Genomic DNA, 922,746 nt, shown 5'->3' with positions numbered 1-922,746 from the left:
AGTATGGACTTGAAATTGTCACAATTAATGCGGTCTATCCCTTCAACCAACTGACCGAGGAGGTAGTAAAAAAAACGGAAGGATTATTACGAGACGCGCAGGGAGTCGGCGCGCGGGCATTAGTTCTTTGTCCGCTGAATGACGGAACGATTGTGCCGCCGGAGGTTACGGTTGAGGCAATAAAACGACTGAGCGATCTCTTTGCCCGGTATGATATTCAGGGGCTGGTTGAACCTTTGGGATTCCGCGTAAGTTCGCTGCGTTCTGCCGTCTGGGCTCAGCAACTGATCCGGGAAGCAGGTTCACCCTTTAAGGTTTTGCTGGATACCTTCCATCATCATCTGTACGAAGAGGCCGAAAAGGAGTTTGCGTCGCGCATTGATATTTCTGCTATCGGGTTGGTGCATTTGTCCGGTGTGGAAGACACCCGACCAACGGAAGCATTGGCTGATGAGCAGCGTATTATGCTGAGTGAAAAGGATGTAATGCAGAATTACCAGCAGGTGCAGCGTCTGGAAAATATGGGATATCGCGGTATTTACGCTTTTGAACCTTTTTCTTCCCAGTTGGCTTCCTGGAGTGAGGCGGAAATAGAGGAACAAATTAATCGCAGCGTGTCATTGCTGTTGCAATGATACAGCTAATTTCCAGGTGACCGTTTTCAGTTTCCGCAGCGTGGTATTTACAATGAAAATTGCTTTTGATGTCGATGTTATTAAACATTTACCCATTACCCAAATGGTACGGCAGGTTTCCGAGTGGGGGTATAAATATATTGAGCAGTCGCCGCACCCGCGTATTAATCCGTTTTATAAACACCCTAAAGCTGGTCGCGATACCATGCAGGAATATAAACGCGCCTTGCAGAACTACGGTGTGGAAATCTCGTCATTTATTGTGGTTTATCGTTGGTCCGGCCCCGATGAAGAGCGTCGGCGCGCCGCGATAACCAACTGGAAGCGGATGATTGAGATTGCCGTTGATATGGGCGTACAGGTGATTAATACCGAGCTTTCCGGGACGCCGGATGAGCCGGAGATTTGTGAAGAGATGTGGTATCGCTCCATGGAGGAACTGCTGCCGATCGTGGAACGAGAGGGAATTCGAATCGAAATTCAGTCTCACCCCTGGGATTTCTGCGAACTGAACGATGAGACGGTCGACATGGTGCAGTCTTTGCGTAGTGATAACGTGACCTATCTGTACAGCGCACCGCATGGCTTCTTTTACGATAAAGGGCAGGGCGACGTCGCAAGGATGCTGAACTATGCCGGGGCCGATCTTTCGCATGTTCTGCTGGCCGATACGCACAACCACACGCTTCCCTGCCGCTATATCATGAACCCGCCTGGCGTGAATGCGACGATTCATCAGCACATCGGGCTGGGAGAAGGTGAGGTCGATTTTGACGCGCTATTCCAGGCACTGCGTGAAATGGATTTTGCAAACCGCACGTTTAAGGTGGGCGGTGAGGCAATTATCACCACGTCGCTGTTTGGTTATCCTGAAAAAATGAGTGTTCAGGCGGTGGAAACGCGCGAGCGGATCGAGCGGGAGCTACTCGGACGTTAAAAACGGGTGGATTTGCCTGTACCGCGCCACAGGCTGGCGCGGTTATTTGCGGCAATTACCCTTCGTTTTCCGCCAGCTCGCGCAGATACTGGAAAATCTGACGTGCTGATTTCGGCGGTTTGTTGCCTTCTTTCTCTTTCTTCGCATTGCGGATCAATGAACGAAGCTGTTGACGATCGGCGTGCGGCCACAGGGTCAGTACTTCGGCTACCGCGTCATCGCCTTCGACGATCAGACGATCGCGCAGATGCTCAAGCTTGTGAAACAGCACCACCTGCTGATTATGGCGGTTCTTCAGCTTGTCCAGCGCCTGGCGAATAGGTTCAACGTCGCGTTGGCGCAGCATTTTTCCGATAAGCTGCAACTGGCGGCGGCGTCCTTCCATTTTGATTCGCTGGGCCAGTTCAATGGCGTCGCGCAGATCGGCGTCCAGCGGGATCTTATCCAGCGCGTTTTTCCCCAGATCCACCAGTTCCGCGCCCAGGCGTTTTAATTCCTCGGCATCGCGTTTAATTTCACTTTTACTGACCCAGATAATTTCATCGTCTTCGTCTTTGATGTCATCACCGGGAACGTCGTCGAGCCAGTCTTCGGGCTGCTTTGTCATGTCAGGCTCCTTAAAAAAAGAGGCTAATGTTACCAGTTAAGATGCGCACTGAAAAACGGTTCTCTGTTAGACTTCAGAGAAACTCTCTCTACATTATGGCATTTGCAATGAAAGTAATCTCACAAGTTGAAGCGCAGCGTAAGATTCTGGAAGAAGCAGTTTCGACAGCGCTGGAGTTAGCCTCAGGCAAATCGGATGGGGCGGAAGTCGCCGTCAGCAAGACCACCGGCATTAGCGTCAGCACCCGTTATGGTGAAGTAGAGAATGTCGAATTTAATAGCGACGGCGCGCTGGGCATTACGGTGTATCACCAGAACCGCAAAGGCAGCGCCTCTTCGACGGATTTAAGCCCGCAGGCGATTGCCCGTACCGTGCAGGCCGCGCTGGATATCGCGCGTTACACGTCGCCGGACCCGTGCGCAGGCGTGGCGGACAAAGAACTGCTGGCGTTTGACGCGCCGGATCTGGACTTGTTCCACCCGGCAGAGGTTACGCCAGACGAAGCCATTGAACTGGCCGCGCGTGCGGAACAGGCTTCTCTAAAGGCGGATAAACGCATCACCAATACCGAAGGCGGGAGCTTTAACAGCCATTACGGCATTAAAGTGTTCGGCAACAGTCACGGCATGTTGCAGGGATATTGCTCCACGCGCCATTCGCTCTCAAGCTGCGTCATCGCCGAAGAGAACGGCGATATGGAGCGTGATTACGCTTACACCATCGGTCGGGCAATGGCGGATCTGCAAGCGCCGGAATGGGTCGGGGCCGAGTGTGCGCGCCGCACCTTATCCCGCCTGTCGCCGCGTAAGCTCTCCACCATGAAAGCGCCGGTCATTTTCGCCAATGAAGTGGCGACAGGGCTATTTGGTCATCTGGTCGGGGCGATTGCCGGCGGCGCGGTATACCGTAAATCCACTTTTCTGCTCGACTCGCTGGGCAAACAAATTCTGCCGGAATGGTTAACCATCGAAGAACACCCGCATCTGCTAAAAGGGCTGGCGTCTTCACCGTTCGACAGCGAAGGCGTGCGTACGGAGCGCCGGGACATTGTGAAGGATGGCGTACTGACGCAATGGTTGCTGACCAACTATTCCGCCCGCAAACTGGGGCTGAAAAGTACCGGTCATGCCGGCGGCATTCATAACTGGCGTATCGCCGGGCAGGGGCTGAACTTTGAGCAGTTGCTAAAAGAGATGGGCACCGGCCTGGTGGTGACGGAACTGATGGGCCAGGGCGTCAGCGGTATTACCGGCGACTACTCCCGCGGCGCTGCGGGATTCTGGGTTGAAAATGGTGAAATCCAGTACCCGGTAAGTGAAATTACCATTGCCGGTAATTTAAAAGAGATGTGGCGTAATATTGTCACCGTAGGTGATGATATTGAAACGCGCAGTAATATACAGTGCGGTTCGGTATTGTTACCGGAGATGAAAATCGCCGGACAATAATACCCGTCATACTTCAGGCTGCAGGCGCGTTGGCTGCCTGCAACTCGAATTATTCAGGGTATTACACTTATCGTTAATAATAAAAAAGGAAGTGAGCAATGCGTAAAAGCCTGTTAGCTATTCTTGCTGTGTCATCGCTGGTATTCGGTTCGGCTGTTTTTGCTGCCGATCTTGAAGATAATATGGATATTCTCAATGATAACCTGAAAGTTGTTGAGAAAACGGATAGTGCCCCTGAACTGAAAGCGGCATTAACCAAAATGCGCGCGGCCGCGCTGGATGCTCAAAAAGCTACGCCGCCAAAGCTGGAAGATAAAGCGCCGGATAGCCCGGAAATGAAGGATTTTCGTCACGGTTTTGACATTCTGGTCGGCCAAATTGATGGCGCGCTGAAGCTGGCGAACGAAGGTAACGTTAAAGAAGCGAAAGCGGCGGCGGAAGCGCTAAAAACCACCCGCAATACGTATCATAAGAAGTATCGTTAATTTTTGTGGGATGGCGGCTTCGCTTTATCCGCAGGTCGCCATCCGGCAAACTGTAATACCCATCACACTTTCTCACTTTATACGACAACGTTATTGTTTCGCCATTTCCTCTTTATGCTGCGATAGATCTCACACTTTCCCGGCGATAATTCATTAATGCCGCCTTTTCTGTGGCGCAGATCACCTATCCCACTCGCGTTTCCACTTCGAGGTGGAAAATAACTCGCTACAAACTTTTAACCCTTACCGCTAGTTTTATCTCATTGCCATTAACGGGGTGAGACGCGTGGATAACGGAGCAGTAAAACACGATGCTGGTGAGCGAATTAACGAACTGGCTGAACAGGTGTTAACGCAGGTGGATGGCCTGCTGGGGCGGCATCACATTGTCCCCAATGCGGTACAGACGCAAATGCTGACCTCGCACGTTCGCGCGATGGCGCACCGGTCAATTACCGGCGAGCCTTTACCGGAAGTCGATGCCAGCTTGTTTGATGAAATCTCAGCCGAATCAATGGCGCTCGCCCGCGAAATCGTGGCGGCGTTTGGCAACCTTCCTGACGAAGAAGCCTGGCTATTATCGGTACATTTTGAAGTCGCGAAAGACAACCTCTAAGGAGCAAAAAATGGAACAGATTACCGTCGTGATTGGCGATCGCCTGGGTAAAGGCCAGAAAGTGGCGGCAGGCGTGGAAAAAGCGGGCGGTCGCGCGGTCGTCGTACCGGGCGTCGCGGCAGACATGAAGCTGGGCGATGTGATGAAAGCGGAAAACGCCACCTTCGGCATTTCATTTTGCGGCAGCGGCGGCGCGGGCGCTATCACCGCGCAAAACAAGCATGGCTACAAAGCCAAATATGGCATGCGGTCAGTGGATGAAGGCGTCACCGCTATCAATGAAGGCTGCAACGTGTTGGGTTTCGGCTTTATGGATAAAGAAGAGCTCGGCGAGCGCCTGGTGCAGGCGTGGCAAAAGAAATACGGCGCCTGATGATGAAAGAGCAATTCACCACCACGGTGAGAGTAAAAGGCAAGGGCGACGCCAAAGCACGCGCCTTTGCCGATGCGCTGAACCATGTTCAGTCGGCGGTGATGAGAGAGTCGCCGTATATCTTACTGCGTATTGAGCCACAGGATGTGCGGATTGTTCAGGCGCATGAGTCGGTGCGTAAAGAGGCCTTTCTGTTTTTCTTTTTGCGCCGGGAACGACGCACTTACAGCGTGGAGCTGGATGTGACCGTCAACGTGACCGCCATCAATCTCGACAGGGTGGATTTCGTCGCGAAACGCTGATTTTTATTAAAAAGGCATAGTTATGTTCCTGATAATACTAATTAAATCGCTCATTATCGGCGCGCTGGTCGGCGTAGGGGTGGGCGCTGGGGCTGCACGCATGTTTCACGCGCCAACCACGCAGGGGATGGGCGCGTTCCGTACGTTGGGCGAACTCAACTCTTGTGAAGGCGACCCGGCATCTCACTTCTCCTTTGGGCTGGGTTTCTTCTTTAACGCCTGGGCCTCGTCTGTGGCGGCCGGATCGTTCACCCAGGATGTCGATCACCGCATCATCCCTAACTGGGGCGCGGCGGCGCTAATGATCAAAAACCGTAACGTCGGCGAGACGCTGCACGACCCGAAAAAAATGGCGATCGCCTGCGCCGTCATCGGCATGATCGTCGTGACGTTCCTTAACCTGACCGCCTCATCCGTGCCAGAGGCGCTACAGGTGACGGCGGTTAAGGTGCTGGTACCGGCGGCAAATCTGCTGGTCAACATCGTCATGCCTGTGATCTTCTGGTTAGCGGCGATCGACGCTGGTAAAAAATCGGGTTTCTGGGCCACCGTTTTCGGCGGCGCGGCGCAGCTCATCATGGGGAACGCCGTACCGGGGCTGGTACTGGGTATTTTGATCGGTAAAGGCGTAGAAGAGAGCGGCTGGAACCATGTCACCAAAGTGATGATGGTCGCCATCGTTTTGCTGTTTGTGTTGAGCGGCTTCTTCCGCGGCTTCGACATGAAAATGATCGAGTCTTTCAACATGACGGTACCGAACTGGCTTGAACTGATCCACAACTCGCTCAGCGGCAAATAACGGAGGCCACAATGGAAGAGAATAAAGGTTTTTGGTATGCCGACTGGTCGTTCCCGATCTTTGTTGGCCTGCTCTCCTCCGGCGTTTTCGCCGGGACGCATATGTACTATCTGTACGGTATCGGCGCATTTAACGAAGTCGCTTTTGTGGCGATGTTGAAAGCGGGGATGGATACCGGCGTCTACGGCGCGGTCGCCGCTTTCGGCGCCAGCTTTTTATTTGCCCGCATTATCGAAGGTTCGCTGGTCGGGATTCTGGATATCGGCGGGGCAATTCAGACCGGCGTGGGCTTAGGGGTTCCGGCGTTACTGCTGGGGGCTGGCTTTGTCTTCCCGGTGGCGAACTTTATCGCTTCGCTGATAACCGGTCTGGTGATTGGCCTGGCGATTGGCTACATCATTATTCTGGCGCGTAAGTTCACCATTAATCAGAGCGACTCCACGTACGGGGCGGACGTCATGATGGGGGCCGGTAACACTTCAGGCCGTTTTCTGGGGCCGTTGATTATCCTCAGCGCCATGACGGCATCGATTCCCATTGGTCTGGGCTCTCTGGTGGGCGCGCTGCTGTTTTATATCTGGCAGAAGCCGATTACCGGCGGCGCGATTTTAGGCGCGATGATCCTCGGTTCCATCTTCCCGGTTGCGATTAGCTAATTGTTGATTTGTAGGCCGGATAAGGCGGTTGCGCCGCCATCCGGCAAAGGAGAGAGCGATGTTTGATTTACTCCTGCGCCATGCGCGTCTGGTCGATGACACGCTGACTAATATTGCCCTGCAAGATGGCAAAATCGCGGCGTTGGGTGACGTTGATGGTCCGGCGCTGAAAACCATTGACCTGCGCGGCGAGTGTTTTGTCAGCGCGGGTTGGATTGATTCTCACGTTCACTGCTACCCGACATCGCCGATTTACCACGACGAACCGGACAGCGTGGGTATTGCCACTGGCGTTACCACAGTGGTGGATGCAGGCAGCACTGGCGCAGATGATATTGACGATTTTTACACCCTGACCCGTGACGCGACCACCGACGTTTATGCGCTGCTGAATGTTTCACGCGTCGGGCTTATTGCCCAAAACGAGCTGGCTAACATGGCCAATATTGACGCCGATGCGGTCCGGCAGGCGGTAAAACGCCATCCGGATTTTATCGTCGGCCTCAAGGCGCGGATGAGCAGCAGCGTGGTAGGCGTTAACGGCATCACGCCGCTGGAACACGCTAAAGCCATGCAGCAAGAAAACGGCAACCTGCCGCTGATGGTGCATATTGGCAATAACCCGCCGGATCTGGACGAAATCGCGGAGCGTCTGACGGCGGGCGATATCATTACCCACTGTTACAACGGTAAGCCGAACCGTATTCTGACGCCGGAAGGCGAGCTGCGCGCCTCGGTGACACGAGCGCTGGCGCGCGGCGTGCGTCTGGACGTCGGACATGGTACCGCCAGCCTGAGCTTTGCAGTGGCGAAACGCGTTATTAGCCTGGGGATTTTACCGCATACCATCAGTTCCGATATCTACTGCCGTAACCGCATCAATGGCCCGGTGCATTCGCTGGCTAATGTGATGTCGAAATTCCTCGCCATCGGCATGTCGCTGCCGCAGGTCATTGCGTGCGTGACGGCCAATGCCGCCGATAGCCTGAGTCTGAAAACCAAAGGGCGTCTTCAGCCAGGTCTGGATGCCGACCTGACCCTCTTTACGCTTAAACGCCAGCCCGCCGTGTTGGTAGACGCGGAAAACGACAGCTTACAGGCTGAAGAATTGCTGACGCCGCTTGCCGCGATACGCGCAGGCAAGGGCTATATGACCGAACAAGGGAGCGCGGAACATGCCTTCGATTTTTGAGAAGTATCAATTAAAACAGGTGATTAACGCCTCCGGACGTATGACGGCGCTCGGTGTCTCTACGCCGCGCCCGGAAGTGATAGACGCGGCGATGGCCGGAATGAATCAGTATTTCGAGATGAAAGATCTGGTGAATAAAACCGGTGAGTACATTGCGAAATTGTTGGAAGTGGAAGGGGCGACGGTAGTCTCCTGCGCCAGTGCGGGCCTTGCCCAGTCGGTTGCCGCGGTACTGGTTCAGGACAGCGACTGGCTGCTGGAAAACCTGCACGTTACACCGATTGAAAATAACGAAATCGTCCTGCCAAAGGGCCACAACGTCAACTTTGGCGCGCCGGTGGGAACGATGGTGGCGCTGGGCGGCGGCAAACTGGTGGAAGCCGGTTACGCCAACGAATGTTCCGCCGCGCAGTTGGCGGCGGCCATTACGCCGCGCACGGCGGCTATTCTCTATATCAAATCTCACCACTGCGTGCAGAAAAGTATGCTCAGCGTGGAGCAGGCTGCGGTGGTGGCGCGCACGCATAATCTCCCGCTGATTGTGGACGCGGCGGCGGAAGAAGATTTGCAGTGCTACTACCGCGTGGGCGCAGATCTCGTTATCTATAGCGGCGCGAAAGCGATTGAAGGGCCGACCAGCGGGCTGGTGATTGGCAAAACGCAGTATGTTGAGTGGGTAAAACGTCAGTCAGCGGGCATTGGCCGGGCGATGAAGGTCGGCAAAGAGGGAATTGTTGGCCTGACCTGCGCCATTGAATTGTACCTGCGGGCGCAAAAAGAGAGCGGCGCGGAGATGGTAGAAAAAATGGCGCCCTTTATCGACACGTTGAACACGTTTAAAGGCGTCAGCGCCCGCGTGGTGTGGGACAGCGCCGGACGCGATATCGCGCGCACGGAAATTAAGTTTGATGAAGCCGTTACCGGCATCGCCACAGGCGATCTGGTGGAGGCGCTCAAACAGGGCGACTATGCGATTTATTTTCGCGGATACAAAGCCAACGAAGGGATTATTGAAGCGGATGTCCGCAGCGTCGATCGCGCGCAGTTAGCGATTGTGGCGCGTCGTATTGGCGAGGTGATTAATCAGGAGAAACAAGCATGAAACTGACCCCTAACTTTTACCGCGATCGCGTTTGCCTGAACGTACTGGCCGGTTCGAAAGATAACGCCCGGGAAATCTACGCGGCGGCGGAAGGTCATGTGCTGGTTGGCGTGCTCTCCAAAAACTATCCGGATGTGGCAAGCGCAGTCGCGGATATGCGTGAATATGCGGCGCTTATCGACAATGCGCTCTCCGTCGGACTGGGGGCAGGCGATCCTAACCAGTCGGCGATGGTGAGCGAAATCTCGCGTCAGGTACAGCCGCAGCATGTCAACCAGGTGTTTACCGGCGTAGGGGCCAGCCGGGCGCTGCTGGGGCAAAACGAGACGGTGGTGAACGGTCTTGTCTCGCCGACCGGCACGCCGGGGCTGGTGAAAATTTCCACCGGCCCGCTAAGCAGCCGCGCGCCGGACGGCATCGTACCCATAGAAACGGCGATTGCGCTACTCAAAGACATGGGCGGCAGCTCCATTAAATACTTTCCGATGGGAGGGCTCACCTGTCGCGACGAGTATAAAGCGGTGGCTGAGGCCTGCGCCCGTCATGATTTCTGGCTGGAACCGACGGGCGGCATCGATCTGGAAAACTTCGCCGAGATTCTGCACATCGCCCTTGATGCAGGTGTAAGCAAAATCATTCCTCACATTTATAGTTCGATTATTGATAAGGTGAGCGGCAACACTCGTGCGGACGATGTGCGTCAGTTACTTGCTATCGTCCGGTCGCGTGTCGGCTAATCATGAGGAGAGAGACGTGCGATTCCCCAACCAACGTTTAGCGCAGCTATTTGCGATGCTGCAAAACGAGACGCTGCCGCAGGACGAACTGGCGCAGCGGTTGTCGGTCTCCACGCGTACCGTTCGGGCGGATATCGCCGCGCTGAACATGTTGCTGACGCCGCATGGCGCGCAATTTACTCTCAGCCGCGGCAACGGGTATCAGCTCAAAATTGATGATCCGGCACGTTATCAATCCCTGCAAACGCAGCAATCTCCCACGCTGGCGCGCGGTCCGCGCACCAGCCAGGAGCGGATACACTACTTGCTGGCGCGTTTTTTAACCTCCGCCTTCTCGCTGAAGCTGGAGGATTTGGCAGATGAATGGTTTGTCAGCCGTGCGACGCTGCAGAACGACATGGCGGACGTACGCGAGCATTTGCTGCGTTATCATCTGACGCTGGAAACGCGTCCGCGTCATGGCATGAAATTGTTTGGCGGAGAGATGGCGATTCGCGCCTGTCTGACCGACCTTTTATGGACGCTGGCGCAGCAGGAGTCCTCCCATCCGTTAATTGTTAGTACCACGCTGAACACCGAGGTGTCTCAACGGCTGCAGTCTCTTTTGCCGGATATTTTCTCTCATTGTCAAATCCGCCTGACCGATGAGAGCGAGCTGTTTCTGCGTTTATACTGCGCGGTGGCGGTACGGCGTATTCGCGAGGGGTATCCGTTATCGGAATGCGTGGCAGAGGAGGTCGATGAAAAGGTGCGCCATGCGGCGCATGAGATTGCGGAGCTACTACAACAGCTGGCCGACAAGCCGCTGTCGGAGCCGGAAGTAAGCTGGCTGAAGGTGCATATTGCCGCCCGCCAGGTACAGGAAATTGCCCCCAGCGCCATTAATGCCGATGATGAAGAGGCGCTGGTGCGCTATATCCTCAATTTTATTAATACCCAGTACAACTATAACCTGTTGAATGATAAACAGCTTCACGCGGACTTGCTGACCCACATCAAAACGATGATCACCCGCGTGCGCTACCAGATCATGATCCCCAACCCACTACTGGAAAATATTAAGCAGCACTATCCTATGGCGTGGGATATGACGTTGGCGGCGATATCGAGTTGGGGAAAATACACGCCGTATACCATTAGCGAAAACGAAATCGGTTTTTTGGTGCTGCATATTGGCGTTGGGCTGGAACGTAGTTACAACATTGGCTACCAGCGGCAGCCGCAGGTACTGCTGGTGTGCGATGCTGGTAATGCGATGGTGCGGATGATTGAAGCGGTACTGGCGCGGAAATACCCGCAGATTGAGATTGCCCGCACTCTGACGCTACGCGACTATGAGGCGCGGGACAGTATTGTGGAGGATTTTGTGATTTCCACAGCGCGGATCGGCGAAAAAGATAAGCCGGTCATCATGATCGCGCCCTTTCCTACCGACTATCAATTGGAGCAGATCGGTAAGCTGGTGCTGGTGGACAGAACCCGTCCGTGGATGCTGGATAAATATTTCGATGACTCGCATTTTCGCATCGTGGAGGGGGAAATAGATCAACAGACGCTGTTTAAAACGCTGTGCGATCAGTTGCACGAGGAAGGCTTTGTTGATGCGGCGTTTCTCGATTCGGTTATTGAACGTGAAGCTATTGTCAGTACGTTATTAGGCGACGGGATTGCCTTGCCGCACGCGCTGGGGCTGCTGGCGAAGAAAACAGTGGTTTATACGGTGCTCGCGCCACAGGGGATTGTCTGGGGTGACGAAACGGCGCACGTTATTTTTTTACTCGCCATCAGCAAAAGTGAATATGAAGAGGCGATGGCCATCTACGATATTTTCGTCACTTTCCTGCGCGAACGCGCCATGACGCGCCTCTGCGCATGTCAGAATTTTACGCAATTTAAAACGGTCGCGATGGAGTGCGTGAGTCGTTTTTGACACTTTCCCGTCACGTCATTGTTAAGAAGATTTATGTACTTGTCGGTATGCCAGCACGGGTTATTTTACCCAATCTTCGTACTGCAAACCCGGTACCCGCTCAAACTCCCTCACGTTATTAGTGACCAGTATCGCCCCGGACGCAATGGCATGGCCGGCGATAGCCGCATCGTTTGATCCAATCGGCGTACCGGCGGCGGCCAGTACGGCACGGATCTCTGTGGTGGCATCCACTGCCGCCCGGTCCCAGGCCAGCACGGCATCCAGGCGACTACAGAATGCATCGACCAGTTGGGCATGGCGCGGCGAGGCCTTTTTGCCCGTACAGCCAAAACGCATTTCGGCGTAGGTAATCGCCGACACCACAATACGATGGCGGCGCAGCACTGCCTGCTCAAGGCGTTTCAGCACAGCTTCCGGCTGTTCGCGCATAATGAAAGAACAGATGCAGGTATCCAGCATGTAGGTTTTACTCATAGTTCAAAGCGTCCCTCATCGCTGATGATGTCTTCGCGTTCCGTCAGAAAGTCTGGGCTGGCTTTTTCCTCATGACGGAATGATCCCCAGGAAGGGCGGGCGGGGCGCAGTATAATCGTGTCGCCTTCGCGGAAGATTTCAAGTTCGTTGACGCCGTCAAAATCCAGATCGCGTGGAAGGCGGATCGCGCGGTTATTGCCATTTTTAAATACAGATACGGTTCGCATGGTCGTCTCCTGCCCTTGTGGGCGTGATGTTATAGGCCAGTGTCGGAGTTAATTATATGCCTGTGCGTGACATATGTATAGGCATATGCATATACCTGTAAGCAGGAGGCGAAAGAAGGGCGTAAAAGTAGCGGACGAGTAACGGTTTTGACCCAATATCCCCGCATCAACGCAAATGATGCACTACCTGGTTGCTGCTACCGCGCCAGATAAGCGCCGGGTCTTTCAGATCCTGCACAAATTTGCCATCGACCAGCACGTTGATGAGATTGACCACCTGCATCTGTGCGGCGTTGAGTTCATCGAGCTTGTAGCCGGTCCACACCCAGATATCTTTCCCCGGGCACTCCGCGTGGATGCGTTGTACCAGTGCCAGGATATCCGGTACGTTTTGCGGATGCAGCGGATCGCCGCCCGACAGCGAGATCCCCTGACGGTGAATGCGCGTGTCGTTCAGATCGGCAATGATCTTATCTTCCATCTGTTTGGTAAACGGCTGGCCGGAATTGAGCCGCCAGGTGCTTTTGTTATAGCAGCCAGGGCATTCATGCACGCACCCTGACACAAACAGGGTGCAGCGGGTGCCGGGGCCGTTAACGATGTCTACGGGGTAGTATTGGTGGTAGCGCATAGCGGGTGTCCAGAAAGCATGTAGGCCGGATAAGGTGCTTGCACCGCATCCGGCAACATTGTGATGCCTGATGACGACGCGATTGCGTCTTATCAGGCCTACGGTCTTTGCAAACGGAAATTAACCTATCTGCCCGTTGCCTAAATGCTTCACGCGGCGCTTCACTTCTTCCTGCTTACCGGCGTTAAACGGGCGTGCGTCCGGGCTGCCTAAATAACCGCACACGCGGCGGGTGACCGAGACGCGTGCGGCGTCGTGGTTGCCGCATTTCGGGCAGGTAAAACCTTTACTGGTACATTCGAACTCGCCGGTAAAGCCGCACTCGTAGCATTCATCGATCGGCGTGTTGGTGCCGTAATAGGGTACATGCTGATAGCTGTAATCCCAGACATCTTCCAGCGCTTTCAGGTTGTGCTGAATGTTCGGGTATTCGCCGTAGCAAATGAAACCCCCGTTCGCCAGCGGCGGATACGGCGCTTCGAAATCGATTTTGTCGTACGGGTTGACCTTCTTCTCCACGTCGAGGTGGAAGCTGTTGGTGTAGTAACCTTTATCGGTTACGCCCGGCACCACGCCGAACTCGGCGGTATCCAGACGGCAGAAGCGGTCACAGAGGTTTTCACTTGGCGTGCTGTACAGACTAAAGCCGTAGCCGGTCTCGTCTTTCCACTGATCCACGGCCTGGCGCAGACGCTCCACAATCGCGATGCCTTTAGCGCGAAGTTGCTCGCTGTCGTACAGGTGTTCGCCGCCGAACAGCGCGTTAATGGTTTCATGGATACCAATGTAGCCCAGAGAGATGGACGCACGACCATTTTTAAAGATTTCAGACACGTCGTCGTCCGCTTTCAGCCGCACGCCGCAGGCGCCTTCCATATACAGGATAGGCGCGACGCGGGCTTTCACGCCTTCAAGGCGGGCGATACGGGTCATCAGCGCCTTCCGCGCCAGCGCCAGACGTTCATCCAGCAGTTTCCAGAATGCGGTTTCGTCGCCTTTTGCTTCCAGCGCGATGCGCGGCAGGTTAAGGCTAATCACGCCCAGGTTGTTACGCCCGTCGTGGATCTGCTCGCCGTTTTCGTTCTCCCACACGCCGAGGAAGCTGCGGCAGCCCATTGGCGTTTTGAACGAACCGGTGACTTTGACCACCTGATCGTAGTTGAGGATGTCCGGATACATGCGCTTGCTCGCGCACTCCAGCGCCAGTTGTTTAATGTCGTAGTTCGGATCGCCAAACTTGTGGTTCAAACCGTCGCGGATAGCGAAGACCAGTTTCGGGAACACGGCGGTTTTGCGATTTTTACCCAGACCGGCGATACGGTTACGCAAAATAGACGCCTGGATCAGACGCGACTCCCAACTGGTGCCGAGGCCAAAACCAAAGGTCACGAAAGGCGTCTGGCCGTTAGCGGTGTGCAGCGTGTTAACTTCGTACTCCAGCGACTGGAAGGCGTCATAACACTCTTTTTCGGTGCGAGAACGCGCATATCCTTCGGCATCAGGAATCTGCCACTCATCGGCGGTTTTGCGGTGCTTGTTATAGCTTTCGGTGACAAACGGTGCCAGCACTTCGTCGATACGGTTAATGGTGGTGCCGCCATAAATATGGCTGGCGACCTGCGCGATAATCTGCGCGGTAACGGCAGTGGCGGTAGAGATTGATTTCGGCGGTTCGATCTCGGCGTTACCCATCTTAAAGCCCTGGGTCAACATGCCTTTCAGGTCGATCAACATACAGTTGAACATCGGGAAGAACGGCGAATAGTCGAGATCGTGATAGTGGATATCGCCGCGCTCATGCGCTTGTACTACGTCACGCGGCAACAGGTGCTGGCGGGCATAGTGTTTGGCGACAATCCCGGCCAGCAAATCGCGCTGGGTGGGAATGACTTTACTGTCTTTGTTGGCGTTTTCATTGAGCAACGCGGAGTTAGTTTGCTCTACCAGGCCGCGAATTTCCTGGTTCAGACGACCACGCTTTTCACGCTGAATGTCGCGATCGTGACGGTATTCGATGTAGGCGCGGGCAAGCTGTTTGTACGGGCCGGACATCAGTTGGTTTTCAACCGCAGTTTGGATCTCGTTAATATCCACCTGACTGCGTGCGTTCATTTGGCTGCTAACGACTTCTGCGACGGTGGCACAGTAATCTGCGTCATCGACTCCCGCTGCTTTAGCTGCACGTAGAATGGCTTCCTTAATGCGCTCTGATTTGAATGGCACTTTACAGCCATCTCGTTTCATCACATGCGGTGTCATGATCACTCCATATTTGTAAGAACAGGTTATCCACAGAGGCCGGGGAAGCCATAACAGGTTTATTCATCTCTTTTCCAACGACTTCCCGCAATCCTGACCCAGGTTATCCACAATTCACCTTGTGTCGAGTGAACAGGTGTTGTAGCAATTGTAGTCAATTAATACAACATATTGGGTCGGCGTGCATTTTAAAGTCTATATGTAGTGATTTGCATCAAGGATGTTTGCAATTTTATTGATGTAGAACAAGGTAAAAATCAGAGCGTACAGATGGCGGGCGCTGTAGCGTTTGTAAAAGATAGCAAGAAAAATCTGATTAATTATTCAACAAAAACAGACAGTAACCTGGAGCAACGCCACCGCCCGTGTCAATAGGTTTGTGGCGTTTATCCGTATAAGGACGTCGCGTTAGCGTTGTAACCACCAGATGGCTTCAAATGGGCGGAGCGTCATCGCGGCTGGCTGGCTGGCGACCTCGCCATAATTGTGCAGTAGCGCCTGCCACTGTCCTTTGATATGCGACGGATGCCACTCCTGACACTGGCCACTCAGATTGGCGACGACCAGCAGGGTTTGCCCTTGCCACTGGCGGCGATAACACCATACTGATGGGCTATCCGGGAGGAGATCCTGATAATCGCCCCAGATCAGTACAGGCTGGGTTTTACGTAGCGCAATCAGCTTTTGATAGGTGTAAAACACCGAGTTTTCATCGCGTAATGCCGCCGCGACATTAACCTCCGTATAGTTATCGCACAGGCTTATCCACGGCTCGCCCTGGGTGAAACCGGCGTTTTTACCGTGGTCCCACTGCATCGGCGTGCGGCTGTTGTCGCGGGATTTACTGGCCAGGATAGCCAGTAGTTCGTCGGGGTCGCGTCCGGCGGCGCGTAGCGCGGCAAACATGTTATGGCTTTCCACGTCGCGATAATCGGTGATGCGGGTAAAGTGTGGGTTGGTCATGCCGATTTCTTCGCCCTGATAGATATAAGGCGTCCCTTGCATACCGTGCAGCGCCATCGCCAACATTTTCGCGGCTGGAACCCGGTATTCACCCTCGTCGCCAAAGCGGGAAACGATGCGCGGCTGATCGTGATTACACCAGAATAACGCGTTCCAGGCGACGTTATGCATCCCCTGTTGCCAGTGGCGGAACAGCGCTTTCAGCGCCACATAATCAGGTTTTGCCAGCGTCCACTTTTCGCCATTGGGGTAATCCACCTTCAGATGATGAAAATTGAAGGTCATTGAGAGTTCGTCGCCGCTAAGCGCGGCATATTGCTGGCAGTTTTCCAGCGTGGTAGAGGACATTTCGCCTACCGTCATCAGATTACGCGGCGTAAAAACGTCACGGTTCATTTCGCGTAAAAACGTATGCGCGCGCGGTCCGTCGGTATAAAAGCGGCGTCCGTCGCCCGTCGGATCGTCAGGAAAATCCTGATCTTTGGCGATCAGGTTCACCACGTCCAGACGCAGGCCATCCACGCCGCGATCGGCCCAGAATTCGCAGACCTTTTTCAGCTCGGCGCGCACGGCGGGGTTTTCCCAGTTCAGGTCGGCCTGTTCAGGCGCGAAAAGGTGTAAATAATATTGTTCGCTCTGGCTATGCCAGCGCCAGGCGCTGCCGCCAAATTTGGATTGCCAGTTATTCGGGCAGACATCCGGCGTGCCATCGCGCCAGATATAAAACTGACGGTATGGGCTCTCTTTGTTCAGCGCTTCGCGAAACCAGGCGTGCTGGGTAGAAGTATGGTTAAACACCATATCCAGGATGATACGAATACCGCGTGCTTTCGCCTGCGCGACCAGTTCGTCAAAATCATCCAGCGTGCCGTAGGTCGGGTCGATAGCCGTATAATTTGCGACGTCATAACCGTTATCCACCTGCGGCGAGATATAAAACGGCGTGAGCCAGATGGCATCTACGCCGAGTCGCTGTAGATAGTCAAGGCGCTGCGTGACGCCGCGTAAATCGCCGGTGCCGCTGCCGGTCGTGTCCTGAAAACTTTTCGGGTAGATCTGATAAATAACGCCGTTTTGCCACCAGAGGGGAATAGTCATTGTTGTTTCCTGCAAGTGCGTTGGGACGCAACTGCGCCCCGAAGAAATATTAGACAATTTGTAATGTGCCCTGACGATGCTTACGCTGATAGATAAAGGTGGTCAGAATCACCGGGATAACGATCGCGATAACCATCGCCATGCCGTACACCTGCCAGTAGCGCGGCGGTATAGACAGGATGCCCGGCAGGCCGCCCACGCCGATACCGTTGGCGATGACGCCGTTCAGACCGCAGAGCAGTCCCGCCAGACCAGAGCCGATCATCGCGCACAGCATCGGAAAACGATACTTCAGGTTGATACCGTACATCGCCGGTTCGGTTACCCCAAGGTAAGCGGAAATGGCGGCAGGAACGGAGATCTCGCGTTCATTGTGTTTACGGCTGGAGATGATGATGCCCACCACGGCGGAGGCCTGCGCGATATTCGACAGCGCAATCAGAGGCCAGACTGGCGTACCGCCCATGCTCTGGATCATCTGCATATCGATAGCGAGCGTTGTCTGGTGGACGCCGGTAATGACCAGCGGGGCATACAGGAAGCCGAACAGCGCCGCGCCTATCGGGGCGAAACTGCCGGTCATCAGATAACGTACCGCAAAGGCCACGCCGTCGCCGATCATACGACCAAAGGGGCCGATAAAGGTGTGGGCGAGAAAGACGGCCAGTATCAACGAACACACCGGGACGACGACCAGGTAGAGATAATCCGGCACGATGCGTTTCAACCGCGTTTCAATAAACCCAAGCGCCAGCCCTGCCAGTAGCGCCGGGATAACCTGCGCCTGGTAGCCCACTTTCTCAATGCTAAATAAGCCGAAGTTCCAGACGTCCGGCGTTTGCTGGCCCAGCAGATACGCATTCATCAACTGCGGCGACACCAGCGTCACGCCGAGCACGATACCAAGAATCGGCGTGCCGCCCATTTTTTTCACCGCCGACCAGCAGATCCCCACCGGCAGATAGAAAAAGATCGCTTCGCCGATCAACCATAAAAAATCATAAAGCGTTTTTAGCGCCGGATGCATCTGCGCCAGCGTTTGGCCGTTGCTCATCGGCACATCGCCGATCACGTTACGAAAACCTAAGATCAAACCGCCGCTGATCAACGCCGGTAGTAGCGGAAAGAAGATCTCCGCAAAGTGGGAAATTAACTGCTCATGCCATTTCATGTTCTGGCGAGCGGCTTTTTTGGCCTGCTCTTTATCAGCATACGCTTTGCCGGTGGTCTCCAGCAGCGCGTTATAGTAATCGCCAACGTCGGTGCCAATCACCACCTGAAACTGACCGGCGTTGGTGAAACAACCTTTAACCATCGGTAATTGTTCGATCTCTTTTGGCCTGGCGTTCGCGGGCTGGTGGAGCACAAAGCGCAGGCGAGTAATGCAGTGGCTCACCGTGGCGATGTTGTCGCGCCCGCCGACCAGGTTAATCAGCCGGTCGATATCGGCTTGTTTTACTTTGCTCATCGTAAAACCTCATGGCAGAGGAGGTATGTTATGGGTTGGCGCAAGAGTATCTCTTCAACGTTGATTTAAAAATGGGAACGTTCCCGAAACGCAGCGACGATCACAAATTACTCGTGGTATTCCGTTTAATCAGTCACTCAGGCGAGGGTAGAAGGAATGACGATCCGGCGCGGATCGCAGCGGCCATTGATCTGTTCGATCAGCTGCGAAGCCGCCTGCCGTCCGGCTTCAGCATAGCCGGGATCGACAGTGACGATCTCCGGGTGCAGGAATTTTATCAGCGGCGTGTTTCCGACGCTTGCCAGTTGCAGCGTCTCAATACGTTGCTCCTGTAAATACTTACTGGCGCCCAACGCCAGCGTATCGGTGGCGCAGACTAACGCGGTGGTATCCGGCATGATGACACTTGCCGTATGCTCATAGCCCTGCTTCATGGCAAGACCGGGCAGGGCGGCGACGGGATGAAGTTTATGTTTTTTGCAAAACGCCAGGTATGCGTCATGCCGACGTTTGCCGGTGGTAATATCGCTATGGGGAACGCCCAGAAAGCTAATGTTGCGGTGTCCCTGCTCATACAGCCGCTGCATAAGGATATGAATCGCGCCCTCGTCGTCGTAACAGACGGAGGCAAAACCTTGCGCATCTCTTGCCAGCAGCACCAGCGAGGCTTTCCAGGGGGCGATCAACTCTTCTGTGATGCCGGTAAAGCCAAACAGCACCACGCCATCAATGTTACGTCGTCTGAGCATGCCCAGATGTTCCATTACCAGCGTCGGCGAGAACTGGCTTTCCATCATAATAGGGTCGTAGCCCTGTTCATAAAACGCAGGCAGCATGGTCTGAACCGCGAGGTTTTCAGACAACGAATCAAGGCGAGTGACGATAATAGCGACCACTTTATCGCTTTGTCCCCGCATCGCACGGGCGGAGCGGGACGGGGAGAAACCGTGTTGATTCATCACCGCTTCGACACGCTCGCGGGTACGTTCGCTTACGCCGCTTTCATTGTTAAGCACGCGGGAAACGGTTGATTTCCCTACGCCGCTCAGGCGGGCGATGTCTTTGATAGTGAGCCGGTTCTGCATCCTGTTTTCCCGTGGCGTGACGCTGATGGTGATAAAAAGAGTAACTTTACTCAAGCGAAGGGCAATGGGCAAAGTCTGGTTTATCGTTGGTTTAATTACGTAACGGTATGATACCGCCATAATTGCCACAAAACTTATGGATTTATGCGTATAATCCGCGGCGCAAATTATTTACTTACCGGAGGCGACATGGACCCTGAACCCACCCCTCTCCCGCGATGGAGAACTTTCCTTTTCCGGTAAGCCTGCCTCTGCTGTCTTACCGGTGTGTAAGACAGTGACACAATAACGTCCCTGTTTTTATTTAAACATTGCTCATCGGGCAAGGCTTTGCCGCGCCTGAAGAATTTTCTGCGCCTGACTTCGGCGCGGAGGGATTACCTATGCTAAAAACCATTACCCGCCAGCTTTTTGCCCGGCTTAATCGTCATTTGCCTTATCGTCTGGTTCACCGCGATCCGCTGCCCGGCGCGCAGACCGCGGTAAATGCGACTATCCCGCCTTCGCTGAGCGAGCGCTGTCTGAAAGTCGCGGCAATGGAGCAGGAGACGCTCTGGCGCGTTTTTGATACGCACCCGGAGGGATTAAACGCCGCCGAGGTGACGCGCGCGCGTGAAAAGCATGGCGAAAACCGCCTTCCGGCACAGAAACCCTCGCCGTGGTGGGTGCATCTGTGGGTATGTTATCGCAATCCTTTCAACATCTTACTCACGATTCTTGGCGGCATTTCTTATGCCACGGAGGATCTGTTTGCCGCAGGCGTTATCGCCCTGATGGTCGGTATCTCAACACTGCTGAATTTTGTGCAGGAAGCACGCTCGACGAAAGCGGCGGACGCGCTAAAAGCGATGGTGAGCAATACCGCTACCGTACTGCGGGTTATTAATGAAAATGGCGAAAACGCCTGGCTGGAGTTACCCATCGATCAACTGGTGCCCGGCGATATTATTAAGCTGGCGGCGGGGGATATGATCCCGGCGGATTTACGGATTATCCAGGCGCGCGATCTGTTTGTCGCCCAGGCGTCGCTGACCGGCGAATCTCTGCCAGTCGAGAAAGTCGCCGCGACGCGTGAGCCCCGGCAAAATAACCCGCTTGAGTGCGACACGCTGTGCTTTATGGGGACGAACGTCGTGAGCGGAACGGCGCAGGCCGTGGTGATGGCGACCGGCGCCGACACCTGGTTTGGTCAATTGGCGGGGCGCGTTTCGGAACAAGATAACGAGCAGAACGCTTTCCAGAAAGGAATTAGCCGCGTCAGTATGTTGCTGATCCGCTTTATGCTGGTCATGGCGCCGGTAGTACTGATTATTAATGGTTACACGAAAGGTGACTGGTGGGAAGCGGCGCTATTTGCGCTCTCGGTCGCGGTAGGGCTCACCCCGGAAATGTTGCCGATGATCGTCACCTCTACCCTCGCGCGCGGGGCGGTGAAACTCTCGAAACAGAAAGTTATCGTGAAGCACCTTGATGCGATTCAGAACTTCGGCGCGATGGATATTCTGTGCACCGATAAAACCGGCACACTGACGCAGGACAAAATTGTGCTGGAGAATCATACAGATATTTCTGGTAAGCCCAGCGAGCATGTACTGCATTGCGCCTGGCTGAACAGCCATTATCAGACCGGTCTAAAAAATTTACTGGATACGGCGGTCCTGGAGGGAGTAGACGAAACCGCCGCGCGTCAGCTCTCCGGACGCTGGCAGAAAATCGATGAGATCCCGTTTGATTTTGAGCGTCGTCGGATGTCGGTGGTGGTCGCCGAAGATTCGAACGTGCATCAACTGGTCTGCAAAGGCGCGTTACAGGAGATCCTGAACGTGTGTACTCAGGTGCGCCACAACGGCGATATTGTGCCGCTGGACGACAATATGCTGCGCCGGGTGAAACGCGTTACCGACACGCTGAACCGTCAGGGGCTACGCGTGGTCGCCGTCGCGACCAAATACCTGCCTGCGCGTGAGGGCGATTACCAGCGTATCGATGAATCTGACCTGATCCTGGAAGGGTATATCGCTTTTCTCGATCCGCCGAAAGAGACCACCGCGCCGGCGCTGAAAGCGCTGAAGGCGAGCGGAATTACGGTGAAAATTCTCACCGGCGACAGCGAGCTGGTAGCGGCAAAAGTTTGCCATGAGGTTGGGCTGGATGCGGGCGATGTCATTATTGGCAGTGATATTGAAGGGTTAAGCGACGACGCGCTGGCGGCGCTGGCCGCCCGTACGACGTTGTTTGCGCGTCTGACGCCGATGCATAAAGAGCGCATCGTCACTTTGCTCAAACGCGAGGGGCATGTGGTCGGTTTTATGGGCGACGGGATTAACGATGCCCCGGCGTTGCGGGCGGCGGATATTGGTATCTCGGTAGATGGCGCGGTGGACATCGCCCGTGAAGCCGCCGATATTATCCTGCTGGAAAAGAGCCTGATGGTGCTGGAAGAAGGCGTCATTGAAGGTCGTCGTACTTTTTCTAATATGTTGAAATATATCAAGATGACGGCCAGCTCAAATTTCGGTAACGTGTTTAGCGTACTGGTGGCGAGCGCCTTTTTGCCGTTCCTGCCAATGCTGCCGCTGCACTTGCTGATTCAAAACCTGCTGTACGATGTATCCCAGGTGGCGATTCCGTTTGATAATGTCGATGAAGAACAAATTCAAAAGCCGCAGCGCTGGAATCCGGCGGATTTGGGGCGCTTTATGGTCTTTTTCGGTCCGATCAGCTCGATTTTCGACATTTTGACCTTTTGTCTGATGTGGTGGGTATTTCATGCGAATACGCCAGAAACGCAAACTTTGTTCCAGTCCGGCTGGTTTGTGGTGGGATTACTGTCGCAAACGCTGATTGTGCATATGATCCGTACCCGTCGTCTGCCGTTTATTCAAAGTCGCGCCGCCTGGCCGCTGATGGCGATGACATTGTTGGTGATGGTGGTGGGAGTCTCGTTGCCGTTTTCGCCGCTGGCGTCTTACCTGCAGTTGCAGGCGCTGCCGTTAAGCTATTTCCCGTGGCTGATTGCTATTCTGGCGGGCTATATGACGTTAACCCAGTTGGTGAAAGGGTTTTACAGCCGACGTTATGGCTGGCAGTAAGCGTCGAAGTATTGTGCATTATCGGCCTGGATGGCATACCAGGCCGAATAAGCGATAGCGCCATCCGGCCACTATCTATAAACGAGCGTTAGCGACGAACAGCGATCGCTTCAATCTCAATTTTCACGTCTTTCGGCAGACGGGCAACTTCCACGCAGGAACGCGCCGGGAAGGTGGCGTTGTGCTCGGTGAAGAAGGCTTCGTAGGTGGCGTTGACGGTCGCGAAATCGTTCAGGTCTTTCACGAATACGGTCGTTTTCACAATGTCGCCTACTTTCAGGCCAGCGGCTTCCACGATAGCTTTAACGTTTTCCAGCGACTGACGTGCCTGAGCGGATACGTCTTCCGCTACGGCACCGGTTTTCGGATCGACCGGGATCTGACCGGAAGTGATTACCATGCTACCCAGGTCAACGCCCTGTACGTATGGGCCGATTGCTGCTGGTGCATTTTCCGTCGCAATAGTTTTGCTCATGATTTCTCCTGAATTACAGCGGTAATAGAATGTCCCCGCTCATTATAGGGAGCCGGGATCTCATAACCAACCCAAATTAGTTGGCCAGCACCACATAATGCGAAAACTCTTTTTCACAGTATTTGCATTTGAGGGCGATATCATTGGCGCGTTTTTTCACTGCAAAGCTGGAGGATACCGGTTCCGCGTGGCTGATGCAGTTGCTGTTCGGGCAAACCAGCACATTATTAATACGCTCTGGCAGGCTGGGGCGTGATTTCCCGACTACGTCGTAGTTGTCGATGCGGTTAACGGTGGCCTGCGGCGCGTACAGAGCAAGTTGGTTAACCTGCTCATCGGTGAGGAAGGTGTTTTCTATTTTGATTAAGTCTTTACGCCCCATCTCACCAGACGGGAGATTCAGACCGATAGTGATTCGCTGATCGGTCTCGGTCAATTTAAACAGGCTCAGCAGTTTAAAGCCTACCTGCGCAGGGATATGGTCAATCACGGTGCCGCATTTAATGGCTTCAACCTGCAGTTTGTTATCGTGTGTCATCGCTTTTCTCCCTTACAGACTCAGTTCGCTATTCAGTACCAATGCCAGTAACGCCTGGCGAGCGAAAATACCGTTGCCCGCCTGTTGGAAGTACCAGGCGTGTGGCGTTTTATCCACATCCGTGGTGATTTCATCAATCCGCGGCAGCGGGTGCAGCACTTTCATATTTTCACGCGCGCCGTTCAGGTCGCTGGCGCGCAGAACAAACTGCGCCTTCACATTGGCGTACTCCGACGGGTCGAGACGCTCTTTCTGTACGCGAGTCATATAGAGGATGTCGACGTCGGCCATGACCTCTTCAATAGAACCATGCAGGCTCCAGGCCATTCCTTTTTCATCCAGCATATCCAGAATGTACTGCGGCATCGCCAGCGCGTCCGGCGCGATAAAATAAAAACGGTTGCCGCTAAATTTCGCCAGCGCCTGGGTTAGCGAATGCACGGTGCGGCCATATTTCAGATCGCCGACCATCGCGATATGCAGGTTATCCAGACGGCCCTGCGTTTCCTGGATGGTGAACAGATCCAACAGGGTCTGCGTCGGATGCTGGTTCGAACCGTCGCCCGCATTGAGCACCGGCACCTGACCGGAAAACTCCGTCGCCAGACGTGCCGCGCCTTCTTGCGGATGGCGCATCACAATCGCGTCCACGTAAGTGCTAATCACTGAGATCGTGTCGGCTAACGTTTCTCCTTTTTTCCCCAGCGACGTGTTGGCGCTGTCGGAGAAGCCCACTACGCTGGCGCCCAGGCGATGCATTGAAGTTTCAAACGACAGGCGGGTACGCGTGGAGGCTTCGAAAAAGCAGCTGGCGATCACTTTATGTTTCAATAGCTCCGGCTGCGGGTTGGCTTTTAATTTCGCCGCCGTCGCCAGTACCAGATTAAGATCGTCGCGGCTGAGGTCGTTTATGGAAATGATATGTTTTTGATATAGCGGGTTAGCCATGTTTATCTCCTGACGCCTGGGCAAAAAAAAACCCCTCAATTGAGGGGCTTGGTATTGGTTTTCAACGGAAAGAAAAACGGCAGGCCTGCGTCCTTTTTCAGACGCGGTAAGACAGAATGTCGTACACACTGAACCATGCTTCCTCCCGGCAAATTGTCCGCGATTATACTCAGCTCTGTTTGGGGATCAAGCGATTAATGCATGATTTACTCATCGCAAACGGTTCTTATGAATTTAAATTCATTTTAAGCAAATAATTAATTTGTTTGTGTACCAGCGCCGTGCGCTGAACGACCCGTGGTGCGACCCAGACAATACTGCTACCGGCAACGACGCCGAGAATTTCCGGCAATGCGTGGTAATCCAGAATTCTTGCGACGGCGCGACCATAACCTGCTGCCGTATGGATAAGGATAAATTCGCTATTATGTTCAACGCTGACGACCATTTCGGCTATTGAACGTCCGGCATCCGGCGAAGGTCGCCGCTGGGGATTTACGGAATAAATCTTTTGTCCCTTCGTGTTTCTGATTTTTATTGCGCCCAGCAGCTTGAGTAGGCGCGAAACCGTAGACTGACTGATACCTTCAAATCCCTCATTTTGTAAATCGCGGCGAATCTCCTCCTGGGACAGGTAACTTTTTTCACTAATCAGGCGCTGACAAACCGCCAGTTGCTGTTGTTCTTTGGCGGAGTAATCATCGTATTCCTTCATAAATGCACCTTATCTTTATTATTGATATCAACGGACTGGCGAAATTCATCACATTTGTCACATTGATTGCGGATCAATCGGGCGGTTTTGCAGGAAAATGAGAAGCCGATCAAAAAAGGTGACGGCGTGCCTGATGGCGCTGTGCTTATCAGTCCTGTCGGATAAGACGAGTCGCCATCTGGCTCGTTACATCATCGCTCCGATGCTCAGTACCGCCATATTCAGCAATGTCAGGATCAGCAACAGCGGCGCGACCCATTTCAGATAGCGGACATAGGGAACCCGCGCGATCGCCAGACCGCCCATGACCACGGCGGAGGTGGGCGTAACCAGGTTCACAATCCCGGAGGCCGACTGGTAGGCGGTTACGACCAAATCCCGTTGTACGTGGGCAAAATCCGCTAACGGCGCCATAATGGGCATCGTCAATACGGCAAGACCGGAAGAGGAGGGCACCAGGAAGGAGAGCAATACTTCCAGCCAGTAGGTTACGTTTATGAAAATGGTGGTAGAGAGGCCGGAAACCAGACTTTCCGCGCTGTGCAAAATGGTGTGGGTAATCATACCGTTATCCATGACCACCACAATGCCGCGCGCGATACCAATAATTAGCGCCACGCCGAGCAAATCCCGCGCGCCGTCGATAAAGGTACTGATGAACGCTTCCTCACCCATCCGCGTTATCACGCCAACGATAATCGCCGCCGCCAGAAAAACGCCGGAGATTTCCGCCATCCACCAGCCGAGAACCGCCACGCCGTAAATCATCACCGCGAAAGAGGCGGCGAAGATCAGCAGCACCCATTTCCGGGTAGCCGTAAACTCCAGCAGTGTATTGGCGCGATTGCCGAGAAAATGAGCGCGATTTTCCTCCATTTTATCCGCCACGATAGAAAGCTCAGGATGGGCGCGGACTTTGCGCGCATAGCGCATTACCCAAAACACGCACAGTATGTAGCCGACAATTAACAGCAGTACGCGCATCAGCATTCCCTGAGTAAAAGGGATGCCGGCGGCGTTGGCGGCAATGACCGTGGCGAAAGGGTTAATGGTCGAACCGAGCGTGCCTATCCCCGCGCCGAGCAGTACGGTTGCCGCCGCCACTAACGGATCGAAGCGGGCCGCCATCATGACCGGCACCAGCAGCGTGTAGAAGGGCAACGACTCCTCCGCCATGCCATAAATAGTGCCGCCTGCGGCGAACAGCGCCATCAGAATGGGGATCATCCACTCATCTTTGCCGTTGAGTTTGATCGTTACCCGTTCAATACCGGCATCAATTGCCCCCGTTTTATTCACCACCCCCAGAAAGCCGCCGATAATCAAGACAAACAGCGCGACGTCAATGGCGCCGGCGGTGTAGGTTTCGTGGTTATAGAGGCCGTCAATCGGCGCCAGTAAAACAGCGGTAATCCCTTGCGGATGCGCGTCCACGGGGGCATACGTTCCCGCCACCGGCACCTCTTTTCCCAGCGTGGCGTTCATCGCCATTTGGTATTTTCCCGCCGGCACAATCCAGGTCATCACTGCGACCAGGGCAATAAGAATAAACAGGATGGTATAAGCGGTGGGAAATTTAAATTTACCCATGATGTTCTCTCCTGATATCACGGATATGCGCCGCGAGGGCGCATATCCTGTGGGATTAGTCGCCGAGCGTCGCCACCATGACCGCTTTGATGGTGTGCATCCGGTTTTCCGCTTCATCGAAGACTATCGAGCCTGCGGACTCGAACACCTCTTCCGTGACCTCCAGTCCTTTCAGGCCGTAAGCCATTTCGATTTCGCGTCCCACTTTGGTGTGCTCGTTATGGAAGGCGGGCAGGCAGTGCATAAACTTCACATCAGGATTACCGGTAGCGTTTACCACCTGCTGGTTGACCTGATATGGCGTCATCAGACTGACGCGCTCCGCCCAGGCTTCTTTGGGCTCTCCCATCGAGACCCAGACGTCGGTATAGAGGAAATCCACACCGTGAACGCCGTCTTCAACGCTCTCCGTTAAGGTGATACGAGCGCCGGTAACGCTGGCGATTTCCCGGCACTGCGCGACCAGCTCGGCATCAGGCCAGAAGGACTTTGGCGCTATCAGGCGGATATCCATGCCCATCTTCGCCGCGCCCACCATCAGCGAGTTGCCCATGTTGTTGCGCGCGTCGCCCAGGTAGGCGAAGCTCAGTTCCGGCAGCGTTTTACCCGGCGCGTGTTCCAGCATGGTCATCAGATCGGCCAGGATCTGTGTGGGGTGAAATTCATCGGTCAGGCCGTTCCAGACGGGAACGCCCGCGTATTCCCCTAGTTCTTCCACAATGTGTTGACCAAAACCGCGATATTCGATGCCGTCATACATCCGCCCCAGGACGCGAGCAGTATCTTTCATGGACTCTTTATGGCCGATCTGCGAGCCGCTTGGGCCGAGATAAGTCACCTGCGCGCCCTGGTCGAACGCGGCGACTTCAAACGCGCATCGGGTGCGGGTAGAGGTTTTTTCAAAAATCAGCGCGATATTTTTGCCGATCAGTGTTTGCTTTTCGCATCCGGCTTTTTTGGCGGCTTTCAGCTCAATAGCCAGATCGATGAGGTGTTGGATTTCCGCCGGGGTGTAGTCAAGCAGCTTCAAAAAGTTACGATTTTTCAGTGAAATAACCATTACAATATCCTTGTTAAAATGAATTGCCTGATGGCGCTGCGCTTATCCGGCCCACGGTTATGCGCGCTCTGTAGGCCGAATAAGGCGGAAGCCGCCATCCGGTAAAAAGCCTTATGCGTCAACGTCGGCGGTTTCACACCGAATCAAAGTGCCTTTCTCGCCCGCGAGAATGGCTTGCCCATCCGCCAGCGAGCCGATTCCGGCAATGCCGCGGCAATGGCTGACAAACTCAGCGCAGGCGGTCACTTTCGGGCCCATCGAACCGGCGTCGAACTGCATTTCACGAAGCAGGTCCGGCGTAACCTGCGCCAGCGGGCGTTGGGTGGGCTTGCCCCAGTCGAGATACACCGCGTCGGCATCGGTCAGAATGAGCAGCGCGTCGGCGTGAATTTGGCTGGCAAGCAGGGCGGCGGACAGATCTTTGTCGATCACCGCCTCGATACCGTGGTAGCCATCGGCTTTTTCCACGACCGGCACGCCGCCGCCGCCGTTACAGATAACCAGGTGATCGCGGCTAATCAGCGCGCGGATGGCATCGTTTTCCACAATGCGTTTCGGCTGCGGGGAGGGCACAACGCGGCGGAAGGCGTTACCGTCGGCTTTGAATACCCAGCCCTTTTCTGCCTGTAACGCACGGGCCTGCGCTTCGTCGTAAATCGGTCCGATATATTTGGTTGGATTGAGGAATGCCGGGTCGTTGGCATCGACTTCGACCTGGGTGAGCAGGACGCTGATTTCACGCTCCGGCAGATGATTCTTCAGCGCCTGTTGCAGCATGTAGCCAATCATGCCCTGGCTTTCCGCACCGAGAATATCGAGCGGGTAGGGCGTAACGTTAGCGTAGGCGCTATTTTGTAGCGCCAGCAGTCCTACCTGTGGGCCGTTGCCGTGCACTAACACCACGCGCCATTGCCGGGTAAGCTGGGCGATGGTTCTGGCCGCCAGTTCGATATTTTTACGCTGAATATCAGCCTCCAGCGGTTCGCCGCGTTTGAGCAGCGCATTGCCGCCCAGCGCGACGACCAGTGTGCGTTTGTTTTCCATAACGTCTCCTTTAAATACCATCGCGTTCCAGTGGACAGCTCATGCAGCGTGCGCCCCCGCGCCCGCGACCCAGCTCATCGCCGGGAATGGGAAGGACGGTAATGCCGGCTTTGTCGTATTTTTCGTTGGTCCAGATGTTGCGCTCATAGCCCACCACCACGCCGGGACGCAGGGTGAGCACGTTATTGGCGTCATTCCACTGTTCGCGCTCAGCTTCAAATGCGTCGCCGCCAGTGGTGATTAAGCGCACCTGATCGATGCCAAGCGCTGTTTCAAGAGCATGAACCAGCGTGCTCTCCTGGGTTCGTTTCAGACCGCCGCGTCCGTCTGGCGTCAGCGTCCAGCACTGAACGTCCGGGCGAACGACTTCCGGATAGACGGAGAAGGTGTCGATATCAATGTGGGTCATGACGGTGTCAAGGTGCATACAGGAGCGATGTTTTGGCAGTTCAACGGCAATGACGCGTTCCGCCTGACGATGTTTAAACAATGCCTGCGCCAGGAACTCGACGCCCTGCGGCGTAGTACGTTCAGACATACCGATCAACACCGCGCCGCGGCCAATCACCAGCACATCGCCGCCCTCTAAAGTGGCGTGGTCGTAATTAATGTCCTCGTCGCCGAAATATTTAATGAAATCACCACCTGCGAATTGAGGATGCCAGCGATAAATAGCACGTAAATTATTCGTTTCACGTTGGCGTGCAGGTTTCGCCATGGGGTTTATTGAGACGCCGTTATATATCCAGCAGGACGTGTCACGGGTAAATAGGTGATTCGGTAATGGCTTCATAATAAAGTCATTAATATCGTGAGTATCGACCACCATATTTTTTATGGAGGCGGGGATTTCGCCGTAAGTTAAACCGCCGCTTAAATGGCGAGCCAGTTCACGGTGCGGCATATCCGCCAGCCAGGCGCGAATATCTGCGGCAAAGGTGGGCCCAAGGCGATAATCGGAAATTTGCGTGTCCAGTAGCCAGGCTTTAGCGTCAGCCACATCCAGCGTTTGGGTGAGCAGGTCGGTTAACAGCAACACTTCTATCCCTTGCTGGCGCAGCGTGTTGGCAAAAATGTCATGCTCTTCGCCAGCGCGCTCTACGGATAATACATCGTCAAAAAGTAATTCCTGACAATTTGAAGGGGTAAGTCTTTTTAGGCTGAGATTGGGCCGATGCAACATTACGCTGCGTAATTGACCGATTTCAGAACCGACAAAATGCTTTTCCATCATTATACCTTTTACATAATTTCAAGAATAAAGAAGGAGTGGCTGCAAATATTTAGCGTGCTTGCAGTCGCGGCGTTTCAGTTAAATTCGGGAGCAATGATTGAATTTTATTTGGGTTGTTAATGTGATGAGATTCACATCAATCAAGGAGTGCTATTTTTCTTACTTAATATATGAGCCGGGTCAGAGAAATTCAAAAAACAATAAGGCATTAAATGAATTACTACGCAGCTATATGGTTTGTTATTTTTTTATTGTTAATTATTTGTTTGCTGTATTGAATGATATTTAAATCTTAACTCATTGAAAATAAAGTAATTATTTTTAATGGTTGCATAACTATGCGTGAGGGGGATTTTATTATCGGGGATATTTAAATAATTTAAAAATAACTATGGATAGAGAAGTCATTTATGCAGGGAGAGCGAATTGTGATCGCTAAAACGTTTTTATGTTAACGCCTTTAATATCAAAGCGTTGTTAGTGATGGCAATTTGGCGCCGCTGGGGTTTATGCATAGGTACTGCATAAAGTTGGGCGAACTATTAACAATATAGAAACACCGCTGGCGATAAACATGCGCTGGCGCAAAATCGATGAGAGTAAGGGTAGTATGGCAGCCATTTTTCTCGTATAAAGAGAAATATAAAACGCTGTTTTAACTAAGGGGATGCGATGATTATTGGCAATACTGAATATCTGGAGGCCTGGCTGCCGACGGCGTTACGGCAGGCGATTGAGCACGTCAATGCGCATGTCACGGCAACGACCGCGCCAGGTAAGTATGACATTGACGGCGACAGGCTGTTTTATATGATTTCTGAAAATATGACGGAGCCGGGCGAATCGCGCAGCGCAGAGTATCACGCCCGTTATCTTGATATTCAGATTGTGCTACAAGGTCAGGAAGGGATGGCATTCAGTACCCGGCCTGCGGGAACGCCGCATACCGACTGGCTGGCGGATAAAGACATTGCATTTTTACCGACGAGCGTCGACGAGAAAACCGTCGTCCTGAACGAAGGTGACTTTGTGGTGTTTTATCCCGGCGAAGTGCATAAGCCCCTGTGCGCGGTGGGAGAACCGGCGCGGGTACGTAAAGCGGTTGTGAAAATGCTGATGGCGTAATATTTTGTGCCGGATGGCGGCGCCTGCACGTTGCGATCTTGTAGGCCAACCGCCATCCGGCATCATAACGACATTATTTAGACAGCGTCGCTACCATTACTGCTTTGATGGTATGCATTCGGTTTTCCGCTTCATCAAAGACAATGCTGGCCGCAGACTCAAAAACCTCGTCGGTCACTTCCATCCCGCCATGTAAACCGTACTCTTCGGCCATTTTTTTGCCGAGCGTGGTTTCATCATCATGGAACGCAGGCAGACAATGCAGGAACTTAACCTGCGGATTGCCGGTTAACGCCATCATCTGGCTGTTGACCTGATAATCACGCAGCAGGGCAATACGCTCCGCCCATTTCTCTTTGGGTTCGCCCATAGAGACCCAAACATCGGTATAGATAAAATCCGCGCCTTTTACGCCCGAGGCGATATCTTCGGTCAGGGTGATGGCGCCGCCGTTCTTTTTCGCCATGGCGCTGCACTCCGCCACTAACGCGGCTTGCGGCCAGCAGGCTTTTGGCGCGACCAGACGGAGATCCAATCCTGTTAACGCGGCGGCTTCCAGCATGGAGTTACCCATGTTATTACGCGCGTCGCCGGCATAGACCAACGTCATCTCGTTAAAGGCTTTACCCGGCAGATGTTCCTGCATGGTAAGCAGATCCGCCAGTAATTGCGTTGGGTGATACTCATCGGTTAAACCGTTCCATACCGGCACACCGGAATATTCAGCCAGCGTTTCGACGATCTCCTGGCCATATCCTCGATACTGAATACCGTCAAACATCCGGCCCAGGACGCGGGCAGTATCTTTGATGGACTCTTTATGGCCGATCTGGCTCCCGCTGGAACCCAGGTACGTCACGCGCGCCCCCTGATCGTATGCGGCAACTTCGAAAGAGCATCGTGTCCGGGTCGAGTCTTTTTCGAAGATGAGCGCAATATTCTTACCCACCAGCTTTTGTTCTTCTTTACCGTTTTTCTTATCGGCTTTCAGTTTGGCGGCAAGCTGCAACAGAGCAGTGAGTTCGCTGGCGGTGAAATCAAGTAACTTTAAAAAAGGTTTTTGGTAAAACGTAGACATACTTCCCTCACATGGCTTAGGCCTCTCATTGAATTAAAATTCACTTTATATGGATGATTATTCATTTGCAACCCTGTTTGATAAAACTTTTCTCGATAAGGTGGAGGCAACGTCGGCGGTATGTGACAATAAGAGTATCGGCAGGACATCTATGAGGAACGAGCTATGGCAAACCCGGAATTACTGGAAGAGCAGCGTGAAGAAACGCGGTTAATTATTGAAGAGTTACTTGAGGACGGCAGCGATCCGGATGCGCTGTACACTATCGAGCATCACCTTTCCGCTGACGATTTCGAAACGTTGGAAAAAGCCGCGGTAGAAGCCTTTAAACTCGGCTATGAAGTGACGGAGCCGGAAGAGCTGGAAGTGGAAGAGGGCGATACGGTTATTTGTTGCGACATCCTCAGCGAGTGCGCGTTGAACGCCGAACTCATCGACGCTCAGGTTGAGCAACTGATGAACCTGGCGGAAAAATATGATGTCGAATACGACGGCTGGGGAACCTATTTTGAAGACCCTAATGGCGAAGAGGGTGATGACGACGATTATGTCGATGAAGATGACGACGGCGTGCGTCACTAAAGCTGCATAGTATGACGGTACGGCAGCGTCTGCTGTCGTATTTTTTAACAGGTTACGTATGAATTACCCGCAAATACTCTCTCCGGTGCTTAATTTCCTGCATTGCCCGACGCCGCAGGCGTGGATTGTCCAGGCCCGCGATCCGCAAAATCTTCCTCTTCTGCTTACCGATCACTTGATCTGCGAACTGAAGGCTGCGCAAACCGCGTTGCTGTTGGTGCGTAAATATGTCGCCGATAAATCGGGCGCCGACGCGCTGCTCGCCTGGCTGCAACCTTACGAGGCGTTCGCGTTTCGTCAGGGGCCGGAGCCGGATTTTGTTGCCCTGCATAGACAGATTAGCAAAAGCGCCATGCCGCAAACTGATGACCCCTGGGGTCGTCAGCTTATCGACCGTATGGTGTTATTGATTAAAGAGGAGTTGCACCATTTTTGGCAGGTACGCGAGGTCATGCAGGCCAGAAACATTCCTTATGTGAAAATCACCGCCAGCCGCTACGCGAAAGGAATGTTGAAAGCGGTACGCACGCACGAACCGCTCACCTTAATTGATAAGCTGATTTGCGGGGCGTATATCGAAGCCCGCTCCTGCGAACGTTTTGCCGCTCTGGCGCCCTGGCTGGATGAGGATTTACAGACGTTTTATCTCTCGCTTCTGCGCTCCGAAGCGCGGCATTATCAGGATTACCTGGCGCTGGCGCAGCAGATTTCCGCCGAGGACATTTCTGCGCGCGTGCGCTATTTTGGTGAGGTGGAAGCTGACCTTATCTTGTCGCCAGACCGCGAGTTTCGTTTTCATAGCGGCGTGCCAGCCGCCGGATAAAGGGTAAAATTAAAGATTAGCGTTTTTATCTTTTACGCTGTCGTCACCTGCGTGGTCATCCGCCCGGCATCAAACTGCTGGCGAGCAGGAAAAGTCATTTTCATGATATTCTGTCCTGAGTAAAGCCTGCCCTGCGGCAGGCAAAAAGAACTCACTCAGTGTTATATTCCCGAAAGGTGACCGTGAACAATGCCATTTTTGCATCATCACTACGGGTTCTTGTGTTGAAATACTTACTGTTTCACGCCTTTTGACGCTTCAGAGCAGGTCTTGCCAACAAAGGTTTGTTTAATTTTGTTGATGGAGGTTGTTTTATTACCTCCTGCATCGACATCCGATTTCATGGTCATCGCAAATTCTGTATCGCTTATTTTCGTCGTTTCTACAATAGAGTGCGATTTGACATCAGGATTATTACAGACAGTCTCATTGATCAGTTTGGTATCCGTACTTTCTACAAATGTTGTCGTGCAACCGCCTGCACTGGTAGAAAAACCCTTCACCATTTTTTTAGAATCTTCAGACATTTTAGGGGTATAACACATAAGCGTCGCTATGCCCGAATTTTTTTCATCCATTAATACTTCTTTTGTATCTGGATTGATGGTGCGCATTTCTATATTTTCCATTTTCCATTCGCCGGGCTGTATATCTAATGCATATACATTAGAGATACTAATAAACATAGCGGGGAAAACAATTGCTGATAATAGGCGTTTCATTTATAACTTCCTTGAATAATAAGTGATTCCCGGATAACAGGATGTTTCCGGGATTACTTATATCAGCAAAAATAATACCTGGCGAGGATAAATAAACGCCTGGTTTTCAGAGATCCTTTAACATCCTCACTTCGCAATCGACATGTCCGGTGCAGCCGAGCGGTTCGCTAATATGTTCAAATCCTAAACGTTCGTATAGCGCAATCGCCTCGCGTAAAAAAGCCGTTGTTTCCAGATAGCAGCGTTTAAAACCCTGTTTACGGGCATGATCCAGCGCCATCAGCGCCAGCTTTTTCGCCAGCCCCTGGCCACGAATCACCGGTAAAAAATACATTTTTTGCAGTTCACAAATGTCTGGTTCGCTACAGGATAACGGCGCCACGCCGCCGCCGCCCACCACACAACCGTTTTGCTCTACCACCCAGTAGGCCGCGCCCGGTTGGCTATAAACCTGATACAGTTCATCCAGATTGGGGTCGGCAACGGTATAACCTTTATCGGCGGTAAGTCCGTATTCCGCTGAAACCTGACGGATGACACGGGCAATAGCGGCATTGTCGGCGGTAGTGATTCGGCGCACCGTGAGCGTTGGCGAGGCGACATTATTCATAATATGGCTCAATTTTTAAAATTTATTTATAGATTACTTTAATACCACCGTCTTGAGTTACGCGCAAGGAGATCCTAAATCAGACAAAATAAAAGGCGGAAAAATTAAATAAAAATAGTATCGTAGTCAAATCAGTAACAATTTACTGGTTTTTATTATTAATTCTAATAGATTGTAATTCAGGGATATGATTCATGAATAACGTTATCAGTAGTAAAGATAACCATAATCACACGTTGGTGTTTACAGGCAAGGGCGGAAAGTATTTTGTTATTTGCCTTGTGAATTTCTTGTTGACGTGTATCACGTTTGGAATCTATGCGCCGTGGGCGATGGTGAAATGTCGACGTTATATTTATACTAATATGACGCTAAACAATCAGCCTTTTGCTTACAAAGCCACGGGCGGCGCATTATTTATTAGTGTGTTGTTAGTTTTTATTATTTATATTGTTAGCCTCTCTCTTATTGAACACGGTCATCCCGGTCTCGGTTTTACGCTATTCGGCTTATTAATTGCGATTATTCCTTTTATGGCGGTGAAAGGATTACAGTATCAGGCGATGATGACTTCGCTTAATGGCGTACATTTTGGATTCCAGTGTTCCATGCGGCGCGCCTGGTGGTACATGTTCGCTCTCCCGGTACTCCTGATGGTGGCGCTTTATATTGTTCTTTATATTATCTCACTGGTAACCATCGCCGTCGGCGGTTTAGTGTTCAATATCGTTTTTCTCGGTTTGCTGGCTATTATTGGGATAGGGGTCATTAACGGTATTACCTACAGCAAATGGATGACCTTGTTTGGCAATGGCGCAAACTTTGGCATTCATCGTTTCTCGATTCAGGTTAATGTTAAAACGTGCATCAGAGGGTGCGTGTTGGCAATGTTGACCCTTTTCCCTTTTGCTGTCGTGATTGGTTATCTAATCGCGCCGGTGTTCACCGACATGATTCTTTTGAGTATGATGGGGAATGCGCAGGCAGGAGGGGCGCTTATTCTGCAATATTATGGCCAGATAATGGCATGTTATTTCCTCTATTTTCTCGCGATTATTGTGGTAACCAGTTACTTATATGTGGCGTTACGCAACCTGTTTTTAAACAATTTGTCACTGGCGAACGATTCGATTCGTTTTCATTCCTCTGTCACTGCACACGGTATGCTGTGGCGGTTACTGGTGGTGTTTGTGATTTCCGGCGTGACCTTAGGGCTGGCTTATCCGTGGTTGAAAATTTGGCTGGTGAGCTGGCTGGCGCAGAATACACAGGTCCAGGGCGATCTGGATTCGCTTGAGTTAACCAATGATGAGAAGCCGCTGGAAAACAGCCCGCTAATGTGGATTTCTCGTGGCATCATGCCTTACTTCCCGTTTATCTGATGTAAAAAGGCCGACGTTTACGTCGGCCCATAATTCATGTTGTCGGATGGCGGCGTGAATGCCTTATCCGGCCTACCGATCGCGCCATGTCAATAAGCGAACGTGTAGGCCTGGTAAGCGAAGCGCCATCAGGCTTTCAGATTACAGCGCGCTAATAACCGCCTGCTGCTCAATCAGCTTCGCTTTGGCTTCTGCGTAACCGTCCAGCTTCTCACGCTCTTTGGCAATCACCGCTTCCGGCGCACGGGCGACGAAACCTTCGTTGGACAGTTTGCCTTCGATACGGGCAATCTCGCCTTCGATTTTCGCCACTTCTTTCGCCAGACGCGCCAGCTCATCGTCTTTGTTGATGAGGCCTGCCATCGGGATCAGCAGTTCGGCGCCGTCGATGATTTTGGTCACGGAAACCGGACCTTTGTCATCGGCTGGCAGCACGGTGATGCTTTCCAGACGCGCCAGGGTTTGCAGGAAGCTACGGTTGTCGTTAACACGACGAACGGCTTCTTCACTACAGCCGCGCAGCAGCAGTTCCAGCGGTTTGCCCGGGGCGATGTTCATTTCCGCACGAATGTTACGTACCGCGACGATCGCCTGCTTCAGCCACTCGGTATCGGCCAACGCGGCTTCATCCACCTGTGCGGCGTTATATTCCGGGAACGGCTGCAGCATGATGGTGTCGGCGGTAATGCCACAGATAACCTTCACGCGCTGCCAGATGGTTTCGGTGATGAACGGAATGATCGGGTGCGCCAGGCGCAGCAGACCTTCCAGTACGGTGACCAGCGTATGGCGGGTGCCGCGCAGTTCGGCTTCGCTGCCACCGCTCATTACCGGCTTGGTCAGCTCCAGATACCAGTCGCAGAACTGGTTCCAGGTGAATTCATACAGAATGCCCGCGGCGATATCGAAGCGGAAGCTGTCCAGCGCGTCGCGGTAGGCTTTAACGGTCTGGTTGAATTCCGCCAGGATCCAGCGGTCCGCCAGCGACAGGGTCATTTCGCCGCCGTTGAAGCCGCAATCCTGCTCTTCGGTGTTCATCAGCACAAAGCGGCTGGCGTTCCACAGCTTGTTACAGAAGTTACGGTAGCCTTCCAGACGCTTCATATCCCAGTTGATGTCGCGACCGGTCGAGGCCAGCGCCGCCAGGGTAAAGCGCAGGGCGTCGGTGCCGTGCGGCTCGATGCCGTTCGGGAACTGCTTCTCGGTACGCTTGCGGATTTTCTCCGCCATCTGCGGCTGCATCATATTGCCGGTGCGTTTTTCCAGCAGTTCCGGCAGGGAGATGCCGTCCACCATATCCAGCGGGTCGATAACGTTACCCTTGGATTTGGACATCTTCTGGCCTTCGTCGTCGCGAATCAGACCGGTCATGTAGACAGTATGGAACGGCACCTGCGGCTTGCCGTTTTCATCTTTGATGAAGTGCATGGTCATCATGATCATGCGGGCAATCCAGAAGAAGATGATATCGAAGCCGGACACCATCACGCTGGTGGGGTGGAACTGACGCAGCGCGTCGGTGTTTTCCGGCCAGCCGAGGGTGGAGAAAGTCCACAGCGCGGAAGAGAACCAGGTATCAAGAACGTCTTCGTCCTGACGAAGCTGAATGTCGGCGCCGAGGTTATTTTCCTGACGCACTTCGTCTTCGGTACGGCCAACGTAGACGTTGCCGTCGTTGTCATACCATGCCGGGATACGGTGACCCCACCACAACTGACGAGAGATACACCAGTCCTGGATATCACGCATCCAGGAGAAGTACATGTTTTCGTACTGCTTCGGCACGAACTGAATGTCGCCGTTTTCAACCGCTTCCACCGCCGGTTTCGCCAGCACGTCTGCACGGACGTACCACTGGTCGGTTAGCATCGGTTCGATAACCACGCCGCCACGGTCGCCGTAAGGGACGGTCAGATCGTGCGGTTTAATTTCTTCCAACAGGCCCAGCGCGTCAACGGCAGCAACGATGGCCTTACGGGCAGCAAAGCGTTCCAGCTTTTGGAACTCAGCCGGAATCTCGCTGGAATAAACGTCAGACTCTTCACCTTTGGTATCGAACACTTCCGCGCTTTCGCGAATGTCGCCATCAAAGGTCAGGATGTTGATCATCGGCAGGGCGTGACGTTTCCCGACTTCATAGTCGTTAAAGTCGTGCGCCGGGGTGATCTTCACGCAGCCGGTGCCTTTTTCCATATCGGCGTGTTCGTCGCCCACAATCGGAATGCGGCGGTTAACCAGCGGCAGAATAACGAATTTGCCAATCAAATCTTTATAACGCGGATCTTCCGGGTTCACGGCCACGCCGGTATCGCCCAGTACGGTTTCCGGACGGGTGGTGGCGACAACCAGGTAATCTTTACCGTCTGCGGTTTTCGCGCCGTCGGCAAGCGGATAGCGGATGTGCCACATCGAGCCTTTGGACTCGCGGTTTTCCACTTCCAGGTCAGAGATGGCGGTACGCAGTTTCGGGTCCCAGTTCACCAGGCGTTTGCCACGGTAAATCAGGTCTTCTTTGTACAGGCGGACAAAGACTTCTTTCACGGCATTGGAAAGACCTTCGTCCATGGTGAAGCGCTCGCGCTCCCAGTCAACGGAGTTGCCGAGACGGCGCATCTGACGGGTAATGGTGCCGCCGGATTCCGCTTTCCATTGCCAGATTTTGTCGATAAACGCATCGCGGCCGTAGTCGTGACGGGTTTTACCTTCTTCAGCGGCAATCTTGCGCTCAACCACCATCTGGGTCGCGATCCCGGCGTGGTCGGTGCCGACCTGCCACAGGGTGTTTTTACCCTGCATACGCTGGTAACGGATCATGGTATCCATGATGGTTTGCTGGAAAGCATGTCCCATATGCAAACTGCCGGTGACGTTCGGCGGCGGGATCATGATGCAGAAGGACTCTTTGCTTTCGTCGCCGTTAGGCTTGAAATAGCCCTGCTTTTCCCAGTGCTCGTAAAGCGGCTGTTCGATATCTTGGGGGTTATATGTCTTTTCCATTATTTCCAGGTTGCCGTATTCAGGTTAAAACCAGCCACGCGGTAGGCTTTGTAGCGTTCGCGCGCCAGTTGTTTCAAAGTTTCTTCGTAAGGGACGAAGTCTACCACTTCTGTGAAAGCGGTGGCAAAATCTGCAAAGCTTGTACGCAGGCTGATTAAAATATCGCGCGGGCTGCTGTTGCGTTTTTGCGGCCAAGCGATTTCAACCGGCGCGCCGCCGCGTGGGCCTTCGCCTGCCAGATTGTGCGGGACAAAACTTTCCGCCGGTCTTGCCCACAGCGCTTCATCCAGCCGAATGGCCTGCTTCTCATCTTCGCAGGCGATCAGCACGCGCTTGCCCGCGCGCCAACGTTCTGCGGCAATTTCACACACCAGTTGTTCAACGGCGCTTAAACCGTTGACGGTGGTGTCATTATCCAGAAGATAGAACGTCGCATTTTTCATATATGGGGCTTCTTGTGGTGGATTTAAATGCGTTGTCATGATGCCTCCCGTAGGCCGGATAAGCGCAGCGCCATCCGGCAAAACGCCTGATGGCGGCGCTAATACGCCTTATCAGGCCTACGGGGTAATCTCAAACTTACTCTTCGCCGTTAAAGCCCGCACGATTGAGCAGGAACTGCGACAGCAGCGCTACCGGACGACCCGTCGCGCCTTTCGCTTTGCCGGAGCGCCAGGCGGTGCCGGCGATATCCAGGTGCGCCCAGTTATACTTACGGGTAAAGCGTGACAGGAAGCAGCCCGCGGTGATAGCGCCGCCAGGACGACCACCAATATTCGCCATATCCGCAAAGTTGGACTCCAGTTGTTCCTGGAACTCATCGCCCAGCGGCAGACGCCACGCGCGGTCGCCCGCTTGCTCGGACGCGCCGATCAGTTCATGCGCCAGCGGGTTATGGTTCGACATCAGACCGGTGATGTGATGGCCCAGCGCAATCACGCAGGCGCCGGTTAGCGTCGCGACGTCAATGACGGCTTCCGGTTCGAAGCGCTCAACGTAGGTCAGCACGTCGCACAGTACCAGACGGCCTTCAGCATCGGTATTCAGCACTTCAACCGTTTGACCAGACATGGTGGTCAGCACGTCGCCCGGACGATACGCGCGTCCGCCCGGCATGTTTTCACAGCCCGCCAGCACGCCGATAACGTTAATCGGTAGCTGAAGCTCGGCGACCATACGCATCACGCCGTAAACCGCCGCCGCGCCGCACATGTCGTACTTCATCTCGTCCATCCCTTCAGATGGCTTGATGGAGATGCCGCCGGAGTCGAAGGTCAGGCCTTTACCCACCAGCACGATCGGGCGCGCGTCTTCGGACGGATTGCCCTTGTACTCAATCACCGACATCAGCGATTCATTCTGCGAACCGTGGCCGACCGCCAGATAAGCGTTCATACCCAGTTCGCGCATTTGCTGTTCGCCGATGACGCGGGTGATGACATTTTTGCTGTAGCTGTCAGCCAACTGGCGCGCCTGTGACGCCAGGTAGGCGGCGTTACAGATATTGGGCGGCATGTTGCCGAGATCTTTCGCGGCCTTAATCCCGGCGGCGATGGCCAGACCGTGCTGAATGGCGCGTTCGCCGCTGGTGAGCTCACGGCGGGTCGGCACATTAAAGACCATCTTACGTAGCGGGCGGCGCGGCTCGCTCTTGTTGGTCTTGAGTTGATCAAAGCTATAAAGCGTCTCTTTGGCCGTTTCGACGGCCTGACGCACTTTCCAGTAGTTGTTGCGGCCTTTGACGTGCAGTTCGGTCAGGAAACAGACGGCTTCCATCGAACCGGTATCATTCAGAGTATTTATCGTTTTCTGAATAACCTGCTTATACTGACGTTCATCAAGCTCGCGCTCTTTGCCGCAACCAATGAGGAGGATTCGCTCGGAAAGAACGTTAGGAACATGGTGCAGCAACAGAGTCTGCCCCGGTTTTCCTTCCAGTTCGCCGCGACGCAGTAATGCGCTGATGTATCCGTCGCTAATTTTGTCGAGCTGTTCTGCAATCGGAGAAAGGCGACGCGGTTCAAAGACGCCCACGACAATGCAGGCACTCCGCTGTTTCTCCGGGCTACCGCTTTTTACACTGAACTCCATGCACTATGCTCCTGAATCTTAAAGACAACAGTGGTGGCTACGGCTATACTCGTCGTCTTTCAAGTTGCAGATGCGTTGGCTGCGCCTGCTCATCCCTGTTACTTACCTGATGTAAGCTCCGGGGCTTCACAGTCTTGCCGCCTGCCTGCAACTCGAAATCCATTAGAGTATAGAAATTGAAAGCTTTCGTAACTCATGTCCGCTGTTGCGGTGACTTCGTGTTAATCTTAACGTTATTACGGCATTGGCACGTCAGAACAAGTTCTGAGAGGTGAATCCGCTGAGTATAATGATCTTAGCGATGATTTCGACGACTCAAGAGAATAAATGACGTTTAAGCCATGAAACAAGCTAAATTCCAGCAAAAAAATGGGTTTTTACGGGCGTATTTAAAGTGATAATCATAAGATATCTGGTGCGGGAGACGCTCAAAAGCCAGCTGGCGATACTCTTCATCTTACTTTTGATCTTCTTTTGTCAAAAGTTAGTGAGGATTCTCGGCGCGGCGGTTGACGGCGATATTCCCGCAAATCTGGTGCTCTCGCTTCTGGGGCTGGGCGTACCGGAAATGGCGCAGCTCATCCTGCCTTTAAGCCTGTTCCTGGGGCTGCTGATGACGCTGGGCAAACTGTATACCGAAAGTGAAATTACGGTCATGCACGCCTGTGGGTTGAGCAAAGCCGTGCTGGTAAAGGCCGCCATGGTACTGGCGTTATTTACCGGTATCCTTGCGGCGGTTAACGTGATGTGGGCCGGCCCCTGGTCGTCAAAACACCAGGATGAAGTACTGGCGGAGGCGAAAGCGAACCCCGGTATGGCGGCATTGGCGCAGGGGCAATTCCAGCAGGCGACCAACGGCAGCTCGGTGCTGTTTATCGAAAGCGTTGATGGCAGCGACTTCCACGATGTTTTCCTGGCGCAGATTCGCCCTAAGGGCAATGCTCGTCCTTCTGTGGTCGTGGCCGATTCCGGACACCTTACTCAGTTGCGCGATGGTTCCCAGGTTGTCACCTTAAACAAAGGGACGCGTTTTGAAGGAACGGCGTTGCTACGCGATTTTCGCATCACCGACTTCCAGAACTATCAGGCAATTATTGGCCATCAGGCCGTGGCGCTGGACCCGAACGATACCGACCAGATGGACATGCGCACGCTGTGGAATACCGACAACGATCGCGCTCGCGCCGAGCTGCACTGGCGTATCACGTTAGTCTTTACCGTATTTATGATGGCGCTGATGGTCGTGCCGCTCAGCGTGGTGAATCCACGTCAGGGGCGCGTCTTGTCTATGTTGCCCGCCATGCTGCTTTATCTGCTGTTCTTCCTGATCCAGACCTCCATTAAATCGAATGGCGGTAAAGGCAAACTGGACCCGGTTATCTGGATGTGGGCGGTCAACCTGATCTATCTGGCGTTGGCGATTGGTTTAAACCTGTGGGATACGGTGCCGGTCCGCCGCCTGCGTGCCCGTTTTCTGCGTAAAGGAGCGGTATAATGCAGCCATTTGGTGTACTTGACCGCTATATCGGTAAAACCATTTTTACCACCATCATGATGACGTTGTTCATGCTGGTGTCGCTCTCCGGGATCATCAAGTTTGTCGATCAGCTGAAAAAAGCGGGGCAGGGTAACTACGACGCGCTGGGCGCGGGTATGTACACCCTGCTCAGCGTACCTAAGGATATCCAGATCTTCTTTCCTATGGCGGCGCTGCTTGGCGCGCTGCTGGGACTGGGGATGCTGGCGCAGCGTAGCGAACTGGTGGTGATGCAGGCATCGGGTTTCACCCGTATGCAGGTGGCGCTGTCGGTGATGAAAACGGCTATCCCCCTGGTGCTGTTAACCATGGCGATCGGCGAATGGGTCGCCCCGCAGGGCGAGCAGATGGCGCGTAACTATCGTGCGCAGGCGATGTATGGCGGTTCGCTGCTTTCCACCCAGCAAGGTCTGTGGGCGAAAGACGGGAATAACTTTGTCTATATTGAACGGGTGAAGGGCGACGAGGAGCTGGCCGGCATTAGTATTTACGCTTTCAACGATCAGCGTCGTTTGCAGTCGGTGCGTTACGCCGCTTCGGCAAAATTCGACCCGGAGCATAAGGTCTGGCGTTTGTCGCAGGTGGATGAGTCCGATCTGCAAAACCCGAAACAGATCACCGGTTCGCAGACGGTGAGCGGCACCTGGAAAACGAATCTGACGCCGGATAAGTTAGGCGTGGTGGCGCTGGACCCGGATGCGCTTTCCATCAGCGGTCTGCATAACTACGTTAAATATCTGAAGTCGAGCGGCCAAGACGCCGGACGTTACCAACTGAATATGTGGAGCAAAATATTCCAGCCGCTTTCCGTAGCGGTGATGATGCTGATGGCGCTGTCGTTTATCTTTGGACCGCTGCGTAGTGTGCCGATGGGCGTGCGCGTGGTGACGGGGATTAGCTTCGGCTTCGTCTTTTACGTTCTCGACCAGATTTTTGGCCCGCTGACGCTGGTATATGGCATTCCGCCGATTGTCGGCGCGCTGCTGCCGAGCGCGTCTTTCTTCCTGATTAGCCTGTGGCTAATGCTGCGTAAGTCGTAATCACAGTAATCGTAGGCCTGATGGCGCTGTGCTTTTCAGGCCTACTCCGGACCCGTAGGCCGGATAAGGCGTTAGCGCCGCCATCCGGCAGACAGCCTGGTATTACTCGAATGATGTAGCGCGTAACCTGACACGTGGCGCTTTTGGCTACGCGTTAAGCTCAGGCAAGCTGCGGGAAAAAGTAGATCAAAAAATTTATAACGTGCTGCCGTGATAAATCTGATAACCCAAATCAATCGTATTATGGTTGAGATCGTTATTTTTAATTTTGTTGAGCAACATCTGCGCGGCTCTGCGCCCGATCTCAAAACGAGGGGTAATTACGCTGGCGAGGCTCGGTATCATTTGCCTGCCCATCTCCAGGCCGTGGAAGCCGGCGATGGAGATCTGCTCCGGTACGGCCAGTTGACGCTCGCGGCACCACAGTAGAGCGCCCATTGCGATATCGTCATTTGTACAAAAGACGCCATCCACGTCCGGGTGCGCAGTAAGCGCATCACGCATTAGCTGTATCCCCAGATGGATAGAGGAGATAGCGCGGGGATTGATGCGCAACGGCGCCAGCCCCCGGCGCGTCATCGCATCGCAGTAGCCATGATAACGCTGCTCATCACGGATATCGTCTTTTGAACCCAGATAGAGGATTTTACGCCGCTGGCGTTTATCCAGCATGGTGCTGACCATATCAAAGGCGGCCTGACGGTTATCAAACCCCACCTCCATATCTAAGCGATCGCCCTGGATATCCATGAGTTCTACAATCGGGAGGGTAGCTGAGCGCAGGAATTTGACGGTTCTGAGGGTATGATATTTTTCTGAAAGAATAATTCCGTCGATATTGTAAGACAGTAAATTGATAACGGACTCTTCTTCCGAATCGCGATTGTAATTGTAATTCGCAATGAGAGTTTGGTAGTTATGACCCGACGTTACGGATTCAATCCCGGCAAGAATGTCGGCAAACAACTGGTTCTGAAAAGAGGGGATCAGCACGCCCAGAGTGTAACTTTGCGCGTTTAACAGCATAGCTGGCGCGCGATTTGGTATGTAGTTAATTTCCTCCATGATCTGCGCAATACGCTCGCCGGTTTCCCTGGCGACTTTTTTCGGCGAGCGGATGTAACGGCTCACCGTCATTTTTGTCACGCCTGCAAGCGTAGCGATATCCTGCAAAGAAATTCTGTGATTCCTCATGTTTTCTCCAGTACCGGGGGCGGGAACGTCGCCCCCATGGTTAATTGGGCTGCGGATGATGAATTAATGCAGAACCGCATTCAGCGCCAGTACGCCCAGCAATCCCATGACAGAAATCAATGTTTCCATAACGGTCCAGGTGCGTAGGGTTTCCCCGACGCTAAGATTAAAATACCCTTTAAATAGCCAAAAACCGGGATCGTTAACATGTGATGCAATAACGCTTCCTGCGCCTGTCGCCAGTACCATTAACGCCGGATCGGCGTGGGTTACGTTAATAATCGGCAATACGACGCCCGCTGTGGTTATCGCGGCCACGGTCGCGGAACCTAACGCAATACGCAGCACGGCGGCTACCGTCCAGCACATTAATAACGGAGATAGCGATGTGCCAGTCATTAATTGCGAGATATATTGACCCACGCCGCTATCCACCAGCACTTGCTTAAACGCGCCGCCGCCCGCGATGATAAAAACAATCATCGCAATAGCGCCAATGGACTCGCCGACGATATCCATCACCTGCTCAACCGTACGTCCATTGCGTCGGCCCAGCGTAAAAATGGCGATGATAATGGCAATAAACAACGCCACTGCTGGATTACCAATAAATTCGAAGAAAACCCGCACGGCATTCGTTTTTGGCAGCGTGATTTCACATACCGCTGCGATGGCCATCAGAATGACCGGGATCACAGCGGCAAAAATACTGTTCCAGAATGACGGCATCTCCTCTTCACTGAATAGGTGAGGATTAAATAATCCTTCAGGCGGCGCTTTCTCAAAGCGCGCCAGCAATTTTGAAAACAGAGGGCCGGCAACAATCACGGTCGGTATGGTAATGATTAACCCATACAGCAGGGTCGTACCGAGATTTGCCTCAAAAATTGTCGCAATAGCGGTAGGGCCGGGATGCGGCGGCAGGAAGCAGTGCGTAACGGATAAGGCGGCGACCATTGGAACCCCGACATACAGCAAGGGCAGTCCCGATGAGGCCACAATCGTAAAAACGAGCGGCAACAGCAGTACGAATCCGACTTCAAAAAACATTGCCAGGCCGACGATAAGCCCGGTGATCACCAGCGCCCATTGCACGCGTTTTTTGCCGAACGTATTAATGAGCGTCGTCGCAATGCGCTGCGCGGCGCCGGTATCGGAAATTAATCTTCCCAGCATCGCGCCAAAACCGAGGATCATGGCGAGTCCGCCCAGAGTACCGCCAATTCCGTTTTGTATGGAGTGCAGGACGTCTTGCGCGCCCATCCCTTCGGCAAATCCCACCACGGCGGCAACCAGAACAAGGGCGATAAAGCCGTTAACTTTAAAGCCAATCATTAAGACCAACAGCAGCGCAACGCCTGCCGCAATAATTATTAATGGCATATTCGTCTCTCTTATTAGCGCCAAAATAGCAGCGCTTACGCGCTGCGTCGTATTTCCCTGGTCAGACGGCAACCAGCATACCGCCATCGACAAACAGCAGATGTCCGTTAACAAAGTCGGAAGCTTTTGACGAGAGAAACACAGCTGCGCCAATAAGCTCCTGGGGATCGCCCCAGCGTGCGGCAGGCGTACGTTTGCATAGCCAGGAGGTGAAGGCTTCATCTTCAACCAGCGCTTTGGTCATCTCCGTTTTGAAGTATCCCGGCGCAATACCGTTGACCTGGATATTATGACGCGCCAGCTCCACGCACATGCCGCGAGTCAGCATCTTCACGGCACCCTTCGACGCGGCGTATGGCGTAATCGTGTCGCGGCCCAGCTCGCTTTGCATCGAACAGATGTTGATCACTTTTCCTGCCTGACGCGCCACCATACGGCGCGTAACGGCCTGAGAGACGAGAAAAACCGCGGTCTGATTTACGGCGATGACATCATTCCACTCCTGCTCGGGAAACTCAGTAAACGGATGACGGCGCTGGATACCGGCGTTATTTATCAGGACGTCAATGACGCCGATATCTTTTTCGATATGTTCAACCGCAGCTTCAATATCCTGTTTATGGGTGACATTAAAGGGAGCGGCAATAGCCTTTATCCCTTCCTGCTGAAGTTTCGTCACGGCTGTTTCGGCGCGCTCCGGGGTGATATCGTTAACAATAATGCGCGCGCCATAGCGACCAAGACCGGTCGCCAGCAAATAACCAATTCCCTGAGCGGCTCCGGTGATAAGGATATTTTTACCTGCCAGTGAAAAAAGATCGTTCATGATAGTGTCCCTTATTTTACTTTCTCAGAAAACGAGCTGAACTTTTGCCGCCTGTGTTTTGTCTCCGGCAAAGATCAGCGCCGCTTCCAGGTCGGTAAATGGATATTCCGCGCTCAGTAACGGCAGCGGATTGATAACGCGGTTGGCAAGCCAGGAAACCGCAGTATTAAATTCGGTAGTAAAGCGGAAAGAGCCTTTCAGGGAGATCTCTTTGCTTATTACCATCATCATCGGGAAGTTGGGAACTGCGCCGCCCATGCCAACCTGCACCATCACGCCTTTTGCCCGTGTGACTTCCAGACACGTTGAGATTGAGGAAGGATGCCCAGAGACTTCAAAACTGATATCGAAATACCCTTTTTCTGCTTTCCAGCCATCAAGAGAATCATGCTGTGGGTTCACCAGCGTATCCGCGCCCATCTGCCGGGCCAGCGAGAGAGAACGGGTACTGATATCGGCACATACCACTTCCGCCGCGCCCAGCGTTTTTACCGCGCTAACAATCAGGCAGCCGATAGGGCCAACGCCGGAGATAAAGACGCGTTTGCCCTGCAGATCGCCCGCCTCATGAGCCGCATGTATGGCAACCGCCAGCGGTTCGGCAAAGGCCATGGCTTTTTCGTCCGCCTGTTCCGGCCAGGGAATGCACTGAGCGGTATCGACAGCTTTAAATCGGGTAAAACCGCCATCGACATGCGGAAAATACATGGCGCTGCCAAAGAAACGCATTTCAGTACAGTGGTTTTCTTCATGCTGCAGACAGTATTTGCAATGACCGCAAGGCTTCGATGGATTAATCGCTACCGGTTGTCCTTCACGTAATAAATCTGAGTCGCTATGAACGATTTTGCCAATCACTTCATGCCCTAAAATCATTGGCGCTTTTACTGTAAAATTGCCGACTTTGCCTTCCTGATAATAATGTAAGTCAGACCCACAAATGCCGCCACGGGTAATTTGTACGAGTGTTCCTTTATTATTCCATTCAATATTTTGTTCCGTAACGGCAACAGCACGCTTACCCGCAACAACGCAGGATTGAGTTTTTACTTCCATAAATTCCTCACTGGTCAGGTAGTTACCCTGAACGCATTTAAGCGGTTTTATTTGTCACTATTTGTGACTTATGTCACGCTGGAAAATTGTTACACTACAATGTTACGCATAACGTGATGTGCCTTAGAGTTCTTCTCTATGGAAATTAAAAAACGTGAAATTGTCGAACGTAGAGGCGTAATATTGTGTTGTGGAATATGACTCAGAGGTATTTAAATGGCCGGGGAAAGCTATATTTTAATGGGTGTTTCAGGTAGTGGTAAGTCTTTAATAGGCAGCAAAATTGCAACATTATTTTCTGCGAAGTTTATTGACGGCGATGATCTCCATCCGGCGAAAAACATTGATAAAATGTCTCAGGGAATACCGTTAACTGATGAAGACCGCTTACCCTGGCTGGAACGATTAAATGACGCTTCATACAGTCTTTATAAAAAAAATGAGACGGGATTTATTGTCTGCTCGTCATTAAAAAAACAGTACCGCGATATTTTACGTAAGAGTAGCCCTAACGTACATTTCCTGTGGCTGGACGGCGATTACGCTACCATTCTGCTGCGAATGCAGCGTCGTGCCGGGCATTTTATGCCGCCAGACCTGCTGCAAAGTCAGTTTGACGCGCTGGAGCGACCCTGTGCCGATGAACATGATATTGCGCGTATCGATGTTAATCATGACATCGAGCACGTGACGGAGCAGTGCCGACAGGCTGTACAGGCTTTTCGTCAGGCACTCAGCGCTTCCTGATCATTGTCAAAGCGCTGAGTCAGGCGGTCAGAAGTCAGCTTTTAGCACTACACGATAGCGGGCTTTGCCGTCGCGAACGTGCTGGATAGCCTCGTTGATTTGTGACATTGCGAACAGTTCCGTGGTGGGCGCGACTTTGCTGCGTCCGGCGAATTTCATCAGTTTGCGAAGTTCATATGGCGTTCCGGTTGCCGAGCCTGAGATACTGCGATCGCCGGCAATTAATGTAAACGCCGGTACGGGCAGCGGCTTCAATACCGCCCCAACGGTATGGAAGTTGCCGCCATAGGTCAGCGCTTCGAAGTAGGGCTGCCAGTCGAGATCGACGTTGACCGTGTTAATAATGAGATCGAACTGGCCCGCCAGTGCTTTTAACGCTTCCGGATCGCGGCTGTTCACCACGTTATTGGCCCCCATCGCCAGCACTTCCTGCTCTTTCGATGGATTGGAGCTGAACGCGGTGACTTCGCAGCCCATCGCGTGTAACAGCTTTATGGCGATATGCCCCAGCCCGCCAATACCGATGACGCCAACGCGGCTGGTAGCAGTAATATGGTGCATCAATAGCGGTTTAAAGACCGTAATGCCGCCACATAACAGCGGGCCTGCGGACGCCATATCTATATTCTCCGGAAGAGGAATTACCCACTGCCAGCCTGCGCGAAGCTTCTCGGCAAAACCGCCACGATTGAGGATAGTGGGCACTGTGCCTTCCTGGCAGTTAATTTGATTGCCGCTGATACAGGCATCGCAGTGTCCGCAGCTGCGCGCCGTCCAGCCGATTCCAACGCGCTGGCCGACTTTTAGCCCCTTATCCTGTGCCGCGCTGCCGAGTGCGGCCACCCGACCGATGACCTCATGTCCGGCAACCAGAGGGTATTGAGAGAACCCCCATTCATTGTCGATCATCGACAGATCGGAATGGCAGATCCCGCAGTAGTCGACCCGTACCTCGACATCTTCCGGTTGGAGTTCTCCCGCATCATATTCATAGAGTTCGAGCTCGCCGCCCGCCTCTTTGGCGGCGTAGCTTTTTATTATCGTCATTGTGTTTCCCTTAATGTGGTGTTGAACTGAAAAGTGTAGAGCATGGAGGCAAGGGACGCCCGACGTTAATCTGCTGGAGAAGGCGGGAAGTAGCCTGATTATTCTATTTAATACTCAACGCTGCTGAAATTTTCAGCACTTAGCGATACAGGTGTATGCTCGTGCTTGCATGGCGGCGTATGACAGGTATAATCCACAACGTTTTCCGCATACCTCTTCAGTGCCGAAGTGGCGAAATCGGTAGACGCAGTTGATTCAAAATCAACCGTAGAAATACGTGCCGGTTCGAGTCCGGCCTTCGGCACCAAAAGCATGTAAATGGACCTCAACTGAGGTCTTTTTTATGCCTGAAATCCGCGCCACACAAGGCTTTTCACGATTTTCCCCTTAATTGAAGTCAACTCGGGTCAACCCACATCAAGTCGCTTGTGAGTATATAACTGAGTATATATGCTGATTCGATAATGTTTGTATACTCACGGCGGTACATGGAAGGAGAACCATCATGGCTCTGACTGATACTAAAGTCCGTTCGGCAAAACCTGAAGATAATGCAAACCCGCTATCTGATGGTGACGGCCTGTTTTTACTGGTACATGCTAATGGCTCCAAATATTGGCGATTTCGTTTTCGCTTTGGTGGCAAGCAGCATGTGATGGCGTTTGGCGTTTATCCCGAAGTTTCACTGGCGGATGCCAGGAAGAAAAGGGAGGAGGCCAGGAAGCTGGTTGCTGCTGGTATCGATCCTCGAGCACATAAACGTGCTGTGAAAGAAGAACAGGCGAAAGAGATTATTACTTTCGAGAAGGTCGCCCGAGATTGGCTCGCGACCAACCAGAAATGGTCGGAAGATCACGCTGAGCGAGTGAAAAAGAGTCTGGAGGATAATGTTTTTCCGGCGATTGGGACGCGCAATATTGCTGAATTGAGCACCCGCGATTTGTTACTTCCCATCAAGGCCGTAGAGACGTCTGGACGTCTTGAAGTGGCTTCCCGTCTCCAACAACGTACTACGGCCATCATGCGTTATGCAGTACAAAGCGGTTTAATTGATTACAATCCGGCTCAGGAGATGGCAGGAGCGGTTGCTTCTGGCAATCGAAAGCATCGTCCTGCGCTGGCCTTAAAGCGTATTCCAGAACTGCTTCAGAAAATAGATGGCTATACCGGAAGACCATTAACCCGCTGGGCAACCGAACTTACCCTACTGATTTTTATTCGATCCAGTGAACTACGTTTTGCTCGTTGGTCGGAGATTGATTTTGAAACGTCAATGTGGACGATTCCACCAGAGAGAGAATCTATCCCTGACGTTAAGCATTCTCACCGAGGATCAAAGATGCATACACCGCATTTGGTGCCGCTTTCTAAGCAAGCACTGGCGATCCTGAAACAGATAAAGCAGTTCTGTGGCAAGCATGAACTGATTTTTATTGGCGATCACGATCCACGTAAGCCGATGAGTGAAAACACGGTGAACAGTGCGCTACGGGTGATGGGGTATGACACTAAAGTTGAGGTTTGTGGTCACGGCTTCCGCACGATGGCTTGTAGCTCATTGATTGAGTCAGGGTTATGGTCAAAGGATGCGGTAGAACGACAGATGAGCCATATGGAACGTAACTCAGTGCGGGCAGCGTATATCCATAAGGCGGAGTTTATCGACGAACGCAAGCTGATGCTGCAATGGTGGGCTGATTTCCTGGATGCGAATCGGGAGAAAGGGATCACGCCATTTGACTATGCGAAGATCAACCAGGGGCATGGTGAGTGAGACGAGTGCTTTTATTTCTTGATTGATGTTTAAATTAAAATGACCAACCAGCCCGATTAGGGCTGGTTGGTCGCTGTATTTTTTACCGTTGTTATCGGGTTTTCATCTGCCAGGTACAGAGCTGACAAATAAAAAAGATATCTGCAATAAAGCCTTGAATGTACATATAGTTGCGAGCATCATCGCAAATATGTGCTCATGGATTCTTCAATGTAATGGCCTCTGACAAAACCCTAAAGCAAGCGATATCAAATATCACTATCTGGCGCAAAGGCGAACAGCGTGCGCCACATAAGCCATTATTGCTGCTGCACGTCCTCTCACACTATCGGCAGGGTCATGATCGCCTGTTTAACTATGGCTCTGAAATCTACGAGCCCCTGTTGGATCTCCTGGAACGTTATGGACCGCAGCGTCGTGACCAGCGCCCGGACATGCCGTTCTGGCGTCTGAAGGGCGATGGCTTCTGGGAACTACAAAACGCAGAACTGTGCTCAACCAAGGGTAGCCGCCAGCCGCCCCGACGTGAACTCATCGAATATAATGTCGCGGGTGGATTTGATGCCGATAATTTTGCGTTGGTGGCAAAAAATCACAGGTTAATTGATACGCTGGCGCAGCAGCTCCTGGAGGCGCATTTCCCGGCCAGTATTCAGGAAGACATCGCTGATGAGATGGGGTTTGATATTCGCACCTCTCTCCGTCAACGCGATCCGAAGTTCCGTCAGATGGTGCTACGTGCTTACAATTATCAGTGCGCGATCTGCGGCTTCAACATGCGCCACGACAATGCACTGATTGCTCTGGAAGCTGCCCATATCAGATGGAAGCAGCATCATGGCCCTTGTGAAGTACCCAATGGCTTGGCACTGTGTGCGATTCATCATAAAGCGTTCGATCGCGGCTCGATTGGTCTAGATGAAAATATGCGTGTGGTGGTTTCAGGTGCGGTTAATGGCGGTGGGGTGGTGCAGCGGCTGTTCTGGGATTTTGCGGGAAAGGCGATTGCGTTGCCACCGGTTAAAGAAAATTATCCGGGCGAGCAGTTTGTGGAATGGCATAGGAAAGAGGTGTTTAGAGGAGAGCATTGATCTGGGGTAGGGCAGCTATTTTGCGTGTGGTATACAAACCATTCAGTTTTGTTAGCTTCGATTTGACCTGACACATCTATGGCATAGAGCCAAACCTAATCTGACAGGCTGTTCTGTGCCAGAAACTGACGTTGCAACTACTTCTTTATATTACTCCTTTCACAAAATAAAATTATAAGAGTACAATGTTACTAAATTTTGTTCTATTGGGAATAGTTACATGATAATGTTATTTAATTGTAAGAGTATTCTCATCTACCATATTTGTATCAATCTAGGACAATCGAGACGATTATGAAGCTATCACAAATATATTTGGGTACAACAGATGCAAAAAATGAGCTATTAACCAATAGCCCTGAGGAGAGGTTAAGATTTAAAAAACTGTATGTCGTACCTCCAGCTTTAATTATAGATAAATACATAAATCATAGTAAATACTTCATTACGGGCCTAAAAGGCACAGGTAAGACTGCTCTATTAAGATATATCTCTATTGTTTTGGATGAACAAAAAAACACAACATCAAAATTCATACTGTTTAAATCAGAAGTTAGTGAGGACACTAAGAAAGATTTCAGCAAAGCTTCAAGGATTGAAGAGGTAATCGAAAACAGTTCTGACTTTGAAGGAAATGATTTTGAAAATGTTTGGCGTTGGTTTATATATAAAGTTATATCTGATATGATAAGTCAAGGTTCTATTGACGCTTTTCGGAAAAATGAAAGTCTTTCAAAATTTCAAGCTTTAATGAGTTCGGAGAAAATAGAAGAGACTGAAAGAAGCTTTTTCTCAAAATTAATACCAAACATTAGGAAGGGCAATATCGAGATCAGTAAGGATCCTAAGTTAAATCTTGATTTTGATTGGGATAATAATGGTGTTGCAAAGGTTGCTTTCTATAAAATAATTCAAGAGGCTGATTCTGTATTTCAATTACTTCAGCCTTCAAAAAATGGTATTAATATTTTCTTTGATGAGCTTGAACTTAACTATACAACAAAAAAACAATATCAGCGTGACTCTAGATTGTTAAGAGATTTAATTATTACGATTGAACGGATAAACTCTATAAGTAAGAAGAATGGATTCAAACTATGCTTGTTTGCTGCTATCCGTTCTGAGGTTTTAAATTCCGTTGATTCCTTAGGTAAGGAAATAAATAAACCACTAACTGATTTTGGTACTGATATAGTTTGGAACCGTGCTGGCGTTGATTCGATTCAACAGCCATTACTTCATATTGTAGAACAGAGGATTAATAACTCGCGAGAGGAGTTTGGATTAGACATATTAAATCCGGGTGAGTTATGGAGTAATTATTTCCCTAAACGTATCCATTATAAAAAACCGCAAACATACCTTCTTCATAACTCTTGGTATCGTCCTCGTGATATTGTTAGGTTGTTACTATCCGCACAAGAGAACTATCCTGAGGAGAATGCTTTTAGTACTCAGTCTCTGGAGGCGATTAGAAAGAGGTACTCTTCTGCATGTTGGGTTGAACTGACTGAAGAACTAAAAGCAAAATATAAGTCAGAAGAAATCAATGGGATCAAAAATATCCTCTATGGATATGCTCAAATCTCAACCATTCAAGAGATTTCTACACATGCAGAAAGCATAGCTCAATCATACATTGAGACTAAAAAACTTCTTGGAAAATACTCAATAAATGAAATATTGATAGATTTATATAGGATTGGAGTTATTGGTAATTACTCTAATGAAAGTCAGAGCGGGAAGAAAAAATTTCGCTTCTCCTTTCGTGGGGATGATGACATTTTATTTGGTCAGAAGATTTATATACACAATGCGCTCAAGGCTCATTTATCAATAGATTGAATTAGAAAAAATTAACTCAATCCTAGAAAATATAAACTAACCTTCTGAATATTCAGGAGGTTCAACTTATAAATTAAATAATGTGTAAAAATATTAGTAGGTATTTTACTCTCTCTTTGAGCCAACGATTAATCGCCTTAAAATGTACTATTTACCTTAAATACTTCATGCATCCCTTTCAAACTGAAACAGAATAATAACAAATGATTAGGACACCTTTATGAGCTATTCTCCGATCATTGTCTTTATTCAACATTAATATCATCTGGTAGATTTAACGGTTTTATTAGGTCCGCTACTTCGCTCGAAGTAGGTCGTCTGGTTTATTTTTGTGCTACCGGTGAAAACTGCTAAGTTAATTTTGAGCTAGGCTGTATCCCTCAATTACATAACCCACCTATAAATATAAATTAATAAGGCATCAAATATCGCAATACAAACCTATGAAAAAACAGTAATATTACTAACTCACTCAAACAAATCATGAAAAATGATATTCAGAACACAACCTCATATTCGGCAATCAAATCAAAAACATTATTTGTAGTATAATCTTCCCATCTTTTATTATATACTTCTTTGGATAAAATTGAGATATCATCAGTTCCTTCCCCCTCATCCAAACCATGCATAAAGCCAACACCAGCGAGATTAGAAATAACATATCTATTATGTAAACGTTCATTACCCTCGCGCGAAGCCAAAGACTTAAACTTTACTGTCACCGTAAAACCCTCGGGAAAGGCTAAATTCTCTCGATTTAACTTTTCTGCCAAATAATTTACAGATGGTGAATGATCTTTATTCGCATCGAATACAATATCTATCTTTACGCTCTTTTTATAAGAACTATTAGCGCTAACCATTAATAATGAAACAAGAACATTCCACCACCTTGGTTTGTCACTAAAATACGGATCAACAATAATGATATACTCAGATGTTTTTAACAAACATTCTATTGTAGATGTGATATTTTCGGCAACTCTCGCAACAATTCTTTGCAGGGGATAATTGAAACCAAAAATATCATCAATACTAGACACTCTAAGATCTTCACAAGAGATAGAACTTACCACATGATCAAATCGTTCAATTCGATTTATTGCAGAAATGTTATCTAACCATGATAGTTCTCCAACATAATCGTAGGTTCTACTAACCTTATTATCTTTCAAAAAAACAATAAGGTCTTCTAATCTCTTTTTCTGGATCTCAGTATGACTATCATTTAATAAATCTAGTAATTTTCTTTTATTTCTCTTCAGTTTTGGTAGTTCAGTATAAAGAAAATTACCACCGATAGAGAACACTCTGATAAAGTCACGGTAATTTCTTCGATCAATTGCGATCTCAAACAAAGCTTCTGGTGAAATAGCACATTCGTAGAACATTAAAAAAGCTCTCCCCTTCTTTCTTCGAAGAAACCTTTGGGCCATTTTTGTTTAAAGTCACCATCATCAGTAATGTCTATTTTCCTAGTAACAGTCGAACCATTGTTATCCTCGAAAACGATCACTGATATAAAATCAGGTTTTACTGGGTAATTTGATTCAGGTAACTCTTTGTCCGTTGTTTGTCTAATCCTTTTTAAAATTCGAAGCAAAATATGCTCACTATGCGTCTCGACTAAAAACATAGGTCTTTTAACATCAGAGGGATAGTGGGTAAACAGATCACCTACAGCGAGTTGCAAAGCGGGATGAATATGTAGCTCAGGCTGCTCTATCGCAATTAATCCATCCTGAACTATATTGGCTGCGATAATAAGAGGTGCTATCTGAGTTAATCCGACACCGACTTGATTTGGAAATAACATTTGGCTTGAATCTATTTTACAGAAGAAAACATTATCTTTCAGATCTAAGAATTGAGGGTCAACTTTGATATCAAATTTTCTTCCACGAACTATATTATAGTTAGTATTTAGTTTATCTCTATGGGAAAACCAATCACTTACTTTGTTAATCAAATCACTATCATTTTGTTGAGATAAACACAGCTTATCCCATGCCGATGTGCCATCAAACCATCCATCTTGTTCTGGATAAGGATTTGGCGTAAATGAAGAGTCAGGTATAATTCTTAACGGTCCAATAGAGACGCTGGCCTTTAAATAATCATTTAATTTATCTAACGGAGAAGTAAAAACTTGCGTTAGCACTCTGGTGATTATGTCTCGATTAAAATACTCAACTGGCTCGGATATATCAAATATTTTCAAATTTGTATCAACAGTTCTTCCCAGTTGGGGTAACGCACCAATTTTCGTCTTTAAAAAAACAGGAAACATTGGTTTTTCTTTATCTTCTTCAAATATATAATCAACAAATCTCACACGCTCTGTTGCACCACTTTTATTACGATCTAAGCCAGGAATTAAGTCATTTAAAGACATTTCAAACTCACTGACGATCGTATCCAATCCTTCCTTACCAATAGCTTCAAGCCATAAATTATAATCAACAGGAAGAAGCAACGGATGCGTAAAGTTCAATCTATTTACTAAAGATGATTTAGTATATTCATCATTACTTAGCTCCCCAATAAATTCATTATTTATAGAAACAGCATAGCTCTTTATATATGCTGCTCTGTGCAATTGTGACCATGCGATTTTGAACTCAACATAAACCTTTTCAGTTTCATCAGCAATGTCTCTCATTTTTATAAAATGAATATCGAAAACATCACCAAGTTCTTCTAAATATGTTTTATATTCTACACCTATTGTTTGTTCAGGATCGAAACCAATACCAATAGTGATTACATTATTCAGATCCCCATTATGGACTAGAGATCTAAATCCATCTATCCGCCTGTTCCCCATAGCTTCTAAATAGATAGGGTCACACTGCTCGCGGTCTAATATTTGTTGCAGATAAAATAATGCAATTAAAATAGTAGTCTTGCCAGCACTGTTTGGTCCCAATAGCAATGTTACAGGCGAAAAATCAATTTCTTGCCGTTTTTTGAAAGACCTGAAGTTTTCAAGCACAAGCTTAGTTAATTTCATAATGGATCCTTACATGAAGTACTTGTTCATCAAGTTTGCTGCTAATTGTTGAACTTGCCAAGCACTTCTATCAAAGATGGATAATCCCATTTTTACTTTCTTATAAATATTCTCATATTCATCCTGAAGATGTTTTGGGGGGATTAATATTTCTATATCTTGTAATTCCTGCGCATTGATATTAGCCATGCCAACAATGCTTTTGCACATATTCACTAACGTAGTTTTCCCGTATGTGGAATTAAGACACCCTGAAAGATAGTAATTGTTCCCGTTAAGATTAGGTCTAACGCGAATTAAATACCCAGCAAACGCCATCGGTCTATCTTCTTCATATATGGCCGTTTTACCAACAAGCTCCTTACTGTTAGTCCGGTTGAAAAGTAGATCCCCTTTTTGAACCAAGAACTTATCCTTATCTTTTTCACTGAGATCTAGATACTTAAAATCTGTAAAATCCCACCCACCTTGATATGTTATATTACCCATCCGCAACACAGGGTATTCACCAGAACCAACAGAAGCTTTTGCTGAAGTTCCATAATTTACTGAATCGATCAGATCGCGAATCGTTCCTTTCGGGAAATTATGTATGTTTTGTGCAGGAGTTCCGAACATCTTCATAAACGTAGCACGCAAAAAATCATCAGCCAGTTTGATGGCTTGCTCGCGTTTTTGACGTACACCATCAGCTTTATCGAGAATAGCCGCGATACGTTTCTGTTCTTCCAAAGGAGGTAACGGGATTTCAAAATCTTCTACAACTCTTTTAGACACTTCTTTGAAAGTTGCACCATTACCTAATAATTCTAATTGTGGCACAAATTTCTTAATACAATGATATAAATATTTACTGTGAACATTTTGCCCAGGAATTAAACTTTTAAAACCTTGGTTTGTACAAAGTTCAATACCAGCAATAGCTACATTTCCTATTGGTGCTCGCGATGTGAGTAGAACTGTTCCTACTGGCAACATATATGTTGCAGCAGATTTATACCCTGCTTTAGATATATATTCTGGTGCCTCGTAAATATAAGGTTCACTAAGATTTGATACATCTTTTGGCGTTATCCAAGGAATATCACCATCCCAGTAGAATGCGACATTACGTTTAGGTGTTGCACCACCCACAACTTCGCAGCAATCCTTAAGCTTCACCATCGGCCAACTCACAGCATCCCCTCCAGCTCATCCAAATCCGCCAGAATCTCTTTTTCCAGATCTTTTAATCGTTTTAGTATCACCTTCGGATCTTCATATTCCTCCGCCTGATACACTACTTCTTTATAACGATTAATAGAGAGATCGTATTTCTGCGCGGCAATATCCTCTTTCGGCACCACAAACGCCGCCTGCGTGCGATCTTTAAAATCAACACCAGTATTAATCCCTTCCGGGTACTGCTGTTTCAGTAACGAGGCTAATTTCTCGCCCATAAAGTTATCAACCGGTAGCCCGCGCAAAGTACGGTAACGCTTCCAGCTTGCCAGCAAATGCGGCAGGTCGTTGTCTTTTATCGGGTTGCGCTTGTCATCCAGGCTGTAGCCATCATTTTGTAGATCGTAAAACCAGACCCCATCCGTCTGGCCGCCTTTGGTAAAGATCAGGATCGCCGTTGCCACGCCAGCGTAAGGCTTAAATATGCCGGAAGGCAGATTGATCACAGCTTCCAGTTGGTTATCTTCCACCAGCGTTTTACGCAGCGACTGGTGCGCCTTACTGGAGCCAAACAGCACGCCCTGCGGCACGATAGTGGCGCTGCGCCCGCCCACTTTCAGCATTTGCAGGATCCGCGCCAGGAACAGCAGTTCGGTTTTTTTGGTTTTCACCATTGCCGACAGCGTGGCGTCGATATCTTCCTCGTCCAGTGAACCGGTAAACGGTGGGTTCGCCAGGATAAGGTTGAAGGCGTTTTTACTGGCCTGCGGGAAGTTGGCGCTGAAACTCTGGCTCATGGTGTCCTGATAGTGAATATCCGGCGCTTCCACACCGTGCATAATCAGGTTCATGGCGGCAATACGCAGCATGGTAGTGTCAAAGTCGTAACCGTGGAACATGTTGTTATCCACATGGTTACGCCAAGGCATCAGCAGGTCGCCGGTAAAGATTTTTTGCTCCTCCAACTCGCCGCGTTCGTTGGTGCCAATCTCGGTATGAATCGACTCCAGTGAACTGTACTTCTCCAGCAGATATTCATAGCTGGTCGCCAGAAAGCCACCGGTGCCGCAGGCCGGATCGCAAATCGTCTCGCCGCGTGCGGGGTTCGGTTCCATCATTTCAACCATCGTGCGGATAATGTGGCGTGGCGTGCGGAACTGACCGTTGATCCCAGCAGTGGTCAGCTTGCTTAACAGATATTCGTAGAGATCGCCTTTGGTGTCACCGCGATCCAGCGGCAGGTTTTTGATCACCTCAACCGCTTTGGTCAGCAATGACGGCTTAACAATCTCCAAGCGAGCATCTTTCATAAAGTTGCCCAGCAGCGTCACTTTCGACGCATCGGCCTGGCCGAGCTGACGGAAATGCTGGAATACGCCGTCGCGCACCACTTCCATCATTTCGTCCGAGCCAAGGTTGCTATAGTGGCTGAAGCGGAACTCCTGCTGTTCTGGCGTAAAACGCGGTTTAAAATCAATACCCGCGATTTGCTTACGCTTCTCGTCGCGTTGTTCCTGGGTATCCAGCATCCGGGAGTACATCAGGTAGGTGATCTGTTCGATTACGGTCAGCGGGTTAGTGATGCCGCCTACCCAGAAATCTTCCCACAGGCCGTCAATTTTACTTTTTAAGTCACCGGTGATCATTGTTAACGTCTATACCCTGTTATAAATACAAAAGCCCCGCTGCCGGGGCTTGTCATGTGCGTATTATACCGTTGCTGCGTCGGTCACAACACCCAGCTCTTCAACTATCTTTTGCAACCGGACGATCTGCTCTAGATCCGGGAACACACCGGTAACGCCTTCGTTGTGGATATGCGTAAACGGTTGTTCAAAGAGCTGCCGCATTTCAATGGTGCCGTAATCGCGGATGTGGTTTTTCAGCAGTGACAGAAAGCGTAGTTGCTGGCTGGTCAGGCTGTTGTCAGCGGCGAACTGCGCAAAGCGCACTTCCACCGCGTCGCTGTCCATCCCGATGATGGTACGCAACAGTTTATCCAGGCTGGCGGTCGCCTGCGGGTAGAATTCTTTCAGTGCCCGGATATCAACGTTAGGATTCTGGATCAGCACCAGCTTCGCCAGTTCATCCAGCTCGTTTCGCGTGACTGGCTCGCCGTTGCGGATTTTTTTCAGCACCGGATTTTGCTGGAACAACGGCTCCAGTGCTCCCTGAACCTGCTGGCGATAAAGTTTGAAATCAATCGAGCGGATATTGGTTTTACGGGTTTCCGTCTGGATCAGGTTCGCATCTTCGGTAATATCCACCTGTATCGAACCCAATTTCGGCGTCGCGTCTTTTTCCATCAGGTGCATGATGCCGCGCAGATGAATGCGGATATCTTCCAGTTCTTCCAAGGTGGCCTGCTTCCACCAGCCCAAATCGCGAAGCTGATTAATCCGTTGTCCCTGCTGTTGTACCTGAGTCAGATGCGGCGGCAGACGTTCCACTTTCTCGATGATGACCGGCCAGAGCACATCCAGCTCTTCCGGGTTGGTATAACGGGCAGTTTGCGCCGCCAGAATATCCATATCAAAGCGCATGGCATCACTTTGCCCGCGAACGTCCAGCCACTGCATCAACGGGGCTAGAACAGATAACAGATCCTGCTGCGTTTTCGGAGAAAGCTGGCGCAGCACTTTTTCATCGCTGTACTGCGCTTTTTGCTGCCACTTTTCCTGCACGGCAATCGACTTTTCATCCAGCGCGTTGATCTGCTCGCGGAGCTGGTGAGCGACTAAATCCACCGCCTGTTTGTCGAACTTACGCTGCGCAGCGGCTCCCAGCATAACCCACGCTTCGAAGCGTTTTTGCGCCAGCGATTTTGTCGCTGTGACCTCGGCCTCTTCGGTATGCAGCTCGTGATACTCAAAATTACCCCAGTGATCGAAGATGCGGAATTTCTGTTTATCCAGCGGTTTGCCGTTTTCATCGTTGCCGTACAGTCCTGAGCAAAGACGCGTACCACGGCCAATCATCTGCCAGAACTTCACTTTCGATTTGACCGGCTTGGCAAAGACCAGATTCACGATTTCCGGGACATCAATACCGGTATCGAGCATATCAACAGAGATAGCGATGGTCAGCTCTTTGTTGGTGCTTTCATCCAGCCCTTTAAAATCATCAATCAGTTGCTCGGCACGGGGATCGTAGTTGTCGATGACCTGGCAGAAGCGTCCAGCAAACTGCGGGTACATGTCGTCGAACAATTCATTTAACAACAGCGCGTGTTTGTGGTTCCGGGCGAAAATGATGGTTTTACCTGGCAGTTGGCCGTCCCGATCTTTCAGGCCATTTTCCATCAGGTTACGCAGGATATAGCGGTTGGTGTCTTTATTGTAGATCGCCTCATCCAGCGCCTTACCATCAAATTCCAGGGTATTGGGATCGATACCCTGTTCTTCCAGTTCGCGGATTTGTGCGTCGCTTAATTTCTCCCGTTTGATGCCTTCGCGCAGGAATTCTGTGGTGTGCGTGACAACCTCATAGGGAACCAGATTGTTATCGGCGATGGCATCTTCCAGGCTGTAGTTGGCGGTAGGGATACGTCCTTCACAACCAAACAGGCCAAAAGTGGTTTTGCTCACCATATCGATCGGCGTGGCTGTCAGACCGATCTGGAGGGCATCAAAATACTTAAACAGATCGCCGTAGACGTTGTAGATCGAACGATGGGATTCATCGGCGATGATCAGATCGAAATAACCAACATCAAAATGGTCCATGATTTTCATCATGCCGGGATAGGTGGCGATGTAGATCCTGGCATTCTGCCTGTCTGCTTTCTTCGATTTCCCGACCACATACAGCGGCTCATTGGTGAACTGATTGAAGGCATTCGCCGCCTGTTTACGTAGCTCTTTGCGGTCACAAAGAAACAGGACGCGTTTTACCCAGCGGGCATCAATCATTAGTTTGCTTAGCGCAATTGCCACGCGGGTTTTGCCTGTACCAGTGGCCTGAACAATTAACGATTGTCGGTACTTGTTGGTAAACCGTTCGCTGACGCGGGCAATGGTTTCAAGCTGATACAAACGTCCGGCAACGGCCTTACCTTCGTTATCTTTTACGTGCGGCACACTGTTCAGCGGCAGACGGGTTTCACGCTGCTGAATAAGATATTGCAGGCTTTCTTTGCTGTAGAAACCAAATACCCGGCGCGGAGGATAGCCATGAGTTTTATTGTCATCCCACAGCCAGATATCGTAGCCGTTGGTGTAGAAGATGACCGGGCGCTGACCATATTCTTTTTCCAGCCAGTCTGCATACAGTCGGGCCTGAATTCGTCCCTGCTCGGCATTGACGCTGGTTTTTTTGGCTTCCACCACCGCCAGCGGTTTATGCGCCTCATCCCACAAGACATAATCCGCATAACCATCACCGGTCGCGGTAGGCTGTCCTTTAACAGGGTGTTCCTGTGTAACCTGATCGGTGTTTTTTAGCTCTTCCCCTACATTCCAGTCAGCAGCAAGCAAGCGGGAGTCAATCAGGCGGCGGCGGGTTTCCGCTTCATCAATAGAGAGGATATCGGCAACATGCTGGTTACGCGCTCTGGCTTCATCCAGGCGCTGGGTGAGTAGTTCGGCCTTTTCCTGCTCCTGCTGTAGTGCGCGTTGAAGCGCCAGTTCACGATCGCGGCTTTCGATTTGCGCCTGTATTGCTTCTTCCAGGTGTTTTTTATCGGAATTCGCAGAAGATGGCGTCAGAGGAGGAAGGGTAAATTTAGGGCAATCGTCAACGTTGCCGTTGGCATAGCGAACGTATAGCCAGATGCCTAACAGGTACGCTTCCTTGAGCAGCCAGTAGGTATCCTTGGCTTTGATTCGCCCGCCGTGCGCGGCACGGTTGCCGTGGATACGCAATGCATCCATTTTCATGGTGATGGCTTCCGGCATCATGCTGGTAAACACATCGGCATTCATTAAATCGTACAGATTCGCCTTGATGCCTTCCGGCAACCGCTCCTGACGATACAACCAGCGCACCATCAATTCGGTGTAGTTACGCAGCTTAACCAGACAGCTTTCCGGGTCGGCGTGAACATAGCGTTCGGCCATACACGCAAGTTCTGCCAGTTCCGGCCACTGGCTGCGCAACATTTCAAAATTGAGAGACTGTTCCATCAATCATCGCCTTATGTCGTGGATACAACAGGAATTCTGGAAAGAATATCACACTAATTCGGCTGACGAAGTGAGCCTGATGGCATATGGTGGCTATGAATAAGCTGACGTAACAGCTTTAAGCAAAGTCGGTCAATGTGCAATCTGGCGTAATAGCGGGCGAAATATGGGGATGGGTGATATCGGTTATAGCTAGGATGGCGTAATTGGCAATGCTTACAATGAAATCTTAACCATTGACAATAACGGTCAGACCCTCGGTTTTCGCCCATTAATGGGCGTCTTTGGCGACGACAAGCACACCTCGCGCAGTGCGCGTTATACGTATATCCCGACCATCACCGTTCTGGAAAGCCTGCAACGCGAGGGCTTCGAGCCGTTTTTCGCATGTCAGGCCCGCGTGCGCGACCCGGATCGCCGCGAGTATACAAAACACATGCTGCGCCTGCGTCGCACCGGGCAAATCACCCAAATCTGCGCTAAAAAACGGGGCGCTCGATCCGCGCCAGCCGTACCGTTACAGCACCATCCTAAATGGCCTGACCTGCGAAGCCGACACCAACGGTAGCCACGGCTACGTTTACCTCACTATCTACCCAGCCGAATAAACAAGGACATTCCCATGCCAAACGTTTTATCACTACCTTCTCCGGCAGCGGTCTCGTCACGCCTGTCACCCGTCGAAGCCTGGCAAAAACTACTGTCGTATCTGCTGCAATGCCACTACGGTCTTGAACTTAACGACACGCCATTCTGCGACGATATTGTTATTCAGGAACATATCAACGCCGGTATTACGCTGGCTGATGCCGTTAACTTTCTGGTGGAAAAGTACGGACTTGTTCGTATCGATCGCAAGGGATTTAGCTGGCAGGAGCAATCACCCTATCTCCGGGCTGTCGATATTCTGCGGGCGCGGAAAGCAACGGGGTTGTTAACACGTTGCAAAAAACACAATGGTAATCAGCCTGATGGCAGATTCACTCTATGATAAAAGGCGTAACCTTTGCCCGCTTAAAGCGGGCAATATTACAGACAAGAGATGTTATTATACTAAAACATAAAAACAGGTGAGACTGGTGTAATGAGAATCGACAAACTTTCACTGCTTAACTTTCGTTGCTTCAAACAGCTCGATATTACCTTTGATGAGCATATTACGATTCTGGTGGCACCAAACGGCGCAGGTAAGACGACAGTGCTGGATGCGATACGCCTGGCGCTGTTTCCATTTATTCGTGGTTTTGATGCCAGCCTCTACGTAAAAGATAAATCGCTGGCGATCCGTACCGAAGACTTGCGTCTGATTTACCGCCCAGAGGCGCTGAACATGGAGCTTTCGCATCCAACCATCATTACCGCTACTGGTGAATGGAAACGTGGAGAATCGGCTACATGGATACTCAGCAAAGAGGGTGAACAACCTCCGCATGAAGATACGATGGCAGCCCGATTTACCCGCTGGGGTGAGCAGCTTCAAAAACTGGTTCGTAATGAGGAACATAAACAGCCTATTGCTCTTCCGCTCATGCTTTATCTTGGCACGGCAAGATTATGGTATCAGGAGCGCTACGAACCACAGATGGCAGAACAACGCCTGGATAACAGCGCATTTTCACGCTTGTCCGGTTACGACGATTGCCTTTCTGCTACATCGAATTATAAGCAGTTTGAGCAGTGGTATAGCTGGTTGTGGCGCAGTCACCTTGAGTTTCAATACAAACTGATTGAGGCGGGCAGGCAAAATAAGAGTGTAGATTTGGTCGAAGGCTTGCGCGACGACAGTATGAGAGAAGCCATTCAAGCTATCCAGCAAGCCATTAACTGTCTGACGTGGGAAGTGACTGGCTGGCACGATCTGGAATACAGCTCCAGCCATAACCAGCAACTGGTAATGAGCCATCCGCAACACGGTAAGATCTCCTTATCCCAGCTCAGCGACGGCTTACGTAATGCCGTTGCGATGGTTGCTGATATCGCGTTTCGCTGTGTAAAACTCAACCCTCATTTGCGCGGCGACGCGGCGTTAAAAACCCAAGGGATTGTGCTGATCGATGAAGTCGATATGTTCCTGCACCCTGCCTGGCAACAGCAAATTATCCAGTCTCTGCGCAGCGCATTTCCGCAGATCCAGTTTATTGTTACGACCCATAGCCCGCAGGTGCTCAGTACGGTAAAACGCGAATCCATTCGTCTGCTTGAGCAGGATGAGAATGGCAACGGGAAAGCGTTGATGCCGCTCGGAGCGACCTACGGCGAGCCGAGTAACGACGTGCTGCAAAGTGTGATGGGTGTCGATCCGCAGCCTCCGGTTAAGGAAAGGGATGATCTACAAAAACTGACGGCTTGGGTAGATCAAGGGAAGTATGACAATCCAGAAGCACAGCAACTTATGGCTGCGTTGCAAGTTGCGTTAGGTGAGAAGCATCCCCAGCTTCAACGCTTACAGCGCAGTATTGCCCGGCAGAAGCTGCTAAAAGGGAAAGCTCAATGAGGCATGTGATCAAAACTCGCCGGGGGACAGATGCCTTACTCACTGCAAATGAAAATCCACCACAAGATTCGGATCAATCGACCCGTCGCTGGCGAAACTTTAGACGAGACAAAGCAGATTTAATGACGCTTCTGCTCAATGAGCAATATCATCTTTGCTGTTACAGCGAAATCCGTGCTGATTTGCGTGGCCTCGGCTATCACATTGAACACGTCGAAAATAAAAGCCAGCAGCCAGGGCGAACCTTCGATTATCAAAATCTCGCCGCCAGCGCGTTAGACTCTGAGAATGGTTTGCCCCAGCTTGGCATCAACGCGTTCGGTGGTCATGCACAGGGAAAGAATAAATCTGTGGATATGGCAAAGTTTATTCATTGCCACCTCCCTGACTGTTCTCGTTATTTTGCCTATTTATCTAATGGGCATGTGGTTCCTTCAATAGATTTAACTGAGCAGGAAGCTGAGTACGCACAGTACACCATTGATCACCTGAACCTGAACAGCGGATTCCTTCAAACGGAACGTCGTAATCATTGGGAAGAGCTGGAACAGCTTTTCGATGAACATATTGAGAAAGTCTGGGATCTGCAACAATTACTCCAGCTTGATCTGGTTCCGACACCAGACCATAAACTGCATGAGTTCTTCAGCTTTACACGCCAGTTCTTTCAGCAAGAAGCAGAGCAGGTATTACAGGATTACGCTCCCGAATTGATGTAACAGCACCATCCCATTCGAGATTCAGGGCGACAGCATGATTTATTGCGAGCCGCCTTCCTGATTTACACCCTCAATATTTATTCACCTTTATTTCACCGCATAATGCGCCTGCTACTCCCGGCAGGCGCGTTTGCTTTTATATGGACTAAAAATATGCAAACAGAAGCTGAAGTCTTAACTGACCATAATGAGCTAATTTGCTCAACTAGTATTGAACGTATCGTCACAGGGCGCGACGCTGCGCTGAGCCTGATAGAAATCCTGATTCATAAGCTTGATGACATCTCGCGGCTTACCTCCAGCATCGGTGGTGATGTAGCGGAGCATTGGGCGATGCGACAGGGCCATTCCTTTGACTGCTGGTTGATGCAACCGGTTGATAAAGCGATGCCGGTGATCACCCGTAATATTGACCGCAGCATTTGGCGCGATCTGATGCTGAAGTCCGGGATGTTGACCTTAATGGACGCTGAAGCCCGCAGCCAGTGGGCTAAAAATCTCGAAGGAGGAGATCTTCCGGCCATCAGCGAAGCCAACATCCTGAGCACCTTTGAACAACTCCACCACAATAAACAGGATGTTTTCGAACGTGGGATTATCAATGTATTTAAAGGGCTAAGCTGGGACTATAAAACCAATAATCCCTGCTGCTTCGGTAAGCGGATCATCGTTAACGGCCTGGTAAAGCACGACCGATGGGGCTACAGCCTGAACTGGGGCTGGCGACGCGATCAGCTCGCCGATCTGGAACGGATACTGTACCTGCTTGACGGGAAGACCATTCCCGACAACCGGCATGATGTCTCTATCCGGTTTATGGACTTTGTGCGCGACAATCCGCATCAGCAGGTTTTTGAGGATGATTTATTCTCTATTCGCTACTTCCAGAAGGGCAGCGGACATATCACGTTCAAGCGTCTGGATCTGGTGGAGAAGATGAATGATATCGTGGCGAAACACTATCCGGGGATGTTGCCTGCGAAATAAGATGTGATGTTTTTATAGGCACCGCTATGCTAATCTTAATAGTAGTTATTAAGTGTTATTAAATGAGGTGATCCCTATGGTTTCTTCTGCTAAACAGACCATCAGCGCTCAGATTCCAGTTGAGTTGGCTCTTGCCGTTGAGAATCTGGCTGTAGAACTGGATCGTTCAAAGAGCTGGATCATAAAGGAAGCATTACTCTCCATGCTGGCTGAAAGAGAGCGACGTCACCAGAGCATCCAGGCCGGTCTTGCCGATGTGGATGCTGGTCGTGTAGTGAGTCATTCGGATATGGTAGATTTTGACCACCGTTTAAAGGAAACCTGACAGGAAAAGATGATGCTATCCGAGCGAGATAGTCGCCTCTCATTGCCATTTGCTTAAATACTCCCCATACTAGATACATGTGTTTATTACACGTGTAATTTCAGGAGGCTCTATGTCGGGTATGAGTGTACGACATAAAAAAACAGTCAGTGTCACGCTGGAACCTGCATTGCTTCAGCAAGCCCGTGATGCAGGTATTAATCTGTCTGCGGTGCTTACCGCCGCGCTGAAAGAGGAAATCAGTGCCACGGGCGTTGAACGCTGGAAAGCAGAAAATAGAGCGGGTTTGCAGGAGCTCAATCGTATTACTGATGAGCACGGCCTTTTATCGGACGATTACAGGACGTTTTAATCATGCAATACATGGTTTATCGCAATAAAGGAAACAGCAAGGCTTATCCTTATTTACTTGATGTGCAAAGCGATATTATTGATGAACTGCATACTCGCATAGTTATCCCATTGTTTCCTGTGAGCAGGTTGGTAAATAACCCAGTTAAACGCCTCACGCCCACTCTGAATGTGGAAGGTAATGACTATCTGGTGATGACTCACGAAATGGCGAGTATCAGGCTTTCGCAGATTGGTGATGAGGTGATGGACGTTCGTTCCCACAGGCAAACCATCAAAAATGCTCTCGATTTTATCTTTGACGGGTTCTGAATGGCTTGCAGGTCAAATGGAGAGTTGTTCACCGTTCTGGAGGGGACTTGACGCGCTAGAGCCTGTGGAAGAAGATGAGGCGTGATTTTAATGACCTTGGCCCAAATTCAGTACAGTGCTAAATCAGAGCTCTTCGTCTTTCCGGATACTTCGGATAAATTCAGCCGGAGTCATGTCATTTAATGATGAATGCGTTCTCTCATGATTGTATTCCCTGCGCCAGTTGTCGGGTTTTTCCTGCGCATCTTCCAGTGACAGGAACCAATGAATGTTCAGGCATTCATCCCGCAGACTGCCGTTAAATGATTCAATAAACGGGTTATCTGTCGGCTTTCCGGGGCGCGAGAAATCCATTGTGACGCCGTGTTCATACGCTCATTTATCCAGACTTTTTGAGATAAACTCGCTACCGTTATCCACCTGGATACGTACCGGCACCCGCAGTGCCTCCATTATTCTGACCACATCCTCGCCTTTTAACGATTTTCCGGCATGGATCGCCAGGCATTCCCGACTAAAATTATCCACTACAGTCAGCGCCCGAAAACGCCGCCCGTTAAACAGATTATCTGACACAAAATCCATACTCCGGCACTGATCGACATGCGTCAGGACCGGGCGCTGCTGACGGCGTGCTGCACTGATATGTCTGCGGGGGCGCTTTCTGCGCAGGTTCAGGCCTTCCGGACAATAAATCCGGTGGGTTTTCTTGTGGTTAACAGGCCATCCCTCCCGGCGCAACTGAATATGAATACGCGGGCAACCTTAGCGTATCCGGGTTTCCGCTATTTCCCGGATACACAGGGTTATCGCCCGATCGTCACGCCGGATCTGCCAGTGGTAAACGGTTCTGCTCTGCATCAGCAACCCGCATCCCCGCCGGACGCTGATACGGTAAGCCTCCAGCAAAAATGTCACCGCCTGGCGCTTCTGAGCCGGCCTCAGAACGTTTGCTTCAGTACCTCCTGCAGCATCTCCTTGTCGAGACTCAGCTCAGCGACCAGCTTCTTCAGCCGCTGATTCTCATCCTCCAGTTGCCGCAGACGCCGCAGTTCCGTCACGCCCGGCCCGGCAAATTTTTTCTTCCAGTTAATGGGATGGACTACCTCCTCCCGCTGCGGTTAACTGTACGAAATGTGCTCACCAGGAGAACCACCATGAATATCGTATTTCTGGGTATTGCTCTGGCTAAAAATGTTTTTCAGCTCTGCGGGTTAAACCAGGCCGGCAAACCGGTTTATACGAAACGCACTGGCCGAAAAGAATTGCTCCAGACGCTGGCAAATATTCCTGCATGTCTGATTGGGATCGAAGCGTCCACCGGGGCATTTTACTGGCAGCGTGAGTTTGAGAAACTGGGGCACAAAGTAAAGGTCATCAGTCCTCAGTATGTAAAACCCTTTGTCCGCGGGCAAAAAAATGATAGTAATGATGCACAGGCCATCGCAGTGGCTCTGATGCAACCGACAATGCAGTTCGTGCCGCCAAAAAGCCCCGAACAGCAGGATATCCAGGCTTTACACCGGGCAAGGCAGCGTATTGTCAATCACCGCACTGCTACAGTCTGTCAAATAAGGGGGCTGTTACTTGACCGGGGGATCCCCATTGGCAGTGCTGTCTCCAGATCTCGCCGTGCTATTCCTCTTATCCTTGAAGATGCAGAAAACGGTCTAAGTTCCCGTATGCGCAGAATAATTGCCGAACTCTATGATCTCTTTAACGATCTCGGGCGTCGGATCCATTTTTTTGATAAGGAAATTGAAACAGTATTCAGGCAATCAGAAGCCTGTCAGCGTATCGCCAAAGTTAAAGGCATTGGTCCTAAAACGGCCACGGCCGTTGTTGCTGCTATTGGCAAAGGAACTGAATTTAAGAATGGTCGCCACTTTGCTGCATGGCTGGGTCTGGTTCCACGCCAGCATTCGAGTGGCGACAGGCAGGTGCTGATGAATATGACGAAAAAAGGCGACAAGCATCTGCGGACACTTTTTATTCATGGTGCCCGCGCTGTCGTCAGGGTTGCCACGAATATCAATGATGGTCATATGAATCAGTGGGTTAACCAGTTAAAGGAACGGCGCGGATTTAATAAAACGACCGTGGCGGTCGCTAACAAAAACGCGAGAATAATCTGGTCGATGCTGAGAAATGATACCGGGTATCAGGTAGTGTGAAATTAATCCCCTGCCAGCAAAAGTTGCAGCGTACTGAGAAATGATGACAGGTTGCACCTGCACAATCGGAACCTGATTTTTATACTGGCCTCAGAGGCCGTCCAGTTGTTGAGGCGATTGTGTGCGGATTACCCATTTGGGCACAGATTTTCCTGATGCCGGATAGATGTAAGCAACAACCCAAAACCAGATTCAGTACTTGCAAAACGGAGGTAGTCCATAGATGTAAAATGTGGCCTCAGAAATTCCCATTTTTCTGCAGATTTCCCCGACGCGGGTGCCGGTTTCAGCCTGTTTCAGGGCAAATGCAATCTGTTCTTCGGTATAACGGGTCTTTTTCATGGCAATGCGCCTCTCTGTGAGATGGAAGAAAGACCGGAAACTTCAGTTTAGACTGGCACTGTTTACAGGGGGAAGGTCATTATCGACATGATTACCGGCAAGCGCACCACCGCCTGATGTTAGCCGCTCCCGATGTTTAATCGGGAGCGGTTTCGCATTAAGGGACTATCACCTGCACCAGCACATCGGTTGCCCAACTGTCCTCGCTGTTGACCACCTGACCTTCAACGCAGGCTTTGGCCATATTCCCGAGCTGGAAAGCCACATCATCGTTAAAATCAAAATCGCGATACGCTCGCGCAAAGACGATGCGCCAGTATCCCATCCCTTGGTCAAAACGGATCTTCAGCGCCTGACCATTACTGAAGGTCACCATCAGTTTACGATGGTGTGGAATATCACGCGGCGAGCCAAAGGTGTTAACCACGACGGCTCTGCCCATAGATGCTGCAAACCACTGGTCGGCAAAATCCTGAAAATCCGCTTCACTCATCCAGTCATGGAACGGCTTGTTGCCTGGCCGCTCTTTACTCTTAAACAGCGTATCAATCGTCACTTGCGCATCCTGCGCCAGGATCGATTTCAGCGGTTTTAACAGCCCGCCTAATAACGCCAGCGCCACCGGGTTTTGCAGATAACGATCGCTATAGTGAATGCGCGTCACCTGGTTTTCCTTCAGCAGCGTCTGAATATCTTCCTGCGCCCCGGTTAACACGCCCCAGAAACGCTGACCAAACTGAGAAACCGGGCCATTAAGCTGCTTATGGATCTCAATATCGTTGACCAGGCCTCTGCTACCTGCAGTATCGGATAATAGCTCAGCTTTACTAAGCGTTATCGGCTCAAACGCATGGCTACGAATAACCATCTGGCTATTCAGATGCCAGTTCGGGCCGGGGATGGTGGCCTCTGGGCTGCGAGAGATCAACGTCATCAGGCGATCGTTGAATGCTACCTGTGCGACAACCGGTGTATCCGTATTCAGCTCAGACTGGCAAAGCTGCACACCAATGGCGGCAAACTGCGCAAGTTCCTGTAAAAGCTCCGGGTCTTCAATATGACCGGACACAGCCAGCGTAACCTCAACATCATCTTTCAGCCGATAGTTCTGGATCGCCGTTCGGAACTGGCGGGCATACAAATCCCACTCGTTAAGCGGCCCATTCATCCACAACGTGAGTTTGCGCGCCCCGTCGTTAATGGCACGACGGATAGCATCCTCAATGCTGCCTGGGCAATACTGCGCGTCGGCCAGGGAGAATTTTTCCGCCTCCGGCAAACCGATATAGTGACTGAAATCCTCCCCCAGCCAGGCCTGCGCGGCTTTACGATCCAGCTGATCGTGATCGTGGCGGGTCTGCGAATCGAGCAGACACTCGCTACAGGCGGTATCACAGTGGCGGCATCCCAGCTGTTTCACCATCCCTTTGAGGACCGCTTCAATATGCAATGGCGCACTGGAAGCAAACCCCGCACCGCCGCTGATAATGTCGTAAAGTTGCACCGCCAGGACAGATTGCTCATTCTCCAGTCTGACCGGACGCACCGCATAGCCCAGTTCTGCCGCCGATACCCCCAGCACGCTGGCCAGCGCCCGACGTAGCGCAACCGCCAGCGTCATGGCCACAATACGGCCTTCATCAGAATTATCGGGGATATACTCCCCGTTTTGCGGGCGGCGCAAAATGAGCTCAAACACATCGGTGCGGGCCAGTGCACCCAGCGTGACATTCTTATTCAGTGCCGTGGAACCAGGGCAGATAATCCGCTGATTCTGACTGTCGCGATCAGATTTACCGGGGCGCGGAGGATAATGCGCTTCCATCGATTTCGGCGCATCGGTGGCATTGAGCATTGACTCCGCCCGGCCGCAGCTCAGGCACAGCGCATAACCGTGTCCACCTTCGCCCATGCTCTGCTGGAAAACGTGACCATCCGCGCCTGAAGCAATAAAGCCCATCAGCGGGTTTGGCAGTGGCACGCGTTCTGCCTTCACAAACACCCAGGCAGGCACCACCGGTATGAATTTCATTGTTTCAATGTTGTTCGTAACGGGAGTATGGGCATCGGTGACAAAACCGGCGGGCTGTAATACCTGACGCCGGTTATCCAGTGTGATCCGCTCCCCACACGCGCTATTGGTACAGAATAAATCCCCCGACCCGCCAATACCTTCCTCATAGCCTAAGGTACCGCATTTATGGCAACGCCAGGCGCTGTCCAGACGCTGGGCTTCGTTAGTGTCGGCGTTAAGGTTATGCCAGTGCAGCGAAACACCGGCCGAGCGGAATACCCGACCATCAAGGATAATCTCCGCGCCCGGCGCATACTCACGGATCGCAACGGAAAGGTTGCGCGAAGGCAGCCCTTTATAACGAGAAACGTTATCCTCCCGGTCGTTCTTATCACGGCCTTTGTGCGTTTTCTCGCGGATATAATCTTCCATGGTGAAGTTATCAAAAGTGACAACATCCGTTGGGAAGCCATATCCGGGCAGGAAAGTTCTGGCCGCCAGATCGCGTAACAGGTATTCACCACAATGCCGTTTTTTCTCCAGCTCCAGTCGCCTGCGGTACGGCGTATTGGGCTGCGATTCACTTTCCTGTTTCACGAGATCGCGGAAGATCCCCAGCCAGCGTGTCTGTAAGACGGCAATAGCCTCCTGCGTTTTATCACGCAGTTTTTCTGCAGTAACGCCGTGCAATGCAGTCCCTTTAACCAGACGCTCCAGCGCGTTATCAATGCTCAGCGTCGGACGTTCGAGCCAGGCTTTAAAACGATTGCATACCGACTGGTCGAGCTCTTCGCCAAAGAACCACTGGCTATTAAGGCTGGTACGCTCTTTTTCGGTTTCCCCGACCACATGGCATAAATATTCTGACAGCAGCAGGGAATTGACGTGACGCTGCACCAGACGCTCTGAGTTCATTGCCACCATTGGAGCCGGGATCACCGTCTCAAATGGCCAGAGGGGATTAGCAAAAACCTGCTGATCGTGCGGGTTCCCTTTGCACAAGGTGTACGAAATAGCGCGTGACTCTTTACTACGCCCGGCACGCCCGGCTCGCTGTAAATAGTTGGCCGGATGCGGAGGAACGTTGTTCATCACCACTGCAGAAATACCGCCAATATCCACACCCATTTCCATCGTGGTTGAGCAGTTAAGGACGTTAAGCTGCCCGTTTTTAAACATTCTTTCGTAGCTTTGCAGGCGCTCCGACGATTGCTGTGCCGAGTGTTCTGCGGTGCGGTAGTAAAATCCACCTTCTACCACGCGATCGTTAATGTCCGTCCAGAGGTTTTGCGAGCGTAATGATAGCACTTGCGGATCCAGGCTTACCCAGTCACGCACTTTTGTTAACCCGTCGACATAATCATCCTGAGAGCGATCGTGTTCCCAGATCGCTGGCAGCGTGACTTCCTGAGCCAAAAACGCGTCGTACTGTGCACTCGTCAGTCGCTCGAACTGGATATGCATGGGCAAATAGGGGGTCAAACCTTTGAAGGTTGTCGCCAGTAATTTATTGGTCACTGGACAAATGCGTGCTTTTTGAACCAGAGAGAATGTTAGATGCTCTTTCGGTAAATAAAAACGGTTTCCATCAGGCTTCAATACCGCCAGAGATCCTGTTAGCTGGAGCCAGGCTTCTTTCAGCCAGGCGTTAACAATATCAATAGTTACCGTATTTACGGTGTTAAATTTGGCTCCTAAAATCAACAGCTTGACCAGGCGCTGAGTCACATTACCGTGGCGAATTTGCGGCCAGCGTTTAACCTGGTTGTCATCTGGCTCTTTCGAATCCGGGTTGCGGACAAATTTGGAAGAGAAACGGCTACCGATCCAGTTTCTTAGATCGTCATCCAGTTGGATGTAGTTACTTTCTCTGACATAGAAATCCAGCGTCACCTTCAGAAAATCGCGCCAGTCATCAAGGGTTAAGCCTTTAGCCTGCCAGTGAGCAGGAACACTGTGCGCCTTCTCCAGCCCCAGATAGCCAACCTGAACCAGCCCCTGCGTTTCCAGGCTGTTGGTTCGTTTCGGGCGTCGCATAAACTCACGGAAAAGCAGCATTTCGGCGAGTTTCAAAGGGCCGCCATTTTCGGTGAAAATTTCAGGCTTCAGATAATGGTTATATTGTAAAATTGGCCCCTGTATATCGGCTTTCTCTTTCAGCTCATTGACCATTTCCGTCCAGGTTCGGCAAACTAAAATGGTTGCAGCCTTTCCCCCCGTCGCCGTCTGGATTGCCTGTTCAAGGCGTTCGGCCTGAGCTTCAGAAAGTTTTGCTTCCTCGGGCATTCCCCACTCGCGATACTCCCGGGCTTCTTCACGGTATTGTGTCACCCTTGCAACCAGTTTCATCACGTCAGCCTGGTCGTTCGGAGCACTCGTTGGTTGTTTTCGTTGGTGCCAGCCAAGAATTTCTACTACGCTACCACGTAATCGGCTGCGCTCTGCTTCCTGCTGCATACGTACTGCCATTCGCGCCGTCCCCTGACGACTGTCGGTAAAGGTAATCAGGCGACGACCTCGACCAGGCAAAGAGAGCGGGCCGACGCCATCTTTACCTTCATCGCTAGTGAAGTCCTGGCAATACTCCAGCACCGTAGGCACAATATTGGTGACATAAAAAGGCCCGCCCAGTAACGCCCGTCGGAAGGGCTGTTTACCCTTTCCGCCTTTATAGCCACAATTGCTGGCACTACAGATTTGTTCGATATCATTAATTGCCAGCGGAATACTGTCCGGGTTCACCACGCCGATACTGCGGGTCTGACGATCGAGCCGCTGCATAATATAGCCAGCTTCCGTATTACATTCCGCAGCAATAATTTGTGGCGACTGGAATACAAAATCCTTCTGAACCTTTTCTCCGGATGTTTCAAAATCGTCAGAAATTTCATCCTGCAGGGAGAATTCATCTCCACCTTTATTATCCCACTGTACGAGTTTGCCTTTTTTATCCCGTGCAAGAAGATGCGGTTCATTACACTCATTGCAGAATGCCAGTTCAAAAACGGGACTGCCGCACTCGCAGTTTTGCCGCTGATTTACATACACATTGCCAAAAGACCAGTTTTTTTCCAGCGCGGTATTTTTTTTAGCTGCACAGTTCTTATCCACACAGGCCCAGATGCCCTGGGTGTTTCGCTGGAAAATATGTGCTCTGACTTTCAGAAATGCAGGATCCTTTGCATTAGGGAGTGTGCCAGAGCAAAGATCGATCCAGCGTAAAACATCCTGCTGCGTGTACTGATGTTTGGTCAGTTCGTTCAAACGCTGGGTCAGCGTATCAAGTTTCATTGGTCGGGGTTGGCTAACCAGCATTTCGCGTAAACAGCGCGCTTCCGGAGAGTGGGTCAACGCACTATAACGCTCCGGGCTGATCCCTTCACTCTCCGAATCAGGGATATGCTCAATCTCATCCAGTGACAGAGAATATTGTTTGCAGGGTTCGAGCTCAGGAATAACGCGGCTTCCCCCCAGAACATCAATACGTTCCTGTGGCACTCCTGACAGCTCAGACAAGAATTTTTTCAGCTGCTTTTCAGCATCACTTCCGGCAATGGTGGCCGACGTCGCCACAAAGCGAACATCATCAGGCGTGACGCCAAATGCCGTCATGACGCGACGGAGCTGTAGAGCCAACTCAGCGGCCTGAGAACCAACGTAGGTATGGGCTTCATCCAGAACTATCCAGCGTAATGATTTTTCCGCTTTTGATTTCTGAATAATCGGCGCATCAACCTGACGAACCATCATGTATTCCAGCATGGTACCGTTGGTCACTAAAATGGGAGCGGGCTCTTCACGCATCTTCTCTCGTGACAAAACCTCATTAGGCCTGTTTGCCTGCTCACTTTTGACCAAAGCATGCAATTCTTCCGTGTTACCGTTATACAGACAGTACCGAATTCCGGAACCAAAACTACGGGTCCACGCATCTAAACGCTCGCGCTGGGAATTAATCAGGGCATTCAGTGGGTAAAGAAAAAGTGCTCTCACACCTATCAACGGTTTTTTGTTCTTAACCTGAAGCTCACGATAGAGGTCTTCCAGCACCGGAACCATAAAGCATTCCGTTTTGCCAGAGCCTGTCCCGCTGGTCACCACGACCGAATGTTTTTTCTCAAGTAATGATTGCCAGCTGGCTAACTGATGCGTGAAAGGTTTCCAATCAGAGCCAAAACGATAACGACCATTTTCCTCACTATCCAGCGAGTCCACCACCTCCTTGCTTAGCAACGTTTGTTTTGTTGCAAGGTCTTTCATTGTGCTGTTGGACTCTTTCCAGCCAAATGTCTGTTCAAATACGGGTGAGGCAAGAAACGATCCTTCTTTCCCGCAATCGGCCGCCATTTGTTGCGTGAGATGCTCGCGAAGATTCGGGTTGGTCACCCCCATAATACTCAGCGTCGCCTCCGTAGAACGCGACAGTGATTGTTCAATCAGCGAAGAAAAATAGCGTGTAGTCATTCTTATTCCTTTTTATTTTTCAGTAACATTACGCAATAGACAGTACTGGAAAATGGCGTTAAACCATCGCGAGTCAAAGTCTCTAACCTGTCTCAAAAAAAATACGGCGCCGGGCTTATTCTCAAAAACACTGTCAAATGTTGTTTTACCGCTGGCAACAGCAGCAGCAAATACGGGGAGCAAGGTGACGGAATAGCGGTAGCTGGCATCAGGGGAAATATCGATAACAGGATTTTGTTGTGACATATACCAACGTAAAAGGCCCGGGCCACCAAATTCTGGCCAGCGAGATTCACCATGTTCGCGTAGAAGTTCCTGATACCACTCAAGGATAATACCTTTCATCGTCAACTCAGGAAAAACCGGTGGTAATTTCCCTTGACTCAACCATAATTGCACCTCACTGGCATAAGTCGGGAATGTTGTGCCCAGCTGCTGATACATTCTGTCCAGCAACCTTATCTGCATTTCCTCCGGTGCACCTTTATGAGCCAAAAAAGCACGAAAACGTGTGGCGGAACGTTTAACTTCTGTAATGGGTAAAAACTCCCAGAAAACGGGAAACTCACTTTCAATACGGCTGAGATAATCAATGGACATTTCAAATTTGAACAGCGACATCGCCAACGCTTGTGGATGCTGAACAAGTGCCCGCCATACTTCAAAGGTAGCCAAAGGCAAATACCCGAACTGATCGTATAAATTGCGTAAGAACTGCCAGCCCGAGTGTGCCGGGTCGCTCGCCATTTGTTCCAGAACTAACATAATGGTATTGACATCTGAACGAGGATTAAAAAGCTGCGTTGCTTTTTGTAAAGACTGTATTGCTGTCGCGTCGCTTTGAATTACCGGCTCACCTGCAATAAAGCAAGGTCGAAATGAGGCTTCTTCACCTGGTTTCGGCAGCACCAGCCATGGGCCATTCTTTTGTATTATCGAGCTTAGTTCAAATTCACCAACTGGTACACCTTCGCTCATTCTTGACGTCAGCGGTACAACTTTTCTCTCCGGTTCGCTGAGTAACATAATGACGGGCGAAGGGATCTGGCCTGTACGATTACTTATTGAGTTTGCGAAAAGAATCTGCCTGCCACGATCATAGTCCAGACTATATTTATAACGTCGGATCTGCCAGGTAAAAGAACTACCACCTCCTTTTATGCGCATATCAACTGTTTGATCAATTCCTTCCTCCAGGGAGAGTAAATTATCAATATGTTCCCTTAAGCTATATAAAGTAAGCTCTACCGGACATTCTCCCGCACTGTAGTGCCACTCATACCAGGCCTGCATTCCACTACGCGAACGTAAACGTAGTTCAAGCTGGTATCGCGTAGGCTCACCATTTTTTCCGAAAAGATATGCTCTGGCACCCAGAAGATCGTTAATCGTTAAATTTTTCGGGAGAGGCTTCTCATCTTTATCGAACGCAAGACAGCCTCGTGCAGGAAATGGTAACCAAATAACAATCGGGTTTGCAGTGAGGTTTGGTGTTATTTGTAATGAAATTGATGCAGGAGGAATGCCCTCCGCCTTCATCATTATTTCTGTACTACCGGGCAACCGCTTCCGTCCAACTTCAAGTGTTTTTTCCTTCAAGCTATACAAACAAGGGTGCTGAGTAGTAATAATGACAGAGCCTTCGTTCGCCTGTTGTCCATTTTTTATTTCCAGACTAAAATCATTGGGGAGAATGCCAATTTTCTTACGCAGTAACGTTTCATTATTTTCGTTACGCACCGAAATAAACTGTGCTCCCATTTTTTCTTGTACATCACAATTATCTATAAATGTTCCGTTGAAAAAACGCTTGTAATGGTGCGTTGATAGATTCTCAGAATGTTGAGTAATCCCAGGAACACCGAGGAAGAGTTCATCCGGGTAACTTGTCCAATTTAACCGCTTCCCCTGGAAAGAGAATCCAGCATGGATAATCTGATCCCTTCCAGTCTTTATGCGGTACGTTTCGTCGCCTTCAATAATGATATCCTGGCGACCTTTGATGGTCAGAGCACGGCATCCCAAAGCCGAAAAGCCAGAGTCACAACCCTCATGTTCTGAAGCCAGACAACCATCCTTTGGCAGCACAATAAGTACATGGCTGCCACGTACGCTGCAAGAGGCTTGTCCCTGTAACAGCCATTCATTTTTATCAGAAACAAAAACCAATGGAACATCGCCAACCGCAACTTCACTGCCTTCTAAAAGATTGGAGCCGACAAACATACCCCCAGCTCTCGCCACAATAAACAAACTGACCGTAGGATTTCTTCGGTAAAATTTAATCTCGCGCTTACGAACTTTTATTTTTGCCTGGGAGTTACTTAGCGTTGCATAGGCAGGTCCCAGACTTGCGATTTCGTTACCATCTTCATAGATAGCAAGCTCGAAGCGCGTTGTTGAAGGCTCAATATCAATTGAAAAACTCAGCTCTTCAGGCAGAGAAATGAGGGCCTGAACGGCTTCAGGATGATTTTCTGACCATAAAAACTGACAGAGAGTGGTTTTATTCTTTTGAAGGCGGGGTTTTGATTCAGTAGAAGCTGTTCGTAAAAGTCCATTAAGGAAACTGGTACCCGTATCATCATCGAGAGGAACAGGGAAACTGTCACGCCACTTAGGATGAACACGTTCAAGTTCTTTTACGGGTTCGGTATGATTACTCAAATCATAAATTTGAACAAGAGATACTAACTGTTCAGCCATCCGACTAATAAGCTCAACTGAAGTATCCTCTTTGAAAACGACTGGCAGGGATGATTTTTCTACCGCTGCATGGACTAACGCGAACGTGGAAATGTTAGAATATTTAGCCTGATCGTATTGATTTAGAATGAGAGAAAACATCGACTGAAAACGGCTATTAGATTCCTTTAGCAACCTGAAAGGTAGGCCGCCTTCACTGAATAAGGAACCTAAGAAATTCCGCCTTTCTGTGTCATAAAACCGCACTGGACGCCCCCAGTAACCATCCAGGCCTTTAGGGATAATTTTCCCCATCTCCGAGGAAGATGCTGAGATACCTATCGTCTTGTAAATTGGCTCCCATGCCCATCCATACTCCCTTTCATAATCTCTTCGATACCACTCTGAGCAGAACAATGTGAAACAGGCTGCGTACCCTTTATCACTTTTATAACCATCGGGTACCCCTATAGATCGCAGCAGCCATTTCAATTCATCATATTCTTCACTCGTTGCGTGGTATTCATATAACGGACGATGGTCTGGTTGCTTCAATCCTCTGCGGGTGAGGAATTTAGCTAGCCATGGGGTACACTTTAGAATGGATGTGTATTCGGACTGACTCAAAGCAAGCTCCTTGCATTAGAACAGTGAATGGCTGAAAGTTATTATAACATTTTGTTATTTTGAAAAAAACAGATAACAATAATTGAATTATGAATTTAATTAAATTTGAAATTGATATTAGTTTGATTTTAATCAATAAGCTAAGTTTATTATACGGAGGGCTACTCGCCATTTGTTTTAATCTGTAAGGAGATGATTTGTAGCTCCAAATCTTTTCAACCCCATATCATCCCATTGAACCTCCGGCCAGAACCGTCTTTACGATGGTTAAAGCCTTCTTTTTATCTGCCTGCCTACAAAGGGGTGATATGGAGCTGAATAACGAATACCAAAACTACGAAGACGAGGACGACGAAAGCGCTGACGACCTCCCTCCATCCCACCGCCCGCGCTCTTTCCAGTCCATCATCGGTTGGCTCTACGACAAAGCAGTCAGTGGTATCGCAGGCATCGAATCCGCTGAAATGCTTGCCGCCCGTTATCTTGAGGACGCGAAAGGGTGATGCACAGCTCGCCGCCCGCACCATGATCCACTGGGAGAGCATCATCGCAACTATGTGCTCATGGATTCTTTAACGTAATGACCGCTGACAAAACCCTAAAGCAAGCGATATCAAATATTACTATTTGGCGCAAAGGCGAACAGCGAGCGCCGCATAAGCCGTTATTGCTGTTATATGTCCTCTCGCACTATCGGCAGGGTAACGATCGCCTGTTTGATTATGGTTCTGAAATTCATGAGCAATTGCTGGATTTGCTGGAGCGCTATGGGCCACAGCGCCGTGAACAGCGCCCGGATATGCCGTTCTGGCGTCTGAGGGCGATGGTTTCTGGGAATTGCAAAACGCGGAATTCTGCTCAACCAGCGGTAGCCGCCAGCCACCTAAACGTGAACTCATTGAATATAATGTTGTTGGTGGGTTTGATGCCGTCAATTTCGCGTTGGTAACAAAAAAACGTAAGCTAATCGACGCGCTGGCGCAGCAGATCCTTGAGGCGCATTTTCCGACCAGTATTCAGGAAGACATCGCTGACGAGATGGGTTTTGATATTCGCACCTCTTTCCGTCAACGCGATCCGAAGTTTCGCCAGGCGGTGCTACGAGCTTACAATTATCAATGTGCGGTCTGCGGCTTCAATATGCGCCACGACAACGCCCCTATAGCCCTTGAAGCAGCCCATATCAGATGGAAGCAGCATCATGGTCCTTGTGAAGTACCTAATGGCCTGGCGTTGTGCGCAATTCATCATAAAGCGTTCGATCGTGGTTCGATTGGTCTGGATGAAAATATGCGCGTGGTGGTTTCCGACGCGGTGAATGGTGGCGGAGTGGTACAGCGGTTGTTCTGGGATTTTGCGGGGAAAGAGATCGCGTTGCCTCCGGTTAAAGAAAATTATCCGGGCGAGCGGTTTGTGGAATGGCATAGGAAAGAGGTGTTCAGAGGAGAGTGTTGATCTGGGGGCGGTTTAGTGCCATATGCGGACGTTAAAAAGAATCGCATGTGTTAAATGGGGAGCAGCTCAGGTGCGGCTGTTTTCTACCACTGACTGAAGTTGTTATCATTATCACTGTAAATGGACGTCATGCGTTCACAATGAGGCAATTTGGGACGAAAACAGGGAGTACTAAGCTAAAGCCATGTCTGAAATCTCCACCAAAAACTTTCCAGCGCGCCACGGAGCTCCGTGGAGTAAAGAAGAGTTTCAGCAACTGATCTTGGCAATCGAGCAGGGCCTCAAGTTAAGTGAGCTTGCCGGACGTCATCAGCGTACGTCTGGAGGCATACTCGGCGCGATTAAGCGTTTGCTCCCCTCTGAATTTTGCCAGAACAACAACATTAGTTCGGTTAGTGATCTGGCGCGCTATTTCAAAGACACACAAAATCAAGAGTGGGCATGTCTTATCAATGCCCTGTGCCCGTCTGCTGCCACTGAAAAGAAAACGGAGAAAAATCAGGAAACAGGGGCGAGTAAGCAAGCTGCTTCGTCATGTGCCGCGGTGTCGGGAGCGAGCGGTAAAACACCAGATGAAAAGCAAATAACAGGTTTCGTCCCCAGTACAGAATTTCTGGATTATGTAGCCAGTGAGTCCGATGTCATCATGCTGATAAGTGCCGCTGTGGAGAGTTTATCTAAGGAACGCGATCGGGATATTCTTCTCATGCGTCTCGGCACGGATGAGCATCCTTATACACTCGCTGAGATCGCTGCCAAATGCGGCGTTTCCCGTGAAAGAGTGAGACAAATTCAGGAACGAGCCTTCAGGCGGCTAGCGGGTAAATCTCGCTATGATGGGACCCCCGGTGCTGCCCTTAAAAAGCTCATTAACGCAGTCAGCAATTCCTCGTATGAAATAGCAATATGGGTGCATCGTATCGCTCACCGTGATTTTATGACGTCGTCCGGACTAGCCGCGAAGTTTATTCTCTGCACTGCGGGTATTCAGAAGGTTAAGAGAGAGGAAATTGTGGGATTCTTCTCCGATATTTCACTGCTACAAAAGGCAAAGTTGGCGAAGTTACGCGAGCTGAACCGGAGTCGAGCTGCGAAAGAGAGAGTTGAATCTGAGATCAGTGGCTGGTTAAGCTATACAGACTGGCCCAAAGTCATCGCTCCGCCACCGTCAGCAGTACATCTCTCTTCGCAGCGAATAGTCAATGATTCGGATATCGCCGGTCATTTTTACTCACAGAAGCTCGCACGCACCGTCCAGTACGAGTCCGGACTTGAACTTACTATCATGACGCAGTTGGAGCGTAGCGATCAGGTTTCCTTTTATCAGGAACAACCCGTTGCTATACCGTACAGTTTTAAAGACAAACTCCGAAAGTACTATCCGGACCTGCTCGTTGCGACTGTTGATGGCCGGTGCCTCCTTGTTGAAGTTAAGCCTACAGACAGCATGGCCTTAAGTGTCAACCGTGCAAAAGCCAATGCGGGTCGGGCATGGGCACACGCAAGGGGGTGGGGATGGCTGGTTGTCAGCGACCGACATACGTTACGGCAACTGGAAGAACACGTCATTCCTGCGGCTAAACGGATGTTGATAGAAAACGAACTGAATACGTCTGGGGGGATTACTTGGCGTGAGATGATGGGGTTACGCACGCGTCATGAACTTACACGGTTGGATCTGACTGCGTATATTATTCAGTCCGGTGCTGAGGTAGACAGATCCTACCGCATTACTGCGCGAACTGTTCTTGACCCAGGGCTAGTTATATTGAACTGAGTCTATGAACTTTCTAAAATGGGATTATTTACAGAAAAGTATCCGTTAAAGGCGGGTGTAGATAACTCTGTAATGCTTGGCTTGGTAAGCATGATGTATCGTTCATTTACCAGATATCAATTGGTGCTGCTGGAGTATTAGTGAGGATGCAGGAAGAGTATTACATAATGGTCGTAGCAACGATATGGTAAATCTTCGTAACTGAGGAGTCATGTCTGCTCCGTGCCAAAAGCTGACATTTGGCTTTGTGGTAAATGAACGATCTTCACTTATTTTATTGCATCAAACTACTGGATAAATTTCCATGTATCCGGCTTGAGTAAATTCAAGAACAACATGGGTACTGCCTGTACAAATTTCGTTGCACGTAAATTTACCAATATCAGAAAAATTTATTGAAATAGAGGTGTATGAGAGTTAGTTTGGTATGAGTTGAATTCAGGAAAAAGGCGTAAAAGTGTTCGACTTGTGGGCATAAGCCCTTCTGTTAAATTATTAGGTGTAGGGAGCGTGTGTGCCAAATATAGCTTTCGAAGATCGGGCAGTTGCATTCATTGATGTCTTAGAATTTAAGTCCGTTGTAGAAAGCTCTGACTCGGGAGATAGAGCATTTCTTGAAGAATTGGGCGAAACATTGGGGGCGGGTGTTCCGAGATTAGATGGTAATGTTAGTCCATCCATATGTCGAGATCTAATTCCGAAACATATTTCCATTTCCGACAGTATTATTTTAAGTGCGCCATTAACCTCGGACAAAATGAGTAGCTATCTCAATAGCGAAATCAAGAGAAACTAGTTCATTGTTTACACCTAACAATTCAATCAACTTCGCGCCTGCGGCACCGGATGCATCAAAGCTGAGCCGGTTATTGAGGCGTTATACATATTGAGGAAACATGGCAGCATCACCTGAGCATCAATTTATTGCAGAAGCAATGGACAGTGTTTTATCAAGATACGCAAGTACCAAGTTGCTTGGAGTTCTTGAAGCTGGAAGGAAGAAATTCGACTACAGCTGTGTGTTAGAAAGAGACTTTCATCGAGTCTTATCGTCACAGGTTTTATGGTCGCATACTGAGGGGATTCATAAAGACCTGATGACCTTGCTGCATGAAGAAGAATCGTATCTGAAAGTTTATTTTGCAAAAGATACAACCAAACACCGAATGCGAATCGATGAAGTTATCTCAGAGTATAAGAAAAACTCACAAACTCGTGCACTGTTAAAAGGGTTACGAATAATTTACCTTCCTGGTGAATTTGACGCTGACAAATTATCAGAACAAAAGTTAATGTTAGATCTTATGTCTCATCTAGTATGCAAAGATTTGCTGTTTGGTACTGTCTTTGGGAGGTTATCTAGTTTTGATATTAGAGTTTTTGCAAATCATGGAGGGCCATTTGGTCTTAAATACGCTGTACTTGATGAGATTACAGAAAATGGATTAATCCACAACCCAACATTTAAAGAAAGGCTAGGTTACTCAACTACAGGTACAATAAGAGAAGTTACGACAATGTTGTCAGCATTGGGGTTAGTCAAACGACTAGACAACTCAGTTATTTTGCTGCCAACCCTTAAAGGGCGAATGCTCCTGGATTTAGCAAGGAAATTGGTGGTTGATAACAGCTCCGATGAAACAGCGAGCGGTGAGTTTGAAATCATTAAAAGTCTATTGTTCCCAATTGGTTCAAATGGTCAGTTTAATTACTTAAAAGAGATCAAAGAGTCAGCACTTTACTCAGCCAACAATTTTGGAAGGAAGCTAGCTGTAAGCGCCCAGTCGGAAGGCACAAAGTTTTATAAAACTTTCAATTGGGATGACTGGCGTGAGCAACTTCAAATGATGCCAGAATTAAAAGACAAATTGTTCACTGAACCTGACTTCGACTATGTGTATTAAAAATAAGTATAACAAATCGTTCAAGCGGGACTGTTAATATTTAGCTCGGTTTCGCTTCGTTACGCATTCTAGCCAAACATTATGAGAACATAAACAGGGAGTTAGCCACCCATGAACATGGGCATAGCTATAAATTGGAATCTAGAATGAAATTTAGAAATTTGGCCGGGATCTCAAAAAATGCATGGAACTAAAACGGGTCTATTTACAGTGGAGTCACACCTGTAGTCAAGCGACGCGTAGAGCGCCAGATGAGCCATCATGAGCGCAAGCGGAATTTATAAGGGCGGTGCCTTAAAGAGCACAGGGAGATTGTAAGTAGCCCGATATTGTTGGCTTTTGCTTAGCTTGCTGACGGGATTCGTCGTATGAAACATGAAAATTACCTCATGTTTTATATAAGGATTCGACACTATATCAAAACCGGTAACTCTCAATCTTTCAAAGCTATGTGTCAGATCAGGTCGTGATAAGACACATAAATTTAAAGATCTATATATCTGGCCAGATAGACTTTTTTATAACAGCTTTATAAATTAAACAAATCTGCCATAGAGACAGATTTGTTTAATTTATAATTAGAGGTTTGCAACGTTATGATATACTTTTTGCACATCATCATCATCTTCAAGGGCATCAACAAGTCCTTCAAAGATTTCTAAATCTTCTGGTGAAAGTTCAACTTCTGATTGAGCAATCATTTCTAATTCTGTTGTTGAAAATTCAGAAATTCCAGCTGCTTTTAGCGCTGCAATTCCTTTGTGCAGGTCTGTAGCTTCAGTATAAATAACGATGTTTCCTTCTTCTTCGGTTACATCACGAACATCAACTTCAGCATCAAGCAAAATTTCAAAAATATGGTCAGGGTCTGTTCCTTTAAATACAATCACTCCAGTATTGTCAAACATATAGCTGACAGCACCTGCCGCTCCGATATTCCCGCCTTTTTTATTGAAAATTGTGCGGATATTAGCAATCGTACGGTTAACATTAGACGTCAACGTTTCAGCGATAACCATTGAACCATTTGGTCCAAAGCCTTCATAACGCCCTTGCACGAACGTTTCATCTCCGCCACCTTTGGCTTTATCAATGGCTTTATCAATAACATGTTTTGGAACCTGTGCTTGTTTCGCACGTTCAATAACGAATTTTAAAGCTGAGTTTGATTCCGGGTCTGGTTCACCTTGTTTAGCAGCAGCATAGATTTCTACACCAAATTTTGCATATACTTTAGACGTTGCACCGTCTTTAGCCGTTTTTTTAGCAACAATATTTGCCCATTTACGTCCCACTGGAAACATCTCCTCAAAGAATTATTTACATTAATGGCAGGTTAATAACCTGCATGTTTTTCTGCCGTATTATATCATAATATATAAATTCTCGTCTATGAGAAATAAAAAGTTCCAGCTTTTACGGAGGATTACTTTGATTTTAACAATAGCTAATATGGTGGGTAAGTCATTTTTTAATTTTCTTCTGGTTCTTTTTTATTCTTAATAATTGAATCGCAGCAATAACGTCTTATTGATGGTGGTTTCGTTCATCAGGTGAGGTGGAACGCTTGCACGTTTTGCGACATATTGTGGCAGAAACTTAATGGCGAAATTAAGGCGATATATTCCCGCCTTGAGCCGCGTTAATTTGTTGCATACTTTTAAATGGAGGTATACCTCTTGTAGGCTATACCTCCTGCTTCACATTATCGCGCGATTAACGCAAATACGCCCCAGCCAAAGTATTCTCGCGTCCAGGTGACGTGACGTTTGGGGGCTGCCGTCAGTTCTGTTCGAACCTCTTGCGCAAATTCATCGTCAGGGTTTTCCTCCAGCCAGCGGCGCATGGTCATCCACTTCGCGGCTTCATATCTGTCCCAGCCTTGCAGGTCCGCCAGCACCATTTCCACTACGTCATAGCCGAGTTGGTCGAAAAAGGCGACCAGCTCGGGCAGGGGGCGAAAATCGGCGACAGATGAGACGCCACAGGCGTGGGCGATCTCTTCCGTTGCGGGGATCCGACGCCAGTACGGTTCACCGATGAGAATGATCCCGCCAGGTTTGAGGCTTTTGGCCAGCAGATCTATTGTCCCCGCGACACCGCCCGCAATCCAGGTCGCGCCTACGCAGGCCGCCACGTCATATTTTTCCTCGTCGATATAACCGGCCGCGTCGTTATGAATAAAATGTACGTATTCACTGACGCCGAGCTCTTCTGCACGTTGTTTTGCCTGTGTGGTGAAGAGCGGGCTTATGTCAATGCCAGTACCTATAACACCGTAATCGCGAGCCCAGGTGCAGAGCATCTCACCCGAACCGCTACCGAGATCGAGAATCCGCGTGCCTGGCTTCATGCGTAACGCATGGCCCAGTGTGGCGTACTTTTCCGCTGTAAACGGATTATGGATACGGTGTTCGCTTTCGCTAATGGTAAAAATACGCGGGATATCCATTGGGTTATTCCTTTTACTGAGGGCAATACCCTCAGAAGTGGATGCTTTTTCAGCCAGCAGCGCAAACAGCTTGCCTGCAAAAGTCTCGCCGACCGGCCAGGTGTGACTGTCCGGACGCTGCAACACAGTGAAGCCAGCATCACCAAGCAGGCTGATATATTCATCATCGCGCCAGGCCTTCATTTGACTGCCGAAACGGGTGGTACAGCCGTTTTCCGCTATCGCCCAGAACTGCGTTGAGCTGGTTTGGGCCTCTTCATCCCAGGCATTTTCCGTTAACAGCAGATGAGGCACGGCAAGAAACAGGCCGTGCGGACAACGCTGCCAGCCTGGCTGCGCCATGCCCTGGCGTTTAACTTCATCGAAGGTATGCACTTCAACAAGCAGTTTGCCGTCCGGTTTCAACCACTGCGCGCAATGACTGATGAGGCTATGCGCATCCGCAGCGCTAAAGACATTCAGTTCACCAAACGTCATCATAATAAAATCAAAAGGTTCCGTAGGGTGGTATGTACGAATATCCTGCTGAATGTAGTCAATATTCAGGTTTGCGGCTTGCGCCTGCTGGCGAGCCCATGTGATGGATGCCGGAGAGAAATCTACGCCTGTGCAGTGAAACCCCCGCTCTGCTAACAGGCGGGTATAAAAACCGGGTCCACAGCCGAGATCCAGAATGCGGGCGCCAGCGGGTAACTGACGGGTAATCCATGTTACCTGTTGCTCAATCACGGTTAGCCGGCGGCTGGCCCAGTCGTGGTCCTGCGACAGATGATTTTCCAGCATGCGTTGGCTGAAGGCTGGCTCGTCCCAGGGGATTTTGCCTTCATCGGGTAATAGCCGAATGTGATGCGTTGCAAAAATAACGGCGCTGATATCCATCATCATCTCCTTAGCGATTATCAGGCTGGGCGCGAACGTTGTTCAGCCCGGTTGTATTAATGCGGTAGGGCTGACCGTTAACGGATTTGATCAGCTTTTTGGTTTTGAGTTTTTTGAATACAGCGAGCGTGCAATCGGCGAGCAACAGCCCTTCGCGGCTATAGCACTCAACGGCGGTGACGCGGCCTGACGCATCGCGGATGTGCGTAATGCGTCCGCCTTTGGCGAGAACGTGTAAGGTACGTTGTTCCTGACGGGATAAATTCATACTGAAGAACCTGTTTAATCATCATAGGCAAAACGTGCAAACACACTGCGGTGTCCGCATTCGATTTCGGCGCATTGATAATCAGTCCGGCCTGAAAAGGTCGGGGAACTGATTATCAGATGATGACATTCTCCAGCATCAAAGCCTCGAGTTGAGTTGAAAGGTATTTACGTCGTGAATGATAACACCTGATTTCTGTAAGTGAATAACCGGGAGTGAAAAGTGTGATCTCAAAGGGAGGATCATGCGTTTAGTAAGTCAGTTGAATAGATCCCGCCGCTACCATAATGAATATTGATTAAACTCATATACCCGATAATGACCGCTTTGATAGTCTCGACGTATCTTTTTAGCCATTGACAGGGTTGTTGCGTTGGAAATCTTTTTTTAACCCACTGAAAAATATCACTTAAATATTTTTCATACATAAACATTTATGGTCCGCTGAGTTCGGATCCGGTTTTGTATGGGTTAAAAAAGGTACGTTATGAAAGTCATATGGACTGTCACTCCTGTGGGGTATCAGCGCATAGCGAAACGTTGCCCTTCATGCAGCGTAAAACGGGACTTCACGCCTTCTGGGGCATTTCGGGTTAATTCGCAAAAGAAGGTACTCGATGTCTGGAGTATCTATAAATGCACACACTGCGATTACACCTGGAATATCTCCCTGTTCTCGCGTCTGCCAGTCAGCAAAATTAACCGCGATCTTTATGGCCGACTGATGGCGAATGATGCTGCCACGGTGCAATATTTTGCTTATGACAACGCGATCCTGAAGCGAAACAATGCTGAATTATCGGGGCAGCCTGATTTTCACATTCAGGAACGGTGGCTGGTCAGTATCGCCTCCCACAAGCAGGTCAGTGTTAGCGTCAGGATTTCCCGTTCTTTTCAGGTCAGCCTGCTGTCGATTTTGAAGAAGCAACTCCTGTTAAGCGCAGCCGAAATCAAGAGACGGATTGAAACAGGGCAAATAAGTGGCGTCACGATGAAAATGCTTAAATCGCGAAAACTGAAGAATGCGAAATATGATTTGCAGCTCTCAGTTGAAACACTGTATGACCGGCGAAGGATTGTTCTGACCCGTCGATAAAAACAATAAGCTCACCTTACGTTTAAGTGTGCTGGTATGGCAACGACGCAACGGAATGAAAGAAGGACTAAGGGACAGGTGAGCTTTAGTTGAATAACCCTTGTCTGTGGCATTCAGTGAAGACTGAATGCCATGGATAATCCAGATTTTCGCACCAGTGATGGTCAGCAGAATGACAAAGGGCGATGGGTTACAATTATCTGTAGAGTAAATAAATATTCACGCAACACCATTAAAAAATAAGAAAAAATGACTCACTGTTGAGCTGATATTAATACCTGAACCACTGAATTAGAGTAATGTGGCGCTATTCATAGCGTAATTTTTTCTGTTGCGGTTACAGGGGGAGGAATGCACACCTTTAGACCATACTCACTAAGGCATAGCGATCTGTTATATGAAGATATTCCGTTAGAAATACGCGAGCAAATAATCTTATTGATTATTAATACGTTAGGGAATTGCTCCTCTTTTTATGATATGACATTATACTGCTATCATAATAGTCATTCTGACGAAGTTTATCGAAGAATATGTAAAACGTTGCGCAAAGAGTATGGCTTATTCACCTTATATGCGCATTCAACGTCATATCTGGATGAAATGAGTAATCTGTTATTAAAAACAGATGATAAAAGAAAGCATATTGATACCATTGAGCTTGCTTTTAACTATATAGATACCTACCTTCGAACCTATGAAGTTACGCTTGGGTTAGAACCGGATAAGGCGATTAGTGAATTAAATAATATATTTCATGAGCATAGTTTAAAATATCGCTATGAAAATGGTAGAATTGTAAGGTTGCGCAGAATAAAACGGCTTAAAAACATATGTTATTATTTGTACTCTCCTGGAGAGTATGGCTTTGTCGAATATGATCTTATGGAAGCGTATAATCGCCTGATACTTAATGATTTTTCCTGTGTCGTAAAGGAATGTCATGCAGCCTTCAGAAGCGTTCTTCTCAGAATTCATGAGAGAAAAGGTATCGTGTATCATGAACAAGATAGTTTAAATACACTAATGGCTAATCTGATGGCGAGAGGCGTTATATCTGCTGAATATGTACATAAATTTCATTTTTTAAGTGACGTGCTGGAGTCAGAAATATTTCTGCCGATGGCGCCAGAAAAATCGCATCATCACTACGCAATGATGCTCCGTATCTCTGAAGAGTTGGCCTGTAGTATTTATTATCTTACTGAGCGGAGTATATTCTTTCTTACCCAGCGGGCTGAAGAAGATGGTGTCGCGCCATAATAATGATCGCGCTGTCGCTCAGTCAGACTGGATCATCGTTATTTAAATTTGTTCAGACGTCGGAATTTTTTGTTCTGCCGTCTGTTTTTTTAGTGATGAGCTGTTCAGTGCAATAATAAGGGGTACAGTACGATGACTGATTTTTAAACAGCATATCATCTGTGTCGCATTTACTCATGGGTATTGGGTCAGGGAGAGAGAAAAATGAGTACTATTTTAAAGCCTTTTTTATTGGCGGTAACCCTGATGTTAATCTTAATAAGGCCTGGCTTTGCAACGGAGGATGGAGCGATAACCATGGTTAAAACCTACAGCGCTTATGACTATTTGCAGACCCGAGCGCGGTTGATGCACGCTGTCGCCGATCACGGTCTGGTGTTATTTGGGGAATTTGATCATGCCAGAGCGGCACAGAATGTTAACCTGAAAATGCCGCCGACAACGGTTCTGGTCTTTGGCAATCCTAAAGGCGGAACGCCTCTCATGCTGGCGCATCCCGAACTGGCACTGGATTTACCGTTTCGGGTGCTCATTAGCCAGCAAGCCGATGGGCGAACGTTAGTCAGTTATCATCCCGCTGAAACGCTGCAACGTTATGGTCTTGATGCCGCAGATATACAGGCTTTGAAAAAACTGGAACAGCTCGTTGAAAAAAGTCTCCACTAAAGCTGAAAATCGGGCGATGTGTTTGCACGGGTGATGTCGCGAATAAATGCGCTCACATCGTCCATTACCTGATGCGACAGGGCGGCATCGAACGTGGCGCTATCAGCATCACAGAACCCGTGCCGCGCATCGTACATTTTACACTGCACCCGGGGGCGCTTTTCCAGCGCCTGTCGCATGGCGAGGGGATCAAACGCCGGCTCATAACGCGCGATAATAACCAGTGCCGGACAGAGAGGCGCAAGATGAAGGTACTGGCGTATACGGGAACCGTAATAGCAAATGACGCCATCGCATAACCCACTGGCTGCACTTAGCCATGCGAGCGTTGCGCCGACGCTATATCCTACGACGATTAACGTCTCATACTGCGTTCTGAGATCGTGGAGTAACGTGGTAACGACGGCGGAATCAAAGCCGACATTTGCTGAAAAGTGACGGTAAGCCTCCTCCTGCTGTTCATAGCGAAAGGGGGTATGGTGAGGAAACAGCGCGGGAATATAGATGTCGAATCCGCGCGTCATCCATTCATGGCCTGCGCGTTGGATATGAGCGTTAATACCATAAATTTCATGCAGAATAATCGCTGCCCGGCGATGGCGGCTCGACAAACTGGAGGCGTTGCTTCCCCCGGATACGCCTGGGGCGAAAAACACGGTGTCTTTTATCATAACGCGTTCTTGATACAAAGAGAGCGGCTGGATTTTCGCCGATCACGCTATGTCAGAGGCATTGTTCCTGTCAATGTACAGACACATTTTATGGCCTGATTTTTGGTTGATAAATTTTATATTGGTAAACCAATATGCTGTTCATATTCAGGCATCAGGTCTAAAGGTGGAACATCAGTCGTGTATTGTCTATTGCCTTTCCTTTCATCTGGCCTCACTAGCGAAACGGGGCGCATTATTATTTTGTTGGTTGACCAGTTTCGAGTTTTTGGTGTGCTACGCGTGCTATCCCTCTTTACAAATGCTATAGTCTGATACCGGGAAATCGCATCGGACGGGCACGACCAATATGAAATCAAACACTTCTCAGCAAAGACCTTACCAGGAAGTGGGCGCAATGATACGGGATCTGATTGTTCAGACGCCGTACCGCCCCGGGGAGCGCTTGCCGCCGGAAAGAGAGATCGCTGAGAGGCTCAATGTGACGCGTACCGTCGTGCGTGAAGCGCTGATCATGCTGGAAATTAAAGGTCTGGTTGAAGTCCGCCGCGGCGCCGGGATCTACGTGCTCGACAGCGCGGATAATAACGAGATGGAAGGCGCTGACGTCAATCACTGTAATGACGCCGGGCCGTTTGAACTGTTACAGGCGCGTCAGTTGCTGGAAAGCAATATCGCTGAATTTGCCGCTCTGCAGGCCACCCGCGAAGACATCATTAAAATGCGCCAGGCGTTACAACTGGAAGAGCGAGAGCTCGCCTCCAGCGCGCCGGGCGGCTCAGAAAGCGGCGATATGCAGTTTCATCTGGCCATTGCCGAAGCGACCCATAACAGTATGTTGGTAGAGCTCTTCCGTCAGTCCTGGCAATGGCGTGAAAATAATCCGATGTGGCTCCAGCTTCATAGCCATCTGGGCGATACGCTTTACCGTAAGGAGTGGCTGGTCGATCATAAGCAGATCCTCGCGGCGTTAATTAAGAAAGACGCCCGCGCAGCGAAACTGGCGATGTGGCAGCACCTGGAAAACGTGAAGCAGCGTCTGCTGGAGTTTTCCAATGTTGATGACATCTACTTTGATGGCTATCTGTTTGAGTCATGGCCGCTGGACAACGTTGATGCCTGATTATACCTGGAATAGCGTGGGCAGACCCAGTCCACGTTTTACTTCCTGTAGCGTCTTTTGAGTGACCTCATGCGCCCGCTCGCTACCTTTTTTCAGCAATTCCATTAGCATTCCCTTATCTGCAATAAAGGTTGCCCGTCGTTCGCGTATTGGCGCGATCAGTTCTTGCAGGCAGGTCTCCAGCTCATTTTTACAGACACGGTCGCCTAATCCGCCTTGTTGATAATGTGCTTTCATCGCCGCGACTTTGGTTTTATCCGGATGGAACGCATCCAGCCACGTAAAGACGACGTTACCTTCTATTTTTCCCGGATCGCTAATTTTTAAATGATTGGGATCGGTGTACATCGCGCTGACCGCACGGTGGATGGTCTCTTCGCTGGCGGAAAGAAGCAGGGTATTGCCGAGCGATTTCGACATCTTGGCGCTGCCGTCAATGCCGGGCAGACGGCCCGTATCGCTCAGGAGCGCCTGACAGGGTCGCAATACCGGCGAGGAGAAAAGACTATTCATCTTATGAACGATCTCATTCGTTTGCTCAATCATGGGCAATTGGTCGTCGCCAACCGGTACCATTTCGGCCTTAAAGGCGGTGATATCTGCCGCCTGGCTAATGGGATACGCCATGAACCCGACCGGCAGGGAACGGGTAAAGCCTTTTTGGGCAATCTCATTTTTTACCGTAGGATTACGCTCCACCCGGGCGACGGTAACGATATTCATATACAGCACCGTTAATTCGGCGAGGGCGGGTAACGCGGATTGCAGGCAGATCGTCGTCAGCGCGGGATCGATGCCGACGGCCAGATAGTCAGCTAACACTTGCGGAATATTATCGCGGATTTTTTGCGGATTACTGCCGTTATCGGTGAGTCCCTGCAGGTCGGCAATCAGGACATACTGTTGGTGATCCTGCTGTAGCGCGACGCGCTGGCGCAGTGAACCGACATAATGGCCGAGGTGCAGCGAGCCGGTGGGGCGATCGCCAGTCAGAATGATAGGAAGGGTGTTCATTAAGGACTCCTTTATGCTTATTGTAAAGCCGAAAGACGTCCCGAAACACAGTAGCCGCCTTTCGGCGGCTACTTAAAGAGGGATAGTGATCCGTGCCGCCTTCAGGAAGGCAGCCACCAGCGGAGATGACGTTGCGTAGCGTTGGATCGTTTCGTGTTCATGTGATCTAACGTATCACGACTAAACGTAAGGGTAAAGCGGCTGGCGTGTCGTCCGGGCATAAAGTCATATCGCCTGAACAGAGAACATGTTACTGACTTTGAAACGCGATTTTATAATTTGCTGCCCAAAAATACGTGGCGCTGAAAGGCGCATTTTTGATGCAAATCATTTATTACTGTGATAACACTGCGCGCGATAAAAACATTAAATATATTCACATAGTAAATATGTTCTATTGGAATGGTTGTTTTCGATATGACAAAAGTCTAAAAAGCCCATTGATGTGAAAAGGAATAAGAATTGTCTATATTCCGATTCTGTGGAATTAAGTAATTTCTCGGATAAAAATAAGAAATGATATTGATATTTCTTTTTTGATATGGTTCTTATAGCGGCTATGGTTATTCAGGAAACGATGCTTGAATGCCTGGCGTAATAGATTTCAGGTCAGTAGCGCTATTGTAAAATGGATTGTTGATGGCTGAAGGTATTTAGCAAGAATCCAGTTATAGCAGATTGTCGGTATTTAATCTGGTATACAGAGACACCAACGAAATGGCTGGAAAATGGAACGTTCTTTCATTGTTGGCGTTCCGTCCTTGTCAGCCTGCTTTGCCGCATGATAATCACGGAGGGGGGATGGACGCCATCTATTTAAAACTGGACGGTATTGAAGGCGAAAGCCGGATCAAAGGTTTTGAAAACCAAATAAAACTTATTGCTTACAACCACAACCCGACAAAACGGGAGTCCGGCGAAGCGAGAGGGACATATATTGGAGGATTGACGCTGACAAAGCCTGTCGATCTTGCTACACCTGGCCTCTATGAGCACTATTGTAACGGGAAAACGGTGAAAGAAGGCGTGCTGACATTATGCCGTCGTGATAAGGGCGCAATGCTGCCATTTATTATTTATACGCTCACCAATGTGCGAATTTCACGCATGAGCAATCATGGCGACGCCGAAGGCAGCGCCACGGAGACCGTGGATTTGGTTTATAGCCATATTCGCTGGGATATTCCCGCATTAGCGTCGAAAAGCAAAACACGGCGGCCCCTTCACCGACAGGCGCTGTGGCGATGAGGACAAAACAAGCTTGCGGACTCGCAGTGGGCGATGCTGTATAGCGAAATGGCATTTAGCGGCTTGCGAAGGCTGATGAGCGCTCATGTAACCAATCGATTGCCTGAAAAGGCGATAACGCATGGCCCTTACACCCGTTATGATTTTTACGCATAGCCGCTAATAAAACGGCATTTTTTATATACACATCAAGTTGATAGTGTGTTTCTGACCTTGACGTAAATAAGCGGGAAAAGCGATGAAACACACCATTGGGATACTGGGGGGGATGGGACCTGCGGCAACGGCGGATATGTTGGAAAAATTTGTTGAATTGCGACATGCCAGTTGTGATCAACAACACATCCCGCTCATTGTCAGCTCTATCCCTGATATTCCCGATCGTACAGCATGTCTGTTATCCGGCGGGCCTTCGCCATACCGTTATCTGGAGCGTTATCTGCATATGCTGGAAGACGCCGGGGCGGAGTGTATCGTTATCCCATGCAACACTGCGCATTATTGGTTTGATGATTTACAGAACGTCGCGAAAGCGCGAATGATCAGCATCCTGGACGCCACCCTGGGGGATATTCCGCCATCGGCGCGGCACGTTGGTCTGCTGGCGACCAATGCGACGCTGGCGACCGGGTTATATCAAAAGAAAGCTCTGGCGCGGGGGCTGACGTTAATTCAGCCAGAAGAAGCGGGGCAGGCGTTGGTAATGCAGGCTATTTATACGCTTAAACGTGGCGATAAAACTGCGGCGCAAGCGCTGCTGCTGCCGCAAATCGATAGCCTTATTGCCCGTGGCGCTCAGGCAATTATTATGGGGTGTACCGAAATTCCGCTTATTGTGGCCGGACATGAACGCGCGATAGCGTGCCCGATGATTGATTCCACAGCGTCGCTGGTGCGCGCGGCGATTCGTTGGTATGAGTCCTGGCCAGACACCCGCGCCTCTTTGACCGGGGAACAACGCCTTACCGCCTGAGGTGTTTACAGCGCGGCCTGAAGCCCACGCAGGTCGCGCCAAAATGTTTCGGCTACCTGACTCATGCGGGTATTCATGCGATAAGCATAAGCCTGAATCGGAATAACCAGTTCGTCGGCATCAAGCACTACCAGGCGTCCGTCGGTAATCTCCTGACGGATAGCATACTCGGGCAACCAGGCGATTCCGCAGCCGTCCATCGCAACCTGTTTTAACAATTCACTCATCGAAGAGACGAAAAATGTACTGAAACTCAGTTCAGCATGGCGAGTCAGGGTACGATTTATCAGCCGGCCCATATAGGAGTTCTGACTGTAATTAAGCAGGGGAAAGTGCGGCTGCTCAAGCGTATAGCGCGGCTCGCCCCGGCCATTGTTGGCGCAAACCGGAAACAGTCTCGACTCAAACAGGCGGATGTTATCAAACGGCGCTTGTTGCAGATTTTCATCGTGATAAGAAAAGATAAAATCGCTTTGCCCCTCACGTAACATATCCACCGCCTGGTCGACATCTATCGCCTCAACGGCGTAGGTAAACTGCGTCGGCATCTGCTTAACGATGGTCGGCAACAGGCCGAGGGAGAGCGAGTGGGCGGCGGCAATCTTGATTTTACGCAGCGTATAATCGCTGCCGCCGCGCAGTTCGGTCAGATTACTTTCCAGTTGCTGTAACAGGTGGCGAACCTGGGAGTGAAAGATTTTACCCTGTTCGGAAAGCTGTAGCGGCGAGACCTGTCGGTTAAACAGTTCAACGCCCACGGCATGTTCCAGGGCGCGAATCCGCCGGCTAAAAGCGGGTTGCGATACGTTGCGGATAATGGCGGCCTGAGAGAAATTGCGGCACTTTTCCAGCGTCAGAAAATCATATAGCCATTTTGTCTCAATATTGTGCAAACCTGCTCCAGTTACATCCATTTACCGTTATCCTGTCAGCCGCCCGAAGGGGCATTCTACGTCCATTCGGGCGGCTGACAACCGCTTATCCCGTCCTCTTTCAGAATGCCGTGATGGGGCAGTCTGAAACTAGCGGGAATTACGCCGGTTCAAAGGTACCTTTTACGCAGGCTTTCCCCTCATTGACCATGCGTTTGCCGCGCGCATACACCTGCTCAATGCGTAAATCTGCGCTAAAGACGAGCAGATCCGCATCGTGACCGGGACGGATTTCGCCTTTGCCGTCCAGACTGAGGAAGGCGGCTACGCTGGTTGTCAGCGGACGCAGAGCATCGGTCAGGCTGAATCCGTAGTGATTAACCAGCGTCTGCAACGTCTCCAGCAAACTTTCGAAGCCCGCGACGCCGATACCCGTCAGATTTCCGGCAGCGTCAAATAGCGGCTGGCTGCCGTTACCGTCTGAACTGAGCGTCACCCGGGAAAGCGGGGCGCCGGCTTTTACCGCTCTGGCAATGCCCTCCGCCGGCGCGACGGGATCTGGGATACTGGTGGTAATGTCGATTACGCCGCCTTTAAGCGCAAACGCCAGCGCCTGCTCGAAAAGCGATTCGCTACGGTTGACGTGGGTAGGCAGCAGTTTACCGATCGGCACGTCGCTGTTTTCCAGGATGTCATACAGCGGCTGTAACCCTTTTTTGCTGCTGCCCATATGAAAAACGCTGACACCGGGTTTGCCGCCCAGCAGGCCGCCAACGCGTGATTCGGCGGCCATGCTGGCGAGTTGATTCCCGCTGGGCGCGGCGGAACGGTGGTCGGAGACTGCGCATTTCACGCCAATGACGCGGTCGATCAGCGCGACGTCTTTTTCTACCGAGCCAGTAATGGTCGGCGACGGAACGTGATAAGCGCCCGTGAGCATCCAGGCGGTGATCCCCTCCTCATTTAGCGCTCGCGTTTTGGCTAACAGCGACGCGGGATGACGGCTAACGGAGTCGGTGCCAAGCAGGCCGACGACCGTTGTTATCCCGGCTTCCGTCAGGCGGCTCAGGGAGACTTCCGGCGTCCGCGTCGTCGGCCCCGCTTCGCCGCCGCCGCCGATCAGATGAACGTGTTGGTCGATAAAGCCCGGGCACAGCATACGGCCGCTAAGATTAATTACCGCACAGTCCGGTACGATATCGCCGGGGATGTCAGCGTCGACGGCAATAATTTTGCCATTCGCGAGCAGAACATCGCAGATGCCCCGGTCTTCTGGCGCAAACAGGTGCGCACCCTGTAATAAGGTAAACTCCGCGGCGGATAAATCAGGCATGATAACTCCTTATTAAACAATAAGCTGCATGACCCAGATCGACAGCAGCGCATTGATGGCGCAGACTGCGATAATATGCGGGTAATATTTGGCGTTGACTTCGGCAGTACCGAGACAGCGGCCGACATTCTGTACCGGGTTTCCCATCAGGTAAATGGCTGGCAGTAGTACGGTAACATCGTGGCCGCTTAGCGCGCCGGCGGTAGCCAGACTGGCCGCCACGCCAACGGCGCCGCCCATACTCATCAGCGAAGCCAGAAGCACCGTAGCCGCTTCGCCGGGAAGCCCCCACAACGCCATCACGGGCTGGCAGATATGGCCTACCCAGTCGAGCAGACCGGTAATTTTCAGCGCCTGAATAATGACAAATGCCATGACCACATTGGGTAACAGGTTGGTCGTGGCGATGGTAAAACCGCGGCGTGCGCCATCGATAAACATATCCATGACATTCTTACGTACCTGAGTCGTCATGATTGGGCTCCTTGTGCAGGGTGACGGCGTTCTTCGATGTTAATCCAGACGCGCAAAAGGTTTGCGCCGATAAATTTGAATAGCAGAATAACCACCAGCGGAATGATGACTGACGTTCCCAGAAAGGCGAATACTGCAACGCCGGAGGAGAAATAGTTGGTGATAATAGCGCTGCCGCTGGTCTGCCAGGCGGCAAAAATCACTTTATCGCGTTCAGTGATTTCGCCTTCCTGCGCCAGTTCTTTGGTCATACCCGCCGCGGCGTCGGTATTTTGCAGGTTGGCGATCAGCGCCAGTGAGCAAATACCGGGAATGCCAAGCAACGGTTTCAGGATGGGCGTCATCAATTGCTGCGCCGCCCGCAGACCGCCCAGTCCATCCGTAATCGCGATGATACCCAGAGAAAGGATAACCGACGGCGCCAGCTCCAGCGCAAAAAGGAAGCCATCTTTCGCGCCCGTTCCGCCCGCGCCGCGAAAGGTCTGCGTACCGGTCACATGACCGAATGACCCGTTGAGTACGGTAAAATCAAAAACGCGCCACCAGCCTTCGCTTCCGGAAAATACGCCGGAAAAGAAAATAATGGTGAGAAAAAACGCCAGGTATCCCTTTATCCCGACCTTTTCTGTATCAAGCGGCATGGCCGCCCCGTCCACTTGTTGCGCCATAGCGATCCCCGAATTTTTTTGATGATGTGTTGGTTGTAGCCACAGGCCAAAAAGCCCGAAACAGAAAGACCTTATCAGCCATAAGGGTAAGGACAAAATGCAAGTATGTATCGTGCTATGCGTTTCTTGCATAGCAGCGCGAAAAATCACCATCCTCGCTACTGCCGGAGGCGCGGGGAACCGTGGACGGTATAACGCGCGGTAAAAAAGCAAAGAAACAGGTGTTGACGCAGGCCGGAGCCGGGAGCAGGAAAAAGGAGAAATAAATTTGACGTTAGTCAATTTCACGCCACTTAATTATCGTTGTTAAAAAATAGGATTTTTTAACCTAAATTTTACTTTTTTACTGTAATTTTTCACGCCTTAAGAGGAATTGTCACGGTCAGGTCAGTAGCCGCTGATGGATCAGCTTGCGCCCTATGAATCCTACGGGCAGGTAATAAAAAACGAATAATCGAATTAATTTCATGATGTGATTTATTTATAATTGTGATGATTTGAGAGGAAGCGATAATCATCATAATGGAATATATACCCAAAATAATTCGAGTTGCGTAAAGGCGGCAAGGGAGTGAGTCCCCAGGAGCATAGATAACGATGTGATTGGGGTGAGCAACGGCCCGTCAGGGCGAGGCCCATGGATGGGCCGGGTAATCCGTAGCCAACACATAATCCACTTGAAGTATGAAGGGTATATAAAATAATAGGCAGATTGATAGCACTAAAAACCATAGAATAAGTATAGTTTTTAGTGGCATCTTTACCTTGAAATAACGTGTTGAGGATGTGCTATTAAAAACAGATCCGCATTGCGCCGCGAATAGAGTTAAAGATACAACCCGGTGCGGATAGCGCGGGTTTACTCTACCGCTTATTCACGTATCACAAACCGTTTTTGTTTTATCTGCTGCGCGGCGCTGATCAGCGCGGCAAAAAAGAGCGCCGCGGCGCCGCAAAGCGTGGCGTTGATAATTGCCGACGCGCCATTGCCTGACAGACTGGCGGCGAGCGGACCGAGAATTTGCCCAATACCATACGTTAGCGTCACCAGGCCTAACAAATTAATATTGCCCGGCGCGCTGAGTTGTCGGGCTAGCGGCATCACCAGCGAGGTTGTGCCCATAAACGTGGCGCCAAAACCAATACTGCTCAGTATTAACAGCAACAATGAGTCGCTGGCGAGAGACAGCAGCACGCAGGCGCTCTGGATCAACAGGTTCGCGGTCAGACATGGCAGGACGCCCCAATGTTTTGCCGCCCACAGCCAGCCGAAGCAGCCGGGAATGATCGCCAGGCCGACCAACGACCAAAGGTGCGCCGTGAGTAGCGGAGAGCCCGCGCTTTTCGCCATCAGCGGCAAATAGGTGGCGACAATGATGTAGCCGAATCCGGCGAAACCGTACAACAGCGCCAGTTGCCACCAGGGCATAGGCTGATTTTCGATTCTTGCTAAGGGCGCAGGCGGCAGCGCATGAGCGCGGGGGGGAATCAACATTGCCACGATTAATAGCAATATACCGGCGAGCGCCCCGGCCCCCAGCCATAGCGAATGGGCCGAAAGCGCATAATGTAAACCGCCAATGACATATTCGTTACCCAGTGCAATCCCGGCCCCGACGCCGGAAAAGAGCGCGGCGATCACAAACGGATGGCGGGTATGATGCAACACAATCATTGATCCAAAAATCATCATTCCCGCGCTCGCGACGCCTGCCAGGAAGCGCACCAACATGACGACCGCGGGCTGAGTAAATATCGCCATAGACAGAATAAGAATACCGGTGGCGACCGCCGAAGCCAGCAGCATGGGGCGTAGACGAGAGGGGAGATGAAAAAGGCCAAAGGAAAACAGTAAGCTTCCCGCCAGGTACCCTGCATAATTGGCGCTGGCAATCCAGGAGAGCTGATTAAACGTTAGCTGCTTTTCCGCCAGCATTACCGGCAGCATGGGCGTATACAGAAAGCGGCCAACTCCCATCCCCAGCGTCAATACCATCATACCGAAAAGCGCCGTAAAAATGGGATGGCGAGGTGAAGCGCTCTGAGCATGAACCATGGTTTTTCTCTTTGCTAAAGTAAGGCAAGAATGCCGGATTGTTGTTGTAAATGATAATAAAAAGTAAAATTAATGTTTCAAATTTGCAAGAAAAGAAAGTGAAGCGCAGGCGAATAACGGATTGAGAAGAGGGGCATCGGTGGGAAATGGCATTAAATTAATGCCTCCCACGTGCGGGGTTTGGCAGTTAATCTGAACGAGAATTGCGCCTTCCCCTTCTTAGATACTGAGCAGTGCCGGTATTTGCGACAGTAAATATAACACCAGACCGATAGCGCCGCCGACCAGCGTGCCGTTCACGCGGATAAACTGCAAATCTTTACCGATATTAAGCTCAATCTGCTGCGACATATCGCGCGCATCCCAGCCTTTTACGGTATCGCTGATGTGGCGCGTCAGGAAGGCGGCGAATTCCGGCGCGACGCGGTGCGCGGCCTGTTCCAGATGACCGTTAAGCGAGGCGCGTAATGCGTCGTCGGCGATCAGCGTCTCGCCAAACCATTGTCCGGCATGAGCGATGCGCTGCTTCACCTTCGAGTCTTCGGCGTTGATATCTGTTTTTAACCACTGGCGTAGATCCGCCCAGATCTCGCCGAGATAACGGTTAAATGCCTCATCTTCCTTCAGGTAACTTTTAATGTTTTCTGCCCGGGCAGCCATTTCCGGATCATGTTTAAGTTTATCGATCAGCCTATACGTCGCGCGATCGAAGGCATGACGAATCTGATGCGCGCGGTCGTGACTGATATCATCCAGCAGAGAATTTACCGCGTCGGAGACCAGTTCAGCGCTGTGTTCTCCCAGCCATTCGGTCGGCAGAATCTTCGCTTTTAACGGATGCTCGGTTTCCAGCCAGCGTATGATCTGTCTGGCGATAAATGTTCGGGAGCTGTCACGCTGTAACAGGGCGATAAGCTGGGCGATCAGCGTATCGAGTAACACCTGGTGACGATCGTTTTTGGTCATGCTTTCCAGCATCAGGGCGCTGGTGCCGGAAAGATCCACTTTATCAATCGCCTTATGTACCGCTCGCTTGAGCAGCCGCTGAATACGGGCGTCATCGGTCAGTTCCAGAAAGCCGCTCATAATTTGCAGCAGATGCTGCCCGACCCGGCTGGCGTTGTCCGGCTGGCTGAACCAGTTTCCGATAAGCAGCGCGGGTTCATGGCGGCGGATTAGCGCGATCAGCGACTGCGTATCAAGGAACTTCTCCTGCACAAATTGCCCAAGATTTTCGCCGATTCGGTCTTTGTTACGGGGAATAATCGCCGTATGTCGTGAAATAAACGGAATGGGAATGCGGCGAAACAGCGCCACCACGGCAAACCAATCCGCCAGCGCGCCAACCATCGCCGCTTCGGCAATAGCTTTTACGCCCAGCACCCAAAAACTGGGCGGCAGGAAAAGCGTGGTCACAAACGTCGCGGCGGCTATCAGCAACAGTGAGAGCGCCAGGCGTTTGGCGCGTTTGAGTTCGGCGATTTTATTCATAGGGTTAAGGATAGAGCCAGACGGCAGGAACGTGCAAAAAACATCAGGTTATCCTTTGCCGGATAAGCCTCTATCCGGCAGAGTGTTTACTTCTCAGCGGCCAGTTCTGCCGCCTCATGCTGGCGCACGCGCTGTAATAGTGTCGCCAGAGTGAAGACCACAATCACCCCGGCCACCGCTGCCAGCAGGTGAAACGGCAGTCTCCCGCCGTGAAACCACAGCCAGCGGCCAACTTCGACCGACACCGCCATCACCGTCAGAATCACCATGTTCAGCGAGGCTGAAACCGTCCCTTTTGGCAAGTTGTTGGAGAAAAGCGTGAAGCGAAACAGCGTCGGGAAAATCATGCCAATGCCGAACGCGTACAGGCTGGTGCCCAGCACAGACCAAAGCCAGACGTGCGGCAGAAGAAGATTACCGAGGAGTAATGTCGCCAGCCCGCTTAACTGGATTGGTACGGCGCGCCAGATAAAACGCGGTCGGGTCGGATCTTTCACCAGGCGCACAACGATCATATTGGCCACGATCACCGCGCCGAATACGGGCACCTGCGCCCAGGCGAATTGCGAAGTACTCATCCCGCCGGCATCGATCAGGATCACCGGTGACACCGCCACCCAGCTCATCATCGGGATGTAGCTCAACGACAGTGTCGCCGCCCCGGTGAGAAAAATCGGGTTGCGAAACACATTACGAAAATCGCGCAGTACGCTCACCGCGCTGAACGGCACCGCGCCGCGTTGCACCGTTTCTGGCATCGCCAGCAGCAGGCCGCACAACGCCAACAGTCCCATCACCGCAATAATACCGAACAGTACCTTCCAGTGAACGAAGTGCATCAGCGCCGCGCCGGAGAGCGGGCCGATAACCGGCGCGACCAGCACAATGGAGGTAATAATCGCCATCAGCTTAATGGCTTTGGTTTGACCGAAGGCCTCCTGTACCGTGACGTAGCCGACCGTTGCGATAAAGCAAATGCTGGTGCCCTGCACAAAACGGGCAACCAGAAACTGCGTCATTGAGGTCGTCAACAGCGTTGCCGCGCAGGCGAGAGTAAAAATTAATGCCCCTGCAATCAGCACTGGCCGACGGCCAATCCTGTCGGATAGCGGCCCCAGAAGCCATTGCAACGCCATTCCGCCCGCCAGATAGAGACTGACCGAGGCCGGCGCAAGACTGACGTCAGCATTAAAATCGCGCACGACGTTAATGATGCCAGGCTGAATCAGATCCGTCGTCAGATAGGCGGCAAAATCGTACAAAATCAGCGCCATCGGGAAAAATAACGTTGTGGCGCGTTGGGAGAAAAACTGAATAATCCGTTGCATAAAAAATGCGCTCCATGTCGGAGAACCCCATGATGGGATAGCGAAACTCAATACCGTCATCGTGACGTCAGGCAGGCGATGGAAACAGCGGCTGCGGATGTACTGAATTTCATGTAATCAAAAACGCTGCCGGTGAAAACACAGACAGGAAGAGACGCGTTATGAATCTCGTCAGAACGTGTGGCGATTACAGATAACAATCAGCACATCACACCTCGGGAAATTTACGTTGCACGGAAAATATACACATTAAGTGTAATTAAATTTTGATGTTAATCAAAAGAGTTTGTCTGGTTAATAAAGATAAAGGCAGGGCGCGCAGGCTGGTATTTTGCGTGTTCAATTCCGAAAATGCATGTGCATTACAGATAACAGGATTTATCTTCCGTCGCGCCTCGCAATGCTGAAAAGGTACGGATGAGAAAGGAATTTTCAGGAGGTAGAGTCGCAGCATCCTGGTTTGGGGTGACGGAGCGCCATGAAAAAATCGACGACCTCAACACCGCATGATGCGGTGTTTAAAACCTTTTTGCGCCACCCGGAAACCGCCCGCGATTTTATGGAGATTCATCTGCCGGTGTCGTTACGCCAGCTTTGCGACCTGCGGACGCTAAAGCTGGAGCCCGGCAGTTTTATTGAAAAAAATCTGCGAGCCTATTATTCCGATGTGCTTTGGTCGCTGAAAACGCGCGAGGGCGACGGTTATATCTATGTCGTGATTGAACATCAGAGTACGCCGGATGCGCATATGGCGTTTCGGCTGATGCGGTATGCGATGGCGGCAATGCAACAGCATCTGGATGCGGGGCATAAGCATCTTCCGCTGGTGGTGCCGATGCTGTTTTATCACGGTGTTGATAGCCCGTATCCTTTTTCGCTGTGCTGGCTGGATGAGTTTGCGAACCCGGAAGTGGCAAGAAGACTCTATGCCGCTGCCTTTCCGCTGGTCGACATTACGGTGGTATCGGATGATGACATTATGCAGCACCGCCGAATTGCGCTGCTGGAGCTCATCCAAAAACATATCCGCCAGCGGGACCTGCTGGGACTGGTTGAACGGATTGCTTCGCTGTTAGTTACTGGTTGCGCTAATGACAGGCAGCTTAAAGCGCTGTTTAATTATCTTATGATTCAGCACGGACATACACCTCGTTTCACCACGTTTATTCGTGATGTGGTAGGGCATGTCCCGCACACTAAGGAGAGACTGATGACGCTGATAGAGAGGATCCGCGCAGCGGATCGCAGAAAAGGGGAACGGCAAGGAAGACAGGTCGGTCTGGAGGAAGGATTAGCAGAAGGATTAGAAAAAGGGCTGAAAAAAGGTCAGCATGTTGCCGCATTGCGTATCGCCAGACAGATGCTGGCGGACGGACTTGACCGCGAGACTGTCCAGCGGTTCACCGGCCTTACGGCTGAAGAGCTTCAGGATGTTAGCCACTAACGCGGTTCCAGTCTGAATGTTGCAGGCCCGGTGCCCGCCGGGCAACGCGCTCTATAATTATCGCTGATAACCGCACGAATATACCGAACTTTACCGATAGCGCCAGCCATCTCTACTACCCTTATTGTTCTGAGCGGCATTTACGGCTGCCTTAATGACGATAACAAGGAGACATGTGATATGGCTTACCAGACAGTGAATCCTGCCAATAATCAGCTCATTAAAGAGTATCCCCCGCACACGGACGCGGATATTGAAGCCGTGCTGCAAAAAGCTGACGCGCTCTATCACTCCGACTGGTCCAGGGGAGAGATTGACCAACGTCTGCCGGTACTGCATAAGCTGGCTGACTTGATCGACAGCCGTGTTGAAGAACTGGCAAAAATCGCCAGCCAGGAGATGGGCAAGCTCATCGAGCAGAGCCGTGGCGAAGTCAAACTGTGTGCACAGATCGCTCGCTATTATGCAGATAACGCGAAGCAGTTTCTTGCCCCGGTGCCTTATAAAACCGAGTTTGGCGACGCGTGGGTAGAACATCATCCGATTGGCGTCATCATGGCTGTTGAGCCGTGGAACTTCCCGTACTATCAGTTGATGCGTGTGCTGGCGCCGAACCTGGCCGCAGGTAACCCGGTGCTGGCGAAACATGCCAGCATCGTACCGCACTGCGCCGAGACGTTTGCCCATCTGGTGCGTGAAGCCGGCGCGCCGGAAGGCGCATGGACCAACCTGTTTATTTCCTCCGATCAGGTGGCGAACATCATCGCCGACCCGCGCGTGCAGGGCGCGGCGCTGACCGGATCTGAAAAAGCGGGGAGCGCCGTGGCGGCACAGGCGGCGAAGCACATTAAAAAATCGACGCTGGAACTGGGCGGGAACGATGTGTTCGTCGTGCTGGACGATGCCGATCTTGAGAAAGCGGTGAAAATTGGCGTGCAGGCACGGCTCACTAATGCGGGGCAGGTATGTACGGCGGCGAAGCGCTTTATCCTGCATGAGAAAATCGCCGATCAATTCCTCAGCCAGTTCACCGAGGCGTTCAGGAAGGTGAAGGTGGGGGATCAGATGGATGCTTCTACCGAACTGGGGCCGCTGTCGTCGAAAGATGCGCTGGATACATTGACCAGACAGGTCGAGGAAGCGGTGAAAAATGGCGCGACGCTGCACGTTGGCGGCAAGCCGCTGGAAAGCAAAGGCAACTTCTTTGAGCCGACGATTCTGACCAATATTACGCGTGACAACCCGGCGTACTTTGAAGAGTTCTTCGGCCCGGTGGCGCAGATGTATGTGGTGAAAGACGATGACGAGGCGGTAAAACTCGCCAACGATTCCCACTACGGCCTGGGCGGCGCGGTGTTTAGTCAGGATATTGAGCGTGCTAAACGCATGGCCTCCCGGATTGAAACCGGGATGGTTTATATCAACTGGCTGACCGACACCGCAGCGGAGCTGCCTTTCGGCGGCGTTAAGCGTTCGGGCTTCGGACGCGAGCTATCGGATCTGGGGATTAAGGAGTTTGTGAACCAGAAGCTGGTAGTGGTGCGCCGCTAATCCCTGTTGCCCCTCTGAAAACGGGAGGGGCCTGGCTTTTTTGCAGCGAAGGACGCAGATCTTAAATCAGAACGAAATAAGCGAACAAAACACCCTCAATCGCCCTCCTTATTTATCCACGTTGCACTAACCGTGCTTTTTATCCCGATATTGTTTGTACAGACATTCATGATGCCCGCATTTTCTGTTCTATGCGGAGGTCGGTATGGAATTTTACGAGAACCGCCCCAGACAACCATTTATTGGCTTTGTGCAGCTCAGACGGGCGCTAAAAAGGTGGTGGCTGCGTAAGCGGGCCTGTCAGGCGCTGCGACGAATGAGTGACGAGCAGTTAAGGGATATCGGGTTGGAAAGGAAGGATGTGGAATAACAGATAAGAGTCAGTAAAACTGGAAAGGCTGGATAATCTTATCTTAACCTCTCCAGTAGGCGGGTATCCTGGAACGCTAATTTTCCTGCCAGGCTTTCTCGATCAGCAGTTTGGCTTTATCCAGATCGTGTTCGTTACGCACAATCAATTCGACGTCGCCGGTTCCCCAGTGGCCAATATGCGTGACGTCCCGGCTAAATCCTTCTTCAAGCTGGATATGCTGTGGATTGATTTTCAGCCACAGGCGTAGGTGTGGGTCGGTCACGGGATAAACGGCTACGCACAGAAAGTTGCGAATGAGGCGGAAGGCGTCATAGAGCTTAAGCTCTTTAAACTGAACCTCATCACTGAGTGACAGCACATAACTTTTTAGCTGTTCATATAATGAAAGCAGCGCGGGAGAGGCCGAAGAGAGCTGTTCGCGCTGCGTGCGGGTATGGCGTTTACCGCTGCTGACGGAACCGTTCGCGATGATGTACTGAGGGCTATTTTCGACCACGGCGTTAACCAGTTCCAGCATTAACAGGTCGTCGGCAAAAAGCTTGTAGCGAATCAGGTTGATATTGCGGTTGATTTGCTGAACGGCATGTTCGTCGTATTTATTAAAATCGGCGGCAATACAGATTAACCGTGTGCCGGACCAGTCAATGGCTTTGGCCGCGGTTTTACTTATTTTCTCCATCACCAGCAACTGAAATTCCGCTTTATGATCGAGCAGCCAGTCGAGATAAAAGAGCCCCTGGTTAATGACGTTTTCATTGCTGTGGCGTTTATATTCAATAATCACCGGGCAGTTATTTTCGTCGAGGCCGAGGGAATCAATTCGTCCACGATGGGTTTTACCCGTGCGGTATTCGGTCTCGAGAAAGCGGACGCCAAGGAATGTTTCCATATGGGATTCGATCAGCATTTGCAGATCTTTTTCAATGGCTGCGGCTTTGCCTGGCAGTTCTTGTACTTTCCCGCCACCGAGGCGGAAAAGCTGGATATCGCTCATGGATCCCTCCTGAATTTTCTGCGCACTATCATACGTTATGTGAAAAGAGATAAAAGCGGAAATCGGGCTTTTGGAGGTGAGACATGTTATAAGCCCGACAGCAGGTGGTTACCGGGCAGCGGGCCGTAGGTCGGATAAGCGTTAGCGCCATCCGACGCTGTTACAGCAATTTGCGCGTCTTACAGAAGAAAAGTCCAGCTGAAAACCAATGAAAATAAGCCGCTGGATGAGAGGTGATATTATATTTGGTGATGAGAATAAAGCGGCTATTTAGTCGCTTTATTGGTTTCTGGGGGCAGGTTAATTTATGGCGGCGTCGGCATTATAAGAAGGAAAGGGTTCGAATGATGCAGACCCTATTCATCTGTCCGGGCAACGTTGACCACCGTATAAAGCTGCCCCTCATCGATTTAACTTGTAATGAACTGCCACACAATCCAGCAGCCAAAGGCGATCAAAATGCCGCCGGCGGCGCGTTCAATTTTCCAGACAAGATTACCCAGACGACGTTGAATTTGCGGCAGGGCGATAAGCGTTATCAGCAGCAGATCCCAGAGTAACACTACGCTGGTCATCCAGATTCCACATATGGCCTGTTGTGTAACGGTCACGTTTGGGCCCAGCAGGGCGGTCATTAGCGCCAGATAAAACAGAGCATTTTTCGGATTCAACAGCGATGAACCTAGCCCCAGTAATAGTTGTTTTGCCAGTGACGGACATGCTGATGCGGCGTACCGCCACTCCAGCGGCCCGGCGCGGCTTTTCAACAGTTGACGGCCCACCCATAGCAGGTAGGCGGCACCCAATAGTTCGATGATGGTAAAGAGCAGCGGCGTCTGACGTAGTAGCCCTGACCCAATCACCACCAGCAGAATATAGAGCCCATTTCCCGCCGCAATGCCGAGGCACAGCCCGACGCTGCCGCGCAGCCGATAGCGTACGGCGTAACCGACCAGCAAAAAGAAGTCCGGGCCCGGGCTGAGCAGCGCCATAAAATGCGCCAGCGCCAGTGCGGGAAACGCCGGGGGAAATAACGTTGTAACCTGTTCCATAGTAACCTCAGTGATGATACTGAGGTCAGCCTATACCTGCGGATGCGCTATTTATTGTCGGATATTGATCTGTTCTGCGCGTACTGACGCGGCGTTGCCGCCGTGTAGCTGACGAAGGTTTTGTGGAAATGACTTTGATCGGCGAAACCGGTCTGATAGGCAACATCGGCAATACCGTCCCCGGCGCGCAATCGGTGCCGGGCATATTCAATGCGGGCCATATTGGTAAAGCTGACAGGAGTCAGGCCTGTATCCTGCTTAAAAGTGCGAATCAGAGTCTCCTTACGGAGCGCAAACTCCTGCGCCAGTGTGTCCAGCGTCGGCGGTTCCTGAAGGTTGCTGACTAAGCGGGCAACCAACTGGCGGCTGATGGCGCATGGCGGTTCTGCGTCGGCACTTTGTAGCGGCAGGGCGCGCAACAGGTGGATAATAAGCGCCGGAAGTCCGGCAGTTTGCTGCTGAGTAATAGACGTCACAATTTGCTGATAAAGCTGGAAAAGCTGCGGGTCCTGCAACTGTGGCTGCGTGGTATGCAGGCGGCTATCCGCCGGCAAATGGGGAAGCTGCGTCAGGCACCAGTCCGCATCGAGATACAGCATATGATAGCTGCGTGGTCGCTCGTGGAGCGGGTTACAACTGTGTGGAGATTGCGGGGGGATCAGGATCAGCTCGCCGGGGCGTAACAGATACTCTTGCCCGTTACTGATGCAGCGGGTTTCTCCGGCGATGATTGCGCCCAGCGACAGTTGCGGGTGGCTGTGGCGCTTATAGGCCTGACGGCTTTCACTGGTGGTACGTAGCTCCAGCCACGGCAGTTGTGGCAGACGCCAGAAGCGTTGGTGAATATCTCGGATAAGGGGCATACAATCTCCTGTGCGGTCCCGGCTTTTCTGCGCCCGTTTACTTCCTTAACCCCGCAAACGCCGCTCTAATCTCGTCTTCCGGTAACTGGATCCCGATAAATACCAGCGTGCTGTGCGGCGTTTCGTCGCCCCACGGTCTGTCCCAGTCGGCGCTGTAGAGACGCTGCACGCCCTGGAACAGCAGGCGGTTGGGTTCGCCGTCGATCCACAGCATCCCTTTGTAACGCAGCAGTTTATCCGCTGATTCCAGCAGCAGGTTTTCCATCACCCGCGAAACCTCGCTGATATCCACCGGGTAATCCAGTTCCACCACAATTGACGACACATCGTTCTGTTTATCGGCAATAAAGTGGAAACGCGGTTGGCTTGCCAGCACGTTCTCTTCCAGCATAAAGCCGCTGGTATTAAACAACTGACTCAGGTCAATATCGCCGTGTACCACGGTGTAAACCGGGGCGCGGGCGTTGATACGTGCCAGCCGCTCGCGCAGTTTCTCGCTGTCGCCTGCCACGTCGGTTTTGGTCAGCAGGATACGGTCGGCGTAGCCTATCTGCGACTGGGCGATGGTGAACTGGTTCATCTGCTCGTTAGCGTGCACCGCGTCGACCAGCGCAATCACGCCGTCTAACAGGTAGCGTTCGCATAATACGTCATGGGAGAAAAAGGTCTGAATAATCGGGCCGGGGTCGGCCATGCCGGTGCATTCAATCACCAGGCGGTCGAAAGCAATATCGCCGCGGTCGCGGCTGTCGAGCAGGTCTAATAGCGCATCTTCCAGCTCGTTGGAGCGGGTACAGCAGATGCAGCCGTTAGTCAGGGTTTTGATCTGTGTAGCGCGATCGCCAATCAGTTGATCGTCAACGGAGACTTCGCCAAATTCGTTTTCGATAACGGCGATTTTAAAACCATGTTGTTCGTTGAGGATATGGCGTAGTAGGGTGGTTTTGCCGGCACCAAGAAAACCGGTAAGTAGGGTAACTGCAATCGGGGTCATAGTCTCTCCATTAACAACAGCGCATACCGCCTTTGCCATCGCCGCCGTAACGTGCTTGCTGACGTTCGCGGAAGAACTCTTCATAGGTCATGTACGGCTTGTCGGGATGGTTGGTTTTCATGTGCTCGACATAGTTGTCGTAGTCCGGAATACCAATCAACATTTTTGCCGCCTGGCCGAGATATTTTTTTGCCTGACCTAAAGTATCAAACATTCTGCCGTCCTGTTAATGAATAAAGCCGGATGGCGGCTTGCGCCTTATCCGGCCTACACTAGCCGGGAGCGCTGTGCGCTACCCGGCATCAGTTTTAGTGGTGTGAAGAGATCTTCACGCCGCCTTCCGGCACGGGCACATACGGGGTTTCTTTGTCGGTACGTTTATCGCTGTTGCGTACCTTCATCCAGGTGGTGAAACCGTAGAAGATAATACTGTACACCACCACCAGGAACAGAATACTCAAACCAGCGTTAGTGTAGTTGTTCACCACGATATGGTTCATGTTGGCAATCTGCTGCGCGGTCAGGTTGGTGCCGTTGGCAATCTTCTCTTTATACAGGTTTGCCATGTAGAAGAAACCTTCCATCTGTGGGTTGGCGCTGAACAGTTTCAGGCCCAGTGCCCAGGTGGTGCAGATCAGCAGCCATACCGCCGGGATTACCGTCACCCAGATGTACTTGGTGCGCTGCATTTTGATCAGTACCACGGTGCTCAACACCAGCGCCACGGCGGCCAGCATCTGGTTAGAGATACCGAACAGCGGCCACAGGCTCTTCACGCCGCCCAGCGGGTCGACCACGCCCTGATACAGCAGATAGCCCCACAAACCGACGCAGCCTGCGGTACCGATGATACCCGCGACCAGAGAATCGGTTTTTTTCAGGAACGGGACGAAGTTACCCAGCAAATCCTGCAACATAAAGCGGCCGGAACGGGTACCCGCATCCAGCGCGGTCAGGATAAACAGTGCTTCGAACAGAATACCGAAGTGATACCAGAAGCCCATATCCGCCATCGGCAGGACTTTGTGGAACACGTGCGCGATACCTACTGCCAGCGTTGGCGCGCCGCCTGCGCGGTTCAATACTGACGGTTCACCGATATCTTTCGCAGTTTGCAGGATTTGTTCCGGGGAAATCACAAAGCCCCAGGAGCTGACGGTCGCCGCTGCATGTGCGGTAACGTCTTTCAACTGCGCCATAATCAGCGGCGCGTTCTCGCCGCCCATCTCGTGCAGGTTTGGCATGGTAATGCCCAGACCTGCCGGCGGGGTGTTCATCGCGAAGTAGAGACCCGGTTCAATGATCGAGGCCGCCACCAGCGCCATCACCGCAACAAAGGACTCCATCAGCATCGCGCCGTAGCCGATAAAACGCGCATCGGTCTCACAGGCCAGCAGTTTCGGCGTGGTACCGGAAGAGATGAGCGCGTGGAAGCCAGAGACGGCGCCACAGGCGATGGTGATGAACAGGAACGGGAACAGGGCGCCTTTCCACAGCGGGCCAGTACCGTCGACATATTGCGTCAATGCCGGCATTTTCAGTTCCGGGTTGAGGATCACAATCCCCAGCGCCAGACCGACGATCACGCCGATTTTCAGGAAGGTAGCGAGATAGTCGCGCGGGGCGAGGATCAGCCATACCGGCAGCAGCGCGGAAACAAAGGCGTAGCCGATCAGTGCGAAGGTAATGGTGGTGTCTTTAAAGGTCAGCGCCGGGCCCCAGTAAGGGTCGTGGGCAATCACGCCGCCGAAGTAAATAGACGCCACCAGCAGCACGATACCAATAACGGAGACTTCGCCTACGCGTCCCGGACGCAGGAAGCGCATGTAGATGCCCATAAACAGCGCAATCGGCACCGTGGAGCAGACGGTGAAGACGCCCCACGGGCTTTCGGCCAGCGCTTTAACCACGATTAATGCCAGCACCGCGAGGATGATGATCATAATTAAGAAGCAGCCGAACAGCGCGATGGTGCCTGGAACGGTACCCATCTCTTCTTTGATCATCTCGCCAAGAGAGGCGCCGTTACGGCGGGAGGAGATGAACAGCACCATAAAGTCCTGCACTGCGCCCGCGAGCACTACGCCCGCCAGCAGCCACAGTGTCCCCGGCAGATAGCCCATCTGCGCGGCCAATACCGGCCCGACCAGCGGGCCTGCGCCGGCGATGGCGGCGAAGTGGTGACCAAACAGCACGTAGCGGTTAGTCGGCACGTAGTTCAGGCCGTCGTTATTGATGACCGCCGGCGTCGCGCGCGTCGGGTCGAGTTTCATGACCTTCTGGGCGATATACAGGCTGTAGTAGCGGTAAGCCACCAGATAGACGGAAACGGAAGCGACCACGATCCACAGGGCGCTCACGTGTTCACCCCGACGTAGGGCAACGACCGAGAGGCAGAAAGCACCGATGATTCCGAGAATCACCCAGGGTATGTGCTTGAATATCTTTTTCGTATCCATAGTAAAACCTGGTTGTAAGTTTAATTATCAGCCGAAGCTGGGTGGACATTGAGTTCGTGTTTGAGGAGGTAGATTGACTGCTATGCTGAGAGGATCTTGCCAGATCATCGCGCGCGTAAAGTTAGGTAAATCAGTGAGTGGTTGTATGGCGGTTTAAGCGGTCGGACGTACCGGTAAGCGGTTTCGCGGAGGAGGGCGTGGGCTATTTTATGTGATTGAGATCACGATATAAAATGGGACGATCCTTGTTGCGCGGGGCGTCATAACGACTTAACTGAGCTAATCGTGATATTAATGGCGCGCATCCCATAAAGTTTTCCCTTTCCAGGCCGAAAATTCTGTATCTGTCTAGCGGAAAGAGAAAACATGTTAAAGCGAATTAAAATTGTTACCAGCTTACTGCTGGTATTGGCGCTATTTGGCCTTTTACAACTGACATCCGGCGGGCTGTTCTTCAACTCGCTGAAGAATGACAAAGAAAACTTCACCGTATTGCAAACTATTCGTCAGCAGCAGTCTGCCCTGAATGCAACCTGGGTGGAGCTGTTGCAAACGCGTAATACCCTGAATCGCGCGGGTATCCGCTGGATGATGGACCAGAGCAATATTGGCAGCGGCGCAACTGTCGCTGAACTGATGCAGGGGGCGACCAATACGCTGAAGCTCACCGAAAAAAACTGGGCGCAGTATGAGTCGTTACCGCGCGATCCACGTCAGAGTGAAGCGGCTTTCCTTGAGATCAAACGAACCTATGATATCTACCACGGTGCGTTGGCGGAGCTTATTCAGCTTCTTGGCGCGGGTAAGATTAACGAGTTTTTTGATCAACCGACTCAAAGCTATCAGGACGCTTTTGAGAAGCAGTACATGGCCTATATGCAGCAAAACGATCGTCTGTACGATATTGCTGTTGAGGATAACAACAGTTCCTACAACCAGGCGATGTGGGTACTGGTCAGTGTGCTGATTGCCGTTCTGGTGGTCATTATCGCCGTCTGGTTCGGCATCAAACTGTCGCTTATCGCCCCGATGAATCGTCTGATTGAAAGCATTCGTCATATCGCCAGCGGCGATCTGGTGAAGCGTATCGACGTGGAAGGCTCCAACGAAATGGGGCAGTTGGCTGAAAACCTGCGTCATATGCAAAGTGAACTGATGCGTACCGTTGGCGATGTACGTAACGGCGCGAATGCGATCTATAGCGGCGCCAGCGAGATTGCGATGGGCAACAACGATCTCTCTTCCCGTACTGAGCAGCAGGCAGCTTCTCTGGAAGAGACCGCCGCCAGTATGGAACAACTGACCGCCACCGTGAAACAGAACGCCGAAAACGCCCGTCAGGCCAGTCACCTGGCGCTGAGTGCGTCAGAGACAGCGCAAAAAGGCGGCAAAGTGGTGGATAACGTCGTACAAACAATGCGCGATATCGCCTCCAGTTCGCAGAAAATCGCCGATATTATCAGTGTAATCGACGGTATTGCTTTCCAGACCAATATTCTGGCGCTGAATGCGGCGGTAGAAGCGGCGCGCGCAGGCGAGCAGGGACGCGGGTTCGCGGTGGTGGCCGGTGAAGTCCGTAATCTGGCCCAGCGTAGCGCGCAGGCGGCACGGGAGATCAAGAGTCTGATTGAGGATTCCGTGAGCCGTGTTGATGTGGGTTCGACGCTGGTCGAAAGCGCCGGTGAAACCATGGATGAGATCGTCAATGCAGTGACCCGCGTGACCGATATCATGGGCGAGATTGCCTCGGCGTCTGACGAGCAAAGTCGTGGCATCGACCAGGTGGGCCTGGCGGTAGCGGAGATGGATCGCGTAACGCAGCAGAACGCCTCGCTGGTGGAAGAGTCCGCCGCCGCGGCTGCGGCGCTGGAAGAGCAAGCCAGCCGTCTGACCCAGGCCGTCGCGGTGTTCCGTATTCACCAGCAACAGCAGCGTGCGCGTGAAGTGGCTGCGGTAAAAACCCCGGCAGCCGTGTCGTCACCAAAGGCCGCAGTGGCCGACGGCAGCGATAATTGGGAAACGTTTTAAGGGCGTATGGTGAACAGTCGGCCTACAGATGATCGTAGGCCGGATGAGATGTTCACACTTTTGCCTGATAGCGTAGCGCTTACCAGGCCTGGCAGTCCGCGCAGGCCGATTTTAAACCAGCATCAGGCGCATGGCGCAGCGTGATTCATACGCGAGGCCGTGCGCCGCTTCCTCCTCTCTTTTCTGATATCGCGCGCTAATCCAACGTTGAGTGAAGGTGTGCGGTGATCCACAAAAAATGAATAAAGCGAGAGAACGCACGGCAGGAGAGCCTTGTTTCGCGGCATCATAATTGCTGATGTGATAATCGTGAGAGGATACGATGCGCAAAGATGCCCTGCTTGCTTTCCTGATGAACCAAACGGATTTTTTTGATCCGGAAAATGTCAGTGAGGTGTTTACCGCGCGCTATCTGGCGCAGCGTTTTAATATGCAGCGCAATACCGCCAGCCATTATCTGAACCAACTGGTGGCGCAGGGCGTGCTCTGCAAAATCAATACCCGTCCCGTCTATTTCCTGCATAAGCAGGCATTTAGCCAACAGTTTTTTACCCTTTCGCGTAATGAATACGCCAGCGTCGCGGAGCTGTTAGCGCACGGGGAACAGGAGTGCGCGCCGGACGATCACTTTTCCCTGTTGATTGGCCATAACGAAAGCCTGAAGCGCCCGATTGAGCAACTGAAAACCGCGCTGTTTTATCCCGACGGCGGACTGCCGCTACTGATGACCGGCGAAAGCGGCACCGGGAAAAGTTATCTGGCGCAGCTCATGCACGAATATGCCATCGCCCAGGCGCTTCTGTCGCCGGATGCGCCATTTATCAGTTTTAATTGCGCCCAGTATGCGAGCAATCCCGAACTGCTCGCGGCGAATCTTTTTGGCTATGTGAAGGGCGCGTTTACCGGCGCGCAGAGCGACAGACCGGGCGCGTTCGAGGCGGCTGACGGCGGCATGTTATTTCTGGATGAAGTCCACCGGCTGAGCGCCGAAGGGCAGGAGAAGCTCTTTACCTGGCTCGATCGTGGTGAAATTTATCGGGTAGGCGACACCGCGCAGGGGCATCCGGTTTCGGTACGTCTGGTATTTGCGACGACCGAAGAGATACACAGTACCTTTCTGACGACATTTTTGCGACGCATCCCGATTCAGGTCAACCTGCCGGATCTCCAGCACCGTAGCCGCCAGGAAAAAGAGGCGCTGATCTTACTGTTTTTCTGGACGGAGGCGAAAAAACTTTCGGCCACGCTTATCCTCAAACCGCGTTTGTTGCAGATCCTCAATCAGTATGTTTATCGCGGCAACGTCGGCGAGCTGAAAAATGTGGTGAAGTATGCGGTGGCGACGGCATGGGCGAAAAAGCCTGGGCAGGAAACCGTTACCGTGTCGCTGCACGATCTGCCGGATGCCATGCTGTCGGCATTGCCGTCACTGAATGAACCGCTGGCGGACGACACGCCGGTGAGCATCTCGCCCGACACGAACCTTACCTGGCTGCTGCGCGCCCGCGACGAGATGCAGGGCATGATCCATGATACGCAGTGTCATGTGCTGGCGCTATACGAACTGGTACGTAGCGGGAAAGAGGAGTGGGAGACGGTACAAAAAAGAATGGGCGATGAAATTGAGACCCTCTTCGATCGCCTGATTTTTACCGGCGACGATAATGTGCACTCACAGCGGTTGCTGTTAATTACAAGCCAGGTGCGGGAAGAGTTTTATCGTCTGGAGAAGCGCTTCAATATGCAGCTTAACGGCAACTGTATTTACGCGCTTAGCCACTATTTAATCCATCGTACCGCACTGGCGCCTTCTCGTCTCAACAGCGAGCAGATCCGCCAACTGGACGCCTTCCTCGCCCAGAAATATCCGCTGCTGTACAGCTTCTGTTTACAAATTCTGGAGACGCTGGGCCAGAAGCTGGATCTGGAGCCGAGACGCATTGATATGCTGCTGCTGGCGCTTTGGCTGCATAAACAGGGGGCTAACAACCAAAAACAGGTGACGCATGCGGTGATTCTGGCGCATGGCTATGCCACCGCCAGCAGTATCGCCAACGTCGCCAACCGGCTACTGAAAAATACGATTTTTGAATCGTTCGATATGCCGCTGGACGTCACGCCGGAGGCGATAGCGCAGCAGGTGATGCGCTATCTGGAAGAGCATCCGCTCGCCTCCGGCCTGATGATTCTGGTGGATATGGGATCGCTCAAGGCCATTCATCGCCATTTTGATCGCGCGCTTTCCACGCCGGTGACGATTATCAACAACGTCTCGACCAGCATGGCCCTGTATGTAGGGGAGCGTATTTTACAGGGGCATTTTATTGAAGAGATCGCCCGCGATATCGCCCGAGATGTGCCGGTCGAGTATCAGCTCTACTGGCCGAAAAGCAACAAACCGCGCGCCATACTGACCACCTGCGCGACCGGTATCGGTGTGGCGACGAATCTTTGCGCATTGCTGAGCGCCAGTATTCCACAGGCGCTGGAGATTGACGTCGTCGCCTGCGATTATGCGATGCTGGCGAGCAATAAAACCCAGGAGCCGGTATTTATGCGCTACGACGTACTGGCGATAGTTGGCACGCTGGACCCGCACATCGCCAGCGTGCCGTGGATTTCGCTCGACTCGCTGATCTCCGGCGAGGGGAACCACTATCTGATGCGGCTGTTTGGTTCGCTGACCACGCCGGAGCAGGTGGCGGAGATCAACAACCTGCTGCTGAAAAACTTCTCGCTCCGACGAGTGATCGAATCCGTCACCATCCTCGACACCAGCAAAGTCATCAACCACGTTGAGCAGTTTCTGCTGCGCTATGAGCATCTGGCGGGCGTTACCGTCTCGAATGAAAGAAAGGTGGCGCTCTATGTGCATATTAGTTGCCTGATTGAGCGTCTGATCCGCCATGCGGGCATTACTGCTTATAGTGGACAACAGTGTCCGGAACAGGAACTGAATCGGCTACGGGAAGCGTTTAGTGTCATTGAGAGTAACTACAGTGTCAAAATCCCCACCGCTGAGCTTGGCTATATCCATAATATCCTGACCTTCGAAACAGAACTTATCGAGCAAGATCAACAGTTTTAACGATTTCCCTCTGTTAACCCACATCTTTTTTCGGCGCGCCACTTTTTCTGGCACGCCGCTTGCTCTCTTTTATCACAGTGGAATGTGTTTTAGAGGTCAGGATGAAGAGACATTATATTTTCGCCAGCCACGGCACGCTGGCCAGCGGAGTTTTAAACTCCGTGGAGCTGATTTTAGGCAAACGGTCAAATGTCTGGACGCTGTGCGCTTACGTTGAAGAGAGCGTGGATTTAAGCCAGCAGGTAGATACGCTAATTGCCCGGATCCCGCCGGAAGATGAAATTATTGCGCTGACCGATATTTTTGCCGGCAGCGTAAATAACGAATTTGTCCGTTATTTATCACGGGAAAATTTTCATCTGCTGGCAGGGATTAACCTGCCGCTGGTTATCGATCTCTTTATGTCGGAAAACGATGGCAATACCACTCATACCATAATGACGGCGTTAGCGGATTCAAAAGAAAATATTCAGTACTGCAATCAAACTATCACCAGCGCCATGCAAAGCGATAAAGATTTTTAAGGGGAGGAAGCGTCATGATTGTTTTTTTACGGGTGGATCATCGTTTATTACATGGACAGGTTGCCTTTTCCTGGACGCAGTACGTTGGCGCAGACTGTATTTTAATTGCCAACGACAGCGTACCTAATGATGACCTGCGTAAAACCACCATTAAAATGGCGAAGCCGCCCGCGGTGAAGCTGGTTATTAAAAATATTGCCGATTCAATTGAAGCGATAAAAAGCGGCGTTACCGATAAATATAAACTTTTTATTGTTGTTGAATCCGTGGCGGATGCGTACCGGCTGGCGCGCGAATTACCCGACATTAAAAGCATTAATTTAGGCGGCACGAAGGTGCGTGAAGGGAGTCAGAATATTGCTAAAGCCATCAATCTGTTAGCGGATGAAATGACTCAACTTCGGGAGCTGGCGGCTGGCGGAGTAGAGATAGAAATTCGGCTGGTGCCTAACGATCGTAAACAACTTTTTGCCTGAGCGGATACCCTCCTGAGGACATATTATGGTAGAGGCGCTTTTACTTGGACTGGTGGCGTTTATCGCCCAGTCTGAATATGCATTAGGGACGTCGCTGATTTCCAGACCTATCGTGACCGGACTTTTAACCGGACTGGTGCTGGGCGACATGGAAACCGGAATTGTGATGGGCGCGACGCTGGAGTTGGCGTTTATCGGTTCCTTTTCGGTGGGCGCGTCGCTGCCGCCGGATGTGGTCACTGGCGGTATTTTAGGTGTGGCCTTTGCAATTAATTCCGGCGCTGGGGCGGAAACCGCGCTGTTATTAGGTTTGCCAATCGCGACACTGGCGTTAATTGTGAAAAATATCTATAACGGAATGTTTATTCCGTTGCTCTGTCATAAAGCCGATGCTTACGCTGAGGTGGGGGATACCCGGGGCATTGAGCGTATGCATTTAATCTCCGGCATTGGGCTGTCGCTGACGCTGGGGATTATCGTCACGGTCTCTTATTTAGCGGGCGTGAATATGATTAAAGGTTTTCTGGATGCCATTCCAGAATTTATTAAACATGGATTAAGCGTTGCCACCGGTATTATTCCCGCGCTGGGTTTTGCCATGCTGGCGCGCTTATTAATTAATAAAAAGGTCGCCCCCTATTTTTTCCTCGGTTTTGTTTTAATGGCGTATTTAAAAATTCCGGTGACGGGTATTGCGATTCTCGGCGCGATCGTCGCCGTCGTGATGGTCAATATGCCGAAATTTGCGGCCTCGCAACCGGCACCTGCGCAAGGAGCGTCTCATGACGATGAAGATGATTTCTGATAAAGACCGCCAGCAGGCGGAAACCACTGGTCTGGTCACCGCGCGTGATTTACGCCGCGTCTTCTGGCGGTCATTCCAGATGGAGTTTTCCTGGAACTATGAACGACAAATGAACCTGGCGTTCGTCTATACGCTCATTCCGGTATTAAAGAAACTGTATAGCCGAAAAGAAGATCTTGCCGAAGCGCTAAAACGCCATCTGGCTTTCTTTAATACCACGCCGCACATTGTGACGTTGATCCTCGGTATTACCGTGGCGATGGAGGAGAAAAATAGCCAGCAGAAAGAGATGGACGCCAGTTCTATCGATAACGTCAAAGCGTCGTTAATGGGGCCGCTGGCGGGTATTGGCGACTCTTTTTTCTGGGGAACATTGCGTCTTATCGCCACTGGCATCGGTACCAGCCTGGCGCTGAAAGGAAATATTCTGGGGCCGATTTTATTTCTGCTGGTGTTTAACGTACCGCATATTCTGGCCCGCTGGTTCTTTACCCGCTGGGGCTATGTGCTGGGAACCGGCGTACTGCAACGCATTCAGCAAAGCGGAATGATGGAAAGCCTAACCTATGGCGCCTCGATTATCGGTCTGATGGTGGTTGGCGCGATGACGGCCTCCATGATTGATATCACCATTCCCATTACGTTTGGTACGGGAGAGGCGAAAACCCATGTTCAGGACATTATTAACGACATCATGCCTTGTCTGCTGCCGTTAATTAGCTTCGCCATTGTGTACTGGCTGTTAGGGAAAAAAGTGAAACCGTTAACCATCATTGGCGGTATTGCGCTGGTGGGAATTTTCGGTTCCTGGATAGGGTTATTTTAAGAGGGATACACTATGTCACCAACCATGCTGACCTATATTAACGAAGAGTCTGACGTCCTGGCGAATATTATTCGCTGCCATCGCCAGTCGCTGGAAGAAGTATCGCGGTTCGCCAGCCAAAAAACGTTACGACGAATCCTGATATTAGCTACCGGATCGTCGTTGAATGCCGCCTTTTGCGCCCGTTATTTCTTTGAGCGCTGCGGTATCTCTATCGATATTAAAGAGCCGTACACCTTTAGCCAGTATGAGAATAGCGATCCGCAAGCCGATATGGTTATTGCTATTTCCCAGAGCGGGAAAAGCGCTTCTACCCTGGAGGCGATGCGTAAAGTTCAGGCGCAGGGACGTCCGGTATTCGCTCTGACCGCCGATCCGCAAAGCCCTCTTGGCAAGGCCAGTGATTATCCACTGGATATTCTGACCGGGATTGAGTCCGTCGGCTTTGTTACCCGTGGATTTAGCGCGACGGTACTGAATCTGTTGCTTATCGCGTTGTTAGTTGCCCGTCAGCAGCAGCGACTGACGGAATCGCAGGTCGAGGAGTATGTGGCGCAGCTTCAACGCATCGCGGCAACCCTGCCGTTGGTTATCGTGCGTACGGAAGCGTTTATTCACCAGCACCAGTCCGTTTTACGAAACGGGACGCGTTTTGTGGCGATAGGCTACGGCGCGCTGGTTGGGGTGGCAAAAGAGTTGGAAACTAAATTTACCGAGACGGTACGTGTTCCCTCAAGCGGGTTTGAGCTGGAAGCCTATATGCACGGCCCGTATCTGGAAGCCAATGCGGAACACGTGATGTTCTTCTTTGAGGACCGGCCCGACGCACGCTCCAGGGCGCTACGGGAGTATATGACGCCTGCGGTTGCCAAAACCTTTACTCTCACGCTGGCGAAGGCGGCGCAGGATGACCAGACGCTTGCGCTGGATGTAGCGGTTGATCACCATTTCTCGCCATTGCTGTTGATTGTGCCGGTACAACTCATGGCGTTTCATATCGCCTCACTGAAAGGCATCGACCTTTCGGTACGCATTTTTGACGATTTCGATCGCGTTTTAAAAAGTAAAATCTGAACAATCAGGAGAAAAATATGTTGGGTTTTAATCAGGACGAGTACCTGACGAGTGCTCGTGAGATCATCGCTGCGCGCCAGAAGGCAGAACAGGTTGCTGACGAGATTTATCAGGCCGGGTTCAGTTCTTTATTTTTCGCCTCTGTTGGCGGTTCACTGGCGCCAATGATGGCAATTAATGAATTTGCCAAAGAATTAACAACGTTGCCGGTTTATGTTGAGCAGGCGGCAGAATTAATTCATAAAGGAAATAAGCGGCTGAATAAAGACTCTGTGGTTATTACGCTGTCTAAATCCGGTGATACCAAAGAATCGGTGGCGATCGCCGAGTGGTGTAAAGCGCAGGGAATACGCGTAGTCGCCATTACCAAAAATGCGGACTCTCCGCTGGCGCAGGCGGCGACATGGCATATTCCGATGCGTCACAAAAATGGCGTGGAATATGAATATATGCTGCTGTACTGGCTGTTTTTCCGCGTGCTGTCGCGCAATAACGAATTCGCCAGTTACGATCGCTTCGCCAGCCAACTGGAAATTCTGCCGGCGAATCTGCTGAAAGCGAAACAAAAATTTGATCCGCAGGCCGATGCTATCGCCAGCCGTTATCATAACAGCGATTATATGATGTGGGTCGGCGGCGCGGAGATGTGGGGCGAGGTCTATCTGTTCTCCATGTGTATCCTGGAAGAGATGCAGTGGAAGCGCACGCGCCCCGTCAGCTCTGCGGAATTTTTCCACGGCGCTCTGGAGCTGCTGGAAAAAGAGGTGCCGCTCATTCTAGTGAAAGGGGAAGGGAAATGCCGCGCGCTGGATGAACGCGTTGAGCGCTTCGCCAGTCAGATTACCGATAACCTGGTGGTGATTGATCCGAAAGCGTATGCGCTGGACGGTATTGATGATGAGTTCCGCTGGATCATGGCGCCGAGTGTTGTTTCGACATTGTTAGTTGACCGACTGGCGGCGCACTTCGAGAAATATACCGGCCACAGTCTGGATATTCGTCGTTACTACCGTCAGTTCGATTATTAACAGAAAGGGGCGTGTAATATATACAGTGCCTGATGGCGCTTCGCTTATCAGGCCTGTGCGCCAGTTTATTGATAAAGATGATGTGTAGGCCGGGTAAGGCGCAGCCGCCACCCGGCATATATGACATTCTCTTTTAACCCTCAACATTCACCACTTTGATCTCCACCATGCCAATCCCCAATTTGCGCGGCGAATGGCCCAAAATATTACCTTCGTTGGTGGAGACGGGAGCGGGCGGCGCAATGACTAAGGTATTCGCGTCCGTCGGGTTGTTGAAATGCAGCGTGATAGTGGACACATCGTGACCCAGCACCAGCGTCTGTTCTTCGTTGCCTACGCGTACCGGAATCGGCCGATTCGCGTTGTCGCCGAAGGCTTTGGCGGTGATCACCAGATCAAACTTTTTCGGCAGCGGCGCTTTATATTCGATTTTAACCTCATCGCCCAACTGCGCATTTGACCAGCGCCCCCAGGACTCCGGCCGGGAAATGCCGCTAAACTGCTTCACCTCCTCCGGCGCGCCCGCGACATTAAAGATAAAGCTATCGGCTTTATAACGAATATCGTTATCGACAATCTTTAAGGTATCGACGTTGCCTTTGTAGCGTTCCATATCGATCATCGTGTCTTTAAACGCCGTCTTACCTTTCCACTGCGCTTTATCGACATGCTGTACGGTTTGCTGCCCGCCAAGCTGCCCCTGCGAGACGCACCAGTCGGTGGAGAGCGCCAGCGCCGGCGCCCATAACTGCGCCATCTTGTAGCAGCGGTCGACCCAGACGAAGTTATCGCGCGGGGCAAAATCGGCGAGTTGGAAGCGCAGCGGGGCAGAGTATTCGCTTTCCGGCAGCGGCTCGACGCGCTTATCCGACACCCGCAACAGCAGCGGTAAGCGGAAGTGGCTGCCGGAAAAAGCGATCATGTTTTTGTCCCGATCGACGGTAAAATCTTTTATCTCTTTCGGGAAATTCCACAGGCGAATGATATCCGGCTTCATCGCCAGCACTTTCTCTTTTACATTCAGGAACACTTCCGACAGCGACTGCCCGGAAAGGCTGCTACGTCCCAGACCGATAAAATTATCGCCGCCGAGAATATCCAGCACCGTTGCGCCGTTGTCCATCGTGTTGCGTTTGACCGCCAGCGTCTCCTGCTGCGGTTTATCCCCGCGCAGAATGAAAAACAGATTGTTGCGATCTTGCTTATTCAGGTACTTCCAGGCCGTATTATTCATCGCCAGATGGTCGGAAGAGACGACGATAACGGTATCTTTAAACCACGGTGACGCTTTGATTTTGTTGATAAACTCGGCGATGTTTTCCTGGCTGCAACTTACGGCGCTAAAGGACTGGTTGGGCTTGCCGTCGTAATCGTAGCGTTTGCGGTTGCAGGTGCGTGAGATAAACCCGTCCGGGTGGTGAGTATCTACGGTCAGCGTAAACAGCGAAAAACGCTGGCCTGAGCGGGAAAGCGCTTCAAATTTCTTCCATGCCTCATCAAGCACTGTATCGTCGTAGAAGCCCCAGTCGTTACGATAAGACGGGTCCGCCACCACCGTTTTTAGCTCTTCAGCGCCGTACAGATGATCAAATCCGTGTGATTTCAGGAACACGTCTTTCCCGGCAAAACGCAGGTTAGCGCCCTGCACGAAATAGTTCTGGTAGCCGGAGTTTTTCAGAATATCGCCGAGGCAGATATTCTGCGGGAAGAAGCTGGAAACCGACGCGGACGCATTGCCCTCAAACGGCGCAAACAGCGGAATACCACACTGGGAAGCCACCATCCCGGCGATGGTGTAATCCGTTCCCGGCAGTTGCATGGTATGGCTGAAATCCAGCCCCTCATTTTTCAGCGCGCCCAACTCTGGCGTGAGATTGGGGAACGCGTCATTATCAAAATAGGTCCGTTCCAGGCTCTCGCCGTAGATATAGACCAGATTGAGCTTCGGATTAGGAATGGTTTTTGCTGGTTCTTTATAATAAACGGCAAAATCCGGATCGCCATCGCGCATTTGTGATTTTACCAGTTCGGTAATCTGGCGAAACGCCGGGCTGGCGTCGACCGAACCCAACGCCAGCAGTAACGCCAGCAGGCTGTAACCGACATGATGAGGATGGTGACGGCGGCGGCGTAGTACCCATCCCAGCGCGCCGAATACCGCCACTAACGCCAGGGCAATGCCGATTCCCGGCAGAATATATTTGCCGACTCCCGCTCCCGTCAGACTATTCGTGAGCGTATAAAGCACTGCGTCGTTGATCCCGTCGCCGGTAAAATAGTCGCTGGCATACAGGGTAATATTCAGAATGACAAAAAGTCCCAGCACCGTGAGAGTGGCGGCAAACCACCAGGTGTTACGGCCCGCCTTCCAGGCATATATCAGCACAGAGGCGAGAAACAGAGCGACAGAGAGCAACTCGGACAACTGACGATCCTCAATAAACCAGGCTTATCGCTGGCAGGAAAAAATTTCTAACAATGTAATAGCGATGTCACATTGCTGCAATTCTAATGACTTTACACGGCGCTGTTATTTAGAATGAGTTTAGAAAGTTGGTTTTTTGATCGGCATCACTTCCTGCCATAGCGGTTAATAACAGGAAAAGACGAAGAGAAAAATCGGGTTAATGCCGTGTTGGCGGGTAAAAGGCCAAAACACGGCTTTTAACAGGGCGTCCCGGCGTGGCGCACGGTCAGAAAAACGCAGTCAGGAGAGGAAATTCAGCCCTTGCTGCAACACCAGATCGCAAGCTTTGGTTTTCACCTTTTCCGCCAGCGGCGTACTGCCGATATTATTGAGGTTCAACTGCTGGCCGTCCTTCGTCTTGAGCAACCCTTGCAGGCCGTTCAGGTAGTTAGTGTCCTGCTCCTGCTGTGTGGTATCCAACCCCAACTTGTTCAGAATCTGATTTTTAACGTTTTCCACGTTGGTAGCGGACGCCAGTTTCTGTTTGGCGCAGTACTGCAAAATACCGGCGGCATTATTCATATTATCGGCGCTGAGCGACTGGGCACCTCTGCTGAGCAGACCGGTTAGCGCAGAAAGCGACATCCCGCCCTGCTGTGCGTTCGCGCCCTGAGCGCTTAACTGACTGGCGGCAATACCGCTGGTGGAAATCAGTACGCTGGCGATCGCCGCGCAGCACAGAACATGTTTCGCTGTATTCATGGTAATCACCTGTGTTATGCCAGCCAGGCGTTGTATCGCCCTGGCGCACGTTGCAATTTAATACTCTTTACCCGTCACCCGGCTGCGGTAACTGTCCCAGGTAAAATTAACCCATAAACTGTTGCCGAGACGCATACGGTCCATGACGCGTTCGCCAAGCATTTTCGTCATCTCTTCCATATTGCTGTTCGTCAACATGCCGGTGGGACGTTTTGACGAGGAACGACGATCGACAATTTGATTGATGATCACTTTTTCATAGCGAGATTCGGTCTGCACGCCGATCTCGTCGATCACCAACAGATCAACGTTACTCAGATCGTTAAGCAACTGCTCTTCGCTGGTTTCCCGATTGCTGAACGTGTCTTTCATCGCTGACATAATATCCGCTACGGTGATAATCAGTACCGACTTTCCGCGCAGCAGCAGCTCGTTACAAATAGCCGCGGCGAGATGGTTTTTACCGGTTCCCGGCTTGCCGGAAAAGACAAAGCTGGCGATATTGCCGTCAAACTCATCAACGTACTGTCGGGCTTTGCTTAACGCGTTCATTTGTCCGTCGCACTCAACCCGATAGTTATCAAACGAACAGTTTTGATGCAGCGGTCGAATGCCGGAACGGTTAAAGGTGCGCTGCATTTTCATCGCCCGATTTTCCCGCGCCAGCGCCGCCGCCCGGATCTCGCCTTGCTCTTTCTGCCACGCCAGCAATTCTTCGCCCGTTTTAAACGCCGGCGTAATATGCGCAGGCATCATTTTTTGTAGACGCTGCATCAGGTCGCCAACATTTTTCATCGTTACCCCCTAAAACCTGGTGGAATATGATTGTCAGGTTCGCTGACGCTATTGATGTCGCGCTGCGGCATTCCGCCATTGCTGGAACGGCTGATTTGCACGCTGCGCGCCAGCTTTTGCTGCCACTGGATATGGTGAAAAACCTTACCTTCCGCCTGCCAGTAGGCGATAAACGCCGCCAGCTCTTCTGCGGTGACCGGCTCCCGAAGCGCCACGCCCCAAAGGGCGGCCTGACGCTGAAAATCCGCATCCGGTTGCCAGGCGGGATACATGGCGAATTTTCCGCAGGGAATCGCAACGGGGGCGGCTTCGGGTTCTTCGTAAAATTGCGCGTCTAACGCCACATCGCTTCCCGGACGTGATAACTTTTCTTCAAGCGCCAGCAGTTCAGCCATGCGTGCAGGCGTCACGGCATAAAATGCAGGCGCATTATTAGCGAATACCGCCACTGCGCCGCCCGTTGACTTCGCCAGCACAGCATGATGATCGTGTAAAAGGGCGTCAATACCGATGACGTCCGACGTTAAAATTCTGGAAGACATAATGTTTCTCAATATGGAACAACAACCGAGAAGGGCGACTGTTTTTATAGTACCACACAGACCTGTAAGAACAGCAGGAGGCGTTCCACCATTCACACGCGGGGGCGTTTGCGGTACAGCCATAATCCCGGTACAGAGAGGCCAATTGAGAGCGCGCCAACAATGGAAGAGGCTTTCAGAAAATTGGTCAGCAGCGTAATCATCATCGGTTCGCTATAGCCCAGATGGCTAATTTTTACTGCGGAAATCATCGCGGTATAGGCGGAAATCCCCGGAAACATCGGGATCACGGCCGCGACGGTAAACACTTTAGGGTGAGCGAGATACCAGCGTGACCACTGAATACCAATACTGCCGACCAGCAGCGAAGCCATAAACGTCGACCATTCGATATTAAAGCCTGCGCTCATCATCAGCATACGCGAGCCATGACCCAGCGCCCCCAGTAGCGCGCACCACGGAAGCGCCCGGTGGGGAACATTAAAGACCATCGCAAACCCGACGGCGGGGATCGCAGACAAGATCATGTCCTGCATTAGCGCCAGTAAAAAGTCGATTATACCCATCCTCGTAGCCCCCATATTGTCATTGACATCACTACGCCCACACAGGTGGCCAGTGTCAACAGGCTGGCGATAGCCCAGCGCGCCAGCCCGGTATTAATATGTCCTTTAAACATATCTGCGACGGAATTAATCAGCGGAAAGCCCGGCACCAGTAGCAGTACGCTCGCCGCCATGGCGATAGTGGGCGTCTGGCTAAAGGCGGGAAGGGTGAGCATCAGCCCGGAAATCGTGGTAGCGACAAAGGCGGTAATGCAAAAATTGATCTGCGGATGTAAATGCCGCTGCGCCAGCATCTGGCGGATATACATGGCTATCATACTGGCGAAAAAGGTGATAACCGCGCCATCCCAGCCGCCATTATTCAGCTTACAAAAGCAGGAGCAGGAAAGACCGACCATAAACGCCACCAGCCAGCGCGGATAACGCAGCGGGCGGAGCTGGCTAAAGCGTTTTTCCACGCCTTTGTAATCCAGCAGACGATGTTCCGCGAGGATAACGATATGCTGAACCTCCGTGACGACGTGCATATTAATGCCGCGATCCTGGTTTTTACGTGTCGATGTCAGACATTGTCCGTCTTTAATGGTCGTCAGGACAATGGCGTTAGAGGAGATCGCGCTTTCGACGCTATCCATACCGAGCGCCAAACCGAGGCGGGTGGAAAGCTCATCAACCAGTGCGCTTTCCGCCCCGTGCTGCAATAAAAGCAGCCCGCATTGAATACATAACCGTGTTACTGCTCGTTGAATTGATTGCTCTTCTTGCATGACTCGTCCTGTCCGAAAAGACATTCTATGCGCCGCCACTATGACAGAGGCTTTCTTTTTAACACGAAGCGCAGGCATGATGGCGTTGGTTAAGATCAATTTCTTGTTGATAAAAACGTCAACCACCAGACGCAACGCATAAGCTTCCTGAGACGTGCGCTTCGTCACAGGCAGGATATCCTTATGGGCGACGGTTCTCGTATGTCCGTTTCCAGAATAGAGGCATTATGCCAGCCTGGCCGCTCATTTTTGAATCAATGATGTGGTGAATTTTATCAACTATATGCATTAATGGTTTAACCACAATGGCGTGAGCAGCGGGCGTAAAAATAGGCATGACTTAGTGTAATTCGTAGATATTACATGGGTTTTATGGATGGTGGACAGTATTGTTGGGCTTTTGTTTTAGGACTCAGCAATATGAATGAAGGGCGAACTCATATTTTAAATTTATTAATATGATGCGTTTTCGTTAGAATTGCTAATGTGCAAATTTAGTTAATTTAATTGTCTTGCTTCTGGTTTTATGAGTAACTATACGATAGTGATTTCATGTTTTTGTGCTATGTGGATTGTAGCGCAATCAATGTTAGATATTTAAAAATAAAACAAGGATAATTAATCCACTCGGCCTATATTTCTTTGCGATCATTGTTAATAGTGTTTTTATTAATGGGGCAATGAAAAGTGGCGGCGTGGGTGCGGAGGAATTATGCTGCCAGGATGCTGCAAAAATGGACTTATTATCAGTAAAACCCCTCTTATACAGGAAGGCCTTAAAGGGGCTATAACAGGTAATTTCCCCGATTATAAACTGGCGTATTGTCGTACGATAGAAGAGCTAACGCTGCTACAGCTACGCCGAAGTAATTTAGTTATTGCTGATTTAGCAGTTAACAATGCCTCTCCCCGCGCTATCTGCGAATATTTTTATAGCTTAATCTCGCAATATCGCGACATACATTGGGTATTTCTGGTTCCTAAATCCTGCTATCCACATGCGGTTGATCTCCTGATGGGCCCCGTCAGCACCTTGCTTTCAGACGAAGAGCCAATCGAGAATCTTATTAGCGTTATCCATGCGGGAAACGCTCGCTCAGAAAGAATAAGTAAAACGTTATTATCGCCTCAGGTACCGTCTGAAATTCAGCAGGCCCACGACAGGCCGATTGTCCTTACGCTGTCTGAACGAAAAGTATTACGCCTTTTAGGAAAAGGGTGGGGCATTAACCAAATTGCGGCGTTACTTAAAAAAAGTAATAAAACAATTAGCGCCCAAAAAAATAGCGCCATGCGACGCTTATCAATACACAGTAATGCAGAGATGTATGCATGGATAAACAGTTCTCAGGGAGCCAGAGAATTGAACCTACCTTCGGTATATGGAGAAACCATGGAATGGAAAACAGAATCAGCAAGAGAAATGTTGCGCTCGTAGAAAAATGCGTGATGAGCACCATTGGTATTAAAGGGCTATTTGATGCAATGCCGGATTGCCGACATACGCTTCATATTTTTTCAAAACCATCCGCGTTTTATAAGGCTGCGCTAAAGACGCCGTTTTCTGCCGTTATTTTTTCTCTTTCTGCGTTAAGAACTGAACGCCGGACAGGATTATCCAGCCTGACGGAACTGGCGATAAATTATCCCCATATGCGGCGTCTGGTGATTGCCGATGATGATGCTGAAGCCCGCTTAATCAGCGCATTATCCCCGCTGCCGCTGGATGGGGTCATCAGCAAAGCGTCGCCGTTGGATGTTTTACAGGATGCCTTATTTACATCGCTTAATAGCGCCCGGCGGACAACGGAGCGTACAGACAATCTTTGGGAACTTCACCAGAATTGTATGCTTAGTCCAACCGAGCGGGAGATTCTGCGTTTCATGTCGAACGGCTACTCAATGCCGCAAATTGCCGTCCAGCTAGAACGTAACATTAAGACTATCCGGGCGCATAAGTTTAATGTGATGTCCAAGCTGGGCGTGAGTTCTGATGCCGGGTTACTCGATGCTGCGGATATTCTGTTATATCTGCGCGCCGGAGATGGTACCGCGCTCCAGCATCGGGTATAGCCCGCGCCGGATGCGCCGTGCTTGTTCGGGGAATCCGGGTGTCAGGCACGTTATTGGCACACGTCTACCCAGGTCGCCGATGTCAGTTCAGCCATTCTTTCCGGCGTGATGCGTACCGCGCTGTGCGTGGCGCCTGCGGCAGGCAATACTTCGTTATACCCCTTCAGAGAGATGTCGCAATAAACGGGCAGCGGGTGCTCCAGCCCGAAAGGACATACGCCGCCGACAGGATGTCCGGTTGCATTGACCACTTCATCGCTGCTCAACATACGGGCTTTTGCGCCGAAAGTGGTTTTAAGCTTCTTATTATCCAGGCGGGCATCGCCTTTCGCGACCACCAGGATAATGGTGTCTTTTACTTTAAGCGAGAGCGTCTTAGCTATCTGCCCTGGCTCTACGTTGTGCGCTTTGGCTGCCAGCTCGACAGTCGCTGTACTTTGATTTAATTCGATAATTTCAATATCGGGAGCATGATCGGCCAGAAATTGCCGTACAGATTGCAGACTCATTCTTCTCTCCTGAGACCTTACCAATAGCCACGGTAGACCCAAAAATGGCAAAACGTAATTTGGCATACGGAGAGCGCCGCTGTAAATATAATAATGTGACAGGCCAGCAGCAGTAAGCCGTGACGATAACTGAAGGTAGCGTAAAGCGGTTTACTTTAGCGTGCAGTCGCCGCACTGCTGTACATCAGGTAAGCGGTAACGTTGACAGCAGGTTCTGCGTACCAGAAGACCGTCGCGCATTACGACGGTCCGCCACAGCGGGTTATCCTGACCGTCGGATAGCTGCTTTTCAAAAAAACAGCGCTGGCGTAGCATTGCCAGCAGGGCTTCGCCAAGCAGCGGTTTCATCTCAGTCAGATACCAGTTAATTAAATAACCGGTATTGCTCCAGATAAGTTTCGCGTTGATGTCGCCAGTCGCCTCCAGCGCCTGAATGACCGGCTGTAGTGCGGAGACTAACAGCGTTTCCATTCGTTCTTCCGGGGAACGCCCCGTTGCCAGGTTATCCTGATGCACGTCAAGCCAGAAACACGCGGCGCGCCCGGTTTCATGAAATTCAACGTGAATATGTTCTGCCGAGACATCGATAGCGCGCGCTTGCGTCAGTAATGCCAGCATCAGCGGCGGCGCCATCAGCCCGATATACCATTGCGCCCACAGGGAGAGTAACGGCTTATTTTCACGTGCCAGGCCTGGCGTGTGCCGATAGATGTGATCGGAATAGGCGGCCAGCAATGAACGAAACGTCGCGGGGCGCGTCCACTGGGCAAGAGTCATTGCCGTTGGCGGCGGTGTTTCATCCAGCCGGATGAAGTCCAACAGGTGCTCACGGGTAGAGGCGATCGTCTCGCGTACTGCGTCCGCCAGCGAGGCGTCTTCCGGCTGGGGAGCAGCTCGCCAGATAATATCGTCAGCAATCGGTGCGGAACGGTAGGCCATAGCGCAGTTTAATGATGTTAATCTAAATGATAATGATTGCTAATCCTATCGATAGCGATAAACGATGGCAAGCGGTTTATGGTTAACGCTGTTGGCGTAGCACGATTACGTCAGCAGGCTTCATAGGGCGCGCATGTCGTCGCTGACCAGAATGTGGTTACGTCCAAGATGCTTGGCTTCGTAGAGCGCTTTATCCGCTTTTTCGATAGCGTCTCCGATATTGCGATCCGTCAGGGGCGCAATGCCGATACTGACAGTGACATTGGTGGCGACGCTTTCGTTAAACATATGCGGGATTTTAAGATCGTATACTTCCTGTCGGATACGTTCTGCGGTAGCGCGGGCTTGCTGTGGTTCGGCGGTGGTCAGCAACACCAGAAATTCTTCCCCGCCAAAACGGCAGACGACATCGCGCGATCGCACGGCGTCCCGAATTGCCGCTGAGACGCGGATTAACGCCTGATCGCCCATCATATGACCGTAGTGATCGTTGTACGCTTTGAAATGATCGATATCCAATAGCAGGACGTAGTGTTCATGGCTGCCCGGCGCCTGTAACGTATCCAGCCGATTTTGCAGGCCACGGCGGTTATATAAGCCGGTTAATGGATCAAGCATACTCAGGCCATTGAGAGTTTCCCGCTCGGCCAGCAGCTTAAACATGAGCTGTTGGGCAAAATTATCGTAGCGTTTCTGGATAACATGTTGAATAGCGATTCCCACCATTGGCAGGGCCAGCAAATAGAGAATTCGCAAACCTTGTTCATTACCGTTCAGCCACAGGCAGACCGCGACTGGCGGTAGCGAATAGAGCGTAAACGCGACGATATTCGCGGCAAAGGCTATCGAGCCGATAAACAGAACGCTAAGCAGGGAGATCAGTAAAAAAGAGAAATCATAATGGCCTAACGCCGGATACTTTAGCGCAATATGCGCCGCCCATATTCCCCCAAAGAGTAGGGAGATAAAGGGGAGATTAATTCTTTTTTGTCCATATTTCCCATGCCATATCAACAGTAATACGCTCAGGACCACTATCCCGATCATTGGCGTGCAAAATACATTGATCTGATAAAGGGGGAAAACGAGAGTAAATAGCGCCGACACGGCGTTGAGAAACAAGAAAAGACGTAAAGAAAACTGATACTTCTTAATACGAAGCGACCGCCAGGATGGTGTTGTCATGGGTAATTGTCGTTATTTATCGGTGATATACACGGAATCGGGCGCCAACATGAAAATAACGTATGAGAAAAGGTCGCCTAAAGCGAGGTGTTGTTGTTTTTACGTTAACAGTCGGACAATTTATCACCTTACTGAATACGTGTCATCAACCGTTAAGTAAAACTCATCTCTTTAGCTTTCTCCCCGGCTGACAAATGAGAAAAGATATCATATGATATTGGTTATCATTATCAATTCCAGAGGTGAAACCATGTTGCAGCGGACGTTAGGCAGCGGATGGGGCGTGTTATTGCCTGGAGTGATTATCGTTGGACTGGCGTTTATCGGCCTGTCAGCTTATGCGCTGAAGCTGTTGATTGTATCAGGATTGCTACTGTCTGCGCTGATGTTGTATCACAAACAATTACGGCATTTTGTACTGCTGCCATCGTGTATAGCGCTTATTGGCGGCATGATGTTGGCAATGATGAACTGGAATCAGGGATGAAAATGAAGGGACAAAGGAAGGATAAGATAATTGGTGCGAGGGGGGGGACTTGAACCCCCACGTCCGTAAGGACACTAACACCTGAAGCTAGCGCGTCTACCAATTCCGCCACCTTCGCACAGTTATCTTACTTTTTGATATCGCCTCGTTGGTGCGAGGGGGGGGACTTGAACCCCCACGTCCGTAAGAACACTAACACCTGAAGCTAGCGCGTCTACCAATTCCGCCACCTTCGCCCAGTGCGAGCAATATCAACGTGGTTTTGGTGCGAGGGGGGGGACTTGAACCCCCACGTCCGTAAGGACACTAACACCTGAAGCTAGCGCGTCTACCAATTCCGCCACCTTCGCATACCATCGATTCTTGAAAAGAATCACTACCACGGAGGCGCATTCTAGTGGTTTTCAGCTATTCGTCAATAGTTAATTGCATGGGATAGATTGATTGCTGCAAAAATGGGCGCGAGACGTAGGTTGGATAAGACGCCTGGCGTCGCCATCCGGCACATGCAACCAGATGGCGCTGCGCTTATCAGGCCAACTATTTCTTCGCCTGACGGGTCATCACGGTACGATAAACCTTAAAGCGCCCGGTTTGCGCGATGACTTCATGGAAGCCAAAGGTCTCATCCAGAATCTTAGGATAGGGCAGAAAGGCGTTCGCCACGATGCGTAACTCTCCGCCGCTGTTCAGATGGCGCACTGCGCCGCGAATGAGCGTTTGCGCCGCATCAAGGCTGGTTTGCATTCCGTCGTGGAACGGCGGGTTGGAGATGATCATGTCAAAACGTCCTTTGACTTCCGAAAAGACGTTGCTGGCGAATACCTCGCCTTCAAGACCATTAGCGGCAAGCGTGGCGCGGCTGGCTTCCACCGCCGGAGCGCTGACGTCACACAGCGTCAGGCGCACTTTCGGCGAATGGCTGGCCAGCGCGGCGGAAAGCACGCCAGCGCCGCAGCCGACATCCAGCACTTTACCTTTGGTGTGCGGCGTCAGCGTAGACAGCAGCAGTTGGCTACCAACATCCAGTCCGTCGCGGCTGAATACGCCCGGCAACGTTTTGATGGTCAGCCCGTCGATATTGTACTCGGCCCACCAGGATTCAAGACTAAACTGCGGCTGCTTTTCCAGACGACCATGGTAAAGGCCGCAACGTCGCGCGCTATCTACTTTGTTCAGCGGCGCATAGTCCGCCAGCATCGGTTCGGCGCTACGCACGCCGCTGCGGTTTTCTCCCACGACGAAAACATCGCTGCCCACCGGCATCAGCGACAAAATATTCATCAACTGGAACTGCGCTTCGGGTTTATTTTTCGGCCAGTAGTAGATCAGCGTATCGCAGTCAGCGACATCGCTGGCTTGCGCGACCAGGCTAAAACGGACGTTATCGCCCATCTGGCGGCTTAACGCCTGCCAGTGGTGAAACTGTTGCGTATACGCGCGGCTGGCGGCGCATTCAAAGCGCGCGGGCAGGTCATCCTGCAAATCTCCGGCAAAAAGAATACGGCTTTGTTCGAAATCATCACTGTGGCGCAGCAAGACTTCACTTGCCGGGGTAAAAGCAGACATGGAATGCTCCTTAATTCAGACTGGCGGCGATTATAGTAGTTTGATGGCGGAGATTCGACAGATTTGCTATATTTGCGCCCCTGATTACAGGAGCGTTTCGCTATGACATCCCGACGAGACTGGCAGTTACAGCAACTGGGTATTACGCAGTGGGCGCTGCGACGTCCTGGCGCGCTACAGGGCGAGATTGCGATTTCCCTTCCCGCGCACGTTCGTCTGATCGTGGTTGCAGAGGAATTACCTGCGCTGAACGAGCCGCTAATGCGCGATATTTTACGCGCGTTGACCGTGAGTCCCGATCAGGTTTTACCCCTGGCGCCTGAGCGCGTCGCCATGCTGCCGCAGGGCAGCCGTTGTAATAGCTGGCGGTTAGGAACTGACGCGCCGCTCCAACTCGAAGGCGCTCAGGTCACGACGCCGGCGTTTAATGAACTCCGGGCAAACCCGGCGGCACGCGCCGCACTATGGCAACAAATCTGCGAACATGAACACGATTTCTATCCTCAGCACGACCGATCTCCCCGCAGCCTGGCAGATTGAGCAACGCGCTCATGCGTTTCCGTGGAGCGAAAAAACGTTTTTCGGCAACCAGGGCGAACGGTATCTCAACCTTAAGCTGACTGCTGCTGACAGAATGGCCGCGTTTGCCATTACACAGGTGGTGCTGGACGAAGCGACGCTGTTCAATATCGCCGTCGATCCGGATTTTCAGCGTCGGGGGCTGGGGCGTATGCTGCTTGAGCATCTGATTGATGAACTGGAAAAACGTGGGGTTGTAACGCTATGGCTGGAGGTACGCGCCTCTAACGCTGCCGCCATCGCGCTGTATGAAAGTCTGGGGTTTAACGAGGCGACGATTCGCCGCAATTACTATCCCACGGCACAAGGGCATGAGGACGCCATCATCATGGCGTTACCGATAAGCATGTAATAAAAGAGGCAAGGTGTAATGATGAAGTGGGACTGGATTTTCTTTGATGCCGATGAAACGCTGTTTACGTTTGATTCTTTCACCGGCTTACAGCGGATGTTCCTTGACTATAGCGTCACCTTTACCGCTGAGGATTTCCAGGATTACCAGGCCGTGAATAAGCCGCTATGGGTGGATTATCAGAACGGCGCGATTACTTCATTACAATTGCAGCACGCGCGCTTTCAAAGTTGGGCTGAACGGCTAAACGTTGCGCCGGGGCTGCTGAATGACGCTTTTATTAGTGCGATGGCGGAGATCTGTTCTCCTTTGCCGGGCGCCGTTTCGCTACTTAATGCGATTCGCGGGCAGGCTAAAATCGGTATTATTACTAACGGTTTTACCGCGCTACAACAAACTCGTCTGGAGCGCACCGGGCTGCGCGAGTATTTCGATCTGCTGGTGATTTCCGAGCAGGTTGGCGTCGCGAAGCCCGATCCGAAAATCTTTAACTACGCCCTGGAGCAGGCGGGGAATCCTGACCGCTCGCGCGTATTAATGGTTGGCGATACCGCGGAATCCGATATTCTTGGCGGCATTAACGCCGGACTGTCGACCTGCTGGCTTAACGCGCATCATCGCGAGCAGCCCGCGGGTATCCATCCAACCTGGACTGTGGCGTCATTAAGCGAACTGGAGCAGCTCCTGTGTAAACACTGATTGCCTCCCCCAGGTTGATGGGTAAAATAGCCGCATTTTTCGTATTCAACATGCGTGGTCAAACGCCGCGCTTACTCAAGAAGATTTGACTATGACGTTGTCTCCTTATTTGCAAGAGGTGGCCAAACGCCGCACTTTTGCCATTATTTCTCACCCGGACGCCGGTAAAACCACCATTACCGAAAAAGTATTGCTGTTCGGACAGGCGATTCAGACCGCCGGTACGGTAAAAGGCCGTGGCTCCAGCCAACATGCAAAATCTGACTGGATGGAGATGGAAAAACAGCGTGGTATCTCCATCACCACCTCGGTGATGCAGTTCCCGTATCACGACTGTCTGGTGAACCTGCTGGACACCCCGGGGCACGAAGACTTCTCCGAAGATACCTACCGTACCCTGACGGCGGTGGACTGTTGCCTGATGGTGATCGACGCCGCAAAAGGTGTTGAAGACAGGACTCGTAAGCTGATGGAAGTTACCCGTCTGCGCGATACGCCGATCCTGACCTTTATGAACAAACTCGACCGTGACATCCGCGACCCGATGGAGCTGCTGGATGAAGTGGAAAATGAGCTGAAAATCGGCTGCGCGCCGATCACCTGGCCGATTGGCTGCGGCAAGCTGTTTAAGGGCGTTTATCACCTTTATAAAGATGAAACTTATCTGTATCAGACCGGTAAGGGCCACACCATTCAGGAAGTGCGCATCGTTAAAGGGCTGAATAACCCGGATCTGGACGCTGCCGTCGGTGAAGACCTGGCGCAACAGCTGCGCGACGAGCTGGAACTGGTGCAGGGCGCGTCTAACGAGTTTGATGAAGAGCTGTTCCTGGCAGGGGAAATTACCCCGGTATTTTTCGGTACCGCGCTGGGTAACTTTGGCGTTGACCATATGCTGGATGGTTTAGTGGCGTGGGCGCCCGCGCCGATGCCGCGTCAAACCGATACCCGCACAGTGGAAGCCTCGGAAGAGAAATTCACCGGTTTTGTCTTTAAAATTCAGGCCAATATGGACCCGAAACACCGCGACCGCGTGGCGTTTATGCGCGTGGTTTCCGGTAAGTATGAGAAGGGCATGAAGCTACGCCAGGTCCGTACCGGCAAAGATGTGGTGATTTCCGACGCGTTAACTTTTATGGCGGGCGACCGTTCGCACGTTGAAGAAGCGTACCCGGGCGATATTTTGGGTCTGCATAACCACGGCACCATTCAGATCGGCGATACCTTCACCCAGGGCGAGATGATGAAGTTTACCGGTATCCCGAACTTTGCGCCGGAACTGTTCCGTCGTATTCGCCTGAAAGATCCGCTCAAGCAAAAGCAGCTACTGAAAGGGCTGGTGCAGCTTTCTGAAGAGGGGGCGGTGCAGGTATTCCGTCCCATCTCCAACAACGATCTGATTGTCGGCGCCGTGGGCGTTTTGCAGTTTGACGTTGTTGTCGCGCGCCTGAAAAGCGAATACAACGTTGAGGCGATTTATGAATCCGTCAACGTGGCGACGGCGCGCTGGGTGGAAAGCGCCGATGCGAAGAAATTCGAAGAGTTTAAGCGTAAGAATGAAACGCAGCTGGCGCTGGATGGCGGCGACAACCTTACCTATATCGCCCCCACGATGGTTAACCTGAACCTGACCCAGGAACGTTACCCTGACGTTCAGTTCCGTAAAACGCGCGAACACTGATCCCTTTCCGGGCGCGGCATCCGCCGCGCCTTCGTACTTTCCCTGCCTTTTTAACCGCTTACGGAATGTTCTTAAATCCCGCGTTTTTTCTCCGATCTGCCTGTTTTTTATACGCGCCGACAAGCGATTTTAAAATTGTGATCTATATTTAACAAAGTGATGACATAAATGTCGGCTTTAATGCCTGTTCAATGCGTGAATATGAGAGCTTAAAGCTGAGATTTGTTTCAGTCACGATATTAATAACTGAAACGGAAGGGTGGCAGGCGACGCGTCGTTACAAATTCACGAATGTGATGCCAGTCATTGACTTCAGAAACCGGTGAGTTTCACCGCATTCAGCAATGCAACCTCGTGTTGCCTGAGCTCAAATTACGAGCAAACTATACAGGACAAAATCGATGACTATGACAAGACTGAAGATTTCTAAAACTCTGCTGGCCGTAATGTTGACCTCTGCTGTTGCGACAGGTTCTGCCTTTGCAGAAAACGCAACAACGGACAAGGCGCAAAGCGGAACCGAAACCGCAGGGCAAAAAGTCGATAGCTCTATGAATAAAGTCGGTAACTTCATGGATGACAGCGCCATCACTGCGAAAGTAAAAGCTGCGCTGGTAGACCATGACAATATTAAAAGCACCGATATTTCTGTCGAAACCAATCAGAAAGTCGTCACCCTGAGCGGCTTTGTAGAAAGCCAGGCGCAGGCTGAAGCCGCCGTGAAAGTGGCGAAAGGCGTAGAAGGCGTGACCTCTGTTAGCGACAAACTTCACGTTCGCGACAGTAAAGAAGGTTCCGTGAAAGGTTATGCCGGCGATACGGCCACGACCAGTGAAGTCAAAGCCAAGTTGCTGGCGGACGATCTCGTCCCTTCCCGTAAAGTAAAAGTGGAAACGACCGATGGCGTCGTACAGCTCTCCGGTACCGTTGAAACTCAGGAACAAAGCGACCGCGCTGAAAGCATCGCGAAAGCCGTTGATGGCGTAAAAAGTGTTAAAAACGATCTGAAAGTTCAGTAATTCGTCGTAATTCGTCCTCCCGACGTTTGTCGGGAGGCGTAATGTGCACCACACTAAAAATATCGCGAATGAGTAGCCTGAGCGCTCATATTTAGCGGTCGACATTAACTATGGTAAAGGAGAGGCTTATGTTTCGTTGGGGCATTATATTTCTGGTTATCGCGTTAATTGCCGCCGCATTGGGTTTTGGTGGACTGGCTGGTACGGCTGCCGGCGCGGCGAAAATCGTCTTCGTCGTCGGGATCGTGCTCTTCCTGGTCAGCCTGTTCATGGGCCGTAAACGACCCTAGCAGGCATCTGTAAAGATATATTGCTATCAAGCCAGTCCAGCGGACTGGCTTTTACGGTTTTAGCCGTTAACGTTTTGCGTTACCTTGTCAGCCTGGAAAAAAATGAAAAACAGGAAGGCAGAGGTGGGCCAGCGAATACCGGTTACGCTCGGCAATATTGCGCCGTTATCATTAACACCGTTCCGGCCAGGCCGTATGGCGCTGGTCTGTGAGGGCGGGGGGCAGCGGGGTATCTTTACCGCAGGCGTGCTGGATGAGTTTATGCGTGCGCAGTTTAATCCTTTCCATCTCTACTTCGGCACATCAGCCGGTGCGCAAAATCTCTCGGCGTATCTCTGCAACCAGCCCGGCTACGGGCGTAAAGTCATTATGCGCTATACCACCAGGCGCGAATTTTTTGATCCGCTGCGATTTGTACGCGGAGGAAACCTTATTGACCTCGACTGGCTGGTGGAATCCACCGCCGCCCGAATGCCGCTGCAGATGGATACCGCAGCGCGCCTGTTCGACAGCGGAAAATCCTTTTATATGTGCGCCTGCCGGGGGGATGATTACACGCCGGGCTATTTCTCGCCGACAAAACAAAACTGGCTTGATATCATTCGCGCCTCCAGCGCCATACCGGGTTTCTACCGTACCGGCGTTACGTTAGAGGGCATCAACTATCTGGACGGTGGCATTAGCGACGCCATTCCGGTTCAGGAGGCGGCAAAGCGGGGGGCGAAAACCATTGTGGTGATCCGCACCGTACCCTCGCAAATGTATTACACGCCGCAGTGGTTTAAGCGTATGGAGCGCTGGCTGGGAGAGAGCAGTCTACAGCCGTTGGTCAACCTGGTGCAGCATCATGAAACGTCCTACAGCGCGATCCAACAATTTATTGAAAAGCCGCCGGGTAAGCTGCGGATCATTGAAATTTATCCGCCGAAACCGCTGCACAGCATGGCGCTGGGCAGCCGTATCCCGGCGCTGCGTGAGGATTACAAAACCGGGCGATTATGCGGGCGTTATTTCCTTGCCACCGTTGGTAAATTGCTCACCGCAACGCCGCCTCTCTTGCGCCATACGTCGCGGATTGCCGTGCCGGAAACGGTGGTCGTGCCTCCGGCGCCGGTGGCCAATGATACGCATGTGGCGGAGGTCATTAGCGCGCCGCAGGCAAACGACACCACCTTTACCGACGAGGATCTGGCGTGAGCTGGCGCTTTATCGATACACACTGCCATTTTGATTTCCCGCCCTTTACGGGCGATGAGCGCGCCAGTATTCAGCGTGCCTGTGAGGCGGGCGTTGAAAAAATCATCGTGCCGGCGACCGAGGCGGCTCACTTTCCCCGTGTGCTGGCGCTGGCGGCGCGTTTCCCGTCGCTTTATGCTGCGCTGGGATTGCACCCCATTGTGATTGAGCGTCATGCCGATGACGATCCTGATAAGCTACAACAGGCGCTGGCGCAACAACAGAACGTCGTGGCGGTAGGCGAGATCGGTCTCGATCTTTATCGCGACGATCCGCAGTTCGCCAGGCAAGAGCGATTTTTAGACGCGCAACTGCAACTGGCAAAACGCTACGATCTGCCGGTGATCCTGCATTCGCGGCGCACGCATGACAAACTGGCGATGCACTTAAAGCGCCAGGATCTGCCGCGAACCGGCGTGGTGCATGGTTTTGCCGGCAGTCTGCAACAGGCCGAACGCTTTGTGCGACTGGGCTATAAAATCGGCGTCGGCGGCACCATCACCTACCCGCGCGCCAGTAAAACCCGTGATGTTATGGCGCGGTTGCCGCTGGACGCGCTGTTGCTGGAGACCGATGCGCCGGATATGCCGCTAAAGGGGTTTCAGGGGCAGCCGAATCGCCCGGAGCAGGCGGCGCGCGTATTTGATGCGCTCTGTGAATTACGTCCGGAGCCCGCAGAGGTGATAGCCGATACGCTGTATCGCAATACCATTACCTTGTTTCGGCTCTGATGGCATCGCAGCCGCCGTCCGGCAGGCGACGGTTACAAATATAGCGCCGGCAAAATCAGCTTCGCCACCCCACGCGCGCGCAATCCGTCTGCCAGCCGTTCCACCTCTTGCGGCGTCGCGCCTGGCCAGGCTTTCGCTTCGCCATAGACGCCATGCGCATGAAAGGCATTCAGGCGCACCGGAACCTCGCCCAGCGAAGTAATAAACGCCGCCAGTGAATCGATATGCGCCGCATAGTCCACCTGACCCGGGATAACCAGTAACCGCAGCTCCGCCAGTTTTCCCTGCGCAGCAAGAAAGCGGATACTGTGCTTAATATGAGTGTTATCACGTCCGGTCAGACGGTGATGACACTCGCTCTTCCAGGCTTTCAGATCGAGCATTACGCCGTCGCAAACCGGCAGTAGTTTCTGCCAGCCGGTCTCGCTTAACTGACCATTACTGTCCACCAGGCAGGTCAGTCGTTGTAACTGCGGATCGGCTTTGATCGCTGTAAATAGCGCCACAATAAACGGTAATTGCGTGGTCGCCTCTCCGCCGCTGACGGTAATACCTTCAATAAACAGCGATGCTTTACGAATATGACGCAGCACATCGTCAACGCTCATGGTCTGCGTCATTGGCGTTGCCTGCTGTGGGCACATTTTCAGGCAAGTATCGCACTGCTCGCAGATGTCCGACCGCCATACCACTTTCCCGCCATCAACGCTGAGGGCGTGGTGCGGACACTGCGATACGCATTCCCCGCAGTCGTTACAGCGTCCCATCGTCCACGGGTTATGGCAATTCTTGCAGCGCAAATTGCAGCCCTGTAAGAATAATGCCAGGCGGCTGCCTGGCCCATCGACGCAGGAAAACGCAATGATCTTACTGACTAAAGCGCATCTGTTGTTCATGGCTGACTACGCGTGGCTGTCGTTCCAGGATGCGGGTATTACGTGCGGCTTCTTCTCCCAGCCAGGTGGTATTCGTGCGCGAGCCTTCGGCGCGAAATTTCGCCAGATCCGACAGGCGCACCATATAACCGGTGACGCGCACCAGATCGTTGCCGCTGACATTGGCGGTAAATTCCCGCATCCCGGCTTTGAACGCGCCAAGACAAAGCTGAACCAGCGCCTGCGGATTACGCTTGATGGTTTCGTCCAGCGTCAGAATGTCGCTGATCCCGGCATGATAAAAGGCATGGTGCGGCGCGACGGTTTGCAAATGGGTGATAGGGTCCGGTTCATCGCCATACGGCAGACGTGCGCCCGGCGTAGTGCCAATATCGGAACTGATGCCAGACTGGGCATGGAGCAGCGCCCGTTGCTTCCAGCCATACTTCACTGGCGTATTTTCGACGAAATCCGCCAGTTGGGCGCTGATACGGTAGCCCAGCTCGTTCGCCGTTTCATTCTTGCCGTAACGGGCGTTCAGGCCCGCGTTTTCGCACAGCAGATTCACGGCTTCCGCCAGCCCGTACATACCGAACATCGGCGCAAAACGTTCGGGATCGATCAAACCTTCCTGTACAAGAAAGCTATTCTCAAAGAAATGTGACTTTTCATAGAGGAATTCACATCGTGAATTAATGATGGCGATCTGCTGTCGGCAGTAGTGCGGTAGCGTGCGTGAAAAGAAGTCATCGACAGACGTACTGCGTTCTGCCACGGCTTTCAGGTTGAGACGTACCAGCGTACTGCCGCCGCCGCCAAGCGGTAGCGAGTTATAACAACTGACGATGCCATAATGGCCTTTTGTGAAAATTTTATCATTTACAGGGCCATTGGAAATGTGTGGCTTACTACATTCACAAATGTTTTTGGCGACCTCCAGCAGCAGATCGTCCGGCGTAATTTCCGCATCGTAGATAAACGTCAGGTTAGGCGCCACCTGCTTTAGCTCGGCATCAGCGCGCAAAATCGCTCGTGCGACAGGCGTATCGGCAGGGCCAATATTGGCATGCATAAAGGCGTCTGGCAGCGTTCTGTCGAGATAACGCCAGAAACGTTTTATTCGAATATCGATCGCATCTTGTGTTAGAATTCTAACATACGGTTGCAGCAACGCATCAAGCTGGCCGAGATAAACCGGCATGGACGTCACGGAAGGAACGTGATGATACAGAATGGTGAGTAGGGATAACGCATCATCCAGATCTTTCGCGCCTTCCAGTTCCAGCCACTGTGAACCGTTAGCCAGAAATCGGGCGTAATCGGGCAACACGTAGCGCGGTTTGAAGGGGGCGTGCCCCTCAAACATATCGCAAATGACGCCTTCATCCAGCGCCTGGCGGGCATCTTCCGGCAGGGTGGGATAAGGCAGGGCGTTTTCAGCTTCCAGCGCCAGAAAATGGCGTTTTTGTTCAGGCGTGAGCACCGGGCTGGTCACAATTTGCTGGCAACGCTGCTGGAGCGCAGTTTCGCATGAGGCAGGCATCTTCGTTTCCTCTTTATGCCGGGACGATGCGCTATTGTAGAAAATGGCGGCAAACCGACTTTGATCCTGATGCGCTTATCGCTCGAAGAACAGACGGTGACGGCGGGATAATTTGATTCAGATCTCATTACAGTAATGCAAATTTGTACGTAGTTTTCATTAACTGTGATGTATATCGAAGTGTAATCGCGAGTGAATGTTAGAATATTAACAGACTCGCAAGGTGAAATTTTATACGGCAATGCCGTTGGAGAATGTCATGACTGATTTAAAAGCAAGCAGCCTGCGTGCGCTCAAACTGATGGATCTGACCACTCTGAACGATGACGACACCAATGAAAAAGTGATCGCGTTGTGTCATCAGGCAAAAACCCCGGTCGGGAATACGGCGGCGATTTGTATTTACCCGCGTTTTATCCCGATTGCGCGTAAAACTCTGAAAGAACAAGGTACGCCGGACATCCGCATTGCAACGGTGACTAACTTCCCGCATGGCAATGATGATATCGATATTGCGCTGGCGGAAACCCGTGCGGCGATCGCCTACGGCGCTGACGAAGTGGACGTGGTATTCCCGTACCGCGCGTTGATCGCCGGTAACGAGCAGGTGGGTTTTGACCTGGTAAAAGCCTGTAAAGACGCTTGTGCCGCAGCGAACGTATTGCTGAAAGTGATCATCGAAACTGGCGAGCTGAAAGAAGAGGCGCTGATTCGCAAAGCCTCTGAAATCTCCATCAAAGCCGGTGCGGATTTCATCAAAACCTCTACCGGTAAAGTGCCGGTAAACGCTACGCCGGAAAGCGCGCGCATCATGATGGAAGTGATCCGCGACATGGGCGTTTCCAAAACCGTTGGCTTCAAACCGGCGGGCGGCGTACGTACGGCGGAAGACGCGCAGAAATTCCTCGCGATTGCAGACGAACTGTTTGGCGATGACTGGGCAGATTCTCGTCACTACCGCTTTGGCGCATCCAGCCTGCTGGCAAGCCTGCTGAAAGCGCTGGGTCACGGCGACGGTAAGAGCGCCAGCAGCTACTAAGCTCTGATTTGCCGGATGGCGCTGTGCTTATCCGGCCTACAAATCCAGGCCTGTAGGCCGGATAAGGCGTTAGCCACCATCCGGCGATGTAAGCCTTCTACTCTTTTCCCTCAGGAGGGTACCGTGTTTCTCGCACAAGAAATTATTCGTAAAAAGCGTGATGGTCATGCGTTGAGTGACGAAGAAATTCGTTTCTTTATCAATGGTATTCGTGACAATACTATCTCTGAAGGGCAGATTGCCGCCCTGGCGATGACGATCTTCTTCCACGATATGACCATGCCGGAGCGTGTTTCGCTGACCATGGCGATGCGGGATTCCGGTACTGTCCTTGACTGGAAAAGCCTGAATCTCAATGGCCCGATTGTCGATAAGCATTCGACCGGCGGCGTAGGGGACGTGACGTCTCTGATGCTGGGGCCAATGGTAGCAGCCTGCGGCGGTTATGTGCCGATGATCTCCGGTCGCGGCCTTGGACATACCGGCGGTACGCTCGACAAACTGGAAGCGATCCCGGGCTTCGATATCTTCCCGGACGACAACCGTTTCCGCGAAATTATTCAAGACGTGGGTGTGGCGATTATTGGGCAAACCAGCTCGCTTGCACCGGCGGACAAACGTTTTTACGCCACCCGCGATATTACCGCGACGGTGGACTCTATTCCGCTGATCACCGGTTCCATCCTCGCCAAGAAACTGGCCGAAGGGCTGGATGCGCTGGTAATGGACGTCAAAGTTGGCAGCGGCGCGTTTATGCCAACCTATGAACTTTCTGAAGCCCTTGCTGAAGCGATTGTCGGCGTGGCAAACGGCGCGGGAGTTCGCACTACGGCGTTGTTAACCGATATGAACCAGGTGCTGGCTTCGAGCGCCGGTAACGCGGTGGAAGTGCGTGAAGCCGTGCAGTTCCTGACCGGTGAATACCGCAATCCGCGCTTGTTTGATGTCACTATGGCGCTATGCGTGGAGATGCTGATCTCCGGCCAGCTGGCGAAAGACGACGCCGAAGCGCGTGCGAAATTACAGGCGGTGCTGGATAACGGTAAAGCGGCAGAAGTCTTTGGTCGTATGGTGGCCGCGCAGAAAGGGCCAAGCGATTTCGTTGAGAACTACGATAAATACTTGCCGACCGCCATGTTGAGCAAAGCGGTATATGCTGATACCGAAGGGTTTATCAGCGCAATGGATACGCGTGCGCTGGGGATGGCGGTCGTCTCGATGGGCGGCGGCCGTCGTCAGGCGTCTGATACCATTGATTACAGCGTTGGCTTTACCGACATGGCCCGTCTGGGCGACAGCATCGACGGGCAGCGCCCGCTGGCGGTGATTCATGCCAAAGACGAAGCCAGTTGGCAGGAAGCGGCGAAGGCCGTCAAAGCGGCAATTATCCTTGACGATAAAGCGCCAGCAAGCACACCTTCGGTCTATCGTCGAATTACTGAATAGTTGTATACTGATCTGATCAATTATTTTTGAAGCACTAAGTACGGAGAAGATATGAAACGTGCATTTATTATGGTGCTGGACTCATTCGGCATCGGCGCTACTGAAGACGCGGATCGTTTTGGCGACGTAGGTTCCGACACTCTGGGCCACATCGCAGAAGCTTGCGCCAATGGCGAAGCTGACAATGGCCGTAAGGGCCCGTTGAATCTGCCTAACCTGACTCGTCTGGGGCTGGTGAAAGCGCATGAAGGCTCTACCGGTAAAATTGCCGCCGGCATGGACGGCAACGCGGACGTTATTGGCGCATACGCATGGGCGCACGAACTGTCCTCCGGCAAAGATACGCCGTCAGGCCACTGGGAAATCGCCGGTGTGCCGGTACTGTTCGACTGGGGCTATTTCAGCGACCACGAAAACAGCTTCCCGCAGGAACTGCTGGATAAGCTGGTGAAACGCGCCAACCTGCCGGGCTATCTCGGTAACTGCCACTCTTCCGGCACCGTTATTCTGGACCAGCTCGGCGAAGAGCACATGAAAACCGGCAAGCCGATTTTTTACACCTCCGCTGACTCCGTGTTCCAGATTGCCTGCCACGAAGAGACCTTTGGCCTGGATAAACTCTACGAGCTGTGCGAAATCGCCCGTGAAGAGCTGACCGAAGGCGGCTACAACATTGGCCGCGTGATCGCGCGTCCGTTTATCGGCGACAAGGCCGGTAACTTCCAGCGTACCGGCAACCGTCACGACCTGGCCGTAGAACCGCCAGCGCCGACCGTGCTGCAGAAACTGGTCGATGAAAAACAGGGCCACGTGGTGTCCGTCGGTAAGATTGCCGACATCTACGCCAACTGCGGCATCACTAAGAAAGTGAAAGCGACCGGTCTGGACGCGCTGTTCGACGCGACCCTCAAAGAGATGAAAGAAGCGGGCGATAAAACCATCGTCTTCACTAACTTCGTCGACTTCGACTCTTCCTGGGGCCACCGTCGCGACATCGCGGGCTACGCCGCAGGTCTGGAGCTGTTTGACCGCCGTCTGCCGGAGCTGATGGAGCTGGTGGGGGAAGATGACATTCTGATCCTGACCGCTGACCACGGCTGTGACCCGAGCTGGACTGGTACTGACCATACCCGTGAGCACATTCCGGTGCTGATCTACGGTCCGAAAGTCAAACCGGGCTCTTTAGGTCACCGTGAAACCTTCGCGGATATCGGCCAGACGCTGGCGACCTACTTTGGCACATCGCCGATGGACTACGGTAAAAACATGCTGTGATACCCGTTGTCTTTCGCGCTGTAGATGCGTTGACTTCATTCGCTCACCCCGGTCACATAGTTAATCTATGCTCCCGGGGATTCACGAATTCGTCGCCTTCCTACAACGCGAAATCCTTAGGGTATTTCACTGTTTTTGCACACGTTTTGTAGGCCTGATAAGGCGTAGCCGCCATCAGGCAATAACAACAAATTTAAAGGGAACTGAAGATGGCAACTCCACATATTAATGCAGAAATGGGTGATTTCGCTGACGTCGTATTGATGCCGGGCGACCCGCTGCGCGCGAAGCACATTGCTGAGACTTTCCTCGAAGATGTCCGCGAAGTGAACAACGTTCGCGGCATGTTAGGTTTCACCGGGACTTACAAAGGCCGTAAGATCTCCGTGATGGGCCACGGTATGGGTATCCCGTCCTGCTCCATCTACACCAAAGAGCTGATCACCGATTTCGGCGTGAAGAAAATCATTCGCGTCGGCTCCTGCGGCGCTGTGCGCATGGACGTCAAACTGCGCGACGTGGTGATCGGTATGGGTGCCTGCACCGACTCCAAAGTGAACCGTATCCGTTTTAAAGATCATGACTTCGCGGCTATCGCTGACTTCGACATGGTACGTAACGCGGTTGACGCGGCAAAAGCGCTGGGCGTAGACGCGCGCGTGGGCAACCTGTTCTCCGCAGACCTGTTCTATTCTCCGGACGGCGAAATGTTCGACGTGATGGAAAAATACGGCGTACTGGGCGTAGAGATGGAAGCGGCGGGTATCTACGGCGTTGCGGCTGAGTTTGGCGCGAAAGCGCTGACTATCTGCACCGTGTCCGACCACATCCGTACCCACGAGCAGACCACTGCCGCTGAACGTCAGACGACCTTCAACGACATGATCAAAATCGCACTGGAATCCGTACTGCTGGGCGATAAAGAGTAAGATTGTGCTGTGCCCGGTGGCGCTTCGCTTACCGGGCCTACAACGGCCTGCGGTTGTTACCGGATCGACTTGTAGGCTGGATAAGGCGTAGCCGCCATCCGGCAATCTGCTGTTTATACTGCGAGCCTCATTCCCGAATTACCCTCTCCGCATTGCCTTTTGCTATTAACCCGTTACGTTTGGATTTTGTTTAAGGAATGAACAAAATGTCGAACTATCGTCGTTATTACATTAACGGTGGCACCTGGTTTTTCACGGTTAATCTGAAAAACCGGAAAAGTGATTTACTTGTCCGCCAGATTGCGGAATTACGCTCTGCTATTCGCCGAGTGAAAAATACGAAGCCTTTTCAAATTGATGCTTTTGTCGTGTTGCCTGAGCATCTGCATTGCATCTGGACGCTTCCTGAGAATGATTGTGACTTTTCATCTCGCTGGCGGGAGCTTAAAAAGTTATTTACCAAATCGATAATGCGCCATGACGTGTGGCAGCCACGATTCTGGGAGCACGCGATTCGCGACGAAAAGGATTTTCGCCGACATGCCGATTACCTCTACTTCAACCCCGTGAAGCACGGTTGGGTAAGGCGGGTGCAGGACTGGCCGTTTTCGACCTTTCATCGTGATGTTCGCAATGGCGTTTACCCGGTTGATTGGGCGGGGGAGGTGAGGGATCTTGACGCTGGTGAGTGGCGGTAATGCCGGATGGCGCGTTGCTTATCCGGCCTACAGAAAGCACTCATTTGTAGGCCGGATAAGGCGTAGCTGCCATCCGGCAATTCTTTAACGCACGGCCCCTGCGACCCAATTCGCCAGTTCCCGCAACTCACTCTCCTGTTCCGGAAACGTCGCTATCAGCGCTTCGCACGTTTCCTGTAGTTTATCCGCGCGGTACAAACACCCTTGCAGTCGCCCCGCCAGCGCTTCCAGCGGTGCCGGGTTCAGGCTATCGGTAAACACCTGCGCACGGGTGATATGACCTTTCTCGACGTCAAAATGCAGCTCGACGCCGCCCCAGGTGAAACGTTCGTCCAGCAGATGGCTGAACGCCGGTGCCTGGCCGAAATTCCACTCCCAACTGCTCTGGCGCGCAAAGGTTTCGGCAAAATTCGGCAGATCCGGCGTTTTATCCGGTGAGATCACTTCCGCGTCGACGCGTTCGCCGTAATGGGCGAAAAAGGCTTCAGTGACCGCCTGGCAGACCTGTTCATGGGTGATACCCGGTAATAGCTCGGTAAGATTGGCCACGCGGGAGCGAACGGAGGTAATCCCTTTCGCCGCAAGTTTCTTTTTATCGGGATTCAGATAGTTCGCCAGACGGCTGAGGTCGGCGTTCAACAGCAGCGTACCGTGATGGAAGCCGCGATCTTTGGTTTCGCGATAGGCTGAACCGGAGACTTTGCGATCGCCGTCCGGCGTTTTTACGACCAGATCGTTGCGTCCCGAAGCATCGGCCATAACGCCCAGCGAATTCAGCGCCGCGAGCACAATATGGGTGGAGATGGTTTTATCGTATTCCGGTTTACCGGCCATAAAGGTAAAACAGGTATTACCGAGGTCATGGAATACCGCGCCGCCGCCGCTGCTACGGCGGGCCAGACGGACGTTATCTTCTTCCATACGCCGCGTATTACACTCTTTCCACGGGTTTTGCGCGCGTCCAATGACCACCGTATCCGCGTTGCGCCACAGGAACAGCACGCGCTGGGTGGCGGGCATCTGGCGGAAAATGCACTCCTCGACCGCCAGGTTAAACCAGGGATCGTAAGAGTCAGAAATAAGCAGGCGTAATGTTGTCATGGTGGTTTTCCTTACCTTTATTAAGCCGTCATTTTACTCTTTTTCCTCACGCTCTTCCTCTTCCGGAACAGGCTTGCTGGCCGTTAACAGGAAGGGCGACTGCTGCCAGCGGGTGCGTTTACCTTGTAGCAAGGTGCGCGTCAGCACCACGCCTATCGCCAGCGAGAGTAGCAGCATCAGGCGTAGAATGTTGGTGGTGTTATCGACCTGCTTTGCTTCGGTGGCCAGCGTGTGGGTATCCAGCGTCAGACGCAGGTAGCCCAATGGGCCGTTTTTCCCCTGGATAGGCTCGACAATTTGTTGGTTAAAATAGCTGCCCGCTTTTTTGCCATCCAGCGCCAGCCTGTCGCGCACGTTGACGCTTTCGCCAGCGCGAGTAATAAGATCGCCCTGTTCATCATAGACGCCGGCATCCAGAATACGGCTCTCTTGCGTGAGCTGACGCAGCACGGCGTTGATGCGATTTTCATCCGGTGTTTCGCTGCGCATCAGCGGGGCGATGTTGAGCGTTACCTGGCGCGCCAGCGTGCGGGCCAGCTCTTCCAGCTGCGGATTGCGCTGTCGCTGGTGGTTTTGACTAAACCATGAAGCGCCCTGCATGAGCGCGACGAGCAGTGTGAGACAGAACAATACAATGACTGCACGATGCAGCCGAAATTTCAGTTTTGCGCGAGCCATATTCCACCTGCTGAAAATTTGAGGCTTAATGTTGCCAGAAGCGATGGTTACAAGGTAGCCTCATGCGTTATTTTCCGCGGGGCGGTTACCGGCCTGAACGATTTACAGGAGCTTTAATGCCTAACATTACCTGGTGCGATCTGCCTGAAGATGTCTCTTTATGGCCTGGTTTGCCTCTTTCTTTAAGCGGCGACGAGGTGATGCCTCTGGATTACCATGCAGGCCGCAGCGGTTGGCTGTTGTATGGGCGCGGGCTGGATAAGCAGCGTTTAACTCAATATCAGACCAAACTGGGCGCCGCAATGGTGATTGTCGCCGCCTGGTGCGTGGAGGATTATCAGGTCATTCGTCTGGCGGGGTCGCTAACGCCGCGTGCGACGCGGCTGGCGCATGAGGCGCAGCTGGATGTCGCGCCGCTGGGTAAAATTCCGCATCTGCGCACGCCGGGGCTGCTGGTCATGGATATGGATTCCACGGCGATCCAGATTGAGTGTATCGATGAAATCGCTAAGCTGGCCGGTACCGGTGAGAAGGTGGCTGAAGTGACGGAGCGCGCGATGCGCGGCGAGCTTGATTTTACCGCCAGCCTGCGCAGCCGCGTGGCGACGCTGAAAGGCGCGGATGCCGATATTTTGCGCCAGGTGCGCGGGAATCTGCCGCTAATGCCAGGATTAACGCAGCTGGTGCTAAAACTGGAAGCGCTTGGCTGGAAAATCGCTATCGCCTCCGGCGGCTTCACTTTCTTCGCCGACTATCTGCGTGACCAGCTACGCCTGACGGCGGCGGTCGCCAATGAGCTGGAGATCATGGACGGTAAATTTACCGGTCACGTTATCGGCGATATTGTGGATGCTGAGTATAAAGCCAATACCTTGCTTCGTCTGGCGCAAGAGCATGACATCCCGCTGGCGCAGACGGTGGCGATTGGCGACGGCGCTAACGATCTGCCAATGATCAAAGCGGCAGGGTTAGGTATTGCCTTCCATGCCAAGCCAAAAGTAAACGAAAAGACGGAGATTACGATCCGCCACGCTGACCTGATGGGCGTGTTTTGCATTCTCTCCGGCAGCATGAACCAGAAATGATTAACCTGCCCAATGGCAAGGCGACCGTAGGCCGGATAAGCGCCAGCGCCATCCGGCAACAGCGTTAACGAAAGAGGTAAAACGTGGCAAAAGCTCCCAAACGCGCCTTTGTTTGTAATGAATGCGGGGCCGATTACCCGCGCTGGCAGGGGCAATGCAGCGCCTGCCATGCCTGGAACACCATTACCGAGGTGCGCCTTGCCGCATCGCCGACGGTGGCGCGTAACGAACGTCTGAGCGGATACGCCGGCAGTGCGGGCGTATCAAAAGTGCAGAAACTGTCTGACATCAGTCTTGAGGAACTGCCGCGCTTTTCTACCGGTTTTAAAGAGTTTGACCGCGTGCTGGGCGGCGGGGTGGTACCCGGCAGCGCCATTTTGATTGGCGGTAATCCCGGCGCGGGCAAATCAACGTTGCTGCTGCAAACGCTGTGCAAGCTCGCCGAGCAGATGAAAACGCTGTACGTCACCGGCGAAGAGTCGCTACAGCAGGTGGCGATGCGTGCGCACCGTCTCGGCCTGCCGACCGCTAATCTGAATATGCTCTCCGAAACCAGCATCGAACAAATTTGCCTGATTGCCGAAGAAGAACAGCCGAAACTGATGGTGATCGACTCCATACAGGTGATGCATATGGCGGACATCCAGTCGTCGCCAGGCAGCGTCGCCCAGGTCCGCGAAACGGCAGCCTACCTGACGCGCTTCGCCAAAACGCGCGGCGTGGCGATCGTGATGGTCGGCCACGTCACCAAAGACGGGTCGCTGGCCGGGCCGAAAGTACTGGAACACTGTATCGATTGCTCAGTATTGCTCGACGGCGACGCCGATTCTCGTTTCCGCACGCTGCGCAGCCACAAAAACCGCTTTGGCGCAGTCAATGAGCTGGGCGTCTTCGCCATGACCGAACAGGGGTTGCGCGAAGTGAGCAATCCGTCCGCCATCTTTTTAAGCCGCGGCGATGAGGTCACTTCCGGCAGTTCAGTGATGGTCGTCTGGGAAGGTACGCGACCGTTGCTGGTGGAGATTCAGGCGCTGGTCGATCACTCGATGATGGCGAACCCCAGACGCGTGGCGGTCGGTCTGGAACAAAACCGTCTGGCAATCCTGCTGGCGGTGCTGCACCGACACGGCGGTCTACAAATGTCGGATCAGGACGTCTTCGTCAACGTGGTCGGCGGCGTGAAAGTCACCGAAACCAGCGCGGATCTGGCTTTACTGCTGGCGATGGTCTCCAGCCTGCGTGACAGGCCGTTGCCGCAGGATCTGGTGGTGTTTGGCGAAGTGGGGCTGGCAGGCGAGATTCGTCCGGTGCCGAGCGGGCAGGAGCGTATTTCCGAGGCGGCGAAACACGGTTTTCGTCGGGCGATTGTGCCTGCCGCCAACGTACCGAAAAAGCCGCCGGAAGGAATGCAGGTGTTCGGTGTTAAAAAGCTCGCAGATGCGTTAAGCGTGTTTGACGACTTATAATTCGCTGTATGTAGTGATGTTGTATAATTTGCCGGATGGCGATGCAATGCGTCTTATCCGGCCTACGGATTGATACGGATTGATGTTGTAGGCCTGATAAGCGAAGCGCCGTCAGGCAGTGTTATGCGATTTTTCCAGCAGGAGGCTCTTGTGTCATCGTTCGACTATCTCAAAACCGCGATCAAGCAGCAAGGTTGCACTCTGCAACAGGTGGCTGACGCCAGCGGTATGACCAAGGGGTATCTGAGTCAGTTACTTAACGCCAAAATCAAAAGCCCCAGCGCGCAAAAACTGGAGGCGCTACACCGTTTTCTCGGGCTGGAGTTTCCCCGCCGACAGAAAAACATTGGCGTGGTGTTCGGTAAATTTTATCCATTGCATACCGGACACATCTACTTGATCCAGCGCGCCTGTAGCCAGGTGGATGAGTTGCACATCATTATGGGATATGACGATACGCGCGACCGCGGGCTGTTTGAGGATAGCGCCATGTCGCAGCAGCCCACCGTGTCGGATCGCCTGCGCTGGTTGCTGCAAACCTTCAAATACCAAAAAAATATTCGCATTCACGCCTTTAATGAAGAGGGGATGGAGCCTTATCCGCATGGCTGGGACGTCTGGAGCAACGGCATTAAAGCGTTTATGGCAGAGAAGGGAATACAGCCGAGCTGGATCTACACTTCCGAAGAGGCTGATGCGCCGCAGTACCTGGAGCATTTAGGGATTGAGACGGTGCTGGTCGATCCTGAACGCACGTTTATGAATATCAGTGGGGCGCAAATCCGCGAAAATCCGTTTCGTTACTGGGAATATATTCCTACCGAAGTGAAGCCGTTTTTCGTGCGTACCGTCGCGATTCTGGGCGGGGAATCAAGCGGCAAGTCTACGCTGGTCAATAAGCTCGCCAATATTTTTAATACCACCAGCGCCTGGGAATATGGCCGCGACTATGTCTTTTCGCATCTGGGCGGCGATGAGATGGCGTTACAGTATTCCGACTACGATAAAATCGCGCTGGGCCATGCGCAATATATTGATTTTGCAGTGAAATATGCGAATAAAGTGGCGTTTATCGATACCGATTTCGTCACCACCCAGGCATTTTGCAAAAAATACGAAGGGCGCGAGCATCCCTTTGTCCAGGCGCTGATCGACGAGTATCGCTTCGACCTGGTGATTTTGCTGGAGAATAATACGCCGTGGGTAGCTGACGGACTGCGAAGCCTGGGCAGTTCAGTGGATCGCAAAGCGTTCCAGAACCTGCTGGTCGAGATGCTGAAAGAAAACAATATTGAGTTCGTTCACGTTAAAGAGGCGGATTACGATGGCCGCTTTTTGCGCTGTGTGGAACTGGTGAAAGAGATGATGGGCGAGCAGGGATAAGAACCAATGCCTGATGCGACGCTTACCGCGTCTTATCAGGCCTACAGTTTCACAACGTACTGGAATCGCTGGGTTTGTAGGCCGGGTAAGCGCAAGCGCCACCCGGCATTCAGACATTTATTTGGCAATACGCTTGTACTTGATACGCTTCGGCTCCAGCGCCTCGGCGCCCAGCGTGCGTTTCTTGTACTCTTCGTATTCGGTAAAGTTGCCTTCGAAGAATTCCACCTTACCTTCATCCTGATAATCCAGAATGTGGGTGGCGATACGGTCAAGGAACCAACGGTCGTGCGAGATAACCATCGCGCAGCCAGGGAACTCCAGCAGGGCGTTTTCCAGCGCGCGCAGGGTTTCGATATCCAGGTCGTTCGTCGGTTCGTCGAGCAGCAGGACGTTGCCGCCCACCTGCAGCAGCTTCGCCAGATGCAAACGACCGCGCTCACCGCCGGACAGTTCGCCAACGCGTTTGCCCTGATCGACGCCTTTGAAGTTGAAGCGGCCTACATAGGCGCGGCTTGGCATTTCGGTATTGCCGATCTTCATGATATCCAGCCCGCCGGACACTTCTTCCCAGACGGTTTTGCTGTTGTCCATCGCGTCGCGGAACTGATCGACCGAGGCCAGCTTGACGGTTTCACCCAGCGTAATGGTGCCGCTATCAGGCTGCTCCTGACCGGACATCATGCGGAACAGGGTCGATTTACCCGCGCCGTTTGGCCCGATGATCCCGACGATAGCGCCTTTCGGTACCGAGAAGCTCAGGTCGTCGATCAGTACGCGGTCGCCGTAGGATTTACGCAGGTTGCTGACTTCAATGACTTTGTCGCCCAGACGCGGTCCTGGTGGAATAAACAGTTCGTTGGTTTCGTTACGTTTCTGATACTCAACGCTGTTCAGTTCTTCAAAGCGAGCCAGACGCGCCTTACCTTTCGACTGACGGCCTTTCGCGCCCTGACGCACCCACTCCAGCTCTTTCTCAATGGATTTACGGCGCGCCGCTTCGGCAGACGCTTCCTGCGCCAGACGCTGATCTTTCTGCTCCAGCCAGGAGGAGTAGTTGCCTTCCCACGGAATACCTTCGCCGCGGTCAAGTTCCAGAATCCAACCGGCGACGTTATCGAGGAAGTAACGGTCGTGGGTAATCGCCACGACGGTGCCTTCGAAGTCGTGCAGGAAACGTTCCAGCCACGCAACAGATTCGGCATCCAGGTGGTTGGTGGGTTCGTCGAGCAGCAGCATGTCCGGCTTTTCCAGCAACAGACGGCACAGCGCCACGCGACGGCGCTCGCCGCCGGACAGTTTTTCGACTTTGGCATCCCAGTCCGGCAGACGCAGAGCGTCAGCTGCGCGCTCAAGTTGCACGTTCAGGTTATGACCGTCGTGCGCCTGGATAATCTCTTCAAGCCGGCCTTGCTCTGCCGCCAGCTTGTCGAAGTCGGCATCCGGATCGGCATACAGCGCGTACACTTCATCCAGACGTTTGAGGGCGTTAACCACTTCCGAAACGGCCTCTTCAATCGACTCGCGTACCGTGTGTTCCGGGTTTAGCTGAGGTTCCTGCGGCAGGTAGCCAATCTTAATGCCGGGCTGCGGGCGCGCTTCGCCCTCGATATCTTTATCGAGACCCGCCATGATGCGCAGCAGGGTAGACTTACCGGCGCCGTTAAGGCCCAGCACGCCGATTTTGGCGCCAGGGAAGAAGCTCAGCGAGATGTTTTTCAGAATATGACGTTTCGGCGGAACCACTTTGCCGACACGATGCATGGTATAAACGAATTGAGCCACGTTGGACTTCGCCTCTATGTTTATCGTGATGGTGAATAGATTTCAAAGGCGAAGTGTAGCCTTTTTCCCTGCCTAAGCCCAGCCAGCAGATCGCACTCGCAATAAAAGTAAAAAAGTGTCCGTAACGTGGCGCAAATGGCTATGACTGGTTAGCATAAATTCATTACGCGGCATGATGCTGCATTGGATAACAATTGAGGAAGTGCTTGTGGATAGAGCCAAACCATTTGTCTGGCGTCTCGTCGCCGCCAGCGTATGCCTGCTGACCTTTTGTCACCTCGCGCGGGCCGACTCACTGGAAGAGCAGCGTAACCGCTATGCGCAGATTAAGCAGGCCTGGGACAACCGCCAGATGGATGTGGTAGAGCAGATGATGCCGGGTCTGAAAGATTATCCGCTCTACCCGTATCTGGAATACCGTAAGATCACCGACGATTTGATGAACCAGCCGGCGATTGCCGTCACGCAGTTCGTGCGCGCCAATCCTACGCTTCCGCCTGCGCGTACGCTGCAATCACGCTTCGTCAATGAGCTGGCGCGTCGTGAAGACTGGCGCGGCTTGCTGGCGTTTAGCCCGGAGAAACCCGGTACCACGGAAGCGCAATGTAACTATTACTACGCGAAATGGAGTACCGGGCAAACGGAAGCGGCCTGGCAGGGCGCGAAAGACCTTTGGCTGACCGGCAAAAGTCAGCCGAATGCCTGCGATAAACTTTTCAGCGTTTGGCGGGCCTCCGGCAAGCAAGACCCGCTGGCGTATCTGGAACGTATTCGGCTGGCGATGAAAGCCGGGAATACGGGGTTGGTTACGGTGCTGGCCGGACAGATGCCGGCGGAATATCAAACGATCGCCTCAGCGATCATTACCCTCGCTAATGACCCTGATAACGTGTTGACCTTCGCACGCACCACCGGCGCCACCGATTTTACCCGCCAGATGGCGGAAGTCGCGTTTGCCAGCGTCGCCCGCCAGGACGCGGAAAATGCGCGTCTGATGATCCCCTCGCTGGTACAGGCGCAGAAACTTAATGAGGAACAAACGCAGGCGCTGCGCGATATCGTTGCCTGGCGACTGATGGGCAACGATGTGACCGATGCGCAGGCGAAATGGCGCGATGACGCGATTATGCGCTCGCAATCGACGTCGCTTATCGAACGGCGCGTGCGTATGGCGCTGGGGATGGGCGATCGTCGCGGTCTCAATACCTGGCTTGCCCGACTGCCAATGGAGGCGAAAGAGAAAGACGAGTGGCGTTACTGGCAGGCGGATTTATTGCTGGAGCGCGGTCGTGACGCCGAAGCGAAAGAGATCCTTCATGCTTTAATGCAGAAGCGCGGTTTTTATCCGATGGTCGCGGCGCAGCGTTTAGGCGAAGAGTACACGCTTAAAATCGATAAAGCGCCCGCCAACGTAAACAGCGCGTTGACGCAGGGGCCTGAGATGGCGCGTGTACGGGAGCTGATGTACTGGAACCTGGATAACACGGCGCGCAGCGAATGGGCGAATCTGGTAAAAAGCCGTAGTAAATCTGAACAGGCGCAGCTGGCGCGCTATGCGTTTAACCAGCACTGGTGGGATCTGAGCGTACAGGCGACGATCGCCGGAAAACTGTGGGATCATCTGGAGGAGCGTTTCCCGCTGGCGTATAACGATCTTTTTACCCGCTATACCCGCGGAAAAGATATCTCACAAAGCTATGCCATGGCGATTGCCCGCCAGGAGAGCGCCTGGAACCCGAAAGTAAAATCGCCGGTAGGGGCCAGCGGCTTAATGCAGATTATGCCGGGAACGGCCACCCATACGGTGAAAATGTTTTCGATTCCGGACTACCGCGGCCCCGGCCAACTGCTGGAGCCGGAGACCAACATCAACATTGGCACCAGCTATTTGCAGTATGTCTATCAGCAGTTTGGTAATAACCGTATTTTCGCCTCGGCGGCGTATAACGCCGGGCCGGGGCGCGTGCGCACCTGGCTTGGCAATAGCGCCGGGCGTATCGATGCCGTAGCGTTTGTCGAAAGCATTCCCTTTTCGGAAACGCGCGGCTACGTGAAAAACGTTCTGGCCTATGACGCTTACTATCGCCACTTTATGGGGCAGAAAGAGGCCTTAATGAGCGACTCTGAGTGGCAGCAACGGTATTAATGCAGACGGGTTATGTTATCATTTGTACTCGTGTAACAGTACAAACGGCGGTATAACATGACCCAGCATTCCCCTTATTCATCGGCTATCGCCGAACAACGTAATCAGGAGTGGCTTCGTTTTGTGGAGTTACTCCGTCAGGCATATGCAGAGGATCTGCATCTGCCTTTATTACAACTGATGCTTACGCCGGACGAGCGTGAAGCGCTGGGAACGCGCGTGCGCATTATTGAGGAGTTGTTGCGTGGCGAAATGAGCCAGCGCGAGTTGAAAACCGAGCTGGGGGCGGGCATCGCCACCATCACGCGCGGGTCAAACAGCCTGAAATCCGCGCCGGTTGAACTGCGTCATTGGCTTGAGCAGATACTGCTGAAAAGCGCCTGATTTGCTCGTAGGCCGGATAAGGCGAAGCGGCCATCCGGCAACATCGCCGCGAAATGCCTGATGGCGCTGTGCTTATCAGGCCTACAACATAGCGCAAATAATTATCGATACACCGCGTTATGAAACGGGCTGAGCGCCAGGATCACCGCCTGGTAGTAAACGCTGGAGCGCGTTAATTTTCCGGCGGTAAATACGCCAATGGCGCCCTCTTTGCGACCAATCTCGTCAATACCGGTATAGTGGGACATCACCGGGCCAAGCGCTTCTCCCTGGCGGACTCTGTCGAGAATGACGGCGGGCAGCGGCAGCGTGGCCGATCGCGCTTCACCGCGCTGAACGCCGTTATCAATTACCACCCAACTGAAGGTGGCGTCATCGTCAATTCCGGCTTCAATGGCTACCCAGAAATCAGCTTGTGGATGCAGGCGTCGCGCATTATCCACGCGATTTCGTGCGCCAGCACGCGTTTCCTCGCTTCCGAAGGGCTGCTCCGGTACGCCGCTCTCGACGGCGACGGGCGTAATATGGCACGATCCTTCGCCGAAAATCTCTTCAAATGCCTGTAGAATTGCCTGAATTTTGGCAGGATTGGTGGTCGCAGAGATAACCTGGTGCATAATTAAGCTCAGTTTTAAAAATTTATCGCAGTATAACGGAAAAAAAACATGTTACAGGTATACCTTGTTCGCCACGGTGAAACGCAGTGGAACGCCGAGCGACGTATTCAGGGCCAATCGGACAGTCCCCTGACAGCAAAAGGCGAGCAGCAGGCCATGCAGGTAGGAGAACGCGCCCGCAGCCTCGGCATCACCCATATCATCAGCAGCGATTTAGGCCGCACAAAACGCACGGCGGAGATTATCGCCCAGGCGTGCGGGTGTGATATCACCTTTGACTCCCGCCTGCGCGAGCTGGATATGGGCGTGCTGGAAAAGCGCCAGATCGATTCGCTGACGGAAGAAGAAGAGGGCTGGCGTCGTCAGTTAGTCAACGGCACGCAGGATGGCCGCATTCCCGGCGGAGAATCGATGCAGGAGTTGAGCGATCGCGTTCATGCCGCGCTGGCGTCCTGTCTGGAGCTACCGCAGGGCAGCCGACCTTTATTGGTCAGTCACGGTATCGCGTTGGGCTGTCTGGTCAGTACTATACTGGGACTACCCGCCTGGGCGGAACGCCGGTTACGTTTGCGCAACTGCTCTATTTCCCGCATCGATTACCAGGAAAGTCAGTGGCTGGCGTCTGGGTGGGTGGTAGAAACCGCAGGGGACGTTTCGCATCTGGACGCCCCTGCATTGGATGAGCTACAGCGTTAACGGCGAATCGGGATCAGAAATTCGCAGCGCAGGTTGATAGGGCGATCGCCGGTTTTGGTATCTTCTGACGGGTAGTATCGCTCTATATCCTGTCCTTTACGACGGGTCAGATTCAGCATTGGCATACAGGTGCCGTAAACGGTCAGGATAAAATCCTGCACGCCGGTTCCTAACCCTTCATAGGTGAACATGACGTATTCACCGCCCTGCAACAGCACAGGATGCGCCGACTGAACATAGCCATCGGCCTGCTCTTGCGGCAGTGCGGTGGTATAGAATACTTCCTGCTCATCGTCTTTCTCCATGCTGGGGCGCGTTTCATTAAGCCCATAAAGCACTGGCGGAATAGTTGGCGAATGACCGAGGAAATCATGCCAGAATTGCACGCGCATTTCGTGGCGGAAGTCGGAAATCTGTTCCAGCGAGCAGGAATAGCTCTGCGTGACGCCAAGGAGCGGCGTATCTTCCAGCGTAACGAACTGATGTTCCGGCACGGTAAACTCGCCCAGCCGTAATGGCGGGCGAATGCCAAAGGCGCTCCATTCCGAGGAGCGACGATACAGCGCTGGCGTCTGGGAAAACTGTTTCTTAAAGGCGCGCGTAAAGGTTTGCTGAGAATCGAAGCGGTACTGAAGAGCAATATCCAGAATTGGACGCGCGGTCAAACGCAGCGCCACTGCTGATTTCGATAAACGACGGGCGCGGATGTAAGCGCCAATGGCGTGGCCCGTCACGTCCTTAAACATTCTCTGCAGGTGCCACTTGGAATAGCCTGCTTTTGCCGCCACATTGTCAAGTGACAGCGGCTGATCCAGATGACCTTCCAGCCAGATTAACAGGTCGCGAATTATGCCAGCCTGATCCATAAAATATCCCCATCCTTTCAACAACGAGCACCCGATATCAGGTAAGAGGATAATAGCATTTTTTGTTCTTTTAGCATTCAGTGTTTTTTTTGAGCTTAAATGCTTTTTTTAGGCAACGTGACAGGTAATTATTCTAATCCTGTGATCTATAACCATTTTATTTTAGAATGTCTAATAATTACGCAATGTAACTTTTATGAATGGTAACAATATGAAATACAAGAGCTTAGTACTTTTCTCAATTTTGTTGCTGCTGGGGCAGAGCGCCCGCGCGGAACAAATTGGTTCAGTCGATACGGTATTTAAAATGTTCGGTCCTGACCATAAAATCGTGGTGGAAGCTTTTGACGATCCTGATGTCAAAAACGTGACGTGCTATGTTAGCCGGGCGAAAACGGGCGGCATAAAAGGCGGATTGGGGCTGGCGGAAGATACGTCTGACGCCGCCATCTCTTGTCAGCAGGTCGGGCCTATTGAACTGAGCGACAAAATTAAGAACGGCAAGGCGCAGGGAGAGGTGGTTTTCAAAAAACGCACCTCATTGATATTTAAGTCATTGCAGGTCGTGCGTTTCTATGATGAGAAACGCAACACGCTGGCGTATCTGGCCTATTCCGACAAAGTGGTCGACGGGTCGCCGAAGAACGCCATCAGCGCGGTGCCGGTCATGCCGTGGCGACAATAACAGGGAAAGAGTATGCAGCAACCGCAGGTCTGGTTAGTCGAGGATGAACAGGGAATCGCCGATACGCTCATCTACACCCTGCAACTGGAAGGGTTTACCGTTGAGCTATTCGCTCGCGGGCTGCCCGCGCTGGAAAAAGCGCGTCAGCAACGGCCGGATGCGGTGATTCTCGATGTGGGACTACCGGATATCAGCGGCTTTGAGCTGTGTCGGCAGTTGCTGGAACGCCATCCTGCGCTGCCGATTCTTTTCCTGACTGCCCGTAGCGATGAAGTGGATCGATTGCTTGGTCTGGAGATCGGCGCAGATGATTATGTCGCCAAGCCGTTCTCGCCGCGCGAAGTGAGCGCCCGCGTGCGCACGCTGCTGCGCCGGGTGAAAAAGTTTGCTGCGCCGTCGCCGGTGGTGCGTACCGGACATTTTGAACTCAATGAACCGGCGGCGCAGATCGCCTGGTTTGGTACGCCGCTCTCGCTGACGCGTTATGAGTTTCTGCTTCTTAAAACCCTGCTGCTGTCGCCGGAGCGCGTGTACTCGCGCCAGCAATTGATGGATATTGTCTGGTCTGATGCCCAGGAGACCTTCGATCGGACGGTCGATACACACATCAAAACCCTGCGCGCTAAACTACGCGCGATCAACCCGGATCTCTCGCCAATTAACACGCATCGTGGAATGGGATACAGCCTGAGGAGCGTCTGATGCGCATCGGAATGCGTTTGCTGCTGGGCTACTTTCTTATTGTCGCCGTCGCCGCCGTGTTTGTGCTGTCTATCTTCGTTCAGGAGATAAAGCCGGGCGTCCGCCGCGCGACGGAAGGGACGCTGATTGACACCGCAACGCTGCTGGCGGCGCTGGCCCGCGACGATCTCCTTTCCGGCAACCCGACTGACGGCCAGTTGGCGAAGGCATTCGCCCAGCTGCAACATCGCCCGTTTCGCGCCAATATCAGCGGGATCGTCAAAGTGCGCAATGAATACCATGTCTACATGACGGATGCGCAGGGGAAGGTGTTGTTTGATTCGGAAAACAAAGCGGTGGGGCAGGATTATTCTCGCTGGAATGACGTCTGGCTTACGCTGCGCGGACAGTATGGCGCCCGCAGCACGGCAAAAGATGCTGCCGATCCCAATAGCACCGTGATGTACGTAGCCGCGCCGATAATCAGCGATGGACGGATTATCGGCGTCCTGTCTGTCGGTAAACCGAATGCGGCAATGGCGCCGGTGATTAAGCGCAGCGAACGGCGCATTCTGTGGGCCAGCGCCGTTTTACTGGGAATTGCGCTGGCGATTGGCGCGGGGATGGTCTGGTGGATTAACCGCTCCATCGCCCGGTTGACGCGCTATGCGGATTCCGTCACCGAAAACCGCCCGCTTGCGTTACCTGCATTAGGCAGCAGCGAGCTGCGTAAACTGGCGCAGGCGCTGGAGAGTATGCGCATTAAGCTGGAAGGCAAGAATGACATTGAGCAGTACGTGTATGCGTTGACTCATGAGCTGAAAAGTCCGCTGGCGGCGATACGCGGCGCGGCGGAGATTCTGCGTGAAGGACCGCCCGCGGATGTGGTTACCCGCTTTACAGAGAATATACTGGCGCAAAATACGCGAATGCAGGCGCTGGTAGAGACCCTGCTGCGCCAGGCGCGGCTGGAAAACCGGCAGGATATCCCTCTCGCGCCGGTTGCTGTTGATGAGCTATTTACGCAGCTTAGCGAGGCGCGCAGTATTCAGTTGGCGGCAAAAAAGATCACCCTTACTCTACGGCCTTCCTCGCTGGTTGTCGTCGCCGACGCGGAGCTTCTGGCGCAGGCGCTGGGCAATGTGTTGGACAATGCCATCGACTTTACGCCTGAAAATGGCGTTATCACATTAAGCGCTCAGCCGATGGGGGAGAAAGCGATCCTGCAGGTGACGGATTCCGGCTGTGGTATTCCTGATTTTGCGCTGCCGCGCATTTTCGACCGATTCTATTCGTTGCCCCGTGAAAACGGGCGTAAAAGCAGCGGGCTTGGGCTGGCGTTTGTCAGCGAGGCAGCGCGGCTCCTCAACGGTGAGGTGACGTTGTGCAACCGTCCCGAAGGCGGCGTGCTGGCCTCGTTGACACTTCACCGTTACTTCACATAACTTCAAATTCTCCCCACATCGCGTTCTTACACTGCTGGCATTGCAAAGGAGAACGCTATGTTGAAATCCCCCCTGTTGTGGAAAATGATTACGTTAGGCGGCGCCATGATTCTGCTGTTAATTCCCCTGATGATGGTACGGCACACCATCGTGGAACGTGCTGATTATCGAAGCCATGTAGAAGCCGCTATTCGTCAGAGTACCAGCGGCCCACAAAAGGTTGTCGGCCCGCTGGTGGCGGTTCCGGTGACAGAGCTCTATACCGTGCTGGAAGAGGAGAAAGAGGTCCAGTATAAGCGCAGTTATCTCTATTTTTGGCTGCCGGAGTCGCTATTGGTCGAAGGCAATCAAAACGTTGAAGCGCGAAAAATAGGTATTTATCAGGGGCAGGTGTGGCATACCGATATGGCGATAAAGGCGGAGTTTGATGTGGCCCGTCTGCATGAGCTGAACAGACCGAACATTACCCTTGGAAAGCCCTTTATCGTCGTAGGCGTCGGCGATGCGCGCGGTATCAGCGCAGTAAAAGCGCCGCAGGTCAATGGTGAAACGCTCACTGTAGAACCGGGGACCGGCTTACCGGAAAGTAGAGAGGGCATTCATATCCCGCTGCCGGACAGTCAGTGGGCGACGCGCAACCTGACGTTGGCGATGTCGTTAAATTTAAGCGGAACCGGCAGCTTTTCACTGGTTCCCGTCGGGCGTAGCAGTGAAATGACCCTGACCAGTAACTGGCCGCACCCAAATTTTGTGGGGGATTTTCTTCCCGGTAAACGCGAAATCAGCGGTTCAGGATTTCAGGCCCAGTGGCAAACCAGCCGGTTTGCCACGAATCTCGGCGAACAGTTTGCTGATGCGCAAAAGGTGGATTGGGACAACTTACCGGCGTTTAGCGTCGCTGTATCGACGCCAGCCGATCAGTATCAACTGACGGACAGAGCGACGAAATATGCCATTTTGTTGATTACGCTAACGTTTATGGCTTTCTTTGTCTTCGAAACCCTGACGGGGCAGCGGTTACACCCGATGCAGTATCTGCTGGTGGGGTTATCGCTGGTGATGTTCTACCTGCTGTTGCTGGCACTGTCGGAACATATCGGTTTCACGCCAGCCTGGATCGCCGCAAGCCTGGTGGGCGCGTTGATGAATAGCGTTTATTTGCAGGCGGTGCTGAAAGGATGGCGCAATAGCGTACTGTTTACGCTAGCGTTATTGGCGCTGGATGGCGTGATGTGGGGATTGCTGCGTTCGGAAGATAGCTCGTTGCTTCTGGGTACCGGCGTTCTGCTACTGGCGCTTGGCGGCGTGATGTTCCTGACGCGCCATCTGGACTGGTATTCGCTCTCTTGTCAGCAACGTAAGTCATTACCGCCAGTAAAAGATGACGAATTACGTTTGTGGAAATAAATCTAACGGGCGCGCGCGTTAACGTTTTCCCGCGCAGCGCCAGAAACTGTGATGCCGTTAGTTATAGGTCAGGTTTAATGTTGCCGTGGCATTCGCTTGCCCGGCCGTTACCGTGGCGGCGGTTTTATAGTAGCGCGCGCTAATTTTCAGGGTGGTCGACATATTCATGGTTCCGCCGTTAACCGTCTGGCTGCCATCGGCATTGGTGGTAATCGTGTGAGTAAAGAGATCAATTTTTTGATTGATTGGCAAACTGTCGGTAAAGAAACCGGCGTCCGGCGCCTGAATACCCAACTGTACGCCAACGCCGGTTGCGCTGGTTGGCGCGCTTGCATTGCTCAACTGGATGACTGAATTATCAGGGTTATTTCCGCTGGCCGGTTGGGCGCTTAACGATGCGGAAATAGCGGTGCCTTGTTCGCAGGTCAATAAGATATCCTGCTCGCCTGTGCCCGCGGTTTGACTGTTAGCGAAACTGCCTAAATTGACGCTGCCTAAATCCACGGTGATGGCAGGTGTTTCTACCCGACATCCCATCGCTTTCATAATCAATTGCGTATTCCCCAAATACAGATGAGTCAGGATATCGCCGCCGGAGTCTTCCGTTGCGCTATCGCGAAAAGATACGCGCGCCAGTGGGCTTTGGAATGTCGCGGTACCGGAGGTGATCGGACCGCCTAAGGCGACCAGTTCAACATTGTAGGCGGGAGCCATCGCATGGTGTGTTTTATTGCCATCGCCATTATGGTAGGTATTATCGATTGGCATGACATTATCGTAAGGGCCAGCATTCGTTTGGGTTTTAATCGCAATGCCCACGCCGGAAATGCCGGTGCTAAATACCGGCGTGTTGTTCCCGTCATTCGCATTGATTGTCGCTGATGCATTTGACTGCGCGCTACCGGGTTCATATAAAAAACCGACCTTATAATCGCGACTACAGCCATCCATTGTGACTTCGGAGGTGGAAACCCAGCCCGATTGCCACAACACCTCGCCTGCGGTATAGGCGTGGCTATCCACCACAAGCTGCGACGGCGGGGTGATAGTGATCGCGCCTTCATTACCGGAACGTTTACAGGAAGCGTAACCATGACTGGAGTACGCGAACAGCAGAATAAGCGCCAGATATAACCTTCTCATGAAAAATTCCTGCTTTTATACCAGGTGAAATAGAAAGATGTTATTGCCATGCGATAGTGATCGTCACAACGGACGTGAAATCCCCTGCCGTGACTTTTCCATACGGGGTATACATCCTTGCGGCGACAGGCAAATTGGCTTCATGGGTATTACTGTTGATATCCACCGTGTAAGTGACGTTGTTGGCCAGATTGACCAGACTTTTACCGTCCAGGTTAAAAAGCTGTAATCCTAAATCCTGCGCCGGATTGGCCGCGCTGTTTGCATAAATCGCAGAAGCATAATTTGGATCGGGATAAGGTACGCCGTTAAATGAAATCGCGGCTTTTGTGGTCGTTGCCGGGCAATTCGTCATTTTTATGGTGAAAGGAATGGTGGCGGTATTGCCACCGGCCACGGCGATATCCGCCCGGGCATATTGTCCAAGAGAGATCGTGTCAGGTACCGTCACGGTACACGGATCGGCATAAATTAATCCCGTAACGTTAATGTCTACGGCATCTGCGGTATTGTATGCCGCGCTGATCGAGGGCGACCATAATGCCAGACCCGTGAACGTTAACAGGGCGGCTAATGCAGCAAATCTGTTCATATTCATCTTTTATCCCACCAGAATCACTGGCATTGCTCGTGTAAGATTTCTACGCCAGAAGCGGAGGGGGAGCTCGGTATACGGTAAGAGACCTGACACCGGTCTGCTGCTGTTGGTCCCCACTTCACTAATAACCGCCCTTGTTTTTCCAGTCCGGTTAACCAGGCCTGCCCCGCATCACCAACAAAACTGCTGTGATTGTCTGGTTTTGTTAAAGACGAGACGGTCGCGCCAAAAGGAACAGGCAGATTGTTTATGCGGGTTAATACCATCAATGCCTTGTAACCAATATTGGTTTTATATTCAGCCCTGACCACCGCGCCACGGGTAGGCACCAGCGTTTTACTGGTATCAATGAGCTCAATATTTTTTCTAATGCCCGTCGTATCTAAAGACACTTCATTACGATGGTAAGGCGAAGCATAAGGTACGACGGCATACCCGCGAAAATCGGTGTCCACGCCCGTTTCGTTATTCACGGGGACACCCGCTGCGCCAGGGGCTTTAACCAATATGATGGTGTCGTCCATTGGCTGGGATAGTGTCAGGCCATTTCGATGTAGTAGTACGCCGCCCTGAACGCCATAATTCAGGCGACGCATATGATTATCGTAGCTATATCCGCCGTTAATATCCGCATACGTCCCGTTATAGGTTGCGCTCACATTACCGCTGGTGGCTTTCTCTTGAGAGGAATAACCTTCCTGAACGCTCCATGAGAGATTTTTCTGTGCCAGCGCTGTTCCGTTTAAACCGACAGTATGCGTGGTATCGCCGTCTTTCGCGGAGTTCATATTGTAGGTGGCATACGTTGACGGCATAAAGGCATCTAACGGAATACTAATATTGATTGAAATTTGCTGGTCATTACTGTCTTCCGTATCGTCGTCTTCATCCTGAGAATTATCGGCGTTCAGCGTATAAGAATAGTTAATGCCATAGCTTACGTTATGCCATGTGTTGTTATAGCCAATACCTAATGATGTGGTATGAGTGTCATTCCAGTAATCTTCATTATATAAAGTGAGTGAAATGGAACCGTAGATAATGTCTTGCGATAACGACAGGTCGGTGCGATTACGTACATGATCATAGTGACTATTATCGCTATAGGTATCCAGCACATCCTCAAGAGCGTAGTAATCTTTGGTCGAATAACGGTAGCCGGCGACAGTGAAATTGGTGCCTGTTGACTGAATATCTTTGCTGTAACGAATACGCCAGGATTGTCCGGTAAGCGTATCGCTAACCACATCGCCTGCTTTAATTTTTGACCATGAGTTGGTGACGTCTAAAGACAATGCGCCCAGATCGCCAAGGTTTAAGCCTGTCCCGATGAGCGCCGCATGATAAACATCATTGCTCAGCGTACTCTCTATTCCGCCATAGGCGGTTATGCCGCCTGCTAATCCGTATAAGGCCGTCAGTTCTGCGAAATTTTGTTGTGCGGAATGCGTATCTGATGAACGCGTGCGGCCTACCGTCAGGTCGTATTTCAGGTGGCCTTCACGCTGTAAGACCGGAACGCTGGCGTAGGGCACAATGAAATGCTGTTCAGAACCATCGGATTCTTTGATGGTGACGTACAGGTCGCCCGAACCGCCGGTTGGATAAAGATCATTGATGGCGAATGGACCCGCCGGAACGTTAGTTTTGTAGATGGTATAACCGTTTTGTTCAACGGTTACCTGCGCGCTGCTTTTGGCCACCCCGCGAATGACCGGGGCGAACCCTTTCATACTGTCCGGCAACATATCATCATCAGAAGAGATCTGTACGCCCTTAAATGAAATACTGTCAAAGACGTCCGCGGGCGTGTTATTTTCCCCGGCGATCAGCTGTCCTTTTAAAAATTCGATATCGCGAGAAACATAGGTGTAGGCAGAATCCCAGCTATTTTGCCCATCGCTATCATGATTCCAGGTTGAGTAGTTACGAAAACGCCATGCGCCAATGTTAATACCAGGGCGCAGGTTAGCGTATTCGCTATTTTCCGTCCGGTTTTCATCAATATCGTGATCCTGCGATCCGGTAAAACTGTAGTTCAGCAAAAAAGCATTAATGCCTTCATCCCATTCGCTGGTAGGGACGAATTCTCGCGGGTCGGCGATCAACGCGATTTGAGGGATCGCTAAATCCAGCCGGTTACCGATGACATTAAACTTTGCTACAGCGCCAGCCAGCAGACTAAGATCGGTACACCCGTTTGGGTCATTTTTAAGCTCGGGGAAGTTTTCTGTTTTTACGCCCCACTGCTTGAGTTGTTCAACGCTAAGACACGGCTGTAGGGAGAGCTTATTATCTGCTGATTTTTTATTTTTAAAGGCAATATTTTTTGTTTCAACACTGGTGTTATTAATATAAATATCAACATTATAGGTGCCTTCTGCCTGCCCCCCCTTTTCGAAAACCGATAGATCGACATTCTCCACGCCCGGTTCATCATTTTCCAACGATAATGGATTAAAATGATCATGCGCTAACGCTGGTTTTATGGAACAGCATATAAAGAGAAACGATAACGCTAATTGAGAACGGGGCTCTACTCTGGAGAATTGCACAGTAAAAGTCCTGAAAGGGTAAAAGTAAAGTGAAGTCGTTAATGGCTAGAATGAACCGGAATGCGGCTCTAAACTCATCCCATAATCGCTGATTAATCGCCACGTTACCGTGCCATGAGGGGCGGCAGTAGAACCCAATTTAAATGACGCTGATGATTTTGGCGGAACGAAGGTCGCTGATTTCACTTCATGGCTGTTAAGCGTCACACTGGCAAAGTTCATATAATAGGGAGTGGGGTTATTTACGGTAATAACATCACCTGCCGTCTGCCATTTTAATTGTTGGCTCTGGCTATCAGGCGTTGATTTTGTTAATGCTGGCGGTCGATATATAAGCTTTATTTGGGTATTAATGGAGATTTCCACGCGGTTCGCGGAGGCATTATCATCAATAGAAGGAATACCCTTAATATTGAGCCAGTACATAGACTCCCGATCTGCAGGTAGGGGGGCGCCAGAGCGAATAACCCGAATACTGTTCTTTTGCCCGGCATCAAGGCGAAAAAGAGGCGGGGTGATAATAAACGCCTGCTTATTTGTGACCTGGGGATCGGCAACCGATAACCATGACTGAACAAGATTCGCTTTGCTGTCTTTATTCTCTACATTGATTGACGACTCATCATTATTGCCGTCGAAAACCAGTCGGGTTCCGCCAACAACAATGCTGGCATGGGCAACATGGCTTGTCAGTAATACGACCAACACGGATTTCTTTATGTGTTTCATTTTTTACTCTGTAAAGATGTTTTACGCTATGGACTGGCATCCTGCCTGTCCATATCAGGATGAGAATGCCTTACTGATACGAAACGGTATACGTAACCTGAGTGCTAACATCTCCACCGGTTACGGTTGCGGAACCATCGTTTGCCATGGCGGCGTAATAGGTAAAGGCTGCTGTCGATCCGTCGGTTGGCAGGTTTACTGCGGCATCATCCGTGTTATCTGTCACATCGCTATGTGAAGCGTTCTGAATAGAAATACCGACACCCGCGGCGCCCGTTTCCGATCCTTCGTCCGCGTTTTTGAAGTACGTTGGGTTGGAATCATCTGTTGCGCCGTGGAAGCGGAACATGGCCTGGGTCGGTACGCCAGTCCCTGCTTCCGGGCAGCTAACCAGGCTTACGGTAAACGGCACGTAATCGGTTGTGGCGCCTTTTTCCGCGATGCGTTCTTTGCTGTAATTACCTAAATCAATGGTGGTATCCGTGGAGCCATTAACCTGAACCGTACACGCCTGATCGTAAATTTTGCCATTGAACGTAATCGTGTTCTGGGCAAATACCGGTGTGGATGCTACGGCAGTTAACATTGCCAGGATGATAATTTTCTTATTAAACATATTAATTGTTGCCTGATTCTATTCGCTGAAAAATAAAGATAGCTATATAAAATAAAATATTATATTTTACTCTGTATGCGCTTCTTTCTGTTCTGTAGATAAGCAGGCGGCTATTCTACGTATATCAACTATGAACTCAATAAAAATTCTGATGCAATATTGAACGGCAGTCCAGTTTCGGACCCGGTAACAAAGTTTAATAAAATACCACTAAAGAAGTATGGTTGATGACTGGATTTATAGAGCAAGATCTCTTTTTTGATAATAGTTATTATTTCCTGGAGGATTTATTTAACTCTATATTGCTTTATTTTTAAGAATATACGATGCTTGTCCGTTTAAAATGAAACTGGCAGGTTTCGAAGCTCTAACAGTCTTCCATGCAGTATTTTTATATAGTCCCCCGCTTTTAGTTCTGAAAGTACCTGCATGATACGGCTGCGTGAAAGCCCGGTTCTCTGCTGTATGAAGTTCTGTGCGTTGATCTCAAATCGTGAGCTTTCAGGATACGACCACAGTTCAAGTAACAGCGCTTTTATCTGGCTATAGGCGTCCTGCCCGATAAGGTTTCTGTCACGGTTAGTCATGAAAGCAATGCGGTACATCAGGATGTTCGAAATGTCACGCCAGAGATGCTTTTCATCAGCTATTTCCACAAAATCTTTTACTGGGACAGGATAATATTCACAGGTGGTTTCGGCGATAAAAAACACGTCTGAATTCTCTTCTAACTGGTATAAGTCAGCATAGGCATCTACAAGGCCTAAAATCATTGGTGAGACACCGCAGCCCATTACAATGCTGTCGATACGCCGACATACTTTAATAGCGCCTTTAGTGATTAACAGGATGTGGGATTGATTATCAATCTTGATATCCAGTGTTTTACCGGCCGTAATAGTGACAGGGGAGATGTTTTGAATAACGTGCCGATGAATATTTAAAATGGCTTGCAGGTTTTTTTCTTTCCCTGTGGGACGATACACATTCCCGCCGTTTAACTGCTTCATATCTTCCCCATTATTATGGCTGATAAAGTGGTTGACTATTAAAAGGTAAACATAAATTTAATATTCACTTAAAATTATAATTAAGTAAATTAAAATAGCCAACAAGAATATTTAAGTCAATGTATTCACCTTATCAATGCATGAGCGACAACGCTGTTTGTAAGGTTAACCATAGTAAATGTGATGATTTTATTTGCAATCATTTTATGACAGCTATCATAGGTACCGTGCTTAACGAGCGCGTAGAGCGTACAGGATAGCGAAGCGATGAACATCGCTGTTGTAGGATACGAATGAGAGAAAAGTACAAAATGCAGGCGGGCGGCGTTTTACTGAGCGAAATCGCCGCCTGCCGGAACTCCTCCCGGCGGGAGCCATAAGCGGTTAGCGGTACTGGACGATCAGACTTTGAATCTCCGGATGATCTTTTAACGACACGTGCCGTACCGTGGCGATTCCATTCATCAACGAAATAGCGTTTCCAGACGGTGTGGCGACTGTCTGTAAATGGGGGATATTATTCCGCGAACATGATACCTCGATATTGCGATCGTGAGGCGCAAGATTACAACCATATTCGACAATCTGGCCTTTGAAATGAATAACGCCTGCGGAGACCGGCGCGGTAGCAGCCAGCGCGGCTGATGAAGCTGACATCGCTGCACAAAACAGGTAGCAGCATAATGGTGATTTTTTCATCCTTTGAAACCTCACGTCCTGTGAGCATCCCCTTATTTTTTGGGGACTAACAAATCCCGTGTATTACTCTTTAATGTTAATACACAAACTACCTTAACTTTCGCAAGCTGAGATAAACAGCGCTATACGACAATTTTTATGTAAAAGAGTACGTCATAACGGCAGGTCAGGAGGGAAAGCGGGGCCGCTTAGCGGAAGGGGGGCATAAGAAACAGCCAGTAAGAATAACTTACCGGCTGTTTTTACGGTTTGGCGCCTGGGCCGAATTAATCCTGCAGGTCGCCGCAGAAGCGATAACCTTCGCCGTGAATGGTGGCGATGATTTCCGGCGTATCCGGCGTGGATTCGAAATGCTTACGAATACGACGAATGGTAACGTCAACAGTACGGTCATGCGGCTTCAGCTCGCGCCCGGTCATTTTCTTCAACAGCTCTGCGCGTGACTGAATTTTGCCAGGGTTTTCGCAGAAGTGAAGCATCGCGCGGAACTCGCTGCGCGGTAGTTTATACTGCTCGCCGTCCGGGCCGATCAGTGAACGACTGTTGATATCCAGTTCCCAACCGTTGAACTTGTAGCTTTCAACGCTACGACGCTCTTCGCTGACGGTACCCAGGTTCATGGTACGGGACAGCAGGTTGCGGGCACGGATGGTCAATTCGCGTGGGTTAAACGGTTTGGTGATGTAATCATCCGCGCCGATTTCGAGGCCGAGAATTTTGTCGACTTCGTTATCGCGGCCCGTCAGGAACATCAGCGCAACGTTAGCCTGTTCACGCAGTTCACGCGCTAACAGGAGACCGTTTTTCCCTGGCAGATTGATATCCATGATCACCAGGTTGATGTCATATTCAGAGAGGATCTGATGCATTTCCGCGCCATCTGTCGCTTCGAATACATCATAGCCTTCCGCTTCGAAAATACTTTTCAACGTGTTGCGTGTTACCAACTCGTCTTCAACGATAAGAATGTGCGGGGTCTGCATGTTTGCTACCTAAATTGCCAACTAAATCGAAACAGGAAGTACAAAAGTCCCTGACCTGCCTGATGCATGTCGCAAATTAACATGATCGGCGTAACATGACTAAAGTACGTAATTGCGTTCTTGATGCACTTTCCATCAACGTCAACAACATCATTAGCTTGGTCGTGGGTACTTTCCCTCTGGACCCGACAGTGTCAAAAACGGCTGTCATCCTAACCATTTTAACAGCAACATAACAGGCTAAGACGTACCGGACACCTAATAAAACTACGCTTCGTTGACATATATCAAGTTCAATTGTAGCACGTTAACAGTTTGATGAAATCATCGTAGCTAAATGCTAGCTTTCATCACAAATTTGCAATATTCCAACTAGTTACGTAAGCCAACTAATAAATGTGATGAATCCAAAGAACAGGATCTATTTTAAATTAAATTATCCTAAATAAACAGCAGGATAACGATGTTCTGTTAACATAAACAGCAATAGTACAGATACGCAATAGTGTAGCGTCTTTTACGAAATCAAAAATGCTTTTTCAGTGATATCCGTTAAAATTTTGTAAATTTGCGAAGCGTAATATGCTTACAAACGCCAGCTAATTTCCTGTAAATTAGTCAAAAAGAGTAATGAAATGCGTGTAACAATCGTTCTTGTCGCTCCCGCCAGAGCGGAAAATATCGGCGCAGCCGCCCGGGCTATGAAGACCATGGGATTTACTGACCTGCGTATTGTCGACAGCCAGGCGCACCTGGAGCCCGCCACCCGTTGGGTCGCACATGGATCTGGAGATATTATTGATAATATTGAGGTTTTCCACACCCTTGTCGACGCGCTCCACGATGTGGATTTTACCGTAGCGACGACAGCCCGCAGCCGGGCAAAATTTCATTACTACGCTTCGCCCGCTGAACTGGTTCCCTTATTACAGGAAAAATCACGCTGGATGCGTCATGCCGCGCTGGTTTTTGGCCGTGAGGATTCCGGTTTGACCAATGACGAGCTGGCGCTGGCGGATGTATTGACCGGCGTGCCGATGGTGGCGGATTACCCTTCGCTCAATCTGGGTCAGGCGGTCATGGTGTATTGCTATCAATTAGCAGGTTTAATGCAACAGACCACTGAATCCGTTGATATTGCTGATGAATCGCAGTTACAGGCGTTACGCGCGCGCCTTTTACGCCTGCTAACGACTCTGGAGGCGGCCGATGACCACAAATTAACCGACTGGCTACAACAGCGAATCGGCCTGCTGGGACAGCGAGATACGGTAATGTTGCACCGTTTGGTCCATGATATTGAAAAAAAACTAACAAAATAACGTGCTGTAATTTTTAAAATAATAAGAGATTACGTCTGGTTGCAAGAGATCATAACAGGGGGAATTGGTTGAAAATAAATATATCGCCAGCAGCACATGAACAAGTTTCGGAATGTGATCAATTTAAAAATTTATTGACTTAGGCGGGCAGATACTTTAACCAATATAGGAATACAAGACAGACAAATAAAAATGACAGAGTACACAACATCCATGAACCGCATCAGCACCACCACCATTACCACCATCACCATTACCACAGGTAACGGTGCGGGCTGACGCGTACAGGAAACACAGAAAAAAGCCCGCACCTGAACAGTGCGGGCTTTTTTTTCGACCAGAGATCACGAGGTAACAACCATGCGAGTGTTGAAGTTCGGCGGTACATCAGTGGCAAATGCAGAACGTTTTCTGCGTGTTGCCGATATTCTGGAAAGCAATGCCAGGCAAGGGCAGGTAGCGACCGTACTTTCCGCCCCCGCGAAAATTACCAACCATCTGGTGGCGATGATTGAAAAAACTATCGGCGGCCAGGATGCTTTGCCGAATATCAGCGATGCCGAACGTATTTTTTCCGACCTGCTCGCAGGACTTGCCAGCGCGCAGCCGGGATTCCCGCTTGCACGGTTGAAAATGGTTGTCGAACAAGAATTCGCTCAGATCAAACATGTTTTGCATGGTATCAGCCTGCTGGGTCAGTGCCCGGATAGCATCAACGCCGCGCTGATTTGCCGTGGCGAAAAAATGTCGATCGCGATTATGGCGGGACTCCTGGAGGCGCGTGGACATCGCGTCACGGTGATCGATCCGGTAGAAAAATTGCTGGCGGTGGGCCATTACCTTGAATCTACCGTCGATATCGCGGAATCGACTCGCCGTATCGCCGCCAGCCAGATCCCGGCCGATCACATGATCCTGATGGCGGGCTTTACCGCCGGTAATGAAAAGGGTGAACTGGTGGTGCTGGGCCGTAATGGTTCCGACTATTCCGCCGCCGTGCTGGCCGCCTGTTTACGCGCTGACTGCTGTGAAATCTGGACTGACGTCGATGGCGTGTATACCTGTGACCCGCGCCAGGTGCCGGACGCCAGGCTGCTGAAATCGATGTCCTACCAGGAAGCGATGGAACTCTCTTACTTCGGCGCCAAAGTCCTTCACCCTCGCACCATAACGCCTATCGCCCAGTTCCAGATCCCCTGTCTGATTAAAAATACCGGCAATCCGCAGGCACCAGGAACGCTGATCGGCGCGTCCAGCGACGATGATAATCTGCCGGTCAAAGGGATCTCTAACCTTAACAACATGGCGATGTTTAGCGTCTCCGGCCCTGGAATGAAAGGGATGATTGGGATGGCGGCGCGTGTTTTCGCCGCCATGTCTCGCGCCGGGATCTCGGTGGTGCTCATTACCCAGTCCTCCTCTGAGTACAGCATCAGCTTCTGTGTGCCGCAGAGTGACTGCGCGCGTGCCCGCCGTGCGATGCAGGATGAGTTCTATCTGGAGCTGAAAGAGGGGCTGCTGGAGCCGCTGGCGGTTACGGAGCGGTTGGCGATTATCTCTGTTGTCGGCGACGGTATGCGCACGCTACGCGGCATTTCAGCGAAATTCTTCGCCGCGCTGGCGCGGGCTAATATCAATATCGTGGCGATCGCTCAGGGATCTTCTGAGCGTTCCATTTCTGTGGTGGTGAATAACGACGATGCCACCACCGGCGTGCGGGTAACGCACCAGATGCTGTTCAATACCGATCAGGTGATTGAAGTGTTTGTCATTGGCGTCGGCGGCGTCGGCGGCGCGCTACTGGAACAGCTTAAACGTCAGCAAACCTGGCTGAAGAACAAGCACATCGATCTACGCGTGTGCGGCGTGGCGAACTCAAAGGCGTTGCTAACCAATGTGCATGGCCTGAATCTGGACAACTGGCAGGCGGAACTGGCGCAAGCGAACGCGCCGTTCAATCTGGGACGCTTAATTCGCCTGGTGAAAGAATATCATCTACTCAATCCGGTGATTGTTGATTGTACCTCCAGTCAGGCGGTGGCCGACCAGTATGCCGACTTCCTGCGTGAAGGGTTCCATGTGGTGACGCCGAACAAGAAAGCGAACACCTCGTCGATGGACTACTACCATCAGCTACGTTTCGCCGCCGCACAATCACGGCGCAAATTCTTGTATGACACCAACGTCGGCGCCGGTTTGCCGGTAATCGAAAACCTGCAAAACCTGCTGAATGCGGGTGATGAACTGCAAAAATTTTCCGGCATTCTTTCCGGGTCGCTCTCTTTTATTTTCGGTAAACTGGAAGAGGGGATGAGTCTCTCACAGGCGACCGCGCTGGCGCGCGAGATGGGCTATACCGAACCCGATCCGCGCGACGATCTTTCCGGTATGGATGTGGCGCGGAAACTGTTGATCCTCGCCCGCGAGACGGGCCGCGAGCTGGAGCTTTCCGATATTGTGATTGAACCGGTGTTGCCGGACGAGTTTGACGCCTCCGGCGATGTGACCGCCTTTATGGCGCATCTGCCGCAGCTTGACGACGCGTTTGCCGCCCGTGTGGCAAAAGCTCGTGATGAAGGTAAGGTATTGCGCTATGTGGGCAATATCGAAGAGGATGGCGTGTGCCGCGTGAAGATTGCCGAAGTTGATGGTAACGATCCGCTCTTCAAAGTGAAAAACGGTGAAAACGCGCTGGCGTTCTACAGCCACTATTATCAGCCCTTGCCGTTGGTGCTGCGCGGCTACGGCGCAGGCAATGATGTGACGGCGGCGGGCGTGTTTGCCGATCTGTTACGGACCCTCTCATGGAAGTTAGGAGTTTAACATGGTGAAAGTGTATGCCCCGGCTTCCAGCGCGAACATGAGCGTCGGTTTCGACGTGTTGGGCGCAGCCGTCACACCCGTTGACGGCACGTTGCTGGGCGATGTGGTATCCGTTGAAGCAGCGGACCATTTCCGTCTGCATAACCTGGGGCGATTTGCCGATAAACTGCCGCCGGAGCCGCGTGAAAATATTGTTTATCAGTGCTGGGAACGTTTTTGCCAGGCATTGGGGAAAACCATCCCGGTGGCGATGACGCTGGAAAAAAATATGCCGATTGGTTCCGGGTTAGGGTCCAGCGCCTGTTCCGTCGTCGCCGCGCTGGTCGCGATGAATGAGCACTGCGGCAAACCGTTAAACGACACGCGTCTGTTGGCGCTGATGGGCGAGCTGGAAGGCCGTATCTCCGGCAGCATCCATTACGATAACGTCGCGCCGTGCTTTCTTGGCGGTATGCAGTTGATGATTGAAGAAAACGGCATTATTAGTCAGCAGGTGCCGGGCTTTGATGAGTGGCTATGGGTACTGGCTTATCCGGGCATTAAAGTTTCCACCGCAGAAGCACGGGCCATTTTGCCTGCGCAGTATCGCCGTCAGGATTGCATTGCGCATGGACGGCATCTGGCCGGTTTTATTCACGCCTGTTACTCGCGGCAGCCGCAGCTTGCCGCCGCGCTGATGAAAGATGTTATTGCCGAACCATACCGCGCGCGTTTACTGCCGGGCTTTAGCCAGGCGCGGCAGGCGGTATCGGAGATCGGCGCGCTGGCGAGCGGGATTTCCGGATCGGGGCCGACGCTGTTTGCGCTATGCGATAAACCGGAGACGGCGCAGCGCGTCGCGGACTGGCTGAGCAAACATTATCTGCAAAATCAGGAAGGCTTCGTTCATATTTGCCGGCTGGATACGGCGGGCGCACGAGTAGTGGGATAATCAATGAAACTCTATAATCTGAAAGACCATAATGAGCAGGTCAGCTTTGCGCAGGCCGTCACGCAAGGACTGGGCAAACAGCAGGGACTTTTTTTTCCGCACGAACTGCCGGAGTTTAGCCTGACGGAAATTGATGAGATGCTCAACCAGGACTTTGTCAGCCGTAGCGCAAAGATCCTCTCGGCATTTATTGGCGATGAAATACCGCAGCAAATTCTGGAGGAGCGCGTCCGCGCGGCGTTTGCGTTCCCGGCGCCGGTAGCGCAGGTAGAAAGCGATGTCGGCTGCCTGGAGCTGTTCCATGGTCCGACGCTGGCCTTTAAAGACTTCGGCGGGCGTTTTATGGCGCAAATGCTGACGCATATCAGCGGCGACAAACCGGTGACGATTCTGACCGCAACGTCAGGCGATACCGGCGCGGCGGTGGCTCACGCGTTCTATGGCCTGGAAAATGTGCGGGTCGTCATTCTCTACCCGCGCGGTAAAATCAGTCCGTTGCAGGAAAAACTGTTCTGTACGCTGGGCGGCAACATTGAAACCGTGGCGATCGACGGCGATTTCGACGCTTGCCAGGCGCTGGTGAAACAGGCATTTGATGACGAAGAACTGAAAACGGCGCTGGGGCTGAATTCGGCTAATTCGATTAATATCAGCCGCCTGTTGGCGCAAATTTGCTACTACTTTGAAGCCGTGGCGCAACTGCCGCAGGGGGCGCGTAACCAACTGGTGATCTCCGTCCCCAGCGGCAACTTTGGCGATTTGACGGCAGGGCTGCTGGCGAAGTCGTTAGGCCTACCGGTGAAACGTTTTATCGCCGCCACCAACGTCAACGACACGGTGCCGCGTTTTCTGCATGACGGAAAGTGGGCGCCGAAAGCGACGCAGGCGACCCTGTCGAATGCGATGGATGTCAGCCAGCCGAATAACTGGCCGCGCGTGGAGGAGCTATTCCGCCGTAAAATCTGGCGCCTGACTGAGCTGGGCTATGCGGCGGTGGATGATACTACGACACAACAGACGATGCGCGAGCTGAAAGCGAAAGGTTATATCTCGGAACCTCATGCGGCGGTAGCGTATCGGGCATTACGCGACCAGTTAAACCCTGGCGAGTATGGCTTGTTTCTCGGAACGGCGCATCCGGCGAAGTTTAAAGAAAGCGTGGAGTCCATTCTGGGAGAAACTCTGGCCTTGCCTGAAGCGCTCGCCGAACGCGCCGACCTGCCGCTGCTTTCACATCATCTGCCTGCGGATTTTGCCGCCCTGCGTAAGCTGATGATGACCCGCCAATAACCATAGGCCCGGTGGCGCTGTCGCTTACCGGGCCTATGGGGTGGTGTCGATTTGTAGGCCGGATAAGGCGTAACCGCCATCCGGCGATGCCGTTACTGCTCGTAGCGTTTAAAGACCAGCTCGTCTTGTGTGGAGGTTTCTTCATCAAAGAAATACCCTTCACGGTCAAACGCGGTGAGCTGTTCCGGCTTCGTTAAGCGGTTTTCAATAATAAAACGGCTCATCAGTCCGCGCGCTTTTTTGGCGTAGAAGCTTACCACCTTAAACTTGCCGTTTTTCTCATCAAGGAACACGGGCTTAATCAGTTCGGCATTCAGTTTCTTCGGCTTCACCGATTTAAAATATTCCTCAGAGGCCAGATTCACCACCACCCGATCGCCCTGCGCCTCAAGCGCTTCGTTGAGCTTATCGGTAATGATATCGCCCCAGAATTGATAAAGATCTTTGCCGCGCGGATTCTCCAGGCGAATCCCCATCTCCAGACGATAAGGCTGCATTAAATCCAGCGGGCGCAATACGCCATACAAGCCAGAGAGCATACGCAGATGTTGTTGAGCAAAATCAAAATCCGCGTCGTTGAACGTTTCCGCCTGTAGACCGGTATAAACATCGCCTTTGAACGCCAGAATCGCCTGGCGTGCATTATCCGGCGTAAAATGAGGCTGCCAGTCATGAAAACGCGTGGCGTTGAGATCCGCCAGTTTGTCGCTAATTCCCATCAGCCTGGAAATTTGCGGCGCCGAAAGCTGGCGGGCCTGTTGAATAAGCTGCTGGCTGTGATCCAACAGCTCCGGCTGGGTATAGCGGGTCGTGGCCAGCGGGCTTTGATAATCAAGCGTTTTTGCAGGTGAAATCAGAATCAGCATATCCAGTCCTTGCAGGGAATTTTCTGCGACTTTAGCAAAAAAACGCCGCAGAGTTGACCGATGGTTGTGATTGTCGGCTTAATCGCGCGATGCCGCATCCCAGGTATCTGGCGCCAGTTGTGGTTCGATATCCGGGAAGCGCCGCGGATCGAACTGCGGTCTTACGCCCAGTTTCCGTTGTCGCAGATAATCGCCGGCGAGGGTATACACCACCGGTGAGAGCAACAAAATCGCCGTCAGATTGGTAATGGCCATACAGGCCATGATCATGTCAGCGAGCTGCCATATCAGCGGAAAACTGATAAGCGTACCGGCGATAACCATGCCAAGCGTCGCAAGGCGTAATAGCCAGATAGCCTTTGCGTTATGTAACCGCAGAAAAAACAGATTGTTTTCGGCGTAAATATAGTTGGCGACGATAGAACTGAACGCGAACAGAATGACGATAAGCGCGACAAAACTGGCGCCCCATTCACCGGTCAACGAAACCATTGCATGTTGGAGAAGCTGAATGCCTTCTGTTGACGAGTGGGACGCGTGATTCCCCGCCAGCAGGATAATCATCGCGCTGGCGGTACAGATGATAATGGTGTCGCTGAATACGCCAATCATTTGCACAATCCCCTGCGCGACAGGGTGAGGGGGATACGACGTTGCCGCTGCGGCCGCATTAGGCGTTGACCCCATTCCCGCTTCATTAGAGAACATCCCACGCTGAAAACCGCTGGTAATAGCCTGAGTGAGCGTATATCCGGCTGCGCCTGCCGCGGCTTCCTGCCAGCCAAATGCGCTTTTGACTATCGAGGCGATAACGCCAGGCATTTGCTCAATATGCCAGAGGCAAATGAACACGCTGCCGGCGACCCACAATAACGCGATGAGGGGAATCAGCCATTGCATCAGGCGGGCGACGCCTTTTATGCCGCGAATGATAATTAACAGGGCACAGAACGCCAGAGCAATGCCGGAGATAAGCGGCGGAATGTTGAAGGCGAAATGGAGCGCGCGTGAGACGGCATTCGCCTGCACGCTATTAAAAATCAACCCGTAGGCGACGAGCAGAAAGAGGGCGAAAACCACGCCCATCCAGCGCATTCCCAGCCCGCGCGCCATATACCACGCCGGGCCGCCGCGGAACTGGCCTGTCGGGTCACGTTCTTTATAAAGCTGGGCAAGCGAACACTCGGCGAAGGAGGTCGCCATGCCAATGATGGCCGAGACCCACATCCAGAATACCGCGCCGGGACCGCCTGCGGCGATAGCCAGCGCCACGCCGGCCAGATTACCGCTGCCAATCCGCGCCGCGAGGCTGGTACACAGCGCCTGAAATGACGTCAGGCCGCCTGGCTGCGGGCTAAGGCTGCCTTTCAGACTGCGGCTAAATTGGCGAATATAACGAAATTGAATGAATCCGGTACGCCAGGTAAACCAACATCCTGCGCCGAGCAGCAGGTAAATCATTACCGAGCCCCAGAGTATTTCGTTAATAAAACTGAAAAACTCAGGCATTAACGTCCCTCTTGTTGATGCCGGCACGCTTTGATGATCCTGTATAAGCGTGACCCATGATGTAGATGACCTTGTCAGACTAATATTAACGGCAGTTTACCATAAATACGGCGGTATCCTTTAATTGCGCATCAACCGTCGGCAGATACGCAAACAGTGCACAAGGGCAGCCAGGTGCATGTAGGCGGTTGCGCTGTGAGTGCGTCGTGTTATCATCAGGGTAGACCGGTTACATCCCCTAACAAGCTGTTTAAAGAGAAACTCTATCATGACGGACAAATTGACCTCCCTTCGTCAGTTCACCACCGTAGTGGCTGATACCGGAGATATCGCGGCAATGAAGCTGTACCAGCCGCAGGATGCTACAACTAACCCTTCTCTCATTCTTAACGCAGCGCAAATCCCGGAATATCGTAAGCTGATTGACGATGCTGTCGCCTGGGCGAAACAGCAGAGCAGCGACCGCGCGCAGCAGGTTGTTGACGCGACCGATAAGCTGGCGGTGAATATTGGCCTGGAAATCCTGAAGCTGGTGCCGGGGCGTATTTCTACCGAAGTTGACGCGCGTCTGTCTTATGACACTGAAGCGTCTATCGCCAAAGCAAAACGTATCATTAAACTCTACAATGATGCGGGGATCAGCAACGATCGTATCCTGATCAAGCTGGCGTCCACCTGGCAGGGCATTCGCGCAGCCGAACAGCTGGAAAAAGAAGGCATCAACTGTAACCTGACGCTGCTGTTCTCCTTCGCGCAGGCGCGTGCGTGCGCCGAAGCGGGCGTCTACCTGATCTCGCCGTTCGTAGGTCGTATTCTTGACTGGTATAAAGCCAATACCGACAAGAAAGACTATGCGCCAGCTGAAGATCCGGGCGTGGTTTCCGTAACGGAAATCTACGAGTACTACAAACAGCATGGTTACGAAACCGTCGTTATGGGCGCAAGCTTCCGTAACGTAGGCGAAATTCTGGAGCTGGCGGGCTGCGACCGTCTGACTATCGCACCGGCATTGCTGAAAGAACTGGCGGAAAGCGAAGGGGCGATTGAGCGTAAGCTCTCTTTCTCCGGCGAAGTCAAAGCGCGCCCGGAACGCATTACCGAAGCCGAGTTCCTGTGGCAGCATCACCAGGACCCCATGGCGGTGGACAAACTGGCGGATGGTATCCGTAAGTTTGCGGTAGACCAGGAAAAACTGGAAAAAATGATCGGCGATCTGCTGTAATCATTAACGCGTGGCCCTGATATGGGTCACGCTACCTCTTCTGAAACCTGTCTGTCCTTCCCTTCGCAGTGTATCATTCTGTTTAACGAGACTGTTTAAACGGAATAATCATGGATACCTTACGTATTGGCTTAGTTTCTATCTCCGACCGCGCTTCAAGCGGCGTTTACCAGGATAAAGGCATTCCTGCGCTTGAGGAGTGGCTCGCTTCTGCGCTGACCACGCCTTTCGAGGTCCAGCGGCGCTTAATTCCTGATGAACAGGAAATTATCGAGCAAACGTTGTGTGAACTGGTTGATGAGATGAGCTGTCATCTGGTGCTGACCACTGGCGGTACCGGTCCGGCGCGTCGCGACGTCACGCCGGACGCGACCCTTGCCATCGCCGACCGTGAAATGCCAGGTTTTGGCGAACAGATGCGCCAGATCAGCCTGCGCTTTGTGCCGACCGCCATTCTTTCCCGCCAGGTGGGCGTTATCCGTAAACAGGCGTTAATTCTTAATCTGCCTGGACAGCCAAAATCGATCAAAGAAACGCTGGAAGGCGTAAAAGCGGATGATGGCAGCGTTAGCGTGCCGGGCATTTTTGCGAGCGTGCCGTATTGCATACAGCTGCTTGACGGGCCGTATGTCGAAACCGCGCCGGAAGTGGTTGCCGCTTTCCGTCCGAAGAGCGCCAGACGTGAGAATATGTCGTCCTGACCGGAAAATACTGATAGTAGGGTTATTCCTCCCGGTGCGGGAGGAATAAAAGAGATTTAGTGCGCCTCGCCGATTGGCAGAATAGTGCGGCCAAATTGCTCGTTTAGCACTTCACCCATCGCCAGATAAATAGCGCTGGCGCCACAAACCAGACCAACCCAGCCTGCGATATGGATAATGGCTTCGTTGCCGGTGATATTGCCGACCGCCAGCAGAGCGAACAGTACGGTCAGGCTCAGGAAAACAAATTGCAGCGCGCGGGCGGCTTTCAGCGTACCGAAGAACATAAACAGCGTGAACACGCCCCACAGACCTAAATAAGCGCCGAGTAGCTGAGCGTCAGGCGCATCCGTCAGGCCCATTTTCGGCATCAGCAGGATAGCGACCAGCGTCAGCCAGAACGAACCGTAAGAGGTAAAGGCCGTTAAACCAAAGGTATTGCCTTTTTTATACTCCAGCAGACCGGCAAAAATTTGCGCGATACCGCCGTAGAAAATCCCCATCGCCAGAATAATACCGTCCAGGGCGAAAAAACCGGCATTGTGCAGGTTAAGCAGAATGGTGGTCATGCCGAAGCCCATCAGGCCCAGCGGTGCCGGATTAGCCAACTTAGTGTTGCCCATAATTCCTCAAAATCATCATAATTGAATGGTGAAATAGTTTCCCAGAATAACGAGTTCCGTATTCGGGGCGCGGCATAATAATCAGGGGGAAGAGGACTGTCTATGATCTAATAAGGGGGAAAAGAAAATATTTCCCCCTGTGAGGGCATTCACGCCTGAACGGCTGCCATCATTCGTCGCAGGCAGGCTATTTGCAACACCGCCGGAATAGTCACGCGATACGCGCTGCCGCTCATCGCTTTGACGCCGTTTAACGCCGCGCCGACCGGGCCGCCAAGACCTGCGCCGCGCAGCAATCCGTGGCCCAGGATGCTCATTGCGGCATGGGTACGCAAAATGCGGGTAAGCTGGGTGGAAAGCAGGTGGGAGACCCCTTTTGCCAGACTGCGATCTTTCATGAGCAGCGGCAGCAGTTCTTCCAGTTCAGAAACTTTGGCGTCTACGGCTTGCAGAAATTCCTGCTTATGCGCCGCGTCCATCTTCTGCCAGGTATGACGTAAAAAATGCTCCAGTAGTTGCTGTTCTATTTCAAACGTCGACATGCTTTTATCTGCTTTGAGTTTTAGCCGTTTTGCGACATCCAGCAGAATCGCGCGGTACTGTTTTCCGTGTCCGCGCAATTTGTTGGCGATACTGTCGCCGCCGTAATGCTGAAACTCGCCGGCAATGAGCTGCCAGTTACGGCGGTGTTGCTCTGGGTGACCTTCCATCGCTTTGAACAGCTCGTTATGACTAAGGACGCTCGACAAGCGAGCTTTGCCCTTTTCGTTATGCGTCAGCAAACGGGCGAAATCGGCGAGTTGTTCTTCGCTACAATGCTGAAGAAAGTCTAAATCCTCGTCGTGTAAATAGGTGACGTTCATTTTCAGTCTGGCTTTTGGAATAGAAATAACAGCGATTAATCGTCGCCAATGACTTTAAGTCTCGCCATATCGGAAGAATTTACCGTATGACCTGAGAAGGTAATCTTTGATACGCAGCGTTTGTTGTCGTTATCGCTATTAATATTGATCCAGCCTGTCGTCTGGCCCTCTTTGATTGAGGAAGGGACGTTCAGGCTTTGGCTGGCGCTACGCGCAGTTTTAAAATAGACGGATGCGCCGCTAAGTTCGATGTCGCCGTGATCCGCCGTGAGTTGAATGCGCTTCACGATGCGGCAGACGGGAATTTTCAGCGCGAGATCGTTCGTTTCATTTCTGGGCATGGCAATAACACCCAGTATTTTATGGTCGTTCGCGTGCGCGACGCTACTTAACGCCAGGCCGAAAAGCAGGCCGGCGGAAATCGTTAACACAGATCGCATGGAATTTCTCTTTGACGGGTTCAATAAGCAATTACCGTCTATCATACTCTGCTCATGACAACGATTCAGTTTTGTAATCTTTTCTTTTTATTACAATTTTTCTGTGAATAGTATTCGTTGTTTAATTTATTTCATGAATATTTATCTGTCTGGTTTTCCATCGCGCCCTCTCGTCACTAAAAAATTTTTTCATCTCCCCCTTGATGACGTGGGTTACGACCCCATCTTGTAGTCAACCGCAGTGGTGAGTCTGAAAAAAAACGATTCAGGGTAGTTGAAACCGCACGTTTCGCCCTTATTACAGATTCACAACCACATGATGACCGAATTTTTAGTGGAGACGTTTAGATGGGTAAAATTATTGGTATCGACCTGGGTACTACCAACTCTTGTGTAGCGATTATGGATGGAACGCAGGCACGCGTGCTGGAGAACGCCGAGGGCGATCGCACTACGCCTTCTATCATTGCTTATACCCAGGATGGTGAAACTCTGGTTGGTCAGCCGGCTAAACGTCAGGCAGTGACAAACCCGCAAAACACCCTGTTTGCGATTAAACGCCTGATTGGCCGCCGCTTCCAGGACGAAGAAGTTCAACGTGACGTTTCTATCATGCCGTACAAAATCATCGGCGCCGACAATGGCGACGCATGGCTTGATGTGAAAGGTCAGAAAATGGCGCCGCCGCAGATTTCTGCCGAAGTGCTGAAGAAAATGAAGAAAACGGCTGAAGATTATCTGGGCGAACCGGTAACTGAAGCGGTTATCACCGTACCGGCTTACTTTAACGATGCGCAGCGTCAGGCTACCAAAGACGCTGGTCGTATCGCGGGGCTGGAAGTTAAACGTATCATCAACGAACCGACTGCCGCAGCGCTGGCTTACGGTCTGGATAAAGAAGTCGGCAACCGTACTATCGCGGTTTACGACCTCGGTGGTGGTACTTTCGATATCTCTATTATCGAAATCGACGAAGTTGATGGCGAAAAAACCTTTGAAGTTCTGGCAACCAACGGTGATACCCACCTGGGTGGTGAAGACTTCGATACCCGCCTGATCAACTACCTCGTTGACGAGTTTAAGAAAGATCAGGGCATTGACCTGCGTAACGATCCGCTGGCCATGCAGCGCCTGAAAGAAGCCGCAGAAAAAGCCAAAATCGAGCTGTCTTCTGCGCAGCAGACCGACGTGAACCTGCCGTACATTACCGCAGATGCTACCGGTCCGAAACACATGAACATCAAAGTGACTCGTGCGAAACTGGAAAGCCTGGTTGAAGATCTGGTGAACCGTTCTATCGAGCCGCTGAAAGTCGCACTGCAGGACGCTGGCCTGTCCGTGTCTGATATCAACGACGTGATCCTCGTCGGCGGTCAGACCCGTATGCCAATGGTGCAGAAAAAAGTTGCTGAGTTCTTTGGTAAAGAGCCGCGTAAAGACGTTAACCCGGACGAAGCTGTGGCTATCGGCGCAGCGGTACAGGGCGGCGTATTGACCGGTGATGTGAAAGACGTACTGCTGCTGGACGTTACCCCGCTGTCTCTGGGTATCGAAACGATGGGTGGCGTGATGACTCCGCTTATCACCAAAAACACCACCATCCCGACCAAGCACAGCCAGGTGTTCTCTACTGCGGAAGACAACCAGTCTGCGGTAACCATCCATGTGCTGCAGGGTGAGCGTAAACGTGCGTCTGATAACAAATCTCTGGGTCAGTTCAACCTGGATGGCATCAACCCGGCGCCGCGCGGTATGCCGCAGATCGAAGTCACCTTCGATATCGATGCTGACGGTATCCTGCACGTCTCCGCGAAAGATAAAAACAGCGGCAAAGAGCAGAAGATCACTATCAAGGCGTCTTCTGGTCTGAACGAGGAAGAAATTCAGAAAATGGTTCGCGATGCAGAAGCGAACGCTGAATCCGACCGTAAGTTTGAAGAGCTGGTTCAGACCCGTAACCAGGGCGACCATCTGCTGCACAGCACCCGTAAGCAGGTTGAAGAAGCAGGCGATAAACTGCCGGCTGATGACAAAACCGCTATCGAGTCTGCGCTGAGCGCGCTGGAAACTGCCCTGAAAGGCGAAGATAAAGCCGCTATCGAAGCGAAAATGCAGGAACTGGCGCAGGTTTCCCAGAAACTGATGGAAATCGCTCAGCAGCAACATGCGCAGCAGCAGGCTGGCTCCGCTGACGCTTCTGCAAACAACGCGAAAGATGACGACGTTGTCGACGCTGAGTTTGAAGAAGTAAAAGATAAAAAATAATCGCCCTTTGAACGGGTAATTACTGGCACGGGCGAAGAGGTTTCCTCTCCGCCCGTGCATGCATGTTAAGGGCAGATAAAAAGAGATGGCGAAAAGAGATTACTACGAGATTTTAGGCGTTTCCAAAACAGCGGAAGAGCGTGAAATCAAAAAGGCGTATAAGCGCCTGGCCATGAAATATCATCCGGACCGCAATCAGGGTGATAAAGAGGCCGAAGCTAAATTTAAAGAGATTAAAGAAGCCTATGAAGTGCTGACCGATGCGCAAAAACGCGCAGCCTACGATCAGTATGGTCACGCCGCGTTTGAACAAGGCGGTATGGGCGGCGGATTTGGCGGCGGCTTTAATGGCGGCGCTGATTTCAGTGATATCTTTGGTGACGTTTTTGGCGATATCTTTGGCGGCGGGCGTGGTCGCCAACGTGCGGCGCGTGGGGCTGATTTGCGTTATAACATGGATCTCACCCTGGAAGAAGCGGTGCGTGGCGTGACCAAAGAGATCCGTATTCCGACGCTGGAGGAGTGCGACGTTTGCCACGGCAGCGGCGCGAAAGCTGGCACGCAACCGCAAACCTGTCCGACCTGTCATGGTTCTGGTCAGGTACAGATGCGCCAGGGATTCTTTGCTGTACAGCAGACCTGCCCACACTGTCAGGGACGCGGTACGCTGATCAAAGATCCGTGCCATAAATGTCACGGTCATGGGCGTGTTGAAAAGAGTAAAACTCTGTCCGTTAAAATCCCGGCGGGCGTGGATACCGGCGATCGTATTCGTCTGGCAGGCGAGGGCGAAGCGGGCGAGCATGGCGCACCGGCAGGCGACTTGTACGTTCAGGTCCAGGTGAAACAACACCCTATTTTCGAGCGTGAAGGCAATAATCTTTATTGCGAAGTGCCGATCAACTTTGCGATGGCGGCGCTGGGCGGTGAAATTGAAGTGCCGACGTTAGATGGTCGCGTGATGCTGAAAGTACCGAGCGAAACACAAACGGGCAAGCTGTTCCGTATGCGCGGCAAAGGCGTGAAGTCCGTACGCGGTGGCGCGCAGGGCGATTTGCTGTGCCGTGTGGTGGTTGAAACGCCGGTCGGTCTGAGCGAAAAACAGAAGCAATTGCTAAAAGATCTTCAGGAAAGTTTTGGCGGCCCGACGGGAGAGAAAAACAGCCCGCGTTCAAAAAGCTTCTTTGACGGCGTGAAAAAATTCTTTGACGATTTGACTCGCTAATCTTTTTCCCGTTGTATTTTTCTTCAGCCCGGGTGTATATCCGGGCTTTTTTCTGCCTGTACGCGCCCAGGCCTCTGTTAAACGCATCGTATCCTCTCATTTGTTGATATTTTGTTTTTACTGATAAACAAATTGATGTTAATCAGCAGTTTTGTATACGCTTATTCTTTAAAAAAACGTGATGTGATGACATTAATGATTGCTTTTTTAGATGCTGTGAATTGATTTATCTTGAGTATTATCTATATTGCTTTTTTTAGTTTCCGGAGGCAGACAGCGAATGGGATCGAAAGGTGCCAACAAGAATTTTGATTATAATTTAATCAAAATTCTTGACGCTGTTATTTTGTCAGGAAATGCGGCTATGGCGGCAAAAAAGTTAGGCATTACACCGGCTGCCGTTTCTCTGGCGTTAAAGCGCCTGCAGAGTTATTACCCGGAAGAGCTGTTTAGCAGAGGGAAAGGCGGGCTCATCCCCACAGCTAAGGCTGTCGACATTCACCAAAATTTCAGTCAGGTGATGAAACTGGTGGATGACACCTTTCTCTGTAATAGCAAAAAAGATGAAGCGTTCCAGATAACGTTATTAGGCAGTGATATTGTTGAAAGCTATTATCTTTCTCAACTCTATAACAGCGATATATTTGACCGTATTTTGATAAATCATTTCACTGTCAGAAATATGAGTCGGGAGCATATCAGCGAACTTCTGTTTACTGCGCAAGGCGATCTGTTGATTAGTGCCGAACCTTTGCTGGAGTCCGGCATAGAGAATCAAATTATTGATAGTTTTAAATCATTTGTTTGTATCTGTAGCAGTAAACACATGCTGAGTACCCTCTCACAACTGTCGCTACATCATTTTTATTCTTCGCGTCATGCGTTATATCAGCCGGGGATGGGGGCTTCAGTGATATATCATGATAGTGAATTATTTAAGGATGAGCTTTACTATACTGGCAGGCGTATTGTCGGCTATCGCAGTGATTCGCTTAACGGTTTGATGAGCATGATCGAACGAACCTCATTGATTGCATTGATGCCTTTGAAATTAGCGCTTTTTTATAAAAATCATCGTAAATATGACATTAAGTTTATTCAGCCTCCGCCCGAACTGGCTTTGAAGTCAGTTCAGGTCTATGCATCCTGGAATAAAAATAGTAGAAATATATCGACGATTAATGAGATGGTAAGTATGTTACAAACGCTTTCCTCCTTCCGTCGCTAATACACCTCATTTTTACGCTTTGATTTAATATGGTTTTAAATGATGTGCTTTGATTTTTACCCTTCTGACAGGGCGCTTACACTCCTTGTGTTAATTATTCATTTATAATGATTTCGGAGTGTTAAAATGTCTATTCCCAACCATGTGTCGACAACGGAAGTTGTGCTATTGGAGCTAGAGATCTTACTCACTATTATTTCGATTGGCGCGTGGGGAGGCTTTGTCAGCTATCTTTTACGCAAAGATAAGACAGAATATAATAGTTCTCATGAAAGTATTAAATATTGCTTAACGCAGATCGTGATTTCCTGCTTCACCAGTTTCTTGTTAAGCGCGATTGCGATCGAAAAAGAATGCAGTTTCAACATTGTTCTGTTGGCGGCAGGCTTAGGCGGTGTTTTCGCGAGTCCGATCTTAAAAATTCTTGGGCGGCGGATTAAAAAAATTATCGAAGGAAATAATTCAGATTAATTATCATTCGCAGTATCAGGCTCATCCGTGAGCCTTTTACGCGTCTTTTTTCAGCCGGGTCTAGGTCACTCTATTCTTGATCCAGCCATAAATAAATTGTTCGTTATTGTGGTTTTTCTCAGCAACGTTTAAGTAGTACGTGCCCTGACTGCAATTGAGGGCTTTCACCAAAACGGCTTCCCCTTCCTGGCCTCGCCAGGCCAAATAATGTTCGAGAGCGGCAAGCGTCCGCGGGCCAATATTGCCATCCACATGAATATCCGGGTAGCGTTTACCTTCGTGATTAAAGACGTTCAACCAGCGTTGCAGCCACGCGCTGGGGTGGTAAGCGCCTATGTTGACTGCCGCATCGCACAGCTCGAAGGAGACAGGCCACGATAGCGTCGAGATGACGTCAAAGCCTGGTTTTATCCAGTAATCCTCTTCGAGAATCGCGTAGGCTTCAGCGTGGGTCAGATCCCGCATATCGCCAGCATAGCCATGCGCTCGCGCCGTGGCTTCGGTAATGCCCCAATGGGTGGCGCCGCCTTTATCTTTAGGGTTAAATACGTAACCGCCTTCAAGCGCAATAATTCCATCTATAATTGGATTCATCTTCCCTTTCCTTCGCTTAGTGAATATGCAGATACATGAGAGAACCTAACGTTACTGAAAATACGGTCGTCAGGGCGGCGATGGTTTGCCGTACAATCTGTTTTTTTCTTCCCTTTGTTTCGCTATCCGTCGCGATAATGGCGATATCACTATTCACTTTGAGACCTTGTCTTGGAATGGTAATAAAAAGATCGTTAATACCAAGCGCTTTAAGGTCACGTCTGATTAAATAGAGAATCTGCGTTAGATTTGCATCATTAACATAGTGGCTTCGACTTCCCCATAACGCAGTGGTTATTTTTTGTCGCTCGATAATCTCCAGATGAGCATTCTCGATGATGAAACTGAGGCATTTGGCTCTCATCGCAGTCATTTTAATAACCTGTGAATTTGAGACCGTCCTCAGTTCATATTTACCTTCATTGTAAATGCAGTTGCTATTAATGATATAAGTTTTCATAACGTCTTCCTTTAGAAATGTACATCCTGGTTGTCTGTGGTGACTATATTGTATGAGAAATGTCTTAATCCAATAAATGTCACTGGTTTTATTGTATTGTCATTGTCTATAGCGAGTGTAATCACATTATTTCATTGAAATTAAATGATATTTAATTACATGATAAATGATATTTACTATGCTCTCACCAGAACGGAGTAAGCGGGCGCTGAGAGGTGTTGTTTTCTCTTCGATAGACGGTGTTGTTAACCTCATTTTTATGATTTTTATATCATCTAAAAAGATGATGTTTTGTGATTAGCTATTTTTTATGCCTGTAACGATTATGGACCCCGCAGAACGAGCTGCGACAATTTTGAAACGTAAAAGGAAATTTGAAAATGGCTACAAGCAAACTGATTCAAGGCGATACAATTACTGAAACTACTCATGCAGCGAATGGTTTTGACCCTGCAACAAGCGATGATAAAATAAGCTATACTTCCGCTCGTGTTGCGAAACCGGTATACAATAAATATAAAAATTCCACGACTAAACCGAAGGTATTCGGTTATTACACCGACTGGTCACAGTATGACAGCCGTCTGCAAGGCAATATGTCCCAACCAGGCCGTGGTTATGATTTAACCAACGTTTCACCGACGGCTTATGACAAACTGATTTTCGGCTTTGTTGGCATCACCGGTTTCAGAAAAATTGATAAAGAAGACCGCGATGTCGTAGCAGAAGCGGCAGCACAGTGCGGCAAAGTGAAATATGAGCCGACCTTCCTCGATCCGTGGGGCGATTTCCAGTCTTATATCAACCTGGGTTTTGAAACCAGCGGCTGGGATGTTGATCCGAAAACCGTGACCCAGGCTAACGCCAAAGGTATGCTGGGCGCGCTGCGTGATATGCAGGCAAAAGCGAAAGCCGCAGGTCACACGCTGGCGCTCTCCATGAGTATCGGCGGCTGGAGCATGAGTAACGGGTTCCACGAAACCGCCGCTTCTGACTCTTCTCGTAAAATCTTCGCCAAAGGCGTGGTGAAACTGTTCAAACAGTTCCCGATGTTCAGCGAAGTGGATATTGACTGGGAATACCCGAACAATGAAGGGGCGGGCAACCCGTTTGGTCCGGAAGATGGCGCTAACTACGCGCTGCTGATTGCCGAACTGCGTAAACAGCTGGATTCTGCTGGTCTGAGCAATGTGAAGATCTCTATTGCCGCTTCTGCTGTCACTACTATTTTTGACTATGCGAAAGTAAAAGATCTGATGGCTGCTGGCCTGTATGGTATCAACCTGATGACCTATGACTTCTTCGGTACGCCGTGGGCGGAAACGCTGGGCCACCACACCAACCGCAAAGCGCTGGAAGAGGGCGGCTGGGCTGTCGAAACCATCGTTGATCACCTGCTGGCGGAAGGTTTCTCTGCTGACCGTATCAACATCGGTTATGCCGGCTATACCCGTAACGCTCGTCAGGTAGAAATTGAATCCCTGTCGCCGCTGAAAGGTTCTTACAACCCAGGTTCAGGCCCTACTACCGGTTCCTTCGAATCCGGCACCAGCGAATGGTATGACGTCATTTATAGCTACCTGGATCTGGAAAACCAGAAAGGCCGTAACGGTTTCAACGTTTACACCGACCAGGTCGCTGATGCTGACTACCTGTATAGCCCGGAATCCAAACTGTTTTTATCCCTGGATACGCCGCGTACTGTCAAAGCAAAAGGCGAATATGCAGCGAAACTGGGCCTGGGCGGCGTGTTTACCTGGACTATCGATCAGGACAACGGCGTGCTGGTTAACGCCGTGCGTGAAGGTCTGGGTTATGAAATCGAATCTGAAGTTATCGATATGGAACCGTTCTACTTTGAAGGTATCAATGTAGAAAAAGATGAAGAGCAGAGCGACAGCGACGACGCGCAGAAGGTCAACCACGCGCCGAAAGCGGCGATTGAACTGCTGGTCGTAGGCGGATCTACTGTACAACTGTCTGGCGCAGGTTCTTCTGATGAAGATAACGATGAGCTGTCCTTTAGCTGGGGCGTGCCTTCTCAAATCACTGTGGCAGACAAAACGGCTGAAATCATTGAGGTTGTGGTACCGGAAGTTAGCGAAAAAACAGCCTTCCAGTTCACCCTGTTTGTACGCGACTGCTACAACGAACCGTCCTCTCAGCAGCGCTTTGTTCTGACGGCTGTGCCTGCGCTATCTCAGGTTCAACCGGAACCGGAAGAGGAAGAAGAGATTATCGTTCCTGTACCGGACGAGGAGGAAGATACCACGCCGGCTGAGGATGATACGCCAGCAGATGACAAAACGTCACCTTACGCGCAGTGGGATGCTTCTACCGTTTATGGCGCAAACTGGGGTTCTTTCGAAATCGTTAGCTGGAAAGGCCATAACTATCAGGTGAAATGGTGGTCTATGGGCGACCAGCCTGACCTGAACTGCGGTGTCGGCGGTGCATGGACCGATCTTGGCGCTTACTAATACACGGCATTAAGCACGATGTATTGGGCTTCATGATTCAAGCCCCGGTTTACCGGGGCTTTTCTCCACCAGGGACAGAGGAAGAGCAGACCATGACCATTTCCATCCATGCCAGCGCATTTGACGTCAACAGCTGGTATCAAAAAATCACCTTAACCTTCATCAATGAGAGCGGTAATGCGGTCGATATGAACCATGCCGCAATATCATTCACGGCTTCCGGGCACATCGATCCATGGGGAAATAGCGGCGGTACGCTCAAAGGGAACCTGCCGCTTACGCTGAATGATAGTTCGTATGGCACGCTGGAAACTAACAACATCATCATTAATAACAGCGATGCATTACTTCTTCAGCCGGGCGAACGCGGGACGCTCTCTTTCAGCCTCGCGGCGACGCAGGTGCCGGTAAAAATGTCCGCCATCACCTTGACGCTGGCGTCATCGTCATCCGAAGACGCAGAGTCTGAAACCCCATCCGATCAGGAGACGCCAGCGATACCCGCCGCAGACGAACAACCCGCCGAACCCGATGTGCCGGAAAAGGACAATGACCTTCAGGAACGCGGCCTTACGCTTAACGTTAGCGAGTTGAATGCCGCGAGTTGGTATCAACGCGTCACCTTTACGCTGACCAACCTCTACGCTCAGGCGGTAGATCTCAATCAGCTTCAACTGAATTTTACGGCCAGCGCGCACCCCGATCCCTACAGTCCGTTTCAGGGAACAATGCTGGGGAATCAGGCCGTGACGCTGGCCAGCGATGGGGGATGGCCCATCGAGAAGAATACCATCACCATTAATCATGACGGCGCGCTGATGCTGGCGGCGGGGGATACCGCCGAATTACAGTGCTATCTGGCCGCCACGCAGATGCCAGTTGCTATCAGCGATTTGAGCGCGACGTTGGCCCATGACCCTGCCCGTCAGGGAAAAATTTGTGTTCATTTTCCTGCCATGACGCAGACCGTGGCGCTCAAACCGGCGATTGAGCTGCTGTTTCCTGCCGGCGAAACCCGGCGCTTTGTCGGTGAGTGGGGAGAGGTTCTGACAATAGGCGATCTTAGCGCAGGAACGTATCGGCTTACCGTACCGGTACTGGCGAATGATGAGATGCAAATCGCGCCAGTCGAGTCCTCTTTTACCGTTACGCTGCAATCCGGCGATGCCGCCGCGCAGGTCCAGGTATCCTGTCTGCCGATTGTCCGTTATGCCAGCGCGCGTCTGATGATTGACGCCCCTGCGCTTGGTAATGCGAAATTGACCGTTGATATCGCCGATACTACGCAAGCGGATGAGCGTACCGTCACGCTGATCGCCAACCAACCTCAGTTAATCACCCGGCTACTGGCGGGGCACCATTATACGGTCAATCTGCAGACTGCGATGATTAATAACCGCTTTATATCGGCACCCATACAGCTTACGGGGTTTATCCCTGCTGCGGCGCAGATTGCCGAGGTTGCTGTCGCTTACCAACAGTCGGCGCTCGACACGGCGAGTTTCGTGACGGTGGATGCCACTCTACTGGGCCTGCCCGATGGCGTCGCGCCGCAGCGTTATCTGTTCAGCAGCGGTAAATATCAATACTCATTAATGCTGGAGAGCGGCAGCGATCGGCAGACGTTGGCATTACGCTTTGCGCCCGGGCTGTATGATGTTCAGACGGACGACATTTTCATCGACAGCGTGCCGTGGCGTTGTGAACAGGCCGGGCCGCTACGGTTGTTGCAAAAGGTCAACCATGTGGCGCTGGAGTTTCTGCCCGGCGTGACGCTACAGGTAAAAGGTTGGCCTGATTACCTTGCCCATGGCGGCGTGACGGTTAACGCGCCAGAGACGGTTTCTCTTTATCGCGATATACCGTTTAGCGCGTTGTTTAAATACGATGGTTTTGACGGCGGCGGCGATCCGGTTCCGGCCGCGGAGGTTGACGTGAACGGGGATGGTTTTCTGGATTACGCGACGTTACCGATCCATAAAACCGTTGCGCTGGTGCGCCAGATAGAAAAAGAAGCCGGGCGTAGCATCATGCCGGTAATGGTCATTTGTACCGCGAATGCCAGCGGCGGTAGCGCGCTGGCGGATTTACAGGATGCGCAAAAGCTACGTAACCATTTTGGTAACTTTATTACCCAGTGTCTGGCGGCGCAGTCATACAAAGATGAGACGCATCCTGTCCCGGCCACCTTTGTGCTTAACCCGGATTTTCTCGGGGCGCTACAGCAAGAACCGTATGGCTATACCGTAGTACGGCAAAAAAACAGTGTGCCGGTGAATGCCCAACTGGCGGCAGCGATACAAGCCTTACCGGCGATGGCTGGCTTTATCGCGCCTTCGTTGCCGACGTTTAGCGACGATCTCTACGGCTATATTCAGGCGGTGAACTATCTTGTTCGTCAGTTTGCCCCGGATGTGGCTTTTGGCTGGCAGACGAATGTCTGGGCGACAGGAACGGCGGACTGGGTGCTGCGCGATACCGCTGATCCGGTAGCTGAAGGGCAGGCGATCGCCGGATTTATTCATGAACTGGGCGTTTATAGCGGAGAATATGCGCCAGACTTTATTGCGTTTGATAAATTTGAGCGTGACTGTTTCAGTCCTGATGCGCTTGCCCACTATGGCTGGAATGCGACATGCTGGCTTAATTACCTGGCGATGGTCAAACAGGTGACGAAAGCGCTGCTGACGCCAGCCATGCTGTGGCAAATCCCAGGCGGCCATATGCCTACAGTAGAAGAGGGCGTCAGTAAGATCAGCCCTGCGCACTTTGCATCCGGCGGAACCTTTTTTATGGGTGACGCCCGCATTGGCAGCGATCCTGACACGCTCTCTTTGCAGCTACTCAATACGGCCTTAAATAGTGCGACTTACGGCGTCCCGACCGTCGGCGACTTTTTACGTAAAGATAAGGGGTATGACTGGGGCCAGATGCAGGCGCTGAATCTACCGGACTTTAACGTCTTTTCGATCTTATGGGGCGGTGGTTCTACTATCAGTATTACGACAATCCATTCTAACGGTGAAGACGGCGGCTGGCTGGCGGATAAAATGGTAGAGTATTATGCTGCTCCACGCTATTTCAGATAATATCACTGCTTATTTGCATTAATCTGGACTATTAGTTTGAGATTCGAAGGCGCGTTCTTTCGAATCTCTTTTCTTGCGCCCCTGACCTCTCATTCTTTATGCGTAATTCGTTATTAATTTTCTGTAATCATTTTGTATTAAGAATTGTCTTAATCTTAAAAATATTGCGTATTAGTGCCTTGTGAATACAGAAATACTGCATAGTGATGTTATTTATTATTAATTTAAGTACTTTTTGAGAAGTTATACTGTGGCGCTACATTGAGTAGACAACCGTTAATGAAAAAAATGATGAACGACGCTTTTGCTAAAGATAATAATGAGAATTCATTACACTCTTTTCTTTTTTCTCAGCAGGCTAAACCTCACGCGGCGATTGATGCCTTATTTTCGGCCTTGTTGCCATTTGGCCAACCGTTTACGCTGGGTATCGGCGATGAGTTTTATTTACAGGCAAATGATGAACACTACATTGTATTACTGGAGTCTGGCGTTGTTTCTTTCTGTCATAATGACAAACGACTCCATATATCTTCATCGTTTGCGCCATCGGTCGTGGGTATGGTTGACAGCTATGGCGCTACCTATAATGTCCCCGCGCGACCGGAACACTTTTTGCTCGCAGAAACGGTTTGTACCGGTAGATTTGTTCGCCTGCCGGATTTTATAAAAATCGCCGATGAATGCGATTTGTGGCACGACGTGGCCCGTTGTCTGGCTTACCGTCTGATGGTGATGAGCGCGCGCGATCGTGAATTAGTCGGCGTCGATTCTTATCTGAAAGTTCGGGCGCTGCTGACAGAAATATGGGCTTATCCACAGGCCTACCGGGAAAGCATTATCGTGTTGAATTTTATTCAACGGCGTACCGGGATATCGCGCAGTCGGACCATGAAGATTCTGTCTGAACTAAAAAAAGGCGGGTATATCCATATTGATAATGGGCGCCTGACGGCGCTCGGAAAACTGCCAGTGGCGTATTAATGCACTATCCGCAACGATATATTTACATATCTCGACTGAATTTGCCTGATATCGTTAATAGAATGTTTTACTGAAGGTTGTTATGAAGGTTATTTTTAAAAAGTCAATATGGCTAAAGGAGATAGGCCGAACGACTGGTGTAAAGTTAATATAAAACAACAGGTTATACCTAGTCCTATAAAACCAAATGTCGATGATTGCAACTTGCCGTTGGCTTGCTAATAATTAATAACATCGTTATCTCATTATAACGTAAAGATTAACTCACGACGTTGAGTGGCTGTTTTATTGCCTCTGACATTTATATCAGAACAAGAAGACACTTTTTTTCGCATAAGAAAAAGTCGTGATATTGCTGTGAAGAAATATCAGCAGCCGTTTCGTTAAAAAATCTGATTACCCTCATCTTTATATTTAAAAGGAGCTTGAATGAAAAAGCCTGTACTAGCATTAATGGTCTCTGCCATTGCCTTTGGCGGAATGTTGTCCACCGCGCAAGCGGATACTACAACCGTCACTGGCGGTACGGTAAATTTTGTCGGACAGGTCGTTGACGCCGCCTGTTCTGTTTCCGCTGACTCTGTCGATCAGACCGTGACATTAGGCCAGGTTCGCGCCAGTAAATTAACCGAGGCCGGTATGGTGGCGAATCAAAAAGAAGATTTCACCATCAAACTGGAAGACTGCGATACTCAGACCAGCCAGAATGCGGCGGTGATTTTTAATGGCCAACAGGACGCAAACCAGCCGGGGTCGCTGGCGAATACCGCTGGGGCAGGTTCGGCGACGAATGTGGCATTACAACTTTATGGACCAGATGGCCAGGCGCTGAATATCGGTGAATCGTCCAGTACTGTTACCTTGAACGATGGCGAAAACGTTATTCCGCTTAGCGTGGATTATATCGCTACCGGTACGGCGACTGCCGGTAATGTTACCGCGACGGCGACATTTAGCATGGTTTATTCCTGATTCCTTATCGGGATTTTTTTCTCGTCTGTTGGGAGGCGAGAAAGGGGCGTTACGCGCGTCACTGCGCGTAACAAACCGACGGCATCAGGATATTACGCAGATGAAAAAAAACGTACCGATTTTCCTTCGATTATTGCTACTGCTGTCGGCGGCCGGCCTGTCGTTTGCCGCGCAGGCGGGAGGCATTGCGCTGGGCGCGACCAGGGTGATTTATCCGCAGGGAAGTAAGCAAACCTCCTTGCCGATTATTAATTCTTCTGCCAGCAATGTTTTTTTAATTCAGTCATGGGTCGCCAATGCCGATGGTTCACGCTCGACGGATTTTATCATTACGCCGCCTCTCTTTGTGATCCAGCCTAAAAAAGAAAATATATTACGTATTATGTATGTCGGGCCGTCATTACCGACCGATCGCGAAAGCGTATTTTATTTAAACAGTAAAGCGATACCCTCTGTCGATAAAAATAAATTGACCGGCAACTCCCTGCAAATTGCGACGCAAAGCGTGATTAAGCTATTTATCCGCCCGAAAAATCTGGCGGAGGCGCCAGCTCATGCCCCGTCGACGCTTCGCTGCCGTAACGAGCGCGGCCAGCTAACGATTACTAATCCTTCGCCGTACTACGTTTCGATGGTTGAACTGTATAGCGCGGGGAAAAAACTGCCGAATACTATGGTACCGCCGAAAGGCGCGATCACTCTCCCGGCGACGCCCGGCCAGGTATCTTTGCGCACGGTAAACGATTTTGGCGCAACGACGCCAGCACGCGTTTGTCCAGCTTCATGATGTTATGCGTAATCAGCTTTTCATGACGCGATATTACTCCAGCGTAACTAAACCCGTATTAACCCCGCTGGCGTTGGCTATCGCACTGGCGCCTGCGCCGGGGTGGGCGGAAAACTATTTCAACCCGGCATTTCTGTCTGACGACCCGTCTGCGGTGGCCGACCTATCGACCTTTTCCCGTAATGCCCAGGCGGCGGGGATGTATCGCGTTGACGTTTACCTGAACAATACGTTTCTCGCAACCAGAGACATTGCCTTCCAGGCGGTGAAAACGACGGGAAAAAGCGCGCCCACCGATGACAGCGGATTACGCGCCTGCCTGACGCCTGAAATGCTTAAAAATATGGGGGTAAACACCGGGGCGTTTCCACTGTTGGCGAAGGCGGCGGCGGGAAGTTGCCCGGATCTCGCCAGTGCGATACCGGCCGCCCGGACCCGCTTTGATTTTGCGCAGCAACGTCTCGACATTAGCATCCCGCAGGCGGCGATGGTTGCCAGCGCCAGAGGCTATATCCCACCGAAATACTGGGATGAAGGTATTAATGCGTTGCTATTGAATTACACCTTTACCGGCGCGAATAGTCAGGATCGGAGCCCAGGCGGCAGTGCGGAGAACAGCTATTTTCTTGGATTGAATAGCGGCCTTAATCTGGGGGCCTGGCGGTTACGCGACTACTCCACATGGAACGCGAATAGCGGCGATCAGAATAGCGACAGCGACTGGCAGCACATCAGTACTTATCTGGAACGTGATGTGGTCTTTTTGCAGGGAGAACTGACGGCAGGCGATAGTTATACCCCCTCCGCATTATTCGACAGCCTTCCTTTTCGCGGGCTACAACTGGCGTCTGACGACAATATGTTGCCAGACAGCATGAAGGGCTTCGCACCGACCATTCACGGCATTGCCAGAAGCAACGCGCAAGTGACCATTCGGCAAAACGGCTACATCATTAATCAGCGCTATGTGCCGCCCGGGGCATTTACTATTAATGATCTCTATCCTACCGCCGCCAGCGGCGATTTGACTGTGGAAGTCAAAGAGTCCGACGGTTCTATTAATCGCTATAACGTGCCCTATTCCGCCGTGCCGATTCTACAACGAGAAGGGCGGCTGAAGTATGCGGCGACGGTGGCGGAGTATCGTAGCGATAGTAGTCAAAAAGAGAAGGTGAAATTCAGTCAGGCGACCTTGATATGGGGGTTACCGCATGGTTTTACGCTGTATGGCGGAACACAACTTTCCAGTCATTATCACGCGCTGGCGATCGGCAGCGGCGCAAATCTGGGCGACTGGGGCGCGGTGTCGCTGGATGTCACCCAGGCTACCAGTACGCTGGCGGATAATAACACCTACCAGGGGCAATCGCTGCGTTTCCTGTATGCCAAATCGCTTGCACAGTCAGGAACCAATTTACAGCTTATGGGCTATCGCTATTCAACCTCGGGCTTTTACACGTTGGATGATACCACGTGGAAACGGATGAGCGGCTATGACGATGACAGTCGGACTGACAGCGATAAAAGCAGGCCGGAATGGGCGGATTATTACAATCTTTATTATACCAGGAGGGGGAAAGTACAACTCGATATCAATCAACAGCTAGGCGGGTTGGGATCGCTTTTTATTACCGGCAGTCAGCAAAGTTACTGGCACACTGATGAAAAGGATTCTTTGTTGCAGGTGGGATACAGCGATACGCTGGCGGGTATTGCATGGAGCGTTTCTTACAACAATAACAAATCCGCAGGCGATGCGGAGCGCGATCAAATTTTCGCGCTGAATATCTCGGTGCCGCTAAGTCAATGGCTGCAACACGATGATGAGGTCACGCGCCATCACAATGTTTACGCTACCTTTAGCACCAGTACGGACAAACAGCATAACGTTACGCAGAATGCGGGCCTTAGCGGCACACTGTTGGACGAAAACAATCTTAGTTACAACATACAGCAAGGCTATCAGAATCACGGTATTGGCGAAAGCGGCGCCGCCAGCCTGGAATACGATGGCGCGAAAGGCAACGCCAACATTGGCTATAACGTTAGCGATAACGGCGATTACCAGCAGGTGAACTATGGCCTGAGCGGCGGCCTGGTGGCGCACGCGCATGGAGTGACGCTAAGCCAGCCGTTAGGCAATACCAATATTTTGATTGCCGCGCCGGGCGCAGCCAATGTCGGCGTTGTCGACCAGCCGGGTATTCATACGGACGCGCGTGGCTATGCGGTGGTGCCGTATGCGACAACATATCGCCAAAACCGTATGGCGCTGGACGTTAACGCCATGGCGGATGATGTCGATATTGATGACGCGGTGACTCGCGTTGTGCCGACCGAAGGCGCGCTGGTTCTGGCCCGCTTTAAAGCGCGGGTCGGCGCGCGTGCCCTGGTAACGCTGAATCATAACGGTAAGCCTGTACCCTTTGGCGCAACGGTGACGGTGAATGATCGCCATGCGGAGGCGATTGTTGACGAGGCCGGGGAAGTCTATCTTTCCGGGTTGTCAGCGCAAGGCGTTCTGCACGTTCGCTGGGGGAACCTGCCGGATCAACAGTGCGTCGCGTCCTATCATCTCTCTTCCTCCCGTCAGATTCTGAGTCGACAACATGCGGAGTGTCATTAAATGAAAATACCTCTTTTATTTGCTCTGCTGGCGGGAAGTGTCGTATCGCAGTACGCCTTCGCAGACGTGTGTAAAAACGTTAACGGTGTACCTTCCAGTATTAATTACGATTTAACGACCACTCTGACGGCAGAACAAAACCAGGTGGGAAAGACGGTTCAACTGGAAAAAAGCCAGGAAGTTAATGTACAGGCGGTGTGTCCCGCCGGCGCGGCGACCTATAGCCAGACTTATCGCTCCTATGTGTCGCCATATCCGGTCGTAGAAACGAGCGGTAACTGGAAATATTTAAAGCTGGACCCGGACTACCTGGAAGGCGGAATGCGAATTGAGGATTCTTCGGCGGGCGATATCTATCCGCCAATGAACAACGTTCTGATGGGATATGATGAAAATGTGAAAGCGGGTCAACCGTTTTACGTTCGTGACTCAAATCTGGAGTTTCAGCTCAAAATTGTTAAACCGTTCGTCGGCACGGTGAATATTAGTCCTAAGACTATGTTCAATGTTTATGTCATGACCGCCGCAGGCGATCCGCTGACAGATGTCGTGTACAGCATTCTTTATAGTGGAACGGTGACCGTACCGCAAAGCTGTGAAATCAACGCCGGACAAACGATTCTGGTGAATTTCGGCGCATTATACAGCGGCAATTTCAACCATGCAGGCCAAAAGCCGGAGGGGGTACGAGCAAAAAAATTCAGCGTACCGGTAAAGTGCAGCGGTCTGGATTCGCAGGTCAATTTAACAATGCGTCTTATCGCTACGCCGGATAGCCACTTTCCCCAGGCTATCGCTTCGGATAATGCCGATGTCGGCGTAGTGGTCGAAACCGATGAAGGAAACGCGCTTATCCCCAATGATGTACAGAGCGTCGCGCCTTTTATCACCGATAGCGCCGGACGCGCTAACATCACATTGCAGGCCTACCCGGTAAGTACAACAGGCGAAACGCCTGCGGAAGGGGCGTTTACCGCACTGGCCAGCCTGCGAGTGGACTTTGACTAAATGAACAGATCACACTGCGCTCTTTTTGCCATGGGACTGATGCTGTGTCCACAAATCAATGCCAGCGCTGACGACCTCGCTTATAACCTCGAATTTACCGGCACTATTGTGGCGCAAACCTGCGACATAGATATCTCCAGCCTCAGTCAAAGTATTGATTTAGGGCAGTTTGCAGTTGGCGATTTTCCTTCGACAGGAACAACGACAAAATTTAAGCCCTTTAATATCAACCTCAAAAATTGTTCCCGAGGAATTGCCGGGGCGAAGATCTGGTTTACCGGCGAACCCGATCCGGACAATCCCGCGCTACTGGCGATCACCGATACCGGAATGGGAAGCGGAAACATGTTAGCAAGCGGGGTTGGGGTGGAAATTCTGAATGATGATCAGGATACCATCAGTATCAATAATGCCGACTCGGTGGTCTATCCGTTGAAAGCCGGACGCAACACGCTGTCTTTTTATATTCGCTATAAATCGACCCGGCCGACGGTCACGTCCGGGAACGCGACGGCGGTCATGTATTTCGATATGCAGTATGAATGAGGAGCCATCGTAATTATGCGTAACGATATCCTGTACGGCATCGGGATGCTGCTGGCGGCATCCGGCGTCCAGGCGCACGATGGCCGGGTCTATGTTTCCGGAACCATCACGGACAATACGTGTTCGCTCTCTCCTGGCTCGGAAAATATTAACGTGGCGATGGGCGCGGTTTCTCAACGGCAGTTTTATCGCGCAGGCGACGGTTCCGCATGGCAACCTTTTGCTATCGATTTACAGAACTGCGGCAGCACTGCCAGCGGCGTAACGGTCAGTTTTAGCGGTGCGGCGGACAGTCGTAATACGGATTTATTGGCGCTTACCGCAGGGGAAAGCGACGCTTCAGGCATTGGGATTGCGCTTTATGATCAAAATAAAACCTTAATCCCACTGGGGCAGGAGAGTGATGTGGTGACGCTCAGTTCGGGCCAGGCGTCGGCACATCTGCAATTTTATGCGCGTTATCTTGCCGATGGCGGCGCGGTAACGCCCGGGGACGCCAATGCCTCCGCAACCTTCATTCTTGCCTATGAATAAGTTCTTTTTACGCTGCGCGATATATTGGTGCTTGCTTCCCATATCATGGGCGCAGGCTGGCGTGGTAATTGGCGGTACTCGCTTTATCTATCATGCGGGCGCCCCGGCATTAAGCGTACCGGTAAGTAACCATTCAGAAGCGTCCTGGTTAATTGATACGCATATTTTACCTGGTGGCCGCTGGCCTGGAACCAAAAACGAAGGGAATATCACGCCCTTCGTGGTCACGCCGCCATTATTTATGCTTTCAGCGCGCCAGGAAAACTCAATGCGGGTGGTTTATACCGGCGGACCGCTACCCGCCGACAGGGAAAGTCTGTTTACCTTGAGTATCGCCGCTATTCCCTCCGGTAAACCGGAAGCGAACCGTGTACAAATGGCGTTTCGTTCGGCTTTAAAATTGCTCTATCGCCCTGAGGGACTCGCCGGCAATCCGCAGCAGGCCTACCGGCATCTGATCTGGTCGCTTACCCCCGATGGCGCGACGGTACGCAATCCGACACCCTATTACGTTACGCTCTTTTTATTACGCGCTAACGAGCGCGCCCAGGACAACGCCGGGGTTGTGGCTCCCTTTGCAACGCGTCAAACGGACTGGTGCCGGCACACGGTTCGCTGCACTGTGCGCTGGCAAAGTATTAATGACTATGGGCGGGTAATGCCAGCGCAAACCGTGGATCTGACGCGTATTCATTAACCTATTTTTCAGGCGTCTCCCGATAGCGGGAGGCTTTCCGATCTTATCGAACGAGACTTTTATTATGTATTATCACGCGTTAAAACTTTCCCGACTGGCGATGTTGACGTTGGCAGGCGTTGCCGTATCCGCCTCGGCAATCGCCGCCGATTCTGCCCCGACGTCGCAAATTGGCCCGACGGCGGAAGCCTACATCGTCAGTCATCCGGATAAAGTGGGAGAGGTGGTGGCAACGTATTTGGCCGAACATCCGGAATTTTTGGTCGCCGCCAGCGAGACGTTGCATCAGCGTCAGCAGATTGCGCAACAACAGGCGTATGTTCAACTGGCATTACAGTATCGTGCTGAGTTGCTCAGTAGCAGCAGTCCTTCCGTTGGACCAAACGAGGCAAAAGCGGCGGTGGTGATGTTCTTTGATTACCAGTGCTCGTGGTGTAGCAAAATGGCGCCTGTGGTCGAAAACCTGATTAAGGCGAACCCGGATACCCGGTTTATTTTCAAAGAGTTTCCTATTTTTTCCTCCCGCTGGCCAGTATCCGGACTGGCGGCCAGAGTCGGCGAACAGGTATGGCTTACCCAGGGCGGGGCAAAATATCTCGACTGGCATAATGCGCTTTATGCCACAGGGAAGGTGGAAGGCGCGTTAACGGAACACGATGTCTACACCCTGGCGCAACATTATCTAACGCCGACGCAGTTGGCCGCCGTAAAAGAAGCGCAAAGCAGCGGTGCAGTACATGATGCGCTCCTCACTAACCAGGCACTGGCGCAGCATATGGACTTTAGCGGCACGCCTGCTTTTGTCGTCATGCCTCAGACGCAAAACGGTGATGTAAAACGGGTGACCGTGATCCCGGGAAGCACGACTCAGGATATGTTGCAAATGGCGATTCAGAAAGCGAAGGGGTGATATTCGCTCAGAGGAGAACGCACAGGAGTGAAAGTAAAATGAAGTCTATGCGTTGCGTCATACCGGTGATTTTACTTTCCTTTATCGTTCATGAAGGGACAGCGAAACCGACCGCTCAGATTCATTTTATGGGATCGGTTGTTGAGGCAGGCTGCTGGAATGACGTGGGAACCTTAGAAATTCAATGCCATAATAAAGAGGGAGTTGAACGTTATATTATTGTCGAGAATATTATCACGCCGATATCGTCTCCTCATGCAACGGTAAAACGAGATTATTTGGATGAAGATAAGCAATTAACAGTGCTACGCATTGTCTATGACTGAACCGCGTAGCAGACCGCAGATGGTGTCCCGTCAGTGTCGTGTGAGGATATTATGAAAAATGTTCTCACCTTCCCGGGACACGGTCTACAGACTTTATCTTCAGATAAACGGTGCTAAAAAGAAAAGCACGATCAATAAAAAAAGAGTGGGAATACCAATGGATATAATTTTATTACATCCGTGAGTATGATATTGAATAGCTTGTGGCGGTATGTCAGCAGCGTCAATGATAAATCTTTCATCGATTTTTATCCCCTGTCTGGGGAGCGTAACGAACAGTTCGAAAAGCCCGATTTGTTGTAAATCTCGTCGCAGCAGATAAAGAAGTTGCGTCAAATTAGCATCGCTAACAAATTGACTTCGCTCTCCCCAAACTGCGTACGCGACACCTTCACGGATAATCAATTCCTGATGTGCGTTTTCTATTAAATAGCTCAGGCACCGGGCCCGCATAAATGTCATTTTGAGTGCTGCATTGCTGCGCAAGGACGTGATTTCCCTTAATGATTCATTGTAAATAAACTCATTATTTATTTTATGCTGTCTCATGATTACTCCATTTGTGCTTTCAGGCTATGACATCCCACTTGTTCCGTATAGTCAGCATCGTTGCAACGTGTCCGCTATGCTATGAGCAAGGATAGGTTGGGGCGACAGGCCTGAAAAATCAACTGTCATTAAATTGGCTAAATTGTTTAAGTGAAATAAATGTTATTGTTTTTGTGTTCTTTCTATAAGCATGTTGATTCTGTTTTATCAATATTTAATGAGGTATACATATAACGCGTCGTTTAAGGATTATCAAACCATGTTTTTGAGCGATACATAATATGTATATCATTATTTTTTATTCAGTTGATGAGAATTGTCTGTTGTGATTCATTAATTTGAAAATGCGGTTAGTTACAAAAAAGGACATAAAAATAATATTTTTCTGCTGTTTGTTTTTAATTTTATTAAGTGTTGCTATGATTTTAGGTTAAGCATTTTTTATGTGCTTGAATGGTAATTTATGTTACCTGGTATAACGTTTATTTCGGCCTGTTGGTCGGTCTTATGGATGCTATAGGATATAGATAAAAAGAACTAAATAAATATTCGATGATGGCTTGCTTTCTCAGGATGAAATTTTATGAGCTGATGGCGATATAAAATATTTTTATGATTTTTTTTGTTATTGCGTTATACATGATAACTATGCTGAACATCTTCGGAATATTACGTTGGACGGGCAGAGAAATTGCCTCTGCATTGCAGAAGTCTCATAACGTATAGTCTGGAGAGCATTATGTACGTAAACCAACAGTCCTCACTCGCCATGCCTGCACCAAGAGCGCCGATGAATCAGAAAATTGATACCGATAACGCGATGGTGCAAAACCATAACGCCATATACCAACAGCTCCTCGACCAAATTCGTGATGACAATACATATACACATGCCGTTATTACCTTAATCCTTATGGCACCGCGCCGTTAAGCCTTTATCCTGGTGTCTGAGTTGAAAGCAGCGAACCGGGTATCGTGGAGTTTCTGGTTTTTGACAACGGTAATTACCGTTTCCGCGAAGATAATATCAATCTGCCGCCACCGGGTAACGACCGCATGAGAGTTGTTTTATTTACTGATGTCGTCAACACGCATGGTGTGATCCGGAACGATGTTATTGATATGTTCCATATAATCAGCAATTGCCTGCGAGGTTTACAGCCCTTTAATGTCTTTGACATTTTTACCTTTCGTGAAGTCAAATCCGCCACGGCCTTTACCGATAAAGGAGTCAGCGCGACGGTACTGAATATCTTGTCTGCGACCTGTTTACCTTTGATATCAAATTCGACAATACGCTGTCCCAGCGGTTTTGTGTTGTAGTGTTTGAATTTGGCCGTTTTCGACACATGCAGCATGCCGTTCTTCGGATCGGCTGCCTGAGACATCATCGCCTTCAGATCTTTACCGCTAATTTCCACGTTCATTACGTCGTTAGTAAAAGGATACATACTCAGAACATCGCCGAGCAGGTAATCATCGTCATATCAATAATGGTGTGATGGAGGGCACCGTTGTTGTGATGGCTGTGCTGGCAGGTTTTCAGGTATTGCTTACAGCGATAGAGTTGCACTCCTGAGGGGGAAATGACCGTTTCGGATCACCCCCTGCGTTACGGAACAGCGGGGCAAATCACATCAATCTTTGCTATCAGTTATCCAAAAGGTAAAGCTTAGTACAACACTAAATCTGCGGTATGACCTAAAAAGATGAAGTGCTGATTTAATAATAAACATTGAGTTATTTTTTATAAAAAAACATTTCTCGACACATTATTTTTAAATACTTTTATCCTGCGTGATGTGAGATTTATATCACTATTCTATAACTAGATTTGGTTAAACTTCGACACCGGAGTAAAACATATTCATTGATGAATAAAATATAACTATGGGAAATATATTCAATGTCTCTGATAAAGCGAACAGTATTATTTAGTCTCTTACTTACAATATCTACTGTTTTTAGCCATTCTGTACATGCACTGGAATATAAGAATTCATTTGGATCAATTAATGCCGGTTATGCTGACTGGAATAGTGGATTCGTCAATGTACATCGTGGGGAGGTGTGGAAAGTAACTGCTGACTTTGGTGTCAATTTCAAAGAGGCAGAATTCTATTCATTTATTGAAAGCAACGTGTTAAATCACGCTGTTGCTGGAAGAAATCATACTGTTTCTGCCATGACTCATGTACGACTCTTTGATTCAGATTATACTTTCTTCGGTAAGATATATGGTCAATGGGATAACTCATGGGGCGATGACCTCGATATGTTTTATGGAGCGGGGTATTTAGGTTGGAGCGGGAGTTGGGGGTTCTTCAAACCCTATATTGGTCTGCATAATCAATCTGGTGATTATGTCTCGCAGAAATATGGGCAGACAAGCGGCTGGAATGGCTATGTTATTGGCTGGACTGCAGCCTATAATTTTAATTTATTTGGTGAAGATTTTGTTTTATCTGACTGGAATGAAATCGAACTAGATAGAAATGACGCTTATACGGAGCAGCAATTCGGTCGAAATGGATTAAATGGTGGATTAACACTGGCATGGAAATTTTATCCCCGCTGGAAAGCTACTGTGACATATCGTTATTTCGCGAACAAACTAGGTTATGACGGATATGGAGACCAGATGATTTATATGGTCGGATATTCATTTTAAATAAAATCAAAGGAGTTGAAATGAAAAAAACAGTCATTGCCAGCATGATTGGACTGGCGCTTTGTGCGACAAGTACGTTATCTGTCGTGCACGCGGCTGCCGAAAAACGCCCGAACTTAGTTTTTATTGTGGCAGATGATCTTGGCTATGGTGATTTGGCGACTTACGGTCACCAGATAGTGAAAACCCCGAATATTGACCGCCTGGCGAAAGAAGGGGTCAAATTCACTGAATACTATGCGCCGGCTCCTTTGTGTTCTCCTTCCCGCGCCGGGATGTTAACAGGCCGTATGCCCTTCCGCACCGGTGTACGCTCCTGGATCCCTGAAGGTACTAATGTTTCTATTGGACGTAACGAATTGACCATAGCCAATCTGCTGAAACAGCAGGGTTACGATACCGCGATGATGGGTAAACTGCATCTCAACGCCGGGGGCGATCGTACCGATCAGCCGCAGCCGAAAGAGTTAGGTTTTGATTACTCGCTGGTGAACCCGGCTGGCTTTGTGACCGATGCTACGCTGGATAATGCCAAAGAGCGCCCGCGTTACGGCGTCGTCCACCCAACCGGCTGGATGCGTAACGGCAAACATATTGATCGTGCCGATAGCATCAGCGGCGAATTTGTCAGTTCTGAAGTGGTGAACTGGCTAGATAACAAGAAAGACGACAAACCGTTCTTCTTATACGTTGCCTTTACGGAAGTTCACAGCCCACTGGCCTCGCCGAAAAAATACCTCGATATGTATTCACAATACATGAGCGAATACCAGAAGCAGCATCCCGATCTGTTCTACGGCGACTGGGCGGATAAACCGTGGCGCGGTACCGGTGAATATTACGCCAATATCAGCTATATGGATGCGCAAGTCGGTAAAGTACTGGATAAAATTAAAGCGATGGGGGAAGAAGATAATACCATTGTCATCTTCACCAGTGATAACGGCCCGGTGACGCGTGAAGCGCGTAAAGTCTACGAGCTGAACCTCGCAGGCGAGACTGACGGTCTGCGCGGACGTAAAGATAACCTGTGGGAAGGCGGTATTCGCGTTCCGGCAATTATCAAATACGGTAAACACATTCCACAGGGCGTCGTTACCGATACGCCTGTGTATGGTCTGGACTGGATGCCGACGCTGGCGAACATGATGGATTTCAAACTGCCTACTGATCGTACATACGACGGGCAATCGCTGGTTCCGCTGTTGGAGCAGAAAACGTTAAAACGTAATAAGCCGCTGATCTTCGGTATTGATATGCCGTTCCAGGATGATCCGACCGATGAATGGGCGATCCGCGACGGTGACTGGAAAATGATCATCGATCGTGAAAATAAACCTAAATACCTCTATAACCTGAAAAAAGATCGGTTCGAAACGCTGAACCAAATTGGCAAACAGCCTGAAATTGAAAAACAGCTGTATGGCAAGTTCCTGAAAATGAAACAGGACATCGATAACGACTCGTTAATGAAAGCCCGTGGCGACAAACCAACGCCGGTGACCTGGGGCTAAAAGGATAATTATAAAAAATTAAGTATGCCACTTAGGGCTCTGCCCGCCTGATTCAGCGCCCTCGTGCTGAGTCAGGTTCTTTTATTTTAGGGATACGGAAAATATGCAACGGAAAAGCTGTCAGGTAATGATCAAACCGACCGGGTCGGTGTGTAATCTTGATTGTAAATATTGCTTCTATCTGGAAAAGGAAATGCTCTATCCCGATAGAAAAAACCATTACAAGATGACGGAAGAAACGCTGGCGTTGTTTGTGCAACAGCATATTGCGGCGCAGGACGTGGATGAAGTGATTTTTGCGTGGCAGGGTGGGGAACCGACGCTGATGGGGCTGCCATTTTACCGCCAGGCTGTAGCGCTCCAGCAACGTTATGCTAATGGAAAAGCCATCGTTAATACTTTTCAGACCAATGGCATTCTGATTGATGATGAATGGGCGAGATTCTTCAGGGCGCATGACTTTCTGGTTGGTATTTCGATTGATGGCGATGCGGCGCTGCACGACGAATGGCGAGTAACTCGCGCAGGGCAACCTACCCATCATAAAGTTGAACAGGCGATAAAATGCCTGGCGAGTCATGGCGTTGAATTTAATACTCTCACGGTGGTGAGTCAGAGCAATATGCTGCACCCGCAGCGGGTTTATGCGTATCTGAAATCTATCGGCAGCCGCTATATGCAGTTTATTCCGCTAGTGGAAAGAGCGGCAAATAAAGACGGAATGCTGGCGCATCCGCAGGACGAGCAAACCGCAGTAACCCCCTGGTCAGTGGACGGATTACAGTTTGGAAAGTTCCTGAATGCCATTTTTGATATCTGGATCCGCGAAGATATTGGTGATATCGGCATTCAACTCTTTGAACAAACGCTGGCGGCATGGTGTGGACTCCCCCCTCAGGTTTGCGTTTTTGCGCCCGTTTGCGGTAGCGCTTTTGCAATGGAAATGAATGGCGATGTGTATAACTGCGATCATTTCGTTTACCCGCAATATAAGCTCGGCAATATTAACGACACGCCGCTGCGTCAGATGAATAATAGCGCGCAAAACCAGCAGTTTGGTCTCGATAAAAGCCGCACGATGGCGCAGGAATGCCATACCTGCCCGTGGCAATTCGCCTGTTATGGCGGTTGCCCTAAACACCGCTTTTTGCCTTCGGCTTGCGGACCGATGAAGCAAAACTATCTTTGTGCCGGCTATCAGTGCTTTTTCTCTCATACCGCGCCAATGATGAAAGCGATGAAAACCCTTTACGTAAATAACCTGTCACCGGCGGAGATCCGGTCTGTTTTTTTTAAGTAATGCTCAAGGAGGAACGCATGTTTGCCAATATTAATGTGGACTGCTGTAAAACGCCGGGATGTAAAAATCTGGGCGTGTTGAACAGTCCGGATTATGTCCGCCAGGGAAAAGATGTTCTTTGTCGGGAATGTGGTTTCCTGTTTCCTGTTATTTCCGCTGGGGCGTTAAATCTTTTTCGCCACACGGTAAACCGGGGATGGAAAGGCCTGGTCAAACAGTGTCCTGCCTGCGGCAGCACCTCATTAAAGAAATACGGCTTCTCGACTCAGGGCGAACACCGCATGGCGTGTAGTCAGTGTCGGAAAACGTTCATCGTCCCCGAAAAGGCAAAAAGCGATTGCCGACAGGACGAGCTGGCAACCCTAATTGAGGAAGGGACGTCGCTTGCCGGGATCCGCTCACAGCTGAAATTAGACAGCACAGGCCTTAACCGGGCGCTGTTTAAACTATCCCGTAATGCAAACCTTGCCGAGCGATGCCAGCAGTTTCCGGCCTTCGATATCGCACTCAGCACCCGCGCTTTCCGGGTGAACTATAACGGTGGAGACAGCAGCCTGTATGTTCTGGTGACGGCAGAAGAACAAAGCGGAAGGGTGGTGGCGATTTCGTCAAATTATTCAGCACAGCCGCTGGATAAAGCCTGGCAGTATCAGTCGTATTATGAAGAACGGCTACCTCCGGGAACGCTGGCGCATATGGTGCAACGTAAGGAAGCGATTACAGCGCGCCGCGAAACTTTATTTGATATCGATTACGGTCCGGCCTCGTTATATAAGAATGACTCCGGAATGATCGTAAAGCCGGTGTTGCCTGCCTACCGCCATTTTGAACTGGTGCGGATGCTAACGGACGAACGCTCCTTAAACGTTCAGCATTACCTCGATCATGAATGCTTTATTCTGGGGGGATGCATGATGGCGAATATGCCGCATGTCCATCAGGGCCGTTGCCATATTTCATTTGTCAAAGAACGCGGTACGACGCCGCTGCAAAAAGATATTCCGCCACGCCTGTTTTTAAGCGGCGGTATCCGTAACAATGTCTGGCGTACTTTTTCTACCCGCGATTATGCTATGGCGGTGTGTAATCTCACCGGTAATAAAAAAATTACCCAGCAACGTTATGCTACGTTACAAGGCGCGACGGCGTTCATTAATTATCTGTATGCGCATCCTTTTTTGGCGCAGCTTAATCGTCTGTCACCGGCAAATGTGACGGCAACGCTGGATTATCTGAAGTATGAATATAATCAATCCCGTAAGGTCGGATAACGCATCGCATGCCGTGTGATAGAGCTGAGTCGATGGCTTTTGATTATCAGTACAACCCTCTCCAGCGTATCTATTTCGTTGTTCCAGCAAGGAACGACAACGATATACTGGAGAGATCATGGGGCCGTTCAAACATCAAAAGAATACGCTTCCTACCCCGTGTCTTGCCGTCAATCAGAGGATTGATAAGCAAAATGCGATGGTGCTCAACCATACGGCGATTTATGAGCACAGCCTCAGCCAGATTACAGAAAGTAATACAGTACAAAATGCGCTGATTATTCTTAATCCGTTTATGGCCGCGCCATCTCTTGCCAGCCTGGCGAGAGCGATATTATCGATCCGCAGGCGGGCAGTGAGGCTATGGGGCTGCTAATTTCACAGGAGATTGCGCCTACGGAGAAAACCGTGCTTTTTGAAGCGACCATGACGTCAGGTTACTACAAAAACGCGGAAACGAACGGGGAAGGCTATCGCTACGATATTACCAGTTTCCGGGTGTATAAAATGGATCTGTACGCGTAGCGGTCTATCATCAATGACTGACTGCACTAAAAAAGTCCGGCGTAAGTCGGACTTCATTTCGTAAAAAACGAGCTATTCATCATATATAATCTAATTTTAACGATGAGTCAGGCGAGGTAAGATAGTAGATTCGAAGAATTCACCTGATTGAGAGAATAAAAAGTGAAACATCTGCACCGATTTTTTAGCAGCGATGCCTCTGGGGGCATCATTCTCATCATCGCCGCTGCGCTGGCTATGCTGATGGCCAATATGGGCGCGACCAGTGGATGGTATCATGATTTTCTGGAGACGCCGGTTCAGCTACGGGTTGGGGCGCTTGAGATCAACAAAAACATGCTGTTGTGGATCAACGATGCGCTGATGGCCGTGTTTTTCCTGTTGATTGGCCTGGAAGTTAAGCGCGAACTGATGCAAGGCTCGTTAGCCAGTCTGCGCCAGGCTGCTTTTCCGGTGATTGCCGCCATCGGCGGGATGATTGTACCGGCATTGCTCTATCTGGCCTTTAACTACTCCGATCCGGTCACTCGCGAGGGCTGGGCTATTCCTGCCGCGACGGATATCGCCTTTGCGCTGGGCGTGCTGGCGCTGTTGGGCAGCCGGGTTCCGCTGGCGCTGAAAATATTCCTGATGGCGCTGGCGATCATCGATGATCTCGGCGCCATCGTTATTATCGCACTGTTTTATACCAGCGATCTTTCTATCGTCTCGCTGGGCGTGGCGGCGTTCGCGATTGCCGTGCTGGCGCTGCTGAACCTGTGCGGCGTCAGACGGACAGGGGTATATATTCTGGTCGGGGCAGTGCTGTGGACGGCGGTACTGAAGTCCGGCGTTCACGCGACGCTGGCAGGCGTCATTGTCGGCTTCTTTATTCCGCTGAAAGAAAAACACGGACGCTCGCCGGCCAAGCGTCTGGAGCATGTTCTGCACCCATGGGTCGCGTACCTGATCCTGCCGCTCTTCGCTTTTGCGAATGCCGGCGTTTCTCTTCAGGGCGTCACGATTGACGGTCTGACCTCCATGCTGCCGTTGGGAATTATTGCCGGTCTGCTGATTGGTAAGCCGCTGGGGATTAGCCTGTTTTGCTGGCTGGCGCTGCGTTTCAAGCTGGCGCATCTGCCGCAAGGGACCACTTATCAGCAAATCATGGCGGTCGGCATTTTGTGTGGCATTGGCTTTACGATGTCCATCTTTATCGCCAGCCTGGCATTTGGCAATGTCGATCCGGAACTTATTAACTGGGCGAAATTGGGCATTTTGATTGGTTCATTGCTCTCCGCAGTGGTGGGGTATAGCTGGTTGCGCGCGCGTTTGAACGCGCCGGCATAATCAGTACGAAGGAAAGGGGGAGCGATGTATCGCTCCCTTGCGACATTGAACAGGGAGAGGAATGAGCATGTCTCATATTAACTACAACCATCTTTATTACTTCTGGCATGTCTATAAAGAAGGTTCTGTCGTGGGTGCCGCAGAGGCGCTTTTTCTGACGCCGCAAACCATTACTGGTCAAATTAAAGCCCTGGAAGAGCGTTTACAGGGGAAGCTATTTAAACGTAAGGGACGCGGTCTTGAACCCAGCGAACTGGGCGAGCTGGTTTTTCGCTATGCGGATAAAATGTTTACGCTAAGCCAGGAGATGCTGGATATCGTCAATTACCGCAAAGAATCAAACCTGTTGTTTGATGTCGGCGTCGCCGATGCTTTATCCAAGCGTCTGGTCAGCAGCGTTCTGGATGCGGCGGTGGTGGTGGATGAGCCCATACATCTGCGTTGCTTCGAGTCCACGCACGAAATGTTGCTCGAACAGCTCAGCCAGCACAAGCTGGATATGATTATCTCCGACTGCCCGATAGATTCCACGCAGCAGGAGGGGCTATTCTCAGTCAAAATCGGCGAATGCAGCGTCAGTTTCTGGTGTACGAATCCGCTTCCTGAAAAAGCGTTCCCTGCCTGCCTGGAAGAGCGACGGTTGCTGGTGCCGGGACGGCGCTCGATGCTGGGGCGTAAGTTGTTGAACTGGTTTAATTCGCAGGGGTTGCAGGTTGAGATCCTCGGTGAATTTGATGACGCGGCCTTAATGAAGGCGTTTGGCGCGACGCACGATGCGATTTTTGTGGCGCCGAGCCTTTATTCACTGGATTTTTATGCCGATGAGTCGGTAATAGAGATTGGGCGCGTGGAGAATGTCATGGAAGAATATCATGCGATTTTTGCCGAGAGAATGATCCAGCATCCGGCGGTGCAGCGTATTTGCAATGCGGACTACTCGGCATTGTTTAAGCTACAGTAGACGTACCTACCGTAATACTTCCGGCTGCGGAACTAGCCCGCAGCCGGAATCATTCTACAAGTTCAGTAGGCTACGGTACTGCCCACCTTCGCGGATAAACACCGGAATTATGTTCAGTGGCGTAGCGTACTGCAGCGTCTGCCCTCCTGAATAGCTTTCACCGGTCGCAAGATCCGTCCATGTTTCCCCTTCCGGTAGCCAGATATCACGTTCGCGCATACCTTCATGCATGACGGGGGCGATCAGCAGGTCAGGACCAAAACAATACTGGTCGGTGATTGCCCAACTTGTTTCCTGTTCGGGGAATTCAAAGAACAGGGGGCGCATCACTGGCGTATTGTGCTTATGGGTTTCCTCCATCAGCGCTTTGATATAGGGCTTGAGTTTTTCTCGCAACGCCAGGCAACCTGTCAGTACCTCGCATACTTCCTCACCGTAGCTCCAGACCTCGTTCGGCGCACCTGTAGGGCACTGGGCGATACCATCCCGGTATGGTTGTGCGGGTAAAATCTGCGGATCGCGGTTGCCGTGCAGACGCATCACCGGGCTAAAGACGCCCCACTGGAACCAGCGAATCAGCAATTCATGGAATTTCGGGTCGTGAATATTACCGCCATGAAAACCGCCGATATCCGTCGTCCACCACGGTATCCCCGCGATTCCCATATTGAGTCCGGCGGCAAACTGGTTGCGTAGCGATCTAAACGAGGAGTGAATATCACCTGACCAGACCAGTGCGCCGAACTTCTGACTGCCGGCCCAGGCGCAGCGTAGCAGGTTGATAACCTGGTCTTCGCCATCGGCTTTCATGCCGTCAAAAAAGGTTTTAGCGTACATACGTGGGTAGATATTGCCCACTTCCAGTACCGGCCCGGCATGGTAGCGATAGTTGTCGTAGTCGTAAACGCTGAACTCAGGTTCGGCTTCATCTAACCAGAATAACTTCACGCCTTTATCGTAATAGTTGCGTTTGGCTTTGCCCCAGACGTAGTCGCGCGCGCCCGGATGAGTCGCATCAAAGTAAGTGGTATTGCCGAGGAAATCCATATTGATCGGCAAGCCACGTTCCGTTTGTACCAGCCAGCCGTTTTCGCGCATCTCCCGATAGCTTTCGGTACGGTTATCCACCGTCGGCCAGACGGAGACCATCAGCTCAATTCCCAGCGATTTCAGCTCGGCAATCATGGCATCAGGATCGGGCCAGTCGCGCGCATCGAACATCCAGTCACCCTGATTCGGCCAGTGAAAGAAGTCGATTACGATCACTGAGATAGGCAGATTGCGGCGCTTATATTCGCGGGCGACCTCCAGCAGTTCTTCCTGTGTACGATAACGGAGTTTGCACTGCCAGAAGCCCATGGCGTAGTCCGGCATCATCGGCGGCGTGCCGGTAGCCAGCGCGTAAGCCCGGCTAATTTCTGCCGGGGTATCGCCAGCCGTGATCCAGTAGTCTAACTGTTCGCTGACCTGCGCTTCCCATTCGGTAACGTTTTGGGCAAAGGTTACGCGTCCGACTGCCGGGTTGTTCCATAAAAATCCGTAGCCCAGACTGGAGAGCATAAACGGTACTGAGGCCTGGGAGTTACGTTGCGCCAGCTCAAGCACGCATCCTTTGAGATCCAGGTTGGCCTGTTGATACTGCCCCATACCATAAATTTTTTCCCCTTCGGTGGCTTCGAAGCGGGCTTTCAGTGAATATTTCCCACCCTGAATAGGGCGGAACTCGCGTCCCTCAAGGTTGAGTGCGCTGACGTACTGGCCGTGAGATGATTCATCCTCGCCAATTTCGCCCCGCAGGCGCCAGAACTCCTGCAACAGGGGTTTGTGTGGATGGCGGTAAAAGGTAACTTGTCCTTTTTGATTGACGATAGCGATAATTTTGCCGTTGGTCAGCGTTGCCTGGTGGTGCTCATAATCAATGTGGCACTGACTTTCTGCGACTGGCTCAGTCAATGCCCAGTCTTCATTTCTCATTACCGGCAGATGACGGCCGCTGCGTACGCGCAGGCTGTTCTCGCCCCAGGGTTCAATCCATAAATAGCGATCGTTTTGCTGCCAGACCAGACGACGCGGGTCTTGTTGCATAAATGGCATGGTGGTGCCTCCCATATTCGAGGGTGAAGGTAAAGAACGTTATGAGTTGACGGTTTCCAGATCGTGGCGAATCTTCTCTTCCATCGCTTCGTATTTGCGAAAGAAAAGTAGTGGGATCGCTGCGAGCGCGAAGAGTAGGGCGGGTGCCCAGATAAAGGCCCAGATAATGCCCTCCAGACCCGCAGCACTCTGGGCATGGTTGGGGACATAGCCAAAACTGTTCATGATCCAGGCGGCGAAAGCGGTGCCGAGGCCACTACCCATCTTGATGCAGAAGGTACTGCCGAAGGCGATAAGAATGCCGGTAGCCTTAATACCGGTCTTCCAGGCGCCAAAATCAACGGCGAAGCCCAGCATGGCAAATGGCATTGAGCAGGCGATACCGCTGCCGATATTGCCGAGTATCCAGGCGGCGATGAGGAAAGTAATGTTGTCCGCTGCCAGCCACATCATGACGCCGCCAAACGTGGCGACCAGCAGACCGCCTACCCATATCCAGGTTTTAGCCAGGTATTTGCTAAAGAAGGGGATAGCGATGATAAACAGGATCTGAATCGTCGCCAGGCTGTTAATCAGCGGTACCAGATCTTTACGGTCGAGGTTGTAAGTCAGATAATAGACAATGGTCGTGTTGCGCTGCTGTAGGGCAATCCAGAAGATCAGATTAGCCAGCACCATCAGGATCCACGGCCAGTTACCTTTCATCGCCGCGAAACTTTTTTTCATCGGCAACTTAGGTTCATGCTGTATTTTATCCGTATCCATTTCACGAATGTTTTTAAACGCAAAGAGCGTTAGCGCGCAGGATATAATGGCAAACGTAATTGCCGTATAAATAAAACCAGCGTGATCATCACCGTTACCTAAAAAAGCGACTAACGGCAAGGCGGTCGCGTTCATTAATAAAACCCCAATTTGCCCACCGGTCATTCGCCAGGAATTTAAAACCAGTCTTTCCTTGGGAGATAAGGTCATCAGGGGTAATATTGCACTGAGTGGTGTATTAAGTCCGGTAAATAGAATGCTGGCAATCATATAAGATATTGCTGCATAGATGGCTTTTCCTGTCATACTGATATCAGGAGACCAAAATGACAGCGCGCTGAATACCGCAAAAGGCAGCGGTAACCATAAAAACCAGGGACGACATTTACCGTAGCGTGAACGCGTTTTATCGATGATGATCCCCCATATGGGGGCGTCTATGCCATCGATAATACGCGCCAGCAGCAGGATAACGCCTGCTACGGCAAGGCTAATGCCCGCAACGTCTGTGTAGAAATATAAAATGTACGTTGAACCGAAGCAGTACAGCAGATTACCCGCCACATCCAAAGAGCCGTAGCTAATACGCTGTAGTAAAGACAATGATGCTGACCCGGAAGGCTGGGTATCCTCAATGACAGAACTCATAATGATAACTCCGATATTGGTACGATACGCCCAGAAAAACAACCTCTACTTTCTAAGCAAGTTTTGAATATTATTTTTATGTCGTTTCTGAATTTAACCTCAGATTAAAATGAGTAAGTAAGGTGTACATGAAAAGTAGTTAACCCGACGGCATCAATCAATTATTAAATCTTACATCAGGATTGCGTTTATTAGTTTTTGAATGAGCGATGTTTTTATTTGCTAAGGTGGTCACAGTTTTTTCAGTAATGAAATAAGAAAAGGAAAACAGTGAAAGAAAATAACTTTCAAGTATTACGTGACTAAGGGAGGGGTAGCTGAAAAAATAGGCTGGTCAGGAAGAGCGTGAACGAGTGAGGTCAGCGCCAGCGGTTGACGAGCAAAACGGCAGATAGCAGGCATAAAAAAACCCGCTTTACGCGGGTTTTTCTACAAAGCTGATAACAAGCAGGCGATTAAGCCAGTTTGTTGATCTGTGCAGTCAGGTTAGCTTTATGACGTGCAGCTTTGTTTTTGTGGATCAGACCTTTAGCAGCCTGACGGTCCACGATCGGTTGCATTTCGTTAAATGCTTTCAGTGCAGCAGCTTTGTCGCCAGCTTCGATAGCTGCGTATACTTTCTTGATGAAAGTACGCATCATAGAGCGACGGCTTGCGTTGTGCTTACGAGCCTTTTCAGACTGAACGGCGCGCTTCTTAGCTGATTTGATATTAGCCAAGGTCCAACTCCCAAATGTGTTCTATATGGACAATTCAAAGGCCGAGGAATATGCCCTTTTAGCCTTCTTTTGTCAATGGATTTGTGCAAATAAGCGCCGTTTAAATTGCAGCACTCGTTGCGTAGTGATGGCGCAGGATTCTACCAGCTTGCGTGCTGTGAATACAGCCTTTCCATGAGAAAAATTGCATTAAGCGGCGGGTTTTGGGGCGGAGTTTGCCGCATGGCGATGAAAAGCATCTTCTTTATGTTTCATCAGGGCAATAGTCGGTTAACCTTGACCGCTGTACAAGGTATACTCTTGCGATTTTCACTGTTTTGAGTCAGACATGAAGCTGATACGCGGCATACATAATCTCAGTCAGGCCCCGCATGGGTGTGTGCTGACCATTGGTAATTTCGACGGCGTACATCGGGGGCATCGCGCTCTACTGCAGGGTTTGCAGGAAGAAGGACGCAGACGCGGTCTGCCGGTGGTGGTCATGATTTTCGAACCGCAGCCGCTGGAGCTGTTCGCGACGGATAAAGCGCCCGCCCGCCTGACGCGCCTGCGTGAAAAACTGCATTACCTTGCGCAGTGCGGCGTGGACTATGTGCTGTGCGTGAAATTCGATCGCCGCTTTGCCGCTTTGACGGCGCAAACGTTTATCAGCGAACTGCTGGTGGAGCGACTTGGCGTGCAATTTCTTGCCGTCGGCGATGATTTCCGCTTTGGTGCTAGCCGCGCGGGCGATTTCTTGTTATTACAGAAGGCGGGGGCGGAGTATGGTTTTGCGGTTTCCAGCACCCAAACCTTTTGTGAAGGCGGCGTGCGTATCAGTAGTACCGCAGTGAGACAGGCGTTGGCGGAGGATAACCTGGCGCTTGCCGAAAGCCTGCTGGGACATCCCTTTACTATTTCCGGGCGTGTCGTTCATGGCGACGAGCTGGGACGTACCATTGGCTTCCCGACGGCGAACTTACCGCTGCGCCGTCAGGTCTCCCCGGTCAAAGGGGTCTATGCGGTGGAAGTCACCGGGCTTGGCGATAAGCCGTTACCCGGCGTAGCGAACATTGGCACTCGTCCAACGGTGGCTGGCGTGCGTCAACAACTGGAAGTGCATCTGCTGGACGTTGTAATGGACCTCTACGGTCGCCATATAGATGTAATACTGCGTAAAAAGATACGTAATGAGCAGCGATTTGCGTCGCTTGATGAGCTAAAAGCGCAAATCGCACGCGATGAGTTAACGGCCCGCAAGTTTTTTGGGCTAGCCGGGCAGGTGTAACCCTGACGGTGTTTATCAAACCGAAATACGGAACCGAGAATCTGATGAGTGACTATAAATCGACCCTGAATTTGCCGGAAACAGGGTTCCCGATGCGCGGCGACCTCGCCAAGCGTGAACCGGGAATGCTGGCGCGTTGGACCGATGATGATCTGTACGGCATCATTCGTGCGGCCAAAAAAGGCAAAAAAACCTTCATTCTGCATGATGGCCCTCCATATGCGAATGGCAGCATTCATATTGGTCACTCAGTTAACAAGATTCTGAAAGACATTATCGTGAAGTCCAAAGGACTGTCGGGATTTGACTCGCCTTACGTGCCGGGCTGGGACTGTCACGGTCTGCCTATCGAGCTGAAAGTCGAGCAGGAGTTCGGTAAGCCGGGCGAGAAATTCACTGCCGCTGAATTCCGCGCCAAGTGCCGCGAATATGCCGCTACGCAGGTTGACGGCCAGCGTAAAGACTTCATTCGTCTGGGCGTGTTGGGCGACTGGTCGCATCCGTACCTGACCATGGACTTCAAAACCGAAGCCAACATCATCCGCGCGCTGGGCAGAATTATCAAAAACGGTCATCTGCACAAAGGCGCTAAGCCGGTGCACTGGTGCGTTGACTGCCGTTCCGCGCTGGCGGAAGCGGAAGTTGAATATTACGACAAAACGTCACCGTCTATCGACGTGGCGTTCCGCGCCGTCGATCAGGATGCGGTGAAAGCGAAGTTTGGTCTGCCGGGCGTGAGCGGCCCTGTGTCGCTGGTTATCTGGACCACCACGCCGTGGACTCTGCCGGCTAACCGCGCCATCTCCCTGGCGCCGGACTTTGATTATGCGCTGGTGCAGATTGACGGCCAGGCGGTGATTCTGGCGAAAGATCTGGTTGAAAGCGTCATGCAGCGTATTGGCGCGGCTGAATACACCATTCTCGGCACCGTTAAAGGCGCGGAGCTGGAACTGCTGCGCTTTACCCATCCGTTTATGGGCTTTGACGTGCCGGCGATCCTCGGCGATCACGTCACCCTGGACGCCGGTACCGGCGCGGTACATACCGCCCCTGGTCACGGCCCGGATGACTACGTGATCGGTCAAAAGTATGGCCTGGAAACCGCTAACCCGGTTGGGCCGGACGGCGCTTACCTGCCAGGCACATATCCAACGCTTGACGGTGTTAACGTCTTCAAAGCGAACGATATCGTTATTGAACTGCTGAAAGAAAAAGGCGCGCTACTGCATGTCGAAAAAATGCAGCACAGCTATCCGTGCTGTTGGCGTCACAAAACGCCGATCATTTTCCGCGCGACCCCGCAGTGGTTCGTCAGCATGGATAAAGAAGGGCTTCGTCAACAGTCGCTGAAAGAGATCAAAGGCGTTCAGTGGATCCCGGACTGGGGTCAGGCGCGTATTGAATCAATGGTCGCTAACCGTCCTGACTGGTGTATCTCACGTCAGCGTACCTGGGGCGTACCGATGTCGCTGTTCGTGCATAAAGAAACGCAGGAGCTGCTGCCGATTGAGCGTACTCTGGCGGCGATGGAAGAGGTGGCGAAACGCGTTGAAGTTGACGGTATCCAGGCGTGGTGGGATCTCGACCCGAAAGAGATCCTCGGCGAAGATGCTGATCAATACGAGAAAGTTCCGGATACGTTGGACGTTTGGTTTGATTCCGGTTCCACCAGTTACTCCGTGGTTGACGCACGTCCGGAATTCGCCGGTCACGCTGCCGATATGTATCTGGAAGGCTCTGACCAGCATCGCGGCTGGTTTATGTCCTCCCTGATGATTAGCGTGGCGATGAAAGGCAAAGCGCCATACCGCCAGGTACTGACTCACGGCTTCACCGTCGATGGTCAGGGGCGCAAGATGTCCAAGTCTATCGGTAACACCGTGTCGCCGCAGGATGTGATGAATAAACTGGGCGCGGATATCCTGCGTCTGTGGGTGGCGTCTACTGACTATACCGGCGAAATGGCGGTCTCTGACGAGATCCTCAAACGTGCTGCCGACAGCTATCGCCGTATCCGTAATACCGCGCGCTTCCTGCTGGCGAACCTCAATGGCTTCAATCCGGCCACCGATATGGTCAAACCGGAAGAGATGGTGGTGCTGGACCGGTGGGCGGTGGGCTGCGCGAAAACGGCGCAGCAAGAGATTCTGAAGGCATACGAAGCTTACGACTTCCATGAAGTGGTACAGCGCCTGATGCGCTTCTGCTCCGTTGAAATGGGCTCGTTCTACCTCGACATCATCAAAGACCGCCAGTACACCGCGAAGGCCGATAGCGTCGCGCGTCGTAGCTGCCAGACTGCGCTGTATCATATCGCAGAGGCGCTGGTTCGCTGGATGGCGCCGATCATGTCCTTCACGGCTGATGAAATCTGGGGCTACCTGCCGGGCGAGCGTGAAAAATATGTCTTCACCGGCGAATGGTACGACGGGTTGTTTGGCCTGGAAGAGAATGAAGAATTTAATGACGCATTCTGGGACGATGTCCGCTATATCAAGGACCAGGTCAACAAAGAGCTGGAAAATCAGAAAGCCAATGGCATCAAATCGAACCTGGAAGCAAAAGTGACGCTGAAATATGCTGACGATGCTAACGGTACGATCAAGAAGCTGAAACTGTTGGGTGAAGAGGTCAGATTTATCTTCATTACTTCCCAGTTCGTGATTTCTGAGCAAGCGGGGGGTATTGATGATGAAAATATTCAGTACAATGCTGGTAATACGACAGTTCAGGCAGTGGTAACGCGTGCCGAGGGTGATAAGTGTCCGCGCTGCTGGCACTACACTACTGATGTCGGCAAGGTGGCGGAACATGCAGATATCTGCGGACGCTGTGTCAGCAACATCGCCGGTAATGGCGAACAACGTAAATTTGCCTGATGAGTAAACCACTCTGTTCAACAGGACTACGCTGGCTATGGCTGGTAGTAGTCGTGCTGATTATCGATTTGGGCAGCAAATACCTGATCCTCCAGAATTTCGCTCTGGGGGATACGGTAGGGCTGTTCCCGTCGCTTAATCTGCATTATGCGCGTAACTACGGCGCGGCTTTTAGCTTCCTGGCAGATAGCGGCGGCTGGCAGCGCTGGTTCTTTGCCGGGATTGCGATAGGTATCTGCGTAATTCTTTTGGTGATGATGTATCGCTCGAAAGCGACGCAGAAGCTGAATAACATCGCTTATGCGTTAATCATCGGCGGCGCGCTGGGTAACCTGTTCGACCGCCTGTGGCACGGCTTTGTTGTCGATATGATCGATTTTTACGTCGGCGACTGGCATTTCGCGACGTTCAACCTTGCCGATAGCGCGATCTGTATCGGCGCGGCGCTGATTGTACTGGAAGGCTTTTTGCCGAAGCCGACAGCGAAAGAACAGGCATAAGCGTAAATACCGGGTGGCGCTTATCCGGTTTTGTAGGCCTGATAAGCGCAGCGCCATCAGGCAAACGTGGTGCCGGATGGCGGTGAAAACGCCTTATCCGGCCTACGGTTTTATCGTTCTTTGTGCCTCCGGGCAAAACACGTGAGCAATTTGCATGTCTAAATCCGTACAGAGCAACAGCGCGATCCTCGTTCACTTCACCCTGAAACTGGATGATGGCTCAACGGCGGAATCTACCCGCAATAACGGCAAGCCAGCCCTGTTCCGTCTTGGCGATACCTCGCTTTCCGAAGGTCTGGAGCAGCAGCTTCTGGGGTTGAAAGAAGGGGAAAAGAAAGCGTTTTCGCTGGAGCCTGACGCCGCGTTTGGCGTCCCCAGTCCGGACTTGATCCAGTATTTCTCGCGCCGTGAGTTTATGGCGGCGGGCGAACCGGAAGTCGGGGCGATTATGCTTTTTACCGCAATGGATGGCAGCGAAATGCCTGGCGTGATTCGCGAAATCAACGGCGACTCGATTACCGTTGATTTTAACCATCCGCTGGCCGGGCATACCGTTCACTTTGATATTGAAGTGCTGGAAATCGATCCGGCGCTGGAGGCATAAACATGCAGATCCTGTTGGCCAACCCACGCGGTTTTTGCGCCGGGGTAGACCGCGCTATCAGCATTGTTGAAAATGCGCTCGCTATTTACGGCGCGCCAATTTACGTTCGGCACGAAGTCGTGCATAACCGCTATGTAGTGGACAGCCTGCGCCAGCGCGGGGCGATCTTTATAGAGCAAATTAGCGAAGTGCCGGATGGCGCCATTCTGATTTTCTCCGCTCATGGGGTTTCCCAGGCGGTGCGTAACGAGGCGAAAAGCCGCGATCTTACCGTTTTTGACGCCACCTGCCCGCTGGTGACGAAAGTCCATATGGAAGTGGCGCGCGCCAGCCGTCGCGGTGAGGAATCTATTCTCATCGGCCACGCCGGGCACCCGGAAGTGGAAGGCACCATGGGTCAGTACAGCAACCCGGAAGGGGGGATGTACCTGGTTGAGTCGCCAGAGGACGTCTGGACGCTGAATGTCAAAAATGAAGGCAAGCTCTCCTTCATGACGCAAACCACGCTTTCCGTGGACGATACGTCCGATGTGATTGATGCGCTGCGTAAACGCTTTCCGAAAATCGTCGGCCCGCGCAAAGACGATATTTGCTATGCCACTACTAATCGTCAGGAAGCGGTGCGGGCGCTGGCGGAGCAGGCTGACGTGGTGCTGGTGGTCGGCTCGAAAAACTCTTCTAACTCTAACCGATTGGCGGAACTGGCCCAACGGATGGGAAGAACCGCGTTTCTTATCGACGATGCGGCGGATATCCAGGAGGCGTGGGTGAAAGAAGCCGCCTGCGTCGGCGTCACCGCTGGCGCTTCCGCGCCGGATATTCTGGTGCAGAATGTTATTGCGCGTCTGCGCGAGTTTGGCGGCGGCGAAGCCGTCACGCTTGAGGGGCGCGAAGAAAATATTGTTTTTGAAGTGCCGAAAGAGCTGCGTGTGGATGTTCGTGAGGTCGAATAAGATTTCATAATTCAGAAATCTGCCTGATGACGCTACGTTGACCAGATCTTAAGAATTTCTTTTGATATTCAATGTGCGACAGGAAGAATAAGGCGTAGTCGTCATCCGTTGCTAATGCCCCACCTTTTTGCTATTCATCTGAAAAACCAGCACAATCGTTGCTGGTTTTTTAGTTGTAATGCCTACAGGGATAAGGGAAATGGGCAAAATAAAATATGGATTGCCAACGTTACTCGCCATCGGCTTTTGGATGGACGCAACAAGCGCCACGGTGCTGGAGCTACCCGCCTGGGAGCGAAACTATACCGGAACTATCGCGGGGAAACCGGTAAACGTTAATATCACGCGATTTGGTAACACGCTTTATGGGTATTACTGCTATGAACCTTGCAATCAGCACAAGGCAGCGATTGTTCTACGCGGCTCACTCCAGGATAAAGAGGTACATCTTGAAGAACGCGTAAAGGCGCTTTCGGGTTACTGGAATGCGGAAATCTCCAGCAGTGAGATTAAAGGCGAATGGACGTCCGCAGATAAAAAACGACATTTTCCTGTTGCCCTTATCTACCTCAAACCTAAAAACTCCCCTGATATTGTGCTGGTCACGAACACGAATGATGCAGGGGGTTACGACCCTTCCAAAGAGATTGATTGCGGCAATACGCCGGCCATTTCGGCGATAAAATTATACCGTGATGGTAAACTCATACAGACCTTAGATACCGCCTCGGTGGGCACTTGTAGCCCGTTTATGCCTCAATGGGGGGATGTCAATTTTGATGGCTACCCGGATCTGTCGATTGTAACAGAGTTACTTGCTGGGCCGGATGCTCCAGTACAAACATGGCTCTATGACCCCGCCAAACAGCGTTATGTTGATGCGCCAGCGTCTTATCAGGAAATCACTTCACCAGAGATCGATGCTGAACATAAACAGATTGTCAGCTATTGGCGCGGCGGTTGCTGCAGCCATGGCGTCAATGTGTATCGCTGGAAAGGAAAAACGATTGAACTGATCGATCGCGGTGAAAGCTACTTTCAGCCTGTGATAAGCAAAGGCAAAATGTATAACTGCTACATGACACCTTCCTACGCTGATGGGCGTATTATTTATCCGCTAGTACGTAAAAATGGTCATTTGACGCCGCCTCTTAGCCTTGATGGGACGTGTCAACCTTTTTGGCTAATCGGTAATGTTCGTACCGTGATTCAGGCAGAAAAACCCGGCGCTGAGCCCGAATCGCTTGAGATTCAGTGGCAGGAAAACAAAGCATCGCCAGGGCGTTTTTGCCCATTAGTTCCGTTTATCGAAGGTGATAAGCTAAGTCCGCGTCTGGTGACGGATGACGATGTGCCTGATACCTGTATCAGTCGCGCTGAGTATGAAGATATAAAACAATAGGTCAGGAGAGCGTTAATGACAGCATCCCTACACATTATTCTTGATACCGATCCGGGCATTGATGACGCGGCTGCGATTGCCGCTGCGCTGTTCGCCCCCGAGCTGGATCTGCAACTAATAACCACCGTTGCCGGCAACGTTTCGGTCGAAAAAACCACCCGTAATGCGTTGCAGCTTCTGCATTTCTGGGACGCCGATGTGCCACTTGCACAAGGGGCCGCGACGCCGCTGCTGCGTCCGTTACGCGATGCGGCATACGTCCACGGCGAATCCGGCATGGAAGGCTATGATTTTGTCGACCATCAGCGCCAACCGTTGGCGAAGCCTGCGTTTATCGCTATCCGGGATGTGTTGATGAACGCCCCGGAGCCCATGACATTAGTGGCGATTGGGCCATTGACCAATATTGCGTTGCTACTGATGCACTATCCGGAGTGCGCGTGTAACATTCGCCGTCTGGTGTTGATGGGCGGTTCCGCAGGGCGCGGCAATTTTACGCCTAATGCTGAATTTAACATTGCTGTCGATCCGGAAGCCGCCGCCCACGTATTTCGTAGCGGCATTGAGATTGTGATGTGTGGGCTGGACGTTACAAATCAGGCAATGCTCTCGCCAGATTTTCTGAATAAACTGCCCGCGCTGAATCGCACCGGTAAGATGTTGCACAGCCTGTTCAACCATTATCGCAGCGGTAGTATGCGCACTGGCGTCCGGATGCACGATCTCTGCGCTATCGCCTGGCTGGTGCGTCCGGAGCTTTTTACCCTGCAATCCTGTTTTGTGGCCGTAGAAACGCAGGGGCAATATACCGCCGGTACCACGGTGGTGGATATTGAAGGGCGTCTGGGGCAGCCCGCCAACGCGCAGGTGGCGCTGGCGCTGGATGTGGACGGTTTTCGTCAGTGGGTAGCTGAGGTATTCGCCCGCGCGCCGTAATTACATGCTGGTGCCATAATCTGACACTTTGCCGCGATAGAGTCTCTCCGGCCTGCCCACTTTCCCGTAGCTGATCTCCGCTTCGAGAAAGTTATTTTTCACGCCTTGTTCCAGATAGCGTCGGGCAGTGGTTTTACTGCTGCCCAGAATTTGCGCCAGAGTGTCTGCTGTATGTACTGCCTGCGGGTCGGCGAATATTTGTCGTACCCGGTTGAAGGTGTTTTCATCAATTCCCCGCAGTCCGCTATTCGGTTCTGCGGTTTGTTCTTTGGCCTGGATATTAAATAAGGCATCAACGTGTGTCTGGTTTGCCTGCTCACTGGAACGTAACGAACTGCGGTAACGGGTGAACCGCTCCAGGGTATGCTGCAGGCGCTGATAATGTACCGGCTTAATCAGATAATCGAATACGCCCATGCGTAAGGCATCGCTGATGGTATCCATATGATTGTCGGCGGTAATGAAAATAATTCGCCCCGTGTAGTTGGTGCTGATGGTATGACGAATTAAATCGATCCCTTTGCCATCGGGTAAAAAATTATCCAATAGAATTAACTGTGGTTGATAGAGGCGTATTTGCTTCTTCGCACTTTCCAGTTTGTCTGCGATGCCGACGATTGAAAACTGGGGAAAAAGCTTGATGGTGTCCACCAGGATTTCCGCTAGCATCGGTTCGTCTTCAACGATGAGTGTCGTAATGCTATCCATGTTATTCTTCTCTGGTAAAAGGGATATAGAGGGTAAAAATGGTGCCAAAAGGATTATTGTTATCGACGATAATGTCGCCATTGGCCTGCTTGACGTAGCTGTGCACCAACCATAATCCAATTCCGTGATCGCCGTTGTTGTGGGTGGTCACTCCACGCTCGAAAATATGCTGGCGGATATTTTCGTCAATACCACATCCCTGATCGGCAACTTCAATAATGACTTCATTACCTTCGCTATTGATCAGGCACTCAATCTGTCGCGAGCCTTCGCTATTGAGCAGGGTGGCGTTATAGGCGTTGTCCAATAAATTGCCAACAATCGAAATCCATTCATTATGCGAGAGCGATGACGGCAGGTGTTCAACAAAGCTTGAAGGATCGAAAATCAGCTCCAGCCCCAGCTCTTTTGCCCGATAATATTTACCGATTAATAGCCCCGCAAGGTGGTGGTCGCGGAAATTATGGGAAATAAAATCGAGTACTTTCTGGTGGCTTTCCGACTGCTGCTGAATCAGCGCCAGCGCATTATCGTAGCGCTTCAGGAACAGCAGTCCGGCAATGGTGGAAATAAGGTTGCGATGCTCATGCTGCACGGCGCGCAGGTTATCGGCGTATTGCCGCACCTGACTTAACTGCAGGCTGAGTGTATTGATATCGTCTTTGTTGCGAAAGCTAATAACCCAGCCCTGAGGCTGGTTGTCAATAATGACCGCCATGCGACTGGCGATGACTTTCATTTGGTTAAAGGTGACGATCTCATCTTTTTTGTTTTTTTGCGGCGCATCGTAAAAGAAGGCCTCCGGCAACACGACATGGTGGATTGCATAGCCAATGAGTTCAGACTCCGGTTGGCTCAGATTCAGTAAGCGGCGAGCCGTTTGGTTAATAGCGGTAATACGGTGATGGGAGTCAATGGCGATCAACCCTTCAAATACCGACTCAAACAACACGCTTTGCTGAATTAATAGTTGTGAAAGCTGCTGCGGCTCCATGTTAAGCATCTGCTTTTTAATATGCAGCGAGAAGCGGCGGGCGCAGTACAACAGTACCAGCAGCAGTAACGCCATCGGGAACAGCAACGAGCTGATTTGTAAGTTAAGCCAGCTCTCCAACTGTTCCAGAGTATAGCCGACGGAAACAATACCGATGACTTTACCGGTACTGTCCTGAATCGGGGATTTACCACGTAAGGAAGAGCCTAATGAACCTTTGCGCACCGATACGTAGCTTTTAGCGTTATACAGCGCGTCGTCGCTATCGCCGCCCTCCATATATTTGCCGATCTCATCCGGGTTGACGTGATACAGTCGCTGACCTTTTTCGTTGCCAACGGTAATGTAAGTCGCATCCGAAAACGAGCGCATTGGGTCAATCAGCGCTTTGATGCGTGACAAATCATGCGCCTCTACGGCTTCAACTAATTCTGGCATAGCGGATATTTGCATTGCCTGAATAAGCGCACGTTGGCCCACCTGATAATGCAGGCGTTCTTTCGTGATATCGGTCAGATACCAGGTGATTGCCAGCATCACGATGGTGGATGTAAACAGGATCAGTAGAAATATCCGGTTTTGAAACGAGCGTCTGGCAAACCAGCGTGTAATTTCCCGTATAAACATATTGGTATTTAGATATTTAATTACGGTATTTTCTTGCATTCGGCATCACCGGAACCTGAACCAGTTCATACTTACTTTTCTTTCAGAAAAAATTTGGATGAAAATGGGATACGACATGCGTATCCCATCCACTATTACATCGCCAGTACGTATTTCAGCATCACCCCGGCGGCAATCGCCGAACCGATAACCCCCGCCACGTTCGGGCCCATCGCGTGCATCAGCAGGAAGTTCTGCGGGTCTGATTCCAGCCCCACTTTGTTCGATACGCGGGCCGCCATCGGCACCGCCGACACCCCCGCCGAACCGATAAGCGGGTTGATTTTGTTCTTACTGCACAGGTTCAGCAGCTTCGCCATCAGCACCCCGGCCGCCGTCCCGATACCGAACGCAATCACACCCAGCAGCAGAATGCCCAGCGTCTGCGGCTGCAAAAACTTATCCGCCACCAGTTTTGCGCCCACCGACAGCCCGAGGAAGATGGTCACGATATTAATCAGCCCGTTCTGTACCGTGTCGCTCAGACGCTCCACCACGCCGCTTTCGCGCATCAGATTGCCAAAGCAGAACATCCCCAGCAGCGGCGCGGCGTCCGGCAGCAGCAGCGCCACCAGCATGAGCAGCACCACCGGGAAGAGGATTTTTTCCCGCTTACTCACCGTGCGCAGCTGCACCATGCGGATTTTCCGCTCCGTCTCGCTGGTCAGCGCCTTCATAATCGGCGGCTGGATTAACGGCACCAGCGCCATATACGAGTACGCCGCCACCGCGATGGCCCCCAGCAGCTCCGGCGCCAGCTTGCCCGACAGGTAAATCGCCGTCGGGCCGTCCGCGCCGCCGATAATGCCGATGGCCGCCGCCTGCGGCAGGGTGAAGCTGATAAGGCCGAAGTAGTTCAGCGTCAGCGCCCCCAGCACGGTGGCGAAGATGCCGAACTGCGCCGCCGCGCCGAGCAGCAGGGTGCGCGGGTTGGCCAGCAGCGGGCCGAAGTCGGTCATCGCGCCCACGCCCATGAAGATGACCAGCGGCGCGACGCCGGAGCCAATCGCCACTTTATAGAACAGCGCCAGCACCCCCGGCGTGTAGCCCATGTCCACCGCCAGGTTCTCCATCTGGCTCTGCACCGACGGCAGCGCCAGCGCTAATGCCTCTTTAATGGCGTGCACGTCCGGCGTACAGTTGAGCTTCGCGGCAATCACCGCCAGCTGCCCGGCGTCGTGATGCGCCAGCAGGCTTTCCAGCGCGGTCAGCGCCATACCCGCTTCCGGGATGTTGGAGAGCAGCCCGCCGAAGCCAATCGGCAGCAGCAACAACGGCTCGAACTTCTTCGCTATCGCCAGCCACAGCAGCAGCAGGCTCACCAGCAGCATGATGGCCTGGCCTGCGCCAAGGTGCATCAGCCCCATGCCCTGAAGCAGGGCGTTCAGACTTTCCATTTCAGTTCTCCGTTACGCCAGCGTCATCAGGGTGTCGCCCACGGAGACGGCGTCCCCGGACTTCACCGCGATACCGCGGACGGTGCCGGCCTGCGCGGCGCGGATTTCGGTTTCCATCTTCATGGCTTCCAGAATCAGCAGCACGTCGCCTTCGGCCACCGTCTGGCCCTCGGTGGCAATCACCTTCCAGATATTGCCCGCCAGCGGCGCGGTGACCGGTGTGCCTGCGCCTGCCGGGGCGGCAGCCTGAACCGGTGCGGAAGACGGGGTGGCAGCAGTGAGCTGGCTGATATCGCCGCCGTCGCTGACCTTCACCACAAAGGCCTTACCTTCCACTTCCACGGTGTAGACGCCGGAGGCAGCGGCTTTTGCCGGGGCAGCAGCAGGCTGCGCGGCTTCCGCCTGCGGCAGTGGCTCAAACGCCGCCGGGTTATGGCGGTTCTCAAGGAATTTGAGGCCAATCTGCGGGAACAGCGCCACGGTGAGCACGTCGTCAATGGCGTTTCCCGCCAGAGTGATACCCTTCTCCTGCGCCTGGCGCCTGACGTCCGCTTCCAGTTCAGCCAGCTCCGGTTTCAGCAGGTCCGCCGGGCGGCAGGTCACCGGGGCAGCCCCTTCCAGCACGCGGGCCTGTAACGCCGCGTTGACCGGCACCGGGGTGTGGCCGTATTCGCCTTTCAGAATGCCAGCGGTTTCTTTGGCGATGGTTTTGTAGCGCTCGCCGGTCAGGACGTTGAGCACCGCCTGGGTGCCGACAATCTGTGAGGTGGGGGTCACCAGCGGGATAAAGCCGAGGTCCTCGCGCACGCGGGGGATTTCCGCCAGCACCTGGTCGAGTTTGTCCGCCGCGTTCTGCTGCTTCAGCTGGCCTTCGAGGTTGGTCAGCATCCCGCCCGGCACCTGGGCCACCAGAATACGGCTGTCGTAGCCTTTCAGCTGGCCTTCAAAGGCGTGGTACTTTTTGCGCACCTCGCGGAAGTACGCGGCGATGTTTTCCAGCTTCAGGATATCCAGCCCGGTGTCATGCTCAGTACCTGCCAACGTCGCCACCAGCGCTTCGGTGGCCGGGTGGCCGTAGGTGGCGCTCATGGACGAAATCGCCGTGTCGACGCCGTCAACACCCGCCTCGATAGCCTTCAGCAGGGCCATCTCCGCCATCCCGGTGGTGGCGTGACAGTGCAGGTGCAGGCGCACCTCAAAACGTTTTTTGATTTCGCTGACCAGCTCAAAAGCGGCCATCGGGGTGAGAATGCCGGACATATCCTTGATGGCAATCGAGTCAACGCCGGTCTCTAACAACTGTTCGGTTAAGTCCAGCCAGGTCTGCAGCGTGTGCGCCGGGCTGGTGGTATAGCTCAGTGTGCCCTGGGCGTGCGCGCCGTGGCTGCGCACCGCCTGTAATGCGGCCTTCATATTGCGCGGGTCGTTCATGGCGTCGAAGACGCGGAACACGTCCATGCCGTTTTTCACCGCGCGTTCGACGAAGCGCTCCACCACGTCATCGGCGTAGTGGCGGTAGCCGAGCAGGTTCTGGCCGCGCAGCAACATCTGCAGCGGGGTTTTGGGCATGGCTTTTTTGAGCTCGCGCAGGCGGACCCACGGGTCTTCGCCGAGGAAGCGGATACAGGCGTCAAAGGTGGCGCCGCCCCAGCACTCCAGCGACCCGTAGCCCACGTCGTCGAGCTGAGCGGCAATCGGCAGCATGTCATCAAGGCGCAGGCGGGTGGCGAACAGAGACTGGTGGGCGTCACGCAGGACGACGTCGGTAATGGCAATAGTCATGGATCCCTCCGGGAATTAAGCGTTAAGGCGGTGATGGTGAATGGCGGCGGCAATCACCGGCTTTAAGCGGGTGAAGTCGTCCACGACGGGAACGGCGCGCGGTGCGGGCGCGGCGACGGGTTCCGGGAAGAAGCGAGTAATCACGGCGGACATGCCGCGGATGGCAAAGATGAGCAGGAACAGAAAGCTCAGTACGAACCCCATCCCTAAAAACATCAGGGTGAAACCTTCACCCAGTAGTACAGCTTCATTCATGAATCATTTTCCATAATGAGAGGCACGACGGTGGCCTTGACGACAACCTTCCTGGTGAATCCGGCTAAGGAGTAGAGTGGATTTCCCTTGGCCACCTCTGGCTTTGGCCTCTACTTTTCTCCAGGTCGTTTGCGGCAAAGACACCGCCGTGCGTTTTTTTACACCATCATGCTGAACACGATGCTAGCGATAACCAGCACAATACCGCCGCCCAGACGAGAGGAAATTTGTGCATATGAAATGAGGTTCATACGGTTACAGGCGGAGAGCACTTCCAGATCGCCGGAGCCGCCGCGGTTGGCCATACAAAGACCCGCAGTAATGGATGATTCAATCGGGTAGAAGCCAATCAACCAGCCCCCGATAGCTGCGCCAACGACAGCGCCGACCACAATGATCGCGGCGATAACGACGTTCGCGAACGTCAGGGCATCGATGATCTCTTGCAGATCGGTGTAGCAAACACCCACACCTACCATCAACACCCACAGCAGTTGTTTGGAGAAGAAGTCAGAAAGACGTTTCGCCCCGGCTTTAATCTCCGGTGAGCAAAGACCTGATGCGTTCAGCGCAGCAACAATCAGAACCATCCAGGCGAAGTAGTGAATAGAGACGCCGCCGATGCTTGGCAGAATTTTCTTGGCAACAACATAGGCCAGCAGGAAGCAGGTGGTGGATAGCACCATGCCAACCGCCGTTTCACGATGGGTAATCTGACCGGCCTTTTCATCATCTTCGGTTTTGAAGGAAGCCTTACGAACCAACTCGCCTTCACCGCTAAGCCAGGTGTATTTTTTGCCTATCATATCGAGGAGGGCGGCGAAAATAATGGCGAAGATATTCGCAATGGTCAGAATAGCAATAGCCGTTGAGTAATACTCTTCGCGAGAACGTCCGGTAACCGAGTGATAAATTTCAGACAGAGGCACGGCGCCCGCGCCGTTACCACCGCCCATAATCGGCAGAACGTACAGCATCATGATACGGTCGACCGGGATACCGAAGCACAGACCAATGACGATACCGAAAAGGGACGCGCCGACAATCCCGGTGAGGATGGTTGGGATATAGCCCAGCAGTGATTTTAATAGCAGCTTACGGTTTACCGACAGGATCGCGCCTGTGATCAACACTGCGATAAACAGGTTAAGGAAGTTGCTTTTATCCATTACGTTGCTGATCGCATCAATTTCTTTCTGCGTAAATATGCCAGCATAGACAAAATAAGCTGCAACCAGAAATATCATAACCGGTGCGCCGCCAATATATTTATTGAAGATCGGTAAACGTTTGCCGATTTCACCAAAAATGGCCCCCATCACAAACATAAGGGCAAAACCACCGACTAAGTCAGTCGGTATAGCGTTATAGAAATGAGACAGTAATAAAGTAATTAATGCAAAGGCATAAAGCGGTAGCGGCATACCAAAGATTTTGAATCTGAGTAAATCGCCAGCCCCCTTTTTCTCCGTCGCCGAAGCCTGGGTCATGTTGGTCATAAACATTTTCCTGTGTATTGATGGGTAACAAGACCCGCGCATACTAATAAATTCAATGAACCGTGAGATGTGACTATCTTCACTGAATGGTTGTGTTTTTAATTAATTTAATTATTTTTATTAACTCTGGTTAATTAAGGAAATAAAAACCATAAAGCTTATAAAAGCAAGGGGGAAAGTGTGATGTCTATTCCAGACGAGTAATACAAACGCTGGCGAAATATGCGACGTTATTTGCTGACGGATGCAGAATAGAGTGAATCTAATATTTAAACGCATTTATTTGCAAAAGGATGTATTGCGTCGCGAGTCGGTCGCCATGTTTCTGGAGGGCGTGGGACTCGCCCTGGAAGACGATTGTGAAATCGCGGTATGCGCATATTGGCAGGGTGAGATAGTTGGATGCGGCTCGCTGGCCGGGAACGTACTGAAATGCATCGCCGTTTCCCCGGTTTTACAGGGGGAAGGACTCAGCCTCAAACTGCTGACTGAGCTGCTTACATTGGCCTACGAGTTAAACCGCAGCGAGCTTTTCCTGTTCACTAAGCCGCAAAATCGGCTGCTGTTTTCTGGCGCGGGGTTTTGGCCCATTGCGCAGGCAGGTGAGCTGGCGGTGTTAATGGAGAACAGCAGTGAACGATTAGCGCGCTTTTGTCGCCAACTGGCGCTTTATCGTCAACCGGGAAAAACGATCGGCGCCATCGTCATGAACGCCAATCCGTTTACCTTGGGCCACCGTTATCTGGTGGAGCAAGCGGCTGCGGCCTGTGACTGGTTGCATCTGTTTGTAGTCAAAGAAGATGCTTCATTTTTTTCCTATACCGACCGTTGGGCGCTGATCGAACAAGGAATCGCGGGCATTGACAACGTCACGTTGCATTCCGGCTCCGCTTATATGATCTCGCGTGCGACGTTCCCCGGCTATTTCCTCAAAGAAAAAGGGGTTGTGGACGACTGCCATTGCCAGATCGATCTGCAACTCTTCCGTGAACATCTGGCTCCAGCGCTGGGGATTACCCATCGTTTTGTCGGCAGTGAACCGTTTTGTCCTCTGACCTGTGCCTATAACCAGCGAATGCACGACATTTTACACGATCCGAAGCGCAGCGGCCCGGTTATTGAGGTCGTCGAGCTGGCGCGGGTAGAGAAAAACGGCGTGGCTATTTCCGCCTCTCGCGTCAGAAAACTGTATAGCGAACGTAATTGGTCGGCGATAACCGCGCTGGTGCCTGCTGGCACCCTGGCATATCTGCAGCGGCATGCCGCCAGACACACTGAAACTATATGACGTAACACCGTTAACAAGGAACATAACTAATGAAAATCATTAAAGATGCCCTGGCAGGCACGCTGGAATCCAGCGATGTGATGATCAGGATTGGTCCATCCAGCGAGCCAGGAATTCGGCTGGAGCTAGAGAGTCTGGTGAAGCAGCAGTTTGGCGCGGCGATTGAGCAGGTGGTTCGGGAAACGCTGGCGAAACTCGGCGTTGAACGCGCGCTGGTTAGCGTCGATGACAAAGGCGCGCTGGAGTGTATTTTACGCGCCCGAGTGCAGGCGGCGGCGTTACGCGCTGCAGAACAAACGGAAATTCAATGGAGTGCGTTATGAGACCTCGTCGCAGTATGTTGTTTATTCCCGGCGCAAATGCGGCCATGTTGAGCACCTCGTTTGTCTACGGTGCGGACGCGGTGATGTTCGACTTAGAAGACGCCGTAGCGTTACGTGAGAAAGATACCGCCCGTCTTTTAGTCCATCACGCGCTTCAACATCCGTTCTATCAGGATGTTGAAAAAGTGGTGCGCATTAATCCACTGAACACGCCGTTCGGTCTGGCCGATCTTGAGGCCGTCGTGCGTGGTGGCGCGGATATCGTGCGTCTGCCGAAAACCGACAGCAAAAACGATGTGCTGGAGCTGGAAGCGCAGGTCGAACGGATCGAACGTGAATGTGGACGTGAGGTCGGCAGTACCAGGCTGATGGCGGCGATCGAATCAGCGAAAGGCGTGGTCAATGCCGTCGACATCGCCACCTCCAGCCCGCGCATGGTGGCAATTGCGCTGGCGGCATTTGATTACGTGATGGATATGGGCACCTGCCGGGGCGATGGCACCGAGCTGTTCTACGCCCGCTGCGCAGTGCTGCATGCGGCGCGCGTTGCGGGTATTGCCGCCTATGATGTCGTTTGGTCGGATATCAATAATGAAGAAGGCTTCCTGAAGGAAGTGCAGTTGGCGAAAGGGCTTGGTTTTAACGGTAAGTCCTTAGTGAACCCACGTCAGATTGAGCTGTTACATCAGGCTTATTCTCCGACACGTAAAGAAGTTGAGCATGCGTATGAGGTGATTGCCGCCGCTGAAGAGGCTGAGTCTCGCGGTCTGGGCGTCGTTTCACTCAACGGCAAAATGATTGACGGCCCGATTATCGACCACGCGCGTAAAGTGGTGGCGCTGTCGGCTTCCGGTATTCGTGATTAAGGAAGGAACCATGAAAGAGACTGTAACCATGCTCAACCAGCAATATGTCGTACCGGAAGGATTACAGCCCTACCAGGGGGTAACAGCGAACAGCCCGTGGCTTGCCAGTGAAACGGAAAAGCGTCGGCGTAAAATTTGTGACTCGCTTGAAGAGGCTATCCGTCGTTCCGGGCTTAAAAATGGCATGACGATATCCTTCCACCATGCGTTTCGTGGTGGCGACAAAGTCGTCAATATGGTGATGGCGAAGCTGGCGGAAATGGGATTCCGCGATCTGACGCTTGCCTCCAGCTCATTAATTGATGCCCACTGGCCGCTTATCGAACACATTAAAAATGGCGTGGTGCGGCAGATCTACACCTCCGGGCTGCGCGGCAAGTTAGGGGAAGAGATCTCCGCTGGCCTGATGGAAAACCCGGTACAGATCCACTCTCACGGCGGCCGCGTAAAGCTGATTCAGAGCGGTGAGCTGAATATTGATGTCGCTTTCCTCGGCGTGCCGTGCTGCGACGAATTTGGTAATGCGAACGGCTTTAGCGGCAAGTCACGCTGCGGCTCTTTGGGGTATGCGCAGGTTGATGCGCAGTACGCTAAATGTGTGGTGCTCCTGACTGAAGAGTGGGTCGAATTCCCCAATTATCCGGCCAGTATCGCGCAGGATCAGGTTGATTTGATCGTACAGGTGGACGAAGTAGGGGATCCGGAAAAAATCACCGCGGGCGCGATTCGTCTGTCCAGCAACCCGCGTGAACTGTTGATCGCCCGGCAGGCGGCCAATGTGATCGAACACTCAGGTTATTTTTGTGATGGTTTCTCGCTGCAAACCGGCACCGGTGGCGCTTCTCTGGCGGTCACCCGTTTCCTGGAAGACAAAATGCGTCGCCACAACATTACGGCGAGTTTTGGCTTGGGTGGGATCACCGGCACCATGGTGGATCTGCATGAGAAAGGGTTGATCAAAGCGCTGCTGGATACGCAATCATTCGATGGCGATGCAGCCCGTTCGCTGGCGCAGAATCCACATCATATTGAAATCTCAACCAATCAATACGCGAACCCCGCCTCTAAAGGCGCGGCATGTGAACGCCTGAATGTGGTGATGCTGAGCGCACTGGAAATTGACGTGAATTTCAACGTTAACGTGATGACCGGTTCAAACGGCGTACTGCGTGGCGCATCGGGCGGCCATAGCGACACTGCGGCAGGTGCGGATCTGACCATTATCACTGCGCCGCTGGTGCGCGGGCGTATTCCTTGCGTGGTAGAAAAGGTGCTGACTACCGTCACGCCAGGGGCAAGCGTTGATGTGCTGGTTACCGACCATGGTATTGCGGTGAACCCTGCGCGTCAGGATCTGCTTGATAACCTGCGTGCTGCGGGCGTGGCGCTGATGACCATCGAACAACTGCAACAGCGCGCCGAGCAACTGACGGGCAAACCGCAGCCGATTGAGTTTACCGATCGGGTGGTAGCTGTGGTGCGTTATCGCGACGGTTCAGTGATTGACGTGATTCGCCAGGTTAAAGGCTGATGAAGGGCACAGACCTGCTGTACCAGGGCCAGGCAGTTACGCTGGAGGAGATGCTACAAGCGCGCGATAAACGTGCCGCCAGGCAGCGTCAGGCGTTGAACTGCTATCGGCTACCGTTGATTTCCCTCACGCTGGTTGCACCGGGCGCCGTTAAAAACTCAGCGGTCTGGCGGCGTGTCGCCGATTACGCAATTGCCGAAATACTGGCGCTTTGCGAACAGAAGGAGTGGGTCAACGTCTGGGAAATGCAGGTAAATGAACGCAGCGGCCCGGAATGGATGGCAGCGGTCTGTGCGCCGGCAATGGCGTTGAAACAGCACATGTCGACACTAGAGATGAGCCATCCGTTAGGGCGGCTTTGGGACATCGACATTATTGATAGCGACGGTAAGTCGCTATCACGCCGTGAACTCGGGCATCCTGCCCGGCCATGTTTGATATGCCAGCAGGATGCTCATCTCTGTGCCCGGGGCAAGCATCACACCCTTGACCTTTTGTTGGATGAAATTGCACGAAGGATTGAATGCTATGAACGTGAGCGTTGTGACTGAACGGCGTACGCCAGCGTACTCATCGCTGGCGGCTGGCGAACTTAACGGGTTGGTTGCAAGAGCGCTGCTGACGGAAGCCAGGCTGACACCAAAACCCGGTCTGGTCGATATTCGTAATTCGGGAGCGCATAGGGATATGGATCTGGCGGCATTTGAACGTAGCACTACCGCCATTGCTCCATGGATGGAAAAGTTTTTTATCATGGGCAACAACACGGCGGCGCTGGCGGCAGAAAATGTCCTGGTGATGCTGCGTCCGCTGGGGATGGCCTGTGAGAACGATATGCTACAGGCGACCAATGGTGTGAATACCCATCGCGGGGCGATTTTCGCTTTTGGCCTGCTGAGCGCAGCGATTGGCCGACTTCTCGCGCGGGGAGAACCGTTGGAGCAAAATCGTATCTGCGACCAGGTTGCCCGCCTGAGTCGGAATATTGTTGCCCACGAGCTCTCAGCAAAAAAAGCGGGAAAACTGACAAAGAGTGAAACCCATTTCCAGTGTTATGGCCTGTCGGGCGCGCGGGGAGAAGCGGAAAGCGGTTTTCGAACCGTCAGAACGCAGGCTTTGCCGGTGTTTAACCGGGTCGTGCAGGAGCATGACGATACCCATCTTGCCCTGCTGCAAACATTGTTGCATCTGATGGCGTGGAATGATGATACCAATCTGGTGTCACGGGGAGGCCTGGAAGGGCTTTACTACGTGCAGCAGCAGGCACAAAAATTGTTGTGGCAAGGGGGCGTATTGGTTGAGGGGGGCATTGAAGCGATGCAGTCCCTCGATGATGAACTCATCCTGCGTAACTTAAGCCCTGGCGGTAGCGCGGATTTACTGGCAGTGACTTGGTTTTTAAGTCATTTTCCTGCCGGTTCCCTCTATCCTGAGTAAGTTTCTCTTCTTTCATTCTCTCCAGCAATGATTCATCCTGCGGGATGAATCATGTCTTTTACTGATATCGCTCCCTGTTTATCATTAATTTCTAATTATCGGCGATTTTAGATGGCGGCCTCCGGGCGCGCTGGTTACTCTGAAAACGGTTTACGCAATTTTTACAAAAGAGAATAGCTATGCATGAAGCACAAATCCGCGTCGCCATTGCCGGCGCCGGTGGCCGCATGGGACGGCAGTTAATCCAGGCCGCCATGGCGATGGAAGGTGTTCAGCTGGGTGCCGCGCTGGAGCGCGAAGGCTCTTCCTTGCTGGGCAGCGATGCTGGCGAACTGGCGGGGGCGGGAAAGTCCGGCGTGATCGTTCAAAGCAGCCTTGAGGCGGTAAAAGATGATTTTGACGTTTTCATCGATTTTACCCGTCCGGAAGGCACGTTGACGCATCTGGCGTTTTGCCGCCAGCATGGTAAAGGGATGGTGATTGGTACTACCGGCTTTGACGACGCCGGTAAACAGGCCATTCGCGAGGCGTCGCAAGAGATTGCGATCGTTTTCGCCGCAAACTTTAGCGTCGGCGTTAACGTCATGCTCAAGCTGCTGGAGAAAGCCGCGAAGGTAATGGGCGACTATAGCGATATTGAAATTATTGAAGCGCACCACCGCCATAAAGTGGATGCACCGTCGGGTACGGCGCTGGCAATGGGCGAGGCAATCGCCGGGGCGCTGGATAAAAATCTGAAGGACTGCGCGGTCTACTCGCGTGAAGGTTATACCGGCGAGCGCGTACCGGGCACGATTGGCTTTGCAACCGTACGCGCGGGCGACATCGTCGGCGAACATACCGCGATGTTTGCCGATATTGGCGAGCGCGTAGAGATTACGCATAAAGCTTCCAGCCGCATGACGTTTGCAAATGGCGCGTTGCGATCGGCGTTATGGCTAAAAACGAAGAAAAATGGGCTATTTGACATGCGGGATGTGCTGGGGCTGGATGTATTATAGCGACTAAATACCTTCGTGATGTGGTTGTGGTAATCAAGATTAATTGATTACAAAGGGCAATATATTATTGCCCTTTTGTTTTTTTGCCCCCGGTTATTCGGCCAGATAAATAACGCCTTTCACCATTCATGTTTCGACAGTTTCTTCGCCCACGACATGTTCTGCCGTTGTTTTCGCGTTAAGAATAGTCAGTTTAAAGACATCCGGGCCAACGGCATCCATTTGCGTGACGTAATTGCCATTACGATAAATGCGGTTAATTGGCCCTTCAGGCGCATCGGTACGGGTCATTACGTTCAACGGGAAAAAATTACTGCCTGAACTGACGTCACTCATATTCAGCCGCAGTGGCTTACCATATGCAAAATGCACCTCGACCAGACTGATAAGACTGATATCCATCGGGGGGGAGTGCTGTTCCACGGGGGGCATTTTATCTCTTTTGCTTCAATAGGTTAGCTTTTTTATGCTGTAGTGAGGCTGGTTGTGGTCCAATCGTATGCGCTAGTCTTAAAGAAAAAGAAGTTAAACCTTTATATAGCGATTGTAACTCTCATTACATTATCTTAATTTACTGTTTTTTGTTGGTTTTTTGATATGTTTGATTTGTTTTTTATTTTTTTAACGACTTGATTTTTAAAGTGTTTTTGTCGTTAGTTTGCTTAATTTAGAATTTTTATTCACTTAATAACATTAATGGTTATTAAATGAATTTTTATCGTTATTTTTTGTTGTTTTAATGTGAAATTTGACCATTTGGTCCACTTTTTATCATGCCAGCCACTTTTTTGCGAACTCAAGGAAGCGCAAGCGTTTTCTATCGTCACTTAGTTGATCTTTTTACCTATTAAACAGAATAACTTCCTTATAATGTGCAAAATAACATAAAAAATACCCTCTTTAAGTTGACTTTTATCCGGCTTAACTTCAGAATGCCGCCGTTTGCCAGAAATCCACGGGTAAGCAAATTTGCATTGCTTCATACTGACTGAATGAATTAATATGCAAATAAAGTGAGTGAATATTCTCTGGAGGGTGTTTTGATTAAGTCAGCGCTATTGGTTCTGGAAGACGGAACCCAGTTTCACGGTCGGGCCATTGGGGCAACGGGTTCGGCGGTTGGGGAAGTCGTTTTCAATACTTCAATGACCGGTTATCAAGAAATCCTCACTGATCCTTCCTATTCCCGCCAAATCGTCACTCTTACTTATCCCCATATTGGTAATGTCGGCACCAATGAAGCCGATGAAGAATCTTCTCAGGTTCATGCGCAAGGTTTAGTGATTCGCGATCTGCCGTTGATTGCCAGCAACTTCCGTAACACCGAAGACCTCTCTTCTTACCTCAAACGCCATAACATTGTGGCGATTGCTGATATCGATACCCGCAAGCTGACCCGACTGCTGCGTGAGAAAGGCGCACAGAACGGCTGCATCATTGCAGGCGATAGCCCGGATGCGAAGCTGGCGCTGGAAAAAGCGAAAGCATTTCCTGGACTTAACGGTATGGATCTGGCGAAAGAAGTGACCACGACGGAAACTTACCGCTGGACGCAGGGTAGCTGGACGCTGAAAGACGGTTTACCGGAAGCGAAATCTGAGGATGACCTGCCGTTCCATGTGGTGGCCTATGATTTCGGCGCCAAACGCAACATCCTGCGCATGCTGGTGGATCGCGGCTGCCGCCTGACGGTGGTGCCAGCGCAAACCTCTGCTGAAGAGGTGCTGAAAATGAATCCGGACGGCATCTTCCTGTCGAACGGCCCTGGCGACCCGGCTCCGTGCGACTACGCCATCGAGGCGATTAAGAAATTCCTCCAGACCGACATTCCTGTGTTCGGCATCTGCCTCGGCCATCAGCTGCTGGCGCTGGCGAGCGGTGCGAAGACCATCAAGATGAAATTTGGTCACCACGGTGGTAACCACCCGGTGAAAGACCTGGACAGAAACGTGGTGATGATCACCGCGCAGAACCACGGCTTTGCGGTTGATGAGGACTCGCTGCCAGCCAATCTGCGCGTAACCCACAAGTCGCTGTTCGACGGCACCCTGCAGGGCATTCACCGTACCGACAAACCGGCGTTCAGCTTCCAGGGACACCCGGAGGCGAGCCCGGGCCCGCACGATGCGGCGCCGCTGTTCGACCACTTTATCGAGCTTATTGAGCAATACCGTCAGTCCGCGAAATAATCAGGAGTAAATAAGAGCCATGCCAAAACGTACAGATATAAAAAGCATCCTGATTCTGGGCGCGGGCCCGATTGTTATCGGTCAGGCGTGTGAGTTTGACTACTCCGGCGCTCAGGCGTGTAAAGCGCTGCGCGAAGAAGGCTACCGCGTTATTCTGGTGAACTCCAACCCGGCCACCATCATGACCGACCCGGAAATGGCCGATGCCACCTACATCGAGCCGATTCACTGGGAAGTGGTGCGCAAAATCATTGAAAAAGAGCGTCCGGATGCAGTGCTGCCGACCATGGGCGGCCAGACCGCGCTGAACTGCGCGCTGGAGCTGGAGCGGCAGGGCGTGCTCGAAGAGTTCGGCGTCACCATGATTGGTGCGACCGCCGACGCCATTGATAAAGCCGAAGACCGTCGTCGCTTCGATATCGCCATGAAGAAAATTGGTCTCGACACCGCGCGTTCCGGTATCGCGCACACCATGGAAGAAGCGCTGGCGGTTGCCGCTGACGTGGGCTTCCCGTGCATCATCCGTCCGTCCTTTACCATGGGCGGCACCGGCGGCGGTATCGCTTACAACCGTGAAGAGTTCGAAGAAATCTGCGAACGCGGTCTGGACCTCTCGCCAACCAACGAGCTGCTGATTGATGAATCGCTGATCGGCTGGAAAGAGTACGAGATGGAAGTGGTGCGTGATAAAAACGACAACTGCATCATCGTCTGCTCCATCGAAAACTTCGATGCGATGGGTATCCATACCGGCGACTCCATCACCGTGGCGCCCGCCCAGACCCTGACCGACAAAGAGTACCAAATCATGCGTAACGCCTCGATGGCGGTACTGCGTGAAATCGGCGTTGAAACCGGCGGTTCTAACGTCCAGTTCGCAGTGAACCCGAAAAACGGTCGTCTGATCGTTATCGAAATGAACCCGCGCGTCTCCCGCTCCTCGGCGCTGGCGTCGAAAGCCACCGGTTTCCCGATTGCCAAAGTGGCGGCCAAACTGGCGGTGGGTTATACCCTCGACGAGCTGATGAACGACATCACCGGTGGCCGTACGCCGGCCTCCTTCGAGCCGTCCATCGACTATGTGGTTACTAAAATTCCGCGCTTTAACTTTGAGAAATTCGCCGGTGCTAACGACCGTCTGACCACCCAGATGAAATCGGTCGGGGAAGTGATGGCGATTGGCCGCACGCAGCAGGAATCCCTGCAGAAAGCGCTGCGCGGCCTGGAAGTGGGCGCTACCGGCTTCGACCCGAAAGTCAGCCTTGACGACCCGGAAGCTCTGACCAAAATCCGCCGCGAGCTGAAAGATGCGGGCGCAGATCGTATCTGGTATATCGCCGATGCCTTCCGCGCAGGCCTCTCCGTCGACGGCGTGTTCAACCTGACCAACATCGACCGCTGGTTCCTGGTGCAGATTGAAGAGCTGGTGCGTCTGGAAGAGAAAGTGGCTGAAGTCGGGATTACTGGCCTCAACGCCGACTTCCTGCGTCAGCTGAAGCGTAAAGGGTTTGCCGATGCGCGTCTGGCGAAACTGGCGGGCGTACGCGAAGCGGAAATCCGTAAGCTGCGTGACCAGTATGACTTGCATCCGGTCTACAAGCGTGTGGATACCTGCGCGGCGGAATTCGCCACCGATACCGCCTACATGTACTCCACTTATGAAGATGAGTGCGAAGCGAACCCGTCCGTTGACCGCGACAAAATCATGGTCCTCGGCGGCGGCCCGAACCGTATCGGCCAGGGCATTGAGTTTGACTACTGCTGCGTACACGCCTCGCTGGCGCTGCGCGAAGACGGTTACGAGACCATCATGGTCAACTGTAACCCGGAAACCGTCTCTACCGACTACGACACTTCCGACCGCCTGTACTTCGAGCCGGTGACGCTGGAAGACGTGCTGGAAATCGTGCGTATCGAGAAGCCGAAAGGCGTTATCGTGCAGTACGGCGGCCAGACCCCGCTGAAGCTGGCGCGCGCGCTGGAAGCGGCAGGCGTGCCGGTTATCGGCACCAGCCCGGACGCCATCGACCGCGCGGAAGACCGCGAGCGCTTCCAGCACGCGGTTGACCGTCTGAAGCTGAAGCAACCGGCCAACGCCACCGTCACCGCCATTGAACAGGCTGTCGAAAAAGCGAAAGAGATCGGCTACCCGCTGGTGGTACGTCCTTCTTACGTGCTGGGCGGTCGGGCGATGGAAATTGTCTATGACGAAGCCGACCTGCGTCGCTACTTCCAGACGGCGGTCAGCGTGTCTAACGATGCGCCGGTGCTGCTGGACCGCTTCCTTGATGACGCGGTTGAAGTGGACGTGGACGCTATCTGCGACGGCGAAATGGTGCTGATTGGCGGCATTATGGAGCATATTGAGCAGGCGGGCGTACACTCCGGCGACTCCGCCTGTTCCCTGCCAGCCTACACCCTGAGCCAGGAAATTCAGGATGTGATGCGCCAGCAGGTGCAGAAGCTGGCCTTCGAGTTGCAGGTGCGCGGCCTGATGAACGTGCAGTTTGCGGTCAAGGACAACGAAGTCTACCTGATTGAAGTCAACCCGCGTGCGGCGCGTACCGTACCGTTCGTCTCCAAAGCCACCGGCGTTCCGCTGGCGAAAGTGGCGGCGCGCGTGATGGCCGGCAAATCGCTGACCGAGCAGGGCGTGACCAAAGAAATTATCCCGCCGTACTACTCGGTGAAAGAAGTGGTGTTGCCGTTTAACAAATTCCCGGGCGTTGACCCGCTGTTAGGGCCAGAAATGCGCTCCACCGGGGAAGTGATGGGCGTCGGCCGTACCTTCGCGGAAGCGTTCGCTAAGGCGCAGCTGGGCAGTAACTCCACCATGAAGAAACAGGGCCGTGCGCTGCTCTCCGTCCGCGAAGGCGACAAAGAGCGCGTGGTGGATCTCGCCGCCAAGCTGCTGAAACAGGGCTTTGAGCTGGATGCCACCCACGGTACCGCGATTGTGCTGGGCGAAGCCGGTATCAACCCGCGTCTGGTGAACAAGGTGCATGAAGGTCGTCCGCACATTCAGGACCGTATCAAGAATGGCGAATACACCTACATCATCAACACCACCGCAGGTCGCCGCGCGATTGAAGACTCCAGGGTGATTCGCCGCAGCGCGCTGCAGTATAAAGTGCATTATGACACCACGCTGAACGGCGGTTTTGCAACGACGATGGCGCTCAATGCCGATGCCACCGAGAAGGTAACCTCGGTGCAGGAAATGCACGCGCAGATCAAAAAGTCGTAAACAAAGGGTCCGGCGGATATTGCTCTAACCGGACCTGTAATATAATGTTGAAAGGGTTTCTGTAAAGAAACCCTTTTTTTATCTTGCGTAAGGTCATTCCTGGAGAAGTCCGTTTCCGTAACCACATTTTCAATGTAATAAGCACGATATTGCTCACACTAATCAACATTCAAGTCGCATACTATCTTTATATCCACAATTTTAATATGGCTTAGTTTTTATTAATTTGGACAGGCCGTAGCCAGATTTTTAATTTGTGAAATGGTGTGCTTATGTGTGAAAAATATGTTGAAAGACCGCTTTATTTGTTAATTGCTGACTGGATGATGGCAGAGGACCGATGGATTACTGCCAAGGAGATTTCCCGTCAATTTGATATTGAACACTGCAAAGCAATTAATACGCTCTCCTATATTCTGTCAGAAGTGGGGGAAATTGTTTGTGAAGTGAAGATGATCCCTAACCAGATTGCAGGACGAGGCTGTCAGTGCCAGCGTCTGGTGAAAGTCGTGAGTATTGATTCTCATCTCTATCGCCGATTGAATCATAATTTGCAGGAAAGAAAAGTGAGCGTGGCGAAAACCCCGCGCCTGTCAGCGGTTCCTCCAACAGAGCTTAACCGTGAGCAGAAATGGCAGATGATGCTGTCAAAAAGTATGCGTCGCTAATTGTCTGTTTACCTGATGGCAGTGTAAACGGTGATTGACGCGTAGGCCGGATAAGCGTGAGCGCATCCGGCATCAATTACTGTGCTGATTTTGGCTTTACGTCCGTCGTGCCTTTCAGGCGCGGCCGGTTTTCTTCGACCTGCGTTAACGGCTTCGTTTCAGATAACCCCGTTCGACAGCGGACCGCAAGATCCTGATATTCTTTGGTGTTGAGGCGTTTCCAGTGCAGCTCCTGGTCCGTGACCTGGCGTAGTACGCGCGCAGGTGAACCCACCAGCATCTGCCTTGCCTCACCCTGAAATCCGGCTTTGACAAAACTCATGGCGGCGACAATGCTCTCTTCGCCAATCACTGCGCCGTCCATAATGACGCTGTTCATGCCGACCAGGGCGTCCCGTCCCACCACGCAGCCATGTAGAATAGCGCCGTGGCCGATATGGCCGTTTTCATGCACGATGGTATCGGTATCGCAGTAGCCATGCATAATGCAGCCATCCTGCAGATTAGAGCCTGCCTCCAGGATCAGGCGACCATAATCCCCACGCAATGACGCGAGTGGGCCAATATAAACACCAGCACCCACGATGACATCGCCAATCAGCACGGCGCTGGGATGGACAAACGCGTCCGGGTGCACCACCGGGATCAGTCCTTCAAAGGCGTAATAGCTCATAGTTGTACCTCAGTTTTTTTGCCGGATGGCGCTTCGCTTATTCGGCCTACGGTTGCGCATGTGCTGTAGGCCGGATAAGCGAAGCGCCATCCGGCATAGTCACATTAACGACCTTTCCACACCGGATCGCGTTTTTCGGCAAATGCCAGCGGTCCTTCGAGCGCATCTTCTGAATGCAGTACCGACGGATAATGCTTCAGCACGCCGCTGCGGATGTAGCGGTAGCCTTCTTCTACCGGCATTTCGCTGGTCGCGCGATAAATCTCTTTCAGCGCCGCGATAGCCAGCGGAGCGCTATTGACCAGTTGTTGCGCCAGTTCGCGCGCGCTATCCATTAGTTCGTTCTGGCTGACAACGCGGTTCACGATCCCCCAACGCAGCGCTTCTTCGGCGCTCATTCGTCTGCCGGTCATTACCATTTCGTTGACGATAGCCGGTGGCAGCAGCTTAGGCAGACGCAATACGCCGCCGCTGTCAGGCACGATGCCGAGCTTGGCTTCCGGCAGCGCGAAGCTGGCGTTTTCGGCGCAGACAATAAAGTCTGCCGCCAGCGCCAGCTCAAAACCGCCGCCAAACGCGTAGCCGTTCACCGCGGCGATGACCGGCTTATCGAGGTCAAATATTTCGGTTAAACCAGCAAAGCCGCCGGGACCAAAATCGGCATCCGGCGCTTCACCTTCCGCTGCCGCTTTTAAGTCCCAGCCAGCAGAAAAGAATTTCTCCCCGCCGCCGGTAATGATTGCTACGCGTAATTCCGGGTCGTCACGGAAATTAAGAAAAGCTTCACCCATCGCAAAACTGGTTTTCGCGTCAATGGCATTCGCTTTAGGTCGGTCGAGGGTAATTTCCAGGATCGGGCCGTTACGGGTCAGATGTAATGATTCACTCATAGTTCATCTCCAGATAAATAGTTTCCCGGCGGGAGGGATTCCTGCCGGAAGGTTTATTTCAGATTTTTTTTGATTATTTTTCCTGAACAATTGCGCGGCAGGTCGGTTCTGATCTCCATAAAAGAGGGAACCTTGAATTTCGCCATATTGTTTTCGCAAAAGCTGAAAAACTCGGCTTCGCTTAATGTTTCACCTTCATTAAGGACGATAAACGCTTTAATGGCCTCATCACGGATCGCGTCTTTAATACCAACCACCACAATGTCCTGAATTTTCGGATGCGCAGAAATAATATTTTCCAGCTCGACGCAGGAGACATTTTCCCCGCCGCGTTTAATCATGTTGCAGCGTCTGTCGACAAAATAGAAATAGCCATCCTCATCCTGGTAACCCGAATCACCGGTATGTAACCAGCCCTCAGGTTCCAGCGCTTTGGCGGTAGCCTCCGGCTGCATGTAATACTCTTTGAAGATAGTCTTGCCGGGGATGCCTTTAATACAGATTTCGCCAATTTCTCCGGCGGGCAGCGGGCGATTTTGATCGTCGCGAATTTCAGCTTCATAGCTAAAACCCACGCGACCAATGGAGGGCCAGCGTCGTTTGTCTCCGGGACGGTCGCCGATAATACCGACGATGGTTTCAGTCATACCGTAGGAGGTCAGCAGCCTGACGCCAAAGCGTTCGGTAAAATCGTCTTTTTCCTGCTCGGATAAATTGAGATAGAACATCACTTCGCGCAGGTGATGCTGCCTGTCCGTTGGTGCGGCGGGCTGGACCATCAGCGTGCGGATCATCATCGGGATGCACTCGGTCACCGTCGCCTGATATTTACGTACCTGATCCCAGAAGGCCCTGGCACTGTACTTCTCTAGCAGCACAAAGGTGCTGCCAGCGGAGAATGCAGGCATTGCGGCGGTACACTGACAATCGATATGAAACGCGGGCATCACCGTCATGTACACGTCATCATCGCGCAGGGCGATTTGCCAGGCAGAGTAGTAGCCTGCAAAACGCAGGTTATAGTGGGTAATCACCACCCCTTTTGGACGCGAGGTGGTACCGGAGGTAAACAGAATTTCCGCCGTATCGTCAGTGGATAACACGGGCGTATAGCACAGCGTGGCCGACTGGCGTGCTTGCAGTTGGGAAAAGTGGCTCACGCCATCGTCAGCCGGAAGCTGCTCGCCAATCAGACAGATATGATTAAGCGGAGTGTTCTTGTCCTGGCGTATTTCACGGTACATAGGATAAAACTGGGCGCTGGTAACCAGCAGGCTCACCTGGCTGTTTTGCAGGATCCAGGCACTTTCTTCGCCCAGTAAGCGGGCATTAATCGGCACCATAATGGCGCCGATTTTTGCCAGTCCAAACCAGCAAAAGATGAATTCCGGACAGTTATCCAGATGCAGCGCGACCCTATCACCCTTGCGGATCCCTAAGGAGTAAAAAAGGTTCGCCGTGCGGTTAATCTCTTCATTGAGCGAAGCATAGCTAAACTGCCGAACGATTCCCTCACAGGATTCGAAAATTAACGCCGTTTTATCTCCATACACCCCGGCCAGGTCGTCCCACATCTGACGTAAGTTTTGTCCGCCAACGATATCCATATTGCTTTATCCACTGAAATCAGGCGTGAGCGCTAACCGGAAAACCGATTAGCGCATCGCGTTTAATCCTCAACTTTGGCCAGGCCTTTGCCGACCAGTTCCTTAATATCTGCTTCGCTATAACCAATGTTTTTCAGAATGGCGGCGGTATCCATGCCGTGTGACGGCATGCCACGCCAGATTTTCCCCGGGTTGTTTTTAAATTTCGGCATGATGTTCGGCCCTTTACAGGTGCGACCGTCCATTGTTTGCCACTGAGTAATCGATTCGCGGGCAACGTACTGCGGATTACCTTCCAGTTCCGGAATGGTGAGCACCTTCGCACAGGCGATATTCAGCTCAGCAAAGCGCGCCTGAACGTCGGCGATAGTGTGTGTTGCCAGCCAGGCGTCCAGTTTCTCTTCGACGAGCGGGCCGTAAGGGCATTCCACGCGATGGATGAGCTGCGTGCCTTCCGGAACTTCCGGCGTACCGAGAATATGGGCCAGGCCAATATCTTTAAAACACTCGTTGATTTGCGTGATGCCGACCAACTCCATGACGATGTAACCATCGGCGCATTTATACAGGCCGCAACCGGCGTAGTAGGGGTCTTTCCCTTTCGTCATACGTGGACAGATTTCGCCGCCGTTGAAGTAGTCCATCATGAAGTACTGACCCATGCGCAGCATCACTTCGTACATGGCGATATCGATGCTTTCACCTTTACCCGTTTCGCGTACTTTGTGCAGGGCTGCCAGCGCGGCTGTCGTCGCGGTCATCCCGGAGAAGTAATCGGCGGTATACGGGAAGGCTGGCATCGGCTGATCAACGTCGCCGTTTTGGATCAGATAACCACTGAATGCCTGCGCGATGGTGTTATACGCCGGAAGATTGGTGTACTCCTCGGTACCATACTGGCCGAAGCCGGAAAGGTGGGCAATGACCAGTTTCGGGTTATGCTCCCACAGCACTTCATCAGTAATACCACGGCGGGCAAAGGCCGGGCCTTTACTGGCTTCAATGAAAATATCGGTGGTTTCCATCAGTTTCAGAAACGCTTCCCGACCTTCATCTTTGAAAATATTCAACGACAGGGCGTGCAGGTTGCGGCGTGAGAGCTGCGGGTAGTTAGGCTGTACGCGGATGGTATCGGCCCATGCGACGTTTTCAATCCAGATAACCTCGGCGCCCCATTCGGCGAACATCTGTCCGGCGAATGGACCGGCGATTTCGATTCCTGAAAAAACAACGCGTACCCCAGCAAGCGGGCCAAAGGTTGGCATTGGTAAATGATTCATCATTTTTCTCCTGGCATTTTTTGCGGTATGTAGGCCGGATAAGCACAGCGCCATCCGGCATGATTGCCTGATGTCGACGCCCCGCGTCTTATCAGGCCTACAAGGGATCGATTAGCGGTATTGCTTGAGTACCGCACGACCCAACGTCAGGATCTGCATTTCGTCAGAACCACCAGAAACACGGTCAACGCGCAGGTCACGCCAGAAACGCGTGATGCGGTGGTTGCCCGCGATACCAACACCTCCCAGTACCTGCATGGCGGTGTCTACCACTTCAAACGCGGCGTTGGCGCAGAAGTATTTGCACATTGCCGCGTCGCCGGAGGTAATCGTGCCGTTATCCGCTTTCCACGCGGCTTCCAGCAGCATATTTTTCATGGAGTTCAGTTTGATCGCCATATGCGCAAACTTCTCCTGAATCAGCTGGAAACGGCCAATAGCTTCACCAAACTGCACGCGCTGATTCGCGTAACGCGCAGCGTCTTCAAAAGCGCACATTGCGGTACCGTAGTTGGTCAGCGCGACGAGGAAGCGCTCATGGTCAAACTCTTCTTTCACGCGGTTGAAGCCGTTACCTTCCCGACCGAACATGTCTTTCTCGTCCAGTTCAACGTCGTCAAAGGTGATTTCACAGCAGCTGTCCATGCGCAGACCGAGTTTCTCCAGTTTGTTGACCTTGATACCTGCTTTGCTCATGTCCACAAACCACTCGGTGTAAACCGGTTTATCCGGCGATGCACCGTCTCTCGCCATGACCACGATGTACGGGGTATAGGCGCTACTGGTGATAAAGCACTTACTGCCATTGAGATAAACCTTACCATTTTTGCGCGTATAAGTGGTTTTCAGACTACCAACATCCGATCCCGCTCCTGGTTCGGTGATAGCAGAGTTCCACATCTGCTTACCGGTGCCCCGGAAGGCCATGATTTTATCAATTTGCTCCTGAGTCCCTTCACGCAGGAAAGTGTTAAAACCTCCTGGCAATTGGTACAACACGTAAGTTGGCGCGCCAAGACGTCCCAGCTCCATCCAGACGGCGGCGACGGTAACAAAACCCGCTTCCAGACCGCCGTGTTCCTCCGGGATCAGCAGGCTATCAATACCCATATCCGCCAGCGCTTTTACAAAACGCTCAGGGTAGACGCTGTCACGATCGCACTCGGCAAAATAAGCTTCCCAGTTCTCACTGGCCATCAGTTCGCGAATACCGGCGACAAACAGCTCCTGTTCGTCATTTAAGTTGAAATCCATCTTTCAGCCTCTTGATCAATTGGGTTAATAAGAATTACTTGTCTTTCCAGTGCACTTTGGCGTCTTTAATAAAGGACAGCGTCACCATAATGTTGACGAAGAACAGCGGACATCCTCCGGCGATAATCGCGGTCTGAATCGGCTTCAACCCACCCAGCGCCAGCAGAACGATACCGATGATGCCGACCAGCACCGACCAGCCGATACGCACTAACAGAGGCGGCTCTTCACCATCGCGAACTTCACGACAGGTCGACATCGCCAGGGTGTAAGAGCAGGCGTTAATCAGCGTGACGGTGGCAATAAAGCAGAGGATGAAGAAGCCCCACATGGTGGCGGTGCTGAGCGGCAAGGCGGCCCAGGTTTCGATAATGGCGCGCGCCACGCCGTGTTGCTCAATCAGTTGCGGAATGTTGAGGATGTTTTTATCCATCAGCAGCAGCGTGTTGCTGCCCAGCACTGTCCACAGGATCCAGGTAGACGCGGTCAGGCCCATCACCATCCCGAAGCACAGTTCACGTACGGTACGACCACGGGAAATACGGGCCAGGAAGATACTCATCTGGATGGCGTAAATAACCCACCACGCCCAGTAGAAAACGGTCCAGCCCTGTGGGAAGCCGCCTTTACCGATGGCGTCGGTATAGAACAGCATCCGTGGCAGGTGCATTAACAGCATCCCGACGGAGTCGGTGAAGTAGTTCATGATGAAGCTGGCGCCGCTGACGATAAACACCCAGCCGAGCATCAGGAAGCTCAGGTAGCTACGCACATCGCTGGCGATTCTGACCCCTTTTTGCAGGCCGCAGGCCACGCAAATCGCGTTCAGAATGATCCAGCAGGTAATGATGATGGCATCCAATTGCAGCGTATGCGGAATACCGAACAGCCATTGCATACACTCGGTGACCAGCGGGGTAGCCAGACCGAGGCTGGTGCCCATCGCGAAGATCAGCGCCACCAGGTAGAAGTTATCGACGATGGTACCGAACAACCCTTTCGCATGCTTTTCACCGACGAGCGGTACCAGCGTGGAGCTGGGGCGGATGACATCCATCTTGCGTACAAAGAAGAAGTAGGCGAAGGCCACGGAAAGGAAGCTATAGGTTGCCCACGGTAGCGGCCCCCAGTGGAACAGGCTGTACGCCAGGCCTATCTCTTTCGCGCCGGTGGAGTTTGGTTCCAGGCCGAACGGCGGGGTGGAGATATAGTAGTAGATCTCAATAGAGCCCCAGAACAGAACCGCAGCGGATGTACAGGAGGCGAACATCATGAAAATCCAGCTGGCGGTGCTAAACTCCGGTTTTTCGTCACCTAATCTCTTTTTGGCATAGGGGCCAAAAACCAGCCAGAACCAGCCGAAGAGCATGACGACCATATACCATTCAAATGCCCAACCCCAGACGTTGGTGACATAACTGAATACCGCATTAATAACGACGTTAGCGGCATCAAGATCTCTGACTGTTAGCCAGCAAAGTATCCCGACAATTATTAATGGCGGAAAAAAAACCTTCGGTTCAATTCCCGATTTTTTCTTTTCATTTTTCATAAGTGAATTCCAGTGTGAAAACGAAATTTATTTAGCGTGCCAGTCCATGAACGTTTGTTTATTTATTATTAATGATTTGTTGATAAGTTTTTAACCTCTGGGACGCCTCAATGAGTAACTCATGATGGGTATTCACTTCGGGTGATTCTGTTATCTTCGTCACACTTTTTTGCGTTGATTATTTTGTGTCTAAATTTTGATTTTTTCTTTATTTATCAATTAATTGGTTGTGGTTTTTTAACTTTTTTAAGTATCTGGCGTTCAATATTGTTGAGCCAGCAAACAATATTGAAAATTTTCATATTTGGCATATTTCTTTCAATATTGGTGAGGTGCGTAACACTATTGAAAGTTACGAATATCAATGTGTGACATTTTCAATATTGGTGATTAAGGTTTTATTTCTGAATTAAAGAGCGTGATATCTGTATTTAACACCGCCGATATAAATACGTTTCCTTCATGATTTCTGGAGATGCAATGAAGATAATTACTTGCTACAAATGCGTACCTGATGAGCAGGATATTGCGATTAATAATGCTGACGGAACACTCGATTTCAGCAAAGCGGATAGCAAAATCAGCCAATATGATCTGAATGCAATTGAAGCTGCTTGCCAGTTAAAACAGCAGTTGGGAGACGTTCAGGTTGTCGCCATGAGCGTTGGCGGCAAAGCGCTGACTAATGCAAAAGGGCGCAAAGATGTCCTCTCTCGTGGCCCTGATGAACTGATTGTGGTCATTGACGATCAATTTGAGCAGGCGCTGCCGCAACACACCGCTACCGCGCTGGCCGCCGCGGCGCAAAAATCAGGTTTCGATCTACTTATCTGCGGCGACGGTTCTTCCGATCTTTATGCTCAGCAGGTTGGTTTGCTGGTGGGCGAAGCGCTGAACATTCCGGCGATTAACGGCGTGAGTAAAATCCTCTCTCTTACCGACAGCACATTGACGGTAGAACGCGAACTGGAAGATGAAGTTGAAACGCTGAGCATCCCGCTCCCGGCGGTGATCGCGGTTTCCACCGACATTAACACCCCACAAATCCCTTCGATGAAAGCCATTCTTGGCGCGGCGAAAAAACCGGTTCAGGTCTGGTCGCCTGCGGATATCGGGCTGAACAGCATATCCGCGTATTCCGCACAACAGGTTGCCGCACCGAAGCAGCGCGAGCGTCAGCGTGTGGTGATTGAAGGTGACGGTGAAGAACAAATCGCCGCGTTTGTCGAGAATCTGCGCAAAATCATTTAATTATCAGGGGATGTTATGAACAAATTTTCCAGTGTCTGGGTATTCAGCGATACCCCTTCTCGTCTGCCCGAACTGATGAGTGGCGCGCAGGCTGTAGGTGAAAAAATTAACGCGTTCGTACTGAACGAAGCGGACAGCGCGACAGCATGTCATTTGGGCGCGGATCATGTCTGGCTGCTCAGCGGCAAACCAGAAGACCGAATGATCGAAGACTACGCTGATGCGATGGCTGAGACTATTCGTCAGCATAGCGAGGGCGGCGCGGTGCTGCTGCCGAATACGCGTCGGGGCAAGCTGTTGGCGGCAAAGCTGGGCTATCGCTTGTCGGCTGCGGTTTCCAATGACGCCAGCGACGTCTCCCTGCAGGATGGAAAAGCGGCGGTTAAACATATGGTCTACGGCGGTCTGGCGATAGGGGCAGAAACCATCGCTTCGCCGTTTGCCGTGATCACACTCAGCAGCGGAACGTTTGACGCACAACAACCGGATGCTTCTCGCAGCGGCGAGATGCACACCGTGCAGTGGCAGGCTCCGGCCACTGCCGTGACCCGCACCGCAACCCAGGCGCGTCAGAGCAACAGCGTTGACCTCGACAAAGCGCGTCTGGTGGTCAGCGTGGGACGCGGCATCGGCAGCAAAGAGAATATCTCGCTGGCCGAAGCGCTGTGCCAGACGATTGGCGCCGAGCTGGCCTGTTCCCGCCCGGTGGCGGAAAACGAGAAGTGGATGGAGCACGAGCGCTACGTCGGTATCTCCAACCTGATGCTCAAACCTGAACTGTATCTGGCGGTGGGGATCTCCGGGCAGATCCAACACATGGTCGGCGCCAACGGCGCGCAGACGATTTTCGCCATCAACAAAGATAAAAACGCGCCAATCTTCCAGTATGCGGATTTTGGCATCGTTGGCGATGCGCTGAAGATCCTGCCTGCGCTGACGGCTGCCTTAGCGCGATAAACCATTTCGGGCAGGATGCGAAGGTATCCTGCCGCTGACAGGAGTACGTATGTCCGAAGATATCTTTGATGCCATCATCGTGGGTGCAGGTCTGGCCGGTTCGGTTGCGGCGCTGGTGCTTGCTCGCGAAGGTGCACAGGTGCTGGTTATCGAGCGTGGCAATTCTGCTGGCGCGAAGAATGTCACCGGTGGGCGTTTGTATGCACATAGCCTGGAACGCATCATTCCCGGCTTTGCGGATCAGGCCCCCATTGAACGCATGATCACCCACGAAAAACTCGCCTTTATGACCGACAACGGGGCGATGACTATCGACTACTGCAATGGTGAAGATGCTTCAGCGTCGCAAGTTTCTTATTCCGTTTTGCGCAGTAAATTTGACGCCTGGCTGATGGAGCAGGCCGAAGAGGCGGGGGCGCAACTGATCACTGGTATTCGCGTGGATAATGTCGTTCAGCGTGATGGCAAAGTCGTGGGTGTGGAAGCCGATGGCGATATTCTGGAAGCCAAAGTCGTAATCCTCGCTGACGGGGTGAATTCTCTGCTGGCTGAAAAGCTGGGCATGGCAAAGCGTGTTGAGGCATCGCATGTTGCTGTCGGCGTGAAGGAACTGATCGAATTGCCGAAGTCGGTCATTGAAGATCGTTTCCAGTTACAGGGCAACGAAGGTGCCGCCTGTCTGTTTGCCGGGGCGCCAACCGATGGTCTGATGGGCGGTGGCTTCCTGTATACGAATGAAACAACCCTTTCCCTGGGGCTGGTCTGTGGACTTCATCATCTGAAAGACGCGAAAAAATCGGTCCCGCAAATGCTGGAAGATTTCAAACAGCATCCGGCCGTTGCGCCGCTGATCGCCGGTGGCAAGCTGGTGGAATATGCCGCACACGTTGTACCCGAGGCGGGAATGAATATGCAGCCTGAACTGGTGGGCGATGGCGTACTGATTGCCGGAGACGCTGCCGGCATGTGTATGAACCTCGGCTTTACCATCCGTGGTATGGATCTCGCCATATCCGCAGGCGAAGCGGCGGCGAAGACGGTGCTTTCGGCGATGAAGCGTGACGATTTTAGCAAGCAGTCGTTGGGGGAATACCGTCAGCATCTGGACGAAGGTCCGATGCGCGATATGCGCATGTATCAGAAACTGCCAGCTTTTCTTGATAATCCCCGCATGTTTACCGCCTATCCCGAAATGGCGGTCAATATCGCGCGCGACCTGTTCACCGTGGATGGCTCCGCTCCGGTGCCGATGCGTAAAAAAATCCTGCGCCATGCGAAGAAAGTGGGCTTCATCAACCTGATGAAAGATGGCCTGAAAGGAGTGACCGTATTATGACATCTCCCGTCAATGTGGACGTCAAACTGGGCGTCAATAAGTTCAATGTGGATGAAGACAGCCCACACATCATTCTCAAAACCGATCCTGATAAACAGGCGCTGGAGGTGCTGATTAAGGCCTGTCCGGCGGGACTGTATAAAAAGCAGGACGACGGCAGCGTTCGTTTTGATTACGCCGGGTGCCTGGAGTGCGGAACGTGCCGGATCCTCGGCCTTGATACGGCGCTGGAAAAATGGGAATACCCGCGCGGGACGTTTGGCGTGGAGTTCCGCTACGGCTAATAAGTACGAAGTTGTGCCCCCGTAGGCCGGATAAGATGCGGTAGCGTCGCCATCCGGCAATCATGTGGCGCCAATGCCGGATGGCGGCGGAAACGCCTTATCCGGCCTACAGATGCGCTTTGCCCGTGTTGAAACAGGACATCACCATGCAGCAGCCCAGGAACTTTGATGACCTTAAATTCTCCTCCATTCATCGCAGAATTATGCTGTGGGGAAGCGGCGGCCCGTTCCTTGATGGCTACGTGCTGGTGATCATTGGCGTGGCGCTGGAACAACTGACGCCGCTATTGCACCTTGATGCTGAATGGATTGGCGCGCTCGGCGCGGCTACGCTTGCCGGACTGTTTATCGGCACCTCGTTGTTTGGCTATATTTGCGATAAAGTCGGGCGGCGTAAAATGTTCCTGCTTGATATTATCGCTATCGGCGTTATCTCCGTGGCGACCATGTTTGTTTCCACGCCGCTTGAATTGCTGGTGATGCGCGTTTTAATTGGCATTGTTATCGGCGCGGATTACCCTATCGCCACTTCCATGATTACGGAGTTTTCCAACACCCGCCAGCGCGCGTTCTCCATCGGTTTTATCGCCGCGATGTGGTACGTCGGCGCGACCTGCGCCAACCTGGTGGGTTACTGGCTGTATGACATGGAAGGCGGCTGGCGCTGGATGCTTGGCAGCGCCTTTATCCCGTGCTTAATCATTTTGATTGGCCGCTTTGATCTGCCGGAATCGCCACGCTGGCTATTGCGAAAAGGACGGGTAAAAGAGTGCGAACAAATGATGATCAAACTGTTCGGCGAACCGGTCTGCTTTGACGATGAGCCGCCGCAGGAGACCCGCTTCCTGCAGTTGTTTAACCGCCGTCATTTTCCGTTTGTACTGTTCGTTGCGGCTATCTGGACCTGTCAGGTAATCCCGATGTTCGCTATCTATACCTTTGGGCCGCAGATCGTCGGGTTACTCGGCTGGGAGCAGGGGCGCAACGCGGCGCTTGGCAATGTGGTGATTAGCCTCTTTTTTATGCTGGGCTGTATCCCGGCGATGTTCTGGCTAAACAGTATTGGCCGTCGCCCTCTGCTTATTGGCAGCTTCGCCATGATGACTATCGCGCTGGCGCTGCTGGGGCTGGTGTCAAATCTGGGCATCATACTGGTCGTGGTGGCGTTTGCGGTATACGCCTTCTTTTCCGGCGGACCGGGCATACTGCAATGGCTTTATCCTAATGAACTCTTCCCGACGGATATTCGCGCTTCGGCCGTGGGGGTCATCATGTCATTAAGCCGCATCGGAACCATTGTCTCCACCTGGGCATTACCGATTTTTATTACTCGTTACGGTATTAATAACGTCATGCTGATTGGCGCGTTGATTTCGTTAGTCGGGCTTGGCGTATCGGTGATGTTTGCCCCGGAAACCCGCGGCTTGACGCTAACACAGACCGGAAACATGACTTTGCGCGGAACGCCATCGGATAACCCTCGTTAAGAGTGTTCTGCATTTCTCCCTGCTTTTCGCCAATAACGCTACAGTTAACAGTCACATGCTAAAACAACTGAAAAGAAGGGAGAACACCATGCAAAAACGTCTTATGACCGCACTGTTTACCGCAGCAACACTATTCACCGTCGCAGGATGCTCTTCTAACCAGGCGGTTGAAACCACGGATGGCAAAACTATTGTCACCGACGGGAAACCCGAGGTCGATAACGATACCGGTATGGTGTCTTACAAAAACGCCGCCACCGGGAAAACCGAACAGATTAACCGCGATCAGCTGAAAAATATGAGCGAGCTGGATAATTAATTCAATTTTTTCTGGTTAGCCGCTCAATAATATTCTCTCTTTATGCGCATCCATTTATTCCCATGCGAATAAACGGATGCCTGAACAGGCAGGGACGCCGGAAAACGTCGAAATACGTTCGCCCGTGTTCCCGCTTTCCCCACCGCGCTGTCCGCTTACATGAGGTTACACTCATCGACATTTCTCTGAACAGCGGCTCAACATTTCCCGGAAAAAAACATATCGCAGGGCATTTATCCTTATGATTAGGTATAAATGATGAGGTATAAGGAACAGGAGTCTGTAATGAAACTGAAACTAATACCTTTTTATTTGCTCGCGCTATTATCTGCCGCCTCCGGGGCTACGGAGATAAACGCCTGCAAAGACCTGATCGGAACATGGAAAACCACGGCAGATAACCCGCCTTATACCATGACAATATTGCCGCCAGTAGAAGGCTGCGGGGAAAAATGTGTGAAACTGAACGTGCAGTATGAACTTGACGTGACTCACCGCAACGCGCTTTATTGCCATGAAGGACAAGAGGGGGTAAAAGGGCAGGGACCCATGGTGATAGCATTTGAAGGGGCGTATGGTGGACACGCTATTGGAACCTATAACCGACAGCTGCAATTACTTTGGGCTGGCGTAATACCGAAAAATAAAAAGGGGAAATGGATAACGAAAATGGAAAATTACTGGTTCAGGCAGGTAAAAACGCACTAAACATCATCTTAAAACAGCCCGCAAAACCGTCTTATTCACGCAGGGCTTACTGCCTGCGCGCGCACATTCCAACGGCTTGCCTGCCCCGGATGAACTGTTGATAAAAAAGAGGGCCAGCATCTGTTTCCAGACGGCCCTGAGTGGATTGTGACGGAACATGGCACCTTGCTGGCGCTCTCTTATTATTTCATGCCTGTGCCCTCGTTATGGCGCAATCAGAACTTTATTTCGTCGCATCGTTATAAACTTCGGCAACGGCTTCAAAATTCGGACCATGCTCACGTGCAGCGATAATATGGTAATATTTTCCGCCTTTCGCATCGGCTAATGCTGACAGTTTTTCGCGTAGATCAGAGGGTGAGGAAATCTGCCCGCCACTCTGGGACACATTTATGGTGCCGACCTTAACCAGTTTGAAGTGGCTGATTTCTTGCTTAGAGACCTGCTCTGCCGCAAGCGTGCTGAATGAAGCAACCGTTGCCAGTAATGCGGCGGCAATAATGCATTTTTTCATGGTTCTGTTCCTGTTGCATTGATGATAAGGTTTGCGCAATATCAGTAATCCGTAACGAAATTATTTATCCCCTTCATACTTCAAGTGGCTTACGGGTTGGCTACGGATTACTCGGCCCACCCATGGGCCTCGCCCTGACGGGCCGTCGCACGCGACGTTCAAATCTGCTCCCGGCAGATTTGTCGCTCACCTCAGTCTCATAATTATCTATGCTCCTGGTGACTCACTCCCTTGCCGCCTTTAAGCAACTCGAATTATTTTGGGTAATAACCTCGGTTGATTATCTGAAAATAGTCTTATTTGGTGTGACCGTCTTATATCTTGTTATAGTCACCTCTTTATGTTGTTGTCAATGTAAAATAATGCGCTGCCAGCTAAAAAGAAACTTAACCCCCTGTAAATAATAGTTTTTATATTATTTCTTTTAATGGCGTAATTTTTATTGAATCACGCGGCAATACGCTAGTTTTATTCATAAGCAACATAACAGAATTGAGTTATGTTTTAATTTCCCAGAGTGATATTACCGGTTGTATGTCTATGGTTGCGCGGCCTGTTACTGATAGTGTTTCTTTCGGGGCGATTTTATTGTAGCGGCATAGGGTAATCACCGTAGCTGAAGGGAAAAGGCACGAACACAGAGCTATAGAGTATGTTTAATAATGTATTTTTTTATGAAGTAATGTCTGCAGTTGTATCTCTAAAATAAAAACAATGAGCTTTTCATCTAAATAATTTTTCAGTGAATTATGGTTATTTATTAATATATTTCTAATTTGAAATAAAAATCAATTTATAACACATATTCTTACCCGGAAGGCATTGATACATATCCACGCTTCCTCGTACAGTAATAAATGAATATGTGATAAAGTTACTGACTACAGGTATAATAATATGAGTAATAAAAAAAATCTGTCCGCAGAAGAGACGGATCTTACGCGTAGGAAACTGTTAACCAGCGCCGGTATTCTTGCCGCAGGCGGTATGTTATCCGGCGCGGTAAAGGCTGATGAAAAATGCGCCGTCAAGGCGAAACCGGCGTGGGATAAACCGTTTACTGGCGAAATCCCGGAAAAATTGCCAGAAGGATATAATATTCTGTTAGTCGTGACCGACCAGGAGCGTTTTTTTCCTACGTTTCCTTTCCCGGTACCCGGCAGAGAGCGGCTCATGAAAACGGGGGTGACATTCTGTAATCATCAGAATACCAGTAATGTCTGTACGCCTTCCCGCTCCGTATTGTATACCGGCTTACATATGCCCCAGACAAAAATGTTTGATAATCTGGGCTTACCCTGGATGCCTTATGACCTTGACCCCGCTCTTGGAACCACAGGCCATATGATGCGGGAACTGGGATACTATACGGCCTATAAAGGTAAGTGGCATCTTACAGAAAAACTGGAGAAGCCTTTGCCTGACGAAAAAGATGAGGATATTGATGTCGGGGATATTCCTGAACCAGAATTACATAAAATTATGGAAAAATATGGTTTTGCTGACTATCACGGCATCGGCGATATTATAGGCCATAGTAAAGGCGGCTATTTTTATGATTCAACCACCACGGCTCAGACTATAAATTGGTTAAGATGCAAGGGGCAGCCCTTGAATGACCAACACAAGCCCTGGTTCCTGGCCGTTAACCTCGTTAATCCTCATGACGTCATGTTTATTGATACCGATAAAGAGGGAGAAAAGGTACAGTGGCGTGGCGAGTTGGATCAGGATGATAATACCCTGGCGCCCACGCAGCCACCGGAAAACGAACTTTATCAGGCAAGCTGGCCGAACTATCCGCTGCCGACAAACAGGCATCAATCATTCAATGAGCAGGGAAGACCGCCGGCGCATCTTGAATACCAGACGGCGCGCGCTGCGCTGGAAGGGCAGTTTCCTGATGAAGATCGTCGTTGGCGTAAACTGCTTGACTACTATTTCAACTGTATCCGCGATTGTGATACTCACCTTGACCGGATATTAAATGAACTTGATGCCCTCAAGTTAACTGATAAAACGATTGTTGTATTTACTGCCGATCATGGCGAATTAGGCGGAAGCCATCAGATGCACGGTAAAGGCGCTTCCGTTTATAAAGAACAGATCCATGTACCGATGATTATTTCCCACCCGGCGTACCCCGGTAATAAGAAATGTCAGGCGTTGACCTGTCATCTTGATATCGCGCCGACATTAGTTGGGCTGACCGGTTTGCCGGAAGAAAAACAGCACCAGGCGTTAGGCAACCGCAAAGGCGTTAATTTTAGCGGATTGCTAAAAAACCCGGAGAGCGTTGCGGTTAATGCGGTGAGAAATGCCAGCTTATATTGCTATGGCATGATCTTGTATACCGATGCCCATTATCTCCACCGCGTTATCGCGCTACAAAGAGATAAACAAAAAACGGTGGCGCAAATCAAGCAGGAAATATCCCATTTGCATCCTGATTTCAGCCATCGTTCAGGGACGCGGATGATTAACGATGGCCGTTATAAGTTTGCACGCTATTTCTCGCTAAGGGAGCATAATACGCCGGAAACCTGGGAGGATCTTATTAAGTACAACGATCTTGAACTTTACGATCTTAAAAATGATCCCGATGAGAACCATAACCTTGCTGCTGATAAACAGAAATATCAGGATCTCATTCTTACGATGAATGAAAAACTGAATAAAATTATCAAGGACGAAATTGGCGTGGATGACGGCAGTTTTATGCCGGATGCGGCCCATGAGCCGTGGGATCTTACTATTGAGCAGTTTAACCGCATGGCGAAAGATTAAGAGCCTGACCCATTAGGCTATTTTACTCGCCATTTTGGGACCGGGCAGTGCTCAAAATCCTCACGTACTACGTGTACGCTCCGGTTTCTGCGCGCTGGTCGGCCCCAAACTGGCTTCAACAATTACGCCTACTGGGCCAGGCTCTAAGTGTTTGACCCATTAGGTTAATTTATGCGTCGGCGATCTGGCATCCAGCGTGTCTGGAGGTTCAGATGCTGTTGGCGCTGCGCTTATTGGGCCTGTGTCATCATGTAATGGATTGATATTACAGTCATTACAGGCAAATTTAGCGCAGCGCCGCCCGACAAGAAGGCCTTAAACCGATTGGTCAGCGATTTAAGGCTGCCATCATCACCAACCTTTCCACACCGGATCGCGCTTTTCCGCAAACGCCTGCGGCCCTTCGAGAGCGTCTTCCGGGGGCAGGATGGCGTCAACTCCTGGCTGGCGTTAATTCAATTTTTTCTGGTTAGCCGCTCAATAATATTCACTATTAGCCTGGCGAATTTGTCACTACACTTTGTAATAAAAAACAGATCATCACAGGCTAATCATGATCCTCATTATTTATGCGCATCCGTATCCGCATCATTCTCATGCGAATAAGCGGATGCTTGAACAGGCAGGGACGCTGGAAAACGTCGAAATACGTTCGCTTTATCACCTCTATCCCGATTTCAATATTGACGTTGCCGCCGAGCAGGAGGCGCTGTCGCGCGCGAGTCTTATCGTCTGGCAGCATCCGATGCAGTGGTACAGCGTCCCTCCTTTACTCAAATTATGGATGGATAAAGTCCTCACCCACGGCTGGGCTTACGGTCATGGCGGTACGGCATTGCATGGTAAACATCTGCTGTGGGCGGTAACGACCGGCGGTGGTGAAAACCACTTTGCTATCGGTTCACATCCGGGATTTGACGTCCTTTCTCAGCCGCTACAGGCGACGGCGCTCTATTGCGGCCTCAAATGGCTGCCGCCGTTTGCCATGCACTGCACGTTCATTTGCGATGACGACACCTTACAGGCGCAGGCGCGTCAGTATAAACAGCGTTTACTGGCATGGCAGGAGGTGAATCATGGATAGCCATACTCTACTGCAGGCGCTGATCTATCTTGGTTCGGCGGCGTTGATTGTGCCGATTGCGGTACGTTTGGGCTTAGGATCGGTGCTGGGGTATCTGATTGCGGGTTGCATTATCGGCCCCTGGGGGCTACGGCTGGTGACGGACGCCGAATCTATTCTGCATTTTGCGGAAATCGGCGTCGTGCTGATGTTGTTTGTTATTGGGCTTGAGCTGGACCCGCAACGGTTATGGAAGCTGCGCGCCTCGGTATTTGGCGGCGGCGCGTTACAGATGGTGGTCTGCGGCGGACTGATTGGTCTGTTCTGTATGTTTCTTGGCTTGCGTTGGCAGGTGGCGGAACTGATTGGCATGACGCTGGCGCTTTCGTCCACGGCTATCGCCATGCAGGCAATGAATGAGCGTAACCTGACCGTTTCACAAGTAGGACGTAGCGCATTCGCAGTGCTCTTGTTCCAGGATATCGCGGCGATCCCGCTGGTGGCGATGATTCCGCTGCTGGCCGCCAGCGGCGCATCCACCACGCTTGGCGCGTTTGCGCTATCGGCGTTGAAAGTCGCAGGCGCGTTGGCGCTGGTGGTGTTGCTGGGACGCTACGTTACGCGCCCGGCGCTGCGCTTTGTCGCGCGTTCTGGTTTGCGGGAAGTGTTCAGCGCCGTGGCGCTATTTCTGGTGTTTGGTTTCGGCCTGTTGCTGGAAGAGGTTGGGCTGTCAATGGCGATGGGCGCGTTCCTGGCGGGCGTTCTGCTGGCGAGTTCGGAATATCGTCATGCGCTGGAAAGCGATATTGAACCCTTTAAGGGGTTGCTGCTGGGGCTGTTCTTTATTGGCGTCGGCATGTCGATTGATTTCGGCACGCTGGTGGAGAATCCGCTGCGCATTCTGCTGTTGTTGGCCGGTTTTCTGGCAATCAAAATCGTCATGTTGTGGCTGGTCGCGAGGCCGCTGGGCGTACCGGCAAAACAGCGTCGCTGGTTTGCCGTCTTATTAGGCCAGGGAAGTGAGTTTGCGTTTGTGGTTTTTGGCGCGGCGCAAATGGCGGATGTACTTGAGCCGGAATGGGCAAAAGCGCTGACGCTGGCGGTCGCGCTGTCGATGGCGGCAACGCCGATTTTTCTGATGCTGCTGACGCGCATGGAAAAGACCGAGAAGGGGGAAGCGCGCGAGGCGGATGAAATCGACGAAGAGCAACCGCGGGTTATTGTGGCCGGGTTTGGACGGTTTGGTCAGATAGCCGGGCGTTTGCTGCTGTCGAGCGGGGTGAAGATGGTGGTGCTCGATCACGACCCCGATCATATCGAAACGCTGCGTAAATTCGGCATGAAGGTTTTTTATGGCGACGCGACGCGTATGGATTTGCTGGAATCTGCCGGAGCGGCGAAGGCGGAGGTATTGATTAACGCCATTGACGATCCGCAAACCAATTTGCAACTGAGTGAACTGGTGAAGTCGCATTTCCCGCATCTGCAGATTATCGCCCGCGCCCGTGATGTCGATCATTACATCCGCCTGCGCCAGGCTGGTGTGGCGATGCCAGAACGTGAAACCTTCGAAGGCGCGCTCAAAAGCGGACGACAGGCGCTGGAAGCGCTGGGGCTGGGGCGTTATGAAGCCCGCGAGCGCGCGGATCTGTTCCGTCATTTTAATACCCGGATGGTGGAAGAGATGGCTAAAGGGGAAAACGATCCGTTATCTCGCGCCGCCGCCTATAAACGTACCAGCGCGATGTTGAGCGAAATTATTACCGAGGACCGGGAGCATCTGTCGTTGATTCAGCGCCACGGCTGGCAGGGAACGGCTGAGGGCAAACATTCCGGGGAGGCCGCTGATGAACCCGAGGTCAAACCGTCAATCTAAAGTAAAAAATGTGATGTTCTGCAAACTTTACTGCTAATTGGCTGTTTTTGAACTACTGTAATGCTGGCGCTCCACATCAAATGAGTGGCGTCGCCAGCAGAACGAAAAATTTTCGTGCTCATCCTCTTTTCGTCAGTCGACGAAAGATTGCGCTTTACGTATAGTGGCGGCAATTTTTTTTGTATCAGGAAATAATTAATGATCAGTCTGATTGCGGCGTTAGCGGTGGATCGCGTCATCGGTATGGAAAACGCCATGCCGTGGAACCTGCCTGCCGATCTCGCCTGGTTTAAACGTAACACGTTAAATAAACCTGTCGTCATGGGACGTCACACCTGGGAATCCATCGGGCGCCCCTTACCGGGACGTAAAAATATTGTTATCAGCAGCCAGCCGGGCACCGACGATCGCGTGCAGTGGGTGAAGTCTGTCGATGAGGCGATTGCCGCTTGCGGCGATGCACCGGAAATTATGGTCATTGGCGGCGGGCGCGTGTACGAGCAGTTCCTGCCAAAAGCGCAGAAGCTTTATCTGACGCATATTGATGCGGAAGTCGAAGGCGATACCCATTTTCCGGATTATGAACCGGATGACTGGGAATCGGTATTCAGTGAGTTTCACGATGCCGACGCGCAGAATTCTCACAGCTATTGTTTCGAGATTCTGGAACGTCGTTAATACTGTAGTGCCGGATGGCGGCGAAACGCCTTATCCGGCCTACTCTTGAGCCGGATGTAGGCCTGATAAGCGTAGCGCCATCAGGCATAAACCTATCAGGCGTTGACCGCTTCGCCTTCGCCCATATCCATCTGGCGGTTTGACGGCTGCACAAAATACTGTTTATCTTCCCAGCGTAAACAGGTCAACTCCCCGCCCCAGCAGCAGCCGGTATCCAGCGCGTAAATACCTTCCGGCGTCCCTTTCCCTTCCAGCGACGCCCAGTGCCCGAACGCAATACTGTAAGCCTCGCTCACCGGCCCCGGAATGGCGAACCACGGCTTCAGCGGCGCAGGGGCATTTTCCGGCGACGCTTTGCTGTACATATCCAGTTGACCGTTAGGAAAGCAGTAACGCATACGGGTAAAGGCATTAGTAATAAAGCGTAGCCGCGCCAGACCGCTTAACTCCGGCGACCAGTTATTCGGCATATCGCCATACATCGCGTCGAGGAAAAACGGGTACGAGTCGCTCGACAGCACCGCTTCAACATCGCGGGCGCACTCTTTTGCCGTCTGCAAATCCCACTGCGGGGTAATACCCGCATGCGCCATGACCAGCTTTTTCTCTTCATCTACCTGCAACAGCGGCTGACGGCGTAACCAATTCAACAGCTCATCGGCGTCCGGCGCTTCAAGAAGCGGGGTCAGCCGGTCTTTAGGTTTGTTGCGGCTAATCCCGGCGAATACGGCCAACAGGTGTAAATCGTGATTCCCCAGCACCAAACGCACGCTATTGCCAAGCGATTTGACGTAGCGTAACACGTCCAGCGAACCGGGACCGCGGGCGACCAAATCGCCAGTCAGCCATAGAGTGTCTGTATCTGGCGTAAATTCCACTTGCTGTAATAAGGCGATCAGTTCGTCGTAGCAACCGTGAACGTCGCCGATGAGATAAGTTGCCATTGTTATAATTTTAGTGAATGAGTGTAGGGACGGCGAGTCGAAACACGGGAATGTCGATGGTAAAGGCGTCGCCATTTTCATCGATCATTTCGTAATGACCCTGCATGGTGCCCAGCGGCGTTTCAATTACCGCGCCGCTGGTGTACTGATACTCTTCGCCAGGCGCAATGCGCGGCTGGACGCCAACCACACCTTCGCCCTGGACTTCGGTTTCACGGCCATGACCATTGGTAATCAGCCAGTAGCGGCCCAATAGCTGCACTGGCGCCCGGCCCAGATTGCGGATGGTTACGGTATAGGCAAAAACGTAACGTTCATCGTCAGGTGAGGATTGCGCCTCAATGTAGACGCTTTGCACCTGAATACACACTCTGGGCGAATTGATCATGTTTAACTCTCCTTCAAAGGCGCGTTTTCCGACAGATAATTGGCCATCTGGCAGTACTGCGCGACAGAGATATTTTCCGCGCGCATTGCCGGGTCAATACCCATTTCCGTCAACGTCTCAACGCTAAAAAGGTTGCCGAGACTGTTACGGATCGTTTTACGGCGCTGGTTAAAGGCCTCGGTGGTAATACGGCTCAACACGCGAATATCTTTAACCGGGTAAGGCATTGTTGCGTGTGGAACCAGACGCACCACGGCGGAGTCCACTTTGGGCGGCGGCGTGAAGGCGGATGGCGGCACTTCAAGCACCGGGATCACCTGACAGTAATATTGCGCCATCACGCTTAAACGACCATACGCTTTGCTGTTCGGCCCTGCAACCAGACGATTTACCACTTCTTTTTGCAACATAAAGTGCATGTCGGCAATGGCATCAGTATAGCTAAAGAGATGGAACATCAGCGGGGTGGAGATATTATAGGGCAGATTGCCGAACACACGCAGCGGTTGGCCCAACTGCGTAGACAGCTCGCCAAAGTTCATGGTCATGGCGTCCTGCTGATAAATAGTCAGCTTCGGCCCTAAGAACGGATGGGTTTGCAAACGCGCCGCCAGATCGCGGTCAAGTTCAATGACCGTGAGCTTATCCAGTCGTTCGCCGACCGGCTCCGTCAGCGCCGCCAGACCGGGGCCGATTTCAACCATCGCCTGGCCTTTTTGCGGATTAATAGCAGAAACAATACTGTCGATCACAAACCGATCGTTGAGAAAGTTTTGCCCGAAGCGTTTACGGGCTAAATGGCCCTGATGGACTCGATTATTCATTGGGTATTAACAATCATTTTGATGGCGAGATTAAGCGCCGTAATAAAACTGCCGACATCCGCTTTTCCACGGCCCGCCAGTTCAAGCGCGGTGCCGTGGTCAACGGAGGTTCGAATAAAAGGTAGGCCGAGCGTAATATTCACTCCCCGACCGAATCCCTGGTATTTTAGCACGGGCAGGCCCTGATCGTGGTACATCGCCAGCACCGCGTCGGCATTATCGAGATATTTGGGCTGAAACAGCGTATCAGCAGGTAGCGGCCCGTTGAGTTTCATCCCCTGCGCCCGCAGCTCGTCGAGCACCGGAATGATGGTGTCTATCTCTTCCGTGCCCATATGACCGCCTTCGCCCGCGTGCGGATTCAGGCCACAGACAAGAATGCGCGGTTCGGCAATACCAAATTTGGTCCGCAAATCGTGATGCAAAATAGCAATCACTTCGTGCAAAAGCGCAGGGGTGATGGCGTCTGCAATCGCCCGTAGCGGCAGATGCGTGGTCGCCAGCGCCACGCGAAGTTCTTCGGTTGCCAGCATCATCACGACTTTTTTCGCCTGCGAACGCTCTTCGAAAAACTCGGTATGACCGGTAAACGGAATGCCTGCGTCGTTAATAACGCCTTTGTGCACGGGGCCTGTGATCAGCGCGGCAAATTCACCGTTCAGACAGCCATCACACGCTCGCGCCAGCGTCTCTACCACATAGGGGCCATTTTCTACCGTCAACTGACCGGGGATGGCAGGTGCGCGCAGCGAGACCGGCAATAGGGTCAGCGTTCCCGCGGGCTGCGGCGCAGCGGGGACATCAGGCGAGTAAGGGAGAAGCGAGAGGGGCAGGCCGAGCATGGCGGCCCGCTCCGTCAGGAGCGCGCCGTCCGCACAGACGACCAGTTCAATCGGCCACGCGCGTTGCGCCAGTTGGACGACAAGATCGGGGCCAATCCCGGCGGGTTCGCCGGGAGTGATAACAACGCGTTGCGCACTGCTCATTAGTTACTCAAAATCTTAACGTAAGCGCTAGCGCGCTGTTCTTGCATCCAGGTCGCCGCTTCTTCTGAGAACTTACGGTTCATCAGCATACGATAAGCGCGATCTTTCTGCGCCGCATCGGTTTTGTCTACCTTACGCGTATCCAGCAATTCGATCAGATGCCAGCCGAAAGAGGAGTGTACCGGCGCGCTTATTTGGCCTTTATGCAGCTTCGTCAGCGCGTCGCGGAACGCCGGATCGAAAATATCTGGCGTAGCCCAACCCAAATCACCGCCCTGGTTAGCGGAGCCCGGGTCCTGAGAGTACTCTTTCGCCGCAGCGGCAAAGGTGGTTTTACCACTCTTAATGTCAGCCGCGATTTCTTCCAGCTTCAGGCGCGCCTGCTGATCGTTCATGATCGGCGACGGCTTAAGCAGAATATGACGAGCGTGAACTTCGGTCACGGAGATACTCTGGCTCTGACCGCGCAGGTCGTTTACTTTCAGAATGTGGAAACCGACGCCGGAGCGAATCGGGCCGACAATGTCGCCTTTCTTCGCGGTGCTCAGCGCCTGGGCGAAAATCCCCGGCAGCTCCTGGATACGGCCCCAGCCCATCTGACCGCCTTTTAGCGCCTGCTGGTCGGCAGAGTAGGTAATCGCCAGTTTGCCGAAATCTGCGCCGTTACGCGCTTCTTCAACAATGCTTTCCGCCTGGCGCTGCGCGTCGTTAACCTGCTCGGAGGTTGGGTTTTCCGGCAGAGCAATCAGGATATGGCTCAGGTTCAGCTCGGTGCTGGCGTCGTTTTGGGTGCCAATCTGTTTTGCCAGCGCGTCAACTTCTTGCGGCAAAACGGTGATACGGCGACGAACCTCATTGTTGCGCACTTCAGAGATAATCATCTCTTTACGAATCTGGTTACGGTAGGTTGAATAGTTCAGCCCATCGTAAGCCAGACGGCTGCGCATCTGATCCATCGTCATATTGTTTTGTTTGGCGATGTTGGCGATGGCCTGATCCAACTGCTCATCCGTGATCTTCACCCCCATCTTCTGACCCATCTGCAGGATAATTTGATCCATAATCAAACGTTCCAGGATCTGGTGACGCAGCGTGGCGTCGTCCGGAAGCTGCTGACCTGCCTGACCCGCGTTGAGTTTGACTGATTGCATTAAGCCATCAACGTCGCTTTCCAGCACGACGCCATTATTGACGACGGCTGCGACTTTATCGACTACCTGGGGGGCAGCGAAACTGGTATTCGCGATCATGGCGATACCGAGAAGCAGCGTTTTCCAGTTCTTCATACTTTTTCCATTTCAATTAACCGCAATGCGGATTACGTTGTAAATCAATCAGATTACATAGAGCTTTGGTACGGCAGAATGTTCGAACGCAACATTTCTTGCGTGCCGAGGCCGTAGTTAGAGCTCAAACCGCGCAGCTCAATGTTGAAGCCAATCGCGTTATCATAAATCGCGTGTTGTTTATCGTTATCCCAACCGTTCAGCTTACGTTCGTATCCGACGCGGATCGCATAGCAGCAAGAGTTGTACTGCAAGCCGAGCATCTGGTCTGCAGGTTTGCTCGAATTGGTATCGAAGTAGTACGCGCCGACAATCGACCAGCGATCGGCAATCGGCCAACTTGCCACCGCGCCCACCTGGTTGATGCCGTTTTTATACTGCTCTGCCGTGGAATAATACGAAGGCAACGTAGCCTGAATATATTCCGGGCTGGCATAGCGGTAGTTCAACTGTACCAGACGATCCTGATCCCGACGGTATTCGAGGCTGCTGCTGCTGGTAGCGACGCTATCCAGACGGGTATCGTACTGCACTCCGCTACGCAGCCCCCAGCGTTCTGAAATACGCCAGTAAGTGTCGCCTGCCCAAACCAGCGAACCGGTTTTGTCGTCATTCTCCCATTTAATGTTGTCATCGCCGGTGCGAGACTCCGTGAAATAGTAGATTTGACCAACAGAAACGTTAAAACGTTCAACGGCGGCATCATCATAAATGCGTGTTGTGACGCCGGTCGTGACCTGGTTGGCGGAAGCAATACGGTCGAGACCGCCATAAGTGCGGTCGCGGAACAGGCCGTTATAGTCGGATTGCAGCAAAGAAGAATCGTAGTTATAGATGCCGCTCTGGTCGCGGTACGGCACATACAGGTACTGCACGCGTGGTTCCAGCGTCTGGGTATACCCCGGCGCCAGCATCGCCATATCGCGTTCGAAGATGAGCTTACCGTCGACTTTAAACTGCGGCATGACGCGGTTAACCGAATCTTCCAGCTTATTTTTGTTGTTTGGATCGCTGTTATAGCTGTCCAGATTCGTTTGCTGATAGTGCGTCGCCATCAGCTTCGCTTCGGTGTTCAGGCTGCCCCAGCGGTTGGAGAGCGGCAAATTGATGGTTGGCTCCAGGTGGACGCGGGTCGCTTCCGGCATATTGTCTTTTGTGTTGACGAAATGTACCGCCTGGCCGTAAATCCGGGTATCAAACGGCCCGAGATCGTTATGGTAGTAGTTAACGTCTAACTGCGGCTCCGCAGAGTAGCTGCTGGTGTTTTGATCGTTAAACACCTGGAATTGTTTGGTCGACACCGTAGCGTCAAAGTTTTGTACGGCGTAGCCGACGCTGAATTTCTGCGTTGCGTAACCGTCGGTACTGGAACCGTACTTACTGTCGAAATCGTTAAAGTAACTGGAGTCGCTGACTTTGGTGTAATCGACGTTAAAACGCCACACCTGATCCATCACGCCTGAGTGCTGCCAGTAGAATAACCAGCGGTGCTTATCGCCCTCTTTGGGATGTTCGTCCTCGTAGACTTTATCAGAAGGCAGATAATCTAATTCCATCAACCCGGCGCCTGCCTGCGTGAGATAACGGAATTCGTTCTCCCACATAATATTGCCGCGGCGGTGCATATAGTGCGGGGTGATGGTGGCGTCCATATTGGGCGCGATGTTCCAGTAATACGGTAAGTAGAACTCGAAATAGTTCTTGGTCGTGTATTTCGCGTTCGGGATCAGGAAACCTGAGCGACGTTTGTCACCGACGGGTAGCTGTAAATAGGGGCTATAAAAGATCGGAACCGGACCTACTTTAAACCGGGCGTTCCAGATCTCCGCAACCTGTTCTTCGCGGTCATGGATGACTTCACTCCCCACCACGCTCCAGGTATCGGAGCCTGGCAGACAGGAGGTAAAGCTGCCGTTTTCCAGAATGGTATAGCGGTTTTCGCCGCGCTGCTTCATGAGATCGGCTTTACCGCGCCCCTGACGGCCCACCATCTGGTAATCGCCTTCCCAGACGTTCGTGTCTTTGGTGTTCAGGTTCGCCCAGCCCTTCGGCCCTTTAAGGATGACCTGATTGTCATCATAATGCACATTACCCAGCGCATCGACGGTGCGTACAGGTTCCGGCTGACCTTCCGCCTGCTTCTGATGAAGCTGCACTTCATCCGCTTGCAGGCGGCTATTCCCCTGCATAATGTCCACGTTGCCGGTAAAAACGGCATCGTCCGGGTAGTTACCTTTAGCGTTATCGGCATTGATAGTAACCGGCAGATCGTTGGTATCGCCTTTTACCAGAGGACGATCGTAGCTCGGCACGCCCAACATACACTGTGAGGCGAGATCGGCTGCCAGCCCCTGATGACTATAAAGGGCGCTGGCGATCATGGTGGCCAGAAGAGTGGGAATACGTTTTTTCATACGTTGTATTTATTGTTCCATCATCGGTAGCGTTGCGCGTGACAAACGGTCACAGCCTAACTTACTCATCTTCGCTGCGCCAGTGTTAATCCTGCCGTTTAGCGTCTGTGGTGTTAGGCACGGCATTGAATGACAGGTATGATAATGCAAATTATAGGCGATGTCCCACAATTGACCGTAGCCTTCATTCGCAGAAAAGCACCTTATTTTGTGGGAGATAGCCTCACCGATAGCGTAACGTTTTGGGGAGTCTATGCAGTACTGGGGAAAGATAATTGGCGTCGCCGTAGCCCTGATGATGGGCGGCGGCTTTTGGGGCGTGGTCCTGGGTCTGCTGGTGGGCCATATGTTCGACAAAGCCCGCAGCCGAAAAATGGCGTGGTTTGCCAACCAGCGGGAACGGCAGGCGCTGTTTTTTGCCACCACCTTTGAGGTGATGGGCCACTTAACCAAATCAAAAGGACGGGTGACGGAAGCGGATATTCATATCGCCAGTCAGTTGATGGATCGTATGAATTTACACGGCGATTCACGTACTGCCGCGCAGAACGCCTTTCGGGTCGGAAAAGCGGATAATTACCCATTACGTGAAAAGATGCGGCAGTTTCGTAGCGTCTGCTTCGGGCGTTTTGATCTGATCCGGATGTTTCTGGAAATTCAGATCCAGGCGGCGTTTGCCGATGGCTCGCTACACCCTAATGAGCGGGAAGTGCTGTATGTGATTGCGGAAGAGCTAGGTATTTCCCGCGTACAGTTCGATCAGTTTCTGCGCATGATGCAGGGCGGCGCGCAGTTTGGCGGCGGTTATCATCAACAGTCCGGCGGCGGCTGGCAGCAGGCGCAGCGCGGCCCGACGCTGGAAGATGCCTGTAATGTGCTGGGGGTTAAAACCACCGACGATGCAACCACCATTAAACGCGCTTATCGCAAACTGATGAGCGAGCATCATCCGGACAAACTGGTCGCGAAAGGTTTACCGCCGGAAATGATGGAAATGGCGAAGCAAAAAGCGCAGGAAATTCAGAAAGCGTATGAGCTAATCAAAGAACAGAAAGGCTTCAAGTGATTGAATTGCCGGATGCGGCTAGCGCCTTATCCGGCCTACGTTAATGAATGTAGGCCGGGCAAGCGAAGCGCCCCGGCATAAATTGGCTCCGAATTTAAAAATCTGCCGGGACTTTAAACGTCATGCTGGTGCCGTAAGCGGGATGGGTAATGGTCAGCATTTCGGCGTGTAACTGCAAACGCGGCGCCAGCGACAACGCTTCCGGCGAAGCGTAAAACCGATCGCCTAAAATCGGGTGGCCTAACGCCAGCATATGCACACGAAGCTGATGCGAACGTCCGGTGATCGGTTTGAGCACCACGCGGGCGGTATTATCCGCCGCAAACTCCACCACGTTATATTCCGTTTGCGCCGGTTTGCCGGTTTCATAACACACTTTCTGCTTTGGCCGGTTCGGCCAGTCGCAGATAAGCGGTAAGTCGACCAGTCCTTCCGCCGGGGAGGGATGCCCCCATACGCGCGCCACATACTGCTTTTTCGGCTCACGTTCGCGGAACTGGCGTTTTAGCTCCCGCTCCGCGGCTTTGGTCAGCGCCACTACAATCACGCCGCTGGTGGCCATATCCAGACGATGCACCGATTCTGCCTGCGGGTAGTCGCGCTGGATACGCGTCATAATGCTGTCTTTGTGCGCTTCCAGACGCCCCGGCACGGACAACAGGCCGCTGGGCTTATTGACCACCATAATGTGCTCATCCTGATACAGGATAACCAGCCAGGGTTCCTGCGGCGGATTGTAGTTTTCCATCCCCATGTACGGCTCCGTTATTGGTGCGTGACGACGATAAGACGCAGCGCGTCCAGACGCCAGCCTGCCTGATTCAGGCTTTCCAGCACCTGCTGACGGTTGCTGTCGATAGCGGCAAGTTCGTCGTCGCGAATGTTCGGGTTGACGGCGCGCAGCGCTTCCAGACGCGACAGTTCCCCGGACAGTTTTTCATCCGCCTCGCGACGCGCGTTATCAATCAGCGCTCTGGCGGACTTTTCAATCTGCGTCTCGCCCAGTTGCAAAATGGCGTGGACGTCCTGTTGCACGGCGTTCACCAGTTTGCTGCCGGTGTGGCGATTCACGGCGCTGAGCTGGCGGTTGAAGGTTTCAAACTCGACCTGGGCGGCTAGATTGTTGCCGTTTTTATCTAACAGCATACGTACCGGCGTCGGCGGCAGGAAGCGGTTCAGTTGTAGCTGTTTCGGCGCCTGCGCTTCCACGACGTAAACCAGTTCGACCAGCAGCGTGCCGACGGGCAGCGCTTTATTTTTCAACAGCGAAATGGTGCTGCTGCCGGTATCGCCGGAGAGGATCAGATCCAGTCCGTTACGGATGAGCGGATGTTCCCAGGTAATAAACTGCGCATCTTCGCGAGACAGGGCTACGTCACGTTCGAACGTGATAGTACAGCCGTCTTCCGGCAGGCCGGGGAAATCCGGCACCAACATGTGATCGGACGGCGTCAGCACGATCAGGTTGTCGCCGCGATCGTCCTGGTTAATGCCGACGATATCGAACAGGTTCATGGCGAACGCGATCAGGTTGGTGTCGTCGTCCTGTTCTTCAATGCTTTGTGCGAGCTGTTGGGCTTTTTCTCCGCCGTTGGAGTGGATCTCCAGCAGGCGGTCGCGGCCCTGTTCTAACTGGGCTTTTAGCGCTTCATGTTGTTCGCGGCAGGATTTGATCAGATCGTCAAACCCGTCGGTTTCTTCAGGCGCGGCCAGATAGTTAATCAGACTGGCGTAGGCTGAATCATAAATCGCGCGACCGGTCGGGCAGGTGTGCTCAAAGGCGTCCAGCCCTTCGTGATACCAGCGAACCAGCACCGACTGGGCGGTTTTTTCCAGGTACGGGACGTGGATCTGGATATCATGCGCCTGGCCGATACGATCCAGACGACCAATACGCTGTTCCAGCAGATCCGGGTTAAACGGCAAGTCGAACATCACCAGATTGCTGGCAAACTGGAAGTTACGTCCTTCGGAGCCGATTTCGGAACATAACAGCACCTGCGCGCCGGTATCTTCTTCGGCGAACCAGGCGGCGGCGCGGTCGCGTTCAATAATCGACATGCCCTCATGGAACACGGCGGCGCGGATGCCTTCGCGTTCGCGCAGCACCTGTTCCAGCTGTAACGCGGTGGTCGCCTTGGCGCAGATCACCAGCACTTTTTGCGAACGATGGCTGGTCAGATAGCCCATCAGCCACTCAACGCGCGGGTCGAAGTTCCACCAAGTGCCGGTATCGCCTTCGAACTCCTGATAAATTTGTTCCGGATAGAGCATATCGCGGGCGCGATCTTCCGCGCTTTTACGCGCGCCCATAATGCCGGAGACCTTAATGGCGGTCTGATACTGGGTCGGCAGCGGCAGTTTTACCGTATGCAGTTCACGTTTCGGGAACCCCTTGACGCCGTTACGGGTGTTGCGGAACAGAACGCGGCTGGTGCCGTGGCGATCCATCAGCATCGACACCAGCTCATCACGGGCGGCCTGCGCGTCGTCGCGATCGCTATTAGCGGCCTGCAACAGCGGTTCAATATCCTGTTCGCCGATCAGATCGCCCAGCCTGTTCAGTTCGTCGTTGCTGAGTTTATTGCCCGCCAGCAGCATGGCCACCGCATCAGCGACAGGGCGGTAGTTTTTCTGTTCTTCGACAAACTGTTCGAAATCGTGGAAACGGTTCGGATCGAGCAGGCGCAGACGGGCGAAATGGCTTTCCATCCCCAGCTGTTCTGGCGTGGCGGTCAGCAGCAGCACGCCCGGTACGCGTTCAGCTAATTGTTCGATGGCCATATATTCACGGCTCGGCGCATCGGTGCTCCACACCAGATGATGCGCTTCGTCGACCACCAGCAAATCCCACTCGGCGTCGCACAAATGTTCCAGACGCTGCTTATTACGGCGGGCGAAATCCAGCGAGCAGATCACCAGTTGTTCGGTTTCAAACGGGTTATACGCGTCGTGCTGCGCTTCGGTATAGCGTTCGTCATCGAACAGCGCGAAGCGCAGGTTGAAACGGCGCAGCATTTCTACCAGCCACTGGTGTTGCAGGGTTTCCGGAACGATGATCAATACGCGTTCCGCCGCGCCGGATAATAACTGTTGATGCAGAATCATCCCGGCTTCAATGGTTTTACCTAAGCCCACTTCATCCGCCAGCAGTACGCGCGGCGCGTGGCGGCGACCCACATCATGAGCGATATTAAGCTGATGCGGGATCAGATTGGTCCGCTGACCGCGCAGACCGCTGTATGGCATCCGGTACTGCTCGCTCTGAAATTTACGGGCGCGATAGCGCAGCGCGAACCGATCCATTCGATCGATTTGACCGGCGAACAGACGATCCTGGGGCTTACTGAAAACCAACTTGCTGTCGAGCAGAACTTCGCGCAACGTCACATTGGTCTCTTCGGTATCCAGGCGGGTGCCGACATAAACAAGCAGACCATTTTCTTCTTTTACTTCATCGATATGTAGCTGCCAGCCTTCATGGCTTGTAATCGTATCGCCAGGGTTGAACATGACGCGGGTCACGGGAGAATCACTGCGCGCATACAGGCGGTTTTCCCCCGTGGACGGGAAAAGTAAGGTGACGGTTCGCGCATCCATCGCAACAACGGTTCCAAGTCCCAGCTCGCTTTCTGTATCGCTGATCCAGCGTTGACCAAGTGTAAAAGGCATATGTGTTCGGCTCTATATCTTTAATTGCAGGCATTACTCGCCATTCCCAGGCGACAGCACTGGATAATTGCGAGTATACGACCCCGCTACCAGGCTAATGTGGTAGTGGCGTTAATTAGGTCCAGGAATGGAAAGGGCGCTATGGTACTGGAAGGCGGCGCTTTCGTCACGCGTCAAAATAGCCCCAGTTGCCCGGTCAGTAGTGTAGCAAAATTATCTTCAACGAAGGGAAGAATTCCTTCCGCCACGGGTTGTAGCTGGCGGGTAAGATAGTGTTCGTAATCCAGCGGCGACTGCTGGTAATCCACGGGCTCGGGGCCGTTAACAGTCCAGACATATTTTATGGCGCCGCGATTCTGATACTGCGCCGGACGACCCTGCTTCAGGTTTTGTTCATCCGCCAGCCGGGCGGCGCGAACGTGCGGCGGGATGTTACGTTGGTACTCATGTAAAGGGCGACGCAGACGCTTACGATAAACCAGCTGTGCGTCCAGTTCGCCCGCCATCAGTTTATCGATAGTCTCACGCACATAGTCTTGATAAGGTTCATTGCGAAAAACACGCAGATACAGCTCCTGTTGAAAGCGCTGCGCCAGCGGCGTCCAGTCGGTCCGCACCGTTTCCAGACCTTTAAATACCATGCGCTGGCTGTCGCCTTCCTGAATCAGGCCCGCGTAGCGTTTTTTACTGCCAGTATCCGCGCCGCGGATGGTCGGCATCAGAAAACGGCAAAAGTGGGTTTCAAACTCCAGCTCCAGCGCGCTGGTCAAATTTTGCTGTTGTAACGTCTGCGCCCACCATTCGTTCACGTGACGCACCAGCCTGTGCCCGATTTCCGCCGCATCGGCTTCTGAATGCGCGCGCCGGAGCCAGACGAAAGTGGAATCGGTATCGCCATAGATCACGTCATAACCCTGCGCCTCAATCAGCGCTTTGGTCTGGCGCATAATCGCATGACCGCGCATGGTGATTGACGACGCCAGACGGGGATCGAAAAAGCGACAGGCCGTGGTGCCGAGTACGCCATAAAAGGCGTTCATAATGATTTTAAGCGCCTGCGAGAGCGGTTTATTGCCCTGACGTTTGGCTTCATCGCGCCCGTGCCAGATTTGGCTAACAATTTCCGGCAGGCAGTGTTTTTCTCGTGAAAACCAGGCGTCAAGGAAACCTTCGGTACTGTGTTCCGGATCCGGCTGCGCCATGCCTTCGACCAGCCCGACGGGATCAATCAAAAACGTGCGGATAATCGACGGGTACAGGCTTTTATAATCCAGCACCAGTACTGAATCGTATAATCCGGGTTGTGAATCCATTACGTAGCCGCCGGGACTTGCCAGCGGCGGCACTTCGCCGAGATTGGGCGCGACATAGCCGGCGCGGTGCATTCGCGGAAAGTAAAGATGCCCGAATGCGGCGACCGAACCTCCGTGGCGATCGACCGGTAGGCCGTTGATCGTCGCGCGTTCCAGCAAAAACGGCATGATCTCGGTTTTATGGAAAATGCGCGTGACCAGCTCGCAGTCTTTCAGGTTGTAGGTGGCGAGGGCGGGTTTATCCTGGGCAAAGCGACGATCGATCTCATCCATACGATCCCAGGGATTATCAATGGATTTTCCTTCGCCGAGCAGTTCCTGCGAGACGGCTTCCAGCGAAAAAGACGAAAAATTCCAGAACGCGGATTTAAGCGCGTCGATACCATCGATAATGACTCGCCCTCTGGCCTGGGCGAAAAAAACGCCGTTTTTGAAGCCATGTTCGCGCCACTCCAGTTCGCTATTGTCTCGCCCCAGCCGTAAAGGGATACGGTAGCGTTCGGCATGTTTTTGCAGCATACGCAGGTCGAACTGCACCACGTTCCAGCCGATGATGACGTCAGGATCATGTTCGGCAAACCAGGCGTTGAGTTTTTCCAGCAACTGCGGGCGGCTGGCGACATACACAAGCTCGAAGTCCAGTTGGCGGTCATCGCCATTCGCCGGGCCCAGCATATAAACGGTACGCTGGCCGCATCCTTCCAGACCAATGCAATACAGTTCGCCGTGTCGCGTGGTTTCGATATCCAGCGAGACCCATTTTAGCGGCGGTCGATAGTCGGGGTGGGGTTTAAGACGCGCATTGCGGATAACGCCGTTGCGCATCTCGCCGTCTACCCAAACGGGCGACGTAATAAAACGCTCCATCAGGTAACGTTCCGGCGGGCGTACATCCGCTTCATAAACGGTGACGCCGTTTTCGCGCAGCAGTTTCTCCATCCGCATAAGCTGGCGGTGAGTACGGCAATACAGACCGGATACCGGCTGACGATGAAAGTCTCGCAGCTGGAGCGGCGTCAGGCGATAGTCTTTTTCCGCCTGTAGCAGCGAGGCGGCGCGGGAGGTCTGGCTGGTCGGAATAAACGCCACGGACTCTTGCGGTGCCAGCGTTGCCTGCACAGGGCCGTTGTCTGTCGCCAGCCAGAAAGAGACCTCCGTCCCTTGCGGCGTATCCCGCCAGTGCCGGGTTAAAATGAAACCTGCCTGCGCCACGATGATTACCTGTCTAAAAAATTCACGCTAATTATAACCTGTTTTAGGGGGTAATACTGTTATTTTGTACAGGCATATAACGTAAAAGCCGATATCCGCTGTAATAAAAAGTTTCTCGCAGTAAGAAGCGGGTTTGCGCCCACCAGGATTTATAGCGGGTGGATCGCGTGGGTGATGAGCGGCTATCGATACCATTATCCTGAGCGATAGTTTTCAGACGCAGCATATGCAGCGGATCGCTGACCAGTAACGCTGTGCGCCATTGTTGTTGTCGCAGGATCTGTTTTGCGTAACGAATATTTTCGCGCGTCACGGTAGAGCGCTCTTCAATAAAAATCGCCTTAGCCGGAATCCCTTTTTCCAGAACGTATTGACGGGCTATCGCCGCGTCGGAAACCGTTGCGCCAGCGCCGTAGCCGCCGGTTAATACCAACGCGCGGACAATGTGTTGTTGGTAAAGCCAGATGGCATGATCCAGTCTGGCCTGAAAAACGGGAGAAGGCGTTTTTCCGCTAACGCCTGCTCCTGCGACAATCGCGCAGTCAGCTACGCGCGTCTGGTTTTGCTGACTGAACTGATAAATAGCGATAGCGTTATGGATAAACACCGTAGCCATAATGAGAATTATGCCTGCCGCGATTCTGATGATGTAGCGATATTTCATGAATGAGTTCGTTCCCCGTGACGGGTGTAATGGATATTTTAACGATAAAATGGCTTTTAGCGTCAGATATTTTTGCTGACGTATATTTATCAATATATACCCAAAATAATTCGAGTTGCTTAAAGGCGGCAAGGGAGTGAGTCCCCAGGAGCATAGATAACTATGTGACTGGGGTGAGCGACAAATCTGCCGGGAGCAGATTTGAACGTCGCGTGCGACGGCCCGTCAGGGCAAGGCCCATGGATGGGCCGAGTAATCCGTAGCCAACACATAAGCAACTCGAAGTATGAAGGGTATAATGATGCTGGTGTAGACAGCAGATATAATTATCCTATAACTGCTAATTTTGAATCATGTTTATTTACCATTTTTACCCATGTATTAGCTGTTTTGTGTCAAGTCTGTTTTCATACATTCAGTATTTTTCAGAAAGGCGCTTGTTCGAATCTGTTACTTATTTCTCGGATTAACAAAAAAGCGATATTTTTTGTTTGTTTTAATTAATGAAAAGTGTAACAATTTCATTTGGAACATCCGCACCGTCAGGTAGAAATATAATATTCCAATTGGCCGCTATGGTTAAATAAAAATGGATTACAGTGCGAATTCGTCGGGAACTCTCTGCATAATTTAATTTTTATTTTAGAATATAATTTTATTTTGACTTTCGGGTGCGGGTGTTTTTATCAAAATTTGTGGTATTCGGGAATGATCTTTTATGAATGTGAGTATGCAGGCGCGTCTGGTAGGGAGCGACCGTTATCTTTTCGTCAATACTCAACGCGCTAACCCTTCCATAAAAACCGTGAGTCGATTTTTTGAGTATAAAACATGGACAGAACAGATTTGGCGCACCGAGATTATTGAAAACGGCAATGCTTTTTTTCACTGGCAAGGACACGACAGAAAAAACGGACATCGGGATACCATTATTAACTATCTGTTAAATGGGCAACGCTGGCAGTCAACAATCGAAGATTATATTTTCTTCCATGCGCTGGAAGGAAAAGCGTGGCAGGGACATTATGATAATATTATTGAATATGTGAGTTCTGATCATTACGTCTATCAAAGCGCATTTGCTGAATATATCACCGACCAGATTCATCAACGCGCCCCCAATGGGACGCGTTTTTAGAGGCATTACTGCCCGTAATAGGCTTTTGCGCCGTGTTTGCGTAGATAGTGTTTATCCAGCAGGGATTGCTGCATGTCGGGCAACTGCGGCGCAAGCTGGCGGCAGAAGATCCCCATATAGGCCACTTCTTCCAGCACGATGGCGTTATGCACGGCATCCTCGGCATTTTTACCCCAGGCAAACGGGCCGTGCGAATGGACAAGCACGCCGGGCATTTGAGCGGCGTCAATACCTTGTTTTTCAAAGGTTTCAACAATGACATTGCCCGTTTCCCATTCATACTCGCCATTAATTTCCGCCTCGGTCATTTTGCGAGTGCAGGGAATCGTACCGTAGAAATAGTCGGCATGGGTGGTTCCCGTCGCCGGAATCGGCTGACCCGCCTGCGCCCAGATAGTCGCGTGGCGCGAATGGGTGTGTACGATGCCGCCGATAGTCGGAAATGCCTGGTACAACAGACGGTGGGTTGGCGTATCGGACGACGGTTTCTTATGACCTTCAACGACTTCACCGCTCTCCAGACTGACCACCACCATATCGTCAGCGGTCATGACGCTATAATCGACGCCGGACGGCTTAATCACCAGTACGCCGCGTTCGCGATCGACGGCGCTGACGTTACCCCAGGTAAGGGTGACCAGGTTGTGTTTTGGCAGCGCCAGATTGGCTTCCAGTACCTGGCGTTTGAGATCTTCTAACATTGTTTTCTCCCTGCCGGATGGCGCTTCGCTTATCCGGCCTACGAGCGACGGTGTGCCGGATGGCGACATAAATGCCTTATTCGGCCTACAGGACCGTAGGCCCGGTAAACGCAGTGCCACCGGGCATTCAGACTCCACTTTTAGCGTTTTAAACCGTAATACACCTCGTTCCAGCGCAGCGCGTCCTTAAAGGCCGGCAGACGGGTATCATTATCAATTACCGCGATTTCGATATCGTGTATTTCTGCGAACTGGCGCATATCGTTCAGATCCAGCGCGTGGCTGAAGACGGTATGGTGCGCGCCGCCAGCCAGAATCCACGCTTCGGAGGCGGTCGGCAGATCCGGCTGCGCCTTCCACAGCGCGTTAGCCACCGGCAGTTTCGGCAGGGAGTGCGGCGTTTTTACGGTGTCAATGCAGTTGACCAGCAGGCGATAACGATCGCCGAGGTCGATCAGGCTGGCGACGATCGCCGGGCCGGTTTGGGTATTGAAAATCAAACGCGCCGGATCTTCCTTGCCGCCAATGCCGAGGTGCTGGACGTCGAGGATCGGTTTCTCTTCCACCGCGATGGACGGACACACTTCCAGCATGTGCGAGCCGAGCACCAGATCGTTGCCTTTCTCGAAGTGGTAGGTGTAATCCTCCATAAATGAGGTGCCGCCCTGCAGACCGGTTGACATCACTTTCATAATGCGAAGCAGAGCGGCGGTTTTCCAGTCGCCTTCGCCCGCAAAGCCGTAGCCTTGCTGCATCAGACGCTGTACGGCCAGACCCGGAAGCTGTTTCAGACCGTGTAAATCTTCAAAGGTAGTAGTGAATGCGTGGAAGCCGCCCTGTTCCAGGAAACGCTTCATACCGAGTTCAATACGCGCCGCCTCCCGCACGTTCTGGCGTTTATCGCCGTGGATTTGGGTGGCGGGCGTCAGGGTATAGCTGCTTTCATACTCGTCAATCAGAGCGTTGATATCGCCGTCGCCGATAGAATTCACCACCTGCACCAGATCGCCGACCGCCCAGGTATTGACCGAAAAGCCAAATTTGATTTGCGCGGCCACTTTATCACCGTCAGTCACTGCGACTTCACGCATATTGTCGCCGAAGCGGCAGACTTTTAGCTGGCGGGTATCCTGTTTAGAGACCGCCTGGCGCATCCAGGCGCCGATACGCGTATGGGCCTCTTTATCCTGCCAGTGACCGGTGACGACCGCGTGCTGCTGGCGCATCCGCGCGCCGATAAAACCGAACTCACGACCGCCGTGCGCAGTCTGGTTCAGGTTCATAAAGTCCATATCGATGCTGTCCCACGGCAGGGCGGCGTTAAATTGGGTATGGAATTGCAGTAGTGGTTTGTTAAGGATACTCAGCCCGTTGATCCACATTTTGGCCGGGGAGAAGGTGTGCAGCCAGACCACCAGCCCTGCGCAGCGATCGTCATAATTGGCGTCACGACAAATGGCGGTAATCTCATCCGGCGAGGTGCCCAGCGGTTTTAATACCAGTTTACATGGCAGTTTGGCTTCGGTATTCAGCGCGTTGACCACATGCTCGGCATGTTGAGTGACCTGACGCAGGGTTTCTGCGCCATACAAATGCTGGCTGCCAATCACAAACCATACTTCATAATTATCAAAAATCGTCATTGTCGTGTCCTTAATGAGTCAGGATTGCCTGATTGGCCGGGGTCGTTGGCGCCGGCGCGGCAGTCGGAAGATAATGTTGTTCTGCGCTTAGCGCCCACTGCTGGTAGCGGCGGTAAAGCTGTTCGAGGCGTTGCGCCTGTTCAGGGCGGGGACGCAGAGTGCGTTCTACCGCGCTTGCCATGCTTTGCTGGGCGGCAGGAATATCGGCATGGACTTTCGCAGCGACGGCGGCAAAGATAGCGGCGCCTAATGCGCAACACTGGTCGGAAGCGACGATCTGCAACGGACGATTCAGTACGTCGCAGCAGACCTGCATAATGACCTGATTTTTACGGGCGATGCCGCCAAGCGCCATCACGTTATTGACCGCGATACCTTGATCGGTAAAACACTCCTGAATGGCGCGCGCGCCGAAGGCGGTCGAGGCGACCAGACCGCCAAACAGCGCTGGCGCGTCGGTGGCGAGATTGAGATCGGTAATGACGCCTTTCAGACGCTGATTAGCATTGGGCGTGCGGCGACCGTTAAACCAGTCGAGCACCACCGGCAGGTGATCCAGGGACGGATTTTTCGCCCAGGCGTCGGTGAGCGCTGGCAGTAGCTGCTTCTGGCTGGCGTTAATCTGGGTTTTCAGTTCCGGGTGCTGCGCGGCAAGTTGTTCCAGCGGCCAGCTCAACACGCGGCTAAACCAGGCGTAGATGTCGCCGAAAGCGGACTGGCCCGCTTCCAGACCGATAAAGTTCGGCACCACGCTGCCGTCAACCTGACCGCAAATGCCTTTCACGGCGCGATCCCCGACGCTCTGTTTATCCGCAATCAGAATGTCGCAGGTAGACGTGCCGATGACTTTTACCAGCGTATTGGGCTGTGCGCCCGCGCCGACCGCGCCCATGTGACAGTCGAACGCGCCGCCGGAAATCACCACGCTTTCCGGCAAGCCGAGGCGCTGCGCCCATTCGGCGCACAGGGTGCCCACGGGCAGATCGGCGGTGAAGGTTTCGCTAAATAACGGGTAGCGCAGATGACGGTTAATGCACGGATCGAGTTCATCAAAGAAGCTCGCGGGCGGCAGACCGCCCCAGCTTTCATGCCACAGTGTTTTGTGCCCGGCGCTGCAGCGGCCACGGCGGATATCTTGCGGGCGAGTGGTGCCGGAAAGCAGCGCCGGCACCCAGTCACACAGTTCAATCCACGAGACGGCGGCCTGCGCGACGGCGCTATCCTGACGGGTGACGTGCAGAATCTTCGCCCAGAACCATTCGCTGGAGTAAATGCCGCCAATATAGCGGGAGTAGTCGACCTTACCTGGCTTATGACACAGACGAGTGATTTCGTCGGCCTCTTCCACGGCGGTGTGATCTTTCCACAGCACAAACATCGCATTCGGGTTCTCGGCGAACTCCGGACGCAGCGCCAGGACGTTACCGTCGGCGTCAATCGGCGCTGGCGTAGAACCGGTGCTGTCAACGCCAATGCCAACGACATTTGCGCGTTGCGCGGCGCTTAATTGTGCCAGAACGGCTTTCAGCGCGGCCTCCATTGACTCCATGTAGTCGCGCGGATGATGACGGAACTGGTTGTTCGGGCCGTCGCAATAACGGCCTTCTTGCCAGCGCGGATACCACTCTACGCTGGTGGCGATCTCGTCGCCGGTGGCGCAGTCCACTGCCAGAGCGCGCACTGAATCACTGCCAAAATCGAGGCCAATTGCAATTGCCATCGTCTTACTCCATCCAGAAAAACAGGTATGGAGAAACAGTAGAGAGTCGCGGCAAAAACCGTCAGGCAGGATCCGCTAATCTTATGGACAAAAATGCTAATGCTTTGCAAAGTGTGACGCTGTGCAAATATTCAATGTGGACATTCCAGCCATAGTTATAGACACTTCTGTTACTTAATTTTATCGCCTGAACTGTACGCTTTTGTTACAAAGCGCTTTTCACAAGCGGGGTTGATACGTGCTTTCATCAAGCGCAAGGTCTTGCGGAGACGTAAGCACTGTCGTCCTGGTCAATATGGACAATTTGTTTCTTCTCTGAACATCGGGGGGTAGAGAAATCATGGCTGAAACGCAAAATGATCCGCTATTGCCGGGATATTCATTTAATGCCCATCTGGTCGCCGGACTGACGCCAATTGAAGCGAATGGATATCTGGATTTTTTTATCGATCGTCCATTGGGCATGAAGGGATATATTCTTAACCTGACCATCCGCGGAGAGGGCGTCATTAATAATAATGGCGAGCAGTTTGTGTGTCGGCCTGGCGATATATTATTGTTTCCGCCGGGCGAGATTCATCACTATGGACGGCATCCGGACGCCAGCGAGTGGTATCACCAGTGGGTTTATTTCCGGCCTCGCGCCTACTGGCAGGAGTGGCTGACCTGGCCGACAATCTTTGCCCAGACAGGATTTTTCCGCCCGGACGAGGCGCGCCAGCCGCATTTCAGCGAACTGTTCGGGCAGATCATCAGCGCCGGGCAAGGGGAAGGTCGCTATTCTGAGCTACTGGCGATCAATCTGCTGGAGCAGCTGTTGCTCAGACGTATGGCGGTAATTAATGAGTCGTTGCATCCGCCGATGGATAGCCGTGTGCGCGATGCCTGCCAGTATATCAGCGACCATCTCGCGGACAGTCATTTTGATATCGCCAGCGTCGCCCAGCATGTCTGCCTGTCGCCCTCCCGGTTATCGCATCTGTTCCGCCAGCAGTTAGGCATTAGCGTATTGAGCTGGCGCGAAGATCAGCGTATCAGCCAGGCGAAACTTCTGCTTAGCACTACGCGAATGCCGATAGCGTCCGTTGGGCGCAATGTTGGATTTGACGATCAGCTCTATTTTTCGCGGGTATTTAAAAAATGCACCGGGGCAAGTCCTAGCGAGTTCAGGGCCGGATGTGAATAAAAAGTGAATGATGTGTCCACAAAGATGTCATAAGCCGTAACTATTCGGATAATTGACGGCTTGACGAAGGGGGACGGGGTAAGCAGAATCCCTGCTTCATCACGCTGACGGACACACTATGCAAGCACTGCTGGAACACTTTATCACCCAATCCACTCTGTATTCGCTTATCGCCGTGTTGCTGGTCGCCTTCCTGGAATCGCTGGCGCTGGTGGGGTTGATTTTACCCGGCACGGTACTGATGGCGGGGCTGGGCGCGCTTATCGGCAGCGGTGAGCTCAATTTTTGGCATGCCTGGCTGGTGGGTATTATCGGCTGTCTGATGGGCGACTGGATTTCGTTCTGGCTGGGGTGGCGCTTTAAAAAGCCGCTACACCGCTGGTCTTTTATGAAAAAGAACAAGTCGCTGCTGGATAAAACCGAACACGCGCTGCATCAGCACAGTATGTTCACGATCCTGGTCGGACGTTTTGTCGGTCCGACGAGGCCGCTGGTGCCGATGGTGGCAGGGATGCTGGATCTTCCCGTGGCGAAATTTATTGGGCCGAACTTGATTGGCTGTTTGCTGTGGCCGCCGTTTTATTTCCTGCCGGGCATTCTGGCGGGAGCGGCAATCGATATTCCTTCCGATATGCAGAGCGGAGATTTCAAATGGCTGCTGCTGGCGACGGCGTTGCTGCTGTGGGTCGGAGGCTGGCTATGCTGGCGGCTGTGGCGCAGCGGCAAAGCGGCAGTCGATCGTTTAACCGCGTATTTCCCCCGCAGCCGTTTGCTGTATCTGGCGCCGTTGACGCTCGGGATCGGCGTGGTCGCGCTGGTGGTGCTGGTTCGCCACCCGCTGATGCCGGTATATATCGATATTCTGCGCAAAGTTGTGGGTTACTAACGATTCCTTTGCCGGATGGCGGCTTCGCCTTATCCGGCCTACAAAATATGGGATTTGATGCCCAATAGCGCTGAGGCGCTGGCTTGACCGCTTAGTAGCTCGTCTGTTTTGCCTTGCCACGCAATGCGTCCGTCGGCCACGACGATTGACCGGGGCGCAATTCGCGCCGCATCTTCCACGCTGTGCGAGACCATCAACAGCGTGAGCTGTCGCTCGCGGCAGATATCGCTGACCAACGTCAGCATCTCCTGGCGCAGCGCGGGATCGAGCGCGGAGAACGGTTCATCCAGCAGCAGTACCGGCTGTTCACGTACCAGGCAGCGCGCCAGCGCTACCCGCTGACGCTGGCCGCCGGACAGTTCGCCCGGTAAACGCGTCATCAGGCTCTCAATGCCCATCTGACGTGCGATAGCGTCCCGTTTTTCCCGCTGGCTGGCGTTGAGCGTTAACCCAGGGTTTAGCCCCAGACCGATATTTTGCTGCACATTCAGGTGGCTGAATAAATTATTCTCCTGAAACAGCATTGAGACCGGACGGCGTGAGGGCGGCGTAAGCGTATGATCTTCGCCGGCAATCAGTAGCGTACCGCTGGCAGGCGCAAGAAAACCGGCAATTAAATTCAACAGCGTGCTTTTCCCCGCGCCGCTGGGGCCAAGAATCGCCACCTGCTCGCCGCGTTCTACCGCCAGCGTAAAACGCATCGGCAAATGATGGTAAAGCCAGGTGATATCAATCAGTTTTAGCATGTCGGCCCGGTAGTTTCTCTATGAGGGTAAATAACGTAAAGCAGAGCAGCAGCAGTATCAGCGCGGTCACCGCGCCGTCCTGGCTGCGGTAGGAGCCGATCTGCTGATACAGATAAAACGGCAGCGTGCGGAAATTGTCATTGCCGAAAAGCGCGACGACGCCAAAATCACCGATAGAAAGTACGCAGGCAAACGCCAGCGCCTGCGCCAGCGGACGTTTCAGCGCCCGCAGTTCCACGACCTTTAACCGCGACCAGCCTTCAATTCCTAATGACTGGCACAGCATTCCATAACGGGCGGTAATATCGCGCATTGGGTTTTCCAGGACTTTTAGCGCGTAGGGGATTGCCATCAGCGCATTGGTGAAAATCACGATGCCGTCGGCGGATTCCGGTAAGCCAACGCTGTTATTGAGCAGTAAAAAGAAGCCTGTCGCCAGCACGATCCCCGGCATCGCGAGGATCAACATTCCGCTGAGTTCCAGCGTTTGTCCGGCGAATAGTTGCTGGCGTTGGCGTAGCTCGCGGCTACTCCACAGCAGCATCATGGTCAGCACCACACACAGAACGCCCGCCGCCAGCGCAATGCGTAGCGATGTCCAGACAGCCTGCCACAGAATGGGTTGCGCCAGCACCTCCGGCAGGCTGCGGTTGACGCCATCGACCACCACGGCGACCAGCGGCGGAAGCAGCAGCAGCAGCGCCAGCACGATTAATAAGGCGTCCGTCAGACGGCTGTGGAGACGATCGTCAGGATCGCGCCAGCCCTGCGTCAGCGTCATCCCCGGCGCAATCGCTTTGCTCAGCCGTTGGCTTAGCAGTACCAGCGCCAGGCAGCAGACCATCTGGATTAATGCCAGCATCGCCGCGCGGGCGGGATCGTAGTCATAACTGAGCGCCTGAAAGATAGCCAGTTCGATAGTGGTGGCCTGCGGGCCGCCGCCGAGTGACAGAACCGTTGCGAAACTGGCGAAGCAGAGCATAAAAATCAGCGCCGCGACGGGCGGAATTTGGCGGCGCAGCCACGGCCATTCGACAAAACGGAAAAAATGCCAGCCGCGCATACCGAGCTGGGCGGCGAGCTGGCGCTGCTCGCCGGGAATGCTTTCCAAAGATTGCAGCAACAAACGGCTCGCCATTGGCAGGTTAAAAAAGACGTGCGCCAGTAAAATGCCCTGCAAGCCGTAGGGGGAGAATGTCCACTGAAGCCCCAGCATCTGCCACAGCGAGGCCAGCCAGCCCTGACGGCCATACACGCTAAGAATGCCGAACACGGCAACCAGTACCGGCAGAATCAGCGTCATGGCGCACAGACGCAGCAGCGCCAGACGTCCAGGAAAACGGCGTCGATAAAGCGCGCGGGCGAGAAAAACCGCCGGGACCACAGACAGCACTGCGGACAGAAACGCCTGCCAGAATGAGAAGCGCACCACATGCCACAGGTAGCTATCCCGCCAGATTGTCGACCACGCGCCCGACGGCGCGTTCAGCCAAAGCGCCAGAAAGGCCGCCAGCGAGACGGTTATCATCAGCGCGGCGGCGCACAGCCCCGGAATCAGCCAGCCGGGAATTAACGGCTGACGGCGCGTTGCCATTCGCTAATCCATGCCTGGCGTTGTGCTGCCACTTGTTGCGGCGTGAATTCCAGCGTTGTGGCGGGTTTGGCCAATGATTCAAACCCTGCGGGTAAGGCGACGTCCGCTACCGGGTACATCCAGTTGCCGGTGGGTATGGCGTTCTGAAACGCCGGAGAAACCATAAATTTGAGGAATTTCTCCGCCAGTTCCGGCTGCTTACTGGCGACGGTACGCGCCGCGACCTCTACCTGTAAGTAATGGCCTTCGCTGAAGTTCGCGGCGGCGTAATTGTCCTTCTTCTCTTCAATAATGTGATACGCCGGAGAGGTGGTGTAACTGAGCACCAAATCGCTTTCACCTTTCAGAAATAAACCGTAGGCCTCGCTCCAGCCTTTCGTCACCGTCACCGTTTTGGCCGCCAGTTTTTGCCAGGCCTGCGGCGCGTTATCGCCATAGACTTTGCGCATCCACAGTAACAGCCCCAGCCCTGGCGTACTGGTACGCGGGTCCTGATAAATCACCCGCCATTTTTGATCGCTCTCGACCAGTTCTTTCAGGCTTTTCGGCGGATTTTTCAGCTTGCTTTTATCGTAGACAAAGGCGAAATAGCCGTAATCGAACGGCACAAATGTGTCGTTTTTCCAGCCGCCGGGCACCTTGACCGCCTCATTCGCCACGCCGCTTTTGGCAAAGAGCTTAGTTTGCGTGGCCGCTTCCAGCAGATTGTTGTCCAGCCCCAACACCACATCGGCTTTGCTGTTCTTCCCCTCCATCCGCAGGCGGTTGAGCAGCGAAACGCCATCCTCCAGCGCCACCAGTTTCAGCTCGCAGTTGCAATCGGCTTCAAACGCTTTTTTCACCGCCGGGCCTGGCCCCCAGTCGGCGGCGAACGAGTCGTAGGTATAGACGGTGAGAACGGGTTTGGCGAAAGCAGGCGCCGCGCACAGGAGTAAAAGCGGAAGATATTTTTTTAACACTTTGCACCTCAGTTAAAGAGTGGCAAAGGACTTGAGAGGTAGCCTCAAATCCCTTCGCCGGCATTATCCGGATCAGGTTCGACGGGTATTTTCTCAGCGCGCGCATGAGCGCGGCACCCCGTTGAGTTCGGCGTTAGTGTAGTGATTTTGTTGCCGGGCAGCAATCAAGAGCTGGCGTTAAGGATCTGGCGGCGCAAACCACGCCGATTTAAAATCAAACCAGCCGAGGGTATTCATGCGCAGCCCGCGCATACTGCGCTGTCCCTGGATAATCAGCCAGTGGTGGATCAACGGCACAATCGCTTTGTTGGTCAGCAGCTGCTGGCACCAGTTCGCCAGGTTCATCTCGCCAGCGCGCCACTGCGCGGCGTCGCCCTGCCAGTCGCGCGGAATGCAGTTCTGCAAGAGCGGTACTTCGCACAGGTGCGCGAACAGCGAGAAATCCAGCGGCAGCGTAAAGTTAGCGCTATTGAGCCAGATATCGCTTTCGATGTCGCCGGCGTGCCATTGATCGTAGTCGATCTCCTGAATATGCAGATGCACCTGATGTTCAGCCAGAAGCGCGCTCATGATACGGGCGATAACCCGGTGCTCAATGTGTTCGCGATAGAAGGTCAGCGTGAGGGTTTCCAGACCGGCGGGTTTTTCGCCCGGGCCTGGACGGGCGTGATGCCAGCGCGGTAAAAGCCCATAGGCCGGGAACCAGAGCTGCTGTAGCGGTTCATCGGCATGATAGAGTAAATTGGTGGGGGAGAGGACGTGGCTTACCCATTCTCTGACCTGCGGATGCGCGCCGCGCGGCGTTCTGGCGTCGAATAGCAGGTAATAGCACCCCTCTTCCAGTCGGCTTTCTATCGCTTTTTCACCGCCTTGTATCGGCCCTTCCAGCATCAAGCCGCAGGCCGGTTCTTCACTGATATCCGGCAGTACCCAGACGTTCACTTCGTCTATCAACGCCCGATAGCCGAAGTAATCATCAAAGGCGAGTATCTTGAGTTGGTTCGGCGTATTACGCCGCACGGCATAAGGCCCGGTGCCGATAGGGTGGCTGGCGAAATTAGCCAGCGTTTCCCACTCCCGCGGCAAAATCATCGCCGGGACCTGGCCCAGCAGCCACGGCAACCAGCGATCCGGCTGGGAAAGATGAATATCCAGCGTCCACGCGGTAGGGGAGTCTATCTTTGTGATGTGCGAGTAAAGCGGAAGCGTATTGATACGCGTCAGCGAGGCGATGACATCTTCCATCTCCAGCTCGCGGCCATGATGAAAATGAATGCCAGGGCGCAGGTAGAAGCGCCACAGTAAAGGGGAAATTTGCTGCCAGTGGTGGGCAATGTCCGCTTCCAGTTCCCCGTTTTCCTCATTTACCCGCGTGAGCGAACTGAAAATTTGCCGGGCAATATGGGTTTCCGAGCGACGTAATGCGGTTCCCGGCAGGAGATTGTGCATCGGACGATAGTAAAGAACCCGCAGAATATGCCGCCCCTGGCGGAAGCTGCGTCCCAGATGGGAAATCAGCATTTGCCTGACAGCGCTTTTATCGCCGACCAGTTGTACCAGTTGATCGATTCGATCTTGTTCCAGCAGGTCTTCCGCCCGCTGCTGTTGCAGCGCCAGTCCGGTATACAGGAACGTCAGACGCGAACGCTTTCCGCGTCCAACCTCGGCCTCCCATGTTAGCCAACCGCGCGCCTGCATCGTATTTAGCAGCGTACGCATATGGCGACGCGAACAGTTCAGCAGATCCGCCAGCTCATTAAGCGTGGTGTCTTGCGTTTTACCGTCACAACATTGCCAGAGACGGATAAATTGTTGTTGCAGGCGACCTGAGGGCATAAAAGGGGAACTCCGATGAAAAACTCAGCAATTTTATTATCCCTATATTAGGCCAATAATATCTTTCGATGAAGCAAGAGGAAGAGGTCACTATGCGCCAGTTCTGGTTGAGATATTTTGCCGCGACGGAAAAAACGTCCTGGCTGGCTTGCCTGAGCGCGCCGCAGCGCTTAAAAATGCTCGCGGAACTGATGCAGTGGGAGGCGACCGATTGAAGCCAATTGCAGACATCATGTGTGACTGAGTATTGGTGTAGGCGATAGCCTAAAATCACCCGCCAGCAGATAATATCTGCTGGCTTTTTTTATTTCGGCTGTTTCTGGATGACGACGATGGGACGGCGTCTCAACGGGATTTATGCGGCGGTTTCTGTGGTCACGCAGGTGGTGAGCGGGCGAGTAAAAGACGTATAAAAAATGCCGGAATATCCCCGGCATGAGCGACTGATGAGTAACCCGGCGCTTGATGGCGCTACGCTTATCAGGCCTACAGGATATAGTGGCAACCTGGTGATATTGCATAACCTGTAGGCCCGGTAAGGCGTCAAGGGTTACCGCATAAATGCCGGTTGTTTATTTTCGTAGGCGGCAATCGCGTCTTCGTGCTGCAGCGTCAGCCCAATGCTGTCCAGACCGTTCAACATGCAGTGGCGGCGGAAGTCGTCGATTTTAAAGCTGTAGGTTTTATCGCCTGCTTTTACCACCTGTGCTTCCAGATCCACTTCAAATTTAATGCCCGGATTGGCTTTCACCAGAGCAAACAGCTCATCGACCTGTGCGTCGCTCAGGGTTACCGGCAGCAGTTGGTTGTTAAAGCTGTTGCCGTAGAAAATGTCGGCGAAGCTTGGCGCGATCACCACTTTAAAGCCGTAATCGGTCAGCGCCCACGGCGCGTGTTCGCGCGACGAGCCGCAGCCAAAGTTTTCTCGCGCCAACAGAATCGACGCGCCTTGATATTCCGGAAAGTTCAACACGAATTCCGGATTTGGCTGTTGACCCTTTTCGTCCAGGAAGCGCCAGTCGTTAAACAGATGGGCGCCAAAACCGGTGCGCGTAACCTTCTGCAAAAACTGTTTAGGGATAATTGCATCGGTATCGACGTTGGCGGCATCCAGTGGGACAACCAGGCCGGTATGCTGGGTAAATTTCTCTGCCATGGTAGTTTCCTTATTTGATGCTGCGAATGTCGGCGAAGTGGCCGGTAACGGCGGCAGCGGCGGCCATCGCCGGGCTGACTAAATGCGTGCGACCCCCGCGGCCCTGACGGCCTTCAAAGTTACGGTTGCTGGTGGAGGCGCAGCGCTCGCCCGGGTTCAGGCGGTCATTATTCATGGCCAGGCACATGGAACAGCCCGGTAAGCGCCATTCAAATCCTGCTTCGATAAAGATCTTGTCCAGACCTTCCGCTTCCGCCTGCGCTTTCACCGGACCTGAACCCGGCACCACCAGCGCCTGCACGCCAGGCGCAACTTTGCGCCCTTTGGCGACTTCCGCCGCCGCGCGCAAATCTTCAATACGCGAATTGGTACAAGAGCCGATAAAGACTTTATCGATAGCAACGTCCGTTAACGGTACGCCCGGCTGTAAGCCCATATAAGCCAGCGCTTTTTCGGCGCTGGCGCGTTCAACCGGATCGCTAAAGGAGGCGGGATCGGGGATGATGTCGGTGACGGAAATCACCTGGCCCGGATTAGTGCCCCAGGTCACCTGCGGCGCGATTTCTTCTGCCCGCAGGGTGACGACAGTATCAAAGGTCGCGCCGTCATCGGTTTTCAGCGTTTTCCAGTACTCGACGGCTTCGTCAAAATCGCGGCCCTTCGGCGCGTGCAAACGCCCTTTTACGTAGTTGAAAGTGGTTTCATCCGGGGCGACCAGACCGGCTTTGGCGCCCATCTCAATCGCCATATTGCACAGCGTCATGCGGCCTTCCATACTCAGCGCGCGGATAGCGTCGCCGCAAAATTCAACCACGTGCCCGGTGCCGCCGGCGCTGCCGGTTTTACCGATGATCGCCAGCACGATGTCTTTGGCGGTAATGCCCGGTGCGGCGTTGCCCGTGACTTCAATCTTCATGGTTTTAGCGCGCCCCTGTTTCAGGGTTTGCGTCGCCAGTACATGTTCTACCTCAGAAGTGCCGATGCCGAAGGCCAGCGCGCCAAACGCGCCGTGGGTGGCGGTGTGGGAGTCGCCGCAGACGATGGTCATGCCCGGCAGGGTGACGCCCTGTTCCGGCCCCATCACATGGACGATGCCCTGATACGGGTGATTCAGGTCATACAGTTCGACGCCGAACTCGTTACAGTTCTTAATCAGCTCCTGCATCTGGATACGCGCCATTTCACCGGAGGCATTAATGTCTTTAGTCTGCGTCGAGACGTTGTGATCCATCGTGGCGAAGGTTTTCCCTGGCTGACGTACCGGACGATGGTGCGCGCGCAGACCGTCAAACGCCTGCGGAGAGGTGACTTCATGCACCAGGTGGCGGTCGATGTACAGCAGCGGCGTTTCGTTTGGCGCCTCAAAGACCACGTGGGCATCAAATAATTTTTCGTATAACGTTTTGGCCATGATTACACCCCTTCTGCGACATAGCGGGCGATAATATCGCCCATCTCATCGGTACTGACTGCGGCAGCCCCCCTGGCTAAATCGCCGGTGCGAACGCCCTCTTCTAATGCGCGATTGATCGCCTGTTCAATGGCCGTTGCCGCATCGTTGGCATCCAGGCTGTAACGCAGCAGCAGCGCCAGCGACAGGATCTGCGCAATTGGATTGGCGATATTTTTCCCGGCGATATCCGGCGCGGAGCCGCCAGCCGGTTCATACAGGCCAAATCCTTGCTCGTTCAGGCTGGCGGAGGGCAACATCCCCATTGAGCCGGTGATCATGGCGCATTCGTCGGACAGAATGTCGCCGAACAGGTTAGAGCACAGCAGGACGTCAAACTGCGACGGGTCTTTAATCAACTGCATGGTGGCGTTATCGATATACATGTGCGCGAGTTCCACATCGGGATACGTTTTCGCGACATCATTGACGATTTCACGCCACAGGATAGAGCTTTGCAGTACGTTGGCTTTATCAATAGAGGTGACTTTACGGCGGCGTTTACGCGCCGATTCAAAGGCGATACGGGCAATGCGCTCGATCTCAAAGCGGTGATAAACTTCGGTATCAAAGGCTTTTTCGTACTGACCGCTGCCTTCACGGCCTTTTGGCTGTCCGAAATAGATCCCGCCGGTCAGCTCGCGCACGCACAGGATATCGAAACCGTTAGCGGCGATATCGGCGCGCAACGGGCAAAATGCTTCCAGTCCCTGATACAGTTTCGCCGGACGCAGGTTACTGAATAATTTGAAATGTTTGCGCAGCGGCAGCAGGGCGCCGCGCTCCGGCTGGCCTTCCGGGGGCAAATTTTCCCATTTCGGGCCGCCGACGGAGCCAAACAGAATGGCATCCGCCTGCTCGCACCCTTCAACGGTGGCTTTCGGCAGTGGATGACCATGACTGTCGATAGCAATACCGCCGACGTCATAGCGGCTGGTGGTGATACGCATATCAAAACGGCTGCGTACCGCATCCATAACTTTCAGGGCTTGCGCCATGACTTCCGGGCCGATACCGTCGCCCGGCAGTACGGCAATATGATAGTTCTTCGACATTACACGGTTTCCTTGTTGTTCTCTTTATTTTGAGCTTTGCGTTGCAATTCTTTTTCAACTTCGGCGGCGCGCCAGATATTGTTCAGTACGTGCACCATCGCTTTGGCGGAGGATTCGACGATATCCGTCGCCAGCCCGACGCCGTGGAAGCGGCGACCATGATGGTTCACGACGATATCGACCTGACCCAGCGCGTCTTTGCCCTGGCCTTTGGCGTTCAGGTCGTATTTAACCAACTCAACGTCGTAGCCAGTGATGCGGTTAATCGCCTGATAGATGGCGTCGACCGGGCCGTTGCCGTTCGCCGCTTCGGCCTTGATCTCTTCACCACAGGCCAGCTTCACGGAAGCGGTGGCGATATCGCTGGAGCCGGACTGCACGCTGAAGTAATCCAGACGGAAATGCTCTGGTTCTTCTTGCTGTTTATTAATAAATGCCAGCGCTTCCAGGTCATAGTCGAACACCTGGCCTTTTTTGTCCGCCAGCTTCAGGAACGCGTCGTACAGGTGGTCCATGTTGTAGTCTGTGTCCTTGTAACCCATCTCTTCCATGCGATGTTTCACGGCGGCACGGCCAGAGCGGGAGGTCAGGTTCAGCTGTATCTGGTTCAGACCGATGGACTCTGGCGTCATGATTTCATAGTTTTCGCGGTTCTTGAGGACGCCATCCTGGTGGATGCCGGAAGAGTGGGCAAAAGCGCCGCTGCCGACAATCGCTTTGTTGGCCGGGATCGGCATGTTACAGATCTGGCTGACGGTCTGGCTGGTGCGCCAGATTTCGTGGTGATTGATGTTGGTGTGTACGTTCATGATGTCTTTGCGCACTTTAATCGCCATGATCACTTCTTCCAGTGCGCAGTTACCGGCACGTTCTCCGATACCGTTCATCGCGCCTTCAACCTGACGCGCGCCCGCATGTACTGCCGCCAGCGAGTTGCCTACTGCTATCCCTAAATCGTCGTGGGTATGAACGGAGATGATAGCTTTGTCGATATTGGGGACACGTTCATACAGGCCGGAAATGATTCCCGCAAACTCAAACGGCATGGTATAGCCCACGGTATCGGGAATATTAATGGTTCTCGCGCCGGCGTTTATAGCGGCTTCCACCACGCGCGCCAGATCGTCAACAGGCGTCCGGCCAGCATCTTCGCAGGAGAACTCTACGTCATCAGTGTAATTACGCGCCCGCTTAACCATGTATACCGCGCGTTCGATGACCTCATCCAGCGTGCTGCGCAGCTTGGTGGCGATGTGCATTGGCGAGGTGGCGATAAAAGTATGGATGCGAAACGCGTCGGCGACCTTCAGCGCCTGTGCCGCGACGTCGATGTCTTTTTCTACACAACGCGCCAGGGCGCAAACGCGGCTGTTTTTGATGGTGCGGGCGATGGTTTGGACAGATTCAAAATCACCCGGAGAAGAGACCGGGAAGCCTACTTCCATGACATCAACACCCATGCGCTCAAGGGCCAGGGCAATCTGCAGCTTCTCTTTCGCGCTCAGGCTGGCCTGTAACGCTTGTTCGCCGTCGCGTAAGGTCGTATCAAAAATAATGACTTGCTGGCTCATGATGTGGTCCTTGTCTCCAGGGGCGCCTTGCGTCAGGCATAAAAAAACCCGCGCAACGGCGCGGGTTTTGTTTGACTTCGAGCTGACTTAATGTTGAATGCCGCCCACCGGTCTACCGCGCACAATAAATGCGTTGAGTAGTAGTAGCCCAGTGAAACGAACGATATGTGACATTAATTCAGCTCCAGCGAATGCGTTATGCTTTTAGTGGTACTGGATATGCCGTTTAATGTCAACTCTATTTTCTGTCGCCATTGCATTTTGTTGGCTATATCCGGATACGTACTTTAGCTAATTGTGCTGGGCTGCGCGTCCAATAAAGGATAAAAGAACGAGTGGACATTCATACTTTTCATTGTTTGAAATATTTAGGCATTTTTGTTTGCAAATTGGTTAGGGGAATGGCCTGTTAAAGGTATGCTAAAGGTTTGGTTTATCTTTTTGATTTGTTTTATATTTTAACAAATAACCTTGTTTACTTAATGGATAAGGATAAAGTTATTGATAAATTAATGTTAACTTTTTAGCTATTAATAATATAAACATTTAATTGAAACTTAAATGATCATTCACTTGGTGTATGATTGTATATTCGCCATAGTTATGGTTATATTGCTTGCGTAATTTAAACATTATGAATCGCAATGGTGTGACTCAGGACACATTACGCTTGCGCTGGCATTCTATTTGTCTCTGTCAGCGTCTTTATGTTTTCCGAATTTTAACGCTTTCCCTTTTTCTTATTTTATATGCATGGTAAATCATATTTTCAGGAATTATTTCTGCCTTCAGCCAGAAAAAGGGAGTTAAGCGTGACAGTGGAGTTAAATATGCCAGAGGTCAAAACCGAAAAGCCGCATCTTTTAGATATGGGCAAACCACAGCTTCGCATGGTTGATTTGAACCTATTGACCGTGTTCGATGCGGTAATGCAAGAGCAGAATATTACGCGCGCCGCCCACACGCTGGGAATGTCGCAGCCTGCGGTCAGTAACGCCGTAGCGCGTCTGAAGGTTATGTTTAATGACGAACTTTTTGTTCGATATGGACGAGGAATTCAGCCAACTGCCCGTGCATTTCAGTTATTTGGTTCAGTCCGTCAGGCGTTGCAATTGGTGCAAAATGAATTGCCGGGATCGGGGTTTGAGCCGACCAGCAGCGAACGTGTATTCAATCTTTGCGTGTGCAGTCCGCTGGATAATATCCTGACGTCACAGATTTATAATCGTGTAGAAAAAATTGCGCCAAATATTCATGTCGTTTTTAAAGCGTCGTTGAATCAGAATACTGAGCATCAGTTACGCTATCAGGAAACCGAGTTCGTTATTAGTTATGAAGAATTCCGTCGTCCTGAGTTTACCAGCGTACCGCTATTTAAAGATGAAATGGTTTTAGTCGCCAGCCGAAAACACCCGCGTATTAGCGGCCCGCTACTGGAAGGCGATGTTTATAATGAACAACATGCGGTTGTTTCTCTCGATCGTTATGCGTCATTTAGTCAGCCGTGGTATGACACGCCGGATAAACAGTCGAGCGTGGCTTATCAGGGCATGGCGCTTATCAGCGTTCTGAACGTGGTTTCGCAGACGCATTTGGTCGCTATTGCCCCGCGCTGGCTGGCGGAAGAGTTTGCGGAATCGCTGGATCTGCAAATATTGCCGTTGCCTTTAAAACTGAATAGCCGGACATGCTACCTTTCCTGGCATGAAGCGGCTGGGCGTGATAAAGGGCACCAATGGATGGAAGATTTATTAGTTTCTGTTTGTAAGCGATAAAACCGGGCAGAATAAATCAGAAACAAATTCTGGTTTATTCTGCTTTTTAGCGTATATCAAAAATTTTATGCTGAATTAACGGTGAGCGATTCTTTTCGTCGTTGTGAAAAATAGATGAATTGCTGTAAGTCTGCATTTATAAGCGATTATTTATTACCTGGTGTGATTCAGACGGAGTATTTCTCCATTTCTTCTCTTCTTGCCTCCTGATTATTCTAACCTTCCCCATCTTTACGTCATTCCACCCAATTGCCAGGCGTGATAGCGAGCGGTTAAGGTGTCCGTCAAACCGTGATGACAGGTATAAAGTGGAGGCAAGCCGTGGAGATGTTGTCTGGAGCCGAGATGGTCGTCCGATCGCTTATCGATCAAGGCGTAAAGCAGGTGTTCGGCTATCCTGGAGGCGCAGTGCTTGATATTTATGATGCGCTACATACCGTTGGAGGGATCGATCATGTGCTGGTGCGTCATGAGCAGGCCGCGGTGCATATGGCGGATGGCCTGGCGCGAGCCACTGGCGACGTTGGCGTGGTGCTGGTGACTTCCGGACCGGGAGCGACCAATGCGATTACCGGGATTGCTACGGCCTATATGGATTCCATTCCGCTGGTGATTCTTTCCGGCCAGGTCGCCACCTCATTGATTGGCTATGATGCCTTTCAGGAGTGCGACATGGTGGGGATTTCCCGACCGGTGGTCAAACATAGCTTCCTGGTCAAACAGACGGAAGATATTCCCCAGGTGCTTAAAAAGGCCTTCTGGCTGGCGGCAAGCGGACGTCCTGGGCCGGTGGTCGTGGATTTGCCGAAAGACATTTTGAATCCGGCGAAAAAAATGCCGTATGCCTGGCCGGAGACGGTCAGTATGCGCTCTTACAATCCCACAACATCAGGACATAAAGGACAAATTAAGCGTGCCTTGCAAACGCTGGCGTCGGCAAAAAAGCCGGTGGTCTACGTTGGGGGAGGGGCGATAAGCGCGGCCTGCTATGCGCCGCTGCGCCACATCATTGAAATCTTTAACCTGCCGGTGGTCTCTTCATTAATGGGACTGGGCGCGTTTCCTGCTACTCATCGCCAGTCGTTAGGAATGCTGGGAATGCATGGCACTTATGAAGCCAATATGACCATGCATAACGCCGACGTGATTTTCGCTGTTGGCGTACGATTTGACGACCGCACGACGAATAATCTCGCTAAATATTGTCCGAACGCGACGGTATTACACATCGACATTGACCCGACGTCCATATCCAAAACGGTTAACGCTGATATCCCGGTGGTGGGCGATGCCCGCCTGGTACTGGAACAAATGCTGGAGCTACTGGCGCAGGATGCGCCGTCTCAGCCGCAGGATGATATTCGCGACTGGTGGCAGCAGATAGAGATCTGGCGCGCCCGTCAGTGCCTGAAATATGACGCGGAAAGCGAAAGCATTAAACCCCAGGCGGTGATTGAAACCCTCTGGCGTCTGACGAAGGGCGACGCGTACGTGACGTCCGATGTAGGACAACACCAGATGTTTGCTGCTCTCTATTACCCGTTCGATAAACCACGTCGCTGGATTAATTCCGGCGGGCTCGGCACGATGGGTTTTGGCCTACCGGCTGCGCTGGGCGTTAAAATGGCCCTGCCGAAAGAAATGGTGGTCTGCGTGACCGGCGATGGCAGTATACAGATGAACATTCAGGAGCTGTCGACAGCCTTACAGTATGAACTGCCGGTACTGGTTCTGAACCTGAACAACCGTTATCTGGGGATGGTGAAACAGTGGCAGGATATGATCTATTCCGGTCGCCATTCTCAGTCTTATATGCAGTCGTTACCGGATTTTGTGCGCCTGGCGGAAGCATATGGCCATGTCGGGCTGCAGATTAACCGTCCGGATGAGCTGGAAAGTAAACTCAGCGAAGCCCTTGAGCATGTGCGTAATAACCGACTGGTGTTCGTCGATGTCACCGTTGATGGCAGCGAGCATGTCTATCCGATGCAGATTCGCGGGGGCGGGATGGACGAAATGTGGTTAAGCAAAACGGAGAGGACCTGATGATGCGCCGGATTTTATCGGTATTACTGGAAAACGAATCTGGGGCGTTATCGCGGGTTATCGGCCTCTTTTCGCAACGCGGATATAATATTGAAAGCCTGACCGTCGCGCCGACAGACGATCCGACGTTGTCGCGCATGACTATCCAGACGGTAGGCGATGAAAAAGTGCTTGAGCAAATTGAAAAGCAGCTGCACAAGCTGGTTGATGTGCTGCGCGTCAGCGAGCTGGGACAGGGAGCGCACGTTGAGCGGGAAATCATGCTGGTGAAAATCCAGGCCAGCGGCTATGGACGGGAAGAGGTGAAGCGTAATACGGAAATTTTCCGTGGTCAGATTATTGACGTTACGCCAACGTTGTATACCGTTCAACTGGCGGGCACCAGCGATAAACTGGATGCTTTTCTGGCCTCGCTGCGCGACGTGGCGAAAATTGTTGAAGTGGCGCGTTCAGGCGTCGTCGGGCTTTCGCGCGGCGATAAGATTATGCGCTGAGCAGATTCGCCGGATGACGACGCGGTTGCGTTTTATCCGGTCTACAGGCTGATATCTGGCCCAGGTCCGATAAGCGTAGCGCCATCAGGCAGGTTTGCCGGATATCAGCCAACAGGAATTATCGCCCAACCCAATATCACCGGTTGGGCTTTTTTTTTGCGAAATCCGTGGTAACCCGGAATAAAAGCGGTTGCCGGAGTGATCAAACTGCGCTTAGATGTTAACGATTTTAACCCATGCCGACATAAAGGTTATGGTTTGTACAATTTACACAAGGGGCAATTGTGAAACTGGATGAAATCGCTCGGCTGGCCGGTGTCTCGCGCACAACTGCAAGCTACGTTATAAACGGTAAAGCAAAGCAATACCGCGTGAGCGACAAAACCGTAGAAAAAGTCATGGCGGTAGTGCGTGAGCACAATTACCATCCTAACGCTGTGGCTGCCGGGCTGCGTGCTGGACGCACACGTTCCATTGGTCTGGTGATCCCGGACCTTGAAAACACGAGCTACACCCGTATCGCAAACTATCTTGAGCGCCAGGCACGCCAGCGTGGCTACCAACTGCTGATCGCCTGTTCTGAAGATCAGCCGGATAACGAAATGCGCTGCATTGAGCACCTTTTGCAACGCCAGGTGGATGCAATCATTGTTTCAACTTCGTTACCGCCGGAGCATCCCTTCTATCAACGCTGGGCCAACGATCCGTTCCCCATCGTCGCGCTCGACCGCGCGCTGGATCGCGAACATTTCACCAGCGTGGTCGGCGCCGATCAGGATGATGCCGAGATGTTGGCGGAAGAGCTGCGTAAATTCCCGGCGGAAACGGTGCTTTATTTGGGCGCGCTGCCGGAGTTGTCCGTCAGTTTCCTGCGCGAGCAGGGGTTCCGCACCGCATGGAAAGACGATCCGCGGGAGGTGAATTTCTTATATGCCAACAGCTATGAGCGCGAAGCCGCCGCGCAGTTGTTTGAGAAATGGCTGGAAACGCATCCTATGCCGCAGGCGCTCTTTACGACATCGTTCGCGCTATTACAGGGCGTGATGGACGTTACGCTGCGGCGCGATGGAAAACTGCCTTCGGATTTAGCGATTGCGACCTTTGGCGATCATGAGCTGCTGGATTTTCTGCAATGCCCGGTACTGGCGGTGGCGCAGCGTCATCGTGATGTCGCGGAACGCGTGCTGGAGATTGTGCTGGCAAGTCTTGATGAACCGCGTAAACCGAAACCCGGCTTAACGCGTATTCGGCGAAACCTGTATCGTCGCGGCATTCTGAGCCGTAGCTAAAGGACCGGCGGTAAAAGACTCTCTCTTCTGCCGCCGTCAAACAAATGCGTATCAGTAAAAATATCCCTTAAATAATTAAGATTATTCCTTAAAATTATCCGAAAATTCTTTTTTATTACCTTTCTTTTGTCCGAAATCGTCCATATTCCACTAATTAAGACGTAACGAGTCTTTTCCTTTGTCTTGTTTTGTTACAAGCAGGCAAGAAATCGTCGAATTAACAGCCACTTTTTGTCTTTGGCGCGACAGTCGCTCGTAGGCGCTGGTATAGCAGGCGCTGCACACGTTAAACAGGCACTGTTAACACGGTGCAATATGTCCTAAAATGCCGCTCGCGTCGCAAACTGACACTTTATATTTTTCTCGGATTATATTGAGTCCGTTTTAAACGGCGGTGGGTCTTTGGTTTTTTTCTTACAAATATTCATAACGTTAATTTGACTTGCACGCTGGGTGGAAATTAATCAACGCAGATATTCGCCGTAAACCTTGGCTTTTTTACTTAGGTAAGCGTTGTGACTTGCTTGACAAGCTTTTCCTCCGCTCCGTAAACTCCTTCGAGTGGGAATTTGTGGGATAAAGTGGTAAGAAGGGGTGAGACTGGCATGTTCCGGGGGGCAACGTTAGTCAATCTCGACAGTAAAGGGCGCCTGACCGTGCCGACCCGTTATCGGGAGCAACTGATCGAGAGCGCTACCGGTCAAATGGTATGTACCATTGACATCCATCACCCATGCCTGCTGCTTTACCCCCTGCCTGAATGGGAAATTATTGAGCAAAAGTTATCTCGTCTGTCGAGCATGAACCCGGTAGAACGTCGCGTACAGCGTTTACTGTTGGGCCATGCCAGCGAATGTCAGATGGATGGTGCAGGTCGATTACTGATCGCGCCAGTTCTGCGGCAACATGCCGGACTGACGAAAGAAGTGATGCTGGTTGGACAGTTCAACAAATTTGAGCTGTGGGATGAAACGACCTGGTATCAACAGGTCAAGGAAGATATCGACGCTGAACAGTCAGCTACCGAAACGTTATCGGAGCGGCTGCAGGACTTGTCTCTATAAGATGATGGAAAATTTTAAACACACTACGGTACTGTTGGATGAAGCCGTTAATGGGCTGAATATTCGTCCGGATGGTATCTATATTGATGGCACATTTGGTCGCGGCGGCCACTCGCGCCTGATCCTCTCGCAACTGGGCGAAGAGGGGCGCTTGCTGGCGATCGATCGCGATCCGCAGGCGATCGCCGTTGCGCAGACCATTAATGATCCTCGCTTCTCCATCATTCATGGACCTTTTTCCGCGTTGGCTGATTATGTAGCCGAGCGCGAGCTTACCGGCAAGATTGACGGGATCCTTCTCGATCTTGGCGTCTCTTCTCCGCAGCTTGACGATGCGGAGCGCGGTTTTTCATTTATGCGCGACGGTCCGCTGGATATGCGAATGGACCCGACGCGCGGCCAGTCTGCCGCCGAGTGGTTACAAACGGCGGAGGAGGCGGATATCGCCTGGGTGCTGAAAACATTCGGCGAGGAGCGTTTTGCCAAACGTATTGCTCGCGCCATTGTTGAGCGCAATCGCGAACAGCCGATGACCCGCACCAAAGAGCTGGCTGAAGTGGTTGCGGCGGCGACCCCGGTAAAAGACAAATTCAAACATCCCGCGACCCGTACCTTCCAGGCGGTGCGCATCTGGGTAAACAGTGAACTGGAGGAGATAGAGCAGGCGCTAAAAAGCTCGCTCAGCGTACTGGCCCCAGGCGGGCGGCTTTCAATCATCAGTTTCCACTCGCTGGAAGACCGTATTGTGAAACGCTTTATGCGTGAGCAAAGCCGCGGTCCGCAGGTGCCGGCGGGATTACCGATGACGGAAGCGCAGCTCAAAAAACTGGGCGGTCGTGAGTTACGAGCGTTAGGCAAGTTGATGCCGGGTGAAAAAGAGGTAGCTGAAAATCCTCGGGCCCGTAGTTCAGTTCTGCGTATCGCAGAGAGGACGAACGCATGATCAGCAGAGTGACAGAAGCCCTAAGCAAAGTGAAGGGATCGATAGGAAGCAACGAGCGCCATGCCTTGCCTGGCGTGATCGGTGACGATCTTTTGCGGTTCGGGAAGCTGCCACTCTGCTTGTTCATTTGCATCATTTTAACGGCGGTGACGGTGGTCACGACGGCGCACCATACTCGTTTACTCACCGCGCAGCGTGAACAACTGGTTCTGGAGCGCGATGCATTGGACATTGAATGGCGCAACCTGATCCTTGAAGAAAATGCGCTCGGCGATCACAGCCGGGTGGAGCGGATCGCAACGGAAAAGCTGCAAATGCAGCATGTTGATCCGTCCCAAGAAAATATCGTAGTGCAAAAATAAGGATAAACGCGACGCATGAAAGCAGCGGCAAAAACGCAAAAATCGAAGCGCCAGGAAGAACAGACCAACTTCATCAGTTGGCGTTTTGCGTTGCTGTGCGGCTGTATTTTACTGGCGCTGGTTTTTTTACTTGGACGCGCGGCGTGGCTACAGATTATCGCCCCGGATATGCTGGTGCGTCAGGGCGATATGCGTTCGCTGCGTGTTCAGGAAGTCTCCACCTCACGCGGTATGATTACCGACCGTTCCGGGCGTCCACTGGCGGTCAGCGTACCGGTTAAAGCGATCTGGGCCGACCCGAAAGAAGTTCATGACGCCGGCGGCATCAGCGTCGGCGATCGCTGGAAAGCGCTTTCTACTGCGCTCAATATTCCGCTCGATCAGCTCTCCGCCCGTATCAACGCCAACCCGAAAGGGCGTTTTATTTATCTGGCGCGCCAGGTAAATCCTGACATGGCGGACTACATCAAAAAACTCAAACTGCCGGGGATTCATTTGCGTGAAGAGTCCCGCCGCTACTACCCGTCAGGAGAAGTAACCGCTCACCTCATCGGTTTTACCAACGTCGACAGTCAGGGGATTGAAGGCGTTGAAAAGAGCTTTGATAAGTGGCTTACCGGTCAGCCTGGCGAGCGAATCGTGCGTAAAGACCGCTATGGTCGCGTGATTGAGGATATCTCCTCCACTGACAGTCAGGCAGCGCACAACCTGGCGTTAAGCATTGATGAACGCTTACAGGCGCTGGTTTACCGCGAACTGAACAACGCGGTGGCGTTTAACAAGGCGGAATCCGGTAGCGCGGTGCTGGTCGATGTCAATACCGGTGAAGTACTGGCGATGGCGAATAGCCCTTCCTATAACCCCAACAACCTTGCCGGTACGCCGAAAGACGCGATGCGTAACCGTACCATCACCGACGTGTTTGAACCGGGTTCTACGGTTAAGCCGATGGTGGTGATGACTGCGCTTCAGCGCGGTATCGTCAACGAAAATACGGTGTTGAATACCGTTCCATACCGAATTAACGGCCACGAAATTAAAGACGTGGCGCGCTACAGCGAATTAACCCTGACCGGGGTTCTACAGAAGTCGAGTAACGTCGGTGTATCCAAACTGGCGTTAGCGATGCCGTCCTCAGCGTTAGTAGATACTTACTCACGTTTTGGGCTAGGAAAGGCGACCAATTTGGGGTTGGTCGGAGAACGCAGTGGCTTATATCCTCAAAAACAACGGTGGTCCGACATAGAGAGGGCCACCTTCTCTTTCGGCTACGGGCTAATGGTAACGCCGTTACAGTTAGCGCGAGTCTATGCAACGATCGGCAGCTATGGCATTTATCGCCCGCTGTCGATTACCAAAGTTGATCCGCCTGTACCCGGCGAACGCATCTTCCCTGAATCCACCGTACGCACCGTGGTGCATATGATGGAAAGTGTAGCGCTGCCGGGCGGCGGCGGCGTGAAGGCGGCAATTAAAGGCTACCGTATCGCGATTAAAACCGGTACGGCGAAAAAAGTGGGGCCGGACGGTCGCTACATCAACAAATACATTGCTTACACCGCAGGCGTCGCGCCTGCGAGTCAGCCGCGCTTCGCGCTGGTGGTTGTCATCAACGATCCGCAGGCGGGTAAATACTACGGCGGCGCCGTTTCCGCGCCGGTATTTGGTGCCATCATGGGCGGCGTTCTGCGCACCATGAACATCGAACCGGACGCGCTGGCAACGGGCGAAAAAAATGAATTCGTAATTAATCAAGGCGAGGGAACAGGTGGCAGATCGTAATTTGCGCGACCTTCTTGCTCCGTGGGTGGCTGGACTACCCGCGCGAGACCTGCGAGAGATGACGCTCGACAGCCGTGTGGCTGCGGCGGGCGATCTCTTTGTGGCAGTGGTGGGTCATCAGGCGGACGGGCGTCGATATATCCCGCAGGCGATAGCGCAAGGCGTAGCTGCCATTATTGCAGAGGCGAAAGACGAGGCGACCGACGGTGAGATTCGCGAAATGCACGGCGTACCGGTCGTCTATCTCAGCCAGCTCAATGAGCGTTTATCTGCGCTGGCGGGCCGCTTTTACCATGAGCCATCTGAAAACATGCGTCTGGTGGCGGTGACCGGCACCAATGGCAAGACCACCACCACCCAACTACTGGCGCAGTGGAGCCAGTTGCTCGGCGAAACCAGCGCAGTGATGGGGACGGTAGGTAACGGACTGTTGGGTAAAGTGATCCCGACGGAGAACACAACCGGTTCCGCTGTGGATGTTCAGCATGTGCTGGCCAGTCTGGTTGCGCAGGGCGCGACCTTCGGCGCGATGGAAGTCTCTTCTCACGGCCTGGTGCAGCATCGCGTGGCGGCGTTGAAATTTGCCGCCTCCGTGTTTACTAATTTGAGCCGCGACCATCTCGACTATCATGGCGATATGGCGCATTACGAGGCGGCAAAATGGATGCTTTATTCCACCCACCATCACGGTCAGGCAATCGTCAACGCCGATGATGAAGTTGGACGCCGCTGGCTGGCGTCGCTACCCGATGCGGTCGCGGTTTCAATGGAAGGGCATATCAACCCTAACTGTCACGGTCGTTGGCTGAAAGCGGAGGCGGTGGAGTACCACGACCGCGGAGCGACGATTCGTTTTGCTTCAAGCTGGGGTGAAGGCGAAATCGAAAGCTGCCTGATGGGCGCGTTTAACGTCAGCAACTTACTGCTGGCATTGGCGACGCTGCTGGCGCTGGGCTATCCGTTAACGGATTTGCTGAAAACCGCCGCGCGTTTGCAGCCGGTTTGCGGGCGTATGGAAGTGTTCACTGCGCCTGGCAAACCGACGGTGGTGGTGGATTACGCACACACGCCGGATGCGCTGGAAAAAGCGTTGCAGGCGGCGCGCCTGCACTGCGCCGGAAAATTGTGGTGCGTCTTTGGCTGTGGCGGGGATCGTGACAAAGGTAAGCGTCCACTCATGGGGGCCATTGCCGAAGAATTCGCGGATATCGTCGTGGTGACTGACGATAACCCGCGTACCGAGGAGCCGCGCGCCATTATCAACGATATTCTGGCCGGAATGCTGGACGCCGGGCAGGTCAGGGTAATGGAAGGCCGCGCTGAGGCGGTAACCAATGCCATTATGCAGGCAAAAGACAATGACGTCGTGCTGATTGCAGGTAAAGGGCACGAGGATTACCAGATTGTCGGCACGCAGCGTCTTGATTATTCAGACCGCGTGACCGCAGCGCGTTTGCTGGGGGTGATCGCATGATTAGCGTAACACTCAGCAAAATTGCCGATGTCCTTGGCGCCGAACACCGCGGGGCGGATCTCACGCTCGATACGGTCATTACCGACACACGGAAAGTGACGCCGGGATGCCTGTTCGTGGCGCTGAAAGGGGAACGCTTTGATGCGCATGATTTTGCTGATAAAGCAAAAGCGAACGGCGCTGGCGCCCTGCTGGTCAGTCGTCCTCTGGATATCGATCTCCCGCAGGTGATTGTAAAAGACACGCGTCAGGCATTTGGCCAACTGGCCGCCTGGGTACGTATGCAGGTACCGGCGCGGGTGGTGGCGTTAACCGGTTCGTCCGGCAAAACCTCGGTCAAAGAGATGACCGCCGCGATTCTTAGCCAGTGCGGAAATACTCTGTATACCGCAGGCAATTTTAACAACGACATCGGCGTGCCGATAACGCTGCTGCGCTTAAACCATGATTATGACTATGCGGTGATCGAGTTAGGCGCTAATCACCAGGGAGAAATCGCCTGGACCGTTAGCCTGACGCGCCCGGAAGCGGCGCTGGTCAATAACCTGGCGGCGGCGCATCTGGAAGGTTTCGGCTCGTTGGCCGGCGTGGCGAAAGCGAAAGGCGAAATCTATACCGGTTTGCCTGAGAACGGTATCGCGATTATGAATGCCGATAATAATGACTGGCTGAACTGGCAAAGCATTATTGGCGATCGTCAGGTGTGGCGCTTTTCGCCGAATGCGGCAAACAGCGACTTTACCGCTGCGAATATCCACGTGACGTCACACGGTACCGAATTTACCCTGCAAACGCCGATGGGCAGCATTGATGTGCTGCTGCCGTTGCCGGGGCGGCACAATATTGCCAACGCGCTGGCGGCCGCTGCTTTATCAATGGCGGTGGGGGCGACGCTGACGGCGGTTAAAGCAGGGCTGGCGGCGTTAAAAGCCGTACCCGGGCGTCTGTTCCCGATTCAGCTAAGTGAAAACCAACTGGTACTGGATGACGCTTATAACGCCAACGTCGGTTCGATGACCGCCGCAGTGCAGGTCCTTTCTGAAATGCCCGGCTACCGCGTGCTGGTGGTAGGCGATATGGCCGAGCTGGGCGCAGAAAGCGAAGCGTGCCACCTCCAGGTTGGCGAGGCCGCAAAAGCGGCGGGTATTGATCGCGTGTTAAGCACCGGAAAACTCAGTCAGGCTATCAGCCACGCCAGCGGCGTCGGCGAACATTTTGCCGATAAAGCCGCGCTCATTGCGCGTTTACACGCTCTGCTTCAGGAGCAACCGATGATGACTATTTTAGTGAAAGGATCACGCAGCGCCGCGATGGAAGATGTGGTTCATGCGTTACAGGAGAAAGGTTCATGTTAGTTTGGCTGGCCGAGCATTTGGTCAAATATTATTCCGGCTTTAACGTCTTTTCTTATCTGACGTTTCGCGCCATCGTCAGCCTGTTGACCGCGCTGTTCATCTCTTTATGGATGGGCCCGCGTATGATCGCTCGTCTGCAAAAACTCTCTTTTGGCCAGGTGGTACGTAACGATGGCCCGGAATCGCACTTCAGTAAACGCGGTACGCCGACGATGGGCGGCATCATGATCCTGACGGCGATTGTGATTTCCGTTCTGTTATGGGCTTACCCGTCTAACCCGTACGTCTGGTGCGTGCTGGTGGTATTGATTGGCTACGGCATTATCGGTTTTGTCGATGATTACCGCAAAGTGGTGCGGAAAGATACCAAAGGGCTGATTGCGCGCTGGAAATATTTCTGGATGTCGGTTATCGCGCTCGGCGTGGCCTTTGCGCTTTATCTCGTCGGGAAAGACACGCCCGCGACCCAACTGGTGGTGCCGTTCTTTAAAGATGTTATGCCGCAATTGGGGCTGTTTTACATTCTGCTGTCCTACTTTGTCATCGTCGGTACGGGTAACGCCGTAAACCTGACCGACGGGCTTGATGGTCTGGCGATTATGCCGACTGTTTTCGTTGCCGCCGGCTTTGCGCTGGTGGCCTGGGCGACCGGGAACATGAACTTCGCCAATTACCTGCATATTCCGTATTTACGCCATGCGGGCGAGCTGGTGATTGTCTGTACGGCGATTGTCGGCGCGGGATTAGGATTCTTGTGGTTTAACACCTATCCGGCGCAGGTTTTTATGGGCGACGTCGGATCGCTGGCGTTGGGCGGCGCGTTGGGCATTATCGCCGTGCTGCTGCGTCAGGAATTTCTGCTGGTGATCATGGGCGGCGTCTTTGTGGTGGAAACTCTGTCGGTCATCCTGCAGGTGGGTTCCTTTAAACTACGCGGACAGCGTATTTTCCGTATGGCGCCTATCCATCACCACTATGAACTGAAAGGCTGGCCGGAACCGCGCGTGATTGTGCGCTTCTGGATTATTTCGCTGATGCTGGTGCTGATTGGCCTGGCAACGCTGAAGGTACGTTAATCATGGCTGATTACCAGGACAAAAACGTCGTCATTATTGGTCTGGGCTTAACCGGACTCTCTTGCGTGGACTTTTTTCTCGCCCGCGGCGTGACGCCGCGGGTGATGGATACTCGCGTGACGCCGCCGGGTCTGGATAAGCTGCCGCAAGAGGTTGAGCGTCACGTTGGCGGCCTGAACGACGAGTGGCTCTTAGGGGCGGATTTAATCGTCGCCAGCCCTGGTATTGCTCTGGCGCATCCCTCTCTTAGCGCTGCCGCCAGCGCTGGAGTGGAAATTGTCGGCGATATCGAACTGTTTTGCCGCGAAGCGCAAGCGCCGATTGTGGCCATCACCGGCTCGAACGGCAAAAGCACCGTGACCACCTTAGTGGGCGAGATGGCGAAAGCGGCGGGCGTCAATGTCGGCGTTGGCGGCAATATCGGTCTTCCGGCGCTGATGCTGCTGGATGCCGATCGCGAATTGTACGTGCTGGAATTATCCAGTTTCCAACTGGAAACCACGTCAAGTTTGCAAGCGGCGGCGGCAACGGTGCTCAACGTCACTGAAGATCATATGGACCGGTATCCGTTTGGTTTGCAACAGTACCGGGCGGCGAAACTGCGCGTCTACGAGAAGGCGAAAGTGTGCGTAGTGAATGCCGATGATGCGTTGACGATGCCGGTTCGTGGGGCCGATGAGCGCTGCGTCAGCTTTGGCGTCAATATGGGTGATTATCACCTTAATCGTCAGCAGGGCGAAACCTGGCTGCGAGTCAAAGGCGAGAAGGTGCTGAACGTGAAAGAGATGAAGCTTTCCGGGCAGCATAACTATACCAATGCGTTAGCGGCGCTGGCGCTGGCGGATGCCGTAGGTCTGCCGCGCGCCAGCAGTTTGAAGGCGTTGACGACATTTACCGGTCTGGCGCATCGCTTCCAGCTGGCGTTGGAGCATAACGGCGTACGTTGGATCAACGACTCGAAAGCGACCAACGTCGGCAGTACCGAAGCGGCGCTAAACGGTTTGCATGTGGACGGTACGCTGCATCTGCTGCTGGGCGGCGACGGTAAGTCGGCAGACTTTTCTCCGCTGGCGCGCTATCTGACCGGCGATCGTATCCGCCTGTATTGCTTTGGGCGCGATGGGGCGCAGCTTGCCGCACTGCGTCCGGAAATCGCCCAACAGACTGAGACGATGGAAGAGGCGATGCGTTTGTTGGCGCCGCGCGTTCAGCCGGGTGATATGGTGCTGCTGTCGCCCGCCTGCGCCAGCCTCGATCAGTTTAAAAATTTTGAGCAACGGGGCGATGTCTTTACCCGTCTGGCGAAGGAGTTAGGTTGATGCGTTTATCTCTCCCCCGTCTGAGAATGCCGCGCGTACCAGGCTTTGGCCTCCTGGCCTGGCTGTTTGCGGCGCTTAAAGGCTGGGTGATGGCTTCGCGCGATAAAGACGCCGACAGTCTGATCATGTATGACCGCACGCTGCTATGGCTGACCTTTGGGCTGGCGGCGATTGGTTTTGTCATGGTGACGTCGGCCTCCATGCCAGTCGGGCAGCGCCTGGCGAACGATCCGTTTTTGTTTGCCAAACGTGATGCGCTCTATATCTTCCTGGCATTTTGTCTGGCGATGGTCACGCTACGTTTGCCCATGACCTTCTGGCAAAAATACAGCACGACGATGCTGATTGCGTCGATCATTATGCTGCTTATCGTGCTGGTCGTCGGGAGCTCGGTTAACGGGGCGTCGCGCTGGATTGCGCTGGGGCCGCTGCGTATTCAGCCTGCGGAGTTTACCAAGCTGTCGCTGTTCTGCTACCTCGCGAACTATCTGGTGCGTAAGGTTGATGAGGTGCGAAATAACCTGCGCGGCTTTTTAAAACCAATGGGCGTGATTCTGGTGCTGGCGGTGTTACTGCTGGCGCAGCCTGACCTCGGGACGGTGGTCGTACTGTTTGTCACCACGCTGGCGATGCTGTTTCTCGCCGGGGCGAAATTATGGCAGTTCATCGCCATTATCGGGATGGGCATCTCGGCGGTGATTCTGTTAATCCTCGCCGAACCGTATCGTATTCGCCGCGTTACCTCGTTCTGGAACCCCTGGGAAGACCCGTTCGGCAGCGGTTATCAGCTGACGCAGTCGCTGATGGCTTTTGGTCGCGGTGAGATATGGGGGCAAGGGCTGGGGAATTCGGTGCAGAAACTGGAGTATTTGCCGGAGGCGCACACCGATTTCATCTTCGCCATTATTGGGGAAGAACTGGGTTATATCGGTGTGGTATTGGCGCTTTTAATGGTATTCTTCGTCGCTTTTCGCGCGATGTCGATTGGCCGTAAGGCATTGGAGATTGACCACCGTTTTTCCGGATTTTTAGCGTGTTCTATCGGTATCTGGTTTAGTTTCCAGGCGCTGGTAAACGTTGGCGCGGCCGCGGGGATGCTGCCGACCAAAGGTCTTACGCTGCCGCTGATCAGTTATGGCGGGTCGAGTCTGTTGATTATGTCGACGGCCATTATGTTTTTATTACGTATTGATTATGAAACGCGTCTGGAAAAAGCGCAGGCGTTTACACGAGGTTCTCGATGAATGGTCAACCGAAGCGGTTAATGGTGATGGCGGGCGGTACCGGCGGGCACGTGTTCCCGGGACTGGCCGTTGCGCATCATTTAATGGCCCAGGGCTGGCAAGTTCGCTGGCTGGGTACCGCCGATCGTATGGAAGCGGATTTAGTGCCGAAGCATGGCATCGACATTGACTTTATTCGGATCTCCGGTCTGCGCGGTAAAGGCGTAAAAGCGCTTCTGGCGGCGCCGCTGCGGATTTTTAACGCCTGGCGGCAGGCTCGGGCGATCATGAAGCGGTTTAAGCCGGATGTCGTGCTGGGAATGGGCGGTTATGTTTCCGGCCCCGGCGGTCTTGCCGCCTGGTCATTGGGTATTCCGGTCGTTTTGCATGAGCAAAACGGTATCGCCGGGCTAACCAATCAGTGGCTGGCCAAAATCGCGACCACGGTGATGCAGGCGTTTCCCGGTGCGTTTCCGAACGCGGAAGTGGTGGGTAACCCGGTGCGTACCGACGTACTGGCGTTGCCGTTGCCGCAGGTGCGTCTGGCCGGTCGTGACGGCCCGATTCGCGTGTTGGTGGTCGGCGGTTCTCAGGGGGCGCGAGTCCTGAACCAGACGATGCCGCAGGTTGCCGCCAGACTGGGCGATACGGTTACAATCTGGCATCAAAGCGGAAAAGGCGCGCAGCTCACGGTAGAGCAGGCATATGCCGGGGCGGGACAACCGCAGCATAAGGTGACGGAATTTATCGATGACATGGCCGCCGCCTATGCGTGGGCGGATGTGGTGGTATGTCGTTCCGGCGCTTTAACGGTGAGCGAGATCGCCGCCGCCGGGTTACCGGCGATATTCGTGCCGTTTCAGCATAAAGACAGGCAGCAGTACTGGAATGCGCTGCCGTTAGAAAACGCCGGCGCAGCTAAGATTTTTGAGCAGCCGCAGTTTACTGTAGAGGCTGTCGCCGACACCCTGGCGGGGTGGTCGCGCGAGGCGTTGTTAACCATGGCGGAGCGTGCCCGCGCGGTATCCATTCCGGATGCTACCGAGCGCGTCGCCAGTGAAGTCAGCCGGGTTGCCCGGACATAATTTGTGGCGGTGCCTTTTGCATCGCAGGGTTTTTCTACCCTCAATAATTTGGGTTGCAGGCAAGCCAACGCATCTGCAATTTGAAGTATGGCGGGTATTGGAGTTAATGGCGTAAAGAATGAATACACAACAACTGGCAAAACTGCGTTCCATCGTGCCCGAAATGCGTCGCGTTCGGCACATTCACTTTGTCGGCATCGGTGGTGCTGGTATGGGCGGTATTGCCGAAGTTCTGGCCAATGAAGGGTATCAGATCAGTGGTTCCGATTTAGCGCCGAATCCGGTGACCCAGCAGTTGACGAGCCTGGGGGCGACGATTTTCTTTAACCATCGTCCGGAAAATGTGCGTGATGCCAGCGTGGTCGTCGTTTCCAGCGCAATTTCCGCGGATAACCCGGAAATTGTCGCGGCGCATGAAGCGCGTATTCCGGTTATTCGTCGTGCGGAAATGCTGGCGGAACTGATGCGTTTTCGCCACGGCATCGCCATTGCCGGGACGCACGGAAAAACCACAACGACCGCGATGGTGTCCAGTATTTATGCCGAAGCGGGGCTGGACCCGACTTTCGTGAATGGCGGTCTGGTGAAAGCCGCAGGCGTTCATGCGCGTCTGGGCCATAGTCGTTACCTGATTGCCGAGGCAGATGAGAGCGACGCGTCCTTCCTGCATTTGCAGCCGATGGTCGCGATCGTCACCAACATCGAAGCCGACCATATGGATACCTATCATGGCGACTTTGAAAATTTAAAGCAGACGTTTATTAACTTCCTGCATAACCTGCCGTTCTACGGTCGCGCGGTAATGTGCGTCGACGATCCGGTCATCCGCGAGCTGCTGCCGCGGGTGGGGCGTCAGACCACGACGTATGGCTTTAGCGAGGATGCTGACGTCCGCGTAGAAGTTTATCAGCAGATAGGGCCGCAGGGGCACTTTACGCTGTTGCGCCAGGGAATGCCGGATCTGCATGTCACGTTGAATGCGCCGGGTCGCCACAATGCCCTGAATGCCGCTGCGGCAGTGGCGGTAGCGACCGAAGAAGGCATCGCCGATGACGCTATCCTGCGCGCGCTGGAAAGCTTCCAGGGGACCGGGCGTCGTTTTGACTTCCTCGGCGAGTTCCCGCTTGAGCCGGTGAATGGTAAAGCCGGGACGGCGATGCTGGTGGATGACTATGGCCATCATCCGACTGAAGTAGACGCCACCATTAAAGCTGCGCGAGCAGGGTGGCCGGATAAAAACCTGGTGATGCTGTTTCAGCCGCACCGTTACACGCGCACGCGCGATCTGTATGACGATTTCGCCAATGTGCTGACCCAGGTCGATGCGCTGCTGATGCTGGACGTTTACCCGGCGGGCGAAGCGCCGATTCCGGGCGCGGATAGCCGTTCTTTATGTCGTACGATTCGTAATCGGGGAAAAATTGACCCGATTCTGGTTTCCGATCCGGCTCAGGTTGCGACAATGTTAGCGCCGGTGCTGACGGGTAACGACTTGATATTAGTGCAAGGCGCAGGAAATGTTGGCAAAATTGCGCGTTACTTATCTGAAATCAAGCTGAAGCCGCAAATCCAGGAGGAAGAGCAACATGGCTGATAAAATCGCGGTCCTGTTGGGCGGAACCTCTGCGGAGCGGGACGTTTCGTTAAATTCCGGCGCGGCAGTGTTGGCCGGGTTACGTGAAGGCGGCATTGATGCGCATCCCGTCGATCCGCAAGAGGTCGATGTCGCGCAGCTTAAAGCAATGGGCTTTCAGAAGGTCTTTATTGCGTTGCATGGCCGTGGCGGTGAAGATGGCACCTTACAGGGAATGCTTGAACTGCTCGGCCTGCCTTATACCGGCAGCGGCGTGATGGCCTCGGCGCTTTCCATGGATAAACTGCGCAGTAAATTGCTGTGGCAGGGCGCAGGCTTACCGGTTGCGCCGTGGGTCGCGCTGACGCGCGCTGAGTTTGAAAAAGGTCTTAGCGAAGAACAAAAAGCGCGAATTTCGGCGCTGGGTTTACCGCTGATCGTCAAACCCAGCCGTGAAGGCTCCAGCGTCGGTATGACGAAAGTAGTAGAAGAAAATGCTTTACAGGGTGCGTTATCATTGGCTTTTCAGCATGATGACGAAATACTGATTGAGAAATGGCTGTGCGGTCCGGAATTTACGGTGGCGATAGTTGGCGAAGAAATTTTACCGTCAATTCGTATCCAACCGGCAGGAACCTTCTATGATTATGAGGCGAAGTATCTCTCTGATGAGACTCAGTATTTCTGCCCTGCCGGTTTAGAAGCGTCCCAGGAAGCCGCGCTACAGTCTCTCGTCCTGCAGGCATGGAAAGCTTTAGGCTGCACGGGATGGGGGCGTATTGACGTCATGCTGGACAGCGATGGTCAGTTTTATCTGCTGGAAGCCAATACTTCTCCGGGGATGACCAGCCATAGTCTGGTGCCGATGGCGGCGCGTCAGGCGGGAATGAGCTTCTCGCAGTTAGTGGTACGAATTCTGGAGTTGGCGGACTGATATGTCGCAGGCTGCGCTGAACACGCGAAACAGTGATGAAGAGACGCCTTCTTCACGCCGCAATAATGGAACGCGTCTTGCAGGAATTTTATTCCTGCTGACGGTACTGTGCACCGTGTTTGTTAGCGGGTGGGTCGTGTTAGGGTGGATGGAAGATGCGCAGCGTTTACCATTATCAAAGTTGGTATTAACCGGCGAGCGTCACTACACGCGTAACGATGATATCCGTCAGGCGATACTGGCTCTGGGCGCGCCGGGAACCTTCATGACGCAGGATGTGAACATTATCCAGAGCCAGATTGAGCGTTTGCCGTGGATTAAACAGGCCAGCGTCAGAAAACAGTGGCCTGATGAATTGAAGATTCATCTGGTTGAATATGTGCCGATTGCGCGTTGGAATGATCAACATATGGTCGATGCTGAAGGGAACACCTTCAGCGTGCCGTCAGACCGCATCGGCAAACAGGTTTTACCCATGTTGTATGGCCCGGAAGGCAGCGCGAGTGAAGTGTTGCAGGGATACCGCGAGATGGGGCAGGTGCTGGCTAAGGATAAATTCACTCTAAAGGAAGCGGCGATGACCGCACGTCGCTCCTGGCAATTGACGCTTAATAACGGCATTAAGCTCAATCTCGGCAGGGGCGATACGATGAAAAGGTTGGCTCGCTTTGTAGAACTCTATCCGGTTTTACAGCAGCAGGCGCAAACCGATGGCAAACGGATTAGCTACGTTGATTTGCGTTATGACTCAGGTGCGGCAGTTGGCTGGGCGCCGCTCCCCCCTGAGGAATCTAATCAGCAACAGAATCAGGCACAGGCAGAACAACAATGATCAAGGCGACGGACAGAAAACTGGTAGTAGGACTGGAGATTGGCACCGCGAAGGTTGCCGCTTTAGTAGGGGAAGTTCTGCCCGACGGTATGGTCAATATCATTGGCGTGGGCAGTTGCCCATCGCGGGGTATGGATAAAGGCGGGGTGAATGACCTTGAGTCAGTGGTGAAATGCGTTCAGCGCGCCATTGACCAGGCGGAATTGATGGCCGATTGCCAGATCTCCTCGGTATATCTGGCGCTTTCCGGCAAACATATTAGCTGTCAGAATGAAATTGGTATGGTGCCCATTTCCGAAGAGGAAGTGACGCAAGAAGATGTGGAAAACGTCGTGCATACTGCGAAGTCAGTGCGCGTGCGCGATGAACATCGCGTGCTGCATGTGATTCCTCAGGAGTACGCCATTGACTACCAGGAAGGCATTAAAAATCCGGTCGGTCTTTCCGGCGTGCGTATGCAGGCGAAAGTACATTTGATTACCTGCCACAACGATATGGCAAAAAACATTGTCAAAGCTGTTGAACGTTGTGGTCTGAAAGTTGACCAACTGATATTTGCCGGACTGGCGGCCAGTTATTCCGTGTTAACGGAAGATGAACGTGAACTGGGCGTCTGTGTCGTGGATATCGGCGGTGGTACAATGGATATCGCCGTTTATACTGGCGGCGCGCTGCGTCATACCAAAGTGATCCCTTACGCGGGGAACGTGGTGACCAGCGATATTGCTTATGCCTTTGGTACGCCGCCGAGCGATGCTGAAGCCATTAAAGTTCGCCACGGTTGCGCGCTGGGTTCCATTGTCGGTAAAGACGAAAGCGTTGAAGTACCGAGCGTAGGCGGGCGTCCGCCGCGCAGCCTGCAACGTCAGACGCTGGCGGAAGTGATTGAGCCGCGTTACACCGAGCTGCTCAATCTGGTCAACGAAGAGATATTGCAATTACAGGAACAGCTTCGCCAACAAGGGGTAAAACATCACCTGGCGGCGGGGATTGTGTTAACCGGCGGCGCGGCGCAAATCGAAGGGCTTGCTGCTTGCGCTCAGCGCGTGTTTCATACGCAGGTGCGTATCGGCGCGCCGCTGAATATCACCGGTCTGACGGATTATGCCCAGGAGCCGTATTACTCAACGGCGGTGGGATTGCTTCACTACGGGAAAGAGTCCCACTTAAACGGTGAAGCAGAAGTGGAAAAACGTGTTACGGCATCAGTTGGCTCGTGGATCAAGCGACTTAATAGCTGGCTGCGAAAAGAGTTTTAATTTTTATGAGGCCGCCAGATATTACGGCCTCAGGCGACAGGCACATGACGGAGAGAGATTATGTTTGAACCTATGGAACTAACCAACGACGCGGTGATTAAAGTCATCGGCGTCGGTGGTGGCGGCGGTAACGCTGTTGAACACATGGTGCGCGAGCGCATCGAAGGTGTTGAATTCTTCGCGGTGAATACCGACGCTCAGGCGTTGCGTAAAACGGCGGTTGGCCAGACCATTCAAATTGGTAGCGGCATTACCAAAGGTCTGGGCGCTGGCGCTAACCCGGAAGTCGGTCGTAACGCGGCGGACGAAGACCGTGAAGCGCTGCGTGCGGCGCTTGAAGGCGCAGACATGGTATTTATCGCGGCAGGCATGGGCGGCGGTACCGGAACTGGCGCGGCGCCAGTGGTTGCTGAAGTGGCTAAAGATTTAGGTATTCTGACCGTTGCCGTGGTGACTAAGCCTTTCAATTTTGAAGGCAAAAAGCGCATGGCATTTGCGGAGCAGGGTATCACCGAGCTGTCCAAGCATGTGGACTCGTTGATCACCATCCCGAACGACAAGCTGCTGAAAGTGCTGGGCCGTGGTATCTCCCTGCTCGACGCGTTCGGCGCGGCTAACGACGTGCTGAAAGGCGCGGTTCAGGGCATCGCAGAGCTGATCACCCGCCCGGGTCTGATGAACGTCGACTTTGCTGACGTGCGTACCGTGATGTCTGAAATGGGCTACGCAATGATGGGCTCCGGCGTGGCGAGCGGTGAAGACCGTGCGGAAGAAGCGGCTGAAATGGCTATTTCTTCTCCGCTGCTGGAAGATATCGACCTGTCCGGCGCGCGCGGCGTGTTGGTCAACATTACGGCGGGCTTCGACCTGCGTCTGGACGAGTTTGAAACCGTCGGTAACACCATTCGCGCGTTTGCGTCGGATAACGCCACCGTGGTTATCGGTACTTCTCTGGACCCGGATATGAATGATGAACTGCGCGTGACGGTAGTGGCAACCGGTATTGGTATGGACAAACGTCCGGAAATCACTCTGGTCACCAATAAACAGGTGCAGCAGCCGGTGTTGGATCGTTATCAGCAGCACGGTATGGCGCCGCTGACGCAGGAGCAAAAAACGGTCGCGAAAGTGGTTAACGACAATACACCACAGGCGGCGAAAGAGCCGGATTATCTGGATATCCCCGCATTCCTGCGTAAGCAAGCTGATTAAGAATTAGCTGGAATTTGGGATTCTGGGCTCTTTGTGCTAAACTGGCCCGCCGAATGTATAGTACACTTCGGTTGGATAGGTAATTTGGCGAGATTATACGATGATCAAACAAAGGACACTTAAACGTATCGTTCAGGCGACTGGCGTCGGTTTACACACCGGCAAAAAAGTCACCCTGACATTACGCCCTGCGCCGGCCAATACCGGGGTCATCTATCGTCGCACCGACTTGAATCCACCGGTAGATTTCCCGGCCGATGCCAAATCTGTGCGTGATACCATGCTCTGTACATGTCTGGTGAATGAGCATGATGTACGGATTTCAACCGTTGAGCACCTGAACGCTGCTCTGGCGGGCTTAGGTATCGATAACATCGTTATTGAGGTTAATGCCCCGGAAATCCCGATCATGGATGGCAGTGCCGCTCCGTTTGTCTACCTGCTGCTTGATGCCGGTATTGATGAACTGAACTGCGCCAAAAAATTCGTACGCATCAAAGAGACTGTTCGGGTTGAAGATGGCGATAAATGGGCTGAATTCAGACCGTACAATGGTTTTACGTTGGATTTCACCATCGACTTTAACCATCCGGCGATCGATTCCAGCAGCCAGCGCTACGCGATGAACTTCTCTGCGGATGCGTTCATGCGCCAGATCAGCCGTGCGCGTACCTTCGGTTTTATGCGCGATATCGAATATCTGCAGTCCCGCGGCCTGTGCCTGGGCGGCAGCTTCGATTGTGCCATCGTTGTTGACGATTATCGCGTATTGAACGAAGACGGCCTGCGTTTTGAAGATGAATTCGTTCGTCACAAAATGCTCGACGCGATCGGTGACTTGTTCATGTGTGGTCACAATATTATTGGTGCGTTTACCGCGTATAAATCCGGTCACGCATTGAATAACAAATTGTTACAGGCAGTCCTGGCAAAACAGGAAGCCTGGGAATTTGTGACCTTCCAGGACGACGCAGAACTGCCGTTGGCTTTCAAAGCGCCTTCGACGGTACTGGCATAACGACATACGTTGTCGTATAAAATTCGACTGGTTAACCTGGCACTCTCTCCGGCCAGGCGAGCCAGTCGTTTTTTTTACTATCCTTTATCTGCGCTTTCCTTAATACAGCCATTTTGGCAGAGTTAAATGGAAACACGGCGCGTTCGCTGTTTTCTTAGCCGATTTTCACCTTAGCTTCTCGTCATTACTGCTGTAGCGCGTACGCTTTAATGATAAGATTTGTGCGCAAATTGTTTTGATTCCGTAAGCCCATGAGGGGCATATCAGGTGGCAATGACGTGAGTGGAATACTGACGCGCTGGCGACAGTTAGGCAGACGATACTTCTGGCCGCATCTCTTATTAGGGATGGTCGCGGCGAGTTTTGGTTTGCCCGCGCTCAGTAACGCCGCTGAAACCAATACGCCTGCAAGGACGACCGCCAGCACCGCGTCTAAAGTTAACTTTAGCCATCTTGCGCTGTTAGAAGCCTCTAACCGTCGTCCCAATTTCACCGTAGATTACTGGCATCAGCACGCTATTCGCACGGTGATTCGCCACCTTTCTTTTGCAATGGCGCCGCAAACGCTGCCCGTTGCCGACGCGCCGTCGCCATTACAGGCGCATCATATCGCCTTACTGAATACGCTCAGCGCGATGCTCACGCAGGAGGGCACGCCGCCGGCGATTGTTCGCCGCCTCTCCCTGGCGTATTTTGCGCCACAAACCGCATTTAGCATCCCGGCCTGGATAAGTCAGGCGCAGGGTATCCGCGCCGGTCCGCAACGTCTCAGCTAACGAAAAAAGACCCTTTTACTTTATTTGTAGCTCCGCGGCGCGGGGCATTTGAGACTTTATTATGCTAATCAAATTATTAACCAAAGTATTCGGTAGCCGTAACGATCGTACGCTGCGTCGTATGCGTAAGGCCGTCAGCCTTATTAATGCGATGGAACCGGAGATGGAAAAACTCTCCGATGACGAACTGAAAGCGAAAACCAACGAATTTCGCGCCCGTATTGAAAAAGGCGAAAGCGTAGAGAGCCTGATTCCGGAAGCGTTCGCGGTGGTGCGTGAAGCCAGTAAACGCGTCTTTGGGATGCGTCACTTCGACGTTCAGCTATTGGGTGGTATGGTGCTCAACGATCGTTGTATCGCCGAAATGCGTACTGGTGAAGGTAAGACGCTGACCGCAACCCTGCCAGCCTACCTGAACGCGCTGTCCGGCAAAGGCGTTCATGTGGTAACCGTGAACGACTATCTGGCGCAGCGTGACGCCGAAAACAACCGTCCGCTATTCGAATTCCTCGGTATGTCCGTTGGTATCAACCTGCCAGGTATGCCTGCGCCCGCCAAACGTGAAGCTTACGCTGCCGACATCACTTACGGCACTAACAACGAATACGGTTTTGACTACCTGCGCGACAACATGGCGTTCAGCCCGGAAGAGCGCGTGCAGCGTAAACTGCATTATGCGCTGGTGGATGAGGTTGACTCCATCCTGATCGATGAAGCGCGTACGCCGCTGATTATTTCCGGCCCGGCGGAAGATAGCTCGGAAATGTACAAAAAAGTGAACAAAATCATTCCGCACCTGATTCGTCAGGAGAAAGAAGATTCTGACACTTTCCAGGGCGAAGGCCACTTCTCCGTTGATGAGAAAGCGCGCCAGGTTAACCTGACCGAACGCGGTCTGGTGCTGATTGAAGAGCTACTGGTGCAAGAAGGCATTATGGATGAAGGCGAGTCGCTCTACTCGCCTGGCAATATTATGCTGATGCATCACGTCACCGCCGCGCTGCGCGCGCACGCGCTGTTTACCCGTGACGTGGATTACATTGTGAAAGACGGCGAAGTCATCATTGTTGATGAACATACCGGTCGTACCATGCAGGGGCGTCGCTGGTCTGACGGTCTGCACCAGGCGGTAGAAGCGAAAGAAGGCGTTGAAATTCAGAATGAAAACCAGACGCTGGCGTCTATCACCTTCCAGAACTACTTCCGTCTGTATGAAAAGCTGGCCGGTATGACCGGTACGGCGGATACTGAAGCCTTCGAATTTAGTTCTATCTATAAGCTGGACACCGTCGTTGTTCCGACCAACCGTCCGATGATCCGTAAAGATTTGCCGGATCTGGTCTACATGACCGAAGCGGAAAAAATCCAGGCCATTATCGAAGATATTAAAGAGCGTACCGCGAACGGTCAGCCAGTGCTGGTCGGGACGATTTCTATCGAGAAATCTGAAGTGGTCTCCAGAGAGCTGACCAAAGCGGGCATCAAACATAACGTACTGAACGCAAAATTCCACGCCAACGAAGCAGGCATCGTTGCGCAGGCTGGTTATCCAGCGGCGGTCACTATCGCTACCAACATGGCGGGTCGTGGTACCGATATTATGCTGGGCGGTAGCTGGCAGGCGGAAGTCGCTGCGCTGGAAGCGCCGACGGAAGAACAGATTGCGCAGATTAAAGCGGACTGGCAGGTACGCCATGACGCGGTTCTGGCTGCCGGCGGTCTGCATATCATTGGCACCGAGCGCCATGAATCCCGCCGTATCGACAACCAGCTGCGTGGCCGTTCCGGTCGCCAGGGCGATCCGGGTTCTTCCCGTTTCTACCTGTCGATGGAAGATGCGCTGATGCGTATTTTCGCCTCCGATCGTGTCTCCGGTATGATGCGTAAACTGGGGATGAAGCCGGGCGAAGCGATTGAGCACCCGTGGGTGACGAAAGCTATCGCTAACGCGCAGCGTAAAGTAGAAAGCCGTAACTTCGATATTCGTAAGCAACTGCTGGAATATGATGATGTGGCGAACGATCAGCGCCGTGCAATTTATACCCAGCGTAACGAACTGCTGGATGTGTCTGACGTGAGCGACACCATTAACAGCATTCGCGAAGATGTCTTTAAGGCGACTATCGACGCCTACATTCCGCCGCAGTCGCTGGAAGAGATGTGGGATATCCCGGGTTTGCAGGAACGCCTGAAAAACGACTTCGACCTGGAGATGCCGATTGCCGAATGGCTGGATAAAGAGCCGGAGCTGCATGAGGAGACGCTGCGTGAGCGCATCCTGGCGCAGTCCATCGAGGTGTATCAGCGTAAAGAAGAGGTGGTTGGCGCTGAAATGATGCGTCATTTCGAAAAAGGCGTGATGCTGCAAACGCTCGATTCCCTGTGGAAAGAGCATCTGGCGGCGATGGATTACCTGCGTCAGGGTATTCATCTGCGCGGCTATGCGCAAAAAGATCCGAAGCAGGAATACAAGCGCGAATCCTTCGCTATGTTCGCCGCGATGCTGGAATCGCTGAAATATGAAGTGATCAGTACCCTGAGCAAAGTCCAGGTACGTATGCCGGAAGAGGTCGAAGCGATGGAAATGCAGCGTCGCGAAGAGGCGGAGCGCCTGGCGCAGATGCAGCAGCTAAGCCATCAGGATGACGATGCCGCCGTGGCTGCCGATCTGGCCGCCCAAACCGGCGAACGTAAGATTGGACGTAACGATCCTTGCCCTTGCGGTTCCGGTAAGAAATACAAACAGTGTCACGGTCGCCTGAGCTAATGCGATAAACTTACCGGCCTGATAAGACATAATGTGTTGCCATCAGGTCGGTGCTGGCATTATTGCCGAAGGGCGCTACGCTTATTCGGCCTGGCATTGAACACAGATAAAAAGGCGCAGGCGACTGCGCCTTTTTTATGGATGCAACAAGATGAAAAAACTGCAAATCGCGGTTGGGATTATCCGCAACCCGAACGACGAAATTTTTATCACCCGACGCGCCGCTGATGCGCATATGGCGAACAAGCTGGAATTTCCCGGCGGAAAAATTGAAGCCGACGAAACACCAGAGCAGGCGTTGATCCGGGAGCTACAGGAAGAGGTGGGGATTACGCCAACACAGGTGACATTATTCGACACTCTGGAATATCAATTCCCGGACCGACACATTACGCTGTGGTTTTGGCTGGTTGAACGCTGGGAGGGCGAACCGTGGGGGAAAGAAGGGCAGCCGGGACGGTGGATCGCGCAAAACGCGTTGAATACGGACGATTTTCCGCCGGCCAATGAACCGATTATTCGTAAATTACGCCAATTTGCGCCTTAGTGGGGGATCGCAACACGATCCCCATCGATCTTATTAGCGATTTAATGTCGACATAATTTCCGGCCAGTAGCGGGGGCCGGCCGCGGCGTCGTGAGGAAAAACCGCCTCAATTGCCGCCAGCTCCTGCGGGCTTAGGGTCAGTGATAACGCGCCGAGGTTTTCATCCACCCTGGCGCAGTGGCGGGTGCCGGGAATGGGAACGATGTGCCTGTTGCGGGCCAGCAGCCAGGCCAGCGCTAATTGTGCGGGGGTACACTCTTTTTCGCGTGCCATTTGTTTTATTGCTTCAGCCAGACGTAAATTGCGCGAGAAGTTCTCACCCATGAACCTGGGATTTGTGCGACGGAAGTCATTCGCAGCAAAATCTTCTGGCGTTTTAATCGTACCGGTCAGAAATCCGCGTCCCAGCGGGCTGTAAGCGACGAATCCTATACCCAACCGTTCACAGGTGGAAAGTGCTGAAATTTCCGCTTCGCGGGACCAAAGCGAATACTCACTTTGCAGCGCGGTAATAGGGTGAACGTTATGGGCGCGTTCCAGCGTTTGCGTTGATGCTTCGGATAGCCCGAGATAACGCACTTTTCCCTCGCGCACCAGGTCCGCCATTGCACCGACAGTCTCTTCTATGGGGACTGATGGATCAACGCGATGTTGATAGTACAGATCGATATGATCGACCCCCAGGCGTTGCAGGCTTTGCTCACAACTACGGCGAACGTACTCCGGTCTGCCATTGACACCACGCGCCATAGGGTTAGCAGGGTCGAGAACGATACCAAATTTCGTCGCTAAAAATACCCGATCGCGACGATCGGCGATGGCTCTTCCAACTAACCTTTCATTGGTATAAGGGCCATACATATCTGCGGTATCGAGCAGTGTTACCCCCTGCTCTAACGCATAATGTAGCGTCTTAATTGAGGTGCTGTCGTCATGAGCGCCGTAAAATGCGCTCATGCCCATACATCCCAGTCCGATGGCTGACACTCGCGGTCCGTTTGCGCCTAATGTACGATATTGCATACTACCTCCATGAGGATATTTTGAGCATGGCAGGCAGTCTATACCTGGCGTATAAGATGAAAAATAGGGGGAATAAGCATGGTTTATGAAGGCTGGCTTAATAATGCGTCATGATGTGATGTCCGTATTGCATGCTTTTTGCGTGATTGCTGAAAACCATAGCTTCACGCGGGCAGCGGCGCAGTTACATATTTCTACATCGGCGTTAAGTCAGAATATGCGCCAACTGGAGGATGAACTTGGCGTGAAATTGTTGAACCGAACCACCCGGCGTGTCGGTTTGACAGAAGCAGGACATGCCTTTCTTGCCAGTATCAGGCCCGCATTGAATCATATTGATGAGGCGATGGAACATGCCCGCCAGAGCCGCGATATACCCGGAGGGACATTACGCCTGACCGTACCGCGCACGGCGGCTACGCTTTTGTTACAACCTAATCTCGCCGGTTTCATGTGCGATTATCCCGATATTCGGCTGGATATCGATGTGAATGACGGTTTTGTGGATTTAATTAACGAACGCTTTGATGCCGGTATTCGCTTTGGCGATGCGGTACAACTTGATATGAATGTCGTTCCGCTCGGTGATGTTTTACGCCCGGCGATCGTAGCATCCCCTGCATACCTTGCGCGTTTTGGCACGCCGCTGCACCCTCAGGAACTCATCAATCACCGCTGCCTTTGCCATCGTTTTACGCGTGAGAGCGGGCTATATCGGTGGGAGTTTGTTCACGGAGCGCAACGGCTGGAAATTACGCCGGAAGCCGCGTTAATGGTGAATGATAAAGCGTTGCGTCTCTCCGCCGCGCGTGATGGGGCAGGGCTAACCTATGTTTTTGAACAGGATGTCCACGAAGACTTACAGGATGGGCGGTTGTGTTCCGTGCTTGACGAGTGGCTGCCTGCGGCGGACCGGTTTTATTTGTATTATCCCGGCCGCGCGCATATGGCGCCAAAACTACGCGTATTTATTGATTATTTTTGTCATAAGGCGATATAGCCGTCTCAACAGAGCCATCACCGTTAGCGCTCTTCGCTCCAGTCGTCGCTATCAGACTGGTCGCCGCTGCTGGCGATTCGTTTCTCTTCGGCGGCCCATTCGCCCAAATCAATTAACTGACAGCGTTTAGAACAAAATGGGCGGAAGGGGCTAATTTCCCCCCAGACGACCGATTTACCGCAGGTCGGACAGTTTACGACGGTCACGTCAGACATTTTTACTCCTTAGCAACAGGCCAGTTCAAAATCAAGACGCTCCGGCACCAGACCATTTTCACTATCCAGCGGCATAAAGCGAATGGCAAAACGGCTCTTATGGCCGGAAATTTGCGGATAAAGTTGTGAATCGAGCGTCAGCATAAGACGCAGCAAATCGGCGTCGTCCCCGTTATCCTGATAAAAACCGTTCAGGCTGGTTTGCTTACGGAAAGGCGCTGAATTACGGATCAGATCAAGCACCAGCGTCAGCGCCTGGGTGAGGGGATTCAGGCTGGCAAGCCAGCTTTCAATCTGGGCGTCGCGCTGCGCCTGTTGTAGGTGCAACCAGATATGAAGAGTGGGTAAATCGAAACTGCAACAGCCGCCAGGAATACTTAAGCGTTGACGCACAAGGGCAATCAAGCGATCTTCGCGTAGCTGCTGGCCAATCCTCGGGGCGGAGATCAGCACGCTGCCCGCGGATTTTAACTGCTGGCGCAGGGCTTCAATACGGTCTTGATCGACGCCGGGAACCTCAACCCAGGCCTGTAATTTACGCTGCTGGCGCTCCAGTTCTTTCAGCAGTTCGGTACGGACTTCGCCCCGTTCGAACACATCCAGTAGATCGCTGATGTTACGGAAAAAATGCAGTGCGCCAGCATGGTCTGCAATTGGCAGGTTGATGGAGAGCTGTTGGATCAAAAACTCTATGCGCAGCCACGTACGCATCTTCTCATTGAGAGGGTGTTCAAATAGGACCTGGGTGTGCATTACGGTTTTTCCTGTGAGACAAACTGCGACGCGAGTTTAAGATAACTGGCGTGCAGGCGGGCCACATCTGATGCGATAGCATCCGGTGCGCCGTTATTATCAATAACATCGTCCGCCACGGCAAGGCGCGCTTCACGCGTCGCCTGCGCAGCGAGAATGTGTTCAACATGCTCGCGCGTAACATCATCACGCTGCATTGTGCGTATGAGCTGCGTTTCGGGCGTCACGTCAACCACCAGTACGCGGTTGGCTTTTTGATACAGCCTGTTTTCAACCAGCAGAGGCACAACCCATAACACATAGGGCGACGTAGCCTGTTGAAACTGTCGTTGGGTTTCCTGCTGAATTAAGGGGTGAAGCAGAGCGTTAAGCCAGGCTTTTTCTTCCGGATGCGAAAAAATACGCTCACGCAGCGCCCGGCGGCGTAACGTGCCGTCGGCGGCGATAAGTTCAGAACCAAAATGTTCCGCTATTGCGTTCAGGGCGGGCTGCCCTGGCTCAACCATCTGGCGCGCGATAATATCCGCGTCGATGACGGTTATTCCGAGGTCAGCGAAGGCATCAGCGACGGTACTTTTACCGCTGCCAATACCGCCGGTTAAGGCTACGGTATACCTCATATCTCCAGCTTCCGGAATTTTAGTTTGACAATCAAAAGGTTAAATTTTAAGCATACAAAGACGATACGCTCTGAGCATTAACCTACTATTCGCCAGGTAAATTTATGGGATTGTAACGTAAAAAAAGAGAATTTCGCAGTCTTGTACGGCCATGATTAGTGCGTATGATAGCGTCACTGGAGTTGTGAGTTTCGATTTTTCGCCATTAACCCCAGGAATCCGCACATGCGTATTGAAGAAGATCTGAAGTTAGGTTTCAAAGACGTTCTTATCCGTCCTAAACGTTCTACCCTCAAAAGCCGTTCCGATGTCGAACTGGAACGTCAATTCACCTTTAAACACTCAGGTCAGACCTGGTCTGGCGTACCGATTATTGCGGCCAATATGGATACCGTCGGGACGTTTGAAATGGCGCAAGCATTGGCCGGGTTTGATATTCTGACTGCTGTACATAAACATTATACCGTTGAAGAATGGGCAGCTTTTATCAACACGGCTTCGGCTGATGTTCTCAAGCATGTGATGGTTTCCACCGGGACCTCTGATGCTGATTTCGAAAAAACCGTGCAGATTCTGGCGCTGAATCCTGCACTGAACTTTGTCTGTATTGATGTGGCCAATGGCTATTCAGAACATTTTGTGCAGTTCGTCGCGAAAGCACGTGAAGCATGGCCGACAAAAACAATCTGCGCAGGCAATGTGGTAACGGGCGAGATGTGCGAAGAGCTTATCCTCTCCGGCGCCGATATCGTGAAAGTGGGAATTGGTCCCGGCTCCGTATGCACGACGCGTGTAAAAACCGGCGTTGGTTATCCGCAACTGTCGGCGGTTATCGAATGCGCTGACGCGGCGCATGGCCTGGGCGGCATGATCGTCAGCGATGGCGGCTGCACCATGCCAGGCGACGTAGCAAAAGCCTTCGGCGGCGGCGCGGATTTCGTTATGTTGGGCGGCATGCTGGCGGGTCACGAAGAGAGCGGCGGCAGCGTGGTAGAAGAGAACGGCGAGAAATTTATGCTGTTCTACGGCATGAGTTCGGAATCTGCGATGAACCGTCATGTCGGCGGCGTTGCGAAATACCGCGCGGCAGAAGGTAAAACGGTTAAATTGCCGCTGCGTGGGCCGGTGGGCAATACTGCCCGCGATATCCTGGGCGGTCTACGCTCAGCCTGCACTTATGTCGGCGCGTCTCGCCTGAAAGAGTTGACCAAACGCACCACCTTTATTCGGGTGCAGGAACAAGAAAACCGCATTTTCAATAGCCTCTAATATTCTGGCTGGCGTAAATGTGCGCCAGCCTTATCCCATCCCGCTCATCGCGTCTCCCAGATGAAAAATCGGCAAATACATCGCCACCACCAGCGTACCGATAATTAAACCGGTGATGATCAATAACGCCGGTTCCAACAGCGACGCCAGATTATCGGCCAGCGCCAGCGTAGTTTCACTGTGGTGACGGGCAAGGTTATGCAGCATGATATCGAGTGAACCGGACGCTTCGCCCGTTCTGACCAGTTGCAGGCATAGCGGACTAAATTCCTGGGTATTTTTTAGCGCCAACCAGACCGGATTGCCCGCGGCGATCTCCTGATGTACCTGCATTAAACGCTGTGACCAGTAAGGGCAGCCGAGACTCTCGATAGCGCTTTCCAGTCCCTGAAGAAAAGGAATGCCTGCGCTTTGGGTCAATGCCAGTACGGTGAATATTTGCGCTAGTTTCTGGCCTCTTATCAGGCGACCCATAACGGGAAGCCGTAGCAGAAGACGCTGCCGCTGCGCTTGCCAGGACGGCTTTTGTTTTACCCTGCGGTGAGCGATAGCAACGAGCATCGTCAGGAACAAGATGAGCCAACCCCATGCCGACCCCCATTGCGCTATCGCGATAATACCGCGCGTCAGAAGAGGGAGCGGGGTATTGAAGCTACGGTAAATGGCGGCAAATTCCGGCAGAACAAAGTGCAGCATGGCGAAAACGACCAGGGCGGCCATTGTCAGAATAATGGCGGGATAGCGCAGCGCCTTTTTCACGCTAACCGTAATCTGCCGTTGCGCTTTTTGCTGACGGGCCAGTTCAAAGCAGCATTCGGCCAGTTTGCCGGTCAGTTCTCCGGTGCGGATCATCGTCTGGTAGAGCGGCGGAAATACCTGCGGCCAGGAGACTAATGCGCTGGAAAAAGGGACGCCCTGTTCAAGCTCGTGAGCCAGCGTGCGCAACAGCGCTTGCCATTGTCGGTGTGGATGCTGTTTCGCAAGGAGTTCCAGCCCTTCAGAAAGCGTCAGCCCGGCATGAATGAGCGTGGCCAACTGATGAATAATTTCAGCGCTTTGCTCTTCTTTCCACAGTGCGGCGTTAACGCCCATGCGCTTGATGCGAAGCGGCATAATGCGCTGATGTTGCAGGGTGATGATCAGCGCCAGACGATTGTCCGCCCATACAACGTCTTGTTCCAGTTGACCTTTATCGTTAACTCCTTGCCAGCGCCAGAGCTGTTTAACGCTCATGGGGCATTCCCAGAACGCGCAGTATCTCTTCAAAGGACGTCATGCCTTGCTCAACGGCGCGACAGCCATTTTCAAAAAGCGTCCCTGTACCGGTCTGTTGGAGGTGGGCTTCCAGTGCTTGCGCCGATGCGCCGCTCGCAATTAACTGACGTAATGCCGGGGTAACGGTTAACACTTCGAATAACGCGGTTCGGCCATAAAAGCCGTGGTAGCAATGCTGACAGCCGCTTGCCTGCCAGCGCGGTAGCGCGCTGGGCCAAAGATTGGGCGATAGCACTACGGGATCGTTCAGGCGCTGTTTGCAGTGCGGGCAAAGCTTCCTTACCAGGCGTTGCGCTACCACCAGCGTAAGAGCCGATGAGATCATCCAGCGTGCTACGCCCATTTGCTGCAAACGTATCAGGGTTTCACTGGTGGAGTTCGTATGGAGCGTTGAAAGTACCAGATGGCCCGTTTGTGCCGCCTTAATGGCGATTTCTGCGGTGTCGCCGTCACGAATTTCACCTACCATGATGATGTCAGGGTCCTGGCGTAAAAGCGCGCGCAGCACATTTTGAAAGGTGAGCCCGGCGCGGGGATGGATCTGCGTCTGGTTAATCCCATCCAGTGGAATTTCTATCGGATCCTCAACGCTACAGAGGTTGATATCCGGCGTATTCCGGGTTTGTAGCGCGCTGTATAGCGTGACCGTTTTTCCGCTACCGGTGGGGCCAGTCACCAGTACCAGCCCCTGAGGTTGCTGTAGAGCTTGTCTAAAAGCGGTAAGTTGTGCCCCGTACATGCCCAGCGTGTCCAGATCCAGCGTTTGTTCAACCTGATGCAACAACCGTAAGACGACTTTTTCGCCTTCTTTACAGGGAAGCGTGGCGATACGAAAAGAGATGCTGTCGCCCGTCAGGTCAACGGTAAATTGCCCGTCCTGCGGCAGCCGATGTTCAGCGATGTCCAAATTTCCCAGGACTTTCAATCTGGCCGTCAGCGCAAGCCCCGTCTCTTTGGCGATGTCCTGCAGAATATGAAGAACGCCGTCGATGCGGAGTCTTATTCGGTAGCGGCTGGCGCCTGGTTCGAGATGGATATCAGAGGCGCGTTTCGCCATCGCCGAGCGTAATGTCTGATTGAGAAGCTGGGCCGCGGTTTCTCCGCCTTTCGCGTCGTTTGCCGAGGGAGCCTGATCCGGCTTATGCCGATGATTTTCCATTTGCTGGCGAGTCCAGCACACAATATCAATCTGTTTTTGCGTGGCGAAATGCAGAGCGTCCAGTAACGCATGAGAGGGCGCGTCGACCACCGCAACAGTGATACTGTTGCTGGCGCTATTGATCAGTACAGCCTGATGACGTTGACACAAGGTGTTGAGCTGAGCGTCTTTCATCTTGTCTCCTTAGTTGGCGTCAAAACGGAAGACATCTTCACAAGCCTGTTGTAACGCGCTGTCGCTTTGAATATTGCAGTTACGCGTCCAGCCGGTAATGCCGTTAGCATTGTCCCAGGCGGGCGTCATGATGACGCTAAGCCCGCTCAGACTCTCCTGGCCGGTAAGCGTGATGACGCCTTTTTCCACGCTCATGCCCGAAACATAACGGGTGATGACGGGCGAGGGGATACCGTTGACGCCCGCATCGCATGTGCTCGTCCCACCATGTTCCAGAGCGCAGAGTTCGACGGCAGTACGGTAGGGGACAAACGTTTGCAACATATCCGTCAGCGCCGCTTTACGCAGATAGTTCTGGTAAGCCGGAATGCCGATGGCGCTTAAAATGGCGATGATGCCAATAACGACCATCAGTTCGATAAGCGTGAAACCGCGTTGTTTTTCCATTGTTCGCTCCTTGAGTTAGCTGGCGCTACTGTGGCAAACGAGGAAAGAGCGGGCGAGCGGCAAAAGATAAAACGGGAAGGCGGATTCTGAAGATTTTCGCTGCGTTACATGACACGGCAACGTTATTGCGAGGCGCTACGAATATTTTACCGAATCACGACGCGGATCTACGGACAGGTGATTTATAGACCCGACGGCGCAGCGCCATCGGGCGGAGAGGATCAGCAAAAACGCATGGAGAGATCGAGCGCGCGTACGTGCTTGGTCAGCGCGCCAACGGAGATGAAATCCACCCCGGTTTCAGCAAATTCGCGTAAGGTTTCCGCGGTGACGTTGCCGGATACTTCCAGCCGCGCCTGGCCGTTGACGCGTTTCACCGCCTCGCGCATCTGGTCGGTGTTGAAATTATCCAGCATGATAATATCCGCGCCTGCTTTCAGCGCATCGTCCAGTTCATCCAGATTTTCGACCTCGACTTCTACCGGCACGTCCGGATGTAGCCAGAACGCTTTTTCCACCGCCTGACGAACCGAACCGGAGGCGATGATATGGTTTTCTTTAATCAGGAACGCGTCAGTGAGGCCCAGACGATGATTGGCGCCGCCGCCGCATAAAACCGCATATTTGAGCGCGGTGCGCAGACCCGGCAGCGTTTTACGCGTGTCGAGCAACTGGGTTTGGGTGCCAGCCAGCAGTCCAACGTAGCGGCGTACTTCACTGGCGACGCCGGAAAGGGTCTGGACAAAGTTTAGCGCCGTGCGCTCGCCGGTCAGCAATACGCGAGCGGGGCCGTTTAGTTCAAACACTGTTTGGTTGGCGTGAATGGCGTCGCCGTCATCGACATGCCAGGTGAGGCGCACATCATCGCCCGCCAGTTGGATGAAGACCTCTTCAACCCAGCGCTTGCCGCAGAAAACGCCGTCTTCACGAGTGATCACCGTGGCATGGGCTTGCGTATCTGCCGGCAAAAGTTGCGCGGTGATATCGTTGCCAGCATCGACTTCTCCACCTAAATCTTCACGCAGCGCCTGAGCAACGGCGGCAGGGATATCGAGATTAATGCGTTCCAGTAGCGCGTCACGTCGGTCGTCTGGGTTATAACGGCGAGGCGGCATGATAAAACTCCAAATTGCTAACGAATCATAAGGTAGAAACATGCTACTCTGAAGCAGCTATAAGCACCACTCAAAAGGAGACTCTGCATGTTGCCAGATAAGGGTTGGTTGGTAGAGGCGCGACGCGTCCCTTCTCCGCATTATGATTGCCGTCCGGATGACGAAAAACCGTCCTTGCTGGTGGTGCATAACATTAGCCTGCCCCCCGGCGAGTTTGGCGGTCCGTGGATCGATGCATTATTCACCGGAACGATAGATCCAGACGCCCATCCTTTTTTTGCAGAAATCGCTCATCTTCGTGTTTCGGCCCATTGTCTGATTCGTCGCGACGGTGAAATCGTCCAGTATGTGCCTTTTGATAAGCGTGCGTGGCATGCGGGCGTGTCAAACTATCAGGGGCGGGAACGTTGTAATGATTTCTCCATTGGTATTGAGCTGGAGGGGACGGATACGCTGGCTTATACCGATGCGCAGTATCAGCAGCTAGCCGCCGTGACGCGCACGCTTATCGCTTGCTATCCGGCGATCGCCGACAATATGACCGGACACTGCAACATTGCGCCTGACCGCAAAACGGACCCTGGCCCTGCCTTTGACTGGCCGCGCTTTCGCGCTTTGGTAGCCCTTTCGTCGCACAAGGAGATGACATGACGCTGTTTACGACATTACTGGTGCTGATTGTCGAGCGCCTGTTTAAGTTGGGCGAGCACTGGCAGCTCGATCATCGGCTGGAGGCGCTATTCCGTCGGATTACGCATTTTTCGATGTTGCGCACGATGGGAATGACGGCGATCGCGATGGTGGTGACTTTTCTACTGCTCCAGGCGCTAAAAGGGCTGCTATTTAACGTGCCGACGCTGGTGGTGTGGATTCTCCTGGGCGTGCTGTGTATCGGCGCGGGCAAAGTGCGAGTACATTATCACGCCTGGCTGAAAGCGGCGTCCCGTAACGATCCGCATCCTTGCGAGGCGATGGCCAGCGAGCTTACGCTAATCCACGGCGTGCCGCCGGATTGTAATGAGCGTGAATTTTTGCGTGAGCTGCAAAATGCGTTGTTATGGATAAATTTCCGTTTTTACCTCGCACCGCTATTTTGGTTTATCGTTGGCGGTCCATGGGGGCCGGTAACGCTGGTGGGCTATGCGTTTTTACGGGCCTGGCAGACCTGGCTGGCGCGCTATCAGACGCCGCACCAACGTTTGCAATCCGGCATTGACGCTATTCTTCATGTGCTGGACTGGATTCCGGTACGTCTGGCGGGCGTAGTGTATGCATTACTGGGGCATGGCGAGAAAGCGTTGCCGGCCTGGTTTGCCTCGCTGGCGGATCTGCATACTTCGCAGTATCAGGTGCTCACACGTCTGGCGCAGTTCTCACTGGCGCGCGAACCGCATACTGACAAAGTAGAAACCCCCAAAGCGGCGGTGTCGATGGCGAAGAAGGCCTCGTTTGTGGTGGTGGTGATTATTGCGTTGCTCACCATTTATGGGGCATTAGTGTAGCGTTGTGCCGATGGCGCTAACGCTTATGCTGCCTACAATGGAAAAATCTGTAGGCCCGGTAAGCGCTAGCGCCACCGGGCAGTGCAACGGCTTAGATCGTATCGGCTGGCGGCACGCCAAAATCAGGCATCCCGTTTTCGTCCCAGCGCACCCGTTTCAGACGCGTATGGCGGTTGGGATCGTACAACGGATCGCCTTCAATTTCGGTGTAATTTCTCGCGTGGTACACCAGTACATCTTCACCTTCCGGCGTTTGCGTAAAGCTGTTGTGTCCCGGCCCATACTGGCGATTTTCATAGCTGGTGGTAAAGACCGGGCGCGGTGATTTATGCCAGTTGGCCGGATCGCGCGGATCGTCGTTTACGTTAATCCACAGTAACCCCATACAGTAGTTTTCATCGGTGGCGCTGGCCGAATAGCTGATAAACAGCTTGTCGCCATGCACCACGACGGCCGGACCTTCGTTAACCCAAAAACCCCGACACTCCCAGTCGTACTCTGGCTTACTGAGTCTTACCGGCTCGCCTTTAAGAGTCCACGGGTTTTCCAGTTCAGCCAGATAAATATTTGAGTTACCGGCAATATCCGGCGCTTTTTGCGCCCACAGATACCACTGCTTTCCCTGATGATAAAAAGTGGTGGCATCGAGGGCGAAGGTATCAAACGGCGTTTTAATTTGACCTTTCTCCGTCCACTTGCCGGTGAGAGGGTCGGCATCGGCGCACTCCAGGGCAAACATACGGTGCTGGAACATTCCCAGCTTATCAAGCGCTTGAGTATGGGTAGCGGCAAAATAGATGTACCACTTGCCGTTGATGCGGTGCATTTCCGGTGCCCAGATGAGCTGGCTCATCGGGCCGCTTTCCGGTTTGCGCCAGACGACAACGGGGTCGGCGGCGCGCAACCCTTCCAGCGAATCAGCCCGGCGGATTTCCAGCCTGTCATATTCCGGTACGGAGGCAATAAAGTAGTAATCGCTGCCGTCGCGTAAAATAAACGGATCGGCACGTTGTTCAATAAACGGGTTTGGCCAGTTTGCCATCAGGCTTTCCTTACGCTTTCAGCGGCTTTGAGCTCCTGCAACTCACTCAATTCGCGGTAATTAGTGCGACGTTTTTCCAAATCGTCCTGGATTTTTTTCATCAGTTCACGGTCAACTTTCAGCAGACGTACCACGCCTGCGGTAATCAGATAGCCAACGCCGGGGATAACGGTAAACAACAGCATAATACCGTTTATCGCCGAGGCGCTTTGCGCTTTGGCGCTGGCGTCATAACCGTACCAGGAGAGCAAAAAGCCGACCATCGCCCCGGCAATCGCCAGGCCCAGTTTCAGGAAGAACAGATTACCGGAGAAGCTAATACCGGTAATGCGTTTGCCGGTTTTCCATTCACCGTAATCATCGACATCCGCCATCAGCGACCAGTGCAACGGGGAAGGGATCTGATGCAGAATATTGAGCAGGAAGTAGAGCGCCACTATCATCACGGTAGCTTTCGGATCAAAGAAATAGAACGCGCAGGAGAAAATCGCCAGCGCGATATTGGTCCAGAAAAATACCTTCAATTTACACCAGCGATCGGTTAAGACTTTTGCCAGCATACTGCCGATCATCATACCGACCACGCCAAGGCTAATAAAAAGCGTAGCGAAATGGGTGCTTTGTCCCATCACCCAGGTGACGTAATACATGGTCGCCGCCATACGGATAAACCCCGGGCAGACGTTACATAAGGTCAATAGCAGAATGCGTACCCATTGATCGTTTTTCCACACGTCTTTGAAATCATTCTTCATATCATCGTGCGTCGGAACGGCAGGGCGAACGCGTTCGCGGACGCTGGCAAAGCAGAACAGAAACATACCCATGCCGATAATCGCCAGCACGGTCATCGCCAACTGATAGCCTTTGGCTTTGTCGCCGCCGCCAAACCAGTCCACCATCGGCAATAGCGTTAACGATAGCAACAGCGTCGCGATGCCGACTAACACGAAGCGATAAGCCTGACAGGCCACGCGCTCTTTTGGATCATTGGTGATCACGCCGCCCAGTGAGCAATAGGGAATATTGATGGCGGTGTAGGTCACAGAAAGCAGAAAATAGGTGACGAAAGCATAGACAACTTTGCTGTTATAGCCCCAGTCCGGCGTCGTGAACATCAGCACGCTGAACAGCGCGTAGGGAAATGCAATCCACAGTAGCCAGGGGCGGAAACGACCATATTTACTTTGGGTACGATCGGCAAGCGCGCCCATCACCGGATCGGTAACGGCATCGATAACGCGTACTGAAAGGAGTAAAACACCGACTAACGCCGGGGCAAGACCAAAAATATCCGTATAAAAATAATTAACAAACAGCATGATAGCGCCAAAAATAATGTTACATCCGGCGTCGCCCATGCCATACCCGATTTTCTCTCTTACCGAAAGTCTGCCCTTATCCATTGAGACTTCTCCCCATCAGATGATGGCGGTAATTATTCGCCTGCGAGCTTTTATTTGCGTAGCAGGATCACGCCGCTGATATGGATAAAATGGTTATACGTGGGAAACTGTGAGGCAGATAACACCCTCCCCGGACGGGGAGGGCGGAAAAGTAACGTCACGATCAGTGGGCTTTCACCGTTTTTGCCGTTTTTTCTTTACACAGGTAGCCGACGCCCAGGATGAGCAGCCATACCGGAATCAGCCACACGGAGATCGCCATACCTGGCGTCATCAGCATAATGATCAATACCGCCGCCATAAACAGCAGGCAGAGAACGTTGCCGAACGGATAAAACAGGGCCGGGAAGCGGGTTTTCACGCCCTGCTGCTGTTTCGCGCGACGGAACATCATATGGGCAAGGCTAATCATCGCCCAGTTAATGACCAGCGCGGAGACCACCAGCGCCATCAGCAGTCCGAATGCGGACTCTGGAGCCAGGTAGTTGAGCAGCACGCACAACGCCGTCACGACGGCGGAAACCAAAATGGAGCTCACCGGCACGCCGCGTTTATCGACGTTCAGCAGCGCTTTCGGCGCATTTCCCTGCTGGGCCAGACCGAACAGCATACGGCTGTTGCAGTAAACGCAGCTGTTATAAACCGATAGCGCGGCGGTGAGAACCACGATATTCAGCGCATTGGCGACAAACGTATCGCCCAGCTCATGGAAGATAAGAACAAACGGGCTGGTATCGGCGGTGACGCGAGTCCATGGCAGCAGCGAAAGCAGAACCGCCAGCGAGCCGATATAAAAAATCAGGATGCGATAGATAACCTGATTGGTAGCTTTGGGGATGCTCTGTTCCGGGTTATCGGCTTCAGCGGCGGTGATCCCTACCAGCTCCAGTCCGCCGAACGAAAACATAATAATGGCCATCATCATCACCAGCCCGGTCCAGCCATGCGGCAGAAAGCCGCCCTGTTCCCACAGGTTGCGCACGGTGGCCTGCGGACCAGCGGTATCGCTAAAGAGTAACCACGCGCCGAACAGAATCATAGCGATGACGGCGATCACTTTAATAATGGCGAACCAAAACTCCATCTCACCGAACACTTTAACGTTGGTCAGGTTGATGGCGTTGATAATCACAAAGAAGGCTGCCGCAGAAGCCCAGGTGGGGATCTCCGGATACCAGAACTGGATATATTTACCCACTGCGGTCAGTTCCGCCATGGCAACTAATACGTACAGCACCCAGTAGTTCCAGCCGGAAGCGAATCCGGCAAAGCCGCCCCAGTATTTATAGGCGAAGTGGCTAAAAGAGCCGGCGACCGGTTCTTCAACCACCATCTCTCCCAGCTGGCGCATAATCAGAAAGGCAATAAAGCCTGCAATCGCATAGCCCAGGATAATTCCTGGCCCCGCCGACTGAATAACGGAGGCGCTTCCCAGGAACAAGCCTGTCCCTATCGCGCCGCCCAATGCGATAAGCTGAATATGGCGGTTTTTCAGGCCGCGCTTGAGCTGCTCGCCGTGCTGCTGACTGTCCATCATAAAACCTCGTGTATCGGGCGCGGTTTATTCATAACGCGCTTATTTTGAACGATGCAGTAGTGCGTGTGTAAGTTTGCAATTCCGCTTTTTGTATTAATTTATTTACAGATTCGTTTTTTTAAATGTCACTTCAACTCTTTCGTCTTGATCAGAATAATGGTATGTGGCCGCGAATGCACCTGCTTTGTGCAGGGGTGATGACGAGTTGCGTAAAAAGAAAGCACTTGTAAATACCTCCTTTTATTTTCCCTTACAAAGGTTTATTTATTTTTATTCATTATTTATGCATAAAAATGCATTTAATCTGCTGTTGAATCGGTTCAGATGAGATTTTTTATCGTTTCAAATACGTTAAATCTACCTCCTGGTGGGTAAATTTAACATTTGTGCACAGTTACAGTTTTGAAACGTGATTTCTGTAAAATTGTTAAAATGTGCCTCCTTTACTGATTTCAATCAAAACCTGTATGGACAGAAGGTGAATACTTTGTTACTTTAGCGTCACAGACATGAAATTGGTAAGACCAATTGACTCCGGGCAAATGGCTTAAGACAGGAAATCATGGCCTACAGCAAAATCCGCCAACCAAAACTCTCCGATGTGATCGAGCAGCAGCTGGAGTTTTTAATCCTTGAGGGGACATTGCGTCCCGGAGAAAAACTTCCACCGGAACGTGAACTGGCAAAACAGTTCGACGTCTCCCGTCCCTCCTTGCGCGAGGCGATTCAACGTCTCGAAGCGAAGGGATTGTTGCTTCGTCGCCAGGGCGGCGGAACCTTCGTGCAGAGCAGCCTGTGGCAGAGCTTTAGCGACCCGCTGGTGGAACTGCTCTCCGATCACCCTGAATCCCAGTTTGACCTGCTCGAAACGCGCCATGCGCTGGAAGGCATTGCGGCTTATTACGCGGCGCTGCGCAGCACCGACGAAGATAAAGACCGTATTCGCGAGCTGCACCATGCCATTGAGCTGGCGCAAGAGTCCGGCGATCTGGATGCCGAGTCCGAAGCCGTGCTCCAGTATCAAATCGCCGTCACCGAAGCGGCGCACAACGTGGTATTGCTTCATCTGCTAAGGTGTATGGAGCCGATGCTGGCGCAAAACGTGCGGCAGAACTTCGAATTGCTGTATGCGCGTCGGGAGATGCTGCCGCTGGTGAGTACGCATCGCACCCGTATATTTGAAGCCATTATGGCCGGAAAACCAGAAGAAGCGCGTGAAGCGTCACACCGCCATCTGGCGTTTATCGAAGAGATTATGTTGGACAGAAGCCGTGAGGAGAGCCGTCGTGAACGCGCTTTACGCCGTCTGGAACAGCGCAAGAATTAGTTTTTTCTGGCAGAACGTTAACCAGAAGATGTTGTGAATAAAGCGCAAAAATGTGCGCGGCAACTAAATGCCAGGCCCATAAGGCTATTTTATTTGCCATTTTGGTCCTGGGCAGTGCTCACAATCCTCACGTACTACGTGTACGTTCCGGTTGTTCCGCGCTGTCCGTGACCAAACTGGCTGCAACAATTACACCTTATGGGCCAGGCAATAAACGCAGAACCTGTCTTATTAAGCTTTCTGACGAAAGTTTAATGGGACAGGTTCCAGATAACTCAACGTATTAGATAGATAAGGAATACCCCCATGTCAGAACGTTTCCCAAATGACGTGGATCCGATCGAAACTCGCGACTGGCTACAGGCGATCGAATCGGTCATCCGTGAAGAAGGTGTTGAGCGCGCTCAGTATCTGATTGACCAACTGCTTTCTGAAGCTCGTAAAGGCGGCGTGAAAGTCGCGGCAGGCGCAGGGGCCAGTAATTACATCAACACTATTGCCGTTGAAGACGAACCGGAATACCCGGGCAATCTGGAGCTGGAACGTCGCATTCGTTCTGCTATCCGCTGGAACGCCATCATGACCGTGCTGCGCGCGTCTAAAAAAGACCTTGAGTTGGGCGGCCACATGGCGTCCTTCCAGTCTTCCGCCACGATCTATGATGTCTGTTTCAACCATTTCTTCCGTGCGCGCAACGAACAGGATGGCGGCGACCTGGTATACTTCCAGGGCCACATCTCTCCGGGCATCTACGCTCGCGCGTTCCTGGAAGGTCGTCTGACCCAGGAACAGATGGATAACTTCCGTCAGGAAGTTCATGGCAATGGCCTCTCTTCCTATCCGCACCCGAAACTGATGCCGGAATTCTGGCAGTTCCCGACCGTCTCTATGGGTCTGGGCCCAATCGGTGCTATCTACCAGGCGAAATTCCTGAAATATCTGGAACACCGCGGCCTGAAAGATACCTCTAAACAGACCGTTTACGCCTTCCTCGGCGACGGCGAGATGGATGAGCCGGAATCCAAAGGCGCGATCACCATCGCCACCCGTGAAAAACTGGACAACCTGGTCTTTGTTATCAACTGTAACCTGCAGCGTCTTGACGGCCCGGTCACCGGTAACGGCAAGATTGTTAACGAACTGGAAGGCATCTTTGCAGGTGCTGGCTGGAACGTTATCAAAGTCATGTGGGGCGGTCGTTGGGATGAACTGCTGCGTAAAGACACCAGCGGTAAACTGATCCAGCTGATGAACGAAACCGTTGACGGCGACTACCAGACTTTCAAATCCAAAGACGGCGCTTACGTGCGTGAGCACTTCTTCGGTAAATATCCGGAAACCGCCGCCCTGGTGGCCGACTGGACCGATGAGCAGATTTGGGCGCTGAACCGTGGTGGTCACGATCCGAAGAAAGTCTACGCGGCACTGAAAAAAGCGCAGGAAACCAAAGGCAAAGCGACCGTAATCCTGGCCCATACCATTAAAGGTTACGGCATGGGTGACACCGCGGAAGGTAAAAACATCGCTCACCAGGTTAAGAAAATGAACATGGACGGCGTGCGTTACGTCCGCGATCGTTTCAACGTGCCGGTTGCCGATGCTGATCTCGAAAAACTGCCGTACATTACCTTCCCGGAAGGTTCTGAAGAACACAAATACCTGCATGAACGCCGTCAGGCGCTGCATGGCTACCTGCCAAGCCGTCAGCCGAACTTCACCGAGAAGTTAGAGCTGCCTCAACTTTCAGATTTCGGCGCGCTGCTGGAAGAGCAAAGTAAAGAGATTTCCACCACTATCGCTTTCGTGCGTGCCCTGAACGTGATGCTGAAGAACAAGTCGATCAAAGATCGCCTGGTACCGATCATCGCCGACGAAGCGCGTACTTTCGGTATGGAAGGTCTGTTCCGTCAGATTGGTATCTACAGCCCGAACGGCCAGCAGTACACCCCGCAGGACCGTGAGCAGGTTGCTTACTACAAAGAAGACGAGAAAGGCCAGATTCTGCAGGAAGGTATCAACGAGCTGGGCGCAGGCGCATCCTGGCTGGCTGCGGCGACCTCTTACAGCACCAACGATCTGCCGATGATCCCGTTCTACATCTACTACTCTATGTTCGGGTTCCAGCGTATCGGCGACCTGTGCTGGCAGGCTGGCGACCAGCAGGCTCGCGGCTTCCTGATCGGCGGGACTTCCGGTCGTACTACGCTGAACGGCGAAGGTCTGCAGCACGAAGATGGTCACAGCCACATTCAGTCGCTGACTATCCCGAACTGTATCTCTTACGACCCGGCTTACGCTTACGAAGTGGCTGTCATCATGCATGATGGTCTGGAGCGTATGTACGGTGAGAAACAAGAGAACGTTTACTACTACATCACCACCCTGAACGAAAACTACCACATGCCGGCCATGCCAGCAGGTGCCGAGGAAGGTATCCGTAAAGGTATCTACAAACTCGAAACCCTTGAAGGTAGCAAAGGTAAAGTTCAGCTGCTGGGCTCCGGTTCTATCCTGCGTCACGTGCGTGAAGCGGCACAGATTCTGGCGAACGACTACGGCGTAGGTTCTGACGTGTACAGCGTGACCTCCTTCACCGAACTGGCGCGTGATGGCCAGGATTGTGAACGCTGGAACATGCTGCACCCGCTGGAAACCCCGCGCGTTCCGTACATCGCTCAGGTGATGAACGACGCTCCGGCAGTGGCATCTACTGACTATATGAAACTGTTCGCCGAGCAGGTTCGTACTTACGTACCGGCTGACGACTATCGCGTACTGGGTACGGATGGCTTCGGTCGTTCCGACAGCCGTGAGAACCTGCGTCACCACTTCGAAGTTGATGCTTCTTATGTGGTTGTTGCAGCGCTGGGCGAACTGGCTAAACGTGGCGAAATCGACAAGAAAGTGGTAGCGGATGCGATTACCAAATTCAACATCGATGCAGATAAAGTTAACCCGCGTCTGGCGTAAGAGGTAAAAGAATAATGGCTATCGAAATCAAAGTACCGGACATCGGGACAGATGAAGTTGAAATCACCGAGATTCTGGTCAAAGTGGGCGACAAAGTGGAAGCTGAACAGTCGCTGATCACCGTAGAAGGCGACAAAGCCTCTATGGAAGTCCCGTCTCCGCAGGCTGGCGTCGTGAAAGAGATCAAAGTCTCTGTCGGCGACAAAACCGAGACCGGTGCACTTATCATGATTTTCGATTCCGCCGACGGTGCAGCCGACGCTGCGCCTGCTAAGGCAGAAGAGAAGAAAGAAGCGGCGCCGGCAGCAGCACCTGCTGCGGCAGCGGCGAAAGACGTTCATGTTCCGGATATCGGCAGTGACGAAGTTGAAGTGACTGAAGTGATGGTGAAAGTGGGCGACACCGTTGAAGCTGAACAGTCGCTGATCACCGTCGAAGGCGACAAGGCCTCTATGGAAGTGCCGGCGCCGTTCGCGGGCACCGTGAAAGAGATCAAAGTGAACACCGGTGATAAAGTGTCTACCGGCTCACTGATTATGGTCTTCGAAGTGGCGGGCGCAGCGCCTGCCGCAGCACCAGCGAAAGCGGAAGCCGCTCCGGCTGCTCCAGCAGCAGCGACGGGCGTGAAAGACGTTAACGTACCGGATATCGGCGGCGACGAAGTTGAAGTCACCGAAGTGATGGTCAAAGTCGGCGATAAAGTTGCCGCTGAACAGTCGCTGATCACCGTCGAAGGCGACAAGGCCTCTATGGAAGTTCCTGCGCCGTTCGCGGGCACCGTGAAAGAAATCAAAATCAGCACCGGCGATAAAGTGAAAACCGGTTCTCTGATTATGGTCTTCGAAGTAGAAGGCGCAGCGCCTGCGGCCGCTCCGGCTAAACAGGAAGCGGCGGCACCGGCTCCGGCGGCGAAAGCTGAGAAGCCTGCTGCCCCGGCTGCCAAAGCGGAAGGCAAATCTGAGTTCGCTGAAAACGACGCTTACGTTCACGCTACCCCGCTGATTCGCCGCCTGGCGCGCGAGTTTGGCGTAAACCTGGCGAAAGTGAAAGGCACCGGTCGTAAAGGCCGTATTCTGCGCGAAGACGTTCAGGCGTACGTGAAAGACGCAATCAAACGCGCGGAAGCTGCGCCGGCTGCTGCGGGCGGTGGTATCCCGGGTATGCTGCCGTGGCCGAAAGTGGACTTCAGCAAGTTTGGTGAAGTTGAAGAAGTGGAACTGGGCCGTATCCAGAAAATCTCTGGCGCGAACCTGAGCCGTAACTGGGTGATGATCCCGCACGTTACGCACTTCGACAAAACCGATATCACCGATCTGGAAGCGTTCCGTAAACAGCAGAACGCCGAAGCTGAGAAGCGCAAACTGGATGTGAAATACACGCCAGTGGTCTTCATCATGAAAGCGGTTGCCGCTGCTCTGGAACAGATGCCGCGCTTCAACAGCTCTCTGTCCGAAGACGGTCAGCGTCTGACCCTGAAAAAATACATCAACATCGGCGTGGCGGTTGATACCCCGAATGGCCTGGTGGTTCCGGTCTTTAAAGACGTGAATAAGAAGAGCGTGACCGAGCTGTCTCGTGAACTGACCACCATCTCCAAAAAAGCGCGTGATGGTAAGCTGACCGCTGGCGAAATGCAGGGTGGTTGCTTCACTATCTCCAGCATCGGCGGTCTGGGAACTACCCACTTCGCGCCGATTGTTAACGCGCCGGAAGTGGCTATCCTCGGCGTTTCTAAGTCGGCGATGGAACCGGTGTGGAATGGGAAAGAGTTTGTGCCGCGTCTGATGATGCCTATCTCTCTTTCCTTCGACCACCGTGTGATCGATGGTGCTGATGGTGCGCGTTTCATTACCATTATCAACAATATGTTGTCTGACATTCGCCGTCTGGTGATGTAATGAAAAAGCCGGCCCGACGGCCGGCTTTTTTTTGATAATCTCATGGAGTTTGTGAGGTTATTAGCGAAAGCGATAATTCGTGATCCGTTTGTTGTTTCAAAATTGTTAACAATTTTGTAAGATACGGGCGGATAGAACGACCCGGTGGATGATGGGCGATCAAGTACCCCGGACCGCCGGATACAAATAAAGAGGTCATGATGAGTACTGAAATCAAAACTCAGGTCGTGGTACTTGGGGCGGGCCCGGCAGGCTATTCTGCCGCTTTCCGTTGCGCTGATTTAGGTCTGGAAACCGTAATTGTAGAACGCTACAACACCCTTGGCGGTGTTTGTCTGAACGTCGGCTGTATCCCTTCTAAAGCGCTGCTGCACGTAGCAAAAGTTATCGAAGAAGCCAAAGCGCTGGCTGAACACGGTATCGTCTTCGGCGAGCCGAAAACCGATATCGACAAGATTCGTACCTGGAAAGAAAAAGTTATCACTCAACTGACCGGCGGTCTGGCGGGTATGGCCAAAGGCCGTAAAGTGAAAGTGGTCAACGGTCTGGGTAAATTCACCGGGGCGAACACCCTGGAAGTGGAAGGCGAAAACGGCAAAACCGTGATCAACTTCGACAACGCGATCATCGCGGCAGGTTCTCGTCCGATCCAATTACCGTTTATTCCGCATGAAGACCCGCGCGTATGGGATTCTACCGACGCTCTGGAACTGAAAGAAGTGCCAAAGCGTATGCTGGTCATGGGCGGCGGTATCATCGGTCTGGAAATGGGTACCGTATACCACGCGCTGGGTTCAGAGATTGACGTGGTTGAAATGTTCGACCAGGTTATCCCGGCGGCTGATAAAGACATCGTTAAAGTCTTCACCAAGCGCATCAGCAAGAAATTCAACCTGATGCTGGAAACCAAAGTGACTGCCGTTGAAGCGAAAGAAGACGGTATCTACGTTTCGATGGAAGGCAAAAAAGCCCCGGCTGAAGCGCAGCGTTATGATGCGGTTCTGGTGGCGATTGGTCGTGTGCCGAACGGTAAAAACCTCGACGCGGGCAAAGCTGGCGTGGAAGTTGACGACCGTGGCTTTATCCGCGTCGACAAACAGCTGCGCACCAACGTGCCGCACATCTTCGCTATCGGCGATATCGTCGGTCAGCCGATGCTGGCGCATAAAGGCGTTCACGAAGGCCACGTTGCCGCTGAAGTTATCGCCGGGAAGAAACACTACTTCGATCCGAAAGTTATCCCGTCTATCGCGTACACCGAGCCAGAAGTGGCATGGGTTGGCCTGACCGAGAAAGAAGCGAAAGAAAAAGGCATCAGCTATGAAACCGCCACCTTCCCGTGGGCAGCTTCTGGCCGTGCTATCGCTTCTGACTGCGCAGACGGTATGACCAAACTGATTTTCGACAAAGAATCTCACCGCGTGATCGGCGGGGCGATTGTCGGCACCAACGGCGGCGAGCTGCTGGGTGAAATCGGTCTGGCGATCGAAATGGGCTGTGACGCGGAAGACATCGCGCTGACCATTCATGCGCACCCGACGTTGCACGAGTCCGTCGGTCTGGCTGCTGAAGTGTTCGAAGGTAGTATTACCGACCTGCCGAACCCGAAAGCGAAGAAGAAATAATCTTCTGTAGGTGGCAATGCGCCACCCGATACAAAAAAGCGGCTTTACAGCCGCTTTTTTTATGCATGGCAAATCAGATGTGTCAAATGATGGCGAAGGATAACGAAACCGCAAAATTTATCTTTTCCGCAGCAGTACGTTTTTCAAAGCTTATGCCGTCGGTAGTGCCTTTGTCTGTCATTTTCGACCAACTAATTGTTTCATAAGAAATACCTCTCCTTACTTTGTCATCACCCTGAAATTAGTAACTCTATAAAATAATAGCGAGCTAATTATGAGGTTTGATATATGAAACTTTTTCTGACAACAGCAGCGCTAACTGCGACGTTGATTTCCGGCATGGCATTTGCCAGCGATCCCGTCATCCCCTGGGCGACTAACAGTGGCGGTACGGAAAGCACGCATATTGCGGCAATGGGCGAGGATTTGAATGCGCAGCATCAGCAGATCACCCACACGCATGAAGGCGTATGGGCGGCTAATTCCGGCAGCATTCAGGCTGATGAAGCCGCGCTGACCAGCAACAAGCCGCCGGTACAAGGCCACCCGGAATTAATGCCGCATCAGGGCTAATGATCACGGCCTGGCGATAACGCCAGGCGCTTACGGGTTATTCGGCGACCTGCCATTGCGCGTCTGGCGCAAAACGCGTGATAGCCTGAACTTTACTCTCCGTCTCCTTGCCTAAATCCGCCTGATAAATACGATCGTCCTGGTTGACCATAAAACTCATCACCCCGGTTTCGCCGTAATGCATCGGCCAGGCCAGAAGTGCCGCGCCGTGACCGTCGTTATCGCTGATAATACGGAAATGGTAGCCGTGGTAACCCTCGTCTGGCGCTGCGGGGCTAAAGTTTGGGCCTAAGGGACTGGGGACGTCGCCTGCTTTGGTTGGCCAGTACAGGCCATCTTTTTGGCCTTCGCTACTGATTATCCTGTGCGCCCAGCGATGATTTTGTAAGTAATAATCCTGCTGCGCATCAACGTAAGCATGCATGGCCTGTAAGGTAGAAAGTTCATTTCGCCCAATAGTACGGGTGAGGATCTCATTCCCGGCTGCCGCCATATCAAAGCGCCAGCCGCCAGTCTCTTTCACCATGGGCACCGGGAGCTGCCAGTCTTCTCGTCCGACATTCAGGTGCGCCGTATTGTCTTTCTGTACAATGCGATGGCCTTCGCGCCAGTCACGATTGAAGCGGGCCACGGCCTCGGGATCGGCACCTTCCGGCGGCAGAAATTGCCGCCAGTCATCGCCCAGTAGCGCGGTAAGCTGCGTTTCGTTTTTTCCGGCTACCGCCGCGGCGAAGGCGCTGGCGGCCGCTTCCGGGGAGGGGAACCGTTCCTGCGCGTAGCCCAGCAAGGGTAACGACAGTAACAGAGCGCTTAACATAACCTTTTTCATTATCTGCTCCGGTTAACGGCGATGAAATTCATGATGTTCAGAAAAATGTTCCCGCGCGGCGGCGCGTTGCTCGGTGTTTAAGTGACTGCCGCGACGGCTTTCCAGGCCGCGTAGCTGTTGCGATTGCCATGACGGCGATCGACTGTCGTTCCCGCTAAACACATTGGCGTGCATATTCTGGCGAAATGCCTGACGCTGCTGCGGCGTAGAGGATTCAATACGCTGGCGGGCGGTGTCTCTCTGCTGTTGTGAAACAGGGTGCTGCTGGGCTTTAGCCTTCAGCTCGGAACGATGCTGCTGCATGGTGGATTTATTCAGTGTCTGCTGCGCCGCCTCGCGACGACTGCTGTTTTGTGTTCCGTCATAGCCACGGTAATTATTACGCTGGGCAATTTGATTTAACTGCTGCGATGCCGCTTTGCGCTGTCTATCGTGGGATGTCTCGCCTGACAGGTTAGCGGGTGATGTATGGCTGCGCTGTTGGAATTGCGTCATGGCCGCCTGGCGCTGACTGTCGCGAGACACTGGCGCTTGCTGCGTTGCGCTTAACCCGCCGCTAACATTGGTGGGATGGAACCGTTGCGCAACGGTATTATTCGGATAGGGGACGCCATTGCGCCAGGCGGGATTATGCTGCCAGCCCATCGTTTGGCCCGGCAGGTTTTGCCCGGATATCCGGTTGAAATTATTGACATTGATGTTGATATTATCGCCATTATGTTGGTAACCGTTACCACCATGATGGTAATCATCATCATGATGGTCGTCGTCATGGTGGTGATGATCGTCGTCATCCCAGTCTATGCTGCTGAACAACGCATAGGTGGTGGCGACGCCCAGACTATAACCAAAACCTTTAACAAAACTATCGGCAAACTGCTGCCCCGGAGGGGGCGGTAAATACACCGGCGGATAAGCGGTATTGGGCCAGGCGCCATACACCGTCGCGGGGTTATAGTTCGGCACGTACACCACCTGCGGATTCGCGGGTTCAATTTTGATGACGGTCGACGGTGTCGCTGGCGTACTGGCGGATGTGGTGGTGGTTGTTGTCGTGACGGCGGTAGAAGCGCTGGACTTCGGCACGCTGGTGACGGTTTGCTGCGGCGTGGATTTTAGCGAACCGGTTTGTTGAGCCAGCAGACGCAACCTTTGCACCGCATCCATCACATCCTGTGGCTGGGCTAAGAACGCATCGCCCAGGTTTTGCACCCATTGCGGATTCTCGCCCATAAGCGCCATCAACTGGGGAAAGGCGACCAGCGATTTGACGCTGGGGTCCCACGGTTGGCTGGACACCGCCTGAATAGCGGCATCGCCCTGCAGCGTGGGGTTATCTCGCGACCACTGGACGGCCTGAACCACGTTCGCCGGGTAGGTGGAAGCCATGAGCACCTGCGAAAGCAGGGCATCGGGATAAAGCGCGACAGGCGCGACCCATTGATCGATTTGCGCAGTGGTAAAGGTCGTTTTCGCGACAGGCGCGGGCACAGCGGTCTGCGTTTGCTCAGGGGCGGGAGCTGCCGCCTGCGCGGGCGCTTCGGGAGCGCGGCTTTTAACATACAGTACGCCCGAAGCGGCAAATAACCCGGCACTGCACACAAGGGCAATGAGATGGGGTTTAAAGGGCAACGTCATTTTATCTCTCCCGATTCCAGAGAATCGCTATGGTCATTATGCCTGCCGCCGACGGGGTGCAGTTTCGCGTGAGTATAAAGGGACGATAGTTTAATTTTTAGCTAATGTTGGGATCGATAACGTTACGTGACGATCAAAGCACGAAATGAGGTAAGCATTTATGGCTGCAGCTCCCGTCTCAGTAGAGCATTAGACCATCCTTAACGATTCAGCCACTTTTTTATGTTGCTTTTTTGTAAACAGATTAACACTTAAAGAAAATCCTGTTATTGTGCCTTATGCGGTACCGGGCATTTACCCTACTAACTACTGTCTCACAGGAGCGTGAAGAGAATCGCCCATCAACAAAAGCGCCGCATTATGACAATGAGAGCGAGGAGATATCGTCGTGCTAGAAGAATACCGTAAGCACGTAGCTGAGCGTGCTGCCCAGGGGATTGTGCCAAAACCTTTAGACGCAACCCAAATGGCTGCGCTTGTCGAGCTGCTGAAGACCCCGCCTGTGGGCGAAGAAGAATTCCTGTTAGACCTGTTGATCAACCGCGTTCCTCCTGGCGTAGATGAAGCCGCTTATGTTAAAGCCGGTTTTCTCGCTGCTGTCGCGAAAGGCGACACCACCTCCCCGCTGGTCTCCCCAGAAAAAGCCATTGAACTGCTGGGCACCATGCAGGGTGGTTACAACATTCATCCGCTGATTGATGCGCTGGACGATGCGAAACTGGCGCCGATTGCGGCCAAAGCACTGTCCCACACCCTGCTGATGTTCGATAACTTCTACGACGTAGAAGAGAAAGCCAAAGCGGGCAATGAATATGCCAAACAGGTGATGCAATCCTGGGCCGACGCCGAATGGTTCCTGAGCCGTCCGCCGCTGGCGGAAAAAATCACCGTCACCGTTTTCAAAGTGACCGGCGAAACGAATACCGACGATCTCTCTCCGGCGCCGGATGCGTGGTCGAGACCGGATATCCCGTTACATGCGCAGGCGATGCTGAAAAACGCCCGTGAAGGCATTGAGCCGGATCAGCCAGGCGTTGTCGGCCCGATCAAACAAATCGAAGCATTGCAGAAAAAAGGCTACCCGCTGGCTTACGTGGGTGACGTGGTGGGCACCGGTTCTTCCCGTAAATCCGCGACCAACTCCGTGCTATGGTTCATGGGCGATGACATCCCGAACGTGCCGAATAAGCGCGGCGGCGGCCTGTGCCTCGGCGGCAAAATTGCGCCTATCTTCTTTAACACTATGGAAGATGCGGGCGCGCTGCCGATTGAAGTTGACGTTTCTCACCTGAATATGGGCGATGTGATTGACGTCTACCCGTACAAAGGCGAAGTGCGTAACCACGAAACCGGCGAGCTACTGGCAACCTTCGAACTGAAAACCGACGTGCTGATCGACGAAGTGCGTGCCGGTGGTCGTATTCCGCTGATTATCGGCCGTGGCCTGACCACCAAAGCGCGTGAAGCGCTGGGGCTGCCGCACTCTGATGTTTTCCGTCAGGCAAAAGACGTGGCGGAAAGCAGCCGTGGCTTCTCTCTGGCGCAGAAAATGGTCGGTCGCGCCTGCGGCGTGAAAGGTATCCGTCCGGGCGCGTACTGCGAACCGAAAATGACCTCCGTCGGTTCTCAGGATACTACTGGCCCGATGACCCGCGATGAGCTGAAAGACCTGGCCTGTCTGGGATTCTCCGCCGATCTGGTCATGCAGTCGTTCTGTCACACCGCAGCCTATCCGAAGCCGGTTGACGTCACCACGCACCACACGCTGCCAGACTTCATTATGAACCGTGGCGGTGTCTCCCTGCGTCCGGGCGACGGAGTGATCCACTCCTGGCTGAACCGTATGCTGCTGCCGGATACCGTCGGTACCGGCGGTGACTCCCATACCCGTTTCCCGATTGGTATCTCTTTCCCGGCGGGTTCTGGTCTGGTGGCGTTTGCCGCCGCGACCGGCGTGATGCCGCTGGATATGCCGGAATCCGTGCTGGTGCGCTTCAAAGGCAAAATGCAGCCGGGCATCACCCTGCGCGATCTGGTCCATGCCATCCCGCTGTACGCCATCAAACAGGGCCTGCTGACCGTTGAGAAGAAAGGCAAGAAAAACATCTTCTCTGGCCGCATCCTGGAAATCGAAGGTCTGCCGGATCTGAAAGTGGAGCAGGCGTTTGAGCTGACCGATGCTTCCGCCGAGCGTTCCGCTGCGGGTTGTACCATCAAGTTGAACAAAGAGCCGATCATTGAATACCTGACCTCCAACATCGTCCTGCTGAAGTGGATGATCGCCGAAGGCTACGGCGACCGTCGTACGCTGGAACGTCGTATCCAGGGCATGGAAAAATGGCTGGCGGACCCGCAGCTGCTGGAAGCCGATGCTGACGCGGAATACGCAGCGGTGATCGACATCGATCTGGCGGATATCAAAGAGCCAATCCTCTGTGCGCCGAACGATCCGGACGACGCGCGTCTGCTGTCTGACGTGCAGGGCGAGAAGATCGACGAAGTGTTCATCGGTTCCTGCATGACCAACATCGGCCACTTCCGCGCGGCTGGTAAGCTGCTGGATAACCACAAAGGCCAGTTGCCAACCCGCCTGTGGGTAGCGCCGCCAACCCGTATGGACGCTGCGCAGCTGACCGAAGAAGGTTACTACAGCGTGTTTGGTAAGAGCGGTGCGCGTATTGAGATCCCAGGCTGTTCCCTGTGTATGGGTAACCAGGCGCGTGTAGCCGACGGTGCGACGGTGGTCTCTACCTCTACCCGTAACTTCCCGAACCGTTTAGGTACCGGTGCGAACGTCTTCCTGGCTTCTGCGGAGCTGGCGGCGGTTGCGGCGCTGATCGGCAAACTGCCGACGCCGGAAGAGTACCAGACCTACGTGGCGCAGGTGGATAAGACGGCGGTGGATACCTACCGTTATCTGAACTTCGACCAGCTCTCTCAGTACACTGAGAAAGCAGATGGGGTGATTTTCCAGACTGCGGTGTAAAAGTGACTGGCCCGGATTTCCGGGCCAGTTTTTACAGCGAAGAATCGTAATAAAAATGGATATCCAGGTTTTCATCGGGCTTGAAGTTTTTTTGTTTAAACTCCAGGGTTAACGGATCAATTTGTTTTAGCGGGTAATTAAAGCAGGGGACAACCACTTCAGTCTCATCCTTCTTATGAATGCGCAAGGTAAAGTCGCCAATGACACCCTCTTTCCAGTTAGCGCCAGTTTTCAGAATATAGCCCAGATAGCCCCAGCCGATATTCGCGCTACCGTCTTCGTTTTTATATTTTATTCCTGCATCCAGCTGTTTTAACGCCTTGCGAGTGGCGGTGGTCAGGCATTGATCGCCGAACTCATCACCAAGAAGACTGTCAAGGTCGTCAGGCACGCCGGTGGACGTACTGGGCGTGTATGAGTGGTGAATAACGATCTCCTTGCCCGCCGGAAAACGTTGTTGCCAGATAAAATATTGTTGAACGGCAATATTCAGATAGCCGTCATCAAACCACTCTGACGGTAATTGCTGTTTTCCCTCTTTATATCCTTCTTCAATAGAGGCTTTGCCCTCGCGATTGAGGACATGGCGTAGCTGTGGGATCGTCCAGCCGGTTTGCAGTAGTTTCGCCGTAATGTCTTCTTCACCTTTACCGCCTAAGTCATGGATGACTCGCCAGCGGGACTCGCTTTTAACCGGTTTACCGTCCACGCTGATCTTAAAGTTGGCAATACCTTCTGTGCGATCTCCCATATATCTTTGGGAAATAGCCGGCATCGGAAAGGCTACCGGAACGGTAATATCCTGCGCCGAATGATTAATAAATACATAATCGACATTGATACGATCGCTGGCAATCAACAATCGCTCTTTCGCCATGCTGATCTCATTTTGTTGCAGAAATTCAATGGAACCATTGGTTTCCCCGACCGCCGAGTCGTTTGCATAAGCATGGTAACTGGTAATAAAACACAGGAGTACGCTCAGCCATTTAAAATATGTCATACCGGTGCATTCCATGTCCGAAACATAATCATTATCATAATCCGGCGAGTGCCGTTTTTCGAGGGAAGAAAAATGCGGTATTATTTATTTTTATTATTAATAATTTGCCAAAATACATTTGCCGAAGAAATAAAACCATTGCCACAAGGTGATACCTGGCGCAAATATATTGCCCTGTCGCTGCGCGATGAAGAAGGGCTTGAGGATGGGCTGTTTAACCTGCGGCGGATTGAAGCAAACAGTAGCATTGCTTACGTTTGTGGCTTAATAAAAGACAAAAACGATAATTTTCTGACGGATGGGCAAAATCAATATCATCTTTATGACCGCGTGATGGCGATAGGTTATCGCTGGAGTTGGGTCAGCGTTGTGCGCTTTGATAAAACCATTGCTTCGCCGCAGGATGTTCACTGCCATTATGGTAAAAACGTACCGCTAACGTCTGCGCTCTTACGCGAGCAGGTCGCCGCGCAAGGGCGCAAAAATATTTGCCAGCCGGTAAAAGCCAGCGACCCGCTGCGAAGCGATATTCTGAACGGCCTGCGCGCCAGTTATATTGGCGACAGCAATAGCTTAACCCTTAACGGCCCGCTGCCGACGGTAAAATTTATCGTCGAAGACCTTTGCGCCACGGAAGATTATGCTTACTTTTTAGGTAAGGCGACGGGAGATAAAACGAGTTTTTTTATCCATGATGACGCCAATAATCGGCTTCGCGTCGTGTTGAAAAAATCCCCGGATGGCATGTGGCGCCCGCAGCCGGAAAACAACCTGCTGACACAACAATCTAAAGTGAGCGGCGGGTACTATAGCGATGGCACGCTGCGAGAAACCGATTTAGCGCAACTGGCGCAGGCGTGCAGGGTGGAGGGAGACACCGTTAACCTCACCGGCACGCTTCGCCAGCAGGGTGACGGCGAGTCCGCTTACTGGACCCTGACGCCGGATAACCCCCTTGCCTGCGTGCGCGATGCCAATAAGCAGCAGCCTGGCTGGAACCAGACGATGCAACTGGTGCTAACCCCACAAGAGCGGGAATCGCTCAACAATTTGGTCGGTAAAAAAGTCAGCGTCGGCGGCGATATTTTTCTGGCGCTGAGCGCCTCGCATCATACGCCGCTGTTACTGGATAATATTTTTCGCTTAACGGAAATAAAGTGAATGAGAAAGTTATGGGTTATAGGAATGCTATTGATGCTATGCGGCAACGCTGATGCGGCGGCTAAATTACAGTATTTACACGTTACTAACGGTGGGATGATGGCATTTTACGATGACGGTAACGCAAAAATGTGCGCGCGCTGCGTACCTGTGGCATTGAATCTCAAATTAATGGATAACAATGTACCTTATGCCCGTTGGAAACAGATGGGGGAGGTGATAAAACTGAAGTCGCCAAATGGCGAGAGTGATTATGAATTTTACCAGCAGGGTAAAATTCTTTCTACCTGGTGGATTTTTAATTATAAGAAGCTTCATGCGCTCGTGGATTTGAAGGACGTAAAGATTGTTAGTAAAGCCTGTACGGTAGATGCTCCATGCGCTCATTGATTTTAGTGAGTAACGTGTTTCATGTTATTATTCGTGCAAATAATAAAACGTCACTGCCAGATTTTCCGCAGGTCGGAAATTTTTTTGCTTAAATTCCAGCGTAGTGGCGTTAATCCGCGTCAGCGGCGGCTGAAAGCAGGTGGTGATCGCATCGCCGTGAAGGCGCAGCGTAAACTCGCCGATGTCCCCCTCTTTCCATGCGGGATCACCGGTTAGCACTACATCCATCCGGTTTTGCCCCAAAGCGCCTGCCGGGCCTTGCGTCGTCATTAACTGATCCAGCGCCTGCTGTATTTGCTGGCGGTTTTCCGCCGTCGGGCAGGTGTTGTCATTGTCCAGCTCATCCGTTGACATTAGCGCGCTGAGTGACACGCTCGGGGTGTAAACCTGGTGGATAGTCACCGCTTTCCCCGCCGGAAAGGTCTGCTGCCAGATGAAGTTGCGCTGGATAGTAAACTGCGGCTGATTATCCTTAAACCATTCCGGCGGCAGCGCCGGGAGATCCGCCGGAGGCGAAAATTCACCATCGCTTAGCGCGGCGATCAGTTGCTCCACCGTCCAGCCAGCCTGCTGAAGTTTATCGGTGATCTCTTCCTGCGGAGCATTCAGTACTACGGTCCAGCGTGGTTGCGGGGTCACGATCTGACCATCGACGCAGATTTTAATGTTGCGGATGCCGGGGATGTAATCTTCACCGGCTTCGTTAACGTCGCTAAATGACAGCGGCGGCATGGGGAAAACGACAGGAACGGTAATATCCTGCGCGGTCGGATTCACAAACAAATAATTGGCATTAATCCGCTCGCGTTCAATTAACAGACGCTCTTTCGCTAGTTGAATATCGCTCTGTGCCAGTAAATGCAATGAACTATTCGCCACGGCCTCATTGGCTTGCGCCGGATAAGGCAATACTGCCAGCAATAACGGGAAACCGAACGCGATCTTTTTCATGAGCAAATGATTACTGATAATAACGCAAAGCGCTATTATGGCACCCTCAATGCAATTTTTCGACGGTCACGTTCATGCGTTATTTTTTATTGCTGTTGATGATGTTTTGTTGCAATTTATATGCATCAGATATGTTCCCGCTGAAGCCTGATGAAAATCCACGCGGCGCTATTGCATTAACGCTACGCGAGGAGGTTGGGCTATTAAACGCCCGCTTCGATATCAAGCGGATTGAAATCAACGAGACGCGCGAACTGGCCTATTTTTGCGGCCTGCTAAAAGATACTGACGGTCAGTATATTAAAGATGAAGATGATAAATATTATCTCTTCGATCGTATTCTGCTGGACAGCGGTACCGAAGGGTGGGTGAGTACGGTTTACCTGGATGAAGAGTTTAGCGCGCCGGAGCAAGCAAAGTGCCACTTTGCCGGGAATGTTGACCTGAAGTCACAGGAATTACGCGCGCTGGTGAAACAGTACGGGCGCATCGCAGCTTGCCTGCCGGTAGAAAAAGGCGATCCGTTGCGCACGCAACTGCTTGACGCGGTACGTGAAAACTACGTTGGCGATCTTAATCGTAAAACAATGCTGAATAATACGCCTGTGCCATCCTTTGTGGTGACGCAGCTATGCGCGGCGCAAAAATATGCCTATTTTTGTGGCGAACCTGCCAATGCCGATGCTGACTGGTATAGTCAGGATAGTAAAAAGCTGGATGTGGTATTGCAGAAAGACGCTAATAATACATGGTGGTTGCCCGTTCCTCAATTTCAGGGCATTAGTCGCCAAAGCTCACTGGCCTGGTGTAACCACAGCACCGACATTTTGCCAGTCAAAACGGTTGAAGAAATGGCGAAAAAACGGCAACAGCGCTGCGTGCGGGAAGGCGATACCGTGTCATTGCGCGGAATACTGGCAGAGCAAAAAAGCGGCGCGCAGCGTTATTGGGTGGTTAAACTCGAAGAACCGTTAACCTGCGTCCAGGATGCCGACATGCAGACAGCCGACTGGAATGGGCAAGTGCAACTCTTGTTGAGCGATGAGATCATAGAAAGAGTTAAAGTACAGTACGGCGACGATTTGTTAAACCAAGAAATTGTTGTCACAGGTGATGTTTTACTGGCATTAAGTTCAGATCACCACACGCCACTGGTACTGGAGAATATTGTGAAACTCATGCCCGTGATGGAGGGGCCGGGCTGGTGATGTGAGACTCCCCATTTTTAATGACTGCGCTCTTCCGGCGCATAATAAAAGGTCATCGACAGATCGTTTTCCGGCTTCTGCGGAGCTGGCGGCGGTGGATACCTACCGTTACCTGAACTTCGACCAGCTCTCTCAGTACACTGAGAAAGCGGACGGCGTGATTTTCCAGACGGCGGTGTAACAGAGACGGGCCCGGATTTCCGGGCCCGAATGGCGCTTCTTATTTATTATTACGCTTCACTTCCCGTAGCCCCGGCAAATACGTAATTACCCCGCCCATTATTGCCCCGGCTACAATCGCTGGAATAAGCATAATCAATACTTCACCATATATTAATGGTAGTATGCTTATGTCAAAACCATATCGCGCAAAATTAAACAGCGTCGTGATCAGACCACCTGCAATGGCGCAAAGGAACATCCTGTTAATTATTTTTTGATATAATTTCAGGGGTATCAGCGCGCAGGCGACACCGGTTAACCATGCGGGGAGGAGACTGTATATCCAGCCGGTAATAATCACTAATTCTGGTATTGTTCTGCAAAAATAGAACAAAAATGAGTCTGGTCCGCCAATAATGGCGGGTAAAAAGTTTATGATACCTATCGCGATGGCTGCGCCTATTAACGGCCCAAACAGAATAAACCAACCGCTATGATAAATTATTCGTCGAAATACAGACATAATGTATCCTTCCTGAATTTTCCTTCAACCGTCTGACAAAAAATACAACTCACTACGGCTTCTCTGCTGATATCGCCCATTGCTGGAGCTCAGTTGAAAAGCGCTTATCAAGTAGCCAACAATTTCATGACAACGACCCGGATGATAAGGAAGCGTCTGAAAGACTAGCAGGCGTCGGCGTGGGCAGGGTATTGATGATTTCTGAAAAAACGCCAGAGGGACACCGGGCTGGTAATGCTATAACTGGATGAGGGGCAGCCATTTTTAATGCCTGCGCTCTTCCGGCACATAATAAAAGTTCATCTAAACGGCGCGCTGCCTGATGTGAAATTTGTCGTCGAGTTTTCGCTTAACGAAGATTAAGTGAATGTAAGCGTGATGGATGATGGACATTTCCTTGCGGCAACGCCTATATCCCCAGCACTTCCGGCACCAGCTCTTCCAGTTGCCTGACCAGTTCAGGGTCCATATAGCGGTAGTCATCGGGGATATCGAGTACGTGCAGGGGCTTATTTTCAATAATACGACGATATTCAGCCATCAACCGATCTTTATGTTTCTGCTCCATAACGCAGATAACGTCAGCCCACTGAAGTAACCCGCACGACACGCTTTTTTTGGCGTTGCGGCTGGTGCCGGCGGAACGGACGCTAAGGCCGGGATAGCGGCGGAACACCTGCTCCGCCGTGGGGCTGCGCCATTGATTACGGCTGCATATGAAAAGCACATTCATTAAATAAATACTCTTCCAGATCGCGCTTCGCTAACGGCGAGTTTGTCAGTCGTGGAGACTCAATACCCCACGGTGCGGCACGTAGCACTTTGTCGGAGCGCGTGTAGATATATTGAAGCGCTAGAGTGACTTTCTGTATGAATAATAAACCGTTTTGGCATTTTTATTTTATCTTTTGTGCGCCCCGCTGTTTTTCTTTCACCGTGCTGCGATAATTACCTCAAGGCGCAATGCGGTATTGGCGCATTGCCAGGGCAGAGGAAAACAATTATGGATTACGAATTTCTGCGCGACGTTACCGGAGGGGTAAAAGTACGAATGTCGATGGGCCACGAGGTGGTCGGTCACTGGTTTAATGAAGAGGTTAAAGACAACCTCTCGCTACTGGATGAAGTAGAACAAGCCGCGCGTACGGTCAAAGGCAGCGAACGCTCCTGGCAACGAGCAGGGCATGAATACACGATCTGGATGGACGGCGAAGAAGTGATGATTCGCGCCAATCAGCTGGATTTTTCCGGCGATGAGATGGAAGAGGGGATGAGTTATTACGATGAAGAGAGTTTATCCCTGTGCGGCATGGAGGATTTTCTGCGGGTCGTCGCCGCGTATCGGGAATTCGTCAGTAAAGCCTGACCCTCTCTTCGTTATTGTCCCGCAACGCCAGTCGACGGACAGTTGGGGGCGGTAGTGGAAACGAAATCACCACACATTCCAGCCGGGAGTATCCCGGCTTTTTTATTGCAGAATGATTTTTTGATTTTTATTAATCATTTTAAAACTGTGATCTGACGCGTTTGTGATCTTAATTTGATTGAATATAATCGTTATGATTTTATTCAATCACAACAAGCAACAGGCGGTAAGACCATGAACATCAAAAAAGCAATAGAGCGCGTACCCGGCGGCATGATGGTCGTACCGCTCGTTATTGGCGCAGTCATTAACACCTTCGCCCCGCAGGCGCTTGAGATCGGCGGTTTTACCACCGCCTTATTTAAAAACGGCGCGGCGCCGCTGATTGGCGCTTTTCTGCTGTGTATGGGAGCCGGTATCAGTGTGAAAGCTGCGCCCCAGGCGTTATTGCAGGGCGGGACGATTACGCTCACTAAGTTGCTTGTCGCCATCGGGATTGGCCTGGGCGTGGAGCATCTTTTCGGCGCGGAGGGTATTTTTGGCCTGAGCGGCGTGGCGATTATCGCGGCGATGAGCAATTCGAATGGCGGACTTTATGCTGCGTTGGTAGGCGAATTCGGCAATGAGCGCGACGTCGGCGCTATCTCTATTTTGTCTCTTAATGATGGCCCTTTCTTTACGATGATTGCGCTGGGCGCGGCAGGGATGGCGAACATTCCCATTATGGCGCTGGTGGCGGTGCTGGTTCCGCTGGTTGTCGGCATGATCCTCGGCAATCTTGATCCTCATATGCGCGATTTTTTGACCAAAGGCGGCCCGCTGCTCATTCCTTTCTTTGCTTTTGCGCTGGGGGCGGGCATCAACCTGGAAATGTTACTGCAAGGCGGACTTGCCGGAATTCTGCTCGGCGTGCTGACAACGTTCGTTGGCGGTTTTTTTAATATTCGCGCAGATCGTCTGGTTGGCGGAACTGGCATTGCCGGGGCGGCGGCCTCCAGCACCGCGGGTAATGCCGTTGCGACGCCGCTGGCTATTGCGCAGGCCGACCCTTCGCTCGCCGAGGTGGCCGCTGCTGCCGCTCCGCTGATTGCCGCCTCGGTGATCACCACGGCAATCCTGACGCCAGTGTTGACCTCCTGGGTTGCGAAAAAACAGGCGCGTCAGGCTTCTTTGGAGAAAAACGCATGAAAATGATAGTTATCGCCGACGATTTTACCGGATCGAATGATACCGGCGTCCAGTTGGCGAAGAAGGGGGCGAGAACGGAAGTCATGTTGAGCGCGTCGCAAAAACCGTCCCGCCGCGCCGATGTGTTAGTCATTAACACCGAAAGCCGGGCGATGCCCGCAGATCAGGCGGCATCTGCCGTTTATGCCGCGCTTTCGCCGTGGTGTGAGACATCGCCAGCGCCGCTGGTGTACAAAAAAATCGACTCTACATTTCGCGGCAATATCGGCGCCGAAGTGACGGCGGCCATGCGCGCCAGTCAGCGAAAACTGGCCGTTATCGCCGCCGCGATCCCTGCGGCCGGACGCACGACGCTTGAAGGAAAATGTCTGGTTAATGGCGTCCCGCTACTGGAAACCGAATTTGCCAGCGATCCGAAAACGCCCATTGTCTCTTCCCGCATTGCCGAGATAGTGGCGTTGCAAAGTGAGATCCCTGTGTATGAAGTCTTTTTGCAGGATGTCCGACGCGGTGGGTTAAGCGCCTTACTTACGGCTTATGCGGCTGAGGGCGAAGGGATTATCGTCGTGGATGCGGTGGAAGAGCGGGATCTGACGTTGATTGCGCAAGCGGCGTGCGAACAACCGTCGATGCCGCTGCTCGTCGGCGCAGCTGGTCTGGCGAATGCGTTGCCGGTTGAACTTTTTATGCAAGACCGGCAGCGGCTGCCGGTGCTGGTGGTGGCCGGTTCGATGAGCGAAGCCACGCGACGTCAGGTGGATAATGCGCTGTGCCGGGGACGTGCGGAGGTCGTGGATATCGATGCCGCGCGCATGGTGTCGGATAGCGCGGAACAGGAAATCGCGTCTGTCGTAGAGCAGGCCTGCGCGCTGTTAAGTCAGCATCGACATACGATTTTACGCACCAGCCGTCGCGCAGAAGATCGACAGTTAATCGACGCGCTGTGCGAAAAATCCGCGATGAGCCGTCAGCAATTGGGCGAGCGACTGAGCCAGCGGCTTGGCGTCGTCACGTTAAACATTATCGAGCAGGCGCGGATTGGCGGGCTGTTTCTGACCGGCGGCGATATCGCTACCGCCGTCGCCGGCGCGCTTGGCGCTGAAGGTTATCGCATTCAGAGCGAGGTGGCGCCCTGTATTCCCTGTGGAACGTTTGTAAACAGCGAAATTGACGATCTGCCGGTCATTACCAAAGCGGGCGGATTCGGTTCAGACAGTACGTTGTGTGACGCGCTTTATTATATTGAGGAGATGTATTGTGGAGACTAAAACCGTTGCCATTACTATGGGCGATCCCGCGGGCATTGGGCCGGAAATTATTGTTAAAGCGCTAAGCGAAGACGGTCTCAACGGCGCGCCGCTGGTGGTTATTGGATGCCTCGCAACGTTGAAACGTTTACAGGCGAAGGGCATCACGCCGAACGTCGAGTTACGGGCCATTGAACGGGTCGCCGAAGCGCGTTTTGCGCCCGGCATCATTCATGTGATTGATGAGCCGCTGGCGCAGCCGGAGGCGCTGGAGGCCGGGAAAGTTCAGGCGCAGGCGGGGGATTTAGCGTATCGCTGCGTGAAGCGCGCCACCGAGTTAGCGTTACGGGGCGACGTACAGGCTATCGCTACCGCGCCGCTGAATAAAGAGGCGCTGCATCTGGCGGGGCACAACTATCCGGGCCATACCGAGCTGCTCGCGACCCTGACCCATAGCCGCGATTACGCGATGGTACTTTACACCGATAAACTAAAAGTGATTCACGTTTCAACGCATATCGCGCTACGTAAATTCCTTGATACGTTAAGTACCACGCGTGTCGAAACGGTGATTGGTATTGCTGATACTTTCCTCAAGCGTGTGGGTTACGTTAAACCGCGTATCGCCGTGGCAGGCGTGAATCCTCATGCGGGCGAGAATGGCCTGTTTGGCGATGAAGAGACGCGTATCCTGACGCCAGCCATTACCGATGCCCGTGCAAAAGGTATGGACGTTTATGGGCCGTGCCCGCCGGATACTGTATTTCTCCAGGCTTATGAGGGGCAGTATGATATGGTGGTGGCGATGTATCATGACCAGGGGCATATCCCGTTGAAATTGCTTGGCTTTTATGATGGCGTGAATATCACCGCGGGGCTGCCGTTTATTCGGACCTCTGCCGATCATGGCACCGCATTTGATATCGCCTGGACGGGAAAAGCAAAATCTGAGAGCATGGCCGTATCGATCAAACTGGCAATGCAACTGGCATAATTCCCTGTTATGAAAGGACAACACCGTCTGGATCTCATTGTGGCGTATCTGAAAAACCATACGCTGGTTACGGTAGAACAGCTGGTTGAGGCGGTTGACGCATCGCCAGCCACTATCCGTCGCGATTTGATCAAGCTGGATGAGCAGGGCGTGATCAGCCGTAGTCATGGCGGCGTGGCGCTGCGGCGTTTTGAACCCGCCCAGCCCACCACCAATGAAAAACAACTGCGATCGCCCGCTGAAAAACGGGCGATCGCACGCGTTGCCGCATCGCTGGTGAATGCTGGCGATGCCGTCGTGCTGGATGCCGGTACGACAATGATGGAACTGGCGAAATGCTTAACCCATCTTCCGCTGCGGGTCATCACCGTCGATCTGCATATTGCGCTGTTTTTAGCTGAGTTCCGGCAAATTGAAGTGACGATTGTCGGCGGTCGTATCGATGACAGCAGTCAGTCCTGTATCGGTGAGCATGGGCGTAAGCTGTTGCGCAGCGTGTATCCGAACATCGCGTTTATGAGCTGTAATTCATGGGGGGTAAAAACGGGCGTGACGACCCCAACGGAAGATAAGGCCGGGCTTAAACAGGAGATTATTGCTAATGCGCAGCGCAAAGTGTTGCTGGCGGACAGCAGTAAGTATGGCGCGCATTCGCTCTTTAATGTGGTGCCGCTTGAGCGCTTTAATGACGTGATTACCGACGTCAATCTGCCGCCGTCAGCGCAGGTTGAACTGAAAGGGCGCGCTTTTGCGCTAACGCTGGTGCAGCCGGAGTGACAGCGCCGTCAGGCGCTGCCAGTGGTGAATCAGACCGCAGAAATATTGCGGCCGTAGTAAATCTCGCGCATCTCTTTCCACAGCGCGGCAGTGATCTCCTGGCGTTCGGTTTCAGTGAGATCTTCCGGTTTGGTGTGAAACATGTAGTGCTTAAGATCGAACTCTTTAAGCAGCATCTTGGTATGGAAAATATTTTCCTGATACACGTTTACATCCACCATGTCATACAGCGACTTCATATCTTCCGACATAAAATTCTGAATAGAATTAATCTCATGATCGATAAAGTGCTTCATACCGTTGACGTCGCGCGTAAAGCCGCGCACGCGGTAATCGATGGTGACAATATCGGACTCTAGCTGGTGGATCAGGTAATTGAGCGCTTTTAGCGGTGAAATCACCCCGCAGGTTGACACTTCGATGTCGGCGCGAAAGGTGCATAGCCCGCCTTCCGGATGGCTTTCCGGATAGGTATGCACGCAGATATGGCTCTTATCGAGGTGTGCCACCACGGTTTCCGGCAGCGGGCCGGGATGTTCGGTTTGATCGATAAGTTTCGGGTCGATCGGCTCTTCGCTCACCAGAATCGTGACGCTGGCGCCCTGGGGTTCATAATCCTGACGGGCGATGTTCAGGATGTTCGCGCCGATAATGGAGCAGGTCTCCGACAGGATCTCGGTCAGTCGGTTGGCGTTATAGAGTTCATCGATATAGGCGATATAGCCATCGCGCTCTTCTGCGGTTTTGGCGTAGCAGATATCGTAAATACAAAAACTCAGGCTTTTCGTCAGATTGTTAAAGCCATGCAGTTTCAGCTTTTTCAATTTTTATCACCTCCTTAACATCACTGTGCGGACAGTGCGTCATGTAGATATTGCGGTAGCGCAAATGCAGCGGCATGAATAGCCGGGTTGTAATAGCGACATTTGAGGCCGGCGGCATGAAAACGCGCCTGAATAATTTCGCTCGACAGGTGACGAAGAGCGTCGTTGTCCGTCGCCCAGGCGAAGGTCATAATGCCGCCGTAATAGGTCGGAATCGCCGCCTGGTAGAAGCCGACATCGCTGAAGTAATGACTCAGCTTGCGGTGGCTGTCGAGCGCTTCATCCTGTTGCAGAAAGCACACGCCGTTCTGGGCGACAAAAATGCCGCCCGGATTCAGGCAACGCTTACAGCCTTCATAAAAGGCGGAGGTAAACAGGCTTTCGCCGGGGCCGATCGGATCGGTACAGTCGGAAATGATCACATCAAAGGTCTGATGGGTCTGATTGACGAAATTCACGCCGTCGTCGATCACCAGCGTAAAGCGCGGATCGTCGTAGCTGCCGGCATTGTGGTTGGGTAAATACTGGCGGCAAAACGAGACTACGCCAGCATCGATCTCCACCATAGTGATGGTTTCGACGTTTTTATGCCGGGTGACTTCACGTAGCATTGCGCCGTCGCCGCCGCCGATAATCAGAACGTGTTTCGCATGACCGTGCGCCAGCAGCGGGACGTGGGTCATCATTTCATGATAAATAAACTCGTCGCGTTCGGTGGTCTGTACCACGCCGTCCAGCGCCATCACGCGGCCAAAAGCGGCGTTTTCAAAGATGATTAAATCCTGGTGATCGGTTTTTTCATGATACAGAACGTTGTCTACGGCAAAGTACTGACCAAACTGGTCGTGTAGCGTTTCATGCCACATCGTATTTTCGGCCATTGGCTGATACCTCCATTGTTAACACCCGTAAAAAAAGGGCGCAACATCATAGCTAACAATGACCGTGGATGCACGGTCATTATTTCAGCAATAGGATCGCGGAGGATTATTTAACGTAGGCTAACAGGCTCAGAGAATCGCGGGCCAGAGCTTTGCATTTTTTAGCGACCGGAATACCGATGCCGCTAAGATCGCGGTAGCTGTCTTCGCCCAACGATTTCATATCGAAGGTGTCGTAGTTACTCAGGTCCCACTGATTTTGCTGGGCAAAAAAGACCAGCGCACGGCGAATCTGACTGTTGGGTAAATTTTGGTAACCACAGTCATTTTTCAGAAAAACGAAAACCGCCGTTAAATCGGCCATATCTTCAGCTTCGGATTCAGTAAGCGCATAGCTATTTGCGCATAAGGCCATCAGGCTGCCAAACAACACGGGTCTGAAAAACGTCTTCATTGCTTCTACCACGGCATCAGGGAAAGTCAACGTTAGCATACTGAGAACGTAGCGACGACTTTTATTATTAGAATTGGCCGCGGCGTTTTCATTCTTATTGTATTGCTGTCAGGAATGGTAAAGACGTGTTGCTGGCTTGACCTTCCCGTTAGGGCAGGGTCTAAGCTTAGACACCCGCCTGTTCATTATAAGGAAATGATTATGTTACGCCGTGATTTCTTAAAATATTCAGTGGCGCTGGGGGTTGCATCAGCGCTGCCGCTGTGGAGCCGCGCCGCTTTTGCCGCCGAACGTCCCGCGTTGCCTATTCCTGACCTGTTAACGGCAGATGCGAGCAACCGTATGCAGTTAATTGTTAAAGCCGGACAGTCGACATTCGCCGGTAAGAACGCCACAACCTGGGGCTACAACGGTAATTTGCTGGGGCCAGCGGTACAGCTTCACAAAGGAAAAAGCGTGACCGTTGATATCCATAACCAACTGGCCGAAGACACGACGCTTCACTGGCATGGTCTGGAGATTCCGGGCATCGTCGACGGCGGTCCGCAGGGGATTATTCCCGCTGGCGGAACCCGCACGGTGACGTTTACGCCGGAGCAACGCGCCGCGACCTGCTGGATTCATCCGCACAAACACGGCAAAACCGGGCGCCAGGTGGCGATGGGCCTTGCCGGGCTGGTGCTGATTGAAGATGATGAGATTCGCAAATTGCGCCTGCCGAAACAGTGGGGCATCGACGATGTGCCAGTGATCATTCAGGACAAACGCTTCTCCGCCGATGGCCAGATTGATTATCAACTGGATATTATGACCGCCGCCGTTGGCTGGTTTGGCGATACGCTGCTGACCAATGGCGCTATCTATCCGCAGCATTCCGCGCCGAAAGGCTGGCTACGTCTGCGCTTGCTAAATGGCTGTAATGCGCGTTCGCTGAATATCGCCGCCAGCGATAATCGCCCGCTTTATGTGATCGCCAGCGACGGCGGCCTGCTGGCGGAGCCGGTGAAAGTCACCGAACTGCCGTTATTAATGGGCGAGCGTTTTGAAGTGCTGGTGGATATCAGCGACGGGAAAGCCTTTGATCTGGTGACCCTGCCGGTCAGCCAGATGGGAATGGCGATCGCTCCGTTTGATAAACCGCATCCGGTGATGCGTATCCAGCCGCTGCGGATTACCGCCTCCGGTACGCTGCCGGATACGTTGACGACGATGCCGGCGCTGCCGTCGCTGGAAGGGCTGACGGTGCGCAACCTGAAACTGTCGATGGACCCACGCCTTGATATGATGGGGATGCAAATGCTGATGAAGAAATATGGCGCTCAGGCGATGAGCGGCATGGATCATGACAGCATGAACGCGCATATGCAGGGCGGCAATATGGGGCATGGCGAGATGGATCATGGCAACATGGATCACAGTGGGATGAATCATGGCGCGATGGGCAATATGAATCACGGCGGAAAATTCGACTTCCATAACGCTAACTTTATCAACGGCCAGGTCTTCGATATGAACAAACCGATGTTCGCGGCGCAAAAAGGCCGACATGAACGTTGGATCATTTCCGGCGTGGGCGACATGATGCTGCATCCTTTCCATATTCACGGCACGCAGTTCCGTATTCTGTCAGAGAACGGCAAAGCGCCAGTGGCGCACAGAACGGGCTGGAAGGATACGGTACGCGTTGAGGGCGGTATCAGCGAAGTGCTGGTCAAGTTCGATCACGACGCGCCGAAGGAACATGCCTATATGGCGCACTGTCATCTGTTAGAACATGAAGATACGGGAATGATGTTAGGATTTACGGTCTAATCGATGTCTACGACACAGGCCGGGTAAGGCGAAGCCGCCACCCGGCATAATGCCCGGCATACGCCGGGCATTAATGGTTATTTCGCGTCGTCAGGCAAAGCATAGGCCACGATATAGTCGCCCATCTTCGTACCAAACGAACCGTGGCCTCCGGCAGAAACGACCACGTACTGCTTACCGTTTACCTCATAGGTCATCGGCGTTGCCTGGCCTCCGGCGGGTAAACGTCCCTGCCACAGTTTTTCCCCGTTGCTCATGTTATAAGCGCGCAGGTAGTTGTCGGCGGTCGCGGCGATAAACAGCACGTTACCGGCGGTTGAGATTGGCCCGCCGAGCATGGGCATCCCCATGTTGAACGGCACCGGAACCGGCATCGGGAACGGCATACTGTCGCGCGGCGTCCCTATACGTTTCTTCCACACGATTTCATTGGTCTTCAGATCCAACGCGGAAATATAGCCCCAGGCCGGTTGTTTACACGGCAGGCCAAACGGCGAAAGGAACGGATTCAGCGTGACGCCGAACGGTACGCCGTACTGTGGCTGAATACCCGCTTCTGTTCCGGTACCTTTCGCGTCTTTCGGCGGTTCCATTGGATTGCCAGGGCCGCGTGGGATCAGTTTCGAGACAAACGGCAGCGCCATCGGGTTAGCGATAGCGACCTGACGGTCTGGATCGACGGAAATACCGCCCCATTCAAACATCCCCAGGTTGCCAGGGAATACCAATGTCCCCTGCTCGGACGGCGGGGTGAAGATACCTTCATAGCGCAACTGGTGGAACATAACGCGGCACACCAGTTGGTCGAACATGGTCGCGCCCCACATATCCGCGCCGGAGAGATCTTTTTTCGGGCGGAAGGTTAAATCAGAGAACGGCTGAGTTTTGGCGACGTAATCGCCTTTTGCCGCGCCCTGCGGGACCGGTTTTTCCGGAGCGGGCACGACCAGCTCGCCATTACGTCTGTCGAGCACAAAGATATTACCGGTTTTCGCTGGCGCATAGATAACCGGAACGGTAGTACCGTCAACGGTAATATCTGCCAGCGTCGGCTGTGCCGGCAGGTCCATATCCCACAGATCGTGATGGACGGTCTGATAACTCCAGGCCAGTTTCCCGGTGGTGGCATTCAGCGCCAGGATGGAGCTGGCATAACGTTCCTGCTCCGGCGTGCGGTTACCGCCCCAGATATCCGGCGTGGTCACGCCCATCGGCAGATAGACCAGATCCAGTTTCGCATCATAGGCGGCAGGCGCCCAGGAGTTCGGCGAGTTAAAGGTAAAAGCGTGCTCATCGGCTGGAATCGCGTTCGGATCTTTCGCCCCCGGATCGAAGGCCCACAGTAGTTTACCGGTATTAACATCAAAACCACGGATAACGCCGGACGTTTCGCGGGTAGAGAAGTTATCCGTGACCGAACCGGCAATGACAATCGTTTTATCGGTGATAATCGGCGGCGACGTCGGTTCATACAGTCCCGGCGTGGTGTCCGGCATATTGGTTTGCAGATTCAGGACGCCTTTATTGGCGAAGGTTTCACACAGCTTGCCGGTTTCGGCATTCACCGCGAAAAGGCGACCGTCATTGACCGGAAGGATAATGCGGCGCGGACAGTCGGCGATGACCTCCGGCGAGGCGGTATCCGCTTTGGCCTCATGATAAGAGACGCCGCGGCAGGTCACATGCTGGAAAGACGAATCGGTCTTCAACTGAGGATCAAAATGCCACTTCTCTTTACCGCTGGCGGCGTCCAGCGCGAACAGTCGCTGGTGAGCTGTACACAGATAAAGCGTATCGCCGACTTTAATCGGGGTCACTTCGTTGGTGATTTCGCCCGGATCGTTGGGTTGTTTCAGATCGCCGGTGCGGAAGACCCACGCTTCTTTCAGTTGGTGAACGTTATCCGCAGTGATCTGTTTCAGCGGCGAATAGCGTTGGCCTTCCTGATTACGTCCATAGGCCGGCCAGTCTTCGTCGGCGATCGACGAGCTTGTTGCGGCGGGCGTGGCGTCGGCGCGAAGCGTACCGTTGATCTCCTGCGGGTCGTTGAAGCCAGCCCAGGTCAGAATGCCGCCGCTAATCAGCAGCGCCACGACCAGTGCCGCTACTGCGCCGCTGGAAGGAACCACCAGCCGATGCCAGACAAACGGCAATATTAGCCAGATGCCGAAAAACACCAGGATATCGCTACGCGGCGTGAGCGCCCAGAAGTCGAACCCGACTTCCCACACGCCCCAAATCATTGTCGCCAGCAGCAGGGCGGCATACAGCCACAGCGCGGCACGTTTACTGCGCCATAGCAATCCGGCCACAACCAGCATCACGAGGCCCGCGATGGGGTAGTACCAGGAACCGCCAATAGCAACCAGCCAGACACCTCCGATAAGAAGATACAGCCCACAAAGTGCTGCAAAGAGGGCCGTCAGCGTCACGAGTAATCGTGGCGATCGTGCGTTATTTTCTGCCATAAAAAGACACCATCCCAAATTGTTAATTTTTTAGTAGCAATTAAGTATAGGAATTAACATGTGTGATCGTCATCACAAAATGAGCTTTCTTATCAAATGCCGCGAATGAATACGTTTGCTGTTATACTGCGTGCCTTGCGCGTCAATGCGGCGTTATTAGTCACCGGCATTGAGTGATTTGTTTTTAAATCATATGGTTATAAATATGAAACATACTGTTGAAGTCATGATCCCCGAAGCGGAGATCAAAGCACGTATTGCCGAGCTGGGTCGTCAGATTACTGAACGTTATAAAGACAGCGGCAGTGAAATGGTGCTGGTAGGTCTGTTGCGTGGCTCATTTATGTTTATGGCGGACCTGTGCCGTGAAGTCCAGGTTCCTCATGAAGTCGATTTTATGACCGCCTCCAGTTATGGTAGCGGCATGTCCACCACCCGCGATGTGAAAATCCTCAAAGATCTGGATGAGGATATTCGCGGTAAAGACGTGCTGATTGTCGAAGACATTATTGATTCCGGTAATACGCTGTCGAAGGTCCGTGAAATCCTGGGCCTGCGCGAGCCGAAATCGCTGGCGATTTGTACGCTGCTGGATAAACCGTCTCGCCGCGAAGTGGACGTGCCGGTTGAGTTCGTTGGCTTTTCGATTCCGGACGAATTTGTAGTCGGTTACGGTATCGACTACGCCCAGCGTTATCGCCATCTACCGTATGTTGGTAAAGTGGTGCTGCTGGACGAGTAAGCGCAGAAATGCCGGATGGCGTCGCTAAAGCGACTTATCCGGCCTATAGCTAATGGCTTATTGGTGGGGAATGTATTTCAGACTTAGGGCGGAGATACCCTTATGATAGCCGTTCTCCAGCGTTTCTCTGTTGGTGGCGGTGACGTCAAGATCGCGCAGCAGGCCATCATTGATACTGTACGCCCAGCCGTGAATGGTCACATTCTGCCCGCGTTTCCACGCTGACTGCATAATGGTGGAATGCCCCAGGTTATAGACCTGCTCCATGACGTTCAATTCATAGAGCGCGTCCAGACGTTGCTCTTCGGGCATTTTTCCCAACAGCGAGCTATGTTTAAGCCAGATGTCGCGGATATGCAGCAGCCAGTTATTAATCAAGCCCAGCTCAGGGTTTTCTACCGCAGCCTTGATACCGCCGCAACCGGAGTGGCCGCAAATGATAATATGCTCAACTTCCAGAACATCAACCGCATACTGAACCACGGAGAGACAGTTCAGATCGGTGTGAATAACCAGGTTAGCCACATTACGGTGAACAAACAATTCGCCCGGTTCAAGCCCGGTTAAACGCTCTGCGGGAACGCGGCTGTCGGAACATCCAATCCATAGAAAGCGCGGTTTTTGCGCTTGCGCCAGTTTCTCAAAAAATCCGGGGTCCTCTTCCACCAGCATTTTTGACCATAGTGCATTGTTGCTGATGAGTGTATCTATGTCTTTCATGGAAGTTAACGACCTGTAACCAAATAAGTGCGTTGGGCTAATATAGGGCAACTCCGTAGTTATTTAAACCATATATAAAGTGTAAGAACGTAAAGTAAGTGAGAATTTATGACCATTGCGCTGGAACTTCAACAACTTAAAAAAACCTATCCCGGCGGCGTTCAGGCGCTGCGCGGCATAGATTTGCAGGTCGAAGCGGGGGATTTTTACGCGCTTCTGGGGCCAAATGGAGCAGGGAAATCGACCACCATCGGTATTATCAGCTCATTGGTTAATAAAACGTCCGGGCGCGTTAACGTTTTTGGTTATGACCTGGAAAAAGATGTGGTTAACGCCAAGCGACAGCTTGGACTGGTACCACAGGAATTTAACTTTAACCCGTTTGAAACGGTGCAGCAGATCGTAGTGAATCAGGCCGGTTATTACGGCGTGGAACATAAAGAGGCGGTTTTACGTAGCGAAAAGTATTTAAAACAGCTCGATCTGTGGGAAAAACGTAGTGAACGCGCGCGGATGCTCTCCGGTGGGATGAAACGCCGCCTGATGATCGCCCGCGCATTGATGCATGAACCTAAGCTATTGATTCTCGACGAGCCGACGGCGGGCGTCGATATCGAATTGCGTCGCTCGATGTGGGGATTCCTGAAAGACTTAAACGCCAAAGGCACCACCATTATTCTCACCACCCACTATCTGGAAGAGGCGGAAATGTTGTGCCGCAATATCGGTATTATTCAGCACGGAGAGCTGGTGGAAAATACCTCCATGAAAAATCTGCTTTCAAAGCTGAAATCGGAGACGTTTATTCTGGATTTAGCGCCAAAAAGCCCGCTACCTAAGCTTACGGGTTATCAATATCGTCTGGTGGATACCTCGACTCTGGAGGTGGAAGTGTTACGCGAGCAGGGGGTTAACAGCGTCTTTAGCCAACTGAGCGAGCAGGGGGTACAGGTATTAAGTATGCGTAATAAAGCCAACCGTCTGGAAGAACTGTTTGTGTCGCTGGTGCATGAAAAACAAGGAGATCGCGCATGATGCAGCTTTACTGGGTTGCCCTTAAAAGCATCTGGGCGAAAGAGATCCACCGCTTTATGCGGATCTGGGTGCAAACGCTGGTGCCGCCCGTCATCACCATGACGCTCTATTTTATTATTTTCGGCAACCTGATTGGTTCGCGCATCGGCGAAATGCATGGTTTTAGCTATATGCAATTTATTGTGCCGGGCCTGATTATGATGGCGGTCATTACTAACTCCTACGCGAATGTCGCGTCGTCATTTTTTAGCGCCAAGTTTCAGCGCAATATTGAGGAGCTGCTGGTCGCGCCGGTACCAACGCACGTGATCATCGCCGGATTTGTCGGCGGCGGCGTAGCGCGCGGGCTGTGCGTGGGGATTCTGGTGACGGCGATTTCGCTCTTTTTCGTGCCTTTCCAGGTGCATTCCTGGGTATTTGTCGCGCTAACGCTGATTCTGACCGCGATTCTGTTCTCGCTGGCCGGACTGCTGAACGCCGTGTTTGCGAAAACCTTTGACGATATCAGCCTGATCCCGACCTTTGTGCTGACGCCACTAACCTACCTCGGCGGGGTATTTTACTCGCTGACGCTGCTGCCGCCGTTCTGGCAAGGGCTGTCGCACCTGAACCCAATCGTCTACATGATCAGCGGCTTCCGCTACGGCTTCCTGGGTATCCATGATGTGCCGCTGGTGACGACGTTTGGCGTACTGGTGATCTTTATCGCCGCTTTCTACCTGCTGTGCTGGTCGCTGATCCAGCGTGGGCGCGGGTTGCGCAGTTAAGCGTTGACAGGGGCGTTGGGTTGCGCTTCGCTTCACCCCATCTACGGGGCCGTAATATCAATGGGTTACGGGGCTGTAGGTGGGGGGAGGCTTGCTGAAACCCAACGCTTCTCTCAGCGAATCTGAATCTCCAGCGTGGCGGTAGCCTGGTATTCTCCGGTGTGGGGAACATGTCCGGTGGTATTGACCGGCGCGGCGGTGAACTCGGTGCTGCCTTTACCGTCTGTGTAATCTTCAATCGGCAATTCGGCGCTGCCGCCGGGAACGATGGTCTTATCGTATTTATCGGAAATCCGTATCCCTAAATTCTCATTGTCGGTTTTCAGGTATTCCGGGTTGTGCGGATCGGTTTCTCCGTTCAATGACATTGACAGGTTGGTGCCGTCCGCCACGTTGCTACAGGTAAAGTTTACCTGAGTGGTGACGTGCGAGTTCTGCGGACTGTCGCCGAGATTACGAATATCTTTGCCCTCAATATCCGGCAGCCTGACCTCGATAACCTGCCCGGCGTTGATGGAACAGGACTGCGGCACGGTAATAGTTCCGGACATGGTGACGTGCGCGACAGGGGGAACGGCGGGGGGAATATTATCTCCGCTGCTGCCCGGCGTTTTTGATAAATAGAGATTCATGATCGTTGTTTGCGGGATCGAGATTTCACCGACCAAAGGATGAGTAATATAAATCCTTACCGTGCCTTTATTGCCCGCCGTCATTGATTTCATTTCTGCATCGCCACAGCCGCCTGCGGAACTATCCTCATTGCTGATTGAGGAAAACGGGACAGGAATATTCTGGTTCAACTTCCCGGCTACATACGCTTCGGTGCCAATTTCCAGTTTGCCTGCCACGAGGACATAGTAATCCATATGTCCGTAGTATCGCGTCTCGCTGTGCGTGCCTTTCTGCGTCAGATCGCCGGTGGTCGCGGTGAAATAGTTGTACCCGCGATAATCACTGTTATCGCAGTCGCATTTAGCCGAATATTCTCCGCCAGCTGACCAGTGCTCTTCAACGATGGTTCCCGTCTGGTTCCCATCCGTATCGGTAATGGTTTGATTAAAACTAAAAGGAAAATTATGCGTGCCGTTGGTGGGTTGACACCAGCCGCTTCCGTTGCCCATCGTTCCTTCTGCCAGCGCATGGCCTGAAAATAGCGACAGCGCCAGCAGTATCCATAAATTCTTCATTGTGTTCCTCACTGGCAGACGGCGTTCGCCATCACGATGCCGTTCATATTTTTGCTGATATCCAGGCGGTAATCCGCACGGCAAGAGGCGCTTCCCCAGTTCACCAGTAGCAGGCCCTCTTCCGGCAGGCCGCTGAGGAAGACCTGGCCTTTATCGCCGACGATACTGGCCAGGTTCGCATCCTGCCCATCGACGCTTGCCGTCGCGCCAAAGGGCACGGGCTCGCCATTGCTGCGCGTCAGCGTTAACAGCACGCGATAGCCCTTATGCGTGTCATACGCCGCGCGCACCACCGCATTACGCGTCGGGTAGACAGTCTGGTTGTTGAGCGGAATATCCACGTTGTCGGCAAACGTGCTGCTGTCGAGCGAGATATCGTAGCGATAATACGGCGTGACGTTGGGGATCACCGTATAACCCCGGAAGTCGGTGGCGACGCCGGTCTGGTTTTCAACCGAAACGCCGCTGGCGCCGGGCGCTTTAATTAAAATCGCCGCGCCGGTAATCGGCTGGCTCAGGGTAATACCGTTTTCGTGCGCCAGAATGCCGCCGCTGATGCCGTAGCTGACCTGTTGGCTATCTGGCGACTGATTGTAACCGGCGTTGAGATTGGCATAAGTGCCTTTGTAGCTGGCGTTTACCCCGCCGGAATCACCGTCTTGTGTGCTGTGGCTCTGCTGTAACGACCAGTTCAGGTTTCTGTCACGCAGCGCGGTGCCGCTAAGGGTGGTGCTGTTCACCGTGGCATCGTGCTTACGCGTGTTCAGCATATAGCTGGCGTATAGCCTGGAATCGAACACCGTAAACGGAACGTGCAGCGACAACGTGAACAGCCGATCGTTCTGGTTATAACGATCGTCGTCGTTGTCATCATCGTCATTGTCCGATCGGTACTGGTAGGTGTTTTTGTTATAGCTGTAGCTCAGCGAATAGCTCACCGGACCCCAGCTATTGTTGTAACTGGCGCTCAGAGACTCCATCTGCTGCGCGCTGTGCCAGTAATCTTCTTTGACCCAACTTAGCGTTAAGGAACCGAGCGTATCGCTAATTTGCTGGTTGACCGAGGCTTCGAAACGATTATGGCGCTTGCCGTAGTTATCATAAAAATCGTCGTCCGGGTTGATCACCTCGCTCAGCGAATTGTAGTTTTCGCTGGCGTAACGATAGCCGGCCAGCGAAAACGTGGTGCCCGTACTGACGACGCCCTTGCTGTAGCGGACGCGCCAGGATTGCCCGATTTCTTTGCGGCCATCGTCAAATTTGGCGTGCGACCAGATGCCGTCCAGGGAAATGGCCCCCAGCATCTGCATATTTTGCCCGACGCCGAAGGCGACGGACTGGTATTTATCGCCGGCAATCTGGCTGCCGCCGTACAGGGTGATGCCCCACGGCAGGCCGTACAGCAGGGTTGCCTGGCCGAAGTCGTCCAGCGTGTGGTTGTTATAATCGCGGTATTTACCCACGGTCACGCTGTATTTTGCCCGTCCGGTGCGCTGCAGAATCGGCAGCGAAGAGTAGGGCACGATAAAATGCTGTTCGCTGCCGTCGGCTTCTTTTACCGTTACGTCATAGTCGCCGTTGCTGCCGGTGGGAAACATATCGTTGATTTCAAATTCGCCCGGCGAAACGGCGGTCTGATAGGCGATATAGCCGTTTTGCCGCACGATAACCTGCGCGTTTGAGCGGGCGATGCCGCGAATCGTCGGGGCGTAACCACGCTGGCTGTTGGGCTGCATTTGATCGTCAGAGGTGAGCTGGAGGCCGCGAAAAGGTACGCTGTCGAACACGTCGGATGGCGTATTGCTGTCTCCGGCGGTGAACTGGCTTTTCAGCGCGATAATGTCGCGCTGTAAATAGTTATAAACGCTGTTCCAGCTACCGCTCTCGCCGTTATTTGAACTCCAGTTACTGTAGTTGCGAAAACGCCACGGCCCGAGGTTAAAACCCGGCTGGAGAGCGAGATACTTCGATTCCGCATCGTCGGAATCCTCACTGGAACCGTACTCTTTATAGCCGCTGAAACTGTAGTTCAGCATTAGCGCGGTAATCCCCTCCTGCCACTTTTCCGGCGGCACGTAGCCGCGCGCGTTGTTGGCGATGTAGAGTTGCGGGATGCTTACTGATAATGTCTGTTGCTGAAAATCAAACCGCTGGCTGGCGCCGGGGATAACGCTGAGATCGACGCAGCCTTTTTCACTCTCCAGGGTTGGAAAAAGGTCGGTTTTGACGCTGTTATCTTTTAGTTCCTGGAGCCGTAAACAGCCCTGTAATGCCTGTTGACCGTCACTGAGCGTCGTGAGTTGAAAATCAACGTTTCGCGCGCCGATTTCTGTTTTATTGATATTGATAGTGACGTAATAGGTGCCTGGCAGCTGGCTTTTGTCGTTATCAAATGTCGACAGATCGACGCTTGTGCGACTCGCCTGCCCATGGTTTTCAATAAATGCCGGATTGAAATAGTCGCGCGCCCATGCAACGTGTGCGAACGTGCTGCCCAGCGCGATACACACAGCGCAGCGCGATAAATAAAATACCCGGTGTTGCCTTTTGCGCATCGGCACTCTCATCCCTGTCACTCTTCTCAAGGCGTTTGTTTATGTTCGGGGCCAATACCGCCAAAATCGTTGATGATAGACCAGACAATCGGGCCGCTGGCGGCGGCAGGCAGCGTATACTGCGCGTTGCCGAAAGGCGCCACATAGCGCGGGGCTTTCACTTTTTGACTGCCAACGGAAAGGGTGGCGAAGTTCATATAATAGGGCGTGGGGTTCTTCACGGTGAGCGTGCGACCCTGACGCGACCACGTTAACCGATCGGCAACCTCTTCTGGTTTTTGGGTTAACGCTTTTGGCCGGTAAATCAGCTTAAATTCCGCTTTAACGGCCAGCATGAGTGTGTTGTGTTTATTGTCCGGATTGCTGCTGGGAATCGATTTAATATCCAGCCAGTACAGCGACTCGCGATCTTCCGGCAAATTGCCGCCGGTACGGATAATTCGTAGTACGTTCTTTTGCCCGCCATTAAGGCGAAAAAGCGGCGGGGTGACCATAAACGGCGCATCGCCGCTCGCCCCGGTTTCGCTGATCGATTGCGCCCAGGACTGAATTAAATAGGGAACGTTGTCGTTATTGCTTATCGATATGGACGCATCTTTGGCATCGCCGTGAAAAATAACCCGCGTTGTGCCGATGTTTATCCCTGCGGCATGCGCCAGCGAACCGCACAACAGGCAACAAAGCAACCCTGCTTTAGCCAATGAATTCATTGATGACCTCAATAAACAAAGGGGCCAGCCGACGCTGGCCGCCAGGATCAGTTATATTGCAGATAGAATGTTGCGGTTGCATCGACCGTTCCCGACTTAACGGGAACCGCGGTGGAGATATAGCGGGCGGTGAAAGGCATTGAGAGTTCCGTCACCCCCTCTGTGAGCGCGACTGCGGCAGACCATGCCTGAAGATCGTTAAAGGTCATAGGGGTGCTAGATTTATCAAGAATTTGCACGCCAATATTCTCAGCATCATCCTCATTTTTCAGGATGGTCGCATCGGTTCCGTCGAGTGTGCCTTCAAAGCGCGCCTGTACACTGCTGTAGACGTTTGCGTCGCAGTTTTCGAGTTCGATGGTGAAGTCTGTATCCCCTGCCGTCTGCCCTGCGGCAGTGAAAAGAGAGGCAAATTCTTCCTGTAATGTCACCTCTACTGAATCCGTTTTTACCGTACAGGCGTTTTGCTTAATGAGGCCGGTGATATGTACGGTGCCGTCTTTGGCGGTGTCTGCCAGCGCGGCGGGGGAGAGGGTGATGGCAGCCAGTGCCACAGTGAGTGTTTTTAAGGTAAGTTTCATTATCTTTGATCCTTTAAGATATTATAAATATTGACATAGTAACAATATCTATAGTGTGGGAAGTTATTGTTCTTTTTATTGCCGAATGAGTAAATATAATGTCCGATGATTTTTGCGGCGCGAAGAAAAATTCAGAATACATAAATATGAAATATTTATAATATATATTTAATCAATTATTTTGGTGAGTGTTTGTTTAATTGAATCGCCGTGATTACCCTTTAATGGGCCAGATTCTATGAAGGCTGTTAACAATTTTAAAAATAATGCAAATTTTTTTGAATAAAAAATGATCGTGGTCATAGTGTATTGTCGGCCAAAAAAACATGCTGACATCATGCAGGATTGGAGCTCAATGGAGGAGAAGTTATGCTGGGATGGGTCATTTCCTGTCATGACGATCGGGCGCAGGAAATGCTCGAAGGTCTTGAAAAGAAGTATGGGCCGTTGGCGCAGTGTCGGGCGGTCAATTTCTGGCGTGGGTTAAGCGTAAATATGCTCAGCCGCATGATGTGTGACGCCCTCCATGCCACCGACTCCGGTGAAGGCGTGATATTTTTAACCGACATTTCCGGCGCGGCGCCTTATCGTGTAGCGTCGCTGATGAGCCATAAACATTCTCAATGTGAAGTTATTTCCGGTGTCAGCTATTCATTGATGGAGGAAATGATTCCCTGGCGAGAGTCAATGAGCAGTTCAGCATTTCGCGACCAGATTGTCGCGCTTGGCGCGCCGGATGTCACCAGTCTCTGGCATCAGCAGCAGAAAAATCCGCCTTTTGTATTGCTGCATGATTCGTATGAGTTTTGATCAATACCATTGACGACGCTTTTGCTACAATAACGGCGTTTTTTCGTCTTGGTTATGATATATGGTTATGCGCGTTGTTCTTATCTTGCTGTTTTTTTTCGCCGGTAATGTGTTGGCTGCCTTGCCCGCTCGTTATATGCAAACGACGAAAGATGCCGCCATCTGGTCGCAGATTGGCGACAAAATGGTGACCGTAGGGAATATCCGCGCCGGACAAATTCTTTCCGTAACGCCTGTTGCGGCTGATTATTATGCCTTTAAATTCGGCTTCGGTGTGGGGTTTATCGATAAAGGCCATCTGGAATCCGTGCAGGGAAAACAAAAAGTGGAAGATGGCCTGGGCGATCTTAACAAGCCGCTCAGCAATCAGAATCTGGTGACCTGGAAGGACACGCCGGTGTATAACGCGCCGGACATCAGTAGCGCCCCGTTTGGCGTATTGGTGGATAATTTGCGTTATCCCATTATTAGCAAGCTGCAAGGCCGGCTACACCAAACCTGGTATCAAATCCGTATTGGCGACAGGCTGGCTTATGTCAGCGCCATGGATGCGCAGGAAGACAACGGCATTCCGATTTTGACCTATCATCACATCTTACGTGATGAAGAGAATACTCGTTTTCGCCATACGTCCACCACGACTTCGGTTCGGGCATTCAGCAACCAAATGACCTGGCTTCGCGATCGCGGCTATGCCACGTTGACGATGTACCAACTGGAGGATTACATCCATAACCGCGCGAATTTCCCGGCGCGCGCGGTGGTTATCACCTTTGACGATGGCCTTAAATCGGTGAGTCGCTATGCGTATCCGGTATTAAAGCAGTACGGTATGAAAGCGACGGCATTTATTATCTCATCGCGTATTAAGCGCCATCCGCAAACATGGAATCCCAGGTCGCTGCAATTTATGAGCGTGTCCGAATTGCGCAAGATAAGCGACGTTTTTGATTTTCAGTCGCATACCCACTTTTTACACCGGATAGATGGGCATCGTCGCCCGATTTTATATAGCCGCAGCTACCATAATATTCTGTTTGATTTTGAACGCTCGCGGCGGGCGCTCGCACAGTTTACTCCGCACGTATTTTATCTTTCTTATCCCTTTGGCGGTTATAACGCGACCGCGATCAAAGCAGCAAAAGACGCCGGTTTCCATCTGGCGGTCACCACGGTGAGAGGGAAGGTGAAGCCGGGAGATAATCCGATGCTGCTCAAAAGGCTGTATATTCTGCGCACGGATTCGCTGGAAACCATGTCGCGGCTGATCAGCAACCAGCCGCAAGGGTAGTTTACTCGTAGGTTACCTGGAAGGTGACAGACGATCCGAAAATACCGGGTGTCACGGCCTCCGTCCCTGTTTTGACCAGCTTTGCCTTAAAGTTGGCGTTTACTGAGGTCACCGGCCTCCCGATTATCTCGCCCACGGCAATGACTTCTGGCGTACTGTCGGCATGAATTTGCGGATAGGCCGGTGAGCTTATTTTTACACCGACGCCGCCAGCCGCGGTAACGCTTGAGTTGCTGGTAATCGAGTTGGTGAACAGGTTCTTATCCGCATTGGTATATGAGGATTTCGCCACGAACGAGACTTCAATCGTCCCGGTACAGGTTCCGGTAATCTGAAAAGGCACTTCGGTGGTCTGATCTTTCTCCAGGTCGCTTCGGTACCAATCACCTAAATTCACGGTGGTGGGCGCGGTAAGAATACAGGTCGGTTCGGAGAATGGAATGTTAAACATCATATCAGAAATGGTGATTAGCGGGCGAGGATGGTCAGACTCAGAACCTACGGGGTCTCCGAGAACAATGCGCCCCAATGGGCCGCCGATTGAGCTAATAAAACCGACTCCTGAAGGCACGCCATTAAAGCCGGGCATCTGGTAGATTTCCATCACGGCGTACCATTTTTTTTCATGGTCGAAATAGCCTTCGTTGTCGTCAGCATAAGCGGTCATATAATATTGACCGGAATTGACGGGAAACCATCCGGTAATGCCTTTCCCTGCGGGGTATAACCCAATGGCATACGTAATGCCGGGTATATTGGTGCGAAACAAGGCCTTACCGTCGACATACCCTTCAAGTAAGGTGTTGTCCGTCATCTGGTAGATGTTCTCTCCATCATCCCCCACTGCACAGTGGCTATGCATTTCCGGCGTTAATTCCATCGTAATACCGCTAGCCAGCAGCGTGGCGGTTTGCACCGAGGGGTGAAAGGTAATGATTGGTTGAACGCCTGGCGACATTATCTGTCGTGTATCGCCATTGTAAAATTTACATTCCATAGCACCATAGGCTGCGCCGGATGCGCTCAACAATAACAGTGCGGCCAGATAAGGGGATAGCTTCATCATAAATCCTTTTATTCGTAGCTGACGTCAACCAACACGTTGCTGGTGACAACGCCGCTGACAACTGCGCCCGTATTCTGATAGCGCGCGTAAAACTGATAATCCGTTAAATACAGCGAACTGCTTTTTCCGCTGACGTCGTAAACTACGTTAGAACTGCCATCGCTGTTTAAGACGTTAGTTTTATAGTCTGCCGAGAAAATGACGATACCCACGTTTTGCGCCGCGCCTGTTGTGGCATCATTTTTGAAAACCTGGTTTTGGTTGCTCCAAAAACCGGATTGCGGCGTAAAACTGAACATCAACTGCTTGATGCTACTGTTATCTGCACAGTTTTCGAGACGCACGTTAAAAGGCGTGCCGCCCGCTTCGTCGGTAGGCGCATATTTACTGCTGCCGTCGTTATTGTAAAACCATGCCCGCGTGATGTTGGGAAGGTAGACTTCCCCCCCATTTTCCAGACTGAGTTTGCAGGTGCTGTTAACAATACTGGCGGTCAGATTGATATCCAAATTGGAACCCGCCTGGCTGATGCCAGACCAAAACCCGCCCGTCAGACCCATAAGCAACACAAGACCGGGCTGGCGTAAAAGAAACAGTAATTGTTGCATGAACAAAGCACCTGAAAATTAAGGGTATGTCACAACAAAGGTGACCGGAGCCGTGACATCGCCGGCGGTGACGTCGCTCAGGCTTTTACCGTTTGCCACCACAATGCGTGACGTCATTGGGTAGGTACCCGCACCGTTGGTAATGGTCACCTTCTGTGCGGCTGGTGGCGTTTTACAAGACAGTTTCACCCCCGTGTCTGCATCGCCGCCCCAAATTTCGAAGGCGGTATTCAGGCCCGCCGCGTAAGAATCGCCGTCTAAATTATCACCGGAGCAGGTGCCGCCGGTGCCCGCTTTTGCTTCTACTTCTGCGATGGTTACGCCGGAACAATTGCTCAAGACAATGCTCAGCGGCATCGCTTTCTTGTTAAGATCCGATTTATATGTCTCACCATAGCCAATGGTGCTGACATTTTTTCCGTCACCATTAACGACGATAGCTTTACAGGTACCGGTTGTCACTGTGGTCTTAAAGGTCATTTGTACACTGTCGGTACCGGTAATAGCGGCTCTGACCACTCCAGAGAATAAGACGGCAGAAACGGATAATGTGATTAAAGCTGATGTAAATTTCATAGTGATGCTCCGTAGATCTGCGTTAATTACTCGTAGCTAAATACGAAAGTCGCAACGGCTGAGAAAGCCCCGGTGGTAGCCGAATTTGCCTTGGTCTCTTTCATGATGGCGATCAGCGGAACCTCTTTACTGTTAATTTCTACCTCACTCCAGACCAGACGTTCTGAATCGGCGGTGGAGTTAATAACAAAAGGTTCATCTGGTTTGGATGCGCGCGCTACTGACACCCCCATATAGTCGGCTGAGCCTTTTGTTCCATTCGTTAATATTTTTGTTGAATACCCGGATGGCGTTCCGTTGATTGATGTCTTTAATGATTGAAGCGATGCCGGGCATTCAACAATCACTAATTTAAAATCTGCCGTTGCTGTTCCCGCTCTTACATCATCAATACGAACTTCACCACTACTATTACCAATGATTAATTCCTGTACCGTGTCGGAGCCTGTACCACCGACCAGTTTCATGTTGCACGTCGTCTCTAAAATTGTGGCCGTGAAATTAACATCCAGGTTAGTGGAGTTAGCGGCAAGCGCGCTTCCAGAAGCTGCCATTACGGCAAGTGCCGCGATGGGAAGACTGAGGCGGTTTCTTTTCATATAAACTCTCATTAGTTTTTCCCTAAACAGGTCATTACATGTGACAAAGTTGATTGCTTAGTACGGGGGTGAGTCCCGCTTTTGCCGTGGTTTCAGCTAATTGGTAACGCACTGTACAGGTGCTTTCTTTACCACTGCCCCACACCACGCGAAGTTCGCCTTGCTGTTCTACGCCGCGCACGTACGCCTGTCCGGCCTGGCCTACGGTACCGACAGTTTCATTTTTCTCGTTAAGGACATCTGCGCCTAAAGGAATAAAGCCTTTATCGCTACGCAGTAATTCCAGAATCAGTGAGCGACCTTCATCGGTTTCAAAATTCACCAGCACGACGGCGCCGCTGCGCGGTACGGTAACCGTGCTGGTGCTTTTGATTTCAACATCGTTCTCCAGTGTGCTGATATCCAGCGACACCCGGTTTTCGCGGTAGGCTGACATATACGGTAAAATGCCATAGCCCGAACTGCCGATTTCGCTGCTGCTGTAGCCCAGTCCTGCGCCTTGTGCGCCGCTGGCTTTCACCAGGGCGACGGCGTCGGTTTCGCCAATGCTGCCCGGCGCGAACGCCACGCCGCCAGAATGCAGCACCATGCCACCGCTGTAACTGGCGGAATATTGCTGGCTATTGTCGTCGCCAAACGAGGCGGAAAGCCCTAATGGGCCATAGCTGCTGTTAAGGGAGCCAAAGCCACTTACCTGATTCAGGTTGCCGTAATTACCGCTGCTGGAGGTGGCGCTCACGGAGTAGCTGATGTCGCTATCTTTGGTATTACCGCTGGCGGTGGAGTTGACGTTAGTACCGCCCTTCATGTCAGAACGCAGGCCCATGTTGATATTGGAGAAACCGCCAGAGCGTTCCCCGTTGTGGGAGAACATACTCAACGGAATACTGAAACTTAAATAGACGCTGTCGTCTTTACTGCCGTTCTGGTCATAGGCGCGTTGTAATGACACGCTATAGCTGCCGTAGGCAAAACTGTTGTTGTAACCCACGCTATAGTTGGCCGTGGAGCCCGCATCATTCCAGTAGTCCTGCCATGTTCCGCTGACATACACAGAACCCCAGGTTGTTTCTCCCTGGTTTAAGGGCTGGTTGATGCTGATTTGCACCTGATTTTTGGTACGCTGGTAATCGTCATATAACTCATCACCTGAGCGATAACTTTGCTGCGCATATTGCTGATGTTTAACGCTGTCTTGCAAAGACGCGGCGTCATTCAGGCTGAGGTAGTCTTCAGTAGAAAAACGATAAGCGGCGACGTTAAATGAGGTATTGGTCGCCTCGATCATTTTGCTGTAGGTCAGCCGGTAGCTTTGCCCGCTGAGCGTGCCTAAATCATCAATACTGGCGTGAGATTGCGTCACATCAAAGGCGAATGCGCCAATACCGGTGTTCATTGCCAGACCTAATAACCCAGCATAGAAATTCATATCGGTATATTGCGCGCCGATATAGCCGGTAAAGGTGTTGTTCAGGCCATAGTAAAACTGCGCGTAACCCACCTGCGGTTTATCATGCAAAGAATCATCGTTCAGCTCGCCGACGCCGATATCCCAGCGTGTCGCGCCGGGGCGTAACATTTGGGTGACTGACGAAAAGGGAACGGTAAAGCTGCGTTTGCTGCCGTCCGCTTCTTCTACGGTGACCAGCAGATCGTTACCATAACCTGTGGTGCTAAGGTCGTTAATCTCGAACGCCCCCGGCGGTACGGTGGTTTCGTAGATTTTATTGCCGCTTTGCATCACCGTGACTTTGGCATTGCTGTTGGCGACGCCGCGGATAACAGGCGCGTAGTTGCTGGAGCCCATCGGTAACATGCGGTCATCGTTATACATTCGTATCCCGCTCAGGCTGAAGGAGTCAAACGCATCGCCACGGGTATAGGAGTCGCCTATCACCATTTGCGCTTTCAGCGCGGTGATATCTCGCTGTAAATAAACGTCCTGATTGTTGTATTCGCTACCGGTATCTTTGTTCCAGTTAAGGCTACCTCGGGAACGCAAACGCCACGGTCCCATATTTAAACCGTAACGTAGCCCCACGTAAGCGGTATCGGACGTTGTGCCATTGCCTTCACTGTGCCAGGCGTTCATATCATAAGAGACGATGGCCGCCGGAACGCCATCTTCCCACAGTGAGGGGTCAACATACCCGGCAGGACGCTTCAGGATATAAATCTGCGGGAAGTTGAGATCCATGGCCTGTTTGCCGGAATCGTAATTCGCCGTCGCACCGGGGTAGTATTTTTTTATATCCAGACACGTGGTGTTGTCGTCGACCTCGACGTCATCGCGCATTGCGGCGGGATCAACGCCTGCCTGGGTGAGTAAAAGCGGCGTCAGACATGCACTGGCGCGTGGCGTACCGTTTTCATTAAAGGTAATTTCAGAGGTAGATTTCAACGCATTGTTAAGATTCACTTTCACACGATAGGTTCCGGCAAGCACCGGGTTGCCATATGCATAGCGACTAATATCGATATTAGCGCTGCTATTAAGTAAAAATTGTTCGTTAAATTCTACGGCTTCGTCCGACTCAGCAACGGTTTTTTCTGCTGCTGAAGTTGCAGCAGAAACGGAAAAAGGGAGTGCAGCGCCAATAGTAAGACATAATAATGAGCGTTGAAATAGCATTGTTTTTCCGAATAATTAACGTGGGCCAGAATGGCCCACTACATTGGTACGTAATTGTTATAATTGATTAGTCTATTTTGGCTTCTCGTTTATTTGTGCCGCCATTATCATTAATGGTGTTATAGATAACGGTACCGTTAATATTATTCGAAAGGCCTTTTACGGGCATGCTGACCCCGCTAAAGGGTAAAACGGATTTGCTGTCGACGGTATATTCTTTACCGCCCACTTTAAATTTTACGTTGGAAATAGAAACGTTGTACGCGCTGTCATTTTGGGCAAATAGTGAAAGCGTATTGCCTTCTTTTTTCTGCGACCATTTCAGATTTGCCGCCGCATCGCCAGGCGTGCCTTTCAGGCCATCCGGGCGGAAAAATAATTTGATCCGCGTGCGAAAGGCGAGTTGAAGTTGATTTAAACTCTCGCCTTCTTTCGCTTTTGATTTTGGCGGAATTTCCAGCACGTTAAACCAAAACAGCGATTCCCGATCCTGAGGTAATGCGCTACCCATATACGTAATACGCAAGGATTGCCCTTTTTGTGGATCGATACGAGATACCGGAGGCGTAATGACAAACGGCAGTTTTAGCTCCTGCGGATCAACACCGTCACGCCCGTCATCCAGCCAGGTTTGCACCAGTAGAGGTTTATTGCCCCGGTTATCCAGGTTCACAATCACGTCTTTTGATGACGCTGGGTACACAATACGTGTTCCGGATATGACGATATCCGCGTTTGCCTGGAATGTGGCAAATGCCGTGAAGGCCGCGGCAGCGAAGCAGGTGGTTTTAAATCCCTTTGTAATAACCGTATTGACCATTTTACCCTCCCTGTAGGTATACTTTAAAATTAAAATCCCCCAGCACAGCCGCTGAGGGATTGGCTAATCTTTTTAAATACAAAGGATTAGTTATAAATAACGGTGAAGGCAACTTGCGCCTGTACGGTTCCTGCCGTTACCGGGCTGGTGTCTGCATTCCACTTCTGGCCCTGGGTGTAGGCTACGCGGTAGAACAGGTCACCGGTGCCATCAGCGGAAATAGTGGCTTTCTGCGTGTTGTTAGTCTGGTCAATTTTGATCAGATCGGTAGCGCCGTTACCGTTGTTAGCCAGCACCAGGTTAACGTTTTCTGCTGCTCCTTGCAGATTAGCCGGTGGTACTAACAGACCACCTGACGTTGAACTGGAACCGCCCCAGGAATTAAACTGAGCGGAGGCATCTTTTACCGTTGCGTTATCACATTCGCTCAGATTCAGAGTGAACTGTTTTTCGCCCAGAGTACTGTTAGCACCCAGTGCGGTAGCGAAGTTTTTAACAAAAACGGTATCCAGAGTAATGTCAAAATCATTACCGTCTTGATCTATTTTATTATCAAGAGAGATTTTACAGGTATTGTTAGAAACCAGACCGTGGAAAGTAATAGTACCCGTATCTGGATCTGCTGCCATTGCAGACCCGGCACCCAAAGTCATTGCAATAAAAGCGGCTACGCCATATTTTCTGAAAAACATTTAGAATATCCATATTTTAGTGATAAATATAAATAAAATATATTTATATATCTTATTTGTTGAAATATTATATTTCGAGGCGGATTTTATAGAGAGTTGCGATGAAAAGGAATAAAGTTATCCATTAGAAATACTTTATGTTTTTTTAAGTAAAACTAATGTTTTATTATTTAAGCAATAAGATAAATAATAAATAATATTATTTATTGGTGATTTAAAAAAAAGACAACCCGTCCCAAAATATGTTTTTCTGGAAGGGTTGTCCTATTATTGAAAATCAGGCAACCTGTACCGGAATAGCTTTCGCGGTGCGCTTCATTTCGTTGTCGCCTTCAAAATAGGCCACTTTCGGACGCCATGTACGCGCTTCTTCATCAGACATGGTGACGAAGCTGGCGATAATCACAATGTCGCCAACTTCAGCGCAGTGCGCCGCCGCACCGTTCACCGAGATGATTCTGGAGCCGCGTTCAGCCGCAATCGCATAGGTTGAGAAACGTTTCCCATTGGTCACGTTCCAGATATCAATCGCTTCGTTTTCCAGAATACCGGAGGCGTCAAGGAAATCCTGGTCAATGGCACAGGAACCTTCGTAGTGCAGGTCCGCCTGCGTGACTTTTACGCGGTGGAGCTTGCCTTGCAGCATGGTGCGAATCATAACTTCTTTACCCTGTCGTTTACCTTGGCTAAGCAGGCGCTTGTGGCCTGCTTTGGAAATTCTCAGGCAGTATTGCCCGATTTTTAACCCCTGTCTACTGGGCTAATGTAACGCTTTGATTATCGATCAGACGCGCCTGACCCAGCCAGGCGGCGGCCAGAATCACTGCGCGTTTGCTGGTTTCCGTCAGCTCCTGCAGCGTGTCGGCATCACGGATTTGAATGTCGTCGGCACGGAAGCCTTTTTCATTCAGTTCCTGTTCGGCAATGGCGATAATCTCTTGCAGCTCACGATTACCCGCAATCAGTTTTTCAGCGATGCTATTCATCACGTTGTGTAGACCCGGCGCAATTTTGCGCTGCTCTGCGGTCAGATAACTGTTACGTGAGCTGAGCGCCAGACCGTCTTTGGCGCGAATAATCGGCACGCCGACGATCTCAATGTCATAACTCATATCCGCCACCATTTTGCGGATCAGCGCCAGTTGCTGGAAATCCTTCTCGCCAAAGCAGGCGATATCCGGCTGGATCAGGTTGAACAGCTTGCTGACGATAGTCGAGACGCCGCGGAAGTGGCCCGGACGGCTGGCGCCTTCCAGCATGGTAGAGAGGCCGGGAACATCAACGTACGTCTGGCCTTCCAGCCCCTGTGGGTAGATTTCCTCAACGGCTGGCGCAAAGACATAATCGACTTTGCGTTTGTTCAGCTTTTCACAATCTTCCTGCAGCGTGCGCGGATAACGCACCAGATCGTCCGGCCGGTCAAACTGCATCGGGTTGACGAAAATGCTGACGATCACCACATCAGCCCGGGCTTTTGCCTCATCGACCAGCTTCATATGGCCGTCGTGCAGGTTGCCCATGGTGGGAACCAGTGCGACGCGTTTACCTTCCTGACGCAGACGACGAATATGCTGGCGCAGCAGCGGCAGGGTTTCAATGATTAGCACAACAAAACTCCTTGAGTTGCTTGATGATCCTGCCCGATGGCGCTGCGCTTATCAGGCCTACATCCGTTGAGGATCTGTAGGCCGGATAAGACGCGTCGCGTCGCCATCCGGCACGGTCAGAAAAATTAGTGAAAGCTGTGTTCTTCGCCCGGATAAACGCCGGACTCCACTTCAGCCATATACTGCCGTACGGCGGCGCGCATGTCGCCCGCCTCGGCAAGGAAATTTTTCGCGAATTTGGGAATATGGCCGCCGGTGATGCCAAACGCATCGTGCATCACCAGGATCTGACCGTCGGTGACGTTGCCCGCGCCGATGCCGATCACCGGAATCGACAGCGCTTCCGTGACGCGCTTCGCCAGCTCAACCGGCACGCACTCCAGCACCAGCAGTTGAGCGCCAGCCGCTTCTAAAGCCAGCGCGTCATCCAGCAGCACTTGCCCTGCATCGCCGCGGCCCTGAATTTTATAGCCGCCGAAGATATTCACCGACTGTGGCGTTAGCCCCAGATGACCACAAACCGGCACGGCGCGTTCGGTGAGCATTTTCACCGTATCAACCAGCCAGGCGCCGCCTTCAATTTTGACCATATTGGCCCCCGCACGCATCACGATAGCCGCGTTTTCAAACGCCTGTTCCGGGGTGGCGTAAGCCATAAACGGCAGGTCGGAGAGCAACAGGCAGTTGGGCGCGCCACGTCGCACGGCACGAGTGTGGTAAGCGATATCTTCCACGGTGACAGGCAGAGTGGAGTCATGCCCCTGAATCGTCATGCCCAGCGAGTCGCCAACCAGCATCACATTGATACCTTCGTCGGCAAATAACTTAGCGAAGCTGTAGTCGTAGGCGGTAATTGTCGCGAAGCGTTTTTTCTCTTGCTTGCATTTCTGCAGCAGTGAAATGGTGGTGGGTTTCATAACGTTTCCTGATGGTAAAAGTTATATTTCCCGGCATTCTAACAGTCATATTCAGGGGGGCAATTGATTTAAGCAATCGTTTGGCGCTAAAGCAGTAAACGCTAAAGGGGAGGCGATGTTTTACCAGTGGGCGGGTTTTGCAGCACCAAGATGGGTGAGATGCTGATGCAGGCTGATACCATCCGGAAAGATCAGATCAGGAGCGATTTCAAACAGCGGCCACAGCATAAAACCGCGGTTTTTCATGTCGTAGTGCGGTACGGTCAGACGGTCGGTGTTAATGACTTCATCGCCAAACAGCATAATGTCGAGATCCAGCGTGCGCGGCCCCCAGCGTTCGGCTTTGCGCACCCGGCCCTGTTGCAGCTCAATGCGCTGGGTATGGTTAAGCAATTCTTCGGGGGCGAGGGCGGTATCCAGCGCCACCGCGGCGTTCAGGTAGTCCGGCTGATCCTGTGGACCAAGCGGCGGCGTGCGGTAAAACGAAGACACCGTGACGATACGGCTATCGGGAATGTCGGCGATAGCCTTCAGGGCGGCATTGACCTGCTCCAGCGGAGAGGCCAGATTACTGCCAAGCGCGATATACGCGATCGTCATACGGTGCCCTCGCGGCGCGGCGCGCGTTTGCGCGGACGTGAACGGCGGCGGCGTGGAGCAGGATCGTCGTCCAGCTCGTTGAGCATCCCTTTTTGTTCCGGCGGCGCGGAAGCCTGAAACTCGGCCCACCACTGCGCCAGACGTTGCAGTTCAGTATTATTTTCCACCTGAGCGCGCAGCTCCAGTAAATCAAACGCGGCGCGGAATTTGGGATGTTCCATCAGTTTCCAGGCGCGTTTGCCCTGACGTCGCGACATCCGTAACTGAAGCTGCCAAATATCACGGGTAAGCGTGGTAAGGCGTTTCGGGATCGCCAGTGAACGGCAGGCCTCATCCAGCACATCATTCATGGCCAGCGCGAAAGCGTCGTAATAGGCCAGACCGCTCTCCTGAGCGATTTTTTGCGCCATCTCCAGCAGCGGATACCAGAACATGGCGGCAAACAAAAATGCCGGATTAACGCGCATTTCGTTACGGATGCGGTTATCCGTATTCTTCAACACCTGCGCAATGATGCGTTCCATTGCGCTGTCGCCGTTTTCGGTGAAATAACGCGTAATGGTAGGAAACAACGGCTGGAAGAGGTTGTATTCCCGCAGTTGTTGATAGGTTTCAAAACCGTTCCCCGCCTGCAGCAGCTTCAGCGACTCTTCGAACAGGCGCGCGGGAGGAATGTCGTTTAGCAAGGTAGCCAGACGCGGGATTGGCTCAGCCGTTTCAGGGCTGATACGCATATTGAGCTTCGCAGCGAAACGCACGGCGCGCAGCATTCGAACCGGATCTTCGCGGTAGCGCGTTTCCGGATTGCCGATCAGGCGAATCACGCCTTCTTGCAGATCCTGCATTCCGCCGACGTAATCGCGCACGGTAAAATCCGCTACGCTGTAGTAAAGGCTGTTGATGGTGAAATCGCGGCGCTGGGCATCTTCTTCGATAGAGCCGAAGATATTATCGCGCAGCAGCATACCGTTTTGCCCACGCTGGGAGGTCGTACGGTCGCTTTCACTGCCTTCATGATGACCACGAAACGTTGCCACTTCGATAATTTCCGGGCCAAACATCACGTGAGCCAGGCGGAAACGACGCCCCACCAGACGGCAATTGCGGAATAATTTCCGTACCTGATCCGGTGTTGCGTTGGTGGTCACGTCGAAATCCTTCGGCTTTTTGCCGAGCAGGAGATCGCGGACGCCGCCGCCGACCAGGTAGGCTTCATAGCCCGCTTTGTTCAGCCTGTACAGTACCTTGAGGGCATTTTCACTGATATCTTTGCGGGAGATAGCGTGCTGTTCACGCGGGATAATCGTCATATGTGGACGGGCGACGGCTTGTTCTGCCTCGCTCTCCTCGCGGCTTAACACCTTACGGCAAAAATTAGCGACTCGGGTAAAAATAGCGCACCTCGGTAGTGTCATACATTAATAAGATCAACTTACTCTATGTCTTTCGCATTACGGCAGACGGGCGTAAGAGAGCAACGCGACCTGGGCTGTAAGCATCATTAACGCCGCAGCAATGCGAAAGACGATGAGCAAAAATAGCGGCTAATCATAGCTCAGCGAGACGCATTTGAGAATGCCGGATTTACATTAGCCGATGTGGGTACGGCTGCAAGCCTCCAGTGCTCCACCGCAAAGCGCAGCAACGCCTCAACAGACATCTCCTGCCACGCTACGACGTCGCGTTGGCCTAAAAAGCGCAATGCCTGGACCAGTACCGGGCGCGGATCGCCTGTCGCAAGCGCAGGGGCATGATTTTGCTTGGAAAGTTTAGCGCCTTGTTCGTTGAGCGCCAGCGGAAGGTGCACGTAACCAGGCGCACGCCAGCCAAACTGTTTATACAGAGAAAGTTGTCGGACAGTGGGTTCGATTAAATCTGCGCCGCGGACGATCTCCGTCACCCCCTGAAAATGATCGTCGACCACCACGGCCAGATTATAAGCAAACAGTCCGTCGCGGCGGTGGATAATAAAATCTTCGCTCGCCAGCTGTGGGTCAGCCTGGATGTCGCCGCGCAAGGCATCATGGAAACGCATCACCGGATGCTGCTGTTTAATTCTGACGGCGGCATTCTCCGGCCCGTGGCATAACGTCCGGCAATGGCCGTCGTAAATACCGCCCAGACGTTGAATGCGCGAGCGGGGGCAAGTGCAGTAGTAGCTCAGTCCCTGCTCGTGAAGCCAGGCCAGCGCCTCGCGATAAGCCTCATGACGCTGTGATTGCCATAAGACCTCGCCATCCCAGTGCAGGCCGTAATGTTCCAGCTGGCGCAGAATGGTCGCTGCGGCACCGGGAACTTCACGTGGGGGGTCGATATCCTCTATGCGAACGCGCCAAATTCCGCGTTGCGCACGGGCTTGTAGATAGCTGCCGAGGGCGGCGATTAACGAGCCGAAATGCAGTTCGCCGGATGGCGACGGCGCGAAACGGCCAATATAGTGTGAGTCAGTCATGCTGCGGGCAATAAAGAATAAGGCGGGAAAACTCCCGCCTGTCATAAATAGGGTAGAAACGAACGGGATTAACCCGCCATCTGTTTTTCGCGAATTTCAGCCAGCGTTTTGCAGTCGATGCACAGATCGGCTGTTGGACGCGCTTCCAGGCGGCGGATACCAATCTCCACCCCGCAGGACTCGCAATAACCGAAGTCTTCATCTTCCACTTTCTTCAGCGTCTTCTCGATCTTTTTGATCAGTTTGCGCTCACGGTCACGATTACGTAACTCCAGGCTAAACTCCTCTTCCTGCGCGGCGCGATCGACCGGATCGGGGAAGTTGGCGGCTTCGTCCTGCATGTGCGTCACAGTGCGATCGACTTCATCCCGGAGTTGATTACGCCATGCTTCAAGAATACGCTTGAAGTGCGATAGCTGGGCTTCGTTCATATACTCTTCGCCCGGTTTCTCCTGGTACGGCTCCACCCCAGCGATGGCGAGAATACTCAGGGACGATGTTTTACGGTTTTGCCCTTCTTGCATGTTGCTTCTCCTTAACACGCACTATCGATCCCCATGTTCGGGGGAAAATCAGGTCGCTATAAATAGCAGATGCTTTTCCGGATAGCAATTATCTAAACGTAACACTTGACAACCCTGTGAGGAAAAGCGTATTTACGCACGCGGCCAGAATACTTAATAATCAGGCTGTTATTCCACTACAACGTTATGGGTACTGGTTCGTTCAGTTCCATTTTTTGGGCTGAAAGTTCTGCTTTATAAGCTAAAACTTCCACGCCTTTATTCTGAGCCTCGCTCAATAGCTGCGCGTATTTTATATCGATATGACGTGCGGGTGAAAAACGTGTAATGGCGGAGTGCAGCACCGCGAACACCACCACCGCGCGATGACCTGCCGCCGCAACGCCCATCAACTCCCGAAGATGTTTTTGCCCTCGTTCGGTGATGGCGTCGGGAAAATAACCGTTTTCTTTTTCCGCTAACGTGACCGATTTCACTTCAATATAGCAGTCCGGGCGGAAATCTGCCTGTAACATAAAATCTATACGGCTGCGCTCGGCGCCATATTTGACTTCACTTTTCAGAATATTGTACCCCGCCAGCGCCGGCAGGCGATTCTCCTGAATCGCTTCTTTCGTTAGCTGGTTCGCCCGCAGCGTATTCACGCAAATGAATGCGCCGAATTGCGTTTCAGTCAATTCCCAGGTATGCGGATATTTGCGTTTAGTATTTTCTGATGTCGAATACCAGACGGTATCGCCAGGCGTGGCGCAGCCGGTCATCGCGCCGGTATTAGGACAGTGCAGCGTAAGCGTCGTACCGTCAGGGGTGATCACATCGGCTAAAAAACGTTTATAGCGCTGAATCAGCGTAGCGCGTTGTAAAGGGGGTGAGAATAGCATCGACATTCCTTCATTATTATTCGCCCAGCGTCCAGCGCTGCAGCTCGGCATAGCGGGTACGGCCTTGCCCATACGAAGAGGCGTAAAGCGCAAACGACGTGACCGGAAATGACCAGCAAAAGCCCGGCGGCGGGATAGCCACCGCATGGCTGGCGTCGCGCAGCAGCGTAATATGCGGGTGAAAAGGCTGCGGGCTTTGATAACAACCGCTGCGGGCGGCCTGCGCGCGCAGCATATTAGCCAACTGCAACAACCCGCGCGGCGGCTGGCGCATCCCCAGCCACACCACGCGCGAACGCAGCCACTGACCGGCGTCATCCAGATGTAGCGTAAAGCCCGGCTGGCGAATTCGTCCGGCCAGTTGCGCAAGCGCGCGCTGCTTATCGCTACTGACGTCGCCTAAAAAGGCCAGCGTCAGGTGCAGGTTCGCCGCTGCCACGGGGCGTCCGTCTTCAGACGCAAAATGGGCGGCGCGCCAGGCGATAATTTGCGCGCGCGCGTCGTCGGGTAAGTCAATCGCAAAAAACAGCCGTTTTGGCTCAGACATAGGGATACTCGGTTATGGATTAACACGATGCTACAATGCGGCGCAAAGAAAGTTAACCCCGTGGAGCCGTTTGTGACGTCATTGCCCGTTGCCGCCGTATTGCCTGAATTGTTGACAGCCCTAAAAACCGCGCCGCAGGTTTTGTTGTCCGCGCCTACCGGGGCGGGGAAATCTACCTGGTTGCCGTTGCAACTCCTGCAACAGGGGCCGGTTGCTGGAAAAATCCTTCTGCTTGAACCGCGTCGTCTGGCGGCGCGTAATGTCGCGCAGCGTCTGGCGGAAGCGTTGAATGAAAAGCCTGGCGAAACGGTAGGTTACCGGATGCGCGCGCAAAGCTGCGTGGGGCCGCGTACCCGGCTGGAAGTGGTGACCGAAGGCGTATTGACCAGAATGATTCAGCGCGATCCCGAATTACGCGGCGTGGGGCTGGTGATACTGGATGAATTTCATGAGCGCAGTTTACAGGCGGATTTAGCGTTGGCGCTGTTGCTGGATATCCAGCAAGGGCTCCGTGACGATCTCAGGCTGTTAATCATGTCAGCGACGCTGGATAACGACAGGCTCTGTCAGCGACTGCCTGATGCGCCGACGATCGTCTCGGAAGGGCGCGCGTTCCCGGTGGAGCGACGTTATCAGCCGCTCGCGGCGCATTTGCGTTTTGATGAAGCCGTCGCGATGGCGACAGCGGAACTGCTGCGCAATGAAAACGGTTCGCTGCTGCTATTCTTACCCGGCGTAGGCGAAATACAGCGCGTTCATGAACATCTGGCGTCGCGGGTAGGGAGCGATGTCCTGCTTTGTCCGCTGTATGGCGCATTGTCTCTGGAAGCGCAACGCAAAGCGATTGTTCCCGCCCCCGCCGGGATGCGTAAAGTGGTGTTGGCGACTAACATTGCCGAAACCAGTTTGACGATTGAAGGGATTCGTCTGGTCGTCGATAGCGCTCAGGAGCGCGTGGCGCGATTCGACGCGCGAACGGGACTGACGCGGCTGGTTACGCAGCGTATCAGTCAGGCGTCAATGACGCAGCGCGCGGGGCGCGCCGGACGACTGGCGCCGGGTATCTGTTTACATCTGCTGGCCAAAGAACAGGCGGAGCGGGCGGCGGCGCAAAGCGATCCGGAAATCTTACACAGTGACCTTTCCGGTTTGTTGATGGAGGTGTTGCAGTGGGGATGTCACGATCCGGCATCGCTTTTCTGGCTGGACAGGCCGCCGGAGGTGAATCTTCAGGCCGCCCGCCGTTTATTATTGATGTTAGGCGCGCTGGAGGGCGAGCGGTTAAGCGCGCGGGGGCAAAAAATGGCGGCAATGGGTAACGATCCGCGCCTGGCGGCGATGTTAGTCAACGCCGACGAGGGCGACAGCGCCGCCACCGCCGCCATGCTCGCGGCCATCCTTGAGGACCCGCCGCGCGGCGGCGGTACGGATTTAAGCGTGCTATTTTCGCGGCGACAGCCGGGCTGGCAGCAGCGTAGCCAGCAGCTTTTAAAACGGCTGCAGGTGCGTAATGGCGAGCCGGATAGCGAGCTTATTATGCCGCTGTTGGCCAGAGCGTTTAGCGACCGCATCGCGCGGCGTCGTGGTCAGGAAGGGCGCTATCAGTTAGCCAATGGTATGGGCGCGATGTTAGATGCGGATGACGCGTTGGGACGTCATGAATGGTTGATCGCGCCGCTGTTGCTGCAAGGTAGCGCCTCGCCGGACGCCCGAATATTGTTGGCGCAGCCGCTGGATATTGCCTCGCTGATTCAGGCGTGTCCTGATTTACTGCGCCAGTCTGACACGGTTGAATGGGACGAAGCGCAGGGAACGTTGAAAGCGTGGCGCAGAATGCGTATTGGACAGTTGACGGTTAGCGTTCAGCCACTGGCGAAACCGTCTGAAGAGGAGCTTCATCAGGCGATGCTGAACGGCATCCGCGATAGAGGTCTGGCCGTCCTTAACTGGACGCCGGAAGCGGAGCAGTTCCGTCTGCGTCTACACTGTGCGGCGAAATGGCTGCCGGAATATGACTGGCCTGCCGTGGATGAGGCGTCGCTGCTGGCGACTCTGGAAAACTGGTTGCTGCCGCACATGACAGGCGTACAGTCGTTACGGAGTCTGAAATCTCTGAATGTGACTCAGGCGTTACGGGGACTGCTTGACTATGCCATGCTGCAACGTCTGGATAGTGAACTGCCTGGGCATTACACTGTGCCGACGGGAAGCCGAATAACGATTCGTTATCATGAAGATAACCCGCCCGCACTGGCGGTCAGAATGCAGGAAATGTTTGGCGAAGCGAAGACCCCAACCATCGCTCAGGGCCGCGTGCCGCTGGTGCTGGAACTGCTTTCGCCTGCGCAGCGACCGCTACAGATTACACGCGATTTAAGCGCTTTCTGGCAGGGTGCGTATCGCGAAGTGCAAAAAGAGATGAAGGGCCGTTACCCCAAACATGTCTGGCCGGACGATCCGGCGAATACGGCCCCAACGCGGCGCACGAAGAAGTATTCGTGACGTGTTATACGTTGCCTCCAGGCCGGATAAGGCGTTAATCGCCATCCGGCAAAAGAGTAAATTGAGAGATTTCTTCTTCTGTCGTCTGGCGGAAGAATACAGAATCGGGCCTTTGCGCCTGTATGTTGCGGAGAAAAAGCATGGCGGGGAATGACCGCGAGCCGATTGGACGTAAGGGGAAACCGTCACGTCCTGTGAAACAAAAGGTGAGCCGTCGTCGGCAGCATGACGACGATTATGATGATGACTATGAGGATGAAGAACCGATGCCGCGTAAAGGTAAGGGCAAAGGGCGTAAGCCTCGTGGCAAGCGCGGCTGGCTGTGGCTATTGCTAAAACTGTTTATCGTTTTTGTGGTGCTGTTCGCCATTTACGGCGTCTATCTGGATCAAAAAATCCGCAGCCGTATTGATGGCAAGGTCTGGCAGCTTCCGGCGGCGGTATATGGTCGGATGGTGAACCTTGAGCCAGACATGCCTGTCAGCAAAAACGAGATGGTGAAATTGCTGGAAGCGACGCAGTATCGTCTGGTGACGAAGATGACCCGTCCCGGCGAATTTACCGTGCAGGCCAATAGCATTGAGATGATCCGTCGTCCGTTTGACTTCCCGGACAGCAAAGAAGGGCAGGTGCGCGCGCGGCTGACGTTCAGTGACGGGCGTCTGGAAACCATCGTCAATCTGGATAACAACCGCCAGTTTGGCTTCTTCCGTCTCGATCCGCGGCTTATCACCATGCTTTCTTCGCCAAATGGCGAGCAGCGTTTATTCGTCCCGCGCAGCGGTTTCCCGGATCTGCTGGTCGATACGCTGTTGGCGACGGAAGACCGTCATTTCTATGAGCATGATGGCATTAGTCTTTACTCTATCGGGCGTGCGGTACTGGCCAACCTGACGGCGGGACGTACGGTGCAGGGGGCCAGTACGCTAACCCAGCAGCTGGTGAAGAACCTGTTCCTCTCCAGCGAAAGATCATACTGGCGTAAAGCGAATGAAGCCTACATGGCGCTGATCATGGATGCCCGTTACAGTAAAGATCGTATTCTTGAGCTGTACATGAACGAGGTCTACCTCGGTCAAAGCGGGGATAATGAAATTCGCGGTTTTCCGCTGGCGAGCCTGTATTACTTTGGCCGTCCGGTAGAGGAACTGAGCCTCGATCAGCAGGCGTTACTGGTTGGGATGGTAAAAGGGGCGTCGATTTATAACCCGTGGCGCAACCCGAAACTGGCGCTGGAGCGTCGTAACCTGGTGTTACGCCTGTTACAGCAGCAGAAAATCATCGATCAGGAACTCTATGACATGCTGAGCGCGCGTCCGCTTGGCGTACAGCCGCGCGGCGGCGTTATTTCACCGCAGCCAGCGTTTATGCAGATGGTTCGTCAGGAACTGCAGGCGAAGCTGGGGGATAAAATTAAAGATCTCTCCGGCGTGAAGATCTTCACCACCTTTGACTCCGTGGCGCAGGATGCCGCAGAAAAAGCCGTTGTCGAAGGCATTCCGGCGTTGAAGAAGCAGCGTAAATTGAGCGATCTGGAAACCGCGATGGTGGTAGTGGATCGCTTTAGCGGCGAGGTGCGCGCGATGGTTGGCGGGGCGGAGCCGCAGTATGCCGGCTATAACCGTGCCATGCAGGCGCGCCGTTCCATCGGGTCGCTGGCGAAACCGGCGACCTATCTGACCGCGTTAAGTCAGCCGAACTTATACCGTCTGAACACCTGGATTGCCGATGCGCCGATTTCTCTGCGCCAGCCGAATGGTCAGGTCTGGTCGCCGCAGAACGACGATCGTCGCTACAGCGAAAGCGGGAAAGTGATGCTGGTGGATGCGTTAACTCGCTCAATGAACGTACCGACGGTCAATCTGGGGATGGCGTTAGGTTTACCGGCGGTAACCGATACCTGGACGAAGCTCGGCGTGCCGAAAGATCAGCTCAATCCGGTTCCGGCGATGCTGTTAGGGGCGCTGAACCTGACGCCGATCGAAGTGGCGCAAGCGTTCCAGACTATCGCCAGCGGCGGAAATCGCGCGCCGTTATCAGCGCTGCGTTCGGTTATTGCGGAAGATGGTAAGGTGCTGTACCAAAGTTATCCGCAAGCTGAACGCGCCGTACCGGCACAGGCGGCTTACCTGACGCTCTGGACAATGCAGCAGGTCGTCCAGCGTGGTACGGGGCGTCAGCTTGGCGCGAAATATCCGGGTCTGCATCTGGCGGGTAAAACCGGGACGACAAACAACAATGTCGATACCTGGTTTGCCGGTATCGACGGCAGCCAGGTGACTATCACCTGGGTAGGCCGTGATAACAACCAGCCGACGAAATTGTACGGCGCCAGCGGCGCGATGGCGATTTACCAGCGCTATCTGGCGAACCAGACGCCGACGCCTTTAGTTCTGACGCCGCCGGAAGATGTGGTGGATATGGGCGTTGATTACGACGGTAATTTTGTCTGTAGCGGCGGTATGCGCACTCTGCCGGTCTGGACGGACGATCCAAATACGCTGTGCCAGCAGGGCGAGATGATGCAGCAGCAACAGCAGCCGTCAGGCAATCCGTTCGATCAGTCGTCTCAGCCGCAGCAGCCTGCGCAGCAACAGCCGCCGAAAGAAGAGAAGAGCGACGGCGTTGCCGGCTGGATTAAGGAGATGTTCGGCGGCAATTAATCACGGTAATAGTGCCGGGTGGCGCTGTGCTTACCCGGTCTACACCGTTACGACCCCATTATGTGCGACGTAGGCCGAATAAGACGCTTACGTCGCCATCCGGCAAATCCCCTATAAATAACATTTCAGTCTAATTTATTAACCCTTCCTTTTCATCTGGTTATTTCTTAACCCCTTAGTTTTCGTAGGGCCGCGTATCGCTTGCCATTGCGACGATATTTCGCCTATCATGCTGCGGTTATAATAATAATTATCGTTTACGTTATCATTCACTTTCATCAGAGATATACCAATGGCGCGTCTTAAAACTGCTCAGCCAAACTCTTCACTGCGTAAAATCGCAGTTGTAGTAGCCACAGCGGTTAGCGGCATGTCTGTCTATGCACAGGCGGCGGTTCAACCGAAAGAAGAAACCATTACCGTAACCGCAGCGCCTGCCGCGCAGGAAAGTGCCTGGGGACCGGCTCCGACCATCGCCGCGAAGCGTTCCGCCACCACCACCAAAACTGATACACCTATCGAAAAAACGCCACAGTCGGTTTCGGTGGTCACTAACGAAGAGATGCAGATGCATCAATTCCAGTCAGTAAAAGAAGCGTTGGGTTACACGCCGGGCGTAACGGTAAGCAGCCGCGGCGCTTCCAATACCTATGACTTCGTGATTATCCGTGGCTTCTCTTCCGTCGGCCTGAGCCAGAACAACTATCTGGATGGCCTGAAATTGCAGGGGAACTTCTACAACGATGCGGTTATTGATCCCTACATGCTTGAGCGTGTTGAGTTGATGCGTGGCCCAACGTCCGTCCTCTACGGTAAGAGTAACCCGGGCGGTATCATTTCGATGGTTAGCAAGCGGCCGACTACTGAGCCGCTGAAAGAAATTCAATTCAAAATGGGGACGGACAATTTATTCCAGACCGGTTTTGATTTTAGTGATTCCCTGGATGACAACGGTGAGTTCTCATATCGTCTGACGGGGCTGGCGCGTTCGACAAATGAGCAGCAAAAGAGCTCTGAGTCGCAGCGCTATGCGATTGCGCCCTCTTTTACCTGGCGTCCTGATGAGAAAACGAATTTTACGTTCCTTTCTTATTTCCAGAACGAACCAGAGACCGGCTACTACGGCTGGCTGCCGAAAGAGGGAACGGTTGAACCGTTACCGAATGGTAAACGCTTGCCAACAGATTTCAATGAAGGGGCGTCAAACAACACCTATTCTCGTAACGAGAAAATGGTGGGATACAGTTTCGAGCATGGCTTCAACGACACTTTTACCGTGCGCCAGAATTTACGTTTTGTCGAAATGAAAACCGCGCAAAAAAGCGTCTATGGCACGGGGATTGCGGCGGACGGCCATACGCTTAACCGCGGTACTATCGTTGACAACGAGCGTTTACAGAATTTCAGCGTAGATACACAACTGGAAAGTAAATTCGCGACCGGCGATATTGATCATACGTTGCTGACGGGTGTCGATTTCATGCGTATGCGTAATGATATTAACGCGACGTTTGGTAGCGCGCCGTCAATCGATCTCTATAACAATTACCATCCTGAATACTTTGCTTTCGGCGGCGCTGAGCCGTACCAGATGAACGAAAGTAAACAAACAGGCCTTTATGTTCAGGATCAGGCGGAATGGAATAAGTGGGTATTTACTCTCGGCGGCCGCTATGACTGGTCTAAACAAGCGACAACGGTGCGGCAGAATTCCACTACGCCGACAGAAGGATATATTGAACGTAATGACCACCAGTTCACCTGGCGCGGTGGCGTAAACTACGTATTCGATAATGGAATTTCACCTTACTTCAGCTATAGCCAATCTTTCGAGCCAAGCGCCTTCGATTTGTGGAGCACCCCACGCGTTTCTTACAAGCCGTCAAAAGGCGAGCAATATGAAGCAGGGGTGAAATATGTACCGAAAGACATGCCGGTTGTTGTTACGGGGGCCGTTTATCAGCTGACCAAAACCAATAACCTGACCGCCGATCCAACCAACCCATTAGCGCAGGTGCCGGCAGGCGAAATTCGTGCGCGAGGTGTAGAGCTGGAAGCCAAAGCAGCATTGACGGCTAACATCAATATGACGGCGTCTTACACTTATACTGATGCTGAGTACACGAAAGACACTAACCTGAAAGGGAATACGCCAGAGCAGGTGCCTGAACACATGGCGTCGTTGTGGGGCGATTACACCTTCAACGATGGCCCGTTGTCAGGTTTAACGCTGGGAACAGGCGGACGTTTTATTGGTTCCAGTTACGGCGATCCGGCCAATAGCTTCAAGGTAGGCAGCGCAGCGGTGATGGATGCGGTCGTCAAGTACGATCTGGCGCGTTTTGGTATGGCGGGCTCCAGCATTGCGGTTAACGTTAATAATCTGCTCGACCGCGAATACGTCGCCAGCTGCTTCCAGACCTATGGCTGTTTCTGGGGCGCAGAACGTCAGGTCGTTGCAACGGCAACCTTCCGTTTCTAATTTCTTTTTGGGCACGGCTTGCCGTGCCCGTTTTACAAGTTGGCTGCGATGCAGGAAAACCACATTCATTCCGATACCACCTTTGCGCTGCGAAGCGTCGCCTTTCGTGTGCCGGGCCGCACGCTTTTACACCCTCTCTCGTTAACGTTTCCCGCAGGTCGCGTCACCGGACTTATTGGTCATAATGGTTCCGGTAAATCCACGCTGTTAAAAATGCTGGGCCGCCATCAGCCGCCTTGCGAAGGGGATATTCTGCTCGACAATCAGCCGCTGGCGAGCTGGAGCAGCAAGGCGTTTGCCCGCAAAGTTGCCTATCTGCCTCAACAATTGCCGCAGGCGGAAGGAATGACGGTGCGCGAACTGGTGGCGATTGGCCGCTATCCGTGGCACGGCGCGTTGGGACGCTTTGGCGTCGCGGACCGGGAAAAAGTAGACGAGGCGATTACGCTGGTCGGCTTAAAACCGCTGGCGCATCGTCTGGTAGACAGCCTTTCCGGCGGCGAGCGCCAGCGCGCGTGGATTGCCATGCTGGTCGCGCAGGACAGCCGTTGTCTGCTGTTGGATGAGCCGACGTCAGCGCTGGATATCGCCCATCAGGTGGACGTGCTGGCGCTGGTGCATCGCTTAAGCCAGCAGCGCGGGCTGACGGTGGTTGCGGTGCTGCACGATATCAATATGGCGGCCCGCTACTGTGATTATTTAGTCGCGCTACGCGGCGGTGAAATGATTGCGCAAGGAACGCCTGCGGAACTGATGCGCAGTGACACGCTGGAACAGATTTACGGCATCCCGATGGGTATCCTTCCGCATCCGGCGGGCGCGGCACCTGTGAGTTTTGTGTATTAATGCGTGATTTATATCCTCTGACTCGCCGCCGTTTATTAACGGCGATGGCGCTCTCGCCGCTGCTGTGGCAAATGAATACGGCGCAGGCTGCCGCTATCGATCCCCGCCGGATTGTGGCGCTGGAGTGGCTGCCGGTTGAGCTGCTGCTGGCGCTCGGTATTACGCCGTATGGCGTGGCGGATGTGCCAAATTATAAGCTGTGGGTTAGCGAACCGCCGTTGCCGGATTCGGTGATTGATGTGGGTCTTCGCACTGAACCCAATCTCGAACTACTGACGGAGATGAAGCCGTCGTTTATGGTCTGGTCGGCAGGGTACGGACCCTCGCCGGAGAAACTGGCGCGGATCGCGCCGGGGCGCGGGTTCGATTTTAGCGACGGCAAAAAGCCGCTGGCGGTAGCCCGACGCTCGCTGGTTGAACTGGCGCAGACGCTGAATCTGGAAGCTGCGGCAGAAAAACATCTGGCGCAATACGATCGCTTCATCGCCAGCCAGAAGCCGCATTTTATCCGCCGCGGGGGGCGTCCGTTACTGATGACGACGCTTATCGATCCGCGGCATATGCTGGTGCTAGGCCCGAATTGCCTGTTCCAGGAGGTGCTGGACGAGTATGGCATTGTCAATGCCTGGCAGGGTGAAACCAACTTTTGGGGCAGTACGGCGGTTAGCATCGATCGGCTGGCGATGTATAAAGAAGCGGATGTGATCTGCTTCGATCACGGGAATAGCACCGATATGAACGCGCTGATGGCAACGCCGCTGTGGCAGGCCATGCCGTTTGTCCGCGCCGGGCGTTTTCATCGGGTGCCCGCCGTTTGGTTCTATGGCGCGACCCTCTCCACGATGCACTTTGTCCGCATCCTGAATAACGTGTTGGGAGGCAAAGCGTGAGCAGAAAACGTGAAATGCCGGATGGCGGCGCGAAAAGCGTCTTATCCGACCTACGGTTCGGGCGCTTTGTAGGCCGGATAAGGCGAAGCCGCCATCCGGCGTTGCTGTTATTGGCGCTGTTTGTTGCCGCCTGCTGGCTGACATGGGTTAACTTCTCCGTTGCGCTACCGCGCAGCCAGTGGCAACAGGCTATCTGGTCACCGGATATCGACATCATTGAGCAGATGATTTTTCATTACAGCCTGCTGCCAAGACTGGCGATTTCGCTACTGGTGGGCGCGGGACTTGGGCTGGTAGGCGTCCTGTTCCAGCAAGTATTGCGTAACCCGCTGGCGGAACCGACCACGCTGGGCGTGGCGACCGGCGCGCAATTGGGGATCACGGTGACTACGCTATGGGCGATTCCCGGCGCGCTGACCACGCAGTTTGCCGCCCTGACGGGAGCCTGTATCGTCGGCGCGCTGGTGTTCGGCGTGGCGTGGGGCAAACGCCTGTCGCCGGTAACCCTGATCCTCGCCGGGTTGGTGGTTAGCCTCTATTGTGGCGCAATCAACCAGTTACTGGTGATTTTCCATCACGATCAGTTGCAAAGCATGTTTTTATGGAGCACCGGAACGCTAACGCAAACCGACTGGAGCGGCGTGCAGCGTCTGTGGCCGCAGTTGCTGGGCGGTGTGATGCTCACGTTATTGTTGTTACGTCCGATGACGCTGATGGGGCTGGATGACGGCGTTGCGCGTAATCTGGGTCTGGCGCTGTCGTTAGCGCGTCTGGCGGCGCTGTCGCTGGCGATTGTGTTGAGCGCGCTGCTGGTCAACGCGGTGGGCATTATCGGTTTTATCGGCCTGTTTGCGCCGCTGCTGGCGAAAATGCTTGGCGCAAGACGTCTGCTGGCGCGCCTGATGCTGGCGCCGCTCATTGGGGCGCTTATTTTATGGCTATCCGATCAGATTATCCTTTGGCTCACCCGCGTATGGATGGAGGTCTCCACCGGGTCAGTGACGGCGTTAATCGGCGCGCCGCTGCTCCTGTGGCTGCTGCCGCGGCTTAAAAGCATGAGCGCGCCGGATATGAACGCCAGCGATCGTGTGGCGGCGGAGCGTCGGCATGTCCTCGCTTTTGCCGTTGCCGGTGGCGCGCTCTTGCTGCTGGCAACATGGGGCGCGCTCTCTTTTGGTCGCGATGCGCACGGCTGGGCGTGGGCGAGCGGAACGCTGCTTGAGGAACTGATGCCGTGGCGCTGGCCGCGGATACTGGCGGCGTTAATGGCGGGTGTCATGCTGGCGGTGGCGGGCTGCATTATTCAGCGTCTGACCGGTAATCCAATGGCCAGCCCGGAAGTGCTGGGGATCAGTTCCGGAGCCGCGTTTGGCGTGGTGTTGATGCTGTTTTTGGTGCCGGGGAATGCTTTCGGTTGGCTACTGCCTGCCGGAAGCCTGGGCGCGGCGGCGACACTGCTGATTATTATGATAGCCGCCGGGCGCGGCGGTTTCTCACCGCAACGGATGTTGCTGGCGGGGATGGCGCTCAGCACCGCGTTTACCATGCTGCTAATGATGCTCCAGGCGAGCGGCGACCCGCGGATGGCGGAAGTGTTGACCTGGATCGCAGGATCTACCTATAACGCCACTGGCGGGCAGGTTACGCGAACCGCGATCGTGATGGTGATTTTGCTGGCCATTGTGCCGTTGTGTCGCCGCTGGTTAACGATTTTGCCTCTGGGCGGCGATGCCGCGCGCGCGGTGGGTATGGCGCTTACGCCGTCGCGTATCGCGCTGCTGGCGTTGGCGGCTTGTTTGACGGCAACCGCGACGATGACCATTGGGCCGCTGAGTTTCGTTGGACTGATGGCGCCGCATATTGCGCGGATGCTCGGTTTTCGCCGGACGATGCCGCATATGGTCATCTCGGCGCTGGCAGGGGGCGTTTTACTGGTCTTTGCCGACTGGTGCGGCAGGATGGCGCTATTTCCGTATCAGATCCCGGCGGGACTGCTTTCAAGCTTTATTGGCGCGCCGTACTTTATCTATTTGCTACGTAAACAGAGCCGGTAAAAAAGCTGTGCCACATTTATGTCGGGTGGCGGCCATGCTCAACCCGACCTACAAATTACACAATATCAATATGTTGTGGCAATATTTTGTAGACCTAAAAATAGCTGAACGCTATCAGCGTGCGAAAGCTGTCCTGTCACGTTTTATCGAGGGAACTCTGCTTTTATGTTCAGCAAGAAGCAGGGGTTATTTCTGTATCGATAAGTCATGTGCTATTTCAGTGGCGCGCCGCTGTCTCCTGAACAGGGTGACTAATTTCAACATATTCAGGCCCGAAACGTTGATGATAAATTGCGGCATGATCTATCCAATAATAAGAATTACCGGTTTCGGTATTAAGCCTTTTTAAATATTAAGATGTGGATGCCGCATCTTTAATGCATCTCGTAAATCAATTTTAATATAATAATAAGTTTTCATTATAAAACTTCGATAATAAAATATTGTTTTTTTATCGAAGTAATAAAAAACAACTCTATTAAAATAAATTAATTGCCACGAGTAAACAAAAAAAATGTAACTTAGCATTTTTTGATTTTTTTAATGGAATTTATACCAAAAATAAATCTTATGCGTCATTGCTATACATTCAGTACTGTAATTCTGATCTTTTTTTATTCATTTTGACATGTTTATTGTTTTTTTGGCTCTCCCGTCTTGCTTGCTTTGTTTGTTTTTTGAACGGTAAAAAATATTTATTATTTAATGCTGATGATCCTTTAAATAAAAAACGCTTGTCTTTGGGTTTTTAATGGAAAATACTTTGCCGCGCCTAAGGGATGTTATTTATTAACGTGTTGTTTGCTTCTTTTGAATGTTGCATCGGGAATTTCATAACTCGTCATATAATATATATCTACCCATATAAACATGGGGTGTTGAGTATAGCTCCGTGTGAATAGCGTAAAAATACTCACCAACTTTTAATAAGGATGAAAAATGAATACAGCAGTAAAAGCTGCGGTTGCTGCCGCACTGGTTATGGGTGTTTCCAGCTTTGCCAATGCTGCGGGCAGTAATACTGGTACGGTTACTTTTACCGGTACTATTGAAGATTCACCGTGTTCAATCGTGGTTGGCGACGAACACCAGACCGTTAACCTGGGCCATATCGGTACCGGTTCTCTGATGGGCGGTAAAGAATCTTCAAAAGTCGATTTCCATATCGGTCTGGAAAACTGCGCATTCACCACTGAGAAAGAAGCGTCTACCGTTTTCTCTGCCATCGGTAACGAATCCAGCGCTAATCCGGGCAGCGTTGCGCTGATGCGTATCGGCGGCGGCGAAATGGCGGGTTCCAGCATTGTCATCGGCAACCACCTGGGTTCCGCGATCAAATTGGGCGACGCTTACAGCGAAAACCTGACGATGAACGGCAGCGTTGCGGCGGCGAAACAGACTCTTAACTTCAAAGCCTGGGTGAAAGGCGATTCCGCTGCCACCACTATCGATACCGGCGAATTCAGCAGCACCGTAAACTTCACGATCAGCTATCTGTAAGTGAAATATCATCCTGCGGCAGTCTGCCGCAGGATAATGCTCAAAGTAAAAAAATAGATTATATATTTCAGGGATAGATTGTCTGATGGCTCACTATAAAAAATTTCGTCTGAGCACGCTTGCGGCCGTGGTGGGTATTGTTCTGGCTGTCGGTCCGGAAAATAGCTACGCGGAAGCGCCCATTCAATTTAATACCCGATTTCTTGATGTTAAAGATGATGCCAGCCTGGATCTCTCCCGTTTTTCCCGTAAAGGCTACATTATGCCGGGGAGCTATCATCTTCAGGTGCTGGTCAATCAGAGTCAAATTGCTCAGGATAATATTATTACGTACTCCGTTGATAATAACGATCCTGATAATACATATCCCTGTTTATCGCCTGAACTGGTATCGCTGCTGGGGTTAAAACCTGAAATAGCAGATAAAATGATCTGGATAAATGCCGGTCAGTGTCTGCAACCAGATCAACTGGAAGGGATGGAAACCCAAACGGATTTAAGCCAGTCAACGCTGACGGTGATTATTCCGCAGGCCTATCTGGAATACAGCGATGAAGAGTGGGATCCACCTTCCCGCTGGGATGAAGGGATTCCCGGCGTGTTATTTGACTACAACGTTAACAGCCAGTGGCGACATGCTGAACATGATGACGGCGATGAATATGACATCAGCGGCAACGGCACGGTGGGTGCCAACCTCGGCGCGTGGCGTTTGCGCGCGGACTGGCAGGCTAACTATCGTCACGAAAATGACAGCGAAGATAAAGACAACTTTGGCTCCAGTTCCGAACAGAACTGGGACTGGAACCGCTATTACGCCTGGCGGGCGATCCCGCAGCTCCGGGCACAGCTAACGCTGGGCGAAGGATCGCTGGAATCCGATATTTTCGACGGCTTTAACTATGTTGGCGGCAGCCTTATTACCGACGATCAGATGTTACCGCCTAATCTGCGTGGCTACGCCCCGGATATATCAGGCGTGGCGCGCACCAACGCCAAAGTCACCGTGACCCAGCGCGGGCGGGTGATTTATGAGTCGCAGGTCCCGGCAGGGCCGTTTCGCATTCAGGATATTAATGAAACGGTATCCGGCGATCTACACGTCAAAATTGAAGAACAAAGCGGTCAGGTGCAGGAATATGACGTCAGCACCGCCTCCATTCCGTTTCTGACCCGTCCCGGCCAGGTGCGCTACAAGTTGGCAGCCGGGCGACCGCAGGACTGGGATCACAATATGGAAGGCGGCTTTTTCACCTCAGCCGAAGCCTCCTGGGGGATCGCTAACGGCTGGTCGCTGTACGGCGGCGCCATCGGCGAGCAGGATTATCAGGCGCTGGCGTTAGGACTGGGGCGCGATCTGGCGCTGCTGGGCGCGTTTTCCGTCGATGTCACCCATTCCCGTGCGACGCTGCCTGAGGGTAGCGCCTACGGCGACGGCACCATTCAGGGTAACTCGTTCCGTGCCAGCTACGCTAAAGATTTTGATGATATAGACAGCCGTCTGACGTTTGCTGGTTATCGCTTTTCCGAAGAAAACTACATGACGATGGACGAGTTTATCGATACGCATAATGACGATAACGATCGTCAGCGCACCGGCCACGATAAAGAGATGTATACCCTGACGTACAGCCAGAACTTTTCGGCAATAAACGTCAACGCCTATATCAACTACACCCATCGCACCTACTGGAATCAACCCAACCAGGACAGCTATAACCTGACGCTGTCGCACTATTTCGATGTCGGCGAGGTGCGCGGGATCAGTCTGTCGGTGAACGGTTTTCGCAACGAATATGACAATGAACGTGATGACGGCGTGTACGTCTCGCTCAGTATTCCGTGGGGCAACAACCGCACGCTGAGCTACAACGGCTCCTTTAGCGATGACAACAACAGCAATCAGGTCGGCTATTACGAGCGCATTGACGATCGCAATAACTACCAGATCAACGCTGGCCGCGCGGATAACGGCGCGACTCTCGACGGCTATTACCGTCATCAAGCGAGCTATGCCGACATTGACGTCAGTGCGAACTATCAGGAAGGCGACTATACCTCCGGCGGGCTGAACATCCAGGGCGGCGCGACGCTGACTGCTAAAGGCGGGGCGCTGCACCGTACCAGCGTCAACGGCGGCTCGCGGCTGATGGTGGATGTCGGCGATGAAGCGAACGTACCCATCTCCGGCTACAGCACGCCGGTATATACCAACGCGTTTGGTAAAGCCGTCATTGTTGACGTCAACGACTACTACCGCAACCAGGTGAAAATCGACATTACCCAGTTGCCGGAAGACACGGAAGCAACCCTCTCCATCGCTCAGGCGACCCTGACGGAAGGGGCGATCGGTTATCGCCGCCTGGAGGTGCTCAGCGGTAAAAAAGCCATGGCCAGTATCCGCCTGCGCGATGGCGGCACGCCGCCCTTCGGCGCGGAGGTTTACAACAGTCGCCAGCAACAGTTAGGGATCGTAGGTGAAGACGGCAGCGTTTATCTGATCGGCATTAACCCCGGCGAGCGGTTGCAGGTGACATGGGAAGGTAAAACGCAGTGTGAAGCGGCGTTGCCCGACCCGCTGCCGGGCGATCTGTTTAGCGGCCTGCTGCTGCCGTGCATCGGCGACGCTTCATCACCTGAGGCAACGCAGCCCGCAGAGAAACCATTACTCCAGCTTCATACGCAGCGGCTGACGTCTTCAACGCAACCCGAAGCGCTCTCTTCTCGTTATCCAACACATTGATTCAGGAAATCGCATTCATGATGCCATTAAAACGTTATAACCTGGCCGCTGTTTTGCTGCTTTTGCTGGGCGGCTACGATAGCGCCCAGGCCGCCATCGCGCCCGATCGCACCCGCCTGGTGTTTCGCGGCGAAGATAAATCGATAAGCGTCGATCTGAAAAACGCCAACAGCAAACTGCCCTATCTGGCGCAGTCCTGGGTGGAAGATGAGAAGGGCGTCAAAATTACCTCACCTTTAATCGTCGTCCCACCGGTCCAGCGCATTGAGCCGTCGGCAATCGGACAGGTCAAAATTCAGGGGATGCTGGCGCTGGCGTCGCTCCCCCAGGATCGGGAAACCCTTTTTTATTACAACGTGCGCGAAATTCCGCCGCAAAGCGACAAGCCCAACACGCTGCAAATCGCCCTGCAAACGCGCATCAAAGTTTTTTACCGCCCGCAGGCGCTATCGAAAATCGATATGCAGCATCCCTGGCAATACAAGATCACCCTTCAGCGTCAGGGCAATGGCTATCAGGTGAGCAATCCGACCGGTTACTACGTGGTGTTAAGCAACGCCAGCAGCCGCATGGACGGCACACCGGCCAGAGGCTTTAGCCCTTTAGTGATTGCACCAAAAAGCAACGTGACGCTGGGAGGAGACGCCAGTGAATTAGGTCGCTCGCCTGTGCTGACTTACGTCAACGATTATGGCGCGCGGTTACCGCTGATTTTTAACTGTACTGACAACAGTTGTGCGGTAGATGAAGCAAAAAGCAGAAAGTCGTAACCGACAAGGAGACGCAAGATGAGGCAATGGCGGTTACGGCTGGGCACGGTAACGTGTGCGGCCATGCTGAGTGCGGTCAGTATGCCGCTGGCAGCAGGAAGTAAGACGGTCAACATGACGCTGACGATAGTCGTTAATGCCGCGCCGCCCTGTACTGTGACCGGCGGTGAGGTGGAATTTGGCAATGTGTTGACGACGAAAGTGGACGGGGTGAATTACCGGCAGGCGGTGGGCTATCGCCTGAGCTGTAACGGCAGGGTGAGCGATTACCTGAAGTTACAGATTCAGGGGAATGCGGTGACTATCAATGGCGAGTCGGTATTGCAAACCGATGTCGATGGATTGGGTATCCGTCTGCAAACCGCCACGGATGGCGCGCTGATTTCACCCGGCAATACGCAATGGTTGTCATTTCAATACAGCGGTGGCAGCGGTCCGGCCATTGAGGCAATTCCCGTCAAAAATAATGGCGTAACGTTAACAGGTGGCGCGTTTAACGCAGGCGCCACGTTGGTGGTGGATTACCAATGAAAAAAATGGCTTTGACAGTGTTAATAAGCAGCAGTTTTGCCGCGCAGTCGGCTGAGAACCTTAAGTTCCACGGAACATTAATTTCGCCGCCGAATTGTACGATTAACAATGATCAGACGATCGACGTTGAGTTCGGTAACTTGCTGATTAATAAAATAGATGGTACGCGTTATGCGCAGAATGTTCCGTATGAGATCACCTGTGATTCAACGGTGCGCGATGAGACGATGGCGATGACCCTGACGCTAAACGGTTCCGTGAGTGATTTTAATCCGGCGGCGGTAAACACCAGCGTGGCGGGACTGGGAATTGAACTCAGGCAGAACGACCAACCCTTTACGTTGGGGTCCACCATTACGGTGAATGAACAATCGATACCTGTTCTGAAAGCCATACCGGTTAAAAAGAGCGGTGCTTCGCTGAAAGAAGGCGGCTTCGATGCGACGGCAACATTACAGGTGGATTATCAGTAATGGCTAAAAGACAGGCGTTATTACACGGCGCGGCCTGCATCCTCTGTGGGGCGCTGATATTGCCGGTCTCAGCGGCAGATAACCTGCATTTTTCCGGTAGCCTGGTGGCCAGTCCTTGCACGCTCACGATGCAGGGGACGGGGATTGCCGAAGTCGATTTTTCGTCGCTTGACAGTTCTGATTTCACTCCCGACGGCCAGTCTGCTCGTAAGCCTTTGGTGTTTGAACTCACGGATTGCGATTCGGCGCTGAGTAACGGGGTGCAGGTGACTTTCACTGGAACCGAAGCGACCGGAATGCGCGGTATCCTGGCCCTCGATAGCCACTCAGGCGCTTCCGGGATCGGGATTGGTATTGAAACGCTATCCGGCGTTCCCGTGGGCATGAACGATGAAGAGGGTGCGATATTCACGCTGGTGACGGGGAATAACGCGCTAAGCCTGAATGCCTGGGTACAACGTCTTCCTGGCGAAGATCTGGTTCCGGGAACGTTCTTCGCAAGCGCCCTAGTTACATTTGAGTATTTATGATGAAAATAATACGGACTTTATTTTTGCTGCTGATTGCCGTTTATGGCAGTTCGGTAGTGGCCAAACCCATGCTGAAAGCGACGTTTTCAAGTACCACGCTCTATTACGGCATAGGTCCGAGTACCTTCGATCGCTCGATTCTGCTGAATGTGATGGTGGATACGCATGACGGAGTATACTATGGCACCTGGCAGCTAAGAGGGGGTTTTAAAAATCGTCCGGTACCCTTACAATCCTGGTCGGGGCCAGAGCCCGCGCCGACGGTTGTGTTACGCGATTTCGATAACAGCGTTGCGCGCTCCAGTTGCCAGAATATGCCAGCGAGTTGGCACGATTGTGGCTCTTTTACCGTGGATATTACGGTACAAAGCGATGACTATGGTTGCCCCTGGCTGGCAACGAGTCGTGTCACTGCTGCTGATGGTATCTCTGGCGAAACGTACTCCCCGCCGGATACGCGCAGCTCAGTTTGCCCGAAAGTTCCCGTTGATACTTTTGATATCTCCTGGGATGCGAACGTTTCGAAACAGAAAACAACCCTCATGCTTGATGCCACCGGTGGCACGGTGAATCGCACGTTACATACCTATTTGATGGAGGGGGGAAAACTTTGCGATGGCAGCAAATTTGACGACCGTGGCGCTTATTGCCGTTTTGTCTCATCGGGTATTACGCTCAATGTGCTGGGCTGCGACCAGTCGAGCGTCACGACCAGCGCCGTTGATCATCCGATAACCGATGTTGAGCTTCATGACATTAATGTAGCGGTGAACACCCGCAACATTGGCTCCGGGCAGTTCACGTCGACCTGTAGCTTCCAGTATATTATTGATGAGCTTTAGGGTGTCTGGTGCGGTTCAGGCTAACCTGCGATGAACCAATAAAAGCCGGGTGGCGGCTTCGCCTTACCCGGCCTATGTTGTTTCTGGACGTTCTCTTTTACAGCGTCGCAAACACCCGACGCGCGGCGTCAATAGTATTATTAATGTCGTCCATGCTGTGTGCGACCGACATAAAGCCCGCCTCAAACGCCGATGGCGCCAGATACACGCCTTCCTCCAGCATCAGGTGGAAGAAACGCTTAAAGCGTTCAACGTCGCACGCCATCACGTCCTGATAGCAGGTTACGCTCTCAGCGTCGGTGAAGAAAATCCCGAACATGCCGCCGACATGGTTAACCACCAGCGGAATATTCGCTTCTTCGGCAGCTTCCAGCAAACCTTCCGCCAGGCGGGTGGTGAGCTCATCCAGCGTTTCATGAATGCCGGGCTGGGCGACTTCATTCAGGCAGGCGAAACCGGCCGCCATCGCAATCGGGTTGCCGGAAAGGGTGCCCGCCTGGTAAACCGGGCCCGTCGGCGCCAGCGCATCCATTACATCGCGACGACCGCCAAACGCGCCTACCGGCATCCCGCCGCCGATGATTTTACCCAGACAGGTCAGGTCAGGCACGACGCCGTAGTAATCCTGGGCTCCGGCCAGCGCGACGCGAAAACCGGTCATCACTTCGTCGATAATCAGCAGCGCGCCGAACTCATCGCACAAGGCGCGCAGACCTGGCAGAAATTCCGGCAGCGGCGGGACGCAGTTCATATTGCCCGCCACGGGTTCGACAATGATACAGGCGATTTCCTGCGGATATTGTTCAAACGCCGCGCGTACTGACGCCAGATCGTTATAAGTGCAGGTCAGCGTATGTTTCGCGAAATCTGCTGGCACGCCCGGCGAGTTCGGCTGACCAAGCGTCAGCGCGCCAGAACCGGCTTTGACCAGCAGGCAGTCTGCGTGGCCGTGGTAGCAGCCTTCGAATTTGATAATCTTATCGCGGCCAGTAAAACCACGCGCCAGGCGAATAGCGCTCATGGTCGCTTCGGTGCCGGAGTTCACCATGCGCACCATGTCCATGGTCGGCACCAGGTTGGTGACCAGTTCCGCCATTTTCACTTCCATCTCGGTTGGCGCGCCGAAGCTTAAACCGCGCTCCGCAGCTTCGATCACCGCATTGCGGATAGCCGGATGGTTATGCCCCAGTACCATTGGCCCCCAGGAACCGACATAGTCGATATACGCTTTGCCATCGACATCATAAAGATACGCGCCGTCCGCTTTTTCGATAAACAGCGGGGTGCCGCCCACGCCAGTGAAGGCGCGAACAGGGGAGTTCACGCCGCCGGGGATCAGCTCGCGGGCCGCGCTATAGAGATTTTCAGACTTACTCATGGAAAGATTCCTGGTTCGTAGAAAAAGTGAATACCCGCTATTCTAAGTTATTCAGAGAAGGTTATGAAAGTTTTACGCATTTGAAACAATACGATTTGCAGGGGATTTTCGCGGCGTTGGCGAGTAGAATGCCGACTTTAGATTTGTATTACCAATTAATGATCTTCTGATGAAAACAGACACTTCCACCTTTTTAGCTCAGCAAATTGTGCGTTTACGGCGCAGAGATCAGATTCGCCGGTTAATGCAGCGGGATAAAACGCCGCTGGCCATCCTGTTCATGGCGGCCGTTGTCGGCACGCTTACCGGACTGGTTGGCGTCGCCTTTGAAAAGGCGGTTTCCTGGGTACAAAACATGCGCATTGGCGCGCTGGTTCAGGTCGCGGACCATGCGTTTTTGCTTTGGCCGCTGGCCTTTATCCTTTCGGCGTTACTGGCGATGGTCGGCTACTTTTTGGTGCGAAAATTTGCGCCGGAAGCCGGCGGCTCGGGTATCCCGGAAATTGAAGGCGCGCTTGAGGAGTTACGTCCGGTGCGCTGGTGGCGCGTGTTGCCGGTGAAGTTTATCGGCGGGATGGGAACGTTGGGCGCAGGAATGGTATTAGGGCGCGAAGGGCCAACGGTGCAAATCGGGGGCAACCTGGGGCGCATGGTGCTGGATGTTTTTCGTATGCGCAGCGCCGAAGCGCGGCATACGTTGCTGGCGACCGGCGCGGCGGCGGGGCTCTCTGCGGCGTTTAACGCGCCGCTGGCGGGTATCCTGTTTATTATTGAAGAGATGCGCCCGCAGTTTCGCTACAACCTGATTTCGATTAAAGCGGTGTTTACCGGCGTCATCATGTCGAGCATTGTGTTCCGCATATTTAACGGCGAAGCGCCGATTATTGAAGTCGGCAAACTGTCTGATGCGCCGGTTAACACGCTGTGGTTATACCTTATCCTCGGTATTATTTTTGGCTGCGTCGGGCCGGTATTTAATTCGTTGGTGTTGCGTACCCAGGATATGTTTCAGCGCTTTCATGGCGGCGAAATTAAAAAATGGGTGCTTATGGGCGGCGCGATCGGCGGCCTGTGCGGTATTCTGGGGTTGATTGAGCCGGAAGCGGCAGGCGGCGGATTTAACCTTATTCCTATCGCCGCAGCAGGTAATTTTAGCGTCGGGCTACTGCTGTTCATCTTTATTGCCCGGGTGGTCACGACGCTGCTTTGCTTTTCTTCCGGCGCGCCGGGGGGCATTTTCGCCCCGATGCTGGCGCTGGGAACGCTGCTTGGTACGGCCTTCGGTATGGCGGCGGCAGTGCTTTTCCCGCAGTATCACCTGGAGGCCGGTACCTTTGCGATTGCCGGGATGGGGGCGCTGATGGCGGCGTCGGTGCGCGCCCCGCTTACGGGGATTGTGCTGGTGCTGGAGATGACCGATAACTACCAGCTCATTTTGCCAATGATTATCACCTGTCTTGGCGCGACACTATTAGCCCAGTTTTTAGGCGGGAAACCGTTATACTCAACCATCCTGGCGCGCACTCTGGCGAAGCAGGATGCGGAACAGGCGGCGAAAAACCAGAATGCGCCTGCGGGCGAGAATACTTGAACGAATTACCAGGGTATTAGATAATGACTGCCAATATTGGGTGAAAATTTATCCAATTACCGATGTCGTTTGGAGCAAAATATGAGTGATGACGTAGCGCTGCCGCTGCAGTTTACCGACGCAGCAGCGAATAAAGTAAAAAGTCTTATCGCTGACGAAGATAACCCGAATCTGAAATTGCGCGTGTATATCACCGGCGGTGGTTGCAGCGGCTTCCAGTATGGTTTTACCTTTGACGATCAGGTTAACGAAGGGGATATGACCATCGAAAAACAGGGCGTTGGCCTGGTGGTTGACCCGATGAGTTTGCAGTATCTGGTGGGTGGTTCGGTCGATTATACCGAAGGCCTGGAAGGTTCCCGCTTCATTGTAACCAACCCGAATGCGAAAAGTACCTGCGGGTGTGGCTCTTCCTTCAGTATTTGATTGCTGTTCGTTGTGCCGGATGGCGACGCGAGCGTCTTATCCGGCCTACAACATCTTTCCTGTAGGCCCGATAAGCGTAGCGCCATCGGGCAAAACAATATCAACGTCCGTTTTCATCCAGGGCAAACGTCGGCAATTTCAAATGCCAGCGAATGGCCGCCAGCCGAATGAACAGCGTGACGACCATACCCATCATGCTGGCGCTTTCCAGCGGTACTGAAAACGTATAAAACGCGGTAGCGTGAACAATCCCGCCGATAATACAGGCCGTGGCATAGATTTCGGTGCGTAGGATCATGGGGATCTCGCGTGCCAGAACATCGCGAATAATCCCGCCGCCGACGCCGGTAATCACGCCCATACAGACAGCCACTAATGGCCCCGTTTCAGCGAGGAAGGCTTTATTCACCCCAATGCCGACAAATACCGCCAGCCCGACCGCATCCAGTACCGGCAACATCCATTTCGGCAGACGTCTTGGCTGGCGAACCAGCAGGATGGTCAGCATACTGGTGACCATGGCGACGACCAGATCGGTAGGATCTTTAACCCAGAATACCGGGCCGTTATCCAGCGCCATATCGCGGATTGTCCCGCCGCCGACGGCAGTAACGACGCCGAGCACCAGGACGCCGAACGGGTCCATACGTAATTTCCCGGCCAGTAACACGCCAGAGATAGCAAATACAGCCGTGCCTACAATATCCAGCCAATAGACGAGCATTGTCGAATCCCCACTGGGAGCCTGGTAAGACAGGCTCTAATTCACCTGTGAAAGCGCATTACAGAGTTGTTTTGCGGCGAGGATAATACGCGGGCTTGCGCGTTCAAACCAGTCGCTGTTAAGCGGAATAACCGGAATTTTTAACAGGTTTCCCCAGTATTGTTCAATTTTGAGAATTTCGCCCGCTTTTCCGGCCACGATAATGGCCTGGGGATGCCTTGCCAGCACCTGTTCACGGCTTACTTGCGGCCACGGCACGCGGCTGTCAGCAAAGACGTTTTCTCCGCCGCAGGTCGTCAAAACCTGATGTTGAATAGACCCTTTACCGCTGGTAAACAGAGGATTCATGCCAAACTGAAGAAAGACGCGCTTTTTAGCTTTACCGGCATACTTGGCGTTGAGCGCGGCGTACTCGTTTAGCAATGTCTGCGCTGCCTGCTGAGCCTTTTCCGGCTGCGGGCTCCAGGCGGCCAGTTGGCGGAGCGTGTCGGCGATCTGTTCGATGCTTACCGCGTCCACCCACATGACCTTAATACCTAATGACGTCAGTTGGTTTACCTGGCGTTCCGCATTACCGCCGCGCCAGGCGACGACCAGATCCGGCTTCAGCGCCACAATGCGTTCCAGATTCATTCCCTGCCAGGTAGAGACCTGTTCTATTTTTTGCGCTTCGGGCGGGTAGTCGGAATAGCTGCTGACGCCAACGGGCGTAATCCCGGCGGCAAAAGCGAGCTCCGTATTGGCGGGAGAGAGGGTAATGACGCGCGGCGCAGCGTAAAGCCACACCGGGAGCGTAAGCAGCAGGGCGACCAGCGCCCTGAACATTTGCTTAGCCATGCGCCAGTTTCTGTACCAGCGTTTCGACCATCAGAGTCGACTGTTTCGCCGCCACCGCGAGGAATTCGTCAAAGCTGAGGTGCGATTGCTGATCGGCCACGTCAGAAATAGCGCGTACCACCACGAACGGCACGTTGAAGTTATAGCAGACGTGGGCGATAGCGGTGGCTTCCATCTCTACGGCGACCGCGTCGGGGAAGTTATGCCGAATTTTCGCCAGCCCGACGGAGCCGTTAATAAACGCGTCGCCGCTAACAATAAGGCCGCGTACCGCGTTCAGATTCAGCTCCCTGATGCAGGATTCCGCGGCGGCGATCAGTTTGTCATCGGCCTTAAATCCGGCCGGACAGCCCGGTAATTGCCCGTATTCATAGCCGAAAGCGGTCACATCAGCGTCGTGGTAACGCGCTTCGTCAGAGACGACGATATCGCCGACCTTCAGCGTGGACGCCAGACCGCCTGCGGAACCGGTATTGATGATCACGTCCGGCTTGCAGTGCTCCAGAAGCAACGTTGCGCCCAGCGCCGCCGCGACTTTACCGATACCGGATTTCAGCAACGCTACTTCGGTGCCGTTCAACTGGCCGGTGTAAATTTCGCAGCCGCCCAGCGTAATCGTCTGACGGTTGTCAATTTTGTCACGCAGCAGCGTAACTTCTTCTTCCATTGCGCCAATGATGCCGATTTTCATAGATTTACTCGCGATAAGTCAGTTTTGGGGGCATAGTTTATCATGCGCTTATGGGGAAGCGCATTTCTCAGGCGGGGAGAGGATATGGCATCGATCGATTTCCGAAATAAAATTAACTGGCATCGTCGTTATCGTTCACCGCAGGGCGTAAAGACGGAACATGAGATCCTGCGGATTTTTGAAAGCGATCGCGGGCGGATTATCAACTCTCCGGCTATACGCCGTTTGCAGCAAAAAACGCAGGTTTTCCCGCTGGAGCGCAATGCCGCGGTGCGTACTCGCCTGACGCATTCGATGGAGGTGCAGCAGGTAGGGCGTTATATCGCGAAAGAGATTTTAAGCCGCCTGAAAGAGCAAAACCGACTGGAGGAGTACGGACTGGACGCGCTGACCGGTCCCTTTGAAAGTATTGTAGAAATGGCCTGCCTGATGCACGACATCGGTAATCCGCCGTTCGGTCATTTTGGCGAGGCGGCGATCAATGACTGGTTTCGTCAGCGGCTGCATCCGGAAGATGCGGAAAGTCAGCCGCTCACGCATGATCGCTGTGTGGTTTCCTCGCTACGGTTACAGGAAGGCGAAGAAAATCTGAACGATATTCGCCGCAAGGTACGTCAGGATATCTGCCATTTTGAAGGCAATGCACAGGGAATTCGTCTGGTACATACGCTCATGCGGATGAATCTTACCTGGGCGCAGGTTGGCGGAATTTTAAAATATACCCGTCCGGCATGGTGGCGAGGGCCGGTGCCGGATTCCCATCGCTATTTAATGAAGAAACCGGGCTATTATCTTTCTGAAGAGAAGTATATTGCGAGGTTACGTAAAGAACTGCAGTTAGCGCCTTACAGTCGCTTTCCATTAACGTGGATTATGGAAGCCGCAGATGATATTTCTTATTGTGTCGCCGATCTTGAAGACGCGGTAGAGAAAAGAATCTTTAGCGTTGAGCAGCTTTATCACCATTTATATCACGCGTGGGGCCACCATGAGAAGGATTCGCTGTTTGAGCTGGTGGTAGGAAATGCGTGGGAAAAATCACGCGCCAATACATTAAGCCGCAGTACCGAAGATCAGTTTTTTATGTATTTACGGGTAAATACATTAAATAAACTGGTGCCCTATGCCGCTCAGCGTTTTATTGATAATTTGCCGCAGATTTTTGCCGGTACCTTCAATCAGGCGTTGCTGGAAGATGCCAGCGGTTTTAGCCGCCTGCTTGAACTCTATAAGAATGTGGCGGTTGAACATGTGTTTAGCCATCCGGATGTAGAACAGCTTGAACTACAGGGATACCGGGTGATCAGCGGGTTATTAGATATCTATCAGCCGCTATTAAGCCTGTCGCTTAACGACTTTCGCGAGCTGGTGGAAAAAGAACGGTTGAAACGCTTCCCCATAGAATCGCGCTTATTTCAGAAACTTTCTACGCGCCATCGTTTGGCCTACGTGGAAGTCGTCAGTAAATTACCCACGGATTCGGCGGAGTACCCGGTACTGGAATATTATTATCGCTGTCGGTTGATTCAGGATTATATCAGCGGGATGACTGACCTTTACGCATGGGATGAATATCGGCGTTTGATGGCGGTCGAACAGTAAATGGACTTTTGTAAAGATGGACAATAAATTTTTACTTTTTCCAGAAACTTTGCTCCGGAACTTCGCGTTATAAAATGAATCTGACGTACACAGCAATTTTGCGTTACCTGTTAATCGAGATTGAAACACATGAAAAAAACCACATTAGCAATGAGTGCACTGGCTCTGAGTTTAGGTTTGGCATTGTCGCCTCTGTCTGCCACGGCGGCTGAAACGTCCTCTTCAGCAATGACTGCCCAGCAGATGCCAAGCCTGGCACCGATGCTCGAAAAAGTGATGCCATCGGTGGTCAGTATTAATGTAGAAGGTAGCACCACGGTGAATACGCCGCGTATGCCGCGTAATTTCCAGCAGTTCTTTGGCGATGACTCCCCGTTCTGCCAGGACGGTTCTCCGTTCCAGAATTCTCCGTTCTGCCAGGGCGGCGGTAACGGCGGCAACGGCGGTCAACAACAGAAATTCATGGCGCTGGGCTCCGGCGTAATTATTGACGCCGCGAAGGGCTACGTCGTCACCAACAACCACGTGGTTGATAACGCCAGCGTGATTAAAGTACAGCTTAGCGATGGGCGTAAATTCGATGCTAAAGTGGTAGGCAAAGATCCGCGTTCTGATATCGCGCTGATTCAAATTCAGAATCCGAAGAACCTGACGGCGATTAAGCTGGCGGACTCCGACGCGCTGCGCGTGGGGGATTATACCGTCGCTATTGGTAACCCGTTTGGTCTGGGCGAAACGGTGACGTCAGGTATCGTTTCGGCGCTGGGGCGTAGCGGCCTGAACGTAGAAAATTACGAGAACTTTATTCAGACCGACGCCGCGATTAACCGCGGTAACTCCGGCGGCGCGCTGGTGAACCTGAACGGTGAGCTGATCGGTATTAACACCGCGATTCTGGCGCCGGACGGCGGCAACATCGGTATTGGCTTCGCTATCCCCAGTAACATGGTGAAAAACCTGACGTCGCAGATGGTGGAATACGGCCAGGTGAAACGCGGCGAACTGGGGATCATGGGGACTGAGCTGAATTCCGAATTGGCGAAAGCGATGAAAGTCGACGCCCAGCGTGGCGCGTTCGTCAGCCAGGTGATGCCGAATTCGTCCGCGGCGAAAGCGGGTATCAAAGCCGGGGATGTCATTACCTCGCTGAACGGTAAACCGATCAGCAGCTTTGCGGCGCTGCGCGCTCAGGTCGGCACTATGCCGGTCGGCAGCAAAATCAGCCTCGGTCTGCTGCGTGAAGGTAAAGCGATTACGGTTAATCTGGAACTGCAGCAGAGCAGCCAGAGTCAGGTTGATTCCAGCACCATCTTCAGCGGGATTGAAGGCGCTGAAATGAGCAATAAAGGCCAGGATAAAGGCGTTGTGGTGAGCAGCGTGAAAGCGAATTCACCCGCCGCGCAAATTGGCCTCAAAAAAGGTGATGTGATTATCGGCGCTAACCAGCAGCCGGTGAAAAATATCGCCGAACTGCGTAAGATTCTCGACAGCAAGCCGTCGGTTCTGGCGCTGAATATTCAGCGTGGTGATAGTTCTATTTATTTGCTGATGCAGTAATCACCTTTGTCCCCCTTCCGCCATGGAAGGGGGCAACACTTTTCTGTGAAACCCCCCACAACTCCATACTTATTTGCACCGTTTTGTGCATTTGCACAATGTCGAGACCTGTCATCTTCCTTATGCTTGTGCTCTGCTCACAGGAGGGATTTATGGCTGGCTGGCATCTTGATACCAAAATGGCGCAGGATATCGTGGCGCGCACTATGCGCATCATCGATACCAATATCAACGTAATGGATGCCCGCGGGCGCATTATCGGCAGCGGCGATCGGGAACGTATTGGTGAATTGCACGAAGGCGCGCTGTTAGTACTGTCGCAAGGCCGGGTTGTGGATATCGACGACGCCGTGGCGCGACACCTGCACGGGGTACGTCAGGGGATTAATCTTCCCTTACGCCTTGAGGGCGAAATTGTCGGCGTGATCGGCCTCACCGGCGAACCAGAGCATCTGCGTAAATATGGCGAACTGGTGTGTATGACTGCCGAAATGATGCTGGAGCAGTCGCGGTTAATGCACCTTTTGGCGCAGGATAGCCGTTTGCGCGAAGAGCTGGTGATGAACCTGATTCAGGCCGAAGAAAATACGCCGGCGCTGGTGGAATGGGCGCAGCGTTTGGGGATCGATTTGAACCAGCCGCGTGTGGCGGCGGTGGTGGAAGTCGACAGCGGCCAGCTTGGCGTCGATAGCGCAATGGCGGAACTTCAGCAGTTGCAGAATGCGCTTACCACGCCGGAGCGTAACAACCTGATAGCCATTGTTTCTCTCACCGAGATGGTGGTACTCAAACCTGCCTTAAACTCGTTTGGTCGTTGGGATGCTGAAGATCATCGTAAGCGCGTAGAGCAGCTTATCTCGCGCATGAAAGAGAATGGTCAGCTACGTTTTCGCGTAGCGCTGGGCAATTACTTTACCGGGCCGGGCAGTATTGCACGCTCATACCGCACGGCGCGCACCACGATGATGGTCGGCAAACAGCGGATGCCAGAAAGCCGCAGCTATTTTTATCAGGATTTGATGCTGCCGGTTCTGTTAGATAGCCTGCGTGGCGGCTGGCAGGCCAATGAGCTGGCGCGCCCGCTGGTAAAACTCAAAGCGATGGATAACAACGGGTTATTACGTCGGACGCTGACGGCGTGGTTTCGCCATAATGTCCAGCCGCTGGCGACCTCTAAGGCGCTGTTTATTCATCGTAACACGCTGGAATATCGGCTAAATCGTATTTCGGAACTGACCGGGCTGGATTTGGGAAATTTTGACGATCGGCTGTTGCTGTATGTGGCGCTGCAATTGGATGAACAGCGTTAAGCCCGGCGGCGCTACGCTTATCAGAGCAGGAAAATTGGGCGAAGCGGTAGGCCGGATTAGGCAAAGCCGCCATCCGACAACGTAATCTCACAGCGCCCGAAGACGCTGTGATGGGGTGGGGTTAATTCGTGGTCAGGCGCTGTAATCCCCGCGCCGTGACCTGCCAGATCACGTATTGCGGCTGCGGCCAGCTTTCGCCATTGAGCGGGGTGCGGATAACCGACTGGTCTGCGCCCTCGGCATGAAAGACCTCAATCGTATAATCCTCATCCAGCCCGCAGACGTCAGTATAGCCGCCAAGCTGCACCGAACCTTTTATCGACTGACGGTAAACCACCGTACCGCGCGTATTATAAATCGTCACTGCCGCATATTCCGTTGCGAAGTCGCTATGCGGCGCAATTGGGTATGCGGTAAAGATAAATTGTTGCGCACGGATGTCTATTTCCATACTGGCAAAACCATTTTCTTCCTTGCCAATAAGCTGCCAGCTGAATTTATCACCATATAATGCGGCAGCATCGGAGGTATTTTTCTCTTCCGTTTGTTCCGGTGAGTCGACCTCCAGCCCATCGCTCACCACGCGCCAGCGGTTGTGTTTTTTCAGCGTGACGTTTTGCCCGGTCGTTTCATTGATGGCGCTGCAACGGTAAGGTTCGTCATGGAAGAGCTCAATGTACATTCCCGCTTGCAAAACAACCGTATCGCTATCGGCTGAATAGTGGGTGATGCCATCATAATGACGGCTATAGATAACCTCGCCGGACTCCTCCTTTACCGTGAGCGTGCTGTATGTCGCGGTATAGTAGGGATGAGGCTGCCCGGCCAGTGTTTCTATTGTCATGCGCTGTTGCCGATTATCGTAAGCAAGCTGGCAAAACGTTCTGTCGCCTTGTCCGCGTAACTGCAACGTCACGCCTTTACCGATGCCTTCGCCCGGCTCGCTGTTATCCGTCGGCAGCACATCAACGCTGTCGCGCATTAACGCGCTACGGGTCGGCTCTTCAATATGGGAGAGCATCAGCCAGAGATCGTTTTTGCAAGCGGCATAAGGTTGCGCCATTAATAAAGGGCAGGCGCGGATAGCATCTGCGCGATGGGTAAACATAGCCTGGAGATCTGCGGCAGGATCGTTGTTGAGCGAAAAATGATAAAGCCCTTCGCTGTCAAGACGCAGTAACTGATATTTCGTCGACGAGACCAATGTCAGATAGCCCGGCGAGGCTTTCAGGCGGCCAGGCTCGGCATGATAAAGATAAAGGTGGTAGTGGTCGCTAAACGGCACCACAATTTTTCCGGTGGCGCACTTTGTTCCGTTCATCTTACGTTCAAAAACCTTTTCGCCGCTGGCGGTTAACACCGTTATGCTGGCGTATAACGTATTCGCGAAGTAGCTGTGCGGCGTGGCGTTCGTGATATCCAGAACTAATTGTCTGGCCTCATGATCCACGGCTAAACGGGCGAAGGGCATGTCACCGTAGCCGAGGAAAATCAACTGCTCGTTATGCGCGGCGCTGTCCTGCAAGGCGGTGAAATTAACGGTAAGTGCGTTTTCCCCTTCGCGGATAACCACATAGTCCGTGTCCGGGCGGTATTTCTGCGATCGCCCTTTGGGCAGGGTGAGATGGTAAATGCCAATGGGCAGGTGAGTTAACGTGAGCGTACTGTCGTTGACGGGCAATGTATACGTGCTGCCGGCGTTGTCGTGTAGCGTTAAGGCGCGTCCATAAAGTTGCTCCGGCTGATCGATATTCAGCGTTAGCGTGAGCGTTCCCATTTTGTTCAGCGCCGCCAGCTCGGCGTTTTCAACCAGCCAGACAAAAGAGTCCAGCCCTAAATGTTGGCGCGCGCTTTCCCATTCGCGCTCCGGCAGCAGATCGTAAAGCGGCCAGACGGGTTTTACCGCCTGTGCGGCGATCTGCTCGCGGGTGAACGCATCGACCGGTAAGCCGCACAGCTGAATAAACGGCGCGACGTCATAACCTGAGGCTGTGGCGATGGCGTCCGCCAGCAGATCGGTCAGACGATGCTCGCAGGGCAAAAAGTTTTCGCCAGCACCCAGCTCGCGGTAGTTCTGGTTAAACACCCGAAAGGCTTCTGTTCCGCCTTTAAATAACATCAGCATCAGAAATTGCAGGCGGGGGCGGACGCCCCAGGCGCTAACCGGCGTGCGATTCCGCAGATAGGTAATGAATTGCAATTCCTGCTCAGACTGCCGTCCGTAATTGTAGAGCCAGCCGTCGGTATAAAGATGGTTCCCCTGGTTCAGGTTAAGCTGCTGGAAAAACGCGGCGTAAATGTTGTTCCACACCTCACCGACTGGCAGGTCGACGTCATTCATAAAGACGCCCTGATAGCCGTGACCGATTTCATGCAGAATCGTCCACTGCGTGGCGACATTATCGATCCACCCCTGGCTTAATGTTGCAGCCGTTTGCGCGCACCACCAGGGGAGATAATAAGCCGCGCCGACGCCGTGTTTATCCGCTTTAATAAAATAGCGGTTAGCGACATTTTGATTAAGCGGCGAAGCAGGGCTATCGCTGAGACCAGTCCAGTCATTATAGGCGTCGATCACTCGCGTATAGTACGCATCCAGCGCGGTGATACCGGCGTTGATGACATTAGCGCGATCCGCCCAGGGCAGCAGAAAACGCACGCGGTCCAGTTCCAGCAGGGCAAAAGGCGACGCCTGTTCTTCCCAGGTCTGGAAAAAAGCGTCTTCGGATTGCCCCTTACGCCAGTGTGGCAAATTTTTATTGCTGGTTGGCTGTCGGTAGATCACCGAAAACTCGCCGCCCTGCGCAAAAAAGAGGGTATCAATAAAGGGAACGGAATCGACCGTTGTGCTGATCGTTTGCCAGTTGCCGTTCAGCGTAAGCGATTTCTCACACGCTGAGTCATTGCACAGCAGACGGAGTCTGGCGTTACCGGCGTTGTTATTTGGCTGGCGGATTTGCAGCTGCGTATTCGCTGGCAGAATAAATCCCAGCGCCTGGCGGTCGTGCTCGCGCCCCTTTTCAAATTTGATGTTATCCAGTCCGGGGGCCGCAGGCAGCGAATAACATGTTAGCGTGATTTCCTGAGTCATATAACCTCCATAAATAGGGAGGATGAACATAGCTTTTTATTTTTATTAATAAATACAGCAGGATAACGAAATGATATGTATAGAGCCGCTGTGAGGCATAGTGATGAAAAATGGCGGTAGCCGTGAGGCGGATGAGAGGGAGCAGCAGAGTGATAGGGGCTCGAAATGAAGCCCCGGCAGCTTTTTTATTTGCGGGTAAGCTTGTCCAGATCGGCTTCGATTTCACTGATCTTATTCGCGACGACGCTTTCCAGGTGGCGCAAGTCGTCGAGGATCTTACGTTTGAGATCGAGTTCTGAGCGGTCGCGCTGGCAGATTTGGTCCAGCTCGTCAATCACATAGCGTAGGTTAGGGCTAATCTCCTGTACTTCTTTATAACCCTGACCGATGCCATCGGCCACCACCGTTTTACGCTGGCGTGGATACTTAAACTTCACGCTTTTAGCAAAGAATTCACCTCTATCCTTTTGAAAATAGATTTTCAGGATATCGTTATTGGCTTCTTGCCGCAGGCTGTAACGATCGATTTCCTCAGGATTGGTAATGCCCAGACTTTTTAGATTGTCATACATAGCGGTATCCTTCATCACACTATAACTTTTGAATAATTAACGAAAAATTGGTTTTTCGCCACCAGTGTATACAAAAAAAGCGCGGTTGATCGCAGAAGACGTCTCGGCAACGTAATGAGCAAAAGGGCGGCGGTTATTGATAGCTTAAGTAATTCAACGTGATATTCCGTTTATAGAGAAAGCGTTTGAAGTCAGTGTGGGAAATTGACCGGAGGCAGTGGTCGATAACCTTGAGAGGCGGAGTCTATGTCCGGAACGTATAATGCTACTATTCGCCGGGTGGTGGTTTCCGCCTGGATAGGAAACTCCATTGAATATTATGATTTTCTATTATACGGCCTGGCAAGCGCGCTGGTATTTGGCCCGCTTTTTTTCCCTGGCGCCAGCCCATTGACTGCAACGTTATCTTCTTTTGCCAGTTTCGGCGTGGGATTTATCTCCCGACCGCTGGGCGCGCTATTTTTTGGCAACAGGGGAGATACGCTTGGGCGTAAAAACACGTTATTAATCACGTTAGGGGGGATGGGCGCGGTCACGTTTCTCATCGGTTGCCTGCCTTCTTACGCCAGTATTGGCGCGCTGGCGCCTGCTTTACTGGTTATTCTGCGTTTTCTACAGGGATTTATGGTTGGAGGCGAATGGGGAGGCGCCATGTTGATGGTCGTGGAATATGCTGCTGGAAAGCACCGGGGGCGGTTAAGCGCGCTATCGCAAACAGGAGGACTCACGGGACAATTATTGGCGACAGGCGCATTTATAGTCGTGACCCAATTACCGCAGGAGGCGTTGTTATCGTGGGGATGGCGTATTCCTTTTCTGCTCAGTGCGCTTTTGGTGTTGCCTGGATTATATATGCGTCATCGTCTGGATGAGACGCCTGTCTTCCGTGCGTTTAAAAAGCAGCTGGCCATTAATCATAGACAGCAAAGAGAAGAAAGGCCGGTGGTCAAAGTAGTACGAGAACAATGGCGCAGCATTTTGCTGATTATAATTCTGCGTTTTGCGGAAAGCGTTCCCTTTTTTCTTGCTACCGTCTTCGCGGTTTCCTGGGCGACAACGCAGCTTGGGATTGCCAGCCTGACTATTCTGTACATTGTAATGTTCACCTGTCTGCTGGCGTATCCCATGCACGTGCTATTTGGCAACATGTCGGATCGGCGTGGCTGCCGTCAGGTGTATATTTTCGGCGCGCTTTTTGTCGCGGCAATGGCTTTTCCCTTTTTCTGGCTGCTGGAAAGCCGTTCGCTCATACTGATGACAATGGGCTACGTTCTGCTTATTAACATTGGTCATAATTCACTGAATGCCGTGCAACCTTCTTTTTTCGCCGGACTGTTTCATCCGCCTGTACGCTACAGCGGTTCATCAATTGGCGCTCAGTTGGGGGCGGTTGTGGCAGGGGGATTCACGCCGTTTATCGCTAAAGCGTTAAGCGCAGTCTATGATAACAGTTGGACTTTGGTTGCCGGTTATGTCGTTTTAACTGCGCTGGCTTCGGCGTTTGCGGCAAAGATTGCGCCGGAAACCGTGTTACCGCATTCGCCGTAATGCAAAGGGGGGCTGTCGCCCCCGCTTTTCACTCGCTTAATCAATAGTGCGCAATAATTCGTTAATGCCCACTTTACCACGCGTTTTGGCGTCGACTTTTTTCACGATCACCGCGCAGTACAGACTGTACTTGCCGTCTTTTGACGGCAGGTTGCCGGAAACGACCACGGAGCCCGCCGGTACGCGGCCATAGTGAACTTCACCGGTTTCGCGATCGTAGATTTTGGTGCTCTGGCCGAGGTATACCCCCATGGAAATGACGGAACCTTCTTCGACAATGACGCCTTCCACGACTTCAGAACGCGCGCCAATAAAGCAGTTGTCTTCAATGATGGTCGGGTTAGCCTGCAGCGGCTCCAGTACGCCGCCGATACCCACGCCGCCGGAAAGGTGAACATTTTTACCAATCTGCGCGCAGGAACCCACCGTCGCCCAGGTGTCAACCATGGTACCTTCGTCAACGTAGGCGCCGATGTTAACGTAAGACGGCATCAGCACGGTGTTGCGGGCGATAAATGCGCCCTGACGAACGGCCGCAGGCGGAACGACGCGGAAGCCTTCTTTCTGAAAACGCGCTTCGTCGTAATCAGCGAATTTCATCGGGACTTTATCGAAGTAGCGGCTTTCCGCACCGTCGATAACCTGGTTATCGTTAATACGGAAAGAGAGCAGAACCGCTTTCTTCAACCACTGGTGAGTGACCCACTGACCGTCGATTTTTTCTGCGACACGCAGCGCGCCGGAATCAAGTAGAGAAATGACCTGGTTTACCGCCTCTCGGGTCACGGTATCTACATTAACCGGCGTAATATCGGCGCGGCGCTCAAAAGCGGTCTCAATAACGTTCTGTAACTGCTGCATTGTTAAACTCTTTCATATAAATAAACACACTACCCTTTATCGTTTGGATTGAGGGCCGCTGTCAACCGTTGTTGCACCTCAAGTTGCAGCACATTATTAAGTGCGCGCCGATCCGCTGTGGCGATTATGAATAAATCTTCTACTCGTTCACCAATGGTTGTAATTCGGGCGCCATGAAGCGAAATTCCCAGATCGGCAAAAATTTGTCCGACCCTGGCCAGCAGACCAGGTTGATCGAGCGCGATCAATTCCATGAATGATTTTCTGTCGGTATGGGTGGGCAGAAAATTGACTTCCGTTTCAACCGTAAAGTGCCGTAACTTTGCCGGTTGCCGACGCGGCTGCGGCGGCTGCCAGCTACGCTGCGTAATGGTCTGTTCAAGACCGGTGCGAATAACGTCATGGCGATCCGCCGCCAGCGGGCTGCCGTCTGGTTCCAGAACGATAAACGTATCCATTGCCATGCCGTCGCGAGTGGTAAAGATCTGCGCGTCATGGACGCTTAAATTACGCCTGTCCAGCTCGGCGCAGACGGCGGCAAACAGATAGGGTCTGTCCGGACTCCAGATAAAAATTTCGGTTCCGCCGCGCGTGGCCTGCGGACTGAGCAACACTAATGGTTGGCGCAGATCGTGCTGCAATAAATGGCGTGCGTGCCAGGCGAGCTGATTTGGACTATGACGAACAAAATAGTTAGCGCGACAGCGGGTCCAGATTTTGTGCAGCGCGGCTTCATCAATATTGTCCATTCGCAGCAGCGCCAGCGCCTGAAGCTGATGGTGACGCACGCGCTCACGCATATCCGGCGTATTTTGCATTCCACGCCTGAGCTGTTTTTCAGTGGCGAAGTACAGCTCGCGCAGCAGGCTCTGTTTCCAGCTATTCCACAAGGTTTCGTTGGTCGCGCAGATGTCCGCGACGGTCAGGCAGACCAGAAAACGCAGCCGTGTTTCGGTTTGCACCTCTTCGGCAAACTGCTTGATGACTTCCGGATCCTGGATGTCGCGGCGCTGGGCGGTGACTGACATCAGCAGGTGTTGGCGCACCAGCCAGGCGACCAGTTGCGTTTCGCGTGAGTTCAAACCGTGCAGTTCGGCGAAGGTGAGTACATCCTGCGCGCCCAGTACCGAATGGTCGCCGCCGCGTCCTTTCGCAATATCGTGGAACAGCGCGGCGATCAGGATCAGTTCCGGATGGGGAAGCCGCGGCCAGAGATCGACGCATAGCGGATGACGCTGGCGCGTCTCTTCTTTCGCAAAGCTCTCCAGTTTGAGCATTACGCGGATGGTGTGTTCATCCACCGTGTATGCGTGGAACAGGTCAAACTGCATTTGTCCGACGATGTGCGACCACTGCGGCATATAAGCCCACAGTACGCTGTGGCGATGCATGGGCAGCAGGCCGCGGCTGACCGCGCCGGGATGGCGTAGCATACTCAGAAACAGAGTGCGCGCCTCCGGGATGTAACACAGCGGTTGGCTCAGGTGGCGGCGGGCGTGGCGCAAATGGCGTAACGTCGTAGAGTAGATGCCAGTGATCGCGCTATTGCGCACCATCATATAAAACATCCGCAGGATCGCTTGCGGTTCGCGGATAAACAGCGTGTCGTCACGCAGATCAATAAGCGTGCCGCGCAGTTGAAACTCATCGTCAACAGGACGTGGTTTTTCATCCGCAGGTAGCGCCAGAATCGCCTCGTCAAATAGCTGAAGCAGCATCTGATTAAGTTCGCTCACCCGACGCGTAACCCGGAAGTAGTCTTTCATCATCCGCTCAACCGGATCATTGCCCTCGCCGCTGTAGTTAAGGCGTTGAGCGACGCTTAACTGGCGGTCGAACAGCAGGCGGTTATCGTAGCGGCTGACCACCAGATGTAGCGCAAAGCGAATGCGCCACAGGATATGCAGGCACTCGTTGAGCTCCGCGCGCTCAGCGGGGGTTAAAAAGCCGAATCCCACCATCTCATCGAGCGAGGTAGCGCCGAAGTGACGTCGGGCGACCCACTGTAACGTATGGATATCGCGCAGGCCGCCGGGGCTGCTTTTAATATCCGGCTCCAGATTATAGCTGGTACCGTGATAGCGCTGGTGACGCTGGTTCTGCTCTTCTACTTTGGCGGCGTAAAATTTGTCGGACGGCCAAAAACCTTCGCTGAAAATATGTTTTTGTAGTGCCAGAAACAGAGCGACATCACCGATCAGCAGGCGCGTTTCGATGAGGTTTGTCGCAACGGTTAAATCAGACAGACCTTCCAGCAGACACTCTTCCAGCGTACGTACGCTATGCCCGACATCCAGCTTGACGTCCCAAAGTAAAGTCAGCAGCTCGCCGACCTTTTGCGCCTGTTCATCGGGCAGCTTTTTGCGGCTTAAAATGAGCAGATCAATATCGGAAAGCGGATGCAGTTCGCCGCGTCCATAGCCGCCGACGGCGACCAGCGCCAGATCGGCAATCTGACCGAAACCGGCCTCAATCCACAGGCGTTGCAACAACTGGTCGATAAATTCGGTTCGGGCTTCAATAAGCTGTTCAGCACAAATGCCGCTGTCAAATGCCTCTCCCAGCCAGTGTTGAAAGATGTCGATGCGGGCTTTGATACCGGCGACGGTCAGTTCAGCGCGCGGCCAGACGCCAGGGTTTTGCGGCTGGTCAGGGAGGGTGGGGAGTGCAGTATTCGCGTGCTGTTCAGGAAGAGTATTCATATGCGCCACCCATTAAAAAGCCGGATAATGGCGTGAACGCCTTATCCGGCCTACGTATTTACTCTTCATCCTTCAAGTTGCTTCTACGTTGGCTGCGCTCGTTCACTCCAGTCACGTACTTATGTACGCTCCTGAAGATTCACTCTCTTGCCGCCTTGAGGCAACTCGAATGATTTTGAGTAAAGGTGTAATTTGTAGGCCTGATAAGATGCGAAGGCATCGCCATCAGGCAAAACATTATTCGTCGTGTGTGATGATCGCCGGGATGGTGTCATCTTTACGCAGCGTCAGAATTTCACAGCCGTTTTCCGTTACCACAATAGTATGCTCGTACTGAGCAGACAAGCTGCGGTCTTTGGTTTTTACCGTCCAGCCGTCTTTCATGGTGCGGATACGGTAATCCCCGGCGTTCAGCATCGGTTCAATGGTAAAGGTCATGCCAGGCTGCAACACGACGCCGCCATCGTCTGCATCATAATGCAGCACCTGCGGTTCTTCATGGAAGCCGCGACCAATACCGTGTCCGCAGTATTCACGTACCACGGAGAAACCTTCGCCTTCGGCATATTTCTGGATGGCGGCGCCAATGGTGCGCAGGCGGATGCCCGGTTTCACCATTTTGATGCCCAGATACAGGCTCTCTTGCGTGACGCGGCACAGACGCTCGCCGAGAATGGTCGGTTTGCCGACGATAAACATCTTCGAGGTATCGCCGTGGAATTCATCTTTAATCACGGTCACGTCGATGTTGACGATATCACCATCTTTCAGATGTTTAGCGTCATCCGGAATGCCGTGGCACACCACTTCATTAATAGAGATACAGACGGATTTCGGATAGCCGTGGTAGCCGAGGCAGGCGGAGATCGCGTGTTGTTCGTTAACGATGTAATCGTTACAGATACGGTCCAGTTCGCCGGTGGTGACGCCCGGTTTGATATACGGTTCGATCATTTCCAGCACTTCGGCTGCCAGACGGCCCGCGACGCGCATTTTTTCGATGTCTTCAGATGTCTTGATAGAGATAGCCATGAATTCTGTCCATCAGTGCCGATGATTTCGGCAATAATTGTGTAAGTGCTGACAATGGTATCAGTCAGGGGTGTACCCTGCCAAATTGAGAATCATTCTGAACTTCGCCTTTCGTGCCACAGGTGCGTTGGCGACATTTTTTCACCCCAGTCACTTACTGGCCGTAAGCTCCAGGGGATGCAAAAATTTGCCGCCTGCTTGTAACACGAAATTCATCGTTCAATTCAGCACTGAGTGCCAACAATTATTGGTGTCGGTGGCGTATTTGTGGTATAAAGCGCGCCGGACTTCCGATCCATTCGAAGACTACACATGATGGACGGGAGCGACAAATCTCACTTTGTGTAACAACACACACGTATCGGCACATATTCCGGGGTGCCCTTTGGGGTCGGTAATATGGGATACGTGGAGGCATAACCCCAACTTAATCTATAGAGGTTTTAAATCATGGCAACTGTTTCCATGCGCGACATGCTCAAGGCTGGTGTTCACTTTGGTCACCAGACCCGTTACTGGAACCCGAAAATGAAGCCTTTCATCTTCGGCGCGCGTAACAAAGTTCACATCATCAACCTTGAGAAAACTGTACCGATGTTCAACGAAGCTCTGGCTGAACTGAACAAGATCTCTGCTCGTAAAGGTAAAATCCTTTTCGTTGGTACTAAACGCGCTGCAAGCGAAGCGGTGAAAGAAGCTGCTAACAGCTGCGACCAGTTCTTCGTGAACCATCGCTGGCTGGGCGGTATGCTGACTAACTGGAAAACAGTTCGTCAGTCCATCAAACGTCTGAAAGACCTGGAAACTCAGTCTCAGGACGGTACTTTCGAAAAGCTGACCAAGAAAGAAGCGCTGATGCGTACTCGTGAGCTTGAGAAACTGGAAAACAGCCTGGGCGGTATCAAAGACATGGGCGGTCTGCCGGACGCTCTGTTCGTTATCGATGCTGACCACGAGCACATTGCTATCAAAGAAGCGAACAACCTGGGTATCCCGGTATTTGCTATCGTTGATACCAACTCTGATCCGGACGGCGTTGACTTCGTTATCCCGGGTAACGATGACGCAATCCGTGCTGTTAGCCTGTACCTGGGCGCTGTCGCTGCAACCGTTCGTGAAGGCCGTTCTCAGGATCTGGCTTCCCAGGCGGAAGAAAGCTTCGTAGAAGCCGAGTAATAAGGCTTGATAACTCCCTAAAATAGTTCGAGTTGCAGGAAGGCGGCAAGCTCGAGAATTCCCGGGGGCTTACATCAGTAAGTGACCAGGATGAGCGAGTGAAGGCAACGCGCCTGCGGCTCGAAATATGAAGGGGAGAGCCCTTATAGACCAGGTAGTATCACGTTTGGTTAGGGGGCCTGTATATGGCCCCCTTTTTCACTTTTATATCTGTGCGGTTTGATGCCGGGCAGATCAAATCTTTCGAGGATTTTAGAATGGCTGAAATTACCGCATCCCTGGTAAAAGAGCTGCGTGAGCGTACCGGCGCAGGCATGATGGATTGCAAAAAAGCGCTGACTGAAGCGAATGGCGACATTGAGCTGGCAATCGAAAACATGCGTAAGTCCGGCGCTATCAAAGCGGCGAAAAAAGCAGGCAACGTGGCTGCTGACGGCGTAATCAAAACCAAAATCGACGGTAACGTCGCTTTCATTCTGGAAGTTAACTGCCAGACTGACTTCGTGGCTAAAGATGCTGGCTTCCAGGCATTTGCTGACAAAGTGCTGGACGCCGCTGTTGCTGGCAAAATCACTGACGTAGAAGTTCTGAAAGCACAGTTCGAAGAAGAGCGCGTTGCTCTGGTAGCGAAAATTGGCGAGAACATCAACATTCGTCGCGTCGCTTCCCTGGAAGGCGACGTTCTGGGTTCTTACCAGCACGGTGCGCGCATCGGCGTTCTGGTTGCCGCTAAAGGCGCTGACGAAGAGCTGGTTAAACAGCTGGCGATGCACGTTGCGGCAAGCAAGCCGGAATTCGTTAAGCCGGAAGACGTGTCTGCTGACGTGGTAGAGAAAGAGTACCAGGTACAGCTGGACATCGCGATGCAGTCCGGTAAGCCGAAAGAAATCGCAGAGAAAATGGTTGAAGGCCGCATGAAGAAATTCACCGGCGAAGTTTCTCTGACTGGTCAGCCTTTCGTCATGGAACCGAGCAAATCTGTTGGCCAACTGCTGAAAGAGCACAACGCTGACGTGACTGGCTTCATCCGCTTTGAAGTGGGCGAAGGCATTGAGAAAGTCGAGACTGACTTTGCAGCAGAAGTTGCTGCGATGTCTAAGCAGTCCTGATTTTCCTGAGGAGCCGCCTGAGGGCGGCTTCTTTTTGCGCCTCTCTTGTAAAATCAGCCGACGCCTGGCGTCTGCGCTGAAATGCGACGTACAATGTCGCCGGAATTAACTCATATCAATCGTTGACAGTCTCAGGAAAGAAACATGGCTACCAATGCAAAACCCGTCTATAAACGCATTCTGCTTAAATTAAGCGGCGAAGCTCTGCAGGGTACGGAAGGCTTCGGTATTGATGCAAGCATACTGGATCGTATGGCTCAGGAGATCAAAGAACTGGTTGAACTGGGTATTCAGGTTGGTGTGGTGATTGGCGGTGGTAACCTGTTCCGTGGCGCGGGTCTGGCAAAAGCGGGGATGAACCGCGTTGTGGGCGACCACATGGGCATGTTGGCCACCGTCATGAACGGCCTGGCAATGCGTGATGCGCTTCACCGCGCCTATGTGAACGCCCGCCTGATGTCGGCAATTCCTTTAAACGGCGTGTGCGACAACTACAGTTGGGCCGAGGCGATTAGCCTGCTGCGTAATAACCGTGTTGTGATTCTGTCTGCAGGTACGGGTAACCCGTTCTTCACTACCGACTCTGCGGCCTGTCTGCGCGGGATCGAAATTGAAGCGGATGTCGTACTGAAAGCGACCAAAGTGGATGGCGTATTCACTGCCGATCCGGCAAAAGATCCTTCCGCGACCATGTACGATCAGCTGACCTACAGCGAAGTGCTGGATAAAGAGCTGAAAGTGATGGATCTGGCGGCGTTCACGCTGGCTCGTGACCACAAACTGCCGATTCGTGTTTTCAACATGAACAAACCAGGCGCGCTGCGTCGTGTGGTGATGGGCGAAAAAGAAGGGACGTTAATCACGGAATAATTCCCGTGAGCGCCAAATACGGGTAAGATTCTGTTCTATTGACGGGTCTTATTACCTGGCAGAAATTAAACGAGACTATACTTAGCACATCTTTGTATTGTGTGACCGTCTGGTCTGACTGAGACTAGTTTTCAAGGATTCGTAACGTGATTAGCGATATCAGAAAAGATGCTGAAGTACGCATGGAAAAATGCGTTGAAGCGTTCAAAACCCAAATCAGCAAAGTGCGCACGGGTCGTGCTTCTCCCAGCCTGCTGGATGGTATTGTCGTAGAATACTATGGCACTCCGACCCCGCTGCGTCAGTTGGCAAGCGTAACGGTAGAAGACTCCCGTACCTTAAAAATTAACGTGTTTGACCGTTCTATGGGGCCAGCCGTTGAAAAAGCGATCATGGCGTCAGACCTCGGTTTGAATCCAAGCTCTGCGGGCACCGACATTCGCGTTCCGCTGCCGCCGCTGACCGAAGAACGTCGTAAAGATCTGACGAAAATTGTCCGTGGCGAAGCGGAGCAGGCGCGTGTCGCCGTTCGTAACGTCCGCCGTGATGCGAACGATAAAGTAAAAGCTCTGCTGAAAGATAAAGCGATCAGTGAAGATGACGATCGTCGCTCTCAGGAAGAAGTACAGAAAATGACCGACGCGGCAATTAAGAAAGTTGATGCGGCGTTGGCAGATAAAGAAGCAGAACTGATGCAGTTCTGATTGATCTGTACGCAGATATAAACTCATTCCACCGCTAAACCTGGCGGATGAGTGGTGTACAAAGCGCCGCGCAGAAGACATTATCAGGTCTCCTGTGCGGCGTTTTGCTTTTTATTCCGTTTCAACACTTCTGGACGTTTCATGAAGCAATTAACCATTCTGGGCTCGACCGGCTCTATTGGTTGCAGCACACTGGACGTGGTGCGCCATAATCCTGATAGCTTCCGCGTTATCGCGCTGGTGGCGGGTAAAAATGTCGCCCGCATGGCGGAGCAGTGCCTGGAGTTCTCGCCGCGTTATGCCGTGATGGACGATACGTCGAGCGCAGAACAGCTCAAAATAATGCTTCAGCAGCATGGCAGCCGCACCGAGGTTCTGAGCGGTCAGCAGGCTGCCTGTGAGATGGCGGCGCTTGATGAGGTCGGGCATGTGATGGCGGCCATTGTGGGCGCGGCTGGTTTACTGCCGACCCTGGCGGCGATTCGCGCAGGGAAGACGATTCTGCTGGCGAATAAAGAATCGCTGGTGACCTGCGGGCGGCTGTTTATGGACGAAGTAAAACGCAGCAACGCCCGGCTTTTACCCGTCGATAGCGAACATAACGCGATTTTTCAGAGTTTGCCGCAATCTATTCAGCATAATCTGGGATACGCTGACCTTGAGCAAAATGGCGTAACGTCGATTTTGCTTACCGGGTCTGGTGGCCCGTTTCGTGAAACGCCAATGTGCGATCTGGCAGCGATGACGCCGGATCAGGCATGTCGTCATCCGAACTGGTCGATGGGGCGAAAAATCTCCGTCGACTCCGCCACCATGATGAATAAAGGTCTGGAATACATTGAAGCGCGTTGGTTATTTAATGCCAGCGCACGTCAGATGGAAGTGTTGATCCATCCGCAATCGGTCATTCATTCGATGGTGCGTTATCAGGACGGCAGCGTCCTGGCGCAGCTTGGAGAACCTGACATGCGTACGCCTATTGCGCATACGATGGCATGGCCGAATCGCGTCACGTCCGGCGCGCAGCCGCTTGATTTTTGCAAACTCAGCGCGCTGACGTTTAGCGCGCCAGATTATCAGCGTTATCCGTGCCTGAAGCTGGCGATGGAGGCGTTTGAGCAAGGTCAGGCGGCAACGACGGCGCTCAATGCGGCAAACGAAATCACCGTTGCCGCGTTTCTGGCGCAACAGATTCGTTTTACCGATATCGCCGGGCTCAATTTAGCGGTGCTGGAGAGGATGGATTTACAGGAACCGGCAAGCGTTGAGGACGTATTGCAGGTTGACGCCATCGCGCGTGAAGTAGCCAGAAAACAAGTGATACGGCTCTCACGCTGACGATTATCCCGCGACAGAAGATCGTGCTATTTGTTAGCGTTGGGCTTCGGTGATATAGTCTGCGCCACCTGATCGCAGGTTTTTGGCTTTTTTCGGTCAGGTTAGCCGTGGTTTTACACGGCTTTTTTGTGGATACACAAAATCATTCAGGACGCATCGGGACGGCAGGCGAATACGTTCCCGGCGTGCGCAGACAGCGCACGACAGGGGCGATGACGCGCAGTCATCCGCGAAGCGAACCGAAGAGAATGTGTATAAAGGCTTCAGTATTCCTGAGTACCGCTAAATCCTTTCAGGGACAAAAAACGCGTTATGTTGTCTGCAACTCAACCAGTAAGCGAAAATTTGCCAGCGCATGGCTGCCGTCATGTTGCAATAATTATGGATGGCAATGGTCGCTGGGCGAAAAAGCAAGGGAAGATCCGGGCCTTTGGGCATAAAGCCGGAGCGAAGTCCGTCCGGCGAGCGGTCTCTTTTGCTGCCAATAACGGTATTGATGCGTTAACGCTGTATGCCTTTAGTAGTGAAAACTGGAACCGACCGGCGCAGGAAGTGAGCGCGTTAATGGAGCTGTTTGTGTGGGCGCTGGATAGCGAAGTCAAAAGCCTGCACCGCCATAACGTTCGCCTGCGTATTATCGGCGATATCAGTCGATTCAACTCACGTTTACAAGAACGTATTCGCAAATCAGAAGCGCTTACCGCCCATAATACGGGTCTAACGCTGAATATTGCTGCGAATTACGGCGGACGTTGGGATATTGTCCAGGGAGTCCGACAACTGGCGGAACAGGTGCAGGCTGGAGTGCTGCGCCCCGATCAGATTGATGAAGAGAGACTAGGCCAGCAAATCTGTATGCATGAGCTGGCGCCTGTGGATTTAGTAATTAGGACTGGGGGAGAGCATCGCATTAGTAACTTTTTGCTTTGGCAAATTGCCTATGCCGAACTTTACTTTACGGATGTTCTTTGGCCCGATTTCGATGAACAAGACTTTGAAGGTGCGCTGCATGCCTTTGCTAATCGAGAGCGTCGTTTCGGCGGTACCGAGCCTGGTGATGACAAAGCCTGATGGGGGTTGCTTTTGCTGAAGTATCGCCTGATTTCTGCTTTTGTGTTAATACCCGCGGTCATCGCTGCGCTTTTTTTATTGCCGCCGGTGGGGTTCGCTATTATTACGCTGGTTGTCTGTATGCTGGCCGCGTGGGAATGGGGACAGTTAAGCGGTTTCGCCGCGCGTTCACAGCGGGTTTGGCTGGCGGTGCTGTGTGGTCTGTTATTGGCGCTGATGCTATTTTTGTTGCCTGAGTATCATCACAACATTCGTCAACCGCTGGTTGAGATGTCGCTTTGGGCATCGTTAGGATGGTGGGTTGTCGCGCTACTGCTGGTGCTATTTTATCCCGGTTCGGCGGCAATCTGGCGCAACTCAAAAACATTGCGTCTCATTTTCGGTTTGTTAACTATTGTGCCATTTTTCTGGGGCATGCTGGCGCTGCGCGCCTGGCACTATGACGAGAATCATTACAGTGGCGCAATATGGCTACTCTATGTCATGATCCTGGTCTGGGGAGCGGACTCTGGCGCGTATATGTTTGGTAAATTGTTTGGCAAACATAAGCTGGCGCCGAAGGTTTCCCCGGGTAAAACCTGGCAAGGGTTTATCGGCGGGCTTGCTACGGCTGCCGTGATCTCATGGGGTTACGGTATGTGGGCGAATCTGAATGTTGCGCCTGTTATCTTGCTGATTTGCTCTGTGGTGGCGGCTCTGGCTTCTGTACTGGGCGACCTCACCGAGAGTATGTTTAAGCGCGAAGCAGGAATTAAGGATAGCGGCCACTTGATTCCAGGCCATGGCGGCATTCTGGACCGAATTGACAGCCTGACGGCTGCCGTACCGGTCTTTGCTTGCCTGTTGTTACTGGTGTTCAGGACGCTCTAACGGAAGGTTTTATGCTGAGTATTCTCTGGAATCTGGCTGCATTCATCATCGCACTGGGCGTGCTGATCACTGTGCATGAATTTGGTCATTTCTGGGTTGCCCGGCGCTGCGGTGTGCGAGTTGAGCGCTTTTCCATCGGTTTTGGCAAAGCGCTCTGGCGTCGTACCGATCGGTACGGCACCGAGTATGTCATCGCCCTGATCCCGCTGGGCGGCTACGTCAAAATGCTGGATGAACGCGCCGAACCGGTAGCGCCGGAATTGCGTCGTCACGCCTTCAATAACAAAACGGTGGGCCAGCGCGCCGCAATTATTGCCGCAGGTCCGGTTGCGAACTTCGTTTTTGCTATCTTTGCTTACTGGCTGGTCTTTATCATCGGCGTCCCTGGCGTTCGTCCGGTCATTGGCGAAATAACGCCCAACTCGATTGCTGCGCAGGCGCAAATTGCGCCTGGTACGGAACTTAAAGCCGTTGATGGTATCGAAACCCCTGATTGGGATGCCGTGCGTTTACAACTGGTGTCCAAAATTGGCGATCAGCAGACGACGGTGAGCGTCGCGCCGTTTGGTAGCGACCAACGGCAGGACAAAACGCTTGATTTACGTCACTGGGCATTTGAGCCTGATAAGCAAGATCCTGTATCTTCTTTAGGGATTCGGCCCCGCGGGCCACAGATTGAACCGGTACTGTCAGAAGTGCAGGCGAATTCCGCAGCCAGTAAAGCGGGTTTGCAAGCGGGCGACAGGATCGTTAAAGTCGATGGTCAGCCGTTAACGCAGTGGATGAAATTCGTGACGTTTGTACGCGATAATCCCGGTAAGCCGTTAGCGTTAGAGATTGAAAGGCAGGGGAGCGCCTTGTCGTTGACGTTAACGCCGGATACGAAATCGGTTAACGGAAAGGCGGAAGGGTTTGCAGGCGTGGTGCCTAAAATTATTCCTCTGCCGGAAGAGTACAAGACTATACGCCAGTATGGGCCTTTTAGCGCCATCCTCGAAGCCACGGATAAGACGTGGCAGTTGATGAAGCTGACGGTCAGTATGCTGGGTAAATTGATAACCGGTGATGTGAAACTGAACAACCTCAGTGGGCCGATTTCTATCGCTCAGGGGGCTGGGATGTCAGCGGAGTTCGGGGTGATTTATTACCTGATGTTCCTTGCGCTAATCAGCGTGAACTTAGGGATAATCAACCTGTTTCCGCTGCCCGTTCTTGACGGGGGTCATCTGCTGTTCCTGGCGATTGAAAAGCTTAAGGGCGGGCCGGTATCCGAGCGGGTTCAAGACTTTAGTTATCGCATTGGCTCGATTTTGCTGGTGTTGTTAATGGGGCTTGCACTTTTCAATGATTTCTCTCGGTTGTAAGAGAGTTAGTTAGGAAGAACGCATAATAACGATGGCGATGAAAAAGTTGCTCATAGCGTCGCTGCTGTTCAGCAGCGCCACCGTATACGGTGCTGAAGGGTTCGTAGTGAAGGACATTCATTTCGAAGGCCTGCAGCGAGTCGCCGTTGGTGCGGCTCTCCTCAGTATGCCGGTGCGCACAGGCGACACGGTTAATGATGAAGATATCAGTAACACCATTCGCGCTCTGTTCGCCACCGGCAACTTTGAGGACGTCCGCGTCCTGCGCGATGGTAATACCCTTCTGGTTCAGGTAAAAGAACGTCCGACCATTGCCAGCATCACTTTCTCCGGGAACAAGTCGGTGAAAGATGACATGCTCAAGCAAAACCTCGAAGCGTCTGGCGTACGTGTTGGCGAGTCTCTGGATCGCACCACGTTGTCTGATATCGAAAAAGGTCTGGAAGACTTTTACTATAGCGTAGGTAAATACAGCGCCAGCGTTAAGGCGGTCGTCACGCCGCTGCCGCGCAACCGTGTTGATCTTAAACTGGTGTTCCAGGAGGGCGTATCGGCGAAGATCCAACAGATCAACATCGTCGGTAACCATGCCTTTAGCACCGAAGAACTCATTTCCCATTTCCAGTTGCGTGACGAAGTGCCGTGGTGGAACGTCGTCGGCGATCGTAAATACCAGAAACAGAAGCTGGCGGGCGACCTTGAAACCTTGCGCAGCTACTATCTGGATCGCGGCTACGCGCGTTTCAATATTGACTCCACGCAAGTGAGTCTGACGCCGGATAAGAAAGGGATCTACATCACCGTCAATATCACCGAAGGCGATCAGTACAAGCTTTCCGGGGTTCAGGTGAGCGGTAACCTGGCCGGACATTCCGCTGAAATTGAGAAACTGACGAAAATTGAACCGGGCGAGCTCTATAACGGCACCAAAGTGACCAAAATGGAAGATGACATCAAAAAGCTTCTGGGTCGCTATGGTTACGCCTATCCGCGCGTGCAGTCACAGCCTGAAATTAACGATGCTGACAAAACCGTAAAACTGCGCGTAAACGTCGATGCGGGCAACCGTTTCTACGTGCGTAAGATCCGCTTTGAAGGCAACGACACCTCAAAAGATTCCGTTCTGCGCCGTGAAATGCGCCAGATGGAAGGGGCGTGGCTGGGCAGCGACCTGGTTGACCAGGGGAAAGAGCGTCTGAACCGTCTCGGCTTCTTTGAAACCGTCGACACCGACACGCAGCGCGTTCCGGGTAGCCCGGATCAGGTTGATGTGGTGTACAAGGTGAAAGAGCGCAACACCGGTAGCTTTAACTTCGGTATCGGTTACGGTACAGAAAGCGGCGTTAGCTTCCAGGCCGGCGTTCAGCAGGACAACTGGTTAGGTACCGGTTATTCCGTGGGGATTAACGGCACCAAAAACGACTACCAGACCTACAGCGAACTGTCCGTTACTAACCCATACTTTACCGTTGACGGCGTGAGCCTCGGTGGTCGTATCTTCTATAACGACTTCCAGGCGGACGATGCAGACCTGTCCGACTATACCAACAAGAGTTACGGTACGGACGTGACGCTTGGCTTCCCCATCAACGAGTACAACACGTTGCGTGCTGGTTTAGGGTATGTGCATAACTCCCTGTCCAATATGGAACCGCAGGTTGCAATGTGGCGTTATCTGGCATCAATGGGCCAGTATCCGAGTACTAATGATCAGGATAATAGTTTTAGCACTGATGACTTCACCTTTAACTACGGCTGGACCTACAACAAACTAGACCGTGGTTACTTCCCGACGGAAGGTACGCGTATCAACCTGACGGGTAAGGTGACGATTCCGGGATCGGATAACGAATACTATAAAGCGACGTTGGATACCGCGACCTATGTACCGATCGATAACGATCATAAGTGGGTCATTCTGGGCCGTACCCGCTTTGGTTATGGCGATGGTTTAGGCGGTAAAGAAATGCCGTTCTATGAGAACTTCTATGCCGGTGGTTCCAGTACCGTTCGTGGCTTCCAGTCCAATACCATTGGTCCTAAGGCGGTCTATTATCCCTATAACCCTAAAAATTACGATGCTGATGAAGACTACGATTGCGCGACGCAGGACGGCGCAAAAGATATGTGTAAGTCGGATGATGCGGTAGGGGGGAACGCGATGGCGGTCGCCAGCCTGGAATTTATCACGCCGACGCCGTTTATCAGCGAGAAATATGCTAATTCGGTCCGTACTTCTTTCTTCTGGGATATGGGGACCGTCTGGGATACTAACTGGGATTCCAGCCAGTATTCTGGTTATCCGGACTACAGCGATCCGAGCAACATCCGTATGTCCGCGGGTATCGCATTACAATGGATGTCCCCATTGGGGCCGTTGGTCTTCTCCTACGCCCAGCCGTTTAAAAAGTACGATGGAGACAAAGCCGAGCAGTTCCAGTTTAACATTGGTAAAACCTGGTAATTGTTCACTGCAAAGGAATGCATTGGTAGTGTAGCGATGACTTTTGGCGATGCCCCCAGGGATCGCCAGGCCACGCAAAGAGCTGTACCTTCGGGTGCAAATGGGATGGTAAGGAGTTTATTGTGAAAAAGTGGTTATTAGCTGCAGGTCTTGGTTTGGCGATGGTAACGTCCGCACAGGCTGCTGACAAAATTGCAATCGTCAACATGGGTAATCTGTTCCAACAGGTTGCGCAGAAGACGGGTGTATCCAATACACTGGAAAACGAATTTAAAGGCCGTGCGGCTGAACTGCAAAAAATGGAAACCGATCTGCAATCTAAAATGCAGCGTCTGCAATCCATGAAAGCAGGTAGCGATCGTACTAAGCTGGAAAAAGACGTGATGTCTCAGCGCCAGACTTTCGCGCAAAAAGCGCAGGCTTTTGAGAAAGATCGCGCTCGTCGTTCCAACGAAGAACGCAACAAACTGGTGACTCGTATCCAGACTGCGGTGAAAAAAGTGGCTAACGACCAGAGTATCGATCTGGTGGTAGACGCAAACACCGTTGCTTACAACAGCAGCGATGTGAAAGACATCACCGCTGACGTACTGAAACAGGTTAAATAAGTAATGCCTTCAATTCGACTGGCTGACTTAGCAGAACAGTTGGATGCAGAATTACACGGTGATGGCGATATCGTCATCACCGGCGTTGCGTCCATGCAATCTGCAACAACAGGCCACATTACGTTTATGGTAAATCCTAAGTACCGTGAACACTTAGGTTTATGCCAGGCTTCTGCGGTTGTCATGACGCAGGACGATCTTCCTTTTGCCAAGAGCGCGGCGCTGGTAGTTAAAAATCCCTACCTGACCTACGCGCGCATGGCGCAAATTTTAGATACTACGCCGCAGCCCGCGCAGAATATCGCGGCAAGCGCCGTGATTGATGCGACGGCAACGCTGGGTAGCAATGTTTCAGTCGGCGCGAATGCGGTGATTGAATCTGGCGTACAACTGGGCGATAACGTGGTTATCGGCGCAGGCTGTTTCGTCGGAAAAAATAGCAAAATCGGGGCGGGTTCACGCTTGTGGGCGAACGTAACGATTTACCACGACATTCAGATCGGTGAGAATTGCCTGATCCAGTCCAGTACGGTGATCGGCGCGGACGGTTTTGGCTACGCTAACGATCGTGGCAACTGGGTGAAGATCCCACAACTGGGCCGGGTCATTATTGGCGATCGTGTCGAGATCGGCGCTTGTACCACCATTGACCGTGGCGCGTTGGATGATACTGTTATTGGCAATGGCGTGATTATTGATAATCAGTGCCAGATTGCACATAACGTCGTGATTGGCGACAATACGGCAGTTGCCGGTGGCGTCATTATGGCGGGTAGCCTGAAGATTGGCCGTTACTGCATGATTGGCGGCGCCAGCGTGATCAATGGGCATATGGAAATATGCGACAAAGTCACGGTAACTGGCATGGGTATGGTGATGCGTCCCATCACGGAACCGGGCGTCTACTCCTCAGGCATTCCGCTGCAACCCAACAAAGTATGGCGTAAAACTGCTGCACTGGTGATGAACATTGATGATATGAGCAAGCGTCTCAAAGCGATTGAGCGCAAGGTTAATCAACAAGACTAACGTTCCGCCTTGTAGTTGCCATTCTTTTCCGGCCTGTCACATTCATACGATTGCGGCAGGCCGTGTTATTATTGCCTTTTTGTATATTTGGACAGGAAGAGTATTTTGACTACTAACACTCATACTCTGCAGATTGAAGAGATTTTAGAGCTTCTGCCGCACCGTTTTCCGTTTTTACTGGTCGATCGCGTGCTGGACTTTGAAGAAGGTCGTTTTCTGCGTGCGGTGAAAAATGTCTCCGTCAACGAGCCGTTTTTCCAGGGACACTTCCCGGGCAAACCGATTTTGCCAGGCGTGCTGATTCTGGAAGCGATGGCGCAGGCAACCGGTATTCTGGCGTTTAAAAGCGTTGGTAAACTGGAACCTGGCGAACTGTATTATTTCGCGGGTATTGATGAAGCGCGCTTTAAGCGTCCGGTGGTGCCAGGCGATCAGATGATCATGGAAGTCACTTTCGAGAAAACGCGCCGTGGCCTGACCCGCTTTAAAGGGGTTGCGCTGGTCGACGGTAAAGTTGTGTGCGAAGCAACCATGATGTGTGCTCGTAGCCGGGAGGCCTGATTCGTGATTGATAAATCCGCCTTTATTCATCCTACCGCCATTGTGGAAGACGGCGCTGTAATTGGCGCTAATGCCCACATTGGTCCCTTTTGTATTGTTGGGCCGCAGGTCGAAATTGGTGAGGGAACCGTACTGAAGTCTCATGTGGTCGTGAATGGTCAAACCAAAATCGGCCGCGACAACGAGATTTATCAGTTTGCCTCCATCGGTGAAGTGAACCAGGATCTGAAATATGCGGGTGAGCCGACCCGTGTGGAAATTGGCGATCGTAACCGCATCCGCGAAAGCGTCACCATTCATCGTGGTACAGTGCAGGGCGGTGGGTTGACGAAGGTGGGTAGCGATAACCTGCTGATGATCAATGCGCATGTCGCACATGATTGTACGGTAGGTAATCGCTGTATCCTCGCCAACAACGCCACGCTGGCGGGGCACGTATCAGTCGATGATTTTGCGATCATCGGCGGTATGACGGCAGTTCATCAATTCTGCATTATCGGTGCGCATGTGATGGTCGGCGGCTGCTCCGGCGTGGCGCAGGATGTCCCTCCGTATGTGATTGCGCAGGGTAACCATGCGACGCCGTTCGGGGTAAATATCGAAGGGCTGAAGCGTCGCGGCTTTAGCCGTGAAGGGCTGGTGGCGATTCGTAATGCCTACAAACTGTTGTACCGCAGTGGTAAAACGCTCGACGAAGCGAAGCTGGAAATCGCTGAACTTGCTGAAAAGCATCCGGAAGTGAAGGCGTTTACCGAGTTCTTTGAGCGTTCAACGCGTGGTCCGATTCGTTAATGGCGGCACAGCGTCCTTTAACGATTGCCCTGGTCGCCGGTGAAACGTCCGGCGATATTCTTGGCGCAGGCTTAATTCGTGCGCTGAAAGCGCGCGTACCCAACGCCCGTTTTGTGGGCGTTGCGGGGCCGCGTATGCAGGCCGAAGGGTGTGAAGCCTGGTACGAAATGGAAGAGCTGGCGGTCATGGGCATTGTTGAAGTGCTCGGACGTTTACGCCGTTTGTTGCATATCCGCGCCGATCTGACCCGCCGTTTTACCGAACTCAAGCCCGATGTCTTTGTCGGGATTGACGCCCCTGATTTCAATATTACCCTCGAAGGTAATCTGAAAAAACAAGGGATTAAGACCATTCATTATGTCAGCCCGTCCGTTTGGGCCTGGCGACAGAAACGCGTTTTCAAAATAGGCAGATCCACCCATATGGTGCTGGCTTTTCTGCCTTTCGAAAAAGCGTTTTACGATAAATTTAACGTCCCGTGCCGCTTTATCGGTCACACCATGGCGGATGCCATGCCGCTGGACCCGGATAAAAATGCGGCGCGCGACGTGCTGGGTATCCCGCATGACGCCCATTGTCTGGCGCTACTGCCAGGCAGCCGTGGCGCGGAAGTGGAAATGCTCAGCGCCGACTTCCTGAAAACCGCACAATTGCTGCGACAGCGCTATCCCGATCTGGAAGTGGTCGTGCCGCTGGTAAACGCGAAACGCCGCGAGCAGTTTGAAAAAATTAAAGCGGAGGTTGCGCCGGATCTCGCCGTTCATTTGCTGGACGGCATGGCGCGCGAGGCGATGATCGCCAGCGACGCGGCTCTGCTGGCCTCGGGTACGGCGGCACTGGAGTGTATGCTGGCAAAATGCCCGATGGTAGTGGGGTATCGTATGAAGCCCTTCACTTTCTGGCTGGCGAAACGTCTGGTGAAAACGGAGTATGTGTCTTTGCCTAACCTGCTGGCGGGAAGAGAATTAGTCAAAGAGCTGTTGCAGGAAGAGTGCGAACCGCAAAAACTCGCCGAAGCGCTGTTGCCGCTACTGGCGAACGGTAAAACCAGCCATGCGATGCACGACACCTTCCGTGAATTGCATCAGCAGATCCGCTGTAATGCCGATGAGCAGGCGGCAGATGCCGTCCTGGAGTTAGCACAATGATCGAATTTGTTTATCCACACACCCATTTAGTGGCGGGTGTGGATGAAGTGGGCCGTGGCCCGCTGGTGGGCGCCGTAGTGACCGCCGCCGTGATCCTCGATCCGGCTCGTCCGATCGTCGGTCTGAATGATTCCAAAAAATTGTCTGAAAAGCGTCGTCTGTCATTGTATGACGAGATTAAAGAAAAGGCGTTAAGCTGGAGTCTGGGACGCGCAGAAGCGCATGAAATTGATGAGCTGAATATTTTGCACGCCACAATGCTCGCCATGCAGCGCGCTGTCGCTGGTCTGCATATTGCGCCAGAATATGTGCTGATCGACGGCAATCGCTGTCCGGAACTTCCTGTGCCGTCAATGGCCGTGGTGAAAGGCGACAGCCGCGTGGCGGAGATTAGCGCGGCGTCTATTCTGGCGAAAGTCACCCGCGATGCAGAAATGGCGGCGCTGGATATCGTTTTTCCTCAGTATGGCTTTGCGCAGCACAAAGGCTATCCAACCGCTTTTCATCTGGAAAAGTTGGCACAGTATGGCGCGACGGCGCACCACCGACGCAGTTTTGCGCCTGTTAAACGCGCTCTGGGACTTGTGTCCTGATTCTTGTATCGAGAAATCTGAAGATGTCTGAACCACGTTTCGTTCACCTGCGGGTGCACAGCGACTACTCTATGATCGATGGGCTGGCGAAGACCGGGCCGCTGGTGAAAAAGGCGGCCTCATTAGGTATGCCTGCGCTGGCGATCACCGATTTTACCAACCTCTGCGGTCTGGTGAAGTTCTACGGAGCGGGTCATGGCGCGGGCATTAAACCCATCGTCGGGGCGGACTTTAATGTTCACAACGAACTGCTGGGAGATGAGCTGACTCATCTGACGGTACTGGCGGCGAATAATACGGGATACCAGAACCTGACGTTGCTGATCTCGAAAGCGTATCAGCGCGGCTACGGCGCGGCAGGCCCGATTATCGAGCGCGACTGGCTGGTAGAGCTTAAAGAAGGTTTGATCCTGATTTCCGGCGGACGCATGGGCGACGTAGGCCGCTGTCTGCTACGCGGCAACCAGGCGCTGGTGGAGGAGTGCGTTGCTTTCTATGAAACGCATTTTCCCGATCGCTACTTTCTGGAACTGATCCGCACCGGCAGACAGGATGAAGAGACCTATCTCCATGCTGCGGTTGAACTGGCTGAGGCACGTGGTTTGCCGGTTGTTGCGACAAACGATGTCCGTTTCCTTGAAAGCGATGATTTTGACGCCCATGAGATTCGTGTCGCGATCCACGACGGTTTCACCCTCGACGATCCTAAACGTCCACGCAATTATTCACCGCAGCAGTATATGCGCAGTGAAGAAGAAATGTGCGAGCTGTTCTCCGATATTCCGGAGGCGCTGGAAAATACGGTGGAGATTGCCAAACGCTGCAACGTAACGGTGCGTCTGGGTGAATATTTCCTGCCGCAGTTCCCGACCGGCGATATGACCACCGAAGATTATCTGGTCAAAAAAGCGAAAGAGGGGCTGGAAGAGCGTCTGGCTTTCCTGTTTCCGGACGAAGAAGAGCGCAAAAAGCGTCGCCCGGAATATGACGAGCGTCTGGATATTGAACTACAGGTTATCAACCAGATGGGGTTCCCTGGCTACTTCCTCATCGTGATGGAGTTTATCCAGTGGTCAAAAGATAACGGCGTGCCGGTAGGGCCGGGACGTGGTTCCGGGGCTGGTTCGCTGGTGGCCTACGCGCTGAAAATTACCGACCTTGATCCGCTGGAGTTTGACCTGCTGTTCGAACGTTTCCTGAACCCGGAACGTGTCTCGATGCCTGACTTCGACGTTGACTTCTGTATGGAGAAACGCGACCAGGTGATTGAGCACGTCGCAGACATGTACGGGCGTGATGCGGTATCGCAGATTATCACCTTCGGTACGATGGCGGCGAAAGCCGTTATCCGCGATGTGGGCCGCGTGCTGGGGCATCCGTACGGTTTTGTCGATCGTATCTCGAAGCTGGTGCCGCCCGATCCGGGCATGACGCTGGCAAAAGCCTTTGAAGCGGAACCGCAACTACCGGAAATTTACGAGGCGGACGAAGAGGTCAAAGCGCTGATCGATATGGCGCGTAAGCTCGAAGGTGTCACGCGTAACGCCGGTAAGCACGCTGGCGGCGTGGTCATCGCGCCGACCAAAATTACCGACTTTGCGCCGCTGTACTGCGATGAAGAGGGCAAGCATCCGGTTACCCAGTTTGATAAAAGTGACGTGGAATATGCCGGGCTGGTGAAGTTCGACTTCCTCGGTTTGCGTACGCTGACCATCATCAACTGGGCGCTGGAGATGATCAACAAGCGGCGCGAGAAAAACGGCGAGCCGCCGCTGGATATCGCCGCGATTCCGCTGGACGATAAAAAAAGCTTCGACATGCTGCAGCGCTCGGAAACCACGGCGGTCTTCCAGCTTGAATCGCGCGGCATGAAAGATCTGATCAAACGTCTGCAGCCGGACTGCTTTGAAGATATGATCGCACTGGTGGCCCTGTTCCGTCCCGGCCCGTTGCAGTCAGGGATGGTAGATAACTTTATCGACCGTAAGCACGGTCGTGAAGAACTCTCTTACCCGGACGTTCAGTGGCAGCATGAAAGCCTGAAGCCGGTACTGGAGCCGACCTACGGCATCATTCTGTATCAGGAACAGGTGATGCAGATTGCCCAGGTACTTTCCGGGTATACTCTCGGCGGCGCGGATATGCTGCGTCGTGCGATGGGTAAGAAAAAGCCGGAAGAGATGGCCAAACAGCGTTCCGTTTTTGAAGAGGGCGCGAAAAAGAACGGTATCGACGGCGAACTGGCGATGAAAATCTTTGACCTGGTGGAGAAATTCGCCGGTTACGGGTTTAACAAATCGCACTCCGCCGCTTATGCGCTGGTTTCTTACCAGACGCTATGGCTAAAGGCGCACTATCCGGCTGAATTTATGGCGGCGGTGATGACTGCCGATATGGACAACACCGAGAAGGTCGTCGGCCTGGTGGACGAGTGCTGGCGGATGGGACTGAAAATTCTGCCGCCGGATATTAACTCCGGATTGTACCATTTCCACGTTAACGATGAGGGCGAGATCGTCTACGGTATCGGTGCGATCAAAGGCGTCGGCGAAGGGCCGATCGAAGCGATCATCGACGCGCGTAATCAGGGCGGCTATTTCCGCGAGCTGTTTGATCTGTGCGCGCGGACCGACACCAAAAAGCTCAACCGCCGGGTGCTGGAAAAGCTGATCATGTCCGGGGCGTTCGACCGCCTGGGGCCGCACCGCGCCGCGCTGATGAACTCATTGGGCGATGCGCTGAAAGCCGCCGACCAGCACGCCAAAGCGGAAGCTATCGGTCAGGCGGATATGTTCGGCGTACTGGCGGAAGAGCCGGAGCAAATCGAGCAATCCTATGCCAGCTGCCAGCCGTGGCCGGAGCAGGTGGTGTTAGATGGGGAACGTGAAACGTTGGGGCTGTACCTGACGGGCCACCCCATCAATCAGTATTTAAAAGAAATTGAGCGCTATGTCGGCGGGGTAAGGCTCAAAGACATGCATCCGACAGAACGTGGTAAAGTCACCACGGCTGCGGGGCTCGTGATTGCCGCAAGGGTTATGGTCACCAAGCGCGGCAATCGTATCGGCATCTGTACGCTGGATGACCGTTCCGGGCGTCTGGAAGTGATGTTATTTACCGACGCGCTGGATAAATACCAGCAGTTGCTGGAAAAAGACCGCATACTTATCGTCAGCGGACAGGTCAGCTTTGATGACTTCAGCGGGGGGCTTAAAATGACCGCCCGCGAAGTGATGGATATTGACGAAGCTCGCGAAAAATACGCTCGCGGGCTTGCTATCTCGCTGACGGACAGGCAAATTGATGACCAGCTTTTAAACCGACTCCGTCAGTCTCTGGAACCCCACCGCTCGGGGACCATTCCAGTACATCTCTACTATCAGAGGGCGGATGCGCGTGCGCGGCTGCGTTTTGGCGCAACGTGGCGTGTCTCTCCGAGCGATCGTTTACTTAACGATCTGCGTGGCCTCATTGGTTCGGAGCAGGTGGAACTGGAGTTTGACTAATACAGGAATACTATGAGTCTGAATTTCCTTGATTTTGAACAGCCGATAGCAGAGCTGGAAGCGAAAATCGATTCTCTGACTGCGGTAAGCCGCCAGGATGAGAAACTGGATATTAATATCGATGAAGAAGTCCATCGCCTGCGCGAAAAAAGCGTAGAACTGACGCGCAAAATCTTCGCCGATCTCGGCGCATGGCAGGTAGCCCAACTGGCGCGCCATCCGCAGCGTCCGTACACCCTGGATTATGTCCGTCTGGCGTTTGATGAGTTTGATGAGCTGGCGGGCGATCGCGCCTATGCTGATGACAAAGCCATCGTCGGCGGTATCGCGCGTCTGGAAGGGCGGCCGGTGATGATCATTGGTCATCAGAAAGGTCGTGAAACCAAAGAAAAAATTCGTCGTAACTTTGGCATGCCAGCGCCGGAAGGCTACCGCAAAGCGCTGCGCCTGATGGAAATGGCTGAACGCTTCAACATGCCGATTATCACCTTCATCGACACCCCGGGCGCTTACCCTGGCGTGGGCGCGGAAGAGCGTGGTCAGTCTGAAGCTATCGCCCGCAACCTGCGTGAGATGTCTCGTCTGAACGTACCTGTCATCTGCACCGTGATTGGCGAAGGCGGCTCCGGCGGCGCATTGGCGATTGGCGTGGGTGATAAAGTGAATATGCTGCAATACAGCACCTATTCCGTTATCTCCCCGGAAGGTTGCGCCTCTATTTTGTGGAAGAGCGCCGACAAAGCGCCATTGGCTGCTGAAGCGATGGGCATCATCGCGCCGCGTCTGAAAGAGCTGAAGCTCATCGATTCCATCATTCCGGAGCCGCTGGGCGGCGCGCACCGTAATCCGGAAGCGATGGCGGCATCGCTAAAAGCGCAGCTGCTGGAAGATTTAGCCGATCTCGATGTGTTAAGCACCGATGATTTAAAAAACCGTCGTTACCAGCGTTTGATGAGCTACGGTTACGCCTAATCATTTACCTCATTTCTCCCAGGAGGCCGGATAATCCGGCCTCTTTTTTTTGGACGAGGAAAAATGAGACGCCGATGAGCTGATGTGATTAAACGCAACGGCATGTTCTCCCTGACACTGTAGCAACTGCCAGGCGTGTGGCCAGGGCAGGCAGTGAACTACCCTTCAAGGAGAAAATTATGGGATTGCAAAAAACACTGGCGCTCAGCGCCGTAGCGGCAGGGATCATGTTGAGCTTATCCGGTGCGCAGGCCGCGCCGCTGCTTAGCAGTAGTGAGCCAATGACCATTAACGCCAGCGATCTGGCGGCGAAAGAGAAAGCGCTGACGGATTTTCCGTTAATGGAGGCAGTGAAATCCTCTATCCAGACGTTGGATAACAGCGCGGTCGAACAAATCGAACCGGGGCGCGCCGCTAACCCGGCAAACGTAAAACGCGTTGAAAGTATTCTGAAAGAGGCCGACTGGGATTATCTGTTCCCGATGCGCGCGCCGGAATACACTTACTCTAACTTCCTGAAAGCGATAGGTAAATTCCCGGCGGTTTGTGGTACCTACACCGATGGACGCGATAGCGACGCTATCTGCCGTAAAACCCTGGCTACTATGTTTGCGCATTTTGCCCAGGAGACGGGCGGTCACGAAAGCTGGCGTGACATTCCGGAATGGCGTCAGGCGCTGGTCTATCTGCGCGAAGTCGGCTGGACAGAAGGACAGAAAGGCGGCTACAACGGCGAATGTAACCCGGATGTATGGCAGGGCCAGACCTGGCCGTGCGGTAAAGATAAGGACGGCGATTTCCTCAGCTATTTTGGTCGCGGGGCAAAACAGCTTTCTTATAACTACAACTATGGGCCTTTCTCTGACGCGATGTATGGCGACGTTCGCCCTCTGCTGGATAAACCCGAGCTGGTGGCGGATACCTGGATGAACCTGGCGAGCGCCGTCTTCTTCTTTGTGTATCCGCAGCCGCCGAAGCCGTCTATGCTACATGTGATTGACGGTACCTGGCAGCCAAACGATCGCGATAAAGCAAACGGCCTGGTATCAGGTTTCGGCGTCACCATTCAGATCATCAATGGCGGCGTGGAGTGCGGCGGCGCAGATGAGAATGCGCAGTCGCTTAACCGTATCGCCTACTACAAAGAGTTTGCCAACTACCTGAAAGTGCCGGTGCCGGCGGACGAAGTGTTGGGCTGTAAAAAGATGAAGCAGTTCGATGAAGGCGGCGCTGGCGCGTTACCGATCTATTGGGAACAAGACTGGGGCTGGAGCGCCGATACTGCGGACGGTAAAACCTATTCCTGCCAGTTAGTGGGATATCAGACGCCGTATACCGCCTTTAAAGAGGGTGACTACACGAAATGTGTACAGCATTATTTCAACGTTAATGTCGTCGATGATAACGGAACCACTGAACCGGATGTCACGCCAACTCCGGCGCCAGTGACGGATGAAAACGTGGCGCCAGTCGCGCGCATTGCCGGGCCGGTCGGGGCGGTGGAAGCCGGTAGCCCGGTTTCACTCAGCGCGGAAGGATCGACCGACGCGAATGGCGACAAGCTCACCTATACCTGGATGTCGCAGGATGGCAAAACGCTGAGCGGCCAGGATAAAGCCGTTGTGATTTTCAACGCGCCGGATGTCACTCAGAACACCCAGTATGTGGTGAATCTGACCGTTAGCGACGGTACGCTCTCCAGTACAGCGGTTTATACGCTGAATGTGAAAGCGAAGGCCGCCGCTGCGGATGACGAAGATAAGACCACCAGCTATCCTGCCTGGAGCAGCAGCCAGAAATGGAATCCGGGCGACATCGTTAACAGTAATGGCGCATTGTACCAGTGCAAACCGTTCCCGGAAGGCTCATGGTGTAATGTTGCGCCTGCCTACTATGAGCCCGGCGTAGGGATTGCCTGGGCCGATGCATGGAACGCATTGTAATAAGATAAATCCTGTCGGTGCTTTGCATCGGCAGGATTGTTACTATGCTTATCTCAGGTTTTTTCAGGAGAAAGCATGAACATCATCGCCATTATGGGGCCGCACGGGGTTTATTATAAAGATGAACCCATCAAGGAGCTTGAGCGTGCATTACAATCCCTGGGATTTCAAATTATCTGGCCGCAAAATAGCGTTGACTTGTTGAAGTTTATTGAACATAACCCGCGCATCTGCGGCGTTATTTTTGACTGGGATGAATACAGTCTCGACCTTTGTAGCGAAATCAACCAGCTAAATGAATACCTTCCCCTCTACGCCTTTATCAATACCAACTCCACGCTGGACGTTAGCGTTCACGATATGCGCATGGCGCTGTGGTTTTTTGAGTATGCATTGGGGCTGGCTGAAGATATCGCGACGCGCATTCATCAATATACAAACGAATATCTCGATAATATTACGCCGCCGTTTACCAAAGCGCTTTTTACCTACGCCAAAGAAGGAAAATATACCTTTTGTACGCCGGGTCATATGGCGGGAACGGCGTATCAGAAAAGCCCGCCAGGCTGTCTGTTTTATGACTTTTTTGGCGGCAATACCTTAAAGGCCGATGTGTCGATTTCGGTGACTGAACTGGGATCGCTGCTGGATCACACCGGGCCGCATCTGGAAGCGGAAGAGTATATCGCCCGTACTTTTGGCGCCGAGCAGAGTTATATGGTGACGAACGGTACGTCGACCTCGAATAAAATTGTCGGTATGTATGCCGCGCCTGCGGGAAGTACGCTACTTATTGATCGTAATTGCCATAAATCGCTGGCGCATTTGCTGATGATGAGCGATGTGGTGCCTCTCTGGTTGAAGCCGACGCGCAATGCGCTCGGTATTCTTGGCGGTATTCCTAAGCGTGAATTTACCCGCGACAGCATTGCGCGTAAGGTGGCGGAAACCGCGCAGGCGCAATGGCCAGTTCATGCGGTTATCACCAATTCGACTTACGATGGTCTGCTGTATAACACTAACTGGATCAAGCAGATGCTGGACGTTCCCTCGATCCATTTTGACTCCGCCTGGGTACCCTATACCCATTTCCATCCGATCTACCAGGGGAAAAGCGGGATGAGCGGCGATCGGGTGCCCGGAAAAGTGATTTTCGAAACGCAATCCACCCATAAAATGCTGGCGGCTTTTTCGCAGGCGTCGCTTATTCATATCAAAGGGGAATATGACGAAGAGACGTTTAACGAAGCGTTTATGATGCACACTTCCACATCGCCGAGCTATCCCATTGTCGCCTCTATCGAGACCGCAGCGGCGATGCTGCGCGGCAATCCAGGGAAAAGATTGATTAATCGTTCGGTGGAGCGAGCGCTCCATTTTCGTAAAGAGGTACAGCGGCTACGTGAAGAGTCCGATAGCTGGTTCTTTGATATCTGGCAGCCGGAAGAGGTTGATGAGGCCGAATGCTGGCCGGTCACGCCGGGAGAAACCTGGCATGGCTTCGCCGATGCTGATGACGATCATATGTTTCTCGATCCGGTTAAGGTGACAATCCTGACGCCGGGGATGGATGAACAGGGCAACATGAGCGAAGAGGGGATACCCGCCGCGCTGGTGGCGAAGTTCCTCGATGAGCGAGGCGTGGTGGTGGAAAAAACCGGGCCGTATAATCTGCTGTTTTTGTTCAGCATAGGGATTGATAAGACCCGTGCGATGGGGCTGCTGCGCGGACTGACAGAATTTAAACGGGCCTACGATCTTAACCTGCGCGTCAAAAATATGTTGCCGGATCTGTATGCGGAAGATCCGGATTTTTATCGCAATATGCGCATTCAGGATCTGGCGCAGGGGATCCATAAACTGATCCGCCAGCACGATCTTCCGGGGCTGATGCTGCGGGCGTTCGAGGTTTTACCGGAGATGATCATGACCCCGCACCAGGCCTGGCAGCGTCAGATCAAAGGCGAGGTGGAAACCGTGGCGCTCGATCAACTGCCAGGGCGCGTTTCCGCGAATATGATCCTGCCTTATCCGCCAGGCGTTCCGCTGTTGATGCCCGGCGAGAGGATCACGCAACAGAGCCGGGCCGTGCTCGATTTTCTGCTGATGCTCTGCTCGATTGGCCAGCATTATCCCGGTTTTGAAACGGATATTCACGGTGCGAAACGGAATGAAGACGGGGTGTACCAGGTACGAGTCTTAAAACACGCCTGTTAGCTTGCCTGACGGGAATGTGACGAGTAACGTACTGATAATCAATAAAGGAGACGCTATGCTGGGATTAAAACAGGTTCATCACATCGCGATCATTGCGACAGACTATGCGGTGAGCAAGGCGTTTTACTGCGATATTCTGGGGTTCGATCTGCTAAGCGAAGTCTGGCGGGAAGAGCGTGACTCGTGGAAGGGCGATTTGGCACTAAACGGGCAGTATGTGATTGAGCTTTTCTCTTTTCCCTTCCCTCCGGCGCGTCCAAGCCGACCTGAAGCCTGCGGCCTGCGCCATCTGGCTTTCAGCGTGGAAAATGTGGAAAACGCCGTTGCGCATCTGGAAAAGCATCAGGTTAAGTGCGAACCGATACGCATCGATCCGTATACCGGGAAGCGCTTTACTTTTTTCAACGATCCGGACGGTTTACCGCTTGAGCTATATGAGCAGTAAGGCTTGTCATTAAGACGCTCGCCAGGTAACGTTGCCGGGCTAAGTCACTATAAGCATGGATCATGACCACTCTCACGTTGAATACCTCGTTACTCTCTTCTCGCCGTATTCTGGCTGCCTTTAGCGGTGGCCTGGATTCTACGGTGCTTCTGCATCAACTGGTGTTGTGGCGAGAACGCCATCCTGACGTCACGCTGCGTGCTATCCATATTCATCACGGTTTAAGCCCTCATGCTGATAGCTGGGTGCGGCATTGCGAAACCGTATGCGAACGCTGGCAGGTTCCGCTGGTAGTGGAGCGGGTGACGCTGGCGGATAATGGCCTGGGTATCGAGGCCCATGCGCGTGAAGCGCGCTACCGGGCGTTCGCACAGACGCTATTGCCTGGCGAAGTGCTGGCAACCGCGCAGCACCTTGACGATCAGTGTGAAACATTCCTGCTGGCGTTAAAGCGCGGCAGCGGTCCGGCCGGACTTTCCGCGATGGGAGAATGCTCGCCTTTTGCCGGAACTCTGCTTCTTCGCCCGCTGTTGAGAGAAACGCGGAAGACGCTGGAACAGTGGGCTGTGCGTCATGGCTTATGCTGGATTGAAGATGAAAGCAATCAGGATGACGCCTACGATCGCAATTTTTTACGCCTGCGCGCGCTTCCGCTCTTGCAGCAGCGCTGGCCGCATTTTCCTGCGGCAGTAGCCCGTAGCGCGACGCTCTGCGCCGAGCAAGAAAGGCTGCTGGACGAGCTTCTGGCCAGCGATCTTACGGACTGTATCACGGCGGAGGGAACATTGCGGCTCTCTCCATTAATGTCGATGAGCGATGTACGGCGGGCGGCGATTTTGCGTCGCTGGCTGGCGATGCGTAATGCGCCGATGCCCTCTCGCGACGCGCTGGAACGTATCTGGCAGGAGGTGGCGCTGGCGCGCGACGATGCCTCTCCCTGTTTACGCTTTGGCGATCACGAGATTCGCCGTTATCAGTCGCAACTGTGGTGGATTAAATCCGTGGCCGGACAACACGAAACGATGGTCGCCTGGCCCGTCTGGCAAACACCGCTGGCGCTGCCTGCCGGCTTAGGGACGGTACAGCTCGTTCCTGGCGGCGAACTGCGCCGACCGCGAGAGGAAGAATCCGTCAGCATTCGTTTTAAAGCGCCAGGCGTGTTACATATTGTCGGGCGTCACGGCGGACGTAAATTAAAGAAAATCTGGCAGGAGCAGGGGATCCCGCCCTGGCGACGAGACACCACGCCGCTGTTGTTTTACGGCGAAACGCTGATTGCGGCTGCGGGTGTTTTTGTGACGCGTGAGGGAGCAGCAGAAGATAAAGAAGGGGTGAGTCTGGTTTGGCATGCCTGATGGCGCTGCGCTTATCAGGCCTACGTATCGCATGGAACGTAGGCCGGATAAGGTGCTTGCACCACCATCCGGCAACAAAATACTCAGGATTCGCTAACTACCACGGTACCAATTTCCGGGTGGCTGAAACTGGCGATTTTATCGAGACGAAGCTCACAAGACTCGCCGGAAACCTCGGCAAGCAGATATTCTACATTTTTACGTAAGATCAAATCGTTCGCTTTTGCCTGCAAAACCTCGCCATCTTTTAACGTTAGCGTCAGTATTAAATGATGCATGCAGGCAAGCTCAAGACTATCGTAGTCATCGCAATTAATGGGTTGATACGTTTCATTCATTGACATAATCGCTCACCAGTAAGTTCGCGGCAGCATAAGCTGCCTTTTCCCTGACCGACTCTGAAAGGGCGCTATCTGCCGCCACTTCATTAAGCACTTTCAATACACAACCCAGCGCATCCGGGACATACCCTAAGTCTCCGCTGGCGATTTCCGCATACCGCTTGCGTACTAACTCACAATATTTTTCCACATGCCCTCCTGTCAGCATTCTGACTTAACCGTGGATGCAAGTCTAAGCCTACGAAGTTAAATCTTGTTTAGCAAGGTGACTATACCATACTCATTTGCGCAATATCAGCGCCTGACGCGAGTGGGTAAAAGATTCGTTAACAGCCTTTTAGCGCGGTTTTCGCTACAATGGGCGCCTGATTCGAAAGGAGTTTTCTCATGGCGCTTAAAGCGACAATTTATAAAGCCGTCGTCAATGTGGCTGACCTTGATCGCAACCGGTTTCTGGATGCGGCATTGACGCTGGCGCGTCACCCTTCTGAAACGCAGGAGCGCATGATGCTGCGCCTGTTGGCATGGATAAAATATGCTGATGAGCGGTTGCAGTTTACACGCGGGCTCAGCGCGGAAGATGAGCCGGAGGCCTGGCTGCGCAACGATCATCTGGGCATCGATCTCTGGATAGAGCTGGGGCTGCCGGATGAGCGCCGTATTAAGAAAGCCTGTACTCAGGCGAGCGACGTCGCGCTCTTTGCTTATAACTCCCGGGCGGCGCAAATCTGGTGGCAGCAGCATCAAAGCAAGTGTGCGCAGTTCGCTAACCTGTCCGTCTGGTATCTGGATGACGGGCAACTGGCGCAGCTCAGTGAATTTGCCGATCGTACCATGACGCTACAGGCGACGATTCAGGACGGCGCAATCTGGCTTTCTGATGCTCGGAATAATCTGGAAATACAGCTAACCGCCTGGCAACAGCCCTCATGATTGCCATCTCCCGGACGGTCTCCATAGCCGATAATGAGCTGGAAATTACGGCCATTCGCGCGCAGGGCGCGGGTGGTCAGCACGTAAATAAGACCTCTAGCGCGATTCATTTGCGCTTTGACATTCGGGCCTCTGGCCTGCCAGAGTATTACAAACAGCGTTTGCTGACGGCCAGCCACCATCTGATAAGCGATGATGGCGTCATTATCATTAAGGCGCAGGAGTTCCGGAGCCAGGAGCTCAACCGGGAAGCGGCTATCGCCAGGCTGGTTGCCGTCATAAAAGAACTAACCGCGGAGCAGAAAAGCCGTCGCGCAACCCGTCCGACGCGTGCCTCGAAAGAGCGCCGTTTGTCCTCAAAGGCGCAAAAATCTTCTGTAAAGGCGCTTCGCGGCAAAGTTCGTCGTCCACTGGATTGACGGGCAGGAATAGCAATTTCATAAGGATTTTATGGTGAGAACAGCAATATTGTCAGTAGCGGCAGCCTGTACGCTATTTGCATTGATAGGGTGTAATAACCGTGCGGAAGTTGACGCCCTGCAACCTGCGCAGGCGGCGGAATTAAAACCCATGCAGCAAAGCTGGCGCGGCGTGCTGCCCTGTGCGGATTGTGAAGGTATTGAAACGTCACTGTTTCTGGAAAAAGACGGCACATGGGTGATGAACGAGCGCTATCAGGGCGTGCGCGAAGAACCTTCCTCTTTTGCGTCATACGGTACCTGGGCGCGGACGGCGGATAAACTGGTGTTAACCGACAGCAATGGCGAGAAATCGTATTATCGCGCGAAGGGCAATGCGCTGGAGATGCTCGACAGAGAAGGCAATCCGGTGGCTTCGCAGCTTAATTATACGCTTGTGCCTGTTACCGCCAGCCTGCCGGTAACGCCAATGCCGCTGCGTGGTATGTATGTATACAGGGCCGATGCGGCGATCTTTACCGATTGTGCGACCGGAAAACGGCTGCCGGTCGCCAGTAACGCCCAGCTTGAGCGCGGCTATCTGACAGCGAAAGGTGAAGCGGAAAAACCGGTGCTGCTGACGGTAGAAGGGCATTTTGTGTTTGCCGCGAACCCGGACACGGGCGAGCCGGTAAAAATGCTAATAGCCGATAAAAATGCGAAGTTTGCGCCGGGTAAAGATTGCACTCACTAATAAAAGGCCTCGCAGGGTGCGAGGCCTTTACATATCTGCCGGGTGGCGCCGGGCAATGCCAACAAAATGTCGTTTAGCCTTTAATCGCCTTGACCAGATAATCAACGATATCGCCGGTTTTAATCAGCGATTTTTCACCGCTGCGACGGTATTTATACTCAATATCGTCGTTATCCAGGTTGCGATCGCCAATCACGATAGTATGTGGAATACCAATCAACTCCATATCGGCAAACATCACGCCCGGGCGCTCTTTACGGTCGTCCATCAGCACTTCAATGCCCTGCGCGCGCAATTCGCTGTACAGCTTTTCCGCCAGCTCCTGCACACGGAAGGATTTGTGCATATTCATCGGCAGAATAGCGACCTGGAAAGGCGCAATGGCGTCAGGCCATACAATGCCGCGCTCGTCAAAGTTCTGCTCGATAGCCGCGGCAACGACACGTGTTACGCCGATACCATAGCAGCCCATTGTCAGGATCTGGTTACGGCCATCTTCACCCTGAACGGAGGCTTTCAGCGCTTCTGAGTACTTGGTACCTAACTGGAAGATGTGACCCACTTCGATACCGCGTTTGATAAGCAACGTTCCCTGACCATCCGGACTCGGATCGCCGGCGACTACGTTACGGATGTCGGCAACAACAGGCGTCGCCACATCGCGATCCCAGTTAATACCAAAGTAGTGTTTACCGTCGATGTTGGCGCCAGCGGCAAAATCGCTCATGGCGGCAACGGTGCGATCGATGATGACCGGAATCGGCATATTGACCGGGCCGAGGGAGCCAGGGCCGGCATTAATCACGGCGCGAATCTCTTCTTCGGTAGCGAAGGTCAGCGGGCTGGCAACGTGCGGCAGCTTTTCCGCTTTAACTTCATTCAGTTCATGATCGCCGCGAACCAGCAGAGCCACCAGCGGAGACTTGCTGTCTTTCACCGCTTTCACCAGCAGCGTTTTTACCGTTTTTTCAATTGGCAGGTTGAATTGTTCCACCAGCTCCGCGATGGTTTTGGCATTTGGCGTATCGACCAGAGTCATTTCCTGCGTCGCCGCTGCGCGCGGCGTTTGCGGCGCGATAGCTTCTGCCAGTTCAATGTTAGCCGCGTAATCAGAAACATCAGAGAAAACGATATCGTCTTCGCCGCTTTGCGCCAGCACCTGGAATTCATGCGAGGCGTTGCCGCCGATAGAACCGGTATCGGCCTGTACCGCGCGGAAATCCAGCCCCATACGGCTGAAGATACGGCTATACGCGGCGTACATGGCGTCATAGGTTTCCTGCAACGACTCCTGAGAGGTGTGGAAAGAGTAAGCATCTTTCATCAGGAATTCGCGCGAACGCATCACGCCAAAGCGCGGACGCACTTCATCACGGAATTTGGTTTGGATTTGGAAGAAGTTCAGCGGCAACTGCTTATAAGAGCTGAGTTCATTACGCACCAGATCGGTGATAACTTCTTCGTGGGTCGGGCCGAGTACGAACGGACGCTCGCCACGGTCGACAAAACGCAGCAGTTCCGGACCGTACTGTTCCCAACGACCACTCTCTTGCCACAGGTCGGCTGGCTGAACGACTGGCATCGACACCTCGATAGCACCGGCGTTGTTCATCTCTTCACGCACGATGTTTTCGACTTTTTTCAGGACGCGCAGGCCGGTCGGCAGCCAGGTATATAACCCGGAGGCGAGCTTGCGGATCATCCCGGCGCGCAGCATCAGCTGGTGGCTGATAACCTCGGCGTCGGCAGGTGTCTCCTTCAGAGTGGAGAGCAGGTATTGGCTAGTACGCATGTTGTTACGGTTCCAGTTGAACGATCGAACAGGCTCAATGTGAGCCTGATACAAAAAAAGTGATTTAGTTTACCAGCGTGCAAGAGATGTCAAAAGAGAAGGGCGTGAAATTACCGTGGTTCCAGCGCAAACACTTCAAATCCCGAGTTAACCACACGCCAGCGCACGTTAAAATCATGCAGCCAGACGGCATAGGTTTTGCCCGTCTCTTCACCCTTACGATAAGCCGGGCGAGGATCTTGCGCCAGCACATCGCAAATAAATGTCCGTAGCTGCGGATAACGCCTTTCCAGCGTCGTAAGCTGTTGAGCCACCTCAGCGGTAAAACTCACGGGCATTTCAGCTATCGGCGCCTGTTGCGCATAGCTGGCGGCGGCGTCCGGTAAGGCCTCGGCAAACGGTAAATACGGTTTGATATCCACGACCGGCGTGCCATCCACCAGATCCAGACTGCCTAATTTCAGAATTACGCTCTCTTTCCGGCACTCGATACCTTTTAGCGCAACGAGCGACATGCCAATCGGATTGGGGCGGAACGTGGAGCGCGTGGCAAAAACGCCCATTCTGGCGTTACCGCCAAGACGGGGCGGACGAACTGTCGGCCGCCAGCCGCCGTCCATCGTCTGATGAAAAACGAAAAGCACCCACAAATGGCTGAACGCTTCCAGGCCGCGAACGGCATCGGCCTGGTTGTAAGGCGCTATCAGATGCAGTTCGCCGCAGGCGCTTTTGACCAGACCAGGCTGGCGCGGAACGGCGAATTTTTCTTTATAGGGGGAGCGAATAACGCCGATTTGTTCAAACTGAAAGCTGCTCATTTCGCCGAAATATTCAGGGCGGACCCGATACAAACCGCCTGACGATAGCAGCCTGGCGTGCCGCTGGTAATTTCACAGCTATGCAGCAGGACGGCGTTGGCTTTCATTTTAGATGCATTAATCTGCATACGCTTGCGCGCAGTTGGAATGTTAGGCGGAGAGTCTTGATTTGTCGCCTGGCAGGATTCGCCGCTAACCTCGCCAAGATCGCGGAAAGGTTTGCCGACTAAGTCTTCAGCATTGGTGTAAATCCTGACGGGAGCGGCACGCGGCGCTTTAGGTTTCTCCGGCTCCGCTTTTGGCGGGGTTGCGGTGCTTTGAACGGGTTCAACAGGGGATCTGCTTAGCATGGAACAACCGCCCAGCATGAGTGCCAATAAACAGATCGGTAAAGCACGCATAATATTTCCTCAATGAATGTTCTAATTGCCAGATATTGAATCAGGAGCTTGCATAAATGACAAGACGGGCAATAGCCCGTCCTGAATAATATTACAGATTGTGGAATCAGCCTAAAACTTACCAGCCTTTCACCGCGCCGCCATTAAAAACTTTATTTGCGGCTTCGTACACTTCATCAGACTGGTAAGCCTGAACGAATTTTTTCACATTCTCGGCGTCTTTGTTATCTTCACGCGTCACGATCAGGTTAACGTACGGAGAATCTTTATCTTCAACGAAGATACCGTCTTTCGCTGGCGTCAGGCCAATCTGGCTGGCGTAAGTCGTATTGATGACCGCTAACGCGATCTGCGCGTCATCCAGCGAACGCGGCAACTGCGGCGCTTCCAGCTCAACAATTTTCAGATTTTTCGGGTTTTCCACGATATCCAGCGAGGTAGGAAGCAGACCGACGCCGTCTTTCAGTTTAATCAGCCCTACTTTTTGCAGCAGCAGCAGGGAACGACCAAGGTTGGTCGGGTCGTTAGGCACAGCGACCTGGGAACCGTCCTTGAGCTCATCCAGTGATTTGATTTTTTTGGAATATCCTGCAATGGGATAGACAAAAGTCTTACCTACAGAAACCAGTTTGTAGCCGCGATCTTTGATTTGCTGATCCAGATACGGTTTGTGCTGGAAGGCATTGGCATCGATATCGCCTTTGCTCAGCGCTTCATTAGGCAGAACATAATCATTAAAGGTCACCAATTCCACGTCCAGGCCGTATTTTTCTTTCGCGACTTTTTGCGCGACTTCGGCAACTTGCTGCTCTGCGCCAACGATTACGCCGACTTTAATATGGTTCGGATCTTTTTCATCCTGACCGCAACCCGCAAGTGCCAGAGAACCAATCAGAGCACCCACTGCCGCAAAGGTTTTGAATTTGAACGCCATGCTTATTTCCTTAATGAGTATTTGTGTTGTGTTTAACGTTACTTATGCGTGACAGCCCTGACGATGCGATCGCCGGATAACTGAATTAAATAAACCAGAACGACAAGTAATACCAGCACCGTATTCATCACGGTAGCATTGTATCCAATATAACCGTACTGATAGCCGATTTGACCGAGGCCGCCTGCGCCGACGGCGCCGCCCATTGCGGAGTAACCGACCAGGGTGATCAGTGTAATGGTTGCCGCATTTACCAGACCAGGCAGCGCTTCCGGTAAAAGGATTTTACGTACAATTTGCAGCGGCGTGGCGCCCATCGCTCGCGAGGCTTCAATCAGCCCGGCAGGGATCTCTAACAACGCATTTTCTACCATACGGGCGATAAAAGGCGCGGCGCCGACGGTCAGTGGTACAATCGCGGCCTGCAAACCAATGGAGGTGCCGACAATTATTCGGGTAAAAGGAATCATCCACACCAGCAGGATGATAAAGGGAATCGAGCGGAAAATATTGACCACCGCAGAGAGGGAGCGATACAGCCTGGCGTTCTCCATAATCTGCCCCGGGCGCGTAACATACAGCAATACGCCAACCGGCAGGCCAATCACGAAACCGAAGAAACCGGAGACAAAGGTCATCGCCAGCGTTTCCCAGACGCCACGAACCAGTAACCACATCATTGCCTCAGACATAACCCAGTACCTCTACTTTCACATGGTGATCCTGCAGCCAGGCAATTGCGGCTTGCGTCTCTTCTTGTGTGCCGTGCATTTCCGTTAGCATAATGCCGAACTTCACACCGCCCGCGTAATCCATCTGCGCGCTGATAATATTATTGTTCACGTTGAAACGACGCGCGGTTTCAGAAAGCAGCGGGGCATCCACAGACTGTCCGGTGAACTCCATGCGCAGCATCGGCACGCTGTCAGTTTCCGGCGACGCTTTCAAACGCGCCTGGTAATCTTCCGGAATGTCCAGGTGCAGAGTGGACTGAATAAACTTCTGCGCCAGCGGCGTTTTAGGATGCGAGAAGACTTCGCTGACCGTATCCTGCTCAATAAGCTCGCCATTACTGATAACGGCAACGCAGTCGCAGATACGTTTCACGACATCCATTTCATGAGTGATAAGCAGAATCGTCAACCCCAGACGACGGTTGATATCTTTCAGCAATTCCAGAATCGAACGGGTCGTTGCGGGATCAAGCGCGCTGGTGGCTTCATCGCACAGCAACACTTTTGGATTACTGGCTAACGCGCGGGCAATCGCGACACGCTGTTTCTGACCGCCGGAAAGATTTGCCGGATAGCTGTCGTGCTTGTCGCCAAGACCGACTAAATCCAGCAGCTCTGTGACACGGCGTTTGATCTCTTCCTTTGGTGTGTTATCCAGTTCCAGCGGCAACGCGACGTTGCCAAACACGGTACGGGAAGAGAGCAGGTTAAAATGTTGGAAAATCATGCCGATTTGACGGCGAGCTTTGGTCAACTCAGACTCTGAAAGCGTTGTCAGCTCCTGACCGCCGACCTGAACGCTACCTTCGGTTGGGCGTTCAAGTAAGTTAACGCAGCGGATAAGCGTACTTTTACCGGCGCCGGAGGCGCCAATGACGCCATAAATCTGCCCGGCAGGCACGTGCAGGCTGACATTATTTAGCGCCTGAATGGTGCGCGTCCCCTGCTGGAACACTTTGGTAATATTCGAAAGTTTAATCATTGATTCTTTATTATCGTAATGAAATGAGCGGAGGCATTTTCGTCTGCCTAATACGGTCAACGCCGTCAACAGAATGGATGTTAAGGCATCCAGACGTCTAAATCAATCAGGCTTTATACGATGAGCACTTTCTTGCCTGCTGAAACATGCGATACTAGCGCCACTTGCTTTACTCAGGAGCTATAAAAGGTGGCAAAGTCTGTACCCGCAATTTTTCTCGACCGTGACGGCACCATTAATGTGGATCACGGCTACGTACATGAAATCGATGCATTCGAGTTTATAGACGGTGTTATTGACGCGATGCGCGAGCTAAAAAAAATGGGCTATGCGTTGGTGGTGGTGACGAACCAGTCCGGAATCGCGCGCGGCAAATTCACTGAGGCGCAGTTTGAAACGTTAACCGAATGGATGGACTGGTCGTTGGCGGATCGCGATGTTGATTTGGACGGCATCTATTATTGTCCTCACCATCCGCAGGGCAGTATAGAAGAGTTCCGTCAGGTATGTGATTGCCGCAAGCCGCATCCAGGAATGCTTATCTCGGCGCGTGATTTCCTGCATATCGATATGGCGGCTTCTTATATGGTGGGAGACAAGCTGGAAGATATGCAGGCGGCTGCGGCGGCAAATGTCGGGACAAAAGTGCTGGTGCGTACGGGCAAACCGGTCACGGCAGAAGCAGAAAACGCGGCGGACTGGGTGTTAAACAGCCTTGCCGATCTGCCATCGGCGATAAAAAAGCAGCAAAAATAAGCGTTATGGATAAAAGATGAGCGGTTAAAACAAAAATGCATTTTTCCGCTTGTCTTCCTGAACCGACTCCCTATAATGCGCCTCCATCGACACGGCGGATGTGAATCACTTCACACAAACAGCCGGTCGGTTGAAGAGAAAAATCCTGAAATTCAGGGTTGACTCTGAAAGAGGAAAGCGTAATATACGCCACCTCGCAACGGTGAGCGAAAGCCGCGTTGCACTGCTCTTTAACAATTTATCAGACAATCTGTGTGGGCACTCGAAGATACGGATTCTTAACGTCCTCGGACGAAAAATGAATACCAAGTCTCAAGAGTGAACACGTAATTCATTACGAAGTTTAATTCACGAGCATCAAACTTTTAAATTGAAGAGTTTGATCATGGCTCAGATTGAACGCTGGCGGCAGGCCTAACACATGCAAGTCGAACGGTAACAGGAAGCAGCTTGCTGCTTCGCTGACGAGTGGCGGACGGGTGAGTAATGTCTGGGAAACTGCCTGATGGAGGGGGATAACTACTGGAAACGGTGGCTAATACCGCATAACGTCGCAAGACCAAAGAGGGGGACCTTCGGGCCTCTTGCCATCAGATGTGCCCAGATGGGATTAGCTTGTTGGTGAGGTAACGGCTCACCAAGGCGACGATCCCTAGCTGGTCTGAGAGGATGACCAGCCACACTGGAACTGAGACACGGTCCAGACTCCTACGGGAGGCAGCAGTGGGGAATATTGCACAATGGGCGCAAGCCTGATGCAGCCATGCCGCGTGTATGAAGAAGGCCTTCGGGTTGTAAAGTACTTTCAGCGGGGAGGAAGGTGTTGTGGTTAATAACCGCAGCAATTGACGTTACCCGCAGAAGAAGCACCGGCTAACTCCGTGCCAGCAGCCGCGGTAATACGGAGGGTGCAAGCGTTAATCGGAATTACTGGGCGTAAAGCGCACGCAGGCGGTCTGTCAAGTCGGATGTGAAATCCCCGGGCTCAACCTGGGAACTGCATTCGAAACTGGCAGGCTTGAGTCTTGTAGAGGGGGGTAGAATTCCAGGTGTAGCGGTGAAATGCGTAGAGATCTGGAGGAATACCGGTGGCGAAGGCGGCCCCCTGGACAAAGACTGACGCTCAGGTGCGAAAGCGTGGGGAGCAAACAGGATTAGATACCCTGGTAGTCCACGCCGTAAACGATGTCTACTTGGAGGTTGTGCCCTTGAGGCGTGGCTTCCGGAGCTAACGCGTTAAGTAGACCGCCTGGGGAGTACGGCCGCAAGGTTAAAACTCAAATGAATTGACGGGGGCCCGCACAAGCGGTGGAGCATGTGGTTTAATTCGATGCAACGCGAAGAACCTTACCTGGTCTTGACATCCACAGAACTTTCCAGAGATGGATTGGTGCCTTCGGGAACTGTGAGACAGGTGCTGCATGGCTGTCGTCAGCTCGTGTTGTGAAATGTTGGGTTAAGTCCCGCAACGAGCGCAACCCTTATCCTTTGTTGCCAGCGATTAGGTCGGGAACTCAAAGGAGACTGCCAGTGATAAACTGGAGGAAGGTGGGGATGACGTCAAGTCATCATGGCCCTTACGACCAGGGCTACACACGTGCTACAATGGCGCATACAAAGAGAAGCGACCTCGCGAGAGCAAGCGGACCTCATAAAGTGCGTCGTAGTCCGGATTGGAGTCTGCAACTCGACTCCATGAAGTCGGAATCGCTAGTAATCGTGGATCAGAATGCCACGGTGAATACGTTCCCGGGCCTTGTACACACCGCCCGTCACACCATGGGAGTGGGTTGCAAAAGAAGTAGGTAGCTTAACCTTCGGGAGGGCGCTTACCACTTTGTGATTCATGACTGGGGTGAAGTCGTAACAAGGTAACCGTAGGGGAACCTGCGGTTGGATCACCTCCTTACCTTAAAGAAGCGTACTTTGAAGTGCTCACACAGATTGTCTGATGAAAAACGAGCAGTAAAACCTCTACAGGCTTGTAGCTCAGGTGGTTAGAGCGCACCCCTGATAAGGGTGAGGTCGGTGGTTCAAGTCCACTCAGGCCTACCAGATTTTCCCTGAATACTGCGTTGTGAAATAACTCACATACTGATGTATGCTTCGTTATTCCACGCCTTGTCTCAGGAAAAATTATCGGTAAAGAGGTTCTGACTACACGATGGGGCTATAGCTCAGCTGGGAGAGCGCCTGCTTTGCACGCAGGAGGTCTGCGGTTCGATCCCGCATAGCTCCACCATCTCGTGAGTGTTTACGAAAAAATACTTCAGAGTGTACCTGAAAGGGTTCACTGCGAAGTTTTGCTCTTTAAAAATCTGGATCAAGCTGAAAATTGAAACACAGAACAGCGAAAGTTGTTCGTGAGTCTCTCAAATTTTCGCAACACGATGATGAATCGTAAGAAACATCTTCGGGTTGTGAGGTTAAGCGACTAAGCGTACACGGTGGATGCCCTGGCAGTCAGAGGCGATGAAGGGCGTGCTAATCTGCGATAAGCGCCGGTAAGGTGATATGAACCGTTATAACCGGCGATACCCGAATGGGGAAACCCAGTGTGACTCGTCACACTATCATTAACTGAATCCATAGGTTAATGAGGCGAACCGGGGGAACTGAAACATCTAAGTACCCCGAGGAAAAGAAATCAACCGAGATTCCCCCAGTAGCGGCGAGCGAACGGGGAGGAGCCCAGAGCCTGAATCAGCATGTGTGTTAGTGGAAGCGTCTGGAAAGGCGCGCGATACAGGGTGACAGCCCCGTACACAAAAGCGCATGTGCTGTGAGCTCGATGAGTAGGGCGGGACACGTGGTATCCTGTCTGAATATGGGGGGACCATCCTCCAAGGCTAAATACTCCTGACTGACCGATAGTGAACCAGTACCGTGAGGGAAAGGCGAAAAGAACCCCGGCGAGGGGAGTGAAAAAGAACCTGAAACCGTGTACGTACAAGCAGTGGGAGCCCCACCACCAAAGCATTCTCTGGTGTTGAAGGCCCTGCAAAGCAGCATCGCGGTGGCGGAGCGTCGTTTGCGACGCCCAACACACAAAACAAGCGGTGAGTGCTTTGGGGTGGGGTGACTGCGTACCTTTTGTATAATGGGTCAGCGACTTATATTCTGTAGCAAGGTTAACCGTATAGGGGAGCCGCAGGGAAACCGAGTCTTAACCGGGCGTTAAGTTGCAGGGTATAGACCCGAAACCCGGTGATCTAGCCATGGGCAGGTTGAAGGTTGGGTAACACTAACTGGAGGACCGAACCGACTAATGTTGAAAAATTAGCGGATGACCTGTGGCTGGGGGTGAAAGGCCAATCAAACCGGGAGATAGCTGGTTCTCCCCGAAAGCTATTTAGGTAGCGCCTCGTGAACTCATCTCCGGGGGTAGAGCACTGTTTCGGCTAGGGGGCCATCCCGGCTTACCAACCCGATGCAAACTGCGAATACCGGAGAATGTTATCACGGGAGACACACGGCGGGTGCTAACGTCCGTCGTGAAGAGGGAAACAACCCAGACCGCCAGCTAAGGTCCCAAAGTCATGGTTAAGTGGGAAACGATGTGGGAAGGCCCAGACAGCCAGGATGTTGGCTTAGAAGCAGCCATCATTTAAAGAAAGCGTAATAGCTCACTGGTCGAGTCGGCCTGCGCGGAAGATGTAACGGGGCTAAACCATGCACCGAAGCTGCGGCAGCGACACTGTGTGTTGTTGGGTAGGGGAGCGTTCTGTAAGCCTGCGAAGGTGGCCTGTGAGGGTTGCTGGAGGTATCAGAAGTGCGAATGCTGACATAAGTAACGATAAAGCGGGTGAAAAGCCCGCTCGCCGGAAGACCAAGGGTTCCTGTCCAACGTTAATCGGGGCAGGGTGAGTCGACCCCTAAGGCGAGGCCGAAAGGCGTAGTCGATGGGAAACGGGTTAATATTCCCGTACTTGGTGTTACTGCGAAGGGGGGACGGAGAAGGCTATGTTGGCCGGGCGACGGTTGTCCCGGTTTAAGCGTGTAGGTGTGTGTTCCAGGTAAATCCGGTTCACTTTAACACTGAGGCGTGACGACGAGGCACTACGGTGCTGAAGCAACAAATGCCCTGCTTCCAGGAAAAGCCTCTAAGCATCAGGTAACATCAAATCGTACCCCAAACCGACACAGGTGGTCAGGTAGAGAATACCAAGGCGCTTGAGAGAACTCGGGTGAAGGAACTAGGCAAAATGGTGCCGTAACTTCGGGAGAAGGCACGCTGACATGTAGGTGAAGTGATTTACTCACGGAGCTGAAGTCAGTCGAAGATACCAGCTGGCTGCAACTGTTTATTAAAAACACAGCACTGTGCAAACACGAAAGTGGACGTATACGGTGTGACGCCTGCCCGGTGCCGGAAGGTTAATTGATGGGGTCAGCGCAAGCGAAGCTCCTGATCGAAGCCCCGGTAAACGGCGGCCGTAACTATAACGGTCCTAAGGTAGCGAAATTCCTTGTCGGGTAAGTTCCGACCTGCACGAATGGCGTAATGATGGCCAGGCTGTCTCCACCCGAGACTCAGTGAAATTGAACTCGCTGTGAAGATGCAGTGTACCCGCGGCAAGACGGAAAGACCCCGTGAACCTTTACTATAGCTTGACACTGAACATTGAGCCTTGATGTGTAGGATAGGTGGGAGGCTTTGAAGTGTGGACGCCAGTCTGCATGGAGCCGACCTTGAAATACCACCCTTTAATGTTTGATGTTCTAACGTGGACCCGTAATCCGGGTTGCGGACAGTGTCTGGTGGGTAGTTTGACTGGGGCGGTCTCCTCCTAAAGAGTAACGGAGGAGCACGAAGGTTGGCTAATCCTGGTCGGACATCAGGAGGTTAGTGCAATGGCATAAGCCAGCTTGACTGCGAGCGTGACGGCGCGAGCAGGTGCGAAAGCAGGTCATAGTGATCCGGTGGTTCTGAATGGAAGGGCCATCGCTCAACGGATAAAAGGTACTCCGGGGATAACAGGCTGATACCGCCCAAGAGTTCATATCGACGGCGGTGTTTGGCACCTCGATGTCGGCTCATCACATCCTGGGGCTGAAGTAGGTCCCAAGGGTATGGCTGTTCGCCATTTAAAGTGGTACGCGAGCTGGGTTTAGAACGTCGTGAGACAGTTCGGTCCCTATCTGCCGTGGGCGCTGGAGAACTGAGGGGGGCTGCTCCTAGTACGAGAGGACCGGAGTGGACGCATCACTGGTGTTCGGGTTGTCATGCCAATGGCACTGCCCGGTAGCTAAATGCGGAAGAGATAAGTGCTGAAAGCATCTAAGCACGAAACTTGCCCCGAGATGAGTTCTCCCTGAGACTTAAAGTCTCCTGAAGGAACGTTGAAGACGACGACGTTGATAGGCCGGGTGTGTAAGCGCAGCGATGCGTTGAGCTAACCGGTACTAATGAACCGTGAGGCTTAACCTTACAACGCCGAAGATGTTTTGGCGGATTGAGAAGACAACAATTTTCAGCTCAGATTCAGAGTCCGAAGGATTTTACGCTGAGACAAGGCGGCAAACGCAGCGACGGAAGGAGCATACAGAAGTATGTGACTGACGCTCGCAAGAGCAGCCAACGCCGTATCAGTGTAAAAGACACAGGACAGAGCACAAAGAATTTGCCTGGCGGCACTAGCGCGGTGGTCCCACCTGACCCCATGCCGAACTCAGAAGTGAAACGCCGTAGCGCCGATGGTAGTGTGGGGTCTCCCCATGCGAGAGTAGGGAACTGCCAGGCATCAAATTAGAAGTATGGCATTAACTTTCGGGGCAGTTCACTACTCGACAGAGAGTAGGACAAAAGCGAAAGCTTTTGAACGTTGCGAAGCAACGGCCCGAAGGGTGAATCACGAAGTGATTCATAAACTGCCAGGCATCAAATTGCAGTAAACCGGGATGAAAATCCGGGTTGTGACAAAGAAATTCGGTGGAGCGGTAGTTCAGTTGGTTAGAATACCTGCCTGTCACGCAGGGGGTCGCGGGTTCGAGTCCCGTCCGTTCCGCCACTTATTAAGAGCCCTGAGCATTAGCTCAGGGCTTTTTCTTTGCATATCATTTAATTATTGCTCAATTCGCAAAAATCCTCTGCATTTCTCGCTCTTTTTCTACAAAGCGCTGAAGGTCATAATTCCCTCAGTTAACGAACATAGTGATTAAAAAGAGGAATTCTATGACTATCCCTGCATTCGGTTTAGGTACTTTTCGCCTGAAAGACGACGTGGTTATCGCTTCTGTGAAAACGGCACTTGAACTGGGCTACCGTGCTGTCGACACTGCGCAAATCTATGATAATGAAGCGGCTGTTGGACAGGCGATTGCTGAGAGCGGCGTACCGCGTAATGAGCTGTACATCACCACCAAGATCTGGATTGAAAACCTTAGCAAAGACAAGCTAATCCCAAGCCTGAAAGAGAGCCTGAAAAAACTGCGTACCGATTATGTCGATCTGACGCTGATCCACTGGCCATCTCCGGGTGATGCTGTGTCTGTCGAAGAATTTATGCAGGCATTGCTGGAAGCTAAAAAACAAGGGCTGACTCGCGAAATTGGCATTTCAAACTTCACCATTCCGTTGATGAAAAAGGCTATTGCCGCGGTGGGCGCAGACCATATCGCCACCAACCAGATTGAGCTATCTCCGTATCTGCAGAATCGTAAGGTGGTTGACTGGGCGAAAGCGCACGGTATCCATATCACCTCTTACATGACGCTGGCATACGGTAAAGCGCTGAAAGATGAAGTGATTGCGCGCATTGCGGCTAAACATAATGCGACCCCGGCGCAGGTTATTCTGGCATGGGCAATGGGTGAAGGTTACTCCGTGATCCCTTCATCCACCAGGCGTGAAAACCTGGCAAGCAACCTGCTGGCGCAGGACCTGCATCTGGATGCCGAAGATAAAAATGCGATCGCGGCACTGGACTGCAACGATCGTCTGGTTAGCCCGGAAGGACTGGCCCCTGAGTGGGATTAATTGCCTGACCCTTTGTACCCTTTACCCCTCTTTCACAGCTCCTGCGGGGGCTGTTCTTATATATTCGCTCAAAAAGTCGATAAATGCCCGAATGCGTGTGCTGACGGCGCGATCGCTGTAGTAAACGGCGCTGAAAGGCATTTCTACCGGCAGACGTTTATCGGCCAGCAGTTCCACCAGTTCTCCCCGCGCGATCTCTTTATCAATCATATAATCTGAAAGACATGCAATGCCGTTACCGTTCAGGCAAAGTTGTTTTAACGTTTCCCCGCTATTGGAAGAAATCCCACATTTGATCTCATGGAGCTGCCCGTCGCTACAGGCAATCGGCCAGGTATTGAGCGAAACAGGTTCTGAGAACCCCAGGCACAGATGCCGTTTTAACTCTTCAACGGTCTCTGGCTTGCCAAAACGGGCAATATAATCCGGTGAGGCGATAATCTTACGATAACTGGTAAATAACGGACGCGCGCGCAGACTTGAATCTGTCAACGTGCCTGCGCGTATCGCAACATCCACTTTTCGTTCAATAAGATTGATGAACGTTTCTGAGGAGACAAGAGACAACGTTATTTCCGGATACCGTTCACGAAAAGGTTTAATCAGCGGCATCAGGAAATGCAGCATTACCGGCGTTGCCGCATCGATACGCAGTAAGCCGCGCGGGGTATTACGCGACTCCATGATTTCCGTTTCTGCGGCGGCCATTTCTTGCAGTATCTGCTGCACGCGCCTGAAGTATCGCTCTCCTTCTTCAGTCAGGCTCAGCTGTCGGGTCGTACGATTAAGCAGACTGACGCCGAGCTTCATCTCCAGCTTTTTAACTGCCCGGCTGACAGCGGAATTGGCCTGTCCAAGCTGCTCTGCCGCCCGGCTGAAGCTGCCGCTTTCCACGACAGCGACAAAAATTGCAAGTTCTTCGGAGGTTGCTTTCATTTTTGCACCTGAAGCAAAATTAAATTGATATTTTGAATATTTTTGTCATTAAAACATCCAGGCATACTGCGTGTCATCTGATTACTGATGTTATGGAGTTATTTATGCCTCTCGCTTTATTTGCACTGACAATAAGTGCCTTCGCTATTGGCACGACTGAGTTTGTGATTGTCGGCCTGGTGCCGACCATTGCACAACAACTGGCGATCTCGTTACCTTCCGCCGGAATGTTGGTTTCAATCTATGCGCTGGGCGTGGCTATTGGCGCGCCGGTGCTGACTGCTCTGACCGGACGCCTGCCGCGTAAACAGTTACTGGTCGCGCTGATGGTCTTGTTTACGGCCGGAAATTTGCTGGCATGGCAGGCACCGGGCTATATGACATTAATCGTCGCCCGTCTGCTGACGGGGCTGGCGCACGGTGTGTTCTTCTCAATTGGCTCTACCATCGCGACAAGTCTGGTGCCGAAAGAGAAAGCGGCTTCCGCCATCGCCATTATGTTTGGCGGCTTAACGGTGGCGCTGGTAACCGGCGTACCGCTGGGTACGTTTATCGGTCAGCACTTTGGCTGGCGAGAGACTTTTCTTGCTGTATCACTGTTAGGAGTGATTGCGCTGATTAGTAGCCAACTGCTGATCCCGGCCAACATCCCCGGTCGGGCTGCCGCCAGCATTCGTGACCAGGTGAAAGTGCTGACCCATCCTCGTCTGTTGCTGATTTACGCCGTTACGGCGCTGGGCTACGGCGGTGTATTCACGGCATTCACCTTCCTGGCGCCGATGATGCAGGATCTGGCTGGATTCTCCCCGGCAGCAGTGAGCTGGATCTTGCTGGGTTATGGCGTATCTGTGGCTATCGGCAATATCTGGGGCGGTAAACTGGCGGATAAGCATGGTGCCGTGCCGGCTCTGAAATTCATTTTCGCCGCGCTGTTTGTTCTGCTGATGGTCTTCCAGGTGACGGCTTCCACGCAGTATGCCGCGCTGGCTACCATTCTGGTGATGGGGATCTTTGCTTTCGGTAACGTACCGGGGTTGCAGGTCTACGTGGTACAGAAAGCGGAACAATTTACGCCCAATGCGGTAGATGTGGCGTCAGGTCTGAACATTGCGGCGTTTAACATTGGTATTGCGCTGGGCTCCGTGATTGGCGGGCAAACGGTGGAGCATTACGGTTTGGCGCAGACGCCGTGGATTGGCGCCCTCATTGTTCTGGTGGCTTTCCTGCTGATGGGCGTCAGCGGACGTCTTGATAAACCTGTACGCATTGCTCTGGAGTAAATTATTGATGTAAGCGCCTACTTACAAAACAAACTGCAATTGTTCGTTGAAAGTGAGTGCTAAAATCCCTATAACAGAAGAACCAGTCCGGTTGAGGACTGGTTGACGTTACAGAGGTTTGAAAGTCAAAAGTGCGAAAAAATACCTATGCGATGCGCTATGTTGCCGGACAGCCCGCCGAGCGGATTTTGCCGCCAGGGTCGTTTGCGAGCATCGGCCAGGCATTGCCCGCCGGGGAACCGCTAAGCAGTGAAGAGCGGATCCGTATCCTCGTGTGGAATATATTCAAGCAGCAGCGAGCCGAATGGTTATCGGTGCTGAAGAACTACGGCAAAGATGCGCATCTGGTCCTGTTGCAGGAGGCACAGACGACGCCTGAACTGGTACAGTTTGCCACCGCTAACTATCTTGCCGCCGACCAGGTTCCCGCTTTTGTACTACCTCAGCATCCGTCTGGCGTCATGACGCTTTCTGCCGCCCATCCTGTTTACTGCTGCCCTTTACGGGAAAGAGAACCGATTTTACGTTTGGCGAAATCAGCCCTGGTGACGGTATATCCCTTGCCGGATACCCGTTTATTAATGGTAGTAAATGTTCATGCGGTAAATTTTAGTCTGGGCGTGGACGTGTACAGTAAGCAGTTACTTCCGATCGGCGACCAGATTGCGCACCATAGCGGCCCTGTCATTATGGCGGGTGATTTTAATGCCTGGAGCCGCCCACGTATGAATGCGTTGTACCGCTTTGCACGTGAGATGTCGCTGCGCCAGGTGCGTTTCACTGACGATCAGCGCCGTCGTGCGTTTGGACGACCGCTGGATTTTGTTTTTTATCGTGGTTTAAACGTGAATGAAGCCTCCGTACTGGTGACGCGCGCTTCCGATCACAATCCGCTACTCGTTGAATTCAGTCCCGGCAAACCTGAGCAATAAAGGTGCGTCAGGTCTGCCGTGGGGCAGGCCTCTGCGGGTGCTGCCCTCTATTTTTCTCATAACAGAAGGGCACTACCATGACAACGCATTCCCACCATGACAATGTTGAAAAGCAGTTTGGTTCACAGGCGAACGCCTATTTACATAGCGCCGTTCACGCATCGGGTCGTGACTTAGCGCGGCTGGCGCAAAGGCTGTCTGATTTTTCCCACGCGAACGTACTGGATATGGGATGTGGAGCTGGACACGCGAGTTTTGTCGCTGCGCAACATGCCAACTCGGTCGTGGCATACGATTTATCCGCCAGCATGCTTGAGGTTGTCGCTGGAGCGGCGGAAGAAAGACATTTAAGTAATATTACTCTCCGGCAAGGCTATGCCGAAAAACTGCCCTTTGAAGATGCATCGTTTGAGGTGGTGATTAGCCGCTATTCCGCGCATCACTGGCACGACGTTGGTCAGGCATTGCGTGAGGTTTATCGTGTATTAAAACCCGGTGGCGTGCTGATTATCATGGATGTCATGTCGCCTGGACATCCTGTACGCGATATCTGGCTGCAAACGGTGGAGGCGTTACGCGACACGTCGCATGTCCGTAACTATTCCAGTGGCGAATGGCTGGCGATGGTCAATAACGCGATGCTGGTAACGAATACCGTGATAACCGATCGTTTATCGCTGGAGTTTCGCTCATGGGTAACGCGGATGCGTACGCCAGCGCCGTTGGTTGAGGCGATTCGATTATATCAGGCGAGCGCCCCGGTAGAGGTGAAGCGTTATTTTGAGTTGCAGGATGACGGCTCGTTTAGCAGCGATACTATCATGCTGGAAGCGCATAAAGCGGTATAGCAATTTAAAAGGCGCCGGGGGAAGCGGCGCCTTTTGGCTTTTTCGTCGGACAATATCAGGAGTCTGGCGTGCTATTGTCCTTCACAAACAACGTAAGCTGATCGCCCGGTTGTAGATTATCCGTATCATGGTTCCAGCGCATCACATCTTTGATATTCACCCCGTGACGTCTGGCGATACTGGAAAGCGAATCGCCTTTACGGACACGATAGGTAATGCTATCGCTATTGTTTGCCAGTCGTTGCGCGCTGCTGCCAGCGCCCACGGTCAGGCTTTGCCCGATTTTCAGGCGCGAACCACGCAGGTTGTTCCACTGCTGCAAGTCCTTCGTGCTTACGCCAAGCCGCGAAGCAATACCGGAAAGCGTATCGCCAGAGCGCACCTTATAGCTACGGCTATTCAACGGCGTATTGTCGGCGATCAGTTGGGACTGAACGGCGTCAATCTCACCGGAAGCCAGCGACTCACGCAACTGCTCGGCATGCTTTTTGGGCACCATAACATATTGCGGACCGCTTACGCCTAAGGTAGACCCTTTTACACCGGCATTAAACGTCTTCAGCTTGCTGATAGACATGCCCGCCATATCCGCAACCTGGGCCATTTCAACTGGACTGTTTAAACGAACTCGTGCCAGCGCTCGGCTTTCATCTGTTGTTGGCAGACGTACGCCGTAGCGTTTGCTGTTTTTGAGAATTTCACTCAATGCCAGCATCTTAGGTACGTAGAGTTTCGTTTCCCTGGGCAAAGAAAGCGACCAGAAATCCGTCGGTTTTCCACGCGCTTTGTTTGCTTTAATTGCCCGCATAACACGGCCTTCGCCGCTGTTATACGCTGCAACGGTTAACAGCCAGTCGCCGTCAAACATTTTGTTCAGACGCTGCATCATGTCTAACGCGGCGGTCGTAGAGGCTACAACATCGCGACGCGCGTCATAATTACGGGTCTGCTTTAAACCATAATTGCGCCCTGTGCTCGGTATGATCTGCCAGATGCCTGCGGCATTGGCGCCAGACGTTGCGTGAGGATCAAAAGCGCTCTCCACTATGGGTAGTAGTACCAGCTCCATAGGCATGTTACGTTTCTTAACCTGCCCCGCTATCCAGTACATATACGGCTCTGCCCGTAAAGTTACATCGTGGAGATAGCTCTTATTGCGTAAATACTTCTGTTTCTGTTCGCGAATCCGGCTGTTTTCCGGAATTCCCATCTTTAGCTCGTCGCCAATGAAAGCCCACAAGTCCTGATCTGGCGCGATAGACGTTCCGTCGTCCATCCATCGTGCCTGACTCGTAAACTTTCCTGCTTCCCCTTGACCAGCTGCAGAAAGGCTCTGTGCGTGCTGTTGGACGTTGCCAGTGTTCTGAGACGTCTGGCACCCCACAAGCAGGACAGAGGCGAGTAATATCGCTTTTGCCTTCATGTGTGTGTCAATAGTTGCTTAAAAGACGACCGATCATAACGGCGAAGTTAGCGAATGACAAGTAAGAATTATCAGAACGTGTCTTTCTTTGACCTTAACCATGCAAAACGCGCTTCTGGTTGTTGCAATATTGTTTCTTTGTTTATTTCGTTAATTAAATCAATATCTTCAGTTCTTAAAAAAAGATTAATCTTACGCTCATTTTTAAGAATAACGGGTAATGTCATTTGTTTTTTTACACGTAACTCTTTAACTTTACGATAATATTCATTTATGAACGAATCGTGCGGAAGTATGCTCAATGCGAACTTAATGTTAGCTAAAGTGTATTCGTGAGCGCAGCAAATGAGTGTGTCGTCAGGCAGAGAATTAATTTTCATAAGTGACTGATACATCTGTGATGGCGTGCCTTCAAACAGTCGACCACAGCCGCCAGAGAACAGCGTGTCGCCGCAGAATAAGTAAGGATGGCTAAAGTAACAGACGTGTCCTAACGTGTGACCCGGCGTGGCAAAAAGAGTAAATTTCTCGCCTAAAACGCGAATAGTATCGCCATCGCCAACAAGATGGGTTGCTCCCTTGTCTTGTGTTTCCGCCGGTCCATAAACCGTCATTTGCGGGAAGTGTTGCAACAGCTCTTTGACTCCGCCAACATGATCGTGATGGTGATGCGTCAGAAAAATCGCCTCCGGCATCCACTTATGTTCAGCAATGGCCTTTAAGACGGGGGCCGCTTCGCCGGGATCAACAATCACACAGCGGCCTTCATCATTGGTCAGCACCCAGATGTAATTGTCCTGAAACGCGGGAATACTGTTAAGATTCATATATTACCTCTCAAATAATTAGCGGAAGGTTGCGATGAAACCGGCAAGGCTCTCTCAAACTGTCGTTGCGCCCGGATGTTGGGGTGAGTTGCCCTGGGGCAATTACTACCGTGAGGCGCTGGAACAGCAGCTCAATCCGTGGTTTGCAAAAATGTATGGTTTCCATTTGCTTAAAATCGGTAATTTAAGCGCAGAAATCAATTCCGAAGCGTGCGCGGTCTCTCATCAGGTGAATGTTTCATCGCAGGGGTCGCCGATGCAAGTTCTGGCCGATCCGCTACACCTTCCTTTTGCAGATAAATCCGTCGATGTTTGTCTGCTGGCGCATACTTTGCCGTGGTGTACCGATCCGCACCGTTTATTGCGGGAAGCCGACCGCGTATTGATTGATGACGGTTGGCTGGTCATCAGTGGATTTAACCCGCTGAGTTTGATGGGGTTACGTAAACTGGTACCCGTTTTACGTAAAACACCGCCCTATAATAGTCGGATGTTTACCCTTATGCGGCAACTGGACTGGCTGTCTTTACTCAATTTTGAAGTGCTACATTATAGCCGTTTTCATGTCTTACCCTGGAAAAAGCAGGGAGGGCGGCTTTTAAATACGCATATCCCGGCGCTGGGCTGTTTACAGCTTATTGTGGCCCGTAAGCGGACCATCCCGCTTACGCTTAATCCGCTGCGACATAATAAAAGTAAAACCCCTATCCGCCAGACCGTTGGCGCCACCCGGCAATATCGCAAACCGGATGGCTAAGCTTCTGCCTGGTAGCCACTATCTTCCTGCGTGGGATTCATTGCCGCGGCGCGCGCCAGTTCATCACAACGCTCGTTTTCGGGATGGCCTGCATGGCCTTTGACCCATACCCATTTGATCTGATGCTGGCCTAACGCAGCATCGAGACGTTTCCACAGATCGACATTTTTTACGGGTTTCTTTTCTGCTGTTTTCCAGCCGCGTTTCTTCCAGTTATGAATCCATTGGGTAATTCCTTGCCGCACATATTGGCTGTCGGTGCTCAATGTCACTTCGCAATGTTCTTTTAACGCTTCAAGCGCGACGATCGCCGCCATCAGTTCCATACGGTTATTGGTGGTCAGCGTGTAACCTTCACTAAACGTTTTTTCATGACCGCGATAGCGTAAGATAGCGCCATAACCACCAGGCCCTGGATTCCCCAGGCAAGAGCCATCGGTGAAAATTTCTACCTGTTTAAGCATCTCTGGTAGACTTCCTGTAATTGAAATCGATAACAAAACGCAAGTCTGACATAAATGACCGATATGAGCACTGCAATTACACGACAGATTGTCCTCGATACCGAAACCACCGGTATGAACCAGATAGGCGCGCACTATGAAGGTCACAAGATTATTGAGATCGGTGCGGTTGAGGTGATAAACCGTCGTCTGACCGGCAACAATTTTCATGTTTACCTGAAGCCGGATCGGCTGGTGGATCCGGAAGCGTTTGGCGTACACGGTATTGCCGATGAGTTTCTGCTGGATAAGCCGGTTTTTGCTGATGTGGTCGATGAGTTTCTCGATTATATCCGCGGCGCGGAGCTGGTCATCCATAACGCATCGTTCGATATCGGCTTTATGGATTATGAGTTTGGTCTGCTTAAACGCGATATTCCTAAAACCAATACTTTCTGCAAAGTTACCGATAGCCTGGCGTTGGCGCGGAAAATGTTCCCCGGCAAGCGTAACAGCCTTGATGCGCTGTGTTCGCGTTATGAGATAGATAATAGCAAACGTACTTTGCACGGCGCATTGCTCGATGCCCAGATCCTTGCCGAAGTGTATCTGGCGATGACGGGCGGACAAACGTCCATGACGTTTGCGATGGAAGGAGAGACGCAACGGCAGCAAGGTGAGGCGACCATTCAGCGAATCGTTCGCCAGGCCAGCCGGTTACGGGTCGTTTTTGCCTCTGAGGAAGAGCTGGCTGCGCATGAATCGCGGCTTGATCTGGTGCAGAAAAAGGGCGGAAGTTGCCTTTGGCGGGCATAATTTATTCCTTTTTAGGCTATAAAAATCATCCTTCGGGCGATTTTTGCAGCAACTGATTCAAAAGGTGAGAAAAAGCGTTGACGGGCGACACCGCAAACCGTAATATTCGCCTCGTTCCCAGCGGGAACATCACGGAGCGGTAGTTCAGTTGGTTAGAATACCTGCCTGTCACGCAGGGGGTCGCGGGTTCGAGTCCCGTCCGTTCCGCCAGATACAAATCTCAGGGTGTTTTTATACATCCTGTGAAGTAAAAAAAACCGTATCACTGTAAAAGGGATACGGTTTTTTTTTCGTCTTCAAGAAGTTCCACCGCCTATCGTGGAATCTAATGCAAATGGGCCTACGCCTGGATGACGAACAGGATATTACCGCCACTTCTTTCACTGTCATGGCTATTTTGATCCCACTGACATTTAAGGCGCGGCCTCATGGCGGTGCTTAACCGGGATCGGGACATGTTCAGCGCAGTAGCAGACTGCGTAATGTTGATGTCACTCAGATAATTACGGAGAACCGCCAGACATGCGCATCATCACTCCAGGGCATCCCACTTCTCCAGCAACTCCACCGGGATCTCATTGATCACCTCCGAGAACCGTTTTCCCACCAGTCTTTCAGCCTGGCGTAACAGTGGGATGGTTGGGCTGCTGGGTTCACTGCTCTCAAACCAGCGACGAATACACCGCAGGCGTTCCAGCGCATCATTACGATCGCGAATTGGCCCCGGTTCAGCATTGTGTGGGATAGATATACCGGGGGGCGCGTTGACAGGCGGCACATTCTCTGCCCGTGCCGGAATGGCATTATCCATAACCGTGCCTGCGGGGTCTGGCACTGGCGCTGGCGACGGAGGGATTTCCGGTGTGGTTGTCTGTACCACGTCAGGCAGCAGCGCTAACAACTGCCGCAGGCGTGAAAAATCTGGGGCCAGATCGCCTAATGTCTCACGCGCCCACACTTGCAGGCGTTCTGCGCTTTCCTGCGCTTCGCGAAACGCCGCCAGCGGTAATGCCCCACGGGCTTCGAGGTCGGCCAGTTGCTGGCGGACGGATTCGGGGGCCAGCGCATCAGCCGGGCGGGGAGCGGATAACGCGCGCTCCACGTCCCGTACCTGCAGGCGCAGGGCGGCACTGTTTGACAGCGTGATACTGCGAATGTCTGCCATCACGCCTTCGTGATCCAGCAGCGCCGCCAGGGCATTACTGCGCGCCAGCGCCGCATCTTCAATAGATTCTGCGGATGCGCCTTCGCCGGTAAGCAGCTGTGGATGGAGTGCATCAGACCAGATTACGCTCAGTTCTGCCAGTTGCGTGAGCATTTCCGCCAGTCCCTGTGCGCCAGCCTGCTGGATGCGACTGCGCAGCAGCAGGATCAACACCCGGATATCCTTACTGCGCGTGAGCAGACGGCGCGCATCACGCTCAATTTCCGGCCAGTTCACGGCTTCCGGCGTACTGACAAAATCACCATATTGCGCCTCCGCCTGGGGGGCGGCGCGGCTGAACAGCAGCAGGTACTCCGGATCGTACTCCGGATCGGGGCCGCAGGGTTGTTCCGCGCTTACCGGTTTAGTCAGGGACATGTCCATATCATTACTCTCAGTGGGTTAAGCCGTGTTCAGGTTCAAAAATCATGCCGGTCACCGGACGGTCATGCATGGCTTTACCTGCCCAGGCCGTCCAGCCAAGCCGCTGCGCGCCGCCGATCACCGCAGGCGGTGCGGCATGAGGCTTCAACTGCAGCTCAATTTCCCAGCAATATTCAAAACCAATGAACGTACGCACCAGTTCTGTCAGCACGGGCAGATTGTTGCCGCCGGGCAGAAAACGCAGGTAATCCTCCAGCGTGAGCGGGCCGATAATTAGCCGGAATTTGTACTGCATATCCGGTACGGCCTGGCCGATAAGCGCCCCGTTGCCCAGCACCGAAGACTGCGCGGGCGTGCCCAGACGGGTGATTTCATCGTTCGCCACCGTTATCCAGTGCAGGGCGAACTCTTTCACCGCAAAAGGTACGCTGAAATAGTGTGCCAGCGTGGCGGCCAGCCCGTCAGGATTGCGCGATTCGCGTACCAGATGGGCGGAGGCTGCCAGGCGAACATGATCTGACAGCGGGCTTTCGGCGCTTTCCCGTAGATCCTGCCCGCTGAGACTGGCGATATAAAACGCAAAACGGTCGTGTTCCGGTTTGTCCAGCCCGCCACCAGCGGACTGGGCGCTGCGCCATGCCTGCCAGAACTGCGTCAGCCAGCGGTGGTGAAAAATATTGGAAAAATGAACCAGCGTCGGATCGTGACGGCTCTCTGAGCGGTTCAGTGCCAGCTCGGTATAGTGCAGCGGCAACGGGCCGTTTGGCCCCCATAGTCCGAGGCTGTACAGGCTCAGGTGCAGGCGTCCATCCTGCCAGCTGACCTGGGCGATTTCCCGTGGCGCAAAGGTCATCGTCGGCGTCTGTCCCAGACGGAATTTTTCCATCCGTGGCTGCCAGGTACTGCCTGCCGGAGTATCACAGAGCTGGGCATCCACGCGCCGCATCAGGTTCAGGAATCCGTAACGCCAGGGGGTTTTCTGCGCCTGGTTGAGAGCGCCGGTCATACGCTCCCCCGTTGCCCGGTTCTGACCGGCCAGGTCATGACATGCCCGCGTTGCATCGAGTGCAGCGTCATCTGCGAGAAGGTATTAATGGAAACATGGCGGGCAATATAGTGTTCCAGCACCAGACCGAACAGGTAAGGACTGATACCGGAAAATCCTTCTTCGTCCACGGTCAGTTCGCAACTGACGCCCCGGCCATAGACCAACAGGCCGGAGCCGGGCAGGCGGCGGGTCACCGGGGTGGTTTTGCAGCCAATCAGGCTGCGCACCTGGCGCGACTGCGGGCTGTCGTGAGCCGGAATAAACAGATTCAGCAGATCGCGCAGCGCCTGGCCGCCGGTGCGGTGATCCAGATCGGCCAGCGGCAGATAATTAAACGACAACTGCCGGATCAGCCGCCAGGCCATTTCGCGTTCAGCCAGCGGCGGCTGCGGCGGGCGCGGCGGTCTGATAAGACCCACGCCCGCCACCGGAATCGCCGCATCTACGGTCAGATCATCCCGGCCATTACGTGGAATAAGGCAGGGCAGATCGCGGTTAGTCACCATTGCCGTGACGGTGATATGGCGCAGATTTTCCGGGTAGGGCGCTTCATGCTGATCAACCAGCGACAGGAAGACTTCCGAGCCGGTATAGGGGGTTCGGGTGCCATAGCGGCGGGCGTTTTCTGACGAGCGGCGCGGCTCACGACGCAGTGAAAAATAACGCCCGTGGTTGCCTTCGTCATTATTACGGGTGTGATACAGCGGACGAAAAATCATCTTCCGTGTGGTTTCCGCTTCCAGGCCTTCGACTTCCTGAACAGAAAACACCTCGTAATCCAGCGGACGGGTACGATCCACCACCAGATGCTGTTCCGTCACGCTGTGAGTAACTTCAATCCGGGTGGTGGTGCGGGGAAACAGGTTGATCACCGGCGTACAGAACAGGCTGAACTGTGCAGCGTCCGTCTGATGAATCAGCCAGTCCGGCGGCAGGCGGTTAAGCAGTATGACAATTTCCGCCACATTGCCCTGCACCTTTTGTAACCCGGCAGACAATCCGGTCGGGGTGAAGAAGTAAAACCGTTCCGGACAGGCGAAAAATTCATGCAGCAGATTATGGCCGTGAAACACGTTCCAGGCGAGCGGCAGCAGCCCCTGCCCTGGCTCCAGCCCTTCGTGCGCCACCGGGTGTTGAAGATTCACATTCAGTTCGCCGTCAAAGTGACCGGGTTCACCGGCCAGTGTGGCGACGGCGCTGGTATGCAGCAGCTCAAACAGGTGTGACGCAATGCGTTCTTCGCCGCAGAGGTAAAAGGGCAGCCGTGCCGGACCGGCCAGCTCGCTGAAAGTCAGTTCCCCGAAGGTTCGCAGGGTGATGCGCAATGCCCCGGCGACATGAATATTAGGCGGCAGATAGCGGTGCAGGGCGGGCATATCCGGCGGCGCGGCGGTCAGGCGTACCTCCTCGATGGAAAGCGGCCACAGCGTGACGTCCTGGCTGCTGCGAAACTGGCAGGCGGTATTTTCGCCTTCCGGGATGGGGGAAACGAACGCGGTATCGCGCGGCACGGTGACCCCTTTCGCCAGGTCGCCTTCCTGCGTATCGGGATACAGCTTTACCACTGCCATCGATGGCGTGGGGGTGACGTAATTGGGGCTGACGACTTCCAGTAACCGCTGTGTGAAGCGGGGAAACTCGGCGTCAATTTTTAGCTGAGTGCGGGCGCTCAGAAAGCTGAACGCCTCGATCATGCGTTCCACATACGGGTCGGCAATATCGCTTCCCTGCATCCCCAGTCGGGCGGCAATTTTGGGATGGAGGGTGGCGAACTCAGCACCGGTCTCCCGCAGGTAGCTCAGTTCGCGGTTGTAATACTCCAGTAGCCGTGGATCCATGAATAATGCCCTGTATTAAAAGAACGTAATGCGGCTCAGTTCCATATCCAGCGCGCTGCGTACCAGAAACTCCGTGGGATACGGCTGCGTCAGAATTTGTCCGCGAATTTCAAACTGTAGCGTGTTATAGCTACCCTGCCGGGTTTTATCGAGCAAGGGCGTGACCCTGAGTGTGGCGGCGTTCAGCCGGGGTTCGAAACGGATAATGGCGCGCCGGATCGCCTCGCTGATATCGTCCCACTTATGCTCATACATAAAGCTGCCCGCCAGCGGCGGCAGGCCATAGTTGAGCACTGACGCCGCCGCCTGCGGATAGCGCCGGGCGTCGATGTCACCCTCGTGGCTAATGGTATTGAGCAAAAAGGAGAGATCCCGACGAATGATCTCCTTCAGTTGTACCGGCGTGACGCTGATATCCCGGTCAATTTTCTGATACGGAGCATTGTCACACAGCCGATCAAATAGGGTGGGCAGCAGGTGGTTAGCGGGTGTAAAACGAGACGTGCTCATGCGCCATCGTTTTCCTGAGCATGAAAGGTACAATGGGCCATGTCCAGCAGGCTGATATCGCCGTGGCTGGTCAGCCACACTTTCTGCCCCAGCGCCCGCACGGTGGTTTCGCCGGGGCCGTCCTGCCAGGCGGTTTCCCGGCACAGACGCAGGGCGTCAGATGCACTTTCCGAACCGCTGTAACGGGTAAAGAGCCAGGCGCCGTGCGTATCGCCATTCATCAGGGTGATATTAATGGGTTTCCACAGCAGATCGGTCAGGCGCGTCGGTTGCGGCGATTCCAGCGAGCGTATTTGCGAAAACGGTAGCCAGATATACACGCCGCCGGTGACCAGCTCAAGTACCGGGCCAAGGCGGGAATCGCTGTCGCTCGCCCAGTCAAACGCGCCGCCGTTCCACTGCCCGCCCGTGTCTGTTATGGCTTCCAGTGCGGTATTACGGTGTTTATCAACCTCACCGGTATCGTCATGACAGGCGAGTGCCGCCAGCAGTGACTCCACCCAAACGGGCTGCGGCAGAAGAAAACCTGGTCGTTGTTCACCCTGAAAAACGGTGTGGCGGAACATTTCGCAGCGAACCAGCTCCCGGTACAGCCGGGCCTCCTGGGTATAATTGGCCTCCATCCTGGCGCATAGCTGAAGCTGGTGTAGCGCCCGCGACCAGTCTCCGGCCACACACAGCAACTGAAACAGGCTGTGGCGGCAGAGCGCTTTCGCCGGATTTTCCCGAACCTGCTGCTCCGCCATCTGAATCCCCTCCGCAATAGAGTATTCCTGTAGCAGCGCGGACAGGGTAGCAGGAAGCGTGTCAGTTTTTTTCATGGGCGGTATTTCCATTTTTCTGTGTCGGAGTGATTCGGTAGTGGCTATCGATGCCAATAATACGATGCTCGCGGCGGGTCAGATCGGGCAGTATCTCGCTATGTGCGGTTTTCCCCGCCTGTTCCGGCGAGAGCAGTTGCAGGATATCGGGCATTGATTCCATCGCCAGCCAGTGCATTTCACCCTCACCGGTCGTGTCCAGCGTATCCAGAATGGCATCAATACCGGGCGCGCCTGCCACCATATCCTGTAACGTGTCGGTGTCGCCCTTTTTATCGTATAACGACGTCAAATCCTGGGTGACAGCGTCTTCATTTCGGGGAAACGGTTTATCACTGAGGGGCTTTTCCTGCCCGGAGGGCCGCAATGCCTGCTGATATTCCTGGTAAAGCTGGTGTAGCGTGCTATCCGCTTCATGGCCGGTGTAAGAGGATGCGGTTTCCCGGACGGGAATAATATCGAACGGGTTCTGCGGATTGAGCTGTTGTTGTTTAAACCAGTCCAGATCCAGGTACTCAGCAACGGATTCAGATGACTGAACCAACTGAGGAAACGAAACATCGGGACGGGACTCATCATTGGTGCGGGCAAGGCACCAGGATGACAGACCCCATTCAATCGTATCTCCATCATTCAGCCGCATACGGTGATGAGGTTCCATCACCTGCTCATTGACGGCACAGCACAGTTCATCAGAGTGATTAACAATCCACCACGCCTCTTCGTGGCGAACAAGACTGAGCGCGATATCGTCTTTCCCATGTTGCTCAAAAAGCGGAATGTAGGGGGCTGCGGTAGTAAATACGATGTATGTCCCTGCGGGATACTGTGCGTTATCCGTTATACCCTGCGACTGTATTTTCCGTAATTCCCACATGTCTTGTTTCATTATGTCCCTTAAATGTATTTATTTTTCTGGAGGAAACGTTTAGGGAGTTTTAATTCATAAATAATTTTAACTAAATTCATAGAGAGTCATTATTGATGACACCCTTTTTATTATTTTCGTCGTGAATGCATTGTTGTATGCATAGATGTCTTTTTTGAAATATTATTTCTTTTAATTCTGCAATTGCGATTTTTATCTTGCTGTTCATTGATTATTTAATATTAACGGCTTAGTTGCTAATTAGTCCCTGATCTGTATCATTGTTTTGTTTCGATATTTTTTCGAGGCTATCAATAAAGAATTGTTTATATATTTATATGCATTGATGCATTATTTTTATGAATTTTTATGTCACAAGGCATAACACATGGAAACTCCTGTTTCACGCAGTGCGTTGTATGGAAAACTGGCCGGCCCACTATTCCGGTCGCTGGAATCGGCAACGGCATTTTGCAAACTACGCTCTAATCCCTGGGTTGAGCTGACTCACTGGCTGCACCAGTTAACACAGCAGCCCGATAACGATATTCTCCACGTTCTTCGGCATTACCAGATCCCTCTTTCTGATGTGGAGAAAGCGTTACTCCGGCAACTGGATATGCTGCCCGCCGGGGCCAGCGCCATTAGTGATTTTTCTCACCATATCGATCTCAGCGTTGAAAAGGCCTGGATGCTGGCGAGCGTCCGTTACGGCGATAACAAAATTCGCAGCGGCTGGTTGCTGCTGGCCTTGTTGACCACGCCAGAACTGCGTCGGGTACTGAGCAGTATCTGCGCGCCGCTGGCCACGCTTCCGGTTGATGAACTGACGGAAATACTGCCCTCGTTGATCGAAACATCGCCGGAAGCGCAGGAGCGCCCTTACGACGGCTCCGGCCTGGCATCAGCCATTCCCGGTGAAAGCAGTCAGGCGATTCCCAACGGCGGGCAGGACGGTAAATCCGCGCTGGCAAAATACTGTCAGGACATGACGGCACAGGCGCGCGACGGCAAAATCGACCCGGTGACGGGGCGTGAGCATGAAATCCGCACCATGACGGATATTCTGCTGCGCCGTCGCCAGAATAATCCACTACTGACTGGTGAGGCGGGCGTCGGAAAGACGGCGGTCGTCGAAGGTTTTGCCCTCGCGATTGCGCAGGGGGAAGTGCCGCCCGCGCTGCGGGAAGTACGGCTGCTGGCGCTGGACGTTGGCGCTCTGTTGGCCGGAGCCAGCATGAAAGGCGAGTTTGAATCGCGTCTGAAAGGGTTACTGGAAGAGGCCGGGCGCTCGCCGCAGCCGGTTATTCTGTTTGTCGATGAAGTTCACACTCTGGTGGGCGCGGGCGGCGCATCCGGCACGGGCGATGCCGCTAACCTGCTGAAACCGGCGCTGGCGCGCGGCACCCTGCGGACTATCGGCGCCACCACCTGGAGCGAATACAAGCGCCATATTGAGAAAGATCCGGCGCTGACCCGGCGTTTTCAGGTGTTGCAGATTGCCGAACCGGAAGAGATCCCCGCAATGGAAATGGTACGTGGTCTGGTGGATACGCTGGAAAAACACCACAACGTACTGATTCTGGATGAGGCGGTACGTGCGGCGGTACAGCTTTCTCACCGCTACATTCCCGCCCGGCAGTTGCCGGATAAGGCTATCAGCCTGCTGGATACCGCCGCAGCCCGCGTGGCGCTGACGCTGCACACGCCGCCTGCCAGCGTACAGTTCCTGCGCCAGCAGCTAAAAGCGGCGGAAATGGAACGGTCGCTGTTGCAGAAGCAGGAAAAAATGGGGATTCAGTCAGATGAGCGGCGCGATGCGCTGACGGCGCGAATTTTCTCGCTCAACGATGAACTGACTGCATCCGAATCCCGCTGGCAGCGGGAGCTGGAACTGGTACATACGTTGCAGGAACTGCGTCTCGCAGAGTCAGATGCTGATGACAAAACCACGCTGCAACAGGCCGAAACGGCGCTAAGGGAGTGGCAGGGTGACGCGCCGGTGGTGTTCCCGGAAGTCAGCGCGGCGGTGGTCGCGGCGATTGTCGCCGACTGGACCGGTATTCCTGCCGGGCGCATGGTGAAAGATGAGGCCAGCCAGGTGCTGGAACTTCCTGCCCGACTGGCGCAACGCGTTACCGGGCAAGACGGCGCGCTGGCGCAGATTGGTGAACGTATTCAGACCGCCAGGGCGGGACTGGGCGATCCACGCAAACCGGTGGGCGTGTTTATGCTGGCCGGGCCGTCCGGTGTCGGTAAAACCGAAACCGCGCTGGCGCTGGCGGAGGCTATCTACGGCGGTGAGCAGAACCTGATTACCATCAATATGAGCGAGTTCCAGGAGGCTCACACCGTTTCCACGCTGAAAGGCGCGCCCCCCGGCTATGTGGGCTATGGCGAGGGTGGTGTGCTGACGGAAGCGGTGCGTCGCCACCCCTGGAGCGTAGTGCTGCTCGACGAGATCGAAAAAGCGCACCATGACGTCCATGAACTCTTCTATCAGGTGTTTGACAAGGGCGGGATGGAGGACGGTGAGGGAACACATGTCGATTTCAAAAACACCACGCTATTACTCACCACCAACGTGGGTTCCGACCTCATCAGCCAGATGTGTGAAGATCCGGCCTTAATGCCCGATGCTACGGGGCTTAAAGAGGCGCTAATGCCGGAATTACGCAAGCATTTCCCGGCGGCATTTCTGGGCCGCGTGACGGTGATCCCTTACCTGCCGCTGGACGAAACGTCGCGTGGCGTGATTGCCCGTCTGCACCTTGACCGGCTGGTGGCGCGGATGGGTGAACAGCACGGCGTGACGCTGACGTATAGCGAGGAACTGGTCGCACATATTGTGGCGTGCTGTCCAATGCATGAAACGGGCGCGCGGTTGCTGATTGGCTACATCGAACAGCACATCCTGCCGCAACTGTCGCGCTACTGGTTGCAGGCCATGACGGAAAAAGCCGCTATCAGGCAAATTGATATCGGCGTTAATGGTGATGAGCAGATTGTTTTTGAGATCGTTTGCTGAAACCGGCCGTTCGAAGTGTCCGTAGTGCGATTTTAAAAACTGTACCGGTATACCGCTCCCCTTGCGGCAACCAGTTGACTAAAAAGGAAATGAAGGATTATGGCTATCAACAATAGCGCGCAGAAATTCATCGCGCGCAACCGCGCGCCGCGCGTGCAGATTGAATATGACGTAGAGATTTACGGCTCTGAGAAAAAAATCGAGCTGCCGTTCGTGATGGCGGTGCTGGCCGATCTGGCCGGGAAACCGCGTGAAGAACTGCCGCCGGTGACGGATCGCAAATTCCTCGATATTGATATTGATAACTTCAATGAGCGCATGAAAGCCATTGCGCCGCGCGTGGCGTTCGCTGTGCCGAATACGCTGACGGGTGAAGGTCAGTTGATGGTCGATATCACGCTGGAAAATATGGACGACTTTTCGCCGGCACAGATTGCCCGCAAGGTGGACGCCCTGAACCAGTTACTGGAAGCCCGCACCCAACTGGCGAACCTCCAGACCTACATGGATGGCAAGGCCGGGGCGGAAAATCTGGTCAATAAACTGTTGCAGGACCCGACTCTGCTGAAAACGCTGGCGAATGCGCCGAAACCGGCCGCTACCCAGCAAGGTGTGTCAGCGGATAATGAATCAGCGGAATAACGTCGAATTTTTAAGGAATTTTCATGGCAAACAGTAATATGCAGGCAACCGACGCGGTTGCTCAGGATACCGTCTCCGCATCCGGTGAATTTGATGCGTTGCTGAATCAGGCCTTCCGACCCAAGACTACCCAGGCGGCAAAAGCTGTGGAAGCCGCGGTGCAGACGCTGGCGCAACAGGCGCTGGCGAACACGATCACCGTCAGCGATGACGCCTATAAAAGCATCAGCGCTATTATTGCTCAGATCGACTTTAAACTGACCGAACAGATCAAACTGATCCTGCAACATCCCGACTGGCAGAAGCTGGAATCCTCGTGGCGCGGTATGGAGCATCTGGTTTACAACACCGAGACCGACGAAAAGCTGAAAATTCGCTTCATGAATCTGTCAAAAGATGAATTGCGGCGCAACATGAAGCGTTACAAGGGCATCGCCTGGGATCAAAGCCCGATGTTCAAGAAACTGTATGAAGCTGAATACGGCCAGTTAGGCGGCGAACCTTATGGCTGTATCATTGCGGATTATTACTTCGACCATACACCACCCGATGTGGATCTGCTTGGCTCTATCGCCAAAGTCGCCGCGTCGGCCCATGCGCCGTTTATTGCCGGGGCTTCCCCCTCGGTACTGCAAATGGACTCCTGGCAGGAGCTGGCGAATCCCCGCGACCTGACCAAAATCGTCACCCAGAACCTGGAATATGCGCCGTGGAACTCGCTGCGGGCTAGCGAAGACTCCCGTTATATTGGCCTGACGATGCCGCGTTTTCTTGCCCGCCTGCCGTATGGCGCAAAAACCAACCCGGTGGACGAGTTTGATTTTGAAGAAGATGCGGATGGTTCTGACCATACTAAATACGTCTGGAGCAACGCGGCCTACGCGATGGGCGTAAACATCAACCGTTCCTTCAAACACTACGGCTGGTGTACGTTGATTCGCGGTGTGGAATCAGGCGGTGCGGTGGAAAATCTTCCCTGCCATACCTTCCCGACTGACGATGGCGGCGTGGACATGAAATGCCCGACCGAAATCGCCATCTCTGACCGCCGCGAGGCTGAACTGGCGAAAAACGGTTTTATCCCGTTGATCCACCGTAAAAACTCAGACTATGCCGCCTTTATCGGTGCACAGTCGCTGCAAAAACCACAGGAATACTACGATCCGGACGCGACGGCCAACGCTAACCTGTCTGCCCGTCTACCGTACCTGTTCGCCTGCTCGCGCTTCGCTCACTTCCTCAAATGTATCGTCCGCGACAAAATCGGTTCCTTTAAAGAGCGTGAGGATATGCAGCGCTGGCTAAATGAATGGATTATGAATTATGTCGACGCCGATCCGGTGAACTCCTCGCAAGAAACTAAAGCCCGTCGTCCGCTGGCTGCCGCTGAAGTAGTGGTGGAAGAGGTCGAAGGCAATCCAGGTTATTACGACGCGAAATTCTTCCTGCGTCCGCATTTCCAGCTTGAAGGGCTGACGGGATCGCTGCGCCTGGTGACAAAACTGCCGTCAGTGAAGCAGGGCAATGCCTGATGCATTTATTTTGTGAATATATAAATAATATCAGAGGATATTAAGAGAATATATGCCATATGTTTATGCTAATGCAAAGGCTTTACAGGATACAGAAAAGGTAGGAAACCACCATCAGTGTGTTGAACTTATTCAACACTATATACGAGTAGGACAAACGAGTACATGGCAGCAAGGGGCCGCAGTATTTGGAAACAAAAACATTGAAGTCGGGACAGTTATCGCTACTTTTGTGAATGGGCGATATCCGAACCACAATAGTGGCAACCATGCTGCATTTTTTCTGGGGCAAGATGCTGGCGGGATATGGGTGATGGATCAATGGAAAGATGATATCGCAAAACCCCGTGTGTCCAAACGTTATATAAGAAAGTTGCATAATGGAAGTGTTCGTAGTGACGGGACTTATATAAGGATGAGTAATAATGCAGAAGCCTATTTTATCGTTGAATAGCACCTGTATTGTCGGGGGCATTCTGTGGTTACTTCCGGTAATAGTTGTTCATGCCGATGAGATTGTCTGCCCTGCGGTTATTCATTTTTCTCAGGCTCCAATAATTTCCTCAGCGGAAGGATGGAATGTCTCATCCCGTGCAGCGCGTATGTTGAATGATGGTGGTTTTCTTTCGTCTGGCGATCCCAAAGAGCAGGCAGATCTGAAAGGTGAAGATGCAGTCGTTGATGGGAAAAAGGGGCGTCTGTGGGAGATAGACCCGGAGGATAATCGCCGGGGGATCTGGTTCTCATGTAGTTATGGACAGTGGGCTGTTCTGCTTGCCAGAAAAGTTCAGGGAACGGTCGCGACATGCTGGAGCCCGGATGTCTTACCGGCAAAATTGATTTGTAAATAAAATATATAATCTTTATATGAATACTCTGATGCCAGAATACGCATAAAAGATGCCTGTTAATGTTTAAGATTTATTCGTGAAGTAAATACTTCAATAATATTGGCAACGGAAAAAGACAGCCTTCTGTTCTCCTGAAATTACGGGGAAGGGGATTCTGTACGGCAACGGTTTATTTCTGCGCAAATTATCAGGATAAACCAGGTTTATTTTAAGTAAAACTTAATAAGGATATAAAAATGGCTTATGACATTTTTCTGAAAATTGACGGCATCGACGGTGAGTCGATGGATGACAAACACAAAAATGAAATTGAAGTACTGAGCTGGCGCTGGAATATCCATCAGGAATCCACCATGCACGCCGGTAGCGGCCTCGGCTCCGGTAAGGTCTCCGTCACCAACCTGGATTTTGATCACTATATCGACCGCGCCAGCCCGAACCTGTTCAAATACTGCGCCTCCGGCAAGCACATTCCGCAGGCCATTCTGGTTATGCGTAAGGCTGGCGGCAATCCGCTGGAGTACCTCAAGTATACCTTCACCGACCTGATTGTCGCCGTGGTTTCTCCGAGCGGCAGCCACGATGGTGAAATCGCCTCCCGTGAAACGGTCGAGCTTTCTTTCAGCACTGTGAAACAGGAATACGTGGTGCAGAACCAGCAGGGCGGCAGCGGCGGCACTATCACCGCAGGTTACGACTTCAAGGCGAACAAAGAAATTTAACGGCTGTTTTTCCGGCCAGATTTATATCTGGCCGGATTTATTGTTTTGATTTTAAAGGAATTTACAGTGAATAAATGGCGTAACCCCACTCGGCGGTTATGTGCGGTAGCTATGCCTTTTGTACTGCTCCTGCTTTCCGGATGCGGCAGTAGCGATTCGCTACCTGACCCCTAATCGCAGCGGCCTGGCTTGAGCGTGAAAGCATTTTACAAGGTGAATTCTGACAATCAGAAGAAAGCGGCGTCCATGAAGATACGTGTTGAGAATTAATGACCTACACAGAATTTTTAGAGGGTAAGCAAAATGAACAGACCTTCATTCAATGAAGCGTGGTTAGCTTTTAGGAAGGTGAATCATTCCGTCGCTGATGTGGGTAGCATTATTGGTGGAAACGTTGGGAAAAATATAACTGGTGGTTATTTTCAAAATGCCTGCCCTATTCGAATGAGCTATGTTTTGAATGCGACAGGATTCCCAATAGCCCGTAACTCTCCGTATGCAAAGGTTAGTGGTGCCGATAATAAATTCTATATTTATCGCGTGAATGATATGATTGATTATCTTACTCATACTATGGGCAAGCCTGATCTTATTGTTAATAATCCGAAACAGAGTGACTTTATAGGGAAGAAAGGAATTATCGTAGTAAAAGGGCATGGCTGGAGCAATGCCAGAGGACACGTTACATTATGGAATGGCAGTATCTGTTCAGATCAGTGCCACTTATTAAATGACCCAGATAATGGACCATTTGTTCCTGAAGTTGGGACTCTGTGGATACTGCCGTGAAATGGTTAATATTAGTTACTTTCAGCATAAGTGGAATGCTGGTATGGCAGCCATCCTTTGCACAAGAAGCATTGACCACACAATATTCACAGTCGGAACTCTTAAAAAACTGGGCGCTGAGTCATTGTCTGGCATTAGTATACAAAGATGATGTCGTTAAAAACGATGCCAGAGCTACGGCCAGTGCTTACCTTGAATATGGTAAACAATCTGTGGAGATTTACCATGAAATTGATGAGATTGCGAAAAAATATTCAGGGTTGAAATATAACGGCTCGATATCATCAGATTTTAATACCATGAAGTGCATAGATTTTATCCACGACAGGGAATTAAATGAATTAATTAAAAGGCGTGTCGAGAAGTAAAATTCAAAGATATTAAAAGCATACGTTCTCTTGCTCTGATGAATTTATGGGTAAGAAAGAGCTGTACAGGAATAGTTAATCTGTTCACCTAATAAAGCAGATAAATCAGGGCTTAATTTAGGTAGTTAAAAGGATAGTAGATATGTCTTATGACATTTTTCTGAAAATTGACGGCATTGACGGCGAGTCAATGGATGACAAACACAAAAATGAAATTGAAGTACTGAGCTGGCGCTGGAATATTCATCAGGAATCCACCATGCACGCCGGTAGCGGTCTCGGTTCCGGTAAGGTCTCCGTCACTAATCTTTCATTTGAACATTACATCGATCGCGCCAGCCCGAACCTGTTCAAATACTGCTCTTCCGGTAAGCACATTCCGCAGGCCATTCTGGTTATGCGTAAGGCTGGCGGCAATCCGCTGGAGTACCTCAAGTACACTTTCACAGATCTGATTATTGCAATGGTATCGCCCAGCGGAAGCCAGGGAGGGGAAATTGCGTCTCGCGAATCAATTGAACTCTCCTTCAGCACCGTGAAGCAGGAATACGTGGTGCAGAACCAGCAGGGCGGCAGCGGCGGCACCATCACCGCAGGCTACGACTTCAAGGCCAACAAAGAAATTTAACGGTTGTTTTTCCGGCCAGATTTATATCTGGCCGGATTTATTGTTTTGATTTTAAAGGAATTTACAGTGAATAAATGGCGTAACCCCACTCGGCGGTTATGTGCGGTAGCTATGCCTTTTGTACTGCTCCTGCTTTCCGGATGCGGCAGTAGCGATGCGTTACCTGACCTCGAATCACAGCGACTCGACCTGAGCGTGAAAGCCTCCGATAAGGTGAATCCTGACAATCAGAAGAAGGCCGCGCCCATTGAGATTCGTGTTTATGAACTAAAAAATGACGCCGCTTTCACGACAGCTGATTACTGGTCGCTCCATGACAACGACAAATCCGTCCTTACCGACGATTTAGTGCGTCGCGACAGCTTTATTTTGCGTCCCGGCGAAGAGAAAAAACTGCGTCGCCCGCTGAATGCGCAGACCACGGCAATCGGCGTACTGGCCGGATACCGTAACCTGGCCAAATCGGTCTGGCGAGTAACCTACAAAATCCCGGAAGCCCCGGAAAAAGCCTGGTACAGCAGCTTCATACCGGGGAAAGGAAAAGTGCAGTTGGAGGCGGAACTGGAACAAAGCGCCATTGTAATTACGGAACGGGATAAATGAATTATGAGCTGGAATGACCGCGTAGTCTGGAGTGAAGGACAATTTTTACTGCCGCAGATGTTTCAGCAGCAAGAGCGTTATCTGGAACACGTCATGCATTACCGCAGCCTGCCGCTGACCCCCTTTTTCTGGGGATTCAGCCACTACAATATTGATGGCGAAGCGCTGAACATCGGTAAACTGATACTGAAAGAGGCATCAGGGATTTTCCCTGACGGCACGCCGTTTAACGCACCGGACCACACCCCGCTGCCGCCGCCGCTGACCATCCTGCCGGAGCACCTGAACCAGCAGATTTGTCTGGCGGTACCGGTTCGCGCGCCGAACAGCGAAGAAACTACGTTTGACAATAACCCGGAATCACTGGCGCGTTTCTCGGTACATGAACACGACATCCGCGACGCCAACTCGCTGGGACGTGGCGCGCAGTTATTACAGCTCAGTCACCTGCGCCTGCGGCTGCTGCCGGAAAAAGCGGTGACGGGCGCCTGGATTGGCCTGCCGTTGACCCGCATCACCGGGTTGAACCCTGACGGGCGGATAGATATCGACCACGACCTGATCCCGCCCATCATTAATTATCAGGCCAGTTCACTGATGTGTACCTGGCTGTCGTGGATCAACGATCTCATCCGGATGCGGGCCGATTCGCTGGCGGAACGGCTGACAGGCAGCGACAACCACGGCCATGAAGCAGCGGAGGTCTCCGATTACCTGCTGCTGCAAATTCTCAATCGCTTTGAGCCGCTGTTGACCCACCTGGCGAAAACGCCGCTGGCCCCGGAAGTGTTGTATCGCTACCTGTCCGAACTGGCCGGGGAACTCTCCACCTATGTGCGTCCACAAACGCGACGGCCCGCTGAATACAAAGAGTACAAACACCTGACGCCCTATGCCGGGTTGAAATCGCTGGTTGATGAGGTGCAGTTCCTGCTGAATGCGGTACTGATCCGGGGCGCGCAGCGCATCGAACTGAAAGAGGGGGCTTACGGCATCCTGAATGCGGTGGTGGCTCCTTCCGATCTTGCCGATTTCAGCACGCTGGTACTGGCGATAAAGGCTTCAATGCCGACCGATGTGCTACTGCAACATTTTGCCGCCCAGACCAAAATCGGGCCATCCGATCGCCTGCCGGAACTGATCCGCTCGCATCTGCCGGGGCTGGCTTTGCAGGTTCTGCCTGTACCACCGCGCCAAATCCCGTTTCAGGCCGGATACATCTATTACGACATCCGCCGCGAGGGAGCATTGTGGGAACACATTGCCCGTTACGGCGGGATGGCCATGCATACCGCCGGGGAATTTCCGGGGCTGGAGACAGAACTGTGGGGAGTGCGCGATAAATGACAGACAGTACCCTGACGCCGCCAGCGGCGGACATGATGTCCTTTTTGTCCACCACGCCGGAGCATAAGGACAGTGAATATGAAACGCCGGTACACACCAGCCAGCGCACGGAACTCAATGTCATCGTTGAAGACGGTCCGGACAGCAAACTCCGGCTGGCTGAAATCAGCTCGGCGGCTAACCCGTTGCTCGCCGCTGCCCGGCCTTTATTGTGCGCTCTCGCAGCCATGCCCGCTAAACTGGATGCGGCCCTGGTAGAGCCTTACCGTAATCTGTTGGTACGCGAGATGCATCTGTACCAGACATTATGCGATCAGGCGAACCTGCGGCGCGAGCACGTACTGGCGGTACGTTACTGCCTGTGTACGGCGCTTGATGAAGCCGCCAATAACACAACCTGGGGACGGCGCGGCGTCTGGGCCGGAAAAAGCCTGCTGGTAACATTTCATGGTGAAAGCGAAGGCGGGATAAAACTTTTCCAGATCATCGGGCGTCTGGCGGCCAGCTTCCAGGAGCATGGCAACGTACTGGAGGTTATCTACCACCTGCTGGGGTTGGGATTTGAAGGCCGCTACAGCGTGCAGCCAGACGGGCGTAAGCAACTGGACAATATTCGCCAGCAACTGCTGACACAGCTTTCACAGCGTCGCGATCCGGTTATGCCCGCGCTCTCGCCTGACTTTCAGGGGGCGATAAGCGGACGACTGCGGCGGATGCGCCGGGTGCCGGTCTGGCTGAGCGCCGGGATAGCCCTGTTGGCGATGCTGACGCTGTTTGGCCTTTACAGCCACCGGATGGATGTGCAGACCGTCACCGTACAACAGCATATTGATGCGATTGGTATAAAACTGCCGCCGCCGCCCGTGCCGGTTCATAAGCTGCGGCTGAAAATCCTGCTGGCAAACGAAATCGCCCGTGGCCTGCTGACCGTGGACGAAGATGACCAGCACAGTAGGGTGGTCTTCCGTGGCGACGCCATGTTTGTGCCGGGACAGAAAACGGTGAGTGACGCAATCCGGCCAGTGATTAACAAAGCGGCGCGGGAAATCGCCCGCGTGGGCGGCGCAGTCACTGTAACGGGTCACACTGACAGCCAGCCCATTCATTCGGCTGAATTCCCATCCAACCTAGTACTGTCGGAAAAACGGGCGGCGGAAGTTGCGGCGTTGCTGACCTCCGGCGGCGTACCTGCCGGACGGGTACATATCGTCGGCAAGGGCGATACGGTGCCGGTGGCGGATAACGGCAGTAAAGCCGGGCGGGCGAAAAACCGTCGGGTGGAAATTCTGGTAGTGGAGTGAATGAATGATGAAAAAATCAACCTATGATGTGTCTCATCATTCGGCAGTATGTGGCGTGACGGGGGATTATTATCGGATCTCAGCGACATATCACATAAAACGATCTATCCGTGTTTTTTTGATCATTTTATGTTGTTTATTACCCGGTGGCGTTTTTGCCGGGTCCCTGATTAACGCAGGATTCATTTCCCCCGATAATGTCAACCTCAGTATACGGGATTTTCTGGGATTTTATGCCAGTGATAACTTACAGGAAAAAGATAATACACTGATGTATGTGTTGGGGGTAGCGGATGCCACAGAAGGTAAGACGTGGTGTGGATATGGTCAGGTTGACAGTATAACAATAAACCATACTGTGCTGGCCTGGCTTGATCGGTACTCTGTGAAAAAGCCTGATGCAAGAGCTTCGGTGCTGATAGAGGAAGCATTAGTTAAAAATTTCCCCTGTCAGGGGACTGAACCCTCCGTAAAAATTGCTTCCCGGTCATCTCCTGTGTTATCCCTGACGCCGGATGCGCTTAATCTTTCAGGTAATGACTTTTTTAAATTTTGGGTATCTGGTAATCAACTGGATAAACTCAGGGCGGGTATCTATCTGCTTGGCGTGGAGGATGCAACGGAGAAAAAACTATGGTGTGGATACGATTTATTTAAGACGCTAACATTAAATGAATTAGTCTATGTTTCTCTTAAAAATAAAACCAATGAGGAACTGAATTCTCGCGCGGCTGAACTTATCATAAATAAATTAATAGAGTATCCCTGTAAGATATAAAATCATTCAAGTTGCATCAAGGCGGCAAGGGAGTGAATCCCCAGGAGCGTACATTAGTTCGTGACTGGGGTGAGCGAGGAAAGCCAACGCACATGCAGCCTGAAGTATGACAGGTATACCCTGTGATAATGTTATCGCTGCCAGTTCAGATAAAGTCTTGGTGGTAAAGTCTTGGTGGTAAGATATTGATATGTTTAAGATAATGGTCTGTCTGTTGGTGGGTATTCCTGCCATTTCTTATGCGCACGATTATGGGTGTGCTACGGTTGGAGCATCAATGGAGTCATCATTATTTGATGCCATAAAAAATGACCTGAATATAGATGTCGCTACTATTATAAAGGATAAAACAAAGGTAGAGATTCTTGATATCTCACCTGTATCTAAGGTCTATGCAGAATCTCTGGCCAGGATGGATTATGAAAAAGATAAAGCCAAAAATAAAGTGGCAATATTAGATAAAAAATCCTATTTCGATAGTTACTATGAAAATCAGGTTAAATCTATCGTGGCAAAATATACCTATATTAACAAAGATAAAGAAAAAGATATTTTCATTGCATCCAGCTTCATGAATGCTGATGAGTGTTCTGTAAGATTTAATGGTTATATTACTTTATCCAGGGAATTTTAAAATATTGATTATTGGGTGGCGAGTCGAAATATAATGCAAAAATTTCTTAGTCTGCTTTTTTCCCGGCGCGCGCTGGCGGTTGTGGGCGTTCTGGTTCTGGCGCTGCTGGTCTGGTTTGTCGGGCCGCTGGTGTCATTTGATACCCTGCGCCCGCTGGCCTCCGTGGGTAGCCGGGTAGTGACCATTGCCCTGTTGCTGATGCTGCTGGTACTGTGGCTGGTCAACTGGTCGATGAGTATCATCGGCATCAGTGTCCTGTGTCTGGCGATTGGCTTCGTCACACCGCTGCTGGCCCTGGGCGATGTCCATCCGTTTGCGCCGCTGTGGGTCCGCCTGACATTAATTGGTTTCATCCTGCTGATGTACGCGCTGTACGGCCTGTACCGGCTGTGGCGTGCGCTGCGTATGGATGAACAACTGCTGCGTCGCTTCCTGCATCCGCGCGGGGAAGAGGTACCGGTGGCAGGCGAGATCAAAGCCGACCTGCGCACCGTCAACCATATTGTCACGCAGGCCATCCGGCAGCTGCGGCAGTTGCGGGTGGATATGCCTGGCTGGCGTAAAATCTTCGAGGGAAAACGCTTTCTGTATGAGCTGCCGTGGTTCATGGTGGTCGGCAGTCCCGGCGACGGCAAAACCACGGCCCTGCTGAACACCGGATTGCAGTTCCCGCTGGCGGAGCAAATGGAGCAGACCTCGCGTATCCTGACAGTGCCGGGTGGCGGCACGCTACACTGCGACTGGTGGTTTACCAATGAAGCGGTGTTGATTGATACCGCCGGACGCTACGCCCGCCACGATGACGGTGGTGAAGCGAGCGCCGCGCAGCGTAACGCCGGAGAGTGGCAGGGCTTTCTCGGTCTGCTGCGTAAACATCGCCCCGGCGCGCCGCTTAACGGCGTGATCCTGACGCTAAACGTGGCGGATTTAACCGCACAGTCACCGGCGGAACGCCTGGCGGCCTGCGCCGCTCTGCGGGCGCGACTGGCAGAACTGCGCGAGACCCTGGGGATTCGCTTTCCGGTCTATCTGGTGGTCACCAAAATGGATTTGTTGCCGGGGTTCAGCGAGTATTTTCGCACGCTGACCAGCCATCTTCGCGCACAAATCTGGGGCTTCACGTTGCCGTACAGCCGCAGGCGAAAAGCGGGCGACCCGCAGGCGCTGCACGCCGCCTGCGCGCAGGAGCTGGCGCGCCTGACGCTGCGGTTGGATCAGGGACTGGATACCCGGTTACAGGAAGAGTACGACCTTAAAAGCCGCCAGCGGCTGTATACCTTCCCGCGTGAGTTCGCCGCCCTCGGCGAGCCGTTGCTGGAGGCTATTGAACAGATCTTCCTCGATTCAAAATTCGATGCCACGCAACTGAATAACACGCTGCGCGGGGTCTTTTTCACCAGCGCCGCGCAGGCGCAGGCCGACGCCGTGGCCGACCAGTTGAGTATCTGGCAGCGCTTTGTCCGGGCGATAAAAACCGCCCGTGGCGAATCATCCGCCTCTCTCCCACACGCTCTGCCGGACGGCAACCGCAGCTACTTTCTGCATGACCTGCTAACACAGTTTATTTTCCGTGAAGCGCACCTGGTGGAGCCAAACCTCCAGTGGGCCTGGCGTTACCGCCTGCTGCGCCTCGGCGGGCACCTGCTGGTACTGGTGCTGGCATTCCTGTTGTGGCAGGGGATGCAGACCAGCCAGCAGACCAACGGCGACTATCTGAATGAAATCAGCGCCCGCGCGACCCGGCTGGACGGTGATGTGAAAGCCTACACCGGTAAACCGGCGATGGCTCCCGTCCCGGCACTGCTGGACAGCGCAAGGGAACTGTCCGCCTGGCCGGAACTGGACCCGGACGCGCCGCCGCTGACCTGGCGCTACGGCCTGTACAGCGTACCGCCGGTAACCGACAGCGTGGCGTCGCTGTACAACCGCCTGCTGGATCAACTGCTGCTGCCGCCGCTGGTGAAACGGATGGAGTATGTGCTGGCGGACGCCATTGCCCGTCAGGACAGTAAAGCTGCGTATGATGCCCTGCGCATCTATCTGCTACTGAATCTGGATAAAGATCACGAAGATAAATACAACGCGGCGGAGATCCAGTCGTGGGTGATTAACGATCTGGGGAACAGCGACAGCGTGGCCGGGTTTGGCGGGCGCGCCGCCGTGCTGACGCATATCGAAGCGCTGTTTGACGGCAGCCGGGTGGTGCATTCACCGTATGAGAAAGATGAGGCGCTGATCCGCCAGGCGCGGGCATTCCTCGACGGTCACACCAGTACCGAGCGTATCTATGCGCGGGCGCTGGCGGCGATGGAGAGCGAAGCGCCGCAGGAGTTCACGCTGGTACGCGCCGTCGGCGCGGATGCGGGAACGGTGTTTGTGCGTAGCAACGGCGCGCCGTTGGATCGGGGCGTGCCGGGTATTTTTACCCGTGAAGGTTACCGGGAGCTGTTCGACAAACGATTACCGGAATTTGTGGCGGCGGCGACGGCGAACGATGGCTGGGTGATGGGCCGGGAGAGTACGCCAAAAAAGCTGACTGACAGCCTGCGCAGCCAGATACCGGGGCAGGAGCAGTCTGTCGCCCGCGAAGTCCGCCGTTTGTACCTGACGGAATATGCCCGCCGCTGGCAGGATTTTCTGGACAGTATCCATAGTATCAACAGTGCCGGGGAAGAGGGCAGTTCCGGCCTGGCCTATGATTTACAGGTGCTGCGCACCCTGGCGTCGCCGGACTCACCGCTGATGCGGCTGGGAAAAGCGGTGGTGGAGCAGACCACGCTGGTGCCGCCGCCGGACCCGCAGGCCAGACAGAAACAACTGGCGCAGCGCGCATCCGGTAACGCGGGGAAAGTGGTACAGACGGCAAAACTGTTCCAGGATATTCACCCGGAAGAACGGCTGGAAAAAACGCTGGTGGATGACCGTTTCGCCGCGCTGCGCGAGGTCATTGCCGGGCGGACGGACGGCGGACAGAGCGGCGGTGGGACGATGCAGATCGCTTCGCTGCTGACCATGCTCAACGAGTATTACACCCAACTGACCATTGCTGATAGCGCGCTGGCGGCGGGGACGTTGCCAGCGCGCATTACTGCCGCAGACAAGTTGCAACTGGAGGCGGCGAAACTGCCTGCGCCGCTGAAAAACATCCTGCTGGATCTGACGAAGCAGGGAACGCGCAAAATCAACGCCGGGACCGGCGACGTGCTGAACACCCAGATGGAGGCGATGATGGGCGACGACTGCCGTGACGCCATCGACGGGCGCTATCCGTTCGCCGACAGTCCGCAGGAGGTCAGCGCCGAGGACTTTAACCGCATCTTCGCCAGCGGTGGCGTACTGGATGCTTTCTGGAGCAAACAACTGGCTCCGCTGGCGGACACCGCCAGCGATCCGTGGCGCTACAAACCGACCGAAGGCAACATGACGTTGCAGGGGCCGGATCTGACGCCGTTTCAGCAGGCGAAGCAGATCCGCAGCGTGTTTTTTAACAGCGAGGGCGGGAAAAAATTTTCCTGGTCGATGCAGATTAGCGTGGTGGATATGGACCCGGCCATCACGGAACTGGTGATTGATATCGACGGCCAGGTGCTGCGCTACGCCCATGGTCCGGACCGGCCCCTGAAAGTGACGTGGCCGGGACCGCGCAACGGCTCGATGGCGGAAATCACCGCCAGCCCGCGTATTCGCCAGGATACCTCAACGCTACTGACTGGCGGGCCGTGGGCGCTGTTTCATCTGCTGGACGCCGGAATGGTACAGGAAACGGCGGTGCGGGGGCGCCAACTGGTGGAATATGATTTTGACGGTCGCCGGGTGGTGCTGAAAATCACCGCCGGGCGGGATTTTAACCCGGTCAGCCGGGAGCTGTTGCAGAACTTCAGTTGTCCGGCGAGGGCGTTGTAATGCGCCGGCCAGCGGTGGTATCAGCCCCGGCGATGTTCGGCAGGCTGCCGGACCAGCGCGACTATGTGCGCTGGCGAGTGGGCGCTGAAGAGGGACGAATATGGCAGGACTGGCTGAACCGCCAGACGTGGGTGGGCAGCGGGCGGCATATCGTGTTGCCGGGAGGCCAGACGACCGATGAAGAGCGTGACGGCTGGATGCACCTGTCGCCGCGTGGCGAACATGATATGCCCGCGCCGGAACACCATCCGCTGCCGTGGAGCTTTGTGATGTCGCCGGGATTTTTGCCGATGGGTGGGACGACTGACTGGCTGACCGGAGTGCTGATGGCGTCACGGGATAGCGTGGGACGCCCGTGGCCGCTGGTGATTTACCAGCGCTGCGGTCGGGAGTGGCTGGACGAGAGTTTGCAGGAGACGCAGGGTTGGCTGTACTGGCTGGCGAGGCTGGCGGCGCAGCATATCACGCCGGACACGATGCGGCGCGGGCGGCTGACCGAGCAGGTGGACCAGCTATGGGCGATGTGGCAGCCGGGGCCGTGGTGGGCGCAGTGGCTGCGTGGGTTACGACGAACATCGCAGCGCAGCCGGGAACTGACCGGGCTGCCGGATGAAGCACCGGTAGTAGAACTGCCGGGCGTGCGTTATCTGCCGTGGCCGGGCTGGCCGGGTAAGACGCTGGGGCAGGCAACACCGGGGCAAGGCTGGTTCTGGCAGCAGAACAGTGAAGGGCGGTATGTGGATGCGCTGCGGCTGGTGGATGAAGAAAATAGAGGTCAGATGCTGTGAAAAAGTACGCTGTAGAGGTTCTGTTTATGTCTGCCTGTGCAGGAATGTTCCTGCCCGTATTTGCCTGGGGCGGAACAGATGTAAACATTGATAACCCGCTGGCGGAGTGTGTGGATATCCATCCCGTTCATCGTCAGGAAATGGATAACCTTACCATTCTGAAAACAACGGTCACACTGAAAAAAAGTACCGGTGAATGTGGCTGTTTCTCAACATTAATCAACTATACCAGCTTACTGGCGCAGGATGTTGAGGGTTACGGACGCGGAAGTGCATATTCCCTTCAGGAGGGGAATATTTCACTGGCGAAGATGCAGGGACGTTATCCTTTCAGCTTTGTATTATCGGTGGATAACCAGTCTGTACGGGATCAGAAGCTGGCGCTAATGATACGTTGTACACCACCGCTGTAATACACAGAATAGTCAGGGAGAAGATGATGGCAGTAAGACTGACTTTTGACGGGCAAAAGCTGACATGGCCTGGTATCGGGATATTTAAGGCGACCACGGGGTTACCGGATTTACAGTGGCCAGATAAACAGTGTGTGCCGGATGCGGCGATACCGGAAGGGAATTATAAATTGTTTATTCAGTTTCAGGGGGAGGCACCGATAAGAAATGCTGCGGATTGTGATCTGGGACCATCATGGGGCTGGAGTACCATTCCGCGAGGCCAGGCTGCCGGAACATGTGAGATATACTGGGCGAACTGGGGATATAACCGTATCCGGCTGGAATCAGCGGATGAGAAGACCCGAAAAGCCTGTGGGGGCAAGCGGGGTGGTTTTTATATCCATGATTCCACCAAAGGTTACAGTCATGGTTGTATTGAAGTGGAACCGGTGTTTTTCCGTATTCTGAAACAGGAGACGGAAAAAGAAAATGGTGAAAAGACATTTACGGTTAATGTTAAGTATGTTTCTGGTCAGCAAACGAATGGTGGAACAAAACAATAATACCGTTAAAACCGGATGAAATTATCGTGTCTGGACGTGCTGTGGTTGACAATCATTACAATGGTGGCCAGATAAGTAATGAGCACGATGATAAAGTATATGACTGGCGGTGTGCTGGTTATTAATCAAATTTCTATAAAATGCAATGTGAATCTGGTAAGCGTAATAAAAATAAAATCATAATATTGTTATATTCATTTCCTTATTTATGTAATTCAGTATTTATGTTATGTGCTAATTTTTGTGTTTTTATTTTCATGGCTCTTGTCAGCAATATACCCTGTTCTTCTGGTAAATATTTAAATATAACAGGCTGGTTGCATTATAAAGTGCGGGGCACTGTTTCCTGACGGTGAGTCTATTTATTTTAATCCGGTATTAAAGGAGTCACTACCATGAGTTTTGTATCCACAAATAATAAATCCGGTATGGGAGGGCTGACGACAACCACGCCGCCGATAACCGGAGAAAGTGGCGGTGTCACCGCAGATTCAGTCGCCGGAAGCGTGGCAGATGCGGCGGAAGCCGCTGTGGAACAGGCTGCGGGATCGCTATTTGGCGCATTGCCGGAGCCATCAGGACTGGTGAAAGCCGCGGTGGCAGCGGCGCAGGCTGCCGCCGCCGCAGGTATGGCGCAGGATGCGGTATCGGCCATCGTCTCCGCTGTTGCAGGCGGGCCGGGGGCGCATAATGTGACGGTCAGCGGCAGCGCCGTACCGCCGGGCGCATTACTGTTCGCCAGCCTGGACGGCGGCGAAACATTAAGTGAACTGTTCAGCTATGTGGTACAGCTAAAAACGCCCGACACCCTGAATCTGGGCTATGTCTCCCCGGCGGCCAACCTGCCGCTCAAACCGATGGTGGGCAAAGATCTGTGCGTCAACATCGAACTGGATGGTGGCGGTAAACGACATATCAGCGGGCTGGTCACGGCGGCGCGGGTGGTGGGCCATGAAGGGCGTTCGGTTACCTATGAGCTGCGTATGGAGCCGTGGGTAAAACTGCTGACCCATACCAGCGACTACAAAGCATTCCAGAATAAAACCGTGGTGGATATTCTGGATGAAGTGCTGGCGGAATACCCCTACCCGGTGGAAAAGCGGCTGGTGGAAAGCTACCCGGTACGCACCTGGCAGGTGCAGTACGGTGAAACTGATTTTGATTTTCTTCAGCGACTGATGCAGGAGTGGGGTATCTACTGGTGGTTTGAGCACAGCGAGGACAGCCACACGCTGGTGCTGGCGGATGCCATCAGCGCCCACAAAGCATGTCCGGACTCGCCGCTGGTCGAGTGGCACCAGGAAGGGCTGAAGCTGGACAAGGAGTTTATCCACACTATCACGGCAAACGAGAGTCTGCGGACTGGCCAGTGGGTGCTGGATGATTTCGATTTTACGAAGCCACGTTCATTGCTGGCAAACACCGTGGCAAACCCGCGTGAAACCGGTCATGCCACCTACGAGCATTATGAGTGGCCGGGAGACTACTTCGACAAGAGTGAAGGCGAGATGCTGACGCGCATCCGTATGGAAGCGCAGCGCAGCCCCGGCAGTCGGGTGCTGGGGGGAGGGAATATCCGCACACTCATGACCGGTTATACCTTCACGCTGGAAAACTATCCCACCGCCGAAGTCAATCAGGAATACCTGTTGATGCAGACCTTGCTGTTTGTGCAGGACAATGCGCAGCACAGCGGGCAGGACCAGCACTTTACCTTTTCCACCCGTTTTGAACTGCACCCCACCCGCGAGGTGTTCCGCCCGCAGCGGACGGTGAGCAAACCCCACACCAAAGGGCCGCAGAGCGCCATCGTCACCGGCCCGGCGGGCCAGGAAATCTGGACGGATCAGTACGGGCGGGTAAAGGTACAGTTTGGCTGGGATCGCTACGGCAAAATGGATGAAAACAGCTCTTGCTGGATACGCGTCAGCTACCCATGGGCGGGCAAAGGCTTCGGGATGATCCAGATCCCGCGTATCGGCCAGGAAGTGCTGGTGGATTTCAAAAACGGCGATCCGGATCTGCCGATCATCGTGGGGCGTACCTACAACCAGGACACCATGCCGCCGTGGGGACTGCCGGGCGCGGCAACACAGAGCGGGATATACAGCCACACTATCGGCGGCGGACCGACCAATGCCAACGCTCTGCGTTTTGAAGATAAACCCGGTAGTGAAGAGGTCTGGCTACATGCTGAAAAAGATCAGCGTATTGAAGTTAATAATAATGAAAGTCACTGGGTGGGGAATAATCGGGTTAAGGTCATTGATCAGTCAGAAATAGCCACTATTGGCGCTGTCCGCGACCATAAAGTTCAGTATGACGATACCTCTCTGGCCGGAGGAAATAAAACCATTCAGACGGTAAAAGAGTTATATCTGGCAGCGGGTGATTCTATTACCCTGAGTTGTGGTGACACCGTTCTGTACATGAGCAGTAAGGGGGAATTTTACGTAACCTGTAAAACGTTCAATATTACTGCAACAGATGCCGATGGTCAGATTAATACTATAAAAGGGCAGCTGGATTTAAATATGGATAAAAGAGAACCCAAAGTGGGAACATTTGGTGAGTCAGAAAAAACAGCAATGGCAGCAGTAATTAAGGAAACTTTCCCACCCAAAGAATAGTTTTTATTTTAGTGCCGGACTTATCAACACTTTCAGACCAAAAAGGATTTTATATAATCATGACGAACTATTATATCAACGAAGCCATCTTGAGTTTCTCCGGTAATATATCCCAGGACAGCACCCTCAATATGATCCGCCTGAGCGATCCGGATGCGGCGCTGATTATCAGCCGCGGCAAAATGCAGGACGGTGATGAACTGGCGTCCCAGGTTGAACAACAGATGAAAAAACTGGAAAAGCAGGTTAAGGAACTGCGTTATACGCCAGCACAGGTTGTCCGGCTGGGTATTGACGGGAAAATGGAAGGGCTGGAAATACAGAGTCAGTTCATCCGGGGTAATGAGCATGTATACCAGTACCAGGCGGTATTTGTGCTACAGAGCAGCCGGGTAATGATGGCCCTGACCTATGCCCGCTCAACAGCGTTAACCGAAGCGGATAGGGGGCGCTGGGCGGATATCAAAAAGAATCTGCGTTTCAGGTTGGACCCGGAAAACACGGCAACCGGACAATAACACAGGGAGTGTGGTATGGGAGAAGCATTCTGGGCGGCAAGGGAAGGCGACGCGCTGCTGCATACGTCCTTTCTGGCAGATCTGGTGGGCAGTGCGCTGGAATTCGCCATCAATGCGGTTATTGATTTTGCGGCACTGGCTGTTGTGGCGCTGGCGACGGGGGCTACGGTGGCAACGCTGGGATGCAGCGCTGTATTACTTGTGGGGACCGTGGTCGGCGCGACGATGTTGCTGAGTGGCGCCGGGGAGAAAATCAGTAAAGCCTGTGAAGACATAGCCAACAGCCTTTTTCCGCCGAAAATTGAGGGATATATCCTGACCGGCTCAGGCGATACCCGGATTAACAGCAAACGGGCGGCGCGGGCGGCGGCAACGGCATTATCACGCCATGATGTAGAAACCCTGGATGCGCAGGCGCAGGCAGAGGCAGAAGAAGAAAAACGCAGGCAGGACGCCAAATCAATGTGGGATGTGGCCGGGGAATATCTGGATGCAGTAAAAGGCCGGGCAGAGAATATGGCTAAGGGCGTCGTTTCCGTGGTGAGCCGGATGGGATCAGCGGAAGGATGGGCCTCGCTGGGAAATGATGCTCTGGCAGAGGCGGGCGATATGCTTTCCGACACGGGCCACTTTATTTCAGAGATGTGGCAGCCCACGGTGGCAACGGCATATCCGGGGTCTGACCCGAAACAGGATGATAAAATCGACTGCCACAAACATCCCTCTTCATTCACCCAGTTTATGGCACAGAAACTGCAGGCGCTGACGGATGACCCGGTGGGGACGGTACTGGGGGCGATGAACACTTTCGATGTGCTGGAAGCCGGTTTTCAGGCGGCAAGCGCGCTTATCGGCAGCGTGTCGAACCTGTTCAAAGGCGACGATGAGCCGCCCGCAGCAGAATATATCGCCGAAGGGACGCGGGATGTGCGTATCAACAGCCAGCCTGCGGCGCGCAGCGGGGTACGCTGTACCTGCGAGGCAAAAGTGGTGGATGAGCCTGAGAACGGCGTACATGTATCCGGTGATGTACGTATCGGCGGGCCGCTTCTGGTGGTACGGGATATCAAAAGCGGTAAGTCACAAATAACCCTGGTGACCACCATTGCGCTGACGTTCATGCAGCCCGGACGGGCGTCAGCTAAAAGTGCCTGCTTTATGATGGGATTGGGCATTAACATGATGGTTCAGAAGGCGGGGAGTGCGCTGAACCGCCCGGTAAACGCCGCCACCGGAGCCAAGTACCTGGCAGGCGATGATGACGTTGATTTCAGTCTGCCCGGCCACTTCCCGCTGGAGTGGCAGCGGACCTACAGCAGCCGTGATGAACGGACGGAGGGGATGTTCGGGCGGGGCTGGAGCGTGCTGTATGAAGTGTGCCTGGAGCGTACGCCGGACAACCCGGATGAAAAATGCATGACGTATGTATCCCCAATGGGACGGCGAATTGACCTGCAGGCGGTGGAGCCGGGGAGCGGTTTTTACAGCCCCGGCGAGGGGCTGGCAGTGCGGCGCAGCGAACAGGGCCACTGGCTTATCAGCAGTGATGACGGCGTGTACAGGCTGTTTGAAGCGGACCCGTTCAGCCCACAGCGTCGGCGGCTGAAAATGCTGGGCGACCGCAACAGTAACTGCCAGCACCTGACCTACGACAACCACGGGCGTCTGGTGGAAATCAGCGGCGATCGGCAGCGCCCCTGCATCCGGCTGCACTATGAGCTGGCAGCGCACCCGCAGCGCGTGACGCGCATCTTCCGCCATCACCCGGAAGGGGAGCCGGAGCTGCTGCGGCGTTACCGCTACGATGAGGCGGGGCGGCTGAACGGGGTGGTGGACAACGCAGGTCAGTATCAGCGCGAGTTTGCGTACGACGACAACGACTGCATGACGATGCACCGGGAGCCGGGCGGCGAACGGTATTACTACACCTGGGCGTGGTTTGAAGGCCCGGACGATGCGGCGTGGCGGGTGACGGGCCATCATACGGACAGCGGCGAGCAGTACCGTCTGGACTGGAATCTGGCAGAACGTTCGCTGTGCGTGACGGATAGTCTGGGGCGTACGCGCTGCCACTGGTGGGATGCGCAGGGCCTGGTGACGGCGTACCGGGATGAGGCCGGGCAGATGACCACTTTCCGCTGGAGCGATGAAGAGCGGTTACTGCTGGGGATGACGGACGCGCAGGGCGGCAAATGGCGTTATGTTTATGACCGTCTCGGCCACCTGACGGAGACGCATGACCCGCTGGGCCGGGTTGAGCAGACGCAGTGGCATCCGGTGTGGCACCAGCCGGAAACGGAGGTGGATGCCGCGGGGGCGGCGTGGCGTTATGAGTATGATGAGCGGGGCAACCTGCAGGCGGTCATCGACCCGCTGCACCAGCGCACGGTATACGGGTATGACCGGCACGGCCAGGTGGTGCGGATAACCGACGCGCGGGGCGGAGATAAATACCTGCAGTGGAACGAAGACGGGCAGCTTATGCGCCACACGGACTGTTCTGGCTCGCAGACGGCATGGTTTTATGATGAACGCACGCGGCTGGAAAGGGTGACGGACGCGGAGAGTAACAGTACGCGTTACAGCTATGACGGCAACGGACATCTGACGGAGGTCATGTTCGCGGACGGGCGTACGGAGCGTTACCAGCCGGATGCGGCGGGACGGCTGGTGAAATACACCAGCCCGGCAGGGCAGATAACACGCTGGCAGCGGGACGGCCAGGGGCGGGTGCGCAGGCAGACGGATGCGACGGGTCGCAGAACGGCGTATGAGTACGACGCTTACGGGCGGCTGACCACGCTCACGAACGAGAACGGGGAAAGCTACCGGTTCCGGTACGATGTTCTGGACCGGGTGACGGAACAGACGGACCCCGGCGGCAGCCGCCGGGTATACGGGTATAACGCGCTGAATGCGGTGACGGCAGTGATATACGGCGGGGAGCGCGGGGGCGAAATCCGCCACGGTCTGGAGCGTGATGCGGCGGGGAGGCTGACGGCGAAAATCACGCCGGAGACGCGCACGAAATACCGGTACGACGCGGCGGACCGTCTGCTGGAAATCCGCCGCAGGCAGCATGATGCGGCGGAAGGCGGAGAGCCGGAAGTTATCCGGTTCAGCTACGACAGTGCGGGTAACCTGCTGAGCGAGGAGACGGCGCAGGGCGTGCTGCAGCACCGGTACGATGTTCAGGGCAACCGCACAGAAACGCAGATGCCGGACGGGCGGACGCTGCGGTACCTGTACTACGGGAGCGGCCATCTCCAGCAAATCAACCTGGGGCGTGATGTCATCAGCGAGTTCACGCGCGACCACCTGCACCGTGAGGTGCAGCGGAGCCAGGGGCGGCTGGACACGCGGCGGATGTACGACCGGACGGGCCGGTTAACGCGGAAACTGACCTGTAAAGGAATGCGCGGTGTGGTGCCGGAGACGTTTATTGACCGGGAATATGCGTACAGCGGCCAGGACGAGCTGCTGAAAAAGCGGCACAGCCGGCAGGGGGTGACGGATTATTTTTACGACACGACGGGGCGCATCACGGCGTGCCGGAATGAGGCATACCTGGACAGCTGGCAGTACGACGCGGCGGCGAACCTGCTGGACAGGCGGCAGGGAGAGACCGCGCAGGCGGGTGCAGGCAGCGTGGTGCCGTTCAACCGGATAACGTCATACCGTGGGCTGCATTACCGTTACGATGAATATGGCCGGGTGGTGGAAAAGCGGGGCCGCAACGGCACGCAGCACTACCGCTGGGACGCGGAGCACCGGCTGACGGAAGTGGAGGTCACCCGGGGGGACACCGTACGGCGTTACGGGTACGTGTACGACGCGCCGGGCAGGCGGGTGGAGAAGCACGAACTGGACGCGGAAGGAAAGCCGTATAACCGGACGACGTTTTTATGGGACGGAATGCGGCTGGCGCAGGAGTGCAGGCTGGGAAGAAGCAGCAGCCTGTATATCTACAGCGACCAGGGGAGCCACGAGCCGCTGGCGCGGGTGGACAGGGCGGCGCCGGGCGAAGCGGATGAGGTGCTGTATTACCATACGGACGTAAACGGCGCGCCGGAGGAGATGACGGACGGCGGGGGCAATATTGTCTGGGAAGCGGGCTATCAGGTATGGGGGAACCTGACGCATGAAAAAGAAACCCGGCCCGTACAGCAGAACCTGCGTTTCCAGGGGCAATATCTGGACAGGGAAACGGGGCTGCATTACAATTTGTACAGATTTTATGATCCGGATATCGGGAAGTTTATATCGGGCGATCCAATCTCGCTGAAGGGTGGAATAAACTTATATACGTATGCGCCGAATCCTCTGTCATGGATCGATCCTTTAGGTCTTAAATGTGGATCTTCGTATGAGCAGGCCAGAAATAAAGCCCTCAAATGGTTAGAAGAACGTGGATTTAAAGCGGAGAGAGTTAATATAGGTAAGTTCGGTTCGACAAGAGGAAAACCTGTAGGAATGACAACCGCCGATGGCAAAACAGGATTTAGGATCGAATATGATGAACGAAGTGGTGCCCATATTAATGTCTTCAGTGGAAAGGATAAAGGCGAACATTTCTTATTTGATGCAAGTGAATCTATCGTAACAAAACTCCAAAAATTATTTGATCTTCCATCCAAACCTCAAAGGCCAATATCATGACTCTTGATGATGAAATAAAAGAGAAAATATTACAGCTATCTGATTCACTCTTAATCATTGATAGCTGGAGTTTTATCGCTGATGAGTTATCAGACTCTTTTGAATGGATAGGTTCAAAAATTAACTGGTCAAAGACCAGTAAGCATGAAAGTCTGAATTTAAAAGGTAATTATTTCGATTGGATTGATCAAATAAATAACTTTATCCATGCCAATAACATTGATAGTGAAATTTTACATAGCGATAATATTTATTATATAAATGATTCATCATTGGATTTCTCAGTTTCTATTAAACCAAAACAATTTTATCAATTTTTAAAGATGGCTATTAACAATATCCCTCAGCATCATTATTTCTTCAATAGAGAAAAAAAATGGTGTATTGTAATAAGCTCTGAGGGCTATATCGATTTTGGTTTTTCAGTATCAGATAAGATATAATGACAGCCGGGAGGATATTTATATCTTCCCGGCTTTTTGTTTATTTAATCCCCGGTCAGTCCACTAAACAATCACGTCCCACATCCCCTTAACTACCTGTTCAGCCTGATAAAGCTGTTCGCACAGCTTCTGCACCTCGTTACCGTCCGCCATTAGCACAATACACCCGTCCGAAATCTTCACCGTCACGCTGCGCCCGGTCTCAAATCCCGCTTCTTCCTGGCAGTCGCCGCTGGGGATTTGTGAGTAACAGGCGGTCATGCAGGTTTCGCTGTTGATGTGGCGGACGCTGACGCCGGAGGCATTCATATTTGCTGACTAAATAAATTCTTATTTATCCGCCGGATGCTGGCTGATTGTGGAGCTCAGGGTGAGTGAGTATGGGCGCGACATCCTGGCACTGCGCCCCCCTCTCCCCGGCCAGCACCGGGCGGTGATGAGCAACCGGCTGCCGGGGCCGTATTTTGACGATGAAACGGGCCTGCATTAAAATCTGTTCAGATATTATGCACCGGAGTGTGGCAGGTTCGTCAGTCAGGCCCGACAGGGCTGAAAGGGGGATTAAATCCTTACCACTATCCGTTGAATCCCGTCACAGATACAGATCCGCTGGGATTGTTTACATGTGAATTATGTAGTCGCATGATAGATGAGACTAATAATAGTCTGGATAATCTTCCATTTAATCCGGCAAAAATGTTAACGGCTAGTTTAAATACGGCTAATTCTGCAAGATTGCACACAAGTGGGGTAACCAAACTCGGGATAGGTATTGCTGCTGATGGATTTATTATATTGTCTCCAGTGGGCAATGTCTCTCTGGCATGGGGGGAATATCAAATTAGCAACTGCTTCATATAACAGGGCAAATTTATGATTATCAGAATCACTTAATGAAACCGACAAGGATAGGTGCTGCAAAAATTTATTAGGTGTATTGCCTTATAGTGAACAGTTTGACGATCCAGATGAGCCATCAATTAGCGATGTGTATAAAGAGAAATTCCATAACATGATGGATTCTCCAATGAATTTAATCAAAGAGATAGGGACATTGATGTTTGATGAATATGATTAATAAAATATCCATGTTGATCTTTATTATTGGAAGTATAATCGCGATAATATGGATATTATATGCCACTTTATCGAAAAGAGGGATGTTTAGAGATAATCTTAAAAAAATAATCAAGATAATATGTGATTTATTTTGGGGGATAGGCTGATAACTCTGAGTAAAGAATATAAGAGACTGTACATGAAATTATTAATCATTCGTTGAATAAAAGCCGGGAAATCATTATAGGCGGATAACCGCATCACGGAAGATATGCAGTAACTGTACCGGTATGACTGTTACGGGAGGCTGACGCCAGAGCAGATGGCGGGGCAATTGGAGCCGGAGTACACACCCCAAAGGAAAGAGAGGTTTGTGCGTATTATTCATTGTGTGATCATAGCGGTACAGGTACTTCTGCTGGTTTGTTATTCACAATATCAGCCCCTGATGCTGATTTATTACCAGGAATATCAGAGTCTGGAGGGGATTCTTATGGAGGCACTTCTTGCGGGAATGGCTTATACAGATGCTTGTGATCAAACTGATAGTTATAAATATACAAAAGGTGTGAGTATGGGACCCGGATTTGGAGACTAGGGGGAACTCACATGCTCCCGGCATTCGAGGTGTCTATCGGAAATTTTCGATCTGATGGATAAGGAATATGATTGGTTATCAGGTGAATTCAAGTGAAAAGAAATAGATTTTTTCTATCGTTACTATTTATGGTGTTGATTGTGTTGTTCGTTATTCTATTTTTTACATGGTTAGGTAGAGAGAATATTAAAAATGATAGCGCTATTCGAGAAGTTGCGAAAGAAGAAGTTGATAAGTTTTTTTCTCTTTATAATAAAGGGGAGTATGCTGAGATATATGATTTGTCATGTGACTCTTTCAAAAATGCCACTGCGAGAAAAGATTTTTTAACAGTTATGGGAACTAAAATGAAAATACTCGGTGAATTTAAAGGGCGAAAACTTCAATATAGTAATGTCATTAATTCAAAATCCGTGGAGTTATATTATAGAGTGGACTATATTAACTATTCTTTAATTGAAGAATTTAACTATATTAAAAATGATGGACAAAAAATATGCTTGCAAGCAATGTTTACGGATGATGCGGGGAAACATGGGGAGGTAATTAAATTACATTAACGTGTGATAACTCCAGTTAGAGCCTATCCCAATGCGATGAAGAATTGGGGCTGTATTATAACTAGCACCGTTCTATAATCCGGGACTGGGAAGGTATATTACGCAGATCCAATAGGGCTGAAAGGGGGATGGAACCGATATCATTCTCCGCTGAATCCTATTACAGATAGTGATCCTCTTGGCCTTATTACTTGTGGTGCTGATAGAGGTGATTCTGGCAAGTTATTAAGATGAAAAATGGTTGAAAATAATTGCATTAGTGAATGCTTATTTACGTCTTTACCTACAAAAAGTAACGGATTTGCCTTCTGGAGTTGTGTTAACGAATGCAAATAAAATCAAGGCTGTTGATGTTTTTACTACAGGAATAAGTATGGTTAACGATAAGGATACAGCTATATTAATTAGTGATTTAATGTTGAGATTCGGTAAGGGACTTGATGAATCTGTTGCTGTTGTTCAGTCCCGTTGTGATGAGGATGAATTTAAGGTATATCGAGAAGCGGTTGGTTTTATCATGGGTGAAATGCTTATTAAAATAATGAATCCATTATATGAAAAACATCCAGAAATAAAACCAAAAGGATTGAAATAAAACATCTGGAGCCGGATGGATAATATGTAAAAGCCGGAGGGTTATCTTTTCCCGGCTTTTTATTATCAATTACTCATTAACTCCTGTTCCGTTCTTTTGCGTTTAATCACCGGAATATCTCCGGTATTGTTCAGCGCCCCCAGGAGTTTTTTTAACCACTGTTCTGCACTCCGTTTATTAATGCGGGTTACGCCCATCCCTTCAATACAGACAAAGAGTCCGCGGGTATGCTGCGGCGTGATCACGATGCAATCCCTCATTACCCGCACCTTGACGGGCATCCCGTTAATAAACCCCGCCTGCGGCATCCATTCACCGTACAAACGAACTGAAAGTCTCTCAACGCGTGAGTATGTAAGTATCCCGCATAATCGAGCCATTCACATTTAGAGATCATCCGACATAATCAATCTGCCAACGCAGGAGATCGCTATGCGTAAAGCCCGTATTACTGCGCACCAGATCATCGCTGTGATTAGATCAGTCGAATCCGGACGGACTGTTAAAGATGTCTACCGGGAGGCCGGTATTTCTGAAGCCACCAGGGACAACTGGAGGTCTGGATACGGCGGCAGGGATACGCGTGGAATCACAAAAGGCTCCACCGTATTTACTGTCTGCTCAAGCTGAATTTTCGCCGTAAGGGTAAACAACGGCTGCCGGTACGCAATCCCTCGCCACTGGTCACGCCGGAAGCGCTGAACCAGAGCTGGTCTGTGGGCGTCGTTTTCGCACGTTCAATGTTGTTGATGACTGTAATCGTGAAGCGTTGTCGATTGAAATCGATCTGAATCTGCCAGCTCTGCGAGTGGTCCGTGTACTCGACAGGATTACAGCAACCGCGGTTATCCGGCCATGCTGCGTATGGATAAGGGACCGGAATTTATCTCGCTGGCACTGGCTGAATGGGCAAAGAAACATGCAGTAAAGCTGGCGTTTATCCAGCCGGGTAAGCCGAAGAAAAACGTTTTCATCACGCGCTTTAACCGGACATACCGTACAGAAATACTCAATTCTTATCTGTTCAGAACGCTGAATGAGGTGCGGGAAATTGCGGATAAAGGTTTATCAGAATATAACTGCGAACGTCCATATGAATCGCGGAACAATATGATGCCGGAGGAATACCGCCAATAACGTTATCTGGCCGGAATCTTAAAAATGCATGGAACTAAAACGGGTCTATTTACAGGGGCACCTGCGATGAATTTCGCTGCACTGAAAAGCGATACCGGATGAGAGCTGCTTCAAATTAATGTGCCATGTTCACGGGGAGGTGGTGCGACGTTTGCATAATCCAGCAAGAAATGAAAGGAAGGGGAGAGCTTTTTCATGCCTGTATAATCAGTCTGACCTGTGTCAGTCAGCTCTTAGTGTTGAGACTCTCGTTGGAGCGTTATAATTGCTTTTCCGTTTCGGAAAACAAGATTTTCCATTAAAGATCTTCCCTGCGAGGAAAAGTTAACTAATAATCTTACCGTCGAGTTAGGAGATGTATGTTTAAATATAAACAATGTTGCAACGATGCCTGATAATTATCCTCTCTTCGAAGATAAGTTTCCCACACCCAGTGTGGTGGGTGTCATTGTAATGTTATCACTTGAATGTAAATGGAAGGTATAATTGCTTTTTGACTAGTATTCTATTCCACCCTGACAACACGATGTTAACATCAACACTGTTTATATTGGCAATAACGCAATTTTTTTCAGATTAAGAGGTGCTCTGATATATAGATTTTTATAACATTACTTATTTGAATTGGTAACAAATACCAATAAGTACAAGCTGTTATTACCAGCCACGGATTTTTCCATACGGTAAGATTTGGTATGGCGTTATGTATTCTGGATGTGCTGGATTATTTTAATTTGGTTAAAAAAAAGGTGGTTATTCAAATGAAAAGCATAAAAAAATTGATTATCGCAAGTGCGTTGAGCATGATGGCTGCTAGTTGTTATGCTGGCTCATTTTTGCCGAACACAGAGCAACAGAAATCAGCGAATATTAACTTTGCCGCTCCCGAACATTTAACCGTATCGTTTGATCAAGTGCCGGGCTTAATGGCTGGGGATGAGCCTACAAATATGGCTATTGCGAAGCTTACAGTTGATTCTACTTCTGTTCAAAATTTCGGGGCCAGGGGGGTTTCTGGCGAGCTAATGGACAATGCTGGCAGTGTATGGAAAATAACTGGTAAAAATAATAGTGGCAACTCAATCGTTGTGGGCTTCTCAACTAAGAGTGTGGCCAATAGTCTGGGCAAGCAAACGTGGAATGGGAGAGACTGGTTCATCTTTGGTACCAATGACCCACTTTATATTACTATGATGGGGCAGCAGAATGTCTCACCTGATACGTACCCAGTGACTGTAGACGTAGTGGGATATCAGCCTTAATAGTAAACAACTATTAGTGTATTGCGCCTTGTTTAAGGCGTAATACACATCAAATTTTTCGTTTTTCTTTTACAATTTTTGATATGAAAACAATTAATTTTGTTTTAATGGCGGTAGCTTTGTTCGCCTCTAATTCTATGGTTTCAGTATATGCCGCCAGGCAGCAATTAAATTCAGCCACTAAATCATTCAGCGTGAAGCTGGGAGCTACACGTGTGATTTATCACGCTGGTACACCCGGCGCGACGCTCTCGGTGAGCAACCCGCAGGATTACCCTATTTTGGTTCAGTCTTCAGTCAAAGCAGAAGACAAAAATTCGCCAGCCCCCTTTATGGTGATGCCGCCTCTATTTCGTTTAGAAGCGAACCAGCAGAGTCAACTGCGTATTATCCGTACTGGTGGTGACATGCCAACGGATCGTGAGACTTTACAGTGGGTCTGTATAAAGGCGGTACCACCCGAAAATGAACCGTCGGATACACAGGCTAAGGGCGCGACCCTTGACCTCAATTTGTCCATCAGCACCTGTGACAAGCTGATTTTCCGCCCGGATGCCGTGAAGGGGACGCCGGAAGATGTTGCAGGAAATTTAAGATGGGTGGAGACGGGCAACAAACTTAAGGTAGAGAACCCCACCCCGTTTTACATGAATTTAGCCTCTGTCACAGTAGGGGGAAAGCCCATTACAGGGCTTGAGTATGTCCCCCCCTTTGCTGACAAAACACTAAATATGCCAGGGGGCACTCGTGGTGATGTCGAGTGGAAAATTATTACAGACTTAGGTGGTGAAAGTCATCCGTTCCACTACGTTTTTAAATAAATTCAAGGATTTAGCGGCAGAAAATGAAGTTCAAACAACCTGCCTTGCTACTGTTCATCGCGGGAGTGGTTCATTGCGCAAATGCGCACGCTTACACATTCGATGCATCAATGTTGGGCGATGCAGCGAAAGGGGTTGATATGTCGCTCTTTAACCAGGGGGTACAACAGCCAGGGACTTATCGAGTGGACGTGATGGTGAATGGTAAACGTGTCGACACCCGTGATGTGGTGTTCAAATTGGAAAAGGATGGGCAAGGAACGCCTTTTCTGGCTCCTTGTTTGACGGTCAGTCAGCTTTCACGCTACGGCGTAAAAACGGAAGATTACCCTCAGTTGTGGAAAGCAGCAAAGACCCCAGATGAGTGTGCGGATCTGAGCGCCATTCCACAGGCTAAAGCGGTACTGGATATCAATAATCAGCAACTGCAACTGAGTATTCCTCAGGTGGCGTTGCGTCCGGAATTTAAGGGGATCGCTCCTGAAGATCTCTGGGATGATGGTATTCCGGCGTTTCTGATGAACTACAGTGCGAGGACAACGCAGACGGATTACAAAATGGATATGGAGAGGCGTGACAACTCTTCCTGGGTACAACTGCAACCGGGAATCAATATAGGTGCGTGGCGTGTCCGCAATGCGACCAGCTGGCAGCGGAGTAGTCAACTGTCGGGGAAGTGGCAGGCAGCATATACCTATGCTGAGCGTGGACTGTACTCACTAAAAAGTCGTTTGACTCTGGGGCAAAAGACTTCGCAGGGGGAGATATTTGATAGTGTGCCATTTACCGGTGTGATGTTGGCATCGGATGACAACATGGTGCCCTACAGTGAGCGGCAGTTTGCTCCGGTAGTGCGTGGGATTGCCCGCACGCAGGCTCGGGTGGAGGTCAAACAGAATGGTTACACCATTTACAACACCACCGTGGCGCCCGGACCGTTTGCACTGCGGGATCTGTCGGTAGCAGACAGTAGTGGTGATCTGCATGTCACCGTGTGGGAGGCCGATGGCAGTACACAAATGTTTGTGGTGCCGTATCAGACCCCGGCGATAGCACTGCACCAGGGATATTTGAAGTACAGCCTGTTGGCGGGCCGATACCGATCGTCAGACTCTGCAACGGATAAGGCGCAGATCGCGCAGGCTACGTTGATGTATGGTCTGCCGTGGAATCTCACTGCATACGGCGGTATACAGAGTGCAACGCACTATCAAGCTGCATTGCTTGGTTTGGGGGGATCTCTCGGGCGGTGGGGGAGTTTATCTGTCGATGGAAGCGACACACACAGTCAGCGTCAGGGGGAGGCGGTACAGCAAGGAGCCTCCTGGCGACTGCGTTACAGCAACCAGCTGACTGCGACGGGGACAAATTTTTTTCTGACGAGATGGCAGTATGCCTCGCAGGGCTATAACACCCTATCCGATGTGCTCGACAGTTATCGACATGATGGCAACCGTCTATGGTCGTGGCGAGATAATTTGCAGCCGAGCTCGCGTACTACCCTGATGTTGAGTCAGTCATGGGGGAGGCATTTGGGCAATCTGAGTTTAACCGGTTCCCGTACCGACTGGCGTAATCGCCCCGGTCATGATGACAGCTACGGACTGAGTTGGGGAACCTCTATCGGAGGGGGCTCGCTGTCATTGAACTGGAATCAAAACAGGACGCTGTGGCGCAATGGCGCGCACCGTAAAGAGAACATAACCAGCCTGTGGTTCAGTATGCCATTAAGCCGCTGGACGGGGAATAATGTAAGTGCTAGTTGGCAGATGACTTCACCATCACACGGTGGTCAGACGCAACAAGTGGGGGTCAACGGAGAGGCATTCAGTCAGCAACTGGATTGGGAGGTGCGTCAGAGTTACCGTGCCGATGCCCCGCCAGGTGGTGGTAATAACAGCGCATTGCACTTGGCATGGAATGGGGATTACGGCCTGTTAGGTGGTGACTATAGCTACAGCCGGGCGATGCGCCAGATGGGAGTCAATATCGCGGGAGGTATAGTTATCCACCATCATGGTGTGACGCTGGGGCAACCTTTGCAAGGCTCAGTGGCGCTGGTTGAGGCGCCAGGGGCCTCGGGGGTGCCAGTTGGCGGCTGGCCTGGCGTTAAGACGGATTTTCGTGGCGACACTACAGTGGGCAACCTGAGCGTCTATCAGGAGAATACAGTCAGCCTCGATCCGTCGCGACTACCGGATGACGCAGAGGTCACACAAACCGATGTGCGCGTGGTGCCAACCGAAGGGGCGGTGGTGGAAGCGAAGTTTCACACTCGCATCGGGGCCAGGGCACTGATGACGCTGAAACGGGAAGATGGTAGCGCCATTCCTTTCGGGGCGCAGGTTACAGTCAATGGGCAGGATGGCAGTGCTGCTCTGGTGGATACTGATAGCCAGGTTTATCTCACTGGTTTGGCGGATAAGGGCGAACTGACGGTGAAATGGGGAGCACAGCAATGTCGGGTTAACTACCAGCTACCTGCCCACAAGGGAATCGCGGGCTTGTATCAAATGAGCGGTCTCTGCAGATAGCCGATTCTGAAGGAGAGAACAATGTGGATGAAAATACAGCGAGTGAAAACGGTTATCTATAGCGTAACCTTACTGGTTGCTGCCAGTAGCTTGATGCCGATAGCGAACGCCGCAGAAAAACTTCAGACAACGCTACGTGTAGGGGCTTACTTTCGGGCCGGGCATGTGCCAGATGGGATGGTGCTTGCGCAAGGCTGGGTGACTTATCACGGCAGCCACAGCGGGTTTCGGGTATGGAGCGATGAGCAAAAGGCGGGTAACACGCCTACCGTATTGTTGCTGAGCGGGCAACAGGATCCTCGCCATCACATTCAGGTTCGCCTGGAGGGCGAGGGATGGCAACCAGATACAGTGAATGGTCGTGGCGCCATTTTAAGAACCGCTGCAGATAACGCCAGTTTCAGTGTGGTCGTTGATGGCAATCAGGAAGTGCCTGCGGACACCTGGACGCTGGATTTTAAGGCCTGTGCATTGGCGCAGGAGGATACGTAGCAGTCTGTTCCACTCATACTTCCTGTATCAGTGAATAAGGCGAATACTGTATATCAGGTTCGAGGATGTATTGAAAATTTACTCAAGGCAAATATGGTTAGCAATCTTCATTGCAGAAAAATCAATTGCTGATTGATTTTAAAATCTGAAATTCATCTTTTTTTGTAGGGAGAGGAATATTATGTTTCGTAAAATAATTTAACGGACACTGATGCCTTTATTATTTTCTGTTTTGTGGATTTGTTTGATTCACTCTTTTGTGAGCGGGGCTTTATAAGCCCTTAGTATAAGGTTTGTTTATCTGTCAGGTATTCATATGTGATATTTAAGATTTTATGTTTAGGGGGCTTTTTCTTGTCCCCTCAGGCGTAAAAATAATTTATTTTTTACATAAAGGAATAAAGCATATGTCTTATGCACGACATTTACCGGTATTAATGTATCACCATGTCAGTGATAAACCCGGACAGATAACCTTATCTCCCCGTACGTTCCGGGCGCAGATGAAATGGCTGGCTGAATCTGGCTGGAAAACCGTTACTGCTGCAGAGGTGGAAGCTTTTTATCATGGTGCAAGATTGCCTCGTAAAAGCGTCATGCTGACCTTTGATGGCGGCTGGCTGGATAACTGGTTGCAGGTTTTTCCGGTGCTGCAGGAGTTTAATCTGCATGCGCATCTCTTTCTTGTGACCAGTTTGATCAGTGACGGACCGGTCCGTATTCCTGCAGGCGAACTGGTGTACTCTCATGATGAGTGTCAGATGCTGGTTAAACAAGGCCGGGCTGATGAGGTCATGCTGCGCTGGTCAGAGGTCCGGGAGATGCACCTCAGTGGCCTTGTTGAGTTTCACTCGCACACGCACACCCACCGACGCTGGGACCAGAAACCTGTGTCCCGTAATCCGTCGGATTTGCTTCGTGTCGATATTCTTCTTAGTCGTAAGCGGATGAGGGAGATGCTGGGTTACTGCAGTCAGCATCTGTGCTGGCCTGAGGGCTGGTATTGTTCTGACTATATTCATGTGGCTGAAGAGCTGGGGTTCACATACCTGTATACCACAGAAAGGCGTATGAACAATCCAGTCATCGGTTCACAGCGTATTGGTCGTATCAACACAAAGGAGCGAAAGAATGTGGGCTGGCTGAAACGTCGTCTGTTTTATCACACCACGCCCGGATTTTCTTCGCTGCTGGCCCGGCATAAGGGGGCACGTCGGATAGCTGACTGAGCCGGAGACCAGGATGAAAGTGCTGCATACCGAATCCTCCCCCATCATCGGCGGGCAGGGGTTGTAGGCTATATCCCAAATGATGGTGCTGATTTTGAGCAGAAATAAGATAACACCGGAGGCCGTGATAGACCCGGTTGCGCAGAATCTGGAGGCAGCAGGTCACTGGCGCAGGGCTTCTACCCGCTGGCTTTTGGTCATGGGAGATTTTGAATGTACAGAGGCCCAGCGGGAGTGGTTGTTGTTGCGCCGGAATTATTGCCTTGCGCAGATATCTTCCCCTGGCGCCAGTAAAGCTGGATATCAGCGACGTGACGAAATGAGAGGAGCCTGCACATAGGTTTATGTTTTGAGTAAGCGTCTTATTTAAACCGTCTGTTCTGTTTCCTCCACTTTCACAAATAATATCGAGCCGGGTGGGGGGTATGCAAGTAAGAATAATCTGGCGATGTTTTGCTTGTTTCCACGGGATACTTTGTTAGGTGAACGATGCAATTAATGCGCTCCAGACTGCGTCACAGAAAAGGAGAATGCCTTTGCAGAACGGGCGCATGACAATGAACCACTTTATTATTGGTATCTGGTTCGGCGACAACCTTGACGATCACTTCTGAGATAGGGTATTTACACTGAGTGGTAAACAGGTTCAATTAGTAACCGGAGATGGATGCAAAATCATGATCGATTCAGATGCTATTTTGCAGCCAATAGATTTTTTATTATGATGATATCAAGGACATTGAGGCACACAATGGCGCATCAGTAAGTCGTTGATAGCTCCTTTAATATAAGAATTTCTTTTATCAACGGAAGATAATGATGGAACTGATCAATAATCGTGGTATGCGAGACTGGATGATATTTATTAAAGTGGCGGAAGTAGGGAATCTTTCCCGGGCTGCACGGGAATTAGATATTAGCATTTCTGCTGTCAGCAAATCGCTTAGTCGCCTTGAGAATTCTATTGAGGTTACTTTACTTCGGCGCGATGCACATCACTTAGAACTGACTGGAGCTGGTCAGACAGCCTATGCAAGCATGAAAAGGATAACATCTTCCTTTCAGTCCTTGCTGGATGAATTGCGAAATCCGGATAAAATTATCAGAGGGAGTATAAAATTTTCGGCTCCGGCTATTGTCTGTGAGTTTCTTGCCAATAAGTGGATATGGGAATTTACAGCTAGCTATCCGGATACAAAAATCTACCTGGATTCACGAGAGCGTAGCGATTTTTTTAGTAAATCCCTGGAGTTTGATGAGCTGGTTTTTAAAAGTGGCATAATCGAAAGTGAGGATCTCGTGTATCGAAAGATAAGCCCTTTAAAGTTGGTTCTTTGTGCGAGTCCGAAATATATCAGAAAATATGGCAGGATCTCACACCCTGGCGATTTGGAAAATCACATTATTGTGGGTCTTCACAACCATGGTCTTTCCGGACCTCTTACTCTTTTCCGTCAAGATGAATCATACACTATTAGTGGCGCTGTTAATGTTCATTTATCTTCCAATAATCTTTTGAGTGTTCTTAATTTGGTTTTAGAAGGAAAGGGTATCAACCTCATGACTCCGGCCTGGCTTGCCACCAAATACTTAAAAAATAATGAACTTGAAATTATACTTCCTGAATGGAGGGTTCCAGATCTCCCCATTTATCTTGTATGGCGTCATCGTCAGTATTATTCTCCTTTATTTCAACGCTTTCTGTCTTTTATTGAAGATAAATGGAATAATCGCCCACAAATTGATTTTCTGAACGATGATTAACCCGTTTGGAATGGTTTTGATACGTTCCTGACTTAAACCCACATGATGATGACTGAATTGAGGCATCGAGATATGCGACTGGTCAGCCAGTCGTCTTTTGACGATGCCCAATACAAAACATGATGCCGACTGACGGAAATGATAATACCCGGAAACAGGACGGGGCTGTTTTTGGGCAGCCGGAAGTTAAGCCCATACCAGAAACGTTGCAGTGTACTGAAAAATGGCGCCAGGTTGCACCTGTTCAACGATTTTCTGAAGGCGCAGGAGTATTCATTACTGATATCCTCCATTGCGCCTTCGGGAACCCACAGGACCAGCTATTTTACCGATAGTGTTTAAAAGGCGTAAGTAATGCCGAGCATGAAGTCATTGGAGGCAGCCTTTGTGTCTGCATCATAAGCGGTATGTTCATCACCAGCATAGTGATTTTTTGAAATGCTTACTTTGCCTGCATTAATGTATTTATAACTGGCGTCAATCATAATATTATCTGTTACAGCATATTTGGCACCGATACCTGCGCCCCAGGCAAAGTTATTTTTTGAAGCAGACAGAGTTTCATTAATACCAAAACCAACAGGAATGGTGTTATTACTTAGCTTCACATGAGCGAGGCCAACGCCTGCGCTGATATAGGGTGTAAATGCCGTACTATTGTGAAAATCATAATAGCCATTAACCATGTAAGTGGTCATTCGGACCTGATTTTTTACATTTATGTGTACTGGCTGACCAAATGCAATAATATCCTGCCCGCCTTTAGCATCCGTCTCACCTCTGAAAGTGGTATCCAGTTCTAAACGTACTGGAAGCTGGAATGGATCATAAAAGTCATAACCGATAGCAACCCCGCCGCCAAAAACGCCTTTGGTACGGTCAGGTAACGTTGCATGACCATTGACTATCTTATCCTGGCTGAAGGTTGAGTTGATTCCATAGACATTTACTACGGATGTCCCCGCTTTCCCGGTGATATAGATCCCTTCTTTTGCTGATGCAGTAGCGGACCAGGCTACCACAAGGGGAATGATGCAGACTGCGAAAAAGTTTTTCATTTCAGAACCTGCCTTAATATTGGGCTAAAAGACAAGTTTCACGGTATAGGGTGTGATATAACGATTACATAAACGAAGCCCAAAAAACGGTCTATTGTAACGCTGGGTTTTCTGTAAGCGGGTAAAAAATGAGATGAAGATTTTAAATAACAATACGATAATCGTCGGTATGGAAATCCATCTCCTCGCCAAATTGCCCAACGTATGCCAGCCCCACGTACGGTTTCACTTCTATGTTATGTAACGGGTAGTGTGAGATAGAGCGATGCTGTAAGAAAAAGATGAAGATGAATTTGTACCCGACCTGGATAAAGCCCGTTATCCAGGAATAACGGGCAAAAATATTTACTCAAGTGCCTGGGCGAGATCTTGTTGTACCTGTTGACGCTGTTCTGGTGTTAAGACTTTGCTTAAATCAAAATAATATTTAACCCGATAATAGCGAGCCTGTTGTTCTATGTTACTGAAGGCTGCAAGCTGCTGTTTTACGGCGGCGTCATCCCATTTACCGGATTTAATCACCTCTATCAGCGCACCGTCTTTAATTCCCTTCATAGAAATCTGACTGACGTCGGTTTCCAGTTGTTGGTGAAGTTTTTTGATCCGGGTAATCTGATCGTTTGTCAGCTTCAGATGCTGGACAATAGGATCCTGGGCGGGCAGGGGAGGATTGGGAACAGCGGTGGCGAAAGCGCCAAAAGAAACGCCCGCCAGAGTCGCTGCCAGTAAAGTTGTGCGTACAAAGTTTTTCATGAAGATATCCTGATAAGGGAGTGATTAACCGTTTTTATTACCCACGAATGGCGAGCAATTATCTTAGAGCCTATCCCAGTAGGGCTATTTTACTTGCCATTTTGGACCTGGGCAGTGCTCGCCAAAACGCGTTAGCGTTTTGAACGCCGCTAGCGGCGGCCCGAAGGGCGAGCGTAGCGAGTCAAACCTCACGTACTACGTGTACGCTCCGGTTTTTGCGCGCTGTCCGTGTCCAAACTGGCTGCGCCAATAACGCCTAATGGGATAGGCTCTTAGTCAGAATACGTTGCCTGCCACATTACGCCACGCGAATTTGTTTTACGGAGAGTTACGGAGTGAAACAATCCCGCCGCGGTGAGCGGCAGGTTGCTTACAAGGTGAATGGATCGGCATCGCGCCAGGCTGGAAATTTTTCGCGATAGTCCTGCAAGGCGACGAGAGAAAGATCGGCATCGATACGTGTCGCCTGGTGTGGTTCGGCGGTGGCGATAATGTCGCCCTGGGGATTAATGATCCGGCTATCGCCGCGATAATGTAACCCGTTGCCATCGGTGCCAACCCGGTTGCAGCCTGCGACATAAGCCTGATTTTCAATAGCGCGCGCCGTCAGTAATGTTTGCCAGTGTAGCGAGCGCGGCGCGGGCCAGTTCGCTACATACAGCGCCAGATCGTAATCATTGCGGTTGCGCGACCATATCGGAAAGCGCAGATCGTAACAGATCAGCGGCAGAATGCGCCAACCGCGCCACTGCACGATGATGCGTTTATCGCCTGCGGCATAATGTTGATGTTCATCCGCCATACGAAACAGATGGCGCTTATCATAGAGATGAGCCTTGCCTTCCGGTTCAACCAGTAAGAAGCGATTTACGGCGCCGCGCTCAGTTTGTAGCGCCGCGCTGCCGGCAATCAGAGCGTCAGTTTGTCGGGCTTTGGCCTGCATCCACGTAATCACGCTATCTTGCGAAAGTGAGTTATTAGCGGCCTCCATCGCGAAGCCGGTGGTAAACATTTCAGGCAGAACAATCACATCCCGGCCAGATACGAGCTCTAGCTGTCTGTCAAAATGACGCAGGTTTGCCGGGCCGTCCATCCAGACTAAAGGTTGTTGCAACAGAGTAATTTTCAAACCAGACACGATCGGAGCTCCTCATTGAACAGCGTCTTTACACTGTAGCATGAGCAATAATAAAAAAGCGGCAAGAAAAAGCCCCGCGAAAGCGGGGCAGGAAAGACGCGAGACTGATTATGCGGCTTCGACTTTACGCACTTTCTCCGGCAGCTTTACCGGTTTGGTCGCCAGCGCTTCAGGTTCAAAATCATCAACGTTGATACTGCGCAGGCGGCTCTCTTCCGCTTTCGCCAGAATGGCGGCTTCATCTTTATCTATAAGCCCTTTCGCCAGCGCATTGCGCGCCAGTTCATCCAGACGAGTAAACGGCAGATTTTTACCCAGTTCTTTGCAGATGCGCTGGTGGATAGGGTCGGCAGCGATGACATCACGCAGCGCTTCTTCCAGTAAACCGACCGGATTATGTTCGGCGGGCGTCAGATACTGACCGCGCCCAATGCGTGAACGTGTGGCGTTCGGCACCTGCAGGATCTTCGCCACGGCGTGATCCAGCTTATCAGACGGCGCCAGATAATGACGGCCAGTCGGGAAGATCATCGCGGTGAGCAATCCGGCCACGACGCGGTTCGGGAAGTTCTGCAGCAGATCGTCCATCGCTTGTTCAGCACGATACAGCGCATCCTGTACGCCCCAGTGTACCAGCGGCAGGTCGGCTTCGTGGCGACCTTCGTCGTCGTAACGCTTCAGTACGGCTGAGGCCAGATAAAGCTGACTCAACACATCGCCCAGACGCGCGGAGATACGCTCGCGGCGTTTCAGGCTGCCGCCCAGTACCGCCATTGACACGTCAGACAGCAGCGCCAGGTTTGCGCTCAGTCGGTTCAGATGCTGGTAATAACGCTTCGTGGCGTCGCCGGTTGGCGTATGGCTCGTTAATCCGCGGGTCAGGCCAAGCCAGAAACTGCGGACGGTATTGCTGCCGACATGGCCGATATGTTTAAACAACAGCTTATCAAAGGCATTGACATCATTATTCTGCGCTGCGGCCATCTCTTCCAGTACATAAGGATGGCAGCGAATGGCGCCCTGACCAAAGATCATCATGCTACGGGTCAGGATATTCGCGCCTTCCACGGTAATCGCGATAGGCGCGCCCTGGTAAGCACGCGCCAGGAAGTTGCTCTCGCCCAGCATAATGCCTTTACCCCCAGTGATATCCATCGCGTCGATAATGGACTGCTGGCCGCGGTGGGTGCAGTGGTACTTCACGATAGCCGACAGTACCGCCGGTTTTTCGCCCAGCATAATGCCGTAGGTGATTAACGATGCGGCGGCATCCATCACATAAGCGTTACCTGCAATACGCGCCAGCGGTTCTTCAATACCTTCCATCTTGCCGATAGAAATTTTGAACTGACGACGAATGTGAGCATAGGCGCCGGTTGCCAGCGCGACGGATTTCACCCCGCCAGTGGAGTTGGACGGCAGGGTAATACCGCGTCCTACCGACAAACATTCCACCAGCATACGCCAGCCCTGTCCGGCCATTTTGGGGCCGCCGATAATATAATCAATAGGCACGAAAATATCGTTACCGCGGGTTGGGCCATTCTGGAACGGAACGTTAAGCGGGAAGTGACGACGACCAATTTCCACACCCGGCGTTGAGGTAGGGATCAGGGCGCAGGTAATACCCAGCTCTTCTTCTCCGCCTAACAATCTATCCGGATCGGAAAGCTTAAACGCCAGGCCCAACACGGTAGCTATCGGCGCCAGCGTAATGTAACGCTTGTTCCAGGTCAGGCGCATGCCCAGCACCTGCTGGCCCTGCCATTCGCCCATGCAAACCACGCCGGTATCCGGAATGGCGCCTGCATCAGAACCTGCTTCCGGGCTGGTCAGTGCAAAGCAGGGGATCTCCTGGCCGCGCGCCAGTCGCGGCAGATAGTGATTCTTCTGCTCTTCCGTACCATAGTGCTGCAACAACTCGCCAGGGCCGAGTGAGTTTGGAACGCCGACGGTGATAGCCAGAATCCCGGAGACGCCGGACAGTTTTTGCAGTACACGGGACTGCGCATAAGCGGAGAACTCCAGCCCGCCGTACTCTTTTTTAATGATCATCGCAAAAAAACGATGCTCTTTCAGATAAGCCCACAGTTCCGGCGGCAGATCCGCCAGTTCATGGGTAATCTGGAAATCGTTCGCCATCCGGCACGCTTCTTCTACCGGACCGTCGAGAAACGCTTGCTCTTCGGCAGTGAGTTGCGGTTGCGGATAGTTGTGCAGTTTTTTCCAGTCAGGCTTGCCCTGGAACAGATCGCCTTCCCACCAGGTTGTACCGGCATCAATCGCTTCTTTCTCAGTGCGCGACATCGGCGGCATGACCTTACGGAAGCCGCGGAACACCGGTGCGGAAATCATTGATTTTCGCATCGGTGTGAGGTTAAACGGCACGAGGATAATGGCCAGAGGAACCAACAGCCAGATGGACCACAGGCCAGCGACGCCAAGTGCGGCGGTCCAGGCGAGCAGAATCAGGCTGCTGAGAAATAAACTCACGCGGTGATAGAACAATGCGCCGAGCAGAACAACCGTAGCGATAATACTCAAAATCATCATAACGAAAAGCTCCCTTGCTTGTAGGAGGTCTGACCACTTGTGATGATTAGGTTGTAGTGGATGTAAAATTTTTTAGCAATGTGTTTACAAAATAATTACAACAAAGCTCACATTGTTGCCGTTTTTGGTGGCACGAAAAATCAAAAGCGTGAGGCGTTAATTCGGCTTATGCTTCTCGCCTGTACTGCTATCCGGTACACTGCATACTGTCATTTACATTCATGCTGAAGGATATCCTCATGTACCAGGATCTTATTCGTAACGAACTGAACGAAGCGGCGGAAACGCTGGCTAATTTTTTAAAAGATGACGCCAATATTCACGCTATTCAGCGCGCGGCGGTCCTGTTGGCTGACAGTTTTAAAGCGGGTGGTAAGGTACTTTCCTGCGGTAACGGCGGCTCCCATTGCGATGCGATGCACTTTGCTGAAGAGCTGACAGGTCGTTATCGTGAAAATCGTCCGGGCTACCCGGCAATTGCGATTTCTGATGTTAGCCATATATCCTGCGTCAGTAATGATTTTGGCTATGACTATATTTTCTCTCGTTACGTTGAGGCGGTAGGGCGCGAAGGCGATGTCCTGTTAGGGATCTCGACGTCGGGTAACTCTGGTAACGTGATTAAAGCGATTGCCGCGGCCCGTGAAAAAGGCATGAAAGTGATTACGTTGACCGGCAAAGACGGCGGCAAAATGGCGGGAACGGCGGATATTGAAATTCGCGTACCGCACTTCGGTTATGCCGATCGTATTCAGGAAATTCATATCAAAGTAATTCATATCCTGATTCAGTTGATCGAAAAAGAGATGGTTAAATAACTATACCCGTCATACTTCAAGCTGCAGGTGCGTTGGTTGCGCTCAGAAACCCCAGTCACATAGTTATCTATGTTCCTGGGGATTTCCTCCCTTACCGCCTTCCTGCAACTCGAATTATTTAGGGTATAGCATATTGTTTTCTTTGATATTTTTAGTTTTGATTGGCTGTAAAAATTACGCCTTCCCGCTTAAGGCGTTTGTGGAGGTGATGTATGTGCGAACTGCTTGGGATGAGCGCTAATGTGCCGACGGATATCTGCTTTAGCTTCACCGGACTGGTGCAGCGTGGCGGCGGAACCGGGCCGCATAAAGACGGCTGGGGAATTACCTTTTACGAAGGAAAGGGCTGTCGCACGTTTAAAGATCCGCAACCGAGCTACCATTCGCCGATTGCGAAACTGGTACAGAATTACCCGATCAAGTCCTGCTCGGTTATCGCTCATATCCGTCAGGCTAATCGCGGTGAAGTGGCGCTGGAAAATACGCACCCTTTTACCCGGGAATTATGGGGACGCAACTGGACTTATGCTCATAACGGTCAGCTCAACGGTTATAAGTCGCTGGAAACCGGTAATTTTCGTCCGGTGGGGGAAACCGACAGCGAAAAAGCGTTTTGCTGGCTATTGCATAAATTAACGCAGCGTTATCCCCGCACTCCGGGCAACATGACAGCGGTATTTAAATATATTGCGACACTGGCGACGGTATTACGTGAAAAAGGCGTTTTTAACATGCTGCTGTCAGATGGGCGATATGTGATGGCGTTTTGCTCAACCCATTTGCACTGGATCACTCGCCGGGCGCCGTTTGGCGTAGCCACGCTGGTGGATCAGGATATGGAAATTGATTTCAGTTCACAGACCACGCCAAATGACGTGGTTACCGTGATTGCTACCCAGCCGCTAACGGGGAATGAAACCTGGCAAAAGATTATGCCAGGCGAATGGGCGTTATTTTGCCTCGGAGAGCGTATAATTTGAGGCCAGCTGTGGCTGAACGACTTCGTGACTCAACGGTTTGCTCACGACGTAACGTCCATCAACGATAGAAACAGTTGGCGGCTTATGCGTCTGTTCAAAATAATCGTAGCCGGGTTTTAGCTGCGCCCAGAAATCTTTGTAATATGAATATTTATGACGCTGCATATTGGCGTCGGTCATCCGGAACGGATAAATACTCACCTGCACGCTCGGCTGACCAAAGACCAGCGCGGCGGTGACAAACTGGAAAATCTCATCAATGCCGCTGTCGGTCATGGCATAGCAGCCGACGGAAACACAGGCGCCGTGAATCATCAGATATTTACCATCATAGCCATGCGCGCGATCGTAGGCATTGGGAAAACCAATGTTGATGGCCTTATAAAAACGGCTGTCTGGCTTGAGTTGATTGCGCTGAACGCTGTAAAACCCTTCCGGACTTTTAAAATCGCCCTGACGGCGTTTCGGGCCTAACCCGCCGGAATAGTTGCAAATTTTGTAGCTATCAAGCAACTGGTATTGCTCACCCATTTTGACGTAAAGATCAAGGGTGCGCTCTTCTTTAAAAATCTGAATATAGACCGGTGAGCCCATTAACTGCTGCTTATACTCTTTACTGACCGGCGTGACGGGGCTGCTGCTGCTCAGCAAACCGGCAAATGAGACGCACGGCATCAGAAGCATCGCAAGAAAAAATGCGATTTTACGCATACTGCTTGTTCCTTGATAAAACGGTTACACACGCCAGAACGGCAAAAGAGTCCCCAAATCGGAGTAATCTGGATTTGGAGCGCTCACATTAGCACCACGGCAGTTTTTCGCAAGTCCCCGTGTGTACGTTTACAATTTTCCCGCCGCTTTCGTCGTCATACCTTCGAATATGTCGCATTTTTAACGCGAATGTCTCTTTGCGCGCAATAAAACATACTGTACACTTAAACAGTATTGTGGGGGCGAGCGATGCGCAAAATCATACATGTTGATATGGACTGTTTTTTTGCCGCGGTAGAGATGCGTGATAATCCGGCGTTACGCGATATCCCCATTGCCATTGGCGGGAGTCGTGAGCGAAGAGGCGTTATCAGTACCGCCAACTATCCTGCGCGCCAGTTTGGCGTACGTAGCGCGATGCCGACCGCCATGGCGCTAAAGCTGTGCCCCCATCTCACCTTACTGCCTGGCCGCTTTGACGCCTATAAAGAGGCTTCGCGGCATGTACGTGACATCTTTTCCCGCTACACTTCACTGATTGAACCGCTCTCGCTGGATGAAGCCTGGCTGGATGTGACTGACAGCCCGCACTGTTATGGTTCGGCAACTCTGATCGCCAGGGAGATTCGTCAGACTATTTTCAATGAACTGCAACTCACCGCCTCCGCCGGCGTTGCGCCAGTGAAATTTCTGGCGAAGATCGCCTCCGATCTCAATAAACCGAACGGACAATATGTTATTACGCCAGCCGATGTACCCGACTTTCTTAAAACGTTGCCGTTAGCCAAAATTCCAGGCGTGGGGAAAGTTTCCGCCGCCAAACTGGAAAATATGGGGTTAAGAACCTGCGGGGATATTCAACAGTGCGATCTGGCGATGCTTCTCAAACGCTTTGGTAAATTTGGCCGGGTATTATGGGAGCGTAGTCAGGGTATTGACGAGCGTGATGTTAACAGCGAAAGGCTGCGTAAATCGGTAGGCGTTGAGCGTACTCTGGCGGAGGATATTCATGAGTGGTCGGACTGCGAGGCCATTATTGAACATTTATATCCGGAACTGGAGCGTCGTCTGGCTATAGTAAAGCCCGATTTACTGATTGCCCGACAGGGCGTTAAATTAAAATTTAATGATTTTCAGCAAACCACTCAGGAACATGTCTGGCCGCAATTAAATAAAGAAGACTTAATTACCACCGCCCGTAAAACCTGGGACGAGCGTCGCGGCGAGCGCGGCGTACGGCTGGTGGGGTTACACGTAACGCTGCTCGACCCTCAATTGGAACGACAGTTGGTGTTAGGGTTATAAGTCAGGCTATTAAGATTTTATCACTATTACGATTGCGCCATCTAAATTTCAGTATTACTATACCCGCGTTTTCTCATTCTCAATAACTGCAAAGGAGGTTCATCATGACACTTTATTCTCTGAACGCACTTTGCAGACCTTTCCAGGATTAATTTTCTTTTATTGCCCTGGATTAGTCTGCCATTTCCTGATTTTTTAATTCATATATGGAATGGTATATGGGCAATTATATTCGTCCTTTATCAGATGTGGTATTTTCTATCGCATCGGATAACCTGTGGATCGAAGATTCCGCGATCCAACAATTATATACGACGGCTAAGTTAACCGGTATGAAACGCGTTATCGGGATGCCAGATCTGCATCCGGGGCGTGGCTATCCTATTGGCGCAGCCTTTTTCTCACGTGGACGTTTTTATCCGGCGCTGGTCGGCAACGATATCGGCTGCGGCATGGCGTTATGGCAAACGGATATTTTAGGGCGTAAATATAACGCCGATAAACTGGAGAAGCGGCTGGCGTCGCTGCCTGACGTGGCGGACGCGCAGTGGCTGGAGGAGAATGTCCCCGCCGCAATGCAGCATCATTCGTGGCGCTCTGCGCTGGGTTCTATTGGCGGCGGCAATCATTTTGCCGAGCTGCAACAGGTCGATCGCATCGTCGATGCTGATTCGTTCGCATTGTCAGGGTTAAAAAAAACGCAGTTATTACTGCTGGTACACAGTGGTTCACGCGGTCTGGGGCAAGCTATCCTGCGTCGTCATGTGGAGGCGTTTTCGCATAACGGTTTGCCGGAAGATAGCGACGATGCGCGCCGCTACCTTGCAGAACATGACGATGCGCTGGCATTTGCCCGCAGTAATCGCGCGCTGATTGCCCGCCGGATACTGCAACAGCTCAGGGCTGAGGGCGAACCGCGGCTGGATGTGGCGCATAACTTTGTTGAACCCTGTACTGTCGCGGGTGAGGCGGGGTGGCTGCATCGTAAAGGCGCTACGCCAGATGGGCAGGGACTGGTGATTATCCCCGGCTCGCGCGGCGATTATAGCTGGCTGGTGAAACCCGTCGTCAGCGAGGAGAGCCTCTTCTCCCTGGCGCACGGCGCGGGGCGCAAATGGATGCGTACCGAGTGTAAAGACCGGTTATCGGCAAAATTTACCCCGCGACAGCTCTGCCGTACCGGGATGGGTAGCCGGGTGATTTGCCGCGATCGCCAGCTCATTTATGAAGAAGCGCCGCAGGCGTATAAATCCATCGATAGCGTTGTGGATTGTCTGGCAGACGCCGGACTGATTACGCCAGTTGCCTGCCTGCGTCCGGTGCTGACGCTGAAAACCTCAGGGGAGAAAAGCGCATGATCTTACTGCAACTTTCTTCTGCGCAGGGACCGGACGAGTGTTGTCTGGCGGTAAAAAAAGCGCTGGATTGTCTGACGAAAGAAGCTGCCAGAGAAAAGGTATCGTTGACGCGACTTGAAACAGAGCCGGGACGATTACCAGACACGCTACGTTCCGCGCTGGTCTCGCTGGACGGCGAAAAAGCCATGGCTTTCAGTGAACGTTGGTGCGGCACGTTACTGTGGATTTGTACCAGCCCGTATCGCCCGCACCATGGGCGAAAAAACTGGTACGTCGGCATTGGGCGCTTTTCCGCCGACGAGCACATACAGTCTGATGAGATTCGTTTCGAGACTCTGCGCTCTTCCGGCCCGGGTGGGCAGCACGTTAATAAAACCGACTCGGCAGTGCGGGCCACGCACCTGGCGAGCGGGATTAGCGTGAAGGTTCAGTCGGAGCGCAGTCAACATGCGAATAAGCGTCTGGCCCGGCTGCTGATTGCCTGGCGGCTGGAACAGCAACGGCAAAATGAGTGTGCGGCGTTGAAGTCTGAAAGGCGTCTGTTCCATCATCAGATTGAGCGCGGCAATCCGCTGCGGATATTTAAAGGAATGGCGTTTACGCCACAATAATTCGGTGTTACCGGCGCTGTTATAGGTCTGTCTGGCTATTCGCGTGTAGCCGCAGCGCTATTCAGCGCATCCGGGAGAGCTTATCTGGCAATGGATACCCGATATTCCATATTGATAGCCCGTCCAGAAATGGGACGGGCATTTTAGCGCTTTCTTACTTCGCAGGAATCGCTTTCAGCAATTCGGTCAGCAGAGTCCAGTAGTGGCCGACGCTTTCGATATGCACCTGCTCATCCGGAGAGTGAGGTCCGGTAATGGTAGGCCCAATAGAAACCATGTCCATATCCGGATAGGGTTTCTTAAACAGACCGCATTCCAGGCCGGCGTGGATAATCTGGATGTTCGGTGTCTTGTTGAACAGACGCTGATAGGTTTCCCGCACCAGGTGCATGACCGGCGAGTTCGCATCGGGCTGCCAGCCAGGATAGCTGCCTTTTGCTTCGGTTTTCGCGCCAGCCAGCTTGCCCAGCGAATCCAGCATACTCACCACATAATCTTTACCGCTGTCGATAAGAGAGCGAATCAGGCAGTGAATTTCGACATTCGCATCAGACATTGTGACCACGCCAACGTTCAGCGATGTTTCCACTACGCCTTTCGCCACGTCTGAATTGCGGATCACGCCGTTCGGCGTTGCGTTCAGCAGGCGCACAAAGGTATCGCGTGACGGCGCGGTCAATGCGGCTTTATCACTGGCAACCTCATTGAGTTGCAGCGTCAGGTTTTTCTCTTTTTCCGCCAGTTCGTTTTTCAGAATATCCTGGTAAGCGTTCACTAACGTTTTCAGAGCGCCTACGTTGTCTGCGGCAACGGCGAGGGTAGCGAACGCTTCGCGCGGAATCGCGTTACGCAGCGTGCCGCCGTTGAAATCGATCAGACGCAGATCCAGTTCTTCTGCGTGCCCGGCCAGAAAACGCGCCAGCAATTTGTTGGCATTGCCAAGGCCGAGGTGAATTTCACCACCGGAGTGGCCGCCTTTCAGGCCTTTCAGGGTTAGCTTAAAGCACGCAAATCCTGCGGGTACAGCTTCACGGGTCAACGGCAGATTAGAGGTAAAATCGATGCCGCCTGCGCAGCCCATATAGATCTCACCTTCTTCTTCAGAGTCGGTGTTGATCAGGATGTCGGCCTGCAACCAGCCGGACTGGAGGCCGAACGCGCCATCCATGCCCGCTTCTTCGGTCATGGTCAGCAGCACTTCCAGCGGGCCGTGGACGACATTATCGTCAGCCAGTACCGCTAACGCAGAAGCCATTCCAATACCATTGTCGGCGCCGAGCGTAGTACCGCGCGCTTTAACCCATTCGCCATCAATATAAGGCTGGATGGGATCTGTAGTGAAGTCGTGAACGGTGTCGCTATTTTTTTGCGGCACCATATCCAGATGCGCCTGTAAAACGACCGGCTTGCGATTTTCCATACCTGCAGTGGCGGGCTTACGGATCAGAATATTACCGACCTGGTCGCGATCCACGTAAAGGCCTTTCTCTTTGGCCCAACTCACAATATGTTCCGCGAGTTGCTCTTCATGATAGGACGGGTGAGGAATAGAACAGATTTTGGCAAAAATATCCCACAAAGGTTGTGGTGATAACTGAGACAGTTCAGACACGATAAGTCTCCTTGGCGGTGGTCTGAAAAACGTTCTTACAGGCCACAGGGTTAGCGGAATTGATAACTCTTACGAGATGCGACTGAGAATACCACTTTCTCCGCCTGCGGGTAGTATAAAGCATACAAAAAGAGGCGTGGATTCCGCTAAACACTGGTTTTTAGCGCGTCAGGTCTCTATAATCTCGCGCAACTATTTCCCCCTCGAACACTTTTTAAGCCGTAGATAAACAGGCTGGGACACTTCACATGAGCGAAAAATACGTCGTCACCTGGGACATGTTGCAGATTCACGCACGCAAACTGGCGAGCCGCCTCATGCCTTCAGAACAATGGAAAGGCATTATTGCCGTAAGTCGTGGCGGCCTTGTACCGGGCGCACTACTGGCGCGTGAATTGGGCATTCGTCATGTCGATACCGTATGCATCTCCAGCTACGATCACGATAACCAGCGCGAACTGAAAGTGCTGAAACGTGCAGAAGGCGACGGCGAAGGCTTTATCGTCATCGACGATCTGGTCGATACCGGCGGCACCGCCGTCGCGATTCGCGAAATGTACCCTAAAGCGCATTTCGTCACGATTTTCGCTAAACCGGCGGGCCGTCCGCTGGTTGATGATTATGTTATTGATATTCCTCAGAACACCTGGATTGAGCAGCCCTGGGATATGGGTGTGGTATTTGTACCGCCGATTTCAGGTCGTTAATCAGCAGCTTTTCAGAGCGCCCGGCAATGCCGGGCGCTGTTTTATTGGTTACAATAAGCCTCTATGAGTATCCAAGGAGGCTGCACGAATGACACAGGCTAACCTCAGCGAAACCCTGTTCAAACCCCGCTTTAAACATACTGAAACGTCTACCCTTGTCCGTCGGTTCAATCGTGGGTCGCAGCCGCCCATGCAATCCGCGCTGGACGGTAAGAACGTCCCGCACTGGTACCGCATGATAAACCGCCTGATGTGGATTTGGCGCGGCGTTGATCCACGAGAAATCCTTGATGTGCAGGCGCGCATTGTGATGAGCGACGCAGAGCGAACGGATGATGATTTATACGATACGGTCATCGGTTACCGCGGCGGCAACTGGATTTATGAGTGGGCAAAGCAGGCGATGGACTGGCAGCAGAAAGCCTGTCAGGAACAGGACGCCATGCGCAGCGGACGCTACTGGCTTCATGCTTCAACGCTCTATAACATTGCCGCCTACCCGCATTTGAAGGGCGATGAGCTGGCGGAGCAGGCGCAGGCGCTGGCGAATCGCGCCTATGAAGAGGCCGCGCAGCGGTTGCCCGGCTCGTTACGTGAAATGGAATTTGCCGTTCCTGGCGGTTCGCCTGTCACCGCGTTTTTACATATGCCGAAAGGGGATGGTCCGTTTCCGACGGTGCTCATGTGCGGCGGCCTGGACGCCATGCAAACCGACTATTACACCCTGTATGAACGATATTTCGCGCCGCGCGGTATCGCGATGTTAACGCTTGATATGCCTTCGGTTGGATTTTCATCAAAGTGGAAATTAACCCAGGATTCCAGCTTGCTCCACCAGCATGTGTTAAAAGCGCTTCCTAATGTCCCCTGGGTGGATCATACCCGTGTTGCGGCGTTTGGTTTCCGTTTTGGCGCCAACGTTGCGGTGCGTCTGGCCTATCTGGAAGCGCCGCGTTTGAAAGCGGTGGCTTGCCTGGGGCCGGTGGTCCATGCGCTACTTAGCGATCCGCAACGACAGAGCACGGTGCCGGAGATGTATCTGGATGTGCTGGCCAGCCGTCTGGGTATGCATGATGCTTCGGATGAGGCGCTGCGTGTGGAGCTCAATCGCTATTCGTTGAAAGTACAGGGGCTACTGGGCAGACGTTGTCCTACGCCAATGCTTTCCGGCTTCTGGAAAAACGATCCCTTCAGCCCGGAAGAAGAGTCTCGCTTAATTACAACATCATCTTCAGACGGTAAGCTGATAGAGATCCCTTTTAACCCGGTGTACCGCAATTTTGACCACGCGCTGCAAGAAATTACCGACTGGATTAATCATAGATTGTGTTAATAGATTGATAAATTCTATTGATTTGGTAAAACAGTTGCTTCATTAAAGGAGATCGCAATGACGTTACCGAGTGGACACCCGAAAAGTAGATTGATCAAGAAATTTACCGCGCTTGGCCCCTATATCCGGGAAGGGCAGTGCGAAGACAATCGTTTTTTTTTCGATTGCCTGGCAGTTTGCGTCAACGTGAAGCCCGCGCCAGAGAAGCGTGAATTTTGGGGCTGGTGGATGGAGCTGGAAGCACAAGAGAAACGCTTCACTTATCGTTATCAGTTTGGTTTGTTTGATAAAGAGGGCAACTGGACCGCAGTGCCGATTAACGAAACCGAAGTGGTGGAGCGACTGGAATACACGCTACGCGAGTTTCATGAAAAGCTACGCGACCTGCTGATTTCTATGGAGCTGGCGCTGGAGCCGTCTGACGATTTCAACGACGAGCCGGTAAAACTGTCGGCATAACCCTGCTGTCATGCCTGATGGCGTAGCGCCATCAGGCACAATGCGACTTATCAGAACTGGTAGGTCAACCCTATTGCCACAATATCATCGTCATTAATGCCTAACGTGTTATCGCTATCAAGCTGATTGATTTTGTAATCTACAAACGCGGACATATTTTTGTTGAAGTAATAGGTTGCGCCCACGTCAATGTAATTCACCAAATCCTCACTGCCGACGCCCTCAATATCTTTGCCTTTTGACAGCACATAGCCTAATGACGGACGCAGACCAAAATCAAACTGATACTGGATAACTGCTTCGAAGTTTTGGGTTTTATTGGCAAATCCGCCGGAAACTGGCGTCATGTTGCGGGTTTCTGAATAGAAGGTCGCAATATAAATATCATTCGCGTCATACTTTACACCTGTAGCCCAGGCTTCGGCTTTATCGCCCGTACCGCGGCGCTGCAGATTTTGCTCCCTGGTGCGATCGGAGAGAGTATAAGCGCCGCTGACGGCAAAATCGCTGCCGCCGAAATCATAGCTCACGGAAGTGCCGAAGCCGTCGCCGTTTTGCTTTTTCACATCGCGATCTTCGTTTTTCCCCTGATACTGTAAGGTAAGATCCAGTCCATCAACGATGCCGAAGAAATCGGTATTGCGGTAAGTCGCCAGCCCGCTGGCGCGTTTAGTCATAAAATTATCGGTCTGGGCGGAAGAGTCGCCGCCGAATTCGGGAAACATATCCGTCCAGGCCTCAACATCGTACAGCGCGCCCAGGTTACGTCCATAGTCAAAAGAACCGATATCTTTTAATTTCAGGCCAGCAAAGGCCAGGCGGGTTTTTTGCTGGGACGAATCACTTTCGGCTTTATTACCGGCAAACTCAGCTTCCCAGCGCCCGTAGCCGGTCAATTGATCGTTAATTTGCGTTTCGCCTTTAAAACCAAAACGAACGTAGCTTTGATCGCCATCTTTGCTGTCATAATCGCTCATATAGTGCATGGCTTTAACTTTTCCATACACATCAAGCTTATTACCGTTTTTATTGTAAACCTCGGCGGCGTGAACAGATGCTGATGCGATGATACTCACCACTATTGCCAGAGTGCTCTTATTCATTTCCATTCCTGTTTTAATTACGCGCTATGATTTGTCGGGAGACCCGGTAAAAAACAGGAAGGTTTTTAACGTTCGGTAATGAAAGATTTATGACAAAGTGAGAATTTTTTTAAAAAAATATGTTTAATTGTTGCGGTAATAAAATGGTCAAATTCCGCCGCTACGCTTGCTGATCCTGCGCAACAAAATTTCACGCTACGCGTACAGGTTGTTGGCAACCGGAGCCAGTCCTGCTAAAACGTTCATTTGGTCTTTATTTCTTATTTTGAACGGCAGAGAATCATGAGTGACAGCCAGACGCTGGTCGTAAAACTCGGCACCAGCGTGCTAACAGGCGGATCGCGCCGCCTGAACCGTGCCCATATCGTAGAGCTTGTCCGCCAGTGCGCGCAGCTACACGCCGCGGGACATCGTATTGTTATTGTTACCTCTGGCGCGATTGCCGCCGGACGTGAACATCTCGGCTACCCGGAACTGCCGGCAACGATCGCCTCTAAACAGCTTCTGGCGGCGGTAGGGCAAAGCCGTCTGATTCAACTGTGGGAGCAGTTGTTTTCAATTTACGGTATCCACATCGGGCAGATGCTGTTGACGCGTGCGGATATGGAAGACAGAGAGCGCTTTCTGAACGCCCGCGATACGCTGCGTGCATTACTGGATAACCATATTGTGCCGGTTATCAATGAAAATGATGCCGTTGCGACAGCGGAAATTAAAGTGGGCGACAACGATAACCTCTCCGCGCTGGCGGCGATCCTGGCAGGCGCGGATAAACTGCTGCTGCTGACCGATCAGCAAGGATTATTTACCGCCGATCCGCGTAGCAATCCGCAGGCGGAGCTTATCAAAGATGTGTATGGCGTTGACGATGCGCTGCGCTCTATCGCGGGAGACAGCGTTTCCGGGCTGGGAACCGGTGGTATGAGCACTAAGCTTCAGGCGGCAGACGTGGCCTGTCGCGCGGGTATTGATACGATTATTGCCTCAGGCAGTAAACCGGGCGTGATCGGCGATGTGATGGAGGGGATTTCCGTCGGCACCCGTTTTCATGCGCAAGCCTCGCCGCTGGAGAACCGCAAACGCTGGATCTTCGGCGCGCCGCCGGCAGGCGAAATTACGGTTGATGAAGGCGCGACCGCGGCAATGCTGGAACGTGGCAGTTCACTTCTGCCAAAAGGCATCAAAAGCGTGACGGGCAATTTCTCGCGGGGGGAGGTCATCAGAATTTGTAACCTGCAAGGGCGTGATATCGCTCATGGCGTCAGCCGTTATAACAGTGATGCTCTGCGGCGGATAGCCGGTCACCACTCTCAACAAATCGATGCGATTCTGGGCTATGAATATGGCCCGGTCGCTGTTCATCGTGATGACATGATTACTCGATAAGGAACAGGCATATGCTGGAACAAATGGGCATTGCTGCTAAAGCGGCGTCGTATAAGCTGGCGCTGCTCTCCAGCGGCGAAAAAAATCGCGTGCTGGAAAAAATAGCCGATGAACTGGAAGCGCAAATGGAAAGTATCCTCAGCGCGAACGTACAAGATGTTGAGCAGGCGCGGGCCAACGGCCTGAGCGAAGCGATGCTGGACCGCCTGGCGCTGACCCCTGCGCGTCTGAAAGCGATTGCTGACGATGTGCGCCAGGTCTGTAATCTCGCCGACCCGGTCGGGCAGGTGATCGACGGCGGTCTGCTGGACAGCGGGCTACGTCTGGAGCGCCGCCGCGTGCCGTTGGGCGTGGTTGGCGTTATCTATGAGGCGCGTCCGAATGTTACCGTTGATGTGGCTTCTTTGTGTCTGAAAACCGGTAATGCGGTGATTCTACGCGGTGGGAAAGAGACGCATCGCACGAATGCCGCAACCGTTCGTGTCATTCAGAAGGCGCTGAAAGCTTGCGGTTTACCGGAAGCGGCGGTTCAGGCGATTGATAATCCGGACCGTTCGCTGGTCAATGAAATGCTGCGTATGGATAAGTACATCGATATGCTGATCCCGCGCGGCGGCGCAGGCTTGCATAAACTGTGCCGCGAGCAATCCACCATTCCGGTGATTACCGGCGGGATTGGCGTGTGCCATATTTTTGTTGATAGCAGCGCAGACATCGCCTCGGCGCTGAAGATTATTGTCAACGCTAAAACCCAGCGCCCGAGCACCTGTAACACGGTGGAAACCTTGCTGGTGCATCAGGACATCGCAGAACGCTTTTTGCCTGCGCTGAGCAAGCAGATGGCGGAGAGCGGCGTGACGTTGCATGGGGATGAAACCGTCATGCAGGTACTGCATGGCCCTGCCAAACTGGTGCCGCTGAAACCGGAAGAGCTGGATAACGAGTTTCTGTCTCTGGATCTGAACGTTGTGGTGGTCGAAAATATGGATGGCGCTATCGCTCACATTCGCGAACATGGTACTCAGCACTCCGATGCGATTTTGACGAGTGATATGCATAATGCTGCGCGTTTCGTGAACGAAGTGGATTCCGCTGCGGTTTATGTCAACGCCTCTACCCGTTTTACCGACGGCGGGCAGTTTGGGCTTGGCGCAGAAGTGGCGGTCAGCACGCAGAAATTACATGCCCGCGGTCCGATGGGGCTTGAAGCGCTTACCACCTATAAGTGGATAGGCTTTGGCGATGGTACGATTCGTGCGTAATTAATGTCGAGCGGTGCAAAAATAGCCGGTTGAGTAGCAAGGCTATTGACGCACCGCCCGGTTAGTTTTAACCTTCTACCCCGTGATTCACCCGCGTGAACAAACCCTTCTCAGGGCCGATATAGCTCAGTTGGTAGAGCAGCGCATTCGTAATGCGAAGGTCGTAGGTTCGACTCCTATTATCGGCACCATCTCAAGTTCCTCAAACGTCCGTATTCATCCATAAATACACTGATTTATAACGACTTTATTGCTTTTTTGTCCATCACCGTCCGTAACCATCCAGTAGAATCCGACACTGAATGTGTATAGGATTGTGTATATGTTCCTGTTCGGTCTTGGATTCCTATACACATGCCTTTAAACGATATGCAGATTCGCCGCGCTAAGCCTGAAACTAAAGCCTATACACTCGGAGATGGGCAAGGGTTGTCATTGCTAATTGAACCTAATGGAAGCAAGAGCTGGCGGTTCCGTTATCGTTTTGCCGGTAAACCAAAAATGATCTCGCTGGGTGTGTATCCGACGATCACACTTGCAGATGCCAGTTCTCGTCGTGATGATGCCCGAAAACTTGTGGCAGAAGGAAAGAACTGTGATCCTACCCGCGTAATATGGGCACAACCCTAAGCGAGGTTCTGGTTTTCAAATTGTTCCGGACTGAGACCGCCACAGGCACTGTGACGACGCCACCGATTGTAATCACACTCACTATAATTAAACACTGCTGTCCGCATTATTTCCCGGCTGACAAAGTCCTCTCCGTGGATACATTCCACCCTCAGCGTATGGAAGAAGCTTTCCGCACAGGCATTGTCGTAACAACAACCTCTGGCGCTCATACTTCCCCGCAGATTATGGCGTTTCAGTAAGCTCTGGTAATCCGTTGAACAGTACTGACCGCCTCTGTCTGTCTGCACGATGACATTTTCCGGACATTTACGCCGCCACAGCGCCATCTGTAACGCATCGCAGGCAAGCTGTGCTGTCATCCGCGAAGACATCGACCAGCCAATGACTGACCGCGACCACAGATCGATAACCACGGCCAGATACCAGTGCGAAGATACGTGATGTCACCCACCCACTTCTGATTCGGGCCGCTGGCGTAAAAGTCCTGCTTCAGCAGATTCTCTGAGACTGGCAGACCATGTTTGCGGTAACTGACCGGACGGAACCGGCGCGAGGCTTTCGCCCGCAGCCCCTGCCGACGCAGGCTGGCCGCCACGGTTTTCACGTTGAACTGGTAATCCTGAGCACGAAGCTCATCCGTCAGGCGTGACGCACCATAGCGTTGTTTTGCGTCACTGAATGCTTCCCGGACGACGTTATCACAGACAAGGCGGAACCGCTGACGCCGGTTTATCTGATGACGACGCTGATGCCAGACGTACCAGCCGCTACGGGCAATCTGAAGTACACGGCACATGGCTTTGATATTGAACTCAGCCTGATGGTTTTCGATGAAGACATACTTCATTTCAGGCGCTTCGCGAAGTATGTCGCGGCCTTCTGGATAATGGCCAGTTCCTCATCCCGTTCTGCCAGTTGACGTTTCAGACGGGTGATCTCAGCGGACATCTCCTGCTCGCGTTCAGAAGAAGAGAGCTGATTTTGCTGTTTGCTTCGCCAGTTGTGGAGCTGTGATTCATACAGGTTAAGTTCGCGGGCGGCAGCGGCCACCTCAATGCGTTCAGCCAGTTTCAGGGCTTCCTGACGAAATTCAGGCGTGTGCTGCTTGCGTGGCTTTTTGGTGGTTGATGCTGGTTTTGTCATGTGAGTCACCTCTTACTTGAGAGTTTACTCACTTAGTCGCGTGTCCACTATTGCTGGGTAAGATCAATGGCCTCGCTGACCGGTCATGACATGAACGCCGTGCATATCCAGGATCTTCTGGCGGTGGATACGTTTATTCCCCGCGCGGTGCAGGGTGGCATTGCCGGGGAATGTTCAATGGAGAACGCCGTTGGCATTGCGGCGATGGTGAAATCCGATCGCTTACAGATGCAGGCTATCGCCAGCGAGCTAAGCGCCCGGTTAAATACCCCAGTTGAAGTCGGTGGTGTGGAAGCCAACATGGCTGTGGCTGGCGCGTTAACGACGCCCGGATGCGCCGCGCCGCTGGCGATCCTCGATTTAGGCGCAGGATCCACCGATGCCGCCATTATCAATAACGATGGCGTAGTACAGCGTTGTCGCCGGGCAGGGTAATATCCGTGGTACTGAAGGCCCGCGCAATGCGGTGGCGACCGGGCTGGTTTTAGCCGGAGAAGCCAAAAAATAGTGCAGAAAACAGCCGCGCAAGCGTTTAGCTGCGGGGTAAGTCAAAGAAAGGCGATGTTCTCTTTGATATCCCGGCGGAGTTGGGTACATAGTATCAAGGTGTCTCTCACGTGGTTAATTTTAAGGATAAGAGCATGCCAACAGCAATTGAAAAAGCCTTGGATTTTATTGGTGGTATGAACACTTCGGCGTCAGTACCCCATTCAATGGATGAAAGCACCGCTAAGGGAATTCTAAAGTATTTGCATGACTTAGGTGTGCCAGCGAGTCCGGAAGTTGTGATGGCAAGGGGTGAGCAGGAGGGATGGAATCCTGAGTTCACGAAAAAAGTGGCCGGATGGGCAGAAAAAGTCGCCTCCGGTAACCGCATCCTTATCAAAAACCCAGAGTATTTTTCGACCTATATGCAGGAGCAGCTCAAAGAACTCGTGTGAGCTGACTATCGAATAAAACGCTAACGGACGTTTCCATCTAAGGATGGCGGCGTCCAAATGGGGGTGCCAGTGACAGTTTTGGACTGCCGATTCATTTCTTTTCGTCAAATTAATGTCTATATATTTATTGAATAAATATATAGTTCATAACTTACTACGTTGCCATTACCGCGTCATTCTTAGATGATCTACATTTCATAAAACACTTGATTCCATTTTGTCTCTATTAAGAAAAATAAAATGTGAACGCTGTCAATTCTGCAAACGTAAAAGATAAATATTGTATACGCGGATGTTTGTTGGCAAACAGGCAGATGGCAATCAGGATCTTTTACGGAACATTGTGTATGAAAAATAATATTGAAGAGACAATAGGTAAGTACTTGCCTATTTTAATGATATTACATCTGGCGGGTTTGGCAGAGTTAGCTTCTTTATATTCAATCCAGGCTTTATTACCAAAGTTAAGTGAGGTTTATAATATCCCATTGAATCAGGTAGGGATGATTTTGTCTGCTGAGGTGGGGTTTCTGGCATTAGCCATGTTATTTAGCGGCACGTTATCTGACCGTTTTGGGCGAAAGCCAATCATTTTTTATTCGTTGCTGGCAGGAGGTATTTTAACTCTATTGTGCGCAACTGCATCATCATGGCCGATGCTGGTGGTATACCGCGCTTTGCTCGGCATTGCAGTAAGTGGTATTACGGCGGCCGTTACAGTCTATATCAGTGAAGAAGTCTCTCCTGCTTTGGCAGGGATTGTTACTGGATATTTTATTTTTGGCAATTCGCTAGGAAGTATGTCTGGTCGTGTGTTTGCAACTTTGATGATGGAGCATGTATCTATAGATACGATTTTCTTTATCTTCGGTGGTGTTCTGATTGCTATGGCACTCGCGGTGAAGTTGTTTCTCCCGACATCCCGACAGTTTGTTCCTACACCTTCACTACAGCTTGGTGCAGTGTTGAAAGGCGGGTTGGAACATTTTAAGAATATCCGCGTATCATTATGTTTTGTCATTGGATTTATTCTTTTCGGCTCTTTTACGTCCATCTTTAATTTTCTGGCGTTTTACCTGCATCGACCGCCTTATGAGCTGAGCTACACCTGGATAGGTTTGATTCCAGTTAGCTTCTCATTAACCTTTTTTCTTGCGCCATATGCTGCCCGTGTCGCGTTGAATATTGGGTCGATGAATGCGCTCAGTATGCTGATCATCTGTATGATGGTCGGTGCATTTCTTACGCTAATCGCCCCTTCTCTGTGGGTTTTCATTTCAGGTATCGTTTTACTGTCAGTCGCATTTTTCTCTGCTCATTCCACCGTATTAGCCTGGGTCAGTTCACGGAGTCCAAACGCAAAAGGACAGGCGACATCGTTTTATCTGCTTTGCTACTACTCTGGCGGTGCAGTAATGGGGTATTTAAACGGGTATCTTTTCTCCTGGCAGGGATGGAATGCTATTGCGGCATCATGTCTGATGATGCTGGGGATAGGATTATTTATCTGCCGGTTTATTTTCGCAAAATATGAGAAACAACCGCAAATCAAAACACAGTCAGTTCAGGAGAGTTTCTGATTATAGACACGAAGTGTGTTTTTATACTTTCCATAATGGAATCATCATTTTTTCATTAATGTGTCACTATAGCTAAAAGCTTAAATTGTGAATATTTGGCTACCCGGATATTCGTTGCTCCAGGAATATATATGTCTGCTAAAACGCTGTATGAAAAATTAGTTGAGTCACATACCATTCGTGAACTTGATAACGAAGGACATGTTTTACTTTATATTGATCGTTCAATACTGAATGAATATACCAGCCCGCAGGCATTTAGCGGGTTAAGAGAACGCGGCCGCACCGTTCGGCACCCCGACACGTTTTTATTGAATATTGACCATGTTAATCCCACGCGGTCGCAACGGGATGTCTTAATGACCGATCCGGGAGGACAGCTACAGGTTGATTACTTTCGGGAAAATGCCGCTGACTTTGGCATCACATTATTTGATGTGCTGGATCCGCGTCAGGGGATTGAACACGTGGTTGCTCATGAACAAGGGCTAGTGATGCCTGGCATGGTGATCGCCGCCGGGGATAGTCACACGACAACCTACGGTGCATTTGGCGCGCTGGGCTTTGGTATCGGGACGTCGGAAATTGAACATCTGCTGGCCACGCAGACGTTGGTTTACCGCAAGCTCAAAACCATGCGCGTAAGTGTTCAGGGAGAGCTACCTTTCGCCTGTTCCGCAAAAGATATTGTTCTTGAATTGCTTGAACGTATTGGCGCTGATGGCGCGACGGGATATGCCATTGAATTTGTGGGTGAGGCCATCAGCGCGTTGAGCGTTGAAGGACGAATGACGCTCTGCAACATGGCGGTAGAAGCGGGGGCGCGTGGTGCCATTATTGCGCCGGATAAAAAGGTTTTTGACTATATCTACGGTAAACCGCAAATGCCTGTAGGTGAACTCTGGCAGCAGGCATTGCTGGAATGGTCACAGTTGAGCAGCGATGCTGATGCGGTATTTGATAAGACGGTGGCGATCAACTGCCATGATCTTGAGCCTAAAGTCACCTGGGGAATCAGTCCGGATCAAACAGGTTCCATCACCGGACGTGTTCCTTTCCCGGAACAGGAAACCAATCCGCTTAAGCGCCTGGCGCTTGAGAAGGCCCTTCATTACATGGGATTAACGGCTGGCATGTTGCTGAAAGATATTCGTATCTCTCACGCTTTTATTGGTTCATGCACAAATGGTCGCATTGAGGATTTGCGTGCCGTTGCGAAGGTGCTTGAAGGGCGCAAAATCGCCAGCCATGTTCGCGGGATCATTGTGCCTGGTTCAACAATGGTAAGACGCCAGGCGGAAGAAGAAGGACTGGCGAAAATCTTTATTGCTGCCGGTTTTGAATGGCGGCAGTCGGGTTGCTCAATGTGCCTTGCGATGAATGAAGATGTGTTGTCGCCCGGCGATCGCTGTGCATCAGGTACGAACCGTAATTTCCCTGGACGACAGGGCGCTGGAGCAAGAACGCATTTGATGAGCCCGGCGATGGTTGCGGCGGCGGCGGTAGCGGGGCATCTGGTCGATGTTCGGTCATTACTTCAGGCAGGGGAATAAGATGGATACGTTTAAGCAAATCAGCGGGCGAATTGCGCCGATGCTGGAACCGAATATCGACACTGATGTGATTATGCCAAAACAGTTCCTGAAAGGGATCGATCGCCAGGGGCTGGATAAAGGGGTGTTTTTCGATCGTCGCTTTATGGCTGGCGGCCAACCAAATCCTGATTTTATTCTGAACATGCCGGGCTGGCAGAGCGCGACATTCCTGCTGGTTGGCCCCAATTTTGGCTGTGGATCGAGTCGTGAACACGCCGTATGGGGATTAAAACAACTGGGAGTACGGGGGCTGATAGGTAGCACATTTGCAGGCATTTTCGATGATAACTGCCAACGCAACGGGATCCTCACGGTCTCATTAGATGAACCTGCTTTGGCGCGCCTGGCGCAGCTTGCCGCGAGTGCTGATACCAATTCTATCACTGTTTCACTCGATCGCTGCGAAATTACGACGGCAGAGGAAACGATCTCCTTTGTGATCAGTGAACTCAAACGGGCGATGCTGGCCGCAGGCGAAGATGCGATAGCCTGGACATTGCAATACTTGCCGGAGATTGAAAATTTTGAGGTTGCGCATTATTCACGGCGGCCGTGGTTAAAACGCCCTGCATCCCCGCGCGGCTAAGGAAGAAGGCTGCAATGAAACTGGTTCAATATCTTGTGAACGGTGGCAAACGCTACGGCATTATGCAGGAAACCGGAATAATTGATCTCTCGCAGCGGCTTGGCGACAAATATCCCACTTTGAAATCTCTACTGTGCGCTAATGCGCTGACGGATGCGGCGTTATGGTGTGATGAGCCGGCGGATTATTACTACCAGGAAGTCACTTTTCTGCCGGTGATTGACGATCCGCAGAAGATCATCTGTGTCGGAATGAATTACGCCGATAAGCGTATTGAGTTTAATGAAACCAACCCGGCCCCAACCCTTTTTGTCCGCTTTGCGGATTCTCAGACCGGGCATAATGGCCTGCTGCTGAAGCCTGAAAATACCAATGAGTTCGACTACGAAGGTGAATTAGCCGTAGTGATTGGGCGGCGATGCTCCCGGGTCAGCGCTGAGGATGCTTTAGATTATGTCGCCGGATACAGCTGCTATATGGATGGTTCAGTGAGGGACTGGCAGCATAGCTGGTTTACGGCTGGAAAAAACTGGCCTTCGACAGGATCATTCGGTCCGTGTCTGGTGACCACAGACGACATTCCCGATCCCCAGATGCTACGTTTACTGACACGACTAAACGGGCGGGAGGTGCAGAACGAATCTACGGCAAATATGATCCATCCTATCGCTTCACTCATTGCTTATATAAGCACCTTTACTCTGCTTTCCCCTGGCGACACGATCCTCACAGGGTCGCCTGGTGGAGTGGGCAAAAAACGCGTTCCACCGCTGTTTTTACACGATGGTGATGTTATTGAAGTTGAGATTGAACATATTGGAACCCTGCGCAATGTCGTCCGGGATAGCCGTTATTTAACATCATCTGTTAGCTGGCATGACGGGAGAAAGTGATGAGTACACTGATTGAATGCGGCGCCTCTCCGTTTATTCCGGGGTTTGCGCTCAAGGATGTTCGTCTGGAAAATGGTCTGACGGTAAGAGTGGCTATCGGAGGCAGCGGTTCACCTTTGGTACTGCTACATGGGCATCCGCAGAATCATACAACATGGCGGAAAGTTGCACCGACATTGGCGCAAAATCATACAGTCATTTTGCCGGATTTGCGTGGCTATGGCGACAGCGATAAACCAACGAGCGATCCGGCGCACCGTACCTATTCAAAGCGCACCATGGCGCAGGATATCGTCATGTTAATGGATGCGCTCGGCTTTTCCCGTTTTGCCTTCGTAGGGCATGATCGTGGCGGACGCGTAGGACACAGGCTCGCGCTGGATTATCCGGATCGTGTGACCTGTTGTACTTTTATCGACATTGCTCCAACCGCGACGATGTACGCCTTGACCGATAAATCCTTTGCTACGCGTTACTTTTGGTGGTTTTTCCTGATTCAACCTTTCCCGTTACCCGAAACGATGATTGCGCACGATCCGGCATTTTTTCTGCGTAAGCATATTTCGGGTCAGCTAAAAATAGAGGGCGCGACCTCGCAGGAAGCATTCAATGAATACCTGCGCTGTTACCAGAACCCTGAAATGATCCACGCGATCTGTGAGGACTACCGGGCTGCTGCGACGATTGATTTGGACGATGATGCCGCAGATACGTCGGCGCGTATCCGGTGTCCGTTACAGTTGCTGTGGGGAGGGCTGGGAACGGTAGGGCAACTATATGATGTGGTTGGTACCTGGAAAGAAAAGGCGCTAAACGTTCAGGGGGAAGCATTGCCTTGCGGACACTCCCCGCAGGAAGAGTGTCCTGAGTACTTTATCCAGAAACTTCAGTCCTTTTTACATTCAGTGTTATAACTCGGTCATCCTTTGCAACTTCGCACTGATGCTATGAAAACGATACCTGTAGGAAAAAAACATCGCCAGCCCCTTGAGGGCTGGCCTTCTGTTGAAGATCTTTTCGTTTTTGTCACCGTTGCTCGCAACGGTGGATTTGCCCGGGCAGCGCTGGAGCTGGGGTTATCTCCCTCCTATATCAGCAAACGTATCGCTATCCTTGAAAAATGTCTCAACGCCCGGCTTTTTTTTCGAAATAACAGAGTGATGCGTCTCACACCGGAAGGCGAAAATGCGCTGGGTGGGGCTATGCAGGTCGTCAGTGAAATGGATGGTTTTGTCAGTCGTTTGGATAATCAACGTGGTGTGTTGGCTGGTAATATCACCATCAACTGCTCATTTGGTTTTGGGCATAAATATGTCGCAGAGGCGCTGTCGTCATTTATGATCGCCTATCCTGATATTACGGTAAAACTCACGCTAACGGATCGTGAAGTAGATCTGGTGGAAGAGGGGATCGATATTGAAATTCGCGTTGGGGATGATATCAACGAATTGTATATCGCACGGCAGTTAGCCACTAATCGACGGATCCTGTGTGCTTCCCCTGAATACCTCGAACGCCACGGCAAGCCAGAGTCTGTTAGTGCGCTTGTGCAGCACGATTGCCTAATGATTCAGGAAAAAAACTCGGCATTTGGCAATTGGATATTAACGGACGGTAAGCAGCAGACACATTGCCGACTAAACGGTTTTCATTCTTCCAACAGCGGCAGTGTGGTGCTTATTTGGGCCCTGAAAGGCCATGGCATTACATTGCGGTCGGAATGGGATGTTGCGCAGTATATTGAACGAGGTGAGCTGGTTCGCGTGTTGCCTCAGTGGTATCAGGAAGCGAATATCTGGGCTGTATATACCCGGCGTTCATCAAGTTCTGATCGTATCAAAATCTGCATCGATTTCCTCACGGAGCATCTTGCACAATGCTTGCCAGGCGGTAAAGCACCGGGCGTACTGTGATCAGTCGGCGCCAACTGTCGTGGCGCCAGATGCTCTGGCTTACGTTTACTGTTAGGTGTTCTTTTTGCCAGCACCCAGTAGCTTTTAGGGCGTTGCGTTGGTGGCGCGGTTTTGTTTCCGCTATCGTGGCGAAGTTATCTTTTATCCCACCACGCGGCCCAACCTCCACATAGATACCTCCATTATTACCGGATTTCTCACCTGGTTTTAACGTCATATTTTATCTCCTGATTTTTGGGTGACGATTATCGGAGGTTGAGAATTCTATTGGTATCGGCTGGATGGCATTGTAAGTATCACACACTCACTCCATAACAATCAGATTGATTGAGCGACTACTTTAGCTCAATAGATATGTGTTCATCTTAAGCGTATTATCGCAGGTTGGCAATTAAAATCCTTTTAAAAAACAATACCATACATCAATTCAATATGCTGATTTTTCGAGGTTCTCTCAAATTTAGTTATGCTTATGTAATGCTACCTAACTGACTAAAAGTAATGCTCTTTTCACACAAAAGCCTTAACAGAGGAAACGCAATATTACGTGACTTAATGCCTCTGCTCATTCTCATTAGTTATACCAATGTAATGTTTTCTCACAGCAAAAGAGAAGTAGCTACCTGTGCAGCATTATAGGCGGAAAATCCATTGGGGGTATTACCAAAGATGAAATAGAAAATTAATATTATTAATTAAATGAATATGAAATAGGTATTGTTCCTGTTATCGTTACAACCTTTTCTGTCATAACAATCTTCTCATTTTCTTTCTCACATACTTGCTGAGCATGGTATAAATGTCTATGAGGACGTCAGCTCGGAAAGCATTCGTTCTGCATGGTATGCCTTTCGCTATTCTCAGGGGCGTGAAATGAAAGTTTTCTTTGATGGAGTCTATATAAGTATATGAAATTGATAATAATTCTCCTTCTCGCGCTATTCCCGTTATGTTCATCTGCCAGCAATCATTATGCCCTTGTTTTTGAAAATAACACGATACTGCTTGTTTTAAATCTTAAATGTTCCCCCTGTGATTTAAACTGCGCAAATATTCAATATCAGCTTTTCAATAAAGAGACGGAGTCTGTTATTTCAGGGGCTGCTAAGCCTGTGACAACGGGCATCGAAAATAATTTTCGTGGTTATATGATGCATAATAATAATACGTTCTACACATTAGTTGAATCAGATAATGAAAACGTATGGGATATGTCTGTTGAGGAGAAGGGAACTCAACAGAACAAAGATGCCGTGCAAAAAGTAAAATATCAGCTTAATGCTATTTTTGACAATGGTACATGCTGAATTCTGGCCTGTCTCAGGGATACGATCGTATCCCTGAATATTTCCCATCAAAACTCAGCAATAAAATCACTCTTACTAATATATTTTTCCAGTATGGCGGTATATTGTCGCCAGTTCCCGGAATCATTGATTACTGCATAATTTATCGATGCTCCCGGCGTTGGCGAGCGTGTTAGCGGCACATCAAGTGCTGTTTTCGGCGCAACCATGATATCGCCGATACTTTTCTTGTTATCCATCGTTAACGTTAAACTCATATACCACGAGGTGGGGTTAACTATCCGTATAGTATTCTCTTTAGCAATAAAGCGTAATTTTTTCTCCTCCGCTTCCGTGGGCGCTTTTAGCCCAGTCGGGCGAATTAAAATTTTTAGCCTCAAACGAAGCGGTAACACCAGTTTTCGCGGGTGGTTTTTAATGTCCTGGGTGACTGGCGGTATCTGATAAATGTTTAGCCAGAAGAGACTCTCCCGGTCCGTTGCCAGCTGCTGGCGGGAGCTCAGGAGCAGGCGAAGCGTTCTCAGTTCTCCTGGCTGCATTTTAAATACCGGCGGCAGCGCCACCAGCGGCGTTTTGCTGTTATCCGGAGAGGCGTCAATGTTTCCGGCGTCGGTCCATACCTGTAACAGCATCGGCGTTGTATTATCGTTGGATAATGTCAACGATTGAGCGACCTCATCTGAAGCAAAAATAATTCGGGTTCTGTCAATATTAACGGCGGCTTGTGCCGGGCCATACCATCCCGTCAACCCGAGTAGCGTTAATATGACTTTACTGAAAACTAACCACTGCCTGTAATTGCGCATTCACGCTTCCTGCCGTTACTGTTTGTCCGCCGATCGCCTCAAGCGAGGCAGTAAAATCACCGCTATAGGTTTCTACTGAACCGGATGATACCCGTGTGGTTAAATCTTTATAGCCATACCAGCCTCGGGCGTTGCCAGTGCCTGTCTTGATCCGATCGGGTAACAGGTTAATCGGCGTACCGGCATCGTTATAGATGCGGATACCCACTCCGGAAGCTACGCCAGGTTCGCCATAATGGGTGTCCAGTAGCCACGACAGACCGCCTGCGGATGTGGTTAGCCCCAGGCGACGCGCCGCCGCCACGGCGGTGGGTTGATTAACGACAAACCCCATTGCGACATTAGCGGCGCTGGTGGACGGGAGGGCACTGGACACGGCACCGGACTCACATTCCAGGCTGACGTGGAAAGGCGCCTGACTATTGCCTCCGGCGGCTAATATGCCGACGGCGACAGGGGGAATTTTCACGATCGCAGGATAATCTGTGATTTTACATAACGCGCCGCGAACATAGGTGACGCTATTATATGTACTCCATGCCCCGGGCCAATAGCTGGGCCAGCCATAATAATCGCTGGCATGATCCAGTCCCGCTTTGATCCGCTCGGTAATCAAGCCTGGGCCTTTAAACGCGATATAACCCCGAGGCTGCGTCCAGGTATCTCGGTCCATTGGATTCTGGTAGGCAAAATATTTTCTTGAGTCAATTTTAAACATCTCATATAACACGTTGCTAAACGCGCTGGCAGGAATATAAATATATTTGTCATCCTGAAACCAACTGTCTGCGGTAAGTTGGCGTTCTTTCCAGAAGCGGCTGTAATATTCGCCGGTACTGAGGTTTGTCATACGGACAGCAACATTACGCTCCACATCATAATAGGCGCCTTCTACTTCGGGAGTAAAAAATGCTCCCGCAAAAGCGCTATCGCCATTTGTCGAATACATCTCATAGAGCTTCCCGGCATCGGCGGTATCGCAGCGGTAAAGTACCTGTTTACTGGAATAGGGCGTTCCGGTGGCGGCCGTCAGGAAGTTACCGATCCCACTGGCCAATAGTGTGCCGGAGGGTTGAAAAGTTTCACTATTACTGACGCTAATCACCGTTGGCAAACCGATATTACCGGTATTCGTGTCAGTTGCGCCGATCCAGTTTTGCGCCGTGTAGCCCGCTTTTATCGCCGCGTCAGAGAGCGCGCTCTTATCGGTGACTTTGATACATGACGACCATGTTCCGGCGCTGACGAACAGGCTGGTGATAAACAATAGCGTTCGGAAACTAAAAAGCATTGTGCTATTCCTTCTCGCAGATTTTGTTCAGATAGAGAAACGGTTCTTTGGTGTGAAGATCGAGTTGGTAGGCAACCCGGCAACGCTGGTTTGCCCCTGTTCCCCAGCGCACCAGTAGAGAACCCGACGGATGGGCGATACGGGCATAAATCTGCCCACTCTGGCCGACCATGCCGATGTTTGTGCCTTCACCGTTGAAAACATCAGCGCCCATTGGCGGTATGCCGCCATCCGGCATCTTCACGGAGATCAGCACCGCTTTGCCGCTGATAGTGGCGAAATTGACACGCGCGATGGCGCCGGCATAGGGCACAATCTGCTGACTTCCTCCCGTCAGTTCGGCATCGCTGCGCATCTTACGGGTATCGAGCGTAACGTTATTGACGCGGTAAGGAGATAACGAAGGCAGAATGGCGTAACCAAAGCGATCAACCACAGCGCCCTGGCCATTTTGTACGATCGCGCCCTGCGCGCCATCGGCATGAATAAGCGCAAAGGTATCGCTGGTATAGGGTCCAGCCGTCAGACCGCCAGGGTGGAGTACCAGGGTGCCGGACGCGCCCAGTCCTTCCTGACGATAGTTATCACCCTGGTCATAGTTGGCGCGAAGTGCGCCAAACCGGGTGTTTTGTTGTAGATTACCGCCAAACGTCGTTGGCGCGCTGCTATCGCTATTACTATTGCGATAACGCTCGTAGCCGCCATAAACCGACCATGACAGGTCGCTGTTTTCACCGCTACTGCCGGTCATGGATACGGTTGAGGAACGGCTTTGACTGGACTGGTTATAATTCATGGCGACAGACGTTCTGTTTTCGCCCCAATCCAGCGGTATAGAGACATTAAACGACATTGTGGTTTCGGTATATTTTTGTCGGCTACTCACGTCCAGTGGTTCGTTAACGCCGTGATAAAAGCGATCGTAATCCCAGGTGGTGCGCTGTCGTGCGATATTCACCCCGTAGCTTATATTCCGCCACTGGTTGCTATACCCCATTTGTAGCTGTGTTATACGCGATTGGTTATTGTAGTAGTCTGCGGTGCTGGCGCTGAGGTTAAGCGTGCCAAGCCGTCCTAACGGCTGGCTTACCGTCGCGGACAGGCGATTGCGCTGATGCAGCGTGTCGGAGTAGTAATCAATCCCCGTTTTTGCTTCCCGGCGTACGCCGAGCACGTCCTGAAGATCGCGAAAGCCGTTGGTTGAATAACGATAAGCCGCCAGCACCAGGTTAGTGCCGGTGGTAAACGTTTTGCTGTAACTGAGTTCCGCGCGCCAGCCTTGTTGGCGATCGTTATGCTCTGCGCGCGCATTCGACCAGGTGGCGTTAAGGCCGAACGCGCCCATACCAGTGGCCCAGACGCCGCCCGCCAGCCATGCCTGGTAACGCTGCGCAATTCGTGAACCGAGGTTGAGGGTAATGGTGTTATTAACGCCGTGCTGGAACGTTCCCTCAAAGAACCGATTTTCAATATCGTAGTACTGACGAACCCTGCCGAAGGCCAGCGAATAGTGCCAGTTACCGGGACGTACCGAATCCGGCACGGAAGAATAAGGCACGGTGAAACGTGAGGTTTTACCGCTGGCCTCGATAACCTCTACCTCCAGATCGCCTTGATAACGGGTGTTGTACAGATCGTCAATATAAAATGGGCCCGGCGGAACGTTGGTTTCATAAATCACTTTCCCCAGTTGTTTTACTACCACGTGCGCGCTACTGGCCGCTACGCCCCGAACTTCCGGCGCATAACCGCGTTTGCCCTGCGGGCGCATCCGCTCGTCGGTGACAAGCTTAACTCCGTTAAAGGACAGACTGCCGAATAAGCTGGAGTCCGTATAGCTATCGCCCAGCGACAGGATACTGTTAATAGACGCGACAGGTCTTTGCACCCAGGTTCGAACGCTATTATAGCGCCAGGCGCTTCCGCTCTGGTTGCTATTGGCATAACGCAGATTACTTTGATGACGGACCTGCCAAAGTCCGAGGTTAACGCCCATGTTTAAACCGCTCCATAAGTATTGGTAGCGATAATGGCTGTCGGTATTTTCGGTGCGGGTCCAGTTTGTGTTATGGCGTAAAAACAGCGCCAGCGCGCCGCTATCCCACTCTGAAGGGGAGATATAACCACGCGGTTTGTGCGTAAGTTCGGTCATTGGAATCGTCAGCAACAGGCGAAGCGTGGCGCTATCAAATTGCCAACCGGCATGAGGTACCCACTCCCTGAGCGGGCGACACTCGGTCGCAGCGTCGGTCGCGGGGAGTGATTTTATCTGTGCCGCTTTCATCACCGATAAGGGCAGGCAGGGTTCAGTCTGTTGACCCTCTTTTACAGCATTAAATCGAATATTAGTGCTCGCTGTTACCAGCGTGCCATTAACGTAAACGTCGGCAAGATAGTCTCCGGAAGGCGTTTGCCGTTCATTAAAACGGGCAATATTTTGTCCGTAAGTGGCCCCCTGAAGTAGCGCAGGATCAAAATAATACTCTTCACCCTGCGCGGAGCCTGAGCAAACTATGGCGATCAATAGCGCAAGGCTTTTGCGGTTCAAATTAATGGTGGGGGACATCGTAGCTCTCGCTTATCCTTGCGCCCAGGTCGTTAACCAAAGTAACGGTGACTGTACCGGAGAAGGATTTGAGTGACCGCTTGCCCGGCAGCCACCAGGTTTGACTGGAGAAAGGGGCAATCATGTCAGCATCCAGGTTATACGAAGCGCCGTTCACTTTTACATTCAGGTTACTTAAAGAGGCAAACCAGGGCTGCGGATTAACAATAACAATACCGCTTTTTCCGGAACCCTTATTTACCGTTTTAATCTGTAATTTTTTCGCCAGACTATCAGGTTTACCTAGCCCGTCAGGACGATAGAAAAGTTTTATTCTTGAGCGCAGCATCACCAACATTTTATTTTGCCCACTGTCGCTGCCAATATTCGTTGGTGGTACCTGTAATACGTTAAACCAGAATACTGACTCACGATCCTGCGGCAATTTTTTCGTGTTGTTATAAATTACGCGTACCACCTGGCCTGCTTTGGGTTGAATACGAAATACCGGCGGCGTGGCAATGAACGGCATCGCGCTGCTATTTTCCGGGCTGGTATTCATATCGCCATCATCAAACCAGGTTTGTACGATATAAGGTATTGCATCATTATTTTTTAACTGCACATCTACGGAGGAGGCTGTTGATGGGTAAATTATTCGGCTACCCAAAATAGTAACGCTCGCCCACGATGCTGTGGCGGGTAGGGCCAGGAATAGAAAAACTATTAAGTAATATAATGCGGAATGTCGGGTATCCATTTTCATCTCAACAACTCCCTGGCGATTGAAAATGGTCTGGCGTTTCAACGCCAGACCGTAGCGACAATTATTTATACGAAACGGCGTATTGAAGGGTGGCAGCGACTGTCCCAGCCTCTGCTTTCCCGGTAGAGTAATACCGCGCGGTATAAGTCGCGCTCGCTTCAGAAGCATTTGGTTCCAGCTGTAGGTCGCCGTCGCCAGTAAAGCCGCCGGTCAGATTGATTGGCTCCCCTGAAGTGTCGAGTAATTGGACTTCAACATTTTTCGCGCTGCCAGTATTACCCAGGTTACCGTTACTGGTGACCTGATTACCGACAAAGACAGTGGAAATTTTTGTTGTTTTGTCCTTAGAGCCGGTACACCCGGACAGCCCAATATCAAACGTTATTGGCCCCGCAGTTTTCCCTTGTTCTGATAAATCTTTAGTACTTACTGTTGGCAATAACACGACGGGTTTAGCCTGATTACCATTAATCACGACAGAGCATGTTTCATCAGAGACTTCCCCTTGAAAGGTGATGGTGTTATCAGAAACAGCCATCGCGCTGCTGGAGACAAGAAGCGAGCCTGTGATCATTGCTAAATATTTTTTCATAGACATATGATAATGTTCCTGTATTAATCTTTACTTTTTCAGGACGAGTGCAATTCGCCCGAATGTTTCGTGCTTATGGAGGAGTGGTAAAAATAACGATCATTAACTCTATTTTTGGATGTGAGCTATACCCTCCTGACTATTGATAATGCGATATAAAACAAACAGACTTATTTCTCTTATCATGAAATAGAGCGATAAGCGCTTTCGTCCATACATCTCATTAGTACAACTGATAGTGTTATCATTTGATTGAGTGTAATCCGATAACAATTCTCTCCGCGTCTGAATAGATAGACTATGTTGCAATACAAACCTGCACATTTTTGCTATGTAAAATCCGCATCAGTTAAACCTCCCGATGGATAATACGATGGTGAGATTAAGGTAAATTTTCTGAAATGTGCTTCTGAAACAGTATAATTAGTCTTACTTTTTTCTTACTTTTGGCCTTTCAGAAGTTTCCTGAGTTTGCGTTAAGGTAAAGAAAAGTGTTCAGATTTACCTATAACTGTTTGATTTGTAATGTGCAGGTAATACTTGTGTCAATTATTGTTTACTATAAGTGAGACTTATAAGTTAAACTCAGGTTAATTAGGGGGCTGAATTCTTTTTTGAGCATGATAATATGTCGTCTGAATGATGGATGCAGTTACCTTTAGGATTGTCATGAATGAAAGCATATTTTTACTTGATAAGCGTGTTGTATTTGATAGTACGAAGATGACCTTATCGCATGGTAATGAGATAATCAGAATATCAGAAGCTGAGACCCATCTGCTTCTTGCTTTTTGGCATGGTCTTTACAAAAAAGAAGATATTATTCATTTTGTTTGGGAAAATCGTGGAGGCTGCGTCTCAGAATCAAGTTACTATAAACTCATTAATCAAATGAGAAATGATTTTAGTAGCATCGGTCTACAGTCATCTGACATCGTAACTCGCCCTCGGGTGGGGGTGTCGCTGTCTGTTGCCATTGAACCTATAAAAAAAATTACCTCCCTAAAGGTGAGTGATGAAAACGTTAAAGGCACCCCGACTCGGGAGAATATATTTTACAAAATTAAACGTCACAGCGTATTTGTGGTATTAACAGGAGCCATTCTTCTGGCATTGCTCTATGGTGTATTTACTATATATAAAGCGCCTGTTCGTAACAGCCCTGATAGTTTTTTTACATATCTTGGCGAATATAACGATTATGCAATCTATAAAACAAAAGAGGATAAGGTCACATTAAGTGAAGTAGTTTTTGCTTTTAACTCTCTAAAAATTAAAATTTACCGGCAAAATGGACGCCATCTTTATTATATCAGGGAGCCTAATATGAATATTTTTCTGCAATGCTTAAATCCTGTTGAAATGGCGGTGCCAAAATGTATTACAGTAAAAGAACGTTACTGATTATATTTGTAATATTTATCGCCATTGTCGCAATCGGATCGGTAATAGCGCTTGAGTGGGTAAATCGTGACTCTTATAGAACCAATAATCTTATATGCACGACAAAATCAGAAGCGTATATTGAACCACGAAAATTGTACATGGATGGTGGACTTGTGCTGGATCTTAAATCCGGCAGGATTACCCTACACTACGATGTTACTACCGATACGAAAGAGAAACGGCTTTTTTTTCGTGATATCTGCATCAGCAAACTGCGCAGAACGGGTATGAAAACATTTACTTTTAAAGTCAATTCAGTTAAGACTTTTGAGTCTGATACTGCTGGCGATTTGTTTTCCTGGTTGAGACTGTTACAGCCTGGTACGATTAATGAGTTAAAGATGGTCAAAATTGGGAAAAATACCTACATGTTTTCGCTTAATCGGCATTTGTATAATGTGTGTACCACCAGTAGTAACGTTGAGTTGTAGCTAATAATCCCTGTATTGATGGGAATTCGTTCCGTGATGGTTATGCCTCATCAGGCAGCGAACCTGGTATCAGGCTAACATATTGAATTTAGATATCTGCTATCGCTTATTTTAACGATAGTATCCTGCACCTGTTGGGTATTGATATTTTCTTGTCTATTTTCGGCACAGGGAGTGCCATCTTGCTATCATTAAGAACGTATAACCTATCTCTCAATATTGCTTTTCTATATTAATGTTACTTTAGTTAACTTATAAAAGCGTACAGTGGCAAAAGGAAGGCCGGTAAGAGGGCAATGATTTGAAAGTAAGAAAGCTATTTCTGATGTTGTTTATTGCCGTTCCACTGATCGTAATGATATTGGTGGGGTTACTCGCGGGTATCTTCCAGCTAAAACGAGATATCGCCGTCAGCGCCAATACGCTGCTGCGGTTTAGCGCGGATATATCTGCCGCCTCCTGGCAAGTCGCCGGAAAAGCCGCCAGACTGGCTGAGAGTTCCTGCACTGATACGCTGAAAGAACTGTCCAGAACGCGGGCCTTCACTCCTTATGTCCGTGACATTGGGTTTCTGGAAAATGGTGATATCACTTGCTCCTTTGTCACAGGAACCGAACGCTATCATTTTTCCCGGCTGGCAGGGCTTTCTTTACCTGCTTCTTATCCGGAACGGTGGTTGCGATCTATCGGTAGTATGGCCGAAGGACCCGATCGCCTTGTTGTGGTTTATGTGAAAAAAGTAGCAGCGAATAAAGCGGCTTTCGTCATTGTGGATTCGCAGTATGTCCAGGAGCTCATAGAAATATTGGCAGCAGAGAGAGCATCAGCCTTTAGCCTGACATTCGGCGCAGGGGAGGCAATTACCAGCGCTGCGACGTTGCGCGGTAAGGCGTTTTTAACGCAGCGCTTCACCTCAACCGATCACACTATCCAGCTGATGGTGCGAACCCCTTTCTCAACGTTATCGGCATACTGGTTACAAAACCTTTTTATTTTTGTTCCGCTGTCATTGTGTCTTTCTGTAGGGATGATGTTGTTCTACAGGCGCTGGTATTTAAAACGTTTATCTCTGGCCCGGGAGATTGCCAGGGGGATAACGCACAATGAGTTTACGGTACATTATCAACCTGTTTTTAACGTTAAACACGGTAGTTGCGGCGGCGTGGAGGCGCTAATGCGCTGGCCGCAACCGGATGGCCGTTTTATAACCCCGGATATTTTTATTACCGCCGCAGAAAATGAAGGCATGATTATTCCTCTCTCTCGTCATCTGTTCGAACTGATTGCTCATGACGCGATAAACTGGACTGTACCGGATGATTTCTATATCAGCGTAAATATATCGCCTGCGCATCTTATGGATGACGGTTTTATACAAGATATAGAGGCGCTCAGGACTCGTTTGGGAACGATAACGCTTATGTTGGAGCTCACCGAGCGTAGCCTGATTGTAGAACCTTCACAGGTCGCAGAAAAACTTTCAACGCTCCGTGAAAAAGGCGTGTTAATAGCGATTGATGATTTTGGGACCGGCTATTGCTCACTCTCCTATCTCCAGCAATTACCTGTAGACTCTCTTAAAATAGACAGAACGTTTATCGATACCATTGATACCAGCAGCAATGATGTTCCTGTCCTGGATACTATCATTACGCTGAGTCAGCGACTGGGGCTCAATGTGGTTGCCGAAGGGGTCAGTACCCAGCACCAATTGCGTTACATCTTAAGCCACGGGGTAGGATTCGTTCAGGGATTTCTTTATGCCAGGCCGATGGGGGCTAATGACTTTATGAGCTGGCTTGGCAAGTCGGCCCAGAGGCAAAATGGTCTGCTCAAGGGGGAAAACGAATCTGCGAGTGGTCTGGTGGCTGAATAATACAGGAGCTCGCTACGGAAAAAAATTCAATAGCGCGATATATCCTGGTAATATGTTTATGCCGTGAAGAAACGTGATAGCACTGGGGCGGATATTTTTATGAGTCAGAACAATTATCTGATTGACAAAAGAGTTATTCTTGATTGTGAACGAATGACGCTTTCCTGCGCCGGAGAGTCGATAACGATATCTGAATCGGAACGCAGTTTGCTTATCGCTTTTCATGAAGGCCTTTTTAAAAAAGATGATTTAATTAACTATGTCTGGGGGCGCAAAGGTGTCGTGGTCTCTGATGCCAGTTATTATAAATTGATTAACCAGCTACGAGGGTCATTTGATAAAATTGGTCTTAAGGGGGCGTCTGTTGTGACTCGTCCTCGCGTGGGTGTTTTACTCTCAGTTTCCATTGAACCGTTGAGTGATGAGGCGCAAAATACGCCGTTGCCTGCTGTTGCTGAAACAGAATTATCGACGGTTGAAGTGCGACGCGATGACACTATTATCCCCCCAATACCGGGCGCTGTGAATAAAAAAGATTGGCTCTACTTTTGCCTGGCCGCGCTTCTGATGTTTTTTATGATGTATAAAGTTAAGGGTGAAAATATTGATTACTTTATCCTCCAGGGTTCGTATGATGGATACACTTTTTATAGTGTCGGGCATGATAAAACCCATCTGACGGATATCGTTGAAGCGTACTCTGAGATGAGTAATGAAATACATAAACAAAACGGAAAAATCATTTATTACATTCGCGTTCCTAATACAAATATTTTTGTCCAGTGTCTTAACCAACTTGATATAGCGGAGCCGAAATGCATTTCCATAAAAGAACGTTATTAAGCGTGGCGACGCTTGGAATGTTGGCTGTTTCAGTCGTACTGATGGTAGTTTGGGTACGAAACAGTAGCCATAGTTCTATTAATACTAATGAATTTTTATGCACGACAAGAACGGTAACGACGATACAGCCTAAAGATATCCATGCCGATGGCAGTCTTGTTCTTGATTTTAAGATGAAGAGAATTACGCTTCAATATGAAATAAAAACAAAAGATAACGGTGTAAAAATATTATACCGGGACGTATATATGAAAAATTTACATCGAACAGCGCCTGGTGTTTATACGTTCGAAGTATCCCAGGTAAAAGTCTTTGCCACGGACACGGCTGGCGATCTGTTATCATATTTACGGGTTCTGCATCCGGAAGCGGCTAATGAGATTCGAATATCTAAAGTGGGTGAGAAAACCTTTTTTTATTCTCTTAATCGGCAGCTTTATAACGTTTGTACCGCGCAGTAGATCTGAATGTTGTCTGAATGTGTCAGAAAGCGAGTTGCGAAATTGCCCTCCGCAAGGGTAAAGGTTAACTCAATAATCAATTAAAATACATGCAAAACAATGAGTTATGAATTTTTTACTCGTCAGGGAGGTAACTGATACTCGCTGATAACCTCTCGCAGTCCGCCTGACGGATGCGATGCCAGGATCGGGTCTGAAGCAACTATGAATCCGCCATTAATAAAAAAGTAAGAACTCTGTAAGACTGATTTCATATCCATTATCGAATATATCAGGTTATATTACCTCCGCAGTTGGCATGACTGGTAATAAGCGCATTAGGTGCTCTTAATCTAAATGCTATTTGTGTGCCATAAGTTCCGGTACCGCCTTAATTATATATCAAAAATGGAGTGGTTTTAATGAAAAGACGGTCTTCGTTCCTTGTTTTTTTAGGTTTATTATTAGCGTCACCTTTAGCTTTGGCTAACGATCAGCACACCGTATCGTTTGGTTATGCACAAACTCATCTCAGTTCATTGAAAAATAGCGATAGCAAAGATCTGCGAGGCTTTAATTTTAAATATCGTTACGAGTTCAATGAGACCTGGGGGATGTTAGGCTCATTCACCGCGACGCGCAATGAAATGGAGAACTACACCTGGAAAGAGGGAAAATTGCATAAAAATGGTTCCGATTCTGTAGACTACGGTTCTTTGATGTTTGGACCAACATATCGTTTTAATGACTATGTGAGCCTGTACGGCAATGCGGGTATAGCGACGATGAAATTTAATAAACACTCAAAAGAAGACTCCTTTGCCTACGGCGCTGGTGTAATATTTAATCCTGTTAAGAGTATATCTATCGATGCATCATGGGAAGCAAGCCGTTTCTTCGCTGTGGATGCCAATACATTTGGTGTCAGCGTAGGTTATCGCTTCTGATATTAAAAGTATAAGCGTTACGTTTATGGCAAGGAATTAAAAATAATATGGCGCTGCTACAGAATAGGGATGGTTATAATCAGTCAGGTAATCTTAAGAGGAAGATAAAACACTCACCGTAGCGTTATTCTATTGATGAAATTATGATAAATTCACTATCGGAACAACTTCCGTTAAAAACGATAGGTATAGTTTTAACGGATGATTATTATACTTATTTAGGCATCGCTTCACTCTTTGAGGATGGGAAGTGCTTTATGTTCCCACTCAATGGAGAATATAATTCGTGTCAGATATCAGCTAGCGAAGATATCATAATTATTATTGATGGACGAGTTTTGATTCAGGGGGTCTGGAAAGGTTTTAAGGCGCTCATGCAGCATTATCCACATGCTCGTCGAATCTGGCTCACGCGCAGAGATATTGGAAAACTTTATCCACATGGCTGCGATAGAGATCCTGATATCGATCCCGATTTGGCAAAGCCTGTTTTTATTGAGCATTTCATTAAATATGCTTGTGCAAACGATGTAGCGGTCGGTGAACTTGCGCCGTTGACAAAAAAGGAGGAGGAGTTGTTATGGCACTTTTTATATAAAAAGTCGATGAGTCAGATCGCCAGTAGCTATGGCATGAGTCGTAAGACTTTGTACATTCATAGATTGCGTATCTGTCGTAAATATGGCTTCAAACGCTTTTTCCATTTGCTATTTATTTACCAAAGAAGTCGCCATATCTTCGCATCTAAAATTTGCCGTGTAGACAAAAACGCCGATCAGGCTTGAAGCAAACAAGATGAAAAAGTTAACGATGAGAGAGTGTGAAAGCATCAATCCTACTTTGCTGCTTGCCATTAAGATACTTATCTCGGCGCTTGACGAAAAAACAAAAATAAGGCTCAGAGAGCATATTGAAAAAACTGAACAAGAAATAGCCTCAAGCATACATGATAGCATCATGACAGAGACTTTTCTTCAGCAAATGAAAGACATTCGTTACATCTTAAATATAGTTCCTTGACGGCGTTCAGAAGCAAGAACGCGTTATTATTTAATGATTAATAGACCAGGTATTAGTATGAAAAAGATCTTAGTATGTTTCGTCGGCTTGGCTTTAACCGCATGTAGCGCTAATTCGTTGAATTATGGCGCTGAACAGGTACGGGTGATGACCAGCGAGCCAGGTAAGGAATGCAGCTACTTAGGGGATATCACGGGCAGCCAGGGGAATTTCTTTACCGGTGGCTGGACTTCCAACAGTAACCTGGAAACGGGGGCCCGTAACGATCTGAAAAACAAAGCTTATAAAATGGGCGGCAATACGGTAGTCCTGTTAACCCAGCGTGCAGGCCAGACAGGAAGTTCATGGCACGGTTCGGGCTCAAGCAAACAAACCAATGTCACGTTAAGCGGGAACGTTTATCGTTGCCCTCGTTAACCTTATTTTGCAGGCAATATATGCCTGTTTAGCGCGCGCGCCGCACTGGCGACGCGCGCGCTATTTGGGCTAACCTTGCTTTTTCTCGCTGTATTCCCGCCAACCGCCGCCTAATGCTTTATACAGATTAATGATATTCAGCTGTTGCATGAGCCGTGTGCGCACCAGACGCTGCTGCGCGCCATAAAGCATACGATGGGTATCAAGCAGCGTAAGGTAGTCATCGACGCCTTCCTGAAAACGGAGTCCGGCCAGCTCATAGGCGATTTGACTGGCTTCAACCGCGCGTTGTTCTGATTGCACCTGGTCATTCAGCGTACGCTGTCCCGCCAGACCATCCGCCACGTCGCGAAAGGCTTGCTGAATAACGTTTTCATACCTGGCGATTTCAATCTGTTTTTGGAGATACGCCCTATCCAGGTCAGCGCGTAATGCGCCGCCGTGAAAGAGAGGCAAGGTGATTTGCGGTAGAAAGCGCCAGCTTCCCGATCCCGGTTCAAAGAGTCCGCTAAGAGACGCGCTGGCCGTTCCCGCCGCGCCTGTCAGGCTGATGGTCGGGAAGAAGGCGGCGCGCGCTGCGCCTATCCGGGCGTTTGCGCCGCGCAGCCTGTACTCGGCGGCGCGAATATCCGGGCGGCGTACCAGCAGATCTGACGGTAATCCGCCTGGCAGAGTGGTCGGGATCGCGTCTTCCGTAAGCGTGACCGCTTCGTTTAGTCGACGCGACAGTTCAGGCGTGAGCGGCTGGCCCAACAGCAATTCCAGCGCGTTACGATCCCGCGCCAACTGTCGCGTATACGCCGCGCGATTGATTTCGGCAGAACGCAGCGCGATCTCCGCCATACGCAGATCGAGCTGTGTGGCGTTGCCTGTCCGGGCAAGCTGGGTTGTCAATGTGTATGAACTTTTTTGCGCGGCCAGCGTATCCTCGGTTAAGCGCAGCAGCTCCCGGTCAGCCCGTAGCGTCAGCCAGGCGCTGGCGACTTCGGAAACCAGGCTCATTCGCGCCGCAATGTACGTCTCATCAAGCGCCATATAGGCGGCTAATGCCTGGTCGCTAAGGCTTCGCACTCGCCCCCAGAGATCCAGTTCCCAGGCCGTCGTCGCCCCAGCCATCTCGTAGCGTCGGTTAATCTCAGGCTCGTCCGTGACGCTGAGATCGGCGGGAGTGCGACTGGCGTCCATGGCGGTGGCGATGCCGAGCGTCGGCAGCATCTCCGCGCGCTGAATACGGTATAACGCCCGGGCGGCTTCAACATTGAGCCCTGCCTTGCGTAAATCCCGATTATTGCGTAACGCGATCGCGATCAGTTCCTGTAGAAGCGGATCGTGGAAGAAATCACGCCAGCCAATGTCAGCGGCATCCGGCGCGCCAGAAACGGTTGACGTTGCGTAGGGATAGACCATCGCAGTCGGCGATGCGGGGCGTTCGTGCTTCGGCGCCATCGTACAGCCAGCAAGCGTGGTGACGAAAGCAAGCGTCGCCAGCGTGGCGGTCTGCCGATAGCCTGTAAAAGTGATCTTCATTATGCCATTCCCATCATTATGCTTGCTGATCATGTGAATCAACGCGGTTCTCACGCTTTAATGCCATCCTGCGAACCACCACGTAAAACACAGGCGTCAATAACAGGCCGAAGAGCGTGACGCCCAACATGCCGGCAAACACGGCGATGCCCATCGCATGTCGCATTTCCGCGCCGGCACCCGTCGCGAGTACCAGCGGTACTACGCCTGCGATAAAGGCGAATGAGGTCATCAGGATAGGACGCAGACGCAGGCGGGACGCTTCCAGTACGGCGGTCAGCGGGTCTGCGCCGTCGTGTTCTTTGGCGCGGGCAAACTCGACAATCAAAATGGCGTTCTTGGCCGCCAGGCCGACCAGCACCACGAAACCAATCTGCGTAAAGATATTGTTATCTCCGCCAGATACCCACACGCCGACAATGGCTGAGAGTAATGACATAGGCGCAATAAGCAGGACGGCGAAGGGCAGCGACCAACTGTTGTACTGCGCCGCCAGGATCAGGAAGGCCAGCAGCACCGCCAGCGCAAAGATAGCAAGCGCGGAGTTGCCGGCCTGTTTTTCCTGATAAACCAGATCGGTCCATTCGAAGACCATCCCTTCCGGCAACGTTTCACGCACGATCTTTTCAATCGCGTCCGTCGCCTGTCCGGAGGAGAAGCCCGGAGCCGGTCCACCGCTAATATCTACCGAGGGGAAGCCGTTGTAATGGATGATTCTGTCCGGCCCCGACTGGCGCATAATCGTGACGAAAGCGCTAAGCGGGATCATCTCGCCCTTCGCATTGCGGACTTTAAGCAGGCCGATATCCTCTTGTTGCATACGGAATGGCGCATCGGCCTGCGCCATCACCCGCCAGGTACGGCCAAATCGGTTGAAATCGTTGACGTAAAGCGAGCCGAGGTTAATTTGCAACGTTTCAAAGATGTCGGTGAGCGATACCCCCATTGATTTCGCCTTTACCCGGTCGATATCCACCTGTAATTGCGGGGCGTTCGTCTGGAAACTGGCCAGCATATTGGCCAGTTCGGGCGTCTGCATCGCCTTAGACATAATCTCGCTTTGCACCTTTGTCATCGCTTCAAATCCCAGTTCCGCACGATCTTCAATCTGCAATTTAAAGCCGCCCGTCGCGCCAAGCCCTGGAACCGGCGGCGGCGGGAAGATGCCAATAAACCCGTCGGGAATGTGGCTAAATTTGTGCATTAGCTTTCCGGCGATAGCGTTAGCGGAAAGCGAAGGATCTTCACGCTCGTCAAAGGGTTTTAGCATGGCGAACATCAGCGCCGAATTTGGCACATTTACCGGGCCGTTAACCGACAGACCGGGGAAGACGACGACGCTTTCAACGCCGGGTTCCGCCAGCGCGATAGCGGACATCTGTTTCACGACCGCCTCTGTGCGATCCAACGATGCGCCGCTTGGGAGCTGGGCGATGCCGACGAGATAGTATTTATCCTGCGCAGGCACAAACCCGTTCGGCACCTGATGGAAGCCAAGCCAGGTCAGCCCCACAAAGCCAGCATAGAGCACCATCACAATGACGCTGCCGCGCACGGCCCGACGGACGGCGCTAACATAGCGGTTCGACGCGCTGTCGAAGAAACGGTTAAAGCGATGGAAAAAACCGCCAGTGACCGTGCCCATCAACCGCGTTAGCCAGTCAGCCTTCGCAGTATCGTGGTGCGGTCTTAGCAAAATGGCAGCCAGCGCAGGGGAGAGCGTCAGCGAGTTAATGGCCGAAAGGATGGTCGAAATAGCGATGGTCAACGCGAACTGACGATAAAACTCACCCTGCAGGCCCGCCAGGAATGCGGAAGGGATAAAGACCGCCGTCAGCACCGAGGTAATAGAAAGAATGGGACCAGTGACTTCATCCATCGCCTTCTTTGCCGCCTCTCCGGGACTTTTGCCCTGCGAGATATGCCGTTCCACGTTTTCGACCACAACGATGGCGTCATCGACAACGATACCTATCGACAAGACCAAACCAAACAGCGAAAGCGTATTCAGCGAAAAGCCAAACAGGTGCATCAAGGCAAAGGTGCCGACCAGCGAAACGGGAACCGCCACCAGAGGAATAATGGACGCCCGCCAGGTTTGCAGGAACAGCACCACGACAAGGACGACCAGCACAAGGGCTTCCAGCAACGTAATCGCCACCGATTGTAGCGATGCGCGCACGAAGACCGTAGGATCATAGGCAATCCGGTATTCGATATCCTGCGGGAAGTTTTGCTGCAACTCATCCATTTTGCCGCGAATCGCGTTAGAAACGTCAATCGCATTGGCGCCCGGACTTTGAATAATCTGTAACGCTGGCGCCGCTTCGCCATTCAGTAAACTGCGCAGCGTATAGGCATCTGCGCCCAGCGTGACGCGGGCGACATCACGCAGACGCGTCACCTCGCCGTCAGCGCCGATTTTTACCACAATCTCGCCGAACTGTTCTTCGCTGGTCAGGCGGCCCAGCGTGTTCACCGTCATCTGAAAAGCGGCGGAGGCCTCCGGCTGCTGCCCGACGGAACCGGCGGCGACCTGTACGTTTTGTTCCCGCAACGCCGTAACGATATCACTGGCGGTAAGACCGCGGTTGGCGATTTTCGCCGGGTCCAGCCAGACACGCATGGCGTACTCGCCCGCGCCCCAGACGAGAACATCGCCGACGCCGGGTAAACGGGCCAGCTCGTCGCGAACCTGCCGGATGGCGAAGTTAGACAGGTAAAGCGAGTCATAGCGTTTTTGCGGCGAGACAAGATGGACCACCATCAACATGTCGGGGGACGTTTTCTCCGTTACAACGCCAATTCGCTGGACTTCTTCGGGCAGGCGAGGCAGCGCGCGGGATACCCGGTTTTGCACCTGAATTTGCGCCATATCAGGATCGGTTCCCTGTTCGAAGGCGATAGAGATAACCATGCGACCATCAATGGCCATCTGGGTATTCATATACAACATGCCGTCAACGCCGTTGATCACCTGTTCCAGCGGCGCGGCTACCGTATCGGCAATCACTTGCGGGTTAGCGCCGGGGTAGCTGGCGCTAACCTGTACCGTGGGCGGCGTAACGGCCGGATATTCACTCAGCGGCAGTTTTAAAAAGGCGATAGCGCCAGCCAGCAGCATTAACAGCGACAGGACGATGGCGAAGATGGGTCGTGCGATGAAAAAGTGGGTGAATTTCATTGGCGCACCGCCTTCGGCGCACTGTCGCCGTCCGCTTTAGTCAATGTCGCGGTCTGTTTGTCGGTCACATTCTGCCGCATCGGCACCAGACGCGGCGCAACGGTCATGCCAGGACGCACCAGCCCCTTGAGGATGATTTTTTCTCCCGGCAGTACTCCCTGTGTAACGACGCGGAGTCCATCGACCATTTGTCCCAGCTCAACCGGACGATACTCCACCTGATTCTCCTTGCCGACGATCAGCACATAGTTTTTGCCCTGATCGGCGCTCACCGCCAGATCGTCAATTAGCACGGTTTCCCGCGGCTCGCCGATGGGCAAACTGATTCGGGCAAACAGGCCGGGAGAAAGCATTCCGTCGGGGTCAGGAATCACGGCACGCGCCCGGATAGTGCCGGTGCTGCGGTTCATCTGATTGCCCATAAAGTCGAGTACGCCCTGATAAGGCAGCCCGTTATCGGTGGTTAACCCCATGTTGACTACCGGTGGATTTTTGTCGGAGCGGGTATGCCGTAACGCCTTCAGCCAGGTGGCTTCGTCAATATCGAAATACACATACATGGGATTGTGAGACACGATAGTCGTCAGAAGCGTGGCGTTACCCGCTACGCCGCCGCTGACCAGATTGCCCCGGGTCACCAGTATGCGGTCAACGCGTCCGGCAATGGGCGCGGTAATACGGGTCCAGGAGAGTTCAAGGCGCGCTGCGGCGACGGCGGCTTTGGCCGATTGCATCTGCGCCTGTCGCGCATTACGCGTGGCGGTGACATCGTCAGCGTTTTTACGTGATACGGCGCCGCTGGCGACCAGTCGTTGAATGCGATCGAAATCCGCCTGCGCCTGGCGGGCCAGTACTTCAGCCTGACGTAATTGCGCGACGGCGGTGTCGAGGGCGACCTCGAACGGGCGCGGATCGATCTGGAACAGCAGTTGTCCGCGGCTTACCAGACGTCCTTCCGGAACGCTGACGGCGTCAAGGGTTCCTCCCACGCGCGAACGCAGCTCCACGGTCTCCGGCGCGGCCAGAAAACCGGTGAATTCCGCCGTAGGCGCGAGTGTGCGGCTAAGGGCTTTAGCAACCGGTACCGACGGTGGAGGCGGCGCGCTGGCCGGTGGTCCGACGGCGTTGTCTTTATCCCATAGTGCTTCGCCGGCCATATAAATCACGCCCCCGATGGCGGCGATGACGCCGGCTATCAACATAATTTTGAATGTTCTACGCATGTCGTTTCCCTCTTTACCGCAGCGTGTCGGCCATTCCGCAACGCTGCCGCAGAATTTTTGGCAAAGGCTAGGCGTTACAACGAAGGAAAGGTCAAGCGTTCCTGACGGTTTTTACGGGGCGTGGGTCGGCATCGTGGCGTAAATGTCTCGCATCATCCTCTTTTATGAGCCACCTCACATTCTCGCCGAACCGTGCAGCCTGAATACGCTTGACCTTCCCACAATGGCAAGCTTTAGGCTTTCTGATATCGAATAGTCAGGATGGGGAAGTCGTCATGAGTCAGTCAGAAAATCGTCACGACACGATAAGCTTGCTTATTGAAGGTATGACCTGCGCGTCGTGTGTCGCTCGCGTTGAAAAAGGTATTAAGGCTGTGCCTGGCGTAACGGACGCTACGGTGAATCTGGCGACGGAGCGCGCCACCGTTCGCGGGACGGCGTCGGCGGAGGCGGTGATCGCGGCGATTGAAAAAACGGGGTATGAGGCGCGACCGGTAGAGACGGCGGGGCAGGGCGAAGACGACTCTGAAGAGAAAAAAGAGGCCGAGCGCGTCAGGCTGAAGCGCGATCTGATTCTCGCCAGCGTGCTGGCGCTCCCCGTTTTTGTGCTTGAAATGGGTTCGCACCTTATTCCTGGTATGCACGAGTGGGTGATAAAAACGATTGGCCTGCAACAAAGCTGGTTCTGGCAATTTGCACTGACCCTGTTGGTGCTGACGATCCCCGGTCGCCGTTTTTACCTTAAAGGGTTTCCGGCGCTGGCGCGTCTGGCGCCGGACATGAACTCGCTGGTCGCCGTGGGAACCGCAGCGGCATTCGGCTACTCGCTGGTGGCGACCTTTACGCCCGACCTGTTGCCTGAAGGGACGGTAAACGTCTATTACGAGGCCGCCGCAGTGATTGTCGCGCTTATTCTGCTGGGGCGCTTTCTGGAGGCAAGGGCGAAGGGGCGGACTTCCGAAGCGATTAAACGTCTGGTGGGGCTACAGGCGCGGGTCGCGCATGTGTTACGCGAGGGCCGCATCGTGGATATCCCTGTCGACGAGGTTGTGCTGGGCGACTGTGTGGAGGTTCGGCCAGGCGAGCGGATACCGGTTGACGGCGAAGTGACCGAAGGCCGCAGCTTCGTTGACGAGTCGATGATTACCGGCGAACCGATACCGGTAGAGAAATCCGCAGGAAGCGCGGTGGTGGGCGGTACCGTAAACCAAAAAGGCGCGCTCACGCTGCGGGCGACCGCCGTCGGCGGACAGACCATGCTGGCGCAAATCATTCGTCTGGTGGAACAGGCGCAGGGTTCAAAACTGCCGATTCAGGCCGTCGTGGATAAAGTGACGCTGTGGTTTGTCCCGATGGTGATGCTTATTGCTGCGCTGACCTTTGTGGTATGGCTGGCGTTTGGGCCGTCGCCTGCGCTGACTTTCGCTCTGATCAATGGCGTTGCGGTTCTGATTATCGCCTGTCCTTGCGCGATGGGCCTGGCGACGCCGACCTCTATTATGGTGGGAACCGGTCGTGGGGCGGAAATGGGCGTGCTGTTCCGTAAGGGGGAGGCGTTACAGCTACTCAAAGACGCTAAGGTGGTGGCCGTAGACAAAACCGGGACGCTTACCGAAGGCCGCCCGGTACTGACCGATCTCGACGTGGCCAGCGGCTTTGAACGCCGTGAGGTGCTGGCGAAAGTCGCGGCGGTAGAATCGCGTTCAGAGCATCCGATTGCCCGTGCGATTGTCGTGTCGGCAGAAGAGGAAGGGATCGCGCTACCAGGCATGAGCGGCTTCGAATCGGTGACCGGGATGGGCGTATACGCTACCGTTGCCGGTACACGTGTTGACGTGGGGGCCGATCGCTATATGCGCGAAATTGGCGTGGATATTAGCGGCTTCGCCACCACCGCCGAACGGTTAGGACAGGAAGGGAAATCGCCGCTCTATGCGGCTATTGACGGTCAACCGGCGGCGATTATCGCCGTGGCCGATCCGATCAAACCCAGTACGCCCGCCGCAATTAACGCTTTACATCAGCTCGGCATTAAGGTCGCCATGATCACTGGCGATAATGCCCGCACGGCACAGGCTATCGCCAGACAGTTAGGGATTGATGACGTGGTCGCCGAGGTATTGCCAGAAGGGAAAGTCGAGGCGATACGGCGCCTGAAAGCGGCGTATGGGCAGGTGGCGTTTGTCGGCGATGGCATCAACGATGCGCCAGCGCTGGCGGAGTCCGACGTGGGGCTGGCGATTGGCACCGGCACCGATGTGGCGGTGGAATCCGCCGACGTCGTACTAATGTCCGGCAACCTGCAAGGCGTGCCGAATGCTATCGCGCTGTCTAAAGCGACCATCCGCAATATCCACCAGAATCTGTTCTGGGCCTTTGCTTACAATACGGCGCTGATTCCTGTCGCGGCAGGCGCGCTATTTCCGGTCTGGGGCATATTATTGTCCCCGGTATTCGCCGCAGGGGCGATGGCGATGTCGAGCGTGTTCGTGCTGGGCAACGCTTTGCGGCTGCGCCGTTTCCGGGCGCCGATGGCAACCCCATCCGACACATCCACGACCTGAGGAGGAGCGTCATGAACATCGGTAAAGCAGCTAAAGCATCGAAAGTTTCGGCCAAAATGATTCGCTACTATGAACAGATTGGTCTGATTCCCGCGGCAAGTCGGACGGATTCCGGCTATCGGGCCTATACCCAGGCTGATGTTAATCAATTGCATTTTATACGCCGCGCGCGCGACCTCGGATTTTCAGTTGCTGAAATCAGCGACTTACTGAATCTTTGGAATAACCAGTCGCGGCAAAGCGCTGACGTCAAACGCCTGGCGCAGACGCACATTGATGAACTGGACAGACGTATCCAGAACATGCAGCACATGGCGCAAACCCTCAAAGCGCTGATTCACTGCTGCGCCGGCGACGCGCTGCCAGATTGCCCCATTTTGCATACGCTTGGACAACCTGACGATAGCGAGCCGGAGGCGCGTACCGGAGCGGTGCTGCGCCGTCCTCGTCGCCACGGACTGGCAAAGCGTCTGTAAGTCCTGAGATTACGCTTGACCTTCCAACACTGGCAAGGCCCAGACTGGCAACAGTTCCCACACAAAAGGAGTTCACTATGCAGTTCCATATTGATGACATGACCTGCGGCGGCTGCGCCAGTACGGTAAAAAAGACGATTCTGACTCTCGATGCTAATGCGACGGTGAGAACTGACCCGGCGACGCGTCTGGTTGACGTTGAAACGTCGCTATCCGCGGAGCAGATTGCCGCCGCCCTGCAAAAGGCCGGTTTCCCGTCGCGCGAAAGGTAATCGTCAATGGCGATCGGTCTGGCGACAGGCCGGTCGCGATACGCTAGCCACGCTTCGCTTTTCTTTGCGTGAGATAATCCCCATAAAAAATGTGACAAATCATGTGCCAGTAAGCTTTGTTAATAATATGTAATGATTTGTCTATTTTTGCTAACATTTTACCTGCTATATACAAAAAGATAACAAATAAGTAGCGCAACGCTACCTTGTTACGTCGCTTTGACGACGGGTGCGCTCCAGCGTTTCGCCGCTTCAAAGCTTGATGTTATTTTTTGATGCAGGACACTACCTATGTACACCCCCCTGAACTGGACGACGACACAACGACATGTGGCGTTTGCCAGCTTTACCAGTTGGATGCTGGATGCGTTTGATTTCTTTATCCTTGTCTTTGTACTTAGCGATCTCGCCGAATGGTTTCACGCTTCCGTATCGGACGTTTCCATTGCGATTATGCTGACCCTGGCGGTACGTCCCATTGGCGCGCTGCTATTTGGTCGAATGGCGGAAAAGTACGGACGTCGACCGATACTGATGCTCAATATTCTGTTCTTTACGGTGTTTGAACTGCTTTCCGCCTGGTCGCCCACCTTCATGGCATTTCTGATTTTTCGGGTCATGTACGGCGTGGCGATGGGCGGGATATGGGGCGTCGCGTCATCACTGGCGATGGAAACCATTCCCGATCGTTCGCGTGGCCTGATGTCGGGCATTTTTCAGGCGGGCTATCCCTGCGGCTATCTGTTCGCCTCGGTTATTTTTGGCCTCTTCTACAGTATGGTAGGCTGGCGCGGCATGTTCCTGATTGGCGCCCTGCCTGTTGTCTTGCTGCCTTATATCTGGTTTAAAGTGCCGGAATCCCCCGTCTGGCTGGCGGCCAGAGCGCGTAAAGAGAATACCGCGCTGCTTCCTGTTCTGCGCAAACAGTGGAAGTTGTGTCTGTATCTGGTGCTGGTCATGGCGTTCTTTAACTTTTTCAGTCACGGCACGCAGGATCTCTATCCTACCTTCCTGAAGATGCAGCATGGTTTTGATCCGCATCTGATCAGTATCATTGCGATTTTTTATAACATTGCCGCCATGCTCGGCGGTATTTTCTACGGTACGCTATCGGAACGTATTGGGCGTAAAAAAGCGATCATGATCGCCGCCTTTCTTGCGCTTCCGGTACTCCCGCTATGGGCATTTTCCAGCGGATCATTCACGATTGGCCTGGGCGCGTTCCTGATGCAGTTTATGGTGCAGGGCGCCTGGGGTGTCGTGCCGACCTGGCTGAACGAGCTGGTTCCGGCGAATGCGCGCGCCGTGCTGCCAGGGTTTGTTTACCAACTCGGTAATTTACTGGCGTCGGTTAATGCGACGTTACAGGCCCGCATCGCGGAAACGCATGGTGGCAATTACGGGTTGGCAATGGCGATCGTGGCTGGCGCGGTGGCTATTTTAATCTGTGTATTTGTGGCATTTGGTCGCGAGACCCGGGGAGTCGTCATCTCCGGTACAGATAGCGACGCCCTCCCAGAGTCGGCCATCAGTCATCGCACGTAAACACTACGCTCCTGGCGCATACTGTCGCCGGGAGCACGCCTTCCCCCCGTCGTTTTCACGCCCTTTCAACGAACAACAAAGGTTAATGATGGCATCTGCCTTTCGTGACCATTACAATCATCGCTTACTTTTTTCTTTATAAGAAATTGATTGTTGGACCTTAAAATTATCAACGGAGCGAAGATATCATGTTGAAAGATAACCAGAAACACAACGAGTCTGTTGCCCCGAATAGCGCCTTTCTGTCTGAGTTACAACGTGCATTACCGGAATTTTTTACCGCCGATCGCTATAACGAGCAGGGCGAACTGATCGCGAAAGGCGGATTTGATCTCGCCAAATTTGAGCGCGCGCTGAAAGCGCGTAATATTGATGAGCTGACGAGCGGTTATCAGATTGATTTTATTGGCAAAGATTACGCAAAAAAACAGGCGGGTGAAAAATCCGTTACCGTTATCGTCCCTGACGTGGAACACAATACTCTGGCAGAAAATAAAAACAGCCATAATCTTTTTCTGACCGGAGATAATCTGGATGTGTTACGCCATCTGCAAAATAATTACGCCGATACCGTCGATATGATCTATATCGATCCCCCTTATAACACCGGGTCGGACGGGTTTGTCTATCCCGATCATTTTGAATATAGCGATCGGGCGTTGCAGGATATGTTTGGTCTTAATGATACTGAACTGGCACGTTTAAAATCCATTCAGGGTAAATCGACGCACTCTGCATGGTTATCTTTCATGTATCCGCGTCTTTTCCTGGCCAGGAAGCTCCTGAAAGATACCGGATTTATTTTTATCTCTATCGACGATAATGAGTACGCCAATCTTAAATTAATGATGGATGAGATTTTTGGCGAAGGCGGATTTGTCACCAATGTGATGTGGAAGCGCAAAAAAGAGATTTCTAACGACTCTGATAACGTTTCCATCCAGGGGGAATACATTCTTGTTTATGCCAAAACCGGTCAGGGCGCTTTACGTTTAGAACCGCTTTCTAAAGAGTATATTCAGAAATCCTATAAAGAACCGACCGAACAGTTTCCAGAAGGGAAATGGCGCCCGGTGCCGTTAACGGTGTCAAAAGGGCTGAGCGGCGGCGGCTATACCTATAAAATTACCACGCCGAACGGTACGGTACACGAAAGACTATGGGCTTATCCTGAAGCCAGTTACCAAAAACTGGTGGCCGATAATCTGGTCTATTTTGGCAAAGATAACGGCGGTATTCCCCAGCGAGTCATGTACGCGCATCACAGTAAAGGGCAGCCAACGACCAATTACTGGGATAACGTAGCGTCGAATAAAGAGGGGAAAAAGGAGATTCTGGATCTCTTCGGCGACAACGTTTTTGATACGCCGAAACCGACCGCATTATTGAAGAAAATCATCAAGCTCGCTATCGATAAAGACGGCGTCGTTCTGGACTTTTTTGCCGGTTCCGGTACTACGGCCCATGCGGTGATGGCGCTGAATGAAGAAGATGGGGGGCAGCGCACGTTTATTCTGTGTACTATCGATCAGGCATTAAGCAATAACACTATCGCGAAAAAAGCAGGTTATAACACTATTGATGAAATCAGCCGCGAGCGAATTACACGCGTTGCGGCGAAGATCCGCGCCAACAATCCCGCGACCAATAGCGATCTCGGTTTTAAACATTATCGTTTTGCCACTCCGACACAGCAGACGCTGGACGATCTGGATAGCTTCGATATTGCTACCGGCCATTTTATCAATACCAGCGGTCAACTGGCCGCTTTTACCGAGTCAGGATTTACCGACATGATCAATCCTTTTTCCGCCAGAGGATTGGGCGTGCCGGGCGGCGCAAGCGGCGAAGAGACCTTATTAACGACATGGCTGGTCGCCGATGGTTATAAAATGGATATTGACGTACAGAGCGTTGATTTTTCCGGCTATTGCGCCAGGTATGTTGATAATACGCGCCTGTATCTGATTGATGAACGATGGGGAACCGAGCAGACCCGCGATCTTCTCAACCACATTGGTACGCACCAGCTTCCGGTTCAGACCATTGTCATTTACGGCTACTCTTTCGACCTTGAATCCATTCGTGAACTGGAAATCGGCTTAAAACAGCTTGATCAAAAAGTGAACCTGGTGAAGCGTTATTAAGAGGGGATGATGATGAATATTTTACTGGAAGAACTTCCCCATCAGGAACAGGCGTTAGCGGCGATTCTGGCGAGTTTCACCGGTATCGATCACGCGCAGGCCGATCATAATCACTATGCTAATCCGCTGATTAAGGAACGTTACGACGATAAGGCCAATATTGACGTTAAAATGGAGACCGGGACGGGCAAAACCTATGTCTATACCCGGTTGATGTATGAACTGCATCAGAAGTATGGCCTCTTCAAATTTGTGCTGGTGGTGCCGACGCCAGCCATTAAAGAAGGCGCGCGGAACTTTATCACCAGCGATTACGCCAGACAGCATTTTTCACAGTTCTACGAAAATACGCGGATGGAACTTTGCACCATTAACGCCGGTGATTTTAAAGTAAAGTCGGGGCGTAAAAATTTTCCGGCCCAGTTATTAAGTTTTACTGATGCCAGCCGTCGTGATAGCCATACGATTCAGGTTTTGCTGATCAATGCGCAAATGCTCAATTCCGCCAGTATGACGCGAGACGATTACGATCAAACGCTCCTGGGCGGGCTGACGTCGCCTGTTAAAGGGCTGCAAATGACGCGACCGGTGGTCATTATTGATGAACCGCATCGTTTTGCGCGAGATAACAAATTTTATCGAGCGATTCAGGCTATTCAGCCGCAAATGATCGTCCGCTTTGGCGCTACCTTCCCGGATATTGTGGAAGGTAAGGGTAAAAATAAATGTGTACGTAAAGATTACTATCGCCGGCAACCGCAGTTTGATCTCAACGCGGTGGACAGTTTTAACGATGGTTTGGTGAAAGGTATTGATATTTATTACCCAAATCTCCCCGAAGAACAGGCCAACAATCGTTATATCGTTGACAGCGTCACGGCAAAGAAATTAATCCTCCGACGGGGGAGCAAAATTGCCGAGGTTGGCGTGGGCGAAAATCTCGCCGATGTCGATGCAGGATTTGAAGGCAGTATCGAATATGCCGGCAGTAAAATGTTGTCGAACGATCTGGAGCTGGAGGCAGGGATGGCGCTGGTGCCAGGAACCTTTGGCGCGAGCTACCAGGAACTGATTATTCAGGACGCCATTGATAAGCATTTTGATACCGAGCAGGCAAATTTCTTACGCAGCAATGAGCCAGAAAATAATGCCCCGCGTATTAAGACCTTAAGCCTTTTCTTTATTGACAGTATTAAAAGCTATCGTGATGACGAAGGCTGGTTGAAAGTCACTTTTGAGCGTTTGCTGAAAAAGAAACTGACGCAACTGATTGACGATTATCAGCGCAAGACCCTGCCGCGAGAAGCGGAGTATCTGTCGTTTCTGCAGGCCACGCTCGCCAGCCTGCACTCGGATAACCAAAACGTCCACGCTGGTTACTTTGGCGAAGACCGCGGAAGCGGCGATGAGGCGATCCAGGCTGAAGTAGATGATATTCTGAAAAATAAAGAGAAGTTGCTCAGTTTTTCAGACCATCACGGCAACTGGGAAACGCGCCGCTTTCTGTTTTCAAAATGGACGCTTCGCGAAGGCTGGGATAACCCGAATGTTTTTGTCATTGCTAAATTACGTTCTTCCGGTAGCGAGTCGAGCAAAATTCAGGAAGTGGGGCGCGGCCTGCGGCTACCGGTAGATGAAAACGGCCATCGCGTTCATCAGGAAGAGTGGCCGTCCCGGCTGTCGTTTCTGATTGGTTATGATGAAAAAGCGTTTGCCAGTATGCTGGTTGATGAGATTAATCGCGACAGCAAAGTTCAGCTTAACGAGCAGAAGCTGGATGAGGCGATGATCACACTCATCGTCACCGAGCGACAAAAAGTCGATCCTGCGTTTACGGAGCTTCGTTTGCTGGAAGATCTGGATGATAAAAAACTGATCAACCGGAGTAATGAGTTTAAACCCAGCGTCACGCTTAACGGGGAAACCAAAAGTGGTTTTGCGTGGCTACTGGAGTTCTACCCTGAGCTGACGCAGGCGCGGGTGCGAGCGGATCGCATTCGTGACAATAAGCCCGCCTCCCGACTGCGAGTCAGGTTACGCAAAGAGAATTGGGAACAACTTAGCAGTATCTGGGAGCAGTTTTCCCGCCGTTATATGCTGCAATTCGAGCGTAGCGGCGCTTCTCTGGAACAAATTGCCGCCGAGGTGCTGCGCGATCCGGCGCTGTATATACGCCAGAAGCCAAGCCAGGTGCAACAACGGCTGGTATCGAATGAAGATAATGGCCGTTTTGAAGTGGCGCAGCGGGAAGGCGAATTAGCCGCCAGCGAATTTATGGCGGGCATGAAATATGGCCATTTTCTTAAGCAACTGGCGTTACGCACCAGTCTGCCGGTTAACGTCCTGCACCCGGTGTTAATGGCGATGCTGCGTGATGTTTTGCACGGAGATTCACGCTATTTAAGCGAGATCTCGTTGGACAATATGACCCGCGCATTACAGACGCGGATTAATGCGCATTTTGCGCAGCGCCACGATTATCTGCCTCTCGATTTTCAGGCTTCAACGTCGGTATTTGATTCCACGGCACGGCAGTTCAGAGAGGAGATTAGCGCTGAAATTGTGGGGAAAAATGTGGATGAGAATGCGATAGACGATCCTCGTTCTCTCTATCAAATACCGCCGTTGCGTTATGACAGCGTCGATCCAGAATTGCCGCTATTAAAATACGATTATCCGCAACAGGTTTCTGTGTTTGGCAAACTGCCTAAGCGGGCCATTCAGATCCCCAAATATACGGGGGGCTCTACTACGCCGGATTTTGTGTACCGTATTGAGCGTCAGGACGCCGACAGTGTTTATTTACTGGTTGAAACTAAAGCAGAAAATATGCGCGTAGGCGATCAGGTTATTCTTGATGCGCAACGTAAATTCTTCGATATGCTGCGTCGGCAAAATATCAATGTCGAGTTTGCGGAAGCGACCAGCGCGCCGGCGGTATTTTCTACGATCAATGGCTTGATTGAGGGGAAGGCAAACTAACGGGTTTGAATGGACCTTAACGGTTATCTTTTTGATAGACCATATAAAATGGCCGCCGCGCAGCGAGCGTTGCGGTCATTCTCCCTGTACTAATCCCCCGTCCCGTAAACCGCGTTGACTTGAAGGTTATCGTTTTACGTCTATTCTTAACTTTCAGCTACGCGTATTTTGCTGAAATTGCAAATAGTCTTGAGGACGCTGTTTTTTTGTTTTGCCGTTATTTTTATAACGGCCAGGTAGATATTGCCAAGTGAATGTAACTAAGGGAGACATGTTATGCTAAATAGATACTACCGTTTCGCTGTCGAAAAAGACGACCCCTCCGAAGCGCCAGAGTCGGGCGATAAGCCTGACAGCCAGCCGCAAAAAAAATCGTAATTTATCTGGATATTCCCCGACGTTTTTACGTTTGGGGAAAATAACCGTTTCGTTTCAACCTGGTTGCGAACAGTGAATATTTTACACGAAGTGACTATATATAAACGGGAGGGAACATGGAGTTTGATGCCTTCTTTTTAGCGAGACTCCAGTTTGCCTTTACCGTCTCTTTTCATATTATCTTCCCCGCGATTACGATTGGCTTAGCCAGTTACCTGGTGGTACTGGAAGGTCTATGGCTAAAAACGCGTAATCCTGTCTGGCGCTCGCTCTATCAGTTCTGGCTCAAAATTTTTGCCGTCAACTTCGGGATGGGCGTGGTCTCCGGTCTGGTCATGGCTTACCAGTTCGGAACGAACTGGAGCGGTTTCTCCCAGTTCGCTGGCAGTATCACCGGGCCTTTATTAACCTATGAAGTGCTCACCGCATTCTTCCTGGAAGCGGGATTCTTAGGCGTGATGCTTTTTGGCTGGAACAAAGTCGGGCCGGGCCTGCATTTCTTGTCTACCTGTATGGTGGCGCTGGGCACGTTAATGTCGACGTTCTGGATTCTGGCGTCTAACAGCTGGATGCATACCCCGCAGGGATTTGAAATTCACAACGGTCAGGTGGTCCCGGTGGACTGGTTCGCGGTGATTTTCAACCCGTCGTTCCCGTATCGCCTGTTGCATATGTCCGTTGCGGCGTTTTTAAGTAGCGCGATGTTTGTCGGCGCGTCCGCAGCCTGGCATTTACTGAAAGGTAACGATACGCCGGCTATCCGCCGTATGTTCTCGATGGCGTTATGGATGGCGGTCGTGGTGGCGCCCGTTCAGGCATTGATTGGCGATATGCATGGCCTTAACACCCTGAAGCATCAGCCGGTCAAAATCGCCGCGATTGAGGGGCACTGGGAAAATACGCCCGGCGAGCCAACGCCGCTTACGCTGGTAGGCTGGCCGGATATGGAGGCGGAACGGACCCGCTATGCGCTTGAGATCCCGGCGTTGGGCAGTCTGATCCTGACGCATAGCCTGGACAAACAGGTGCCTGCGCTAAAAGATTATCCCAAAGAGGATCGCCCCAACTCTACCGTGGTGTTCTGGTCTTTCCGTCTGATGGTGGGCATGGGCGTACTGATGATCTTCCTGGGGCTGGCCAGCCTGTGGCTACGCTACCGACGCCGACTGTATCATTCGCGGCCCTTTATGCACTTTGCGCTGTGGATGGGGCCGTCCGGGCTTATCGCCATCCTTGCCGGATGGGTGACGACTGAAGTAGGACGTCAGCCGTGGGTGGTCTATGGCCTGCTGCGAACGCGTGATGCGGTTTCCGCGCACAGCACCTTGCAGATGAGCATCAGTTTGCTGGCCTTCTTTGTGGTCTATTCCCTGGTCTTTGGGGTTGGCTATATTTATATGATTCGCCTTATCCAGAAAGGGCCGCAGCCGACGGAGACACCGACCGCTGAAACCGATGGCAGACCCGCGCGTCCTATCTCTGCCGTGGGAGAATCGCTTGAGCAGGAGAAACGCGAATGACCATCGATCTTCCGGTTATCTGGTTTGCTATTATCGTGTTCGCCACGCTGATGTATATCGTAATGGATGGGTTCGATCTGGGCGTCGGTATCCTGTTTCCGTTTATTCGCGATAAACACGATCGCGATGTTATGGTGAACTCGGTCGCGCCGGTATGGGACGGGAACGAAACCTGGCTGGTGCTGGGCGGGGCCGGGCTTTTTGGCGCTTTCCCGTTGGCTTATGCTGTCATCACCGACGCGCTGACTATCCCGCTGGTGGTTATGCTGCTTGGTCTTATCTTTCGCGGCGTCGCTTTTGAATTCCGTTTTAAAGCCACCGAGTCGCATCGCGCGTTCTGGGATAAATCCTTTATCGTCGGGTCAATCCTGGCGACCTTTGCCCAGGGGGTTGTGGTGGGGGCGGTGGTGAGCGGTTTTCAGGTGGAAGGGCGAACCTTTAGCGGTTCGCAGCTTGACTGGCTGACGCCGTTTAACCTGTTCTGCGGCGTCGGTCTGGTTGTCACCTACGCGCTGCTGGGCGCTACCTGGCTGATTATGAAAAGCGAAGATCCGCTGCATAGCCGGATGTGCGCGCTGTCGCGCCCGTTGTTGATCGTCTTGTTGCTGGTGATGGGAGGCGTCAGCGTGTGGACGCCGCTCACCCACGACGACATCGCCGAGCGCTGGTTCACGCTGCCCAATTTATACTACTTCCTGCCGGTGCCTGTGCTGGTGTTGGCTTTTAGCGTCTGGCTATGGCGCAGCGTGAAAAAGCCAGAATCCCATGCGCGTCCATTTATTCTCACGCTAGGGCTGATTTTTCTGGGGTTCAGCGGGTTGGGCATCAGTATTTGGCCGAATATTATTCCACCGGATATTTCGCTGTATGCCGCCGCCGCGCCGCCGCAAAGTCAAAGCTTTATGCTGGTTGGGGCGCTGATAATCATCCCGATTATTCTGGCTTATACCTTCTGGAGCTACTACGTCTTCCGTGGAAAAGTGCGACATGGAGAGGGATATCACTGATGGTTAAAGTGAAAAAATGGTCGCGGCGAGTCGTATGGATGGTCGCGATATGGTGCGCCAGCGTGCTTCTGCTGGCGGGCGTCGGAATGTTGTTCAGACTGCTCATGACCTCCGCAGGATTTCGCTCCTGACTGATATCCCCCGGACGCGCTTTCGTCTCTCGCGAAAGCGCGTTTTTATCGACAGATCGGCGTTTATCGATCACCTTTGCTCGCCTTATCTCTCCCCTCAATAGCGGTTGATAATTATTCTCATCTTTATTGTCGTTCCCGGGCCGCAGTGATATGGTTACACAGTGGCTAACGCTCTGGTATAACGCAGATAAACGGTATTGATAATGTCTCCGATCTCCTGTCACTCTTCCGCCGCCCCGGCGATGAAAAAGATCTTTTCCGTCAGCGACTTCATCGCGTTTGGCGAGCGTTATGGCATTGATTACCGCTTCCCTGCGTTACCGCAGTATACGCAGAGTAGTCCCGTACTTCATGGCGATATCGAAGAGATAGCGCTTCCCGGCGGGATTTGCATTACACGCTCGGATGTTCACGTGTTACAACCTTATGAAACCACCTCTCGCCATAGCAGTCCGCTGTATATGCTGGTGGTGCTGGAAGGTAACGTTGCGCTGGCTGTCAATGAGCAGACCTTTTTGTTGAGCGCGGGGATGGCGTTTTGCTCGCAACTGAGTGAGCAGCAGACGATACGCGCCCATCACGGCGCAGACAGTAAATTGCGCACCTTATCGCTGGGAATGTACCCGGACGGCGGATGGCGGGAGCGTTTGCCTGTCTCGCTGGCAGACGAGTGGGAAAATAGCGCAACCTCGGCGAGGGTCTGGCAGGTGCCGGAGTTTCTGCTTTCGGGGCTACGTTATGCGCAGCAGCCCGGACCTCATGCGGCGTCACGCCAGTTAATGCTGGAAGGCATCATGCTGCAATTGCTGGGCTATGCGCTAAATCTATGTCAGCCCGCAACGCAAAAACGCGGGCTTCCCGTCACCGGTGAATATCAGCGGCTGGAGCTCATTCGGCGTTTACTGGAGCAGACGCCGGAAAAAGCTTACACGCTGAACGAACTGGCACGTCGGGCGGCAATGAGTCCGAGTAGCCTGCGGTGCAAGTTTCGTCATGCCTATGGGTGTACCGTGTTTGATTATCTGCGTGATTGCCGCCTGGCGCGCGCGCGTCGTTATCTGATGGAGGGATACAGCGTGCAGCAGGCCGCCTGGATGTCAGGCTATCAACATGCCACAAACTTTGCGACGGCATTTCGTCGGCGTTATGGCTGCTCGCCCGGCGAGCTGCGTGACGCGTCTCTGACGGCGTCCCGACACTGTGCGTAACGCGCCCCGCCAGAACGGTAATATCCGCTGCTAACCCGGTTTTCTGCCGTTTTGGGTGATGTTTTATCATTGCGCATAGGCAATCTGGCGTTACGCATAGTGGTCCGTTATCTCTAAAAGGTAATAATTCTTATTTACAATAAAGATGCCTTTGGAGATGTTCATGTTTGCGACAACGCGTATGGCGCTATTGATAGGCGGAGCTATCGGCGGCGCGACTTTTCCTCTTTTTGCCCAGGAAACCACAAAAAATGATACCGTCATTGTCACCTCGCCCGTTCAGAGTGGCGCGACCAAGCTGGCGACGCCAGATATTGAAACGCCGCAGTCGGTATCCATTATTACCCGCCAGCAGTTTGAAGAGCAGGGCGCAACCAGCGTGCGTCAGGCGGTAAGCTACACCCCTGGCGTATACAGTAACCAGATAGGCGCCTCTAACCGCTTTGATTACATCGTATTGCGTGGTTTTTCGGACGGTAGTCTGGATAACGTCTATCTCGACGGGTTAAAAATGATGGGCGACACCAATTCGCACAGTTCGTTGGTGGTTGACCCCTGGTTTCTGGAAGATATCGAGGTGGTACGCGGCCCGGCGTCCGTTCTGTATGGACGTTCATCGCCAGGCGGCATTGTCGCGTTGACGTCGCGAAAACCGGCGTTTGATGCCGGGGGAGAGGTGAAGCTGTTTGCCGGCAATCACAACCAGCGCGGGGCGGCTTTTGATGTGACCGGCCCACTGGATGACAATGAACGTGTGGCGGCGCGTCTTAGCGGCATGACACGTTACGCCGATTCGCAGTTTACCCCCTTGAAAGAGGAACGTTATGCGCTGATGCCGAGCCTGACCTGGCGAATTACCGATCGGACGCGTCTTGAGCTTATGGCCTATCTGCACCGTGATCCGGAAGGCGGTAGCCACTCCGGACTGCCTTATCAAGGCACGGTTGTACCTTATAACGGCGGAAAAATTTCTAACACTTTCTTTGAAGGTGAAGATGACTACGACAAATACGATCGCCGTGAAAATATGGTGGGTTATAACATTGAGCATCTGTTCGATAACGGCTGGTCGGTACGGCAAAAATTGCGCTATTTGCATACCAAAGTGACGTTGAATCAGGTCTATGCCGCAGGTTGGTTGAATGAAACGGCGCTGAATCGCGGCTATTCCGGCTCCGGGGAGAAAATGTCGGCTATCGCGCTGGATAATCAGCTCGACGGCAGCGTGGATACCGGGGCGATTAATCATCGTCTGCTGGTGGGGATCGATTATCAGGATCGCAGTAATCATACTACTGGCTATTATGGCGCGTTTCCGCCGATTGACGCTTTCAACCCTGTTTATGGCGCTCAGCCGGATTACATTACGTTGTATAGCCGTGAAAAACATAAGCTGCGGCAGACCGGATACTATTTACAGGATCAGATGTCATGGGATCGCTGGCGCTTTACGTTGGGCGGTCGTTACGATCGGGTCAGCGTGTCTAACATCGACAAACTTCATGATTCACGCAGCGATCTCGATAAAAACAACGTCAGCACCCGTGCCGCGTTGCTTTATCTGTTCGACAATGGCGTCGCCCCCTATCTCAGTTATTCTACCGCGTTTACGCCGACCAGCTTCGCCGACGAAAACGGCAATGTGCTGGAACCGATGAAAGGCAAGCAGTGGGAGGCGGGGGTAAAATACGAACCGCTGGGGGGGAACAGCCAGTTTAGCGCCGCCGTGTATCGTATTAACCAGACCAATATCGCGACCAAAGAAGAACCTACCGATCCGTACCGCTCGATTGGTGAAATTGAGTCTAAAGGGGTTGAACTGGAGGCCATTAGCCATTTGTCGGATAGCGTCCGTTTGCAGGCGGCGTATACCTATACTGATATCCGTTATAAGAAAAGTAGCCCGCAAGAGCAGGGGAAGCGCGCGGTTTATGCTCCACGGAACCAGGCCAGCGCCTGGCTAAGCTACGATGTGAAAAGCGGTCTGTTAGAGGGGCTGACTTTGGGCTCCGGCATCCGGTACGTCAACGGCGTGACCAGCGATCGCCTGAATACCCACACCTTGCCGTCCTATACATTGGTCGATATGGTGGTAGGGTATGATTTATCCAGCATTGGGTTAAATGGCTTGAGCGCCCAGCTCAACGTAAATAACCTGACGGACAAACGCTATGTCGCTGCTTGTAATTCGCTCTCTTATTGTTATTTTGGCGCCGAGCGTAGCATTGTAGGCAGCGTGTCATGGGCGTTTTGATAACGCTTATCGTCCGGTAGCAAAGGCTACCGGGTAAACTAGCGGTGCGTCACGCCTTCATAGAGAAGTCTGAGCGCAAACATCCCGATAATGGCGCCGATAACACGGCTGGCAATGCGCTGTATACGCCCATAAGCGCGGCGGACTGCGGGAAGCGAAAAGGCCTGGCTGAGAAAAATACGCCAGATAACGGATGACAGCACAATTCCGGCCCAGGCCATTAATCTTGCCCATGTGGGCGTTTCTGCGCTAAGCGTTACGGAAAAAATACTGATAAAAAACAGTACGGTTTGCGGATTGGATAAATCGGTCATTAATCCCCGGCGAAAGAAAATTGTCCACGGGGCGGCAATTGGCGTCTGGAGCGTGCTCATTTGCGGCGTCGCCTGGTGACGAATACTGTTCCAGGCGAACCATAATAAATAGGCCCCGCCGACAATTTTGATAAGAGAAAATACCGCTTCGCATTGCGTAATGAGCGTCGCCAGACCGAAAAGCCCCAGCCCGGAATAAAAGGCGTCTCCCGTGGCGACGCCCAGGCCGGTGATGACTCCCGCCCGGCGTCCTGATGCGAGGCTGGTTTGCACCACCACAAACAGATTCGCGCCGGGATTAAAAAAGGTTAACACAAACAGACTGACGGTAAGCACAACGGCATGAAACGGCTCCATAGGCAACTCTTCTCTTAGCCTCAAGAAATAACCTTCATCTTATTAATAGTCAAACCAGATGATTGCGAGTGAGATCACAAAGCAGGGGCGTTTTAATCCGCGTTGTTACGCCGACAGAGCGGGGGCTGACTGGATTTTTCCAGCAATCTACACTACTTATTTAATCAGTCCGAACGGCTTTTTTGTTCTGATAAAGCGATGATGGCGTAATAATAAAACGAGGGTTTTGCTATGAAAACTGGCTACAAGGTTATGCTTGGCGCATTAGCGTTTGTCGTGACAAACGTTTATGCCGCAGAAATCATGAAAAAAACGGACTTTGATAAAGTCGCCTCCGAATACACGAAAATTGGCACTATTTCCACCACCGGGGAAATGTCGCCGCTGGATGCCAGAGAAGATTTAATCAAAAAGGCGGATGAAAAAGGGGCGGATGTGGTGGTGCTGACGTCCGGGCAGACAGAAAATAAAATTCATGGTACGGCTGATATTTATAAAAAGAAATAAAAGCGTTGCATCATAAAAATACCCGCCTGGGTTTCCGGCGGGTATTTTTATTCCTGGCAACCGTCATCCGTTTTGCCGGATGACGGCCTGCAGTAAACGTAGCGCCATCAGGCATTCAGGACGCTGTCATTTGTCTTAATTACCCGACTGGTCTTTGGCACCTGCTTTTAAACGACGCCACAGAGTGGTGCGGCTAATCCCCAGATAACGCGCCGCCGCGGTCTTATCGCCCTTAAAGCGCGCCAGTACATCCTGTAACGCGTGCGCATCCACGGTTGAAGGCGTCAGCTCTGCTGTGTTCACCATAAGCTCAGGTAATAACTGCCGCATAAATTGCCTGTCCAGCGTTGGCGCGGGATCGACGCTTAAAAAAAGCGCCAGGCGCTCCATCATATTACGCAGTTCGCGAATATTACCGGGCCAGCGCCAGGCCAGCAAAAGCGGCTGACACTGTGTCAATCCATGACGTATCGATTCGGTAAACGGAATTTCCATCGCCGCCAGAGACTGTTTTAAAAAGCTTTCCGCCAGCGGCAAAATATCAGCCTGCCGCTCGCGCAAAGGAGGAAGCGTCAGACGCAGAATACTCAGGCGATAAAAGAGATCGGGGCGAAAACGTCCTTGCATTATTTCCCGATCCAGATCGCAATGTGTAGCGCTGATCACCCGGACATCCACCGGGATCGGCTGGTGTCCGCCGACGCGAGTGACGGCTTTTTCCTCCAGTACGCGCAAAAGTCGGGTTTGTAAGGGCAAGGGCATTTCGCCGATTTCATCCAGAAACAGCGTGCCGCCGTGTGCGATTTCAAATAGCCCCGCCCGGCCTCCTCGTCGTGAACCGGTAAACGCACCCTCTTCATAACCAAACAGTTCCGCTTCCAGCAACGACTCGGTAATCGCGCCGCAATTGACGGCGACAAAGGGAGGGGATGGCTTATTCTGACGGTGAGGCTGGCGGTGAAAAAACGTCTGGTGAATCGCCTGCGCCGCCAGCTCTTTTCCGGTCCCTGTTTCCCCCTGAATCAGCACTGCCGCACGGGAGCGGGCATAGAGCGTAATCGTCTGGCGGAGCTGCTCCATTTGCGGCGACTGGCCGCGTATATCGCCCAGTTCATACCGGGTTTGTAATCCCTTGCCGGATGGGTAATCCACGCGCTGGCGCCGTGTCAGACGGGTCATATCCAGCGCATCATGAAAAGCCTGACGAACGGTCGCCGCGGAATAAATAAAGATGGCGGTCATTCCCGCTTCTTCCGCCAGATCGGTAATTAATCCCGCGCCGACGACGGCCTCAATACCGTTGGCCTTAAGTTCGTTAATTTGCCCGCGCGCGTCCTCTTCGGTGACATAGCTTCGCTGTTCAAGACAGAGGTGAAACGTTTTCTGAAAGGCAAGTAAAGCCGGAATGGTCTCCTGATAGGTCACGATACCGATAGACGAGGTGAGCTTTCCCGCTTTCGCCAGCGCCTGTAATACATCGAATCCGCTGGGCTTGATGAGGATCACCGGTATTGACAGGCGGCTTTTTAAATAGGCCCCATTCGAACCCGCCGCGATAATCGCGTCGCAGCGCTCGGTCGCCAGTTTTTTGCGAATGTAGGTCACCGCCTTTTCAAAGCCGAGTTGAATAGGCGTGATGGTCGCCAGATGATCGAATTCCAGGCTGATATCCCGAAACAGTTCGAACAGACGCGTTACGGAGACCGTCCAGATCACCGGTTTATCGCTATTATCGCGCGGAGCGCTGTGAGCAGTCGTCATCGCAGTAGGTTCATCTTTAAGGGGCGATTTTTTGTTTTAAACGTGTTTCATAAATGTTGCAATGAAACAGGGCGATTCGTTTCATGAAACGTTAGCTGACACGTTTTTCTTTTCCCTTAATCGCGCTTATTCATAACAGGAATGACTGTAATCACCTGTTTTTAAATCTCATTGTATTTAATTTTCTCGCAGCCTCTTTGCCTGGCATAGCCTTTGCTTTGGTGAATACATTCTGAGTAACAATTTACTAACATGAGGACGAGATATGTCTTTACATTCGCCGGGGCAGGCATTTCGCGCCGCGCTCGCTAAAGAGAATCCATTACAAATTGTCGGCGCTATTAATGCCAACCATGCTCTGTTGGCCCAACGGGCCGGGTATCAGGCTATCTATCTTTCTGGCGGCGGCGTAGCGGCGGGCTCGCTCGGACTGCCGGATCTGGGGATTTCTACGCTGGATGATGTGTTAACCGATATCCGGCGCATCACGGATGTTTGCCCGCTGCCGCTGTTGGTGGATGCGGATATTGGCTTTGGCTCCTCCGCCTTTAATGTCGCGCGGACGGTAAAGTCCATAGCCAAAGCGGGCGCCGCCGCGCTGCATATTGAAGACCAGGTTGGCGCTAAGCGCTGTGGACACCGTCCAAACAAAGCGATCGTCTCGAAAGAGGAGATGGTAGACCGAATTCGGGCGGCAGTGGATGCGCGCACCGATCCGAACTTTGTGATCATGGCGCGTACCGATGCGCTGGCGGTGGAAGGGCTGGAGGCGGCTCTCGATCGTGCGCAGGCTTACGTGGACGCGGGGGCTGACATGCTGTTCCCGGAGGCGATCACCGAACTGTCGATGTACCGTCAGTTCGCCGACGTGGCGCAGGTGCCGATCCTCGCCAACATCACTGAGTTTGGCGCGACGCCGCTGTTTACGACCGACGAGTTGCGCAGCGCACACGTGGCGATGGCGCTCTATCCGCTGTCGGCGTTTCGCGCCATGAACCGCGCCGCAGAAAAAGTCTATACCGTGCTGCGCCAGGAAGGGACGCAAAAGAACGTGATCGACATCATGCAGACCCGCAACGAGCTGTACGAAAGCATCAATTACTACCAGTTCGAAGAGAAGCTGGACGCGCTGTACAGGAATAAAAAATCGTAGCCTGTAGGCCTGATAAGGCGAAGGCGCCATCAGGCAATGCCGGATGGCACTACGTTTAACCCGCCTACGGTACGGCCTACACGCCTCAATACCCTACACATTACAATAATGACGAGGACAATATGACAGACACGACGATCCTGCAAAACAACACGCATGTCATTAAGCCTAAAAAATCGGTCGCGCTTTCCGGCGTACCTGCCGGAAATACCGCTCTGTGTACCGTGGGAAAAAGCGGTAACGATCTGCACTATCGCGGTTACGACATTCTCGATCTGGCGGAGCACTGCGAATTTGAAGAAGTCGCGCATTTACTGATCCACGGAAAATTACCGACCCGCGACGAGCTGAACGCGTATAAAAGCAAATTAAAAGCGCTGCGCGGATTACCCGCCAATGTCCGTACCGTTCTGGAAGCGTTACCGGCGGCCTCGCACCCGATGGACGTGATGCGTACCGGCGTGTCCGCGCTGGGCTGCACCCTGCCGGAAAAAGAGGCACATACCGTCTCCGGCGCGCGCGATATTGCCGATAAGCTGTTGGCCTCGCTCAGCTCTATCCTTCTTTACTGGTATCACTACAGCCACAACGGCGAACGTATTCAGCCGGAAACCGACGATGATTCCATCGGCGGCCATTTCCTGCATCTGCTGCATGGTGAAAAGCCAACCCAAAGCTGGGAAAAGGCGATGCATATTTCGCTGGTGCTGTATGCCGAGCATGAGTTCAACGCCTCGACGTTTACCAGCCGGGTGATTGCCGGAACCGGCTCGGATGTCTACTCCGCGATTATCGGCGCGATTGGCGCGCTGCGCGGCCCGAAACACGGCGGGGCGAATGAGGTGTCGCTGGAAATTCAACAGCGTTATGAAACGCCGGACGAGGCAGAGGCGGATATCCGTAAACGCGTGGAAAACAAAGAGGTGGTGATTGGCTTTGGACATCCGGTTTACACCATCGCCGACCCGCGCCATCAGGTGATCAAACGGGTGGCGAAACAGCTTTCAGAAGAAGGCGGCTCGCTGAAGATGTACCACATCGCCGACCGTCTGGAAACGGTGATGTGGGAGACCAAAAAGATGTTCCCGAATCTCGACTGGTTTTCGGCGGTCTCTTACAACATGATGGGCGTCCCTACCGAAATGTTCACCCCGCTGTTTGTCATCGCCCGCGTTACCGGCTGGGCGGCGCACATTATTGAACAGCGTCAGGACAACAAAATTATTCGTCCCTCTGCCAACTATACCGGGCCGGAAGATCGTCCGTTTGTCTCGATAGACGATCGTTGCTAACTCACTCTTATTAAAAATAAAACGCAGGAAACGTACCCTATGTCTACCCAAGAACTGAACATCCGCCCGGAATTTGACCGTGAAATCGTTGATATCGTTGATTACGTTATGAATTACGACATCACCTCAAAGGTGGCGTACGACACCGCGCATTACTGCCTGCTCGACACGCTCGGCTGTGGTCTGGAAGCGCTGGAATACCCGGCCTGTAAAAAATTGCTTGGGCCAATCGTGCCAGGCACGGTGGTGCCCAACGGCGCACGCGTGCCGGGCACCCAGTTTCAGCTCGATCCGGTACAGGCAGCCTTTAACATTGGCGCGATGATCCGCTGGCTCGATTTTAACGATACCTGGCTTGCCGCCGAGTGGGGCCATCCTTCTGATAACCTCGGCGGTATTCTGGCGACGGCTGACTGGCTGTCACGCAACGCCGTCGCCGCCGGCAAAGCGCCGCTGACCATGAAACAGGTATTGAGCGGGATGATCAAAGCCCATGAAATTCAGGGCTGCATCGCGCTGGAAAACGCCTTCAACCGTGTCGGGCTTGACCATGTGCTGCTGGTCAAAGTGGCCTCGACCGCGGTGGTCGCTGAAATGCTGGGGCTGATGCGCGATGAGATCCTCAACGCGGTATCGCTGGCGTGGGTGGATGGGCAGTCGTTGCGCACTTATCGTCATGCGCCGAATACCGGTACGCGCAAATCCTGGGCGGCGGGCGATGCGACTTCGCGCGCGGTACGTCTGGCGCTGATGGCGAAAACCGGCGAGATGGGCTATCCCTCGGCGCTCACCGCCAAAACCTGGGGCTTCTACGACGTTTCATTCAAAGGTGAAACGTTCCGTTTCCAGCGTCCTTACGGCTCCTACGTGATGGAAAACGTGCTATTCAAAATTTCTTTCCCGGCAGAATTCCACTCGCAAACCGCCGTCGAAGCGGCGATGACGCTGTATGAGCAGATGCAGGCCGCGGGCAAAACGGCAGCGGATATCGAGAAAGTGACCATCCGCACCCACGAAGCCTGTCTCCGCATTATCGATAAAAAAGGTCCGCTCAATAACCCGGCGGACCGCGATCACTGTATCCAGTATATGGTCGCCGTGCCGCTGCTGTTCGGACGGTTAACCGCGGCGGATTATGAAGACGAGGTGGCGCAGGACAAGCGTATTGACGCCCTGCGCGAGAAAATCGTGTGTTATGAGGACCCGGCTTTTACCGCCGACTATCACGACCCGGAAAAACGTGCTATCGGCAATGCGATCACCGTGGAGTTTACTGATGGCTCACGCTTTGGCGAGGTTGTCGTGGAGTATCCGATTGGTCATGCGCGTCGCCGCGCCGACGGTATTCCGAAGCTTATCGAAAAATTTAAAATTAACCTGGCGCGTCAGTTCCCGACTCGCCAGCAGCAACGCATTCTGGATGTCTCCCTGGACAGAGCCCGCCTGGAGCAGATGCCGGTTAACGAATACCTCGATTTATATGTCATCTGAGCCAGCCAGCAATAAGGCGTAAGTTCAACAGGAGAGCGTGATGTCTTTTAGCGAATTTTATCAGCGTTCCATTAACGAACCGGAGGCGTTCTGGGCCGAGCAGGCCCGGCGTATCGACTGGCGACAGCCGTTTACGCAGACGCTGGATCATAGCCGCCCACCGTTTGCCCGCTGGTTTTGCGGCGGCACCACTAACTTATGTCATAACGCCGTCGACCGCTGGCTGGATAAACAGCCGGAGGCGCTGGCGCTGATTGCCGTCTCATCAGAGACCGATGAAGAGCGTACATTTACCTTCAGCCAGTTGCATGATGAAGTCAACGCTGTGGCCGCTATGCTGCTGTCGCTGGGCGTGCAGCGTGGCGATCGCGTATTGGTCTATATGCCAATGATTGCCGAAGCGCAGATAACGCTGCTGGCCTGCGCGCGCATTGGCGCGATCCATTCGGTGGTCTTTGGCGGTTTTGCCTCGCACAGCGTGGCGGCGCGCATTGACGATGCCAGACCGGCGCTGATTGTGTCGGCGGATGCCGGAGCGCGGGGCGGTAAAATCCTGCCGTATAAAAAGCTGCTTGATGACGCTATTGCGCAGGCGCAGCATCAGCCGAAACACGTTCTGCTGGTGGACAGAGGGCTGGCGAAAATGGCATGGGTGGATGGGCGCGATCTGGATTTTGCCACGTTGCGCCAGCAGCATCTCGGTGCGAGCGTGCCGGTGGCGTGGCTGGAATCCAATGAAACCTCGTGCATTCTTTACACCTCCGGCACTACCGGCAAACCGAAAGGCGTCCAGCGCGACGTCGGCGGTTATGCGGTGGCGCTGGCAACCTCGATGGACACCATTTTTGGCGGCAAGGTGGGCGGCGTATTCTTTTGCGCATCGGATATCGGCTGGGTCGTCGGCCACTCCTATATCGTTTACGCGCCGCTGCTGGCAGGCATGGCGACTATTGTTTACGAAGGACTGCCGACGTACCCGGACTGCGGGGTCTGGTGGAAAATTGTCGAGAAATACCAGGTTAACCGGATGTTTTCCGCCCCGACTGCGATTCGCGTGCTGAAAAAATTCCCGACGGCGCAAATCCGTAATCACGATCTCTCCTCGCTGGAGGCGCTTTATCTGGCCGGTGAGCCGCTGGACGAGCCGACGGCCAGTTGGGTGACGGAGACGCTGGGTGTGCCGGTTATCGACAATTATTGGCAGACGGAGTCCGGCTGGCCGATCATGGCGCTGGCGCGTGCGCTGGATGACAGGCCGCCGCGTCTGGGAAGTCCCGGCGTGCCGATGTACGGTTATAACGTCCAGCTACTCAATGAAGTCACCGGCGAACCTTGCGGCATAAATGAAAAGGGGATGCTGGTGATCGAGGGGCCGCTGCCGCCGGGCTGTATTCAGACTATTTGGGGCGACGATGCGCGTTTTGTGAAGACTTACTGGTCGCTGTTTAACCGTCAGGTTTATGCCACTTTCGACTGGGGGATCCGCGACGCCGAGGGGTATTACTTTATTCTGGGCCGTACCGATGATGTGATTAATATTGCGGGTCATCGGCTGGGGACGCGAGAAATAGAAGAAAGTATCTCCAGCTACCCGAACGTAGCGGAAGTGGCGGTAGTGGGGATAAAAGACGCTCTGAAAGGGCAGGTAGCGGTGGCGTTTGTCATTCCGAAGCAGAGCGATACGCTGGCGGATCGCGAGGCGGCGCGCGACGAGGAAAACGCGATTATGGCGCTGGTGGACAACCAGATCGGTCACTTTGGTCGTCCGGCGCATGTCTGGTTTGTCTCGCAGCTCCCCAAAACGCGTTCCGGAAAGATGCTTCGCCGCACGATCCAGGCGATCTGCGAAGGCCGCGATCCGGGCGATCTGACAACCATTGACGATCCCGCGTCGTTGCAGCAAATTCGCCAGGCGATCGAGGAATAGCCGTAAGCCGGATAAGCCGCGTCCGGCAACGGGTTAGCGTCAGCGACTGAATAATGGGGTGTAACGTCGGGAAAGGGCGGCAGCGCGCCGCCCTGTAACAGAATTAACGCAGAATATTTTTCTCAGCCAGATCCAGCGCGAAGTAGCTGAAAATCAAATCGGCGCCGGCGCGTTTAATCGAGCCCAGACTTTCCAGCACGACCTTTTCTTCATCGATGGCGCCAGCCATAGCAGCAAATTTAATCATGGCGTATTCACCGCTCACCTGGTAAGCGCCAAGCGGCAACTCTGTGCGTTCGCGGATTTCACGCAGCACGTCCAGATACGCGCCGGCCGGTTTCACCATTAAGCAATCCGCGCCCTGGGCTTCGTCGAGCAGTGATTCGCGAATCGCTTCACGGCGGTTCATCGGATTCATTTGATACGTCTTGCGGTCGCCTTTTAACGCGGTACCCGCTGCTTCACGGAAGGGGCCGTAGAAAGAAGAGGCGAACTTAGTGGAGTAGGACATTATTGCCGTATCGGTAAAACCGGCGGCATCCAGCGCCTGGCGGATAGCCTGGACTTGTCCATCCATTGCCGCGGAGGGCGCAATAAAATCTGCTCCAGCCGCCGCCGCGATAACGGCCTGCTTGCCGAGGTTGGCCAGCGTCGCATCGTTATCCACGCCGTGTTCGCACAACACGCCGCAGTGGCCGTGCGAGGTGTATTCGCAGAAGCAGGTGTCGGACATGACGATCATCTCCGGCACGGTTTGCTTACAGATGCGGGACATTCTTGCCACCAGGCCGTCTTCTTTCCAGGTATCGCTGCCGGTGTCATCAGTATGGTGAGAAATGCCGAAGGTCATAACGGAACGAATGCCAGCATTTGCGATACGTTCAATCTCTCGCGCCAGCTGCTTTTCCGGGATACGCATTACGCCGGGCATGGCATCAATAGCTTTGTAATCGTCGAGTTCTTCTTCAACAAAGATCGGCAACACCAGGTCGTTCAGGCTAAGTGTTGTCTCTTCAAACATAGCGCGCAGCGCAGCGGATTTGCGCAGGCGGCGAGGGCGATGGATAAGGTCTGTCATGGTCTGCCTGATGTTTGTGGAATCGAAGGCCCAGTATACCTGAATCTGCAGGCAGATGTTTTACGAAAACGGTCCTTAACGTAGCAGGCGCAGCCCCGGCGGCGGCAGAACATGGCGCTTCTTTTATATACCGAAGATTAATACATCAGGCACTATATCATTTTAAATAAGAATTAGTTTTACGTTGTTTTTAGTTTTATTTCATCGTCATTTAAGTAAATGTGGGTTTTAACATTATTCATGTTTATTTTGTTTTTCTTTAATTCATATTTATCTTATATGTATTTTGTTTTTTTATTTTCTTGTAAGGTCATGAAAAAGAATGCTTTTCAATTATAAAATTTCCTTTTATTACGTCTTTTTAATTCATGTCCGAATCCGGACTGAGGATAAAGAATAATTGAACCTTTTAGCAATGACGCCGCATAATCCTTCTTGCTAAACATCTCTATGTTTTTATGCATTGATAATTGATGGATCAACTATATTACGTCCCTGAGGAGGGATGACAAATGCACTCCTGGAAAAAGAAACTTGTAGTCTCACAATTAGCATTGGCTTGCACTCTGGCAATCACTTCTCAGGCGAATGCTACTACTAATGATATTTCTGGTACCACTTACAATACGTTTCATCACTACAACGATGCGACCTACGCTGATGACGTTTATTATGATGGCTATGTAGGTTGGAACAACTACGCAACTGATAGTTACTATAACGGTGACATTTATCCTGTAATCAATAACGCGCGAGTTAATGGCGTTATTTCTACCTACTATCTGGATGATGGCGTTACTACCAATACTAATGCGAATAGCCTGACAATTAAAAACAGTACTATTCACGGTATGATTACCTCCGCGTGTCTTGAGGGTACCGATTGCGTAAATCGTGACACCGGGTATGTATATGATCGTCTGGCGTTGACCGTTGATAACTCTACTATTGATGACAACTACGAGCATTATACCTATAACGGTACCTATACCGATGGTACTGCGGATACACATGTTGTTGATGTTTATGGCATGGGTACCGCGATTACACTGGATCAGGAAGTTGATCTGTCTATTGTAAATAATTCTCATGTTGCTGGTATTACCCTGACTCAGGGCTACGAATGGGAAGATATCGACGATAACACCGTTAGCACTGGCGTAAACAGTAGTGAAGTATTTAATAACACAATCAATGTTGTTGATTCTACCGTAACCTCTGGTTCATTGTCTGATGAAGGTACTTCCGGCTGGTTTGGTAATACTAATAACGCTAGCGATTACAGTGGTTCTTATACTGCTGATGACATTGCGATTGCGGTAATTGCACACCCATATGCTGATAATGCAATGCAGACGACGGTCAACCTCAGCAACTCCACGCTGATGGGCGATGTTGTATTCTCCAGCAATTTCGATGAAAACTTCTTCCCGAATGGAGCGGATAGCTATCGTGATACTGATGCTGACCGCGACACGAACGGTTGGGATGGCACTGACCGTATGGATGTTACCCTGAATAATGGTAGCAAATGGGTTGGTGCAGCAATGTCTGTACATATGACAGACACTGGTACTGATGCCGATGGAGACGGTGTTTTTGAATATACTGTAGATACTAACGGCGACGGTATTCTTGATGCCACATCTCCGGATGGAGTTTACGATTCTTATGCTGTAGGTACCGAGAAAACTGCAACTCTGATCGATATCGCAGCTAATAGTCTGTGGCCATTATCAACTGTAGGTGTTGATAACATTTATACTGACTACAGTGAGTATAACCATATCGTTGGTAACGAAGTTTATCAGAGCGGCCTGTTTAACGTGACCCTGAATACCGGATCACAGTGGGACACTACTAAAACTTCTCTGATTGATACGCTGAGTATCAATAGTGGTTCTGTTGTCAATGTTGCTGATTCTACTCTGGTTTCTGACACTATCGGCCTGACTGGTGGTTCTGCTCTGAACATCAATGAAGATGGTCATGTTGCAACTGATACCCTGTCTATCGATAACAGTACCGTTACGATTGCTGATGATGTTTCTGCTGGCTGGAGCGTAAATGATGCTGCCCTGTACGCAAACACTATCAACGTAACCAATAATGGTGTACTGGATGTTGGTAATAGCGCTTCTAATGCGCTGCAGGTTGATACTCTGAACCTGACCAGCTACACCGATGCTAACGGTTATGTGAACGCTGGTGTCTTCAACATCGAAAGTAACCGTTTCGTACTGGATGCTGACCTGACTAACGATCGTACTAACGACACGACTAAGTCTAACTACGGTTATGGCGTGATTGCGATGAACTCTGATGGTCATTTGACCATTAACGGTAACGGCGATACTTACGATACCGACCAGACGGAAGCAGGTCAGGATGAAGTTGATAACGTTGGTGACAATGTTGCAGCTGCCACCGGTAACTATAAAGTGCGTATCGACAACGCCACTGGCGCGGGTTCTGTTGCGGATTATAAAGGTAATGAGCTGATCTATGTTAACGATAAGAACAGCACCGCGACCTTCTCTGCAGCAAACAAAGCTGACCTGGGTGCTTACACCTATCAGGCTAAGCAGGAAGGCAACACTGTCGTGCTGGAACAGATGGAACTGACCGACTACGCTAACATGGCGCTGAGCATTCCTTCTGCGAACACCAATATCTGGAACCTGGAACAAGACACCGTTGGTACTCGTCTGACCAACGCTCGTCATGGCCTGGCGGATAACGGCGGCGCATGGGTAAGCTACTTCGGCGGTAACTTCAACGGCGACAACGGCACCATTAACTACGATCAGGATGTTAATGGCATCATGGTCGGTGTTGATACCAAAGTTGATGGTAACAACGCTAAGTGGATCGTTGGTGCGGCAGCAGGCTTCGCGAAAGGCGATCTGAGCGATCGTACCGGTCAGGTGGATCAGGACAGCCAGTCTGCCTACATCTACTCTTCCGCTCGTTTCGCAAACAACATCTTTGTTGACGGTAACTTGAGCTACTCTCACTTCAACAACGATTTGTCTGCTAACATGAGCGACGGTACTTACGTTGACGGCAACACCTCTTCTGACGCCTGGGGCTTCGGCTTGAAACTGGGTTATGATCTGAAGCTGGGTGATGCAGGCTACGTAACGCCTTACGGCAGCGTATCCGGTCTGTTCCAGTCTGGCGACGACTACCAGCTGAGCAACGACATGAAAGTTGACGGTCAGTCTTACGACAGCATGCGTTATGAACTCGGTGTAGATGCAGGTTATACCTTCACTTACAGCGAAGATCAGGCGTTGACCCCGTACTTCAAACTGGCTTACGTTTACGACGACTCCAACAACGATGCTGACGTAAACGGCGACTCTATCGACAACGGCGTAGAAGGTTCTGCGGTACGTGTTGGTCTGGGTACTCAGTTCAGCTTCACGAAGAACTTCAGCGCCTACACCGATGCTAACTACCTCGGCGGCGGTGATGTTGATCAAGACTGGTCTGCAAACGTTGGTGTTAAATATACCTGGTAATCATTTTCTCTCAGGAGAAATAAAGGTAATTTAAACTGAAAAATGCCCGTCAAGGACTTGACGGGCATTATTGCAAGGAATGCATATGTTATCTTTAAGTAAGCCACTACAAGAATTCTACAGACTCGATAAATGCCTTTCTAAGCATGGTACGCGTTTCGAGTTTGTTAACGATAAAGAGATTATCTGTTCACCTGATGAAAGTAATACCCATACCTTTGTTATTTTAGAGGGGGTTGTTTCGTTAGTTCGGGGTGATAAAGTTCTTATTGGTATTGTGCAGGCCCCCTTTATTTTCGGCTTAGCCGATGGTGTGGCGAAAAAAGAGGCACAATATAAATTAATTGCGGAGAGCGGTTGCATTGGTTATCGCCTCTCATCATCACAAACTCTTGCCATCATTGAGCAAAACCAACTGTGGCGTGAAGCCTTCTGTTGGATAGTATGGAAAAGTCAGGTACTGGAACTTCGTGACAAGCAGCTCATTGGTAATAATTCTTACGACCAAATTCGTGCGACGTTAATGACAATGATTGAGTGGGATGAAGAACTTCGCTCACGTATTGGTGTTATGAATTATATTCATCAACGAACGCGCGTATCGCGATCGGTGGTGGCGGAAGTTCTCGCGGCCCTGCGTAAGGGTAATTACATTGAAATGAATAAAGGCAAACTGATCAGTATTAACCGTTTGCCCTCCGAATATTAACAAAAGGTTGCGCCTCGTCTGATATAGCGCGAGGCGCGACGACTCAGGATGCAGGAATAGCAATCGGTTTATTGCCGCTTAGCTCAGTAACCAAATCGTTAATCCCATCGCTCATATTGGTAAAACGCGTGAGGGGGGAACGGGTTACGACCACAAAAGCGCCAATATTATATTGTGGGATCATCGCCATATAGGTAATAAAACCGCCGCCGCCTCCTGTTTTCTGGATAATGCCAGGACGTCCGTCTTTTGGCGCCATATAGACCCAGCCCAGACCGAGCGCGTCGGCTTTACCCGGTACGTCCATCCCAATGATTTTCTTTAACTGTGTGCGCTGATAAATCAACGTTTGCATACGATCGGCCTGTTGGCTACGGTGATAGAAATCTGACGACAGATACTGTTGCATCCAGCGCATCATATCTCCTGGCGTAGAATAGACCCCACCGCTGCCAATGGCAGCCAGCGTATTATTACAGGGGCTTGCGCCTTTTTCTGCCACCATCAGACGCTTACACTGATCGGGAGAAGGGGTAAACGTGGTGTCTTTCATTCCCAGCGGGCGAGTAATCTTTTCTTCAAACAGTTGCGTATAAGGTTTGCCGGAGGCGGTCGCCAGCGCGTCGGCTAACAGGTCGAACGCCAGATTGGAATAGGCCGCCTGCGAACCGGGCGCGACTTTTAACGTTGCTGTGGAGAGCCAGTTCCAGCGTTGTTCGCGGGTTGGCCAGACAAATACCGGACGATGCGCCGCGCCGCCTGGCTGTTCTCGCGGAAGCGCGCTGGTGTGGGTCGCTAAGTTGACCAACGTAATCGGCGTGCCTTGATACGTCGGGACATGCGCGCCGGGAGGCGCATATTTGCTGAGAGGATCGTTTAATTTTACCGTTCCCTGATCGAGCAATTTTACCAACATTTCACTGGTCATGAGCTTGGTGAGAGAAGCGATACGAATGACCGAATCAAGCTGTGGACGAACATTATTTCCCGGTCTGGTGTCACCGAAACTACGAAACACGCGTTGATTGCCGTCGATCACCACCAGCGCCATGCCCGTGGCGCCGCTACCATAAAAGATATGCTCGGCATAACGATCAACGATATCAGAGGCAAAAACCGGATCGGCAATCGGCTGAGCCGCCTGGACAGAAGTAAGTGATGCCGCAAACAGCATGGCAGTAAAAAGCAGACTACGTTTCAACGGTGATGTCCATAAGTGAAATAACGGTGGTTATGCGTATTTATACTACCCGGCGGCACATTGCAAAACGTTAAAGAGAAAAAAGTGGGTGAAAAAACGTAACGGCGGGTTTTCGTGATGGAGAATGTTTACTTTTGTGATAGAGCGCTTGTGATAACCTGATAGCGTCAGCGTGCCTGCTGTGTATGAAACTCGTCGAAACAATTCTGTTGAGCAGAAATGCGAACTAAGCGTCACAACGTAGGTCACAATGCCTGGTTTAGCCCTTTCATTTGCGTGGGCATGGCGTGCTATTGCCGCCGTCACAGCAGCCGTAATAAAGATAAGAAGTTAGCAGGAGAGCATGATGTTTAAATCTTTTTTCCCAAAGCCAGGGCCGTTTTTCATGTCGGCGTTTGTTTGGGCGCTGATCGCCGTCATTTTCTGGCAGGCGGGAGGAGGAGATTGGGTGGCGCGACTTGTAGGGGCATCCGATGAAGTGCCTATCAGCGCAGCGCGCTTCTGGTCGCTGGACTATCTGATTTTTTATGCTTATTACCTGATTTGCGTGGGATTATTTGCAACGTTCTGGTTCATCTATAGCCCGCACCGCTGGCAGTACTGGTCGATACTTGGCACCTCGCTCATTATTTTTGTCACCTGGTTTTTGGTGGAGGTTGGCGTCGCGGTTAACGCCTGGTACGCACCGTTCTATGATTTGATTCAAACGGCGCTCAGCTCGCCGCACAAGGTCACTCTTGGTCAATTTTATCATGAAGTGGGGGTGTTTCTCGGTATTGCGCTTATCGCCGTGGTGATCGGTGTGCTGAACAACTTCTTTGTCAGCCACTATGTATTTCGCTGGCGTACCGCAATGAATGAGCACTATATGGCGCACTGGCAGTACCTGCGCCATATCGAAGGGGCCGCCCAGCGTGTGCAGGAAGACACCATGCGTTTTGCCTCTACACTGGAGAACATGGGCGTGAGTTTTATCAATGCCATCATGACGCTTATCGCCTTTCTGCCGGTGTTGGTCACCCTGTCAGCGCATGTGCCGGATTTACCCATCGTAGGACATATCCCTTACGGCCTGGTCATTGCCGCTATAGTCTGGTCATTAATGGGGACGGGCCTGCTGGCGGTCGTCGGGATCAAATTGCCGGGGCTGGAATTTAAAAATCAGCGAGTGGAAGCCGCTTATCGTAAGGAGCTGGTCTACGGTGAAGATGACGCCAGCCGCGCCACGCCGCCCACCGTCCGTGAACTGTTTAGCGCGGTGCGCCATAACTACTTCCGTCTCTACTTTCACTATATGTATTTCAACATCGCGCGCATTCTCTATTTGCAGGTCGATAACGTTTTCGGTTTGTTCCTGCTGTTTCCTTCCATTGTTGCCGGTACGATTACGCTGGGGCTGATGACGCAAATCACCAACGTGTTTGGCCAGGTGCGCGGTTCGTTCCAGTATTTGATTAACTCCTGGACGACGCTGGTGGAGCTGATGTCTATTTATAAACGTTTACGTAGCTTTGAACGTCAGTTGGATGGTCAGCCAGTTCAGGAAGTGACCCACTCTTTTAGCTAACAGAAGGAAACGTTATGTCGGCGGCGTCCCGTCTTTATCCTCTGCCTTTTCTGGCGGTCGCCATATTGGCTGGCTGTAGTAGTCAATCCGGGCAGCCGGTGAGCAAGGGCGAGAAGCCTGTCGACGTGGCAAGCGTAGTACGTCAGAAAATGCCAGCCACTGTCAAAGACAGAGAGGCCTGGGCGAAAGATATCGCGACAACGTTTAAGAGCCAGGGGCTGGCGCCGACGGTAGAAAATATCTGTTCGGTGCTGGCTGTCGCCCAGCAGGAGTCCGGTTATCAGGCGGATCCTGTCGTGCCGGGGCTAAGTAAAATCGCCTGGCAGGAGATTGATCGCCGCGCTGAACGACTACACATTCCGCTGTTTCTGGTGCACACCGCGCTGAAAATTAACTCCCCCAACGGCAAGAGCTATAGCGAACGCCTGGACACGGTAAAAACCGAAAAACAGCTTAGCGCTATTTTTGACGATTTTATCAATATGGTTCCTATGGGGCAGACGCTATTTGGCTCATATAACCCGGTGCATACGGGCGGCCCGATGCAGGTCAGCATTGCCTTTGCCGAACAGCACGCGAAAGGTTATCCGTGGAATATGGCGGGTACGGTACGTCAGGAGGTCTTTACGCGCCGTGGCGGGTTGTGGTTTGGAACCTACCATTTGCTGAATTACCCGGCGAACTACAGCGCGCCTGTTTTCCGCTTCGCCGACTTCAACGCGGGATGGTACGCCAGCCGTAACGCTGCGTTCCAGAATGCCGTCAGTAAAGCCAGTGGGGTAAAACTGGCGCTGGATGGCGATCTGATTCGTTATAACAGCAAGGAACCGGGCAAAACAGAGTTAGCGGTGCGCAAACTGGCAGGGCAGTTGGGAATGAGTGAGCGTGAAATTCGCAGCCAACTGGAGAAAGGCGATAGCCTGGCGTTTGAAAAAACGGCGCTCTACAAGAAAGTCTATAAACTGGCCGAGGCCAAAACGGGCAAGACGCTTGCGCGGGAAATGTTGCCCGGTATTCAACTGGAAAGTCCGAAGATCACGCGTAAGCTGACGACCGCCTGGTTTGCTAAACGAGTTGATGAGCGGCGGGCGCGGTGTATGGGGCGATAAATTTCGCGCTGGGATACTTTCTCCAGCGCGCTAAGGTTTATTGGTGACGGTGACGCCAGCGTAAAAACGCGGCGATAACGGCGAAAATGAGGCAGCCCGTGAGGAAGGGCACCAGGCCAAAAATCGTCCCGACGCCCAGCCCAATCTCTACCCGCGGTCGACCTGTATCCTGTACCTGCATCAGATGCTCATAGATGCCCGGCGCATGAACCAGCAGGTTTAAGAGTTGCGCTCCGGCCCAGAAGCAAAACAGTACAAATATGGCGTAAGCAATATTTCCGGGCGTAGAGGAGGTTTCTCGATGCTTCCCGCTGAACAGCGATTTTGAGAGAGTGAAATCAGCCATAAAGACCTCCAGGATGATCGGCTACGATCTGGCGTTATGCCATCGGCTTACTGTGAAGTCTGACAGGTCATTGTGTTTGTCAATATCAGAATCATGGTAATTTCACATACGGAATGTATCCATCGCGTAAATTTTTGTTAGTTGTCACAAAACGATCACTTTTATCAAAATCAATTAACATTTAAGAAATTCCGTATCCCCCACAGACTCGCTCGCCAGAAGTATGTAAAAATACGTTTTTGTTGCTGTTAATACGTCGGAGTCGTTATGCGTTTGCCCGTAAAAATTCGTCGTGACTGGCACTACTATGCCTTCTCTATTGGCCTTATCTTTATTTTGAATGGTGTCGTAGGATTGCTGGGTTTTGAGGCGAAAGGATGGCAAACCTATGGCGTTGGGCTGGTAACGTGGATTATCAGCTTCTGGCTGGCGGGGTTCATCATTCGCCGGCGCGAAGATGATGAGGTAAAAGACGCCCGATAAACGTTGCGCTATCGGGCGTGCGCTATTACATCGTGGTTTTTAAGGCGTTATTCGCCGTATGGCGTTCCAGCGCCAGCTCAATCAGGCGACTAATCAAATCGGTATAGCCCAATCCGCTCGCCTGCCAGAGTTTTGGATACATACTGATATTGGTAAAACCTGGCAGCGTATTAATCTCGTTAATCACGACCTCATTGTCTGCCGTTAAGAAGACATCGACACGCGCCATACCCGCGCACCCCAGCGTCTGATAAGCCTGGATCGCAATCGCGCGGATCTTGTCATTCACCTCGGAAGGGATCTGCGCAGGCACGACAACTTGTGCGCCGTTATCATCAATATACTTAGTATCGTAGGCGTAAAATTCGCTATTCAGTACGATTTCGCCGCAGGTACTGGCCTGTGGGTTATCGTTACCTAATACGGCGCATTCGATCTCGCGCCCTTTGATCCCTTGCTCCACCACCACTTTATGATCGAATTCGAAAGCCAGCGCGACCGCCTGCTGATATTGCGCTTCGTTAGCGACTTTACTGACGCCGACCGAAGAGCCCTGATTGGCGGGCTTAACGAACAGCGGCAGTCCCAGACGGGATTCAACCTCGGCAAAACTAAACGCGTGACGATTCGTTCGGGTGAGTGTAATAAACGGGGCGATATTCAGTCCTGCATCGCGTAGCAGTCGTTTGGCGACGTCTTTATCCATGCAGGCTGCGGAGCTCAGCACGTCTGAACCGACAAACGGTAAGTTTGCGACGCGCAGCATCCCCTGCAATGAGCCGTCTTCGCCCAGCGTACCGTGGACGATAGGAAAAATAACATCTACCGTCGGTAGCGGCTGCCCGTTCTGAGCGTTAATCAATTGGTGTTGGTGTTTGCCAGGCACCTGGGCCAGACTGATTGCCGAAGGACGTAGCGCGATATGTGCCGGATCGTCTGCATTCTGCAAATAATTTTCCGCATCGTTAACATGCCATTGTCCTGCCTTATCTATCCCTAACAGCACCACGTCGAAGCGGGTTTTATCGATCGCATCAACGATATTTTTCGCTGATTGCAAAGACACTTCATGTTCCGCCGACTTACCGCCAAATACTATTCCTACCCGCAATTTCGCCATCTTAAAAACCCATTCCATCGAATGCAAAGCGTATACATTACCACGACAAAACGCGGGTTTCGCGGGGTTCTGCCATAATGTTTATGGGATGTGAGAACGGAGGCCGCGTGAGAGGTAAGGGTTTTCTGATTATTGTGCTGTTGGGCGGCATTGGCGGGCTGGGATATCGTTATCTTCCCTCTTACTATAATCCTTTTGCTCCGCTACAACTTGCCGATCCGCCAGGCTGGATCACTACCTTCAAACTACAGCGCCTTACGCCGTCGCAGTGCCGGGAGCTGTTGACGGCGGCCAATCAACAGGGATTAATTTCATCACAACCTGTTGCGGATAGCGCTGGTGAATGTCCCTTGTCCCATGTTGTGCGCGTCAGAGATTTTGGCCAGGTCAAACTGAGCAGCAGTTTTTTAGCCTCCTGCCCGCTGGCGCTGCGCTCCGCGCTGTTTGTCGAACAGCAGGCAAAACCTTTAACAGAAACGTGGATGAAGCGCCGCCTGACCCGCATCGAACATCTGGGTAGCTATGCCTGCCGTAATATTTATCACCGCCCGGATGCGCGTCGCAGTGAACATGCCAGCGCAGAAGCGCTGGATGTCAGCGGGTTTCAGCTATCAGATGGCCGAAAAATCACTGTTCTGCGCGGCTGGGGGCGTGAGGAGACGGGGCCCTGGTTACGCGCTATGTTAAACACCAGTTGCCATTATTATGGCAATGGGCTCGGGCCTGACTATAACGCTGCTCATGCTAACCATTTTCATCTTGGAATGCGGGGCTACGGCGTGTGTCGTTAAAGCATAAACGTCTGCCTTGCGCGGCTATATAATGTGACATGTTTCACAAAAATGATGAACGGGGAGACAAAATAGCAAAGTGTGACGTATCGCACCTCTGGAACCACCAGGAAAAAGAGAACTTGCTAAGCTAACGCGTATTTTCAGCTACTTACCGTTACGAGTCTTATGGAATCCTGGAAAGTTAATCTAATTTCCGTTTGGTTTGGATGTTTTTTTACCGGGCTGGCAATCAGCCAAATCCTGCCATTCTTACCCCTTTATATTTCCCAGCTTGGCGTCTCTTCCCATGAAGCGTTATCAATGTGGTCCGGGTTAACGTTTAGCATCACGTTTCTTATTTCCGCCATTGTGTCGCCGATGTGGGGCAGTCTCGCCGATCGTAAAGGGCGTAAACTGATGCTATTGCGCGCGTCGCTCGGGATGGCGATAGCTATTCTACTGCAGGCATTTGCGACCCATGTCTGGCAACTTTTCCTGCTGCGCGGAATCATGGGGTTAACGTCAGGCTATATCCCCAATGCCATGGCGCTGGTAGCCTCTCAGGTACCGCGCGAACGTAGCGGCTGGGCGCTCAGTACGCTTTCTACCGCGCAGATCAGCGGCGTTATCGGCGGGCCGTTAATGGGCGGCTTTGTCGCGGATCATATCGGGCTGCGGGCGGTATTTCTGATTACCGCCATGCTGTTGGTGGTGAGCTTTCTGGTCACGCTATTTTTAATTAAAGAAGGCGTGCGTCCGGTCATCAGGAAAAGCGAACGCCTGAGCGGTAAAGCCGTTTTTGCGTCGTTACCTTATCCTGCGCTGGTGATCAGTTTGTTTTTTACCACGATGGTCATTCAACTCTGTAATGGTTCCATCAGTCCAATCCTGGCGCTGTTTATCAAATCAATGATGCCGGACAGTAATAACATCGCCTTTCTTAGCGGGTTAATCGCCTCGGTGCCCGGTATCTCCGCGCTTATCTCCGCGCCTCGCCTGGGAAAACTTGGCGACAGAATCGGCACGGAAAGAATTCTGATGGCCACGCTTATCTGCGCAGTGCTGCTTTTCTTCGCGATGTCCTGGGTCACCACGCCGTTCCAGTTGGGGCTGTTGCGTTTCTTGTTGGGCTTTGCCGATGGCGCGATGTTACCCGCCGTACAAACGTTATTGGTGAAATACTCCAGCGACCAAATTACCGGACGTATTTTTGGCTACAACCAGTCATTTATGTACCTGGGCAACGTGGTTGGGCCGTTGATGGGCGCGACGGTATCGGCGATGGCCGGTTTCCGCTGGGTTTTTATCGCTACGGCGGCGATCGTGTTGATCAATATTGGACAACTGACCCTGGCGTTACGTCGTCGGCGTAACGCGCAAAAAGCGAAAGGCCAATAGCGGTGCATCGTAACGGCGCTTCTGCCGTTACGATATGGTTTAAATTAAAAGATATATTCTTTATCCGTGAAGTTTTTCTATAGATGGCATAACCTTAAATTATGATATAGCGTGATTATTGTTTTTTGATGGTTTATTATCGTCTCGTTTTCGGTCTGAGAAACGTTTCGCTGCGGCGACAGTGATAATTATTTGTGTAAAGTTCTTCCTGTATCATAAAAATAGTACTTTCAGCCTCTAGGCAGTGGTTCTTCATAGTGATAACGTCACCCTGGAACTAATAAGGAAATATTGTCATGAAAAATCTCATAGCAGAGTTGTTGCTTAAGCTAGCCCAAAAAGAAGAAGAGTCGAAAGAACTGGTTGCTCAGGTAGAAGCGTTAGAGATTATCGTCACAGCAATGTTACGTAACATGGCGCAAAACGAGCAGGAGATGTTGATACGTCAGGTAGAGGGGGCACTTGAAGGCGTAAAGCCGGATGCCAGCGTTCCTGATCACGATACGGAATTGCTGCGCCAATATGTAAAAAAGTTGCTGAGACACCCCCGGCACTAATCGTATTTTAAAACAACACAGTTGTTATAACGTTACTTTTATGAAATAACATAGCCGCTTCGTTTTTATTTTCTTCTGGGTAATACAGAGCGAAATAAAAACGAAGCGGCTATGGTAATAACAGTGTAACGCTATGCGCTGTTCTTCTGCATCCTGCCAGTGTGACTGTGGATAATCGAATTGCACATTAGCCTACGGTTTGTCAATCAATAAAACATCTATTGCTAACGGTAAGTAATACTTTTACAGCCGGGTGGTATTTTTGCCAGTAACAGCCAGACTTATATAAAGTCCCTGGGATATTTCCCAAAGGGACAACGTGTAATGTGTACACTGACAAAAGGATGGTGCTATGAAAATAACATTACTGGTGACTTTACTTTTTGGCCTGGTCTTTTTAACCGCCGTCGGCGCAACCGAGAAACCGTTAACGCCGCAACAGCAGCGCATGACGACCTGTAATCAGCAGGCGACAGCGCAAGCGTTGAAAGGCGATGCGCGTAAAACCTACCTTAGCGACTGCCTGAAAAACAGCCAGTCAGCCCCTGGCGAGAAAAGCCTGACGCCGCAACAGCAGAAAATGCGTGAATGCAATGTTCAGGCGACGGAACAATCACTGAAAGGCGATGACCGTAGCAAGTTTATGAGCGCCTGCCTGAAAAAAGCGGCGTAGTGCTATCGGGTGAGTCCTGAAAAACACTCACCCGAAATTTCATACTCCCTCCATGCGCTCTGTTTCTATAATTTGGGAAAATTGTTTCTAAATGTTCCCAAAAATAATGAATGATGAAAATTTTTACCGAAAAGCAGTTGAACAGGCGGTAACGCCGCCTGACCCTCCTGATGATCGTCAGCGCTCCGGATTGCGCTTCGCCCGGCGCATCAGGCTACCGCGCGCGGTGGGGTTAGGGGGGATGTTTTTACCGGTGGCCGCCGTGTTAGTGTCGCAACCTGTCTTTGGCGGCTGGTGGCTATTGCTGGTCGGCTGGTCTTTTGTCTGGCCGCATCTGGCGTGGCAGTGGGCGGCGAAAGCCCTTGATCCGCTACGCCAGGAAATTTACAACCTGAAAGTGGATGCGATCCTCTCCGGCATGTGGATCGCGCTGATGGGCGTCAATATGTTGCCTGCCGCCGCGCTGTTTATGATGATGAGCATGAATCTGATGGGCGCTGGCGGGCGGCGGCTATTCACTGTCGGAATGGGCCTTTTGCTGGCGTCATGTCTGGTGACGTTGCAGCTTACCGGGCTACCCGTCGCGATGCGAAGCTCGTCGCTGGAAGTCACGCTCTCTTTGCCCGTCATTATGTTGTATCCGCTTCTGTTCGCCTGGGTAAGTTATCAAACGGCCATTAAATTAGCGGAACATAAGCGACGCTTGCAGGCGATGAGCTCGCGGGATGGCATGACCGGCGTCTATAACCGACGCCACTGGGAAATTTTATTACGTAATGAATTCGATCACAGCCGACGCCACCATCGGGAGGCGACATTGTTGATTATCGACATCGATCATTTTAAGAGCATTAACGACACCTGGGGACATGATGTTGGGGATGAGGCTATTATCGCCCTGACGCGTCAATTACAGATAACGCTACGCGGGAGTGATATTATCGGGCGCTTTGGCGGCGACGAATTTGCGGTGATTATGTGCGGAACGCCGGCAGACAGCGCGATTACCGCCATGTCGCGAGTGCATGAACGGCTAAATACCTTACGCTTGCCGGGCGCGCCGCAGGTCATGTTACGTATCAGCGTGGGCGTGGCGCCGTTAACGCCACAAATCGGTCATTATCGGGAATGGTTAAAGTCTGCGGATATGGCGCTTTACAAAGCAAAGAATGCCGGACGTAACCGCACCGAAGTGGCGGCATGACGTCCAGCCGGGCTTCAGGATTTACTGAGCGCCTCTGATTTTTCCATACACTTCGTCATCGCTTCTATTACCGCAGCGCGGAAGCCACGTTCTTCCAGAACGCGTACGGCTTCAATCGTCGTTCCGCCAGGCGAGCACACCATATCTTTCAGTTCGCCGGGATGCTTTCCGGTTTCGAGTACCATTTTCGCCGACCCCATGACGGCCTGCGCGGCGAATTTATAAGCCTGAGCGCGAGGCATACCGCCCAGAACGGCTGCGTCCGCCATCGCCTCGATAAACATAAAGACATAGGCCGGCGAAGATCCGCTCACGCCAACCACCGGATGGATCATCGGCTCAGCAATCACTTCCGCCTCGCCAAAGCAGCGGAAAATATTCAGCACATCAGCCGCATCTTCCGGTGTGACCAGCGCGTTGGGTGTGACGGAGGTCATTCCTGCGTTGACCAGCGACGGCGTATTCGGCATAGCGCGAATGATTTTACGGTCGTGCCCCAGCGCGCGCGCAAGCTGATCAAGCGTTACGCCTGCGGCGATAGAGACCACCAGCGAGTCTTTGTTCAGGCTGGAGGAGATTTCACTGAGCACTTTCACCATAATGCCCGGTTTTACCGCGCCGAAAACGATATCCGCGACCTGAGCGACCTCCTGCGCGCTTTGCGCCGCATTAATGCCGTACTGGTCATGCAGGGCGGCAACTTTATCGGGGGAGGGGGTGTAGACCCAGATCTGGCCGGGAAGTACCTGACCGCTGGCAATCAGTCCGCCAAGAATAGCCTTGCCCATATTACCGCAGCCAATAAAACCGATTTTCTTCTCCATCTCGTCACTCCCTATGTTTGTGTGTTATGGGGAATGGTTAGCTTAACGCGGATTGAAAACGGGCAGAAGGAGAAACAGCACTTTGATGAAAGACAAAAGCGCGAGACAATAAAAGATTGTATACCGTACGGGAGACATTATGACCATCTGGGTGGATGCGGATGCGTGTCCGAATGTCATTAAAGAAATTTTGTACCGCGCCGCCGAGCGGATGCAGTTGCCGCTTATTCTGGTTGCCAATCAGGCCTTGCGCGTGCCGCCTTCGCGTTTTATCCGCACGCTCCGCGTGGCCGCCGGGTTTGACGTGGCGGACAATGAAATTGTGCGTCAATGCGAAGCGGGCGATCTGGTGATTACCGCGGATATTCCGCTGGCGGCTGAAGTGCTGGAAAAAGGCGCTGCGGCTCTTAATCCCCGGGGAGAACGCTATAGCGACGCCACGATTCGCGAACGTCTGACGATGCGTGACTTTATGGACACGCTACGCGCCAGCGGCGTACAAACGGGGGGACCAAACACTCTCTCGCCGCGCGATCGTCAGCATTTTGCCGCCGAGCTGGATAAGTGGTGGCTGGAAAGCCAGCGTAAAAAATAAATCCTGTAATGAAAAATTTACAGTTTATTCATTTCTGATTCTTGCTATAGTACTAATATTGTGACTTTAGTATCTTTGTGTAAATTATTATTTACATTTATGCGTTGTACTAGTTAGATGATATGATTATAACATTGCTGATATCAAATCCTGCGTATGCGCAGTTCCTGGGGGAACGCCTGCTATGATGCAACCTCTTTATCTTGTTGGCCCGCGGGGCTGTGGGAAAACCACCATCGGTATGGCGCTGGCGCAGGCAACCGGTTTTCGGTTTGCAGATACCGACCGCTGGCTGCAATCGCACGTGCAGATGAGCGTCGCTGATATCGTTGAAAAAGAAGGCTGGGGAGGGTTCCGCGCCCGGGAAACCGCGGCCCTGGAGGCGGTAAGCGCGCCTTCGACTGTCGTGGCGACGGGAGGCGGTATTATTCTCACGGAGTATAACCGACGTTATATGCACCGTGTTGGCGTAGTGATTTATCTGTGCGCGCCGGTATCCACGCTGGTTAACCGGCTTGAGGCTGAACCTGAAGCGGATCTGCGCCCGACCCTCACCGGCAAGCCGTTGAGCGAAGAGGTTCGGGAAGTGCTTGAGCAGCGTGACGCGTTGTATCGCGAAACGGCGCATTACATTATTGACGCGACGAAAGCGCCGGCCCAGGTCGTTTCTGAAATTATTGCGGCGCTGCCGCCGTCGACGCAACGGTTACAGGGAGATGTCTATACTTAACGCTCACCCAGAATAAAGGAAACGCTATGCCAACCAGACCACCTTATCCGCGGGAAGCTTATATCGTCACCATTGAAAAAGGCACGCCGGGCCAGACGGTGACGTGGTATCAGCTACGGGCTGACCATCCGAAACCTGATTCGCTCATCAGCGAGCATCCGACCGCAGAAGAAGCGATGGATGCGAAAAAACGTTACGAAGATCCGGATAAATCATAGACGCATGAACCACTCGGAAGGGATTCTGAGTACCCCTAAATTGTATCTCCATCACATTCTTGAAACATTTATACTGGCAACTAAAACCGTAAATTAAGCGATAACAATACAATATTGGAGTTATTTGGAATCTTTACACAATACGTTGCTCATCTGCTGCTACGCTTTCTGAGATTTGTAGGGCAGGTAGCGCGGTGAGCGTGTGAATATTTGCCCGGGAATTACGACGAAGTAATAAGGTGGAATAAAAATGAGTGCGTCGTTGGCAATCCTCACAATCGGCGTTGTGCCAATGAGCGAAGTGTTACCGCTTCTGACGGAATACATCGACGAACAACACATCACCCATCATAGCCTGCTGGGAAAAATGAGCCGGGAAGATGTTATGGCGGATTACGCTGTAGAGCCTGGCGACGATCCGCTTTTGACGTTGCTGAATGATAACCAGATAGCCCATGTTTCCCGTCAGAAAGTGGAGCGAGATTTACAGAGCGTTGTCGAGGTGCTGGATAACCAGGGTTATGATGTCATTATACTGATGAGCACCGCGGCGATTAAAAGTATGGCAGCCCGTAATTCTATTTTGCTTGAACCGCTGCGTATTATTCCACCGCTTGTCGCCTCTATTGTGGATGGACATCAGGTTGGCGTGATTGTGCCTGTTGCAGAACTTCTGGCGGCCCAGGAGAAAAAATGGCAGGTATTGCAAATGCCGCCGGTGTATTCGCTGGCGAATCCGGTTCACGGTTCTGAGCAACAGTTAATTGATGCCGGGCAGGCGCTACTGGATCAAGGCGCGGACGTCATTATGCTGGATTGTCTGGGTTTTCATCAGCGTCATCGGGATATTTTACAGCAGGCGCTGGATGTGCCGGTTTTACTCTCTAACGTTTTGATTGCGCGGTTAGCTTCAGAACTGCTTGTCTAATTTTACGTGACAGGCCGAACGTCAGGACTCTATATTGGGTGTTAATTTAATAATGAGACGGGGCCTGATTATGCTACAAAGCAATGAATACTTTTCCGGGAAAGTGAAGTCTATTGGATTTACCAGCAGTAGCATCGGCCGGGCCAGCGTTGGTGTGATGGCGGAAGGGGAGTATACCTTTGGCACCGCCGAACCCGAAGAGATGACGGTTGTGAGCGGCGCGTTGAAGGTACTGTTGCCGGGAGCTGTCGAATGGAAAGTGTATACAGCCGGTGAGGTGTTTAACGTGCCTGGCCACAGCGAGTTTCATCTCCAGGTTGCTGAGCCCACCTCGTATCTGTGCCGCTATTTGTAACGGTGAGTCCCCTCTCCGGCGGAGAGGGGCCCTCTGGTTAGCGCTGCGCTTCGCCGCCTAATCCTTCCACCAGGCTTTGAATCAGCGCCGCCAGCTCTCCGGTCATCAGGATAAAGTCCGCGTCAAAACGTTGGGCAAAATCTTCCCGGTCGATATCTTCGTTCTGATCGCGCAGCTCATCGCAGAATTTCAGACGCTTAATGGAGCCGTCGTCGCACATGACGAATTGAATACGCTGCTGCCAGTCGAGCGCCAGCTTCGTGACCACTTTACCCGCTTCAATATGAACGGCGATCTCGTCGCTGACCAGATCCTGCTTTTTCGCGCGGATCACGCCGCCATCTTCCAGCATCGCTTTCAATTCGGCTTCGTCCAGCAACTGGAAACCCTGAGCGACCGTACCGGAGCGCACCCACTCTGTGAGCGTCAGCTCAATCGGATTTTCCAGCGCCAGCGGGACGACCGGCAGCGAGCCAAGACTTTTACGCAGTAGCGCCAAAGTATCTTCCGCTTTTTTCGCGCTGGCGCAGTCAACCATAATCAGGCCGTTAACGGTATCAATCCACATCATTGTCTGACTGAAGCGGCTAAACGCGCGCGGCAGCAACGAATGCAACACTTCATCCTTCAGGGAATCTTTTTCCGTCTTCTTCAGCTTGCGTCCCTGATCGGCTTCCAGTTTCTGGATTTTCGCCTCCAGTGCCTGTTTGATCACTGGCGATGGCAGGATTTTCTCTTCTTTGCGCGCGCAAATAATAATTTGGCCATTGGCGGTGTGCGTTAACGCATCGCTGTGAGAGCCCATCGGCGGAACCCAGCCCATTTTGGCCATATCCTGGCTACCGCATGGGGTAAACGTCATTGAGGCGAGCTGTTTCTCCATCTCTTCGGCGCGTAATGTAATATCGCGGCTAAGACGGTAAACCATTAAATTTTTGAACCACAGCATGATAATTTCCACGGCCTTGTCGTTAAATCCAGGCGGTATAGTAACGAATTGTCGGCAGGCTTGCATTGCCAATCAGAACGGTGAATTCTACCCTGTTGATATTCCCAAAAAATGAGGAGCGGTATGTGCGTATTGGTATCGATTTAGGCGGCACAAAAACGGAAGTCATTGCGCTTGATGATGCAGGAGAGCAGCGGTTTCGCCATCGTCTGCCTACGCCGCGGGAGGATTATCAGCAAACGATAGAAACCATCGCTACGCTGGTCGACATGGCGGAACAGGCGACCGGCCAGACCGGTAGCGTTGGCATTGGCATTCCCGGTTCTCTCTCGCCTTACACCGGCGTGGTAAAAAACGCTAACTCTACGTGGCTTAACGGCCAGCCGTTCGATAGCGATGTGAGCCGTCGTCTGAAGCGTGAAGTGCGGTTAGCCAACGATGCCAATTGCCTGGCGGTATCAGAGGCGGTGGATGGCGCGGCGGCGGGGGCGCAAACGGTATTTGCGGTGATTATCGGTACCGGGTGCGGCGCGGGCGTAGCGCTAAATGGCCGGGCGCACATCGGCGGCAACGGTACGGCAGGTGAATGGGGCCACAATCCGTTGCCGTGGATGGATGACGATGAGTTGCGTTACCGCGAAGAAATTCCCTGTTATTGCGGTAAACAAGGCTGTATCGAAACCTTTATTTCCGGTACGGGATTTGCCACGGATTACCAGCGTTTGAGCGGTAAAGCGCTAAAAGGCGATGAGATTATTCGTCTGGTCGACGCGCAGGACGCCGTGGCGGAACTGGCGTTAAGCCGTTATGAGCTACGGCTGGCGAAAGCATTATCTCATGTCGTAAATATTCTGGATCCGGATGTCATTGTGCTGGGCGGCGGTATGAGCAATGTTGAGCGCCTGTACAAGACGGTTCCGTCGCTGATGAAATCGTTTGTTTTTGGCGGCGAGTGCGAGACGCCGGTACGTAAGGCGCGGCATGGCGATTCAAGCGGCGTGCGCGGCGCGGCCTGGCTGTGGCCGCTGGCGTAACGTTTTTAGCCGGATGGCGCGTCATCCGGCAACCGGCGTGACCGATAGCTGCTTGTGTTTTAGACGTCCGTATACCAGCAACGACGACATGGCGGAAAACGAGAGCAGGGCGGCGGGAAGCGCCACGTAGTGGTACGCAAAACCTAGTGTCAGCATCAGCCCGCCGCACCAGGCGCCAATCGCGCTACCGAGATTAAACGCGATTTGCCCTCCCGCCGCGCCCAGCAGTTCGCCGCCTTTGGCGTTTTGCAGCAGCAGGATTTGCAGCGGCGCAGAGAGCGCAAACAGACCAGCGCAGCAGATAAACGCGAAAGTCAGCGATGTCGTTTTGTATCCGCTGAAGAAAAAGAGCGCCATGAGAGAGAGCACGATAACGAGGTCAGTCACTACCGCGATGCGCAGCGGCGTATATCTGCCGGAGAGTTTGCCGCTTAACAGATTGCCTAACACCATCCCCAGCCCGACCAGCATCATAATAAACGTCATGCTCGTCTCCGAAAAACCGGAGATGTACATCATAAATGGCTTGATATAGCTGAACCAGGCAAAAACGCCCGCATTGCCGAACATCGTGGCGGCGAAAATGAGCCACGGCGCGGGGCTACGCAAGAAGTGGAACTGCTCGCGCAGGCTGCCTTGGGCTTTGTCACGGATATCCGGCACCCAGAAGAAAATCGCGGTGAGCACGGCGATGTTGAAAACCGCGATCAATAAAAAGGTGTAGCGCCAGCTAAATTCCTGGCTCAGGTAAGTGCCGACCGGAATGCCCACCAGATTCGCCACCGTCATCCCTGAAACCATACCCGCGACGGCGGCGGTGACTTTCCCGGGGCGGATAATCTTTGACAGGACAATGGCGCCGACGCCAAAAAAGGCGCCGTGCGGAAAGCCGGAAACCAGTCTGCCGACGGCGAGCATCAGATATGACGAGGAAAAGGTAAATATGGCATTGCCCATCACGCACAGCGTGACCAGAAACAGCAGTATATGTTTAAGCGAAAAGCGGCTGGAAAAGAGCGCCATAACAGGCGCGCCCAGCACGACGCCGAAGGCGTAAAACGAGATCATATGCCCGGCGGCGGGAATTGTTATCCCGACATCGCGTGCCAGCTCCGTCAGCACGCCCATAATGCCAAACTCGGCCATCCCCAGTCCGAACGTACCCAGCGCCAAAGAAAAAATAACTTTTTTCATACCACCTGCCGAAAATAAAGGCGCATGTTGCGCGCTGTGGCTGTGAATTGTCACAGCCAATCAACGTATAGCTTGCGGATAAGCGCGAGGTAATACCATTCCTTATCCGTCTTTGTGTATTCATTATTATGCTATGTCATGACAGTATGCTGTGCGCAGGATGACACTCGGGTTACTCCACAGCAAACGCTTTGTCCAGTTTGCTATAACCAAGCCCATTGATTTTTTTCACTTTTATCTGCACGGGGATACGTTCTTTCATGGCTTCCACATGGCTAATCACACCGATGGTCTTCCCGCTGGCATTCAGCGCGTCGAGCGCATCCAGCGCGGCGTCCAGCGTTTCGCTATCAAGCGTGCCGAAGCCTTCGTCGAGGAACAAAGAATCAATGCGCGTTTTATGGCTGACCAAATCTGATAACGCCAGCGCCAGCGCCAGGCTGACCAGGAAGCTTTCGCCGCCTGATAACGTTCGCGTATCGCGCACGGCGTCGGCCTGCCAGGTATCGACAACCTCCAGTTCCAGCGCGTCGCTGGCTTTGCGCTGCAATAAATAGCGGCCATGCAGGCGGGTGAGCTGATGATTCGCCAGCCAGACCAGATTATCCAGCGTCAGTCCCTGGGCGAATTTGCGGAACTTATCACCTTCTTTAGAGCCGATCAGCGCATTGAGATAGCCCCAGTCTTCCACTTGCTGAGAGGCGTGTTTCATTTCCGCCATCAGCGCCCGTTGGCGCTGCCGATTATCTGCATCCTGTTTAATTTGCTGGCGGATTTCCCCCTGGCGTGTCGTGTTTTCACGCAGTTGTTGCGCCAACTGCGCCAGCCGCTGCGCGAGCTGCTCCGCCGTACACGTTGGGTCCAGACCGGCGGGCGGCTGTTGCTGATGGTCAGCCAGCGCCTGCGCGGACTGCGCGCTTAACGCCTTCGCTTGTTGTAGCTGACTTTCCAGCGTTTGTTGTTGTTTTTCCAGACGGGTCACGGTCTCTTCATCCAGCAACGCCGCCAGGAACGTTGCCTGGCTGTCAAACGGGCTATTTTTTAACGCCGCATCAAAGTGCGCTATCGCCTCGGCGGCGCGCTGCTGCTCCTGCGTCGTCTGTTCCTGCAGGGTTTGCAACTGGCTTTGTAATGACACGCACTCATCATGCGCCTGCCGCCAGTTATCCAGCGGCACGTCGTCGTCGGAATCCGCGGTATCCGTTTGCGGTAGCGTCTCCAGCAACGGGGCAAGCCTGTCGATCTGCGTTTGCAAATCCGCGAACTCAGTCTGACGCTGTTGCCATATTTTCGCTTCGTCGGCGCGCTCATTCAGCCACGAAGCCTCGTCTTCTGGCGCAGGAAGGGAAAGCGTATACTGCGCCAAATCAGCCGTCAGCGACGCCTGACGCTGCGCAATCTGCGCGGTAAAGCGCGCTACCTGTTCAGTATGCGCCGCGATTTGCGTTTGTAGAGCATGACGCTGGCTGAGCTGATCCAACTGTTGCTCATGCTCTTCCGCGGCGGCCAGCCAGCCCGCGAGGTCTTCTTGCGGCTGGAGCTGAACGCCCAGCGTAGCGCACAGCGTTTGCCATTCCTCAGTAAGCGCTTGCTCCTCCTGCAACAACGACTGCGCCTCGCTTTCATCCCGCTGTAATTGTTGCGTTAAGGCATCTAACTGTCCTCGCAGCGCGGCGCCTTCTTCCGCCAGCGTTTTGACCTCTTTTTCCAGCGCGTCGCGGCGGGTTTGATTCGCGCTCAGTTCCAGCGCCTGATAGGCGGCGATGGCGGGGTGCGTCGTCGAGCCGCAAAGCGGACACGGCTGGCCGGACTGTAAGTGCGCCCGCTGGCTTTCCAGATCTTTGATGCGCGCCTCCTGCTCGCAAATAGTGCGAACGTCCGCAAGCTCCTGCGCTTTAGTCTTATAACTCAAACGCTTATCCGCCAGACGTTGGGTGTATTGCGCCTGTTCCTGATGATGACGTGCGATAGCTGCCTGTAGCTGCGCCTGACGCTTTTGTTTCGGGACAATTTGCCCCTGAAGCGCGGCGAGACGATGGCGTAGCGGACGCTGTCGGGTATGCAATGCCCTGGCTTCCGCCAGCGCCTGTGGCGTGAGGTCGAGCGTGAGCGGCGGTAGCGCATCACGCTGACGCGTATCGCTCAGCAACTGCTGTTGCCATTGGCTCAGTTGCGCCCGATCGTGGGATTGTTGTGTTAATAATGCTCGCCACCCCGCCAGTTCGCTGCGCCAGACGCGGATGCCGTCGTGTTCCGCCAGCCATGTCTTCAACCGCTGCCCTGTGGCGTTCAGTTGCGTGAATTGTCGATGCGCGCAGGCGCGGATACGCTGGCGCAGGCGATACGCGCTTTGTAAGCGAGCATTCACTTCATCACTGTGCTGGCGAACACGCTCAACGGCGCGGGTTTGTTCCTGAATGCGCTCCCAGTGCGGGCGCAACTGGCGAGCAGGTTGCGCCAGAGTCAGCGCCGCGAGCTGCGGCTGCGCTTTTTCTCGCGCCTCTTGCGCTGCGTACAGCGCCTGCTGCCGGGCGTGTAATTCAGTGTGGAGCTCGTTTTTTCGGGTCAGCCAGTGAAGGTGCTGCTGCTGTACCTGCTGGTCGGCCAGCAGGCGTTTCTCTTCGTCAGTAAGCGCCTGCAAACTAGCTTCCAGTTGCTGTAACTGTTCGTCCGCCAATAGGGCGACGCCGCTGGCCTGCGCTTGTAACTTTTCCAGTTCGAGACGGGCTGATTTATGTTTTTCAAATACCTGTGCGGAGATCTGCCCGTAAATCTCAGTGCCGGTGAGCTCCTCCAGAAGCTCTGCGCGCTCTTTCGCTTTGGCATTAAGAAAGGCGGCGAACTGCCCCTGCGATAACAACATCGAACGGGTGAAGCGCCCGTAGTCCAGCCCGGTCAACGTGGCGATCATCTCCAGTTTATCCTTTACCTTATCGGCAAAGATCTTTCCGTCTGAACACCGCGCCAGCTCCACGCGTGGGGCCTGGAGATTGCCGTCAGGCTGATTTCGGGCTCGGTTCTGGCTCCAGAACGCGCGCCAGGCTTCGCCTTTTACCTCGAACTCCACTTCGGCCAGACATTCCGCCGTATCGCGCGTCATCAAATCGTTTTGCGACTGCGATACCGTATTCAGGCGCGGCGTTTCGTGGTACAGCGCCAGGCAGATGGCGTCAAGCAAGGTGGTTTTTCCCGCGCCGGTCGGGCCGGTAATGGCGAATAACCCGTTACTGGCAAACGGTTCGGCGGTAAAATCGACCTTCCATTCTCCTTTCAGCGAGTTCAGGTTTTTCAGACGCAAACTGAGAATTTTCATGCCTCATGCTCCTCATTCAACGCGTAGAGCGTGCTGGAAAAGAGCTGATTCAGGCGCTCGCGCTGCGGGGGATCTAACGCTTCCAGCGCCAGACGCCGCGCAAAAACCTCCTCCACGCTAAGCTCGCTTAATGTTTCCCGCCGTTCGTTCGCCAGCGAGCGCTCGCGCTGTTCGCGGCTACGGCGCACCAGTAATACCTCTACGGGTAGCGACTCCGTTAGCGTCTGTATTCTGCGTTGGATATTGTGCAGATAGTCATCGGTGGTGATTTCAATATCCAGCCAGACGGGGGGCGATTGCTCAACGCCGCGCCACTGCTCAAGCTGTTCGGTAATTGATGCCAGGTCGCCTTTTAAAACCGCCAACGGTTGAGTCACGGGGACAGCCAGACTTTCGGTGCTTTGCCATTTCCCCTGGTCGAAGGTCACCAGATGCACGCATTTGCTTTTGCCGCACTCATCAAAGCTGAGGGCGATGGGCGAGCCGCAATAGCGGATATGCTCCGTGCCGCCGACACATTGCGCGCGGTGAATGTGTCCTAATGCGATATAATCCGCTGGGGGGAAATGCTGCGCCGGAAAGGCATCCAGCGTACCGATATAAATGTCGCGAACCGCATCGCTTTTGCTGGCGCCGACGGTGGTTAAATGTCCCGTCGCGATAACCGGCAGCTTTCGTTCGCCGCGTAGCAGGCACGCTTCCTGATACTGCTGTTGATAATAATCGGCAATCGCATGAAGAAGTTGCTGCTGTTTCTCGCTGCCGGATAATCCCGCCTGACTGGTAAGAATGTCGCGCGGGCGCAAAAAGGGAATGGGGCACAGTACGGCGCCCGGAGAACCGTCGCGACGATGAAGTAGCCGCGGCGCATAGCCCGCGCTGGCGATCACGGTTGTATTGAGAAACGCCAGAATGTCGCGCGATTCGTTTAGCGTGGCGACGGAATCATGATTACCGGCCAGCACCACCAGATGACAGCCCGTTTGCTGTAAATTAACGACGAAACGGTTATAAAGTTCTCGGGCATAGCTTGGCGGCGAACCGGTATCAAAAATATCGCCAGCGACAATAATGGCATCCACCTGATGGGCCTGCGCGGTCTCCTGCAGCCAGTCCAGAAAAGCCTGATGCTCCGCGGCGCGGCTTTTACTGTAGAAGTTTTGTCCCAGATGCCAGTCAGAGGTGTGGAGGATGCGCATAATTGTTCCATGCAAAAAAAGCGTGAACGGGATTATACACGTCATCCCCTCCATTTTTGGGCGCAATTTACCGCCGGTACACGGTAATGCACGGTTTCACCGGTGTCATAAATCATCAACATGCTATCAATGCCGCCTTTTTTTTTCATAAATCTGTCATAAATCTGACGCATAATGGCGCGGCATTGATAACTAACGACTAACAGGGCAAATTATGGCGAGACGTATTCTGGTCGTAGAAGATGAGGCGCCGATCCGTGAAATGGTGTGCTTCGTGCTCGAACAAAATGGCTTTCAGCCCGTAGAAGCCGAAGATTATGACAGTGCGGTGAATAAACTTAATGAACCCTGGCCGGATCTCATCCTTCTTGACTGGATGTTGCCCGGTGGGTCAGGGTTACAGTTTATTAAACATCTCAAACGTGAAGCCCTGACCCGGGATATTCCGGTGGTTATGCTGACCGCGAGAGGTGAGGAAGAAGATCGTGTGCGCGGGCTGGAAACCGGCGCTGACGATTACATTACCAAGCCGTTTTCCCCCAAAGAGTTGGTGGCGCGCATTAAAGCCGTTATGCGGCGCATCTCGCCGATGGCGGTTGAAGAGGTGATCGAGATGCAGGGACTGAGCCTTGATCCCGGCTCTCACCGCGTGATGACCGGCGACAGCCCGCTGGATATGGGGCCGACCGAATTTAAATTACTCCATTTCTTTATGACGCACCCGGAACGGGTTTACAGCCGCGAACAGCTACTCAATCATGTCTGGGGCACCAATGTGTACGTTGAAGACCGGACGGTCGACGTGCATATTCGCCGTTTGCGTAAGGCGCTGGAGCACAGCGGCCACGACCGGATGGTGCAAACGGTACGCGGGACAGGGTATCGTTTTTCGACCCGCTTTTAATGCCTTTTCCGCCAGTAGAACACAGGTTTCTGGCGGAGAAGGCTTTCCATTCTTGAGGGAGTATGACGCGTGCTGGAACGGCTGTCATGGAAAAGGCTGGTGCTGGAGCTGGTGCTCTGTTGCATCCCCGCGCTTATCCTTAGCGCTTTTTTTGGTTATCTGCCGTGGTTTTTACTGGCGGCGGTGACGGGACTGCTTGTCTGGCATTTCTGGAATTTGTTACGCCTCTCCTGGTGGCTTTGGGTCGACAGAAGTATGACGCCGCCGCCGGGACGGGGAAGTTGGGAACCGCTGTTATACGGTTTACACCAGATGCAGTTGCGAAATAAGAAGCGTCGCCGCGAGCTGGGGAACCTGATTAAACGTTTTCGCAGTGGCGCGGAGTCGCTGCCTGATGCCGTGGTACTGACCACAGAAGAGGGCGGCATTTTTTGGTGTAACGGTTTGGCGCAACAGATACTGGGGCTACGCTGGCCGGATGACAACGGGCAGAATATTCTCAATCTACTGCGTTATCCGGAGTTTACCCAGTATTTAAAAACGCGTGATTTCACCCGTCCGCTTCATTTGGTGCTCAATACCGGACGGCATCTGGAGATCCGCGTCATGCCTTATACCGATAAACAACTCCTGATGGTGGCGCGCGATGTGACGCAAATGCATCAGCTTGAAGGCGCCAGACGTAACTTTTTCGCCAACGTCAGCCATGAGTTGCGTACGCCCTTGACGGTATTGCAAGGCTATCTGGAAATGATGCAGGAACAGGCGCTGGAGGGGGCGACGCGAGAGAAAGCGCTGCATACGATGCGCGAGCAAACGTATCGTATGGAAGGGCTGGTAAAACAACTGCTTACGCTGTCTAAAATTGAGGCGGCCCCGGCGCTGTTATTAAATGAAAAAGTGGATGTACCAATGATGCTGCGGGTCGTGGAGCGTGAAGCGCAGACGCTCAGCCAGCAGAAACATACCTTTACGTTTGAGGTCGACGATAGTCTTAGCGTTCTGGGCAATGAAGAGCAGCTACGTAGCGCGATCTCAAACCTGGTGTATAACGCGGTAAACCATACGCCGGCGGGAACGCATATTACGGTGAGCTGGCGACGTGCCGCGCATGGCGCTGAATTTTGCATTCAAGATAACGGTCCGGGGATTGCTGCCGAGCATATTCCTCGTCTGACCGAACGCTTCTACCGCGTCGATAAAGCGCGTTCGCGGCAAACGGGCGGCAGCGGCCTGGGATTGGCGATTGTGAAACATGCGTTGAATCACCATGAAAGCCGCCTTGAAATCGACAGTTCGCCTGGCAAAGGAACGCGATTTAGCTTTGTGCTGCCGGAACGTTTAATTGCCAAAAATAGCGATTAATTGCCTTTCGTAAGTATAACTTTCCATAAGCCAGCGGATGCTGGCTTATTTTCTTTGCAGTTAAGACGGGCTCGTTGAAACATTCAACGTTTGGTGATTTTTTGTTCGCATGATTAGCCATAACTTTTTCATGAGAATGGTGTTTTATTCTGGTTGTAAATTTCATATCGCTATATTCATCTGGTTTTTAGATCCCACCTTGCTTTAAAACGTTATAAGCGTTTAAATTGCGCTTCAGGTGCTGTCATTACGACTGCATTTGCGCGGTAAATCGAAAAACAATTCTTCGCCGCATCGGTCCGGGAGTTTTTCCCGCTGAAATTGATAAAAAACGCCGCTTTATAATCCTCCGGGAAAGGCAAAAATTTTAATGTTTACAACATCACCATCCACAGGCAGTAAGACTTTATGACCCATCAGTTAAAATCGCGCGATATCATCGCCCTGGGCTTTATGACATTTGCGCTGTTCGTTGGCGCAGGCAATATTATCTTTCCTCCTATGGTCGGTTTGCAGGCGGGTGAACACGTCTGGACAGCCGCTATTGGCTTTCTGATTACCGCCGTAGGGCTACCGGTTCTTACTGTTGTGGCGCTGGCGAAAGTCGGCGGCGGCGTAGACAGCCTCAGTACGCCGATTGGCAAAGTGGCGGGACTCCTGCTGGCGACCGTTTGCTATCTGGCCGTCGGGCCGTTATTTGCGACGCCGCGTACCGCGACGGTGTCGTTTGAGGTCGGTATCGCTCCGTTGACCGGCGATTCTGCAATGCCGTTGCTGATTTACAGCGTGGTCTATTTCGCTATCGTTATTCTGGTTTCCCTCTATCCGGGTAAGCTGCTGGATACGGTGGGGAATTTCCTGGCGCCGTTGAAAATTATTGCGCTGGTCATCCTTTCCGTCGCGGCTATCGTTTGGCCTGCCGGTCCAATCAGCAACGCCCTGGACGCTTATCAGAATGCGGCCTTTTCTAACGGATTTGTGAACGGCTATCTGACGATGGATACGCTTGGCGCGATGGTGTTTGGTATCGTTATTGTGAACGCGGCGCGTTCTCGCGGCGTGACCGAAGCGCGCCTGTTGACGCGTTACACGGTCTGGGCCGGCCTGATGGCGGGTGTGGGGCTGACGCTGCTTTACCTTGCCTTGTTCCGCTTAGGTTCTGATAGCGCGACGCTGGTCGATCAGTCAGCGAACGGCGCGGCAATTCTTCATGCCTACGTTCAGCATACCTTTGGCGGCGCGGGAAGCTTCCTGCTGGCGGCGCTGATCTTTATCGCGTGTCTGGTGACGGCGGTGGGGCTGACCTGCGCCTGCGCTGAGTTTTTCGCGCAGTATATTCCGCTGTCTTACCGCACGCTGGTCTTTATTCTCGGCGGCTTCTCTATGGTGGTGTCAAACCTTGGACTGAGCCATCTGATTCAAATCTCCATTCCGGTGCTGACGGCTATCTATCCGCCGTGTATCGCACTGGTTGTATTAAGTTTTACCCGCTCATGGTGGCATAATTCCACCCGTATCATCGCGCCGGCCATGTTTATCAGTCTGCTTTTTGGTATCCTTGACGGCATCAAAGCATCTGCCTTTGGCGATATGCTGCCAGCCTGGAGTCAGCGTTTACCGCTGGCGGAACAGGGACTGGCGTGGTTGATGCCAACGGTGGTGATGGTGATCCTGGCGATTATCTGGGATCGCGCGGCGGGTCGGCAGGTGACCTCCAGCGCTCACTAAAATCGCTGACATATGTGTACACCACGGGGCTTAACGCCCCGTGGTTTTTTATTGTGTTGATAGGTCAGAAATTGATGGAAAGCAATAATAAGCTAAAGCGTGGGCTGAGCACCCGGCACATTCGCTTTATGGCATTAGGTTCGGCAATCGGCACCGGCCTGTTTTACGGCTCGGCGGACGCCATCAAAATGGCGGGGCCGAGCGTGCTGTTGGCCTATATTATTGGCGGGGTCGCGGCATATATCATTATGCGCGCATTGGGGGAAATGTCCGTTCACAACCCTGCCGCCAGCTCATTTTCGCGCTATGCGCAGGAAAACCTCGGCCCGCTTGCGGGCTACATTACCGGCTGGACCTACTGTTTTGAGATCTTGATCGTCGCCATTGCCGACGTGACCGCGTTCGGCATTTACATGGGAGTCTGGTTCCCCGCCGTGCCGCACTGGATTTGGGTGCTTAGCGTGGTGCTGATCATTTGCGCCATCAACCTGATGAGCGTCAAGGTGTTCGGCGAGCTGGAGTTTTGGTTCTCCTTCTTCAAAGTCGCCACCATTATTATCATGATTGTTGCGGGTATCGGCATCATTGTGTGGGGAATTGGCAACGGCGGGCAGCCGACCGGCATTCATAACCTGTGGAGCAACGGCGGCTTCTTCAGCAATGGCTGGCTGGGAATGATCATGTCGCTGCAAATGGTGATGTTCGCTTATGGCGGGATTGAGATTATCGGTATCACCGCCGGGGAAGCGAAAGACCCGGAGAAATCCATTCCGCGCGCCATTAACTCAGTACCGATGCGTATCCTGGTATTTTATGTCGGCACGCTGTTCGTCATTATGTCTATCTATCCGTGGAATCAGGTCGGCACAAACGGCAGCCCATTTGTGCTGACGTTCCAGCATATGGGGATTACCTTTGCCGCCAGCATTCTGAACTTTGTGGTATTGACCGCCTCGCTTTCCGCTATCAACTCCGATGTGTTTGGCGTAGGCCGTATGCTGCATGGTATGGCGGAGCAGGGGAGCGCGCCGAAAGTCTTTGCCAAAACGTCACGCCGTGGTATTCCGTGGGTCACTGTGCTGGTGATGACGATTGCGCTGCTGTTTGCGGTTTACCTGAACTACATCATGCCGGAAAACGTCTTCCTGGTGATTGCTTCGCTGGCGACGTTTGCCACGGTATGGGTATGGATTATGATCCTGCTGTCGCAAATCGCCTTCCGTCGTCGTTTACCGCCGGAAGAGGTAAAAGCGCTGAAGTTTAAGGTGCCGGGCGGTGTCGTAACGACAATAGCGGGCCTGATTTTCCTGGTCTTCATTATTGCGCTTATCGGCTACCATCCGGATACCCGCATCTCACTGTACGTGGGCTTTGCCTGGATAGTTCTGCTGTTGATTGGCTGGATGTTTAAACGCCGTCGCGACCGTCAATTGGCGCAGGCGTAGTCGTTTTTCTCTGCCTTATCCGGTCTGCAGGCAACGGCAGGCCGGATAAGCGGAGCCGCTTCTCCTCCTGGAGTCTCCTCCCCTAATAAACCCCTGGATGATGAGTTATCCTTTAAATCTCTATGGCAAGGTGGCCCCATTTTCAGTAGAGGGGATACGAGATGTTGAATGCCTGGCACTTACCGGTTGCCCCATTTGTGAAGCAACATAACGATAAATTAACCATTACGCTGTGGCTGAGCGGAGAAAATCCGCCGTTTCGCGTGACGTTGCGCTCAGAATTCGATAATGAAGAAATCTCACTGGCGATGCGCAAACAGCGCCGCCAGCCGCAGCCGGGCGTGACGGCGTGGCGGGCGACGCTCAATATCGCGTTAGGGCAGCCCCGTCGCCGTTACAGCTTTAAATTGCTTTGGCACGACCGCCAGCTTTGGTTTACGCCACAGGGATTTAGCTGTTTTCCGTCTGCGCGTCTGGAACAATTTGCGGTTGATGTGCCGGATAGCGGACCGCAGTGGGTCGCCGATCAAATTTTTTATCAGATCTTCCCGGATCGTTTTGCCCGCAGCGCGACGCGTGAAGCCGATCAGGACCGGGTGTATTACCATCATGCCGCAGGTCAGGAGATTGTGCTGCGCGACTGGGACGATCCTTTAACCCCCCAGGCGGGCGGTTCCACCTTTTACGGCGGCTGTCTGAATGGCATTTGTGAGAAGCTGCCGTATCTGAAAAAACTGGGCGTCACAGCGCTATATCTGAATCCGGTATTTACCGCGCCGAGCGTCCATAAGTACGACACGGAAGATTATCGCCATGTCGATCCGCAATTTGGCGGCGATCGGGCGCTGCTACGCCTGCGGCGTGAAACCCAGGCGCAGGGCATGAGGCTGGTGCTGGATGGCGTGTTTAATCATAGCGGCGACTCGCATGCGTGGTTTGACAGGCATAACCGCAGCACTGGCGGCGCGTGTCATCACCCGGACTCGCCGTGGCGCGACTGGTACTCCTTTTCACCACAAGGCGTGGCGCTGGACTGGCTGGGTTATCCGAGCCTGCCGAAACTCGATTATCAATCAGAAACGCTGGTGGATGAGATCTATCGCGGTGAGGACAGTATCGTTCGTCACTGGCTAAAGGCACCGTGGAATATGGACGGCTGGCGGCTGGATGTCGTACATATGCTGGGCGAGGCGGGCGGGGCGCGCCACAATTTGCAGCACGTCGCCGGCATTACCCGGGCGGCAAAAGAAGCGCAGCCCGAAGCCTATATTGTGGGGGAACATTTCGGCGATGCGCGGCAGTGGCTACAGGCCGATGCGGAAGATGCCGCCATGAATTATCGCGGCTTCACCTTCCCGCTGTGGGGATTTCTCGCCAATACTGATATCGCTTACGAACCACAGCATATTGATGCCCGGACCTGTATCGCGTGGATGGATAACTACCGCGCCGGGCTGTCACATCAGCAACAACTACGCATGTTTAATCAACTCGACAGTCATGATACTGCGCGCTTTAAAACCTTGCTCGGTAAAGACGCGGCGCGCCTGCCGCTGGCGGTGGTCTGGCTGTTTACCTGGCCCGGCGTGCCATGTATTTATTACGGCGATGAAGTCGGCGTGGACGGTGCAAATGACCCCATGTGCCGCAAACCGTTCCCGTGGGATGAACGCAAGCAGGACGGCAACTTGCTGGCGCTGTACCAGCGTATGGCGAAACTGCGCCAGCGCAGTCTGGCGCTGCGTCGTGGCGGATGCCAGGCGCTGTATGCCGAAGGTGACGTAGTGGTATTCGTGCGAGTTTATCAGCAGCAGCGGGCGCTGGTGGCGATTAACCGGGGCGAGGCCTGTGAAGTGGCGCTGGAAGCGTTGCCGTTGCTGAACGTGGCCGGATGGCAATGTAAAACGGGAAGCGGTGACATCCGCGAGGGAAGACTTAGTTTACCCGCGATTTCCGCGACCGTATGGATGAATCGTTGAGGCGAGGTGGTTCGTAACACCTCACGCATAAAAAAGGCTCGCATTCGCGAGCCTTTTATCAATGCACTGACTTACAGGCTGGAAATGTTCTCAGCCAGGTATTTAGCCACGCCGTCCGGAGAGGCGTTCATGCCTTCTTTGCCTTTTTCCCACTGCGCCGGGCAGACATCACCGTGCTCTTCGTGGAACTGCAGCGCGTCGACCATACGCAGCATTTCGTCGATATTACGACCCAGCGGCAGATCGTTTACGACCTGGTGGCGAACAATACCGTTAGCGTCAATCAGGAAAGAGCCGCGCAGCGCAACGCCTTCGTCCGGGTGTTCGATACCGTAAGCTTTCTGAATTTCACGCTTCACGTCGGCGACCATTGCGTATTTCACCGGGCCAATGCCGCCTTTATCGACAGGGGTGTTACGCCATGCGTTGTGAACGAACTCAGAGTCGAAAGAAACGCCAACCACTTCAACGCCGCGCTTCTGGAATTCTTCATAACGTTTATCAAAGGCGATCAGCTCAGACGGGCAAACAAAAGTGAAGTCCATCGGCCAGAAGAACAGAACGGTCGTTTTACCATTGGTGTGCTGTTTGAAGTTGAATTTATCAACAATCTCACCGCTACCCAGTACCGCCGCAGCGGTGAAATCCGGGGCCTGACGAGTAACCAGTACCATAATAATTCTCCTGCAATATTAAGGGTTTTAGAACGCAACGCGGGCAGTATAGGGAGGGCGAAGCGACAAAACAATGCGGTCTTGACAATCAATGAGACAGCTTTTGCCTATCGATCGGGTCATTATAAATCGTAATGATGACCCCTTTATGACAGCGAACGATCTTTCTGCCAACGGCGGATCTGACGCACGCCCTCGCTATCAGGCCGTCACAGCGCTTTGCGGGCGGCCTGTGCCATCATACGCGGATAAAAATGCCAGAAGCGCTCTTCTAACGCGTCGTAGTGCGCGTCCAGATCGTACCAGGAATCACGCAAGGCATCCAGCCGGGGACGGCGATTCGCCATGCCATTCAGCACGTTTTGAATGAAATCCATATCGCGATACCGCTCTAACCATTTTTCTGACCAAAGATAATCATTCAGGTTGACAAAGCGCGGTGGGGAGTCGGGCAGAATCGTCGCGACCTGCGCATGGGCGTAGCCGACAAACGCCTGAAGTGGAAAATCAGGGGAGATTTGCGTCCAGTGGCGCGATAAAAAATGATCCCACATGACGTCCAGCGTAATGGGCGCCACGCGCCGCGTTTCATGGCGGAACCACTCTCGCGCCTCACGAACTTCCGGCAGGTTGTCGGTCATGACGTCAATACGCCGATGCATATAAATACCCTCTACCACGTCAGGAGGATAATGCGTTGCCGGGTTACCGCGGACAAAATCGGCCAGCAGATTACCGGAAAGCGAGCTGTCGGCAAGGTGCGCCAGATGCAGGTGAGCAAGAAAATTCATTATTGATTCTCTGTCCAAAAAGCGGGTAACGGTTGCAGCGGGAACGCCCCGGCACTAGACTACCCGCCTCTTATTTTAGTCTGAGTCAGAGTCATGCGCGTTACCGATTTTTCCTTTGAACTACCCGAATCCCTGATTGCCCACTACCCACAGCCGGAACGCAGTCGCTGCCGTTTGCTGTCATTAGAGGGGCCGACGGGCGCGCTGACGCACGGTACTTTCACCGATCTGCTCGATAAGCTCAACCCTGGCGATTTGCTGGTCTTCAATAATACCCGCGTGATCCCGGCGCGGCTCTTTGGCCGTAAAGCCAGCGGCGGCAAGATAGAAGTGCTGGTCGAACGTATGCTCGATGATAAACGCATCCTGGCGCATATTCGCGCTTCTAAAGCGCCAAAACCGGGCACGGAACTGCTACTGGGCGACGACGAAAGTATTCACGCGACCATGACCGCGCGTCACGGCGCTCTGTTTGAAGTTGAGTTTAATGACCCGCGTCCGGTGCTGGATATTCTCAACGCCATCGGCCATATGCCGTTGCCGCCGTACATCGACCGTCCGGACGAGGACGCCGACCGCGAACTGTACCAGACGGTCTACAGTGAAAAACCGGGCGCCGTCGCCGCGCCGACCGCGGGGCTGCACTTTGATGAGCCGCTGCTGGCGGCGCTTCGTGAGAAAGGTGTCGAAATGGCGTTTGTTACGCTACACGTAGGCGCGGGCACTTTCCAGCCGGTGCGTGTCGATACCATTGAAGATCACATCATGCACTCCGAATATGCGGAGGTGCCGCAAGAGGTGGTCGACGCGGTGCTGGCGGCGAAAGCGCGCGGCAACCGCGTGATTGCGGTCGGCACCACCTCGGTACGCTCGCTGGAAAGCGCGGCGCAGGCGGCAAAAAGCGATTTGATAGAGCCGTTCTTCGGCGATACGCAAATCTTTATTTATCCAGGTTATCAATACAAAGTGATTGATGCGCTGATCACCAACTTCCATCTGCCGGAATCGACGTTGATTATGCTGGTTTCCGCATTTGCCGGTTATCAACACACCATGAATGCCTATAAGACTGCGGTAGAACAAAAATATCGCTTTTTTAGCTACGGGGACGCGATGTTTATCACGTACAATCCGCAGGCTATTTCTGAGCGTCCGTAAGAAGGCTATCTCACTTGCCATTTTGACGCCGGGCAGTGCTCGCCATCCTCACGTACTGCGTGTACGCTCCGGTGGTTGTGCGCTGGTCGACCCCAAACTGGCTGCGCCGATGACGCCTTCGGGAATTTATTAGCTATGGAATCATTCCGTAGCGAGTCGTTAAACGTCGGACTGTTTTTCTGACGCAGGAGTGATAATGAAATTTGAGTTAGATACCACCGATGGTCGCGCGCGTCGCGGTCGTCTGGTGTTTGATCGTGGCGTAGTGGAAACGCCTGCTTTTATGCCGGTGGGTACTTACGGTACGGTAAAAGGCATGACGCCGGAAGAAGTGGAAGCGACCGGCGCGCAGATTATTCTCGGCAACACTTTCCACCTGTGGCTGCGCCCGGGTCAGGAAATCATGAAGCTGCATGGCGATCTGCACGATTTTATGCAGTGGAAAGGGCCGATTCTCACCGATTCCGGCGGCTTCCAGGTCTTCAGCCTCGGCGATATCCGTAAGATTACCGAGCAAGGCGTGCACTTCCGTAACCCGATCAACGGCGATCCGATTTTCCTCGATCCGGAAAAGTCGATGGAGATCCAGTACGATCTCGGTTCCGATATCGTGATGATCTTTGATGAATGTACGCCGTACCCGGCAGACTGGGACTATGCTAAACGCTCGATGGAGATGTCGTTGCGTTGGGCGAAGCGTAGCCGCGACCGTTTTGATAGCCTTGGCAATAAGAATGCGCTTTTTGGCATCATTCAGGGTAGCGTTTACGAAGATTTACGCGATATCTCGGTGAAAGGTCTGGTAGAGATTGGCTTTGATGGCTACGCTGTCGGCGGTTTGGCTGTCGGTGAGCCGAAAGCAGATATGCACCGCATTCTGGAGCACGTTTGCCCGCAGATCCCGGCTGACAAACCGCGTTACCTGATGGGCGTGGGTAAACCGGAAGATCTGGTGGAAGGGGTGCGTCGCGGTATTGATATGTTTGACTGTGTCATGCCAACGCGAAATGCCCGTAATGGTCATCTGTTTGTGACCGACGGCGTGGTGAAGATTCGTAATGCAAAGCATAAAAGCGACACCAGCCCGCTTGACGCCGAGTGCGATTGCTACACCTGTCGCAATTATTCACGCGCTTACTTGCATCATCTCGACCGTTGCAACGAAATATTAGGTGCGCGTCTCAATACCATTCATAACTTGCGTTACTACCAGCGTTTGATGGCGGGTTTACGCAAGGCTATTGAAGAGGGTAAATTAGAGAGCTTCGTAACCGAGTTTTACCAACGTCAGGGGCGACCCGTTCCACCTTTGAACGTTGATTAATTTTAATAATGAGGGAATTTGAATGAGCTTTTTTATTTCTGATGCGGTAGCGGCAACAGGTGCTCCGGCGCAGGGCAGCCCGATGTCTCTGATTTTAATGCTGGTGGTGTTTGGTCTGATTTTCTATTTCATGATCCTGCGCCCGCAGCAGAAGCGCACCAAAGAGCACAAAAAGCTGATGGACTCCATTGCGAAAGGTGATGAAGTTCTGACGAATGGCGGTCTGGTCGGTCGAGTGACCAAAGTAGCGGAAGCCGGCTACATTGCCATCGCGCTGAATGACACCACGGAAGTGGTTATCAAACGTGACTTCGTAGCTGCCGTTCTGCCGAAAGGCACCATGAAGGCGCTGTAATATTTCGTTTTCCCAAAGGGAACTGCCGTGTTAAACCGTTATCCTTTGTGGAAGTACATCATGCTGGTCGTCGTGATTATCGTCGGCCTGCTTTACGCACTTCCCAACCTGTATGGTGAGGATCCGGCTGTTCAAATCACTGGCGTGCGCGGCGTCGCCGCCAGTGAGCAAACGCTGATCCAGGTCCAGAAAACGTTACAAGAAGAAAAAATTCCCGCTAAGTCTGTGGCACTGGAAGAGGGCGCTATTCTTGCGCGCTTCGACACCACCGATACCCAGCTACGCGCCCGTGAAGCGCTGATGAGCGTGCTGGGGGATAAATATGTCGTGGCGCTTAACCTTGCGCCGGCTACGCCGCGCTGGTTGGCGGCTATTCACGCCGATCCGATGAAGCTCGGTCTTGATCTGCGCGGCGGCGTTCACTTCCTGATGGAAGTGGATATGGATACCGCGTTAGGTAAACTCCAGGAACAAAATATCGATAGCCTGCGCAGCGATCTGCGTGAAAAAGGCATTCCTTATACCACCGTTCGTAAAGAAAATAATTATGGGCTGAGCATCACGTTCCGTGACAGCAAAGCGCGTGATGAGGCGATCGCCTATCTGACGCCGCGTCATCGTGACCTGGTGATTTCCAGCCAGAGCGGTAATCAACTTCGCGCGGTAATGACCGATGCGCGCCTGAGCGAAGCGCGTGAATACGCCGTTCAGCAGAACATTAATATTCTGCGTAACCGTGTTAACCAACTGGGCGTCGCGGAGCCTGTCGTACAACGCCAGGGCGCAGACCGTATTGTGGTTGAGCTGCCGGGTATCCAGGATACCGCTCGCGCGAAAGAAATTCTCGGCGCGACCGCGACGCTGGAATTCCGTCTGGTGAATACCAACGTTGACCAGGCCGCCGCTGCTGCCGGGCGCGTACCGGGTGACTCCGAAGTGAAACAGACCCGCGAAGGTCAGCCGGTGGTATTGTACAAACGCGTGATCCTCACCGGCGACCATATCACCGACTCGACGTCCAGCCAGGATGAATATAACCAACCGCAGGTTAACATCTCGCTGGATAGCGCAGGCGGCAATATCATGTCTAACTTCACTAAGGACAATATCGGCAAACCGATGGCGACCCTGTTTGTGGAGTATAAAGACAGCGGTAAGAAAGACGCTAACGGTCGCGCTGTACTGGTGAAACAGGAAGAGGTGATTAACATTGCCAACATCCAGTCTCGGCTGGGTAACAGCTTCCGTATTACTGGTATCAGCAACCCGAACGAAGCGCGTCAGCTCTCGTTGTTGCTGCGTGCGGGCGCCCTGATTGCGCCGATTCAGATCGTTGAAGAGCGCACCATTGGCCCGACTTTGGGTATGCAGAACATCAAGCAGGGCCTGGAAGCCTGTCTGGCCGGTCTGGTGGTCTCCATCCTGTTCATGATCTTCTTCTATAAGAAGTTTGGTCTGATTGCGACCAGCGCGTTAGTGGCTAACCTGGTGTTGATTGTCGGTATCATGTCGCTGTTGCCGGGGGCAACGCTCAGTATGCCGGGGATTGCGGGTATCGTGTTAACCCTTGCGGTGGCGGTCGACGCCAACGTTCTGATTAACGAACGTATCAAAGAAGAGTTGAGTAATGGCCGCACGGTACAGCAGGCGATAAACGAAGGCTATGCCGGCGCGTTCAGTTCCATCTTCGATGCGAACATCACGACGCTGATTAAAGTCATCATTCTGTATGCTGTCGGTACCGGGGCAATTAAAGGGTTCGCGATTACGACCGGTATCGGTGTGGCGACGTCGATGTTTACCGCGATTATCGGTACGCGTGCTATCGTAAACCTGCTATATGGCGGCAAGCGCGTCACTAAGCTGTCAATCTGAGGAGTGCGATGTGGCACAGGAATACACTGTTGAACAACTAAACCACGGCCGTAAAGTCTATGACTTTATGCGCTGGGACTTCTGGGCATTCGGCATCTCCGGGCTGTTGCTGATCGCGGCCATTGTCATTATGGGCGTACGCGGGTTTAACTGGGGGCTGGATTTCACCGGTGGCACGGTAATTGAAATCACGCTGGAAAAACCGGCTGAAATGGACGTGATGCGCGAAGCGCTGCAAAAAGCGGGCTATGAAGAGCCGCAGTTGCAGAACTTTGGCAGCAGTCACGACATTATGGTGCGTATGCCGCCAACCGAAGGTGAAACCGGCGGTCAGGTACTGGGTAGCAAAGTGGTGACGATCATTAATGAAGCCACCAACCAGAACGCGGCCGTGAAGCGTATTGAATTCGTGGGGCCAAGCGTGGGCGCCGATCTGGCGCAAACCGGCGCCATGGCGCTGCTGGTGGCGTTGATCTCTATCCTCGTTTATGTCGGTTTCCGCTTTGAGTGGCGACTGGCAGCAGGGGTGGTCATCGCGCTGGCGCACGACGTGATCATTACGCTGGGGATACTGTCGCTTTTCCATATCGAGATTGACCTGACCATTGTGGCATCGTTGATGTCGGTGATCGGTTACTCGCTGAACGACAGTATCGTGGTCTCCGACCGTATTCGTGAAAACTTCCGCAAAATCCGTCGCGGGACGCCTTACGAAATCTTTAACGTGTCGCTGACCCAGACGCTACACCGTACGTTGATTACCTCCGGTACGACGTTAGTGGTAATTCTGATGCTGTACCTCTTCGGCGGTCCGGTACTGGAAGGCTTCTCGCTGACGATGCTGATCGGTGTCTCTATTGGTACGGCATCTTCTATCTATGTCGCATCGGCGCTGGCGCTGAAACTCGGTATGAAGCGCGAGCATATGCTGCAGCAGAAAGTCGAAAAAGAAGGGGCGGATCAGCCGTCCATTCTGCCGTAAGCTGGCGTTAACATGACTGAAAAAAGCCGCAACATCGCAGGGTGCTGCGGCTTTTTATTATCCAGAATAAACTCGATTGCATGAGGAACTATCATGGCTATCATCCCCAAAAACTACGCGCGCCTGGAAAGCGGCTATCGTGAAAAAGCGCTGAAGCTGTTTCCGTGGGTGTGCGGACGTTGTTCCCGTGAGTTTGTGTATTCAAATCTGCGTGAGCTGACGGTGCATCATATCGATCATGACCACACCAATAACCCGGAAGACGGCAGTAACTGGGAGCTATTGTGCCTCTACTGCCACGATCATGAGCATTCTAAATATACCGAAGCCGATCAGTACGGTTCGACGGTCATTGCCGGGGAAGATGCGCAAAAAGATGTCGGCGAGGCGACTTATAACCCGTTTGCCGATCTGAAAGCGATGATGAACAAAAAGAAATAAGCAGGCTGCTGACAAAGCTGTTGGTGCTGTTGAATGTTAGGTTACGCTTCGCTCCACTCCACCCAACGGAATCCGCAATATAAATGAATTATTGGTTTTCGTAGGTCGGATGCAATCCGACATTTTTTCAGCCCCGGAGTTTGTCGCCAGACCCAAACGTCCTGTAACGCATACATTGTCACTGGAATCCCGATCGCAAGGTTGGGATTTTTTTGTTTTTAATTCATGCCGATACTGGCGAGCAGAGTAGAATCAGCGGTAAGCCGGGGCAACCCGGTGAGGCGCAATGTTGCGGGGGCTTGATCCCCGGTGGCCTTGTCGCTGGAAAGAGAAAACCCCCGCACATTGTTCGGTATTCACCGGCAACATTACGGGGGCTAACTTGACCCTAGACAAGTTGAGGATAGCCGCGAACCGTTGCCATTGCAACAAAGGCGGCAATATGACGCTCACAGAGTTGAGCATTACTATCTGGCACGATCTGGCGGCACCAACGCTGGTCGGGATTGCGACAGGTCTGTTTTTAGGCTGGTGGCATCGCCGGAAATAATGTGAAGTGGGCGCGACTCGCCGCCGCATGGCAGCATGCGCCCGAAACGGGCCAGAGGGCGACCTCTGGCCTTTTTTGTCTATGGAAAACCCCCAGCCAGGCTGGGGGTTCCGGAAAGCTTTCAGCTTTAAGCCAGTTATTAAAACCCCTTTTGATTTGTTAAAACATCTTGCGGTCTGGCAACTGCAAAAGTTCAACAAGAAATCAAAAGGGGGTCCCAATGGGGGACGAAAAGAGCTTAGCGCACACCCGATGGAACTGTAAATATCACATAGTTTTCGCGCCCAAATACCGAAGACAAGCGTTCTATGGAGAGAAGCGTAGGGCAGTAGGCAGCATATTAAGAAAATTGTGTGAATGGAAAAACGTACGAATCCTGGAAGCGGAATGTTGTGCAGATCATATTCACATGCTTCTGGAGATCCCGCCGAAGATGAGTGTGTCGAGCTTCATGGGATATCTGAAGGGTAAAAGTAGTCTGATGCTTTACGAGCAGTTTGGGGATCTAAAATTCAAATACAGGAACAGAGAGTTCTGGTGCAGAGGGTACTATGTCGATACGGTGGGTAAGAACACGGCGAAGATACAGGACTACATAAAGCACCAGCTTGAAGAGGATAAAATGGGTGAGCAATTATCGATCCCTTATCCGGGCAGCCCGTTTACGGGCCGTAAGTAACGAAGTTTGATGCAAATGTCAGATCGTATGCGCCTGTTAGGGCGCGGCTGGTAAGAGAGCCTTACAGGCGCATCTGAAAAACCTCCGGCTATGCCGGAGGATATTTATTGCAGGTTTAGAAGTTGTAACCCACGACCAGGTAGCCGCCCCAGCCGGTAGATTTCGCGCTGAAATCGCCGTCGCCCCAGTTCAGTTTTGCGCCATTCTGCCACTGTCCGCCGTTATGGAAGTAACGCGCAACGACCGAGTAGTGCCAGTGATCGTAGTTCAGCGCCAGGATATGGCTGGAAGCGATGGAATTGCTGGTACGGTTCGGATCGTCGCCTAAATCAGATCCCCAGTCAAAGTTGGTAAAGCCGATATAGCTCAGTTTACCGCCCCACAGATCGGTGATGGGGACGAAGTATTTCACTTTGAAACGGTAGCCGTCCCATTCGTTTTCATTGGAAGCACCGTAGTTTTGCCACTGATATTTCGCATACACGTTCAGCGACAGGCCCATCGGCAGGCCGGTGTCGATATCGGTCCCCAGACCCATATACCACGTGCTCTGGCGGCTGGCTTTGTTATCGCCCATATCGTAGATGTAGTTGTTGGCGAAATACCACTCTTTAAACGGGCCGAAGCTCAGGTCTGCGCCGGTCAGCTTATCAATCGAGAAACGCGGCTCGATTTCCATGAACAGCGGAGAACCGTCGGACCAGATACCTTTATCGTTGCCGTTACCCCAATCAAAGGTTTTGGGAATATCGATATAGCCGTAGAAATCAAACCAGTCTTTTTTGGCAAATGCTTCATATTCCAGATAGACGTCGTTGTTCAATTTCGGCGAGAAACGGGTATGGTAGCTGCCTACCACGTTTACGCTCTGGTGCCACCAGTCGGACAAATACTGCGGCTGATCATTTTCTGCTGCGTTAGCAGTAAAAGATGAGGTGAGCGCCAGCGCTGCGCTGACTGCGAGTAAAGTTTTTTTCATATGTATGCCACTGTTTGAAATCCCTTACGGGAGTGAAAAGAACGCAATTTGCGTTTCTAAATATTTCGTGTTTCTGCGGAGCCTATTATAAAAATCATTGCTCACAAAAATATGTCTTGTTTCACATATCTATCATTTACGTAATCGATTGCGTTCACGTTTGCGCATTTTAGGCGCGGCGACAGTACTATCTTTCATGAATATTACCAATCCATGTCATAAATGACGGAAATGTCAGTAGGGCAACAAAAGTCGCGCGGGGGATGTTGCGGAACGCACAAAACGCTCCGCCAGAACGTTTATTGATTAACAGGCTGAATATCATGGATGCGAATGAAGCCTAACTGCGCCGGTGTGATCCCCTTCAACGGTAACGAAATATTGACATCACTGGGCGCCAGCAAGCTGGCAGGGGCATTTACCAGAAGGCTCTGTGCATTCACCTCCTGATAGTTCTCCGTAGTGCCCTGAATTTGCCCGTACTCTACGGTAGCGCTGAATGCCGGCAGCGGATCGCGGGACTCGCCCTGAATGCGTAACGTTGCGTGAGCGCCGTCTGCGACAGGCGTAATCTCCAGCAATGTCATACGTAGCGTACCGATCTGACTCTCCAGCCGGGCAGGCGTATTGGCGCCAGGCAACAAATAGACGCCGCGGGTTGACTCCGCATTCAGCTTATTTTGTTGGGTAATTTTTACTGTTTCCTGATTCAGTTGGGTCATCTCTTTATTCAGGGTGCTAATGCTTTGATGCATCTGGCGAACTTCGCTCTGCGGCGCGCAGGCGGTCAGGCTCAAGAGACTTCCCACCAGGAGAATTCTTAGGTAACGTCTTGTCATGTCGATCATTTCCTTCATGGTTCGATAGCGTAATGGTAGTGCGCTATACGCACAAAGGCACCGATCCTTTATCTCAAAAGCGCTCCGCCTTTGTTGTCGCGCCAGTTCAGGGTAAAATAGTGTTTTCTAAATCATCTGGTCAGGACGCCGTATGCATTGCCCATTTTGTTTCGCCGTAGATACCAAAGTCATTGACTCTCGTCTTGTAGGCGAGGGCTCGTCCGTGCGCCGCCGTCGGCAGTGTCTGGTGTGTAATGAACGCTTTACGACCTTTGAAGTGGCTGAACTGGTCATGCCGCGCGTGATAAAAAGCAACGATGTGCGCGAACCCTTTAATGAGGATAAGCTGCGTAGCGGCATGTTGAGAGCGCTGGAAAAAAGACCCGTCAGCGCAGATGATGTTGAAATGGCATTGAACCATATTAAGTCACAATTACGTGCCACTGGGGAGCGTGAAGTTCCCAGCAAGATGATTGGCAACCTGGTCATGGAGCAGCTGAAAAAACTCGATAAAGTCGCGTATATTCGCTTTGCCTCCGTCTATCGCAGTTTCGAAGATATCAAAGACTTTGGCGAAGAAATCGCTCGCCTACAGGACTAAGCCATGCAGGATGAGTTTTACATGGCGCGAGCGCTCAAACTGGCGCAGCGTGGACGTTTCACCACTCACCCGAACCCTAATGTCGGCTGTGTCATTGTTAACAATGGCGACATCGTCGGCGAAGGTTATCACCAGCGCGCCGGAGAGCCGCACGCCGAGGTCCATGCGCTGCGGATGGCGGGCGCAAAAGCCAAAGGCGCAACCGCCTATGTCACGCTTGAACCCTGTAGCCATCATGGGCGAACGCCGCCATGTTGCGATGCGCTGATTGCGGCCGGCGTCGCGCGCGTGGTCGCCGCGATGCAGGACCCGAACCCACAGGTCGCCGGGCGCGGGCTGTATCGCCTGCAACAGGCGGGTATTGCGGTCAGCCACGGGTTAATGATGAGTGAAGCGGAGGCGCTCAATAAAGGCTTCCTCAAGCGGATGCGTACCGGATTCCCTTATCTTCAGCTTAAACTGGGCGCCTCCGTCGACGGACGGACGGCGATGGCCAGCGGCGAAAGCCAGTGGATCACCTCGCCGCAGGCCCGGCGCGACGTTCAGCGCTTGCGTGCGCAAAGTCACGCTATCTTAACCAGTAGCGCGACGGTATTGGCTGACGATCCGGCCTTGACGGTGCGTTGGGCGGAGTTAGATGCCTCTACGCAGGCGTCTTACCCGCAGGAAAATCTGCGCCAGCCGGTGCGAATTGTTATCGACAGCCAAAACCGGGTAACGCCTGCGCATCGTATTGTGCAGCAGCCTGGCGAAACGTGGATTGCGTGTACCCAGGAAGATAGCCGCGCGTGGCCCGATTCGGTTCGTACTATCAGCGTGCCGGCGCACAACGGACATTTGGATCTGGTTGTGCTGATGATGCAGTTAGGCAGGCAGCAGATTAATAGCATATGGGTTGAAGCCGGACCGGGACTGGCGGGCGCGTTGCTGCAAGCCGGGCTGGTGGATGAACTGATTGTCTATGTCGCGCCTAAATTGTTGGGAACCCAGGCGCGGGGATTATGCGAATTGCCGGGGCTTGAGAAGCTCGCCGACGCGCCGCAATTTACCTTCAGCGAAATACGCCATGTCGGCCCGGATGTTTGCCTGCATATGGTGAGCGCATGAGTTCTCCCGTCGAAAGGGGAGCGGCGCTCAAATTATTATGATAAAATCCGCCCCCCTGCGGGGCCAAATGAACCCTGGAAGAGAGAATATGAACATTATTAAAGCTAACGTTGCAGCCCCTGACGCTCGTGTCGCCATCACTATTGCGCGTTTCAATCAGTTTATCAACGACAGCCTGCTGGATGGCGCGGTTGATGCCCTGACGCGTATTGGTCAGGTAAAAGATGATAATATTACCGTAGTGTGGGTGCCTGGCGCCTATGAACTGCCGCTGGCGACCGAAGCGCTGGCGAAAAGCGGTAAATATGACGCCGTGGTTGCGCTGGGAACCGTGATTCGCGGGGGGACTGCGCACTTTGAATATGTGGCAGGCGGCGCCAGCAATGGCCTGGCAAGCGTTGCCCAGGACAGCGGCGTGCCGGTAGCCTTTGGTGTTCTGACCACCGAGAGTATTGAACAAGCCATCGAACGTGCTGGTACAAAAGCCGGTAATAAAGGCGCAGAAGCTGCGCTGACCGCGCTTGAAATGATTAATGTATTGAAAGCCATTAAGGCCTGATTTTTTGTAAGGGGAATTCCGTGAAACCTGCTGCTCGTCGCCGCGCCCGTGAGTGTGCCGTCCAGGCGCTTTACTCCTGGCAGTTGTCCCAGAACGACATCGCTGATGTTGAATACCAGTTCCTGGCGGAACAGGACGTAAAAGACGTCGACGTTCTCTATTTCCGTGAACTGCTATCCGGGGTGGCGACTAACAGCGCGTACCTGGATGGTTTAATGAAACCGTATCTGTCCCGCCTGCTTGAAGAGCTGGGACAGGTTGAAAAAGCCGTGCTGCGTATTGCGTTGTTTGAGCTGTCAAAACGCAGCGATGTGCCTTATAAAGTGGCCATCAACGAAGCGATTGAACTGGCGAAAACCTTTGGCGCTGAAGACAGCCACAAATTCGTCAACGGCGTACTGGATAAAGCAGCTCCGGTGATTCGTCCCAACAAAAAGTGATTCACAGGCCGGAAAGATAGCGGGCGATGGATGATACCCGCCGTCTCCGGCCTTTTCTTTTTTTCTGCTGAGGCATAACGTATGGCATGTGGCGAGTTTTCCCTGATTGCCCGTTATTTTGACCGTGTAAGAAGCTCTCGTCTTGATGTTGAAACCGGTATTGGCGACGATTGCGCGCTCCTGAATATTCCTGAAAAACAGACCCTGGCGATCAGTACCGATACGCTGGTGGCGGGCATCCATTTCTTACCCGATATCGATCCTGCCGATCTGGCGTATAAAGCGCTGGCGGTGAATTTAAGCGATCTGGCGGCGATGGGCGCCGATCCGGCATGGTTAACGCTGGCACTCACGCTTCCTGACGTCGATGAGGCGTGGCTTGCCGCGTTCAGCGACAGCCTGTTTGAACAACTGGATTACTACGACATGCAGCTCATTGGCGGCGATACCACGCGCGGCCCGCTGTCGATGACGCTCGGTATTCATGGCCTTGTGCCAGCCGGTCGGGCGCTGAAACGTTCTGGCGCAAAACCGGGCGACTGGATTTATGTTACTGGCACGTTGGGCGATAGCGCTGCCGGGCTGGCGATTCTACGGGGTGATTTTCGCGTGGGAAGCTGGGGGGATGCCGACTATCTGGTCAAACGCCATCTGCGCCCGACGCCGCGTATTTTACAAGGACAGGCGCTACGCGATCTCGCCAGTTCGGCGATCGATCTTTCCGACGGTTTGATCTCCGATCTTGGTCACATTCTGCAAGCCAGCAACTGCGGCGCGAGAATCGATTTGGAGGCGCTGCCTGACTCCGAAGAACTGTGGGGACATGCCAATGATCCCGAACAAAAGCTTCGCTGGATGTTATCCGGCGGCGAAGATTATGAACTGTGCTTTACCGTCCCGGAGCTGAACCGTGGCGCGCTGGATGTCGCGCTTGGTCATCTGGGCGTGCCGTTTACCTGTATCGGGCAAATGACGGCGGATATCGAAGGGATCGCCTTTGTGCGTGACGGAGAACCTGTCACTTTTGACTGGAAAGGATATGACCATTTTGCCACGCCATAAAGATGTTGCGAAAAGCCGCCTGAATTTGCGCAATCCGTGGCACCTGCTCGCTACCGGCTTTGGCAGCGGGCTGAGCCCTGTGGTGCCGGGCACGATGGGCTCGCTGGCGGCGATCCCCTTCTGGTATTTGATGACGTTTCTGCCGTGGCAGCTTTATTCGCTGGTCGTGATGTTTGGGATCTGCATTGGCGTTTATCTTTGCCATCAGACGGCGAAAGATATGGGCGTACACGACCACGGCAGTATTGTCTGGGATGAATTTATCGGTATGTGGATAACGCTAATGGCGTTGCCGACGACGGACTGGCAGTGGGTGGCAGCCGGGTTCGTTATTTTCCGCATTCTGGATATGTGGAAACCCTGGCCGATCCGTTGGTTTGATCGCAACGTGCACGGCGGCATGGGGATTATGATCGATGATATCGTCGCCGGGGTGATATCCGCCGGCATACTGTATTTTATCGGTCATCACTGGCCGCTCGGTATTATTTAAAGGGTTTGCCGGATGGCGGCGTAAACGCCTTATCCGGCCTATCCCCGAACAATATGTCGATTTCGCAGGCCCGATAAGCGCCGCGCCATCGGGCAATGGCAGATTATTTAAATCCCACCACCGGATGTTGTTTGTACGGCGTTTCGAGTTCAGCAATCTGCTCCGGTTTGAGCGTTAAATCAACGGCATTCAGCAACTCATCTAACTGCTCTTCACGCGAAGCGCCGATAATCGGCGCGGCGACGCCTCGTTTGCTGAGCAGCCAGGCCAGCGCGACCTGCGCTCGCGTTGCGCCAAGCGCCTCGCTGACGCCAGCCAGCCGTTCCGCTATTTGCGCATCATTTTTATCGCTTTCAGCGTATAAATTTTTGCCCACGTCATCCGAGACCAGCCGGGCCGTGGTTTCTCCCCAGGGGCGAGTTAAGCGCCCGCGCGCCAGCGGGCTCCACGGAATCACGGCGACGCCTTCCTGCCAGCACAGCGGTAGCATCTCACGCTCTTCCTCGCGGTAGATCAGGTTATAGTGATCCTGCATGGTGACAAACGGCGCCCAGCCGTGTTGTTTTTGTAGCGCCAGCGCCTGGGCAAATTGTGAGGCGTGCATTGAGGAAGCGCCGATATAGCGGGCTTTACCCGCCTTCACCACGTCGTTTAGCGTTTCCAGAGTTTCTTCTATCGGCGTGGTGTAATCCCAGCGGTGGATTTGCAGGATATCGACATACTCCATTCCCAGACGGGCGAGGCTATCGTCAATAGAGCGCAGGATTTGCGCGCGGGACAATCCTTCCGGCAGATCGCCGACGCGATGGAAGACTTTCGTCGCTACCACCACCTCGTCGCGCCGGGCGAAATCACGCAGCGCGCGGCCGACAATCTCTTCGCTGCTGCCGTCGGAGTAGCTGTTGGCGGTATCAAAAAAGTTAATGCCGCCCTCAAGGGCGCGCTTGATGATGGGACGGCTGCTCTCTTCGGGAAGCGTCCAGGCGTGATTGCCGCGACTCGGCTCGCCGAATGTCATACAGCCCAGACAAAGGCGGGACACCCGAAGATCTGTATTTCCTAACGTGTTGTATTGCATGACTCCGCTCCTGTTATACCCGTCACTCTTCAAGCATAGCAGGAGCAAAGAGGGGATTATGCCAGCCAGGCCTTGATTTTGGCTTCAATGCCTGCGGCGTCGAGCCCCAGTTCCGCGCGGGCTTCTTCCTGCGTTCCTTGCGGGATAAAGAAATCCGGAAGACCGATATTCAGCACAGGTACAGGTTTACGATGGGCCATTAGCACTTCGTTTACGCCGCTGCCAGCGCCGCCCATAATGGCGTTTTCTTCCAGCGTCACCAGCGCGTCATGCTGCGCGGCCATCTCCAGAATTAACGTGTCGTCCAGCGGTTTAACAAAGCGCATGTCGACCAGCGTGGCGTTCAGCGCTTCGGCGACTTTCGCCGCCTCAGGCATTAAGGTGCCAAAGTTCAGAATCGCCAGTTTTTCGCCATGACGCTTCACAAGGCCTTTACCAATAGGCAGTTTTTCCAGCGGGGTTAGCGCCACGCCCTGCGCATTACCGCGTGGATAACGTACTGCCGTCGGGCCGTCGTTATAGTGATACCCGGTAAATAACATCTGGCGACATTCGTTTTCGTCGCTTGGCGTCATGATCACCATATCCGGGATGCAGCGCAGATAGGAGAGATCGAACGCGCCCTGGTGTGTTTGTCCATCCGCGCCAACGATACCGGCGCGATCGATGGCGAACATGACCGGCAGTTTCTGGATAGCGACGTCATGGATGACCTGATCGTAGGCGCGTTGCAGGAAAGTAGAGTAGATCGCCACGACGGGCTTATAGCCGCCAATCGCCAGACCTGCGGCGAAGGTGACGGCATGCTGCTCGGCGATGGCGACGTCAAAATAGCGATCCGGGAATTTACGTGAAAATTCCACCATGCCGGAACCTTCGCGCATTGCCGGGGTGATCGCCATCAGCTTGCTGTCTTTGGCGGCGGTTTCACACAGCCAGTCACCGAAGATTTTTGAATAACCGGGCAGGCCGCCGCTGCTTTTCGGCAAACATCCGCTGGAAGGATCAAATTTAGGCACCGCATGGAAAGTGATCGGATCTTTTTCCGCGGGCTCATAGCCGCGGCCTTTCTTGGTCATGATATGCAGGAACTGCGGGCCTTTCAGGTCGCGCATGTTCTTCAATGTGCTGATAAGCCCCATGACATCGTGACCATCGACCGGCCCGATGTAGTTAAAGCCCAGCTCTTCGAACAGTGTGCCCGGCACAACCATGCCTTTAATATGTTCTTCGGTACGCTTGAGCAGTTCTTTAATTGGCGGTACGCCGGAGAAGACCTTTTTTCCGCCTTCGCGCAGAGAAGAGTAAAGCTTACCGGAAAGTAGCTGCGCCAGATGGTTGTTGAGCGCGCCGACGTTTTCCGAAATCGACATTTCATTGTCGTTCAGAATGACCAGCATGTCGGGCCGGATATCGCCTGCGTGATTCATTGCTTCAAACGCCATACCGGCGGTGATGGCGCCGTCGCCAATCACACAGACGGTGCGGCGATCTTTGCCTTCTTTCTCCGCCGCCACGGCAATACCGATACCGGCGCTGATGGAGGTGGAGGAATGCCCAACGCTCAGCACATCGTATTCACTTTCTCCGCGCCACGGGAACGGATGCAGACCGCCTTTCTGGCGAATGGTGCCGATTTTGTCGCGACGACCGGTAAGGATTTTATGTGGATAAGCCTGGTGTCCAACATCCCAGATTAGCTGGTCAAACGGGGTGTTGTAGACATAATGCAGCGCCACGGTAAGTTCTACCGTGCCCAGCCCGGAAGCGAAGTGCCCGCTGGAACGGCTTACGCTGTCGAGTAAGTAGCGGCGTAGCTCGTCGCAGAGTTTCGGCAGACTCTCTTTCGGTAACAGTCGTAACTCCTGGGTGGAGTCGACCAATGCCAGGGTAGGGTATTTGGCTATATCAAAACTCATCGCAAGCTCATTGGATATGGGGTTTATTTATCACGCTGGATTATGTAGTTCGCTAGCGCTTCCAGTGCCGAGGTGTCCAGTGATTGCGCGGCCAGCTGATGTAACGACTGACGGGCGTCCTCTATCAGGTCCCGGGCTTTATTCCGGGCTTGCTCAAGACCCAGAAGTGCAGGGTAGGTACTTTTGCCAAGCTGCTGGTCTGCGCCCTGACGTTTACCTAACGTTGCAGTATCGCCCACCACATCCAGAATGTCATCCTGAACCTGGAAGGCAAGGCCGATACTCTCTGCATAGCGGTCAAGTATCGGCAGAGTATTCCGTCCTTTATCGCCCGCGCTCAATGCGCCAAGTCTAACGGCGGCGCGAATGAGCGCGCCGGTCTTATGGCGATGAATGCGTTCCAGCGCGTCCAGAGTGATCCGCTGGCCTTCTGCCGCCAGATCCAATGCCTGACCGCCGCACATACCGGCGATACCGCTGGCGTTCGCCAGTTCGGCGATCATCGCGATACGATCGCGATCGGCGACTTCCGGCATCGGCGCGTCGCTGATAATGGCAAACGCCAGCGTCTGCAACGCGTCTCCCGCCAGGATTGCGTTGGCTTCGCCAAATTTAATATGGCAAGTCGGCAGGCCGCGACGCAAATCGTCATCGTCCATTGCTGGCAGGTCGTCATGGATCAGCGAATAGGCATGAATGCATTCGACCGCCGCAGCTGGCGCATCCAGCGTTGCCGTACTGACGCCAAACATTTGACCGGTGGCGTAAACCAGAAATGGCCGCAGGCGTTTACCGCCTAATAATGCGCCATACTGCATGGCTTCGACCACGGGAGTGTTCTGAAAGGGCAGTGGCGCGATAAAACGGCTCAGCGCCTGATTCGCTTGCGTTACGCAAGCCTGTAGCTGCTGCGTAAAGTCCATTTACTCATTATCCGCGATAAAAGGCTCAGGTGAAGCCTCTTCATTATCAGACAGCAAAATTTGCACGCGCTGTTCCGCCTGCTGCAGTTTTGCCTGCCCCTGACGCGCCAGTTGTACGCCGCGCTCGAATTCATTCAGCGCGTCTTCCAGCGGCAAATCGCCGCTTTCCAGGCGGGTAACAATATGTTCCAGCTCGCTCAGCGCAGTTTCAAAGCTGGCGGGCGCCTCATTTTTCTTCGGCATGATGACTGTTTGACTCTCTGTAATGGCAGTACAAGTCTATGGTAACGGACTCACACTGATAAGCAAATAACGCGCAATGGTAAGGGGAAATGCGCAAGATGTCCGTGATAGTGATATACTTCCGCGCCTGGATGCAGCCGTAGGTATGGGCTGCTGTACTATTTCTCCACGACAAGCCTTAGATAGCTTGCTAAAGAACCATTGCCGCCATGAAGTTTATCATTAAATTGTTCCCGGAAATCACTATCAAAAGCCAATCTGTGCGTTTGCGCTTTATAAAAATTTTAACCGGGAACATCCGTAACGTTTTAAAGCACTACGATGAGACCCTCGCGGTTGTCCGTCACTGGGATAACATTGAAGTTCGCGCCAAAGATGAAAACCAGCGTCTGGCGATTCGCGACGCGCTGACCCGCATTCCGGGGATCCACCATATTCTTGAAGTCGAAGATGTGCCGTTCACCGATATGCACGACATTTTCGAGAAAGCGTTGGCGCAGTATCGCGAGCAGCTTGAAGGCAAAACCTTCTGCGTGCGCGTAAAACGTCGCGGTAAGCATGAGTTTAGTTCCATTGAGGTGGAGCGCTATGTCGGCGGCGGATTAAATCAGCATATTGAATCGGCGCGCGTGAAGCTCACTAACCCGGATGTGACGGTGCATCTGGAAGTGGAAGATGATCGCCTGCTGCTGATCAAAGGGCGTTATGAAGGTATTGGCGGTTTCCCGATTGGCACCCAGGAAGATGTGCTATCGCTGATCTCCGGCGGTTTTGACTCCGGCGTCTCCAGCTATATGCTGATGCGTCGCGGCTGCCGCGTACACTACTGCTTCTTTAACCTCGGCGGCGCGGCGCATGAAATCGGCGTTCGCCAGGTGGCGCATTACCTGTGGAACCGCTTTGGCAGCTCCCATCGCGTGCGTTTTGTAGCGATTAACTTCGAACCGGTGGTCGGCGAGATTCTGGAGAAAGTTGACGACGGCCAGATGGGCGTGGTGCTCAAACGTATGATGGTACGCGCGGCGTCGAAAGTGGCGGAACGTTACGGCGTACAGGCGCTGGTGACCGGCGAAGCGCTGGGCCAGGTGTCCAGCCAGACGCTAACCAACTTGCGCTTGATCGATAACGTGTCTGACACGCTGATCCTGCGCCCGCTGATCTCTTACGATAAAGAGCACATTATCAACCTGGCGCGCCAGATTGGTACGGAAGATTTTGCCCGTACGATGCCGGAATACTGTGGCGTGATTTCAAAAAGTCCGACGGTGAAAGCCATTAAAGCGAAAATTGAAGCCGAAGAAGAAAATTTCGACTTCAGTATTCTCGATAAGGTGGTAGAAGAAGCGAGCAACGTCGATATTCGTGAAATCGCCCAGCAGACCCAGCAGGAGGTGGTGGAAGTAGAAACCGTGAGCGGTTTTGGCGCCAACGATGTGATTCTGGATATCCGTTCTGTCGATGAGCAGGATGACAAGCCGCTGAAAGTGGAAGGCGTCGACGTCGTTTCGCTGCCTTTCTACAAGCTGAGCACTAAATTTGGCGATCTCGATCAGAGCAAAACCTGGCTGCTATGGTGCGAACGCGGCGTAATGAGTCGCCTGCAGGCGCTCTATCTGCGCGAGCAGGGGTTTGCCAATGTGAAGGTGTATCGCCCGTAATTCCTTTGCCGGGTGGCGGCTATGTCCTCCCGGCCTACCGTTTTATTTCTGCCCCAACCGTTTTGCAATGCGCTCCAGCTTCATCATCAGCAGCAGCGTAATGGCCACCAGCACAATGGTCAGCGCCGCGCCGTCGGCGATATTTCCACGGTCGGTCAGGCTAAAGATAGCCACCGGCAGCGTCGTCCAGCCCGGCGGATAAATCATCATTGTCGCGCCCAACTCCCCCATGGAGAGCGATAAACTCAGCGCCAGCGCTGACACCATCCACGGCATCAATAACGGCAACGTCACGTGACGCAGACGATACCAGGGCGATGCCCCCAGACTCGACGCGACGTTTTCAATATCGGCGGAAATTCGCGCCAGTCCGGTCGACACGTTACTGAAGGTAAAGGCGGAAATCAGCACAAAGTGCGCTGTCAGCACAATCCATAGGGTGCCGTTCATTTGCAATGGCCCCTGGCTGAAAGCAACCAGAATGCCCAGGCCCACGGACACTGACGGAATCGCACTCGGCAGATAGAACACCATACTTAACCATTTCTGCGTTTTCACCCCATATTGACGCAGCGCCAGCGCCGCCCAAACGCCGCAAAGCAGCGCAAACAGGCTGGCGCAAAAGCCAATCGTGAGGCTGGCAAGTAGGGCATCCCATGCCGCACCGTGCAGAGCGTTAACAAAGTGGTTCAGCGTGAAGCCACTCGGCAGAATACCGTTCCACTGCTGGCTAAGGCTGGACATCAGAATCACCGCCAGCGGCAGGAAAAAGAACACGATAAACAGTACGCTAGCCACAACGCCCGCCGCTGCGCGTCCTTTAGGTGACCAAATTAGCATGGCTAGCTCCTTACGCCGGTACGCGATGCCGCCAGGCGATAGAGGGAGAACAGCCCCAGCGACAAGACAATGTTAATCAACGCAATCATGCAGGCGACCGTATAGTCGGACTCCAGAATCGCTTTGCTGTAAACCATCATCGGCAGGGTGTTAACCCCTTTCGCGCCAATAAACAGTACGATGCCAAACTCGTTAGTGGTCAACAGCAGGCACAGGCTGCCACCAGCCATCAGCGCCGGTAGCGCCGCCGGGAAAATCACCTGCCCAATCACCCGTAACGGGTGCGCCCCCAGAATGCTGGCTGCTTCTAGCTGGCTTTTATCAATTTGCCGCAGCGCGGCCATCAGTGGCCGCATCACCAGCGGAGTGAACACCGTGATCTCCGCCAGAATGACGCCCTGCATCGAGTAGAGAAAATCCACCGGCGGTAGCTCAAAGGCAAACAGGCTCATCAGCGTACCGTTGAGCAGACCCGCTGACCCATAAATAAAGGTGAACGCCAGCGTAATCAGGAAGGTCGGCAGCGCAATAAAAGTATCGACGACCCGACCAATCAACTCGCTGCCGGGGAAAGGAATAAACACCAGAATCAGCGACATCACGCTGCCCAGCAGCAGGCAACCGGCGGTGGCGAAAAAGGCGATTTGCAACGTGTTCAGTAACGCGCCGACAAAGCGTTTCGAGTCGACCACCTGGCGGAAGGTCTCGAGCCCGATCTCGCCATTGGCACCGCGTAGCGCCTGTTCAACGATGAGCGACAGAGGCCAGAAAAACAGCGTCGCCAGCACCAGCAACGGGAGCAGCAGCCACAGCAGCGGGCGTAGGTTAAGCGCCGGTTTTTCCAGTGGTAAAATGAGTGGCATGGTTATACCTCAATCAGGACCGCATCATCCGGTTCGAACCACAGCGCCAGCTTGTCGCCCACGCGCGGCAGCGGATTGACATGCGTCAACACCATTCGCACCGTTTCGCCAGCAACGTCACACAACAGATGGGTTAAATCGCCCTGCCAGTGCACCGATTGCAGTGTGGCGTTGAAGCGGTTGCTGTAGGCCGAACGCGGCGTCAGGCTGAGGTGCTGAGGACGAATGCACAGCAGTTTGTTGTAACCGTGGTGGCTGCCCCGGCTGAACGCGCGAATCACCGCACCGCCGCAGCTGACGTCCACCAGCCCCGGAACCTCCGTTATCCCCAGCGCGATGGCGGAGAGAATATTGGCGCGACCTAAGAATTCGGCGGCAAAACGATTGGGCGGATGCTGATATAGCGCGCGGGTTTCGCCGTGAGCAATCAGTGAGCCATCCTTCATAATGCCGATTTTATCGGCCAGGGTGAGCGCTTCCGTTTGATCGTGGGTGACGTAGAGAATAGTGAGTTCCGGCAGCTCACGGTGAAGACGGGCGATTTCTTCCACCATATTATGACGAATCTGTGCGTCCAGCGCTGACAGTGGTTCATCCAGCAACAGCACGCGCGGGCGCACGGCAATCGCGCGGGCGATGGCCACGCGTTGCTGCTGGCCGCCGGAAAGTTGATGCGGATAACGGGCGGCGTAATCACTCATGCCAACCGTTTTCAGCGCCTGCGTTACACGCTCATTAATTAGCGCCTTTGGCTGCTTCTGCGCACGCAGGCCAAAAGCGACGTTGTCTTCCACTTTCAGATGCGGGAACAAGGCGTAGTTCTGCACCACCATCGCCAACCCGCGTTTATAGGGTGGCAGATGGGTGACGTCCGTATCGCCAATCAGAATACGACCGCCTGCAGGCTGCACAAAGCCTGCAACCGCACGCAGCACCGTCGTTTTTCCAGATCCTGATGGGCCAATCAGCGCCAGCACTTCGCCAGGTTCAATCGTCAAAGAGAGCGGTTTAAGCACCACGTTGCCGTGATACGCAACGCGCAGCGAGTCGAGGACTATCCCCGATGTCCCCTGCGATGCAGGGGCGTGAACGGCGGTCGTTTTCATCAGCATCAGGCTTACTCGCTTTCGGTCACTTTGTGCCAACGGCTAATATCTGCCGACAGCGAAACGGCTACGTCATCCCAATTTGGCTGCCAGCTCTGCACGCCTTCTAACGCGGCAGTGGCGGCCTTGTAATGTTCGTCGCTCGGCGTCACGTCGCTGCGTACCGGCATTCCCCAGGAGAGTTCGCTGACGCGAGTCTGCGCTTCTTTACTCAGCAGGAAGTTAATCAGCTTTTTACCATTTTCACTCTGCGGCGCCCCCTGGACCAGGCCAATGACATAAGGGATGGCCAGCGCGCTGCGCTCGCCTTTGTCGTTGGCCGGCCAGAAGATTTTCACGTTCGGGTTACGTTCCATCTGCGCGAGGTTCATTTGCAGGTCGCCGTTAGCGACGTAGATTTCACCTTTATTAACCAGCGCGGTTAGCTTGCCGGTAGAGGCAGATGGCCCGACGTTATTGGCCTGCAGCTTGCCGAGATACGCAAAACCGGCATCTTTACTGCCGAAGCTGTGGAAAGCCTGCAGCATCACCGCCGTGCCGTCAGCGGCCTGACCTGGCGTGGAATACTGGAGTTTATTTTTGAATTTACCGTCAAGCAGATCCTGCCAGCTCGCCGGGGCAGTTTTCAGCAGCTTGCTGTTGTAGATAAAGCTCAGATAATTCTTTACCAGCGGCGAATAAAGGTTGTTGGCATCGGGGATAGCCGATGCGGCGTCGGTGTTAAAGTTCGCCAGCAGCTTTTCGGCGGCGGCGCGCTGAATGAATGGCGGCGCGGTTACCAGCACGTCGGCTTGTGGATTCGTACGCTCTTTTGCCAGACGTTCCACTACCACGCCACCACCGCCTTCAACATAGCGTACGGTAATGCCGGTCGCTTTAGTGAATGCGTCAAACTGCACCTGGTACCAGCTGTTATCGCCATCGTGCAGCCCGTCGATGGAGTACACCGTGACCACTGATTCCGCCCATGACGGGGCGCTGGCGAGAGCGAAGACAGACAGCAGAGCAAGTCGGGAAAGTTTCATCGTAATAGCCTCATAGCGTACGTTGCATTTTCTGGCCTATACCAGGTTTGCTTTTTACGCTAAACGGCTTATATGACAAAACGATGAAAGAGAAATAAATCAGTCCACGCTGGATGATGCTGCGCTTATCCGGATAGCCGTGAGACGATACGATTGACAGGCCGGATAAGGCAGCCAACATCCGCGCACCCGCTAGTGGGTATCTACCTCAATACGCAGGCTGTCGTGACGCCAGTATTCGATATCCAGATCCAGCACTCGCCCGTGTTGATCGTAGTTCAGACGGCGCAGCAACAGCGCCGGGCGTCCTTCCATAACTCCCAGCGCCTGTGCGGCCTGCGCAGGCATGGCGGTGGGGTAGAACGACAGATGCATGCTGGTATAGACGAGGTTGTAGTGCGACCCGTATACCTCGGTCAGGCTGCCGTTGAGATCGTACTGCAGCAGCTCAGGCACGCGGGCGGGCAAACAATGGTTTTCGCAGTAGCACACGGCGCGGCCATCGGCGTAACGCAGACGGGTCAGCAGATAGATTTGATCAAACGGCTGGAGCTGGAGGGGCTCCATGACCTCGACAGGCACTGTGGTTAACACGCCGCTCAGTAGCGCGGTTTTTGGCTCCCGCCCCTGCTCGCGGCAAAGCTTATGGAAGTTGGTGTTCTGGGTCGGATCCAGCCACAGGCGTTCCGGCGTAACGAACCAACCGCGACGATCGGCGCGCCAGATAAGCCCACTGGACTCCAGCTGCGCCAGGCTTTCGCGAACAGTAATGCGCGTGGTGTTGAAGATCGCGCACAGTTCGCGTTCAGACGGCAGTTTATCACCGCTTTTCAACGCACCGCTCTGAATACGCGCCTGAAGCTGCGCCTTGATCAACAGGTACTGCGGGATATCGCCCGGGATAGATTTCATGCTTACTCGCTTCCGTTTTGCCTGCCGCCATTATACAAGCAGAGATGAATTTTTTGTTGCAGCGCGATTTTCTCTTTGACCCGTCGCGGCAAAGATCGTCATGATAAATGCAATCTGGTATAGACCAAAAGGTAAATAACATGACTTCGCGTAACTATCTGCTGCTGACTCCTGGCCCGCTCACCACCTCTCGTACCGTGAAAGAAGCGATGTTGTTCGATAGCTGTACCTGGGATGATGATTACAATATCGGCGTGGTGGAACAGATCCGCCAGCAGCTGACCGCACTGGCAACGGCCTCCGAAGGCTACACCTCCGTACTGCTGCAAGGCAGCGGCAGCTATGCTGTGGAAGCCGTACTGGGCAGCGCATTGGGGCCGCAGGATAAGGTGCTGATCGTCAGCAACGGTGCATACGGCGCACGAATGGTCGAGATGGCCGGCCTTATGGGTATCGCCCATCACGCTTACGACTGCGGCGAAGTTGCGCGCCCGGACGTGCAGGCGATCGACGCGATCCTCAACGCCGACCCGACGATCAGCCATATCGCCATGGTGCATAGCGAAACGACCACCGGGATGCTCAACCCCATTGATGAGGTGGGCGCTTTGGCGCAGCGCTATGGCAAAACCTACATCGTTGACGCCATGAGCAGCTTCGGCGGCATCCCCATGGATATTGCAACATTACACATCGACTATCTGATCAGCTCCGCCAATAAATGCATTCAGGGCGTGCCGGGTTTTGCCTTCGTGATTGCCCGCGAGCAAAAACTGGCCGCGTGCAAAGGGCGTTCCCGCTCGCTGTCGTTAGATCTCTACGCCCAGTGGCGCTGCATGGAGGATAACCACGGCAAATGGCGTTTTACTTCGCCCACTCATACCGTCCTGGCGTTTGCCCAGGCGCTGAAAGAGCTGGCGGAAGAAGGTGGCGTGGCGGCACGTCATCAACGCTATCAGCAAAATCAGCGCAGCCTGGTGGCCGGAATGCGGGCGCTGGGCTTTAACACGCTGCTGGATGACGAACTTCATTCGCCCATTATCACCGCCTTTTATTCACCGGAAGACCCGCAGTATCGCTTTAGCGAATTTTATCGCCGCCTTAAAGAGCAGGGCTTTGTTATCTATCCAGGCAAAGTGTCGCAAAGCGACTGCTTTCGCATCGGCAACATTGGCGAAGTATATGCCGCCGATATCACGGCCCTGCTGACCGCCATTCGTACCGCCATGTACTGGACGAAATAAGGAACCATGATGAACCGTATTCACGCTGTTATTCTCGACTGGGCGGGCACCACCGTCGATTTTGGCTCCTTCGCGCCGACGCAAATTTTCGTCGAGGCGTTCCGTCAGGCATTTGATGTGGAGATCACCCTCGCCGAAGCACGCGTGCCAATGGGGCTGGGTAAATGGCAACACATTGAAGCGCTGGGAAAATTACCTGCTGTTGACGCGCGCTGGCAGGCAAAGTTTGGCCGCTCCATGAGCGCAGCAGATATTGATGCCATCTATTCCGCCTTCATGCCGTTACAGATTGCTAAAGTTGTCGATTTTTCTTCTCCTATTGCCGGAGTTATCGACACGATCGCGGCGCTACGAGCCGAGGGCATTAAGATAGGCTCCTGCTCCGGTTACCCACGAGCGGTGATGGAGCGTCTGGTCCCCGCCGCCGCCGGGCATGGCTATTGTCCGGATCATTGGGTGGCAACGGACGACCTGGCCGCGGGTGGTCGCCCGGGGCCGTGGATGGCGCTGCAAAACGTGATTGCGCTGGGCATTGATGCGGTCGCGCACTGTGTGAAGGTAGATGATGCCGCGCCGGGCATTAGCGAGGGGCTTAACGCGGGGATGTGGACGGTGGGGCTGGCGGTATCGGGTAACGAATTCGGCGCAACATGGGACGCCTATCAGACAATGTCGAAAGAGGACGTTGCGGTCCGCCGTGAGCACGCGGCCAGCAAGCTGTACGCCGCCGGGGCGCATTACGTGGTGGATTCACTGGCGGATTTACCTGAGGTGATTGCGCATATTAATGCGCGTCTGGCGCAGGGCGAACGCCCGTAAAATAACTGCCGGATGGCGCTGCCGCTTATCCGGCCTACAGACTGTACCGTTTTGTAGGCCGGATAAGGTGTTTACGCCGCCATCCGGCAATCATTCTTACTCGTAGTAGTTATAAATCCCCGCCGCCATCACCAGTTGCGAAGCCACTTCATGCGCTTTTTCACGACCAGCCAACAGGTCGATGATTTTCAAACCAAAATCGATAGCGGTACCCGGTCCCTGGCTGGTTAATAATTTTACCCGCGCATCCCACACCACACGCTTATCCTGCCACTGTTCGGCGGGGATCTTATCTTTCAGCGCCGGAAAACCGGTCATATTGCCGATAGGGAAGATATCGTGCGGCACGAGCACTGTGGCGGCTGCGGCGCAAATGGCTGCGACAATGCGCCCGGAGCGGTGAAACTGTTTTACGGTTTCGACCAGCAGCGGGCTGTCGCGAAAGCACTCGGCGCCTTTAATTCCGCCGGGCAACACGATGATGTCATAATCGCCGTCGGCAACTTCAACCAGCGGCGCATCCGCCAGTAGCTTTACACCGCGCGAGCAGACAATCGTCAGGTTGCCATCGCTGGCGACGCTGGCGGTAGTGACGTGGATTCCGCCGCGAACCAGCAGATCGATAGTGGTGACCGCTTCGGTCTCTTCACTACCAGGGGCGAGGCATACCAGTGCCTGAGCGCTCATACTCACTCTCCTTTCGCTTTACCATTTCAAACAGGCGGCTATTTTCCGGAACGGCGAGACCGTGCACGCGGGCGCGCTTGAGTAAATAACCGGTGATGTAGTCAATTTCGGTATGGCGCATGGCACGCACGTCCTGCAACATGGATGAGATGTTTTCTGCCGTACTGTCAATCACTTGCTCAACATAATAGCGTAAATCGTCTGCCGATGTGTGGTAGCCTTCACGTTCAATCACGGCGGCGACCTCTTCGCAAATTGCGTTGATTTCATCAGGATGATGGCGCAGCTCGCCGTTCGGGCAGTTCCAAAGCGCGGTGAGCGGGTTGATAACACAGTTGACCGCCAGTTTGCGCCACATCTCTGCGCGGATATTGTTATGCCAGGCGACATCGGGCAGTACCCCCTGCAGGATATCGGCGAGATAACTGTAATCGCCGTCTTGCTCGCGCGCCGGGCCAATATGCGTAGTACCGTTAGCGACATGAATAATGATATTACCGTCGCGGCGCGCAGCATGGGTGATAGTCCCCATCAACATCGGCTGTTGGATATTTTGCAGCTCTTCTATGGTTCCCATTCCATTATGAATGAGCAGGATAGGCGACGTCACCGGTAGGGTTGACGCCAGGGTTCGTACTGCGTCGGAAACCTGCCACGCTTTCAGCGTGACTAATAACAGTTCGCTCTTCGCCAAAAAATCCGGATCGTTTGCCGTCAGTGATTCGTTGAAAAAGGAACCATCGGTATCGATCAGATTTACGCTGCAATAAGGTTGTGGCACCCGTAGCCAGCCCTGTACGTCATGTCCGTGTTTGCACAGTGCCGAAAGCCAAAGTTGTCCTAAGGCTCCGCATCCCAGTACAGTAATTTTCATTGTTCCTCCTCACCTGCAACAGCGCCAGGTGTTATGGCGCTAATTATAGCGTCATCAGCTAAGCTTCTCGTTAAGCCTCGTTGCAGGTATTATGCAACGCAACGAAAATGAAGGGAGAAGAAAAGATGCCATCTTTCGATATTGTTTCTGAAGTTGATCTGCAGGAAGCGCGTAACGGTGTGGATAACGCGGTTCGCGAGGTTGAGTCTCGTTTTGACTTCCGTGGCGTAGAGGCGACTATTGAACTGAACGATGCCAATAAAACCATCAAGGTGCTGAGCGAGTCCGATTTCCAGGTCAATCAGTTGCTCGATATTCTGCGCGCCAAGCTGCTTAAACGCGGTATTGAAGGCGCTTCGCTGGATGTACCGGACGAGTTCGTGCATAGCGGTAAAACCTGGTATGTGGAAGCGAAGCTGAAGCAGGGCATTGAAAGCGCCGTGCAGAAGAAAATCGTCAAGCTGATTAAAGACAGCAAACTGAAGGTGCAGGCGCAAATTCAGGGGGAAGAGATTCGCGTGACGGGCAAATCACGTGACGATCTGCAATCGGTAATGGCGCTGGTTCGCGGCGGCGATTTGGGCCAGCCGTTCCAGTTCAAAAACTTCCGCGATTAAGTTGTTATGCCGGATAGAGCCTCGCCGCCATCCGGCAATGCAGTATTCATCCTTTGCTGATAAGCTGTTCAACTTCAAAGCGATTGGTCACTTTGCTGTCGATTTTGACGTAAGCGGAATGCTCTTCCGCCACGATCAGCGCTTCGCTTACGCCTTTCATTGCCAACAGTCGCTGTTTTAGCCTGTCGTCAGCAACAATATCCGCTGGAATTTCCACGCGCAGGCTGCTGACATAGGGCGGCTCTTTCATGGTACTTGCCACCGCCAGCCATACCATCGCCAGTACGGCCCCGGCAAGGAAAACGGTTTGCCCATCAAACGTGCCGTCTATCCAGCCGCCCAGCGAGCCGCCAAGCGCCACGCCAAGAAACTGACTGGTAGAATAGACGCCCATCGCCGTTCCTTTATACCCCGCGGGCGATTCTTTGCTAATCAGCGAAGGCAGCAGCGCCTCCATCAGATTAAAGGCGAGGAAAAAGAGTTGTACGCCAATCACCAGCTCCCAGAAATGTTGGCCCGCTCCCCACAACACGATTTCTGCGACGACAATGAGTCCCACGCAGAACAGGAATACCTGCTTCATCCGCCGTTTGACTTCAGCATAGATAATAAAAGGCACGACGGCGGCAAAGGCGATCACCATGGTTGCCAGATACACCTTCCAGTGTTCGGCGGCAGGGAAACCAGCATCGGCAAGCTGGCCGGGCAAGGCGACAAAGGTGGACATCAATAAAATATGCAGACACATAATGCCGAAATTGAGCTTGAGCAGCCTCGGCTCCGCCAGCACTTTACTGAAGCTGCCTTTGACCATCCCGGATTCGCGATTCAGCACATGGTTGGTACTGTTGGGAACCACCCAGATCGTCAGAAGAATGCCCAGGGTGGCGAGGGCGGCGATCATCCAGAACAACGCGTTCAATCCCAGACTATGGGTAACGATCGGCCCTAATACCATCGCAATCGCGAAGGTGATACCAAAGCTGACGCCGATAAACGCCATCGCTTTGGTACGGTTTTGCTCGCGGGTGAGGTCAGACAGGAGCGCCATGACGGCGGCGGCAATAGCGCCGGACCCTTGTAGCGCTCGCCCCAGAATAATGCCCCAGATTGAGTGGGAGAGCGCGGCAATGACGCTGCCCGCGACAAATACCGCCAGTCCGCCGACAATCAGCGGTTTGCGGCCAATGCGGTCGGACAGCAGCCCAAAGGGAATTTGAAAGATAGCCTGCGCCAGCCCGTAAATGCCGATCGCAATGCCGATTAATGCTTCGCTGGCGCCCTGTAGCGCCATACCGTATGTGGTCAGTACTGGTAGAACCATAAACATGCCCAGCATACGCAACGAAAAGACGGTCCCTAAACCCCATGTGGCGCGCAGCTCCCCTGGCGTCATTTTATAATCGTTCATTGCCACCTCTGTATAAAAGCTGGGAGTAGTGTAGTGCGGGGAGTGTGTCGGGTAAATAGAGGGTTAATTAGCAAATATTATGTTTTTGAAACAGTTGAGCTAAAAAAGAGATAAATTGTTAACACGATAGGGGCGATCGGGAGAGTCAGCATAGCCTTGTGCTCATTCATATTCCGATCTCCTTGAGCTGTAGTGGCTATCTGAGCCATCTCAGTATAGTGTAGCGGTTAGCCACGGCCTTCAGGCGGTGTGCGCTGTTGCTCCATGTTGCAATAGCAGAACTCGTCAAGCCAGACTGTCAGCGAACCGCGCTGCCTGAGAGTGGCTGGCCGGTGGGTGACTTTAAACTTTTGCTTTGCCATAGGAAGCCGATTCTGAAACGACTGCAATGATCAGATCCGCCCATCTTCTGAAAATTTGATTTATTCAACAACGCCGAGACTGATAGCAAACTTTCTGCGTGATGGCGCGCGTTTATCAGGCAGAAGGTTTGTCAGCAGTCGCATTTATTATATTATTCAAGGAGTGAATTCGTTATGGAAATTAAATATTTATCATTATGTATTTTGGCGGGTATTTTATTTGTTAGCCAGGTAAATGCATCAGAGAACAACGGTAAAGATGATGTAAAATATGCTGCGCTTACCCAGAAGGATCTTGATGCTTTGCCTGTGGAAAAAAGAGCTTCGGTTCTGGATGAACTGGGGTTTATCCATGAATACGGTATTGGTGTACCGATGAATCGCGAACGGGCGTTGCAGTATTACAAGCAGGCCTGTGAACTTGGCGGTAACTATGGTTGCTATAATGTGAAGTATGCTTATCAGTATGGCGACGGAGTGGCGAAAGATAGCGCTCAGGCCAATATGTATGCTAAGAAAATGAATCTGGATAATTTATTGATTGAGCAAGAGTATATCGATAAGTTTTCGCAAGAAATTTACACGGCAAAAGCATTGGCCGATACGGATAAATCGCAGCGGCCAGAATTTATTAATGCACTATTTAATCTTCTAAATAATAGGCCAGAGAGCGATGCGCTTTTTTTTAGTCGTATCGGATTTAATCAGGAAAAAACGTTCCGCCTTGCTACGCTATGGGTACAGGACGGCGATCCACAAATGGATTATCAACTGGGGTTACTCACCCTTAATGATTTCTCTGGTCATTATGTGGATGAGCCTTATAAGGCCAGGCCAGCCTCGTTGAAATGGTTTCGCGCCGCCGCGGAAAAAGGCGTCGTTGAGGCCCAATCTCTCTTGGGGGGTATTTATTCGGGGGGAGAGGGCGATGAGTGGGGGATTAAGCCAGACATTCAGGAAGCACAAAAATGGTATGGGCAGGCGGCTGAGCAGGGTGACAGCGATGCACAGATTGCGCTAGGTAAAATCTATTATTCTGGCGCAACAGGGCGCACTGATTACGCTAAAGCGCTGGCATTATTTACGCAGGTTGAAAATGATGGTACTAATTCGCGCTCAACGATGCCGTTGAGTTGGATGTATTATAACGGTTTAGGTACTGCACCTGATTGTGATAAAGCCTGGTCGTATTACAAGAAAGCATCTCGATATGTAGGTAAGAAGGTTGAGGAAAAAATATTTTTAAGTAAATGCGCAGCGGATATTCAGAGTCGAAAAAACAACGCGGATGCTTTACCCAAAGTAACCCTAAAAAAAGAGAGTATTTTCTCTCGCGGGATAACGGCTAAGCCGAAAGAATGCGCACTAATTTTTCAGATTGGCACAGATAAAATCCGTAACATGGCGAATTTGCATATTACGCTTGAGCTGAAAAATGATGATGGAGTGGCAACTGAGGAAACGTTAATGATTCCGCCATTCGGTTTGAATACTCTGGGGATAGATATGCAAAATCATGCTGTTGATCCTCTCGTTACCTCATACGATCTCCCTCTGTATACTCAAGATTTTTGTCACGGGATCGGCGATATCCATTTTACGCTGAAATCCGCTACGGCAACGATTAACGATAAGAATGTTGATTTGCTGAAAGCTGACAGTGTGCGCTTTTTAGATAAAAAATAAGGGAATGAAAAATGATAAAACGGAAATGGAATCTTTTGCTTCTGCTTGGGCTTTCTTTCGCATCGGTATGCCAGGCAGGTGATGATATTGACGCGTTGTATAGCCGTATTGCGCAGAAAGATGTTCAGGCGCTAAATGAGCTAAAGGCGTTAGCCAAAGATAATAACGCTCAAGCGCTGGCGGAGTTGGGGTTTATTTATGAGTACGGCGTTTCAGTATCTGTGGATATTCCGCAGGCAATAAAGTACTACGAACAGGCTTGTAATTTGGACGGTGATTATGGTTGCTTTAATGCGGCTTATTTCTATGAGTATGGCATCGGTACCCAAAAGGATATTACACAAGCGAAAACATTAGCAAAACAGCTTAGAGAAAAAATTAATTTATCCAATATCAATCTCGATAAAAAGGTGATTGAACGTATAATTGGGAGTGTTTATAGTAATAAACTTGAGGCATATCGAGACCTTTCATTTCGTCCTCATTTTATTCAAGGCTTAAGTTTCTATTTTTATGCCCCGCAATCAGATGAGCGAAAACTGCTGAGTCGAATAGGTTTTGACTCATCACATCTTGCGCGGATAGCGATACTCTGGGCGAGAGAGGGTGATCCTAAGGTCGCGTATCAGACGGCAAAACTGGTCTCTACTTTATATTTTAATAATGCAACGAAAACGATAGATATTGCTGAAGCCCTGAAATGGCTCCGAATTTCGGCCGAGAAGGGGGATGCCGACTCACAGACGCTGTTAGGTTTTCTTTATGAACACGCCGGATTGGGATTACAACCAGATGGAGAGAAAGCCCGGAAATGGTATGAAATGGCGGCGCAGCAAGGTAATGGAGAAGCATTGTATACGTTAGGTCGTGTGTACTATTCTGGCGTACTGGTTAACGTTGATTACGATAAAGCGCTGTATTTTTTTAAAAAAGCTTATGAGAAAGAATTACAGGCGGCCGCTGATTATTTAGCACAGATGTATTTTAATGGCCAGGGTGTTGATGTCGATTGCCAACAATCCTGGCACTATTACGATAACAGCTATATAAAAAAGATGACACAACGCGATTATCTTGATTATTGTGAAAAAGATCGAAAGAGTCGTAATGATTTTAGTCAGCAACTTCCTGAGTTAACATTAGAAAAATATGCGGGATTATTTGGCAGGATTGATAATATTCCACTGTGTCAGATTGGATTTGTTGTCAATACGAAAAAGTTAATTCATGTTGCGAACTTACATGTGGAATTGATATTAAAAAATGATGCTGGAGTTAGCGACGAAAGAGTGGTCGCTTTTCCTCCTTTGGGTCTCAATACTCTGGGTACTGAACAGGGTATGGGGGATTCTTTTAAGTCGATGGGATATCTCCTGATGAAAAACGGTGACTTATGTGATTACCATAAACTTACTTTCACCGTGAAGTCAGCGACGGCAACAATCAATGGTAAAAAAGTTGATTTACTGAAAACGGATAATTTACATATTATTCAGAATTGATAACTCGTGGGGTGTTACTGCCTGATGAAATGAATAAAAAAACCGCCGTTTTGCGACACAGCGGTTTTTTCAATAGCAACGCTTGTTACCAGACGTAAGTCAGCAGATTCTGCGAATTCGGCACCATAAAATCAACGGACATCATGATACTCAGCGCGGTAATCGCAATGATAGAGAAGCCGAACAGCTTGCGCGCCCAGACCTTATCATCTTCCACTTTGTAACCGCGTAGCGCCATGCCGAGCCACCAAACGCTGACCGCCGCGGCGACCACCAGGTATTTGTAACCGGCATAACCGCCCAACGTGAGCATTAGCGTTGCAACGGCAAACGCAATGATGTACAGCGTGATGTGGTTTTTAGCGACTGAGATTCCTTTTACCACCGGCAGAACCGGGATATTGGCCGCCTGATAGTCCTTAAAGCGGAAAATGGCGATGGCGTAAGAGTGCGGCATCTGCCAGAGGCTGAAAATAGCCAACAGGATCGCCGCGCCGCTGTCAAAGTCGCCCGTTACGGCGCAGTAGCCAATCACCGGCGGCGCTGCGCCGGAGAGAGAACCAATCAGCGTGCCGTAAACGGAGTGACGCTTCATGTACAAGCTGTACACGCCAACGTAGACCACGAAGCCCATCACCCCCAGCCAGCAGGCCAGAGGATTAGCGCCAAACCACAGCAGCATAAAGCCAGCAATACCCAGCAGGGTGGCGTATACCAGCGAGACGCCAGGAGAAATCAGGCCTTTGACCAGCACCCGATTCTTGGTCCTTTCCATCTTCCTGTCGATATCCCTGTCGATGTAGTTGTTAAATACACAACCCGACGCCACAACCAGTGACACCCCGACCAGCGTATAGATGAACAGGGGATAGTCAATGCTGCCCTTTGAGGCCAGCAGAAATCCCCCGATCACCGAGATCAGGTTGCCAAAGATGATGCCTGGTTTCGTTACTTGCAGGTATTGCTTAAACATCATACTCGCCGCTCTTAGTGCATCATCATGTTGTAGTTGAGGTTCCACATAATCCAGATGGAGCCCACAACCAGGATGGCGATGATCAGCACGGTAAAGATGAAGGCCGTCATGTTCCAGCCTTCATCAGATTTGGTGTTCATGTGCAGGAAACACACCAGATGCACCAAAATCTGCACCACTGCCATTGCCAGGATAGATCCCAGAATAACGGCCGGAGAGGCAGCGCCGGTCATCACCATCCAGAATGGAATAACCGTCAGGATGACCGACAGGATAAAGCCGGTCATGTACGTTTTTACGCTGCCGTGGGATGCGCCGCCGCTCTCGGTAGAATGACTCATTACATCGCCCCCATCAGATAAACAACAGTGAATACGCAAATCCAAATCACATCCAGGAAGTGCCAGAACAGGCTCAGGCACATGATGCGGGTACGGTTAGTGCTGGTCAGACCGCGACGGGCAACTTGCACCATCAGCACCGCCATCCAGATCAAACCGGAAGTGACGTGCAGACCGTGCGTGCCGACCAGCGCGAAGAACGCAGACAGGAAGCCGCTGCGATCCGGGCCCATACCGTTAACAATCAGGTGATGGAATTCATAGAGTTCCATCCCGATAAATCCGGCACCGAACAAGAAGGTCAACGCCAGCCAGGAGATAACCTGGCTCTTGTTGTTCTTGTGCATGGCGATCGCCGCCATGCCGTAGGTAATGGAGCTAAATAACAGCAGGAAGGTTTCAACCAGAACGAACGGCAGTTCGAAAATGTCCTTACCTGTCGGGCCGCCAGCGGTGCCGTTCACCAGAACGGCATAGGTAGCAAACAGAATAGAGAACAGAATACAGTCGCTCATCAGGTAGACCCAAAATCCGAAGATTTTGTTCTGGCCTGCGTCATGGTGCCCGTGTTCGTGCGCGTGGGCAGTCGCGTGCGTTAAAGTATCAGTTGCCATTTTTCAGCCCTGCCTTAGTAATCTCATCGAAATGCTGGTTTTCCAGTTTTTCGACTTCCGGGACCGGCACGTAGTAATCCACATCTTCATCAAAGCTTTTTACAATCCAGCTGATGATCATGCCTGCGAAACCCACTATCGCCAGCCACCAGATATGCCAGATCATGGCGAAGCCAAATACCGTTGCGAAGGCGGCGATAACAATACCGGCACCGCTATTTTTCGGCATATGGATCTCTTCATATTGTCCAGGCTGTTGGTACGCTTCGCCTTTTTCTTTCATTTCCCAGAAGGCGTCACGTTCGTGAACGTGCGGCACAACGGCAAAGTTATAGAACGGCGGCGGAGACGAGGTTGACCACTCCAGCGTACGGCCACCCCATGGGTCGCCGGTCAGATCGCGGTTCTGATCGCGGTCGCGAATAGAAACGAAGATCTGAATCAGTTGGCACAGGATACCCAGCGCAATCAGCGCGGCACCGGCGGCGGCAACCATCAGCATCGTATGGAACTGCGGATCAATTTGCTGGCTGAGGCGACGGGTCATGCCCATGAAGCCCAGTACGTACAGCGGCATAAAGGCTACAAAGAAACCGATAATCCAGAACCAGAAGGCGCGTTTACCCCAGGTTTCGTTCAGCTTGAAGCCAAACGCCTTCGGCCACCAGTAGGTCATACCCGCGAAGCAGCCAAACACCACGCCGCCGATGATCACGTTATGGAAGTGCGCAATCAGGAACAGACTGTTGTGCAGGACGAAGTCCGCGCCCGGTACCGCCAGCAGCACGCCGGTCATACCGCCGACCGAGAAGGTCACGATAAAGCCGATGGTCCACATCATTGCGGAATGGAAGACGATACGGCCCTGATACATGGTGAACAACCAGTTGAAGATCTTCACCCCGGTCGGGATGGCGATAATCATGGTGGTGATACCGAAGAAGGCGTTAACGTTCGCGCCTGCGCCCATCGTGAAGAAGTGGTGCAGCCAAACGATAAACGACAGTACGGTAATACAGACGGTCGCCCAAACCAGCGAGGTATAGCCGAACAGACGTTTACGCGAGAAGGTCGCTGCGATTTCGGAGAATACCCCGAAGACCGGCAGAATCAGAATGTACACTTCCGGATGGCCCCAGGCCCAAATCAGGTTGATGTACATCATCATGTTGCCGCCCATATCGTTGGTAAAGAAATGGGTGCCCAGATAGCGATCCAGGGTTAGCAACGCGACGGTAACCGTCAGAATCGGGAAAGAGGCGATGATCAGTACGTTGGCGCACAAAGAGGCCCAGGTAAAGACCGGCATCTTGAACATTGTCATACCCGGCGCACGCATCTTCAGGATCGTCACGAAGAAGTTGATACCGGTTAACGTCGTACCAATACCCGAGAGTTGCAACGCCCATATCCAGTAATCGACCCCGACGCTGGGACTGTACTCTATTCCCGATAGCGGCGGATAAGCCAGCCACCCTGTCTGCGCGAATTCACCCACGCCCAGCGAGAGGTTAACCAGGATAACGCCGACAACGGTGAACCAAAAGCTCAGGTTGTTCAGGAAAGGGAACGCAACGTCGCGCGCGCCGATCTGCAGCGGAACCACCAGGTTCATCAGACCGATAACGAAGGGCATCGCCACGAAGAAGATCATGATTACGCCGTGAGCGGTAAAGATCTGATCGTAGTGGTGCGGCGGTAGAAAACCCGCTTCGCCGGCGGAGGCAAGCGCCTGCTGGCTACGCATCATGATGGCATCGGCGAAACCACGTAACAGCATCACAATCGCGACGATGATATACATGATGCCGAGGCGTTTATGGTCAACTGACGTTAACCACTCTTTCCATAGGTAGGTCCACTTACCGAAGTAAGTAATCGCTGCCAGTATCGCCAGTCCCCCGACGATAATTGCAGCGATCGTTACCATGACGATAGGTTCATGGAACGGTACTGCATCCAGTGATAATTTTCCGAACATCTTATCTTCCTCAACCCTTGGAGTTGGCGGATTCCGCGTGGCTCATGTCCATACCTTCCATTCCTTCATGCGAGCTGTGCTCACCTTCAGGTTGGGTCATGTCCATGCTCTTACCGTGGTCCATGAATTTGTTAATAACGTCCTTGAACAAATCTGGTTTCACGCTGGAGAAATATTCCACCTTGTTGTACTCGCTTGGCATAGCCACTTTCTCGAACGCCGCCATATCATTCATGGTGTTCGGAGACTGCTTCGCTTTTGCGACCCATTGGTCGAATTCTGCGCGGTCTTTGGTGGCGATAGCTTTAAACTTCATACCAGAGAAGCCCGGGCCGCTATAGCTGGCGGAGATGCCATCGTAGGTTCCGGGTTCGTTGGCGATCAGATGCAAACGTGTTTGCATACCGGCCATGGCATAAATCTGGCTACCCAGACGCGGGATAAAGAAGGAGTTCATCACGGAGTTGGAGGTCACTTTGAAATAAACCGGCGTGTTCGCCGGGAAGGCGATCTCGTTGACGGTGGCGATACCCTGCTCCGGATAGATGAAGAACCATTTCCAGTCCATGGAAACCACTTCGATGGTGATCGGTTTTTCGTCATGCGCCAGCGGCTTGCTTGGTTCAAGCGCGTGCGTGGTTTTCCAGGTCAGTACGGCAAGGAAAATGATGATCAAGATAGGCACCGTCCAGACCACGGCTTCCACTTTATTGGAGTGTGACCAGTTCGGGCTATACTTCGCATCCTTATTACTCGCACGATACTTCCAGGCGAAACCAACAGCCATCAAGATGGCGGGAATAACGACGATCAACATCAGGCCAAATGCCGTCAGTATCAGCGAACGTTGCTCCAGTCCAATCTGTCCTTTGGGATCCAGCAGCGCAGAATTACAGCCACTGAGTAATGCAGTGCCTGCAATTAATGACAACCATCCCAAACTTTTATTGTATTTCCTGAGTCTCATTTAACGACCTCAATTCCACGGGACCTGGTGGCGTTTAAAGTGTAGGGGCATTTTACGGTAAGGTTACATTACTGTAAACATGATTGGTTCTGTGTTACCAAGTTCTGCCGCGCATGTCACATATGTTGCCAAGTATGTCGAAATAACTTTAAGACACTGTTGAAACTTTGCGTTATAACGGATGAGGTCTGTAAGTGGGATGTTGAGGGATAATTGGTATAACCAATGTAAAAATAAAACAATTACTTAACAATTTATTATCAATAAAAGGACAATCAACGGCAGAAATTTAAATTTAATCGGCTGAATCGTGTAAAGAAAATAGGTAGCGTAGAAATTACCAATAATTTCCAAAATTCTGTTGCGCACAAAAAGACAAATATATTTTTTATCAATTGATGGTTATTTAGCCGTTATAATTCCGGGTCGTTATTACAACGGCAAATAATGTTTTAGAGCAGGCGTGTTTTTCGTAGCGCCAGGTAGTCCAGCAACCCGCCAAAGACAATGCCGCACACGGCAACCGCTACCGCAGTCTCAAGCAATCCGGACAGGAATGAGAAGTTAGTGTAATCCAACGCGTTCATGGTCAGCAGGAGTACCCACACCGCCAGCAAAGCGACGCCCGCGAGCAGGATTGAAAGCGCGAAATTGTAGGCGCCACGGTATTGCGTGCGGGGAATAAAACGCTCGCTCTGCCAGCTATATTCCAGCGTTTGCCGACAGACCAGCAACAGTAACAGCCCGGGAACGGCGGCAACAACCGAGAAGAGGTAGAATGTCGGCCAGCCGTGCGCTTCAACGAACCAGCCCGCCACAGGACCAACATAAACCCGGCCTACTGCGGAGAGGGCCGACAGTAGGGCAAACTGTGTTGCGGAAAACGACTTATTACATAGCGTCATTAATAAGGCGACAAAGGCGGCAGTACCCATCCCGCCGCACAGATTTTCGAAAAAGACCGCCGCGCCCATGCTGAACATGTTTTTATCGGTAATGGAGAGCAACCAGTAACCGGCGTTGGACGCGCCTTGCAAAATGCCGAAAATCAGCAGCGCGCGAAACAGCGAAAGACGCTGCATTAATATGCCGCCGTATAACGCGCCGACGATCGTTGCCAACAGGCCCAGCGTTTTATTGACCACGCCGACTTCGCCGGCGTCAAAGCCGACGCCGCGAATCAAAAAGGTGGTGGTCAGGCTCATGGCGAAGGCGTCACCCAGTTTATAAAGCACAATGAGCAGTAAAATCAGCCAGGCGTTGTTACGGCCAAAGAAATCGCGTAGCGGCGCGACGACGGCCTGTTCCAGCGATTTCGGGGACGGGATAGTATCGGTCGGTTCCGGCGCCAGTAAGGTGGCGATAATGCAGGGGATCAGCAATGCCGCCATTAGCCAGTACATGCCCTGCCAGCCGAGCCAGCGATCGGCCAGCCATAGCGCCAGTCCGCCGGAAACCAGCATCCCCAGCCGGTAGCCAAGCACGCTGATTGCCGCGCCAGCGCCGCGTTCTTCTGCGGGTAAAACATCGGTTTTCCAGGCGTCGAACACGATATCCTGCGAGGCGGAGCAAAAAGCAATCACCACCGCCAGCGCCGCCATCCAGCGTAGCTGCGTGCCGGGTTCAAGAAAGCCCATCGCCGCAATCGCCGCCAGTAACAACAGTTGGGTGGCGAGTAACCAACCGCGACGACGACCTAAAAAAGGCGGCGTGTAGCGGTCCATCAGCGGGGACCAGAGAAACTTAAACACATAGGCCTGACCAACCAGCGAGAAAAAGCCAATCGTTTTAAGATCGATATTCTCGACGGTCATCCACGCCTGTAGCGTACCGGAAGTGAGCGCCAGCGGGAGACCGGAGGCAAAACCCAATATCAGCAGAATGGCTGAACGCGGTTGCTGGAAAATACGTAAATATTGACTTGACATAGGCATCTACAGACCCGGCTTCTGCCGGGTCTTGTTGTTGCTATTAACGGGCATTTTGCTTGATAAAATCGTGAATACTGGTGTCCTGAGACATATCAGCAATGGTATCGGTCAGAACGCTGTTTACCGCGTCGGCAATATTCTGGTTAGAGGCCTGGAACGCCCCTTCAATAGAGTAGTTGGCGCGATAGTTTTTGGTCATCTTGCTGCCATTTGCCGCGGTCGCAATAATCGCGATATCCGCTTTGGTCGCGATGTTGTAGCGCACGCTGCCCTGGGAAACATCAGCATACAGTTGGTTAACAATAATCTGCAGATTAACCGCGCCGTTAGGCCCGATCATATAGCCCCGCGCCGTCATCTGTTTTTCCAGGACTTCTTGTAACAGGAAGCGTAAATCGCGGGAGGCGGTTAACGTTACCAGCTGGTTGTTACGCGTGACTTTCGCTAACGCTTGATCCTGGCGTTGGTCCGCGCCGGTAATGCTAACGGTGACGCCCATCAGGCTTGGGTCCTGCTGTGGCAAGGTGATCTTCGGCGCGACGTCAATGGTCGTCGGCGGTGTGGCGCATCCTGCCAGCATAAACAGAGCGACTAACGGAAAGAGAAGTTTTTTTAACATATTCAGGCTCTCAATGACGCTTAAAACGTGATAGGTAAAAATTCCCGCCATCATAACACCGCTAACGGCGAGGGGAAGTGGTCAACGCAGGTAAATTCGTTGTAATGTCCGATTTGGTATTGATAACGGCGCGAGCGGGGATTTTGAGCGCTAAAAGAATGATTAAGGCAGTAAACTTCATACGTTTGGCTGAAATAATCAGACGAAAGCTAAATTTTTGTTGTCATGCTGTAATGGAAACGGTAAAAGCGGCTAGTATTTAAAGGGATGGGTGACATCACAGCGTTGTCGGAGGAGATTTTCATGATGATACGTGAGCAAATAGAAGAAAAATTAAGGACAGCGTTCGACCCCGTGTTTCTCGAAGTTGTGGATGAAAGCTATCGTCACAATGTTCCTGCAGGATCGGAAAGCCATTTTAAGGTCGTGCTGGTGAGCGATCGCTTTACAGGCGAACGTTTTCTTAATCGTCATCGGATGATTTACGGTACGTTAACGGCGGAACTCTCCACAACCGTACATGCGCTGGCACTGCATACTTATACCCTCAAAGAGTGGGAAGGGTTGCAGGATACTATCTTCGCGTCGCCTCCTTGTCGCGGCGCGGGAAGCATCGCGTAGCAAAACGGATTTGCAACTACCTCCGCTTTTCCAGTATGTTGCTACAGAATTATGTGAAAACGGCCTGCGGGCCGTTTTGTTTTGTCTGAATTTTGAGCGTGTCGTACAGTATTCAGACAAAAATTAGCCGAGAATTGTGAAAACCGCCGCAGCATCGCACAATCACCGTTCTCGACTCACAAAAGTGATGCCGCTATAATGCGCCGTCTTATATATGAACGTCTTCGGGATGATTCTGACGACAGGGAATGTGATTGATTATGAGAACATCCCGGTTCCGCGAAGCAAATAGCACGTGCTTGCGGAGTAGAGTTGACCGAGCACTGTGATTTTTTGAGGTAACAAGATGCAAGTTTCAGTTGAAACCACTCAGGGCCTTGGCCGCCGTGTAACGATTACAATCGCTGCTGACAGCATCGAGACCGCTGTAAAAAGCGAGCTGGTCAACGTAGCGAAAAAAGTACGTATTGACGGCTTCCGTAAAGGCAAAGTACCGATGAATATCGTCGCTCAGCGTTATGGCGCTTCTGTTCGCCAGGACGTGCTGGGCGATCTGATGAGCCGCAACTTCGTTGACGCGATCATCAAAGAAAAAATTAACCCGGCAGGCGCGCCGAACTATGTTCCGGGCGAATACAAAGTGGGTGAAGACTTCACTTACTCCGTCGAGTTTGAAGTCTATCCGGAAGTTGAGCTGACTGGCCTCGAGTCCATCGAAGTTGAAAAGCCGGTTGTTGAAGTCACCGACGCTGACGTTGATGTGATGCTGGACACCCTGCGTAAGCAGCAGGCGACCTGGAAAGAAAAAGACGGCGCTGCTGATGCGGAAGACCGCGTGACCATCGATTTCACCGGCTCTGTAGACGGCGAAGAGTTCGAAGGCGGCAAAGCGACCGATTTCGTTCTGGCGATGGGCCAGGGTCGTATGATTCCGGGCTTTGAAGACGGCGTTAAAGGCCACAAAGCTGGCGAAGAGTTCACTATCGATGTGACCTTCCCGGAAGAGTACCACGCTGAAAACCTGAAAGGTAAAGCGGCTAAGTTCGTTATCAACCTTAAGAAAGTTGAAGAACGCGAACTGCCGGAACTGACCGAAGAATTCATCAAACGTTTCGGCGTTGAAGATGGTTCCGTAGCCGGTCTGCGCGCTGAAGTACGTAAAAACATGGAACGCGAGCTGAAAGGCGCGGTGCGTAACCGCGTTAAGTCTCAGGCGATCGAAGGTCTGGTAAAAGCTAACGACATCGACGTACCGTCTGCGCTGATCGACAGCGAAATCGACGTTCTGCGTCGTCAGGCTGCGCAGCGTTTTGGTGGTAACGAGAAACAGGCTCTGGAGCTGCCGCGCGAACTGTTCGAAGAACAGGCTAAGCGTCGTGTAGTTGTCGGTCTGCTGCTCGGCGAAGTCATTCGTACCAACGAGCTGAAAGCGGACGAAGAACGCGTTAAAGGCCTGATCGAAGAGATGGCGTCTGCTTACGAAGATCCGAAAGAAGTGATTGAGTTCTACAGCAAAAATAAAGAGCTGATGGACAATATGCGTAACGTCGCTCTGGAAGAACAGGCTGTTGAAGCGGTTCTGGCAAAAGCGAAAGTGTCTGAAAAAGCCACTTCCTTCAATGAGCTGATGAACCAGCAGGCGTAATTTTTCGCGTTAAAAGCACGAAATTTGCACAAAAACCCGTCACCTTTCAGTGACGGGTTTTTTTTGTCACGCATTTTGCATGGTAAGGGTGCGAAAACCGCGTTTCAGTGTTAGCGTTAGAGCAAAAGATTGTTATGCTTGAATTATGGCGATGCCGTACCCATTACAGAGGGACTGGCTGATAATCCGTCCATCAGGTTACAATCAGTACAGCAGATTTTTTCAATTTTTATCCAGGAGACGGAAATGTCATACAGCGGAGAACGAGATAATTTGGCCCCTCATATGGCGCTGGTGCCGATGGTCATTGAACAGACCTCACGCGGTGAGCGCTCTTTTGATATCTATTCTCGTCTACTTAAGGAACGCGTCATATTTCTGACCGGCCAGGTCGAAGACCATATGGCTAACCTGATCGTGGCGCAGATGCTGTTCCTGGAAGCGGAAAACCCGGAAAAAGATATCTATCTGTACATTAATTCTCCTGGCGGCGTAATTACTGCGGGGATGTCCATCTATGACACCATGCAGTTTATTAAGCCAGACGTCAGCACCATTTGTATGGGACAGGCGGCCTCTATGGGGGCGTTTCTGCTGACTGCCGGGGCGAAAGGCAAACGTTTCTGCTTGCCGAACTCTCGCGTCATGATCCACCAGCCGCTGGGCGGCTACCAGGGCCAGGCGACGGATATTGAAATTCACGCCCGCGAAATTTTGAAAGTAAAAGGGCGCATGAATGAACTTATGGCGCATCATACGGGTCAATCTCTTGAGCAGATTGAACGTGATACTGAGCGCGATCGCTTCCTCTCCGCGCCTGAAGCGGTAGAGTACGGTTTGGTTGACTCAATTTTGACCCATCGTAATTGATGCCCTGGACGCAAGTGTGCCGCTATACACTTCATCCTTCACGCTACCTCGGTGTTGGTTGCCAGCGCGCCTCCCGGTGACTTACTTATGTAAGCGCCTGCGGAGTCGCCGAGTTGCCGCCTTGATGTAGCTCGAATGATTTTGTGTATATACTAATGAAGGGCGGCACAACGCTGATTAGCGGCTTGCGCCTGAGAATGGCATTTGCGTCGTCGTGTGCGGCACAAAGAACAAAGAAGAGGTTTTGACTCATGACAGATAAACGCAAAGATGGCTCGGGCAAATTGTTGTACTGCTCTTTTTGCGGCAAAAGCCAGCATGAAGTGCGCAAGCTGATTGCCGGTCCATCCGTGTATATCTGCGACGAATGCGTCGATTTATGTAACGACATTATTCGCGAAGAAATTAAAGAAGTTGCTCCGCACCGTGAACGTAGTGCGCTGCCGACGCCGCATGAAATTCGTACCCACCTGGACGATTACGTTATCGGCCAGGAGCAGGCGAAAAAAGTGCTGGCGGTGGCGGTCTATAACCACTACAAGCGTCTGCGTAACGGCGATACCAGCAATGGCGTCGAGTTAGGCAAAAGCAACATTCTGCTGATTGGACCGACCGGTTCCGGTAAAACGCTGCTGGCGGAAACGCTGGCGCGCTTGCTGGATGTGCCGTTCACTATGGCGGATGCAACCACGCTGACCGAAGCGGGTTACGTGGGGGAAGACGTCGAGAATATCATTCAGAAACTGTTGCAGAAATGCGACTACGACGTGCAAAAAGCGCAGCGTGGGATTGTCTACATTGATGAAATCGATAAGATTTCGCGTAAATCAGACAATCCGTCCATTACCCGCGATGTTTCCGGCGAAGGCGTACAGCAGGCGTTGCTGAAACTGATCGAAGGCACTGTCGCCGCGGTTCCACCGCAGGGCGGTCGCAAACATCCGCAGCAGGAGTTCTTACAGGTAGATACCTCTAAGATTCTGTTTATCTGCGGCGGCGCGTTTGCCGGTCTGGATAAAGTGATCGCTAACCGTGTTGAAACCGGCTCCGGCATTGGTTTTGGCGCGACGGTGAAAGCGAAGTCCGACAAAGCCAGCGAAGGCGAGCTGTTGTCGCAGGTTGAACCGGAAGATTTGATCAAATTTGGTCTGATTCCTGAGTTTATCGGTCGTCTGCCAGTGGTGGCGACGTTGAACGAACTCAGCGAAGAAGCGCTGATTCAAATCCTGAAAGAGCCGAAAAATGCGCTGACCAAGCAGTATCAGGCGCTGTTTAACCTGGAAGGCGTCGATCTGGAATTCCGTGACGAAGCGCTGGACGCTATCGCCAGGAAAGCAATGGCGCGTAAAACCGGTGCCCGTGGCCTGCGTTCTATCGTCGAAGCGGCGCTGCTGGATACCATGTACGATTTGCCATCCATGGAAGACGTCGAAAAAGTGGTGATCGACGAGTCCGTTATTGCCGGTCAGAGTAAGCCGTTGCTGATTTACGGCAAACCGGAAGCGCAGGCTTCTGGCGAATAATTAAACATTCATACAATCAGTTAGCCAAAAAAGGGGGGATTTTATCTCCCCTTTCGTTTTTCCTGTAAACACGCCGTTGAATGTGTGGGAAACATCCCCATATACTGACGTACATGTTATAGGTGGTATGGAGCACAGCTATACTATCTGATTACCTGGCGGACACTAAACTAAGAGAGAGCTCTATGAATCCTGAGCGTTCTGAACGCATTGAAATCCCCGTATTGCCGTTGCGCGATGTGGTGGTTTATCCGCACATGGTCATACCCTTATTTGTAGGGCGGGAAAAATCTATCCGTTGTCTGGAAGCGGCTATGGACCATGATAAAAAAATCATGCTGGTCGCCCAGAAGGAAGCATCAACGGATGAGCCGGGTGTAAACGATCTTTTCACCGTCGGGACCGTGGCCTCTATTTTGCAGATGTTGAAACTGCCTGACGGCACCGTAAAAGTGCTGGTCGAGGGGTTACAGCGCGCGCGTATTTCCGCGCTGTCTGACAACGGCGAACATTTCTCCGCGAAGGCGGAGTACCTTGATTCGCCAGCCATTGATGAGCGAGAACAAGAAGTGCTGGTGCGTACCGCTATCAGCCAGTTCGAAGGCTACATCAAGCTGAACAAAAAAATTCCGCCGGAAGTGCTGACGTCACTCAATAGCATTGACGACCCTGCACGTCTGGCTGACACCATCGCCGCGCATATGCCGCTGAAACTGGCGGATAAACAGTCCGTACTGGAGATGTCCGACGTTAACGAACGTCTGGAATATTTGATGGCGATGATGGAATCTGAAATCGATCTGCTGCAGGTTGAGAAACGCATTCGCAACCGCGTGAAAAAGCAGATGGAGAAATCCCAGCGCGAGTACTATCTGAACGAGCAAATGAAAGCGATTCAGAAAGAACTTGGCGAGATGGACGACGCGCCGGACGAAAACGAAGCGCTGAAGCGTAAGATCGACGCGGCGAAAATGCCGAAAGAGGCGAAAGAGAAAGCGGAAGCGGAACTGCAGAAGCTGAAAATGATGTCTCCGATGTCGGCGGAAGCGACCGTGGTGCGCGGCTACATCGACTGGATGGTGCAGGTGCCGTGGAATGCGCGTAGCAAGGTCAAAAAAGACCTGCGTCAGGCGCAGGAAATCCTCGATACTGACCATTATGGTCTGGAGCGCGTGAAAGACCGCATCCTTGAGTATCTCGCGGTTCAAAGCCGTGTAAATAAAATCAAGGGGCCGATCCTGTGTCTGGTGGGGCCGCCGGGGGTAGGTAAAACCTCGTTGGGCCAGTCCATCGCTAAAGCAACAGGGCGTAAATACATCCGTATGGCGCTGGGCGGCGTGCGTGATGAAGCGGAAATCCGCGGTCATCGCCGGACTTACATTGGCTCTATGCCGGGTAAACTGATCCAAAAAATGGCCAAAGTGGGGGTTAAAAACCCACTGTTCCTGCTCGATGAGATCGACAAAATGTCTTCTGACATGCGCGGCGATCCGGCTTCCGCACTGCTGGAAGTGCTGGATCCGGAGCAGAACGTGGCGTTCAGCGATCATTACCTGGAAGTGGATTACGATCTCAGCGATGTGATGTTTGTCGCCACTTCCAACTCCATGAACATTCCGGCGCCGCTGCTGGATCGTATGGAAGTGATCCGTCTGTCCGGTTATACCGAAGATGAGAAGCTGAATATTGCTAAACGTCACCTGCTGCCGAAGCAGATCGAGCGTAACGCGCTGAAGAAAGGCGAACTGACGGTCGACGATAGCGCGATTATCGGTATTATCCGCTATTACACGCGTGAAGCGGGCGTTCGTAGTCTGGAGCGTGAAATCTCCAAACTGTGCCGCAAAGCGGTTAAACAACTGTTGCTCGATAAGTCGTTAAAACATATCGAAATTAACGGTGATAATCTGCACGACTACCTCGGTGTGCAGCGCTTTGATTATGGCCGCGCGGATAGCGAAAACCGCGTAGGTCAGGTGACGGGCCTGGCGTGGACGGAAGTGGGCGGCGATCTGTTGACCATCGAAACCGCCTGCGTACCGGGTAAAGGCAAGTTGACCTACACCGGCTCGCTCGGTGAAGTGATGCAGGAATCCATTCAGGCGGCGCTGACCGTGGTGCGTGCGCGCGCGGAAAAACTGGGTATTAATCCGGACTTTTACGAAAAACGCGATATCCACGTTCACGTGCCGGAAGGCGCAACGCCGAAAGACGGTCCAAGCGCCGGTATCGCGATGTGTACCGCGCTGGTTTCCTGCCTGACCGGTAATCCGGTGCGCGCAGATGTGGCAATGACCGGCGAGATCACGCTGCGTGGTCAGGTGTTGCCGATCGGCGGCCTGAAAGAAAAACTGTTGGCGGCGCATCGCGGCGGGATTAAAACGGTCTTAATTCCATTCGAAAATAAACGTGACCTGGAGGAAATTCCGGACAACGTGATTGCCGATCTGGATATTCACCCGGTTAAGCGTATTGAGGAAGTTCTGACGCTTGCTCTGCAAAACGAACCGTCTGGAATGCAGGTTGTAACCGCAAAATAGTGACCTCGCGCAAATAGCGCTAATAAAAACAGGGCTGGCAGGCTATTTCGGACTTGCCAGCCTTTTTTTGTATAGCTAATTTAGATGGTTGATTGGGTCTGCCACCATTAACGGGTGTTGTAAGGGCGTGGCAGGCCTGATATAACTGCTGCGCGGTCGTACTTCGAAGGATTCAGGTGCGATATAAATTATAAAGAGGAAGAGAAGAGTGAATAAATCTCAACTGATCGAAAAAATTGCTGCAGGGGCTGATATCTCTAAGGCTGCGGCTGGACGTGCGTTAGATGCGATTATTGCTTCTGTTACCGAATCTCTGAAAGAAGGGGATGACGTTGCACTGGTAGGCTTTGGTACTTTTGCTGTTAAAGAGCGTGCTGCCCGTACTGGTCGCAACCCGCAAACAGGTAAAGAGATCACCATCGCCGCTGCCAAAGTGCCGAGTTTCCGTGCAGGTAAAGCGCTGAAAGACGCGGTAAACTAAGCGTGATCCCCTCGGGGGATGTGACAAAGTACAAGGGCGCATCAACTGATGTGCCTTTTTTATTGGCGATTCGGGACTTTCTGTGCGTTGCGGGCTGACAATTGCCCTCGTTTCTTGTCACAATAGGCTTTTGTGCGCCGCGTTCAGAAAATGCGATGCGCGTGAAGTCTCTATACGCAAATCATTCAGGTTGCGTCGACGCGGCGACTGAGCGAATCACTCGGTAGCCAGCGGAGAAGCCGCCTGAAAGATAAAGTGTAAAGTCACCTACAGCGGAGTGTGGTTACACCATGATGGACAGCTTACGCACGGCTGCAAACAGTCTCGTGCTCAAGATTATTTTCGTTATCATTATCGTGTCGTTCATTTTGACCGGCGTTAGTGGTTACCTGATTGGCGGAAGCAATAACTACGCCGCAAAAGTGAATGGCCAGGAAATCAGCCGGGCACAGTTTGAGAATGCGTTTAATAACGAACGTAACCGTATGCAGCAGCAGTTGGGCGACAGGTATTCTGAACTGGCGGCCAACGAAGGTTATATGAAAAGCCTGCGCCAGCAGGTGCTGAATCGTCTGATAGATGAAGCGCTGTTGGATCAATATTCCCGCGAACTGAAACTGGGCATCAGCGATGAGCAGGTAAAGCAGGCGATTTTCGCCACTCCCGCTTTTCAGGTGGACGGTAAGTTTGACAACAACCGCTATAACGCGATTGTGAATCAGATGGGAATGACCGCCGATCAGTACGCTCAGGCGCTGCGTAACCAGCTTACCACTCAGCAACTGATCAACGGCGTGGCCGGTACTGATTTTATGCTGAAAGGGGAAACCGACGAACTGGCGGCATTAGTCTCTCAACAGCGCGTGGTGCGTGAAGCCGTTATTGATGTCAACGCGCTGGCGGCGAAGCAGCAGGTGACCGATCAGGAAGTGTCCAGCTACTACGATCAGAATAAAGTCCGCTTTATGACGCCGGAACAGTTCCGCGTAAGCTATATCAAGCTGGATGCCGCGACGATGCAGGCACCGGTCAGCGATGCGGATATTCAGGCCTATTATGACCAGCATGTAGATCAGTTTACTCAGCCGGAGCGCATTCGTTACAGCATTATTCAGACCAAAACGGAAGATGATGCGAAAGCGGTACTGGATGCGCTGAACAAGGGCGAAGATTTCGCCACGCTGGCGAAAGAGAAATCTACCGATATCATCTCTGCGCGTAATGGCGGCGATATGGGCTGGCTGGAAGAGTCTGCCACGGTGCCGGAACTGAAAAACGCCGGATTAAAAGAAAAAGGCCAGATATCTGGCGTGATTAAGTCGTCTGTCGGTTTTCTGGTGGCGCGTCTGGATGATATTCAGCCTGCCAAAGTGAAACCGTTAAGCGAGGTTCGCGACGACATTGCCGCGAAAGTGAAACAAGAAAAAGCGCTGGATGCTTACTATGCGTTGCAGCAGAAGGTGAGCGATGCGGCAAGCAACGACAATGAGTCGTTAGCAGGCGCTGAACAGGTCGCTGGCGTAAAAGCGGTTGAAACCGGCTGGTTTAGCCGTGACACCTTACCGGAAGAGCTGAACTTCAAACCGGTAGCCGATGCTATCTTTAATGGCGGTCTGGTAGGCGAAAACGGTACGCCGGGGCCGAATTCAGACATTATCACCGTAGATGGCGACCGGGCTTTTGTTGTGCGCGTGAGCGAACATAAACCTGAAGCCGTGAAGCCGTTGGCAGAAGTGAAAGAACAGGTCACTGCCCTGGTGAAGCATAACAAAGCGGAACAACAGGCGAAGCTGGATGCGGAAAAACTGCTGGTCGAGCTGAAAGCGGGCAAAGGCGCGGAAGCGATGAAAGCGGCGGGTCTGAGTTTTGGCGAGCCTAAAACGTTAAGTCGTACCAGTCAGGATCCGGTGAGTCAGGCGGCCTTTGCGTTAAGCCTTCCGACGAAAGATAAGCCAGTTTATGGCGTGGCGAACGATATGCAGGGTAACGTCGTTCTGCTGGCGTTTGACGAGGTGAAAGCGGGCGCCATGCCGGAAGCGCAGAAAAAAGCGATGGTGCAGGGCATCACGCAGAACAATGCGCAAATTGTCTTTGAGGCGCTGATGAGCAATCTGCGTAAAGAGGCGAAAATCAAAATCGGCGACGCCCTGGAACAGCAGTAATCGTCGAGGCGCTTCGCAAAAAATTGCAAAACGTTGTATCCCACAAAGGCCGCTTTCGCGGCCTTTTCCATTTCTGAGAATTGCCGTTTGTTCGTTTTTCTCCGCCCCGCTATCGTGGCTGCACTGTTAACAAACAAGGAGAAAACAGTATGAAACACGGAATTAAAGCACTGCTTATTACACTTTCTTTAACCTGCGCGGGCATGGCCCATAGCGCGCTGGCGGCGACGCCTGTCGCAAAAAATGCAGCGGTGGAAACAAAAGCGGATACGCCTTCTTCATCCTCCGCCAAAGCGGCATTACCTGCTAAAGCCAGCGATGATGAAGGTACCAGGGTGAGCATTAATACCGCGTCTGCGGAGGATCTGGCGCGGGTGATGAACGGCGTTGGGCTGAAAAAAGCGCAGGCTATTGTGAGCTATCGGGAGGAGTATGGTCCTTTTAAAACGGTGGATGATTTAAAGCAGGTGCCGGGAATGGGAAGCGCGCTGGTGGAGCGTAATCTGGCAGTTTTAACATTGTAATCACTTGCACAGTGGCCAAAATTTGCCAGACTGTAGAGGTCATACCAGTTATGACCTCTGTACTTGTCGTTTACTTATAACAACAACGTAAGGTTATTGCGCTATGCAAACACAAATCAAAGTTCGTGGATATCATCTTGATGTTTATCAACATGTTAATAATGCCCGCTATCTGGAGTTTCTGGAAGAGGCCCGTTGGGATGGGCTGGAAAACAGCGACAGCTTTCAGTGGATGACGGCCCGCAATATTGCCTTTGTGGTGGTAAACATCAATATAAATTACCGTCGTCCGGCGGTATTGAGCGATCTACTGACCGTGACCAGCCAGGTACAACAGCTTAACGGTAAAAGCGGCGTATTAAGCCAGACGATTACGCTGGAGCCAGAAGGACAGGTGGTGGCCGATGCGCTCATCACGTTTGTTTGTATTGATTTAAAAACGCAAAAAGCGCTGCCGCTGGAAGGCGAATTGCGTGAAAAGCTGGAACAGATGGTGCAATAACGCTTCGCAGTCTGATGGCGTTGAACTTGTCCGGCCTGGCGATATTGACCATGGTGCATATCGCCAGGCCGGATAAGGCGCGTGCGCCGCCATCCAGCAAAACAATCACCTTAACCCGGTTTTTTGCTTCATCGCCGCCATCACCGCCGCTTTATTCGACAGATAATGATTCAGGCCGTTAGCGCGCAGATTACAGGCTGCGCAATGACCACAGCCATCGCCTTTAATGCCGTTATAGCAGGTCAGCGTCTCTTCGCGAACTAAATCCAGTTGGCCCCAATAATCGGCCAGCGCCCAGGTTTCAGCTTTATCAATCCACATTAAGGGTGTTTCGAAACGGATATCTTTCGCCATGCCCAGATTCACCGCGTGATTCAGCGCTTTGACGAACTCATCGCGACAGTCTGGATAGCCGGAAAAATCGGTCTCGCAAACGCCGGTGATCACCGCTTCGGCTTTGACCTGATAAGCGTAAATCGCCGCCAGCGTCAGAAAGAGAATATTGCGTCCCGGTACGAAAGTATTGGGGATACCGTCAGCGTTCGGTTCATAGTCCGGCACCGGAATGCTATCCCGCGTCAGGCTGCTGACCGCCAGTTCGTTCAGCAAAGTGACATCCAGCACTTTATGCGCGCGTGCGCCAAGTTTTAACGCCAGTGCGCGCGCGACATCAATCTCTGCGCGGTGGCGCTGACCATAATCAAACGTGACACAATGCACTTCATCATACTGATGCCGCGCTTGCGCCAGACAAGTGGTGGAGTCCTGACCTCCACTAAATACAACAACGGCGCGTTTCATAGTTATCCTGATCAATGACGAAAGCCAATATGGTAACGCGTACGGATAATCCCGACCAGCTTCTTCACGGCGAAGGCGGAGGAAGCCAGGCTTCGCTAAATTCAAACCAGCCGCGAGGGGTGAGTCGAACGCCGTTAACGCCCGGTGGGGCGCTGATGCGATAGTGATAATTAAATAGTGGCGTAAGTGTGGCGTCATCCATCAGGTTGGCAAAAACTTGTTGTAGCGCGGCGCGGCGATCTTTTTCATTGGGCTGAATTTGCAGAGCGTCAAGCGTAGCCTGCAGATGGGAAAACGCAGGCGCGTCAAGGACATGTGGCCAGATCTGATCGCAACGTAGCCACTGCTCCAGCGTATATTCCGGCGCTTCGCCGATCAGCCTGTCGCCCATCATCAGATCCGCTTGCGCCAACGCAGGGCAGTTATCCCAGTTTTTGGCATTATGAAAAATCAACGTTAACTCACAGCCGAGCGTCGCCAGGTAATGTCGAAGCTGTTCCGCCATCGTATGCAGCTCTACGGGAAGGTGATACGCCAGGGTAAGTTTTTTCGGCAATGGCGTTTCATCAACGTCCTGCCATTGCGGGATTGTCCAGCCGGGTAGCAGCCCCTGACTTGGCATAATCAAGTTCTCATCTACCGGCAAGGTTTTCAGCAGCGAAGTATGATGGATAATATGTATCAGACGCCGCGCCTGCTGTACGTTGAGCCGTGAGCCCTTTTTGAGGGTTAAATAACAAAAGCCCAGGCTGATACCACTACTTACCTGACTCAGCGTCGCCAGCTCTTCCGGTTTGCCGATGGCAATCTGCACCGGATGGCGGCAACTGGTGCCCAGATCCTGGGCAAACAGTTGCGGGGTGATCCAGAATTCAATCGCTTTCAGCAGCGGATGGCTGAGGTGATAATGGTCATGACTTTCCAGACGCACCAGTTCCGGCGTGAACAACGCCAGGCGAAAAGGACCGGTGCCGATAAGCGGCAGGTCAGGATGCGCCAGACCGCTACAATAGCTCGCCAGACGATGCGCCAGCCAGTAATCAGGTCGGTGAAGGAGAAAGGTCAGGCACTGAGGATGCGTTACTTCGATCCGTGCGACGCTAATAAACAATTTGCTTAGCGCGGGTAGGGTAAGCAGCCTTTCCAGGCGTTCGTGTAGCTGCGCGGTATCCACCGCATCGCCATTATGCCAGTGCAGCGTGGAGCGAATATAAAAATCCCAGCGTAAACCGTCGGCGGAAACCTTCCAGTGATGCGCCAAATCCCCGCAAGGATATTGACTGTCGCGGTCGAAGCGCGTTAACCCGGAAAAAACTTGCCCTGCGAGATGCTGTTCCGCGCGGCCTGGCAGGAAACCCGGCTGCAGCGGATCAAGCGGACGATAGTAGGGAATACGCAATGTCGGCGTATCGTTTTGCCATTGGCCGCCCATAAAAGGCTGGAGCATCGCCCGTAACTCGCCCGGCGCCAGCTGCGCCAGTTCCAGTACGTTGAGCTGCTGCCCTTTTTCCAGCGCCTGTTCCATCATGGCGGTGCGGAGCGATTCCGGCGTGACCAGAAACTGGAGCCGTCCACGTTTCCCGCGCCCGGACTGCGCCTCCCATCTTAGCCAACCCGCCTGCTGGGCCTGACGCAGCAGCGTTCGCAGATGGCGCTCGCTACAAAAACAGCGTTCGGCCAGTTCGCTAACGGTGACATGTTGCGTTTCCCCGGCGGAAGGCTGCCAGAGGCGTTGATATTGATTAAGCCGATTCAGTAGCCTCATAGAAACCCGGAACACTTCCTTTTATCTGTTCACTATTACTTCCGTATATCTCAGGTAATACTGAACAACAAGTTAACCGCGTCACAGTGTGGAGAAAGAGATGGCCCGTCTGGCAGCATTTGATATGGATGGCACGTTATTAATGCCCGATCACCATTTGGGTAGAGAAACGATCGCCACGCTGGCGCGTCTGCGCGAACGCGATATCACCCTGACATTCGCTACGGGTCGTCACGTGCTGGAAATGCGGCATATTCTGGGGACGCTTTCACTGGATGCTTATCTTATTACCGGTAACGGGACGCGAATTCACTCGCTGGAAGGCGACGTGCTGCATCGTCAGGATCTCGATCCTCAGGTTGCCGATACGGTGATGCATCATGCCTGGGATACCCGAGCCAGTATGCATGTGTTTAATGACAACGGCTGGTTTACAGGCCAGGAGATCCCCGCGCTACTCCAGGCGCACGTCTACAGCGGCTTTCGTTATCAGGTTATCGATATAAAAAGTATTCCGGCCCATCAGGTGACGAAGATCTGTTTTTGCGGCGATCATGACGATCTGATCCGTTTGCGCATTCAGCTCAATGAGGCGCTGGAAGAACGCGCGCACCTCTGTTTCTCTGCCGTCGACTGCCTGGAAGTGCTACCGCTGGGGTGCAATAAAGGATCGGCGCTGGCGGTATTGAGCAACCATTTAGGGCTTTCACTGGCAGATTGCATGGCGTTTGGCGACGCGATGAACGATCGGGAAATGCTGGGCAGCGTCGGGCGGGGGCTCATTATGGGCAATGCCATGCCGCAGCTTATCGCCGCGCTGCCACACCTTTCGGTTATCGGACATTGTGGTAATCAAGCGGTATCACACTTTTTGACGCATTGGCTGGACAATCCGCATCTACCTTATTCCCCCGAATGAGAGATCTCTTCCAGCAAGCCAGACATTCAGTCTGGCTTTTTTTTGTTTCTAGTCGCCGGTAAGTAATTTTTCGATGGCCGCTGACCACGGCGTCAAATCGCCGATATGGTCGCTAACCCAGGACGGATGGTAATAGGTATCCAGATAGCGATCGCCGCTATCGCACAATAACGTCACGATAGCGCCGGTTTCTCCAGCCTCGCGCATCCGGGCCGCAAGCTGCAGCGCTCCCCACATATTCGTGCCGGTAGAGGCGCCGACTTTACGGCCTAGCTGCGTTTCCAGCCAGTGTGCGGTGGCAACGCTGGCGGCGTCCGGCACGCGCAGCATCTCATCCACGACATCCGGAATAAAAGAAGGCTCTACTCGCGGACGACCAATTCCTTCAATCTTACTGCCCACCGGGCTGCGTAATGAAGCGTCGCGATCCTGCCAGTAAGGTAAAAAGACGGAATTTTCCGGATCCACCACCATGAGCTGAGTATCATAGCCCTGGCAGCGAATATAGCGCCCAATCGTCGCAGAGGTTCCGCCCGTTCCGGCGCTCATGACGATAAATCGCGGTACCGGATGGGGTTCGTTGCGCATCTGGCGGAAAATACTGTCGGCAATATTATTGTTGCCCCGCCAGTCGGTAGCTCGTTCTGCGTAGGTAAACTGGTCCATATAGTGACCGTTCAGTTCATGCGCCAGCCGCTCGGAGGCGGCATAAATTTCGCAGGCGCTCTCCACAAAATGACAGTGGCCGCCGTAAAATTGAATCTGTTCGATTTTACGTTTTGCGGTACAGGCGGGCATGACGGCGATGAACGGTAGTCCCAGTAAACGCGCGAACCAGGCTTCGGAAATCGCCGTTGAGCCTGATGACGCTTCAATAATCGGAGTGCCTTCTTTAATCCAGCCATTGCACAGCCCATAAAGGAACAGCGAGCGCGCCAGACGATGCTTGAGGCTACCGGTGGGATGCGTGCTTTCGTCTTTCAGGTAAAGCTGGATACCTGGAAATGCCGACAGGGGCAAACGAATAAGATGCGTATCCGCCGAGCGCTGGTGGTCAGCGTTAATTTCATTAATGGCATTTTTAACCCAATTGCTACTCATCATTAATATCCATTTATCATTTTGTGCCAAGAGTAGCGAAAAGTACGGAAAAAATTGTTGCTATTTGACCTTTAAATTACAATGTAAGGAGAAAAATATTCTCTATGGAGTGGGTATGTTAGATAAAATTGACCGTAAACTGCTTTGCTTATTGCAGCAGGACTGTACCCTCTCTTTGCAGGCGCTGGCGGATGCCGTTAATCTGACGACAACGCCTTGCTGGAAGCGGCTTAAACGCCTGGAAGATGACGGTATCCTGCTTGGCAGGGTCGCGCTGCTGGACCCGGAAAAACTGGGGCTGGGATTAACCGCTTTTGTGTTGATAAAAACGCAGCACCACAGCAGTGAATGGTACTGTCGGTTCGTGACCGTCGTCTCTGAGATGCCGGAAGTGCTTGGCTTCTGGCGGATGGCGGGGGAATACGACTATCTGATGCGAGTTCAGGTGGCCGACATGAAGCGGTATGACGACTTCTATAAACGTCTGGTCAATAGCGTCCCAGGACTGTCAGACGTCACCTCCAGTTTTGCGATGGAACAGATTAAGTACACCACCTCTCTGCCCATTGAATAATTCTCCCGGTATTGCCGGAAATCATATCAGGAAATAACGCGTGCGATTATTTGCTCAATTAAGCTGGTACTTTCGCCGGGAATGGCGTCGCTATCTTGGCGCAGTGGCCCTGCTTATGCTTATTGCGATGCTTCAGCTGATCCCGCCCAAAGTGGTGGGGATTGTCGTGGATGGCGTAACCGCACAGCATTTTACTCCAGGCCGAATAGCGATGTGGATTGGCACCATTGCCCTGATCGCCGTAGTGGTCTATTTGTTGCGCTATGTCTGGCGCGTGCTGCTATTTGGCGCTTCTTATCAATTAGCCGTCGAACTGCGTGAAGATTATTATCGCCAGCTGAGTCGTCAGCATCCTGAATTTTATCAGCGCCATCGGACGGGCGATCTTATCGCGCGCGCGACGAATGATGTGGATCGCGTCGTATTTGCGGCGGGCGAGGGCGTTCTGACGCTGGTTGACTCGCTGGTAATGGGCTGCGCGGTACTGATTGTCATGTCGACGCAAATTAGCTGGCAGCTAACGCTATTAGCGCTGTTGCCGATGCCGATTATGGCGCTGATGATCAAACGTTACGGCGATCGGCTGCATGATTATTTCAAACTGGCGCAGGCCGCCTTCTCCAGCCTGAACGACCGCACGCAGGAGAGTCTGACCAGCATCCGCATGATCAAAGCGTTTGGTCTGGAGGACCGCCAGTCTTCGCTGTTTGCGGCGGATGCCGAAGATACCGGCAAGAAAAATATGCGCGTGGCGCGTATTGACGCGCGTTTTGATCCAACCATTTACATCGCCATTGGCATGGCGAACCTGCTTGCGATTAGCGGCGGAAGCTGGATGGTGGTTAACGGCAGCCTGACGCTGGGCGAACTCACCAGCTTTATGATGTATCTGGGGTTGATGATTTGGCCGATGCTGGCGCTGGCCTGGATGTTTAATATCGTGGAGCGGGGGAGCGCCGCTTACAGCCGCATCCGCGCCATGCTGGCGGAAGCGCCGGTAGTTAAGGATGGCGAAGAGCCGGTCCCGGCGGGGCGCGGCGAACTGACGGCGGCCATTCGTGAGTTTTGCTATCCGCAAACGACGCATCCGGCGCTGGAGAATGTGAACTTTCGTCTTAAACCGGGTCAGATGCTGGGGATATGCGGTCCGACCGGCGCGGGGAAAAGCACAATATTGTCGCTTATCCAGCGCCATTTTGATGTGACGCAGGGAGAGATCCGATTCCATGACATGCCGTTGACGCATCTGCAACTGGATAGCTGGCGTAGCCGACTGGCGGTCGTCAGCCAGACGCCGTTTTTGTTCTCGGACTCTATTGCCAATAATATTGCGCTCGGACGCCCGGAGGCGACTCAGGAGGAGATTGAACAGGTGGCGCGTTTAGCCAGCGTACATGAGGATATTCTCCGCTTGCCTCAGGGCTACGACACGCAGGTAGGTGAACGTGGCGTCATGTTATCGGGAGGGCAAAAACAGCGTATCTCGATTGCCAGAGCGCTACTGTTAAATGCGGAAATTCTGCTTCTCGATGATGCGCTTTCTGCAGTAGATGGCCGCACGGAGCATCAGATTTTGCATAATTTGCGCCAGTGGGGCGAAGGGCGTACGGTCATCATCAGCGCGCATCGTTTATCCGCGCTGACCGACGCCAATGAAATTATCGTTATGCAACATGGTCATGTTGTTCAGCGCGGCGATCACGATCAACTGGCGCAGCAGATTGGCTGGTATCGCGATATGTATCGCTATCAGCAACTGGAGGCCGCTCTGGATGACGCGCCGGAACGCGGCGAGGAGGCGGTGAATGCGTAGTTTTGGACAGCTATGGCCGACGCTGAAACGGTTGCTGGCGTATGGCTCGCCATGGCGAAAACCGCTCTCTGTCGCGGTGATAATGCTGTGGATTGCGGCGGCGGCGGAGGTTAGCGGTCCGCTGCTGATCAGCTATTTCATTGATAACATGGTGGCCCGCCACCATTTACCGTTGGGCAAGGTGGCGGGGCTGGCGGCCGCCTATGTGGGGCTACAGTTTCTGGCGGCGGGTCTGCATTACGCCCAGTCTTTATTATTTAACCGGGCGGCCGTTGGTGTGGTTCAGTCCTTGCGCACGGACGTCATGGATGCCGCCTTGCGCCAGCCGCTAAGCGCCTTCGACACGCAGCCTGTCGGACAATTAATTTCACGTGTGACCAACGATACGGAAGTCATCCGCGATCTGTACGTCACGGTCGTCGCAACGGTATTACGTAGCGCGGCGTTGATCGGCGCCATGCTGGTCGCTATGTTCAGCCTTGACTGGCGGATGGCGCTGGTGGCGATTTTGATTTTTCCGGCGGTATTGACCGTGATGGTCATTTATCAGCGCTACAGCACGCCGATTGTACGCCGCGTGCGGGCATACCTGGCGGATATTAACGACGGCTTTAACGAAATCATCAACGGGATGAGCGTAATCCAGCAGTTTCGCCAGCAGGCGCGCTTCGGCGAACGCATGGGCGAGGCCAGCCGCTCGCACTACATGGCGCGGATGCAGACACTACGCTTAGACGGCTTTTTATTGCGTCCGCTGCTTAGCCTCTTTTCTGCGCTCATTTTGTGCGGTCTGTTGATGCTTTTCAGCTTTACGTCTGCCGGCACGATTGAGGTCGGGGTGCTGTATGCGTTCATTAGCTATTTGTCACGTCTGAACGAGCCGCTCATTGAACTGACCACCCAGCAATCCATGCTACAGCAGGCGGTTGTGGCGGGAGAGCGTGTTTTTGAACTGATGGATCGCCCGCGCCAGCGCTATGGCAGCGACGACAGGCCGTTACAAAGCGGGGCGATTGATATTGATCATCTGTCGTTTGCTTACCGCGACGATAATCTTGTTTTACAGGACATTACGCTATCAGTACCGTCCCGTAGCTTTGTGGCGCTGGTGGGGCACACCGGCAGCGGGAAGAGCACGCTCGCCAGCTTATTAATGGGGTATTACCCCCTGACACAAGGCGAAATTCGGCTGGATGGGCGAGAGATCTCCTCTCTTAATCATCGCGTTTTACGCCAGGGCGTGGCGATGGTTCAACAGGACCCGGTAGTGATGGCGGATACCTTTCTGGCTAATGTGACGCTGGGGCGCGATGTCTCCGAGGCGCAGGTGTGGCAGGCGCTGGAAACGGTACAACTGGCAGACCTGGCGCGCGGCCTGAGCGACGGGCTGCATACGCATCTCGGCGAGCAGGGAAATACGTTGTCCGTTGGGCAAAAACAGCTATTGGCGCTGGCGCGCGTGCTGGTTGACGCCCCGCAAATATTAATTCTTGATGAGGCGACGGCTAGCATCGATTCCGGCACTGAGCAGGCGATACAGCAGGCGCTGGCGGCGATTCGCGAGCGCACCACGCTGGTGGTTATTGCCCATCGGCTATCGACAATCGTGGAGGCGGATACCATTCTGGTTCTCCATCGCGGCCAGGCGGTGGAGCGCGGGACGCATCAACAATTGCTGGCGGCGCAAGGGCGCTACTGGCAAATGTATCAATTACAGTTAGTTGGCGAGGAGTTAGCCGCCAGCGTACACGAAGAACCCGGCCCTGCGGCATAAGGTTTGGCACCACAGGGCAAAGCCTCGCCCATCATGCACCGTCGTGGTGCGTTTTTCTTTCCCTGCTTCGATTTTGGGGCGCGTCAATATAAAGACGCGCCGCTAACTGCGCTTTTCCTCGCTCGCCAGCTTCTGGCACATCCTTTGCAATATCCATTCTGAAGAGTCCATGCGCGGCGGCAGCCGTTACCTAATTCTGACTGGAGGGTTCTATGAAGCTGGTTACCGTGATTATCAAACCGTTCAAGCTGGAGGACGTGCGGGAGGCGCTTTCTTCCATTGGCATTCAGGGACTGACCGTCACCGAAGTGAAAGGGTTTGGCCGTCAGAAAGGACACGCCGAACTGTATCGCGGCGCGGAGTACAGCGTGAATTTCCTGCCGAAGGTCAAAATTGATGTGGCTATCGCCGACGACCAACTGGAAGAGGTGATCGATATCATCAGTAAAGCGGCTTACACCGGAAAAATTGGCGACGGCAAAATTTTCGTCGCGGAGCTCATGCGCGTTATTCGGATTCGTACCGGCGAAGCTGACGAAGCAGCGCTGTAAGACCCGCCACACAGCAACAGGAAATGAAAAAATGAAGATAGCGATGATAAAAACCACACTGGCTTCACTGGCGCTGCTGCCTGGGCTAACGATAGCCGCGCCGGCGGTTGCCGATAAAGCGGATAGTGCTTTTATGATGATTTGCACCGCGCTGGTGCTGTTCATGACGATACCGGGTATCGCGCTGTTTTACGGCGGATTAATTCGCGCCAAGAACGTGCTGTCAATGTTAACGCAAGTGACCGTCACCTTTGCGCTGGTCTGTATTTTATGGGTGGTGTACGGCTATTCGCTGGCTTTTGGCGAAGGGAATCATTTCTTCGGTAATGCCGATGGGGCGATGTTGAAGAATATCGCGTTGACGGCGGTAGCGGGTACGATTTATCAGTATATTCATGTCGCGTTTCAGGGATCTTTCGCCTGTATTACCGTCGGGCTGATTGTCGGCGCGCTGGCGGAGCGTATTCGTTTTTCGGCGGTGCTGATTTTTGTCGTGGTGTGGTTCACGCTCTCTTATATCCCGATTGCGCACATGGTGTGGGGCGGCGGCCTGCTGGCTGCTCACGGCGCGCTGGATTTTGCCGGTGGTACGGTGGTGCATATTAACGCCGCTATCGCCGGGCTGGTGGGGGCTTATTTAATTGGCAAACGCGTCGGCTTTGGGAAAGAAGCATTTAAACCCCATAACCTGCCGATGGTCTTTACCGGTACTGCGATTCTGTATATCGGCTGGTTTGGATTTAACGCGGGTTCTGCGGGTAGCGCAAACGAGATAGCAGCGCTGGCCTTTGTGAACACCGTGGTGGCGACCGCCGCCGCGATTCTGGGGTGGATTATCGGCGAGTGGACGCTACGCGGTAAGCCTTCCCTGCTGGGAGCCTGTTCCGGCGCGATTGCCGGTCTGGTCGGCGTGACGCCAGCCTGTGGCTATGTTGGCGTTGGCGGCGCGCTGGTTATCGGCGTTATTGCGGGTCTGGCGGGATTGTGGGGAGTCACCATGCTTAAACGTCTGCTACGGGTAGATGATCCGTGCGACGTATTTGGCGTTCACGGCGTTTGCGGAATAGTCGGCTGTATCCTGACCGGCGTTTTTGCCGCCAGTTCGCTGGGCGGCGTTGGCTTTGTCGACGGCGTTACGATGGGACATCAGGTGATGGTACAGCTGGAAAGTATTGCTATTACGGTCGTCTGGTCCGGCGTTGTCGCGTTTGTTGGTTACAAACTGGCGGATATCCTTGTTGGACTGCGTGTACCGGAAGAGCAGGAGCGCGAGGGGCTGGATGTGAACAGTCACGGCGAGAATGCGTATAACGCGTGATTGCGCAACATGCCTGATGGCGCTGCGCTGACCCAGTCTACCGTAGGCCGGATAAGCGCAGCGTCATCAGGCCATTAACGCCGCATAGCGGCATGTTTTTTAATTGTGATTACGCATTACCCCTTCCTGCACGGTTGAAGCGACCAGCGCGCCATCCTGAGTATAAAACTCGCCGCGAACAAAGCCCCGGGCGCTGGAGGCGGAAGTGCTCTCCACGCTATAAAGTAGCCATTCATTAAAATTGAACGGACGATGGAACCACATAGAGTGATCGATAGTGGCGATCTGAATGCCCTTTTCCAGAAAACCGATGCCGTGAGGCTGAAGCGCGACGGGAAGGAAATTCAGATCCGAGGCATATCCCAGTAAATATTGATGGACGCGAATGTCATCCGGAACGGTGCCGTTGGCGCGAATCCATACCTGACGCACAGGCGCGGCGACGTGACCTTTCAACGGATTGTGAAATTCGACGGGACGAATTTCCAGCGGGCGATCGCAGAGAAACTTTTCTTTCAGAATCGGCGGCAGTAAATGCGCCAGCGATTGCGCGATTTCCGTTTCTGACGGTAGTCCTTCCGGCCCGACTGCCGTCGGCATGGTTTTTTGATGTTCAAAACCCGGTTCCGGCGCCTGGAATGAGGCGGTCATATAAAAGATGGGTTTCCCGTTCTGAATAGCGGCAACGCGGCGGGCGCTGAAGCTGTTCCCATCGCGCAGTACTTCTACGTCATAGATAATGGGTTTTTGGCTGTCGCCTGGCCGCAGAAAATAACTGTGGAATGAATGCACCAGTCGCGCTTCCGGCACCGTTTCTTTGGCGGCATAGAGCGCCTGGCCCACCACCTGACCGCCAAATACCTGGCGCAGCCCTAAGTCTTCACTTTGGCCCCGAAAGAGTCCTTCTTCAATTTTTTCCAGATTCAATAGTGTCAGCAAATTATTCAGTGTCTGACTCATACATACTCTCCAGGTAACAACGATGCCGAAGCGAGGTAGGGCAGAGTATAACGCAATTTTGCAAGTGGTCCGATGGGTACAAAAGTCTGAATAACAGACCAATTCCAGGCAAAAATGAGTGACATGTGCCACACTTAATCACGTTATGTTTCTGTTAACCACTCTTCCGGCGGGGGGAAAGGCCTGCTGGTGCATTGATGATAAGGAGAATTGAATGAAACTCGTGCACATCGTAAGTGGTTTAGCGGTTGCGATATCTCTGGCGGCCTGCGCTGATAAAAGCGCTGATATCCAGACGCCTGCGCCAAACCCTAACATGTCGATTACAGCTAACCAGTCTACTATTCAGCAACCCAATGTTTCCGGTACCGTCTGGATCCGCCAGAAGGTCGCTCTGCCGCCAGATGCGGTGCTGACCGTGACGCTTTCAGATGCTTCGCTGGCTGATGCGCCGTCTAAGGTGCTGTCGCAAAAAGCGGTACGTACCGAAGGTAAACAGGCGCCTTTCAGTTTTGTGTTGCCGTTTAACCCATCAGATATTCAACCTAACGCGCGTATTCTCCTGAGCGCGGCCATCACCGTTGACAATAAGCTGGTATTTATTACCGATAGCGTGAAACCGGTGATTAACAATGGCGGCACTAAAGCGGATCTGACGCTGGTACCGGTACAGCAAACGGCGGTGCCTGTGCAGGCCAGCGGTGGTGCGACGACGACGGTTCCATCGACTTCGCCGACCCAGGTCAATCCGTCTTCTGCCGTTCCTGCGCCTACCCAGTATTAATCCTGCGCCAACCCTCTCCGTTACGGAGAGGGTTAATATACCCAGCGATAGCGTTGTAAATCGATTTGTCCGCTTCCCGACACCACCACGCCTTCCGTCAGTAATGCCTGACGTTGCCGCTGTAGATCCGGCCCGGTAAGTGATATTGCGCCGTGGCGGTTCACCACCCGATGCCATGGTAAAGTGCTGCCTTCCGGCAGACGTTTTAAAACTCCGCCTACCTGACGCGCCGCCCGAGGGGAACCGGCAAGCCGGGCGACATCACCGTAGGTCGTGACAAATCCTTCCGGGATCGAAGCGACGATTTGCCAGACGCGTTGAGGAAATGTGTCCTGAATATCCATAATAGAATCCTGCGTTAATGCTTCAGGATAATCTGGAATAAGGGGGGAGGAAAGCCCGGATGCGCAAGAAACCAGCATCCGATGCCTGATGGGTTGCAATTGCACGATATAGCAGTGATAATGCGCCTGCGCGTTGGTTCACAACGCTCTCAATGGGGGCTCTGTTGGTTCTCCCGCAACGCTACTCTGTTTACCAGGTCAGGTCCGGAAGGAAGCAGCCAAGGCAGATGACGCGTGTGCCGGGATGTAGCTGGCAGGGCCCCCACCCATTTGTGCCTCTCCACACTGTTCTTTTCTGCTATGCGACGTTATAGCCGCTGTTCCGCCCAAAGAATAAATGCCGTAGCGGGTAGGGGTTTACTGTATAACCAGCCCTGACCATAATGTACGCCATGCTGGCGTAGCCACTGTTCTTGCCTGGTCGTTTCGATGCCTTCTGCGACCATCTTAAGTTTGAGCGTTTTCGCCATTTCAATAATATGCGGCGTGACGTTTTTATATTCCAGCGCATCGACAAAAGATTTATCAATTTTAAGGACATCCACATCCAGATTTTGTAAGTAGCTAAGGCTGGAATAGCCGGTGCCAAAGTCATCAATATAAATGGAATGTCCCGCGTTACGGTATCTGGCGACAATGGGCGCGCTAGTTTTCGGATCGGCGAACTCGCGCTCCGTTAACTCAAGCGCGATTTGCGACGGAGAAATTTGGCTACGGTTCAGCAGCGTGCTTAACAGCGTCGGCAACGTTTCCGACGCCAGATCGGATGCCTCAAGATTGATTGAAATATGTTGTTCGGGATGGGACTTTAACCAACTCCCCATGTCTTCAAAAACGGTCTCGATGATTAGCCGGGTTAGCGGCTCCGTGAGCCCGGTTTGTTCAGCCAGCGCGATAAAAATTTCCGGCGAAAGGAAGGTGCCGTCCGCCTGTTGCCAGCGAGCTAAAGCTTCGGCACCGACAATTTTTCCGCTGCTCAGGGAGACAATAGGCTGATAGTGTACGTTAATTTCGCGATTGTCTATCGCATCCTGGAGACGGTGGCGGGGCGACTGTAGCCGACGCAAAATACGCAGAATAAAGGCCGCGGCCAGCAGACCCGTTACGATGCCCGCCGGTAGCCAGATAAACGCTTGTCGATACCAGCTCCTTTCCAGCGGAGCGGTCGGTGCCCAGCTTACGATAGTTATACCCATTTCCGGAAAGGGGTGGATAGCATACTGAATGCCTCGGTTTTCCAGCCGCAGGGGCGTCTCATGGTGAATGAGCGGAAGAATAGCGGGGTCAAGGTTACCGCTGCTGGCAACCACAGTATTGCGTTCCCGGCCAATAATAGCGACGTCAATCGGCCATGCGCCAAACGGAATCACATCGATAAAGGACGCCGGGTCGATCATCACGATATAGCTGTCGCTCCCGAGTGCCGCCATATAGCGTTTTATACCCAGATCGTTTTGCGCCGTAAACCAGGCGCGATAACCGTCGCGAGTGATTTTCATGGGCGGAGGGAACGCGGGAATATGGCTCTCTTTTTCAAGTGAGGAGCAAACGGGAATCGAATTTTTAAGATACAGAACTTCCTGGACATACCGAAAGCTATAAGACACGCGGCGCATGGCGAGTAAATGGGCGCTGCTGCAGGGCTCGCCTTTAAAGGAGGCAATATGCGTTAACGCGGCTTTTGCCTGGTCACTGACCCTTTCTGTACGTAGCGCCACCCGGGACGAGAAGATATCCAGCTCTTCGTTAAACCTTTTTTCAACTTGACGGTGCGCCAGCCACAGGCTCAATCCTATCGGGAAAAGGACAGACAGGATAAGCACTCCCGTTACCAGGCTGACCAGATGTCGTGTTGTCACAGTGATGTCCTTATAAACACAGCGTAGAGAAAGTATATCCGATCGTAAATCGCGCCCTTGAATGATAAAGCTATTTTATCGATTTTACAGATACAGGGGCCAGACTAACGCGTTACGCCACGTTGCTTTTGCCGCCAGGAAGAGATCGTGAATGTTTACCGGTTGAAAAAGGAGCGTTGATAGCGTATTTTATTGTTATGTTATAACATAATTGAGAGGGCGCAATGAAACCTGATATTCATCCTGTATACCGCACCGTCGTATTTCACGACACCAGCGCAAATGAATATGTGAAAGTGGGATCAACTATCAAAACTGAACGTGAAATCGAACTGGACGGCGTGACATATCCGTATGTCACTATTGATGTGTCATCAAAATCGCATCCTTTTTATACCGGTAGACAGAAAACGTTTGATAGCGAAAGTAGCGCCGCACGCTTCCAGAAACGTTTTGGTCATTTTATCGGCGCTAAACGGGGGTAAATGAAATGCAGGTGTTAAACTCACTTCGCAATGCAAAACAACGGCATCCGGATTGCCAGATAGTCAAACGCAAAGGACGCTTATACGTGATTTGTAAAACAAATCCGCGTTTTAAGGCGGTTCAGGGGCGTAAAAAAAGACGTTAAAAAACCAACGGTTCAGGGAAAGCAGTGCGTACCAGGGAGGGTGCGCACTTTTTTATTACCGGCTGGCTTCTGCGCGGGCCAGCGTAAAAATATCGTAGAAGGAAAGTTCGCCCTTACGGGCAACCATTTTTTGCAGCTGGACTTTATGTTCATTATCCACCTGTGGAGACTGAAGAATCGTCTCAATGAGCGTGGGGGGAACAAAGCGGGTGTTGTACCATTCGCCGTTGTAACAGACCCGGAGGTCCAGCACATCGATGTCGTTATAGTGATAACGCGGGGCGATGTCGAAAAAGAAGAAGCCATTAAATGCGATAAATAACACCACTAACAGCCACACTGACCCCACCAGCGTTTCTGATTGCAGCATGACCGCCAGCGTCGCAAACCAGGCTGCATACATCGCGATAAATAACCCAGGATGCTTGCGGATAAAACTGATACTAAAACGCGGCCTGTTATCGCGTTTTTCACGGACGTTTAAGTCATCAATAGTTTCGCTAAGCAGGCGCTGTATCTCTGTCATCTTTTGCCTTCATGATTTCTGCGACATAGGGGGTAGTAACAGCCCATTTTAAAGGGAGGTGTAACGTGAAAAAAGTAACAGATTAACCACGAATTAGCATAACAGTTATCATTTTGACTACAATTTTTTAATGATTCGCGCCGGATTTCCGCCTACCACGACGTCTGGCGGTACGTTTTTTGTCACCACAGCGCCTGAAGCGACGACGACGTTATCGCCGATGGTTACGCCAGGATTAACGACGGCTCGTCCGCCTATCCAGACGTTATTTCCGATAGTGACGGGTTTACCTAATTCTCTGCCGCTGTTGCGTTCGACGGCGTCCAGCGGGTGCGTGGCGGTATAGATATGTACCCCTGGCGCGAGCATACAATTATCGCCAATATGAATTGGGCAAACATCAAGCATGACGCAGTCGAAGTTAGCGTAAAAGGAGTGACCAAGAAAAATATTATAGCCGTAGTCGCAACGGAAGGAAGGTTCAATATAGGCGTCTTCGCATCGACCCAACAGGTCGCGTAAAATCGCCTGACGCTTATTTATTTCATCAGGCGTAGTATAATTGTATTGATGGATGAGTTGACGCGCCCGCAGTCGATCCTGGCATAAAGTTTCATCGGTCGGGCAATACAGTGCCCCAGCGATCATTTTTTGTTTTTCGTCACTCATCGCGCGCTCCCCTTGATGGATATTATCGCAATAGAAGCAATAATAGAGTATTAGAGGGAACGTTCCCTGCTATTGGTATGTGATCTATATCACTGTTCTATAATAGCCCGTTGTGTTATTAGCCAGAACGAGGAGGCAGATAACACCTGCGTGTTCTCTAAAAAGTAATGTAGCGTGATTAACGAATGAATTTCCATACTGAAGAGGGGATCTTGTCGTAGAGTTTGTTCATCGTCAATTCTGCAAGACGGTGATCCGCAGCTGAGTAAAATACAGCCAGCTCATTGTCGGACAATTCATATTTATTTTTCTCAATGACGCGCTCCAGAGTGTCAATTGTCTGACAGCGCCGTAAACGCATCAAATAATCAGTTTTAGTTAATGGTTTATCAGACATAAATTCTACCTATGATTGTAATAATTTTTAACAAGACAAACTAACAGGATTAGCCCTGGTGGCGTTGACGAAACAACGGAACAGGCGGTTGCCCGATTTACGCCATTTTTGCAAATCCTGCGTATTAATACCATAGCTGCTGAACAACATAAAGGTGTCGTCCAGGTATTCATCTATCTGCGCAATCAATTTATTGTCTTCATTGTACTTAATTTTATAATTAAGCGCGAAAGTTGCAATATGCTCTATCAGCTCATTGAGCTGCAGGTTGACTGCTGAGGTCGGGTCATTAACCCAGCCATGGTTGCTTTCTTCAAGGTTTGCAAGACAGTCATGATACAGGGTTTCGCAAAGAAATTTAAGCTGTGCTATATCATGTCTTTTGGGTGAGTATTCGTCCATAATGCATCCCCTTTTTAGTGGCTTAAACTAACCGAACACCTTCGGGATGGATACAACTAACTAACCTGGTACTTCCCACGTCACCTTATGATTTAACTATAATCTACTCTAAAAAACTTTTCATCGTCATATTACGAAAAATTACAATTGCGTGAAAGCCGCGTGTTGCCATACTTTTTCGAATTTTAACAGTGATCGTCGGTCGCCTAAAAAGGAACCAGTTTTATTGTTTGTGTAATCATTGGGTTAACATTTTTTAGCTTTTCAGGCTAAAACAATAGACTCTGACAGGAGAAAATAGCTAGGAATATTCTTAATATTTCTTAATTAATGGCTGAATTAAGAAATGGCCAACTTTCCTAAGAAAAGCCTTTAACGCAGTAAGGATTATACCTTTTATTAATATGGCAAAAAATAATCAATCTAACAATAAGCGTATTTTATGATTTTTGCGTAAAAAAGGCCGCTTGCGCGGCCTTATCAACAGTGAGCAAATCAGCGATGTTCTGTCGAATGACTATGCTCAATATCTTCGCTTTTACGGCTAAAGCGGCGGCGTACCACCACGAAGAAGACCGGTACGAAGAAAATAGCCAGTACGGTTGCCGTTACCATCCCGCCCAGTACGCCAGTACCTACCGCATTCTGTGCGCCGGAACCCGCGCCGGAACTGATAACCAGCGGCATAACCCCCAGCATGAACGCTAACGAGGTCATCAGAATCGGGCGCAAACGCATCCGGACGGCCTCCAGCGTCGCTTCTACCAGACCTTTCCCTTCTTTATCCATTAAGTCTTTGGCGAATTCGACGATAAGTATCGCGTTCTTCGCCGACAACCCAATGGTTGTGAGCAGGCCCACCTGGAAGTAAACGTCGTTAGTCAGTCCGCGGAAGGTCGCAGCCAGCAGCGCGCCGATAACCCCAAGCGGAACAACCAGCATTACGGAGAACGGGATAGACCAGCTCTCATACAATGCCGCCAGACACAGGAAGACGACGATCAGCGAGATAGCATACAGGGCAGGGGCCTGGTTGCCGGACAACCGTTCCTGGTAGGACATCCCGGTCCAGTCATACCCAATGCCTGACGGCAGCTTGCTGGCCAGTTCCTCCATCATCGCCATCGCTTCACCAGTACTCTTGCCTGGCGCCGCCTGACCCAGAATTTCCATCGAAGGCAGACCGTTATAGCGTTCCAGACGTGGCGAACCATATTCCCAGCGGGAAGAGGAGAATGCGGAGAACGGCACCATCTGACCATCGCTACCACGAACGTACCAGTCGTTAATATCATCCGGCAACATGCGGTATTTCGCTTCGGACATCACGTAAACTTTCTTCACACGACCGCGATCGATAAAGTCGTTTACATAGCTGCCGCCCCATGCTGCGCCCAGCGTGGTATTAATGTCGCTAATAGACACGCCCAGCGCCTGAGCTTTTTCCTGGTCGATATCGATTTTAAACTGCGGCGTATCTTCCAGACCGTTAGGTCGAACGCCGACCAGCAGATCAGGATATTTCGCCACCTCGCCGAACAACTGATTACGTGCCTGGGTGAGTTTTTCATGACCAAGTCCCGCCTGGTCAATCAACTCGAAGTCAAACCCGGTTGCGGTGCCCAGTTCAACAATCGCCGGCAGGTTAAAGGCGAAGACCATCGCATCTTTAATTTGTGAAAACGCTGCGGTTGCCCGCTGGGTAATCGCTTCAACCTTGTTTTTTTCGCCTGGACGATCGGCCCAGTCTTTCAACGACACGAATGCAATACCGGTATTCTGACCGCGCCCTGCAAAACCGAAGCCGTTGACGGCGAATACCGATTCAACGTTGGCTTTCTCTTTGTTCAGATAGTAATCCGTGACCTCATCCAGCACTTTTTGCGTGCGCTCTTGCGTCGCGCCGGCGGGGAGCTGGACCATTGTCAGGAATACGCCCTGGTCTTCATCCGGCAAGAAAGAGCTTGGCAGACGAACGAACAGATAAGCCATACCGACGACGATAATGAGATAGAGCAGCAGATAACGCCCGGTGCTGCGCAGAATATTGCCTACGCTATCGGTGTAGTGATGCGTGCTCTTATCAAACAGGCGGTTAAACCAGCCGAAAAAGCCTTTTTTCCCTTCGCCATGATCGCCTTTGGCGACGGGTTTGAGCATCGTCGCGCACAGCGCGGGCGTCAGGATCAGCGCGACCAGCACCGACAGCGCCATCGCCGATACGATGGTGATAGAGAACTGACGATAAATTGCCCCGGTTGAGCCGCCAAAGAAGGCCATCGGAATAAATACCGCCGACAGTACCATCGCGATACCCACCAATGCGCCCTGAATCTGGCCCATGGATTTGCGCGTCGCTTCCTTCGGCGGAAGGCCTTCTTCCGTCATAACACGTTCGACGTTCTCGACCACCACGATGGCGTCATCCACCAGCAAGCCGATGGCGAGCACCATCCCGAACATCGTCAGCGTGTTTATCGAGAAACCGAATGCCGCAAGCACGGCAAAGGTTCCCAACAACACCACCGGAACCGCAATAGTCGGAATCAACGTCGCGCGGAAGTTCTGCAGGAACAGGTACATCACCAGGAACACGAGGATAATCGCTTCGACCAGCGTTTTTACCACTTCATGAATAGAGATCTTCACGAACGGCGTGGTGTCATACGGGTAGACGATTTTCATCCCTGGCGGGAAGAACGGTTCCATTTTTTTCAGTTCGGCGCGAATAGCGGTAGCGGTATCCAGCGCGTTGGCGCCGGTAGCCAGTTTGATGCCAAGACCTGACGCTGGCTGACCGTTAAATTTCGCGATGACGTCGTAGTTTTCGCCGCCAAGCTCAATTTTCGCTACATCCCGCAGACGAACCTGAGAGCCATCCTGATTCACTTTCAGCAGGATTTTGCCAAACTCATCCGTTGAGGTCAGACGCGTTTGGGCAATAATCGATGCGTTAAGCTGCTGGCCTTTTACCGGCGGCGTACCACCGAGCTGACCTGCCGCGACCTGGGCGTTCTGCGCTTTGATCGCGTTAATCACGTCGACCGGCGTCAGTTGGTATTTGGTCAGCTCTGTCGGATTCATCCAGATACGCATCGCATACTGCGAACCAAACAGCTGGACGTCGCCCACCCCAGAGGTACGGCTGATCGGATCTTTCATATTGGCGGCAACGTAATCCGAAATATCCTCCTGGGTCATGGTGCCGTCGGTGTTAATGACGCCCACTACCATCAGGAAGCTACTTGAGGACTTCTCAACGCTCACGCCCTGTTGCTGTACTTCCTGGGGAAGTAACGGCATTGCCAGTTGCAACTTGTTCTGAACCTGAACCTGCGCGATATCCGCATCGGTGCCGGATTCAAAGGTCAGCGTGATCTGCACGGTCCCCGTGGAGTCACTGTTGGAGGACATATACATCAGGTTATCGATACCGTTCATATTCTGTTCGATAACCTGCGTGACGGTATCCTGTACCGTTTTCGCATCAGCGCCAGGGTAGGTTGCGGAGATCGTCACTGCTGGTGGCGCAATCGTCGGATATTGCGCTACCGGCAATTTGAGGATCGCGAGCCCCCCTGCCAACATGATGATGATGGCGATCACCCACGCAAATATAGGGCGATCGATAAAGAAATTAGGCATGTCTTAACGGCTCCTGTTTAAGTTAAGACCTGGGCTGAGCAGGTTGATCACCGCTTGCGGCTTGCTGTTTGTTATCCGCGGTAATTTCCTGCACTTTAACCTGTGCGCCAGGACGTACTTTTTGCAGCCCGCTGACGACTACGCGGTCGCCCGCTTTCAATCCGTCAGTCACCAGCCACTTATCGCCGATCGCCTGGCTTGCGACGATTTGGCGGGTTTCCACTTTGTTATCAGCGCCAACCACCAGCACCGTGGCATCGCCGCGTGGAGTACGGGTAACGCCCTGTTGTGGAACCAGTAATGCCGTCGGTTTTGTCCCTTCCTGCAGACGTGCGCGAACGAACATTCCTGGCAATAAGGTGTGATCCGGGTTAGGGAAGATGGCGCGCAAAGTAATAGACCCGGTGCTTTGGTCAACGGTCACGTCGGAGAATTCAAGCGTACCGGACTGCGGGAATTTGATACCGTCGCTGGTCACCAGATCGACCTTCGCTTTGCCGTTTTCCTGCTTCAGCGAACCATTTGCCAGCTCCTGCTTCAGGCGTAGGAAATCATTGCTGGACTGGGTCACATCGACATAAATAGGGTCCAGCTGCTGCACTGTCGCCAGCGCCGACGCCTGACCATTCTGTACCAGCGCGCCTTCCGTTACGGATGACTTACCAATACGACCGCTAATCGGTGAGGTGACTTTGGTATACGCCAGGTTGATACGTGCGGTTTCAACGGCGGCTTTTGCTGCGACAACGGCGGCAGTCGCTTGTTGTGCGTCAGCCAGCGCCTGATCGTATTCCTGCTTACTGATGTACTGCGTACCCAGCAGCTTTTGATAACGCTTCACCGTCAGTTCAGCGATATTCGCGGCGGCCTGCGCTTTTGCCAGATCGCCCTTAGCGCTGTCGTAAGTCGCCTGGTAGGTCGCAGGATCAATCTGATAGAGAGAGACTCCCGCTTCGATATCACTTCCCTCAACGAAATTACGCTTCAGGATAATGCCGCTTACCTGTGGGCGAACTTCGGCGATACGGTAAGCAACGGTACGACCCGGAAGTTCAGTTGTGATTTGCAGTGGTTCCGTTTTTAGTGTGACAACTCCAACTTCTGGCATCTGCTGGCCGCCTTGCTGGTCCTGTTTGTCGTCACATCCTGTTAGCGCTAAGCTGCCTGAGAGCATCAGAACGACCGCCAGAGGCGTTAACCCTCTGTTTTTGTTCATATGTAAACCTCGAGTGTCCGATTTCAAATTGGTCAATGGTCAAAGGTCCTTAAACCCATTGCTGCGTTTATATTATCGTCGTGCTATGGTACATACATCCATAAATGTATGTAAATCTAACGCCTGTAAATTCACCGACATATGGCACGAAAAACCAAACAACAAGCGCTGGAGACACGACAACACATCCTGGATGTGGCCCTGCGTTTGTTCTCGCAGCAAGGCGTATCGGCAACCTCGCTGGCGGAGATTGCGAACGCTGCGGGCGTGACGCGCGGCGCAATCTATTGGCATTTCAAAAATAAGTCGGATTTATTCAGTGAGATCTGGGAGCTATCAGAATCCAATATTGGTGAGCTTGAGATTGAGTATCAGGCAAAATTCCCCGACGATCCACTATCTGTATTAAGAGAAATTTTAGTTCATATTCTTGAAGCTACTGTAACAGAAGAACGACGCCGCTTATTGATGGAGATTATATTCCATAAATGTGAGTTTGTCGGAGAAATGGTTGTGGTTCAACAGGCGCAACGTAGCCTTTGTCTGGAAAGTTACGATCGGATTGAACAAACGTTAAAACATTGTATTAATGCTAAAATGCTGCCTGAAAATCTGCTGACTCGTCGTGCGGCGATACTGATGCGCAGCTTTATTTCAGGGCTCATGGAAAACTGGTTATTTGCTCCGCAATCGTTTGATTTAAAAAAAGAAGCTCGCGCCTACGTCACGATCCTGCTGGAGATGTATCAATTGTGTCCGACGCTGCGCGCGTCGACGGTCAACGGCTCCCCCTGATAATATTCCAGGAAAACTCCTGGACATTTTCTGTGTCGCTATTCTGTTTGTTACAGGCGTGATATTCTTGCGACTCAATTATTTCCGGTCTGCTTGCCGGTTCAGACACTTCATTCTCATGACTATGTTGCAGCTTTATAAACGTTCACAGCATTTTGTTTTTATTACAATTAGCGTCCTTATTATCCTGCTGTCCTGTCAGTCTCTGGCATTTGCCCGGGGGCAAACGAATGGCGACCTGCCGTCAAAAGCGGATGTGCAAAACCAGCTGGATACGCTGAATAAGCAAAAAGATCTCTCCGCCCAGGATAAGCTCGTCCAGCAGGACCTTATTGATACGTTAGCTACGCTGGATAAAATCGAGCGGGTAAAAGAGGAAACCGTACAGTTACGGCAGAAGGTGGCGCAGGCGCCTGAAAAAATGCGTCAGGCGACGGCTGCGTTGAATGCGCTGAGCGACGTCGATAATGATGATGAAATGCGAAAAACGCTGAGTGCGCTTTCGCTACGTCAGCTTGAGCTGCGCGTGGCGCAGGTACTGGATGATTTGCAAAATTCGCAAAACGATCTTGCCGCTTATAACAGCCAGCTTGTTTCGCTACAGACCCAGCCTGAGCGCGTGCAAAACGCCATGTATACCGCCTCACAGCAAATACAGCAAATCCGTAACCGTCTGGACGGCAATAACGTCGGCGAAGCCGCGCTTCGCCCCAGCCAACAGGTGTTATTACAGGCACAACAGGCGCTGCTTAATGCGCAGATCGACCAGCAACGTAAGAGTCTTGAAGGGAATACCGTTTTGCAGGACACCCTGCAAAAACAGCGGGATTACGTGACGGCCAACAGTAATCGCCTTGAACATCAGCTTCAACTTTTACAGGAGGCGGTCAACAGTAAACGACTTACGCTAACGGAAAAAACGGCCCAGGAGGCCATTTCGCCGGACGAAACGGCGCGTATCCAGGCGAACCCGCTGGTAAAACAGGAACTGGATATTAACCATCAACTCAGCCAGCGTCTGATTGTCGCGACCGAAAACGGCAATATGTTGATGCAGCAAAACATTAAAGTAAAAAACTGGCTCGATCGCGCGCTGCAGTCGGAAAGAAATATCAAAGAACAGATTGCCGTCTTAAAAGGCAGCCTGTTGCTGTCGCGTATTCTTTATCAACAGCAGCAAACTCTGCCCTCCGCCGACGAACTCGAAGATATGACCAGCCGCATTGCGGATTTGCGTCTGGAGCAGTTTGAAATCAACCAGCAGCGTGATGCCTTATTCCAAAGCGATGCCTTTGTCGACAAGCTGGAGGAGGGGCATACCAGCGAGGTGAATGATGAAGTTCATGATGCGTTGCTTCAGGTGGTGGAGATGCGCCGTGAGCTATTGGATCAGCTAAATAAACAGTTGGGTAACCAGCTGATGATGGCGATTAACCTGCAAGTTAACCAGCAGCAGTTGATGAGCGTATCGAAAAATCTGAAAGCCATTCTGACGCAGCAGATTTTTTGGGTGAACAGTAACCGCCCTATGGACTGGGACTGGCTTAAAGCGTTCCCCCAAACGTTAAAAGAGCAATTCAGCGCCATGAAAATCACGGTGAACTGGCAAAAAGCCTGGCCCGCGGTATTTATTGCTTTTTTGGCCGGGTTGCCGCTCTTGCTCATCGCCGGTTTAATCCGCTGGCGTCTGAAATGGTTAAAAGCGTATCAACAGAAGCTGGCCGCCGCCGTGGGATCGCTGCGTAACGATAGTCAGCTCAATACGCCAAAAGCTATTCTGATCGATCTGATCCGCGCGCTGCCGGTGTGCCTGATTATCCTCGCGCTTGGACTGATCCTGCTGACCATGCAGCTAAATATCAGCGATCTGCTCTGGGCCTTTAGTAAAAAGCTCGCAATGTTCTGGCTGGTCTTTGGGCTGTGCTGGAAGGTGCTGGAAAAAGAGGGCGTGGCGATACGCCATTTTGGTATGCCGGCGCAGTTGACCAGCCACTGGCGTCGCCAGATTGTACGCATTAGCCTCGCATTGCTGCCGCTGCACTTTTGGTCTGTGGTGGCGGAGTTGTCGCCGCTGAATCTGATGGATGACGTGCTGGGGCAGGCGGTTATTTTCCTCAATCTGCTGGTCATAACATTGCTGGTGTGGCCACTGTGCCGGGAAAGCTGGCGAGATAAAGAATCTCACGGCATTCGACTGGTGACCGTGACGATTCTTTCCATTATTCCGGTGGCGTTAATGGTATTAACGGCGACCGGCTATTTCTATACCACGCTGCGCCTGGCGGGGCGCTGGATTGAAACCGTCTATCTGGTCATTATCTGGAACCTGCTTTATCAAACGGTGCTGCGCGGGTTAAGCGTAGCGGCGCGCCGGATTGCCTGGCGACGCGCGCTGGCTCGTCGTCAGAACCTGGTAAAAGAGGGAGCGGAAGGCGCGGAGCCACAGGAAGAACCCACCATCGCGTTGGAGCAGATTAACCAGCAAACATTACGTATCACGATGCTGCTAATGCTTGCCCTGTTCGGCGTTATGTTCTGGGCGATTTGGTCCGATTTGATCACCGTATTCAGCTATCTTGATAGCATCACGCTGTGGCACTACAACGGCTCCGAAGCTGGCGCTGCGGTGGTGAAAAGCGTGACGATGGGCAGCTTGCTATTCGCCATTATTGCCGCGATGGTGGCCTGGGCGCTTATCCGCAACTTACCCGGCCTGTTGGAAGTGCTGGTGCTTTCACGTCTGAATATGCGCCAGGGGGCTTCGTATGCGATCACCACGATCCTTAACTACGTCATTATCGCTGTTGGCGCGATGACAGTATTCGGATCGCTCGGCGTCTCGTGGGATAAACTCCAGTGGCTGGCGGCGGCGTTGTCGGTGGGTCTCGGTTTTGGGCTACAGGAGATCTTCGGTAACTTTGTCTCGGGTTTAATCATCCTCTTCGAACGTCCGGTACGCATTGGCGATACGGTAACGATCGGCACCTATTCCGGCACGGTCAGTAAGATTCGTATTCGCGCCACCACTATTACCGATTTTGATCGTAAAGAAGTGATCATTCCGAACAAAGCGTTCGTAACGGAGCGGCTGATTAACTGGTCCCTCTCCGATACCACGACACGTCTGGTGATCCGGCTTGGCGTGGCTTATGGCTCGGATCTGGAGAAAGTGAAAAGAGTCTTGCTACAGGCGGCGATGGAGCATCCGAAGGTGATGCACGATCCGGAACCTGCCGTATTCTTCACCACCTTTGGCGCCAGCACTCTGGATCATGAACTGCGTCTGTACGTGCGTGAATTGCGCGATCGTAGCCATACGGTGGATGAACTGAACCGCGCGATCGATCGACTGTGCCGTGAAAATGATATCAATATCGCCTTTAACCAGCTTGAGGTGCATCTGCATAACGCGAAGGGCGACGAAGTCACTGAAGTGAAGCGCGATCTCAACGGCGGCGATCTGGCGCCTACGGCAAGCTAAAAGGCGGTGGGCTGCGCGCTTTATGAGTGCGCGCGGCGCCGCTAATGCGAAAGCGTAGAAAGCTCTTCCGGCGTAATGCCGGTGACGCTGGCGATGAGCCCGGGTTCCAGCCCGTTGGCAAGCATTTTGCGGGCAATAGCGCGCGCTTCGGCCTCACGGCCTTGTGCTAACCCTTGCTCAAGGCCCTTTTGCAACCCTTCCGTTCGGCCTTTTTCTTCCAGCCATTCCGCTATTGTCATCAGTTGTTCCTTATACTGCGGCGCGCCCTGCGCCAGTTGACGAATCAGCGCTCCGGGTTCTGCGGCGTTTCCTGCTTTCAACATATAGTTGATTAGTACACTGAGCTGCGTGTCCGTCAAATGATCCTGCGTTAAAAGCGTGATAAGGGGGGCGAGCAGTTCGCTTAAATCGCGTTGACGAATATGTTTTTGCAGGAGCTCTAACATCGCTATCCGCCGATGCTGCAAAAGCTGATTATCCGGCATTGTCGTCAGGTCGACCAGCGCAAATTCATGACTGTATAAGGCCTTCGCCATATCCGGTTTCACAAACATATTATGCCAGTTAAGGCTATAGGGCCACGGGCTTTCCGGACCGTGATAAAAGAGGATTGGTACCACCAGCGGCAAGGTATCATGGCCGGCATCCAGATGACGCTGCATGGCGGCAATGGCGTAACGCATCAGGCGAAAAGCCATCAGCCGGTCTGATTTGCTCTGATGTTCAATGAGCGCGTAAACATACCCGGGGCCGTGTTGGGTATGCAGAGAGTAGAGAATATCTGAATAGCGGCTGCGTAAATTGTCTTCAACAAAACTCCCTGACTCCAGCTTCAGTGAATCCAGATCGCAGATTGCAAGAAAGGCTTCTGGCAAGTGGATAGCCAGAAAGTCGCGGGCGACCTCTTTTTGCATCAGCATCTGTCGAAATACCGCATCGTGCGGCGTGGTGGGTAGACGTTCCATGCCCCGTCCTTTGTTGCCTGACTGTAGCGACCACTCTGTCAGCGACAACGAGGACAAACCAGCGGGCAATTACTCTGTTTGCGAGTCGTCTTCCGTACTTTTTAACTTGTTTTCATAATCACGCATAACTATTTCCAGCGCGCGTAGCACCGTTCGTGCCGGTAAGCGATTCTCTTCAAGCAGCATAATTAAATCCACGGCCAGTTTGATTTCATCAGGGGCATTTTCAAGCGACATACTTTCTCCAGGGTTAGCGGGTTAAACGCGCCAGTACGTTTTCTATTTTCTCCAGCGCATGTCGACAGCGCGCCAGCCGTCCTTCATAGATCTCGACTTCCTTTTGCAGCGTTTGTTGTTCGACAAGGCCGGTCGCCTGCGCCAGACGAATTTTGCGCTCCTGTGTCATCGCCAGTAGTCGACGTTCAAACTCCTGATGCTGTATTCGTCTGCGCTGCCAACGGCCAAGCCCTGGCGCGGCGGCGTCCCACTGGCGCAGCGACCAGGCGGCGGTTTCACGCGATATCGCCTCCAGTTGCGAAGCCAGATGTTCCGCCAGCCAGGCGACTTGCGGCAGTTGCTCATGTTTTACCGCCTGACGCAACGCGGCGAGATTGGCGTCAGCCTCTTCCAGATATCCCTGCAACAGAGTACTGCGGGTACGGAAAAGGTGTCGGTCAAAGCGCGCGCTTAACGTCGCATGTTGCGCCAGCGGCGCGCAGCGTTGGCGTAGCGTCGCCAGCCTCTCTTCCAGCGTCTGTAACAGCATAGCGGTTTTCAATTCAACACCCCGATGAAAATAAGACAGGCTGTGCTACAGTAGCCTTCTGTTTGATAACGATTCGCATTATGCAACGTACTATTTTAATCATCATTGGCTGGCTGGCGGTAGTATTAGGGACACTGGGCGTGGTTTTGCCCCTGTTGCCGACTACGCCGTTCATTTTACTGGCGGCCTGGTGTTTCGCCCGCTCGTCGCCGCGTTTCCATGCCTGGTTGTTATACCGCTCATGGTTTGGCGGTTATCTGCGCCACTGGCAGCGCTATCGGGCCATGCCGCCGGGAGCGAAACCGCGAGCGATCGCGTTGATATTGCTGACCTTTGGTATTTCGCTGTGGCTGGTGAATATGATGTGGGTGCGGGTGCTGCTGTTGGTTATTTTGGCCTGTCTGCTGATTTTTATGTGGCGGATACCGGTGATTGATGAAAAGCAACAAAAGCGCTGAAGCACACGAATCGCTGTTGCAATTGTCGTTCACAGCCAGTAAATTCGACCGTTTTCGAGCACAGGCGCAGGCGGTCAAAGAGTAACCGAGCGTTACCCCTGACCGAAAAGTATTGCGCCGTGAGTAACACCGTACTTAGCAGGCATATATCCATGACCGCGACTGCACAGCAGCTTGAGTTTCTCAAAAACAGCATCAAAAGCATTCAGGATTACCCGAAACCGGGCATTCTTTTCCGTGATGTCACCAGCTTACTGGAAGACCCGAAAGCCTACGCGCTCAGTATTGAACTGTTGGTTGAGCGTTATAAAAATGCGGGTATCACCAAAGTGGTCGGCACCGAAGCGCGTGGCTTCCTGTTTGGCGCGCCGGTTGCGCTTGGGCTGGGCGTTGGTTTTGTTCCGGTACGTAAACCGCGCAAATTACCGCGTGAAACTATTGCCGAGACCTATGAATTAGAGTACGGCACCGATCAGCTGGAAATTCATGTCGACGCGATTAAACCTGGCGACAACGTGCTGGTCGTGGACGATCTGCTGGCGACTGGCGGCACCATTGAGGCGACCGTGAAGCTGATCCGTCGTCTGGGCGGGAAAGTCACCGATGCGGCGTTCATCATTAATTTGTTCGATCTGGGCGGCGAGCAGCGTCTGGAAAAGCAGGGGATTACCTGTTATAGCCTGGTGCCGTTTCCAGGGCATTGATTCAGGCTATCCGCACTGCTATTTTAGCCAGAGAGACAACCTCGCTGTATCGGCGAGGTTGTGTTAGCATTACCCTTCTATGAATCCACCTTCCAGCGTTTCAGAGCCTGCCAATGAGTTATCAGGTCTTAGCCAGAAAATGGCGCCCACAAACCTTTGCTGACGTCGTCGGCCAGGAACATGTGCTGACCGCACTGGCGAACGGCTTGTCGTTAGGGCGCATTCATCACGCATATCTTTTTTCCGGCACGCGCGGCGTCGGTAAAACCTCTATCGCCCGACTGCTGGCGAAGGGGCTGAACTGCGAAACCGGCATTACCGCGACGCCGTGCGGCGTTTGCGATAACTGTCGGGAAATTGAGCAAGGGCGTTTTGTCGATCTCATTGAGATTGACGCCGCATCGCGTACCAAAGTCGAAGACACCCGCGACCTGCTGGATAACGTCCAGTACGCGCCTGCGCGCGGTCGCTTTAAAGTCTATCTGATCGATGAAGTCCACATGCTGTCGCGCCACAGCTTTAATGCGCTACTTAAAACGCTTGAAGAGCCGCCAGCGCATGTGAAATTTTTACTGGCGACCACCGATCCGCAGAAGCTGCCGGTGACCATTTTGTCGCGCTGCCTACAGTTTCATCTCAAAGCGCTGGATGTTGAACAGATTCGCCATCAGCTTGAGCATATTCTCAATGAGGAACATATCGCTCACGAACCCCGCGCGTTGCAGTTGTTATCGCGGGCGGCTGACGGCAGCCTGCGCGATGCATTAAGTCTGACTGACCAGGCGATCGCCAGCGGCGACGGGCAGGTTTCGACGCAGGCGGTAAGCGCCATGCTCGGTACGCTGGACGACGACCAGGCTTTGTCATTAGTCGAGGCGGTGGTTGACGCTAACGGCGAACGCGTCATGTCGCTTATCAACGAGGCGGCGGCGCGCGGTATTGAATGGGAAGCGCTGCTGGTCGAAATGCTTAGCCTGCTGCACCGTATTGCGATGGTGCAACTTTCGCCTGCCGCGTTAGGCAGCGATATGGCGGCTATCGAGCAACGGATGCGCGAACTTGCCCGGACGGTGCCTCCCGGCGATCTTCAGCTCTATTATCAGACGTTGTTGATTGGTCGCAAAGAATTGCCCTGGGCGCCGGACCGGCGGATGGGCGTTGAAATGACGTTACTGCGTGCGCTGGCGTTTCACCCGCGTATGCCCTTGCCGGAGCCTGAAACGCCGCGGCAGTCTTTTGCGCCCGTGGCCCCAACGGCGGTAATGACGCCGCCGCAGGTGCAGCAGCCGTCGGCGCCCGCGCCGCAGACATCGCCAGCGCCGCTGCCGGCATCTACCAGTCAGGTGCTGGCGGCGCGCAATCAGCTACAGCGCGCGCAGGGAGTAACCAAAACAAAAAAGAGTGAACCGGCAGCCGCATCCCGCGCGCGGCCGGTGAATAACTCTGCGCTGGAGCGGCTGGCCTCGGTTTCGGAGCGCGTACAGGCGCGCCCGGCGCCGTCTGCGCTGGAAACGGCGCCAGTAAAGAAAGAGGCTTATCGCTGGAAGGCCACCACGCCGGTAGTACAAACCAAAGAAGTGGTGGCTACGCCAAAAGCGCTTAAGAAAGCTCTGGAGCATGAAAAAACGCCGGAGCTGGCGGCTAAACTGGCGGCGGAAGCGATTGAGCGCGATCCGTGGGCGGCGCAGGTAAGCCAGCTTTCTTTGCCTAAGCTGGTGGAGCAGGTGGCGCTCAATGCCTGGAAGGAGCAGAACGGCAACGCGGTTTGTCTGCATCTGCGCTCGACGCAGCGGCACCTCAATTCCAGCGGCGCGCAGCAAAAGCTGGCGCAAGCGCTCAGCGATCTGACGGGAACGACGGTTGAACTGACCATCGTTGAAGATGATAATCCCGCGGTGCGTACGCCGCTGGAATGGCGTCAGGCCATTTATGAAGAGAAACTCGCGCAAGCGCGTGAGTCAATTATTGCGGATAATAACATTCAGACGCTGCGTCGATTCTTCGACGCCGAGCTGGATGAAGAGAGTATCCGCCCCATTTGATCGTAAGCCCGGCTTGCGATTGTGAACCATCAAGAGAGAGAGCTTATGTTTGGAAAAGGCGGTCTGGGCAATCTGATGAAGCAGGCCCAGCAGATGCAGGAAAAAATGCAGAAAATGCAGGAAGAGATTGCGCAGCTGGAAGTGACCGGCGAATCCGGCGCGGGTCTGGTGAAGGTTACCATCAACGGCGCGCATAACTGCCGCCGCGTGGAAATTGACCCAAGCCTGCTGGAAGATGACAAAGAGATGCTGGAAGATCTGGTCGCTGCGGCCTTCAACGATGCGGCGCGCCGCATTGAAGAGACGCAAAAAGAGAAGATGGCTTCCGTCTCTTCCGGTATGCAACTGCCGCCAGGCTTTAAGATGCCATTCTGATGCAAACCAGTCCGCTGTTAACTCAGCTTATGGAAGCGTTGCGCTGCCTTCCGGGCGTCGGCCCTAAGTCGGCGCAGCGGATGGCGTTTACCCTGTTGCAGCGCGATCGCAGCGGCGGAATGCGCCTGGCGCAGGCGCTGACCCGGGCGATGTCGGAAATCGGCCACTGCGCCGACTGCCGCACCTTTACCGAGCAGGATGTTTGTAATATCTGCTCGAACCCGCGGCGTCAGGAAAACGGCCAGATTTGCGTGGTGGAGAGTCCTGCGGATATCTACGCCATTGAGCAGACCGGGCAATTTTCCGGGCGGTATTTCGTGCTGATGGGCCACCTGTCGCCGCTGGACGGCATCGGGCCGGATGATATCGGTCTCGATCGTCTGGAACAGCGGCTGGCGTCAGAAAAAATCAGTGAGCTGATCCTCGCGACCAACCCGACGGTTGAAGGGGAGGCTACCGCGAACTATATTGCCGAGCTGTGCGCGGAGGCCGGCGTCGAAGCCAGTCGTATCGCCCACGGCGTGCCGGTTGGCGGCGAACTGGAGATGGTCGACGGTACGACGCTGTCCCACTCGCTGGCGGGACGCCATAAGATTATTTTCTGAACAAACGGAGGCGGCATTCGCGGCCTCCGCTTGAAATCACACCCGCTTGTCCCCATCTCACCCTCAACGTATTTTTACCATTAAAAATGGCATTGTTGAGGTCTATCCACATGAAAGGACAAGAAACGCGTGGTTTTCAGTCAGAAGTTAAACAACTTCTGCACCTGATGATCCATTCTCTTTATTCCAATAAAGAAATCTTCCTGCGTGAACTCATCTCTAACGCCTCAGATGCGGCGGACAAGCTGCGTTTCCGCGCTCTGTCAAACCCGGACCTGTATGAAGGAGATGGCGAGCTGCGTGTGCGCGTCTCTTTCGATAAAGATAAGCGTACGTTGACCATTGCCGATAACGGCGTGGGGATGAATCGTGATGAGGTGATTGACCACTTAGGCACCATCGCCAAGTCCGGCACCAAATCTTTCCTCGAATCAATGGGATCCGATCAGGCGAAAGATAGCCAGCTCATTGGTCAGTTTGGCGTAGGCTTCTACTCCGCGTTTATTGTGGCCGATAAAGTGACCGTACGTACTCGTGCGGCAGGCGACAAGCCGGAAAATGGCGTGTTCTGGGAATCGGCAGGCGAAGGCGAATACACCGTTGCCGATATCACCAAAAATGATCGTGGTACGGAAATCACCTTACACCTGCGTGAAGGCGAAGATGAATTCCTCGATGACTGGCGCGTACGCTCGATTATCAGTAAATATTCCGATCACATCGCATTGCCGGTAGAGATTGAAAAACGGGAAGAAAAAGACGGCGAAACCGTGATTTCCTGGGAGAAAATCAACAAGGCCCAGGCGCTGTGGACCCGTAACAAGTCGGAAATTAAAGACGACGAGTACAACGAGTTTTACAAGCACATCGCGCATGATTTCACCGATCCGCTGACCTGGAGCCACAACCGCGTGGAAGGTAAGCAGGAGTACACCAGCCTGCTGTATATCCCGTCGCAGGCGCCGTGGGATCTGTGGAACCGCGATCACAAACATGGTCTGAAGCTGTACGTACAGCGCGTGTTCATTATGGACGATGCCGAGCAGTTCATGCCGAACTATCTGCGTTTCGTGCGCGGCCTGATTGATTCTAATGACCTGCCGTTGAACGTCTCCCGTGAAATCCTGCAGGACAGCACAGTAACGCGTAATCTGCGTAGCGCTCTGACCAAACGCGTCCTGCAAATGCTGGAAAAACTGGCGAAAGATGACGCGGAAAAATACCAAACCTTCTGGAAACAGTTCGGTCTGGTGTTGAAAGAAGGCCCGGCGGAAGATCACGCCAACCAGGAAGCGATCGCTAAACTGTTGCGCTTTGCCTCCACCCATACGGACTCTTCCGCCCAGACCGTGTCGCTGGAAGATTACGTCTCCCGGATGAAAGAAGGGCAGGAAAAAATCTACTACATCACCGCAGACAGCTATGCGGCGGCGAAAAATAGCCCGCACCTGGAACTGCTGCGTAAGAAAGGCATCGAAGTGCTGCTGCTCTCCGATCGCATTGACGAGTGGATGATGAACTACCTGACCGAGTTTGACGGTAAAGCATTCCAGTCGGTCGCTAAAGCCGATGAGTCCATCGAAAAACTGGCGGATGAAGTCGACGAAAACGCGAAAGAAGCGGAAAAGGCGCTTGAGCCGTTCGTGGAGCGTGTCAAAACCCTGCTGGGCGATCGCGTGAAAGAGGTGCGTCTGACGCATCGTTTAACCGACACGCCGGCGATTGTCACCACCGATGCGGATGAAATGAGCACCCAGATGGCGAAACTGTTCGCCGCGGCCGGTCAGTCCGTGCCGGAAGTGAAATACATCTTTGAGCTCAACCCGGATCATGTGCTGGTCAAACGCACTGCCGATACCGAGGATGAAGCGCAGTTTAAAGAGTGGGTCGAGCTGCTGCTGGATCAGGCGCTGTTCGCTGAACGCGGTACGCTGGAAGATCCGAACCAGTTTATCCGCCGTATGAACCAGTTGCTGGTGTCCTGATAACGCTCATCTGATTGCCGGATAGCGACGCGAAGCATCTTATCCGGCCTACGGACGGGTACTGTTTTGTGACTGCCGGATGGCGACGTGAAACGTCTTATCCGGCCTACGGACGGGTACTGTTTTGTGACTGCCGGATGGCGACGTGAAACGTCTTATCCGGCCTACGGACGGGTACTGTTTTGTGACTGCCGGATGGCGACGCGAAGCGTCTTATCCGGCCTACGGGCGAGTACTGTTTGTAGGCCGGATAAGCGCCAGCGCCATCCGGCATTTTTTATAATACCTTCTCTTTTCTGGATTTCTCTTCGTTAACCGTTTCAGCATCAGGCGGCTTCCTTGAGCGAAATGCGTGATGGTGGTATCGTTTAGCGCTTTTTAAAAAATATCGACAACCTTTGAGGGGATTTTCGTAATGCGTATTATTCTGCTTGGCGCTCCGGGCGCGGGTAAAGGAACTCAGGCTCAGTTCATCATGGAGAAATATGGTATTCCGCAAATCTCCACTGGCGATATGCTGCGCGCCGCAGTGAAATCAGGCTCCGAGTTGGGCAAACAGGCGAAAGATATCATGGACGCCGGTAAACTGGTGACCGATGAACTGGTGATTGCGCTGGTTAAAGAGCGTATCGCCCAGGAAGACTGCCGTAACGGTTTTCTGCTGGACGGTTTCCCGCGCACGATCCCGCAGGCTGACGCGATGAAAGAAGCGGGTATTGTCGTGGATTACGTGCTGGAATTCGACGTACCGGACGAACTGATCGTTGACCGTATTGTGGGTCGTCGCGTACACGCCGCCTCTGGCCGCGTTTACCACGTTAAGTTTAATCCGCCGAAAGTGGAAGGCAAAGATGACGTCACCGGCGAAGATCTGACGACCCGTAAAGACGATCAGGAAGAGACCGTTCGCAAACGTCTGGTGGAATATCATCAGATGACCGCGCCGCTGATTGGCTACTACCAGAAAGAAGCGGAAGCGGGCAACACCAAATACGCTAAAGTTGACGGTACGCAGGCCGTTGCCGACGTGCGCGCAGCGCTGGAAAAAATCCTCGGTTAATTTTTTCGCGTAGTGAAGCACTTATCAGGCCTGCTGTTATCCCACAGGTCTGATTAGCGTAACGCCATCAGGCAATCGGTGCCGGATGGCGGCCTGAACGCCTTATCCGGCCTGCTGGTATCGTTAGCGCCATTCGGCGAATTCTCGTCTTACCTCTCGCAGCAATTAGTTCTTCTTTATCACTTTTCCGCTACAATTATCAACAATTTGAATAGATAAGAGGCGGCAATGCGTCAGACGAAAACCGGTATCCTGCTGGCTAACCTTGGCACGCCAGATGCCCCAACTCCCGAAGCGGTAAAGCGCTACCTGAAACAATTTTTAAGCGACAGACGCGTGGTGGATACTCCTCGTCTGCTGTGGTGGCCGCTGCTGCGTGGCGTTATTTTACCGCTGCGTTCGCCGCGCGTCGCGAAACTCTATCAATCTATCTGGATGGATGGCGGTTCGCCGCTCATGGTATATAGCCGCGAACAGCAACAGGCGCTGGCCGCGCGGTTGCCAGACACGCCCGTCGCGCTGGGGATGAGCTACGGCTCGCCCTCGCTGGAAAGCGCTATCGATGAGCTGTTAGCAAGCGACGTCGACCATATCGTCGTGCTGCCGTTGTACCCGCAATACTCTTGCTCAACGGTGGGTGCAGTCTGGGACGAACTGGGGCGGATACTAGCGCGTAAACGTCGTATTCCCGGTATCTCATTTATTCGCGATTACGCGGATGACGGCGCTTATATCGATGCGCTGGCGAAAAGCGCGCGTGAGTCGTTCGCCAGACACGGCGAGCCGGATGTGCTTCTGCTCTCTTATCACGGCATTCCACAACGTTATGCGGATGAAGGCGATGACTACCCGCAGCGCTGTCGCGATACCACGCGCGAACTGGTTTCCGCATTGGGACTGCCGCCGGAAAAGGTAATGATGACGTTCCAGTCGCGCTTTGGCCGTGAACCGTGGCTGACGCCGTACACCGATGAAACGCTAAAAATGTTGGGTGAAAAGGGGACTGGCCATATTCAGGTCATGTGTCCGGGGTTTGCCGCGGATTGTCTGGAGACGCTGGAAGAGATAGCGGAACAGAACCGCGAGATTTTCCTTGAAGCGGGCGGTAAAAAATATGCGTACATTCCGGCGCTGAACGCGACGCAGGAACATATTGATATGATGCTGAAACTCACGGCGCCGTACCGTTAACGCGGTGTCTTCATCCTCGCCATAAAGAAGCGTGCGCCGTCCTGCAAGGCATCGTCGGCGATTGTCATCATTCGCGAATAGTGCAGAAAGGCGTGCAGCGTGCCGGGATACATTTTGTATTCGCAGGGCTGCTGGTGCGCCTGTAATGTCTGGTGCAGCAAGCGGCTGTCATCAATGAGCGGATCAAACTCCGCGCTGGCAATAAAGCAGGGCGGCACATCGCGCGTGAGATCGTTATTAAACAGACAATACCAGGGCGATTCCCGATCTTCATCGTTACGCAGATAGGCCTTTTCGTACATGTCCAGATCTTCACGCGTCAGGCCGTCCCACGCGCCGCCGAACAGACGGCGGCTTACCGAATCCTGCAACCCATACAGCCCATACCACAACAGAATCGCGATAACGTTACCGCAGCGAATGTGCTTATCACGTAGCCAGAGCGCGCTGGCAAGCGCCAGCATGGCGCCTGCGGAATCTCCGGCGAAACCGATTTTCTCCACGTTGAGCGAGTATTCATCGGCATGTTGAGAGAAGTAGCTGCATACCGCGACGGTTTCTTCAATGGCCTGCGGATAACGCGCTTGCGGCGACAGCGAATAATCAATACCGATCACGGTGCAGCCGGTATAACGCGCCAGCAGACGCATTATCCGGTCATGCGTATCCAGATTACCGAGGATAAATCCGCCGCCGTGCAGATAGTATAAGGTGGCCTGACTGGTCGGCTGCGGCGAGTAGAGCCGGGTTGTTACATCGCCATAAGGCGTAGGGACGGCGCAGGTGCGGGTGGTCATGGACGGCGCGTCGGCATTCCAGAAACGGCGCTCAAGAAGATAATACTGACGCTGGGTCTCAATATCGCCATCGGCAGGCCAGGGGGGAAGGCCTGGTTGCTGGAAGTTTACGACGGCTGTCATTTCGTCAGACAGTCGGGTGAGTACGGGAATTTTATTTTCCGGCTTCATAAAACGCTCCTTGTGAAAGTGAACCATTGTAAAAAACGCGGCTGGAGAAACTGCGATCTCGTCGTCCGATATTGAAACGCCATCGTCCGTCGCGCGCAGCGGGGGGAATGTGCTACCATGCAGCGCTCCGTTATTCATCCGTAAGCACAATCATGAAATTTCCCGGTAAACGTAAATCCAAACACTATTTTCCCGTCAATGCGCGTGACCCGTTGTTGCAACAAATTCAGCCAGAACAGGAAACCAACGCCTCCTGGGTCGTCGGTATCGACCAGACGTTGGTGGATATTGAGGCGAAAGTGGATGACGATTTTATTACACGCTATGGATTAAGCGCCGGGCATTCTCTGGTGATAGAAGACGAGGTGGCGGAGAAGCTGTATCAGGAACTGACGCGGAAAAATCTGATCACCCATCAGTTTGCTGGCGGCACCATAGGCAATACGATGCACAATTACTCGGTACTGGCGGATGACCGTTCGGTGTTACTGGGCGTGATGTGCAGCAACATTGAGATTGGCAGCTACGCTTATCGCTACCTGTGTAATACTTCCAGCCGTACCGACCTGAATTATCTGCAAGCGGTAGATGGCCCGATTGGCCGCTGTTTCACGCTGATTGGCGAATCCGGCGAGCGTACCTTCGCTATCAGCCCCGGCCATATGAATCAGCTACGGGCGGAAAGTATTCCGGAAGCGGTGATCGCTGGCGCTTCCGCGTTGGTGTTGACCTCATATCTGGTGCGCTGTAAGCCTGGCGAACCGATGCCTGACGCGACGATGAAAGCGATCGAATACGCGAAAAAGCATAACGTGCCGGTTGTCATGACGCTGGGCACCAAATTTGTGATCGCCGATAATCCGCAGTGGTGGCAGGCGTTTCTCAAAGAGAATGTCTCGATTCTGGCAATGAATGAAGAAGAAGCGGAAGCGCTGACCGGCGAAAACGACCCGCTGCTGGCGGCGGATAAGGCGCTGGACTGGGTCGATCTGGTGTTATGCACCGCCGGGCCGATAGGGTTATATATGGCAGGCTTCACCGAAGAGGAAGCAAAACGTAAAACCCAGCATCCGCTGCTGCCGGGGGCTATTGCTGAATTTAACCAGTATGAATTTAGCCGGGCAATGCGCCATAAAGATTGTATTAATCCGCTGCGCGTTTATTCGCATATTGCGCCGTATATGGGCGGGCCGGAAAAAATCATGAACACCAACGGCGCGGGCGATGGCGCGCTGGCGGCGCTGCTGCACGATATTACGGCGAACAGTTACCATCGTAGCAACGTACCGAACTCCAGTAAGCACAAATTCACCTGGCTGACCTATTCGTCGCTGGCGCAGGTGTGTAAATATGCTAACCGTGTCAGTTATCAGGTACTGAACCAGCATTCTCCGCGTCTGACACGCGGGCTGCCGGAGCGTGAGGACAGCCTGGAAGAGTCGTACTGGGATCGCTAATCTGGCTTGCCCGATGGCGCTGCGCGCATCGGGCCGTCCGGAAAACCCTTAACTGGCGACGACTTCACCTGCGGGCGGCGTTTCAAGCAGTTCCAACATCGCCCGGGCAATTTCTCGCTCGCCCATCACTACCTGATTGGCTCCCCGCTCGGTAATATATTTCACTTCATCATCATAGTGCGCGCGGGCGATTATCTCGATATCAGGGCTTTTTTCCCGCGCTGAGGCGACAATCTCGCCGGCTTCGTAACCGTTGGGGATGGTCAATAATAGCCAGCGGGCGCAGTCCAGATGCGCCAGATTCATTATTTCTTCGTTAGCGGCGTTGCCCAGCACGGCGCGAATCCCGCGTTCGCGCAGTTCATCCACGCGGGTACGGGACGTTTCGATAACCACCAGCGGAATCCCCGCCGCCAGTAATTTTTCTCCCAGCAGACTGCCTACGCGGCCAAAACCCACCAGCAGGGCATGATTACAGATATCCACCGGAATTTGCTTCTCTTCTTCGATAGCCTCTTCCAGAGTTTGCTCTTCCAGCGTTTCGGTTTTCGCCAGATACTTCTCCAGCAGGGTAAACAGTACGGGATTAAGCATAATCGACAAAATAGCGCCTGCCAGCACCAGGTTCTGTCCCGCTTGCGGCAGCAGATTGAGCGCCATGCCGAGTCCGGCGAGAATAAAGGCGAACTCGCCGATTTGCGCCAGGCTGGCGGCAATGGTCAGCGCGGTTCGCGGCGAGTGGCCGAACATACGCACCAGGAAAAACGCAGCGATCGATTTGCCAAAGACGATAATGGCAAGTGTCGCCAACACCGCCAGCGGCTGTTGAATCAAGACTAACGGATCGAACAACATGCCGACGGAAACAAAAAACAGGACGGCAAAGGCGTCGCGCAGCGGCAACGTATCGTGCGCCGCCCGGTGACTCAGTTCCGACTCATTAAGCACCATTCCAGCGAAGAACGCGCCCAGCGCAAAAGAGACGTCAAACAGTTCTACCGCGCCAAACGCAATGCCTAACGCCAGCGCCAGTACGGAAAGGGTAAATAATTCGCGCGAGCCGGTGGCGGCGCTGCGGGCCATAATCCACGGCACCAGGCGGCGTCCGACCAGCATCATGATGGCGATAAACGCCACCACTTTACCAATGGTTATCCCCATATCGACTGCCAGCGAGGCTATGCCGACATCGCCTTTTTCCACCATGCCGGCAACGGCGGGCAGCAAGACCAGCGTCAGCACCATCACCAGATCTTCGACAATCAGCCAGCCGATGGCGATTTGCCCGCGCTGGCTATCAAGGAGTTGTCGCTCCTCAAGCGCGCGCAGCAGGACGACGGTACTGGCGGTAGACAGACAGAGCCCAAAAACGATGCCGGTCATTAATGACCATCCCAGCACGGCGGAAAGCGCCATACCCAGCAGCGTCGCCACCGCTATCTGAGCGACAGCGCCGGGAATGGCGATAGACTTTACCGCCATCAAATCCTTCAGCGAAAAATGCAGCCCGACGCCGAACATCAATAGAATCACGCCGAGCTCCGCCAGCTCCGGCGCCAGTTTGGTATCCGCAACAAAACCCGGGGTAAAAGGTCCCGCCAGAACGCCCGCTAACAGATATCCCACCAGTGGAGAAATACGCAATTTGTTGGCAATCATGCCGAGAATAAAAGCGAGCACAAGGCCGCCGACAATGGTGGTGATAAGCGGGGTAGCGTGATGCATTCCGTCTCCTTTGGTTGCTGGACTCCAAAACTCCGGGTAATAGTTTATGACAATTTCAATCAGGATGTTTATAAAAAATGGTTGTGTTTTATAAAAAAATACAATCTGACGGTAAAAAGAGCACGGAACGGAAAAGTGATAAGTATGGGATGGGCAAAGCATGATGGCATCGGGATGTACAGGCGGTTAAAGCGTACCTTTAACCGCCATAAAATCACGCTTTATGTCGATTATCAGGTAAGAATATGGTCAGTATCCCCAGAAGCGGCAGGAAAGCACAGATTTTATAAACTAAATAGATACTGGTATGGTCGGCAATCAGCCCCAGCACCGCTGCGCCCAGGCCTCCCATCCCGAAGGCAAACCCGAAAAACAGGCCGGAAACCATACCGATGCGTCCTGGCAGCAGCTCCTGGGCATACACCAGAATGGCGGAAAACGCCGACGCGAGAATAAAGCCGATAATCACCGTTAAAATCCCCGTCCAGTACAGTGTGGCGTAGGGTAAAACAAGGGTAAACGGCGCGACGCCGAGAATAGAGCCCCAAATCACATATTTCCTGCCGATTTTATCGCCCACCGGCCCGCCGATTACCGTCCCGGCAGCCACCGCAAACAGGAAGGCAAACAGATGGAGCTGCGCGTTTTGTATTGATAATCCGAATTTTTGCATCAGATAAAAGGTGTAATAGCTACTGATGCTCGCCATATAGAAATATTTCGAGAAAATGAGTAGCAATAATACGCTGACCGCCAGCACGACTTTATTGCGCGGCAGCGGGTTAGCGATTATCGCTTTTGGCTTGCCTTTCGCTATCCGGTGCTGGGCTGCATACCAGCGGCTGATCTGCGCCAGCACCACGATCGCCAGCAGCGCAGCCAGCACAAACCAGGCGACATTCCCTTTGCCATAGGGCGCGATAATCACGGCGGCCAGCAGCGGGCCCAATGAACTGCCGAAGTTACCGCCGACCTGGAAGATAGACTGCGCCAGACCATGACGTCCGCCGGAGGCCATGCGCGCCACGCGGGACGATTCCGGGTGAAAAACGGACGAGCCGGTACCCACCAGCGCCGCAGCGAGCAATACGCCGCCAAAACTTCCCGCCATTGCCAGCAGTACCAGCCCGCTCAGGGTAAAACACATGCCGACAGGCAGCGACCACGGCATGGGATACTTATCCGTCCAGTAGCCGACGACCGGTTGCAGCAGCGATGAGGCGAGCTGGAACGTCAGGGTGATCAAACCTATCTGGACGAAGGTCAGCGAGAACTCCGCCTGCAACAGGGGATAAATGGCTAAGATTAGCGACTGGATCATATCGTTCAGCAGATGGGAAAGACTGATCGCGCCCAAAATACCAAACGAAGTACGTGCTTTAGCGGCCGCTGCGGGCGCGCCGGCTAACGGCTGGGTTGGTTCACTCATGGCCATAGAAAGTCACTTAAATTTTATGCGATGTTGGAGATAGTAGGATGTGTAATTATTACTTGCCTAACATACCTGTGAAATGTGTTTGAAGGAAGTCTCAATTCTGAAAACATATTTGTCTATTATTGCAAGGAAAGGTAATTTCTGCGGTTGATATTGAGTCAGGGAGAGAAAGATGAAATTTTTGAAACGGGGTGTGGCGCTAGCGTTACTGGCGGCGTTCGCGCTGACGACTCAGCCTGCACAGGCTTACGAAAAAGATAAAACCTATAAAATTACTATCCTGCATACCAACGATCACCACGGTCACTTCTGGCGCAGCGAATATGGCGAATATGGTCTGGCGGCGCAAAAAACGCTGGTGGACAGTATCCGTAAAGAGGTGGCGCAAGAGGGGGGAAGCGTCCTGTTGTTATCCGGCGGCGACATTAATACCGGGGTGCCGGAATCCGATCTCCAGGATGCGGAGCCCGATTTCCGCGGGATGAATCTGATTGGCTACGACGCTATGGCCGTCGGTAATCATGAATTTGATAACCCGCTCACCGTATTGCGCCAGCAGGAAAAGTGGGCGAAGTTTCCCTTTCTTTCCGCCAATATTTATCAAAAAAGTACCGGCGAGCGTCTGTTTAAGCCGTGGGCTATTTTTACACGCCAGGATATAAAAATCGCGGTAATCGGCTTAACCACCGATGACACGGCGAAAATAGGCAACCCGGAATATTTCACCGATATTGAGTTTCGTAAACCTGCTGAAGAAGCAAAGGTGGTGATTCAGGAACTTAATATGAATGAAAAACCGGACGTGATTATCGCGACCACGCATATGGGACATTATGACAACGGCGATCACGGTTCGAACGCGCCGGGCGACGTTGAGATGGCGCGTAGCCTGCCTGCCGGTTCGTTGGCGATGATTGTGGGCGGTCACTCACAAGACCCGGTATGCATGGCGTCGGAAAATAAAAAACAGGTGAATTACGTACCGGGAACGCCCTGCGCGCCGGATAAGCAAAATGGCATCTGGATCGTGCAGGCGCATGAGTGGGGTAAATATGTGGGTCGCGCGGATTTCGAATTCCGTAACGGCGAGATGAAAATGGTTAACTACCAGCTTATTCCGGTAAATCTCAAGAAAAAAGTGACCTGGGATAACGGGAAAAGCGAGCGTGTACTTTACACGCCGGAAATCGCCGAAAATCCGCAAATGCTCTCGTTATTAACGCCGTTCCAGAATAAAGGTAAAGCGCAACTGGAGGTGAAAATTGGTAGCGTGAATGGCCTTCTTGAAGGCGATCGCAGTAAGGTCAGATTTGTCCAGACCAATATGGGACGGGTGATTCTGGCTGCGCAGATCGCGCGCACCGGCGCCGATTTTGGCGTGATGAGCGGCGGCGGTATTCGCGACTCGATTGAGGCGGGAGATATTACCTATAAAAGCGTGCTCAAGGTACAGCCGTTCGGCAACATTGTGGTGTATGCCGATATGAGCGGCAAAGAGGTGGTTGATTATCTCACCGCCGTAGCACAGATGAAACCGGACTCCGGCGCCTATCCACAGTTCGCCAATGTGAGCTTTGTCGCCAAAGAGGGCAAGCTCACCGATCTGAAAATCAAAGGCGAGCCTGTTGATCCGGCTAAAACCTATCGCATGGCGACGCTGAGTTTCAACGCCACGGGCGGCGATGGTTATCCGCGCATCGATAACAAACCGGGATACGTGAATACCGGGTTTATTGACGCGGAAGTGCTGAAAGAGTTTATTCAGCAGAATTCACCGCTGGATGCGGCGGCGTTTACGCCAAAAGGCGAGGTGAGCTGGCTGTAGCGGTACGGATAGCCATCACTGCCTGATGGCGCGCAGCCTTAAGGCCTACGGATTATGTCTGCTGTAGGCCGGATAAGGCGTTTGCGCCGCTATCCGGCAATGTATTTTACGCAGGCTTAATCCCGACGCGCGATATCAGCGAATTTAGCACCCAGTATGGCGGCCAAATCGTCAGCCGCCAGTTCAATATCCAGCCCGCGTTTACCACCGGAAACATAAATAGTGGCAAACGTGCGGGCTGGCGCGTCAATCAGCGTAGGCAGCCGTTTCTTCTGTCCCAGCGGACTGATCCCGCCGACCAGATATCCCGTGGTGCGTTGCGCCACCATCGGGTCGGCCATATCGACCTTTTTCGCGCCCAGAGCTTTGGCGACTTTTTTCAAATCCAGCTGTCCGGCTACAGGCGTCACGGCGACGGCCAGTTGTTTCATATCGCCATTCACGGCAACCAAAAGCGTTTTATACACCTGATCGGCGTTTAGCCCGAGCTTACGCACCACTTCATCGCCAAAGTTAGTTTCATTCGGATCGTGATCGTAGGTGTGAATGTTAAACGGAATCTTGTTTTTTTCGAGTAACTTAACTGCGGGTGTCATAACGTTCCTTCTTACTACAGACGTGATTTGCCATCAGCATACGCCCGAAAGCGGACTAAAAAATAGTATAATCTTGTGCATTAGGTCTTGGCAGTTGCGGCAACTTTGAGCGACAATCTGAAGATCCGAAGCGAAAGCGTCGGGATAATAATAACGATGAAATTCCTCTTTGACGGGCCAATAGCGATATTGGCCATTTTTTTATTTCAATATTTGCGGTAGGTTGCCTTCGCCGTACAGATGTAGCGCCCCTACGGCTACCACGTAGCGTCCCGGCGGCAGTGCCAGCAGCGCGTCGCGCCAGGCTTCATTGCGTTTCACCATCAGTACATCATACAGCGGTTGGCTAAACGTTCTGGGGAGCGAAGCGCCGACGCTGGTCGGCGGCTGTTCAAGCCACCAGCCGATCATCACCTGCAAAAGCCGTGCGTTGGTGTGCCAGTGCGTCAGAGTGTCGTCGAGCAGCGCCATCCCGCCATCGGGCAGATCGCAGAGTAGTTCGAGCTGGTGTTTCGCCCCTTCCAGCTCTTGCACCGGCAGCGACATTTCGCGGGCAGCCTGTAATAGCTGATAATCAATGCCATAGTCCGGGCGCAATCCCAGCCGTTGCGCCTGCGTGGCCTGTAGCACCATAGCTATCTGCCATAAAGGTTGATTATCAAAATGGATCAGCGGCATACCCAACTCGCTGACCCGTTTTTCCAGTGCGCTTAGCTGCCCGGCGCTGAGACGTTCGACCAACGGCGGGCATTTGGGGAGATTGCTGAATGGCGTTTCGTTACCAGAAATATCCGCTTCAACGACCAGCGCGTCGGCCTGGCGTAGCTTTTTCACCAGCTTTGCTGGAAGAGGAGCCATATCGCGTGTCCCCATATGAATACTGCCAACCAGATGCAGATGACGACCGCCGGGCAGGGAGAGATCGATAGCAGGCCAACTATTTGGGGTACCACGCAGCGCGCGCCATAAACGTTTAAGTTGATTTAATAACTCCATACGCGCTCCCTTTGAAAAAGCTCATGCTAGCGCGTTGGAGAAAAGGGCGCAATGCGCCCTGACGGGACGTCAACGATCGGTCGGGTTATTCGCTGCCGTCGAGATAGGCCGTTCTGGCGATGGTCATTTCAAGCTGGCATTTATAAATACTGATGCGCTTTTCAGCGGGTATGGCCTCGGATTTGGCATCGCTAAGTTTGCCGCACTGCTGCTCTTTTTTGGTCACCCAGACTCGCTGCTCTTGTTTTAATGCCGTTCGGGCAGAAGCGGGTAGCGATTTCCAGACCTGATTAAGCTCGCGATCTCTACTCTCAAATTTCTTTGCTGCGATTTCAATCAGTGAGTTATTTTTTTTCTTTATAATGCTATCACCAGATACCGTCATTCTTGCCATTACATAAATAGACCGCGCCAATTTATCGGTTTTTTGCACAGGGGTGACAACAATATCTTTGTTGTTGTCTGCTAGCTGAATATTGTAGTTAACCTGTTTCCAGGTCACCGTATTGTTTATTACCTGTCCATCCCCTTGTGAAATATAGAATAGAGTGTTTGGTAAGTCTTTCATTAATTTAAATAATGGCTGAGGAATACCCATGGCGACGGTAGCCGAGCAAGTTCGTAAGTTGGCATTTTCTGCTTGAGGGTTCTGCGTGATTACATCACTGAATTGAACAGGAATAGCCCGGAGTTGTTGCTCGTATTGAGTTTGGGGGATATCGAAGAAAAGTGTGGAGGGCTCTTTAATATAGTCTTGCTGTAAACGACCTAATGCTTCATTGTAAATCCATTCTTTTGCCGCCGTGACTGCATTATCGTTGCCACATTTTAACTCTGGAGTGGAATCAAATAACCCTGCATAACTGACGGCGGGAGAAAGCAGGAAAAGAAGCGTAACTGCTTTTCTAAACATAAATAACACATCCTTATGATTCAAAAAAACATTATAAAATGTTGTTTTTTATTTTTCTACAGAATGTGCGGTTAAATTTTTATATATTGATACGGTAAATTACTGATGGCTTAATAATATATCAGGCAGCTGATGCTGCCTGATAGGACTTTTTACGCTTTCGGTTTAAAGCGCAATAGCCGGTTGGCATTGCTGACGACGGTAATGGAAGACAGCGCCATTGCCGCGCCCGCTACTACCGGGTTTAACAAGGTACCGGTAAACGGCCACAGAATACCGGCGGCCACCGGGATACCAATGCTGTTGTAGATAAATGCGCCAAGCAGGTTTTGCTTCATATTGCGCAACGTCGCGCGCGAAATGGCCAGCGCATCCGCCACGCCCATCAGACTATGGCGCATCAGCGTAATCGCCGCGGTTTCAATCGCCACATCGCTGCCGCCGCCCATCGCGATACCGACGTCCGCCTGCGCCAGCGCGGGCGCATCGTTGATACCATCGCCGACCATCGCAACCTGACGACCCTGGCTTTGCAGGCGTTTAATCGCATCGGCTTTGCCATCCGGCAGAACGCCCGCAATGACTTCGTCAATACCCGCTTCTTTGGCAATTGCGTTAGCCGTCGTTGGGTTATCCCCGGTGAGCATTACCAGACGGTATCCGGCGTTGTGCAGGCGTTCAAGCGCGGCAATACTATCGCTGCGCAATGGATCGCGTACCGCCAGTAACGCCGCCGCTTTACCGTCAATCGCCAGCAGGACCGGAGTCGAGCCTTGCGAGGCCTGCGCGGTGATTTCCGCCGTCATATCATCCGTGGCGACGTGCTGTTCGTTCAGCAACGCCTGGTTCCCCAGAAGCAGTTGATGGCCTTCCGCTTCACCGCTGACGCCCAGTCCGCGCAGAGTTCTGAAACCGTTCACCTGCGGCAGTTTATCGTCGCCGGCTTTTTCCAGAATCGCATGGGCCAGCGGGTGGCTGGAGCCTTGTTCGAGCGCGGCTGCCAGACGTAATGCCTGAGCTTCCTCAACGCCGTTAAAGGTTTTTACCGCCACCACTTGCGGCTTGCCTTCCGTCAGCGTCCCGGTTTTATCAAAAACGAGGGTATCCAACGTACTGGCGCGTTGCAGGGCATCGGCGTCGCGTACCAGCACGCCGAATTCGGCAGCGCGGCCTACGCCGGAAATAATCGACATTGGCGTCGCCAGGCCTAATGCGCAAGGGCAGGCGATAATCAGTACGGTGGTGGCGATGACCAGCGTATAAACAATTTGCGGCGCCGGTCCGAAGAAATACCAGATAGCGGCGCTGAACAGCGCAATGGCCACGACGACGGGAACGAATACCGCGGAGATTTTATCGGCCAGTTGGCCAATTTCCGGTTTACTGCTTTGCGCCTGGCGTACCATGCGAATAATGCGTGACAGCGTGGTATGACTGCCCACCGCGCTGGCGCGGAACAGGACGCTGCCGTCCTGGACGACGGTGCCGGCATGAACGCTGTCGCCTTCGCCTTTTTGCTGCGGAATGGGTTCGCCGGTCAGCATGGCTTCATCAAGCCACGCTTCGCCCTGGGTAATTTCGCCATCCACCGGCACGCGATCGCCGGTAGTGAGCCGCAGTAGCATCCCTGGCTGAACGTCCGCCAGCGGGACGCTTTTTTCGCCGTCTTCTGTCACGACGCGTGCGGTGGGCGGGGTGAGATCGAGTAATTTTTCCAGCGCTTTTGAGGAACGCTGACGGGCGCGCGCTTCCAGCATGTGTCCGAGATTAATCAGACCGATAATCATCGCGCTGGCTTCGTAATAGAGGTGCCGCGCTTCCATCGGGAACCACTGCGGCCACAGGTTGACGCTCATGGAGTAGAGCCAGGCGACCCCGGTGCCGAGCGCCACCAGCGTATCCATCGTCGCCGTGCCGTTCAGCAGGCTTTTCCACGCGTTACGGTAAAAGTGACCGCCCGCAAAGACCATCACCGCAAGCGTGATCAGGCCAATAGCCAGCCACAGGCTGCGGTTGTCGCCGGTCACCATCATGTTATCGCCGATCATCCCCCAGACCATGACCGGTATACCGACCGCCAGGGCGACGATGGCCTGCCAGCGAAAACGTTTCATGGTGGCGATGGCGGTTTCCTGCTGGCGCTCGCGGCGTTTGATGTCATCTTCAATCGCCTCTGCGCCGTAGCCAGCTTTTTCCACCGCCTGCACTAAATCAGCGGCGGACGCGCTGCCCATCACCAGCGCAGTGCGTTCCGCCAGGTTTACCCGTGCCTGCGTGACGCCCGGTACGCTTTGTAGCGCATGTTGTACGCGGGTGACACAACTGGCGCAGCTCATGCCGCTTAACAGCAACTGTTGGCTTTCTTCATCGGCCGTCGCTACCGGAAGCTCATGAGGAACCGCTGCCAGTGCTTCCGACGGGATTGATGACTCTGTCAGCGGTTTAGCCTTTGGGTGGCTTAACGTCGCGCCATACCCGGCTTGTTTGATGGTTTCAATTAACGCGTCCGCACTGGCGGTACCGGTAACGTGCGCTTCGGTTACGGTGACGTCCGCCAGCTCAACATCCGGACGTTGTTCAAGACTTTCTTTCACGCGTTTAACGCAATGACCGCAGGACAAACCGTCCAGGGTCAGGTCGATAGTTTGAGACATAGTAAAAACTCCTTTATGATTGGTCATCAATTCATTGACCTTAGTAATCGTAGTGACTCACTGTGATAAAGGTTAAACCTTCCAGCAAGGTTAAGGTCAAGGGGGAAATATGAATATTAGCGATGTGGCGAAAAAAACCGGTTTAACCAGCAAAGCCATTCGGTTTTATGAAGAGAAAGGGCTGGTGACGCCGCCATTACGTAGCGAAAATGGTTATCGCACCTACACGCAGAAGCATTTAAACGAGCTGACGTTGCTGCGACAGGCGAGGCAGGTGGGGTTTAATCTGGAAGAGTGTGGCGAACTGGTCAATCTGTTTAACGATCCGCGACGCCATAGCGCAGATGTGAAAAAGCGGACGCTGGAAAAGGTCGCGGAGATCGAGCGCCATATCAGCGAGCTGCAATCAATGCGCGATCAACTGCTGGCGCTGGCGGAGAGTTGTCCCGGCGATGACAGCGCCGACTGCCCGATTATTGATAATCTTTCCGGCTGCTGTCATCACAAGGCGCAAAAGCCACGTTGATTAAACGGCGCGAATGCGTAGGGTGATGCCTTCCACGGCGATCACTTCGACATGCGTACCTGCGCGCAGGTCTTCGTCAGCGCATACCGGCCACGAGCTGTCGCCGACACGCATATGACCCCGTCCGTTCACTAACGCGGCATCAAGCATAAACCGGCGGCCTACCAGTTGTTGTCCGCGTTGGTTAAGGCGGCTGTCGGTCGGCTTTTGTTCCCGCACGCGACGCGCCAGCCAGCGCCACCAAAGCCAGGCCGCCAGTAACGTTAAGGCCGCAAACAGCACGCCCTGCCATTCCCAGCCGAGCGGTAAGAGCCAGACGGTTAAGCCGGTAATCACTGCCGCCACGCCGCTCCACAGCAAATAGCCGTTACCGCCGAGCATTTCCGCAGCCAACAATAGGCCGCCGAGGCTAAGCCAGAAGATATGCGGATGCACCAGAATCATCGCTATCATGCTTTTTTCCGTTCGCTGGCGCTGTCCTTAACCAGCTCGCTGATCCCGGCGATAGCGCCCATCAGACTGCTGGCATCCAACGGCATCATGACCACTTTGCTGTTATTCGCCGAGCCGATTTGCTGTAACGCTTCGGTGTATTTCTGCGCCACAAAGTAGTTTATCGCCTGAATATCCCCGGCGGCGATGGCTTCAGACACCATCTGCGTAGCGCGGGCTTCCGCTTCGGCGGAACGTTCGCGCGCTTCCGCCTGCAGGAAAGCGGACTGACGTTCGCCTTCAGCTTTCAGAATCTGCGACTGTTTTTCCCCCTCGGCTTTCAGGATTTCCGCCTGACGTACCCCTTCGGCCTCAAGGATATAGGCGCGTTTGGTACGTTCCGCTTTCATCTGGGCGTTCATCGAGGAGATCAATTCCGCGGGCGGGCGGACATCGCGAATTTCGATACGGGTAACTTTAATTCCCCACGGGTTGGTGGCTTCATCGACAATATGCAGCAGCCGCGTGTTGATGCTGTCGCGCTGGGAGAGCATTTCATCCAGCTCCATCGAACCGAGCACCGTACGGATATTGGTCATGGTCAGGTTAATGATCGCCAGTTCCAGGTTACTGACTTCATAGGCGGCGCGCGGCGCATCGATAACCTGAATAAAACAGACCGCATCGATAGTGACGTTGGCGTTATCTTTTGAGATCACCTCCTGCGACGGAATATCCAGCACTTGCTCCATCATATTGATCTTGCGACCAATTCTGTCCATAAACGGTACAACAAGGCTTAATCCCGGCTGCAGGGTTTTGGTGTAACGTCCAAAGCGCTCCACCGTCCACTGGTACCCCTGCGGAACGATTTTGACGCCCGCGCCGACGATCACCAGCGCGACGAAAATGAGAATAGGGATAAGAATGAGCATAGCTAAACCTCCTGTTGCGTTGTCCATAAACCGATTTTGCTGACGAATTAAGCGAATTATACCTGATTCAGTAAAGCATGTTCCCCCCTTATTAATTACAGGGATACACTATCGCTATAAAAATATGAACAACGGATGCGCAATAAATGACAGAACGTAGCATGTTGCTTGAGTTAAAGCAGGTCGGTTACCGGACTGCGACGACAAAAATAGTGAATAACATCAGTTTTACGCTGCAACGCGGCGAATTTAAGTTAATTACCGGTCCTTCTGGCTGCGGAAAAAGTACGTTGTTGAAAATGGTGGCCTCGTTAATAAGCCCTGATATCGGCGTGATTCTTTTTGAGGGGCAGGATATTACTACTCTGAGTCCGGAAGCCTATCGCCAGCAGGTTTCTTATTGCGCTCAGACGCCAGCGCTATTTGGCGATACGGTTTACGATAACCTGATTTTTCCCTGGCAAATTCGCCATCAGCGCCCGCAGCCGACAGCCTTCGCAGACGATCTGGCGCGTTTTGAACTGCCGGAGACGATTCTGCAAAAACCGATTACCGCGCTTTCCGGCGGAGAAAAACAGCGTATTGCTCTAATTCGTAATCTACAGTTTCTGCCGAAAATACTGTTACTCGACGAAATAACCAGCGCGCTGGATGAACATAACAAACGGAATGTGAATGATATTATTCATCGCTATGTTCGCGATAAGCAGGTCGCTGTCTTGTGGGTAACGCATGATAAAGATGAAATTCAACACGCGGATAAGGTGATAACGTTAACGCCATCTGCCGGAGAGATGCAGGAGGCGCGTTATGAACGAGCATAATATTACCAATACCTCGCTGGCGTTATCGATGCTGCTGGTGGTGGTCGCGATGCTCATCAGTCACAAGGAAAAGCTGGCGCTGGAAAAAGATATTCTGTGGAGCGTATGCCGGGCGGTGATACAGCTCATTATTGTCGGCTATGTACTGAAATACATCTTTGGCGTTAATCATGCCGCCCTGACGCTGCTGATGGTGCTGTTCATCTGTTTTAACGCCGCCTGGAACGCGCAAAAGCGCAGTAAATATATCGATAAGGCATTTCTCTCCTCGTTTATCGCCATCACCGTCGGCGCCGGACTAACGCTGACGGTACTGGTGCTTACCGGTTCGATTGAATTTGCGCCGATGCAGGTGATTCCCATCGCTGGCATGGTCGCCGGTAATGCGATGGTAGCGGTAGGGCTGTGCTACAACCAACTGGGGCTACGTTTTCATAGCGAGCAGCAGCAAATACAGGAAAAGTTAAGTTTGGGCGCAACGCCGAAAATGGCCTCCGCCGGGCTTATCCGCGATAGTATCCGCGCATCGCTTATCCCGACGATCGACTCGGCAAAGACCGTTGGGCTGGTGAGCCTGCCGGGGATGATGTCCGGGCTGATTTTTGCCGGGATCGATCCGGTAAAAGCGATTAAATATCAAATTATGGTAACGTTTATGCTGTTGTCGACAGCCAGCCTGTCTACCATCATTGCCTGCTATTTAACCTACCGGAAGTTCTATAATTCGCGTCATCAGTTGGTAGTGATGCCGCTCAAGAAATCATGATAGTTGCCGGATGATGGCGCAAGCGCCTTATCCGGCCTGAGGACGACAGGTAGGCCAGATAAGCGCGCCATCAGGCAAGAGAGGATTAATACAGTAGCGCGTACAACTGGCGGCGGTATTTCGACGCCAGCGCATCGCCGGTGCCGAGCGCGGCAAGGATCTCCTGGAAGGTTTTGCGCGTCTGTCCCTCGGCGGCGGCAAGATCTTTTCTCAGATGGCTGAACAGCAATTCCAGCGCTTCTTCATTACGTCCGACCTGGTGCAACTGCAACGCCAGTTGCGTTGCCAAAGCCGCATCCTGCGGATTCTCCGCGACTTGCTGCTGAAGTTGCTGAATTTCCGGCGTATCCGCCGCCTGTTTAAGCAGTTCGATCTGCGCAACCAGCCCCTGATAACGGGTATCCTGATCCTGTAGCGGTATAGTTTTTAACACCGCTTCGGCCTCTTCAGAGCGGTTCAGCGCAATTTGCGCTTCCGCCAGTAACAGGCCAATCTCACCGTTCTGCGAAGAGAGCTGCCAGGCGTCTTTGAGCAACGGCAGCGCGTCAATGTAGTTGCCCTCCTGCATTAACTGCATCGCTTGTTGCGCTTTTAGCTCTTCTTCACGCGGCAGTACTTTATCCAGCAGAGCGCGGATCGCCTCTTCCGGCTGCGGCCCCTGGAAACCATCGACCGGTTGGCCATTCTGGAACAGATAGACTGTCGGGATGGCGCGCAGACCAAACTGAGCGGCGATCATCTGTTCGGCGTCGCAGTCCAGCTTTGCCAGAATAAACTGACCGTGGTACTGGGCAGCCAGACTTTCCAGCACTGGCGTTAATTGCAGACAGTGTTGGCTGCGTTCAGACCAGAAATAGAACAGTACCGGCGTGGTCATGGACTGCTCTAAGGTCTGCTGCAGGTTGGATTCATTAATATTGACAATGTTCTGTACGGACATGGCGTCGCTCTCTTTTGTCTGTGTCACGTTTACATGGGGGCTGACTGGCGCGCTTCAACTCAGCTTTGTAAAATTTTATCCAGCATCCGGCCCGGCAATATGCGTTTCAGCGCCATCACCGCCCAGGTGACCAGCGTAACGGGATAGCGCAGCCTGGGTTTATCGCTTGCAAAAGCATGACGAACTTTCGCTACTACCGCGTCAGGATCGCGGGTGAAACGTGCGGCGATGCCGGGATTTTCTACCGGTTTATCACGCTGCGTCTGGTTAACGTTATCCGTAAAACGGGTACGAATCGGCCCCGGTTCTATCAGGCTCACTTTAATGCCTGTGTGTCGTAGCTCCATACGTAGCGCGTCAGACCAGGCTTCGAGCGCATATTTGCTGGCGGCGTAAGCGCCGCGCCCTGGGGTGGAAATCAGCCCCATCACCGATGAGGTCATCACAATGCGTCCTTCGCCATGCGGCAACATGGCGGGAAGTAAGCGCATAGTAAGCTGATGCGCGCCGAAGAAATTACTGGAAAACTGTTGCTCCATCTGCTCACGGCTGATGGTGGAAAGGGGGCCATATACGCCGTAGCCGGCATTGTTAAAGATCCCATACAGACGATTATCGGTCAGGGCGATCACTTCATCGGCGGCACGATCCACGCTTTCAGGGGAGTCGAGATCGATCAACACGCCGGTAAATCCCATACTGTTCATCCGGGCGACATCATCAGGTTTGCGGCAGCCCGCCAGGATTTGAAAGCCCTGGCGTTTAAGCTCAAGCGCGCTGTCCAGACCGATTCCGCTGGAACATCCTGTTATTAAGACCGATTTTTGCATAACTTTACCTGTCAGGATCTCCGTTGATTTAAGAGTCGTGGTTAACTATATCCGTCATACTTCAAGTTGCCTGTGCGTTCGTTTACTCCAGTCACATAGGTATCTATGCTCCTGGAAATTCTCTTACGTGCCGCCTTCATGCAACTCGAATTATTCAGGAGAGAAAAGGGGTCAACTGCTTCGCCATCCAGTCGGCAATAAACGGCTGGGCGTCGCGGTTGGGATGAATGCCGTCATCCTGCATCCACTGTGGTTTCAGATATACCTCTTCCATAAAAAACGGTAACAGAGGAATATCGAACTCTTTGGCGAGCTTAGGATAAATGGCGCTAAAGGATTCATTATAACGGCGACCGTAGTTAGCGGGCAGATGAATTTGCATCAGTAACGGTTGGGCATCGGCGGCTTTCACCGTCTGAATGATTTTACGTAGCGTCTGTTCGGTTTGCGCAGGCGCAAAACCGCGTAGGCCATCGTTGCCGCCAAGTTCCACCACTACCCAGCGCGGGTGATGCTGTTGCAACAGCGCCGGCAAACGCGCCAGTCCCTGCTGCGAGGTATCACCGCTTATACTGGCATTAACGACCGACGTTTTGTTTTGCCATTTATCATTAAGGAGCGACGGCCATGCCGCGCTGGCGGCCATACGGTAACCGGCGCTGAGGCTATCGCCCAGAATTAATAAGGTGTCTGCGGCGGCGGCACGGAAAGTTAACAGGATCAAAAACAGGAAGGGCAAATGCCAGCGGAAAACAGTGTTGAAGTTCATCGTCTCAGGAAGTCCGTCGGTCAGGGTGAGCATGAGCTTTCCATCCTTACCGGAGTTGAACTGGTTGTCAAACGCGGTGAAACCATTGCGCTGATTGGCGAATCAGGATCGGGAAAATCTACGCTGCTGGCGATTCTCGCCGGACTGGATGACGGCAGTAGCGGAGAGGTCAGTCTGGTCGGGAAACCGCTTCACCAGATGGACGAAGAGGCGCGGGCGCAGCTTCGCGCTCAGCATGTCGGTTTTGTTTTTCAATCCTTTATGCTTATTCCTACGCTTAACGCGCTGGAAAACGTTGAGCTACCGGCCCTGCTACGCGGTGAAAACAGCGGTCAGAGTAAGGCGGGGGCGAAAGCGCTGCTCGAACAACTGGGACTGGGAAAACGGCTTGACCACCTTCCGGCACAGCTTTCCGGCGGCGAACAGCAGCGCGTAGCGCTGGCGCGCGCGTTTAACGGGCGTCCTGATGTGCTGTTTGCCGATGAGCCGACGGGCAACCTTGACCGTCAGACCGGAGATAAAATCGCCGACCTGCTATTTTCGCTTAACCGCGAGCATGGCACCACGCTGATTCTGGTGACGCACGACCCGGCGCTGGCGGCGCGCTGCGACCGGCGGCTGCGGTTGGTCAACGGTCAGTTACAGGAGGAGGCATGATAGCTCGCTGGTTCTGGCGCGAATGGCGCTCGCCGTCGCTGATTATTGTCTGGCTGGCGTTGAGTCTGGCGGTGGCCTGCGTACTGGCGCTCGGCAGTATCAGCGACCGGATGGAAAAAGGGTTAAGTCAGCAAAGCCGCGAGTTTATGGCAGGCGATCGGACGCTGCAAAGTTCGCGGGAGGTACCGAAAGCCTGGCTTGAAGAGGCGCGTAAACGCGGCCTTAACGTGGGCGAGCAGTTAACCTTTGCGACCATGACGTTTGCCGGCGATACGCCGCAACTGGCCAGCGTGAAGGCGGTAGATAGCGTTTATCCGATGTACGGCGAATTGCAAACCCGTCCAGGCGGAGTGAAACCGCAGCCGGGTAGCGTACTGCTGGCGCCGCGTCTGATGGCGCTGCTTAATTTGAAAACGGGCGATACCATTGATGTCGGCGACGTGACCTTGCGTATTGCCGGTGAAGTGGTGCAGGAGCCGGATTCCGGGTTTAACCCTTTTCAGATGGCGCCGCGTCTGATGATGAATATGGCCGATGTGGCAAAAACCGGTGCGATACAGCCGGGGAGCCGCGTGATGTGGCGGTATAAATTCGGCGGAACGCCGCAACAGCTTGCTGGCTATGAAAGCTGGCTGTTACCGCAGCTTAAACCGGAACATCGCTGGTACGGACTGGAGCAGGATGACGGGGCATTGGGGAAATCGCTCGAACGTTCGCAGCAGTTTTTGCTGCTTTCGGCGTTATTAACGCTACTGCTGGCGGTAGCTGCCGTCGCGGTGGCGATGAGCCATTACTGCCGTAGCCGCTACGATCTGGTGGCGATTTTAAAAACGTTGGGCGCGGGCCGGGCCCAGTTGCGTAAACTTATTATCGGACAGTGGTTGACGGTGCTGGGGCTTTCCGCCGTCACGGGAGGCGCGATTGGGTTACTGTTTGAAAACATATTGCTGGTGCTGCTAAAACCGGTACTGCCCGCCGATTTGCCGCCCGCCAGCCTGTGGCCCTGGCTGTGGGCGCTGGGCGCGATGACGGTCATCTCTCTGCTGGTCGGTTTACGGCCTTATCGATTGTTGCTGGCGACCCAGCCGCTACGGGTGCTGCGCCGCGATGTTGTCGCTCGCGTCTGGCCGTTAAAAATTTATTTGCCTGTCGCCTGCGCCGTCGTGGTGGCGCTGCTCGCCGGATTGATGGGCGGAAGCATGCTGTTGTGGGCGGTTCTGGCGGGCGCCGTGATACTGGCACTGCTGTGCGGTCTGGTGGGCTGGATGCTGCTTAACGTGCTGCGCGGCATGACGTTGACGTCGCTACCGCTGCGTCTGGCCGTCAGCCGACTTCTGCGTCAGCCGTGGTCAACGTTGAGTCAGCTTTCGGCGTTTTCGCTTTCGTTTATGCTGCTGGCGCTCTTGCTGGTGCTGCGCGGCGATCTCCTCGATCGCTGGCAACAGCAGCTCCCGCCGGAAAGTCCGAACTATTTCCTTATCAATATTGCTTCAGAACAGGTTGCGCCGCTGAAAGCCTTTTTGGCGGAACATCAGGTGATTCCGCAGACGTTTTATCCGATTGTGCGGGCGCGGTTAACGAAGATAAACGGTAATCCGACGGAAGGTCAGCAGGATGAGTCGCTCAACCGTGAACTGAATTTGACCTGGCAGGATACGCGCCCGGCGCATAATCCGCTGGTCGCCGGTCACTGGCCGCCAAAACCGGGCGAAGTCTCTATGGAAGAGGGGCTGGCGAAGCGGCTGAACGTCAAACTCGGCGATAGCGTAACCTTTATGGGCGATACCCAGGCATTTAGCGCTAAAGTCACCAGCCTGCGTCAAGTGGACTGGGAAAGCCTGCGGCCCAACTTTTTCTTCATTTTTCCTTCCGGGGCGCTGGACGGGCAACCACAAAGCTGGTTGACCAGTTTTCGCTGGGAGAATGGCAACGGCATGTTAACGCAGCTTAACCGCGAGTTTCCTACCGTCAGCCTGTTAGATATCGGGGCGATCCTGAAACAGGTGGGACAGGTGCTGGAGCAGGTCAGTCGGGCGCTGGAGGTGATGGTTGTGCTAGTCACCCTCTGCGGCATGTTGCTATTACTGGCTCAGGTACAGGTCGGGATGCGTCAGCGCCATCAGGAGCTGGTGGTGTGGCGCACGTTAGGAGCCGGAAAGAAACTGTTGCGTACCACACTCTGGTGCGAATTCGCCATGCTGGGGTTAGTTGCCGGGCTGGTCGCCGCGATTGGCGCGGAAACGGCGCTGGCGATCTTACAAATCAACGTTTTTGATTTCCCCTGGGAGCCGGACTGGCGTTTATGGGGCGCACTGCCGTTTTGCGGCGCGCTGCTGCTTTCAGTATGCGGCGGCTGGCTTGGCGTTCGTTTGCTGAAAGGCAAAGCGCTATTCCGCCAGTTTAGCGGATGATTCATGATGTGAATAATTTCGCGCCGGTTTTTAAAACGGCGCGTACTTTTTTAGTCGCACAAATTGATAACTCCTTGATTTTTAGTAGCACAAATCATTAAAAAATACACAACACGTAAGGTTTTATAACAGTTATTATTTGCCTGCTAAATGATTTGGATTGGCTATCTATCAAGGAAAATATAATGACAATTAAAATAACAGCGTTGGCGGCATCGATCGGCGCGGCAGTGGCTTTCATGCCTTTCGCCACTCAGGCGGAAATCACCGTTTTAAAACAAGATCCCCAGGCGGGTAATCCACTCAGCCGACTCAATTTCACCGTCGGCGGGAGTATTCGTCCGCAGTTCCAGAATATGACCGGCAATGACGGCGCGAACGGTTATAAACGTAATGGTTTTGATGGCGGGACGCGTTTCCGCTTCGCCGCGGATTATTATCTGTTTGATGATATCAGTTGGATTAGCTATTACGAGCTGGGCGTCAATATCCCTGCGGTATTTGACTGGGATAACCATTATGCGAAGGGCGCGACTGATACCACTCGCCGTATGCTGTATACCGGCTTCAAGAGCGCGACGTGGGGAACGCTGACCTTCGGTCAACAGAACAGCATTTATTACGATGTGGTGGGCGTAAAAACCGATATCTGGGATTACGACATGATAGGTCAGGCGCCGGGCAACGGGATTAACGGCGACTACGATGGTTCTTATCGCACGCGTAAGTCATTGAAGTATAAGAAAAGCATTGGCAATGTCGATCTCTACGCATCTTATCTGTTCAGCGACGATTATAATGCCAATAACGGCCTGAATTACAAGCGTAAAGGCGGCGGTTCTTTAGGCGCGGATTACCATCTCACTGGCGATCTGACCTGGGGGACGGCATGGAACTATACCCGTGCGGAGATGCGCGGCAACGGCAATAAAACTTACGATCAAAATATTGTCGGTACCGCATTAAGCTGGACGCCGGAAAACTGGACTATCGCCGCAGGCGGCGGTTGGTATCAGAACTTTATGACGACCAAAAAAGTATCTGTGAATGATTACTTTGCCGGCGATGCGTGGGGTCTGGAATATTTTGTCGGTTACGCTTTCCCGATTGGTCAGTATGCCGTGAAAGCTATTCAACCGTACTTTATGGGCGACCGCATTGAATATGTGAATGGCCGCGACTATCTGCGTACCGATAACGGCGTGGGGATCACCTTCCAACTGGATTATGGTTTCCGCGTTGATTATGAACATGTTTTCACCTCCAGCACTGACAATCTGGGCGATATGAACCTGGTGCGTCTGCGTTACGATTTCTAAAGCGTTTTCCTCTGCCGGATGTTGGCGTTAAGACCTCTTATCCGGCATTTCCCTTTACGCCATTCCCGCCTGACACACGCCTGAGCGCCTGCCTCGTACATTTAACGACACACCAGGAAACATCATGAAATAATTTCAAGGACAGCAGGCTGTGATCTGTGTCATGTTAAGAAATAGCCTTTCGTTTGGGCCAAAACAGACGATGCCGCATGAACGGCATCCGGCACAGCATCACACTATTTAAAATGGAGAAATTATGGGATTGCGTCAGAGTTTACGCATTGCGGCCAGCACGCTATTACTGGCCTGCGGATTACAGTTTGCCCATGCCGATGGTTCCCCGCAAACGATCGTATTTGGCGTCGCGCCAGGGCCGTATGGCGACATGGTGAAGCAGGCGATTGCGCCGACATTAAAAGAAAAAGGGTATAAGGTTGTGGTGCGCGAGTTTAGCGACTATGTCCAGCCCAATATGGCGTTAGCTAACGGCAGCATCGACGCCAACCTCTTTCAACATACCCTCTATTTTGACAAATTCACCGCTGACAAAGGGCTGAAGCTCAGCAAACTTATTGTGGTACCGACCGCCGGGATGGGCTTCTATTCACGTAAAATCAACAGCCTGGATGCGCTTAAAAAAGGGGACATTATTACTCTCTCCAACGATCCGACCAACCTGGCGCGCGGCCTTCGCTTCCTGCAATCGTTGGGGCTTATCACGATTAAGGACAATATCGATCCGACCAAAGCCTCTGAACGAGATATCGCCAGCAATCCAAAAGGACTGGTTTTCAAACCGCTGGAAGCCGCACAGCTACCGCGCACGCTGGATGGCGTGACCGGCGCGCTGGTTAACGGGAACTTTGCGGTGGCGGCAGGACTCGATCTCTCCAGCGCGATTAAGCAGGAACACCTGGATGAGAATCTGAAAAATATCATTGCGGTACGCAGTGAAGATGCCGATAAGCCGTTTGCCAAAGATATTGTCGAGGCGGTGAAATCGCCGGCTTATCGCGCGGTCATCGACGATCCAAAGAATATTTATAACGCCTTCCAGAAACCGGAATGGATGACCGCGACCCCCTGATCGCAGCGGTGGCCATCCCCAATTTCTGAGGTGAATATGATTGAAATAGAAAAAGTCTGCGTCGATTTTACCGCCGGTCGCGGTACCCCCACGCGCGCGGTGGATGATGTGAGCCTGCATATCGCCGCGGGCGAGATTTTTGGCATTGTCGGTACCAGCGGCGCAGGCAAAAGCACTCTGCTGCGTACCCTGAACGCCTTAACGCGTCCCAGCCAGGGGCGCGTCAACGTTAACGGCGTGGAAATTTCGGCGCTGGACGGAAAAGCGTTACGCCAGGCGCGGCAGCGTATTGGTATGATTTTCCAGCATTTTAACTTAATGCATACCCGGACAGTGGCGCAAAACGTTGCGTTTAGCCTGAAAGCGGCTGGCTGGGAACGCAGCAAAATCGCGCCACGGGTGGCGGAAATTTTAACGCTGGTGGGCCTTGCCGATAAAGCGAACCGTTTTCCAGTACAGCTCAGCGGCGGGCAAAAACAGCGGGTGGGGATAGCGCGCGCCATCGCTAACCATCCGGATGTTTTGCTGTGTGACGAACCGACTTCCGCGCTGGATCTGGAAACTTCCGCCACGATTCTGGCCCTGCTCAGACAGATCAACGCACAGCTCGGGATTACTATTGTACTGATCACCCATGAAATGAACGTGATCAAATCTATTTGCGATCGCGTGGCGGTGATGTCGGGCGGTAAGGTTGTGGAATCGGGCGAGGTGTTTGATGTGTTTGCCCACCCGCAACACGCTTTCACACAGCAACTGGTGTCTCATACCCTTAATTTGACCCTGCCGGAACGTTTACGGGAACACCTGCCCGGGCAGTTGCTGAAAATTTTGTTTATCGGCGATTCGGCGGAGCAGCCGGTACTGTCGGAGGTGGCGATCAAGTTTGGCGTCGCGGTCAATATCCTGCATGGCAAGATTGAGTATATCGGCGAACGCGCGTTGGGCATTCTGGTGGTGCAATTAACCGCGCCGCATAATCCAACGGCGGTGGCCGCCGCCGTGGAGCATATCCGTCAACGTACCGCACAGGTGGAGGTGATCCGTGGATGATTTATTGCCGGATTTAACGCTGGCGTTCAATGAAACTTTCCAGATGTTGAGTATTTCAACGGTGCTGGCGATTCTTGGCGGTCTACCGCTCGGTTTTCTGATTTTTGTCACCGATCGTCATCTGTTTTGGCAGAACCGTTTTATTTATCTCGTCGCCTCGGTTCTGGTGAATATTATCCGCTCGGTGCCATTTGTTATTTTACTGGTGCTGTTACTGCCGCTAACGCAGCTTTTGCTGGGCAATACCATTGGCCCGATTGCGGCCTCCGTCCCGCTATCGGTGGCCGCAATCGCGTTTTATGCACGCCTGGTAGATAGCGCGCTCCGTGAAGTCGATAAAGGGATTATTGAGGCGGCGCTGGCATTCGGCGCTAGTCCGATGCGTATTATCTGTACCGTACTGTTGCCGGAAGCCAGCGCAGGGCTGCTGCGCGGCCTGACGATTACATTGGTAAGCTTAATCGGCTACTCGGCGATGGCCGGGATTGTCGGCGGCGGCGGGGTAGGCGACCTGGCGATTCGCTATGGCTACTACCGTTACGAAACCGAAGTGATGGTTGTTACCGTGGTGGCGTTGATTGTGCTGGTTCAGGTCGTTCAGATGCTGGGCGACTGGCTGGCAAAACGTGCCGACAAGCGCGACAGACACTAAGCCGGCGTCAGCCGGCAATAAAAATAAGCTATTGCGCTTTTAGCCAGTTGGCAACGTCTTGCCATGGGCCGCGAAAAACGATATTCGCGGCTTTTTTCTCCAGTTGATAGCGATACATCGGGTCGTAATATTCGTTAAGTAGCGGAACCAGCCATGCCATATGGCCGTCGGTGCTGCCGCTGGATAATTGCTCCGCCAGCGCCCTATCCAGCGTGTCCGTCAGTTCGGCAAAGCGTTGCAACCCCAGACGGCGGCGAATAGCGAACAGTCCATGATGAAGATATTCACTATACGCCTGCCAACCGGCTTCATCGCCGTAGGCGTGGGTGAAGTCGTGATGCATACGGATGAAATACTCTTCACGCAGTCGTTCCAGACGAAGCGCAAACGGATCTTCCACTACCGCAATGGGGGCCTGCGCCATTCTTTCGCGTAAACACTCAGGCAGATGGTTGGCGCCGATCGTTCGCCCTTCATCTTCCAGTACCCACCTTTTTAGCGTCTGACGCGCGTTAATTTTCAGCAATTCAACGGCAAGTTTGTTTTCAAAACTGGCCTGGCTGAGCTGGGGGTTCAGCGTGCGGCCAAAAGAGGAGCCGCGATGACGCGCGAGACCTTCCAGATCCACGCCGTTGGGCTGTTGTCGCACCAGTTGCGTTTTGCCGCTGCCCGTACAGCCGCCAATTAAAAGTATCGGTTTTTGTGCCAGTTGCCAGGTCGCCTGAATTGCTGTCTGGCGCAGCGCTTTATAGCCGCCTTCAATAAGCGGGCAGTCAATCCCTGTTTCTTGCAGCCAACGTTGTACGATATGTGACCGCTGACCGCCGCGCGCGCAGCACAGATACCCGTTGGGGAAACGTTGATACGCGGCTTTCCAGGCCTCAAGCCGCTGCTGGCGAATGGCGCCGCAAACCAGCCGATGCCCCAGAGCTAACGCCGCATCCGCGCCCTGACGTTTGTAGCAGGTGCCGACGGCGGCCCGCTCGTCATCCATCATCAATGGCAGGTTGATAGCGCCCGGCATGGCGCCCTGTTCAAACTCAATCGGCGCGCGTACATCAATTAAAGGCGTATCGGCAAGGAGGAGCGCGCGATAGTCCTGTGCTTTTTGTCTGTCTTGCATAACGTAAAACGTAACCTTAAATCATCCTTTGCGCTATTTTACGCGCCAATTCGCAAAGTGGCTTGATTTTTAACAGCGTACCGTGTTGAAAATGGATAAAAAACCGGCTATTTCGGGTTGCCGTTGGGTAAATAATTTCACAATGTCTTCTACCGCTTTGCCTCCGCCAAATTTATGCCAGGCGAGGCTTAACGGTGAGGGGGGACGCATCGTCGGAATGGTACAGCTCACCAGTTCGTTTTTGTCGATCAGCGTTTGACAAAGCGGCTGCGGGACAAAACCGATACCGACGCCTGCCAGATGAGCGGCGATTTTGGTTTCCATATCAGGCACGATAATTTCCTTCTGCCCCGGAAGGCGCCAGGCTACCCGCTTGGTCAGCGTACGCGCGCTGTCTTCGATATTAATTGCCGGGAAACGGCGCAACTGCGCTTCTGTTAGAGGCCCGCTGACGTGAGCTAAAGGATGATCCGCGGACATCACAAAACGCCATTGTACGGAACCTAAAGGGTCGAGCATAAAGGTATTAGCCAACGGCTCGGTGCCAGTTACGCCAATCGCCAGCGAAAAACCTTCATACAGGAGCGAATCCCAGACGCCCATATAAATTTGCCGGGAAAAGTGAAACTGAGTGAAAGGGTAACGCGCATTAAGCCACGATAAAAGACTGGCGACCGCTTGCGGGCTATAGAGCAGGTTATTCACCACAATATTGACCTGACGCTCTACGCCGTCGTTAACCTGGCGTAGCTCGTCAGGCATGCTATCCAGCCACGCAAGCCAGTCTTTTGCCTGAGAGAGAAGGTGAGAGCCCGCCGCCGTCAACGAGACGCTTCGCGTTGTGCGAAAGAACAGCCCTACGCCGGTATTTTCCTCCAACAGTTTGATGCGGTAGCTAATGGTTGCCGTGGTTTTACACAGGCGCTCCGCCGCTTTGGAAAAACTCCCCGTTTCGGCAACGCTGATAAAGGTACGCAGTGTTTCCGGGTCAAACATCGTCAGACGCCTCCTTACGATCCTGATAAAACCAGAATTGTTTTCCTATGATTTTTAAGTAGTTTTACATAATAGCCATGTTTGATTTGTGGTCTAAATCTACTTTTGGAAAAATATTCCAACTTTTATGTTGATGTTAAATCCCGAAGGTTTTAGATTGCATGGTATTGAAGCCGGACAGAGTCCAAACCGCGGTTAAACGGAATCGAGCTACAAGGGAAAAATAATGAAACTTGAGGTATTACCGTTAGATCAGAAGACGTTCAGCGCTTATGGCGATGTTATTGAGACGCAGGAACGTGACTTTTTTCATATAAACAACGGGTTAGTTGAGCGATATCACGACCTGGCGAAGGTTGAAGTTCTGGAGCAGGATCGCACGCTGATCAGTATTAACAGGGCGCAACCGGCCGCGATGCCTATTGTGGTACATGAACTGGAACGTCATCCTTTAGGTACGCAGGCGTTTGTGCCGATGAACGGCGAGGCTTTTGTCGTTATTGTCGCGCTCGGCGATGATAAACCCGATCTCTCCACGCTGCGGGCGTTTATTAGCAACGGACGGCAGGGCGTCAATTATCACCGTAATGTATGGCATCACCCGCTGTTTGCGTGGCAGACGGTTACCGATTTTCTGACGGTGGATCGCGGTGGCAGCGATAACTGTGATGTTGAAAGTATCCCGACACATGAACTCTGTTTTGCGTGACGCTATTGGCCTTCTTGCATAAGATGAACATATTGTTCATTGTTTATGCTCATATTTTGGGCCGGAGTTAACGTAAATATGACGGAAGTAAGACGACGCGGCAGGCCAGGACAGGCAGAGCCGACTGCGCAGAAAGGCGCTCAGGCGCTGGAGAGGGGCATAGCGATATTGCAATATCTCGAAAGAAGCGGCGGCAGTTCATCAGTTAGCGATATTTCCGGCAGCCTGGATTTACCGCTTTCTACGACGTTTCGCCTGTTAAAGGTACTGCAAGCGGCTGATTTTGTGTACCAGGATAGCCAGCTTGGCTGGTGGCATATTGGTTTAGGCGTATTTAATGTGGGCTCTGCGTATATTCATAATCGCGATGTCCTCTCGGTGGCCGGACCCTTTATGCACCGACTTATGCTGCTTTCTGGCGAGACGGTCAACGTAGCGATTCGCAACGGTAATGAAGCGGTGTTAATCGGTCAAAAGGAGTGCAAATCGATGGTCAGAATGTGCGCGCCCTTAGGGAGTCGTCTGCCGTTACATGCTTCCGGCGCCGGAAAAGCGCTGCTTTACCCGCTCACCGAAGAAGAGCTGGTGGGGATCGTCGTCAATACCGGTTTGCGGCGGTTTACGCCGACCACTCTGGTGGATTTACCTATCCTGCTTAAAAATCTGGAGCAGGCGCGTGAACAGGGCTACACCGTTGACCAGGAAGAACATGTTGTCGGGCTGAATTGTATCGCCTCCGCTATCTATGACGATGCGGGCAGCGTGGTCGCCGCTATCTCAATATCGGGACCGGCTTCCCGGCTGACGGAAGATCGCTTTATCAGCCAGGGTGAACTGGTACGGGATACCGCGAAAGACATCAGTACGGCGCTTGGGCTAAAACCCCCTGTAGCCTGAGCCGCATCCCGCTCGCTGGAGCGGGACTTTTTTAAAATTTTTAAAAGTTGGAAACTTTTTCCAATAAAAAGAGGTAGCAATAAAATGGCAAAAATGAGAGCCGTGGATGCGGCAATGTATGTGCTGGAAAAAGAAGGTATCACCACAGCATTCGGCGTTCCTGGGGCTGCAATCAACCCCTTCTATTCTGCAATGCGTAAGCATGGAGGCATTCGCCATATACTGGCGCGTCATGTGGAAGGCGCTTCGCATATGGCTGAGGGCTACACACGTGCGGCGGCAGGTAATATTGGGGTCTGCCTGGGCACTTCCGGCCCGGCGGGAACCGACATGATCACCGCGCTCTATTCCGCTTCTGCCGACTCTATCCCGATTTTATGCATTACCGGTCAGGCGCCACGAGCGCGTCTGCACAAGGAAGATTTCCAGGCAGTCGATATTGAAGCGATTGCAAAACCAGTCAGCAAGATGGCAGTGACGGTTCGTGAGGCGGCGCTGGTGCCGCGCGTATTACAACAGGCTTTTCATCTGATGCGCTCAGGCCGCCCAGGTCCTGTGCTGGTTGATTTACCGTTTGATGTCCAGGTTGCGGAGATCGAATTCGATCCGGATATGTATGAGCCGTTGCCGGTATATAAGCCAGCCGCCAGCCGCGTACAGATTGAAAAGGCGCTGGAGATGCTGATTCAGTCCGAGCGTCCGGTAATTGTCGCGGGCGGCGGGGTTATTAACGCCGACGCCGCGCCACTGCTGCAGCAGTTTGCCGAACTGACCAGCGTACCGGTGATCCCTACTCTGATGGGCTGGGGCTGTATCCCGGACGATCACCCCTTAATGGCGGGGATGGTCGGCCTGCAAACGGCACACCGCTACGGCAACGCCACTCTGCTGGCATCTGATATGGTTTTTGGCATCGGTAACCGTTTCGCCAACCGTCATACGGGGTCCGTTGAGAAATATACTCAGGGGCGAAAAATCATCCATATCGATATTGAACCAACACAAATTGGCCGCGTGTTGTGTCCGGATCTGGGCATCGTTTCGGACGCCAAAGCGGCGCTAACGTTGCTGATCGATGTCGCGCAGGAGATGCAAAAAGCGGGGCGTTTGCCATGCCGGAAAACCTGGGTGGACGAATGCCAGCAGCGTAAACGGACTTTGCTGCGTAAAACCCACTTTGACAACGTGCCAGTGAAGCCGCAGCGCGTCTATGAAGAGATGAACAAAGCCTTTGGTCGCGATGTGTGCTATGTCACCACCATTGGATTGTCGCAAATCGCGGCAGCGCAGATGCTGCATGTGTTTAAAGACAGACACTGGATCAACTGCGGCCAGGCGGGGCCTCTTGGCTGGACAATCCCGGCGGCATTAGGGGTTTGTGCTGCCGATCCGCAACGCAATGTGGTGGCGATTTCCGGCGATTTCGACTTCCAGTTCCTGATTGAAGAGTTAGCCGTCGGCGCGCAGTTTAACATTCCGTATATCCATGTGCTGGTTAACAACGCTTATCTTGGCCTGATTCGCCAGTCGCAACGCGCATTTGACATGGACTACTGCGTACAGCTCGCCTTTGAAAATATCAACTCCAGCGAAGTGAATGGCTATGGCGTTGACCATGTAAAAGTGGCGGAAGGGTTAGGCTGTAAAGCAATTCGTGTCTTTAAACCGGAAGATATTGCGCCTGCATTTGAACAAGCCAAAGCGCTAATGGCGCAATATCGCGTTCCGGTGGTGGTGGAAGTCATTCTGGAACGCGTAACCAATATTTCCATGGGCAGCGAACTGGATAACGTAACCGAGTTTGAAGAGGTTGCGGATAGTGCGAAAGATGCGCCAACAGAAACCTGTTTTATGAAATATGAGTAAGGGAGGTAATCGATGTTACGTTTCTCTGCCAATCTTTCTATGCTGTTTACGGAATATGATTTCCTGGAACGCTTTGATAAAGCGGCGTTGTCGGGATTTCGCGGCGTGGAATTCATGTTTCCCTACGATAACGACATCGAAGTGTTAAAACGTAAGCTCAGGGATAATAATCTGGAACATACGTTACATAATTTACCGGCTGGCGACTGGGCGGCTGGCGAACGTGGAATTGCCTGTATTCCTGGGCGCGAAGAAGAGTTTCGCGATGGCGTAGCGGCCGCAATCCGCTATGCACGTGCGTTAGGTAATAAGAAAATAAATTGTCTGGTGGGTAAAACGCCGTCAGGATTCTCCGCAACGGAGATCCACGACACGTTGGTCGAAAACCTGCGCTATGCGGCAAATATGCTGGCGAAAGAAGACATTTTATTACTTATCGAACCTATTAATCACTTTGATATGCCGGGATTCCATCTCACCGGCACTCAACAGGCATTAGCATTAATTAAGGATATCGGCAGCGATAATATCAAAATTCAGTATGATATTTATCACATGCAACGCATGGAAGGGGAATTAACGCAAACCATGACGGCATGGGCCGATAAAATAGGCCATTTACAGATTGCTGATAACCCGCGCCGCGGCGAGCCGGGGACCGGGGAAATTAATTATGACTTTATTTTTCATGTCATTAAACAGTCTGGTTATGATGGCTGGGTTGGCTGTGAATATAAACCACTGACTACCACGGAAGCGGGATTATCGTGGATTAATCAGTACCGTTAAAACGCAGAATAATTCGGGCAGCGCTTTTTTTTCCACTGTGTTGGAAGGGGATTGTGTTGCCTGAATCTGGAAACACCGAAAGCAATAAAAGAGGTTGTATATGAAACTGGGATTTATTGGCCTGGGAATTATGGGCTCGCCAATGGCTATCAATTTGGCACGCGCCGGTCATCAATTACACGTTACGACTATTGGTCCGGTCGCGGACGAACTGCTCTCGCTGGGGGCGGTAAATGTTGAGACTGCACGTCAGGTAACTGAATTTGCAGACATTATCTTCATAATGGTGCCGGATACGCCGCAGGTTGAAGAGGTGTTATTTGGCGAACACGGTTGCGCTAAAACATCGCTTCAAGGAAAAACCATCGTCGATATGAGTTCTATTTCTCCTATCGAAACCAAACGTTTTGCCCAGCGCGTTAATGAAATGGGCGCTGATTACCTGGATGCCCCGGTTTCCGGGGGAGAAATCGGGGCGCGTGAAGGCACTCTGTCGATTATGGTCGGCGGCGAGCAGAAAGTCTTTGACCGCGTTAAACCGCTCTTTGACATCCTGGGAAAAAATATCACCCTGGTGGGCGGCAATGGGGATGGGCAAACCTGTAAGGTGGCTAACCAAATTATTGTTGCGCTGAATATTGAAGCGGTTTCTGAAGCCTTAGTGTTTGCTTCAAAAGCAGGTGCCGATCCGGTACGCGTGCGCCAGGCGTTAATGGGCGGGTTCGCCTCTTCACGCATTCTGGAAGTTCACGGCGAGCGGATGATCAACCGGACGTTCGAGCCTGGTTTCAAAATCGCGCTTCATCAGAAAGACCTTAATCTTGCATTGCAAAGCGCAAAAGCGCTGGCGCTGAATTTACCGAATACGGCGACCTGCCAGGAATTATTCAATACCTGTGCGGCAAATGGCGGGAGCCAGCTTGATCATTCGGCAATGGTACAGGCGCTGGAATTAATGGCTAATCATAAATTGTCCTAATTATGTGTATCGCTGCGGCTGCAGCGATACCTGTTCACAAGGAACACTCTGTAAAGGTGAAGAACATGAGTGAAACTAAAAAATCCGGGATTGATTACTGGAAACAAATTGTTGTCGTAATGAGTCTGGGCTGGGTAGCGATTTGGATCTATCGCACCGTGCTTACGCCAATTTATCCAGAAATTCAGGCATCTTTAGACAATGTAAGTAATGCAGAAATAGGCGCCATTGCAAGTTTTTACTTTTTTGCTTACTGCAGTATGCAAATCCCTTGCGGAATATTGGTCGATAAATTCGGTCAAAAAATCATGCTGATGGCCGGATTTACGCTTTTTATTATTGGTACACTCTGTATCGCGAAAGCCAATGGCCTGACCATGATCTATATAGGGTCGCTAATGGCAGGTGGCGGATGCGCTTCTTTCTTTAGCTCGGCTTATTCACTCTCTTCGGCAAACGTGCCGCAGGCCCGTCGGGCATTAGCCAACGCGATTATCAACAGCGGGTCGGCTATAGGGATGGGGATTGGCTTAATCGGTTCCAGCGTATTAGTAAAAAACATGAGCATGGCCTGGCAGAATGTACTGTATATCGTGGCCGCGATATTAGTAATCATGCTGTGCGTCTTTACGCTGATCATTCGCGGTAAAGCCAAAAGCGACTCTGCGCAAGCGGAAAAGCAAACCCAAACCGTTACGGAAGATGAGAAACGCGCGCCTTTATTCTCTGGTTTATTGTGTAGCGTTTACTTCCTCTATTTCTGTACCTGCTACGGTTATTATTTGATAGTGACCTGGCTGCCCTCTTATCTACAGACTGAAAGAGGATTTGATGGCGGAGCTATCGGGCTGGCATCAGCGCTGGTAGCGGTGGTTGGCGTACCGGGGGCGTTATTTTTTAGCCATCTGTCAGATAAATTCCGTAACAGTAAAGTTAAGGTTATTCTCGGTCTGGAAATTGTGGCGGCAGCAATGTTGGCGTTTACGGTTTTGTCCCCGAATACCACGATGCTGATGGTCAGTCTGACGCTATACGGCTTGCTGGGGAAAATGGCAGTAGACCCGATCCTGATCTCCTTTGTATCTGAACAGGCTTCGGCAAAAAGTCTGGGAAGAGCTTTCAGCCTTTTTAATTTCTTTGGCATGAGCTCGGCGGTTGTCGCCCCAACGTTGACCGGATTTATTTCGGATGTAACGGGGTCGAAAGAGATCAGTTTTGTGATTTCAGCATGTTTAGTGGTCACCGGAACGCTGATCTTTGCTGTCGTCACTTTATATAAAAAGAAAGCGACGCAACGTATTGCTTCAGCTTAAAAATAATTATATCTACTAATTCTTTATTTTATATTTATTTGTTCCTCATAGCTAAACCCATAACAACGTTATCCGATGCGTGAAAAGAGGGATTTATGGAACATCAAAGAGAGCTATACCAGCAGCGCGGTTATAGCGAAGACTTATTACCTAAAACAGAAACCCAACGAAACTGGAAGGCATTTAACTATTTCACCTTATGGATGGGATCTGTACATAACGTGCCAAATTACGTTATGGTCGGCGGTTTTTTTATACTGGGGCTATCAACATTTAATATCATGTTGGCCATTATTATCAGCGCATTATTTATTGCGGCGGCGATGGTAATGAATGGCGCAGCAGGCAGCAAATATGGCGTTCCTTTTGCTATGATATTGCGAGGTTCTTACGGCGTCCGCGGCGCGCTATTCCCTGGATTATTGCGAGGGGGAATCGCGGCAATTATGTGGTTCGGCTTACAGTGTTACGCGGGATCGCTGGCATTTCTTATTTTGATTGGGAAGATCTGGCCAGGATTTCTGACATTAGGCGGAGATTTCAAGCTGCTGGGTCTTTCACTGCCAGGACTAATTACTTTTCTAATTTTTTGGATTATTAACGTTGGCATCGGTTTTGGCGGTGGTAAAGTATTAAATAAATTTACCGCTATCCTCAATCCATGTATTTACATTGTCTTTGGCGGCATGGCTATTTGGGCAATATCGCTGGTCGGCATTGGCCCGATTCTGGACTATCTGCCTTCAGGCGTGCAAAAAGCAGAGCACAGCGGCTTTCTGTTCCTGGTGGTGATTAACGCCGTAGTCGCCGTCTGGGCAGCGCCAGCGGTGAGCGCGTCCGATTTCACGCAAAACGCGCATTCATTTCGCGCTCAGGCATTGGGACAAACATTGGGGCTTATCGTAGCGTATATATTATTCGCCGTAGCCAGCGTGTGCATTATTGCCGGAGCCAGTATTCATTATGGTATGGATACCTGGAACGTGCTGGATATTGTGCAACGCTGGGACAGTCTGTTTGCTTCATTCTTTGCGGTGCTGGTGATTCTGATGACGACAATTTCAACCAACGCCACCGGTAATATTATACCTGCGGGGTATCAAATTGCGGCGCTTGCCCCGACAAAGCTTAACTATAAAAATGGCGTAATGATTGCCAGTATTATCAGTCTACTGATTTGCCCATGGAAATTAATGGAGAATCAGGACAGTATTTATCTGTTCCTCGATATTATCGGCGGTATGCTTGGCCCGGTAATCGGCGTAATGTTAGCTCATTATTTTGTGGTAATGCGTGGAAAAATTAATCTTGATGAGCTGTACACCGCCAGCGGTGATTACAAATATTATGATAATGGATTTAACCTGACTGCATTTTCAGTCACCCTGGTAGCAGTCATTCTGTCATTAGGCGGCAAGTTTATACCATTTATGGAGCCTTTATCCCGCGTGTCCTGGTTTGTAGGCGTAATAGTTGCGTTCGTTGTTTATGCGCTATTGAAGAAACGCACGCGTTTTGAAAATACAGGAGAGCAAAAACTCGTAGGTTAAATATTGAAAAAGCATTAAGCGTATTTAATGAAGTGTGCGCTATTTAAAAACTATCTGTATCCATACAAGGAGTTTGTTATGTCTTTTGATTTAATTATTAAGAACGGTACTGTCATCTTAGAAAACGAAGCGAGAGTTATCGATATCGCCGTCCAGGGCGGAAAAATCGCCGCGATTGGCGAGAACCTGGGGGAAGCGAAAAATGTGCTGGATGCGACGGGATTGATCGTTTCGCCGGGCATGGTTGACGCGCATACCCACATTTCTGAACCGGGCCGTACCCACTGGGAAGGCTATGAAACCGGTACCCGCGCGGCGGCGAAAGGCGGTATTACCACGATGATTGAGATGCCGCTCAATCAGCTGCCGGCGACGGTCGATCGTGAGACGATTGAACTCAAGTTTGACGCGGCAAAAGGTAAATTGACCATCGACGCCGCGCAGTTGGGCGGTTTGGTTTCTTATAACCTGGATCGGCTTCATGAGCTGGACGAAGTGGGCGTTGTCGGCTTCAAGTGCTTTGTCGCCACCTGCGGCGATCGTGGCATCGATAATGATTTTCGCGACGTTAATGACTGGCAGTTTTACAAAGGCGCGCAAAAACTGGGGGAAATGGACCAGACGGTACTGGTACATTGCGAAAATGCTCTGATTTGCGATGAGCTGGGCGAGGAAGCTAAACGCGAAGGACGCGTAACGGCGCATGATTATGTCGCCTCACGTCCGGTATTTACTGAAGTGGAAGCCATTCGTCGCGTGCTGTATCTGGCGAAAGCGGCAGGTTGCCGTCTGCACGTTTGCCATATCAGCAGCCCGGAGGGGGTAGAGGAAGTAACGCGCGCGCGTCAGGAAGGTCAGGATGTCACCTGTGAATCGTGCCCGCACTATTTTGTCCTCGATACCGATCAGTTCGAAGAGATTGGCACCCTGGCAAAATGTTCTCCGCCAATTCGCGACCAGGAAAACCAGAAAGGGATGTGGGAAAAACTGTTTAACGGCGAAATCGACTGCCTGGTATCCGACCACTCTCCATGCCCTCCGGAAATGAAAGCAGGCAATATCATGCAAGCATGGGGCGGAATTGCCGGACTGCAAAACTGCATGGACGTCATGTTTGATGAAGCGGTGCAAAAACGCGGTATGTCGTTGCCGATGTTTGGCAAATTAATGGCGACCAACGCCGCCGATATTTTTGGTCTGAAACATAAAGGACGTATTGCCCCCGGCAAAGATGCTGACCTGGTCTTTATTCAGCCTGACAGCAGCTATGTTCTGAAAAATGAAGATCTGGAATATCGCCATAAAGTCAGTCCGTATGTTGGCCGTACTATTGGCGCGCGTATTACCAAAACGATTTTGCGCGGCGATGTTATTTATGACATCGAGCATGGCTTCCCTGTGCCGCCAAAAGGTCAGTTTATCCTTAAACATCAGCAGTAATCCGGTGTGATTTAATGCCCGTCGTCACGACGGGCATTCTCTATTTTAAGGTGTGGATATGTTCCCTGTTATTAACCGCGAAAGTGTGTTGTCCGGCTTTCAGTGGTTTTTCTTTATTTTCTGTAACACGGTTGTGGTTCCCCCTACCTTGCTGTCCGCTTTTCATCTTCCCGCTGATAACCTGTTAATGCTCACACAATACGCTTTTTTAACCACCGCGTTGGCCTGCCTGGTTCAGGCATTTTGCGGCCATCGCCGGGCCATTATGGAAGGGCCGACAGGGCTGTGGTGGGGCGCAATTCTTACGATTACGCTTGGCGAGGCGTCTCGCGGCACGCCGCTGAACGATATCGCCTCCAGCCTGTCGGTCGGGATCGCGATCTCCGCGATGGTGACGATATTTATCGGCATTAGCGGCTTAGGACACCGTCTGGCTCGCCTGTTTACGCCGGCGGTAATGGTTTTTTTCATGCTGCTTTTGGGCGCGCAGCTGACCTCAATATTTTTTAAAGGCATGCTGGGGCTGCCTTTTGGCATTGCCGATACCAGCGCCAGAATCAAATTGGCCCCCTTTGGGCTGGCGGTCGCGGTGATGTGTTTTATCCTCGCGATGATTATTTTCCTGCAGCAGCGTATCTCCCGTTACGCGTTACTGGTAGGGACCGTGGTCGGGTGGGGGCTATGGCAGTTATGCTTTCCTTCATCACACTTACCGCCGGGTGAATTAAGCTGGCGATGGTTTCCGCTGGGCAGCCACGGCACGCTGATGCCGGGTATTATTGTGACGGCGGTGATGACGGGGTTAGTCAACATCAGCAACACTTACGGCGCCATCCGCGGTACCGATATCTTTTATCTGCATCAAGGGTCGGGCAGTTCTCGTTATCGCCGAAGCTTTATGATTTCCGGACTGATGACGTTAGTGACGGTGCCTTTCGCGGTCGTGCCTTTTTCGCCTTTTGTATCTTCCATTGGTTTATTAACGCAAACCGGCGACAGTTCTCGCAAATCCTTTATCTGCGGTAGCGCGCTGTGTCTGCTGGTTGCCATTATAACGCCGTTAACCCGCTTATTTTGCGCTATTCCACTGGCGATCAGCAGCGCCGTTATGCTGGTCTCTTATTTACCTTTACTTTATTCCGGTTTGGTTTTTAGCCAGCAAATTACGTTTACCGCGCGGAATATTTATCGCCTGGCATTACCGCTTTTTGTCGGCATTTTTTTGATGGGGCTTCCTCCGGTCTATTTACAGGATCTTCCACTGATGATTCGTCCTTTGCTTAGCAACGGATTACTGGTGGGAATCTTACTGGCAGTGCTTATGGAAAATCTTATTCCGTGGGAACGCATTAAATAACATGAGAAAACAAGGAGACATGATGAAGATTGTAATTGCGCCAGATTCATTTAAAGAGAGCTTAAGCGCTGATAAATGCTGTCAGGCTATTAAAGCGGGATTTTCAACCGTATTTCCTGATGCGCGCTATGTCTGTTTACCGATCGCCGATGGTGGAGAAGGAACCGTGGACGCGATGGTGGCTGCGACCGGCGGGAAACGGGTTTCTGTGGACGTTAGCGGGCCGATGGGGGAAAAAGTAAACGGATTTTATGGCCTGACCGGCGACGGCAAAACGGCGATTATTGAAATGGCGGCGGCGAGCGGATTGATGCTGGTGGCGCCAGAGGCGCGTAATCCGCTGCTGGCATCCAGTTTCGGCACCGGCGAATTGATTCGTCACGCCCTGGACGCGGGGATTCGCCATATTATTCTGGGTATCGGCGGCAGCGCCACGGTGGATGGCGGAATGGGAGTAGCGCAGGCGCTCGGTGTGCGTTTTCTGGACGCGCAGGGAGCGCCGCTTGACGCCGGAGGCGGCAATTTATCGCGCCTGGCGAGCATTGACCTGCAGGGGTGCGATCCGCGAATTTCAGAGTGTCGTATTGAGGTCGCCTGTGATGTTGATAACCCGTTGGTGGGGCCACGCGGCGCGGCGGCGGTATTCGGTCCGCAGAAAGGGGCGACGCCTGAAATGGTCGAGACGCTGGAAAATGGATTGCGTAATTATGCCCGTGTCTTACATGCCCTGACTGGACGCGACATGTCTCAAATACCGGGCGGTGGCGCGGCCGGAGGAATGGGGATTGCCGCTATCGTCTTTCTGGAAGCGGAAATGAAGCCCGGTATTGAGATTGTTATGCAGGCGGTGAAGCTGGAGGAGGCGGTAAAAGAGGCTTCGCTGGTGATTACCGGAGAAGGGCGAATCGACTCGCAAACGGCGGGAGGAAAAGCGCCGATAGGCGTCGCGTCAGTAGCGAAACGGCATCATGTCCCGGTTATCGGCATTGCCGGCGTACTGGGCGACGGCGTGGAAGTGGTCCATCGCCACGGTATTGATGCCGTATTCAGTATTTTGCCGCGGCTGGCGCCTTTGCCGGAAGTTCTGGCGAACGGTGAACAAAATCTCTACCACAGCGCCTGTAATATTGCCCGCGTCATCAAACTTGGCCAGAATATCGGGACTCGTTAAGCATAAAAAAAGCCACGGTTCTCACCGTGGCAAAATCCAACATAGCTAAATTAAAAATAATCAGGAGGGCTGTCCGCCGTTAAATCATAACGTCGCGGTTACAGTCTTTGGAGTAGATGTAGCTGAATGCTTCGCCACGACCTACACCGTATCCGGCCTGCAGGGAATAAGCGCCCATGAAGATGTAGTCGCCTTTTTTCACCGGCACCCAGTTGTTGTCGAGGTTATAAACCCCCTGGCCGGAAAGGATATAAGCGCCATGTTCCTGGACGTGGGTTTCAATATAGCCGTGGCTGGCGCCCGGTTCGAAAGACAGAATATGCATATTCATATCGAAGCCCAGCTCTTTAGGCAGGAAATCCAGCAGAATAACATCTTCCATGCCTTCATAATGAATACGCTCCAGCTGGCTGGCATTGCCGGAAACCAACCACGGGGCATGCCCCTCGACAGGAGTATAGCGGCGTTTATATAAAAATAGCTGGCTGTCTTCCGTTTGAGCGTTGCTAAAGGTCATCATCTCGCCCGGTGGACAATAGAGGTATCCGCCCTGAGTTAAAGAGAATGTTTTTCCTTCTGCTTTAGCTTCAATATTTCCCGTAATGACATAGAGAAAAGTTTCAATCCCCTCGCCGCCAAAGCCCTGCTGGTTGCCGCCATTCTGATGTAAGGTAACCAGATAATCGACGAAAGAAGCACCCAGCTTCGGCGTCGAAAGGATGGTGACGTCACAGTTTTCAAAGCCGGGAATAATATTTTTCACCAGACCGTCCGGCGTTAAGAGCGCATAGTTACCGTGTTTTACAATGGCGCGGTTCGCCAGTAAATCATCGCGGTAACCCGTGACGTTATTCAGATATCCCATTGATGGCTCCTTATTTTTGCCAGGCAAGTTGATGCAGCATTAATGCCAGAGTTTTGACCCCTTCAGCAAGATCATTAATGTTGGTACGTTCCGCCGGGTTATGGCTGATACCATTAATGCTGGGGACGAAAATCATACAGGTAGGGACGCGCGGCGCGAAAATTTGCGCGTCATGACCTGCGCCGCTATGCATTATGCGATAGTTCAGTTGTTCGGTTTCACACAGCCTGGTGAGGGCCGCGACCAGTTCGGCGTTCATCGGCACCGGCGCTTCGTCCATCCACAAATCGATATCGATGCTGATATCCATTTCATCGCAGATGGCGCGCATATCGTTTTCCAACTGTTCGGTAAATTCGCGAAGTACCGCGGCGTCCGTATGCCGGCAATCGATTGTAAATGTGGTTTTCCCAGGGACAACATTGACCGTATTCGGCTGCGGCTCAACTTTGCCGAACGTTAATACCAGGGGATCGCCATGCTGTTTGGCTTTTTCAATGGACTGACTGCAAATACGACTGAAGGCATGCACCGTATCGCGACGATAGCCCATTGGCGTTGTGCCTGCATGGTTGGACTCGCCGTTGAGCGTCACCGTGTAGCGACGTTGCCCGACGATGGCGTTGACGACGCCAATCGACTGTCCGTTGCTCTCCAGAACGCAGCCTTGCTCAATATGCAATTCAACAAAGGCGCGGATATCGGTTCGCGCGGCGAGCGGCGCGGCGGGAAGGGTAAATCCGCACGCCTGCATAGCGTCGACAAAGCCTGTGCCTTTGGCGTCCTGGATATGGCGTACCTCTTCAGGATTCGCCAGGCCAAAAATGTTCTTGCTGCCCCAAAAAACGTAAGGGAAACGGCTGCCTTCTTCCTCAGCCATTGATACTACCTCGACGGTGCGCAGCGGCGCGCCGTAGGTCGCTTTTAGCCAGTCGAGCGCCAGCCAGGCGGCAAGCGCGCCGAATTGCCCGTCCAGATTGCCGCCGTTGACGACCGTATCAATATGCGAACCGCTTAAAATCACCTGCTCCGGAAATTGTGTGCCGCAAAGGCGGCCATATAAATTTCCGACGTCATCAAAGCGTGTCTCCAGACCGCTTTCTGCCATTCGCTTTTTAAACTGCTGCTGTGTTTCCAGCCACTCAGGCGAATAAAGTAAACGCGTCATTCCACCCGTAGGATCGGCTCCAATGGAAGAGAGCCAGGGCAATGTTTCTTCTATCGCGTGGCGAAAATGCTTTATCATAGAAAATTCCTGTTTCAATAATTATTGGGCAAAGGGATTTTTTGTTTCGTATGACTTGAGATAGAGGGCATCGGAAATCAGATATTGATAAATATCATCAACAATATCGATACCATTCATATCGGCATTTTTCTGTTTAATATCCTGATCCTGTCCAGGATAATAAACCTGTTTAAAACCGGGGGCGGGCTTCACGGAATTGAGTTCCTGCATGGTCTGACTAATATGTTTGCGGAATAATTCACAGGAAGAAAAGAACGCCGGATTAATGACCAGATGAAGTTGTCCTAAATTGCGTCCGGCGTGTAAATCTTCATACATCGAACTGACCTGGCGGCCAAACGGCAGCCCCAGCAGAATGCCGGACAAAATATCGATCATCATCATCAGGCCGTAACCTTTCGGGCCTGCGGCGGGTAATAACGCATTGACGGCAAAAGGATCATGTGTCGGCGCGCCGTTTTTATCAACGGCCCAACTCTCCGGAATGGACTCATTGCGGGACCGTGCATCGAGGACTTTTCCCCAGGCCTGCACGGTGGTGGCCATATCAAAGGTAATGATGTCATCGCCTTCGCCCGGCGCGGCAAAGGCCAGCGGATTAGTGCCATAGTAAATATCCGCCCCGCCAAACGGCACGACCATAGGATCGGACTGACAGATAGACAGACCAATCAGGCCTTCGCGAGCAGCCTGGCGGACGAAATAAGAGATGGCGCCGCTATGGCCCATTCTGCTAATGCCGACAACCGCGACGCCATTTTTTTTGGCTATTTCAATAGCATGCTCCATTCCCATTTTGGCTGCGACCTGTCCGGCAGCATTATCGGCATGCAGTATCGCCGTACAGGGACCGGTATTCTCAATGCGGAACGTCGGCTCCCGGTTGGTGCCGCCTTTTGAAATTCGTTCGGCATAATATTCAACGCGTACGGCGCCATGTGAGTGAATACCTCTGGCATCTGCATAAACCAGTACGTCGGCGACGATGGCGGCGTGCTCACGTTTTAGTCCGGCTTTATAAAGCTTATTTTCGATAAGCTGATGGAGTGTTTCCCGACTGATTTTCATCTGTCTTCCTTTTTAACGACGGTGTGAAGCATGACTGCGATTAACATACCGGGAAAATAAAATGATTATGTGATCCAGACAGGCAAAAAAATATAATTAGAATTTATTTGATAATCAGGCGGGTTTTATCTTTTTGCTTAAATAAAAAGCTTTTTTAGAAAATCATAACTAATCCTTTAGCCGTTGTTTGAATTCTTTTGTTAATAAATTTGATGTGACGTTAATCACTCTATTTACCCTCCCGGATATATACCGTGAAGCGCACATTAACACTGCTCGTGCAATTGCAATGGGTGCAATTATTAAGGAGTTGTTATGATCCACGCCTTTATTAAAAAAGGGTGTTTTCAGGACTCTGTCAGCTTAATGATTATTTCTCGAAAGCTGAGTGAGTCCGAAAATGTTGATGATGTATCGGTAATGATGGGAACGCCTGCGAATAAGTCGCTGCTGGAAACTACCGGTTTCTGGCATGACGATTTTCATGGCGCTACGCCCAATGACATTTGCGTGGCGATTCGTACCGAAGCGGTAGATGACGGCATTACGCAGGTGATTGTGCAACAGCTCGAAGAAGCATTGCAGCAGTTGGCGCAAGGGAGCAGCGGCAGCCAGTCGTTAATCCAGGTCAGACGCTGGGAAAGCGCCTGTCAGAAACTGCCAGAGGCGAATCTGGCGCTGGTATCGGTGGCCGGCGAATATGCGGCGGAACTGGCAGATCAGGCGCTGGATCGTTCGTTGAACGTGATGATCTTCTCCGATAATGTCACGCTGGACGATGAAATCAGACTAAAACGCCGGGCGCGTGATAAAGGATTGCTGGTCATGGGGCCGGATTGCGGCACCGCTATGATCGCCAATACGCCGCTGGCTTTCGCTAACGTCATGCCAGAGGGCAACATCGGGGTGATTGGCGCTTCCGGCACCGGTATTCAGGAGCTCTGTTCACAGATTGCGCTGGCGGGGGAAGGGATTACCCATGCTATCGGGCTTGGCGGACGCGATTTGAGCGCCGAGGTCGGTGGGATCAGCGCGCTAACGGCACTGGACATACTCAGCGCGGATGAAAAGAGCCAGGTGCTGGCCTTTGTCTCCAAACCGCCTGCCGATGCGGTTCGTCAGCATATTATCGCGGCGATGAAAGCCACCGGGAAACCCGTTGTAGCGCTGTTCTTAGGGTTTTCCTCCCCCGTTGCGCGTGAGGAAAACGTCTGGTTTGCCTCGACGCTGGATGAAGCCGCCCGACTGGCATGTTTATTGTCTCGCGTGACGTCGCAGCGTAAAGAAATGGTTTCAACAGGCGGCGTGATTCGTGGTCTCTATACCGGCGGAACGCTGGCGGCGGAAGCGGCGGGGCTGCTGGCTGGCTATCTGGGCGTCGCGGCGGATACGGAACATCACCATGGCATGATGCTTGACGCTGACGGCCACCAGATTATCGATCTGGGCGATGACTTTTATACCGTTGGGCGACCACATCCGATGATTGACCCGGCGTTACGTAATCAGCTTATCGCCGGGCTTGGCGCACAGCCGCAGGTACGCGTGTTATTAGTGGACGTCGTTATTGGTTTTGGCGCGACTGCCGATCCCGCCGCATCGCTGATTCAGGCCTGGCAGAAGGCATGTGCCGCACGCGCCAGCGACCAGCCGCTGTTCGCCATCGCAACCGTCACCGGAACGGAACGCGATCCTCAGTGCCGCTCGCAACAAATCGCCGCGCTCGAAGATGCCGGCATCACGGTAGTGGATTCTCTTCCCGAAGCCACTCTGTTGGCCGCGGAACTGATTCGACCAACCCTCTCTTCAACTCATCCATCAGCTCCCCGGTTACTGGAAGCGGTAGCGGTGATTAATGCCGGGTTACGTAGCTTCGCGCTGGATTTACAGGCTGCCGGTATGCCCGTGGTGCACTACCAGTGGGCGCCTGTCGCTGGCGGTAATAAAAAACTGGCTCGTCTGTTAGAACGTTTGCAATAAGGGGTTCCCATGTTTACATCAGTGGCGCAAGCCAACGCTGCAGTCATCGAACAAATTCGTCGCGCACGTCCGCACTGGCTGGATGTGAAGCCAGCTTCTTCATTAATTAGCGTGCTCAATCAGGGGAAAACGCTTCTTCATGCCGGGCCGCCGATGCGCTGGCAAGAGATGACCGGCCCGATGAAAGGCGCCTGTATCGGCGCATGCCTGTTTGAAGGATGGGCCAAAGATGAAATGAGCGCGCTCGCGCTGTTAGAGCAGGGAAAGGTCAACTTTATTCCCTGCCATCACGTTAACGCCGTGGGGCCGATGGGCGGTATCACGTCAGCCAGTATGCCGATGCTGGTCGTGGAAAATATCACCGACGGCAATCGCGCGTACTGCAATCTCAACGAAGGGATCGGCAAAGTGATGCGTTTCGGCGCCTATGGCGAGGATGTTCAGCAACGTTTACGCTGGATGCGTGATGTGCTGATGCCGGTATTAAGCGCGGCGCTGGGACGTCTGGAGCGGGGGCTCGACCTGACCGCAATGATGGCGCAGGGCATTACGATGGGAGATGAATTCCACCAGCGCAATATCGCCTCTTCCGCATTGCTGATGCGCACGTTGGCGCCGCATATCGCCCGTCTGGAACACGATAAGCAGCAGATAGCGGAAGTGATGGATTTTCTGAGCGTCACCGATCAATTCTTCCTTAATCTGGCGATGGCCTACTGTAAAGCCGCCATGGACGCAGGCGCGCAGATTCGCGCCGGCAGTATTGTGACGGCGATGACCCGTAATGGCGATATGTTTGGTATTCGGGTTAGCGGTCTGGGCGACCGTTGGTTCACCGCGCCTGTTAATACGCCACAGGGGCTATTTTTTACCGGTTTTTCGCAGGATCAGGCCAACCCGGACATGGGCGACAGCGCCATTACTGAAACGTTTGGTATTGGCGGCGCTGCAATGATTGCCGCGCCTGGCGTAACGCGTTTTGTCGGTGCCGGGGGAATGGAAGCGGCGAAATCTGTTTCTGAAGAGATGGCTGAAATTTATCTCGAACGCAACATGCAGCTACAAATCCCCGGCTGGGATTTTCAGGGGGCCTGTCTGGGACTGGATATCCGCCGCGTGGTCGAGACCGGAATTACGCCGCTGATTAACACGGGTATCGCGCATAAAGAGGCGGGGATTGGCCAGATTGGCGCGGGAACCGTCCGTGCGCCGCTGGCCTGTTTCGAGCAGGCGCTGGAAGCGCTGGCGGAAAGCATGGGCGTAAGTTAAGAGAGCGTCTCATGAAACGTATCCATCCTCTTATGGCAAGCCGACAATCGGCGGATTATCGGCAACCCTGGCAGATGTCAGGGGTATGGCGTCGCTCTATTAATTTTGTGGCGAAAAGCGGTGAGTTATTAACACTTCACCGTCGGGGGAGCGGCTTCAGTCCGGGAGGGTGGATACTGCGCGGCGGCGATTTTGACGCATTGCGCGATGTGCTCACCGATGGCGAAAAACCGCAGTCAACCGCTGCCGGTATTCAGATTGGCGAGTTTCTTTTATGTGAGCCGGAGAGGCGCTGTTCGCTGCGGGTTCCGCGCTATCTTGCGTCGCCGCGTCTTAACGCGACGTACATGCAGCGTAGTGAGGAGACGGGACTGTTTGGGCCGTTAACCGTCGCCGCAGCTCAGCCTCTATGTCCGGAACTTCGCCAGTTTTGTCACTGCTTTCAGTCGGCGCTTGCAGGTGCTGCGACTGACTGGCGGCTATGGTTGGGTAAAGGGCCGGGCTTAACGCCCAGTCATGACGACACGCTGACGGGAATGTTGCTGGCGGCCTGGTATTTTGGCGCCATAGATGAACGCGCCGGGCGTAATTTTTTTGCCCAATCCGGCAGCCTTGATCGGGCGACGACGCTCGTGAGTGTCAGTTATTTACGCTATGCGGCTATGGGTTATTTCGCGTCGCCTTTACTCCACTTTATTCATGCGCTGCGACGAGATGCTCGCACAGAAACGGCGATTGACGGACTGCTGGCGCTGGGGCACACCTCGGGCGCGGATACGCTGCTGGGGTTCTGGCTTGGACAACAAATAGTAAAAGGATAGGGAATGAAAACGTTGGTAGTTGCTCTTGGCGGCAACGCATTATTGCAGCGCGGAGAAGCGCTAACGGCAGAGAATCAATATCGCAATATTGCCGACGCAGTGCCTGCGCTGGCGCGACTTGCCCGCTCGTATCGGCTGGCGATAGTACATGGCAACGGCCCCCAGGTCGGACTGTTGGCTTTACAGAACCTTGCCTGGAAAGCCGTTGAGCCTTATCCGCTGGATGTGCTGGTGGCGGAAAGTCAGGGCATGATCGGCTATATGCTGGCGCAGCGTCTGGCGCTTGAACCCGATATGCCGCCGGTGACTACAGTATTAACGCGAATAAAGGTATCGGCGGACGATCCTGCTTTTCTTGAACCGGAAAAGTTTATTGGTCCCGTTTATTCGCCAGAAGAGCAAATGGCGCTGGAAGCGACTTATGGTTGGCGTATGAAACGTGATGGAAAATATCTGCGCCGTGTCGTCGCTTCCCCGGCGCCGCGTCAGATTATCGAAAGCGCCGCTATTGAGTTATTGCTAAAAGAGGGCCATGTGGTGATTTGCAGCGGCGGTGGCGGGGTACCTGTTGCCGGCGAGGGCGAAGGGGTCGAGGCGGTGATAGATAAAGACCTGGCGGCGGCATTGCTGGCGGAGCAGATAGCGGCCGATGGTCTGATCATTTTGACGGATGCGGATGCGGTGTATGAACATTGGGGAACGCCACAGCAGCGCGCTATTCGTCAGGCTTCGCCCGATGAGCTGGCGCCGTTTGCCAAAGCCGATGGCGCGATGGGGCCGAAGGTGACCGCAGTAAGCGGGTATGTGAAGCGGTGCGGAAAGCCGGCATGGATTGGCGCATTATCGCGTATTGACGATACCCTGGCGGGCAGAGCGGGAACCTGCATCTGTCTGTGATCGCGACGGGCGGCGACAGAGAATGCGCCGCCCACGCTGTTTATTTAAGCTTACTTTGCGCCCAGATAATGCCGCTGGCGTATTCGCCCGGCAGGAGCGGAGAGAGCGCTTCCAGGGTGGCGCTAAGACGTGACGTATCGCTGTCGGTCAGATTCAGATGGCCGACTTTTCGCCCCGGACGTACCGCTTTATCATACCAGTGCAGATGTACCAGCGGCAGCTTCAACCAGTCGTAATTCAGCTCGCTGCCGATCAGGTTGATCATCACCGACGGGGCGTTAATCACCGGCGCGGGCAACGGCAGGCCGGTAATCGCGCGCAAATGCAATTCAAACTGACTGATGCTGGCGCCATTTTGCGTCCAGTGTCCGCTGTTATGCACGCGCGGCGCCAGTTCATTGATTAACAGGCCTTCCGGCGTGATAAAACATTCCATCGCCATTACGCCGACGTAGTTCAACGCCTGCATAATTGCTGACAGCATCGATTCCGCCTGCGCCTGCTGTTCGGCGTTCGCCTGTGGGAACGCGACGCTGGTCCGCAAGATGCCGTCCTGATGCAAATTGTGCGTTAGCGGGTAAAACACGGTACTGCCGTCATGAGCGCGCGCGCCGACTAACGACACTTCGCCGGAAAAATGGATACCGCGCTCAACAATACATTCGCCATAGCAGTCATCCGGCAGTTGCCCGGTTTCGTCCGCGCGTAGACGCCACTGCCCGCGACCGTCGTAGCCGCCAACGCGACGCTTAATAATTGCCAGTTCGCCCAGGCGGTCAAAGATGCCGGACCACTCGTCGGCGCTGGTCAGCAGTTGCCACGGCGCGGTCGCGAGTCCCAGCTTATCGAAAAGCTGTTTTTGTGTCAGACGGTCGGCGATGATCGGAAATACATCACGATTGACGAAGGCCGGGTGGCGCGCCAGCTCGCGGGTAAGCGCGGTTTCCGGCCAGCGCTCAATCTCTGCGGTAATGACGCTCTGCTGTACCGGCACGGCGGTAGGCTCTGCATCCAGGCCAACCGGCCAGACGGCGATACCCAGCGGTTCGCCCGCCTGGCGCAGCATTCGGCCCAGTTGTCCGTTGCCGAGAACGCAAACTTGCTTCATAGCGTCCCCCGCGGATCGGGATTTTCCAGAACTTCATCGGTTTGCGCTTTGCGCCAGTCAGCGATGCGCTGATGCAGTTCCGCGTCGTGTTGCGCCAGAATCTGCGCGGCGAGCAGGGCGGCGTTAGCGGCACCGGCTTTACCGATCGCCAGCGTACCCACCGGAATGCCGCGCGGCATCTGCACGATGGAGTAGAGGCTATCCACGCCGCTTAGCGCAGCGCTTTGTACCGGCACGCCGAGTACCGGGACCAGCGTTTTTGCCGCAATCATTCCCGGCAGGTGCGCCGCGCCGCCCGCGCCGGCAATAATCACTTGATATCCGTTCTCTTCCGCCGTTTCGGCGAAGCTGAACAGTTTATCGGGGGTGCGATGGGCGGAAACCACTTCTACATGGTGCGGGACATCCAGAATTTCAAAAATTTCGGCGGCGAATTGCATGGTAGCCCAGTCGCTTTTGGACCCCATCACGATGGCGACACGCGCCGGATTATTGCGGGAAGACATGCGTCTTAAAACTCCTGTGGTGCGGGACACGCTGCTTTTGAGGTGTCAAAGAATAGCATGATAATCAGGCAAGGAAAACGGTTGCGTGTACGCCGTAACGGACGATTCGACGAACATTTACAGGGGGAAGGCGATTAACTCAACGTTGTCCGGCGTGACTTTTACCATTGAACCTTCATGATGCCATGCGCCTAACACCACGCGGAATGCGGGCTGGTCGTTGACGGAAAGTTCATGCACTGCCGGGCGGTGGGTGTGACCGTGAACCAGCCACTGTACGCGGTGTTTTTCCATTTCGGCGACGACGGTCTGCGCATTGACGTCCATAATATCCAGCGATTTGCTGCTGTTGGCGGCTTTACTGCCGGCGCGCATTCTGGCGGCGATACGGCGGCGGATAAACAGCGGCAGGGTAAGGAACAGTCGTTGCACCCACGGATTATGGACTTTGGCGCGAAACGCCTGATATCCGGCATCATCGGTACAGAGCGTATCGCCGTGCATAATCAACACATGGCGGCCATACAGGTCGAGCACTTTTTCCTGCGGCAGTAGCGTCATGCCGCTTTCGCGGGCAAAGCGTTTGCCAATCAGGAAATCACGGTTACCGTGAATAAAGAAACAGGGGACGCCGGAATCAACCAGCGATTTAATGGCAACGGCCATTTCACGATGTAGCGGGTTGGGGTCGTCGTCGCCAATCCAGGCCTCGAAGAGATCGCCAAGAATATACAGCGCGTCGGCCTGACGGGCTTCTACGGCTAAAAAACGCAGAAAACCGGCGACGATCGCCGGTTCTTCCGTTTGCAGATGCAAGTCTGCAATAAACAGTGTCGCCACGATTACTCGCTGACGGTCACGTTTTCAATGATGACGTCTTCTTTTGGTACGTCCTGGTGCATACCGCTACGGCCAGTGGCGACGCCTTTGATTTTATCTACCACGTCCATACCTTCTACGACTTCCGCAAAGACGCAGTAGCCCCAGCCCTGCAGACTTTCGCCGGAGAAGTTCAGGAAGTCGTTGTCTGCCACGTTGATGAAGAATTGCGCGGTAGCCGAATGTGGTGCCTGAGTACGCGCCATCGCCAGCGTACCACGGGTATTTTTCAGACCATTGTTGGCTTCGTTTTTGATCGCCTCTTTGGTGGCTTTCTGTTTCATGCCCGGCTCAAAGCCGCCGCCCTGAATCATAAAACCGTTAATCACACGGTGGAAAATGGTGTTGTTGTAAAAACCTTCGCGGCAGTAGTCCAGGAAGTTTTTAACTGTTTCAGGCGCTTTATCATCAAAGGTTTTGATTACGATATCGCCGTGATTAGTGTGGAAAGTAACCATTTTTGCATCCTGTTCCAAGAGAGTGGTGCTTTAGCCCGCAATGGGGCACATATAGGGGCTTGTTATAGCATAACCGTAAGCTGCGATCACCTTGCAAAGTGTGCTGCTTCGATTACGAATAATATGTATCATACGGAGATTATTACCCACACACGTCTATACGGAATCTTCGATGTTAAAAATTTTTAATACACTGACGCGCCAAAAAGAGGAATTCAAACCCATTCATGCCGGGGAAGTCGGCATGTACGTGTGTGGTATCACCGTTTACGATCTCTGCCACATTGGCCACGGACGCACGTTTGTCGCTTTTGACGTTGTCGCGCGCTATTTGCGTTTTCTCGGTTATAAGCTGAAGTATGTGCGTAACATTACCGATATCGACGATAAAATTATTAAACGCGCCAATGAAAATGGCGAAAGTTTTGTCGCGCTGGTCGACAGAATGATTGCGGAAATGCATCAGGACTTCGACGCGCTGAATATTCTGCGTCCGGACAGCGAGCCGCGTGCGACGCACCATATTCAGGAAATTATCGAGCTCACCCGCACCTTAATCGAGAAAGGGCACGCCTATGTGGCGGATAACGGCGATGTGATGTTCGATGTACCGACCGATCCGACTTATGGGCAGCTTTCCCGTCAGGATCTTGAGCAGCTTCAGGCGGGCGCGCGCGTAGATGTCGTTGACGTGAAGCGTAACCCGATGGACTTCGTGCTGTGGAAAATGTCGAAAGAGGGCGAGCCGAGCTGGCCGTCGCCGTGGGGCGAAGGGCGTCCGGGCTGGCACATTGAATGTTCGGCGATGAACTGCAAGCAGTTGGGCAACCATTTTGATATTCACGGCGGCGGTTCCGATCTGATGTTCCCGCACCATGAAAACGAGATTGCCCAGTCTACCTGCGCGCATGACGGCGAATACGTCAACTACTGGATGCACTCCGGTATGGTGATGGTGGATCGCGAGAAGATGTCCAAATCGCTGGGCAACTTCTTTACCGTGCGCGACGTGCTGAAATACTACGATGCGGAAACCGTGCGCTACTTCCTGATGTCCGGGCATTACCGTAGCCAACTGAACTACAGCGAAGAGAACCTCAAGCAGGCGCGCGCCTCGCTGGAGCGGCTATACACTGCATTGCGTGGAACGGATAAATCAGCGGCCCCGGCGGGCGGCGAGGCGTTTGAAGCGCGTTTCGTGGAGGCGATGAATGACGATTTCAATACGCCGGAAGCCTACTCCGTCCTGTTTGATATGGCGCGTGAAGTCAACCGTCTGAAGGGCGAAGATATGACCGCCGCGAATGCGATGGCGTCTCATCTGCGGAAGATTTCCGGCGTGCTGGGACTGCTGGAGCAGGAGCCGGATGTTTTCCTGCAAAGCGGCGCGCAGGCGGATGACGGTGAAGTTGCGGAAATTGAAGCCTTGATTCAACAGCGTCTGGATGCCCGTAAAGCGAAAGACTGGGCGGCGGCGGACGCGGCGCGCGATCGTCTCGCTGAAATGGGTATTATTCTGGAAGATGGCCCGCAGGGCACCACCTGGCGGCGTAAGTAAGCGCTTTTACAGGCCGCTCTATTTGCATAGAACGGCCTGTTTTTTATTTTTTCGCACCGGGCGAAAGATAAACACACACCGACTCCCCCAGATTCTGATGTTCACACCCGGGTATTGCCCGGCTGTAATGGGCAATAAAGCGGATGACGCTGTCGCCGCTGTTTAGCCCCACATTTCCTTTTCGCAGCAATTCTGCTGGCTGATCGTCGGTGAAAACGTTAGGGGTGAACAGTTTTGCGCCTAATCGTTCAAAAGTGCCAGCACTAACGATAGAGGGTTGATAACCCTGAAGCTGCAACCAGCGGCGGGCATCATTACGTGACCAAACCTGCGCATCGTTTGCTCGCGCAAATACTTCGAGAAGCCAGCCATTCGAATTCTGATAAGGGCCGGAAAAAGGCCACGCAATCAGGTTATAGCGGGGACTGTGGAAGAGATTGAGTTTGATAGCGCTATGTAAGAGCGTTTGTAATGCCGTCGCGATATCTGAACGCGGGCGCAAAACGGCAATGCTCTGATTCACCAGGTCATCAGCCAGAAACTCATACAGACCTTGTATATAGAGCGCTGATTCAGCGGTTCCGCAAGTATTCAGATTATGGTAAACCCGCCAGTCTCCGTTTGGCTGGCGCATGGCATAGCCAGCATGTGACCAGGTTAAATGTCGGCTCGACATATCTTGCCCCTGGCGAACCAGAATGACGACCGGATCGGGTTGACTGTTAAGCTGTTGTTTGAGCTGTAGCGCCTGATCCATTGTCGCTGCGATGTTCTCCGGCGTGTTTGCTTTTTGGTGACAGTTAGCACTGTCTGCATAAGCGTTGAGCGAGATTGCGCTGAGCCACAGGGCAAACGCGAATCGCTTCATTTGGCCGGTACCGTCTGGTTGCTGGAAAGTCCTGCGTCGTCCTGATTTACCATATGGGCAAGGACTTTGCCCTCTTTTTTCAAATAAGCGCCGGTGCCTTCCTGCGTTTTTTCCAGAGTGACTTTATCACCTGCTTTGAGGTTGCCTTCTTTGACGACATTTAGCGGAACTTGCATTTTAATGTCTTTGTTATCGGGGGACTTAGTGGTTAACAGCGCGGTTTTTTGCTTTTTATTTTCGACAACAGATCCAATGCTCAGGTTGAGCGGCAGCAGTACGGGGGAGAGTATAATTCCGCTAACCAGTGCGGAACTGCCCACGCTGACAACCGCAGACGATGCCGCATACCAGCCAGTGGCAGACATTTCTTCGCTATAGCTGGCGTGGGAAAATGAGAAACAGATGACCGCGGCGGCGAATGTCATTTTATTCATATTGATTCCTTTTAATATGCGTTTTAAGTACCCATAGAAATAACACTAAAATACTTCCCGGCAACCACACCCACAGCAATTCTGAGAGAATGACCTGGTGTCCATACGGCGTGATGTAGCTTGAAAGCGCAAACGGCGCGACTTTAATCACCTGCCAGGGTGCAAAGAAACGTTCATCCGACCACGGCCACAGCCATCCGACGCCTTTACCACCCGTGGTTATCGAATCCAGCAGGCTGTGCGACAACAATGAAACGGTTAAAAACAGCCAGCAGCGCACCTGCCCCGCTCGAAACCATCGTCGTCCCGCGAGTACGCACAACAGGGGGAGGACGAATGCGAAAAGTAAAGAGTGGGTAAATCCGCGATGGCCAAATACGTTGCCGTAGGCGACGCCAAATTTAAAGGCCAGCACGTCGGCATCGGGGAGCATCGCCAGCACAACACCGGCAAACAGCAGGCGAGGAGGGATAACTTTCAGGCCTAAGCCTGCGCCAAAACACAGGGGAACGGCGGTGTGGGTGATAACGGTAGGCATAGCGATGGTTCACAGGGAAATAGCCATGCTAGCAGTTGGAACGCAGAGGATTAAGTGGATGATTATCTGAAAAGACAGCGTAATCAGGCCGGATAAGACGCTTTGCGTCGCTATCCGGCACTTGTATCAGGCCACGACGTTCACACTTTGGCCTTCAAAGCTAACGGTTTGCCCGGCGACAATCTTGCAGCGTTTACGCGTTTCAACCGCGCCATCAACCTTCACCAACCCGTCGGCAATGGCGATTTTCGCCTGCGCGCCGCTTTCGCTCCAGCCTTCCAGCTTGAGCAGATCGCACAGCTCGACGTGCGGGTGCTTGCCTAAAGAGAATGTCGCCATGTTATTTTCCTTGTGGATCGTGATATTCAATGCACGCCTGCAGCGTGTTTTCGATAAGCGTGGCGACCGTCATAGGGCCGACGCCGCCCGGTACTGGCGTGATGTATGACGCGCGCGCCGCGGCTTCGTCAAACACGACGTCGCCAACGACCTTGCCATTTTCCAGACGGTTAATACCGACATCAATCACAATTGCGCCTTCTTTAATCCATTCGCCGGGAATAAAGCCCGGTTTACCTACGGCGACAATGAGCAAATCAGCATGCTCGACATGGTGACGCAGATCTTTGGTAAAGCGGTGCGTAACGGTAGTCGTACAGCCAGCCAGCAGCAGCTCCATGCTCATTGGGCGTCCAACGATATTGGACGCGCCAATGACCACCGCATTCAGGCCGTAGGTATCAATATTGTAACGCTCAAGCAGGGTCACAATACCGCGGGGCGTACAGGGACGCAGGCGCGGCGCACGCTGGCACAGACGACCGACGTTATAAGGATGAAAACCGTCTACGTCTTTATCTGGCGCGATACGCTCCAGCACTTTAACGTTGTCGATACCTGCCGGTAAAGGCAACTGCACCAGAATACCGTCGATCGTGTTATCTGCATTCAGAGTATCGATAAGCGCCAGCAGTTCGGCTTCGCTGGTGGTTTCTGGCAGGTCATAGGAGCGGGAGACGAATCCCACTTCGTCGCACGCTTTACGTTTGCTTGCGACATAAATCTGTGAGGCCGGATTGCTGCCGACCAACACCACAGCCAGGCCGGGAGCGCGAAGCCCTGCTGCGACGCGTGCCTGAACTTTTTGAGCAACCTCAGATCGCACCTGCTGCGCAATCGTTTTACCGTCAATAATCTTTGCTGCCATCAGAGAGAAGATTCCATCTGTTACTTCAAGTCAAAGGGGATGACGCTATTTTGTCAGAAGCGGGCCTCGCTGTCAGTTAACGTTTGTGTTTCCGATGCAAACGCGACGTCTCCCCCGTCCGTTGCCGATACTGAGACGTGACCAGTAAGCGCGCCATGATTAACCAAAAAGAAACAATTCATCACCCTGGCTATGGTTACCGTAATCCCTCGTCGTTAATAGCGTCGGGCGGCATAATGCGACATTTTATACAAAATAAGATTAGACCCTTCTTATATCCCAATAAGAATTAGCTTAGGTCATTAAAAGAGTTTGCGGCTATTTTTTATTTAGCGAAATGTTTAATTTATTACCGTGACGAAATGTCATATTCGCAAAGATTAATTACTGCGTCTGATACTCAGGGGAGAAACAGAAAACTAATTAATCTGCGATATCTATCTTTACAGGATGCAGAGATAACTTTTCTGACATGCTATGTCGATAATAATTCAAACGGAGCCGACAGGATGCCGAAACCGGGTGTGTGTAATTCAAGGGAAATCCATGAAACATAAATTAATGACCTCTACTATTGCGAGTCTGATGTTTGTCGCTGGCGCAGCGGTTGCGGCTGATCCTACTCCGGTGAGCGTGAGTGGCGGTACTATTCATTTCGAAGGTAAACTGGTTAATGCAGCCTGTGCCGTTAGCACTAAATCCGCCGATCAAACGGTGACGCTGGGTCAATACCGTACCGCCAGCTTTACGGCGATTGGTAATACGACTGCGCAGGTGCCTTTCTCCATCGTCCTGAATGACTGCGATCCGAAAGTGGCGGCCACCGCTGCCGTGGCTTTCTCTGGTCAGGCAGATAACACAAACCCTAATTTGCTGGCTGTCTCCTCTGCGGACAATAGCACTACCGCAACCGGCGTCGGGATTGAGATTCTTGATAATACCTCTTCACCGTTGAAGCCGGACGGCGCGACCTTCTCGGCGAAGCAGGCGCTGGTTGAAGGCACCAATACGCTGCGTTTTACCGCACGCTATAAGGCAACCGCCGCCGCCACGACGCCAGGCCAGGCTAATGCCGACGCCACCTTTATCATGAAATACGAATAATCCCGTCTGGGAATGCCAGGGAAGGGAGGCGCCTCAACGGAAGAGGCTATCGGGGATAAAAGAGAACACAGCAGATGATAAGGAAAGGCGCGGCGCTAGCGGGGCTTGTTTTGATGTCGCCCGTTATTGCGCAGCCGGTAATGGTGGAGAGCGGGCGTATTCACCTGCGCGGACAACTGGTCAATGGCGGCTGCGCTGTCGCCACAGAAAGCCAGGATTTGCGCGTACTGATGGGACAGTACCGCACGAATGCGTTTACCGGTCCTGGCAGCTTCGCTCCCGTCAGCGTTCCATTTTCGTTACGGTTAATCTCCTGTAGCGCGGAGGTCTGGCGTCATGTCGGCATTGCGTTTGCCGGCGTTACGCCTGCGGAAGATCCCCATGTTTTTCTGGCCAGCGGCGAGGGTATCGGTAATGCCGGAATCGGCCTGGCATTATTTGATGACCAGCAGCGGCAAATCATACCTAACACGTTACCGCTTCATTACACGCCCATTTTAACGTCAGAAATGACTTTGCATTTTACTGCCCGCTATCGGGCAATTTCAGAAAATATGACGCCGGGACGAATTCATTCAGAAGTGTGGTTTACGCTGGTTTACCCATGAATTTTCTTGCCGACGTGACTCAATGCAAAAGGTATTTTTTACCATGCTGAATAGTATAAAATTAGGCTTTATTGTTCTTCTCACGTTATTTACTTCGCTGAACGTACAGGCGGCGGGGGGGATTGCATTAGGCGCCACGCGCGTTATTTATCCCTCGGCGGCGAAACAGACTTCTCTGGCAATCAGTAATAGCGATACTCAAGAACGTTACCTCGTCAATTCATGGATCGAAAATAGCGCCGGGCAGAAAGAAAAAACGTTTATCGTTACGCCGCCTTTATTCGTCAGCGAACCCAAAAGCGAAAACACGCTGCGTATTATCTACGCCGGGCAACCGCTACCCGGGGATCGGGAGTCGTTATTCTGGATGAACGTGAAAGCCATCCCGTCGGTCGATAAAAGTCATATTGAAGGAAAAAACGTTCTGCAACTGGCGATTCTGTCGCGCATCAAACTGTTCGTGCGTCCGGCGAATTTGCCACAGACGCCGGAAGACGCGCCGACCTTGCTGAAATTTTCCCGTGTCGGCAACCATCTCAAGATAACCAACCCATCTGCTTATTACCTCACGCTGGTCAATATCAGCGTGGGCGCGAAAAAGATTGATAACGTGATGATCGCGCCAAAAAGCGACATGCAAATTCCCTTACCGACTGGCGCGCAGGGCAGCGTGACATTTCAGACCGTCAATGATTACGGCGCATTGACGTCGGCGACAACGGCCAGTCTCGGTTAAGCAGAGAGCGTGAAGCCACACGAGAACACGATGAAGAAGACAACCTGGTTTGCAGGGCGATTTCCCGGCTATGTATCACCGTTAAACGGCGTGGCGCTGTCGGTGCTGGCGGCGCTGTGTCCGCTGACGAGCCGCGGCGAAAGTTATTTCAACCCTGCGTTTTTGTCGGCGGATACCGCGTCCGTGGCGGATTTATCTCGCTTTGAAAAAGGTAATCATCAGCCGCCCGGTATTTACCGGGTGGATATCTGGCGTAACGACGAATTCGTAGCGACGCAGGATATTCGTTTTGAGGCGGGCGCCGTGGGTGCCGGCGATAAATCCGGCGGCCTGATGCCTTGTTTTACACCGGAGTGGATTAAACGGCTGGGCGTGAATACCGCGGCGTTCCCTGTCTCAGATAAAGGCGTCGATACCACGTGTATTCACCTTCCTGAGAAAATCCCGGGCGCGGAGGTCGCGTTTGATTTCGCGTCGATGCGCTTAAATATTAGCTTGCCGCAGGCGTCATTGCTCAACAGCGCGCGTGGCTATATCCCGCCGGAAGAGTGGGATGAAGGGATACCCGCCGCACTCATTAATTACAGTTTTACCGGTAGCCGTGGAACAGACAGCGATAGCTATTTTTTGAGTCTGCTGAGCGGGTTGAACTATGGCCCCTGGCGGCTGCGTAATAACGGAGCCTGGAACTATTCGAAAGGGGACGGCTATCATTCGCAACGCTGGAACAACATTGGCACCTGGGTACAGCGCGCCATCATTCCGCTAAAAAGCGAACTGGTCATGGGGGACAGCAATACCGGGAACGATGTTTTCGACAGCGTCGGCTTTCGCGGAGCGCGGCTGTACTCTTCTGACAATATGTATCCCGATAGCCTGCAGGGCTACGCCCCCACGGTCAGAGGGATCGCCCGGACGGCGGCAAAGCTGACGATACGACAGAACGGGTATGTTATCTACCAAAGCTATGTGTCGCCGGGCGCGTTTGCGATTACCGATCTTAATCCTACCTCTTCCAGCGGCGACCTTGAGGTGACGGTAGATGAAAAAGACGGTAGCCAACAACGTTACACGGTGCCTTACTCTACCGTTCCGCTATTGCAGCGTGAGGGCAGGGTGAAGTATGACCTGGTGGCCGGGGATTTTCGCAGCGGCAATAGTCAGCAGTCTTCGCCATTCTTTTTCCAGGGAACGGTGATTGCCGGCCTGCCTGCGGGGCTGACGGCTTACGGCGGTACGCAACTTGCCGATCGTTACCGTGCCGTGGTGGTCGGGGCGGGGCGAAATTTGGGCGACTGGGGTGCCGTGTCGGTTGATGTCACACATGCGCGTAGCCAACTGGCAGATGACAGCACCCATCAGGGGCAATCGTTGCGTTTTCTGTACGCCAAATCGCTGAATAATTACGGGACTAATTTTCAATTGCTGGGTTACCGCTATTCCACGCGCGGATTTTACACCCTGGATGATGTGGCATATCGCAGTATGGAAGGGTACGACTACGAATACGATAGCGACGGACGCCGCCATAAAGTGCCGGTGGCGCAGAGCTACCACAATCTCCGCTACAGCAAAAAAGGCCGCTTTCAGGTCAATATTTCGCAAAACCTGGGGGATTACGGGTCACTGTATCTTTCCGGCAGTCAACAAAATTACTGGAATACGCCGGATACCAATACCTGGTATCAACTGGGATACGCCAGTGGATGGCAAGGCATAAGTTATTCGCTGTCATGGTCGTGGAACGAGTCGGTGGGGATCTCAGGCGCCGACCGCATTCTGGCATTCAATATGTCCGTTCCGTTTAGCGTTCTGACCGGACGGCGCTATGCGCGCGACACTATTCTTGATCGTACTTATGCCACGTTTAACGCCAACCGCAACCGCGACGGCGACAATAGCTGGCAGACCGGCGTGGGCGGCACGCTTCTGGAAGGACGTAATCTGAGCTACAGCGTGACGCAGGGTCGTAGCAGTACCAATGGTTATAGCGGCAGCGCCAGCGCTAGCTGGCAGGCGACGTATGGCACGCTGGGCGTGGGATATAACTACGATCGCGATCAGCATGACTATAACTGGCAACTTTCCGGCGGCGTGGTCGGTCATGCGGATGGTATTACGTTTAGCCAACCGTTGGGCGATACCAATGTCTTGATTAAAGCGCCGGGAGCGAAAGGCGTGCGCATCGAAAACCAGACCGGCGTGAAAACGGACTGGCGGGGTTATGCGGTAATGCCCTACGCCACGGTATATCGCTATAACCGCGTCGCGTTAGATACCAACACGATGGACAACCATACCGATGTCGAAAATAACGTCAGCAGCGTAGTGCCGACAGAGGGCGCGCTGGTGCGGGCTGCTTTTGATACGCGGATAGGCGTAAGGGCAATCATTACCGCGAGGCTTGGCGGACGTCCGTTACCGTTTGGCGCGATAGTACGAGAAACCGCCAGCGGCATTACCAGTATGGTCGGCGATGACGGGCAAATTTATCTGAGCGGCTTGCCGCTAAAAGGTGAACTGTTCATCCAGTGGGGAGAGGGGAAAAACGCGCGTTGTATCGCCCCTTACGCCCTGGCGGAGGATAGCCTGAAGCAGGCGATTACGATAGCCAGCGCGACCTGTATCCGTCCGGCGTCATAAAAGGAAAAATAGAGATGAAAATATACTCAGCGCTATTGCTGGCGGGGACCGCGCTCTTTTTCACCCATCCCGCGCTGGCGACGGTTTGCCGTAATTCAAACGGGACGGCGACCGATATCTTTTACGACCTGTCAGATGTTTTCACCAGCGGCAATAATCAGCCGGGACAGGTGGTGACGCTGCCGGAAAAATCAGGTTGGGTCGGCGTAAACGCGACGTGCCCGGCGGGGACAACGGTGAATTATACCTACCGAAGCTATGTATCAGAATTACCGGTACAAAGCACCGAAGGAAATTTTAAATACCTCAAGCTGAATGACTACCTTCTGGGCGCGATGAGCATCACCGATAGTGTCGCTGGCGTATTTTATCCGCCCCGTAACTATATTCTCATGGGCGTCGACTATAACGTGTCGCAGCAAAAGCCGTTTGGCGTGCAGGACTCAAAGCTGGTTTTTAAATTAAAAGTGATACGGCCTTTTATTAATATGGTGACGATCCCTCGCCAGACAATGTTTACTGTCTATGTGACGACCTCTACCGGCGACGCGTTGAGCACGCCGGTGTATACCATTAGCTACAGCGGCAAAGTGGAAGTACCGCAAAACTGTGAAGTGAATGCCGGACAGGTCGTGGAGTTTGATTTCGGCGATATCGGTGCGTCGTTATTTAGTCAGGCGGGGGCGGGTAATCGTCCGCAAGGCGTCACGCCGCAAACGAAAACCATTGCTATCAAATGTACCAACGTCGCGGCGCAGGCCTATTTATCGATGCGGCTTGAAGCCGAAAAGGCCTCAGGGCAGGCGATGGTGTCCGATAATCCGGATTTAGGCTTTGTGGTTGCTAATAGCAACGGTACGCCGCTCACACCCAATAATTTGTCGAGTAAAATTCCGTTTCATCTTGATGATAACGCCGCCGCTCGCGTAGGTATTCGCGCCTGGCCGATCAGCGTGACGGGGAATAAACCGGCGGAAGGGCCGTTTACTGCGCGCGGCTATCTACGAGTCGATTATGATTAAGGAGGCATAATGATCCTTCGGCGCGTTTTCATCGCTATCGGTTGTGTTTTGTTCAGCCCGCTGAGTCAGGCCAACTCATCTCTGGGCGAAGTGAATATTGAACTGCGCGGTAACGTGGTGGATTTTACCTGCGCCGTGGTGGCGGGCGACAGTAACAAATCGGTTAACCTCGGCACCTGGGCGACAAAACAGCTTCACGCCGCCGGTGACGCCACGCAACCGGTAGCCTTTAGCCTAAAACTTGAAGGCTGCCCGCCGGGGTCGGCGTCTATAACGTTTTCCGGGACGCCAGCGCCCGGCACGGCATTACTGGCGCTTGCTGATACGGCAATGGCGCAAAAACTGGCGATTGAAATTCGCGATGGCGATCAACGTCGATTGCCGCTTGAGCAGGCCAGCAAGGCCGTCGATATTGACAACAACGGCAATGCTACCCTGAAATTCTATGCGAACTATATCGCCTTAGCCGATGGCGTGCAGCCCGGACTTGCTAACGCGGATGCGACCTTCCTGATCAATTACAATTAGTGTCCGTTATTGTGGCTCCCGAACAATAATTCGTCGGGAGTACATTTACAATAATTCGTGTGATTTGGCGTAATCGATAAGCTCAACGATAGAGTGAAGGCCAAGTTTAGAAAATATATTGGCCTTATGCGCGCTGATAGTCTTGTTACTCAATAAAAGTTGCTCGGCAATTTCTTTGTTAGACATTCCATTGGCGAGATAGCGCAGCACGGTAACTTCGCGGTTAGATAGTGGCATATCATGGTGCCCACCTTTGGGGGTACGGGTATTACTGATGAAATTAAGCGTCTCAGATGGGAAAAAAGAATAGCCGGATAAAATCATTTTTACCGCATTATAAATATCATTGAGGTCTTTGCGTTTACTTACAAATCCGTTTGCGCCCGCTCTTATTGCTCTTCCGGCATAAAAAGCCTCTGATTTCGACGATAAAAAAAGTATCCGGGTATGTTCCTGGATAGATTTGATTCGTTTAAGTAAGGTAAAGCCGTCGGTGCCCGGTAATTCAATATCCAGAATGACAAGGTCAACAGGATAAGTGCGCAGATACTCTATCGCTGTTCGGCTATCATCCGTTTTCAGGACAACCTGAATATTGCTATTTTTACCGAGTAAAACTTCGATCGACATTCTTACAATAGGGTGTTCGTCCATAATGATAACAGATGCAGGTTTCATTGTTGTATGCCTCAGACTGTTATGCGTCCTTCGTTTTAGAATAAGCGTCAGACACCTTAAAGATTGTGAAATAGCCAGGTCTACACACCACACAGTGGAGCAATAATAAAGAATGAGACCTCCCTGTTGACTGGCTATTTGGCGTAAGAGTAATAAATATGTGGAATATCCATTTCGCACCAACAAAAAAGAAATTTCTGATTAAGTAAAAACAATATGGATTATACCTGGTCTGATTTCTCGGAAAAGTCTTGCGAAATGCGAATTATGGATAGCGGGTAGGATGTTCTGTGGCGTTATAGAAAATTTGTTCGTGGTGGAGCTATTTTCTTTAGAGTTGACATTGAGCAGTTTAAACTGTTGTTTTTAAGTATAAAAATAATATGAAAGACTAATTGTTTAGTATTTGTTATGTAATAACAGAAAGATGTTTACGCGGGAGACCTCAAAAAACGAGGAGGGACAGGGGACGATGTAAGAAAAAAATTTTTATCGCTTACCAGGACGAGTTGTAAATATTAATTTTATGTGAAATATTTACATTTAATGGAAGTGAAAATAAGTAATTTCTTAAAAAATCTTATTCACCAAAACGTTAGTTCGTTAAAAAATGTCGTGGAAAGTAACGTTTAACTGCTGGATCAGCCGAAGAAAGCTTTGCCTGTGGGGAAGGTTAAGGAGGGTGATAAGTTGTTTAAGCCGGTAAACTACACGATGATAAGGTACGCTTTGCTGACGTGCTATTTCTTTTAAAGAGGCGCCTTGTGCTAAAGTTTCAATCATCAACCAGTCAGTACGGCTAAAGCTTTCCGATAAGCGAGGTTTGGCGGCTGATAACAAGGCTTCGCGTACTGAGGCCAGATTTTGTCGTCGTGACAGAACAAAAAAACGCCCAGCCATACGGATAAACTGTGTTATAGCGGGGGTTTTATCTGATACCAGCAGGTAAATCTGGATATCGCTTTGTTGCCAACTGAGCGCGCGTAGCTGGTTAAGCGCCTCAATACAGGAGACAGGTAGCGTCTCCATATCTACAATCAGTTGTCTGAGCGACCCCTTTTCAATCCACAAAGAAATGTCATCTAATGAGCGGAATGCTGCGGTACGTTTTCCGGAAAATAAGTAGTGACTCAATGAATAGCCGAGGTAGTTATCAGTTGTAATTATTGCCTGGGAAATGATACCAACCGGCAAGGCATAATTAAGCTGTTGGTCCAGTAACTCAAGGCGATCAAATATCTGCGGCGTTGGAGAGTGATAACGGCAGGCGCAGTCTTTGGCATTTCTTAAACGGCGGTGTCTTTCCCTGCGTGGTACGCTGCGCATCCTGCTTTTTCCATTGCTCTAATATATATCTGGTAATATGGCTGGCCATAAATAACCTTGTCCCATCGTTGCACCAGCGTAAAAAGCAATGCCTCGTTGCTCTGATGTTTCAATGCCTTCCATCAGCATTAACTGCTGAAAAAAAACTTCGCTATCATGTTCTGACGGAAGTTGCGTCAGGACCTCATAGCCGATTAATTGCGCAGTTGAGAGATGAACGATTGGCTCAGATTTTAACAATCCGCTGTTGAGATATGAATGGCGTGTTGGCGAAGACGCCAGGTGTGGGGGATTTATCCTTTCCTTTAATAAAGTACCCTGTGCCACCAAACACTCCTCCAGGCATTTATGATGCAGCCATATATTTTTGACCCCTGAATCTATCAGGATATTATGGGCATCATTGTGGCAGCGTTAAAAAAATGCCTGTAGGTATCGTTACTTAATTATTGGTGAGATATTTCGTAAGCCTTGTAAAAAGTTAAGTGAGTTTACTTACTGAGTAAGAAATGAAGGTTAACTCTAATATATTTTAAAAACTGCTGCTCCGTTTTAACATGTAATTTTCGCATAATGCTCCGGCGGAGTGACTTTGTCTGCTCTTCAGAAAGTGAAAGTAAAGCGGCCGTTTCGCTTAAATGATAACCGCTGGCGATCAGTTTTAACAGGTGACGTTCTGTTACTGAAAAATGACGAGTCGTGCAGTAGTGGCAAATGCCAGAAGGGACGCTATGTCGAAGCGCTCGTTTATGTAAGATCAATATCATTTTCCGGGTAATTTCTTCAACATCATCTTCCCGATAAATATGCGGCAGCATATACAGACATGGTCTGAACATGAGCTTTTCTTTATCGCATTTATTACAAATAATCACCCGTAGCTGATGTTGGGTATGCATAGGTATCTGGTAACAGCCTGCGCTGAACCAATCATCATCCAGGGCCAGGAAAGCGATATCGGCATTATCTATCTCTTCTGGCGGCAGAAAGTCAATTTTCTGCTGCCATTGATTCGCCAGACGCGTCATGATGATTTTCAACCCATGCTCAAAGTGACTGTTTTGTTCCTTAATAGCGATACTCAGCATAAAAAATATCCTACACGGCAGGTGAATCATGGTGAAATATTAAAGAAACTTATTGATTTTCTAAATACTGGCGGCCTTAATTCCCACTTTATGCGTGCTGAGATGTGTCCAGGCGATTTCCTGGAACCTGGCATTGCGCCAGAAAAGACGATATTCGTACACTTAGTCAGCAACCAGAACAAAAGCCATTGACTCAGGAGTGCCTGACCGTATAATTCTCGCGTTTCGTCTACACGAAGTCTTCACTTCACAAGGCGCCCTTAGCTCAGTTGGATAGAGCAACGGCCTTCTAAGCCGTGGGTCGCAGGTTCGAATCCTGCAGGGCGCGCCATTGATAAATCAAGCAGTTACATCAAAAAAACTATCATCTAAAATTATCCTGCAGTGTAAGTATCAGGGTAAGTTTTAAATCATCCCTGTATTTTCGCATTATCTTGACCTTCCCCCTGTAAACAGTGCCAGTCTAAACTGAAGTTTCCGGTCTTTCTTCCATCTCACAGAAAGGCGCATTGTCATGAAAAAGACCCGTTATACCGAAGAACAGATTGCATTTGCCCTGAAACAGGCTGAAATCGGCACTCGCGTCGGGGAAGTCTGCAGAAAGATGGGAATTTCTGAGGCCACATTTTACAACTGGAAGAAAAAATTTGCCGGGCCGGGCGTGACGGAACTGCGGCGTCTGCGGCAACTGGAGGATGAGAATCAGCGGCTGAAGAAGCTGGTCGCTGAGCTGAGTCTGGACAAGGAGATGCTGCAGGAGGTACTGAAGCAAAAGTTCTGAGGCCGGCTCAGAAGCGCCTGGCGGTGATATTTTTGCTGGAGGCTTACCGTATCAGCGTCCGGCGGGGATGGCCTGTTAACCACAAGAAAACCCACCGGATTTATTGTCCGGAAGGCCTGAACCTGCGCAGAAAACGCCCCGCAGACATGTCAGTGCAGCACGCCGTAGCAGCGCTCGGTCCTGACGCATGTCGATCAGTGCTGGAGTATGGATTTTGTGTCAGATAATCCGTTTAACGGGCGGCGTTTTCGGGCGCTGACTGTAGTGGTTAATTTTAGTCGGGAATGCCTGGCGATCCATGCCGGAAAATTGTTAAAAGGCGAGGATGTGGTCAGAATAATGGAGGCACTGCGGGTACTAAATAAGCGGCTGCCGGTAGGTATCCAGACGGATAACGGCAGCGAGTTTATCTCAAAAAGTCTGGATAAATGGGTGTATGAACACGGCGTCACAATGGACTTCTCACGCCCCGGAAAGCCGACAGATAACCCGTTTATTGAATCATTTAACGGCAGTCTGCGGGATGAATGCCTGAACATTCACTGGTTCCTGTCACTGGAAGATGCGCAGGAAAAACCCGACAACTGGCGCAGGGAATACAATCATGAGAGAACGCATTCATCATTAAATGACATGACTCCGGCTGAATTTATCCGAAGTCTCCGGAAAGACGAAGGTCTCTGATTTAGCACTGTACTGAATTTGTGCCAGGGTCATTACTACTCCAACAAGTGGAAAGCACTTCTTAAGTTATTAGGGGAACGTTTTCAATACGTTAGGAGGAACGTTGTCAACAACTGATATTGTTACCAAGAGTGGCTAATAATTACAACACTTCCGGCTCGGTGGTGGCGTACCCATAAAGCCTTGTAGATTTCGGCAGGGCGCCCCTGCCGCTAATTATGTTAACTTATCGGGACAGACATCTTCTGGTTCAAATAAATATCAGGCTTAACCTCAATATATATATCATTTTGTATTATGCCATAATTCTTTAATGCCTTCCCTATGAATGGTCCTTCATAAATAGGGAATGGCCAGTTATCGTGATCATCACCTTTAGGGACATAAAGAATCATGTTTGTGCCATTATTCCTGTCGGTTGATATAACCTGATCTATTATATTCTGGCTTACCGCTTTAGCTTGGCTATAGCTTAAGTTAAGATTTATTGACTGCTTAAGAGTAGAGTTAGAAGTCAGCCCTTTATAGACTAAAATAATTGTACAAAAAGCCAGCAATGCATTTATCAGTTTTGTTCTGTCCTTGGCCAGAATGTCAATTGTGATGAAAGACGCCATGCTTACATACAGGAATCCCCCCCACATCACAACAGGTCGAGCAGCATAATAACTTCCTGCTCTGGCGCACAAAAGAACAAGCGCTATTAATGACAGCACTCCTGAAATAAACACAATAAAGAAAACAATGCTTTGGTCTCTATTTTTATTTCTTATTAATGAATACAATGATGATATTATTCCAATTGAAACGAGTGCGGTTGATGAATATTTAAAAGCTGGTTGGACTTGTTCTATTAGGTAATTTAATACGCTTAATGTGCTATATATATCAAGTGAGCCAGAACCAAGGCTGGCAGCCCTTCCACCGTTGGCCTCATAAATCACAGCAACAACCCAAGCGGTTAGTGTGAATATTTGTAAGGTGCTTTCCTTTATTGTCTTCGTTATTGATAGTTTATTATTAATGAGCGAGAACAGTAGTGTCACTCCGCAAGTTATCGCTAATATAATATTAGCGAACATGCTGGAAAACACTGCAATATATGAAGCAAAAAATATCGACGAAGAATACCAAACACCATTTCTCTTTAAGATGTTAACATCGAAATTTCTATAATTTCTTATTACAAATATTGATAGCGCAGAGTTAATTAAAGCAGGTGCTATATAATGATAAAAACATGTTATGTTTACCTCCCATAGCATGTATAAGTTCTCATGATTGCCCTCTTTCAAGAAAATGAAAAAAATTGAAGCGTAGAAAAAAACAACAAAAATAGATGATCGTAAAAATCCAGCTGAGAGATTAACATTAAATAGCTGGAATAGTTGATGTAAGAACAAAGACAAAAGTATAGTGATGAAAATGGCTGTTATGATTGAAAATGATTCAAGAAATCCAAAACCAAGCGGCATTATAAGCGCAGTGGATAACTTTGCAAATAAAGGGTAGCCTAGCTCTGGCATTACCTTAATTGGGTTAGCGATCCCCCATTGAGGATATAATGCTCTAGTAGATGTCAGGTTTCCCCAATCATCTCCTGATATGATCACTGTTGGATGTGAAACTAAAAAAAAGTAAAGTGAAATTGCAGATATAATTGCAAATAAACCACATGTTAAAATTTTAGATTTATTGAAGGAAATCATAAAATATTCCGTTATTTATTTTGGTTGTTTTTTTACTAAGTACTTTGGGCGGCATTTTGTTTCTATATATATTCTACCTATATACTCTCCAAGCACCCCAATTCCAATCAACTGAACTCCTCCCAGGAAAAGAATTGAAACCAGAATTGATGGATAACCACGGACAGGGTTACCGAATGCCAATGTTTCAAATATCATCCATGCTCCGTAAAGGAACGCCATTCCAGCAACGGTTAATCCGATATAAGTCCACATACGTAGCGGGAACGTAGAGAAACTTGTGATCCCCTCTATAGCCAAATTCCACAATTTCCATCCATTAAACTTTGACACCCCGGCAATTCGTTCAGCACGTGCATATTTAACAACTTCAGTGCGACCCCCAACCCATGATAAAACCCCTTTCATAAACAGGTTGCGCTCAGGCATGAGCTTGATGTTCTCTACAACCTCACGAGACATCAGGCGGAAGTCTCCTACGTTTTCCTCAATCTGCGGGCTGCTTATTCTGTTATGCAGCTTATAAAACCATTCAGCTGTCTTACGCTTCATGCGCCCGTCAGTTGAGCGGTCTGAGCGCTTAGCCAGCACCATATCTGCGCCAGCCTGCCACTTCTCAATGAGATGGGGGATAACTTCTATCGGATCCTGTAAATCGACATCAATAGGAATGACCGCATCCCCGGTTGCATGGTCGAGACCCGCGAAAAGAGCAGGTTCTTTACCGAAGTTTCGCGTAAACGAAAGCGGAATAACGAGCGGATCAGATGCAGCTATTTTGTTAATTATTGATTCAGTCGCATCTTTGCTTCCGTCGTTGATGAAAACAATCTCAACTTCATACGATTTTAGCTCTTCAAACTCGCGAACCGTTTTATAGAAAATAGGTATCGTGGCTTCTTCATTGAAGACCGGAACGACTAACGAGATTTTCATTTCGCATCCCTAAAGACAATGAATTTTGAATAAATGAATCCGCATATCAGGCTGATAGCTGAAAAGGTGATAAGAGTAAGGAGTGGTGGCAAGGAGCATTTGTCAGCCATCCAGCCAACAACAGCGCTCAGTGTTCCCATAAATCCCACGTACATCATGTAGCGAAGCGTGGTGGTGCTGGCGTTAAAGGTGAAGCGCGCATTGGCATAGAAGCTGAACGATACAGCGATAACAAAACCGGAAAAGTTCGCCAGCGCCTGATGCGTATGCATCCCATACACACAAAAAGCAAATACGCCCCAATGAATAAGCGTGTTAAGAACACCGATCGATGTGTACTTAGCGAATAACTTCAACATTATGAAAATCAGCGGATTCGGAAAGGTCTGGAGTGTAACACTACAAATTGCTTTGATCGATATAAACGATCAATAATGTGATATTTGATAGTTTAAACTTATTGTTATCTTATTAATTGATCGTTGTTACCGATCAATTGGGGCTACTGATTGCTAAGTGGGTTGGGATAAAAACGGGACACACAAAGCTTTGCATCGGCTTGCAAGGCTTTGCATGTTTTTCGAAGATGGGGCGAGTGAGCGCCGTAGTAATGGGATAACTTGTTGTTAGCTCAGGTAGTTCCAGGAACATCTAAGCCGTGGGTCGCAGGTTCGAATCCTGCAGGGCGCGCCATTTAACCTCTCAAAATCATGTTAATCCGTAAGCTTCTGCGGGGGCGACGTTGTGCCATCCGCAGTACGTGACGCTAATATGCAAATAACTAATTGTGTTTAATCTGTTTATGGTGCTCCTCAGCCTGGATCTCATGGGCGAAAGAATGGGCATTATTCATCGATTGATGGATGACCATTGCTTTTTCATAGTCGTCCATTTCAGAAAAGGGTGTCGCATTTTCCACAGTAGTTGGGCGCTGGGTTTCTGTGTCTGAGCCATTTGCTGATGCGCGAAGGCGTCACCGTTATTCATCATCTCATGCGCCGTGGCGGATAATTGGCGGGATTCCATTTTCTCTGCGGCTTTTACGCCAGCTGAAATAAAAAAACGACAGCTAAAAGGGATGTAAACTTATTCATCTTATTTCTCCGGTGTGGGTTAATAAGAGAAATAATAAAACAGTCGTTGGGGCTGGCGCGTGATAGGATAATGACGATTATATCAGATTATTTTGCTGGCCAGTGATAGCGCCTTTCACTATCGCTACAGTTCAACGGAGGTGTTTGGGTAATGTCAAAATAAAACGAGTAGCGCGCGTATCGGAGGTGACAGAAACTTTTCCCTGATGCGCAATGACGATGGATTTTGCAATTGCCAGGCCTATACCGCGGCCTTCCCCTTTACGCTGGCGGGAGGGAGTAACGTGATAAAAACGATCGAAAAGGCGCGGCAAATGTTCCGGCGCGATTGGCGTACCGGGGTTTTCAACAATAATATGTATCTGGTCGTCCGCTTCTTTTATCCGAAGAGTAATGGTTTTACCCGGCGGCGTATAGCGCATCGTATTAGAGAGTAAATTACTGATCGCTCTGCGCAGCATGATGGGATCGCCGGTGATTCAGCAGGCGCGGCCTTCAAAGCGCAAGCTCCCAACACCTTTTCGGCAGAAAAGCTCAATGAGGCGCTCTACCACGGGGCGGTGCTCCGGGTGTGGCCAAAAGCCATGACGGTAGCGGTGATTATCGCCGGTCTGCTGCCTGTTTTATGGGGGACCGGCGCGGGTTCTGAGGTGATGAGCCGTATTGCCGCGCCGATGATTGGCGGCATGATTACCGCGCCGTTGCTGTCGCTGTTCATCATTCCGGCAGCCTACAAGCTGATGTGGCTGCGCAGGCATCGTCGCCTTGCGGCATAACGTGTGTCGCCCGCCTGCGGCGTCAAACTGCAGGCGGGTTCAGTATACGCTTATCGTCCGAGCGCATTGACCCGTTTGCGGTACTCGCCTGGTGTACAACCGAATTCACGGACAAAAGCTTTGTGAAAAGAAGATTCGCTCGCATAACCTACCGACTCGGCAATCACCATCACCGGCAGCGCTTCACGCGACAGGGTCTGGGCGGCGATTTGCAGGCGCAGCGTTGTTAACACGGCTAAGGGCGTCGTCGCGGACACGTCGCGAAATAGCTGGGCGAAGCTCGCCCGCGACATGTGTACCCGTTGCGCCAGCGTTTCGACCGTCCAGGGATGCGCCGGTGTTTCCAGCATGTGAAGGATCACGCGGCCCAGCCGGGGATGCAGCAATAAATTGAGCACGCTTTTCGCTGTGCCAGCCTGCGATAGCCAGTCGCGAACGGCGAGGGTAAACAGCGTGGCGCACTGCTGACTGTATAAGACCTCTGCGCCAGGTAAATGGCGTTCTGACTCCTGCTGTAACAGCAAAATGGCGGCGTTAAGCCAGATACTGGCGGGGCTATGCGGCGGCGGGGCAAGACATAACACTTCCGGCAACGCGGTAAGGAAATAACGTGACGTCGTGTGCAGACGTAGACTACCGCACACGATATATGTCGGTGCTTCGCCAGACCGGCGCAAACGGTGGGCGGAGTTTTGCGGCAGAATCACCACCTTTCCTGGCGTAAGCGTCATGGCGTCGCCGGTAGGCATTTCCAGTTGCGCTTCGCCCTGCGTAACGGTATGCCAGCGAATCACCGATAGCTCGCCAGCGGCGTGCGGCAACTGCCAGTCGCCGCCTAACGGGCAATTCTTGTCGATTGAGCCCTGAGGGGCGTTAAGCGTCAATAGCCGACTAAGCGCATCCATATAGACTCCAGAACAGATTCTTTTTCAAAAATAGGGATCACCATTTCTGTTTATGATCACTATATTTCGGACTTAATGTCATTTCCACCCTTGTTTTTGCTAACCGCTAATTTAGACGATAAGACAAAAAATGACGCGTTGCGGATAACTCTGTCTTTTTTGACGTTATTTATACTTGTCCTGACAAACAGATGGTGATTTGGCGGAGAAAGAAGATGACACAGTATCAGGCGCTCATTATTGGTTTTGGCAAGGCAGGAAAAACGTTGGCGGCAACTCTGGCGAAGACGGGATGGCGCGTGGCGATTATCGAACAGTCCGCCAGTATGTTCGGCGGAACCTGCATCAACATTGGCTGTATTCCAACGAAAACGCTGGTGCATGACGCGGAACGTGAGGGCGATTTTTCAGTCGCCATGCAACGCAAAGCGGCGGTCGTAAATTTTTTACGCGACAAAAATTTTCATAATCTTGCCGACCTGGACAATGTCGATGTGATTGAGGGAAGGGCGGAGTTTATTGATAACCATACCTTACGGGTATTTCAGGCGGACGGCGAGCGGGTGTTACGGGGAGAAAAGATCTTCATTAATACTGGCGCAGAGTCGGTGATCCCGGCTATTACGGGCTTAACAACGACGGCAGGGGTGTTCGATAGCACCGGGCTACTCAGCCTGAGCCAGCGTCCGGCGCGGCTGGGGATTTTAGGCGGTGGTTATATTGGCCTTGAATTTGCCTCAATGTTCGCCAACTTTGGTACGAAGGTCACTATCTTTGAAGCAGCGCCGCAATTCCTGCCTCGTGAAGATCGGGATATCGCGCAGGCAATTACCCGCATTTTACAGGAAAAGGGCGTCGAGCTGATTTTAAACGCCAACGTACAGGCCGTATCCTCAAAGGAGGGCGCGGTACAAGTAGAAACGCCGGAAGGCGCGCATCTTGTGGATGCCCTGCTGGTGGCGTCGGGGCGAAAACCGGCGACGGCTGGCTTACAGTTGCAGAACGCCGGCGTGGCGGTGAACGAACGCGGCGGGATCATCGTGGATGATTACCTGCGTACCACGGCGGACAATATCTGGGCGATGGGCGACGTTACCGGTGGGTTGCAGTTTACCTATATTTCACTGGATGATTTTCGTATTGTACGCGACGGGTTATTGGGAGATGGCAAACGCAGTACCCGCGATCGCCAGAATGTTCCGTATTCCGTCTTTATGACGCCGCCGCTCTCTCGTGTCGGGCTGACGGAAGAACAAGCTCGGGCAAGCGGCGCAACGGTGCAGGTGGTGACATTACCGGTGGCGGCGATCCCTCGCGCCCGTGTTATGAACGATACTCGTGGCGTACTAAAAGCGGTAGTGGACGTGAATACGCAGCGTATTGTAGGGGTGTCATTGTTATGCGTCGATTCTCATGAAATGATTAATATCGTTAAAACCGTTATGGATGCAGATTTACCTTATACGGTGTTACGCGACCAGATATTTACCCATCCTACAATGAGTGAGTCTTTAAACGATCTCTTCTCTCTCATTAAGTAAAACATAAATAACGTAGCCCTGTTAATCAGGGCTTTTTTTTGCCTGTCAGGCTATAAAAATACGCCAGGACAAATATGCTGGCGTCTGAAAGAAAAGGCTTTAGTCAGGCGTAACGTATTATAACACCATTGAAATAACCCACGACTGGAAATCTCGATGTTAAAAGTTACCACGCTTATTGCTTCATTATTGGCTGCGCCGCTGGCGTTTTCCGCCTCCGCCCAGCCGCTAACTGACGTTGAATATATCAGCGTTTCTGCGGTGGCAGCAACGCCGTCAATGCTTGAAGACGCTATTGCCAGACTGGCGCAAAGTAAACAGGCCTCGTCATGGAAAATTACGTCAATGCGTATTGATAATACGGGTTACGCCACTGCGATATTATATAAATAAGGAGAGCCTGAGATGGATAAATATCTTCGTCTGTTAAGTCAGGGGGATCGGCTGGGATTAACATTAATTCGCCTGAGTATCGCCATCGTTTTTATCTGGATTGGACTACTAAAATTTGTGCCCTATGAGGCAGACAGTATTACCCCGTTTGTAGCGAACAGCCCGTTTATGTCTTTTTTCTATGAACATCCTGAAGAATATCGTCAGCATCTGACTCATGAGGGCGAACTAAAACCGGAGGAACGCGCCTGGCAAACGGCCAATAATACGTATGCGTTTTCGGATGGTCTGGGCGTGGTGGAATTGATTATCGCGGCGCTGGTACTGGCTAACCCTGTCAGCCGCTGGTTAGGGCTGGCGGGCGGCGTGCTGGCATTCCTGACGCCATTTGTCACGCTGTCGTTTTTGATCACCACGCCGGAGGCCTGGGTTATGCCGCTGGGCGATGCGCATTATGGTTTTCCGTATTTATCGGGCGCCGGGCGGCTGGTATTAAAAGATACGTTAATGCTGGCAGGTGCGGTGATGATCATGGCGGACTCCGCCCGTTCGTTACTTTTACAGCGACAGTAGCGACCCTCTTACCCTCTTTATGCCGCGATTCGTCGGGTGGCGCTTGCGCCATCCGACAATGTGTTGATGAATGATGGACTACCCTGACAGAAGTTCCTGTTCCACCTGTTGAACCTGCGCCTCCAGCGTATTGCGAATTTCGGTTAGCGCCCGTTCCTGCTCGGAGAAATAGGCTTCCTTATCCGCAACGGAAGAGGCGAGCCGCCAGGCGTTTTCCGTTTCCAGTTGCGTTATCTCTTTCAACAGCGCGTCGATTTGCGTGCGGAGCTGGCGTATTTTATGGCGCAGATGTTCCAGATTATTTAGCCTGTCGCTTGCCATCATCGGTTCCAGACCGCTTTGCAGCTGCGTCAATAACGCGCGAATTGCCGCCAGATCGGCATTCTGCCGCGCCTGATTAAGCTGTACCATCATCTGGTGCGCTTTTTCTTTCAATTCATCGGCGACCACATCCGGGTGACACAGGCGGCTGGCCTGACGCCACAAACGTTTTAATTCACTGCGTTCGTCAGCCGACAAACGTTGATCGCGGGCGTAGCGGAATTGCGCTTCCTGCTGCTGCTCCCGGTACTGGTGATAGTCCTGTTCCGCATTTTCCTGCGCCTGGCGGAATGCGCTGTCGTCCTGATGGGAAAAATCCGCTTCCAGCTCGCGAATTTCCGCCAGCAACGCGGTAATTAATTCCGTCTGCTGCTGGATTCGCTGACGGATGCCCACCGCTTCGCGCGAGGCGGCATTCAATCCTGTCCACTGTTGTTTTAGCGTTGCCAGTTGATCCACGGCTTGGGAAATAAATTGCAGGCAGGATTGATAATCCTTTTCCCGGCGTTTTATTTCGGCCTCTTGCTTACGCTGCATACTCACCGCGAGCTGTTTACGCAACTCAAGAATACGGCTCATCAACGGCCCGAGGCGCAGATGATAGAGGTCGTTGAAATCGTCGAGGATTTGAACCCGCGCATTTCGTTTGTCAATCAGATCGCGAAGTTGGGCTTCAAGTGCTTTCAGCTCCAGTTTACTGGCGGCAATAGAGGGATCTTGCCACGTCGAGAGCGCCCGTTGAGCCTGTAGCCAGGCGGCGATCTCTTGCATGGCGTCACTGAATCGACGAGCTTCAATCGCCTGGGCAATCGCGCTGATTACGGCATCCTGCGGCTCATTTTTCAGGTAGATGAGCTGCTGACGGATAATCTCTTCGTCCTCAAGTTCAATGGCGCTTTTGATGATCTCTAAACGTTTGATGATCTTATTCATGACGTTGATGCCTGGCGTGGCTCAAAAACGGATAACAGATACCAGGTCTGATTCACCTTTTTGAAAATACTGAAAAAATACTAAATGTATTCTGTAGGGTGTCGTACTTTTCGTCCAGAGTTATTCACATATTTTATACTCGGCGTCTGTCACCCGTAACGTTCTATATCGGCGCGCACTCTTTTCTTTTTACTCCCCGCGACATCTTTTTTTACACGATAACGTTAACGTCCGGAGTTGAGCCTTGACAAACGATTGCGCCTTGCGGCAGCGAGAGCGAAATGTTAAAAGGTGCCCCTCAATAAAAACGATACAGGGGTAGGACGTGAAAAACGCGTCAACTGCATCCGGCGCCAGCGTGTCGGATGCCGCGTCGAAGAATGAACCGACGCTTCAACGGGGGTTGCAAAACCGCCATATTCAGCTAATTGCGCTGGGCGGCGCCATTGGCACCGGACTGTTTCTGGGCATCGGCCCGGCGATTCAAATGGCGGGGCCGGCTGTTTTGTTGGGCTATGGCGTTGCCGGGATTATCGCTTTTCTCATTATGCGCCAGTTGGGTGAAATGGTCGTGGAAGAGCCGGTTTCCGGATCGTTTGCCCACTTCGCCTGGAAATATTGGGGGCCGTTTGCGGGCTTTTTGTCGGGCTGGAACTATTGGGTCATGTTTGTGCTGGTCGGGATGGCGGAGTTGACCGCGGCGGGCATCTATATGCAGTACTGGCTGCCTGACGTACCAACATGGATTTGGGCGGCGGCGTTTTTTATTATCATTAATGCCGTAAATCTGGTGAACGTTCGTCTGTATGGCGAAACGGAATTCTGGTTCGCGCTGATTAAAGTGCTGGCGATTATCGGCATGATAGGTTTTGGTCTGTGGCTGCTGTTCTCCGGCCACGGCGGCGAACATGCCAGCATTGATAACCTCTGGCGTTATAACGGTTTCTTCGCTACCGGTTGGCATGGTTTGCTTCTGTCGCTGGCGGTGATTATGTTTTCTTTTGGTGGACTGGAGCTGATCGGCATTACTGCGGCGGAAGCGCGCGATCCGCAAAAAAGCATCCCGAAAGCGGTGAATCAGGTGGTATACCGTATTTTGCTGTTCTACATCGGTTCGCTGGTGGTGTTGCTGGCGCTCTATCCGTGGGTAGAGGTGAAATCCAATAGCAGCCCTTTTGTGATGATCTTCCATAACCTGGACAGTAATGTGGTGGCTTCGGCGCTGAATTTCGTTATTCTGGTCGCGTCGCTTTCGGTATATAACAGCGGCGTTTATTCGAATAGCCGAATGCTGTTCGGCCTGTCCGTACAAGGCAACGCGCCGAAATTTTTAACCCGCGTCAGCCATCGCGGCGTACCGGTGAACTCGCTGATACTTTCCGGAGCGATTACCTCGCTGGTGGTGCTGATCAACTATCTGTTGCCGCAAAAAGCGTTTAGCCTGTTGATGGCGCTGGTTGTCGCGACGCTATTGCTAAACTGGATAATGATCTGTCTCGCGCATTTACGTTTTCGCGCGGCGATGCGTCGTAAAGGGCGCGAGACGCAATTTAAGGCGCTGTTCTATCCCGCCGGAAACTATTTGTGCATTGCGTTTCTGGCGCTGATTCTGGTGTTAATGTGTACGATGGACGATATGCGATTGTCGGCGATTTTGCTGCCGGTATGGATTGTATTCCTGTTTATCGCGTTTACAGTTTTGCGCCGTAAGGCTCATTAACTTTTTTGCCCGATCCTATGCTCATGCGATCGGGCAATCCATTAATGCCGCAATGTCCCTGACAGCGCGCGAATATCGCTGCCGGTCGGCGTCTGATGAATACGCAAGCCAAACTCTTCCACCACGGCAAAAATATGGTCGAAAATATCGGCCTGAATGCTCTCATATTCCAGCCACACGACGGTATTGGTAAAGGCGTAGATCTCTATCGGCAAACCATGATCGTCAGGCGCCAGTTGGCGTACCATCAGCGTCATATCTTTACGGATGCGCGGATGGTGGCGTAAATATTCGTTCAGATAGGCGCGAAATGTCCCGATATTGGTCATTCGGCGGTGATTTAAGGCTGATTCCGGCGCATCCAGTTGTTTATTCCATTCATCGATTTCCTGATGACGGCTGGTAAGGTACGGCTTTAACAGTTGCGCGGTTAACAGCCGCTGTTTTTCATCATCATCCAGAAAATGGATACTAGTCGCGTCAATATTAATACTGCGTTTAATCCGGCGTCCGCCGGACGCAGACATGCCGCTCCAGTTTTTGAACGAGTCGGAAACCAGCGACCAGGTGGGAATGGTGGTGATGGTATTATCCCAGTTGCGTACTTTTACCGTGGTTAAGCCAATATCAATGACCGCGCCATCTGCGCCATATTTCGGCATTTCCAGCCAGTCGCCCAGTTTGAGCATATCGTTGGCGGAAAGCTGGATACCGGCAACCAGGCCAAGAATCGGGTCTTTAAAGACCAGCATTAATACCGCGGCCATCGCGCCCAGCCCGCTGATTAAAATTGCTGGTGACTGGCCAATCAGCAGTGAGATCATCAGAATGCCGACGATAATTGCGCCGATGAGCTTAATACCCTGAAATATTCCTTTTAGCGGTAACTGAGAGGCGGCGGGCCATTTTTGCGATAGATTGAAAATCACGTCCAGCAGAGAAAATAACGACAGCAGGGCGTAGGTCATAATCCATAACTGCGCGCAGGTCGTCAGGATATCCGCAGCCTCACTGCCTTTTTGTAGCCAGAGCGCGGCCTGAATATTGACAATGATGCCTTGCAGCGTAAAAGCCAGACGATGGAATAATTTATTCTGGGTAATAATTTGCAGCCACAGGCGGGAACTGGCGCTGGCACGTTTTTCGAAAGCGCGCAGTACTATCCAGTGCAAAATAATATGCACGACAACTGCTGTCAGAAAAATAATACCAAATATCACCACCAGCGACGTGGTGTGATTCATTTCAATTCCCGCTAAATCTTCTACCTGGGATATCAATTCCTGCATAATCTCTCCTTTATAAACAGCAGCCTATGATGACTGCTGAATGGCATTTATGCAAATCAGGACGCCTGCGCTTCCGGCATAATCAGCAACAGACGGGTAAAAGCGCCTCTGGGGTTATCCATACGCTATATTTTATCCAGCGCCCTATAAACGTCGTTATTTTACGCGGTTCCCTCTTTTTGAACAGGCGCCAGTCCGTCAACAATGAATGAAAACTTTTTAACCAGAATGTTTAAAACGATTGCAATATCTCTGTCGGATAATGATTAGCACCGTCGTACCTATCAACAATAACATTAAGGAACATCGGATGACCCAAAAGCGTACCCTGCTAAAATACGGCATACTCTCGCTGGCGCTGGCCGCGCCATTATCTGCCTGTGCGTTTGATTCTCTTACGGTAATTGGCGATAGCCTTAGCGATACCGGGAATAACGGTCGCTGGACCTGGGATAGTGGTCAAAATAAGCTCTACGACGAACAGTTGGCCGAACGATATGGGCTGGCATTAAGCCCTTCCAGCAATGGCGGCTCTAATTATGCCGCCGGCGGCGCGACGGCGACCCCGGAATTAAACCCGCAGGATAATACCGCCGATCAGGTACGGCAGTGGCTTGCCAAAACGGGGGGAAAAGCCGACCACAACGGTTTGTATATTCACTGGGTCGGCGGAAACGATCTGGCGGCGGCCATCGCGCAACCAACCATGGCACAGCAAATAGCCGGTAATAGCGCCACTAGCGCGGCGGCGCAGGTAGGGCTGTTACTGGATGCCGGCGCCGGGCTGGTCGTGGTGCCAAACGTACCGGATATTAGTGCGACGCCAATGCTTCTGGAGGCGGTAATCACCGCCGGGCTGGGCGCAGCGGCGCCCCCGGCGCTAAAAGCGGCGTTAGAGGCGCTGGCGGAGGGCGCTACGCCCGATTTCGCCAGTCGGCAACAGGCGATCCGCAAGGCGTTGCTGGCGGCGGCTGCAACGGTAAGCAGCAATCCGTTTATTCAGCAACTGCTCGTTGAGCAACTGCTGGCGGGCTATGAAGCGGCGGCAGGGCAGGCGTCAGCTCTGACCGATTATTATAATCAGATGGAAGAGAAGGGGCTGGAGCAACACGGCGGCAATATAGCCCGTGCCGATATCAACGGCCTCTTTAAGGAAATTCTTGCCAACCCGCAGGCGTTTGGTCTGACAAATACCGTAGGCATGGCCTGCCCGCCGGGCGTATCCGCTTCGGCGTGCTCCTCGGCAATGCCAGGATTTAATGCGTCGCAGGACTATCTGTTTGCCGATCATTTACATCCCGGTCCGCAGGTCCATACCATTATTGCGCAATATATCCAGTCGATCATTGCCGCGCCGGTACAGGCGACATACCTGAACCAAAGCGTTCAGTCGATGGCGCAAGGTAGTCGTACCACGCTTGACAGCCGTTATCAGCAGCTTCGCCAGGGGGAAAATCCTGTTGGTTCACTGGGCATGTTCGGTGGATACAGCGGGGGATATCAACGTTATGATAATAATGAGGCCGACGGGAACGGTAATCATAATAATCTGACGGTTGGCGTCGATTATCAGCTTAACGAGCAGGTACTGCTGGGAGGGCTGATAGCCGGTTCTCTGGATAAGCAACATCCTGACGATAATTATCGTTATGACGCCCGCGGTTTTCAGGCCGCCGTATTCAGCCATTTACGCGCCGGTCAGGCGTGGCTGGATAGCGATTTACACTACCTGTCCGCTAAATTCAGTAACATTCAGCGCAGTATCACGCTCGGTGCGCTAAGACGGGTGGAAGAGGGCGAAACCAACGGTCGGCTGTGGGGCGCGAGGTTAACCAGTGGTTATGATTTTGTCATGATGCCGTGGTTAACGACCGGACCGATGCTGCAATATGCATGGGATTACAGCCACGTTAATGGTTATAGCGAGAAGCTCAATACCAGTACATCAATGCGTTTTGGCGACCAAAACGCCCATTCGCAGGTGGGTAGCGCGGGTTGGCGTCTGGATCTCCGCCACAGCATCATTCACTCCTGGGCGCAGATTAATTATCGCCGTCAGTTTGGCGATGATACGTATGTGGCGAACGGCGGCCTTAAATCGACCGCGCTGACGTTTAGCCGCGACGGAAAAGCGCAGGATAAAAACTGGGTTGATATCGCGATTGGCGCAGATTTTCCGCTGTCGGCAACGGTGTCCGCTTTCGCCGGGCTGGCGCAAACGGCAGGGGTAAGCGATGGCAATCAAACCCGTTATAACGTTGGGTTTAGCGCCCGATTTTGATGACACGCCAGGGAGGGCCAACCCCGTTTGTTCGTGACACGATGAGCCGAAAGCGCAACGGTAAGTTTTATCAAAAGTAAGTATTTTCAAAAATGTGGGTGAAGCCTGTGACGTCGTTTGTAAATTATCGTATAAGCGGAGTTTACGTTTTTGGCGGGGCGCAGGTATGAATAAAGAGTCCATATTTCGTCAGTTGGAGCTACGGCTGGCCGGATGTTCACTAACAGCCGACGCGTTAAGCGGGTTTAGCGCAATGGCGATTGCCGACAGTCTCAGGCAAAAACGCAGCATTATTAGTCACCATCTTAATAACTTGCATCGTGAGCAGCGGGTGGTGAAAGTGAATAGCCGCCCGGTGCTGTTCCTGCCCGTCGAGGCGCTACGTCGTCACCACCGGCTGGCGGTTCGGCAGGGGGATTACGCGTCCATTCAGGCGCTGTGCGCGGAGCGGCAGGACAGTCTGGAGCTGCTCATTGGCGCGCAGGGCAGCTTGCAGGAGTCCCTGCGTCAGTGTAAGGCGGCGATCAGTTATCCCGGCGCGGGCTTGCCTTTGCTGCTGCGCGGCCCGACGGGGATAGGAAAAAGTTTTTTGGCGCGTCAGCTTTGGCAGTACGCCATCGAGCAGGGCATTTTGCCCCCGGAGGCGCCCTTTACCGTGTTTAACTGCGCCGAATACGCTAATAACCCGGAATTGCTGACGTCAAAATTATTTGGTCATGCCAAAGGTGCGTTTACCGGCGCAGACAGAGCGGTATCCGGGTTAATTGAGACCAGTAATGGCGGCGTATTGTTTATCGATGAAGTGCACCGTTTACCGCCGGAAGGGCAGGAAAAACTGTTCCATTTTATGGATAACGGCACCTGGCGTCGCTTAGGCGAAAGCAGCGATGAACGCAGCGCCACGGTACGTCTGATATTCGCCTCTACCGAAGATCTGGAAAAGCACTTTCTGGCGACATTTATTCGCCGGATACCGGTCATTGTCAAAATTCTGCCTATCGCCGAACGCGGACAGTATGAGCGGCTGGCGTTTATTCACCATTTTTTCCGTCGCGAGGCGCAGCGTCTTCATCACGATTTGTCGCTGGATAGTGAAATTATCAGCCAACTGATGCAGGAGACCCTGGAAGGGAATGTCGGCGGCCTGGAAAATCTCATTCGTAATATTTGCGCCAGCGCCTGGACTTTCGGCCAGCGTGACGATGGGGTACTGGAAGTAAAAGCCGGGCAACTGTCGGATCGTCTGCTGATGGAGGTGCCCTTTACCGTTCCGCAGACGGCGGAACGCATCATGATTTATCGCGAAGGTGGCGTTTTTCCGCGAGTTTCCGGTCAGCATCAGGAATATTTACGGTTGACGGAAAACATTTGCGGCCTGTGCGAAGAGCTGGCGCAGGAGAATATTTCCGAACGGACGTTTGACAAGCTGGTCTATCAAAACCTTACGTTATATCTCGATGCCTTAATGAATAAAGAGAGCCCTCGCGCTCGTCAGGACAAGCGGCTGCGTTTTATCGAAGATGTCGGGAAAGCGATCGCTGCACATTACGATCTCGAACTGAATGCGGAATTCGCTTATCTCACCGGACGTTACCTTACCAGCCTGCCGTTAACGCCGGTGGAGGCGTCGCCATCGGTTCGCCATGTGATGCTGCGCTGGCTGGAGGAGGCGCCGGGGCTGGCGCAGCGTGTGGCGCAAAAACTGCTGGACGTGGTAAATAATAAATATGATTTGTTAATCGACACGCTCGACAGACTGGTCGTGGCGGCCATCGTCAGTAATGCCATTGACGCCACCAGCGGCGGTAAGGTAAAAGCGCTGATCATCGCGCATGGTTATTCGACCGCCAGCAGCATTGCAGGCGTGGCGAACCGTCTGATTGGCGAAAAGATTTATCATGCGATGGATATGCCGATGGAGGTCGCGTTTAGCGATGTCAGCCGGGCCATTGTCGATTATCTCCAGCATACGGATACCCGCGCAGGCGTCATGGTGCTGATCGATATGGGATACACCAAAGAGATCGCCGATGCGCTTTTGAGCGTAATTCATGGCCCGCTGGTGGTGGTCGATAACGTTACGACGCGTCTGGCGCTGAACGTGGCCAGCGAGATCGCGCTGCAAAAAAACATCGAACAGATCGCCGAAGAGATCGTCCCGTTAAATCAGTCGCGCTGGGATGTCTTCTGGCCCGCGCAGAAAAAAGCGCGCGCGCTGCTGGTGACCTGTATTACCGGCATTGGGACGGCGTTTAAATTTAAAAATTTGATGGAAAAAAGTCAGTTGACCGACTTTGATATTAATATTATCGCCTGTGAATATACCCGTCTGAAAAACAGCCGGATGGCGGCCTCGTTGCTGAATCAGTATGAAGTGATTGCGGTTGTCGGCACCATTGACCCGCAGCTGGCGGGCGTTCCCTGGGTGGGGATTGAAGAGCTGCTTGGCGAGCAGGGGTATGCGCATTTAAGTCAGTTATTAAGCGGTTATCTTAACGATAAACAAATTGCGTTAATTAATAAAAATATGGTTCGCGAATTTTCGTTGCATAATGTGGTTAACTCGCTGACCATTCTCAATGCCAATAAGACGATAGGGCATATCGAAACGATTATTGCCGAATGGCAAAATACGCTGGGCTTCAGCTTTAATAATAATTTGATTATTAGTTTATATGTTCATTTGAGCTGTATGATTGAGCGGCTGGTCATGCGCAATGAAATTACCCACTATAAAAACATGACGGAATTTAATGAGCGGCATGGTGAATTTATCGCGATGGTAAATCATTCGTTTCAGCGGTTGAAAATTCTTTATAACGTGGCGCTGCCGGTAGCGGAAATTGGCTATATTCACGATATTTTCGAATTACGGATAGAGGATTTTCGCTGGTAGCCGCGGTAGTTCAGGAAAAAAGGGGCGCTAGCGCCCCGCAGAAGAAAGGCCTGATGGCGCTACGCTTATCAGGCCTACAGATCGCTTTGTAGGCTGGATAAAGCGAAGCCGCCATCCGGCATAACTATTAATATTCAACTTTCCACATATACCGGCGGGTGGTCAGTGGGTGATTACGGGCTGTCGCCAGAGCGAGGTTATAAACGTCCAGCACACAGTTGTGCAACAGACCGCAGAAGTATTCGCCAACGTCGGTGGACAGATCCTGAATGCCGAGTTTATCCGCATCGATCAACTGCAGTTTTCCCTGATAGCGTTCAATAAAGCGAATCGCACGATCGTCCAGCGGGCGAGTGCGACCACTGCTTTGCAGCAATATAAACGGCGTGCCCGGCTCGGTGATTTCGAACGGTCCGTGGAAATACTCTCCGCTATGTATGCTGGCGGAGTTGATCCACTGCATTTCCAGCAGAATACAGATAGACTCTTGATGCGCGGCGCCGAAAGAGGGGCCGCTGCCCATCATATAGACCACCTTCTCATCCTTCCATTCGGCGGCGAAACGCTGAGCATCTTCTTGTACCTGCCGTTGGGCGCCGTGAACAACGTCGCTAAAGCGCCCAAACGCGCTGACTAACTCATCGTATTGCGCATAGCCCTCTGTTTGGGCGAGAATTTCCAGCGCCAGCCACAGGCTGTATGCGGCTTTTTGTTGTGCAGGGTCGACCGTTTCCGGATAACGCGCCCACTGATATTCAATGATGTAGTCGCTGTATTCGCACAACGGCGTGTCAGGTTGGTAAACCAGACCGATGGTCGCCGCTCCTTTTTCACGCGCCACGCGGGCGGCTGCGACGGTTTCCGCCGTATTGCCCTGCTGCGAGGCAAGAATAACGACGCTATTTTTTCCTAATGCTTTTGGTGTGGCGTGGACAAATTCATTACTGGTGATATAACCGACAGCCAGTTTTGACGCTTCACAGTCCAGAAAGTATTTCCCTGGCCAGAAGCCGGTTAATGAACCGCCGCAGCCGACAAACCAGACACGTTCAATGTTTTGTTTACCTAAAATATCGCTAATAATACGGCGGGCATTTTCATGAGCAATAGACATATTTATCTCCTTAGCGTGTAGCGCGTCCTCCGCAACAGCGCGGATAATAACGAGCATTAATAAAAATTAAATTTCTTGCTTACTTTTCATTTTTTGATGGAATTGCGGATCTTTGGGTATCGCCGGATTAATGCCTTTTTGCGGGGGTAATATCGCGCATAGCATTTGTAGCGGAATGATATATTCAAAGACGGCAAAGTCCTCATCATTGACAAACGGGAAATTCAGATTCAGACCATTATTTTCTACCTGCGGGCCGATGCGGTAAATAGACGGCGTCCACTCACCGAGTATTTGCGCCAGCCGATCCTGACGCGCGTCAGGCTGCGGGTCGAGCATAATGAGTGCGGATTGCGCATTAAAGGCATTGTAAATACCGTGAATAAACTCCTCGAATTCGTAGCCCGACACCGGGCAGCGCAACGTCTCCAGCATCTTGAGCGCACCCTCCTGCACCGTACCGAACAGCGTTGCCGGGCCGGTCAGACGAATATCTGCGCTATCGCGCAGCGCCAGCGCATTGGTTTGCGCCCACGCCTGCGAGGCGGTAATCAGCGCGGGCAGGTGGTTAAAGGTCTTTTCCATCCGTAGCAGCAGTGACCGGCGCTGTTCGCCGTCCAGCCGCTGTTGCTGCCCGGCGACGGCGAGCGCCAGCAGCATCAAATTGAGAACCGTGCAGTGATAGCCTTTTGTTTTCGCGCCAGCGGTTTCTTCGCCGCAGGGAACGGTAAGGATATAATCCGCCGCCCGGTCGATAGTCGCAGGCGCCACGCCAGCCATTGAGGCGGTGATATGACCAACATTGCGGGCGCGCTCCATCGCCGCCAGCGTTGAGAGGCTGCCGCCGCCCTGGGAGATGCCGACAACCAGCGCCTTGCCGCTGCGGGCAAGCGTCTCATCATCAAGCATAAACGGCCAGCAGACATCCACCGGCAATGCACACCAGCGCTGCATAAACGCGCGAGCGGTCAGCGCGCCGTGGTATGACGTGCCGGAGCCTGTCAGAATAATGCGGGTGACGCCTCGTTCCGTTAGCGCCTGCGCCGCGCGCCAGAGATCTTCCCGCGTCTGCGTCAGCATCTCCAGCAGGCGAAGGGGCGTCTCGTTCATATAGTCTTCTACTTGCATAGTGTTACCTCTCGTCAAAGCAGGCCCAGCGCGCTGGCAAGAAGCCCAAACGCGACGGTGCCTAACAGGATCCAGTTAATGTTCACGCCCTTACGGATAAGTTTGTACATGCCAAGCGTGAAGAGCAGCGGCAGCAGGGAAGGGAGGATTTTGTCAATAAAATCCTGCACTTTCATGGTAGTCTGCCCGGCGGTAAAGCTCAGCGGGGTTGTAATGTCGATCATGCTGGCGGTCATGGCGCCGACGACCATCAACCCGACGATTGACGCGATATAAGTCACCCTGTCCATCAGCCCGCTTTGCCAGAGGCGCATCAGCCAGGTGGTCCCCGCCCGGTAGCCCAGTTTGAGGGCGTACCAGCGGCAGAGGATGTGCGGAATGTTATAGACCAGTAGGGCGAGAATCGGCCCCAGAATGCTGCCCTGCTGGGCAAAGTAGATCCCCATCCCGGCGGCAATAACTTTCAGCGATCCCCAAAAGATGGAATCGCCGATCCCGGCCAGCGGCCCCATCAGGCTGGTTTTAACGGCATTGATCGACTCTTCGTTAAAGTCCGGGTTGCGTTGATTTTCCTCCTCCATCGCAATCGACAGGCCAAAGACAAACGTTGACAGATGCGGCGTGGTATTAAACAGCACCAGATGGCGCTGTAAGGCGCGCCCCAGTTCGGCGGGGTCCTGGTAGATACGCTTTAGCGCTGGCGACATAGCGAAGGCATAGCCCATATGCTGCTGGCGTTCATAGTTCCACGATCCTTGCAACGTAAAGGAGCGCCAGAAAACGCTGCGTAAATCGCGGGCGGTGATGCGGCTTTCGCTTTGCGAGTGAGCCTGTGCGTCGTCGATCAGGGTCTGCGTCACTTCACTCATGATTAGCCCTCCTGTTGGGATGTGTTAAGAAACTGGCTGATAATGAAAGCCAACACCACGGCAAACAGCGCGATGGCGATGATGTCCAGTTTGGTATATGCGGCGATCAGAAAGCCCAGCCCAAGGTAAGGCATTAATTTGCTGCTAAGCATCATGCTGATCAGCAACGCGAAACCCAGCGCCGGCAAAATCTTACTGGCGACAACCAGGCCATTGGTAATAAAGGCGGGAATGGCGTCGAGGAACCAGGTGACGGCGGCAGAACCGAGCAAAATGGCGAAAAAGACCGGCAGAAAACCGCTTAGAAAATAGAGCAGCGTTGGGCCTCCCAGGTGCATAACGGCAACCATCCGGGTATTACCCTGCGCCGCATAACGATCGGCCATGTGGCCAAAGCGGGCGTTAACCACGCGCACCAGGACGCCGAGGGTCTGCGCCAGCATAGAGATAGGAATCGCGATGGTCAGCGCCGCTTCGGGCCCGCGCCCGGACATAATAGAAAACGCGGTCGCCAGTACCGAACCGGTGACGACATCAGGCGGTACCGCGGCGCCGATAGCGACATTACCTAAAAAGATCAGTTCCAGCGTCGCGCCGATCAGAATGCCTTCGTGTAAATTGCCGCAGACCAGACCGGTGAGGGCGCACATCACCAGCGGACGGTCAATCATCGACACGCCGAGTAAACGCCCGTCAAGAATGCCCAGTGCGGCAATCAGGCCGAGCAGCGTTGCGGTGAGCAACATAGTGACCTCCGGGTTCAGAGTTTATCGTTAAGCAATTCGGCGGAATGGGCCGGAACCTGGCGCATTTCCAGACGGATGCCTTTGGCTTTTAGCGCCTGGCTATCGGCAATCTCCTGCTCGGTCAGGTATATGGCTTTGCCGAACTGCTGAGCGCCCTCTTTTTGCGCGATACCGCCGTAGTTGATAACGCTAATCCCTGGCACTTTCTCGGTGAAGGCGAGGGTTTCGGCGGTATTTCCCAACACCACCATCACTTTTTTGTGATCCAGCTTGCCGCTAGCGAGTTTTTCCGCCGCTTGTTCCACCGTGATAATGTCCAGCGACACGCCAGCGGGTTTTGCCAGACTTAATGACATAGAGACAAACGCGTCGCCGGCGGCGTTGGCGTTAGCGACGATGATATGGTCGATATCCAGCGCCCGGGTCCAGGCGAAGACCACCTGGCCGTGCAGCAGGCGGTAATCAATGCGCACTAATTTGATCATGGGATTCTCCCTGTAGGTCAGCGGATGGTTGTGTTATTAGCGTGTTGATAAAGACAATGGATTCACGCGCCGCATTGGTGGCGTAGGTAATGGCCGCGTCTGTGCTTTCTTCTTCACAGAGTAAAAACTCCAGCAGCAGGGTCATGTTGACGCCAGCCACCACAAAAACGTGACGGTGACGCATCAGCACTTTCGCGGCGCTATTGTTGATGCTGCCGCCGAGCAGATCGGTAAACACCACCACTTCTTCGCCGTTGGCTTGCGCGATCAGATTTTCGAGGGTTTGTTCAAGCTGCTCCGTGGTGACAATATCGCCATCGTAGGCGCAAACCGGTGTCACGCCGTGTTCGTCGCCAATCAGCAGCGATAGACTGTTAATAAGTCCGCGGGCAAAAGGGCCATGGCTGGCTACATAAACATGTCTCACCCGTTTTCTCCTTCATCCAGATAGGGGGTATCCAGATATGGCAAACGGCGTGCCAGTTTTAAATATTATTTATTTTCAATAGGTTGAAAGAGAAAGTTAACACTAGCGATGTAAAACCTGGCACTTCGCGCTATTGATCATTGGGGAACCTGGCAGAAAGATGAAAAAAGCCGGACGGGCGTCCGGCTTAGGCAGGGGATTAAACTTCCGTCAGTGTGGTTTCAAGCGGCAGACGTGATTTCGGCAGCCCGGCGTTGAAATCCTCGACGCTATGATGGCCGACCGGCACCACGACCAGACTGGTATAGCCTTTTTCTTTCAGACCAAATTCAGCGTCGAGCACCTCGGCGTCGAAACCTTCAATGGGGACGGCGTCGAGACCCATCGCGGCGACGCCCAGCAGAAAGTTGCCGACGTTCAGATAAACCTGCTTCGCCATCCACTGGTGGTCATCTTTCAGCGAGACGCGGTGCATATCGGCGAAAAAGCGGCGACCTTTATCATTTGCCGCTTTAGCTTCCGGCGTAGCGAAACGGCCATCAGCATCTTCCTGATCGACGACGCGCTCAAGCCATGCGTCATCCATTGCGGTTTTGGCGCAGAAGACCACCACATGGGAGGCGTCCAGCATTTTGCGTTCGTTGAACGTGTAGTTTCCGGCAGCGGATTTTGCTACGCGCGCTTTGCCTTCTTCCGTACTGGCGACAATAAAGTGCCACGGCTGGGAATTGGTGCTGGAGGGGCTGTACTGTAGTAGTGTTTTTATTTTATCCGCTTCTTCGGCGGTCAGTTTTTTGCTGGGATCGAACGCCTTAGTGGAGTAGCGCTGTAAGGCGACAGAAACGATATCCATAAATGCTCCTGGTTGGTTTAGTACCCTTTTGTATCAGCAGGGTACCGGGTTATCGGTAAAAAGATAAGGGAGGAAAATGCGGAAACGGTTATTGCATCAGCGCGGTCTCAGGCGCAGTTGCTCTCTTTTAGGCAGCCCGTCTACGACCAGATTCCATGAGTCATTTATCAAATCGTTGAGTAGCGAGACGGTGATATCCTCGCCCGCATAGACTGAAATCCAGTGTTTCTTATTCATGTGATAGCCAGGCGCAATGCTGGGGTAAATTTGTTGATTTACCAGGGATTTTTGGGGATCCGACTTCAGGTTCACTACTGGGCGACAGTGATGTTCAGTGAACAGCATGAATATTTTGCCGCCGACTTTAAACACATCGTACTGTGGGCCGAAAGGCCAGCAGTGTTCGGTAAAAGGCAGTTCCAGCGCAAAGCGTTTTGCCCAGGCGTGCAGTGTTTGACCGTCCATTATTGCTCCTCGCGAGTCAGCGCGCGCCACATGGCTTCGAATCCCAGCGCAATATATTCGCCAGCGCGAGCGGGATCGCGCGCGGCGAAATCCATTGTTGTTTCAGCCAGCGCCAGAAAAAGGCCGTCGCCGAAGGCGCGGTACTCATCCGACATAAATACCATCAAAACGGAACGATGACATAAATCGCGCAATTCGGGGAACATATCGTCGGCCCGTTGTTCCGTCTCTTTGGTGAGCTTTTCGCTGACGGCCAGTTGACGGATCGCCCGATGGCGCGCGGGATGGTTCAGACCCCAACTGATGTAACTGTTCCAGATAAAACGGGTCATCATTTTGGCATCGGTAATGGATCGATCCAGTTCCATTATCATTGACTGGCAGAGATCCTGCTTTAAATGCAAATACAACGTGTTAATCAGCTCATCTTTGGTCGCGAAATAGCGAAACAATGTTCCTTCTGCAACACCTGCGTTACGCGCAATCACCGCCGTTGAGGCGGCGATACCGGATTGCGCTATCGCCTGGGTTGCCGCTTCCAGTAATGCTTGTTTTTTGTCTTCACTCTTCGGACGAGCCACTACACGTTACCCTTATGTCTGGAAAAACATGATTGAATCATGCCCGTTGTCGCGTCGCAACGGTGAATGTCAACCTTTGAAAAGTACCTTGACGGCGTATCTTTGCTTTCTATAATGAGTGCTTACTCACTCATAATCAAGGGCTGCCGCATGAAGTGGTAGAAAAGCATATTGCAGGCCATGCGATAAGCCGTCTCACAATTTGTGTGGTTATTACTATGCTTATTGCTGTTGCCGTAAATGTGCGGTGCGGGAGCCGCTGACGAGTTTGATAGAGGGGAGAGCACGATGACCATTTCCGCTCAGGTTATCGACACGATTGTCGAGTGGATTGATGATAATTTGAATCAGCCGTTACGTATTGATGATATTGCCCGTCATGCGGGGTATTCCAAGTGGCACCTGCAGCGCCTTTTTATGCAGTACAAAGGGGAGAGTCTGGGGCGCTACGTGCGTGAACGGAAGCTAAAACTGGCGGCGCGCGACCTGCGCGACACCGACCAGAAGGTGTATGATATTTGTCTCAAGTATGGTTTTGATTCGCAGCAAACCTTTACGCGCATTTTTACCCGCACGTTCAACCTGCCGCCAGGCGCTTATCGTAAAGAAAAGCATGGCCGTACGCATTGAAATGTTTAATCGGCCAGCGAAAACCAGCGCTGCCAGATAAAGCGAATGACATAATATTCCAGCGCGCCGAGCAACAGAAACCATAAACAAAACAACAAAGTATAAAGCTGGTTGAGATCCATAAGATGAAAGATCCCGACCAGTTTTTGCGCCAGCGCAAGGCCGAGCGAAGGGGCGGGCAGCAGCAGGCTGGAGAGCAACGCCATCAGCAAAATACCGGCAGCGGTCATCAATGATTCAAGCGGGTGTTTCATGGCTTTGTTAAACGTAAGTTAAAACGCCATTGTCCGGGATATCGCCTGGTAAGGCAAATATGCTGTCTATTGTCCCGCCCAGATTTCACAATGTTTTTGTACCAGGCCTATCAGCGATCCGCCGTCGGCAATAAATTCCCGCATATATTGCGCTTCGTTACCGCCTTTTTTCACCTGCAGACGTAGCGCGTCAATGGCGCTGTCGGCGCCCAGCTTGCGCGCTGAGGGGGTAACGTTGTCCAGCAGACGCAGCGTATCATCTGCCAGGCGACGGCGGTCGCCGGTATAGACATCGGTTAGCACGCCCTCCAGACCATAGCGGCAAGCCTGAAAACGGTTGAATTTATATAACAGATAGTCTTGTTCCTGCGGTTTAAAGGGACGCTCGGTCAGCAGCCAGTGCGCGGTCGCCTGAATCAACCCTGCCATATTGATGGCATGATCAAGGGTGAGCGGCGTATCCATCACCCGAACTTCTACCGTGCCAAAGGCCGGGCTGGGGCGGATATCCCAGTGCAAATCTTTGATGCTGTCGATCATCGTGGTGTAAGACAGACGGCGAAATAGTCCGGCAAACTCTTGCCAGTTACTGACCCACGGCATGGGACCGTTATCGGGAAAAGCGGAAAAAATATTCAGGCGCGCGCAGGCAAAACGGGTGTCAGATCCTTGCATATAGGGAGACGCGGCGGAGAGCGCAATAAAGTGCGGCACAAAATGCGACAGCCCGTGTAAAAGATAAATCGCATCGTCGCCATTCGCGCAGCCGACGTGGACATGCTGGCCGAAAACCGTCGCCTGTTGAATTAAGTAGCCGAAATTTTCCAGCGTGCGTTGATAGCGCTCATTATCACAGACCTCCTGACGCTGCCATTTTTGAAAAGGGTGCGTACCGCCGCCGCAAATGCAGAGATGGTGTTCCGACGCCGCCTGTAAAATAACGTGCTGCATGGCAGAAAGTTGGGCCGCCGCCTGGTCAATATCGCGGCAGACGCCCGTGGCCATCTCCAGCATACTTTCGGTGATATCGTGCTTAATTTCTCCCGCAGTAAGTTGGGGCTTAACGGCGTCGATCAGCGTAGAAGAGTCCTGGCTTAAATCGTAGCCAGGTGGATTGATCACCTGCATCTCCAGCTCAATACCAAGCGTATAAGGTTCAGAAACGTGAAAATCATTCAGCGCCATAGCGATCTCATTTATCGGGGGATTGCGCTAAGTATAGAAGCGGGAGCGCTCCTGTCGTGGGGAAAGCGCATTATTGCAGAAACAAGAGTAATAACGCTATTGCCACGTTGAAACCATTCTGTACGGACGGTACGTTCAGCCATCGTGGCGGCAAAGGCTGGCAGCAGATGTAACGAGATGTGCGTGGCGGTAAGCGAGGTAACTTTTGCGCTATTGAATCCCGGGAGCGTGACGCGGTCTGAAAAGGCTTTATAAACGCTCTCTTTGGCGGAGAAAGCCAGCGTCAGGGCAAGCGGAAAAGGGAGCGAGCTCGCCTGGAGAATTTGGCGCTCATCGCTATCAATAATGGACGGCGCCAGCTCTGTCGCCGTGTGCTGACTCATGATTTTTTCTATATCAATGCCGATACGCTGTCGGGATATGACGGCCAGCGCTGTTGACGCACAGTGGCTGATGCTGCCAAATAGGCCGTCCGGCCATAGCGGCTGTCGCTTGTCGCCAATACCGGGCACCGCCCTGACGCCCACCTCGCGTAGCGCATGAACGGCGGCGATGCGGCCTGCCAGATGTTCAGCTTTACGCTTGCGTCCGGCAGACCGGAGCCGATCGTGATGAGGAAGCCATAGCAGGTCGTGTTCGTGAAAGCTGCTCGCATCAAAGTCGACGATATGCAGCCTGTGTCCGGCAAAGGGAAGGGGAAAATGAGATGTCAGCATCGTTTTTTGCTAATTCCCTCCCCGAATGAGGGAGGGAAGGTTGCCATCAGAAATGGGTATTAATGCTCATATACCACGTACGTCCCGGTTCGTTATAGGTGTACGCGCCAGCGCCCGCCATATAAGCGCCAGTTTGAGTATCCCTGACGGTTTGCGCGTTACCTTCACGCCACAGACGTTTGTCAAAGAGGTTATCCACGCCACCGGTCAGGCTGACATTTTTGGTCACGTCCCAGGTCGCGCTCAGGCCAACAATACTGTATGGGCTGACCGCTTGCTTATCTGTTCCGGTAACGGGGTTACCTTGATAATCATATTTCTTCGGCTCTTGTTTGCCGTACCAGGTGAAGGTCGATTGCAGAGAAACGTCCTGACGTACCTGCCAGCTCAGGGTTGAGTTAAGCGTGTACTGTGGAATAATCGACAGGCGTTCGCCGGTCTCTTTGTTTTTGCTCTGCAACATATACGTAACGTTATTCGTCCAGTTGACGGTGTCGCTAACCGGTACGTTTAACGTGCCTTCCAGACCTTCAACGACCGCTTTCGGCACGTTCTCCCACTGATAGACATCCGTTTTGCCGTTGTTGATACGCTGCAACGGCACCGTACCCGCTTCAATCTTATTGCGGTAATCATTGCGGAACCAGGTGATGCCGGCCAGCCAGCCATCGCGTTTAAATTCCAGACCGATCTCTTTATTGATGCTGGTTTCGGCTTTCAGATCATCGTTACCCATCATATAGCAGCCGATGCCGGTACCCGCGCCAGTCGCGTAGCAACCCTGACCTTTACTGTACAAAATATAGTTTGGGTTAGTCTGGTACAGACTCGGGGCTTTATAAGCGCGGGCGATTCCCATTTTCAGGGTAAAGTCATCCCCCAGACCTTGCGACAGGTTCAGCGACGGGCTCCAGTTATCCCCCACAATACTATGATGATCGAAACGTAGCCCCGGCGTCAGCATGGTGCTGTCGGTCAGTTCCATGTTGTTTTCAGCAAACAGAGAGAAAATTTCCGCTTTTGAATAGGGGCTACGATTGGTACTGCTATAACCCGGGATATTTCCCCCCATAAAGGTTTGCGAGTTGGAGAGCTCGTCTTTCATACGCTGTTGGGCCCATTCGGTACCCAGCGTCAGGTTTTGATTGACCAGCAGATCGAAAGGAAGGCTCACTTCGCTGTGTAGGGTGACGTCATTCAAATCGGCATCGACATATTTTTGCGATGCTTTGGGATCGAAAATTCCTTCGGTGCCGCCTGCCAGGCCTTCCGGCATCCGGGAGTTACGGGTATGTTCGTATTGCACCCAGTTACTGGTGGTTACGCCATTATTCCAGCCGCCGTTCCAGGTCAGAGAGTAGTTCTGCCGATAGAGGCGGTTCGTCTCTTTTCCGTAATTATCTTTCACCAGTTGGTTCGTATTGGTGTTCTGAGTATCACCGGCATAGAGGTTGCCCTGGCGACTGTAACCGGCCTCCAGCTCCAGAGACTGAAGCGGAGCAAAATCCCAACGAACCACACCGTTGATATCTTTGTTAATGACCCCCTCGCGTCCTGCCGGTAGCGTGTCGGCGTAACTCCCGGTACGTTCAGACTGATGCCCCTGGTTAATATTACGCGCATCCGCCTGCGTTTTGTCGAGGTTGCCATACAGGCGGAAGCTGAAATCCCCGCCCAGCGGGCCGTTCAGGCTAAAGTTAGTGCGTTTGGTCGCGCCTTCGTCTTTATGTTCCGGCGCGTTGAAATAGGTATTCCAGGAACCGTGCCACTCGCTACCGCCTTTTTTGGTAATGATATTGACCACGCCACCCGCCGCGCCGTTACCGAAACGTGCGGCGGCAGGGCCACGCAGCACTTCAATGCGTTCGATCATCTCCGGCGGCACCCACGCGGTATCGCCGCGGGTATCGCGTTCGCCGCGCCAGCCCAGGCGCACCGAGTTACGGCTGGTGACGGGTTTACCGTCTATCAGGATGAGGGTGTTTTCCGGCCCCATGCCGCGAATATCGATTTGGCGGTTATTCCCGCGCTGACCGCTGGTGGAGTTGCCGGTCAGGTTTACGCCCGGCATGGTGCGGATGATTTCTGACACGTCGCGCGCGGGCGGATTTTTGCGGATCTCATCGGCGGTGATGGTGGATACGCCTGGCGCCTGTAGGTTTTGCTGGGCAGCGGTCACCACGATGGTGTCTTCATTGGTGAGCGCAGCGCTATCGGTTTTTTCTTCCGCCATCACGGGCAGAGCGGCCCCGTAAATCCCTAAATTGACCAGTAAGGTCAGGGAATGAATCTTCTTGTTCATTGTATATCCTGCTTTTCTTTAGCCACATAAGCCAAAGCGCCCGTCAAAGGCATTGGCCGGGTGGTGAAATTGTGTTCGCGCGTCCCATAGCGCGACAATACGCTATTGCAAATGCAAATAGTTATCAATAATATTATCAATATATTTCACCTTTTATATACAAAATTCATAATAAACACAGGGTTATAATGAAAGAGGCGCTGGCAACGGGAAGTGAGGCCTGGTGGAGGACGAAAACCGGGCCGGAATGGATACGGGAAAAAGACGGAAATTATCGGGTCACTTTTTGGTGGCGCGACCCGCAGGGAAACGAAACACACTCCCCGATACGGCGTGTCTGGGTCTACATCACTGGCGTAACCGATCATCATCAAAACGCGCAGCCTCAGACGATGGAGCGTATTGCCGGAACGGATGTCTGGCGCTGGAGCACGGCGCTTAGCGCTAACTGGCGCGGCAGCTACTGTTTTATTCCTACCGAACGCGATGACGTTTTTGCCGCTTTTGCGCCGGGCGAAACGCCCGATCGGAACGCACTGCGTGAAGGCTGGCGACAGCTATTACCGCAGGCGATTGCCGACCCGCTTAATTCGCAAAGCTGGCGGGGAGGACGTGGTCATGCGGTTTCAGCGCTGGAAATGCCGGATGCGCCCCTTCAGCCGGGATGGGATCGTCCTGAAACGCCGTACTCGCCGCCTTTGATGATGCAGTGGCATAGCGCACGTCTGGGCAATTCCCGCCGCGTATGGATATTGACGACCGGAGACGAGGCGCCGGAGGAAAGACCGTTGGCTATTCTGCTGGACGGTCAATTCTGGGCGGAAAATATGCCCGTCTGGCCCGCGCTCGCCTCGCTGACTCATCAACGCCTGCTTCCCGGTGCCGTCTATCTGCTGATTGACGCGATTGATACTCACCACCGCAGCCAGGAGTTGACCTGCAATGCCGACTTCTGGCTGGCGGTGCAGCAGGAACTGTTGCCGCAAGTCAGAGCCGTGACGCCTTTTAGCGATGATGCCGGGCGAACGGTGGTCGCCGGACAGAGCTTTGGCGGCCTGTCGGCGCTGTATGCCGGCCTGAACTGGCCGACGCGTTTTGGCTGTGTACTAAGCCAGTCAGGATCGTTCTGGTGGCCTCATCGCATCACCCCGCCGGAGGGGGAAGTCATTACCCGGCTGAAAACCGGCGCATTATGCGCGCGCGGACTGCGTATCGTACTGGAAGCCGGCGTGTGTGAGCCGATCGTGTTTCAGGCAAATCAGGCGCTTTATGCCCAACTGAACACCTCGCAGCAGTCCATTTTCTGGCGTCAGGTTGACGGCGGACACGATGCGCTTTGCTGGCGCGGCGGGCTAACGCAAGGGCTGATGCTGCTTTGGCAGCCGCTTATCGACACGCTTTAACCGGGCACATGTCCATGACAGGAGTTGAGTATGGAATTCAGTAATCCCTTCGATAATCCGCAGGGACAGTTTTACATCCTGCAAAATGCGCAGCGTCAATTCAGCCTTTGGCCAGCGGCATGTGCGCTTCCCGCAGGCTGGGACGTGGTATGCGAACCGCAATCGCAGGACACGTGCCAGCAGTGGCTTAATACGCGCTGGACAACACTGAATCCGGCGCATTATGCCGATAAGCAGGAGGCGAAATGACGCAGCGTTTACCGTTAGTCGCCGCCCAGCCGGGGATCTGGATGGCAGAAAAACTCTCTGATTTACCCTCCGCCTGGAGCGTGGCGCACTATGTGGAACTGAACGGCGAGCTGGATGCCCCCTTGTTGGCAAAAGCGGTAGCGGTAGGGATGCAACAGGCGGATACGCTACGGATGCGTTTTACCGAAGAGAACGGCGAGGTCTGGCAATGGATAGATCCTGAGCACACCTTCGGCGAGCCCCCGATTGCCGATTTACGCGACCAGCCCGATCCGCATCACGCGGCGCTGGCGTTAATGCAGGCGGATTTACGGCAAAACCTGCGCGCAGATAGCGGTAAGCCGCTGGCGTTTCACCAGTTAATCCGCATTGATGATACCCGCTGGTATTGGTATCAGCGCTATCACCATTTGCTGGTGGATGGCTTTAGCTTCCCGGCGATAACCCGCCAGATTGCGGCGATTTATCGCGCCTGGCAGAGCGACGCCCCTACGCCGGAGTCGCCTTTTACCCCCTTTGCGGATGTGGTCGAGGAATATCAGCGCTATCGCCAGAGCGAGGCCTGGCAGCGTGACGGCGCCTTCTGGGCGCAGCAGCGCCGCGAGCTGCCGCCGCCGGCGTCAATGTCTGCCGCGCCGCTGCCGGGGCGGTCGGCGAGCGCGGATATTCTGCGTATGAAATTGAGCGCGCCGGCGGGGGCGTTTCGCCAACTGGCGGCGCACATGCCTGAGATACCGCGAGCGGATCTTGCCCTGGCGCTGGTGACGTTGTGGCTGGGACGATTATGCGGGCGAATGGATTATGCCGCCGGATTTATCTTTATGCGGCGGATGGGATCGGCGGCGTTAACGGCGACCGGGCCTGTCCTTAACGTGTTGCCGCTGGCGGTTAACCTTCATGCGACGGAAGATCTGCCAACGCTGGCGAAGCGTCTTGCGGCGCAGTTAAAGAAGATGCGCCGCCACCAGCGTTACGACGCCGAACAGATTGTACGCGATAGCGGGCGAGTCGCAGGGGAGACGCCGCTATTTGGCCCGGTGCTCAACATAAAAGTATTTGATTATCATCTGGATCTTCCTGGCATACAGGCGCAAACCCATACCCTGGCGACGGGGCCGGTTAACGATCTTGAACTGGCGCTTTTTCCGGATGAAAACGGCGGTCTGGATATTGAATTGCTGGCGAATGCACAGCGTTACGATGATGCCACGCTCTCCCGCCATGCCTTACGATTGATGGCGCTTATCACGCAGTTTGCGGATAACCCGGCGCTGCGCTGCGGCGATGCGCAAATGCTGCTGGCGGAAGAACAAACGCAATTAACACACCTTAATAATACGGCGGTAACGATTCCCGCCGCCACGCTTAGCGATTTGGTGGCGCAGCAGGCGCAAAAAACGCCAGAGGCTTCCGCGTTGGCAGATGCGCATTATCATTTTACCTACCGTGAAATGCGTGAACAGGTTGTGGCGCTGGCGTACGCGCTGCGGGAACGCGGCGTTCAGCCTGGCGATAGCGTGGCGGTGGCGTTGCCGCGGTCGGCTTTTCTGACCTTAGCGCTGCATGGCATTGTCGAGGCGGGCGCCGCCTGGCTGCCGCTGGATACCGGTTATCCTGACGATCGGCTGCGAATGATGCTGGAAGATGCGCAGCCGAAACTGTTAATTACGACTCAGGCGCAGCTGGCGCGCTTTCACGATATTCCGGGGATGGAATATTTGTGTTATAGCCAACCGCTACCGGTCAGTGACGCCACTCCGCTGGGGCTGTCGTTACCGCATCATACCGCTTACATCATTTTCACCTCTGGCTCGACGGGTAGGCCGAAAGGGGTGATGGTGGGACAAACGGCGATAGTCAACCGGCTGCTGTGGATGCAGGCTCACTATCCGTTGACGGCGGATGATGTAGTAGCGCAAAAAACGCCGTGCAGTTTTGACGTCTCAGTATGGGAGTTTTTCTGGCCGTTTATCGCCGGGGCGAAACTGGTGATGGCCGAGCCGGAAGCGCACCGCGACCCGCTCGCGATGCAACGGTTCTTTGTGCAATACGGCGTCACGACCACTCATTTTGTGCCGTCGATGCTGGCGGCCTTTATTGTCTCGCTCACGCCAGCGTCGGCGGGGAAAAGCTGCGCTTCCTTAAAGCGCGTTTTCTGTAGCGGCGAGGCCCTGCCGACGGCGCTGTGCCGCGAATGGGAGACGTTAACCAACGCGCCGCTACACAATCTGTACGGGCCAACGGAGGCCGCGGTGGATGTGAGCTGGTATCCGGCCTGTGGCGATGAGCTGGCGGCTGTTGACGGCAACAGCATCCCGATTGGTTATCCCGTCTGGAATACCGGTTTACGTATTCTCGATGCGCATATGCAGCCGGTGCCGCCGGGCGTGGCTGGCGATCTCTATCTTACCGGTATCCAACTGGCGCAGGGCTATCTGGGGCGTCCGGATCTTACCGCCAGCCGTTTTATCGCCGATCCTTTTGCGCCAGGCGAACGGATGTACCGTACCGGAGATGTGGCGCGCTGGCTGGATTCCGGCGCGGTGGAGTACCTGGGGCGCAGCGACGATCAGCTCAAAATTCGGGGTCAACGTATTGAACTGGGCGAGATTGACCGCGTCATGCAAACGCTGCCGGATGTTGAACAGGCGGTAGCACATGCCTGCGTCTTTAATCAGGCGGCGGCGACGGGCGGGGATGCCCGGCAACTGGTCGGCTATCTGGTGTCGCACTCCGGTTTGCCGCTGGATTTACCGGTGCTGCAGGAAAAATTACGCCAAAAACTTCCCGCGCATATGGTGCCGGTTGTGCTGTTGCAACTTGCCAGCTTGCCGCTTAGCGCTAATGGCAAGCTGGATCGCAAAGCCCTGCCGCTGCCGGACCTGACGCCGCGCGTGAAAGGGCGTGCGCCGCAGTCCGCCACGGAGATTGCTGTCGCCGCGGCGTTTTCCCGCCTGCTGGGCTGTGAGATTAACGACGTTGAAAGTGATTTCTTTGCGCTGGGCGGACATTCGCTGCTGGCGATGAAACTGGCCGCGCAGCTAAGTCAGACGTTTAACCGCCAGGTGACGCCGGGGCAGGTGATGGTGGCGTCTGACGTGGCGCAGTTAAGTAAGCTGCTCGATACTGACGATGACGAACGCTCGCGCAATCTGGGGTTCGGGCCGCTGTTGCCGCTGCGTGAAAGCGATGGTCCAACGTTATTTTGTTTCCATCCGGCGTCGGGGTTCGCCTGGCAATTTAGCGTATTATCACGCTATCTCAGCCCGTCGTGGTCGATTATGGGGATTCAGTCGCCGCGCCCCGCTGGCCCTATGCAAACCGCAACCACTCTTGATGAGGTATGTGAACATCATCTGGCAACATTGCTCGCCCGGCAGCCGCATGGCCCTTATTATTTATTAGGCTATTCGCTGGGCGGGACGCTGGCGCAAGGGATCGCCGCCCGGTTGCGCGCGCGCGGCGAAACGGTGGCGTTTTTGGGGTTACTGGACACCTGGCCGCCGGAAACGCAAAACTGGCGGGAAAAAGAGGCGAATGGCCTCAATCCGGACGTATTGGCGGAAATTGAACGTGAACGCGCTGCGTTTGTCGCCGCGCAGCAGGGAAATGCCTCCGAAGCCTTATTTACCGCCATTGAAGGCAATTATGCGGATGCCGTCCGTTTGCTGACGACGGCGCATAGCGTACCGTTTGATGGACATGCTACGCTCTTTGTGGCGGATAAAACGGTGCCGGAAGGCGTATCGCCTGAACAGAGCTGGTCGCCGTGGATAGCGTCGTTGGCTATTTATCGCCAGCCGTGCGCGCATGTAGATATTATTTCTCCCTCCGCTTTTGAAACTATCGGGCCCATCATCAGCGAACTTATTAATAAATAACGGGCGTTGTTTCTGCCTTTAACAAATTAAATCCTGAAACCCATAATAATTACTAATTATTATGGGTTTTTTATTGCAACTATTAATTCTTTTAACATAAGTGATACATGCTACAGGCAAGTTTAATTCCGAATATTTAGCTTTTCGGGCACTGGCGCGCAAAGAGTGTTTCGGATAATTCTGACTTGCTGTTAGAATCTCTGACAGGAATGTGTTCTTTCATTGGATAAAGTTTTCAGGTCATACGGCATGCCATCTCTTAATGTAAAACAAGAAAAAAATCAGTCATTTGCAGGTTATTCACTGCCGCCCGCCAACAGTCATGAAATCGATTTGTTTAGCCTTATAGAGGTGTTATGGCAGGCGAAACGTCGTATTCTTGCTACCGTTTTCGCCTTTGCGTGCGTGGGGTTGCTTCTGTCCTTTCTGCTGCCGCAAAAATGGACCAGCCAGGCGATTGTCACACCGGCGGAGTCGGTACAGTGGCAGGGGCTGGAGAGAACGTTGACCGCGCTGCGCGTGTTGGATATGGAGGTAAGCGTTGATCGGGGCAGCGTATTTAATCTGTTTATTAAAAAGTTTAGCTCGCCCTCGCTGCTGGAAGAATATCTTCGTTCTTCTCCGTATGTCATGGATCAATTAAAAGGCGCGCAAATAGACGAGCAGGATCTTCACCGGGCGATTGTCCTGCTGAGCGAAAAAATGAAAGCGGTGGACAGCAATGCCGGCAAGAAAAATGAAACGTCGTTATTCACGTCGTGGACATTGAGTTTTACCGCGCCGACGCGGGAAGAAGCGCAAAAAGTGCTGGCTGGCTATATTCAGTACATCTCCGATATCGTCGTGAAAGAGACGCTGGAAAATATTCGTAACCAGCTGGAAATCAAAACCCGCTACGAGCAGGAAAAGCTGGCGATGGATCGGGTGCGTCTCAAAAATCAGCTTGATGCCAATATTCAACGTCTCCATTATTCGCTGGAAATCGCCAACGCCGCCGGCATTAAGAGACCGGTTTACAGCAATGGTCAGGCGGTAAAAGATGATCCGGATTTTTCTATTTCCCTCGGCGCGGATGGTATTTCCCGCAAACTGGAAATTGAAAAAGGGGTAACGGACATGGCCGAGATCGACGGTGATTTGCGTAACCGTCAATACCATGTTGAACAACTGGTGGCAATGAATGTGAGCGACGTGAAGTTTACCCCGTTTAAATATCAACTGTCGCCGTCTCTGCCAGTGAAAAAAGATGGCCCGGGTAAAGCGATCATTATTATTCTGGCGGCGTTGATTGGCGGTATGATGGCCTGCGGCGGCGTATTACTGCGTCACGCGATGGTCTCGCGTAAAATGGAAAACGCGCTGGCGATAGATGAACGGTTAGTCTGATTTACATGAAAAGCCGGATAGCGATATCCGGCTTTGTCATCTGTGTGGGCGACTATCGCCGCCCCAGCGGTACCACCAGCGGCGTCCCGGCAACCGGATCGTCGATAATCATACAGCGCAGCCCATAGATTTTTTCGATAAGCTCTGCGGTAACAATCTCTTTCGGCGCGCCCTGTGCGACAATGTTACCTTCGCGTAATGCAATCAAATGCGTGGCGTATCGGCAGGCCTGATTCAGGTCATGCAGGACGGCGGCGAGCGTATAGCCTTTTTCGCGGTTGAGATCGCTTAACAACTCCAGCAAATCAATTTGATGGCTAATATCCAGCCACGTTGTCGGCTCATCCAGCAGCATGATGGACGTTTCCTGCGCCAGCACCATGGCTATCCACGCCCGCTGACGTTGGCCGCCGGACAGAGTATCTACGCTTTGCGTCGCCAGTGAGGTGATACCTGTTGCACGCATGGCACTGGCGACGGCGTCGGCATCTTCCTTGCGCCAGCGGGTAAATAATGGCTGATGCGGATAACGCCCTCTGGCGACCAGCTCTTGTACGGTGATATCGCCCGGCGTAGTGGCGTTTTGCGCCAGCAATCCGATGCGCCGCGCCACCTCTTTACTGGCGTAACGCTGTATCTGTTCGCCATCCAGCCAGACATGGCCGTCAACAGGCGTCATCAGACGGCTTAGCGTGCGTAGCAACGTTGACTTGCCGCAGCCGTTAGGGCCGATGATGGCGGTAAAATGGCCGTCCGGAATCGAAACATTAAGGTTTTTTGCGACGGTATAGCTGCCATAACCCAGCGTTAACTGGTCGCCGCGCAAACGGGCTACGGATTCGGTCATTTTTTGCGGGACTCCTGAATTAACAAGACGATAAGGTAAATACCGCCGAGGCTGACGGTGACCACGCCCACTGGAAGCTGATAAGGCATAAACAGTTGCTGCGCGCACGCATCGGCGGCCAGTAGTAACAACGCGCCGCACAGCGCCGACTGGGTTAATCCCCAGCGCGCTGTGCCGCTAAGACGGCGGGCGATGTGCGGCGCGACAAGGGCAATAAACGAGATGGGGCCAGCCAGTGCCGTTGCCGCAGCGGTGAGCGACACCGCCACCAGCATCAGCATCAGGCGTGACCGCTCCACGCTAACACCCAGCGCGCAGGCGCTGTCATCGCCCATCTCCAGCAGCCGCATACGACGCACCAGTAGCGCGGCACCTGTCAGCATCACAATAATCAGCGGCGCCGAAGGCCAGGTTTTTGCCCATGTCAGACCGTTGAGCGACCCGGCGTTCCATAAGCCGGCGGTGAGCGCCGTTTCCAGCGACGCCTGCAACAGAAGCCAGGTATTAAAGGCGACTAACATCGCGCGGATGCCGATACCGATGATAATCAGCCGGAAAGTTTCAATCCCGTTACGCCAGGCGAGCAGCCAGACAATCAATGACGTGACGATACCGCCCGCCATTGCCGCCAGCGCGATCGCGGTAAGATGCTGGCCAAACAGGACCATTGCGACCAGTACGCCGCTCCAGGCGCCAGTATTAAAGCCCATCACATCAGGGCTGCCTAGCGGGTTACGCATCAACGACTGAAAAATCGCGCCACTGACGCCAAGCGCAGCGCCAATCAGCAGCGCCATTAATACGCGCGGTAGTCGCCATTCGGTTACGACAAGGGTGATGTTACGCGGCGCGTCGCCCAGCAGCGCGGCAATAATCTGCCCGGTCTCAAGAGGCACGGCGCCGCTTTGCAGGCTCCATAAGCCAATGGCGAAGCAGCCAGCCGCCAGAATCAGGCAGCTTACGATAAGCCGACGAGAAAGAAACATCACAGGCCGCCTCCGCTCGATTTACGGCGTACCAGAAAGATAAGTACCGGCGCGCCGATAAACGCACTGACGACCGATACGCGGAGTTCGCCCGGCACCAACAGACGACCAATAATATCGGCAAAAAGCAGCAGAGCAGGGGTTGCCAGTAGCGTCACTGGCAGCGACCAGCGGTGGTCTGCGCCCACCAGCCAACGCGCCATATGCGGCATCATCAGACCAATAAAGGCGATAGGGCCGACCAGCGCCGTTGCGCTGCCGCACAAGACGGTAATCGCCAGTAAACCGATAAGTTGGGTGCGTGCCACTTTACTCCCCAGCGCCGTCGCGGTATCGCTGCCGAGGCTCAGGCTGTTCAGCGCACGGCTCAGAAATAGCGCCACGATCCCAGCGATAACCACGGGCGCAAGCGCGACTTTCAACGTTTGCAGGCTGCGAATGTCCAGCGATCCCGCCTGCCAGAAGCGAAGCTGATCATAAACCTCTGGATTTAACAGCGCGATGCCGCTGGTCAATCCTTCCAGTACCGCGCCAAGCGCCACGCCCGCCAGTGTCAGGCGGACCGGGCTTAACTGGCCGCCGCCCTGACTACCGGTGAAGGCGACAATCAGCGATGCGATAAGCGCGCCGCTAAATGCCATGAAAAGCTGTTCCAGCGGCGTGGAGAAACCAAACAGCGCCGCGCCCAGTACAATGGCGAAGCTGGCGCCGTTGTTAACGCCCAGAATCCCCGGGTCGGCGAGCGGGTTGCGAGTAAGTGTTTGCATGAGCGCCCCGGCGAGACCCAACGCGCCGCCTGCCAGTAATCCGGCCAGCGTACGCGGCAAACGCGCATCCAGGACGATAGTGCAATCGGCGCTTTGGCACACGCCGGTGAACGCCTCCAGCACGACGGCGGCGGGCAGCGGTTTCGCGCCAATGACCAGGCTTAAAACCGCGGCGAGACTCAGTAATAACAACAATCCGGGCACGGCAAACGCGCGCGTCACGGAAAACGAGCATGACATAGTAACTTCCCTGATAATGATAGTAATTATCGTTATCTATCTTATTTGGTTATGTTAGCATGTGCAGCCATTGAATGGATATTTAAAAAAACTCGCATTAAGGCGTTGTAATGAATCGACAATCCTGGCTGCTCAATCTCAGCCTGTTGAAGACGCACCCTGCATTTCGCGCAGTATTTCTGGCCCGTTTTATCTCTATTGTCTCGCTGGGGCTGCTTGGCGTGGCGGTTCCGGTACAGATCCAAATGATGACGCACTCCACCTGGCAGGTAGGGCTGTCGGTAACGTTAACCGGCGGCGCCATGTTTATTGGCTTAATGGTGGGCGGTGTGCTGGCCGATCGCTACGAACGTAAAAAGGTGATTCTGCTGGCGCGCGGTACTTGCGGTATTGGCTTTATTGGCCTGTGCGTGAACGCTCTGCTGCCGGAACCGTCATTGCTGGCGATATATCTCCTTGGCCTGTGGGACGGCTTTTTCGCGTCTTTGGGCGTGACCGCGTTACTGGCGGCGACGCCAGCGCTGGTCGGAAGAGAAAATCTGATGCAGGCCGGCGCGATTACCATGCTGACGGTACGTCTGGGATCGGTTATTTCCCCGATGTTGGGGGGCATATTGCTTGCCAGCGGCGGCGTAGCCTGGAACTATGGGCTGGCGGCCGTCGGGACGTTTATTACGCTATTGCCGTTACTGACGCTGCCGCGACTGCCTGTTCCTCCGCAGCCGCGGGAAAATCCTTTTATCGCGTTACTGGCGGCATTTCGTTTTTTGCTCGCCAGTCCGCTTATCGGCGGTATTGCGCTGCTTGGCGGTCTGGTGACGATGGCAAGCGCGGTACGCGTCCTCTATCCGGCGCTGGCGATGAGCTGGCAGATGTCGGCGGCGCAAATCGGTTTGCTGTATGCGGCAATTCCGCTGGGTGCGGCCATTGGCGCGCTGACCAGCGGACAACTGGCGCATAGCGTTCGTCCGGGGCTCATTATGCTGGTTTCGACAGTCGGTTCTTTTCTGGCGGTGGGGCTGTTCGCCATCATGCCGGTCTGGATCGCAGGTGTTATCTGTCTGGCGCTATTTGGCTGGCTTAGCGCCATCAGTTCGTTATTACAATACACTCTGCTGCAAACCCAGACGCCGGAAAATATGCTGGGGCGAATGAACGGCCTGTGGACTGCGCAAAACGTCACGGGAGACGCTATCGGCGCGGCGCTGTTAGGCGGTCTTGGCGCAATGATGACGCCGGTCGCTTCCGCGAGCGTGAGTGGATTCGGGCTGGTAATTATTGGTTTGCTGCTGCTGTTAGTGCTGGGCGAGCTACGTCGTTTTCGCCAGATGCCGCCGGTTAGCGATGCTGGCTGATGAAGGGGCGTTTATCCGACTGACAAAATCTGTCTGGTCAGTCGGATAAGACTCCGATAGGGCTAAAACAGGGCGGCCAGCCGGTTAAGCAACAATGTTGCGCTGTAATAATCCAGACGGAACGTCTCCGTACCCAGGGCATAGACGCGCTTATTTTGCACCGCTGGCAGGTGCGCCAGCAGCGGATTGCCGTAAAGGGCCGCAACATCGTTGTTGTCGCCGGCAAACAGGAAAAGAGATTCGCCGTTTAACCCGGCGGCCAGATTTTCACCGCCAAGCTGAATGATATCGTGGCGCTTACCCTGGCTTTTGCTGGTTTGCAGCCCTCGGGGCAATGTCGCCAGCGTAAAGCCTAACTGCGTCAATAGCTTGCCTTGTGCTGATTCTGGCGTCCACAGATTGGCGCTATGCGCGGCAGGGGTATACACCAGCGCGCTAACCGGCTGCGGCGGCAGGGCGATTCGCTGTTTAACCGTCGTCAGTTGCGCCTCAAATTCCGCTATTCGCGCGGCGGCCTGTTTCTCCTGACCGGTGATCTCGCCAAGCTGCGTGAGCAAACTCTGCCAGCTTTTATCGTCATAATTGATGACGAGCGTCGGCGCGATAGCGGAGAGCTGATCGTAAAGCGCCAGCGCGGAGTCGCCGCCGGTGGCGCTAATCAAAATGAGATCCGGCATTTGCGCGGCGACCGTTTCGGCATTCGGTTCGCCGATGTACAGCCGGGCGACATGGCGAGCCTTTGCTACGTCGCTCCACTGGCGCATAAACCCTTGATCGTCGGCAAAGCGGTTATTCGGCGTAGTAGCTCCGCTGGCGACGACGGGGGCATCAATCGCCAGCAGCGAGCCTGTCAACGTCACGCTGGTAGAGACGATACGCGCGGGCTTGTGGTCCAGAGTATGAACGCCGCGGCTGTCCTGAATTTGCCGGGGCCAACCGGCGTCCTGGGCTAAGGATATTCCTGAAATTGATATACCAACCACTAAAAGCAGCCAACGATAAAAGGCGGGGAGTCTCACAATAGCGTCCTGTTATTAATAAAGTTAATGCTTCTCATTTTCATCTCAGCGGCAGCGAGATGCAAGCCTTAGTGCCATTTAAGTCATGACCAGAGTTGACAGAGCGACGTTTTACTCTTAGGTTAGCGCACTAAAAATAGAAATAATAATCATTATTATACACAAAATCATTCAAGAAGCATCGCGACGGCAAGGGAAGAATCCCCGCGGGCATAGATAACTGTGTGACCGGGGTTTCTGAGCGCAGCCAACAAAGAGGCAGCTTGAAAGATGAAATGTATATAAGCCTTTATCATTGGAGGATGATATGGATATGTCACTGGCCGAGGACGCTCAGGAGACAATGGCAACGCTTGCTCCCGATCGCTTTTTCTTCATGTCGCCGTATCGCAGTTTTACCACTTCCGGGTGCTTCGCCCGTTATACCGAGCCTGCGGTTGCCGGAGATTCGCCGGATAGCCCTTTCCAGCAGAAATTGCGCCAGCAGTTTGCCGAGGCCAAATCGCAGGGCATCGCCAACCCTATCCTGGTGGGGGCGATCCCCTTTGATACTCGTCAGCCGTCGTCGCTATTTATCCCGATGGCGTGGCAGTCCTTTTCTCGCCAGCAAAAGCAGCGCACGGCGCGTTATTTTACTGACCATCAGTCGCTGACGGTGACGGCGCGAAAGGCGATTCCGGAGCAGGATGCTTTTGAAGCGATGGTCGCACGCGCGGCTATGCTGACCGCCACGCCAGACGTCGATAAAGTGGTGCTTTCCCGGCTGATAGATATCACCACTGATGTGGCGGTGGATAGCGGAGCATTGCTGGAGCGGCTGATTGCGCAGAATCCAGTTAGTTACAACTTCCATGTGCCACTGGCGGATGGCGGCGTTCTGCTGGGCGCCAGCCCCGAATTGCTGCTACGCAAGGAGGGCGAGCGGTTTAGTTCGCTGCCGTTAGCAGGCTCGGCACGCCGACAGCCGGATGACGTTCTGGATCGCGAGGCGGGAAACCGACTGCTGGCTTCACAAAAAGATCGCCATGAACATGAGCTGGTGACGCAGGCGATGAAGCAGATCCTGCGCGATCGCAGCACGGAACTGCAATTACCTTCCTCTCCGCAGTTGATCACCACGCCGACGCTATGGCATCTCGGTACGCCGTTTGAGGGCAAGGCCAACGCCGGAGAAAACGCGCTGACGCTGGCCTGTCTGCTGCATCCGACCCCTGCGTTAAGCGGTTTCCCCCATCAGGTCGCGAAAAAGCTGATTGCTGAACTGGAACCGTTCGATCGTGAACTGTTTGGCGGCATTGTCGGCTGGTGCGACGCCGAAGGAAACGGTGAGTGGGTAGTAACGATTCGTTGCGCGAAATTGCACGGTAATCAGGTGCGCCTGTTCGCTGGCGCCGGGATTGTCCCTGCCTCTTCGCCAGTCGGCGAGTGGCGGGAAACCGGCGTCAAGCTCTCTACGATGTTGAACGTTTTTGGACTGCATTAAGGAACGATGATGCGTATACCTTTCACCCGTTGGCCGGATGAATTTGCCCGCCGTTATCGTGAAAAAGGCTACTGGCAAGACGTGCCGTTGACCGATATTCTGACCCGCCACGCTGACAGCGACAAGACGGCGGTCATTGAAGGCGAGCGCGCATTCAGCTATCGCCAGCTCAACCAGGCCGCAGATAATCTGGCCTGCAGTTTACGCCGTCAGGGCATCAAACCTGGCGAAACCGCTCTGGTACAACTGGGGAATGTACCGGAACTGTATATCACCTTTTTCGCCCTGTTGAAGCTTGGCGTAGCGCCTGTTCTGGCGCTGTTTAGCCATCAACGTACCGAACTTAACGCCTATGCGATGCAGATCGCGCCGACGCTGGTGATTGCCGATCGCCAACATACGCTGTTCGCCGGGGAGGACTTTCTCAACACGTTTGTGGCTGAACACCGTTCTGTGCGGGTGGTGTTATTGCGTAACGACGACGGCGATCACAGCCTGGACGCGGCGATGCGGCAGGCGGCGGAAGATTTCACCGCCACGCCATCACCTGCTGACGAAGTGGCCTACTTTCAGCTTTCCGGCGGTACTACCGGCACGCCAAAGCTTATTCCCCGTACCCATAACGACTATTACTACAGCGTGCGCCGCAGCAATGAGATTTGCGGTTTCAACGAGGAGACGCGTTTTCTGTGCGCGATTCCCGCCGCGCATAACTACGCCATGAGTTCGCCGGGCGCGCTGGGCGTCTTTCTTGCCAAAGGAACGGTAGTGCTGGCGACCGATCCCAGCGCCACGCTCTGTTTCCCGCTGATCGAAAAACACCAGATTAATGCCACGGCGCTGGTGCCGCCCGCGGTCAGTCTATGGCTACAGGCTATCCAGGAGTGGGGCGGCAATGCGCCGCTGGCGTCATTAAGGTTATTGCAGGTCGGCGGCGCGCGGCTTTCTGCGACGCTGGCCGCCCGTATTCCGGCTGAAATTGGCTGTCAGTTGCAGCAGGTCTTCGGCATGGCGGAAGGGTTAGTGAACTATACCCGGCTGGATGATAGTCCGGAACGGATTATCAATACCCAGGGAAGACCCATGTGTCCGGACGACGAAGTGTGGGTGGCGGATGCTGACGGGAATCCACTGCCGCCGGGCGAGATTGGTCGTCTGATGACGCGCGGCCCCTATACTTTTCGCGGCTATTTCAACAGTCCGCAACACAATGCCAGCGCCTTTGACGCCAACGGTTTTTACTGCTCCGGCGATCTGATCTCCATTGATCAAGACGGTTACATCACCGTTCACGGGCGTGAAAAAGATCAGATCAACCGGGGCGGCGAGAAGATAGCCGCCGAAGAGATAGAAAACCTGTTACTGCGCCACCCGGCGGTGATCCATGCGGCGCTGGTCAGCATGGAAGATGAACTGCTGGGAGAAAAAAGTTGCGCATATCTGGTGGTAAAAGAGCCGCTGCGAGCGGTACAGGTACGCCGTTTCCTGCGAGAGCAGGGCGTGGCGGAATTTAAATTACCGGATCGCGTGGAGTGCGTTGCGTCACTGCCGCTGACGCCGGTTGGTAAAGTCGATAAAAAACAATTACGCCAGCGGTTGGCGTCACGTTCACCGCTCTGAAGGAGAAAGAGAGATGGCCATTCCGAAACTACAGTCTTACGCGCTGCCCACCGCACTGGATATCCCGACCAACAAAGTGAACTGGGCATTTGAGCCGGAGCGCGCGGCGCTGCTCATCCACGATATGCAGGATTACTTTGTCAGCTTTTGGGGCCGCAACTGCCCAATGATGGACCAGGTGATTGCCAATATCGCCGCTCTGCGCCAGTACTGTAAGGAACATCATATCCCGGTCTATTACACCGCTCAGCCGAAAGAGCAAAGCGATGAAGATCGCGCGTTACTCAATGATATGTGGGGGCCGGGACTGACGCGCTCTCCGGAACAGCAGAAGGTGGTAGAAGCCTTAACGCCGGATGAGGCAGATACGGTGCTGGTGAAGTGGCGCTATAGCGCGTTTCACCGCTCGCCGCTGGAACAGATGTTAAAAGATACCGGACGCAATCAGCTCATCATTACCGGCGTGTATGCGCATATTGGCTGTATGACCACCGCTACCGATGCGTTTATGCGCGACATTAAGCCGTTTATGGTGGCGGATGCGCTGGCGGATTTCAGCCGGGAAGAGCATCTGATGGCGCTGAACTATGTGGCGGGGCGTTCCGGTCGCGTCGTCATGACCGAGTCGCTGCTGCCGACGCCGGTTCCTGCCAGTAAAGCGGCGCTGCGGGCGTTGATTCTGCCGTTGCTGGATGAGACCGACGAGCCGCTGGATGATGAAAACCTGATTGATTATGGCCTGGATTCAGTACGCATGATGGGGCTGGCAGCGCGCTGGCGTAAAGTACACGGCGATATCGACTTCGTGATGCTGGCGAAAAACCCGACCATTGACGCCTGGTGGGCGCTGCTTTCTCGCGGGGTAGAGTAATGACCGGCTTTGATTTTTCAGACAAAACGGTATGGGTGACCGGGGCGGGGAAAGGGATCGGTTACGCGACGGCGCTGGCGTTTGTCGACGCCGGGGCGCGGGTGATCGGCTTCGATCGCGAATTTACGCAAGAGAATTATCCCTTTGCTACCGAAGTCATGGATGTAGCGGATGCCGCACAGGTCGCGCAGGTGTGCCAGCGTGTGTTGCAAAAAACGCCGCGGCTGGATGTGCTGGTCAACGCCGCCGGTATTTTGCGTATGGGAGCGACCGATGCGCTTAGCGTCGACGACTGGCAGCAGACGTTTGCGGTCAATGTGGGCGGGGCATTTAACCTGTTTTCGCAGACGATGGCGCAGTTTCGCCGTCAGCAGGGAGGGGCGATTGTCACCGTAGCCTCAGATGCGGCGCATACGCCGCGTATCGGTATGAGCGCCTACGGCGCCTCTAAAGCGGCGCTGAAAAACCTGGCGCTAACCGTAGGGCTGGAGCTGGCGGGCTGCGGGGTGCGCTGTAATGTGGTGTCGCCTGGTTCGACCGACACCGATATGCAGCGCACGTTATGGGTGAGTGAAGATGCCGAACAGCAGCGTATTCGCGGTTTCGGCGAACAGTTTAAGCTCGGCATACCGCTCGGTAAAATCGCCCGTCCGCAGGAGATAGCCAATACCATTTTGTTTCTTGCCTCCGATCTGGCCAGCCACATTACCTTGCAGGATATCGTGGTGGACGGCGGTTCAACATTGGGAGCCTGACGATGATCTGGAAACGGCACTTAACGCTGGATGAATTGAACGCTACCAGTCAGAACACGCTGGTGGCGCATCTGGGCATTGTTTACACCCGTCTGGGCGATGACGTGCTGGAGGCGGAAATGCCCGTCGATGCCCGCACTCATCAACCGTTTGGTCTGCTACACGGCGGCGCATCGGCAGCGCTGGCGGAGACGTTAGGATCAATGGCCGGTTATCTGATGACCCGCGACGGGCAGTGCGTGGTCGGGACCGAGTTAAACGCCACCCACCACCGCGCCGTCTCGCAGGGGAAAGTACGTGGCGTTTGCCTGCCGCTGCATCTGGGGCGGCAGAATCAAAGCTGGGAAATTACGCTCTTTGACGAGCAGGGGAGGCGCTGCTGCACCTGTCGCCTGGGAACGGCGGTAATGGGATAGTTCTGGCAAAGTAAAATGCAATTGCAGCATTAACGAAGAAAGGAAGTGATCTGGTTAACACTGTAATGTAAAAAATGGGTAACGATACGGTTTTATCATGTTGTTGTGTTGTTAATTACGGTAAAGGTGTTATAGAAACAAAATGTAACATCTCTCTGGAACACCCAAACGGACAACAACTATGAATAAATCAGGGAAATACCTCGTCTGGACAGCGCTCTCAGTATTGGGTGCGTTTGCCCTGGGCTATATTGCGTTAAATCGTGGGGAACAGATCAACGCGCTATGGATCGTGGTGGCGTCGGTCTGTGTCTATCTAATTGCGTATCGTTTTTATGGGCTCTATATCGCCAAAAAAGTGCTGGCGGTTGACCCAACGCGTATGACGCCCGCGGTACGTCATAATGATGGTCTGGATTATGTCCCGACCGATAAGAAAGTGCTGTTTGGTCACCATTTTGCGGCCATTGCTGGCGCAGGTCCGCTGGTCGGGCCGGTACTGGCGGCGCAGATGGGCTATCTGCCGGGGATGATCTGGCTGCTGGCGGGCGTTGTGCTGGCGGGAGCGGTGCAGGACTTTATGGTGCTGTTCGTCTCGACCCGACGCGATGGGCGTTCGCTTGGCGAGCTGGTTAAAGAGGAGATGGGCGCGACGGCAGGGGTGATCGCGCTGGTGGCCTGCTTTATGATCATGGTGATCATTCTGGCCGTCCTGGCGATGATCGTGGTGAAAGCGCTGACCCATAGCCCGTGGGGAACGTACACTGTCGCGTTCACTATTCCACTGGCGATTTTTATGGGCATCTACCTGCGTTATCTGCGTCCGGGGCGCATCGGCGAGGTGTCGGTCATTGGGCTGGTATTTCTTATTTTCGCTATTATTTCCGGCGGATGGGTGGCGGCAAGCCCAACCTGGGCGCCGTACTTTGATTTTACTGGCGTGCAGCTTACCTGGATGCTGGTGGGTTATGGTTTTGTCGCGGCGGTACTGCCGGTCTGGCTGCTGCTCGCGCCGCGTGATTACCTCTCTACCTTCCTGAAAATTGGTACGATTGTCGGTCTGGCGGTCGGGATTCTGATCATGCGTCCGACGCTGACTATGCCGGCGCTGACCAAATTTGTTGATGGTACCGGACCGGTCTGGACGGGCGACCTGTTCCCGTTCCTGTTTATTACCATCGCCTGTGGCGCGGTCTCCGGTTTCCATGCGCTCATCTCCTCCGGCACGACGCCGAAGATGTTGGCCAACGAAGGCCAGGCCTGCTTTATCGGCTACGGCGGGATGTTAATGGAATCTTTCGTCGCCATTATGGCGCTGGTCTCCGCCTGTATTATCGATCCGGGCGTTTACTTCGCGATGAATAGCCCGATGGCGGTACTGGCGCCAGCGGGGACAGCGGATGTCGTGGCTTCTGCCGCGCAGGTGGTCAGTAGTTGGGGTTTCGCTATCACGCCGGATACGTTACACCAGATTGCCAATGAAGTCGGCGAACAATCTATTATCTCCCGCGCAGGCGGTGCGCCAACGCTGGCGGTAGGGATGGCCTACATTTTACATGGCGCGTTGGGCGGCATGATGGATGTGGCGTTCTGGTATCACTTCGCCATTCTGTTTGAAGCGCTGTTTATTCTGACGGCGGTGGATGCGGGTACCCGTGCGGCGCGCTTTATGTTGCAGGATTTGTTGGGCGTAGTGTCGCCAGGGCTGAAACGTACCGATTCGCTGCCAGCGAACCTGCTTGCTACGGCATTGTGCGTGCTGGCGTGGGGGTATTTCCTCCATCAGGGCGTGGTCGATCCGTTGGGCGGTATTAACACCCTGTGGCCGCTGTTTGGCATCGCTAACCAGATGCTGGCGGGTATGGCGCTGATGCTTTGCGCCGTGGTACTGTTCAAAATGAAGCGTCAGCGTTATGCGTGGGTCGCGCTGGTGCCAACGGCCTGGCTGCTGATTTGTACGCTGACGGCGGGCTGGCAGAAAGCGTTTAGTCCGGATGCGAAAATCGGCTTCCTGGCCATTGCCAATAAGTTCCAGGCGATGATCGACAGCGGCAATATTCCGCCGCAGTACACCGAATCGCAGCTCGCGCAGTTGGTATTCAATAACCGTCTGGATGCCGGGCTAACCATCTTCTTTATGGTGGTGGTCGTGGTGCTGGCGGTCTTCTCTATTAAGACGGCGCTGGCCGCTCTGAAGATTGATAAACCGACGGCGAATGAAACGCCGTATGAGCCGATGCCGGAAAATGTGGATGAGATCGTGACGCAGGCGAAAGGCGCGCACTAATCTTTTTACATCAATAGCCCTCTCCAGAATAAGGAGAGGGCATTTGAATGACAGGTGACAACGATGTTCGATACGCTTTCGAAAGCCGGAAAATATCTGGGACAGGCCGCAAAAATGATGATTGGCGTGCCAGACTACGACAACTATGTTGAGCATATGCGCATAACGCATCCGGATCAGACGCCGATGACCTATGAAGAATTTTTCCGCGAGCGGCAGGATGCGCGCTATGGTGGAAAAGGCGGCGCGCGTTGCTGCTGAGGGTTGCCAGGCCTGATAAACGCAACGTCACCAGGCTATATTCTGAAAAATTCAACTTTTTCAAACGCCGCACGCAGGGTGTCTGGCGTTAACGTCACCGGTAAATAGTGGATGGATTCGACCGGGCGCAGGGTATGCGCGATTACCCTATCGATCTCGGCGGTGTTATGAATATCCACGTCCAGTTCGCTAAGCTTGGCCGGCAGATGAAATCGCCGGTACGCTGTAATCAATTGCGCCAGCACGTCATCTTGTCCCAGTAGCGCGCTTTGCACCAGAATGCCATAAGCCACTTTCGTTCCGTGCAGGAATTTTTCCGTTTGCGGCAGGACGGTCAGACCGTTGTGTACCGCATGGGCGGCGGCGACACGGGTATAGCGTTCCCCAAGGCCGCCGACCATACCGCCGCCAGCGATAATCGCATCCACCACGTCGCAAAATGCCTGGGTCAGCCGACGCTGCTGTTTATCCGCTAATGCTTGTTCGCTGCTGTCCAGCAGGAGATCGCGAATAGCGCACGCGCTGTTAATGCCCAGTCTTACGGTCAATGGCAACGTTTCAGGCTGCGGCGCAAGCACAACGGCTTCATACCATTTCGCCAGCGTATCGCCAATGCCAGCTAACAGATAGTCATCGGGCGCCTGCAGAATAATGCGCGGTTCGACCAGCACCAGAAAATTGGCATCATCAAAAATTTCGAACTGTAACGCCTGTCCCGCGTCGTTATACCAGACGGAAAGCGGTGTCCAGGCGGCGCAGGTCGCTGCGATGGTCGGGATAGCGACAAACGGCAGCGCCAGACGGCGGGCGAGCGCTTTGGCGGTATCGAGCAGCGCGCCGCCGCCGACGCCTATCACCACCTGACGATCGTCGTTGCAGGCGTGCGCCAGTTGGGCAACATGGCGTTCGCTACAATGGCCGGTAAACTGCAGATGTTTTGCGCCAGCACGTTCAAACGCTTCCGGCAGGTAAGGCCGGGCGGCGGCAATCGCGCGTTCGCCGTACACCCAAACGGCGTGGGAAAGCTGTTCCGGCGTGAAAAAGTCGGTCAGTCTTCCGAGGCTTCCGGCATGGGAAAAATAATTCGCCGGGCCGGTAACGACGCGGATTTCAGTGTGGTTCATGTTGTGTTGTCCTTAGGGTCTTCTCACCGCTGTTATTATATTTAGACATCTAAACGTCTTGATTGCCAAATACTAACACCCTGTGATAGTGTGTCAATAACCACATCACTGGCGGGTATGAAGATAATGAGAAATAACCCACTGATTCCAAAAAGCAAATTGCCCAATCTTGGCACCACGATTTTTACGCAAATGAGCGCGTTGGCGCAGAAACATCAGGCAATAAATTTATCGCAAGGCTTCCCTGATTTTGATGGTCCTTCTTATTTGCACGAGCGGTTGGCTTATCATGTCGCGCAGGGCGCGAATCAATATGCGCCGATGACAGGCGCGCAGGCGCTGAGGGAGGCCATAGCCGATAAAACGGCGGAAATATATGGTTATCGACCCGATGACGTCAGTGATATCACCGTCACGGCGGGCGCGACAGAAGCGTTGTACGCGGCGATTACCGCACTGGTGCGGGCAGGGGATGAGGTTATCTGTTTCGATCCCAGTTACGACAGCTATGCCCCGGCCGTGGCGCTTTCCGGCGGCGTGTTAAAACGCATAGCACTTACGCCGCCGCATTTTCGCGTCGACTGGCAGGCGTTTTCGGCGTTGCTTAGCGAGCGCACGCGGCTGGTGATCCTCAATACGCCGCATAATCCCACCGCTACCGTCTGGCGTCAGGAGGATATCGAGGCGCTGTGGCAGGCTATCGGCGAGCGGGAAATTTATGTGTTAAGCGATGAAGTGTACGAACATATTTGTTTTGCCGTCGAAGGCCATGCCAGCGTATTGGCGCACCCTCAGTTACGAGAGCGGGCGGTTGCCGTTTCATCGTTTGGTAAAACCTTTCATATGACAGGATGGAAGATTGGTTACTGCGTTGCGCCTGCGGCCATTAGCGCCGAAATACGCAAAGTTCATCAGTACCTGACGTTTTGCGTCAATACGCCGGCGCAACTGGCGCTGGCGGATATGCTGCGCGCCGCGCCGGAACACTATCGCGCGTTACCCGATTTTTACCGGAAAAAACGCGATGTGCTGGTTAACGCGCTGGCGCAAAGCCGATTAAAAGTGCTGCCCTGTGAAGGTACCTATTTTCTGTTAATCGATTACAGCGCAGTGTCGACGCTAAATGACGTTGAGTTTTGTCAGTGGCTAACCGAAGAAGTCGGTGTCGCCGCTATTCCGCTTTCTGTCTTTTGCGCCGCCCCTTTCCCGCATCAGCTTATACGTTTATGTTTCGCTAAACAGGAATCAACGCTGCTGGCCGCCGCAGAGCGCCTGTGTAAACTGTAGTTATTTAACCGTCCACGCTCTGGAGAATCGACGGTCTGCAAAAAGCTCCTGCAGGCCGTTGATCTGTTTCAGGCGCAGGACTTCATCGGCGTCCATACCTAACTCCTGGCCGATTTTGCTCTCGTCCCAGCCTAGCAGAGAAAGTTCGCGCACGATTTCTGACATGGCGTGGATCTGGTGACGCCCGCGCGCGCGGTTATGCCGAATGGTTGCCGCCATGCGTTCGTGACGTTCTCTGTCCAGACACGTTATCGGCAGGTAGCCTTTCAGACGCCTTTTCAGGGCCGCTTTTCCTTTGCCCAGCTCATGACGGTGAAAACCGTCCACAATCTCGTACTCCTCGGCATCGGCCTTTACCACCACGATCGGCTGAGTAAACCCATCTTGTTCAATCGATTTAAGCAGCAGTTTTTTCTCCGGCGGCGCAACGTTATTCGGGTTGTAGTCATTAGGCGAAATATGATCGTTTTTCACCCACAGGACACAATCGACAGGCTCATCGCGAAAAGGACTAACGCTATGTATCGCCATTCTAAATTCATTAATGGCGGCGATCCTCTCCTCTTCAGGCAGTTCAGAGAGAAAGTGAGTTATTTCGGTTGTGAGTCGGTGTTGCATAAGATCCCCCATTCCTGGCGTTTAGCTTTCATACGTTCGTTATAACGCTGGTAATTCTTAGGTTTTGTCGGACTGAATGACAGCGCCCGGCACCAGTAATCATTGTTCAGTAATACTTTGCAGATCCGTCGCCATGACGGAATATCGCGCGATCCGATATCGCCATGCTGCGTCTGTGGAATGGTGTTCATGCCTTTTTTCTTATACCACTGCAAATAAACGGCGATTTTATTACGGTAATGTTCGGCAGTGACTTCAGGCATACTGTGTAGCAGGAGCAGCGCGTACTCTTCCCAGTTAAGGTGATCGGGTTTTAAAATTTTCCGGTGGCCATAAAAATGGCTGTCTTGTCCGGCGTATATTCCTCCGCTGAGTGCGCCGCTGACTCTGGCGCACATGGCCGCCCAGCGCTCAGGTTCGATAACATGATACAGCCATAACCCCTGTCGTTGTTCCGGACCGAACGGTTCGCAAATACGCATGTAGCGGGGTGGTACGCCAGCCTGATACATCAAATTATACAAAGGGTTACAGGGTTTACCTGTTTTGGCGAACCAGGTCCAGATATCTGCGGTTTTCCAGTCATAGATGGGATAGATATACCAGGTGTGCCCCTTAGGGGCTAACGTGGTCCAGGGCTTATCGTCGGCAAAGCGCAGCTTATGCGAGTTAGCGATAGCGGCAAATCGGTTATAGGATTCGTCGGAACGAATACCGACCAGCATAGCGGCAGGACGTTTTTCTGAAAACCAGTCGGCAAAATCGCGAACGAACTGTTCAAAGGTCATGCCTTGTTGATAAAAGGAAAAAAAGGCCGGATCGGTAATCGCATCTTCTGGCGGTTGTCGTACCCAGTCGGTACCCGGCTGCCAACACTGCCACTCCGGCTGGTATTGTGAAAGGGAATTTTGTGTGGTTAAGGGTAATGCGACCCAATAAAAACGCTCAATAACGTCCGCGTAGTATTCACGTAACGATTCAATATAGGCGATGGTACAGGAGAATTGCGCTTCCCAGTCAATGAAGAGAACATGGATCTTTTTATTCATTTTGCGCGCCAACGTTGCCGTCAGGTGCAGCATAAGTCCTGAATCTTTACCACCAGAAAATGAGACGCAGACCCGGGGTAAGGTTTCCAGGGTCCACATTATACGCTCTTGAGCCGCTTCCAGAACATTTTGCTCAAGTGGAACTTTATAAACCGACATCTCTGGATAGTCTCCGATGTGTTAACTACAGTATATTCGAAATAATTAACATAAAGGATAAGCGGATTAGATGAACTTGCAATGCTTTATTATATTTGTAAAATAAATATATCCCATAAATATATACATTGAATTTATATTAACATCTGTTATCTGACCTTCTTATTAATGCTTTTTTGTGATGTGCTCAATGAGCTCAGCAAATCCACTATTATTCAGCGAAGCTCTATTATACATAAGATAGAGCTGTATGGGAGCAATGGTAAAAGGTGTAGTGACTTTTTTAAGTTTGATAGAGGAAGAGTAATAGTCAACAAGTGATTCTGGTAAAAAACCAATAAGCTCCGTGGAGCTGATGGCGTTGGCGATGGTCATCAGCGATTTGCTTCTGAAACCAATTATTCTTTCCCCCAGCACATCATCTATAAGTGAATGATACTCTTTTATACCGCTTGCCCGGGCGACGAGTTGCGTAAATGACTCTTGTAGAATTTCGTCGATAGTGGCGGTGTCGCCTAGTCGGGGATGGTTTTCACTGCAAACAAGGATACATTCCATCCTATTAAAGTGAGAACAAACAATAGAACGATTATTCAGTGGGGCCGATGAAACCACAACATCTGCTTTTCGGTAGGCAAGCAGATCTTCAGGCTGTTCGTCAGTGGTCAAAATGTCGTGATGTTCAATTTCAACCTGTGGATCTTTGCGGATATATTTAACTAATTTCATCACATATTGGGTGATCAACAGCTGTGGGCTGTAGATAATAAACTTTTTCTTCAGGCTGGACTGATTCATTATATTAATAGTTTGTTCCAGGCTGTTAAGGTTATTTTCTAAATGATAATGTAAATTAATGCCTGTTACGGTAGGCGTAATTCCTTTACCTGAACGAATAAATAGAGGGTCGTTGAATTGCGTGCGCAGGCGTTGCAATGACTGGCTTACGGCAGAAGGTGTAATATAGAGTGTTTCTGCTGCTTTGCTAATGCTTAAATGTTGATAGATACATTCAAATATAACCAACAAGTTAAGATCAAATTTTTTAAGGTCGTAAAGGTTAGCCATAGTATCTTCCTGGCATAATCATGGTATCTTTCATGATTATGACTTAATCTCAATAATTTACCAGAGTTATGTTTATTAAACTTAATGTAGAGTTTATTTAAACTAAAATACCACAGTTATGAATATTTTAGCGAGTAAATAATCACAGTAAAGGCGGACATAACGTACACTTTTATAATCACGCCGTTAGTCTAAAAAGGCTGTGCCGGATGACATGCTGGTCTGGCGTCGCGTTAATGCCGGGAGGAGGTTGGCCCGACAAACGCAGCGCTATCGGGCGGGGTACGGTTAAGCTTCTGCCTTGCTAATTTCTGCGTTAAGGCTGCCCCATCATGGCGTCCAGTTGCGCTTTTTCCGGTAAACCCACAACCTGTTGCAAAATCTTATCTTTATTCATGTAATAAATTGCTGGCGTCGCGTTAGCGCCAAGATCGTCCATTAACTGCTGATTCTGATTAATGACTTTCATCTGCGCCGGGGGGATGGACGCCGGAACCTCCAGCTTCATCTTTCCTGCGGAGGCTTCATAGTCATGCCAGGTTTTCGCCGGGTCTTTCGCGGCTAAAATCGCTGCGGCTGTGGCCGGGCTTTCCGGTTTAATCACCCCGACCAGTAACGTACGTAATTGTACCTTGCCGGATTCGACCCACGGGCGAGCTTGCTGCCAAAACTGCTTACAATAGGGGCAGAAAGGGTCGGCGAAGACATACAGCACCACCGGCGCGTCTTTTTTACCGTCGAGTATCCATGACGCTTTTTCCATTTTCTGCCACATTTCACGTCCGGCCGGTGCATAGATCTCTTTTTCTATCAGGGCGTTGCTAAGATTTTCACCTTTTTCATTATACATATAGCCGGAAATCGCGTGTTTGCCGTCCGGCGTCAGGTAAATCGTGACGCCCATATCCTGATACTTTCCGAGATAGCCCTTCATGCCCCCCGGCGCCTCGAAGGATTTCAGGATAGTTATACCCTGTTTTTCAATGGCTTTAACCGGCGCAGGCAGTTCTTCCGCGTGGGCGAGAATGGGCAGCATAGCAAGCAGCAATGTACGTTTAATCATATTTTTTCCTTTTAAGATCAAAGCGAAAAGAGTATTAATGATGATGCCTATCACAGACATAGGTAAGAGCTGGCGTGCCGGGATTGCCCTTTCTATGCTGGGGTGATGTAATCCTTTTCGCTGTTACAGCCTTTGTTAAGGTAATGTAGAGCGCAACACTTAGCCAGCATATACGCTATGGATTTCGAGTTGCAGACAATACGTCTGTAATTTGCAAGACGAGTCGTACTGGCTCTGAAGTTACCTACGGGTAGTTCAGGTAATGGGGCCGCCTGTCAGGCGGCCTTTTTACTTTAGATGGCTGACAGGGCGCAGTGTTCACAATGTCGCCCGAATCGGGTTGTTAGTTAACGCTTATTGATTTGATAATGGAAACGCATTAGCCGAATCAGCAAAATTTCGTTAACTTACTCCTCAACGAAAACACGGAGGAAGTATAGATGTCCTTAATTAACACCAAAATCAAACCTTTCAAAAACCAGGCGTTCAAAAACGGTGAATTCATTGAAGTCACCGAGAAAGATACCGAAGGCCGCTGGAGCGTCTTCTTCTTCTACCCGGCCGATTTTACCTTTGTTTGCCCGACTGAACTGGGTGACGTTGCCGACCATTACGAAGAACTGCAGAAGCTGGGCGTAGACGTTTATTCCGTCTCAACCGATACTCACTTCACGCACAAAGCATGGCACAGCAGCTCTGAAACTATCGCAAAAATCAAATATGCGATGATCGGCGACCCGACTGGCGCCCTGACCCGTAACTTCGACAACATGCGTGAAGATGAAGGTCTGGCAGACCGTGCGACCTTTGTTGTTGACCCGCAGGGTATCATCCAGGCGATCGAAGTTACCGCTGAAGGTATCGGCCGTGACGCGTCTGACCTGCTGCGTAAAATTAAAGCAGCACAGTACGTTGCCGCTCACCCAGGCGAAGTATGCCCGGCGAAATGGAAAGAAGGTGAAGCGACTCTGGCTCCATCCTTAGACCTGGTTGGTAAAATCTAAATTTCCGTCGTCTTTCACGCCATAGCTGCGTTGGCGTCGCCTGCTCACCCCGGTCACTTACTTCAGTAAGCTCCCGGGGATTCTCAGGCTAGCCGCCTTACTCTGACGTGAAATACTTTGGAAATTGTTTCAGTCATGGGCGCACCCGCGCCCATTTCATTTCAGCACCATGACGCAAGTTGCATTAATGCAGTCCCGCGAAGTCGGCTTGCATGATGATGTTTTCAGAGAGGGAAGAAGAATGCTCGACACAAATATGAAAACCCAGCTCAGGGCTTACCTTGAGAAACTGACCAAACCTGTTGAGCTGATTGCCACGCTGGATGACAGCGCTAAATCGGCGGAAATCAAGGAACTGCTGGCTGAAATCGCCGAGCTGTCCGACAAAGTCACGTTTAAAGAAGACAATACTCTGCCGGTGCGCAAGCCGTCTTTCCTGATTACGAATCCAGGTTCTCAGCAGGGGCCGCGCTTTGCCGGTTCTCCGCTGGGCCACGAATTTACCTCGCTGGTTTTGGCGCTGCTGTGGACCGGCGGTCATCCATCAAAAGAAGCGCAGTCGCTGCTGGAGCAGATTCGCGATATTGACGGCGATTTTGAATTCGAAACTTATTATTCACTCTCCTGTCATAACTGCCCGGACGTAGTGCAGGCGCTGAACCTGATGGCGGTGCTGAACCCGCGTATTAAACATACGGCAATTGATGGCGGCACCTTCCAGAACGAAATCACCGAACGTAACGTGATGGGTGTTCCGGCGGTATTTGTTAACGGTAAAGAGTTCGGCCAGGGACGTATGACTCTGACCGAGATTGTCGCTAAAGTGGATACTGGCGCAGAAAAACGCGCGGCGGAAGCGCTGAACAAACGCGATGCGTATGACGTACTGATTGTCGGCTCCGGCCCGGCGGGCGCGGCGGCGGCGGTCTACTCGGCGCGCAAAGGCATCCGTACCGGTCTGATGGGCGAGCGCTTCGGCGGTCAGGTGCTGGATACCGTGGATATCGAAAACTATATCTCGGTGCCGAAAACCGAAGGCCAGAAACTGGCGGGCGCGCTGAAAGCGCATGTCAGCGATTACGACGTTGACGTTATCGACAGCCAGAGCGCAAGTAAACTGGTTCCGGCCGCGACAGAAGGCGGCTTGCATCAGATTGAAACGGCGTCCGGCGCAGTATTGAAAGCGCGCAGTATCATCATCGCCACCGGCGCGAAATGGCGCAATATGAATGTGCCGGGCGAGGATCAGTATCGCACCAAAGGCGTCACCTATTGTCCGCACTGCGACGGTCCGTTATTTAAAGGGAAGCGTGTGGCGGTCATCGGCGGCGGCAACTCTGGCGTTGAAGCGGCTATCGATCTGGCAGGTATTGTAGAACACGTTACGTTGCTGGAGTTTGCGCCGGAGATGAAGGCGGATCAGGTGCTACAGGACAAAGTGCGTAGCCTGAAAAATGTCGATATCATTTTGAATGCGCAAACGACAGAAGTGAAGGGCGACGGTTCGAAAGTGGTGGGGCTGGAGTATCGTGACCGTGTCAGCGGCGATATTCATAGCGTCGCGCTGGCAGGGATTTTTGTGCAGATTGGTCTGTTGCCGAATACCCACTGGCTGGAAGGCGCGCTTGAGCGTAACCGCATGGGCGAGATCATTATTGACGCCAAATGTGAAACCAGCGTTAAGGGCGTCTTCGCCGCAGGCGATTGTACCACCGTTCCTTATAAACAGATTATCATCGCCACCGGCGAAGGGGCGAAAGCCTCGTTGAGCGCCTTTGATTATCTGATTCGTACCAAAATCGCATAAAAAGAAGTAAGCACACCTGCAAGGTCAGTTAACTGGCCATCGTAAACGGCCCGATAGTGTAAGCTATTCGGGCCTGCGGTGTTTATGCCCGGGGAACGCCGCCGGGTAAAACACGTTCTTCATTATCAATACTCTGAAACCGTCTGTTAATAACAGACGGTTTTTTATTTCAACGGTCTTCTGTTTTTAAACTTTGAAACAATAAAAAAGTCTTCTACGGATTTAACGGGAATTTTTCTGTTTTTTTATCAAAGAAAGATTAAGCGCTTCCGTTAAAATGCCCATTCTTTTTTCTTGATTTATGTTGCATTTGTATGTGAGGTTATTTATTCATGGATTCAATCTATGAATCACTGACGGAATTAGAAAAAACAGGGCTTACATTGCGTGATTTTTTTAATTCTCATGATAGTCGTTCACTGAAATCTGCCTACGTGAGATTAAATCCCACTGCTGCGGTAAACCTTACCGACCGAGCGTGGCTGGAGGCGGAGTATGACTTTAATGCGCTATTCGTCGGTCCTGGCAAGCTGCTGGCTGCGCCTTTCGCTTCAGTGTATCTGGAAGAGGATGCGCTGGTGATGGGAAAGGCGACGCTGGAGATACGGGATTTTATGGCAGCGTTGGGATTATCGGTTAATCAGGAGAGCAATATTCCTGACGATCATATTTCCTGCGTTCTGGAGTTGACCACACTATTACTGGTTAATACCCGGCAAACGTCACAATACCGATCTACTCTCACTCAATATATCAATAACTATTTAACAAAGTGGGTGCCATTATATATCGAAAAAATAAAAACTCATGCACAAACGACCACGTTATATACGGTGGCGGACATCTTATTTTATTGGCTTGATGAATTAAAACGAGAGTATCAATATGAGTAATGAGACGGGACATCTGAACAGACGTTCTTTTTTAAAGGGGATAGTGGCACTGGGCGCCGTTGCGGCTTTACCCGGAGGATTACTGACCTCCCGATGCGCGCTTGCGCAGCCGCCTGTTCCCTTTAACCCTAAAACGTACAAAATTTATCGTAACGCGTGTCCGCGTAACTGCTATGACACCTGTAGCCTCAAGACGTGGGTAAAGGACGGGGTCATTACTTTCGTGGAAGGCGCGCCGGAATCAACATTTACTCACGGTACCCCTTGCGTCAAAGGGTTAAGCTATCCGCGCCGGGTTTATAGCCCCGATCGTATTAAATATCCCATGGCGCAGGACGTTCGCGGTAGCGGCAACTGGCGTCGCATCTCATGGGAAGAGGCGATGCAGCGCATTGCCGCCAAGATGCTGGAGATTAAGAAAAAAGACGGTTCTATGCTCGGTCTGGCGCTGACCAAATATTCCGGTAAGTTTGGCGTGCTGAACTATGCCGTTGAAGGGATGATGTCCTCGCTTGGCTATACCACCCGTTTTGCCGGTACGCCGTGCTGGCCTGCCGGCATCGACGCGCAAAACTACGACATGGGCGACATGTGGTGTAACGACCCGGAAGATATGGTGAAAGCGAAATACATCATTATCTGGGGCGCCAACCCGGCCTGGTGCTCAATGCACAGCATGAAGTACATCTATCAGGCGCGCGAGAAAGGGGCGAAGGTCGTGGTTATCGACCCGCTGCTGTCGCAGACTGCCGCCAAAGCCGATCTCTACCTGCGCGTGCGGCCTGGCTCAGACGGTGCGCTGGCGCTGGGGATGGCGCGTCATCTGGTGGATAAAGGGCTGGTGGATCAGAATTTTGTCAACAACGATGCTCATGGCTATCCGGAATTTGAAGCCTATCTGCGCAATAACGTCACCGTGGAATGGGCGGCAGAAATCTGCGGCCTGTCTGCGGATGTCATTCGCCAGCTGGCGGAAGAGTTTACGGCGGTTAAGCCGGCCACGGTCTGGATTGGTTACGGGATGCAGCGTCATGTCAACGGCGGCGCCAACGTTCGCGCTATCGATGCCTTTGTCGCTATGACCGGCAACATCGGTGTCGAAGGCGGCGGCGCACGTTATGGTCATCTGCATACCTGGGGCTTTAACTATAACGCCATGCTGCAGAAGCCGCCGGAGGGCGCTATTGGTATACCGGGAGCGGCGGGCACCACCAGTGAATTCGGGGCTGCCGCTGGCAGCGACGCCGTGCAGTACTCCGATCGCTCTCTGAATATCAACCAGACGGCGCAGGGGATTCTGGAGGCCAACGATCCGCCGGTTCGTATGCTGTGGGTCGCCTGTAAAAACCCGTTTGCCCAGGATTTCGATCGCAGCAAGATGAAAAAAGCGTTTGAAAAACTGGAAATGGTGGTCTGCGCCGATCAGTTCTTCAACGAAACGGTGCAACACGCTGATATCGTGCTGCCCGTTACCACCGCGTTTGAAGAGTGGAACGTGGATGCTTCTTACTGGCACTACTGGCTTTCCATTAATCAGCCGGCGATTAAGCCGATGTATGAAGCAAAATGCGACCTTGAAATCGCTACCATGCTGTCGCGCACCATTAATAAGATGGCGCCGGGTTCCTGTACCTTCCCGCAAGAGTTCGATCACAAGCGCTGGCTGGATCAGGAGTTCAACGACGGTATGGCGAAAATGTTCGGCATCTCTTCCTGGGACGATCTGCTGGACGGGCCGAAAAAAGCGATTCTGCCAAGTTCAGCCGCCTGGTACGATCGCAAGTTCAAAACGCCGTCAGGCAAGTATGAATTTAAATCTGAACTGGCGGAGAAAAACGGCCACACCGCGCTGCCGGAATACAAACCGGAAGCCGAGAGCAAACTGCCTTTCCATCTGTTTACGCCGCACGTGCAGTTTGGCCTGCACTCGCAGTTTATCAACCTGGACTGGATGCAGGTGTTCTACCCGGAACCGTTCGTTTATATCCATCCTTCTTCCGCGAAGAAAAAAGGCATCAGCGAGAACGATCTGGTCAAAGTTTTCAATGGCACCGGTGAAGTTGAGCTGCGGGCAAAAGTCACCACCAACGTGCCGGAAGATTTTCTGGTGATGTATGAAGCGTGGTTCCCGAAACGGCAGTACAACGTGCAAAACGTCGTGGCCGATACGCCTGCTGATATGGGGCTGATGAAAACTGGCGCGCCGGGCGCCGCTATCCACAGTCAGTTTGCTGACGTTGTATTGATCGGTAAAGGGGAATCCGTAGCATGAGACGTGCGTTTTTAGTGAATAGCGATAAGTGCATCGGCTGCCGCGGCTGTGCTATGGCGTGTAAAAGCTTTAACCAACTGGAGCCGGATCGCTTCTGGCGCTACGTTTATCCGTTGGATAAAGACATCTATCCACATGAAGAGCGGGCGTTTTACTCGCTGGCCTGTAACCACTGCGAACATCCGGCCTGCGTCGCCGCCTGTCCGGTCGAAGCCTATACCAAACGTGAAGATGGCGTGGTGGTGCATAACCCTGAGCGCTGCATTGGCTGCAAAAACTGTATTCGTAACTGTCCTTATGGCGCGCCGCGTTTTAATGAAGAGACACGTAAAGCGGAAAAATGCAGTATGTGCTACGAGCGTCTTGATATCGGTATGAATCCGGCGTGCGTAAACGCCTGTCCGGTGGGCGCCTTGTCGATTATCGATTTGGATGCCGATCCTGTGCCCGATAATGCGGTGCAGTATCCGCCAGGGTTCCCGCATATGCCACAGCTTAATCCAGGAACGCGCTTTATTCTGGCGCGCCAGCCTAAGCAGCCGGAGGACAAGTAATGGAAAAATATGAACTGCCGCTGGTGTTTTTTACGGTATTAAGCCAGATGTCTGTCGGGATGGCTTTGGTACTGACATGGCGTACGCTGCGTGGTGAAGTGGAAGGCCAGCGTTTCTATTGGTTGGCCACCGGGCTGGTGCTGGCATTGGCGTCTATTGCCGCGATTCTGCATCTGGCGCATCCCGATCGCGCTTATAATGCGCTGATTAACCTGCGACATGCCTGGTTAAGTCGGGAAATCCTTGGCGCCACGTTGTTTGGCGCAGCGGTCGGCGTAACGTTCCTGGCAAAGGGACATAAAGCGATGGCTCTTATCGCCTCCGTGTTCGGCGTGTTACTGGTGGCGGTGCAGGGGATGACCTACGCCGCGCCAGCGATGGTGGCTATCGCTAATGGGTTTACCATGCTGTTATTTTTTATTACGGTATGGGTCATGGGTTGCGCGGCGATTCCGCTGTTAAAACTCAGGCCTGCCGTTCCTGCGTTACGCCAGGGAATTGTGGTGTGTATCGCGGTACTTATCGCGGCGCCGCTGGTGTGGTTAAGCGGGGGAACGGTAATGCAGATGACGGCGCGTTCATGGCTGGCTTCACCGTTTTACCTGGCAAGCCTGGTCTGCCTTGCGCTCGCTTTTGTCGCCAGCCGTCACGGTGATTCGCGCCCGAAACTCCTGTTCGTTTTGTTATTCGTTGGCGTATTTCTGAGTCGGCTGGTCTTTTTTGGCGACACGGTGAGTACTATTGTGAATATCGGGCATTTGTACTAACGATGATGCAATAAAAAGCCCTGCCAGGCGCGACCTGGCAGGGCGTGTCAGTTTTTAGCCACCAGGGTTAACGCACAACCAATACTGGCAGCGTCGCATGGCGCACCACGCTTGAGGCGTTAGATCCCAACAGGTGTGTCGTGATAGACGGATTACGCGAACCGATTACCACGACATCCGCATCCAGTTCTTCGCCCATCTCATTGACGACATCGCGCACGCTACCAAAGCGAACATGCGTTTTAATTCGTGAAGGATCGATACTGAAGTGTCCCACCATCGTTTGCAGACGCGTTTCCGCCTCATGCTGTAAATGTTCTTCAAAGCGACGCACGTCGGCGGCAAAGCGATGCAGACTCATGCTCGCGGACCCAGGCAGTACATGCAACAGATGAATGACGCCATCCTGTTGCGCCAGAAACTCAGCGTGGCGAATGGCTTTATCGCTAAGTTCCATTTCAAAAACATCAACCGGCATAATGATTGTCTTATACATACCCGTTACTCCCTGTTAATCAATACTGAATTTATTCAAGCATATAATAATGTTTCTTTCTGCTATTTGTCTGGCAATTTTAAATATTACGGCAACCTGACGTTAAAAAAGTCGTGTATTTTCCAGGAAAAATCCTAAAGCCGCCTGTTTTTCCGGCAGTCTCTCCGGGATAGCTACCCTTTTATAGTCGAACGCAACATTCACCGTTACTCCGGAGGCTGCATGAAAGCATTGACGTATCACGGTCCACATCACGTAAAGGTTGAAAACGTACCCGATCCCGGCATTGAGCAGCCTGACGATATCATTTTGCGTGTTACCGCCACCGCGATTTGCGGATCTGATTTGCATCTCTATCGCGGCAAGATCCCACAGGTAAAACATGGCGATATTTTCGGCCATGAGTTTATGGGCGAGGTGGTGGAAACCGGACATGATGTAAAGAATATTCGGAAAGGGGATCGGGTCGTTATCCCGTTTGTCATTGCCTGTGGTGACTGCTTTTTCTGTCGGCTACAGCAATATTCAGCGTGTGAAAACACTAACGACGGACACGGCGCGGCGATGAATAAAAAACAGATCCCGCCACCGGCGGCGCTGTTTGGGTATAGCCATCTGTATGGCGGCGTTCCCGGCGGACAGGCCGAATATGTTCGCGTGCCAAAAGGTAATGTCGGTCCATTTAAGGTGCCGCCGCTGTTATCTGACGATAAGGCGCTGTTTCTTTCTGATATTTTGCCTACCGCCTGGCAGGCGGCAAAAAATGCTCAGATTCAGCAAGGTTCCAGCGTGGCGGTTTTTGGCGCAGGGCCGGTAGGATTACTGACTATCGCCTGTGCGCGACTGCTGGGCGCGGAGCAGATCTTCGTCGTTGATCACCACGCCTGGCGCCTGCGTTTCGCCGAAGAACGTTATGGCGCGATACCGATCAACTTCGATGATGAGAACGATCCGGCGGAAAAAATCATCGAGCAGACGGCAGGCCACCGCGGCGTGGACGCGGTAATTGATGCCGTAGGCTTTGAAGCGAAAGGCAGCATGACGGAGACGGTGCTGACGAACCTTAAACTGGAAGGCAGCAGCGGCAAAGCGCTGCGACAATGTATCGCGGCGGTCAGACGCGGCGGCGTGGTCAGCGTGCCCGGCGTGTATGCCGGTTTTATTCACGGCTTTTTATTCGGCGACGCCTTTGATAAGGGGCTAACTTTTAAAATGGGTCAAACCCATGTTCACGCGTGGCTGGGGGAATTATTACCGCTTATTGAAAAAGGGTTGCTGAAGCCGGAGGAGATTGTCACGCACTATATGCCGTTTGAAGAGGCGGCGCGCGGCTACGAAATTTTCGAAAAACGCGAAGAAGAGTGCCGGAAGGTTATCCTGGTGCCGGGAGCGACGTCGGCACAAGCGGCGCAGAAACAGGCGACGGGAGTAATCAACCCGATGCCAGGCGGCGTTGTCTGAAACAGGCAGCAATGAAAGGGCTAACGGAAAGAGGATGCGCAGGCATCCTCTGTGTAAACGCATTAACGCTTATGCAGATGGTTTAACGCAGGAAGTCGCCCGCGGCTTCAGGCTGATATTCGAGTTCCAGCACTTCGAGATGGGTGGAGGCGCCGCCCGGCAGTTCCCAGTGAATGGTGTCGCCGACGCGCAGTCCCAGCAACGCCGCGCCGACGGGCGCCATTACCGAAAGCTGGGTACTGCTATCCGTCATATTGGCGGGATACACCAGCGTCCGCACGCGTGTTTCACCATCGCTCAAATTGCGGAATTTAACGCGGCTGTTCATGGTGACGACATCGTTCGGCATCTCTTGTGGCGAACACATTTGCGCGCGATCCAGTTCGGCGTTGAGCGCGTCGGCAATCGGCAGATCCGCATACGCAGGCTGTTCCAGAAGACGATCAATACGTTCGGCGTCAAGGTCGTTAATGATAATAGTGGGTCTGGACATTTCTTACTCCATGTCATCGATACTGCGAGTAGTGCAGGTAAATGGTCCCAAAAGAAAACCCTCACCGTCTGGCGGCGAGGGTTTAACTCTCATGATGATACTGAGACTTACCCCGTCTTTGAAGTGATTTAGTTCACATTCGGGTAAATCCTCAAACGTCATAGCCCTGAGTGAATTTTAGTCTACATTCGGGCGTGTTCTCAAATGTGGCTACGGTTTTAAACCTCTGCTTCGTCAATAACCGGCTTTATCGATAATAAACTGTTTCCCGCAGTTGCCGGGATGCGGCTGCGGCAGGAATGAGGCAGAGGAGAGCGGGGCGTTAATCATCGACGCCTTTAATGAAAACTGAATCTCTGTTAAATAGGCGGGATTGCCATGGCAGTTTACTTTAACGGCTTTGACATTATCCTGGCCCCACATTTGTGCGACGACGCTATCAAACTCAGCGCGGCTAACGGTCTTGCCGTAATTATCCGCCAGAAACTGCCCCAGCGCGCTGTCTTTTATCGCCTTATCCAGCCGTATCATGGTGCCGAAATAGGCATTGGGATCAAACCCGAAACAGGCGCCATGTTTGGCATATTCGTAGCGCTCCAGACAGGAATTCCCCCCCGCGCCGGGCATCACTTCCTTAAGCGCTGCCGCGATGTCAGGCGAAAGTCCGGGGGCGGGGGCGGAGCATTTCCGGCTGGCCTTGACTTCAGGCAGATTCGGGATTGGCCGCGTCGCACAGCCAAAGCGCTGCCAGCGTCGCTGGTCAACACCGCGTGCGGCGATAGATTTGGGTAATCCAGGCCACAGGCCGTGAACGGTCAGAAAGTCTGCTTTGTTGGCTGGCTCTTTTTGCAGACGGCACTCATCGGGTTCCCGATGGCGGCGTTCATGCTGGCTTTGACAAAAACCGGTTTGCCAGGAAAGCGCCAGCACATAGTCAGTGAAATCACCGTACTGTTGCGCCTGAAGTTCGTCGGCGTTGGCGGCAAAAATTGGGGTTAAGAGGGCAGCCAGCAGCGGACTGTAATGCCATATTGTGTTCATGATGAATTCGATAATTTATACACATTATGAATGTTACCCATTTAATCATAAAAAATGCCGCTCAGGTGAACCTGAACGGCATCATTTTTAACCTACGTTGGCGTAATGTTTAATTCCACATTGCCAGAATCGGCCAGCCCACCAGCAACAGCATCGCGATATAGATAACGCCAAAGATTGCGCCAAGCCGCCAGTAGTCTTTGGATTTCACGTAACCGCAGCCGTAGATAATCACACCAGGGCCGGTGGCATACGGCGTCAGACAGCCCATGATACCGATAGACAGCACCAGCAGAATACACAGTTGTTCCATCGGAACGCCCGGAATGCCTTTACCCACCGCCAGAATGACCGGCAGCATGGTCGCGGTGTGAGCGGAAAGGCTGGCGAACAGATAGTGCGCGAAATAGAACACCAGTACCAGTACAATGACGGTTGCATCCGGCGAGAAACCTTCCAGATGTGTACTCATGGTATTGGCGAACCAGTCAATAAAGCCGGAGCGGGTTAAGCCATTAGCCATGACCACCAGCGTAGCGAGGTTCACCAGGGTGTTCCAGGCGCTGTTGTAGCGCGTAATGTCTTTCCACGGCACAACATGCAGCGCCAGCATCAGCGAGACGGCCAGCAGACCCACGGCAGTGGCGTTGATGATTTTTCCACCAAAAACCCACAATCCTAAGCTAAGCAGCACCAGGCCAATCAGCGTCCACTCTTTGCGGGACAGACGCCCCATGTTTTTTAACTCGCCGCCAGCCCAGGCCGCGACTTCCGCACTGTGGGTCACTTCAGGTTTATAAAGCACATAGGAGAGCCACGGCGCAACGATCAGTAAAATAATCCCTACCGGCAGAAAGCTGAGAAACCACTGCAGCCAGCTAATCTGGACCCCGGCGATCTTGCTGACGAACTCCAGACCTAACACGTTTGGCGCCGCGCCAGTGACAAACATCGAAGAGCTCAGGCTGGTACTGATCACCATCATCCACATCAAATAACCGCCGATGCGGCGTGCGGAAGGATCGTTTGGAAACGATTTAAACAGCGGCGGCAGGTTCTTGATGACCGGGAAGACAGTCCCGCCGGTACGAGCCGTATTGGAGGGAGTAAACGGCGCCAGCAAAATATCGATAATGACAATCGCATAGCCGAGCGTCAGCGTGCGTTTACCCATGAATTTTACCAAAAACAGCGCAATGCGGCGCCCCAGTCCGGTCACTTCGTAGCCCAGCGCGAAAATAAACGCGCCGAAAACCAGCCAGACCGTGGTGCTGGAGAAACCGGCAAGCCCCCATTTCAGCGCCTGTTTACTGGCTTTAAACGCCGGATCGGCCAGTTCTGAAGCGTCAAATAGCAGGTAATTGCTGCCGATAACGCAAATGGTTACGGCGATAAAACTGATCGCTGTCGCCGGGATCGGCTCCAGGATCATACCGACAATCATCGCGACGAAAACCGCAAAATAGTGCCAGGCCTGCGGCGGCATACCATCTGGAACAGGAATTAGCAACATGACGCCCATCACCACTAATGGGGCCAACAACTTCCATATATTATCTTTGGATAAAGACATAAATGACTCTCCGGAAAGGATATTTTCTATAATTGTGTTAATGATTAACTTGCGAAATTTGCGCTAAAAACCAGGTCACGATCAGCAGATCGGCGCTACCGCCTGGGCTGAGATTGCGTTCAATGCATTGCTGATCGAACCGGTGGAGATAAACGAGATCGTCAGGCGTCCGTATGCCGCCCTGCTGTAATAAGACCGCAGCCTGCTGCTGTAACCAGCGCAGACCGTCCGCCCCGCCGCGCGACGCGACGTTGGTATCGCCGTTAAGCGACATCAGCAGCAGTAAGGTATCAAGCAGTGCCAGTTCCGGATCGCGCCCCTGCGCCAGCAATGCGCGGTAGTGCGGCAACGCGTGGCGGATGACCAGCGGATAGCCCGCTTCCGCTTCACCGCGCGCGCCGGTTAATCCCAGTTGCTGATACAGCCGCTGGCCTGCGGTGAGCTGTAGGTTGTTCTGGCGCAGTTCGCGCGTGGTCAGGCCGCGGCAAAAATCGGCGGCGGTAGCGCAGAGTGTTTCTGCGGTGATCGGCTGGCGTAGCTGATACAGGCGGCCAATGGCGGCGCACAGTAACCCCAGCGAGAAAATGCTGCCTTTATGGGTATTGACGCCCGCCGTTGCGCGAAACATCGCTGCTTCACAGGCCATCCCCAATGGACGCAGGCCCGCCAGAACTGACTCTGGCGGCAGGCGCGTGCAGCTGGCGCCATATTCCATAAAGCGCGGCAGCCAGTGTCGAATCGCCTCCGCGCTGCGGTGAAAATCCGCCAGCGCCATATCTTTGTGCGCGCCGCAGTTTAGTCGGTCTACCAGACCGGGTTTTGGCGATAAATTTACCTCGGTCAGCATGGCGCGCCAGGCCAAATCGGCCCAGGCGTCATACAGCGACTGAGGCTGAATGGAGGCGTTAGTCGGGTTGACGGGAATCGGCATCATGCAGCAGCGCCTCCATATGAGTCAGTAAATCAGTCAGCGCGTGGGTTTTACCCCGCGCGCATTCAGCCGCGCTTTGCCCGCACAGCAGACAGCGGCGAGCGGGAAGCGCGAAATGGCGGCGAGAGAGTATTTCGCCTTCCGCCGTCAGGACATCGATATCCCACAGGCGCCCCAGTGGATAACGCTGTTCAAGCGCGATGGTCGCCTGTTTGAGCGCCTGAGCGGGCGCGTCAATCGCCAGCAGCCCTTCCGGCCCGCTGGCGGAAACCAGTGCAGCCTGCTCCCGGATAGTCCAGCCATACTCTTCTGCCAGCGTGTGCAGGGCAGTCACGCCGTGATTAAAGATCCGGCGGGTTAACGCGCTGTCTTTCATCGGGCCTGGCGCCACCACGGTAAAGGAGACCAGCGGAGTAGCGTGACGCGTTAGCCAGGCGCGCTGTCTTGCTTGTCTCTCATCCCGGCTGGCGAGCAGCTCAGGAATAGAAACGTCGTGACAGGTGGCGAGTTCAGGAAACAGGCGCATGGCTTATTCCTTCACCTGATGCACCACATCGATCACTGAACCGTCGCGATAACGCACGACAGCAATCACGCGGTCGGTGAATTCGATAGGGCGGGGCTGACCGGTAAGCAGTTGCGCGCGTTCGCGCAGCCACTCAATCGATACCACTTTCATTCCCGCTGCTTTCAGGCGTTCAGCCAGCTCCGGACGCGCCGGATTGACGGCGATACCGTGATCGGTGACCAGAATGTCAACGCTGGAGCCCGGTGTGACGCAGGTGGTGACGTTATCAACCAGCGTTGGGATGCGACCGCGCACCAGCGGCGCGACGATGATGGACAGCGCCGCCGCGACGGCGGTATCGCAGTGGCCGCCGGACGCGCCGCGTAGAACGCCGTCGGAGCCGGTCAGCACGTTAACATTGAAGTGGGTGTCTACTTCCAGCGCGCTCAGTACCACCACGTCCAGACGGTCGACGGAAGCGCCTTTAGAGCCCCAGTTGGCGTACTGGTTAGCGCTGATTTCGATATGGTTCGGGTTGCGGGCCAAAGATTGCGCAGCGTTACGATCGAAGCTCTGCACGTCAAGCAGTTTGCGGATTAAGCCCTTTTCATGCAGGTCGACCATGGTGGCGGTGATACCGCCCAGCGCGAAATTAGCCACAATGTTGCGGCTACGCATTTTGTCTTCCAGGAAGCGGGTGACCGCCAGCGATGCGCCGCCGGTGCCGGTTTGCAGGGAGAAACCTTCGTTGAAGTAGCCGGAGTGAGCAATGACTTCTGCCGCGCTGCGGGCGATCAGCAGTTCACGCGGATTAGTGGTCATGCGGGTCGCGCCAGCGCCGATTTTGTTTGCATCACCGACTTCTTCGATTTGCACGATCAGATCAACCTGATCCTGAGAGATGCTTGCCGGGTTATGCGGATACGGCAGCAGTTGCTCCGTCAGCATCACGACCTGCTTCGCGCTGTCGGCATCCACCATCGCGTAGCCCAGTGAACCGCAACAGGCCTTGCCGGTATAACCATTAGCATTACCGAATTCATCGCAGGAGGGCACGCCAAGAAACGCAACATCAATGTTGAGTTCGCCGCTTTGTACCAGATGTACACGACCGCCGTGGGAGTGAATCTGAACCGGCTCAGCCAGCAAGCCGCGAGAAATTTCTTCCGCCAGCGGGCCGCGCAGGCCTGACGTGTAGATGCGGCTGACCACCCCGTTACGAATGTGTTCAACCAGCGGCGCATGGCAGTCGCTCAGCGAACTGGAGGCCAGCGTCAGGTTTTTGAAGCCCATCTTCGCGATGGTTTCCATCACCAGGTTAATCGTCAGATCGCCGCCGCGAAACGCGTGGTGAAAGGAGACCGTCATGCCGTCGCGTAAACCGGAACGGCGGATGGCCTCTTCCAGGCTGGCGCACAGTTTGTGGTCGCGCGGTTTTTGCGCTTGTAGATCCAATTTTGCCGCACTTTGGTAAGCGCTCAGTTCGCTTTCAGCGTGACGGCTCCAGGCGGCTACGCGATCCTGGCGTTGAGATTCATTTTTCTGCGTCATTTTTTTGCCTTATTCTTCGCGAATACCGGAAAGTTCTGCACGGGAGAGCACCAGACGGGCGCGTTCAATCACCGGGCTGTCGACCATCTTGCCGTTAAGGGAAACGACGCCGAGACCTTCGCGGGCGGCGGCTTCTGCGGCTTCAACGACCAGACGCGCATGGGCGACCTCTTTACGCGTCGGCGCATAAAGGTTGTGCAGCAGTTCTATCTGGCGGGGGTTGATCAGTGACTTACCGTCAAAGCCCAACTGTTTAATGTGGGCGGCTTCTTGCAGGAAACCGGCTTCGTTGTTGGCGTCGGAATAGACGGTATCGAAGGCCTGAATACCGGCGGAACGCGCGGCCTGCAAAATGGCGCAGCGGGCGAACAGCAGTTCGGTGCCTTCCGGAGAGCGTTCGGTGCGCAGGTTGCGAACATAGTCTTCCGCGCCCAGCGCAATCCCGATCAACCGTTCAGAGGCGTTAGCGATTTCTACCGCGCGGGTAATACCCAGCGGCGATTCCACGGCGGCTAACAGGCCGGTACTGCCCGGTTCGCGACCGCAGGCGTTTTCAATGCGCAGAATTTCGTTTTCGATATCAATGACGTCCTGCGCGGTGTCGGTTTTCGGTAAACGCACCACGTCCGCGCCGCCGCGCACGACCGCCTCCAGATCGTTGACGCCCCATTCGGAGTCCAGCGCATTCACGCGGACGATGGTTTCGACGTCACGGTAAAGCGGATGTTGCAGCGCGTGATATACCAGACGGCGCGCCGCGTCTTTTTCGCGTAATGCAACGGAGTCTTCCAGGTCAAACATCAGCGCGTCGGCCGGATAGATAAACGAATTGCTCACCATCGCCGCGTTGGCGCCCGGTACGAATAACATACTGCGGCGGGTGCGGGTTTTACGTTGTTGCAGAGAGGCGGAAATCATTGGCGATCCTCCCAGGGCAGAGCGGCAATACCGCTGGCGCGCGCCAGTAGCGTTTCCAGTCGGGCGCGCAAAATGCAGTCCAGAGCGCCTTTATCATCGACGTTCAGTTGTACGCCGCGCACGTCGTAGCGAGAAAGCACCTCCAGGATGGTGGCGCGAATGGCCTCGCCAAACTGTTTTTCAACGCTACTGTTGATTTGCAGGTCAATATCCTGCGTATCGAGCGGCGCAATGCGTATCATCACATCGCCGGACTCAAGCGTGCCTGCGACGGCTAGCTGGTTTATTTTCATTTTTCACCTGTTGCTAAGACGGGGGACTTTTGACGGGCTGCCGCGCTGCCCGGATGGCGTTCGACCATGCCCTGCAAATAGCGCAGGGTGGCGTCGGGAACCAGCGGCGCGATAGCCGTGAGATCGTGTTTAACCAGCAGCTTGCGTACCCAGGAGGCGGATATCGGCGTCTCCTGGAAGCAAAGCCGCTCTATTTCCACCAGCGTAATGGGTGGGGCGGGAAGCGTTGGCGTCTCCAGCCAGAAACGCATATCAAGGTTGTACTGGGCGGTAACGGTACAAAACGGCTCCGTACCGACAAAGCGGTGTGTGATGCCAAGCGCGGGCGCCAGATACTGGCGGAAAATCTTCAGGTCGATTTCGGTATAACAGTGATTAATGACGCTCTGCTCTTTAATGAAATAGCAGGGGAACGTCGCACGAGAAATAATGTATTCGGAGCCGCGGTGAACGGTTAAGCGCGGGATATCGGTGGTCCCTTTAAGGACCAGATCGAGTCGGTCTTCATAGGGAAAGCGTGACGTATCTTCTTTGACCAGGAACAGATGCAGCCAGTCGCACTGTGCCGCCGCCTGTTGGATCAGATAGCGATGGCCGTTCGTGAAAGGATTGGCGTTCATCACAATACAGCCAATTTTCTTTCCCTCATGACGCAATGTCGCCAGCGATTCCGCATACCGTTTCAACCGGGTCGCGCTATTTTCCATTAAGACCATCACGCCAGGGACGCTGGCTATCGTCGAAAAGCTGCACTGTTTAAACAGCGCTTCGTATTCCGTTTTGGTATAAATAAAAAGATGGGTGCAGTGCCGTTCCCAGGCGAGATTAATCAATTCCGTCGCCAGCGTTAACGCTAAGCCTTCGCCGCGTACTGATTCGCTAATGGCCACGCATTTAATGATATTTCCGGCAATACCGCCGCAGGCAATAAGACGGTCATCACGGCTGACAGTAATAAACACTTCTACAGTGGTATCGACGCTTAAATCATTCTCTTTGAGAAAGTGAGCGATCTCCGCCATTTTTTTATTTTCAGAGCGTTTTACCCGAGTGAATACATTATTGCCAAACATAGTAAGAAATATCCTGGTGATATGCTTGTTGCCACTTTTCTGTATATGTTGCGCTGTGTTGCAACTTGATAACTTTTTCTTTTCAGTCAGAGTGAGAGTATTTTTATGCCGAGTTATTTATTTTTCTCTCTGACGTATACATCGTAAGGAGTATTTTGGTGGTAAATTTTGATTTATTTCACAAAGCGTTAGATGGTTTTTAAGTGTTTTATGGTTTTAAGTTTTTTAATTAATTTAATCACCATTCCGGCGGTGGGTTTTAGTTGTTTAATTGATTTAATGTGGGGAATCTGTAACGATTGGTTTTTATATGCTTCAAGATGCTGAAAACATTTTTATTACATTTGCGATAAATCTGAAGAGAAATGCCCATAAGGAACCTTAATGTCCTATCAGAAAAATAAAAAGCTGTTTCCTTTTTTTCGGCAACTCGCGTTTCCGTTACGTATTTTTCTGCTCATTCTGGTGGTTTCTGTTTTCATCGTGGCAGCGTTAGCACAATATTTGTCTGCCAGTTTCGAAGATTATCTGGCGTCCCATGTTCGTGATATGGCGATGAATCAGGCAAAAATTATTGCTTCTAACGACAGCATTATCGCTGCCGTAAAAAACCGGGACTATAAACGCCTGGCGATAATTGCGAATAAACTGCAGCGCGGGACGGATTTTGACTATGTGGTGATAGGCGATCGCCACTCGATCCGGCTTTACCATCCGAATCCGGAAAAAATCGGCTATCCCATGCAGTTTACGAAACCCGGCGCGCTGGAAAGAGGAGAAAGTTATTTCATTACCGGTAAGGGCTCAATAGGGATGGCGATGCGCGCCAAAACGCCTATCTTTGACAACGAAGGCAACGTGATCGGCGTTGTTTCAATTGGCTATCTGGTCAGTAAAATCGACTCCTGGCGGCTGGACTTCTTATTACCGATGGCGGGGGTTTTTGTCCTGTTGCTGGTGGTATTAATGCTGCTTTCCTGGTTTTTCGCCGCGCATATCCGCCGACAAATGCTGGGCATGGAGCCGAAACAGATTGCGCGCGTGGTACGCCAGCAGGAGGCGTTATTTAGCTCGGTTTATGAAGGGCTGATCGCCGTTGATCCGGAGGGACATATCACTGCGATTAACCGCAATGCGAGAAAAATGTTGGGGCTGCCGTCGCCGGGGCGTCAGTGGCTGGGCAAGCTGATAGCGGAAGTCGTCAATCCGGCAGACTTTTTTACCTGCCAGATCGCAGAAAGACGCCAGGACGTGATGGCTAACTTCAATGGCCTGAGCGTCATCGCCAATCGTGAGGCTATCCGTTCCGGCGAGGAGCTGCTGGGCGCTATTATTAGTTTTCGCAGCAAGGATGAAATCGCGACGTTGAACGCGCAGCTAACCCAGATTAAACAGTATGTTGAGAGCCTGCGCACGCTACGCCATGAGCACCTGAACTGGATGTCGACTCTGAACGGCCTGCTGCAAATGAAAGAGTATGATCGGGTCAGAGAGATGGTGCAGGGCGAATCGCAGGCGCAGCAGCAACTTATTGATAGTTTACGCGGCGCCTTCGCCGATCGTCAGGTGGCCGGTTTGCTGTTTGGCAAAGTTCAGCGCGCGCGTGAACTGGGGCTCAAGATGGTGATAGTTCCCGGCAGCCAGCTACATCAACTGCCGGAGGGGCTGGATAGCACGGAGTTCGCCGCCATCGTCGGGAATCTGCTGGATAATGCGTTTGAAGCGAGTTTGCGTACACAGGAAGGCGACAAGACCATCGAACTTTTCCTGAGCGACGAGGGCGACGAGGTGGTGATAGAGGTCGCCGACCAGGGCTGCGGCGTTCCTGAAGCGCTGCGGGAAAAGATTTTTGAACAGGGCGTAAGTACCCGAACCGACGAACCCGGTGAGCATGGTATCGGGTTATATCTGATTGCAAGTTATGTGGGGCGCTGTGGCGGGGTCATTACGCTGGAAGACAATGATCCTTGTGGCACCTTATTTTCTTTATTCCTTCCGAAAGTGAAAAAAAACGATGACAGAACCATTAACCCTATTGATCGTTGAGGATGAAACGCTGCTGGCGGAAATGCACGCAGAATATATCCGCCATATTCCTGGCTTTAACCAGATATGGCTGGCGGGCAATCTGGCGCAGGCGAGAATGATGATTGACCGGTTCAAACCTGGATTAATTCTGTTAGATAATTATCTGCCGGATGGGAAGGGGATTACGCTGCTGCATGAATTAATGCAGTCGCGCTATCCCGGCGGCGTCGTGTTTACGACCGCCGCCAGTGACATGGAGACGGTAGCGGAAGCGGTACGTAGCGGCGCGTTTGATTATCTGGTCAAACCTATTGCTTATGAACGTTTGGGACAGACGCTGACCCGCTATCAACAGCGCAGACGTATGCTGGCGAGCGCGGATAGCGCAAGTCAGAAGCAGATAGATGAAATGTTCAACGCCTATGCGCGCGGCGAACCGAAAGGGGATTTGCCGACAGGTATTGATGCCTTAACCCTTAATGCGGTGATGAAGCTATTTGCCGATCCAACCGTACGCCATACGGCTGAAACGGTCGCGCAGGCCTTAACGATAAGCCGCACCACATCCCGACGCTACCTGGAATATTGCGCGAGTCGGCACCTGATTGTCGCAGAGATTATTCATGGCAAAGTGGGCAGGCCGCAGCGTATTTACCACGGAGGCTAAGCCTGGTTTAAGATGCCGGGGCGATGTTTTCCCTCGCCCCGGCTTACCGGCTATCAGCCGCCAGTAACGGCAGAAGAGGCGCCTGGCACCATAATTTCCGTGGCGATAATGACGATCAACAGACCGACGATGACCGGAACGGACGTGCGTTTCACCACTTCAAACGGTGATATTTTAGCCATCCCGGCGACAGCGACCACGACGCCGGAGACCGGCGAAATCGTGCGCCCCAGGTTTGAGGCTTGCAGCATTGGGATGGATAAATAGGCTGGGTTGATACCGGAGGAGTGCGCCAGTTTAGGGATCATCTCAACAAAGGCGTAAAAAGGCGCATTGCCTGAACCGGTGGTCATCGCGGCCAGCATGGTTAAAATCACTAATACCAGCATCAGAATAATGCTGGCGGAACCAAAAGAAGTGGCAATCGAGATCAGGCTTTGGATAAAGCCAATGGTGCTCAGCCCCTGGGCGAAAACGCCCGCCGCGACCAGCAGCATCACAACGCCGGCAAACGCATCCGCCATGCCGCGATAAGCCACTTCCAGGCCGGAAAACACATTTTGCGTGTTGAAGCCGCGCACGAATTCCAGCACGGCGGCCAGCAGCATACAGATCACCAGAATGGTAATAATGTGCAACTGCGGCCCCCATTTACCGTCAAAAATCAGTACGCCGATAATGGGCGTGAACGGCAAAAGGGCATAAAACGCCGGGGCCGTGGTGGTAATCTCCGCCACGTCCAGCATCTCATGTGAAATGTTCTCTTTTTTATCCAGATAGCGTTGCCAGAAAAAATGCGCAATCGCCATACCGATAATGGCGGCGATGGAAATCGGCAACGTGGTTTTGAACGCGAAATCGATTAACGGCATTTCCGCCGCTTTTGCGGCTAAAACCACATCGCCAGACGTTGGCGAGAGGATGATGGCGGCCGGAGAGGCGCAAATAGCCGCCGCCGCGCCGCGGCTAATGCCGACGTTGACCATCACCGGGAAGAGAGTAGCCATGAGCAGTACGCCAAGCCCCGTCGCGGAAGAGACGGCCAGCGACATCAGGCAGGCGACAAAATAGGCGGCAATCATCAACAGGTAGGGCGAGTTTATGTACTGTAAAGGTTTCGACGCCAGCTTCACGACCATATCATTCGCACCGATATGCGTCATATAGGCGGCAAAGCCGCACAGCATCATGATCATCATGCCAAGATCGCCGCCGCGACTCATAAGCAAAATTTTGATGTATTCAACAATATCTGTTGCGGTATAGCCGGTACTGGTTTCGCTGGCAGGTAATACCTTATGCCCCATCAGCGCGCTGATAATAAGCAGAACCAGACCGCCGACAAATAAAACGCCAGTGGCGGAATATCCCTTAATGATGTAGCGCGCTACACCCACAATAACGACGACTCCGATAAGGAGCTCTATAACTGTTAGCATTGTTTCCCCTGTCTTATCGACACCCAGAGTAAAAATAAGAGCCACAAAAGTGGTATAAAAATGTACCGAATAAAGGATGGCGCCTTACTGATTAAAATCACGGCGCGGTTATTTTTTCATGTCATCGCTAAAGATGAAATATGCTTATACGAATTTTCTGTAGCGCTATAAGTATTAATTTATTGTTATTTTATTGTTTTATTTGTTGTGCTTTGTTTTGTGTTTTTTGTGAAAGCTTATTAAGGAGCGCGCGACGGTTCTGAGTGCTAAATCAAACGCCGTTAACCCGATACTTTCTCAGATTATTCTCTGTTTATAGTTTGTTAAGATTTTATTCAGGTTAATGTTGTTATTATCACGGTCGAATTTTTGAACGGTATGTATGTTGCGATGATCATCAGAAAGTATTTTCTTATTATTGCTCTCCTTTTGATGCCATGGCTGGCTATTCCTTCAGTCTCTGCGGCGGATAAAGGGTGGTTTAACACGTTTACCGATAACGTCGCAGAAACGTGGCGACAGCCTGAGCATTATGATTTGTATGTCCCCGCCATTACCTGGCATGCGCGCTTTGCCTACGATAAAGAGAAAACGGATCGCTATAACGAGCGGCCGTGGGGCGTTGGTTTTGGTCAGTCGCGCTGGGACGACAAAGGCAACTGGCATGGCCTTTATATGATGGCCTTTAAAGATTCATTTAACAAATGGGAACCCATAGGCGGTTATGGCTGGGAAAAAACCTGGCGACCGCTGGAAGACGATAATTTTCGTCTGGGACTGGGCTTTACCGCAGGCGTTACCGCGCGCGACAACTGGAATTATATTCCCATCCCTGTGCTGTTGCCTTTAGCGTCGATAGGCTATGGTCCCGCTACCTTTCAGATGACCTACATTCCGGGTTCGTATAACAACGGAAACGTCTATTTCGCCTGGATGCGTTTCCAGTTTTGATGGGGAAGGGCATGCTTCAGTTGTGAATTAAAAAGTCTTAAAAAACAATAAGTAGCTAGAGTTAGCTAAAAATTAACGCGATATTTATCACTTTTTCGCAAAGTTCGACTGGACAAAATGCATCACAATTGTTGTACTGGTATCCGACACAGCATTTGTGTCTATTTTTCATGTAAAGGTAATTTTGATGTCTAAGATTAAAGGTAACGTTAAGTGGTTTAATGAATCCAAAGGATTCGGTTTCATTACTCCGGAAGATGGCAGCAAAGACGTGTTCGTACACTTCTCTGCAATCCAGACCAATGGTTTTAAAACTCTGGCTGAAGGTCAGCGCGTAGAGTTCGAAATCACTAACGGTGCCAAAGGCCCTTCCGCTGCAAACGTAACTGCTCTGTAAGCATACGTCCGACAGCAAGATTTCAAAACCCGCCCTTTCGGCGGGTTTTTTTTGCGCTTAACGCGCCGCTGCGGCGGAAAATAGCCAGAATGCCAGCGCCGTCATGGCAAACGAACCTAACAGGTTAATCAGCACATTCAGCAGCGCCCAGCCAAAGCGCCCCTCTTGCAGCAAGAATACCACTTCAGCAGAAAAAGTAGAAAAGGTCGTCAGGCCGCCGCAAAAGCCGGTCGTGATGAGCACTTTCCACATCGGATCGATATGTGTCATGCGGTTAAACCAGGCGAACCCCATGCCGATAATAAACGCGCCAAGCAAATTTGCTGTTAGCGTACCGATGGGAATCGCCTGATGAAGCGGATTAAAACGCATACTTAGCATCCACCGGGCTACGCTCCCCGTTCCACCGCCGATAAAAACTGCTAAAAGAAGCTGTAACACTGCCGAATCCTTTATTTAATTGCTATACAGGAGGAGTGTAACGCCGAACACGCATAATTGGCGAGTCCTGACAGAGGTGTGGGAGGGGATATGTTCGTTGCAGCCGGGCAGTTTGTGGTGAGTTCTGTATGGGAAAAGAATGCGCAAGTTTGCGTTTCGTTAATGGCTCAGGCGGCGGACCGCGGCGTATCGCTTCTGGTGTTGCCTGAGGGGATATTAGCGCGAGATGACATCGACCTTGACCTGCCGATTCGCGCCGCGCAGCCGCTGGATGGCGCGTTTATGACGCGGCTTCAGGAAGAAAGCGCTCATAATAATATGACGACGATATTCACTATCCTTGTCCCGTCAACGCCTGGACGGGCGGTTAATATGCTGGTGGCGCTACGGGCGGGTCACATTGTCGCGCGTTACGCGAAGCTGCATCTCTATGATGCGTTTTCGATGCAAGAATCCCAAAGTATTGATGCCGGAACCGTTATCGCGCCTGTGCTGGACGTGGAGGGGGTTAAGGTGGGGCTTATGACCTGTTATGACCTGCGCTTTCCGGATATGGCGTTAGCGCTGGCTTTACAGGGGGCTGACGTATTGGCGCTGCCGACGGGCTGGGTTCGCGGCCCGTTGAAAGAGCAGCAGTGGTCGACGCTGTTGGCGGCGAGAGCGCTGGATACCACCTGCTATATGATTGCGGCCGGGGAGTGTGGTAATCGTAATATTGGTCAAAGTCGTATTATCGATCCGTTGGGGGTAACGATAGCCGCGGCAGCCGATCGTCCGGCGCTGATCGTCGCGGAAATATTCAGAGAACGAATAGACCAGGTGCGGGAGCAACTTCCTCTTTTGCAGCAACGACGATTTGCGCCACCGCAATTATTATGATGTTTTTTTACGCAAAGCTTGATTCACCTTGTTACAGATTGCTATTGTGTGCGCGCGTCGAAAGACCGTTAATATTCTCAGGTTAATCCGGCGCGTTACGCAGCCTGTTTTTAGTGAAGAAGGTATCTATGGGTGAGATTAGTATTACCAAACTGCTGGTGGTTGCCGCACTGGTTGTTCTGCTGTTTGGTACCAAGAAGTTACGTACGCTGGGCGGAGACCTGGGCACGGCGATTAAAGGATTCAAGAAAGCAATGAACGATGAAGACGCGGGCGTTAAGAAAGACGTCGACGGTAGCGTTCAGGCTGAAAAACTCTCGCATAAAGAGTAATAGCGCAATGCGCTTGCTCCGCAGAGTAAAAAAACCGGCGAGTTGCCGGTTTTTTTTGCCTGAAATGTAAGCGTCTATTACACGATCATTTCACTTCCATGCCTTTGGCCTGGAGATCAGCATGGTACGAAGAACGTACAAAGGGGCCACAGGCGGCATGGGTAAAGCCCATCGCCAGAGCTTCCGCTTTCATCTCGTCAAACTCTTCCGGGCTGACATAACGCTGTACCGGCAGGTGATGGCGGCTTGGCTGTAGATACTGACCAAGCGTCAGCATGGTAACGCCGTGACGGCGTAAGTCGCGCATAACCTCAATGATTTCCGCATTGGTTTCGCCTAAGCCCACCATCAGACCCGATTTTGTCGGAATTTCCGGGTGCGCTTCTTTGAAGCGTTCCAGTAATTTCAGCGACCAGTTGTAATCGGCGCCCGGACGAACCTGGCGGTAAATACGCGGCACGTTTTCCAGGTTGTGGTTAAACACATCCGGCGGCGTCGCGTTAAGAATATCCAGCGCGCGATCCATACGTCCACGGAAGTCTGGCACCAGGGTCTCTATTTTTATCTCCGGGCTTTTGGCGCGGATGGCGGTGATGCAGTCAGCAAAGTGCTGGGCGCCGCCGTCACGCAGATCGTCACGGTCGACAGAGGTGATGACCACATAGCGTAGCGCCATGTCGGCGATCGTTTGCGCCAGTTTCTGCGGCTCTTCCGCATCCGGTGCAAGGGGGCGGCCATGGGCGACATCACAGAACGGACAGCGGCGAGTGCAAATGGCGCCAAGGATCATAAACGTAGCGGTACCGTGGTTGAAACATTCAGCCAGGTTTGGGCAAGACGCTTCCTCGCAGACAGAATGCAGGCCATTTTTGCGCATTGCGGCTTTGATGCCCTGGATACGGGTAGAATCCGCCGGAAGTTTTATTTTCATCCATTCCGGTTTACGTAGTAGAGCGTCGCGCTCTGTGACCACATTTTTAACCGGGATAAGAGCCATCTTATCGGCATCGCGGTATTTTACACCGCGTTCCATCACAATGGGTTTACTCATAGCGTGCGTGTTCCAGTTGCGAATAACGAAGGAAAGCGTTTCAATTCAAGGGAAAGTTGTATTTATCAACTATTTTTGAATTTGTGACACGCAGTATATCATTGATAAGGGCCATAAAGCAGCCTGACAGCCCGGCAAAATGTAAAATAGTTGTTGTTTTGTGCTGTTTGCCCATATCTTCCGTGACCTGAATGCAACATTTTTGTCAGAACGCCTCACGAATGATATCAATGACGTTCTCCAGCACCGGATCGCGCAGACTCAGTTTATTGTAATGCAGCGAGAACTCGACCTGTTCACTATTCACCGGCGCGTAGGGAAGGCGTTCAAGCGGCCAGCAACGGCTAAATAAGTCGTAGAAGCGGGTGGGCATCAGTCCCAGCAGATCGCTGCTGGCGATCAGCGAGGCAATGGTAAAAATATTGTAGCTGCTAAAACTGATTTGCTGATCGGGAAATGTCTCCTGCAGTCGCTGGCGCAGGAGGGAAAGATGTTGTCCCTCCAGCATCAGAAAGGTGTGATCCGCGCTGTTCAGTCTCTCTTCAGTAATGGCGTTCGCCAGACACGGGTGATGCTGGCGGCAGACAATCTCAAGCGTATCGCTAAACAGGACGTGATGCTGGATGCTCCGGTTGTTATAGCTATGGGTATTGATAATGAGATCGGTCTGAAACTGACTAAGCTGGCTTTCGGCATCGTCTACCGGAATGTTGCGCAGCAAAAGCTGAGGATAACGCGGCCTGATGGCCTGGTAAATAATCGGCATCACTAGCGCGCCGACCGAAGGCGTCGTGCCAATTGTAATGGTACGTTGCTTATCATAGCTGCCCGTAAGATCCAGGGCGCCAAGAATAGATTCCAGCCCCTGGCTGATGTATTCGTGCAGATGCGTAGCATACGTCGTGGGCGTTACGCCCTGGCCTTTGCGAATAAACAGCGGATCGGGAAATATAGTCCGTAATTTTTGAATGGACTGGCTGATGGCTGACGGCGTCAGGTTAAGAATTTTCGCGGCATTGACGATCCCTTTATGGACATATACGGCCTCGAAAATCGTCAACAGATTGAGGTCAATATTTCTCAGTGTTCTGAAAATTTGCGGTTTGTCTTGTAGATGTTGATCGGCCGGTTGTCTTTCTGCCTGATTATTATCACTCACGCTCTGGCTCCGAATTCATTCGTATTATGAATAATAGATGAAATAGTATATTTTGCATTTATGAGTTGGTTTTAAAATTACTCTTATGAATGTATTTTTAGTCATTTCAATAAGATAAGTAGCAGCAAGGCCGGGATTTTGTTCACGGAAAATTCCTCATCATGAGGACTGAAGAGGCCATGCCGCCTGGCGGCTACAGCAGGGATATAACGAAAATATAGAAAGCGGGGGGAGAAGTAAAGCATTCAAATCATATATGATTAATGACCCATAAATTTCTTGGGCCATTATATTTTACGCATTAAGCAGCAATATATTCATACGGTGGATTATTTAGCAGAGCTAAAATATTCGCCAGCAAGCGGGGCGCAATATTATCCGTGGTAGCGTCTTCCTTCCACTGCGTTATTTTGGCCATTTCCATGCCGGCATAACCACACGGGTTGATACGCAGGAAAGGAGAAAGATCCATGTTAACGTTTAGCGCTAAACCGTGGAATGAGCAGCCGCGACGGATACGTAAACCCAGCGAGCAGATTTTCTTTTCACCCACATAGACGCCCGGTGCATCGGCGCGCGGATGCGCCTCAATACCAATTTCAGCCAGCGTATTCACCACGGTCTGTTCAAGTAGGGTGACTAAATCACGCACGCCCAGTTTACGTCGTTTCAGGTTAAGTAAAACGTACATTACCTGTTGGCCCGGACCATGATAGGTCACCTGTCCTCCACGATCGCTCTGCACAACGGGAATATCGCCAGGCATCAATATATGTTCCGCTTTACCGGCCTGGCCCTGGGTAAACACCGGGTAATGCTCAACCAACCAGATTTCATCATGGCTGTTTTCATCGCGCATATCGGTAAAGTTATGCATGGCCTGAGAGATAGCTTCATAGGGCTGAAGGCCGAGCTGGCGGACAAGGATTTTATCCTGATACAAAACGGCATCTCCGTAGAGAATGAAAAAAGAGAGGAAAGTATATCACAGCGGGGGAGGCGGGGAGTTACCCGGATAAGACCGGGTAACCGTCTGGATGTATTACAATACCATTCGCACGATATCAATATTGCCCAGTTCTTCGTACAGCGTTTCAACCTGTTCAATATGGGTGGCATTAATGGTGATAGAGACCGAGTGGTAGTTGCCTTTGCTGCTCGGTTTTACCGTCGGAGAGTAATCACCAGGCGCATGGCGCTGTACCACTTCAACCACCTGATCAACCAGCTCAGGTAACGCCTGCCCCATTACTTTGTAAGTAAATGGCGTAGGGAATTCAAGCAGTTCGTTAAGTTTGGTTTTCATGTCAGCTCCGGCATTACGTAAAAAAATAACAACTCCCGCCACAGGGCGGGAGTTTTACTGATGCATAGTATATGGGGACGAAAATTACACTTTCAAGCGTTCAATTTTTATCCAAACCAGTGATGGAACATTAATTTAATGTAATCAATGATTTTACCGAAGAAGTTCCCTTCCGGGATCTCTTGCAGTACGACCAGCGGACGCTGCTCGATGGTTTTACCGTCCAGCTGGAAGTTGATGGTGCCGACCACCTGGTTTTTCTGCAGCGGCGCGTGCAGTTCTGCGGTATTCAGTACATAGCTCGCTTTCAAATCTTTCATGCGACCGCGAGGGATCGTCAGGTAAACGTCTTTATCGACGCCCAGCGAGGCGCGATCGGTATTACCAAACCAGGCGGGTTCAGAGGCGAACTCTTTACCAGCCTTCAGCGGATTAACGGTTTCAAAGAAACGGAAGCCCCACGTCAGCAGTTTTTTGCTTTCTGTTTCACGGCCTTTATAGGTCCGTCCGCCCATTACGGCGGAAATCAACCGCATCTGGCCTTCGGTTGCGGAAGCGACCAGATTATAGCCCGCTTTGCTGGTATGGCCGGTTTTGATGCCGTCCACATTCAGGCTGTTATCCCACAGCAGACCGTTACGGTTTAACTGGCGAATGCCGTTAAAGGTGAACTCTTTTTCTTTATAAACGGCATATTCGTTAGGCACATCGCGAATTAACGCCTGACCAATCAGCGCCATATCGCGAGCTGAACTGTATTGTCCGTCGGCGTCCAGGCCGTGTACGGTCTGGAAGTGGGTATTTTTCAGCCCCAACGCGTTCACATAGCTGTTCATCAGTCCGACGAAAGCATCCTGGCTACCGGCGGCGAAATCAGCCATCGCCACACAGGCGTCATTGCCGGATTGCAGATTGATGCCGCGTATCAACTGAGAGACCGGTACCTGCATTCCCGGCTTGAGGAACATCAGCGAGGAGCCTTTAAATACCGGATTGCCGGTGGCCCAGGCGTCATTACCGACGGTAACCAGGTCGGTTTCTTTAAATTTACCCGCTTTCATTGCCTGTCCGATGACGTAACTGGTCATCATCTTCGTCAGACTAGCCGGGTCGCGACGTTCGTCGGCGTTTTGTTCCGCCAGAACTTTGCCGGAGTTGTAGTCGATCAGGATGTAGGATTCCGCATCGATCTGCGGAACGCCCGGGATCATAGTTTTGATATTCAGGTCATCGGCATGTGCGGTTGAGATAAACGCGGCACAAAGCGCCGTGGTGAGCGCCATGCGCTGCATAAAACGAGCGGAAAAAGTGGTCTTCATGGTCTGAACTACGACGTCCGTGATGAAATTAAAAAAAGAGCCCTACTATAGCAAAAGCATAACTGGCAGGCATCTGACTTTCCGCGTGACTTTGTTAATGTCATTTACAGAAATTGACAGTACAGATACCTGCGATCGGTTACTGCGCGCTGGCGATAAAGGACTGTAATTGTGCTTCTGTTTGCAAACGTTGCTGTAACGCGCTGGCTTCGGCTTTACTGGCAAAAGGCCCCAGTTGAATACGCCAGACCGCGCCGTTTTGTATTACGCGCCCTGGTACGCTGAACTGCTGGCTTAAACGCTGTTGGTACTGCTGCGCACGCGTTTGATCGCTGACGGCGCCGACCTGGACGACGAAACGACCGCTCGCCGCGGCGGCAGGCGCGCTCACCGGGGCAGATACCGGGGCCGCGGCAGCAGGCGCGCTCACCGGCGTCGCAGTCGCTGGAGCCGTCACCGGCGCGGAAACCGGCGCTGTCTGTGGTGCCGGCGTCGGTTCATTACCCTCCAGCACGCCAGGCGCCAGCGTGGTCGGCGCGCCGAGGAAGCCGCTGCTGCTCACCGGCGCGCCGGTGGTATCGTCACTTTTCAACGTGGAATTACTGACCGGAAGAACGTCGCCTTGCGGTTGCGCAGGCGCTGAAGAGGCGCTTCCCATTCCGCCGCTTAAATCAGGGCGAGGGGGCAGAGCGTAGGTCTGTTTCGCCACCGTCGTACAGGCCATCCCCGGGCCGGAGAGCGAACCATCCGGCGCCACGATAATGGGGTCAATCCGTACTTTAGTATTATTCGAGGTATTCAGACGATCCGCCGCCGCGCGGGACAGGGAGATGACCCGATCGGTGCCATAGGGGCCGCGATCGTTAATACGCACGACGATCATGCGACCGTTGGCCAGGTTGGTGATTCGCGCATAGCTGGGGATAGGCAGTGTCGGATGGGCGGCGGTAAGCTGCATCGGATCGAACATCTCCCCGGAGGCGGTTAAATTACTGCCGGGTTCCGCATCATAAATAGCGGCCAGGCCAGCCTGGCTAAAGCGGGACGGGTCCTGAACGATTTTATAACTTTTACCGTCACGCTGATAATCCTGGTTTGCGGTCGGATTCAGAGGTTCATAACGCGGTTCCGCTCCGCTGATTTCCACAGTCGGACCATTACATACCGCAGGTTGCGGCGCGACGGTGGTTTGCTGCTGACCGCCGTCATTAGTACATGCCGCGAGTAGTACTATCCCTGCCGCGACGCAGATTACAGGCAACTGCTTACGCATTGCGCACCCCTTATACGCTTTTCGACAACATTTTTCTGTGGGTGTGGATCGACATCACAATCCCGAACCCGGCCATCAGCACAATCAGTGCGGAGCCCCCGTAGCTGACCAGGGGTAAAGGTACTCCAACCACAGGCAGAATACCGCTCACCATACCAATATTTACGAAGACATAAACGAATAATATTAACATTAATCCGCCAGCCATCACGCGACCAAATGTAGTTTGCGCTCTGGCGGCAATCCACAAGCCGCGCATTATTAGCAAAATATAGAGCGCGAGCAGAATCAGGATGCCCACCAGACCGAGCTCTTCCGCCAGTACCGCGAAGATAAAGTCGGTATGGCGTTCGGGTAAAAACTCCAGCTGCGACTGGGTGCCGTGGAGCCAGCCTTTACCGCGCAGGCCGCCTGAGCCAATGGCGATTTTAGACTGAATAATATGATAGCCCGCGCCCAGCGGATCGGTCTCCGGATCAAGGAGCATCATGACGCGCTGGCGTTGGTAATCGTGCATCAGGAAAAACCACAAAATAGGAATAAATGCAGCGATCAATACAATGGCGACCCCAATTAAGCGCCAGCTCAGACCAGACAAAAATAGGACAAAGAGACCGGAAAGGGCGACCAGAATAGACGTCCCCAGGTCCGGCTGGGCGGCGACCAGCAGGGTAGGCATAAAGATTAATACCAGGGCGATGGCGGTATTTTTCAGCGAGGGCGGGCAGACGTCGCGGTTAATAAAGCGGGCGACCATCAGCGGCACGGCGATTTTGGCTATTTCCGAAGGCTGAAAGCGAACGATTCCCAGATCGAGCCAGCGCTGCGCGCCTTTGGATATTGCGCCGAAGGCATCAACGGCGACCAGCAGAATGATACAAATGATATAGAGATAGGGCGCCCAGCCTTCATACACGCGCGGCGGGATCTGCGCCATCACCACCATGACCACCAGCCCCATCGCAATCTGACCGATTTTACGCTCCATCATGCCGATGTCCTGGCCGCTGGCGCTCCAGATGACCAATGCGCTGTAAACCAGTAACGCCAGCAGAATAAGTAGCATCGTGGGATCGATATGAATTTTATCCCAGAAGGTTTTTTTGTTCGGATTATCCGTCATGATTATTGGTCCTCCGCCGCTGCAACCACCGGGTTTTCCGCAGGCAAATGGGTGTTGTTGTCGCCCAGCATGATGTGATCAAGGATTTGGCGCATGATTGTGCCTACTGCCGGGCCTGCGCCGCCGTTTTCAAGGATGATCGCGACGGCGACCTGGGGATTGTTATACGGCGCAAAGGCGGTCATTAATTTATGGTCGCGCAGGCGCTCGGCGATTTTATGCGCATTGTACGTTTCGTTGGCCTTCAGGCCAAAGACCTGCGCGGTGCCCGACTTCGCCGCGATTTTATAGGGCGCGCTGGCAAAATATTTATGCGCCGTGCCGTTAGGGCGGTTGGCGACGCCATACATGCCATCTTTCGCAATTTCCCAGTAGCCGGAGTGAATATCGCCCACCGGCGGCTCATGCGGCTGTACCCACGGCACCTGTTTACCGTTTTCCGCGGTGCTCATTAACAGATGCGGGACTTTAACTACACCGTCGTTAATAAGGATCATCAGTGCCTTACTCATCTGAATCGGCGTCGCTGTCCAGTAACCCTGGCCGATGCCCACCGGAATCGTATCGCCCTGATACCACGGTTTTTTAAAGCGTTTCTGCTTCCACTCGCGGGTCGGCATATTACCAGAGCGCTCTTCTGCGAGATCAATTCCGGTATAGTGACCATAGCCGAACTTACCCATCCATTCTGACAGGCGATCGATCCCCATGTCATAGGCCACCTGATAGAAGAAGGTATCCGCCGACTCTTCAAGGGATTTGGTGATATTCAGATGCCCGTGGCCCCATTTTTTCCAGTCGCGGTAGCGTTTCTCAGACCCCGGCAACTGCCACCAGCCAGGGTCGAAAAGACTGGTGTTACGGGTGATGACGCCAGCGCTTAACGCCGATACGGCGACGTAAGGCTTAACGGTAGAAGCGGGTGGGTAGACACCCTGAGTCGCGCGGTTCACTAATGGCGTGTTCGGGTCGTTAAGCAGCCCGGAGTAATCTTTGCTGGAGATGCCATCCACGAAAAGGTTAGGGTCGTAACTTGGCATGGAGACCAGCGATAGCACGCCGCCGGTACGCGGATCGGTGACAATCACCGCCGCGCGACTGCCTGCCAGCAGCGTTTCAATATACTGCTGGAGCTTGAGATCCAGCGTCAGGTAGATATCGTGTCCGGCCTGCGGCGGCACCTCTTTAAGCTGGCGAATAACGCGACCGCGGTTGTTGACTTCAACCTCTTCATAACCGGTTTGCCCATGCAGAATATCTTCATAGTAGCGCTCAATGCCCAGCTTGCCGATGTCATGGGTGGCGGCGTAGTTCGCCAGTTTGTTTTCTCTGTCGAGACGCTCGACGTCTTTATCATTGATTTTCGATACGTAGCCGATAACGTGGGTCAGCGCCGATCCGTATGGATAATAGCGGCGTTTATAGCCTTTGACTTCAACGCCCGGAAAACGGTACTGGTTGACAGCAAAGCGCGCGACCTGAACTTCCGTCAGGTTTGTTTTCACCGGAATAGAAGTAAAGCGATGGGATCGGGCGCGCTCTTTTTTAAAGGCGGCGATATCGTCGTCGTTTAAATCGACCACACTGCGTAGCGCATCCAGCGTTTGCTGAACGTTATCCACCTTTTCCGGCATCATTTCAATCTGATAGATAGTGCGGTTCAGCGCAAGGGGAATGCCGTTACGGTCGTAGATTATCCCGCGACTTGGCGCAATTGGCACCAGCTTGATACGGTTTTCGTTCGAGCGGGTCTGGTAATCGGTAAAACGGAGAATTTGCAGATTATACAAATTGGCGATCAGTACGCCGGTCAGCAGCAAAATACCCAAAAAGGCGACCAGCGCCCGACGCACAAACAGTGCGGACTCAGCCGTATAGTCACGAAAAGAATTTTGTCGTTTCATCCGCTGCTTAATCTTCTCAAGACTTCACGATCACTCACGGTGATAAGGGTGGTTGGTTGTGATGCTCCACGCCCGGTACAAACTCTCCGCGACCAGAACCCGAACCAGCGGGTGAGGGAGCGTTAACGCCGAGAGCGACCAGCTCTGTTCCGCTGCCGCTTTGCAGGCGGGAGATAATCCTTCCGGGCCGCCAATCAGCAAACTGACGTCGCGCCCGTCCTGTTTCCAGCGCTCCAGCTCATTGGCTAACTGCGACGTATCCCACGGCTTGCCTGGAATATCCAGGGTAACAATGCGATTCTTACCGGCGGCGGCCAGCATCTGCTCGCCCTCTTTGTCGAGAATGCGTTTGATATCCGCGTTCTTGCCGCGTTTGCCCGCAGGGATTTCGATCAGCTCAAAGGGCATATCTTTCGGAAAACGACGCAGATATTCCGTAAATCCCGTTTGAACCCAGTCGGGCATCTTCGTGCCGACAGCGACAAGTTGCAGCTTCACGCATTAACTCCAGAGTTTTTCCAGTTCATACAGGCGGCGACTTTCTTCCTGCATGACATGCACAATCACATCGCCCAGATCGACGACAATCCAGTCAGCCGCATTTTCGCCTTCGACGCCTAACGGCAGCATACCGGCCGCGCGCGACGACTGCACCACGTGGTCGGCAATAGACATAACGTGACGGCTGGAGGTGCCGGTACAAATAATCATACAGTCGGTGATACTGGATTTACCCTGAACATCTAAGGCGATGATGTCCTGACCTTTCAGGTCATCAATTTTGTCGATAACAAAATCCTGGAGTGCTTTACCCTGCAAGTTTTCCCCCTGGGTGAATAATTGCGTTATAACGATAGAAAAAAGGCCAACAGGCTGGACCGGTAAGGCGTTGCGAGTTAACGCTAACCTTCCGGCGGGACGCCGTGTAGTATACCTGAATCAGCGACGATACCGGGACTTATGTCGCCGGATCGGCGTTTAAAACCAGATTATCATCCCATCCCACGTCACAGAAAGCATCGCCATTTTTGTAAAACAATTTCTGCAAAGCTCTGCAAGGTGAAAAAAGCCTGGCTGCGGAGAATAACAGCCTGTCGGGGGCTGTCAATGGGCGAAACCGCTGCGGCGAGAAAAAACGGAAAATTCATCACTCAGGCCGCCAGACGGCACGACTATTTAATACTTTCAGGGTGGCGAACCCTTCGCATATGTCGATTGCGCTCCAGCATCCCTGTTCTACCCGGAAATGCCATAGCGAGGCGGCGGGCATTGCGAGCAGACGGGCAATCAACAGGCTGAGTACGCCCTGATGGCTGACGATCAGCAGGTTCTGGCAATCGCTAAACGCGTCGAGTCGCGAGATAAAGCGCTCTACGCGCCGGGTAAAAGCCTGAAAACCCTCGCCATTGGTCGGAACCGCATTCTGCCAGTCCGTACACCAGGCGGCATAGCTTTCGGCATCTTCATGGGTGAGGTCGCGGTGATGGCGCATTTCCCAGTCGCCGAAGTACATCTCATTAAGCTCAGGTAAGATGTGTTGCGGCACATCCCGGCCCTCCAGTACGAGCCGGGCGGTATGGCGCGCGCGCTCCAGCTCGCTGCATAACACCCGGTCAAATGGCGCGTGGCGCAATAAAGTATGTAGCGTTTTCGCCTGGCCAATCCCTTTTTCCGTTAACGGCGTGGGAGCATGTCCGCTATACAACCCGGCGACATTGGCCTCGGTTTCGCCATGACGCACCAGCCACAATCGCATGGTATTCCTCATGAGGTTAAATGCGCAAAACATGATAATGCCCCTGATTGCGCAACGTTTTTTTCACTAAAATAGCGTTTTTTGGCCGGAGGCATAATGGCGTTATTCAACAGCGCGCATGGCGGTAATATTCGGGAAGCCGCGACGGTGTTGGGCATCTCGCCTGACCAGTTACTGGATTTTAGCGCAAACATTAATCCGCTGGGTATGCCTGTCAGCGTGAAACGCGCGCTTATCGACAATCTGGACTGCATTGAGCGCTACCCGGACGCCGATTATTTTCATTTGCACCAGGCGCTGGCGCGTCACCATCAGGTGCCGGCATCGTGGATACTGGCGGGAAATGGCGAGACGGAGTCAATCTTTACCGTGGCGAGCGGTCTTAAACCGCGTCGTGCAATGATTGTCACGCCAGGTTTCGCGGAGTATGGCCGGGCGCTGGCGCAAAGTGGCTGTGAAATTCGTCGCTGGTCTCTACGCGAAGCGGATGGCTGGCAGCTTACCGATGCCATTCTTGAGGCGTTGACGCCCGATCTGGACTGCCTGTTTCTGTGTACGCCCAATAATCCTACCGGCCTGCTGCCGGAGCGGCCGTTATTACAGGCCATTGCCGATCGCTGCAAATCGCTGAACATTAACCTGATCCTGGATGAAGCGTTTATCGATTTTATTCCGCATGAGGCGGGCTTTATTCCTGCTCTTAAAGATAATCCGCATATCTGGGTGCTGCGTTCGCTGACCAAATTTTATGCCATTCCCGGCCTGCGGTTGGGATATCTCGTCAATAGCGATGACGCGGCGGTGGCGCGGATGCGTCGCCAACAAATGCCGTGGTCGGTTAACGCGCTGGCGGCGCTTGCCGGTGAGGTAGCGTTACAGGATAGCGCCTGGCAACAGGCGACCTGGCATTGGTTACGGGAGGAGGGCGCCCGGTTTTATCAGGCGCTTTGTCAGCTCCCCCTGCTGACGGTCTATCCCGGGCGGGCAAACTATCTGTTGTTACGCTGTGAGCGAGAGGATATTGACCTGCAGCGGCGGTTGCTGACGCAGCGGATTTTAATTCGTAGCTGCGCTAACTACCCGGGGCTGGACAGCCGCTATTATCGTGTGGCGATACGCAGCGCTGCGCAAAACGAGCGTCTGCTGTCGGCGCTGCGCAATGTGCTTACCGGTATAACCCCTGCTGATTGATGTAGTTCAGCACGTTTTCCGGCAACAGATCGTCGCAGGATTCGCCTTTTTCCAGCCGTTCGCGGATGAGGGTTGCGGAGATATTAAGCCAGGGCGTTTCCGCCAGGTAAATTTTACCGGCTGGCAACTGGTGCAGATCGTCCGGCGTATGGGTCAGATGCTGTTCCAGCCACTGCTGGTGTTGCGCCTGCGTCATTTCAAGGGGGTAGCCGGGACGACGACAAACGATCAGGTGAGTGTTATCAAGGATGGTGTCGTAATCATGCCAGGTGGGGAAGTTAAGCAGCGAGTCCTGGCCGATAATAAACGCCAGCGGCGCTTCGGGGCCCTGTTCTTCGCGCCATGCTTTCAGCGTTTGCGCAGTGTAAGAGGGCGCGTTTCGCTGTAGCTCGCGTTCATCCAGCGTAAAAAGCGGCTTATCGGCGATAGCCAGCTCCAGCATATATTTACGCTGCGCGCTGGAGGCTTCCGGCTGGGGGCGATGCGGCGGCACATTGTTAGGCATAATAATCACCCGCGATAAGCCGATCAGATTCGCCAGCGTTTCAACAGGTTTAAGATGTCCATAATGCACCGGATCAAAGGTGCCGCCGAATAAAGCCTGTAACGATTTCATATCACCCATCAATAAATACGTCTGCCAGCGCCTTATGGCAGAGCAGGAGCGACAGCCCTTCAAGATCTGCCCATACCGACTGACCATAATCCTGTTTGAGCGTAATTTCTGTACGCGTCAGTAACTGCACGGCCTGGCGAAGCTGCGCAGGATGGAGACGCTGCAACGCGTCACCGATCATGGGGCGACGGTTTTGCCAGACCCGGTGTTTATCAAACAGCGCGCGTAACGGCGTATGCGCGGACTGACGTTTGAGATTTACCAGTAGCAGCAGCTCTCGCTGGAGGGTGCGCAGCAGAATAACCGGTTCGCTGCCTTCAAGGCGTAGCTGTTGCAGAATATGCAGCGCGCGTTTGCTTTTCCCCATCAGTAACGCATCCACCCAGTGGAAAGGGGTAAAGTGGGCGGCGTCATTGACAGCCTGCTCCACGCGAGGAAGCGTTAACTTACCGTCAGGCCAAAGCAGCGACAGCCGTTCCAGCGCCTGCGCCAGCGCCAACAGATTGCCCTCATAGCAATAGCACAGCAGTTGGTTCGCGGCGTCATCCAGTTGCAAATTCTGTGCTTTCGCTCTGGCGGCCACCCAGCGGGGAAGCTGCGCCTGCTCCGGCGTCTGACAACTGACCTGAACGCTACGGTCTGCCAGCGCGGTATACCAGGCGGCGTTTTCCTGCGCTTTGGTGAGCTTGTTTCCGCGTACTATTAATAACAGGTCGTCATGCAGCAGCTCGCTCAGGGTGGCGAGTTGCTCATTCATTGCCGCGTTAGGCCCGTTTTCCGGCAGTTGCAGCACCAGCGTTTGACGGCTGGCGAACAGGCTCATCGCCTGGCAAAGTGAGAAAAGCGATCCCCAGTCGGTACTGGGATCGAGAGTAAAAGCGTGGTGCTCTTCGAAGCCTTGCGACGCAGCCGCCAGACGAATAGCGTCCTGACTTTCCTGCAGCAGCAGCGGATCGTTGCCCAATAGCAGATATGCCGCACGCAGCCCTTCGTTGAGCTGCGCGCGGAGTTGTTCAGGATACAACCTGATCATTAGTTACTCAGCGTAGTGGAGACGCGTGCTGGCGTAGAGGCGGGCGCCGCCGTCTCATTGTCGGCGGTAGCCTCCTCTTTCGTCGCCTGAATATCCGCCGCGCGGACGCTGGTCAGCTTACGAATCAGCTGTTCAGCGGCTTTGTCGTACATCTCCTGAACGATCATGGCCTGCTCGTTATCCTTCGCCAACGCCATCTGCGGGTTATCGAAGAACGAACGGTACACTTTCGTGCTGATAGGATAGATGTCATGGCCCGGAATCAATACCGAGGCATTGACGGTCATCACCATCTGATATTCCGCCGTCTGGCCGTCCTGGAACACTGACGCCGTATCCTGCGAAATAGTCACCGTTCCAAGCCGCAGAGACGGAACGTCTTTGCGCGTTGTGTCTTTATCAAGCAGGTTTACGTTATTCAGCCGTAACTGATTACGTACCGCACGACTTAGCGGACCGTTCGGATCGCCGGAATCGAGGATCATCGTTTTCATTGAAGCCGGAACCTGCGTAGTGCTACGCAGATGCCAGCCGCATCCGGCGGTGACCAGCACCGCCAGAGATAACAACAGTGTTACCAGATATCGCACGCTTCCTCCCGCGCTTAGCCAACAACCAGATTGAGGAGTTTACCCGGAACGTAAATCACTTTACGCACGGTAACGCCATCAAGATATTTTGCCACCAGATGTTCCTGGCCTGCACGTTCACGCACCTGTTCTTCGGTGGCATCCACCGCAACGGTGATCTTACCGCGAACTTTACCGTTAACCTGCACGACAACCAGCGTGGTGTTTTCCACCATTGCCTGCTCGTCGGCAACCGGCCACGGTGCGTTGTCGATATCGCCTTCGCCACCCAGTTCCTGCCACAAGGTAAAGCAGACGTGCGGGGTGAACGGGTTAAGCATACGCACGACGGCCTGCAGCGCTTCCTGAAGCAGTGCGCGGTCTTGTTCGCCTTCCTGCGGGGCTTTCGCCAGTTTGTTCATCAACTCCATGATCGCCGCAATGGCGGTGTTGAACGTCTGACGGCGGCCGATATCATCGGTCACTTTGGCAATGGTTTTATGCACATCGCGACGCAGCGCTTTTTGATCTTCGCTCAGCGCATCGACGTTCAGCGCCGCGACAGAACCTTTAGCTGTGTGTTCGTAAACCAGCTTCCAGACGCGTTTAATAAAGCGGTTTGCGCCTTCTACGCCGGACTCCTGCCATTCCAGAGTCATATCCGCCGGAGAAGCGAACATCATAAACAGGCGTACCGTATCCGCGCCATAACGTTCAACCATTACCTGCGGGTCGATACCGTTATTTTTCGACTTGGACATTTTACTCATGCCAGTGTAGACCAGCTCATGACCTGCTGCGTCTTTTGCTTTGACGATGCGGCCTTTTTCATCGCGCTCGACGATAGCGTCAACTGGCGAAACCCAGTTACGCTCGCCGTTCTCGCCGACATAATAGAACGCATCCGCCAGTACCATGCCCTGACACAGCAACTGCTTAGCCGGCTCGTCAGAGGTGACCATGCCCGCATCGCGCATCAGCTTATGGAAGAAGCGGAAGTAGAGCAGGTGCATGATGGCATGTTCAATACCGCCGATGTAGATGTCGACTGGCAGCCAGTAGTTTGCCGCTTTCGAATCCAGCATTCCTTCCTGATACTGCGGGCAGGTGTAACGCGCGTAGTACCATGACGATTCCATAAAGGTGTCGAAGGTGTCGGTTTCACGCAGCGCCGGCATACCGTTAACGGTAGTTTTCGCCCACTCAGGATCGGCCTTGATCGGGCTGGTGATGCCGTCCATGACGACGTCTTCCGGCAAAATAACCGGCAGTTGATCTTCCGGCGTCGGCAGCACGGTGCCGTCTTCCAGGGTGACCATCGGGATCGGCGCGCCCCAGTAACGCTGACGGGAAACGCCCCAGTCACGCAGACGGTAGTTCACTTTACGTTCGCCGACGCCTTTTTCCGCCAGTTTATCGGCAATGGCGTTAAACGCCGCTTCAAAGGCCAGGCCGTCGAACTCGCCGGAGTTAAACAGCACGCCTTTTTCGGTCAGCGCCTGTTCGGAAAGATCCGGCTCGGAACCGTCGGCGGCCAGAATCACCGGCTTGATGGTCAAACCGTATTTGGAGGCAAATTCGTAGTCGCGCTGATCGTGACCCGGAACGGCCATCACCGCGCCTGTGCCGTACTCCATCAGGACAAAGTTTGCCGCCCAGACCGGGATCTCTTCGCCAGTTAACGGATGAATCGCTTTATAGCCGGTGTCGACGCCTTTTTTCTCCATGGTCGCCATTTCGGCTTCGGCCACTTTGGTGTTACGGCATTCGTCGATGAACGCCGCCAGCTCGGCGTTGTTCGCCGCCGCTTTTTGCGCCAGCGGATGACCGGCGGCCACCGCCAGGTAAGTGGCGCCCATAAAGGTATCCGGGCGGGTGGTATAGACGGTCAGCGTGTTATCGTAACCCTTCACATCGAAGGTGATTTCCACGCCTTCAGAGCGGCCAATCCAGTTGCGCTGCATCGTTTTTACGGTATCAGGCCAGTGGTCCAGCTTATCCAGATCGCGCAACAGCTCGTCTGCGTAAGCGGTGATTTTGATAAACCACTGTGGGATCTCTTTACGCTCAACTTTGGTGTCGCAGCGCCAGCAGCAGCCGTCGATCACCTGTTCGTTGGCGAGAACGGTCTGATCGTTCGGGCACCAGTTAACGGCAGAAGTCTTCTTGTACACCAGGCCTTTTTTATACAGCTCGGTGAAGAATTTCTGTTCCCAGCGGTAGTATTCCGGGGTGCAGGTCGCGATTTCACGGCTCCAGTCATAGCCAAAACCCAGCGTTTTGAGCTGGTTTTTCATGTACGCGATGTTGTCGTACGTCCACGGCGCCGGCGCGGTGTTGTTCTTCACCGCCGCGCCTTCCGCCGGCAGGCCGAAGGCGTCCCAGCCGATTGGCTGCAGCACGTTTTTGCCCAGCATACGCTGGTAGCGGGCAACCACGTCGCCGATGGTGTAGTTACGTACGTGGCCCATGTGTAGTCGGCCAGAAGGATAGGGAAGCATCGACAGGCAGTAATACTTCTCTTTGCTCTCGTCTTCGGTCACTTCAAATGTGCGCTTCTCATCCCAGTGAAGCTGTACTTTGGATTCTATCTCTTCCGGGCGGTATTGCTCTTGCATGGCAGCCAGTAGTCCTGTTTTCGATACAGCTACAAATGTAGCTTTAGAGGTGGTGTTTAGATCCGCATAGCATAGCCCAAACACGCACGTCAAAACAGGGGGTAGAACATTTGTCGCGCCAGGCGTTCATGAGGAGGTGACGCAAAATGCGACACGACTGAGGCAAATTACCGCAGTTCCTGTCACCGCCAGATCGGCCCATAAAAATAAAGTCATATAAAACATACAATTAAAAAATGGCACGCCTTTTGATTAGGGAGGACAGGACTAAAGCAAAGGAGTTAATCGTGAAAAAAAATGCAGTGGTGATTCACCCTCAGGATTGCGTCGCGACGGCTATTACGGCGCTCAAGGCCGGCGAAACCGCCACAATGTTCGTTGGCGAACGCGAGATAAGCGTTGTGTTACATCAGGATGTGCCATTTGGCCACAAATTCGCCATCTGCGATGTGCCTTTTCATGGCGAAGTTTATAAATATGGTGAATCCATTGGCCGCGCCACTCAGGAAATAAAAAGTGGCGACTATGTGCACGTCCACAATGTGGAAAGCGAACGCGGACGTGGTGACTGGAAATAATATAAAACAAGGGAAAATGATTATGAGCAATGAGACTTTTTTGGGTTTCCGCCGCCCTGACGGCCGTTTTGGCATCCGTAATTATGTACTGATTTTACCTACCAGCGTTTGTGCGAATAAAGTTGCCCAAGATATTGCCCGGCAGGTAAAAGGCGCGACATGGGTGAATAACGATTTTGGCTGCTGCCAGGTGGCAGGCGATGCGCGTCTGACGGAAAAGACATTGATTAATGTGGCGAATAATCCCAACGTCGGCGCTATTGTGGTTGTGGGCTTAGGCTGTGAAGGCGCGGAGCCGCTGCGCATCGCAGAAGAGATTACCGCATTTGGCAAACCGACTTCCTGCATTACCATTCAGGAAGAGGGCGGCACGCTTAAATGTCAGGCCAGGGGGATTTCGCTGGCCCGCGACTATGCGCAACAACTCTCCATGCAAAAACCGCAGCAAGCACCGGTTAGCGAGCTGCTGCTGGCGATGGAGTGCGGCGGGTCAGATACGACATCGGGGCTGGCGTCTAACCCTTCCTGCGGGGTCGCCTCGGATAAGCTGATACGCTGCGGCGGAAGCTCAATTCTTTCTGAAACGACGGAATTTATTGGTGCCGAGCATGTGATGGCGAAACGCGCGGTGACGCCGGAGGTTGGTCAACAGCTTATTGATTTAGTGGTCGGCTGCGAGGCGCGAGCAAAAGCGCTGGGCGAGGATATTCGCGGGGGACAGCCGACGCCGGGCAATATTAAAGGCGGGTTGACTACCATTGAAGAAAAATCGTTAGGCTGTATGCATAAAGCAGGTCATGCGCCGTTACAGGGCGTCCTGGAATATGCCGATAGTCCAACGCATCCGGGCCTGTGGATTATGGATACCCCGGGGCAGGATATTGAATCTATTTCCGGCATGGTGGCGGGTGGAGCGCAGATCGTTATTTTTACTACGGGTCGCGGAACGCCTGCCGGTAACCCAATAGCGCCGGTAATAAAAATTACGGGTAATAAAGCAACGTGGGAAATGATGCAGGACAATATTGATATTGATGTGTCCGCCATTATGTCTGGCGAGGCTTCTATTACACAAATGGGCGAGGAAATTTATCAGGAAATTTTACGTGTCGCGAATGGGAAAACGACTAAATCAGAAGATTTAGGTCATAACGAATTCTCTATTTATAAGATCGCGCCGACGTTCTGATATCAAATCGGGCAGCACAAGCTGTCCGGTTATCTCCTGGGAATAAGCTATGAAAATTAAAAAAACACTGGAACGTTTTCCTGGTGGTATGATGGTTGTACCGCTAATCATCGGCGCATTGTTTAAAACCTTTGCCCCGGAGGCGCTGGAAATAGGCGGTTTTGTCACTTCTATTTCGCATGGCGCAATGGCGATTTTAGGCATGTTTTTAGTCTGTATGGGCGCGGATATCCAGTTTAAAGCTGCGCCGAAAGCACTGAAAAAAGGCGCTGCTATCACCTTTGCGAAATTTGCCAGCGGCGTGATTATTGGCATTCTGGTCGGAAAATTTTGCGGCCCGGATGGGTTATTAGGTCTGTCGGCTTTAGCGATTATTTCGGCGATGACCAACTCGAACAGTGGGTTATATGCCGCGTTGGTGGGGGAGTACGGCGATGAAACCGACGGCGGCGCGATTGCGGTAATATCGTTGAACGATGGTCCCTTTTTCACCATGCTGGCGTTAGGGTCGGCAGGCATGGTGTCGATACCCTTTATGAATCTGGTGGCGGTTATTATTCCCATTATCATTGGCATGATTTTGGGTAATCTGGATGAGGACATGCGCAAGTTTCTTAAACAGGGCAGCGTGGTAACGATTCCCTTTTTTGCCTTTGGGTTAGGATACGGTATTGATTTCGCAAGACTTATCACGGCAGGTTCTTCAGGCATTTTACTGGGACTCATGACGGTGGCGATTGGCGGATTTTTTAATATTTTCGCCGATCGTGTGACGGGAGGCAGCGGCGTGGCAGGCGCGGCGGTATCCACCACCTCTGGCAACGCCGTCGCGACGCCAGCGGCAATCGCGCTGCTCGATCCGCATTTTACCGACCTGGCGTCGACGGCGGCGGCGCAGGTGGCGGCCTCGACGATTATTACCGCTCTGTGCGCCCCCTTCCTGACCGTATGGATAAAAAAACGCTACGATCGTAAACTGAACCCAGCCGCCGCAGGCGGTTAGCGTTTCGGCGGAAAATAAATCACGACGGGCGGTCTCGCCCGTTCATAAACCAACAGGATGGTGAGTGATGAATAAGACGAAAGATATAGCCGCATCTCCTCTCTGTTTTGTCTCTCCTTACCCTCAACTGGCAAAGGCTGCCGAGGCGCTGGTCGCGCAGTTGGATTACGCCGTCACTATTCATCAAACGACGCTTAATCGTATCCTGGATGAGCTACCTTTATTAGAGTCCCGTGGGCACCAGGTACTGATTAGTCGTGGCGGCTGTGCGGAAATATTAAAAAAGCACAGTAAATTACCGGTAGTCGAAATTAAAATGTCCGGCTACGACATTCTTGATGCGCTTATCCCTTTTAAAGGACAAAAAGGCACTGTCGGTATTGTCGGCTTTTCCAGTGTGATCAAAGGATGCGCGCGCGTAGCGGAACAGTTAAATATTAACTATAAAATTTTTACCTTACAGGGAAATGATAAAGAAACGATTTCTTGCCTGAAGCGGCAATTAGCGTCCACGCCATTAGATTGCATTGTTGGCGATACCGTTTGTCAGGATTATTTTTCACCGCTGGGCTCGCAATTCCGTTTACTTGATTCCAGCCCCGCCTCAATAACCGAAGCTCTGGAAGAAGCCCGCTCATTATATCTGGCTTTTCGCAGCCAATTACTGGAGCGCCATCATCTGCAGCTGATTCTCGATCAGTTTGATAAAGCTGTTATCACGCTTGATGATACCGGCGCGTTACTGCATTACAATAAATATGCGAGCCAACTTTTTAAAATTAACGCCTCCGGTGAGATTTATGACGCATCTTTCCTGAAACAGGTATTGCACCAGGAGCGGCATACATTACGTGAGGGAAAAACCGTCAGCGCGAAAGTCGTCGATACGCCGCAAGGCGCGATGGTGGTTAATCTGTATCCGGTATTTGCGGCCAGACAGTTAAGCCGGGTAGTGTTGACGATGCAAACCGTCTCCAGTTTACAGGGGGCGGAACATCATGTTCGCCGCCAGGAACTGTCTCGCCGTGGCTTGAGCGCCCGCTATCATTTCGACGATCTGCTTACCGAAAACCCGGAAATGCTGCGTCGTCTGGCGATCATTAAAAATTATGCCGGTACGGACGCGACTATCTTAATTAATGGCGAAAGCGGGACGGGAAAAGAGGTGCTGGCGCAAAGTATTCATAATGCCAGCCAACGCGTCAACGGCCCGTTTGTCGCCATTAACTGCGGCGCGATGGCCCCTCAGATTCTGGAGAGCGAACTCTTTGGCTATGTCGCCGGCGCATTTACCGGCGCGTCGCCGAAAGGCAAAATAGGCCTGTTTGAATTAGCGCACCACGGTACCATTTTTCTGGATGAGATTAGCGAACTGGATAAACCGCTACAGACGCGCTTATTACGGGTATTGCAGGAGCGGCAGATTATGCGGCTGGGCTCGGACCAGATGATACCTGTTGATATTCGCGTGATTGCGGCGACCAATCAGACGTTAACGAAGCTCATTGCGGACGGGACATTTCGCGAAGATCTTTACTATCGGCTTAACGTATTAAAAGTGACCACCATCCCGCTACGCAAACGTCCGGAGGATATCAAAGCCATCGGCCTGTCGCTGCTTACTAGTTTCAGCCAGCATTATAAACGCCCGGCACTAACGTTAACCCCGGCGCTGTGGCAAGAGCTTCAGCGCTTCGCCTGGCCCGGAAACGTCAGGCAGTTAAGCAATATTATCGAACGGCTGGTGCTCTCTATTGATCACTCCCCGGCAACGCTGGATGAGGGTCGCCTCTTGCTGGACGATCTGGAAGAGGGGAGCCGACGCGAGCCAACTACCTGCCACGACTGCCAGATGCTGGCTGGCGATTATAAAACGATTCGCCTGCGTATTTTGAGAAAATTATTAGAGGCGGAAAGGGATAATAAATCGTTAGTGGCGAAACGGTTAAATGTCGATCGTACCTCGCTGACGCGCTGGATACGTGAGTCGGCCTGACAAGAATTTACAGACTCTGTGGGCAGCCTTGCAAAGCGTAACGCAAATAACGTCTATTATTATAGGCAGTTAACGATCCAAGAGGTGAAGTGATGAACAAGGTTGCTCAATATTACCGTGAACTGGTGGCCTCATTAAGCGAGCGTTTACGCAATGGCGAGCGCGACATTGATGCGCTGGTGGAGCAGGCGCGCCAGCGCGTGATGCAAACAGGGGAGTTAACGCGAACCGAGGTGGACGAACTGACGCGCGCTGTCAGACGCGATCTGGAAGAGTTCGCCATGAGCTACGAAGAGAGCCAGGAAGATAGCGTCTTCTTGCGGGTGATTAAAGAGAGTCTCTGGCAGGAACTGGCGGACATTACCGACAAAACCCAGCTGGAATGGCGTGAAGTCTTCCAGGATTTGAATCACCACGGCGTGTATCACAGTGGCGAAGTGGTGGGGTTAGGGAATCTGGTGTGCGAGAAATGCCACTATCATCTGGCGGTTTACACGCCGGATGTGCTGCCGCTCTGCCCGAAGTGTGGGCACGATCAGTTCCAGCGCAGGCCGTTTGAGCCGTAAGGTTCATTATTGCAGGGAGCAGGCGTATGATCGCCTGCTCAGTAGGTTTATCAGGAATCGTAACTGACAAGGAATGTGTTGATGAATGTGTTTTGCTCCATGGGTTGCCGGGCTGTGGTTTTGCTATGGGGGCTGGGATCCTTTTCCGCTTTCGCCGCGCTGACGCCAGCCGACGGACAGCAAATCAACGCGTTGGTGGATAGTTGGAACGATGCTCTGAATCGAACGGAAAGCACGCCGCCGCAGTCACTGTATAGGGGAAAGGTGGAGTGGTATGGTCAGTCGCTTTCCGCGCAGCAGGTTGTGGCCAGGGAGCAGGCGTTTTTGGCGAAAAATAGTGACTATCAGCAACACATTGTCACCGCATTGAATATTCAGCCAGCGGAAGATGATAAATCAGTCATCGTTCGTTTTGTTAAACGCGCAGGTACGACGGGAAAAATGACCAACTATCCCGAGGAAATATTGCTGATGCGCGACGCGGCGGGATGGCGAATCACCCGCGAAACCGACGGCATTACGCGTGCTAATCAGAGTAAAGAGAAAAGTGCCGAAGTTGCCAGGGGTAAATTTGATGGCCAACATTTGAGCTACGTCTGGCTTCGCGAGGAAAATCCACGGACTGGCGGCGCGTGTTCGGACGATAGTGATTGTGATTGCTCGCTGTGGAGCAGCGATGCGGAAGTGAAGCCAGTGAAGTTATCGCAATGCCTGGTCGGAAATGTTGAGACGCTATCCGGGTTGGACGATAGCGGGCGGGATCGCGTCATGGTTTCTCCACAATGGTGGAGTAGCGTATTTCGTGTGGTGTATCTGTTTGATATCCAGAAGAAACAATGGATTCAGGCCACGTCCGCTTTTACTCGCAACCTTAATATGCAGCCGACGGAAACAGCATCGGATTTGGTGAAACCCGATTTACAGCGTCCGGGGCGGATACGCGTCACGCAGGCTATCTATGACGACGCGAAAGAGGTGACGACTATTGACGTGATTAGCCAGCCCCTCTGGACGCTGAAATAACCAATATTGCTCTGTATCGAAGCCTGTATCACGCATTCAACTGCGCTTCCAGTTTGCGGATCTCTTCGTCGACGTTCCATTTGCCCGTGGGCTGTGCTTTTTTGAACCAGTAGAGCGCTTGTTGTAGGTCTTGTGCGGTACCGTATCCATCTCTGTACATGCATCCGAGGTTGTACCAGCCCGATGAATTGTTACATTCTGCTGATTTGTGGAACCATTCCAGTGCTAGCGAATAATTTTGCTCGACGCCATGACCGCATTTGTACATCCAGCCGATACTGTTATAGGCATCATCGTCACCCTGGTCTGCCGCTTTTCGAAACCAGTATATTGCCTGCTGGTAATCTTGTTTGATACCTTTTCCGATGTAATAACAATAGCCCATCTGATATTGCGAGTAGCTGCTCTCTTGTAGCGCGCTCTTCTTGTACCAAAGGGCGGCAAGGGATAAATTTTTCCGACATCCTTTCCCATTGCCATACATATACGCCAGTCTTTCCTGGCTGGCGCAATGGCCTTGTAATGCTGCCTGTTTAAACCAGTAGAGTGCCTGTGTATCATTTTGCTCTACGCCAGTTCCTGAATGATACATTCTCCCGAGATTATATTGCGCAAGGTTGTGGCTCTGTTCTGCTCCTTTGCGATACCAGGCAACGGCCTGGGCATAATCTGGCGCCATCCCGGTTTCTCCTTCCTGAACCCAGCCTAATGTGTTGAAAGCGTGGCGGTGTCCTTGCTGTGCGGCTTTTTCTGACCAGAATAAAGCCAGCGTATTATCTTTCATGTCGGTAGGCGTGTCTTTGTATCGTAAGCCGAGCCAATATTGCGCCTCGCAATGCCCTTGCTCGGCCGCCTGCTGTAGCCAATAAAAAGAGAGCTTATCCTCTTCGCTGCCATCTATACGTTCGTCATTATATAAATGGCCTAATATATATTGAGCTTCACTATTTCCTGACTGCGCCAGTTCGGTTAATTGTGCTAAAGATACGTTGTCGCAGGGATGACTGGTTATGGAATGATTCATTTTTTAATTTATCCCGCCATTGTTTTTTAGATTAATAATATATTGCGATTTGGCTTTGTTGTACTCTATTTTAGTTTTCAATTGCGTTTTTATTTGTAGCGTGAATATATTTTGGCGATTTATTATGGATAAAGAATCACAATATTTACTCTTTGCACTTTCCTCGCCGATGGAAGTATTGAACGAGGACTGTTTACCTTCACATTCGTCACCGAAAATGTATTTAGGTGTAAAACGTTTCGATCTTGAATCGTCGTGGGGTATTGAAAATCGCGATGAACTGCTTCAGACCATTTCCCGCATGACGGATGACGGTCATGCCACACAACTGGAATGGCTATATCGCCTCTGGTTTAGGTATGCGCCGCAGGAGTGGCAGGAGTATACCGACACGCTGGACGAGGGAGATCGTATTTATGCCCGATTCGTCGCTGATACCGCCGTGTGTTGCGGTGAAGGCGGTATTCGCAGCTGGGATTATGTGCGGATGGGATTTCTCTGCCGCATGGGCGTACTCAATGAATGGCTGACGGAAGAGGAGAGCCTGTGGCTGCAGTCGCGGATACAGCTTCGTGCGCTCAACTATTATTCCGGCTGGTTGCCGTATTTCAGCGCTTATTACACCGGGCGTTTGTACTGGCAGTTACGGAATGGCGATAACCTACCGCTGCTACGCGAGACATTCGCCCGTAAGGAGTTTGATGACGCGGGGCGACGTATGATGAATAAGCTGATCGCCGGAAAAGACAGTTTTTACGCCACGCTGCCGTGGCGCTACCTGCCCCATTACCCTGAATGCCCGGACACGCTTCAGGAGGTGAGCGATCTATGAAAACCTGTTGGCAAGTCCTTGGTATTGAGGCCACCACGGATACCGACGCCATTCGTCAGGCTTATCTGGCGCTGCTGCCGTCATTTCACCCGGAAACCGATCCGCAGGGTTTTAAGCAATTGCGAGAAGCCTATGAGAATGCATTGCAGGGGACAACATCGCCCGCCATTACGGTGGTTGATGAGGATCCCGATACCCCGTGGGTGAATTATCTCGGGGAGATTTTCCGTGACTTGCTGGCTGATGGCGAACGGCGCTTTCAGCCGCAGGCATGGCAGGAGTTTATCCAACAGATCAATAAATTATCGATTTTACAGGTCGAAAAATCGCGCTGGTGGCTGTGCGCTATCGCGATGAAGACCTTTCCTATTTCTTACTCGTGTCTGAAACTGCTGTCAGATCGCCTGGCTTGGGAACAGGGGAGTGATAATCGAGATGTCGATGCCGAGGAGGTGGAGGATCTTTTGTTTGAAATCCGCCGTGGCGACCTGTTTGATTATTCGCTATTGCTGCATTTGCCAGTGGCGGTACAAAACCAGACCATTGCTTTTTATGATGCCCTGGACAACACCTTTTTCGAGCATCCTCTCTATTTCGCCCAACTTATGGCGCAGCACGGCGCCTGGATTATCCCGGACAATCTACGCTTTCAACGACGTCTGTTACGCTGGTTCAGCACCTTGCACTGGGGTATTGCGGAGCTGCTGCCTGTCGCCCTGGCATGGCAGGAAGCCGAACCCGATAACGCAACGCCGGGTTATTACTACTTAGCCCAGCGCGTATTTTGCGGTGAAGGCGATAGCCTGCTGCCAGAACTTTACGCGCAGTGGTGGGCGCATCCTTCTACCCAGCTTGACGATCTGTTGCTGCGCTGGTGCCGTCAGCATCGACCGGACTTTTTCCCGCTGCTGGTGATGGCGGTTGAGGGGCGTGAGCAGGTGGATATTAACGCTGAACAGCTGCTGTATATTCCCGGCTCAAGCGCTCGTTCCTGCTTGCTGTGGGCCGAAGCGCTGCACAGCGGCGCATTATCGCCGCTAAGCGAAAGTTTTATTGCGCGGCGTTTGAATTATGGCGCGCCAGCGGTGAGTGAGGCGCATAGCCAGCATCCATACTGGCTGTTGTATCAGGTGGCGGATAGCCTGGCGTGCGCCGAGGAGCCGTCAGCGGCATTGTTACAGAGTCTGGTAACGAAGCTTGATGCGCCGGATATCTGCCCGTTGGAAGCGCTGGTTATTCGCGGGTTGCTGGGGCGGGCTGCGGCTGTCGCCACACCGTGTGAAGCTGTAGTCGCAGATGAAGAACCGGTGACGACGGTGACTTCGCCGAGTACGGAGGAATCTGGCGGCGGCTTTGGCCTCTGGCAGGTGATTAAAATCATTTTATTTATTGGCGTTGTCGGCCATGTATTACGCCAGTTTATGCATTAGGGATATCGAATATGGACAAGGAAGAACAATATTTACTTTTTGCGCTCTCCACGCCGATGGAGGTGCTATATATCGGCAATGAGCCTTCGCATACCTCTCCAGCAATGTATACCGGAATTCCTGCTGTCGATCTCTCCGATTCATGGGGGATTGATAATCGTGAAGATCTTATTCAAACCATCTATCGAATGACGGACGACGGTCATGCGGCAGATTTGGCTCCCTTTTATATCCGCTGGTTTACGCTATCTCCTCATCAATGGCGCGAATTCACCGCACAGCTTAGCGAACAGGGCCAGATTTATGTGCGATTTGTTGCCGAAACCGCACTATGCTGCGGGCGCGGAGGCATTAAAGCCTGGGACTATGTGCGTATGGGGTTTTTATGCCGGATGGGGGTGTTGAATCAATGGCTGACGGAAGAGGAAAGCCTGTGGCTGCAATCGCGTATCTATGCGCGGGCGCACTATTTTTACGACGGCTGGACGCAATATTTTGCCGCCTATTCGTTGGGGCGGCTGTACTGGCAGGCCGAAGGGGACGCCATGCAGGCATATTTCGCCCACCTAAAGTACGACGCTTCAGGCGCGCGGATGTTTAATGAACTGGCCTCTACGACAGAGAGTTATTATGCGCAGCTACCGTGGCGTCCGCTCAACGAACAACCGACATGCCCGGAAACGCTTAAAGGAGTGAGCGATTTATGAATATCTGTTGGGAAATCCTGGGCATTGAACCCACCACCGATCTGGAATGTATCCGTCAGGCTTATCTTGCCCTGTTGCCCTCATTCCACCCTGAGAGCGATCCGCAGGGTTTTAAGCGATTGCGCCAGGCCTATGAAGAAGCGCAGCACTGGGCCGCCTCGCCTGCGGAGGACGCAAAAACGGAAGAGGTGGGCGACGAACATGAAATACTGGTGGCGTTCAGGGAATTGCTGGCATCAGAGCGCGATCGCTTTCAGCCCTCGGCATGGCAGAAATTTATTCAGCAATTGAACCAGTGTTCAATGGATGAGATAGATAAGCTGCGCTGGCAGTTGTGCGACATCGCCATGAAAACGGAAACGATCTCGCTGTCTTGCCTGGCACTGTTGGCGCAGCGTCTGAACTGGCAGCCGCAGGAAGCAGACGATGATGCTGAGGGAGAAGAGCTGGAAGCATTTCTGGAGACCGTAAAGCGGGGCGATGCGTTTGATCTGCTAAGTCTGGCCAAATTGCCTCTTGTTGTTCAAGACCAAACTGACGCCTATTTTTTTAAGCTTGAGCGTATCTGGCGCTTTTATCCCGAACATTTTGCCGACGCTCTGCAGGTTCAGGGAGCCTGGATAATTCCCGATGATAAACAGCTGCATCGTAAACTATTACACTGGTTTAGCGCCGAGCAGTGGGGCATGGCGGAACTGGTCGATATTGCTCGTCGCTGGCAGGCCGCGGAGCCGGATAACGAAGATGCGCACTATTACCTGTGCAAACAGCGTTTGCTCTGCGGTGAAGGGGAAAGCCTGTTGGCCGATCTTTGCGATTTCTGGCAGCGTTATCCCTCCACGCAGGCGGACGACCTGTTGCTGGGCTGGTGCCGCCAGCATCGGCCTGATTTCTTCCCGCTGGCGGTGATGGCGGTCGAAGCGCGCTGTATGGCGGATGCCGAATATGTCCCCGGTGAAAGTGCGCGCACGCGTTTACTGTGGGCCGACATTTTGCACAGCGGTAGGTTATCACCGCTGGGACGTTCATTTGTTGACTCCCTGTTTTATAAGCGAAAAGCGATGGCGTGGGCAAATTCGCGGCTGAGTACCCAGGGGGAACCCGAAACGCCGCTGTTGGATCTGTACCGGACGGCGGAGCAGGTGGTGCTGGAAGCGTTTCCCAAAGAAAAGCCCTTTTTTCGCCTGCTGATCCGGCTGGAGGAGGGGCAAGCCTGTCCGCTGGAGGCGCTGATAACGCAGGCACTGTCATCTAAAATCGCCATGAAGCCAGGCGATATTCGCGACAAAAAGGAGCTGGCGGAAGAGCTCAGGCTGGCGGCTGAGAAAAAATTGTCTTCTGAAGCGAAAACCGAAGCACCCCGTCAGGCGGAATCTGGCGGGGTGATGAAAATCATGAAGATTGTCGGTTTGATCGCGTTGATTGTCTGCGCGTTAAATCGATTCTTCCATTTTTTCTGAACAGGGGCAGTGAAAGCGCCGTTACGGCGCTTTCGGCTCGTCAATACCCAGATATTCACAGGCGCGACGGCGCACGTCATCGACGCGCTGCATATCATTAGACAGCAGCGCCGCATCGAAATCGGTAATAATCTCCCCCAGCATTTCGCGCTCATCGCCTAACGCGCGTGACCACTGCTCCTCTAACTGCGCTTTAAACGTCCGGTTAATCAGCATATCGCGGGGATAAATTTTCAGCGCCTGCAGGCGCTCGCGGCTGGCGTCGATTTGCTGCGTCGTCAGTGAGGTGGCATTGTGACTGATGATTCTGGATTCACTCTTGCCGTCTTCCAGCAGCACGTCAACTTCCAGCAGACCATTAATATCGTAGCTAAAACGAATATCAATGGCCTGAATGTGCCCGTTCGGCTTCAGCATGACGTCAAAAGAATCGATCAGGATATTATTTTTCACCTTATGGCTTTCGCCCTGGTATACCCTGACGCAAATAGAGTCCTGCTCAGGGTGCATGGTGGAGTACGTTTCCACTTTTGACACCGGAACGGTGGTATTGCGTTCAATGATTGGCGAGAAGATACCAGGCACGCCCTGTCGGTTGACTTCCACGCCCAGCGAGTAGGGGCAGATATCCGTGAGGATCACCTCTTCAACGTCTTCATGGCGCAGGCGACAGGCGGCCTGAGTCGCGGCGCCAAGCGCCACGATGGTGCTGGGATCGTAACTTTGATAGGGCAATTTACCGAATAAGCGCACCGCGATGCGTTGCACCAGCGGCATCTGTGACGCGCCGCCGACCAGCACCAGGCTGTCAATTTGCTCCGGTTTGAGTCGGGAGTCGCGCAGCGCCTGCTCAATGGGCGTGCGCAGCCGGTTGAGCAACGGTAGCCACAGGGCTTCCAGCTCATCGTCATAAAACGTGCTTTCCAGCGCGCGCTCCTGATAAAGCCAGCTCATGCGCAGCGGGGAGCCGCTGGCGCATTTTGCGGCTTCAACACAGGCATACAGCGCAGCCAGATCGCTATCCGTCAGCGCTGATTTATCGAGGTTCCAGCGTTTCAGCACTTCATCAAGCAACAAATGCGTGAAATCTTCGCCGCCGAGGTAGTTATCGCCAGCGGAGGCGTGAACTTCGATAATCGGCGTAGCGTATTCCAGAACGGTCACATCAAAGGTTCCGCCCCCCAGATCGAAAACCAGCGAACGGCTATTTTGCTGCGTATGCAGGCCATAAGCCATTGCCGCCGCCGTGGGTTCATTGATCAAGCGCACGGCGTTTAACCCCGCAAGCTCAGCGGCAAGGCGTGTATGCTTACGCTGCTCATCGCTGAAATAAGCCGGAACCGAGATCACGACATCCTTGATTGGCTGCTGAAGGTAGTCTTCCGCATCTTCTTTCAGCGAGCGTAAAACCAGCGAAGATAATTCCGGCGCATTAAACGACTCTTCACCCAAATGCCAGTGAGTATTACTGCCCATTGCGCGTTTAAATAAGGCAGCGGTTTTATCTGGATGAGATGTTTTACGGGCTGCGGCAGGTTTTCCCACCAGAATTTGTTTATTTTCATCCATACTAATTATGGATGGTGTTAAATATTCACCAAATTTATTAGGTATTAATTGTGCGGCTCCGTCTTGCCAGACGGCGATTAAACTATTAGTGGTGCCGAGATCGATACCAATCGCTAACGTTGCATTATCCATTGCGTTTAATTTATCGGGAAAGAGAGTTCATAGAATAAAGAACACCACCCTCTGGCGTGGTGATCTTTATCAATGTCATGCCTGGCGAAAGTATTCATCCATAATATTCGTTAACTCCGGGCGCTCGCCGTCATCATTGATCGCAAAATCGAGGAAAAAAGCATCAGCCTGTGGCGTGCGTTTTTGGGCCAGTAAACGAAACGCCAGCGGGTAGTGGCAAGCATAACCGGGTGCGCGAGTCAGAAAACGGACAAAATCAATCAACAAGGGAGAATGGGTATAAAACAGCGCGCGTAACAGTACGGCGGGAAATCCCTCTTCGGTGATCCCTTGCGCCATGATTTTGTTGAGGCCGGCCTCGCTCAGATCGCCTGCGGCAATAATATCTGCGCAGGCCGCAAGATCGGGATAATGCGTTGCGCAGTTAGCCAATGCGTTCGGCCAGTTGACGCGGGTATAACGTCCGTCATGGCGAGTAAAGTAATCCTTCCAAAGGGATGGCGGTAGTTTTTCGTACTGTATTTTCAGGGGGATGCGGCGCTGAAACTGGGGTTCTTCCAGGCGCGCGCCGTCATAAAATCGCAGGTATTGCTGTCGCGTCTCGTAGCATGACACCGCTACCGGCTGGCTGATGACCCAGGTCTTCACGGGCCGGCCTTCCAGCGCGGCGGCAGTAGCTTTATGGTGACCATCAAGCAGGACGCAAAGCCAGCTGTCATTCATATACCAGGCCAGCGCGTGGCTCTCTGGCTTATCGCGGTAATACCCGGCGCGTTGTGGGTTAAATCGCGATGGGGGCTGGCCTGGCAGTAAAAAACAGGGTTCGCCGGACTGGTAGTGATAGTCCACGTCAGCAATCCACTGCCCTGTGGTCGCGGGATTCGGTTGTTTTTCGTTACCCACCGCCCAGAAAAAATGCCCGTTGCCATCTGTGGGATAAAGTTCGCGTTCTTCCAGCCGGTAATAGCCATCGGCAAAGAGTGAAAACAGCGGCGTCAGGGCGGTAAATGCTTCGTTCAACCCGACTCCTGGCTGATTCCACTCGGCAAGTGAGGATAAAAACTGCGCGGCGCCTTCATCATCATTGCTAAAACCGGCATAAACAAATTCTGCGCAGGTTGGGCACCAGGCTTCAGTGTAAAAACGAATCAGCGGCGAGCCATGCCAGGAGAGCGTATGAATACCGGCGTAAGAGTCGGGATCGTGGATAATGCAGGGACGAAGCAATGCTTTTCCGTTACGTACTGAAAACGTTATATGGGCTACATCGTGCTGTAGCAGGCTGATTTCAGGTTTATTGTTACGCCAAAACATCGCTGTTCATCCCTGGATTCTACTTTGCGCTTTATGCGTAGTATTGCAGCCGTTCCGCCAGCAAATCGACAAATCCCTGGCGGTCTACATCGACCATCACCGTCGCATTCGGCTTATTCCCCGTCAGGAAATAATAATCCACCACCGTCATCCCCTGGGTGTATTTCCCCTGGGTTTCCACGCCAACCCAACGCTCAACGGTGGTGAAAATCTCGGGTTTCAGCAGCCAGGCGATAGTGCACGGGTCGTGCAGCGGCGCGCCGACAAATCCCCATTTTTCGTCTTTGTGGTACTCCATAAAGAAGTCCAGCAGTTCGGCGACGATGGTGGAAATCGGGTTACCGATGGCGCGAAAGCGTTCGATATCGGCGGCGTGAATCTGTGCCTTATGAGTGACGTCCAGCCCGGCTATCACCACCGGAATGCCTGACTGGAAGACAATTTCTGCCGCTTCCGGGTCGACGTAAATATTAAATTCCGCAGCGGGCGTCCAGTTACCCAGCGTCATCGCGCCGCCCATGATCACAATGCGGGCGATTTTCGTATGCAGTTCCGGATGGCTATTCAACAGCAGCGCCACGTTGGTCTGTGGGCCAGTGGAGACGATGGTGACTGGCTGTGAGCTCTCACGCAGTGTTTTTGCCATCAGCTCAACGGCAGTGCCGCTTTGCGGGGCGAATGACGGCTCGGGCAGCGCCGGGCCGTCGAGGCCGCTTTCGCCGTGAACGTTATCGGCGATAATCAGTTCGCGCATGAGAGGTTTCACCGCGCCGCCCGCCACCGGAATATCCGGGCGTTTGAGTAGTGTCAGCATCCGCAGCACGTTGCGCAGGGTCTTCTCCGGCGTCTGGTTGCCGGCGGAAGAGGTGATCGCTTTCACTTCCAGTTCAGGGGAGGCGAGGGCGAGAACGAGGGCGATCGCGTCATCATGACCCGGATCGCAATCAATAATAATGGGCAGTGCCATTGTGGCTCCTTGTAAGCGGTACTTTGTGACAAGGTTAACGCCCGGCTGGATACGTTTCGAGAAGCGAAGCGGTAAAGCGTGAGATAGCGCGCACTCTGACATGCGCGCCGGGAAGATTAGTGCAGGATTTTCGCAAGGAAGTCTTTTGCGCGATCGGAACTGGGGTTAGCGAAGAACTCCTCTTTTGGCGAATCTTCGACGATTTTACCTTCATCCATAAAGATCACCCGGTTAGCCACTTTACGGGCAAAGCCCATTTCGTGCGTCACCACCATCATGGTCATCCCTTCGTTCGCCAGTTCGACCATCACGTCCAGTACCTCGTTGATCATTTCCGGATCGAGCGCGGAAGTCGGTTCATCGAATAACATGGCAATGGGGTCCATGCACAGCGCACGGGCGATGGCGACACGCTGCTGCTGACCGCCGGAAAGCTGCGCCGGGAACTTGTTGGCATGTGCAGACAGGCCAACGCGCTCCAGCAGCTTCAGGCCTTTATCGCGGGCGGCGGCCTTATCGCGTTTCAGCACTTTCACCTGCGCCAGCGTCAGGTTTTCGATGATCGACAGGTGGGGAAACAGCTCGAAGTGCTGGAATACCATACCCACGCGGGAACGCAGTTTCGCCAGATCGGTTTTTTTGTCGTTCACAATAATGCCGTTAACGGTAATTTCGCCTTTTTGCACCGGTTCCAGACCGTTGACGGTCTTAATTAGCGTGGATTTACCGGAACCCGATGGCCCGCAGACTACTACCACCTCACCTTTTTTCACTTCTGTTGAGCAATCGGTCAGCACCTGAAAGTGACCATACCATTTTGAAACATTTTTCAGGGTAATCATTAAACTGTCCTTTTCTTCAAATAGCTGACCAGCAACGACGCGCTCAGGCTGATAACAAAATAAACGGCGCCGGCGAACAGAATCATTTCGACCTGAGTACCGTCACGCTCGCCGATAGTCGACGCGGTGCGGAAGAAGTCCGCCAGGCTGAGTACATAAACTAAAGAGGTGTCCTGAAATAGCACGATGCCCTGCGTAAGCAACAGCGGCACCATCGCCCGAAACGCCTGCGGCAGAATAATGAGCTTCATCGACTGCCAGTGGGTCATCCCCAACGCCAGCGCGGCGCTGGACTGCCCGCGGGAAATACTTTGAATACCGGCGCGAATAATCTCGGAATAGTAGGCCGCTTCAAACATAGAGAATGCCACCATCGCGGAGATCAGGCGGATATCGGTTTTCGGCGATAGTCCCAGCACGTTTTGCAGAAAGCCGGGTACAATCAGATAGAACCACAGCAGCACCATCACCAACGGGATGGAACGGAAAACGTTAACATACGCTTTAGCAAACCAGGCGATAGGGGCGAAGCTTGAGAGGCGCATGACGGCCAGAATGGTTCCCCAGACTATCCCCACGACAACGGCGGTGACGGTAATCTTCAGCGTGATGACCAACCCGGCCAGCAGGTAAGGCAGTGAGGGGATAATCGAACTCCAGTCAAATTCGTACATTATTTGCTCCCCACGTTGCCCGGCAGGCGGACTTTGCGTTCAACCAGGCTCATGACCAGCATGATAACGGCGTTAATCAGCACATAGGCCAGCGTAATGGCGGTGAAGGATTCCCAGGCGTGCGCCGAGTAATCCAACAGTTTGCCTGCCTGCGCCGCCATATCCACCAGGCCGATGGTTGAGGCAATAGCCGAGTTTTTCACCAGGTTCATCATCTCTGACGTCATTGGCGGCACGATAACGCGATAGGCATTCGGCAGCAGGACATAGCGATAAGCCTGCGGCAGCGTTAGCCCCATCGCCAGCGCCGCGTTCTTCTGCCCGCGAGGCAGAGACTGAATCGCGGCGCGCACCTGTTCGCAAACGCGGGCGGCGGTAAACAGTCCCAGACAGATCATTGAGGAGAGGAAAAACTGAATATTGGGATCGAGTTCCGCCTTAAACCACATGCCAAGATCTTCCGGCAACAGTTCAGGCACCACCAGGTACCAGGTGAAGAATTGCACGATCAGCGGCACGTTACGGAACAGTTCTACGTACAACGTGCCCAGTCCGGAGAGGAAACGATTGGGAACGGTACGTAAAATGCCGAAAATAGATCCTACCAGGAAAGCGATAATCCAGGCGGTAATCGAAAGGGCTACGGTGACCTGAAAACCACTCCATAGCCAGCCGAGATAGGTGGTATTGCCGAAGGGGGCTTCCTGTAAAAAAATACCCCAGTTCCAGTCTATTGACATACATCTACTCCGAAAAAAAAGGGTAGCAGCGCTACCCTCGAAGATTGTTGCCCGGCGATTTGCGGCTTCAGGCCCGATGGGGAACGACCATCAGGCTTATAGTCTGTCCGTGCTGAGCGACAATCGAGAGGACAGGAGTCCCGTCCCATTTAGTTTTAGTTAGTTAAGCGCTTTATCATTCGGTGCTTTGAACAGGGCTTTCATCTCGTCAGACAATTCGAAATTCATGTTCAGGTTTTTCGGTGGGATCGGATTTTTAAACCACTTATCAAACCACTTTTCCGCTTCGCCGGAGGTTTGCGCCTGGGCGATGGTATCGTCCATCAGCTTTTTAAACTCAGGGTCGTTTTTACGCAGCATACAGCCGTAGGCTTCCTGGGACTGCGGTTTACCGACAATCTCCCAGTTATCCGGTTTCTTGGCTTTGGCGCGCTCGCCGGCCAGCAGCGCGTCATCCATCATAAAGGCGACGGCGCGACCGCTTTCCAGGGTGCGGAACGA

The 922,746-nt window shown here is 52.5% G+C and carries 818 protein-coding genes, 10 tRNA genes, 3 rRNA genes, 1 other RNA gene, 22 pseudogenes, 1 riboswitch and 2 other annotated features (2 of these 857 cut by a window edge); of the genes and pseudogenes, 488 read left to right on the top strand and 366 right to left on the bottom strand.

The window, feature by feature from the left end; genetic code table 11:
* Together iolI2 and iolH are read left to right on the top strand one after the other, a co-directional pair.
* Nucleotides 1–635, top strand: the 3' portion of a protein-coding gene (gene iolI2, locus QEN32_RS19470; protein ID WP_001019386.1) for a 2-keto-myo-inositol isomerase IolI2. 181 nt of this gene lie to the left of the window's left edge; 635 of the gene's 816 nt are visible here — the last part of the coding sequence; its start codon lies beyond the left edge, outside the window; it ends in the stop codon at nucleotides 633–635.
* Between the two features lie 52 nt (nucleotides 636–687).
* Nucleotides 688–1,572, top strand: coding sequence for a sugar phosphate isomerase/epimerase IolH (iolH, locus tag QEN32_RS19465; RefSeq protein WP_023224153.1), 885 nt, complete (start codon nucleotides 688–690; stop codon nucleotides 1,570–1,572).
* Nucleotides 1,573–1,627: 55 nt separating this feature from the next.
* Here the strand turns inward: iolH and yjgA are convergent, their stop codons facing one another.
* Nucleotides 1,628–2,179 carry a ribosome biogenesis factor YjgA gene (yjgA, locus tag QEN32_RS19460; RefSeq protein ID WP_183049933.1) on the bottom strand — a complete coding sequence of 184 codons (552 nt, stop codon included), beginning with the start codon at nucleotides 2,177–2,179 and terminating at the stop codon, nucleotides 1,628–1,630.
* A 95-nt stretch (nucleotides 2,180–2,274) separates the two neighbouring features.
* Here yjgA and pmbA point away from each other — a divergent pair, with 95 nt between their 5' ends.
* The 11 genes from pmbA (at nucleotide 2,275) to QEN32_RS19405 (ending at nucleotide 11,819) form a co-directional block, all read left to right on the top strand.
* Nucleotides 2,275–3,627, top strand: a complete 1,353-nt coding sequence (gene pmbA, locus QEN32_RS19455) for a metalloprotease PmbA (protein WP_000852994.1) — start codon at nucleotides 2,275–2,277, stop codon at nucleotides 3,625–3,627.
* Nucleotides 3,628–3,725: 98 nt separating this feature from the next.
* Nucleotides 3,726–4,112, top strand: a complete 387-nt coding sequence (gene cybC, locus QEN32_RS19450) for a cytochrome b562 (protein ID WP_001232231.1) — start codon at nucleotides 3,726–3,728, stop codon at nucleotides 4,110–4,112.
* A 277-nt stretch (nucleotides 4,113–4,389) separates the two neighbouring features.
* Nucleotides 4,390–4,728: a glycine dehydrogenase gene (locus QEN32_RS19445; protein ID WP_001255103.1), complete on the top strand. Its 339-nt coding sequence runs from the start codon at nucleotides 4,390–4,392 to the stop codon at nucleotides 4,726–4,728.
* Between the two features lie 10 nt (nucleotides 4,729–4,738).
* Nucleotides 4,739–5,101: an SFCGS family glycine-rich protein gene (locus QEN32_RS19440; RefSeq protein WP_000435389.1), complete on the top strand. Its 363-nt coding sequence runs from the start codon at nucleotides 4,739–4,741 to the stop codon at nucleotides 5,099–5,101.
* A complete protein-coding gene (locus QEN32_RS19435) occupies nucleotides 5,101–5,403 on the top strand; it encodes a DUF4312 family protein (RefSeq protein WP_000975187.1) in 303 nt (100 codons plus the stop codon). The genes QEN32_RS19440 and QEN32_RS19435 overlap by 1 nt, the downstream gene beginning before the upstream one ends.
* A 22-nt stretch (nucleotides 5,404–5,425) precedes the next feature.
* Nucleotides 5,426–6,202: a DUF4311 domain-containing protein gene (locus QEN32_RS19430; protein WP_000478578.1), complete on the top strand. Its 777-nt coding sequence runs from the start codon at nucleotides 5,426–5,428 to the stop codon at nucleotides 6,200–6,202.
* 11 nt (nucleotides 6,203–6,213) lie between these two features.
* Nucleotides 6,214–6,858, top strand: coding sequence for a DUF4310 family protein (locus QEN32_RS19425; RefSeq protein WP_000392128.1), 645 nt, complete (start codon nucleotides 6,214–6,216; stop codon nucleotides 6,856–6,858).
* A 58-nt stretch (nucleotides 6,859–6,916) separates the two neighbouring features.
* Entirely contained in the window at nucleotides 6,917–8,050 is a 1,134-nt protein-coding gene (locus QEN32_RS19420) for an amidohydrolase/deacetylase family metallohydrolase (protein ID WP_265322040.1), read from the top strand.
* On the top strand, nucleotides 8,034–9,152 hold the full coding sequence (locus QEN32_RS19415) for a DgaE family pyridoxal phosphate-dependent ammonia lyase (protein ID WP_183055924.1): 1,119 nt from the start codon (nucleotides 8,034–8,036) through the stop codon (nucleotides 9,150–9,152). The genes QEN32_RS19420 and QEN32_RS19415 overlap by 17 nt, the downstream gene beginning before the upstream one ends.
* Complete coding sequence (locus tag QEN32_RS19410; protein ID WP_064047084.1) at nucleotides 9,149–9,889, top strand: KDGP aldolase family protein; 741 nt, start codon at nucleotides 9,149–9,151, stop codon at nucleotides 9,887–9,889. Before QEN32_RS19415 ends, QEN32_RS19410 begins: the two co-directional genes overlap by 4 nt.
* A 16-nt stretch (nucleotides 9,890–9,905) precedes the next feature.
* A complete protein-coding gene (locus tag QEN32_RS19405) occupies nucleotides 9,906–11,819 on the top strand; it encodes a BglG family transcription antiterminator (RefSeq protein WP_265322039.1) in 1,914 nt (637 codons plus the stop codon).
* Between the two features lie 60 nt (nucleotides 11,820–11,879).
* On the opposite strand, the gene QEN32_RS19400 is transcribed toward QEN32_RS19405, so the two are convergent.
* The 7 genes from QEN32_RS19400 to treR all read right to left on the bottom strand — a co-directional run bounded on the left by QEN32_RS19400 (nucleotide 11,880) and on the right by treR (nucleotide 20,027).
* Entirely contained in the window at nucleotides 11,880–12,296 is a 417-nt protein-coding gene (locus tag QEN32_RS19400) for a type II toxin-antitoxin system VapC family toxin (protein WP_000048134.1), read from the bottom strand.
* Nucleotides 12,293–12,523 (bottom strand): type II toxin-antitoxin system VapB family antitoxin, encoded by a 231-nt coding sequence (vapB, locus tag QEN32_RS19395; protein WP_001261294.1) that lies wholly within the window; start codon nucleotides 12,521–12,523, stop codon nucleotides 12,293–12,295. Before vapB ends, QEN32_RS19400 begins: the two co-directional genes overlap by 4 nt.
* A 166-nt stretch (nucleotides 12,524–12,689) precedes the next feature.
* A complete protein-coding gene (gene nrdG, locus QEN32_RS19390) occupies nucleotides 12,690–13,154 on the bottom strand; it encodes an anaerobic ribonucleoside-triphosphate reductase-activating protein (protein WP_265322038.1) in 465 nt (154 codons plus the stop codon).
* A 120-nt stretch (nucleotides 13,155–13,274) separates the two neighbouring features.
* Complete coding sequence (gene nrdD / locus QEN32_RS19385) at nucleotides 13,275–15,413, bottom strand: anaerobic ribonucleoside-triphosphate reductase (RefSeq protein ID WP_000187818.1); 2,139 nt, start codon at nucleotides 15,411–15,413, stop codon at nucleotides 13,275–13,277.
* 408 nt (nucleotides 15,414–15,821) lie between these two features.
* Nucleotides 15,822–17,474 carry an alpha,alpha-phosphotrehalase gene (gene treC / locus QEN32_RS19380; protein ID WP_114051902.1) on the bottom strand — a complete coding sequence of 551 codons (1,653 nt, stop codon included), beginning with the start codon at nucleotides 17,472–17,474 and terminating at the stop codon, nucleotides 15,822–15,824.
* Nucleotides 17,475–17,523: 49 nt separating this feature from the next.
* Entirely contained in the window at nucleotides 17,524–18,942 is a 1,419-nt protein-coding gene (gene treB / locus QEN32_RS19375; protein WP_000048845.1) for a PTS trehalose transporter subunit IIBC, read from the bottom strand.
* Nucleotides 18,943–19,079: 137 nt separating this feature from the next.
* The gene (gene treR / locus QEN32_RS19370; RefSeq protein ID WP_001181297.1) at nucleotides 19,080–20,027 is read right to left on the bottom strand and encodes a trehalose operon repressor TreR; all 948 of its coding nucleotides are present in this window, start codon (nucleotides 20,025–20,027) and stop codon (nucleotides 19,080–19,082) included.
* A 383-nt stretch (nucleotides 20,028–20,410) separates the two neighbouring features.
* On the opposite strand from treR, the gene mgtA reads away from it, so the two are divergent.
* Entirely contained in the window at nucleotides 20,411–23,119 is a 2,709-nt protein-coding gene (gene mgtA / locus QEN32_RS19365) for a magnesium-translocating P-type ATPase (RefSeq protein ID WP_023197691.1), read from the top strand.
* Between the two features lie 88 nt (nucleotides 23,120–23,207).
* Here the strand turns inward: mgtA and ridA are convergent, their stop codons facing one another.
* From ridA to pyrL, 4 genes are all read right to left on the bottom strand, one after another.
* Nucleotides 23,208–23,594 (bottom strand): 2-iminobutanoate/2-iminopropanoate deaminase, encoded by a 387-nt coding sequence (ridA, locus tag QEN32_RS19360; RefSeq protein ID WP_000047544.1) that lies wholly within the window; start codon nucleotides 23,592–23,594, stop codon nucleotides 23,208–23,210.
* 76 nt (nucleotides 23,595–23,670) lie between these two features.
* Nucleotides 23,671–24,132, bottom strand: a complete 462-nt coding sequence (gene pyrI / locus QEN32_RS19355) for an aspartate carbamoyltransferase regulatory subunit (protein WP_000148567.1) — start codon at nucleotides 24,130–24,132, stop codon at nucleotides 23,671–23,673.
* 12 nt (nucleotides 24,133–24,144) lie between these two features.
* Nucleotides 24,145–25,080, bottom strand: coding sequence for an aspartate carbamoyltransferase (gene pyrB / locus QEN32_RS19350; RefSeq protein WP_000013055.1), 936 nt, complete (start codon nucleotides 25,078–25,080; stop codon nucleotides 24,145–24,147).
* 35 nt (nucleotides 25,081–25,115) lie between these two features.
* The gene (pyrL, locus tag QEN32_RS19345) at nucleotides 25,116–25,217 is read right to left on the bottom strand and encodes a pyr operon leader peptide (protein ID WP_000249504.1); all 102 of its coding nucleotides are present in this window, start codon (nucleotides 25,215–25,217) and stop codon (nucleotides 25,116–25,118) included.
* Between pyrL and QEN32_RS19340 the strand changes: the two genes are divergently transcribed.
* Nucleotides 25,197–25,337 (top strand): hypothetical protein, encoded by a 141-nt coding sequence (locus QEN32_RS19340; RefSeq protein ID WP_001518160.1) that lies wholly within the window; start codon nucleotides 25,197–25,199, stop codon nucleotides 25,335–25,337. The two genes, pyrL and QEN32_RS19340, sit on opposite strands and share 21 nt — an antisense overlap.
* On the opposite strand, the gene QEN32_RS19335 is transcribed toward QEN32_RS19340, so the two are convergent.
* The 5 genes from QEN32_RS19335 to arcA (QEN32_RS19315) all read right to left on the bottom strand — a co-directional run bounded on the left by QEN32_RS19335 (nucleotide 25,307) and on the right by arcA (QEN32_RS19315) (nucleotide 30,720).
* A complete protein-coding gene (locus QEN32_RS19335) occupies nucleotides 25,307–25,795 on the bottom strand; it encodes an arginine repressor (RefSeq protein ID WP_000666051.1) in 489 nt (162 codons plus the stop codon). The two genes, QEN32_RS19340 and QEN32_RS19335, sit on opposite strands and share 31 nt — an antisense overlap.
* Nucleotides 25,796–25,981: 186 nt before the next feature.
* Nucleotides 25,982–27,385 carry a YfcC family protein gene (locus QEN32_RS19330; RefSeq protein ID WP_079897960.1) on the bottom strand — a complete coding sequence of 468 codons (1,404 nt, stop codon included), beginning with the start codon at nucleotides 27,383–27,385 and terminating at the stop codon, nucleotides 25,982–25,984.
* A gap of 55 nt (nucleotides 27,386–27,440) precedes the next feature.
* Complete coding sequence (gene argF / locus QEN32_RS19325; RefSeq protein ID WP_000237035.1) at nucleotides 27,441–28,445, bottom strand: ornithine carbamoyltransferase; 1,005 nt, start codon at nucleotides 28,443–28,445, stop codon at nucleotides 27,441–27,443.
* A gap of 111 nt (nucleotides 28,446–28,556) precedes the next feature.
* On the bottom strand, nucleotides 28,557–29,489 hold the full coding sequence (gene arcC / locus QEN32_RS19320; RefSeq protein ID WP_079897961.1) for a carbamate kinase: 933 nt from the start codon (nucleotides 29,487–29,489) through the stop codon (nucleotides 28,557–28,559).
* A 10-nt stretch (nucleotides 29,490–29,499) separates the two neighbouring features.
* A complete protein-coding gene (gene arcA / locus QEN32_RS19315) occupies nucleotides 29,500–30,720 on the bottom strand; it encodes an arginine deiminase (protein ID WP_000410846.1) in 1,221 nt (406 codons plus the stop codon).
* Between the two features lie 675 nt (nucleotides 30,721–31,395).
* Here arcA (QEN32_RS19315) and QEN32_RS19310 point away from each other — a divergent pair.
* Nucleotides 31,396–31,848, top strand: coding sequence for a YhcH/YjgK/YiaL family protein (locus tag QEN32_RS19310; protein WP_079897962.1), 453 nt, complete (start codon nucleotides 31,396–31,398; stop codon nucleotides 31,846–31,848).
* A 73-nt stretch (nucleotides 31,849–31,921) separates the two neighbouring features.
* Here QEN32_RS19310 and argF (QEN32_RS19305) read toward each other — a convergent pair whose 3' ends face one another.
* Nucleotides 31,922–32,926, bottom strand: coding sequence for an ornithine carbamoyltransferase (gene argF / locus QEN32_RS19305; protein WP_000103041.1), 1,005 nt, complete (start codon nucleotides 32,924–32,926; stop codon nucleotides 31,922–31,924).
* Between the two features lie 165 nt (nucleotides 32,927–33,091).
* Here argF (QEN32_RS19305) and rraB point away from each other — a divergent pair, with 165 nt between their 5' ends.
* Both rraB and miaE read left to right on the top strand, forming a co-directional pair.
* On the top strand, nucleotides 33,092–33,508 hold the full coding sequence (gene rraB, locus QEN32_RS19300) for a ribonuclease E inhibitor RraB (RefSeq protein ID WP_000002940.1): 417 nt from the start codon (nucleotides 33,092–33,094) through the stop codon (nucleotides 33,506–33,508).
* A gap of 11 nt (nucleotides 33,509–33,519) precedes the next feature.
* Nucleotides 33,520–34,331, top strand: a pseudogene (gene miaE / locus QEN32_RS19295) (tRNA isopentenyl-2-thiomethyl-A-37 hydroxylase MiaE).
* Nucleotides 34,332–34,564: 233 nt separating this feature from the next.
* Here miaE and QEN32_RS19290 read toward each other — a convergent pair.
* Nucleotides 34,565–35,053 carry a DUF3617 domain-containing protein gene (locus QEN32_RS19290; RefSeq protein ID WP_000826193.1) on the bottom strand — a complete coding sequence of 163 codons (489 nt, stop codon included), beginning with the start codon at nucleotides 35,051–35,053 and terminating at the stop codon, nucleotides 34,565–34,567.
* A gap of 106 nt (nucleotides 35,054–35,159) precedes the next feature.
* Nucleotides 35,160–35,663, bottom strand: a complete 504-nt coding sequence (locus tag QEN32_RS19285; RefSeq protein WP_047605410.1) for a GNAT family N-acetyltransferase — start codon at nucleotides 35,661–35,663, stop codon at nucleotides 35,160–35,162.
* A gap of 194 nt (nucleotides 35,664–35,857) precedes the next feature.
* Here QEN32_RS19285 and QEN32_RS19280 point away from each other — a divergent pair, with 194 nt between their 5' ends.
* Entirely contained in the window at nucleotides 35,858–37,045 is a 1,188-nt protein-coding gene (locus QEN32_RS19280) for a YjgN family protein (RefSeq protein ID WP_001066968.1), read from the top strand.
* 141 nt (nucleotides 37,046–37,186) lie between these two features.
* On the opposite strand, the gene QEN32_RS19275 is transcribed toward QEN32_RS19280, so the two are convergent.
* The 3 genes from QEN32_RS19275 to pepA all read right to left on the bottom strand — a co-directional run bounded on the left by QEN32_RS19275 (nucleotide 37,187) and on the right by pepA (nucleotide 42,133).
* Nucleotides 37,187–40,042: a valine--tRNA ligase gene (locus QEN32_RS19275; protein ID WP_094897430.1), complete on the bottom strand. Its 2,856-nt coding sequence runs from the start codon at nucleotides 40,040–40,042 to the stop codon at nucleotides 37,187–37,189.
* The gene (gene holC, locus QEN32_RS19270) at nucleotides 40,042–40,485 is read right to left on the bottom strand and encodes a DNA polymerase III subunit chi (RefSeq protein ID WP_001523689.1); all 444 of its coding nucleotides are present in this window, start codon (nucleotides 40,483–40,485) and stop codon (nucleotides 40,042–40,044) included. Before holC ends, QEN32_RS19275 begins: the two co-directional genes overlap by 1 nt.
* Before the next feature lie 136 nt (nucleotides 40,486–40,621).
* Nucleotides 40,622–42,133: a leucyl aminopeptidase gene (pepA, locus tag QEN32_RS19265; protein WP_000397158.1), complete on the bottom strand. Its 1,512-nt coding sequence runs from the start codon at nucleotides 42,131–42,133 to the stop codon at nucleotides 40,622–40,624.
* Nucleotides 42,134–42,413: 280 nt separating this feature from the next.
* Between pepA and QEN32_RS19260 the strand changes: the two genes are divergently transcribed.
* The 3 genes from QEN32_RS19260 (at nucleotide 42,414) to lptG (ending at nucleotide 44,710) form a co-directional block, all read left to right on the top strand.
* On the top strand, nucleotides 42,414–42,464 hold the full coding sequence (locus tag QEN32_RS19260; protein ID WP_212724070.1) for a hypothetical protein: 51 nt from the start codon (nucleotides 42,414–42,416) through the stop codon (nucleotides 42,462–42,464).
* A gap of 63 nt (nucleotides 42,465–42,527) precedes the next feature.
* Entirely contained in the window at nucleotides 42,528–43,628 is a 1,101-nt protein-coding gene (lptF, locus tag QEN32_RS19255) for an LPS export ABC transporter permease LptF (protein WP_000584132.1), read from the top strand.
* The gene (gene lptG, locus QEN32_RS19250; protein WP_001182242.1) at nucleotides 43,628–44,710 is read left to right on the top strand and encodes an LPS export ABC transporter permease LptG; all 1,083 of its coding nucleotides are present in this window, start codon (nucleotides 43,628–43,630) and stop codon (nucleotides 44,708–44,710) included. The genes lptF and lptG overlap by 1 nt, the downstream gene beginning before the upstream one ends.
* Nucleotides 44,711–44,905: 195 nt before the next feature.
* Here the strand turns inward: lptG and QEN32_RS19245 are convergent, their stop codons facing one another.
* The 4 genes from QEN32_RS19245 to idnD all read right to left on the bottom strand — a co-directional run bounded on the left by QEN32_RS19245 (nucleotide 44,906) and on the right by idnD (nucleotide 49,169).
* Nucleotides 44,906–45,904 (bottom strand): LacI family DNA-binding transcriptional regulator, encoded by a 999-nt coding sequence (locus tag QEN32_RS19245; RefSeq protein WP_001244065.1) that lies wholly within the window; start codon nucleotides 45,902–45,904, stop codon nucleotides 44,906–44,908.
* A gap of 63 nt (nucleotides 45,905–45,967) precedes the next feature.
* Nucleotides 45,968–47,287, bottom strand: coding sequence for a gnt-II system L-idonate transporter (gene idnT / locus QEN32_RS19240; protein WP_001128356.1), 1,320 nt, complete (start codon nucleotides 47,285–47,287; stop codon nucleotides 45,968–45,970).
* A gap of 61 nt (nucleotides 47,288–47,348) precedes the next feature.
* Nucleotides 47,349–48,113, bottom strand: a complete 765-nt coding sequence (gene idnO / locus QEN32_RS19235; protein WP_000998688.1) for a gluconate 5-dehydrogenase — start codon at nucleotides 48,111–48,113, stop codon at nucleotides 47,349–47,351.
* A gap of 24 nt (nucleotides 48,114–48,137) precedes the next feature.
* Nucleotides 48,138–49,169, bottom strand: coding sequence for an L-idonate 5-dehydrogenase (gene idnD / locus QEN32_RS19230; protein ID WP_000453354.1), 1,032 nt, complete (start codon nucleotides 49,167–49,169; stop codon nucleotides 48,138–48,140).
* Nucleotides 49,170–49,385: 216 nt separating this feature from the next.
* On the opposite strand from idnD, the gene idnK reads away from it, so the two are divergent.
* Complete coding sequence (gene idnK / locus QEN32_RS19225) at nucleotides 49,386–49,916, top strand: gluconokinase (protein WP_031605779.1); 531 nt, start codon at nucleotides 49,386–49,388, stop codon at nucleotides 49,914–49,916.
* Between the two features lie 27 nt (nucleotides 49,917–49,943).
* Here the strand turns inward: idnK and QEN32_RS19220 are convergent, their stop codons facing one another.
* Nucleotides 49,944–50,963 carry an NAD(P)-dependent alcohol dehydrogenase gene (locus tag QEN32_RS19220; protein ID WP_000152567.1) on the bottom strand — a complete coding sequence of 340 codons (1,020 nt, stop codon included), beginning with the start codon at nucleotides 50,961–50,963 and terminating at the stop codon, nucleotides 49,944–49,946.
* Nucleotides 50,964–51,185: 222 nt separating this feature from the next.
* Here QEN32_RS19220 and QEN32_RS19215 point away from each other — a divergent pair.
* The 4 genes from QEN32_RS19215 (at nucleotide 51,186) to QEN32_RS19200 (ending at nucleotide 55,673) form a co-directional block, all read left to right on the top strand.
* Nucleotides 51,186–51,270: transfer RNA gene (locus tag QEN32_RS19215), tRNA-Leu, on the top strand.
* A 198-nt stretch (nucleotides 51,271–51,468) separates the two neighbouring features.
* The gene (locus QEN32_RS19210) at nucleotides 51,469–52,737 is read left to right on the top strand and encodes an integrase arm-type DNA-binding domain-containing protein (RefSeq protein WP_265322037.1); all 1,269 of its coding nucleotides are present in this window, start codon (nucleotides 51,469–51,471) and stop codon (nucleotides 52,735–52,737) included.
* Between the two features lie 215 nt (nucleotides 52,738–52,952).
* Nucleotides 52,953–53,828, top strand: a complete 876-nt coding sequence (locus QEN32_RS19205) for a phosphorothioated DNA-binding restriction endonuclease (protein WP_265322036.1) — start codon at nucleotides 52,953–52,955, stop codon at nucleotides 53,826–53,828.
* A gap of 294 nt (nucleotides 53,829–54,122) precedes the next feature.
* Entirely contained in the window at nucleotides 54,123–55,673 is a 1,551-nt protein-coding gene (locus QEN32_RS19200; RefSeq protein WP_094884503.1) for a hypothetical protein, read from the top strand.
* A 497-nt stretch (nucleotides 55,674–56,170) separates the two neighbouring features.
* On the opposite strand, the gene QEN32_RS19195 is transcribed toward QEN32_RS19200, so the two are convergent.
* The 5 genes from QEN32_RS19195 to QEN32_RS19175 all read right to left on the bottom strand — a co-directional run bounded on the left by QEN32_RS19195 (nucleotide 56,171) and on the right by QEN32_RS19175 (nucleotide 64,973).
* A complete protein-coding gene (locus QEN32_RS19195) occupies nucleotides 56,171–57,067 on the bottom strand; it encodes a hypothetical protein (RefSeq protein ID WP_265322035.1) in 897 nt (298 codons plus the stop codon).
* The gene (locus tag QEN32_RS19190) at nucleotides 57,067–58,689 is read right to left on the bottom strand and encodes an AAA family ATPase (RefSeq protein ID WP_094884500.1); all 1,623 of its coding nucleotides are present in this window, start codon (nucleotides 58,687–58,689) and stop codon (nucleotides 57,067–57,069) included. The genes QEN32_RS19195 and QEN32_RS19190 overlap by 1 nt, the downstream gene beginning before the upstream one ends.
* A gap of 9 nt (nucleotides 58,690–58,698) precedes the next feature.
* Entirely contained in the window at nucleotides 58,699–59,865 is a 1,167-nt protein-coding gene (locus tag QEN32_RS19185) for a restriction endonuclease subunit S (RefSeq protein ID WP_265322034.1), read from the bottom strand.
* A complete protein-coding gene (locus QEN32_RS19180; RefSeq protein ID WP_265322033.1) occupies nucleotides 59,862–61,496 on the bottom strand; it encodes a class I SAM-dependent DNA methyltransferase in 1,635 nt (544 codons plus the stop codon). The genes QEN32_RS19185 and QEN32_RS19180 overlap by 4 nt, the downstream gene beginning before the upstream one ends.
* A 63-nt stretch (nucleotides 61,497–61,559) precedes the next feature.
* A complete protein-coding gene (locus QEN32_RS19175; RefSeq protein ID WP_265322032.1) occupies nucleotides 61,560–64,973 on the bottom strand; it encodes a DEAD/DEAH box helicase family protein in 3,414 nt (1,137 codons plus the stop codon).
* A gap of 280 nt (nucleotides 64,974–65,253) precedes the next feature.
* Here QEN32_RS19175 and QEN32_RS19170 point away from each other — a divergent pair.
* The 10 genes and pseudogenes from QEN32_RS19170 to QEN32_RS19125 all read left to right on the top strand — a co-directional run.
* Nucleotides 65,254–65,442: pseudogene (locus QEN32_RS19170) on the top strand (DUF932 domain-containing protein); the annotation flags it as partial.
* Nucleotides 65,387–65,581 (top strand): type IV toxin-antitoxin system YeeU family antitoxin, encoded by a 195-nt coding sequence (locus tag QEN32_RS19165; RefSeq protein WP_265322078.1) that lies wholly within the window; start codon nucleotides 65,387–65,389, stop codon nucleotides 65,579–65,581. The pseudogene QEN32_RS19170 and the gene QEN32_RS19165, both read left to right, overlap by 56 nt.
* 14 nt (nucleotides 65,582–65,595) lie before the next feature.
* The gene (locus QEN32_RS19160; protein WP_076727515.1) at nucleotides 65,596–65,964 is read left to right on the top strand and encodes a TA system toxin CbtA family protein; all 369 of its coding nucleotides are present in this window, start codon (nucleotides 65,596–65,598) and stop codon (nucleotides 65,962–65,964) included.
* 93 nt (nucleotides 65,965–66,057) lie between these two features.
* Nucleotides 66,058–67,261 (top strand): annotated as a pseudogene (locus QEN32_RS19155) (AAA family ATPase).
* Nucleotides 67,258–67,467: a hypothetical protein gene (locus QEN32_RS19150; RefSeq protein ID WP_139819174.1), complete on the top strand. Its 210-nt coding sequence runs from the start codon at nucleotides 67,258–67,260 to the stop codon at nucleotides 67,465–67,467. Before QEN32_RS19155 ends, QEN32_RS19150 begins: the two are co-directional and overlap by 4 nt.
* Nucleotides 67,468–67,589: 122 nt before the next feature.
* A complete protein-coding gene (locus tag QEN32_RS19145; RefSeq protein WP_031613043.1) occupies nucleotides 67,590–68,186 on the top strand; it encodes a retron system putative HNH endonuclease in 597 nt (198 codons plus the stop codon).
* Between the two features lie 153 nt (nucleotides 68,187–68,339).
* Nucleotides 68,340–69,173 (top strand): DUF4942 domain-containing protein, encoded by an 834-nt coding sequence (locus QEN32_RS19140; RefSeq protein ID WP_197397882.1) that lies wholly within the window; start codon nucleotides 68,340–68,342, stop codon nucleotides 69,171–69,173.
* A gap of 76 nt (nucleotides 69,174–69,249) precedes the next feature.
* Nucleotides 69,250–69,498: a ribbon-helix-helix domain-containing protein gene (locus tag QEN32_RS19135; RefSeq protein ID WP_050068098.1), complete on the top strand. Its 249-nt coding sequence runs from the start codon at nucleotides 69,250–69,252 to the stop codon at nucleotides 69,496–69,498.
* Nucleotides 69,499–69,610: 112 nt separating this feature from the next.
* A complete protein-coding gene (locus QEN32_RS19130; protein WP_000016244.1) occupies nucleotides 69,611–69,850 on the top strand; it encodes a type II toxin-antitoxin system CcdA family antitoxin in 240 nt (79 codons plus the stop codon).
* A 2-nt stretch (nucleotides 69,851–69,852) separates the two neighbouring features.
* Nucleotides 69,853–70,161, top strand: coding sequence for a CcdB family protein (locus tag QEN32_RS19125; protein ID WP_265322031.1), 309 nt, complete (start codon nucleotides 69,853–69,855; stop codon nucleotides 70,159–70,161).
* Nucleotides 70,162–70,284: 123 nt separating this feature from the next.
* Here QEN32_RS19125 and QEN32_RS19120 read toward each other — a convergent pair.
* Nucleotides 70,285–71,252: pseudogene (locus tag QEN32_RS19120) on the bottom strand (IS3 family transposase); the annotation flags it as partial.
* A 66-nt stretch (nucleotides 71,253–71,318) separates the two neighbouring features.
* Here QEN32_RS19120 and QEN32_RS19115 point away from each other — a divergent pair.
* Nucleotides 71,319–72,335: an IS110 family transposase gene (locus QEN32_RS19115; RefSeq protein ID WP_265322030.1), complete on the top strand. Its 1,017-nt coding sequence runs from the start codon at nucleotides 71,319–71,321 to the stop codon at nucleotides 72,333–72,335.
* A gap of 225 nt (nucleotides 72,336–72,560) precedes the next feature.
* Here the strand turns inward: QEN32_RS19115 and QEN32_RS19110 are convergent.
* The 3 genes and pseudogenes from QEN32_RS19110 to QEN32_RS19100 form a co-directional block, all read right to left on the bottom strand.
* Nucleotides 72,561–72,677: pseudogene (locus QEN32_RS19110) on the bottom strand (transposase); the annotation flags it as partial.
* 157 nt (nucleotides 72,678–72,834) lie between these two features.
* Nucleotides 72,835–79,155: a DEAD/DEAH box helicase gene (locus tag QEN32_RS19105; RefSeq protein WP_265322029.1), complete on the bottom strand. Its 6,321-nt coding sequence runs from the start codon at nucleotides 79,153–79,155 to the stop codon at nucleotides 72,835–72,837.
* A gap of 12 nt (nucleotides 79,156–79,167) precedes the next feature.
* The gene (locus QEN32_RS19100; protein WP_265322028.1) at nucleotides 79,168–82,467 is read right to left on the bottom strand and encodes an STY4851/ECs_5259 family protein; all 3,300 of its coding nucleotides are present in this window, start codon (nucleotides 82,465–82,467) and stop codon (nucleotides 79,168–79,170) included.
* Between the two features lie 308 nt (nucleotides 82,468–82,775).
* Between QEN32_RS19100 and QEN32_RS19095 the strand changes: the two genes are divergently transcribed.
* The 4 genes and pseudogenes from QEN32_RS19095 to QEN32_RS19080 all read left to right on the top strand — a co-directional run bounded on the left by QEN32_RS19095 (nucleotide 82,776) and on the right by QEN32_RS19080 (nucleotide 87,603).
* Nucleotides 82,776–82,970, top strand: a complete 195-nt coding sequence (locus QEN32_RS19095) for a hypothetical protein (protein WP_000422448.1) — start codon at nucleotides 82,776–82,778, stop codon at nucleotides 82,968–82,970.
* Between the two features lie 77 nt (nucleotides 82,971–83,047).
* Nucleotides 83,048–83,922: pseudogene (locus tag QEN32_RS19090) on the top strand (phosphorothioated DNA-binding restriction endonuclease).
* A gap of 184 nt (nucleotides 83,923–84,106) precedes the next feature.
* The gene (locus QEN32_RS19085) at nucleotides 84,107–85,699 is read left to right on the top strand and encodes a sigma factor-like helix-turn-helix DNA-binding protein (protein ID WP_023205816.1); all 1,593 of its coding nucleotides are present in this window, start codon (nucleotides 84,107–84,109) and stop codon (nucleotides 85,697–85,699) included.
* An 896-nt stretch (nucleotides 85,700–86,595) separates the two neighbouring features.
* Nucleotides 86,596–87,603, top strand: a complete 1,008-nt coding sequence (locus QEN32_RS19080; RefSeq protein WP_023205817.1) for a hypothetical protein — start codon at nucleotides 86,596–86,598, stop codon at nucleotides 87,601–87,603.
* Nucleotides 87,604–88,181: 578 nt separating this feature from the next.
* On the opposite strand, the gene QEN32_RS19075 is transcribed toward QEN32_RS19080, so the two are convergent.
* The 3 genes from QEN32_RS19075 to QEN32_RS19065 all read right to left on the bottom strand — a co-directional run bounded on the left by QEN32_RS19075 (nucleotide 88,182) and on the right by QEN32_RS19065 (nucleotide 91,202).
* Nucleotides 88,182–88,898 carry a YebC/PmpR family DNA-binding transcriptional regulator gene (locus tag QEN32_RS19075; protein WP_000532937.1) on the bottom strand — a complete coding sequence of 239 codons (717 nt, stop codon included), beginning with the start codon at nucleotides 88,896–88,898 and terminating at the stop codon, nucleotides 88,182–88,184.
* Between the two features lie 410 nt (nucleotides 88,899–89,308).
* Complete coding sequence (locus QEN32_RS19070; RefSeq protein WP_265322027.1) at nucleotides 89,309–90,940, bottom strand: class I SAM-dependent methyltransferase; 1,632 nt, start codon at nucleotides 90,938–90,940, stop codon at nucleotides 89,309–89,311.
* Between the two features lie 4 nt (nucleotides 90,941–90,944).
* The gene (locus tag QEN32_RS19065; protein WP_001054380.1) at nucleotides 90,945–91,202 is read right to left on the bottom strand and encodes a YjhX family toxin; all 258 of its coding nucleotides are present in this window, start codon (nucleotides 91,200–91,202) and stop codon (nucleotides 90,945–90,947) included.
* 487 nt (nucleotides 91,203–91,689) lie between these two features.
* Here QEN32_RS19065 and QEN32_RS19060 point away from each other — a divergent pair, with 487 nt between their 5' ends.
* From QEN32_RS19060 to QEN32_RS19050, 3 genes are all read left to right on the top strand, one after another.
* Nucleotides 91,690–92,298: a DUF1062 domain-containing protein gene (locus tag QEN32_RS19060; RefSeq protein WP_000864865.1), complete on the top strand. Its 609-nt coding sequence runs from the start codon at nucleotides 91,690–91,692 to the stop codon at nucleotides 92,296–92,298.
* 351 nt (nucleotides 92,299–92,649) lie between these two features.
* Nucleotides 92,650–93,561, top strand: a complete 912-nt coding sequence (locus QEN32_RS19055; RefSeq protein ID WP_000556774.1) for a hypothetical protein — start codon at nucleotides 92,650–92,652, stop codon at nucleotides 93,559–93,561.
* Nucleotides 93,562–93,765: 204 nt separating this feature from the next.
* Nucleotides 93,766–94,227: a DUF302 domain-containing protein gene (locus tag QEN32_RS19050; protein WP_001654330.1), complete on the top strand. Its 462-nt coding sequence runs from the start codon at nucleotides 93,766–93,768 to the stop codon at nucleotides 94,225–94,227.
* On the opposite strand, the gene QEN32_RS19045 is transcribed toward QEN32_RS19050, so the two are convergent.
* Nucleotides 94,224–94,898, bottom strand: a complete 675-nt coding sequence (locus QEN32_RS19045; protein WP_265322026.1) for a dienelactone hydrolase family protein — start codon at nucleotides 94,896–94,898, stop codon at nucleotides 94,224–94,226. The genes QEN32_RS19050 and QEN32_RS19045 overlap by 4 nt on opposite strands.
* A gap of 349 nt (nucleotides 94,899–95,247) precedes the next feature.
* On the opposite strand from QEN32_RS19045, the gene uxuR reads away from it, so the two are divergent.
* Nucleotides 95,248–96,021, top strand: a complete 774-nt coding sequence (gene uxuR / locus QEN32_RS19040; RefSeq protein WP_000841654.1) for a Uxu operon transcriptional regulator — start codon at nucleotides 95,248–95,250, stop codon at nucleotides 96,019–96,021.
* On the opposite strand, the gene trpS is transcribed toward uxuR, so the two are convergent.
* Complete coding sequence (gene trpS / locus QEN32_RS19035; protein ID WP_001094615.1) at nucleotides 96,022–97,035, bottom strand: tryptophan--tRNA ligase; 1,014 nt, start codon at nucleotides 97,033–97,035, stop codon at nucleotides 96,022–96,024.
* 717 nt (nucleotides 97,036–97,752) lie between these two features.
* On the opposite strand from trpS, the gene QEN32_RS19030 reads away from it, so the two are divergent.
* Both QEN32_RS19030 and QEN32_RS19025 read left to right on the top strand, forming a co-directional pair.
* Entirely contained in the window at nucleotides 97,753–98,283 is a 531-nt protein-coding gene (locus tag QEN32_RS19030; protein ID WP_000907671.1) for an Hcp family type VI secretion system effector, read from the top strand.
* Between the two features lie 238 nt (nucleotides 98,284–98,521).
* A complete protein-coding gene (locus tag QEN32_RS19025; RefSeq protein ID WP_000683251.1) occupies nucleotides 98,522–99,256 on the top strand; it encodes an aspartate/glutamate racemase family protein in 735 nt (244 codons plus the stop codon).
* A 5-nt stretch (nucleotides 99,257–99,261) separates the two neighbouring features.
* Here QEN32_RS19025 and hypT read toward each other — a convergent pair whose 3' ends face one another.
* From hypT to mdtM, 7 genes are all read right to left on the bottom strand, one after another.
* Complete coding sequence (hypT, locus tag QEN32_RS19020) at nucleotides 99,262–100,170, bottom strand: hypochlorite stress DNA-binding transcriptional regulator HypT (protein WP_079897976.1); 909 nt, start codon at nucleotides 100,168–100,170, stop codon at nucleotides 99,262–99,264.
* Between the two features lie 118 nt (nucleotides 100,171–100,288).
* Complete coding sequence (gene iadA / locus QEN32_RS19015) at nucleotides 100,289–101,461, bottom strand: beta-aspartyl-peptidase (protein WP_079941854.1); 1,173 nt, start codon at nucleotides 101,459–101,461, stop codon at nucleotides 100,289–100,291.
* A 12-nt stretch (nucleotides 101,462–101,473) separates the two neighbouring features.
* On the bottom strand, nucleotides 101,474–101,935 hold the full coding sequence (locus QEN32_RS19010) for a YjiG family protein (protein WP_000211979.1): 462 nt from the start codon (nucleotides 101,933–101,935) through the stop codon (nucleotides 101,474–101,476).
* Entirely contained in the window at nucleotides 101,932–102,603 is a 672-nt protein-coding gene (locus QEN32_RS19005; protein ID WP_000068752.1) for a nucleoside recognition domain-containing protein, read from the bottom strand. The genes QEN32_RS19010 and QEN32_RS19005 overlap by 4 nt, the downstream gene beginning before the upstream one ends.
* Nucleotides 102,604–103,474: 871 nt before the next feature.
* Entirely contained in the window at nucleotides 103,475–104,659 is a 1,185-nt protein-coding gene (locus QEN32_RS19000; protein ID WP_000233266.1) for an MFS transporter, read from the bottom strand.
* A 219-nt stretch (nucleotides 104,660–104,878) separates the two neighbouring features.
* Nucleotides 104,879–106,150: a DUF445 domain-containing protein gene (locus QEN32_RS18995; RefSeq protein WP_001033037.1), complete on the bottom strand. Its 1,272-nt coding sequence runs from the start codon at nucleotides 106,148–106,150 to the stop codon at nucleotides 104,879–104,881.
* A gap of 86 nt (nucleotides 106,151–106,236) precedes the next feature.
* Nucleotides 106,237–107,478, bottom strand: a complete 1,242-nt coding sequence (gene mdtM / locus QEN32_RS18990) for a multidrug efflux MFS transporter MdtM (protein ID WP_001188918.1) — start codon at nucleotides 107,476–107,478, stop codon at nucleotides 106,237–106,239.
* A gap of 478 nt (nucleotides 107,479–107,956) precedes the next feature.
* Here mdtM and QEN32_RS18985 point away from each other — a divergent pair, with 478 nt between their 5' ends.
* Both QEN32_RS18985 and QEN32_RS18980 read left to right on the top strand, forming a co-directional pair.
* A complete protein-coding gene (locus QEN32_RS18985) occupies nucleotides 107,957–108,922 on the top strand; it encodes an Rpn family recombination-promoting nuclease/putative transposase (RefSeq protein WP_064034476.1) in 966 nt (321 codons plus the stop codon).
* Between the two features lie 180 nt (nucleotides 108,923–109,102).
* Entirely contained in the window at nucleotides 109,103–110,473 is a 1,371-nt protein-coding gene (locus tag QEN32_RS18980; protein ID WP_079897977.1) for an NAD-dependent succinate-semialdehyde dehydrogenase, read from the top strand.
* A 95-nt stretch (nucleotides 110,474–110,568) separates the two neighbouring features.
* On the opposite strand, the gene QEN32_RS18975 is transcribed toward QEN32_RS18980, so the two are convergent.
* Nucleotides 110,569–110,712, bottom strand: coding sequence for a hypothetical protein (locus QEN32_RS18975; RefSeq protein WP_001541460.1), 144 nt, complete (start codon nucleotides 110,710–110,712; stop codon nucleotides 110,569–110,571).
* On the opposite strand from QEN32_RS18975, the gene yjiS reads away from it, so the two are divergent.
* The gene (gene yjiS / locus QEN32_RS18970; RefSeq protein WP_000397917.1) at nucleotides 110,679–110,843 is read left to right on the top strand and encodes a DUF1127 domain-containing protein YjiS; all 165 of its coding nucleotides are present in this window, start codon (nucleotides 110,679–110,681) and stop codon (nucleotides 110,841–110,843) included. The two genes, QEN32_RS18975 and yjiS, sit on opposite strands and share 34 nt — an antisense overlap.
* A 76-nt stretch (nucleotides 110,844–110,919) precedes the next feature.
* On the opposite strand, the gene QEN32_RS18965 is transcribed toward yjiS, so the two are convergent.
* The 6 genes from QEN32_RS18965 to btsT form a co-directional block, all read right to left on the bottom strand.
* Nucleotides 110,920–111,840, bottom strand: coding sequence for a DUF5655 domain-containing protein (locus QEN32_RS18965; protein WP_001523594.1), 921 nt, complete (start codon nucleotides 111,838–111,840; stop codon nucleotides 110,920–110,922).
* Between the two features lie 410 nt (nucleotides 111,841–112,250).
* Nucleotides 112,251–112,892, bottom strand: coding sequence for a LysE family translocator (locus QEN32_RS18960; RefSeq protein ID WP_000438687.1), 642 nt, complete (start codon nucleotides 112,890–112,892; stop codon nucleotides 112,251–112,253).
* A gap of 47 nt (nucleotides 112,893–112,939) precedes the next feature.
* Complete coding sequence (locus tag QEN32_RS18955; RefSeq protein ID WP_001595646.1) at nucleotides 112,940–113,755, bottom strand: AraC family transcriptional regulator; 816 nt, start codon at nucleotides 113,753–113,755, stop codon at nucleotides 112,940–112,942.
* A 37-nt stretch (nucleotides 113,756–113,792) separates the two neighbouring features.
* Nucleotides 113,793–114,749: a GTPase gene (gene yjiA / locus QEN32_RS18950; protein ID WP_000187838.1), complete on the bottom strand. Its 957-nt coding sequence runs from the start codon at nucleotides 114,747–114,749 to the stop codon at nucleotides 113,793–113,795.
* Nucleotides 114,750–114,759: 10 nt separating this feature from the next.
* On the bottom strand, nucleotides 114,760–114,963 hold the full coding sequence (locus tag QEN32_RS18945; protein ID WP_000460616.1) for a YbdD/YjiX family protein: 204 nt from the start codon (nucleotides 114,961–114,963) through the stop codon (nucleotides 114,760–114,762).
* Between the two features lie 94 nt (nucleotides 114,964–115,057).
* Nucleotides 115,058–117,208, bottom strand: a complete 2,151-nt coding sequence (gene btsT, locus QEN32_RS18940; protein ID WP_000379928.1) for a pyruvate/proton symporter BtsT — start codon at nucleotides 117,206–117,208, stop codon at nucleotides 115,058–115,060.
* 366 nt (nucleotides 117,209–117,574) lie between these two features.
* On the opposite strand from btsT, the gene tsr reads away from it, so the two are divergent.
* Nucleotides 117,575–119,236 carry a methyl-accepting chemotaxis protein gene (gene tsr, locus QEN32_RS18935; protein WP_023234384.1) on the top strand — a complete coding sequence of 554 codons (1,662 nt, stop codon included), beginning with the start codon at nucleotides 117,575–117,577 and terminating at the stop codon, nucleotides 119,234–119,236.
* 111 nt (nucleotides 119,237–119,347) lie between these two features.
* Here tsr and QEN32_RS18930 read toward each other — a convergent pair.
* Nucleotides 119,348–119,422 (bottom strand): annotated as a pseudogene (locus QEN32_RS18930) (GNAT family N-acetyltransferase); the annotation flags it as partial.
* 136 nt (nucleotides 119,423–119,558) lie between these two features.
* Between QEN32_RS18930 and QEN32_RS18925 the strand changes: the two are divergent.
* The 7 genes from QEN32_RS18925 (at nucleotide 119,559) to QEN32_RS18895 (ending at nucleotide 127,057) form a co-directional block, all read left to right on the top strand.
* A complete protein-coding gene (locus tag QEN32_RS18925) occupies nucleotides 119,559–122,324 on the top strand; it encodes a sigma-54-dependent transcriptional regulator (RefSeq protein WP_023204868.1) in 2,766 nt (921 codons plus the stop codon).
* Between the two features lie 101 nt (nucleotides 122,325–122,425).
* Nucleotides 122,426–122,848 carry a PTS sugar transporter subunit IIA gene (locus QEN32_RS18920; protein ID WP_000820693.1) on the top strand — a complete coding sequence of 141 codons (423 nt, stop codon included), beginning with the start codon at nucleotides 122,426–122,428 and terminating at the stop codon, nucleotides 122,846–122,848.
* 14 nt (nucleotides 122,849–122,862) lie between these two features.
* On the top strand, nucleotides 122,863–123,324 hold the full coding sequence (locus tag QEN32_RS18915) for a PTS system mannose/fructose/N-acetylgalactosamine-transporter subunit IIB (RefSeq protein ID WP_000634729.1): 462 nt from the start codon (nucleotides 122,863–122,865) through the stop codon (nucleotides 123,322–123,324).
* A 25-nt stretch (nucleotides 123,325–123,349) separates the two neighbouring features.
* On the top strand, nucleotides 123,350–124,129 hold the full coding sequence (locus QEN32_RS18910) for a PTS mannose/fructose/sorbose/N-acetylgalactosamine transporter subunit IIC (protein ID WP_265322024.1): 780 nt from the start codon (nucleotides 123,350–123,352) through the stop codon (nucleotides 124,127–124,129).
* A complete protein-coding gene (locus tag QEN32_RS18905) occupies nucleotides 124,107–124,955 on the top strand; it encodes a PTS system mannose/fructose/sorbose family transporter subunit IID (protein ID WP_000178065.1) in 849 nt (282 codons plus the stop codon). The genes QEN32_RS18910 and QEN32_RS18905 overlap by 23 nt, the downstream gene beginning before the upstream one ends.
* Nucleotides 124,956–124,967: 12 nt before the next feature.
* The gene (locus QEN32_RS18900; protein ID WP_079942197.1) at nucleotides 124,968–126,029 is read left to right on the top strand and encodes an SIS domain-containing protein; all 1,062 of its coding nucleotides are present in this window, start codon (nucleotides 124,968–124,970) and stop codon (nucleotides 126,027–126,029) included.
* Between the two features lie 17 nt (nucleotides 126,030–126,046).
* Nucleotides 126,047–127,057, top strand: coding sequence for an SIS domain-containing protein (locus QEN32_RS18895; RefSeq protein ID WP_063809588.1), 1,011 nt, complete (start codon nucleotides 126,047–126,049; stop codon nucleotides 127,055–127,057).
* Nucleotides 127,058–127,190: 133 nt separating this feature from the next.
* On the opposite strand, the gene opgB is transcribed toward QEN32_RS18895, so the two are convergent.
* The 6 genes from opgB to QEN32_RS18865 form a co-directional block, all read right to left on the bottom strand.
* Nucleotides 127,191–129,482, bottom strand: coding sequence for a phosphatidylglycerol--membrane-oligosaccharide glycerophosphotransferase (gene opgB, locus QEN32_RS18890; protein ID WP_131044953.1), 2,292 nt, complete (start codon nucleotides 129,480–129,482; stop codon nucleotides 127,191–127,193).
* A gap of 282 nt (nucleotides 129,483–129,764) precedes the next feature.
* On the bottom strand, nucleotides 129,765–130,226 hold the full coding sequence (locus QEN32_RS18885; protein WP_001090314.1) for a DUF2501 domain-containing protein: 462 nt from the start codon (nucleotides 130,224–130,226) through the stop codon (nucleotides 129,765–129,767).
* A gap of 57 nt (nucleotides 130,227–130,283) precedes the next feature.
* Nucleotides 130,284–131,021 carry a DNA replication protein DnaC gene (gene dnaC, locus QEN32_RS18880; protein WP_000799924.1) on the bottom strand — a complete coding sequence of 246 codons (738 nt, stop codon included), beginning with the start codon at nucleotides 131,019–131,021 and terminating at the stop codon, nucleotides 130,284–130,286.
* A 2-nt stretch (nucleotides 131,022–131,023) separates the two neighbouring features.
* Nucleotides 131,024–131,563 (bottom strand): primosomal protein DnaT, encoded by a 540-nt coding sequence (dnaT, locus tag QEN32_RS18875; protein WP_000098573.1) that lies wholly within the window; start codon nucleotides 131,561–131,563, stop codon nucleotides 131,024–131,026.
* A gap of 92 nt (nucleotides 131,564–131,655) precedes the next feature.
* A complete protein-coding gene (locus QEN32_RS18870; protein ID WP_000511329.1) occupies nucleotides 131,656–132,129 on the bottom strand; it encodes a threonine/serine exporter in 474 nt (157 codons plus the stop codon).
* A complete protein-coding gene (locus tag QEN32_RS18865; protein WP_001747536.1) occupies nucleotides 132,120–132,896 on the bottom strand; it encodes a threonine/serine exporter ThrE family protein in 777 nt (258 codons plus the stop codon). Before QEN32_RS18865 ends, QEN32_RS18870 begins: the two co-directional genes overlap by 10 nt.
* Nucleotides 132,897–133,608: 712 nt before the next feature.
* On the opposite strand from QEN32_RS18865, the gene QEN32_RS18860 reads away from it, so the two are divergent.
* Together QEN32_RS18860 and bglJ are read left to right on the top strand one after the other, a co-directional pair.
* Nucleotides 133,609–134,334: a response regulator transcription factor gene (locus tag QEN32_RS18860; protein WP_000936652.1), complete on the top strand. Its 726-nt coding sequence runs from the start codon at nucleotides 133,609–133,611 to the stop codon at nucleotides 134,332–134,334.
* Nucleotides 134,295–134,969, top strand: coding sequence for a DNA-binding transcriptional activator BglJ (gene bglJ, locus QEN32_RS18855; protein WP_000431547.1), 675 nt, complete (start codon nucleotides 134,295–134,297; stop codon nucleotides 134,967–134,969). The genes QEN32_RS18860 and bglJ overlap by 40 nt, the downstream gene beginning before the upstream one ends.
* A 50-nt stretch (nucleotides 134,970–135,019) precedes the next feature.
* On the opposite strand, the gene QEN32_RS18850 is transcribed toward bglJ, so the two are convergent.
* From QEN32_RS18850 to QEN32_RS18840, 3 genes are all read right to left on the bottom strand, one after another.
* The gene (locus QEN32_RS18850) at nucleotides 135,020–135,478 is read right to left on the bottom strand and encodes a YbaK/EbsC family protein (RefSeq protein WP_000058276.1); all 459 of its coding nucleotides are present in this window, start codon (nucleotides 135,476–135,478) and stop codon (nucleotides 135,020–135,022) included.
* 150 nt (nucleotides 135,479–135,628) lie between these two features.
* Complete coding sequence (gene fhuF / locus QEN32_RS18845; protein WP_080203349.1) at nucleotides 135,629–136,417, bottom strand: siderophore-iron reductase FhuF; 789 nt, start codon at nucleotides 136,415–136,417, stop codon at nucleotides 135,629–135,631.
* Between the two features lie 120 nt (nucleotides 136,418–136,537).
* Nucleotides 136,538–137,602, bottom strand: coding sequence for a GGDEF domain-containing protein (locus tag QEN32_RS18840; protein WP_000211207.1), 1,065 nt, complete (start codon nucleotides 137,600–137,602; stop codon nucleotides 136,538–136,540).
* A 250-nt stretch (nucleotides 137,603–137,852) separates the two neighbouring features.
* On the opposite strand from QEN32_RS18840, the gene QEN32_RS18835 reads away from it, so the two are divergent.
* On the top strand, nucleotides 137,853–138,089 hold the full coding sequence (locus QEN32_RS18835; protein ID WP_000941878.1) for a DUF1435 domain-containing protein: 237 nt from the start codon (nucleotides 137,853–137,855) through the stop codon (nucleotides 138,087–138,089).
* Nucleotides 138,090–138,120: 31 nt separating this feature from the next.
* On the opposite strand, the gene QEN32_RS18830 is transcribed toward QEN32_RS18835, so the two are convergent.
* The 4 genes from QEN32_RS18830 to rsmC form a co-directional block, all read right to left on the bottom strand.
* Nucleotides 138,121–138,207, bottom strand: a tRNA-Leu gene (locus QEN32_RS18830).
* A gap of 31 nt (nucleotides 138,208–138,238) precedes the next feature.
* Nucleotides 138,239–138,325: transfer RNA gene (locus QEN32_RS18825), tRNA-Leu, on the bottom strand.
* 27 nt (nucleotides 138,326–138,352) lie between these two features.
* Nucleotides 138,353–138,439, bottom strand: a tRNA-Leu gene (locus tag QEN32_RS18820).
* A gap of 190 nt (nucleotides 138,440–138,629) precedes the next feature.
* On the bottom strand, nucleotides 138,630–139,658 hold the full coding sequence (gene rsmC, locus QEN32_RS18815; RefSeq protein WP_001272293.1) for a 16S rRNA (guanine(1207)-N(2))-methyltransferase RsmC: 1,029 nt from the start codon (nucleotides 139,656–139,658) through the stop codon (nucleotides 138,630–138,632).
* Between the two features lie 102 nt (nucleotides 139,659–139,760).
* Between rsmC and QEN32_RS18810 the strand changes: the two genes are divergently transcribed.
* The 8 genes from QEN32_RS18810 to QEN32_RS18775 all read left to right on the top strand — a co-directional run bounded on the left by QEN32_RS18810 (nucleotide 139,761) and on the right by QEN32_RS18775 (nucleotide 146,245).
* A complete protein-coding gene (locus QEN32_RS18810; protein WP_000203996.1) occupies nucleotides 139,761–140,198 on the top strand; it encodes a DNA polymerase III subunit psi in 438 nt (145 codons plus the stop codon).
* Nucleotides 140,143–140,589 (top strand): ribosomal protein S18-alanine N-acetyltransferase, encoded by a 447-nt coding sequence (rimI, locus tag QEN32_RS18805; RefSeq protein ID WP_001092434.1) that lies wholly within the window; start codon nucleotides 140,143–140,145, stop codon nucleotides 140,587–140,589. The genes QEN32_RS18810 and rimI overlap by 56 nt, the downstream gene beginning before the upstream one ends.
* Before the next feature lie 21 nt (nucleotides 140,590–140,610).
* The gene (yjjG, locus tag QEN32_RS18800) at nucleotides 140,611–141,288 is read left to right on the top strand and encodes a pyrimidine 5'-nucleotidase (protein WP_000870686.1); all 678 of its coding nucleotides are present in this window, start codon (nucleotides 140,611–140,613) and stop codon (nucleotides 141,286–141,288) included.
* A 91-nt stretch (nucleotides 141,289–141,379) separates the two neighbouring features.
* Entirely contained in the window at nucleotides 141,380–142,969 is a 1,590-nt protein-coding gene (gene prfC, locus QEN32_RS18795) for a peptide chain release factor 3 (RefSeq protein WP_000175965.1), read from the top strand.
* A 401-nt stretch (nucleotides 142,970–143,370) separates the two neighbouring features.
* Nucleotides 143,371–143,988 carry a molecular chaperone OsmY gene (gene osmY / locus QEN32_RS18790; RefSeq protein WP_023201309.1) on the top strand — a complete coding sequence of 206 codons (618 nt, stop codon included), beginning with the start codon at nucleotides 143,371–143,373 and terminating at the stop codon, nucleotides 143,986–143,988.
* Between the two features lie 128 nt (nucleotides 143,989–144,116).
* A complete protein-coding gene (locus QEN32_RS18785) occupies nucleotides 144,117–144,278 on the top strand; it encodes a DUF1328 family protein (protein ID WP_000490276.1) in 162 nt (53 codons plus the stop codon).
* A gap of 123 nt (nucleotides 144,279–144,401) precedes the next feature.
* Nucleotides 144,402–145,475 carry a patatin family protein gene (locus QEN32_RS18780; RefSeq protein ID WP_000531546.1) on the top strand — a complete coding sequence of 358 codons (1,074 nt, stop codon included), beginning with the start codon at nucleotides 144,402–144,404 and terminating at the stop codon, nucleotides 145,473–145,475.
* Nucleotides 145,472–146,245 carry a metal-dependent hydrolase gene (locus QEN32_RS18775; RefSeq protein ID WP_000119005.1) on the top strand — a complete coding sequence of 258 codons (774 nt, stop codon included), beginning with the start codon at nucleotides 145,472–145,474 and terminating at the stop codon, nucleotides 146,243–146,245. The genes QEN32_RS18780 and QEN32_RS18775 overlap by 4 nt, the downstream gene beginning before the upstream one ends.
* Before the next feature lie 32 nt (nucleotides 146,246–146,277).
* On the opposite strand, the gene QEN32_RS18770 is transcribed toward QEN32_RS18775, so the two are convergent.
* Nucleotides 146,278–147,141 carry a YjjW family glycine radical enzyme activase gene (locus tag QEN32_RS18770; RefSeq protein WP_265322023.1) on the bottom strand — a complete coding sequence of 288 codons (864 nt, stop codon included), beginning with the start codon at nucleotides 147,139–147,141 and terminating at the stop codon, nucleotides 146,278–146,280.
* A complete protein-coding gene (locus QEN32_RS18765; RefSeq protein ID WP_265322022.1) occupies nucleotides 147,113–148,663 on the bottom strand; it encodes a YjjI family glycine radical enzyme in 1,551 nt (516 codons plus the stop codon). The genes QEN32_RS18770 and QEN32_RS18765 overlap by 29 nt, the downstream gene beginning before the upstream one ends.
* Nucleotides 148,664–148,922: 259 nt before the next feature.
* Here QEN32_RS18765 and deoC point away from each other — a divergent pair, with 259 nt between their 5' ends.
* The 5 genes from deoC to QEN32_RS18740 all read left to right on the top strand — a co-directional run bounded on the left by deoC (nucleotide 148,923) and on the right by QEN32_RS18740 (nucleotide 154,050).
* Nucleotides 148,923–149,702: a deoxyribose-phosphate aldolase gene (gene deoC, locus QEN32_RS18760; protein ID WP_265322021.1), complete on the top strand. Its 780-nt coding sequence runs from the start codon at nucleotides 148,923–148,925 to the stop codon at nucleotides 149,700–149,702.
* 123 nt (nucleotides 149,703–149,825) lie between these two features.
* Nucleotides 149,826–151,148, top strand: coding sequence for a thymidine phosphorylase (deoA, locus tag QEN32_RS18755; RefSeq protein WP_000477838.1), 1,323 nt, complete (start codon nucleotides 149,826–149,828; stop codon nucleotides 151,146–151,148).
* A gap of 51 nt (nucleotides 151,149–151,199) precedes the next feature.
* Nucleotides 151,200–152,423: a phosphopentomutase gene (gene deoB / locus QEN32_RS18750; RefSeq protein ID WP_000816459.1), complete on the top strand. Its 1,224-nt coding sequence runs from the start codon at nucleotides 151,200–151,202 to the stop codon at nucleotides 152,421–152,423.
* Between the two features lie 209 nt (nucleotides 152,424–152,632).
* The gene (deoD, locus tag QEN32_RS18745; protein WP_000224864.1) at nucleotides 152,633–153,352 is read left to right on the top strand and encodes a purine-nucleoside phosphorylase; all 720 of its coding nucleotides are present in this window, start codon (nucleotides 152,633–152,635) and stop codon (nucleotides 153,350–153,352) included.
* A gap of 206 nt (nucleotides 153,353–153,558) precedes the next feature.
* Nucleotides 153,559–154,050: a transposase gene (locus QEN32_RS18740; RefSeq protein WP_000073956.1), complete on the top strand. Its 492-nt coding sequence runs from the start codon at nucleotides 153,559–153,561 to the stop codon at nucleotides 154,048–154,050.
* Between the two features lie 84 nt (nucleotides 154,051–154,134).
* Here QEN32_RS18740 and lplA read toward each other — a convergent pair whose 3' ends face one another.
* Together lplA and QEN32_RS18730 are read right to left on the bottom strand one after the other, a co-directional pair.
* Nucleotides 154,135–155,151, bottom strand: a complete 1,017-nt coding sequence (gene lplA / locus QEN32_RS18735) for a lipoate--protein ligase LplA (protein ID WP_023202423.1) — start codon at nucleotides 155,149–155,151, stop codon at nucleotides 154,135–154,137.
* A gap of 33 nt (nucleotides 155,152–155,184) precedes the next feature.
* Nucleotides 155,185–155,829, bottom strand: coding sequence for a YtjB family periplasmic protein (locus QEN32_RS18730; RefSeq protein WP_000090067.1), 645 nt, complete (start codon nucleotides 155,827–155,829; stop codon nucleotides 155,185–155,187).
* A 116-nt stretch (nucleotides 155,830–155,945) separates the two neighbouring features.
* Between QEN32_RS18730 and serB the strand changes: the two genes are divergently transcribed.
* From serB to nadR, 3 genes are all read left to right on the top strand, one after another.
* Nucleotides 155,946–156,914, top strand: a complete 969-nt coding sequence (gene serB / locus QEN32_RS18725) for a phosphoserine phosphatase (RefSeq protein WP_001132983.1) — start codon at nucleotides 155,946–155,948, stop codon at nucleotides 156,912–156,914.
* An 83-nt stretch (nucleotides 156,915–156,997) separates the two neighbouring features.
* Nucleotides 156,998–158,380, top strand: a complete 1,383-nt coding sequence (gene radA / locus QEN32_RS18720) for a DNA repair protein RadA (RefSeq protein ID WP_001029710.1) — start codon at nucleotides 156,998–157,000, stop codon at nucleotides 158,378–158,380.
* Nucleotides 158,381–158,530: 150 nt separating this feature from the next.
* A complete protein-coding gene (gene nadR, locus QEN32_RS18715; protein ID WP_000093829.1) occupies nucleotides 158,531–159,763 on the top strand; it encodes a multifunctional transcriptional regulator/nicotinamide-nucleotide adenylyltransferase/ribosylnicotinamide kinase NadR in 1,233 nt (410 codons plus the stop codon).
* A gap of 117 nt (nucleotides 159,764–159,880) precedes the next feature.
* Here nadR and ettA read toward each other — a convergent pair whose 3' ends face one another.
* Complete coding sequence (ettA, locus tag QEN32_RS18710) at nucleotides 159,881–161,548, bottom strand: energy-dependent translational throttle protein EttA (RefSeq protein ID WP_000046770.1); 1,668 nt, start codon at nucleotides 161,546–161,548, stop codon at nucleotides 159,881–159,883.
* Nucleotides 161,549–161,756: 208 nt separating this feature from the next.
* Between ettA and sltY the strand changes: the two genes are divergently transcribed.
* Both sltY and trpR read left to right on the top strand, forming a co-directional pair.
* Nucleotides 161,757–163,694: a murein transglycosylase gene (sltY, locus tag QEN32_RS18705; protein ID WP_139778474.1), complete on the top strand. Its 1,938-nt coding sequence runs from the start codon at nucleotides 161,757–161,759 to the stop codon at nucleotides 163,692–163,694.
* Between the two features lie 57 nt (nucleotides 163,695–163,751).
* Nucleotides 163,752–164,078, top strand: a complete 327-nt coding sequence (trpR, locus tag QEN32_RS18700) for a trp operon repressor (protein ID WP_000192005.1) — start codon at nucleotides 163,752–163,754, stop codon at nucleotides 164,076–164,078.
* Nucleotides 164,079–164,179: 101 nt separating this feature from the next.
* On the opposite strand, the gene yjjX is transcribed toward trpR, so the two are convergent.
* The gene (yjjX, locus tag QEN32_RS18695) at nucleotides 164,180–164,695 is read right to left on the bottom strand and encodes an inosine/xanthosine triphosphatase (RefSeq protein WP_000554310.1); all 516 of its coding nucleotides are present in this window, start codon (nucleotides 164,693–164,695) and stop codon (nucleotides 164,180–164,182) included.
* Between the two features lie 48 nt (nucleotides 164,696–164,743).
* Between yjjX and gpmB the strand changes: the two genes are divergently transcribed.
* Nucleotides 164,744–165,391, top strand: coding sequence for a 2,3-diphosphoglycerate-dependent phosphoglycerate mutase GpmB (gpmB, locus tag QEN32_RS18690; protein ID WP_000942363.1), 648 nt, complete (start codon nucleotides 164,744–164,746; stop codon nucleotides 165,389–165,391).
* Here gpmB and robA read toward each other — a convergent pair.
* Nucleotides 165,388–166,257, bottom strand: coding sequence for an MDR efflux pump AcrAB transcriptional activator RobA (gene robA / locus QEN32_RS18685; protein ID WP_000371685.1), 870 nt, complete (start codon nucleotides 166,255–166,257; stop codon nucleotides 165,388–165,390). The two genes, gpmB and robA, sit on opposite strands and share 4 nt — an antisense overlap.
* Before the next feature lie 211 nt (nucleotides 166,258–166,468).
* On the opposite strand from robA, the gene creA reads away from it, so the two are divergent.
* From creA to creD, 4 genes are read left to right on the top strand one after another with little or no spacing between them, the layout of a single operon-like run.
* Nucleotides 166,469–166,942, top strand: a complete 474-nt coding sequence (gene creA / locus QEN32_RS18680; RefSeq protein ID WP_000875811.1) for a protein CreA — start codon at nucleotides 166,469–166,471, stop codon at nucleotides 166,940–166,942.
* Between the two features lie 12 nt (nucleotides 166,943–166,954).
* On the top strand, nucleotides 166,955–167,644 hold the full coding sequence (gene creB, locus QEN32_RS18675; RefSeq protein ID WP_001187046.1) for a two-component system response regulator CreB: 690 nt from the start codon (nucleotides 166,955–166,957) through the stop codon (nucleotides 167,642–167,644).
* Entirely contained in the window at nucleotides 167,644–169,068 is a 1,425-nt protein-coding gene (creC, locus tag QEN32_RS18670; RefSeq protein ID WP_265322020.1) for a two-component system sensor histidine kinase CreC, read from the top strand. Before creB ends, creC begins: the two co-directional genes overlap by 1 nt.
* Before the next feature lie 57 nt (nucleotides 169,069–169,125).
* Nucleotides 169,126–170,475, top strand: coding sequence for a cell envelope integrity protein CreD (creD, locus tag QEN32_RS18665; RefSeq protein WP_000920383.1), 1,350 nt, complete (start codon nucleotides 169,126–169,128; stop codon nucleotides 170,473–170,475).
* Between the two features lie 57 nt (nucleotides 170,476–170,532).
* Here creD and sthE read toward each other — a convergent pair whose 3' ends face one another.
* From sthE to arcA (QEN32_RS18625), 8 genes are all read right to left on the bottom strand, one after another.
* Complete coding sequence (sthE, locus tag QEN32_RS18660) at nucleotides 170,533–171,618, bottom strand: fimbrial major subunit SthE (protein WP_023138572.1); 1,086 nt, start codon at nucleotides 171,616–171,618, stop codon at nucleotides 170,533–170,535.
* Nucleotides 171,619–171,658: 40 nt separating this feature from the next.
* Nucleotides 171,659–172,216, bottom strand: coding sequence for a fimbrial protein (locus QEN32_RS18655; RefSeq protein WP_001056980.1), 558 nt, complete (start codon nucleotides 172,214–172,216; stop codon nucleotides 171,659–171,661).
* 17 nt (nucleotides 172,217–172,233) lie between these two features.
* Nucleotides 172,234–174,771, bottom strand: coding sequence for a fimbrial outer membrane usher protein (locus tag QEN32_RS18650; protein ID WP_001160707.1), 2,538 nt, complete (start codon nucleotides 174,769–174,771; stop codon nucleotides 172,234–172,236).
* A gap of 45 nt (nucleotides 174,772–174,816) precedes the next feature.
* Entirely contained in the window at nucleotides 174,817–175,500 is a 684-nt protein-coding gene (sthA, locus tag QEN32_RS18645) for a fimbrial biogenesis chaperone SthA (protein ID WP_000680522.1), read from the bottom strand.
* A gap of 70 nt (nucleotides 175,501–175,570) precedes the next feature.
* On the bottom strand, nucleotides 175,571–176,116 hold the full coding sequence (locus QEN32_RS18640) for a fimbrial protein (protein WP_000482238.1): 546 nt from the start codon (nucleotides 176,114–176,116) through the stop codon (nucleotides 175,571–175,573).
* Nucleotides 176,117–176,454: 338 nt separating this feature from the next.
* Nucleotides 176,455–177,126, bottom strand: coding sequence for a winged helix-turn-helix transcriptional regulator (locus QEN32_RS18635; protein WP_000811635.1), 672 nt, complete (start codon nucleotides 177,124–177,126; stop codon nucleotides 176,455–176,457).
* A 384-nt stretch (nucleotides 177,127–177,510) separates the two neighbouring features.
* Nucleotides 177,511–177,825, bottom strand: a complete 315-nt coding sequence (locus tag QEN32_RS18630; RefSeq protein WP_000749516.1) for a hypothetical protein — start codon at nucleotides 177,823–177,825, stop codon at nucleotides 177,511–177,513.
* A 266-nt stretch (nucleotides 177,826–178,091) separates the two neighbouring features.
* On the bottom strand, nucleotides 178,092–178,808 hold the full coding sequence (gene arcA / locus QEN32_RS18625; protein ID WP_001194359.1) for a two-component system response regulator ArcA: 717 nt from the start codon (nucleotides 178,806–178,808) through the stop codon (nucleotides 178,092–178,094).
* 95 nt (nucleotides 178,809–178,903) lie between these two features.
* Here arcA (QEN32_RS18625) and yjjY point away from each other — a divergent pair, with 95 nt between their 5' ends.
* The 6 genes from yjjY (at nucleotide 178,904) to thrC (ending at nucleotide 185,174) form a co-directional block, all read left to right on the top strand.
* Nucleotides 178,904–179,044 (top strand): protein YjjY, encoded by a 141-nt coding sequence (yjjY, locus tag QEN32_RS18620; protein ID WP_001541509.1) that lies wholly within the window; start codon nucleotides 178,904–178,906, stop codon nucleotides 179,042–179,044.
* Nucleotides 179,045–179,443: 399 nt separating this feature from the next.
* On the top strand, nucleotides 179,444–180,130 hold the full coding sequence (locus tag QEN32_RS18615) for a tRNA/rRNA methyltransferase (protein WP_023232159.1): 687 nt from the start codon (nucleotides 179,444–179,446) through the stop codon (nucleotides 180,128–180,130).
* Between the two features lie 213 nt (nucleotides 180,131–180,343).
* A complete protein-coding gene (thrL, locus tag QEN32_RS18610) occupies nucleotides 180,344–180,409 on the top strand; it encodes a thr operon leader peptide (RefSeq protein ID WP_001575544.1) in 66 nt (21 codons plus the stop codon).
* Nucleotides 180,345–180,465: a sequence feature (Thr leader region), on the top strand. (Overlaps the previous gene by 65 nt.)
* A gap of 25 nt (nucleotides 180,466–180,490) precedes the next feature.
* Nucleotides 180,491–182,953 carry a bifunctional aspartate kinase/homoserine dehydrogenase I gene (gene thrA, locus QEN32_RS18605; RefSeq protein ID WP_001264677.1) on the top strand — a complete coding sequence of 821 codons (2,463 nt, stop codon included), beginning with the start codon at nucleotides 180,491–180,493 and terminating at the stop codon, nucleotides 182,951–182,953.
* A 1-nt stretch (nucleotide 182,954) separates the two neighbouring features.
* Complete coding sequence (thrB, locus tag QEN32_RS18600; protein WP_000241685.1) at nucleotides 182,955–183,884, top strand: homoserine kinase; 930 nt, start codon at nucleotides 182,955–182,957, stop codon at nucleotides 183,882–183,884.
* A gap of 3 nt (nucleotides 183,885–183,887) precedes the next feature.
* Nucleotides 183,888–185,174, top strand: a complete 1,287-nt coding sequence (gene thrC / locus QEN32_RS18595) for a threonine synthase (protein ID WP_000781110.1) — start codon at nucleotides 183,888–183,890, stop codon at nucleotides 185,172–185,174.
* Between the two features lie 92 nt (nucleotides 185,175–185,266).
* Here thrC and yaaA read toward each other — a convergent pair whose 3' ends face one another.
* Nucleotides 185,267–186,040: a peroxide stress protein YaaA gene (yaaA, locus tag QEN32_RS18590; protein WP_000906175.1), complete on the bottom strand. Its 774-nt coding sequence runs from the start codon at nucleotides 186,038–186,040 to the stop codon at nucleotides 185,267–185,269.
* A gap of 78 nt (nucleotides 186,041–186,118) precedes the next feature.
* The gene (locus QEN32_RS18585; RefSeq protein WP_001113816.1) at nucleotides 186,119–187,549 is read right to left on the bottom strand and encodes a sodium:alanine symporter family protein; all 1,431 of its coding nucleotides are present in this window, start codon (nucleotides 187,547–187,549) and stop codon (nucleotides 186,119–186,121) included.
* 268 nt (nucleotides 187,550–187,817) lie between these two features.
* Between QEN32_RS18585 and tal the strand changes: the two genes are divergently transcribed.
* Nucleotides 187,818–188,771, top strand: a complete 954-nt coding sequence (gene tal / locus QEN32_RS18580; protein WP_000130175.1) for a transaldolase — start codon at nucleotides 187,818–187,820, stop codon at nucleotides 188,769–188,771.
* Nucleotides 188,772–188,881: 110 nt separating this feature from the next.
* Nucleotides 188,882–189,472: a molybdopterin adenylyltransferase gene (mog, locus tag QEN32_RS18575; RefSeq protein ID WP_000380373.1), complete on the top strand. Its 591-nt coding sequence runs from the start codon at nucleotides 188,882–188,884 to the stop codon at nucleotides 189,470–189,472.
* 56 nt (nucleotides 189,473–189,528) lie between these two features.
* Here mog and satP read toward each other — a convergent pair whose 3' ends face one another.
* From satP to QEN32_RS18560, 3 genes are all read right to left on the bottom strand, one after another.
* Nucleotides 189,529–190,095, bottom strand: a complete 567-nt coding sequence (gene satP / locus QEN32_RS18570) for an acetate uptake transporter (RefSeq protein ID WP_000528525.1) — start codon at nucleotides 190,093–190,095, stop codon at nucleotides 189,529–189,531.
* A 149-nt stretch (nucleotides 190,096–190,244) separates the two neighbouring features.
* A complete protein-coding gene (gene msyB, locus QEN32_RS18565) occupies nucleotides 190,245–190,958 on the bottom strand; it encodes an acidic protein MsyB (RefSeq protein WP_001103477.1) in 714 nt (237 codons plus the stop codon).
* A 35-nt stretch (nucleotides 190,959–190,993) separates the two neighbouring features.
* Nucleotides 190,994–191,398, bottom strand: a complete 405-nt coding sequence (locus QEN32_RS18560; RefSeq protein WP_001258084.1) for a DUF2541 family protein — start codon at nucleotides 191,396–191,398, stop codon at nucleotides 190,994–190,996.
* 348 nt (nucleotides 191,399–191,746) lie between these two features.
* Here QEN32_RS18560 and dnaK point away from each other — a divergent pair, with 348 nt between their 5' ends.
* From dnaK to QEN32_RS18540, 4 genes are all read left to right on the top strand, one after another.
* Entirely contained in the window at nucleotides 191,747–193,663 is a 1,917-nt protein-coding gene (dnaK, locus tag QEN32_RS18555; RefSeq protein ID WP_000516126.1) for a molecular chaperone DnaK, read from the top strand.
* A gap of 85 nt (nucleotides 193,664–193,748) precedes the next feature.
* The gene (gene dnaJ / locus QEN32_RS18550) at nucleotides 193,749–194,888 is read left to right on the top strand and encodes a molecular chaperone DnaJ (RefSeq protein ID WP_001119009.1); all 1,140 of its coding nucleotides are present in this window, start codon (nucleotides 193,749–193,751) and stop codon (nucleotides 194,886–194,888) included.
* A 280-nt stretch (nucleotides 194,889–195,168) separates the two neighbouring features.
* Nucleotides 195,169–196,116, top strand: coding sequence for a LysR family transcriptional regulator (locus QEN32_RS18545; protein WP_265322019.1), 948 nt, complete (start codon nucleotides 195,169–195,171; stop codon nucleotides 196,114–196,116).
* A gap of 126 nt (nucleotides 196,117–196,242) precedes the next feature.
* On the top strand, nucleotides 196,243–196,587 hold the full coding sequence (locus QEN32_RS18540) for a phage holin family protein (protein ID WP_000026889.1): 345 nt from the start codon (nucleotides 196,243–196,245) through the stop codon (nucleotides 196,585–196,587).
* 60 nt (nucleotides 196,588–196,647) lie between these two features.
* Here QEN32_RS18540 and QEN32_RS18535 read toward each other — a convergent pair whose 3' ends face one another.
* Together QEN32_RS18535 and QEN32_RS18530 are read right to left on the bottom strand one after the other, a co-directional pair.
* Nucleotides 196,648–197,181, bottom strand: coding sequence for a glycoside hydrolase family 108 protein (locus QEN32_RS18535; protein ID WP_001068132.1), 534 nt, complete (start codon nucleotides 197,179–197,181; stop codon nucleotides 196,648–196,650).
* A 16-nt stretch (nucleotides 197,182–197,197) separates the two neighbouring features.
* Nucleotides 197,198–197,641 (bottom strand): transcriptional regulator, encoded by a 444-nt coding sequence (locus QEN32_RS18530; RefSeq protein WP_000860681.1) that lies wholly within the window; start codon nucleotides 197,639–197,641, stop codon nucleotides 197,198–197,200.
* 380 nt (nucleotides 197,642–198,021) lie between these two features.
* On the opposite strand from QEN32_RS18530, the gene QEN32_RS18525 reads away from it, so the two are divergent.
* The 12 genes from QEN32_RS18525 (at nucleotide 198,022) to QEN32_RS18470 (ending at nucleotide 212,600) form a co-directional block, all read left to right on the top strand.
* Nucleotides 198,022–200,121, top strand: a complete 2,100-nt coding sequence (locus tag QEN32_RS18525) for a glycosyl hydrolase family 18 protein (RefSeq protein ID WP_020898354.1) — start codon at nucleotides 198,022–198,024, stop codon at nucleotides 200,119–200,121.
* Between the two features lie 92 nt (nucleotides 200,122–200,213).
* On the top strand, nucleotides 200,214–203,210 hold the full coding sequence (locus QEN32_RS18520; RefSeq protein ID WP_265322018.1) for a chitinase: 2,997 nt from the start codon (nucleotides 200,214–200,216) through the stop codon (nucleotides 203,208–203,210).
* A 279-nt stretch (nucleotides 203,211–203,489) separates the two neighbouring features.
* Nucleotides 203,490–204,194, top strand: a complete 705-nt coding sequence (locus tag QEN32_RS18515) for a winged helix-turn-helix transcriptional regulator (RefSeq protein ID WP_000738619.1) — start codon at nucleotides 203,490–203,492, stop codon at nucleotides 204,192–204,194.
* A gap of 429 nt (nucleotides 204,195–204,623) precedes the next feature.
* On the top strand, nucleotides 204,624–205,166 hold the full coding sequence (locus QEN32_RS18510; protein ID WP_000743357.1) for a fimbrial protein BcfA: 543 nt from the start codon (nucleotides 204,624–204,626) through the stop codon (nucleotides 205,164–205,166).
* A gap of 100 nt (nucleotides 205,167–205,266) precedes the next feature.
* Nucleotides 205,267–205,953, top strand: a complete 687-nt coding sequence (gene bcfB, locus QEN32_RS18505) for a fimbrial biogenesis chaperone BcfB (RefSeq protein WP_000742551.1) — start codon at nucleotides 205,267–205,269, stop codon at nucleotides 205,951–205,953.
* 4 nt (nucleotides 205,954–205,957) lie between these two features.
* A complete protein-coding gene (gene bcfC / locus QEN32_RS18500; RefSeq protein ID WP_020999906.1) occupies nucleotides 205,958–208,579 on the top strand; it encodes a fimbrial usher BcfC in 2,622 nt (873 codons plus the stop codon).
* A complete protein-coding gene (locus tag QEN32_RS18495; RefSeq protein ID WP_000701237.1) occupies nucleotides 208,580–209,587 on the top strand; it encodes a fimbrial protein BcfD in 1,008 nt (335 codons plus the stop codon).
* A complete protein-coding gene (locus tag QEN32_RS18490; RefSeq protein WP_001082038.1) occupies nucleotides 209,588–210,133 on the top strand; it encodes a fimbrial protein BcfE in 546 nt (181 codons plus the stop codon). It abuts the gene before it with no gap.
* 15 nt (nucleotides 210,134–210,148) lie between these two features.
* Nucleotides 210,149–210,667 (top strand): fimbrial protein BcfF, encoded by a 519-nt coding sequence (locus QEN32_RS18485; RefSeq protein ID WP_020898357.1) that lies wholly within the window; start codon nucleotides 210,149–210,151, stop codon nucleotides 210,665–210,667.
* The gene (bcfG, locus tag QEN32_RS18480) at nucleotides 210,633–211,364 is read left to right on the top strand and encodes a fimbrial chaperone BcfG (RefSeq protein ID WP_001135034.1); all 732 of its coding nucleotides are present in this window, start codon (nucleotides 210,633–210,635) and stop codon (nucleotides 211,362–211,364) included. Before QEN32_RS18485 ends, bcfG begins: the two co-directional genes overlap by 35 nt.
* Nucleotides 211,365–211,428: 64 nt before the next feature.
* Entirely contained in the window at nucleotides 211,429–212,274 is an 846-nt protein-coding gene (locus QEN32_RS18475) for a DsbA family protein (RefSeq protein ID WP_000291393.1), read from the top strand.
* Nucleotides 212,275–212,312: 38 nt separating this feature from the next.
* Nucleotides 212,313–212,600 carry a hypothetical protein gene (locus QEN32_RS18470; protein ID WP_000839833.1) on the top strand — a complete coding sequence of 96 codons (288 nt, stop codon included), beginning with the start codon at nucleotides 212,313–212,315 and terminating at the stop codon, nucleotides 212,598–212,600.
* A gap of 99 nt (nucleotides 212,601–212,699) precedes the next feature.
* Here the strand turns inward: QEN32_RS18470 and QEN32_RS18465 are convergent, their stop codons facing one another.
* Complete coding sequence (locus tag QEN32_RS18465) at nucleotides 212,700–213,149, bottom strand: transcriptional regulator (protein ID WP_023252921.1); 450 nt, start codon at nucleotides 213,147–213,149, stop codon at nucleotides 212,700–212,702.
* Nucleotides 213,150–213,888: 739 nt separating this feature from the next.
* Between QEN32_RS18465 and QEN32_RS18460 the strand changes: the two genes are divergently transcribed.
* On the top strand, nucleotides 213,889–214,080 hold the full coding sequence (locus QEN32_RS18460) for a hypothetical protein (RefSeq protein WP_012218477.1): 192 nt from the start codon (nucleotides 213,889–213,891) through the stop codon (nucleotides 214,078–214,080).
* Between the two features lie 137 nt (nucleotides 214,081–214,217).
* Here the strand turns inward: QEN32_RS18460 and QEN32_RS18455 are convergent.
* Nucleotides 214,218–214,615 (bottom strand): annotated as a pseudogene (locus QEN32_RS18455) (5'-nucleotidase C-terminal domain-containing protein); the annotation flags it as partial.
* Nucleotides 214,616–215,055: 440 nt separating this feature from the next.
* Here QEN32_RS18455 and QEN32_RS18450 point away from each other — a divergent pair.
* The 8 genes and pseudogenes from QEN32_RS18450 to nhaR all read left to right on the top strand — a co-directional run bounded on the left by QEN32_RS18450 (nucleotide 215,056) and on the right by nhaR (nucleotide 222,720).
* Nucleotides 215,056–215,820, top strand: a complete 765-nt coding sequence (locus tag QEN32_RS18450) for an outer membrane protein OmpK (protein WP_000052612.1) — start codon at nucleotides 215,056–215,058, stop codon at nucleotides 215,818–215,820.
* 20 nt (nucleotides 215,821–215,840) lie between these two features.
* Entirely contained in the window at nucleotides 215,841–217,334 is a 1,494-nt protein-coding gene (locus tag QEN32_RS18445) for a sulfatase-like hydrolase/transferase (RefSeq protein WP_000754366.1), read from the top strand.
* Nucleotides 217,335–217,437: 103 nt separating this feature from the next.
* Nucleotides 217,438–218,634 carry an anaerobic sulfatase maturase gene (locus QEN32_RS18440; protein WP_001189145.1) on the top strand — a complete coding sequence of 399 codons (1,197 nt, stop codon included), beginning with the start codon at nucleotides 217,438–217,440 and terminating at the stop codon, nucleotides 218,632–218,634.
* Between the two features lie 17 nt (nucleotides 218,635–218,651).
* Entirely contained in the window at nucleotides 218,652–219,905 is a 1,254-nt protein-coding gene (locus QEN32_RS18435; protein WP_000457885.1) for a hypothetical protein, read from the top strand.
* A gap of 118 nt (nucleotides 219,906–220,023) precedes the next feature.
* Nucleotides 220,024–220,281, top strand: a complete 258-nt coding sequence (locus QEN32_RS18430; protein ID WP_043985883.1) for a hypothetical protein — start codon at nucleotides 220,024–220,026, stop codon at nucleotides 220,279–220,281.
* Nucleotides 220,203–220,430: pseudogene (locus tag QEN32_RS18425) on the top strand (arylsulfatase); the annotation flags it as partial. The gene QEN32_RS18430 and the pseudogene QEN32_RS18425, both read left to right, overlap by 79 nt.
* Nucleotides 220,431–220,592: 162 nt before the next feature.
* A complete protein-coding gene (nhaA, locus tag QEN32_RS18420; RefSeq protein WP_000681340.1) occupies nucleotides 220,593–221,759 on the top strand; it encodes a Na+/H+ antiporter NhaA in 1,167 nt (388 codons plus the stop codon).
* Between the two features lie 61 nt (nucleotides 221,760–221,820).
* On the top strand, nucleotides 221,821–222,720 hold the full coding sequence (gene nhaR, locus QEN32_RS18415; protein ID WP_000062872.1) for a transcriptional activator NhaR: 900 nt from the start codon (nucleotides 221,821–221,823) through the stop codon (nucleotides 222,718–222,720).
* A 54-nt stretch (nucleotides 222,721–222,774) separates the two neighbouring features.
* On the opposite strand, the gene QEN32_RS18410 is transcribed toward nhaR, so the two are convergent.
* The 3 genes from QEN32_RS18410 to rpsT all read right to left on the bottom strand — a co-directional run bounded on the left by QEN32_RS18410 (nucleotide 222,775) and on the right by rpsT (nucleotide 226,946).
* On the bottom strand, nucleotides 222,775–224,814 hold the full coding sequence (locus QEN32_RS18410; RefSeq protein ID WP_079802270.1) for a glycoside hydrolase family 31 protein: 2,040 nt from the start codon (nucleotides 224,812–224,814) through the stop codon (nucleotides 222,775–222,777).
* 39 nt (nucleotides 224,815–224,853) lie between these two features.
* Nucleotides 224,854–226,227, bottom strand: a complete 1,374-nt coding sequence (locus QEN32_RS18405) for an MFS transporter (protein ID WP_000099989.1) — start codon at nucleotides 226,225–226,227, stop codon at nucleotides 224,854–224,856.
* A 455-nt stretch (nucleotides 226,228–226,682) separates the two neighbouring features.
* Complete coding sequence (gene rpsT / locus QEN32_RS18400; protein WP_001518655.1) at nucleotides 226,683–226,946, bottom strand: 30S ribosomal protein S20; 264 nt, start codon at nucleotides 226,944–226,946, stop codon at nucleotides 226,683–226,685.
* A 105-nt stretch (nucleotides 226,947–227,051) separates the two neighbouring features.
* On the opposite strand from rpsT, the gene QEN32_RS18395 reads away from it, so the two are divergent.
* The 8 genes from QEN32_RS18395 (at nucleotide 227,052) to rihC (ending at nucleotide 235,487) form a co-directional block, all read left to right on the top strand.
* Nucleotides 227,052–227,267 (top strand): DUF2575 family protein, encoded by a 216-nt coding sequence (locus tag QEN32_RS18395; RefSeq protein WP_001726890.1) that lies wholly within the window; start codon nucleotides 227,052–227,054, stop codon nucleotides 227,265–227,267.
* A gap of 7 nt (nucleotides 227,268–227,274) precedes the next feature.
* The gene (ribF, locus tag QEN32_RS18390) at nucleotides 227,275–228,213 is read left to right on the top strand and encodes a bifunctional riboflavin kinase/FAD synthetase (protein ID WP_000767311.1); all 939 of its coding nucleotides are present in this window, start codon (nucleotides 227,275–227,277) and stop codon (nucleotides 228,211–228,213) included.
* A gap of 44 nt (nucleotides 228,214–228,257) precedes the next feature.
* Nucleotides 228,258–231,092 carry an isoleucine--tRNA ligase gene (gene ileS, locus QEN32_RS18385; protein WP_001674865.1) on the top strand — a complete coding sequence of 945 codons (2,835 nt, stop codon included), beginning with the start codon at nucleotides 228,258–228,260 and terminating at the stop codon, nucleotides 231,090–231,092.
* Nucleotides 231,092–231,592 carry a signal peptidase II gene (gene lspA, locus QEN32_RS18380; RefSeq protein ID WP_000042736.1) on the top strand — a complete coding sequence of 167 codons (501 nt, stop codon included), beginning with the start codon at nucleotides 231,092–231,094 and terminating at the stop codon, nucleotides 231,590–231,592. The genes ileS and lspA overlap by 1 nt, the downstream gene beginning before the upstream one ends.
* 154 nt (nucleotides 231,593–231,746) lie before the next feature.
* The gene (gene fkpB / locus QEN32_RS18375; protein WP_000047269.1) at nucleotides 231,747–232,196 is read left to right on the top strand and encodes an FKBP-type peptidyl-prolyl cis-trans isomerase; all 450 of its coding nucleotides are present in this window, start codon (nucleotides 231,747–231,749) and stop codon (nucleotides 232,194–232,196) included.
* A gap of 2 nt (nucleotides 232,197–232,198) precedes the next feature.
* A complete protein-coding gene (ispH, locus tag QEN32_RS18370; protein ID WP_001166428.1) occupies nucleotides 232,199–233,149 on the top strand; it encodes a 4-hydroxy-3-methylbut-2-enyl diphosphate reductase in 951 nt (316 codons plus the stop codon).
* A 199-nt stretch (nucleotides 233,150–233,348) separates the two neighbouring features.
* Nucleotides 233,349–234,551, top strand: coding sequence for a hypothetical protein (locus QEN32_RS18365; protein WP_020898360.1), 1,203 nt, complete (start codon nucleotides 233,349–233,351; stop codon nucleotides 234,549–234,551).
* 15 nt (nucleotides 234,552–234,566) lie between these two features.
* On the top strand, nucleotides 234,567–235,487 hold the full coding sequence (gene rihC / locus QEN32_RS18360; RefSeq protein WP_265322017.1) for a ribonucleoside hydrolase RihC: 921 nt from the start codon (nucleotides 234,567–234,569) through the stop codon (nucleotides 235,485–235,487).
* Here rihC and QEN32_RS18355 read toward each other — a convergent pair whose 3' ends face one another.
* The 6 genes from QEN32_RS18355 to citS form a co-directional block, all read right to left on the bottom strand.
* On the bottom strand, nucleotides 235,488–236,195 hold the full coding sequence (locus QEN32_RS18355; RefSeq protein WP_131039894.1) for a response regulator: 708 nt from the start codon (nucleotides 236,193–236,195) through the stop codon (nucleotides 235,488–235,490).
* Nucleotide 236,196: 1 nt separating this feature from the next.
* Nucleotides 236,197–237,816: a sensor histidine kinase gene (locus QEN32_RS18350; RefSeq protein ID WP_023216942.1), complete on the bottom strand. Its 1,620-nt coding sequence runs from the start codon at nucleotides 237,814–237,816 to the stop codon at nucleotides 236,197–236,199.
* Between the two features lie 134 nt (nucleotides 237,817–237,950).
* A complete protein-coding gene (locus QEN32_RS18345; protein WP_265322016.1) occupies nucleotides 237,951–239,252 on the bottom strand; it encodes an oxalacetate decarboxylase subunit beta in 1,302 nt (433 codons plus the stop codon).
* A 12-nt stretch (nucleotides 239,253–239,264) separates the two neighbouring features.
* A complete protein-coding gene (gene oadA, locus QEN32_RS18340; RefSeq protein ID WP_265322015.1) occupies nucleotides 239,265–241,034 on the bottom strand; it encodes a sodium-extruding oxaloacetate decarboxylase subunit alpha in 1,770 nt (589 codons plus the stop codon).
* Nucleotides 241,035–241,049: 15 nt separating this feature from the next.
* Nucleotides 241,050–241,289 (bottom strand): oxaloacetate decarboxylase subunit gamma, encoded by a 240-nt coding sequence (locus QEN32_RS18335; RefSeq protein WP_001001155.1) that lies wholly within the window; start codon nucleotides 241,287–241,289, stop codon nucleotides 241,050–241,052.
* A gap of 158 nt (nucleotides 241,290–241,447) precedes the next feature.
* On the bottom strand, nucleotides 241,448–242,788 hold the full coding sequence (citS, locus tag QEN32_RS18330; RefSeq protein WP_086805751.1) for a citrate/sodium symporter CitS: 1,341 nt from the start codon (nucleotides 242,786–242,788) through the stop codon (nucleotides 241,448–241,450).
* Between the two features lie 244 nt (nucleotides 242,789–243,032).
* On the opposite strand from citS, the gene citC (QEN32_RS18325) reads away from it, so the two are divergent.
* The 7 genes from citC (QEN32_RS18325) to dapB all read left to right on the top strand — a co-directional run bounded on the left by citC (QEN32_RS18325) (nucleotide 243,033) and on the right by dapB (nucleotide 249,234).
* Nucleotides 243,033–244,076: a [citrate (pro-3S)-lyase] ligase gene (gene citC / locus QEN32_RS18325; protein WP_077463622.1), complete on the top strand. Its 1,044-nt coding sequence runs from the start codon at nucleotides 243,033–243,035 to the stop codon at nucleotides 244,074–244,076.
* 29 nt (nucleotides 244,077–244,105) lie between these two features.
* Nucleotides 244,106–244,399: a citrate lyase acyl carrier protein gene (gene citD, locus QEN32_RS18320; protein WP_000691461.1), complete on the top strand. Its 294-nt coding sequence runs from the start codon at nucleotides 244,106–244,108 to the stop codon at nucleotides 244,397–244,399.
* Complete coding sequence (gene citE, locus QEN32_RS18315; RefSeq protein ID WP_001247809.1) at nucleotides 244,396–245,265, top strand: citrate (pro-3S)-lyase subunit beta; 870 nt, start codon at nucleotides 244,396–244,398, stop codon at nucleotides 245,263–245,265. The genes citD (QEN32_RS18320) and citE (QEN32_RS18315) overlap by 4 nt, the downstream gene beginning before the upstream one ends.
* A gap of 10 nt (nucleotides 245,266–245,275) precedes the next feature.
* Nucleotides 245,276–246,796, top strand: coding sequence for a citrate lyase subunit alpha (citF, locus tag QEN32_RS18310; RefSeq protein WP_000665573.1), 1,521 nt, complete (start codon nucleotides 245,276–245,278; stop codon nucleotides 246,794–246,796).
* Complete coding sequence (citX, locus tag QEN32_RS18305) at nucleotides 246,796–247,347, top strand: citrate lyase holo-[acyl-carrier protein] synthase (protein ID WP_000679050.1); 552 nt, start codon at nucleotides 246,796–246,798, stop codon at nucleotides 247,345–247,347. The genes citF (QEN32_RS18310) and citX (QEN32_RS18305) overlap by 1 nt, the downstream gene beginning before the upstream one ends.
* The gene (gene citG, locus QEN32_RS18300; RefSeq protein WP_001103238.1) at nucleotides 247,325–248,233 is read left to right on the top strand and encodes a triphosphoribosyl-dephospho-CoA synthase CitG; all 909 of its coding nucleotides are present in this window, start codon (nucleotides 247,325–247,327) and stop codon (nucleotides 248,231–248,233) included. The genes citX (QEN32_RS18305) and citG (QEN32_RS18300) overlap by 23 nt, the downstream gene beginning before the upstream one ends.
* 179 nt (nucleotides 248,234–248,412) lie before the next feature.
* Complete coding sequence (dapB, locus tag QEN32_RS18295) at nucleotides 248,413–249,234, top strand: 4-hydroxy-tetrahydrodipicolinate reductase (RefSeq protein WP_000544032.1); 822 nt, start codon at nucleotides 248,413–248,415, stop codon at nucleotides 249,232–249,234.
* Nucleotides 249,235–249,360: 126 nt separating this feature from the next.
* On the opposite strand, the gene QEN32_RS18290 is transcribed toward dapB, so the two are convergent.
* The gene (locus tag QEN32_RS18290; RefSeq protein WP_223228847.1) at nucleotides 249,361–249,666 is read right to left on the bottom strand and encodes a hypothetical protein; all 306 of its coding nucleotides are present in this window, start codon (nucleotides 249,664–249,666) and stop codon (nucleotides 249,361–249,363) included.
* A 608-nt stretch (nucleotides 249,667–250,274) separates the two neighbouring features.
* On the opposite strand from QEN32_RS18290, the gene carA reads away from it, so the two are divergent.
* The 3 genes from carA (at nucleotide 250,275) to caiF (ending at nucleotide 255,338) form a co-directional block, all read left to right on the top strand.
* The gene (gene carA, locus QEN32_RS18285; protein WP_265322014.1) at nucleotides 250,275–251,423 is read left to right on the top strand and encodes a glutamine-hydrolyzing carbamoyl-phosphate synthase small subunit; all 1,149 of its coding nucleotides are present in this window, start codon (nucleotides 250,275–250,277) and stop codon (nucleotides 251,421–251,423) included.
* Between the two features lie 19 nt (nucleotides 251,424–251,442).
* Entirely contained in the window at nucleotides 251,443–254,670 is a 3,228-nt protein-coding gene (carB, locus tag QEN32_RS18280) for a carbamoyl-phosphate synthase large subunit (protein WP_001126307.1), read from the top strand.
* A gap of 272 nt (nucleotides 254,671–254,942) precedes the next feature.
* Nucleotides 254,943–255,338, top strand: coding sequence for a carnitine metabolism transcriptional regulator CaiF (gene caiF, locus QEN32_RS18275; protein ID WP_042312419.1), 396 nt, complete (start codon nucleotides 254,943–254,945; stop codon nucleotides 255,336–255,338).
* Nucleotides 255,339–255,414: 76 nt separating this feature from the next.
* Here the strand turns inward: caiF and caiE are convergent, their stop codons facing one another.
* The 6 genes from caiE to caiT form a co-directional block, all read right to left on the bottom strand.
* On the bottom strand, nucleotides 255,415–256,011 hold the full coding sequence (gene caiE / locus QEN32_RS18270; RefSeq protein ID WP_137398494.1) for a carnitine operon protein CaiE: 597 nt from the start codon (nucleotides 256,009–256,011) through the stop codon (nucleotides 255,415–255,417).
* Nucleotides 256,012–256,115: 104 nt separating this feature from the next.
* Nucleotides 256,116–256,901: a crotonobetainyl-CoA hydratase gene (gene caiD, locus QEN32_RS18265; protein WP_265322013.1), complete on the bottom strand. Its 786-nt coding sequence runs from the start codon at nucleotides 256,899–256,901 to the stop codon at nucleotides 256,116–256,118.
* A 53-nt stretch (nucleotides 256,902–256,954) separates the two neighbouring features.
* Nucleotides 256,955–258,508, bottom strand: a complete 1,554-nt coding sequence (gene caiC, locus QEN32_RS18260) for a crotonobetaine/carnitine-CoA ligase (RefSeq protein ID WP_265322012.1) — start codon at nucleotides 258,506–258,508, stop codon at nucleotides 256,955–256,957.
* A 62-nt stretch (nucleotides 258,509–258,570) separates the two neighbouring features.
* Nucleotides 258,571–259,788: an L-carnitine CoA-transferase gene (gene caiB, locus QEN32_RS18255; protein ID WP_001016212.1), complete on the bottom strand. Its 1,218-nt coding sequence runs from the start codon at nucleotides 259,786–259,788 to the stop codon at nucleotides 258,571–258,573.
* Between the two features lie 111 nt (nucleotides 259,789–259,899).
* Nucleotides 259,900–261,042, bottom strand: coding sequence for a crotonobetainyl-CoA dehydrogenase (caiA, locus tag QEN32_RS18250; RefSeq protein ID WP_000347134.1), 1,143 nt, complete (start codon nucleotides 261,040–261,042; stop codon nucleotides 259,900–259,902).
* 34 nt (nucleotides 261,043–261,076) lie between these two features.
* Nucleotides 261,077–262,594, bottom strand: coding sequence for an L-carnitine/gamma-butyrobetaine antiporter (caiT, locus tag QEN32_RS18245; protein WP_000787073.1), 1,518 nt, complete (start codon nucleotides 262,592–262,594; stop codon nucleotides 261,077–261,079).
* Nucleotides 262,595–263,074: 480 nt separating this feature from the next.
* Between caiT and QEN32_RS18240 the strand changes: the two genes are divergently transcribed.
* The 7 genes from QEN32_RS18240 to QEN32_RS18210 all read left to right on the top strand — a co-directional run bounded on the left by QEN32_RS18240 (nucleotide 263,075) and on the right by QEN32_RS18210 (nucleotide 268,936).
* A complete protein-coding gene (locus tag QEN32_RS18240) occupies nucleotides 263,075–263,845 on the top strand; it encodes an electron transfer flavoprotein FixA (RefSeq protein ID WP_265322011.1) in 771 nt (256 codons plus the stop codon).
* Between the two features lie 15 nt (nucleotides 263,846–263,860).
* Nucleotides 263,861–264,802: an electron transfer flavoprotein subunit alpha/FixB family protein gene (locus QEN32_RS18235; protein WP_265322010.1), complete on the top strand. Its 942-nt coding sequence runs from the start codon at nucleotides 263,861–263,863 to the stop codon at nucleotides 264,800–264,802.
* Nucleotides 264,803–264,851: 49 nt separating this feature from the next.
* Nucleotides 264,852–266,138 carry an FAD-dependent oxidoreductase gene (locus tag QEN32_RS18230; protein WP_001287773.1) on the top strand — a complete coding sequence of 429 codons (1,287 nt, stop codon included), beginning with the start codon at nucleotides 264,852–264,854 and terminating at the stop codon, nucleotides 266,136–266,138.
* Nucleotides 266,135–266,422 (top strand): ferredoxin-like protein FixX, encoded by a 288-nt coding sequence (gene fixX / locus QEN32_RS18225; RefSeq protein ID WP_000203736.1) that lies wholly within the window; start codon nucleotides 266,135–266,137, stop codon nucleotides 266,420–266,422. Before QEN32_RS18230 ends, fixX begins: the two co-directional genes overlap by 4 nt.
* A 146-nt stretch (nucleotides 266,423–266,568) precedes the next feature.
* Nucleotides 266,569–267,909, top strand: coding sequence for an MFS transporter (locus tag QEN32_RS18220; protein WP_001187057.1), 1,341 nt, complete (start codon nucleotides 266,569–266,571; stop codon nucleotides 267,907–267,909).
* An 88-nt stretch (nucleotides 267,910–267,997) separates the two neighbouring features.
* Nucleotides 267,998–268,228, top strand: coding sequence for a YgdI/YgdR family lipoprotein (locus QEN32_RS18215; RefSeq protein ID WP_001172089.1), 231 nt, complete (start codon nucleotides 267,998–268,000; stop codon nucleotides 268,226–268,228).
* Nucleotides 268,229–268,519: 291 nt separating this feature from the next.
* The gene (locus QEN32_RS18210; protein WP_165450975.1) at nucleotides 268,520–268,936 is read left to right on the top strand and encodes a hypothetical protein; all 417 of its coding nucleotides are present in this window, start codon (nucleotides 268,520–268,522) and stop codon (nucleotides 268,934–268,936) included.
* 223 nt (nucleotides 268,937–269,159) lie between these two features.
* Here QEN32_RS18210 and srfN read toward each other — a convergent pair whose 3' ends face one another.
* Complete coding sequence (gene srfN / locus QEN32_RS18205) at nucleotides 269,160–269,450, bottom strand: DUF1471 family virulence protein SrfN (RefSeq protein WP_079982189.1); 291 nt, start codon at nucleotides 269,448–269,450, stop codon at nucleotides 269,160–269,162.
* A gap of 897 nt (nucleotides 269,451–270,347) precedes the next feature.
* Between srfN and QEN32_RS18200 the strand changes: the two genes are divergently transcribed.
* The 4 genes from QEN32_RS18200 (at nucleotide 270,348) to folA (ending at nucleotide 275,854) form a co-directional block, all read left to right on the top strand.
* Complete coding sequence (locus tag QEN32_RS18200) at nucleotides 270,348–272,237, top strand: sulfatase-like hydrolase/transferase (RefSeq protein WP_061383986.1); 1,890 nt, start codon at nucleotides 270,348–270,350, stop codon at nucleotides 272,235–272,237.
* A gap of 553 nt (nucleotides 272,238–272,790) precedes the next feature.
* A complete protein-coding gene (kefF, locus tag QEN32_RS18195; protein ID WP_000600706.1) occupies nucleotides 272,791–273,321 on the top strand; it encodes a glutathione-regulated potassium-efflux system oxidoreductase KefF in 531 nt (176 codons plus the stop codon).
* On the top strand, nucleotides 273,314–275,176 hold the full coding sequence (gene kefC, locus QEN32_RS18190; protein WP_023243389.1) for a glutathione-regulated potassium-efflux system protein KefC: 1,863 nt from the start codon (nucleotides 273,314–273,316) through the stop codon (nucleotides 275,174–275,176). The genes kefF and kefC overlap by 8 nt, the downstream gene beginning before the upstream one ends.
* Before the next feature lie 198 nt (nucleotides 275,177–275,374).
* Nucleotides 275,375–275,854, top strand: a complete 480-nt coding sequence (folA, locus tag QEN32_RS18185; protein WP_000624379.1) for a type 3 dihydrofolate reductase — start codon at nucleotides 275,375–275,377, stop codon at nucleotides 275,852–275,854.
* A gap of 95 nt (nucleotides 275,855–275,949) precedes the next feature.
* Here folA and apaH read toward each other — a convergent pair whose 3' ends face one another.
* From apaH to lptD, 6 genes are read right to left on the bottom strand one after another with little or no spacing between them, the layout of a single operon-like run.
* On the bottom strand, nucleotides 275,950–276,798 hold the full coding sequence (gene apaH / locus QEN32_RS18180; RefSeq protein ID WP_000257211.1) for a bis(5'-nucleosyl)-tetraphosphatase (symmetrical) ApaH: 849 nt from the start codon (nucleotides 276,796–276,798) through the stop codon (nucleotides 275,950–275,952).
* 10 nt (nucleotides 276,799–276,808) lie between these two features.
* The gene (gene apaG, locus QEN32_RS18175; protein ID WP_000610894.1) at nucleotides 276,809–277,186 is read right to left on the bottom strand and encodes a Co2+/Mg2+ efflux protein ApaG; all 378 of its coding nucleotides are present in this window, start codon (nucleotides 277,184–277,186) and stop codon (nucleotides 276,809–276,811) included.
* A 2-nt stretch (nucleotides 277,187–277,188) separates the two neighbouring features.
* Nucleotides 277,189–278,010, bottom strand: a complete 822-nt coding sequence (gene rsmA, locus QEN32_RS18170) for a 16S rRNA (adenine(1518)-N(6)/adenine(1519)-N(6))-dimethyltransferase RsmA (RefSeq protein ID WP_001065402.1) — start codon at nucleotides 278,008–278,010, stop codon at nucleotides 277,189–277,191.
* Nucleotides 278,007–278,996, bottom strand: a complete 990-nt coding sequence (gene pdxA / locus QEN32_RS18165; protein ID WP_000093001.1) for a 4-hydroxythreonine-4-phosphate dehydrogenase PdxA — start codon at nucleotides 278,994–278,996, stop codon at nucleotides 278,007–278,009. The genes rsmA and pdxA overlap by 4 nt, the downstream gene beginning before the upstream one ends.
* Complete coding sequence (gene surA / locus QEN32_RS18160) at nucleotides 278,996–280,282, bottom strand: peptidylprolyl isomerase SurA (protein ID WP_000800482.1); 1,287 nt, start codon at nucleotides 280,280–280,282, stop codon at nucleotides 278,996–278,998. Before surA ends, pdxA begins: the two co-directional genes overlap by 1 nt.
* A 53-nt stretch (nucleotides 280,283–280,335) precedes the next feature.
* Nucleotides 280,336–282,696, bottom strand: coding sequence for an LPS assembly protein LptD (lptD, locus tag QEN32_RS18155; protein ID WP_000746119.1), 2,361 nt, complete (start codon nucleotides 282,694–282,696; stop codon nucleotides 280,336–280,338).
* A gap of 253 nt (nucleotides 282,697–282,949) precedes the next feature.
* On the opposite strand from lptD, the gene djlA reads away from it, so the two are divergent.
* On the top strand, nucleotides 282,950–283,762 hold the full coding sequence (gene djlA, locus QEN32_RS18150; protein ID WP_001200595.1) for a co-chaperone DjlA: 813 nt from the start codon (nucleotides 282,950–282,952) through the stop codon (nucleotides 283,760–283,762).
* 94 nt (nucleotides 283,763–283,856) lie between these two features.
* Here the strand turns inward: djlA and rluA are convergent, their stop codons facing one another.
* From rluA to QEN32_RS18130, 4 genes are all read right to left on the bottom strand, one after another.
* Nucleotides 283,857–284,516 carry a bifunctional tRNA pseudouridine(32) synthase/23S rRNA pseudouridine(746) synthase RluA gene (gene rluA, locus QEN32_RS18145; protein ID WP_000525198.1) on the bottom strand — a complete coding sequence of 220 codons (660 nt, stop codon included), beginning with the start codon at nucleotides 284,514–284,516 and terminating at the stop codon, nucleotides 283,857–283,859.
* Between the two features lie 11 nt (nucleotides 284,517–284,527).
* On the bottom strand, nucleotides 284,528–287,434 hold the full coding sequence (gene rapA / locus QEN32_RS18140) for an RNA polymerase-associated protein RapA (protein WP_001116966.1): 2,907 nt from the start codon (nucleotides 287,432–287,434) through the stop codon (nucleotides 284,528–284,530).
* 173 nt (nucleotides 287,435–287,607) lie between these two features.
* Entirely contained in the window at nucleotides 287,608–289,959 is a 2,352-nt protein-coding gene (gene polB, locus QEN32_RS18135; protein ID WP_000035714.1) for a DNA polymerase II, read from the bottom strand.
* Between the two features lie 43 nt (nucleotides 289,960–290,002).
* Complete coding sequence (locus QEN32_RS18130; protein WP_000877512.1) at nucleotides 290,003–290,623, bottom strand: YdcF family protein; 621 nt, start codon at nucleotides 290,621–290,623, stop codon at nucleotides 290,003–290,005.
* Between the two features lie 718 nt (nucleotides 290,624–291,341).
* On the opposite strand from QEN32_RS18130, the gene QEN32_RS18125 reads away from it, so the two are divergent.
* On the top strand, nucleotides 291,342–291,761 hold the full coding sequence (locus QEN32_RS18125) for a DUF4751 family protein (protein WP_001103155.1): 420 nt from the start codon (nucleotides 291,342–291,344) through the stop codon (nucleotides 291,759–291,761).
* 5 nt (nucleotides 291,762–291,766) lie between these two features.
* Here the strand turns inward: QEN32_RS18125 and araD are convergent, their stop codons facing one another.
* From araD to araB, 3 genes are all read right to left on the bottom strand, one after another.
* Nucleotides 291,767–292,462, bottom strand: coding sequence for an L-ribulose-5-phosphate 4-epimerase (gene araD, locus QEN32_RS18120; protein WP_000888683.1), 696 nt, complete (start codon nucleotides 292,460–292,462; stop codon nucleotides 291,767–291,769).
* A gap of 140 nt (nucleotides 292,463–292,602) precedes the next feature.
* Nucleotides 292,603–294,105 carry an L-arabinose isomerase gene (araA, locus tag QEN32_RS18115; protein ID WP_000151693.1) on the bottom strand — a complete coding sequence of 501 codons (1,503 nt, stop codon included), beginning with the start codon at nucleotides 294,103–294,105 and terminating at the stop codon, nucleotides 292,603–292,605.
* A gap of 10 nt (nucleotides 294,106–294,115) precedes the next feature.
* The gene (araB, locus tag QEN32_RS18110; RefSeq protein WP_000951817.1) at nucleotides 294,116–295,825 is read right to left on the bottom strand and encodes a ribulokinase; all 1,710 of its coding nucleotides are present in this window, start codon (nucleotides 295,823–295,825) and stop codon (nucleotides 294,116–294,118) included.
* A gap of 340 nt (nucleotides 295,826–296,165) precedes the next feature.
* Here araB and araC point away from each other — a divergent pair, with 340 nt between their 5' ends.
* Together araC and QEN32_RS18100 are read left to right on the top strand one after the other, a co-directional pair.
* Nucleotides 296,166–297,011: an arabinose operon transcriptional regulator AraC gene (gene araC, locus QEN32_RS18105; protein WP_000852385.1), complete on the top strand. Its 846-nt coding sequence runs from the start codon at nucleotides 296,166–296,168 to the stop codon at nucleotides 297,009–297,011.
* Nucleotides 297,012–297,129: 118 nt separating this feature from the next.
* Nucleotides 297,130–297,897, top strand: a complete 768-nt coding sequence (locus QEN32_RS18100; protein WP_001148369.1) for a DedA family protein — start codon at nucleotides 297,130–297,132, stop codon at nucleotides 297,895–297,897.
* Between the two features lie 38 nt (nucleotides 297,898–297,935).
* Here the strand turns inward: QEN32_RS18100 and thiQ are convergent, their stop codons facing one another.
* The 4 genes from thiQ to sgrR all read right to left on the bottom strand — a co-directional run bounded on the left by thiQ (nucleotide 297,936) and on the right by sgrR (nucleotide 303,032).
* On the bottom strand, nucleotides 297,936–298,643 hold the full coding sequence (gene thiQ, locus QEN32_RS18095; protein ID WP_000915976.1) for a thiamine ABC transporter ATP-binding protein ThiQ: 708 nt from the start codon (nucleotides 298,641–298,643) through the stop codon (nucleotides 297,936–297,938).
* Nucleotides 298,627–300,237 carry a thiamine/thiamine pyrophosphate ABC transporter permease ThiP gene (thiP, locus tag QEN32_RS18090; protein ID WP_000235635.1) on the bottom strand — a complete coding sequence of 537 codons (1,611 nt, stop codon included), beginning with the start codon at nucleotides 300,235–300,237 and terminating at the stop codon, nucleotides 298,627–298,629. The genes thiQ and thiP overlap by 17 nt, the downstream gene beginning before the upstream one ends.
* A complete protein-coding gene (thiB, locus tag QEN32_RS18085; RefSeq protein WP_000915326.1) occupies nucleotides 300,213–301,196 on the bottom strand; it encodes a thiamine ABC transporter substrate binding subunit in 984 nt (327 codons plus the stop codon). Before thiB ends, thiP begins: the two co-directional genes overlap by 25 nt.
* A gap of 31 nt (nucleotides 301,197–301,227) precedes the next feature.
* Nucleotides 301,228–301,327, bottom strand: a riboswitch (TPP riboswitch).
* A gap of 46 nt (nucleotides 301,328–301,373) precedes the next feature.
* Nucleotides 301,374–303,032, bottom strand: coding sequence for an HTH-type transcriptional regulator SgrR (gene sgrR / locus QEN32_RS18080; protein ID WP_001139027.1), 1,659 nt, complete (start codon nucleotides 303,030–303,032; stop codon nucleotides 301,374–301,376).
* Nucleotides 303,033–303,124: 92 nt separating this feature from the next.
* Between sgrR and sgrT the strand changes: the two genes are divergently transcribed.
* Entirely contained in the window at nucleotides 303,125–303,247 is a 123-nt protein-coding gene (gene sgrT / locus QEN32_RS18075) for a glucose uptake inhibitor SgrT (protein WP_001248755.1), read from the top strand.
* A 335-nt stretch (nucleotides 303,248–303,582) separates the two neighbouring features.
* On the opposite strand, the gene leuD (QEN32_RS18070) is transcribed toward sgrT, so the two are convergent.
* The 5 genes from leuD (QEN32_RS18070) to leuL form a co-directional block, all read right to left on the bottom strand.
* Entirely contained in the window at nucleotides 303,583–304,188 is a 606-nt protein-coding gene (leuD, locus tag QEN32_RS18070; RefSeq protein WP_000818267.1) for a 3-isopropylmalate dehydratase small subunit, read from the bottom strand.
* 10 nt (nucleotides 304,189–304,198) lie between these two features.
* Complete coding sequence (gene leuC / locus QEN32_RS18065) at nucleotides 304,199–305,599, bottom strand: 3-isopropylmalate dehydratase large subunit (protein WP_001140632.1); 1,401 nt, start codon at nucleotides 305,597–305,599, stop codon at nucleotides 304,199–304,201.
* 2 nt (nucleotides 305,600–305,601) lie between these two features.
* Nucleotides 305,602–306,693 carry a 3-isopropylmalate dehydrogenase gene (gene leuB / locus QEN32_RS18060; protein WP_265322009.1) on the bottom strand — a complete coding sequence of 364 codons (1,092 nt, stop codon included), beginning with the start codon at nucleotides 306,691–306,693 and terminating at the stop codon, nucleotides 305,602–305,604.
* On the bottom strand, nucleotides 306,693–308,264 hold the full coding sequence (gene leuA, locus QEN32_RS18055) for a 2-isopropylmalate synthase (RefSeq protein ID WP_000082819.1): 1,572 nt from the start codon (nucleotides 308,262–308,264) through the stop codon (nucleotides 306,693–306,695). Before leuA ends, leuB begins: the two co-directional genes overlap by 1 nt.
* 87 nt (nucleotides 308,265–308,351) lie before the next feature.
* Nucleotides 308,352–308,438, bottom strand: a complete 87-nt coding sequence (gene leuL, locus QEN32_RS18050; protein WP_001575587.1) for a leu operon leader peptide — start codon at nucleotides 308,436–308,438, stop codon at nucleotides 308,352–308,354.
* Between the two features lie 656 nt (nucleotides 308,439–309,094).
* On the opposite strand from leuL, the gene leuO reads away from it, so the two are divergent.
* The 23 genes from leuO (at nucleotide 309,095) to mutT (ending at nucleotide 336,469) form a co-directional block, all read left to right on the top strand.
* Nucleotides 309,095–310,039 (top strand): transcriptional regulator LeuO, encoded by a 945-nt coding sequence (gene leuO, locus QEN32_RS18045; RefSeq protein WP_001115420.1) that lies wholly within the window; start codon nucleotides 309,095–309,097, stop codon nucleotides 310,037–310,039.
* 321 nt (nucleotides 310,040–310,360) lie between these two features.
* A complete protein-coding gene (gene ilvI / locus QEN32_RS18040; protein ID WP_000425610.1) occupies nucleotides 310,361–312,085 on the top strand; it encodes an acetolactate synthase 3 large subunit in 1,725 nt (574 codons plus the stop codon).
* Between the two features lie 2 nt (nucleotides 312,086–312,087).
* The gene (ilvN, locus tag QEN32_RS18035; RefSeq protein WP_001563086.1) at nucleotides 312,088–312,579 is read left to right on the top strand and encodes an acetolactate synthase small subunit; all 492 of its coding nucleotides are present in this window, start codon (nucleotides 312,088–312,090) and stop codon (nucleotides 312,577–312,579) included.
* Nucleotides 312,580–312,863: 284 nt separating this feature from the next.
* Nucleotides 312,864–313,868, top strand: a complete 1,005-nt coding sequence (gene cra, locus QEN32_RS18030; protein ID WP_000762406.1) for a catabolite repressor/activator — start codon at nucleotides 312,864–312,866, stop codon at nucleotides 313,866–313,868.
* A 605-nt stretch (nucleotides 313,869–314,473) separates the two neighbouring features.
* The gene (mraZ, locus tag QEN32_RS18025) at nucleotides 314,474–314,932 is read left to right on the top strand and encodes a division/cell wall cluster transcriptional repressor MraZ (RefSeq protein ID WP_000488294.1); all 459 of its coding nucleotides are present in this window, start codon (nucleotides 314,474–314,476) and stop codon (nucleotides 314,930–314,932) included.
* Nucleotide 314,933: 1 nt separating this feature from the next.
* Nucleotides 314,934–315,875: a 16S rRNA (cytosine(1402)-N(4))-methyltransferase RsmH gene (gene rsmH / locus QEN32_RS18020; RefSeq protein WP_000970444.1), complete on the top strand. Its 942-nt coding sequence runs from the start codon at nucleotides 314,934–314,936 to the stop codon at nucleotides 315,873–315,875.
* On the top strand, nucleotides 315,872–316,237 hold the full coding sequence (gene ftsL / locus QEN32_RS18015) for a cell division protein FtsL (RefSeq protein WP_000625651.1): 366 nt from the start codon (nucleotides 315,872–315,874) through the stop codon (nucleotides 316,235–316,237). The genes rsmH and ftsL overlap by 4 nt, the downstream gene beginning before the upstream one ends.
* Nucleotides 316,238–316,252: 15 nt before the next feature.
* Complete coding sequence (ftsI, locus tag QEN32_RS18010) at nucleotides 316,253–318,019, top strand: peptidoglycan glycosyltransferase FtsI (RefSeq protein ID WP_000642235.1); 1,767 nt, start codon at nucleotides 316,253–316,255, stop codon at nucleotides 318,017–318,019.
* Nucleotides 318,006–319,493: a UDP-N-acetylmuramoyl-L-alanyl-D-glutamate--2,6-diaminopimelate ligase gene (gene murE / locus QEN32_RS18005; RefSeq protein ID WP_280144435.1), complete on the top strand. Its 1,488-nt coding sequence runs from the start codon at nucleotides 318,006–318,008 to the stop codon at nucleotides 319,491–319,493. The genes ftsI and murE overlap by 14 nt, the downstream gene beginning before the upstream one ends.
* Nucleotides 319,490–320,848 carry a UDP-N-acetylmuramoyl-tripeptide--D-alanyl-D-alanine ligase gene (gene murF, locus QEN32_RS18000; RefSeq protein ID WP_000626640.1) on the top strand — a complete coding sequence of 453 codons (1,359 nt, stop codon included), beginning with the start codon at nucleotides 319,490–319,492 and terminating at the stop codon, nucleotides 320,846–320,848. Before murE ends, murF begins: the two co-directional genes overlap by 4 nt.
* Entirely contained in the window at nucleotides 320,842–321,924 is a 1,083-nt protein-coding gene (mraY, locus tag QEN32_RS17995) for a phospho-N-acetylmuramoyl-pentapeptide-transferase (protein WP_000964138.1), read from the top strand. Before murF ends, mraY begins: the two co-directional genes overlap by 7 nt.
* A 2-nt stretch (nucleotides 321,925–321,926) precedes the next feature.
* Complete coding sequence (gene murD / locus QEN32_RS17990) at nucleotides 321,927–323,243, top strand: UDP-N-acetylmuramoyl-L-alanine--D-glutamate ligase (protein WP_247249563.1); 1,317 nt, start codon at nucleotides 321,927–321,929, stop codon at nucleotides 323,241–323,243.
* Nucleotides 323,243–324,487: a cell division protein FtsW gene (gene ftsW, locus QEN32_RS17985; protein ID WP_001239803.1), complete on the top strand. Its 1,245-nt coding sequence runs from the start codon at nucleotides 323,243–323,245 to the stop codon at nucleotides 324,485–324,487. Before murD ends, ftsW begins: the two co-directional genes overlap by 1 nt.
* On the top strand, nucleotides 324,484–325,551 hold the full coding sequence (murG, locus tag QEN32_RS17980; RefSeq protein WP_052867545.1) for an undecaprenyldiphospho-muramoylpentapeptide beta-N-acetylglucosaminyltransferase: 1,068 nt from the start codon (nucleotides 324,484–324,486) through the stop codon (nucleotides 325,549–325,551). The genes ftsW and murG overlap by 4 nt, the downstream gene beginning before the upstream one ends.
* A 118-nt stretch (nucleotides 325,552–325,669) precedes the next feature.
* Complete coding sequence (gene murC / locus QEN32_RS17975) at nucleotides 325,670–327,145, top strand: UDP-N-acetylmuramate--L-alanine ligase (protein ID WP_265322007.1); 1,476 nt, start codon at nucleotides 325,670–325,672, stop codon at nucleotides 327,143–327,145.
* Nucleotides 327,138–328,058 carry a D-alanine--D-alanine ligase gene (locus tag QEN32_RS17970; RefSeq protein ID WP_000763895.1) on the top strand — a complete coding sequence of 307 codons (921 nt, stop codon included), beginning with the start codon at nucleotides 327,138–327,140 and terminating at the stop codon, nucleotides 328,056–328,058. The genes murC and QEN32_RS17970 overlap by 8 nt, the downstream gene beginning before the upstream one ends.
* A 1-nt stretch (nucleotide 328,059) precedes the next feature.
* Nucleotides 328,060–328,890 carry a cell division protein FtsQ gene (gene ftsQ, locus QEN32_RS17965; RefSeq protein WP_000075728.1) on the top strand — a complete coding sequence of 277 codons (831 nt, stop codon included), beginning with the start codon at nucleotides 328,060–328,062 and terminating at the stop codon, nucleotides 328,888–328,890.
* On the top strand, nucleotides 328,887–330,149 hold the full coding sequence (gene ftsA / locus QEN32_RS17960; protein WP_000588463.1) for a cell division protein FtsA: 1,263 nt from the start codon (nucleotides 328,887–328,889) through the stop codon (nucleotides 330,147–330,149). Before ftsQ ends, ftsA begins: the two co-directional genes overlap by 4 nt.
* A gap of 60 nt (nucleotides 330,150–330,209) precedes the next feature.
* Nucleotides 330,210–331,361 carry a cell division protein FtsZ gene (gene ftsZ / locus QEN32_RS17955; protein ID WP_000462785.1) on the top strand — a complete coding sequence of 384 codons (1,152 nt, stop codon included), beginning with the start codon at nucleotides 330,210–330,212 and terminating at the stop codon, nucleotides 331,359–331,361.
* Between the two features lie 100 nt (nucleotides 331,362–331,461).
* Nucleotides 331,462–332,379 (top strand): UDP-3-O-acyl-N-acetylglucosamine deacetylase, encoded by a 918-nt coding sequence (gene lpxC, locus QEN32_RS17950; RefSeq protein WP_000595487.1) that lies wholly within the window; start codon nucleotides 331,462–331,464, stop codon nucleotides 332,377–332,379.
* Nucleotides 332,380–332,657: 278 nt separating this feature from the next.
* On the top strand, nucleotides 332,658–333,155 hold the full coding sequence (gene secM / locus QEN32_RS17945; RefSeq protein ID WP_000014336.1) for a secA translation cis-regulator SecM: 498 nt from the start codon (nucleotides 332,658–332,660) through the stop codon (nucleotides 333,153–333,155).
* Nucleotides 333,156–333,216: 61 nt separating this feature from the next.
* Nucleotides 333,217–335,922 (top strand): preprotein translocase subunit SecA, encoded by a 2,706-nt coding sequence (gene secA / locus QEN32_RS17940; protein ID WP_000905756.1) that lies wholly within the window; start codon nucleotides 333,217–333,219, stop codon nucleotides 335,920–335,922.
* A 151-nt stretch (nucleotides 335,923–336,073) separates the two neighbouring features.
* Nucleotides 336,074–336,469 carry an 8-oxo-dGTP diphosphatase MutT gene (gene mutT / locus QEN32_RS17935; RefSeq protein WP_000736058.1) on the top strand — a complete coding sequence of 132 codons (396 nt, stop codon included), beginning with the start codon at nucleotides 336,074–336,076 and terminating at the stop codon, nucleotides 336,467–336,469.
* Between the two features lie 33 nt (nucleotides 336,470–336,502).
* Here mutT and QEN32_RS17930 read toward each other — a convergent pair whose 3' ends face one another.
* On the bottom strand, nucleotides 336,503–337,492 hold the full coding sequence (locus QEN32_RS17930; RefSeq protein WP_133323043.1) for an aldo/keto reductase: 990 nt from the start codon (nucleotides 337,490–337,492) through the stop codon (nucleotides 336,503–336,505).
* 85 nt (nucleotides 337,493–337,577) lie between these two features.
* On the opposite strand from QEN32_RS17930, the gene QEN32_RS17925 reads away from it, so the two are divergent.
* Nucleotides 337,578–338,492, top strand: coding sequence for a LysR family transcriptional regulator (locus tag QEN32_RS17925; protein ID WP_265322006.1), 915 nt, complete (start codon nucleotides 337,578–337,580; stop codon nucleotides 338,490–338,492).
* A 23-nt stretch (nucleotides 338,493–338,515) separates the two neighbouring features.
* Here QEN32_RS17925 and yacG read toward each other — a convergent pair whose 3' ends face one another.
* From yacG to coaE, 3 genes are read right to left on the bottom strand one after another with little or no spacing between them, the layout of a single operon-like run.
* On the bottom strand, nucleotides 338,516–338,707 hold the full coding sequence (gene yacG, locus QEN32_RS17920; RefSeq protein WP_079811046.1) for a DNA gyrase inhibitor YacG: 192 nt from the start codon (nucleotides 338,705–338,707) through the stop codon (nucleotides 338,516–338,518).
* Nucleotides 338,708–338,716: 9 nt separating this feature from the next.
* Complete coding sequence (gene zapD / locus QEN32_RS17915) at nucleotides 338,717–339,460, bottom strand: cell division protein ZapD (protein WP_000557441.1); 744 nt, start codon at nucleotides 339,458–339,460, stop codon at nucleotides 338,717–338,719.
* Nucleotides 339,460–340,080 (bottom strand): dephospho-CoA kinase, encoded by a 621-nt coding sequence (coaE, locus tag QEN32_RS17910; RefSeq protein ID WP_001270913.1) that lies wholly within the window; start codon nucleotides 340,078–340,080, stop codon nucleotides 339,460–339,462. Before coaE ends, zapD begins: the two co-directional genes overlap by 1 nt.
* Nucleotides 340,081–340,305: 225 nt before the next feature.
* Here coaE and QEN32_RS17905 point away from each other — a divergent pair, with 225 nt between their 5' ends.
* Nucleotides 340,306–341,349, top strand: coding sequence for a GMP reductase (locus QEN32_RS17905; RefSeq protein WP_001217365.1), 1,044 nt, complete (start codon nucleotides 340,306–340,308; stop codon nucleotides 341,347–341,349).
* 30 nt (nucleotides 341,350–341,379) lie between these two features.
* On the opposite strand, the gene hofC is transcribed toward QEN32_RS17905, so the two are convergent.
* From hofC to nadC, 4 genes are all read right to left on the bottom strand, one after another.
* Entirely contained in the window at nucleotides 341,380–342,582 is a 1,203-nt protein-coding gene (hofC, locus tag QEN32_RS17900) for a protein transport protein HofC (RefSeq protein WP_039517530.1), read from the bottom strand.
* The gene (gene gspE / locus QEN32_RS17895; RefSeq protein ID WP_265322005.1) at nucleotides 342,572–343,957 is read right to left on the bottom strand and encodes a type II secretion system protein GspE; all 1,386 of its coding nucleotides are present in this window, start codon (nucleotides 343,955–343,957) and stop codon (nucleotides 342,572–342,574) included. The genes hofC and gspE overlap by 11 nt, the downstream gene beginning before the upstream one ends.
* A 9-nt stretch (nucleotides 343,958–343,966) precedes the next feature.
* Nucleotides 343,967–344,404: a prepilin peptidase-dependent pilin gene (gene ppdD, locus QEN32_RS17890; RefSeq protein WP_000414989.1), complete on the bottom strand. Its 438-nt coding sequence runs from the start codon at nucleotides 344,402–344,404 to the stop codon at nucleotides 343,967–343,969.
* A 221-nt stretch (nucleotides 344,405–344,625) separates the two neighbouring features.
* Nucleotides 344,626–345,519, bottom strand: coding sequence for a carboxylating nicotinate-nucleotide diphosphorylase (gene nadC / locus QEN32_RS17885; protein ID WP_001135135.1), 894 nt, complete (start codon nucleotides 345,517–345,519; stop codon nucleotides 344,626–344,628).
* 87 nt (nucleotides 345,520–345,606) lie between these two features.
* Between nadC and ampD the strand changes: the two genes are divergently transcribed.
* Together ampD and ampE are read left to right on the top strand one after the other, a co-directional pair.
* Nucleotides 345,607–346,170, top strand: a complete 564-nt coding sequence (gene ampD / locus QEN32_RS17880; RefSeq protein ID WP_000936326.1) for a 1,6-anhydro-N-acetylmuramyl-L-alanine amidase AmpD — start codon at nucleotides 345,607–345,609, stop codon at nucleotides 346,168–346,170.
* Nucleotides 346,167–347,021 carry a beta-lactamase regulator AmpE gene (gene ampE / locus QEN32_RS17875; RefSeq protein WP_000172039.1) on the top strand — a complete coding sequence of 285 codons (855 nt, stop codon included), beginning with the start codon at nucleotides 346,167–346,169 and terminating at the stop codon, nucleotides 347,019–347,021. The genes ampD and ampE overlap by 4 nt, the downstream gene beginning before the upstream one ends.
* A 91-nt stretch (nucleotides 347,022–347,112) precedes the next feature.
* On the opposite strand, the gene QEN32_RS17870 is transcribed toward ampE, so the two are convergent.
* The 3 genes from QEN32_RS17870 to aroP all read right to left on the bottom strand — a co-directional run bounded on the left by QEN32_RS17870 (nucleotide 347,113) and on the right by aroP (nucleotide 351,006).
* A complete protein-coding gene (locus QEN32_RS17870; RefSeq protein ID WP_000024771.1) occupies nucleotides 347,113–348,063 on the bottom strand; it encodes a family 43 glycosylhydrolase in 951 nt (316 codons plus the stop codon).
* Nucleotides 348,063–349,469, bottom strand: coding sequence for an MFS transporter (locus QEN32_RS17865; RefSeq protein WP_265322004.1), 1,407 nt, complete (start codon nucleotides 349,467–349,469; stop codon nucleotides 348,063–348,065). Before QEN32_RS17865 ends, QEN32_RS17870 begins: the two co-directional genes overlap by 1 nt.
* 163 nt (nucleotides 349,470–349,632) lie before the next feature.
* On the bottom strand, nucleotides 349,633–351,006 hold the full coding sequence (gene aroP / locus QEN32_RS17860; RefSeq protein ID WP_000969487.1) for an aromatic amino acid transporter AroP: 1,374 nt from the start codon (nucleotides 351,004–351,006) through the stop codon (nucleotides 349,633–349,635).
* 562 nt (nucleotides 351,007–351,568) lie between these two features.
* Here aroP and pdhR point away from each other — a divergent pair.
* From pdhR to QEN32_RS17835, 5 genes are all read left to right on the top strand, one after another.
* Nucleotides 351,569–352,333: a pyruvate dehydrogenase complex transcriptional repressor PdhR gene (gene pdhR, locus QEN32_RS17855; protein ID WP_000331771.1), complete on the top strand. Its 765-nt coding sequence runs from the start codon at nucleotides 351,569–351,571 to the stop codon at nucleotides 352,331–352,333.
* Between the two features lie 306 nt (nucleotides 352,334–352,639).
* Nucleotides 352,640–355,303 (top strand): pyruvate dehydrogenase (acetyl-transferring), homodimeric type, encoded by a 2,664-nt coding sequence (aceE, locus tag QEN32_RS17850; RefSeq protein ID WP_000003841.1) that lies wholly within the window; start codon nucleotides 352,640–352,642, stop codon nucleotides 355,301–355,303.
* A 14-nt stretch (nucleotides 355,304–355,317) separates the two neighbouring features.
* Nucleotides 355,318–357,201 (top strand): pyruvate dehydrogenase complex dihydrolipoyllysine-residue acetyltransferase, encoded by a 1,884-nt coding sequence (gene aceF, locus QEN32_RS17845; RefSeq protein ID WP_023240021.1) that lies wholly within the window; start codon nucleotides 355,318–355,320, stop codon nucleotides 357,199–357,201.
* Nucleotides 357,202–357,401: 200 nt separating this feature from the next.
* Nucleotides 357,402–358,826, top strand: a complete 1,425-nt coding sequence (gene lpdA, locus QEN32_RS17840) for a dihydrolipoyl dehydrogenase (RefSeq protein WP_001519338.1) — start codon at nucleotides 357,402–357,404, stop codon at nucleotides 358,824–358,826.
* Between the two features lie 288 nt (nucleotides 358,827–359,114).
* Nucleotides 359,115–359,399: an outer membrane protein gene (locus QEN32_RS17835; RefSeq protein WP_000765363.1), complete on the top strand. Its 285-nt coding sequence runs from the start codon at nucleotides 359,115–359,117 to the stop codon at nucleotides 359,397–359,399.
* Between the two features lie 37 nt (nucleotides 359,400–359,436).
* Here the strand turns inward: QEN32_RS17835 and QEN32_RS17830 are convergent, their stop codons facing one another.
* Both QEN32_RS17830 and QEN32_RS17825 read right to left on the bottom strand, forming a co-directional pair.
* On the bottom strand, nucleotides 359,437–360,228 hold the full coding sequence (locus QEN32_RS17830; RefSeq protein ID WP_000757452.1) for a DUF2950 family protein: 792 nt from the start codon (nucleotides 360,226–360,228) through the stop codon (nucleotides 359,437–359,439).
* Between the two features lie 12 nt (nucleotides 360,229–360,240).
* Complete coding sequence (locus QEN32_RS17825; RefSeq protein WP_265322002.1) at nucleotides 360,241–361,866, bottom strand: DUF3300 domain-containing protein; 1,626 nt, start codon at nucleotides 361,864–361,866, stop codon at nucleotides 360,241–360,243.
* 388 nt (nucleotides 361,867–362,254) lie between these two features.
* Here QEN32_RS17825 and acnB point away from each other — a divergent pair, with 388 nt between their 5' ends.
* Complete coding sequence (gene acnB, locus QEN32_RS17820; protein WP_131039880.1) at nucleotides 362,255–364,852, top strand: bifunctional aconitate hydratase 2/2-methylisocitrate dehydratase; 2,598 nt, start codon at nucleotides 362,255–362,257, stop codon at nucleotides 364,850–364,852.
* Nucleotides 364,853–364,883: 31 nt separating this feature from the next.
* On the opposite strand, the gene QEN32_RS17815 is transcribed toward acnB, so the two are convergent.
* Nucleotides 364,884–365,855 carry a DUF4424 family protein gene (locus QEN32_RS17815; RefSeq protein WP_020898391.1) on the bottom strand — a complete coding sequence of 324 codons (972 nt, stop codon included), beginning with the start codon at nucleotides 365,853–365,855 and terminating at the stop codon, nucleotides 364,884–364,886.
* 138 nt (nucleotides 365,856–365,993) lie between these two features.
* Here QEN32_RS17815 and QEN32_RS17810 point away from each other — a divergent pair, with 138 nt between their 5' ends.
* Nucleotides 365,994–367,016: a DUF4431 domain-containing protein gene (locus QEN32_RS17810; protein ID WP_254892288.1), complete on the top strand. Its 1,023-nt coding sequence runs from the start codon at nucleotides 365,994–365,996 to the stop codon at nucleotides 367,014–367,016.
* Nucleotides 367,017–367,406, top strand: a complete 390-nt coding sequence (locus QEN32_RS17805) for a hypothetical protein (protein WP_265322001.1) — start codon at nucleotides 367,017–367,019, stop codon at nucleotides 367,404–367,406.
* 27 nt (nucleotides 367,407–367,433) lie between these two features.
* On the opposite strand, the gene QEN32_RS17800 is transcribed toward QEN32_RS17805, so the two are convergent.
* The gene (locus tag QEN32_RS17800) at nucleotides 367,434–368,357 is read right to left on the bottom strand and encodes a DUF4424 domain-containing protein (RefSeq protein ID WP_265322000.1); all 924 of its coding nucleotides are present in this window, start codon (nucleotides 368,355–368,357) and stop codon (nucleotides 367,434–367,436) included.
* A gap of 74 nt (nucleotides 368,358–368,431) precedes the next feature.
* On the opposite strand from QEN32_RS17800, the gene QEN32_RS17795 reads away from it, so the two are divergent.
* Nucleotides 368,432–369,565 carry a DUF4431 domain-containing protein gene (locus QEN32_RS17795; RefSeq protein ID WP_265323654.1) on the top strand — a complete coding sequence of 378 codons (1,134 nt, stop codon included), beginning with the start codon at nucleotides 368,432–368,434 and terminating at the stop codon, nucleotides 369,563–369,565.
* A 1-nt stretch (nucleotide 369,566) separates the two neighbouring features.
* The gene (locus QEN32_RS17790) at nucleotides 369,567–369,746 is read left to right on the top strand and encodes a hypothetical protein (RefSeq protein WP_001239175.1); all 180 of its coding nucleotides are present in this window, start codon (nucleotides 369,567–369,569) and stop codon (nucleotides 369,744–369,746) included.
* Between the two features lie 39 nt (nucleotides 369,747–369,785).
* Here the strand turns inward: QEN32_RS17790 and QEN32_RS17785 are convergent, their stop codons facing one another.
* The gene (locus QEN32_RS17785; RefSeq protein WP_265321998.1) at nucleotides 369,786–370,250 is read right to left on the bottom strand and encodes a hypothetical protein; all 465 of its coding nucleotides are present in this window, start codon (nucleotides 370,248–370,250) and stop codon (nucleotides 369,786–369,788) included.
* A 409-nt stretch (nucleotides 370,251–370,659) separates the two neighbouring features.
* Nucleotides 370,660–370,983 carry a hypothetical protein gene (locus QEN32_RS17780; protein ID WP_001101536.1) on the bottom strand — a complete coding sequence of 108 codons (324 nt, stop codon included), beginning with the start codon at nucleotides 370,981–370,983 and terminating at the stop codon, nucleotides 370,660–370,662.
* Between the two features lie 270 nt (nucleotides 370,984–371,253).
* Between QEN32_RS17780 and yacL the strand changes: the two genes are divergently transcribed.
* From yacL to QEN32_RS17755, 5 genes are all read left to right on the top strand, one after another.
* Nucleotides 371,254–371,616 (top strand): protein YacL, encoded by a 363-nt coding sequence (yacL, locus tag QEN32_RS17775; RefSeq protein WP_000384308.1) that lies wholly within the window; start codon nucleotides 371,254–371,256, stop codon nucleotides 371,614–371,616.
* A 234-nt stretch (nucleotides 371,617–371,850) separates the two neighbouring features.
* Nucleotides 371,851–372,804, top strand: a complete 954-nt coding sequence (locus QEN32_RS17770; protein WP_001022089.1) for a 2-keto-3-deoxygluconate permease 1 — start codon at nucleotides 371,851–371,853, stop codon at nucleotides 372,802–372,804.
* On the top strand, nucleotides 372,801–374,072 hold the full coding sequence (locus tag QEN32_RS17765) for a D-threonate kinase (protein WP_000782192.1): 1,272 nt from the start codon (nucleotides 372,801–372,803) through the stop codon (nucleotides 374,070–374,072). The genes QEN32_RS17770 and QEN32_RS17765 overlap by 4 nt, the downstream gene beginning before the upstream one ends.
* Nucleotides 374,062–375,045 carry a D-threonate 4-phosphate dehydrogenase gene (locus tag QEN32_RS17760; RefSeq protein WP_000448749.1) on the top strand — a complete coding sequence of 328 codons (984 nt, stop codon included), beginning with the start codon at nucleotides 374,062–374,064 and terminating at the stop codon, nucleotides 375,043–375,045. Before QEN32_RS17765 ends, QEN32_RS17760 begins: the two co-directional genes overlap by 11 nt.
* A 9-nt stretch (nucleotides 375,046–375,054) precedes the next feature.
* Nucleotides 375,055–375,822 carry a DeoR/GlpR family DNA-binding transcription regulator gene (locus QEN32_RS17755; protein ID WP_000678254.1) on the top strand — a complete coding sequence of 256 codons (768 nt, stop codon included), beginning with the start codon at nucleotides 375,055–375,057 and terminating at the stop codon, nucleotides 375,820–375,822.
* A gap of 29 nt (nucleotides 375,823–375,851) precedes the next feature.
* On the opposite strand, the gene speD is transcribed toward QEN32_RS17755, so the two are convergent.
* The 3 genes from speD to QEN32_RS17740 all read right to left on the bottom strand — a co-directional run bounded on the left by speD (nucleotide 375,852) and on the right by QEN32_RS17740 (nucleotide 377,981).
* Entirely contained in the window at nucleotides 375,852–376,646 is a 795-nt protein-coding gene (gene speD, locus QEN32_RS17750; RefSeq protein ID WP_000734276.1) for an adenosylmethionine decarboxylase, read from the bottom strand.
* A gap of 20 nt (nucleotides 376,647–376,666) precedes the next feature.
* Nucleotides 376,667–377,527 (bottom strand): polyamine aminopropyltransferase, encoded by an 861-nt coding sequence (gene speE, locus QEN32_RS17745; RefSeq protein ID WP_000829968.1) that lies wholly within the window; start codon nucleotides 377,525–377,527, stop codon nucleotides 376,667–376,669.
* 106 nt (nucleotides 377,528–377,633) lie between these two features.
* Nucleotides 377,634–377,981, bottom strand: a complete 348-nt coding sequence (locus tag QEN32_RS17740) for a YacC family pilotin-like protein (RefSeq protein WP_000846613.1) — start codon at nucleotides 377,979–377,981, stop codon at nucleotides 377,634–377,636.
* A 201-nt stretch (nucleotides 377,982–378,182) separates the two neighbouring features.
* Here QEN32_RS17740 and cueO point away from each other — a divergent pair, with 201 nt between their 5' ends.
* Nucleotides 378,183–379,793 carry a multicopper oxidase CueO gene (gene cueO, locus QEN32_RS17735; protein ID WP_265321997.1) on the top strand — a complete coding sequence of 537 codons (1,611 nt, stop codon included), beginning with the start codon at nucleotides 378,183–378,185 and terminating at the stop codon, nucleotides 379,791–379,793.
* Between the two features lie 77 nt (nucleotides 379,794–379,870).
* Here cueO and QEN32_RS17730 read toward each other — a convergent pair whose 3' ends face one another.
* Nucleotides 379,871–382,261, bottom strand: a complete 2,391-nt coding sequence (locus QEN32_RS17730; protein WP_000829732.1) for a pyrroloquinoline quinone-dependent dehydrogenase — start codon at nucleotides 382,259–382,261, stop codon at nucleotides 379,871–379,873.
* A 205-nt stretch (nucleotides 382,262–382,466) separates the two neighbouring features.
* On the opposite strand from QEN32_RS17730, the gene hpt reads away from it, so the two are divergent.
* Entirely contained in the window at nucleotides 382,467–383,003 is a 537-nt protein-coding gene (gene hpt / locus QEN32_RS17725) for a hypoxanthine phosphoribosyltransferase (RefSeq protein WP_000683342.1), read from the top strand.
* A gap of 57 nt (nucleotides 383,004–383,060) precedes the next feature.
* Here the strand turns inward: hpt and can are convergent, their stop codons facing one another.
* Nucleotides 383,061–383,723 (bottom strand): carbonate dehydratase, encoded by a 663-nt coding sequence (can, locus tag QEN32_RS17720; RefSeq protein ID WP_000651591.1) that lies wholly within the window; start codon nucleotides 383,721–383,723, stop codon nucleotides 383,061–383,063.
* Between the two features lie 108 nt (nucleotides 383,724–383,831).
* On the opposite strand from can, the gene QEN32_RS17715 reads away from it, so the two are divergent.
* A complete protein-coding gene (locus QEN32_RS17715; RefSeq protein WP_000150628.1) occupies nucleotides 383,832–384,758 on the top strand; it encodes an ABC transporter ATP-binding protein in 927 nt (308 codons plus the stop codon).
* Nucleotides 384,755–385,525, top strand: a complete 771-nt coding sequence (locus QEN32_RS17710) for an ABC transporter permease (RefSeq protein WP_000983418.1) — start codon at nucleotides 384,755–384,757, stop codon at nucleotides 385,523–385,525. Before QEN32_RS17715 ends, QEN32_RS17710 begins: the two co-directional genes overlap by 4 nt.
* 113 nt (nucleotides 385,526–385,638) lie before the next feature.
* Here the strand turns inward: QEN32_RS17710 and QEN32_RS17705 are convergent, their stop codons facing one another.
* Genes QEN32_RS17705 through QEN32_RS17690 form a run of 4 tightly spaced genes read right to left on the bottom strand, consistent with a single transcriptional unit; the run spans nucleotide 385,639 to nucleotide 390,561 of the window.
* Nucleotides 385,639–386,715, bottom strand: a complete 1,077-nt coding sequence (locus QEN32_RS17705) for a fimbrial protein (protein WP_183049858.1) — start codon at nucleotides 386,713–386,715, stop codon at nucleotides 385,639–385,641.
* Between the two features lie 8 nt (nucleotides 386,716–386,723).
* A complete protein-coding gene (locus QEN32_RS17700; RefSeq protein ID WP_023209225.1) occupies nucleotides 386,724–389,270 on the bottom strand; it encodes a fimbrial outer membrane usher protein in 2,547 nt (848 codons plus the stop codon).
* A gap of 26 nt (nucleotides 389,271–389,296) precedes the next feature.
* The gene (stiB, locus tag QEN32_RS17695) at nucleotides 389,297–389,980 is read right to left on the bottom strand and encodes a fimbrial biogenesis chaperone StiB (RefSeq protein ID WP_001086402.1); all 684 of its coding nucleotides are present in this window, start codon (nucleotides 389,978–389,980) and stop codon (nucleotides 389,297–389,299) included.
* Nucleotides 389,981–390,027: 47 nt separating this feature from the next.
* Nucleotides 390,028–390,561, bottom strand: a complete 534-nt coding sequence (locus QEN32_RS17690) for a fimbrial protein (RefSeq protein ID WP_061424200.1) — start codon at nucleotides 390,559–390,561, stop codon at nucleotides 390,028–390,030.
* A gap of 369 nt (nucleotides 390,562–390,930) precedes the next feature.
* On the opposite strand from QEN32_RS17690, the gene QEN32_RS17685 reads away from it, so the two are divergent.
* Both QEN32_RS17685 and QEN32_RS17680 read left to right on the top strand, forming a co-directional pair.
* The gene (locus QEN32_RS17685; protein WP_000901958.1) at nucleotides 390,931–391,371 is read left to right on the top strand and encodes a PTS sugar transporter subunit IIA; all 441 of its coding nucleotides are present in this window, start codon (nucleotides 390,931–390,933) and stop codon (nucleotides 391,369–391,371) included.
* A gap of 61 nt (nucleotides 391,372–391,432) precedes the next feature.
* Nucleotides 391,433–392,662, top strand: coding sequence for a polysaccharide deacetylase family protein (locus QEN32_RS17680; protein ID WP_033903668.1), 1,230 nt, complete (start codon nucleotides 391,433–391,435; stop codon nucleotides 392,660–392,662).
* 1 nt (nucleotide 392,663) lies between these two features.
* On the opposite strand, the gene QEN32_RS17675 is transcribed toward QEN32_RS17680, so the two are convergent.
* The 16 genes from QEN32_RS17675 to thpR all read right to left on the bottom strand — a co-directional run bounded on the left by QEN32_RS17675 (nucleotide 392,664) and on the right by thpR (nucleotide 407,183).
* The gene (locus QEN32_RS17675; RefSeq protein WP_001804770.1) at nucleotides 392,664–393,728 is read right to left on the bottom strand and encodes a fimbrial protein StkG; all 1,065 of its coding nucleotides are present in this window, start codon (nucleotides 393,726–393,728) and stop codon (nucleotides 392,664–392,666) included.
* An 8-nt stretch (nucleotides 393,729–393,736) separates the two neighbouring features.
* On the bottom strand, nucleotides 393,737–394,336 hold the full coding sequence (locus QEN32_RS17670; protein WP_265321996.1) for a fimbrial-like protein: 600 nt from the start codon (nucleotides 394,334–394,336) through the stop codon (nucleotides 393,737–393,739).
* An 18-nt stretch (nucleotides 394,337–394,354) separates the two neighbouring features.
* On the bottom strand, nucleotides 394,355–394,912 hold the full coding sequence (locus QEN32_RS17665) for a fimbrial protein (protein ID WP_000673424.1): 558 nt from the start codon (nucleotides 394,910–394,912) through the stop codon (nucleotides 394,355–394,357).
* 26 nt (nucleotides 394,913–394,938) lie between these two features.
* A complete protein-coding gene (locus QEN32_RS17660) occupies nucleotides 394,939–395,523 on the bottom strand; it encodes a fimbrial protein (protein WP_023221127.1) in 585 nt (194 codons plus the stop codon).
* A 22-nt stretch (nucleotides 395,524–395,545) separates the two neighbouring features.
* Entirely contained in the window at nucleotides 395,546–398,143 is a 2,598-nt protein-coding gene (locus QEN32_RS17655; protein ID WP_265321995.1) for an outer membrane usher protein, read from the bottom strand.
* A 67-nt stretch (nucleotides 398,144–398,210) separates the two neighbouring features.
* Nucleotides 398,211–398,963, bottom strand: coding sequence for a fimbrial chaperone (locus tag QEN32_RS17650; RefSeq protein ID WP_000248430.1), 753 nt, complete (start codon nucleotides 398,961–398,963; stop codon nucleotides 398,211–398,213).
* 86 nt (nucleotides 398,964–399,049) lie between these two features.
* Complete coding sequence (locus QEN32_RS17645) at nucleotides 399,050–399,655, bottom strand: fimbrial protein (RefSeq protein WP_000466114.1); 606 nt, start codon at nucleotides 399,653–399,655, stop codon at nucleotides 399,050–399,052.
* A 277-nt stretch (nucleotides 399,656–399,932) separates the two neighbouring features.
* Nucleotides 399,933–400,313, bottom strand: coding sequence for an aspartate 1-decarboxylase (panD, locus tag QEN32_RS17640; protein WP_000621526.1), 381 nt, complete (start codon nucleotides 400,311–400,313; stop codon nucleotides 399,933–399,935).
* Between the two features lie 94 nt (nucleotides 400,314–400,407).
* On the bottom strand, nucleotides 400,408–401,262 hold the full coding sequence (panC, locus tag QEN32_RS17635) for a pantoate--beta-alanine ligase (RefSeq protein WP_000905350.1): 855 nt from the start codon (nucleotides 401,260–401,262) through the stop codon (nucleotides 400,408–400,410).
* A gap of 125 nt (nucleotides 401,263–401,387) precedes the next feature.
* Complete coding sequence (gene panB, locus QEN32_RS17630) at nucleotides 401,388–402,179, bottom strand: 3-methyl-2-oxobutanoate hydroxymethyltransferase (protein WP_023993177.1); 792 nt, start codon at nucleotides 402,177–402,179, stop codon at nucleotides 401,388–401,390.
* Between the two features lie 120 nt (nucleotides 402,180–402,299).
* Complete coding sequence (folK, locus tag QEN32_RS17625; protein WP_000150777.1) at nucleotides 402,300–402,779, bottom strand: 2-amino-4-hydroxy-6-hydroxymethyldihydropteridine diphosphokinase; 480 nt, start codon at nucleotides 402,777–402,779, stop codon at nucleotides 402,300–402,302.
* Nucleotides 402,776–404,173, bottom strand: a complete 1,398-nt coding sequence (gene pcnB, locus QEN32_RS17620) for a polynucleotide adenylyltransferase PcnB (protein ID WP_204355897.1) — start codon at nucleotides 404,171–404,173, stop codon at nucleotides 402,776–402,778. Before pcnB ends, folK begins: the two co-directional genes overlap by 4 nt.
* Before the next feature lie 161 nt (nucleotides 404,174–404,334).
* Nucleotides 404,335–405,231: a tRNA glutamyl-Q(34) synthetase GluQRS gene (gene gluQRS, locus QEN32_RS17615; RefSeq protein WP_265321994.1), complete on the bottom strand. Its 897-nt coding sequence runs from the start codon at nucleotides 405,229–405,231 to the stop codon at nucleotides 404,335–404,337.
* A 68-nt stretch (nucleotides 405,232–405,299) separates the two neighbouring features.
* The gene (dksA, locus tag QEN32_RS17610) at nucleotides 405,300–405,755 is read right to left on the bottom strand and encodes an RNA polymerase-binding protein DksA (RefSeq protein WP_001155232.1); all 456 of its coding nucleotides are present in this window, start codon (nucleotides 405,753–405,755) and stop codon (nucleotides 405,300–405,302) included.
* A gap of 176 nt (nucleotides 405,756–405,931) precedes the next feature.
* Nucleotides 405,932–406,636, bottom strand: a complete 705-nt coding sequence (sfsA, locus tag QEN32_RS17605; RefSeq protein WP_000899408.1) for a DNA/RNA nuclease SfsA — start codon at nucleotides 406,634–406,636, stop codon at nucleotides 405,932–405,934.
* 16 nt (nucleotides 406,637–406,652) lie between these two features.
* The gene (gene thpR, locus QEN32_RS17600; RefSeq protein WP_001294177.1) at nucleotides 406,653–407,183 is read right to left on the bottom strand and encodes an RNA 2',3'-cyclic phosphodiesterase; all 531 of its coding nucleotides are present in this window, start codon (nucleotides 407,181–407,183) and stop codon (nucleotides 406,653–406,655) included.
* A 72-nt stretch (nucleotides 407,184–407,255) separates the two neighbouring features.
* Between thpR and hrpB the strand changes: the two genes are divergently transcribed.
* The 13 genes from hrpB (at nucleotide 407,256) to stfH (ending at nucleotide 426,009) form a co-directional block, all read left to right on the top strand.
* On the top strand, nucleotides 407,256–409,685 hold the full coding sequence (gene hrpB, locus QEN32_RS17595) for an ATP-dependent helicase HrpB (RefSeq protein ID WP_265322077.1): 2,430 nt from the start codon (nucleotides 407,256–407,258) through the stop codon (nucleotides 409,683–409,685).
* A 140-nt stretch (nucleotides 409,686–409,825) separates the two neighbouring features.
* Nucleotides 409,826–412,348, top strand: a complete 2,523-nt coding sequence (mrcB, locus tag QEN32_RS17590) for a bifunctional glycosyl transferase/transpeptidase (RefSeq protein WP_000918127.1) — start codon at nucleotides 409,826–409,828, stop codon at nucleotides 412,346–412,348.
* A gap of 292 nt (nucleotides 412,349–412,640) precedes the next feature.
* The gene (fhuA, locus tag QEN32_RS17585; protein WP_000113219.1) at nucleotides 412,641–414,830 is read left to right on the top strand and encodes a ferrichrome porin FhuA; all 2,190 of its coding nucleotides are present in this window, start codon (nucleotides 412,641–412,643) and stop codon (nucleotides 414,828–414,830) included.
* A 48-nt stretch (nucleotides 414,831–414,878) separates the two neighbouring features.
* Nucleotides 414,879–415,676, top strand: coding sequence for a Fe3+-hydroxamate ABC transporter ATP-binding protein FhuC (fhuC, locus tag QEN32_RS17580; protein WP_265321993.1), 798 nt, complete (start codon nucleotides 414,879–414,881; stop codon nucleotides 415,674–415,676).
* A complete protein-coding gene (fhuD, locus tag QEN32_RS17575; RefSeq protein WP_001205359.1) occupies nucleotides 415,676–416,566 on the top strand; it encodes a Fe(3+)-hydroxamate ABC transporter substrate-binding protein FhuD in 891 nt (296 codons plus the stop codon). The genes fhuC and fhuD overlap by 1 nt, the downstream gene beginning before the upstream one ends.
* A gap of 14 nt (nucleotides 416,567–416,580) precedes the next feature.
* Nucleotides 416,581–418,620, top strand: a complete 2,040-nt coding sequence (fhuB, locus tag QEN32_RS17570) for a Fe(3+)-hydroxamate ABC transporter permease FhuB (protein WP_140236245.1) — start codon at nucleotides 416,581–416,583, stop codon at nucleotides 418,618–418,620.
* 939 nt (nucleotides 418,621–419,559) lie between these two features.
* Nucleotides 419,560–420,120 (top strand): fimbrial major subunit StfA, encoded by a 561-nt coding sequence (gene stfA, locus QEN32_RS17565; RefSeq protein ID WP_001090554.1) that lies wholly within the window; start codon nucleotides 419,560–419,562, stop codon nucleotides 420,118–420,120.
* 85 nt (nucleotides 420,121–420,205) lie between these two features.
* Nucleotides 420,206–422,863, top strand: a complete 2,658-nt coding sequence (locus tag QEN32_RS17560; protein ID WP_064012689.1) for a fimbrial biogenesis outer membrane usher protein — start codon at nucleotides 420,206–420,208, stop codon at nucleotides 422,861–422,863.
* 17 nt (nucleotides 422,864–422,880) lie between these two features.
* Nucleotides 422,881–423,633 (top strand): fimbrial chaperone StfD, encoded by a 753-nt coding sequence (gene stfD / locus QEN32_RS17555; RefSeq protein WP_265321992.1) that lies wholly within the window; start codon nucleotides 422,881–422,883, stop codon nucleotides 423,631–423,633.
* Nucleotides 423,634–423,651: 18 nt separating this feature from the next.
* Nucleotides 423,652–424,164 (top strand): fimbrial protein, encoded by a 513-nt coding sequence (locus QEN32_RS17550; RefSeq protein ID WP_001250313.1) that lies wholly within the window; start codon nucleotides 423,652–423,654, stop codon nucleotides 424,162–424,164.
* Nucleotides 424,161–424,637: a fimbrial minor subunit StfF gene (stfF, locus tag QEN32_RS17545; RefSeq protein WP_265321991.1), complete on the top strand. Its 477-nt coding sequence runs from the start codon at nucleotides 424,161–424,163 to the stop codon at nucleotides 424,635–424,637. The genes QEN32_RS17550 and stfF overlap by 4 nt, the downstream gene beginning before the upstream one ends.
* Complete coding sequence (locus QEN32_RS17540; protein ID WP_001584756.1) at nucleotides 424,637–425,167, top strand: fimbrial protein; 531 nt, start codon at nucleotides 424,637–424,639, stop codon at nucleotides 425,165–425,167. The genes stfF and QEN32_RS17540 overlap by 1 nt, the downstream gene beginning before the upstream one ends.
* A complete protein-coding gene (stfH, locus tag QEN32_RS17535; protein WP_265322076.1) occupies nucleotides 425,167–426,009 on the top strand; it encodes a fimbrial adhesin StfH in 843 nt (280 codons plus the stop codon). The genes QEN32_RS17540 and stfH overlap by 1 nt, the downstream gene beginning before the upstream one ends.
* Nucleotides 426,010–426,106: 97 nt before the next feature.
* Here the strand turns inward: stfH and hemL are convergent, their stop codons facing one another.
* Nucleotides 426,107–427,387, bottom strand: coding sequence for a glutamate-1-semialdehyde 2,1-aminomutase (hemL, locus tag QEN32_RS17530; protein WP_000045250.1), 1,281 nt, complete (start codon nucleotides 427,385–427,387; stop codon nucleotides 426,107–426,109).
* A gap of 169 nt (nucleotides 427,388–427,556) precedes the next feature.
* Between hemL and clcA the strand changes: the two genes are divergently transcribed.
* Entirely contained in the window at nucleotides 427,557–428,978 is a 1,422-nt protein-coding gene (clcA, locus tag QEN32_RS17525) for a H(+)/Cl(-) exchange transporter ClcA (RefSeq protein WP_000845428.1), read from the top strand.
* Nucleotides 428,979–429,059: 81 nt separating this feature from the next.
* Nucleotides 429,060–429,404, top strand: a complete 345-nt coding sequence (gene erpA / locus QEN32_RS17520) for an iron-sulfur cluster insertion protein ErpA (protein WP_001278668.1) — start codon at nucleotides 429,060–429,062, stop codon at nucleotides 429,402–429,404.
* A 100-nt stretch (nucleotides 429,405–429,504) separates the two neighbouring features.
* On the opposite strand, the gene QEN32_RS17515 is transcribed toward erpA, so the two are convergent.
* The 3 genes from QEN32_RS17515 to mtnN are packed head-to-tail and all read right to left on the bottom strand — an operon-like array spanning nucleotide 429,505 to nucleotide 431,656.
* Nucleotides 429,505–430,128, bottom strand: coding sequence for a TRIC cation channel family protein (locus QEN32_RS17515; protein WP_000964234.1), 624 nt, complete (start codon nucleotides 430,126–430,128; stop codon nucleotides 429,505–429,507).
* Between the two features lie 36 nt (nucleotides 430,129–430,164).
* Complete coding sequence (btuF, locus tag QEN32_RS17510; RefSeq protein ID WP_001118839.1) at nucleotides 430,165–430,965, bottom strand: vitamin B12 ABC transporter substrate-binding protein BtuF; 801 nt, start codon at nucleotides 430,963–430,965, stop codon at nucleotides 430,165–430,167.
* Nucleotides 430,958–431,656: a 5'-methylthioadenosine/S-adenosylhomocysteine nucleosidase gene (mtnN, locus tag QEN32_RS17505; protein WP_000689822.1), complete on the bottom strand. Its 699-nt coding sequence runs from the start codon at nucleotides 431,654–431,656 to the stop codon at nucleotides 430,958–430,960. The genes btuF and mtnN overlap by 8 nt, the downstream gene beginning before the upstream one ends.
* Before the next feature lie 84 nt (nucleotides 431,657–431,740).
* Here mtnN and dgt point away from each other — a divergent pair, with 84 nt between their 5' ends.
* From dgt to cdaR, 3 genes are all read left to right on the top strand, one after another.
* Nucleotides 431,741–433,258: a dGTPase gene (gene dgt, locus QEN32_RS17500; protein WP_000146450.1), complete on the top strand. Its 1,518-nt coding sequence runs from the start codon at nucleotides 431,741–431,743 to the stop codon at nucleotides 433,256–433,258.
* Between the two features lie 129 nt (nucleotides 433,259–433,387).
* Nucleotides 433,388–434,815, top strand: coding sequence for a serine endoprotease DegP (degP, locus tag QEN32_RS17495; RefSeq protein ID WP_000753958.1), 1,428 nt, complete (start codon nucleotides 433,388–433,390; stop codon nucleotides 434,813–434,815).
* Between the two features lie 152 nt (nucleotides 434,816–434,967).
* Nucleotides 434,968–436,125, top strand: a complete 1,158-nt coding sequence (gene cdaR / locus QEN32_RS17490) for a DNA-binding transcriptional regulator CdaR (RefSeq protein ID WP_000929420.1) — start codon at nucleotides 434,968–434,970, stop codon at nucleotides 436,123–436,125.
* 121 nt (nucleotides 436,126–436,246) lie between these two features.
* Here cdaR and QEN32_RS17485 read toward each other — a convergent pair whose 3' ends face one another.
* Both QEN32_RS17485 and QEN32_RS17480 read right to left on the bottom strand, forming a co-directional pair.
* On the bottom strand, nucleotides 436,247–439,216 hold the full coding sequence (locus QEN32_RS17485) for a putative mucin/carbohydrate-binding domain-containing protein (protein WP_079897985.1): 2,970 nt from the start codon (nucleotides 439,214–439,216) through the stop codon (nucleotides 436,247–436,249).
* A 185-nt stretch (nucleotides 439,217–439,401) separates the two neighbouring features.
* Nucleotides 439,402–439,788: a DUF3461 family protein gene (locus QEN32_RS17480; RefSeq protein ID WP_000272193.1), complete on the bottom strand. Its 387-nt coding sequence runs from the start codon at nucleotides 439,786–439,788 to the stop codon at nucleotides 439,402–439,404.
* 246 nt (nucleotides 439,789–440,034) lie between these two features.
* Here QEN32_RS17480 and QEN32_RS17475 point away from each other — a divergent pair, with 246 nt between their 5' ends.
* Entirely contained in the window at nucleotides 440,035–441,336 is a 1,302-nt protein-coding gene (locus QEN32_RS17475) for an MFS transporter (protein WP_265321990.1), read from the top strand.
* Nucleotides 441,337–441,372: 36 nt separating this feature from the next.
* Here the strand turns inward: QEN32_RS17475 and dapD are convergent, their stop codons facing one another.
* The 3 genes from dapD to map form a co-directional block, all read right to left on the bottom strand.
* Complete coding sequence (dapD, locus tag QEN32_RS17470; protein ID WP_001186676.1) at nucleotides 441,373–442,197, bottom strand: 2,3,4,5-tetrahydropyridine-2,6-dicarboxylate N-succinyltransferase; 825 nt, start codon at nucleotides 442,195–442,197, stop codon at nucleotides 441,373–441,375.
* 29 nt (nucleotides 442,198–442,226) lie between these two features.
* The gene (glnD, locus tag QEN32_RS17465) at nucleotides 442,227–444,899 is read right to left on the bottom strand and encodes a bifunctional uridylyltransferase/uridylyl-removing protein GlnD (protein ID WP_001094519.1); all 2,673 of its coding nucleotides are present in this window, start codon (nucleotides 444,897–444,899) and stop codon (nucleotides 442,227–442,229) included.
* Between the two features lie 237 nt (nucleotides 444,900–445,136).
* Nucleotides 445,137–445,931, bottom strand: coding sequence for a type I methionyl aminopeptidase (map, locus tag QEN32_RS17460; RefSeq protein WP_001018214.1), 795 nt, complete (start codon nucleotides 445,929–445,931; stop codon nucleotides 445,137–445,139).
* A gap of 450 nt (nucleotides 445,932–446,381) precedes the next feature.
* On the opposite strand from map, the gene rpsB reads away from it, so the two are divergent.
* From rpsB to tilS, 21 genes are all read left to right on the top strand, one after another.
* Nucleotides 446,382–447,107 carry a 30S ribosomal protein S2 gene (rpsB, locus tag QEN32_RS17455; protein ID WP_000246886.1) on the top strand — a complete coding sequence of 242 codons (726 nt, stop codon included), beginning with the start codon at nucleotides 446,382–446,384 and terminating at the stop codon, nucleotides 447,105–447,107.
* Between the two features lie 257 nt (nucleotides 447,108–447,364).
* Nucleotides 447,365–448,216 carry a translation elongation factor Ts gene (gene tsf, locus QEN32_RS17450; protein WP_000808106.1) on the top strand — a complete coding sequence of 284 codons (852 nt, stop codon included), beginning with the start codon at nucleotides 447,365–447,367 and terminating at the stop codon, nucleotides 448,214–448,216.
* 144 nt (nucleotides 448,217–448,360) lie between these two features.
* Entirely contained in the window at nucleotides 448,361–449,086 is a 726-nt protein-coding gene (gene pyrH / locus QEN32_RS17445; protein WP_000224567.1) for a UMP kinase, read from the top strand.
* 146 nt (nucleotides 449,087–449,232) lie between these two features.
* A complete protein-coding gene (gene frr, locus QEN32_RS17440; RefSeq protein ID WP_000622423.1) occupies nucleotides 449,233–449,790 on the top strand; it encodes a ribosome recycling factor in 558 nt (185 codons plus the stop codon).
* A gap of 141 nt (nucleotides 449,791–449,931) precedes the next feature.
* The gene (gene ispC, locus QEN32_RS17435; protein ID WP_000811905.1) at nucleotides 449,932–451,128 is read left to right on the top strand and encodes a 1-deoxy-D-xylulose-5-phosphate reductoisomerase; all 1,197 of its coding nucleotides are present in this window, start codon (nucleotides 449,932–449,934) and stop codon (nucleotides 451,126–451,128) included.
* A gap of 312 nt (nucleotides 451,129–451,440) precedes the next feature.
* Nucleotides 451,441–452,199, top strand: coding sequence for a (2E,6E)-farnesyl-diphosphate-specific ditrans,polycis-undecaprenyl-diphosphate synthase (ispU, locus tag QEN32_RS17430; RefSeq protein WP_000947413.1), 759 nt, complete (start codon nucleotides 451,441–451,443; stop codon nucleotides 452,197–452,199).
* 12 nt (nucleotides 452,200–452,211) lie between these two features.
* Nucleotides 452,212–453,069, top strand: coding sequence for a phosphatidate cytidylyltransferase (gene cdsA / locus QEN32_RS17425; protein ID WP_000922422.1), 858 nt, complete (start codon nucleotides 452,212–452,214; stop codon nucleotides 453,067–453,069).
* An 11-nt stretch (nucleotides 453,070–453,080) separates the two neighbouring features.
* Nucleotides 453,081–454,433: a sigma E protease regulator RseP gene (gene rseP / locus QEN32_RS17420; RefSeq protein WP_079821186.1), complete on the top strand. Its 1,353-nt coding sequence runs from the start codon at nucleotides 453,081–453,083 to the stop codon at nucleotides 454,431–454,433.
* 31 nt (nucleotides 454,434–454,464) lie between these two features.
* Nucleotides 454,465–456,897, top strand: a complete 2,433-nt coding sequence (bamA, locus tag QEN32_RS17415; protein WP_001240931.1) for an outer membrane protein assembly factor BamA — start codon at nucleotides 454,465–454,467, stop codon at nucleotides 456,895–456,897.
* Nucleotides 456,898–457,019: 122 nt separating this feature from the next.
* Entirely contained in the window at nucleotides 457,020–457,505 is a 486-nt protein-coding gene (gene skp, locus QEN32_RS17410) for a molecular chaperone Skp (protein ID WP_000758966.1), read from the top strand.
* A gap of 3 nt (nucleotides 457,506–457,508) precedes the next feature.
* On the top strand, nucleotides 457,509–458,534 hold the full coding sequence (gene lpxD / locus QEN32_RS17405) for a UDP-3-O-(3-hydroxymyristoyl)glucosamine N-acyltransferase (protein WP_001139260.1): 1,026 nt from the start codon (nucleotides 457,509–457,511) through the stop codon (nucleotides 458,532–458,534).
* Between the two features lie 105 nt (nucleotides 458,535–458,639).
* Entirely contained in the window at nucleotides 458,640–459,095 is a 456-nt protein-coding gene (gene fabZ / locus QEN32_RS17400; RefSeq protein ID WP_000210741.1) for a 3-hydroxyacyl-ACP dehydratase FabZ, read from the top strand.
* Nucleotides 459,096–459,098: 3 nt separating this feature from the next.
* Nucleotides 459,099–459,887 carry an acyl-ACP--UDP-N-acetylglucosamine O-acyltransferase gene (lpxA, locus tag QEN32_RS17395; RefSeq protein WP_000565950.1) on the top strand — a complete coding sequence of 263 codons (789 nt, stop codon included), beginning with the start codon at nucleotides 459,099–459,101 and terminating at the stop codon, nucleotides 459,885–459,887.
* Entirely contained in the window at nucleotides 459,887–461,035 is a 1,149-nt protein-coding gene (gene lpxB / locus QEN32_RS17390) for a lipid-A-disaccharide synthase (protein WP_000741216.1), read from the top strand. The genes lpxA and lpxB overlap by 1 nt, the downstream gene beginning before the upstream one ends.
* A complete protein-coding gene (rnhB, locus tag QEN32_RS17385; protein WP_000569412.1) occupies nucleotides 461,032–461,628 on the top strand; it encodes a ribonuclease HII in 597 nt (198 codons plus the stop codon). The genes lpxB and rnhB overlap by 4 nt, the downstream gene beginning before the upstream one ends.
* A 23-nt stretch (nucleotides 461,629–461,651) precedes the next feature.
* A complete protein-coding gene (gene dnaE, locus QEN32_RS17380) occupies nucleotides 461,652–465,134 on the top strand; it encodes a DNA polymerase III subunit alpha (protein ID WP_001294817.1) in 3,483 nt (1,160 codons plus the stop codon).
* Between the two features lie 12 nt (nucleotides 465,135–465,146).
* On the top strand, nucleotides 465,147–466,106 hold the full coding sequence (gene accA / locus QEN32_RS17375) for an acetyl-CoA carboxylase carboxyl transferase subunit alpha (RefSeq protein ID WP_000055753.1): 960 nt from the start codon (nucleotides 465,147–465,149) through the stop codon (nucleotides 466,104–466,106).
* A 179-nt stretch (nucleotides 466,107–466,285) separates the two neighbouring features.
* Complete coding sequence (locus tag QEN32_RS17370) at nucleotides 466,286–468,049, top strand: chitinase (RefSeq protein WP_000524168.1); 1,764 nt, start codon at nucleotides 466,286–466,288, stop codon at nucleotides 468,047–468,049.
* 75 nt (nucleotides 468,050–468,124) lie between these two features.
* Nucleotides 468,125–470,266: a lysine decarboxylase LdcC gene (gene ldcC, locus QEN32_RS17365; RefSeq protein WP_001021042.1), complete on the top strand. Its 2,142-nt coding sequence runs from the start codon at nucleotides 468,125–468,127 to the stop codon at nucleotides 470,264–470,266.
* 55 nt (nucleotides 470,267–470,321) lie between these two features.
* Complete coding sequence (locus QEN32_RS17360) at nucleotides 470,322–470,711, top strand: VOC family protein (RefSeq protein ID WP_000901088.1); 390 nt, start codon at nucleotides 470,322–470,324, stop codon at nucleotides 470,709–470,711.
* Between the two features lie 62 nt (nucleotides 470,712–470,773).
* Entirely contained in the window at nucleotides 470,774–472,066 is a 1,293-nt protein-coding gene (tilS, locus tag QEN32_RS17355; protein WP_265321989.1) for a tRNA lysidine(34) synthetase TilS, read from the top strand.
* Between the two features lie 83 nt (nucleotides 472,067–472,149).
* Here tilS and rof read toward each other — a convergent pair whose 3' ends face one another.
* Nucleotides 472,150–472,410, bottom strand: a complete 261-nt coding sequence (gene rof / locus QEN32_RS17350; RefSeq protein ID WP_000062330.1) for a Rho-binding antiterminator — start codon at nucleotides 472,408–472,410, stop codon at nucleotides 472,150–472,152.
* On the bottom strand, nucleotides 472,397–472,597 hold the full coding sequence (locus QEN32_RS17345; protein WP_001518678.1) for a YaeP family protein: 201 nt from the start codon (nucleotides 472,595–472,597) through the stop codon (nucleotides 472,397–472,399). Before QEN32_RS17345 ends, rof begins: the two co-directional genes overlap by 14 nt.
* Before the next feature lie 197 nt (nucleotides 472,598–472,794).
* Between QEN32_RS17345 and QEN32_RS17340 the strand changes: the two genes are divergently transcribed.
* From QEN32_RS17340 to nlpE, 3 genes are read left to right on the top strand one after another with little or no spacing between them, the layout of a single operon-like run.
* Nucleotides 472,795–473,340 carry a YaeQ family protein gene (locus QEN32_RS17340; RefSeq protein WP_001185319.1) on the top strand — a complete coding sequence of 182 codons (546 nt, stop codon included), beginning with the start codon at nucleotides 472,795–472,797 and terminating at the stop codon, nucleotides 473,338–473,340.
* Nucleotides 473,337–473,759 (top strand): alternative ribosome rescue aminoacyl-tRNA hydrolase ArfB, encoded by a 423-nt coding sequence (gene arfB / locus QEN32_RS17335; RefSeq protein WP_000560527.1) that lies wholly within the window; start codon nucleotides 473,337–473,339, stop codon nucleotides 473,757–473,759. Before QEN32_RS17340 ends, arfB begins: the two co-directional genes overlap by 4 nt.
* A 31-nt stretch (nucleotides 473,760–473,790) precedes the next feature.
* Nucleotides 473,791–474,492 carry an envelope stress response activation lipoprotein NlpE gene (gene nlpE, locus QEN32_RS17330; RefSeq protein WP_265321988.1) on the top strand — a complete coding sequence of 234 codons (702 nt, stop codon included), beginning with the start codon at nucleotides 473,791–473,793 and terminating at the stop codon, nucleotides 474,490–474,492.
* Nucleotides 474,493–474,565: 73 nt separating this feature from the next.
* Here nlpE and proS read toward each other — a convergent pair whose 3' ends face one another.
* From proS to metN, 6 genes are all read right to left on the bottom strand, one after another.
* Entirely contained in the window at nucleotides 474,566–476,284 is a 1,719-nt protein-coding gene (proS, locus tag QEN32_RS17325) for a proline--tRNA ligase (RefSeq protein ID WP_001260683.1), read from the bottom strand.
* A 110-nt stretch (nucleotides 476,285–476,394) separates the two neighbouring features.
* Nucleotides 476,395–477,102 carry a tRNA (N6-threonylcarbamoyladenosine(37)-N6)-methyltransferase TrmO gene (tsaA, locus tag QEN32_RS17320; RefSeq protein ID WP_000093986.1) on the bottom strand — a complete coding sequence of 236 codons (708 nt, stop codon included), beginning with the start codon at nucleotides 477,100–477,102 and terminating at the stop codon, nucleotides 476,395–476,397.
* The gene (rcsF, locus tag QEN32_RS17315; protein WP_001202315.1) at nucleotides 477,099–477,503 is read right to left on the bottom strand and encodes an Rcs stress response system protein RcsF; all 405 of its coding nucleotides are present in this window, start codon (nucleotides 477,501–477,503) and stop codon (nucleotides 477,099–477,101) included. The genes tsaA and rcsF overlap by 4 nt, the downstream gene beginning before the upstream one ends.
* Before the next feature lie 118 nt (nucleotides 477,504–477,621).
* Nucleotides 477,622–478,437: a methionine ABC transporter substrate-binding lipoprotein MetQ gene (gene metQ, locus QEN32_RS17310; protein ID WP_000874215.1), complete on the bottom strand. Its 816-nt coding sequence runs from the start codon at nucleotides 478,435–478,437 to the stop codon at nucleotides 477,622–477,624.
* Nucleotides 478,438–478,475: 38 nt separating this feature from the next.
* Nucleotides 478,476–479,129 carry a methionine ABC transporter permease MetI gene (locus QEN32_RS17305; RefSeq protein ID WP_001287486.1) on the bottom strand — a complete coding sequence of 218 codons (654 nt, stop codon included), beginning with the start codon at nucleotides 479,127–479,129 and terminating at the stop codon, nucleotides 478,476–478,478.
* Nucleotides 479,122–480,153, bottom strand: coding sequence for a methionine ABC transporter ATP-binding protein MetN (gene metN, locus QEN32_RS17300; protein ID WP_000594021.1), 1,032 nt, complete (start codon nucleotides 480,151–480,153; stop codon nucleotides 479,122–479,124). Before metN ends, QEN32_RS17305 begins: the two co-directional genes overlap by 8 nt.
* Before the next feature lie 189 nt (nucleotides 480,154–480,342).
* Here metN and gmhB point away from each other — a divergent pair, with 189 nt between their 5' ends.
* From gmhB to dkgB, 8 genes are all read left to right on the top strand, one after another.
* Nucleotides 480,343–480,909, top strand: coding sequence for a D-glycero-beta-D-manno-heptose 1,7-bisphosphate 7-phosphatase (gmhB, locus tag QEN32_RS17295; protein WP_001140158.1), 567 nt, complete (start codon nucleotides 480,343–480,345; stop codon nucleotides 480,907–480,909).
* 367 nt (nucleotides 480,910–481,276) lie between these two features.
* Nucleotides 481,277–482,818: ribosomal RNA gene (locus QEN32_RS17290) — 16S ribosomal RNA — on the top strand.
* A 69-nt stretch (nucleotides 482,819–482,887) separates the two neighbouring features.
* Nucleotides 482,888–482,964, top strand: a tRNA-Ile gene (locus QEN32_RS17285).
* 111 nt (nucleotides 482,965–483,075) lie between these two features.
* Nucleotides 483,076–483,151 (top strand) — tRNA-Ala (locus QEN32_RS17280).
* A 182-nt stretch (nucleotides 483,152–483,333) separates the two neighbouring features.
* Nucleotides 483,334–486,340: ribosomal RNA gene (locus tag QEN32_RS17275) — 23S ribosomal RNA — on the top strand.
* 196 nt (nucleotides 486,341–486,536) lie between these two features.
* Nucleotides 486,537–486,652 (top strand): 5S ribosomal RNA (rrf, locus tag QEN32_RS17270).
* Together the 16S, 23S and 5S rRNA genes with 3 tRNA genes alongside form the textbook arrangement of a ribosomal RNA operon.
* 191 nt (nucleotides 486,653–486,843) lie before the next feature.
* A tRNA-Asp gene (locus QEN32_RS17265) sits at nucleotides 486,844–486,920 on the top strand.
* Nucleotides 486,921–487,084: 164 nt separating this feature from the next.
* On the top strand, nucleotides 487,085–487,888 hold the full coding sequence (gene dkgB / locus QEN32_RS17260) for a 2,5-didehydrogluconate reductase DkgB (protein WP_079897690.1): 804 nt from the start codon (nucleotides 487,085–487,087) through the stop codon (nucleotides 487,886–487,888).
* Nucleotides 487,889–487,909: 21 nt separating this feature from the next.
* Here the strand turns inward: dkgB and yafC are convergent, their stop codons facing one another.
* Nucleotides 487,910–488,824, bottom strand: a complete 915-nt coding sequence (yafC, locus tag QEN32_RS17255) for a DNA-binding transcriptional regulator YafC (protein WP_000648534.1) — start codon at nucleotides 488,822–488,824, stop codon at nucleotides 487,910–487,912.
* A 104-nt stretch (nucleotides 488,825–488,928) separates the two neighbouring features.
* On the opposite strand from yafC, the gene QEN32_RS17250 reads away from it, so the two are divergent.
* The 3 genes from QEN32_RS17250 to QEN32_RS17240 all read left to right on the top strand — a co-directional run bounded on the left by QEN32_RS17250 (nucleotide 488,929) and on the right by QEN32_RS17240 (nucleotide 491,884).
* A complete protein-coding gene (locus tag QEN32_RS17250) occupies nucleotides 488,929–490,104 on the top strand; it encodes an MFS transporter (protein ID WP_079905685.1) in 1,176 nt (391 codons plus the stop codon).
* 131 nt (nucleotides 490,105–490,235) lie between these two features.
* Nucleotides 490,236–491,036 carry an endonuclease/exonuclease/phosphatase family protein gene (locus tag QEN32_RS17245; RefSeq protein WP_001230970.1) on the top strand — a complete coding sequence of 267 codons (801 nt, stop codon included), beginning with the start codon at nucleotides 490,236–490,238 and terminating at the stop codon, nucleotides 491,034–491,036.
* A 77-nt stretch (nucleotides 491,037–491,113) separates the two neighbouring features.
* The gene (locus tag QEN32_RS17240; protein WP_000207236.1) at nucleotides 491,114–491,884 is read left to right on the top strand and encodes a class I SAM-dependent methyltransferase; all 771 of its coding nucleotides are present in this window, start codon (nucleotides 491,114–491,116) and stop codon (nucleotides 491,882–491,884) included.
* Nucleotides 491,885–491,939: 55 nt separating this feature from the next.
* Here QEN32_RS17240 and mltD read toward each other — a convergent pair whose 3' ends face one another.
* Together mltD and gloB are read right to left on the bottom strand one after the other, a co-directional pair.
* A complete protein-coding gene (gene mltD, locus QEN32_RS17235) occupies nucleotides 491,940–493,307 on the bottom strand; it encodes a murein transglycosylase D (RefSeq protein ID WP_000644706.1) in 1,368 nt (455 codons plus the stop codon).
* Nucleotides 493,308–493,378: 71 nt separating this feature from the next.
* Nucleotides 493,379–494,134 carry a hydroxyacylglutathione hydrolase gene (gene gloB / locus QEN32_RS17230; RefSeq protein ID WP_001052773.1) on the bottom strand — a complete coding sequence of 252 codons (756 nt, stop codon included), beginning with the start codon at nucleotides 494,132–494,134 and terminating at the stop codon, nucleotides 493,379–493,381.
* A gap of 34 nt (nucleotides 494,135–494,168) precedes the next feature.
* Between gloB and QEN32_RS17225 the strand changes: the two genes are divergently transcribed.
* Complete coding sequence (locus QEN32_RS17225) at nucleotides 494,169–494,891, top strand: class I SAM-dependent methyltransferase (RefSeq protein WP_000801238.1); 723 nt, start codon at nucleotides 494,169–494,171, stop codon at nucleotides 494,889–494,891.
* Here the strand turns inward: QEN32_RS17225 and rnhA are convergent.
* Entirely contained in the window at nucleotides 494,888–495,355 is a 468-nt protein-coding gene (gene rnhA, locus QEN32_RS17220) for a ribonuclease HI (RefSeq protein WP_000917872.1), read from the bottom strand. The genes QEN32_RS17225 and rnhA overlap by 4 nt on opposite strands.
* 63 nt (nucleotides 495,356–495,418) lie before the next feature.
* Here rnhA and dnaQ point away from each other — a divergent pair, with 63 nt between their 5' ends.
* Both dnaQ and QEN32_RS17210 read left to right on the top strand, forming a co-directional pair.
* Complete coding sequence (gene dnaQ, locus QEN32_RS17215; RefSeq protein WP_001670675.1) at nucleotides 495,419–496,150, top strand: DNA polymerase III subunit epsilon; 732 nt, start codon at nucleotides 495,419–495,421, stop codon at nucleotides 496,148–496,150.
* A 133-nt stretch (nucleotides 496,151–496,283) separates the two neighbouring features.
* Nucleotides 496,284–496,360 (top strand) — tRNA-Asp (locus QEN32_RS17210).
* Between the two features lie 322 nt (nucleotides 496,361–496,682).
* On the opposite strand, the gene QEN32_RS17205 is transcribed toward QEN32_RS17210, so the two are convergent.
* Genes QEN32_RS17205 through tagK form a run of 6 tightly spaced genes read right to left on the bottom strand, consistent with a single transcriptional unit; the run spans nucleotide 496,683 to nucleotide 502,844 of the window.
* A complete protein-coding gene (locus QEN32_RS17205) occupies nucleotides 496,683–497,738 on the bottom strand; it encodes an ImpA family type VI secretion system protein (RefSeq protein ID WP_265321862.1) in 1,056 nt (351 codons plus the stop codon).
* A 10-nt stretch (nucleotides 497,739–497,748) separates the two neighbouring features.
* Nucleotides 497,749–498,744: a type VI secretion system baseplate subunit TssG gene (gene tssG, locus QEN32_RS17200; RefSeq protein WP_039589904.1), complete on the bottom strand. Its 996-nt coding sequence runs from the start codon at nucleotides 498,742–498,744 to the stop codon at nucleotides 497,749–497,751.
* Nucleotides 498,741–500,624 carry a type VI secretion system baseplate subunit TssF gene (gene tssF / locus QEN32_RS17195; protein WP_047607708.1) on the bottom strand — a complete coding sequence of 628 codons (1,884 nt, stop codon included), beginning with the start codon at nucleotides 500,622–500,624 and terminating at the stop codon, nucleotides 498,741–498,743. Before tssF ends, tssG begins: the two co-directional genes overlap by 4 nt.
* A 15-nt stretch (nucleotides 500,625–500,639) precedes the next feature.
* Nucleotides 500,640–501,134 (bottom strand): type VI secretion system baseplate subunit TssE, encoded by a 495-nt coding sequence (tssE, locus tag QEN32_RS17190; protein WP_000108007.1) that lies wholly within the window; start codon nucleotides 501,132–501,134, stop codon nucleotides 500,640–500,642.
* Complete coding sequence (locus QEN32_RS17185; RefSeq protein WP_000750546.1) at nucleotides 501,131–501,955, bottom strand: type VI secretion system accessory protein TagJ; 825 nt, start codon at nucleotides 501,953–501,955, stop codon at nucleotides 501,131–501,133. Before QEN32_RS17185 ends, tssE begins: the two co-directional genes overlap by 4 nt.
* Nucleotides 501,942–502,844, bottom strand: a complete 903-nt coding sequence (tagK, locus tag QEN32_RS17180; protein ID WP_131045529.1) for a type VI secretion system-associated protein TagK — start codon at nucleotides 502,842–502,844, stop codon at nucleotides 501,942–501,944. The genes QEN32_RS17185 and tagK overlap by 14 nt, the downstream gene beginning before the upstream one ends.
* A 367-nt stretch (nucleotides 502,845–503,211) precedes the next feature.
* On the opposite strand from tagK, the gene tssH reads away from it, so the two are divergent.
* The 23 genes and pseudogenes from tssH (at nucleotide 503,212) to QEN32_RS17065 (ending at nucleotide 529,945) form a co-directional block, all read left to right on the top strand.
* On the top strand, nucleotides 503,212–505,851 hold the full coding sequence (gene tssH / locus QEN32_RS17175) for a type VI secretion system ATPase TssH (RefSeq protein ID WP_039519393.1): 2,640 nt from the start codon (nucleotides 503,212–503,214) through the stop codon (nucleotides 505,849–505,851).
* A 99-nt stretch (nucleotides 505,852–505,950) separates the two neighbouring features.
* Nucleotides 505,951–506,493, top strand: coding sequence for a type VI secretion system contractile sheath small subunit (gene tssB, locus QEN32_RS17170; RefSeq protein ID WP_000996815.1), 543 nt, complete (start codon nucleotides 505,951–505,953; stop codon nucleotides 506,491–506,493).
* A gap of 23 nt (nucleotides 506,494–506,516) precedes the next feature.
* Nucleotides 506,517–508,025: a type VI secretion system contractile sheath large subunit gene (gene tssC / locus QEN32_RS17165; protein WP_000013884.1), complete on the top strand. Its 1,509-nt coding sequence runs from the start codon at nucleotides 506,517–506,519 to the stop codon at nucleotides 508,023–508,025.
* A gap of 52 nt (nucleotides 508,026–508,077) precedes the next feature.
* Nucleotides 508,078–508,479: a BPSL0067 family protein gene (locus tag QEN32_RS17160; protein WP_001147175.1), complete on the top strand. Its 402-nt coding sequence runs from the start codon at nucleotides 508,078–508,080 to the stop codon at nucleotides 508,477–508,479.
* Nucleotides 508,451–508,876: an STY0301 family protein gene (locus QEN32_RS17155; protein ID WP_001171576.1), complete on the top strand. Its 426-nt coding sequence runs from the start codon at nucleotides 508,451–508,453 to the stop codon at nucleotides 508,874–508,876. Before QEN32_RS17160 ends, QEN32_RS17155 begins: the two co-directional genes overlap by 29 nt.
* Before the next feature lie 236 nt (nucleotides 508,877–509,112).
* Nucleotides 509,113–509,598, top strand: a complete 486-nt coding sequence (locus QEN32_RS17150; RefSeq protein ID WP_000312802.1) for an Hcp family type VI secretion system effector — start codon at nucleotides 509,113–509,115, stop codon at nucleotides 509,596–509,598.
* Between the two features lie 66 nt (nucleotides 509,599–509,664).
* Nucleotides 509,665–509,859, top strand: a pseudogene (locus QEN32_RS17145) (type VI secretion system lipoprotein TssJ); the annotation flags it as partial.
* A 42-nt stretch (nucleotides 509,860–509,901) separates the two neighbouring features.
* Nucleotides 509,902–510,387 (top strand): T6SS effector amidase Tae4 family protein, encoded by a 486-nt coding sequence (locus tag QEN32_RS17140; protein WP_001081550.1) that lies wholly within the window; start codon nucleotides 509,902–509,904, stop codon nucleotides 510,385–510,387.
* Nucleotides 510,372–510,755 (top strand): type VI secretion system amidase immunity protein Tai4, encoded by a 384-nt coding sequence (locus tag QEN32_RS17135; protein WP_000379146.1) that lies wholly within the window; start codon nucleotides 510,372–510,374, stop codon nucleotides 510,753–510,755. Before QEN32_RS17140 ends, QEN32_RS17135 begins: the two co-directional genes overlap by 16 nt.
* A gap of 142 nt (nucleotides 510,756–510,897) precedes the next feature.
* On the top strand, nucleotides 510,898–511,383 hold the full coding sequence (locus tag QEN32_RS17130) for an Hcp family type VI secretion system effector (protein ID WP_000119443.1): 486 nt from the start codon (nucleotides 510,898–510,900) through the stop codon (nucleotides 511,381–511,383).
* A gap of 66 nt (nucleotides 511,384–511,449) precedes the next feature.
* A complete protein-coding gene (gene tssJ, locus QEN32_RS17125; RefSeq protein WP_020898423.1) occupies nucleotides 511,450–511,986 on the top strand; it encodes a type VI secretion system lipoprotein TssJ in 537 nt (178 codons plus the stop codon).
* A 3-nt stretch (nucleotides 511,987–511,989) separates the two neighbouring features.
* Nucleotides 511,990–513,333 (top strand): type VI secretion system baseplate subunit TssK, encoded by a 1,344-nt coding sequence (gene tssK, locus QEN32_RS17120; RefSeq protein ID WP_118998575.1) that lies wholly within the window; start codon nucleotides 511,990–511,992, stop codon nucleotides 513,331–513,333.
* Nucleotides 513,330–514,634: a type VI secretion system protein TssL, long form gene (gene tssL, locus QEN32_RS17115; RefSeq protein WP_265321863.1), complete on the top strand. Its 1,305-nt coding sequence runs from the start codon at nucleotides 513,330–513,332 to the stop codon at nucleotides 514,632–514,634. The genes tssK and tssL overlap by 4 nt, the downstream gene beginning before the upstream one ends.
* 4 nt (nucleotides 514,635–514,638) lie before the next feature.
* On the top strand, nucleotides 514,639–515,412 hold the full coding sequence (locus QEN32_RS17110; RefSeq protein ID WP_023206381.1) for a Rap1a/Tai family immunity protein: 774 nt from the start codon (nucleotides 514,639–514,641) through the stop codon (nucleotides 515,410–515,412).
* A gap of 202 nt (nucleotides 515,413–515,614) precedes the next feature.
* Nucleotides 515,615–516,046, top strand: a complete 432-nt coding sequence (locus QEN32_RS17105; protein WP_023166851.1) for a putative Shiga-like toxin A subunit — start codon at nucleotides 515,615–515,617, stop codon at nucleotides 516,044–516,046.
* A 33-nt stretch (nucleotides 516,047–516,079) separates the two neighbouring features.
* Complete coding sequence (gene tssM, locus QEN32_RS17100; RefSeq protein WP_265321864.1) at nucleotides 516,080–519,949, top strand: type VI secretion system membrane subunit TssM; 3,870 nt, start codon at nucleotides 516,080–516,082, stop codon at nucleotides 519,947–519,949.
* The gene (locus QEN32_RS17095) at nucleotides 519,949–520,737 is read left to right on the top strand and encodes a TagF domain-containing protein (RefSeq protein ID WP_061383721.1); all 789 of its coding nucleotides are present in this window, start codon (nucleotides 519,949–519,951) and stop codon (nucleotides 520,735–520,737) included. The genes tssM and QEN32_RS17095 overlap by 1 nt, the downstream gene beginning before the upstream one ends.
* Nucleotides 520,734–521,150, top strand: a complete 417-nt coding sequence (locus tag QEN32_RS17090) for a DUF2195 family protein (protein WP_001596567.1) — start codon at nucleotides 520,734–520,736, stop codon at nucleotides 521,148–521,150. Before QEN32_RS17095 ends, QEN32_RS17090 begins: the two co-directional genes overlap by 4 nt.
* Before the next feature lie 23 nt (nucleotides 521,151–521,173).
* The gene (locus tag QEN32_RS17085; RefSeq protein ID WP_000968384.1) at nucleotides 521,174–521,695 is read left to right on the top strand and encodes a DUF2778 domain-containing protein; all 522 of its coding nucleotides are present in this window, start codon (nucleotides 521,174–521,176) and stop codon (nucleotides 521,693–521,695) included.
* 395 nt (nucleotides 521,696–522,090) lie between these two features.
* Entirely contained in the window at nucleotides 522,091–524,325 is a 2,235-nt protein-coding gene (locus QEN32_RS17080) for a type VI secretion system Vgr family protein (protein ID WP_000011526.1), read from the top strand.
* Between the two features lie 59 nt (nucleotides 524,326–524,384).
* The gene (locus QEN32_RS17075) at nucleotides 524,385–524,843 is read left to right on the top strand and encodes a DcrB-related protein (RefSeq protein WP_000186513.1); all 459 of its coding nucleotides are present in this window, start codon (nucleotides 524,385–524,387) and stop codon (nucleotides 524,841–524,843) included.
* A gap of 15 nt (nucleotides 524,844–524,858) precedes the next feature.
* Nucleotides 524,859–529,502 (top strand): RHS repeat-associated core domain-containing protein, encoded by a 4,644-nt coding sequence (locus QEN32_RS17070; protein ID WP_265321865.1) that lies wholly within the window; start codon nucleotides 524,859–524,861, stop codon nucleotides 529,500–529,502.
* On the top strand, nucleotides 529,499–529,945 hold the full coding sequence (locus QEN32_RS17065) for a hypothetical protein (RefSeq protein ID WP_000171103.1): 447 nt from the start codon (nucleotides 529,499–529,501) through the stop codon (nucleotides 529,943–529,945). Before QEN32_RS17070 ends, QEN32_RS17065 begins: the two co-directional genes overlap by 4 nt.
* A gap of 63 nt (nucleotides 529,946–530,008) precedes the next feature.
* On the opposite strand, the gene QEN32_RS17060 is transcribed toward QEN32_RS17065, so the two are convergent.
* Nucleotides 530,009–530,254: a hypothetical protein gene (locus tag QEN32_RS17060; protein WP_000994223.1), complete on the bottom strand. Its 246-nt coding sequence runs from the start codon at nucleotides 530,252–530,254 to the stop codon at nucleotides 530,009–530,011.
* Nucleotides 530,255–531,694: 1,440 nt separating this feature from the next.
* On the opposite strand from QEN32_RS17060, the gene QEN32_RS17055 reads away from it, so the two are divergent.
* Both QEN32_RS17055 and QEN32_RS17050 read left to right on the top strand, forming a co-directional pair.
* Nucleotides 531,695–532,162: a hypothetical protein gene (locus tag QEN32_RS17055; RefSeq protein WP_000828176.1), complete on the top strand. Its 468-nt coding sequence runs from the start codon at nucleotides 531,695–531,697 to the stop codon at nucleotides 532,160–532,162.
* 316 nt (nucleotides 532,163–532,478) lie between these two features.
* The gene (locus QEN32_RS17050) at nucleotides 532,479–532,757 is read left to right on the top strand and encodes a hypothetical protein (protein ID WP_077905245.1); all 279 of its coding nucleotides are present in this window, start codon (nucleotides 532,479–532,481) and stop codon (nucleotides 532,755–532,757) included.
* A gap of 65 nt (nucleotides 532,758–532,822) precedes the next feature.
* Here QEN32_RS17050 and QEN32_RS17045 read toward each other — a convergent pair whose 3' ends face one another.
* Nucleotides 532,823–533,137, bottom strand: a complete 315-nt coding sequence (locus QEN32_RS17045) for a SymE family type I addiction module toxin (protein WP_001539118.1) — start codon at nucleotides 533,135–533,137, stop codon at nucleotides 532,823–532,825.
* A gap of 52 nt (nucleotides 533,138–533,189) precedes the next feature.
* Between QEN32_RS17045 and QEN32_RS17040 the strand changes: the two are divergent.
* The 9 genes and pseudogenes from QEN32_RS17040 (at nucleotide 533,190) to QEN32_RS17000 (ending at nucleotide 542,331) form a co-directional block, all read left to right on the top strand.
* Nucleotides 533,190–533,894: pseudogene (locus QEN32_RS17040) on the top strand (integrase core domain-containing protein).
* Nucleotides 533,895–534,655: 761 nt separating this feature from the next.
* Nucleotides 534,656–535,156: a pilus assembly protein gene (locus QEN32_RS17035; protein WP_265321986.1), complete on the top strand. Its 501-nt coding sequence runs from the start codon at nucleotides 534,656–534,658 to the stop codon at nucleotides 535,154–535,156.
* 83 nt (nucleotides 535,157–535,239) lie between these two features.
* The gene (safB, locus tag QEN32_RS17030) at nucleotides 535,240–535,977 is read left to right on the top strand and encodes a pili assembly chaperone SafB (protein WP_024135809.1); all 738 of its coding nucleotides are present in this window, start codon (nucleotides 535,240–535,242) and stop codon (nucleotides 535,975–535,977) included.
* A gap of 23 nt (nucleotides 535,978–536,000) precedes the next feature.
* The gene (locus QEN32_RS17025; protein WP_265321866.1) at nucleotides 536,001–538,511 is read left to right on the top strand and encodes a fimbrial biogenesis outer membrane usher protein; all 2,511 of its coding nucleotides are present in this window, start codon (nucleotides 536,001–536,003) and stop codon (nucleotides 538,509–538,511) included.
* Between the two features lie 21 nt (nucleotides 538,512–538,532).
* On the top strand, nucleotides 538,533–539,003 hold the full coding sequence (gene afaD, locus QEN32_RS17020) for an AfaD family invasin (RefSeq protein ID WP_001616143.1): 471 nt from the start codon (nucleotides 538,533–538,535) through the stop codon (nucleotides 539,001–539,003).
* A gap of 407 nt (nucleotides 539,004–539,410) precedes the next feature.
* Nucleotides 539,411–540,232, top strand: coding sequence for a polysaccharide deacetylase family protein (locus tag QEN32_RS17015; RefSeq protein ID WP_000119388.1), 822 nt, complete (start codon nucleotides 539,411–539,413; stop codon nucleotides 540,230–540,232).
* Nucleotides 540,233–540,314: 82 nt separating this feature from the next.
* Nucleotides 540,315–540,555 (top strand): annotated as a pseudogene (locus QEN32_RS17010) (PerC family transcriptional regulator).
* A gap of 493 nt (nucleotides 540,556–541,048) precedes the next feature.
* Entirely contained in the window at nucleotides 541,049–541,996 is a 948-nt protein-coding gene (locus QEN32_RS17005; protein ID WP_000970298.1) for a LysR substrate-binding domain-containing protein, read from the top strand.
* A gap of 119 nt (nucleotides 541,997–542,115) precedes the next feature.
* Nucleotides 542,116–542,331, top strand: a complete 216-nt coding sequence (locus tag QEN32_RS17000; protein ID WP_001575654.1) for a hypothetical protein — start codon at nucleotides 542,116–542,118, stop codon at nucleotides 542,329–542,331.
* A 3-nt stretch (nucleotides 542,332–542,334) separates the two neighbouring features.
* Here QEN32_RS17000 and pagN read toward each other — a convergent pair whose 3' ends face one another.
* From pagN to fadE, 4 genes are all read right to left on the bottom strand, one after another.
* On the bottom strand, nucleotides 542,335–543,054 hold the full coding sequence (gene pagN, locus QEN32_RS16995) for an adhesin/invasin protein PagN (RefSeq protein WP_079950473.1): 720 nt from the start codon (nucleotides 543,052–543,054) through the stop codon (nucleotides 542,335–542,337).
* A gap of 345 nt (nucleotides 543,055–543,399) precedes the next feature.
* Nucleotides 543,400–543,807: a Spy/CpxP family protein refolding chaperone gene (locus QEN32_RS16990; protein ID WP_000788200.1), complete on the bottom strand. Its 408-nt coding sequence runs from the start codon at nucleotides 543,805–543,807 to the stop codon at nucleotides 543,400–543,402.
* A gap of 370 nt (nucleotides 543,808–544,177) precedes the next feature.
* Complete coding sequence (locus QEN32_RS16985) at nucleotides 544,178–544,945, bottom strand: amidohydrolase (RefSeq protein ID WP_094947984.1); 768 nt, start codon at nucleotides 544,943–544,945, stop codon at nucleotides 544,178–544,180.
* 108 nt (nucleotides 544,946–545,053) lie between these two features.
* Nucleotides 545,054–547,498 (bottom strand): acyl-CoA dehydrogenase FadE, encoded by a 2,445-nt coding sequence (fadE, locus tag QEN32_RS16980; protein WP_000973041.1) that lies wholly within the window; start codon nucleotides 547,496–547,498, stop codon nucleotides 545,054–545,056.
* A gap of 239 nt (nucleotides 547,499–547,737) precedes the next feature.
* Here fadE and lpcA point away from each other — a divergent pair, with 239 nt between their 5' ends.
* Nucleotides 547,738–548,316 carry a D-sedoheptulose 7-phosphate isomerase gene (lpcA, locus tag QEN32_RS16975; protein WP_000284051.1) on the top strand — a complete coding sequence of 193 codons (579 nt, stop codon included), beginning with the start codon at nucleotides 547,738–547,740 and terminating at the stop codon, nucleotides 548,314–548,316.
* Between the two features lie 212 nt (nucleotides 548,317–548,528).
* Nucleotides 548,529–549,296: a class II glutamine amidotransferase gene (locus QEN32_RS16970; RefSeq protein ID WP_000333387.1), complete on the top strand. Its 768-nt coding sequence runs from the start codon at nucleotides 548,529–548,531 to the stop codon at nucleotides 549,294–549,296.
* Here QEN32_RS16970 and dpaA read toward each other — a convergent pair.
* Nucleotides 549,267–550,007 carry a peptidoglycan meso-diaminopimelic acid protein amidase gene (gene dpaA, locus QEN32_RS16965; RefSeq protein WP_001225658.1) on the bottom strand — a complete coding sequence of 247 codons (741 nt, stop codon included), beginning with the start codon at nucleotides 550,005–550,007 and terminating at the stop codon, nucleotides 549,267–549,269. The two genes, QEN32_RS16970 and dpaA, sit on opposite strands and share 30 nt — an antisense overlap.
* 249 nt (nucleotides 550,008–550,256) lie before the next feature.
* Between dpaA and dinB the strand changes: the two genes are divergently transcribed.
* The 3 genes from dinB (at nucleotide 550,257) to prfH (ending at nucleotide 553,281) form a co-directional block, all read left to right on the top strand.
* Entirely contained in the window at nucleotides 550,257–551,312 is a 1,056-nt protein-coding gene (gene dinB, locus QEN32_RS16960; protein ID WP_001226198.1) for a DNA polymerase IV, read from the top strand.
* A gap of 218 nt (nucleotides 551,313–551,530) precedes the next feature.
* The gene (locus QEN32_RS16955; RefSeq protein ID WP_000528878.1) at nucleotides 551,531–552,670 is read left to right on the top strand and encodes an RNA ligase RtcB family protein; all 1,140 of its coding nucleotides are present in this window, start codon (nucleotides 551,531–551,533) and stop codon (nucleotides 552,668–552,670) included.
* Nucleotides 552,667–553,281, top strand: coding sequence for a peptide chain release factor H (gene prfH, locus QEN32_RS16950; RefSeq protein ID WP_000602086.1), 615 nt, complete (start codon nucleotides 552,667–552,669; stop codon nucleotides 553,279–553,281). Before QEN32_RS16955 ends, prfH begins: the two co-directional genes overlap by 4 nt.
* Nucleotides 553,282–553,435: 154 nt before the next feature.
* Here the strand turns inward: prfH and pepD are convergent, their stop codons facing one another.
* Nucleotides 553,436–554,893, bottom strand: a complete 1,458-nt coding sequence (gene pepD, locus QEN32_RS16945) for a cytosol nonspecific dipeptidase (protein WP_001292977.1) — start codon at nucleotides 554,891–554,893, stop codon at nucleotides 553,436–553,438.
* Nucleotides 554,894–555,141: 248 nt separating this feature from the next.
* Between pepD and gpt the strand changes: the two genes are divergently transcribed.
* The 3 genes from gpt to crl all read left to right on the top strand — a co-directional run bounded on the left by gpt (nucleotide 555,142) and on the right by crl (nucleotide 557,392).
* The gene (gpt, locus tag QEN32_RS16940; RefSeq protein ID WP_001292018.1) at nucleotides 555,142–555,600 is read left to right on the top strand and encodes a xanthine phosphoribosyltransferase; all 459 of its coding nucleotides are present in this window, start codon (nucleotides 555,142–555,144) and stop codon (nucleotides 555,598–555,600) included.
* Between the two features lie 88 nt (nucleotides 555,601–555,688).
* Nucleotides 555,689–556,933 (top strand): esterase FrsA, encoded by a 1,245-nt coding sequence (gene frsA, locus QEN32_RS16935; protein ID WP_000189586.1) that lies wholly within the window; start codon nucleotides 555,689–555,691, stop codon nucleotides 556,931–556,933.
* A 57-nt stretch (nucleotides 556,934–556,990) separates the two neighbouring features.
* Complete coding sequence (gene crl / locus QEN32_RS16930; protein ID WP_000174693.1) at nucleotides 556,991–557,392, top strand: sigma factor-binding protein Crl; 402 nt, start codon at nucleotides 556,991–556,993, stop codon at nucleotides 557,390–557,392.
* 50 nt (nucleotides 557,393–557,442) lie between these two features.
* Here the strand turns inward: crl and phoE are convergent, their stop codons facing one another.
* The gene (gene phoE, locus QEN32_RS16925) at nucleotides 557,443–558,495 is read right to left on the bottom strand and encodes a phosphoporin PhoE (RefSeq protein WP_001043667.1); all 1,053 of its coding nucleotides are present in this window, start codon (nucleotides 558,493–558,495) and stop codon (nucleotides 557,443–557,445) included.
* A 282-nt stretch (nucleotides 558,496–558,777) separates the two neighbouring features.
* Between phoE and proB the strand changes: the two genes are divergently transcribed.
* From proB to QEN32_RS16905, 4 genes and pseudogenes are all read left to right on the top strand, one after another.
* Entirely contained in the window at nucleotides 558,778–559,881 is a 1,104-nt protein-coding gene (proB, locus tag QEN32_RS16920; RefSeq protein ID WP_001285275.1) for a glutamate 5-kinase, read from the top strand.
* An 11-nt stretch (nucleotides 559,882–559,892) separates the two neighbouring features.
* Nucleotides 559,893–561,143 (top strand): glutamate-5-semialdehyde dehydrogenase, encoded by a 1,251-nt coding sequence (gene proA / locus QEN32_RS16915; protein WP_265321867.1) that lies wholly within the window; start codon nucleotides 559,893–559,895, stop codon nucleotides 561,141–561,143.
* 115 nt (nucleotides 561,144–561,258) lie between these two features.
* Nucleotides 561,259–561,334, top strand: a tRNA-Thr gene (locus QEN32_RS16910).
* Nucleotides 561,335–561,497: 163 nt separating this feature from the next.
* Nucleotides 561,498–561,737: pseudogene (locus QEN32_RS16905) on the top strand (Arm DNA-binding domain-containing protein); the annotation flags it as partial.
* Nucleotides 561,738–561,769: 32 nt separating this feature from the next.
* Here the strand turns inward: QEN32_RS16905 and QEN32_RS16900 are convergent.
* A pseudogene (locus tag QEN32_RS16900) lies at nucleotides 561,770–562,919 on the bottom strand (IS3 family transposase).
* Nucleotides 562,920–562,985: 66 nt separating this feature from the next.
* Here QEN32_RS16900 and QEN32_RS16895 point away from each other — a divergent pair.
* The 8 genes and pseudogenes from QEN32_RS16895 to QEN32_RS16860 form a co-directional block, all read left to right on the top strand.
* A pseudogene (locus QEN32_RS16895) lies at nucleotides 562,986–563,324 on the top strand (diol dehydratase reactivase ATPase-like domain-containing protein); the annotation flags it as partial.
* Between the two features lie 212 nt (nucleotides 563,325–563,536).
* Nucleotides 563,537–563,860, top strand: coding sequence for a DUF1889 family protein (locus QEN32_RS16890; protein ID WP_001573898.1), 324 nt, complete (start codon nucleotides 563,537–563,539; stop codon nucleotides 563,858–563,860).
* Nucleotides 563,861–564,201: 341 nt separating this feature from the next.
* Nucleotides 564,202–565,440: an MFS transporter gene (locus QEN32_RS16885; RefSeq protein WP_265321987.1), complete on the top strand. Its 1,239-nt coding sequence runs from the start codon at nucleotides 564,202–564,204 to the stop codon at nucleotides 565,438–565,440.
* A gap of 131 nt (nucleotides 565,441–565,571) precedes the next feature.
* On the top strand, nucleotides 565,572–566,993 hold the full coding sequence (gene leuC / locus QEN32_RS16880) for a 3-isopropylmalate dehydratase large subunit (protein ID WP_001274861.1): 1,422 nt from the start codon (nucleotides 565,572–565,574) through the stop codon (nucleotides 566,991–566,993).
* A gap of 1 nt (nucleotide 566,994) precedes the next feature.
* Nucleotides 566,995–567,621, top strand: a complete 627-nt coding sequence (leuD, locus tag QEN32_RS16875) for a 3-isopropylmalate dehydratase small subunit (RefSeq protein WP_000379343.1) — start codon at nucleotides 566,995–566,997, stop codon at nucleotides 567,619–567,621.
* Between the two features lie 14 nt (nucleotides 567,622–567,635).
* Nucleotides 567,636–568,514, top strand: a complete 879-nt coding sequence (locus tag QEN32_RS16870; protein WP_000780210.1) for a fumarylacetoacetate hydrolase family protein — start codon at nucleotides 567,636–567,638, stop codon at nucleotides 568,512–568,514.
* The gene (locus QEN32_RS16865; RefSeq protein WP_000105592.1) at nucleotides 568,514–569,428 is read left to right on the top strand and encodes an alpha/beta hydrolase; all 915 of its coding nucleotides are present in this window, start codon (nucleotides 568,514–568,516) and stop codon (nucleotides 569,426–569,428) included. The genes QEN32_RS16870 and QEN32_RS16865 overlap by 1 nt, the downstream gene beginning before the upstream one ends.
* A 33-nt stretch (nucleotides 569,429–569,461) precedes the next feature.
* On the top strand, nucleotides 569,462–570,427 hold the full coding sequence (locus QEN32_RS16860) for a LysR family transcriptional regulator (RefSeq protein ID WP_265321868.1): 966 nt from the start codon (nucleotides 569,462–569,464) through the stop codon (nucleotides 570,425–570,427).
* On the opposite strand, the gene QEN32_RS16855 is transcribed toward QEN32_RS16860, so the two are convergent.
* Nucleotides 570,372–570,644: a hypothetical protein gene (locus tag QEN32_RS16855; RefSeq protein ID WP_001675688.1), complete on the bottom strand. Its 273-nt coding sequence runs from the start codon at nucleotides 570,642–570,644 to the stop codon at nucleotides 570,372–570,374. The genes QEN32_RS16860 and QEN32_RS16855 overlap by 56 nt on opposite strands.
* A gap of 691 nt (nucleotides 570,645–571,335) precedes the next feature.
* Here QEN32_RS16855 and QEN32_RS16850 point away from each other — a divergent pair.
* Nucleotides 571,336–571,734, top strand: a complete 399-nt coding sequence (locus QEN32_RS16850; protein ID WP_000766838.1) for a hypothetical protein — start codon at nucleotides 571,336–571,338, stop codon at nucleotides 571,732–571,734.
* A 47-nt stretch (nucleotides 571,735–571,781) separates the two neighbouring features.
* Here QEN32_RS16850 and stbE read toward each other — a convergent pair whose 3' ends face one another.
* The 5 genes from stbE to QEN32_RS16825 all read right to left on the bottom strand — a co-directional run bounded on the left by stbE (nucleotide 571,782) and on the right by QEN32_RS16825 (nucleotide 577,740).
* On the bottom strand, nucleotides 571,782–572,540 hold the full coding sequence (gene stbE / locus QEN32_RS16845) for a fimbrial biogenesis chaperone StbE (protein ID WP_131045355.1): 759 nt from the start codon (nucleotides 572,538–572,540) through the stop codon (nucleotides 571,782–571,784).
* Nucleotides 572,506–573,831, bottom strand: coding sequence for a fimbrial usher protein StbD (stbD, locus tag QEN32_RS16840; RefSeq protein ID WP_000899100.1), 1,326 nt, complete (start codon nucleotides 573,829–573,831; stop codon nucleotides 572,506–572,508). Before stbD ends, stbE begins: the two co-directional genes overlap by 35 nt.
* Before the next feature lie 4 nt (nucleotides 573,832–573,835).
* Entirely contained in the window at nucleotides 573,836–576,397 is a 2,562-nt protein-coding gene (locus QEN32_RS16835; protein ID WP_265321869.1) for a fimbrial outer membrane usher protein, read from the bottom strand.
* Nucleotides 576,381–577,142, bottom strand: a complete 762-nt coding sequence (gene stbB / locus QEN32_RS16830) for a fimbrial biogenesis chaperone StbB (protein ID WP_000781486.1) — start codon at nucleotides 577,140–577,142, stop codon at nucleotides 576,381–576,383. The genes QEN32_RS16835 and stbB overlap by 17 nt, the downstream gene beginning before the upstream one ends.
* Nucleotides 577,143–577,203: 61 nt before the next feature.
* A complete protein-coding gene (locus QEN32_RS16825) occupies nucleotides 577,204–577,740 on the bottom strand; it encodes a fimbrial protein (RefSeq protein ID WP_000062033.1) in 537 nt (178 codons plus the stop codon).
* A 663-nt stretch (nucleotides 577,741–578,403) separates the two neighbouring features.
* On the opposite strand from QEN32_RS16825, the gene QEN32_RS16820 reads away from it, so the two are divergent.
* The 9 genes and pseudogenes from QEN32_RS16820 to QEN32_RS16780 all read left to right on the top strand — a co-directional run bounded on the left by QEN32_RS16820 (nucleotide 578,404) and on the right by QEN32_RS16780 (nucleotide 585,154).
* Nucleotides 578,404–579,138, top strand: a complete 735-nt coding sequence (locus QEN32_RS16820; protein WP_001005866.1) for a membrane protein — start codon at nucleotides 578,404–578,406, stop codon at nucleotides 579,136–579,138.
* A pseudogene (locus tag QEN32_RS16815) lies at nucleotides 579,111–579,411 on the top strand (hypothetical protein). Before QEN32_RS16820 ends, QEN32_RS16815 begins: the two are co-directional and overlap by 28 nt.
* Before the next feature lie 501 nt (nucleotides 579,412–579,912).
* Nucleotides 579,913–581,487, top strand: coding sequence for an EAL domain-containing protein (locus tag QEN32_RS16810; RefSeq protein WP_265321870.1), 1,575 nt, complete (start codon nucleotides 579,913–579,915; stop codon nucleotides 581,485–581,487).
* 99 nt (nucleotides 581,488–581,586) lie between these two features.
* Entirely contained in the window at nucleotides 581,587–582,330 is a 744-nt protein-coding gene (locus QEN32_RS16805; protein WP_045342838.1) for a transcriptional regulator, read from the top strand.
* Complete coding sequence (locus QEN32_RS16800) at nucleotides 582,303–582,791, top strand: hypothetical protein (protein WP_000545426.1); 489 nt, start codon at nucleotides 582,303–582,305, stop codon at nucleotides 582,789–582,791. The genes QEN32_RS16805 and QEN32_RS16800 overlap by 28 nt, the downstream gene beginning before the upstream one ends.
* A 401-nt stretch (nucleotides 582,792–583,192) precedes the next feature.
* Complete coding sequence (locus tag QEN32_RS16795) at nucleotides 583,193–583,717, top strand: Ail/Lom family outer membrane beta-barrel protein (RefSeq protein WP_024798016.1); 525 nt, start codon at nucleotides 583,193–583,195, stop codon at nucleotides 583,715–583,717.
* Nucleotides 583,718–583,860: 143 nt separating this feature from the next.
* Nucleotides 583,861–584,502 carry a helix-turn-helix transcriptional regulator gene (locus QEN32_RS16790; protein ID WP_000610824.1) on the top strand — a complete coding sequence of 214 codons (642 nt, stop codon included), beginning with the start codon at nucleotides 583,861–583,863 and terminating at the stop codon, nucleotides 584,500–584,502.
* A 10-nt stretch (nucleotides 584,503–584,512) separates the two neighbouring features.
* Nucleotides 584,513–584,737 carry a membrane protein gene (locus QEN32_RS16785; protein WP_000737124.1) on the top strand — a complete coding sequence of 75 codons (225 nt, stop codon included), beginning with the start codon at nucleotides 584,513–584,515 and terminating at the stop codon, nucleotides 584,735–584,737.
* 57 nt (nucleotides 584,738–584,794) lie between these two features.
* Complete coding sequence (locus QEN32_RS16780; protein WP_000722978.1) at nucleotides 584,795–585,154, top strand: DUF4156 domain-containing protein; 360 nt, start codon at nucleotides 584,795–584,797, stop codon at nucleotides 585,152–585,154.
* Nucleotides 585,155–585,223: 69 nt separating this feature from the next.
* Here the strand turns inward: QEN32_RS16780 and mdsC are convergent, their stop codons facing one another.
* The 3 genes from mdsC to mdsA are packed head-to-tail and all read right to left on the bottom strand — an operon-like array spanning nucleotide 585,224 to nucleotide 591,088.
* Nucleotides 585,224–586,681 carry a multidrug efflux transporter outer membrane subunit MdsC gene (mdsC, locus tag QEN32_RS16775; RefSeq protein WP_280144434.1) on the bottom strand — a complete coding sequence of 486 codons (1,458 nt, stop codon included), beginning with the start codon at nucleotides 586,679–586,681 and terminating at the stop codon, nucleotides 585,224–585,226.
* Between the two features lie 16 nt (nucleotides 586,682–586,697).
* Entirely contained in the window at nucleotides 586,698–589,865 is a 3,168-nt protein-coding gene (gene mdsB, locus QEN32_RS16770) for a multidrug efflux RND transporter permease subunit MdsB (RefSeq protein ID WP_000673153.1), read from the bottom strand.
* Nucleotides 589,862–591,088, bottom strand: a complete 1,227-nt coding sequence (mdsA, locus tag QEN32_RS16765) for a multidrug efflux RND transporter periplasmic adaptor subunit MdsA (protein WP_001254848.1) — start codon at nucleotides 591,086–591,088, stop codon at nucleotides 589,862–589,864. Before mdsA ends, mdsB begins: the two co-directional genes overlap by 4 nt.
* Before the next feature lie 275 nt (nucleotides 591,089–591,363).
* Between mdsA and golT the strand changes: the two genes are divergently transcribed.
* The 13 genes and pseudogenes from golT to foxA all read left to right on the top strand — a co-directional run bounded on the left by golT (nucleotide 591,364) and on the right by foxA (nucleotide 607,575).
* Nucleotides 591,364–593,652 carry a gold/copper-translocating P-type ATPase GolT gene (gene golT, locus QEN32_RS16760; RefSeq protein ID WP_094914734.1) on the top strand — a complete coding sequence of 763 codons (2,289 nt, stop codon included), beginning with the start codon at nucleotides 591,364–591,366 and terminating at the stop codon, nucleotides 593,650–593,652.
* A gap of 11 nt (nucleotides 593,653–593,663) precedes the next feature.
* Complete coding sequence (gene golS, locus QEN32_RS16755; protein ID WP_001020583.1) at nucleotides 593,664–594,128, top strand: Au(I) sensor transcriptional regulator GolS; 465 nt, start codon at nucleotides 593,664–593,666, stop codon at nucleotides 594,126–594,128.
* Between the two features lie 77 nt (nucleotides 594,129–594,205).
* Nucleotides 594,206–594,400: a gold resistance metallochaperone GolB gene (gene golB, locus QEN32_RS16750; protein WP_094914735.1), complete on the top strand. Its 195-nt coding sequence runs from the start codon at nucleotides 594,206–594,208 to the stop codon at nucleotides 594,398–594,400.
* A gap of 291 nt (nucleotides 594,401–594,691) precedes the next feature.
* Entirely contained in the window at nucleotides 594,692–595,945 is a 1,254-nt protein-coding gene (locus tag QEN32_RS16745) for an MFS transporter (RefSeq protein ID WP_000288503.1), read from the top strand.
* Between the two features lie 188 nt (nucleotides 595,946–596,133).
* A complete protein-coding gene (locus tag QEN32_RS16740) occupies nucleotides 596,134–598,092 on the top strand; it encodes a site-specific DNA-methyltransferase (RefSeq protein ID WP_000910362.1) in 1,959 nt (652 codons plus the stop codon).
* Between the two features lie 9 nt (nucleotides 598,093–598,101).
* The gene (locus tag QEN32_RS16735; RefSeq protein ID WP_080210386.1) at nucleotides 598,102–601,074 is read left to right on the top strand and encodes a type III restriction-modification system endonuclease; all 2,973 of its coding nucleotides are present in this window, start codon (nucleotides 598,102–598,104) and stop codon (nucleotides 601,072–601,074) included.
* 276 nt (nucleotides 601,075–601,350) lie between these two features.
* The gene (gene ssaA / locus QEN32_RS16730; RefSeq protein ID WP_000934834.1) at nucleotides 601,351–601,452 is read left to right on the top strand and encodes a small effector SsaA; all 102 of its coding nucleotides are present in this window, start codon (nucleotides 601,351–601,353) and stop codon (nucleotides 601,450–601,452) included.
* A 116-nt stretch (nucleotides 601,453–601,568) separates the two neighbouring features.
* Nucleotides 601,569–602,972, top strand: a complete 1,404-nt coding sequence (locus QEN32_RS16725) for a cytochrome ubiquinol oxidase subunit I (protein ID WP_061379777.1) — start codon at nucleotides 601,569–601,571, stop codon at nucleotides 602,970–602,972.
* Entirely contained in the window at nucleotides 602,969–603,979 is a 1,011-nt protein-coding gene (gene cydB, locus QEN32_RS16720; protein WP_000151047.1) for a cytochrome d ubiquinol oxidase subunit II, read from the top strand. Before QEN32_RS16725 ends, cydB begins: the two co-directional genes overlap by 4 nt.
* A complete protein-coding gene (locus QEN32_RS22690; protein WP_305954967.1) occupies nucleotides 603,925–604,110 on the top strand; it encodes a DUF2474 domain-containing protein in 186 nt (61 codons plus the stop codon). The genes cydB and QEN32_RS22690 overlap by 55 nt, the downstream gene beginning before the upstream one ends.
* Nucleotides 604,029–604,221 (top strand): annotated as a pseudogene (locus QEN32_RS16715) (hypothetical protein). Before QEN32_RS22690 ends, QEN32_RS16715 begins: the two are co-directional and overlap by 82 nt.
* A 95-nt stretch (nucleotides 604,222–604,316) precedes the next feature.
* Nucleotides 604,317–605,321 carry a ferrioxamine uptake transcriptional regulator FoxR gene (gene foxR / locus QEN32_RS16710; RefSeq protein ID WP_000074605.1) on the top strand — a complete coding sequence of 335 codons (1,005 nt, stop codon included), beginning with the start codon at nucleotides 604,317–604,319 and terminating at the stop codon, nucleotides 605,319–605,321.
* 145 nt (nucleotides 605,322–605,466) lie between these two features.
* Nucleotides 605,467–607,575 (top strand): ferrioxamine B receptor FoxA, encoded by a 2,109-nt coding sequence (gene foxA / locus QEN32_RS16705; RefSeq protein ID WP_265321872.1) that lies wholly within the window; start codon nucleotides 605,467–605,469, stop codon nucleotides 607,573–607,575.
* Nucleotides 607,576–607,613: 38 nt separating this feature from the next.
* Here foxA and QEN32_RS16700 read toward each other — a convergent pair whose 3' ends face one another.
* A complete protein-coding gene (locus tag QEN32_RS16700; protein ID WP_000433131.1) occupies nucleotides 607,614–608,246 on the bottom strand; it encodes a LysE family transporter in 633 nt (210 codons plus the stop codon).
* A gap of 231 nt (nucleotides 608,247–608,477) precedes the next feature.
* On the opposite strand from QEN32_RS16700, the gene yahO reads away from it, so the two are divergent.
* A complete protein-coding gene (gene yahO / locus QEN32_RS16695; RefSeq protein WP_000848026.1) occupies nucleotides 608,478–608,753 on the top strand; it encodes a DUF1471 family periplasmic protein YahO in 276 nt (91 codons plus the stop codon).
* 135 nt (nucleotides 608,754–608,888) lie between these two features.
* Here yahO and prpR read toward each other — a convergent pair whose 3' ends face one another.
* Nucleotides 608,889–610,514: a propionate catabolism operon regulatory protein PrpR gene (gene prpR / locus QEN32_RS16690; RefSeq protein WP_076937477.1), complete on the bottom strand. Its 1,626-nt coding sequence runs from the start codon at nucleotides 610,512–610,514 to the stop codon at nucleotides 608,889–608,891.
* 265 nt (nucleotides 610,515–610,779) lie between these two features.
* Between prpR and prpB the strand changes: the two genes are divergently transcribed.
* The 4 genes from prpB to prpE all read left to right on the top strand — a co-directional run bounded on the left by prpB (nucleotide 610,780) and on the right by prpE (nucleotide 616,377).
* The gene (gene prpB, locus QEN32_RS16685) at nucleotides 610,780–611,667 is read left to right on the top strand and encodes a methylisocitrate lyase (RefSeq protein WP_000052221.1); all 888 of its coding nucleotides are present in this window, start codon (nucleotides 610,780–610,782) and stop codon (nucleotides 611,665–611,667) included.
* A 122-nt stretch (nucleotides 611,668–611,789) separates the two neighbouring features.
* A complete protein-coding gene (prpC, locus tag QEN32_RS16680) occupies nucleotides 611,790–612,959 on the top strand; it encodes a 2-methylcitrate synthase (RefSeq protein ID WP_000132746.1) in 1,170 nt (389 codons plus the stop codon).
* A 39-nt stretch (nucleotides 612,960–612,998) separates the two neighbouring features.
* Nucleotides 612,999–614,450 (top strand): bifunctional 2-methylcitrate dehydratase/aconitate hydratase, encoded by a 1,452-nt coding sequence (locus QEN32_RS16675; RefSeq protein WP_265321873.1) that lies wholly within the window; start codon nucleotides 612,999–613,001, stop codon nucleotides 614,448–614,450.
* Between the two features lie 40 nt (nucleotides 614,451–614,490).
* Nucleotides 614,491–616,377, top strand: a complete 1,887-nt coding sequence (prpE, locus tag QEN32_RS16670; RefSeq protein ID WP_079821226.1) for a propionate--CoA ligase — start codon at nucleotides 614,491–614,493, stop codon at nucleotides 616,375–616,377.
* A gap of 103 nt (nucleotides 616,378–616,480) precedes the next feature.
* Here the strand turns inward: prpE and hemB are convergent, their stop codons facing one another.
* Entirely contained in the window at nucleotides 616,481–617,455 is a 975-nt protein-coding gene (gene hemB / locus QEN32_RS16665) for a porphobilinogen synthase (RefSeq protein WP_000130724.1), read from the bottom strand.
* Nucleotides 617,456–617,967: 512 nt separating this feature from the next.
* Here hemB and ehaB point away from each other — a divergent pair.
* A complete protein-coding gene (gene ehaB / locus QEN32_RS16660) occupies nucleotides 617,968–620,982 on the top strand; it encodes an autotransporter adhesin EhaB (protein ID WP_265321874.1) in 3,015 nt (1,004 codons plus the stop codon).
* Between the two features lie 85 nt (nucleotides 620,983–621,067).
* Nucleotides 621,068–621,691, top strand: coding sequence for a hydrogen peroxide resistance inhibitor IprA (iprA, locus tag QEN32_RS16655; protein ID WP_000950242.1), 624 nt, complete (start codon nucleotides 621,068–621,070; stop codon nucleotides 621,689–621,691).
* Between the two features lie 43 nt (nucleotides 621,692–621,734).
* Here iprA and ampH read toward each other — a convergent pair whose 3' ends face one another.
* On the bottom strand, nucleotides 621,735–622,892 hold the full coding sequence (gene ampH / locus QEN32_RS16650) for a D-alanyl-D-alanine-carboxypeptidase/endopeptidase AmpH (RefSeq protein WP_000830777.1): 1,158 nt from the start codon (nucleotides 622,890–622,892) through the stop codon (nucleotides 621,735–621,737).
* A gap of 346 nt (nucleotides 622,893–623,238) precedes the next feature.
* Between ampH and sbmA the strand changes: the two genes are divergently transcribed.
* Together sbmA and yaiW are read left to right on the top strand one after the other, a co-directional pair.
* Complete coding sequence (sbmA, locus tag QEN32_RS16645) at nucleotides 623,239–624,459, top strand: peptide antibiotic transporter SbmA (RefSeq protein WP_000477023.1); 1,221 nt, start codon at nucleotides 623,239–623,241, stop codon at nucleotides 624,457–624,459.
* 14 nt (nucleotides 624,460–624,473) lie between these two features.
* Entirely contained in the window at nucleotides 624,474–625,568 is a 1,095-nt protein-coding gene (gene yaiW / locus QEN32_RS16640) for a surface-exposed outer membrane lipoprotein YaiW (protein WP_001271429.1), read from the top strand.
* A 37-nt stretch (nucleotides 625,569–625,605) separates the two neighbouring features.
* Here the strand turns inward: yaiW and QEN32_RS16635 are convergent, their stop codons facing one another.
* A complete protein-coding gene (locus QEN32_RS16635) occupies nucleotides 625,606–625,914 on the bottom strand; it encodes a YaiY family protein (RefSeq protein WP_000763139.1) in 309 nt (102 codons plus the stop codon).
* 267 nt (nucleotides 625,915–626,181) lie between these two features.
* Between QEN32_RS16635 and QEN32_RS16630 the strand changes: the two genes are divergently transcribed.
* Nucleotides 626,182–626,397 carry a DUF2754 family protein gene (locus QEN32_RS16630; protein ID WP_001239240.1) on the top strand — a complete coding sequence of 72 codons (216 nt, stop codon included), beginning with the start codon at nucleotides 626,182–626,184 and terminating at the stop codon, nucleotides 626,395–626,397.
* Between the two features lie 25 nt (nucleotides 626,398–626,422).
* Here the strand turns inward: QEN32_RS16630 and ddlA are convergent, their stop codons facing one another.
* Nucleotides 626,423–627,517: a D-alanine--D-alanine ligase gene (gene ddlA / locus QEN32_RS16625; protein ID WP_001096588.1), complete on the bottom strand. Its 1,095-nt coding sequence runs from the start codon at nucleotides 627,515–627,517 to the stop codon at nucleotides 626,423–626,425.
* A 77-nt stretch (nucleotides 627,518–627,594) separates the two neighbouring features.
* Between ddlA and QEN32_RS16620 the strand changes: the two genes are divergently transcribed.
* From QEN32_RS16620 to adrA, 5 genes are all read left to right on the top strand, one after another.
* Nucleotides 627,595–628,308: an extensin family protein gene (locus QEN32_RS16620; RefSeq protein ID WP_265321875.1), complete on the top strand. Its 714-nt coding sequence runs from the start codon at nucleotides 627,595–627,597 to the stop codon at nucleotides 628,306–628,308.
* 168 nt (nucleotides 628,309–628,476) lie between these two features.
* Complete coding sequence (locus tag QEN32_RS16615; protein ID WP_000446772.1) at nucleotides 628,477–629,688, top strand: multidrug efflux MFS transporter; 1,212 nt, start codon at nucleotides 628,477–628,479, stop codon at nucleotides 629,686–629,688.
* 296 nt (nucleotides 629,689–629,984) lie between these two features.
* Entirely contained in the window at nucleotides 629,985–630,245 is a 261-nt protein-coding gene (iraP, locus tag QEN32_RS16610) for an anti-adapter protein IraP (protein ID WP_001518423.1), read from the top strand.
* A 352-nt stretch (nucleotides 630,246–630,597) separates the two neighbouring features.
* Nucleotides 630,598–630,918 carry a phosphate starvation-inducible protein PsiF gene (gene psiF, locus QEN32_RS16605; RefSeq protein WP_000705165.1) on the top strand — a complete coding sequence of 107 codons (321 nt, stop codon included), beginning with the start codon at nucleotides 630,598–630,600 and terminating at the stop codon, nucleotides 630,916–630,918.
* A 91-nt stretch (nucleotides 630,919–631,009) separates the two neighbouring features.
* Entirely contained in the window at nucleotides 631,010–632,122 is a 1,113-nt protein-coding gene (adrA, locus tag QEN32_RS16600) for a diguanylate cyclase AdrA (RefSeq protein ID WP_000484102.1), read from the top strand.
* Nucleotides 632,123–632,136: 14 nt separating this feature from the next.
* Here adrA and proC read toward each other — a convergent pair whose 3' ends face one another.
* Nucleotides 632,137–632,946 carry a pyrroline-5-carboxylate reductase gene (proC, locus tag QEN32_RS16595; protein ID WP_265321876.1) on the bottom strand — a complete coding sequence of 270 codons (810 nt, stop codon included), beginning with the start codon at nucleotides 632,944–632,946 and terminating at the stop codon, nucleotides 632,137–632,139.
* A gap of 139 nt (nucleotides 632,947–633,085) precedes the next feature.
* Between proC and QEN32_RS16590 the strand changes: the two genes are divergently transcribed.
* From QEN32_RS16590 to ppnP, 5 genes are all read left to right on the top strand, one after another.
* Nucleotides 633,086–633,541 carry a YaiI/YqxD family protein gene (locus tag QEN32_RS16590; protein ID WP_000158137.1) on the top strand — a complete coding sequence of 152 codons (456 nt, stop codon included), beginning with the start codon at nucleotides 633,086–633,088 and terminating at the stop codon, nucleotides 633,539–633,541.
* A 184-nt stretch (nucleotides 633,542–633,725) separates the two neighbouring features.
* Complete coding sequence (gene aroL / locus QEN32_RS16585; RefSeq protein WP_000983569.1) at nucleotides 633,726–634,271, top strand: shikimate kinase AroL; 546 nt, start codon at nucleotides 633,726–633,728, stop codon at nucleotides 634,269–634,271.
* Nucleotides 634,272–634,297: 26 nt separating this feature from the next.
* Nucleotides 634,298–634,489 carry a protein YaiA gene (yaiA, locus tag QEN32_RS16580; protein ID WP_001143161.1) on the top strand — a complete coding sequence of 64 codons (192 nt, stop codon included), beginning with the start codon at nucleotides 634,298–634,300 and terminating at the stop codon, nucleotides 634,487–634,489.
* A gap of 250 nt (nucleotides 634,490–634,739) precedes the next feature.
* Nucleotides 634,740–635,417 carry an AroM family protein gene (locus QEN32_RS16575; RefSeq protein WP_001276437.1) on the top strand — a complete coding sequence of 226 codons (678 nt, stop codon included), beginning with the start codon at nucleotides 634,740–634,742 and terminating at the stop codon, nucleotides 635,415–635,417.
* 70 nt (nucleotides 635,418–635,487) lie between these two features.
* Nucleotides 635,488–635,772, top strand: a complete 285-nt coding sequence (ppnP, locus tag QEN32_RS16570) for a pyrimidine/purine nucleoside phosphorylase (protein ID WP_023224693.1) — start codon at nucleotides 635,488–635,490, stop codon at nucleotides 635,770–635,772.
* 37 nt (nucleotides 635,773–635,809) lie between these two features.
* Here ppnP and rdgC read toward each other — a convergent pair whose 3' ends face one another.
* Nucleotides 635,810–636,721, bottom strand: a complete 912-nt coding sequence (gene rdgC, locus QEN32_RS16565) for a recombination-associated protein RdgC (protein WP_000964305.1) — start codon at nucleotides 636,719–636,721, stop codon at nucleotides 635,810–635,812.
* Nucleotides 636,722–636,846: 125 nt separating this feature from the next.
* Between rdgC and mak the strand changes: the two genes are divergently transcribed.
* Nucleotides 636,847–637,755: a fructokinase gene (gene mak, locus QEN32_RS16560; RefSeq protein ID WP_001219270.1), complete on the top strand. Its 909-nt coding sequence runs from the start codon at nucleotides 636,847–636,849 to the stop codon at nucleotides 637,753–637,755.
* A 21-nt stretch (nucleotides 637,756–637,776) separates the two neighbouring features.
* Here the strand turns inward: mak and araJ are convergent, their stop codons facing one another.
* The 3 genes from araJ to sbcD form a co-directional block, all read right to left on the bottom strand.
* Nucleotides 637,777–638,949, bottom strand: a complete 1,173-nt coding sequence (gene araJ, locus QEN32_RS16555) for an MFS transporter AraJ (protein WP_133322963.1) — start codon at nucleotides 638,947–638,949, stop codon at nucleotides 637,777–637,779.
* A gap of 172 nt (nucleotides 638,950–639,121) precedes the next feature.
* Nucleotides 639,122–642,262: an exonuclease subunit SbcC gene (sbcC, locus tag QEN32_RS16550; protein WP_197391349.1), complete on the bottom strand. Its 3,141-nt coding sequence runs from the start codon at nucleotides 642,260–642,262 to the stop codon at nucleotides 639,122–639,124.
* Nucleotides 642,259–643,461: an exonuclease subunit SbcD gene (gene sbcD / locus QEN32_RS16545; RefSeq protein WP_265321877.1), complete on the bottom strand. Its 1,203-nt coding sequence runs from the start codon at nucleotides 643,459–643,461 to the stop codon at nucleotides 642,259–642,261. Before sbcD ends, sbcC begins: the two co-directional genes overlap by 4 nt.
* Before the next feature lie 214 nt (nucleotides 643,462–643,675).
* Here sbcD and phoB point away from each other — a divergent pair, with 214 nt between their 5' ends.
* From phoB to malZ, 5 genes are all read left to right on the top strand, one after another.
* Entirely contained in the window at nucleotides 643,676–644,365 is a 690-nt protein-coding gene (phoB, locus tag QEN32_RS16540) for a phosphate response regulator transcription factor PhoB (protein WP_000113918.1), read from the top strand.
* Nucleotides 644,366–644,434: 69 nt separating this feature from the next.
* Nucleotides 644,435–645,730, top strand: a complete 1,296-nt coding sequence (gene phoR, locus QEN32_RS16535) for a phosphate regulon sensor histidine kinase PhoR (protein WP_000893642.1) — start codon at nucleotides 644,435–644,437, stop codon at nucleotides 645,728–645,730.
* A 408-nt stretch (nucleotides 645,731–646,138) separates the two neighbouring features.
* The gene (gene brnQ / locus QEN32_RS16530) at nucleotides 646,139–647,458 is read left to right on the top strand and encodes a branched-chain amino acid transporter carrier protein BrnQ (protein WP_000149625.1); all 1,320 of its coding nucleotides are present in this window, start codon (nucleotides 646,139–646,141) and stop codon (nucleotides 647,456–647,458) included.
* Nucleotides 647,459–647,532: 74 nt separating this feature from the next.
* A complete protein-coding gene (gene proY / locus QEN32_RS16525) occupies nucleotides 647,533–648,903 on the top strand; it encodes a proline-specific permease ProY (RefSeq protein WP_001537837.1) in 1,371 nt (456 codons plus the stop codon).
* A gap of 161 nt (nucleotides 648,904–649,064) precedes the next feature.
* A complete protein-coding gene (malZ, locus tag QEN32_RS16520) occupies nucleotides 649,065–650,882 on the top strand; it encodes a maltodextrin glucosidase (protein ID WP_265321878.1) in 1,818 nt (605 codons plus the stop codon).
* Between the two features lie 71 nt (nucleotides 650,883–650,953).
* Here the strand turns inward: malZ and QEN32_RS16515 are convergent, their stop codons facing one another.
* Entirely contained in the window at nucleotides 650,954–651,556 is a 603-nt protein-coding gene (locus QEN32_RS16515) for a peroxiredoxin (protein ID WP_000244731.1), read from the bottom strand.
* Between the two features lie 209 nt (nucleotides 651,557–651,765).
* Nucleotides 651,766–652,347 (bottom strand): ACP phosphodiesterase, encoded by a 582-nt coding sequence (gene acpH / locus QEN32_RS16510; protein WP_001009858.1) that lies wholly within the window; start codon nucleotides 652,345–652,347, stop codon nucleotides 651,766–651,768.
* A gap of 93 nt (nucleotides 652,348–652,440) precedes the next feature.
* Between acpH and queA the strand changes: the two genes are divergently transcribed.
* The 8 genes from queA to tnpA all read left to right on the top strand — a co-directional run bounded on the left by queA (nucleotide 652,441) and on the right by tnpA (nucleotide 659,711).
* A complete protein-coding gene (queA, locus tag QEN32_RS16505) occupies nucleotides 652,441–653,505 on the top strand; it encodes a tRNA preQ1(34) S-adenosylmethionine ribosyltransferase-isomerase QueA (protein WP_001266530.1) in 1,065 nt (354 codons plus the stop codon).
* A gap of 196 nt (nucleotides 653,506–653,701) precedes the next feature.
* Complete coding sequence (gene tgt / locus QEN32_RS16500) at nucleotides 653,702–654,829, top strand: tRNA guanosine(34) transglycosylase Tgt (protein WP_000667305.1); 1,128 nt, start codon at nucleotides 653,702–653,704, stop codon at nucleotides 654,827–654,829.
* A 22-nt stretch (nucleotides 654,830–654,851) separates the two neighbouring features.
* The gene (gene yajC / locus QEN32_RS16495) at nucleotides 654,852–655,184 is read left to right on the top strand and encodes a preprotein translocase subunit YajC (RefSeq protein ID WP_000007628.1); all 333 of its coding nucleotides are present in this window, start codon (nucleotides 654,852–654,854) and stop codon (nucleotides 655,182–655,184) included.
* Between the two features lie 27 nt (nucleotides 655,185–655,211).
* Entirely contained in the window at nucleotides 655,212–657,059 is a 1,848-nt protein-coding gene (secD, locus tag QEN32_RS16490; protein WP_000934811.1) for a protein translocase subunit SecD, read from the top strand.
* A gap of 10 nt (nucleotides 657,060–657,069) precedes the next feature.
* A complete protein-coding gene (gene secF / locus QEN32_RS16485) occupies nucleotides 657,070–658,041 on the top strand; it encodes a protein translocase subunit SecF (RefSeq protein ID WP_000046629.1) in 972 nt (323 codons plus the stop codon).
* A 93-nt stretch (nucleotides 658,042–658,134) separates the two neighbouring features.
* Nucleotides 658,135–658,482, top strand: a complete 348-nt coding sequence (yajD, locus tag QEN32_RS16480; RefSeq protein WP_000974818.1) for an HNH nuclease YajD — start codon at nucleotides 658,135–658,137, stop codon at nucleotides 658,480–658,482.
* 442 nt (nucleotides 658,483–658,924) lie between these two features.
* On the top strand, nucleotides 658,925–659,032 hold the full coding sequence (locus QEN32_RS22685; RefSeq protein WP_000176312.1) for a type I toxin-antitoxin system toxin Ldr family protein: 108 nt from the start codon (nucleotides 658,925–658,927) through the stop codon (nucleotides 659,030–659,032).
* 220 nt (nucleotides 659,033–659,252) lie between these two features.
* Entirely contained in the window at nucleotides 659,253–659,711 is a 459-nt protein-coding gene (tnpA, locus tag QEN32_RS16470) for an IS200/IS605-like element IS200F family transposase (RefSeq protein WP_000502119.1), read from the top strand.
* A 115-nt stretch (nucleotides 659,712–659,826) separates the two neighbouring features.
* On the opposite strand, the gene QEN32_RS16465 is transcribed toward tnpA, so the two are convergent.
* Together QEN32_RS16465 and QEN32_RS16460 are read right to left on the bottom strand one after the other, a co-directional pair.
* A complete protein-coding gene (locus QEN32_RS16465) occupies nucleotides 659,827–660,690 on the bottom strand; it encodes a nucleoside-specific channel-forming protein Tsx (protein WP_000752021.1) in 864 nt (287 codons plus the stop codon).
* Nucleotides 660,691–660,989: 299 nt separating this feature from the next.
* The gene (locus QEN32_RS16460) at nucleotides 660,990–661,529 is read right to left on the bottom strand and encodes a DUF3251 domain-containing protein (protein ID WP_000198486.1); all 540 of its coding nucleotides are present in this window, start codon (nucleotides 661,527–661,529) and stop codon (nucleotides 660,990–660,992) included.
* Between the two features lie 151 nt (nucleotides 661,530–661,680).
* Here QEN32_RS16460 and nrdR point away from each other — a divergent pair, with 151 nt between their 5' ends.
* The 6 genes from nrdR to pgpA all read left to right on the top strand — a co-directional run bounded on the left by nrdR (nucleotide 661,681) and on the right by pgpA (nucleotide 665,791).
* Nucleotides 661,681–662,130 carry a transcriptional regulator NrdR gene (nrdR, locus tag QEN32_RS16455; protein WP_000543533.1) on the top strand — a complete coding sequence of 150 codons (450 nt, stop codon included), beginning with the start codon at nucleotides 661,681–661,683 and terminating at the stop codon, nucleotides 662,128–662,130.
* Between the two features lie 3 nt (nucleotides 662,131–662,133).
* The gene (ribD, locus tag QEN32_RS16450) at nucleotides 662,134–663,237 is read left to right on the top strand and encodes a bifunctional diaminohydroxyphosphoribosylaminopyrimidine deaminase/5-amino-6-(5-phosphoribosylamino)uracil reductase RibD (protein ID WP_265321879.1); all 1,104 of its coding nucleotides are present in this window, start codon (nucleotides 662,134–662,136) and stop codon (nucleotides 663,235–663,237) included.
* A gap of 88 nt (nucleotides 663,238–663,325) precedes the next feature.
* Nucleotides 663,326–663,796, top strand: a complete 471-nt coding sequence (ribE, locus tag QEN32_RS16445) for a 6,7-dimethyl-8-ribityllumazine synthase (protein ID WP_001021372.1) — start codon at nucleotides 663,326–663,328, stop codon at nucleotides 663,794–663,796.
* A 20-nt stretch (nucleotides 663,797–663,816) separates the two neighbouring features.
* Complete coding sequence (nusB, locus tag QEN32_RS16440; protein ID WP_000801129.1) at nucleotides 663,817–664,236, top strand: transcription antitermination factor NusB; 420 nt, start codon at nucleotides 663,817–663,819, stop codon at nucleotides 664,234–664,236.
* A gap of 81 nt (nucleotides 664,237–664,317) precedes the next feature.
* Nucleotides 664,318–665,298 (top strand): thiamine-phosphate kinase, encoded by a 981-nt coding sequence (gene thiL, locus QEN32_RS16435; RefSeq protein ID WP_000752133.1) that lies wholly within the window; start codon nucleotides 664,318–664,320, stop codon nucleotides 665,296–665,298.
* Complete coding sequence (gene pgpA, locus QEN32_RS16430) at nucleotides 665,276–665,791, top strand: phosphatidylglycerophosphatase A (protein ID WP_000154063.1); 516 nt, start codon at nucleotides 665,276–665,278, stop codon at nucleotides 665,789–665,791. The genes thiL and pgpA overlap by 23 nt, the downstream gene beginning before the upstream one ends.
* 103 nt (nucleotides 665,792–665,894) lie before the next feature.
* Here the strand turns inward: pgpA and QEN32_RS16425 are convergent, their stop codons facing one another.
* The 4 genes from QEN32_RS16425 to xseB are packed head-to-tail and all read right to left on the bottom strand — an operon-like array spanning nucleotide 665,895 to nucleotide 669,954.
* The gene (locus QEN32_RS16425) at nucleotides 665,895–666,869 is read right to left on the bottom strand and encodes an aldo/keto reductase (protein ID WP_265321880.1); all 975 of its coding nucleotides are present in this window, start codon (nucleotides 666,867–666,869) and stop codon (nucleotides 665,895–665,897) included.
* Between the two features lie 56 nt (nucleotides 666,870–666,925).
* A complete protein-coding gene (gene dxs / locus QEN32_RS16420) occupies nucleotides 666,926–668,788 on the bottom strand; it encodes a 1-deoxy-D-xylulose-5-phosphate synthase (RefSeq protein ID WP_000006777.1) in 1,863 nt (620 codons plus the stop codon).
* Nucleotides 668,789–668,811: 23 nt separating this feature from the next.
* Nucleotides 668,812–669,711 (bottom strand): (2E,6E)-farnesyl diphosphate synthase, encoded by a 900-nt coding sequence (gene ispA / locus QEN32_RS16415; protein ID WP_000348074.1) that lies wholly within the window; start codon nucleotides 669,709–669,711, stop codon nucleotides 668,812–668,814.
* The gene (xseB, locus tag QEN32_RS16410) at nucleotides 669,712–669,954 is read right to left on the bottom strand and encodes an exodeoxyribonuclease VII small subunit (RefSeq protein ID WP_001124944.1); all 243 of its coding nucleotides are present in this window, start codon (nucleotides 669,952–669,954) and stop codon (nucleotides 669,712–669,714) included. It abuts the gene before it with no gap.
* Between the two features lie 209 nt (nucleotides 669,955–670,163).
* On the opposite strand from xseB, the gene thiI reads away from it, so the two are divergent.
* Nucleotides 670,164–671,612 carry a tRNA uracil 4-sulfurtransferase ThiI gene (gene thiI / locus QEN32_RS16405; RefSeq protein ID WP_000668655.1) on the top strand — a complete coding sequence of 483 codons (1,449 nt, stop codon included), beginning with the start codon at nucleotides 670,164–670,166 and terminating at the stop codon, nucleotides 671,610–671,612.
* 42 nt (nucleotides 671,613–671,654) lie between these two features.
* On the opposite strand, the gene phnV is transcribed toward thiI, so the two are convergent.
* The 5 genes from phnV to phnR form a co-directional block, all read right to left on the bottom strand.
* Entirely contained in the window at nucleotides 671,655–672,452 is a 798-nt protein-coding gene (gene phnV / locus QEN32_RS16400) for a 2-aminoethylphosphonate ABC transport system, membrane component PhnV (RefSeq protein ID WP_000909793.1), read from the bottom strand.
* Between the two features lie 2 nt (nucleotides 672,453–672,454).
* On the bottom strand, nucleotides 672,455–673,315 hold the full coding sequence (phnU, locus tag QEN32_RS16395) for a 2-aminoethylphosphonate ABC transporter permease subunit (RefSeq protein ID WP_001128373.1): 861 nt from the start codon (nucleotides 673,313–673,315) through the stop codon (nucleotides 672,455–672,457).
* Nucleotides 673,316–673,317: 2 nt separating this feature from the next.
* Nucleotides 673,318–674,427, bottom strand: a complete 1,110-nt coding sequence (gene phnT, locus QEN32_RS16390) for a 2-aminoethylphosphonate ABC transport system ATP-binding subunit PhnT (RefSeq protein ID WP_020437364.1) — start codon at nucleotides 674,425–674,427, stop codon at nucleotides 673,318–673,320.
* Between the two features lie 5 nt (nucleotides 674,428–674,432).
* Complete coding sequence (gene phnS, locus QEN32_RS16385) at nucleotides 674,433–675,446, bottom strand: 2-aminoethylphosphonate ABC transporter substrate-binding protein (RefSeq protein WP_000778008.1); 1,014 nt, start codon at nucleotides 675,444–675,446, stop codon at nucleotides 674,433–674,435.
* 192 nt (nucleotides 675,447–675,638) lie between these two features.
* Complete coding sequence (gene phnR, locus QEN32_RS16380; protein WP_080203138.1) at nucleotides 675,639–676,358, bottom strand: phosphonate utilization transcriptional regulator PhnR; 720 nt, start codon at nucleotides 676,356–676,358, stop codon at nucleotides 675,639–675,641.
* Between the two features lie 140 nt (nucleotides 676,359–676,498).
* On the opposite strand from phnR, the gene phnW reads away from it, so the two are divergent.
* On the top strand, nucleotides 676,499–677,602 hold the full coding sequence (gene phnW / locus QEN32_RS16375; RefSeq protein WP_080203139.1) for a 2-aminoethylphosphonate--pyruvate transaminase: 1,104 nt from the start codon (nucleotides 676,499–676,501) through the stop codon (nucleotides 677,600–677,602).
* 9 nt (nucleotides 677,603–677,611) lie between these two features.
* Entirely contained in the window at nucleotides 677,612–678,421 is an 810-nt protein-coding gene (gene phnX, locus QEN32_RS16370) for a phosphonoacetaldehyde hydrolase (protein WP_080203140.1), read from the top strand.
* 96 nt (nucleotides 678,422–678,517) lie between these two features.
* Here the strand turns inward: phnX and yajL are convergent, their stop codons facing one another.
* Both yajL and panE read right to left on the bottom strand, forming a co-directional pair.
* Nucleotides 678,518–679,108 (bottom strand): protein deglycase YajL, encoded by a 591-nt coding sequence (gene yajL, locus QEN32_RS16365; RefSeq protein ID WP_001275807.1) that lies wholly within the window; start codon nucleotides 679,106–679,108, stop codon nucleotides 678,518–678,520.
* Nucleotides 679,071–679,982 carry a 2-dehydropantoate 2-reductase gene (panE, locus tag QEN32_RS16360; protein WP_000705814.1) on the bottom strand — a complete coding sequence of 304 codons (912 nt, stop codon included), beginning with the start codon at nucleotides 679,980–679,982 and terminating at the stop codon, nucleotides 679,071–679,073. Before panE ends, yajL begins: the two co-directional genes overlap by 38 nt.
* Before the next feature lie 125 nt (nucleotides 679,983–680,107).
* Here panE and QEN32_RS16355 point away from each other — a divergent pair, with 125 nt between their 5' ends.
* Nucleotides 680,108–680,599: a YajQ family cyclic di-GMP-binding protein gene (locus tag QEN32_RS16355; RefSeq protein ID WP_001138913.1), complete on the top strand. Its 492-nt coding sequence runs from the start codon at nucleotides 680,108–680,110 to the stop codon at nucleotides 680,597–680,599.
* Between the two features lie 46 nt (nucleotides 680,600–680,645).
* Here the strand turns inward: QEN32_RS16355 and QEN32_RS16350 are convergent, their stop codons facing one another.
* Nucleotides 680,646–682,010 carry an MFS transporter gene (locus tag QEN32_RS16350; protein ID WP_001000938.1) on the bottom strand — a complete coding sequence of 455 codons (1,365 nt, stop codon included), beginning with the start codon at nucleotides 682,008–682,010 and terminating at the stop codon, nucleotides 680,646–680,648.
* 230 nt (nucleotides 682,011–682,240) lie between these two features.
* Nucleotides 682,241–682,372, bottom strand: a pseudogene (locus tag QEN32_RS16345) (IS5/IS1182 family transposase); the annotation flags it as partial.
* A 174-nt stretch (nucleotides 682,373–682,546) separates the two neighbouring features.
* On the opposite strand from QEN32_RS16345, the gene QEN32_RS16340 reads away from it, so the two are divergent.
* Both QEN32_RS16340 and QEN32_RS16335 read left to right on the top strand, forming a co-directional pair.
* Entirely contained in the window at nucleotides 682,547–684,058 is a 1,512-nt protein-coding gene (locus QEN32_RS16340; RefSeq protein ID WP_094897755.1) for an SEL1-like repeat protein, read from the top strand.
* A gap of 11 nt (nucleotides 684,059–684,069) precedes the next feature.
* The gene (locus tag QEN32_RS16335) at nucleotides 684,070–685,560 is read left to right on the top strand and encodes a tetratricopeptide repeat protein (protein ID WP_023231317.1); all 1,491 of its coding nucleotides are present in this window, start codon (nucleotides 684,070–684,072) and stop codon (nucleotides 685,558–685,560) included.
* Nucleotides 685,561–685,645: 85 nt separating this feature from the next.
* Here the strand turns inward: QEN32_RS16335 and cyoE are convergent, their stop codons facing one another.
* From cyoE to QEN32_RS16300, 7 genes are all read right to left on the bottom strand, one after another.
* On the bottom strand, nucleotides 685,646–686,536 hold the full coding sequence (gene cyoE, locus QEN32_RS16330; RefSeq protein ID WP_000971352.1) for a heme o synthase: 891 nt from the start codon (nucleotides 686,534–686,536) through the stop codon (nucleotides 685,646–685,648).
* A gap of 11 nt (nucleotides 686,537–686,547) precedes the next feature.
* Nucleotides 686,548–686,877 (bottom strand): cytochrome o ubiquinol oxidase subunit IV, encoded by a 330-nt coding sequence (locus tag QEN32_RS16325; RefSeq protein ID WP_000019878.1) that lies wholly within the window; start codon nucleotides 686,875–686,877, stop codon nucleotides 686,548–686,550.
* Nucleotides 686,877–687,491: a cytochrome o ubiquinol oxidase subunit III gene (locus QEN32_RS16320; RefSeq protein ID WP_000179833.1), complete on the bottom strand. Its 615-nt coding sequence runs from the start codon at nucleotides 687,489–687,491 to the stop codon at nucleotides 686,877–686,879. The genes QEN32_RS16325 and QEN32_RS16320 overlap by 1 nt, the downstream gene beginning before the upstream one ends.
* A complete protein-coding gene (gene cyoB / locus QEN32_RS16315) occupies nucleotides 687,481–689,472 on the bottom strand; it encodes a cytochrome o ubiquinol oxidase subunit I (RefSeq protein ID WP_000467158.1) in 1,992 nt (663 codons plus the stop codon). The genes QEN32_RS16320 and cyoB overlap by 11 nt, the downstream gene beginning before the upstream one ends.
* A gap of 10 nt (nucleotides 689,473–689,482) precedes the next feature.
* Nucleotides 689,483–690,439, bottom strand: coding sequence for a cytochrome o ubiquinol oxidase subunit II (cyoA, locus tag QEN32_RS16310; RefSeq protein WP_001239448.1), 957 nt, complete (start codon nucleotides 690,437–690,439; stop codon nucleotides 689,483–689,485).
* Nucleotides 690,440–690,891: 452 nt separating this feature from the next.
* Nucleotides 690,892–692,367: a muropeptide MFS transporter AmpG gene (ampG, locus tag QEN32_RS16305; RefSeq protein WP_000098479.1), complete on the bottom strand. Its 1,476-nt coding sequence runs from the start codon at nucleotides 692,365–692,367 to the stop codon at nucleotides 690,892–690,894.
* Nucleotides 692,368–692,410: 43 nt separating this feature from the next.
* A complete protein-coding gene (locus QEN32_RS16300) occupies nucleotides 692,411–692,989 on the bottom strand; it encodes a lipoprotein (RefSeq protein ID WP_001537832.1) in 579 nt (192 codons plus the stop codon).
* A 303-nt stretch (nucleotides 692,990–693,292) separates the two neighbouring features.
* On the opposite strand from QEN32_RS16300, the gene bolA reads away from it, so the two are divergent.
* The 9 genes from bolA (at nucleotide 693,293) to fadM (ending at nucleotide 703,857) form a co-directional block, all read left to right on the top strand.
* Complete coding sequence (bolA, locus tag QEN32_RS16295; RefSeq protein ID WP_000973433.1) at nucleotides 693,293–693,610, top strand: transcriptional regulator BolA; 318 nt, start codon at nucleotides 693,293–693,295, stop codon at nucleotides 693,608–693,610.
* A 346-nt stretch (nucleotides 693,611–693,956) separates the two neighbouring features.
* The gene (gene tig, locus QEN32_RS16290; RefSeq protein ID WP_001198406.1) at nucleotides 693,957–695,255 is read left to right on the top strand and encodes a trigger factor; all 1,299 of its coding nucleotides are present in this window, start codon (nucleotides 693,957–693,959) and stop codon (nucleotides 695,253–695,255) included.
* A gap of 246 nt (nucleotides 695,256–695,501) precedes the next feature.
* On the top strand, nucleotides 695,502–696,125 hold the full coding sequence (gene clpP, locus QEN32_RS16285; protein ID WP_000122257.1) for an ATP-dependent Clp endopeptidase proteolytic subunit ClpP: 624 nt from the start codon (nucleotides 695,502–695,504) through the stop codon (nucleotides 696,123–696,125).
* Nucleotides 696,126–696,376: 251 nt separating this feature from the next.
* The gene (gene clpX, locus QEN32_RS16280) at nucleotides 696,377–697,648 is read left to right on the top strand and encodes an ATP-dependent protease ATP-binding subunit ClpX (protein WP_000130314.1); all 1,272 of its coding nucleotides are present in this window, start codon (nucleotides 696,377–696,379) and stop codon (nucleotides 697,646–697,648) included.
* 185 nt (nucleotides 697,649–697,833) lie between these two features.
* The gene (lon, locus tag QEN32_RS16275) at nucleotides 697,834–700,188 is read left to right on the top strand and encodes an endopeptidase La (protein ID WP_001067723.1); all 2,355 of its coding nucleotides are present in this window, start codon (nucleotides 697,834–697,836) and stop codon (nucleotides 700,186–700,188) included.
* A 208-nt stretch (nucleotides 700,189–700,396) separates the two neighbouring features.
* The gene (gene hupB, locus QEN32_RS16270) at nucleotides 700,397–700,669 is read left to right on the top strand and encodes a nucleoid-associated protein HU-beta (protein ID WP_001043544.1); all 273 of its coding nucleotides are present in this window, start codon (nucleotides 700,397–700,399) and stop codon (nucleotides 700,667–700,669) included.
* A gap of 290 nt (nucleotides 700,670–700,959) precedes the next feature.
* Nucleotides 700,960–702,831 (top strand): peptidylprolyl isomerase, encoded by a 1,872-nt coding sequence (gene ppiD, locus QEN32_RS16265; RefSeq protein ID WP_000969434.1) that lies wholly within the window; start codon nucleotides 700,960–700,962, stop codon nucleotides 702,829–702,831.
* Between the two features lie 149 nt (nucleotides 702,832–702,980).
* Entirely contained in the window at nucleotides 702,981–703,355 is a 375-nt protein-coding gene (locus QEN32_RS16260; RefSeq protein WP_000680322.1) for a helix-hairpin-helix domain-containing protein, read from the top strand.
* Between the two features lie 103 nt (nucleotides 703,356–703,458).
* On the top strand, nucleotides 703,459–703,857 hold the full coding sequence (gene fadM, locus QEN32_RS16255) for a long-chain acyl-CoA thioesterase FadM (protein ID WP_001194543.1): 399 nt from the start codon (nucleotides 703,459–703,461) through the stop codon (nucleotides 703,855–703,857).
* 105 nt (nucleotides 703,858–703,962) lie between these two features.
* On the opposite strand, the gene queC is transcribed toward fadM, so the two are convergent.
* A complete protein-coding gene (gene queC / locus QEN32_RS16250) occupies nucleotides 703,963–704,658 on the bottom strand; it encodes a 7-cyano-7-deazaguanine synthase QueC (RefSeq protein WP_000817201.1) in 696 nt (231 codons plus the stop codon).
* Between the two features lie 64 nt (nucleotides 704,659–704,722).
* Complete coding sequence (locus QEN32_RS16245; RefSeq protein WP_001238174.1) at nucleotides 704,723–706,423, bottom strand: SgrR family transcriptional regulator; 1,701 nt, start codon at nucleotides 706,421–706,423, stop codon at nucleotides 704,723–704,725.
* Nucleotides 706,424–706,523: 100 nt separating this feature from the next.
* Between QEN32_RS16245 and cof the strand changes: the two genes are divergently transcribed.
* Complete coding sequence (cof, locus tag QEN32_RS16240) at nucleotides 706,524–707,342, top strand: HMP-PP phosphatase (RefSeq protein WP_000113030.1); 819 nt, start codon at nucleotides 706,524–706,526, stop codon at nucleotides 707,340–707,342.
* A gap of 48 nt (nucleotides 707,343–707,390) precedes the next feature.
* Here cof and cdsH read toward each other — a convergent pair whose 3' ends face one another.
* The gene (gene cdsH / locus QEN32_RS16235; RefSeq protein ID WP_000987851.1) at nucleotides 707,391–708,446 is read right to left on the bottom strand and encodes a cysteine desulfhydrase; all 1,056 of its coding nucleotides are present in this window, start codon (nucleotides 708,444–708,446) and stop codon (nucleotides 707,391–707,393) included.
* A gap of 112 nt (nucleotides 708,447–708,558) precedes the next feature.
* Between cdsH and decR the strand changes: the two genes are divergently transcribed.
* The 5 genes from decR (at nucleotide 708,559) to amtB (ending at nucleotide 714,473) form a co-directional block, all read left to right on the top strand.
* A complete protein-coding gene (gene decR / locus QEN32_RS16230; RefSeq protein ID WP_000884593.1) occupies nucleotides 708,559–709,017 on the top strand; it encodes a DNA-binding transcriptional regulator DecR in 459 nt (152 codons plus the stop codon).
* A 40-nt stretch (nucleotides 709,018–709,057) separates the two neighbouring features.
* Nucleotides 709,058–710,830, top strand: coding sequence for a SmdA family multidrug ABC transporter permease/ATP-binding protein (locus tag QEN32_RS16225; RefSeq protein ID WP_001235560.1), 1,773 nt, complete (start codon nucleotides 709,058–709,060; stop codon nucleotides 710,828–710,830).
* Entirely contained in the window at nucleotides 710,823–712,604 is a 1,782-nt protein-coding gene (locus tag QEN32_RS16220; RefSeq protein WP_079842566.1) for a SmdB family multidrug efflux ABC transporter permease/ATP-binding protein, read from the top strand. Before QEN32_RS16225 ends, QEN32_RS16220 begins: the two co-directional genes overlap by 8 nt.
* Nucleotides 712,605–712,816: 212 nt before the next feature.
* Entirely contained in the window at nucleotides 712,817–713,155 is a 339-nt protein-coding gene (gene glnK, locus QEN32_RS16215; protein ID WP_000780341.1) for a P-II family nitrogen regulator, read from the top strand.
* Nucleotides 713,156–713,186: 31 nt separating this feature from the next.
* The gene (amtB, locus tag QEN32_RS16210; protein WP_023206794.1) at nucleotides 713,187–714,473 is read left to right on the top strand and encodes an ammonium transporter AmtB; all 1,287 of its coding nucleotides are present in this window, start codon (nucleotides 713,187–713,189) and stop codon (nucleotides 714,471–714,473) included.
* A gap of 99 nt (nucleotides 714,474–714,572) precedes the next feature.
* On the opposite strand, the gene tesB is transcribed toward amtB, so the two are convergent.
* Complete coding sequence (gene tesB, locus QEN32_RS16205; protein WP_000084176.1) at nucleotides 714,573–715,433, bottom strand: acyl-CoA thioesterase II; 861 nt, start codon at nucleotides 715,431–715,433, stop codon at nucleotides 714,573–714,575.
* A gap of 214 nt (nucleotides 715,434–715,647) precedes the next feature.
* Between tesB and QEN32_RS16200 the strand changes: the two genes are divergently transcribed.
* The gene (locus QEN32_RS16200) at nucleotides 715,648–716,217 is read left to right on the top strand and encodes a YbaY family lipoprotein (RefSeq protein WP_000779802.1); all 570 of its coding nucleotides are present in this window, start codon (nucleotides 715,648–715,650) and stop codon (nucleotides 716,215–716,217) included.
* Between the two features lie 32 nt (nucleotides 716,218–716,249).
* Here QEN32_RS16200 and QEN32_RS16195 read toward each other — a convergent pair whose 3' ends face one another.
* Complete coding sequence (locus tag QEN32_RS16195) at nucleotides 716,250–716,639, bottom strand: MGMT family protein (protein WP_000961286.1); 390 nt, start codon at nucleotides 716,637–716,639, stop codon at nucleotides 716,250–716,252.
* An 84-nt stretch (nucleotides 716,640–716,723) separates the two neighbouring features.
* On the opposite strand from QEN32_RS16195, the gene ffs reads away from it, so the two are divergent.
* An RNA gene (ffs, locus tag QEN32_RS16190) (signal recognition particle sRNA small type) lies at nucleotides 716,724–716,820 on the top strand.
* Between the two features lie 49 nt (nucleotides 716,821–716,869).
* On the opposite strand, the gene QEN32_RS16185 is transcribed toward ffs, so the two are convergent.
* Entirely contained in the window at nucleotides 716,870–718,420 is a 1,551-nt protein-coding gene (locus QEN32_RS16185; RefSeq protein ID WP_000213145.1) for an EAL domain-containing protein, read from the bottom strand.
* A gap of 224 nt (nucleotides 718,421–718,644) precedes the next feature.
* Between QEN32_RS16185 and QEN32_RS16180 the strand changes: the two genes are divergently transcribed.
* Entirely contained in the window at nucleotides 718,645–718,905 is a 261-nt protein-coding gene (locus QEN32_RS16180; RefSeq protein ID WP_000801415.1) for a type B 50S ribosomal protein L31, read from the top strand.
* Nucleotides 718,906–718,910: 5 nt separating this feature from the next.
* Nucleotides 718,911–719,051 (top strand): type B 50S ribosomal protein L36, encoded by a 141-nt coding sequence (gene ykgO / locus QEN32_RS16175; protein WP_001197749.1) that lies wholly within the window; start codon nucleotides 718,911–718,913, stop codon nucleotides 719,049–719,051.
* 55 nt (nucleotides 719,052–719,106) lie between these two features.
* Here ykgO and QEN32_RS16170 read toward each other — a convergent pair whose 3' ends face one another.
* The 6 genes from QEN32_RS16170 to acrA all read right to left on the bottom strand — a co-directional run bounded on the left by QEN32_RS16170 (nucleotide 719,107) and on the right by acrA (nucleotide 725,906).
* Entirely contained in the window at nucleotides 719,107–719,577 is a 471-nt protein-coding gene (locus tag QEN32_RS16170) for a YlaC family protein (RefSeq protein WP_000136183.1), read from the bottom strand.
* A gap of 117 nt (nucleotides 719,578–719,694) precedes the next feature.
* Nucleotides 719,695–720,246 carry a maltose O-acetyltransferase gene (gene maa / locus QEN32_RS16165; protein WP_001278793.1) on the bottom strand — a complete coding sequence of 184 codons (552 nt, stop codon included), beginning with the start codon at nucleotides 720,244–720,246 and terminating at the stop codon, nucleotides 719,695–719,697.
* Nucleotides 720,247–720,424: 178 nt separating this feature from the next.
* Nucleotides 720,425–720,643, bottom strand: coding sequence for an HHA domain-containing protein (locus QEN32_RS16160; RefSeq protein ID WP_001280991.1), 219 nt, complete (start codon nucleotides 720,641–720,643; stop codon nucleotides 720,425–720,427).
* Between the two features lie 27 nt (nucleotides 720,644–720,670).
* Nucleotides 720,671–721,045 (bottom strand): Hha toxicity modulator TomB, encoded by a 375-nt coding sequence (tomB, locus tag QEN32_RS16155; protein ID WP_000344807.1) that lies wholly within the window; start codon nucleotides 721,043–721,045, stop codon nucleotides 720,671–720,673.
* Between the two features lie 495 nt (nucleotides 721,046–721,540).
* Complete coding sequence (gene acrB / locus QEN32_RS16150) at nucleotides 721,541–724,690, bottom strand: efflux RND transporter permease AcrB (RefSeq protein WP_001132508.1); 3,150 nt, start codon at nucleotides 724,688–724,690, stop codon at nucleotides 721,541–721,543.
* A gap of 22 nt (nucleotides 724,691–724,712) precedes the next feature.
* Nucleotides 724,713–725,906 (bottom strand): multidrug efflux RND transporter periplasmic adaptor subunit AcrA, encoded by a 1,194-nt coding sequence (gene acrA, locus QEN32_RS16145; protein WP_001039199.1) that lies wholly within the window; start codon nucleotides 725,904–725,906, stop codon nucleotides 724,713–724,715.
* Between the two features lie 141 nt (nucleotides 725,907–726,047).
* Here acrA and acrR point away from each other — a divergent pair, with 141 nt between their 5' ends.
* Both acrR and mscK read left to right on the top strand, forming a co-directional pair.
* Nucleotides 726,048–726,701 (top strand): multidrug efflux transporter transcriptional repressor AcrR, encoded by a 654-nt coding sequence (gene acrR, locus QEN32_RS16140; RefSeq protein WP_000101755.1) that lies wholly within the window; start codon nucleotides 726,048–726,050, stop codon nucleotides 726,699–726,701.
* 118 nt (nucleotides 726,702–726,819) lie between these two features.
* Entirely contained in the window at nucleotides 726,820–730,182 is a 3,363-nt protein-coding gene (gene mscK, locus QEN32_RS16135; protein ID WP_265321881.1) for a mechanosensitive channel MscK, read from the top strand.
* Nucleotides 730,183–730,223: 41 nt separating this feature from the next.
* Here the strand turns inward: mscK and QEN32_RS16130 are convergent, their stop codons facing one another.
* From QEN32_RS16130 to priC, 3 genes are all read right to left on the bottom strand, one after another.
* A complete protein-coding gene (locus QEN32_RS16130; protein ID WP_094897758.1) occupies nucleotides 730,224–731,147 on the bottom strand; it encodes an Rpn family recombination-promoting nuclease/putative transposase in 924 nt (307 codons plus the stop codon).
* Between the two features lie 69 nt (nucleotides 731,148–731,216).
* Nucleotides 731,217–731,384, bottom strand: coding sequence for a pleiotropic regulatory protein RsmS (gene rsmS / locus QEN32_RS16125; protein WP_000051158.1), 168 nt, complete (start codon nucleotides 731,382–731,384; stop codon nucleotides 731,217–731,219).
* 13 nt (nucleotides 731,385–731,397) lie between these two features.
* Nucleotides 731,398–731,925 (bottom strand): primosomal replication protein N'', encoded by a 528-nt coding sequence (gene priC / locus QEN32_RS16120; RefSeq protein ID WP_001575715.1) that lies wholly within the window; start codon nucleotides 731,923–731,925, stop codon nucleotides 731,398–731,400.
* Nucleotides 731,926–731,993: 68 nt separating this feature from the next.
* On the opposite strand from priC, the gene QEN32_RS16115 reads away from it, so the two are divergent.
* The 8 genes from QEN32_RS16115 to hemH all read left to right on the top strand — a co-directional run bounded on the left by QEN32_RS16115 (nucleotide 731,994) and on the right by hemH (nucleotide 740,333).
* Nucleotides 731,994–732,371 (top strand): DUF454 family protein, encoded by a 378-nt coding sequence (locus tag QEN32_RS16115; RefSeq protein WP_001189860.1) that lies wholly within the window; start codon nucleotides 731,994–731,996, stop codon nucleotides 732,369–732,371.
* 152 nt (nucleotides 732,372–732,523) lie between these two features.
* Nucleotides 732,524–733,075, top strand: coding sequence for an adenine phosphoribosyltransferase (gene apt / locus QEN32_RS16110; RefSeq protein WP_000127350.1), 552 nt, complete (start codon nucleotides 732,524–732,526; stop codon nucleotides 733,073–733,075).
* 113 nt (nucleotides 733,076–733,188) lie between these two features.
* Nucleotides 733,189–735,117, top strand: a complete 1,929-nt coding sequence (gene dnaX / locus QEN32_RS16105) for a DNA polymerase III subunit gamma/tau (RefSeq protein ID WP_000121967.1) — start codon at nucleotides 733,189–733,191, stop codon at nucleotides 735,115–735,117.
* Nucleotides 734,450–734,514, top strand: a sequence feature (DnaX frameshifting element). (Overlaps the previous gene by 65 nt.)
* A 45-nt stretch (nucleotides 735,118–735,162) precedes the next feature.
* Nucleotides 735,163–735,492 (top strand): YbaB/EbfC family nucleoid-associated protein, encoded by a 330-nt coding sequence (locus QEN32_RS16100; RefSeq protein WP_000467098.1) that lies wholly within the window; start codon nucleotides 735,163–735,165, stop codon nucleotides 735,490–735,492.
* A complete protein-coding gene (gene recR / locus QEN32_RS16095; protein ID WP_001195023.1) occupies nucleotides 735,492–736,097 on the top strand; it encodes a recombination mediator RecR in 606 nt (201 codons plus the stop codon). The genes QEN32_RS16100 and recR overlap by 1 nt, the downstream gene beginning before the upstream one ends.
* Nucleotides 736,098–736,207: 110 nt before the next feature.
* Nucleotides 736,208–738,082, top strand: coding sequence for a molecular chaperone HtpG (gene htpG, locus QEN32_RS16090; protein WP_001523272.1), 1,875 nt, complete (start codon nucleotides 736,208–736,210; stop codon nucleotides 738,080–738,082).
* 415 nt (nucleotides 738,083–738,497) lie between these two features.
* Nucleotides 738,498–739,142 (top strand): adenylate kinase, encoded by a 645-nt coding sequence (gene adk, locus QEN32_RS16085; protein WP_001220237.1) that lies wholly within the window; start codon nucleotides 738,498–738,500, stop codon nucleotides 739,140–739,142.
* Nucleotides 739,143–739,370: 228 nt separating this feature from the next.
* Nucleotides 739,371–740,333, top strand: a complete 963-nt coding sequence (gene hemH, locus QEN32_RS16080; RefSeq protein WP_265321882.1) for a ferrochelatase — start codon at nucleotides 739,371–739,373, stop codon at nucleotides 740,331–740,333.
* Here the strand turns inward: hemH and aes are convergent.
* Nucleotides 740,330–741,301 (bottom strand): acetyl esterase, encoded by a 972-nt coding sequence (gene aes / locus QEN32_RS16075; RefSeq protein WP_000801786.1) that lies wholly within the window; start codon nucleotides 741,299–741,301, stop codon nucleotides 740,330–740,332. The two genes, hemH and aes, sit on opposite strands and share 4 nt — an antisense overlap.
* A gap of 152 nt (nucleotides 741,302–741,453) precedes the next feature.
* Between aes and gsk the strand changes: the two genes are divergently transcribed.
* The gene (gene gsk, locus QEN32_RS16070) at nucleotides 741,454–742,758 is read left to right on the top strand and encodes an inosine/guanosine kinase (protein WP_265321883.1); all 1,305 of its coding nucleotides are present in this window, start codon (nucleotides 741,454–741,456) and stop codon (nucleotides 742,756–742,758) included.
* Between the two features lie 48 nt (nucleotides 742,759–742,806).
* On the opposite strand, the gene ybaL is transcribed toward gsk, so the two are convergent.
* A complete protein-coding gene (gene ybaL / locus QEN32_RS16065) occupies nucleotides 742,807–744,483 on the bottom strand; it encodes a YbaL family putative K(+) efflux transporter (protein ID WP_000546202.1) in 1,677 nt (558 codons plus the stop codon).
* Between the two features lie 214 nt (nucleotides 744,484–744,697).
* The gene (locus QEN32_RS16060) at nucleotides 744,698–745,918 is read right to left on the bottom strand and encodes an MFS transporter (protein WP_001251593.1); all 1,221 of its coding nucleotides are present in this window, start codon (nucleotides 745,916–745,918) and stop codon (nucleotides 744,698–744,700) included.
* Nucleotides 745,919–746,090: 172 nt separating this feature from the next.
* Between QEN32_RS16060 and ushA the strand changes: the two genes are divergently transcribed.
* Nucleotides 746,091–747,743: a bifunctional UDP-sugar hydrolase/5'-nucleotidase UshA gene (gene ushA / locus QEN32_RS16055; RefSeq protein WP_000670398.1), complete on the top strand. Its 1,653-nt coding sequence runs from the start codon at nucleotides 746,091–746,093 to the stop codon at nucleotides 747,741–747,743.
* Between the two features lie 116 nt (nucleotides 747,744–747,859).
* On the opposite strand, the gene ybaK is transcribed toward ushA, so the two are convergent.
* From ybaK to copA, 4 genes are all read right to left on the bottom strand, one after another.
* A complete protein-coding gene (gene ybaK / locus QEN32_RS16050) occupies nucleotides 747,860–748,339 on the bottom strand; it encodes a Cys-tRNA(Pro)/Cys-tRNA(Cys) deacylase YbaK (RefSeq protein WP_000186618.1) in 480 nt (159 codons plus the stop codon).
* Between the two features lie 201 nt (nucleotides 748,340–748,540).
* Nucleotides 748,541–749,335, bottom strand: coding sequence for a TraB/GumN family protein (locus QEN32_RS16045; RefSeq protein WP_000421861.1), 795 nt, complete (start codon nucleotides 749,333–749,335; stop codon nucleotides 748,541–748,543).
* A gap of 85 nt (nucleotides 749,336–749,420) precedes the next feature.
* A complete protein-coding gene (locus QEN32_RS16040) occupies nucleotides 749,421–750,248 on the bottom strand; it encodes a lysozyme inhibitor LprI family protein (RefSeq protein WP_000488545.1) in 828 nt (275 codons plus the stop codon).
* Nucleotides 750,249–750,400: 152 nt separating this feature from the next.
* Nucleotides 750,401–752,902: a copper-exporting P-type ATPase CopA gene (copA, locus tag QEN32_RS16035; RefSeq protein WP_000083913.1), complete on the bottom strand. Its 2,502-nt coding sequence runs from the start codon at nucleotides 752,900–752,902 to the stop codon at nucleotides 750,401–750,403.
* A 109-nt stretch (nucleotides 752,903–753,011) separates the two neighbouring features.
* On the opposite strand from copA, the gene cueR reads away from it, so the two are divergent.
* The gene (gene cueR, locus QEN32_RS16030) at nucleotides 753,012–753,428 is read left to right on the top strand and encodes a Cu(I)-responsive transcriptional regulator (protein ID WP_001026760.1); all 417 of its coding nucleotides are present in this window, start codon (nucleotides 753,012–753,014) and stop codon (nucleotides 753,426–753,428) included.
* On the opposite strand, the gene QEN32_RS16025 is transcribed toward cueR, so the two are convergent.
* Together QEN32_RS16025 and QEN32_RS16020 are read right to left on the bottom strand one after the other, a co-directional pair.
* Nucleotides 753,429–753,881: an NfeD family protein gene (locus tag QEN32_RS16025; RefSeq protein ID WP_000561177.1), complete on the bottom strand. Its 453-nt coding sequence runs from the start codon at nucleotides 753,879–753,881 to the stop codon at nucleotides 753,429–753,431.
* Nucleotides 753,878–754,795 (bottom strand): SPFH domain-containing protein, encoded by a 918-nt coding sequence (locus QEN32_RS16020; RefSeq protein ID WP_000906146.1) that lies wholly within the window; start codon nucleotides 754,793–754,795, stop codon nucleotides 753,878–753,880. The genes QEN32_RS16025 and QEN32_RS16020 overlap by 4 nt, the downstream gene beginning before the upstream one ends.
* 146 nt (nucleotides 754,796–754,941) lie before the next feature.
* Here QEN32_RS16020 and fetA point away from each other — a divergent pair, with 146 nt between their 5' ends.
* Together fetA and fetB are read left to right on the top strand one after the other, a co-directional pair.
* The gene (gene fetA / locus QEN32_RS16015) at nucleotides 754,942–755,619 is read left to right on the top strand and encodes an iron ABC transporter ATP-binding protein FetA (RefSeq protein ID WP_000140195.1); all 678 of its coding nucleotides are present in this window, start codon (nucleotides 754,942–754,944) and stop codon (nucleotides 755,617–755,619) included.
* Nucleotides 755,606–756,385, top strand: a complete 780-nt coding sequence (gene fetB, locus QEN32_RS16010; RefSeq protein ID WP_001002130.1) for an iron export ABC transporter permease subunit FetB — start codon at nucleotides 755,606–755,608, stop codon at nucleotides 756,383–756,385. The genes fetA and fetB overlap by 14 nt, the downstream gene beginning before the upstream one ends.
* 85 nt (nucleotides 756,386–756,470) lie before the next feature.
* Here the strand turns inward: fetB and cnoX are convergent, their stop codons facing one another.
* The 3 genes from cnoX to tesA form a co-directional block, all read right to left on the bottom strand.
* A complete protein-coding gene (gene cnoX, locus QEN32_RS16005; RefSeq protein ID WP_000116055.1) occupies nucleotides 756,471–757,325 on the bottom strand; it encodes a chaperedoxin in 855 nt (284 codons plus the stop codon).
* Nucleotides 757,326–757,384: 59 nt separating this feature from the next.
* Nucleotides 757,385–758,155 carry an SDR family oxidoreductase gene (locus tag QEN32_RS16000; protein ID WP_001172802.1) on the bottom strand — a complete coding sequence of 257 codons (771 nt, stop codon included), beginning with the start codon at nucleotides 758,153–758,155 and terminating at the stop codon, nucleotides 757,385–757,387.
* Nucleotides 758,156–758,309: 154 nt separating this feature from the next.
* Nucleotides 758,310–758,924: a multifunctional acyl-CoA thioesterase I/protease I/lysophospholipase L1 gene (tesA, locus tag QEN32_RS15995; protein ID WP_001010574.1), complete on the bottom strand. Its 615-nt coding sequence runs from the start codon at nucleotides 758,922–758,924 to the stop codon at nucleotides 758,310–758,312.
* On the opposite strand from tesA, the gene ybbA reads away from it, so the two are divergent.
* From ybbA to QEN32_RS15965, 6 genes are all read left to right on the top strand, one after another.
* Entirely contained in the window at nucleotides 758,895–759,581 is a 687-nt protein-coding gene (gene ybbA, locus QEN32_RS15990; protein ID WP_001110598.1) for a putative ABC transporter ATP-binding protein YbbA, read from the top strand. The genes tesA and ybbA overlap by 30 nt on opposite strands.
* On the top strand, nucleotides 759,578–761,992 hold the full coding sequence (ybbP, locus tag QEN32_RS15985) for a putative ABC transporter permease subunit YbbP (protein WP_265321884.1): 2,415 nt from the start codon (nucleotides 759,578–759,580) through the stop codon (nucleotides 761,990–761,992). Before ybbA ends, ybbP begins: the two co-directional genes overlap by 4 nt.
* A 185-nt stretch (nucleotides 761,993–762,177) precedes the next feature.
* Complete coding sequence (locus QEN32_RS15980) at nucleotides 762,178–763,311, top strand: porin (protein WP_265321885.1); 1,134 nt, start codon at nucleotides 762,178–762,180, stop codon at nucleotides 763,309–763,311.
* 256 nt (nucleotides 763,312–763,567) lie between these two features.
* Complete coding sequence (locus QEN32_RS15975; RefSeq protein WP_023216306.1) at nucleotides 763,568–764,398, top strand: MetQ/NlpA family ABC transporter substrate-binding protein; 831 nt, start codon at nucleotides 763,568–763,570, stop codon at nucleotides 764,396–764,398.
* A gap of 36 nt (nucleotides 764,399–764,434) precedes the next feature.
* Nucleotides 764,435–765,451, top strand: a complete 1,017-nt coding sequence (sfbB, locus tag QEN32_RS15970) for a virulence-associated ABC transporter ATP-binding protein SfbB (protein WP_000569660.1) — start codon at nucleotides 764,435–764,437, stop codon at nucleotides 765,449–765,451.
* A complete protein-coding gene (locus tag QEN32_RS15965) occupies nucleotides 765,444–766,103 on the top strand; it encodes a methionine ABC transporter permease (RefSeq protein ID WP_000342247.1) in 660 nt (219 codons plus the stop codon). The genes sfbB and QEN32_RS15965 overlap by 8 nt, the downstream gene beginning before the upstream one ends.
* Nucleotides 766,104–766,131: 28 nt before the next feature.
* On the opposite strand, the gene mnmH is transcribed toward QEN32_RS15965, so the two are convergent.
* Nucleotides 766,132–767,226, bottom strand: a complete 1,095-nt coding sequence (gene mnmH / locus QEN32_RS15960; protein WP_265321886.1) for a tRNA 2-selenouridine(34) synthase MnmH — start codon at nucleotides 767,224–767,226, stop codon at nucleotides 766,132–766,134.
* Between the two features lie 69 nt (nucleotides 767,227–767,295).
* Nucleotides 767,296–768,222: an HTH-type transcriptional activator AllS gene (allS, locus tag QEN32_RS15955; RefSeq protein WP_000460169.1), complete on the bottom strand. Its 927-nt coding sequence runs from the start codon at nucleotides 768,220–768,222 to the stop codon at nucleotides 767,296–767,298.
* 226 nt (nucleotides 768,223–768,448) lie between these two features.
* Here allS and allA point away from each other — a divergent pair, with 226 nt between their 5' ends.
* From allA to glxK, 10 genes are all read left to right on the top strand, one after another.
* A complete protein-coding gene (allA, locus tag QEN32_RS15950) occupies nucleotides 768,449–768,931 on the top strand; it encodes an ureidoglycolate lyase (RefSeq protein WP_000764659.1) in 483 nt (160 codons plus the stop codon).
* A gap of 78 nt (nucleotides 768,932–769,009) precedes the next feature.
* The gene (gene allR / locus QEN32_RS15945) at nucleotides 769,010–769,828 is read left to right on the top strand and encodes an HTH-type transcriptional repressor AllR (RefSeq protein WP_000141265.1); all 819 of its coding nucleotides are present in this window, start codon (nucleotides 769,010–769,012) and stop codon (nucleotides 769,826–769,828) included.
* Between the two features lie 84 nt (nucleotides 769,829–769,912).
* A complete protein-coding gene (gene gcl, locus QEN32_RS15940) occupies nucleotides 769,913–771,694 on the top strand; it encodes a glyoxylate carboligase (protein WP_001096868.1) in 1,782 nt (593 codons plus the stop codon).
* Nucleotides 771,695–771,706: 12 nt separating this feature from the next.
* Complete coding sequence (hyi, locus tag QEN32_RS15935; RefSeq protein WP_265321887.1) at nucleotides 771,707–772,483, top strand: hydroxypyruvate isomerase; 777 nt, start codon at nucleotides 771,707–771,709, stop codon at nucleotides 772,481–772,483.
* A 100-nt stretch (nucleotides 772,484–772,583) separates the two neighbouring features.
* Nucleotides 772,584–773,462 carry a 2-hydroxy-3-oxopropionate reductase gene (glxR, locus tag QEN32_RS15930; protein ID WP_000765815.1) on the top strand — a complete coding sequence of 293 codons (879 nt, stop codon included), beginning with the start codon at nucleotides 772,584–772,586 and terminating at the stop codon, nucleotides 773,460–773,462.
* Between the two features lie 65 nt (nucleotides 773,463–773,527).
* Complete coding sequence (locus QEN32_RS15925; protein WP_000005070.1) at nucleotides 773,528–774,775, top strand: MFS transporter; 1,248 nt, start codon at nucleotides 773,528–773,530, stop codon at nucleotides 774,773–774,775.
* Nucleotides 774,776–774,870: 95 nt separating this feature from the next.
* Nucleotides 774,871–776,325, top strand: coding sequence for a putative allantoin permease (locus tag QEN32_RS15920; protein WP_000401069.1), 1,455 nt, complete (start codon nucleotides 774,871–774,873; stop codon nucleotides 776,323–776,325).
* Nucleotides 776,326–776,403: 78 nt separating this feature from the next.
* Nucleotides 776,404–777,765: an allantoinase AllB gene (gene allB / locus QEN32_RS15915; RefSeq protein ID WP_000006865.1), complete on the top strand. Its 1,362-nt coding sequence runs from the start codon at nucleotides 776,404–776,406 to the stop codon at nucleotides 777,763–777,765.
* Nucleotides 777,766–777,823: 58 nt separating this feature from the next.
* Nucleotides 777,824–779,122 carry a uracil/xanthine transporter gene (locus QEN32_RS15910; RefSeq protein ID WP_197391772.1) on the top strand — a complete coding sequence of 433 codons (1,299 nt, stop codon included), beginning with the start codon at nucleotides 777,824–777,826 and terminating at the stop codon, nucleotides 779,120–779,122.
* A gap of 22 nt (nucleotides 779,123–779,144) precedes the next feature.
* Nucleotides 779,145–780,293, top strand: a complete 1,149-nt coding sequence (gene glxK / locus QEN32_RS15905; protein WP_108638685.1) for a glycerate 3-kinase — start codon at nucleotides 779,145–779,147, stop codon at nucleotides 780,291–780,293.
* Between the two features lie 79 nt (nucleotides 780,294–780,372).
* Here glxK and allE read toward each other — a convergent pair whose 3' ends face one another.
* Genes allE through allD form a run of 3 tightly spaced genes read right to left on the bottom strand, consistent with a single transcriptional unit; the run spans nucleotide 780,373 to nucleotide 783,475 of the window.
* Nucleotides 780,373–781,158, bottom strand: coding sequence for a (S)-ureidoglycine aminohydrolase (gene allE / locus QEN32_RS15900; RefSeq protein WP_000540985.1), 786 nt, complete (start codon nucleotides 781,156–781,158; stop codon nucleotides 780,373–780,375).
* 10 nt (nucleotides 781,159–781,168) lie between these two features.
* Entirely contained in the window at nucleotides 781,169–782,404 is a 1,236-nt protein-coding gene (allC, locus tag QEN32_RS15895; protein WP_000589769.1) for an allantoate deiminase, read from the bottom strand.
* A gap of 21 nt (nucleotides 782,405–782,425) precedes the next feature.
* Nucleotides 782,426–783,475, bottom strand: coding sequence for an ureidoglycolate dehydrogenase (gene allD / locus QEN32_RS15890; RefSeq protein ID WP_000703936.1), 1,050 nt, complete (start codon nucleotides 783,473–783,475; stop codon nucleotides 782,426–782,428).
* Nucleotides 783,476–783,790: 315 nt separating this feature from the next.
* On the opposite strand from allD, the gene QEN32_RS15885 reads away from it, so the two are divergent.
* The 4 genes from QEN32_RS15885 to QEN32_RS15870 are packed head-to-tail and all read left to right on the top strand — an operon-like array spanning nucleotide 783,791 to nucleotide 788,442.
* Complete coding sequence (locus QEN32_RS15885; RefSeq protein WP_265321888.1) at nucleotides 783,791–785,455, top strand: acyl-CoA synthetase FdrA; 1,665 nt, start codon at nucleotides 783,791–783,793, stop codon at nucleotides 785,453–785,455.
* A gap of 9 nt (nucleotides 785,456–785,464) precedes the next feature.
* Complete coding sequence (locus tag QEN32_RS15880) at nucleotides 785,465–786,724, top strand: DUF1116 domain-containing protein (protein WP_000495330.1); 1,260 nt, start codon at nucleotides 785,465–785,467, stop codon at nucleotides 786,722–786,724.
* An 11-nt stretch (nucleotides 786,725–786,735) separates the two neighbouring features.
* Nucleotides 786,736–787,545 carry a DUF2877 domain-containing protein gene (locus tag QEN32_RS15875; protein ID WP_000821191.1) on the top strand — a complete coding sequence of 270 codons (810 nt, stop codon included), beginning with the start codon at nucleotides 786,736–786,738 and terminating at the stop codon, nucleotides 787,543–787,545.
* A gap of 3 nt (nucleotides 787,546–787,548) precedes the next feature.
* A complete protein-coding gene (locus QEN32_RS15870) occupies nucleotides 787,549–788,442 on the top strand; it encodes a carbamate kinase (RefSeq protein WP_000855345.1) in 894 nt (297 codons plus the stop codon).
* A 40-nt stretch (nucleotides 788,443–788,482) separates the two neighbouring features.
* On the opposite strand, the gene purK is transcribed toward QEN32_RS15870, so the two are convergent.
* From purK to ppiB, 4 genes are all read right to left on the bottom strand, one after another.
* Entirely contained in the window at nucleotides 788,483–789,550 is a 1,068-nt protein-coding gene (gene purK, locus QEN32_RS15865; RefSeq protein WP_000815599.1) for a 5-(carboxyamino)imidazole ribonucleotide synthase, read from the bottom strand.
* Nucleotides 789,547–790,056, bottom strand: a complete 510-nt coding sequence (gene purE / locus QEN32_RS15860; RefSeq protein ID WP_000098736.1) for a 5-(carboxyamino)imidazole ribonucleotide mutase — start codon at nucleotides 790,054–790,056, stop codon at nucleotides 789,547–789,549. Before purE ends, purK begins: the two co-directional genes overlap by 4 nt.
* Before the next feature lie 117 nt (nucleotides 790,057–790,173).
* Nucleotides 790,174–790,896 (bottom strand): UDP-2,3-diacylglucosamine diphosphatase, encoded by a 723-nt coding sequence (lpxH, locus tag QEN32_RS15855; protein ID WP_265321889.1) that lies wholly within the window; start codon nucleotides 790,894–790,896, stop codon nucleotides 790,174–790,176.
* A gap of 2 nt (nucleotides 790,897–790,898) precedes the next feature.
* Complete coding sequence (gene ppiB, locus QEN32_RS15850; protein WP_000255991.1) at nucleotides 790,899–791,393, bottom strand: peptidylprolyl isomerase B; 495 nt, start codon at nucleotides 791,391–791,393, stop codon at nucleotides 790,899–790,901.
* 172 nt (nucleotides 791,394–791,565) lie between these two features.
* Here ppiB and cysS point away from each other — a divergent pair, with 172 nt between their 5' ends.
* Nucleotides 791,566–792,951 (top strand): cysteine--tRNA ligase, encoded by a 1,386-nt coding sequence (gene cysS / locus QEN32_RS15845; protein ID WP_000912376.1) that lies wholly within the window; start codon nucleotides 791,566–791,568, stop codon nucleotides 792,949–792,951.
* A gap of 43 nt (nucleotides 792,952–792,994) precedes the next feature.
* Here the strand turns inward: cysS and QEN32_RS15840 are convergent, their stop codons facing one another.
* The 5 genes from QEN32_RS15840 to folD all read right to left on the bottom strand — a co-directional run bounded on the left by QEN32_RS15840 (nucleotide 792,995) and on the right by folD (nucleotide 795,998).
* On the bottom strand, nucleotides 792,995–793,819 hold the full coding sequence (locus QEN32_RS15840) for a DUF2145 domain-containing protein (RefSeq protein ID WP_020839510.1): 825 nt from the start codon (nucleotides 793,817–793,819) through the stop codon (nucleotides 792,995–792,997).
* A complete protein-coding gene (locus tag QEN32_RS15835) occupies nucleotides 793,816–794,253 on the bottom strand; it encodes an STM0539 family protein (RefSeq protein WP_001038574.1) in 438 nt (145 codons plus the stop codon). The genes QEN32_RS15840 and QEN32_RS15835 overlap by 4 nt, the downstream gene beginning before the upstream one ends.
* On the bottom strand, nucleotides 794,246–794,791 hold the full coding sequence (locus tag QEN32_RS15830) for a metal-dependent hydrolase (RefSeq protein ID WP_086812069.1): 546 nt from the start codon (nucleotides 794,789–794,791) through the stop codon (nucleotides 794,246–794,248). The genes QEN32_RS15835 and QEN32_RS15830 overlap by 8 nt, the downstream gene beginning before the upstream one ends.
* A gap of 126 nt (nucleotides 794,792–794,917) precedes the next feature.
* The gene (gene ybcJ, locus QEN32_RS15825; RefSeq protein WP_000190278.1) at nucleotides 794,918–795,130 is read right to left on the bottom strand and encodes a ribosome-associated protein YbcJ; all 213 of its coding nucleotides are present in this window, start codon (nucleotides 795,128–795,130) and stop codon (nucleotides 794,918–794,920) included.
* 1 nt (nucleotide 795,131) lies between these two features.
* Complete coding sequence (gene folD, locus QEN32_RS15820) at nucleotides 795,132–795,998, bottom strand: bifunctional methylenetetrahydrofolate dehydrogenase/methenyltetrahydrofolate cyclohydrolase FolD (protein WP_000729165.1); 867 nt, start codon at nucleotides 795,996–795,998, stop codon at nucleotides 795,132–795,134.
* Nucleotides 795,999–796,544: 546 nt separating this feature from the next.
* Here folD and fimA point away from each other — a divergent pair.
* The 6 genes from fimA (at nucleotide 796,545) to sfmF (ending at nucleotide 802,639) form a co-directional block, all read left to right on the top strand.
* The gene (gene fimA / locus QEN32_RS15815; RefSeq protein ID WP_000681032.1) at nucleotides 796,545–797,102 is read left to right on the top strand and encodes a type 1 fimbrial protein subunit FimA; all 558 of its coding nucleotides are present in this window, start codon (nucleotides 796,545–796,547) and stop codon (nucleotides 797,100–797,102) included.
* A gap of 74 nt (nucleotides 797,103–797,176) precedes the next feature.
* Nucleotides 797,177–797,710 carry a type 1 fimbrial protein subunit FimI gene (gene fimI, locus QEN32_RS15810; protein ID WP_000619602.1) on the top strand — a complete coding sequence of 178 codons (534 nt, stop codon included), beginning with the start codon at nucleotides 797,177–797,179 and terminating at the stop codon, nucleotides 797,708–797,710.
* A gap of 43 nt (nucleotides 797,711–797,753) precedes the next feature.
* Nucleotides 797,754–798,446, top strand: a complete 693-nt coding sequence (gene fimC, locus QEN32_RS15805; RefSeq protein ID WP_001519112.1) for a type 1 fimbria chaperone FimC — start codon at nucleotides 797,754–797,756, stop codon at nucleotides 798,444–798,446.
* A gap of 30 nt (nucleotides 798,447–798,476) precedes the next feature.
* Nucleotides 798,477–801,089, top strand: a complete 2,613-nt coding sequence (locus QEN32_RS15800; protein WP_242105271.1) for a fimbrial biogenesis usher protein — start codon at nucleotides 798,477–798,479, stop codon at nucleotides 801,087–801,089.
* 14 nt (nucleotides 801,090–801,103) lie between these two features.
* The gene (fimH, locus tag QEN32_RS15795) at nucleotides 801,104–802,111 is read left to right on the top strand and encodes a type 1 fimbria D-mannose specific adhesin FimH (protein WP_023234227.1); all 1,008 of its coding nucleotides are present in this window, start codon (nucleotides 801,104–801,106) and stop codon (nucleotides 802,109–802,111) included.
* Between the two features lie 9 nt (nucleotides 802,112–802,120).
* Complete coding sequence (gene sfmF / locus QEN32_RS15790) at nucleotides 802,121–802,639, top strand: fimbria assembly protein (RefSeq protein ID WP_024156774.1); 519 nt, start codon at nucleotides 802,121–802,123, stop codon at nucleotides 802,637–802,639.
* A gap of 45 nt (nucleotides 802,640–802,684) precedes the next feature.
* Here the strand turns inward: sfmF and fimZ are convergent, their stop codons facing one another.
* The 4 genes from fimZ to fimW all read right to left on the bottom strand — a co-directional run bounded on the left by fimZ (nucleotide 802,685) and on the right by fimW (nucleotide 805,731).
* Nucleotides 802,685–803,317, bottom strand: coding sequence for a fimbria biosynthesis transcriptional regulator FimZ (fimZ, locus tag QEN32_RS15785; RefSeq protein WP_000801273.1), 633 nt, complete (start codon nucleotides 803,315–803,317; stop codon nucleotides 802,685–802,687).
* 603 nt (nucleotides 803,318–803,920) lie between these two features.
* Nucleotides 803,921–804,643, bottom strand: a complete 723-nt coding sequence (gene fimY / locus QEN32_RS15780) for a fimbria biosynthesis regulator FimY (RefSeq protein ID WP_079841499.1) — start codon at nucleotides 804,641–804,643, stop codon at nucleotides 803,921–803,923.
* Between the two features lie 18 nt (nucleotides 804,644–804,661).
* Nucleotides 804,662–804,973, bottom strand: a complete 312-nt coding sequence (locus tag QEN32_RS15775) for a diguanylate cyclase (protein WP_000226497.1) — start codon at nucleotides 804,971–804,973, stop codon at nucleotides 804,662–804,664.
* Nucleotides 804,974–805,134: 161 nt separating this feature from the next.
* Nucleotides 805,135–805,731, bottom strand: coding sequence for a fimbria biosynthesis transcriptional regulator FimW (fimW, locus tag QEN32_RS15770; protein WP_000948629.1), 597 nt, complete (start codon nucleotides 805,729–805,731; stop codon nucleotides 805,135–805,137).
* Nucleotides 805,732–805,985: 254 nt separating this feature from the next.
* Between fimW and QEN32_RS15765 the strand changes: the two genes are divergently transcribed.
* Both QEN32_RS15765 and QEN32_RS15760 read left to right on the top strand, forming a co-directional pair.
* Nucleotides 805,986–806,062 (top strand) — tRNA-Arg (locus QEN32_RS15765).
* Between the two features lie 183 nt (nucleotides 806,063–806,245).
* A pseudogene (locus tag QEN32_RS15760) lies at nucleotides 806,246–807,193 on the top strand (transposase); the annotation flags it as partial.
* 224 nt (nucleotides 807,194–807,417) lie between these two features.
* Here QEN32_RS15760 and QEN32_RS15755 read toward each other — a convergent pair.
* From QEN32_RS15755 to QEN32_RS15740, 5 genes and pseudogenes are all read right to left on the bottom strand, one after another.
* Nucleotides 807,418–808,905 carry a hypothetical protein gene (locus QEN32_RS15755; protein WP_265321891.1) on the bottom strand — a complete coding sequence of 496 codons (1,488 nt, stop codon included), beginning with the start codon at nucleotides 808,903–808,905 and terminating at the stop codon, nucleotides 807,418–807,420.
* 15 nt (nucleotides 808,906–808,920) lie between these two features.
* On the bottom strand, nucleotides 808,921–809,841 hold the full coding sequence (locus QEN32_RS15750; RefSeq protein WP_265321892.1) for a glycosyltransferase family 2 protein: 921 nt from the start codon (nucleotides 809,839–809,841) through the stop codon (nucleotides 808,921–808,923).
* Complete coding sequence (locus QEN32_RS15745) at nucleotides 809,838–810,200, bottom strand: GtrA family protein (protein WP_000915520.1); 363 nt, start codon at nucleotides 810,198–810,200, stop codon at nucleotides 809,838–809,840. Before QEN32_RS15745 ends, QEN32_RS15750 begins: the two co-directional genes overlap by 4 nt.
* Nucleotides 810,201–810,622: 422 nt before the next feature.
* A pseudogene (locus QEN32_RS22680) lies at nucleotides 810,623–810,935 on the bottom strand (copper-binding protein).
* A gap of 131 nt (nucleotides 810,936–811,066) precedes the next feature.
* A pseudogene (locus tag QEN32_RS15740) lies at nucleotides 811,067–811,441 on the bottom strand (ATP-binding protein); the annotation flags it as partial.
* Nucleotides 811,442–811,450: 9 nt separating this feature from the next.
* On the opposite strand from QEN32_RS15740, the pseudogene QEN32_RS15735 reads away from it, so the two are divergent.
* Nucleotides 811,451–811,711, top strand: a pseudogene (locus QEN32_RS15735) (efflux RND transporter permease subunit); the annotation flags it as partial.
* Nucleotides 811,712–811,761: 50 nt separating this feature from the next.
* Here QEN32_RS15735 and rclR read toward each other — a convergent pair.
* The gene (rclR, locus tag QEN32_RS15730) at nucleotides 811,762–812,616 is read right to left on the bottom strand and encodes a reactive chlorine-specific transcriptional regulator RclR (protein WP_131040169.1); all 855 of its coding nucleotides are present in this window, start codon (nucleotides 812,614–812,616) and stop codon (nucleotides 811,762–811,764) included.
* Nucleotides 812,617–812,831: 215 nt separating this feature from the next.
* On the opposite strand from rclR, the gene rclA reads away from it, so the two are divergent.
* From rclA to rclC, 3 genes are all read left to right on the top strand, one after another.
* Nucleotides 812,832–814,157, top strand: coding sequence for a reactive chlorine resistance oxidoreductase RclA (gene rclA / locus QEN32_RS15725; RefSeq protein WP_000195929.1), 1,326 nt, complete (start codon nucleotides 812,832–812,834; stop codon nucleotides 814,155–814,157).
* A 156-nt stretch (nucleotides 814,158–814,313) separates the two neighbouring features.
* Nucleotides 814,314–814,550 carry a reactive chlorine resistance periplasmic protein RclB gene (gene rclB / locus QEN32_RS15720; protein WP_000922168.1) on the top strand — a complete coding sequence of 79 codons (237 nt, stop codon included), beginning with the start codon at nucleotides 814,314–814,316 and terminating at the stop codon, nucleotides 814,548–814,550.
* Between the two features lie 12 nt (nucleotides 814,551–814,562).
* On the top strand, nucleotides 814,563–815,123 hold the full coding sequence (rclC, locus tag QEN32_RS15715; RefSeq protein WP_000362177.1) for a reactive chlorine resistance membrane protein RclC: 561 nt from the start codon (nucleotides 814,563–814,565) through the stop codon (nucleotides 815,121–815,123).
* 78 nt (nucleotides 815,124–815,201) lie between these two features.
* On the opposite strand, the gene QEN32_RS15710 is transcribed toward rclC, so the two are convergent.
* Entirely contained in the window at nucleotides 815,202–816,377 is a 1,176-nt protein-coding gene (locus QEN32_RS15710; protein WP_001033457.1) for a DnaJ family molecular chaperone, read from the bottom strand.
* 325 nt (nucleotides 816,378–816,702) lie between these two features.
* On the opposite strand from QEN32_RS15710, the gene pheP reads away from it, so the two are divergent.
* The gene (gene pheP, locus QEN32_RS15705; RefSeq protein WP_000786283.1) at nucleotides 816,703–818,097 is read left to right on the top strand and encodes a phenylalanine transporter; all 1,395 of its coding nucleotides are present in this window, start codon (nucleotides 816,703–816,705) and stop codon (nucleotides 818,095–818,097) included.
* Nucleotides 818,098–818,138: 41 nt separating this feature from the next.
* On the opposite strand, the gene QEN32_RS15700 is transcribed toward pheP, so the two are convergent.
* Complete coding sequence (locus tag QEN32_RS15700; protein ID WP_001156971.1) at nucleotides 818,139–819,386, bottom strand: mechanosensitive ion channel family protein; 1,248 nt, start codon at nucleotides 819,384–819,386, stop codon at nucleotides 818,139–818,141.
* Nucleotides 819,387–819,696: 310 nt separating this feature from the next.
* Between QEN32_RS15700 and QEN32_RS15695 the strand changes: the two genes are divergently transcribed.
* Together QEN32_RS15695 and QEN32_RS15690 are read left to right on the top strand one after the other, a co-directional pair.
* Nucleotides 819,697–821,667, top strand: coding sequence for an autotransporter domain-containing protein (locus QEN32_RS15695; RefSeq protein WP_242105266.1), 1,971 nt, complete (start codon nucleotides 819,697–819,699; stop codon nucleotides 821,665–821,667).
* A gap of 166 nt (nucleotides 821,668–821,833) precedes the next feature.
* Nucleotides 821,834–824,563, top strand: a complete 2,730-nt coding sequence (locus QEN32_RS15690) for a sigma-54-dependent transcriptional regulator (protein WP_265321894.1) — start codon at nucleotides 821,834–821,836, stop codon at nucleotides 824,561–824,563.
* 127 nt (nucleotides 824,564–824,690) lie between these two features.
* On the opposite strand, the gene QEN32_RS15685 is transcribed toward QEN32_RS15690, so the two are convergent.
* From QEN32_RS15685 to QEN32_RS15645, 9 genes are all read right to left on the bottom strand, one after another.
* Nucleotides 824,691–825,677, bottom strand: coding sequence for an SIS domain-containing protein (locus QEN32_RS15685; RefSeq protein WP_045343036.1), 987 nt, complete (start codon nucleotides 825,675–825,677; stop codon nucleotides 824,691–824,693).
* 66 nt (nucleotides 825,678–825,743) lie between these two features.
* Nucleotides 825,744–826,787, bottom strand: a complete 1,044-nt coding sequence (locus tag QEN32_RS15680) for an SIS domain-containing protein (protein ID WP_023139453.1) — start codon at nucleotides 826,785–826,787, stop codon at nucleotides 825,744–825,746.
* A 32-nt stretch (nucleotides 826,788–826,819) separates the two neighbouring features.
* Nucleotides 826,820–827,674: a PTS system mannose/fructose/sorbose family transporter subunit IID gene (locus tag QEN32_RS15675; RefSeq protein WP_000005802.1), complete on the bottom strand. Its 855-nt coding sequence runs from the start codon at nucleotides 827,672–827,674 to the stop codon at nucleotides 826,820–826,822.
* Nucleotides 827,675–827,676: 2 nt separating this feature from the next.
* Nucleotides 827,677–828,420, bottom strand: coding sequence for a PTS mannose/fructose/sorbose/N-acetylgalactosamine transporter subunit IIC (locus QEN32_RS15670; RefSeq protein WP_000927523.1), 744 nt, complete (start codon nucleotides 828,418–828,420; stop codon nucleotides 827,677–827,679).
* Nucleotides 828,421–828,434: 14 nt separating this feature from the next.
* Nucleotides 828,435–828,905, bottom strand: a complete 471-nt coding sequence (locus QEN32_RS15665) for a PTS system mannose/fructose/N-acetylgalactosamine-transporter subunit IIB (RefSeq protein WP_061424278.1) — start codon at nucleotides 828,903–828,905, stop codon at nucleotides 828,435–828,437.
* Nucleotides 828,883–829,332, bottom strand: coding sequence for a PTS sugar transporter subunit IIA (locus tag QEN32_RS15660; RefSeq protein ID WP_001216659.1), 450 nt, complete (start codon nucleotides 829,330–829,332; stop codon nucleotides 828,883–828,885). The genes QEN32_RS15665 and QEN32_RS15660 overlap by 23 nt, the downstream gene beginning before the upstream one ends.
* Before the next feature lie 199 nt (nucleotides 829,333–829,531).
* Nucleotides 829,532–830,185, bottom strand: a complete 654-nt coding sequence (gene nfsB, locus QEN32_RS15655; protein WP_000355879.1) for an oxygen-insensitive NAD(P)H nitroreductase — start codon at nucleotides 830,183–830,185, stop codon at nucleotides 829,532–829,534.
* A 96-nt stretch (nucleotides 830,186–830,281) separates the two neighbouring features.
* On the bottom strand, nucleotides 830,282–830,650 hold the full coding sequence (locus QEN32_RS15650) for an MmcQ/YjbR family DNA-binding protein (RefSeq protein ID WP_000348999.1): 369 nt from the start codon (nucleotides 830,648–830,650) through the stop codon (nucleotides 830,282–830,284).
* Nucleotides 830,650–831,231: a TetR/AcrR family transcriptional regulator gene (locus QEN32_RS15645; RefSeq protein WP_000113609.1), complete on the bottom strand. Its 582-nt coding sequence runs from the start codon at nucleotides 831,229–831,231 to the stop codon at nucleotides 830,650–830,652. The genes QEN32_RS15650 and QEN32_RS15645 overlap by 1 nt, the downstream gene beginning before the upstream one ends.
* 288 nt (nucleotides 831,232–831,519) lie before the next feature.
* Here QEN32_RS15645 and QEN32_RS15640 point away from each other — a divergent pair, with 288 nt between their 5' ends.
* Nucleotides 831,520–831,861 (top strand): RamA family antibiotic efflux transcriptional regulator, encoded by a 342-nt coding sequence (locus QEN32_RS15640; protein ID WP_000155633.1) that lies wholly within the window; start codon nucleotides 831,520–831,522, stop codon nucleotides 831,859–831,861.
* Between the two features lie 5 nt (nucleotides 831,862–831,866).
* Here QEN32_RS15640 and QEN32_RS15635 read toward each other — a convergent pair whose 3' ends face one another.
* The 4 genes from QEN32_RS15635 to QEN32_RS15620 form a co-directional block, all read right to left on the bottom strand.
* A complete protein-coding gene (locus tag QEN32_RS15635) occupies nucleotides 831,867–832,115 on the bottom strand; it encodes a DUF1158 family protein (RefSeq protein WP_001727167.1) in 249 nt (82 codons plus the stop codon).
* Between the two features lie 66 nt (nucleotides 832,116–832,181).
* Complete coding sequence (locus QEN32_RS15630) at nucleotides 832,182–833,300, bottom strand: YbdK family carboxylate-amine ligase (RefSeq protein ID WP_076937436.1); 1,119 nt, start codon at nucleotides 833,298–833,300, stop codon at nucleotides 832,182–832,184.
* 11 nt (nucleotides 833,301–833,311) lie between these two features.
* On the bottom strand, nucleotides 833,312–834,016 hold the full coding sequence (gene entD, locus QEN32_RS15625) for an enterobactin synthase subunit EntD (RefSeq protein WP_265321895.1): 705 nt from the start codon (nucleotides 834,014–834,016) through the stop codon (nucleotides 833,312–833,314).
* Nucleotides 834,017–834,062: 46 nt separating this feature from the next.
* A complete protein-coding gene (locus tag QEN32_RS15620; RefSeq protein ID WP_265321896.1) occupies nucleotides 834,063–836,318 on the bottom strand; it encodes a TonB-dependent siderophore receptor in 2,256 nt (751 codons plus the stop codon).
* A gap of 188 nt (nucleotides 836,319–836,506) precedes the next feature.
* Between QEN32_RS15620 and fes the strand changes: the two genes are divergently transcribed.
* From fes to wzz(fepE), 4 genes are all read left to right on the top strand, one after another.
* Complete coding sequence (fes, locus tag QEN32_RS15615; RefSeq protein ID WP_265321897.1) at nucleotides 836,507–837,721, top strand: enterochelin esterase; 1,215 nt, start codon at nucleotides 836,507–836,509, stop codon at nucleotides 837,719–837,721.
* A gap of 30 nt (nucleotides 837,722–837,751) precedes the next feature.
* On the top strand, nucleotides 837,752–837,970 hold the full coding sequence (locus QEN32_RS15610; protein WP_108638701.1) for an MbtH family protein: 219 nt from the start codon (nucleotides 837,752–837,754) through the stop codon (nucleotides 837,968–837,970).
* The gene (gene entF / locus QEN32_RS15605) at nucleotides 837,967–841,851 is read left to right on the top strand and encodes an enterobactin non-ribosomal peptide synthetase EntF (RefSeq protein ID WP_265321898.1); all 3,885 of its coding nucleotides are present in this window, start codon (nucleotides 837,967–837,969) and stop codon (nucleotides 841,849–841,851) included. Before QEN32_RS15610 ends, entF begins: the two co-directional genes overlap by 4 nt.
* Nucleotides 841,852–842,100: 249 nt before the next feature.
* The gene (gene wzz(fepE) / locus QEN32_RS15600) at nucleotides 842,101–843,237 is read left to right on the top strand and encodes an LPS O-antigen length regulator Wzz(fepE) (protein ID WP_265321899.1); all 1,137 of its coding nucleotides are present in this window, start codon (nucleotides 842,101–842,103) and stop codon (nucleotides 843,235–843,237) included.
* Nucleotides 843,238–843,289: 52 nt separating this feature from the next.
* Here the strand turns inward: wzz(fepE) and fepC are convergent, their stop codons facing one another.
* The 3 genes from fepC to fepD are packed head-to-tail and all read right to left on the bottom strand — an operon-like array spanning nucleotide 843,290 to nucleotide 846,077.
* On the bottom strand, nucleotides 843,290–844,084 hold the full coding sequence (fepC, locus tag QEN32_RS15595; RefSeq protein ID WP_000140622.1) for an iron-enterobactin ABC transporter ATP-binding protein: 795 nt from the start codon (nucleotides 844,082–844,084) through the stop codon (nucleotides 843,290–843,292).
* Complete coding sequence (gene fepG, locus QEN32_RS15590) at nucleotides 844,081–845,070, bottom strand: iron-enterobactin ABC transporter permease (protein WP_000480053.1); 990 nt, start codon at nucleotides 845,068–845,070, stop codon at nucleotides 844,081–844,083. Before fepG ends, fepC begins: the two co-directional genes overlap by 4 nt.
* On the bottom strand, nucleotides 845,070–846,077 hold the full coding sequence (gene fepD, locus QEN32_RS15585) for a Fe(3+)-siderophore ABC transporter permease (protein WP_001277880.1): 1,008 nt from the start codon (nucleotides 846,075–846,077) through the stop codon (nucleotides 845,070–845,072). The genes fepG and fepD overlap by 1 nt, the downstream gene beginning before the upstream one ends.
* 110 nt (nucleotides 846,078–846,187) lie before the next feature.
* Between fepD and entS the strand changes: the two genes are divergently transcribed.
* Nucleotides 846,188–847,432 (top strand): enterobactin transporter EntS, encoded by a 1,245-nt coding sequence (gene entS, locus QEN32_RS15580; protein WP_265321900.1) that lies wholly within the window; start codon nucleotides 846,188–846,190, stop codon nucleotides 847,430–847,432.
* Between the two features lie 62 nt (nucleotides 847,433–847,494).
* Here entS and fepB read toward each other — a convergent pair whose 3' ends face one another.
* Entirely contained in the window at nucleotides 847,495–848,451 is a 957-nt protein-coding gene (gene fepB / locus QEN32_RS15575) for a Fe2+-enterobactin ABC transporter substrate-binding protein (protein WP_265321901.1), read from the bottom strand.
* A gap of 307 nt (nucleotides 848,452–848,758) precedes the next feature.
* On the opposite strand from fepB, the gene entC reads away from it, so the two are divergent.
* The 7 genes from entC to QEN32_RS15540 all read left to right on the top strand — a co-directional run bounded on the left by entC (nucleotide 848,759) and on the right by QEN32_RS15540 (nucleotide 856,144).
* On the top strand, nucleotides 848,759–849,934 hold the full coding sequence (gene entC, locus QEN32_RS15570; RefSeq protein WP_265321902.1) for an isochorismate synthase EntC: 1,176 nt from the start codon (nucleotides 848,759–848,761) through the stop codon (nucleotides 849,932–849,934).
* 9 nt (nucleotides 849,935–849,943) lie between these two features.
* Nucleotides 849,944–851,554, top strand: a complete 1,611-nt coding sequence (entE, locus tag QEN32_RS15565) for a (2,3-dihydroxybenzoyl)adenylate synthase EntE (RefSeq protein ID WP_001222447.1) — start codon at nucleotides 849,944–849,946, stop codon at nucleotides 851,552–851,554.
* A gap of 13 nt (nucleotides 851,555–851,567) precedes the next feature.
* Nucleotides 851,568–852,425 carry an isochorismatase gene (locus QEN32_RS15560; protein WP_001007166.1) on the top strand — a complete coding sequence of 286 codons (858 nt, stop codon included), beginning with the start codon at nucleotides 851,568–851,570 and terminating at the stop codon, nucleotides 852,423–852,425.
* Nucleotides 852,425–853,180 carry a 2,3-dihydro-2,3-dihydroxybenzoate dehydrogenase EntA gene (gene entA, locus QEN32_RS15555; RefSeq protein WP_094964891.1) on the top strand — a complete coding sequence of 252 codons (756 nt, stop codon included), beginning with the start codon at nucleotides 852,425–852,427 and terminating at the stop codon, nucleotides 853,178–853,180. Before QEN32_RS15560 ends, entA begins: the two co-directional genes overlap by 1 nt.
* A gap of 2 nt (nucleotides 853,181–853,182) precedes the next feature.
* Complete coding sequence (entH, locus tag QEN32_RS15550) at nucleotides 853,183–853,596, top strand: proofreading thioesterase EntH (protein ID WP_000637966.1); 414 nt, start codon at nucleotides 853,183–853,185, stop codon at nucleotides 853,594–853,596.
* Nucleotides 853,597–853,777: 181 nt separating this feature from the next.
* Nucleotides 853,778–855,883: a pyruvate/proton symporter CstA gene (gene cstA, locus QEN32_RS15545; protein WP_001043108.1), complete on the top strand. Its 2,106-nt coding sequence runs from the start codon at nucleotides 853,778–853,780 to the stop codon at nucleotides 855,881–855,883.
* A 63-nt stretch (nucleotides 855,884–855,946) separates the two neighbouring features.
* Complete coding sequence (locus tag QEN32_RS15540) at nucleotides 855,947–856,144, top strand: YbdD/YjiX family protein (RefSeq protein WP_000460619.1); 198 nt, start codon at nucleotides 855,947–855,949, stop codon at nucleotides 856,142–856,144.
* Nucleotides 856,145–856,179: 35 nt separating this feature from the next.
* Here QEN32_RS15540 and QEN32_RS15535 read toward each other — a convergent pair whose 3' ends face one another.
* Nucleotides 856,180–857,268 carry an oxidoreductase gene (locus QEN32_RS15535; protein WP_058821486.1) on the bottom strand — a complete coding sequence of 363 codons (1,089 nt, stop codon included), beginning with the start codon at nucleotides 857,266–857,268 and terminating at the stop codon, nucleotides 856,180–856,182.
* 126 nt (nucleotides 857,269–857,394) lie between these two features.
* Here QEN32_RS15535 and QEN32_RS15530 point away from each other — a divergent pair, with 126 nt between their 5' ends.
* On the top strand, nucleotides 857,395–858,555 hold the full coding sequence (locus QEN32_RS15530; protein ID WP_001245605.1) for a pyridoxal phosphate-dependent aminotransferase: 1,161 nt from the start codon (nucleotides 857,395–857,397) through the stop codon (nucleotides 858,553–858,555).
* Here QEN32_RS15530 and QEN32_RS15525 read toward each other — a convergent pair whose 3' ends face one another.
* The 4 genes from QEN32_RS15525 to dsbG all read right to left on the bottom strand — a co-directional run bounded on the left by QEN32_RS15525 (nucleotide 858,556) and on the right by dsbG (nucleotide 862,512).
* Nucleotides 858,556–859,173 (bottom strand): ParB/RepB/Spo0J family partition protein, encoded by a 618-nt coding sequence (locus QEN32_RS15525; protein WP_001164755.1) that lies wholly within the window; start codon nucleotides 859,171–859,173, stop codon nucleotides 858,556–858,558.
* Nucleotides 859,146–860,381 (bottom strand): phosphoadenosine phosphosulfate reductase, encoded by a 1,236-nt coding sequence (locus QEN32_RS15520; RefSeq protein WP_000118142.1) that lies wholly within the window; start codon nucleotides 860,379–860,381, stop codon nucleotides 859,146–859,148. Before QEN32_RS15520 ends, QEN32_RS15525 begins: the two co-directional genes overlap by 28 nt.
* 165 nt (nucleotides 860,382–860,546) lie before the next feature.
* On the bottom strand, nucleotides 860,547–861,449 hold the full coding sequence (locus QEN32_RS15515) for a LysR family transcriptional regulator (RefSeq protein ID WP_000002501.1): 903 nt from the start codon (nucleotides 861,447–861,449) through the stop codon (nucleotides 860,547–860,549).
* Nucleotides 861,450–861,765: 316 nt separating this feature from the next.
* Nucleotides 861,766–862,512: a thiol:disulfide interchange protein DsbG gene (gene dsbG / locus QEN32_RS15510; RefSeq protein WP_000597122.1), complete on the bottom strand. Its 747-nt coding sequence runs from the start codon at nucleotides 862,510–862,512 to the stop codon at nucleotides 861,766–861,768.
* 440 nt (nucleotides 862,513–862,952) lie between these two features.
* On the opposite strand from dsbG, the gene ahpC reads away from it, so the two are divergent.
* The 6 genes from ahpC to QEN32_RS15480 all read left to right on the top strand — a co-directional run bounded on the left by ahpC (nucleotide 862,953) and on the right by QEN32_RS15480 (nucleotide 869,809).
* Nucleotides 862,953–863,516 carry an alkyl hydroperoxide reductase subunit C gene (ahpC, locus tag QEN32_RS15505; RefSeq protein WP_000052802.1) on the top strand — a complete coding sequence of 188 codons (564 nt, stop codon included), beginning with the start codon at nucleotides 862,953–862,955 and terminating at the stop codon, nucleotides 863,514–863,516.
* Nucleotides 863,517–863,757: 241 nt separating this feature from the next.
* Nucleotides 863,758–865,323, top strand: a complete 1,566-nt coding sequence (gene ahpF / locus QEN32_RS15500; RefSeq protein ID WP_000887644.1) for an alkyl hydroperoxide reductase subunit F — start codon at nucleotides 863,758–863,760, stop codon at nucleotides 865,321–865,323.
* A gap of 332 nt (nucleotides 865,324–865,655) precedes the next feature.
* Nucleotides 865,656–866,216 carry a molecular chaperone gene (locus QEN32_RS15495; protein ID WP_265321903.1) on the top strand — a complete coding sequence of 187 codons (561 nt, stop codon included), beginning with the start codon at nucleotides 865,656–865,658 and terminating at the stop codon, nucleotides 866,214–866,216.
* Nucleotides 866,209–868,488, top strand: coding sequence for a molybdopterin-dependent oxidoreductase (locus QEN32_RS15490; RefSeq protein ID WP_265321904.1), 2,280 nt, complete (start codon nucleotides 866,209–866,211; stop codon nucleotides 868,486–868,488). The genes QEN32_RS15495 and QEN32_RS15490 overlap by 8 nt, the downstream gene beginning before the upstream one ends.
* A complete protein-coding gene (locus QEN32_RS15485) occupies nucleotides 868,485–869,042 on the top strand; it encodes a 4Fe-4S dicluster domain-containing protein (protein ID WP_001250381.1) in 558 nt (185 codons plus the stop codon). Before QEN32_RS15490 ends, QEN32_RS15485 begins: the two co-directional genes overlap by 4 nt.
* Nucleotides 869,042–869,809: a dimethyl sulfoxide reductase anchor subunit family protein gene (locus tag QEN32_RS15480; protein WP_000417102.1), complete on the top strand. Its 768-nt coding sequence runs from the start codon at nucleotides 869,042–869,044 to the stop codon at nucleotides 869,807–869,809. Before QEN32_RS15485 ends, QEN32_RS15480 begins: the two co-directional genes overlap by 1 nt.
* A gap of 67 nt (nucleotides 869,810–869,876) precedes the next feature.
* On the opposite strand, the gene uspG is transcribed toward QEN32_RS15480, so the two are convergent.
* Complete coding sequence (gene uspG, locus QEN32_RS15475; protein WP_000278499.1) at nucleotides 869,877–870,305, bottom strand: universal stress protein UspG; 429 nt, start codon at nucleotides 870,303–870,305, stop codon at nucleotides 869,877–869,879.
* A 222-nt stretch (nucleotides 870,306–870,527) separates the two neighbouring features.
* Between uspG and QEN32_RS15470 the strand changes: the two genes are divergently transcribed.
* Nucleotides 870,528–871,766 carry a zinc-dependent alcohol dehydrogenase gene (locus tag QEN32_RS15470; RefSeq protein ID WP_000646118.1) on the top strand — a complete coding sequence of 413 codons (1,239 nt, stop codon included), beginning with the start codon at nucleotides 870,528–870,530 and terminating at the stop codon, nucleotides 871,764–871,766.
* A gap of 82 nt (nucleotides 871,767–871,848) precedes the next feature.
* Here the strand turns inward: QEN32_RS15470 and rnk are convergent, their stop codons facing one another.
* The 9 genes from rnk to citC (QEN32_RS15425) form a co-directional block, all read right to left on the bottom strand.
* Nucleotides 871,849–872,259, bottom strand: a complete 411-nt coding sequence (gene rnk / locus QEN32_RS15465) for a nucleoside diphosphate kinase regulator (RefSeq protein ID WP_000089748.1) — start codon at nucleotides 872,257–872,259, stop codon at nucleotides 871,849–871,851.
* A 234-nt stretch (nucleotides 872,260–872,493) separates the two neighbouring features.
* The gene (gene rna, locus QEN32_RS15460; protein WP_001092569.1) at nucleotides 872,494–873,300 is read right to left on the bottom strand and encodes a ribonuclease I; all 807 of its coding nucleotides are present in this window, start codon (nucleotides 873,298–873,300) and stop codon (nucleotides 872,494–872,496) included.
* Between the two features lie 109 nt (nucleotides 873,301–873,409).
* Nucleotides 873,410–874,873 carry a citrate/succinate antiporter CitT gene (gene citT / locus QEN32_RS15455; protein ID WP_000059028.1) on the bottom strand — a complete coding sequence of 488 codons (1,464 nt, stop codon included), beginning with the start codon at nucleotides 874,871–874,873 and terminating at the stop codon, nucleotides 873,410–873,412.
* Between the two features lie 37 nt (nucleotides 874,874–874,910).
* The gene (gene citG, locus QEN32_RS15450; RefSeq protein ID WP_020898532.1) at nucleotides 874,911–875,807 is read right to left on the bottom strand and encodes a triphosphoribosyl-dephospho-CoA synthase CitG; all 897 of its coding nucleotides are present in this window, start codon (nucleotides 875,805–875,807) and stop codon (nucleotides 874,911–874,913) included.
* On the bottom strand, nucleotides 875,779–876,330 hold the full coding sequence (gene citX, locus QEN32_RS15445; protein WP_001236075.1) for a citrate lyase holo-[acyl-carrier protein] synthase: 552 nt from the start codon (nucleotides 876,328–876,330) through the stop codon (nucleotides 875,779–875,781). The genes citG (QEN32_RS15450) and citX (QEN32_RS15445) overlap by 29 nt, the downstream gene beginning before the upstream one ends.
* Nucleotides 876,331–876,333: 3 nt before the next feature.
* Nucleotides 876,334–877,863 (bottom strand): citrate lyase subunit alpha, encoded by a 1,530-nt coding sequence (citF, locus tag QEN32_RS15440; protein WP_058679700.1) that lies wholly within the window; start codon nucleotides 877,861–877,863, stop codon nucleotides 876,334–876,336.
* Between the two features lie 9 nt (nucleotides 877,864–877,872).
* Nucleotides 877,873–878,781, bottom strand: coding sequence for a citrate (pro-3S)-lyase subunit beta (gene citE, locus QEN32_RS15435; protein WP_000622349.1), 909 nt, complete (start codon nucleotides 878,779–878,781; stop codon nucleotides 877,873–877,875).
* Nucleotides 878,778–879,074 carry a citrate lyase acyl carrier protein gene (citD, locus tag QEN32_RS15430; RefSeq protein WP_000700679.1) on the bottom strand — a complete coding sequence of 99 codons (297 nt, stop codon included), beginning with the start codon at nucleotides 879,072–879,074 and terminating at the stop codon, nucleotides 878,778–878,780. The genes citE (QEN32_RS15435) and citD (QEN32_RS15430) overlap by 4 nt, the downstream gene beginning before the upstream one ends.
* On the bottom strand, nucleotides 879,071–880,147 hold the full coding sequence (citC, locus tag QEN32_RS15425; RefSeq protein WP_000467874.1) for a [citrate (pro-3S)-lyase] ligase: 1,077 nt from the start codon (nucleotides 880,145–880,147) through the stop codon (nucleotides 879,071–879,073). Before citC (QEN32_RS15425) ends, citD (QEN32_RS15430) begins: the two co-directional genes overlap by 4 nt.
* A gap of 384 nt (nucleotides 880,148–880,531) precedes the next feature.
* Here citC (QEN32_RS15425) and dpiB point away from each other — a divergent pair, with 384 nt between their 5' ends.
* Nucleotides 880,532–882,193, top strand: a complete 1,662-nt coding sequence (dpiB, locus tag QEN32_RS15420) for a sensor histidine kinase DpiB (RefSeq protein ID WP_023205726.1) — start codon at nucleotides 880,532–880,534, stop codon at nucleotides 882,191–882,193.
* Nucleotides 882,162–882,842 (top strand): two-component response regulator DpiA, encoded by a 681-nt coding sequence (gene dpiA, locus QEN32_RS15415; protein ID WP_000138786.1) that lies wholly within the window; start codon nucleotides 882,162–882,164, stop codon nucleotides 882,840–882,842. Before dpiB ends, dpiA begins: the two co-directional genes overlap by 32 nt.
* A 53-nt stretch (nucleotides 882,843–882,895) precedes the next feature.
* Here dpiA and dcuC read toward each other — a convergent pair whose 3' ends face one another.
* The gene (gene dcuC / locus QEN32_RS15410) at nucleotides 882,896–884,281 is read right to left on the bottom strand and encodes an anaerobic C4-dicarboxylate transporter DcuC (protein WP_000958619.1); all 1,386 of its coding nucleotides are present in this window, start codon (nucleotides 884,279–884,281) and stop codon (nucleotides 882,896–882,898) included.
* A gap of 378 nt (nucleotides 884,282–884,659) precedes the next feature.
* On the opposite strand from dcuC, the gene pagP reads away from it, so the two are divergent.
* Entirely contained in the window at nucleotides 884,660–885,232 is a 573-nt protein-coding gene (gene pagP / locus QEN32_RS15405; protein ID WP_001637197.1) for a lipid IV(A) palmitoyltransferase PagP, read from the top strand.
* A gap of 187 nt (nucleotides 885,233–885,419) precedes the next feature.
* A complete protein-coding gene (cspE, locus tag QEN32_RS15400) occupies nucleotides 885,420–885,629 on the top strand; it encodes a transcription antiterminator/RNA stability regulator CspE (RefSeq protein ID WP_000034826.1) in 210 nt (69 codons plus the stop codon).
* A gap of 57 nt (nucleotides 885,630–885,686) precedes the next feature.
* Here cspE and crcB read toward each other — a convergent pair whose 3' ends face one another.
* On the bottom strand, nucleotides 885,687–886,070 hold the full coding sequence (crcB, locus tag QEN32_RS15395) for a fluoride efflux transporter CrcB (RefSeq protein ID WP_000939753.1): 384 nt from the start codon (nucleotides 886,068–886,070) through the stop codon (nucleotides 885,687–885,689).
* A 90-nt stretch (nucleotides 886,071–886,160) separates the two neighbouring features.
* Here crcB and QEN32_RS15390 point away from each other — a divergent pair, with 90 nt between their 5' ends.
* The gene (locus QEN32_RS15390) at nucleotides 886,161–886,949 is read left to right on the top strand and encodes a deaminated glutathione amidase (RefSeq protein WP_000495789.1); all 789 of its coding nucleotides are present in this window, start codon (nucleotides 886,161–886,163) and stop codon (nucleotides 886,947–886,949) included.
* A gap of 128 nt (nucleotides 886,950–887,077) precedes the next feature.
* On the top strand, nucleotides 887,078–887,281 hold the full coding sequence (gene tatE, locus QEN32_RS15385) for a twin-arginine translocase subunit TatE (protein ID WP_000503938.1): 204 nt from the start codon (nucleotides 887,078–887,080) through the stop codon (nucleotides 887,279–887,281).
* 85 nt (nucleotides 887,282–887,366) lie between these two features.
* Here tatE and lipA read toward each other — a convergent pair whose 3' ends face one another.
* From lipA to QEN32_RS15330, 11 genes are all read right to left on the bottom strand, one after another.
* On the bottom strand, nucleotides 887,367–888,332 hold the full coding sequence (lipA, locus tag QEN32_RS15380) for a lipoyl synthase (protein ID WP_265321906.1): 966 nt from the start codon (nucleotides 888,330–888,332) through the stop codon (nucleotides 887,367–887,369).
* Nucleotides 888,333–888,537: 205 nt separating this feature from the next.
* Nucleotides 888,538–889,491, bottom strand: coding sequence for a YbeF family transcriptional regulator (locus tag QEN32_RS15375; RefSeq protein ID WP_001282817.1), 954 nt, complete (start codon nucleotides 889,489–889,491; stop codon nucleotides 888,538–888,540).
* A 301-nt stretch (nucleotides 889,492–889,792) separates the two neighbouring features.
* A complete protein-coding gene (lipB, locus tag QEN32_RS15370; protein ID WP_000284009.1) occupies nucleotides 889,793–890,434 on the bottom strand; it encodes a lipoyl(octanoyl) transferase LipB in 642 nt (213 codons plus the stop codon).
* A 99-nt stretch (nucleotides 890,435–890,533) separates the two neighbouring features.
* On the bottom strand, nucleotides 890,534–890,797 hold the full coding sequence (gene ybeD / locus QEN32_RS15365; protein ID WP_000850547.1) for a DUF493 family protein YbeD: 264 nt from the start codon (nucleotides 890,795–890,797) through the stop codon (nucleotides 890,534–890,536).
* A gap of 107 nt (nucleotides 890,798–890,904) precedes the next feature.
* Complete coding sequence (gene dacA / locus QEN32_RS15360) at nucleotides 890,905–892,116, bottom strand: D-alanyl-D-alanine carboxypeptidase DacA (RefSeq protein ID WP_000858711.1); 1,212 nt, start codon at nucleotides 892,114–892,116, stop codon at nucleotides 890,905–890,907.
* 139 nt (nucleotides 892,117–892,255) lie between these two features.
* Complete coding sequence (rlpA, locus tag QEN32_RS15355) at nucleotides 892,256–893,389, bottom strand: endolytic peptidoglycan transglycosylase RlpA (RefSeq protein ID WP_001231298.1); 1,134 nt, start codon at nucleotides 893,387–893,389, stop codon at nucleotides 892,256–892,258.
* Between the two features lie 10 nt (nucleotides 893,390–893,399).
* A complete protein-coding gene (mrdB, locus tag QEN32_RS15350) occupies nucleotides 893,400–894,512 on the bottom strand; it encodes a peptidoglycan glycosyltransferase MrdB (protein WP_000131713.1) in 1,113 nt (370 codons plus the stop codon).
* Nucleotides 894,513–894,514: 2 nt separating this feature from the next.
* The gene (gene mrdA / locus QEN32_RS15345; protein WP_000828700.1) at nucleotides 894,515–896,416 is read right to left on the bottom strand and encodes a peptidoglycan DD-transpeptidase MrdA; all 1,902 of its coding nucleotides are present in this window, start codon (nucleotides 896,414–896,416) and stop codon (nucleotides 894,515–894,517) included.
* A gap of 30 nt (nucleotides 896,417–896,446) precedes the next feature.
* On the bottom strand, nucleotides 896,447–896,914 hold the full coding sequence (gene rlmH / locus QEN32_RS15340) for a 23S rRNA (pseudouridine(1915)-N(3))-methyltransferase RlmH (RefSeq protein ID WP_052938298.1): 468 nt from the start codon (nucleotides 896,912–896,914) through the stop codon (nucleotides 896,447–896,449).
* 3 nt (nucleotides 896,915–896,917) lie between these two features.
* The gene (rsfS, locus tag QEN32_RS15335; protein ID WP_001161670.1) at nucleotides 896,918–897,235 is read right to left on the bottom strand and encodes a ribosome silencing factor; all 318 of its coding nucleotides are present in this window, start codon (nucleotides 897,233–897,235) and stop codon (nucleotides 896,918–896,920) included.
* 328 nt (nucleotides 897,236–897,563) lie between these two features.
* Nucleotides 897,564–898,172 carry an adenosylcobalamin/alpha-ribazole phosphatase gene (locus QEN32_RS15330; RefSeq protein ID WP_001241922.1) on the bottom strand — a complete coding sequence of 203 codons (609 nt, stop codon included), beginning with the start codon at nucleotides 898,170–898,172 and terminating at the stop codon, nucleotides 897,564–897,566.
* Between the two features lie 96 nt (nucleotides 898,173–898,268).
* On the opposite strand from QEN32_RS15330, the gene cobD reads away from it, so the two are divergent.
* A complete protein-coding gene (gene cobD / locus QEN32_RS15325) occupies nucleotides 898,269–899,363 on the top strand; it encodes a threonine-phosphate decarboxylase CobD (protein ID WP_023206855.1) in 1,095 nt (364 codons plus the stop codon).
* Here the strand turns inward: cobD and nadD are convergent.
* The 4 genes from nadD to leuS are packed head-to-tail and all read right to left on the bottom strand — an operon-like array spanning nucleotide 899,338 to nucleotide 904,199.
* A complete protein-coding gene (gene nadD / locus QEN32_RS15320) occupies nucleotides 899,338–899,979 on the bottom strand; it encodes a nicotinate-nucleotide adenylyltransferase (RefSeq protein ID WP_001518902.1) in 642 nt (213 codons plus the stop codon). The genes cobD and nadD overlap by 26 nt on opposite strands.
* A 1-nt stretch (nucleotide 899,980) precedes the next feature.
* Complete coding sequence (gene holA / locus QEN32_RS15315; protein WP_000620491.1) at nucleotides 899,981–901,012, bottom strand: DNA polymerase III subunit delta; 1,032 nt, start codon at nucleotides 901,010–901,012, stop codon at nucleotides 899,981–899,983.
* Entirely contained in the window at nucleotides 901,012–901,602 is a 591-nt protein-coding gene (gene lptE / locus QEN32_RS15310) for an LPS assembly lipoprotein LptE (RefSeq protein WP_001269950.1), read from the bottom strand. The genes holA and lptE overlap by 1 nt, the downstream gene beginning before the upstream one ends.
* A gap of 14 nt (nucleotides 901,603–901,616) precedes the next feature.
* Nucleotides 901,617–904,199, bottom strand: coding sequence for a leucine--tRNA ligase (leuS, locus tag QEN32_RS15305; protein WP_001157919.1), 2,583 nt, complete (start codon nucleotides 904,197–904,199; stop codon nucleotides 901,617–901,619).
* Nucleotides 904,200–904,435: 236 nt separating this feature from the next.
* Here leuS and QEN32_RS15300 point away from each other — a divergent pair, with 236 nt between their 5' ends.
* The 6 genes from QEN32_RS15300 (at nucleotide 904,436) to QEN32_RS15275 (ending at nucleotide 910,554) form a co-directional block, all read left to right on the top strand.
* Nucleotides 904,436–904,777: a UxaA family hydrolase gene (locus tag QEN32_RS15300; RefSeq protein ID WP_015632837.1), complete on the top strand. Its 342-nt coding sequence runs from the start codon at nucleotides 904,436–904,438 to the stop codon at nucleotides 904,775–904,777.
* A 16-nt stretch (nucleotides 904,778–904,793) separates the two neighbouring features.
* Nucleotides 904,794–905,966 carry a UxaA family hydrolase gene (locus tag QEN32_RS15295; RefSeq protein ID WP_001670689.1) on the top strand — a complete coding sequence of 391 codons (1,173 nt, stop codon included), beginning with the start codon at nucleotides 904,794–904,796 and terminating at the stop codon, nucleotides 905,964–905,966.
* A 49-nt stretch (nucleotides 905,967–906,015) separates the two neighbouring features.
* On the top strand, nucleotides 906,016–906,969 hold the full coding sequence (locus QEN32_RS15290; RefSeq protein ID WP_000694480.1) for a 2-keto-3-deoxygluconate permease: 954 nt from the start codon (nucleotides 906,016–906,018) through the stop codon (nucleotides 906,967–906,969).
* 67 nt (nucleotides 906,970–907,036) lie between these two features.
* The gene (locus tag QEN32_RS15285) at nucleotides 907,037–908,965 is read left to right on the top strand and encodes a sigma-54-dependent Fis family transcriptional regulator (protein ID WP_001044182.1); all 1,929 of its coding nucleotides are present in this window, start codon (nucleotides 907,037–907,039) and stop codon (nucleotides 908,963–908,965) included.
* A 92-nt stretch (nucleotides 908,966–909,057) separates the two neighbouring features.
* Nucleotides 909,058–909,531 (top strand): zinc ribbon-containing protein, encoded by a 474-nt coding sequence (locus QEN32_RS15280; RefSeq protein ID WP_001044885.1) that lies wholly within the window; start codon nucleotides 909,058–909,060, stop codon nucleotides 909,529–909,531.
* Nucleotides 909,532–909,612: 81 nt separating this feature from the next.
* Entirely contained in the window at nucleotides 909,613–910,554 is a 942-nt protein-coding gene (locus QEN32_RS15275) for a hypothetical protein (RefSeq protein WP_058821498.1), read from the top strand.
* Between the two features lie 28 nt (nucleotides 910,555–910,582).
* Here the strand turns inward: QEN32_RS15275 and QEN32_RS15270 are convergent, their stop codons facing one another.
* Complete coding sequence (locus tag QEN32_RS15270; RefSeq protein ID WP_058821499.1) at nucleotides 910,583–911,578, bottom strand: tetratricopeptide repeat protein; 996 nt, start codon at nucleotides 911,576–911,578, stop codon at nucleotides 910,583–910,585.
* 124 nt (nucleotides 911,579–911,702) lie between these two features.
* Between QEN32_RS15270 and QEN32_RS15265 the strand changes: the two genes are divergently transcribed.
* The 4 genes from QEN32_RS15265 to QEN32_RS15250 are packed head-to-tail and all read left to right on the top strand — an operon-like array spanning nucleotide 911,703 to nucleotide 916,007.
* Complete coding sequence (locus QEN32_RS15265; RefSeq protein ID WP_058821500.1) at nucleotides 911,703–912,410, top strand: DUF1266 domain-containing protein; 708 nt, start codon at nucleotides 911,703–911,705, stop codon at nucleotides 912,408–912,410.
* Nucleotides 912,407–913,840 (top strand): J domain-containing protein, encoded by a 1,434-nt coding sequence (locus tag QEN32_RS15260; RefSeq protein ID WP_265321907.1) that lies wholly within the window; start codon nucleotides 912,407–912,409, stop codon nucleotides 913,838–913,840. The genes QEN32_RS15265 and QEN32_RS15260 overlap by 4 nt, the downstream gene beginning before the upstream one ends.
* A gap of 11 nt (nucleotides 913,841–913,851) precedes the next feature.
* A complete protein-coding gene (locus tag QEN32_RS15255) occupies nucleotides 913,852–914,547 on the top strand; it encodes a DUF1266 domain-containing protein (protein ID WP_265321908.1) in 696 nt (231 codons plus the stop codon).
* The gene (locus tag QEN32_RS15250) at nucleotides 914,544–916,007 is read left to right on the top strand and encodes a J domain-containing protein (protein ID WP_001017756.1); all 1,464 of its coding nucleotides are present in this window, start codon (nucleotides 914,544–914,546) and stop codon (nucleotides 916,005–916,007) included. Before QEN32_RS15255 ends, QEN32_RS15250 begins: the two co-directional genes overlap by 4 nt.
* A gap of 21 nt (nucleotides 916,008–916,028) precedes the next feature.
* Here QEN32_RS15250 and QEN32_RS15245 read toward each other — a convergent pair whose 3' ends face one another.
* From QEN32_RS15245 to QEN32_RS15215, 7 genes are all read right to left on the bottom strand, one after another.
* Entirely contained in the window at nucleotides 916,029–917,708 is a 1,680-nt protein-coding gene (locus QEN32_RS15245) for a molecular chaperone HscC (RefSeq protein WP_000368026.1), read from the bottom strand.
* Between the two features lie 75 nt (nucleotides 917,709–917,783).
* On the bottom strand, nucleotides 917,784–919,022 hold the full coding sequence (locus QEN32_RS15240; protein WP_265321909.1) for a hypothetical protein: 1,239 nt from the start codon (nucleotides 919,020–919,022) through the stop codon (nucleotides 917,784–917,786).
* 31 nt (nucleotides 919,023–919,053) lie between these two features.
* The gene (rihA, locus tag QEN32_RS15235) at nucleotides 919,054–919,989 is read right to left on the bottom strand and encodes a pyrimidine-specific ribonucleoside hydrolase RihA (protein WP_265321910.1); all 936 of its coding nucleotides are present in this window, start codon (nucleotides 919,987–919,989) and stop codon (nucleotides 919,054–919,056) included.
* Between the two features lie 116 nt (nucleotides 919,990–920,105).
* Nucleotides 920,106–920,831 carry a glutamate/aspartate ABC transporter ATP-binding protein GltL gene (gene gltL, locus QEN32_RS15230; RefSeq protein ID WP_000631369.1) on the bottom strand — a complete coding sequence of 242 codons (726 nt, stop codon included), beginning with the start codon at nucleotides 920,829–920,831 and terminating at the stop codon, nucleotides 920,106–920,108.
* A complete protein-coding gene (gene gltK, locus QEN32_RS15225) occupies nucleotides 920,831–921,505 on the bottom strand; it encodes a glutamate/aspartate ABC transporter permease GltK (protein ID WP_000272799.1) in 675 nt (224 codons plus the stop codon). The genes gltL and gltK overlap by 1 nt, the downstream gene beginning before the upstream one ends.
* Nucleotides 921,505–922,245, bottom strand: coding sequence for a glutamate/aspartate ABC transporter permease GltJ (gene gltJ, locus QEN32_RS15220; protein ID WP_000020930.1), 741 nt, complete (start codon nucleotides 922,243–922,245; stop codon nucleotides 921,505–921,507). The genes gltK and gltJ overlap by 1 nt, the downstream gene beginning before the upstream one ends.
* 159 nt (nucleotides 922,246–922,404) lie before the next feature.
* On the bottom strand, nucleotides 922,405–922,746 hold the end of the coding sequence (locus QEN32_RS15215) for an amino acid ABC transporter substrate-binding protein (RefSeq protein WP_001518176.1). It continues 567 nt past the right edge of the window; only the last 342 of its 909 coding nucleotides appear in the window; its start codon lies beyond the right edge, outside the window; it ends in the stop codon at nucleotides 922,405–922,407.

It is taken from the genome of Salmonella sp. SA14318 (assembly GCF_029866905.1).
Classification (GTDB): Bacteria; Pseudomonadota; Gammaproteobacteria; order Enterobacterales; family Enterobacteriaceae; genus Salmonella; species Salmonella enterica.
Note: the sequence above shows the minus strand (reverse complement) of the source record. Positions and strands in the feature narration are given on the sequence as shown.

Excerpts from the sequence above, each read along its gene's own strand:
- adk (WP_001220237.1), top strand. The coding sequence starts at position 738,498 with ATGCGTATTATTCTGCTTGGCGCTCCGGGCGCGGGTAAAGGAACTCAG.
- rclR (WP_131040169.1), bottom strand. The coding sequence starts at position 812,616 with ATGGATGCGCTTAGTCGGCTATTGACGCTTAACGCCCCTCAGGGCTCA.
- can (WP_000651591.1), bottom strand. The coding sequence starts at position 383,723 with ATGAAAGACATAGATACACTCATCAGCAACAATGCACTATGGTCAAAA.
- nadC (WP_001135135.1), bottom strand. The coding sequence starts at position 345,519 with ATGCCGCCTCGCCGTTATAACCCAGACGACCGACGTGACGCGCTACTG.
- prfC (WP_000175965.1), top strand. The coding sequence starts at position 141,380 with ATGACGTTGTCTCCTTATTTGCAAGAGGTGGCCAAACGCCGCACTTTT.
- tesB (WP_000084176.1), bottom strand. The coding sequence starts at position 715,433 with ATGAGTCAGACACTGAATAATTTGCTGACACTATTGAATCTGGAAAAA.
- QEN32_RS18515 (WP_000738619.1), top strand. The coding sequence starts at position 203,490 with ATGAAAAAAATGATGAACGACGCTTTTGCTAAAGATAATAATGAGAAT.
- QEN32_RS16170 (WP_000136183.1), bottom strand. The coding sequence starts at position 719,577 with ATGACAGAGATACAGCGCCTGCTTAGCGAAACTATTGATGACTTAAAC.
- ilvN (WP_001563086.1), top strand. The coding sequence starts at position 312,088 with ATGCGCCGGATTTTATCGGTATTACTGGAAAACGAATCTGGGGCGTTA.
- ybbA (WP_001110598.1), top strand. The coding sequence starts at position 758,895 with ATGCCAGCGGAAAACAGTGTTGAAGTTCATCGTCTCAGGAAGTCCGTC.
- QEN32_RS18235 (WP_265322010.1), top strand. The coding sequence starts at position 263,861 with ATGAACAAATTTTCCAGTGTCTGGGTATTCAGCGATACCCCTTCTCGT.
- QEN32_RS19400 (WP_000048134.1), bottom strand. The coding sequence starts at position 12,296 with ATGAGTAAAACCTACATGCTGGATACCTGCATCTGTTCTTTCATTATG.
- murC (WP_265322007.1), top strand. The coding sequence starts at position 325,670 with ATGAATACACAACAACTGGCAAAACTGCGTTCCATCGTGCCCGAAATG.
- citT (WP_000059028.1), bottom strand. The coding sequence starts at position 874,873 with ATGTCTTTATCCAAAGATAATATATGGAAGTTGTTGGCCCCATTAGTG.
- lpdA (WP_001519338.1), top strand. The coding sequence starts at position 357,402 with ATGAGTACTGAAATCAAAACTCAGGTCGTGGTACTTGGGGCGGGCCCG.
- pgpA (WP_000154063.1), top strand. The coding sequence starts at position 665,276 with ATGACCATTTTGCCACGCCATAAAGATGTTGCGAAAAGCCGCCTGAAT.
- QEN32_RS15250 (WP_001017756.1), top strand. The coding sequence starts at position 914,544 with ATGAATATCTGTTGGGAAATCCTGGGCATTGAACCCACCACCGATCTG.
- QEN32_RS18635 (WP_000811635.1), bottom strand. The coding sequence starts at position 177,126 with ATGAAGCAGTTAAACGGCGGGAATGTGTATCGTCCCACAGGGAAAGAA.
- QEN32_RS18130 (WP_000877512.1), bottom strand. The coding sequence starts at position 290,623 with ATGAAATATCGCTACATCATCAGAATCGCGGCAGGCATAATTCTCATT.
- nrdD (WP_000187818.1), bottom strand. The coding sequence starts at position 15,413 with ATGACACCGCATGTGATGAAACGAGATGGCTGTAAAGTGCCATTCAAA.
- yaiW (WP_001271429.1), top strand. The coding sequence starts at position 624,474 with ATGTCGGCGGCGTCCCGTCTTTATCCTCTGCCTTTTCTGGCGGTCGCC.
- QEN32_RS16245 (WP_001238174.1), bottom strand. The coding sequence starts at position 706,423 with ATGAGGCTACTGAATCGGCTTAATCAATATCAACGCCTCTGGCAGCCT.
- dpiB (WP_023205726.1), top strand. The coding sequence starts at position 880,532 with ATGTCCTATCAGAAAAATAAAAAGCTGTTTCCTTTTTTTCGGCAACTC.
- bcfC (WP_020999906.1), top strand. The coding sequence starts at position 205,958 with ATGCGTAATCAGCTTTTCATGACGCGATATTACTCCAGCGTAACTAAA.
- gspE (WP_265322005.1), bottom strand. The coding sequence starts at position 343,957 with ATGAAAGACGCTCAGCTCAACACCTTGTGTCAACGTCATCAGGCTGTA.
- purE (WP_000098736.1), bottom strand. The coding sequence starts at position 790,056 with ATGTCTTCCCGCAATAATCCGGCGCGTGTCGCCATCGTGATGGGGTCC.
- mscK (WP_265321881.1), top strand. The coding sequence starts at position 726,820 with ATGACTATGTTGCAGCTTTATAAACGTTCACAGCATTTTGTTTTTATT.
- QEN32_RS19085 (WP_023205816.1), top strand. The coding sequence starts at position 84,107 with ATGTCTGAAATCTCCACCAAAAACTTTCCAGCGCGCCACGGAGCTCCG.
- caiD (WP_265322013.1), bottom strand. The coding sequence starts at position 256,901 with ATGAGTGAATCATTACATCTGACCCGTAACGGCCCGATCCTGGAAATT.
- QEN32_RS17730 (WP_000829732.1), bottom strand. The coding sequence starts at position 382,261 with ATGGCAGAAAATAACGCACGATCGCCACGATTACTCGTGACGCTGACG.
- prpE (WP_079821226.1), top strand. The coding sequence starts at position 614,491 with ATGTCTTTTAGCGAATTTTATCAGCGTTCCATTAACGAACCGGAGGCG.
- hofC (WP_039517530.1), bottom strand. The coding sequence starts at position 342,582 with ATGAGCGTTAAACAGCTCTGGCGCTGGCAAGGAGTTAACGATAAAGGT.
- QEN32_RS16115 (WP_001189860.1), top strand. The coding sequence starts at position 731,994 with ATGCAACGTACTATTTTAATCATCATTGGCTGGCTGGCGGTAGTATTA.
- hypT (WP_079897976.1), bottom strand. The coding sequence starts at position 100,170 with ATGGATGTAACTGGAGCAGGTTTGCACAATATTGAGACAAAATGGCTA.
- citC (WP_077463622.1), top strand. The coding sequence starts at position 243,033 with ATGCAGAATAGAGTGAATCTAATATTTAAACGCATTTATTTGCAAAAG.
- stfF (WP_265321991.1), top strand. The coding sequence starts at position 424,161 with ATGAAAAAAATGGCTTTGACAGTGTTAATAAGCAGCAGTTTTGCCGCG.
- QEN32_RS16220 (WP_079842566.1), top strand. The coding sequence starts at position 710,823 with ATGCGTAGTTTTGGACAGCTATGGCCGACGCTGAAACGGTTGCTGGCG.
- dnaQ (WP_001670675.1), top strand. The coding sequence starts at position 495,419 with ATGAGCACTGCAATTACACGACAGATTGTCCTCGATACCGAAACCACC.
- QEN32_RS16040 (WP_000488545.1), bottom strand. The coding sequence starts at position 750,248 with ATGTTTAGAAAAGCAGTTACGCTTCTTTTCCTGCTTTCTCCCGCCGTC.
- QEN32_RS18290 (WP_223228847.1), bottom strand. The coding sequence starts at position 249,666 with ATGCCCCCCGTGGAACAGCACTCCCCCCCGATGGATATCAGTCTTATC.
- caiE (WP_137398494.1), bottom strand. The coding sequence starts at position 256,011 with ATGAGCTATTACGCCTTTGAAGGACTGATCCCGGTGGTGCACCCGGAC.
- QEN32_RS18465 (WP_023252921.1), bottom strand. The coding sequence starts at position 213,149 with ATGAGACAGCATAAAATAAATAATGAGTTTATTTACAATGAATCATTA.
- leuD (WP_000379343.1), top strand. The coding sequence starts at position 566,995 with ATGGATACGTTTAAGCAAATCAGCGGGCGAATTGCGCCGATGCTGGAA.
- citX (WP_000679050.1), top strand. The coding sequence starts at position 246,796 with ATGAAGGGCACAGACCTGCTGTACCAGGGCCAGGCAGTTACGCTGGAG.
- lpxD (WP_001139260.1), top strand. The coding sequence starts at position 457,509 with ATGCCTTCAATTCGACTGGCTGACTTAGCAGAACAGTTGGATGCAGAA.
- degP (WP_000753958.1), top strand. The coding sequence starts at position 433,388 with ATGAAAAAAACCACATTAGCAATGAGTGCACTGGCTCTGAGTTTAGGT.
- QEN32_RS16675 (WP_265321873.1), top strand. The coding sequence starts at position 612,999 with ATGTCTACCCAAGAACTGAACATCCGCCCGGAATTTGACCGTGAAATC.
- QEN32_RS19280 (WP_001066968.1), top strand. The coding sequence starts at position 35,858 with ATGAATAACGTTATCAGTAGTAAAGATAACCATAATCACACGTTGGTG.
- erpA (WP_001278668.1), top strand. The coding sequence starts at position 429,060 with ATGAGTGATGACGTAGCGCTGCCGCTGCAGTTTACCGACGCAGCAGCG.
- QEN32_RS17905 (WP_001217365.1), top strand. The coding sequence starts at position 340,306 with ATGCGTATTGAAGAAGATCTGAAGTTAGGTTTCAAAGACGTTCTTATC.
- acrB (WP_001132508.1), bottom strand. The coding sequence starts at position 724,690 with ATGCCTAATTTCTTTATCGATCGCCCTATATTTGCGTGGGTGATCGCC.
- QEN32_RS16425 (WP_265321880.1), bottom strand. The coding sequence starts at position 666,869 with ATGCAATACAACACGTTAGGAAATACAGATCTTCGGGTGTCCCGCCTT.
- QEN32_RS17340 (WP_001185319.1), top strand. The coding sequence starts at position 472,795 with ATGGCGCTTAAAGCGACAATTTATAAAGCCGTCGTCAATGTGGCTGAC.
- hyi (WP_265321887.1), top strand. The coding sequence starts at position 771,707 with ATGTTACGTTTCTCTGCCAATCTTTCTATGCTGTTTACGGAATATGAT.
- QEN32_RS19290 (WP_000826193.1), bottom strand. The coding sequence starts at position 35,053 with ATGAAACGCCTATTATCAGCAATTGTTTTCCCCGCTATGTTTATTAGT.
- glxK (WP_108638685.1), top strand. The coding sequence starts at position 779,145 with ATGAAGATTGTAATTGCGCCAGATTCATTTAAAGAGAGCTTAAGCGCT.
- QEN32_RS19115 (WP_265322030.1), top strand. The coding sequence starts at position 71,319 with ATGAATATCGTATTTCTGGGTATTGCTCTGGCTAAAAATGTTTTTCAG.
- QEN32_RS19340 (WP_001518160.1), top strand. The coding sequence starts at position 25,197 with ATGTCGTACACACTGAACCATGCTTCCTCCCGGCAAATTGTCCGCGAT.
- rsmC (WP_001272293.1), bottom strand. The coding sequence starts at position 139,658 with ATGTCTGCTTTTACCCCGGCAAGTGAAGTCTTGCTGCGCCACAGTGAT.
- araC (WP_000852385.1), top strand. The coding sequence starts at position 296,166 with ATGGCTGAAACGCAAAATGATCCGCTATTGCCGGGATATTCATTTAAT.
- fepC (WP_000140622.1), bottom strand. The coding sequence starts at position 844,084 with ATGACCGAATCCGTAGCCCGTTTGCGCGGCGACCAGTTAACGCTGGGT.
- queA (WP_001266530.1), top strand. The coding sequence starts at position 652,441 with ATGCGCGTTACCGATTTTTCCTTTGAACTACCCGAATCCCTGATTGCC.
- cybC (WP_001232231.1), top strand. The coding sequence starts at position 3,726 with ATGCGTAAAAGCCTGTTAGCTATTCTTGCTGTGTCATCGCTGGTATTC.
- fixX (WP_000203736.1), top strand. The coding sequence starts at position 266,135 with ATGACATCTCCCGTCAATGTGGACGTCAAACTGGGCGTCAATAAGTTC.
- arcC (WP_079897961.1), bottom strand. The coding sequence starts at position 29,489 with ATGGAAAACAAACGCACACTGGTCGTCGCGCTGGGCGGCAATGCGCTG.
- QEN32_RS17780 (WP_001101536.1), bottom strand. The coding sequence starts at position 370,983 with ATGAATGTGCTTTTCATATGCAGCCGTAATCAATGGCGCAGCCCCACG.
- QEN32_RS16725 (WP_061379777.1), top strand. The coding sequence starts at position 601,569 with ATGGAGTTTGATGCCTTCTTTTTAGCGAGACTCCAGTTTGCCTTTACC.
- hemB (WP_000130724.1), bottom strand. The coding sequence starts at position 617,455 with ATGACAGACCTTATCCATCGCCCTCGCCGCCTGCGCAAATCCGCTGCG.
- QEN32_RS18405 (WP_000099989.1), bottom strand. The coding sequence starts at position 226,227 with ATGAGTTCTGTCATTGAGGATACCCAGCCTTCCGGGTCAGCATCATTG.
- fetA (WP_000140195.1), top strand. The coding sequence starts at position 754,942 with ATGACAGAACGTAGCATGTTGCTTGAGTTAAAGCAGGTCGGTTACCGG.
- QEN32_RS15830 (WP_086812069.1), bottom strand. The coding sequence starts at position 794,791 with ATGCCTACCGTTATCACCCACACCGCCGTTCCCCTGTGTTTTGGCGCA.
- QEN32_RS16970 (WP_000333387.1), top strand. The coding sequence starts at position 548,529 with ATGTGCGAACTGCTTGGGATGAGCGCTAATGTGCCGACGGATATCTGC.
- QEN32_RS16635 (WP_000763139.1), bottom strand. The coding sequence starts at position 625,914 with ATGGCTGATTTCACTCTCTCAAAATCGCTGTTCAGCGGGAAGCATCGA.
- stbD (WP_000899100.1), bottom strand. The coding sequence starts at position 573,831 with ATGCTTTTTAGTTTCCGAACGCTATTGTTTATCACCAGCCTGTTCGTC.
- phnR (WP_080203138.1), bottom strand. The coding sequence starts at position 676,358 with ATGAAATCTATCCCGGGCGATATCCCGCAGTACCTGTTGATCAAGGCG.
- argF (WP_000103041.1), bottom strand. The coding sequence starts at position 32,926 with ATGTCTACGTTTTACCAAAAACCTTTTTTAAAGTTACTTGATTTCACC.
- QEN32_RS17150 (WP_000312802.1), top strand. The coding sequence starts at position 509,113 with ATGGCTTATGACATTTTTCTGAAAATTGACGGCATCGACGGTGAGTCG.
- QEN32_RS18510 (WP_000743357.1), top strand. The coding sequence starts at position 204,624 with ATGAAAAAGCCTGTACTAGCATTAATGGTCTCTGCCATTGCCTTTGGC.
- QEN32_RS18765 (WP_265322022.1), bottom strand. The coding sequence starts at position 148,663 with ATGCCTGCCTCATGCGAAACTGCGCTCCAGCAGCGTTGCCAGCAAATT.
- allR (WP_000141265.1), top strand. The coding sequence starts at position 769,010 with ATGACGGAAGTAAGACGACGCGGCAGGCCAGGACAGGCAGAGCCGACT.
- gltK (WP_000272799.1), bottom strand. The coding sequence starts at position 921,505 with ATGTACGAATTTGACTGGAGTTCGATTATCCCCTCACTGCCTTACCTG.
- tssF (WP_047607708.1), bottom strand. The coding sequence starts at position 500,624 with ATGGATCCACGGCTACTGGAGTATTACAACCGCGAACTGAGCTACCTG.
- rraB (WP_000002940.1), top strand. The coding sequence starts at position 33,092 with ATGGCAAACCCGGAATTACTGGAAGAGCAGCGTGAAGAAACGCGGTTA.
- QEN32_RS15260 (WP_265321907.1), top strand. The coding sequence starts at position 912,407 with ATGAAAACCTGTTGGCAAGTCCTTGGTATTGAGGCCACCACGGATACC.
- clcA (WP_000845428.1), top strand. The coding sequence starts at position 427,557 with ATGAAAACAGACACTTCCACCTTTTTAGCTCAGCAAATTGTGCGTTTA.
- QEN32_RS16515 (WP_000244731.1), bottom strand. The coding sequence starts at position 651,556 with ATGGTACTGGTTACTCGTCAGGCCCCGGATTTCACCGCTGCGGCGGTA.
- murF (WP_000626640.1), top strand. The coding sequence starts at position 319,490 with ATGATTAGCGTAACACTCAGCAAAATTGCCGATGTCCTTGGCGCCGAA.
- pyrI (WP_000148567.1), bottom strand. The coding sequence starts at position 24,132 with ATGACACACGATAACAAACTGCAGGTTGAAGCCATTAAATGCGGCACC.
- allC (WP_000589769.1), bottom strand. The coding sequence starts at position 782,404 with ATGATAAAGCATTTTCGCCACGCGATAGAAGAAACATTGCCCTGGCTC.
- acpH (WP_001009858.1), bottom strand. The coding sequence starts at position 652,347 with ATGAATTTTCTTGCTCACCTGCATCTGGCGCACCTTGCCGACAGCTCG.
- QEN32_RS15685 (WP_045343036.1), bottom strand. The coding sequence starts at position 825,677 with ATGTCTATTGCTCATGAAAATGCCCGCCGTATTATTAGCGATATTTTA.
- QEN32_RS18125 (WP_001103155.1), top strand. The coding sequence starts at position 291,342 with ATGAATGTGAGTATGCAGGCGCGTCTGGTAGGGAGCGACCGTTATCTT.
- gltL (WP_000631369.1), bottom strand. The coding sequence starts at position 920,831 with ATGATTACCCTGAAAAATGTTTCAAAATGGTATGGTCACTTTCAGGTG.
- QEN32_RS16160 (WP_001280991.1), bottom strand. The coding sequence starts at position 720,643 with ATGTCTGATAAACCATTAACTAAAACTGATTATTTGATGCGTTTACGG.
- rnhB (WP_000569412.1), top strand. The coding sequence starts at position 461,032 with ATGATCGAATTTGTTTATCCACACACCCATTTAGTGGCGGGTGTGGAT.
- QEN32_RS18445 (WP_000754366.1), top strand. The coding sequence starts at position 215,841 with ATGAAAAAAACAGTCATTGCCAGCATGATTGGACTGGCGCTTTGTGCG.
- tal (WP_000130175.1), top strand. The coding sequence starts at position 187,818 with ATGACGGACAAATTGACCTCCCTTCGTCAGTTCACCACCGTAGTGGCT.
- leuS (WP_001157919.1), bottom strand. The coding sequence starts at position 904,199 with ATGCAAGAGCAATACCGCCCGGAAGAGATAGAATCCAAAGTACAGCTT.
- QEN32_RS15875 (WP_000821191.1), top strand. The coding sequence starts at position 786,736 with ATGAAACGTATCCATCCTCTTATGGCAAGCCGACAATCGGCGGATTAT.
- mdtM (WP_001188918.1), bottom strand. The coding sequence starts at position 107,478 with ATGCAACGGATTATTCAGTTTTTCTCCCAACGCGCCACAACGTTATTT.
- QEN32_RS19180 (WP_265322033.1), bottom strand. The coding sequence starts at position 61,496 with ATGATCACCGGTGACTTAAAAAGTAAAATTGACGGCCTGTGGGAAGAT.
- QEN32_RS19010 (WP_000211979.1), bottom strand. The coding sequence starts at position 101,935 with ATGACGACTCAGGTACGTAAGAATGTCATGGATATGTTTATCGATGGC.
- citD (WP_000691461.1), top strand. The coding sequence starts at position 244,106 with ATGAAAATCATTAAAGATGCCCTGGCAGGCACGCTGGAATCCAGCGAT.
- gpt (WP_001292018.1), top strand. The coding sequence starts at position 555,142 with ATGAGCGAAAAATACGTCGTCACCTGGGACATGTTGCAGATTCACGCA.
- QEN32_RS16615 (WP_000446772.1), top strand. The coding sequence starts at position 628,477 with ATGGAATCCTGGAAAGTTAATCTAATTTCCGTTTGGTTTGGATGTTTT.
- dpaA (WP_001225658.1), bottom strand. The coding sequence starts at position 550,007 with ATGCGTAAAATCGCATTTTTTCTTGCGATGCTTCTGATGCCGTGCGTC.
- yjgA (WP_183049933.1), bottom strand. The coding sequence starts at position 2,179 with ATGACAAAGCAGCCCGAAGACTGGCTCGACGACGTTCCCGGTGATGAC.
- yahO (WP_000848026.1), top strand. The coding sequence starts at position 608,478 with ATGAAAACTGGCTACAAGGTTATGCTTGGCGCATTAGCGTTTGTCGTG.
- yajC (WP_000007628.1), top strand. The coding sequence starts at position 654,852 with ATGAGCTTTTTTATTTCTGATGCGGTAGCGGCAACAGGTGCTCCGGCG.
- fadE (WP_000973041.1), bottom strand. The coding sequence starts at position 547,498 with ATGATGATTTTGAGTATTATCGCTACGGTTGTTCTGCTCGGCGCATTG.
- QEN32_RS19125 (WP_265322031.1), top strand. The coding sequence starts at position 69,853 with ATGCAATACATGGTTTATCGCAATAAAGGAAACAGCAAGGCTTATCCT.
- sbcD (WP_265321877.1), bottom strand. The coding sequence starts at position 643,461 with ATGCGCATCCTCCACACCTCTGACTGGCATCTGGGACAAAACTTCTAC.
- surA (WP_000800482.1), bottom strand. The coding sequence starts at position 280,282 with ATGAAGAACTGGAAAACGCTGCTTCTCGGTATCGCCATGATCGCGAAT.
- dcuC (WP_000958619.1), bottom strand. The coding sequence starts at position 884,281 with ATGCTAACAGTTATAGAGCTCCTTATCGGAGTCGTCGTTATTGTGGGT.
- thiP (WP_000235635.1), bottom strand. The coding sequence starts at position 300,237 with ATGGCAACGCGCCGTCAGCCGTTAATTCCCGGCTGGCTGATTCCGGGG.
- cdsH (WP_000987851.1), bottom strand. The coding sequence starts at position 708,446 with ATGATGAGTAGCAATTGGGTTAAAAATGCCATTAATGAAATTAACGCT.
- QEN32_RS18630 (WP_000749516.1), bottom strand. The coding sequence starts at position 177,825 with ATGAAAAAATCACCATTATGCTGCTACCTGTTTTGTGCAGCGATGTCA.
- osmY (WP_023201309.1), top strand. The coding sequence starts at position 143,371 with ATGACTATGACAAGACTGAAGATTTCTAAAACTCTGCTGGCCGTAATG.
- citG (WP_020898532.1), bottom strand. The coding sequence starts at position 875,807 with ATGATGCCGATTCCCGTCAACCCGACTAACGCCTCCATTCAGCCTCAG.
- araA (WP_000151693.1), bottom strand. The coding sequence starts at position 294,105 with ATGACGATTTTTGATAATTATGAAGTATGGTTTGTGATTGGCAGCCAG.
- QEN32_RS19245 (WP_001244065.1), bottom strand. The coding sequence starts at position 45,904 with ATGAGGAATCACAGAATTTCTTTGCAGGATATCGCTACGCTTGCAGGC.
- QEN32_RS17080 (WP_000011526.1), top strand. The coding sequence starts at position 522,091 with ATGAGTTTTGTATCCACAAATAATAAATCCGGTATGGGAGGGCTGACG.
- foxA (WP_265321872.1), top strand. The coding sequence starts at position 605,467 with ATGCCTTTGGAGATGTTCATGTTTGCGACAACGCGTATGGCGCTATTG.
- msyB (WP_001103477.1), bottom strand. The coding sequence starts at position 190,958 with ATGAACGTCACCTATTTACACGACGAGGATTTAGACTTTCTTCAGCAT.
- holC (WP_001523689.1), bottom strand. The coding sequence starts at position 40,485 with ATGAAAAATGCGACGTTCTATCTTCTGGATAATGACACCACCGTCAAC.
- arcA (WP_001194359.1), bottom strand. The coding sequence starts at position 178,808 with ATGCAGACCCCGCACATTCTTATCGTTGAAGACGAGTTGGTAACACGC.
- QEN32_RS16000 (WP_001172802.1), bottom strand. The coding sequence starts at position 758,155 with ATGCAAAAATCGGTCTTAATAACAGGATGTTCCAGCGGAATCGGTCTG.
- QEN32_RS16855 (WP_001675688.1), bottom strand. The coding sequence starts at position 570,644 with ATGACGTTAAAACCAGGTGAGAAATCCGGTAATAATGGAGGTATCTAT.
- safB (WP_024135809.1), top strand. The coding sequence starts at position 535,240 with ATGAAAACAATTAATTTTGTTTTAATGGCGGTAGCTTTGTTCGCCTCT.
- dnaK (WP_000516126.1), top strand. The coding sequence starts at position 191,747 with ATGGGTAAAATTATTGGTATCGACCTGGGTACTACCAACTCTTGTGTA.
- QEN32_RS15495 (WP_265321903.1), top strand. The coding sequence starts at position 865,656 with ATGGATTCAATCTATGAATCACTGACGGAATTAGAAAAAACAGGGCTT.
- QEN32_RS16820 (WP_001005866.1), top strand. The coding sequence starts at position 578,404 with ATGAATGAAAGCATATTTTTACTTGATAAGCGTGTTGTATTTGATAGT.
- QEN32_RS19440 (WP_000435389.1), top strand. The coding sequence starts at position 4,739 with ATGGAACAGATTACCGTCGTGATTGGCGATCGCCTGGGTAAAGGCCAG.
- xseB (WP_001124944.1), bottom strand. The coding sequence starts at position 669,954 with ATGCCGAAGAAAAATGAGGCGCCCGCCAGCTTTGAAACTGCGCTGAGC.
- thrB (WP_000241685.1), top strand. The coding sequence starts at position 182,955 with ATGGTGAAAGTGTATGCCCCGGCTTCCAGCGCGAACATGAGCGTCGGT.
- QEN32_RS16785 (WP_000737124.1), top strand. The coding sequence starts at position 584,513 with ATGAAAAAGTTAACGATGAGAGAGTGTGAAAGCATCAATCCTACTTTG.
- mutT (WP_000736058.1), top strand. The coding sequence starts at position 336,074 with ATGAAAAAACTGCAAATCGCGGTTGGGATTATCCGCAACCCGAACGAC.
- glnK (WP_000780341.1), top strand. The coding sequence starts at position 712,817 with ATGAAGCTGGTTACCGTGATTATCAAACCGTTCAAGCTGGAGGACGTG.
- sgrR (WP_001139027.1), bottom strand. The coding sequence starts at position 303,032 with ATGCCCTCAGGTCGCCTGCAACAACAATTTATCCGTCTCTGGCAATGT.
- QEN32_RS18440 (WP_001189145.1), top strand. The coding sequence starts at position 217,438 with ATGCAACGGAAAAGCTGTCAGGTAATGATCAAACCGACCGGGTCGGTG.
- lptG (WP_001182242.1), top strand. The coding sequence starts at position 43,628 with ATGCAGCCATTTGGTGTACTTGACCGCTATATCGGTAAAACCATTTTT.
- caiF (WP_042312419.1), top strand. The coding sequence starts at position 254,943 with ATGTGTGAAAAATATGTTGAAAGACCGCTTTATTTGTTAATTGCTGAC.
- coaE (WP_001270913.1), bottom strand. The coding sequence starts at position 340,080 with ATGAGGTATACCGTAGCCTTAACCGGCGGTATTGGCAGCGGTAAAAGT.
- QEN32_RS15285 (WP_001044182.1), top strand. The coding sequence starts at position 907,037 with ATGAATAAGACGAAAGATATAGCCGCATCTCCTCTCTGTTTTGTCTCT.
- QEN32_RS17795 (WP_265323654.1), top strand. The coding sequence starts at position 368,432 with ATGCGTTATTTTTTATTGCTGTTGATGATGTTTTGTTGCAATTTATAT.
- QEN32_RS15275 (WP_058821498.1), top strand. The coding sequence starts at position 909,613 with ATGAATGTGTTTTGCTCCATGGGTTGCCGGGCTGTGGTTTTGCTATGG.
- apaH (WP_000257211.1), bottom strand. The coding sequence starts at position 276,798 with ATGGCAACTTATCTCATCGGCGACGTTCACGGTTGCTACGACGAACTG.
- allD (WP_000703936.1), bottom strand. The coding sequence starts at position 783,475 with ATGAAAATCAGTCGGGAAACACTCCATCAGCTTATCGAAAATAAGCTT.
- QEN32_RS16320 (WP_000179833.1), bottom strand. The coding sequence starts at position 687,491 with ATGGCAACTGATACTTTAACGCACGCGACTGCCCACGCGCACGAACAC.
- lpxC (WP_000595487.1), top strand. The coding sequence starts at position 331,462 with ATGATCAAACAAAGGACACTTAAACGTATCGTTCAGGCGACTGGCGTC.
- QEN32_RS17755 (WP_000678254.1), top strand. The coding sequence starts at position 375,055 with ATGAAAGGACAACACCGTCTGGATCTCATTGTGGCGTATCTGAAAAAC.
- QEN32_RS15680 (WP_023139453.1), bottom strand. The coding sequence starts at position 826,787 with ATGAACGAGACGCCCCTTCGCCTGCTGGAGATGCTGACGCAGACGCGG.
- QEN32_RS17715 (WP_000150628.1), top strand. The coding sequence starts at position 383,832 with ATGACCATTGCGCTGGAACTTCAACAACTTAAAAAAACCTATCCCGGC.
- arfB (WP_000560527.1), top strand. The coding sequence starts at position 473,337 with ATGATTGCCATCTCCCGGACGGTCTCCATAGCCGATAATGAGCTGGAA.
- stbE (WP_131045355.1), bottom strand. The coding sequence starts at position 572,540 with ATGCGCAATTACAGGCAGTGGTTAGTTTTCAGTAAAGTCATATTAACG.
- QEN32_RS19030 (WP_000907671.1), top strand. The coding sequence starts at position 97,753 with ATGGCTGGAAAATGGAACGTTCTTTCATTGTTGGCGTTCCGTCCTTGT.
- tilS (WP_265321989.1), top strand. The coding sequence starts at position 470,774 with ATGACCACTCTCACGTTGAATACCTCGTTACTCTCTTCTCGCCGTATT.
- QEN32_RS17865 (WP_265322004.1), bottom strand. The coding sequence starts at position 349,469 with ATGGATAAGGGCAGACTTTCGGTAAGAGAGAAAATCGGGTATGGCATG.
- cueO (WP_265321997.1), top strand. The coding sequence starts at position 378,183 with ATGTTACGCCGTGATTTCTTAAAATATTCAGTGGCGCTGGGGGTTGCA.
- QEN32_RS15390 (WP_000495789.1), top strand. The coding sequence starts at position 886,161 with ATGTTCGTTGCAGCCGGGCAGTTTGTGGTGAGTTCTGTATGGGAAAAG.
- prpR (WP_076937477.1), bottom strand. The coding sequence starts at position 610,514 with ATGACGACTGCTCACAGCGCTCCGCGCGATAATAGCGATAAACCGGTG.
- QEN32_RS15920 (WP_000401069.1), top strand. The coding sequence starts at position 774,871 with ATGGAACATCAAAGAGAGCTATACCAGCAGCGCGGTTATAGCGAAGAC.
- QEN32_RS18410 (WP_079802270.1), bottom strand. The coding sequence starts at position 224,814 with ATGCCATTTATGCAACAAGACCCGCGTCGTCTGGTCTGGCAGCAAAAC.
- QEN32_RS18470 (WP_000839833.1), top strand. The coding sequence starts at position 212,313 with ATGAAGTCTATGCGTTGCGTCATACCGGTGATTTTACTTTCCTTTATC.
- cdaR (WP_000929420.1), top strand. The coding sequence starts at position 434,968 with ATGGCTGGCTGGCATCTTGATACCAAAATGGCGCAGGATATCGTGGCG.
- QEN32_RS15885 (WP_265321888.1), top strand. The coding sequence starts at position 783,791 with ATGATCCACGCCTTTATTAAAAAAGGGTGTTTTCAGGACTCTGTCAGC.
- thiQ (WP_000915976.1), bottom strand. The coding sequence starts at position 298,643 with ATGCTAAAACTGATTGATATCACCTGGCTTTACCATCATTTGCCGATG.
- btsT (WP_000379928.1), bottom strand. The coding sequence starts at position 117,208 with ATGGATACGAAAAAGATATTCAAGCACATACCCTGGGTGATTCTCGGA.
- QEN32_RS16195 (WP_000961286.1), bottom strand. The coding sequence starts at position 716,639 with ATGCTGGTTTCTTGCGCATCCGGGCTTTCCTCCCCCCTTATTCCAGAT.
- cyoA (WP_001239448.1), bottom strand. The coding sequence starts at position 690,439 with ATGAGACTCAGGAAATACAATAAAAGTTTGGGATGGTTGTCATTAATT.
- QEN32_RS18460 (WP_012218477.1), top strand. The coding sequence starts at position 213,889 with ATGTACGTAAACCAACAGTCCTCACTCGCCATGCCTGCACCAAGAGCG.
- dinB (WP_001226198.1), top strand. The coding sequence starts at position 550,257 with ATGCGCAAAATCATACATGTTGATATGGACTGTTTTTTTGCCGCGGTA.
- QEN32_RS17155 (WP_001171576.1), top strand. The coding sequence starts at position 508,451 with ATGCAGAAGCCTATTTTATCGTTGAATAGCACCTGTATTGTCGGGGGC.
- tsf (WP_000808106.1), top strand. The coding sequence starts at position 447,365 with ATGGCTGAAATTACCGCATCCCTGGTAAAAGAGCTGCGTGAGCGTACC.
- psiF (WP_000705165.1), top strand. The coding sequence starts at position 630,598 with ATGAAAATAACATTACTGGTGACTTTACTTTTTGGCCTGGTCTTTTTA.
- QEN32_RS16460 (WP_000198486.1), bottom strand. The coding sequence starts at position 661,529 with ATGACAAGACGTTACCTAAGAATTCTCCTGGTGGGAAGTCTCTTGAGC.
- nlpE (WP_265321988.1), top strand. The coding sequence starts at position 473,791 with ATGGTGAGAACAGCAATATTGTCAGTAGCGGCAGCCTGTACGCTATTT.
- QEN32_RS18240 (WP_265322011.1), top strand. The coding sequence starts at position 263,075 with ATGAAGATAATTACTTGCTACAAATGCGTACCTGATGAGCAGGATATT.
- tssG (WP_039589904.1), bottom strand. The coding sequence starts at position 498,744 with ATGACCGGCGCTCTCAACCAGGCGCAGAAAACCCCCTGGCGTTACGGA.
- QEN32_RS15515 (WP_000002501.1), bottom strand. The coding sequence starts at position 861,449 with ATGGCTAACCTTTACGACCTTAAAAAATTTGATCTTAACTTGTTGGTT.
- tssH (WP_039519393.1), top strand. The coding sequence starts at position 503,212 with ATGGAAACTCCTGTTTCACGCAGTGCGTTGTATGGAAAACTGGCCGGC.
- QEN32_RS17560 (WP_064012689.1), top strand. The coding sequence starts at position 420,206 with ATGGCTCACTATAAAAAATTTCGTCTGAGCACGCTTGCGGCCGTGGTG.
- panD (WP_000621526.1), bottom strand. The coding sequence starts at position 400,313 with ATGATTCGCACCATGCTGCAAGGCAAGCTCCACCGCGTAAAAGTCACG.
- acrR (WP_000101755.1), top strand. The coding sequence starts at position 726,048 with ATGGCACGAAAAACCAAACAACAAGCGCTGGAGACACGACAACACATC.
- srfN (WP_079982189.1), bottom strand. The coding sequence starts at position 269,450 with ATGAAAAAATGCATTATTGCCGCCGCATTACTGGCAACGGTTGCTTCA.
- rsmS (WP_000051158.1), bottom strand. The coding sequence starts at position 731,384 with ATGTCGCTTGAAAATGCCCCTGATGAAATCAAACTGGCCGTGGATTTA.
- rdgC (WP_000964305.1), bottom strand. The coding sequence starts at position 636,721 with ATGCTGTGGTTCAAAAATTTAATGGTTTACCGTCTTAGCCGCGATATT.
- QEN32_RS19080 (WP_023205817.1), top strand. The coding sequence starts at position 86,596 with ATGGCAGCATCACCTGAGCATCAATTTATTGCAGAAGCAATGGACAGT.
- glnD (WP_001094519.1), bottom strand. The coding sequence starts at position 444,899 with ATGAATACTCTTCCTGAACAGCACGCGAATACTGCACTCCCCACCCTC.
- QEN32_RS15980 (WP_265321885.1), top strand. The coding sequence starts at position 762,178 with ATGACAATTAAAATAACAGCGTTGGCGGCATCGATCGGCGCGGCAGTG.
- QEN32_RS19045 (WP_265322026.1), bottom strand. The coding sequence starts at position 94,898 with ATGATAAAAGACACCGTGTTTTTCGCCCCAGGCGTATCCGGGGGAAGC.
- cyoE (WP_000971352.1), bottom strand. The coding sequence starts at position 686,536 with ATGATGTTTAAGCAATACCTGCAAGTAACGAAACCAGGCATCATCTTT.
- QEN32_RS15975 (WP_023216306.1), top strand. The coding sequence starts at position 763,568 with ATGGGATTGCGTCAGAGTTTACGCATTGCGGCCAGCACGCTATTACTG.
- lspA (WP_000042736.1), top strand. The coding sequence starts at position 231,092 with ATGAGTAAACCACTCTGTTCAACAGGACTACGCTGGCTATGGCTGGTA.
- QEN32_RS17740 (WP_000846613.1), bottom strand. The coding sequence starts at position 377,981 with ATGAAGACGTTTTTCAGACCCGTGTTGTTTGGCAGCCTGATGGCCTTA.
- QEN32_RS15270 (WP_058821499.1), bottom strand. The coding sequence starts at position 911,578 with ATGAATCATTCCATAACCAGTCATCCCTGCGACAACGTATCTTTAGCA.
- rclB (WP_000922168.1), top strand. The coding sequence starts at position 814,314 with ATGTTAAAAGTTACCACGCTTATTGCTTCATTATTGGCTGCGCCGCTG.
- rihC (WP_265322017.1), top strand. The coding sequence starts at position 234,567 with ATGACAGCATCCCTACACATTATTCTTGATACCGATCCGGGCATTGAT.
- QEN32_RS17240 (WP_000207236.1), top strand. The coding sequence starts at position 491,114 with ATGACAACGCATTCCCACCATGACAATGTTGAAAAGCAGTTTGGTTCA.
- QEN32_RS19095 (WP_000422448.1), top strand. The coding sequence starts at position 82,776 with ATGGAGCTGAATAACGAATACCAAAACTACGAAGACGAGGACGACGAA.
- dacA (WP_000858711.1), bottom strand. The coding sequence starts at position 892,116 with ATGAAGACCACTTTTTCCGCTCGTTTTATGCAGCGCATGGCGCTCACC.
- QEN32_RS18535 (WP_001068132.1), bottom strand. The coding sequence starts at position 197,181 with ATGAATCCAATTATAGATGGAATTATTGCGCTTGAAGGCGGTTACGTA.
- trpS (WP_001094615.1), bottom strand. The coding sequence starts at position 97,035 with ATGAACACCCTTCCTATCATTCTGACTGGCGATCGCCCCACCGGCTCG.
- QEN32_RS15745 (WP_000915520.1), bottom strand. The coding sequence starts at position 810,200 with ATGTTGAAGTTATTCGCTAAGTACACATCGATCGGTGTTCTTAACACG.
- QEN32_RS18335 (WP_001001155.1), bottom strand. The coding sequence starts at position 241,289 with ATGAATGAAGCTGTACTACTGGGTGAAGGTTTCACCCTGATGTTTTTA.
- idnT (WP_001128356.1), bottom strand. The coding sequence starts at position 47,287 with ATGCCATTAATAATTATTGCGGCAGGCGTTGCGCTGCTGTTGGTCTTA.
- QEN32_RS17770 (WP_001022089.1), top strand. The coding sequence starts at position 371,851 with ATGAACATCAAAAAAGCAATAGAGCGCGTACCCGGCGGCATGATGGTC.
- rcsF (WP_001202315.1), bottom strand. The coding sequence starts at position 477,503 with ATGCGTGCTTTACCGATCTGTTTATTGGCACTCATGCTGGGCGGTTGT.
- idnK (WP_031605779.1), top strand. The coding sequence starts at position 49,386 with ATGGCCGGGGAAAGCTATATTTTAATGGGTGTTTCAGGTAGTGGTAAG.
- allS (WP_000460169.1), bottom strand. The coding sequence starts at position 768,222 with ATGTTTGACCCGGAAACACTGCGTACCTTTATCAGCGTTGCCGAAACG.
- cysS (WP_000912376.1), top strand. The coding sequence starts at position 791,566 with ATGTTAAAAATTTTTAATACACTGACGCGCCAAAAAGAGGAATTCAAA.
- proY (WP_001537837.1), top strand. The coding sequence starts at position 647,533 with ATGGAAAGCAATAATAAGCTAAAGCGTGGGCTGAGCACCCGGCACATT.
- dnaX (WP_000121967.1), top strand. The coding sequence starts at position 733,189 with ATGAGTTATCAGGTCTTAGCCAGAAAATGGCGCCCACAAACCTTTGCT.
- phnS (WP_000778008.1), bottom strand. The coding sequence starts at position 675,446 with ATGAAACTTTCCCGACTTGCTCTGCTGTCTGTCTTCGCTCTCGCCAGC.
- panB (WP_023993177.1), bottom strand. The coding sequence starts at position 402,179 with ATGAAACCCACCACCATTTCACTGCTGCAGAAATGCAAGCAAGAGAAA.
- QEN32_RS19415 (WP_183055924.1), top strand. The coding sequence starts at position 8,034 with ATGCCTTCGATTTTTGAGAAGTATCAATTAAAACAGGTGATTAACGCC.
- QEN32_RS16045 (WP_000421861.1), bottom strand. The coding sequence starts at position 749,335 with ATGGAGTTATTAAATCAACTTAAACGTTTATGGCGCGCGCTGCGTGGT.
- QEN32_RS15840 (WP_020839510.1), bottom strand. The coding sequence starts at position 793,819 with ATGAAGCGATTCGCGTTTGCCCTGTGGCTCAGCGCAATCTCGCTCAAC.
- QEN32_RS17765 (WP_000782192.1), top strand. The coding sequence starts at position 372,801 with ATGAAAATGATAGTTATCGCCGACGATTTTACCGGATCGAATGATACC.
- ppnP (WP_023224693.1), top strand. The coding sequence starts at position 635,488 with ATGCTACAAAGCAATGAATACTTTTCCGGGAAAGTGAAGTCTATTGGA.
- QEN32_RS19130 (WP_000016244.1), top strand. The coding sequence starts at position 69,611 with ATGTCGGGTATGAGTGTACGACATAAAAAAACAGTCAGTGTCACGCTG.
- vapB (WP_001261294.1), bottom strand. The coding sequence starts at position 12,523 with ATGCGAACCGTATCTGTATTTAAAAATGGCAATAACCGCGCGATCCGC.
- QEN32_RS18980 (WP_079897977.1), top strand. The coding sequence starts at position 109,103 with ATGGCTTACCAGACAGTGAATCCTGCCAATAATCAGCTCATTAAAGAG.
- QEN32_RS18490 (WP_001082038.1), top strand. The coding sequence starts at position 209,588 with ATGAACAGATCACACTGCGCTCTTTTTGCCATGGGACTGATGCTGTGT.
- citE (WP_000622349.1), bottom strand. The coding sequence starts at position 878,781 with ATGATTTCCGCCTCTCTGCAACAACGTAAAACCCGCACCCGCCGCAGT.
- adrA (WP_000484102.1), top strand. The coding sequence starts at position 631,010 with ATGTTCCCAAAAATAATGAATGATGAAAATTTTTACCGAAAAGCAGTT.
- QEN32_RS15620 (WP_265321896.1), bottom strand. The coding sequence starts at position 836,318 with ATGAACAAGAAGATTCATTCCCTGACCTTACTGGTCAATTTAGGGATT.
- entC (WP_265321902.1), top strand. The coding sequence starts at position 848,759 with ATGGATATGTCACTGGCCGAGGACGCTCAGGAGACAATGGCAACGCTT.
- QEN32_RS16735 (WP_080210386.1), top strand. The coding sequence starts at position 598,102 with ATGATGAATATTTTACTGGAAGAACTTCCCCATCAGGAACAGGCGTTA.
- QEN32_RS17035 (WP_265321986.1), top strand. The coding sequence starts at position 534,656 with ATGAAAAGCATAAAAAAATTGATTATCGCAAGTGCGTTGAGCATGATG.
- stfA (WP_001090554.1), top strand. The coding sequence starts at position 419,560 with ATGAATACAGCAGTAAAAGCTGCGGTTGCTGCCGCACTGGTTATGGGT.
- QEN32_RS17540 (WP_001584756.1), top strand. The coding sequence starts at position 424,637 with ATGGCTAAAAGACAGGCGTTATTACACGGCGCGGCCTGCATCCTCTGT.
- nrdR (WP_000543533.1), top strand. The coding sequence starts at position 661,681 with ATGCATTGCCCATTTTGTTTCGCCGTAGATACCAAAGTCATTGACTCT.
- caiC (WP_265322012.1), bottom strand. The coding sequence starts at position 258,508 with ATGGATATCGTTGGCGGACAAAACTTACGTCAGATGTGGGACGACCTG.
- QEN32_RS18905 (WP_000178065.1), top strand. The coding sequence starts at position 124,107 with ATGACGATGAAGATGATTTCTGATAAAGACCGCCAGCAGGCGGAAACC.
- ftsW (WP_001239803.1), top strand. The coding sequence starts at position 323,243 with ATGCGTTTATCTCTCCCCCGTCTGAGAATGCCGCGCGTACCAGGCTTT.
- fkpB (WP_000047269.1), top strand. The coding sequence starts at position 231,747 with ATGTCTAAATCCGTACAGAGCAACAGCGCGATCCTCGTTCACTTCACC.
- ddlA (WP_001096588.1), bottom strand. The coding sequence starts at position 627,517 with ATGGCGAAATTGCGGGTAGGAATAGTATTTGGCGGTAAGTCGGCGGAA.
- entF (WP_265321898.1), top strand. The coding sequence starts at position 837,967 with ATGACGCAGCGTTTACCGTTAGTCGCCGCCCAGCCGGGGATCTGGATG.
- lpcA (WP_000284051.1), top strand. The coding sequence starts at position 547,738 with ATGTACCAGGATCTTATTCGTAACGAACTGAACGAAGCGGCGGAAACG.
- QEN32_RS17680 (WP_033903668.1), top strand. The coding sequence starts at position 391,433 with ATGGTTATGCGCGTTGTTCTTATCTTGCTGTTTTTTTTCGCCGGTAAT.
- stiB (WP_001086402.1), bottom strand. The coding sequence starts at position 389,980 with ATGAATTCATTGGCTAAAGCAGGGTTGCTTTGTTGCCTGTTGTGCGGT.
- holA (WP_000620491.1), bottom strand. The coding sequence starts at position 901,012 with ATGATCAGGTTGTATCCTGAACAACTCCGCGCGCAGCTCAACGAAGGG.
- tssM (WP_265321864.1), top strand. The coding sequence starts at position 516,080 with ATGCAAAAATTTCTTAGTCTGCTTTTTTCCCGGCGCGCGCTGGCGGTT.
- QEN32_RS18915 (WP_000634729.1), top strand. The coding sequence starts at position 122,863 with ATGATTGTTTTTTTACGGGTGGATCATCGTTTATTACATGGACAGGTT.
- QEN32_RS16620 (WP_265321875.1), top strand. The coding sequence starts at position 627,595 with ATGTTTATGGGATGTGAGAACGGAGGCCGCGTGAGAGGTAAGGGTTTT.
- arcA (WP_000410846.1), bottom strand. The coding sequence starts at position 30,720 with ATGGAAAAGCATTTTGTCGGTTCTGAAATCGGTCAATTACGCAGCGTA.
- QEN32_RS19145 (WP_031613043.1), top strand. The coding sequence starts at position 67,590 with ATGACGCTTCTGCTCAATGAGCAATATCATCTTTGCTGTTACAGCGAA.
- QEN32_RS19435 (WP_000975187.1), top strand. The coding sequence starts at position 5,101 with ATGATGAAAGAGCAATTCACCACCACGGTGAGAGTAAAAGGCAAGGGC.
- QEN32_RS17650 (WP_000248430.1), bottom strand. The coding sequence starts at position 398,963 with ATGGTCAATACGGTTATTACAAAGGGATTTAAAACCACCTGCTTCGCT.
- entH (WP_000637966.1), top strand. The coding sequence starts at position 853,183 with ATGATCTGGAAACGGCACTTAACGCTGGATGAATTGAACGCTACCAGT.
- ispU (WP_000947413.1), top strand. The coding sequence starts at position 451,441 with ATGTTGTCTGCAACTCAACCAGTAAGCGAAAATTTGCCAGCGCATGGC.
- mdsB (WP_000673153.1), bottom strand. The coding sequence starts at position 589,865 with ATGAAATTCACCCACTTTTTCATCGCACGACCCATCTTCGCCATCGTC.
- QEN32_RS16335 (WP_023231317.1), top strand. The coding sequence starts at position 684,070 with ATGATAAAACGGAAATGGAATCTTTTGCTTCTGCTTGGGCTTTCTTTC.
- QEN32_RS15480 (WP_000417102.1), top strand. The coding sequence starts at position 869,042 with ATGGAAAAATATGAACTGCCGCTGGTGTTTTTTACGGTATTAAGCCAG.
- caiA (WP_000347134.1), bottom strand. The coding sequence starts at position 261,042 with ATGGATTTCAACTTAAATGACGAACAGGAGCTGTTTGTCGCCGGTATT.
- foxR (WP_000074605.1), top strand. The coding sequence starts at position 604,317 with ATGTCTCCGATCTCCTGTCACTCTTCCGCCGCCCCGGCGATGAAAAAG.
- QEN32_RS18520 (WP_265322018.1), top strand. The coding sequence starts at position 200,214 with ATGACCATTTCCATCCATGCCAGCGCATTTGACGTCAACAGCTGGTAT.
- citX (WP_001236075.1), bottom strand. The coding sequence starts at position 876,330 with ATGCGCCTGTTTCCTGAACTCGCCACCTGTCACGACGTTTCTATTCCT.
- QEN32_RS17930 (WP_133323043.1), bottom strand. The coding sequence starts at position 337,492 with ATGCAATATCGTACATTAGGCGCAAACGGACCGCGAGTGTCAGCCATC.
- entE (WP_001222447.1), top strand. The coding sequence starts at position 849,944 with ATGCGTATACCTTTCACCCGTTGGCCGGATGAATTTGCCCGCCGTTAT.
- ushA (WP_000670398.1), top strand. The coding sequence starts at position 746,091 with ATGAAATTTTTGAAACGGGGTGTGGCGCTAGCGTTACTGGCGGCGTTC.
- golS (WP_001020583.1), top strand. The coding sequence starts at position 593,664 with ATGAACATCGGTAAAGCAGCTAAAGCATCGAAAGTTTCGGCCAAAATG.
- dnaT (WP_000098573.1), bottom strand. The coding sequence starts at position 131,563 with ATGTCTTCCAGAATTTTAACGTCGGACGTCATCGGTATTGACGCCCTT.
- dnaJ (WP_001119009.1), top strand. The coding sequence starts at position 193,749 with ATGGCGAAAAGAGATTACTACGAGATTTTAGGCGTTTCCAAAACAGCG.
- rihA (WP_265321910.1), bottom strand. The coding sequence starts at position 919,989 with ATGGCACTGCCCATTATTATTGATTGCGATCCGGGTCATGATGACGCG.
- QEN32_RS18655 (WP_001056980.1), bottom strand. The coding sequence starts at position 172,216 with ATGAATATGAACAGATTTGCTGCATTAGCCGCCCTGTTAACGTTCACG.
- folA (WP_000624379.1), top strand. The coding sequence starts at position 275,375 with ATGATCAGTCTGATTGCGGCGTTAGCGGTGGATCGCGTCATCGGTATG.
- leuD (WP_000818267.1), bottom strand. The coding sequence starts at position 304,188 with ATGGCAGAGAAATTTACCCAGCATACCGGCCTGGTTGTCCCACTGGAT.
- QEN32_RS15650 (WP_000348999.1), bottom strand. The coding sequence starts at position 830,650 with ATGGACGGTCAAACACTGCACGCCTGGGCAAAACGCTTTGCGCTGGAA.
- QEN32_RS17660 (WP_023221127.1), bottom strand. The coding sequence starts at position 395,523 with ATGAGAGTTTATATGAAAAGAAACCGCCTCAGTCTTCCCATCGCGGCA.
- thpR (WP_001294177.1), bottom strand. The coding sequence starts at position 407,183 with ATGTCTGAGCCAAAACGGCTGTTTTTTGCGATTGACTTACCCGACGAC.
- nfsB (WP_000355879.1), bottom strand. The coding sequence starts at position 830,185 with ATGGATATCGTTTCTGTCGCCTTACAGCGCTACTCCACTAAGGCGTTC.
- btuF (WP_001118839.1), bottom strand. The coding sequence starts at position 430,965 with ATGGCTAAGCAAATGTTCAGGGCGCTGGTCGCCCTGCTGCTTACGCTC.
- QEN32_RS19310 (WP_079897962.1), top strand. The coding sequence starts at position 31,396 with ATGATTATTGGCAATACTGAATATCTGGAGGCCTGGCTGCCGACGGCG.
- aroL (WP_000983569.1), top strand. The coding sequence starts at position 633,726 with ATGATGCAACCTCTTTATCTTGTTGGCCCGCGGGGCTGTGGGAAAACC.
- QEN32_RS18615 (WP_023232159.1), top strand. The coding sequence starts at position 179,444 with ATGCGTGTAACAATCGTTCTTGTCGCTCCCGCCAGAGCGGAAAATATC.
- dnaE (WP_001294817.1), top strand. The coding sequence starts at position 461,652 with ATGTCTGAACCACGTTTCGTTCACCTGCGGGTGCACAGCGACTACTCT.
- QEN32_RS16795 (WP_024798016.1), top strand. The coding sequence starts at position 583,193 with ATGAAAAGACGGTCTTCGTTCCTTGTTTTTTTAGGTTTATTATTAGCG.
- QEN32_RS19210 (WP_265322037.1), top strand. The coding sequence starts at position 51,469 with ATGGCTCTGACTGATACTAAAGTCCGTTCGGCAAAACCTGAAGATAAT.
- QEN32_RS16020 (WP_000906146.1), bottom strand. The coding sequence starts at position 754,795 with ATGCTCATTCTTATCCCTATTCTCATTTTCGTCGCGCTGGTGATCGTC.
- clpX (WP_000130314.1), top strand. The coding sequence starts at position 696,377 with ATGACAGATAAACGCAAAGATGGCTCGGGCAAATTGTTGTACTGCTCT.
- citD (WP_000700679.1), bottom strand. The coding sequence starts at position 879,074 with ATGAAAATAAACCAGCTAGCCGTCGCAGGCACGCTTGAGTCCGGCGAT.
- glxR (WP_000765815.1), top strand. The coding sequence starts at position 772,584 with ATGAAACTGGGATTTATTGGCCTGGGAATTATGGGCTCGCCAATGGCT.
- QEN32_RS18485 (WP_020898357.1), top strand. The coding sequence starts at position 210,149 with ATGCGTAACGATATCCTGTACGGCATCGGGATGCTGCTGGCGGCATCC.
- QEN32_RS15280 (WP_001044885.1), top strand. The coding sequence starts at position 909,058 with ATGAACAAGGTTGCTCAATATTACCGTGAACTGGTGGCCTCATTAAGC.
- tnpA (WP_000502119.1), top strand. The coding sequence starts at position 659,253 with ATGGGGGACGAAAAGAGCTTAGCGCACACCCGATGGAACTGTAAATAT.
- tsaA (WP_000093986.1), bottom strand. The coding sequence starts at position 477,102 with ATGAGCAGCTTTCAGTTTGAACAAATCGGCGTTATTCGCTCCCCCTAT.
- golB (WP_094914735.1), top strand. The coding sequence starts at position 594,206 with ATGCAGTTCCATATTGATGACATGACCTGCGGCGGCTGCGCCAGTACG.
- aceE (WP_000003841.1), top strand. The coding sequence starts at position 352,640 with ATGTCAGAACGTTTCCCAAATGACGTGGATCCGATCGAAACTCGCGAC.
- gloB (WP_001052773.1), bottom strand. The coding sequence starts at position 494,134 with ATGAATCTTAACAGTATTCCCGCGTTTCAGGACAATTACATCTGGGTG.
- tatE (WP_000503938.1), top strand. The coding sequence starts at position 887,078 with ATGGGTGAGATTAGTATTACCAAACTGCTGGTGGTTGCCGCACTGGTT.
- QEN32_RS15925 (WP_000005070.1), top strand. The coding sequence starts at position 773,528 with ATGAGTGAAACTAAAAAATCCGGGATTGATTACTGGAAACAAATTGTT.
- fimA (WP_000681032.1), top strand. The coding sequence starts at position 796,545 with ATGAAACATAAATTAATGACCTCTACTATTGCGAGTCTGATGTTTGTC.
- QEN32_RS15750 (WP_265321892.1), bottom strand. The coding sequence starts at position 809,841 with ATGAAAATCTCGTTAGTCGTTCCGGTCTTCAATGAAGAAGCCACGATA.
- fes (WP_265321897.1), top strand. The coding sequence starts at position 836,507 with ATGAAAGAGGCGCTGGCAACGGGAAGTGAGGCCTGGTGGAGGACGAAA.
- QEN32_RS16060 (WP_001251593.1), bottom strand. The coding sequence starts at position 745,918 with ATGGCCATGAGTGAACCAACCCAGCCGTTAGCCGGCGCGCCCGCAGCG.
- rsmA (WP_001065402.1), bottom strand. The coding sequence starts at position 278,010 with ATGAATAATCGAGTCCATCAGGGCCATTTAGCCCGTAAACGCTTCGGG.
- QEN32_RS17805 (WP_265322001.1), top strand. The coding sequence starts at position 367,017 with ATGAGAAAGTTATGGGTTATAGGAATGCTATTGATGCTATGCGGCAAC.
- QEN32_RS19205 (WP_265322036.1), top strand. The coding sequence starts at position 52,953 with ATGGCCTCTGACAAAACCCTAAAGCAAGCGATATCAAATATCACTATC.
- citE (WP_001247809.1), top strand. The coding sequence starts at position 244,396 with ATGAGACCTCGTCGCAGTATGTTGTTTATTCCCGGCGCAAATGCGGCC.
- rnk (WP_000089748.1), bottom strand. The coding sequence starts at position 872,259 with ATGTCCAGACCCACTATTATCATTAACGACCTTGACGCCGAACGTATT.
- maa (WP_001278793.1), bottom strand. The coding sequence starts at position 720,246 with ATGAGTGACGAAAAACAAAAAATGATCGCTGGGGCACTGTATTGCCCG.
- acrA (WP_001039199.1), bottom strand. The coding sequence starts at position 725,906 with ATGAACAAAAACAGAGGGTTAACGCCTCTGGCGGTCGTTCTGATGCTC.
- ssaA (WP_000934834.1), top strand. The coding sequence starts at position 601,351 with ATGCTAAATAGATACTACCGTTTCGCTGTCGAAAAAGACGACCCCTCC.
- caiB (WP_001016212.1), bottom strand. The coding sequence starts at position 259,788 with ATGAATCATTTACCAATGCCAACCTTTGGCCCGCTTGCTGGGGTACGC.
- QEN32_RS16630 (WP_001239240.1), top strand. The coding sequence starts at position 626,182 with ATGCGTTTGCCCGTAAAAATTCGTCGTGACTGGCACTACTATGCCTTC.
- nadD (WP_001518902.1), bottom strand. The coding sequence starts at position 899,979 with ATGAAATCGTTACAGGCTTTATTCGGCGGCACCTTTGATCCGGTGCAT.
- fhuF (WP_080203349.1), bottom strand. The coding sequence starts at position 136,417 with ATGGCCTACCGTTCCGCACCGATTGCTGACGATATTATCTGGCGAGCT.
- QEN32_RS16825 (WP_000062033.1), bottom strand. The coding sequence starts at position 577,740 with ATGTCTATGAAAAAATATTTAGCAATGATCACAGGCTCGCTTCTTGTC.
- ampG (WP_000098479.1), bottom strand. The coding sequence starts at position 692,367 with ATGTCAAGTCAATATTTACGTATTTTCCAGCAACCGCGTTCAGCCATT.
- thiI (WP_000668655.1), top strand. The coding sequence starts at position 670,164 with ATGAAGTTTATCATTAAATTGTTCCCGGAAATCACTATCAAAAGCCAA.
- QEN32_RS17105 (WP_023166851.1), top strand. The coding sequence starts at position 515,615 with ATGGTCTGTCTGTTGGTGGGTATTCCTGCCATTTCTTATGCGCACGAT.
- QEN32_RS16780 (WP_000722978.1), top strand. The coding sequence starts at position 584,795 with ATGAAAAAGATCTTAGTATGTTTCGTCGGCTTGGCTTTAACCGCATGT.
- mtnN (WP_000689822.1), bottom strand. The coding sequence starts at position 431,656 with ATGAAAATCGGCATCATTGGCGCAATGGAAGAAGAAGTTACGCTGCTG.
- mraY (WP_000964138.1), top strand. The coding sequence starts at position 320,842 with ATGTTAGTTTGGCTGGCCGAGCATTTGGTCAAATATTATTCCGGCTTT.
- QEN32_RS16260 (WP_000680322.1), top strand. The coding sequence starts at position 702,981 with ATGAAACACGGAATTAAAGCACTGCTTATTACACTTTCTTTAACCTGC.
- ftsA (WP_000588463.1), top strand. The coding sequence starts at position 328,887 with ATGATCAAGGCGACGGACAGAAAACTGGTAGTAGGACTGGAGATTGGC.
- ftsI (WP_000642235.1), top strand. The coding sequence starts at position 316,253 with ATGAAAGCAGCGGCAAAAACGCAAAAATCGAAGCGCCAGGAAGAACAG.
- QEN32_RS16325 (WP_000019878.1), bottom strand. The coding sequence starts at position 686,877 with ATGAGTCATTCTACCGAGAGCGGCGGCGCATCCCACGGCAGCGTAAAA.
- folK (WP_000150777.1), bottom strand. The coding sequence starts at position 402,779 with ATGACGATCGCGTATATCGCGCTTGGCAGTAATCTGGCCTCTCCGCTG.
- deoC (WP_265322021.1), top strand. The coding sequence starts at position 148,923 with ATGACTGATTTAAAAGCAAGCAGCCTGCGTGCGCTCAAACTGATGGAT.
- lpxB (WP_000741216.1), top strand. The coding sequence starts at position 459,887 with ATGGCGGCACAGCGTCCTTTAACGATTGCCCTGGTCGCCGGTGAAACG.
- QEN32_RS15700 (WP_001156971.1), bottom strand. The coding sequence starts at position 819,386 with ATGCAGGAATTGATATCCCAGGTAGAAGATTTAGCGGGAATTGAAATG.
- sgrT (WP_001248755.1), top strand. The coding sequence starts at position 303,125 with ATGCGCCAGTTCTGGTTGAGATATTTTGCCGCGACGGAAAAAACGTCC.
- speE (WP_000829968.1), bottom strand. The coding sequence starts at position 377,527 with ATGGCCGAAAATACGATGTGGCATGAAACGCTACACGACCAGTTTGGT.
- apaG (WP_000610894.1), bottom strand. The coding sequence starts at position 277,186 with ATGATCAATTCGCCCAGAGTGTGTATTCAGGTGCAAAGCGTCTACATT.
- tomB (WP_000344807.1), bottom strand. The coding sequence starts at position 721,045 with ATGGACGAATACTCACCCAAAAGACATGATATAGCACAGCTTAAATTT.
- fetB (WP_001002130.1), top strand. The coding sequence starts at position 755,606 with ATGAACGAGCATAATATTACCAATACCTCGCTGGCGTTATCGATGCTG.
- stbB (WP_000781486.1), bottom strand. The coding sequence starts at position 577,142 with ATGAAAATGGATACCCGACATTCCGCATTATATTACTTAATAGTTTTT.
- QEN32_RS18540 (WP_000026889.1), top strand. The coding sequence starts at position 196,243 with ATGTCTATTCCCAACCATGTGTCGACAACGGAAGTTGTGCTATTGGAG.
- leuC (WP_001140632.1), bottom strand. The coding sequence starts at position 305,599 with ATGGCCAAAACGTTATACGAAAAATTATTTGATGCCCACGTGGTCTTT.
- thrA (WP_001264677.1), top strand. The coding sequence starts at position 180,491 with ATGCGAGTGTTGAAGTTCGGCGGTACATCAGTGGCAAATGCAGAACGT.
- QEN32_RS18430 (WP_043985883.1), top strand. The coding sequence starts at position 220,024 with ATGGGGCCGTTCAAACATCAAAAGAATACGCTTCCTACCCCGTGTCTT.
- idnD (WP_000453354.1), bottom strand. The coding sequence starts at position 49,169 with ATGGAAGTAAAAACTCAATCCTGCGTTGTTGCGGGTAAGCGTGCTGTT.
- QEN32_RS19190 (WP_094884500.1), bottom strand. The coding sequence starts at position 58,689 with ATGAAATTAACTAAGCTTGTGCTTGAAAACTTCAGGTCTTTCAAAAAA.
- mrdA (WP_000828700.1), bottom strand. The coding sequence starts at position 896,416 with ATGAAACGACAAAATTCTTTTCGTGACTATACGGCTGAGTCCGCACTG.
- proB (WP_001285275.1), top strand. The coding sequence starts at position 558,778 with ATGAGTGACAGCCAGACGCTGGTCGTAAAACTCGGCACCAGCGTGCTA.
- prpC (WP_000132746.1), top strand. The coding sequence starts at position 611,790 with ATGACAGACACGACGATCCTGCAAAACAACACGCATGTCATTAAGCCT.
- citS (WP_086805751.1), bottom strand. The coding sequence starts at position 242,788 with ATGACCAACATGACCCAGGCTTCGGCGACGGAGAAAAAGGGGGCTGGC.
- panE (WP_000705814.1), bottom strand. The coding sequence starts at position 679,982 with ATGAAAATTACTGTACTGGGATGCGGAGCCTTAGGACAACTTTGGCTT.
- QEN32_RS15635 (WP_001727167.1), bottom strand. The coding sequence starts at position 832,115 with ATGAAACACCCGCTTGAATCATTGATGACCGCTGCCGGTATTTTGCTG.
- ybeD (WP_000850547.1), bottom strand. The coding sequence starts at position 890,797 with ATGAAAACCAAACTTAACGAACTGCTTGAATTCCCTACGCCATTTACT.
- thrC (WP_000781110.1), top strand. The coding sequence starts at position 183,888 with ATGAAACTCTATAATCTGAAAGACCATAATGAGCAGGTCAGCTTTGCG.
- QEN32_RS17480 (WP_000272193.1), bottom strand. The coding sequence starts at position 439,788 with ATGTATGACAATCTAAAAAGTCTGGGCATTACCAATCCTGAGGAAATC.
- mltD (WP_000644706.1), bottom strand. The coding sequence starts at position 493,307 with ATGAAGGCAAAAGCGATATTACTCGCCTCTGTCCTGCTTGTGGGGTGC.
- QEN32_RS17925 (WP_265322006.1), top strand. The coding sequence starts at position 337,578 with ATGAAGGCTGGCTTAATAATGCGTCATGATGTGATGTCCGTATTGCAT.
- ispC (WP_000811905.1), top strand. The coding sequence starts at position 449,932 with ATGAAGCAATTAACCATTCTGGGCTCGACCGGCTCTATTGGTTGCAGC.
- QEN32_RS16865 (WP_000105592.1), top strand. The coding sequence starts at position 568,514 with ATGAGTACACTGATTGAATGCGGCGCCTCTCCGTTTATTCCGGGGTTT.
- ppiD (WP_000969434.1), top strand. The coding sequence starts at position 700,960 with ATGATGGACAGCTTACGCACGGCTGCAAACAGTCTCGTGCTCAAGATT.
- dnaC (WP_000799924.1), bottom strand. The coding sequence starts at position 131,021 with ATGAAAAATGTTGGCGACCTGATGCAGCGTCTACAAAAAATGATGCCT.
- bcfG (WP_001135034.1), top strand. The coding sequence starts at position 210,633 with ATGCCTCCGCAACCTTCATTCTTGCCTATGAATAAGTTCTTTTTACGC.
- nrdG (WP_265322038.1), bottom strand. The coding sequence starts at position 13,154 with ATGCGCTACCACCAATACTACCCCGTAGACATCGTTAACGGCCCCGGC.
- dapB (WP_000544032.1), top strand. The coding sequence starts at position 248,413 with ATGCATGAAGCACAAATCCGCGTCGCCATTGCCGGCGCCGGTGGCCGC.
- afaD (WP_001616143.1), top strand. The coding sequence starts at position 538,533 with ATGTGGATGAAAATACAGCGAGTGAAAACGGTTATCTATAGCGTAACC.
- phnW (WP_080203139.1), top strand. The coding sequence starts at position 676,499 with ATGACTTCGCGTAACTATCTGCTGCTGACTCCTGGCCCGCTCACCACC.
- queC (WP_000817201.1), bottom strand. The coding sequence starts at position 704,658 with ATGAAACGCGCCGTTGTTGTATTTAGTGGAGGTCAGGACTCCACCACT.
- golT (WP_094914734.1), top strand. The coding sequence starts at position 591,364 with ATGAGTCAGTCAGAAAATCGTCACGACACGATAAGCTTGCTTATTGAA.
- QEN32_RS17075 (WP_000186513.1), top strand. The coding sequence starts at position 524,385 with ATGACGAACTATTATATCAACGAAGCCATCTTGAGTTTCTCCGGTAAT.
- QEN32_RS17005 (WP_000970298.1), top strand. The coding sequence starts at position 541,049 with ATGATGGAACTGATCAATAATCGTGGTATGCGAGACTGGATGATATTT.
- fepG (WP_000480053.1), bottom strand. The coding sequence starts at position 845,070 with ATGTTTCTTTCTCGTCGGCTTATCGTAAGCTGCCTGATTCTGGCGGCT.
- QEN32_RS18965 (WP_001523594.1), bottom strand. The coding sequence starts at position 111,840 with ATGAGCGATATCCAGCTTTTCCGCCTCGGTGGCGGGAAAGTACAAGAA.
- QEN32_RS19065 (WP_001054380.1), bottom strand. The coding sequence starts at position 91,202 with ATGAATTTATCCCGTCAGGAACAACGTACCTTACACGTTCTCGCCAAA.
- QEN32_RS18895 (WP_063809588.1), top strand. The coding sequence starts at position 126,047 with ATGTTGGGTTTTAATCAGGACGAGTACCTGACGAGTGCTCGTGAGATC.
- uspG (WP_000278499.1), bottom strand. The coding sequence starts at position 870,305 with ATGTATAAGACAATCATTATGCCGGTTGATGTTTTTGAAATGGAACTT.
- araD (WP_000888683.1), bottom strand. The coding sequence starts at position 292,462 with ATGTTAGAAGATCTCAAACGCCAGGTACTGGAAGCCAATCTGGCGCTG.
- QEN32_RS16575 (WP_001276437.1), top strand. The coding sequence starts at position 634,740 with ATGAGTGCGTCGTTGGCAATCCTCACAATCGGCGTTGTGCCAATGAGC.
- QEN32_RS18100 (WP_001148369.1), top strand. The coding sequence starts at position 297,130 with ATGCAAGCACTGCTGGAACACTTTATCACCCAATCCACTCTGTATTCG.
- QEN32_RS15540 (WP_000460619.1), top strand. The coding sequence starts at position 855,947 with ATGTTCGATACGCTTTCGAAAGCCGGAAAATATCTGGGACAGGCCGCA.
- QEN32_RS18975 (WP_001541460.1), bottom strand. The coding sequence starts at position 110,712 with ATGGTTGTCTGGGGCGGTTCTCGTAAAATTCCATACCGACCTCCGCAT.
- uxuR (WP_000841654.1), top strand. The coding sequence starts at position 95,248 with ATGAAATCAAACACTTCTCAGCAAAGACCTTACCAGGAAGTGGGCGCA.
- fepD (WP_001277880.1), bottom strand. The coding sequence starts at position 846,077 with ATGTCATGCTCGTTTTCCGTGACGCGCGCGTTTGCCGTGCCCGGATTG.
- bglJ (WP_000431547.1), top strand. The coding sequence starts at position 134,295 with ATGGAAAACAGAATCAGCAAGAGAAATGTTGCGCTCGTAGAAAAATGC.
- treB (WP_000048845.1), bottom strand. The coding sequence starts at position 18,942 with ATGAGCAAAGTAAAACAAGCCGATATCGACCGGCTGATTAACCTGGTC.
- rnhA (WP_000917872.1), bottom strand. The coding sequence starts at position 495,355 with ATGCTTAAACAGGTAGAAATTTTCACCGATGGCTCTTGCCTGGGGAAT.
- QEN32_RS17060 (WP_000994223.1), bottom strand. The coding sequence starts at position 530,254 with ATGAATGCCTCCGGCGTCAGCGTCCGCCACATCAACAGCGAAACCTGC.
- QEN32_RS16180 (WP_000801415.1), top strand. The coding sequence starts at position 718,645 with ATGAAACCTGATATTCATCCTGTATACCGCACCGTCGTATTTCACGAC.
- prpB (WP_000052221.1), top strand. The coding sequence starts at position 610,780 with ATGTCTTTACATTCGCCGGGGCAGGCATTTCGCGCCGCGCTCGCTAAA.
- entD (WP_265321895.1), bottom strand. The coding sequence starts at position 834,016 with ATGCTGACATCTCATTTTCCCCTTCCCTTTGCCGGACACAGGCTGCAT.
- QEN32_RS18955 (WP_001595646.1), bottom strand. The coding sequence starts at position 113,755 with ATGCCCCTTATCCGAGATATTCACCAACGCTTCTGGCGTCTGCCACAA.
- ribD (WP_265321879.1), top strand. The coding sequence starts at position 662,134 with ATGCAGGATGAGTTTTACATGGCGCGAGCGCTCAAACTGGCGCAGCGT.
- kefF (WP_000600706.1), top strand. The coding sequence starts at position 272,791 with ATGATCCTCATTATTTATGCGCATCCGTATCCGCATCATTCTCATGCG.
- QEN32_RS15640 (WP_000155633.1), top strand. The coding sequence starts at position 831,520 with ATGACCATTTCCGCTCAGGTTATCGACACGATTGTCGAGTGGATTGAT.
- ribF (WP_000767311.1), top strand. The coding sequence starts at position 227,275 with ATGAAGCTGATACGCGGCATACATAATCTCAGTCAGGCCCCGCATGGG.
- carB (WP_001126307.1), top strand. The coding sequence starts at position 251,443 with ATGCCAAAACGTACAGATATAAAAAGCATCCTGATTCTGGGCGCGGGC.
- QEN32_RS18925 (WP_023204868.1), top strand. The coding sequence starts at position 119,559 with ATGCGCAAAGATGCCCTGCTTGCTTTCCTGATGAACCAAACGGATTTT.
- ybbP (WP_265321884.1), top strand. The coding sequence starts at position 759,578 with ATGATAGCTCGCTGGTTCTGGCGCGAATGGCGCTCGCCGTCGCTGATT.
- QEN32_RS19055 (WP_000556774.1), top strand. The coding sequence starts at position 92,650 with ATGCACACCTTTAGACCATACTCACTAAGGCATAGCGATCTGTTATAT.
- apt (WP_000127350.1), top strand. The coding sequence starts at position 732,524 with ATGACCGCGACTGCACAGCAGCTTGAGTTTCTCAAAAACAGCATCAAA.
- sfmF (WP_024156774.1), top strand. The coding sequence starts at position 802,121 with ATGATCCTTCGGCGCGTTTTCATCGCTATCGGTTGTGTTTTGTTCAGC.
- trpR (WP_000192005.1), top strand. The coding sequence starts at position 163,752 with ATGACCCAGCATTCCCCTTATTCATCGGCTATCGCCGAACAACGTAAT.
- QEN32_RS16130 (WP_094897758.1), bottom strand. The coding sequence starts at position 731,147 with ATGGAACGTCTACCCACCACGCCGCACGATGCGGTATTTCGACAGATG.
- QEN32_RS18450 (WP_000052612.1), top strand. The coding sequence starts at position 215,056 with ATGTCTCTGATAAAGCGAACAGTATTATTTAGTCTCTTACTTACAATA.
- QEN32_RS17160 (WP_001147175.1), top strand. The coding sequence starts at position 508,078 with ATGCCATATGTTTATGCTAATGCAAAGGCTTTACAGGATACAGAAAAG.
- QEN32_RS15560 (WP_001007166.1), top strand. The coding sequence starts at position 851,568 with ATGGCCATTCCGAAACTACAGTCTTACGCGCTGCCCACCGCACTGGAT.
- QEN32_RS15695 (WP_242105266.1), top strand. The coding sequence starts at position 819,697 with ATGACCCAAAAGCGTACCCTGCTAAAATACGGCATACTCTCGCTGGCG.
- QEN32_RS16200 (WP_000779802.1), top strand. The coding sequence starts at position 715,648 with ATGAAACTCGTGCACATCGTAAGTGGTTTAGCGGTTGCGATATCTCTG.
- QEN32_RS18960 (WP_000438687.1), bottom strand. The coding sequence starts at position 112,892 with ATGGAACAGGTTACAACGTTATTTCCCCCGGCGTTTCCCGCACTGGCG.
- citG (WP_001103238.1), top strand. The coding sequence starts at position 247,325 with ATGAACGTGAGCGTTGTGACTGAACGGCGTACGCCAGCGTACTCATCG.
- QEN32_RS15910 (WP_197391772.1), top strand. The coding sequence starts at position 777,824 with ATGTTCCCTGTTATTAACCGCGAAAGTGTGTTGTCCGGCTTTCAGTGG.
- QEN32_RS19060 (WP_000864865.1), top strand. The coding sequence starts at position 91,690 with ATGAAAGTCATATGGACTGTCACTCCTGTGGGGTATCAGCGCATAGCG.
- sthE (WP_023138572.1), bottom strand. The coding sequence starts at position 171,618 with ATGAGAAGGTTATATCTGGCGCTTATTCTGCTGTTCGCGTACTCCAGT.
- gpmB (WP_000942363.1), top strand. The coding sequence starts at position 164,744 with ATGTTACAGGTATACCTTGTTCGCCACGGTGAAACGCAGTGGAACGCC.
- QEN32_RS17830 (WP_000757452.1), bottom strand. The coding sequence starts at position 360,228 with ATGAAAAAGGTTATGTTAAGCGCTCTGTTACTGTCGTTACCCTTGCTG.
- hpt (WP_000683342.1), top strand. The coding sequence starts at position 382,467 with ATGAAACATACTGTTGAAGTCATGATCCCCGAAGCGGAGATCAAAGCA.
- QEN32_RS18560 (WP_001258084.1), bottom strand. The coding sequence starts at position 191,398 with ATGCGATCTGTGTTAACGATTTCCGCCGGCCTGCTTTTCGGCCTGGCG.
- ahpC (WP_000052802.1), top strand. The coding sequence starts at position 862,953 with ATGTCCTTAATTAACACCAAAATCAAACCTTTCAAAAACCAGGCGTTC.
- QEN32_RS18870 (WP_000511329.1), bottom strand. The coding sequence starts at position 132,129 with ATGGGTATAATCGACTTTTTACTGGCGCTAATGCAGGACATGATCTTG.
- pdxA (WP_000093001.1), bottom strand. The coding sequence starts at position 278,996 with ATGAGCAGTGCGCAACGCGTTGTTATCACTCCCGGCGAACCCGCCGGG.
- yajL (WP_001275807.1), bottom strand. The coding sequence starts at position 679,108 with ATGAGCGCTCAGGCACTGGTATGCCTCGCCCCTGGTAGTGAAGAGACC.
- QEN32_RS17360 (WP_000901088.1), top strand. The coding sequence starts at position 470,322 with ATGCTGGGATTAAAACAGGTTCATCACATCGCGATCATTGCGACAGAC.
- QEN32_RS16805 (WP_045342838.1), top strand. The coding sequence starts at position 581,587 with ATGAGTCAGAACAATTATCTGATTGACAAAAGAGTTATTCTTGATTGT.
- fimH (WP_023234227.1), top strand. The coding sequence starts at position 801,104 with ATGAAAATATACTCAGCGCTATTGCTGGCGGGGACCGCGCTCTTTTTC.
- robA (WP_000371685.1), bottom strand. The coding sequence starts at position 166,257 with ATGGATCAGGCTGGCATAATTCGCGACCTGTTAATCTGGCTGGAAGGT.
- fhuC (WP_265321993.1), top strand. The coding sequence starts at position 414,879 with ATGCAGGAAAACCACATTCATTCCGATACCACCTTTGCGCTGCGAAGC.
- QEN32_RS19000 (WP_000233266.1), bottom strand. The coding sequence starts at position 104,659 with ATGGTTCATGCTCAGAGCGCTTCACCTCGCCATCCCATTTTTACGGCG.
- QEN32_RS19070 (WP_265322027.1), bottom strand. The coding sequence starts at position 90,940 with ATGATGATGGATATCAGCGCCGTTATTTTTGCAACGCATCACATTCGG.
- cobD (WP_023206855.1), top strand. The coding sequence starts at position 898,269 with ATGGCGTTATTCAACAGCGCGCATGGCGGTAATATTCGGGAAGCCGCG.
- QEN32_RS19420 (WP_265322040.1), top strand. The coding sequence starts at position 6,917 with ATGTTTGATTTACTCCTGCGCCATGCGCGTCTGGTCGATGACACGCTG.
- oadA (WP_265322015.1), bottom strand. The coding sequence starts at position 241,034 with ATGACTATTGCCATTACCGACGTCGTCCTGCGTGACGCCCACCAGTCT.
- QEN32_RS17475 (WP_265321990.1), top strand. The coding sequence starts at position 440,035 with ATGTCCGGAACGTATAATGCTACTATTCGCCGGGTGGTGGTTTCCGCC.
- clpP (WP_000122257.1), top strand. The coding sequence starts at position 695,502 with ATGTCATACAGCGGAGAACGAGATAATTTGGCCCCTCATATGGCGCTG.
- QEN32_RS18985 (WP_064034476.1), top strand. The coding sequence starts at position 107,957 with ATGAAAAAATCGACGACCTCAACACCGCATGATGCGGTGTTTAAAACC.
- QEN32_RS15630 (WP_076937436.1), bottom strand. The coding sequence starts at position 833,300 with ATGGCGCTGAATGATTTTCACGTTTCTGAACCTTATACGCTTGGTATT.
- QEN32_RS18525 (WP_020898354.1), top strand. The coding sequence starts at position 198,022 with ATGGCTACAAGCAAACTGATTCAAGGCGATACAATTACTGAAACTACT.
- QEN32_RS16955 (WP_000528878.1), top strand. The coding sequence starts at position 551,531 with ATGGGCAATTATATTCGTCCTTTATCAGATGTGGTATTTTCTATCGCA.
- QEN32_RS19195 (WP_265322035.1), bottom strand. The coding sequence starts at position 57,067 with ATGTTCTACGAATGTGCTATTTCACCAGAAGCTTTGTTTGAGATCGCA.
- hemL (WP_000045250.1), bottom strand. The coding sequence starts at position 427,387 with ATGAGTAAGTCTGAAAATCTCTATAGCGCGGCCCGCGAGCTGATCCCC.
- QEN32_RS17130 (WP_000119443.1), top strand. The coding sequence starts at position 510,898 with ATGTCTTATGACATTTTTCTGAAAATTGACGGCATTGACGGCGAGTCA.
- sbcC (WP_197391349.1), bottom strand. The coding sequence starts at position 642,262 with ATGAAAATTCTCAGTTTGCGTCTGAAAAACCTGAACTCGCTGAAAGGA.
- QEN32_RS17085 (WP_000968384.1), top strand. The coding sequence starts at position 521,174 with ATGATGGCAGTAAGACTGACTTTTGACGGGCAAAAGCTGACATGGCCT.
- dksA (WP_001155232.1), bottom strand. The coding sequence starts at position 405,755 with ATGCAAGAAGGGCAAAACCGTAAAACATCGTCCCTGAGTATTCTCGCC.
- QEN32_RS15255 (WP_265321908.1), top strand. The coding sequence starts at position 913,852 with ATGGACAAGGAAGAACAATATTTACTTTTTGCGCTCTCCACGCCGATG.
- pyrH (WP_000224567.1), top strand. The coding sequence starts at position 448,361 with ATGGCTACCAATGCAAAACCCGTCTATAAACGCATTCTGCTTAAATTA.
- ybaK (WP_000186618.1), bottom strand. The coding sequence starts at position 748,339 with ATGACACCCGCAGTTAAGTTACTCGAAAAAAACAAGATTCCGTTTAAC.
- yjjY (WP_001541509.1), top strand. The coding sequence starts at position 178,904 with ATGACTAAAGTACGTAATTGCGTTCTTGATGCACTTTCCATCAACGTC.
- QEN32_RS17110 (WP_023206381.1), top strand. The coding sequence starts at position 514,639 with ATGATGAAAAAATCAACCTATGATGTGTCTCATCATTCGGCAGTATGT.
- QEN32_RS18345 (WP_265322016.1), bottom strand. The coding sequence starts at position 239,252 with ATGGAAAGTCTGAACGCCCTGCTTCAGGGCATGGGGCTGATGCACCTT.
- QEN32_RS17675 (WP_001804770.1), bottom strand. The coding sequence starts at position 393,728 with ATGATGAAGCTATCCCCTTATCTGGCCGCACTGTTATTGTTGAGCGCA.
- entS (WP_265321900.1), top strand. The coding sequence starts at position 846,188 with ATGAATCGACAATCCTGGCTGCTCAATCTCAGCCTGTTGAAGACGCAC.
- ykgO (WP_001197749.1), top strand. The coding sequence starts at position 718,911 with ATGCAGGTGTTAAACTCACTTCGCAATGCAAAACAACGGCATCCGGAT.
- QEN32_RS16790 (WP_000610824.1), top strand. The coding sequence starts at position 583,861 with ATGATAAATTCACTATCGGAACAACTTCCGTTAAAAACGATAGGTATA.
- rseP (WP_079821186.1), top strand. The coding sequence starts at position 453,081 with ATGCTGAGTATTCTCTGGAATCTGGCTGCATTCATCATCGCACTGGGC.
- QEN32_RS15245 (WP_000368026.1), bottom strand. The coding sequence starts at position 917,708 with ATGGATAATGCAACGTTAGCGATTGGTATCGATCTCGGCACCACTAAT.
- rlpA (WP_001231298.1), bottom strand. The coding sequence starts at position 893,389 with ATGCGTAAGCAGTTGCCTGTAATCTGCGTCGCGGCAGGGATAGTACTA.
- ispH (WP_001166428.1), top strand. The coding sequence starts at position 232,199 with ATGCAGATCCTGTTGGCCAACCCACGCGGTTTTTGCGCCGGGGTAGAC.
- stfD (WP_265321992.1), top strand. The coding sequence starts at position 422,881 with ATGATGCCATTAAAACGTTATAACCTGGCCGCTGTTTTGCTGCTTTTG.
- lon (WP_001067723.1), top strand. The coding sequence starts at position 697,834 with ATGAATCCTGAGCGTTCTGAACGCATTGAAATCCCCGTATTGCCGTTG.
- QEN32_RS17045 (WP_001539118.1), bottom strand. The coding sequence starts at position 533,137 with ATGGCTCGATTATGCGGGATACTTACATACTCACGCGTTGAGAGACTT.
- QEN32_RS17655 (WP_265321995.1), bottom strand. The coding sequence starts at position 398,143 with ATGCTATTTCAACGCTCATTATTATGTCTTACTATTGGCGCTGCACTC.
- creD (WP_000920383.1), top strand. The coding sequence starts at position 169,126 with ATGTTGAAATCCCCCCTGTTGTGGAAAATGATTACGTTAGGCGGCGCC.
- ribE (WP_001021372.1), top strand. The coding sequence starts at position 663,326 with ATGAACATTATTAAAGCTAACGTTGCAGCCCCTGACGCTCGTGTCGCC.
- cof (WP_000113030.1), top strand. The coding sequence starts at position 706,524 with ATGGCCCGTCTGGCAGCATTTGATATGGATGGCACGTTATTAATGCCC.
- iprA (WP_000950242.1), top strand. The coding sequence starts at position 621,068 with ATGTTATCTTTAAGTAAGCCACTACAAGAATTCTACAGACTCGATAAA.
- QEN32_RS16590 (WP_000158137.1), top strand. The coding sequence starts at position 633,086 with ATGACCATCTGGGTGGATGCGGATGCGTGTCCGAATGTCATTAAAGAA.
- pagP (WP_001637197.1), top strand. The coding sequence starts at position 884,660 with ATGTATGTTGCGATGATCATCAGAAAGTATTTTCTTATTATTGCTCTC.
- QEN32_RS18640 (WP_000482238.1), bottom strand. The coding sequence starts at position 176,116 with ATGTTTAATAAGAAAATTATCATCCTGGCAATGTTAACTGCCGTAGCA.
- rpsB (WP_000246886.1), top strand. The coding sequence starts at position 446,382 with ATGGCAACTGTTTCCATGCGCGACATGCTCAAGGCTGGTGTTCACTTT.
- rluA (WP_000525198.1), bottom strand. The coding sequence starts at position 284,516 with ATGGGGATGGAAAACTACAATCCGCCGCAGGAACCCTGGCTGGTTATC.
- QEN32_RS17305 (WP_001287486.1), bottom strand. The coding sequence starts at position 479,129 with ATGTCTGAGGCAATGATGTGGTTACTGGTTCGTGGCGTCTGGGAAACG.
- pyrB (WP_000013055.1), bottom strand. The coding sequence starts at position 25,080 with ATGGCTAACCCGCTATATCAAAAACATATCATTTCCATAAACGACCTC.
- QEN32_RS18730 (WP_000090067.1), bottom strand. The coding sequence starts at position 155,829 with ATGGCTCGCGCAAAACTGAAATTTCGGCTGCATCGTGCAGTCATTGTA.
- mrcB (WP_000918127.1), top strand. The coding sequence starts at position 409,826 with ATGGCGGGGAATGACCGCGAGCCGATTGGACGTAAGGGGAAACCGTCA.
- QEN32_RS17025 (WP_265321866.1), top strand. The coding sequence starts at position 536,001 with ATGAAGTTCAAACAACCTGCCTTGCTACTGTTCATCGCGGGAGTGGTT.
- lplA (WP_023202423.1), bottom strand. The coding sequence starts at position 155,151 with ATGACAACATTACGCCTGCTTATTTCTGACTCTTACGATCCCTGGTTT.
- QEN32_RS18495 (WP_000701237.1), top strand. The coding sequence starts at position 208,580 with ATGAAAATACCTCTTTTATTTGCTCTGCTGGCGGGAAGTGTCGTATCG.
- dpiA (WP_000138786.1), top strand. The coding sequence starts at position 882,162 with ATGACAGAACCATTAACCCTATTGATCGTTGAGGATGAAACGCTGCTG.
- QEN32_RS17225 (WP_000801238.1), top strand. The coding sequence starts at position 494,169 with ATGAAACCGGCAAGGCTCTCTCAAACTGTCGTTGCGCCCGGATGTTGG.
- recR (WP_001195023.1), top strand. The coding sequence starts at position 735,492 with ATGCAAACCAGTCCGCTGTTAACTCAGCTTATGGAAGCGTTGCGCTGC.
- yjiS (WP_000397917.1), top strand. The coding sequence starts at position 110,679 with ATGGAATTTTACGAGAACCGCCCCAGACAACCATTTATTGGCTTTGTG.
- QEN32_RS19220 (WP_000152567.1), bottom strand. The coding sequence starts at position 50,963 with ATGACGATAATAAAAAGCTACGCCGCCAAAGAGGCGGGCGGCGAGCTC.
- QEN32_RS17700 (WP_023209225.1), bottom strand. The coding sequence starts at position 389,270 with ATGCGCAAAAGGCAACACCGGGTATTTTATTTATCGCGCTGCGCTGTG.
- QEN32_RS18945 (WP_000460616.1), bottom strand. The coding sequence starts at position 114,963 with ATGTTTGATACTTTAGGTCAGGCAAAAAAATATCTCGGCCAGGCGGCA.
- rclA (WP_000195929.1), top strand. The coding sequence starts at position 812,832 with ATGACACAGTATCAGGCGCTCATTATTGGTTTTGGCAAGGCAGGAAAA.
- copA (WP_000083913.1), bottom strand. The coding sequence starts at position 752,902 with ATGTCTCAAACTATCGACCTGACCCTGGACGGTTTGTCCTGCGGTCAT.
- yjjG (WP_000870686.1), top strand. The coding sequence starts at position 140,611 with ATGAAGTGGGACTGGATTTTCTTTGATGCCGATGAAACGCTGTTTACG.
- QEN32_RS19275 (WP_094897430.1), bottom strand. The coding sequence starts at position 40,042 with ATGGAAAAGACATATAACCCCCAAGATATCGAACAGCCGCTTTACGAG.
- leuO (WP_001115420.1), top strand. The coding sequence starts at position 309,095 with ATGCCAGAGGTCAAAACCGAAAAGCCGCATCTTTTAGATATGGGCAAA.
- QEN32_RS18865 (WP_001747536.1), bottom strand. The coding sequence starts at position 132,896 with ATGCAAGAAGAGCAATCAATTCAACGAGCAGTAACACGGTTATGTATT.
- araB (WP_000951817.1), bottom strand. The coding sequence starts at position 295,825 with ATGGCAATTGCAATTGGCCTCGATTTTGGCAGTGATTCAGTGCGCGCT.
- kefC (WP_023243389.1), top strand. The coding sequence starts at position 273,314 with ATGGATAGCCATACTCTACTGCAGGCGCTGATCTATCTTGGTTCGGCG.
- gcl (WP_001096868.1), top strand. The coding sequence starts at position 769,913 with ATGGCAAAAATGAGAGCCGTGGATGCGGCAATGTATGTGCTGGAAAAA.
- QEN32_RS18785 (WP_000490276.1), top strand. The coding sequence starts at position 144,117 with ATGTTTCGTTGGGGCATTATATTTCTGGTTATCGCGTTAATTGCCGCC.
- QEN32_RS18995 (WP_001033037.1), bottom strand. The coding sequence starts at position 106,150 with ATGAATAAAATCGCCGAACTCAAACGCGCCAAACGCCTGGCGCTCTCA.
- QEN32_RS18530 (WP_000860681.1), bottom strand. The coding sequence starts at position 197,641 with ATGAAAACTTATATCATTAATAGCAACTGCATTTACAATGAAGGTAAA.
- cydB (WP_000151047.1), top strand. The coding sequence starts at position 602,969 with ATGACCATCGATCTTCCGGTTATCTGGTTTGCTATTATCGTGTTCGCC.
- QEN32_RS17185 (WP_000750546.1), bottom strand. The coding sequence starts at position 501,955 with ATGAAAAAAACTGACACGCTTCCTGCTACCCTGTCCGCGCTGCTACAG.
- aroP (WP_000969487.1), bottom strand. The coding sequence starts at position 351,006 with ATGATGGACAGTCAGCAGCACGGCGAGCAGCTCAAGCGCGGCCTGAAA.
- QEN32_RS17785 (WP_265321998.1), bottom strand. The coding sequence starts at position 370,250 with ATGTCTGTATTTCGACGAATAATTTATCATAGCGGTTGGTTTATTCTG.
- purK (WP_000815599.1), bottom strand. The coding sequence starts at position 789,550 with ATGAAGCAAGTTTGCGTTCTCGGCAACGGACAACTGGGCCGAATGCTG.
- QEN32_RS15265 (WP_058821500.1), top strand. The coding sequence starts at position 911,703 with ATGGATAAAGAATCACAATATTTACTCTTTGCACTTTCCTCGCCGATG.
- QEN32_RS16870 (WP_000780210.1), top strand. The coding sequence starts at position 567,636 with ATGAAACTGGTTCAATATCTTGTGAACGGTGGCAAACGCTACGGCATT.
- ampE (WP_000172039.1), top strand. The coding sequence starts at position 346,167 with ATGACGCTGTTTACGACATTACTGGTGCTGATTGTCGAGCGCCTGTTT.
- yacL (WP_000384308.1), top strand. The coding sequence starts at position 371,254 with ATGGATTACGAATTTCTGCGCGACGTTACCGGAGGGGTAAAAGTACGA.
- QEN32_RS16025 (WP_000561177.1), bottom strand. The coding sequence starts at position 753,881 with ATGATAGCGATGATTCTGGTGCATCCGCATATCTTCTGGCTTAGCCTC.
- decR (WP_000884593.1), top strand. The coding sequence starts at position 708,559 with ATGTTAGATAAAATTGACCGTAAACTGCTTTGCTTATTGCAGCAGGAC.
- cspE (WP_000034826.1), top strand. The coding sequence starts at position 885,420 with ATGTCTAAGATTAAAGGTAACGTTAAGTGGTTTAATGAATCCAAAGGA.
- cyoB (WP_000467158.1), bottom strand. The coding sequence starts at position 689,472 with ATGTTCGGAAAATTATCACTGGATGCAGTACCGTTCCATGAACCTATC.
- QEN32_RS19105 (WP_265322029.1), bottom strand. The coding sequence starts at position 79,155 with ATGACTACACGCTATTTTTCTTCGCTGATTGAACAATCACTGTCGCGT.
- rsmH (WP_000970444.1), top strand. The coding sequence starts at position 314,934 with ATGATGGAAAATTTTAAACACACTACGGTACTGTTGGATGAAGCCGTT.
- QEN32_RS18810 (WP_000203996.1), top strand. The coding sequence starts at position 139,761 with ATGACATCCCGACGAGACTGGCAGTTACAGCAACTGGGTATTACGCAG.
- crl (WP_000174693.1), top strand. The coding sequence starts at position 556,991 with ATGACGTTACCGAGTGGACACCCGAAAAGTAGATTGATCAAGAAATTT.
- QEN32_RS17710 (WP_000983418.1), top strand. The coding sequence starts at position 384,755 with ATGATGCAGCTTTACTGGGTTGCCCTTAAAAGCATCTGGGCGAAAGAG.
- tssC (WP_000013884.1), top strand. The coding sequence starts at position 506,517 with ATGGCAAACAGTAATATGCAGGCAACCGACGCGGTTGCTCAGGATACC.
- amtB (WP_023206794.1), top strand. The coding sequence starts at position 713,187 with ATGAAGATAGCGATGATAAAAACCACACTGGCTTCACTGGCGCTGCTG.
- mrdB (WP_000131713.1), bottom strand. The coding sequence starts at position 894,512 with ATGACGGATAATCCGAACAAAAAAACCTTCTGGGATAAAATTCATATC.
- rof (WP_000062330.1), bottom strand. The coding sequence starts at position 472,410 with ATGTCAATGAATGAAACGTATCAACCCATTAATTGCGATGACTACGAT.
- ftsL (WP_000625651.1), top strand. The coding sequence starts at position 315,872 with ATGATCAGCAGAGTGACAGAAGCCCTAAGCAAAGTGAAGGGATCGATA.
- deoD (WP_000224864.1), top strand. The coding sequence starts at position 152,633 with ATGGCAACTCCACATATTAATGCAGAAATGGGTGATTTCGCTGACGTC.
- gsk (WP_265321883.1), top strand. The coding sequence starts at position 741,454 with ATGAAATTTCCCGGTAAACGTAAATCCAAACACTATTTTCCCGTCAAT.
- phnU (WP_001128373.1), bottom strand. The coding sequence starts at position 673,315 with ATGCCACTCATTTTACCACTGGAAAAACCGGCGCTTAACCTACGCCCG.
- QEN32_RS15880 (WP_000495330.1), top strand. The coding sequence starts at position 785,465 with ATGTTTACATCAGTGGCGCAAGCCAACGCTGCAGTCATCGAACAAATT.
- ehaB (WP_265321874.1), top strand. The coding sequence starts at position 617,968 with ATGCACTCCTGGAAAAAGAAACTTGTAGTCTCACAATTAGCATTGGCT.
- QEN32_RS15610 (WP_108638701.1), top strand. The coding sequence starts at position 837,752 with ATGGAATTCAGTAATCCCTTCGATAATCCGCAGGGACAGTTTTACATC.
- QEN32_RS18740 (WP_000073956.1), top strand. The coding sequence starts at position 153,559 with ATGTCGAACTATCGTCGTTATTACATTAACGGTGGCACCTGGTTTTTC.
- QEN32_RS15835 (WP_001038574.1), bottom strand. The coding sequence starts at position 794,253 with ATGAATAAAATGACATTCGCCGCCGCGGTCATCTGTTTCTCATTTTCC.
- tesA (WP_001010574.1), bottom strand. The coding sequence starts at position 758,924 with ATGAACTTCAACACTGTTTTCCGCTGGCATTTGCCCTTCCTGTTTTTG.
- nhaR (WP_000062872.1), top strand. The coding sequence starts at position 221,821 with ATGAGCATGTCTCATATTAACTACAACCATCTTTATTACTTCTGGCAT.
- QEN32_RS17970 (WP_000763895.1), top strand. The coding sequence starts at position 327,138 with ATGGCTGATAAAATCGCGGTCCTGTTGGGCGGAACCTCTGCGGAGCGG.
- QEN32_RS15530 (WP_001245605.1), top strand. The coding sequence starts at position 857,395 with ATGAGAAATAACCCACTGATTCCAAAAAGCAAATTGCCCAATCTTGGC.
- QEN32_RS16850 (WP_000766838.1), top strand. The coding sequence starts at position 571,336 with ATGAAATTGATAATAATTCTCCTTCTCGCGCTATTCCCGTTATGTTCA.
- bolA (WP_000973433.1), top strand. The coding sequence starts at position 693,293 with ATGATGATACGTGAGCAAATAGAAGAAAAATTAAGGACAGCGTTCGAC.
- QEN32_RS18860 (WP_000936652.1), top strand. The coding sequence starts at position 133,609 with ATGCTGCCAGGATGCTGCAAAAATGGACTTATTATCAGTAAAACCCCT.
- QEN32_RS16350 (WP_001000938.1), bottom strand. The coding sequence starts at position 682,010 with ATGAACGATTATAAAATGACGCCAGGGGAGCTGCGCGCCACATGGGGT.
- ahpF (WP_000887644.1), top strand. The coding sequence starts at position 863,758 with ATGCTCGACACAAATATGAAAACCCAGCTCAGGGCTTACCTTGAGAAA.
- QEN32_RS19200 (WP_094884503.1), top strand. The coding sequence starts at position 54,123 with ATGAAGCTATCACAAATATATTTGGGTACAACAGATGCAAAAAATGAG.
- serB (WP_001132983.1), top strand. The coding sequence starts at position 155,946 with ATGCCTAACATTACCTGGTGCGATCTGCCTGAAGATGTCTCTTTATGG.
- proC (WP_265321876.1), bottom strand. The coding sequence starts at position 632,946 with ATGGAGAAGAAAATCGGTTTTATTGGCTGCGGTAATATGGGCAAGGCT.
- fhuD (WP_001205359.1), top strand. The coding sequence starts at position 415,676 with ATGCGTGATTTATATCCTCTGACTCGCCGCCGTTTATTAACGGCGATG.
- aceF (WP_023240021.1), top strand. The coding sequence starts at position 355,318 with ATGGCTATCGAAATCAAAGTACCGGACATCGGGACAGATGAAGTTGAA.
- rapA (WP_001116966.1), bottom strand. The coding sequence starts at position 287,434 with ATGCCTTTTACACTTGGTCAACGCTGGATCAGCGATACAGAAAGCGAG.
- mraZ (WP_000488294.1), top strand. The coding sequence starts at position 314,474 with ATGTTCCGGGGGGCAACGTTAGTCAATCTCGACAGTAAAGGGCGCCTG.
- QEN32_RS19050 (WP_001654330.1), top strand. The coding sequence starts at position 93,766 with ATGAGTACTATTTTAAAGCCTTTTTTATTGGCGGTAACCCTGATGTTA.
- metN (WP_000594021.1), bottom strand. The coding sequence starts at position 480,153 with ATGATTAAACTTTCGAATATTACCAAAGTGTTCCAGCAGGGGACGCGC.
- yjjX (WP_000554310.1), bottom strand. The coding sequence starts at position 164,695 with ATGCACCAGGTTATCTCTGCGACCACCAATCCTGCCAAAATTCAGGCA.
- lipA (WP_265321906.1), bottom strand. The coding sequence starts at position 888,332 with ATGAGTAAACCCATTGTGATGGAACGCGGTGTAAAATACCGCGATGCC.
- QEN32_RS18920 (WP_000820693.1), top strand. The coding sequence starts at position 122,426 with ATGAAGAGACATTATATTTTCGCCAGCCACGGCACGCTGGCCAGCGGA.
- QEN32_RS15535 (WP_058821486.1), bottom strand. The coding sequence starts at position 857,268 with ATGAACCACACTGAAATCCGCGTCGTTACCGGCCCGGCGAATTATTTT.
- QEN32_RS16860 (WP_265321868.1), top strand. The coding sequence starts at position 569,462 with ATGAAAACGATACCTGTAGGAAAAAAACATCGCCAGCCCCTTGAGGGC.
- QEN32_RS17070 (WP_265321865.1), top strand. The coding sequence starts at position 524,859 with ATGGGAGAAGCATTCTGGGCGGCAAGGGAAGGCGACGCGCTGCTGCAT.
- QEN32_RS17825 (WP_265322002.1), bottom strand. The coding sequence starts at position 361,866 with ATGACGTTGCCCTTTAAACCCCATCTCATTGCCCTTGTGTGCAGTGCC.
- iolH (WP_023224153.1), top strand. The coding sequence starts at position 688 with ATGAAAATTGCTTTTGATGTCGATGTTATTAAACATTTACCCATTACC.
- fhuB (WP_140236245.1), top strand. The coding sequence starts at position 416,581 with ATGCCGGATGGCGGCGCGAAAAGCGTCTTATCCGACCTACGGTTCGGG.
- QEN32_RS17370 (WP_000524168.1), top strand. The coding sequence starts at position 466,286 with ATGGGATTGCAAAAAACACTGGCGCTCAGCGCCGTAGCGGCAGGGATC.
- tig (WP_001198406.1), top strand. The coding sequence starts at position 693,957 with ATGCAAGTTTCAGTTGAAACCACTCAGGGCCTTGGCCGCCGTGTAACG.
- cstA (WP_001043108.1), top strand. The coding sequence starts at position 853,778 with ATGAATAAATCAGGGAAATACCTCGTCTGGACAGCGCTCTCAGTATTG.
- brnQ (WP_000149625.1), top strand. The coding sequence starts at position 646,139 with ATGACCCATCAGTTAAAATCGCGCGATATCATCGCCCTGGGCTTTATG.
- QEN32_RS19025 (WP_000683251.1), top strand. The coding sequence starts at position 98,522 with ATGAAACACACCATTGGGATACTGGGGGGGATGGGACCTGCGGCAACG.
- ppiB (WP_000255991.1), bottom strand. The coding sequence starts at position 791,393 with ATGGTTACTTTCCACACTAATCACGGCGATATCGTAATCAAAACCTTT.
- iraP (WP_001518423.1), top strand. The coding sequence starts at position 629,985 with ATGAAAAATCTCATAGCAGAGTTGTTGCTTAAGCTAGCCCAAAAAGAA.
- QEN32_RS15870 (WP_000855345.1), top strand. The coding sequence starts at position 787,549 with ATGAAAACGTTGGTAGTTGCTCTTGGCGGCAACGCATTATTGCAGCGC.
- fimY (WP_079841499.1), bottom strand. The coding sequence starts at position 804,643 with ATGCGCAGCGTACCACGCAGGGAAAGACACCGCCGTTTAAGAAATGCC.
- QEN32_RS16340 (WP_094897755.1), top strand. The coding sequence starts at position 682,547 with ATGGAAATTAAATATTTATCATTATGTATTTTGGCGGGTATTTTATTT.
- yajD (WP_000974818.1), top strand. The coding sequence starts at position 658,135 with ATGGCTATCATCCCCAAAAACTACGCGCGCCTGGAAAGCGGCTATCGT.
- QEN32_RS17835 (WP_000765363.1), top strand. The coding sequence starts at position 359,115 with ATGAAACTTTTTCTGACAACAGCAGCGCTAACTGCGACGTTGATTTCC.
- QEN32_RS15485 (WP_001250381.1), top strand. The coding sequence starts at position 868,485 with ATGAGACGTGCGTTTTTAGTGAATAGCGATAAGTGCATCGGCTGCCGC.
- pdhR (WP_000331771.1), top strand. The coding sequence starts at position 351,569 with ATGGCCTACAGCAAAATCCGCCAACCAAAACTCTCCGATGTGATCGAG.
- QEN32_RS19425 (WP_000392128.1), top strand. The coding sequence starts at position 6,214 with ATGGAAGAGAATAAAGGTTTTTGGTATGCCGACTGGTCGTTCCCGATC.
- QEN32_RS17550 (WP_001250313.1), top strand. The coding sequence starts at position 423,652 with ATGAGGCAATGGCGGTTACGGCTGGGCACGGTAACGTGTGCGGCCATG.
- aes (WP_000801786.1), bottom strand. The coding sequence starts at position 741,301 with ATGAAGCCGGAAAATAAAATTCCCGTACTCACCCGACTGTCTGACGAA.
- fhuA (WP_000113219.1), top strand. The coding sequence starts at position 412,641 with ATGGCGCGTCTTAAAACTGCTCAGCCAAACTCTTCACTGCGTAAAATC.
- lptD (WP_000746119.1), bottom strand. The coding sequence starts at position 282,696 with ATGAAAAAACGTATTCCCACTCTTCTGGCCACCATGATCGCCAGCGCC.
- mdsC (WP_280144434.1), bottom strand. The coding sequence starts at position 586,681 with ATGAAGATCACTTTTACAGGCTATCGGCAGACCGCCACGCTGGCGACG.
- ispA (WP_000348074.1), bottom strand. The coding sequence starts at position 669,711 with ATGGACTTTACGCAGCAGCTACAGGCTTGCGTAACGCAAGCGAATCAG.
- ridA (WP_000047544.1), bottom strand. The coding sequence starts at position 23,594 with ATGAGCAAAACTATTGCGACGGAAAATGCACCAGCAGCAATCGGCCCA.
- citF (WP_000665573.1), top strand. The coding sequence starts at position 245,276 with ATGAAAGAGACTGTAACCATGCTCAACCAGCAATATGTCGTACCGGAA.
- QEN32_RS18220 (WP_001187057.1), top strand. The coding sequence starts at position 266,569 with ATGCAGCAGCCCAGGAACTTTGATGACCTTAAATTCTCCTCCATTCAT.
- ybaL (WP_000546202.1), bottom strand. The coding sequence starts at position 744,483 with ATGCATCACGCTACCCCGCTTATCACCACCATTGTCGGCGGCCTTGTG.
- QEN32_RS15710 (WP_001033457.1), bottom strand. The coding sequence starts at position 816,377 with ATGAATAAGATCATCAAACGTTTAGAGATCATCAAAAGCGCCATTGAA.
- QEN32_RS15690 (WP_265321894.1), top strand. The coding sequence starts at position 821,834 with ATGAATAAAGAGTCCATATTTCGTCAGTTGGAGCTACGGCTGGCCGGA.
- QEN32_RS19135 (WP_050068098.1), top strand. The coding sequence starts at position 69,250 with ATGGTTTCTTCTGCTAAACAGACCATCAGCGCTCAGATTCCAGTTGAG.
- QEN32_RS15300 (WP_015632837.1), top strand. The coding sequence starts at position 904,436 with ATGGCACGCCTTTTGATTAGGGAGGACAGGACTAAAGCAAAGGAGTTA.
- zapD (WP_000557441.1), bottom strand. The coding sequence starts at position 339,460 with ATGCACACCCAGGTCCTATTTGAACACCCTCTCAATGAGAAGATGCGT.
- cueR (WP_001026760.1), top strand. The coding sequence starts at position 753,012 with ATGAATATTAGCGATGTGGCGAAAAAAACCGGTTTAACCAGCAAAGCC.
- QEN32_RS15330 (WP_001241922.1), bottom strand. The coding sequence starts at position 898,172 with ATGCGATTGTGGCTGGTGCGTCATGGCGAAACCGAGGCCAATGTCGCC.
- QEN32_RS18770 (WP_265322023.1), bottom strand. The coding sequence starts at position 147,141 with ATGAACAACAGATGCGCTTTAGTCAGTAAGATCATTGCGTTTTCCTGC.
- QEN32_RS19160 (WP_076727515.1), top strand. The coding sequence starts at position 65,596 with ATGCCAAACGTTTTATCACTACCTTCTCCGGCAGCGGTCTCGTCACGC.
- tagK (WP_131045529.1), bottom strand. The coding sequence starts at position 502,844 with ATGAAACAAGACATGTGGGAATTACGGAAAATACAGTCGCAGGGTATA.
- prfH (WP_000602086.1), top strand. The coding sequence starts at position 552,667 with ATGATCTTACTGCAACTTTCTTCTGCGCAGGGACCGGACGAGTGTTGT.
- murD (WP_247249563.1), top strand. The coding sequence starts at position 321,927 with ATGGCTGATTACCAGGACAAAAACGTCGTCATTATTGGTCTGGGCTTA.
- QEN32_RS17140 (WP_001081550.1), top strand. The coding sequence starts at position 509,902 with ATGAACAGACCTTCATTCAATGAAGCGTGGTTAGCTTTTAGGAAGGTG.
- QEN32_RS15800 (WP_242105271.1), top strand. The coding sequence starts at position 798,477 with ATGAAGAAGACAACCTGGTTTGCAGGGCGATTTCCCGGCTATGTATCA.
- sfbB (WP_000569660.1), top strand. The coding sequence starts at position 764,435 with ATGATTGAAATAGAAAAAGTCTGCGTCGATTTTACCGCCGGTCGCGGT.
- mog (WP_000380373.1), top strand. The coding sequence starts at position 188,882 with ATGGATACCTTACGTATTGGCTTAGTTTCTATCTCCGACCGCGCTTCA.
- QEN32_RS17690 (WP_061424200.1), bottom strand. The coding sequence starts at position 390,561 with ATGAAACTTACCTTAAAAACACTCACTGTGGCACTGGCTGCCATCACC.
- QEN32_RS17705 (WP_183049858.1), bottom strand. The coding sequence starts at position 386,715 with ATGAAGAATTTATGGATACTGCTGGCGCTGTCGCTATTTTCAGGCCAT.
- QEN32_RS19175 (WP_265322032.1), bottom strand. The coding sequence starts at position 64,973 with ATGGAACAGTCTCTCAATTTTGAAATGTTGCGCAGCCAGTGGCCGGAA.
- fimW (WP_000948629.1), bottom strand. The coding sequence starts at position 805,731 with ATGCTGAGTATCGCTATTAAGGAACAAAACAGTCACTTTGAGCATGGG.
- djlA (WP_001200595.1), top strand. The coding sequence starts at position 282,950 with ATGCAGTACTGGGGAAAGATAATTGGCGTCGCCGTAGCCCTGATGATG.
- fimZ (WP_000801273.1), bottom strand. The coding sequence starts at position 803,317 with ATGAAACCTGCATCTGTTATCATTATGGACGAACACCCTATTGTAAGA.
- rimI (WP_001092434.1), top strand. The coding sequence starts at position 140,143 with ATGAACACGATTTCTATCCTCAGCACGACCGATCTCCCCGCAGCCTGG.
- stfH (WP_265322076.1), top strand. The coding sequence starts at position 425,167 with ATGAAAATAATACGGACTTTATTTTTGCTGCTGATTGCCGTTTATGGC.
- fimI (WP_000619602.1), top strand. The coding sequence starts at position 797,177 with ATGATAAGGAAAGGCGCGGCGCTAGCGGGGCTTGTTTTGATGTCGCCC.
- yaaA (WP_000906175.1), bottom strand. The coding sequence starts at position 186,040 with ATGCTGATTCTGATTTCACCTGCAAAAACGCTTGATTATCAAAGCCCG.
- QEN32_RS22685 (WP_000176312.1), top strand. The coding sequence starts at position 658,925 with ATGACGCTCACAGAGTTGAGCATTACTATCTGGCACGATCTGGCGGCA.
- ampD (WP_000936326.1), top strand. The coding sequence starts at position 345,607 with ATGTTGCCAGATAAGGGTTGGTTGGTAGAGGCGCGACGCGTCCCTTCT.
- QEN32_RS19410 (WP_064047084.1), top strand. The coding sequence starts at position 9,149 with ATGAAACTGACCCCTAACTTTTACCGCGATCGCGTTTGCCTGAACGTA.
- murG (WP_052867545.1), top strand. The coding sequence starts at position 324,484 with ATGAATGGTCAACCGAAGCGGTTAATGGTGATGGCGGGCGGTACCGGC.
- yaiA (WP_001143161.1), top strand. The coding sequence starts at position 634,298 with ATGCCAACCAGACCACCTTATCCGCGGGAAGCTTATATCGTCACCATT.
- creC (WP_265322020.1), top strand. The coding sequence starts at position 167,644 with ATGCGCATCGGAATGCGTTTGCTGCTGGGCTACTTTCTTATTGTCGCC.
- QEN32_RS15670 (WP_000927523.1), bottom strand. The coding sequence starts at position 828,420 with ATGTTGCTCACCGCAACGCTGCTCGGCCTGATTGCCGCACTGGGCATT.
- QEN32_RS17665 (WP_000673424.1), bottom strand. The coding sequence starts at position 394,912 with ATGAAATTTACATCAGCTTTAATCACATTATCCGTTTCTGCCGTCTTA.
- tssE (WP_000108007.1), bottom strand. The coding sequence starts at position 501,134 with ATGAGCACGTCTCGTTTTACACCCGCTAACCACCTGCTGCCCACCCTA.
- QEN32_RS15525 (WP_001164755.1), bottom strand. The coding sequence starts at position 859,173 with ATGCAACACCGACTCACAACCGAAATAACTCACTTTCTCTCTGAACTG.
- tssL (WP_265321863.1), top strand. The coding sequence starts at position 513,330 with ATGACAGACAGTACCCTGACGCCGCCAGCGGCGGACATGATGTCCTTT.
- satP (WP_000528525.1), bottom strand. The coding sequence starts at position 190,095 with ATGGGCAACACTAAGTTGGCTAATCCGGCACCGCTGGGCCTGATGGGC.
- pagN (WP_079950473.1), bottom strand. The coding sequence starts at position 543,054 with ATGAAAAACTTTTTCGCAGTCTGCATCATTCCCCTTGTGGTAGCCTGG.
- araJ (WP_133322963.1), bottom strand. The coding sequence starts at position 638,949 with ATGAAAAAAGTTATTTTTTCTTTGGCGCTGGGTACGTTCGGACTGGGG.
- leuA (WP_000082819.1), bottom strand. The coding sequence starts at position 308,264 with ATGAGCCAGCAAGTCATTATTTTTGATACGACCTTACGCGACGGCGAA.
- QEN32_RS17685 (WP_000901958.1), top strand. The coding sequence starts at position 390,931 with ATGCTGGGATGGGTCATTTCCTGTCATGACGATCGGGCGCAGGAAATG.
- phoE (WP_001043667.1), bottom strand. The coding sequence starts at position 558,495 with ATGAATAAGAGCACTCTGGCAATAGTGGTGAGTATCATCGCATCAGCA.
- QEN32_RS18365 (WP_020898360.1), top strand. The coding sequence starts at position 233,349 with ATGGGCAAAATAAAATATGGATTGCCAACGTTACTCGCCATCGGCTTT.
- QEN32_RS15755 (WP_265321891.1), bottom strand. The coding sequence starts at position 808,905 with ATGATTTCCTTCAATAAATCTAAAATTTTAACATGTGGTTTATTTGCA.
- QEN32_RS17670 (WP_265321996.1), bottom strand. The coding sequence starts at position 394,336 with ATGCAACAATTACTGTTTCTTTTACGCCAGCCCGGTCTTGTGTTGCTT.
- htpG (WP_001523272.1), top strand. The coding sequence starts at position 736,208 with ATGAAAGGACAAGAAACGCGTGGTTTTCAGTCAGAAGTTAAACAACTT.
- yjiA (WP_000187838.1), bottom strand. The coding sequence starts at position 114,749 with ATGACCCCGATTGCAGTTACCCTACTTACCGGTTTTCTTGGTGCCGGC.
- QEN32_RS16700 (WP_000433131.1), bottom strand. The coding sequence starts at position 608,246 with ATGGAGCCGTTTCATGCCGTTGTGCTTACCGTCAGTCTGTTTGTGTTA.
- sthA (WP_000680522.1), bottom strand. The coding sequence starts at position 175,500 with ATGAAACACATAAAGAAATCCGTGTTGGTCGTATTACTGACAAGCCAT.
- treR (WP_001181297.1), bottom strand. The coding sequence starts at position 20,027 with ATGCAGAACCGGCTCACTATCAAAGACATCGCCCGCCTGAGCGGCGTA.
- QEN32_RS15470 (WP_000646118.1), top strand. The coding sequence starts at position 870,528 with ATGAAAGCATTGACGTATCACGGTCCACATCACGTAAAGGTTGAAAAC.
- QEN32_RS18355 (WP_131039894.1), bottom strand. The coding sequence starts at position 236,195 with ATGGATAGCATTACGACACTCATCGTTGAAGACGAACCGATGCTAGCG.
- yacG (WP_079811046.1), bottom strand. The coding sequence starts at position 338,707 with ATGTCTGACGTGACCGTCGTAAACTGTCCGACCTGCGGTAAATCGGTC.
- ileS (WP_001674865.1), top strand. The coding sequence starts at position 228,258 with ATGAGTGACTATAAATCGACCCTGAATTTGCCGGAAACAGGGTTCCCG.
- bcfB (WP_000742551.1), top strand. The coding sequence starts at position 205,267 with ATGAAAAAAAACGTACCGATTTTCCTTCGATTATTGCTACTGCTGTCG.
- QEN32_RS16745 (WP_000288503.1), top strand. The coding sequence starts at position 594,692 with ATGTACACCCCCCTGAACTGGACGACGACACAACGACATGTGGCGTTT.
- QEN32_RS19430 (WP_000478578.1), top strand. The coding sequence starts at position 5,426 with ATGTTCCTGATAATACTAATTAAATCGCTCATTATCGGCGCGCTGGTC.
- QEN32_RS19005 (WP_000068752.1), bottom strand. The coding sequence starts at position 102,603 with ATGGCGCAACAAGTGGACGGGGCGGCCATGCCGCTTGATACAGAAAAG.
- citF (WP_058679700.1), bottom strand. The coding sequence starts at position 877,863 with ATGACGCAGAAAAATGAATCTCAACGCCAGGATCGCGTAGCCGCCTGG.
- dkgB (WP_079897690.1), top strand. The coding sequence starts at position 487,085 with ATGACTATCCCTGCATTCGGTTTAGGTACTTTTCGCCTGAAAGACGAC.
- entA (WP_094964891.1), top strand. The coding sequence starts at position 852,425 with ATGACCGGCTTTGATTTTTCAGACAAAACGGTATGGGTGACCGGGGCG.
- creA (WP_000875811.1), top strand. The coding sequence starts at position 166,469 with ATGAAATACAAGAGCTTAGTACTTTTCTCAATTTTGTTGCTGCTGGGG.
- pepA (WP_000397158.1), bottom strand. The coding sequence starts at position 42,133 with ATGGAGTTCAGTGTAAAAAGCGGTAGCCCGGAGAAACAGCGGAGTGCC.
- QEN32_RS19330 (WP_079897960.1), bottom strand. The coding sequence starts at position 27,385 with ATGGGTAAATTTAAATTTCCCACCGCTTATACCATCCTGTTTATTCTT.
- QEN32_RS17870 (WP_000024771.1), bottom strand. The coding sequence starts at position 348,063 with ATGGCAAACTGGCCAAACCCGTTTATTGAACAACGTGCCGATCCGTTT.
- QEN32_RS17095 (WP_061383721.1), top strand. The coding sequence starts at position 519,949 with ATGCGCCGGCCAGCGGTGGTATCAGCCCCGGCGATGTTCGGCAGGCTG.
- pmbA (WP_000852994.1), top strand. The coding sequence starts at position 2,275 with ATGGCATTTGCAATGAAAGTAATCTCACAAGTTGAAGCGCAGCGTAAG.
- QEN32_RS16835 (WP_265321869.1), bottom strand. The coding sequence starts at position 576,397 with ATGTCCCCCACCATTAATTTGAACCGCAAAAGCCTTGCGCTATTGATC.
- dapD (WP_001186676.1), bottom strand. The coding sequence starts at position 442,197 with ATGCAGCAGTTACAGAACGTTATTGAGACCGCTTTTGAGCGCCGCGCC.
- QEN32_RS15675 (WP_000005802.1), bottom strand. The coding sequence starts at position 827,674 with ATGAGTGAAGTGACGCAGACCCTGATCGACGACGCACAGGCTCACTCG.
- QEN32_RS18885 (WP_001090314.1), bottom strand. The coding sequence starts at position 130,226 with ATGAATACAGCGAAACATGTTCTGTGCTGCGCGGCGATCGCCAGCGTA.
- QEN32_RS16990 (WP_000788200.1), bottom strand. The coding sequence starts at position 543,807 with ATGAAAAACTTTGTACGCACAACTTTACTGGCAGCGACTCTGGCGGGC.
- iadA (WP_079941854.1), bottom strand. The coding sequence starts at position 101,461 with ATGCCTGATTTATCCGCCGCGGAGTTTACCTTATTACAGGGTGCGCAC.
- QEN32_RS17645 (WP_000466114.1), bottom strand. The coding sequence starts at position 399,655 with ATGTTTTTCAGAAAATATGGCGTAGCCGCTTTTATTGCAATGACTTTG.
- proS (WP_001260683.1), bottom strand. The coding sequence starts at position 476,284 with ATGCGTACTAGCCAATACCTGCTCTCCACTCTGAAGGAGACACCTGCC.
- secA (WP_000905756.1), top strand. The coding sequence starts at position 333,217 with ATGCTAATCAAATTATTAACCAAAGTATTCGGTAGCCGTAACGATCGT.
- QEN32_RS17515 (WP_000964234.1), bottom strand. The coding sequence starts at position 430,128 with ATGCTCGTCTATTGGCTGGATATTGTAGGCACGGCTGTATTTGCTATC.
- sfsA (WP_000899408.1), bottom strand. The coding sequence starts at position 406,636 with ATGCTATTCTCACCCCCTTTACAACGCGCTACGCTGATTCAGCGCTAT.
- leuC (WP_001274861.1), top strand. The coding sequence starts at position 565,572 with ATGTCTGCTAAAACGCTGTATGAAAAATTAGTTGAGTCACATACCATT.
- cnoX (WP_000116055.1), bottom strand. The coding sequence starts at position 757,325 with ATGTCCGTACAGAACATTGTCAATATTAATGAATCCAACCTGCAGCAG.
- QEN32_RS15290 (WP_000694480.1), top strand. The coding sequence starts at position 906,016 with ATGAAAATTAAAAAAACACTGGAACGTTTTCCTGGTGGTATGATGGTT.
- phnV (WP_000909793.1), bottom strand. The coding sequence starts at position 672,452 with ATGCTAATTTGGTCACCTAAAGGACGCGCAGCGGCGGGCGTTGTGGCT.
- ppdD (WP_000414989.1), bottom strand. The coding sequence starts at position 344,404 with ATGGAAAAACAACGCGGTTTCACGCTTATCGAACTGATGGTCGTTATT.
- yafC (WP_000648534.1), bottom strand. The coding sequence starts at position 488,824 with ATGAAAGCAACCTCCGAAGAACTTGCAATTTTTGTCGCTGTCGTGGAA.
- gluQRS (WP_265321994.1), bottom strand. The coding sequence starts at position 405,231 with ATGACTGACTCACACTATATTGGCCGTTTCGCGCCGTCGCCATCCGGC.
- QEN32_RS16300 (WP_001537832.1), bottom strand. The coding sequence starts at position 692,989 with ATGTTAAAAAAACTTCTCTTTCCGTTAGTCGCTCTGTTTATGCTGGCA.
- dxs (WP_000006777.1), bottom strand. The coding sequence starts at position 668,788 with ATGAGTTTTGATATAGCCAAATACCCTACCCTGGCATTGGTCGACTCC.
- dgt (WP_000146450.1), top strand. The coding sequence starts at position 431,741 with ATGGCATCGATCGATTTCCGAAATAAAATTAACTGGCATCGTCGTTAT.
- QEN32_RS17000 (WP_001575654.1), top strand. The coding sequence starts at position 542,116 with ATGATGCCGACTGACGGAAATGATAATACCCGGAAACAGGACGGGGCT.
- ftsZ (WP_000462785.1), top strand. The coding sequence starts at position 330,210 with ATGTTTGAACCTATGGAACTAACCAACGACGCGGTGATTAAAGTCATC.
- QEN32_RS17815 (WP_020898391.1), bottom strand. The coding sequence starts at position 365,855 with ATGACATATTTTAAATGGCTGAGCGTACTCCTGTGTTTTATTACCAGT.
- rna (WP_001092569.1), bottom strand. The coding sequence starts at position 873,300 with ATGAACACAATATGGCATTACAGTCCGCTGCTGGCTGCCCTCTTAACC.
- malZ (WP_265321878.1), top strand. The coding sequence starts at position 649,065 with ATGTTGAATGCCTGGCACTTACCGGTTGCCCCATTTGTGAAGCAACAT.
- phnX (WP_080203140.1), top strand. The coding sequence starts at position 677,612 with ATGAACCGTATTCACGCTGTTATTCTCGACTGGGCGGGCACCACCGTC.
- fimC (WP_001519112.1), top strand. The coding sequence starts at position 797,754 with ATGCTGAATAGTATAAAATTAGGCTTTATTGTTCTTCTCACGTTATTT.
- QEN32_RS18585 (WP_001113816.1), bottom strand. The coding sequence starts at position 187,549 with ATGCCTGAGTTTTTCAGTTTTATTAACGAAATACTCTGGGGCTCGGTA.
- folD (WP_000729165.1), bottom strand. The coding sequence starts at position 795,998 with ATGGCAGCAAAGATTATTGACGGTAAAACGATTGCGCAGCAGGTGCGA.
- allB (WP_000006865.1), top strand. The coding sequence starts at position 776,404 with ATGTCTTTTGATTTAATTATTAAGAACGGTACTGTCATCTTAGAAAAC.
- hemH (WP_265321882.1), top strand. The coding sequence starts at position 739,371 with ATGCGTCAGACGAAAACCGGTATCCTGCTGGCTAACCTTGGCACGCCA.
- citC (WP_000467874.1), bottom strand. The coding sequence starts at position 880,147 with ATGTTTGGCAATAATGTATTCACTCGGGTAAAACGCTCTGAAAATAAA.
- QEN32_RS17015 (WP_000119388.1), top strand. The coding sequence starts at position 539,411 with ATGTCTTATGCACGACATTTACCGGTATTAATGTATCACCATGTCAGT.
- ftsQ (WP_000075728.1), top strand. The coding sequence starts at position 328,060 with ATGTCGCAGGCTGCGCTGAACACGCGAAACAGTGATGAAGAGACGCCT.
- QEN32_RS18835 (WP_000941878.1), top strand. The coding sequence starts at position 137,853 with ATGTTGCAGCGGACGTTAGGCAGCGGATGGGGCGTGTTATTGCCTGGA.
- sbmA (WP_000477023.1), top strand. The coding sequence starts at position 623,239 with ATGTTTAAATCTTTTTTCCCAAAGCCAGGGCCGTTTTTCATGTCGGCG.
- QEN32_RS15490 (WP_265321904.1), top strand. The coding sequence starts at position 866,209 with ATGAGTAATGAGACGGGACATCTGAACAGACGTTCTTTTTTAAAGGGG.
- QEN32_RS18350 (WP_023216942.1), bottom strand. The coding sequence starts at position 237,816 with ATGTTTATACGGGAAATTACACGCTGGTTTGCCAGACGCTCGTTTCAA.
- QEN32_RS18900 (WP_079942197.1), top strand. The coding sequence starts at position 124,968 with ATGTCACCAACCATGCTGACCTATATTAACGAAGAGTCTGACGTCCTG.
- QEN32_RS16355 (WP_001138913.1), top strand. The coding sequence starts at position 680,108 with ATGCCATCTTTCGATATTGTTTCTGAAGTTGATCTGCAGGAAGCGCGT.
- fadM (WP_001194543.1), top strand. The coding sequence starts at position 703,459 with ATGCAAACACAAATCAAAGTTCGTGGATATCATCTTGATGTTTATCAA.
- QEN32_RS17065 (WP_000171103.1), top strand. The coding sequence starts at position 529,499 with ATGACTCTTGATGATGAAATAAAAGAGAAAATATTACAGCTATCTGAT.
- QEN32_RS17485 (WP_079897985.1), bottom strand. The coding sequence starts at position 439,216 with ATGACTCAGGAAATCACGCTAACATGTTATTCGCTGCCTGCGGCCCCC.
- phoB (WP_000113918.1), top strand. The coding sequence starts at position 643,676 with ATGGCGAGACGTATTCTGGTCGTAGAAGATGAGGCGCCGATCCGTGAA.
- dsbG (WP_000597122.1), bottom strand. The coding sequence starts at position 862,512 with ATGATTAAACGTACATTGCTGCTTGCTATGCTGCCCATTCTCGCCCAC.
- allA (WP_000764659.1), top strand. The coding sequence starts at position 768,449 with ATGAAACTTGAGGTATTACCGTTAGATCAGAAGACGTTCAGCGCTTAT.
- frsA (WP_000189586.1), top strand. The coding sequence starts at position 555,689 with ATGACACAGGCTAACCTCAGCGAAACCCTGTTCAAACCCCGCTTTAAA.
- QEN32_RS18840 (WP_000211207.1), bottom strand. The coding sequence starts at position 137,602 with ATGACAACACCATCCTGGCGGTCGCTTCGTATTAAGAAGTATCAGTTT.
- QEN32_RS18200 (WP_061383986.1), top strand. The coding sequence starts at position 270,348 with ATGAGTAATAAAAAAAATCTGTCCGCAGAAGAGACGGATCTTACGCGT.
- tsr (WP_023234384.1), top strand. The coding sequence starts at position 117,575 with ATGTTAAAGCGAATTAAAATTGTTACCAGCTTACTGCTGGTATTGGCG.
- QEN32_RS19285 (WP_047605410.1), bottom strand. The coding sequence starts at position 35,663 with ATGAATAATGTCGCCTCGCCAACGCTCACGGTGCGCCGAATCACTACC.
- mdsA (WP_001254848.1), bottom strand. The coding sequence starts at position 591,088 with ATGCGTAGAACATTCAAAATTATGTTGATAGCCGGCGTCATCGCCGCC.
- QEN32_RS18545 (WP_265322019.1), top strand. The coding sequence starts at position 195,169 with ATGGGATCGAAAGGTGCCAACAAGAATTTTGATTATAATTTAATCAAA.
- deoB (WP_000816459.1), top strand. The coding sequence starts at position 151,200 with ATGAAACGTGCATTTATTATGGTGCTGGACTCATTCGGCATCGGCGCT.
- QEN32_RS17250 (WP_079905685.1), top strand. The coding sequence starts at position 488,929 with ATGCCTCTCGCTTTATTTGCACTGACAATAAGTGCCTTCGCTATTGGC.
- mnmH (WP_265321886.1), bottom strand. The coding sequence starts at position 767,226 with ATGCAAGACAGACAAAAAGCACAGGACTATCGCGCGCTCCTCCTTGCC.
- QEN32_RS19335 (WP_000666051.1), bottom strand. The coding sequence starts at position 25,795 with ATGAAGGAATACGATGATTACTCCGCCAAAGAACAACAGCAACTGGCG.
- QEN32_RS18475 (WP_000291393.1), top strand. The coding sequence starts at position 211,429 with ATGTATTATCACGCGTTAAAACTTTCCCGACTGGCGATGTTGACGTTG.
- accA (WP_000055753.1), top strand. The coding sequence starts at position 465,147 with ATGAGTCTGAATTTCCTTGATTTTGAACAGCCGATAGCAGAGCTGGAA.
- pyrL (WP_000249504.1), bottom strand. The coding sequence starts at position 25,217 with ATGGTTCAGTGTGTACGACATTCTGTCTTACCGCGTCTGAAAAAGGAC.
- treC (WP_114051902.1), bottom strand. The coding sequence starts at position 17,474 with ATGACTATTCCCCTCTGGTGGCAAAACGGCGTTATTTATCAGATCTAC.
- leuB (WP_265322009.1), bottom strand. The coding sequence starts at position 306,693 with ATGTCGAAGAACTATCATATTGCCGTACTGCCGGGCGACGGTATCGGC.
- ybcJ (WP_000190278.1), bottom strand. The coding sequence starts at position 795,130 with ATGGCGACATTCTCTTTAGGCAAGCACCCGCACGTCGAGCTGTGCGAT.
- QEN32_RS16100 (WP_000467098.1), top strand. The coding sequence starts at position 735,163 with ATGTTTGGAAAAGGCGGTCTGGGCAATCTGATGAAGCAGGCCCAGCAG.
- QEN32_RS16465 (WP_000752021.1), bottom strand. The coding sequence starts at position 660,690 with ATGAAAAAAACTTTACTCGCAGTCAGCGCAGCGCTGGCGCTCACCTCA.
- QEN32_RS15295 (WP_001670689.1), top strand. The coding sequence starts at position 904,794 with ATGATTATGAGCAATGAGACTTTTTTGGGTTTCCGCCGCCCTGACGGC.
- argF (WP_000237035.1), bottom strand. The coding sequence starts at position 28,445 with ATGGTTATTTCACTGAAAAATCGTAACTTTTTGAAGCTGCTTGACTAC.
- QEN32_RS18215 (WP_001172089.1), top strand. The coding sequence starts at position 267,998 with ATGCAAAAACGTCTTATGACCGCACTGTTTACCGCAGCAACACTATTC.
- caiT (WP_000787073.1), bottom strand. The coding sequence starts at position 262,594 with ATGAAAAATGAAAAGAAAAAATCGGGAATTGAACCGAAGGTTTTTTTT.
- rclC (WP_000362177.1), top strand. The coding sequence starts at position 814,563 with ATGGATAAATATCTTCGTCTGTTAAGTCAGGGGGATCGGCTGGGATTA.
- QEN32_RS16800 (WP_000545426.1), top strand. The coding sequence starts at position 582,303 with ATGCATTTCCATAAAAGAACGTTATTAAGCGTGGCGACGCTTGGAATG.
- QEN32_RS17800 (WP_265322000.1), bottom strand. The coding sequence starts at position 368,357 with ATGAAAAAGATCGCGTTCGGTTTCCCGTTATTGCTGGCAGTATTGCCT.
- metQ (WP_000874215.1), bottom strand. The coding sequence starts at position 478,437 with ATGGCGTTCAAATTCAAAACCTTTGCGGCAGTGGGTGCTCTGATTGGT.
- phnT (WP_020437364.1), bottom strand. The coding sequence starts at position 674,427 with ATGCTGATGAAAACGACCGCCGTTCACGCCCCTGCATCGCAGGGGACA.
- bamA (WP_001240931.1), top strand. The coding sequence starts at position 454,465 with ATGGCGATGAAAAAGTTGCTCATAGCGTCGCTGCTGTTCAGCAGCGCC.
- allE (WP_000540985.1), bottom strand. The coding sequence starts at position 781,158 with ATGGGATATCTGAATAACGTCACGGGTTACCGCGATGATTTACTGGCG.
- tssK (WP_118998575.1), top strand. The coding sequence starts at position 511,990 with ATGAGCTGGAATGACCGCGTAGTCTGGAGTGAAGGACAATTTTTACTG.
- QEN32_RS15665 (WP_061424278.1), bottom strand. The coding sequence starts at position 828,905 with ATGATCAAATTAGTGCGCATTGATTACCGCCTGCTGCACGGCCAGGTG.
- mgtA (WP_023197691.1), top strand. The coding sequence starts at position 20,411 with ATGCTAAAAACCATTACCCGCCAGCTTTTTGCCCGGCTTAATCGTCAT.
- ldcC (WP_001021042.1), top strand. The coding sequence starts at position 468,125 with ATGAACATCATCGCCATTATGGGGCCGCACGGGGTTTATTATAAAGAT.
- tgt (WP_000667305.1), top strand. The coding sequence starts at position 653,702 with ATGAAATTTGAGTTAGATACCACCGATGGTCGCGCGCGTCGCGGTCGT.
- QEN32_RS18850 (WP_000058276.1), bottom strand. The coding sequence starts at position 135,478 with ATGAGTCTGCAATCTGTACGGCAATTTCTGGCCGATCATGCTCCCGAT.
- gltJ (WP_000020930.1), bottom strand. The coding sequence starts at position 922,245 with ATGTCAATAGACTGGAACTGGGGTATTTTTTTACAGGAAGCCCCCTTC.
- QEN32_RS18910 (WP_265322024.1), top strand. The coding sequence starts at position 123,350 with ATGGTAGAGGCGCTTTTACTTGGACTGGTGGCGTTTATCGCCCAGTCT.
- tssB (WP_000996815.1), top strand. The coding sequence starts at position 505,951 with ATGGCTATCAACAATAGCGCGCAGAAATTCATCGCGCGCAACCGCGCG.
- QEN32_RS19140 (WP_197397882.1), top strand. The coding sequence starts at position 68,340 with ATGCAAACAGAAGCTGAAGTCTTAACTGACCATAATGAGCTAATTTGC.
- leuL (WP_001575587.1), bottom strand. The coding sequence starts at position 308,438 with ATGTCACATATCGTTCGTTTCACTGGGCTACTACTACTCAACGCATTT.
- proA (WP_265321867.1), top strand. The coding sequence starts at position 559,893 with ATGCTGGAACAAATGGGCATTGCTGCTAAAGCGGCGTCGTATAAGCTG.
- QEN32_RS18435 (WP_000457885.1), top strand. The coding sequence starts at position 218,652 with ATGTTTGCCAATATTAATGTGGACTGCTGTAAAACGCCGGGATGTAAA.
- idnO (WP_000998688.1), bottom strand. The coding sequence starts at position 48,113 with ATGAACGATCTTTTTTCACTGGCAGGTAAAAATATCCTTATCACCGGA.
- QEN32_RS16740 (WP_000910362.1), top strand. The coding sequence starts at position 596,134 with ATGTTGAAAGATAACCAGAAACACAACGAGTCTGTTGCCCCGAATAGC.
- thiL (WP_000752133.1), top strand. The coding sequence starts at position 664,318 with ATGGCATGTGGCGAGTTTTCCCTGATTGCCCGTTATTTTGACCGTGTA.
- QEN32_RS17205 (WP_265321862.1), bottom strand. The coding sequence starts at position 497,738 with ATGGACATGTCCCTGACTAAACCGGTAAGCGCGGAACAACCCTGCGGC.
- QEN32_RS15520 (WP_000118142.1), bottom strand. The coding sequence starts at position 860,381 with ATGTCGGTTTATAAAGTTCCACTTGAGCAAAATGTTCTGGAAGCGGCT.
- creB (WP_001187046.1), top strand. The coding sequence starts at position 166,955 with ATGCAGCAACCGCAGGTCTGGTTAGTCGAGGATGAACAGGGAATCGCC.
- map (WP_001018214.1), bottom strand. The coding sequence starts at position 445,931 with ATGGCTATCTCTATCAAGACATCTGAAGACATCGAAAAAATGCGCGTC.
- QEN32_RS15240 (WP_265321909.1), bottom strand. The coding sequence starts at position 919,022 with ATGTTTTGGCGTAACAATAAACCTGAAATCAGCCTGCTACAGCACGAT.
- QEN32_RS18230 (WP_001287773.1), top strand. The coding sequence starts at position 264,852 with ATGTCCGAAGATATCTTTGATGCCATCATCGTGGGTGCAGGTCTGGCC.